The organism is Niallia sp. Man26, assembly GCF_022049065.2.
In the GTDB taxonomy this organism is placed as follows: Bacteria; Bacillota; Bacilli; order Bacillales; family Cytobacillaceae; genus Niallia.
On the sequence record NZ_CP095744.1, the window covers coordinates 57,672 to 980,417 of the forward strand.

A 922,746-nucleotide genomic window follows, 5' to 3' on the forward strand; every position below is an offset into this window, starting at 1 on the left:
GGAATCAAAAGCTGCTTGGAGTCACACCATATCACTATATGTTAGGAGGGCAACAATATAATATTGCTCCAAGACCTCCAGGGGCACATCCTTTTTTTCCTTATTTAGGACCAAATTTGCCGGTAACATTTAGAAGATAATTTTAACCAGTTAGTATAAACTAACTGGTTTTTTCTTTAATTTGTCTATTAATCTTTTATTTTTATTGAATTTTATGTATAATAATGCATATAAAACGGACGTAAGAAGCTATTCTTTAAGTTGAAAGAAGTGTTTATGTGAGTTTGTATTTTGCTTATGTAATGGTGGGACTTGCTATTGCAATGCCAGTAGGTGCAATTACAGTTGAAATGACAAAGCAAGGTTTGAAAAATGGTTTTATGCATGGCTGGGCAGTTGGTATTGGCGGAATGACAGTTGATCTGATCTTAATATTTGCCCTGTATTTTGGATTAGCAAAAGTTTTGGCGATTCCTTTTATTCAAATGCCATTATGGATAGTCGGGGCGATTTTCTTATTCTTTCTAGCCTATGATTCCATAAAAAATGCCGATAAAGATATAACAATGGCAGGGGAGAAAGCTAATAAATCACTTTTCAAAACATATCGTAATGGTCTGCTTGTAGCTGTTTCTCCTGGGAATTTAGTGTTTTGGATTTCGGTATTTGGAGCTGTTTTAGCAGATTCATATGAAGGCAGTGATTCAAACAGCTTTATTATTGTAGCGCTAGGAATTATCTCAGGCATTTTATTACACGATATTGGCTTACTGACAATTGTGTCTTTCACCAGAAAAATAATGAACCGCCAAATGATTAAATGGACTTCCATCATTGCAGGCATTTTATTATTTGGATTTGGGTTTTATTTCTTATATGAATTCTACATAGGTATTCAGTCGCTTTTTTCTTAAAAGGTAATGTAAAGGTAAAGACAGCTGCTAACAATTGCAGCTGTCTTTTTCATGCTTATTTGTCATTTTTAGATTTTAACGTAAATAAAGATATAGGGAAAGTGTTATTAAGATGTACTTTGAGAGTTTTAGGCAATGATTTAAGAGAATTATGATAACGCTTTTTTTCGATTTAGAGGATAATTTTAATAAGGTAGTTGAAATGCTATTGACTAAAAAGATGTTCTTTATAAAAAAGAGGGGGATACACGTGAAAAAGACATTATATTTAATGAGACATGGTCAAACATTGTTTAATTTACGAAAAAAAGTACAAGGCTGGTGTGATTCACCGCTAACAGAATTGGGGATTAAGCAAGCAGAGGCTGCTGCAGCTTATTTTAAAGAGCAAAATATTGTCTTCGATCAAGCTTATTGCTCCACCTCAGAAAGAGCAAGTGACACATTAGAGATTATTACAGATTTACCATATACAAGATTAAAAGGGTTAAAGGAATGGAATTTTGGGACATTTGAAGGAGAAAGTGAAGATTTAAATCCGCCTTTGCCTTACAATGATTTCTTTGTACAGTACGGAGGAGAAGACCAGAAGGAAGTACAGCAAAGAATGGCTGAGACATGTCAAAAAATAATGGAAGAAGATAATGAAGTAGTGTTGGCAGTATCCCATGGGGGAGCATGCCGAAACTTTATGAGAGTTTGGGAACATACAAGCACGATCAATCAGCTACAGAAAATTGGAAATTGCTGCATCATGAAGTTTGAATATGAAAACAAAGAATTTAAACTAGTGGGAATTATCAACCAGAACGTTAGTGATGTAAAAGGTGAATTACCAGTTGTTTCTTAAATTCATGTGAAGACACCCTGTAGTTGGGTGTCTTTTTTGTTTTGAAAAAATTATTGCGTATGGTGGTAGTATCATTAGGAACCATCCACAGCTCTATATGACTTATTTATCAGTGAACTGCAAAAAACAGAAAAAGAGATATAAGAACTCCTGTGATGTCAGGGGTTGTATTTATATTTCAAGGTTACTATAAAGGAATGCCCTCATACTGTCTACATTACACAAGCTGCCTTAAAGGGAACTATGGGAACAGAAATATTAGCTTGAAAGAAAAAATAATATATTATCAGTAATATCAGGTCATGGTAGGTTCATATTTGTGTGAACTTTAGGTAAATACTCACCTTAGTATAAGTTTTAATAAATACCAATTATATGTTAAAGTCGAATTATAAATTAGAGTAGGAGGAGGTTCAAATGGACATATATCTTATCAGTACATAGTGTCACCGCCCCTCCCTGACGATATGTCAAAAATTAAATTCCTGTTCAAGGAATACAATGAACCATTTAAAAGAAAACCAACCAGCCTTGAATTTGTCATTACTGTAGCTGAGTAATTATTAAAATTTCATTTTAGTTAGCTCTTTATTAATGATGAAGTGACTGATTTTCTTTATATTAAAAAGGATTTTAAAGAATTACTAACATGTCAGAGGCAAGGAGGATGTGATATGAGACATATTTTAGGTGGGTATTATATTATTTCCTCATCAGAACGGCCTGAATATTTAGATAAAGAAGTTATTCCAGAGCTAATATACTCAGCGAGTGAATGTCTATGTGATATTCATCCTGATATAAATATCTTATGGGCTAGTTCTAAAAAGAGCAAAAAAGAATATAGTGAAAAACTGCGAATATCTGAAAATACTTACTATCATTTAGAAGCAGAGGTTGAAGAAATGTTTGAATTAGGTGAAATTACTTATCCAAATCTATTTACAACTGTGGCTGTTGCTAGAAAATATAAACAGAAATATTTGAGTAATTTACAGAATACCAAAATTTTTGGTATTGGTTTGCCAGAAGGATTGGTACATGAGTTTATTGCAGAAGAAGAATCTGAAACTAAACCGGAAGAAAACCAATATGTACTAGAAAAGAAGCTTTTAAATAAGAATTTGATGTCAAAAGCAGATTGTAAGATGTTGGGCTATGAAATCCTTGGATTCGAAAGTGGGAAATTTCACTCCTATTTGTGCAACGGACTGGAAAAGGATTTTAAAGAGAACTTTAGATTTACTTTAAATGAAAATGGCTTTATCAGCTCTTTAGAAGAAGCAATCAGCTATTGTCATTATTGTAATGATGAGGAAGTAGAAACCGAACCAGTTTTGTGGCTGCCTTGGGCAATATATGAATATAGATAACTACCACTTATAGAAAAATTGCTGAATCTATGAGGACCTTTTTAAATCAAGGTAGACATGTAATGTTGTTAATAAGCAAATAATGAATCCCCGAAATATTTGAAAAAACTTCTTGATAAAGTATGTTCATAAGTTGTTAAGATGACTGTGCAATAAGGAACCTTAGAATAATATTTTAAGGTTCCTTCTAACTTTATATGGGGAACAGGAGTTAATGTTTATGGGCCCAATACATAGGCGCTTTTTCACCTAATGTCCCGCTTACTGCGCCGCCTTCTTTCCGCCAGTATTCAAGCCCGCCGATCAATTCTTTAACTTTAAATCCTAATTTGGACAGTTTAGCACATGCTCTTGTTGCACCATTGCAAGCTGGTCCCCAACAATAAACTACGATTAGTTTATCTTTAGGTAGTGTACCAACAGTACGATCAGATATTTTATTTCCTGGAAAAGAAATAGCCTCCGTAATATGACATTCTTCATAAGCCAATTCATCTCTAACATCAATAACAGTCAGGCCTTGGTATCCCTTTTTCAAATCAATTAATAAATCAGCAACATCTGCCTCAAAGGATAGTTTTTTCATAAAATGAGCATAGGCTGCTTCTGGTTCACTTGGCTGAATGTCCAATGTTAATGAATATCTAGGTTCTTTTTTCAAAATAATTCCTCCTTAGTTGATTTCTTCTTCAGTATAAATGGAAAAAGTATTCGCTGATCTGATAGTTATTGATTTATACTATCAATAATACTGATAGTTAGGGTGTGAGAAGATGGAGCTGTTATACTTCAAAACATTTATTCAAGTTGTGAAAAGCGGCAATTATACACGCGCTGCGTATGTATTGGACTATGCACAATCAAGTGTTACAACTCATATTCAAAAGCTGGAGGCACTTTATGGGGGAACGCGCTTATTAGAAAGACATGGGAAATTAATGAAATTAACTCCATCAGGTGAGCTTCTTTATAGCTATGCAGAGAAAATGCTCGCATTATTTGATGAATCACAGCAAAGATTACAAAACCAAGAAGTAAAAACGATAAGAATTGGGTCGATTGAATCGTTAGCAATTTATGAACTGCCCGCAATATTATCCGAATTTAAAAAGCAGTATCCTGATGTAAAAGTGCAAATCATTCCTGATACAGAAGCAGTAATAATTGAAAAAATTTATAATAAAGAACTAGATTTTGGACTAATAATTGATAAACCATTTGTGTCAGAAAGAATCAACAGTCTCTCTATTGAAAAACAAAAAATGAAAGTCGTATTACCTCATGATCATATTTATACAGGAAAGTCATTATTTACGTTGGAAGACTTTAAGGATGAAACAGTTATTCTAACAGAAGAAGGCTGTACATACAGAGCTTATATATTGAATCAGTTACAAAAAAATCATATTGAATTTACCTTATCTATGGAGCTAAGCAGCATTGAAACAATCAAAAAAGCGGTTCAGAATAAATGGGGAATCGGCTTCTTGCCTGAGTTTAGTATGGAAGACCATGATCAAGTTACCGGGATTCCTTTTCAGGATGAAAATTTCCATTTTTACAGCCAATTACTTTATCGGAAAAGCAGCTCTGACATTCCTGTCTATCAATACTTCATAAATCTCTTTGCAAAAAAGTCTAGGTTTCCTCAATAAAGTTTTTTTGAAACTTCCATGATTTAATAACCGTATTACTAGCACCTAATCATGGAGGATGTTTTTTTATTATAGGTAATGTTACAGTCGGCTGGGGAATAATGTTATGTTAACTGCAAATTATGCTGCATTATCTTACACTTCTAAAATATTCCTGTTATCTTGATGCTTTAAGGATGTTTGGCCTCATTTTATATAGCGCAGTTCAAAAACTTAAATAAGAAATATTAACAATAACTTGTTGAAATGGATTAGGAGGGAGTATATGAAATTATTAAGTGCTGTTATATCGCTTTGCTGCAGTTTTTGGATGATTATTTATTTATACGGATTGAAAGAAGTGAGTTCTGCAAAATATAATTCTATTTTTCAAATACTGCCATTAGTGTTAATTGCGATAGCCATTTACTGTTTCTATGCCTATGGAAGGGAAAAGGAGAAGTGAATCTATATGAAGGTTGGTATAGGTGGTCCGAAGATTTACATTAAGACTATTTTCTTGAGAATAAAGAACATACTTTCTTTAGGAGAAAGGAAACTTACATGAGTAAACACTGCTGTGAAATGATGACAGGGCAAATTAATTATAAAGGTGAATTTCATACAAACGAATCAGATTGTCCAGACATTTTAGTAAGTTATCATGAAAAATTTGATGAATATGGCTTAATTATCCATGATGGAGGAAGTTCGAGTATACAAATATTTTTCTGTCCGTGGTGCGGTACAAAATTACCAGAATCAAAAAGTGACTTATGGTTTGATACATTAGCACAATTAGGGTTTGACGATCCAGTGGAGCAAAATATTCCAAAGGAATTTCATACAAATAAGTGGTATACAAAAGGTAAATGAGAGATTTTATGTTTACGGAGTATAGAGACTTATCGAATAAACGGAATAGTTCTGCAAATTGATTCACATAATTAACATCTTTTGGTAATATGAAGTAGAGATGTAAAGAAAGGGGAATCTATACTGCACATGTGGACTTTGTAATGATTATCTAATTGATAGAGTAGTAACGAAAGTTTATAAGTCTGTCTGTAATCATTTTCGGGATTCATGGTGTGGACAATAGAAACTCCCGTTTTCAAAGCAGATACTTTTCTAATCTGCTTTTATTTATGAGTAAAAAACATCGCTATTGTCACATTCATAAATACCCTAATGGGGGGTTTTTTTAATGACAAATCAATTTGAAAAGGAAGAAATATTAACAGGCGGTAACATTTCCAATGTCTATCGTGCAGGAGATACTGTTCGCCGTGAACTAAAAAAAGAAAGCAGCAAAATTCATAAATTATTAAACCATTTAGAAAATAAAGGGTTTGAATATGCTCCAAAGTTATTAGGCATAGACGACAAAGGTCGAGAGGTTTTAACATTTATTGAAGGAGAAGCGGGAAAATATCCTTTGAAAGAGTATATGTGGTCTAATAGTGTTTTAGCAGAGATAGCAAAAATGCTTCGTCAATATCATGATGCTGTCAGTGATTTTCCGATAACAGATGAATGGGTTCCTATGGTTAATACTCCAGATAAGATGGAGGTTATCTGTCATAATGATTTTGCTATATACAACATCATTTTTCATGACAAAAAGCCAGTTGGGATAATTGATTTTGATGTCGCTGCACCTGGTCCGAGACTTTGGGACATAGCGTATACTCTATACACATGCGTTCCTTTAAGTCGACTTTATCACAACGAAAATGGAGAGGAAATCTATTATAATTCTATAAAAGATGCCGAACGTATTAAAAATAGAGTGAACGTGTTTTTTGAAGCTTACGGGATCGAGGGGCTGAAAGAGAATTATTTAGAGATGGTTTTGCTAAGGTTGGCTGGGTTATGTAAATATATGATAAAAAAAGCAAATGAAGGTGATGTTGCTTTTCAAAATATGCTGAAACAAGGACATCTCGAACATTATCAAAAAGACATTATATTTATTCGTGAACATGGAAACGAGTGGAATTAGGAAGGTTATCGTAGCGTCAGTTTTTGACGCTATTTTTTTAGATAATCTGAATATTATTAAAAGAGACAGACAGGGGGAATTCAAGTGACATTGCAAATTACGAGAGAGGTAAATAAAAAAGATAAACAATACATTGAAGAAGCACTGTACAAGTATAACCTAAGTCATTTTCCTAAAGATTTAGGAGGCAGATACGAAGAAATATGTCTGTTTCTGAAGGACGATAAAGGAACAGTCCGTGGCGGAATCCTGAGTGAAGTATGCTGGAATTGGTTAGAAATCCATACATTTATGATAGATGAAGACATGAGAAAATCTGGTTATGGTACGAAATTATTAGCAGAGGTTGAGAAAATAGCAGTGGAAAAAGATTGTGATTTCATAAAGGTAGATACTTTAAGCTTTCAAGCATTAGGCTTCTATGAAAAGAATGGTTACCAAGTATACGGTACTTTAGATAATGTGGGGAGAGAACATAAGCATTACTATTTGAAAAAGGAATTAAAGGAAGGGAAACAATGAGTCAATCAGTGAATGTTAAGATGTGGACTGTTTGTATGATTCGGAAAGAAGAAGGTTTAGAGGTTTAGGGTATGGATTTAATTTCTTTATTTGTTACACTCTGCAAGTAACTTATGGGTGATTATATCAATGGTGTAAATTATATTCCATAACTTAAGGGGGCTATCAAAATGAATACTAATTTTGGTAAATACGAAGTACCAGCCACGCTTCAAAGATTAGTTGAATTAGAGAAATTACTTAGTGATCCTGAACAATTTTATCTTGGTCTTCATTTTTACCTTTCTCTAGAAAACGATATTAGATATTTCAATACTCCAAGTGATGTAGTTGTTTTTGGAAATATTGGTGTAGATGGTGTTCATTATGGATTCCTTACTGATTATGGTCTTGTTATGAATCTTGAGAAGGCACCTATAGTTTGTGTCTGTCCCGTTGACTTTGACAGGCCAGTCCGTATTATTGCCCAAAGCCTCAGTGAATTTTTAAGATTAAATGTTTCGAATAGTGAACTGTTTTATAATGAATTTAATAGTGAAGGTGCTTATTTAGCAGCTAGAGAACAATGGGAAGAAGAGGAAGCACACTCATTTTACCACCAAACAAAAAATGAGAAGTTAACTCAGGAAAGGGTCGAAAATTATTTAATGAATAATTTTCAATTACCTTTTATTGAGAATCCGTTTCGATATATTCAAGAGGTTGAATTGGAGCGAAAAAGAAATGTAAGTATTGCTACACAGGATGGATTAGGCATTATTACTCCACTACTTCCATGTGAAAATCATAAACCATTTGAGATTAATAAGGAAAAAGATTTGGATTTGAACTTGTTGCGGGAAAATCTTAATTCTGCACCAATTGCCTCACGACTTGCAGTGTTTAGGGACATACAGTTTAATTATGTTTTGCAAGATTACCCAGAACTAATTCAAATAGTAATAGAGACAATGGTCAATTTAGGTCTTATTGATGAAGTCAATCGATTATCCGAAAGTATCTAATTGAAGCCGTCTAAAAAGAACCGTTTTTTTATTTATGAGCAAGTCTTCTATTTTTAATAGGAATGTCAGAAATCAAAAACTACAACGAACGGAACAGCGAAAAAGGATACTAAAAAGAAAATTTTTTATTGAGGGATACTAAAGCAGAGTGCTATTTACAATTATTATATTTATCTAGAAATTCTTCGTACATTTATGCTGAAATATACCATTTATAAATGGGGAGTTCTGATGCCTGCAAACAACCTTTCGTTTTCTTGTATAGCTTTCAATATAGCCTTACTTATACTTGCCTTTACACCTGTCACATATATAAATGTTTTGTTTCTTTTAAGTCCGATGTTTGCTTTTGTGGAGTCTTACTTGGAATAGGAGGATCGTATTAAAAGAATCCTTTCTCAAATCAGTTCTTGCTATTGTATTAAATATGGCTTATGTGCCGTTTTTCTTCGAACTTTTTAAATGGTGAAACTTCTTGCGACTGTATCTGTCAGCAAGGAAGAATGACTAAAGTACAGTGGGAAAACACATGAATGGATTGCTTATTATATTTCTTCATACGAATCAACAAAGGAAAGATGTTATGAGCTGATAAATGAATATATGACAGATTAAAAAAGGGCTAGAGAAAAGGGGATGTCCTTTTCTCTAGCGTTGTTTATTGTGAATTTATTCCTTTTGTAATTGCTGTTAATTTCGTATTAATGGAGAAAATTTTAGTGTTAATATTAGTAATACCAAAGCTATCTAACCTTTTAGAATGCATCTCTAAGTAACTTTGAGCTGTTTCTTTTGTTTGAAAGCAATAGATACCACCAGCTTCACGCGATTCCTCGTTCTCTGTCCAAATCTTCCACAGGAAACCTTCTTCTTTATTAATGCTTTCTGCCAGTTCTGAAAAAGCTTCCGCCATTTCATCACCAAAGGGACCATTCATGTTAAAATCTATTTGTAAAATATATGCCATTTTATTCTCCTTAAGTTAATATGCTGATAGATAATAAGCTTCGCCTAGTATTTCCTTTTCTTCGTAACTATCTGAGGAAAGTTCTTTTTTTATAAAAGAGTGAATGTCTGTTTGTTTAATGCTATACATGATTTCCAGTTCTTTTGAGAATAACAGCTGTTCCTTCTTTAGTAGTTCTGAAAGAGAAGGCAGAGTCTTTGGTTGGAGTTTATCCTGATTGAGCGCTTGCTTTAGTCCGTTTATATAATATTCTAATGGACGCGCACCAACAACTTTTACACCTTTATTATCTTTATTAACAATGATAATAGATGGAAATCCTCTCACTCCTAAACTAGCCGCTAAATGAAAATCTTCGTTGAGAAGATTTTTTCCAATCTCCTGTTGAGCGTCTTTCAATATAGATTTTCCATCAAGATTTAATTTATTTACTATATCTAGGAGCACAACAGGATCTCCAATATTTTGATTAAAAGCAAAAACTGCTTCTCTCGCACGGCGCAAAAACTCGGTTGCTAAAGAATCATCTCTTTGCTGAATAACTTTAAACACTATCGATGGAGGGAAAGAAGACTGTATCGGGTTATTTAGCCAAAGTGAGCCATCTATTGGCATGCGGCTATGTTCACCAACTTCGCGCCAATGATCTGCAACGTCAGCTGGTTTAGAAATACCATTTGCACTGTCACTAAAATCTTCCCATTTTTCTAACAAGCCGCCCATTATCGTATGGAAATTAAAGTAGTTACCATATTGAGAGACAAAACGGCGAAGTACTGGTTCCAGTGCCCAGCAATGAGAACAAATTGGATCTGTTACATAGTATAAATTAAGGGATATATCAGACTTGTTAAAATCGATTACTTCCATTGCTTCCTCTTCAGCTGCCCCACAAATTCCTGTTTCCAAATCACAAGCCATTGGGTTTTTACTCATATTTACATTTCACTCCTATCATTCTAATGATTATTTAGCAAGCCAAGAAGCTGGCTTAAAGTTGATTTACGATATTATGTTAGTACATAATGAAAAACAACAATACCAATAAAAATGAATTATTATCGTATATACGACATATTCAGCTATTTGTCTAAAAAGGAGAAACAATGATGAAAGAAACAAAAAAGGATTTACGGTATGTTCGCACCCGTAAATCAATTATGGATGCGTTTATCGAAATCTCGGGGAAGAAGGATTTTAAGGATATTACCATAAAGGATATTACGACAGAGGCTATGATAAACAGAGCAACATTTTATTATCATTTTGTTGATAAATATGAATTGCTGGAAAAGGTACTGTCCGAGGTGTTCTTAATAAATTTAAATGATGAATTAATAAAAAGATATATACTGAATGAAGAAGTTATTATAAATATATTTACAGCAATAACTAATTTTCATAGTACTTTACATAATCGCTGTCATCTCGGCTATGAAGATACCATTGCATGGATTATTAAAGAACAGCTTGAAATTATCTTTTATAAAATGCTGCAAAAGCAAGGTCGAGCAGAAACTAGCACAAAAGTTTCCGCTGTTTTGTTAAGCTGGGGAATATATGGAGCTGCAATGGAGTGGAGCAAGAACAGGGATTTACAACCAGAAGAATATATTAAGTTTTCAATTCCTTATTTTGAGAATGGCTTTTATAGTAGTGATACCGATAAAAATAATTAAGATACATTCATTCCACATCCTGTAGAAAAGGTGATAACAGTGTTACCGCAATAGCGATTATAAAAATATCAATCATGAGATAAAATGTATATTAATTGTATATATGTGTATTTTTGTATAATTTTTCATCATTTAGTAGTTTTTAAATATGTTGTTGTTATATCATAATATAAGTTAGATAAATATATTTTAGAGGAGGATAAACAAATAAATACTTATTTAAGTACAAATATTAAACATGGTAAGGTTTTTAGATTTGGGAAAAACTTTATCCTTAAAAAGGTTTGGTCACAGTCATGAGTAGCATCGTCGCTATTATAGTTATAGTTGCCTCAATTATTGTGGTGTCTAATTATGTGAAAAAGTTAAAATTCACTAAATATCAAACAAGTAGTGTTAAGCCATATTTTGCACGTGCTGGTGTAGGGATTATACCCGTTATTGTATTGTCAACCATGCTTTATATTCTTTTGAATTTTATTTAAAGCGAATAAGTTTATATCAGTTTTATACTGTTTAGGGATTTCCATCTGTTTCTAATGAATACCTCTAGACTATTAACTTCATATAACTTAAAAAGACTGCCTCTATAGTGGGCAGTCTTTTTAAGTTGGTAAATAATAGTTTAGCTGCAGACATAAAAAAGTTAATTTTCTGTCAAATTACAAGATACTTAGATGTATCAATATGGTAAAATTGTTGGTAATTGGAGATTGTTTATCACCCCTTGAATACAGGAGGAAAATGTATGAATGAAAAAGCAAAACATAAAATCCACATGCAAAAAAAGGTTCAAGGAATATACAGAGAGATAAAAAAACAGAAAGAAATAGAACAAGATGACAATATTATCGGAAAAATTATTGTAAACCTTTGTGTAGTAATCATTCTGTTCTTTTTTATAATGAGTACATTATTTGATCTGGGGGTTCAGTTACCAGAGTTTTTTGGGGTATAAAATGTATGCGGAAATTTTTTAGTAAACTTTAAAGTTTAGGAGAGGTAATATTGCTAACAAATTTGTATTTTGTACGCCACGCTCACTCTATTTATTCTTCTGATGAATCAGGGAGGCCTTTATCACAAAAGGGGCTGGCCGACGTAAAAAAAGTAACAGATCTCCTGAATAAAGAAAATATACATGTGGTTATTTCTAGTCCTTATAAGCGGGCAATTCAAACTGTCAAGGAAGTTGGCCTAAAGAGTAGCAGAGAGATAATTATTGATAACAGCTTTAAGGAACGAATGCTTTCAAAAAATGCTGTAGAGGACTTTCAAACGGCGATTTCGAAATTATGGGAAGAGCCATCTTTTTCTTGGGAAGGCGGAGAATCGAATTTAATTGCACAAAAACGTGGAGTCTATGCAACGTTAAATACCTTGGAAAGATTTAAAGGTAAAAATATTGTAGTAGGATCACACGGTAATCTGATTGCTTTAATAATGAATTATTTCGATAAACAATACGATTTAAATTTCTGGAGAGGTTTGGATATGCCGGATATTTATAAATTAAGCTTTGATAAAACAGTATTGAAAGAGGTTGTTAAAATCTGGCATAGGTAAGAGATGTTCACTGGGACTTTGAAGGTATAGTTGAAAAAGATACAGTTATTTTTATTACAAAATGCAACCAATTGTCTTTAACAGACAGCAGTATGGATTAGCCATTATAAAAGAAGATAAAATCACGATATAGGAGAAAATATGGATATACAAAAAGTAATAAAGCTATTGCTGCACAATAACATTCTTCATGAAGCACCACTTGATTATCATAGGTTAAATGGTGGAACGGTAAGTGAGTTGTATGTTCTAAACCTTGATAATAGTAAAGTGGTAGTGAAGAAAAATCAGCCAAAGATAGTGGAAGCAGAGGCAAAGTTTTTGCAATGCTACAAGGATAATTCGTTACTACCTAAGCTTTTATTTGTTGAACAAACAAATGGATATTTTGTTTATTCCTTTATTGAAGGCACTGTGAATGACAAGAGAGTAAATAAAAAAGATATGCTACAAAAGCTTGTGCAAGGTCTTTTAAATACATATACCCCTGTAGCAACTGAAAGTGGGTGGGGTTGGGCTGATGAGCCATCGGTATCTTGGGAAGATTTTATTACCGCGGAAATGAAGGAAGCGAATGACATTTTACAGCACTATTTAGACAACTATGTTTATCAGTACATATTGAATGTTGCTACTAAAAGAAGCGGTGAAAGAAAACAATATTTATTGCATGGCGACTGCGGTGTGCACAATTTTATCTTTCATGACAGGCAATTAGCAGGTGTTATTGATCCAACCCCAGTAATTGGCGAACCTCTTTATGACTTAATATACGCCTTTTGTTCGAGCCCAGATGATTTGACGAAAGAAACGTTCAACAGTGCAGTAGGATTGCTAGCAAGCAAACATAATCTGAACGAAGCTTCTCTTTATGAAGAAGTACTTATTGGATTATATCTTCGTCTTGCAACATGCATAAAGCATCACCCAAGCGCTTTAGAAGACTATTTGACTGCATGGAATTACTGGGTCAGGATAGTTGAAGAAATGAATAGGAAATAAAAAAGCACAGAGAGCAATTATTGCCTTTGTGCTTTTACTCTTTTAGTTGTTATCCGAATTATGGTTGTGTAAATATTCCTTCACCCATTTGCACCAATTTAAATACATTTCTGCATAACGGATACCATATTCTGAAGTTATTACAGAGCCTAAATTTGTGTTTGGAGATTTTTCAGAGAAGTTTTCCTGCCATTCTTTTGTCATGCTCAGCACTCTTTCCTCTCTTGTAATAACTTCGTCTAATAACTGAATAATTTCTGCTTTTGACATAATATCAAATGCTGCTGCCTTAATTAGAAATTCATCCTTTATTTTGGCAGGCTTTAATGGGCTATGGAGTATCCAATCCAATAATTCTTTTTTTCCCGTATCCGTAATCGTATATATTTTCTTATTAGGTGAAGAATTTTGGATAATAAGTTCATGCTGCAGCAACTCTTCGTTTTCTAATTTATGAAGCTCTGTATAAATTTGACTATGGGTAGAGTTCCAAAAATACACTACCTGCTCTTTGAAAATATTCACAACCTCATAACCGCTAACAGGTTTTTTTGCAATTATTCCTAATAAAGCATACCGTAAACTCAATGTATCCCACTCTTTTCCATTCTTATAATGTTATCAAATTATACCATAACTCCTTGTCTAAGTTGAATAAAGGCATATATTATTATATTATTAACATATGTCATTTTAGACATATGACTATTTAGGTTAGGAGTGAAGATGTATACAAGTGAATAAAATTACTAAAGGATTCTAAATCCGAAGTTAGTAATTGCTGTTTTAAGTTATAAGGCTAACGGAAATATTAACTACTAAAGAAAAAACTAGAAAGGGCAAATAATTGCCGCAATTCATCCATGTTTAGGCAATTAAGGTATTAGACATATGAAAAAAATATTTAACAAAAAAGTTCTTCTTGCTTTACTAATCGTTATTTTATTAGCTTTTTCAGCATTTTTTGTCTGGACACAGATCACTTATGAAGCAATTGATGATCCAGCAATTAAGATGGACAATAAATATTCTAAGGATGGTGATTGGCTAATTTATGGAGATAAGGACAGTACAACAGGTATCATCCTTTATCCTGGAGCAAAAGTGGAACCTGAAGCTTACGGTTACTTAGCACAAGAGCTTGCTAAAAATAATATGCTGGTAGCTATTCCGAATGTAACATTGAATTTGCCTATTTTCGATTATAGTAAAGCTGATGAGCTGATCGGTGAATATAAAGGTGTGGAAAATTGGATTTTAGGCGGACATTCAATGGGCGGAGCGGCAGCTGCGATGTATGCCGATAAGAATATTGATAAAGTTCAAGGGCTAGTATTATTAGGTTCTTACGCAGCTGAAAATGAAACGCTGTCTAGTTCCAGTCTGCCAGTGCTATCCATTAGTGGTTCAGAAGATGGCTTAAGTACACAAGCAAAAATTAAAGAAAATAAACCTTATCTGCCTGATACTGCTGAGTATGTTGAAATCGCAGGTGGAAACCATGCTCAATTTGGTGTTTATGGTGAGCAGTCTGGCGATAATGAAGCCAAAATCAGTGTGAAGGAACAACAAGATAGTATCGTAGACAATATAGAAAAATGGGCAGAAGAGCATAATTGGACTAAATAATTCGAGTAAGGAGTAATGTATGGACAGTTTGTTATTTTTGCTATTTACGATTATATACTTAGTTATCCTTATTATAATCCTTAAAATATTAAAAAAATCTTCTATTTTAAGCCTGTTTTTCCTATTACCAGTCGTAATCGGCCTTTTATACGATAATGGTGTTATTACACTAGGGAAATTTCTTGGAGAAGGAACGCTAGCAGAGAACTTAAATCTCCTGCGCTTTCTTCTTCATGCACTATTCACACCTTTTCTGGTCTTTTATGCATGGGCTGCGATAAAGAAAACAAACAGCCGTTTTGCTCAGAGTGTTAGTTTTCAAATAGCGCCTTTTATCGTAACGCCATTATTAATACTAATAGAACTTTATACAGAAGTGGTTGGCCTGAGAATCGTTCCTAAGTGGGAGTATGGTGTTCTTTCATACAGTTCAGAGCACAGCGGCGGGCCGCCTATTATGGTTATCCTTGTTTCTATTATTCTTTTGATTGCTGCTATTATCGTTCTAATTAAACAAAAATGGATTTGGTTTTTTGTCGGAGCTTTTTTAATGATTGTTATGAGTGCCGTACGAATACCAATAAACAGTAATGCTGTTACTAATCTTTTTGAAGTCGTTTTAGTAGTATCATTGTTATCAACAAGTTTATTCCAAGCAAGAAATCCAGTAAAGTAATAGAAGTTTATTACCCCTCTTTTATAAAGAGGGGTTTTGGGCTGTTTCAATAGATTTAATGAAACCATTTTCATACGTTTCCGTATATATAGGTAATACTTATTCGGGGGTTTTAATATGATAAAAGTAATTCCTTGGCAATATAAAGCGCTTTCCTCTTTTGATACGATTGTAAATATGCAAGATGGCAACGGAAATGTAATAGGTACTATTAGATTAGAAACAGAGGGGACAACTAAAAAATTAGCAAAAAGAAGTATTCTTGGCCAAAAAGAGGTTTTTGTCAGACAAAACCATATCACAATTCAAAATGCTTCGGAGACAATAAAAATAAAAGCGACATGCGATACAAGCATGTCATCAGCAGCTAATCGTGTATTAAATAGAGAAGTGGATTATAAAAAGGCTGGAAGCAGCCAAACCATTACACTCACATATCACAATGAAACCGTAAAATATTTCTACGAATTTCCCTTTAATGATGAGATTTATCAACTATTTTTTGATGATGATGGCTTAACATTTGAGATTTTAAAGGACAAATCGTTTGTGGCAAAATATCAGCATCACAGTGAGGATAAGCATAGCTTTGAAGTAGAGTCAGCATATGAAGAGGATTGTTGGTTATGGCTTACTTTGTTCATACATTTACATTATAACTTTAATAGAAATAGAGGTATTGTATTTAGAGGATTATCCTAATTATGTGTAACTTGTTTATTATATTATAAAGCTGGTTCTTTATGAAAAGAGTCCGCTTTTTTTTATTTACAATAACTTAAACAATATTGAATTTATGGTGGAAGGAAGTCGTTTACAATATGTCGAACATAAACTTATAAAACATAATGGAGGTTTTATAGTGGAACAGAAGGACTTGTGGAGCTTAATAGAATTGTCTAAATCAGGTGATGATCAAGCAGAATGGATAATTGAGGAACTAGCTCAGAAAAAAATAGAGGAAGTGATAGATTTTGAATGTCATTTCCAATCACTGATGAATAGCAGTTATCAATCTCGCCTATGGGGAGCGGCATATGTATTAATGGGCGGATGTTCTGACGATGCTTTTGATTATTTTCGAGGATGGCTGATTGGACAAGGAGAGGAAGTGTTCAATAAAGTATTGAAAGACCCTGAGTTTCTAGCAGAGTATATCAGCGAAGATAATCTTGACGAAGAAGGTTTCCCTCAAAATGAAGAATTGCTTTCTGCTGGCTTAGATACTTATAGTCTCATTAAAACAGGTGATACAGAATGGAATGATAATATTTATGATGAGTTTCTAGAAGCACTTGATCAGAAGGGCTTACAGCCTGCAAAAGAAATAGAGTTTGATTGGGAAGAAGAAGATTTAGAGGGTTTATTTCCAATACTATGGAAAAGGTTTGGAGAAGATCCTCTTGGATGAATTTACATAAAGGGCATGTTTTAGACACTGCCGCGGCGTGTTTTTAATTAATTGGAATTGACGCTGTTTAAAATGGTGGAGGTGCTGTGACTTTGAAAAAACGAAGAAAACTTTTTTTTATCATTGCAGCAGCGATATTAGGACTAATAGCAATAGGTGTTTTGCTATTTTTCACTGTCACCCCGATTTATCATGGTACCGTTTTAGAAGTTCAGCAAAATAATCAGCAAGATAGGCACCCTTCCATATGGGTTAAGGAATATTCCCCTGATGACACCACAAATAAAACGAAAAGAGAATTAAGGAAGATGTATGAATACCAAGGGATTGTTTTTGATATGCCAGCCTATATTCCTGATAAAGTAATAAAAAATCTATCTCAAGGTCAAGAAGTGAAAATTTACTATAGTGGGATAGTTGAAGCTTCTGCTCCTGGCGGTGGTGAAGCTTATTGGGTAACCATTGTAGATGAATAGGAAGTATACAGAAAAGTTAGCCGTGTTTTTAGCAAACCAAATTAATATTCTTTTTTGGAAAAGGAGTTAATACGATTGAGGCACGAAGTAATTAAAGCAACAATTCTTTTAAAAAACCAAAAAACAATCAGCTATTAGATTGTCCATTGGTTATTTGAGTTACAGCTTATATTGCTTCCATTTTTTTGGGAATAAATATATAACTTTCAGTACAGTGCTAACTATGCATGCTGGGATAGAATATCACCCCTGTTAATAGTCTGCTTCTAATTGCAATTCTGCAACAGAATAGAGTACAGCATAGCCGCTGATTCTGACTCTCTCACCATCCAGCTTGCAATATAAAGTTCCGCCCCGCTCAGATAGATGTCTTGCTACCATTTCTGTTTTGTTTAATTTTTCTGACCAGTAGGGAATAAGCTGGCAATGTGCAGAGCCGCACACAGGATCTTCGTTAACATTTAATTTCGGGAAAAAAGCTCTTGAGACAAAATCAAACTGATTGCTTTTAGCTGTTAAGATGACACCGACTCCGTCTTCTATTTCCTTCAGTGCAGTGAAATTAGGAGTTGCTTGAAGCACATTATTTTCATCTTCCAAAACTAACATAAGATCTCTCGCTAAATAGGCTGCAACAGGAGTAACGCCTAGTGCGTTTATTATATTATTAGAGATGTCTATTTTAGCTGGCATCCTGCTTGGAAAATCCATTTCAAATAATTCTCCTTTTTTTAATACAGTTAAATCACCGCTTAGTGTTTGGAATATCCATTGTTTTGCTTCTTTCGTATAAAAATTGGCTAAAACGAAAGCTGTCGCAAGGGTAGCATGGCCGCACAAATCAATTTCTCCTCCTGGTGTGAACCATCTTAAATGATATTTATCACCGGTTTTTACAGCAAAAGCAGTTTCTGATAAATTATTTTCTTTGGCAATTAACTGCATGAGATTATCAGAAGGCCATTTCTCTAAAATACACACAGCAGCTGGATTTCCTTCAAATACTTTTTCAGCAAAAGCATCGACAAAATAACATTTCATTACTATTAGCCTCCTAAAGGTTCGAATAATTATAAATATTAAAATATCATGTAGCTTGTATGCAATCAATAGTAAAAGTGAAATTTGTAAACAGCCATAAATTATGGGGAATTATTTCATAATAAATAAGGGGGGATTTGAATGCAGCCTATCAAAACTACGGAAATTCCAGCTGCTATAACAGATTATCTTAAAAATATTAAATCAATTAAGTTTCCTCGGCAGGGATGCACCTCAGATGTTGGAATAATTGAAAGTACACAAGGAACTTATGCGCTAAAAAGGGCAAAGGGTGACCTATATTGCTCATGGCTGGACAAAGAAATAGTTGTTTTAAACTGCTTAAGTAATCAGACAACATTACCTGTTCCAAAAGTGATAAAGTATGTAAAACAAGCCAAGCTAAATGAATGCTGGGCTCTTCTTGAATTTATAGAGGGAGAAACAGTGAGAGCGGCTTTATCGAAAGAAGAAAATAAGGAGCAGAGGCTAAAAATATTGGTTAATTTTGGCGCAATTTTAGCTCAGATTCATGCCACTCCATGTCCTGGTGAACTAAGGAACACGCATTGGCTAAGCCGCATGCTAGAGGAGGCGGATTTCTTCCTAGAAAATTATCAGGTGGATGGAAGTAAGGAGTTATTAGAAAAAATGAAGAAAACGAAACCTACAAGCTATGTATCAACGCTCATTCATGGAGATTTTACGATTGATAATGTATTAGTGTCTGCTGGCGAAATAACTGGTGTCATTGATTGGGGACGCGGGGATTTTGGCGATCCAAGATATGATGCAGCCTTAGCTGTACAGCCAAGAACCAATATTTTTGATGAAAGAGTAGATAAAGAACTATTTTTTAAAGGATATGGAGATAATATTATAGATAAAAATATTTACGATTTTTATGTAAATGGATTGTATGAATTTTTTTAATGCTCCCCTCTCTTCTTAATGAGCCTATGAAATAAGCTCGATATGGTAATAAAGCCTTCACAGTAATGTGAAGACTTTATTGGATGCCACAAAATTATTTTTCTAATGCTAGCATATTCATTTGGATGGAATAAGTATTAGGAGAAAAAGCTATAGATATATTTTCATTCGATTCATCAATTATGCTGAAATAGCCTTGATTAGAATCAACCAGTCTTTCTTTAATTTGATTTTTTATTACTTCTAAATATTCCTTTTGTTTGTCATCTATTTCGATTGCTATTTTCAAAGTAGGATTGTTCATATTTTTAAATCCCTCCTAATTAGTTTATAAAATCATTATGGCCCATACATGAAAAGGATAAACAATATTGCTAATACGGACGTCCGAAGCTCTGCACTCGTTAACTAGAATCACTCCACTAACCAAACAGCTGCCTGACGAATAAGATACATCAATTACTTTATTTGGAATGGTGTTATATGAACGGTCATTGGAAAGAAATAACTGGTTCCCTTCTTTCTACAATTGGTACGATCCAAGCTGCGATTGGGAGCACTCCTGATTTTCATTTGAGCAAAAATCAAAACTATGAACTCCGCTTAGTGGGTAATGTGCTGCAGGCTTCTGGGAGTGCATTATCTGCTTATGGTCAAGGAACCGTATCGTTAGAAAAGATCGGGGACGAAATCCAGGCTGTTGGTAATTCGACAGTCATTACTGGTCTGATCCTTTATGGAACTTCTAATACAGAAACGGAGCAAAGACTTATTATTACTGGTAACTGGCTTCAAGCTTTAGGGAGCTTTGTGGGTCTTGCCGATGAATTCTTTGATTCAACAGAAATGGGCAGGGCAGAGAATATTATCGGTAATCTGCTGCAAGGAATCGGCAATTCGTTACAAGCTGTAGGTGGTGTGCAAGCGTTAAACACAAATAACTTAAACCAAGGTAAAACAGGGGTTGCTGGCAGCTGGATACAAGCTGCAGGTTCTGTCATCTCCCTTATTGGGCAAATACAAGAGGAGCTGGAGGAAATTCGACTTAATATTAATGAATAAATTATTACAGACTATTAGTAGTTGTTATATGTAGATTCGTTGGTCAAAAATCCAAAACAATCAGCTTACTTTAACTTTTGGACATATTTTTAGGGAAAGTAAGGGAACAATATTAAGGCCAATAGTAAGGATAAAGATGGAGGAGTAAAATGGAAGTAAATCACGACCGAATTAAATTAACTGCTGCAGAATTGTCCTACTTATGGGCTACCTTCCTTGCAGATAGTATGTCTATTTGTGTTTTTAAGTATTTTCTTAAACATATCGAAGATGAAGATATTAAATCAATTATTATTCATGCAAAGAAGCTCTCAGAAGAACATGTTGAATTTATTAGACAGATATATTCAATGGAAAAAATTCAAATACCCCAAGGATTTACTGAGGAAGATGTCAATTTAAATGTTAAGCGCTTGTTTTCAGATACTTTTTACTTAGTTTATCTTAGAAATATGTCTAAAGGCGGGCTAGCTACACATGGAAGAGTATTGCAGAACACTTACCGTCAAGATATACGTACTTTTTTTACCGCTTGCCTAACTGAGACAATTGAAATTGATAATAAAATAACTAGCCTGTTATTAGAAAAAGGAATAGCAGTTCGTCCACCTGTTATTCCATATCCCGAAAAATTAGAGTTCGTACATAAGCAAGCCTTTATTTTAGAAGGTTTTGGCAGAAGGAGGGTACTATCTGGCACCGAGGTAACCAATCTGTTTGCTAATGTCCAAACAAATCATACAGGAATATGCTTAGCGATGGCTTTTAGCCAAGTTACAAAAAATGAAAAGGTTCGTAAATATTTTTTAAGAGGGAAAGAAATTGCTATCAAGCATGTGAAGGTATTAGACAGTTATTTAGAAATGGCTTCACTGCCGACTCCCATGTCTGCTGTTCACGAAATAACAGAATCAATGGAAGCACCTTTTTCGGATAAACTCATGATGTTCCACTTTAGTTTGATGGTTTATGCTGGGATTGGCAACTATGGAATATCTATTTCTGAAAGTCAGAGAAGCGATTTAGTTGCGGATTATCTGCGTTTAATTGGGGAAGTGTTGAAGCTCTCTGAAGACGGTTCAAATATCATGATTGATCATGAGTGGTTAGAACAGCCGCCAGTGTCAGCCGACAGAAATTAACTAAACTGGAAATAGCAAAATATAGGGAGCTCCGTCCAGCTTCCTTGTTCACTTTTTTAATTTGTTAATAGCAAGTAAATTGGTGGTATCGGATAAAAATTCAAAATAAAAGCATAATAAATGGAAGTGTCTCACTCCTAGCGAAAATGCCGCTGATTAAAGAAGGGGATTTTTTGAAAATCACAAAATTAATAATATTGATTGTTTTAGTTAATCTTTAAGCGGTTGTTGGGATCGGAAAGAATTGATGAATGTTTCCATTGTTACAGGGATGGCGGTGGACAAGGGTGATAATCAAAAATATAGACTGACTGTTGAAACTACGGCAGCTTCAGAAGTCAGTCCTCGTACGGCGGAAGGCTTTGCTCCTGCAAACGTTCAGACATTAGAAGGTAACACGATTGCGGAGATTACCCATAAATTTAATATTACAAGTGAACAAAGTTTTATACTTTCCCATATGAGACTGTTAGTGATTAGTGAAGAAATAGCAGAAAAAGGCATGCTTGAATTTATGGATTTTTTGGATAGGAATCGGGAAATACGCGATGATTTTGAAGTAGTTATCGCAAGAGGCGGCGATGCTGCCGATGTATTAAAAGTCAATAACATGTACAAAAAAAGTGCATCCTTAAAAGTTTATACACAGCTCGTATCCATGTATAAAGACTGGGGAGGGGTGCCTGAATTAAAGCTGAATGATTTTATTCGAATTTATAATTCTGACGGACAAACGCCTGTACTTGTAGCGATGAAGGTTAGAGGAGACCCGAAAAAAGGCGGCAATATTGAAAATATGAAAAGTGTAACTCCTGAAAGTAAAGTAGACGTTGATTCTCTCGGTATTGTAAAAGGTGGTAAATTGCTTGGTTATATCTCTTTCTACGATGTTAGAAATATGCTGTTTGTCCAAAATAATATTAAAAGTACCGTTATTTCAGCTGTGTGTGGGAAAGATGATAAAAAAATAGGCTATCGTGTTACAAATTCGCTGACAAAAGTAACTGCAGCAGAAAAGGAAGGGGTACCAACCTTTACAATAAAAGTTAAAACAGAGGGATTTCTCCTAGGGACGCAATGCCTAACTAATATTAAGAAGCCATATGCTTTTGAGGACTTTGAAAAAGCAATTAACACTCTGATGGAAAAAGAAATAACCGATAGTATTGAAAAAATGAAAGAGGATTTTAATGCAGACATATTTGGGTTGGGAGAACTGCTAAGAGAACAAGACTACAAGCATTTTAAAAAATATAAGAATAATTGGGATGAGGGGTTTGCAAAATCAAAGATCCAAATTATTTTTGATTCGGAAATAAAAAGAACTGGACTAAGAAATGAACGTCTTATCATGAAATAGAAAATAATGTATATTTAAAAATAAATTTCAGTTGCAGATTGCAGCTGTTTTTTTATATGAAAAGAAAGGGATCCTATATTTTAAAAAAGCCCTGATATAATGAAAGTAATATGAGATAGGTAACAATAATGAATTGATTGCTTAAAAATAGACATTAAATTTAATCATCTAGAATAGTAATATAAATAACTATAAAATGAGGATTTAATAATCGTAATTGAATTGGCTAATTTTATATGTTATAGTATTTTCATAACTTATTAAAGTTGTTTAATAAGTTTTTGGAGACTTATTAAATGGTTTTAAAAAGTCCTTGAAGCGGCAAATAAATTACTAAAATAATGATGAGCGAGGTTAACTATGGCATTATTTCTATTAATCATTATTTACTTGGCATTTATCAGCTTAGGCTTGCCGGATTCGCTGCTTGGGGCAGCATGGCCGGTCATGCAATTAGACCTTGGCGCACCGCTTGAGACTGCCGGTTTGCTTTTTATGGTCATTGCGGGCGGTACAATTATCTCGAGTTTAATCAGCGGTAAGGTGCTCAAACGTTTCGGAACTGGCAAGGTTACATTTGTCAGTGTTTTAATGACAGCTGCTGCCTTGCTTGGATTTTGCTTTGCGCCCTCTGTTGTTTGGCTAATTGTATGCGCTATCCCGCTTGGTTTAGGAGCGGGGGCCGTTGATACAGGCTTGAACGATTATGTAGCTGTTCATTATAAAGCCCATCATATGAGCTGGCTGCATTGCTTTTGGGGAGTGGGGGCTACTCTTGGCCCGATTATTATGGCTCAGTTTATCTCAGAGGGAAATATGTGGAGAAGTGGCTATTTTGTTATCTCTGCCATTCAATTTGTATTAGTAGTCATTCTTTTGTTCACATTGCCTTTATGGAAAAGAGTCGGTAATAATCATAATACATCTGTACAGGAAGAGTTATTAGAAGCTGCTTCTGTTGATGATGAAAAAGCGCTAAAGCCTTTACAGGTTAAAGGGGTAAAACTGGCTATGGCGACGTTCTTGTTTTATTGTGGAGTGGAAGCAACATTAGGGCTATGGGGCAGTAGTTTTCTCGTAAACGTGAAAGGACTAAGTGCCGCATCTGCCGCACAATGGGTTTCCTTATATTATGCAGGAATTACTGTGGGCAGGTTTTTAACAGGGTTTATCACCTTCAAATTGACTAATCGAACATTAATACGTTCAGGGCAATTAATTGCCTTGCTTGGTGCAATTATATTATTGTTACCACTGCCATCACTGTTTTCACTAATAGGCTTTATCATTATAGGCTTAGGGTTAGCACCGATTTTCCCATGTATGCTTCATGAAACGCCTGCCCGTTTTGGAAAGAGACATTCACAAACGATCATGGGCTACCAAATGGCATTAGCTTATACTGGCACAACCTTCATGCCGCCGCTCGTTGGGTTTATTTCATCTTCTTTAACAATTGGAATCTTTCCAATTTGTATCATTATCTTTGCTGCGGCAATGCTGTTATGTTCTGAAAAATTGAACCAACTATTAAAAAGAAATACAAAAACTGCTTTATAAAAACATATTAAAGGTAGGACTCGTCATGAAAACAGAAAAAGAAAAGATGCTTGCGGGAGAAATGTATGATCCAGCAGATCCAGTACTAACTAGTGAGCGTAAGGAAGCAAGACAAAAGGTAAGGCTATATAATCAAACAATAGAAACGGAGGGCGAAAAACGGACTGCATTATTAAAAGACTTACTTGGGGCAACAGGACAAAACATTTATATGGAACCTAATATCCGTTTTGATTATGGAAGAAACACTTATGTTGGAGAAAACTTTTATGCCAATTTCGATTGCACTATTCTTGATGTGTGTGAAGTCCGTTTTGGTGACAACTGCATGCTGGCTCCAGGTGTGCAAATCTACACAGCAACACATCCGCTCCATCCAACAGACAGAAATTCAGGCAAGGAATATGGTAAACCAATCACATTTGGAAACAATGTTTGGATTGGCGGCAGTGCGATTATTAATCCAGGAGTGACAGTAGGGAATAATGTTGTTATTGCATCAGGTGCGGTTGTTACAAAGGATGTTCCAGACAATGCAGTCGTTGGTGGAAATCCGGCAAGAATCATTAAATATATTGAACTATGATACAGAAAACGGAGTGATTCAGAAATGAGAATAGAGCATGTGGCCATTTGGGTCAATGATTTGGAAGCGACGAAAGCTTTTTATGAAAAGTATTTTAATGGTAAGTCATCAAGCAAGTATCATAATAAAGTAAAGGAATTCGAGTCTTATTTTCTTTCATTTGACTCAGGTGCAAGATTAGAGATAATGCGCAAAGCAGGTATTGATAAGAAGAGCAACGAGGAAATACTCGGCTGGGCTCATATTGCCATCTCTTTAGGAAGCAGGGAGGCAGTGGATGATATGACCGCCAGATTAAAAAATGACGGTTATCGTCACGTAAACGGTCCTCGGGTTACTGGTGACGGCTATTATGAAAGTGTTATAGAAGATTCGGAAGGGAACTTGTTAGAGTTAACTGTATAATGTGCAGGGCAGGGCTGTCGTTAAAGACAGCCTGCTTTTTTTATTATTGCTCTGATTTAACTAAGATTTTCACTTGCTTTTTTTCGTTAATCAAGCTTTCAAATCCTTCTTCAATAACATCGTCTAAAGCAATCTTTTTCGTCACAAGCTTTTCAGCCGAAAAATAGCCTTTTTGCATTAAAGACAGGACTGCAGGAAAAACATTGCGATAGCCGATAATACCTTTAACAGTGCGCTCTTTAATAACAATATCATTCGGCAGAATTTCGGCGCCTTTTTCCCATATGCTGACAATGATAGTTTCCCCGCCAATTCCGGTAGATTGGATTGCTTGGCGAAGCACAATTGGCACACCTGTCACTTCAAATGACACGTCAACACCGCCGTCTGTTAAGCGGGCAATTTCTGCAACAGTATCTGTAATTTTAGACGGGTCAATAATGATTGCTCCTAACTCTTCTGCTTTTGCCTGTCTTTCAGGAGAGAGCTCAACAGCATATATATCGGTAGCTCCTGCTGCTTTTAGTGCTTCAATAACAAGTAAGCCGATTGGTCCGCATCCGAAAACTGCCACTTTGTCGCCGGCCTTCACTCTGCTTGAACGGACAGCATAAAGTGCTACTGCTGCTGGTTCAACGAGTGCACCTTGTTCATATGACAAATCATCCGGTAATTTAAATAAAAGTTCTTCATCTACAGCAACATATTCACTAAGACCGCCGCCGCCTCCAGCAAGGCCTAAAAAGCCCATGTTTTCATCAAGATTATACGCCCCTTGGTGTCCATATGTAGCGAAAATTGGTTCTACGACAACGCGGTCGCCAACTTGATAGTTTGTTACTCCTTCGCCAATTTCCACGACTTCACCAGAGAATTCGTGTCCTAATGTTACTGGAGCAACCTCTTTTGTTAACGGATGAGGCTGATCAACAGGAATAAAAATAGGTCCGCCTAAATACTCGTGAAGATCACTGCCACAAATACCGCACCATTTAACCTTCATTTTCACTTGGCCACGTTTTACTGTTGGTTCGTCTATTTCCTCTAAACGAATGTCTCTTTGATTATGCCATCTCAATGCCTTCATTCAAAACAGCTCCTTATGTAATGTTGTTTACAAATATTAGTATACAGCTAGTTTCACTTATGATAAATTTAGTTAATATTAACTATGGTTAAGAGCTGCTTAACTAAAGAGATTAAAAGGAATAGATACTGATGAATATTGAACAACTGAAGTACATGGTAGAAATAGCACGGACAGGCTCGCTAAAGGTGGCGGCTGATAATCTGCATGTAACACTGCCTGCGTTGAGTCAATCTATTAAAAATCTTGAAAAAGAATTAAATATTATGCTTTTTCATCGCTCCAGAAGAGGATCTGTTCCGACTGATGAGGGACAAAAGCTTGTGGAAAAGGCAAATTCAGTTTTGCAGAAATTACAGGAGTTTATGGATGAGGCCGAAGCTTACACGAATACAATGAATGGTGAAATCAAGATTGCAACATATCCTGGACCGATGGAAATGCTCGTTGGTTTAATTTCTGACATAAAATGTGAATATCCGAGTATTAAGGCATCTATCTATGAAAATAGCACGGAGTATATTATTGAGAAAGTGCTAGAAGGGGAAGTGGATGTTGGTTTTATAACTTATACCGAAAAAGAGGAAAAAAAGTATAAGAATCTCGTATTTAAGAAGCTGCTGGATGGACACATGGTGGTAGCGGTTAATAAGGACTCCCCATTGGCCCGTAACAAACTCATTAAACAAGAAATGTTAATTAACCAGCCTATCGTTCTTTACAATGATATATATATTCAGGAATTTATGAAGAGTTTTAGCTCGCTCCCCTACGATATCCTGTTCACAACAAATAATGTGGATACCATCCGTCATACGCTTGAAAATAATACTGCCATAAATATAGGATTTGATTATGCCTTTCAAACAGATGCGGGACTATCAAGAAGTGATAAATATGTGGTCATTAACTTTGCAGAACCTCATTACAAAACATATTCCTTTGGCTATTTTTATAATGCCAACAATGGGTTATCCCGTATTATTAGAGAATTTTTAAAGCGTATTCATCGAACGATAAAAGCAAGCGATGTTAACAATGGGAGTAAAATGTAAAAGATAGATGGTTAGAGAGCGTTATCATTTTTAGCTTTTGTCAGCTGCCGATGGGCAGCTTTTTTAATAGTTTAGAAGAAGGTTTAGAGGAGCTAAAATAAGCTCGTGCGCTGTAATACATGGTGAACTAAGTGAAAAAGAGCTGGGTTATGATTTTCTCGCCGGTAAGAAATAATCCATTCAGCTATTAGTTCTTCCTGATCCAGTTTTTTATAAAGCACATCTAGATTAAACAGCTTTTTAGCAGAGTCAGGCACAACGGCAATGCCAATACCAGCGGTGACTAAACCAATTACCATTTGGTATTCAGTGGACTCTTGAACAATATTCGGCTGAAATCCATGCTTATTGCATAGTTGGATAAAGTCCTCGTAGAGGGAAGGCCACGCCTCCTTCGATAAGGAGATAATCGGTTCATTCATCATGTCTGTTATCGCAACAGCTTGTTTATCAGCTAAACGATGATTTTTAGGTATAGCAATCACACATTCACTTTTTTTCAAGCTTCTGCTGATAAGCTCACAGCTTGCTACAGGAGGATGGGAAAAGCCGATATCAATATCACCGTTCAATAACGCATTCAGCTGATTTGGCGCTGATAATTGCCGCAATTCAATATCAATTGACGGGAAAATAGTCCTAAATTCCTTAATAGCTGGCGGCAAAATTTCGTATGTAGCGGTACCGACAAAGCCGATAATGATTTTTCCAAGTTCGCCTCTGGCTGTATGGCGTGCTGTATCAACTGCTCTGTCTAATTGACTTAAGATAGACCGAATTTGCCCTAAAAACACATCTCCGGCAGTTGTTAACTCCACAGCTCGACTGGAGCGATGGAACAGGGGGAAACCCAATTCTTCCTCCAGCTGTTTTATTTGCTGGCTAAGAGGGGGCTGTGTCATATTCAGTCTGGCAGCCGCCCTTCCGAAATGAAGCTCCTCGGCCACTGTTTGAAAATACTGCAAGTGTCTAAGCTCCATTATATATTCCCACCTTACTAATTCATTCGTAAAACATATCAATAACACATTAAATGGATATTGGAAAAAATATCATGTGAAATGTATAGTAAATCATATCATGAAATTCCAACTTATAGAAAGAATTTCAATTTTTAAGGAGTGAACAAAGAATGGATTCTCACGAAGGAACAAACATTACAAGACGTGGAGCTGAGCTGATTGTTGATACATTGATTGCTCAAGGTGTCACACATGTATTTGCTATACCTGGTGCAAAGATAGATGCAGTGTTTGATGTGCTTAAAGACAGAGGCCCAGAATTAATTCTATGCAGACACGAACAAAATGCAGCATTTATGGCAGCGGCCGTAGGCAGGCTGACAGGGACTCCAGGAGTATGCTTGGTTACTTCAGGTCCTGGGGCTTCCAATCTTGTTACAGGTTTGTTGACAGCTAATACAGAAGGAGATCCAGTTGTTGCGATAGCTGGTAATGTCATTAGAACGGATCGATTAAAACGTACGCACCAATCGCTAGATAACGCAGCTTTGTTTAAACCCGTTACCAAATACAGTGTGGAAGTACAAGATGTTAAAAACATACCAGAAGCACTGACTAATGCATTTCGGGCAGCTCAATCAGGCCAGGCTGGTGCTGCATTTATCAGCTTTCCTCAAGATGTCGTCACAGAAGAAACTTCAGTTGAAGCTTTAGCACCGCTGTTTGTGCCAGCACTCGGCCCTGCTTGTGAAAGCAGCATTCGAGCAGCTGTTACAAACATCCAAACTGCAAAATTTCCTATTGCCATAGTAGGAATGAAAGGAAGTAGACCGGCAGCTGTCAAAGCTATCCGGAACTTATTGCAAACACTCCAAATACCTTTTGTTGAAACATATCAAGGAGCTGGCGTTCTTTCAAGAGAGCTAGAGCATCAATATTATGGACGAATCGGTCTTTTTCCTAATCAACCAGGTGATCTTTTGATTGAGCAGGCAGATGTAATTCTTTCTATCGGCTATGATCCTATCGAATTTGATCCGAAGTTTTGGAATAAAAAGAAGTCTCCTATTATTCATATCGATGAGATTCAAGCAGACGCAGACCATTATTATCAGCCTGTTCATGAATTGATTGGTGACATCCCGGCAACTGCAGATAAAATGGAAATGTTTTCTGCCCAAATTAGATTAAATGAAGAAAATAAACACTTTCTTTCTCGACTAAAAGAGCTTCACACGGAAATGGAAGCCCCACGAACGGTAGAAGAAAACGGATTGTCTCATCCTCTGAATGTAATTCATGAGTTAAGAAGGCAGATTGCAGATGATGTAACTGTAACATGTGATATTGGGTCTCATGGGATTTGGATGTCTCGTCATTTTCGAACATATCAGCCTAATAAACTGCTGATTAGCAATGGTATGCAGACACTTGGTGTTGCCCTGCCATGGGCTATTGCGGCCAGCATTATAAATCCAGATGAAAAGGTCGTTTCCGTTTCTGGAGACGGAGGTTTCCTCTTTTCAAGCATGGAGCTTGAAACAGCAGTCAGAGTAAAGGCAAACATTGTGCATTTAGTTTGGAATGACAGCTCATATGATATGGTTTCATTCCAGCAAAAAATGAAGTATAACCGCAATTCATGTGTCGATTTCGGGCAAGTTGACATCATTAAATATGCTGAAAGTTTTGGAGCAACAGGACTTAGGGTAAACTCTCCTAAAGAGCTTGCAAGAGTAATAGAAGAGGGCTTAAAGCAAGAAGGACCTGTGATTATTGATATTCCAATCGACTACAGTGAGAATATGGATTTGGCTAACCAAAAATGGCCGGATTATTTTAAACAACAAATGATGGAAAAAGAACTGTGGCATTCTTCCATCTAATATGCCACATCCCGTTTATAAGTGAATTTTAAAGAATAGAGGTGATTATGCATGGAGATGGTTAAATCAATACATGCTGACATAATAAAAGACGAACAAGATCAAAAGCAGGAAGTTTATCAAGTATCCACCATGACTGCACTTCTGGATGGCGTTTACGACGGAGACTTCAGTTTAGGAGAAATACCTGAACACGGAGATTTCGGGATTGGCACTTTTAATAAATTAGACGGAGAATTAATTGGGTTTGACGGAGAGTTTTACAGGCTCCGCTCAGATGGAACAGCAACACCTGTGAAAGAAAACGACAAATCGCCATTTTGTTCCCTGACATTCTTTGAAACGGAAATCGTTCATCGTGTGGATCGGCCCCTGACATTAGAGCAATTAGGAGAAGAATTAGACGAAATTCTTCCTAGTAAAAACGTATTTTATGCTATTAGGATGGACGGTGCGTTTAAAAAGGTCCAAACTAGAACAGTAGAAACTCAAAGCAAACCATATGTACCAATGATTGAGGCAGTTCAAACACAGCCAATTTTTAATTTAGAGCATATAGAAGGTACGATTGCTGGATTCCGCACACCACAATATGCAAATGGTATAGCAGTTGCTGGCTACCATTTACATTTTATTGATAAAGACAGAAAAAGCGGCGGCCATGTTTTCAATTTTACGATAGAGAACGTCACAATTCGTATTTGTAAAAAACAAATAATGAACTTAAGACTGCCTCAGACAGAAGAGTTTTTTAAAGCCGATTTAGATCGCGCTGATCTCGCCAATGATATCGCCGAAGCAGAAGGAAGTCCAGAAAAGAGATAATTTTACGTAAAAAGCGAAGCCTAAACTATAAAGGGCCTCGCTTTTTTTGTTTAAGAACAGCAAGTGATAGTATTGTAGTTTTGGCCTTTTTTAGGAATAAATATTGATAAAGTGAAATAACTTGTTATATATCCTTTTTTAGTTTACTATTAATAATAGACATCAAAGGTCTTTAATATGCTTAAAGGGGATTTTTATGAAATATTCAAAAGCTACTAACTACGCTTTGCATACAATGGTATATCTATCATTAATGCCGAAAGGAAAGTTAGTTGGAGTAGAGCAATTAGCTAAAATCCAAGATCTTTCCCCGACATATTTGTCAAAGATATTAACTAAATTAGTGAAAGCTGGCCTAATTGAATCAACTCCGGGAGTGAATGGCGGCTATAGTATTGTGAAACATTCACGTGAAATTTCTTTTTTAGATGTAATTCAGGCAATTGAAGGGAAAACATCATTGTTCAGCTGTTCGCGGGAGCATGAGGATGCTAAAAATGGTGTATGTTTAATTGAAAATGTCATGATGGAAGCAGAAAGAAATATGGCTGATGAGCTGGCAAATAAGTACATCATTGATATTGCTGCAAAATTAGAAAAAACAAAAAAAGGAAAAACAGTAGTTACAGACTTAAAGTAATTTTTTTCGTGTAATTACAGATATTAAGAGTCTTTAATATATTTAATAGGAGGAACTGGATTATGTTACTAGATTGTGTAGTAGTCGGCGGAGGACCAGCAGGATTAAATGCCGCACTTGTATTAGGAAGAGCGAAAAAGAAGATCATTTTATTTGATGAAAACAAACCAAGAAATGCTGTTACACATGAATCTCACGGTTTTATTACTAGAGATAAGATAAAACCTTCAGAATTTAAACAGATTGCTTTGGAAGATTTAAAGGCATACCCGGAAATAACCATAAAAAATCAAAGGGTATACGATATAAAAACAGAAAATGATCATTTTGTTATTCTAACAAGTGACGGCCTAACCTATCAATCGCGTAAGATAATTCTGGCAACAGGACTTAAAGATATATTGCCAAACATTAAAGGTATACATGATTACTATGGAACAAGCATATTCAGCTGTCCATTTTGTGATGGCTGGGAATTGAAAGACCGCCCTTTAGTTGTGATATCAGAAAATGAGCGCGCTTTTCATATAACAAAGATGATATACAATTGGAGCAAAGATGTTGTTGTTTGTACAAACGGAAAAGCTGTTTTTACAAACGAGCAAAAGCAGTTATTAGCTAATAACAATATAGAATTAATTGAAGAAGAGATAGAATACTTAGAAGGAGATAAAGGGCAGCTTCGCCATATTATATTGAAAAGCGGGAGAGAAATTGCAAGAGCTGGAGGCTTTGTAACAGCAGGTTTGCAACAGGCATCACCGTTAGCACAAGTATTAGGATGCAGTTTGAACAATATGGGCGGAATCGAAACAGACAATTCTGGCCGAACGAATATTGCAGGAGTGTACGCATGCGGAGATAATGCTGTTATTGCGCCAGCTCAATTGATTGTTGCAGCAGCAGAGGGAAGCAAAGCCGCTATGGCAGTTGTTGGTGATTTAGTGAATGAGGACTTTTAAAAATGTAATTCTTAAAATATAACGCACAAGGGCTTATAAGAAATGGCCCTTTTTTTATTTAATATGGTAGGAACTCAGAAGTATGGGAATAGTAACAGAAGCCAGTTGAATAACTAATTAGCTCGTCTTTTACTAAGTTAAACTTTCTTACATAGTCTTTACTATATTTACTTTTGATAAAAATGCAAATTACAAAACTAGTCTCTTTCAGACCAGTTTTTTTCAGCTGATAATAGTATCATTAGGTTAGATATTACAAAATCTATTACTAGATATTAGTTAAAATAGGAGGAAGTCACTCATGTCAAAACTTAACTTTCCAGAAAACTTTTTATGGGGCGGAGCTACTGCTGCCAACCAATTAGAAGGTGGATATAATGAAGGCGGTAAAGGTCTAAACCTAGCAGATGTATTGCCAGGTGGAAAAGTCCGTCTAAAAGTTATCGCTCAAACTGGCTTTGATTTTGAAATCGATAAATCAAAATATGTATATCCAAACCATGATGGAATTGACTTCTATCATCGTTACAAAGAAGATATTGCACTATTTGCTGAAATGGGCTTTAAAGCATACCGCATGAGTATTGCTTGGTCTCGTATCTTCCCAAATGGCGACGAACTAGAGCCGAATGAAGAAGGCCTAGCATTTTATGACAAAGTTTTTGATGAACTAGCTAAATATGGTATTGAGCCAGTTGTTACTATTTCTCACTATGAAACACCGCTTCACTTAATTAAAGAATACGGTGGCTGGAGAAGCCGTGAACTAGTTACATTCTTTGAGCGTTATGCAACAGTGTTATTTAACCGCTATAAAGACAAAGTAAAATACTGGTTAACATTCAATGAAATCAATGGTGCAACACATATGCCTATTTTAGGACTAGGCTTCTCTCCTGAAAACGAGGAAACAAAGCTGCAAGACAGCTTCCAAGGTTTGCATCACCAATTTGTTGCTAGCAGCTTAGCAGTTAAAGCAGGACATGAAATTATTCCTGATGCACAAATCGGCTGTATGTTAATTTACGCACCAGTTTATGCGTATGATAGCAACCCTGAAAATGTGCTTCATGCTATTAAAGAGGAGCAAGTGTTTAACTATCTGTGTGGTGATGTTCAAGTAAGAGGAGCATATCCAACTTTTGCTAAGCGCTACTTTAAAGAAAATAACGTTAATCTGAAGATTGAAGATGGCGACTTGGAATTGTTAAAGCAATATCCAGTTGATTTCATCAGCTTAAGCTATTATATGTCTCGTACAGAGAAAAAGGTTAAAACAGATGAGGAAAAATCACAAGGTAACCTTATCGGCGGAATTAAAAACCCATTCTTGAATGCAAGTGAATGGGGTTGGGAAATTGACCCGACTGGACTTCGCATCTCTTTAAACAATCTGTATGACCGCTACCAAGTACCATTGTTCGTTGTAGAAAATGGTCTAGGCGCATACGATAAAGTAGAAGAAGATGGTTCTATTAACGATGATTACCGCATTGATTACCTTCGTGAACATATTAGAGCGATGGGTGAAGCTATCGAAGACGGTGTTGAGTTAATGGGTTATACTTCATGGGGCTGTATTGACTTAGTAAGTGCATCTTCAGGAGAAATGTCTAAGCGTTATGGTTATATCTATGTAGATAAACATGATGACGGAAGCGGTACATTTGACCGCAGCAAGAAGAAATCCTTCTTCTGGTATAAAGATGTAATTGCAACAAATGGTGAAAATCTGTAATAATATGAAGCGCTTGGGATTATCCCAAGCGCTTTTGTTATAGGCATTTATTCCTTAACGGCCTTCACTATAAAGGTATATAGTCTTCTAGGAAGTTAATAAATATATGCCTTGATAGTGGTTATTATCCTGCTAAAGTAAAAATAAATCTAGTAACTTATTGTTTTATTTGGTATATTCTTTAAAAATATACTGCAAAAGGAATGACCTGTGATGAAGTTAATTAAACAGTTTATGTTAAATCGTCCTGCTGATAAAAGAATGGCCTATTTCTACGGTGTTGTGGCAACAGATGAACAAGTCTGGCTATTGCGTAATGAAGAAGATGACTTATTAGTATTAGAAGGCGATGAACAGTATTCTTTTGTACTGCCAGTCTGGCCAAACAGAAGCTTTGCCGAAATGGAGTCAACCCATTTAGAGGATCCATATGAAGCATTTAACATGCCATTGAGCAAATTCATAGAGGAGCTGCTAATTGATGTGGAAAATGACGGCGGTGCAGCAGCTATCTTTCCAAACCAAAAGGATGCAAGTATTCAAACAAGGGAAGAAATAATAGAAATGATACGTAATATTTAACAGATACGCATAAGTTTCATTATCATTAAGATTTTGAATATAACAGCAGGTGAAAAAATATTTGAGTTAGACTTTATTTTTATATTGACTTTGAGGTGGGGGAGCCGCTGTTGAATGCTGCTGCTGCCCTTTAATATATGGACATGGAGGAAGATATGGAGTCTGAGCAACGATTTAAGAAACTGAAAGAATTTCAGGAGCTGTTTGAAAATATTTTTAGTAAAACGAAAACACAGCATAATTTTTTCCCGAAAACAGAATACAATCTTAGTGATGGTCACATCTTAATTTTGACTTATTTGTACAGAATCAAGACTTGCACAGCATCCGATATTACTAAATATTTAGGGATAACATCAGGTGGGGGAACGGTATTAACTGATACGTTATTAAAGCATGATTTAATCAATCGTCAAAGGTCTGCAAGTGATCGAAGAGTCGTAGAGCTTACTTTAACACCTGAAGGAAAGAAAATTGTTGATCGAATTATTGAAAGCAGAGCAACTGCGTTTGTAGAACTTCTGCAAGATTTAGAGGAAACAGAAATTGATCAAATGTTAAACGTATTTCGTAAATTAAATAAAAAACTAAAATAACTAATATTATCATTAATTGATATAAATTCTCATTGACTATTATCAGTAACAATGATAACTTTACTACTAACTAATATCTTAGTTAGTAAGATAATTATTTAATAATATAAAGGAGGTATTCATAATGTTTGTTAATCAGGCCCATTTTGAAGGGGAGAAGCACAATGAAGATAAATTAATAAACAAGATGAAAAAAACGCAAGAGGACTTGAGTGGTGTAGAAGGATTGCATGCTGTTGAGTTTTGGAAAAAAGAAAAAACCGATACAGTCGAATATGTAATTGTCTCAAAATGGACAGCAAAAAAGGACTTCACAGCATGGTTATCTAGAGAAGAGCATGTTAACGAGCATAAAGAAATGATTAAACAGAAGAAACAAGGCATTAGTGAGAAGCCTGTGATGAAAAAGACGATTGTTCAATACGAAACGGTAGAGGTTTCTGCTTTATAATAAGAATTTTGTAAGGGGTATTTATGAAGATTCATATAAAATATAAACAGCTTGTATTTGCATTCTTTATGTCGTTAAGTATGAGCGTATTTATTTCTTTTATTCTTGTATCCATTAATTTTGGATACAGCAGTCATTTTCTCCCACAATGGTTAAAAATGTGGGGACAAGCATTCATTTGTGCATTTTTTGGAGCTTACTTCTTCCCAAAATTTATCCATAAGATTATGATAAAAATTAGCTTTGTGGAAACGAAGGTTAAAGAGACAAAAGGGATATAATTACTAATAAGCGAAGCTGCTGTCTTTACATAGACTTAAGCTTCGCTTTTTTGTTCTATTTTTATGATGATAGTGAAGCAGTTTTTTTTCATTAAGGTTATCATTTGCCATAAAACGAGATATATTTTGATATTAAAAATTTGCTTTAATCCTTATATGATAAATATGATAACGTTTACAAATTAAGGTTAAAGGGGGTTTTAATATGAAGAATACTGGTTCACTTGCATTAAAAGAAAAGCTTGCTTTTGGCATGGGTGCTTTCGGTAAGGATTTTGTTTATATCTTTATATCGATGTATCTTTTGTACTTTTATACAGATGTACTGCAGATTCCGGCGACAACAGCTGGTGCTATCCTTTTAATCGTTCGCCTTGTAGATGCGCTGTTTGATCTGCCTTTTGGTTTTTTAGTGGATAAAACGAGGACTAGATGGGGAAAGCTGCGACCGTACTTGCTATTTGGAGCGGTTCCTTACGGAGCTTGCGCTGCATTCTTATTCTATGCTCCTGCTTTTTCTCAGTCAGGAAAGATTTTTTATGCTTTCACTTTATATTTATTGATTAGCATTTTATACAGTATTGTCAGCATTCCTCATGCAGCTTTAAACACAGTAATGACAGATAATATTCAAGAAAGAGCACATCTTTCTAAATACTTGGTTATGTTCTCAGGAATCGCTGCAGCTGTAGCAGGAGTTATTACTGTTCCGATTGTTAGTTTGTTTCCAAATGAAAAGAGCGGCTATTTTTTTATGGGAGCATCATTAGGAATGTTAGCGATCATTTTTATTCTACTTTGTTTTAGGGGAACAACAGAACAGGTTACAAATACGGATAACAAATCAGTACCGTTAAGACTTGCACTGAAAACTGTCATGACAAATATTCCATTTTTGATATTATGTGCTTCGTTCCTATTGGCCCAGCTTAGCTTAGGAATTCGCGGTGCTGCCGGTATCTATTACTTTATCTATAATGTAGGCAACGCCAATCTATTCAGTATCGTTTCTGGTATTGGCGGAATTATCGGGTTAGTTTTAACATTCTTGTCTCCATTGCTCGCATTGAGGATAGGCATGAAAAAATATTATATTCTTGTAGGTGCATTTACTGTTATAGATTTTCTCTTGATTTACTTTACACCAGTAAGCAATATTCCACTGGTTTTAACGCTTAATATTATGGCAGGAACATTGACTGGATTAACGATGTTTGCTGGTTGGGGCATGCTTCCAGATGCCATTTCCTATTCTATTAAAAGGAATGGGTTGCATATAGAAGGTGTTTATTATTCTCTTTACAACTTTATTCAAAAGCTGGGAACTTCCCTTGCCGGCGGTCTTGCTGGCTTTGTGTTAGCTGCATATGGCTATCAAACAGGCAATGCGCCAACTCCTCAAAGCTTAGAAGGAATTCTCGTAACATCTGCATTAATACCAGCAGCTTGTGCCCTTCTGTTTTCTATATTAATGGTGTTTTATAACTCCAATAAGGCAGAAGCAATAAACTCACAGATAGAAGGTGACCGTTCCAATGTGTTGTAAGGTTAAGGTGGATAACTTAAAAGTTGAAAACCAGGTAAACCCAATGGGAATAGATATAATGAAACCACGATTTAGCTGGACAATTCTTTCATCTAATCATAATGTTTTGCAAACGGCGTATCACATTATAGTGACAGATGAGCAGGGGATAAAAGTATGGAATTCAAACAAAGTAGAAACGGATCAGTCAGTATGGATTGAATATAATGGCTCTCCCCTCCAGTCTCGAACACGTTACAGCTGGCAAGTTAAGATTTGGGATAATCATGGAAATGAGACAGATTGGAGTGTGCCGCAAAATCTGGAAATGGGTTTATTATGCAAAGAAGATTGGCTGGCAGCATGGGTAGAACCAGAGCAGCAAGAGGCAGTTGAGGAAGCGGAGATTACTGTTCAAGACATATTTTCAGGAGCGTTAAAGGGGGAGAGTCTTGAGGAAAGAACGAAAAATCTTCATCCGCCAAAGCGGTTAAGACGATTGTTTACAATTAATAAGACGGTAAAAAAAGCCCGTCTCTATATGACAAGTCATGGTATTTATAAGCTGGAACTAAACGGGCGGAAACTAGAAAATATTGAATTTGCTCCAGACTTTACAGCATATAATGTTCATTTGCAATATCAGACATACGATGTGACTGGATATATAAACAAAGGGGAAAATGCCCTTGGTGTAGAATTGGCAGATGGCTGGTATATCGGCCGGATTCAGTTAACAGGCCATAGCTGCCAATATGGTAATAAATTAGGTGTGCTGCTCCAATTAGAGATTGAATTAGAGGATGGAACGAAAGAAATTATCACCTCAGATGAACAGTTTGTGTCAAGCTCAGGACCTTGGCAATATGCTGATTTGTTTATAGGCGAAAGCTATGATGCCCGTCTAGAGCAAGAGAATTGGAGCTGTGCAGAGTATGATGCTGCAGACTGGACTCCGGTTAAAAGAGCAGAATATTCCTTGGGAAATCTTTCTGCCCAATATGGTCCTGTTGTAAAAGCAATGGAGGAAATTGCTCCCCGAGAAATACATTATGAAGAGGATGGAGCTCAAATCATTGATTTTGGCCAAGTGATCGCTGGCCGCATGCGTATTCAAATGACTGTTCCTAGAGATACAAGGATAATTTTTGAGCATAGTGAGGTATTAGATGAAAACGGCAAATTTTTTATGAATATTATGGGCAGAAATAAAGATCAAACGAACTTTTATGTGGCAAAAGGGGATGACAGAGAGACATATGAACCAAGCTTTGTGTTCCATGGCTTCCGGTATGTGCGAGTAACTGGTCATCCGACACCTATTCAAACAGAAGATATTACAGCAGTTGTTTTATACAGCGATATGGAGATGACAGGGAACTTCACTTGTTCAGATGAGCGCCTAAATCGCCTGCAGCAAAACATTCAGTGGAGCCAAAAAACAAATATGCTGTCGATCCCGACAGATTGTCCGCAGCGGGAACGGGCTGGATGGACAGGTGATATTCAAGTGTTTGCTCCTACAGCTGCATATAATATGGATGTTTCTTCCTTCCTAACGAGGTGGCTTAAGGATGTTCGTTTAGAACAGTTTCCTGACGGGCAAATTGCTAACTATGTACCAACTGGAAAATATTATGTGAATGAAAGTAAAGCTAGTTTTGGAAATCTTTCAAGTGCAGGCTGGGGAGATGCTATCATTATCGTCCCATGGGTGCTGTATGAAAGATATGGTGATACAAGAATTTTAGAAGAGAATTATACTGCAATGACAAAGTGGTTGAATTATGTTCGGCAAACAGCAGAGTCAGAAATTCCTGACAGTTTAAAGGATGAACAAGATGCTGTTCGCTTAAATCGGCAAAAATATTTATGGAACACAGGCTTCCATTTTGGAGATTGGCTCATACCAAGCATGAAGGATCCAATTGAAAGTGCACTTAAGACAAAAGAACTTGTAGCCACATGCTTTTATGCCAATTCGGCTTTGCTTTTAGCGAAAATTTCCATTATCCTTGGCAAAAAAGAAACAGCAGCTATGTATGAGGAATTAAATCAACAGATTCGAAAAGCCTTTGAAGAAGAGTATATAGATAAGAACGGCAGAGTATCCTCACCTACACAAGGGATCTATATTTTAGCGCTGCAAATGAATATGGTTTCGGATAGTAAACGTCCTCTCGTAGTAAACCAGCTGATTCAATTAATTAAAGAGAATGGATATAAGTTAGACACGGGCTTTTTATCGATTTCATACTTAATGGATGTGTTGTGTAAAGAGGGCGAGCACGAAACAGCTTACCGTTTGCTTTTTCAAACACAATGTCCCTCCTGGTTATATGAGGTGGAAAATGGAGCAACAACGATTTGGGAGTCGTGGTCTGCAATTGCTCCAGACGGAACGGTCGGCCATATGTCCTTTAACCACTATGCTTTTGGCTGTGTAGGGGATTGGTTATATCGTTATATTGCCGGGATTAATCCAGGCGAGCCTGGATATAAAACGAGCATCATTGAACCACATACAGATTGTGGATTAACGTCGGCAGCTGCTGAAATAAATACGAAGTACGGAAAATTAAGCTCCTCTTGGACAAAAACAGACAATTTGGTGACATTGATTGTTGAGGTGCCTGCTAATACGACAGCAACAGTTGTGCTGTCACATAAATCAAATATACGATTAAATGGTACAGTCCTTGAAAATGATGAAAATGAACGTTTACAAATTCAAATTGGCAGCGGTTCTTATCAATTTGATTTTGCTGACAATTATGTTCCCCAATCATGATAAGAAAACAACATCCTTCCCAAACAGACAGGATGTTGTTTTTTTTAACGAGGCAGATAATTTTTAAATCTTTTACGAAGTAAATCAAGCTGCTCCATATTTTTTAATGATGTACCTGATTTGCCTATTTCCACAATCAAATTTTCCATCAGAAAAAGAGGGGCAATCATCGAATGGAATTCATTTTTTTCGCCTCTATCTGCATAAAGCAAAATGTCAAACTTTACAGGAGCTTCCAATACAGATTGATCACTGACAACAATGGTTTTACATTTTTTTTGACTAGCATGCTTTAGGAGTACCTCTGCCTCCTTCAAAAGCCTTCCAAAGCTGAAGAGCAGAACAGAATCATGCTCATCGATGTGTATAAGCTCCTCCATTATTTCACTCCCCAGCCACCGGATAATCCGTACATCCTGTCCATAACGGCGCAGCCGATAGCATAATAGCTCACCTAAACCAAAAGAAGGACCAGGAGCATAGATAAATAACTTATTAGTGTTGCGAATGCAAGATACCGCCTGTTCAAACGTCTCTTTTTGGAAAAAATTCAAGGTAGCTTGCAGATGCTGAATACTCCGGTTTAAATGATGGCTTTGCAAGTTGGAATATTCTAAATCTGTCATCGTGTTCAGCAATTTTTTAGCTGGTGTAACATCTCGTTTTTCCTTCAAAAATTGTTTGAATTCCTTCAAGTTTTTAAAGCCGACTGCATTCCAAAAACGAGATACAGAAGCAATACTAACACCGGCTGCCTTTGCTATGTCCTTTTCAGTAGAAATAAGAACAGCAGATTCATTGTGAACAATCCAATTTCCAACTCTGCAATGACTTGGTGACAACGAATTTAGGTCAAACATCGATTCTCTCCTTTTTCTTTCATCGTAGCATGAAGTGATAAAAAAATATCAAAATGTAAGAAAATGATAAAAAGTTTACAGTATTCTTACAATTGTCATATCGGATATTTATATTGCCTTCTTACAATGAAATAGAAGTTTAACTAAGAAGGGAGCTAGCACTATGAAACAAAAGTACACACTTACCCAGTCACAAAAAATGATGGTTTTTATTTTGTCTATGTCACTTTACGGCCTGTCCAACATGATTACTGAACTTGTACCTTCCATTTATTTAGGCCCAGTCGAATTTTCCATTGAGTACTTTGCTTTTATTCCTCTTACATTATGTATCTTGTTTCACCCGCTAATTGCTGGTGTTGGTGCGGCATTAGGAGAGATTATCTTCGGAGAAATAATGCTCGGTCAATTCGGAGGGTTTGGCGAGCTGGAGAAGTTTATCTCTTTTTCTCTAGCCATGTATATAGCTGGAATAATGGTCAAAGATCCAAGAAATAAACGGCAGGTTGGGATTGCTGCGATAACTGGAGTAACTATTCATCAATTAATCAGCATGATGGTTGATATTGGAAAAGTATGGATAGGGGTAGATGATTTTGAAACACTTCCAGGTCTTGCCGAAAGTGTTGTAGTAGTAGAGGGCTTTTCTTTCCTGAATGATATTCTATTTTCCGGAATCTTATTTGCCTTACTGCCAACACTGTATCTTGTCCCGCGCCTTTACGGCAAGATAGAACCATTGCTAGGTATGAAGCCGCGGACGCCTGATAATTCTTATGCTATTACGGGTATCTTGCATCCGAAGTTAATTATTCCTTCTATTGTATTGGCAATGGCTGCATTTGGTTTTGAGTACTTATCAGAAACAGATTTAAACATATTCGAATGGGAGGCATCCTTTTCAAGTTTGTCAGAATCGATGCTAACACTGATTTCCATCGTTGTTGCCGCAATAGTCACTGTTTCTATCATTATTGCTCTTTTAAAACGTTCTAAGAAGGAAAGGAATAAAGCAGCATGAACTCATTAATAGACATAAAGAATGTAAGCTTTACTTATCCAAACGAGAAAGAACCAATCCTTAAGGATGTCCATCTGACAGTAGAAAAAGGAGAGTTTTTAGCTGTTATTGGAGGAAATGGAAGCGGGAAGTCGACACTATGCAAGCTTTTAAACGGCTTAATTCCTCATTATTATTCAGGCGATTTTGAAGGAGAAGCGGTCATTAATGGTCTAAATTCGGCAACAAGTACGGTAGCAGAGCTGTCTGAGCATGTTGGCTATGTGTATCAAGATTTCGAAAACCAAATCGTCCAGGCGCGGGTTTTAGAGGATGCAGCCTTTGCTCCATTGCATTTTGGTTATTCCGATTATCTGGAAAGAGCACGGAACGCCCTTACAATTGTCGGTTTACAAGATTATGAGGACGAATTTGTGTGGCAGCTGAGCGGAGGGCAAAAGCATTTGCTGGCTTTGGCAGGATGTCTCGCTTTAAATCCGGAAATTATTGTATTAGATGAACCGATTGCACAGCTTGACCCATACCATGCAAAGCAGATGTATGAGATATTGCGAAAGCTTCATTGCGAGCACAATAAAACGATAATTGTGATTGAACATCATACAGAGTTTATTGCTGAATATTGCTCTGAAGTGCTGTTATTAGATAAAGGGAAGATTGTCTGGAAGAAATCTGTTAAAGAAGCGCTGACTGCAGTTTCTGACTTAACGGTACGCAATATTTTTCCACCGCAAGTAACTCAGGCAGCAAACGCACTTAAACTTGAAACATTGCCAATTACGCTAAGAGAAGCTTGTGATACCTTTGCAGAGTTTAAAAGACACGAATTGTCTAGTAGTAATGGTGTCAGTTCTTCATCCATATCAAAACCAGTAGCAGAATTTAAAGAGGTAGATTTCTCCTATCAAACGGTGGAGCGGTCGTATAAAAAGATACTAGAAAACATAAATATCTCGTTTTATCAAGGCGAGAAGGTGGCAATCGTCGGCAATAATGGTGCTGGAAAATCCACGCTGCTTCGGTTATTGACAGGCTTTCGCAAGCCTCAATCAGGCCAAGTTTACGTAAAGGGAAAGCTTACTGCAAAACAGTCGCCAGAAAAGCTTGCAGATATTGTCACATATATCTATCAAAATCCAGAACAGATGTTTATTGAAGATTCTGTCCGCAAAGATGTGGAATTCTATTTAAAAGCACGTAACCGAAAGGGATATGAAGAAACCGTAGATTATATTCTTGAACTTTTTCATTTAACAGAATTGCAGAATAAAGACAGCAGGCTTATGAGTGGTGGCCAACAGAGGAGAGCATCTTTAGCTATAGGAGCTGCTATGGATCCAGCTGTTATCTTGCTTGATGAACCGACAGCCAATCTTGATATTGCCACACGCAAGCAGTTAATTCAATTTATTGATAAATTGGCTGACAGAACGGAGCTAGTTTTAATGGCTACTCATGATATGCAGCTTGTCAGTGAGTGGGCGACACGTGTGGTGGTAATGAATAATGGCCAAATTATTTATGATGGCAATAAAGACGGATTATTTTCTAACCCTATGCTGATGAGAAGGGCAGGAATCATTCCACCGCAAATTGTGGAGTTATCGCATCAATTAAACATAACTCCTGCGAAATATACGATTGACTCATTTATTGAACTTTTTCAGGAGGAACCAGGATGGATTATGCAAAAAACATGATAGACAAGCTGAATGTAGAGCAAATGAAAATCGAATTAATGAACACAGCTTATGCGAATGATAATACGTTCATTGCAAAATTAGACCCGCGTATCCTATTTATCTGGTATGGTTTTTTCGGAATTGCACCATGGTTTATCCATAATGCAGCTATTTTAACAGGAATGCTTGCTGCCACCATTGTGACAACTGTAATGACGAAAGTGAGCAGGCTGATTTTAGTTGTATTGATTCTGGGAATCCTCGGTCAAGGGGGCTATCTCATTATTGCCACATTATTTTTTGGCGGAGATTTCATTGTATTATTGCCTTTAATCACACTGACCGTTAAGCTGGCAGTCATATCCCTTGCAAGTATTACGGTTTTTTGTTCAATGAGCCCTGAAAAACTGAGTGTAGGTTTATTAAGTATTGGGGTGCCAGGCCAAGTTTCATTTTCGATTTCCTACGGATACAGAATGCTTCCGTTGCTCCTTGAGGAATATAACCATGTGTTTATGTCATATAGGTTAAGAGGGAGAGCACCACAAAGGCAGGGATTTCTGTATTGGAGAATAACCTGTTACTTTATTAAGCTGGCAGTCTTGTCCTTTTATCCTCTTCTGCTCAGCATTGCAAAACGTGCAAGAACAACGGTGGAAGCGCTTGAAACAAAAGGGAGCAGAAATGCTTTCAAAAATCCTGATGTAAAAAAATTAAAGCTGCAATCACTAAAAATTCGCAAAAATGATTACGTATTTTTAGCAATCAGCAGTCTTTATGTTATTTCGTTATTTTTATTTTCTTAAAAACTAATAATCTTAAAGGAGCTTAAAATCATGAAGATAGATCTACATACACATGTGAAAATTTCTAAGAAATCGGAGTTTTCACCAGACTATTTTACGACAATGTTAAAAGAGGCAAGAGATGCTGGATTAAATGCCATTGCACTGACTGAGCATTTTAATACTCAAAACTTTCTGGACGTTTATAGCTATTTGGATCGTCATTATGCTTATATAGAAGACTATTATGAAGTAGAAGGGATTAAGATCTTCCCCGGAATGGAGGTAGATGTAAAAGAAGTTGGACATATTCTTATCATAAGTAATCGTCAATCTATTGTGCAGATGTTTAATAAGCTGCAATCTCATTTAGAGGAGGAGAATTTCATCTCACTTGCTGCCTTAATCGATCTTGCTGATTCATATCATGCAGTCAAAATTGGCGGTCATCCCTTCCGGCCAAGCACACCTCTTACCCAGCATGATCCGGGCCAGTTAAAAAGACTAGATGCGCTTGACTTAAATGGAAAAGACCTCTATTCGATAGGCATAGAAGAAAACAGCGAAAGTGTATATTGGCTGGCTGATAAACTAGATATTCCAGTTGTTGCCGGAAGTGATACACATCAATTTCTTCAATACGGTTCCGTTTATAACCAATTAGAAACAGACTGTTCGACGATTACAGAATTAAAGACAGCAATTCAGAATAGACAGTATTCAGTACAGATTTCACCTGATCTTCATCTGCGTGTCCGTTCGGCCACATTAGCTAAAAAGCTCTTGAAGCAGCTGCTTGCTAAAAAAGAAGCAATTAAATAAATAATGGAGACTGCTTATGGCAGTCTCTTTTTTTGTTGTAATAAAAGAAGCAAATTAATATGTTATAATGGTAAAAAAAGTAAGAGGCGGAGGAGTTACATGAAAGAAACGAAAGAAACAGCGGAGCGAAAACGAGAAAGATTACGACAACAAGAGATAAAAGGAAATCCAGCAGGAAATTTGCGTGATTCTTTCAATCGAGCAGAGACTGGCGGCCTCGTTGATTTAGTCGGCAGCTTAGGGGGGAAGGGCACGGGAATACTTATTCTTGTCATCATTATTGCAGTTATAGTAGTATCTCTATTAGGTTAAATGGAAAGGACAGAAATTTAATCCTTGGAAAAGGGGCAACAATGGAAAGCAGAAAGGAAGCAATTGATTTTTGTTTGCGTTTAGAAAATACATATGAAGATTACCCGTTTCGTGATAAGAATTGGACGGTAATCCGTCATAAAGAAAATAAGAAAGTGTTTGCGTGGATCTTTGAAAAAGATGAACGTATTTGGATTAATGTAAAAGCAGAGCCTGGTTTTCTCGAGTATTGGCGTCAAATCCATGACTCAGTAGTACCGGCATTTCATCTTAATAAAAACCACTGGAATTCAATAATTCTTGATGGTTCAGTTCCACAGGCTGAAATATCTGATATGATTCAACAAAGCTACCGGCTGACTAGTAAAAAACGATAAAACGCGCAGATTATAGAAACTTTTTCCATCATGAGTCGTATTAAATATTAACCAAAAATTAAGGGAGCTGTTTTAGATGATGGATTGGGTTCAACAGGCAGATGGAATATGGCAATATGCGGCGTTATTTATCGTTTCTTTATTGCCATTCCTTGATGTTTTTTACCTTATTCCAGCTGGAATTTTGTTAGATATGTCACCTGTTGCTGTCGGTATAATTGCTTTTTTAGGGAATTTTCTTATGGTGTTAGTTTTTGCAATATTCTTTAAACAAATCTCTGACTGGAGAAATAGACGGAGACAAAAAAAGGGGAAATTAGAGCCAACTAAAAGAGAAACAAGAGCAAGACATATTTGGGAAAAATACGGTCTTCCCGTATTTGCATTACTTTCACCCGCCATTCTTGGAACAGATTTAGCTGCGCTAATGGCACTTTTATTCGGATTATCTAAAGTTAGAGTGATTTCTTGGCTTGGTATTAGTCTAGTAATTTGGTCTGTTGTTACAACCATTGCCTCTGTTTATGGCCTTCCGTACCTTATTAATTATTAATAACTAGATTATATAGGATGGGGGAATGAATCGTGAAACACACTATCAGAAAATCAGCAACAGACAAATCAATTTCCGGTGTTTGCGGAGGACTGGCTGAGCACTTTGGCATTTCTTCTTTTTCGGTAAGATTGGTATTTATCTTTTTGCCTGGAAATGTACTGATTTATTTAATTTTAGTAAATATAATGGGCGATAGTCCTCCATCCTTATAATTTTTCTTTGATAACAGGGTGACTTTCAATATGTTTCATCTTGTTTTCAGCATCATATATAAACAAATGATAATTAAAAAAGCAATATAATAAGTGCTTGATTAAAGGAGATTAAATTACATTGCGAGCAGTCTTTGCAGTTATTCTTATTATTATTGGCAGTATTTTGCTTAGTATTACCTTTTATGATGAATTGGTTAAAACGATTATTTATAAACTGGTAGGTTTTTCTATGATGAGTATAGGTGTTGTTAATCTCAGAAAGTTTACAAGAAGGAGAAGAAAGGAAAAGCATAGTGCAAGATGATGAAGCTCCCCGCAGGATGCAGGGGAGATTTTTGTTTTTAGCTAGGAAAGGAATTTTATTTGAAACTTTCTTTTTTGCTCGGAAATTTCGTTATGGTGTAATCATAATTGATTGGTCGTTTTCTTCATATCATTTAAGACGATAGCTACAAAAGCTGCTACCGCGAAAAATATTTGCTGCTATTATGCTTAAAATCATCAAATTGATCTAGTCCTTCTTTACTGCTCACAAGAATAAGCCACTGTATAATAATGACCAAATTAGTGGCGGAGCAAAAGTAATATCAGTAATGGATTCGTTAAAACTACAATGACAAACAGGAAACATCCGCCTATTAGCATTTGCCATGTAGTCATTTTTATTGTGTCGTAATTAGGCACATGCCCAAAAGAAGGCAGCCAGAACAATTAGACCTTCTCCCAAAACTGTTCGGTCAAAGCTTAGATGTTTTATTTGTGGACCAATAATGAGGAAGAGTCCTATGGCCCCAATAACGAACCCTGTTGTTTTTTTAGCTGTTAATCTTTCATTTAAGAAATAATGAGCTGGTACACTTATAATAGGCATGGTATAAACTAGTACAGAAGATAGGCCTGAGCTGACAAACTGCATGCCAAATGTAGATAATCCATAATAACCTAAGCACATCAATGTACTCATAATTATTAATTTACCCCAGTCAGCTTTTTTCGGAAATAACTTAGTTTTTCGGACAGCTTGGACAATAAATAATGGGATAGCGCCAATTAAAAGACGCAAGGCAGTAAAAAGGAAAGGAGGCATATAGTTAAGCCTGATTTTCATCGGAACCCATAAATAACCCCAAATAAATGTGACCATAATAATAGAAATAATGATTTTTAACATCTTACATACAACCTTTTAAATAATAGTGCAGTTATTATCCTAATGGCTGGTGTTAACTCCATGTTAATGGGAAATTATAAAAAAATGAAGTAGTATAGAGCGGCAGAATTTTTTGGTTGACAAATATTTCGGAAAATTTTAATATGAAAGTCCTGCCAATTAAATGTTTGGCATAAAGGGAACTTTGAAAAGTTCATTCTTCTTTGAAAGGGATGGCTAGTATGAATAAAGAACAATTGGTGGAAAGTGCACGCAAGATTAAGGAAAGCGCATACGCACCTTACTCTAAGTTTCCAGTTGGTGCAGCATTATTGCTTAAAGATGGCACCGTAATTAATGGAGTTAATGTTGAAAATGTATCATTAGGTGCAACAAATTGTGCCGAACGAACAGCTATTTTCACGGCAATTGCTAATGGATATAAAAAAGGAGACTTTAGTGCTATTGCTGTTTCCGGTAATACGGAAGATTATCTTCCGCCCTGCAGTATTTGCAGACAAGTATTGGCGGAATTCTGTTTGCCAGATATGCCTGTATATTTAACAAATGAGAAGAAAGAAATATTAGAATTGAGTTTAAAGGATTTATTGCCTTACGCTTTTACAGATTTAGATATGTAATAAAATAAGGGCGAGTTTTGAATAATCTTCAAAGCTTGCTTTTTTATTGTTTTCAAACAAATAGGGCAAGAGAATTAGAAAATAGTTAGAAAACTAAGATTATTTGCTCAATTTATTCTAAACTCCTTGATTTGATGTAAAGTTTACTATACATTATGTATAAGAAACTTTACTAATTGTCAAATTAAATATACAAAGGATGTTGAGGATGACTTATCAAGAAAAGAAAAGTATTGTATCGATTATCAGTTCGATTGTTATTTTTGCCGCTTTTTCATTTTACATGTCCCCCCAGTACCCTAGAGGAGATTTGATAGTAAATGAAACCTTACGTTTTTGGGGTACCTTTGTTCTTCTCTTGACATTAATTTCTATCATGGCCCATATCTTTATTAGCATTATTTTTAATATTGTATTTAGAATAACGACCAATGAAAAGGAACCATCCTTTGAAGATGAACTAGATAAGATTATTGCTCTTAAAGCAAACCGCAATTCCTTTTTTATATTTATCTTAGGCTTTCTTTTTTCCATGACAGCATTAGTACTTCTGCAACTATTGCAAGTAATGTTTATCATCCTCATCGCAGCTGGTTTTATCGCTGATATGACTGGATCCGTCACAAAACTTTATCACTACAGAAAAGGAGTTTAATCATGGGTAAACATCTTGTCGGCAATCATATCAGAAGATTGCGATTCAGCCATAACGAAATGACCCAGCAGCAATTGGCTGACAAGGTAGGCGTAACAAGACAAACAATCGTGGCACTCGAAAAGGGCAACTACTCCCCATCATTAGAACTAGCCTTTCGTATTTCCCATGTGTTTCAATTGCCGTTAGAGGAAATATTTTTTTATGAAAAAAATGTTTAAGGTGACCGTTTAACCGTTTTTGAATTTATTATGAAAAGGGGATTTTTATGAATTCAAACAAAAAGCAGGCTAGAATTGTAGGAGTATTTTTTATACTAGCAGCCGTTAGTGCAGTTGTAGGATTATTAATGTATGACCCAATTTTATCTAATTCTGACTATCTTACTGCAGGAGCTGAGCATTCAAACCAAATCCTGGTCGGTGCAGTTATGGAATTGATTCTCGTTGTTTCTGCAATTGGCACTGCTGTCACCATGTTTCCTTATCTAAAGAAATATGATGGAACGATTGCACTTTGGCATGTTAGTTTCCGGTTTTTTGAAGCAGTTATTATTGCAATTGGCATTATTAGTGTCTTGGCATTGCTGACATTAAGCCAAGAATTTATAGCAGCAAACTCTCCAAATTCAGAAACATATCATGCTTCTGGAACGGTTTTAAAAGCGATTCACGATTGGACGTTTTTACTTGGTCCTAACTTTATGCTTGGTATCAATACTATGATGTACAGTTATATATTTTATAAATCTAAACTTGTTCCAAGGTTTATCCCTATGATAGGTATGACTGGTGCTGTCCTTGTATTTAGCTGTTCTCTATTAGTAATGTTTGATGTGATTGAACAAGTATCTGTTTGGGGCGGGATATTAGCTTTGCCAGTAGCAGTAAATGAAATGACGTTGGCAGTTTGGCTCATTTTAAAGGGGTTTAATGAAACATCACTAAACAATCTGCCTCAAAAAAGAAAACAAAATGCTAGTTAACATGAATTGAAGAATAGTTAAAGAAAATCCGCCTAGTTTTTAGAAAGCTAAGCGGATTTTTTTTTGCATTTATTAAGTTGAGATTTAAAGGGAACTTTCCTGCTGAAGCTTATAAGGTATACAAGAATTTCTTTGAATAATCTCCGTATTGACAAGGCTTTGAGTAGCGCCAATATTAGCATTGGCAAGGTATGTGACTAGTTTTTCCACAGCTGATTTAGCCAGAATATCTTTTCTTACCTGAATCGTTGTGAGTTCAGGGCTTATAATGTTTGCTTCGTATATGTTATCAAAGCCCATGATTGATACTTGTTCTGGTACTTTGATGCCAAGCTCATGCAGTGTTTTAATAGTACTAATGGCCATATAATCATTTTCACAAAAGAAGGCAGAAGGAAGGCTCTTCAAGTTTGAAATAGCTTTTTTTAAGCTCTCTTGTGCCAAGACTTGCATAGGCGGCACTTCGAACACATTAGCTTCCCTCAGACTAAGGCCATGCTTGTCCAATGCTTGCAGAAAACCAGCCTCTCTTCGTGAAAAGTTATATATACGCATATTTGATTTAATAAAGCCAATTTCTCGGTGTCCTAGATTATACAGAAATTCTCCAGCTTGGTATCCGCCGAGAAAGTTATTAATGGAAACAAAACTCGTATTTGATGCTTCAAAAAGAGTATCCAATACAACGATGTTAGGATGCACAGATCTGGCTTCTTCAATCTTCTCTAATGTTAAGTCTGTGCCCAGTAAAAGAATCCCTGCTGATTCTTGCTCTGTTTCCAATTGGGACAAGTCATCCGCCAATTGATGGATATCAATAGAAGAGATAGCTAATGTAAATCCATTTTCCCTTACGATATCTGTTAAATAATTCAGCAGTTCACTAAAGAAGGGCTGGGAATCGTATTGTTCCGTAATTACTTCTGTGTTTTTACAAGCAACAAAGCGGATAATATGATTTTTCTTTAGTGGCGTATCATTTCTTTTTTTTACGGATCTAGGTTTATAACCATATTGCGAAGCTGTCTTCAAGATATGATCTTTTGTTTGCTGACTGATGCCGGGTTTATTATTAAAAGCCAAGGAAACAGCTGTTTTAGAAACACCGGCTAATCTTGCAATATCATCTATTTTCAATCGTATTCCTCCTATATTTCTCATCGTAACTTAATTATATCACTTTTACTCTGTTTAGTTTAGCGGATTTAGTTTAGTATAGTTTAGTAAATTTATGTGAAGAATACTGAAAAATACATTGACGTTAAAGGGTGTTGGTGTTAATATCTAATTGTAAAGCGGATACATTCAATAAAGTTTATATAAACTTAACTAAAATTATTATTTTTAATTTAGGAGGTTAAGAAAAATATGACCATAAAAATCAATAAACAGGAAAAGATTTTTATAAAAAATAATAAACCATTTTTTTATTTAGCTGACACCGTTTGGAGTGCTTTTACAAATGCAACATTGGAAGAATGGGAGGACTACCTCAGCTACCGTAAAAAGCAAGGGTTTAATGTACTCCAAATCAATATGTTAAGACAGTGGGATGCAAGTGGATCAAATCTGAATCTGCATCCATTTAAACAAATGGAAGATGGCACATATGATTACGGCTCAATGGACATAGAGTATTTTGACCGAGCTGAAGTTATGCTGGAAATGGCAGTCAAACATGGGTTTACCCCAGCACTTGTACTATTATGGTGCAATTATGTACCAGACACTTGGGCAGACATGTTTCAAGCTGATAACAAAATGCCGCTTGAAAATGTTGAGCCATACGTCGAGTATGTAGTGCAAAGATATGCTAAATTCTCACCGATTTATTTAGTTAGCGGTGATTCGAATTTCCCAACAGAGCGATCTATTGCTTACTATGAAAAAGCTTTGGAAACAGTGAAAAGAATCAGTCCTGAAAGTGTAACAACTCTTCATATTCAAGGAAGGCTCAGAGAGATACCGGATGTCTTTACAGAAGGACGTGATTTGGATTTTTATATGTACCAATCAGGACATAATTCTCAATTTCAGCCCACTGCCTATGAAATTGCTGAATATTTGTACGAGAGTTCAGAAGGAAGACCTGTTGTTAACGGGGAGCCATGTTATGAAGAAATCAGCTACAGCCGTAATATATATGGAAGATTTACAAGATTTGATGTCAGAAAAGCTGCTTGGCAAAGCGTGCTTGCAGGCGGAGCTTCGGGAATAACTTATGGAGCACATGGTATTTGGAGCTGGCATAAAAAAGGACAAAGCTTCGGAATCGTTGAAGGGGAAGGGTTTGACACACCATATGATTGGCGAGATGCCTTAAAGTTTGAAGGAGCATGGGATTATTCCTTCTTGAAATACTTAATGGAATTGTATTGTCTGCATGGTTTAAAACCGTTGGATATTATTAAAGACAAATCAAAAGAAATTAGAGCTGCTGGGAATGAAGATACGATTGTAATCTATATGCCTGTTAATACGAAATTGAAGCTTGAGCTTGACAGCAGTGATTATGTATTCACTACTATCGACTTAGTAAATAGAAGATTTAGTCAAACAGAAGTAGTAGCAACAGAAGAGGCGAACACAATAATCCCTTTACACGATTTTACAAACGATGTTTTGATAATAGGAACACGAAACAACTAGAATTATAGAAAGCTAGAGGTGTCTTAAGATGTGGAAAGTTGGAATTATAGGGGCTGGTTATTGGTCTGAAAAGCATGTAAGAGCATGGCAGTCCATTGAAACGGTTCAAATTAACGGATTTTGCGATAAAAATGCGGAACTGTTAAAGGAAAAAGGCGAATTGTTTCATATTCCGAGTGAAAACCTGTATCTGGATATCATTAATATGATGGAAAATGCAGATATAGATGTAATTGATATTGTGACGCCTCCTGAGACGCACTTAGCACTTGTGAAGCTGGCAGCAAAGGCTGGAAAGCATATCATGTGCCAAAAGCCGTTCGCTAATACATTAGAAGAAGCAGAAGAAATGGTGAAAATAGCAAATGAGGCAGGAGTGCGTTTAATGGTTACGGAAAACTGGCGCTGGCTAGAGCCTTTCCAAATTATGAAAAGCATGTTGGCTGAAAACATTGCAGGAATAGTTCAAACAGTGCGCTACATCCATACAGATTGGTATTCACCAAGGTTTTCACCTGAAAAAAACCTGCCTCAGCCATTCTTTCGCGATATGCCAAAGCTGTTATTTTTTGAGATGGGTGTACATTGGTTTGATACGTGGAGATTTTTGTTTGGGGAACCAAAACGCCTCTATGCAGAAACGAAACAAATTAGTCCGTTTATAGAAGGGGAGGATACCGGTTTAATTATGTTAGGCTATGATGACTTCTTCGGCTATATGGATATGAGCTGGGCGACTAGAAGAGATTTAGAAGCCGAAGTGCCAGAACAAGTATTGCCTGATCATAAAGAGCAATTAATTATTGAAGGAGATAAAGCTACCATTAAGCTGTATAACAATGGCAGAATATCTATTATCGATAATAAAGGTGCGGAGAAGACATATATAGAATCAACTGAGCTCAATTATATTGAAAGTCATAAAAATCTGCATGGTCACTTCATTGAATGCTTAAATGAAGGAACAGATTTCCAAACAAGCGGGGAAGATAATTTAAAAACGTTACAGCTTGTATTTGGCACATATGAAAGCAGCCAGAATAAGCAAGTGATTCATTTTTAACATCTGCTATGATCATAAATACATTATTGATGATTATTATTGCTCTGCTGTTTTTTGTAGGAGCTTTAGACTACAGCTTTGGCAATCGTTTCGGCATTGGAGCGAAATTTTATGAAGGTATACAAACAATGGGTTCTTTGGCATTAGTCATGATTGGAATTGTCTCATTAGCCCCGCTGCTGGCTGATGCCCTGATCCCGATTATCACACCGATTTACAGCTTTATCGGTGCAGATCCTGCATCTTTTGCCAATACAATCCTTGCTGTTGACATGGGAGGATATTCATTAGCGCAAGAAATGGCTTTAAATGAACAAGCAGGCCTTTTTTCCTCTGTCTTTCTTGGCACAACCTTTGGCTCAACATTAGTGTTTACTATTCCAGTTGCGCTTGAAATTGTCAGTAAAGACGATTATGAATATTTTTCAAAGGGCATTCTGATTGGAATTGCAGCAATTCCCTTTGGATGCATCGTAGGTGGAGTTGTAGGAGGATTTGATTGGGCAATTATTGTTTATAATCTTATTATTCCTATCGGATTATCTATATTAATCATTATTGGGTTACAGCTCTTTCCGAAACAGACAGTCGTCCTTTTTCGTTTATTTGGAAAAATGATAAGTGTTATTTCTATAATAGGTCTGGCATTTATCGGAATACAAACAATTACTGGCTTTACGATATTGCCTAATTTAGTTCCTTTGTCAGAGTCGATTTTAATTGTCGGTAAGATAGCGATTATTCTTGCGGGGGCTTTTCCGCTCGTCCACATTTTAACAGTTCTGCTAAAGCGGCCGTTGGTCAAGTTAGGAAGAGTATTGTCTGTTGATACTAATACAACAGGTGGAATGATCGCCTCCTTAGCACATAATATTCCGATGTTTATGATGGTCAAAGATATGGAGCCAAAGGGAAAAATCATATCGATTGCTTTTGCGGTAAGTGCTTCTTTTGTTCTGGGAGGGCATTTAGGATTTATCGCCAGCATCAATCAGAAAATGATCGTGCCAATGATAGTTGCAAAATTAGCAGGGGGAATAATCGCTGTTATCATTGCTTGTGTAACTACAAGAAATCCTACGGAAAAAAGAGGGAACTAGAGCAAAATGCTCTTTCCTTCTAAGAAATAAGAAAGCGTATTCAGTGTATTAATATAGGGGAGTGATTACGAATGAACCATAAAAAAACGGCAGAAGAAGTTTTAAAGTCAGTTGGGGGAAAAGATAATGTAAACAGTGTCATACATTGTGTGACACGGCTACGTTTTAAGTTAAAGGATACTAATCTGCCAGATAAAGAGGAAATTAAACAAATAGATGGAGTTATTACAGTAGTGGAAAGCGGAGGACAATTCCAAGTAGTTATTGGAAATGAAGTTCCCCATGTCTATAAAGAAGTGACCGCACATATGGGCGGTGAAGCAGCAGCTTCTGCTCAAAGTGATGAAAAAGAAGAGAAGGGCAATTTGTTTAACCGGTTTGTTGATATGATATCTGGTATTTTTATGCCAGTTGTTGGTGTTATGGCTGCAGTAGGTATATTAAAAGGGCTATTATCTTTATTTACATCACTTGGCTGGCTGACAGACCAAATGGGAACATATAAAGTTCTGTATGCGACATCAGATGCACTATTTTATTTCCTTCCTATTATTTTAGGTTTTTCAGCAGGTAAGAAGTTTAATGGTAATCCTTATTTAGCAGCAGTACTGGGGGCCGTTTTAGTATACCCAACATTTACTACAGCTGTTAATGATGGCACGGGACTCAGCTTTTTGCAGATTCCTATTACATTAATTAACTATACATCTTCTGTATTGCCAATTATTATTGGAGCGTTTATTTTAGCAAAAATAGAACATCTTCTTAAGAAGGTAGTTCATAACTCAATCAGCATGTTTATTGTGCCATTAGTGGCAATTGTTGTTGCATCGCCCCTAGTTTTTCTAGTAGTAGGCCCAATTTCTACAACTATTAGTGACTTTTTAGCAAAAGGGGCAATGAGTGTTTATGATTTAAGTCCGTTAGTTGCCGGATTTATTTTAGCAGGAGTATGGCAAATTCTAATTATTTTTGGATTGCATTGGGCATTTATTCCGATTTTACTAAACAACATTACTGCAAATGGCTTTGATCCAATTAACGGAATGTTATTCTGTACAACATTTGCACAAACCGGTGCAGCGTTTGCTGTTGCACTAAAAACAAAGGACAAGAAATTGAAACCAACAGCAACATCTGCAACAATAGCAGGTATTATGGGTGTAACAGAACCAGTTATTTATGGTGTAACATTGCCAACGAAAACTCCATTTATTTTAGGCTCTATCAGTGCAGCTATCTCAGGGGCTATTGCTGGATCAATGGGATCCACTGTATATGGATTTGCTTTAGGCGGTATTTTTGGAATTCCATTGTTTATTAGTCCTGACGGCATAAATCAAGGCTTTTTCGGATTTTTAATCTCCATCGTCCTTGCATTCGTATTAGCATTTATTCTGACTTATTTATTCGGATATAAAGAAAACAGTAAAGTTAACACTAAGGAACAGCCAGCGGCAGAGCCGAAAGAAAAACAAGAAAAAAACACTATTATTTTTAGTCCATTGAATGGTGAATTAGTACCGCTTTCATCTGTCCCTGACGAAGTATTTGCTGGCGGGTTAATGGGAAAAGGGGCTGCAATAATACCAGCAGCTGGTATCGTCAAGGCACCTTTTGATGGGAAAATAGTTACGGTGATGGCATCCAAGCATGCGATTGGTTTGCAATCAGATACAGGAGCAGAGCTGTTAATCCATGTAGGTATTGATACTGTCAGCTTAGAAGGAAAATACTTTACTTTAAACCTAAAAGAAGGGGATTATTTCAGCAAGGGTGATGTTCTTTTAGAATTCGAAATAGAAAAAATTAAGGAAGCTGGTTTGAATACAATTACACCTATAATTGTTACAAATTCTACTGACTATCGTGAAATTTTAGTTGTAGATAGTCAGTCGGTTATAACAGGTGAGCAGATTATATCTGTAAATAAGTGAGGTATAGATTTTAGGAAGTAACTCTGTAAAAAAAAGCTGTACTTTTTCCTAAGCAGCACTAGGTAATATGATGACCTAACTAGTGAGATTATCCTTTTTGTTGCAAACATCTTGTTCCTTGGAGTAAACATATTTGAATCAGGCTGTCGAGATATCTCTCGATGGCCTGATTTTTTTGTCTGCAATACCGAAAAGAATCCTCTTAGATAATAAAAAACCCCTTCCTATGAAGGGGTTCAACCGACTATTTATCCTCTCTAATTACGAATAAGACACCTATAAGAATTAGGAAGGAGCCAATCCAAAACATAATGCCAATCCTCTCACCAAGCAGAAGCCAGCCTAGTAATGTTCCGACAACTGGTTGGAAAAAGAAGTAGATACCGCCGCTTGAAGCATTCAGCATTTGTAAGCCGCGATTCCATAGCAGAAATCCGCCTGCTGTTGAGATAACTCCTAAATATAAGAGACCTCCCCAAATAGTAGGGTGAGTAAGTTCAGAAAAGTTGATTGCAGACAGACGCGGTAAAACAAACGGCGTCAGCAATACTAGCGCCACCAATGTGGCGTATGTTGTGACAACTATTTGTGAGTAATCACTTGGCACACGTTTTACGAGTACGGACATTAATGCCCATGTTAAGGCGGCAATTACAAGTGATACACCGCCAAGTGTGTTTGACACACTCATATTTCCGATTCCAACAATTAATACCACTCCAACTGTAGCTAAACAAACAGAAATTGCCTTGTTTATAGTCAAGCGTTCTTTAAGAATAAGGCGTGCGAATATAACCATAAAGGCTGGTGTCGAGGATGTAATAATCGCACCCATTTGGGCAGTCGACAGCATAGTACCCGTTTCTTGAGCAACAATGGAAATGGTATTGCCGATTATGCCAATTGCTATAATTAACAGGATATAACGTTTTTCAATTCTCCACTTCTGTTTTGTAAGTAATCCGATTAAAAGAAGTGCAAGAATGGCGACCATATAGCGCATCCATACTAATTCTAGGGGAGGTATAACCGCTACGACCACTTTCACAACAACATACATACCGCCCCAAATACTGGATGCTAATATTAAATATAATGAACCTAATAAGGTGTTTTTCATTTATATATTCCCTCCGATTATTATTCAGGTCAATAAATGCCCTAACGGAGAGATGCAGCCATCACATCCATTAGAAGCAGGAGGATGCTGCTGGTACATCATTTTCAAACAATGGCTTGCAAAACATATTTATCACCTCGGTTAATTTTGTTTAATTATAGCGAACCAATCTATATGAATAAGAACTTCTTAATTTACTAGATTTTCACAGTAGAGAATCTAGTTAAATAATGATGAACGCCATCTTCATCGCAAGTGAATTCTGTTACATCATCAACAATTTGCTTAATTGGCTCAGCTGCATTTTTCATTGCTACTGCAAAGCTGACAAACTCAAACATAGGCAAATCATTATAACTGTCACCGATAGCCAATATATTTTCTTCCGGTAATTCGAAATGAGCTAACATTTGTTTAATTCCTGTTGCTTTGTTAACATTTGCGAACATTAATTCAACATTATGACTGGAAGAGGTGGAAGTAGTAAAATCCATTTCTTGTTTTAATTCATGAAGGACTTCCTTCCATTCATTAATATGCTCCTTTGTTCTGGCAAAGAAATAAAACTTCGAAAACATATCTCCTTCAATCTTATCCTTCCAAGCGATTTCTTCTTTAATTGCTTGTTTGCGTGATAGCCACTCATTAATTTCCACATCGTCTGGTTTTGGATCTCTGATTTCATTTACTACATAATCTTTGTCTTCATTTAAAGTAATGCGAGACGCCCCGTATGGAAAAAGCTCATAATATATTTTATTTTGACGTGCTTTTTCAATCACTGTTTTTACTAAATCTATAGACAAGGAATGTTGAAAGATTGGCTTGTCTCCAATATATCCTGCCATTCCATTTGATGTAATAAAGCCATCTACTTGAAAGCCCTCTGGAACTAAATCTGCTATCTCATCGAAAGCTCTTCCAGTAGCAATAAAAACAAAAATGCCTTGGCTTCGTAGATCATCAATTATTTCTTTTGTTTTCATATTTACTTTATTTACAGAAGTTAAAATGGTACCATCCATGTCTAAAAAGATGGCTTTAGGTTTAAATGACACTTTAATTCCCCCTATAAAAGTTTCTTAGCTGTAAGTGGACTGAATATTTTCATATAACATTATTCTCGTAAGAAGTTTATATTCTTAATTTTTCTTAAAAAAGGCTTGGCGTTCCGTTGTAATCCATTTTTCCAAGTCATCGGAACTGCGCCGTACAAGCCGATTGACAAGAACATCATGCCATACATAATCCTCTAACAAATAAATATGGACAGGGTCATCTGTATAAAAAGCAATGCTGCGCTCCTCAAAAGAAGGACCATAAATCATCTCTTTAGAATCAATCGATAAAATAAACCAATGCTCAGTGGAGGATGTCTCCGTAAAGGACGTAACACGATGTGTTTCTATGTTTTTAAGCGGTTTGTTAACATGTATGGTTATCCCTTTTACTGCCACTCTTTTAGCAGCAGCAGCAAGATAGCCCTCCAATGCTGAATACATATCATCCCACATGGAAATAACGATACGATTTTCTGCTTTATTAATTAATGTCTGACAATAGCTAATGATTGTTTGATAATCCTTTAAAGTAATAACCCGATTGTCGACTTCCTTCGCAGACGTTTCAAGTTCTTTTAATGAATCATTAATTACTTCATAAGTTGATTGCCATTCTGACTTAGCTTTTTGCAGAAAAATCTCAACAGGAAGCGGTGAATAGCGAGCAGCCTCATTAATTTCTTCCTTTAAGACAATCCCTTTTTCCACGAGCGTAGTTAAAACATCATAAATTCTTGCCCTTGGAATACCTGATTCTTTGCTAACTTGATAGGCAGTTACAGGGCCTGATTTTACTAAAGATACATAAGCTTTAGCTTCATATTCATTAAAACCAAGTTTTTTGAGCTGCTGTACAATATCGCTCACTTTTCCACGTCCTCCAATTATACATTTTCTATAGTTTAAACGATACAATAACTGTTTACATTTATCAAATATTTAGTTACTATTTGAATAGTGACTAATAGAGGAGCTGTCGATATTGTTTGATTTAGACCCAACGGTATTAATAATTTTGATTGTGTTTGGTTTTTTTGCTGCATTCATTGATTCAGTTGTCGGCGGAGGAGGCTTGATTGCATTACCAGCCCTTTTATTTACAGGAATGAATCCAGCAGCAGCAGTAGCTACTAATAAACTAGCGTCAACAATGGGCTCCTTAACGAGTACATTGATGTTTTATCGCTCCGGCAAGCTTGATTTAAAATCAGTGTATAAATTATTTCCGCTCACCTTTATTGGTTCGATGTTAGGAGCTTGGTGTGTACACTTAATGGATCCGCAAATGCTTAAACCCTTAATGCTGATAATGCTTGCAGCAGTAGCAGTTTATACAATTTTCAAAAAGGATTGGGGCAGCGTTTCTACCCCGAAAAAATTATCATTTCGCCATATTTTTCTAGCAGCTATTTTTGCAATTGGATTCTACGATGGGTTTTTAGGCCCTGGTACAGGTTCTTTTCTGATCTTTGCTTTTCTGTTGATAGGTTTTGATTTTCTAAAGGCAGCAGGTAATGCAAAGTTTTTGAATTTTGGCAGTAATATTGCTGGCTTGCTAATGTTTATGTTTTTAGGACAAGTGAATTATACATATGGAATAATTATGGGGTTAGCACAGCTTGCAGGAGCTGTCTGCGGCTCAAAATATGCCATAAAAAAAGGCAGCAGTTTTGTTCGCGCGCTGTTTATTACAGTAACCTGTTTATTGTTGGTGAAAAATATCTATGATTATATTAAATAACATTTTGTAGACAATATTAGCTGCCGTTTGGCGGCTTTTTTTGTGTTGGAAATCGAGGTAGATATAATATAATTTATTTAATTCTTTTAAAAAATCCTGATAGTTTCTTGTGAATTTAAAAGTTAAAATAGGAGCTTTGTAGTTTATACGATTAAAAAAGCAACATAATCAGAGTAAGGATAACAGCTTATCCATCATTCTTTCCTTTTCATAGTATATACGGATAAGTATTTACTTTGAAAGGAGAGAAAAATGAGTTTACTGAATTAATTACGAACGGTGGATTCGAAACTGGAAACCTGAATGGCTGGGTTACTGGATCTAATTCGACTACTACCAATGTTAACTCTCATTCAGGAACTTAAGCAGCTTTGTTGCAGCAAGGAACAATTTCTTCTTAGTCAGTTCGTGCCTGCAGCTACTGGTGATACTTTAGAGCTTTTTCTTTCACTTGCGCGCCCCAATAGTCTTCAAGCACCTGCTGTATTAATTCAAATCTTCTTTTTTGGACGGAATTTACAGTTGTTAGGGACTGGTGCTTCAAATTTTATACCTCCAAACAGGCTTCCTAATGCTCAAATAAGCACATGAAAGGAAATATATTAACTACCGGAACAGCCCCGGTAGGAACAACACAGACATATTTGCTACTTAATACCTTTAGAAGGCGCTTCTGATGTTTTAGTTGATGATGTAGCACTGTTATCTGCTACTGTAATAATTGGACCAACTGGTCCAACTGGAGCAACGGGACCAGCAGGAGTAGCCGGTCCGACCGGAGCGACAGGTCCAGCGGGTTCCCCATCTATAGCCGCTATCAATTTTGATCAGCCAACTAAAACGGCAGCAATTCCATTAATAAAGTTCTAATAATAATAATAAAAAACAAGTAAAACACATCTGAAGAATAGTGTCTTACTTGTTTTCTAGAACTAATTAATATTTTCTTCTTGTACGGATGAAATTATAATTGCCTTCGATCTATTTACGGTTTTTCGAGTTAATGAGAAGATTGCACATAATAAGGCAATGATGACAATGACACCGCCAAACCAGGCTGTTTTGGAAACTGTTCCGGTTTGTGTTAGCACAATTCCGCCGAAGGCAGAGCCTAAGGAAATCCCTATTTGTAAGGCTGAATTATTAAAGCTTTGCTGGATGTCAGATGTAGCTGGGTCTGTTTGAATCAAGTAGCTTTGCTGTGGCGGTGCGAGACTCCAGCTTAATGCTGCCCAAACCATCATGATTGGGATAAATACGATAAGTGAGAAAGTTGTAAATGGTAATAAGAAAAGTACTACAGCAAATGCGCTGATAACTACGACAATACTTTTCTGTGCTCCAATAGAGTCTGATAATATTCCACCAAATGCACCGCCGCTAACTGCAGCAAGTCCAAATAATAAATAGCAAAGACTAATCCAATTAGAATTTAGGTGAAGCTCTGTTTCTAAAAATGGTGTGAAATATGCATAAATCGTATAATGGCCTGCTAGCATAAACATAGTAGCAAGATGGGCACTGCCGATTTTTGTACTAGTAACAGCCCGCAATTGTTGAGAAAGTGGGATGGTGCTTTCTCCGGGAACTTTCTCCAGATAAACGGAAATAAGTACAAAGGAACCAATTGATAAAATCGCTATTCCTAAGAATATAATCCGCCAGCCAAATGAATTGGAAATAAGTATACCAAGAGGCACACCCATCACAAGTGATGAACTAATCCCCATGTAAATAAGTCCTAAAGCCTTTGCACGATGTTCGGGAGCGACTACCTTAGCAGCAAGTGTTAAAGACAATACTACAATTAATGCCGTGCTCATTGATGTTAGGATTCGGGCGATCATCATAAAGGTAAAGGTATGACTGAAATATGTCATGATATTTCCGAGAAAGAAAATAAATAAAGACACAAGATATAATTTTTTTCGTTCTATTTTACTGGTTAAAACGAGTAAAACAGGACCAGATACTGCATAAACTAGTGCAAAAACAGATATGAGCTGTCCGGCCGTGCTTAATGAAATATTAAAATCGTCAGCTATTGTCGGCAGTAATCCGCCTAGGATAAGTTCAACAAGTCCAACAGCGACTGTTGATATTGCGAGTATAAAAACCTTTAAATTCATATTAGAGAAAACATCCTTTCTAACTAAATAAAATAAAAAAATCCTGATTACAAAAAATGATTAAATCATTTTCTGTAATCAGGATTTTATGGTTCCTGGTAGAAACCCTTAAGCCATATTCTTAAGGTTATACAGGTTGTTGATATGAAGTTAAATGAGCACTTGTGTAAGTGTACTAGTTCCTAGCTGTTTTTTCAAGTAGTAATTTATGTATAAGTAAAAATGGCAATGAAAATTTATATTTAAGATGATAAATACATAATGTTATCAAACTAAGTTAAAAATATATTTGGTGATCTAAATTGAATTGTGAAAGATGGTTTCTAATCGGTTTAACTATAATTTGTATTTCTGCATTATGGCGATTTATCCCTAAACATAGGTGGAGAGATGCATGGGTTTTGTTTTTATTCTTACAGCTTATAACTTGGCCGGCAGGCTTATTTACAGTGGAGCTAGGGTGGATAGAGTATCCTACTCAGTTATTACCGAATACAAACTCCTATAATAAATCTAGCTTTTCGTTTGAATTTTTCTTTTTTCCAGTCATAGCTATCTTTTTTAGCCTATATTTTCCGCGAAGTAAACATTGGCTAATCATTATATTGTATTATGTTGGAATTTCAGGTTTTTTTACCACAATAGAGGTGCTTTTAGAGAAATTCACAGTATTAGTGAAATATATAAAATGGAACTGGTATTGGACATTTATTACCGTGAATATCGCTCTTTTTTTAAATGATATTGCTTATAAATGGTTTAAAAAAGGTCTAAAACAGGTGCAAATTAATGAAAAATGAACTCATCTTAATCGTCTCGTGGGTAATTTCCATAAGTTTATTACTGCTGTTAATTCCGAAGAAATATCTTAGAGTATCTATCATAGCATTTTTGTTTTCTTCCACGGTTGCATGGGCTTATGAGTATATACAGGTTCTGTTTGGACTATTAGAATTTCCATACAGAGAGTTTGCAAAGGCGACAAAACTAAGTTTTTCTTTGCATTATGCAGTATATCCTACATTTTTTGTTTTTTTTATTGTTTATTATCCGACAGATAAAAGCACTTCAAGAAAATTTTTTCATACATTTCTATTCAATTTGCTTTTAGCAACCTATACTTTTTTATTAAATAAATATAGTTCGCTCATTGAATTTAAGCATTGGAACTTTTTCTTAAGTGTGGGCATTAATTTTTTTATGTTATATATCGTAAGAAGATTTGTATTTTGGTTTAATAAGGGATTACTCTAAATAGTTTTTTTCCTTGCCTTATCCTTTTTTGAATACATTAACGAGAATGAGTTTTTAGGACCAGCCAACTTGAGAGTTCTTTTGTAAGTACATACGATAACGTCAGTATTTTATTAAAATAAGGACAAAACCTTTTCTGTCGCTAGTCATAAAGTTTTCTACTGTATTACCAGCTCCTTCTATATTTTCCTAAGAGAAATTTGTTCTGTCGCTTTTTACTCAAATAGCAAAACTTATGGCTTAAAAATACCTTATAACACACAAATTATATGTCATTACACGAGATAAGTTTGATAAAACGGGTATTAACAATTAATAATAAAACATTCTACTATTGGGTTGGTGACAGTCTATTGGAGAGCATATGGGTTTCAATTCTTATATTATTCATATTAATTATTGCAAATGGAATATTTGCGATGACGGAGATAGCGATTGTTACTTCTAAACAGAACAGACTCGAAAGAATAAAAGAAAGTGGCGATTTACGGGCCGCGTATGCCTTGAAATTAGCGGAAGATCCGAATCAGCTGCTTTCAACTATTCAGATTGGTATAACGTTAATCGGGGTTGTAACTGGTGCCTTTGGAGGAGCAACGATTGCCAGTCAACTAGCTGTTTACGTGGAGAAAATAGAAGTGCTGTCCAGATTCAGTTATGAAATAAGTTTTGTCATCGTTGTTGGTTTATCTACCTATTTATCATTAATTATTGGAGAATTGGTGCCGAAAAGGATAGGGATGGGAAATCCAGAGAAGGTTGCTTGTCTCATCGCTAAACCAATGTTTTACTTTTCTAAAATAGGCAAGCCGATTATTTGGTTTTTAAGTAAATCGACAGAACTAGTGTTACGTCTCTTAAGAATTAAACCTGCTGCTGAACCAGATGTTACGGAAGAAGAAATTACTCAATTAATTGAACAAGGTGTTTACAGCGGAGTGGTTCAAGCGATTGAACAAGATCTTGTAGAACAAATCTTTTATTTAGGAGACAAGCGCCTTGGAGATATCCTAACACCACGTACGCAATTAGTGTGGATTGATTTAGAAGATTCATTTTCAGAAAGTATTCGTGTGATGGAACAGAGTCCTTATTCTAAGTTTCCAGTTGGAAAAGGGAGTCTGGATGACTTTAAGGGGATAATTCATACAAAAGATGTTTTTTCCAAAATGGTTGCAAACCAAGATTTCCAATTAGCTGATTGCATAGAAAATACATTAGTGCTGCCAGAAGCAATGAAAGTGTATCAAGCTCTTGAAAGCTTGAAAAATGCTGGTCAACATGAAGCGATTGTTATTGATGAATACGGCGGAATAGAAGGTTTTGTCACACTTCATGATATTGTGGAGAATATAGTTGGAGATATGCCGGATAGGGAAGATGAAGCGGAGCCTCATATCATTGAACGAACAGAAACTTCCTGGTTGGCAGATGGGCTCGTTTCTATCGATACATTTTTAGAGTATTTCGGGTTAGAGAAAACAGCAACAGATATAGAGAATAAACGGTATAACACCCTTGGCGGATTTATCACCAATAGCTTAGGAATTATACCGAGAGTGAAGGATACAATTCAAATCGAGGATTTAGTGTTGGAAGTAGTCGATATGGATCAATTTAGAGTGGATAAAGTATTGATTTTAAAACAAGAAAAAACAGAGGATATATAAAGAGTGAAGATGACTGTTCGCAGTCATCTTTTTTATCATCAAAAACTAGAAATTTCCTTTGCTTTCATTTGTAAGCAGGAAATATAATAAAAGGATAAGATTTAATATTTTTCAATAGTCCAGATGTCGTTAAAGGTGGATAGTTACATGGAACTGCAAAATAAAATATTAGAGCAACATGGTGTCTTTCAACGTTTTTTTGACTATCATCCAGACGGAATCATTCTTATGGATATGAACGGTCAAATGGTAGACGCAAATGCTGCTGTTTTAAATATATTTGGTTATACAAAAGAAGAGCTGTTAGAAATTCCTTTAAAGCAGCTAATGAATGGCACTGCTGACAATTCTCGGCAAAGATTAGCCATTCCGCATAAACAGGGGCAGCTTCTATATGTAAATTTGACTGTTATACCCCTTATGAGTGAAGGAAAAGAAGTTGGCAAGATGCTTACATTCGAAGATATTACCCAATCCTTGAAACAGAACAGGGGATTATTAAATATACAAGAAATGTTCACACTCATTTCTGAAAAATCCCAAAATATTATATCTTCCTTCTCAAGCGACGGAATGTTTACATACATTTCACCAACTGTGACGGCACTGCTCGGTTATACACCAGAGGAGGTTATTGGACAACCACAGATTAACTTTAATCATCCTGATGATTTTGCCCGGCTGCTTGATACTCAGAATACTTACCATATTGATAAGGATACAGTACGATTTACGGGACGAGTTCTGCATAAGAATGGTGAATATCGCTGGTATGAAACAACAGTTGAAGTTATCCGTGATGAGTCTGGGAATATCCTGCAAAAGATTGGCGTCGGTCGAGATGTGACGGAACGCAAAGAGGCTGAGGAACTAATTTCCCACCTTGCGTATCACGATTCTGTCACAGAACTGCCAAACCGACGATTATTCAAACAAAAAGTCCAAGAGCTGCTTGACGATAGTAAGCAGCAAGTTCATGGGCTGATGTTGATTGATTTGGACGGGTTCAAGTTCGTTAATGATAATTTTGGCCATGAAATAGGTGATCAGCTTCTAATTGAAGTAGCGAACCGACTTTCCGCTGCCATTGGAAATAAGGGATTGGTTGCTCGCTGGGGCGGGGATGAATTTACAGTTATTTGCGCCAATATCGAAAACAAGGCTAATCTCCAATTGCTCATGGAAAACATTAAAAGAGCAATTTCAGCACCATTTATTATTGAGGGCAAACAGCTAAAGATTGGTGCAAGCATCGGTTTATCAATCTCTATAGTGGATGGTGACTCTGTTGAATTACTGATTAAAAAAGCAGATGCGGAGATGTACCGCGCCAAAAATCAACTAAAATGAACAGAATAAGAAACGAGGTTTAGAGGCTGTCACCATATTCTTGCATGACAGCCTTTAATATATTTGGAGGGAGAGATATTATGGAAACTATCATTTCGGCCATACATAAAGAAAAGGCATGGGAGCTTAGGCATAAGGTGATGTGGCCTGAAAAGCATTTTGACTTTATTAAGTTAGCTGATGATGATACAGGAATCCACTATGGGCTTTTTAAAGGAAACGACCTAGTTTCGGTTATTTCTCTGTTTGTTTCAGATGAGGAAGCTCAATTTCGCAAATTTGCCACACTTTCAGAAGAACAAGGCAAGGGATATGGCAGTGCATTATTGCAATATGTACTAATGGAAGCAGAAAAGCTTGGCATAAAGAAAATTTGGTGTAATGCGAGAAAGAATAAAGCGGCTTTTTATCAGAAATTCGGTTTGCTTGAAACAGGCGAAAGCTTTAAAAAAGAAGACAAAGAGTATGTGATTATGGAAAGAGAAATTGGGTAAGCTTTATTTGCATTATGTTCGATAGAAGAGATGGCATTTAGGAGATAATCTTGTTGACATATTACTGGTGCTTATAAATGCCATATGACTAGTACCGCCGCTACTAGATGTTTTTTAAAACTAATAGCTTAATAAAAAAAGCCTAATCCTCCACATTCTCACCTTTCCCAATACTATCCATGTAAGATGGTTTTAAATTCCAATTGGTTATTAATTCCTAGTTATTAAGCTCCTGAATTAAATAAATCTAGCTTCCTAGTACGAAAGGTTTAAGATTGTATGGTAAACTAGGTAAAAATAGTGATATTATATCGTTTTGAGTTAATTTCGACAAAGTACTAAAGAGGATGTAACAATGAAAAATAAAAAATTAAAATCTATCTTTCTTTTATCCATTCTTATAGTAGTAATGTTTATGATTGTTAATATCTTTTCTTCCTACTTTAATATAAAAAAAACAGTGGTAAACTCCGTTGTGAATCAAAATATAGAGGCTGCCAAATCAATTGCTGCCTCAATGGATACAGAAACCTATAAGTTATTTCTAAGAAATCCAGTGAAAAACGATTATTATTATGAAGTGAAGGGTTATTTAGAGGATGCCAGGGAAAAAAACGGTGCACTTCATGTGTATACACTATTAGTTAATAATCCTAATGTATCAAGAGCAATGATTGTCGCCATGTCAGCTGAGGAAAAGGAGGAATTTCCAATCGGGGGTATTTGTACTGTTCCAGAAGAACAAGTTAGAATGGCCTACTTTGGGAAAATTTTTTCCACAAACATTATTTCAGATTCGATCTATGGGGATTATTTAACGGTTGGCGTGCCGATTAAGGATAAGACGGATGAAATTATTGGCTATCTTGGTATTGATATAAGTGCAGACATTGTTAATAATATTAGTGACAAAGCATTAAGAAGCAGTATTTCAAGCTTCGTGTTTAATGGTCTATTTGTTATACTGATGGTTGCCGCTTTTTTTGTTCTGCAAAATTGGTATACAAGAGAATTAAAAAAGGAAGTAGGCGATACAGAGGATACCTATCAAACTGAACTGCAATCATTAGTGTCATCTGTTCAATCCTTACGCCATGATTATTCCAATCATATTCAGGTGGTTCATGGTTTACTGAGACTTGGGCAAACAGATAAGGCCCTTGAATACTTATCCATTCTTGCCAAAGAAATTCATATGATTAAATCTATTGCATTAGATGTTAATAACCCAGGACTTTCGGTTCTGTTGCAAACGAAAAAGCTTGCTGCCCAAAATCATCAAATTCAAATTGAGTTTGAGGTAGTCCAGGATTCATATTCTACTTTAACGACAACGGATTTAATTAAGATTTTATCCAATTTAATAGACAATGCGATTGATGCTACAACAGAATTGCCAGAGCAGAAAAGAAAAATGAAGATTGTGTGTAAAGTCGATGCTAAACACTATATTTTTGAAGTAGCTAACACTGGAAATCCTATTCGGGATAAGGATAAAGACCTTATTTTCAAAAGCGGCTACTCAACAAAAAAAGAACAGCACGGAAAACTGCGAGGACAAGGTCTGTTTATTGTAAAGGAAACTGTAAGCAGGTACGGTGGAGAAATAGCTATTACCTCTGATAATAATCAGACAATCGCAAGAGTCACTATTCCGATAAATAAGGGTAACTAAAATAAAGTTTTTTAGGAAAAACGTCAGATTTTCATCTGGCGTTTTTTTACTTTTCTCCACTAAAGTGTAAAGATGTCTTTACATATCCTAGTTGGTTTGCATATAATAAGTGTAAAGATATCTTTACTTCCGGTGTGGAGGCATGTATATGAAAGTGGTAAACCATATTCGCGAAATTCGTTTGAAAAAAGGGATAACTCAAGTTAAATTAGCGGAGGATTTGCAAATTACTCGACAAACTGTCAATGCAATTGAAAAGAATAAGTACAATCCCAGCCTTGAGTTAGCTTTAAAGTTAATGGAGTATTTTGATGTTCCAATTGAAGTGTTATTTTATTTGGAGAAGACGAAAGGAGAGTAGTTATGAAAAAAAACAAGCTGCTGATAATTGCTTTAGTCTTTATGGTTTGTTGTTTTCTAACAGGCGGATTGTTAGGAGTATATTTAATTAGAGGTGAAACAGGCGGATTTGACTATGACTTAGCTGGTGCTGTCGTAGTTGGTACAGCTATAGGTCTGTTGTTTTATTTCATTGCTGCTAAGTTATCTAAAAAGAGAAATGGTAATGTTCCAGAGGTTGATGAACGCAGTATTATGCTTTTAATGCGTTATTTTATGATAACACTTTATGTTATCTTATTAGGAAGCGGTGCCTCATTAATAGTTGTCTACTTTATGGGTATTCATTTAATTGAAACAGGGCTGCTGATCGTCTGTTTAGGAGGAATCTATTTTGTTGTTATTCTTGGCGCCTTTGTTACAAAAAGACTATAAATTTTATTAGAAAGAGGTAAGTCTGTGATTTTGAAACTTAATGAAGAAACGATAGAAGAAATCAACGAAACACTAAGAAGAACTAATTTTGCCAAAATCGATTTTAAAAATAAAACATACTTTCTTGCAAAAGAAAAGGTTAGAATTCCAAAAGGCTCAAAACCAATGGAGGTATTTGCATATCTTAAAGAAAAAGATGAACTCGTAACGGAGTTTGCTAAGAAGCATGCCGAGGAAACCGAAAGCCGCTTTGTTACGATCGGTCGAAGTGTGAATTTACGAGAAATGGCTGTGCAGGGCTATATGGTATACACTTACTTTTTTCCAGAGCAAGAAGAAGATATCCAGTTTTCAGAAGCGGTGATTGATGTAGCCAACAGTCATTTTTGGGTTGTTTCACTGGCTCCATGATAATAAAAAATAGTATATACTGACAATACCTTTCTACTATCCAGTAGAAGGGTACTTTTTAGTTTTAAATCTATAAATTAATAATAATTAGATTAACAGTATAAGGGGTGACCTCTAAATATTGCGAAAAGAGTTTCCACATCTTCAACACTTGCCTAGTTTATGGACACGGTCCTATTTTGTTTCTACCGCAGGAAACGTATCGAGCGAAACAATCAAGCGTTATGTGGAACAACAAAAAACAAGGGGGTGATTATTGTGCCACAAACCATAACCGTTAAAGTTAAATTGCTTCCAACAAAAGAACAAATTTTGATTTTGCGTGAAATGAGCTTGACATATATATCCACAATCAATACGCTTGTTTCTGAAATGATGGTGGAAAAGAAAAGCACAAAGAAAACAAGCAAGGATCTTTCAGTCTCTCTTCCAAGTGCTGTGAAGAATCAAGCCATTAAAGACGCAAAAAGTGTTTTTAAAAAAGTGACGAAAAGTAAATTCACCATCATTCCTGTTTTAAAGAAACCAGTTTGCATTTGGAATAATCAAAACTATTCGTTTGATTTCACGCATATTTCAATGCCGCTTATGATTAATGGTAAGGCAACTAAGACACCTATTCGTGCTTTATTAGTTGATAAAGATAATCGAAACTTTGATTTGTTGAAACACAAATTAGGTACGCTCCGAATCACACAGAAAGCTAATAAATGGATGGCTCAAATTTCTGTCAACATTTCTACTGTCGAAGGAACAGGCCTAAAAGTGATGGGTGTTGATTTGGGTCTGAAAGTACCTGCTGTAGGCGTAACAGATGATGAAAAAGTACGTTTCTTCGGAAACGGAAGACGAAATAAGTATAAAAAACGTAAATATCGTTCTGAACGCAAAGCATTAGGAAAAAAGAAAAAAATCAATGCCCTTCGAAATTCAAAGGATAAAGAACAACGATGGATGAAAAATCAGGATCACAAAACTAGTCGTGAAATAGTTAATTTCGCCATAAGTAATAAGATTTCTGTCATTCGCTTGGAGCAATTAGCAAATATTAGACAGACGGCAAGAACAAGCCGTAAAAACGAAAAGAATCTACATAGTTGGTCGTTCTTTCGCTTATCTCAATTCATCGAATACAAAGCCAAGTTGTCTGGCATTAAAGTAGAGTTTGTGAACCCGTCCTATACTTCACAAATTTGCCCAAACTGTTCTGAAATAAACAAAGCGAAAGATAGGAAGTATTACTGCAAATGCGGATTCAAAAAACATCGGGATATAGTCGGTGCAATGAATATTCGATATGCACCTGTGATTGATGGTAACAGTCAATCAGCCTAAGATGCTATATGCACTGTCTTAGGAGGGGTAATGAGATACCCTAACCTTGAAGGCTGTTCAAAACAGAAATGGACTGCGAACGTTTAGTCATTCAAGAATCCCACCCGTTATACCGTAAGGTATAGGGCTTGCGGTTTTAGCCGTGGGAGTCTCAAAAAGCGTACTTATTATACGGTTTACAGTATTTATATGAGCAGACGAGACGATAAAAAACAAACCTGTCCAACTAAAGCAAGTGGACAGGTTTGTTTTTTAACAATCACCTTGTTTAATTACATGCAGCGGCGGAGGTACAAGCCAGCCTTTGTCTTTGTTTAAACGAAGTACTTTGGCAGCAAGGGCAGTCTTTTGAGTATGAAATTGCTCATACATCATCCCAACATCTTCTCTAATGGCTTTGGCCATAATCTGGCTCATTAAAACGAGCCCTGCAGCTAAATCAAGAGACAGTGCACTAGCAACAGCTGGGTCAGGAAGTCTGGCACCTACGGGGATATCCTCTAAGCAAGCTTCTGGCGGTTCTGGCATGCTTGGAGGTAAGCCAATTCCATTTTCTTTCAAGATTTTTTCTAATTGTTCTTTTTGCTTTTTGCATAAATTGACTGCTTCATCCAGCAGTTCTTTCAATTCATCGTCACCTGTATGGTTTTTCATGATCTGATAACTACCAATCATACCATTAGCTCCAAATACTGATGACCAAATATCGTAAACTTCACCATAATGCAGTGGTTCATCTTTCGGATTGCCGCTTAAAATACCCATAATATTCCTCCTGATTTAGTTAAACTATTTACTTTATTAGATTAACCACATTTTTTTTTATTATTTGTCGGAATGTAGATAAAAGTGAGGTTGATTTCTGCCGAAACAATAGAAAGGAGATAATACTCTTTATGAGATATGAAAATCATGTTGAACATTATTTTTTTCGGCAAAAACCGACAAAATATGATAAGTATAGAGTATAATTATGTCAAATTTAGCATTTTTACAAAACTGCTCCTAACTTGGAAAGGTAGCCAAAATGAGTATATTAAAAGATTTTTTACTACAAATGACGCTAATGGTGTTGCCCATATTTATTTATTTCACAATTATCACTGAAAGAGTAAAGAGTGAAAGAAATAAGACGATTCTAATGACCGTATTATGGGGAATTTCGATTTTGTTATGCATGTCCTTTCCGCTGAATTTTGGTGAAAACAGACTGGATATCAGAATTATTCCTTTACTATTTGGGGCGTTGTATGGAGGATTTTGGCCAGGCATTTTACTATCTGGTCTAGTTATTGTCTACCGTCTTAATTTTGGGATCAGTGTAGGTTTTTACAATACAGTATTAGTTCTGCTATTAACGATGCCGGTTATTTTCTTTTTCCAAAGATTATTTATTCGTTCATCAAAAGATAAGAGAGTTATGATCGCAGTTGGTCTTTCCTTATATTATTGTCTAGTTGGACTCACTTTTTTAGGGGTAATCCGTGGATTTTCTTTGGATACATTGAAAGTACAGATTATTCATTTATTCTTTGTTGTATGTGTAACATGGTTTTTTACGATGTTAAATGAAACAATCAGAGAGATACAACGGCTGCGCCTTGAGTTGCAAAATGCGGAAAAATTACGAGTAATAAGTGAACTTACAAGTGTATTTGCACATGAAATTAGAAATCCTATGCAAGTTACCCGAGGTTTTCTTCAGCTTCTAGATGATCCCGAATTCCCAGAAACTAAAAAGCAGTATATTAAGATTTCAATAGAAGAATTAGACAGAGCAAACGACATCATCAATGATTTCCTATCATTAGGTAAGCCTGCCATAAATAATAATGGAAAAATTAATGCCGCACACCAGTTAGAACGGGTAATTAATATTCTTGAAAACTATGCTTTAAACAATAATGTCCGTATAAAAACAGATATGACGGATGAATGCTGGATATTTGCCAACTCCCAAAAATTGAATCAATCATTAATCAATATTTTAAAAAATGCCGTTGAAGCTATGCCGCACGGTGGAACGGTCTGGATCACTTGTTCAAAAACAGCTGACGGTCAGATTAAGATCAGTGTCAAAGATGAAGGTATAGGCATGACGAAAAAACAAATAGATAGTCTAGGATCGCCGTTTTACTCCTTAAAGGAAAAAGGAACTGGATTGGGAATGATGGTAAGCTTTCAAATCATTCATTCCTTTCATGGTAAAATTAAGGTGAACAGTGAAAGAAACAAAGGGACAGAATTTATTATTTTATTGCCGGCAATCTAGTGTTTGAAAGGCAGCTGCTTTAAAAAGCAGCTGTTTTATTTAATAAACGGGTATAATGATTAGTTGCTAGTTGCTAGTTGCTAGTTGCTTTGATAGAGACATTACTAAGTTGATAAATTTTATCGGATAAAGCAGGTAAATATAAAAAATAATTTTAAAAATATCACATAATCTAGAATCTTCACATATAATAATGTAACCGTTTTCATTATATGTGAGGAGGTATTTATGTGAGTAAGCTTAATACGCTTTTAGAAGAAAAAGTAATGCCTGTCGCTGCGAAAGTAGCTGAGCAAAGACATTTACAAGCATTAAGAGATGGTATTATCCTTTCTATGCCCCTTATTATTATCGGTTCTGTATTTTTGATTTTAGCCAATCTTCCTTTTCAAGGGTATTTAGATTATATGGCGGAGCATCCGAAGCTTAAAGCAAGCATTCTTTACCCGTATCGAGGATCATTTGAAATTATGGCATTAGTTGCAACCTTTGGTATTGCCTATCGGCTGGCCGAATCGTACAAGGTCGACCCGCTCGCTTCTGGAGCCATTTCGCTAGCTGCCTACTTTGTGGGAACACCTTTTGTTTCCTATGTAATTGGGAAAACACCAGAAGGGGTTGATGTGGTTGAAACAGCCTATCAAACCGCCCTTTTCACAAGTAAAGGATTGTTTGTTGGAATGATTATAGCAGTATTATGTACAGAGATTTATCGGAAAATCCTGCAGAAAAACATCGTGATCACATTGCCAGACGGAGTTCCACCTGCTGTTGCGAAGTCGTTTACCGCTTTAATTCCTGGATTTTTTGCGATTTCTGTAGTGTGGATTTTACGACTAATCGTTGAAAATGTAGGGGATTTTGGCAGCTTGCATAATATCGTGACAGTATTACTGCAAGAGCCATTAACACAAATAGGAACAAGTTTGTTAGGAACAATCTTTATTTTCTTCCTTATTACTTTGCTGTGGACGACAGGATTGCATGGCGCAAGCATAGTTGGTGCTGTAATGACACCAGTTTGGCTGACGTTAACAAACGAAAATGCCATCTCCTTTGGAGCAGGTGAACCTGTAGAGCATATTGTGACAGATCAATTTAATGACATCATTTTTATCGGCGGCTCTGGAACAACCTTAGGATTAGTGCTGGCCATGTTGTTTTTTTCAAAAAGCCAGCAAATGAAACAGCTTGGACGGTTAAGTATAGGCCCAGGTATCTTTAATATTAATGAACCAATTATTTTCGGTATGCCAATTGTACTAAACCCTTTAATGATGGCACCATTCGTGTTGACACCAATTCTGTCTGTTATAGTCGCCTATGTTTCTATGGATATAGGACTTGTTGCCAAGCCAATCGGTATTGTGCCGCCATGGACGATGCCGCCAATTATTCAAGGCTACTTAATTACTGGCAGTATCTCAGGAGCAATCCTTCAATTAGTCATTATTCTGCTTTCCTTTATCATTTACTTCCCATTTTTTAGAATATGGGATAAACAGAAAGCCGAGGAAGAAAATTCGGTATCTGGGAAAGAGTAAGTTATATGTACGTGTCCATTTATGGGCGCGTATTTTTTTATGGAAGTATTACATTATTCTGACCAATCAAGAGCAAGTGAAGGAAATTTCTTACATACTATAGAATTAAATAATGAACTTACTTTTTTAAAGGAGAAACAAAATGAGTCAAAATCATATAGAGAAAGAAACAGATAGAAGGTTTGCTGCTCAAAAATGGGTGTTATACTTGTTGTTATCATTTATTTATATAGGCTTTATTTGCTCGCAAGTTGAAAACATCCAAGCTCTTTTGGGGCGTATACAATCAAAGAAAAGTTTGAAGAAGATAGAAGATACTATGTTAAAATAGAAAATAAAAAGCTGAATGTATCCTTTAATGAATTTCAATTGGTAGAAGAGAATAAAACATACATTATACAATATGCCTGGAATGAACGAACTCCAGAAAAGGGACGCTTACAAACAATCGAACAGACAAATGATTGAATGAGTCTGTGCCGGTATTGTAATTATTATGTCCTCTTTTTACTGTCCTCCACTTAAGTACAATCCTGCTTTAACATTGCACCATACTATAAAAGAAGTATGGAAATTTAAAGGGGGAAAAATAGTTGAGTAACGAGATTGCCATATTTAAAACACCAAAAGGGCCAAAAGGGAAGCTGTTGACAGGCAATTTGGCTGAATTCCGAGCAGATCCGCCTGCATTCCTTGAAAGAATGGCGGCTGAATATGGTGATGTTGCAAAGTTTCGTTTAGGTCCTTTGAAGAATGTCTTCTTAGTATCAAATCCGGATATGATTAAGCAAATCCTGGTGACAAAGCAGAAAAACTTTGTTAAATCTGATGATTTTAAAGCATTAAAACCAATCTTCGGTGAAGGACTGCTCACGAGTGATAAAGACTTCCATATGCGGCAAAGGAGGCTGATCCAACCAGCATTCAAAAAATCTCATATCATGGATTATGGACAAGATATGATAGATATAACGAATGATTATTTATCGACATGGAAAGACGAGGAAGAACGAATTATCACGAATGATATGATGAACATAACACTCGGAATTATTTGTAAAACAATGTTCAACATGGACTTTAAAGAAGGCTACAAGGTCATCGGAAAACCGCTTGAAACTGCTTTAATATTAGCAGTTAAACGAATGAGAAGCCTTAAAAAAATGCCGTTATGGGTTCCGACAAAGCTTAATCGTGATACGAAGAAGGCGATAAGGGAACTCGATTCTGTCGTTTTGGAGATAATCCAGAAACGCAGAAAGGACCCAGTTAAGCATGAGGATATGCTTGGTATTTTAATGGATGCCAGAGATGATGTCGATGGCATCGGGATGACAGACAAGCAGGTGCGAGATGAGGTAATGACTATTTTTATTGCAGGACACGAAACGACTGCCAACGCACTGTCCTGGACATTGTATTTATTATCTCAGCATCCGGAGGCTGAAGAGAAGTTATTTAGTGAAATAGAAAGTGTACTAGGAAAAAAACCACCAGCTCCTTCTGATTTTATGAAATTAACCTACACACAAAACCTCATTTGGGAGTCCTTGCGTTTGTATCCACCATCCTTTGTAACAAGCCGGAAAGTGGATAAGGATGTTGAGATTGGTGAATATCGCTTTAAAAAAGGGGATATGATTCTTGTCAGTCAGTATGCGATGCATAGAAAGGCAGAATACTTCCAAGATCCGGAGTCGTTCATACCAGAAAGATTTGAAAATAATTTTATTAAGACAATTCCCCAATATGCATTCTTTCCGTTTGGCGGAGGACCAAGAGTATGCATTGGCAATCACTTTGCGATAATGGAGGCAGCGCTTATCCTTGTTTCTGTAGCTCAACGGTTCAAATTTAAATTAGCGCCAAATCATCATCCAATTAAAACATTTCCATCCATTACACTTAGGCCAAGAAGCGGACTGCGAATGATTCTGCAAAAAAGAAATCCTTCCTAAAAATCTGCTCCAGCATGTATTCTTAAGACGGATAGATGCTGGATTTCTTTAATCCAGCTAAAAAAATCTCAAAAGTTGTGACTAATTGTAGTAAAGTATAAATATAAGACAAAGAAGGAGGGCTAACATGGCAGTTATTGATATACAAAACAGCATCATCCGTAACATCATCGAAACAGAGATGATCGTAACCGTATTTATGGGAAAAAAAGGTGTTCCAATCAGATGTAAGATTAAAGGGAATGATACATACATATTATTATTAGAAGTAGATGGTAAGCAGCAGTTAGTCTTTAAAAGCGCTGTCAGCACAATATCTGCCGGGAAAAAACTAATAAAATTTTAAAAGAAATGCCCCTAATAACATCAAGCGTTAATAGGGGCATATTCAACTTTATTGAGTCAGCTGATTTCGGTCCTCCATTTGAGGAGGCTCCTCCATCCAGCCGTTTTTTATCAAAATTTTTCCACCTTCTTGAGCAAATGTAAAAATTTCTTTTGCCAGTAATGACATTTTCGCTGCAGATCATTCCGCAAACTGAAGGCACCGCCGATTGCGTTTGTGCCAAGCCCAAAGGAAGTCAATAAACTGGTATTATACATCATTAATTTGTCAGAAAAGGGTGCGATTTGGGAAGAAGTTGCTTTACCAGCATGTGTTGCAGGTGGTTCAATATAGCTGTGCCGCAAAAATTCGCCTAAATCGACTTCGATTTTTTTCGATAGTTTCATGCCCTTAACAAGGTATTGTTGCACATCTTTATTCTCCGCAACTTGAGCGAAGCCAATCATTAGTTGCATTCCAACCAAATTGGTTTCAATAGCATGATGAATAAGGGAAACCTCAATTGTATTTAACGATCTCTTTTCTCCAAACAATCCGAACTTTCGATAATGATTTTCCTGTACAAAATGCACCTCTTTTGGCATCGAAACAAAAGCTGGACGAACAAGCACGCCTTTTTCAAGGAGGAATTGGGTCACCTCATTATTGAGGGCTTGTGACTCAGCTGTCCAACTGATGAAAAGGTCATTAATGTCGCTGCGATAGGAGATGCCGCAGAACAGGGAGAATAAACTCATTTCCACTTTCGTCATCATATGTAAATACATAATATCATAGAGGAAATCAAACAGCTTAGGAACTCCTTTATTTATATCATTTGCTGTAAATCCGACAGGGATAGCTGCACCTTCCTGCTTGAAAATTTCTGTAATGATATCAATAGCTTTACCAGCACTCTCATAATGGTTTTGTAATAGCTGTTTTGCTTCACTATCTGCATGTTCTAAAAAATGCTCGAGCATTCTGAGGATCATCGTCTTTTCTTGATAAGTCATCCACAAATTTGCCAATTCTGATGAAGTGATAGGAACGTCCCTCGAAGTCATGTCGCTACCTCCCTAACTTTTATACCTTATGTTATCCAGTAAAAGTTATTTTGATAAATTTTTTTTAGCGAAAGGGCAAGTGCCTGTACAAGAATGGACAAGATGAATAGGATAGTATCAGGATAATTCATCGCATATCTCTATGTATGACAAACCTAAACTCCTTTAATACACGAGGTGTGCATGAACTGCACATCTCCTTTTTTGCTTTGATAAATAAAAGCAGGAAAGCAAAGCTGTGTAAATACATGAAAGCGTTAATTCACTTTATTGCGCTAAAGTGAAATTGTGTTTATAATGCTTTTGTAAGAAAGGGAGGAAATAATATGAAGCAAATAAAATATTACCTTTTATTAATAATAGGGACTTTTATCATTTCTTTATCATTTACGTTATTGCAAGGGCCAAATCATATTGCATCAGGAGGGCTAACAGGTGCAGCTCTAGTACTAAGCTCTATCTGGCATATGCCGTCAACGATGCTGTTATGGGTAGCGACCATGCTCTTGTTGCTTGTGTGCTCTTATTTTTTAGGGAAGAATTCTTTCTTGAAATCCGTTATTGGATCACTGTTAATACCGTTATTCGTATTGCTTACAAGCGGCATGCCAGTGTTAACTAACGATCCGCTCTTGGCTGCAATATTCGGAGGATTGGGAGTAGGAATAGGGCTTGGAATAGTGTTTCGGGCAGGCGGTAATACAGGCGGGTTTACGTTGATTGCCCAGTTATTGTATAAGTACAAATCAGTTAAGCATAGTACAACTATTGTATGTTTAGATGCTCTTGTCATGGTTGCAGGCGGTTTAGTGTTTTCAGCAGAGAATGCATTATACGCTCTTGTAGGGGCGTTTGTAACACGCAAAACAATTGATGTTGTTCAAGGGAAACACAAGCGACCGAAGATTGCTTATATCATAACAGCTAAAGATTATGAACAAAATATAAGCGATGCTGTCTTACATAAACTTGACAGAGGCATGACAAAACTGACAGGTGCAGGAGGATATACGAATACAGAAAGAATCATTTTGATGATTGTTCTTGATACAGCAAAGGTAAATCAATTAAGAACATTGGTTCAAAGCATTGACCATAGTGCTTTTATTATTATGAGTGATGCAACTGAAGTATTTGGAGAAGGGTTTGTGCCGCCTAGTCTTAGTTTCGGGAAGGGATGAGTATCCCGCAGGGCATCAGAAGGTTTTCTGAAAAAACATTCATAAACTGCCAGTCAAAAGATAATAGTTGCTGGCAGTTTTTTATTTCGGCATTAATAGTTCTATAAATTAATGTAATGTTTTAATTATTAAGCCTGACAATAGGTAAAACTAAATGTCATTGACACATATGATAATGTAATTTAGTATATAAGCATATGCTTATATCCTATTGTGCAGATAGAATGGAGATGGCTTGAAAATGACAAATAAGGGTACTTCTTTTAATAAGGCAGCTATAGAAGAAACAGCACTTGTCTTAAAACTGTTAGGGGATAAAACAAGATTGTCCATGATAAGCATGCTGTCAAGTCAGGATTGCTGTGTTTGTGAATTTGTTGATATTTTTAATATGTCCCAATCAGCAATTAGTCAGCATTTAAGAAAGCTTAAGGATAGTGGGCTAGTAAAAGAGCAAAGAAAGGGACAATGGGTCGTTTATTCTATAAATAGGGCTAGTAACTGCTATCCGTTAATAAGCGACTTATTAGAGCATGTTCCAAGTCAGCAGGCTAAATTGGACTGGCTGGAAGAAAGTGGACTTAGAATTACTTGTATATAGTGGAGGTTAACATTTTGCTGCAAATATTTTTAGCTATTATTATCTTTTTAGTAACACTTACATTTGTTATATGGCAGCCTAAAAATCTGTCAATTGGCTGGTCTGCATGTGGAGGGGCTGTCTTAGCCTTGCTTGCAGGCGTAGTCGACTTCCATGATGTTGTCGATGTGACTGGGATTGTGTGGAATGCAACTCTTGCATTTATTGCCATTATTATTATTTCGCTCATTCTAGATGAAATTGGTTTTTTTGAATGGGCAGCCTTACATATGGCCCGGTTTGCGGGAGGAAACGGCCTGAAGATGTTTATTTATGTTTCCATACTTGGTGCAATTGTTGCCGCATTGTTTGCCAATGATGGAGCCGCCCTTATTTTAACGCCGATCGTGTTAGCGATGGTGAGGGCGTTAAAGCTGGAAGAGAACATGGTTTTTCCCTTTATTATGGCAAGTGGATTTATTGCAGATACTACTTCCTTGCCGTTAGTCGTAAGCAATTTAGTGAACATTGTTTCGGCTGACTTCTTTCACATTGGGTTTGCAGAGTATGCCTCAAGGATGATTATTCCAAATATCTTCTCCTTACTTGCAAGCATTATCGTTCTATATTTATATTTTCGCAAATGCATTCCAAAAACATATGATAGGAGCCAGCTTAAAGCTCCGAAAGAGGCTTTGAAAGACAAAGAAATGTTTCGTCTGTCTTGGGGTATACTGGCAGTATTGCTGATAGGCTATTTTGGAAGTGAATATCTTTCTATCCCGGTTTCGTTCATTGCAATTGCAATCGCAGCAATCTTCCTATTATTCGCGAGACGAAGCCCGGCTGTTTCGATTAAACAAGTGGTCAAAGGAGCGCCGTGGGCGATTGTATTCTTCTCAATCGGTATGTATGTAGTCATTTACGGGCTGAGAAATGTGGGTTTGACAGACTTGCTTTCAAGTGTTATTCAGGCAGCTGTAGACCAAGGTTTATTTGTCGCAACAATCAGTATGGGCTTTATTGCAGCCATTCTCTCATCTATTATGAATAATATGCCTACTGTGCTTATTGATGCGTTGGCAATTGCGGATACAAATGCAGCGGGAGTAATTAAAGAAGGACTTATATATGCAAATGTTATTGGCTCTGATTTAGGACCAAAAATAACACCAATCGGTTCATTAGCTACTTTATTATGGCTGCATGTACTATCCCAAAAAAATGTGAAGATTTCTTGGGGAGCATATTTTAAAACAGGTATTATTTTAACTGTGCCAACCTTGCTGGTTACACTTATCGGCCTATACTTATGGCTAACTATCATTTCATAAAGAAAGTTTAAAACAGGAGGGTATATCATGAAAATAATCATAATAGGCTCTGTAGCAGCAGGTACTTCTGTTGCGGCAAAGGCAAGAAGAAATGATGAAGATGCTGTCATCACCCTTTATAATGCAGACTATGATATCTCTTATTCAGCGTGCGGAATTCCTTATTTTCTTGGAGGAGAGATAGAGGAGATAGAAACATTAACGCCAAGAAATGCTGCTTGGTTTAAAAAGAGATACAACGTGGATATCTTTACTCGTCATGAAGTTATCTCAGTCAATGCTGAACAAAAACAAGTGGAGATTAAGAATCTTGATTCAAGTGAAGTAAAAACAGATGACTACGATATATTAGTATTCGCAACCGGTGCTTCACCAATAATACCGCCTATTCAAGGTGTAAACGAGGAGCATGTCTTTCAAGTGAGGACAATCCAAAATACGGCTGCTATACATCAATATATGCAAGCAAACCAGCCGAAAAAAGCTACAATTATTGGCGGAGGGTACATTGGATTAGAAATGGCAGAACAGCTTAAACTGAAAGGCTTAGATGTAACAATTGTACAACGAGGCAATCACATCATGAGCCACTTGGATAAGGATATGGCTGCAAGGGTCGAAGACTATCTTAAAAATAAAGAAGTTAGCCTTTTATTAAATGAGGAAGTAACAGCAATAAACAAGCAGGAAGTAATAACAAGGTCTGGTACAAAAATACAAACAGACTTAGTCTTACTCGCAACAGGTGTGCGTCCAAACACTCTATTGGCTGAAAGCATAGGTGTGAAGCTTGGGTCTTCAGGGGCAATCGCGGTTAATCCAAAAATGCAGACAAACTTACCGGATGTATATGCCGTTGGCGATGTGGCAGAAAGTTATTCTGTTCTTACAGGGAAACCATTATATCGTCCATTAGGGAGCACTGCCAACAAGATGGGGAGAATAGCCGGAGATGTTATCACAGGAGGAAACTTAGAACATCGTGGCATATTAGGCACTGGCATATTAAGAGTGTTTGACCTCGCTGTTGGTCAGACTGGAATGAATGAACGAGAAGCGCTCGAAGAAGGCTATACAATTGAAGTGCTTCATAATATTAAACCAGCAAGAGCAGAGTATCTTGGCGGCAAGGAATTAGTTATTAAAGCCATTGCAGACAGAGAAACTGGCAGAGTTCTAGGTGTGCAGATTATTGGAGAAGAAGGCGTAGATAAAAGACTTGATGTTTTTGTTACGGCGATGACTTTTAAAGCAAAAGCAGAGGACTTGTTTCATCTAGACCTTGCATATGCTCCTCCATTTAGTACAACGAAGGACCCTGTTATGTACACAGGAATGGCGTTGCAAAATGCGATCGAAAAGAAGAATAAATTGATGACACCTCTTCAGTTAACAGAAAGAGTTTCAGCAGGAGAGACTATACAAATCATCGATACAAGAGCAGAAAAGCAATTCAATGTATCGAGGGTAGACAAGGCAATTAATATTCCGCTTGGCAGTTTACGAGAAAAGTGCAAGGACTTAGATCCAAGCTTGCCTACTGTAACATATTGTAACAGTGGAGTCACTGGAAATGCAGCGCAAAATATTCTTCGCAATATAGGATTTACGGATCTATATAATCTGTCTGGCGGAAATAAAAACTATCAAAGCTTTATAACAAGTAAGCAATAATGATTGCTTACTTGTTATAAGAAAATCACATCATCACGGTATGAACATAACCTTTAGGGAATACTTATAAGAAAGTCAAAATAATAGTAAGGGATGTGAATGCATGAAAGTAACAACTACATGGAATGGACAGATGGCGTTTACAGGTAAAACGCCTTCTGGGCATGAGATTATCATGGATGCAGCAGAAAAATCCGGCGGCAATAATACAGGCGCAAGACCGACTGAATTACTGCTGCAGGCTACCGCAGGCTGTACAGGCATTGATATTGTTTCTATTTTGACAAAAATGCGCTTGAATATTGTTTCATTCGAAATGGAAGTAGAAGGCTTGCGGGCAGAAGAATTTCCTCAGCGCTTTACAGGTATACATATCCATTATTCACTTCAAGGAGATTTGCCTGAAGATAAAGTTGTGCGTGCGATTAAACTGTCAAAGGATAAATACTGCTCTGTATCTAACTCACTAAATGCAGAAATCGCTGTTAGTTACACGCTGAATGGAGCAGAGAGAAAACAGCTTTAAGGAAAAATTTAGTTAAATCTGTTGTTATCCATCTTATATTATGTTACCTTAATTGGAATAAGAGGTGAGAACAATGCAAGATTATAGCAATTATTCCTGTCTGTCTCCAAAACATCATCATAAAAATTAGCCTTGCTATTTTGATTTTTTAATCAGAAAAGGAAGGCTATTTACTATTAAACCGCATTGATTAAGTTGAAAACTTAGATCTGATGCGGTTTTTTTATTTATTAAAAAATGGGGCTTATATAAATGAAAAAAATGATTTACCAAAATGTAAAAGGCACACAAGATTACTTACCAGAAAAGGAACGATTAAGAAGGGATATTAGAAGGACATTGGAGGATATTTTTATTAGGAATAATTATAAAATAAAGGTTATGCGCACTAGTGAAGAAAGAACGGTATCGTTCCAATTTAAAAAAGAGTAGGCACTGTAATAGGTTATTTTGCTATAAGGTAAATTAATATTAGGATTCTTTAAAAAAATACAATTAATTCCATGTTATAATTACAAGGATAACTCTCGTATGAATATAGTGAGTTATAGAAAAGTTAGAGGAACTTCCACCTGTCCTACGTGGAGGTTTTTCTTGTTTAAGAGTAATTAATTTATATTTAAGAAAGAGGCAAATTTGATGGGGAAAATGGGACTAATTCTTTCAGCCATATCTTTGATTATGGTGTTTTTTCACTATAATATTGCATTTCTAATTTTTAGTACAGCAATGATAGCGTTTGGGATTGATAATATCAACTTAAAAAATAAAGCAATGGGATGGATCTATATTCTGGCTGGTATTTTCTTTATTATTGGCATTAGTCTGAAGGGGATATTATGAATGAGCAGCTTCCATTTCGAGTACTCGAAAAGTGGCTGTTTTTTTTATGTATTTTTACTATTTTCAAAAAAATGGATGTTGTCATGGGGAAATGTTATCTCTGTTAAGGACAAGCAATAATATACTGTATTGTATAAAAGAATTCATTAGTGAAAGGAGAGAGTACCATGAAATTTACTTTGGAAGTAATGTTGTTTGAAAAGCATAAGAATCATAAAAACAAAAAGCATACTCGTCCTCATCCTCCAAAAGCGGACAAGTGTGAAATGATGGACAAGCCAAAGGATAACTGTCAGTTTGAAAAAGATCATGCAGTTGTCCAGCAACTTGAGGATGAGTTGTGTGCACCTCCTGTAAATCATGTAAAAGGAGATGATACAATGGCATTGATGAAAGAACTGCCTGAAGAAGAAGCAATGAAACTTCACGCTGTTTACCTTCCAATTGTAAAGCTAGGACGTTTTGCTGGAGTTGCAGTCGGAACTACTGTAACTGTTTATACAGACAACCATGCAACCCCTGCTATTACAGGAATCTTCCAAGGAATCATTAAAGACGCTAAAGAAGCAATTGCGTTAATTTTGGCTTCCGGTATTCTATACCGTATTCCAGTTAAAGAAGCTAAGTTTGTTTCAGTAGGAGCTTAAATTAATTAACCTGCTGTTTAAATAGATTACAACATTTCTCCAAACTGATTTTGGGACTCTCCTCTTTAATGTGTTCTTCTTATACTCCTCTCACATTAACCCTCGCACGATCCTTCTCTTGCAGGAAAAGGTTTGCTTTTTATAAGCGCACCTTTTCCGTAGCTTTTATAGACAATTTACATACCATAAAAAGCCGGTTTTTACTGCATTTTATTATTTCGTTGCAAGTGAGACAAAACAGTAAAATGATGATACACCGAAAAAATAATAATAGCGATACTGAAACAGGAAGATAAGATGGTACTTACCATTAAGCCTTTAGAAATATTTTTATAAAGCACATAACTCACCCTTACATATTTTTAGTTAGTATGTTTCTTCTTTATAATTCTATTCCTATAAGAATTGTCTTCAAGCAGAGTTACAACCTAATAATGCAGCTTTATTAAACTTTTGTTTAGTTAGCAAGTTACCTGGGAATAAGTAACTACAAATAAAAAAGTATACGCATACAAGACCGGTCAATCAACTACACATACATTTTTTCTAGCAAGGGGAAGGAGCCTATATGAAAAACACAACAAAGAAAATTACGATTCCACGAAGTATCGGCTACGGATTAACTGATATAATGGGAGGCGGGGCTTTTACCATTATATCTGCGTGGCTGTTATACTACTATACAACATTTGTCGGATTAACTCCTGTTGAAGGGGCCTCAATTATTGCTATTGCCCGCATTGTTGATGCAATTGTTTCTTTAGCAATTGGAAGCATTACCGATAACCTTTATAAATATAAAATAGGCAGAAAGCTCGGAAGACGGCGTTTCTTTCTTCTAATTGGCTCTCCTTTAATGTTTACATATATTTTGCTTTGGATAACGGGGATGAATTACTGGTATTATTTATTAAGTTATTTATTGTTTGAAATTGTAATGGCTTTAGTACTGATTCCGTGGGAAACACTGCCATCAGAGATGACAAAAGACTTTAATGACCGTACAAAATTATCTACTGCAAGAATGTTTTTATCAGGGTTAGGTGTATTTCTGGCCACTTTTATTCCCGGACGACTAATTTCCTTTTTCGGAGAAGATAATGGGTATGCGTATTTCATTAATGCAGTATTTTTCGCTATCATTTTTGCAATCTGTATTTTTATTTCTTATAAAGTAACATGGGAAAAAACGCTAACTCCAGAAGAGGAAAAAGAATGGATTGCTAGCAGAGAAACTTCTAATAGAAAAGGTGCCAAGGAATTATTAGCAACATTTGTTGAAACTATTAAGGTTTATTTCTCTACTTTAAAAATTAAAAGCTTCCGCAAGCATTTAATGATTTATTTATTCTCCTATACGGCGAAGGATGTTTTTAATGCAGTGTTTGTGTATTTCTGTGTTTTTGCATTAAGTATTTCCTCTTCTCTGGCAGGGGACATGCTGTCACTGAGTATTATTGGAGTTCCTATTACTATTTTAGCTGGATATCTGATGATTAAGTTCGGTCCAAACAGCTTATATAAAGTGTCATATCTTACGATGATTGTTTGTTTAGCTGCGTTTTATGCTGTGTATTTAATGAAACCTGAATCCATGATTATGTATGTGTTTATTATTTCAGCATTGTACCAAGTTGGTAGAGCGATATTAGACTTTACGCCTTGGAATGTCTTTCCGTTCATACCTGATATAGATGAAATTGTCACAAGACAGCGTCGTGAAGGGGTATTTGCTGCTGTGATGACATTTACTCGTAAAAGCACGGTTGCCCTTGCTACATTTTTTGTCGGAATTGTATTGCAATTTGGCGGTTTTACTGCAGGCCAATCAACACAATCTCCTCAAGCAGTGCACACGATTGTTTACACATTAGTTTTTGGTTCAGCCTTGCTTTTAATCGCAGCATTAGTGGTTGTGTTCACTTTTAAATTGAACAAGAAGACGCATAAGATTCTTGTTGATGAAATCGAAAGATTAAAAAATAACGGTTCAAAGAAAGAGGTTGATCCAGAAACACGAGAAGTCGTGGAAGCATTAACAGGATACAAATATGACGATATATGGGAAGACAATGAGAAGGAAGTTCCAATAAAATCAGCCTGCAGCTGAGTCTGCCTTTCAGTTAAAAAAGAACTGCCTTTGGATTGGACAATCTGGGCAGTTCTTTTTTGATTTGATAATGGATGCACCTAATAACATCAATTAGCGAAAACAAATCGCTATGGTTTAAACAATGACATCATTAGGCGGTTTTTTTCATACTATATTTTGGGGGTGAGAAAATGCCGCGTGTAAATTACAAAAGTTCAGATGTTGATTTAATGGCAAGAATGATGAGAGCAGAAGCAGAAGGTGAAGGCCAGCAAGGTATGCTGTATGTTGGCAATGTTATTGTCAATCGTCTGAAAGCGAACTGTTCTGATTTTGAAGGATTAAGAACGATACCTCAAGTCATTTATCAAGTGCAAGGTAATAACTATTCCTTTGAAGCGGTTCAAAAGGGAAATGTTTTTTATCAAAGAGCGAGAACAGCCGAAAAAAAATTGGCTAAAATGAACTTAGATTATTGGAGAGATCACCCAGGTAAGTTTGCTCTTTGGTATTTCAATCCATATGCTCCATGCCCACCGACATGGTACGGTCAGCCTCAATCTGGTCAATATAAAAATCATTGTTATTATGAACCTAAAGCAGGGACTTGTGAAAGTGTCTATACTGGTGGCTGAATTTTGAAGGGAGTTTCCTATAACAGGAGATTCCCTTTGTGTATTGCATTCATAATCTCACTATCTATTTTGTTAGTATATGTATATAATGATGATGTAAAAACATGAGAAATGTTAAGCTTACAATTTAGGAGAAAACAATGCAATTTCAATATGACCAGCTGCTGCTACAAATGCTGATTGTTCAAATACCTATTATTCTTTATTTAGTAATATCAAATGACCGCGGTGATAAAGCTGGAGAGAACGTGCTGTGGGGTATCTTATGTGCCATTACGATGGGGCTTTCTGTCAGTTTTTCCATTATTCTTGATGGCATCCGCCTTGATTCGCGCATGGTGCCGTGGTACTTAGCATTTATATATGGCGGTAATTATGCCGGAATTCTAGTAACCGTCTGTTTCTTTATTGTTCGATTGTTATATGGAGGAATCGGTATGTTTCCTTCCTTTATTGGAATGCTTATTTCGGTGGTATTTATTTTTTGGACTAAAAATAAGTTTCATACATTAATAGTGAAAAAGAAGATTTATTTATCCGTTTTATTCGTTTCTTTTTCATCTGCCATGCTGCCAATCATTGCATTGTTATTTGGGAAAGACCTAACGACAATGACCACATTATTGAACTATAGTCTTTTTGTTCTTGTAAACGGCCTTCTTGCCTGGTTCTCTATCTATTTGATTGAGTCACACCGGGAAAAAATGCTGTTAAGAAAAGAAATCCAAAGAAATGAAAAAATGCAAGTTGTCGGGGAGCTTGCTGCAAGTGTTGCTCATGAGATAAGAAACCCGATGACAAGTATTAAAGGTTTTTTGCAGCTTCTTACGAAAGCAGACAATTTATCAGCTCCGCAAAAGGAATATTTAAACATAAGTTTAGAAGAATTGAACAGAGCCAATGAAATTATTTCTGATTATTTATCGTTAGGAAAAAGCCAAAGCAGAAAGAAACATAGTGTCCTTGATTTGGAGCTAGAAGCAAAAAAATCAATAAGCTCTCTTTCTTCTTATGCGATGCTGTTTAATGTGGATGTTGCTTTTGAGATTCAAGGGCGAGCAGTCATTATGGGCAATTCAGCGCAGATTCAACAAATGTTTGTGAATCTCATCAAAAACGCTATAGAAGCAGCGGCTAAAAACGTTCAAGTATCCATTCGGCAAAACGAAAAGGAAGTCCATATCTTTATCTGTGATGACGGAGAAGGGATGTCTGCAGACCAGCTGGATAAGCTTGGATTACCCTTTTACTCGACAAAAGAAAAAGGGACAGGCTTAGGCTTGATGGTCACTTTGCAAATCATTAAGGAATTAGGCGGAAAGTGGCGTGTAACCAGCGACAAAAAAAGGGGAACTATGTTCCATATTACTTTTAGTGAAATATAAAAGAGAGGCATTCCTTTTGTGAAGGAATGCTTTTTTTATGATGTTTTATAGTGGATTTACAATTATTTTTAGTAAACATAACTATAAATTTACTAATAAATAATAAAATACTGGCTGGTTTTATCAATTATTTACTTGGAAAATAGCTAGAATGCTAAATTTTTCAGAATATTATTGTATGTAAGCGTATTCTGTGTTATATTTTCGCTAAAGACTTTAGTTAAATTTACTAAAAAGGGGGTGAAAGCATGGCAACAATCAAAGATATTGCAGAAAAAGCCAATGTATCCACGGCGACAGTTTCCAGAATACTTAATAAAGACGAGACCCTCTCTGTAACAGCAGCAACAAGAAAACGGGTGTTACAAGTGGTTGATGAGCTTGATTACAAGCCATCCAGAAAGAAGCAAACGAAGGAAATAAAAGCAGTTAGTACCTATCAAATAGGCATTATCATTCTGAATGATGAAACAATCGATCCTTATTTTCAGTCAATTCGCCTTGGTATAGAAGGTATATGCCATGAGTATTCAATGAATCTTGCTTCCACTATGATTATAGGCAAAAACCAGATTACAGGAAGCGGTCTCGACTCCTTAGATGGCTTAATTGTTATAGGCGATGTCGATATTGCTGACCTGAAGACAATCTATCCTGAAGCGAAGCATATAGTTGCTGTTGATCAGATTCCTAAAAATGCAAATGTGGATGTTGTTATTTCCGATTTCGTTCGTGCTACAAACATGGTTTTAGACCATCTTCTAACACTCGGACATACTGATATTGCCTATATAGGAGGCGAGGGCAGGGTATTTAAAGTCAGTAATCTTGAAACAACGGACAAGATAGATGTGCGCAGAAAAGCCTTTGAAAATTTTCTAAAAGAGAAGGAATTAAATAAAGCAAGCAGGATATTGGAAGGAGATTGGGGGCCAACAGGCGGGTACGCTCTTACACAAAAGCTGCTTAACTTAACTCCGAGACCAACAGCCATTGTTGTTGCCAGTGATCCGATGGCATTAGGTGTGCTCAGCTGCTTGCATGAACAAGGCATAAAGGTTCCCGACGAAATTTCTGTTATCAGTTTTGATGATATTGAAGCAGCAGCATTTATGAATCCAAGACTCTCTACAGTAAAGATTCATGGGGAGGAAATGGGGAAAACAGCTGTTAAGCTTCTGCATGATCAATTGAACGGGAGAATAATACCATTGCAAGTGACATTACCTGTTGAATTGATTTTGCGCGAAAGTGTAAAAGGTTTGAACTAATATAGGGGAGTGAGAGTTGATGGGTATTTTGTTTGATTCGAACAGGAAAATTTTTCATCTGCAAGCACGTAACACAAGTTATGTCATGGAAATTGCCAGAGACGGCTATTTGCTGCATCTTTATTGGGGAAGAAAGGTAAAGGAATACCGCCATTCTAATTTTCTGCAGCTCATGGATCGCGGTTTTTCTGGGAACCCATATCAGCATAAAGAGGATCGAACCTTTTCACTAGATACATTGCCGCTAGAGTACCCACAGTACGGCAATTCAGATTTTCGAAAGCCCAGCTATCAAATTCAGCTCGAAAACGGTTCAACTATAACTGACTTGCGGTATCAATCACATTTAATCTATAAAGGAAAGAAGCCTTTAGAAGGATTGCCGGCTACCTTTGTTGAGAAGGAAGAGGAAGCAGAAACACTCGAAATTACGATGGTCGATGAGCTTATTGGATTACAGGTGGTATTGAGCTACAGTGTATTTGAACACTTTAATGTGATTACAAGATCTGTAAAAATCATTAATGACGGCGAGCAGTCCTTAAAGCTGTTAAATGTGCAGAGTCTATGTGTAGACTTCCGAGAAGCCGATTTCGATTTTCTGCACTTACATGGTGCTCATGTTAGGGAGAGACATATTGAAAGACAGCCGCTCCGCCATGGTATCCAATCCATTGAAAGCAGCAGAGGCTCCAGCAGTCATCAGCATAATCCGTTTATAGCGCTGCTTAGAAAAGAAGCAACAGAGGATAAAGGAGAGGTTTATGGCTTTAACTTTGTATATAGCGGTAATTTTCTGGCACAAGCAGAAGTGGATCAATTTAGCTGTACACGAGTAACAATGGGGATTAATCCTTTTGATTTCAGCTGGAAGCTAGAACCTGGTGAAGCTTTTCAGGCACCAGAGGCGGTTATGGTGTATTCGTCAGAGGGACTTGGGAGCATGTCAAGAACGTTTCATGACCTGTATCAAACCCATTTAATTAGAGGAGAATATCGAGATAAAGAACGTCCAATTCTTGTGAATAACTGGGAAGCAACTTATTTTGACTTTACTGCTGAGCGTATTTTGGAAATTGCAGAAGCAGGAAAAGAGCTTGGAATCGAATTATTTGTTCTCGATGATGGCTGGTTTGGCAAAAGAGATAATGACAAAACATCACTTGGAGACTGGTTTGTCAATAATCGTAAACTTCCAAATGGCTTAAATAAGCTGGCATCAGATGTTGAAGCGAAAGGGATGAAATTCGGTCTATGGTTTGAACCAGAGATGGTATCTGTTGACAGTGATTTATACCGTGAGCATCCAGATTGGTGCCTCCATGTTCCGGGACGGCAAAGCTCCGAAAGCAGAAACCAATTGGTCTTGGATTTATCGAGAGAAGATGTATGTAAAGAAATTACGAAGCGAGTTAGTGATATTTTAGGAAATATGCCTATTTCCTATGTGAAATGGGATATGAACCGTAACATGACAGAGATTGGTTCTGCACTTCTTCCACCTGACAGGCAAAGAGAAACAGCCCATCGGTATATGCTCGGCTTATATAAAATACTTGAAGAAATAACAGCTTCTTTTCCACATGTACTTTTCGAAAGCTGCTCAGGTGGCGGCGGAAGATTCGATCCAGGGATGCTCCATTATATGCCGCAGACTTGGACGAGTGATAATACGGATGCAGTATCCAGACTAAAGATTCAATACGGAACAAGCTTAGTATATCCTGTTTCTTCAATTGGAGCACATGTTTCAGCGGTCCCTAATCATCAGGTGCAGCGGACTACATCTATAAGTATGCGCGGCGATGTGGCAATGTCAGGCAACTTAGGCTATGAATTGGATTTAACAAGGGTGTCAGAAGAAGATAAAATCGCCGTTAAAAATCAGGTTTCCTATTATAAAGAAATCCGAAGCCTCATTCAGTTTGGTGAGTTTTACCGCTTGAAAAGCCCCTTTGAAGGAAATGAAACAGCATGGCTTTTTACTAATAAGGAAAAAACGGAAGTAATCGTCTATTACTTTAAAGTGCTCGCAGAACCAGCCGCTTCAGATTCTGTTTTGAAGCTGAGAGGGATTGATGTAAATAAAGAGTATCAAGTAAACGGCACAGACACAGTTTACGGTGGAGATGAACTTGCTTTTGCCGGATTAAGTATTCCTATTGAAATGATACAAGGCGATTTTCAAAGCTTTTGCTGGCATTTGAAAGCTTTATAGAGTGTTAGAATATGAAATTAAGAGGCTGCCTGACGGGCAGCTTCTTTCGTTTGTTAAAGACAAATCAAATGCAGTGGCGGTAAGGAAAAATAACAAAGAAATCACTTTGAAATTAGGGAGAGGCGGACAATTATTTGGCATCTCTGCACATTCTTCTTATAACATTGTCAATAACGCTAGTATCCTTGCCAGGGAGTCGCCGAAAAAGATTGTTCTTTTGTTCAGAATGAAAGATTTATACAACAATTGTTTATTCATGTTAAAAAATTTATAAATATACCGATATAATATGGAGTATAACTTACTATTTATGATTGTTAGTAAAGAAGGAAGAGAACTAGATGGATAATCCTTTACGAAATGATTCGATATTCGATATGTATAAGTCTTTGTTTAATAATAATAGTGATCCATGTTTTGCGATAAGCATTAATGGTGACTTTTTGCATATTAATAAAGCGGCAGAAAGCTTGACTGGATATACCAGTGCTGAGTTTTCATCATTATCATACGCCGAATTAATTGATGAGTCTCAGTTAGAAAATACCCTTAACCGTATCGAAAAATTGCTTCATGGTCATGCTGAGAATGCTGAGTTAACGATCAAAAACAAACAGGGAGAGAGAATTGAATTATCTATAGTGGCCCTTCCAATCTATAAAGATGAGAGGACAATAGGGATTGTTGGTGTGGCGAAGGATGTCACTAGTAAAAATTATATTGCATCACTTGTAAAAGAACAAAATAAAATTTTAAAAATGATTGTTAGCGGAACAAAATATACGCTGATCCTTGATGAAATTGTCTCGATTGTTGAAAATTTTGCAAAAGATTGCCTTTGTACTGTGATGATTGCCGATCAGGAAGCGAAAAAGCTCTATACAGCTTCCTCTCCTAATCTGCCAGATGAGTTTATTGACTTTATTAACGGTATTCCGATTGCACCAAATACAGGATCATGCGGAACTGCTGCCTATAAAAAAATGCAGGTAGTTGTTGAAGATATTTCAAATGATTGTTTATGGGCAGACTATCGGGATATCGCATTAAAGCATGGACTGCAAGCATGCTGGTCTACTCCAGTTTTTGACAGCAATAACGATGTAATTGGTTGTTTTGCTATTTATCACCGTATACCGACGGCTCCAAGTGCGAATGTAACAAAGCTGATAGAGGAGGCTACCTATCTAACGAGTCTCGTTATTCAAAGAGGTTTAGCTGAAGAAAAAATCCATCGCCTTGCATACCACGATGATCTGACTGGACTGCCTAACAGGCGGGTTTTTGCTGATAATTTAAAAGTGGCAATCACTAACTTTCAACCTACTTGCAGCATTCGGCATTTAGCATTGCTGTTTATGGATTTAGATCGCTTTAAAGTTATTAATGATACACTTGGTCACCATATTGGGGATGAACTTTTACAAGAGTTTGCAGATCGATTAAAGCATTGTATTGGAACGAATGGGGTAGTTTCCAGACAGGGGGGCGATGAATTTATTCTCCTGCTTGAAAATGTTACTGAAGAAGAAGTAAGAAGTAAAGCAAATAAGGTTATTGATATCCTTTCTTCGCCTTTCCTAATCGGTGGGCATGAAATATTTATTACTCCAAGTATTGGTATATCGATGCACCCAAAAGATGGTGATGATGATGTGACACTTATCCGTAACGCAGACATTGCCATGTATGAAGCAAAGAAAAAAGGAAGAAATAATTATCAGTTTTATAATGAGAAATTCGATTTTCAATCATCAGAACTGTTGGTATTAGAAACAGAATTAAGAAAGGCAGACATTACTAAACACTTCATCTTACATTTTCAACCGATTATTGATTTGAAGACAAATGCTGTGACAAGTGCTGAAGCCTTAATAAGATGGCAGCATCCTAAATTTGGACTCATTTCCCCAGATAAATTCATCCGTATTGCCGAAGATACTGGTCTGATTATCCCGATTGGGGAATGGGTAATACGAAAAGTTTGCCAAGAAATTAAAGAAAGAATCAGAAGAGGATTTATTCCAATAAACTTTTCTGTCAATCTATCTTTACGTCAGTTTTTTGACAGCAATCTTGTTACAACGATGGCAAGTATATTAGAAGAGGAAGGAATTGAACCTTCTTATATAACACTGGAAATCACCGAGAGTATGACTATGGATGTTGAAAAAGCTAGTCAAATTCTTTATCAATTGAAGGAGCTTGGCGTGGAAATTTCCATAGACGATTTTGGGACTGGTTACAGTTCTCTGCAATATTTGCAAAAGTTTCCAATCGACTACTTAAAAATTGATAAATCCTTTATCCAAAACATCGTAGTGAATAAAGATGATTATAATATTGCTTCAACCATTATTGTCATGGCCCATAATCTTGGGCTGAAGGTCATTGCAGAAGGGGTAGAAACAGAAGAACAAGTTGAAATTTTAAAAGGTTTTAAATGCGAAAAAGCGCAAGGCTACTTTTACAGCAAGCCTCTGCCTCTTGATGAGCTTCGTTTATTGGAGGAAGAGAAAAACGAATAAAGGAAAAATCAGGTGGCAGTGTCCATCTGATTTTTTTTATGAAAAATCCTTAGAAAACAAAAAAATAATAAAATAACTTGCAAAATCCTTTTTCCTTCATTAAAATAAATGTTTATAACGGATTTGTAAATCGTAATCGTTATGATTTACATTTATCCTAATAACTAGGAGGAATAATTATGAGAGTAAAAATTACATTAGCTTGTACAGAAACAGGGGACAGAAATTATATCACGACTAAAAATAAACGCAACAATCCTGACCGTATTGAATTAATGAAGTATTGCCCTCGTTTAAAAAGGCGTACTTTGCATAGAGAAACAAAGTAAGGGCTATCGAGGAATTTAAGTTTCTATAAAATTTAAATCGTAATGATTACGTTTTGATAGGAGGAAAGAACTAATGGCAAAAAAGTCTAAAGTAGTAAAAGAGAAAAAACGCCAAGTAATGGTAGAAAAGTACGCAGCTATTAGAAAGGAATTAAAAGAGAAGGGAGATTATGAAGCACTACGAAAGCTACCGCGGGATTCTTCACCAACACGACTTAAGAACCGATGTGAAGTCACAGGCAGACCAAGAGGCTATTTTAGAAAATTTAACATGTCTCGTATTGCTTTTAGGGAGTATGCACATAAAGGGCAAATTCCAGGAGTAAAAAAAGCCAGTTGGTAAATGTTAAGCGCCGCCAAAGAGAAGATTTGGCGGCTAAGTATAATAAAGGGAAAGGAGGGAAGTGGGCATGCATACTCTTAATCCTGTCTTAGTCCAGTTTTTATATCGCAGTGCAATTGAAAGCTTGCCAGATAAATACAAAGAGATTTACCGCTTCATAGAAAGCAGGGAGGACGAACTCGAGATGGAGGCGGTCAATGAGAGCCACTTTAGACAGCTGTTTCATGAAAAGTCTCCATTTCAAGCGGCGGTAAGTCATTTTTCTCTCGACTTTCAAACAATTAAAAACATAATGACTGAAGCACAAGCAGAAATTGACAACAAGATAGTAGAGAGACTAAAGCAAATAAAATGGGTAGATATGAGTGACGATTCTAATACCAATGACACAGAAAGAAAGAACTGGACATATGTTTTTGTCAGCTAATTACAAAAACACAACAGTAAATCGTATGTGATACATATGAATATAAATAGGGGGATGCGGTATGAGTAAAATACCAGTCACAGTATTAAGCGGCTATTTAGGTGCAGGTAAAACAACCTTGCTGAATCATGTTTTAAATAACCGGGAAGGCATGAAGATTGCTGTCATCGTTAATGATATGAGTGAAGTAAATATTGATAGTGAAATAGTTCAAACAAAGGGCGGTTTTTCAAGAACAGAAGAGAAATTGGTTGAATTGTCCAATGGGTGCATTTGCTGTACATTACGGGAAGACTTATTAATCGAGGTAGAGAAATTAGCTAATCAAGGGGATATTGACTACATCATCATTGAATCATCAGGAATTAGTGAGCCCATTCCTGTAGCCCAAACCTTCTCCTATATCGATGACGAGTTAGGGATTGACCTGACAAGATTTTGCAGGCTGGATACAATGGTAACCGTTGTGGATGCAAACCGATTTTGGCATGACTATGAATCTGGTGATTCTTTGCTTGACCGCAAGGAAGCAGTCGGTGAAAATGATGAACGGAATATTGCTGATTTGCTTATTGATCAAATTGAATTTAGCAATATCCTTTTACTGAATAAATGTGACTTAGTAACAAAAGAGGCAGCCGCAAATCTAGAGAATGTCTTGAGAACTTTACAGCCTGAAGCAAAAATTATCCGCACGGAAAACAGTTTGATAGACATAAAGGAAATTATGAATACGAACAGATTTGATTTTGAAAAAGCTAGTGAATCAGCAGGCTGGCTTAAAGAGTTACAAGCAGGACCTGCAGCACATACGCCAGAGACAGAGGAATATGGCGTAAGTTCTTTTGTTTATTACCGTAAGAGACCTTTTCATTCAGAACGATTCCATACATGGTGCAGCTCCATGCCGATGCAGATTGTCCGCGCAAAAGGAATTGCCTGGTGTGCTTCTCGCAATGATTTAGCATTATTGCTTTCACAAGCAGGACCATCTGTTAAGATTGAACCAATTTCTTATTGGGTTGCTTCTCTTCCTGAAAACAGACAAGCAGAGATTATTCAAAGTAACCCTCAGTTAATGGAGAATTGGGATAAGGAACACGGCGACCGACATACGAAACTAGTGTTTATTGGAATGGATTTAGATATTGATGTCATCACGAAGGAATTAGATGAGTGTTTGTTGACAGAAGCTGAATACAACAGTGAATGGAACAAGCTGGAGGATCCCTATAATTGGGTGCTTTCATAATTAAGCTGCTTTAAGCAGCTTTTTTTACGTTCTCAAAGAGGAGATGCTACCATTAGGTTCCGTATGGGAAATGAGTTATATTATAAATATAAATATCTTAGAATGGGAAGTGTTTACGTTGAATTTCCGTAAAGCAACAAGACAGGATATTAAAGCAATGATGCATTTACGAAAAGCCCAATTAGTGGACGAAGGGTTAGAGGCAGATATAGATATTGACGAGGAACTGTATCATTTTTTTGAAAAACAGTTAAGTGGTGGGTCCTTAATTCAATATTTAGTAGAGGATGATGAGGAGGTTGTTGCATGTGGAGCTTTCATCATTTATCCATTTCCGCCAAGCTTTACGAACCGAAGTGGAAAAAGAGCGTATATAACCAATATGTATACTAATAAAGACTACCGAGGCAAAGGGATTGCTACAAAGCTATTAAAATTACTCGTTGAGGAAGCGAAGGAAGCAGGCATAAAAAAATTATGGCTTGGGGCTTCAGAGATGGGCAGACCAGTTTATAAAAAATTTGGGTTTATCGAAACAGATGAGTATATGGAATTAAACATTTAGGAGCTAAAGAAAAATGGCGGAGGGTATATACCCTCCGCCATTTTTCACTTTATGCTGCTTGCAACAAAATTTCGCCAGCCGCCAAAACTGGTTATGTCTAAACCAGTTTCCATTGCATTCGCTTCACATAGAAAGCCTTTAACTGCAGAGCCGTTTTCTAGCTCAATTGTTCCAAAGCAAAGTGGTGACGGAATCAGCGAGACAAATGAACCTAACTGGCTAATAGGCATTTCCCACAGCTCAACTTCGATGGCACTGCCTTTATCAGCACGAATAAGTCCTGGTTTATTTGGATTGGTCGTTAATTCTACCATTCGGTACTGTGCTGATGTTTTAGCTGGACCAATATAAACAGCTTGATGTTTTAGCATTTGCTTCTCTAATGAAAATCCTCTCATATGAAGTCCGCACACAGCCACCATTTCAGTGCTCCTTACTGTTGAAACAGAAATATTATTTAAATACAAATCAGAAAAGCCGATCAATAAATGTTCAGCGTAAGGGCCGGTAAATAGGGTGATACCAAATGGCAATGTTTCATCTGGAGCAACAGATGGGATGTTGATAGCAGATAAATCCAGTAAATTACAATGATTCGTAAAAGCCCCCATTTGGCTGTTTGTATGAATAGGATCTTTTCGCACATCCTCTCTGGACCAAGTACCACCGGCTGTTGGCATAATTAATACAGCATCCTGCAGGTCGAGATGGGCTTTCCGTTTATGAGCCTGCAGTGTATGCATAGCTTGAAAAACCGATGCTGCATTGTAGTCTTCTTTAGCACCTGTTCGCAAGACCGTTTCTGTTACAGCTAGTGCTGTATTTTTATGGGTTTCAATAAAACTTCCTAAATCAGACCATCTTTCGGCAACCCATGGCCCATCATATAAAACAGACGCTGCTTCCGATAAATAGCTGACATCTAATTTTTCGAGCGGTATATCCAATTTGTGCAGCTTCTCTAATGTATTCTGCCAGGCAATTTTATACTCGGCAGCAAACGGTCCGTAAAATTCTGGTGTTTGTTCAGGAATGAAGATTTTTTTCGGAAGAGCTGTCTTTTTACGCTCTACTTCTTTTGACCAAGAATCTTCTTCTTCAAAGCCTCGAACCACTTCATCAACAAGTATTGTATCAGAAATATTATGTGAAAATACTGTAACACAGTCAATGCTGGCACATGCCGGCACTACACCCTTAACTGGCCAGGCTCCGAGGCTTGGTTTGTATCCGATTAATCCGTTTAGTGCGGCAGGGACGCGGCCGGAGCCGGCTGTATCTGTGCCTAGGGAAAAAGCAGCCTGCCCTCTGGCAACAGATACAGCAGACCCAGAGCTGGAACCGCCGCTGATTAACTCTGGTCTTAATGCGTTTTTCGTTTCCCCAAAAGGGCTTCTAGTACCAACAAGGCCGGTAGCAAACTGGTCTAAATTTGTTTTTCCTACTGGAATGGCACCTGCATCAATCAAACGCTGTACAATAACAGCACTTCTGTCTGGTGTATAAGCAAACTCCGCACATCCTGCCGTCGTTGGCACCCCTGCTAGATCTATATTATCTTTTATCGCAAACGGAATTCCCCATAGAGGAGCGTGTGAGCGCTCCATCTTGGATAGATTTTCTAAAAAGGGTCTAATGAAACTCCAGGAAGGGGGAGTTATCCATATATTCATATCTTTATCAGCTTCTGCTCTCTCTAAGATATGCTCGATAACATTCTCAGGAGTTAGTTTCCCTGACTCATAGTTTGCTTGTAATTCATGAATGGATAATTTCATTGGATACGGAATTGTTTGCATTATTATCACCGCTTTCTGCTTTTTTAATAGAAATAATCAGCTGGCCTGCATGGACTTCTTCACCAGGTACAACATGTACAGCCTCAATTGCTCCATCAAATGGGGCAAGCTGAGGAAACTCCATTTTCATGCTTTCCTCAATTATTAGCGGATCTCCTTTTTTGACAACATCACCAGCAGACACGAGAACCTTCCAAACACTGCCTGGCATCGAACTGCGGACTGCTTCAGCACCTTCTGGAAGTGTTTCTTCCGTCTGCGGTGTTTGCTCTGTTTCAGAAACATATTCAGCAAGACCAAGCTCCTGCCATCTTTCCCTCTCCTGATGGAAGGCAGTCTGCTGTGTGCTTCTGAATTCATTGGTGCTTTTTTTGATGGATTCAAGGAAAGCTAAGTAATCTCCAAGTTTAAAGGTTGTTTCTGTTATCTCAATCTCAAAACGGCCGCGCGGGAAGTCTTCGCGCATTTCCAGCAATTCATCTGCAGTGACTGGATAAAACGATATTTGGTCAAAGAAGCGAAGCAGCCAAGGCTTGCCTTGCCGGAAGCTTTCTGTTTCTCGTTGCTTATTCCAAACTTGAACAGTACGGCCGACAAACTGGTAGCCGCCAGGACCTTCCATCCCGTAGACACACATATACGCTCCGCCGATGCCGACTGCATTTTCCGGTGTCCAAGTTCGCGCAGGATTGTATTTTGTCGTAACTAAACGGTGCCTTGGGTCTAGTGGTGTTGCTACTGGCGCACCGAGATAGACATCCCCAAGTCCTAGTACAAGATAATTTGCGTCAAATACAATCCTTTTTACATCATCTATATTGTCTAATCCGTTAACGCGTCGAATAAATTCAAGATTGCTAGGACACCAAGGCGCATCTGGTCTCACATTCTTCTGATAGCGGTCAATCGCAAGCTGTGTTGCTGGATCATCCCAAGAGAGGGGAAGACGGACAATGCGTGATGGCACTTCTATTTCTTCCAATGGCGGCAATGTTTCGTTAATGGCCGCGATTTTTTTACTTAGTTCGATTACAGACATTTGAGCTGGATTAATATGGACTTGTAAGGAACGAATTCCTGGCGTTAAATCAACAACAGGGAGGCTTGTATCAGCTTGTATTGCCTCCATTAAAGCATGGACTTGAAAGCGGAGAAGCAAGTCAAGTTCCATCTCGCCATATTCTATGAGCACATGCTTATCACCAGCTGCTCTGATTACCAGTGGAAATCTTTCTTTTGACTGCTCAAGCAGGATAGGATAGTCAGGTGTCAGCTCGTTTGTCTGTTTGTTCAGCTCTGGCAGTAATAAATTTTCCTCCATACAGATATTTTCAAGGTATTGTTCCTGTGCATGGCGTAGAGCTTCGGCTTCTTCCAATGTAATCAGCTTAAAGCGGATGCGGTCGCCTGGATGAAGCTGGCCAATCTTCCAAAATTCAGCTGAAGCGGTTGTAACAGGACAGATAAATCCTCCAAGACTAGGACCATCCGGACCGAGCAAGATTGGCATATCTCCAGTTAAATCAAGGGTTCCCACTGCATAAGCATTATCATGGATATTTGATGGATGCAAACCTGCTTCTCCGCCATCTGTTCGTGCCCAGAGGGGAGAAGGGCCGATTAAGCGCACACCTGTACGAGAACTGTTAAAGTGTACCTCCCAGCTTACGTCTGTTAACTGCTGCAAATATTCTGGCAGTAAAAATTCTGTTGTGCAGTGGGGACCAGGAATAACACCAATCGTCCACTCTTTTTTAAAATGAGGCTGACTGTTACAAGCAAGAGTGTTCACTTTTGGGGCAGAAGTGACCTTAACAGATAATACGTCACCAGTCCGCAAAGCTCTGCCTCCATGCCCTCCGAATCCGCCGAGTGTGAAAGTTGCTGCACTGCCAAGGTTTAGAGGCATATCCAAGCCGCCTGCAACGAGTAAGTAAGTGCGCATGCCTGTTTCTGCTTCACTAAACCGTAACACTTGATTCCGTTTCGCATGAATAACTGTATACATCGGGATAATATTATCATCAAGGACGGCGTGCATATCAGCTCCAGTTATACAAAATGCGATATCACCACGGAAACGGTACGTTCCGCCGCGAAGTGTTAATTCCAGACCTGCTGACGATTCTGCGTTTCCTAACAGCTTGTTGCCAATGCGGAAGGATAGAGGATCCATCGGCCCACATGGTGGAACGCCAACATCCCAATGGCCGATTCTGCCTGGCCAGTCTTGCACTGTTGTTTGAATCCCGCCGTCCAGCACCTCAACTGCCTGTTCAGCAGGGGAGAATCCGTCCAGCATCCGTGTATGAACGAGACCGCTCTTGCAGCTGTCCTCCACTAACAAGGAGCGAATATAGGAAATATTCGTTGTCACACCATAAAAGCGAGTGTCTCCAAGAGCTTTGTGCAGTTTTCCTAGCGCTTCTTCCCGTGTATTTCCATGGACGATGATCTTTGCCAACATAGGATCGTATAGGGAGGTGATTTGAATGCCATCTCGCACCCATGTTTCAATTCGGGCATCTTCTGGTAACCGAACATGATCAAGTTGACCGCCGCTTGGACGGAAGTCGTTCAGACAATCTTCTGCATAAATGCGGGCCTGTATGCTGTGCCCAACAGGTTGTTTAGACAATTCATCAAGTCCACGCAAGTCGCCTGCAGATTCCCGAATCATCCATTCCACTAAATCAATGCTAAGAACTTCTTCGGTAACACCATGTTCAACTTGCAGACGGGTATTTACTTCAAGAAAATAGAATTGCTGGCTGTTCGGATCATACAGAAACTCAACCGTTCCAGCACTTCGATAACCAACTTCTTCTGCAAGGCGTTTAGCTGCTTGGTGCATCTGCGCGCGGATAGTCGCAGAAAGAAGGGGAGCGGGGCTTTCCTCGACAACTTTTTGGTTGCGGCGCTGAATGGAACAGTCACGTTCACCTAGTGCTGTTACTTCGCCATATTCATTGCCGAAAATCTGCACCTCCACATGCCGGGCTTTTTGGATATATTTTTCCAGAAATACACCGCCGTTATTGAAGTTCGACTTTGCCAATCGGCTTACTGATTCAAATGCCTGCTGCAGGGCGGACTCGTCTTCACACACTCGCATCCCGATTCCGCCGCCGCCAGCAGTGCTTTTTAGCATCACTGGATAGCCAATGCTGGCGGCCGAGGTAAGCGCTGTTGGCAGATCGGTAATTAGCGATGTGCCAGGCAGCATCGGAACATTAGCTTTTTTAGCAATTTCCCGCGCAGAGTGCTTTAAGCCAAATAGCTCTATTTGTTCAGGTGTTGGTCCGATAAAGGAGATGCCATTTTCAAAGCACGTTCTTGCAAAATCAGCATTTTCACTTAAAAATCCGTAGCCTGGATGAATTGCTTGAGCTCCTGTATCTTTGGCAATCTTAAGGAGCAACTCGGCGTTCAAGTAAGAGTCTTTTGCCGCCCCTTCACCAATCAAAACCGCTTCATCTGCTAGATCAACGTGCAGGCTGTCTTGGTCTGCTTTTGTGTATACGGCAACAGAAGCAATTCCTAATTTTTTTAGAGTGCGCTCAATCCGAACTGCTATAGCACCTCTGTTTGCTATCAATACTTTTGAATACATTGCTGTCACTCCTTTTGTCATTTGTCCCAAACTAGCACCTGAATAGGTGTTGGATTATAAGCATTGCATGGATTGTTTAGTTGAGGGCAATTGCTGATTAAGACAAGCACCCGGCAGATTGCCTGCATTTCTACATAATAGCCTTGTGCCGAAACACCATCAGCAAATGTTAATCCGCCGTCAGGAGTTACCGGAACATTCATAAAAAAGTTCACATTTGGTGCCAAGTCCCGTTTAGAGAGGCGCGGTTCATTCTTTGAGAGCTGAAGCATGAATGTATCTCGGCAATTGTGCATCGGTAAAGTCTCATGGGCATAACGAACGGTATTGCTTTGGGCAGAACAGGCGCCTCCGAGCGTATCATGATTTCCGCAAGTATCTGCTATTATTTTAACAAGCTCTTTGCCGGATTCAGCTAACAGCACGGAACCAGCAGTTAAGTAGATATTGCTTTGATTTGTGATCGTATTGACAGCACTATAATGGTCTGTCGGATTGTCGGCATCATAAAAAAGTGTGTCTGCGGCCTGGTTTCCTTCCAAATCAACAATGCGAAGGACTTGCCCAGGTTCAAGTGTATATGTCCAGCCGTCACCTGCTTCGATTGTTTTATTAAAAAAAGCATTTTCTTGTTTGCGGTTGCTTTCAATCCGGCTTAATATGGCCATTATTTAATTCCTCCTTCAAGTAAGGCTGCATAATCCCATGTATTTTCAAAGGCACGCTTGTTTTCTGGACAAAAATTCAAACATAAATCATCATCGGAAAGTTTGCCTGCATCTGTTATCTCTATCTTTATAGGTACAGAGGGATAGTTTATTGTTTGGTTTAAAGCGTTTGGTGTATTGGATACAATAAGCAGAACGTCTTGCTCCGTTCTTAATGTGATATAATCCCCTTTTTTAGCATGTGCTGGCACGAAATGCATGTTTCCATCCTCTGTGCAGTAAACCTTAGAAAATAAGTTGACTGCCGGAACAAGATCACGGACGGACAATCCATTACGAAAAAGCTCGACGGCGAAATTTTCCTCTCCGCTTCGGTACCATTCATTTCGATTATCTTGATAAGTGGTTTTTCCGTAGCGTTCATCAACAATACGTCGCGTTATATAGCCGGAAATAGTATCATGCCAGCCAAGTGAATCATCTGTAATACTTGTAAGTACACGGCCGTTATCACTCATCAGCACATGGCCCTTTGTTAAATGAGAAGTGTGCTGTGCCTTTAACGTGTCCGGCATATTGTACCGTTCTGCAGTATCGGATGCTGAGTACAAAAGCAGAGAAATATTAGCGCCATCTTCCAGTGCAGTAAACTTGATTGATTTTCCTCGTTTGATTGTGCCGGACCATTTACCTCCGCCAGGAACATACTTCATAACGTTTAGCTTCATAATTAACCTCCTTGAAATGAAAAAAGGACAAAAGCACATAGGAGATAATCTCCCAGGCTTTTGTCCTTCCGTGTATACAGCACTTGCTGTACGCTCTCTCTCGGACCAGTCTTTAAAGCGAATAACTTTAAACGGAACCCTAGACAGCTTTTTGTTTCCAACTCTTAAGTGGAAACCTTTATTAAGATCTTGAGTAAAAGTATAACAATTCTGAAAATAAAAACTATTATTTTGTCAGATTATCTAACAAGGTTTTTTCTGTTTGGTTTATTTCTGCTGCTTGCTTAACTTTTGCGGAGAGCCACATGGTTCGTATACCTAAGTAAATAAAGCCAACAACCAGCCAAATAACGCCGTAAAGTAGTGTCTGTTTGTTAAGCAGTGTCAAAAGCCAGCAAATAAAGCCAGCTCCAATCAGCGGGAACAAAAGATATAGAAGTGTGCACTTGAAGGAACGTTGTTTCTGTTTAATAAAGTAATGAGCAATAACAGACAGATTGACAAATGTGAACGCCGTTAATGCACCGAAGCTGACAAAGGTTACTGCTGTATCAAGATTAAAAAAGACAGCAGCAAAAGAAATAATCCCGACAAAGATAATATTTGCAGCAGGCGTTCTGTATTTCGGATGCAAGGAAGTAAACAGCTTTTCTGGAAGAATCGATTCTCGTCCTAAAGCGTACAGAAAACGGCTGACGCTTGTTACAGAAGAAACACCTTGGGTGAAGGTCGCAATAATTAACACCATAATAAATATCGAGCTTAACAAGTTTCCGCCAACAAGCTGTACAAGGGAATATGCTGCATTATCTGGATTGGCAAAAGTAAAGTCAGGAAAAGCGACTTGTGTCAAATAGGAGATAGCAATATACATAACCGCTGCTATCAGGACAATTAAAAAGATGGCTTTAGATACTGTTTTATCAGCATCAATCGTTTCCTCTGACATGGTGGTGACAGCATCAAATCCAAGAAAACAAAAGCAGATTAGAGAAGCTCCTGTAAATACAGCACTTAATGAACCTTCGTTTCCAAAGAAGGGAGATAGTGAAAAGAGGGAAGCTGCCTGTGTGTCACCTGCAAGAATATCTTTCACAATCAAGCCGCAAAACAAAGCAATAAAGGCGATTTGAATTAGGACAGATAAACTGCTGATGCGAGCAGCAGACTTAATGCCAACGACATTAACAACAACCAGCACTATATTCATGATAATTATCCACACAAATACCGGGACAGCAGGAAATTCAGTATGCATAAAAATCCCGAAAGTTAAGATTGCAATGATTGGAGAGAATACATAGTCCAGCAGAAGTGCCCAGCCGACGAGGAAACCAGCCTTCGGGTGGATAGATTTTTTTGTATACGTATAAGCAGAACCGGAAATCGGATATGCCTTAACCATCCGGCTGTAGCTGAACGCAGTAAAGAAGATTGCTACAAATGCAATAATATAGGCAGCAGCCATCATGCCGCCGGCGGCTTCAAAAGCTACGCCATAAACAGTGAAAAAAATCATTGGTGTCATCCATGCAAGCCCCATAAATACAACTTGGGGTAATTTTAACGATTTCTCAAGTGTCGGTTTGTTCGTCATCCTTTTTTCTCCTCTTTTCTAATTGAAATTCAGGAAAAAAATAAAAGCCCGGGAGAATTTTTTTGCAAAATTCTCCCGGGCTTTTATCCCTCCGTGTATACAGTATTTTCATAAAATACTGTACGCCGTCTCTCGGTCCAGACGTTTTTTAAACCGGAACCCTAGACAGCATTTTTGTTCTCCGTTATGATGAGAACCGTTATTTTGTTTGATAGTACTGAGTATCTATGAGAAAGAAAAGACCGTCAATTAACTTGTTAGATTATATAACACATTATTTTTGCTGGGAGAAGATTCCATCGCAAGTGAAACTTTTTTCTATGTTTTATCGTATAATAAGTAGATGATTTAAATAGAGATAGTATAATCAGTTCTATATCCTGGTGTCTTACCAATTATTTCCCAAGTAATAATTCCTTGTAAAACACAAATTAAAATTGCCATTATTCTACAATACGCAAAAATATTTAAATTTGTGGTGAAAAAATGGTACACTTGTATTATTAAATTTTTGTAAATGATGTAAAGAGATGATTGATAGAGGTTGGTGTTTGAAATAAAAAAATTAAACTTAAACAAAGACACAAATAAACAATATATCCTATTCTTTTTTGCGGCTGTATTTTTTCTATGGATTAAAACGTATATTGTGCAATTGACACAATTTGATTTAGGTGTAGGAAACTCACTTCAGCAATTTCTGCTGTTTCTTAATCCCTTAGGGTCTTCGCTGCTGTTTCTTGGCTTAGCCCTGACATTCAAAAACAAAAGAAAATACTATGCGCTGTTAATTATTGATTTTGTGTTATCTTTTCTATTGTATGCGAATGTTTTGTACTACCGTTTTTTCAATGACTTTATTACATTGCCGACATTAACGCAGACGCAAAACTTCGGTGATGTTAGCGGCAGTATTTATGCATTGTTAAAGCCGTATGACTTCTTGTTTTTTGCAGATACATTACTGCTTCTTGCACTGCTTGTATTTAAAGTTGTGAAAATGGACAGTAAGGCAGTTGGATTCAAGCAAGGGATAGGTATTATCGGTTTAGCTTTAGGGATTTCTGGAACGAATCTCGCGTTAGCAGAAATCGACCGCCCAGAGCTTCTGACAAGGGGATTTGACAGGAATTATATTGTGAAATACTTGGGAATGTATAACTACACAATCTATGATGCAGTGCAAAGCACGAAAGCATCTGCGCAACGGGTGCTTGCAGATACAGATGATATGGCTGAGGTTGTTAACTATACAGCATCCAATTATGCCGAGCCTAATCCCGAATACTTCGGTAAAGGAAAAGGGATGAATGTCATTTACGTTCATATGGAATCAATTCAAAATTTCCTTATCAACTATGAAGTGAACGGGGAAGAAGCTACTCCATTCCTTAATTCATTGGTAGAAGACGAAAATACATTGTATTTTGATAACTTCTTCCACCAAACAGCTCAAGGGAAAACAGCTGATGCCGAGTTTATGATTGAGAATTCTCTGTATGGCCTTCCTCAAGGCTCTGCTTTCACGACTAAAGGGTTAAACACCTATCAGGCAGCACCTGGAATTCTAGGCCAGCTTGGCTATACTTCTGCCGTATTTCATGGGAATACGGGAAGCTTTTGGAACAGGGATGAAATATATAAATCCTTTGGTTACAACCAATTTTACGATTCAAGCGCTTATGATATGAATCCTGATCAGCTTGCTGATTATGGCCTTATGGACAAGCCGTTTTTTGAACAGTCGCTGCCATACTTGAGTTCTATGTCACAGCCTTTCTATACGAAATTTATTACCGTGACGAACCATTATCCTTTCGCGATGAATCAAGAAGAAGCAACGATAGAGCCAAATAATACAGGCAACAAAATTGTTGATAACTACTTCCAGACAGCTCGTTATGCAGATGAAGCAATGGAACAATTCTTTGCAGACCTGAAAAAGAATGGTCTATATGATAATTCAATTATTATCATGTACGGAGACCATTACGGTATTTCCGAAAACCATAATAAAGCAATGGAACAAGTAATCGGAAAAGAAGTGAATTCCTTTGAAAGTGCCGGACTTCAGCGAACTCCGCTGTTCATACGGGTTCCTGGCATGGAAGGCGGGACAATGCATCAATATGCAGGACAAATTGACCTGCTTCCGACATTGCTTCATTTATTAGGTGAGGATACGAAGGATAATATCCATTTTGGAACAGACATCCTGTCAGAGGAACACGATGAATTAATACCATTCCGTAATGGAGAATTTGTCAGTCCGGAATTTACATTAAAGGATGGCAAGTATTATAATTCAAAAACAGGTGAACTGATTGAAGAGGAAGAACAGCTTGAAAAAGCTGCTGAGTACCAGGCAAGTGTCGAAGAAACACTGAGACTTTCCGATAAAGTGGTCAATGGTGACCTATTGCGATTCTACACGCCGAAGAACTTTACTCCAGTTGACCGTACACAATATAATTACAGCTTAACAACTGAGGAATAAACGAAGAACTGCCCCCTTTACCGAAAAGATTTATTAGGAAAAGGGAGGCAGTTTTTTTAAAATAACAGAGGTGTTTAAAGAAATGAAAGAATACTTCACAATCGGAGAAGTCTCAAAGCTATTTCAAGTTAAGATTGCGACACTCCGATATTATGATGAAATTGGCTTATTAGCTCCAGCATTTATTGACGAAAAAACGAATTACCGCTATTATTCCACACAGCAGTTCGAACGGCTGAACTCGATTAAGTACTTGCGGGCACTCGATTTACCTATAAACAGAATTATTGAATTTTTCAACTATCGGGATATTGATACCCTTATTGATATGCTGAAAGAGCAGCAGGAAGAAGTAAGAAAGAAACGAAAAGAATTAGAACTGATGGAAAAAAAGATTAGCCGCCGTTTAACGCAAATAGATGATGCTGTACACACACCTCTTGATGTTATTTGTGAAGTGACTCTTCCTGAAATGCGTTTAGCATACTTACGAAAGCAATATGTATTAGGAGAGGATCTGGAGTATCCTATCACAGAATTAAGGAACAGCTTTGGTATAAATGGAGGGGTTTTTTTAGGGAAGATCGGCCTATCCATCTCGATAGATAATTTAGCCGCTGGTGAACTTACTACTTATTCAAGTGTGTTTATGGTGTTAGAAGAAGGGGATGAGACTGATTCGGCTTATGCTGCGATACCTGCAAGGGAGTATCTAAGAGTTCGCTTTCAAGGTACCCATATGGAAGCAGCGTATTACTATGATAAGTTACTTTCTTATATAATAGAGCACGATTATCAGCTGATAGATGATTCCATTGAAATAACTTTAATCGATTATGGAATAACCAATGACTTTGATAAGCATGTAACAGAAATATTGCTGCCATTTGCAAGAAAATAATTTCATAGAAATACTTGACCCTCTAGTTACTGGAGGGTTTAATTTTATTTTAGGGTATGAAAAGTATTTTATTAAAGGGGTAAAGATATGTTTGGAACATTATTCAATGTCGGTATGATTATAGCTGGCAGCATTATTGGCAGTATTTTTAAAAAGGGCATCAAGCATGATTACCATGAGATTTTAATGCAGGCAATGGGATTAGTGGCGATGGGTTTGGGCATCAATGCAATTGTCCAGCATTTGCCTGCAAGCAAATATCCGGTCCTTTTTATCGTGAGTTTGGCAGTGGGGGGACTGCTTGGTCAAAAGCTTGATTTAGAAACAAGATTTAATGGATTAGTAAGTAAATTCTCCAAAGGAAATTTAGCGGAAGGCTTATCGACTGCAATTCTGTTATTCTGTATTGGATCTTTGTCTATCCTAGGTCCAGTAGAGGCTGCTCTTAAAGGAGACTATACGTACTTACTGGCTAACGGTATGCTAGATGGAATTACTTCCATTGTGTTAGCTTCGACATTTGGCATCGGAATTGCCATTGCCGCAATAGTCTTGTTCGCATGGCAAGGCTCGATTTACTTAATTGCTCTATTGATGGAAAATTCCTTAAGTACCGATCTTTTAAATGAAGTCACAATAGTTGGCGGGATTTTAATTTTGGCATCAGGTTTAGGTATCCTTGGCATAAAAAAATGCAAAACGCTTAATCTCCTGCCAGCATTAATCGTGCCGCCAATCGTATTTTTATTTATGCATTTACTGAATATATAAACTGCCGTTTGGCAGTTTTTTTATGAAAATTGAAATTACGCTATGGAATAGCCTGCCTTATACTGAAGCATAATAACAACATACAATCACTCCTAGTGGCATGAAAATAGCAAAGGAGGAGAACTGAAAATGTCTGTATTTCCGACAGAGCAAGCTAAAAAATACGAAGAATTAAAAGCTGCCCAAGAGAAAGTGTTTGATCTTTGGAATCAGTATTGGTGGGACTATTCGGGCTTTGATACTTGGCAATTTTGGTTAAATATAGTAATGATTGTCCTACCGCTAATCTTTCTTTATCTATTTATTGACCGCAAGAGACTGTTTTTACTGCTTTTTTTTGGATTCAATATACATATATGGAGTGCTTATTTGGATGGTATGGCAACAAGAGCCAATTATATTGGCTATCCCTATAAAGCAATTCCAATGTTTCCGATTCATTTCGGTATGGATACCTCCTTAGTTCCCGTCTTATTCATACTCATGTACCAATATACCATTGAAAAAAAGGCGAATTTTTATCTCCATTCGTTAATATTAATTTTTCTGATTACATTTATATTCAAACCAATACTAGCAGCAGGGAACTTGTTTATCTTAACGAAGGGTACTAATTATTTCCATATTTTTTTAGGGTATGTTATTATCGTTCTATTTTCGAAAGGAATTACTAATTTCTTTTTAAAAATGACCGAACAAAAAGCAAGCTGAAAACCATAATTAATTGTTAGTATGAAGGTGATGTGAATGGAGTATCAAGAGGCACTAAGTCTCGTCGATGAGGCGAATAAGCAAATTACGGAAGCAAATAAACTAATAGTTGATGCTATCCTCCATGGCTTCTTATGGTCATGGCAATGGTGGGTTGCTGTAGGTATGATTATTGTGCCTTGGACGGTTTGGATATTTATTCGTGATAAAAAAAGCGCAGGCAGGTTATTGGCTGCCGGTCTTTTAATTATGGTTTTATCAGAAATATTAGATACAATTGGTGTTATGTTTGGTTTGTGGACATATCCAGTTAAGGTTTTTCCAGTGGCAACGATTAATTTCTCTTTTCGGCTTTCTGTTTTGCCAGTTGTTGTAATGCTATTAATGCAATACAAGCCAAAGATAAATCCGTTTATTAAGGCAATAGGGTTTGGTGCCTTTGGTGCTTATATAGGTTTGCCTCTGCTAAGTGCCATTGATTTATACAAAAAAGTGAATTGGGCGTTGACCTATTCATTTTTTATTCTGACTGTTTTTTATTTATTAAGCCACTTTTTTATTAATAATAGCAACTTTAATAAACCTAAACAAGAGCAGTAAAAAGAGGAGTCTAATTGGACTCCCCTTTTGTTTAAGAAGCAGGTAAAACCTTTTTCGCATCTGATTGTTTCTCTTCCTTAGCTAACAGAATGCCAACGAGACCGAACAATGCGAAGATAACAGGCACGATAAAGCCGTAATGATAGCCGAGGCTGACGGAATCTTTCGGAAAGAAATCTAAAACATGCCCAAAAATAATCGGCAGCAATACAGCACTTAAAAAGCCGCCCATATTAGCAAAGCCCGTTACAACACCGACTTCTTCCATACGAAAAGACTTGCGGACAATGGCAAATGTCAATGCACTCGCACCATTTCCAAAACCTAAAACAAATAGCATTAATAACACCATCAAAAATGGCGGGTTTGTATTTAGGCTGAATAATCCGACCCAGCCGATAATGACAATTAAATGAACCATCGTGTACGTCTTTTTAATTTGGCCAGTCTTACTGGAAATCCACCCGAGTAATGGTCCGCCAATCATTGTACCAACAAGGGCATACATAACGAGTTGACTTGCACTTGAGCGTGTTAGCTCAAAAACATTCATTCCGTATGGAACTGCCCATGACCCGATAAACCCAACATATGTCCCGACTACACCGAAGTGGCAAAGAAATGTTGCCCAAGCCTGACGCGTTGTGACGACGCGGCGGAGAATTTTCCAAACACTCTCTCTTTTAACAGGTGTACTCGGTTTTGGCTGTGACTCTGGTTTAAATAACTTCCTCGACTTTGAGATTAATACTATATAAAGCAGAGATGAAACTACAATCAATATGATGCTGACACTTAAAAATGGAACTCGCCAGCCCGCATGGGATATCCACATAGAAAAAGGCAGAGTCGCCGATAAGGAACCAATTCCGCCGATTAGTGCTACCATTCCCATCAATTTAACAAACTCATTGCCTTTGAACCATTCGTTCATAATTAAGACTACATTAACGAAAATTGCTGCATCTCCGACTCCGACGATAAAGCGCGATACAATCAAAATATATTCATTAGGAGCAATGCTGTAGCAAAGACTGCCTATTCCAGTAAGCAATGTTCCAATAATAAGAAAACGGTTTGGACCAAAACGGTCTGATAATAACCCGACAGGAATCTGCAGTCCTGCATACGCTAAAAATTGTATACTGCTGATCATTCCAACGGTTGATGCTGAAATCTGAAAATCATTCATTAACTGCTCCGTAATAAGTCCAGGAGCTGTTCTTTGACTTACGATTAAGAAATAGGCAAACAAGACGGCGCTGAATACGATCCATCTATAACCACTTTCTTTTTTGTCTAAGTCCAAATCTGATGCGCCTCCTCTTTTCAATACCGTACAAATATGGCGTGCTGAATTTAAAATCCTAACCGCTTCTTACATTGTAGTATTAAAGAATAGGAAGAACAACTACAAATTATTGTATATTTCCATTTTACGGCAATTATCCAGTGCTGTCTCATCTCTCTTTATAGCTGAAAAGTGTTTCTGTGAGTATAGTTGCAAAATTTAGAAGCGAAAAAATAGTTCTTTTATACGTGCGTTTAGATGGAATACCCTCCGATATAAAGATAGGAAGGGGTAATGTACATGTATATAGAGCAATTAATTCAAACAATAAATGAGAAGGTAGAAGAGCTTGACCTAGTGACAGCAAGAAAATTAATGGAAGAGAACATAGAATACTTAAAGAAAAATGAAAGGAAATTGAAGAAAAACGGAAGAGAGCTGCTAAAGTTCATTACTGATTCTATCCAAACAGGCTATGAACATCCAACAAGGCAGGAGCTTGCAATTTATTATTCCATCAACACCTATGCCTCTAAGTTTGATGTGAGAGGATTAAAAATGATTGTGAAAGGCAATGAACAAACATTGCTGAAAAAATCAGCACGAAATTATTTAAATTCTGATGCGAAAGTTTTGTTAGAAGGCTTAGGTGCTATAAGCAAAGAGTAGGGGAGATCTTAGTGATCTTCTTTTTTTAGGATGGAAGAAAGCAGATTTTCCTACTAGATGTAAGTATGATAGGCTTGTGAGTAGATAAGGAGGAGCGCTTTTGAGATGTGGAGCGAAATGCTTTTTAGTGGAGCTTGAGATAAACGGCGAAAAACAGGTGAAGCCAATTAATGCGCGCACACCTGTAGATGCAAGAAAAACAATCCGCCTTGAATATGGTGCAGAAGCAAATATCTTATCTGTTCGGTCAGAAAAGAGGAAATAGCTTTAAGGTTGTGGAAGTTTAAGGAAGCGGCAGATTTTTCTTTTGAAAAACACTCCCTTCTATCAATCAATCTGGCTTAGAGTGCCGCCTTTAAAGTTTTTTATGAGAACTAACTTCTACAGGAGGCAAACATGGAGCAGGATCAGCTATTTTTAGACTTAATAAAAGCGGGAAATCACGTATTTAATGGCTGAGATTTCTCGTATTTATCAGAAACAGGACGAACAGCGAGTGCTAAGCTTTCCTGGTCATATGGAAGCTTGGCGCTGCAACAAATAAGAAAATGTGAACGCAATAGCACTTTAGAATCCCATTGCTTAGCTGTGGGAGTGTCAATATCTTCAAGCAATCCCTTGGCAATTACCAAACTTTAACATTGGCCAATTGGAAGATGAATTATATCAATTCATCAACAAATCGAGGAAATAGGCTACTTTGAAGTTAAGCAGCACAGATTTATTCTTAAGGCGAAAGCAATTTAATAGGAAAATATAGAACAAGGTAGAGAGCTTCCTTGTTCTTTTTTATGACCTTCTCCCTAACTTTCAGTATTATGGTAAAATACAAAAAAAGGCAATGGGGGGAGCTTTCATGTTCATACATAAAATAAATGAAGATTTAGCACTAAAATTAATACAGCCACATGATGCACAGCGTGTGTTTGCGTTAACAGAGCTTTCGAGAGAGAACTTAAGAACATGGCTGCCTTGGCTTGACACAACAACAAAGCTGCAGGATACACAGCAATTTATCCAATTTTGCTTAAAAGGATTTTCTGAGAATACAAGTTTAACAACAGTAATTTTTTTTAAAGGCGAAATTGTTGGAGTTGTTGGGTTTAATAGTATAAACTGGGCGAATAAAACAGCCTATATTGGCTATTGGCTCGGGACGGGCTATGAGGGCAATGGAATAATGACAAATGCTGTGCACGCATTAACTGATTATGCCTTTTTAGAGCTGCGGCTCGATAAAGTAGAAATAAGGGCTGCGTCAGGGAATAAGAAAAGTAGAAGTATTGCGGAACGTCTTCATTTCACAATGGAAGGCTGTATCAGGCAGGCAGAGTGGTTGTATGATCATTATGTGGATCATATCGTTTATGGGATGTTGGCAGAGGACTGGGACAGCTGAGATTCAAGAGCGATATCGTTTATAAAGGAGAGAGAAGCAGATGGAAACAGTCCGTAAGTTGATTTTAACTAGAAAGCCTGGTGTAGACGAGATAGATATTAAGGCAGCAGAAGAAAAACTTCAAGCAGTGTTTCCAGAACAATTTGTGCAGCTGTACCATTTAGTAAATAACCCTGAAATTGGAGAATGGTTACTATTTCCGATTAAAGACCGCAAAAATGTGAAGAAAACATGGGATGATATTGTCAGACAAAATACTGAAGTTCGTTATATTGGAATGGCAGACGAATGGATTGTTATTGGCGAAAATGGTACAGGAGATAAATTATGCTTAAAAAAAGTTAATGGATTGATGAGGGAACAAATCTTTCTCTGGTACCATGAAAGCGGAGAAGCTGAAGAGCTTGCTCCGAGCTTAAAACAATTTATTATTTCCTTGACTGAAGAGGAATAATTGCAAGAAAAGTGATCGCTTTTTAACAGGCTGATCATTTTTTTATTTTCACAAAACAGTTTTGTTGACATTTATTCAATGAGGACATAAGTCAATTTTTTACATAGTAAACGTTTGTACATAACCAGCGGAAAAAGGTGACATATATTAGTATGAACTATGTCAGAAGGGAGCATTTTAATGGGTATATTGGGTTTTTCTGTTAGGGGAGAAGCACGTAAAATATCAAAGCATTTGTTGAAATCACTGCATGGAGTAATCAATAATTGGGATTCGGAGGACAAGCATAATCATCATTATCCTTCTAATAACAATTATCAAAACTATTCCACTTACTCTAATGATCCTTCCTATCCACATCACCATTCACAAAACAATTACCACCACCACTCAGATTGTGATTGTGACAATCATCATTCAGATTGTGACTGCGATAAGCATCATTACTCTGATTGCAACTGTGGCCACCATCATCACTCTAATTGTAACTGCGGTAAACATCATGACAGAAGGGGACAAGGGAATTTTCTGCTTAAACCGCTTCATAACAACTGTAATAACGGACATTTTGTCGGCAAGGATTGTGATGTTCCGTTAAAAGTATCACCATTCTTTTTCGGAATCAATAATCCACGGCTGAACTTCAACGGGTTGAATGGAAACCTTGCTTTCCAGCTCTTCCGTTTTAAAGGCTGCAAAGTAAAAATATTTTTAGAATGTCCTGATATGTCAGATGAAGTGGAAGGCGTTATCTGTAATGTGGGTACTAACTTTGTCGATATTCTTATGTTTGACGAGAAGGTTGTTACTGTACTGATTGAGCATATTTGCAAGATTGAATGGCTGGACAAGCATTGCAATCCGTGTCCGGTTTGTTACTTCCCGTGTGAGGATGATCATTTTTGTCCGCAATGCGGCGCAAAGCATGATGAAGAGGAAGAAGAAGAAGTTTAAGTGCAATGCACACCGTCTTTTCCGTGTTAATGCGGAAAAGACTCTACTTTTATATAACATACTTAAGCAGATATTAATCGCGGTTTGATTATCATTTAGGCGGGAGCTGAATAGGATACTCATAAAGCAAACTTTTAGGGGGGGCATATGAGAAAGGTTGTTATTCTATTCATTATCCTGATTTGTCCGTTTTTTTTCCCTATTCAAGCAGCAGCTCATGCTGTCTTAACAAATGCAAATCCTTCGGCAGACTCCAGGCTTGACGAGAGTCCAGAGGAAATAGTTCTTCTCTTCAATGAAGCGATTAAAGCAGGACTTTCTGCTGTTAAAGTAATGAATCAAGACAAAGAATTAATTACAGAGGCTGAGACGACTTTAAGCAATGATAATAAACAGCTTAAAACACGCCTTCCTGCACTTTCTGAAGGAGCTTATTTAGTCTCATATACCGTTATTTCAGCAGATGGCCATCCAATAAGTGGTTCCTATGTATTTTTGGTCGGCAATGCAGCACTGCCGGCTAATTTAGAAATAAGCGGAGATAATCCATACGAAATCCCTGTATTTGTGACAAGAGCTGCCTATTATTTTGGCTTGCTTAGTGTCACTGGCTGGATATTATGGGGAGTACTTCAAGAAAGGAAACACAATGATATACAAAGACGTAAATTTCGGTTTGTTTCTCTTATCTTGCAGCAATATCATCTGTTATGTTTAATTATATTAATTGCAGTTCAGTGGCTTATGAATACGACTGTCTCCGGCATTCCTTTAAACACCGGTTTCGGTCTTTCCTGGATATTTTCCTTGTTGTTATCACTGCTGGGATTTTTCCTGCTTTTTAAAGCAAAATGGCTCGATTGTATTTGGATAATACTGATGCTCGCAGCGAAAGGCTTCAACGGTCATTCTGCTTCTTATGGACCGATGTGGATATCTGTACCGATCGACTTTCTCCATTTATTTGGTGCAGCAGTCTGGACTGGCGGGTTATTGTATATAGTGATTTTTTGGAAAAAACACCGTCTTCATATTAAGGATTTTATACCGCTGTTTTCAAAAGGAGCATTTATAAGCATGTTAATCCTCTTTATGTCGGGGATTGCGTTGACTGTTCTCTATTTGCCTAGTTTGGATTATTTATGGGTAACGCCTTGGGGGATTTTCCTGCTGACTAAAGTGTTTTTAGTGTTCCTTGTTATCTTGACAGCAGGTATTATCCGCTATTATTTAAAAAAGAAATCATTCACTAAAAACTGGAAATGGTTAAAAGTAGACTTTGGTTTTATGGTATTGATCCTGCTTGTTGTTGGAGGACTAAGTTATTTAAGCCCTGTTCCGGCAAATACGCCTTTGAAATGGGAAGAAAAAAGCAGCCAAACAGATATGACTTTAACAATCACTCCAAATGCTCCAGGTAAAAATAGCTTTCAAGTTGAATTTACCGAGCATACAATCAAAAGGGCAGAGCTGTGGCTACAATATGAAAACAGTGAAGAAATCGCTCCAATCCAAGTCCCGTTAAAGCCTGCAGAGACAGACGGATTGTATGTGGCAGAAGGTTATTATCTTCCTTTTGACGGAAAGTGGGTCGCACATCTTAAAATCGTAGACCAGAATGGAGCAGAGAAGAACTTCACTAAAGGGTTTCGAATATTTAAAACAGAAAGCAAGGAGTAGCTTACTCTACTGTAATATATATTTCCTTATGTTCATGAATGCTGGCTTTTTCCACATGTACTTTGACTGTATATTCACCTGATTCTTCAAACAGAAGTTTTGCGTTATAGTGTCCGTCTTTGTTTTCTTCTGCATCAAAATACGGATGAGTTGTGTCTCCCTCTTTCCATGTTTCAAAGCCAACTTTAGCATCGGTCAGAGGGTTATTCCCATCCATAACTGCCACTTCTAAATCTAATTCCTTGTTAACTTGGTCGCTTACCGGTGTCTTGATTTCAATACTCACTTCGTTTGAATGCTCATGTGTTTCATTTTCTGATGTTTGTTCATGCTCGGTTGTCGTTGTGCAGCCAAATAAAAAGATGGTGCTCACGCAGGCAACAGTCATTAGTCGTAACCTATTTTTGTTCATTTTCCTAACTCCTCTATAATGATCTTAATGAAAAGCACAGCAGTCCAAAACTTAAGAATACTAGCAGGGTCGCAACGACAATAAGCGTAAAGTTTGCTGCTGCGCCAAGCATTGGTCCCATTACTCCTGCCATAATGCCGCTTGAAACTCCTGTCAAAAGTGTCTGGTAGTCAACAAGGGAGCCGAAGATTGCTCCGACAGTGACAGCGATAATCAGCGTTAACACGGTCACTTCAGAAAAATACAGCGGGAATTGACTGCCAAGGATAATGCCGCATGATATTCCCATGACTCCGCTTGAAGTCATCGCAATATTCATGCCAAAATGGTAGCTTATTAAGTTTCTTGCCTTATGCAAATAAAAGTAAGAAACCGCAGCTGTAATAAAATAGCTGACAAAAAGAACCCATGTAAAAGATAACACCACTGATCACCCCTTGTTCCTATATGTATGAGATAAAATACTTTGTTGCGCCACTTCCTAGTTAGTCCTTAAAAAAATGTGCGATTATCCCTTACTCGTTTCCGTCCTTTTTTTAGTCTCCCTTCATACTGTATAAAAAAAGCTAAAGAGAGGGATCGCTGTGGAGAGAAGAGAGATGGGGCCGGATGAGGAGAAGAAATATTATGAGGGACTCACTAATAAAACGAAATTCCTGAAAAATGATTATTATACGTTAAAAAGGGGAGATGGCTATACCTCTCCGCCAAGCACTATGCCTGCACATGAACTGAATCTGCTGCGGGATTACATGGAAGGAATTAATTTGAAGCAGATTGGTCAAAGTCTTCCCGAATATAAAAAGCCGATTATGCTGTCCAGATTTCTTAAAGGAAGGCGCAATCAGCAGACGAAGGTTCATGCTATTGTCAGTGAAGAAGCAGTAGAGCTGCTTGGCAGAGTCAGTGTTGTCGGCAGAGACTTTGTGGCATTAACAACTGTAACAGAGCGCTATTGGATTCCTTATGCGGCAATTGAATCGGCAAGTGTTCCTTATGGGATTTCTGATATGCCGAATAACCACCAGCAAGTCATATATGATGATACATTGAGGCGGAAGCTGTTGTCTGATTTTTCCTCAACCGTCCTAAAAAATGACGTATTAAAGCGCCAGTTTTACGAAGAATCCCTTGAAGTGCATCTTCAGGCATGGAAGAACACAAAGGTAACAGTTTTTACAGGTGGAGAGAAGCGAAAGGGAAAGCTAGTAAAGCTTGAAGCTGGGAAGCTGACATTAAAGCACGGCAAAGAGCTGTCTACTATAAATATGAAAGAGATAAATTTATTGAAAAGAAGTACTCCGTTTCAAATGTTTCCAACCTTTGTTCAGTGGGTCAAGGAAACCTGCCATAATATTTGGCCGAAACGGAGAAAGATAGGAGAAAGAAGAGTCTGATGCCGTAGGCATCAGACTCTTCTTTTTTGCTATGAATCTATGGAAATAAAACAGACTTCGTCAAAATTAATAGTACGGACTCCATCTTCTTCTGCACACGGATCAATAGGATTCTCTTGCTCTGGTTCTTCCTCTTCCTCTTCAGCTTGTTCTGGTTCCTCTATCCATTCAATCCTGAATTGATTTTCATCGACTTCACAAAGAATGCCTGAGATATTCTCTCCATCTGTTTTTACACGTATCTTACAGCCGATAACAGGCAGCAGGAACAAATAAAGAGGAATCCCGAAAAATATATTGATGAGCTCAGGGCTGCGCCCGACAATTTCACCAAAATGCAAGGTGACTTCACGGCGCAGGCACATATCAATGTTTAGAAGCTCCTGCTGATGTTCAAACGTTTCTGCATCGTTATTTTCATGCTTCAAAAGGCAAATTCGGTTAAATAGAATCAGTTTTTTGTCTCCGAGTGTATTAAGCTTGATGAAATTAGAACCTGCATCCTCTAATATCCCTAGTATTTCCATTTCTTCATCATCACAAGTGACGTTTACTTTCACAAGAGAAAAGCGAAGTGCCCGGAAATGCTGCTGCAGCTGTCTTTGCCGCTGCTGTTGTTCAGGGTCTTGTGGATCACGGGGATTGCCGATGGTGCGAAGGGTATCATTAATTTCCTCAATACAAGCCTGTAAGGCGTTTAACTCCCGAAGCGGCAGCGAACTGCTCGGCGAGTTGTAACGCGGTGTCGGAATGGCTGGTGGACAAATATTTGGAGAACCAAAGCGATTGTTTGGAACACTTTCTGGTATTCGTTCAGGGCAGCAAAAGCCGCCTTCGGGGCAAATACCCTGATTATGGTGACAAGGACAATCACAATATTTTTCTGACATCTTTATTTAAACACCTCTTTTCTTAATCGTATCTAAATGGAGAGAAATTCGGATTCAGCGGAGCCAAATAAGGACTAGGCATATCTAAAACACGCATGATTCCCCACACACCGAGTTCGATATCCCAGCGAATAAGACCAGATCGGTACAGATAGTCTCCTGGCAAGTTCAAATAGCCGCCAGCTCCGTATTTTAAAGCAAAATCATCTGCATGACCGACAGCTATCTGTCCTTCAATGGAAGTGATTCGTGAGTTTACATCATCATCATCATCGAGCCATTTGTGGCCATGGAAGGTAATGGAGTGGGCCCGGGCTCTATCGGCAGGGAAGGTAAACCTTATAACAACCGGGTCACCTGCATAGGCTAAAAATAGCGGTGTTGCTGGATCTCCATGGACAAGGGAGCTGAACACTTTTGATATATCCGGATTCTGTGCTAAGCGGTGTTTAAATCTTTCCGCCCTGTAATTAAAGGCCCGCGATCCTTGATCTTCAAAATCCTCTAATTCAAAGTCTTCAATATCGAGTAACAATGGTTCAGGATCGATAATAAGATTGCCATCTTTATCAACAAGACGGATACCGTCATGCATTACTACAGCAAATTCCCTATATTCACCAAAAGGGTTGGAGATGATAATCTGATCACCGGTTTTCACTATTTCTCTTGTACATGGATCAAGATAACTGGATCCTCTGAATTCTGTGATCAGCATTCCGAAGGCCCCATGGTGGCGGTGATTGCGGATATCGGCCATATCCCAGAGATTCGCTGATCCAAACGGCTGATCTAAATACCAGCGATAGGTAATACACTCACCTGGTCCAATTGTTTGGTCATAGTTATAGCCAACTGTTGCACCGTCCGAGAATCGGACGTCATATTCAGCTAACTGTGCATGCATCGAAATGCGTCGAGACGGAGGGAAGGGAGCCTCGACTGGCACACTTGGATAGCCATGCAGTAGATCATCCTCATTATGAAACGGACCAAATATTTGATTGTAGAGCGTCACCTCCACACATTCTCCAACATTACCACGTAATATGAGCGGTTCAGGATTTTTTTCGCCGCTTACTATCTTTGGAACATCCTCAGCAAGTGCGAATATAAGACCATGCGGATCATGATCGCCAAAGCTGTTGTAAACGATTGGCATCTGGAGTGCAACCACCTCATATTTGCGGACTGGTGCGCCAGGAGGTGCTGGGTTTCCAGGATGCAGTGCCATAGGCGGTCTGCAGCCGGTCGGAACAGGCAAGGCTTCTGTTCGTGGAGGCGGTGCAGGCTGGTCAGGCAATGGCAGCAAATGTGATACCTTCTCCTTAAATGTACGCATTAATCCCCAGTTTCCTAGCCAGACATCATCGATTGTTCCGAAATGATAGAGCATATCAAAGTCGCCTTCACCATCTATGAAAAATTCAAAGGTAAAGGACTCGGATATACCGATATGCTGCTGCTGCACTAACTCTGAATCCAAGTCACCTCTTTCACGATGCCAGCGCTGGCGATGTAAATTGAAGCTGTGTGACTCCTCATGAGCACCTTGAATAAGCCTGATGCGGACTGGGTCGCCGTTGTACGTCTCTAAAAGCGGCGTGACTGGATCACCATGAACCCATGAACTGAAGGTATAGGCAGGATCACAGTCAGGTTCCTTTATCCGGTATTGCAGCGGCTCGTTTCGGTAGTTAATGCCCATTACGCCAGGGTCATCTGGTGAACCAGGAAAAGGAGGCGGGTTTAAAGGCTGATTATTTGCATCAAACAGTAATGAAAAATCATGAACGAACAAATGAAACTCTCGGAAGTCAGGACTTAGCGGGTTCACAATCATTGCTTGCGTTCCTGATTCTATTTCTTCTCCAGTGTGTGGATCAAGGAAGCGGGAGAATCTAGATTCTATATTAATTGCGGCAAATACACCATGCTGCTGATGTTCATTGGCAAATAAGTGGTCATGCCAAAAGGTTGCTTTTAATTCAACATCTGCAAACCATTGATAGGTGATTGTTTCTCCAGGCAAGATGCCTGAGTTATAATTCCAGCCAACGTTAGCACCATCTGAACAAAGCGGATCAAACTTTACGAAGTGGACATGCATGCCAGCTTCATACGTACGATTGACAAGCTGGAAGGCATTACCGCCTAATACTTCAGGAAGTTTATTTGTAAAGTGAAGCCTTAGACACTCTCCTGCATTTGCACGGATAACGAGCGGTTCCGGTGACTTTCTGCCTGCTAGAACATCTTCTTCATCTTTCGCCAAGACGTAAAGGCGTCCCTCTGGATCGTGCCAGCCTTGTTTGTTGTATACTATCGGCATTTGAATTAAAGAAATATCATACTCTCTTACCGGCGCTCCCGGGGGACATGGATTTGTAAATGCTGCTCCAGGGACTGGACGACTGTCAAAGGCATTCATCTCAAGAACGGTTGATTCTCTGTCTCCGACGAGCGGCGGTCTTGGTGCTTTACAGCCGGCAATTCCAGGAATGAAGTTCGGGTATCCTGGTTTTTCAGCTGTAGGCTCTGGTGGCAATGGCTGGGTTGGAAGCGGTTGAAGAGCAGCAATCGGCACACCATTTGGATAACATTGGCTTCCATCTTGCAATGTATCAAAAGTCCGTTGGATACCCCACATACCTTCACCAAAATGCGGGTAGAGATGACAGTGAATAATTGCATCACCCTTTGCTCTCTGCAGGCTGCCTGCACCGTACAATGGCGAAACTGTATAATTGTTCTGTGGGGAGACTGCTTGTACATCGACAACTTCTGAATCTTGGTCGGTTGGCTCCTGCAGCCACTGATGAACATGATAGTGAAAAGTGTGTGTCTCTTTTACACCACCATGGATAAGGCGAATTTTTATTGGATCTCCAACATATGCACGGAGAATCGGAGTCGAAGGATCACCGAATACCCATGAATCATGATGAACCTCCTCGCTTTCACACTCTGGTGCTACGACACCTTCTTGGATCAATCTTAACCTGTTTCGCATTGGCTCCGATCGGTAATTGATCGGAAATGTTGACTCAGGCTGCAAGGTGTGCGGGCTGATTGGATTCTGTCCTGTTAAATCACGAACTTCCGGTTCGTCTGCGAAAAACCAGGCAAATTCCCTGTAAGAAGGGAGCATAGCATTGTGAATATCAGCAAAAGCACCGCTGTTAATAGACAAACCAGTAACGGGATCTGTCCAATAGGAACCTCTTGGCTGTACTAAAAGAGCTCCGTACAGGCCGTGGACATTACTCCCTAATTCACTTGATAAGGTGTTGCCCATGTCAGAGAAGAAACATATACCTTGTTCATTTGCATGCCAGCGGTAAATAATTTGTCCACAAGGAGGCACCGTAGTATCGGGATTTACCCCAACAAAGGCGCCATCTGAAGTGAAGACACTATATTCTGCTTTTTGAATATGAAGAGATGTGCTAAAAGGAAGCTGGTTTTCGAATAAAATCTCAATATCATCACCGCGGTTTGCGCGGAGAACGAGTGGTTCAACTAGGTCAACAGGCATGAACGGGTTTGCTGCAACTTGCGCTTTCACTTTCTCTTCATTTTCTTTTAATACATACATCATGCCATCAGGATCGTAATCTCCGAATTTATTAAAGACGATTCTGATGGGGATTGCTACTATATGAAATTTTCGCAGCATAATTATCCCTCCTTTATTGCGAACCAACATTCAGCTTAGGTATTTTGTATTTACCATCTTCAATGAAGAAAACATCAATTTCGTCTAAATGGAGGCTGAAAATTTCTCCATCTAATTCAGAAATATTCGTAACTTCTACTTTAATTCTGACGAAATCAGACACAACTTCAAGAATTGTTCCAATAACCATAAACGGGTATGGTCCTAATAGGATAAATGTTCGTTTCCCTATACTTTGTCTGAACTTGTTTGTTACAACCGCTTGGCGGATAGCATTCACATCTGCTTCACCGTTAAGTCCTAATTCTTTCAACAGTTTGCTTTTATTTTTCGTAGACATAATATCACCTTTCTAAAGTAAGTTAGACTAATGGAAGACGTCGTTCTGGATCCCAAGGAGTAAACCAGGCAATTGCTTCTAACGGAATGCTTAAAGGTGTCGGGAACCGATAGTTCGGAGCATTACTCATTTTGATGATAGCGGGATTTAACGTAAGATAACCATTTGTCACTTCACTTACTGTTCCAGTGAAAATCGGTCTAAATGTTTGCCCAAGTATGTTCAATTGGTCTTCATCTGTCACAACTAAAATGTCTGTGCCTTCAAGACCTTTAAAAATCGAGTTTTCTGGAATTAATGGGTATTTATCTGCGTTCATACATAACCTTCCTTCTCATTATTTGTTTTAGTCGTATTGTATGTATGGTTGAATGACATGTTTGTGCTTTTATCTCTCTTGACAGCCAAATAAAAAAAACCGCAGCAATCTGCGGTTTCAAAAAAAATTTGAAAACTGGTGTTTCTATCCGTTATTTTTTACAGCGGCAGCAAATATTGTTTGGGAAGAAAGGGAAGTAGTTGTGGCAATTATGATGGTGATGACAAAAGTGGCAAGGGTTGCAGTGATTGATTCGGATAAAAGGCTGACAACGATTACAGCGATTGTGATAAAAAGCGTGATTGCAGCCATGATGGAAACCGTGATTACAGCAGCATCTGGAATTGGAATTACACATTCATTTATCCCACCTTTCAATTGTATTCTTTATATTATATTTTTTAAGAGACAAGCTGTGTTGGCGTATGAATTGAATCATAAATACAAATTAGCATAAATTGTAAAAAAAGGATGTGCCAATTTGGCACATCCTTAAATGGTTCCTTTTTATTTCCTATTATCGACTATCACTAATTCATCATGGTCCTTTCTTGACATATTTTCTGCGAAAACAAGATTAGTATGCAGTCTGTAAGAAAAGGAAGTAGCAGTTGGCTCAAGCTTGTCTGTAATGAGATAAGAAAATGGCAGTTCGATTTTTTCTTCACTGCCTATAACTCGGGACATCAAAATGGTCGTAACTTCTTCAACCGTTTCGGTTTTGCCATCCTCGAATTCCTTTACTAAGGTGCATTCTAATCGTTTAATTTTACAGCTTTTACGTCCCCCTTGAATATGGAATTGGCCTGTGACAACCTCTCCTGGAGCAGCTGATTGCTGTGATAGAGAAAGGTCAACAGTAGGGGCACCTGATTTTAGTAAATTAGTCAATAAAGTAAACAAACTATAATCCTCCAGTCCTATAATTTTATAGGATATTGTTTGATTTTTTGAAATGACATGAACAGTTGTAATGTCATAAGACGCGGTTTCGCTAGTCTTTAATGTTAATATAATAACAAAATATAAAATGATTGTCTTTGCGTTTCACTATCCAATTATACGTGTTCTTCTTAAATAATATAATAGAATTTTGCTGTCTTTTTTTAACTGATTGCTGGTCTTATTGTTTGATAATCTTTTCATCAACCCGCTTTTCAATCTTTTCCATTAAGCTTCTATCCTTTAGAAGTTCTTCTTTATTCTTTTTAATCAGTTCAAACATATTCATTTTAACTTGTTTTTTCATTGTTCTCATCCTTTTTTTATTTTATTTTTTGGACATATTAAACAAAAAAATCCTTTACCGCTGACGGTAAAGGATTTTTGAAAAATAAAAGACCTTTACACGTTCACATGTAAAGGTCTTGCTAACAGCTTGTCAGCTGCCAACAAAGCCGAGAGTGCATGCACTCTGTAATGACGACTTTGCTGTAAAAGCTACTCCCCTTTAGGGATATTCGAAATGTATATATCTATCATATAAGAGAGAAGTAAATTCGTCAAATATAATTCTTTAAATTTAGAAAATAACATTTTCTTTCCTATATATATAGGAAATTAAAGTTTCCTTTTAAAATCTTAAGGTTACCGGAAACTTAATTTATTAAAGAGACGGATTATAATTATGCATTCGAAATGGTGTGGTTATTTAAATGTACATGCTTAAGGATGAAGGGGGATGTGAATGTAGATAATTAATCTTCCAATCTACCTGTGAGTAAAAAGATTAATGGAAGATGGAAAATTCTTTTAACTTTTTTAACATTGTAAAAATGTATCGGCAAATACACCGGTAATTTTTATTTGTACATATATTGCGGTTAGTTACTTTGAAAGTTGCTAAAATTAATTCAAGATTAATGGAATGAAAGTGATCATGAAAAAAGCTTATTGGAAAGTGATACACTTGGCAGTTCCAAAAGTTAATTATTGTTTTCGGACAATTTGTAAGGGTGCTATAATCAAATATAATTTTTTTTATGGATAAAATGCGAACGGGAGAAATCCTTCAGCACATCTTTAAAAAGTAAAAAAAGTAGGAAGGTTTTATATAGTTGCTGTGTGGGAAGTAAGATAAATAGAATATATTTTCGTATAAAAAAAGTCTAATGAGGACTACTCTCATCAGACTTTTTGCATTTTTTTAGGTTCAAATAAACTCAAAAATCGATAAAAGTTGAGTAATATTGTTGACAAAAAAATTCAAAGAGACTCTATTGACTCTAGTACCAAAAAAGGGTTGAATAGTGTTTAGACACAACATATTGAGATATATTTATAAAAAACATCTGTATTTAGTAGCCCTTGTATGTTTTTAGGGTATAGGATAGAATATTGCTTTTGCCCCTATTCTATCAAAATTCTTAAGGAGGGAATAATTTTGTTTATCGTGTTTGACAGTAAAACCGGGAATGTGCGCCGCTTTGTGCAAAAACTAGAGCTTCCAGAGCACAATTTAATAGAACTAAAGGCTGGACTAAAAGTCTATGAACCTTTTATACTATTAACTTATACAACTGGAATGGGGCAGGTTCCTCAAACAACTTTAGACTTCCTTAAGGCAAATCACACCAATCTCTATGCAGTCGTATCGAGTGGTAATAAAAATTGGGGGCAAAACTTTGCTTTAAGTGCAAATAAGATATCAAATATGTACGGGGTACCGATTCTCCATAAGTTTGAGATGAGCGGCATGCCCGAGGATGTGGAGATAGTTAGGGAAAGGGTGCAAAATATTAGCTATGAGACACATAGAATTAAACAACGAAGTGACACAGCTTAACGAAAAAGGTTTCTTCCGTCTGGAAAAAGACAAAGAGGCAGTGGCTGAATTCCTTGTATCGGAAATCGAGCCGAAATTGATTCGTTTTGAATCTGTGGCACAAAAATTTACTTATATGGTGGAAAAAGATTTCTATTATCCACAAGTGCTGGAACAATACAGCATATCTGACATTGAAGACATAACAAATGCCGTTTACAACTATGAATTTAAATTCCAGTCTTACATGGCTATTTCAAAATTCTATAAAGATTATGCCTTGAAGACAGATGACAAGAAGAACTACTTAGAAACATACGAAGACCGCATTATCATCGTCGCCCTGTTTTTAGGACAAGGAGATGCTGAAAAAGCGAAGAAAACAGCAATCGCGATGATTGAGCAGCGCTACCAGCCGGCAACGCCGACATTCCTGAATGCAGGCAGAAGCCGTCGCGGAGAAATGGTTTCCTGCTTCTTATTGGAAATGGACGATTCATTAAACTCCATCTTCCATAATATCAATACATCCGGACAGCTTTCGAAAATAGGCGGCGGAGTAGCCCTTAACCTTTCGAAGCTGCGTGCCCGCAATGAACAAATTAAAGGCATCGATAATGCAGCATCAGGTGTTGTTCCTGTTATGAAGCTGTTAGAAGATACATTCTCCTACGCTAACCAGCTTGGCCAGCGTAAAGGAGCAGGAGCTGCATACTTAAACATCTTCCATTGGGATGTTGTTGAATTTTTGGATACAAAAAAAATAAATGCCGACGAGAAGTCACGTATTCAAACACTTTCCATCGGATTAATCGTAGAAAACAAGTTCTTCCAATTAGCAAAGGAAAACAAAGACTTTTATGTTTTCGCACCGTTCAGTGTGTTTAAGGAATACGGTGTACATTTAGATGATATGCGCATGGATGAAATGTATGACGAGTTAGTGGCAAATCCAAATGTGAAAAAACGTGTTGCAATGACGGCGCGTGAAATGATCACAAAGATTGCCCAAATTCAGCTGGAATCAGGCTATCCATACTTTATGAACAAATCCAATGCAAACAAAGCGCATGCGCTTAAAGACATTGGCCAGATTAAAATGAGCAATCTGTGTTAACTTTCTAGCACCTTCAGTCAGTAATGGCTGTCGAATAACTCTGTTAAACGGGGGAAGTCCTATTTGTGTGAGAGCAATAGCGATAACCTGCCGTGCTAAATCTTATCTTATTATGATAATGCTTTACTCCCTTTAAAAGTTTATGTTTAACATGATAGATGAAAAGGAGAAACGCAATGAATCAGAAAGTGCCTTATGGGTTTGTCTATGAGACCGTTAATAAACTTAATGGTATGAAATACATTGGTAAATTAAATATCCACAAATTTCCTGCTTATAAGAGACTTTCTGAAAGAATAAGATAAGTAAATGCCTAACGACTATCGAAAGCATAGCTGAATGAAAGACTTCAGTGAAGAAGCGAGTAGAGTAGAGCCAAGTGGTAGGTTGCTTATGCGGAATGGCATAAGCTGTAAAATCCTTTAAATCGAAAAGCAGAGCACCCCATCAGGTCGAGCTGAGGGTGATGATATAGTCTCCTCTATAGGGTATGACCTATAGCAGTTAGAAAACGGACTGAGTGTAACGAGCTCTGTTGAAGATGAGGACAGAAATCTTCCAACTTCAGGAAACTTCTGAAATTACCGATTACGGCCAAGAAGATATTATCCGCCGTGATATTAACTGTAATCTAGGTTCCCTTAACATTCCTAATGTGATGCAGCCTGGTGATGTGTTCAGAGATTCTGTTCATGTTGGCATTGAAGCTTTAACAACCGTTTCAGACATTTCAGACGTGCAAAACGCACCGTCTGTTAAAAAAGCAAATGAAGAGCTGCATGCGATAGGGCTAGGTGCCATGAACCTGCACGGTTACCTGTCTAAGAACCGCATCAGCTATGAATCAGATGAAGCAAAAGACTTCACTGCAACATTCTTCATGATGATGAATTACTATTCAATCGAAAAGAGTATGCTGATTGCAAAAGAACGAAACGAAACATTCAAGGACTTTGATAAGTCTGAGTATGCGAAAGGCACTTACTTCGAAAAATACAAAGAAGTAAGCTATGCGCCAAAAACAGATAAAGTGAAGCAATTGTTTAATGGCATCTATATTCCTACTTGTGAAGACTGGGCAGAACTAGCTGCTTTAGTTAAAGAACACGGTATGTATAATGCTTATCGTTTAGCTGTTGCCCCAACACAATCCATTGGCTATATTCAAAACGCTACAGCATCTGTAATGCCTGTTGTTAACCAAATTGAGTCCCGCACATATGCGAACTCTACAACATATTATCCAATGCCTTATATGGATGAAACGAATTTCTGGTTCTACAAATCAGCATTCGATATGAATCAATTTAAGATTATGGACTTGATTGCTGCAGCACAAGAGCATGTCGATCAAGGTATTTCGACCATTCTTTATGTAAACTCAGACGTTTCTACAAAAGAATTGGCGCGCTATTATATCTATGCGAACGAAATTGGCTTGAAATCACTTTACTACACACGCACACGCAACTTGGCGATTGACGAATGTATCGCATGTGCAGTTTAAGATAATACACGGGGAGCCTAAGTCTCCCCTTTATTTTTTGTAACACTGGGGGAAAGAAAATGACTAAGTATGCTGTTAACTGGAATCAGCATGAAGATGATTACACACAGATGTTTTATACACAAAATACGAGACAGTTTTGGCTGCCGGAAGAAATCAGTCTTTCATCTGATAAAAATACTTGGGGTGAATTGTCAGCTACAGAGCAAGACACATACATGAAAGTGCTTGGCGGTTTGACACTTCTTGATACAGAGCAGGGCGGCGAAGGTATGCCGTTGATCAGCATGCACGTAAGCGGCTTGCAGCGTAAAGGTGTGCTTTCCTTTATGGGAATGATGGAGCAAATCCATGCAAAATCCTACTCAACCATCTTTACAACGCTTGCTACAGAGGAAGAGATAGACCAAGTATTTGACTGGGTGCACAATCATCCTCAATTACAAAAAAAGGGCAAGCTTATCTCTGAATATTACCAAAAGCTCTTTAAGCCAGAAGTAAGCAAGTATGACTTGTATATGGCGACAGTTGCTTCTGTCTACTTGGAATCATTCCTATTTTATTCTGGATTCTTTTATCCATTATTCTTGGCAGGGCAAGGCAAGCTGACAGCTTCTGGAGAAATAATAAACTTAATAATTCGTGACGAAAGTATACACGGAGTTTACGTTGGTCTAATAGCGCAAGAGCTGTACGGTCAGCTTACAATCGAAGAGCAGGAACGAGCTGCAAAAGAAAGACTTGATCTAATGGAAACTCTTTACCAAAATGAGTTAGGATATACGCAGGACTTATACGAAAAGATTGGTCTTGTAGATGAAGTAAATAAATTCATTCGCTACAATGCTAACAAAGCTTGTATGAACCTTGGATATGAAGCAGTATTTGAGTCAGAGGCAATCAACCCGATCGTGGAGAACGGGATGAAAACAGATACGAAAAACCATGACTTCTTCTCTGTTAAAGGAAATGGTTATGTAAAGGCTACTAAAGTGGAGCCGTTGTCAGATGATGATTTTGTGTTTGACTGGAAAACGAACGAATAACGATACAACCAGCTTCTAAATGGAAGCTGGTTTTTTTAATTGGGGGCAGGTCCAGTGGACTCTCGGACAAGCAAAGTGGTGGGCAAAAGTATTTCTTGATTAGCTGCATCTTTATTGCTGATTCTCCACATTAACTGTTCTACCGCTCTTTTGCCGAAAAGTTCAAGGTCGATATCCATTGTTGTGATTTTCGGTGTAGCAAGTTTCGATAATTGACCATTGTCAAAATTCGATACGGAAATCTGTTCAGGAATTTTGTAGCCTGCATGCACGAGATACGAGCTGACGAGAAAGCCTAAGCCATCATTAACACAAAACCAGGCAGTTGGCTGTTTAGGCAGCTGGTGCATCGCTTTTCTAACACCATCCTCATCTTCTTCTATGTCGGAAAGAAGCAATGCTTCATTATGCTTTATTCCATAATGGTTTAATGCCAAATGATATCCTTCCAATCTTTCATAATAGCTCGGCGAAATCGAAATATTGCCGATGAAACCAATTTCTCTGTGCCCTAATTGAACGAGATGCTCTACCGCCAGAAATGCTCCAAACCGATTATTTGTTAATACTGCATCTGCTTTAATGTGTGGGTGATGATGATCAACTAACACAGCAGGGATGCCTGTTGAAATAATTTTTTGAATATACTCTGTATTCAAGTGGGAAAGAATTAATACTCCGTCAACCGAACCATTGAGAATAAAGGCAGGTAATTCAAGGGATTGTATGGCTGATTGGTTTATCGATTGAATCATTAAGCTGTTGTTTTGACTTGCTATCTCCTTTTCAATACTTAAGTAAATTTCACCGAAAAAGCTTTTAAGAGAAAAGGCATAATCAGATGCAATAAGCGCAATTTTAACATTTTTGCTGTCTGTGTTATATTGGTAGTTTTTATGCGCAGGCAAATATTCATAGCCTAACTCGCGGGCTGTTGCTTCCACTAAACTTCTCGTTTTTTCACTTACACCGGCTTTGCCTGTTAACGCTTGGGAAACAGAATTTTTCGAAATATTTAACTGGTCTGCGATATCTTGCATCGTAATTTTTTTTGTCATGAAATCATTCCTTCAACTAATTGAAAACAATATTATTCATAATACTAACATACATGACAAAATAATGTCATGCAACAAAGTCTTTATCTTTAATATTAGTGTGAATTAACTACAATTCATACTTGGTGTTTAGTCCGAAAATCGCGTTGAATAATATAAAAGACAATGTGATAATTCTAATTGTAACGTTACAATAATTTCGTATAAAAGAATTGTAATTCCCTCTTGTAATTGTAATGATAATCCACGTGTTGATGTACTGGTAAAGTAATTAATCTTAAACGGGGTGATAACATGAAGAAAAAATCTAAAAAAGTGATTTCTCTGCTTATGGCAGCAACCGCTGCTGTTTCGATTCTTTCAGGATGCAGCGGGGAAGGTAAAAAGAATGCAGATAAAAACGGGGAGACAACGATAGAATTTTGGGCAGCACCGAATATTACTCAACAAGCTTATTGGAAGGAAATGGCCAAGGAATTTGAAAAGGACAATCCAAAGATTAAGATAAATGTTAGCGCTATCAAAGAAAGTCCTTCATCTGAAGCGAGCATTCAATCCGCAATAGCGGGTAAAAGCGCTCCGACGATGTCAGAAAATATTAACCGCGGATTTGCAGCACAGCTTGCTGAAAGTAAAGCGCTCGTGCCTCTTAATGAATTAGACGGCTGGGAAGACATTATAACCAATCGGAACATGAACGAAACAGTGGAGCCGTGGAAATTTTCCGATGGAAATCAGTATGTACTGCCAATCTACTCCAACCCAATGCTTTTTGGGTGGAGGCTGGATATTCTAAAAGATCTTGGCATTAATGAGGCTCCTAAAACATACAGCGAAATGCTTGATGCTGCCAAGAAGCTTAAACAAAAGTATCCTGAAAAATTCGTGTGGGCCAAGCCGGACTTAGCAGACCCTACAGCGTGGAAAAGATGGTTTGATTTCTTCATGCTATATAATGCCGCATCAGCAGGTAATAACTTCATTGAAGGAAACAAGCTAGTTGCAGATGATAATGCGGGAATAAAGGTGTTGGAATTCATGGATGATCTGCGAAAAGAAGATGCCTATTTGTTAAAAACAGTTACTGATCCCTTTGAAACAGGAGTCGGAATTTTCACTGACATTGGTCCGTGGACACTGACATATTGGGAGGAAAAGTTTCCGAAAATGGTATACGGAGAAACGTTTACACTTGCACCTCCGCCTGTTCCAGATGAAATGAGCACAGAAAATGTTAAAACATTTGCAGATACGAAAGGATTAGTTATTTATGCTTCAGCAACAGAGGAACAAAAACAAGCGGCTATGAAATTCATGAGTTGGGTATATTCCAATCCTGAGCATGATTTAAAGTGGCTTGAACAAACCAATCTGCCGCCTGCCCGGGACGACTTAGCTGAAAATGAAGCATTCACAGCCTTCTTCAGCGAAAACCCGGCACTGCAGCCGTATGCAGATGCTGTCCCAAATGGAATTCCATCTATCGATAATCCAAAATATAACGAGCTGCAAACCTTTATTGGCCAACATGCTGTGAATCCTGTTGTAAAAGGAAAAATAACGCCTAAAAACGGCTGGAATGACATGAAAAAGGCAATAGAGGGAGGGCTTTAATGTTGAGGAAAAGCAATGGGTTGGGCTGGCTGTTTGCCAGTCCATACCTCCTCTATGCCGTCCTGTTTTTTGCCATTCCATTAGTATGGTCGTTTTATTTATCTACAACAGATTGGAACTTAATTTCTCCAGAATATAATGGGAAGGGCATTGCCAACTACATAGAAGTGTTTCGGTCTCCCGGTGTCCAAGCGGCATTCCTTGTTACCTTTAAATTTATGGTTGTTTTCGTTCCGTTAGTTATTATTTCATCTATGATTGTTGCAGCAATTGTCCATGGTCTTCCGAAATTCAAAGGTATATTCCTGATTGGTTTTTTTCTGCCATATTTAGCATCTGGTGTGGTGTCATCCTTTATTGTCAAAGGATTGCTGTCATACAATAGTCCGCTTAACACTGTTTTAAGAGGAAAGTTTGGAATTGATATCGATTGGCTTGGTTCGCCTCTAGCAGCATTATGTGTCGTCGCAGTAATAATCGCTTGGAAGTTTACTGGGTATTATGCATTGATATTAACCTCTGGGTTTGAAAGCATCAATGCAGAAATATATGAAGCAGCAGAAATCGATGGTGCTTCTAGCTGGCAAAGGTTCTTTAAGATCACACTGCCATTATTATATCCGGCAATTTACACAGTCATGATTTTGTCTATCGGTGTTACCTTTGGAATTTTCACAGAGGTATATCAATTGACAGGAGGCGGGCCAGATTACGCAACCAACACATGGCAAATGGAAATCTTCACACAAGCGTTTAAGAATTTACAGGCTGGTTATGCATCTGCGGTGGCAATCGTCGCTTCTGTGATTACGTTTTTATCCATCTTTATCATTAGAAAACTATTAGAACTGTGGGGAAAGCGCAATGGTTGGGTCTAAAAGGAAAGGATTGCTGCTTCGCTATATTGTCGCAAGTATTCTATTATGCATAATGGTTTTTCCTTATCTGTATATGGTAATGAGTTCATTTGCGGTCTGGGATCAAGTCGATAAGAGCTTGGTGCCGACACAGTTTACACTTCGCTCTTATGAATGGCTGTTCGGAGGAGGAGATGTAGCTGTACCAAGACCATGGATAAGAGCGTTCTTCAATAGTGTTATTGTTTCAGCAGGGTCTACTGTCCTCATGATGGTCACCGGAGCTGTTGTAGCCTATGCATTAGCAAAAATGAACTTTAAAGGCCGGGAAACTGTCCACAATATCATCTTGTTTCAAATTTTTTTTCCGGCGATTATTTTGTTAGTTCCGTCCTTTTTAATCATCCAAAATGCAGGGCTGTATGACACTTACTGGGCGATGATTATTCCAAAAGCAATGAGTTTATGGGCGGTGTTTATGTATACGAACTTTTTTCGTGCTATCCCAGACACTTTTATAGAAGCAGCGAAACTGGACGGCGCAGGTCATCTGCAAATTCTGAGGAGGGTTGTGCTGCCGATGTCAAAATCAATTACCACGGTCGTTTTTCTGTTCTTGTTTATGGAGAGATGGTCAGAGTTACTATGGGATATGCTTGTCATTAAGAGTGAGAATATGCTGACATTGAACGTGCTTTTATCGCAAATGTTCGGACCGTATGGCGGTTATCCAGGACCGATGTATGCAGCCTCCGTTTTATTAACACTGCCAATTATCATTCTCTTCCTTTTCTTTACGAAAAAATTTCAGGAAGGAATGCAATTTACTTTAAAGTAAACAGTGCACTTAAAAGAAGGGAATTTATCTATGGAAAAACCAGTAAAAGCATTAGAGAAAATCTTACGGGAATTTCAACAGCAGCCTCAGCCCACCAATCCACAAAAAACTTACTATAACTGGGCTGGAAGGAAAAGATGTATACAATATAACCGCACCTTTTGAAGAAGGCGGAAAGATGATGATTGCAGGGAGAGTTGAATTACGGGAGAGTGAAAAATCGTCCGTCCATTTCTTTACAGAGGAAAATGGAAAATGGATACTTCTGCAGGATGCACCAGTGTTTGCTTTGCAAGATCCTTTTATGACAAAAATTGGTGGCGAGTTAATTATTGGAGGGGTAGAAACCTTTCCCCATCCAAAGAATAAAGATTTATTAGGCTGGCGGACGATCCTAAGGAAAGGAGACAAGATTGCTAGTTTAAAAGAGTTTGTAGCTGGTCCAGATGGTATGAAAGATTTGCGTGTAGTTGAATTAAGTGATGGTTCAATCGGGATGTTTACCCGTCCACAAGGAAAAAAAGGAGGCAGAGGAAAGAATGGTTTTAAGCGTCTGCTAACCTTAGCTGATATAACCATTCAAGAGATAGAAAATACACCATTACTGGAACAATTTACTGACGAAGAATGGGGAGGAGTTAATGAAGCTCAACTCCTGTCCAACGGAATGATCGGTGTGTTAGGTCATATTGCTAAATTTGACGAACGTGGACACCGCCACTATTATCCGATGGTATTCATGCTTAATCCGAAAACGGGTGCTTCGTCAGAAATGAAAATCATAGCTGAACGAGGGAACTTTCAGAAGGGACCGTCTAAAAGACCAGATTTAAAGGATGTCGTTTTTAGTGGCGGCATAATACGTAATAGTGATGGAACTGCCTATTTGTATGCAGGAACTAGTGATGCAGAAGCACAGAAAATAACGATTCCAGATCCATTTCTACCATATGAAACGAAGGAGCTGAACATATGAATATTTATCGCTACGAACAAAATCCATTGCTTACACCAGAAGATATAACACCGTTTCACGAAGGATTTGAAGTTATCGGGGCTTTTAATGCGGGAATTACGGAGTATAAGAAGGAAGTAATCATGCTTGTTCGGATTGCAGAAAGACCGTTTAGCAATAGAGATAATACAGTGAAATCACCTATATTTAATCCAAACACGAAACAGCTCGATATTATGGAATTTCAACAGGACGACCCTAATTACGATTTTTCCGATCCTCGTGTGATCAAAAGAGCAAATCATAGTAAGTGGTCTTACTTAACCTCTCTTTCTTATTTGCGAATCGCCCGCAGTAAAGACGGCCGTCACTTTACAGTGGATGAACAGCCGTTTATTTATCCAGCCAATGAACTGGAGACCTTTGGCATTGAAGACCCTCGAATTACAAAAATAGAAGATACGTACTATATTTACTATAGTGCAACATCTCCTAAAGGTGTAGGCGTTGTCATGGTTTCAACAAAAGATTTTGTTCAAGTCGAAAATCATGGAATGATTTTGGCTCCAGAAAATAAAGATGTAGCGATCTTTCCAGAAAAAATAAATGGAAAGTATTATGCTTTGCATCGCCCTGTTCCAAATAGTAATGGCTCTCCAGATATTTGGATTGCAGAATCTGAAAATCTGCTGCAATGGGGGAATCACCGTCATTTAATTGGCACGAGAGCAGGAAAATGGGATTCTGGCAGAATCGGAGGAGGAGCAGTGCCGTTTCGAACAAAAAAAGGCTGGTTAGAATTGTATCATGGTGCATCACAGGATCAGCGTTACTGTATGGGGGCGGTCTTATTAGATTTACAAAACCCAGCGAAAGTTATTGCACGATCGGAGAATCCTATAGTTGAACCGGAAGCACAGTATGAAAAAGAAGGATTTTTCGGTGGAGTTGTGTTTTCTTGCGGGGTGCTGACAGAAGGGGACATCATTAAATTGTATTATGGGGCAGCAGACACATCCATGGCTTGTGCTGAACTAAGTTTGGAGGAAGTTCTTGATTCCTTAACCTACTTGTAATACCAAAAGGTCAAACAGGCTTGGCAGCTGTTAAAATACCCTCTTTAAAAATGTTACAGCACAATCCTAAAAAATAAGATTATAGTATATAATGAACAAGAACATATATTCTTGTTTGTGAAGGATGATGCCCAATGAACGAAAGAAAGCTTGTATTATATATTGCTCAAAGCTTAGATGGATATATTGCGACAAAGGATGATTCACTAGACTGGTTATTCCAAGTAGAGGGAGAAGGGGATAACGGCTACTCCGAGTTCTATGAAACAGTTGATACTATTCTGATCGGTAATCGTACATATGAGTGGATTATGGATTATGAAAAAGGTGATTTTCCGTATAAAGGAAAGGATTGCTATGTCTTCTCTCGAACGCCTAAAGAGAATACAGAATATGTTCAATTTATACAAGAGGATATTTTGCTCTTTGTGAACAAACTAAAAAAAGAAGCAGGCAAAAATATTTGGATGGTTGGCGGAGGTAATCTGCTTCAGGCTTTTTTGGAAAACAATTTGGTCGATGAACTGATTGTGACAATTGCCCCAACTGTTATCGGCGACGGCATTCCGTTATTTAAAGCTGGTAATTATAAGCTGAACCTTCAGCTGAAAGGTACACGAAGCTTTGGACAATTTGTTGAACTACAATATGAAGTAAAGAAATGAATAGAAAAAAGTCTGCAGCAACTGATGCAGACTTTTTCGTTATTCTCTCGCTAATAATTGCTTATTGAGCTCAGTTGCAGCATAAAGTGCGTTTTTGTCTGTTAAAATATCGCCAGGTTTGTTGCCAGCACCAAGAATATAGCCGGCAAAATTAACAGCGACGAAATCGAAGATATATTGAAATTGCTGAATCATCGGCAGACCTTTAATGGTAGGTGAATCGCCGCCAACAGCGATGACGTATGCTTTTTTGGAAGCCATTTTCCCTTTAAAATCAGGGTAGTTAGCATCTCTTAGCATTTGGGACCAGCGATCAATAAAGTTCTTCATGATTCCTGTCATGCTGTACCAATAAATAGGTGTAGCGAATAGAATAGTATCATGTGGGAGGATACGGTTTATGACTGTATAGTAATCGTCCTTGCTATCCTGAAAGCCAATTTCTTCGTGTCGCATATCCATTATTGGTTCAATATGGAAATCTCCTAAATAAATTGTTTCGACCTTGACCCCTTTAATTACTAAGTCTGTCAGCAATTCTGTATTTCCATTCGGGCGGTTTCCCCCATATATAACGGCAACTGTCATAATAAATTCTCCCTTCTCTCCATTATTATCTCTATTTTATGAGGACAGAGATAGTAAGGAAAGCTGAATATTTTGATTGAATTAATCAATACTTTCGATAGAAATAGCTACTCTATTATTATTTTTCAGTTTGTAAAAATTTCTCTGTTCAAGTTAAGAGAACACTAAGGAAAAGATGATAAAATAGCAAGTAGCGGAGGGGAATGATGAAGAAGAATTTTATTCATTTAATAGAAACAGAGCTTTTAAAGAAAGTAGTGTTAAAAAGAGAAAAAGTGCATAATCCAGTCGTGGTAAAACGCATACCACTTGGATGGAAGTGTGTTGGAGTAGGCAATTATGCAGCTGTCTTTATGCATGATACAGAGCCAGATCTCGTCGTTAAAGTCAATGTAGTAGAACAAGAAAATCTAAAAAAGGAAGCAGATATATACAGAAAACTTGGCATTCATCCGAGCTACTCTCATCTAGTGTATGAAGGAGATAACTATTTAGTTTTAAAAAGACTAAAAGGAATCACGCTTTATAATGCCTTTGCTAAAGGAATTAGGATACCGGAAACTGTCATCGAAGATATTAATGAAGCCCTCGAATATGCGAGAAGATGTGGTCTGAATCCATATGATATCCACGGGAAAAACGTGATGATGAAGGATGGCAGAGGATATGTTGTCGACGTCTCGGATTTTTATAAAGAAGGCAAAGATGAAAAATGGGAAGATTTAGTGAAGGCATATTATAAACTATATAAAAAAACTATTTATAAGTACCCAGTAAAAATTCCTTTTAAAGCACTGGATGTTGTCAGGCATACTTATCGGTTTTACAAAAAAATCAGACGCAGGCTCCATTGGCAAAGCCAATAAAAGCCGTTCATTTTATTTTATATTATATCTCTTAAAGGCTGGCCAATTTGACCGGCCTTTTTAGTTGTCACAAAATTTTTAATTTGAAGGCTCAAAATCTATTGACAGAAATTAGATACGAGATTATGATTAATTCAAGAATGATTATCATTCTCATTATCATCCGTTCAGGAGGGAATTAGACAGGTAAACTAGTAATACAGAAATATATACATACTATTTTATTTTAAAAGGGGTAGCAAACATTGAGCAAAAAACTTATACCATTCATTCTTCTTCTTGTATTAATTATTAGTGCTTGCGGCAATAAGACAACAGGAACATCTGGCGAAGAAACAAAAAAAGAGGAAGATTCCACAATCACATATGAATCAGAAAATGGCCCAATTGAAGTTCCAGCAGATCCACAAAGAGTTGTTGCTTTAACAAATGCAGGTTATGTTTTAAAACTTGGCGTTAATCTTGTAGGTGTAGATTCATGGTCGATGACGAATCCACGTTATGCAGACGAATTGAAGGATGTGGAAGTGGTTTCCGAAGAGAATATCGAAAAAATTGCTGAGCTGCAACCAGACTTAATTATCGCAGCAAGCACAACTAAAAACATTGATAAGCTTGGAAAAATCGCTCCGACTGTAACATATACTTATAACAAAGTGGACTACTTAACGCAGCATTTAGAAATCGGCAAGCTCTTGAATAAAGAGAAAGAAGCACAAGCATGGATTGATGATTTCAAAGCTCGTGCAAAAGCTGCCGGCGAGGAAATTAAAGCGAAAATCGGCGAAGATGCTACTGTTACCGTATTGGAAAGCTATGATAAAAGCATGTATATCCTTGGTGACAGCTGGGGCCGCGGAACAGAAATTCTTTATCAAGCAATGGGCTTAAAAATGCCTGAAAAAGTAAAAGAAATGACGGAAAAAGAAGGCTACTACACGCTGTCTTCTGAAGTCCTTCCAGAATATGTTGGTGATTATCTTGTAATAAGCAAATATAATGACCAAGATAACTCTTACCAGGAAACAGATGTATATAAAAATATTCCTGCAGTAAAAAACAACCATGTATTAGAAGCTAATGCATATGAGTTTATCTTTAATGATCCAATTTCTTTAGATTACCAATTAGATTTCTTTAAAGAAAACTTCTTGAAATAAGATGTAGAGAGTGCACTTTAACGAAAAGTGCACTCTTTTTTTTAATGGAGAGAATGTTATAATACTAGACAACAAGCATAACGGCAGAAAGGATTTTTTAATGAGTCAAAACACAAAGGCGATTAAGTTTTATGAAAACAATGAATTAGATAAAGCATGGGAGATTTTTAAGCAAGAGATAAGGAATAATAGAGGCGTGCAATCTTTAAATAACTTCGCTTGGATGCTATATAGAGAAGAAGAGAATACCCAGGCTGCAATTCCACTTCTAAAAGAAGTGATTGCTAGTACTCCAAGTTCCCATTTTCCATACAATCTATTAGGTGAAATATACATAACAATAGCAGATTGGGATTCCGCCATTCCCATTTTAATAAAGGCGATTGAATTAGAGCCAACTTTAGAAGCTTACAATAATCTTGGTGTAGCGTATTATCATAAAGACGAAAAAAGCAAAGCGTTGCAATGTTTTTTTCATGCCTCAAAACCTTCTGAATACACAATGTATAGTTACGTGAAATGCCTTGCTGATTTAGAGAGATATGAAGAGGCGGAGAGCATACTAGATACCTTCTCCGATAAGGAGGGAGATTTTGTCGGTGCAGTAGACTTGGCAGATTTATATGCAGAAATAAATGCCAATCATAAGGCAAACTTTTGGTTTGAAAAAGGATGGGCAAGTTATTGGAAAGAGCCCAATTGGGTCAGCCGCTACACCTATTGTCTTATTCAAACAGGTGAGAGGGAGAAGGCAAGAAGAGTATTGGATAACTTGATAAAGGATAAGCAAATCGAGCTCCAAGAAAGTTATGAAGAAGAATGCGATGAAACCTGGACAGAGGAAGACAAAAAAGAAGATATGGAAGAAATCCAAATGCACATTAAGCTATATGAACAAATGCTCGAGCAGGCAATAAACGGCATCAAAGAGCCAATGGAATATGCGCCGCAAGTCGAAAAAGCATGTTATTTATTCGGTTGCGAGCGTCATGGACATCCAGAATATAATGACTAGAACTGTTATTGGGTAATCAATGAAAGAATTTAATTTTATATGACAATACACAAGGAATAGACATAGATTAAATAATGGAGGAATAGAAATGAGCTATTTTAACGGAGTAGACTTAGACCGTTTTTGGGATGACAGCGAGTATGCTAAAGAGGAATATATTTCTGATTCACCTACAGAAGAGGATATTTCTAAACTTGAAAGAGACTTAGGATATAAACTGCCTGCGTCTTATATTTGGCTAATGAAAAAACATAATGGCGGAATTCCAGTAAAAGATTGTTACCCTACTACAGTACCGACAAGTTGGTCTGAAAATCACATTGCAATAAGTGGGATATATGGTATAGGATACAGCAAAAGCAATTCTTTAGGTGGTGATTATAGCACTGAATTTTGGATGGAGGAATGGGGATATCCTAATATCGGCATAGCTATTTGTGATTGTCCATCAGCTGGACATGATATGGTTTTTCTTGATTATCGAGAATGCGGCCCAGAAGGCGAACCGTGTGTCGTACATATCGATCAAGAAGATGATTACAAAATCACTTGGTTGGCTAAAGACTTTGAAAGTTTTATTCAAGGTCTTACCACTGACGATGTGTTTGAAGACGAATAAATTAATATGCTGACAGGGATTAAAAGGACTATTAGATGTTAATCTGTAGTCCTTTTATCTAGTTGAAGGGTAGTATTAAATTTCTCATAGTGAGCTGGAAAGAAGATATTTCCGTTTGGAAGCTAGATAAACAAATTAAATTTTACGCAGTCAAATCATTTAGAAATGGAAATTTTAGATCTTGTATTTAGGGAATTTTTTTGAGCTGTTAAAGTGATAACCTAATTAATAGAAAATGTGATACCTTATCTTTTCAGACAAAGTCTTACAATATCTGTCCGTATTCTTGTAATAAGTGGTATTTTTCCTTCTTCAATAAACCTGGCATTTTGTAGAAGGAAGGAATTTAATACAGATTAGCGAATTGTAAAGGAAACAAAAAATAAAAGGATGAAACAAATGGTACAGCATATTTCCCTTCATGTAGATATAGATTCGTTAGAAATAAATCGAAGTAAAAACATTACAGGAACGCTATATTTTATTATTGATTATCACCAATACTTTCCTGATGAAGGGTGGGATGATTTTTTGGTTATTATCTTATCATGGTGGATTAAATCTGTTAGAGGTGTTGATATCTCTAGAATAGGCACTACCTATAAACTGGATTTTATGGATGGGACACCAGAAGTTCTTGTGAAAAAAATAAGTGAAGAAGAGGTAGAAATGAATTTTAGATTTAAAGATGATGTAGACGATAGTTTTAAAGGAACATTTCTATATAGTGAACTCAAAGATTCTTTACTATCCGCTTCAAGGAAAGTAATACGCGTACTAGATAGAAATCACTGGGTAACAGAAGAAATTAGTGAATTCAAAAATTTGGTTTTATCTTTAGAACGCCATCCATTTAAAAACTATATTTAGTTGGAAATCTGGCTACCAAAACGGTAGCTTTTTGTTTGTCGCTAACTAGGCTGGGCAGGAAAGTGTAAGAAAACAACCTTAATAATGAACCTATTGCCCTTTACAGAATGACAATTTTTGGTAATATATTTAGAGAGAGGAGAGGATATCTTGTCTAAACAGCTATTAGAAAAAATTCTTGCTATTATAGGTGCTCTTGCTTTAATAATCAATATATCCTTATTTAAGGATATGGAATGGTAGCACATAGTCCAAAGAATTTCACTTGCTGTTTTTTTGTAGGGATATTACTAATACCTGTATACGGACCGTGATATATCGCAGTTTACTTCGTATATTAAGGATCTTCCTATAATGAATTAAAGTTGAATTTTCATCAAAAGAATTCAACCTTTTTATTAATAATTAATAGAGATATAGAGGGAAGCGTGGAATGAATTAATGAGCAACAACATTTTAAAGAATCATTCATTTGTTTATGTTTGGATTGGTAATGCTATCTCTGAATTAGGAGGTGCTTTTGGTACTTTTTGTAACTCTGTTCTTATTTATCAACTTACAGGTTCTACAATTGCATTGGGAAGTATGTGGCTGCTATATTTTATACCGTCTCTAATTCTACAATTATTCATTGGCCCATTTATTGATCGATGGAGTCGAAAGTGGATAATGATTTTCTCTCAATGGACTAGGGGACTTATATTTCTTATACCAATTGTTTATTTAATACTGGGAAATATCGAACCGTGGCATATTTATGTAGTTCAAATTATTGTAGGGTTAATAACTCCTATATACACACCTGCAAATCAAGCAATTACACCAACTATCGTATCAAAAGCCCAATTAAGTACAGCGAATGCTTATATTGACGGCACTGTTAGATTAATGACCTTTTTAGCTCCAGTTTTAGGGGGAGGTGTCGTTGAGTACTTTGGTGTAAAGCCCACATTAATATTTGTTAGTATCCTCCTTATCATAAGTGGTTCGCTTTTGTTTTTTATCCAAGAGACAAAAAGCACAAATAATGTAAGGAAGACTTGGCTTGAACAATTTATAGAAGGAGTATCGTATTTTTTCAAACAGCCAACTTTAGTATGGTTAGGTATTTTTTTAGCCTTTGTTCAATTTGGTGTAGGAGTGACAATGGTTATCACACTTCCCTATATAACAGAGGAATTATCAGGGAGTTATTCTGAATACGGATATTTTATGGCCGGATTCCCTTTAGGATATGTTATAGGCTCATTGTTAGTTGGAAAAGTTAAATATAAAAGCCGTAGAGTTCTAATGTTAGGAGCATTAGTAATAGGTGGTCTAACATTTATCACACTTGGTATTAACTCTAGTATCATATTTGCTATTTTTACTGAGGTTATTGCAGGAATATCTATGGCATTTTTTAGTGTACATAATATAACGGTTTTTCAGCAATTAGTTCCAAATGATTTGCTGGGAAAAGTATCCTCGGTTCGGCTTTTTATTATTAGAGGTACTATGCCATTAGGTGTCTTCATAGGCAGCTATTTAGGTGAACTCTGGGGGATTCGTCCATTATATTTAATAATAGGGACTATTATTTGTACCATGTCTTTATTAGGAATTCTTCTACCTTACTTTAAGTTTATTGATTCAAATACTAAACAAAATATTGCATCCTAATTTATCTTAGTTTTTAAGGAGCCTTAATCCAATAGGGGCAAGGCTCTTTCTTGCGGATTTTTCTCCTGTAATAAAGAAAAGAGCGTTGCTTATGTAACAATCGGGGCAGGTCAGCTTAATAAGAAATTGATCAAAAGTTAATTTCGTTTTTTTCTTTCACGAACACAGAAAATGGTGATTTTTGTTTTTTCATTATCATAGGAGAATTCTCTTTGACTTACTTTGTATCCAAAATTATCTAGAATAAGGGTATCTCCTTCATTAGGAATAAACTGAAATCCATCTGAGATAATTGGTGCTTGAAATAAATATTTATTATCAGCCATATCAAAATAATTTAATTCTATTTTCATTTTATACTCGACCTCCCTTACACAATTTACGATCTCACATATATAAAGGTTTCACTATTCTAAAAAAAGGTCAGGATAGATAAAAGTATAAATAACAAAAAAATGAAACATTCATCAAATTAAAATCGTATTATATGTAGAGGAATTTAAGGGGTGCAAAGGATGAAGAAAGTAATAAAGTGGACTATCCTGATTATTGGAGCTTTATTTGGGGCGGTAGCGTGGAAAAATTCAAGAGATAAAAAGAATAATTAAGCTCTACTAAATAAAAATAGATTAAATTGACAATATTAATTTTTTTTACGAACGGGGTTGTAAGCACAACCTTTTTTGTTATTAAACACAAACATGACAGTTTATGTGTAGAAGATAAAAGGCTATTGAAGAGAAATATATACTACATATTTATAATTGAAAGAGGTATATAACTTTGTTATTGAAAATTCTTGTCTCCCTAATAATGATATTAAATGTAATTTTTCTTACAAAAACAGTTGATAATTTGTTGGTTATTCTAAGTATTTGGATTGCATATGGGATTGCTATTTCTTTTCTATTCTTTAATAAAGATGAAATAGATCTAAAAGAGTCTAAGAATAATTAGTTGTTAATTATAATATCTTACTTTAATTACAAAGTTGCTGATTAAAGGGGCGTTACCTTAATGATGAATAAAGGTCCGCCTTTTTTATTATCAGTAGCCGTATTTCTGTCAACTATTTTATGGAAGAAACAGTGGCAGCATTCCTGTAATAACTGAAAATGCGATTTGAAAGAAAAAAGACCTCTTGATAAGATAAATTTGTAGGCGATATCTAAAGGAAGATATTATCTTTTTCTTTATAGGAATTAGAAACCATTTCGTCTTGGGGGGACTCTTATTATGAAATATGAAGAAAGCAATAAGATGATTACTACTGAAAGGTTAGTAATTAGATTATTCCAAGAATCTGATGCTGTAAATGTAGCTAACCTTTGTAATAACTATAATATTTATAAAAATACACTTTATTTACCTTATCCATATTCAGTAGAGGATGCTAAATCTTGGATTAAAACCCATCATGAAAATTTTAATAAAGAAATGTCCTATGAATTTGCAATAACGGATAAGGAAAATGGTGAGTTATATGGAGCTATAGGATTATCAAGTAATCAAAAGTTTAACAATGGTGAAATAGCATACTGGATTGGTGAAAAATTTTGGGGAAATGGATATGCAACAGAGGCAGCGCAAGCAATTTTATGGTTTGCATTTAATCAAGTACATTTACACAAAGTATTTGCTCGTTACTTTAAAACAAATCCAGCCTCAGGAAGAGTTATGCAAAAACTAGGGATGAGGGAAGAAGGAGTTTTCATTGATCACGTAAAGAAGGACAATCAATATTTAGATGTAGTTTATTATGGAATCATCAACTCATAGAGTAACTCTATCGGCATAAAAATCCTGTACTCAAGGTAGTACATTCTTATATAACAATCATGGCAGTTGGTTTAATAAGGAGTATTTTCAATTTTATGAGGGCTTTCAACTGCAAGTAAAACTTGTACTTAAAAGACACTTAAGTAATAACGTTTAAATTACTTTTTTTTAAATGGTGAAAAATTTAATAAATTTTATAATAAACTGGGAATCTTTTTATAAATATATATATAAGGAGTTTAGCAATGGAAAAGTGGGATTTATTTGATATGCAACGTAGTAAAGTAGAGAAACAAATAAATCGTGGAGATGAAATGACACCAGACGAGTTTCATTTAGTAGTACACGTATGTATATTTAATACAAAAGGAGAAATGCTCATTCAGCAACGTCAGCCCTTTAAGCAAGGATGGTCGAATCTTTGGGATATTACATGTGGAGGCAGTGCGGTTGCAGGCGATACAAGTCAGCAGGCTGCTTCAAGAGAGTTATTCGAGGAGTTGGGGATACATTATAACTTTGAAAAGATTCGTCCACAATTTACTATTAACTTTGAACGCGGCTTTGATGATTATTATTTAATTGAATATGACATTGATTTGAATGAATTGACATTACAGAAAGAGGAAGTACAAGCAGCCAAATGGGCTTCTAAAGAGGAAATCTTAAAGCTAATCGAACTAAAACAATTTATACCTTATTATGAAAGTATCATTGCGTTTCTTTTTGAGAGCCGACATCATTATGGCTCTATTCGTCTTTAAATGAAACGTTTTCACTTATGTCACAAACAGGACAGGATATTTTAAGTAGTAAAAACATTCACAACAAGTAACTGTTAAATCAGAATCTCTAAAAAGTATAAGAATATAAATACAACAACTAGATCAAATACCTAATAGGAGTTTGTTCTAGTTGTTATGGCTATAATTTAATTGGTTAGTCATTCATTTGTTTTTACGTTTACCAAAGTTTTATATTCCAATCCCCATTTTTCCATCACATTAATAATTGGTCTTAGACTATCACTTATTGCCTATTAGACCGACAGTTGTGGCTACTGGGCATGCGGGCAATTCCTTTTTGCTTTCCAATATATCCCTCCATTAGTTGCTAAAAGGTTACTAATATCTGTATTCACTATAGCAACAAACCAAACAAATCAGGATAAAAATAACACATACGCCATACAAAACGTAAGAACAGGAAAAAATCTTAGACCATATAAAGCTGGCATTGAGAATGGAAACAGAATAATACTATATAAGCATGTAAAATGGAAATGTATGACCTGGCAGTTTATCCAAGTTGACCAAGAAAGCTACCAGTTGAAAAATGAATATACATCAAAAACATTTCAGCCTTCGTCAAAGCCTGAATCAGGTGTTACTTTAACGCAGCAGGCATTAAAAACAGACAATCTTCAATATTGGGAGTTTATTAAACAATCTGATGAAACATACATGATAAGGTTAAAAGGAACTAGCTTGTATATAACCATATCCGCTAATAAATCAAATTCTTCCATTATACTCATGCCAGTACAGAATTCAAGTAGCCAGAAATGGAGATTAATTAAGCAAAACCCATTGATATAAGGGAATATCATATAAATAAATGCTCTAAAACAATCAGTTGCTAATAGCAAACTGATTGTTTTGTTTTGTAAATAGTTTATTTTTCCGTTCAAGAGTGAGTTGTTATTAATATAGATAGATTGTGATTTAAATGTACATTAAAACAATAGGAAACGTTTACTCATTAACAGCTACCATACCCAGTACTAATTATGCTATTGGCAAAAGCCAAAAGTTATCTATCATACATTTTTACTATCTCCTTCACTAAAAAAGTCTGATTTTCTACAAAATATAACAAAATCAGACTTTTTTTAGTGAATTGCTTCACATTTAGTACTTATTGCCGATATAAAGGGAAAATACATATGGAGGAGCTTGTTTTATGAATTCTACTATTCAGGCAGTAGTCAATATTGCCCCGATTATAAAAGATACGCTAGGACCAACAGCCGCAATGGGTGTGCTGGATACGGAGAAGTTTGTTTACTTTTCGCCGTCAACGCTCTTGAATTTGGATGTTGAAGCAGGAAAAACAAGACTGGATGAGCATGAAGTTTATCTGCGCGCACTTAGAGGCGAACAAATTATTTCTAAAACAGACGATGCAAACATTTTCGGTGTGCCTGTAGTGACTTCTATTACGCCAATTAGGGATATAGATACAAATGAAATTGTTGGCTTGTTATCTTTATCGCGAACATTGGAGCATCAAGATAAGCTAGATAAAGAGCTTAGCAGAATCAATGAAGTAATTGATGCGTTGCAAGGCAAGGTGCAGTATGTTGCCGCACAGGCAGAAGAGCTTTCCGCAACCAGCAGCGATATTAACGACCAAGCAAAAAGTGCAAGCCAAAACTCTCGCCAAATAGGCGAAGTAGTTCAGTTAATTGAACAAATATCTACACAGACAAATCTTCTTGGATTAAATGCAGCTATTGAAGCAGCTCGTTCTGGCGATGCTGGCAGAGGCTTCGGTGTTGTGGCAGATGAGATAAGAAAATTATCTAACAATACGAAGGAAGCAGTGAAGACAATTGGTAAATCCTTAACGGAAATCCGTGCCAGCATTGAGAATCTGACACTCAGCATTAATGAGGTCTCCACTTCATCAGATGAGCAATCTGTTATCATGGTTGAATTCATGGATGAAATTCAGGCTTTGGATGCAAAAAGCAAACAGATAATTGAAAAAATGAAAATAGTAACTAACCAGGAATAGGAGATGGAAATATGCATTTAACACTACAAGCGTTGGTTAAACTAGCACCTGAAATCAAAAAAAACCTTGGTGAAAATTGTGCTGTTGTCGTTACCGACACAGAGAATTTCATCTTTTCCTCCCAGTCAAAAGATTTAGATTATAGTGTTAAAGTCGGTGACTTTGCATTTACGGAAGATAACGATATCCTGCGTCAAGCACTTAACGGAGAAAAAGTAAAAATACATATTCCTAAAGAACGCTATGGCGTTGGTATGCACTATTCCGCTAATCCTATTCGTGATGAAAACGGTGAGATTGTCGGTGTGTTCCAAATTACCAAAACATTGAAAGACGAAGAACTATTAGATGAAGATTTGGATGAATTACGCTCGATCGTCAGCAGTCTGCAGGGAAAAGTACAACAAGTTGCCGCTCAAGCGGAGGAACTTTCCGCAACCAGCACAGATATAAATGGCCAAGCAGCTCATGCAAATGAGAACTCGCAGGAGATTAGTAAGGTTGTTAAATTAATTGAAGATATTTCATCACAGACAAACTTGCTTGGCTTGAATGCTGCCATTGAAGCAGCCCGTTCTGGCGATGCTGGGAGAGGCTTCGGTGTTGTGGCAGATGAAATACGCAAGCTTTCCATTGGAACAAAGGATGCAGTAGGTACGATTGGTAAATCTCTTCAAGAAATACGAACAAACATGGAGAATTTGACAGTGAGTATTGGTGAAGTATCCACTGCATCAGCAGAGCAATCTCGTGTCATGGTTGAGTTTATGGAAGATATCCAAAATCTAAATGAACAAAGCAATGATATCGGACAATACATCAAAAATATTACATCTTGAACAGAATCATAGAAACAAAGGGACATTTCACTTGTTAGTTACGAGTTAGTATGCGACCTAGTTGGTCGCATACTAGGCATTGCTTATGCACTATTTTATCCAGCATAACTTGCCAAATGATATTCTGCGTGCAGTTTTAAGCAGAACGATAGAAAAGTATTTTAATACGCAAAAGCAGGATAATTGTGTTTTAGTAACTTAGTTACATATAATTAGTTAGAATAGTTTTAATTCGAGATTGTAATCAGTGGATAAGATGAACCATCAGCAATGAATGTCATTAATATAGCAGCTGGTTACGGAAAATTGGGGGATAATGTTATGAAGTCTTTAGTATATTACGGTTCAAAAGATGTAAAAATTGAAGAAGTCACTGAACCGGTAGTTACAGAAGGAACTGTAAAAGTTAAAGTTAAATTCGCTGGTATATGTGGGACAGATTTACACGAATATCTACATAAAACATTTGTAACAGAAAATAAAATGATTTTAGGCCATGAATTTACAGGAGAAATTGTGGAAGTCGGCAATAATGTAACTAAATTTAAAGCTGGCGACAGAGTTGCGATTGAACCGATTTGGGGATGTGGTGAGTGTCAAACATGTAAAACTGGAAATTATAATATTTGCCCTAATATGAAATCATATGGCATTCACGAAAATGGCGGTTTCGCTGAATATGTTGTCGTGAAAGAAGCAAATGTATTTTTATTGCCTGATACACTCAAGTTTGAATTTGCCGCTTTAGTAGAGCCTCTTGCCGTTGTATTGCAGGCAATTCGAAAAAGTAAGTTCAAAATTGGCGATAGCGTCGCACTTTTTGGAGCAGGACCAATCGGGCTGCTGTTATCCGAGAGCTTGAGAGCAGCAGGAGCAAGTAAGATTTTTGTGGCAGAAGTTAGTGAAGAACGCAGAAAACTAGCATTGAAAATGGGTGCGGATGTAGTAATAAATCCGCTGGAAGAGGATGCTGTTCAAGTTATTCAAAATCATACCAATGGGGGAGTAGATGTTTCCTTTGACGTTGCTGGAGTAGAGGCTACATTCAACCAATCACTTGATTGCATCAAACCAAATGGTGAGTTTATGATTGTAAGTGTGTTTGCAAATCCTGTTAAGTATCACCCTACAACACAAGTAGTCAGTGAGAAAAAAATCAATTCTTCTCTCGGTTATAATAACATCTTTGCCCAAGCGATTGATTTGTTATCAAAGGGATCATTGAATGTTGAGCCAGTCATCACAAGTATCATAGCATTAGATAACATTGTGGAAGACGGGTTTGAAAAACTAATTAATGATAAAAATGAATGCAAAATTTTAGTTCGTCCGAACTAATTAAAAAGAAGCGGCAGAGCCTATCTGCCGCTTCTTTACTATTATGTTATTTCATTGCCTTTTTCGCCATGTGGGAGTTGTTAAACTAAACTGTCAGTATAATACAGTCCATAAGTAAGGTTAAAACCTAGAGTTGCAGTAATGAAAACATATCTTTTCATTACAGAACGAGAATGCTGCCATTCTCGTTCTGTAATGCGGATTTTTAGCTGTCTTGATCTTGGTCATTATCCTGCTCGTTATCTTGGTCTTGATCAGCATCCGCATTAGCACGGGAGCGTGATTGGACACGAGCTTTGGAATCGGAATGAACATCAATGTTCAAGTCGATTTTAGCATTACCAGAATCGTTGACTTTAGCGACGTTCGTGTTTTTATCAAGGTTTTTGACAGTATTATCGTTATCTACTTCTGTATCTACTCTTAAGTCGTTATCTACATCAAAGTCTACATTTGCATCAGAACGGCTGTCGCTGTCGCCTGAACGTGAATTAGAGTTGTTGCTTTGGTTTGAATTCCCACCATTATTGCTTCTTCCGAAGAACCACGGTCTTCTACTCATTATAAATCCCTCCTTGTCCTTATTCATTACATAGTTTATTCAGCAAAGATAAAATGAGCTGGTTAGTTACATTAGGACAGGCATGGATTTTTCAATAATTCAGCAGCTGTAACAAAGCTGGTTGAATACCTAGTAATTTTATCTGAATAGTTAAAAAATCGTTGACACTTCCTTTTAAGTCCTGTTATGATAATTCTCAAGAAACAAACAAATAGATAAAGAATCGACTAGATCACTAGAGATTCAATGAAATGCTGCATTTGCATTTTGTTGAGTCTCTTTTTTTATTATTGTTTATCGGTCGATAAGGAAGTAGGGGGTATGAAAAAAAGAGAGATTAGACATTTTTGTGCATTAATCCGATTAAACCAATTTGAAAAATAGAAAAGGAGAGAGTAAATATGGGACATCCTACAATTTATCCGACAGGAGCAACAATCTATTCACCTACTAAAGCTTGGAGCGGCTACACTATTTTTCAAGCACCAGATCTTGGGGCATTATTGATTGATATGAATGGCAGAGAGGTCCACTTGTGGAAAGGCTTGAGAGGCTTTCCGAATAAAATTTTCCCTGGTGGCTATGTATTAGGACACACCTTTAACAGAGACCCGCAGCATGGTTTTCAGGATGAAGGAGATTTGGCGCAAGTAGATTTTGACGGCAATATTGTCTGGAAGTTTGATAAACATGAGTTTATTACGGATCCAGGCTATGAGGGGAGATGGATTGCTAGAGCACATCATGACTATCAGCGTGAAGGCAGTTCTGTTGGATATTACGCGCCAGGGCAGGAGCCGAAAGTTGATGAAGGCAATACGTTAATTCTAGCTCACCGTAATGTAGTCAACTCGAATATTTCGAAGTTTGAGCTGTTAGATGATGTCATCCTAGAAGTGGATTGGAACGGCAATATTGTTTGGGAATGGTCATTCAGCGATCATTTTGATGAATTGCAATTTGATGAGGAAGCAAAGAAAACCATCTATGAACAGCCAAACCGCCGATTCTTCGGAAATGAGTCTGGTGACTGGCTTCATATAAATTCAATCTCTGCAGTAGGTCCAAACCGTCATTATGACAATGGAGATGAAAGATTTCACCCAGACAATATCATTTGGGATGCAAGGGAAGCAAATATCATTGGCATAACGGATAAACGTTCTGGTAAGATTGTCTGGCAAATCGGACCAGATTATTCTACTGAGGAGCTAAAGGAGATTGGCTGGATTATCGGACAGCACCATGCTCATATTATTCCGCAAGGGCTGCCTGGTGAAGGAAATCTGCTTGTGTTTGATAACGGCGGCTGGGGAGGATATGGCGCTCCAAATCCTGGTTCTCCAGACGGTACGAAAAACGCTTTGCGCGATCATTCCCGCGTATTGGAAATAGATCCGATCACGTTAAAAATAGTTTGGCAATATACAGGTCAAGAAGCAAACTATCAAGCTCCTACAGATTCCTATCGGTTCTACAGTCCATATATTAGTTCAGCTCAGCGGTTAGAAAATGGCAACACATTAATAACAGAGGGCTCCAACGGCCGTATATTTGAAGTAACAGCAGACCATGAAATTGTTTGGGAATATATTTCGCCATTCAAAAATGCTCGTAATTCCAATATGGTATACAGAGCATACAGAGTTCCTTACGGCTGGGTTCCACAGCTTGAGAAACCAGAAGAAATAGAAATACAGCCATTGGAGATTGAAACATTTCGAGTGCCAAATGCGGCGCCAAGCGGAATTAATTCCGCGGTTGAAGTAAAAGGAGCAGCATCAATTGGAGAAGGGGCACTTTGCGTTGCACGGTTTGATGAACAAGAGATAAAATAACTAGTTTTAAAAGGGGGGAATTTCTTCATGAAGCAAAAATATAAACTAGCAGCTTTCAGCCTGATCTTATCTGTTTTTTTAGCAGGCTGCTCAAGCTCCACTTCAGGAAGTGAAGGCAAGGACGCTATAAAGATAGGAATTGATACAGCGGCAGGCGGTTCCTTGCAAATTAGGGCGGCAAATGCAGAAGGGTTTTTTACAGACCTGGATATCGACCCGAAAATCTCTAACTTTGCATATGGTATTGATACTATCAATGCATTACTGACAGAACAGACTGACACAGGGTTAGCAGCAGATTATGTCCTTCTAAATTCCTTAAATAGAGGAGATTTAGTTGTTATTTCTTCTTTAAGTCATAGCACAGAAGCAACTATTAAAGAATCTGAGTTTGTGGCTGTAAAGGGAATAGATACGCCTGCTGATTTAAAAGGAAAACGCATCGGTGTCGCAAAAGGAACAGTATCGGAATATCATTGGGCTAATTATCTAGCAACAATTGGCGTAAGTGAAAAGGATATTGAATACGTGCCATTCAGCACACCTGATGAAGCAATCGTGGGCGTGAAAAAAGGAGATATTGATGCCGTTTTATCAAGCGGAGCAGTATTAGAGAAATTAAAAGCGATTGACGGCGTACATACCATCGATAATTTGAGCTCAGCCAATATTTCCACAAGCAGTTATCTTGTTGCCAATAAAGAATTTGTTGAAAACAACGAAGAAGCTGTCGTAAATCTGTTGAAAGCCATTAAAGAAGGGATTGCTTATGTAAAAGAAAATCCTGATGGAACAGCAGAAATTGCCTATAAGGAATTGAAAGTGAAAAAAGAGGATACCTTACGCGACCTAGAAAATATCAATTACACGATTGGTTTTACAGAAGAGGATATTAAGCACTTAAGTGATATGAAACAATGGCTCCTAGACAGGGGACTATTAAAAAAAGACTATAATATCGAAGATAAGCTGGCGTTAGATGCGCTGCAGAAGGCATTACCTGAAGAAGTAACCTATAAAAGCAAGTAAAGGGGAGGTGGATTCTGTTTCAACTTGTGAATCCACCATCATCCTTGTAAGAAAGAAGGGAGTAGATAAAATGACAATGGTTCAAACAGATGCTCCTAATATTGTTTTAAAGGGGTTATCAAAAACATTTTCTGAAACTCAAGAACAAGGAAGCTATGTATTAGAAAATGTTGATTTAACGATAAACCGCGGAGAATTTTATATTTTACTAGGTCCAAGCGGCTGCGGAAAATCAACTTTATTAAATATTCTTGCTGGATTTATTGAGAAGTCAAGCGGTGAGTTGACGATTCAAAGCCAATTAGCACCTCAGGAAGAAAATCGAGGCTTTGTATTTCAATCAGCTGATTCAGCCCTTTTTCCATGGCTGTCGGTAGAAGAAAATGTGGAATTTGGGTTGAAAATGAAGAAGGTTCCTGCTGCAGAAAGAAAAGAAATTGCCAATTATTATATTAAACTGGCTGGGTTAGCAGGGCATAATCAAAAGTTTCCTAAGGAAATATCCGGCGGAATGAAACAGCGTGTGCAATTGGCACGTGTTTTAGCAAATGATCCGCAAATACTCTTGATGGATGAACCATTTGGCGCCTTAGATGCAATGACAAGAAGAACGATGCAAAAGGAGCTTATTAGAATATGGACAGAAACAAATAAAACAGTGATATTTGTTACCCATGATATTCAGGAGGCTCTAATGCTAGGGCAGCGGATTGGAATAATGTCAGTTGGACCTTCTTCTAAAATAATTCAATCCTATCAAATCGACATGTCATATCCACGAGAAATAACTAGTCCTGATTTTAATGAGTATTATAAAGTAGTTCAGTCGCATTTTGACTAGGGAGGATTAAGAATGAAAACGACCATTCAGCAGGAAATAAATATAAAGCCAACAGTGAAGAAACTGCCTGTAAAAGCCTACTGGAGAAAGATTTTAAAAACAGGGATAATCACCTGGATAGGGCTGCTGCTCATCTGGACAATTGCTGCATATTTCTCTGATCCGCAATTTTTACCAAGTCCGCTTGCTACATTGCGCGGCGCTATCGAACTTGGTAGTGATGGGTCCTTATTCATTTATATGGCATACAGTTTAGTCCGGGTCCTGATAGGCTGGCTTCTCGGAAATATTGTTGCGATTCCACTGGGATTATTTATCGGCAGCAATAAAACCGTTCGTGCTCTCGTTGAACCAGTGATAAATTTTGTCCGTTTTATCCCGCCGCTTGCATTTATTACATTATTTATGCTTTGGTTTGGGATTGGCGAGCAATCCAAAATATTCTTAATTATGTATGCTACATTTTTTGTTGTCACGATTAATACACTGACTGGAGTGCTTTCCATCTCTGAGGATAAAATACGTTCTGCCAAAAGCATGGGAGCAAGTGATCTGCAAGTATTGCGATATGTTGTCATTCCAGCAGCCATTCCCTTTATCTTTACAGGGGCAAAGCTTGCGATGGGTTCGTCCTTCATGGCAATCATTGGCGCCGAAATGGTTGCAGCCAATGAAGGGATAGGCTTTATGATCTGGAATGCACGATTATATTTTCAAACAGATTGGATTTTTGTTGGTCTAGTGGTCTTAGGATTGATGGGCTTTTCAATGGACCGGCTATTTGCTTGGGCAGGCAGGAAGTTTTTGAAGAGATACAATATTGTTTCTTAAAGTATTTGTGACCTTACAATTTGTAAGGTCTTTTTGTATTTTTGTAAATTTTTATGAAACAAACAGGAGAACAAAGTCGTTATCTATAAGTAGGTTATAATTATCCTTTTATGGATAAAAATAACATTAGCGATTATTTTGAGGTGATACACTTGTTCTTTTCAAATCTCAAGCATGAGCAAAAATTAGTTGCAGGAGCTTTTATTTTACTAGCTCTGTATTTATCTCCCTTAATTGTGCTTGGGGAAAACGCCCATATTCGGGTCCATGATAATCTCGATTCAAATCTGGCATGGTATAAAGTGCTCGCAAATAGCGGTGAGCTCATCGGCACTTTGGATGCTGTTACACCGCAAATCATCAATGGGCTTCCACGTAATGCTTTCGGTTCGGAATTTACGCTGATTGTTTGGCTTTATAAATTCTTTCCAACAATGGTTGCTTATACACTTAGCCAAGCAATAACAAGGGTTGTTGCCTTTATCGGCATGTACTTGCTTTTAAAAAAGCATATTATTAAAAATCCTGAGTTTAGTTTTATTACAGTTGGGGCAGCTGTGGCCTTTGCGTTAACACCGTTTTGGCCGTCGGGCATGCTGAGTACATTAGGAATGCCGCTCGTACTATGGGCATTGTTAAATATCCGCAATGGGGAGCGGTCATGGAAAAACTATCTCACATTAACATTAGTGCCATTTTATGCGAGTATTGTTCTTGGCTTTTTCTTCTTTTTAGCAGCAATCGGTTTATTTTGGCTGTATGAGGCCATTAGGAAAAAAACTTTGAATATTCCCTTCCTGCTTGGGATTGCTTATATAAGCTTTGTGTTTTTAATCGTTGAATACCGGCTTGTATACTCCTTTTTATTCGAGCAGGAACCGACAAGCAGGGACGAATACTTCCATGCAAGACTTACGTTTGCTCATTCGCTGAAACTGACCGTTAAAAACTTTGTCTTCGGACATAACCATGTTATGACCGTTCATGGGCTGTTTGTTTTGGCAGCCATCATTCTTTCTCTCCTCCTTATTGTTAAAAACAAAGAGTGGCGCAGTCAACGGCTGTTTATATGGCTGTTTGCTCTCAACTTTATTCTTTCAGCATGGTATGCTTTATGGTTTTATCGAGGCTGGTTGCCATTAACAGAGAGATTTCAGTTTTTAGATACCTTTAATTTTGCCCGGTTTCATTTTTTACGGCCTTTAGTCATTTACGTAAGCTTTGCTCTCGGTTTGAAAATCCTAATAGAGAGCTCGCCGAAATGGAAAGGGACAGTTAAATTTCTGCTAATCGGTCAGATTTTGCTGTTGTTTGCTTTTAATGATGAAATTATTTATCATGATAAGCCGAGTGTTAAAGAGTTTTATGCGGAAGATGTATTCGCAGATATTGAAGCACATATTGGTTTACCTAAAGAGGATTATCGTGTCGCAAGCATTGGGCTGCATCCGGCTGTCTCCCAATATAACGGATTTTACACTATTGATACATATAATAATTTTTATTCGCTAGCCTATAAGCATAGTTTTCGGAAAATCATGGAGCCTGAGCTGGCAAAAAACAAAACAATTCGGACTTATTTTGATGAATGGGGCGGGCGCTGCTATATATTCACAGCTGAGCTGGGCAAACATTATATGTTTGAAAAAACATCTACTAAAAAAATTAAGAACTTAGAATTAAATATGGAGCATTTTGCAGAAATAGGCGGACGCTATATTTTCTCTGCTGTGCCCATTGAGAATGCTGCTGAAAATCACCTGCAGCTTGACGGTCAATTTACATCGAACAATACTGTATGGAAAATATATTTGTACAAGGTAACAGATATAGAAGGCGTATAAATAGAAAAAGAGCCTTCCCAAATGAATGGGAAGGCTTCAAAAGGTAATGAAATATATTTTCGGTAAATCATGATTAGTTTTATAATACCCATGTACAAATAAAATAAACTTTAAATATCTTACTAAATACTCCTTTTCAAATAATTCTGCCTGCTTTGGTAAATACTTTTTGGTAGTGAATCCAATAAGTATGAGGGGGGAAGGTATTTGAAGTGTCCACAATGTGTGTATACGAATCCAGATGGTGTGAAGTTCTGCATTAACTGTGGTGAAAAATTCATCAAGGACAATACGATGGGTGATGACAATAGCTTTTTTTACGAATTTGCCCATTATGTAGACATGGTACCGAAAAGAGAACGCTCTGTTAATCCTAAATTCCATAATATCTTTTCCCGCGTTTTTCATGATCATAGTGAATTGGAAGCAGAACGGCTGTTTATTGTGGGAACGGCACTGACAACACCAAAGATTACGGAAGTGACAGATACATGGCCTAAACCGTGGCTGTTTGCAAGGGTATTTATAATCGCTCTTCTTACATTCGCAGGTTTTTACATAGGTGTCAGCTATTTTAAAAATGCTAACTTTATCCCCGGATTGATTTTAACAGGGTCTTTTGCTGTTCCATTCACGACATTGATTTTCTTTTGGGAGATGAATGCTCCCCAAAATATTGCCTTTTATAGAATTATGTACATTGTTTTGTTAGGCGGAATTCTTTCGATGCTTGTTGCATTATTATTTTTTGATATATTGCGGAATACGTCTAATGCAATAACAACTGGAATTGTCGAAGAACTTGCCAAAACGATCACAGTTATTTCATTTGTCCGTTACCGAAAATACCGGTTTATTCTTAATGGACTGCTTATTGGTGCTGCTGTCGGTGTTGGATTTGCAGCATTTGAAACAGCAGGATATGCGTTAAGAGCTTTGCTTTCCGGCGGAGGATCGCATTTGTACTATACGATTTTATGGAGAGGGATTCTTGCTCCAGGCGGACATGTTGCTTGGTCTGCACTGGCAGGAGCTGCCTTTTGCAGGGTGCAGGGAGACGAGCCATTTAAACTGAGCATGCTCATGCGCTTCCGGTTTTTACGAGTATTTATCTTAGTTGTGCTATTGCATGCTTTTTGGGATTTTGACGCTCCTTGGATGTTTCCTTATGGACAGCTCTCCCTGATGGCAGCATCATGGGTCGCAGTATTTTTGTTAATACGTGCAGGCTTAAAAGAGATAGGAACAATGAAATTAAAGATCTAAGAAGCAGCGCGCTGCTTCTTATTTTTATTAAGCAAATAATTTTACGCACTCACATATATTAATAAATTATTAAACAAAGCAATTAGGAATTATTAAAAATTCATTTTACGGAACTTTGTTTATTCTGTTTCGTATAGTTACTATACAACTTACAATTCTAATCCTTTTACAAAACGATAAGGGTGAGGTGTTTTTGGCTTGCAGACAAAAAAAGAAAAGGTACCGACTTCAAAAGGAATAATAGAATATTCTATTTCTGGAAAAGGAGAGCCGAATATTATTTTAATGAACGGCGGCTCCGGCCCGATTGAAGGCTGGATGAAGATCATCAAGGAAATCTCTAAAATGTCTGCTGTCTTTGCTTATAACCGTCTAGGTGTGGGCGACAGTGAAAAACCGAAAGAAAATCAAGATGGAATTACAATAATTGAAACACTCAGGGAAGCTTTAGCGGTCCTCAACATAAAGCCGCCATACTTGCTTGTAGGACATTCCCTCGGCGGTTTATATGCCAATTTATATGCACGGCTCTATCCTGATGAAGTTTACGGAGTTGTCTTTCTAGAGGCCAGCCATCCGAATGATATGCTGCTGGATGAACATTATGGAAAGATTGTTAAATCAGTTAATAAAATGCTGTCAAGGTTTGATACTTTGTCAGCACATAAAAAATTCGATGAAATTCATTTTGTAAAAAAGACAATACAGCAGATTAACGAGCATCCCTCATTTCCTGAAATCCCGTTATATGTCATAACAGGGGGAAAGGCCAACAGACTTATCCCAAAGGAAGCACTAAAAAGAAGACAAGAAAATCAACTGGAATTGTTGACATTAGCGAAAACCAGCAAACAAATAATAGCCAAAAACAGCGGTCATTTTCCGCAATTGACAGACCACAAGATTGTGATAACTACCATTTTGGAAGCTGTACAGAATTATAAGGACAAACTGGAATAAATATTACATTGTGCTGATTAGCCATTTTTGCTACTATTATTTCATAGCTAATGATTTTGAAAATTAAAAGCGATTTCAATAGAATAATAGGCAGGTGCATACATGCAAAAAATCATATTTATGGATATTGACGGAACATTGGTTAATGATCATGGCATCATTCCAGATTCAGCAAAACAGGCAGTCAGGCAAGCAAGGGAAAACGGCCATTTAGTGTTTATTTGTACGGGCCGGTCTAAAGCAGAACTGTTTCCGGAAATACTAGAAGTCGGCTTCGACGGCATTATTGGGGCAGCCGGCGGATATATTGAAATAGACGAAGAAGTATTGCTGCATGAAAGAGTTAGTACAGAGGATGTAGAGCATCTTGTAGCCTATTTCGATGAGCATGGAATTGATTATTATTTAGAGTCAAATGGCGGCTTATTTGCCAGTAAAAACTGCAAAGCTCATATACGGAAGATTATTGATAACTTCTTAATGGAAAATCCACATGCAAGAGAAGAAGTGGAGAAAGGATTGCAGCCATTTCATGACTGCCTGATAGAAGGAGAAAATCCAATTAGAGATGATATAAATAAAATATCATTTTTAGGTTCGGATGTGCCTATATCAGAGATTAGCAGAGAATTTGAAGCTAAGTTTACGGTCATTTCAAGTACAGTCCCAATCTTTGGTGAAAACAGCGGGGAATTATCGGTTCCTGGCATTCATAAAGCTACGGCAATTGAGATACTCATAAATCATTTGAAGATTGACAAACAAAACACATTTGCATATGGCGATGGCCTAAATGATTTAGAAATGCTTGAATACGTTCAATACGGTATCGCAATGGGTAATGCAAAAGAACCAGTGAAACTTGCAGCCGATGATATAACAGATACTCATGATGAACATGGTATTTATAACAGTTTTAAGAAATACGGATTGCTATAAAGAGAACATGGAGCAAAGCATTGCTTTGCTCCTTAGTTCTTTTTAAAATGATTAGACAGGCTTCCGTAAAGTAGCTGAGATCCATACAACAAAAAGGTTTTTATTAAGAAAACAACAGATAATTGAAATTTAGTCAATCTGACTAAGGTTACATAACCAACTTTTTTGAACAAATCCATCCCTATATATGTAAACAGGGAATCTATTATAAGATTCACTAAAAAATAAAGCTTAAACTTTCCAAATGTGTATTTTAAAATCCAGATGGAGCCAATGAAAAATGGTCCAAATATTAAAGGTAACTCTGCTAATACATTTGGTCTTACATTATAAGGAAACCACCACCATTTTCTTTTTTCAGCAAATCTCCCTTCAAGTACAAGGTATGTACTCATCGTAAGCGCTGCTAATGCATATTTCTTAAAAATGTTTTTTCCCATTAGCGGGAGGGACATCCATGGTAAAACGGCCATTAAAACAACAATCCATCTGTTTTTCTTCATAGTATCAATCCTTAACATAATGTCTTCTTAATTTTAGCTGTTTTCTTTTTCTTATTCAGAAAAAAGCAATAATTGTCAAAAAAACGGCTGGTGATTTTGCTATTCTATCTATAGGGAGGTAAGAGATGTACAGTCAAATGATACGGCAATCAGTCGAGTTTATTGAAACGAACATCCATGAACCACTATCTTTAAGTATTCTTGCTAAAGAAGCAGGATTTTCTAAATATCACTTTCATCGCATTTTTCAAAAGGAAATTGGCGTCTCCGCTTCTGAATATATTCGATACCGGAGGCTTGCCAACGCTGCCCATATGCTTCTTTACACAGATGAAAAAATAATTGATATTGCCTTTTACTATCACTTTGAGTCACAAGAATCCTTTACACGCTCCTTTAAAAAATATTATCAAATACCGCCAGGACAATATCGGAAACTCATGAGCAAGCTTACACTACAAAGGGAGGAAATAACCATGAAAGATAGTCAATTATTAAAAGGCTGGAATTTAAGCGGATCAAACCCTTTTCATTATGAAATGGCGATCGACAGGAAAAATGTTCACAAAGGCAAAGCGTCAGGCTGTTTGAAAGCAATTCAGCCTTCTGCCTCACAAGATTTTGCAACCATGATGCAGCAGTTTAAAGCAGATAAATATCTTAACAAAAGATTAAAGCTGACTGGTTTTATTAAAACGAAGGATGTTGATATATCCTGTGGTCTATGGATGCGAATCGATGATAGGCTTGGCGATGTTTTACAGTTTGATAATATGAGCAATCGACCGATTACTGGCGACACGGAATGGAATCACTACTCCATCGTACTAGATATTCCAAAAAACAGTGCAGTAATTGCCTTTGGTGTTTTACTTTCAGGGAATGGCAGTGTTTGGGTAGATGGAATTAGATTTGAAGAGGTAGATGAACATACTCCTACAACAAACATGGATTTTACAGAAGAACTGTTAGATGAGCCTGTAAACTTATCCTTTGAGGAATGGATCGAACACTAATGATAAAATGATGTAAGGAGAGAGGGTGTACACATATGAACAAAGAAGATAAGTTAAGTGCTGAGAAACTGCTGAAATATTTATGTATTGGCGCAACAGTAGAAGGGATTAGCTTTTACGGTCCAAAGCTCCTTCTCACAGAAAGTGAAACGAATTCGAAACGATTGGGTGATGGCCAGATTTATATTACAATTGAAAGCGAGTTTGCCATCATCCAATCTAAGGCTGACACACTTCCTGTCCTTGATGACTTGCCAAAACGAAACGCCAAAGATGCATGTAAAATCCTTTGTGAACTTAGCTTGATGAAAATAGCAGATGTTTCCTTACATGATGAAATTCCTCATTTGCTGCTGACATTTGAGACTGGAGAGGTTTTGTTCATATGTGGTCATGATAATATGTATGAGTCTTGGCAAGCAGGTTTTTTTGGAGACAGTGATGGTGAGTATTGGGAAATTGTTGCATGCCCTGGTGATGAACTGGCGATATGGGGCCCTGACGATATAGTATAAATAATGGAAGCCGTACAGGCTTCTTTTTTATTTTATTTTGTTATACTTGAAAAGCGCTTCAATAGGAAATTTATATTATAATAGGGTAGAAAGACTAGTAAATATTTTGATTATACATAAGAGAAGAAAGAGGGGAAATCTTTGGCATTTCTGGCAGAATTAGACGCAACTACGAAAGAAGATTTGCAATCATTCGTTGGAGCGAAATATGAAAGCAGTTATAAAAAAAGATGGTATGGCATGTCTGACCGCCGTTCCAAATTATCGTGGAATTGGGCATGCTTCTTTTTTGGTCCATTTTGGATGTCCTATCGCAAAATGTATAGGCTTTCATACGGGTATTTGGCAGCTTATTTTATTTTAGAGCTTATTGTTAATATAATTGGTGACGAGCTATCGGCAATTGGACTCGTTGATATGATTATTTGGTTAGGATTAACGGTTTTTGTTAACTATTTTTACTTAGAAAAAGCAAAAAAAGCAGTAGCAGCCCAAAAAAACGTAAGCACAGAGAAACGCAAAAAGGAATTATCCCAACTAGGAGGGACAAGCGTTGCCGCAGTATTCGTGTATGTGCTTGCTACCATAATTTTAGGGTCAGTAGTTCAAATTCTGATTTAATGATAGAAGCTTGCAGCTGCAGGCTTCTATTTTTATTTTCACAAATGAACGTATACAGACAGGTTTCATCTTTCGCCGAAAAAATACAAAAATATACAACATTTAAAAAAAACTATACGTTTATTAGCGATAAATTCACACTGTATTTACAATCTATCATTAAACTAACGTTGAAAGTAAAAATACAGAGAGAGAAGTGAATGAATTTGTCAAATAAAGGCGTAAAAAAGGATAATAAGAAAAATCAAAAGTCGAAAATACCGATTCTATTATTAACAACACTATTAACTACACAAGGTGCCTATTCCGCTTCTGCAGCAACTGATCATTCTGCAATTGAACCAAAACCGGGAGCTTACGGATACTATGTAGACGTATATGGCAGCAATGAAAGTTCAAACATGACCCCTGAGACAAACTCCTCTATTGGTGTCCTCTCGAAGTTTTTAGACATTTGGCAGCCGGGAGATTCATGGGATAACGGAACAGTGTTAAATGAGAGTGTACATAAACATAATATCGATACTTCTATCTCCATTACAAAAAACCGCACAGAAGCGGAAGCAAAAGATGCTTACTTAAGTGATCGCCGTAATCAAAACTATAGTGTAATCACAGGTCTTGGGCCTTATGCAGATAATTTTAAAGCAGGGTCTAACGCTGGAACAACGATTCCAGATGAAATTCCTCAAGATGCGACAAGTGTGAAATATGAAGACGGAGGAAACAGCAACGGCAATTGGGCAGATACTGATTCCAGTCTTGGAAGTATGGTAAACCTGATAAATACAATCCGCTGGACAGGAGCTTCTACCTCTTCAGCAAAAGCTTACTATAGCTATAAACGCCCGTTCCGTTGGAGTGAAGATGTAAGCATACTGCCGACACTTGTTCCCGCTAAAAAGGACGACCCATCTAGTGATGGCGGTTTTCCAAGCGGACATACAAATGCAGCATATTTAGCATCATACGGACTTGCTTATGCAGTGCCTGAACGCTTTGAAGAAATGATTACAAGAGCATCAGAGCTTGGCAACAGCCGAATCGTAGCTGGAATGCATTCACCACTAGATGTAATCGGCGGCCGAGTGATGTCAACAGCTGTCGCAGCTGCAGCACTGAATGATTCTGCGAACAAAAGTGTAAAAGACGCAGCATACAAACAAGCACATGAAGTGCTACTAACACAAGAAGGCACTTCATATGATGCTTACAGTGATTACGAAACAAATAAACAAAACTATACAAAGCGTCTTACTTACGGATTCCAACAAATTGGCGACACAACAAAACCAATGGTAGTGCCAAAGGGTGCTGAAGTATTACTTGAAACTCGCTTCCCATATTTAGATGACATGCAACGCCGCTGGGTGCTGTATACAACAGGCTTGCCATCTGGTTACCCTGTTTTAGACGACAGTGAAGGCTGGGGCCGTTTGAATCTTTTTGCAGCAGCAGGAGGATATGATGCATTTGAAACAAATGTTAATGTAACGATGGACAGCTCTCTTGGCGGCTTCAATGCTGCTGACAGCTGGAAAAATGATATCTCTGGAACAGGCAGTCTAACGAAGGATGGAACTGGAGCCTTAACATTAACAGGCAACAATACATATACAGGTGGAACAGTATTGGAAGAAGGTTCCCTTATCGCAAACTCAAGCACAGCTTTCGGAGCTGGTGAAGTTGTTAATAGCGGCGGTACAATGAATGAAAATATAACTGGCAGTATCACAATCGGAGAAGGCTTTACCCAAACAGATGGTGGTACACTGGAATTAAACATTGGCAGAAAGGAAGAAGTTTTGAAAATTGACGGAGAAGCAGCGTTTGGCGGTACATTGAAGCTAAACTTTACTGATGGCTATGTACCTGCAGCAGATGCAGATATTATCAGCTACAGCACTTTAGCGAGTGACAGCAAATTTGCTTCTGTAGAAATAACAGGACTTCCTGAAAACTATCAAGTCGTTTATGGGGAAAATGCACTTCAAGTTTCAGCTGAAAAAGAAGAACCAGAAGAAGACAACACTCCTGAAGTTCCTTCTAATCCAGATGAAACAGTTGATAACGACGAAGAAAATAACAGTAATAACCCAGCACTAGTAGATTCAGACAATAATAACGAAGAAAATACAGTGGATAACAATGATAAAATAAGTAAGGAGGACAAGGAAGAAGCAGCACCTGTTACTGGCAGCAGCAACGAAAATGTGAACAATTCGGGCAAAACAGCAGACACAAATTCTGTGAAAAACCCGCAAACAGGGGATAATACGAATATTTTCCTATATGTAGGCACATTATTAGCATCAGCAGTAGCAGCTTCCATTGTATTCTGGAAGCGAAAAATGAAACGAGCAAACCAATAATTAATTACAACACTGCTCCCCTAAAGAATTAGCTTTATGGGAGCATCTTTCATTTAAAGCAGTAAAGGTGGAGTGAATTTGACGATCATTGAGCAAAAAAAATCCAATTGGCTGCAGCAAATCGTGCTTATTCTTTCAATCGGTGTCTTTCTTTTTAGCCTATTTAAGATTGGTCATATTGTGTACGGCTATGTGAAAAATGATAAGATAATGGCAGAAATTCAAGAAGTGTATCACAAAGACACAAGCACGACAAGTAAGGCAGCAGATCCACTTGAAAGCATGACAGAAATCAATGAAGATATTATCGGGTGGATGACGATAGATGATACAAAAATAGATTATCCGATTTTACAAAGCACGGATAATGAATACTATTTGAATCGGAATTATAAAAAAGAAGAGTCAAAAGCAGGAAGTATTTTTATGGATTATCGAAACAAGCAAGGCGCAGACAATCTTCATACCATCATCTATGGTCATGAAATGAAAAATGGGTCAATGTTTGGCGAGTTAGAGAAATTATTAGATGAAGACTTTTTTTCCAAGCACCATACCTTCCAGTATAAAACGAAGGCCGGAAACTACGAAGTCGAAATTTTCTCTGTTTATGCAACAACCACCGAATTCGATTATTTAAAAACAGAGTTTTCTACAGATGAACAATACAAGGATTTCCTGCAAACTATTTCAGCAAAATCTGCGTTTCCAACAAACGTAGAATTAAATGAACAAGACCAGATTATCACATTATCAACATGCAGCAATATGTCAGACCCGAATGAAGGCAGATTTGTTGTTCATGGGAAAATAACAGAGATACAATAGCTTTTTAAAAACAGGGAAATAAGGTGATGAAAATAGAGGAAATTCGATTAGATATATGTAGCACATACCCTATTAGCACGAAATGGTTTAATGGGCAAATAACAAGAGATGGTGCATTGCTGCTAATAGAAACACCTCAGGAGGAAATAGATTTTTCCCTTTCTAATCAAGATTGTACGATAACATTAATAAAAGACGGAAACGTAAGAAAAATAGAATTAAAAAATATACCGATTTCTCCGACAGATGCAGATATTTTTTCGGACGGCTCCCTTTTAATTGTCCAAGGCAGATGCAGCACAGACGGAGCAAAAATGGAACCAAACGCCCAAATATATAATCTGGAAGGACAATTAATGGATACATTCCTTCTCGGTGACGGTATTAGTCAAGTGCAGATAGACGAAACTGACACCATTTGGGTAAGTTATTTTGATGAAGGTATCTTTGGAGCAATTGACGATCTCGAGCCAATGGGCGCAGACGGACTTGCCGCCTATTCAAAAAGCGGACAGAAATTATGGGGAGCAAAAGAATATGAAATGGCAGATTGCTATGCCATGAATATCGTCAGCTCTAAAGAAGTTAATTTTTACTACTATGATCAATATAAGCTCGTTCAGCTCAAAGACTTTATGGAAACGGCATGCTATGTAGTAGAGGGGGATGATACATTTCAGCAATTCCTATTTGACCAACAAGACTTGCTTGTAGAAATTGATTGTGATACGTTGATGCGCTATAACATTAGCAATCAAACGATTATTCCGGCTGGTAACGTAACTTTTGTTGATGAAAAGGGTAAACGTATCAGCGGACATGTTTTAATGCGTGGTAAACTGCTTTATGTTTTTTGCAAAGATAGGTTATATAAGAAGGAGTTTTTATAAAGAGAGGTCCTTTAAGAAAAGGCTCAACTATCACGTTGAGCCTTTTAACTAGTTTTGATATTTATAATAATCCTGAGAGTGGTAGCTTCTAAAACCACATGATTGATAGAGTTTAAGCGCATGGGCGTTTTTCGCTTCTACTTCGAGAAAGATGGGTAAACCTTTTTGCCTTTCCATCTTTATTATCCTTGATAAAGCCTTTCTGCCGATACCTTTGCCTTGAAGCTCAGGAAATATCGCTAACCCATAAATCCAAGCTTCTCCGTTTGATTCCGCTACCCTCATTTTTCCTGCTGTTGTTCCATTTACTTCAATGATATAGTGCTGCTCTGTGTTACTTTCCTTCAAATGGTTATTATATTCACGGGCTTCTTTTTCTTCCAATCCGAATGCCAGAATATCAAGCTGTACCTCTGCTTCCAAATCTGCTGGAGAATCAGATGGCCTCAGAACTACTCCGTCATCTAATGATAACTCCGTATTTTGCCACATCATTTGGTATTCTGACATAAAAAAGGAACAAGATTGGTTTCTTAAGAAATCTTTGGCTGATTGAGATTCTGAAGGAGCATTTAATAAGATGGTATGAACATTGCGGCGCTTTAAGTCTTTCATACACTCTGTTAATAGTGTAGAAAATATCCCCTTCCGTCGATAACTCGGATGAACCATGCCGCAAATTTCAACTTTATTACCAAAACCATAACTGCCAAGAAATCCGACCAGCTTGTCTTTTTCGTAATGAAAATAGTCTTCCTTTGTGTTACCAGATCTGTTCTCAAGCATATCAAAATTTAGCTTGAGCTGACATGTATCAATGCTTTCGCAAATTTCTTGGAGAGCCTTAATAGCCTTTAACTCTTCATTAGTTAACATATTTCTAACACCTTTCACCTGAAAGTTGCCCTAATTTTCAGGAATTTGTTTACATATATATTATCATAAAGAGTAAATCAAGGATGCTATATTTGTTTTCGTGTAAAATAATAAAAAAGGCTAGTAAGGAGATTACTTTATGAAAATAAAAACAACGTCCACATGGGATCAGGAGCTTTGGGAGGATGCCGGGCCAATTTATGCAGAGGCATTTGGTGAAAAGGGAGCAAAGCCAGTTAAAATCATTCAAAATATGCTCACCAAAGGGATTGCCGAGCTTTATATCGGTTATAACGAATCGAAGGCAATTGCCATGGCGCTCGTTGGTAAGCTTAATCAAGAGCAGATCATGATTATTGATTATTTGGCCGTATCAGAAAAAGAACGTAATCAAGGGATTGGCAGACAATTTGTTGAGTATTTAAAGCAAAAGGCTGGGGCAGATGGAATTAAGACCTTCATTATTGAAGCGGAGTCAGCGGAAACAGCAGATAATCGAAAAAGAATAGAATTTTGGCGATCATGCGGCTTTCTTACTACTGATTATATTCACACGTACATTTGGGTGCCGGAAAAATACAAGGCATTGTATATACCACTTGCTAGCATGCAACAGATAACTGGAGAAGAATTATTTACATATATTAATAAATTTCACGGATTGTCTTTTCGTGTAAAGAAAAATGATGGGGCTGATTAATTTCAGTCCTATTTTTATAGTTATTTATTCCTATATAGGAATCTGTTCTTATTTTTAGCTGTTTTCATCGAGTATCCTTCTGTTAAACCGATATATACATTGTTCATCTTTAATAAGCTTACTAGAGAAAATTGCTCTATGATAACCCTTATTAAAGATCATCTATATTATAGGGGGGATACATTTGAAGGTTTTCGTACCAATCATCGCGCTGATGAACCGACTTAAATATATACAAAAATTTGCTGTAATCGGCGGGGTTTTAGGGATACCAATTTTAATTATGAGCTTTATGCTCTTAAGTACAACGAATAAGGAAATCGACACTATTCAAAAAAGACAAGTAGGAACGGAGTATAATACTCTGTTAAAGGATTTCCTGCAGGATGTGCAGCAGCACCGCGCCATTTCTGTAAGTGTCATTAGCGGCGATGCGTCAGCCAAGCCTAAACAAGAAGAAAAGCAATCGGAAATTCAAGAAGAAATCGCAGACATTGATGCATTTGTAAAAGGAACTGGGAGTTCTATCCAAGTGACAGATCAATGGGCAGAAATGAAACAACAGTGGAATACAATCCAATCAGATGTCGAGAGCCTGAACATACAGGAAGCAACAAGCATGCATATTGATTATTTAGGTAGTATTTTAGATTTTATGGTTGTGATTGGGGACCAATCAGAATTATTTTTAGCGAAGTCACCAGAAAATTACTACATCATTAACGATGTAACAACTACATTACCTAATCTGACAGAACATCTTGGGCAAATCCGAGCTGTTGGGATGAGTATTGCCACAGAACAAAAAATTACCGATGAACAAAAAATCCAATTAGTTTCCTTATATGCCTCTGTTGAGAATTCACTTGAACAGCTTGAGCATGGGAAAGCTATCATTTTTACTAATATGCCGTCTCTAGAAAACAGTTTAGGTGAGACAAGCCAAAGTACATTAGAAGAAACAAATAAATTCTTAGAATTTGTGCAAAAAGAATTTAGTACTAATACTTCTATTACTGTTAATCCGGATGAGTTTTATAATATGGCAACAGCAACAATCGACACTAGCTTTAAACTGTATGAGCTAGAAACAAAAGAATTGAACAGCATAATGACCCAGCAGGCTAAAGATTTGAAGCTTACTAAAGCGGCCATTATTGCAGTAGTAGTGCTGATATTTATTTTGACCATTTATATTTTTATAGGATTCTATCTGTCTATCAGCAGCACAGTCCAAAAATTAAAAGCAGTAACTATACATGTTGCCGATGGGGACCTAGAAACAGAGCTCGATTTACAGACGAAAGATGAAATGAAGGATGTAGAGACAGCCTTTAATAACATGATCCAAAATCTGCGCTCCCTTATTCATCAAATTAAAAGCAGTGCCGAGCATCTCGCTTCGTCTAGTGCCGAGCTGAGTGCAAGTGCAGAACAGACAAGCAGAGCATCTGAGCAAATAACGCTTACTGTACAAGATGTTGCTGCTGGAACGGAAAAGCAGGTAGAAAGTGTTAATGACAGTTCAACAGTAGTGAACGAAGTATCTGCAGGAATACAACAAGTAGCAGCAAACGCACAAAGTGTAACAGTAACAGCAGCAAACGCCTCGACTAATGCAGCAGACGGAGAACAGGCGATACAAGTAGCTGTAAACCAAATGAATTCTATTAATCATTCTGTTAATGACGCAGCATTAGTAGTTAAAGAGTTAGGCGCTAGAAGCTTGCAGATTGGCGAAATCGTTGATGTTATTACCAATATTGCTGGCCAGACTAACCTGCTTGCCCTTAATGCAGCAATAGAGGCAGCGAGAGCAGGACAGCATGGCCAAGGATTTGCTGTTGTAGCTGATGAAGTGCGCAAGCTTGCAGAGCAGTCTGCCTCTTCCGCACAGCAAATTGGCCAGCTGATTACTTCTATCCAGAAAGAAACAGAAAAAGCAGTCCAAACGATGAATGCAGCAACAGCAGAAGTAACAGACGGAATCACCGCTATTTCTACTGCAGGCAACTCTTTTGCTGAAATTAAAGGGTCAGTTAGTGAGGTAGCCGAACAAATTGGCCAAGTATCTGCAGCAGCACAGCAAATGCTAGTAGGAGCAGAACAAGTAGTTGGCTCTATTGAGGTAATCTCCGAAATTGCCCAAGTATCTTCTGAAGGCACACAAAATATTTCATCCATTACGGAGGAACAATTAGCTTCCATGGAAGAAATTGAGGCTTCAAGCATCACTCTATCTCGTTTAGCAGAAGAGCTGCAAGAAACGGTAAGTAAATTTAAAGTATAAAGAAAGCACAAAACGGCTGTTATCTGCAGCCGTTTTATTATTTACGGGAGCACCAAATCGAATCATAAGACATCCACACAGTATTTGCGTATAATATAAAGCGGAGGTGCTACACATGACAGACAATGCTATACCAATACGATTTGCTGTACTTCTAGGATTATTAGAGGGGCGCGAACCAATGCCAAAAGATGTTGGTATCGTTTCTCCTGAAGAGTTTAATGCAGAAGTAGAAAGAATGGAAAACGAAGGTATTATAGCAAACGTAAAATACGCAAGAGGCGCACATGGCGAAGTGCTCGTTGTATTCTTAAAGGAAGCAGTAGTGACGCCCCGCGGCAATGCATACATAGATGAATTAATGAGACGTTATTCCTAAAGACAATCGATTAATTCCGATTGTCTTTTTTAATAGCTTGGATGCAAAGAACATAATAGATTCGTGTATAATGAATCAAAGCATACCTATTAAGTAACAGGGGGACTTCTTTTGAATTATATTTTAGATCATGTCGGAATTGCTGTACGTAGCATAGACGATGCATTGCCTTTTTACCTGGATGTATTAAACGGAAGCCTGGAGGACCGTTACACAAGTGACGCCAAAGGAGTGGAGGTGCATGTCGCAGTAGTCAAAACCGCAGACAAAGTCATTGAATTACTAGAACCGACAACAAAGGAATCGCCAATGGCACGTTTTATAAAGCAGCGAGGCAAAGGGGTGCATCACCTTGCATATCGTGTCGATAACCTAGATGATGCCATCCAAGAAGCACGTCAAAAAGGCATCCGTTTTCTGGAGGATACACGGAGAGTAAACTTACGAGGAAGACGGCTAATCTATCTGAACCCAGCTTCGACGAATGGAACATTAATTGAGCTGTGTGATTATTTAAATAGTTAATTTGGATAGAGGCGTTAGTGCCTCTATCCTTTTTGATTGCCAGTATTAAGATTCTGGTATGATTGTAACAGCTACAGTGCGAGTAGGTTCACTATTATCGTTTTTTAATGAGGTGTTATAGTATTTAACCATTAATTCATTGAGTTCTTGTTGAAATCCATGAAAGGTCTGTGTATCAAGCTTCATTTCGACAAAAGAAAAGGTCGGATCCTCCGCATTGCCATTTTCCTCTGATTTTGTTAAATAGCTCTGATATTGATTTAGGAGGAAGAGCTGATAGTAAGAAAAATAAGTTATCTTGTCATCCTTAGAAGTTTCTTTCCATTCACTTGGACTTAATTTTGCTTCCTCTCCGTTTAATGCATAATATTTTTCTACGACAGATCGGACTTTTTTTTCCTTCACAATTCGAATAATTCCTGCATCCAGCAATACTTGAATATGCCGGTACAGCGTTGCCTGAGGCACGTCTTTAATCATTTTCACCATCTCTAACGGTGTTAATCCATTTTCACCACTTCTCATTAAAGCCTGTGAAATTTTGATTCTTACTGGGTGTATTAATGCATCCGCTTTATTTACCATAACCTGCTCCAATCTGTACGTGATATATTCACCATTTTGATAATGTTATCATTATAAAGAATAATAATAAAAACGACAATAAAAATGGAAAAATAGTGCAATATTTAAAAACTTATGTTATCGTTATCAATAATGATAATAAAAATATATAAGGAGGAGTAAGATTTTGAATCTTCATTATGGATTAAATGATATAAAGGATTTTGATTTTTTCTCGATTTTGCCTATTGTATTGCCGTTCGTTTTTATAAACTTTATCCTAATTGCTATTGCCTTAATCGATTTATATCGTAACCGAGAAAACCAGCAACATTTATTAATTTGGACACTACTCATTATATTTATTAACCTATTCGGTCCAATCCTTTATTTTGTATTAAGTAGAAAGGAGACTAACAGAGTATGAAATTAGAAATAAAAAATATAACAAAGAATTTTAATAACAAAACAGCTGTCCATAACTTTTCTATGGAAGTGCAAGCTGGGGAATGTGTGGGTTTAATCGGGCCAAACGGAGCTGGTAAATCAACCTTAATTAAAATCATTTCAGATATTATTCATCCAAGTTCGGGAGCAGTATTTCTTAATGGAAAGAAAATTACGGATATGAAAAAGGAAATCGGTTATTTGCCTCAATATCCAAATTTCTTTCCATGGATGACAGCATTTGAAACACTGATGTTTATGGGAGAGCTGTCAGGAATGAAAAAAGAGTCGTTAAAAAAGGAGATACCGCTCCTTTTAACTAAAGTTGGCTTAAAGGAAGACAGCAACGCTCGGGTTAGAACATTTTCCGGCGGCATGAAACAAAGATTGGGAATTGCCCAAGCTTTGCTGCATAAACCTTCTCTTATTGTAATGGATGAACCTGTATCCTCATTAGATCCCATTGGCAGAAGAGAGGTAATCAATATCATTCAAGCTATCAAAAAAGACACCACCATTCTTTTGTCGACACATATCTTAAACGATGCAGAAGATATCTGTGAAAGATTTGTGATTATTAAGGATGGCCAAAAGATTGAAGATACTAAAAAAGAAGCTTTATTGAATAAGCACAGCCGCAATAGCATCTTAATGGAAATAACTTCTGCAAGTCTCAGCTGGCTGGAGATTGTGAAAGGTTTGGATTATGTTAAAGGTGCAGAGGCAGTCGGTACTACTGTGAAAATCGAAGTGGATAATATTCTCGTCAATAAAAATATGCTATTAGCAAGTGCATTAGAAAATAATGTAGATATTTTAAAATTTGAAATAGATAACGATACACTAGAAGAAATATTCCTTAAGCTGGTGGTGTAATGATGAATAATGTTGCGATATTATCAAAAAAAGAATTTGTTCAAATGATTCGTGATTTCAAAATAGTTTGGTTCCCGCTTGTGTTTATCCTTTTAGGAATGATGCAACCGGTCCTCAGCTACTACTTGCCTGCTCTATTAAAAGCCATGGGAGGAGATCAAGGAATAACGATTGACCCGAGCTTTTTTGAACAGCTAAAAGGGGGAGAGGTGCTAGCGACTACACTTGAGTCACAGTTTGATCAATTAGGGCTATTAATTATCGTCATTTCCTTAATGGGTGCCGTGCAATCTGACAAAGCAAATGGCATGTTAGCCTTTATTTTGACAAGACCAGTCAGTGTGTCTCAATACATTGGCGCAAAGGTCCTCTCTAATTATTGGTTTGTTGCAGCGTGTGTCGCAATAGGATACCTCGCCTCATATGCATATGTGAACCTTTTATTTTCCAATGTCAGCTTTGCTGATATGTTATTAGCACTGCTGTTTTATTTAGTATGGGTATTATTCATTATTTCCTTTACGACCATGTTTAGCACGTTATTTAACAATCAAGGTATTATTGCATTACTGTCTATTGTTCTTTTATTATTATGCAGATCTCTCGTTGGCATTAATTCTTTTGTAGATCTAATTAACCCAGCAATGATGAGTGCACATGCTGTTGAAATCCTTATGACAGGAATCATCCATTCTAAATTAACAGCAAACTTACTCATTACCTTGATTTTATGTTTTGCAGCAATACTGATATCGAAAGATTGGATTGCAAAGAAGAAATACGACAATTCTTAATTTTTACGGGAGTAAAAACTAAAATAAGAACAGTATCGATGAAAAAAACACTTATCAAAAATCCTCCTTTACTAAAAGAGATTATGATAAGTGTTTTTCATTCTATTATTCTAACATTCTTTACAATGTTTTAACTAAAATACTAGCAATGATAACAGATGCGACCGTTACTGTTGTAAATCCTCCGATCAGCATCGGCGGTGATAATTCATTTAACAGTCGTTTTTCCTCTTCTTCATTTCGTCCAACACTGCGGCTTACTTTCTGGCATAAAATATAATCAGCAGGGAAGCCAAACATCGCCGTCAATGCAAGCGACATCCCTTTATAAGGGTGCCATTTTACTAGTTTTGATACAATGAACCCACCTGCAAGAATGCCTATTTCACCGATAATGATTATGGTTAGAACCTGTGGAATAAAATGCAGGAACTCTGTAAGACTTACTTTACTCATGGAAGCAATAACAATAAATATTGTACCTAATACAGCGATACTAGATGCTTTTGCTTTATCCATGATGTTTTCATTGTAGAAGTTTACTTTCGTGCCTATAACACCGATGAATAAACACCAGATTGTTCCGCTTATCCCCGTAAGTTCTCCAAGTACTGTTCCAAGCGATGCTCCTACGAACAACTTAAACAATAAAATATTGGCCGTGTTAAATTCATATTTCTTTCTTACCTTAGGTTTGCTGACTGCTTCTGCACCATGATGCAAAGGAACCTCTGCGGCTGCAGCAATATAAGAACTTGAATCCGTTTGATCCCATTTAGCACGCAGAATTAATGCGTATTTACGAAGAAACATTGATGCCACTGGTAATCCAAATAACTTATGTATGGCGAGTACTAGCGCCGGTATTGCGACTAAATATTCATATCCAGCTGCATTTAATGCATCAGAGGTAACAATAAAAGCAACAATTCCACCTACTAACGGTCCTGTACCAGCTACAGCAGTCTCATAACCAAAGAGCATTGTAATTACAGGAAGTACAAATACTAACGCAACTAACGCTCCACCTAAGGCGATCAATACAGCCCGATACTGTTTACCCATTAAGGTAAGCGGGATTAGTGTTCCTAAGTGAACAACGAGAGGACCTGTCAGTAACGTACCCATTGTGCTAAAAGAAGATGTATCTACGATGTCTTCAGGGAATATCCCTGTCCAAATTAAAATAAGAAAGCCCATTATGGCAATAAGCAGCATTGGCACGCGTGCTCGTGTTAAGATGGAAACAATTTCGCCAATCGCTATTAATGCAAGCACTAACATGGCTGCATATACTGGTTCGTTAATAGTCATATAAATCCTCCTAAAGTTCATGTCATGGTGAGTAATAATACAAAATTAAAAATTTTCAGAAATAAAAAGTTAAAAAAATCCATCTCCTTTCTGTAAAAGCCGATCTTAAAATATTAAATTCTGACTTTTCATATGATAGTGAATAGTTTGTATACAAATTAATATTTTTATTTATATCATATATCGTTACGAAATGTAATAGTTCTTTTGCAAAATATTTATTATTTAATGAAATATGTTTTGTTTTATTACTATATGAAAACTCTGTTCTTTTTTATTTACTATTAAATTTCTATATGGTTAAATACACTCAATAACGTTTTTCGAAAATAATAGAAACAAAAGGAAAGAGAGGTATGATAAATTTGTCTTCCAATTATAGCGTTCCAAATTTAGTGCTCGATGAAATAGATAAAACCATCTTATCTATGCTGCATGAGAACAGCCGCATTTCTTACACAGATATCGCAAAAGAAGTTGATTTATCAAGGGTTGCTGTGCAAATGCGTATTAACAACCTAACAGAGAAAGGCGTAATCGAAAAATTTACAACGGTGATTAATCCAACTAAAATCGGTATTCATGTATCTGCGTTTTTTAATGTAGAGGTAGAGCCCCAGCATTTAGAAGAAGTAGCAGCAAAGCTTGCTGAAGAACATTCTGTTACTAGCTTGTATCATATGACAGGACCTAGTAAATTACATATGCATGGTATCTTTGGTGATAATCAAGAAATGGAAAAGTTTTTGACCGAAAAACTTTATCCGCTAAAAGGAGTAGTTAGTGTCGATTGCCAAATTCTGATTAAAAGATACAAAAGCAGAATGGGAATGAAACTGTAAAAAGGGGAATGATATCCCCTTTAAATACACTAAATAAAAAGAGGATTTCGTTATATTTATATAATTTAATCGACATACACAAAAAAAAGGATATCCTCCTAATCAGGACACCCTTTTACTAGTTTGCTAGCTTTTAACTGCTAAATCATTTAACATACCAACATATTTTTTAACTTCGCCAGATTTGCTTTTAATGGCGCTTATCGTCATCCATTGCTGGTACAGTTCACCGTTTTTACGCTTATTGCAAATTTCCCCTTCCCAGTAGCCTTTTTGTTTAATCATATTCCACATGTGCTGATAAAAAACGTCATCATGTTTTCCTGACTGCAGGATATTTGGATTTTTGCCGATTACCTCGTCTTTTGAGTAACCAGTTAATGTGGAGAATGATAGATTAATATCTTCGATAATTCCATGAGGATTAGTAATTAAAATAGCTTCCTTCGTTTCATTGATGATTTGTTTTTCAATGAAAAGATTATCCTTATAAAATAGCCATACTACAATAACAAAGCTGACTAAGGCAAATTCTGAAATAGCCATAAATCCAATTGAATAGTGACCAGTTGCATTAAGAACAAACGACAGAACAAGCGGCGGGAAGAAGCCGCCTAAACCACCCATTGCCGACACAATTCCGTTTACGATGCCAGCTTGTTTCGAAAAATAAAGCGGCACTAGCTTGAATATCGTTCCATTTCCTATCCCAGCAGATAACGCGATTGTCAATACACCAACAGAATAGAGACCAATGGACGGGGAGAATGAAAGGAGCACGCCTGAAAATGCCAGCCCAAGAAATACAATCATTAATATTTTGTATGGATTAAATCGATCTGCTAACCACCCGCCAGTTGGACGCATCAAAGTTGCTAAAACAATGAAGCCTGCTGTTCGTAACCCTGCGTCAACACTGTCTAATCCAAAATGGGTTGTCAAAAAGTTTGGTAAATAAACAGTAAAGGCAACAAAAGCACCGAAAGTAATGAAATAAAATAAACTAATAAACCATAGCGTAGAGTTTTTATATACGCCTTTCACTTGTTCTATTAATGAAACTGTTACTTTTCGTTCTTTGCGGTCACCGAAGAAGATATTTAATGCGGCAAATACAAGCAAAAGTATTAAATATAACTGAACCGTTTGCGTCCAGCCAATTGATTTTGCCACCACTGGTGCCGCAAATGTACTGATTGCCGTACCTGCATTTCCTAAGCCGTAAATACCATTTACAAATCCATGATTTTCTTTTGGATAGTATTTAGGAATCGAGGTAACCCCAACTGAAAATACAGCTCCGCCTATACCAATAAATAATCCTCCTATAATTAAATCAGCCATTGAATCCGCTTTACTTATTAAGAAGACAGGAAGCATCAGCAGAATAAAACTAATGATATGAATGATCCTTGCACCAAACCGGTTGGTGAAATATCCGATTGGTATCCGCAATAATGATCCTAAAATAACAGGGACAGCTGTCACTAATGCCGTCTGGCCGTCTGTCAGCGGAATATCCTCTTTTATGAGTGGAATGAGTGAGGATATAAGAACCCATACCATAAATCCTGCAATTAAACTTGATGTTTGGAGAAATAATTGTACGCTTCTAAGTGTACCCATTGTAAACATCCTTTCTAAAATTGTTCTTAATCATGCAAGTGTGAATTGATGAACAAAAATTCTTAATAGGAGGCCTTAAATCAGCGCTGGTACTCGCTACAATCCATAGGGTACATGATTGCCAATGAGCCTGCAATAGCGAAAATGGCATATAAAGTTTGTGAAATAATAAATAACTTACTGGGCTTTTTTTCAGAATAAACATTGTAGCATCAAGCTTTATAGCTTGATGTTTTTTGTTTTCTATCCAGGGATATTGTGAAAAAACAACATTTTATCAGCATAGTGAGCGGAAAAATCAGGGGATTCCCTTAATCAATTTCCGGCTGCCAAAAAGCGTAAATTTGAACATTCTGCGACAATTGACTGTTTTCACCTCTTGAAAAGCCAATATAGGGAATTTCCCTAATAGTTAGTTCGAAAGAAAGGTCGATACAATGGAATAGTAGATCGAGTCGGTTTTAAACAGGAGGGCTCATAATGGCTAAACGGACAAAGAAATTAAACTTTTTTAAGAAAACAGAAAAATTTAATGGTAACTGGTCTGTTTTACAAGAAACAGACCGCGAATGGGAAAATATTTACCGGGGGAGATGGGCGCATGACAAAGAAGTGCGGACAACTCATGGTGTTAACTGCACAGGTTCATGCAGCTGGAAGGTCTTCGTTAAGAGCGGCATTATTACATGGGAAAATCAAGCAACAGATTATCCAAGCTGCGGACCTGATATGCCGGAGTTTGAACCAAGGGGCTGTCCGCGGGGAGCAAGCTTTTCTTGGTATGAGTACAGCCCGCTGCGCATTAAATTTCCATATATGCGAGGACGGCTTTGGAAAATGTGGCAAGAAGCATTACAACATTATCAAGATCCTGTCAAAGCATGGGGAAGTATAGTCGAGGATAAAGAAAAAGCAGACTCTTATAAGAAGCTTAGAGGAAAGGGCGGCATGATTCGCGTTACATTTGAAGAAGCGTATCAAATGATTTCCGCTATGCTTATTTATACGATAAAAAAATATGGACCTGACCGAATTGCTGGGTTTTCCCCTATTCCTGCGATGTCCATGATCAGCTATGCTGCAGGCAGCCGTTTTTTAAGCTTGATCGGAGGAGAGCTACTAAGCTTCTATGATTGGTATGCAGACTTACCGCCTGCTTCTCCGCAAATATGGGGGGAACAAACAGATGTACCAGAATCTAGTGATTGGTATAACGCCGGTTATATCATGATGTGGGGCTCGAATGTTCCATTAACACGAACACCAGATGCGCATTTTATGGCAGAGGTGCGCTATAAAGGTGCAAAAGTTGTTTCTGTGGCGCCTGACTATGCAGAAAGTGTTAAATTCGCAGACAACTGGCTAGCTCCTCACCCAGGAACAGATGCAGCCTTGGCACAAGCGATGACACATGTAATTCTGAAGGAATTTTATATAAACCGGAAAGAAGAGGCATTCATTAACTATGCAAAAAAATATACAGATTTACCATTTTTGTTAAAGCTGGAGCCAACTAGTGACGGCAAGTTTAAAGCAGGCCGATTTCTTCGAGCAGAAGAGCTGAATAACGATGGCAACATGGTTAATGGCGCATGGAAACCAGTTCTTTTAGATGAAGATTCCAATCGCATTGTAGTGCCAAATGGAACGATTGGCCAGCGTTGGAATGATAACGAAAAATGGAATTTAAAGCTGGAAACAGAAAGAGGAGAAGCAATTTCGCCCTTATTATCTACTTTTTCACAAGAGAATGCAGAAAAAGTAAAGATACAATTTCCGTTATTTGAATCAAGTGGAAATAAAGTTTTTGACCGGCCAATTTCCGCTATTCCGATTTTATTAGCAGATGGTTCCACCGGGTTTGCTGCAACTGTTTATGATGTCATGCTTGCCCAATATGGTGTTTCAGAAGATCCGGCGGTCCTAATTGAAGATGATATTTACACGCCAGCCTGGCAGGAGCCGATTACTGGAGTTAAAGCAAGCATCGTCGAGCAAATAGCAAAAGAATTTGCCCAAAACTCGATTGACACACAAGGTCGCTCGATGATCATCATGGGGGCTGGAATCAATCATTGGTACAACAGTGATACGATTTACCGAGCCATTTTGAACTTAGTTATTTTAACAGCATCTGAGGGAGTTAACGGAGGTGGCTGGGCTCATTATGTTGGTCAGGAGAAATGCCGTCCGTATGAAGGCTGGGGAACGATAGCCTTTGCGAAGGACTGGCAGGCACCGCCTCGTCAGCAAAATGGAACATCCTTCTTCTATTTTACATCTGATCAGTGGCGATATGAGGAAGAAGAGCTAGGCAACAAACTATATGCTTCACCGCTTGTGAAGGATATAACATATAAACATCCAGCTGATTATAATGTGCTTGCTGCCAGATTAGGCTGGTTGCCTTCTTACCCGCAGTTTAATAAAAACTCATTAAACTTTGCGAAAAACAATAAAAATCCGGAAGACATCATTCCTAATTTGGTAAAGGAATTAAAGTCAGGAGAAACATCCTTTGCTATTGAAGACCCTGATAATCCAGTGAACTTTCCGCGTGGTTTATTTGTTTGGCGCTCCAATTTAATGTCCAGCTCCAGTAAGGGGCAGGAATATTTTATGAAGCATCTGCTTGGCACGACTGAAAATGTGTTAGCTTCTCCAAGTCATAGCTTTAAACCAGAGGAAGTGAAATGGCATGAGGAGGAACAAACAGGCAAAGTTGATTTATTAGTTACATTGGATTTCCGTATGACTGCAACTCCGATGTACTCCGATATTATTCTGCCAGCAGCAACCTGGTATGAAAAGGAAGACTTAAGCAGTACAGATATGCATCCATTCGTTCATCCCTTTAATAAAGCAGTTGATCCTGTCTGGGAGTCTAAATCAGACTGGAACATATTTAAGGGACTTGCGAAATCTTTTACAGAAATGGCTCAGTCCCAGTTTGATGCTCCTGAGATTGATGTAGTGTCCGTTCCGCTCAACCATGATGCACCTTCGGAAATAGCGCAGCCATATGGATTAGTGAAGGATTGGAAAAAAGGCGAAATCGATGCAATCCCTGGCAAGACCATGCCAAACTTTACACTGGTAGAACGTGATTATCGGCAAATTTATGACAAGTTTATCACATTAGGACCAAAAGTTGGTACGTACCCAACAGGGGCCCATGGTGTTAATTACAAAACAACTGAACAATATGAGGAATTAAAACAATCGTTAGGCACTTATGATGATGATACAATCAAAAACGGTTTGCCAATCATTGCCGATGAAAAAAAAGTCGCCAACAGTATATTAGCACTATCAAGTGCAACTAACGGAGAGTTAGCTGTTAGAGCGTGGGAAACGATGGAAGAGAAAACAGGCATGCCGTTAAAGGATATTGCAATAAAACGGCAAGGTGAAAAAATGACGTTCGAAAGTGTGACCGTCCAGCCAAGAGAGGTTATTCCAACACCAATTTTCACCGGTTCTAATAATGATGGCAAACGATACTCACCTTTTACAACAAATATCGAAAGGCTTGTGCCTTTTCGAACATTGACAGGACGTCAGCATTTTTATCTCGATCATGAATTGTTCTTTGAATATGGCGAGAACTTACCAGTCTATAAACCGACATTGCCGCAAATTATTTTTGATGAACAGGATAAAATGCCGGCAGCTGAAGCTAACTTAATTCTTCGATACATGACACCACATGGTAAATGGAATATCCACAGTATGTATCAGGATAATCAGCATATGCTTACTCTCTTCCGCGGTGGTCCTACTGTCTGGATAAGTGATATAGATGCAAAGAACGCTGAAATTAAAGATAATGATTGGCTTGAAGTATTTAATCGCAATGGTGTAACAGTTGCCAGAGCGGTCGTTAGTCACCGCATGCCGCGGGGGTCTATGTTTATGTATCATGCTCAGGACCGCCACATTAATATGCCTGGTTCAAAGCTTACAGGAAATCGCCCGGGAAGTCACAATGGACCAACAAGAATACATGTAAAACCAACACAAATGGTAGGCGGATATGCACAGCTTAGCTACGGGTTTAACTATTATGGTCCGATTGGCAATCAACGTGACTTGTATGTTGTTGTTCGGAAGCTGAAGGAGGTCGACTGGCTTGAAGATTAAAGCACAAATCGCAATGGTATTAAATTTAGATAAATGCATCGGCTGTCATACATGCAGTGTTACATGTAAAAATACATGGACAAATCGGCCAGGTGCGGAATATATGTGGTTCAACAATGTTGAAACAAAACCAGGGATAGGCTACCCAAAGCGCTGGGAAGACCAGGAGCATTATAAGGGTGGCTGGGAGTTGAATAAAAAAGGAAAGCTGCAGCTTAAGTCCGGCTCGAAAATCAATAAAGTAGCAACAGGGAAAATATTTTACAATCCAGATATGCCGAAGCTTGATGATTATTATGAACCGTGGACTTATTCATATGATAACCTTTTCTCGCCGAAGGAACGTGCACAGCAGCCTGTTGCACGTCCCCAATCATTAATAAGCGGCAAGGAAATGGAAATTGAGTGGGGACCGAACTGGGAAGATGATTTAGCAGGGGCTCCTGAAACAGCACCGCTTGACCCGAACATCCAAAAAATCGAAGAAGAAATCAAATTGAACTTTGACCATGCTTTTATGACGTATCTGCCAAGATTATGTGAGCATTGCTTAAACCCAGCTTGCGTTGCTTCCTGTCCAAGCGGAGCTATGTATAAACGGGACGAAGATGGGATTGTGCTAGTCAATCAAGAAGAATGCCGCAGCTGGCGCTTCTGTATGTCAGGCTGTCCCTATAAAAAAGTGTATTTTAACTGGAAAACAAGCAAAGCAGAAAAATGTACGTTTTGTTTTCCAAGAATTGAAAATGGACTTCCGACCGTATGCTCTGAAACATGCACAGGACGTATTCGCTATCTAGGCGTTCTTTTATATGATGCAGATCGTGTGGAAGAAGCGGCATCTGTCAGCAATGAAACAGATTTATATAAAGCACAGCTGGAGCTGTTTTTAGACCCAAATGATCCAGAGATAATCAGTCAGGCCAGAAAAGATGGGGTAGCAGAGTCCTTTATTGAAGCAGCACAACATTCACCAATCTATAAAATGGCGATTGAATATAAAATTGCCTTCCCATTGCATCCAGAGTATCGGACATTGCCAATGGTTTGGTATGTGCCGCCCCTTTCCCCGATAATGAGCTATTTCGAAGGCAAGGATTCCATTCAAAATCCGGATATGATTTTCCCGGCTATTGAAGAAATGCGCATTCCTGTCAGTTATATTGCCAGCATGCTGACTGCAGGTGACACGGATGTAATAACACTTGCTTTGCAGAAGATGGCTATGATGCGTCAATATATGCGGGCTGTTTCTGCTAATAAAGAATTTGATACCTCCCGATTAGAACGTGTCGGGTTAACGGAAAAAACGACGAAGGAAATGTATCGTTTACTTGCCATAGCAAAATATGAAGATCGTTTTGTTATTCCAACTTCACATAAAGAAGCATACTTAGATCCCTATACAGAACAAGGCACCTCAGGTTTTAGTGCATGCAATGGCTGCTCTTTGTCTGGGGGCGGTATGGGAGCAAACAACAACCCACCAGTCGACACAACAAATCAAAGCTTATATGAAAAGAATTTTTATGGAGGGATATGGCGTGATTAATCAATGTGAATTTGAAAAATACAGACCCATACTCCAAGAATTTAGTTTGATGCTGCTTTATCCCCAAGAAAGACGGCTAAAGCAGCAGGATTTTCCTTTAATAGAGTTATATAGTGAAAGCAATAAACAAATATCGGAAAATATGAATCGTTTTTTTGACTATATAAGCGAATTAACTCTGCTCCAGCAGCAAGAGTATTATGTGCAAACATTCGACTTCAGTAAAAAAACACCACTTCACATGACTTATGTAAAATATGAAGATGCCAAAGAAAGAGGGCAAATACTTGTCCAATTAAAATTGATGTACGCCATGTGCGGGTTAGAATTGGACTCAAAAGAGCTATCCGATTACTTACCTTTAATGCTAGAGTTTTTAGCAAATGGAGAATGGATACACAATAATCGTCTTCAGAAATGGCAGCTATTATTCGCGATAGTGGAGGATGGAACGTATTTTCTCCAGGAAGAATTGAAACAAAAAGACAATCCGTATCAGTATGTGATTCAAGCTGTTCGGCTTTCTTTAAAAGCATGTATGGAGTCAGAGAGGGAGGCGACTATACAATGAGTGGTGTAAACCAGCTCTTCTGGACAGTTATTCCCTATATATTCTTGATGATCTTTGTGTTAGGGATGATCTTTCGCTATCGCTATGATCAATTTTCATGGACAGCTAAGTCCAGTGAATTACTAGAAAAGAAGAAATTAATGATTGGCAGCAGTCTATTTCATATCGGAATTATCTTCGTGTTTTTTGGCCATGTGGGAGGCTTGCTTGTTCCGATTGAAGTAACAGAAGCTTTTGGTATCAGTAACCATCTGTATCATACGATTGCCGTATGGGTCGGCGGCATTTTCGGCTTCATGGCATATGTGGGAATCATTCTGTTAACATGGCGAAGAGTATCAGATGTACGTGTCCGCTCCATTAGTACTTTCTCAGATATATCTATTAATATCATTTTAATCATCGTTATGTCTTTAGGTATTTTCAGCACATTTTTTGGCACGAGCAGTCAGCCGGATTTTAACTATCGTGAATCAATCTCGATTTGGTTTAGACAGTTATTTATTCTCCAGCCGGATGGCAGCCTGATGAGCGGAGTTCCGCTGCTGTTTAAATTACATATCATTTCTGCTTTTGCCCTGCTTGCTCTGTTTCCTTTCAGCAGATTAGTACATGCATTTAGCTTGCCAATAGGATATATTAAAAGACGATATATAATCTATCAAAAAAATGTGGTGCGTAAGTAATTTAAATATGATGCTAGAAAAGGGAATGAAATCAATTGACGCTTAGTGTAGAACAGAAAATAATCGACTTATTAATTGAAATAAGACTTCAGCTGGAAGTAGATTTTGTCGGTTTGGCCATGGCAGCTGAGAATGAAGATGGCGATGTAGTGATCAAGTGGAAATATGTTTCAAACAATCGCAATAACCGCTATCAAAAAATTGTCCTGCAAGTAGGGAAAGGAATTGCTGGCATCGTTTGGAAAACTGCTCGCCCTTATGTGATAGAAGATGCAAAAAAAGATATACAGGAAACAAAAGACTTCCCATTAACTATTACAGAGCAGCTAGTCAGTATGGCAGCAATTCCTCTATTACACGGACAGGAAGTTCAAGCTGTTTTATTAGGCGGCTTTAGAAAAAAGAAAAAATTGAATCAAACCTTTATCAATGAATTGATTTCTATTTGCACAGAAATAAACCCATTATTAGATGAGTTAAGGGGATGAATAAATGGGAACTGCCATTTCTAAACAGAAATTGATTGAAGCAATGTTTAATAAAATGAATGATGCAGTCTTTTTTTTGCATGAAAATGAAGTTCTGTTTATGAATCCAAAAGCCATTGAGCTTATTAATAAATTTGAAGTGAATGTAGCCAATATGTCATCGATATGCCATCTTTGCAACGGCATGACAAATGAAACAGGTTATCAAACCTGCTCAAATTGTTTTATTGAAGGAGAAAAAAATCTAGAGTCTTTTCAGTTATTTTTATCAAAAAAGAACGATCAGCATGCAGATGATACACCGTTTAGCGGCAGCTACTTTCCTCTTGAGGAAGTGGATGACGTAAATGTGCTTATCTTACGAAATTTAACAAACCAACAAGAAACAGAAAAGCTTCAATTCCAAAAATCTTTAACAGAATATGTTATCCATGCATCAGAAGAAGAAAGAAAGCGGCTTTCACGAGAGTTGCATGATGGCTTGGCACAGGAAATCTACAGTGCCCTCATACAATTACAATCTATGAGATATACAAATGATTACGAAAAAGTGAAAGAAACAGCTAGCAGTATCGAAACAATTATCGTAAAATCTCTAAACTCGATAAAATCGATGGCCATCGATTTACGTCCGGCAGCTTTAGATGATATGGGACTTTATGCAGCGTTAAAGTCCTATTGTAAACGATTTGAAGAAACATTCGGCATGGAGGTTGAGCTTTACAGCAATATTCAAACAGAACGTTATACAGGCAAGATTGAAACAATGGTATACAGGGTATGTACGGAAGCGCTTATTAATGCCGCTAAATATGCTGACACAGATGAGGTTGTCGTCTACTTACTGGCTGGCAAAAAACAGCTGCGTGTTGAAGTAATGGATGAAGGCTTAGGCTTCGATTTGCATAATATCCATGTAAAGGGAACAGGTCTTGGTCTGCGAAATATGGAGGAAAGAATCTCTCTGCTTGGAGGAAAATTTTCCATTGAAACATCCATTGGAATCGGGACCAAGGTTTTAGCTGTCATCCCACTAGAACAGGAGGAGCATGAAGATGATTAATGTATTAATTGCTGATGATCATGCCATCGTCAGAAGCGGTCTTTCCTTCTTAATTGACGCACAAGAGGATATGAAAGTAGTTGGGACTGCAGCTGATGGCTTTGAAGTTACTTATTTAGTAGAAAGACTTCAGCCAGATGTTGTTCTAATGGATTTAAGTATGCCTCCTGGAGAAAACGGACTTTCGGCAACAAAGAAAATCAAAAAGGCTTTTCCTCCTATTCAAGTCTTAATACTAACGATGCATGATGATGAAGAATATTTATATCACGCTTTTAAATCAGGTGCAACAGGCTATATTTTAAAAAATGCTAAAGATGATGAGCTGCTTCATGCTATTCGTGCAGTAATGAAAGGGGAAAGATATATTCACTCTAAAGTCTCGACTAAAATGGTTCGTGAACATATTGAGAGTCCAGAGCAAGATCCTGAAATCGTGGATTCCTATTATTTATTATCAAACCGTGAGCAGGAAGTGCTTCCGTTAGTTGCACTAGGATATGGAAATAAAGAAATTGCAGACAAATTATTTATTTCCGTGAAAACAGTGGAAGCACATAAAGCAAATATGATGAGTAAGTTAGGCCTTACGACAAGGCCTGAGCTTGTCCAATATGCAATAAAAAAGAATTTAATAGATTTATAAGGTTTGCCTAGTAGTTATATTACTAACACTAAGGAGAGAAGTGAAATGAACTTATCTCGAAAACCAATCCAAATAAACGAAGTGATCGAGAGAATTTGGGAGCATCATAATCCAGGCATGACAGAAATCGTTGCTATTGAAGACAATACAGACCGTTTTTTAGGAGAGGATATTATCGCAAAAACGGATGTACCGGCATTCGATAAATCACCATATGATGGGTTTGCGCTGCGTGCAGAGGATACTGCTTGGGCATCATCAGAGAATAGGATAGAATTCGAGGTCATTGATAAAATCGGGGCAGGCTCAGTATCACATAAAAGAATTGGTGGCCTCCAAGCAGTTCGAATCATGACAGGAGCACCAATTCCATCCGGCTGTGATACGGTCATCATGTTGGAGCTAGTGAAGGAGATAGAAAGAGACGGAAAGAATTTTATCCAAATTACTCGAAAGCTAAAAAAGGGAGACAATATATCCTTTCGTGGAGAAGATATTAAGTCTGGAACACTGCTAGTAAGGAAAGGAACAAAAATAAATCCTGGAATTCAATCCTTATTAGCAACATTTGGTTACAAGAAATTAGCCGTTATGCGTAAACCGAAAATCGGGGTTCTTGCTACAGGTGATGAACTATTGAATGTAGAGGAACCATTAGTTCCCGGGAAGATACGTAACAGCAACAGCTATATGATTGTAGAACAAATTAAACGAAGCGGTGCAAAAGCAATCCATTATGGAAAGATACCAGACACCTTTACAGCGACATATGACGCCTTACACAAGGCAATTGCTGAAGTAGATATGATGATTACAATAGGTGGAGTATCAGTTGGAGACTATGACTATATGCCAAAAGTATATGAAGCGCTTGGAGCAGACATTCTTTGCAATAAAATAGCGATGAGGCCAGGAAGTGTTACAACAATTGCAAGCTTAGATGGAAAGCTATTGTATGGGTTATCTGGGAATCCTTCAGCTTGTTATGTCGGTTTTGAACTGTTTGCACGCCCCATCATTCGGCATAGCTTGGGCAGCAATAAACCTTTTTTGAAAAAAGTAAAAGCGATTTTAGACGTTGATTTTCCTAAGGTTAATCCGTTTACACGCTTTGTGCGCAGCAAGCTTTTTACTGGCGGAACACAGTTATTCGTAGCGCCAATTGGTATGGATAAGTCCAATATTATCTTTTCACTTGCCTATGCAAACTGCCTGATGGTCCTTCCTGGAGGAACGAGAGGTTATAAAAAAGGCATGGAAGTTGAAGTGCTTTTATTAGAAGATCACGATGGAAGTGACCTATTTTGATACTTCAATACGTAGGCTTTCAAAACAGCGGCAAAACAACGGCAATGGAGTGGACGATTCAGCAATTAACAGAGAAAGGCTATAATGTCATCGCAGTCAAGCATCATGGACATGGCGGCATTCCTGACAATATTGTGAAAGATTCCACAAAGTATAGCGATGCAGGTGCTGTTGCAAGTATAGTAGAGGGTGAGGGAGTTCTCCATTTAGAGATAACTAATCAAAAGTGGGATATCGAAAAAATCCATATGCTGCTGTCTTGTTTAAATTATGATCTTTTATTAATAGAAGGATATAAACAGGAGAAATTTCCTAAAGTCGTTTTCACACGGTCAGAACGTGATCTCGATCAGTTGCAGTTTCTCTCAAATATTCATTCCATCATCCCATTCTGTGATCAATTAGCAGATAAGAAGGCATACATAAACAAATTGGTTGCTTGGATTGAACAGGAATTACCGAAGAGGAAGCTAGTTTAACAAGTTATTCACTGTAGAGGAGTAATATAGATGTCAGACGTAATATTTAACTATTTAAGAAGTGTAACGCTTTTTAAAGAGCTTTCAGATGACGAGCTTCTTCCTATTGCAGACATTTCCTATATGAAGCTATATAAAACGAAATCATTTATTTATATGCAAGGTGACCCGCTTGATAGAGTATTTTTTCTATACGCAGGTAAACTTAAAATCCATCGCACAGATGTAACGGGAAAGGAACAAATCGTAGCAGTGCCACAAGTCGGCGAAATGTTTCCTCATATTGGATTATTTCGGAAAGGGAGCTTTCCAGCACATGCAGAAGTACTTAAAAATGCTCAAGTAGTTGTCACACCAATCACTGAATTTGAACAAATCCTAATAAAACATCCTGAATTATGTATGAAAATGTTTACGTTTCTCGCTGAAAAAATCATTGACTTGCAAGACCGATTGGTCGAACAAATCCTGCACAGTTCCTATGATCAAATAGTGATGTTGTTAATACGTTTATGTAAGTCAAATGGAGTACCTTTTACTAAAGATTTATATCTCATTACTACACACTTTACTAATCGAGAGCTTGCTAACATGATTGGATCATCAAGAGAAACAATAAACCGCACACTTAATCAATTACGAAAAAAGCAGTTAGTCAGTACTACTACGGAGGGTAATTTATTAATACATTTAGAAAAATTAACAGCTGAACTTAACTAATCAAGCAAGTGAAATGGGAGGATTTCATATGGTTTTGCCAAGAGAACACGGAACTTGGATGATGTTTTTTCTTCCATATCTGCTCGGAATGATATTGTCTGGACCTAATTGGCTTCATCTTGTTCTTTTAATCGGTTGGTTTTTTATTTTTTTGACATCTACACCACTATTGAATATCATCCGTAAGCCAAAATTAAAGAAAGATATGCTTCCATGGGTACTAAAGTATAGTACAGCTGCTATCCTATTTACCGTTCCAATTATATGGATGCAGCCAATTCTCTTATGGGGCATATTCTTATTATTACCACTGCTCTTTGTTAGTAGATATTTCATTAAAAAAAAGCAAGAGAGGAGCTTATGGAATAATTTAAGCGGCATTCTTATTTTTTCTCTCGGGGGAACAGCTGCTTATATAGTTGGGCAAGGAAGCTTAACGAAAGAGGCAATCCTATTGTTATGTATTACCACGCTCTATTTTATGAGCAGTGCCTTTTACGTGAAATCATTAATCAGGGAGCGAAAAAATCCCGCTTTTAAAAGAAAGTCTCATATTTTCCACCTATTATTACTACTATTTCCTTTGTTAATAGCCTTACCGTGGATGACGATAGCGTACTTGCCAAGTGTGTGCAAAGATTTTTTTACTACAAGAAAGAGGCCAATAAAACCGCTAAGAATTGGCATTATAGAGATCATTAATGGAATTGTGTTTTTTTTAGTAAGCTTATTTTTTCTTAAGTAACGAAATGGAGAGGGCATATGCATCAATATATAGGTACTATATTAGCCGGCGGACAGTCTAGCAGATTTGGTGAACACAAAGCCTTTGCGAGGAGAAAGAATAAATTTTTCTATCAATATTCTATAGAAGCACTCCAAGCTATTACCCCAAAAATCTATTTAGTTTCACATCCTGCCATTACAGATAGATTTATTGCTAAGGAAGTAACCATCATTCAAGACACGCCCAGTTTTCAAGGGTATGGACCCCTTGCTGGAATATATAGCGTCATGGAAAGAGAGCAAGCTGAATGGTATTTCGTTTTGCCAATTGACAGCCCGTTTATTACGCATCAGAGTATGGAAGTATTATTAGCTCATCTAGAAGACGAATACGAAGCAATCGTTCCAATTGTAAACGAAAAACCTCAGCCTCTAATTTCTATATACAACTTTAAAATCAAAAAAAAGCTCTTTTCTGCATTAAAAAGCCAAGATTTATCGATGAATAGCTTGTTGACACAGCTTCATGTGAAATTTGTTGAGGAGTTTAACGAAGATAGTTTTATTAATATTAACGAACAAAGGGACTATATCAAGTTTATTACATGAAAAAAAGAACATGAACAAAATCTGTCATGCTCTTTCTAACAATTAAGCTAGTTTAATTGCTCGTTTAAACAATACGTTATTTTCTAAATGGATATGTTGAAACATATCTGCTTCAAGGGCACAAAGACGATGATAAACAAGACGATAGGTGCCGCATGCATTGCTTGGAGGTGTGAAGTCATTTGTAATGTCACGCAGTTCCTTCAAAATGTCTCCAGCGTTTTGATGCTCGCTCTCAAGCTCTGCAACAATAGCAGTTAATTTTTGATAATTTTCGTCAGTTGGCTGTTGTTCATATTCCAAGATTAGCTTAAAGTCTTCATTTTCTTCTTTGTGAATATGGTTCTCTAATTCTGCTTTCAGTTCAAAAAACAGCTTGTGTATTCTTACTAAATGAGGATTATTTTCACCGTGAACACGCCTAACTTTTGTTACATATGGACTTAACAGTGGTAATTCTTCTCGTAAAAAACGGTGATGCTTACTGACAATATGGTCTATTAATTCACTAGAAGAAGCTTTTTTCCAGTCTATCGCTGCTTCATTTAATAAATTTGTTTGTTCGTATAGTGTAGATAAGTTTGTTAACACTTCATCTATTGATAAATTTCTTTCAGTAACTGCTTCAATCAGCGGACGATTACCGCCACAGCAAAAATCAATACGGTATGTTTTAAAGAGATCACTGGCCTTTGGAAACTCGGTAACAATCTCACTAATAATAGAATGCTCGTTAAATGGTTGATTCATCATATAGCCTCCAGTAATTTGATTAGTTGTTGCTCTAATTAAGAATAACAAGTATCCCGCTTTAAACTTGTGATATACATCACATTTAATGAAAAATAATAGAAAAGAGATGACAGCATGAAGAGTAACCTGTTAGATAAATTACAGCGTCCATTAAGAGATTTACGTATATCGGTTACAGACCGCTGCAATTTCCGCTGTGTATATTGCATGCCAGAAGAATTATTTAAGTCTGGGTATACATTTATGCCGTCAGAACAGATGCTGTCATTTGATGAGATCGTAAGAACAGCTAAGCTATTTGTCAGGCTAGGTGTAAAAAAGATTCGCCTAACCGGAGGAGAGCCACTGCTTAGAAAGGACTTACCAGCCTTAATTAAGGAGCTTCATAATATCGAGGGACTAGAAGATATTGGATTAACTACAAACGGTTCTTTGCTAAAGAAATTTGCAAAGGATTTATATATAGCAGGATTAAGGAGAATCACAGTAAGTCTAGATTCATTGGATGCAGAGCGGTTTTCGATGATAAATGGGCACAGATGTAAATTAACAACCGTAATGGACGGCATACATGCTGCCTTAAACGTAGGAATGATTGTTAAAATCAATATGGTTGTTAAAAAGGGACAAAATGAGGAAGACATCATTCCAATGGCCAAATTTTGCAAACAACATAAGCTTATTCTAAGATTTATTGAATATATGGATGTAGGTAATTCAAATGGATGGCAATTGGAAGAGGTTGTTACTAAACAGCAGATACTAAACAAACTAAATGAGCAGATGCCAGTTAAACAAATCAAAGAAAATTATACTGGTGAAGTAGCAACACGTTATCAATATTTGAACAGTAGCCAAGAAATAGGAATTATTTCTTCCGTAACAGACACATTTTGCGCAACATGTTCACGAATAAGGTTATCAGCAGATGGAAAATTATATACCTGTTTATTTGCATCAGCAGGCCATGACTTACGCAGCTTAATACGCAGTGAACAAAATGACGACATTATTATCAATAAAATATCGCAAATTTGGAACGGTCGACATGATCGTTATTCAGAAGAGCGAAGTAATCTATCTATAAAACAAAAAAAGAAAATCGAAATGTCTTCAATTGGCGGGTAATGCAGACGATCACTTAAAGTGATTGTCTTTTTTCTTGGATGTAGAGATATAAAAGAACTATTCGTATAAGACCTGTTTTACGAAATGTATTTTTTAAGAAACTGTGCAAATAAGGCAAGTATAGGTGAATGGTATGCTATTGTGTGTTATATGAGTGAAAATGCGATATATCGGATAAATTTTGTGTTTTAGTTTGAATTGCAATTATATTTACAGGTTAAATAGTTACATAATAGTTAACATTATTTGAATTTGTTAACAAACAATTAATTAATAAGCGGAGAATTAATTTTAATTAAATAATCCTCAAATTACATCGAATAAATACAATCTAAAGTTAAATGAATGAAAAATCTGTTGCAACTATGTGTGCAGATGAATTCTGTGCGCAATTAAATGTTGGTGCAGAATTTACTGCATCAAATAACCTTAATAAAATTTACTATTTTTATTAATTATAATGCTAAGGGGGCACAGGAAAAGAAATATACAACTATTCGTATAATACTAATTTTACGAATAGTACTATTAGGAATTGTTTATGAATTCAAATGTACCATGATGTTAAGGTTAATTAGTGTATTTAAGTGGCGGTTGCGTTGCTAACACATACTGCATAGCAGCCGTTAAATTGCAGTGATTAACCTATGATAACAATTTAATATTTGTCGATATTTGTAAAATATTCAAAGTTAAACAATATATAAATAAGTTTAGTTAAATAGTTAAATTTAACGACTGTAAAAGAAAAATTTAAGCTAAAAGTCTGTAAAAACGTCAAAATGCTAAGATTTTTGGAGATATCATCAAACCCTGTATAGATAAAGTGTAGTTCGAATTGCTACCAGTAGATCTTGCAGGTACATAATAATAGAATCTAATGGCAAGAAAACTGTATTTATTAATAAACAAGGTACTATTTCAGCTCTTGGCAAACAACTCCCCTTCCCTTTTCTTCATTTACTTTACGTTTAGCAGACATACACTAATAGATTTATATATTGCAAGGATGCAGATTCCGTTATTGATAAGTATAAGCACCATTAAATTTTTTATACTATTGGTTATTTATTATTTACCATAAATTAATTATGTAAACTAGTATTCGTAAAAATTGTATTATACGAACAATTGTTCTTATTTGTTTGATTAAGATAGAAAAGTCCATTGAGTTACATTTTTTTAGTCTTCATACCTTTATTTATCTGCAATAAAATAAGCATGGTTCCTATACTGTATCAGGCCCATGCTTTAAATCATTCTATTTCTTTAGTTATTAAGTACATTCTTTTCCTGTTGTAATTTTTCGACGTCCTTGATATCTACTCCTGTCTTCTCTGCTATTACTTCTGGTGCAAGCACATCTAATAAAGACTTAGCTAATTCAATAATTTGTCTTTTTTTACCTTTGTAACAGCCTCTTTAACTGCCGCCGCAACAGCCTCTTGCTTGCCTTCTTCAAAAAGCCGTCCGACTTTTGTCATTTTTAAACACTCCCTTACTTTGATGGCGTAGTTATTATCAATGAATTTATCTGTTGAGGTAAGAATTCCTGCAATTACCTGTAGTTGTATATGTTCATCCTTTATACATTTCGCTAGCTCTACTGTTTCATATGTTAATTCGTTACGACCCTTTGCGCTGTACATTAATGGCACAAAACTTAATTTATACAGCTCCTCAAGGTTTAATTCAACATTATCACGTATTTTTCCCTTTAATTCTCCATGATAGCATCACCGTTATACTCTGATAACAATACAGGATTGGAGGAAATTCGAAAGGATCCTGCGTCTAAACTATCCTTTGTTACATCACTTGTGTACACAACTACTAAGTGAATCTTTTTTATGTTATTTTTCCTTTGAAAGTATCGTTGTAAAATGATGTCCATACCTCATGTACTTCAAATGATTTTCCTTGAATCTGTTATTGCTCTCGTATTCTAACATTAAAATTGAGCCGTCTTCCAGCTGGAAAACAGTATCTGATCTTTTTTCATCTGCAGTAAATCGGAATTCATTTGGCAATAGCGTCTTTATTTTCGGTATCTGATAAGACCAACAACATCAAGCGTTACATCTGCGTATAGCTCGCTTGTAAATTTAAAGAAAACGTCCTTGTTATTAAATGAGATTCCTTTCGACATTTTGTTACTCTCCCTAGTTACCCTTTTATACAGGAGTACATTAGAAGTTTTCTATCAAATGCCAAAACGTTCAATAATTCATCACAACTAAAGAGATATTGCCTGGCAGTGTGTAGCTATATACCTCAAATTCACTTATTGTTCATACTTTATCCGATAAATTTTCGCCATTGCTTGTACTCTATCTGCCACATCGAGTTTTCGAAAGATATTTGTTAGGTGGTTTTTGACAGTATGGGCGCTAATGAACAGTAAATCGGCAACTTCTTGATTATTTAAACCTTCAAGAATTAAATGAAGAACTTCCTTTTCTCTGCTTGTTAATGAAAGATTATCTATTACGCTTTTCACATCTTTCAAATCCTCAATTTCCGTGATTCCGATTGTAGCATGATCCGCTTCTAATTCCTTGCTGCTACTTGCCTTCTGGGCGATGATATATTCACGGAATTGAACGGCTAATGGACTATTTATGTCTTTAAAGGGAATTGTGATTCCTTTAAGATAAGAAAAAGCTAATACTAATAGCTGCGCCTCTTCAGTCAGAATGCTTCTTTGCTCTTCTCCGTTTAGTATATGATGATATTCTCTAAGTATCTTCAGCCGTTCTGCACTTATTTTATCGTGAAGAAAGTCTAGACTGAATGGGATTACCTTACATGTCTCTAACAGTTCCTCAACAGCAGAATCCTGCCAGCTTTGTTTGCTCATAAACCCTTTCAGTAGTTCCGTCGCTTTACAAGTAAGATGAAATTCCTCTGGTTTTAGTTCCTTTAAGCTTTCGAAAAGTATTTCAGTAGGCTCTTGTTTTACCTCTAAGTCAATAATTCTTTTTGAACCAAAGCTTACAGCTAAAACCTCGGTTAATAATTTAAGTTCTGCCTCTAGCCTCTTATCTCCTAAATGCCCCTCTTCCTCGAAGTGAATGGTAAACAGACCTAAAACTTGCTCATTTAAAGTGATTGCCTTATGAATTAAGCCTTTTTTAGAAGCGTTTACTTCAACTCGGTGACCGTTAGAAAAGAGTTGTTCAGCAACTTTATGATGCTCTTGTTCAGCAGCTTGTGAAGCCTTGCCTCTTTTGTACAATTTTCCACTTCTCGCTGTAAAGATAGTTAAACAATTTTTGCTCCATTTATGACAAACGTCCATAACGCTGTACAAAACACTGATTGGATCATTTGTATGCAATAGTATGTCAGCTAAATTCAAAAAGGCTGCATGTACATCTCTTTGTTTGTCAACAAGCTTAAATTGCTGGATTAAAAATTCTGTTTGAGCGGCTGCTTGTGCAAGTGCTTGTAAATGCTCTGTTAGCTCTTTGCTCACAGGCTTATTAGTCAAGGAGCCTCCAAACATAATTCCTACTGTTTCTTTAGCCTGTTGGATAGGGAAACCAAAAATATGCTGAGGGTATATGTCAAACTGATGAAAGAATCCTGCTTTTGGTGATTCTTTTATAGACTCAAAATGAAAGATCTTTTTTGTAGCAGCAGCATGTCCTAATAAACCTTCTCCGATAAAGAAGCTTTTTCCCTCCAACTGTTTTGCATCCCCGTTTATATGTTGGATGGTATAAATAGCATTTTCTTCTCTTTTGGCAATACCGATAAAGTCCACAAAGCCTTCTTTTACTGCGTAATCTAAAATATTACTTATAGAGAAATCCTCCATATAAGCGAGCTGCTTTTTATAAAGTGTCAACAGCTGATTTTTCCACGTCATCTCTTGTCGTAAGCTTTTTACAAACATTAAGCTATAATGTAGATCGTTTATCTTTACTAAGGCGCTTTCTTTCTCCTTTACGGTAAGAATAGGAATGTCTTTGTTTAACGCGGTAGACACTATATTGCTTCCGCATACATCTTCCACAAAAGGACCGGTAATAATTAAATACGAGTCTTCTCTATATTGGAAAAAGGGTGACAGGATGTATTTATAACATCCAATTTTCTCATCTGTTGGTGTTATTACTACTGGTTTTTTTATTTGGTAAGCTATATTTAGTACGTCGAGAAGCTCTGTAGAATATTCTTTAAAGAGCAGCATGATGTCTGTATTTCGAATTACATACCCTCCCTTGCTGTTAACAAGGTGGATTGGCAATCGAATGGTGCTTTCATATGTTTCTATCAGTGCTGTTACTATGTCATTGTTTAAAGTATTTACATTCAATTTTAATCATCCTATATTATAATGTTTTATATATGTCGGAACTTGCTGATTGCCATCTTAACAAACGAAATATCATCTTGTTTACTTATTTCCCCATCATGAAGCAATATCTCCAATAGCCCTTTTGTATCTAGTTGTGAATTAGCGAGTACAGATTCCTTCAATTTATTAACAGCATGGTACATCGCTGTACCGTCAATATTTTCTAATAGTCCATCTGTAAATAGAAGTAACTGCGAAGAATCTTTTAAAGGTACTGTTTCAGCGGTTGGCTTGATTTCTTCAAGTATTCCTAAAGGAACACAATTGGATTTAAGAAGCTCTGCATGATCAGACTGTACCAATAGCCCTGGAGGATGGCCGGCGTTAATATATGTTAAGTTCATTTCTTTCGTATCTGCAACTGCATATAGTGCAGTGAAAAACTGTAAGGAGCTGGTATGATCATTAAACAATTTATGCATATGAGCGTTTAGTGTCTCTATGACAAGAACAGGTTCTTTTACCCTGACAATCAATCCTTCTAACAGTGCCCGTATACTCATGGAAACAAGGGCAGCTGAAACACCATGTCCCATTACATCCATAATTAACACTCCGTATTGATGCTCATTAATCCTATACCAGACATACATATCTCCTCCGATATTATGTGCTGGAATATACTGCCCTTCTATCTGAACCTCCTCCGTAATTAGCGGCTTGCAGAGTACACTTTGCTGCAGAATGGTCGCGAGTTCAAGATCTTTGTTCATTTCCTCTTCTAGTTTTTTCTTTTCTGTTATATCCTTTGCGATAACACAGACACCATCTATTCTTCCTTGCATAATTAACGGAATGCTTTTATATTCTATATAAACTGGGTTTTCATGCTTATCTCGTATGATGTCTGTACTGTCCACCATTTTCCCTTCTAGTACATCCTCGAAATTTTCAAGTGATTTGGAGGTTTCTTTATGAAAAAGCAGATCTTTGAAATGAGACCCAATCAACTTATCTCCTAGCACGTCAGTTACTCGTTCGTTAACTTCTGTTATTGTGCCTTCGTTATTGACGATAATTGCCAGATAGAGATTATTATTAAATAAGGTAAAATGCCTAAGTGTTACTTTTTCTAAGTCGAATATAAGTTCTTTTTTTCGTATTGTTTCTTTCCTTTCTTTCCAAAACAGACAAACGATAAATAAACCTAATGGAAGATGCAAGAAGAAACTTAATGTTTGATATTCTTCAAAAAGATGAATATCCATGCCTGTTTTCAGCTTGTAAGAAAGTTTAAGGAAGATAAACAGCTCCATTACTACGTATGCAGCCAGTAGGACACCTGTCCATTTACTTCCCGATAATCTATTTATCTGCTTCATTACACTTCCCTTTCCTTCTAAGCATTAAAGCGTCTTCTTTTGTTCAAAATATTGTTCAGCCTGTTCCAATGTAGGAAATAGCTCCATAAAAGTGTTGAATTTAACGATTTCGAATATCTCATCCAATGGTGGCGTAATTCCTGAAACAACAAGCTCCTTTCCATTTTTTCTTGCTTTCATAGCTCCATCAGCGATTACACCGAGTCCTGAGCTGTTCAAATAGGAAACATGATTTAAATCAAGTATTAAAGAGGCAGTCGATTCATGCAGAAACTTCCCCATCATTAGTCGGAAGTGTTCGCTGTTCTTAATCGTAATATCTTCGTTCATTTCAAGGATGTGGATATGAGCTTTTTTTATGACTTTCATTTCTGCCACACTTTCTTTAAATTTTAGTAAACTACTCTATCCTAAAGATAAGAGTCAGTTTTTTGCCTTCTTCTGTGTAAATAAGCTTATCAGCAAGCTTCTGCATGATGGCTATTCCCCGGCCGCGCATACATGTTTGATGCTCTTTAAAAAACACATCTGGATTGCCAATAATCCCAATCTTCTGTTCATAATTAAAACCGTTTCCATTATGCAACACATCAACATAAAGTTTTTTGTCGCTTATCTTTATGGAAAAAGTAATGCTTCCGTCTTTAACTGTTTGGATTCCATGTTCGAAGGCATTATTGACTGCTTCCAATAAAGCATACAAAATCTTCACATGGTTTCCATATGCTATTTTCTGGAGATATTCCTCGATAGCAGGAAGCTTTTCCTCAAGCTCCTCATATCGGGATATTGTATAGGCTAATGTCATGTTTACACCTCAAACGATAATCCACCTGCTCATTATTTGTTAGGATATGCATATAAAGAATAATTAACCTCTTCTTGATTCATACTTTTAAAATCAATTTTTCGGCTAAAAAATAGGAAAAGGCATGAGACCGATACTGCCGATTCCATGCCATAGATATACAATTTTTATCTAATAGTATTAAGGGATAACTACAAATAAATGGTGGTTAATGAATCCCTTTAGAAACTAATCCGATTGCTAACGTTTGAAATAACGATCTAACCGGCATATTTCGTTTTTTGATTGTTCTGAGCATATCAACTAATTGCCTGATTTCATCCTTAGATTGAACATCTATGATCAAATCACATAAATAGTCGCTTTCCATAATAGTCATTCCAGTTGCAGTAGGTACTTTAAAAGCTTTTTCTTTTCGTAAGTTATTTTTCAGATAATTTTTATCCATATCATATAAAGTTATTAAAACTGGTTTTTTGTCTACTGTCATTTCAATCATAAATGTTAACCCTCCTTGATGAATCCAGACTAAGTTGTTTTTACTCTTCTGTATAATAGATTTATCATACCTATTATCTAGGTAAAGATATATAGGAATCCGTTCCTGAGGAAGAGGGTCCTATGTAGTAAGACCTCCTAATCCAATCGTAAAAATATGAGAAAGGACCTAGAAATAGGTCCTTCCCAATGTTCAAATTAAAGAGATAAAGTTGAATCATTATTTGCTGTTTTTTCGTTTTCTACGCTTTCCTTTTGTTTCTCAGCTTTTTCATAGGCTTTCCAGAAAGGATAATATACGATTATGCCGATAGCAAAGTTGATAATAACTAAAAGCACTCCCTTCCAGTCACCGCCTGTGGCAACATAGCCTGATATAAACGGCGGAGTAGCCCATGGCAGTTCAACAAAGACTCTATTTATAAGATGTAGGGAAAATGCCCCGTAAGTTACTATAGCTGCGATGGTCCCTGATAGGATAAAAGGGATAAGGAAAAAAGGATTTAACACAATTGGCAAGCCGAAAACAATTGGTTCAATAATTGTAAATACAGCTGCAGGTGTTACAATGCCTGCCAACGTTCTAGCTTGTTTTAATTTAGAGCGCCACATCCAGAACAAAATTCCCCACGCAGCAGCAGGCCAGATTGTGATTCGTTCGACCACTGTCGTCCACACATGAGGCAAATCCTTTAAGTTAACTCCATTCGCTAAAGCCTCTGCATTTTCCGCTACCCATTGCAGTTTTAATGGTTCAAAAATTGGTCCTATCATATTATCTCCATGCATGCCAACAGACCAAAGCAAAAGTCCGATAAACACTCTTGGTACATACACGAAAATACTATCTGTGCCGCTGAATACTGGCCCTAACACGGAGTTCAGAAACACTGTGATATCAAAGTTCAGTATAGAACGGACTATCCATAAAACCGTTAAGATGACCAAAAACGGTATGAGCGCAACGAACGCATTCGTCACATTTGGCGGTACCCCATCTGGCATTCGGATGGTAATTTTCTTTTCCAAAAAAAATCGGTAAATTCTAATACTGATTAAACTGCTGATAATTGCTGCAAATAATCCTCCTGCAGCAAAATTCGTCACATCCATCCCATTTGTTAAATCATTTATATTAATCAAAAAGAATGCCGCTACACTTAATAAGGCAGCATTAGTGGAATCAATATTAAAGTGTTTGGCATAATTCATGCCAATCGCAACAGCAGCATATAACGAGAGAAAATTCATGGTTATATGGAAAAACACTAGCAGCTTTGGAGCTAGACTAGATAATGCTGGGATAAGGGCCCCTTCACTGAAAGTACCTGGTAAACCGAGCATAGCTAGTAATAAAAACAAGCTTCCAATAATCACAATAGGAACAATTGCGACTAAACCATCCTTTACAGCGGCAACAACGGGGATACCGCCAAACTTTGCCATTGGTCCGGCTAATCGATTTACAACAATATTAGAGATTCTTTCTAAAAATGATGTCTTAGGTTTAATCATTTTAACCTCTCCCCTTTTATTCAGTTACACTACCTGCATGTTGGTTATTTGTCGACAACAACCTTGTAAGCGCTATCTTTCTTAATCGGATTATAGGATACTGCTCAATTATTTGTCTAGAGAGGTTTTTGTTATTTCTGCTGCTGATAAATGGTTATCCTCTTCTAAGCGGAAAAAAGGGTTTATTATTTCCCAATTCTCAGCAAGCATCTTCATTACATAAATAGCATGAATTAGCGGTTCTTTGGCTTTTAATCTTTTTACTTTTTGCCTCATATATATTTTGGGAAATGAAATCAGATTTCAAGTTTCGTATGGTCTCAACTGCATTTAGAAAGATATCACCATAATGACAACGATAGGTTTTTAATAGTCATTTCGATGCTATGATTATTTTAAGAAATTGCAAAGGAGAGTTCATATGTTAAACATAGCGTTTGTAGGTTTTGGAAATGCCGTCGTAAATTATCACTTACCATATTTAGAAAGAAAAGATCAGATTAACGTGAAAAGTATCTTTAGAAGAGAAGAAGATCGTATTGGAGATACAGAACGAGAAGCCTGGTATCCTGATATCCGCTTCACAACAAGCTTCGAAGAGGTATTAAATGATGATGAAATAGAATTAATCGTTATTTGTACTCATGTTGACAGTCATGTTGCCTATGCAAAGCAAGCGTTAGAGCACAATAAGCATGTCCTTGTGGAAAAGCCATTTGCGCCAACTGTGGAAGAGGCAGAGGAAATTTTCGACTTGGCTAAGTCTAAAGGACTGATTGCGATGGCCAATCAAAACAGACGATTTGATGGTGATTTTCTTACATTGAAAAAAGTAATCGACAGTGGTGTGCTTGGTCGACTTATTGAAATACAGTCCCATTATGACTACTTTAATCCGCAGCATATCCAAAAGGGTTTTGGCTTATTGCACGGATTAGCGGTTCATACGATTGACTAGTTGTATTCCTTATTCGGTAAGCCAGAAGCAATTCATTATGATGTTAGAAGTATAAATCATCCAGGAGAATCAGATGATTATGTCGATATCGACTTCCATTACGGCCTGTTAAAGACTACGGTAAAATGCAGCTTAGCTGTAAAGATTAATCATCCGAAGTTTATTGTCCATGGCGACAAAGGCAGCTTTATAAAATACAGCAGCGGTCATCAGCAAAAAAATCCAGACGGTGTGACAAAAGCATCGTTTGAAGTGGAACCAGCAAGTAATTGGGGAGAGCTTTCCTATATTGATGAAAATGGGATAGAGCATAATGAATCGGTTAAGTCTGAAATAACCGATTATGGTATTCTTTACGAAAAATTATATGCAAGTATAAAAACTGGTGCAGAAAAGCCAGTGAAAGATGAAGAAGTTTTAGCCGTTTTAAAAATATTAAATGATGGTGTGGAAGCAGCGAAGAAATCGGGGTGTTCTCAATGAAAATAGCTACAATAGGTACAGGGTTTATTGTTGAGGCCTTTTTACAAGGCTTAGAGAAAATAGCAAGTGCAGAGTGTGTGGCAATTTACTCCCGTAAAGAGGAAACTGCACAGCCGCTTGCAGCAAAATATGAAGTAAATAAAATCTATACCGACTTAGATGCTTTATTTGCCGATGACTCTGTTGAAATCGTTTATATTGCATCACCAAACAGTCTCCATTTTGACCAGGCTTATCGTGCGCTGGAGCATGGGAAACATGTGATTTGTGAAAAACCGTTTACCTCTACCCTTCAAGAAACAGATACATTGATCTCGTTAGCAAAACAAAATAACTTAATGTTATTTGAAGCAATTACAACCATCCATTTGCCAAACTATCAAATTATAAAAGAAAATATCAATAAAATTGGGCAAATAAAGCTTGTCCAATGCAACTATAGTCAATATTCCAGCAAATATAATGCATTGCTTGCCGGCGAGACACCAAACGTCTTTAATCCGCAGTTCTCTGGCGGCTCTCTCGTTGATATTAATATCTATAACTTGCATTTTGTGATGGGTCTCTTTGGTACCCCAGAGAAACTGAGCTATACCGCCAATAAACATTCAAATGGTATCGATACATCTGGCGTCCTGTTATTAACTTATCCAGACTTTATTGCCGTGTGTGCCGGTGCAAAGGATACTCGCAGCGAGAACTTTGTGATGATTCAAGGAGAAAAAGGCTATATTCATGTTGAAAACGGAGCAAATGGCTGCAGACGGGTAATTCTTCACAATGACGAAGCTAAGACAGAATTTAATGAGCAAACATCTATGAACAATTTATACTATGAACTGCTCAAGTTTAATGACATCTATAAAACGAAGGATTATAACCGCTGCTATAGCTTGCTTGATTATAGTCGTTCTGTTATGGAAAAAGTGGTAGAAGCGCGCATGGACGCTAATATTATTTTCGCGGCAGATAATATTTAACAGAAAAGAGAGCTGAAATTTTTTTCAGCTCTCTTTTTCTTGTTGAAGTAATAAGGAATTCATGTACAATACATCAAAAATATAAACAGATGACATCATGTTGTAGATTTTAGATAACTCAAGTTGCTTATCAGAAGAATATGTCATGATTACCTCGTCACATAATTTTGCTAATGCAGAATCGCGGCTCCCGGTAATACCGATTACCTTCATATGATTGTTCTGAAGCCTTTTTGCAATATCAATCATTGCTTTGTTTCTTCCTGTATGGGAAATGACAAAAGAAATAGTAGATGACGTATTTTTGAGATTAGTTAAATAATGCTGATTGGCACTGTTATAGGCAACTGCCATCATGCCGACTTCATTCCATTTGGCGCAAGCTTGCTGGGCGATATAATAATTGATATCAACACCATAAACATCGATCCGTTCAGCGGTTCTTAACCACTCGATTATATGTTCTAAACTGGCATGGTTAAACATTCTTCTCGTTTCGGTAAATGCTCGTTCATAAAACCCTGGAACTAAATCTATCCCGTATATGCTGCTTTTGTTTTCAGAGAAATCAGTGTGTTTTTTTTCTGCTTTCCCGTCTTGCTTATATTCAAGTGCCAATTTCAGCTGAAAGTCAGGATATCCTTTTAAACCTAGTTTTTTACATAAACGAACAATTGTCGAGGAACTGGAGAAAGTTAATTTTGCCAGTTCATTGGCTGTTGCGTTAAATACAACTGTCGGATTTTCCAGTATATAGTTTACGATATACTGCTCCTGTGACGTTAAATTATAGCTGTATTTCATCTTTTTAATTAGCATTTCATACTTCCCCTTCTCTTACTGCCGAACATTGGCACATCCTCTAAAAAGGTTTCTCTTCGAATTGCTGTAACACTTCTGCTCTCCATAATTGTCTTTGGCGATTTTCCTGGTATTCCATTTGATAAAGAGTGGAAAATAACACATTTAATATGTATTCAAATGCTGCTTGAGAAGAATAGGTGGAAATTTTCTCTGTTTCCTTCGTTTCTAATCTTGATACGGTAATAATTACATCTGCCAGTTTTCCGAGCTCACTGTCAGGATATGATGTCAGCAACAAAATAGGAATGCCTCTCTCTTTTATCAATCTTGCTGCAACTAAGTCATTCATAGCTTTTGCATCATAGCTGATGAAAAAGGCGCAGTCATCTCTTAATAAATTCGCAGCGTTTAATGCCCATTCTTCTCGCTCTTTAGCAAGAATAGCATATTTATTAATCTTCCAAAGTTTATTTTGAAAGCTTTCGGCACGAATTTGAGAATCACCAGCCGCAAACAGGAAAATACGTTTGGCATTATATAAATGTTTAGTCATTTCCATAAGCTGTGCTTCATTTAAGAGCTGATACGTTTCTTTAATTGCTTGCTGTGTTAAATGCATCATATCTTCACTTATTTTCATCAGCGGGGAATGGTCCTCAAAAGGGATATTTGGATTAATGTCTTTTTGCGGTCCATCAAGTTGTTCGATTGATTTCAACAGCTGAATCTTAAACTCCTTGAAGCCCCTAAATCCCATTTTTTGAGCAAAACGAATAATAGAAGCATTAGAAGTGAAGGTTCGTTTCGCTAATTCCTGAATCGAGATATTTTCCATCGAGCTTGTATTTGCGAGTATATATTCTGCAATAGTTTGCTCTGTTGTTGTGAATTTTGTATATGCTGCAATCTGTTTTATTAACAAGCCGCTCCATTCTCCTTTAATTCTGAACTATTTTTCCAATATATTTAAAGTATGAACAAAAAAATCGGAACTATTTTACCTAAATAAGCGTTTTCAAAGATGATTATAGCATTCTTCCCCTCGCACCCATATAATTAAAGCTATCAAGAGCTAATTAGGAGTGAGAAGCATGTTAACAATCGGTTATATTGGAAATGGTAAAAGTACAAATCGTTATCATCTGCCTTTTGTACTACAGCGTGAAAACATTAAGGTAAAAACTATTTACCGCAGGAATCCTGACCGTGATAGTTGGGAAGCACATCCTTCTATTCATTATACTACTAATCTTACTGAAATCATGAACGATGCAGAAATTCAGTTGATAGTCGTTAATACAGCAGTAGAATCGCATTTCGAATATGCAAAAATGGCACTCGAGCATAATAAGCATGTGCTAGTGGAAAAACCGTTTATGCTGACAAAGGAAGAAGCAGAAGAAATATTTGCTCTTGCTAAGGAGAAAGGCTTGATTGCCCAGTGTTATCAAAACCGCCGCTATGATTCCGACTTCTTAACAGCAAAAAAAGTTTTGGAAAGCGGTAAATTAGGCGATTTGCTTGAAGTAGAAATGCATTATGATTATTTTAGACCGGAAACTCCAGAATCTACTCATACGTTTACTTACTATCATAGTTATTTATACGGCCATGGCACCCATACGATTGATCAGGTAATTTCTTATTTTGGTAAGCCTGACCATATCCATTATGATGTCAGACAGCTTCTTGGTACTGGCCGAATGAACGATTATTTTGATTTAGATTTTTATTATGACAAGCTGAAGGTTTCCGTCAAATCTAGCTTCTTTCGTTTGGTACAGCGTCCTAGTTTTGTGCTTTATGGTAAAAAAGGTGTTTTTGTCAAACAAACAGAGGATCGACAAGAGGAACATTTAAAGCTGTTTTATATGCCACACCATGCTAATTTCGGAATCGATTTACCTCAGCATTACGGCACCTTGACATATATGGATGAACAGGGAGTTTATCACGAAGAAAAGGTTGTTTCCGAAGTTGGAGATTATGGTCGCGTCTATGATGATATTTATAACGCTATCATCAATGGAGCAGACAAACAAATTAAAGATGAGCAAACACTTTTGGCGATGGAAATACTTGAACAAGGAATTAAGCAATGTAAGTAAGATGTTTAACTTAAAGAAACCTTCACAGTCAGTGAAGGTTTCTTTTTTACTTATATTAACCCATATTTCTTAAAGCTGTTATATATACCATCCTCGTCATGTCTGTCGGTAATATCGTTAGCTGCCCGTTTCACTTCTTCTTTAGCATTGCCCATTGCTACACCGTATTGAACAAATTCAAGCATCTCGATGTCGTTTGAACCATCACCATATGCGTATGTATGCTCTTTTTCTAGGCCGAGATGCTCGATTACCTTTTCAATGGCCGACGCCTTATGGATTCCAAAGATTGACACCTCTCCACTGTTAGTTCCGAAGAAAGGCACGGTGCTAGGAATGACAGTAAAAACAGACGGAAATTGTTCCATAATACGCTCAATCGGAACAGCAGAACCTAAAAACCCAATTTTATTAATATCATCTCTCACTAAGTCTTCCGCTTCACTGATACTGTTATAAAATGACTGCATCGACTTCCGTAATTCTGCTTGTGCTGTTTGTGTTTCAAAAACAGTATCAATCAGTGCACGGATGCTGTCTTTACAGCTTTTACTCGCAAATAGGCCTTCATTTGTTTCTAAGAAGAACTCAATTTCATGCTGATTAAAATAGTCCACCACCAATTGCAGATTATTCTTTTTTATAACTTCATGAAACAGCACTTCTCCGTTTAGCTCAATATAACCGCCTGCCGCACCAACAATGCCGTCAAAGCCAATCTCTAATACTTCCGGAAACAATATCGATTTAGAACGTCCCGTACAAAGAAAAACGAAATGCCCATTGCTTCTCGCCTTTCTAACAGCAAGCTTAGCTGAATCTGGTATAATGCCATTGTCATCTACAAGTGTTCCGTCAATATCCAAAAAAATAATTTTTTGCATAAACACACCTACTCTATTGTTTAATTATGCCATTCTTTCCTCTATACGTAATATAAACAGAAATATTTATTATTCTTTGCTATACTTATTATATAGTAAATACATATGGTTCTTAAATCACTTTCAAAAATATTCCCCGGGCTTCTCCAAAAAAAAGTATTATTTATAGACACTTCCGATAGACGAACTAATGTTCTGTTTGATAAAATAAACATATATACCAAATTAGGAGTCTTTTATCATTCCTTTTTAATAAAGTAAACCGATAAATTCGGTAAGAGCTGATGCCTATAAAATTGGTGGATGTACAGAAATAAAAATTCAGGCAATAGATCTTATTCCTGATATGAGGTGTGATCATGGCAATAACAAAACAACATGAAATGTATGAAAAACGGCTTGAGGAATTGCTGAAGGAAATGCCTTATTATGTCGTTGAATATGTAGACGATAAATTGGATATTCGCTCGCCTCTTACTCTGTTTAATTATGTGAGGGATTATAAAGAATTTTTCTCCTGGCTGCTTGCAGAAGGTATTGTTTCCTGCGAGTGCATGAAGGAAATTCCAGTGGAAGCATTAGGCGCTCTGCCTCTTTCTGATGTGCAGAACTACTTCAAATATGCAGCAAGGAAAAAGTACAAACTAACGGAAAAAGATGATGTGACCAAAAAAATCAGTCCGAAAACTGTTAATCGGCAAAAGTCAGCCCTCCGCTCTCTTTTCAACTACCTGTCATTAGAAGCAGAGGTTGATGGTGGTGAACCTTATTTTCACCGTAATGTGATGAAAAAAATTCCGATAAAAAAAGTCTCAGAAACATTTAATGAAAGAGCGCGAAAAATAACGGAAAAAATCTTTATTAACGATAATGATGTCGAGTTCCTACATTATATCGAGCATCATTATGAGGAAACATTAACACCTGCAGAGCTGCGATATTATAAGCGGGATAAAGAGAGGAATTTTGCGATACTGTCCCTATTCCTTGGCAGCGGTATTCGTGTAAATGAATTAACCTCCCTTCGCTTAAAGGATGTTGATTTAGCAGCAAGCGAAATCAGTGTCATTCGCAAAGGAGGCAAAAAGGACACGGTGTCTGTTACTCCCTCCTCTCTCCAGGATGTTATTAAATACTTGGAAGTGAGAGCGACTAAGTATAAGGCAGGCAGCGGCGAAAACGAGTATTTGTTCATTAAACTGTATAAAGGGAATCCCGAACCATTAACAAACAGAGCAGTTGAGGACATTGTATATAAATATACGAAGTCCTTTGATAAGCGGATGTCACCCCATAAATTGCGACATACATATGCAACCAATTTAGCAGAGCATACCGGCGGTGATATCCCCTTAATCATGAACCAATTAGGCCATACCCAATCAGATATTTCCCTGCTTTATATCAACACATCGAGGGAAAAAGCAAAAATGGCTGCAGAATTAATGGATAAACGGCGCCAAAATAAGGACGAATAACCAGGCACTTCTGACTACCAGGAGTGCTTTTTCTCCTTCTGTTTCTATAGGATAAGCTTCTTTCTTTTCGCACAAAATACCTTTGATTAATTTTAAGGAGTGTGCCGTTTATGAGGGAAATACTAGAGCAAGTAAAAGAAAATCTGGAAAGAACCTTTGACCAACCTGGAGCAAATGACTTAACAGCAAGTATTGAACTATTAGAAACAGCAAAAGATCTTTATGGTGATAAAGGAACACTGCTGCAAGATATGATTCGTGCATTGGCACAAGCAAATCATGCAAAAAATGAATTAAATATTTCAGGCGACATTTCTTCATCTGCTGCGTTTGGAGAAGCATATAATGCTGTTAGCCATGCGTTATCATCTTATGAAAGATAAATCAATTAAAAAAAACCTCGGTTTGCTTGCCGGGGTTTTTCTAATTGTTTAAAGGCTGTTAGCTCCTTTGATGATGGTTACTTCTCTTTGTAGATAGGCCCAGTTTTGCGGTGCAGGCAAGCTGATTTGCCAAAAGGTTGTTCCAGCAAGCTTGTTTACGTCGATTATTTTGTATTTTTCTAGATAACTCCTGATATCTTCAAACCAGACGATATGCTGATTATTTCCTGACCAGTATTCAAACCACGGAGATTTTGCCGCATTATCGTATTGAATGTCTGTAAGTAAGGATATTGCTGTATTTTGGGCGGCAAGGACAGATACCCCTTGTGTCGCATTTGTAGCGACTACTTTGTCATATCCATATAGCGCCATTGCAATCATCAGCTTCTCGGAACTAACCAATGTTAAAGCATAGGCAACAACCTGTTCGACAAAGGCAATAGGCGAAACAGGTTCAGGCGGACCGCCAGGGTAGCCGTAATCAATGGTCATCAATGCCATTAAATCCGCACTCCTGGCTATAGCTTCATAATCATATGCTCCAACAATCCGGTTTGCTGGAAGATCTGCCGATTTGGCGTGGACATTCACATTCAATAACAAACTTCCTAACTGTTGTTTTAATGCTTGTAAAAATAAATTAAAATCATTGCGGCGAGCTGGCGGAATAAACTCAAAATCAATACTTACGCCTCCAAAGCCACGAGTATTTGTGAGATTAACAATGCTCGATACTAAGTTTTGCCGGTATACGGCGTTCTCCAAAACAGCACCCGCAAGTTCTGGGCTAAAACCGCTGCTTGTAAAATTGCGGATCATTAATAAGGGAATGCTGTTAAGCTGCCGGCATCGATTGATAAGTGCACTATCATCTGTTTGTGCAAAGCAATAGCCTTCCGTAGTGAAGGAATAGTTGACAATAGCAATATACGTTAGCTGTGCAGCAAGGGAATTTATAGTGGCAAGATTTGCTATTGTATTGGATGGAACAATAAAACCAAGTGTGCTTATTGTCAGTTTGGTCGGAGAGGGTATATTAATTATTTGCCCAATTTGCAAAGGATTTAAAGAAACGCCTTCATTCGCAGCCGTGATAGCTGGAGTGGTTGTATTAAATTGTTGTGCGATTTCCCATAAGTTATCACCGTTAATTGTTTTATAGGCACGAACAGGTAAAGCATTATCTGTGATGTACAGGGCAAGTCCTGGCACAATACTTGAGGAAGTTAAACCGTTAGTAGTAATAATCGTATTTTCCGCCACATTATAACGAGCAGAAATTGACCATAGATTTTCCCCGCTCTTTACGACATGAACAGTCATCATAACACCCCCTTTTAATCCATTTATATGGGAGATGTTCAAGATTATACAGGTTTTATCATATGGTCATGTATGTTTATGAACTCACAGTATATGACTGTTTCCTTGGAGGAAGAACTGTGATTGCTCGTAATTATACGTTACCTTTGAAAAATCAAAGGGCTGGCCGTTTGTTAAATGAAAAATGGTCTCAGCAGAAAGCTTCGGATCTCCACTCACTAGTCCTAGATAACCTGCTTCCGCCTCATCCAGTTTCCCAACTTGAAGATACATATCTGAGAAACCAACCTTAAGTCCTAATCCCTCTGTTATATAATGAAAAATCGATTCAGTAACAATTTCTTTATTCAAGTAGGAAATGATGCCTTTATGATAGTAGGATTCTTCCAAACATAAAGTTTGCCCATTAATATACCTTACCCTTTTTACATAGTAAACATCTTCCGTCTCCTTTAAGTTTAAGCTTTGTGCAGCTTCAGCTGTCGGTTTTCTTACATCGAATTCAATTACTTGTGACGTTATTTGAAAACCCTCTAAATCCTTTTTAAACCCTTGATTCGAAAGTAAGCTTATATAGCCTTTACGGTGGTGTCTTCTTACAAAAATACCGCTGCCTCTTACTTGAAAGATAATGCCCTTTTTCTCGAGCATATCAAGAGACTTGGTTATTGTGCTTTTGCTGACCTCAAACTGATTCATTAATGCTTCGATGACAGGAAGTTTGTCCCCTTGCTGGAGGGAATGGTCCTCAATATATCTTTCAATTTCTGCTGCGATTTGCTGGTACTTTAACATATACATTCCTCTTTAATTATTTATAGAAGGATTATAGCATAAATCAGCAAAAATCTCATTTATCATTATGATGGTACAAAATAATTTGTTGGTACTTGATAAATTATACCGATACAATTATAATGTAAGCGTATAAAGGATTGAAGGAGGGGTACAAATTGGCAGGAAATGTTAGAGATTATCCGAAGTTAGCTAAAGATATTTTGAGCGCTGTCGGTGGTGAGGACAACATAGTCAGTGCAACAAGATGTGCGACAAGATTGCGTTTAGTATTAAAGCGCTCTAACCCGCAAGCGAAAGAAGAAATTTCTGCAATGCCGGGAGTTGTAACGGTTGTAGAAAACGGCGGACAATTTCAAGTTGTAATTGGTCAGCATGTCGGAGAGGTTTATGAGCATTTTTCTAATCTGATTAATTTAGATGCAGTACATACGGAAAATGAAAATAAAGGAACCATCCTCAACCGTATCATCGCCACGATGTCTGCAGTGTTTGCGCCATTTGTTTATATCTTGGCAGCAGCTGGTATTTTGCAAGGTTTATTGATTATCATAAACTTATTGTTTGATAGTTTCGCAGAAACTGGCACCTATCAAGTATTGAGCTTTATTTCTTGGGCTCCATTCACTTTTTTGCCGATTTTTATCGCAATTACTGCGTCCAAGCATTTTAAAACAAATACTTATATTGCAGTGGCCTGTTGTGCTGCATTAGTGAGCCCGACTTGGGCAGAAATGGCTGCACAAATTTCTGAAGGTTCAAATATTAACTTTATTGGAATCGCTTTAACAGAAACAACTTATACTTCATCCGTATTACCTCCGCTCTTCTTAGTGTGGATCTTGTCTTATTTGGAACGTTTCTTAAATAAGTACATCAATGAAGTAATTAAGCCATTATTTGTTCCCTTTTTCAGTTTAGTTATTATGGTACCGTTAACCATCACACTTATTGGCCCGCTAACAACAATGGGCGCAAACGGCATTGCTAACGGCTATAATTTCTTGGCAGAAAATGCACCAATTGTTGCTGGTGCTATCATCGGCTCTTTATGGCAAGTTATCGTCATCTTTGGTGTTCACTGGGGAGTTACCCCGATGGTATTGGCCAACTTTGATTTATACGGCCGTGATTCCTTCCAAGCCTATCAAACGATTGCTGTTATCGCACAGGTTGGAGCAGTTTTAGGGGTAATCTTAAAGGCCAAAAGCCAAGAAACAAGAAAAGTCAGTGTGTCTGCAGGCGTAACTGGTATTTTCGGAATTACCGAGCCTGCGATTTATGGGGTTAACTTACGATTCAAAAAGCCATTCATCTTCGGATGTATCGGCGGCGGTATTGGGGCGATTACAGCAAGCTTTTTTAACCCATACTACTTTGCATATGCAGGCTTGCCTGGTCCGTTAACAATCGTAAACGGCATCAATGAAGACTATCCAATGTCCGTTTGGGGAATATTGATCGGGGCAGCAATTGCCATCATCCTACCAGTTGTGCTTGTGCAAATTTTCGGTTATGGAGAAACAAATGACAGCAGCAAAACAGCAAGTCAAGAAAATACTAACACATCAAGCGCTCCGGAAATTGCAGCAACAACGATCACAGAGCTTACTGTTAACTCTCCAATTAGCGGCAAGGTTGTTCCTCTCTCTCAAGTGCCTGATGAAGTATTTAGTTCAGGTGCCATGGGGCAAGGAATTGCCATTGAACCAACAGAAAATAAAGTGATTGCACCATTTGAAGGCACTGTTGTGATGATTGCCCCAACAAAACACGCAATAGGCCTAAGATCAGAAACTGGTGTTGAATTGCTTATTCACATTGGTTTGGATACTGTTACACTCGATGGCAGCCCATTCACCGTCAAGGTTAAAGATGGCGAAAAATTCAATAAAGGTGATTTATTAATTGAATTTGATAAAGACTATATTGAGAGTAAAGGATTAAAGACAATCACACCTGTCATTGTTACTAACGCATTCGCTTACGAAGAAGTTATCATCGAGAAAGTGGAAAATTGTACTTTTAATCAAACATTATTTACAGTAATTAAATGAGGAGGAATACAAACATGAGTAAATTACCAAAAGATTTCCTATGGGGCGGCGCACTTGCTGCTCATCAATTTGAAGGTGGCTGGAATGCAGGCGGAAAAGGTCCAAGTGTCGTCGATGTTTTGACAGCTGGTGAACATGGTGTTGCCAGAAAAATCACGGATACGATTGAGGAAAATGAGTTTTATCCTAACCATGAAGCAATCGATTTTTATCATCATTACAAAGAAGATATCGCATTGTTTGCTGAAATGGGCTTAAAATGCCTAAGAACTTCTATCGGCTGGAGCAGAATTTTCCCGAAAGGTGATGAAGCTACACCGAATGAAGAAGGCTTGCAATTCTATGATAATGTGTTTGACGAATTGTTAAGCAATGGCATTGAGCCTGTTATCACTCTTTCTCACTTTGAAATGCCATTGCATTTAGCAAGAGAATACGGCGGTTTCCGCAATCGTAAAGTCGTCGATTATTTTGTGAAGTTCGCAGAGGTTGTTTTCAACCGTTATAAAGATAAAGTGAAATACTGGATGACATTCAATGAAATTAATAACCAAATGGATGTAGACAACCCATTATTCTTATGGACAAATTCTGGTGTTACGATTAAAGATGGCGAAAATCCAAAAGAAGTTATGTACCAAACAGGTCATCATGAATTGATTGCTAGTGCATTAGCTGTTTCTGCCGGCAAGAAAATCAATCCAGAATTCCAAATTGGGGCAATGGTATCACATGTTCCTATTTACCCGTTCTCTTCTAATCCAGAAGACATCATGCTTGCAGAAGAAGAAATGAGACAGCGCTACTTCTTCCCTGATGTGCATGTACGCGGCGTTTATCCAAAATACGCATTAAAAGAATTTGAACGAGAAGGCTATAATATCAAATTCGAAGAAGGCGATGACGAGATATTACGCAATGGTACGGTTGATTATTTAGGCTTCAGCTACTATATGTCAACGACTGTAAAAAGCGATGTAGTAAATGACAACACTGGCAACATCGTTAACGGCGCATTACGAAATGGTGTAGAAAATCCTTATATTAAGTCAAGTGACTGGGGCTGGGCAATTGATCCGACAGGATTGCGCTATACATTAAACCGCTTCTATGATCGCTATCAAATTCCGTTGTTTATTGTAGAGAACGGCTTTGGCGCTATCGACACAATCAGTGAGGATGGCTCTATCCATGACCCAGAAAGAATTCAATACTTGAAATCTCATATTGAAGCATTAGAAAAAGCAGTTGAATACGACGGCGTTGATCTTATCGGATACACACCTTGGGGTATCATTGATATCGTTTCCTTCACTACAGGAGAAATGAAGAAACGCTACGGAATGATTTATGTTGACCGTGATAATGAAGGCAACGGCAGCATGAAACGCTTTAAGAAAGAATCCTTTAACTGGTATAAAAAAGTTATTGAAACAAACGGCGAAGTTCTTTAATGACAGAAAAAAACCTTATCCTTTTAACAGGATAAGGTTTTTTTCTATTACAGCCATTTATTTTAAGTTTTAACAAAATCCGGACATACTTTTGACATATTTATGCTCTACAATATGATTAAGTTGCCGCATCCCCCACCTCACACACTAACAATGCTGCGATAATCAAAAACAGGAGCGGATTCTATCCTGCTCCTGTTTTTTTATGCATTTAAATCATAGCGCTTTCCAGTAACTAAATAAATAACATGCTCCGCAATATTGGTTGAATGGTCTGCTACTCTTTCAATGTATCTGCACACAAAGGCAAGCTGTGTTATCTGGTTTGTATTATCAGGATTTTGCTTGAGATAGCCCATTAACTCTTTAACAAGCATGCCATACATTTCATCCACTTTATCGTCCTCTTGTGCACATTGTCTTGCTAGAGCAACATCCTCCTGCAAAAAGGACTGTAAGGAATCGCTAAGCATTTTCAATGCCATATCCATCATCTTTGGGATATCGACTATTTCCTTAATCAGTTTTTCGTTGCCGATATGCAATGTTGATTTTGCGATATTCACTGCATTATCTGCAATGCGCTCCACTTCAGAAGATATTTTCAAAGCAACAATAATTTTGCGCAAGTCTCTTGCAACAGGTGCTTCCATCGCAATTAAAGATATGGCTTTATCATTAATATCATTTTCTAAATCATCAATTGCTGTGTCTCGGTCAATAATTTGTTTCGCTTGTTCCAAATCTTGCTTAATAAGTACTTGGATGCTGTCCTGGATGGAAACCTCCGAAAGGCGGGCCATTTCCATCAGCATATCCTTTAATTGATTCAAGTTACTATCGAAGTTTGATCTTATATTCATGAGCTCACTCCCATTATCCAAATCTTCCTGAGATATAGCCTTCTGTCCGTTCATCGGCAGGATTCGAGAATATCTTCTGCGTATTATCCAGCTCAATAAGCTGACCCATTAAAAAGAAGGCGGTTTTATCTGATACCCTTGAAGCCTGCTGCATATTATGGGTAACAATGACAATTGTGTATTTTTCCTTTAATTTTAAAATTAATTCCTCAATCTTTAAGGTTGAAATCGGGTCTAATGCAGACGTCGGTTCATCCATCAACAGTACATCTGGCTTTGTTGCAAGCGCTCTTGCGATACATAACCGTTGCTGCTGTCCTCCTGACAAGCCAAGTGCTGGACCGTTCAAACGATCCTTCACCTCATCCCATAAAGCAACATCCTTCAGGGAGCTTTCCACAATGTTATTGAGTTCTTCTTTCTTCTTGATGCCGTGTATTCTAGGTCCATAAGCAACATTGTCAAAGATCGATTGAGGAAATGGATTACCCTTTTGGAATACCATTCCTACCTTCTTTCGTAATTCAACAAGATCCAGTCTGTCACTTAAAATATTTTGTTTGTCAAAGTTGATCTCTCCTGCCATCCTTACATTCGGCACATATTTGATCATTAAGTTCAATGTTTTGATGAACGTCGACTTCCCGCAGCCGGAAGGACCGATGATCGCGGTAACCTCCTTTTCATTAATAGGAAAGTTGATTTCCTTTAATGCATGATGGTCACCATACCATAAATTGAGATCGACACAATCGAAAATCGCCTTCGTACTAATATCTGTAGACAATTCTTTTCCTCCTTATCCGAACCGGCCGGAAATATATTCTTCCGTCTTCTGATTAGAAGGCGCCGTGAATATCGTTTCCGTCACATCGTATTCAATTAAATCACCAGAGAAAAAGAAGGCGGTTTTATCCGAAATACGTGATGCCTGTGACATATTATGGGTCACAATGATAATGGTATAATCCTTCTTCAGCTCTAATATTAATTCTTCTACCTTCGCATTAGAAATCGGATCTAGTGCAGAGGACGGTTCATCAAGGAGCATCACAGTTGGTTTCATGGCTATGGTTCTCGCAATACAAAGCCGCTGCTGCTGACCACCAGATAAAGATAAAGCTGATTTATGAAGCCTGTCCTTTACTTCCTCCCATAGGGCGGCTTTCGTTAAGCTTTCTTCTACAATGCGATCAAGCTCTGCTTTCTTCCTTACTCCATTATATTTCAAAGCGTGCGTAATATTATCATAAATTGATTTCGGAAATGGATTAGGCTTTTGAAAAACCATCCCGATTTCCTTTCGTAATGCAACGACATTTATATCGTCTGATAATAAATTAATGTCCTCGTACAGTATCTCTCCTTGTGCCCTCGCACCTGGAATAAGATCATTCATTCTGTTAACTGTCCGTAAAAACGTTGATTTTCCACAGCCGGAAGGACCAATTAGCGCTGTGATGGAATTCTTTTCAATCTGCATAGAAATCCCGTTAACTGCCCGCTTATCTCCATAAAAAAATTCGAGATTTTTTACATCTAAAATAGGTGTGCTCATTTTTTTCACCAGCCTTCTATTTCGTTGCCGTGATTTTTTTATGAATAAGTGTTCCAATCCATCTTGCTAATAAGTTGAAAATTAAGACTGCCAAAATTAAAACCGCAGATGCGCCATTAGAAACTTGTTCAATGTCTGGAATTAAGCCTTGTGTATTAACAGACCAAATGTGGACAGCCAGTGTCTCGGCAGGCCGGAAGATATTCAGCGGTGATCTGTCAGAAAACGGATTCCAATCAAGATAATTTAACCTTGGTGTGGAAAGTCCTGCTGTAAACAGCAAGGCGGCAGCTTCGCCAAAGACACGCCCTGATGCAAGAATCGCACCAGTCAGAATTGAAGGAAACGCACTAGGCAGAATAACTGTTTTAATCGTATGCCAATGGGTAATACCAAGAGCAAGACTTCCTTCCTTCAGTTCTCTTGGAACAGTTCGAATAGCATCTTCACTTACCCTGACTAGAACAGGAAGATTAAAAACGGTAAGCGCCAAAGCTCCCCCTAATATTGTGTATCCCCAGCCAGTCAAGTTCACAAACATTAATAAACCAAACATTCCAATAACAATGGATGGGAGAGATGATAATACTTCAATACAAGAGCGAATAATATCGGTTACTTTTCCAGGTCGGGCGTATTCTGCCATAAATATTCCGCCGCCAATTCCAAGAGGAAGAGAAATTATCATGGTAATTACAAGAATATATAAAGAATTAAACAGCTGGTCCCTAACCCCGCCGCCAGCACGAACATTACTGGAAGGCGATGTTAGAAAATCAAGGGAAACATAACGTAAACCATTAAATAAAATATAAGCAAACAATCCAACTAATATACATACTATGATGGTGGCAATAGCAACTAATACAACTGTTGCAACACGGTCTGCTGTTTTACTGTTCATTACATTTTCCTCCTTGATGACACATAACGAATGAGGATAATAAAGATAAATGACATAATTAACAAAATCAGTCCCATCGACCAAAGTGTATTATTTTCCACACTGCCGTATGTTGTATGGCCCATATTCAACGTAATAATCGTTGTTAATGTTGCAGCTGCATCAAGAAAGCTAGATGGCAAATCCTTTACATTTCCAATTACCATTTGCACAGCTAATGCTTCACCAAATGCACGTGCCATCCCTAAAATCACTGCTGTAAGCAAAGTTGGCAGTGCTGCTGGAATAAGAACCTTCCATATTGTCTGCCACCGAGTAGCTCCGAGTGCAAATGAACCTTCCCGTAAATTATTAGGTAGAGAACTCATTGCATCTGTAGCAATACTTGTAATTGTAGGCAATATCATAATGGAGAGTACAATTGTTCCCGCAAGTAAACTAAAACCGAGACCACCGATATTATCTCTAATAAACGGCACTAATACGGATAATCCAATAAATCCATACACAACAGATGGAATCCCAACAAGCAGTTCAATGACAGGCTGAATTATCTTTTTCCCCCAAGAAGGAGCAATCTCTGTCATGAAAATAGCAGCTCCTATACCAAGTGGCGCTGCGACAAGCGCAGACAGAAAAGTGACCGCAAAGGAGCCAAAAATAAATGGAAATGCCCCGAATTTTGGATTGGCTTTATTCGTTGGATTCCAATCAGTGCTTGTCAAAAACTCGAGCGGGCTAATTCCGTTTTTAATAAATGATTGCAGTCCTTTTACTCCAAGGAAAATTGTAATAGAAATCGTCACAGCAATCATAATGATTGCACATAATGTCACGAGAATTTTCCCGCGGAACTCATTGCCTACTCCTGTTTTTGCTGATTTCAATAATCTGTCTTTTGCAGGAATCGTTTTTTCTCTCATGCTAAAAAACCTCCCCTTATGGCTTAACAGGGTAAATGCATATAAAAGCATCTACCCTGTTCAATTTTTTAAAGATCCTTCAGATTACCCTCAGCATCTCTTTCTACCTTCATTTCTGTTACAGGTAAATATCCTTGCTCTTTCAGCAATGTGCTTTGAATGTCTTCTGACATGACATAATCAAGAAATGATTTTGTTAAGCCTTTTGGTTCCCCTTTCGTGTAGGAATGCTGATAGGCCCAGATTGGGAATGTTCCATTTTGCACATTTTCTTCTTTTGCCTCAACTCCATCAACAGACAGTGCTGTTATAGAATCATCTGTAAAATAGGAGAAAGCAAGATAACCTACTGCACCTTCTGTTTCCGTTAAGATTTTCTTCACTGTATTAGACGAGTCCTCTGTTATCCCTTCTGCAGGTGTTGCATCATCGAGACCAAATTTATTAAAGACTGCACGAGTTCCAGAAGAATCAGGACGATTCACGAGGACGATTTTTTGGTCTTTACCGCCAACATCCTTCCAGTTTGTAATTTTACCTGTGAAAACCTTAATTAAATCCTCTTTCGAAATATCTGTAATTCCTACATTCGGATTAACGGCAGCAGTGATACCGACAACTGCTACTTTATGATCCACTAGCTCATCAGCCTTAATGCCTTCTTTTTCTTCTGCATACACATCAGAGTTACCAATATCAACAGAACCTTCAGATACTTGAGATAACCCCGTACCAGAGCCACCTGCGTTTACTTGGACATCTGCATTTGGATTTTCAGCCATAAACTCTTCTGCCGCTGCAGCAATTAACGGCTGCATAGCAGAGGAACCAGAAACAACTAAGGAACCAGAATTTTCGTCACCGTTATCTGCATTTTCATTACCGCCACCGCATCCTGCAGCGATGACCATTAATGCAAAAATCATTAATACATAACCAAACCTTTTAAAGCTCTTCATTAATAGCCCTCCAATAAAATATTTAAATATTTTCACTACCGGCATGATTGCTTCTAGTAGAAAGGAATATTTTTTCTAACTTAGTATGTGTTACAAGATAATTAGTTATTAATGCGAGGATTAAAAATAGCGCATACAATTGCAGTCATTTTATACCAAATATTAGGAATGCAGAGATTCGCTCTCTGACGAAATTAACTTTTCTTCAATGGATAACCATTCACCTAATTTCCTTGTAGAGCTCCTCAGAAACATTCTGTTTTATGGAAAAAACAATGGCTAAATAAGAAATTTTTACTTAAAAATGGCTTAAATACTTCTCATTTAAGCTGACTTCCGATAATATATAGTTATCGGAAGTCAAGAAAAGCAGTTAGGAGAGGAACAAATGCTCGTTCCAGATCATAAAAATACCCCTGCATTTACAAAGCAGCAAATGGACAAAATAAACTATTATATCTCCCACTCGAAAAGCAATAATACGAAAAAAAGCTATTATGCAGATTGGAAGCATTTCACCGATTGGTGTGCCTTACATAATGTCTCCCCCCTCCCTGCCGAAGTGGAAACAATTTGCTTCTATTTAACAGAGCTGGCTGAATCACATAAATTCTCGACATTAAGAAGACGAATTGCATCTATCAGTGAAGCACATAAAATGAGCATGCATGTCAGTCCCACGAAAAGCTTAGAAGTGATTGCATTGATGGATGGGATACGAAGAGAAAAAGGATCACGGCAAAGACCGAAGAAAGCATTGATGCTCCAAAACCTGCCTGATTTAATAAGTGAGATAGATACTGCCACCTTAGCAGGAGTCCGCGACAAAGCAATTATCTTATTAGGCTTTGCCCTTGCCAGCAGACGGTCAGAGTTAGTGGCGATTAATGTCGATGATTTGGAATTTCATGATTTCGGCATGGACGTTAGTGTCCGTGACACGAAAACAAGAAATGATGATTTAATTAAAGGGGTTGTGTTTTCCAATAATGAATATTGCCCTGTCAAAGCAACAGAGGATTGGATCGAAACAGCAAAGCTTTTCAACGGCGCGTTGTTCCGCTCCATTGATCGCCATGGCAATATAAATGGAAGACTTAGTGATAAGTCGATTTCCTTAATCATTAAAAAGTATGTCGCCTTAGCCGGTATGGACCCAAGACAGTTTGGCGGACACAGCTTGCGAAGCGGCTTATCGACAAGTGCGGCGATGATGGGAATGACCGATATTGCGATCATGAAACAGACTGGCCATAAGACGAGAGAAATGGTCGATCGGTATGTACAGGCAGGGCAAAGATATCGTAATAATGCGAGTAGTGTGCTGCGAAATTTGTGAGGGTATATATAATGGAAGAAACTCGGATTTTTCCGGCGAATTTTTCATAAAAAAAGAGAAATTGAGTGGGCTCAATTTCTCTTTTAGTGTTACAATTCTGCACCGTTCGTCTTTATAACCTTCTTATACCAATAAAAGGAGTCCTTTTTAATTCTGTAATAAGAACCGTTTCCTAAATCATCTGCATCAACATAGATTAAGCCGTAACGTTTTGACATTTGTGAGGTAGACGCACTTACGATATCAATACAGCCCCATGATGTATAGCCCAGCATTTCGACTCCTTCCTTGCAGGCGATGTTCATTTGCTCAAAATGCTTGCGGAAATAATCAATGCGATAATCATCATTCACCTTGCCATCGACTAATTCATCAATCGAGCCAATTCCATTCTCAACAACAAACAATGGCAAATGATAACGGTCATATAAATCAATCAGTGACATACGCAAGCCGACAGGATCTACTTGCCAGCCCCAGTCACTAATATCTAAGAGTGGATTTTTTACGCTCGTAATTAAATTGCCGCCGACCTTTTCCATTTTATCTTCATTCACACTTTTAATCATCGACATATAGTAGCTGAAGGAAACAAAGTCAACGGTATGCTGTTTTAAAATTTCATCGTCTCCTTCTAGTCTTTTAATAACAATACCATTGTCTACTAAATAACGCTTCATGAAAAGTGGATATTCGCCAAATACCTGAACATCTGCATAGAAGAAGTTGTCTCGATTATGTCTTTGTGCAAGCAGGACATCCTCTAGGTTCGAGGTTAATGGGTAAGCGAGTGTTTTTGTCAGCATACAGCCAACTTGAGCATTTTCAATCATTTTATTTCGTTGCTAAGCTGCTTGCAACAAATTGATGGTGCAATGCTTGATAGATTGCTGCCTCTGCGTCTTTTTTACTCGCATACTTTTCTTCTACCACACCAACTGTTGTAAATGGATGTCTAAAAACACTGTCAATTTCATTAAAGGTTAGCCAATACTTAACATACTCTCCAAAGTGTTTAAAGCATACCTTCGAATAGGTAACAAACATATCTACTACCTCACGGGAAACCCAGCCATCATAATGATTAACTAGATAGAGTGGCATCTCGTAATGAGACAGGGTAACAAGTGGTTCAATATTTCTTCTGCGCATTTCTTTAAAAAGACGTACATAGTAATCAATAGCCGCTTGAATCGGCTCTTCTTCTGTACCTGTTGGAAAAAGCCTCGTCCAAGCAATAGATACTCGCAAACATTTCATGCCCATTTCTTCCATTAATGCTAAATCCTCTTCATAGCGATGATAAAAGTCAATGCAGCGTCTTTTCGGATAATAAACAGTATCATCTGTTTGCATGGCCTCTTCTATTTGTTCTGGACTAACATGCCACTGACTGACATAATCGCTTTTATCTATATTCGGCTTATACATTGCTACATCTGCCACAGACATTCCCTTACCGTCCTTATCCCAAGCACCTTCTGCTTGGTTTGCTGCAATCGCTCCACCCCCATAAAAATCAGCTTTCCTCTGTTATTTAAATCTCTACCTTTTCATCTGCTGTTGGAAGCTCAATACTAGCACCATTTGTTTCAATAATTTTCTTATAATAATGAAAGCTTTCTTTTTTTAGACGTTTAATCGTTCCACTTCCATCATTTTATTTATCTACATAGATAAAACCATACCATCTTTCCATTTCACTTGACCATTTAATACAACGCAATCCTTTGTTATTACTACTTTTGTGTTAGGCACTCGTATCGCCTCTTTTCAATTTACTCTTTGCTCCCAATCTTCATCTCAATACCAAGAGCATACAGAACCTTCAGTAATGTATCTATTCTAGGAATAGTATCCATATTGAACATCCTAGAAATAGCAGGTTGTGTTAAACCAGTCATCTCTGCTATTTCTCTTTGACCTATATCTATATCCAACATCTTCTTTTTTATTTGTAGCATACAATCGGCATAAAAATAGTAAAGTATTTTTCATAATTGCTCATGTTGTTTTCTTTCCATTCTGCCCAATTCAGTTATAACACCTCTTTCAATACCTTATGGGTTTTTTTATCGCATATTAGCTATAAAAAACAAGGTATTACCAGACGTTTAAATTAATTTATTTTCACTAATTGACAAAGGAGTAATAAATAATTGCGCTAATAACTTTATTAGTAAAACTAAAAAGCTGATTAACAAAACGTCAATCAGCTTTTAACTTATTATAGGTATACAGTTACTTTAGAGCTCTCTTCCGCCCCCTTACTTGTAACAGTAATATAAAACTTTTCTTGCTTACTTACTTGCTTAGTAACACTCACTGAAATACTTGACTTTCCTTTTCCTACAGCTTTAGAAGTACTAATAACTTTTCCAGATTCATTGTAAACTTTTACAATATCTCCTTCTTTAAGTCTCTTAACAGTCATTGAAACTGAAGCAGATACATTACTTACACTTGGAGTTGCACTCGTTACTTCACCAGAAAATGATTTAGATAGTTTGCTACTCTCTAATTTACCAGGCATTGTAACTGTAACTTGTACCGATCCTTTTTTAGTTCCTAGTTGCTTAATGCTTACACTCGTACTTGTTTTGCCTTTTTCAACTGCTTTTGATGTAGAAATTAGTTTACCTTTAGAATCATAAACCTTGACTATATTCCCAGCTTGCAATCCATTGACTGTTACGGTATCATTCTTACCTTTATTATTCTTTATTGATACTTGACTAGATTTCAATGTCTCACTGATTTTTTCAGCTGCAAAACTGATTTCTTTTTTGCTACTTTCTTTCATAGTTGGACTTGTAACTGTAATAAAAATACTTCCCTTATCTTTGCCTATTTGAGAAATACTAACAGTTGTACTCGTACTACCACTAGCAACTGCTTTTGAAGTTCCTAGTAGTTTACCACTTTTATCATAAATCTTAACAATATCACCAGTTTTTAATTTACCAACAGAAACAACATCAGATTTACCAGTGTTATTTGTAACTGCAACTTGATCAGAGGCTGGTGTAGAAGTTATAAATGTTGCCTTAACATTAAATTGATAAGATATATAACTACCAGGATAATTTGCAACTCTAATAAAATAATTTCCATTTGTTAAATTGAGTTTAAGGACTGAATTACCACTTCCATTGTCAACGGTTCTTAAATTTGCTACTTCACTGCCAGCCTGATTATATACATAAAATGTTTTGTAACGATCAGCATTGCTTAATTCAATGTTGACACTACTACTTGCTGGTAGACTAAATTTAAAATAATCTTCATCTGAACCATTTTGTAAAATGCCTTTGTAGGTTTGATTCAGAGCAATATTATTGGCAGTAACAAATGAGTCATTCCATTCCTTTTCATAGAAATCACTCTTTGTATATTCTACAGAAAATGCATATGCAATATCACTGCCTGGATAGTCACTGATTCTAACATAATAAGTACCAATAGGTAATCCAACTTGAACTGAAGAATTACCCTCATATCCATCTTTAGTAGTAAACTCTGCAAAGTTATTACCATTTGCATCATATATGCCCATGCGTTTATATCTATCAATATTACTACCATTTAACTTAACATTTCCTGGACTAGTTAATGTAAATTTAAAATAATCTTCATCTGAACCATTTTGTAGAGTACCTTTATATACTTGATTTAAGTTAATTTGATTGGCAGCCCTAAACGAGTCATTCCATTCCTTTTCATAATTATTACTTGCATTATACTTAACTGTAAATTCATATTTAGCGTTTGAATCATAATTATCGTCTAAAAGTACATAATACGATCCTGCTGGTAATCCTACTTCCTTGCTTGTATTACCTTCTAAATTGGAGCGATTATTAAATGAAGTGAATTCCTCTCCAGTTGAATCTAACAATTTAATTCTTTTTGTACCGTTAGCATTACTTATCTCTAATGTAACATTACCTGGACTGGACAATGTAAACTTATAGTAATCCAGATCACTATAACCAGTTAGTACACCAGAGTATGAAGTATTAACATTAATTAATGAAGCTGAGTTAATAGAGTTATTATTTTCAATATCTCTATTTATTGCTGCGGCTTTAGTACTAGTGCTAAAAGATAAGAAAACTAAAATAATACTAAAAATAAAAACATTAAATTTCTTTAACACATTTTTTCCCCCTAAAAATTTTCATATGTTACCACAATTTACAACTATATCATACTTATTTCCTAGTTGTAAGTTTGTATTTTTCGTCTTTTTTCGACAGTAAACAACATAAAAAGACTCTTTTTTAGTGTTTATTACAATAAAAATGTTTTTACATTGAATTCAATAGGAAAGTAATTACATTTCACTATGAAAATGGTGATATATTAATGCTTTTACAATATTAGAGATGAGGTTCAATTTATGAGAGAAATACCAAAGTTTAAATTAATGAGTTTTATTTTTGGTTTAGCATGTTTTTTTATATTCTTACAACCCAAATAGCTCAAATGCTGCTCCAGATGTCAATGCGCCATAATGTTGAAATCGAATTACCTGATAAGGAAGTTTTAGAACTTGGCGACATTATCAAAGTTAGAGCAAGTGTTACAGATGATATATCAGGGGTAGACTATGTTTACGCGGTGTTTAAACCAGAAACTATATCTTACCGTTCCCTCTATATTTACCTTAAACCCGTTTATGGTGAAAATGGAGAAGTTTCCTATTACGAAGGATTAAGCGATGTTGATCTAAGAGGTTGTGTTTCGCAAAAATAAACTACATAAGTTTGCAAGATTATTATGCAGACTATTGCAATAAAAGGTGCAGACCTATAAATGATTTGACATTGAGCCTCTACGGGCAAGTTCAAGAGCCTCAAAAGCCAGATATAACAAGTTATCTGGCTCTGCCAAGATGGCAAACATGCCCGCTTCTGCATATAAAATCGTGGGTAAATCACTATGTATTTTTTCTTGCAACTTTCTGTTATTTTCTTTCAATCAAAATAACTTATACATTCTTTAATAAAACATGGTTTTTATTTGATTTAAAAAGAGATGTCATATCAGATACCTCTTAATTTTTCTCTTCTATATTTTTACATTTAACACGAAGCTTTTTTCCGTAGGATCGCCTCACCATCAGAAATTCCTTCAACTGTGTTTTTCAATCATGTATAGGACATAAAAAGGCTATGTCAAAGTGGGTTAAAATATGTATAAAAAGTAGCCGCTCAATGAGCGGCTACTTAATGAAAGGAAGCGAACCAAGTGGAATTGCCATACAAAAGGCGAATTGTTTTTTTTGAACAGCATGTCCTCCATGCAATTCCCTAACATCATATGTAGACAACCTGGTTTGGTGCACAATAATAAATCAAAATTTCAGGAGACTGTTATCTTGTGCTGATAAGTGCCAAATTAACTGGATAAGAACAAGATAACGCTCACATTCTGTCTTTTTATTTTCAAAACGCTTGCCAAAAAACCAAATGAGCTTAGCTTAAGCTAAGGTCATTGTTCTACATTGGTGATAACAATTCAGTTTGAACTTTTATTATTAGACAGCTACACTCTCATTCACAACCACTTTCTTTTCAACAGTAAACTGATCTAGTGCGTAATCATCAATATCATAACCAAGTCCTGCTTGTTGTGGGACATCTACATAGGTGCCGTTTAATTCAATCGCTGGGTTAATGATATCTTGGTTGTAATAACGAGATGATGCTGCGATGTCATTCGGCAGTGTGAAGCCTGATAATGTTGCCGCAGCGATGTTATGGGCACGTGCGATACCTGAATCTACCATGCCGCCGCACCATACTGGAATACCGTGGGACTCACAAAGTGCTTGGATTTTTTTCGCTTCTGTCAACCCGCCAACACGGCCTACTTTAATGTTGATGATACCGCAGCTTCCTAGTTCGATAGCTTTTCGTGCATCTTCAACTGTGTTGATGCTTTCATCAAGACAGATTTTTGTATTGATTTGTGCTTGTAGTGTTGCATGGTCCACGATATCGTCATGATCAAGCGGCTGTTCGATCATGATTAAATCGAGTTTATCTAGCTCTTTGAATACCTCGATATCATCTAGTGTGTAAGCAGAGTTAGCGTCTGCCATCAGCATAATGTCGCTGAATTCTTCTCGAACAGCTTTCATAATTTCAACATCTTTGCCTGGTTTGATTTTAATTTTAACTCGTCTGTAGCCTTCATCTAAATAGCCTTGCACAACTTTAACCATTGTAGCAGCATCCTTTTGAATACCGATGCTGACCCCTGTTTCTACTTGTGATTTTGTTCCGCCAAGGAGCTGGTAAACTGGTTTGTTTTCGATTTTTGCATACAGATCCCAAAGCGCACAGTTAATAGATGATTTTGCTAAGTTATTTTTACGGATATGTTCAAAGATAGTGCTTGTTTCGTCAGGATGGGCAATATCTCCTTCTTTTAGCAATAATGGAATTAAGCAATCTTGTAATGCTGCCCAACAGCCATTTACAAACTCTTCGTTGTATAAAGGGAATTCAAATGCTGAGCATTCTCCATAACCAATTTTCCCTTCGCCATGAATCTCAACAATGATGCATTTTTTTGCAGTCATTGCAGCAAAGCTTGTTTCGAATGGTGCTTTTAACGGGATGTCTACTTTTCTTAACACAATTTTATCAATTTTCACGGTCATACACTCCTTAAGATTGTTTTTTTAAATAGTCTTTTAAGTTTGTTAATACGCGATTGTTGTGCGTCAACAAGATGTCTTGCAGCTCGTCAAACTTGCCTCGTTGTATCAAATCAAGCATCTTTTCATGCTCCGAAATGGAGAGATTGATGCGATTTTCAAATGTAAAGTTAAGATTTTGGAACATTAACAACGGATATTTCAGCTTCAAGTAGAATTCTTGGAGAACATCACTATTGCTTAAACAAATCATATGATAGTGAAAGTTAAAGTTCATTAACGTATAGTCCACTTGATTTTTGACATTTTTCATTTGCTTTAATTCTTCTTGTAAAGAGTTGAATGAATAATCAGAAATATCAACTTGGTTTAAGCGGCGTATCGCCATTTGTTCGAGATTGTTTCTGATTTCAAAAATATCGTAAACATCTTGCGTCGAGAATTCTTTGACAAAGCTGCCTTTCCGCGGCTTTTTAACAGCAATTCCTTCCTGCTCGAGCCGGTATAATGCTTCTCTTACAGGCGAACGGCTGACAGAGAATTTATCCGCATAATCACTTTCTCGAATACGGCTTCCTTGGGGCAATTCACCATTAATGATTTGATTGACCATATAATTAAAAATCTCATTGGGCAATTGTTGGGTTTGCAGTAACATCCTCTTCTTCCTTTCTTTTAGGTACAGCACGTAATGTTAATGAAACGATAAAGGAGAGGGCAACAGCAGCAATCAAGAACATAAACGCCGCATTGTATGAACCATTAAATAAATCTATTAAGAATCCAATTGCAAGCGGTGCAACAAAACCAGCGATCTGTCCGCCGAAATTAACAATGCCAGAAGCGGAACCAAACTTATCGGGTAAGATGAAGCTTGCAAGTAAAGCAAAGATAGAGCCAAAAGCAATGGATTTAAAGAAATACACTAGTATTTGAAAGATGATAACAGATGTTAATGTTTTAGAAGAATACATTCCATAAATAAGAACAGCTGTTAAAACAGACACAATACTAAGCAAGTACTTTTCTTTTTGCTGGAAGAACTTCATCATAAGCCATCCGCTTATTGCTGCCCCTAGACCTGCAGCAATAAATGGGAGCGGTACGAGAATCGAGATTGCCTTTAAGTCAACACCGCGAACATTAAGCAAGTAAGTTGGCATCCAAGAATCTAGCCCTTTGTTGACGATACTGACACCGAAACAAATGATTACTAACTGCCAGATGATGGTGCTTTTTAATAGCTCTTTATAGCTTATTGAATTTTTAGCTTTAGCTTGCGTTGCGGCTGTAGTTTGCTTCATTGGGCGAAGCCAGAAGTAGTAAAAGACTGCAAATACGATACCGACAACTCCAATAATATAAAACGTGCTTCTCCAGCCGACAGCTAAGATTAATGGTGCAATAATCAGCGGTGCGATGGCACTTCCAACATAATTGGAAGACAGCATACCAGTTACTGCTTTTGGTCGCTGCGACTGTGGAAATACTTCAGACACTGCCTTCAAACTAGCTGTTGGATAAGCACCTTCACCAATCCCGAAAAGGATACGAATAAACAATAAGGAAACTAATGACCAGGCCATACCTGTCATCGCAGTGAAGAGCGACCATAACAGGATCGCGATAAGTGCAACGATATTCGAACCAAACTTATCGGCTAACCAGCCGCCTGGAATTTGCATTAACGCATAGCTGAAGAAGAAAACACTGACAACAAAACCGAGCTGGGTTGCATCAAGGTTGAATTCTGCTCCAATATACGTTAAAGCAAGTGAAATAGCGGCCCTGTCGATATAACAAATACAATAGCCTATGTACACAAGTGTAAATACAAAATATTTAGATCGAGTTCCCTTTAACGTACTCATTCGCCTTCACTCCGCCTTCTATTATTTTAGAAATCTCCGAGATTATATGATAAGTAGATTTAATGCCACTTTCAAAATTAACAAGCTTCAAGTTTTCATTCGGCGCATGATTCGCTTGATCGAAGTTAGCGTAAGGCACAATAAGAACAGGAACATTTAAAATATCTGTCCACACATAGTTTGGCAACGTTCCCGGCATAACTGGTTCTAAAATAGGTTTAATGCCAAAGCCTTGTTCAAGTGCTGCTAAAACAGGTTTCACAAAAAAGGAATCAATATTTGTATTGGACGGAGGAGTGGATACCATTTTTAAAACAGAAACACCTTCAAGCGGTTCAATCATTTTTTCGATATTTTGATAAATTTCATCAGGATTTTGCTTCCCGACGAGACGCATGTCTAACTTCAGCAAAGCTTTTGACGGTATAACCGTTTTTGCGCCTGCATCTACATAACCACTATGGATACCGGAAATGTTTAAGGTTGGTTCATACATTAATTTCGTGAAGTATTCTTCTTGGGAGAGAGTCAGGTTTGGTAACCCGATCTTAGCTGCTAATGTTTCACTATCATAAGGAATGCGGTTTAAAATTGCTTTTTCTTGTTCATTCGGTGCTTGTACGCCTTTATAGAAATCTTTAATTGCCACCTTGCCGTCATCGCCCTGCATCTGTGACAATAATTCAACTAACTTCCACGCCGGATTTTTAATGATATTGCCTGTGTTGCCGGAATGATTATCCTGGCTCGCAGATACAGCTTCAAGCTCCACATATAGCATACCGCGAACACCAAGACGAAGCACAGGTGCGCCGCTTTCATGACAAGAGCCGTCGATTGAAATGGCAAGATCAGATTGTAAGATTCCATCTTTATGCTCTTCCACAAATGCTGCAAGGTTAGCACTGCCTTGCTCTTCTTCCCCTTCAAACACAAATTTCACATGAAAAGGAAGCTGTTTATGTATTTCTAAATAAGCCTTAATCCCAAGTAATTGCGCCATTAGCTGACCTTTATTATCACCAACACCACGGCCATACAAGCGGCCATCTCTAATACTTGGTTCAAATGGAGGGCTGACCCATGCATCAATTGGGTCTGGTGCCATCACATCATAATGACCATACAATAAGACCGTAAAATCCTGCTCCCCTTTAATTTCACCAAACACGATCGGGTGTCCAGCCGTTTGAATGACCTGTGTCTTTGCTTGCAGACTTTCTAGCAGCTCAGACACTTTCAGAACCGTCTCCTGCATCCCTTCACCGCTAGAGCTAATACTTTTTTGTTTAACTAATGCGATAAGCTCATCTATATTCTTCGTTCTGTTAGAATCAACAAATTCTTGAATATTGGTAGTTGCCACACGAAAACCTCCTTCTTCATTGTCGATTGTCGACAATTTCTAATCAATAAGTTACTACCTAGGGAAAGAGAAGTCAATATATTTTCAGAAAATTAATTATATTATATTTATTTATTATCAATGCTATTTTGAGATAAGGCTGGGAGGTTATTATTTTAAAATAGAAACTAAGTTTGCATGTTTTTACAGAAAATGGAGAGATAAACAGTTTGTCCCTCTTTTACCTAGTACAGAGTTTCTATAGTCTTACTTTATTGCTAATTGTTATTAATTTTTTGTCATTTTGGATGCGTAAAAATTACTGCATAGTATATGAGAAATAACTATAATTAAAGGACTCGTAGGGCTATACCAACTTAGTCTATCCTTCAATATTAAATTTCCCTTTGATTTTCAGAAGATATTCCTTTACCTTTTCTCTATTCTTTAGGCGTTTTTGTAAATACTCTTCACAGTCTTCTTTTAGATATCGATAAAACGTTTGGTATCTTCGTCGACAGCACGATAATCAATGAAATAAATAATACCTTCTTCACCGAAGTAATCTTCTTCCCATTTTTCGTAATAACTCGCAAAAACATATCGCGCGTATTCGTCTCCATATCCCCATTCTTTGGAATACTGTTCTAATATAGTTAAGAATTCCCCATTTCCCATATGTCCATAATAAATTTAATTAGCTGTCTTTGTTCTGCTTCTGATAATTCTTTCATATCTGTATCACCTAATTCTTTAACAATAGACGGGAAAAAGTTCTTAAAATACCTGTTCTTCAACTATTTCCCCTCTTTTTCTATGATAAATTTTCTTTTGAATCCCTCTATTACCAAGGGTTAGAAACCAATTCTGGTCCCTTTTGGGTACGTAAAATTATTTTATCTGTTCGTTTGTTTATCCATTCTCGCAATAAAAACGCACCGTTACCTGTTTCTATTTGGATATCTGTGCGAATTGGTAAAAGATCTAATTGCTGCAGTACCTCTTCTGCCTCTGTGATCACAATTGGTTGCGGTGCTTGTACTACAATATCTAGGTCGCTTGTTTCCTTTAAAGCTTGATATCCAGTCGCTAGTTCAAAGCCGGCACTGCCTGTCGGACCCCACTGCCAGTTGCCCATGATTTCTGCCACTTTATTGAAGCTTCTTAACACCGGCAGTTCTCGTCTTTGTGCGTTTAATGAGTTCCAGCTTTTTTGTTCTGCTAGTTTGTATGGAGTGATAATTTCTTCTATTCCGTTTCGATGTAGCAGCGCTGCTTGCCGCTGGTTACGTTGCTCCCCTCGAATTCCTACAGGAATATAATCACTAGTTTGTTCCGCTCGGCGCACGACAACGAATGGGGCACGCCTTAACGAGGCAGTGACCCATTCGTTGTCTTCCTTCCATTGCAGCTGTGATAAATCAGAGACTTTTATTAAGTCATGTGGTTGAATTACCATTGCTGTCTCAACATTTCACGGACTTTAATCGTTGCAGCACGGCCGCCGTTTCTTGCTTCATCTGTTTGTAAACGGAAGCTTAAATCAGTCGCTGCATTCTTTGTGCTATTAATTGCTTCTGTTAAAGTTTGCTCTACTATTTCCATATCTTTTTCCGTTGGAGAATCTGCATCAATATTGGCAAGTAATTTATACAGCGGTCCTAATGATTGATAACTGCGAACATCATATGCCATTGAGGGCACGGATTTCGTTGCTTCTTCCAGCTGTTCAATTGTGCGTTTTGTAATTCTTGCTGCAGAGGCTTTTGACATTGCTTGAATGTTGATTTTGTCATCGTCAAGTGCAATTAACCGGTTAGACTGTAAGCCATGAGCTAAAAACCCGCCAGAGATAGCATTGCCGACAATTAATCCAATAACAGGATGGCCCTTTTGCCGTGCTGTTGCATAAGCATCTGCGCTTGCTGCTAATGCTAAGCTGATACCAATCAGCTCTTCCTTATAGCCATACGCCTGACTTGGTACATCAATAATAGCGATAATAGGGCGTTTTGTTTCCTTGTCTGCATCTTGATGGATGACATCGCGTACTATTTGCGCAGCAGTCCAGCCCTCAAGCAGACCTACTTCCCCATTCCGAGCTCTAGGAAAATGATTATTAGCATCCGGTACAATTGCTATATAACGAGCAAGTTGGTCATTCTTAGTTACATCAGCAGCTAGAATGGATGGTGTTGCACTAGTAGGATGTGTGATACCTGTTAATGCAGAAAACCATTTATAGCCTCTTGATTGTGACATAGCGCTAACACCTGCTGTTGCCATTGGCACAGACTGCTTCACTGCCTTATGCTGGTTGTAATACTCAGCATATCGTTTTGGATTCCATTCTATTGCAGTATCCATTTCTTTTAATAAAGAAAGATGAAATTCGACTTGTTCTGTTTTGGGCGATTTTTTTCCCGCTGAAAACGCCGCTTTAATAGCAGCGACAATCGACTCAACATCGTCCTCCACTACTTCCTCCAGCAATCCTGTTCTCTCCCGCTGACTAGCACCAATCGTATTCCAAATCAATGCTTTATCACTTGAATCAAATTCCATCACACCAGCTTCTTGTTCGATAACCTCTGGTCCATTCAGACCTAACCGTGCTTTATTTGTTGCAAGCAATGTTGTACATAGTTCGGCGACAATGGACATGCCTCCGAAAGCGCCGACTCTCCCTGGAATTAGTCCAACAACAGGAACGTATTGACGTAAGGCTACAATCTGATTGCAGATTTCGGAAATGGACAATAATCCGTAATTCGCTTCCTGCAGACGGACGCCGCCTGTATCAAATAAGATAATTGGATAAACAGGGTTGCCTTGTTTATTCTCTTCAAGGGCCAATTCCAGTGCGCCAGCAATCTTCGCACCGCTCACTTCACCAATGCCGCCGCCTTGAAACGCACCTTCTAACGAAATAACGACAACATGCTTTTGATTAATTAGCCCACGAGCAACGATAACCCCATCATCACTTTGCGGAACAATTCCTTGTGGCTCTAAATGGGGTGACTGCATTTTATCGAGCGGTCCCAGCAGCTCGCGGAATGTACCTTTGTCCACTAATGCTTGTGCCCGCTCACGGCCATTTAATTCTACTAAACTATTCCGCAAAGCCGATCACCTCCAATGCTTGTGTAAGCCTTAACTGCACAACGCCTGGTGTTGCACCGAAATCATGGATTGTTATATTCGCGGTAATAGGGTAGCGGTTGAAAAAACGTTCCAATACATTGCCCCATACTTCACCAAACCCATCACTGCCGGTGAGCACGCTGACTTCTGTTTTTGTTCCCTCTGCCGGCTCTAGAATGATTTCCAAATCTCCTGAACCGACAACACCTATATGTGCTGCAGTTTGAATCGATTTAGAAGTTTCAAAGTGAAACTGTAGTTTTTCCATAGATGAACACCTCCGTAATTAACTGACTAAAAATAGTGTTGCTGCTAATAAATCGGCGCTGCCTCCCGGCGATAGGCGCTTTGTTTTACAGTAATCAGATAAGCATTGGAAAATCTCTCTTCCCTTAGTGGTTGCGAACCCATCCCAAAGTAAAAATTCTCCTGCCATCGTTTTTATTGCAACTAAATCCGCCCAATCCCCACGGTGTAATATACATGTATCATCGACGGTTGCCATTAAAGCCAGCAATGCTTCTATTTGTGCTTCCTCTTCTGGCTTTTCTGCAGCCCGAGCTTTAAGTAAGGCAAGTAAAGATGCATCACGGATATGAGGGAAACCGAATTGTGCTTCTTCTTGTGCCCCCATAACTGCATACTTCTTTTTTACTGCCTGTCCATGGGTTTGATTATTTGGTGTGAACCTGTCTTTAAAGGAAGCAATTTCTCCTGCCGTTTCTAATATCTTAATAGGGTTCTTTTCCTCTGGAAGAGAAGCCTTTGCACTAACCAATAACCCCAATGCCCAAATCGCACCTTTATGTGTATTGATGCCATTAGTAGCAGAAAGCATCGCCTGCTCCCCTTGTCTTCCTATGGCTGCTATTTTCTCACGAAGCTTTTGATTCACAGGATGAAGATAAGAAACGAAGGCAATCTCTCTAAATGTTCCTTCTAATGCTTTTGCTGATTTCAGCATGAGTTCAAGGGACATATCAGTATGGGAGCCGTTATTGTTTGCATCTACTAACCCTGGCTTAGGGGTGAGCATTGCTTCATCGATTAACGCTTTTACTGCTTTGGAAGCTAATTCCTCTACAAGTGCTGCAGATTTAACTGCCAGCATATTAAGACCAGCTCCGGAATTTTGCAGGCGGCACGTAAAGACCTTCTGACCACTCTACTAAATCACTAACAGACCTTGCAGCAAGAAGAGAGCGTTTTGCTTGCTGTCTGGCAATGCCAAGATCCTCTGGATAGGCGACAATGCCTTGGTCTCTCAGGCTCCTAACATCTCTTTCTTTGCTTTCCATCCCTAAAGGCGTCACACCAGCAATTGCAGCAAGTGCTTTTTTCCGTTCTTCTAAGCTGTCAGACTTATAAAGATAAGCGATGCCTTCCTCTGTAATAACATGGGTCACATCATCGCCGTAAATCATCGTTGGTGTAACCGCAAGTCCTGACTGTGTTTTTACTTGAATCGCATCTAACGAATCAACAAACACCGGCTTTTTATTGGCACCGAATGTTTCGACCATTTGCACGACAAGCTTACGGCCTTTTGCCAGCTCATGCGGTTTTTCAATCATTTCAAGCCATGCTGGTGTTGCATGGCGGCGTCCGCGCGGATCATGGCCCATATTCGGTGCTCCTCCAAACCCGGCTAAGCGTCCTGCTGTTACTGTTGAGGAATTAGCTTGTGCGTCCATTTGCAGTGTTGAACCGATAAACATATCAACCGCAAATTGTCCTGCAACTTGGCATAATGCACGGTTAGAGCGCATCGAACCATCTTGGCCGACGAAAAAGATATCAGGTCGAGCTGCAATATAGTTCTCCATGCCGACTTCACTGCCAAAGCTGTGCACACTTTCGACCCAGCCGCTTTCAATTGCCGGTATTAATGTTGGATGAGGATTTAACGCCCAATGTCTAGCAATTTTTCCTTTTAAACCGAGCTGTTCCCCGTATGTAGGCAGCAACAGCTCGATGGCAGCTGTATTAAAGCCAATCCCATGATTTAAAGACTGGACATTATGTTTTCCATATACCCCCTTAATGGCCATCATGCCCATCAGCACTTGTAATTCGGTAATGTTTTGCGGATCTCTTGTGAAAAGCGCTTCAATGACATATGGCTTATCTGCTTTTACTACCACATCAACCCATGACCCTGGTATATCAACACGAGGCAATTCATCCACAATGTCATTAACCTGCACAATAACAATGCCATCTTTAAAGGCAGCTGCTTCTACAATCGTTGGTGTCTCTTCTGTATTATTACCTGTATACAAGTTTCCGTCCTTATCTGCTTTATCTGCCGCAACTAAAACAACATCCGGGATTAAATCAATAAACAGACGTCCAAATAACTCTAAATAGGTATGTATATCGCCAAGCTTTAACGTTCCATCTTCAATCATTTGTGCAACACGCAAGCTTTGCGAACCAGAGTAGGAAAAATCAATTTTTGAAGCGATTCCGTATTCAAATATATCTAAATGTTCAGGCATCGAGATGCTCGACATGATCATATGCAGCTCATTTACCTTGGCAGGGTCTACTTCTAACAGTTTCTTAGACAGGAATGACGCCTGCTTTTGATTATCTCCTTCTAACACTACTCTTGAGCCTGGTTCAATAAGTAATTCCATCAGCTCTACAATCCGAGAGGTGTCTACAAATTTTCCGTCCAGCAAGCGGCTTGCTTTATCTAATTTCGCTCGTTTTTTATCACGCTTTTGCGTCCATTTATTCACTCTGCTTGCTCCTTCCATTTATTAATTAAATAACATGTTGCTTCCAGACCGACTTTATCGACAGCGATTTGCCGTGTTGTTCCATGTGCTTGCTTAACAAGATTCGTTAATACATTACCAGGCGGCATTTCAACAAAAGTATCCGCACCAGACTCAACACATATCTCAGCCATGTCATGCCAGCGCACAGGATAGGCTACATTTAAAGCCAAGTCTTCTGCGATTTTATCTTTTTGTCTTATAACTCTTCCAGTGTGATTTGCCAAATAAGGAATTTTCGGATTATTTAAAGTAAATGTACCTACTAACTCCAGCAGTTCTCGTGAAACATCAGCCATTAATGGACAGTGTGATGGGATTGCTACTTTAAGCATTGTTGTTTTTCTGGCACCAAGATCTTGCGCATGTTTGAATGCTGTATGTATTCCTTTCAGAGTTCCAGAAACGGCAATCTGCAGTTCTGAGTTAAGATTGGAAAGAAACACAGGTGATGCTTGCGTATGTGAAAGTTCAACTGCCTTTTTCACTTCACGCTCCGTAAGTCCGCTGATTACACCCATTCCATAACCTTCTGGATATGCTTCCTCCGTTCGTTTTGCCCGCTGATATACTAGTTTAATAGCATCGTCAAAAGTCAATACACCAGCAATAACCGCTGCCGCAAATGCACCAATCGAATGTCCAGCAACAAACTGCGGAGTAATCCCTTTCTCCATTAACTCTCTCGCAGCAGCTACTCCTTTCACAAATAAAGCTAACTGCACCCAAAAAGTCGACTGAAAAGCCTCCTTATCATCACACAAAGTAATTCCGATACTCTCTTTCACCTGATTCACATAGTCTGGCACATCACTCAGCATTCCAGGAACTTGTTCTCCTTGCCCTGGAAAGGTAAAGACAATTTTCATGCTTTTCGCTCCTAAAAGTTTATACAATTCTTTACAATCTTTATTTTAATGTGTTTCAATAAAAAATAAAAATATATTTTCGGCCACTATTAATAACCAAATGGTTATAAGGAGATTATTACATATGGATTTACTGCAGTTAAGATATTTCCAAGTAACAGCAAAGCATGAGAATATCACCCATGCTGCCAATGAACTATTAATATCACAGCCTGCCCTCAGTAAAATGATTCGCAGGCTTGAGACAGAACTAGATATGCAGCTGTTTGATCGAAAAGGAAAAAATATCTTTCTCAATTCAGCGGGTGAAAAGTTTCTAAAATGGGTAAATCTATCACTCTATGCCCTTGAACAAGGCGTTTCAGAAATGAAAGACATAAAAAATGGGCAAATGGATACGATTACCCTTTATGTAACAGTCGGTTCGATGCTGCTGCCGAAGCTACTTCAGCAGTTTCGAACTAAGTTTCCAAAAACACGCTTTAATCTAACACAGCATACAAATAAAAGTATTTCCTATAATTTTGCCATCACATCTGAGCCATTAGAAGGTAACGAGCATATCGTCTTACTGGAAGAAGAAATATTACTGGGTGTTCCTATCTCCCATCCGCTAAGCCATTTAGACTCTGTTTCTTTAAAGGACTTAGAAAAAGAAAAGTTTATCAGCTTAACGAGTGGAAAACCATTGCGGCACACAACCAATAAATTTTTTGAACAAGTCCATTACGAACCAGATATTATTTTCGAAAGTGATGATCCAGCTACAGTTAGAGGACTAATTCAAGAAGGATTAGGCATCTCCTTCATCCCTTCAATCCTGTGGAAAAATGTCAGGCAGGATCCACTTAAACTGCTGCATATAAGGGAACCTGAATGTAAACGGACGATTTATTTATGTTTTCCAAGCGGGCATTCGTTTACCAATGTGGAGAAGTCACTATTCGATTTTCTCGTTGGTTTTTTTGAAGAACAGATTGATGAATCACAAGGTCATTGAAGCTTTTAACCTTCAATGACTTTTATTATGTTGAAATATGTAGATATTTATCTGTTAACTTACAAGGAAATGCTTGTTTTTGTCAAATATTATCAGAATTTTTATATAAATAAGTGTTGTTTCCTTATTTTCACAGTGTTAACATTACTTTTGTAAGCGATTCCAAAAAAATAAGGAGGAGTTAGATGACTCAATTATCTGGAGTGCTAAAAGAAAAGGTGGAAAGATTCCTAAACGGCCAGAAAAAACTATTTATTAACGGTGAATTTGTTGAAAGCACCTCACAAAAAACCTTCGATACATACAACCCGGCAACTGGAGAGGTTTTAGCAACTGTTTTCGAAGCAGGCCCAGAAGACATCGACCGTGCCGTCAAAGCAGCCCGCAAAGCATTCGATGAAGGCCCATGGTCCAAAATCAGTGCATCAGAGAGAAGCCGCCTCATGTACAAACTCGCAGATTTAATGGAAGAAAACAGCGCCGAGCTAGCCCAGCTCGAAACATTAGATAACGGCAAACCAATCCGCGAAACAACCAATGCCGATATCCCGCTGGCAGTCGAGCATATGCGCTACTACGCAGGCTGGTCCACAAAAATCGTCGGCCAGACAATCCCAGTCAGCGGACCATTCCTAAACTACACACGCCATGAAGCAGTCGGAGTTGTCGGGCAAATCATTCCATGGAACTTCCCGCTCCTAATGGCCATGTGGAAGCTCGGCGCCGCACTCGCAACAGGCTGTACCGTCGTCCTAAAACCAGCTGAACAAACACCACTGTCAGCCCTTTACCTCGCAGAATTAATCCAACAAGCCGGCTTCCCAGAAGGAGTCGTCAACATCGTCCCAGGCTTCGGCGAAACAGCTGGCCAGCCGCTAGTAGATCATCCATTAGTAGATAAAATTGCCTTTACCGGTTCGACTGAAGTCGGAAAACTAATTATGGCAAATGCCTCTAAAACATTAAAACGTGTTACATTGGAGCTAGGCGGTAAATCACCGAATATTATCTTGCCTGATGCTGATTTATCAAAGGCAATTCCTGGTGCCCTAAACGGGGTTATGTTTAACCAAGGCCAAGTTTGCTGTGCAGGTTCCCGCGTGTTTATCCAAAAGAAACACTTCGATAATGTGGTTGCTGATATGGCATCCCATGCTAAAAATATTCAACAAGGCGCTGGTATTCATGCAGATACAGAAATCGGTCCGCTTGTTTCTGTTGAGCAGCAGAATCGCGTACTTGGTTATATTGAAAAAGGGTTGAATGAAGGTGCACAGCTTGTAGTCGGCGGTAATAAACCACAGGAGCAGGGTTACTTCGTTTCACCTACAATATTTGCTGATGTGCGAGATGAAATGACGATTGCGAAGGAAGAGATCTTTGGGCCGGTTATTTCAGCGATGCCATATGATGATTTGGATGAGTTAATCAACCGAGCTAATAGCAGTGAGTATGGCTTGGCAGCGGGTGTGTGGACGCAGAATGTTGGGAAAGCACATTATATTGCGAGTAAGCTTAGAGCCGGAACAGTTTGGGTGAATTGTTATAATACATTCGATGCTGCTTCTCCGTTTGGAGGGTATAAGCAGTCTGGCATTGGACGTGAGATGGGGTCTTATGCATTGGAGAATTATACAGAGGTTAAGAGTGTTTGGGTTTCTTTAGATTAGTGTTAATTGTTAGTTTAGAAGGTACTGGGGTCAGTACCTTCTTTCATTCTCGAATAATTAAGTGAATCAATATATAAGAAAGAGAAGTACCTTTAGTTAGGAACTCCCCTAAATTTCTTCTTTAGTATCTTTCTCTTTACTATTATTCAATATGAAACATGCTATGCCTGTAATAGCTAGAGGAATGAAAGCTTTATAAACCTCTGACAAATCATCTTTAATTGCGTAAACTACTAATACAAAGATTGAAACAACGACATATTGTTAAAGCCGATGTTAAAATCCTCAATATAGCCGGAATAAAATTCCCCATCTAAAATAGAACCATAGTTTGTTGAGAGGAGCTATGGTTCGTGAAGACAAGAGGGGAATTTTTTATGATTAAAGAAATGTACCAAAGAGGAATGAGTATTACTGATATCGCCAATGAGCTGAAGATGGACCGCAAGACGGTTAAAAAATACATAATGTCCGAAACCATCCCCACTGCTAGGAAAAGAAATAGAAGCAGTAAACTTGATGAATTTAAGGATTATATCAATAGGAGGATGCTAGAGGATCGGGTATTTAATGCAGAGAAACTGCTTCTCGAGATCAAGTTGCTTGGATATCAAGGTGGCAAAACGATATTAAAGGATTATATGCAGCCATATCGAGAACAAGCAAAAAAGAAATATACTGTCCGTTATGAAACCCTTCCGGGTGAACAGATGCAGGTCGATTGGAAAGAGGTCGGAGAAGTCATTTTGAACGGAGAAAAAAGGAAGCTTTCCATGTTTGTTGCCATCTTAGGCTATTCGCGAATGAAGTACGCTCTTTTTACTTTATCCCAGGATCAGGAACATGTCATGCAAGGTCTAATTAACAGTTTTAAATATCTGGGTGGGATACCTTCTACTATCTTGTTTGATAATATGAGGACTGTCACAGATGGACGTGATCAAGGGGTCATTAAATGGAATAAAAGATTTGCAGAATTCGCCTCTTACTATGGATTTATTCCAAAAGCCTGCCGCCCATACAGAGCCCAAACAAAAGGAAAAGTGGAAAGGGCTATTCAGTACATTATGAATCATTTTTATGTGGGGACAAAGTTTAATAGTGTGGAAGAATTGAACCAACTTTTAATGAGATGGCTGGATACTGTTGGTAACCGAAAGAGAAATGAAACAACCGGCTATTCTCCACAAGAAAAATGGACAGAGGAAAAGCTTCATCCAATAAATGAGAAGAAAGAATATGATACAAGTTATATTTCCTTTAGGAAAGTTCATTGGGACGGAAGCTTCTCCTATAAGGGAGAAAGTTGGATTCTATCCTCTAAGTACGCTGGAAAAGAAATATTGATAAAAGAATCTCTGGAGGGTTTAATTAGGATATTTTATCAGGGAGAAGAAATTAGTAAGCTACAGCGACGGAAAAAAGTTATTCCCTTCTCCGAAAAAATAACAAGGAAACAAACTGTCGTGGTTGGCGCCCCACAGCCTGTTTCCTTGGAAGTAGATACACGCCCCTTATCCGTCTATGATGAATTCACTAGGGGTGAATCATCATGAAAAAAGAGATAAAGGAGTATAGCCAAAAATTAAACTTGCCCGTTATTGCGGACCGATGGTCCGAACTGGCCGAACAAGCGTCTAAAGATAATGTACCATATTCACAGTTTTTATTCAGCCTTCTAGAGCTAGAAATCACTGAAAAACAGGAAAGAATGAAGAAAACCCTGCTGAAGTTTGCGAGGTTTCCTTACCGAAAAACGATAGATCAATTTGATTTTACAGCCCAAGTGGACATGGATGAAAGAAGAATTAGAGAATTAATGAATCTTTCCTTCCTCGATAACAAAGAAAATTTAATTTTTTTAGGTCCTCCTGGTATTGGGAAGACACATCTTGCAGTAGCTATTGGGATGGAGGCAATCTCAAAAGGAATGAAAACCCATTTTATTACAATGAGCGAGCTAGTATCCCAGCTAAGAAAAGCAAAACAGCAGGAAAAACTGGAGAAGAAAATAGTTTCCTTTATTAAACCTTCGGTTTTAATTATCGACGAAATTGGTTATCTGAACCTTGATACGCAAAGTGTACACTATTTGTTCCAAGTTATATCAAGAAGATATGAACGTGGCTCTATCATCCTTACATCCAATAAAGGCTTTGGAGAATGGGGAGAAATGGTTGGAGATCCGATAATTGCAACAGCGATGTTAGATCGCCTCTTGCATCACTCTCGTATCTTTAACTTGAAAGGTGATAGTTACAGACTAAAAGAGAAGCACTTGAGTACGCAAAAACAGAAGGACTGAAATGTCCTTCTGGGGAATTTTAAACCGGCGATTTTGAGGAAGTTTTAATCGGCCTTGACACATATAGGATTATTAGGATAAAATTCATTATAAATTTAGATTTATTTTTCATAAGTTCTTACTAATCACTCCTTCTTTATATCCAGATTTCAATACTTAACAAAACCAAATTTATTCATCATCAAATGTTATTTACATTTTTAATAGTTATAGACTCAATTAACTGTGTACACAACATTAAAAATGCTGTCATTTGCTCATAATTTAATGTTTTGTAGCGCTTTTAAAATACATAAATCAACAAAATAATCCTTTGTCCCCTATACATTAAATAGAATACTGCTCTATTTCTTCATAGGATTTACTTCATTATCCACAACTTCTATAAACATCATAACTATATCTCATTACAAAGAAGTTCAACTCTTTCAAGTAAACTTTCTGCATTTTTTTTATTATTTTCATCTATTAGGAAATATCCCTCTAGAAATTGCTGTACAATTCCCTCATCAACATTCTCAATTGGGGTTGGCAAATATTCTACACCCTTATTTTGATATGCTTTCCAACACACAAAAGAAACAGCATCTACAATACAGCCAAATACTAATTCATTTTTCTTATCTACTTCAACTTGCATTTGCATAAAAAGACCTTTTTCTTCTGTTCCATCGTCTAACAGGTAATAGATATCCTCTCCTGTGTGCTTTTTCTCTTCTAACCATTCCCATGCCACTTTTAAAGCATTGGTTACAGAATCATAATTGGGAGAAGTTTTTAAAATATCAACTACTGTTTCACTTAATCCTAATAAAAACGCAACCTGTTTAGCTGTATCTAATGATTTTAAATTATCTACCATTGTACGCTCCTTTCATTTAATTTGTTTTCCAGCTGAAATTATCACAATATGCAATTAAAATATAATAGCTCTAGAAGGTCGTTGCACTAATAACCTACTTCGTACCTCGTCTGCACCTTTTTAGGAGTGTTATCTAAAAAATGTCTTAGTCCATTGCTATCAGCAGCCTAATAAACATATAAATTAATAAATATTACGCTTAATCTAAAATTGATAAAAGTTGCTCGAACGTTTTCTTTATAAGCAGAGTAGAATCACCCGAATCACCTTTAACTTGTTTAATAGAGCTAATAAAATGTTCCACTAGTGTATCATCCACTAGGGCAATTGGTTCTGGAAAGTATTCTACACCCTCCTTTTCCATTGCTTTTCGACTTGTATAAGCAACTGTGTCAATAATACAATTCCACGCAGCACTTTCTTTCCCATTTTCGGACATCTCATGAATAATTGTGATTCCATTCTCTTCATCATCCAATAGATTATAAAGTTCATAACCCATTTCTTGTTTGGTTTTTACCCATTCCAAACTTTTTAAAAGGGCATTTTGTGAAAAGTCGCTTAAAATTTCTTTTGATAACAGAATAAAAAAGAGTACTTTTTCTTCATCTGATAAGTGGCTAAATATGTGTTTTTCCATAGTAATTCCCTACCAATCACTCAACTTCACTACTGCATAGTCTTTCGTAATTTTTCAAGTATTAAAAGCCGCCAACAGCAACTCCTTCACTATTCAGTCTTATCTCCAACGCCAATTTATTTCACCATCTGGATAAACAGCAGGAATCTCAATTTCTTTTTTATCACCCTGTTCATCAGCAATAAACCAGTTACTTTCATCTAACCATTCTGCATTAAATTGGTCTACTGCAAACTCATGGTCTTCCTTCGTAAAAGTTTCTAAGATTGTTTTAATTTTTTCGATGTTTGCTGCAGGTTTGAATGTTCCATATACCCAAGCACCTTCTCTATTGGCATCATGAATGTCACCTAGGTACTCTTCTTTATAGTACAACTTCATTCTGTACCTTCCCCTTCATTATCGTGATTAAAATGAATTGGTACCTCTTCTCTAATTAGGTATTCATTTTCTCTAGTTGTCCACTTCAAATTATCTGTTTGTAGTGATTGTATCTTATCTTTTTAACCTGTGAATGTGTCTCGTATTAGGCGTGAGCTGATGTCTTATACGTCGGAAATAATACGCAGGTAAAAAAAGTGTATAGGTTTCTTTAGAATAGTATATTGACTAACTCTTTACATTTAGAAGGTACTGGATTACAGTTCTTCTATTTTTAAAATTCACACTATCCCTCAAGGTTTATTGATTAAATAAGTTTAACTTTCACACTAAGCTTTGAGTTTCCTATAGTGTTCTAGTTTGGAATAATCGTTTATAGCTATAAGTTAATCTCACGAAGTGTTATAAAATGTTTGCAAAATTTTTTTAAATAATAGTAAGTTGCTTTTTAAAAACATATTACCATTCATTTTTTCTCAAGTAGTATCTGATAAAATATAAAAAATATCTAAAGCATAGTGGTTATCATAAATATGTTTATTAAGCGGAGGTAATGGGATTCATTTTGGAGGCTGTCAGTCATTTAATGACATTACTTTTTGTAGCTTATACGTGTTTCAAGTTCAACTCTTGATCTTCAGATGGTGACTAAATTAAACTATGAATAGAGGCATAATATTAATACTAAATGATATTTGCTTTATTTTTCAATTTCTCTTTGCAACTTTACTGATTACTAAATTAACATTATTTTTTCTAGGTTGTTGCATTCTACATGATAGAGTTAGGAGTTTTTTCAAAGTACTAAATTTGTATTTCTTATCTCATTCGTTCATCTTCTATTATGACAAATACAATTATTAAATCATTAAAGTAAAATAATAAGTAATTCAAGTGAAAAATCCACATGAATTTCTTCACTTAATATATATATCTTCATTAAATGTTACTGTTATTGTCTACATCTATTCTCAGAGAAATATAGTTTATATTGGAATGTTTTTATTAAACCTTCTTCCATATCAGCAAAAGGCAGAAAACAAAGTAGTACTCATTTCCTAATATCATTAAAACTAAAAACTTAATAGAACCCTACCCTTATATTACTATTCAGGGACCCTCGTAAGATATTTATTTTTAATTTTCTAGAATGCTGTTAAGGAGTAGTTTACACAAGTTCAGCGTAAAATATATTCCTTATTTATTTATAAGAAGTAGCCATAGGAAAACAAAGTAGAATATTGGCTTAATCACTTCTAATTGATAATAATATGGGCAAAAATGAATTTAAAATCCATTTTCAGCATTTTGAGTTATAATTTGCAGATCGCAGATCATTCATAATATGATTTCTATAATAGCATGATGCTATTCATTTTTATAATAATTACTCATATTTAACCATCTTAGAAATATAAGAATAAAAATACCCAAAATTAAAACAATGTTAATTCGCTATTCTTTATTATATGGTATTAGTTATAGAAAACCTTCCACTTAAAGCATTTCCTTTCTTTTTTAATAGTTACCATTTTAAAATATTAACACCAAAAAATGGACAACTTTATAAAGGCCAATTTTTTGAATTCCAATGGCGTTAAGTTACCTAGTTTCTCGTGAATTCAAATAAATCATTCAATTCAAATGCGAGTAGTGTTAGAGAGGCAATAGTGTTAATCCAATGATTTAAAGCGTAAGATTTTATTTTTTATTTTCGAAAATATCACTACGGGACCTTTATTACTTACCATTGCTTTACTAATTGGAAGTTTAAATTCGGTTGAAAAAGTTCTGCTTTACCTGGTAAAATCCCAAGCTCCTTTAGTTTAATATGTTTATTATACTAGCCTTATATTTACTGTAGTTATCCGATTCATTTTCTTATTACTATTATTTATTTTTTAATGTACTTTTTTGTTATTAGTCTTTTACTAAGAATTTGTATAATATATTTAACATTGTTTTTTTGCTGCTGTTCCAAATACTTAACCAGTTTATTAGGATATTACTTCACTTCAAGTTAGCGTTTGAGTGGCTATAACTAATTATGATAGGAATATCTTTTATATCAGTTTCTATAAGTCAAGGTACAACATTAAATAATAAATATTTCCCAAGAACATTCAGATTAGTAACTTATCCTAATAAGGTGCTTTAATCCTATCATCCATGGTCATCCCGCCATATACTTTTTATAGCTTCCGTAAGTATTGTACAAAAGAAAGTAGCGAAAAAAACTTCAGAAAAAGATCTGAGTAGATTCTTAAAAGCACACAATTATATAACTTACTTCCTAACTAATAATTTATGTCTTTTGAAAAATTTTAATAAAAAATCCATTTTTTATTAAAGAGCATAAGGAAGTATGATATCACTTTCAAAAAAAGTATTACAAATACCCATTCCTATTACGTTTCCTGTTAAATTAAGTGATATCACATTTTTGTACTGAGATATAGTGTAGATATAGCATAGATATACAGGAGATATACCCAAATATCTTTAGAGATATACTCATAATCGATTATTATATCTCATTATTTATTATATAGAATGATCTAATTCTACATTGCATCATACACAATAAATCCAAAATATATACAAATAATAGTGTCTCAGTATATTACTAAAAAGTGGCTGTTAACTGTAGAATCACTAATTTGTTTAAAATAATAGTAAAGTATTTCAACAAATTAAGATAGCATTACCAAAGACTATCCTTATTACTACCTTATACCTTAGATTGGGAAACAAAACGTATGTTGGACTAATTAATAATACTAAACCAAAAAGGATGCATCTTTTCAGAGTATGGAAAAGTATTTAAACTAAAAATTAATTATTACTTTTTTTAGTATAATCATGAAAAATATGATAACTATTTAGATTAAACCAATTGAATACTATTATTAAAAATTAATAATTCAATTACTCTTTATCAGTATCTCAAAGCTTATACTGAAACAACAATAAAGTTATCTTAGAAACATTAGTAAGAAACATTTAATAGGATAGTTATATTTATTAATAGATTCATAACAACTACAAGATGAACTTTTAATATCTCGTTCAACATTACACCGAACGGAAAAGGATGGCCTACCCGTTAATCAAATAGGAAAATCAAAACGTTATGATATTGAAGAAATAAAAGTTTGGATAGAAGATCAACAACGTGGTATTTATGACTTGATCTTTAGAAAGGTTTATCATATTAATGAAATGCTAAAGCATTTAAATGTTCAATACAAGGAGGGATGTGGCGTCCTCTTCCAACTAACACGCATTAATCTTTTCGGATCATACTAAAGGCATTTATGAAGATAAGTGGATAATAAATGAGGATGGGGAAGAAATACTTTTATATACCGGAATTGGTCAAGAAGGAACTCAAGACATTTATATTGTCCAAAATAAAACCTTAAATGAATCCAGATCGAATGGTATTTACGTTTATTTGTTTTAAACATTTAAAACAGGCAAACATGTTTTAAAGGAAAAAGTTGAACTTGTGCAGAATCCTTTTACGGAGGTTCAAGCAGGCCGAAAAATACTACGTGTTGTAGGAAAATAAGTTCATTATATCAGAGGATTTATAAAGGATTAAAGAAGCAGCTAAAGAGAAAGAGGCTCAAAAATTTAATGACAAAACACTTTATAATCGAGCTAAAAATGCTGATCAGATAGGTCAACGCTATACAACTTACAAATACTTTTGATCATGACCCGTATGTTTCTGAAATGTTCAAACGTAGGGCTAAAGGTGTTTGCCACCTCAGTTAAAACCCAGCACCTTTTCTTGATAAAAAAGGGAGATTTTACTTAGAAAGTCATCACAATAAATGGTTAGATAGAGGTGGCGAATATAATATTTATATTACAGTGGCACTTGATCCACCATGCCTTAGAAAGATTCATATTCTGGATTCGGAAGATGATGTAGGAAAGTTATTGGCAGATTAATTATATATAAGCTAGAGGAAGAAATATATAGGAAACGAATCAATATAATATTAAATTTATTGGGGAACTTAGTTCAATAATTTTATTTTTATATCAGATCGTTTTTAAGCAATTTATTAAGGGGACCAGCCAAAGGTTTGCTTATTCTCCAATAAATTTGTTTCTAATACGCTTGAAATTTTTAATCCATTACATAAAGTCCCCTGAATTATATCTTTTCTCGATTTAACAAATTGGTGTTAGTATAGTTTTATGTACACAACTTAGTTAAGTCCTTACAATGCACTTCATGGAATGATGTGTCCGTATGGAACTTAATAACAAAGCCAAAAATATAATGAAGGTTTCAAAAAAACTATCTGCATAATTTTAAAGTATGGACCATTTTAAACAAGATTTGGAAGGCTAGTTTTATTGCTACAATCACACTCGAATTAAGTTAAAATAAAAGGGCATAAGTCCAATTAAAAATCGAACTTATGCCCTGGAAACTGCCTTATAAAATAACAATGACTAAATTTATGGAGTCAATTCAAGAGGTGATTGAAAGGTAAACCTATTGGGTTATATATTTGGTAAAAGCATTTAAACTAGAAAAATAAATATATACTATGGGAAAATTGAATAGCATATTATGGATGTACCAAAAAAGGGTTACCAAAAACCAATACATTTTGTTCTGATTTCCTCTTCATTCAACTCCTTAATGGTAAACCAACTTCTATTGACTATTTCATATTTTTTAAGAATTATATTTCTCCTTACTACTTATATAGCTATTAACTACATGGACAATTTGCGTGCCATTTTTTTATTTTTATTTCTATACTTATAGTTGTATCTGTCATCGCTAATTTTATTTCCAAATTACGAATATGAATTTAATATCTCTCACTCCTGTTCTAGAGAAAGCATGGTCCTCATTCCAATAAGTTTTTTTCTATAATATTTTTCTATCCTTAGAAATAGTAATCGAACTTCCCAAAATCTATCCGCTTCATGTTTCTAAGTAATTTAATAAATATTAGTACTGTTTAAATCAGTAACTGCTTTACGGAATTTTGTCCACTCTTTAGGAAAGTAATTACTTCCTGTATTTATTTCGCAATATGTGTCGTATTGGATCCTAACATTTCATTGAGTTCGATCCAAACCATATTAATAATATTCTTCGATCCAGTTGACAAAATCCCAATGAATAAATTCTGAGTGAAACCAATCTAACTTCTCTTCTGTCAACGGAATAATAGCTTTTGTTTTATCAGATTCACCCATACATCTCGTAATATTTTTCATAGTCAGGGTTTCAAAATCTATCTCTACATCGGAGAATGGACCAGGATATTTTCTAATATCCAAGTGAATTACTTTAATCCATTCAAAGGTTGTATGCCACTATACTTTGTCCACATATGGCTAAAATCAAGAAAGCTATAATTTAAGTTACCTACCGTATATTTCTCAATCCCTCTAATCCTTCATCATCGTTTAAATTGTATTCAAGAATATTCGGTAATTTTGTTAATAAATCATAAATGTTTTTTTGGTGTGACAATTAGGAGAAATAGGTGTATTTGTTCTTTACTCCTTTTCTGAAATAATTACTCGGCAAGAATTTGTATAACTGTATACTATACGTTAATTTAATTACATTATTATAATAATTTCGAAAAACTCGAATCACTTTAATGATCAATTCTTATACTTCATATCCACCACCAAAATATCCCCCATATCATACCGATGCCGAGTTCTTGAATATTCAAACGGAACTCCATTATCCAAATAAACCACTTGTATCACTTCAAGGACAGGATCTCGTTCTGTACACTTTAAATATTGCTGATCCAATTCATCTGGCTGGTCTGCGCGGATGCGCCTGTTGGCTCCGAGCATTGTTAAGCCTAGGTCGTTTTTTATGTAATGATAGATGGATTTTTGGAGAATTTCTTCTGTTATATTTGGGATTACGTGCACTGGCATTATTGTATGCTCGATTAAGAATGGTTCTTTATTTAACAGTCTGAAGCGGATAATATCATATATAGGCTGGCTTTTGGAGATCATCAGTTTTTCGCATTCGTCTTCGTTTGGAAAGCGAACGTTGAATGTGATAATAACGCTTGAAATCGTACCGTTGCCTTTTATTTGTTCTGTTACTCCTACGTATTCATCTGCCCTTGAATCGAGCTTGGACATTTGTAAGGCGTTTTTTCTGATAAATGTTCCAGATCCTTGTTTACTGTATATTAAGCCTTCGATTGATAATAAATTTAAGGCTTTTATAATAGTCACTCTGCTCGTGCCAAATTCTTTTGCCAACCTTTCCTGATCTGGAAGGGGTTTTGATGCATCATATTCATTGTTGATGATTCTATTTCGAATTTGTTCGGCAATATCTTTATACTTGACCATTTTTTACACCTCAAAGAATGAATTTATTATTTAGAAAGGCATTGGCTTGCTTTTTAAAAAAAGGAAATCGCCAATTATTGGTCGATTTCCCTATATTAGTATCATAACATGATTAATACAGATACCTAAAGTATTTTATGCTGCTTTGTCGTTGCTCATCTGGCTGACCCGTTCACTTATTCTCATAAATGGCAGGTATAGGAAAGCACCACCGATGATAATCACAGCCTGCAGAAGTACAGCCTTCCAATCGCCTGCTGTTGCCAGATACGCGCTTAACAGCGGCGGTGTTGTCCATGGAATATAAACGACCGTCTTGCTGATGAACCCGACAGCTGTGGCAAAATAAGTGACGATGATGCCAATGGCTGGCAAGAGTACAAATGGTATCATCATTGGAATATTGAAGACAATTGGATAGCCAAAAATAACTGGCTCATTAATATTGAACAGTCCTGGTCCTGTAGCTAGCTTGGCGATATCCTTTCCTGGCTTGCTTTTTCCAAATAGGAATATAGCGAGAATCAATGAAATTGTACTACCAGTACCGCCAATCATGCCAAATGTATGCACAAAAGAGCTGTTGATAATATGTGGGATTGCCTCGTTATTTGCATAAGCAAGCATATTTTCATTCATATTGGCCAGTAGCAGCGGATCGAGTAATGCGCCATTTACAACTGTTTGATGAATGCCGATAGAAAACAGGAAGTTTCCAATACTGTAAATGACTACTGTCCCTATCAAGCTCGTATTAATTTTTCGTAATGGCTCTTGAATCATATTGGAAATTAACGAAATTAAGTTAGTGTCAAATGCTACTGCTAAAATTAATGAGATCACACCAAATAAGGATAATACCAAGATGGCGGGAATCATGACATTAAACGATTTACTCACAGCTGGAGGAATATTGTCCCCTAGACTAATTGCCAGCTTCTTAATACTAGAAACTTTAATAAAGATTTCAGTCGCTACCAAGCCGATTATAATTCCAGCAAACATCCCTGTTGTTCCAAGGTTACCGAATGTCAGAACGCCTGTAATATCAACTGCTTTATCTTCGCCGACTGGAGTCAGCGAAACGGTATTGGGCATCATTATGACCAGTGTTGCTAACGCAATTGCTGCAGATGCCAAGGGATCCTTAAAGTTCCGATTTCTTGATAAGCTGTAAGCAATCATTGGAGCAAGCAAAAGGCCGGCAATATTTAAAGTACCATTAGTGATGGTGGTTCCCCAGTATTGGGCATTTGCTAGTGTATTTCCTTCAAAAAACCATGGAAAGATGACGTTATTAACCAGCACTGCTACCCCTGCTAAAATAAACAGCGGCATGATGACTGCAAATGCATCTCTTAAGGATCTTAGATGAATCTGGCCGCCTAATTTGGCGGCAAACATGGTGAATTTATCAATAAACGACAGTTTTTCAGCAGTGTCACTTTGACCTTTACTCATACCATTTCACCTTCTCGTTATTTTTATTGATTCACTTTGTTCTCCAATGGCTCGAGGTCTTCCCCGTTGCTGCTGATCACTTTCTGTAGCCACCAAAAGCTTTTCTTCGGTACACGTTTCATATCTTTCAAATCATGGTTTTCTCGATTGACATACACTACACCATAGCGTTTGCGCATATCACCTTGCGAGCTTAGAATATCTATTAATCCCCAGCCCAAATATCCAATCACATCGACTCCATCAATAAAAATCGCGTCTTTCATGGCTTGGAAATGTTCCTTATGATAGGCGATGCGGTAATCATCCTGGATTTCGTTTTGACCATCCCATGATTCAATCACACCGATGCCATTTTCAATCGGGAAAACTGGTAATTTGTAGCGGTCATACATCTTATTTATGACGTCACGGAATCCAAGCGGGTCAATCTGCCAATTCCATTCCGTTGTCTCTAGATACGGATTATCTTGTTTGCCATGATGCATATAATAATTGACTGCTGTTCCCTCTGGAACCAAGTCAGTGTTGATCGTAGTGCTGGCATAATAGCTAAAGGATAAGAAGTCGCTTCGAAGTTTGGACAGCTCTTCTAAATCTTCTGCTTGAATGCCCATATCAATGTTCCCACGCTCGACATAGGTCAAAACTTCTCTTGAATATTTTCCGAATGTAAATGCTTCTAGGAGGTTATGGTTGAAAAATTCGTCAACCTTTCTGGCATAGAGGATATCTTTTGGTTTGCAGGTGGCTGGATAGACTTCCATATAAGCAAGCATGCCGCCGATTAATGCATTTTCATGATTATCATGAATATAGTTGGCAACCTTAGCGTGTGACATCATAACATGATGCTGAATTTTATAAAGCTCATCCAATGTTTTCTCGCCGCTTAAATAGCCGCTGATTCTGAATGCTTCAGGAATATGATAGAGGTTTTGTTCATTAAAAGTGATCCAATACTTTACCTTATGAGCAAAGCGGTCAACCATTTCCTTGCCATACCGGACAAAGGCATCCATCACTTCCCGGCTGACAAAACCATTATACTTTTCAGCCAAATGAAGCGGCATATCAAAATGATAAAGACAAATCATCGGTTCAATTCCGCGTGCAATTAATCCATCAATAAATTTGTCATAGAATGCGATTCCTTCTTCGTTGAAAGCACCGTCACCAGATGGATTAACCCTGCTCCAGGAAATTTGAAAGCGGTAACAATTCATGCCAAGCTGCTGCATAAAATCAAAATCCTCTTCATAGCGGTTATAACTGTCTGTTGCTACTTTCCAATCTGATGCAAACTCAGAAGCTTCACGAGTGTCATAAACCGATAATCCCTTACCGCCTACATTCCAAGCTCCTTCCGTCTGCATACTAGAAACAGAATTGCCCCATAAAAAACCGTCTTTTAACCTGTCTGCCATTTTTCACCCTCCATTTATTTCAAATATTTACACCATTAGTGTAAGCGCTTTATTCAAATTTGTAAATACAATTTTTATAATTTGAAAATACAAATATTTTTTTGTGAATTAGCTGAAGTACATGCTTTAAAATAATCATATCGACTGACCATTTTTAGCAACTTTAGATACTATTAAATAAAAAAGGGAAGGCTCTTGGAATTTAAGAGCCTTCCCTTTTTTAATTGCATTAATCTTTCTAACTTATACTATGCTATCAATCTATTAATGGTTTAGCAAAACATCAACAAATACTTTCATCATAATTCTTGCATTAGCTTTTCAGCCTTATGCAATTCTCCTAAAAGTGTGTTTTGATAGTCATTATAGCTATCCATATATGTTCGTACACCACCTAAAATATTTATTCTTTTAATATCCTCATTATTTTCTAATATTTCTAACGCCTTCTTATATCTTGAATATAGAAGCTTCAAAACACCACTATTTATATCTTTAGCATACTCTTCTTCTAATTTATTTATCACTACTTTTATTTGGTCAATTAACTGCTTTTTCTTATCCATTTTTATTCTCCTATCTACTCGGAACCTCTCGTGTCTCTATTATTTATTCAGGGGTGTCATCCTTGTAGTAGTATATTGGGCTTCCATCGCATTCTAGTAATGCACCAGTTTATAGTATACTGTGCCTACACAATCCTGTTATGGTTCATATAATTCTGTACTCTACTAGTTTGCATAGTGTTTACAAAGGCCTGATGGATAAACACTCAGTTTTAGAAATTTGTTCTGTAACATATATATTTGCATTTCTTAACCTAAAAGATATAATTCTTTTAGGTTATCTATAAAATCAGAATCCGTTTTTATTTCAAGCTTATTAATAAGTTCATAAAATTGGCTTAATTTGCAAGAAAAATGATATAAAACTATGGCGTGTAACCGTCAACCCCATTTGAACACTTTTTGCTCATTAGCGCTGAACACTTTTTAATCTGTAAAAATCCTTTGTTGATTCTTCAGTCGATGACTTTCATTATTCATATGAATAACCTCGACACGATGCAATAATCGATCCAATATTGCAGTCATCATTCCTTGATTTCCGACAATCTCTGTCCACTCTTCAGGGCTTCTATTAGAAGTCAGAATTAAAGAACTTTGCTCATATAGTTGGTGGACTAATTGAAAGAAAAGGGTAGCTTCTCGTTGATCCATTGCCATATACATGATGTCATCAATTATGACCAGATCAGAAGCGCGCAAGCGCTTCAACTGGATCTTAGATTTGTTTACGTACTCCTCTGTCTTAAGTAAATGCATCAACTCACCCATTGTTATGAAGTATACTTGAAATCCCTTCTGGATTGCTTCAATACCAAGTCCCACGGAAAGTAGCGTCTTGCCTGCACCTGGCGGTCCAAGTAGTATGAGATTATAGTTTTGTTCAAGCCACTCATATTCACGTAACTGCTTTGATTGCCTTTCAGTAATTGCGTCTTGTTCCTCGACTCGGAACATATGAATCGGTCTATGATAAGGGAATCGTGCCCAGTTCAATCGCTTTTCAATACTTTTCTCTTCTCGCTTTTTAAGTTCAAACGTCGTTAATTCTTCCAATAACTCGAGATAGGTCCAAGATTTCTGTTCCGCCTTGCGAAGGAAATCAGTGAGAACATCTGCAGTTTCCACCATCCTTAACTGTCGAAAAGATTGCTGGATTTCCATGACACTTTTACTCACCATATTTTCCTCCCATCAATTGGAGGTATTGATCCATTCCTCTAGTCTGAACCTCTATATCTATTGGGATTTTGTCGCTCTCCTCTATGATTCTATGTTGCTGATCAAGTGATGTTTGCTTGAGAAATCCCACGACATCACGAAAGCTATTGGCGCTGTACAGGCCTTCATCTATACACTTCTCAAGCGCTAAGTGGACCCATTCTTTGTTTTCTTGAGCCACTTTTTTAATCAGTGTGAATTGGTCTCGTCGATAACGTCCATAGTCTTTGCTGACTTTATCTATGTAGTTTGTCGCTTTTTCATGGGCAAGAAGGGCGATCAGTTCTTGTCTTAATAAGTCGAGCGACTTGGACCGCTCACGAGAATGGTTCCTGTTCTTGACTAGTCTCCCTTTATCTTGAGAGATAGAATGCTCCGCAATAATTTCTCCTGTGGAAGGGTCACAAATCTTCAGTACATAGTCGGCGATGTGTATATGGACTATTGCTTGTCTAGTATATGTACCCACAGGTACAGAATATCGATTCGATTTGAAGTGCACCGTATTGTCCTTACGGACATTCCTTGTTATAATTTCAGTATAGTTGCTTTCATAAGAAAGCGGGTTAGAGATCTTTCGCAAGTGTTGCTTTTCCAGGAGAAACACTTCGTAAGGTCTCTTTTTAGTTGTATTATGCACCTTGAAGTTTCCGGTTCTTTCAAGCCATTTTAGGCTACGGTTGTTCCAATCTTCCAGTGTAGAATACACTCGGTTCTTGGCAAAGTTGTTCTTTATGTATTTTACGACATTCTCGACTTTTCCTTTTGATTCAGGGTCAGCCTTTCTACATAGATACACTCGAAACTTTCTTTGCTGAATATATTTTTGGAATCCTTTAGTCAAGATTAGATCTCCTGCATTCTCACTTACCGCAATCAAATTGTCCTGATCATATACAACTTCTTCAGGGACACCACCATAATATTGAAAAGCTAGTTCATGACAGCGCATGGTGTCCTCGGTGGTGAAGGGTCTGTTGAGCCACCACATATATTTATGTCGGGAATGTGCTAGTACGAACGCAATGAAATAGAGGCGTACTTCCTTACCATACATATCCTTTTGAACAGATTGTCTCCAATCCACCTGCAGCTGTTTTCCTGGTGGTAATTCATCGACAGACTCATATTCACGTGATTCTTCTTTCTTTTCGATTTGATACAGTTCTCTTACTTCATTTACATAGCGTCGCACGGTGCTTTCTCCGACTTTAATATTTGGAAACCTTTCCTGTAGCCAATCAAAAATCTGAGCTCCACTGAGGGAGGGATATTCCTTCAGCCAATTGACAATCCAATCCCGATAGGGATCCAATATCTTTTTTCGTTCACCAATATCAAATTCATTTACAGCTTCTTCAAAAGTCATTTCCAAATATTTATACACAGTAGTTCGGGAAATCTTTAATCTTTTAGCAATTTGAGAAACTCTTAATCTTTGTTTAGTTAATTGGTGAATCTCTAAATATATCATTAACTTTTCCTCCATTTTGCTCCTCCTACAAACTGATAAACCCAGTTTACAGGAATGAATTTATTAGGCGAAAAGTGTTCATTGGAAGTGAGCAAAAACTGTTCACTTTATTTTAGCGGTTACATGGCGGCACTATTCAATTCCCTAGATTTATCTATATAAATCTTAGAGTCATTTTTCCCTAAAAATAAAACATTATATCTTTCATTTGTGCCTTTTTCTAATATTATTCGATCTGGCTTTACTTCTAAAAAAGAATAACACTTTTCATCTGAATGGGTTTTGAGAATCTTTTGCACATAATTTAAGGAGTCTCGCACCCTCAATTTCATTTTCAACGTTTACATCATATTTTCTAACTTCTAACTTACTTTTCGAAAAGATATATAATGCCAATACAGAGTTATATTCATCTGAAAATACATCTACTTTGTATTCTTTTCCTCTAACAACTTCATATAGCACATAGTGATTACTTACTTTATTGAATGTTAATTTAACAGTAATTTCAGGATAGCTTTCTCCACTTATCGGAGCAACACAAATCACAACTTTTTCACTTTGAATCACTTTATATTCTGTTTCGACTAGTTTGTAGATAGCATCTAAATCCATTTTCCCATACTCCTATGAGTTTATTTGTTTACTAAGTTCTATATAAATATAATAAAAACCTCCAAAAAGGAGGTCTCTACTTCTATTATTACCACTAACAATAGAAAGTCGTATATAATTTATATATCCTTAATAAACGAAAGATATATAAAATGAAAGTATATACGGTTTATTTTATTTATTACTCTTAACCCACTCAATAATCTCCTCTAAATGATCCTCCAAATCAATTGCCACTGTCCCGTCTTCCGGTATTTGTCCAAGCCCGTTTTCAAGTTGATTTATCAGTCCACTTAATTCAGCTAAGCTTTTATCTGAACCTTTCTTTTTCGCTTTTTCCATCAGTTCAATGAATTGGGCATCTTCTTCCAGTTCTCCGACAAGGCTCCATAGTTCATGAAGAACTGTTTCTAATTTCACTGCTGATTGTTGTACCTTTTGTAGTGTTGCGATTGTTTTTTCCATATTTGATCCTTCCTTGTATAAAACTATTAAGTATTTATAGAATATCTCTTTCTGTATGTTATTACAATAAATTATCAGGCGTTTTGAAGGTTTATTGGACCTGTTAGCTGTTTCAAGCTTCTCAAAAAAGTGTATATACATAGTATAAGAACTTAAAACTTTTCATAGGAGGTCCTATTAATGTCTTTATCCATTCTCCAAAAAATCACCCTAATTCTAAGCATCATCGGCGCCATCAACTGGGGCTTAATCGGCTTCTTCCAATTTGATCTTGTTGCAGCAATCTTTGGTGGGGAGGATGCTGGGATGTCCAGATTTATCTTTATTCTAGTTGGTATATCAGGTCTAATCAGCATCAGTATTCTTAATAATAGCAGAACAAGCTTGGAAGCTGGGCGTAATTACACGACAAACCATTAATTACTTATGAGCTGGTCAATTGGCCAGCTCATTTTATTTTAAATCATGCAAAAAGGCATCCACTTGGATGCCTGATAGTTTTTATATGTATTAACGGACTTCTAAAGCCTCTTCATTCGTTACTGGTCCATCCATTTCATTAATGATTTCTAACATTTCTGCTCTTAACTCTTCCCATTCGTTTAATGGCAGTGCTACAATTTTCTTCCCGTTAGCATTCTCGTTTACTCTTTGTGCCTGATCAATCCAACGCCAAACTTGAAATAAAAATTGTCTATCTTGCATGATTGCATCTCCTTTTTTCAATATATTGACCCCTTACTTTATACAATAATTCGGTGGAGGATTCTTAAATACCTTTCTCTTCATAGAAGCTTTACAAAAGCTTAAAAAAAGAGGCAAAGCTTCATGCTTTCCCTCTAATTTATATTCACTATTAATGTCTCTTATGCAACCACAGCACTCCGCTTTTTGCGAGTCTTGGCAAAAGTCCTGTGAATGATTTTTCAAACATGTTGCCGAAACCATCATTTTTGCCGAGTGATCCTAATGTTCCTCTTAGTTTGATTTCTCCAGGTGCTTTTGGTTCTCTGCCTGTAAAGATATCATGGAGGATATTGGCGATTTGTTCTCCTTGATGCTGTGCTAATTGTCCGCTTGGTGAGAAAGTGGAGGATGCACAATCACCTACTACATATACAGAAGGTTTTTCTGGAACTTGATGAAAATTATTAACAATAACCTTTTCGTATCTGTCCTTTTCAAAAGGAAGCTCACGAACTAACCGATTTGGTCTCACACCTGCAGTCCATAGGGTTACATCTGTTGAAGTACAGACACCATTATTGCAGATTGCGCCTTGTTCCAAGTATTCGATATTAGCTTGGTGAATGATATTAACATCGTTTTCTTTGAACCATTTTTCAACATATTGTTGAACTTTTGGTGCAAACGGACTAAGTACTGCCTTACCTCGGTCATAAAGGCTGATGTTTAAATCTGGACGGCTTTCGCGTATTTCTGAAGCCACTTCCACTCCGCTCAACCCTGCACCAATGACGGCAACATGCTGGTAGGATTTTAATTCATTCACTGCCAGTGCCGCTCTTCTTGCTTTAGAGATAGTCTGCACACTTTCTGAATATTGCTCTGCGCCTTCCACATTGTGATAGTTATCTTCACAGCCTAACCCAATGACTAAATAATCATAAGGAACTGGCTCCGTTCTGTCTGCCATCACGATTTCATCTTTATCACTGTCAATTTTAATTACTTCCCCCCACACATAGTCCACTTGGTCATGTTTAGGAAAAGTCATTCTTACTTGTCTGTCAGACACCGTTCCAGCAGCTAAAGCATAGAATTCGGTCTTCAAGCAATGGTAGGGATTCCGGTCAATTACAGTAATTTGAACATCTTTTGGTAATTGTTTATTTAATAGGTCCTGCAGTATCTGGAACCCGCCGTAACCTCCGCCTAATATTACTAGTTTCTTCATGTAAACACCTTACCTTGTCAGCAAATTTAGATACATAAATCAAAACATAAAAGTAAATCAAGCAATCTACTTAATTGTATCTGTTTCTGATATTTTCCGCAAATACACTTTGGGAATAGTGAATACATGAAGAGTTCTGTATTTTCTTATTTTAGGTAACCTTAAAATATTATAAAATAAAAATAAAACCTTGATAAGCATGGGCGTATCAAGGTTAATTTATAGATTTATTAGGTTGAGTTCTTCTTTAAATAACTAAATCTAATTTTTTTATCAATCAGTGTGTATGTTTTCCTGTGTCACACATAAAAAATCACATAATTATTGGTAGACTTTCGCAATAAGATCTTTAAGTATTTTTTGAACTGCCACACCTGATACAGGTATTAATTCATTTACTTTATCTATTATAAATTGATTCTCTAATATTTAGTTCCTCATCTCGTTATTACTAAGTAACTTTAATAGTATCTGAAGTTCATATTTATTGCAGTTGTTATCCATACAGTATGCTAGTTTTTTTACCATTCTATTCTATAGGTTTAGCAAGAACATTTGATACTAGAACTTCCTAATCATCTTTGCTAAAATCTGATAGTATTTCACCTGCTATAATACAACCATCGTCATACCATGAATCTAATGTAGTTTCAGCAGATCATAAAATATCTAACTCTCTATACATTTTAATATCCCCTTTCATTATTAGAAAATTAATAACCCGATGGACGTGGAGCATTACTTTACCTGTTGGTTAACCACTAGTTACATTATCACCCACTTTTATGACATCTTTATTGACTGGTATTTCACTGATTCGAACGGCTTCTTTTATCATGCCAGGGCATACGGGACAAATGGTATTGCTCCAATAATGCTTTGGGTAATACTTGCTTGGCGCTGCTCATTAGTGAACTTGATAGTTTGGTGAAAGTGCGGACATTTTTATAAGCATCTAAAGCATAAAAAGGTGTTTAAATAGGGAATTGGTTGAAAATTAAGAACAAAAGGTTAGGAGATAATTGTGTTCCTTTTTCAGAAAATCATTTAAAAATTTAATCAATCTAGCAACATTCTCTTCTTTAGTGTGCTGAGAAGGAATATAACCATCTTTTGAAGATAAATAATTTACAAAGTTCTCCATATCCTCAGGATAATTAAAATCTGCGTACACTTCAGCAACTTTGTCTAGCAACTCTTGAATATCATTTTCATATTCCTTTTTCAAACTTTCGAGTATACAAAACCTCCATTTTCTTTTTTCGAAATTAATATATGAGGATGTATCTTCTAAATCTTTTAGTATATTTTCAAGCAAATCCTTAAAATCATATTCATCTCCACCCCAAGCCAGTTGAATAATATCTTGATTATTTATTTCTGGATGATTAGCTAGAAATTCTATCGCATAATTAGTTATATCGATATTTGTTATTAAATGAAGTTCTAATCCCACATATAATGTTCTCCAATTGCACTCTATGTTGTTTTTTTTAAAAGAATCTATAGATATATACACTTGAGTTCCCCCAACTTTATGGTCTTTGATTTGCGATACCTGTTATCTTTCCATTAGGAATAAATCTTCTATGAGTAACACCTTTAGAAGGTTCGACAATCCATTCAAATATTCCATTTTGATCTTTTACAATAGTTATTCTCTCTTTAATTCTTTGATCTTTATTAAAAATGTCTTTATCGTCGTAATACTTTATACCACCTTCAATTTGATATAATTTATTTTTAATCCATCCCCGCCAATTATTTTGAATTCTTTGGCGTGAGGAGTATAATTATCTATAATATCATTAAATCCATGCTGTCCATTCGGTTTTTTTAAAGCACTTCCTGAACGTGTAGTATCGAGTACAGGATGTGATATAACTTTACCTGTTCTTTGAGGACCTTCCTTAACCTTCTCCCTTATCTTCCCCAAATCACCCTTAGAAACCTTAATCGACCTACCAGAAATCTTCCCGCCTCTAAAACCATAAACACTCCCAATTAAACTGCTAAAGATAATGGAATTAGATTCTAGCTTCGATAACCCTTCTCCAGTCCAAAGATTATATCCTTCTTTGGCTGCTTGGATTTGTTCGAGGTAAATATCTGAATCAGGCTGACTTCTCCCTTTTTTATAGCCTCATTATTTGCTAGGCTTGCTTTGGCTGCATCTTGATCTGTGAGACCGTTTTTGCCGAGGACCCATGTATTGCCTACGAGCTTTTTCTCGTATTGGCTGAAGTCATATTTCACTTCTGAGTTGCCAGCGGTTTTCTTTTCTAAGTAGTGTTTTCTTTGCTGGTACTCTTAACGGAGTGATTGGAAACTCCTTTGACGTTTTTGTTTACATCGTCTGATTTAAACATAGCCATACTTGGACCAAGTGGAGTAAGTTGGTTGTTTGGTTGATAAATATTTGTCAGGGAGCCTTTATATGAACACCTTTACAATATCTGAACTCCATAATCCTTGTGTTGATCACCACCACAAAATCAACTTGGACTGACGAAAGGTGAGCCAACAATTTCTGTAAGCCCACCCTGTCAATTTCTAATGCTTCTTCATTTAGTTTTGCGCCACTAATTCCTTCATCTCTAAAAAAATGTATCAAGTTAAAGTTATTCTCTTCACAATATGATTTAATTTCATCTTATTGATATATTCAAGCTGTATCCATCTTTGGCTTGCCCTTGAGTAGAGACTCGTATATACCCAACTACGTTCAACTTTTCCCCCTCCCGTTACATAAATTTTAATTTTCGTAACGCTTTTTAACGAATAGCGAGTATTATACGACCTTCTCTTGTAAAAATACAACCCAAAACTTTAAGCCAATGTAGCACAAGCAAACACTTTCATGTTATCCATTATTTATCGCCACGAGCTTTGTCAATCTCGTTAGTTTTTTACCCACTCCATATAATAACTACCCCTGCCTTGTAAAATGTGTCATCTCGCCTATTTATCGTACTTGTCACTTTATCCGAGTATTAAAACCAAACTCCATGATGGTACTACCATCATGAGCTCTCGATTCTCAAGCAAAACATTTTCTTATTGTCTCACTCAATTATCAACTGTTTTAATATAAATTAAAGTAAAAAACCTTGAGAGGCATTTAGCCAATCAAGGTCCTTATATTGTGCTATATCTCTTAAATACCTATATCTAATAAAAAATTTATAAAATCATAAGCAGGCAATTAAGATTCAATAGTTGTTCGATCAACAAAATTTTGATTTTCTTTAATAATCATTCTTGAAAGTCGTCTTCCTGCTCTCTTAAAGAAGAATTCATCAGCGAACTCTTGTGAATCAATTTGCGATAGTTGGTTGGTAACTCCATTTATTTTATCATATTCAATTCGTCCCATTAAATCTTCATTCGGTCCATATTGATAAACCACCCTCTCTTCATCCTCAAATTCCTTCAACATTAAAACAAAAACTGCCATGAATCTTCACTCCTCATAGTTTTTATGGAGTTGGGAGATTTGATCCGGACTACGAACTAGCTCAAGCATGGCAAAGATTGATAGATGGGAAACAAGTAAATCCTTTGTATTCTAGCAACAGAAAAGCCTGTATTTTTAGCAATTGCATTCACATCTTCTGTTCCTAGATTTCTAAATTTTTCATACATTTCTTCTGCAATAGCTTCTTCCTTAAAGAACTGCTCTGGGGATATATTTCTTCCACCAGTTTCAGCATATTGTATAGAATTACCCGTACCCTTAGTAACTTCAGTATTAGCCTTATTTCCCTTTACCTTCTCTTTAACCTTCCCCAAATCACCCTTAGAAACCTTAATCGACCTACTAGTAATCTTCCCACCTCTAAAACCATAAACACTCCCAATTAAACTGCTAAAGATAATGGAATTAGATTCTAGCTTCGACAACTCTTCTCCAGTCCAAAGATTATATCCTTCTTTGGCTGCTTGGATTTGTTCGAGGTAAATATCTGAATCAGGCTCGTTGTCTAACTTGATTTCTCCCTTTTTTATAGCCTCATTATATGCTAGCCTTGCTTTGGCTGCATCTTGATCTGTGCGGCCATTTTTACTCAGAACCCACGTAGTGCCTACGAGCTTTTTCTCGTATTGGCTGAAGTCATATTTCACTTCTGAGTTGCCAGCGGTTTTCTTAGTGGTGTTTACTCTGCTGGTACTTTTAACGGAGTGATTGGAAACTCCTTTGACGTTTTTGTTTACATCGTCTGATTTAATCATAGCCAAACTTGGACCAAGTGGGGTAAGTTGGTTGTTTGGTTGATAAATATTTGTCAGGGAGCCTTTATATGAACACCTTTACAATATCTGAACTCCATAATCCTTGTGTTGATCACCACCACAAAATCAACTTGGACTGACGAAAGGTGAGCCAACAATTTCTGTAAGCCCACCCTGTCAATTTCTAATGCTTCTTCATTTAGTTTTGCGCCACTAATTCCTTAATTGGCAGCAAAGTAATGGAGTATTAGTGGATTATCTACTTTTTTTAACTGGTGATTAAAATATTTTTATCTGTATAATAAAGCAACCCTACCAGATAAGTAATTTCTAAGTTAACCATCAACTAAATCAATTCTCCATACCTTTAAGATTTCTCTTACTCATAATTTGTAGCAGCAATAAAATCAAAAGCACCTGTTGAACTAATTTCATTTTTATATTCAAAATTATATATTAAAATTACTGCATTATATGATTTCTTTAGGTTTATACTTTTCTGGATTTTTGGGATGACAATTTCTTCATACGAACACCCATCTAATAAAGCTGAAATATCACTACTACTATTCTTATAGACCGCTTTTTCTATAGTATCCTCATCTGTTTCATCCATATCAATATTAAAATCGATAAAGAATTGGGAAGGAACAGACTCGCCATCCACATCATACGTTAAATCAACATACTCTCCTATTGAGTCCTCATCGTTAATATTCCCTAACCAAATTGAAACCCATCCTTGTTTTTCCATTATAGTATCCTCCTACTTTAATCTTAGACCTTGTGGTAAAGACGAAACTCCACCCTCTAATCTATAATTAGCCCAATTATTAAGTCGTCTAACAAATGTATTATAGTCGCTAGAAGTATCTATTATTGCTAACAATTCATTATGTGCTTTAGTTGAGCCTAATCCTCCATGAACACCGTTTGGATTGACAAATTTAACATCGGATATAGCTGTTCTTAAATCTTTAATCTCTTCAGCACCAATATTCCAATACTTAAATTGCGGAGCCCTTGAAACTAAGTGCCACTCATGTAAACCTCCAGGTTCTCTAAGTTGACGTTCAATTTTCTTTCTAATCTTTTTATCTTTCCAAAGTTCGTCTAGTTCACTACTTGTAAGGGAATTGAAGAATTTATTAAAATTCCCACTCTTTGCAGTTGGTATATCATCAACAGTTAATTTAGTTATATCTTTAACATTATCTATACCCTTAGTAACTTCAGTATTAGCCTTATTTCCCTTTACCTTCTCCCTTATCTTCCCAAAATCACCCTTAGAAACCTTAATCGACCTACCAGAAATCCTCCCACCTCTAAAACCATAAACACTCCCAATTAAACTGCTAAAGATAATCGAATTAGATTCTAGCTTCGATAACTCTTCTCCAGTCCAAAGATTATATCCGTCTTTGGCTGCTTGGATTTGTTCGAGGTAAATATCTGAATCAGGCTCGTTGTCTAACTTGATTTCTCCCTTTTTTATAGCCTCATTATATGCTAGGCTGGCTTTGGCTGCATCTTGATCTGTGCGGCCATTTTTACTCAGAACCCACGTAGTGCCTACGAGCTTTTTCTCGTATTGACTGAAGTCATATTTCACATCTGAGTTGCCAGCGGTTTTCTTAGTGGTGTTTTCTTTGCTGGTGCTTTTAACAGAATGATTGGAAACTTTCTTTACGTTATTGTTTACATCGTGTGATTTAAACATAGCCATACTTGGACCAAGTGGAGAGAGTTGGCTGTTAGGTTGAAAGATATTTGTCATAAAGCCTTTATATTTTAATTGGCTTTTGCTTAATCCAGTTTGCACTAGCTGGTATGTTTTATGGACTGGTAGTTCACTGATTCGAACGGCTTCTTTTATCATGCCAGGGGCATATGGGACAAATGGAATTGCTCCAATCATGCTTTGGGTAATGCTTGCTTGGCGCTGTTCATCTGTGAGCTTGTTGCCGAACATATCTTTTCCTGTTAGATATTCCGATAGTCCATTTGCTGAAATAAGGCCATAAATGCCCATTTCTGTTTGTTCTAGTTTAGTAAAGGTGCGGACATTTTTATAAGCGTCAAGCGCATGATCGGCTGTATTAATCGCTTTTGTTGCTGAATAAATGCCTTTGCCGCCTTTAAGGGCTCTTCCTGCCCAGCCTACAATTGGAATGAAGCCTGCTGCTGCCATTGCGCCAGCGGCTACTCGTTGTCCTGCCGTCAACTTTGCACCTGTAACGTGATCAACTCCGTCTTTAGCTCGTATGTAGTCATAATAACCAGTTAGTTCTCCGGCGAAGGTTTTCGTGCCCTCCCATAGGTCTTCATACCATGGGCGGTTTGCTATTTCCCTTGCTTCTTTCTCTTCCTTTTTATAGGAGAGATAGCTGTTAGTTTGTGTCTTTGCTTCTACCATGGACTGATATGCATCACTAGATTGATAGGCTTCTGCATCAAAATGGATGGGTGAAATACTGCTTCCTTGTCTTGTTGCTTCCATTAAAGATTGGAAAAGGGCTTGAACATAATACTCTTCTCCTTGTGAAGAGAGATATTCGTCTTTTAACTCTTGATCGACTTCCTCGACTGCATCCACCGTTTTGGTACGTTTTTTGCTTGCATCCATCATCAGATCGTCAAACCGGGAGCGAGAAAAGGGTGTTAAAGACACTAGATCATCAATGTCCCTAAAAATTTGCTCTAACGCTTTTCGTTGCTCACTAATCATTTCGTCTGCACGACGTTCTCTATGTGCAAGCTCTTCTTCTAAAAAAGCTGTTTCCACACGAGAATGGCCACCTAAGTCTTTATCTTCTAGCCTTGCACTTAGTCCTTCAAAGAAGGCAATCTGTCTGTCAATCAGCCGCTGCCATGCTTCTACCACTTCCAGCTGGCCCTGATAAAAACCTTTAATTGATTCAGCACCTTTGCCTTCAAAGTCATCTAAATCAACAATTTCCTGGAAGGCTTTGTGCAGCTGTGTAAACTGTGTGCGCAGTTCTTTATAGTGCTTGGCCCTTCCTTTCATTGTATCACGTAAACTAGATGCATCTAAAACTTTCATTTTTTCGCCTCTCTTTTACACGGATGATAGGTCCTTTATTTAATAAATAGCCAGGATATCCCATATCCTTTTATTGTAAAAAAGATGGATAGGTGTTTAAATAGGAAATTAGTTGGAAAATACAGTTAAATATTAGTCTCAAATCTAAAACACATGAATACAAAATTGGGATTAATCTATTTAAAATTTCCTTTATGATAGGTGTAATAACAGGAAGAAGCGGGTGATTGTAGATGCGAGTAATACAACTACTAATAATTTTAATGTCTATAATGGGTATTTGCATTGGTATTGATATTTACTTAAACCCATCTAGCGCTTTACTACCAATATCATTAATATTGTATTTTATACTCTGTATTCTTTCTATAATAAATTATTTACAAAAAAAATAGCTGACGCATAGCTTCTTGATACAACAAAAAAAGAGCATGAAGGATTTCAATGCTCTTGTCCTCATTCTCCACCTGAATGCCCCTCAAAATAAGCTCGAAAAACTCTCTGACTAATCACATTAGCTGCACTATGCGGCTGGGCATAGCCATCAAGATAAGCATTAGGTACAATAACCGCTATCGAAATCTGCGGATTATCGTAAGGTGCATACCCTGCGAATGAGAGATTCCACGTCTTCACACCTTTTTATAGGATTCAGAAGTTCCTGTTTTCCCTGCGGCATCATAGGCTTCATTGGCAAAATAGCTTCTGGCTGTTCCTTGTGAACCATGAGTTACCTGCCTGAATCCTTGTTGAACCCTTTCTAACATTTCATCATTCATATCTATTTTATTCAGTACCACAGGTTCTATTTCATCCACTACTTTTCCAAGCCCGTTGTCTGTATTATCGGCTTCACGGATTTCTTTGACAAGCTGTGGTTTCATGCGGTAACCGCCGTTGGCTATCGTGGTAATATATTGGGCAATTTGCATTGGTGTATAGGTGTCTAATTGGCCAATAGCGATTTGAAAATAGGTGCTGATATTTTTGCCTTTAATTCCTGCTGTTTCATTCGGAAAGCCAATTTCTGTCGGAATGCCTAAGCCGAATTGGTTAAAATAGTAGCGAATTTGTTCTATTTTATCTGGATTGATATTTAATCTGCCATTAGGGATATACTTGCCGTCCATCATTTCAATCGCGGTCTTCCACATATATACGTTGGATGATCGTTCAAGGGCTTTTAAATCATTGAGTACCCCCATGGATTGGTAGGAAGAAAAGGTCCCTGAGCCTTTAAATCTCATCACTTCATCTAGCTCTGTTTCGCCTATGTCTCTAACTCCTGTCTGATAACCGGTTAAAACTGTTGCTCCTTTAACGACAGACCCTTGTTCAAAGGCATATGTAAAGGTTCCTGGTGTGTAATCTGTAAATTTCTTTGTCTTTCGGTCATACACTTGTCCTTACATTGCGAGAATCCGGCCAGTTTTCGGCTCCATTGCCACAACGAAAGCTGTGTCGAGAAGATTGGTATGCGGCTTTTGAATGGATGCGATTAACTCTTCTTGCATAATTTTTTCCACTTGTGCCTGGAATTCCATATCTATCGTCAGCACGAGATCATTGCCGCTTTTTCCTTTAGACACAATCTCTGAGTCTATGATTTCTCCGTTTCTGTTCGTAATCGTATTTACGATTTTTTTTTTGGCCTTGCAGCACACTATCGTAAAGCTCTTCGAAATAGCTTTTGCCGACCCGATCATTCCGTTCATACCCTTTAGCTGTATAGTAGTCTAGTTTATCTGCGGGAAGACCTTCATCTGTACTCGTTACCTCACCAAGCATATTAATAAAGGTGTTTCCGAAGTTGTGCGCTCTCTTCCAATCTGTCGTTACATCAATTCCCGGCAGTTTTTCAAGTGTTTCAGCTGCTATTGCATATTCTTCATTTGTTACCTTTTCGTTTTTTAGCACAGTTTTTGAGAATGCTGGCGCTGTCGACAGCTTACGGTATATGGCTGCTAAATTTTTATCAATCGTTTGCAGCTCCTCTTCTTTAATACGCTCTAATTTTATTTTGTATAAATCCTTGTCTTTTACTTTCTCTTCTTCATATAATTTCTTTTCTGGCTCTGTAAGTAGCTCTTCACCATTGTCATGTTCTAGAAGCCATATATCTTTTAAGTCACGTGATGTTACTTTTTTTATGTCTTTATTATTCATTACAAGAAATCCGGCTATTTTTTTGGACCGTTCAAGCAGCTCTTCCGGTTGAGGATTTAGCGGCGGTGTAAAGGTGATTGTCTTTTCCGGAATATTATATACTACTAGTTTATGATTTGTATCATATATTTTTCCGCGTGGTACGGAGGAGCTAACAGGCGTAACTTCCGTTGCTTTCACTTGAGCGGCATATTCCTCACCACTCACAATTTGAATGATGCCAAGGCGCACGATAAGTACGAAAAACAATATAAACACGGCGAAAAAAAGACCAGTAAGTCTTAGCCGTAATTGATGATTTGCTTTTCTACTTTTTTTAGTTTTTTGCTTCAAAGTAATCTTACCTTTCCGTATTGGTATTCAGCAATTAAATACTACAAATGTAGTATTTAATGAAGAATAGACCCAAAAAGACTAGAAAATCTTTTTGGGTTACTTTTTAGTATAGTTTTTTATCCTTTAAGATTTGCTTGGCAATTTTCATCGCTTCGCTTCCGCTAGCTTCTTTTCCATTGTTTTGGATATTGACTGCAAAATAATAGCTATGCTTGCCTTTTTCTATGAAACCAACAAACCATCCATTAACATCTTGTTCGTTTATCGTGCCTGTTCCTGTTTTTCCATATAATTGGCTGTTATGATCGTCATCAAGTAACAACGTATCTTTAATTGTTTGAACATTTTCTGCTTTAAATCCAAGCTTATTTTCTGATAGTCCATGTAATAACTGCACTTGTTCAATTGGTGATATTTTCAGCGTAGATTCCATCCAATAGTTTTCCAAATCACCTGAAATATCCTTATTCCCATAATTTATCTTATCAAAATAAGCATGCAGCTGCTGTCTGCCTAGCTCTTTATCCAGGTTTTGAAAATACCAATTGACTGAATTTCGCATGGCAGAGGATAAGTTATGGTCTTTATCCCATTCTTTATACGGGTTCTGTTGTCCATTCCACTTCTGTTCAGACTCCAGATTAGATATAACGTTAGCTTCTAAAGCGAATAGCCCTGAATAAATCTTGTAGGTACTATCAGGTGAAACTCTCTTTTTGCTTCTTTCTTGGTTGTATATTTGATACTGTTCACTAGCTGCATCGTATAAAACAAAGCTGCCTTTGTAGCCTTCGAAATAACTACTTAAATCTTCATACGTAGTATTTTTTCCGTTAAAATGAAACACATCATTTGAAGTAGCCAATACTGTTGTCAGTGGCGTTATGCAGAGCACTAATACACTTAAAAACAGATAAACTGCTTTACTTTTCCATTTTAACAAGCTGGATTCTTTCGAAAAGCTGGCAATATGCAGGATTCTTTGTTTGATTTGTTTTTTTGTTCCGCCGATACCTGAAGCAAACAATTCAAAAGACTTCCCTTGTTTGTTACCTGCAAAGTGAATGATCGTATGGCCGTATTCTAGATAGCCCGCCTCATCCAATAGATTTAGAACAGAATCATCACAAGCTAATTCGCGGTCCATTCGCAGCCTTTTTTGGGAATACCATACTAGTGGATTAAACCAATATACGATTTGTAAAATCCACATTAGATAATTAACCAGCATATCTTTGTTGCGATGATGTGTCAGCTCATGCAGAAATACATATTTCATTTCCTTGATGGTGAAAGCTTCCTGCATGTTTGTTGGCACAAGAATATACGGCTGTAAGACTCCAAACGTAATCGGCGTTGTAATAAGACCAGTCTCTTTGAGGATTATTTTTCTTTTAATCCCTACGGCCTGTTTGCACTCTTCCAACAGCTCATTGACTCTAGTATTGTTAATCGTAACAGCAGATTTTTTCAACCTGCTAATTTGATAGTTTGAATAAAAAAAGAATCCAAGGCAAACTATCATGCCGATCATCCAGACAGCAAATAAACTGTCATGGACGATTGCTGGAGTTGTATTGTTAACTGAAATAGAAAAATCACGCATTATTTCCGTATCAGCTTCTTGAGAAGCGGTTGCGCCACTTATTGCTTCACCATGAGACATTGTTTTGTCCGAAAACGTCAGCAAGCTCTGAAGTGATTGCAGTCCTTCACTTAACCCGAAAAATTTCCATGGCAAGACGGATGCTAGGAGCGGCACAAACAGAAATAGCCAAATACGATAATGCGCTTTTACTGAGAGATGTTTGGTTAATAATTTTTTTAGCAAGAGAATAGTGCAAATAAGAAGGGATACCGCAATCGTACTAAGCAATAGCTGTTGTATGACGACATCCATTATTTATCGCCTCCATTTTTCTCCCTCATTGCTAAGATTTGCTTTAATTCTGAAATGTCTTCATTGGACAATTTATCATTTTCGATAAAATTTAATACCATCGAATTTAAGGTACCGCCGAAGAACTGATTAAGAAAGTTATCGCTTTTTTGCTCAATATATTCGTGCTTTTCAACGAGTGAAGTATAAAGAAAAACTCTTCCGCTTTTTTTGGCCTGCAATGCCTTTTTCTTTACAAGCCGAGCCAGCATCGTATGGATTGTGTTCGGCTTCCAGTCAAAATCTTTAGCGGACAACTTCTCCACTACCTCTGGTGTCGAAATTGGCTCATATTTCCAAACTATATTCATCACTTCATATTCTGCTTCTGATATTTGGGGACTTTTACTCACAACGAAACCTCCTACTTTTACATCTGTAGTATTTATTATAGCATGAAGGCTTCGTTGCTTAAAGCATCGTTCTCATTTAACTTCCCCTTACTGCATCCCAAAATAGGCATACAGCTTTTCGATTAATGATTTATTCAGTTGGGTGGCTGAGCTTCCTTTTGTATAATTCTCTACAAGGGAAAGCATCAGAAAATTATCTTGCTCTGTATCAAAGGCGAGCAAAAAGCTGTTTTCATTGCCATTTTCGCCTTGTTTCGATTTTAATTCTGCTGTTCCCGTTTTTGCAGCTAGCTGATATTGTGGGTTATAAAGCAGATGTGCGGTACCATTTGGATTGCTTACCACTTCTTTTAAGCTTCTTACCATTTCTGCCGCTGTTGAACTTAAAATAGCTTCTTTTGTTTTGGTACTGCCATTATCTGCGAGTAATGTCGGATAAACTATTTTCCCTTCATTCTGAAAAACAGTGTACATGACAGCCTGTTGAATAGGATTAATCAATAATTCACCTTGACCATAAGCCGTATCTGCCAGAAGGATATCCGATTTAAATGTTTTTTCACTAGAAATCTGTGCTGGATTCATGGCTATTGGCAATTCTAACTCTTCGCCGAAAATAAACTTACTTAACCCATTTCTAAACACGTCTTCTCCCATTTCCAGTCCCTCTTGCGCAAAATAAATATTATCAGAATAAATTAATGCCTTGTGCATATCTACATTTTGCACATCGGAAACGCGGGTAACGGAATAGCCTCCCCAGCTTCCATCCTTTTGCCAGCTCAATCCATTTATTTGTCGGAGCTTATCTGGATAAGTGACATTAGCATCAAGGCCAATACTGGCGGTTATTGTTTTGAATGTTGAGCCAGGTGCATAGCCAACCGCAAATCGGGAAATAAATGGTTTATCCTCGTCCTTTGCATAGAAATCATAGTCCTGTTGAGAAATGCCTTGAACCATTTTATTAGGATCATAGGACGGAGAACTTACTAAAGCATATAGCCCGCCTGCTTTCGGGTTCATGACAACAGTTGAGCCTGCTTTGCCAGCAAATTGTTTAAATGCTTCTGATTGTATGTAAGAATCAATTGTCAGCTGAATATCTTCTCCATCTGCTTTTTCTACTTGTTGAATGACTTGCTTCTTTTCGCCATTTGCAGCAACAATTGATATCTCTCCACCGTCCTTGCCACGCAATTGCTTATCAAAGGCCATTTCCAAGCCAGCTTTTCCAATCATATCTCCATCAGCTAAACGGGGATTTTTATCGATATCTTCTTTCGTTACTTTTCCGATATAACCAATTAAATTCGCGGCCGCTTCTTTCAAAGGATAATACCGCAGTTTAATAGTTTGATAGGACACTCCTGTCACTTGTTTCGCTTTACTTGCTTCCATTGTTTTCATCGGAACAAATAAATCATCTTTGACCCAGCTTTGATCTAGTTTTTTATTTATTTCTTCTAGCGATAGATCAAATTGTTCGCTTATATTTTGAAGATTATCCTCTTTTTCCTGTCCTTCGCCTAAATCCTTCGGAACAATTCCCATCGACTTAAAGTTTTCATTGATTGCCAAGCCATTCCCTAGATGATCTTGAATCTCTCCTCGTTCTGCTTTAAAGTATTGATATGCTATTTTATCTTTGCCTTCCATGCCAGGGAAAATTAACGAAGGTTCCCACTTCACTACATAATTATCATCCGACTTAATTATTTCTGTTTTATATTTCAAATTCTCTAAACTTCCTAAAGGAGTTGTGAAGCTTAATTGATAAGACAATTCATAAAGATTGGTTTTCACCTTTTCTAATGAAATCTGTGAAGCATGTATATCCGTTATATTTAAACCATTGAATATACGATTATATTTATCTGTTACTTCTGCCAATGTATAATCTAACGATTTATATGATTGTTCATCGAGTACATTGTTTAACTTCTTATACTCCTTTTTTTCTAAAATTTGAATATAACTTTTTGCTGCTCCTTCGAATGAAGCATAATCATTTTTGTTCAGTAATGTTAGAACTAAATAAATCCCCCCGATACTCAATAAAATGATTAAAAACGATAGTAAATAAGGTTTAAATCTCTTACGATTGTTTTCGACTCTACTATTCAAGCTCAATCACTTCTTTTCTTTTTTTATAATACTACAAACGTAGTAATTAATACAAAACTACATTTGTAGTATTTATGAAATTATAGCATAGATTATTCCAAAGGCAAATCAACTTAGGTAATTTTATAGATGGAAGTAGCATGCAATGGGCATGTACTACTTTCCGAAAAAATTAAAGAGCGTTGAGAATTCTCAACGCTCTAACGTATTATATTAAGCTTTCTTCTCTCCAGGCTTAGATCCTTTAATAAAGAAAGCCAACAAAAATGCAACAATTGTCAAGTAAGTGGCAATCATAAAGGCATCATTGATTCCCATGACTGTTCCTTCCTTCGCTGCTTGAGCCATGCCAAGCTTATCTGTCGGCAGTATGTTATGCAGCTTCATCCAGTCTTTAGCATGGTTTGTGCCTTGATCTGTCATGATTGATACGAAGAAGGCCATGCCGATTGCGCCAGCAACCATTCGGAATGTGTTAACCATAGCAGTTCCATATTTATTCAAGCTTAGACCTAAATCATTAAGTCCTGCAGTAAAGATTGGCATCATGATGAGAGACATACCGAACATTCTAATTGTATAAACCCATAGAATATAGGAATAACTTGTGTCTACTTCTAATCTTGTTAACGCAAATGTTGTCACCATTGTAATTGCCAATCCGATAATAGCAAGCCATTTTGCGCCATATTTATCGAACAGTTTACCTGTGATAGGAGACATGATCCCCATTACAATTCCGCCAGGCAACAGCATGAAGCCAGCTTCTAAAGCGCTGAAACCGTGGATGTTTTGCATGTAAATCGGCATTAAAATCATTCCAGAGAACATGGACATTGTAACAGCAACGTTGATGATTGTTGTTAATGTGAACAGCTTGTACTTGAAAATCCTGAACTCTAAGATTGGATGCTTAACAACAAGCTGACGCCATACGAACAGGATAAGGCTGATGCCGCCAATGATAAACATTGTTACTACTTCTGTTGAAGACCAACCCTTTGATCCAGCTGTTGAAAAAGCGTATAAAATTCCGCCAAATCCAATTGTTGAAAGAATAACTCCTAAGGAATCTAACTTTGGTCTGCTTGTTTGTGTGACATTTTTCACGAAGAAGATCGCAAGAATAAAGTCGATGAGAGCAATTGGAGCAATAATGTAAAAGATAACGCGCCAATTGTAGGATTCAATAATCCAGCCAGCCCATGTAGGACCAATTGCAGGAGCGAAGTTCATTGCCACACCGAAGATACCCATGGCAAATCCGCGTCTATTTAGTGGGAAAATAGTGAAAATCACATTCGTAATTAATGGGAATAAAATACCCGCACCGATTGCTTGTACTACCCGTCCAACAAGCATGATTGGGAACGTGCCAGCCATTGCACAGATTAATGTACCAACAGCAAATACTCCTATTGAAAATAAAAATAATTGCCTTGTCGTAAATCTCTCCATCAAAAAGGCAGTAACCGGAATAACGATACCATTCGTTAACAAAAATATCGTACTTAACCAGTTCGCTTGCACTGCATCAATTTTAAAATGAGACATAATATCAGGCAACGCTACATTTATAACCGTCTGATTTAAAAATGCAACAAAAGCCCCTGCCAGCAGAACAGCAAATAGTGGTGTTGTACTAGAAGGTTTCGTTGCAGCTTTAGCAATAGTATTCAATTGTCTTTTCTCCTTTTATTTAGTTTTCCTTTATAAGTCAACAGAGAACGACTAGATAGTCAAATTCTAATATGCTCATAAAGAGAAATACTATACTAGTAGAATTAAAATTGGATTAAAAAAAAGTAAGTTTTTTATTAATCAGCTAAAATTCACTATGTTTCCTATTTTGTTTACCTGTTTTCTTAAGTATTAAAACCTTTCTTCATTTGAGGATATAGTAAAAAGCCTCTATCTTGAGTGATAGAAGCTATAGGATATGTTCCTCAATTAATTTTCACAGTTGGTTCCTTCTGTTTGTCCAAACTTTACAGCACCAACCAAAAGTTAGTATTTCTTTAGTATTGGTGTTAACAATAGGGACAGGTGGTAATATAGCAAAGCTGCTGCTAAGCAGCATACAATATACGGATACTCTTCTCGTAATACAAACTTATTATTATTCTCATTATAAATAATAACGTAAAAAAACCTAAAATTGCTCCTGCAATAGAGTATAAACCTATACCTATGCAATAATTCAACATTTTAGATGTGGAAGTGACCCTTAATAGCAGGTTATCAAGAAAAATCGAAGTAGGTACTGCTGCAATGAAATAAATAGGGCCAGCAATAAGAAAGAAAAAGAGGAAGATATCGAAAAAACTAAAATAAAGAACGTCCTCATTTTGATTCGCAACAGGAACGTAAGAAAACCAAGCGTAAAACAAACCGAATATAATGACAGATAGCGCTGCCGTTAAAAATCTGTACAACTTCCGTCCTCTCCCTCTGTAAAAATATGTTATATAGGATACGATACAGGGTCCATGAAAGTTTCATATGTCGTGTTATTATAGCTGCAAGTATGATAAATACATAAAAAAGATTAGGAGAATCTACCCTAACCTTCTGTTTAGATACGCAAAAAAGTTAGTACTGCCATAAATCCTGGTTGCGAAAAACATTGATAAAATGACCGAAATTATCATTAAAATGCGTTAGTTCAAAATCATAGGGTTTGTCTGTTTCCATGCTTTCTGTTGAATCAACTCTACCTCTTGGTTTAGTGAATCCAGCAATCACCATGCAAACAACAAAAATTAATACTACCCCTATCCACGTAATCTTTGGTTTACTTTCCTTCAATATGTATGCTCCTTTCTTGCTGCTTACCTGTACTAAAAAGTTATGACTGAAAGGGGAATTAATACTAATTAATAGTGAAATATCGATAAAAATACTCACAGTGGAGTTTTCTATTTTTTACAATATATTTACATAAAATTAATAAATACCCAATTATTAGTATATATGTAATCTTTTTCAACGTACATAGTCTATTCGAAATTTTTTTAAATAAAAAGCCTACTCCTTTGCCATTATGCTGAGAGTAGGCTTTTCTATGTTCCTAGTTTTTATTTCAACTATGATTATATAGGTAGTATTATTAACACTTAATCGACACACTCAAATCTTATGAACAATATTAGAAGAGATAACTCCTATGCTAAAAGGAACTCTAAAATAAATGTTAAAACAATTTTTGAGGTTTATGGTATTTATTCTGCAATGTTTTGAACTTTAAGGAGATTCTTCATCCCTTGGCGCCCTCTCTAATAAATGCTCTCTATTTTCGTTGTCTCTAACAATAATAAATTGGTCTGTACCTTTAACCGAGTAAATTTTTGATCCAACTTTGAAATAATTTGACTGGTTATTTTCCGGCATTACATCTGCTGGCGTCTTTTTTTCAACCTCACCTAACATTTCTCCGATTTTAATATTGTCATCCCAGACCGTTTCACTTCCATTATATTCTTTGTTATTGGCTACAACTATCATTGCATAATAAACATTGCTTTTTGCTTGATTACATGCCCCTAATAGCAAAACTATAAAAATGATTATAAGGACTGACGCTTTTTTCAGTAGGATCACCTCACCTAATATAACATATTGAATATTTCAGATTATTTAGCATAAATATGTACGTTCGATTCCTTTCTTCAAATAAGAAAAAGACATTTTAGAAAAGCTAAAATGTCCCTACTCTTTAATCTATGCTAATCGGGAGCAAAATCTCCACTTCTGTACCTTCATTAACCTCACTTGCATAACGGATTTTTCCTTTATGTGCCTGAACAATCCGGTAACTGACCGTTAACCCTAAGCCTGTTCCTTTTTCTTTTGCTGAATAAAATGGTTCTCCGAGTCGTTTGATTCTGTCCTTTTCTATTCCGCAGCCATCGTCCTTTACTTTTATTCGGATGAAGCCGTCTTTTGTATTTTTCATGGTGATGTTTACTTTGTTGGAATCTGCTTCGATTGAATTTTTAATAATGTTAATGAACAGCTGTTTTAATTGGTTTGGCTCACAATCTATTTCTGGGAGTGCGCCTAGTACTTCTAATTTTGTTTCTACTCCATACAGATTTGATTGAGATTCAAGCAATCCAAATACAGAGCTCATAATGCTTTCTACTCTTGCTTTTTCATATGCCAGTTCTTGTGGTTTTGCTAGTAATAATAGCTCACTAACGATATCGTTAATTCGGTCGATTTCATCTAAGACAATTTGATGAAAGGTTTTGTCTGATGGTTTGTTATCTGATTTCATTAGCTGAATAAATCCGCGTATGGAGGTAAGTGGATTTCTGATTTCATGGGCAACACTTGCTGCCAATTCACCAGCGACAGACAGCTTTTCTGCTTTGCGGAGCATCGCTTCCGTTTCTTTTATTGCGGTAACATCTCTGCCATAACCTATAACACCGACGATTTCGCCGTCCAACATCATCGGAAAAGTAGTACAGGATATATCACTGATACTGCCATCTCTTTTTTTGATTTTTGTTTCTTTTGTAGATGATTTGCCTTGAAGAACATGAGATAATAATGAGTTCCTGAGAAGTTCTTGAAATTCGTCTGTAACTAAGCTGACGATTTCTTTGCCAATAAACTCTTCTGCGCTGTAGCCTGTTATTTTCTCAAACTGGCGATTTACATTCACTACTTTTCCGTCTAAATCAAGGACATACACCATATCCGGGTTATTTTCAAAGAGGGACTGATATTGCTGCTTTGTTGTGCTCAAGTCCTTTTCTGTCATTAGATGATCTGTAATATCACGGCCAATTATTACTAATGAATGGCGGCTTCCATCATCATTGAAATTAGGGACTTTTATTGTATCAAATGTTCTCGTTTCCCCATTAGGAAGTGAGAGATATTCTAAATGCCGCGTAACTTTGCCAGACTTCCATGCTTCTTCGTCTGATTGTTCAATGCTAACAAGTGCATCATGATAAAAGTCTGTAAACTTCGCCATTTCGGAATCCGTTTTCCCTCTAAAATCGAGACCTTCTAGCTGAAAAAACTTCAAACCAGCTTCATTTACCTCAAGCCACCGGCCGTCTCCGTCTTTAAACTTCACAAAATCAACCATTGAATTAATCAGCGTTTGCAGCTGTTTTTTCTCTTCTGTTACGGTTTCGAATTCCTCTTTTCTGACAATGAGGACATAAATAAGAATACTAGTAAAACAAACATATAAAATTCCTTTTAATTTTTGCAGAAACAGCATAGTCGATTTACTGTCGACAAAATTTAGTAAATAATCTGTTCCGAAGATCCATAGTAAACTGACTACTATATATAAATAAAGAAAATTCTTTTTTGACATTGTATTTCTCCTTAATTACATCAATAGCCCTATTTTACTATAATTGGAGTACTAATTGACATGGATTAAATATCCATTTTTAAGAGATGAATATGGATATTTAAAATGCAGACAAAAAAACAGCCAACTTTTTTTGTGGCTGCCATTTTAAGGTTAGTATGCCTGAATACCAAACTTCAACAATTTTTTAGGTAAAATATCATCTAGGTTCTGGATATCAGCGTCGTTTAATTCAATCAAGTTAAATTCGTATTTTTTATAGACCCTTAGTTTTTCTGATTTTCTATGTAAGTACCTTGGATCATTCTCAAGTCCCCAGTATTCTATATAGACTTTACCTACTGGCAAATAAAAATCACAATATACATCTTCTTCAACAGGGAGTTTTCTTTCATATGCATGTACAATCTCAGACATATATAGCCAGTTATCTATTAACATTTCTGCTCTGGATCGTACATAATGACCATCAGCACTTCTGTGTGTTGCTTCAAACTTTTCACGGAACCCTATTGTTTCTTTTTCTTGAACTTCATTTTTTTCTTCGATTGAATCTCCTTTTGCCTCTTTCAAAGCATTAATAATCCTGCTTCTTGTTAGAATACTAGATTTCCAACAGACATAGGGAACCCCTGTCTTATCATATTCTAATTGTTTTCCTCCCACTAATTTACCTAATGGAGTTACAGTCCATCCTTTAACTGACTTTTGAACTAAACCCAATTCAGATAAAATGGGGTTTATTCTAAATTTTGATATTCCAAAATGCTTTCCTAGTGCAGTAGAAGTCAGCAAGTTTTTTTCTTCTTCTTTAGAAGTGAAGATTTTATCCTGCTTAAATTCCTCAGTCCATGCAATATAACTCCCATAACGAGGATGGCTCTTTATTACTCCACCCTTATTTTTACCTAATTCAGTTAATAACCAGTTATCATCCAGTCTTCTTACTAGGCCGTTATCTGATAACAGCTTAAATACCTCTTTAGCTGGTAACTGTAACTCTTTTGAAAGAGCAGTGGTAGATAAATATTTAATGTCCATCTCGACTCTCCTATCTTTATTCTAAAGAATAACTTTTGGTTTCATCGGTCCTATCAGTGTATATTTAATTTTAATTATATATAAAGCAAAACATAGGTAGTAATCCTTATAACATAAATTCTAAATCATACGAATTCATTATCAATAGCTATAATCAACTAAATCATCTAGGAAAATCATACCATATAATGAAATGAAAGAGTATATCTTATCCTATAAATGTAAAAAATTAAAAATTTTCCAAGGTTCCTAGAATAACACTTCTAATATCCTCTTATCTCAGCATGCTCTATAAATTGATTAAAATTCAGAAACCCGAAAGAGTCAACTAAGGGATCAACTAAATCCCCTCTCCAGCTCATCTGAATTCTTACATCTTTTAAAAGTAAGCAATGAACAGGCATATATATAAGAATCTAAATGAAAATTCACTTAGCTCTTAATACAGACCTCCCTTTATACAAAACTAGTATCGCAATAAGAAGCACACCCATAAATGCTGGCATAGCATGCCCTATTGCTACATAGATTTGCCCTCCAATGAAAGGGCCGGTTATTCTTGCTAAAAATTGAATTCATTGACTTACACCTATAACCCTGCCTTGTTCACTAGCATGAGTCTTTCCACCCGTGTCATGCTGCATTAACCATATTATAGTGAACTTTTTGTTTCTTTTTTAACAATATCAAAAAAAGGGATTTGAAACGGAGATTTCGCGTTTCAAATCCCTTTCTTAAATTATCCTAAATCCCCGCTTTCCATTTCCTCTTTAACATCTATTGCTTTGCTCCATACATTCCGCTTATGCCACTTAAAATACACTTTATTCTCCGGATTCAGCTTAATCTTCTTCTTCGTTAATAAGCTATATTTCAAGTAGTCCTCCTCCTTTATTTCAGGAGATATATGCAATCTTCCTTGCCCATCAAATGCTATTTTGCCGTTTTCGTATAATGCATCATGATTGCAGCAAAGCAGTAAGCCGTTATATGGATCAATTCGCTCTTCGTTCGTGCTGTCTTTCCATGGCTTAGAGCGGCTTGCTCGCAGCAGTTCTGGAAGGTCTATATCACAAAGGGCACACTTACAGCCCCACAGTTGCAACAAATCTTTTTTGAATCGTTGCTGACCTAGTCTGATTTTTGTTTTAACCTCTGACTCTGTTTCGGCAATTACTGGAATCAAAGTATTATGTTCTGTTACTTTAATATAATCCATGGATAATTCCAATTGCTCTGTATCAATTAAATAGATGTTCAATTCACCGATTAACTCTAGTAGCTTGATTGCTAGTTCTTCGTTACATGGATATAAGTAGCCTGAGTTGCCGCTAGCATCCTCTTGAAATGGTGAATATTTTAAAGGTAGCACTGGGAGAATTTCCGCAAATTTCCCTTTTACATTAACTGATTTATCCAGCTCATAATACTCTAGCTCAACTAAGTAGCCTACTTCGTCATCAAAAAGGTCAGATTGTAAAACAAGAGGTCTTCTTGATTCGATGCAGTCCTCTTTAGCAATGCTGATAGCAACAATATTTCCTTTCACATAGTGAAAAATCCGGTCGCCCTTTTTAACTTCCTTCATTCTTTCCCAGGAATGTTCTGTATTGCCGCCCTTATCTATTTGAGGCGACCAAATGATTCCTAAATCCCTTACTTCATGATACTTGCTTCCTTGCATTACGATATATGTGTTCAAACTGCTTCCCCCTGTAACCCGCTTGCTGTGATTCTTATAATTCCGTTTAATTTTTTATTAATGCTTTATCTTTTTATTAAGATAATTGTTGGATGCGTATAATTTACTATCTATATTTAAGCTTTAGATGCATTTGATTCAGATGATATTTAGTTCTTCATTACTACTTAAATTATATCATAAGTATCGACATTAACGGCTCTCTAAAACACTGCAATTCGACTTATTATGACAAGTTTTTAAATCATTGCATTTTTGAAGTCACCATAGTATGCCGCTAAATAGAATTTTAGCTGTTAAACTGACCTTTTTCAAAAATGAATCTTTATTAATAAGTGTTGAATTATCAATGCATACACAATAGTGTCTATATATAGTGACTATCCTATTGATTGCTATCGTTTTTTCAAGATTTTCGTCAATTTTTTTTAGTTTATTTCTGTTGAATATTATCCTTTGGAGACTATATTAAGTCCCTAACTAGTCTCTGTTGTTTGCATATGAAAAAGCAAACACATAAGCTCTTCCATAGAGAAAATGATACAATTCACTATATAAACTATTGGATATTGACTATAAAGTCGTTCATTTATATTGGAGGTTGTGATGTGAACATAGACAGCTTAAAAATGTTTTGCCTCGTTGTTGAGGAAGGTACAATCAGCCAAGCAGCCCGCCTAAGCTTTGTTACACAGCCTGCTGTGACAAGGCAGATTAGACAACTCGAAGAAATCTATCAAGCACAGCTGTTTGAGAGAAACGCTGGAAAATTGACCTTATCAAAAGCAGGTGAAATTCTTTATCCATATGCAAAAGAGATGGTCGAGTATTCTAAGCTTTCTTTTGAGGCTATCCAGGAATTGACTGGGAATGAGGAAATCGTTTTAAATATTGGAGCCAGCTCCACAATTGGTGAATACCTATTGCCAGGATTATTAGGACAATTCAGCAAGAGTTATCCTGACTTGAAATTCAGTCTTTCGATCGGAAACACACCTACGGTTTTAGCTAAACTTGAAAATAACGAAATCGATATTGCTTTTGTTGAAGGTGCGGTTGATAACGATAGCTTAATTCGAGAGAAGTTTGCGGATGATGAGCTTATCCTTGTAACCTCTCCTGCCCATCCTTGGAGCAATAAAGAGCAAATAGGTATTCAGGAATTGCTTGATGAAAAAATGATTTGGAGAGAAATTGGTTCAGGTACACGCGTGATTGTTGAGTCTGCATTAGCTGAACATGGCATACTTGAAAAGATTAAAAGTGCAATGGAGCTGGGTAGCTATCAATCAATTAAAAGTGCGGTAGAAGCAGACTTAGGTGTCAGCATACTCCCAAAGTTAACGGTTACCAGGGAGATCCAATACGGAACATTGCATGAAGTTAAAATAAGCAATTTCCTGATTTCCCGAGATTTATGGATGGTGCAAAAATCTCACCGCTTTAAAAAGTCCGGGTTAAAATACTTCATTCAATATATTCGCCATTAATTTTTTGCAGGGTGCTTCTAGGAAGCACCTGCTTTTTTTAGGTTGTCCGTCATGGGTATAACAGTTGCTTATAGGATATAAAATTATTCAAATATACAATAACTCATTCCTTTGATAGCCTTAATGTATAAGGGTTAGGAGGAAAGTATCTTGGACATTTATATTTGTATTTTACTGGTTATCGTTGGCATTATTGCTGGAGGCTACGGCACAATAGTTGGGTCTGGCGGCGGCTTTATCTTTGTACCTGCTCTTCTGCTCATATTCCATATGGATCCAAAACTTGCAGCCGGCTCTGGTCTAGTGATTGTGTTAATTAACTCTCTCTCAGGAGTTGTTGGATATGCAAAACAAAAACGAATTTCTTATCATACAGGCTTAACACTTAGCGCAGGCGCAATTCCTGGTTCCCTACTCGGAGTTTGGCTCCTGCAAATCTACTCATCCAGCTATTTTTATGTCATATTCGCAACAGTTTTAGTTGCTTTAGGGATTTTCCTATTTGCTAAAAATCCCCCATTTGCGAGCTTAAAAAAGAAAAAGCGGCTATTAAGCAAAGAAGGCAGTGGTGAAGATGAAGTAGCTGCTGCAGTTGAGAAAACTCCTGATTTTAAGGAGACTGCATGTCTGCCATTAGTCTCTATTCTCCCAATCGGGTTTTTTATGGGCATCCTTTCAAGCTACTTAGGAATTGGGGGCGGCTGGCTGCTAGTTCCAATATTGATTTACGCCTTTAAATTGCCAACACATATTGCTACAGCAACATCTATCTTCTCCTTAACCATTTATTCTCTAGTCGGTGTTTTTTCGCAATGGTTCTACAGCAGTATTGATTGGAACACAGTCTTATGGGGCAGTATTGGCGTAATTATCGGTTCACAGATCGGTGTGCTGCTGTCGAGAAAAATTCCAGGCACGGTGATTTTGCAAATGCTGTCTGTGCTGTTGATTATAATTGGTTTTCGGATGTATTTAAGTTGAACATTCTTCGTTCCTAAAGGAGAAGTATTGATATTGCCATATTTCGTTATTAGAAGGTGACAATGAATAGTCACTTGTCTTTTTCAAACAATTATTATCTGTGTTTCAACTTAGATAAAAAACCTTTTATATCAAGGTTTATTTATAGTGTCTAAATATAGTCACTATTATGCTGCAGCCTGCTGAAAAATCTTAAGTATTTTGGTGATTTATTGAATATATAACTCATCTTTTTATAGTTTAGTCTCTATGATTGGTTACCCATAATGCAAACCAGAACGGCCTTTTCAAAATTACCGTCCTACTGTTTGATTATGGGCTAGGCTAAATTATTTAATGAATCTCGTAACTGGGCCCTCGAAACACCTCATTAACATGCCAATTCACAAAAGCCAAATTAGGGTCTGAATTGGTTGCCTGACAATGTTACCCTGAAATTGCATTAACCATTCTTCAAATCCATTCCCTTCTCACTAACGAACAAAGCTTAAGAAATACGGTCATGCTTAATAAAGAATGAAGATAAATAACATTTACGTATTATTTTTCGAAAAATCATCTAATTTTAATATTTGTTTAATCTCATATTGAGATATATAATAAACATATAAAGAAAACGTTTTCAACAACATTCAAAAACTTCGTTACTTCTCAAACTAAAGGGAGGATTTATAATGAGCCGAATCGAAAGAAATTCAAAAGTTCAAGAATTACTTGAGCAGCATTTATTCAATGAGAAAGAAACCGCCAAAATGACGGATTCACAGATTGAATATTATCACTGGCTCTATTTTGTTGATTCAGTTTATGATTATATGTAACAACCATATAAAATAATAAAAACCGGGAAAATCCTTAAGCCGATTTTCCCGGTTTGTTTTCGGTATTTTTTCCAAATGGTTTGTCTCAATCTCTTTCTTATCAAGAATCCCTTTATGTTTTCTGTTTACTAAAATGGCTGAAAATCCGGAATTACATTTGAATTAACCCACTATGTTTATTACATAATAAAATTATTAATTATACATAAACCCCTGGACAGCTACGTATAAAACAAAAAGCGATGTGCATAGATAAAAGATACCCCACCTAAAACTCTTCGTTCTTTTATATTCTCGCAATCCGATAATAATGACTATTGCACTCAGAAGTAGGAACGCTAATGGTTGCAAGGTGAAATTTTGGGTAACTACATTATAAATGCATATAACCATAACAATAGCCGTCAAAATCATTTGAAGTAATAATAATAGATTGAATTTTTTTCCTGCCATTTATCTACCTCCGCAATAATCACTTTTCCCTCTAAATATACGTATAAGGTTAGTAAATGTTTCATTAAGATAACTTGAGCAGAAATTGTTAACAATGTATTTATTTACTTCGTAAACTCGTATTTTCCATAGTCGTCGAATGGTTCCTTATTTATAAAGCAATAATGCCTTAATTATTTCATAAAAATAATCTTTCCACGTTTTATTTTCCATCTTTAAACGCTCCTCCTACATTTTGATTTATCGTAAGGGATAACTATTGCTGCTAACAATTTCTTTCTTAAAGTTGTTATTTACAAGATAAATTCCTAACAAAATGAATATTCCTCCACTTATAAGCGAATAAGAAATAACCTCCTGTAGCAATATATTCCCAGTTAAAACACCAAAAAATGGAGCTAAAAACAAATAAGAACTTGTTTTACCTGGATCTCCTTTTTGTAAGAGAAAATACCATACCGCAAATTGAACGATTGAAGACATGATACTTAACCATAAAAGAATTAATATCGAGTTTTTATTGATATAAAAGAAAGGATCTTCGAGTAAGAAACTTAAAAAGAGGAGTATTCCCCCACCAAATAGCATTTGATAGGCAGAAAGTGCCCATGTATCAAAATGCCTCCCCCACTTATTAACTAATAATGTTGAAATTGCCCAAAAAACAGCGGAGAAAGCTCCAAAAACTATGCCTATATTAAAATCCTTAATTCCGCCCAATATAATTCCAACACCAACAAATCCTAGGACAACACCGCTCCATTGATACCATCTGTAACGGTTACCCATAAAAATAGTCCCAAAAATAATTACTAATAAAGGATTCATAAAAGTTAGGATGGAAGATTCACTGGCTGTAATTGTTCTTAAGCTAATAAAAATACACCCCATTACGCCTGCTGTTTGTAGAGCTCCGATAATTAGGATTCTTCGCCAATTTCTATAACCACTAGGCTGCGGTCTTTTAAATTTCTTTACGATAACAGCCATAATAATGCCAGCAAGAACAAATCGTAACCCAGCCAATAATAAAGGACTTGAATAGCTTAAACCTATTTTACCGATGGCAAATGATGAGCCCATTAATGCAGTAGTCAAGATAATTAATATAAAAAAGTTGTATTTAGTCATTTGTTCAGACCCTCCCAAGCTTTTTTCTCCAAATTTAAAACCTTGCCCTCCCTTGTGATTACGTTTCTTTACTATTATTATAAGAGCTATATAATACGATGCTTATCGAAGTATGGATTACAGAGGTGTTAAAAATTGAGTATAAGTCCGAATATTACGGCCCTGACCGCTTTACTTACAGAGGAATCAAGAGCAACTATACTGGCAGGTTTAATGGATGGAAAGTACCATACAGCCAGCGAACTAGCATATATGGCCAAAATCACACCACAAACGGCCAGCTTCCACCTTGCAAAACTAGTCGAAAATAATCTTGTGACTACGGAAAAAAATGGACGTTTCAGATATTTTCGATTAGCAAATGAAGAAGTAGCGAATACACTTGAGATATTAATGTCTATCTCTCCACCACCAGAAATTCGTTCATTAAAACAATCAAGTCAATTAAAAAGGCTAGAAAATGCGAGAACCTGTTACGATCATCTAGCGGGACGCGTAAGTGTACAACTAACAAAAATAATGGAAGATGCAGGATACATAGAAAGAAGTGATAAACAATTCATCGTAACAGCAAAAGGAGAATCCTTTTTTCAAAAATTAGGATTAGATTTAGTAGGTTTATCTAAGAAACGCCGCTCTTTTTCACATGCATGTCTTGACTGGAGTGAACGTACTCATCATTTAGGAGGAGCATTAGGAAACGGTTTATTTGAGAGGTATATTAAATTAGGCTGGATTGAAGCAAAAGAGAATTCTCGGGAAATCATGATTACAGCGCGAGGGAAGTCTGGATTCAAAGAATTTTTTGGAATCGAGAATCTGCTTTAATTGAAGGATTTTAATTCATGATTTCTTTATAAAAAATAAAGCACTTCCTATTATAATCATTTCATCATAACAGGAAGTGCTATTTAAATTACATCAAGTGAATTAAATGGAATACGATACCAACTGCGAACAATCCAAGAATCATAACGATTGGAGAAACTTTCTTCTTCAGCAGCCACATGCAAAGAAGTGTTAACAGCAATCCTGCTAAACCAGGGATTAAGCTGTCTAAGTTGGCTTGTAAAGTTGTTACTTTAACTGGATCTAAGGAGAGACCAGCTGCTTGCTGCTCCAGCGCGGTTTTAATTCCTTCTGCTCCAGCAGGCAAGTTATCCCAGTCGATATAAGCACCTTCGTCTAATTCAACAGATGATACTGTTGGTGTGAATTGGACGGATACCCACCTGTTAACTAACGCTCCGAGGATGAACATCCCGAGTATAGAGGCACCTTTTGTAATACTTTGAAGTATTCCACCAGATAAGTCGTCTGTAATTTTGGAACCAGCTTTGTAGCCAAATTCTTGTGTATACCATGTGAATGCCATTCGAATGATATTCCATGCAAAGAAGTAAATAATTGGACCAAGGATGTTGCCAGTCAATGCCAGGGACGCTGCTAATGCACCAAGGATTGGTTTAATGGTAAACCAGAAAACTGGATCTCCTATACCTGCTAAAGGTCCCATCATTCCGACTTTAACACCTTGAATGGCTGTATCTTCAACAGGTGCACCGTTAGCACGTTCTTCTTCAAGTGCTAGTGTTACACCAATGATAGGTGAAGCAACATATGGGTGTGTATTAAAGAATTCTAAGTGACGTTTTAGTGCATCTGCACGATCTTCTTTTGTTTTATATAATTTTTTGATGGCAGGAATCATTGAAAATGCCCAACCGCCGTTTTGCATACGTTCGTAGTTCCAAGAACCTTGAAGGAAAGTGGAACGCCACCAAACAGAAATACGATCTCTTTTTGATAATCTCAATTCTTTTTCCATTGTTTATTCCCCTCCTTCTTAGTAATTATCGATAATATCGCCTAGTGGATCTCCATTGTTGGAATTTCCGCCGCCACCTGAGCCGCCTTGCTTAGAAAGTGCTAAGTAGATAAGTGCAAGAGCCACACCGATAGCTCCAAGACCGATAAGTGTGATTTGTGAAACTGTCGCTAATACGAAACCAATTGCGAAGAATGGCCATACTTCTTTCGTAGCCATCATGTTAATAACCATTGCATAACCAACTGCTACAACCATTCCCCCGCCGATTGCTAAGCCGCTTGTCAACCATGTTGGCATCGCTTCTAGCAATTCTCTAACAGGACCTGCTCCGATAGCTAAAATCAATACAGCAGGAATAGCAATACGTAAGCCCTGCATACAGATAGCTACGATATGCCACATTTCCACTTTTCTAATGTTTCCTTCTCTAGCTGCTGCATCCATCAAATGTACTAATGCTGTTGCAATTGTACGAACGATGATTGTTAGCAATAAACCTGCAACTGCAAGAGGAACAGCAATCGCGATTGCAGAGGACACGCCAGCTTCGCCCTGTCCACTTAAAACTAGTATAATTGCGGATGCCACAGATGCTAACGCAGCATCAGGTGCTACTGCAGCTCCAATGTTTGCCCAGCCTAAAGCGATCATTTGCAGGGTACCACCTAAAATAAGACATGGTACTAATTCTCCTGTAACTAAGCCGATTAACGTACAAGCAATGATAGGTTGGTGGAAGTGGAATTCATCCAAGATACCTTCTACACCAGCTAAAAATGCTACGATAATGACTAATATTATTTGAATCATATTTAAATCCATGTTATTAGTCCTCCCGTTCTTTCTATTTACGATTATTTTTGTTTATTTAATTCCTCTTGAGCCTTTTTAAGAATTTCATCCATATTGCCTTTTGAATCGTTCGGAACTTTCCGTACATCAAAGTTTAGGCCCGCTGCTTTCAGTTTAGCGAAAGTATGGATATCTTCCTGGCTAAAGGCCAAAACCTTATTCGGTTGAACCTTACCAGGTGAGTGTGCCATGGAACCAACGTTAATTGTCTTTAATGGAACACCGCCTTCAACCGCTCTAAGTGCATCTTGCGGGCTTTCAAACAGAAGTAATGCACGTTGACCGCCGAAATGTTGATCGTCTTTGGCAAGCTCGATCATTTTTTTGATTGGTACAACATGTGCCCTAACACCTGGAGGAGCAGCCTGCTGAATCAATTTCTTTCGAAGCTCATCCTTTGCCACTGCATCAGATACCACAATAATACGCGTAGGCTGTGTCGTTTTTGTCCATGCTGTTGCTACTTGGCCGTGAAGCAAACGAGAATCAATACGTGCTAACACATATTCAAATTTACCAGGCGCACCTGCATTTACAGGTTTTTGGGCAGCAGCTGCAGCAGTTGTGTCTGCTGGTTCTAAGCTTTCCGGTTTTACTTTAACCCCTTCTTTTGCTGTTCCTAAAATATGGGCAGCAATTTCATGGGCTGTGTTCATCGAGAAGCGTGATGCATATGCTTCAATTAACATCGGTAAGTTCATACCAGCAACGATTGCCCATTTGTCTTTGTGTTCATCAATCAAGCTGTTGGCTTGGTTGAATGGAGTTCCACCCCAAAGATCGACTAAGAATAATACTTCGTCTTGGTTGTCGAAAGAGGCGATTGCTTCTTTCATTTTTGCTTTGACATCACCAGGTCCTTCGCTCGGCATCAAAGTAACTGCTTTTACATTTTCTTGCTCTCCGAAGATCATTGCTCCAGATTGCATGATACCAGTGGCAAATTCACCGTGACTAGCAATGATAATTCCTACCATCTTTTTACCTCCTTTTATTAGTGTTACTGCTAAATAACATGGTGATTTAACCAAATATTATTCAGCTGTTTTTTTCAACTCATTTAAAGCGGTTACATTTTCGATATAAATAACAAAAAAGGCATGAGTAAAAAGTCGATTTTAAATGAGAATATAGGTATAGATTGCCCCTTAATCCTCAAAAAAATCAATACTTTTAACTCATGCCTGATCGAATCAGTAACACGTAAAAAATATGATAAATATCCAGTTTTATGTAAACGCTTTAAATTAATAGTTAAAAATTTGGATGCCTCTTTACTGAGCTTCCAAAGAAATTATAGCACACTAATATAACGCTTACAAGAAAGATTTTAAAAAAATTTAACGATTCTCACCAAGTATACTTGCAGCATGAATACATCCAGCCCTTCTGGCTGGTTTATTCAAACGGAATTGTAGACAACATAATCACTGTAATATAATTTTTCTGCCAAAATGGTAGGCAAAACTATTTTTTTACTTTACTCTTAAAACCCCGTTTAATAACATCAAAGAAACTTAAAGATTGGACCATATGGCTTGGATCTACGTAATTGCGAATGGCGCGCAAAACTTTTTTAGGCTCTTTGGAAGAAAATATATACTTCCCATTTAGTTTCGTTTGAACAGCATAACGAGGAATCCATTTCCCTTTGAACATAACTGATGCCGTTACAAAATCAACTTCATCCCAAGGTATTTGAATAAACTTCCGAGCATCACGACTGTTAAAGAATTCAAATCCCTTGTCGCCAATCATGATTTTTCCATATTCTGAAATCCCCATATGTGAGGTTGCATCACTAACTAAATCGACTTTTGTATTAATTGATTGGACCATTTTGTGTACTCCATTTCTAATATTAATTAACATTATTATACGTGTTTTTTTCATTTGTGCAAAAAAAATATGGTCTCAGCAAGGAACATTATCTTTAAAAATAATTGGAAAGTCCCTCTAACTTTAGGACATATTTTAACTAGTTTACAAATAGTGTCTTATTATAGACACTATTTGTACCCTTTAATAAAAAAGTCCCTCAAACACTATGTCTGATCAGCATTTCCTTGTTTTTATTACAATGTTTTTTTACTGCCAACGACAACCAACATATCCTGCTATAAAACTAGTAGTCTAGCAAGATAAAACATAGGCAGGAGCAGCGTAAAGCACCATTGCACCAAGGCTGTTCAGCCATCTGATCATAAATGGACGAATGTCATGCTCTTTCTCATCAACTTTGTCTGTGTTTTTCACTATTTTTTCAGCAAGACAGCTGCTGCAAATTTCCAATATTTTTACCACTTCGAGTGCCAAACTTCCTTTTAATTTTACATTAAAAAAATACTATCTTTCCTTGCTAAATCTTAATTTCTGCCTCTATCTATATCAAATTACCTCTATGATTTGCTAGGTCTATTTATATTTGTGCTCGCTGCTAAGTCATTTTATAATTTTTTTACACTCTTTCCATCTAAGGAGGCTACAATGGATACTTTAACAATGAAGGATATATACAAAACAATTGATAAGCAGCGAATTGAGATGGCATTACAAAAGGAAGACTTTAAAGGGGCATTTGTGTTATTCAAGTATTCTGAACTATCTTATGAAGAGTTTGGAGTTTTAGTTGAATCATTTATCGATTTTGATATAGAGGACCTTAGTACTTATCTAAAGCTAAAAGAGGAAATGAAGACTATGAAAAGGAATAATAGTCTGTCGCAGGAAGAAAATCAGAACGAAGAATACAATGCCCCTGCTAATCAAGAAATTTGGCAAAAAACATTGAATGATATCAAAGGGAAATTATCTGCTCCCTCTTTTCATACATGGCTCAAAGACACAACGATTGAAATGAAAGATTCGCAATATGTTCGCATATTTTGTCCAAATACCTTCGCACGTGATTGGTTAGAAGAACGATATGCAAGCTTGATTGCCAGCTCTCTTGAAAAAATAATGGGGATAAGGCCGTCATTAAGCTTTATTGTTACTAATTAAAGTATTGGTTCAATAGGAAAAAGGGAGGAATCAATACCATGACCGACGAAACATTTGGTTAAAACTGTAAAATAATCTATAATAATTGCATTAAGATTATACTAGAATGGGAGTGTATAAGTTGGGATTTTTTAATCGGTTTTTTAAGAAAGTCGAAGACGTTAACAAAGGAGAAGCTGCTGCAACAGAGCTTGAAGAAGAGTTTTACTTAGGCTCACCTGAAGAGGAAGCCATCAATTTTTGGGTGGAGATGGCGCAAAATATTATCTTAAATACTGTTAAGGCAGCAAACAATTCCGTGGAACGTGCCTTTATTTTAGTGGATATGAGAACACAACCATCTTTTGAAATTTTCTATCAGCTCGATGGGAAATTAGTAATGTGGGATGAGCTTGAAGATGCTAACATAAAGGATAAAATTAAGAATGAATTAATGCCGCAAGCAGCGTCTGTCGCCTCGGCAGTTAATGGCAATTTCGCACAGGCTGAACATTCTTTGATTGCTTTTGCTGAACTGCAATTCGAATCGGCGACGGGAGCATGGTTTTCCCATATCATTTGGGAAGATGATGCTAATGCAAAACTGGCAAAGGAAGAGATTGCAAGCAAATGGTTTGATTCCTTGAGTGCTGAAACAAAATCGCTTCCATTGGACAGTGATAGCAAGCTTTCATGGTATCCATCATAATAACGCTAGAAGCATATCTGATATGCTTCTTTTTTACGTATAACGCATATAGTGTTTATGAAGAGAAACGTCTGAAAGAAGATTGAACTATGATGTTCGGAGACTCTTCCTAATTGGGTTTGGTTATTCTATTATTTGTTTATTATCGCGACATTAGCTGCAGCTATTTATAATGCAATCCGTAAACGAAAAAGGGCTCTATCTGTTTTCACTGCAATTGTAACTTTAATCACACCATTTCTTTCTTTTTTATTCGCATTGCATTAGGCCGCAGTGATGGATTGAATGAATGGGAGTATATCGGTATTGGTTTGCAAGAGGGCTCTATATGGGCACTCACTGTAACAGCAGCACATTTAATGATTGTTGCTTGGTGGTTTTTCTTTTTTGTCAAAGATTTAATACTAGACTAAAGGAGTAATTCCACGTAAAAACCTCCACTTATTTCATAAATGGAGGTACACAGAATTTACATTTGAACAGGAGTTAAGGCTTCACCACCACCTAGTACGCTTACAACATTCTCGACAGCAAGCTGAGCCATGCTCATTCTTGTTTTGTAGCTTGCACTGCCAATATGAGGCAATGTCACCACATTATTTAAAGATAACAAGTGGTGATCAGCAGGTACTGGTTCAATTTCAAAGACGTCTAACCCAGCTGCCCAAATATCTCGATTCTTTAAAGCTTGATATAAAGCATCTTCATCGACCAGTCCGCCTCTCGCTGTATTGATGAGAATGGCAGTAGGCTTCATTAGGGACAATTCCTCTTTGCCAATCAGATGATGCACCTCAGTACTATATGGAATCATCAGACACACATAATCGGCTTTCTGCAATAAATCGTTTAATTCTGCATAGTGAATATCAAGCTCCTGTTCTTTGTCTTGCTTTCGGGAACGATTATAGTAAAGCACATTCATATCAAAGCCTTTTGCTCTTTTAACAAGCGCTTCGCCAATTCTTCCTAAGCCGATAATCCCTAATGTTGCACTATAAATATCTTGTCCGGTAAATTCCATTAAAGACCATGCGCCCCACTTTCCGTTACGCAAAGCTTCAGAAGCAGTTGTCACACCTCTAGCTGTCGCCATCAGCAAAGCAAATGTTAAATCTGCAGTTGTTTCTGTTAACACTCCAGGTGTGTTCGTAACCTGTATTCCCCTTTTTACCGCTGCTGCTATATCGATATTATTGTAGCCTACTGCGACATTGCTGATTATCTTTAGATGTGGAGCTCTGCCGATGACTTCTTCATCAATCTTATCTGTTAAGAGACAAATAAGAGCATCAATATCTTCTACTTCCTTAAGTAAAATATCCCTTGGCACGGGGATATTCTCTTCTTCCCACATTCTCACATGAAAATGAAGGGAAAGTGTATTAATTATGTCTTCTGGCAGTTTTCTAGTAATATATACAGTTTGTTTCAAGACAATCTCCACCTTTTCAACTGGAAAGTATTTCAATAATTATAGCTTACAATAAAACAGGGCATGGGAAAACTCCTCTGCCCTATAAATGACTATGAATTTATCCTTCTAGTGCTGGTTCCTTTAAAGTGGTAATAATGAAGAAGCCAAGCACTAGCATGACCGCAAAGAATCCAAAGGCGATATTATAATTTCCAGTTGCATCAAGGATTGCGCCAACAATCATTGGGGAAAAGAATCCGCCTAGGTTTCCGCCGCTGTTTACTGTTGCAATCGCGACAGGAAATGTATTTCTATTTGTTAACCCCATCGGATAAGCAGTAAATGCGGGCCAGCCAATATTAAGGAAGAAGCCTGCCAGCCCTAAGCTAAGGGAAACAAGAATGGCGTTATCTGGAATATTCATCACGACAAGCATCATCAATGCGGTAGCGATGGCTGTAATTAACATGGTTGGCTTACGTCTTTTTAAGAATATTTTGTCAGAAATAATTCCGCCTAAAAGAGCACCTAACAGACCGCCGATTGCAGGTGTAGACGCGACAAAGCCCATTTTCATAAAGGAGTAGCCTTTTGCGTTGACTAAATACATAGGTACCCATGTCAACATGCCGTATAATACACTGTTCATTAAAAAATAAGTTAATGTATTACCCCAAATATTCCAAGACGTAAAAACTTCTTTAGATGTGCTGATTTTAGCGACTTTTTGGTAACGAATAGCTTTATCTAGCCAGCCTAGTGATCTATTTTCCGTTGCGGCCTCTGTCGGCACTTCTTCTTGGCGAATATATTCTAGCTCCTCTTTTGATACCTTTGGACTGTCTTCAGGCTTTGTTCTGACAACCAGATACCAAATGATCGCAATTATAAATCCAGGGATAGCAAACCAGTAAAAAACATAACGCCAACCGAAAGACATGGCAATAGCTGTAGCAATGATGGGTACAAAGATTGGGGCAAGCTGTGTAGAAGCAATATAAATTCCTGTTGCGGTAGCTTTTTCTTTTGCCGGAAACCAGTGGTTAATGGTGGTTGACATACTGACAGGAACAGGACCTTCTGCTAAACCTAGCAGTAAACGAAGTAAAATCAAAAGTGCAGCACTTGAAACCATCCCAAGGAAAAAGGTGACTAAGGAAAAGGCAATAACAGCAATAGCTACTATTCCGCGAGTTCCTTTTTTGCCGAGTAGGAAACCGGCCGGGATTTGTGAAATGGCATAGCCTAGGAAGAAAAAACTTGATATAGCCCCTGTTTGAAAGTTGTTAAGCGTAAAATCTTGTTGAATAAATGGCAGCACAACACCGATATTCGTTCGATCAGCATAACAAACAATATAGACCACAAAAATAAGCGAAAGAACTAACCAACGATATCCTGACTTTCTCTTCCCTTCTAATCCTGGATTGACCTTGGATTCAGGTAAACTCATTTCATTTCCCCCAATCATAAAAAATAGTATTTTCCTCATAAAAACTGCTATTTTTCTCTTTGTAAGGGTTTACAAAAAATACTAAATAATTACCTCTTCATCCTCTTCTGTCTCATTGTCAGCTTTAGAAAGTGTTTGATTGCTTAATGCAAAAAATGTTTTTAAAGACGGGTAAATTTGATGAAACACATTATTTAACTGCTTATAAAGCACTCGCTTACTCAAGTCTGGCTTTATTATGGAAATCGTATTATTGTGAATTTTTTCAACCGCCTCCTCCAATGAATCAAAATAGCCTATTACGGTGCCAGCAATCATACATGTTCCTAATACACCTGTCTCCGAAATATCTTTAATATGAACGCTTTTGTTTAGTACAGTTGCTTTAATTTGGGCCCATTCCCGATTTTTTGCCCCGCCGCCGATAGATTGGTAGCTTTTAACGCGGAGTTGATAGTCTGATTCAATAATTTGATTAATTTGTTTCAAACCAAAAGAACAGCCTTCTAACACAGCTCGAAACATATCGGCTTTAGTTGTATTTAAATGTATGCCGACAAAGACCCCTCTTGCATTAGGATCCCAAATCGGGGCTCGCTCTCCTTGCATATAAGGCAGAAAAAAGACACCGCCTGCTCCTGGTGCTGATTGTTTGCACAATTCTTCTAACTCAGCTTTCGTGTATCCTTCCGGCTTTAGAAATTGGTCGTAAAACCATTGTATAGCTGCACCAGGAAAGGTCATGGCTCCATGAGACAACCAATGGTTCTTTATAACATGGCATCTATTTAAAAATCGCTTATCTAACAGCTCTGGATTATCTGTACAAACAGTTAAAACATTAGAAGTCCCGACAGATTCGAACATTTCATTGACACCGATTCCGAGGGCGGCAGTGGAGCATGCTGTATCTGCTGCACCGGCAATCACAGGTATGCGGACGGACGCAATTACTGGATGCACATATTCCCCAACGATAGAACTTGGATCAACAACCTCAGGAAGCTTCTTAGGGTTTATACCAACCGCCTCATATATTTCAGGAGACCAACGATAGTTTTTGACATCATACATCCCGCTAAAGGAACTTTGCGTCCAATCCATCACAAAATTGCCTGTCAGCTTGTGCAGAATAAAGGTAGAAAGATTCCCCCATTTGTAGGTGCGCGCATATAATTCTGGATTATTGTTTTTAAACCATAAATGAGTTGTAAGCGTATACATTCCAGGTTCTAATCGATTTTTAGTAATGTCAAACAGAGATTTCTCACTGACTTGGTCTTTGATCCAAGCTGCTTCTTGTGTGCTTCTTTGATCTAAATACATAATGCCTGGATAAAGGGGCTCGCCCTTTGCATTTAAAAACACCGAGCTATTACAAAAAGTAGACAGAGAGATTGCTTCTACTTTGCCTGTGTTTTCAAGCTCAACTTGCTGCCACACCTTTAACAGCAATGTTTTCGTTTTACTCCAAATATCATCAAGATCAATTTCAATCCAGCCCATGGCAGGGTAAAGAAGAGAATAGGGCTCATACTCAAGAAACCCTAATTCTCCCTTTTTATTCATTGCACCAACTTTTATCCCGCTAGTGCCAATATCTATGCCAATGATATGAGACATAACTATACCACCCTCTATACACTCAATGGAGAATTCATTAACTCATTATAAAGTTCTATTGTTTCTTTAACAGTTCCTTTATTATGAATAATATTTCTAAACGCTGACACAACCGCTGTTGGATTAGGATTATTCCATACCATTCTGCCAAACGTGATACCTACCCCGCCCGCATCGATAACATCGTAAACCATTTGGAAATAGTCATCAATATTATTTCCATTTTCTCCGCCTGCGACAACTACCTTTCCTGGAGTAGAAGCAACCACTTTAGCGAAAGTTTCTGGATTGCCGGTATACTTTGTTTTCACGATATCCACACCAAGCTCAGCGCCAGCACGAACTGCATAGGCTACATTCTTCCAATCATTTTTTTCATTCTCAGGAATTTGGTTTCCTCTTGGATAAATATGTGCAATCATTGGCAAGCCGTGAGCTGCAGCCTGACCAGCAATGATACCTAGATTGCGTAATTGTTCAGGCTGATCATCACCGCCTACAATACAGCCCATCGACACTGCATCTGCGCCTAGTCGCACTGCTTCATCTACTTCTGTTACCCATGCATCATAATTTGGCTGCCAAGGGGAGAACGTAGAGCACTTCAAAATAAAGCCTGTTTTGCCAGCATGAGGACGGTAACACATATCCGCAATGCCTTTATGCATCGTAATGGCATCAGGTTCACCTGCTACAATTTCATCTAATTTACGTTGAATTGGCATCAGCTCTTCAAAAATACCCCGTGCCATTGCTTGATCGACTGCAACAGCTAATAGTTTTCCAGACTTTTGATTTAATAGACGATTCATACGAACTTCTTTACCTAATAATGACATATAAATAACACTCCTATTCTCATATTATTTCTACTTGTTATTGGGTTATGACTGTTTTCATATGATTACCATTCTTTACATCTAAAATTGCCTGTTCGATATTTTCAAGAGTGTAGCCTGTTGTGATAATAGCAGCCGTATTGATTTTGCGTGATGCAATGAGAGACAATGATTTATGATAATCAGCTCTTGTTAAAGCAGAGGTTCCATTAATGGTAATCTCATTATAGTGAATAATGTTAGGATCAATCTCCGCCAAGACGCCATTTGTAAATCCAGCAAACAGATTTAATGTACCGCCTTTTTTTAATAGATTGGCGGACGTTTTAACTAAGAAAGGAATGCCTATTGCCATGATGACTACATCTGCCCCTAAACCATCTGTTTCACTTAAAACAATATCCTCAAGTGATTCTTCCTCCGGGTTCACAGCATAATCGGCACCTGCAAGAACCGCTTTAGCACGGCGATGATCAATTGGTTCACTCAATATCACCTTAGTCGCCCCTGCTATTTTGGCTAATTGTACATGCATCAGCCCAATAGGTCCGCCGCCAATAACTACTACAACGTCGCCCATTTTTACATTTGCTTTTCGTTGGCCGTTCATGCAGCATGCAAGCGGTTCTGCAATGACTGCCTGTTCAAAGGACAAATTATCTGGAATCTTCACCAGGTTGCCAGCTTCAAGAGCTGTACTTGGAATTTTCACATATTCTGCAAAACCGCCGTCAAATTCATAGCCAATCGCAGTACGATTTGCACAAACATTCTCCCTGCCATTTAAACAGTAGTAACACTTCCTGCACGGAATAACTGGCATTATTCCCACTCGGTCACCAACACTAAATTCCATTACCTTTGCACCGACTTCTGCAATGGTGCCGACAAGCTCATGACCAATCACCGACGGAGTTCGAACGCCCTTTGTTTTTTTGCCTTCATAAATACGAATATCTGTGCCACATACAGCACTTGCATTTACTCTTACAAGCACTTCGTTTTCACTAATTTCCGGCTTCGTTACTTCTTCCAGCTTCATATTATTAGGACCATGAAATACAGCTGCTTTCATTTTCTGTTCTCTCCTTTATGAAGAAAATTTCCTTCACAATAAATTCAAAAAAATAGAAGGAATTTACCAATAGTGTGAAACAATTCCTCTATTTCTCACATGACAATAAGAGAATCTTGGTAAATCCCTCCTTCTACGCTGTATTTTCAAAAAACAAGAAGTACGGTCTAGTTGTATAGAATTTTCTGTTATTTCCTTTTGCACATTCATCATATCACAGGGTGGTAATTTCCTTCAAGATATTTTTAGAAAATTTGAAGATTTTTTCCAATCACACTCTTACATCTTTTTATCAGTAGTGGACTTTCGGGTTTTCTGCAAGTTGCTATAGTACAGTTCATATTGCTGATTCGCAACAGAAGCAACTAAAATATCAATAATAGTTAATTGAGCAATCCTTGATGAAATGGCATCTGTTCGAAATAAGGTCTCTTTAGAAGCTGTTTGCAGCACAATATCCGAAATTTTAGTAATAGGAGACTTTGAAGAATTCGTAATACATATGATGGCAGCTCCTGCTTCTTTTGCAATTTTCACCGCCGCTAAAACGTCTGTGTTAGAGCCTGTATGTGAAATGGCGATAACAACATCTTCAGGTGTGAGTACACTTGCTGACATAGCCTGAAGGACAGGATCGCTATAGGTAAATGATTTTATACCTAGCTTTAACAGTTTATGATGAGCATCCGCTGCGACTGCCCCTGAGCCGCCCGTTCCATATAGTTCAATTACGCGAGCTTTTGATATAGCGTCCACTGCTTTTCTTAATTCATCGTCACTGCAAACCTCGATTGAATCATAAAGTGCCTGAATATTTGACTGGAATACCTTCTTTTTAATCATGACAACGTCATCGCCCTTTTCAATCACTTCATGAATTTGTTTTTCAGGGGCAATGACTTCCTTTGCCAAGTTTATTTTTAAGTCTTGAAACCCCTTATAACCAAGGCGTTTACATAAACGGACAACAGAAGATTCACTTGTTTCACTTCTTTCAGCGACTTCTGTAATGGAAAGATGAATTATCTCATCTTGGTTTTGTTCAATAAACTCTATAATCTTTTTCTCAGAATCCCTTAGTTTTGACATGGCAGCATTTATTCTTGTGAAAAAACCAGGATTTGTATTGATATTCAATTCGTTCATGGATACCCCTCCACTTTCTTTCACATACTAATTTATCATTAATTTTATAATATTTATTGGCAAATTTCCTACTTAATTTCTCCATTTTAACAGAATGGCTATGAAAATGATTCAAGTAAAGCAGATTTATCTTAGGGCATAAATATAGGAGGTAAACCATCGGCTTACCTCCTAATTAATTATTCAGCACCTTGCTGATAATCAATATCATATTTTTTCGCTAGTTTTGCCATATCTTCATGATAATCTTTCAACATCAACAAGTACTCTTGTGCTTTTGCGTTAGATTTCCCGAACAGTTCTTCATTATCCTTTTCCAGCGCTTCTTTTTCAAGCTGCAAAGCTTCGTAGTAAGTGCTTGTTGCATCTTCCATTTGCTTTTTCAATGGTTCCAGTTCTGAAGAATTCACTTGTATATTTTTTGCTTCACTAACGGCTTTTTCGTATGTAGGAATTACTTTATTTGTCAGCACATCATATAGCTTATCCTCTGAACTGTAATTGTCACCAGAAACAGTTGCCAATTCGTCATTTGCTTCTGTTTCATAGGCAGAAACCTTTGCAATATCATTATTAATGAAATTAACTATTTCTTTTTGTGTTTCTTCCTGAGAAGCTTTGTCTTCAGTTTGTTCTGTCTCCTCTTTCGGAGTTGAATTATTATCGCTGCATCCTGCAAGCAATATTAGCACAGCAAACAGACTGTAAAATAATTTTGTCAAAATCTTAACCTCACTTATTCTATGTTTGTAAAAAATCTCTCTAATAACTATAACATATCAAATATAGATATATGTTTAAAATGCTCGGATTGCATACCTTCTATTCCTAATCTGACATGCTCTATAAATCCTAAAAGGAATAATAGGGTCTTAACATAGTGACGCACATTTAAGAAAATGGCTGTAAATTTATGCATTATGAGTACATTACTATAAAAGTTAAGAGATTTTTGACATTATAGTGACTATAATTAGACACTATTATTCAACCCTTTATATAACAGGTTTATTGAAATTCCACCTTTTAACAAACCACTCTTCCATTTACGTAAAAATATCATAGACCCTTACAATAGTGACCCCTGAATCACTCATTTAATTTCCCACTAAAAAAAATCCTGCCTAAACAGGATCTAACTGGATATTTATTTTACTAATACAGTAGTATTAGCAGGTATAGTTAACATCGAATCATTCTTTATTACACCCGCTTCACTTGAAAAAACTACTTCTCCATTGCCGGCAATAGTTACTGCAACTGTCTCATTTGAAATATTATGATAAATCTGGATGGTTTGGTGGAGGGTCCGTTTATAGGCGACTATTTTTGCATTATTGACTTCCATCGCTTCTAAATTTCCTTTTAGTAACTCGTCATACCCTTGGCGAACACGGATCATTTTACGATAGTGGTTTAACAGGGAAGCTTGATCGTTGTCTTGTGCTTCAACAGAGATACCATTTCCGCCAATATTGTAGGTTGGTGTTTGCCAGCTTGTTTGGCCTTCCCCGTCGCCTTCAAACCAACGGAATGGCTCACGGATGAACTCATCTGGTTTTGCGCCTGTCATACCGATTTCTTCCCCATAATAGATAAATGGATTGCCAGGCAATGTCAACAGAATGGATGCGGCCGACTTCGCTTTAGCAGCATCACTATTCAGCTCGCTCATAACACGGTTTTGATCATGATTGGATAAGAAAATGGCATCGATTATAGTGGGATTATAAGTGTGGTAAAGTGCTGCTGTTGCTAGTGCTGCTGCGGTAATACCTTGATCTGTGCCGCTTTTAACAGAAAGGATGATTTTATCTGCTAAATGGAAATTAAAGGCTGAATCTAATGCCTCATAGTACGGTGCAACTACCTCTGGCAAATCCCAAACTTCACCGACTAAATACACATCTGGTTTACTCTGCTGCATCACAGCTCTGAATTCTTTCCACCATTCGAGGTTATTAGCTGCACCATCTTCAGTTTGCCCTTTATAGATATGCATCGCCGCATCCAGCCGGAAACCGTCGGCCCCTTGGCTGAGCCAATACTGCCCAATTTTAATCATTTCTGCTCTAACGTCATGATGATTAAAATTCAAATCAGGCATGCCAGACCAAAATGTGCCATAGTAATAGCCCTCTCCGTTTGGGTTTTTATACCATACTTGCTGACCCCATGATCCTGTTTCGTTTAAATCGGCATGTTCATCTGCCCACACATAATAAGTACGGTATTTACTGTTTATATCTTGACTGGCTTCCTTAAACCAAGGATGCTCACTGCTCGTATGATTAACAACTAAATCCATAATTACCTTCATGCCCCGTTTATGTGCTTCATTAGTCAGGTTACGAAAATCTTCCAACGTTCCATATTCAGGATCTATATTATAGTAATCTGTCACATCATATTTATGGTAGCTTGGTGACGTATTAATCGGCATCAGCCACATTCCATTTACTTGCAAGTCTTTACTGGTGCTCCTATTGCCGTCATTCAAGTAATCAAGCTGACTGATAACCCCTTTTAAGTCACCATGGCCATTACTATCAGAATCATAAAAAGATTTCACATAGATTTCATAAAAAACACCGTCTTTATCATATTGGCTTTCCCCGCTTTGAGCACTTACCTGAGATGATAAACTAACAGTTTGCGGCAATGACAATTTTACTCCGTACCAATTTCTCAATTGCCTTCCCCCTTTTTAAATGAAATCGTTTACATTTTAACTATACCTGTAAGGACAGCACGTTGCAAATATTTGGGGGAAATTGATTCTTTTTACATGATAATTATCAGCAGCTTAAAAAAGAAGTTTTCTTAAACATAATCTAAAACAGCTTTTAAACAATACCACATCCTTTAGCTTATTTCAGTTACGAAAAATGTCACAGTCTTCAGGACTTTAACTCTAAAATACTAGATTAATAGAAAAATGTCATAATTCGCAAAACTATTAATTCTTTAGCCGTGTTATATTTTACATGTAATCTGGCATGCAGGTCCCTGACAGATTATAAAAAAATGATTAAAAGGAGAAAAACAATGAAAAAGAAACTTATCCCTGGTTTATTAATTACCGCTTTTCTTTTTTCAATCTTGACTCCTACTGGGTTTGCACAGAAAAAATCCTTCTCGTTTAATGTAACTCCGTCGCAAAATAGTGGTGTAGCGTATTCTGCACCTAACCCGAAAGATGATACTGAACAAAAAGGCTATATTTACACTACAAAGCACAATATAATATCTTCTGATATATACTACTACAACATAAGAAAAAGCCCGTCAACTAGTGCAACATCTTACACTGGTTACATTAGGGTAACTCCCTCTAATGCAAAAAAAATTGTCAAAGCTTATAGTAAAAAAGCGAACAAAGGTCAAAGTTTAATTCTGCAAGCGGATACAGATAAATACTCTGTACACTCAGAAGGTTATTGGTACTCTTAACAAGCTAAATCGTCTAAATTAACATAGACCGACTACTACCTGCATCGGTCTCTGATTATTACTTAATCATTTTTGAAAGGAGTATAAGTCTTGAAAAAAATATGGTTATTGCTGCTTTGCACATTTCTAGTCGTGCTTTCTGGCTGCTTTCCAACAGGTGAACAAAACGCTGCATCTGATTCGAAACAGGCAAACAAATCAAATGAACCAACACCTGATAATCTTGATGTGGAATTGGACAAAAACTTGCTTGTAAAAGCAGATATAGCTGGTGGAGAAAATAAAGATTATCCCTCACTCTCCATCTCACCGAAGGACTTTAAGAACGATCCGTTAAAGCAGGAACTTGTAAATAATAAAGAATTAACAGATACTTTTGAAAACAATAATGAGATTAAACCAGACTATAAAGATGTATATTTTGAATTTACGGATGGATCGTATATGTCGATAGAATTAGGTACTGTTAGGTTTGAGGATTCATTTTACAGTGATCGTGAATATTCTGATGTTATATATGGTGCAAAACCCAATATACGGTCTGATTTGCACGATATATACAAAAAAACAGCACTTGAAAATATTAATAGCAACGATGCCATTGAAAAGGTTAAAAAGGCAGCAAATGAATACGGTATAACCAACCTTGGAAATCCAGATGTGATTGCTTTAGATTTAGAAACATTAGAAAATGAATGGGAGGATTACGAACAAAAGGACGGCGGTCATCCTCGCAAATGGGAAAAGGCTGATGAAGCATATGTAGTCACCTTTCCTGTTGTACATAACAATCTAATCATAACAAACAAAGGTTATTTTAGTAATGCTGCTGAAATACCGGTAATAGGAAGCCGGATAGTAGGTGTTGTTAATAAAGATGGAATAATTGCCTTAACTCTAGACGGCATATATGATACAGGCAAAACAATACAAAATAAAGTAAATCCGATTTCCTTGGAAGACGCCTTAAACATGGTTGAAAACAAGTACAAAGATGTCATATTAACAGACCCAATAACAATATCAAAAATAGCATTAGAGTATGTTCCAATTGTGTCCAAGCAGGATTCCATCAGCTATAAACTAACCCCTGCATGGGTCTTTACCGCCAAACAGGATGTAACGTCTAGTGATGAAAAAGGCACAAACACAGCATCCGATTATTTTACTATCATAATCGATGCAGATACGGGCCAAGAATTGCGTATTGGAAGTGACTATTAATATGAAAAGTAGAGCATTAACTATGTCGTTTATGCAAGTATTTTCGTCTCCTGTTTTTTACCTTTCCATCATCGGTGTTACTTTACTTTGTTTTATAAGCGTCTGGGAAGAAATTAACAGTGTTGCTGGAGATGTAGCTTATTATTTTGATATTTTTATAGGCTTAACAATGTTTAAAAAATTAGTAGTTTTATTTGCTGCGTTTCCTTATGTATCCAGCTTCTGCAGTGATTGGAAATGCCAATTTATAAAACCAGTTGTCATCCGTACAGGGATTAGCAAATATGTGTGGTCAAAAATTATTACTTGTTTTGTCAGTGGTTTATTAACTGTATTTATAGGACAAATCCTATTTATCATCTTACTGTCATTTAAGTTCCCCTTGTTTCCAAATGAAGATTTAAACCAAGTATTGTTTCCACCATTTAAATCACTTAGTACCAGTATTTTCCCGCCTTTATATTTACTAGCACAAAGTTTTGTTTTTAGTATGGCAGCAGCATTATGGACAGTTGTTGGATTAACCTTCTCTGCGTTTATACCAATTCACTTTGCTGCAATAGTTGCACCTGTTATTGCCAGTTATGTTTTAGAAGAAGTTACCATCCTACTTCCAAATGCATTTAACCTGTACTTACTTACAAGAAGTTCAGATGTCATTCAGCAAGGTCCCCTCATCAGTTTTATCTACTTTTGTTTTATTTTTATTATGTTATCAATACTAGCTGGATGGCTGTTTTCTTATCAAGTTAAGAGGAGGGTGCGTAATGAAGTTGTTTAATACAGCAAGATTTGTGTGTTTGCAAAATTTCCGCAAATGGTCCTCCAATTACCGAGTTTGGATTATCGCTATTCTGCTGATCATTTTGACACATAGCTTTACGAAGGAAATCGTAGATTTTGGAAAAGACATTGATATTAATGTCTCGCCATGGATGTTTCCGTTTCTTTTTACTCAGAAATTTATTAAGCTACTGTTCTTTTTCCCCTTACTATTACTGTTCAGTGATGCTCCTTTTATTGACGAGAACCAGCCCTATATAATCGCAAGAAGCGGCAGAATTCCATGGAGCATCGGACAAATTGGGTATATTTTCATCGCTTCAGCAGTTTATTTTATCTTTCTCCTGCTCCTATCTATCGGGCTTAACTTTTTCAATATCCAATTTACAATGGAATGGGGAAAAGTTCTTGGCACACTTGCAAATACTAATGCAGCCGAAGTAGTTAATTTAAAAACATTTATTCCTTCAGATGTTTTACACTATTTTTCGCCCATTCAAGCATTGTGGTTTTCTCTCCTGCTTTCATGGTTAACCGGAGTATTTTTAGGGCTTATTATTTATGTTATTAATTCCTTTTCGAACACTAGAGTGTTTGGAATATTAACGGCATCCTTCCTGCTAGTTTTAGATGCGGCTGTTACCAATAGATATTATTTATACCGCTTTTCACCTGTGTCATGGAGCAATCTTGCACGGATTGATATTAATGGAACAACTCCAATGCCGTCGATAACCTATATTTATATTAGTTTTGCTCTACTGATCGGGATAATGATAATATCAGCCATTGTAATTAACCGCAAGCAAACGATTAATGTGTTACCACCTATATAAGCAAGAAAGGAGTAGTTAAGATGCATGCAGGTATTAAGGTTCATGATTTAACAGTAAGGTTTGGAGAAACGACTGTATTAAATAACATCTCCTTATCGTTTGAAAAAAACAAAATTCACGGTTTAGTTGGCAGAAATGGTTCTGGGAAAACCATTCTCTTAAAGTGTATTTGCGGGTTCGTTATCCCAGCATCTGGAAGTATTAAGATAGATGATCAGCAAATCGGTCAGGACTGTGATGTGCCAGAAAATATAGGTATCATTATTGAAGCACCGGGATTTCTGCCTAATTATGATGGATACACCAATTTGAAATTTCTTGCTGCAATCAAAAAGCAAATATCAAAGGAACAGATCTTACATGTAATTGAAAAAGTTGGATTAGATTCTAAAAGTAAAAAACATGTCGGCAAATATTCACTCGGAATGAGGCAGCGACTTGGTCTTGCTCAAGCACTGATGGAAGATCCTGATATCCTTATACTTGATGAACCGATGAATGGCTTGGATAACCAAGGAGTTAAAGATATTCGAACAATCCTTTTAGAGCTGAAAAATCAAGGAAAAACAATATTACTCGCCAGCCATAGTAAAGAGGATATTGAGATTCTGTGTGACACAGTACATGAGTTGGATCTCGGCAAAATAATAAACTCGAATACTAAAAACTGATATATAAAAAAATGACTCAAGACAGCTCTTGAGTCATTTTTTATATTCATTTTAGTTTGTATTCTGACCGCCGCCATTTAATCCTGCTTTAATAAGCTCATTTACCTTGCTGTTAGCAACCAACCCTAAATGGCCAATTCCACTAAGCTCAACGTTTTTTGCTCCTTTAAGGTTAGAAAGCCATGTTGGTACTAAATAATCATTTGAACTGTAAATAGACGTGTATAGAATTTTATCGTTAGAATCTTTGCCAACTGGTGCTGTTGATGTAACAAATCTGTTAGGCGATCCTAATGTGATAACATCATTCACCTTTGTTCCGCCAGTGTTCAATATATAAGTCAATGTATTAATACCGCCTGCACTGTGTCCGATGATATCGACCTTGCTTTTGCCGGTTTTCTTTAATACTTGATCTACATATGTTGCAAGCTGCTTGGCATTTGTATAGCTGTTGCCTGTTTTATCTAATAATTCAATAGCATAAAGCTCATTATCTGCCCAGCCTTGTGATTTTAAATAACTTTTAATTGCATAGAAGTTTGTGCTGTTACCGCCTGTTCCGTGCACATAAATAACCGGGTCATGACTTGACGCTGCTTTGGAAACAGAAGGTTTCGCTCCAACAACAGAAACAATAATAGCCATACATGCAACTAATGAAATTAGTAATTTGGTAGTCTTCATTATTTCCCCCTATGGTTTAGAAGTTATCTTGCTATAACTATTGTTATATATTTCGAGAGGAGAAACAACCGGTAAGATTTGTTAGGAAGTGTATTCTATTTTTTTATATCACTAATAACTACTAAATTTGCTATTCTTAAATGTTCTTAATTATGTTATTATTTTGTACGTTATTAAGAAAAAAGTGAGGTCTAGTTATTAATGAGAATGCAAAAGAAAAAACGGAAAATCAGTATCACAGGAATAATTATCGTATTATTGCTTGGAGGAGCTTTTTACGGGGGTATTTTATATCAAAGTTACTCTGAAGAAGCATCTGAAAAGAAAAAAGAATCTAATTCAGCACCATCAATGGACGAGAAAACTAAAACTGGCAGTAAGGAAAAGGCAGTCGTTACAGCAAATAATGACATATTACCTCAAGATGACTCGACAACAGAAAGCATCGATAATTTCGAGTTAACATATACACCTTTTGAAGAGAAACTAGTCGTTTCTACAAATGATGGAAAAACAAGTACTTTTAATTATTTAAACAATAACGATGTTATCTCTTACTCCCCTTCTTATCAGAACATACTGCTTAATCCCCTCGGTGGTTTTGAAGAAGGTGGAAGTCTTTTTGTGTACATGAAGGATGAGGGTACGGTAGAAGTAAAAGTGGATAACGAGAATGAAAACAATTACTATCCGAAGCAAGCACTATGGCTTGATGATCAATACATATTAGTTGTCAAAAGTTACGTATACGGGACTGTAATAAACGGAGATTTGCTGCTCTATGATAGCCTAAATGAAACATTAACACCGCTGAATATCTATAATGGTGATGCAGTAGTAAGCATTAGCCTCTCCCATACTAAGAATAACGAGAAAACAGTTATTGTAGATGGAATAAACTTTACAGATGACATTTTAAATGAGAATCAGCCTTATGTGGCAGAGTACTCTGTAACAACCATACTGGACGAATTGTAAATAGATTAAAACCCTATTATGTTAACCTCATGTCCACATAATAGGGTTTTAATTATTTATTCGTATTCAACCCGCCGCCATTCAAAGCAACCTTAATCAAGTCATTTACTTTTTTACTAGTAACAAGCCCAAAATGATCAACACCAGTTATTTCAATGTTTTTTGCTCCATCGAGGATGGAAAGTTTGTTAGGTGTTATATAATCGTTTTTGCTGTAGATGGATGTATAAAGGATTTTGCGGTTTGGATCTGTTCCGACGGGTGCTTTTGTTGTTATTACTCGATTTGGGGATCCTAATGTTACTACATCGTTAACTTTATTTCCCCCATCAGTCAGAATATAAGTTAGCGCATTTATCCCGCCTGCACTGTGTCCTATAATATCAACCTTTTTCTTACCCGTTTTTCTTAGCACATCATCTACATAAGTAGACAGCTGTTTCGCATTGGTAATGCTGTTCCCTGTTTTATCAAGTAATTCAATGGCGTACAACTCATTATCTGCCCAGCCTTGCTGCTTCAAATAGGTTCTAATGAAATAAAAGTTAGTACTGTTTCCCCCTAATCCGTGCACGAAAATTACAGGATCATGTGTTACTCGCTGTGCTTCGGAGACAGTTGGGTTTAAACCGACTGCACATAAAAGAATCATCATACATGTTATTAGTGAATGTAACATTCTCATTTTTCTTCATTTCCTCCTAAAAATTATGCTGTTCATGACTGTTTTATTATGGACAATTTTTGTGGAGAAATTCACGGTAACTTCTGTTAGAAAAATAGAAGTTTTTTTACATTTCAGCTTCTGATCGGAATAAACAGAACTAGGAGAAGAATAATAAAAAGACTTAGGATATATCCTAAGCCTTAGGCAGCAATACACTTTTTGGGATTGATACATGAATTCCTTTATTTTCATCCACCACTTGTGTTATCGAAAAATCGCCACAAACGCTGATTAACGAGTATGCATCTTGCCTTGACAGCCCATATCTTGAACTCAGAAATCCAACCATTTCTAACGCTGCATTTTTTGCAGCTTGCTCTAAATCCGGATGAAAACCATGGGTTATCCATGCATCAGTTGTTTCAAGCAAGGGAGAGTGAAAGGCCATGTCTTTACGGACATTTATTTTTAACAAGCAATTTAATGAAGCTTCTACTGCAGTTCCGCTCAGTTCACTGTCTCCTTGCGCGAAGTGACCGTCACCTAGGGACAGCAATGCGCCTTCTACTCCGACTGGATAATAAATCGTAGCACCAGCACCAATTTTCCAGTTGTCGATATTTCCTCCATACATTCCTGGAGGTGTTGAACTAAAGCAACCCTTTTCCTTAGGTGCGACTCCCATATTGCCGATATGAAGTCTTGCTGGTATTTGCATATTTGTTAATGCAGGCTCCCTTATAGCCTCTTCAGGTGCAATAATTCTGCCATTGATGTTGTATTCATAAGGGTAGTCGTAAGCAAATTTAGCATTCAGCCACTTGCCTTCTCGGTCTAATTCATAAATAGTGATTCGTTCCTTTTTATCAAATTCATTAAATAAAAAGCCCCAATTCGCCAGCAAGTTTGCACCATAAGGTAAGCGTGGAGTTAGCTGCAGAATTTCTACTTGAAGCATATCTCCAGGTGTTGCATCCTTAACATAGATCGGTCCAGTCATAATATGAGCACCTGGTATTCTTTGCTCAAAAGGAATATTATCGTATATTTCTTTAATCCCGTCATCCATCATCAAGTCAGGTGCGTCCCCCGCTTGGTGTGTTACTGTTTCTACACTCACGATATCACCGGAGTTTATTTCTAACGCTGGCTTAACAGAATTATCAAAATAGCCCCAATGCACCGTTTTTGAAGTTGCTTTCAGTGTATGAAGCGATGTTTCTTGTACTTTCGTATCATTTACAGCCATTGTACCTCTCCCCTCTCGGTTTTTCCTCCGATACAGTCACATAGGTTTGTGCTGACAATCCTCCATGAAAGTATTACTATGAATTATGCTTACCGCATTAATCTCTCTGAAGAAAACATCTGTGTGTTACAGCTGTCCAAGTCTTTTTCAAGTTTTCCATCACCTTGACAGCCTGTTATGCAATTCACCTTTTACCTATTCGGCGGCTACCTTGTTATAAACAGAAAAATCGCTAGCCTAGTATGGTTCAACTTCTTCGGAGCATTCTCTAAGACGTACCTAGTTATTCTGGGATTTTCGTTCAAATGAAAGGTAAATAAGTCGATGTATTTGCAATTCATCGTAATTTATTCCTTCTTTACAGGCAAGCAACTTGTCAGATTATTTAACAAATTATTTTAATAGCTTGCATGAATACAAAAAATAGAGCTGCATCCATTCAGATGCAACTCTAAATAACAATTATAAGATCCTTTAACTCCGTTTAAAATTCTCCTCAATCTGCTCCAGCGACAATCCTCTTGTTTCCGGTAAATACTTTCCTATAAACACAATCCCTCCAACCGCAAATACGGCGAAAAGGAAGAAGGTTGCCGATAAGCCAACACTGTCTAATAGTACGGGGAAGAATAAACCAACTAAAAAATTGAAAAGCCAGAGAAACAAGACTGCCATTCCCATCCCTATTCCTCGGATTCTGGCTGGAAATATCTCTGATAAGGTGAGCCATGTCATTGGACCGACTGCTCCTTGGAAGAACGCTAAGTATAAACATGTCATAGAAAGGACGACATATGGCAGCATTGGGGAATCCGCAAGAAGCAGTGTGGAAATTCCGATTGAAAGGAGAGCTGCGGTAACACCAATTAATCCTGTCAAAAACATAGAGCGTCTATTTACTTTATGCATGATGGACATGCCAATAATGACGGCTACTAAGGAAATTAAGCCATTTGCGACATTTTCGATTAATGCTGCCTTTGTTCCAAAGCCAGAGTTTTGGAGAATTTGTGTGCCATAGTACATGATTGAATTAATGCCTACTAATTGTGAAATCGCTCCGATTCCTATTCCAAGGACAACGATTCTTCTAATCCATGGAATGCCTAAATCTTTAAAGGTAACTTTTTTGGTGTTTTTCATTTCTTCGATACTTGCTTGAATACTTTTTAATTCTTTCTCAGCCGAAATTCCTTCACGAATTTGTTTTAGTGTATGCAGTGCTTCTGCTATTCTCCCTTTTGATGCGAGCCAGCGTGGGCTTTCTGGCAATATAAGAACACCTAACCATAAGGCAACGGCTGGTAGTGTAGCAATCACTAGCATATATCGCCATACATGGCCTGTTTCGTCAAACGTATTTCCAATAACAGCATTAAAAACATAGGCAAGAAATTGACCAGTGACAATCATTAATTCATTTTGCGTTACTAATCTTCCTCGTCGTTCTGCAGGTGACATTTCTGCAAGATAAGATGGAATAATTACAGATGCTCCGCCTACCGCTAGACCTAACAGAAAACGGAATGAAATCATGATTGTTGTATTTGGGGCGATAACACAGCCAAGTGCAGCGAAGAAGAACAAGATCGCTAAATAAAGTATTGTTTTTCGATGTCCTTTAGTATCTGACAGACGACCTCCGAAAATTGACCCAATCGCCGCACCCAAAACAAGTGAACTTGCGACTAAACCTTCTGTAAAAGGAGTTAAGTTAAGCTGGTCAGGCTGAGCCATGAATGGCAGTGCACCGTTAATTACACCTGTATCATAACCAAACAACAATCCTCCAAAGGTCGCTACAATCGTAATTAACCGGAGATTTTTTTTTGGATCTTTATTACCCTTTCCTGTCTCCATCGAGTAATGATTAGACAACTTTGCATTATCCATTGCCCATTCCTCCTTTTTCGCCAGAGTATTTGTATCCGCTTTCAAAAATAATCAAATAAAACGGATGCTTTCTTAGCTTTACAACTCTATCATATGATGGATCTTCTTTATGATAGAGTTGTAAAGAACTGTTTATTTGGTATTAATTACGTTAGTAATAGTTTTTAAGTATTCACTTGTCCGCTTTGCAATTGGAAATGGCTTATCAAATGGTGCAGGATACATATCCTGTTCGACAACTGCCCACCCATTATAGTTTATGTCCTGCAAAGTTTTAAAGAAAGCTTCCATATCGACTACACCTAATTCAGGTTCACACATAATATCCTCACTCACTGCTTTAGCAAAGGACCAGCCCTCTATTTGCATTCTTTCTCTTACCTTGAGATCACAGCTTTTAATGTGAAGGTATGGAATACGAGCATGGTGTTTGCGCATGAACGCAACTGGTTCACCATCTGCATATGCATGATGTCCTGTATCTAAGCATAGATTTATATCTGTGTCATGCAGAAGTCTTTCGATTTGCTCCTCTGTCTCAATATGGCTTTGTGCATGAGGATGAAACACTACTTCCAAGCCGTATCTTAATTTTGCATGGTTTTTTATTTGTTCTACATTGCGGATAAATGAGCTCCATTCGTCATCGTTTAATATTTGCGGACGGATAAGTTCGCCTGAAAACAAATCTGTATAACAATCATCGATTAACACTACATATTTCGCAGTTGGAAACTTCAGCTGAAGCTCTGCCATTTCATCGAGTAGAGCAATCATTTCCTGTGTTTTTTTCTCAGAAGTAAGATCACCAACTAATGTTGTTGCTGTCAGGGTTAAGTTGCGTTTCTCAAGCTCTTGCTTTAATTGCTGATAATTATTCGGAAGATAGCCCCATGGTCCAAGCTCAATCCCCTCATAGCCTGCCTCTTCCATTTCATTTAAGCACCGTTCCCACGGCACTTGCTTTTCATCTTCGGGAAACCATACTCCCCAGGAGTCTGGTGCTGTTCCTATTTTAATATTCATGCGATTACACCTCCCACTTCATTCACCCGAACCCATTGCTGCTGTACTGCTGATGCTAGAATGGCATCAACTGTTTTATCAATTTGTGCGCCAAATTCAAAATCACAAGCATAGGAAGTGCCTTTTGATAGTGCTGACAGCAATTCGTGTGCTTCAAGCACTTTCATATCGTTATAACCGATTGCAATACCAGCTGCTGGATAAAATGCACTATAGCCTTTATGATCTGGACCTAAAAATACTGTTCGGAAACCTCTGTCTGCACTATTATCTGATGTGAAATACACGTTTACTTCATTCATACGTTCTAAAGAATAGTGAACAGTGCCTTTTGTTCCTTGGATTTCATATGTTAAGTAATTTTTTCTTCCTGCTGCAATCCGGCTAGAAGAAATTGTGCCGACTGCTCCATTTTCATAGTTTGTTAGGATTGCAATAATATCTTCATTTTCTACTTCTGCTAAAGTTAAAGAACCAGGAGATGAAGGTCTTTGTTTAAATATAGTTTTCGCTGTTGCATTAACGCTTTCAATATTTCCCAAAATAAACTGGGAAACACTTAACAAGTGGGAGCCTAAATCACCTAGTGCGCCAGAACCAGAATACTTATTAATATGTCTCCACGTAATAGGCAAATTTGGGTCAAGCAGGCTATCTTGTGCATACGTTCCGAAGAAGCCGACGATGTCGCCTAGTTTCCCAGTGTCTACTAGTTCTTTTATATAAGCACTGGCTGGATTCATCACATTATTGTAGCCAACATAGTTGACGACTCCTTTAGCCTTCGCAATTTCCGCAAGCTCTAATGATTGTTCACTTGATAGAGTTAAAGGTTTTTCACAGTATACATGCTTGCCGTTCTCTAGTGCAGCCTTTGCAATTTCATAGTGAAATGCATTTGGTGTCGCAATATCAACGATGTCAATATGTTCGTCAGTGACTATGTCCTGCCAGTTTGTTGTCCATCTAGAATAGCCTAATGTCTCACTTGCTTTTTGAGCTGCTTCAGCACTAACATCTGATACAACTTCAAAAATTGGCTTGCCATATTCAGGACCAAAGTTCAATAAAGCGTTTACAAATGAGTTCGTATGAGCCTTACCCATCCAACCTGCACCAATCAGTCCAATTCTAATTTCCATGTTATTTAACTCCTTTATTGTTTATTTTTGCTTTCCTTATGTACATATTAATAAACTCTATTTACAATGTCATTATAGGATATTGCTAAATAATGTAATATTCTTGCTGTCTTTATAATGCGTGTAAAAGATATGTAGGAGGAAGTTTTATATGGTGGAAAAAGGAGTCTTATCACAATCAAAAATGTATTTTCATACACCTAGTGATTTCGCGAAAGATGCACTTTTCTATTTATCTTACTCTGGTACGTTCTGCTGCAGTAACGAATATATCGTAGAGCGGAACAATTGGAACAGCTATCTATTTATGATTGTAAAGAAGGGAAAAATGAGAATCTTTTATGAGGGAAAGGAATATACCGCCTCAGAAAACTCGTTTGTGTTTCTGAATTGCTATAAACCACATAAATATCAGGCCGAAGAGGAAACTGTATTTGATTGGATTCATTTCTCTGGTAATGCGAGTGAAGCTTATTATAATCTCCTATATGAAGCAGGCGGATGTGTTTTTTCGATTGCAAACAATTATGTAATTCAAGACTATATGACTAGTATTCTCCATGCAGCCAAAGAAAATCATGTAGAAGAGGATGCTGTATCTATTTATATACATAAGATATTGTATGAATTAAAAAAGAAATCGAGTGAAGTGGATTCCTTGCAGTTCAAATCTATCTTAGAGGCGATTAATTACATAGAAAGCTCCTTTCCTAACCAAATTAAGCTTCAGGACATTGCCGATTGTGCAGGATTAAGTCCATATCATTTTTCACGAGTATTTAAAAAACATTTGAACTGTTCTCCCTATCAATATTTAATTAACTTCCGCATTAATCATGCCAAAGAGCTCTTGCACAACACAGACTTATCTATTCAGGAAATCACATTTGAATGTGGCTTTAACAGTGTGCCTCATTTCATAAAAATTTTTAAAGAGCATACAGAATTAACACCAAAGAAGTTTAGAAATCTGCCGTTTTAAAGAAAGAAGGAACAAGTGGTATACACTTGTTCCTTCTATTATTATTCCCATATATCTTTCAATTCCCAATAAGTAAAATCGATTACTTCAGCTGCTCCATTTTCTGCAAAAAGTTCAAACCCTAGTATTGCTTCGTTAGGATATATACGGCTTGTCATTGTCACTTGTCCATCATTTGCGAATACTTCGATAGAGGATCTGTCGATAAACACCCTTAGTGAAAGTTGTGTGTCAGCTTTAAGTGTAGTGCCTCTTACTCCATCTTCGCTTTTTCCAGCTTTAGACACATCTAACACTAGCTTCTGTTCTTTCGTTTCATATTTTATCAAGGTTTCCTCTTGATTGATGCCGCGGATTTTCACGCCCACTGTTTGTGCTGCTGTTTTTGTTAAATCAATATCAAGCTTTAATTCCATAAGATCATTATTTGCTTCAACGAGATAGCTTTCAGCTAGATGTTTGTTTGTGCACACCTTTTGCTCTGTTGTTCGCAGCAATGACAATTCCTCTACTGGTTTCATGAGGATTTTGTTATTTTGATCAAGTGTTAACTCGCGGGGAAGTGTTAAGGCGCCGCACCAGCCGTCTTCCTTTGTCGGCATAATCGATTCCCACATATCCATCCAGCCAATCGCAATGCGGCGGCCTTTGTCATCTAAAAATGTTTGCACTGCATAAAAGTCATGGCCATTATCTAGTTCTGTGAAATCATCTGCTTCAAAGCTATTTGTTTCATAACTGTAATCTCCAACTATATAGCCTGTTTGGAAGATATTATTATATAATTCACCTTGTGCCTCCATGCCTTGCGGAGAGAATAATAGTACATGCTTTCCTCCAAGCTCAAAGAAGTCTGGACATTCCCACATATAACCTAGTGATCCATCACTCTCTGCTAATACGCCAATATATTGCCACTCTCGTAGATCACTTGATTTATATAAAACAACTTTGCCGGTATCTTCCTTTCTTGTGCCTAATATCATATACCAGAAGTCCTCATACTTCCATACTTTAGGGTCACGGAAATGACCAGATCCTTCTTCAGGATGCTTGGATATTACCGGATTTGCGGTGTCTTTTGTAAAGTGAATGCCATCTGTGCTAGTAGCAATACATTGGGACTGATCGAGAATATCTTTCTCTTTGTCTATAAATATATTGCCTGTGTAAATCAAGGTAAGAATGCCATTATCATCAACAGCACTTCCAGAAAAACAACCATCTTTTTCGTATGCTTCTGTTGGTGCAAGGGCAATTGGCAAGTGCTCCCAATGAACTAAATCCTTGCTTTTCACATGGCCCCAATGCATCGGACCCCAGTTTTCATCAAATGGATGATGCTGATAAAACACATGATATTCCCCTTTATATTGGACTAAACCATTCGGATCATTTATCCAATTTGCAGGCGCCATAATATGATAGCCTAATCTGTAGCGGGAATTCATTTGCTGCTTTGCCTTTTCGATGGCTTCTTGCGCTAGTTGAAGCTTATTAGTTGTTAACATGTACAATTCCTCCTAATTAACTATTTGCAGTTTTTTCTTATTATTTATCGTTTTATTCGAATTGAGTAATGTGAAGATCGAAATAATCGAAAATACGAGCACCAATAATCCCATTAATAAATAGGACTGTCTAAATCCAATACTGTCATATAATCTGCCGGCCAAAGGAGATAGAATCGATGCACCGACTTGAGATGCAAATTGAAAGCCGACTAAATATAAGACTGATGACAATCTAGTGTCAAAATTCGCAGCTAAATATTTAAAGATAGCAATTAACATGATTGGCAGCTCCACTGCATGAATTAACTTCATCGAAGAAATTCCAATTGGACCTATTACAATACCGGAGCCAATGATGCGGAAAGCCATCAAAAAACCTGCCAGCAATAAACTTCGTTTCGCTCCAAGCTTATTCACAAGAAATGGAGCTAAGAACATCATTCCTGCTTCCAAAAACACTTGGAATGAATTTAAATAGCCAAACACTTGATTACCAAGGGCTTCAGATGCAAACAAAGAAGAATAATAGATTGGAAATTGTTGATCATATACACTGTAAACGCAAGTGACACCAACAACATACATCATTAAAAACCAGAAATCTTTTAAGAGAAACAGCTGTCCTACATCTTTCAAGGTAACAGAGTCGGCTCTTTCCATTTCATGATGAGTCATCTCTACTCTTACAGATAAAATGATTGCAACGAGAATGACCGCAGACACAGAGGCAATCCAAAAGTTGATGTTCGGGTTAACATTAAACAGCTGCCCGGCAAAGAAAGTAGCTGCGGCCCATCCCAGCGAGCCCCACATTCTTGATTTCCCATACTCAAACTGATATTTCCGGCCAATCTTTTCAATATAAGACTCGATTGCACCGATGCCGGCTAAAAAGGCTGTTCCAAGATAAAGGCCACCAACCGCTGCCCCTAATAGCACATTAAATTGCAATAATGGTCCGTAAACATAAATATAAAACGGTCCAACAAAAACAAGAAGCAAGCTAATGAAAAACAGAATATTTTTCTTCAGACCAATTTTATCTGAAATATATCCGTATATGGGCTGCATACATAAAGCGAAGATAGCGTTTACAGAAAAGATAATGCCAGTTTCTGCTCCGTTTAAGTTTATTTCTTGACCTAACCAAATGGAAAATAAGGAATAACTAGAAGACCAAGTGAAAAAGAAAAAGAAAAAATAAGCACTTAATTGCCAATACAATCGTTTTGAACCATTCATTTCAATTTCCCCTTTTTGATGTAATGGAGTACAAATCTAAATTGAAAGCACTTTCAACATCATTTTATGTCAACCGGTTTCATATGTCAACGGGTTGACATAGATTTTTCTTAAATTAGTTTTAGGTCTACTAATATCGAAACATCTAAAGTTATGGTAAATGTTCAACTTACTTCCCTACTTGAGAAAAAGTTTTAATTTTTATTTGGTTCCATTATTAACTTCAAAATGGCTAAACCACAGTATTTTAAGTCCTATATTATAAAGAATCTTATTTCCTAAAAAGTCTTTGTAATATTCCATTATGTTTAAAGTAAAATCTGTTCGGGTATTTAGTATGAGACAAAAAATATAGGTTATATAAGCAGATTTATTGTAGTGAATGATAGCAAGGTTTAAATCGTTAGGATTATAAAAAAATGAAAGGAGGGAAACAACTATTCACTTGAGATCAGTGTTAGTTTGACCTGACGAATTTGGCACTATATTAATTATTTGTGCTTTCAGTTTACCTCAAATGCTTTTCCCCACAATATGATACATGAGTAACTCTAGATTGAACTAATCTGTTATTTTTGTATAACCGCACATCACGGAGTTGAAAAAATGAAATTTAACAAGAAGAAGATTAACATTGTAGATATTCAAACAGCGAAGAAAAGTGTGTTTGCTACAGGAGTAGGAAATGCAATGGAATGGTTTGATTTTGGTTTATATTCCTACTTAGCTGTTATTATTAGTCAGAACTTTTTTAGTGCAGTACAAAATGACGAGTTAAAATTAGTATTTACTTTTGCCACATTTGCAATTGCCTTCTTAATGCGACCTTTAGGCGGTATTATCTTCGGTAAAATTGGTGATAAAGCAGGAAGAAAAGTCGTCTTAACTACAACCATTATTTTAATGGCCTTTTCGACCTTATTGATCGGTTTATTACCTACTTATGACCAAATTGGAATATGGGCTCCTATCCTGTTATTAGTCGCAAGAATTATTCAAGGATTTTCAACTGGAGGCGAATATGCCGGTGCAATGGTCTATATTGCTGAATCATCTCCTGACAATAAGCGCAGCATCCTCGGAAGTGGATTAGAAATTGGTACCCTTGCAGGATATATATTAGCTTCACTCGTAGCAAGCATACTCTTTATCACCTTATCAGATGAACAAATGGCCTCATGGGGTTGGAGAATTCCATTCTTGCTTGGTTTACCACTAGGATTTGTTGGATTGTATTTGAGAAAGAACCTAGAGGAATCACCTATTTTTGAAAATGAAATTTCTACTACGGATGCTCAAGAACAAACAGAAGAAAGCTTCTTCTCTATACTAAAAAATCATAAAAAAGATATTATTGTCTGTTTCGTATCTGTAGCCTTCTTTAATGTTACCAATTATATGTTATTATCCTATATGCCTTCCTATTTAAACGAAATTATTGGTTTATCAAGCACTACAGGTACTATATTAATTACACTTGTGATGGTCATCATGGTGCCACTCACATTACTATTCGGTAAGCTAAGTGATAATATTGGTAATAAAAAAGTCTTCTTAATCGGTTTAGGCGGTTTGACCCTTTTATCGGCGCTAGCTTTTTATTTCGTAAACATGAGTGGCCTAATATTTATTTCATTAGGTATTCTAATTCTGGGTGTACTGCTTGCAACCTATGAAGGCTCCATGCCTGGTTCGCTACCAGCAATGTTCCATACCGATATACGCTACCGAACACTATCTGTAACATTTAATGTCTCAGTTTCTATATTTGGTGGTACTACACCATTAGTTTCCACCTGGCTCGTTCACCAAACAGGCAATAACTTAGCACCTGCCTGGTATTTAACAATCATAAGCCTTATAGGATTCTTTGTAATTCTATTCTTATTTAAGAGTACAACAGGAAAATCCTTAAAAGGATCTTACCCAACAGTTGCTACAAAGTCTGATTATAAAGAAGTTATTGAAAATCCAGCCGATGCCCTATGGTGGAAGGCTGAACAAGAAGAAAACAAACTTTATTAACAATCTATTGGTTCCATTTATCAACTGGATAGAACTCTCAACAGAATTAAAGCATCAGCATTTTGCTGGTGCTTTTTTGAGTTGAATTCCTGTAAGAGCATATTTATTGGACTGTTTAAATAGTAATGCAAGGCAACTATTAATACAGTTTACCCTCTTTTAGGGAATGAAGAAAAGCTGCCCATAACGGACAGCTTTTCTTCATTTTCTCGTTAACTATACTTCTTAAGAATATTTTTATATACTCTAGCAACATCAAAAATTTATGGGACAGCACAGATTACAGATATAAATAATCCAAAATAACGAAATACTTCTTCATTATCATCCATCCAATATAATACATGAGGTACGGGAGTAATTAATAAAACTACACCAATAATAAATCCATAAAAAAGGGCTCGTTGTCTATCCACTTATCCAAAATCCTCTATTCCTTAGTTATTCTAACCATATGTATTCTATCTTACTCTGACAATTCCTTCTATCACTAACTGTTGAAAAACAACTATTAAATCCTTCTTTTTTCTGTCTAAAAGGAAATCCCGCTTTTTAGCTTTTATCCATTCAAGATAACAAGGAAGAACCCTTCTTAATTCATGGATCCCTTCTTTAAATTTCACAAGATTTACATGATTAGTTTTTCTGAACTGTTCTGTTACTCAATTTCCTCATAAAATGTAATTCTATTTGAAAAAGGGTCAATAACTGTTAATTCGATAGTGTTCCAAGGCATTTTTTCAATAGCTGAATTAGAGTATGGATATTCTTTTCTTGATAGTAAGGAATGAAAATTTTTTAAATCATTAATTTTAATTCTAATTGAACTCCCTGGAGAAGAGTCTCCATTATGTTCAGATAGATGTATAACTATATCATTTAAAGAAATTTGGAGATATACTGGCATATTTTCAAGAATATTTATGTTCCCAATCTATTCTAAATCCTAAATAATTTATATAAAACGAGCAAACTTTTTCAATATCAAAACACGAAAGATAGGTATAATCATATATTATTCCTTTTGTGCACACTAGATAAAGACCCAAACTTACATACATATTGATAGGAATTAATCGAGTTTTGCATTCGTCAACTCCTTAATGCTCCCCGTTGACAGACACTATAAGGGGAATTTCTATCAATGTCCAATATTATTGTTATCACTACTAATTGGTTCAATTAAATTCCCATTTTTATCTGTTATGACACTTTCTGTTTTATCATTGGATTCTTTCGAAAATGAATAATATGAAATAGACACAACTATAATAGCTACCAACACAATAGAAATAATTTTCTTCATAGGAACTCCTTTCAAACGCTTCTTATCTTTTATTTTAACTTCCTTTTTAATTTATAAAAATAGGACTTCCTCGTCAAACTAATCAAAAAATCCCAACAGCATAAGAAAATTATTTGCTTCACATGTTAAAGAAAAGCTTTTTGTTTTTAAAAATCCATTATATTGCTGCATGAAGCGGAATTACATCAACTAAATGGAAGTTTACATTTGTAAATTCAGAACAAAGTGAAAGACAACACTGAAAGTTAAACAAATATTCCTTCTTCAACAAACTTACCCTTTCATAATAAAACAAGAACCAGCCGCCTATTATAGCAGCTGGTTCTTATTTTCGCTTGTGTTTTTCATTAATTATTTTTTTGTTGAGTATCCTGACTTTTCCAACCATTAGCAATCTCATATCCTCTACGATATATTTCGCTAACTCATCATCAGAAATGTCATCTCCATGGATATCGAGACGAAAATCCTGTCCTTGTAAACCACCGCCATTAGTAAAATCGATTTCAAAGTCGAATTGGACTCTTTTATCCATTTTTATATCCACCTCTAGTTAGTTTTGTGTCGATATTATATATATTCTTATAAAGTAAAACAATGACTTTTTACAGCTATCCTAACTCAATTAAGGCATAATATTTCATAACCCACGATAAATGGCGATCCTCATCTATAAGAATCGCCATTTTCTAATTAATATTTTTACAAATGTAGCCTACATTATTTATGACAGTTTTTTCGCTGGTTTAGAAATATAACCTCTCAGTAAAATAGTCACCAAACTTAACACTAAGAACAATATTCCTCCCCAAACAATATATTCTATCCCAATGCCTGTAATGAATAAGCCTCCTACAGCAGTTCCAATACTTATTCCCCAGTTAGAGCCCGAGACGAATAATCCATTAGCAAACTCTGGTGCTTCTGGTGCAGCAGAAGTTATCCAATATTGGTTCAAATTATTTTGAATGGAGAACAAAATGCCGAATATAATCATAATTATTGCCATCGGAACTAGAAGCTCTCCTACAAAAAACCATACGATGAAAATTAATGCCATTACTATCGGAAAAATAATGGCTGTTTTGATTGCACTTTTAGTAAGAAAATTCCCAGCCAGAAGATTTCCAACGATACTTGCTGCACCGAATAAAAAGAGTACTAGGCTTAAAGTTTTCCCAGATACTTGTGTAACACTAGTCAAGTATTCAGTGGTAAAACTATTCGTTCCAGCAACTGCGGCGGTTAGAAAAATAATCGTAAAAATGCTTAACCATGTAACTGGTCTTTTCAATACGCTTAACTGCTTTCCGTAAGATGTTTTCCCTGCAACTGGCATAGAAGGTACTAAGAACAAAGTTAATAAAAATGCTACTGCATTTAAAGCAGCAGGAAACAGTAACGCCATTTCAATTGAAGCCATACTTGCAATAAATGTAGTGATAGGTACACCAAGCACCATACCTGCAGAAACTCCCATAACAATAATGGTTATTGCTTTCCGAGCTTCCTTTTCATCCCCTGCCGTAGCTGCAATTGTTAATGCCAATGAACAATAGATTGGATGAAAAAATGCAGGAATTATACGAGCGACTAATGCAATGTTAAAATTAGTTGCAAAAATAGAAAAAACAGTGCCGACTACAAATACTCCTAAAGAAATAAGCATTACCTTTTTACGATTAATACCTGAAAATAAAACTGGTAATACTGGACCTGTAATAGCAACAACAAGTGCAAACAGACTAACCAACAATCCGGCTCTTGTGACAGAAATTCCGTAATGCTCTGCCAGTAAAGGTAAAATACCGATTACACCCATCTCTGTGTTCAATACCCCAAATACTCCAAATGCTAAAATAAAAATAAGTAGTTTAGTATGTTTCTCCAAAATAGTACTCCCTTTTTAACAAAAAATTTCATTTGATATTTTTATAAATAAATTTTCGCTAACTAATATTAGCGGACCGGAAATGATTCCAGCTTATGGTTTAAAGCATATTTCATGTGAGCCTTCTATTTATACTTAGTTATAAATCATTTATATACTGGATATATTTTTAATCTTGTGGAATAGTTAAAACGATTTTCCCAAAGTTTTCTCCCTGTTCCATTTTGAATAATCCCTCTGGTAGCTGTTCCAACGAAAGAGTTTCTTCCAAAATAGGATGAATTTGGTGTTCTTCAACAAATTTAAGCATCTCAGCAAAGTCTTGGGGACTTCCCATTGTAGAACCTATCAGGGACATCTCCTTTACAGTCATACTTGGAAGGAATAAATTCGGTACTGCACCTCTCGTTGCACCAAAACTGACAATTCTACTACCAATTTTCCCAAGTGACACTAAGGTTGAAAACGAATCTCCACCAATACTGTCAATAGATAGGTCAATACCACCAGTTAATTTCTCTAATTTCTCCGACCAATCATCTGCTGTGTAGTTGACACCTCCCACCGCACCAAATTCTTTAGCCTTTTCTATCTTTTCTTCTTTGCTTGATGTTACGTAAACTTTTGCTCCTAATGCAGCTGCAAACTGAACAAGAAAAGTAGCTACGCCTCCGCCAACACCTGGGATAAGTACGGTTTCCCCCTTCTTCACTTTACCTTTCGTGATTAGAGCACGGTAGGCAGTTAAGCCAGCGAGTGGTAGTGCTGCTGCTTCTTCCCAAGATAAATGAGTAGGTTTTGCGTAAACATTTTCCACTTGTATCTTTACATATTGAGCGAATGTTCCGTCAGTTGGATTACCAAGAACTTGGAAGTCGGTACTTTTTTTATCTTTATCATTTCCCCAGTTTATTCCAGGGTTTATAATGACTTCACCAATAAAGACATTTTGAACTTCGCCTCCAACCTCGACGACCTTTCCTGCACCGTCGGAACCAAGAATAGCTGGCAGTTTCATCCCTGGGTATTGCCCTTTTACAACCATAAGATCTCTTCGGTTAAGAGATGCCGCTTGTAATCGAACGATGACATCATTCGGACCCGGTTTTGGCTTTTCTATATCTTGTAACTTTAATTGACTTGGTTCCCCTGTTTCTCTTAACATTATTGCTTTCATATAAATCTATCCTTTCATGGCTAAGTCTTTCTCTATTTCAGAGAAAATTAAATTAAATATCAAATTTCCAATTGGCAAATTGCTTCACAATATTTGGATTGTTTTTGGAAGGAAATAGACTCGTATTTGTATCTAAAGTTGAAATTGCGTCCATATCGTCTTGGCTTAATTCAAAGTCAAAAATACGAAAGTTTTCGATAATTCGTTCCTTGTGAACAGACTTTGGAATCACAACAATTCCCCTTTGTGTTAACCACCTTAAAATTACTTGAGCAACAGACTTTTTATGCTTATTAGCTAATGTAACTAAAATTTCATTTTGAAAAATGTTATTTTTACCTTGAGCAAGCGGACCCCAAGACTCCATCTGGATATTGTATTCTTTCATAATTTTTTCACTTTCCAATTGGTGGTAAAATGGATGGGTTTCAATTTGGTTTACAACTGGAACAATATCGTTATGACAAATCAAATCTACTAAACGATCCATCTGGAAATTACTTACGCCTATTGCTTTAACTTTTCCTTGTGCATACAATTCCTCCATCGCACGCCAAGATCCGTATATATCCCCAAATGGCTGGTGAATCAAATATAAATCTATATAGTCCAATTGCAGCCTATCCAATGATTTTTCAAAAGCTATTTTTGCACGCTCAAAACCAGCATCCTGAACCCACAGTTTTGTTGTAACAAATATTTCCTCTCTAGGCACTCCACTGCGTATGATAGCTCTCCCGACCGCTTCTTCATTTTCATAAGCAGCTGCAGTATCAATTAGACGATAACCAGCAATAAGTGCATCGTAAACTGCTTGTTCACATTCTTCAGCATCTGGGATCTGCCAAACTCCAAATCCGAGTAAAGGCATTTCAACACCATTATTTAAAGTCACTTTTTGCATACTAAAACCTCCAAAAATAGTCTCTGATTTATTCAAAGTAAATCCTTTACTCTTGCATGTTTTATTGCGAAATTTTACTATCAGATTCTTTGAACAGCTTTAAATATAATTCCTTCGTGTAACACGAAGTCAAGAAAGAGATAGCATTTTTTAAATCGATTTAGGTATTTACAAGATTGGAAATCCTGAGTATCATTACCTTACCAGCTTCGTGTTACTCGAAGTCAAGAAAAGATAGTATTTTTTATATTTATATAGGTATTACAAGATTGAAATTCTGAGTATCGTTACAATATCACCTTCGTGTTACACGAAGTCAATAATATAAATTAACCTAAATTTAAAGAAAAGGAGTTTTTTAATATATGTATACGGTAAAAGAAGTTGCTAAATTACTTGATATAACCTCCCACACTGTACGTTACTATACAGATAAGGGGTTAGTTCCTAATCTACAGCGAGATAAAAATAATAATCGCATCTTTAAGGATGATTCTATAAATTGGCTTAGAGGGGCAAAAAACTTAAAAAAGAGTGGAATGTCAGTTGATGATATAAAGAAATATGTTGAGCTCTGTTTGGAAGGTGATTCTACTATTCCGGAACGTTTTGAAATAATATTGAAGCAAAAAGAACTGGTCCTGAAGCAATTAGAAGAAGCAAAATTAATGGCCGAATATATTCTAAATAAAGAAAAGCACTACCGTAATATTATGAATCAGGTTATTCCAGATGATACGAACCCTGCCCTTTGGCATAATGGTAGATTGCCAAAGAGTGACAGCCAATCTTGTCAACCCGTTAATGAGGCTAAGATTGCTGATTAGAAAGAATTATTTATAATATAAATTATCCATTAATAGTTAAAAGTCGATGTTCCTATGGAATATCGACTTTTTCTTTATGATCTCTCAATAAACAAACACTTATTCTTAAATTTAACATTTTATAAAGCTAAAGCAGCAGAAAAGAATAAATAAAGTGCCAACTAATTAGTGCAGGCTTGATGAATAAATGAGATACAGGAATGTTTTTATCCTACATTTTTGTATTACAGGAATTCTGCTCTAATTGTACTAGAAAAGACGCTCCCTTTTATGAAAAGAATGCATTTTTTAGTACATATGCCTAGAAAAGAACTCGTTTATCAATTTATCTGTTGTAAGTATTGTGGCAAATTCTTCGTGCAATGTAGCTAGAGATATATTATGAATAGCTTCTGCATCATAATATATCTCATTTTGGTCCTTTAAACCAAAGGCAGCTGTTGCATCTGAAATCAGGTATGTATCGAAACCTAAGTTACCACTCATTCTTGTAGTTGTAGATACACAATGAGGTGTAGTTAAACCAGTAATTACAACTGTTTTTATTTCATTTTCTATTAAAATCTCTTCTAAATTTGTACCAATAAAGCTACTGTTTACTTTCTTATTTATTATTACTTCTTTATCAATAGGTTTAACGATTTCTTTAATAGCAAACCCCTCATTTTTATGATGAAATACTGAATTAGGATTATCAGATGTATGTTGTATATGTATTACTAACCATTCTTGTTCTCTCCATAATTTTAGTATCTTACTAATGTTTTCTTCTGCATTAAGGTTGTTACGTTCTCCCCATTTTTTATTATCGAAAGCTTTTTGCACATCGACTATAATTAAAGCTTTTTTCTTTTCCTCCATAAGATATCCTCCTATCATCAATTTTCACTACATTTTAAATCACTTTTGTTCATTTAACCTACCATGTTATGTAATAAGAAAAATATCATTGCTGCCTTTAGCACTTATTTCTGTTAGGTGATTTTCTTTAAAACTATTAAAATGAAAATTCCTTTTCAGATAGTCCCAAAATATCTGTATTATTAGGTAAATAACCGAGTAACCGCAGCATTGCTACAATTTGCCCCTTATGATGAAATTCATGCGTAATAGAATGGCATAGTAATTGGTGTGGCGATTTTCTTATAACCCCACTGCCTACTTTCCAAGAAGGCTCTTTAACGATCAGTTCATTATTTCTATCAGCGAATTGATCGAAAACATTATCTACATATATATTTGCCTGCTGAAAATAATGTTGGATATTTTCCATTTTCATTTCCTTGATTGCTTCCTTTGATAATAATGGTGCATCCGTTTTGGCAAGCACAAAAGAACCTAACCAAGCATGATAACAACCCGCGACATGAACTAAGGAATCTCTTATATTTTAAAATCCAAATCCAAACTCTTTTGTAAAATCAGCTTCATTCAATTCTTTACACTGGTCTAGTAAAATCTGCCTTGTTTGTTTTACCCACTCATATTCCTGTTTGTCCATCTCACTATCCCCCACTTATAAAGATAATAACTGAATATTCTTCTTATTATACATAAATGAAGCTTTTCACTAAACACTAATTTTCCATTTCGTACCGACATAATGTGGAGTCTTTTACTACCGTAAATATCCTCCATTATTAATATCAAACGTTGCTCCTGTGTAATGCTTTGCTTTATCTGATAATAAAAAAACAACCGTTTCCGCCACATCTTCAGGTAGGACAGGGGTATTAATGAGTTGGTGACTTAAATATTCTTCTTTTCTCCAATCAGGTATTATCCCCATCATCGTTGTATTCACCATCGTAGGCGCAACAGCATTAACTCGAATATATGGTGAAAAATTCATGGCGCAGCTTTTAGTTAAACCAAGTATAGCTGCTTTCGAAAGTCCGTAAATCGCATCTGAACTGCCTTCCATCCCTGAAACTGAAGACATATTAATGATGACTCCCTTCCGTTTCTCTTCCAATAATTTTTTGCCAAACATTTGTGAAAAATAAATAAATCCCTTTACATTTATGTCTAAAACTTTATCCATTTCATCTGCTTGATAATCCAAAATATTTTTTGCTAAATAAATTCCAGCATTGTTAACTAAACAATCTACGTCAGAATGTTCTGCTTCGATGTAATAAAAAAATTTAGTAACAGCTTCATATTTACTGACATCTAATTGGTATGTATATAAAACATTGCGATCATCCATTGCCAGTGATAAATTATTTAAAGAGTTGCCATTAATATCGCAAGCAATTACCGATGCACCCTCATTTAAACATCCTTTGACAATCTCCTTTCCAATTCCAGAGCCTGCACCTGTTACTATAACTTTTCTTTTTTTGAGCATTTTTTATAACTCCTCTCTATATTGATTTTTTTGAAAATTTTATCTTCTTTAAATTATAAATGAAACAAATGGAAAAAGTGGAGGAATTACTTTGTAACAATATTCGTAACATAACAAAGAACCCAGCATTTTCTGCTGGGTTCTTTAAATAACATTTCTTATTCTTGCTGTTTCTCTACTCAAGCGTAGTGAGTGAAGCTATGGTCATAATGATTAGTACAAAGGAAATTGTAAACCATACGGTATTATTAGCTGTATTTTCTTCATACTTTATCTTCTTTAACAATGACACAAGATTTAAACAAAAAACAATACAATAAATGGGTAATAAGTAAAAGCTAAAAATAGCAAAAACTTCAATCAAAATAGTCACCTTTTTTCTTTCCTAAGTCAAAATAAAAGCGAATTAAACCAGCATCTCTACCACCATATAATAAAGCAATATTTAAGCTGTAGTTCCTTTTAATAATCGAACAGGCAGCCTTGTTTCTAAATGAATGTCTGTGAATTCTCCCTCTATTTCTTTCAATAAAATATCGATAGCTGTTTTCGCTATTAGATCGACTGGCTGCCTAATGGTTGTAAGTTCTGGTAATAATGTTTGAGCTGTCTCTGTCCCATCATAGCCGACTACCTTAATGTTTTTTCCTCGTTTTTTTGCTTCATTCCAAAATGCTGCCGCAAATAAATCATTAGTGGCAAATACACCATCTACTTCTGGATGGTCGTTAAAAATTTCATTTATTATATGTATATAACTATTTTGAGCAAAAACCTCTGATATTTCATAAATAATTGGCGTCCTGCCCTGTTGCTCCATAAGATCTATATACGCTTTTCTTCTTAATCTGGCCGGCGTTTCCAGTTCTCCAATTCCATCCATTAGCACAATACAATTACAGTCATTTTCAATTAACAATTCTGTTGCGATTTTCCCACCTTCGTAATTATCAGAGCCGACAACTGGGATGGTTTCAGACAGATACCTATCTATAGCAACAACAGCTAAACCTTGCTTATGATAATCAAAAATACCGCGATTATGTGTGCCGACAATAATTCCATCCACCTGATTTCGTAATAACATTTCCAAGTATTTTTCTTCTTTATCAATCTGATTTAAACTATTGCAAAGCAACACCTTATACCCTAACGTTGCACAAATGTTTTCTAAGTGAAAAGTCAGTTCTCCAAAGAAAGGGTTTGCCGTTGTCGGCAGTATCAAGCCAATTAAGTTAGACCGCTTGTTAAATAAAGACCGAGCAACATCATTTGGAAAATAATTAAGCTCATTCATCGCTTCTTGGACTTTTTCCCTAGTTTTATCACTTATGTACCCGCGGTTATTCAAAACACGCGAAACAGTAGTTGGCGAAACACCAGCCTTTTTCGCCACATCTTCAATTTTAGGCTTCATTTCTGTTCCTCCTAAAAAACCAATTAAGTATATTATAGTACAAAAGATTATCCGCTGTTTTACAAGATGAAAGATTTATAACATTTTAGGAAGAAAAAGTGCTCATCACGTTATTAACATTAGCCGTCACTTCCATTTTTAAGCTCTACTCTGAATTTTCTTGTTTGTATGTTTAATCAGCAAATCTTGGGTTAACAGACATTAAGATTACTTTTGTTTTAAAGTCAGAATTCAGTTATTTTCATTTTGTCTTTATTCTATAGATAAATGATGTAAAAAAACCGCAAACATTGTCATATCATGCGATTTCTCAGGAAATACAACATAAAATACGGAAAATATTTCTCAGCTTGTCGCTCCTTCATGATATGCCCCGAAATAGTGCATAATAAAAGCCCGAATCCGCATAAGAATTCGGGCTTTTCATTATTTTATTCTTCTGTAGCTAATTCCTCTTCTGCTTCTTCTAAATCATCAGGATAAACTGTCGTATCAAATACTTCTCCTGTTGCTTCGTCTTTAACATCGATATTTACCTTCATTTTATCCATGTCTTCTCCGTTAAAGAGGTTATACATCATACCCGTAATACCAATACCGATAATGGACCATGAATCCATGCTGTTCTCATAGGCTGCTTTATCAACCGTTAAAGTGAACTTAGAGAAAGAGTTATTGTAAGTAATATCTTTCACAGATGGGAAAGTGCCGTCTGTTTTTATTTCATCTAATGATTTTTCGGCATTTGTTTTAATGTCTTTCATCATTTTTTTATGCTCTGATTTAGACATTTTATACGTTAAAGAACCATCCTCGTTTTTTGTTACCTCAATACCTTCTGCTTCCGCTTCTTTAATGGTATTATCAATGTCCTCGCCTTCAACAAAAGATGCTGGCATTGTAATTTCCACATTTAGCAGACCTTTGTCTACAGCAAAATCCTCTGTTTCTTCTGATTCCTTCTTGTCACTTGAAGTCTTGCTTGCTTCTTTGTCAGCTCCACAAGCAGCAAGTGCAAGTACCGTAATGGCTAAAAATAACAAAAACCCAAATTTTTTCATGTAAGAATCCCCCTACTGTACTATATATTGTATTTACGTACCTTAGTACAATACCATATAATAGGAGGTCATTTCTAGCAATCTCTAATAATCGAATTATTCTAAACTCTATTCCTTACCGACATATATGTAATTATCAAAGGATAATAATGACATTTCAGCCCCATTCTTTTCGTTAATTGTCATCGCCCCCTCCTGTGCTATTTGAAGCTCGTAATACTTCCTTTTCTTGTCTGAAAAAAAGGTGATAGTTTCACGGCTCTCTCTCCTAGTTTTATTTGGAGATTAGACGGAATAATTTACAAAAAATTACAATCTTAGTTATAATAAAAGAATCTTTTCCTTTTAAATTTTTCCCCAATTATTCGCATTTAAAATACTTGAGTAACTCATTTAACACCTTCACTAATCCCTGTTATTTCCTTATATTAAAATAATAATTATATTGGGTTACTATGTATTCAGATTGAGATGTTTATTACAGTCTATAATTAATAAAAACGGGTGCCTAGTGCTTAGGCAACCCGTTTTTCTGTGTCTTATTCTTACTCTTTTATACTATCAAGCTTCGTACTAACTTCCTCTTTAGCCGCCTGATTTCCATAATGCGGTCTTACTCGTTTAATAAACAATGCGAGTATTAGTGCAAGCACTGCAATCCATGTAGAAACAATAAAGGTAAAGTTAATTCCATGTATCATTGCTTCATTCATGATTTGTTGTTGAATTTCCGTTGCCGACTGTGCTGTACTTGCATCCATATTTGCCATTGCATTAGCAGCTAATTCCTCTGCTTCTGCTTTCGTTCTATTTTGCATAACGGTAATTAATAACGCTGACCCAATTGCACCTGATACTTGTTGTAAAGTGTTGTTCAATGCTGTTCCGTGTGGATTGTTAATCGGCGGCAATTGATTTAATCCGTTTGTCATTACTGGCATCATAACCATGGACATTCCGAACATACGCAAGGTGTACAATAAGACAAGTGTGGAATATGCAGTATTCATGCCGATCTTGCTGAAGTAATAAGACGTTATAACTGTAATTGTTAAGCCAATTACGGCTAGTATTCTTGCTCCGTACTTATCAAAGAGTTTCCCTGTTATCGGCGACATTATTCCCATTACAATCGCTCCAGGGAGCATTAACAAGCCTGAATCCATTGGAGAAATGCCGCGGATGGTCTGCACATAGATTGGCAGCAGGATCATAGATGAAAACATTGCGACTGAAATAACAATGGAAATAACTGACGACAATGCAAACATAGGATACTTATAGATGCGAAACTCAAGCATCGGCTCATCCATCCGAAGCTGGCGCAGGATAAAAGTAAGCAATGCAACTGTACCAATAATAATCGTTCCATATACGTATGGGCTATCCCAGCCCTTCTCTCCTGCAGAACTAAAGCCATACAGCAACCCACCGAAGCCAATGCTCGATAAAACTAATGAGAATATATCAAGCTTAATATCTCGTTGGGCCGTTACATCTTTTAATTTAATAAAGGCAAAAACTAAAGTTAAAACTGCAATTGGCAGAACAATATCAAATAACATTCTCCAGCTGTAATGCTCAATCAGCCAGCCTGAGAGCGTTGGCCCAATTGCTGGAGCTGTAATCATCACCAGACCAAACATCCCCATTGCAGCCCCTCTTTTTTCAACTGGAAATGCTGTAAGCATCACATTCATTAATAACGGCATCATGATCGCTGATCCTGCTGCCTGAATCATGCGCGCTCCTAGTAACACACTGAATGCTGGAGCAACGCTTGCTAAGAGCGTTCCTAAAGTAAATAATAACATGGCTGTTAAGAATAATTTTTTATCAGAAAAACGCTGAATGAAGAACGCACTAGCTGGTATTAATATCCCATTAATGAGCATATAACCTGTAGACAGCCATTGTACTGCAGTCGCATTGACGTCGAATTCCTCCATAATTGCTGGAAGAGCAACGTTAAGCAAGGTCTCATTTAATATCGCTACAAAGGCGCCGATAAATAAAATCGCAATCATGCCATATGGAGGTGAATTCGTTTCCTTTGTCATGTGGAATCAGTCCTTCTTTCTTATTTAATTTATCCTTCAAAACTGTAAAGCTCCCCTCTTCCCCTCCGTTTCAATAATTCCTTTGTTTCTGTTTTAAATAATTGAATTTACAACAAAAACACTCCTTTTAAATTTTTTTCAAAAAAGGATTGACGAAAGCATGGTATACATCGTATAATTAAGATAGGGATAATATACGATGATGACTAAATATAAAATGCATACCTATGTAAATTTACCATATCTAGTAACTCTTTTCAATGGTGAATTACATATTTTTTTATGTAATTTTTTATTAGAAGTGCGTTCAATGAACGCACTTCTATTTTTTTTTGCGGCAGGCTGTTTATTCTTTACTATAAACGGAATAATTAGCATGCAGCTGTCCATCTTGTCCAAGTATTCGCTGTGTAACGAACATTTGTGTTTTATCTGCTGATAATGATCTCGTTGCCTCGTTAAGGATGTTTCTATCTTTATATGCAGCAGAGATGAATTTTCCATCTGCAGTTATTTCATACTTAACAAAATCGACTCCTTGACCTTTAAAAGGATGCTTTTCCCCGTCAGGAATCCCGGAAAATTCCACTTGATATGTTTGTTCACTTTGTTCCTCCCAGCTGACGTGAAATAGCACTTTCTCGCCAACTAGCTTGATATTATACGTGCCTGAAGCAGGCGGACTGCCTAATGAATAATTAGATTCTTCCCTTAACAACTTCCATGTTCCGCAAAAGTCTTGAACAGCATTTCCTAGACTTTGTTTCATAATATCCGTTGCTCCATTTCTGTTATTTTGCCAAGCTGTGATATACAGCCATCATATCTCGCTTATTTAATTCTCGAATGCGGTTGAATATTGGAATTTCTTTGACTTCCTCTGCAGCGCCTTCTGTAACCACATCGCTTACCGTACCAGTCAGCCATGTTTGTACTTTTACACCTTCAACTAATTCCTCTAATCCCTCTTCATTGATCCCGCTCGCATGACAGCTGATACACGGCACCGATAATTTCATGACACCATCATGAAGATTATCTTCCGAGATAACCTTTTTGCCTTTGCAGAAAGGACATGGATGACTTGCTTTTATTTTATTAATTTGGGTTACAATTTTTTTATATCCGAATGCTTCATATACATAGGTTAGCTTTTTGTATTTCCCATTCGTGAAATATTTATCAATAATACTTTCTCTCGTTTCATCAATACCAGTAAAATCACAGATTGTCAGCTCGTTTTTACTGCTTAAGTTTTTGATATTGTCTTTAATACTGCTCCAGAACGGCAACACATTTTGCAAAACAATTTCATAGCCGACAAAGCTTGCTAATTCAAGTTCCAGCATTTTAAGGGCTGCTTGTGTTTTTCGAGGCAGCAAGGAAACATCCTGCGTCAGTGGCATGTCTTTGCCGACGATTGCTTTAAGTTTCTCTAAAACTGGTAATGAGCCGACGATATTAATAATCTTTGTAATAGGAAGTTGAATTAACTCCCGGATATCGACGTCACTAATCAACAGCTTTTTCTCGTGATTTAATATAGTGCCATTACAAATTGGGCAAGGTATCATTTCTTTTGATTGCTTCATCTGTTCTTTAATGATGGATTTTGACACAACCATATAACGGCCAAGTATAAAGTTGAAGCCTTCCCATTTCTTTGAAGACTTTGTCGCTTTATCATAAAATGACTTGTCCCAATAGCCATATAAGAAGGTATGTTTTTCTGCTTCTGTTAACTCGTTATAGCTCTTACTCAAATCATGACCTAATTCATTTTTTATTTCCTCGAAAAGAAAATGTATTTTTGCATGTTGATAATATTTCAGCACTTCCATCACATCAGGATGTAATAAGCCGTCCCAAAATGGAACTGTTTTATCTTGAATCACTAACTCAAAATCAAATTTTTCCATTTCTCTGCGCCCGGAACAGCTTGGACAGTGATTAGCTTGACTATAAAAATCAAAGCTTTTTGTATCTTTATTAGCTGGATGAGCAGATACGATATGATTAATTATTCCGCCTATTTCAAAAAGAAAACTGTATTGGCTATATAAGTGCCTCTCTAAATCAATAGCGATGACTGGTGCAATTTTTTCAGATTCATATTCGCCGTAAATCAATCGTGCCATAGAAGAAAGACTCTTAAGAATGCCGCCTTTATAGACGTTTTCAGCTTGTTTAAAATAACTGATATGATTTTCCGTTAAATAATTTATTCCCTTTACTGAATCTAATTGGGATGATATATGTATCGATTCATCATTCTTCTCAGTATTTTTTTGGCTGAAATATTCATCATGACTGACCACATCAAGATGCAGCACAGGTTCGGACTGTCTTTTTCCAAAATCTACAATAAAATCAGAGCTTTCAAGCATATAAGCATTATGTTCAATCATTATGATGGAGACTGTTTGATCTTCCAAAATAATTCTTACACTATCAATGAATTGATTTAAGATATTTTGTGATAACCCTTTAGAAGGCTCATCAAATATAAATAGTGTATGCGGATTTCTGGTGTTGGCAAACAGCTCTGAAACTAAGTGAACACATTGAAATTCACCTGTTGACAGTGTCTGTGTTTTTCGTTCCAATGTTAAATATCCGAGCCCAAGCTTAATCAATAAACTTAGCCGTTTATGGACAATGTCTTCTTTTGGAAGCTCTTCAACAATATCTTCAATTGAGCGCTGAAAAACATCTTCTATTTCGCTGCTATATTTTGATAGCTTCCTTTTTATATCAAGAAATGTCGCAATGGTTGACCTGCTCGTGATGGACTGATTCCGGTCCTGACCTACCATTACGAGTTTGTCTTTTGGGTATCGCTTCAGAAAATCCCTTGCAATACACTCATTTACTAAAGTTGATTTACCGCAGCCAGATTCACCTGTAAAGGTTACAAGTCTATTTTTTGGAATCTCGATTTCCGCCATTTGAATATTGCGGCAATACAAATCGTAAAATGGATAGAATTCAGTTGGAGTTTCCTCATTCCGTTCCCAAAGTATGGCTTGCGGACGCGGAGATTCTTTCACTAGCTTTCCTCCGTATTTACCGCTGCCTGGCCCAAAGAACAATTGCTTATCTGCTGCATTTAATACACTATCTGAATGATCTATCAGCCAAATTTGGTTTTTACAGCCTAATTGTTGAACCTGTTCTAATATTTTTAATAGCGTGTCATGATCAAGACCAACCGATATTTCATCAATAATAATCACCGTATTGCTGCTGGCAGACATAAATTCTGCCAAATATAGACGGGTTAGTTCTCCGCCCGATAAGGTGCCCATTATCCGGTTTAATGTTAAGTAACCTATATTCATATTGATAATATTGCGAAGAACAAGCTGTCTTTCTTCACTAATATTTAATTCCTTCGCCAAGGAATAGATCGTTTCAACACTTAAATTATTCACATCAGAAATGCTGTGAGGATGATTTCTAAGCTTTAGCAGATGTTGCTCTACATCTTCACTATAACGCTTGCCATCGCACTTTTTACATGTAACATTTTTTGTCGTTCCCCGCCCTTTGCATGCAGGGCACCATCCTAACGCATTATTAAAAGAAAATACCTCTGGTGACAGATGAAACATTTCTCCAAACTTATTTCGTATCTCTTTAAAAACACCAGTATGTGTGCCAATAGTAGAGCGTGGATTGGAAGAAATCGAGGATTTTCCAAGAAAAAGCACTAACGGCATATTCTCCATATTAATAGCGCTAAAATTGGTTTCCATAATATCTGCAAATAAATATTGGTATTCCGCTTTAGGCAATAGAGAAACAAGCCGTTTTTTTGATTCCTCCCCTATTGTTTGACAAAAGGTAGTTTTTCCTGACCCGGATAAGCCTGCAATTCCGAGCGACCGATCCTCTGGCAAGATTGCATCTAAACGGTTAATATTGTTGGCAATTAACTGATTGATTTTAATCGTTATTCTCTCCTTACATTCTAATTAGCATCTGACATATTTACGTTTAAATCCCAGTTTTCCTCTATCCACTTCTTTTTGAATATTTTCATAAGCATGTAAGAAGCTGCTTTTTTTATTAGCTCGTTTCATTTCGACAATACCTATTTGTTGTGCTGTTTCAACTGCCTTTTCATGTAGCGGCAAATAAGAAACACCAACAGTATATATAAAATTATTCATAGCAGATTTTGTTCGTTCAGGCGATTCTGCAATTGTTTCTTTAATATTTTCTAGCATGCTTGAAATCTTGCTCTCGGAAAACTCGGTGTCTTTGCGATTTCCTAGCATCCAGCAATAACAGCTCCAGCCTGCAGACATCTTCAATTCGTCTCCGCTTGCAATCCACTTATCAGCAACCTCTTGGGCAATATCAGACTCAGATAATGTTACCGCTACCACATAATCGGACAGCATATAAAAGTAAGCACCATCTATCCACCGATCGTAATCCGATTCTGTCATGCCTTTTGGGTCTGCAATAATGCCTGCGAAATACATTGCATCATAGTTCCCAGTTGCATATAGCTCTTCTGCCAATGATTGATTAATTTTAATTTTTTTAGCGATTGGTTTCATAGCACCTGTAGCCACACCAAATAAAGGCTCATGAGCACCATTGGACATGTAAATCTTTTTTGTGCGTTCCTTGCCAAGTGCTTCAAGCTCACTCATTACCGTTTGAAAATCCATTGTCTTCCTCTCCTAGTTAAGCTCTTTCATATCTTCCATTTTACCATTATTTTTTTGCCTGTATTCTCCTACTTTTGATATAGATGAAATAAAACAGAGCTGTCCGAAACAGCTCTGAATCATCTACTAGTATTTTGCTACAACAGGAATCCAAATCTCCGTTTTAACAGCTGGTGAAGTTAAATCTTTATTTTTAATGGACAGAATCTCAGGACCTTCTACTGCTTCATAGTTAGAAGACGGAAACCATTCTGAGTATATTCTTCCCCATGTTGCTTGCAGTGTACTTGGGAATGGGCCGATAGATTCAAAAACCGCCCAAGTCAAAGCTGGCACTTCAAGTTTAGAAAAGTGTTCCGGACAGCTTTCCGTTGTAGCTACACCAATATATTGATCAAGCTCCCCTTTTTCCTCCATCCGCCCTTCTGAAAAGTTAAGAGATGCTTGTATCATTCCTTTAGGCTCTAAATTGGACAGCTGCTGCAATTGTGCTATTTTCTCCATCGTTAATGACTGCCACATCGCTGTTATTTCTGGATTCTCTCCTTCAAATATTATTGGAACTCTTTTCATAATACCAACTATTTGAAAGGGGTCTTTCTGTTCTATACGGTAATTCATTTCATTACCTCCTCTAATAGATAATTCGAAGGTCATGTGCGGATACGCTTTTAACTGAATACTTTTGCGTTTTACTTCTGATGGGGTAACACCATGCAGCTGTTGAAAAGCTCTAGTAAATGCATCAGGCGAATTGTACCCATATTTTAGAGCTGCATCAATTATTTTTATGCTGCTATTAGTTAGTTCAAGTGCTGCTAAACTAAGACGTCTGCGGCGGATATATTCTGAAAGAGAAATCCCAGCCAAAAAGGAAAACATCCTTTTAAAATGATACTCTGAACAATGTGCTAACCTTGCTACCACTTTAAAGTCTATTTCGTTCGTTAAATTCTCCTCAATATATTTCATTGCATCATTCATGTTTTTTAGCGAATCCATTTTACGACCTCCTCAACCAAATAATAGCTGAAATGATTGCCAGCAACCCGACATTTTGTGCACGATTATGCAGGGTTAAAAAAACCTTCCAATCGAAATATCAGTGGAAGGTTTCATTTTTAATTTACTTGTCGTTTAAGCCTTTGCCGTCAAGAATATGCTGTACATATTTGTCTACTCTAGCGGCTCGAGTTTTTGCTTGTTTTGCTTGTGAAAAATGTAATAAATATGCTCTTTGTCTTCCAGGTGTCAATCCTTCGAATGCAGACTTTAATGCTGGGATTTCTGCAAATTTTATCTGCAGCTCTTCAGGCATGGAGTATTCTTCATTCTTCTTTAATTCAACCTCTAAGCCGGCCTCTTCTACTGCAATAGCTTCTTTAATATAGGCTTTTAAGACTGATTCCATGTCTATTATTTGCTGAACATTAGTAAACCGGATTTGCCGGGCTGCTTGTACATTCTCTGTTTGCTGAACAAGAATACCTTGTGGGTCTTTTATTAATGCGCCTTTATGAAACAGAAGAGCAACATACTCTTTGAAACCATGGATTAATACGACGTTCTTATCATTAAGTGTATAACAAGGATGCATCCACTTAAAATCCTCTGTAAGCTCACAGTCAAGAATGATATTACGTAATATTCTATATTCCTCTTGCCATGTTTTTGCTTTATTCAAAAATTCATCGACCTTAGGATTAGTTTTATAATTTGACATGAAAAAATACTCCTTTTCGCGTTTCGTTTACCTGACAATTATGTATGTGGTTCTATTATAATCGATTATTATATGTTTTAATATGTGCTATTTGTGTTAAACAGCCTGAGACTGCGACGTAAAAAATCCAGCAACTAAAATAGTGCTGGATTTTTTACAATACAGTCATTATTTTTTTACACCATCAGGATAATTCTTCGCATGATATTTATCTCCTAAATGAGTGAAATCATCAACCGTTTTGCGCAACTCATTCATAAGTGTATACTTTACGTCATGCATCGTTTTATAAAAGGCATACTCTTCACAGCCCTCATGCTTAATTCCTGCTAAGGCGTTTGATGATACGATTCTCCGATGTTCATCAATTAATTTATCAAGTGCTTCAAACACATGCTGCGTGTATTTTGCTACATTCTTATGCTCCATTTTTAATTGATCCTGCAGTTGTTGAATTTGTTTGTCCATTTCGACCCTCATTTCTTTGTTCTAATCATAAACAAACTTTTATTAATATGTTTTCAAAAAATGGACTGTATCATGACTTGTAAAATTTACATCTTTAAAAAAACAGTTCCCAGTAAATTATAAGAGTAAACATTTTGCCTGCTCCGATTAGTCTTTGCTTCTGTACCAGTATTTGGTACACTTCTTTAAAGCCGATTTTGGAATAAAGCTTTAAAGCAGGTTCATTATTTAACATTACTTGCAGATAAGCATATTGCGCTCCATTATCCTTGCCCCAGTCCAGGATATTTTGAATTAGCACTGTCCCATACCCTTTATTACGACAGTTGCTGGCTGTGACGATATCAAATAATCCGATATATCCTCTTTCTAATACACACATCCCACATGCAAGTATTTCACCACTATCGTTCTTCAGCAGAAAATAGGCAGTTTTCGCCACAATGTTTTTTAGCATTTTCGCTAATGTTACTTGATTACTCCCACTAATATGATTGAGGTGGCAATAGTAATTAAACCAATGTTCTTCGAAAGTTTGATAAAATTCAGCCTTATGTACTACTGCAATATTTACATCTTCTAAAGGCAATACTTGAACAGCGGTTAACCCAGCTTGAATATAGCCATTTTTCGCTAAATTCTCATCCAAGTTTTCCGGTAAAGCTTGCTTCGTCATTTTAAAAATTGGCTTTAAATTTCTGTTACGATAGGTTTGTTCGATAGTACTAATTTTATTAGCAACCTCTTGATAGGAAGAATATATCGGATTGACGGAATTTGCTCTGTTGGTATAGCCATCAGCAAAACGCAATACCCATCCATCATACACATTTGTTTGTAAAGCAGGTAAGGCGTTCATGGACAGTTCCTCTATAATTTGAATCCAGTTTGTTCTCGACATTTTACCCCTCCCGTTTAATTGAATAAAAATACTTATTAACTAATAATTATACAAAATTACATAAATTCCTTCTTCCCTAACATGATATTTTTTTCATAGCAAAAAGAAGCATGAAAACTTCTTCATGCTTCTAAATAGTATTTAAAAACGATTGAATAAATGGTATACCTGCACCTAAAAGCACGCCATTTTCTGGGGAACGGCTTATATAAATAAAAGGATCATTGCTTGGAAATGCTGTCTTTTCATTTACTTTTTCATGAAGAATATTAATATCCTCTTCTCTTAAGTATGAAGTAATATGGCCACCCAAAATGAATTCTCTATTCAATACAAGGTGGATATTATTAATGGAAATGGCTAAATAATTAAGAAATTCATTCCATCTCGCAACATAAACTGGAGAATTGTTTCGCAGTTGTTCAAAAAATGACTCTAATGATTCGTCTTCTGTTAGAAGTGCATGGACAGAACTGTATGTTTCCATGCAGCCTTTCTTACCGCAATAGCACGGGGGCCCGTTTGGATTTACTGTCATATGTTCAACCGTTCCGCTATGCCCTTCTTTCCCCATGTAAATCTGCCTGTCGATTATAATCGCTCCGCCAAGATGGGGACCAATCGAGAGGTAGACAGCATCATCCATATCATTTCTTACCCAAAGCTCTGTTGTTGCTGCACATTTGGCATCATGTAAAAACATGCAGCGATATGGCAGATGCTGTGAAAACACCTCAATATCCAAGCCTGTAGAAATTAATATTTTTCCATAGGTTATTTTTTTGCCGTCATTAGATGTTAACCCTTGTACAGCAAAGCCAATTCCGAGAACCTGCTCTTCTTTCACTTGTAAGGCATCAATAAAGGCTAGAACTTCTTGACTTAACCATTTGTAATAGTGATGCTCATTAGCATATCCCAAGGATAACCGTTTTTGCTGAAATGCTTTTCCAAGCAAATCAACTGCCAGTAATTGTACAGTAGATTTTTGGATCTCCACTCCAATGCTGATTCGGGCCTGTGGGCAGATAGCATAAGCAGCTGCTCGTCTTCCCACTGAAGATTCAAACTGCCCACTCTTCTCAATTAACCCTTCTTGCTCCAAACGGACTAAATTTTGCGTTACTGTCGGCAAGCTTAAATGCAGCTGGTTAGCAATTTCTTGTTTGGAAAGCTTCCCATTTTGATAGATGAGATGATAGATAGCCGAATAATTGCTTTTTTTTATATCTTTAAATGTGATGTTATTTTCCATGAAAATACCTCATTTGATAAACCAATTTTATAAAAATACTTATCTTAACTCCTTTAAATATAACATACGAGCATATCCAATTACAGCTTTGTCAAAAAGCGTCTGACAATTTTTACTTTTAAATAGATTGACTATTATCAAAAGACGTTTTATTATGTAAATGTATTTTATAAAACTATTTTACAAAATAACTTAACGAAAAGGAATGATAAATATGGGCATTATTGAAAAAATGAGACTGGATGGAAAAAAGATTTTCGTTACAGGCGGTGCTAGAGGTATTGGAAAGAGTGTCGCAACCGCTTTCGCTGAAGCTGGCGCAGATATCGCTATTGTAGATTTAGATATTGAAGAAGCTGTCAAGACTGCAAAAGAATTAGAAGCTAACAATGGGATTAAGTCTATCGCTATCAAAGCAGATGTTACTAACCCACAAGATGTAAACGCTATGATTGATACTGTGCTTGAACATTTTGGCCGTTTAGATGTTGCCTTTTGCAATGCCGGCATCTGCATGAATATCCCTGCTGAAGATATGACCTTTGAACAGTGGAAAAAAGTAGTCGACATTAATCTTACTGGTGTATTTCTAACCGCCCAAGCTGCTGGAAAAGTCATGTTAAAACAAGGCGGCGGGTCTATTATTAATACAGCTTCCATGTCAGGTCATATTGTTAATGTTCCACAACCGCAATGCTCTTACAATGCTTCAAAGGCAGGAGTTATTCAATTAACTAAATCATTGGCAGTAGAATGGGCAACAAGAAATGTGCGCGTTAATTCCATCAGCCCAGGATATATCGGCACAGAGCTTACCTTGAATTCGCCAAGCTTACAGCCATTAATTGCTCAATGGAATGAAATGGCACCGCTTAAACGGATGGGAAGACCGGATGAATTACAATCTATCTGTGTTTATCTTGCTGGCGATACGAGCAGCTTTACAACAGGATCTGACTTTGTCATCGATGGTGCATTCACTGCTATTTAATAGATTCATAGGAGGTCATCATAATGAACTACTTACTCGGTACAGACATCGGAACATCTGGTACGAAAACCATTTTAATGGACACAGAAGGAAACTTGCTTGCTCAAGATCTCCAAGAATATGATGTGTTAACACCAAAGCCTTTATGGGCTGAACAGTGGCCTGATGTTTGGCTTGATGCTGCAAAAGCTTCTATCAGCAACACGGTTGAAAAAGCAGGTATTCATCCTGAAGACATTCGCGGACTTGCTATTAGCGGACTGTACGGCGGATCAGGCATTCCACTAGATGAGCATATGGAGCCTGTAAGACCTTGTATGATTTGGATGGACCGCAGAGCTTCTGTCGAAACGCAATGGGTGTTAGATACTATCGGGGAAGAAAAGCTGCTGGAAATTACCCATAATGGCGCCGATCCTTACTACGGCTACACGAAAATATTATGGATGAAAAATCACGAACCGGAAAACTGGAAAAAAACGAAGCTGTTCTTGCCTCCGAATGATTATGTTATTTATAAACTGACCGGAGAAGTGGCGATTGATTATTCTTCAGCTGGTAATATTGGCGGGATTTTTGATATGAATAACCGCACTTGGTCAAAGGAATTGCTCGATGCAATGGGAATCCCCTATTCCATGATGCCAGAAAAAATTGTTGAATCAACAGACATGATCGGCGGGTTAACAAAAGAAGCAGCTGCAGAGTTAGGACTTGCAGAAGGAATGCCTGTTATCGCCAGCGGGATTGACTGTGGTGCAGCTAATATTGGCCTTGGTGTGTTTGAATCTGGCAAATATGCAGCAGCTATTGGCACGTCCATGTGCGCCGCATTGATTTCTAATCAGCCAGTGAAAGGAAAAGACTTAATTGTTTGGCCATATTTATTCGATGCTAAAAGACTATCATACTATTTTGCTGGTGGAGCTACTGCAGGAGCAATCGTAAAGTGGTTTAGACAAACGCTATGCCAATTTGAATTAGAAGCAGAAAAAGCAGGCGGGAAAAATGCTTATGATGTATTAAATGAACAGGCTGCCAATATACCTGCTGGCAGTGAAGGATTAGTTGTTCTTCCCTACTTTATGGGCGAAAGAAGTCCTGTCTGGGATTCAGATGCGAAAGGCACCATTGTCGGTTTATCTTTAGCACATACGAAAGCACATATATATCGCGCCTTTTTGGAAGCGGTTGCCTACAGTTTAAGAGATGCCATTGAAGCAACAGGCGAAAATGTAGGTGAATCAATCTTGCTTGCAGGAGGTGTTACTAAATCAAAATTATGGAGACAAATTTTTGCTGATGTGACAGGCTATCCAGTTGTATGTCCTATTCACGATGTCGAAGCAAATATGGGGGATGTAATGCTGGCTGGAATTGGTACTGGTTTGCTTTCCTTTGAAGATGTGAAAAAGTGGCAGGTTCTTGATGAGAAGATTATGCCGATTGAAGACAATCACAAGAAATATAATGACTATTACAAAGTTTATAAATCTATTTACCAAAACTTAAAAACAGATATGAAAACGTTGACAAAAATATCAGCAGCTACAGTATGAATTTAGCAGCAGTAAAAAGGAGTTGTGATAAATATGGATAAATGGAGAAAAAGAATTGGATACGGGGCGGGCGATTTTGCCTGCAACCTCGTATTTAGTACAATGGCATCCTACCTCCTTTTCTTTTATACAGATGTTTTCGGAATTTCGGCAGCGGTTGCAGGTACTTTAATGTTAGTAACGAAAATCATCGATGCTTTTGCTGATACTGGCATGGGATTATTGGTGGACAGAACGAAAACCAGATGGGGTCAAGGGAGACCTTACTTCATTATTGGGGCACTTCCTTTTGCTGTGTTTACTATTATGACCTTCATCGTTCCTGATTTCAGCATGTCAGGCAAAATTCTATGGGCGTATATCACTTATTGCTTGTTGAACATTGCTTATACCGTCGTAAATATTCCATTAAACACGATTGTACCTCGGTTAACTTCCGATAATCATGAGCGCAACTGGTTAGTATCAACTAGAATGATCTGCGCATTGCTTGGGACTGCATTAGTAATGACCATCACCACACCGATGGTAAATTTCTTCGGTCAAGGAGATGACCAAAAAGGTTATTTAGTTACAATGACTATATATGGCATTGTCGCTGTGCTTGTCTTTGTGTTCACCTTTATGAATACAAAGGAAGTTGTGCCGCCGACCGTCCAGCCTGGCAAGTCCTCCTTTAAAGAGGATTTCAAAGGATTAACAGCCCCTGCTGCTATATTTTTTATATTAAACTTTCTCTACTTTAGTCTATATGTTATCCGAAATACGACTGTTATCTACTATTTCACCTATAATCTTGGCAGAACCGATTGGCTCACATTTGTAGGGATATTCGGAATTCTTTCCGGATTGCCAATCCTGCTATTATTGCCTTGGCTCCAAAAAAAGATGGCTAAGAAAAATGTTTTGCTTTTAAGCACCTTAATTTATATTGTTGGAGATTTAGTCCTTTACTTTGGAAAAACATCCCCTGCCATGCTGATTGCCGGCTTAACGATAACTGGTCTTGGCATTTACGGCATCTTTGGGACAACATTTGCGATACAGCCGGACGTTATTGATTATTCCGAGTACAAAAATAATCGCAGTATTTCTGGAATGATTGCCGCATTCCAAGGTTTTTTTGTAAAAGTCAGCTTAGGTCTTGGCAGCGCCCTTGTAGGAGTTTTCCTTAAAATCGGTGGATATGTACCTAATGCAACGCAAACTGAAAGCGCTTTAAAATATATTGAAATCAGCTTTATCTGGGTTCCGCTTATTATTTGTGTGCTGATTGGCATAACGATTGTTTTCTATAAGTTAGATGACAAACGGGCCGAAATGGATATTGAACTCGAACGAAGACGTGCAAAGATTAACAAAAATACCGAGCAGGATGCTTTAAACGAAGCACATTAAGTGTTAAGAGGATAGTGGATACCGCTATCCTCTTATCTTCAATGAAAGCCTTTCATATAAAACTCAATTGCTGTTGCTTCTTCGTTTTGAAGTCTTTCACGATTGCTTGATAATAAAGTTATTAATGCATTCATTTGCTCTGATGATGGTGTCACAAAGCTGCGATTAAAATGATTAATCCACTTCAAAAGAGCAGACTTACCTAATCTGGAAACTTCTCTGTTTTCACATTGAACATAAAAACTTATACTATAAAAAATTGCTTCCCATTTGGATAAAGAACATAATAAAATGGCTATATTATATTTAGTATGTTCATAGCTTGCTTCCTTATAAATATCATATAAGTAATCCTTTATATCTTCGTAATAATGCTGTGCTATTGCCTTTCGTGCAGCCTTGGATATGCCTATCATTTCCGATTGCAGAAGCTGAATAAATTCTTGCTTATACTTTGCTCCATCTAACTTCGATATAGCATGGATAGCAGCTTTTGTGATGGAAATACGGCTGTGATACAAGTACGGCTGTATTAGCTGTGCTTGTTCTTTACTGCCTGTCTCCCCTATTCCTAATAAGCTTTCACGAATATACTGGTTAGCATTCAACATACCCATATAAAAGCTGCTGAAATCTATGGATGTTTTTTGCTTCTTTAATAAAAATCTAGCAAAATAGCGAATAGTACTGCTTTTGTCTAAAAGCGCCGCTTCCAATTCCCTGCCACTTATTTCTGGAAAGTAGGAGTGAAATACCTCCAATCCCTTTAAACGAATCGAAGGAAACTTATCTCTTTTAAAAATGGAGTAATGCTCTTTAAATTCATGAGCTTTGAGACTACTTACTAATTCATTAAACAAACTTTGCCGCACAAGAGGGTCCTTTTCCTTTTTATATAGGTTTACTAGTAATTCCTTATCATATAGATTTGCGTGCATGATCATTTGATAACAAAAATACCGGACGTTCCTATCCTTTGCGCTTGTCCCCTCTTTCAGAAAAGGCAATGATTCTGGCTGTGATAAAACTTGAGCAACTTGTTGAAAAAGATGCTCTTTCTTAAGTTGCCACTTAAAAACAAGAGGAAGACTTGAGACAATTTCAGCCATATACTTATCATTTAAGCGACGCTCCACATATTTATCAGCTGCTCCCCTCACTGCTGCAACCCAATCCTTACATCTCAAAAGTAAAAATGGCCACTCTTTACCTGAAGTGTATTGATTTAATAGAATTAAAGCTTTTTCACGGAAATAGCCATTTGGGTGAAAGCTGCACAACCCTAAAATAATCACTCTCTGTTCTTCCCGCATATTTGGCAATAATAAATTCTCCGGTTTTTCCTTACTCCAATCCATGGACCAGTCTAATGAAGTTCGTTCTCGAAACAAGGCATCAAGTTTTGCCAATTCAAGGATGGTTAAGCACGCAACATGTTTAGTAAGCATACTAGCTGTTCTTCTTTTCAACACATCAGAACGTGTTAACAATAAGGGAAAAATAGCGGGAATTCTTGTTAGCTCGATATTGTCTGTATCTTTAAGCAGTTCTTCTATATAGCCATCTGAAAATCTGTCTGCAGGATTGTCTTTTTTACGTTTAGAAAACGGCCATTTCAATGGATATCTCCTCCCTACGGAAACCTAAGGCTTTAGCAATTAATCAATTATCTCCCAAACTCTTTCATCTTCTATCGTAAGCATCTTATTGAAAACTCCTAACGTTCTTACAGTTAGTTTTTCTCCATTTTCGAAATCAAATTCCTTTTCATAAGTTGCATAAACGCCGAAATTAGATAGATTAGAAGTACTGCTGCTTATCATGATATTGTCTAATGAGCATATTTGATTTGAATTGCAGTCAAGTCCATTTGTTGCAATTAACCATTGATCAAATTCTGTATTTGAAGGGGTAGTAAACCACATAAAAACAAATAAAACTATAATAATACTCGCTGCCACATACCTCTTTTTCTTGAACAAATCAATTATTCCTTTCTACAATAATGTGGCTATCTTGATAAAAAAAGATAGCTGCCAACTTGGCAGTTATCTTAAAGTTTCTTGTTTCGCTGCTAAATACATACGGTTCTGTATCCCGGTAATAAAAGAAAGCAAAAAGCAAGCTGTGGCTGTTAGGAAAGTACATACCACCCCAAACTCTTCAGTAAGCCATCCTAAAAAAACAGACGAAATACCGAATGCCGCATACATTAAAGTCCCTCTTGCAGAAAACACTTTAGCAAGCGCCTCTTGCCTAACTGCTTTCTGGAAAATGGATACCGCAGCTACGTCTTTAACCATCTGAGGAAATCCAAATAACAACGAAATGATTAAGGCAATCCAAGCATTCGAGATTAGCGCGAAGGCTAATGTAAGGATCACTAGTAAGAAGGTGGACCAGATAATGTAATACCCCAGCTTTTTCTCCAGCTTATCTGCAATTCGATAGACAATTAAACCACCAAAAAACATGCCTGCAAAGAAGGATGCATTTATTATCCCCCACCAAAACTCTTGCTTATGAAGAACTTCTTCTACATATACATATAAAATCGCAGCAATCCAAACGCCATTAGCAAAGGTTTCAAAAATATTCATTAAACTAATAGATCGGAGTTGTCTATTCTCCCAAATAATTATCCAGCCTTCTTTAATGGAGGACCACTTAGAAATAATCACTTCGTTTTTTGGTTGCTGATCTTGTTTAATATAAAACATAAACAATGAAGAAATAATGAATAAACAGAAAGTCAGCCAAAGAAGATGATTCCCTCCCCAAATAACTAACAGTATGCTCCCAATCGGCCAGGCGATTAACTGCGTTATTTGGTCAAGAACAGCTAAAAAACTATTTGTCTTGACGAGTTTCTCTTTTTGTACGAGAACTGGGACTAGTGCATTTCTGGCTGGCGTAGCACATCCATCTAAAAAGGATATGAAGGCAATCAGTATATACAATAGAATCAAGTTATCTAACTGAATCGTCGGTATTAATATACAAAGCAGGAAAAGCAGCAGCGTCTTACCACTTTGCGAATAAAATAAAATCCATTTCAGTTTATATTGATCAAGAATAATCGGCGCAAAAAAACCGCTGCATAATGCCGTAATGGTGATAACAAATGGCACTAGCGACATTAATGTTACAGAGTTAGTTGCTTTATAAACAATTGTTGTTAAACTAACTGTATAGATGACATCACCTAGATTAGCTAACATTTGGCCAAGCCAAAGAAACCTAAATGACATCTCATTTTTAAATTTTGACATAGGTAGCCCTCACTTCTTAATTTATTAAGTTTTAAGAAAGCGGGGAATTCTACATTGGATAGCCTCCTGTCAAAATATTCTAAATCAAGAATACCATAAATCTGTTTATTTGTACCATTATTTGTTAGAAAAAAAGCCGCCTAAAGGCAGCGAGGCAAATATCATTGTTTTTTATACAAATCCTCCGACGACAACCATTGAACCAATTGTTCGTATGGATAATAGGTAGTTCCTTTTAATACCAATTTAGGTGCATCAGGATATTTTTCCAACAGTTCTCTAACCTCTTCAGGGCGTAATCTTAAATAAACAAATAAATCTCGTTCTTTAATTAATAAAGGAGTTCCTGATGGACTGCCTTTAGGATTTTTAAAATTTTTCAAACCATTTCCGATGAAATAACCCAACAATGCCAACCCTGCACCTATCCAGAAAAAATCAATTTCCACGTCTTCAACCCTCTCTTTTTTTATCATTAATACGAGTATCAACTGCAAAAAGTTACCTATTTGTTGCGAATGGATAAATAATATTTGCCATTTGCCAGCACTAGAACAATGCTCATTGCTATTATGGAGAAAATTTGTGAATTACCTGATGAGATGGAATAGAATGTGGCGAACATGATTGCTATTAGTAAAGCTGTGCAAAAAAGATGATATGATTTATAAAAACCTATTAACATCACATGTTTTTCTCCATCATCGGCGACGTTTAATAGGGCATTTCCATAATCTTTATGCGAAGACCTTGGAATGATTGGGCGATGTGGTTGCACCAATCTATACAGATTCATCATAATTGACATTAAAACGCAGCAAATTAAAACGGTAATTAAGGAGAGTATAATAATTACAATTTCTTTATTGGTAATGAGCGTAATACATAACGCTAGCAAAGAAAAAATGAAATTAGAAAAAGTCAATAACGCATAATCTGAAAGCTTTTTATAAATTTGGATGTCTACTGCATCTTCTTCCTCTCCATCGACATCTTTATTATTTAAACTAATAATCTGCTTGTATAATCCAAAGCTTACCCCCATTACAATCACAATAATAATAAATATTGCAATTACAAACTCATCTACATATGGATCAAAATTTATTTCAAAGCCTTTCAAGATCAGAATCGAGCTAAAAAACCCGAGAATTGCACTAACAATGATTTTAATCCATGTTCTCATCATTCATCCTCCTCTATAAAAAATACATTTTCGACAGGCTCATTAAATATTCGGGCAAGCCGCACTGCAATTAATAGCGAAGGAATAAACTCCTCCCGTTCAATTAAACTGACTGTTTGCCTGCTTATCTTGGCAAGCTTGGCGAGTTGAGTTTGATTTAAACCGTCCCGTGCCCGCAGCTCCTTCAAACGACTTTTCATAATTTTCTCACCTCATACATTTATTGTAAATTACACATTTTGTTTTGACAAGTATATTTGTCAAAATGATAATTATATTGGTCAAATTAAAAACAAAAAAGACATCTTACTCTTTGTAAGATGTCTTTTTTGTTCTAATATAAGAATCATATATTTCTCCGATAATTCCTTTAAATTGGTGAACACCTGTATTACCATTAGTCATGATAATTAACCCTCTTCTTAACTTAGGGTATGCTACCATCATGCATTGAAATCCACTTCCCCAACCTAGTGATGAAATCTCTCCGCCTTCGAGAAACACGCCAAGTCCTGTCCAGCTTCTGCAGCCTTGTGCGGTAATTAGTTCTCTTGCTGCAGTTGGAGAAATGCCGATTTTACTTTGATCACCTAGCGCATTCATAACTTCTATTACTAATAGTGACAAGTCAGCTGCAGTTGTCCAAAGTCCTGCCGCTGCGGGATATGGATATAATGGATACTTTTCTTGCATGACATTTCCATACTTGTCATGGCCACAGCAATAATTATGGGATATGTCACTTATACGGCTTGGATAACGGCTGTTCGCCATTTTTAATGGTTGAAAGATGAACTCCTCTATAATTTCTTCTACTTGTTTTCCAGTTACATCCTCTATGAGCAGCTGGATAATACAATATCCAGCATCCGAATATTGAAAGTCACTTTCTGGTTCATACTGCACTTCAATCGGAGACTGGCAATATGGCGTTTCACCAGTTAATATTTCTTCCATAGTGGGAAGAACCGTGTCTTTTCGTTCTATAAAACTATCTTTAGGATCTTGTATCCCAGATTGATGACATAACAAATTCCGTAATGTTACACCCTTTTTTTTAGTTAAATAATTGTTGGGGATTTTCCATGATGTCAGCCTGTTATTTACATCCTCATCTAAATCAAGAATCCCTTGTTCTGATAGCACCATTACCAAGACAGCTGTTAAAAACTTGCTGATGGAACAAGCACTGAAAAGGGAATGATTGTTCACTATTTTACTCGTACCTGCTTCAAGAACACCATAATTATCAATTTGGGAAATCTGACTATCTTTAATAACAGAAACACTTAAACCTGCTACATTATAATGCTTCATGCGCTCAGGGATATTTATGTTTTGCACTGTACCACCACTCCCTATTTTTAACCAAATGATACCAGATGAAATGATATAGTGAAATAGACTACGCCACTATTTAAAAAAATGCACCTGATTTTAATCAGATGCATTCATTTAAATGATCATTATCGCTTTAACACAAGCACATTCACCGAATTTGCAGCTAAAGTAACCACTATACCATTACCCTCAAGGCTTATTTCTGTTTCTGCTGGTACAATCAGCTCTGCATTTTTCTTGTTTACATTCGGAGTAGAAATTAGCGAAGCATCTCCCGTAACTGTTATCATCTTGCCGGTCTGATTGACAACTATGTCTTTTAGTTCTAGCTTCGTTGTTTTTTCAAATGGATCTGCATTTACGAGCTTCACATATACATGGTTATCATCTTTTGTGACAGAGTGGTAGATATCCCGATTATAAGCTTCGAGTTTATAATCTAGCACTTTGCTTTTGAAGGTTCCGTCTGTGTATGAACAGATGAGTCGATTGCCTGTTTCTCCGCCGTAATTAACCGTAATTAAATAAGGCGTATTAACAGCAAGCTCTTCATAGCTGCTGGAGCGGAGATTTCCTGCTGCGGTGCTGGATGAGTAATCGCCTAGTCTATAACCTTCAACGCCTTGCTTATAAACCTTCACTCCTGTTGCGTTGCCATTATAGCCGATCGCATACTCCAGTACATCCTTTTTCTCTGGCGAAATATCGGTTAATCCGACACCTACAAATATACCATCATTGCCAGAGACCTTCGATGCTACAACTTCTACTTTATAATTCGTCCATGCTGCATTTTGGATATACAAGCCGTTTAGACCACTGTTTTGCGGCTTTAATACTAGGCCTCTTTCTTTATCAAGCGTATACCCTGCTGCACCTGGAATCATCTGCCATGCAGCATGCAATTCTTCTCTGAAATCTTGTTGGAACAATACTTCTCCGCTTTTGTTTTCAATCACCTTAACAGATTTCACTTCAACCTCTGCATTTCCGGAAGCTATTTCAATGCCGCCTCTTGCTGTAAGCTCAGTCAAGCTCCCATTTTGGTAAGAAGAAAAGGATGTTCCAAGCAATTTCGTACCAAGATATTTTCCGAACAGCTGTTGTACATAATAATTTGGCGTATACCAGACTGTTTCGTCATCAAACCAAATCAAATCTGGTGTCCAACGGTAAGTTCCATCTGTAAGTACTTTGTTGAACAGTGGTGCATAGGCAGCCAGACGGACAACATCTGAATTTCTTTCAAACCCAGTCATAATGGCTGCTTCAGCAACTGCACCTGCTAATGTATTCTTGTCAGTAGACGCAAACTCGCCGACAAACACTTTTGAAATTTCTGCCTCATTTATGCTGCCATCAGCCTGATAAGCTCTATAGTAATAATTGTATCTATCTGCGTTATTCAACAGATAATCATTGGAACGATAGTAATGCTCATCTGCGATTGTATCCATATAATTAGGCTGTGTTTCATACCATGTTACTGTTTCTTCGGTAACTGTTTTGCCGTCTGTAAAGCTGACGTTTGCTGCTTCTGTTAAGTTACCGCTTAAGAATTTCCAGCCTTCCTGATAGGCATCATCATCCGCTTGCGCACCAACTGTTGAGATTATTTGCAGGTTATGGTCTGGGTAATGCTTCACCATATACGCATCAATTGCTGCTTTAAAATATTCAAAGTTCGCAAAAAACTCTGTACCCCAGTTTTCATTGCCAACACCTAAATAAGGAAGTTCAAATGGTGCTTCATGGCCCATTTGTTTACGCAATGCTGCCCATTCATTACCTTCAAAATCTGTATTGATCGCAAAATCAATTAAATCTGTAAAGCTCTTAACAAAGTAATCTCTTAAATCCCCGCCTGCAGGATGGACATAATCAGAACGCGCTTGACAAAGCACACCGCAAGCCATAACCGGTAACGGAATTGCGTGCAAGTCCTCAGCCAATTGGAAGTACTCCATATAGCCTAGACCCATGGTCATCATATAGCCCCAAACATTAAAGTTTTCCTTACGCAGTTCGATAGGACCGACAGAGTCTTTCCATTCATACACATTCTCCCATATATAAGAGCCCTCTGAAATACAGCCGCCTGGAAAACGAAGGAAGGTTGGATGCAGATCTGCTAATGCATTCACTAAGTCTTTCCGCAGTCGATAGTTCGGATTTCCTTGATAATTTTCATGTGCAGTTGCTGATCTTCCTTCCTCACTAGCTCCCCAAACATCCTGTGGCATTAAAGATACCATATCAATTGAAATGTCACCGCTAAATGTTAAGGCCAGCTGTCCAAGCATGGACTGCGAACCTGTAAGAACAACACTTTCATCTACCCCGTATTTTTTCCATGTGTTGCTGTTGTCAACATGAATCGTTACTGTGTCGCTGATTGCTGCACCATCTTTATCCTGAAGCTGCAGATGAATGCTTCCTTGATTTTCTGCTTTTGCCCAAATAGTAAAATTGTATTTATCTCCTTCTTTAATAGACATAGCACAATGATGATTAGAATCAGTGAAGCCTTTATTGATAAGTGTGCTGCCATTTGGAACAGTAAGATAATGTGTATTAACGTCTTTATCCATTATGTCGAAAAATTCATTTAACCCGCCTGTATTGTGGACGGTAACAGACTCGATATCGCCATACCAGGCATGAAGCGGCTGATGATTTCTTCCTGTTGAACAGCCGCACACACCGGATGTATGCGAATATGTATCGAATAAAAAAGATTCAAAGGAACGATTTTGGACAAGTTCGGCATATATTCCCCCGTCTGCGGCGTTATTAATATCTTCATAAAACAAGCCATATAATGTCTTGCTTATATCTAAGATTTCTTGATTTCCGTCGATTGTTAATAAATGAGATGGAACTCCTTCCGGCAGGACAGACAATGAGAATTCCTTTTCCGCTGTTTCCGTTCCTTTACGCAACACAGCTGTCAAAGTAACTCCTTCCGGCTCGCTAATTTCGCCTAATTTCCCTTCATCTGACAGTAAGCTTGGATTACTTGATTTCCATGTGACTGCCACCTTCGCTCCCATAAGACTTTCAGGAAGTGTAACATCCTTTGAAACGACCGTAATTGGAAATGATAAATATTTATCTCTGGCAAGCTCGACAATCTCCGTATCAGAAAGTGTTTCACACATCACTTCAATTACTTCATCTTGTGTTAAACAAGTCTTATATACACGGAAATCGGACAACGAGCCGCAAAAGTCAGCATCTGCCTCAAATTGCGATTTTCCAATAAAATTATTGCTGTAGTTATCTTGATCAGTAAAAGTCTCAAACCATTCGCGCAGCTTTGCATATGTACCGCTCGAAGTCTGGCTGATTGTTCCGTCTGCAACAATTTCACCATTCACATAAATAACAGGACCTGCACTGCTTAACGTTCCACCTTCTGTGCCTCTGACTGTCATCGCCACATGTAGCCATTCTCCAGAAGAGTATGTTCTATTAGCATCAGCAATTAAATCCGAACCAGCAAAACAATTGCCCCGTAAATTTCTCGTTAAAAATAGGTACGGTCCAGTTTCCCCTTTTCCGAAATCAAAGATTCTTTCCCAAACATTGGACCCTTTCCCTAAGGAAAGCCAAGTGCTGACGGTCAATCCAGTCTGATCGGTAACTCCTTCAAGCAACCCAGCTGGAAGCTTTAAATAGGATGTCCCGCTCGCTCCGCCTGATAACGTAACAGCACTTCTCCCGCCAACAGTTTCTGCCACTGGTTTAATCTTCCCTTCAGCAGTTGCATGATTTTCATATTTGGAACTGTCTCTTCCTATATTATCTGCATCATTAAATTGATATTGAGCAACAATTGATTCAGCCAATGAGTTACTTTCATCGTTTCGCTTCATTTAATATCTCCTTTAAAATTATTTAAGCGCTTACTTAAAATCCCTACTTGTATGCACCAAATACCATTAAAATCAAACTTATACTTACAACTATTATAATATTGAACAATGAAATTTTCCAATATAATTTACAAATCTAAACTTAATATTCGAATAAAATTATCTAGTTAATAATTTTTATACCTATAACTCCCCTCTTTATGGTTCATTTTAATTAGACTAGTAGTTTTAATTAAAAGAATATTAAAATATTAAATTGACAAACCAATCTACAATGATTATCATTCTCAATATAACTAAAATATAGAAAAAAGAGGGGAAAAATGTACATAACATCTTTTAAAACAAAACCTGTCCTAGTTGCTGCACTATTTTCTTTATTCCTAGCTGGATGTTCAGCAGGTCAAGAAAATACAAATAGCGAAAATGTAGCTACACACTCTGTTACACATGAGCTTGGAACAGCAGAGGTTCCTGATAAAGCGGAGCGAGTTGTTACATTAGAGCTTGGCTTAACAGAAACGGCTGCTGCTCTTGGCGTGATACCAATCGGTGTTGCAGATGATGATAAGCCAGAAAGAATTGCTGAAGATACAATGAAATTAATCGATGGATACACATCAGTCGGCACACGTGCCCAGCCAAATTTAGAAGTAATTAGAAGTCTTAATCCTGATCTGATTATTGCTGATGTTGACCGTCATGAGAGCATTTACGAGGAACTACAAAAAATTGCGCCAACCGTTGCTTATAAAGACGATGCCGCAAACTATGAAACGGTAGTAGAAACTACAACAAAGCTAGGTGAAGCATTAAATAAAGAGTCCGAAGCAGAAAAACTGATTACACAGCATAATCAATTAAGTGAGGAACTAAAATCAAAGATGGAAGTAACGGATAAGACAGTATTACAAGCAGGATACAGTGAAGAAAATGTATTTAGTGTATCGACTTCCTCTGCTTTTACACCTGGTTTCTTAACAACGCTAGGTGTTAATTATGCACTGCAAGATGATACTGCAACAACTCAAGAGCTAACGATTGAACAGCTTCTTAAAATCAATCCGGATACATTAATTGTGACCATTACGGAAGATGCTCCTTCTGTTTTGGAAACATTAAAAGAGGATCCTTTGTGGAATAAGCTGACTGCTGTCAGCAGCAAGCAAGTTTACGAGGTTGGTCATAATGACTGGTCCCGCCGGAGAACATTGTTAGCTATTGAGGATAATAAAGAGAAACTTACAGAAATCTTACAAAATATGAAAACAGAAAATGCAGAATGACTTTATAGTCGTTCTCTTTTTTTGGAGGTGAAATTCCATAGCTTCCCGGTTTAATCTATCATTCGTGTTTGCAGCAGGACTAGTAATTCTGCTAATATCCAGCTTTTTTTCTTTAAAGATTGGTGCATTTTCCTTTTCATCCACCCAAATAATAACCGATTTGTTTTCAAACTCAGAATCAGAGTCTGCAATCATTCTCCAGGATGTTAGAATGCCAAGATTACTTATTACTATGATTACTGGAGCAAATCTAGCTGTTGCTGGGGCATTGATTCAAGCGTTAATGCGCAATCCTCTTGCTTCACCGAGTGTACTTGGCATTAATGCTGGGGCCTCTTTAACGGTAGTATCTTGCTTAGTATTCTTTCCGGCGATTACCGGCTATTGGCTCATCATTACAGGATTTATCGGTGCTACTGTCGCCGCATTGCTTATTTTTATCATGAGTGTGGTATTTCGAGGAGGAAATATCGCTGTTAGCATTTCACTCGTTGGCATTGCTATTCAAGCGTTTTTTTCGTCTGCAACTCAATCAATCTTAATATTTAATGAAGAATCCATCAAAACAATTCTTATTTGGCTGGCTGGTATGACAGCAGGTTCCACTTGGGACGATGTCTATCTTCTGCTGCCGCTTAGTTTGCTTGTTTATTTTTTTGCCTTTTGCTCCCATCGCTCCTTGTCCATATTGCTGTTAGGAGAAGAAGTCGCCATTAATTTAGGGCAAAGACTTGTGGCGATCAAGCTTTATGTAAGCATACTAGTCATACTGCTCGCCGGCGCAACCGTATCCATTGTCGGACCGATTGGCTTTGTCGGCTTAATCATCCCCCATATTGTCCGCTACTTGGCCGGACAAGATTATAAATGGGTGCTTCCATTAAGTGCTTTATATGGCGGCTGTTTATTAGTTGTTGCAGACATCCTTTCCCGGTTTATCATGTTCCCTGCTGAGACACCGGTAGGAATTTTAACCGCCTTATTAGGTTCCGTCTATTTTGTCTACCTGTCACGCACTAAAAAAATGAAAGAGAAGAGTTGAGTTATGTGAACTATAAACGACATCCGCTTTTTATTATGATGGGGTTGTGTGTAGTCCTCCTAACCCTGGCTGTTATTAATATTGGTCTGGGAGCAGTGCCCATTCCACCACTTCGAGTCATCTCTTCCTTGATCGGATTAGGAGAATACAACGAAACATACATTATAGTTTTTTACAGACTGCCCCGAATTGTCTTAGCCTTACTCGTTGGCGGATGCTTAGCTGTTGCTGGTGTAATAGCTCAATCCATATTACGAAATCCATTGGCTGCACCAGATACATTAGGTATAACAGGCGGAGCAAGCATTGGAGCAATCGGGTTTTCCCTGCTGTTTCCGGCAGCGTCTCCCTCCCTGACAGGTATCGCCGCTTTTATCGGCGGCACTATTGCTGCGGCAGCTGTTTATTTACTAACCTATCAACGCACCGGTACCGAACCTGCCCGATTGGCGTTAGTCGGTGTTTCTGTTAGTGCATTTTGCGGTTCATGTGTAGAGCTCTTTATTTTAAAGATGAATACAAACCTGCAGACATCCTTGCTTTGGCTGAACGGCAGCTTATTTGGACGTACATGGCAATCGGTAATTGACCTCCTGCCATGGGCAGTTATCTTAATAACTGTTACTCTTTTTCTAGCAAAAACTCTCGATATTTTCATCCTAGGAAAAGAATCGGCAATCGGTCTAGGTATCAAAACAGAAACGGCCACTGCAATTTTAATGGGATTATCCGTCCTATTGACTGGTGCAAGTGTTGCTGCAGCAGGAATGATTGGCTTTGTCGGACTAATCAGTCCCCATATTGCCAGAAAGCTAGTTGGCACAGTTCATCATTATCTTATTCCAACAACCACATTAATTGGAGCAATAATGCTGCTTTTTGCTGATTGTATCGGGAGAGGAATAATCCCTCCAATTGAAATTCCAGCAGGGATTGTCACTGCCTTAATTGGGGCACCATATTTTCTATTTTTGCTGTGGAAGCAATCGTCGAAGAAGGGATTGTTGACTCGGTGAAATTCAAATGGAAAAGGAGGAGCAATTATTTTTGCTCCTCCTTTTTTAACTCAATCGCACCGTAAAAGTAGTAATACCACCTGGAGTACTTTTCACTGTTATCTTCCCTTTATGTTTCTCTACAATCGATTTAGCAATAGCTAAACCAAGGCCGTTTCCACCATTTTTCCGCGAACGGGAAGGGTCATTACGATAGAATCTGTCGAATATTTTTTCTAAATGCTCTGATGTAATCCCCTCTCCCGTATTTGTTACCTCTAGTAATATTTCATTATGACGCTTTCTTAGATCTACTGTAATTAAGCCTTGAAGATTTGTGTACTTAATAGCATTATCTATTAAAATCATCACTAGTTGCTTCATTTGCTCCACATTACCAAAAGTGTTTAACTCAGGTTCGATATGATACTCAAGATTGACTTCCTTTTCATAGATAACACCTTCCATTGTCAGAATGACACTTTCGACTACTTTGCTTATATTGAAAGGAGCAAAAACTAAGTCAGAGCGTTTGTCATCCATTTCTGCCAGGTAAAGCAGGTCATTGGTAAGCAACTTCATTCTTTCTGTTTCTGTTTTAATGTGATGAATCCATTTTAATTGATTCGCAATTAAATCTTCCTGGTTGCTCAATAGTACATCTGTATTGGTATGAATGACAGATAGCGGTGTTTTTAATTCATGAGAAGCATCAGAAATAAATTGCTTCTGCTTATTAAACGCTTCCTTGACTGGCGCGATATAACGGTTAGCCAAAAACCTATTAACTATAAACACGATAATTAGCATAATAATACCTACAAGAATAAAGGTATAAATTAAATTATCGACGACTTTTAACTCGGCCGTAACATCAAGCGCATAAACATAATAGCCTGACTGATTTTCTTCCACCATATATGCCCAATTAGTATCATTTAGCTTTAAGCGTCCTTTAGAAGAGTCACTTGTTGATATCTCCTCTATAACTCTTTCATAGAATGCATTATCTAGGTCTAATTTAGATTGTGAAGATAGTATATTCCACTTGTCATCTGTCCTCAGCTCAAAGCATGGTAAAAGTTCATCCTTTGAAAAGCCGGTTTGTTCACCTTGAGAAGGTGGTGATTTGTCATCCTTGCTGATTTTGCTTTTTTTGTGATAATAATCAGATACCATTTCTAGATTAATGTTTATATCACTATTTACTTTTTGACAAGTAATAATGTAGATAGAGATAAATGCTGCTAGCATAATAATGATGATGGTAGCCATGTTGGCAATTAAGAAGCGATTACGTAATTTTGTGAACATCTGATGCCACCTCCAAAATATACCCGACCCCTCTTATTGTTTTTATTTGGACGATTGAATTTAAAAAAGCTAGTTTTTTTCGTAAAAAAGAAATATATACTTCCACATTATTATGTTCAACATCTGAATCAAGCCCCCATAATTTTTCAATGATTTGCTCTTTCGATGTGACCGTATTTTTTCTAATTAAAAGCAGCTCTAATAACTTGCCCTCTTTTAAAATTAATTTCAAATCTTTGCTTTTGCACATTAACATAAGGGTAGACATATTTAACTCCAGATCTCCAAATTTCAAGGAATCTTCTGGAACTACTTCATTATTGCGTCTTAGTGCCGCTCTTATTCTTGCCAGCAGTTCATCAGTAGCAAACGGTTTTGCGATGTAATCATCTGCACCATTATCAAGTCCTGAAACTTTATCTGGAACTTCTCCTTTTGCAGACAGCATTACAACAGGAGTTGCGATTCCCCTATCTCGAATTGTTCTCAAAACTGTTATTCCGTCTAGTTCAGGCAGCATAATATCAAGCAGTATTAAATCATAAATGCCGGTGAGGATAAAATCCAGCCCTGTTTCTCCATCATGCACCATGTCCACATAATAATTGTTTTTACTCAGAATTTGCGCTAATGCTTCAGCAAGACCCACTTCATCCTCGACGATTAAGATTCTCATTATACTTCCCCTTACCTAGTTTAATAAAAGTCTAAAAACATATTTCATGAGGATAATCATAACACTTTTCAAAGTCAAATTTAAAATTTATTCATTGATTCTTCCATTTAAGATTCATTTAAGGTTCGGTTTATAAGATAGTCTTAGCACAGAACAGAAAGAAAAGGAGGAGCTGCTGTTACTTTTACTTCCAGTACGGACAAAGGATCATTAATTGATTAAATATGTAATGCGAAGTCTTTTGGGAGTAATTAATATGTCCATCTAAATTTAAATATCTATAATAAAAGGAGAATATAAATGAAGAAAAAATATATTATTTCAATAGCAGCAGTTGCTGTACTTATACTAGGAATCGGAGGCTACACATTACTTAACAGCTTTATGGGAAATAATGTGGAGATAAACTCTGTGTTAGATCAAAATGAGGAATCTAGTACATCTGAAGCAAGTGCAGATTCTGATGCAACACCTGTTTCTGCAGAAGATTTAAACGGTGATTGGCAAATTGCTGACGCTTCAAGTGTATATTGGTCTGTTACAACATCACAAGAAACAGTTAACTTTGTCAATGAAGAGGTAACAGGCAATTGGACAGTGGATATAAATGACCCAACAGCAATGTCTGGTGAAGGAATTGTCGATATGAATGCATTGGATTCAGGGAATTCCCAAAGAGATGATCATGTCAAAGAAGGCGCTGAGTATTTAAATGTTACCGAATTTCCAGAAGCAACATTTGCGACAAGCACCTTTTCAGAATTACCAACAAGTTGGACAGAAGGAACTGTTGTACCCGTAACGATAGATGGAACAATCACTATTAAAGGCATCGAAAAGGATGTGCAATTTGAATCAGAAGCAATGTACCAAAACGGGCAGCTTCTGTTATCAGGATCTACTGTTGTGACATTCGCTGATTTCGGAATGGAAAACCCACATTCAGTAGCCTTAGACACAGAGAATGACCTTACTGTACAGTTGGAGCTTGTATTAGATAAGGCATAATAACTGATAAAGACGCCAATGGATGTTGGCGTTTTTGTCTTTTTTCTCGGGGTTAATAATCATTCCATTCTAATCTGCAACGCTTCCCTTTACCATGTTTACAAAGCATCTAGATTTTTAGTTTTTCTATTAAGTAAATAAGGACCCTTTGTTAGTAATGATTAAAATTTAACTGCCTGATATTATTAACTTTCTAGTTTTTTCATCATAAATTTTGTAACTAATTTCAACCATATGATCTTTTGTAACTGTCACTTCACAATAGTAAGGGATTGATTTTCCATAAGCATCTAGTTCAGGAATATTCCTAAAGGAAAACCATTCATCTTTGTTGAGCATGTTAAATTCTGCTGATGAAGAGCGACCAGCTGTATCTATTTCAATAACACATTTTCCAGTGACAACATCATATTCCTTTAGTACAACATATTTCACGCTTGGAAGAGTAATCACTAGCATTAAAACACCTATCAATAAAACTCCACCATTTTTTATTATTTTTAATAATGAATAATCCTTACCACGATAAATTACAATAAAGGAAATAACTGCTGCTATTACAAACAGCACTCCGAGGCTAAGCATCAAGTAGTATAAAAACATTTTTCTCTCCCTATCATTATTCTTCTGTTGCTTATATTATAGCATCGCTCTTCCAGAATCCTACCATTTCAAAAAACTCACTTCGAGATTTTTATCCCTTCCACACCACACCTAATAGAATAGAACTTGGTAATTATGGGATGAGTATCCCGAGATAGATTTAATTTTTTTAACCTTCTTTTACCTAACCTTCTATCTAACATAGAAAAAGCCTGAATAATAATATTTTCTGAGTTTATAGCTTGCTCAATAGTTAGAGAATTGTAATTGATTAGTGCTGCATAAAGATGGTAACTTTGAAAAATGCTTTGCGTTATCATAATCTCTTCAGCAGCATCTGAAGCTACTAATAATTCTCTTCGTTCGAGGGAGTTAAGCATTACATTCCAATCTTGGTTATAGGGGATTTCCTTTAGTACTTTTTCATCCTTAATCTGTTGATATAGCTTCTCATGTTTAACTGCATATGTAACATCAGATGCTGTTAATATTTCATGTTTGTCCAAAGTAATCCATACCCTACTTGGACTATCATGATATTTCCGATAAACCGCTGCATGTATTTGAATTCTTCCTTTTAGCTTATCACTTAGAAAACCTTCCAATGTAGTTTTCAACTTACTCCATTGCAAAACATTCACCTTCACTTTTTAATCTGTCTATATATCTAAACGCTCTTGGAGAACTAATCTGCATTTTGTTTATAATACTTAATCTATAACTCTACTATCATTCGTAATAGAATTAGCGATAACCTCACATTTTTTTATAGCCCAGCTATAATGACTAGCAGTGTTTGCTGTGAAATAGCTGTATAAGTTTGTTGTTTTTGTCCACTTATAGTATTTTTTTGTCATGATTTCTTCATTAGTATGTAATTTAATAAGATTCGTGACCCTTCCATGGCTTAGCTTTAATTTTTTTATTGCTTGATTTAATGTTACATCTTGATAGTTAGCCCAAATTTGCATATTTAACTCTTTCAGATTACTCCATTTAAATCCTGGTGCCGGCATACAAGGAATGTCCCCATCCATACCTTCTCTGTGCCATCTTTCAAGCATTGCTTGCCACTCATAAAGATGCATTAATACATCACGAAAATTCTTATCTCTTTCTTGAGTTTCAATAGATTGAGTCCTTTTTCTGCTAGGCAATGACTCAATTATTTCTAACAATGTTTTCAAATTTATATCGCAGTTTATTAATAATTTTTCTTTTTCATTTTTCATAGGCGTATCCCCTCACTTTTACTATATATTAACATAAGAACATACGGTCTTTTATTGTACTTTCTAAAAAACTGGAAAAATCTCTAAAATTATGTATAAGAATAAATAGATATATATTATTTTTTACAGAATTTTTTTAATTGTTAATTTATAATATATATTGATACGTTCTTAATAAAGAAGGGAGTATGTTTGTGAAGAAAAAATTTTGGAGAAAAAATACATTAATTATAATTTGTTCTATCCTTATTGCTGGAACAGCAGGATACTCTGCGTATTTACAATTTTCTAAAGCTGATGTCAAAGTTAGCGAAGTAACAGCCACAGCTGAATCGGATTCAAACACAAAAACATTTATTAAAATTGAGGAAACTAATGCTAAACCAGTTGAGGAAGAGTTCCCGCTAAATATTGGTGAAGGCGAAGTGCAAATAGCAATACATAAAATGTCACATCAAAAAATTGAAGCAGATGAAAAGTGGGGATTTTTGCCGCTGACTCAAGAGCGAATCAAGAGACTGATTAAAGTTGTTAACAGCGGTAATTATGAACACAAATCTCTGTATTTAGAAATACTTAACCGCTGGTCAAATGGAGACTTTTCACAAGCAGATAAAGATCATAACGCTATTTGGAGGCTGCAAGGCGGTTCAGTCGGTGAAGCGACAGGTGTATTATCAACAGAGGAAGAAAAAGCGTTTATTGAAGAGCATTTTGATGTGGATTAATGACATTATGACTTTTGAACAATGATACCTTATTTAAACTGTTTGTCAGCTACTTATGCTAATTATTCCGTTCTGTGCCTAAACATATTTATTATGATTGGATGGACTATAAAAGCATGTTTAATTTTTCAATACATGCTTTTATTGCATCTTATTTTCTTAACTAGAATAACCTCTAATGCAAATGGAATTACTTAGTATCAAAGTCTTTCTAAAAATAAACGAACCTGTTTTGGAGTATTAAGTATAACCACTTTCTTATGTTTAGATAAAACCTCTAGACTTTTCAATATAACAGGTCTTTTCGTATGAGGATACTTCCAAATCCACTTAAAAAATGCAAAAGAAAATCTTTCTTCACAGCCTTCTCCCATATCTGGCCTAGTTTTATGATGATATTTTAGTATCCTTTTAATCATTCTAAACATACAAGTCCATCTAGAAATATCAAGAAAAATGATTGTATCTGCTGCATTCAGCCTTATATCCATTGTACCGCCATAGTTCCCATCGATAATCCAGCTTTCTTCTTTCACTAATTCAACTTGAATATTTATTTGTTCATTTTTCGGGACGCCAACCCAATTAGGCTTCCAGAATAATACATCAAGATGATATACCCTCAAATTTAACTTTTCCCCTAATTGCCTGGCCATAGTTGATTTACCAGATCCACCAGAACCAATCAATACAATCTTCTTCATTCATATTACACCTCCCCTATAATGACAAAAAGCCGCCATATGGCAGCCTTCGTATTAGTTAAATCAAATTAACTTAACAAACCATGCTACATAATATGCAGCTGGTATAAATATTAGTTGTGCAACAATCGTACCAACAAACTTGGAACCTATCATTGTGAGAGAGTAGCTTTTTAGATAAATGTAATCAACCTGTTTCTTCATGACTTTATCTGCTAGAACAGATGCTTTTGGGTCTATAAATAAAGTTAGCAATATGGTCGCTATTCCATTTATGATGCCAGATGACATTAAAGCAGCCGGAGCATACGTTTCAGGTACGAGCATTGAAGCATAAATAGACGACAAAACACCAATCGTAAACACTGCAGAAATAACTACATTAATGATAAAAAGTCGTTTAGGAATAGTCTTAAGAGTAATCCCTTTTAAATATGTAAACCTCGGAAGACGAAAACACATTACCACCTTTTTAAAACCATTTTTATTAAAATTTTTTATAAATAAAGCTACAACAGAACCACTTTGTTGAGAAAGTTGAATGATGGCTCTCGAGAAAATATTAATGAATGTAGGAAATAAAAATATTCCTAACAATACACCAAAAGATGTAACTCCTATCAAAACTCTATATTGCTCTTCAATGTAATGCATTGGATTAATACTTGGTGCTTCTGCAATAAGCTTTGCTGTTAAAGGTTGTTGAAACATCGTAGAAAACCTAGAAACAATAAGCAATGTACTAAATAAAGATAAAGCTGTTGCGATTAACTTTACCCTTGCACCTGAAATTCTAGTAGAATATGCTAATGTTTCAATCATTGTTACTAACAATAAAAATAATGATATTAATAAGACTTTACCTGTAACTAGATCCATAATAACTCCTCATTAGTTAACTTAAATATCTTAGATTATTATAGACCATTATACAAAAATTGATAATATAAAGACTCCAATCTTAGGAAAATAATATTAAACTTATTAAATAAAATCATGAAACTTTATATTATTGAAAACGTATTAAATACTAACAATTAAACGGAGGTGAGTTTTAATATGGAAGGTAAAAAATGCTCAGAGTGTGGGGGAACTTCTTTTTCTCAAGGAAGTGACTATATTAACCTTAGACCATTAAACAAAAAGATGGCAATTGGTTCTGAGAAAATCTATACATACTGTTTAAACTGTGGAGAAGTTATTTCTATAAAGATTGTGAATCCCAGCAAGTTAACTTAAATTTGTTATTCATTGTACCTTTTTCTACAGGTACTTTTTTTGTTTTTAAAAAAATTAAGTTAAGCTCGTTTTCGTTAGTTAAAATTCTATCTACAGCAAAAAAACATTTAAATTCCCCTAATAACATGATGATTTGCATCAAAACAAGTTGTTTCTGCAGGAAAGGTCTGAGTTAAATCATCTGGAATTTTGTCATACTTCAAAAAAGTTTCCTCCTCTGAAACAGTAAAAGTTAAACTATAATTTTCATTCAATAAAGCTGCAGTAATTTGAGCAATTTTTTTATTAGGATTTTCCCCATAAATTATGCCATAAACTCCGCTATTTGTTTTTATATCTACATATGATACTTTACTGGTACCATACCCTGACATTTTTATTTTATATTTTCCATTCCATCCTTTATTTAATTGTGCGTAACCAGTATATTTATTATCTAGTTCAAAAAGCACAACAGATGTATTTGAATTTCCCAATGTGACTACATCTAAGACTTTAATCTTAACTTTTTCTTCCTCCCCTCTATTCTCCCATTCAGTTAAACTGGACTCTATTGATTGGCTATTAGCATCAATAACGTAATCATTATTAATATAGAAATAAAGAAAACCAACTAATAGAAATAAAAATAAAAAAGGTATAAATATTACTTTTTGCTTCATTAAATATCCTCCAGATGGTACTAACCTCATCAAACAAAATACTAGCCCTATATTGAAAAACCAAATGTAATTATGTATAGTAAGGAAAAATCGATTAAATGTGCTAAATCCAGCCTAAAAAGCTACCATACCAATCATCCGGCCTACTCCATATCCAACTAAAATGATTGAGAATCCTATCATTACATAAATACTAACTTTAATAAATTCACTCTGTTCATTAACCTTCTTTAATATAGCGTTATAAATCCCCATAATATTATTACTCCTTCTATATCACTGCTCTAAAACAGATTATTCTAAAGCTGTTGTTAATATTAAAAATCCTGTGATGTTGACATATACTATCTTGTTATATTTATATACGTTTCTTTAACTGTTTGGTTTCACTTAGAGGTATATTGATAGACTGTTGACATTATAAGGACGCTCTACATTCTTTCGGACTACTCCTCGAATAAAATAGCTTTCCCATTTAAGGAAAGCTCTATGTTATACTGACCTATTGCTAATTTATACTTTATTCTGCAATACATTCGTCCGGATTCATCTTCAGAAGTTTCCATTTACCATCGTTCATTTTCCGAAATTGCGCGATTTCTACGTCTGTACCATTAGTTAAAGTAAAAAATAGAAAACAATAATAAGCCCCGTCAGTACCAAGAACATAAATATTTTTAACATATCCCTGCTTTACTGTTGGATATCTTTTCTTGATTAATTTACACCAATCACCATACTTTACATCTACAACGGATTCGGCATTATGTTGCCAAAGATGATATGGAGCACATAAAAAATCTTCACTTAACTGCTGAATATCGTTTATACGGTAGCCATTTCCTTCAAAACTAAGCTCCATAAATCCATATGAGTAACCAAAAAATTCAGCAGCTGTTTCTTTAAAACCATGGATTGTTTCTAGTTCATTAAAAAAACGTAATTCTTCTTCACCTGGTAGCCTGCAAAGCTTAATAAGACTAATATGTCCTATCCCTGCAAATGAGTTAATGAAATCCTCATAATGAACTTTATCTCGTAATGCATTACTAAACAAATTGTAGGCAATTGGATATGGCGTCTTTGCATTTCCAACTGATCCACAGCTTCTGACATATAGATTTTCTGCCTCACGCAAAATGCTAAAATAATTAACAACAGTATCTTCAGGAGTTTTAGTCAACTCTGCGGGTAATTGTATCTGGTTATAGTAGTTCTCCCCAAATTGGTCAAAGAACTCAAAATTAAATCTTAAATTTAATGCTGGTAAGCAGGAAGGCCGGAAATATTGTTGTTGATGTGCTTCTTGGTCCAATTGATTCTGGTTTCTTAATGACATTTGAATCACCTCATTTTAGTTTATGGGCAATCCGTTTTTAGGTGCAAATCAGCTTAATATTCTATATTTCAAAATTACTTATTTCCATAAGTACACCTTTCAAAATTTCAACAGATTCTATAGGAAGTCCATCCAGCTCTAAACTGTGATTTCCTCCTTCTACCAGATGGAAAGTCAGTTGTCGATTGTTTTTCAATTTTTCAAATCGTTCCGCAATGAAACAACTGTCTTTATCACCAATAATACACAGTCCTTTATTTTCACTAGTGACCATTGCTTTAAATACATCATCTCTTTGCAATAATGGAGTTAACCATATAGTTTTTGCATCTTTCAACATTTTATTATGAAGCAAATAACTCAGAGCTATCGTTCCTATTGATTTTGCCACTACAAAAATATTTTTGTATTTCTTGTTCTCAATGGCTTTGTCGATTGTACGTTGTATTTCTATTGTAAAATACTTTTCACTTAAGTAAGATAACTCTTGCTTACTGAATGAATAATTAATATGTAATACATCAAACCCTTTAGTGTAAAACAAGCTTGTTGTAAAGTGTAACAACGGAGCCTGTGTAGTGTAGCCCGCCCCTGGTAAGATAATAACTAAATTATCCGCTGTTTCTTGCTGTTCTATTAATCTGAATGGAATACTGTAAGAATCAAAAATTTCTTTATTAGTCACTGTTTTATCACTCCCAATAGTTTTACGGTTCTCTAATTTTTTTCTTAAACTATTAATTAGTTTCCTTCTTCAGTACGCACGTTATTTCTGTTGATCAAAACTTACTTCCGTTTGCTTCTCAAATGTATTATATGATCCTAGAATCGTTAATTCACCTTCAAAACCTTGCTTTGTCCATCTTGAATAAAAGCCTGGATTTTCATCATCAAATTCTGATTTAATATACTCACTCTTCCACCCTAGTTCAGGCAGTTTATTAACATAATACTCATAGACTTCATTCAAGTGGTCCCCATTCCTAACATAATTTACTCTTGTAGGTTCTAAACCCTTAAATAAAGGTATATCTTCATGTTGTTCAGGGATAATTGACATACCTTTATAAGTTTCATCTGTCAATTGTATATATACTAAACTCCCCGCAAAAATTACTATTATAGTAATCGCTAATAATAACACTATTTTCTTCACATTAAACTCCTTATGTATGTGTTTCTTAATTTACTTTCACCATAAAAAGGGATCAGCCAACTTTATAGTCTTTAATTTATATTAAGTATAAGAATAGTTCCAATCTTTTATTAATCCAGAGAAGAAATTGATTTAAAAATCCCCTCCTTCCATAAATTCCAGCTGTTTTTTTATCTCAAAAAGGCTTGTAATCTCCCCAAATTTTCCTCCATAAACACAGCATTCTCTTCCACTCCACGACGTTTACACCAGCCAATACTATTAAACGCATCAGTAAATTGATAAAAAGGCAATACACTGTCTAAATCAATTAAGGGTCTGATACTCTCATAGCCTTCTCGATAAGCCTTATACAAAGCAGAATCAATACTCAGGAAATCACGGTACAATTTAGTGAAATCAATTTCTGTGGAACCAAACCGAACACTTTCAAAATCTATCACTCCAGCAACTTTATCATCATCAACTAATATATTTGCTGGACGAAAATCCATGTGGATAAAGCTAGGTCCATCAGGTGTGGGGAGTTGAAGTTTCATTTCCGCAAACTTTTCGAGTGCTTGTTTATATAAGGTGGTTGGTAAGATGTCTTTTACATCTTCTGCAAAGCTATAAAACTGGTCTTCTATGAATACAGACCAGTTGGGAAACGCATTTTGGATCGTATTCAACTTTTCGCCAGAGTTTGCTTTGATTGTATGCATGGTTGCATGAACTTCTCCAACTTGGAATGCCACTGAATGTGAAGCAGCAGTTGTTAGCGGTCTCCCCTTCAATGCTGATAATAAAAAAGCACCGCAGCACTCCTCATCGCCTGACCAATAGTCCAACATTTCAGGAATGGAGACATTCCCCTTTAAAAGGTTATATGCTTCCAATTCTCGGTGATACTTTAATTTTGAATAAGGAATTTTCACATATACATTTTCACCATTTTGCAAATTACATATATAGACTGTGGAACTGTATGAATCTTCAACCTCACTTATTGATAATACATCTAGTCTAAAATGTTGAATGATTCTATTTATCATTAGTATTACCTCCTTATTCTATGCTTCAATTGTAGCTAACCGTTCCTTTTATTCCAAATTATACCACTCCATCTGATTATCCTGCCACTCTAGAAAAATTAAAAAATAAGGGCGATTCAATAGTATTGAACCACCCTTACAATTTATTTAAAAACCTTGTCAATCAAATTCCGATCGTAATCTAATATCCAATCATTAAAAGTTTTATAAATACTTCTTATATTCTCTGGTGATTCAGCTAATAAATCACAGCCTCTATCATCGTAAACATGAAAGATTGTTTTTCTATCAATATTAATAAAATAGACTCTATGATAAATACTTGGTTTTAGTGCCAAATCTTGATTACAAATTGCTTTTAACAGCGGAATATAGTTGAGATCTGCTGCTTTACATTTTAGAGTAAATCTATGTGTTTTGTATATTCCTGCTTCGTCATCTTCAGGAAAAACATAAGCTTTGATTTCATGGCTCAGCCTGTACAATAAGGATTTTTCAACATAGGACGAAAAGTTCCCTAGATTTCGTCTAATATTTCTCCCCTTATGAAAATCACTTATATCCATCACTACATAAATATCTTCCTCAGGGGAATGTAATGCTTCAAACAAGGAAATCGCCCTATGATAGCACCCAAGTATATACGGGTTATCTGGATAGTCATATTCCCTTTCCCAATTAACCCCAAGTTCAAAACGAATGCCGATATCCCAGCTATAAAACAAGGGCGGTCTCAGTTCTAAAGCCGGGAAGTTTGTATTCATATAATTATTTAATAGCATGCTACACCGCTTTTCTAGAAAGTTTACTAGTTATTCTTATTGAGCTTGAGTGATTGGATAACAACGGTCATGGCATTCAAAACTATACGGTTCAAGTTTTTCATCTATGATTTCTGCTTGATAGTTATTATCCTTTAAATAGTTTAATAGAGTAGGAAGTTCAGAAGCTGTGCCACTTCTGTCATGCATTAATATTATTGGTGAATGCTTAGACGGATCTAATTGTTTTAGTTGTTCAATTATATTTTGTACATATTTTTTATTGGAAACGCTCCAATCACTGCTGTCCACATTCCAATCCCAGATGACAAATTTATTCTCTTTTAAAACGTCTCTAAAAGAATTTGTTAAATAAGGAATGCTTCCATACGGCGTGCGGATTAAGTTTGTTTTAACACCTGAGATGTCCTGTAATGTTTTTTGAGCTACTTGCATTTCATTTAAAGCTGACTCTGCTGATTGATAAAATTTATTTACATCATGGGTAACGCCATGTAAACCAACTCCATGTCCGTCCTTAACCGTTCGACTAACCGCTTTCGGATAAGTCTTCATAGCAGGTTCTAACATAAAGAATGTTGCTTTTACATTATACTTGTCAAGGGTATCTAAAATCTCAAAAGTAGAAGAAGTCGGACCATCATCGAAGGTTAAATAAACTACTTTTTCATTCGCCTTAACTTCTGTTGCTTTTTCAGTATCTTTTGTTTCCTCTGGTTTTTCGGTGTCTTTTGTTTCTGTTGTTTTTTCAGCGTCTTTTGTTTCTTCTGGTTTTTCTTCAGCCTTTTCTTCTGTTGCTTTTTCAGCGTCTTTTGTTTCCACTGATTTTTCATCAGCCTTTTCTTCTGTTGCTTTTTCAGCGTCTTTCGTTTCTACTGGTTTTTCATCAGGTTTTTCTTCGATTGTTTTTTCAGCTTCTTTCGTTTCCGTTTCTTTCTCAACGTCTTGCGTTTCAGTTGGTTTTTCACTGTCTTTGTTTTCATCTGTTTGTACTTCTTCGTGTTTATCTATTTCATTGTCTTCAGCCATTTGTCGGGGCGTAGAGTCACTTGATAAAGTTCTATTTTTTTCCGTAACAACTAACAAAATTAATATTGACAACATACAAAAAACGATAATCCCTATTCTTTTCATCTTCCTGTCCTTCACTTTCTACTTTAACATTATGTAAATTAATATATTGAGAGTTTTTTGTACGAATAAGCACAAAAAGGCCAAACAACTCTAATAAAGCAATTGTTTGACCTTCTTTTTATATTAAAAGATAGAAGTAAAAACAAACACCTAATTCTTTATTATAAACACCATGCTGGTTCATACAGTATTGTATTTTTAGATTTATATTCTTTTGAAAGCTTCATCCAAACAAATTAATTACATTCCTCCCATCTATTCCTTAACGTTTCATTTTAACGCATTTTTATTTCACATTTTTTTCCTTAACAAACATCTCTTAATTTAACATAAAAACTGTATTAAAAGATTAATTAACTTACACTATTTGGAATAACAGAACTATAGTCCCTATACATCCATATTTAGGCAATATCAACTCCATACTAAATTTCCTATAATACGCTTCTTTTTTAGGAGTATTCTTTATAAAGTCCTTAGTATTTAAGACCTTTACGAATTTTTTCAAGTGCTGCTCTCTAGAGTAGCGTTATGTTAACTATTTTCTCTAAATAAATTATCAATCTCTAAATTTTCATTTTTAAAAATGAAATATTTTGATTTACTATAGCTAGTATTTTTATGTATAGATACTAGAAATGATTCATTCCCATTTATCAGTATTTCACCTAAGGAATTTTTATCCTTCTTCATAGCAACACTATAGTATTCTTCTGCGGTAAAACTCTGTGGTTCTCTAACCCATTTAGAATTTCTAAAATCAGCCATTATTTTTTTAATTTCTTCATGATTAGTTACGGTCACTAACAGTTCTTCATCACTATTCCGGCTCATTTTTTTGACTTCTAATGAAGTTATCTCCGCATTTTCAATGTTAGTTATTGCAGTGAAATTTTTATCCTTAAAATTAACATTATAAATAATGAATGCTAATAACCCTGCTAATACCGTTACGCCTGTGATCAATAAGAATTTCTTCATTTGAACACTCCTAGCAATGTTGAATCTAATTTTTTAGCAAACTGCTATTAATTTCACTCAAACTTATTAAAGGAAGAATATTTTCATAAAAGAATATAAAAAAGAGAGGAGAATAGCAGTAGCATGACTTAGCATAGCTGAAAAATTCACTTTATGTATATACAATTAGGAGAGGTAACGGAAGTATATTATCTGAAGTTTATGAGAGTATTTAACAAATTTCAGCTACTAAATTCTTTTATATTTAATGATTTTTAATACATACCAGCCACCCCAACCGCCAACAAAACCTATTAGTAATAAAAACAGATTTCTTTCTAAATTGGGCTCTTGTAACCATTGTTTGTTAAATAGTAAAAGACATCCTGTTGAAACTCCCATTGTAATGGTTCCAAACACCAATCTAATTACATAATCTTACATTAAAAGCCCCTTTTGTACCAATCTTCAACATTTTTAAAAGCTCTTAAATAAACATACTGTTTGTATTAATATAAACGAAATTTCTTAGCATAAAGTTTCACTATCCAAGCAGATTTTTTCATCTTTTTATTGTGAATTATAGTAAAAATATTAATATTTGCTGAGTATTTAATGGGTAACATCTTCACAAAGGATAAAATACTAATTATTAGTAATTCCCTTCTGCCTTTGAAATCCTAAGTAACGACTGCCTTGAAAGCTCAATACTCCAATATGATTTTCAGAAAGCAGACCATACTCTTTACCAGAAACATGAAACTCTGAACGATCACCGCTTTCAAATTCGAAGGTAATATAATAAAATGTATAAGTGCTTGATGAAAAGTTGCTTTCTTCTTGATAATTAGCATTTGAAATTCCGCTAACATCTGTTCCTTTTGATTTCACAACAGCTGTCACACTAAGCTGTTGTGATTGCTCATTTTTGCGCCACTGACCAATTCCTTTAAAAATGGAATAAAAGAAGCCACTGATTACAATAATAAAAATTATTGCAATAATAATAGGACCGATTTGAAAGATTAAATCTTCTTGAAAAAACAAATCCCCGCCATATAAAGCCTCCTTCTTTAACAGCTTATAATACTTACGACTATGTATATAATAAGTTTCATAATTCAACCATTTTTCCCAATTTATGAAACAACAATAGAGAGCTGAATTATGCCCTCTGTATGATTCTGCATTCCTCTCAAACTCCCATTATATTTAACAATTTGCCAATTGTAATAAAAACAAAACACCACATTAAGGCCCCAATTCCGCCATACATCAAATATATTCTTAGCCTCATATGTGCAATCCCGCAACAGTAAAATGTGAGATGGCGTACTCCTGGAATAAAATAAGCGATCAACAGGGAATACGGTCCAAACTTCTTTATCCATGATTCAACTTTTAAAAATCTTTTCTCCTTTAGCCCAATCCATTTTCCAAACCTATCTATCAGAGGTCTTCCAGCTTTTTTACCAATCATATAACTAATCATCATGCCTAGAAAAGTCCCGCTAAAGCTGATTAAAATAGCAAGCTGATAATTAAGAGTGCCTATATGCGTAAAGTATCCTATTAACGTCATCAGTGCTTCATCAGGAATTGGCAACCCCACTATTCCCAAACTGAGCAATAGGAAAACAGCAAAATAACCATATTGACCGATTAACTCGTTAGCTACTTCCATCCGTGAATTTCCATTTTTTCATTGTCTTGTTTCTTGAAATTTGGAATTTTAATATGACTGACCATTAGAAATGCCAGGATGCATATGCCGATGCACAAAATAACTGGGCTATGTAATGTCATAAGTACTAACAAGCACATAGCAGCAGCCGGTGCTGGCAATCCAATAAATACTGCCAAATTGCTTTGTTCTACGTTAAAACGGGCTAATCTCAGCAGTCCGCAAATGCTGAATGCAAGTGCACAAACCAAACCAACGAGGGAAAGCTGACTTAAAGAAATACTATATGCCAGCATGGCGGGTGCAATACTAAATGTTACTAAATCAGAAAGAGAATCAAGCTCTTTCCCGAACTCAGATACGGTATTAAACTTTCGCGCAACCCTGCCATCAAACAGGTCAAAAAACATGCCAAAGCAGATAAACATCATCGCTGAAAATGTATTATTTAATAGCAAGGAATAGATAGATAACACCCCGCAGATAAAGTTGCATATGGTAATGATATTAGCTAAATAAATCAAAATATAACCAGCCTCCAAAACGATTGTTTATTTATTCATCTTCCTAGTATAATTATGGTTCACCCTTACTCTATGTGAATTTTTCTTTATCTCAAAAAGTACGAGCAATCTTATTATTCTTTCAAATTATAAAATTCCAATGTGGATTCTATGTGTTTTTCATAAAAAAAACCTTTTAATTAGATAAAAAAACAAACTATTTTTTGTTTTATTTTGTTTTTTTTTATTTAATAGCTAGATTTCCGTCTAAAGAAAACAAATATACACCAAAAAAGCAGTCACCTATAGGCAGACTGCTTTGTGTTCTTTTCTAAAGAAAACTAAAACAAATACAATAAATTCTATTCAACCTCTTGTATGGACAATCCTAATGTAGGCTCCAAATTCTCTGGAGCATCATAAATGGCCGTATACATCAGCCCGTTCTCCTCATATGTACTTTGCCCACTATCAATAATTCTACCGTCGACTAAACCTAATGCTGTATTAATTTCTTGTTTCTTTTCTGCCGAAATGGTTGAATCTGCTATATTAACTAAGTTAACTGCTGCAGAAGTAACGTCTCCGCTATCATCCATAATTCCAAAAATTGCTGCTGTCCGAAGGTTGCCAGTATCGTTATCCGTTGCTGCAGATACTACAATTGTTTGATTCTCATTGATAGTGCCAGTACGAAGTAATCCATAAGCACTATCCTTTTCTTCTAAATCATTAAGAGTAGCCAAGTCAGGATTAACGGAAGTCATACTTTTATTCCATTCATTTTTCAAGCTATCCCAGTTCCTATCAAAAACTGTTTTTCCATCCGTTTCTGCTGCCGACACTTTTTTCGGTTCACTAGCATCTGCTGTTGCTTCTGTATTTGCTTCTGTATTTGCTTCTGTAGCTGCTGCTGTATTTTCAGCTTTCCCCTCTGTTTCCTGAGCTTCGTCTTTTTGACCACAACCGCTTATCACTATAACCAGTAGTAATGCTAAAAAAATGTTACCTAATAATCTTTGCTTTTTTTCTGTCATCTCCAGAATCCTCCATCACTATTTCGTTTTACAATATTTAACTTATAAGTTCTCTTTTCCCAAAGGTATTTATTCCCAAACACATTTCTTTTAAAATTTCTTTCGGGAACATAGAAACTCTGTTTAATTTGCAACAAACTTCCATTAATACAAAAAAAGTCAGACATTTATACCACTGTCTGACTTTTCACGGCTGCATCTTATTTGCGATATCGGATTTGCATCTGTTTCTAGCGAATTTCTTCATATAATCAAGCATATCTCAAAAAATAAAAAAGCTGCTTTAGCAGCGGAGATAAATCAATATACACTACCCTTTTCGTATTAATCTAACAAAAATTGAGATTCCTAAAATTAAATATAAACAAGCAGTAAGACCCCAAGTAAGAAAAATCCCTAATCCTAAGCCAATATTAGCATCTTCATAATTATTTATTACATCATCAATAACCACATATAGCATTGGAGCAGCACATATAAAATAGACTAACAATGATAATAATAATTTTTTTGTATTTTTATAATAAAACATAACAGGGATGAAAAGTAATGCAAGTGTGATAATAACAATTATCGCCATGGATATTTCCATAAAATCCCTCCAAATACAAAAAACTAAAATATTTTTATCTTTACCGATATTATTACCCGTAAATTAAAATTAGAAATCAAAACAATTTAACTACTAATTCCTTATTCATTATCTTGTTTCAATAGCCATACGCAAGTGTGATACCACTCCAAGAAGCAATAGAAACGAACATACCAGTTTTTCAAAAGAGGTTCCAAGTAGTTGTTGAAAAAAGCCAAAGGTCCAAAGTGCCACGAAACACCAGCATATAATAGATCTTCCTCTTTTATGTAAATACCGCTTTTTTTGGGCAGCAAAAATGGTAAAAGCACCGCCTATAATGCAAACAACCATACCAACAACAGATATTGGCAGCTGAGATTCAAACGAATCAGATCGCCCTCCGTTAACCCAAGAGAACGGAATAACACTGCTGATAACAAGGATATGCAGTGCTATTGTTAAAGAGTAAAAACAAATAGCCATTATTAAAGCAGTACGTAGATTGATTTTTCTAAGTTTTTCTTTCATATATCTACCTCGCTTTTATTATTCCTCTAATTTTTTATTATAAGTGGGACTCATATTATAGTTATGCTTTCACTTACCCCCTTTAGTCCTTTAACCCATATTAATTAATCATTTTTTTTTTACATTATCTAAAAAACAAAGAGGAATTCATTAGAATTCCTCTCAATAGAGATTGATAAATCAACCTATACAACTACTGCAGTAAAAAACCAAATAATCATAATAACCTGTATTAATATTTTTGCTACACTGCCTCCTAAGAAGCCTATTACCGTAGCGAATCCAACCTTTGCCGCCTTCTTCATATCTTTATGCAAGATATATTCCGTAATTAAAACCGCTACAAATGGTACGAGGATAATTCCAAATGGAGGGAGAATAAAGGACCCGACTATTGTTGCGATTGCAGCTATTGTTTCAGAAATCTTTGACCCGCCATATTTTTTCACAAAATAACTATTTGCGATGATATCGGCTGCTATTAATACAGCACTTAACAATCCCATACTTATCCAGAACCATATAGACAGCTCACTAGGATTAATCAAAAACTGATAAACCAAAAATCCTCCCCATATTGCTACTACAGAGGGAATAATCGGATAAACTATCCCCACAAAACTTAATATAAATAATATTATGGTTATTGCCCACCATACGAATTCCATCAAAAAACCTGCCTTTTTAAAATTCTAACATTTAGAAATCTTGCTCTTTCAGAACAAGATTTCCTTTCGTTATTTAGCTGCTGCTATGCTTGCGACTTTTATAGCGGTGACTGCCGCCATACGGATTATACCTTCTGCTTCTATCACTGCTGCTGCTTTTTTTATATCCTCTTCTATCACTGCTGCTGTATTTTTTATACCTTTTTCTATCACTTCTGCTATAGCTTCTAGATCTATGACTGCTGTGAGAAAATTGCTTAATCGTTTTCATAAATTTTTTAAACATTCTTTCCACCTCTTTAATTCATTTTATTTTTTTCGGAACAGTACATCAGAATCTTTTCTCAAAGGGATATTAATAATTACCTTTGTCCATTCACCATAAACACTTTGAATTTCAATCGACCCTTTATAATATTCCAATAACCTTTTGGCGATTGCTAATCCTAACCCATTTCCGCCATTTTTTCTGCTTCTTGCTTTATCAACACGGTAAAATCGATTAATCACCAATGGTAGGTCTTCTTCTGGAATTCCAACACCGTAATCCTTTATTTCAATAGCTAAGCTGTTTTCGCTATGTTTTACTTTAAGCTCGATTTCCTTCTTGTTTTTTGAATATTTTATGGCATTATCTAACAGGATAATTATTATTTGCTCAAGATGATTTTTGAATATTTTTAAGGTGAAATCCTTACTAATATCTATTGAAGAGGAAATATTATAGTCTGGATTTAAAGTTAAGAAATTTTCAACAACATCCTCTACTACACCTTTTATTTTTATATCCTCTAATACAGCAGTACTTGTGGAGAAATCTCCTCTTGATAAGGTCAGCAATTCTGAAACCATACGGATTAATCTATTGGTTTCATTCAAACTCAAGTTAAGTGACCTTTCTAATGTTTGCGGATTATCTTTTCCCCAGCGATTTATAAGGGATAGATGACCGTGAATGATTGTTAATGGTGTTTTTAATTCATGAGAAGCGTCTTCCACAAATTGTTGCTGTTGCTGGAAAGATGTCTCGAGATTATCCATTAATTCATTAAACATAATTCCTAACTCTGTCATTTCATCATGCTGTTTATCGATATTCACCCGTTTATTCAAACCATTTTCTTTTATACTTTTCATTGTCCTAATCATAGAATTTATTGGTTTTAATAACTGAAAGGACAGAATCCTTCCCCCTACAAAACTTAAAATGATAGCCACTAATCCTGTAATTATTACTAATGTCGTTATTTGATTTATCAAACTTTCGAAGTTCTCTAAGTTTCGGACAATTTCTATCGTACCTTTAAAACCGGTTACTTTAAAAGGCTTTCGGTATACAAGCAGTCGATCTCCCTTAGGGGACATTTCCACTAATTCTTCTTTTAAAGCTGATTGTGATGAGACCCAATTTTTTGGCACTTTATTTGTTATTGTAAATAATACGGAATTATTTTCACTAACAATCCTTATTAATTGGTGATGTTCATTCAAGATATCTATATACGCTTTACTTTCTAAAATCTCTTGTTCTGAATCTGCTTCTAATAAATAGGCATAAATTTCTTCCATATTTTTTTGAATTGTTTGTCTTTCATGATTATTAACCCACTTCATAATGACAACATACTGAACGAAGGTATAGGATAAAAATAAGAAGAGGATTAGTAATGCGGCCCAAAATGTTAATTTCCATTTTATCTTGATACTTTTAGGTAATAATGCTTTCACACTTTTCATTCCCTCATAACATATCCCATTCCTCTAATCGTTTGTATATAGCCTTCTTTATCATTAGCTTCCAATTTCCCGCGAAGATGCATCACATAAACATCTACGACATTTGTTTCTATGTCTGCATGATAATCCCAAATATTTTCTAGAATAATCTCTCTAGTTAAAACTCGGTTAATGTTTTTCATAAACAGAAATAACAAGTCGTACTCTTTTTTAGTCAGTTCTATTAGGTGCTCCCCTTTTTTTAACAATCTTGACTCAATATTAAGCTCAAGATCTTTAAAGGACAAAGTCATCTCCGGTAAATTTTTCAGTTTCTCTTGTCTTCTAATAATAACTCTAATTCTTGCTAACAATTCCTCAATGGCAAAGGGTTTTGGAATATAATCATCAGCACCGATATCTAATCCTAAGACCCTGTCCATAATACTATCTCTGGCAGTTATCATAATGATCGGAATATCCTTTACTGCCTTTAACCGTCTACAAACTTCAATACCATTTAATTTTGGCAGCATTAAATCAAGCAGGATAACATCCCAATTCTTTTCTAATGCAAGCTCTAACCCTTTCCTTCCATCATAAGCAGGCGTAACATTATATCCTTCGTGCATTAGCTCCAAAAGAATAAATTCTGATAACGCTTCTTCATCTTCAATTACTAAAATATTCAACTGTTTTACCTCCATATATTATCTTGTCAGAATTATATCTTATCTAAATTATATTGGATACTAATGCATTAATTTGTATTAAGTGAGGATTTTTTAAAATGAAAGTGACCTGCTTATGGGATTTATATGCATTTAATACTATTCTCCTTTCTTAATAAGATTAATCCTTTCTATAATCATACAAAACCGTAATGAAATAACGGTAAAATGTATCATGATGCTTTCTAAAATTTTAATGAAAATTTTTTAATCTTAAATACGTTAGGAGAAGATTATGAAAATAATAAATAGAATTTTTTTGCTTTTTATTGCCTTTTTAAGGAAATCAATGTAATATATATATTACATAATGCAACTTAAACATTACATTGTGTAATTTAGTTCGGTCGGTGAAATTATGAAAAATCGTATTAAAATAGCCAGAGCTGAGAAATCCATGACTCAAGCAGAGTTAGCCAGAAAGGTTAATGTTACAAGACAAACAATTGGTCTTATTGAAAAAGGGAACTACAACCCTACCTTGCAGCTTTGTATTTCCATTGCTAAGGCTTTAGAAAAAACACTCGATGACTTATTTTGGGAGGAGTAATTTTATGGAACAAAAATCATGGCTGTCTAAGGTATTACCTAAGGATGAATACAAAGAAAAGAAAATGCTTTACTATATAGCTGAATCTGCTGTGCTGCTTGCCATATTGTTATTTATTTATGCATTGATTAATAATTTTTCTCTTTACGGAGGGTCTGCTTCTGGAACTGTCACCTTGCTTTCTTTATGTTTCCTAGTTGCCTATGTACTAATAAGATATATAATGTCAGGCATAGAATATCCTGATATTATAAGTGAAAGACGATTTAAAAAAGAAAAACAAGCAATCATAAACCGCAGTTTAATCATGATGGTTCTTATTGCCGTTATGTTAGTAGTAATACAAGGAATCCCGTCTAACATGACAAGTTCAGTTCAGTTGTTTTTACCAGCGATTTTTATATCCTTCATTAATTTTATAATAAGCTATACTTCACTCAAAAAATCCTATCATAAAAACATTGATTTATTGGATTAATCATTAACATGTTTTTCAAATAAAACACCCTTTAAAATACACTTAATGAAGTGAATTTTAAGGGGTGTTTCTTCATGCCTCATTAAAAGTAAACATCTACACTCAAGTCCTATCATAACTTCTAACGACAAATCCTTGATTTTCCGCAAACGTATTGATTACCTTTACCAATTCACTTTTCGAAATGGACACGGAGTGATGAATTTCTCTTTTGTTATTAATGACATATTCTTCAAAAATTATATAATTTAAATGATCCATTTTTTTAACTACAAATTGATTACACTCATATTCTCCACTTCTAATATTGCTAGAATAAATAAAATAAATGATGCCATCATAATATTCTTGTTCAGAGATTTCCGTATTTAAAAATAATGGAATGATTTCATGCATATAGTGCTTCCTTTCTAGAATCATTACTCCATCTAAGGTAATGGTTTTTCTGGTCGTTTTGGACAATAAGAACAATTAGGGTCTTCACATTTCACCTCAGTCCATTCATTGCAGGAAGGACAGAAATAAGCATCATAATCTTCATAGTAAACCAAGTTATGTTGACATTTTTTACAGTGCTGTTCCATATCAATTGAACCGTCTATTTCGATACCATCTATAATAACCAAATCATCTTTTTCTTCTATCTTCATCATTACCTCCAAAAGGTATTTTCACCTGTAATTCTCCTCGTACGTAATCTTATTTAGCAAAGATACTAACTACTCTTACCACTTCCATTATTTTTTCCAAACCATTTTTTTAAAACCTCGTCTACTTTAGGACTGTATAAACACATACAAACTCCAACCATAAAAATAATAAATCCGCTAAAACCAGGGGTTATAAACGGGAATCCCTCAGAATAGTACACTATTGTAGAACGACTATATAGAGCCAACCAATTAGATGGAGTTAGTATAGTTTCATGGACACAATTTAATTAAGTCCTTACAATTATTTTGAGAGGATGTGTCCGAATTGGAACGTAAACCTGCAGGCAAAAAATATAACGATGATTTTAAGAAAACGATTGTGGATTTGTATCATTCCGGCAGCCCGGTTAAAGAATTAAGCAGCGAATATGGCGTATCAGAAGTAACGATTTATAAATGGGTGAAAGACTTTACCCCTATTGGTTCAGAAAAAGAGGCGCTGACACCAAAAGAGTTAGCCGAGATTCAGAAAGAAAACCTTCGGTTAAAACAGGAGGTAGAAATCCTAAAAAAGGCTATGGCCATATTCGCGAAAAAGTAACCGAATCAGAGCTCATCGATTTTATCGAGGAACACAAGGATCAATATCCCGTCCAGAAAATGTGCGAAGTACTGGCCGTGCCAAGAAGCAGTTACTATGGCTCCCTTGAAAAAACGACGTCAAAACGTGAACTGGAAAACCAGGAACTCACGCAGGAAATCCAACGGATTCACCTGGAAAGTAAGGCGCGTTATGGCGCACCGAAAATCCATAAGACCTTATCAAACAACGGGGTTTGTTTAAGCCTGAAACGTGTCCAGCGCTTGATGAGAAAGGCAGGCATCCGTTCGATTACCAGGAAAAAATACCGTCCTTTCCCCTCAAAGGAAAAGGTTGTGCAGCTGGGTAATCTTTTAAAAAGAGACTTCTCTACCTGCACGATTAATGAGAAATGGGTGGCAGATATTACGTATATTCCTACGGTAAAAGACGGCTGGTGCTATCTGGCCTCTGTATTGGATCTGCATTCGAAAAAAATTGTTGGCTATTCTTTTTCTCGTTTTATGACTTCGGAATTAGTGATCGAAGCACTTCAAAACGCCTGTTTTTCTCAAAAGCCCCGAAAGGGCTTAATTCTTCATACCGATCTTGGCTCACAATATACCAGCAGTGAGTTTACTCAGCATGTCCAAAAATACGGAATCAGGCAGTCTTTCAGTCAGAAAGGCTGTCCTTATGACAATGCCTGTATAGAGTCATTTCACGCCATATTAAAGAAAGAAGAAGTCTATCATACCCAGTACACTGACTACCGGGCAGCGAAGCTGGCCATGTTTCAGTTTATAGAGGGCTGGTACAACAGAAAAAGAATTCACAGCAGCATCGACTATCAAACACCTCAAGCTATGGAGGATCAGATTAGAAGAACCGCTTAATACTTAACTTTTTTGTGTCCAAATTATTGACTCAAATCCATAGATTTATGACAATTCTTTTCTTATACATTGCTTTATCCTTCTCATAGATTAATTGTAATAACTTTAATACGTTTATAGCTCTTCTTTGGTTTCATTTAATCGCGATTTATTAGTTCCATTATTAATGAAGGGCTCTTTTTTTTAAGGTTTCTACTATTTTAGTTACTAATTTGTAATTTACTGATATTAATCTACTTTTATACGAAAAACCTAATTGTATTTATTGGATGATAGTGTTACAATACTATAGTTCGATAATATGGTAGCGTACTAAAGCAAAATACTTAATAAAAGGTGGTCTCTATAATATATGAAACGTTTAGTAACAATGATTTTAGCAGTAGCAGCGATTTTCACCATTGTAGCAGGGTGCTCTAAATCTGCCGAAAAAGATGACAATACATTGGTAATTGGTATTGATGATAAATTTGCTCCTATGGGGTTCCGTGATGAAAATAATGAGATTGTTGGTTTTGATATTGACTATGCGAAAGCAGCAGCTGAAAAAATGGGCATGAAAGCTCAATTTCAACCTATTGACTGGAAAACGAAAGAATCTGAGTTAAGCAGCGGTCGTATTGATCTTATTTGGAACGGTTACACCATTACAGATGAGCGTAAAGAAAAGGTTCTCTTTACAGAGCCTTACTTGAAAAATGCACAGGTTGTCGTAACAATGGCTGATTCTTCTCTTTCTAAACTTAATGATTTAGAAGGAAAAGTCGTTGGTCTTCAATCACTTTCTTCTGCATCCGATGCATTAGATGCTGATCCTATTAAATCAAAAATTAAAACAGTAACAGAGTTTGCTGACAATGTTTCTGCTTTGAATGACTTAAAGAGTGGCCGTTTAGACGCTGTAGTAATTGACGAAATTGTTATTAACTACTATATGACTAAAGAGGAAGGCACTTTCAAAGTACTTGATGAATCTCTTGCTCCTGAAGAATATGGAGTAGGCGTTAAAAAAGGTAATGAGGATCTGCTTAATAAACTACAAAAAGCACTTGATGAGATGAACGAGGATGGCACTGCATCAGAAATCTCTGAAAAGTGGTTTGGCGAAGATAAAGTGTTGAAATAATAACTAATTACTGGCAAAACAGGATTTCCGATAAGGAAGTCCGTTTTGTTTTCGGAGGTAACTTTTATGTCTTTTGAATACATTAAATCAATAATTATGCCTTTGCTTGAAGGGGCTCAGATGACTGTCCTCTTGTTTATCATTGCTATTGTAGTGTCCATACCGCTAGGCTTTCTATTAACATTAGCTGTAAGAAGCAGCTTTAAGCCTCTTTCCTGGTTTGCTCAAGGCTATATTTATGTGCTTCGCGGAACACCGCTATTGCTGCAGCTATTGTTTATCTGTTTCGGTCTGCCAATGATTCCTGTAGTTGGTGAATATTTAGTATTAGATCGTTTTGTAGCTGCATGTTTAGGTTTTATTTTAAACTATGCTGCTTATTTTGCCGAAATCTTCCGCGGCGGTCTTATTGCCATTGATAAAGGTCAATATGAGGCATCACAAGTACTTGGCTTAAACAAATGGCAGACTTTAAGAAAGATTATTCTTCCGCAAATGTTCCGCATCGCCCTTCCGGCTGTGGCGAACGAATCTGTAACACTTGTTAAAGATACAGCACTCCTTTATGCGGTAGCTGTACCAGAATTGCTGCACTTTGCTCAAGCTGCAGTTAATCGCGACTTTACAATTGTGCCATTTGTTGTGGCAGGTGTCATTTATTTAATCATGACGCTTCTATTAACGTTAATCTTTAAATGGCTTGAACGCCGATTCAAATTTGAATAAGAAGGAGTTGGTGAATATGGCTATTATTGAAATCTCTAACTTAAAAAAATCGTACGGCAATTTAGACGTATTAAAGCAAATTACATTTAATGTAAATAAAAACGAAGTAGTAGCGGTTATTGGTCCCTCCGGATCTGGAAAAAGCACCATGCTTCGCAGTCTTGTTAATCTTGAGGTGATTGATGGCGGCAGTATTTGTGTGAGCGGCGATTATTTAGTAAAAGATGGACAATACGTTAAACCGCAAGACATTAAACAAATCACAGGTAAAATGGGGATGGTCTTCCAGCACTTCAACCTCTTCCCTCATCTGACTGTGAGAGAAAATTTAGAGCTTGCTCCAAAAATGGTCAAAAAAGAATCCTCTGCTGACATACAGAAAAGAAGCAATGAGCTGCTAGAAAAAATCGGGCTCTCCAGCTGGGCGAACTCGTTTCCAGCTAAGCTGTCCGGCGGACAAAAACAAAGGGTGGCAATTGCCAGAGCATTAATGATGAACCCAGATATTATGTTATTTGATGAGCCTACTTCCGCTCTTGATCCAGAATTAACTGGTGAAGTATTGCAAGTGATGAAGGACCTGGCTCAAGAAAACATGACCATGATTGTCGTAACGCACGAAATGGGCTTTGCCAGAGAAGTTGCTAACAGAGTCGTATTTATGGACAATGGGGAAATTGTTGAATCTGGTGCTCCAAAAGATTTGTTTACAAATCCTAAGTTTGAACGAACAAAAGCGTTCTTAAACCGCAGTTTAAAATAAGCAAAAGGCAGTTTCATAATAAACTACCATCCTAGCAAACTTAATGGCCAACCAGAATTTATTCTGGTTGGCTTTTTTATTGATTTAATTTCATAACTTTTAACAGGTAAAACAGTTAATCTTATAGATAACCCTTTATTAAACTGTAAACCGCGCAATAAATAAAGGATTTCTGTGTAAAATAAATAATAACACCAAGCATTAGAAGTTCCAGTAAATACTATTTATTATAATGACCAGTAAATAATACGTGGGGACTCAGGTGGCATTTCAAGTGAAGCAATTATTGGCAAAATAGAGCTGAAGAAATAAACAGCTGCATCTTTGTCGCTGTTTTATACTTATAGAAAATTATTTTTCAATCTCTTTACTAATTCATCATAGTTTATGAAATAATCTTTAATTGGAATGACAGCAAAATCAGATGAAGTTTGAGTATTTGCTAATAGGCATTCATCATATATTAGAGAAATATAAATATCTTTTTGCACCTTAATTCCGCTTTCCTTATAATAACCTACTAAATCCAAATATAAATTATAGCCTGCTTCATCAATAGACCTTTCTATCACAAAACCGCCAGTAAAGTCTCCCCACCAAGCTTGAAAGCTTTTATAAACTTCATGAAAACTAGTTAGACCTTCAGCATCTTCACAAAACAAACTATGATAAAAAATTTCCTTTTCCTCATAAAACAGCTTTGTATCGTTGACATCATTAAGAAATACAATTTGAGAGACTTTCTTCCATAGGTTTTGAAACCTTGATTTAAAGTCATCCTTAAAAGTAATCTTTGCAGAGAAATAAGGGAACTTTATCTTTTCGGTATTGTTTGTTTGATTTATATATATATTTTGCAAGTATATTAGGAAGTTTAAAGAGGTCGAACGATCTGTCATCATAATTAATGCATTTTCCAAAATTTACATCCTCCCTTTCTCCTCTATTATCACCATTCTTCTGGTAAAATACAAATTTTTTACTATAATCAGCTAATATCTGAATAGCCATGTTTGACACATCTATAAAATTGTGTATAATTCAAGGTAATTGAATAAACAAAAATGTTTTCTAGGGTTCCGCAGCATATATTATTGTGTTGGACTGGTCCGAGAGAAAACTCACAGCTTTGCTGTGTCACGGAAGGACAAAAGCCTGGGAGAAACTGACTTATCAGTTTGCTCCCGGGCTTTTGTTTTTTTTATGCAAAATTAATTTGGAGGTTTTAGAAATGGATTGGATTAAAGTTTTTATCGCAGCATTTTTTGAAGTATTTTGGGTTATTGGCTTAAAGCACTCTGATAACCTATGGATGTGGGCGGGGACAGTTGTTTGTATTATCATCAGCTTCTACGTAATGATTATGGCAGGGAAAAAGCTGCCTGTTGGGACTGTTTATGCAGTATTTGTTGGTTTAGGTACTGCAGGAACTGTACTTTCTGAACTTCTATTCTTTGGGGAAGCTTTTAAAGTGGAAAAGGTTTTCTTCATCTTACTCCTTTTAGGAGGCGTAATCGGCTTAAAATTGGTTACAAAAAATAAAACTCAAGAAGGGGATGAATCGTAATGGCTTGGATTTCTCTTATACTAGCAGGTCTGTGTGAAATGTTTGGTGTGGCTATGATAAACAAATTGCATAAAGACCGTAACTGGCAATCCGTATTACTATTAATCTTAGGATTTGGTGCTAGTTTTATCTTCCTTTCCTATTCAATGGAAACACTCCCAATGGGAACAGCTTATGCAATTTGGACAGGAATTGGTGCTTCTGGTGGAGCTATTTTGGGTATGTTACTATATGGTGAATCAAAAGATTGGCGAAGACTTGTCTTTATAGCTATGGTGTTAGGTGCAGCAGTAGGTTTAAAATTGGTCTCCTAATAAGAAAAGAGCTGAATAGCTCTTTTCTTACATGTTTCTCTCAAGAGTTCACATTATTGCCTTCATAATAACGAGACAACTCAATAATCATTGCACCCATACGTTCAAGCTCAGGAACAACGATTTTGTCTACTCCTTCTTCCGATAATGCCTCTGCAGTTACTTTTCCTACTGCAACTGCTAATGTATTGTCTTGGAATGCATCGAGGATTTCTTTTGTTACACCCTTCTCTTTTGCAAATGTAAAAAGAGATCGTACTTGAATCGCACTCGTAAAGCAGACGGCATCCACTTTGTTATCGTGCATTTCCTCAAAAAGTGTTTGCACAGCATCCCATTCTGGAGCGATATGCTGATATGGCAGGATAGTAGCAACGCTTGCTCCTTTATCTTCCAAAAACTGGATGAGTCGAGGCGCTGTCTCACCGTGAAGCTGAACCAATACGTTTTTCCCTGCAAAATCAACATCTTCAAGCGCACGAATTAATCCTCTTGTTGACCCATCTTCATCGAGAATATCAGGCACTACGCCAATTTTCTTCAAGTAATTTTTTGTCTTGTAGCCTCTGATCGCTATATTAGCCGCTTCCAATCGCTTAAGATATTCCGCTTTTACACCTAGCTTTTCCGTGATATTTACAAGTGTTTCTGTACCGATGCCTGTCGTAAAGATGACCCAGTCTGCCCCTTCGTTCACAAACTTAATCAGAGCAGGTTCTACCTCTTTTTCCGCTAAGAAAACGGTACCTTGTAAAGAGCGGACAACTGGAATACCGCCTTGATTTTCGATTAATTTGCTGATTTCTTCTATTTTACGAGAAGCTCCAATAACCACACGCTTCCCTTCTAATCCTTTGCCCATTTTAGTTACCTCTTTTCCCTCATCTATGTACATATATTTTCTATTATAATAGCAGGCTCGTAGAAAAAGAAAATATTTTTATGCAATATTCTTATAATTTTAAGTTAATACGAAAAAAAGGCCATTTTCTATTACAAAAATGGCCTTTTTTCTTCTTTCACTTTCGTTAATTCAATTATTTCCTTTAATACAGACATCTCCGCCCATTCCTCTTCTGTTACCAGTTCCCACTGTATACCTTCCGGCTTTTTGTATGGTGTATTTGATTGGACTAATTCCTGTTTTAAAGGAAAAGGAAAGCGGCCGAGTTTATGCTCTGTTAAATAGTTCCAAACACTTGTTTCGTTACTATTTTTGTGTTCAGCCCTTTAAGAAAGTTTTTAAGCTTGAATCATTTTATTAATATCCATCTCAAGCGGATATGTGCTATATACAACAATTTTATTTTTATATTGTTTAACAATATCCATACGGTCCTTATAACTGGACAATAACAGCTTTAACTCCTTCTTGCCGTTTCTTGTAACAATCGTTAAAGAATAATCTGCATTCTCAGGGTGAAGATACCCTTCTTCACTTCCAGGATATAAACTGTATTTTTCTCTGACAGTTGCCTCATTAAACAGCTTTAAAATATCAGTTTTAAGCGCTCCTTCAATTTTTCTGCCATTATAGAGAACTTCTGTATTAACTTCAGACAATTTCAAATGCAATTTATATTTTCCAAGCAGCCATTCGACCACACCTGTCGGCAAACATGTCATTAAAACCTTCACTATACAAAATAGAACTAACGCTATGATGGAAATCCAAGTCATCTATGCTCACTCCAATATTATAATAACCATGCTAAGTATATCACATAACTATCATACTGGATTTCGAAACAATATTGACCATCCAATTGGCAGAATTATTGACCATCCAATTTAATTAACCATTTGCTTTTGACGAAATAATCTAACTTTCTTTTTTACTGCTTCTGTTATAATATAGCCAATTCCGCCACCAATAGTATTTAACAGCAGATCATCCACATCAAATGCCCTCCCTTCAACAATACCTACATAACCTAATAAAAGCTGCAGCACTTCAATTGTTACACTTACTAGAAAAATACATCCTATCGCTTTTGAAAGTTTTCTTGCTTTAAATAACAACGATATATACACACCTAATGGACAAAGCATTATTAAATTATAAAAAGATAACTTTACAGAATTCCAAAAGAACCAGTCGAATCCTTGATAATGATAAAGATTGTACCAATCTTTAATAAAATAAAACGGCACTAGCTGTATAGTTGGCAAAAAATCGTGTTGAGGAGGCAATATAATTCCTCCAGTTGTTAATTGCGCAACGTGCAGTAAATAATATAGAAAGCTATAAGTAATCAATCTTTTCATTAAACCACTTGTTTTCATTCTAATAAAATCCACTACGATATAAATAATTAAAAAAATTGTTCCAAAAAAGACAATATCATAAATTGCATACATAGTATCTTAACCCCTTTCCTTAATCCAATACTTAGACGAAACTCTTTACTAAAAGGTTTGTATTTTATCCTTTTTATATCATTTCGTATGATACAAAAAAGAGTAAGAGAAAGCAGACTCTTTATCAAAAGTCACTTCTTTTTCTTGATCTTATTAGGTTTTACAGCAACTGTTGGAGCATATAAGCTAAAAAAATGAAACATACTATTCCAATCTGACAGATTACTTTTTTATCAATATCTATATTAGGTTTCTTAACATTTCAACTATGGACATATATTAAATCCTTTTTGAAAAGAGAGGGACTCAATATGTCGAATGCATAGACTTCCGATTGAGTTTCTCTTTTTGTTTGATAAAAACATAAAAAAAGAGCCTACCCATAAGGCAAGCTCTCCTAACTCATCGCATCACCAATCCTCCATCCACATTCAAACACTGCCCCGTCACAAACGCTGCCAAATCTGATGCTAAAAACAGCACACTTCCTGCAATATCATCAGGACTTGCCAAACGGCCCATTGGTGTCATTTGAATGATTGATTCTCGCACAGATTCCTGTGTTTCGGAGCTGGAATCTGTCGGATAGGTTAAGCCTGGCGCGACTGCATTCACGGTGATTCCAAATAGGCCAAGCTCTTTGGCTAGATTTCTTGTAAAGCCTAACAAGGCCATTTTTGATGTTGTGTAGTCATGGTATGGAATAATCGGAAAATCGATTAGATTGCTGACAATATTGATTATCCTGCCTTGCATTTGTTCCTTCATATATGGCATCACTGCTTTGCAGACATTATAGGTGCCATGAACATTGCCTTCCCACTGGCTGTTGTAATCGGCCCAGCTGATTTCCCATGCTGTTTTCCTTGTTTTAGGGTTAAAGGTATAATGACTCAAGGCATTATTCACAACGATGTCAATTGTACCGAATGCATCAGCAATCTGTGCGACCATATCGGTGACTTGTTCTTCTTTTTGAACATCTGCCTGAATGGCAACAGCCTGCCCTCCTGCTGCTTCGATTTGACTGACAACTGCTTCGGCGAGGTCTTTGTTTTTCAAATAATTGATAATGACAAATGCACCTTCAGCAGCCATTTTTTTAGCGATAGCTGCGCCTATTCCTCTGCTTGCACCTGTCACTAAAACAATTTTTTCTTGAAGATTCATCTTTCCTCGTCCTTTCTATTCCACATCACTGTCATATTTTTCAAGTCCATACTCAAGGTCCCTTTCCAAATCAACCATGCGAACTAGCTCCATTAAATTAAACCCGCCATCATGATGCCAGCCTGGCTTTGCCCGGTTCATTTCTCCGATTGGGCTGAACCGATTAACGCCAGCAGCGCCTAACATATTGGCGAGCGAGAACAATCTTGCTGGTTCTACGGCAAGCCCGCATGATTGTAAATAGCTCTCCCATTGCTGGAAATGGTCAGCAACTTCCTCAAGTCTGTCCACTGCATACACATGAACACTTCTGTTTAACGGGCTACCGCTAAAAGAAGGTTCCTCATGGTAAATGACCGTCCATGCTGTATCGTCTTTACTGCTGTATACTGCCGTTTTCTGTGATTGCAGGCTTTTTAAGGAATGCTCATTTCGGAAGTTTTGTATGGACATTGCCTCTTCCCCTGTCAGCTTTGCTCTTGGTCTTTTTTTATGGTATCGGAAAAGCTCTGCTGCTAATCCTTGTGCAAACTGCTTCGGGCTTACCACCCCATCTTGCTCCACATAAACACATTGCGGAGAAAGACAGCTTTGCTGGTCATAGATGGAAATATCTTCGGCAAGCTTATGGAGTGTGTCACTGTAATGATCAGCCGTTAATGCTTCTTTGCCAATCATAGCAAAGCTGATTTTATGACCATATGACAACAGCTTTTTGTGAATTGGTGTCTTCTTCCTTATTTCCGCGACCGTTTTGTTCGACCCATAAACGATTACAGCCTCTCCCCAATTGACTGCCATATTATCAAGGGACTCTGTCCCCCCCTTCCATGGCAGGATGGCGATGGCATCAGCCAATCTCTCGTCCACTTCCTTTAAGGATTGGAGAAAGAGGGCAGGGAGGAGGGGCTCTGAGTAAGAGGTCTTGCCGATTGCCGCTGATTTAAGCAAAAGCCCCATTATTAAACTCCATAACTGCACGCCTGGCACATTACCAGAAAATAAATGAAAAATAGTATTTGGTCCATACGCACGACTCATTCCGCCTGATTTTCTTGGCCGAAAGTCATCGAGTATGGCAGGCTGGTCAAATTCCTCATCAAGGAAGCGCAGCAGCTCCTTTTTGCGAAAGGTCCTCATATACCTTTTCAACTCGAGCCGAACCATGTCTTGATCATACCCGGTGACTGCAGGAATTAATGCGTCGGCAATACGTCTCAATCGGTAGTTTGGATTCAGCCATAGCTGGATAGCTTGGTCTATCTTGTCGACTACTTCATTAGTAGTAAGCTGAGCAAGATAATCTTTTCTGTTTGCTTGCAATGATGCCCCGATTTCCTCTATATGCTCGGCAGTTAATTCTGGATATTTTACGATGTACTTCCGGCCTTTCACCTGAATTGACTCTTGGCGAAAATCTGTGAGCTTTATTGATTCTGGTACATAATAGGCTTCTATTAATTCTGTTTCCATCACTAAATGGATGCACCACCTAATGCAGATTGCATCAGCTGATCCACTGCAATCGAACAGCCTCTGGCTTCTGCCCCCTTTATTCTGCCAAGGAGCTTAAACCCGTTATCTGTTTGACAGCCTTCATCCTGAGTTAGAATCGCTATACAAGAATTCCAGTTTGCTAAGTCAATATGTGCAATTACCCCTGCTTGACCATTTGTGATTGGCTTTAATGTATCTGGGTCAAGTATGACTGTTTTCACCCATGCAGGACCTGTCTTTTCTAAACGAATATCTCCTTCTAAGCAGCTCGACAAAATACTTTGATCATAAATTTGCGAGCTTAGTTCGGTCATGCCATACATATTTATGCAGAGTGAACGGTCAACTTGGAAGCTTGTATGAAACTGTTTATACAGCTCTTCCATCTCTACTTCACGAGACTGACCTTTAAAGCCGCCTGTATCAAATATCCTGCTTCCTTTTGCGAGCTGAAATTGCAGTCCATTTTCCTTTAAATAATCAAGAAGATGAACATAAGCAAATGTTGCGCCCATAAGCATTACTGGTTCTTCTGATTGTTCACACTTACGCAGCTCACTCGCAAATTTCTCCATCTCTAATCCTTTTTTCCCGAAGAAGAATTGGCTGTTTTCTGCCCCAAAATAAGCTGCTGCATTTGAAAGATACCTAGACAAGGAGGAATTTTCATTCATGTCTGCAGCTGGTGATAATACAAATATCGTCATCTTCTCCCTGTCTGGCAGAACAAACTGTTTAAATGGATGCTTCATCGATGCATCCCATACCTTTAATGAGGGATGATAATTTCTGCCCTTTTGGTCAGGATTAGTAGTTCCGCTAGTCATAAATACAGCCTCTGCATCCTCAATAGGTTCACACGCTAATGTCAGCTCTTTAAAACCTTGTATTGGCATTGGCGGTATATCAAGCCAACGCTTAACCGTGAGGGGGTTCTTTTTCTTCACTTGGCAATATTTTTTGTAAGGCATGTTATGCTGAAATTGATAGGAAAACAATTCTAGAGCGAGTTTATTAAATTCCTGGTCATGCTCTTCTTTATTCAAAATGCCATTCTTATATTTTTCGATAAAAGTGAGGACTTTTTCTGTTATAACAATAGAGATTTCTTTCATATTCCCTTCCCCTTTTCTATCCAGTTTGGAATATTAACAAACAGCAGATGTAAAATAATTGAAGAAAATGCCCCGATTAATATCGTATTTGACAGGAAGGCTCCTGCTGCCCCTGTAAAACCTGTTGAAAAGCTTGGCAAAGAGATTGCTAGTAAAATGGAAAGTCCAATAATCATGTAATTGCGATCCGATTGTTCCACTTTTGCTAGTAAGGAAATACCAGTAAACACTAACGTCGCAGCAGCCGGCAGAAAGATTCCGCCGACAACAGGGCTTGGCGTTAAAGCAAGCAAGGCACCTGCTTTCGGTACAAAGCCAAGCACTAGGAAGATAACACCTGCAATCATCACAGGATATCTTGAACCAACTCCTGTCAAACGAAGCAAACCAACATTTTGGGCATAGGCAGTTGTTGGAAAACCGCCAATAAGAGAGGACAGCATAGATCCTGCCGATTCGCCTGCAAAACCATTCCTAATTCGCTTTGCACTTATCTCTGTTTTCAAAATGGTGGAGGATGCTTGATAAACACCCATCGCTTCAATTACAGCCACTATATACGCAACAAAAAATGTGAGAAAAGTTGTCCATTCGAATTCTAAATTTCCATAAGGCAGGAATGTCGGCAGACCGAACCAAGCCTTTTCTGCTATCATTCCAAAATCAGCTTCTCCTAAACAAATCGCAATAATATCACCAACAACTAATGCTATTAAAAAGGAAAAAGATTTTAAAAAGCCTTTTCCGAATATAGATAAAATTAAAACGATACAAGCTGTTGGAATGGACATCATTAATACAGTTGAACTTGCAAAGCCTGCATCTCCTGGTGAACCGCCGAGAAATTCAGACAATGTAAAGCTCGATAAAGAAATACCGACTAGAAAAATAACAGTCCCTGATACAACTGGTGTAAATAATACCTTTAGCTTGCCTATTAACCCAGTAACAGACAATATGAATACAATTATTGCACTGACAAGGATTGCCCCGCTCGCAGCAGCAAGACCGTTTGCTTTTCCAGCTGCGATCATGATGGAATCGAAGGCAGCTGATGGTCCTTGGACGATTGGCAACTTTACAAACTTTGCTGCCTGCAGCAATGTAACAATACCGGCTGCAATAAAAATGGAATTAACGATATTGGCTGATAAAGCAAAAGGCAAACCAATCATTGCTGCCACAAAAATAGGATCTAGCCATACATTTGAAACAAACACATGCTGCAGACCATATAAAAAGCTTTTAAGAGGAGGAAGCTTTTCATCAAGCCCCACTGTTAATAGTTGTTCCTCTGGTGTTTCATTCGTTTTATCAATAGTTTTCAAGTCTTCCATTTGTGTCTCCTTCTAGTACCATTACTTTTTGAGCAAGCTCGTATTTGTTAATACAGCCGATTGCTTTTTCACAAAGATGCTTAATACAATCGCTCCAATCAATGCTCCAGCAATCGAGCTGAAAATAAAGAGCGGGATAAAGCCAAACAATGACGCCTTTTGTCCAAGGAGAACTGCCGCAATTGGATATGCTAATATTGCCCCAAGTATGCCAGTTCCAAAAACCTCTCCGGCAAATGCCATATACAGCTTCCTAGTCTTTAAGAATAATAGTGACGCTAACAGTGCTCCGACCATGCTTCCTGGAAATGCAAACAGTGAACCTGTTCCCATGAGGTTTCGTAAAAGCGAGACACTAAAGGCTTGCAGCACGGCATAATACGGACCTAGTAATACTGCTGACAGAACATTGAGAAAATGCTGTACGGGAAACACCTTCGTAAACCCAATCGGAATGAAGAAAAAATTACTAGTCATTGTCCCGATTGCGACCATCATCGCCGTTAATGTAAGCTTTCGTGTTTTTTCCATAAAAAAATCCCTCCAGTAATGAGCACTGAGGGATCTAGACAGTCAAAAAAGACTAATCTAATACGAACACTTTCCTACGCTGGCATTATCCAGTTCAGGTCCAAAAAGGGTCAAGACGGTAAAGTCTACTCTCAGCCGTTCGGCTCCCCCAGTGCAATCTCTTATTCAATTTACAACCATGCTAATATAAAAAAGCCAGGTCTCACTTTTAAGACCTGGCTTTAAATAGCAGTAAATAAAGAATCTCACTGACTACTTTCCTACGCTGGCATCATCCAGATCAGGTCCGAAGGGTTAAAAAAATTGCTTTTTTCTCTCAGCCCTCCATGCGGGCACCCCTAGTAGTTAAATGGTTATGTAAAATTTAGCTTAATCATAAACCTAACTGTTTCTAATGTAAAGAGATTTTTTACTTGCAATAGGAACTATCTATTGTTTTATTCGTAAATAAAGTGGAGGTGTTTAGTATGTTCAATAGCAAATCTGAATGTTCCGTATGCAGGAAGGAAATTAGGGAGAATGACATTGTGTATGTAAAAATGCGCTATCCTATGCGTAAAGGAATGACCGAAATAAAGGCATATTTAAAAAATGAAGGAACCCTTATTTGCGAGAACTGTAATAAAAAAAGGTAAGGGAACCTTATTTTAAACAGTTCCCTTACCTTTTTATTAAACAAACTTTATTTCATACCCTGCTTGGAAGGTTTCCCCTGCTTCAAGCTTATTCATTCCGAATTTTTCATTTAACTTTCCTGTTGTGTTATATAGATCAGCAATCCCGTACCATGGTTCAATACATACAAATGGAGCCATTATTCCTTCTGGTTTAGAGTAGTTCGACCAAATCCCTACAAAAGGAAAATCTTTAAATGTAACTTCGACCCCATGACTTGATTTATCTGACACTAGTTTTATCGCATCAATATGACTGTAGATTAATGCATCATTTTCAAAAAGAGAATCCTTCACCTGAATAGAATCAATATCATTAGCAATCCCTTTTTCATGAATAAGCGAATCCTTCAGCTCATATTCCATAACATCTTTGTTTTCAGCTGTTGTAAAATGGAGGACATAATCCTCGGCAGATTCATCATCTAACAGCGGAACTCTAAAGGCAGGATGTGCACCGATGGAGAAAAACATCTCATCCTTATTGTCATTGACTATTTCCCAGCGGACAGAAAGAGAATCCTCCAGCAAAGAATAGTGAATATAAGCTGTAAATTCATAAGGATAAACATCAAGAAAACGCCCGTCCGACTTAACAACAAAGGAAACAGCATTGTCTGTTTTCTTCTCTATATCAAAATCGGCATCACGCAAAAAGCCATGCTGCGACATCGGGTAGGATTTTCCATTTAGTTCATATTTATCATCCTTTAAACGGCCCACAATCGGAAATAATACAGGAGAAACTCGCCCCCAATATGCTTTATCCCCTGTCCACATATAATCCAGTTCATTCTTTTTATGCTGCACTTTACGAATTTCAGCACCGCTGCTTGCAATTTCTACCTTTAACCACTCATTTTCAATTACAGTTGTCATTGAAATTACCTCTTTCACATTAATATTATAAGAATGCAACGCAATAACCTTTTATTTACATTTAATATAATTATTGTTATCATTTAGCTATTATTTAATAAAGGAGCTCGATCATGATCAATCGTATTTCAGATTATCTTCAAGTACCGAAAGCTATAATAAAGTTTGGACTGCTCTCCATTGTCATCGCTATGAGCTTTTCCTTATTTAGTCTTTCAGAAAAAATTGGTGAATGTATTGGTAAGCTATTATTCATTGTTACACATTAATTGCTTATCCATTACATACCCACTACTCCAAAAAATAAGCCACAAATTTAGATAGTTAGCGCAATAACCGTCTCTATTAAATCCTCGACTTCCCCATAACATTTGTTAACTTCCGGTAAATGATAAAAGGTGCTTGTCGCTTCTAAATTATTCACTTCCTTATTAGGGGAATAGAGGAATATCTTTTTCCCCAAACCAATTGCTATACCTAATTCAATATGACTCCCTTTTCCAGCCGGAAGTATAACAATTATAAAATCACTATTTTTCACAGCTGCTAACTCTTCTTGTCCGATTTTCTCTAAAGCTTGTAAGGATGTTGCTCTGTTATTTAATGTCCAATCATATGTATGGATATATCCTTTATCAATAAGCAGTTTACTGATATTTCGTACTTCATTCTTATTTTTAAAGCTTGATGCAATATAAAACGTTCGTTGCTGCATTTGCTATCTCCCTCAATTCCTATAGCCATTATAACATTATTTGGTATACGGACACCTCAGCAACTATTAAAAATTTAATATTTATGTTTATAATTATATTAAACAGGGTATTAAAAAATGTTGTATATAGAAAGTTGATAGTAAGTGAGGGGATAATTCTTGGGAATACTGATTGTTGATGATAATGAAGCTAATTTATTCGTCATAGAAAAGCTGTTGCAGCGTGCTGGGTATACAGATTATCTGTCGTTTACTTCTGCACAGGATATGTTTAACTATTTATATTCAGATAAACCATTTGTAATAGAGAGTCAGGTTGATGCTATCTTAATGGACATTATGATGCCGGAAATTGATGGAATAGAAGCTTGTAAACAGCTCCAGCAAGTAGAGCATCTGAAAGATATACCAGTCATTTTTGTCACAGCGCTAGAGGACTCATGCAAAGTGGTTGAAGCATTAGATGCCGGTGGCACAGATTATTTAATGAAGCCGATTAACAAAACAGAGCTGCTCGCAAGACTTCGCGTTGCAATCAGGTTAAAATATGAAAAAGACTGGCATAAGAAACAAGAAGAGAAAATCAGAAATGAATTGGAGCTGTCAACACAAGTACAAACAAGCGTGCTCAGCCCACCTATACATAAAGAAAACTTGCTTATTAAGGCATCCTATCTGCCTGCATTTCAATTGGCGGGAGATATGTACTTTTGGTATGAGATTAGCGATCATCGTTATGCCGCCATTCAGCTTGATATGATGGGCCACGGAATTTCCGCTTCGCTTGTATGCATGTTTATTTCCTCTGTATTGCGTGACACAATTCAAAAAAATCCTGATCCTGAGAATGTGATACAAGATTTAAACCGCCGAATGAGCACACTAAATTCAAATCAAAAAATACCATATTATTTTACAGCGATATACTTAGTACTAGATACAAATGAACGAACGATAGAATACATAAATGCTGGACATTTGGACGGTTATGCCCTAATTGATGGTACAACAACAGTAGAATTGAAAAGCAATACGACAGCTGTCGGCTTCTTTGATGATATCAGAACAAAGAAGAATATCATTCACTACTCGAATTCTGTTCAGCTTATTCTTTGTACAGATGGTGTTCATGAAGCGATTGATAAATATGGAGAAACGGGTATCGACTTGATAAAGAAGGCTGCTTCCTGCCGACTTGCTGATGCGAAGACATCGGAACCGATTGACTTAATTACATCTAAAGACCACCAGAAAGGTGCTACAGACGATATGTGTGTAGTCTTAATACAAGCAGATTGAAGGCGATCCATATAAAAAAGCAGTGCTTCCTAATAGGAAGCACTGCTTTTTTTACGGAATATTTTCTCTTGTGTATTAAAATTTTCAAAGTAGGCAGAATCACTGCGAATTGTCTCTTTGCTTCCTAAGCCAAGGAAGCCTCCCGGGCTTAAACTTTCATTGAATAATTCATATACTTGCTGCTGTAATTCCAGATTAAAATAAATCAGCACATTACGGCAAATAATTACATGAAATTCATTAAATGACCTGTCTGTTACTAGATTATGCTGTGCAAACACGATATTTTTCAGGATTGACGGCTTTAAAATAGCTCCGCTGCTGTCTGCTGTATAGTATTCGGAGAAGGAACTATTGCCGCCAGCGGCAAGATAGTTTTTCGTATAAGCCTGCATTTTTTGCAGGGGGATTACCCCTGCTGCAGCTTTTTCCAACACAACGTCATTCATATCAGTAGCGTATATCTTGGCCTTATGTGCCAATCCTTCCTCCTCTAGCATAATTGCCATAGAATAGGCTTCTTCACCAGTAGAACAACCTGCATGCCAGATCCTGATTTCAGGGAGCTTCCTTAATAAGGGAACTGCCTCTTCTCGGAAAGCCTTAAAGAAGGAGGGGTCTCTAAACATCTCAGTAACATTAATAGAAAAGTCACGGAGCAGCTTATAGAGAACATCTTCGTCATGAATAATTCTCTCTGTTAGTCCAGTAATGGTTAGCAGCTTTTCTCTGTTTAACCGATTTTGGACCCTCCGCATTAAGGACGAACGCATATATTGTCTGAAGTCATACCCAGTCAATTTGTATACAGCTGTCAAAAGTAAATCTAATTCAATTTCTTCTTTTTCCATACTAATTCATTTCCTTGTCTTTTCTACCTAGAAGAATATACAGCATTATGACAACCATACCCTCATGGCAGATAATAATTGATCCAGTTTCAGAGGTTTGCTGATATAATCAGATGCCCCTGCTTCTATACATTTATCGCGGTCACCTTTCATTGCTTTCGCTGTTAATGCAATGATTGGAATGTCATTGTTTTGCTCCATACCTCTAATTTTTCTAATTGTTTCATAGCCGTCCATGACAGGCATCATAATATCCATTAACACAATATCAAAATGCTCTAATTCATCCATCTTTTCAAGACATTCAGCGCCATTTTCTGCGGTAATAACATTCATGCCTTCTTTATTTAAAGCATTTTTTAATGCAAAGATATTACGATGGTCATCATCTGCTACAATGACTGTTTTCCCTTGCAGTACAGTAGATGGTGAGTGTTCTGTATTACTCTCTTCATTTACTGCTGCTGCATTCTCAGGCTCGGCCTCGTCAGAACCAATTGCAGATGCTGCTTGATCTTCCGCTATGCTGTCTATGCCAATTAGAGGGATTCCTCCCGGCAAGTTCGGAATGAAAATCGTGAATGTACTTCCTTCTCCTTCCTTGCTTTCTACTAAGCACGTGCCTCCAAGGAGTTGGGAGAATTCCTTCGAAATGGATAAACCGAGACCTGTTCCTCCGTATTTCCTCATTGTTGCTCCATCAACCTGCTGGAATGCTTCAAATATCATCGCATGTTTATCTGCTGGGATACCAATACCAGTATCTGTTACAGACATCTTCACCCATATATCCGCATAATTGGAGAGCGGAAGCTGCTTCACTTCATTCATTTCTGCTTTATTGACAGAAATCTTAACACTGCCCTCTTTTGTAAACTTAAATGCATTTGATAACAGATTTTTCATAACCTGCTGCAATCTTTGTTCATCTGTATAGATGATTGGCGGAACATCCTCATGGAAATCAATCTCAAAATCTAAGCTTTTGCTTTTCGCTATTTGCGTAAAGTTTCGTTTCAATCTGTCAACGAATTCACTTAAGTACACTTCTTCAAAGCTTATTTCAAGCTTTCCTGCTTCCACTTTAGAAAGATCGAGAATATCATTAATAAGATTTAATAGATCATTTCCAGACGAATTGATGACTTTGGCAAATTCCTTCTGCTCAGAAGATAATTCGCTGTCAAGGTCATCTGCCAGCATTTCTGAAAGCAGCAAAATACTGTTAAGCGGCGTTCGAAGCTCATGGGACATATTTGCAAGAAACTCGGACTTGTATTTCGAGCTAAGCTTAAGCTGCTTTGCCTGCTCCTCCAGTTCTTCTTTCACAGTCTGCAGTTCCTCTGTTTTCAGTTCTGCATCATTCGTTCTTTCCTCGAGCTGCTCATTAATCATCCGCAGTTCTTCTGTCTGTGTTTGCAGCTCTTCCGATTGGGCCTGCAGTTCCTCCGATTGGGTTTGAAGCTCTTCTGTTTGTGCTTGTGATTCAAGCAATAACCGCTCTACTTCCATTCTTCCTAGTATATTCATAATTCCAATACCTAAGGTTTCGAGAACATTTTCAACCAGTTTTTGATCTGAAGCGGTAAATTCCTTAACGCTTGCTATTTCCAGAACAGCGACAACCTCATCCTTCACCAAGATTGGTGCAATCAGCACAGATTTCGGTCTAACCTCACCTAATCCAGTTGAAATAAATCGGAAATCTTCAGGAATATTAGGAAGAACAACTATTTTCTTGTCACGCACCGTTTGCCCGATAATACCTTCACCAGCAGTAAATGTTTGTCTTCCTGCATCTGAATCTGCATAAGCAGCGACTTTTTTGAAAACAGGCTCTTTACCTGTATCATCCTGTACATAAAACGCTCCAAGGTTTGCATCTATTGCTGTAACAATTTTTTTAAGGAACTGTTCAGCAAGTGAGGTTACAGAAACATGGCGGCTGTAAAGCTTGATAATTTCCGCAGAATTGGATTGCACCCAGTTTTGCTCAGATATTTCTGCAACAAATTGCTTTTCTTTTACCGTGTAATTTTCAAGGGATGCCGCCATTGTATTAAATGCTCTCGCGATATCCCCAATTTCATCCTTCGTTTCCAGTTCAATGCGCGGCACAGACACTAAATTAGTAAAATCAACATCCTTAATGACATGAACGATGGAATTAATATTTCTAGTTGTGCTCCTAATAACCCACAGCATGACAGTGACAATCAGGATAAGTGCGACAGAAACAACCGAAATAAGGGCAATAACAAGCTGTTTATATGTTGCGTTTGCCTCATCGAGGGCATCACCCATCAAGGATTCTTGATAGTTTTTAAACTCATCTATTTTACTTAACAAATCCCTCCGGTTAGAAATCCCTTCATCATAAACCGCTTGAAGCTCTTGCTTTGTGCGATTATCATTGTACAAAGTGATCATTCTGCTTTCCATTTGAGAAAAATTCTCATATAAATTACTGATTTCTCTGAGAAGAACCTTTGATTTGTTCGTATTTAAGATAGATTCAAGTTCTGTTATTCTTGTATTTAGAAGCGAAATTTGTTCTGCTGACGATTCAACAAATTTCGTATTATTTTCCTCGCTGCTGCTGATCAAATTCAACATATTGCGGTCTTCTAAATAGATCTGCTGTCTGATTTCTGTTGCTTCATTTACTTTATGATAGCGGTCCTGCACAATCTCTAGCATATTGTCTCTAATGGACTGCATCATAATAAGTATGATTCCCATTAAGAGGACCATAAATAAAACGGTCAATCCTAAACCAAAATATTGCTTTCTTTTGTAGCCCACACGAGTTCCTTCTTTCTACTTGTCTATACCATCAACTATAACAAACTTTTTGCTAGTTTACTAATTTACATCTAAGTCTCTATGTATGTTAATAGGTATACTATTTAAGAGTTTCAATAATAATCTATTATCTTACTCTACTTAGTCGTTCCATCCAAGAAGTAATTATATCACAAAAATAATTGATATTACTTTCCTTCGCTAAATGAAAAAAGAACTTCCGCTGATTAATTCTTGGGGATGCTTTAAATCTACCTGTCTATCCTTTTAAAATAGTCATAAACCTTTTGCAGCTTTTTGCTTTGTTTTCCCTTTTTGCTCTCCATATTTCCAAGTTCAAAGAATTTAACTCTTTTTATTCCGACAAAATTAAATAATGCCTTTTTCATTAGAATCTTATGAGCATTATTCAACCAAAGGAGCGGATAATGAGTAGGTCCTTTCATGGTAGAAACACAAACAACAGATTTTCCTTTTAAAAGCCCCTCCGGAAATAGCCCTTTTTTATCTTTATAAGCAAAATTAGAAGCAAACATTTGGTCAATATATCCTAAAAGCATGGCAGGCGGTCTGCCCCACCAAATCGGATAAACAAAAACCAACTTATCAGCCCATTTCATTTGCTGCCTATATTTTTCTAAGACCGGATCAATATGCATGTCTCGCCTGCGTTTTTGTTCATTGAACACTAATAAGGGATTAAAGCCTTCTTCATATAAATCAAGAACTTGGATTTCTTTAATGTTTTTATTTTCTTTACTCCCCTTCAGCACTTGTTGGAAGAACGCATAATTCAAGCTTTTATGATTTGGATATGTATATACTACTAACATCTTCATTCGAACACCTCTTTCTATTATAAAACTTTGTTCAGCTTATCACGTTAAACAGTAATCCCTTTAATATTCTCACATTAACAATAAAAACCTTTTTTATCTTTTAATAAAGTGTTTATTATACAAATTTTGTTTTTCTTTTCTTAGGGCTTTGCGCCTCACCAACTATAAATAAGCAAATAAAATATAAGGATCTATACACGATAGCTGTAAAGGAGGAAGCAAATGTCTGTATATGCAGTTGAATATATAAAAGATGTTGAGGAAGGAGAAATGGCTGCAAAGTTATTCCTGTGCAGTGACGGAAATGTGTATATTGTAAAATTGATGTCAAACCCAAACGGAAAGAGATCGTTATTCAATGAATTAGTATCGTATCGATTAGGCGAGCTTCTAGGTCTCCCAATAGCGACAGGTAAAATAATTATCTTCTCAAAAAAGAAACTTAAAGATCCAAAATTATTAAAAAGAATGGCTATTGAAGAAGGACCTCATTTTGGAAGTTTACTTATTAAAAATGCAAGCTTGTATTCATCTGATAAGCTCTACCATTGTAATAATACTTTCACACTCCCTGAAATTATTATGTTCGACAATTGGATATCGAATTACGATCGAAGGGAAGAACGACAAAACATATTGCTATCCGGCAATAATCCATACCAATTGGCATTTATTGATCACGCTGACGCCTTTTATGGTCCTGAGTGGAGTATTGAAAGTCTCAACTATTATACATGGAACAATCATGTCATCTGGGGGTCTACTTATGAAGAATTTGTACCCTTCATCGATAACGCCGACCCTTTCGGATTGGCATTAAATAAGCTTTATTCTATAAAAGACGAGGAGATTGCCGCTGCATTTGGTAAAGATATTCCTTCCGATTGGCAAGTCTCAAAGGAAGAAGTAAAAATGCTGCTGTTCCATCTGATAATAAAAAAACAACAAATGAAGAAGACAATTGCTGATTTAAGGAGTTACTTCCCGATTTGGAATTCTTCAAGACTCTAATACAGCTTTTATGTACAGATTCTCAAAAAGCAAAAGAAAAAAGTTCATTTTTGTAGTGTTTGTCCTAGAACAATTTTCTCCTTAAAGTAATATTTTATAGTAACTTATAAATTGGAGTTGATGAATATGCCACCTAAACCCCCAAAACCTCCAAAGCATCATAAAGGTCCCCATAAAAAACACCATCTTCCGCACAAGTTAAAAGGTCTTAAGGGAGTTACCGGATTAACTGGAATGACTGGAATGACTGGAATGACCGGGATGACTGGGATGACTGGGATGACTGGGATGACCGGAGTTGCCGGAATGACAGTTTCACAGAATCAGAATCCTATGACAAATGATCAAGATTATCAAACATGGATTGAAGATTTGTACAACCAGTATATTAATCCTGAAGACTAAACAACATGATTGTCTGCATCCTATAACGGGATGCAGATATATTTATATGGAGGAACGTATGATTTCAATTAGCTTATGCATGATTGTCAAAAATGAGGAAAACACACTCGGCAGATGTTTAGATTCCTTAAAAGATATGGTAGATGAAATCATTATTGTAGATACAGGCTCGACAGACCGCACCATTGAAATTGCCCGGACATATACGAATAATATTTACCATTTTCAATGGATTGATGACTTTTCAGCTGCCAGAAATTTCGCCTTTGAACATGCGAGCAAGGAATATATATTGACTATGGATGCAGATGACATCTTTGATGATACAGAAAAGTTATCCCGTTTGAAAGAAACACTTCCATCAACCGTGGATGCAATCACAATGAAATACCAAGCCGCTTTTGATGAGGCAGGCAACGTTTTAGCAAGCCTGAGGCAATTTAGGCTTGTGAAACGCTCCAAACAATATAAATGGCACGGAGCAGTGCATGAATATCTAGATGTGAGCGGAGAAATCTATCATAGTGATTTAACCATTAGCCATAAAAGAATTCACCTTAATCATAATAGGAACTTGCTCATTTACAAGAACCTTCTAAATCAAGGAATTTCTTTTACGCCGCGCGACCTGTTCTATTATGGAAATGAACTATATGATAATGGCTTTTATGAAGAAGCGATTCCTGTCTATATGGATTTTATTCAGACTGAAGATCATTGGCTGGAGGATGAAAGAACTGCTTATCGCAAAATATCTGAATGCCATTCCCAAATGTCTAACATAGAACATGCTGTTGAGTATGCATTAAAAACATTTCAATGTGGATTTCCCCGTTCTGAAGACTGTTGTCGTCTCGGATTTCTTTTCCTGCAAAAGGATGATCCCAAAACAGCACTTCATTGGTTTCAATATGCGACAATTCTTCCAGAAGTAGATGAAGGCGGCATTATTTACCATGGCTGTTCTACATGGATTCCTCATTTACAGTTATGCGTTTGCCACTCTATGCTGGGGAATAGCAAGAAAGCATACCAGCATATTGTAATCGCTCACAAATTCAATCCTACCAACAGTTTAATCATAGAAAATAAATATTTGTTAGAAACGCATATTAAACAAACTCCTCTAAATTAATGGAGGAGTTTGTTCTTCTAAACACTTATGTTTTTATGTTATAAATTTTATAAAAGTACTCTTGCATTGTTAAAAACTCATAGCCTTTTTCTCGCAAATTTTCAATTATCCTAGGCAATGCTTGCACTGTCCTTTCCCTAGGCCCTCCTCCATCATGCATGAGAACAATTTTATTTTCTTTCCCGGCTCTGATACCTTCCATCACACGTTCTTCAATTTGGTCTTCCTGAGATAAATCCCAATCATTTGTATCAATATCCCATAATACTGGTATTAGTCCAAGTTCATGTATAGTCCGGTAAATCTCCTCATTAATCGCTCCATACGGCGGTCGAAAGAACTTTACATCTTGATTGGCAGTTTTCTTGAGCTCCAGATTAAGAATTTCAATTTCTTCTAGCAAAACATTCCTTGATATTTTAGTAATGTCTGGATGGTTCATTGTATGGTTTGCCACCGTATGCCCATCCTTCACTATCGCTTGAAGAATTCCAGGATATTTGTCTAGACTTTCACCTAGGATAAAAAAAGTTGCTTTTACTTGAAGTGTTTTAAGGATTTGAAGAATCTCCAGTGTATAGGGTGATGGTCCATCATCAAATGTTAAAGCGATAAAACGTTTAGAGTCAGCTTCCACAATTATCCCCTTTCTTTTGCAAAATAGTTTATATATAAAATATGTCAAATTGTTATCAATGTTTTTCCCATTTGTACCATATTTAAATTTATTTCATACAAGCCGTTTCATGTTTGTCCATCTTTTCATATATTAATAAAAAATTGCTGGTGGTGACTCCTTTTGAGAATACTCTTTATTGATAGTAATGAACTTTTAATGTATGGGTTAGCAGCCGGGTTCAGGGATGCGGGTCATGAAGTTTTGGTTTCAGGAAAAATAGACGAAAAGACAATTCCTAATTTAATTGCGAGCTTCCGGCCTCAGCTTATTTTTACTGAGGGATGGTCTGAAGAAAATGATAGTCCTTGGAAGCAGAAATTAATAAGTTCACAAGTGAAGGCTTCGGGTATACCACATATATATTGGGCTGTAGAGGATCCCCATTTCACACTTGACTTTACTCTTCCTCTGATCGCTAGAATGAAGCCAGACTTTATTTTCACCTTAAGTACAAGTTTAGTGGATTTCTACAAGAAACTAAAAATACCTGCTGCTCATCTTGATTTCGGCTTTGAGCCCAGCATTCATTATCCTGTTTCTAATGCTCAAAATATCTATGATATTGTAGTGGTGGCAAACGCCTATCCTCATATTCTTACAGAAGCTCCTGAGCATTATCGGAATAAATCCCTGCAAACTCTGATAAAACCATTAGTTGAGGAAGGTATCCGCATTGACTTTTGGGGAGCAGATTGGGATAAAATGGGCAATGTACTTGGCGTAAATATCCCAAATGATTGGATTCATGGTTATTTACCATATAGAGATGCTTATAAAGTGTACAATAGTGCAAAAATAATCATCGGACCGCAAAATTACAAATCACAGGTTACGCAACGTACGTATGAGATTTTAGGATCTGGAGGCTTCTTAATCACTTCTGACACTCCGGGGGTTAGAGAATTATTCACAGCCGGAAAAGATTTGGTTGTATCTTCTAACAAGCAGCAAACGCTTAGTTTAGTCGACTATTATTTGAACCATCCAGAAGAAAGAACAAAAATCAAAATACAAGGACATAAAACTGTTTCTAATCACTCCTATGAGAAAAGAGCTAAACAAGCTATCCAAACACTGATTAAAGAAGGAATAATTAAATAATCCTAACTCCCTCTTGTCGGTAGGTTTTCGCATTACAAAGACAGAATAACGCTCTCTCACTGAAATGTATGTATACACACTCCATATAGAAAGCTGTGAGGTCATGTATCTGTCCTTTTTGATTTTATTGGAATGAAATAGCTCCGTAGTAAATAGCTTTATAGCAGGAGGTGTTTCCATTGCTAAAAATCTTTAAAAAACGGTGGATACTCTTTGATCAAGCGGTCAGCCCTTATAAGCCTTATGTAACGGTTGATTATGGCGTCACTTCCGTATCACCTAGAGATATCATAGGCTTAAGCCATACACCAAAGGAGATTAAAAATGATGAGAAGCTGATTGAACTAAAGAAATCTGTTGAAACAAAAGGCTGGGATGATAAATTGCACGCTGATTTACACTTAGTCCGTCTTCCTAATGGGAAGTATGCTGCTGCCGGGGAAGGAAATCATCTATCTTACCTTTCCGATCAGTTAGATATTCCAAAAATAAAAGCCCATGTTTCAATCCTCATTCCAGAAGAATATATCCCAGAAAATATAAAAGCAGAGATGGAAGAGTACACAAATAAAGAATATTTGTTTGAAAAACGGTCTTCTACACTGCTTTCTCTTGCTAAATTTCTAAATTTACTCCCTAAGGAAGAAAAAGAGTAACCACTTTCCATTAAAAGTCTCTATAAAAAAACAGAGCATCCTGTGGCTGCTCTGTTTGATGATTTATGTTTTAAATACGCTTTGCACTGTAGTATTTAGATTTCCAATAGCTGTTGCTTAAACTTGTAATTGTTACGCCTTTAGTAGAATCTGCATGAATAAATTTATTGTCACCTATGTAAATACCGACATGGGAAGCGCCCTTTTTATAGGTTTGGAAAAATACCATATCTCCCTTTTCCAGCTTGCTTTTAGAGACTTTTTGACCTTTTTTGTATAGGTCAGCGGTAGTTCTTGGCAAGCTTTTGCCTGCTTTTTTAAACGCATAGTTAACAAAGCCTGAGCAATCAAAACCAGCTTTTGTCGTGCCGCCCCATTTATATTTTGTTCCTATTACCTTTTTGCCTTCTTTAACTGCTTTATCCTTATAGGAAGCAGAAGCAGCCTCTACCTTTCCTGAATCAAGTGGAGACGGAATAAATACTCCTGCGAGTAAACTTAAACTTGCCAATACTGCGATAATGGCCTTCTTCATGATGGTAACCTCCAAAATTATGTGTTTTCCATTGGCTATGTATCTCGACGTTTTAACTATCTTAGTATATCAATATATTCAGAAAAATATAGTGAATTCTCATTACACTTTCATTAAGAAATATTACGAGTATTACAAATTTCGCTAGTTTTTGAAATGATAGAGGAATATTAAGGAAGGGTTGCCAATTCTAAAAAAATAACCGCCTAAAAAGGCGGTTATACTTTTGTAAGAAAGTAGTTTAGACTCTATTATTTAAACCTTCAAACTCGTTCATTTTCCCACAAATCTCTGATTGCGTGGAACTTACCACTTCTTGAGAGTTTTTGGTGACTTCACTAACCTTATTTACCTCTGTTGCTATATTTTCAATATTACTGTTGATTTTTTTAATAGCGTCTTCCACATTTCCAGCTAGTTTCCTTACTTCTGTTGCAACCACATTAAAACCACGTCCATGCTCGCCTGCTCGGGCAGCTTCAATTCCTGCATTTAATGCGAGTATATTGGTTTGTAAAGATATATTTTGAATGGATTTAGACAGTCCTCTAATTAAATCTGTTTGTTCCTGTAAGGATTGAATCGCCTGCATATTCTCCTTAGCGTTATCACTGACTATTTCACCTAGATCTAAGGAAAGATTCTTTAATAAGGAAACAAGCTCTAATGTTTTGTTTTCACGCTCTGTAATATCTGTAGCTATTTTGAGTACTGCTGCTGCTTCCCCATTATCGTTTAATACAGGAATATAGGTGGCTTCCAGCCATAATAAATTTCCGCTTCTGCCAACTCGTTGGATTTTCTCCTGGAACTTAGTGCCTTTTCTTAAGTTTTCCCATAAAAGTGCATATTCCCTGCTGTTTTGCAATTCTTGTGTGCAAAACTGCTTATGAAGCATGTCTTTCAATGCATGCACACTATATCCAAGTGTATTTGCAAAATGTTCGTTTGCCCAAATGACCTTACCAGTCAAATCAAATTCAACAATTGCCAAATTAGATTCTAGTGCTGCTAATACAGAGTTGGCTTCTAACACTTGAGTACTTTTGTTGATTTCTCCAGTTGTGTTCAAGTTCGTTCTTCCTTTTTCTATTTAGTTTTTAATTACAATTTTTAGATATACTACTAGTTCCGTACAGCTTTAATATTTATTAATCACAGTCTCTTCAATTTATATCGTTATTCTCCCTTCGGTAACCCAGCCATCGTAGAATTTCCTTAGACCTGTGGTTTTGCGTCCTTATCTTTCAACAAGTTTGCCTTTTTCTAGAGTTTGATTCTACTTCTAATTAATTTCCAGCTACTATTTATAACGGCTGTAATTCAATGTTTAAAATAGGAAATTACTCCTATATTTTATCCTATTAAAGGATGAAAACTTGATAATGTGGAAGTAAAACTACTAAGCAGTTTTTTTAAAGGAGTATTATTGAAGGAGGAGTAGAATGACCAGGCCTATAAAAAATCATGTGGGAACTATCTTTATCCCTGTTAGCGATATTGAAAAAGCAAAAGATTGGTACTGTGACTTTTTAGGTTTGCCTGCAAATGGTGAAATCTTGTTTGATCATCTGTATGTATTGCCAATGGAAGGAACAGGCATTGTGCTGGACAGCAAAATATACGCAGAAGGAAACATTATTAATACACCATTATTTCATTTTAATACAGAAGATATTAAGGCAGCATATGCGTACTCAGAAAAAAAACAAATTGAGTTAGTTACCACCATTCAACATGAACATTATTTCACTTTCAAAGACCCGGATGGAAATCATTTAATGGTTTGTAAATGTTAAATAAGAAGAGATCAGGTTAGCTGATCTCCTCAAACGGAGTTATTTGTAACAGGATTTGAGCTGCTTACTTTCTTTACTACAAAAACGAGGGCGATAAAGCCCATGAAACATGTTGCTGCGCCAACACCCATTAAGCCTAAAACAAAGGCAGCTATACACCAAATGAATTCTTTAAAGACCCTCACCTTCCTCCTAATACTCTGGTCTTGATACATATGCTTTATCTGCGTATAATTTATAGCAAACTCCAAATATGGAATTTTTTAGAGGAAAAACAAATGACAATTAGTAAATATAGAAAGAAGTGATCTTGTGACTACTCATAAGGCATTAATTATCGATGATGATACAGAGCTTTGCAAACTGCTTCAGAATTGTCTTGCCACAGCTGGCACTGAAGCAGATGTTGCTCATACTGCTTCGAACGGCATATCCCTCTTCCTTAACGGCCATTATCATGTTGCGATACTTGACGTGATGCTCCCTGATATTAATGGCTTTAGTTTATTAGAACAGATTAGGCAAAACAGCAATATTCCCATTTTAATGCTGACAGCTAAAGGTGATGAGACAGATAAAGTGAAAGGCTTGCAGCTTGGTGCAGACGATTATTTAACAAAGCCCTTTGGTATCCGAGAGTTTCTGGCCAGAATTGAATCTTTAATCAGGAGAAATACCATTTTAAACGCTCATGATTCGAAGGCTCTTAATAGTAAATTAACCTTTCCTACTATTACTATCGATGCAGACAATCGCTCTGTTTTCATAGATAGTGAGTTTGTGAAACTGACAGCAAAGGAGTTTGACTTGCTGTATTTTTTGGCTTGTAACAAAGGCAGAATCTTCACAAAAAGCCAGTTATACAATCAAGTCTGGCATGATGAATATGCTTTTGATGATAACAATATCATGTCCTTTATTAGTAAATTACGAAAAAAAATTGAGAATCCCGCCAAAGGCCTCTTATTTATTGAAACTATTCGCGGAGTTGGTTATCGGTTTAATCATCATGGTTAATATTTTATCTATTATTTTTTCTGTTATTTTGCTGCTCATTGTTATTTTCCTATTCATTTACATACGTAGTATAAAAAAAGAGCTGAACGATATTACCCTTGTAGTCGATGAGATGGCACAAGGAAATATGGACAGGCGTATCGTTATTGCTGAAAATTCCATTGCTGCAGAGTTAAGCTATAAAATAAACGAAGTTGTTATTAATGCGAAGAGTGAAATTGTCCACCATAAACAATCTGAAAAAGCATACCGGCAGTTGGTTACAAGCTTGTCCCATGATATAAGAACTCCTTTAGCCTCTTTAACCGGCTATCTTGAAGCAATACAACTAGGTTTAGTTAATGATAGTGATAAAGACCATTATTTGAAGACATCCTTATCAAAAGCGCATGACCTCCATCATTTCATTGATACTCTGTTTGAATGGCTGAAGCTGGAATCAGGTGAACGGCTGTACGACTTGGATGAAGTGGAGATATTTGAATATACAAGAACAATAGTAGCTGACTGGATTCCTCAGCTGGAGGATGCTGGCATGGACTATGTTATTTCTATTCCAGAAGAAGTGCAGTATATGATAACAGATAAGACAGCATGGAAACGTATATTAGACAATCTCTTACAAAATGTATTAAATCATAGTTCTGCTTCCTCTCTGTTCATATATATTTACATAAAAAACAGTAATGTCTATGCGGAAATACGAGATAATGGGATTGGAATTGCTGAATCTCATTTACCACATATTTTTGATAGGCTTTATAAAGGAAATTCTGCTCGTGGTGTGAAAGGCAACGGACTTGGTCTAGCTATCGTGAAGGAATTAGTTAAAGGAATCGGAGGAAAGATAACCGTAGAGAGCACTCTAAAGCAAGGTACAGCTTTTTTTATGGAGCTGCCTTTACATCTCCCTTCAAGCAAACAAGAATAATTCAAGTTAACGGCAAGGTTTAAGCAAGGTTAGCCTGTTATTCTTGTAAGGAAAGGAGCTGAATGATTTGAGCGATTATATTATTCAAACGAAAAATCTGACAAAAAAATATGGAAACAATACAGTGGTCGACGGTGTACATATAAATGTACGGCGAGGACATGTTTACGGTCTGCTAGGAAGGAATGGTGCAGGCAAAACGACAATAATGAAAATGTTATTAGGATTATCCTCCATATCTGCTGGTGAAGTTCACTTGTTCGGGCAACCACTTAATAAGAATCAAAGTAAGCTGTACCCAAGGATTGGATCTATTGTAGAAATTCCAGGCTTTTATCCTAATCTCACTGGAACGGAAAATCTGCAGATATTTGCTAGGTTGAGAGGAACGATAAAAAAAGACGCAGTAAAGCGTGCCCTTGAAACAGTGGACCTTCCTTATAATGACAGCAAAAAGTTTGCAGCCTATTCTTTAGGAATGAAACAGCGGCTTGGGATAGCAAACGCCCTTCTTAATGATCCGGAATTATTGATTTTAGACGAACCAACAAACGGTCTGGATCCAATTGGAATTGCAGAAATTCGTGCTTTCATCCGCAGCTTAAGTACAGAGTATGGAAAAACGATTCTTATATCCAGCCATATTCTTTCAGAAATTGCCTTAATGGCAGATGATATCGGCATTATTGACAAAGGTGTTCTACTAGAAGAAAGCACAATGGCAGAGCTTGAAAAGAAGAACAATAAGTATATTCGTGTTTGTGTTTCATCTCAATCACAGGCAGCGCATGTTCTTGAACACAGCCTTGCTATTTCCGACTATTCCGTCGAAGCAGACAACTCTATTCGAATTTACGATACTACTGTAAATCCTGAAGAACTAAATAAGCGCTTAGTAACAGCTGGTGTGGGTGTTTCTACTATTCAAATATGCAATGATAATCTAGAAGAATACTTCAAAAAAATTACAGGGGGTGCAGGCATTGCTTAATGTTCTTGCTGCAGAATGCATGAAGCTTCGTCGCAATAAACTAATGCTAGTTTGCACTTGTCTCGCTCTTCTCCTGCCATGCCTGCTCATTGCAGATGACCTTTACCAGTACAAAGGTACAACACCTGATGATCCTGTTATGACTTGGCTCTTTAGCCAATCCTTATTGTGTCAGTTAATTATTTACCCAATCTTGAGCTCCTTTTTACTGACATTTCTGATTCAAAAAGAATATAGTGACCATACAATGATCAATACGATGACCGCACCTGTTAAACGTGAAAAATTTCTGGCTGGAAAGATAATTGTTTGGGCTGTGTGGCATATGATAATAACCCTGCTTTATCTTGGCATTATTCTTGCTGGAGCTTACTTCTTATATGGCAGTCAGTCTTCGAGCAGATCTGTCCCAGAAATGATAGAAATGGTGGGAAAAACCGGAGTATACAACTTTTGCACACTCACTCCTGTCATTTGGATAGCTGTTATGCAAAGGAAAACCTTCTACCCTTCTTTGCTATGTTCCCTTATTTTCAGTGCGATTGGATTTGCTGGGTTATACTGGCCGGAAACACTAAGCAGCATCGTACCGTGGTCTGCGGTAGCATTGTTAACCGCTCCAGGAGTAAACGTGTTTTTCGGTATAGCATATGCTTCTATAAGCATATGTGCAATTGTTGGCCTATTTATGTCCTTCTATTCCTTCAAGAATCAGGAGTTATAAGGTTAATTGGCGGGGAAAAAGAGCATTTCTCCGCTTTAGTTACTGACTTTCATATGAGGACATTTGCTAGAAAGGACTTTTATGAACATTTCCCTTTTCTCCGGTGAGATAAGAACAGAGCTGTATTTATCGTAGAAGATTTCAATTCGCTGTAAGGATAAGGCGGGGCTTGATAAGGGATTTCTAGTTTTCTTAAGAGATTGTATACGATGGAGCGGTATGGTCGTCTGGAATGGTCCATATTTAATTATTAAGCTGTCGTCTGTGATGACATAATAAGTAGCCAGCCAAAACCACAGCATAATTAGTGGTAAAATAATGGCGCCAAGCAAAACGATTATGAACACATATATACTGAATGGTTTTACCATAAGTCCATATATGCCACTGCCTATAGCAAAAATACATGCTCCCCAAATAATAACGGTTAACCACCAGTCTTTTTTTGACTTAAACTTCACTGAAGTCACCTCCGAGAAAAGTTAGTTTATTTATTCTTTTAGACTGCAGAAATCGCAGTCTAAAAGAATAGGTATCACGCTTTTTCTTAAGTTGTTGTCAGCTTTGCATAAACAATAAAAAAGAATGTTAATTCCACTACTATTACTATTGACGAAACAGGAACAAGTAAATTAAAAATAAAGAACACTGCCAGCATGCCTAAAAACAAACCTAAGTGATAGATTTTTAGACGATGATGCACATGTCTGTACTGATGGAAAACAAATGTAGTCGAAAAGAAGTACAGCAGCACAGATCCGAAGGTGAAATATAAGCTAAAATGATAGTCAATCTCATGTAAAACCATCAGTCTGATGGATGCAGCAATTGCACTTAATGACATAAGTATAAATAGATGTCCATAAATGATTGTTTGACCGGCAGTTTGGATGGATTTATCTACTTTTTTCTCGACGTTATCAAAATACTGCCACCACATCGCAATAATCAGTAAAAATGCTCCAATCGCAAAACTGATTGATTCCCAATCTCCTTGAGTAGGCTGAATGACTGCCAATGTACTGACAAGTGACTCACCAAAGAGGATAATTGTAAATAAACCGAAACGCTCTAAAAGATGCCCTGTGTCTGTAGGTACTTTAACTAAATATTTACGGCCTAATATCGGCACAATTATATCGATAAGAATTCCTGCATACAGGATGGCATAACGAATCCACGACTCGAAAAACAGTGACAATAACGAAACGGCTATTCCTATCCAGAAATATCTTCCGAAAAATTGTGCTGCCAGCTTCCGGTCTCCCTCTTCAATCCGTTGCACGACCAAATATTGAACAGCTGTTACAGCTCTTAAGCCAATATACCCGATTAAGAAGGACAGATAATACGGATCAAAATCTACCGATAAGCTTGAAGTCATAAGTAACGCAAAAAACATTTGTAGAATTAAAAAGATTCGCTGATGAAACGCATCCTGTCCGAAGCGGTTAACAAACATCGTTTGTCCTACCCATGCCCACCAAATCGGCACAAATATCAGCACAAATTTAAACAAATATTCTGTATGTATATGTCCGTCTTCCACATGTAGCAAAACATGTGTAGCGACCGCAACAGATGCAACAAACAGTAAATCATAAAAAAGCTCTAACCATGTCACTTTCTTTTCATGCAATTTAGAATTCCTCCTCATTCCCCTTAAAATATAATTTTTCTTTTTTATGTAAGATTCAGAATATTCCCCTGATATTCAGATAAAGAATGCTCTACAGCTTATTTTAACAGAATAAGCAACGTATAAATAGGTAATATATTGTTTTCACCTCCTTCCAAAACTACAAAAAAACTGCCAAAAGGCAGCCTCAGAAGTTTTACAGAAGAAGGGACTGATATTTCCTGCTTACTTCATCTGTTAATATATCTTTTTCATAAAAATATGTTAGATAGACACTTAACAGCATTTCATTTTCTTCTGTAATTTCCACTTGTAATAATAACGAATTGATTAAATCTAGATGTTTTTCAGGGTTATGATAAATGGTATTCCAAGCACGAACTTGCATTTCTATACTGCCTTCTAAGATTGCTGCTTCTAATTCTTCTACTGCCAGCGGTTCATTAGACTGACTGTCCGGATCTTCATAAATATCGGTATAAAGAAAATCAGCTAGATGGTATTCAGCTAAGCTATATTGTGATTGGCTGTTTTTTGATGTGATAATGATCTTATTTTTTTCGAATTCAACCTTGCCATTTACGAGTTGAACGTTGTTTGTAAAGGACTGAATAGGTGAGAGTATGTCTTGTGTAATCAGCCAATATGAATGCTCTCCGTTCAGCTGCTTCACAAAGTCATTCCATGCTAAATCTTCCAGCTTTTCCTCCGCTCTATATTGCGTGTAAATACTTGGGCGATAATAACATGCCGCATTTATTTTCTCCATATGAATAGTCCATTCTGTTTCAGGACAGTCAAGCAGCACACGTAAAGCAAAACCATCTTTCGTTTTCTTTAACTCACTGTATAGCATATATTGTCCTGCCATAATCATACAAGGATCTTCTTCTGCTGTAATATTTTCAAAATGGAAGTGTATATAAGAAGCTGTAGAAAAACCTCCTTCTGTATTAACAAAAAGATGCAACTCATTTCCCTTCCGTTCCAACCGCTCTACCGCAAAATCATGTATTCCTGCTGCAAAAACCGCTTGTGCTGTTGAAGATAGTGATGCAGCTGCTTCAGTTGTTTGCATATAGGCAGCATCTAAAATATCTTCAAATTTCTCTTCTTGCTCCTTTATCCATTGCAAATAATCACCACGGACTGTTGCAGGAAGATCAGGCTGATTTAATGTGCCATCTTCCAAATAAGGTAGAAACAACTTTGGCAAAACTTCCTGTAATTCTGCTTTCACATCCTCCAGTTCATCTTTTAAAGCTGTATGTATATCTTCGCCCTCTTCTTTTGCTTCCGATAACACCATTCCCCATTCCTCATCGGTTTCATTTATCGGCAGTAGATTACATTGGGTAAAAGCTTTTTTTGCCTCCAATGTAAGATTCCACATAGTTAACAACTCCTCGTTTTATTGTGTATAAGCATCCTCTAATACACTTAAGTCAATTTTTTTCATTTTCATCACAGCGTTCATTACTCGCTGTGATTTGTCCGGGTCAGGATCTGCTATCATATCATTCAAACTTACTGGGACTATTTGCCAGGATACACCAAAACGGTCCTTTAGCCACCCGCACACTTGGGCCTTCTCATCGCCGCCTTCTGACAGCTTAGTCCAATAATAATCAAGCTCCTCTTGTGTTGCACAATGAACAATAAATGAAATGGCTTCCGTGAATTTATGTGTGCTGCCACCGTTTAATGCGACGAATTCCTACCCTTCGATAGTAAAGCTTATCGTCATTACATCTCCCTCGGAAATCCCGCTGATTATTTGACGCTGTTTACCGTAACGTGTAATTTTGCCAATGGAAGAGTTGTTAAAAATCGACGTATAGTGCCTCACCGCATCTTCTGCCTCTGTATTAAACCAAAGATTTGCTGTGATTTTTTGAATAGTAGACATGAGTACGCTCCTGACAAGTTTAATTTATTGCTGTTAACTCTTCCTACGTATTTTTGCATGGTAAAGTTTCATTTCAGCAAGGAACTCAAACAAATTTATTATAATTTTATTATGTAAACAAGAATTCAAAATCTTTATTTAGCAAATCGCACTCAAAAACTTCAGCTCTATTGCTTTCTAACTTTTTCATTACTAACTAAGACAGATATTACTCTCCTATACTCTGCATCATTTTTGCACGCTTTCATATACTGTTTTTACTTTTCTTAGTTACTATAATGTTAATTTGTTAAATTCCTCACAAATATTAGTTATAATATAAATATAAAAAATCATAATAAATAACGAAGAAATCTATCTTGAAGGAGATATATGTTAATGAACGAACAGCATCAATTAGGCCCTAAAGTGGAAAAAAGCTTTGAACTTATCGGAAAAAGATGGACGGGCTTAATTATTTATGTTTTGTTAAGCGGACCTAAGCGCTTTAGTGAGATACACAAAATCATACCGGATTTAAGCAAACGCATGCTTACGGAACGAATGAAGGAATTAGAGGATCATGGAGTAGTGATTCGGCATATTATCACCGAAAGGCCAGTGCGAGCAGAATACTTATTGACAGAAAAAGGGTTAGAATTAGGAAAGATTCTTGGTCCGATAAGCCAATGGGGTGAAAGTTGGATGAGTGACTAGTTAGCAACAAAATTGCATGCAGATGGAAAGTAAATAAATGACGAAACTTTTATCGACGAAAAAGGAGCAGAAAATGGCTAATATACTATATATCACAGCTAATCCCTATGATGAGACAACATCCTATAGTATGGCAGTAGGACGAGAATTTATCGAAGCTTATAAAGCATTACATCCAGAGGATCATATTGTTCACCTAGACTTATACGAAGCAGATATCCCCTATTTAGATAGAGATGTATTTAACGGCTGGGAAAAACTAAAAGCAGGCACCCCTTTCGAACAGCTTTCCAATATTGAAAGACTAAAAACAGGCCGTCTTGCAGAGTTAGGAGGACAATTCTTATTGGCGGATAAATATGTTTTTGTGAACCCTATGTGGAATTTCTCCATTCCTGCCGTTATGAAAACATATATCGATGCAGTGACTGTATCAGGAAAAACCTTCAAGTACACAAAAGAAGGTTCTGTAGGGCTGTTAAAAGGTAAAAAAGCATTCCATATTCAATCGAGCGGTGATATTTACACGCATGGCTCTGAAGCTAAGAATGAAATGAGCAATCGCTATTTAGAGGTTATGATGAATTTCTTCGAAGTGTCCTCTTTTGAAAGTATTATTATTGAGGGACAGCAGCGATTTCCTGAAAAAGCAGAGGAAATTAAAGCAAAGGCTATTATTCAAGCACAAGAGGCCGCTGCCAATTTTTAAATAAGCATATAAAAAAGGCCAGATATCAACATATCTGGCCTTTTCATTTATTTTTGGCTTGCTGCTACCGCTGCACGAATACCGAGCACATAGCTTTCTTCTCCGAATCCAGAAATTTGACCTGTTGCAATATCTGCAAAAACAGATGTATGACGGAATTCTTCACGTGAATGGATATTAGACATATGAATTTCTACTACAGGTACAGTCAATATAGCTAATGCATCTCTAATTGCGTAGCTGTAATGTGTCCATGCTCCTGCGTTTAACACAACACCATCTATACCATTTAGGAATGCTTCATGAATCTTTTCAACCATTTCCCCTTCATGGTTTGTTTGATATGTTTCAACTTCAATTTGCAGCTCATCTGCTAATTTTTGAATATTGCTGTTGATTTCCTCTAATGTAATTGTGCCGTATTGCTTCGGGTCACGTTTACCGAACATATTATGGTTGACGCCGTGTAACATAAGGAATTTTTTGCTCATTGTTTTTCTCTCCAATCGTTTATAATTATTGATTGTCTCCGAATAAAATTTCCTTCACTTGCTCAACAGGCATATCAACACCTGTAAACAGCTTAAACCCTAAAGCACCTTGCCATAACATCATTCCTAAACCGTTAATAGCTGTTGCGCCAGCTTCTTCTGCCTGTGCCAATAATTTAGATTTTTGCGGGTTGTAAACAACATCTGTTACGACTAAGTCCTTACGTAGCACATCTAAAGTGTCGTCAATAATACTTAAATGATCTAGCGGCTTCATGCCAAGGCTTGTACCATTAGCAAGTATTGCACTCTCTGCTACTTCACGACGGAATGCTTCTTTATCTTCTAGTGGAAACAGATTAGCTTTTACGCCGAATTGCTTCATTTCCTTATTAATGTAATCTACATTTTCCTCAGCTTGCACGAAGAAAGCATCATTACGAGCGAAAATGCTGATTTCTCTTATACCTGATTGTACTAACTGGATTGCAATTGGAGTCGCCGCACCGCCTGAACCAACTAGTGTTACTTTTTGGCCTTCAAGGCTCACACCATGTTCGATTAAGTTCTTCACATAGCCTTGTCCGTCTGTATTGTATCCAATTAATTTTCCGTCACGGTTCACTACTGTATTGCTGGCACGAGCATATTTTGCCGAATCATCCAGTTCATCCAAATACTCTAACACTTTCATTTTGTTCGGCATAGATACATTGAAGCCTGCTGCCCCTGCTGCTTTTAGGCCTTTAACTGTTGCTTCAAGCTCATCATTACCAACTTCAAAAGCAAGATAAGCATAGTTTAAATCTGTTAAAGTGTATGCTAGATTATGCATACGTGGTGAAAGACTGTGCCCGATTGGTGTAGCAAGTAAGCCTACTAATTTTGTTTTTCCATCAATATTTTTTTCGTGTACGTTTGACATATTAGTAATCTCCCTTATTTCATAAATTTGTATTTTTATATTTAAATATTAAGCAAAAATCTTTTTGAATCTGCTTAATACATATACAGCAAGAAGAACACTGACTACTGCGATGACCATATCGAATACTAATGTCATCGATATTCCCGCCGAACCTACTAAACTGCTAGTAATGATTGGAACAAGTATAAAGGATGCACTTGAAGCAATATTTACATACGACGATGCAGTTGCTTTATTTGCTGGGAACAGCTTCATCATAATACTTAATGCTAATTGCAGAATTCCTGATGTAAACAGCCCCATTAAGAAGGTACAAACCAAAACAATTCCGTAAGAGTTGACCATAAATAAGACAAGCATGGATACAAAAGCACCGATTGGATAAACGATTGCCACCATAATTGGCGAGATGAATTTATCTAATACAACAGCGAGTAACAATACGGAAACAAGTGCGCCGATACTAAAGTAAGAAAGCAATTGCACTGCTTGGCTTGAATCAAGTCCTATAAATTGTTTACCAAGCTGCGGCAGCCATGTTTGCCATACAACAAATAACGCTGTTGAGGTGAAGCCCATTAAAATAACGGCAATTCCTTCCCCAGCAAACTTTGGCTGTGCTTTAAACACAGTTTCAGCAGCACCATCTGCTTTTGTAAGATTTTTATGATTTGGGAAAGGCATAAACATTAAGTAAATACCAGTAAGTAGATATAACACTCCAAGTCCAAAGAATGTCCAGCCCCAGAAAATACCGTTAGCTACTAAGATTGCCATGATAAATGGAAGCAATGTAGCACCGATTGATACAGATGCTTTCACTAACACAGAAGCTGAGCTTGCTTTCTTCGGGAATGACTCTGTTAAAGCTGGATACGTCCCTGAATCAAGCAGTGAATTGGCGATACCAGCAGATATGGCAAAGATAAATGCTACGATATAATTGGTTGTCGTTGGAACACCAATTAAGAATACAAGATAGAGGAAATTAGCCGTTATAATGACTGGCTTTCTTCCTAATTTGTCAGAAAGACGGCCAACAAAAAACAAGGCTATTAATTTCCCAATTCCAATCGCAGAAACGAGCAGGCTTATTTGTCCAACAGAAACTGCGTAACGTTCCGAAAGATTATCCATATTGGAGGCGATAATAATATTGATCATGCCGAGCATAAAGTAGTTCATATACATTCCAAATGATGACTTGATAAAAGGATTTTTCATTTTTACACTCCTAAATACAAAAGCTTTTTTAAATAAGAAATTATTTCTCTAAAATTAATTCGCTGTGCTTGTTCCTTTTGCGCATATATATAAACAGAGCAAGAATCGTGCTTATAAAAGCAATAACAAGGTCTAACACAAACACAGAGGAAACTCCTAAAAATTTGATAAATAGCCCTGTAATGAAAGGGATTACAATAAAGGCGATACTCGCAGCAGCACTTATATACGAAACGCTTACTCCTTTGTTATGTGGAAATAGTTCAATCATGACCGTAACAGTTAACTGAAATATCCCTGACATAAACAATCCTAGACAGAAGGCATTCACAGCAATCAATGTCGGATTTTTATTAATGATTAACAACAATAATGCAAGGAACGCAAATGCTGGTAGAATAACTATGGCCGTAATCGGTTTTATCGTTCTTTTTAACAGGACAGCAAGCAATAGAATGGAGATAAGCCCGCCTGTACTGTAAAAGCTCAGTAATCCAATTGATTTCATCTTGTCTAAATGAAGAACCTCTTGTCCGTATGTTGGCAGCCATGTTTGTACGACCGTAAATAAAGATACAGAGCTAAATCCTAATAATATAAGTGCAGCACCTTCTTTCCAAAGCTTTGGTCCAGTCGAAGATGCAGTCTCTGATCTAGTTTCTTGAGACACCTTTTCTTCCTTGATTTTTGGAAAGCTAACCTTCATTAACAACAGCCCATTGCATAAGAACAGTAAGGCAGGAACAAAAAATACTAATCCATAGAACAGTTCATGCACGATAAAAAAGTTAATCATTATTGGAAGCAATGATGCACCAAAGGATATAAAGGCTTTTAAAAGAACGGTTGCTGTTCCGGCAGCTTCATTAAAGGCTTCATTTAGTGCAGGGTACGTACCTGAATCGAGCAAAGAATTGCAGATACCTGCGACAAAGGCCAGTCCCATTGCAATTTGATAATGCGATGTCAGTGGGATTCCTATTAGGAATACCATATACAGCAAGGCAGCAGCCACCACTAGCGGCTTTCTTCCATACCGATCGGAAAATCGGCCTGAAATATTAATAGATAGTAAGTGCCCCACCCCGACGACTGATATTAACAAACTGATATCGGTTTTTTCCACATTTAGTTGCTCAGATAAAAAACTCATATTGGAAGCTAAGATAATATTGACCATTCCTAACAGGAAATAACTCAAATACAAGCCTAGCGCCATGTTTAAATGTTTATGTTTCATTTGATACTCCTAATTTTAGGTTAAACGCTTACAACCATTACTATTTGTTTTCAACTTGTTTTTATACGTTAAATCACCGTATTACAAGCTGATTACTTCATTAGCTTTATTAACCTATTTAGTACATCGTTCTACTAAATTAATTAGAATAAATTCCTTTTCTTATAACAATTTAAAATTCTATCACCTCTCTTTTAGTATATCGTTCTACTAAATAGATAAAAAATATCTCCTTGCACCTATAAATTAATCTTGTACGTATTTTAGTACATCGTTCTACTAAAATACTTTTTATAGATACAAAAGGATCTAATAAAAAAAGTTATTTTTAGTAACCTCGGTTACTTTACGTACCTATAATAATCCTAAAATTACTTAGAGTCAAGAATTAAATTTTGTATTAACAAGGTGTCAAAGTGTGAAACTAGCTCCAAACCGCACTATATGGGGATGCAGAAGATAACAAAGCACCAAAAAACTTTAATTTGGATACTCCGCTTCATTATCTTCATTAGTATTATGTAGATGTTTCTCTAATAACTAGTTCTGGATTTAAGATAATTCGTTGTTGAATTGGATCGTCCTGTTCCAGTTTATTATATAAAATCGTCGCCGCTTTAACTCCTATCGTACGAGGAAAGGAGGAGACTGTTGTTAACGGAGGATGATATATTTCCGCTTCAGGAATGTTATCAAAGCCTACAATATCAATATCTTTGCCTGGAGTCATACCCTTCATTCCTAAACCTTGCAGTACACCAAATGCAACAAGATCACTAAAACAAAAAATTGCTGTTGGCGGATCGGGGTTTTTAAGCACCTCTAAAACTGTTTGAACGCCGCCTTCACTCGTTGGCAGACCATCGATTATGAGTGATTTATCCACTTCTAAACCAGCCATAGAATGTGCTTCCTGAAAGCCTTTCATCCGGTCTTTCCATGTGGTTGACATCTTTATGCCTCCAAGAAAAGCAATCCGCTTATGTCCCTTTTTTAAAAGATGCTCTACAGCAAGGAAAGTTCCCTTTATGTAATCAATCCCAACATAATCACAATTCGCATGATCTACTTCTCTGTTTGCAAGCACGACTGGCAATTCTAAATGATTCAATTGACTTACTGTGCTTTTGTTGCTTTTTGATGCTGGATTAATAATCAGACCATCCACTCTATGTTCAACCATAGTAGAAATTAACCGTTCTTGTTTTAACACAGAATCAAAGGTTGTTCCCAGTAATACGGTATAATCCATCTTCTCAAGTGTTTGTTGAACACCTATTAAAAATTCGGAAATAAATTTATTCGATATATCCGTCACTATCACTCCTATAATTTTAGAGCTTTGTGACCTTAATTTAGCTGCGACTCGATCGTATACATATCCTAGTTCTTCAATAGAATCTAATACTTTTTTTCGAGTAGCATCTGAAATTCGAGGATTGTTGCGAATGACTAAAGAAGCAGTCGAAGTCGAAACACCGGCATGTTTAGCAACATCTTGCAAAGTAATCCTCCGTTTTCTTTGTTTCAACAAAATCACCATCTAATCTTTATAAGTTATCTATTATTATAATCGATATTCTGCTGTTTGCATCATTTGTTGTATTAATTTAACTATTTTAAGCTTTTCATACACGAAAAAAAGTCCGATAAGATGACTTATCAGACTTAATGCGGGAAAAACGCTTAAAAGACTTTTTTATACCAGCGAGATGCAGCCTCTGCTTCTGTTGCTGTCAAGGAATGGCCGCGGCTTTCCCAATGCATTTCAACGTCGGCATTTGCTTTTTGCAGCAGTGACTCGAGCTCACCAGACTCCAATGGGGAGCAGATTGGATCATTCGTTCCAGCTGTGATGAAGACAGATTTCCCCGAGAGATCTGGCAAATCAATGCCTCTTCTTGGCACCATCGGATGATGAAGAATAGCACCTTTTAATGCGTCTTTATAGTGAAACAATAAGCTTGCTGCAATATTAGCTCCGTTAGAGTAGCCGATTGCGACAATATTTTGGCGGTCGAACCCATATTTAACTGCTGCCTCATCCAGAAATGCATTCAATTCATTTGTTCTGAATACTAAATCTTCTTCATCAAAAACACCTTCTGCCAGTCTTCGGAAGAATCTTGGCATGCCATTTTCCGATACATTTCCACGAACACTTAATACAGATGCCTGATCATCCATTAAACCGGCAAGCGGAAGCAAATCTAATTCTGTTCCTCCAGTGCCATGCAGCATTAATAATGTTGGTCTTTCAGGATTGGTTCCTTTATTAAATATATGCTTCATTATTTATCTCCTCCTAAAGAACGTATCTCTATTTTTGGTAATATCTGTTCCAATTCTTCTCTTTTAGCTTCCAGCCATTCTGGCAGCATCAGCTTGCTTCCGAGCGTGTCAATAGGTTCATCTGCTGTAAAGCCTGGCGGATTTGTTGCTATTTCAAAAAGAATGCCGCCTTCTTCATGAAAATACAATGCTTTAAAGTAATTACGGTCCCGTATTTCTGTTGGGTAATAGCCCTTTTCCTCTAGTAGAGCTCTCCATTCTAACAGTTCTGCTTCATCCTTCGCTCTCCAAGCAATATGATGAACCGTACCTGCACCCATTAAACCGCGTATAGATGGATGGAGCTGAATATCAATAATATTCCCAAGGTCCCCTGCTGATCTGAATCTTAGAATTTCTTCCTGCTGGCCGACGAATTCTAAGCCTAATATATCTTCAAGCACTGCCTTTGTTTTATGAGGCTGAGCAGAATATAACACCGCTCCGCCAAAGCCCTTTATTGCATTTTCAGTTGCTATTTCATCAGTACTCCAAGTATTTACTGGTCCTTCACTTCTTTCGACAAGCTCCAGCTGCAGTCCATCTGGATCACTGAACTTGATTGTTTTCTCTCCAAAGAGTACAAATGAAGTGAATTCGACTTCGAAGCTGCTTAACCGATTTTCCCAAAAGGCACTTGACCCGGTTGGAATAATATATTTAGTGACACCGACTTGACCTGTTCCTATTCTGCCTTTGAGCTGCTGTTCCCAAGGAAAAAACGTAATAACTGTACCAGGGTCTCCTGTCTCATTGCCGAAATAAAGATGATAAACCTCTGGTCTGTCAAAATTGACTGTTTTCTTAATAAGTCTTAAACCGAGCACGCCTGCATAAAAATCTATATTCCTTTGAGCATCATTTACCATTGCTGTTATATGGTGAATACCTAATGTTTTCAACATTGTCTTTTTCCGCCTTCCACAATTTATTGGTTTTTAGGCTTTTATGTTAAAATCCAGGAAGTCTTAAAATATCTCGAATTCGAGATATTGATTTAAAAAAATATTTCGAATTAAATTATCTTGAATACAAGATAATAATAAGCTATATTTCCATAAGTGTCAATATAAAATAAAAAAGATTTTTTCCATTCCTTTACAGATTACTCCCTCTCTGTAAAGGAAATAATTTCGGCAATGCCCATAAAATTATTGCTGCGAAACCCCCATAAGTCATCATTTCCAATAAAGTGATAATTAAGCTGCTTCAATAATGCCTCTAAACTCTCTTTATTATCTGTTATATGCAGCTTATGCTCCTCAATCAGCCGTTCTTCTTCCCCGCTTACCTCATAATAACTGAATAATATGGAATAAAACACTTACACTTTCCCCCTGTTTATATACATTATTTTATTAGTGTTTCTACTATATCCTTGGAAAGTAAACTCAATATAAACTTAGTGTAGGAATAAATTGATTTTCAGTTTACATTTCTTCGTTAAAATTATTTATGTCATAATAGTGATATGGAGGCGCTAAGGTTATGTTTAAAATATTAGTTGTAGAAGATGACCAAAATACAAGAAAGCTGATGTGTGCTGTACTTAAGCAGTATGGGTTTGACGCATACGCTGCAGAAGATGGCATTGCAGCACTTCGCTTTATGGATAAACAGCATGTTGATTTAGTGGTGCTTGATTTAATGATGCCAAATATGGACGGTTATGAATTAACAAAACAGCTTAGAGCTGCATGGGAGCATTTGCCGATTTTAATGGTAACAGCAAAGCAGGAGCCAAACGATAAAAAGCAAGGGTTTCTTGCCGGCACAGATGATTATATGACAAAGCCAGTTGATGAGGAGGAGATGATTCTCCGCATTAAAGCCTTGCTTAGAAGAGCACAAATTGCGAGTGAACATAAGCTCGCAGTCGGAGAGGTTATTCTTGATTATGATGCATTGACCGTTTCCAGAAGGGCTGAAGTAATCACACTGCCACCTAAGGAGTTTTATCTTTTATTTAAGCTGTTGTCCTATCCGAATATGATTTTCACTCGCATGCAGCTGATGGATGAAATTTGGGGAATGGAGTCAGACACAGATGACCGCACTCTTAATGTACATATTAACCGCCTGAGGGACAGGTTTAAGGAATGGACAGAGTTTGATATTATCACCGTAAGGGGCCTTGGCTACAAGGCAGTGAAAAAAGCATGAAGGATTTTTTCACGAAACGGTTAAGCCTTGCGATTACATTAGTGATTTTTGTCTTTTTCGTATTTTTAGCAACGTTTGTTATAGCATTGGCGATTACGATTTTTTTAAACTATATCGGCTATGTAAAACATAGTGATATGACAAAAGCACTTCCTTTCTTTGGATTTGTAGGGTTTTGCATCCTCCTTGGAACCTCCCTAACTGCTTTTCTCAGTAAAAAAGCATTAAATCCAATCCGGAAGGTCATTGATGCGACCCATAAGGTTGCTGGCGGTGATTTCTCCGTAAAGGTTAATTTAAAAGGGATTGGTGAATTAGAGGAACTGTCACAAAGCTTCAATAAAATGACCTATGAGCTTTCCAGTATCGAAACTTTGAGAAGTGATTTCGTCAATAATTTCTCTCATGAGTTCAAAACCCCGATTGTATCCATTCGCGGCTTTGCCAAGCTCTTGAAAGAAAATAATTTGCCCGAAGAGGAGCGGCAAGAATACCTTGATATTATCATGACCGAATCAGAGCGGTTAGCAGCTTTGTCTACGAATGTTCTTACATTGTCTAAATATGAAAATCTCGAAATTATTTCTGATAAAGAGCCGTTTAGACTGGATGAACAAATAAGAAAAGCTATCGTTTTAATGGAACCAAAATGGTCTAGTAAAGACATCAGCATAAATGTGGAATTGGATGAAGTAACATATTGCGGCAACGAAGATTTAACACAGCAGATTTGGGTTAACCTGCTTGATAACGCCATTAAGTTCTCCCATAACGGCAGCTTTATACATGTTATGCTGGCTATCAAGGCGGACAAAATCGAGTTCTCCATTCAAGACGAAGGAGTCGGCATGGACGAAGAAACGAAAGCACGCCTTTTCGATAAATTTTATCAAGGTGACATCTCTCATTCAAAGCTAGGAAATGGACTTGGATTATCACTTGTAAAGAGGATTATCCAGCTTTGCCGCGGTGACATCTCTGTCGAAAGTGAAATAAATGAAGGCAGTAAATTCACAGTAAGCCTGCCAAAATGTTAAACAGAAAAGCCGATAATTTCAAATATGAAAATTATCGGCTTTATTTCATTTTTGAGGCTGAGGCTGCATATGCTTATCGTCAATCTTCTTATAAATTAGCTCCACTGATTTACGATCCTCTAAAATCATTTTTTTATTTTCATTCACTAATTCTTTAAAGGTCTTCTTTCTCACCGCTTCTTCCTCCCCATATGTATCATATACTCATTTTCCAATTCACTAAGACTAAGCTCATATAACTGGACATTTTCTTTCTTATAAATACCGATGTTTAATAATTGATCTATAATAAAAGCCTTTCTGACTTCAACTGCGTTATTCCATATAGACAAAGGAAACATCCTCCTCTAATTGATAATAATTTTCATTCTCATTATCATCATACTGGATAGATGAAAAAAATTCAACTTTCACACCATAAATTTATAAAATTCTTACAATTCTAGTTAAATAAAAAAGCTGCACATGGCAGCTCTAGAATGAAGGCTTATACTTATGAGTTAGGTGCTTAAACAACCGGTTCTCTTCCCTTAGAAATGAGGATCATAGTTTTACTATTTTCGTTCCGTGTACTTCTTCCACCTGCAAAGCGTCTAATACACCTTCTACGTTTTGATAATTTATGCCTGCACCTGGTAAAATGATGATTCGATTTGCTGCATATTCGATTAACTGTTTAAGATGAGGAAAGTTTTCTTCTATTGTTTGTTCAGGGCTGCCGCCATGTGTCAAAATTCTAGCAACCTTTCTTGCCGCAAGCCAATCAATAGCTCTAAATTGGTCCTCTTCTGCCAGTTCATCAAATGCCATATGAAAAGTAATTTCCATACCTGCTGATAAATCAATTAAACGAGCAGTCAACTCTTCATCAATCCAACCATTCTTCAAACAGCCAAAAACGACTCCATCCGAACCAAGTTGCAAACAGACTTGAATATCAGCAGCCATCATCTCTGCCTCTGCACTACTATATTCAAAATTCCCACCTCGAGGTCTGATCATTGTCATAACCTTAACACCAGCATGATGAGCGAGCTCAACCGTTTTTTTAATTACCCCATAAGAAGGAGTAGTCCCGCCAACAGCTAAGTTATCACAAAGCTCAATCCTCTTTGCTCCCGCTTTAATAGCAGCAGGAATATTCGTTAAGTTCTCAGCACAAAACTCCTTAATCACATCTTTCACCTTTTATTCCTCCTAAATTGCTTGACCACATCACTTACATTATACCTAAAGCTTTCAAAATAATTGCTAAAACAATAATGGAAAGAATCGCTCTAGTAGAGTTAAAATATTTTTTGCCTAATAACCAATAAATGACACCAACTAAAAGAGCAGGAACCATCATCGGCATAATTTGGTCCATTGTTTCTTGAATATTTAATTCTACATCACCTGTTTTAAAAATATCCATTCCAAGTATAACTTCACCCATATGGAAAATCGTATTAAAACCATCAGCAGCTATATCATATCGGTATTATAGGGTCTGTTCTATCCATTATTTTGTTCTTCATCGGCTTTAAGTGTATAAGAGGCTTTGAAGGTGCTGCATACGGAATCACTGCTATTCCTTTCTTTATTCTTGCAGTTATCTCCATTTTTCTTAAAAACTCTAACACTAGTTCCATTTATCAGTGAGAACACAGCCAACAAAAAAACAAGCCAGAATCAAATTCCGGCTTGTACTCTTATATTTCCTCATTCTTTAACCTGTTTATAAGCTCTTCCATCCAATGAATGGTATGTTCTGTTCTTGTTGAGTAATACCCGCTGATAAAATTCAACAGTTTTTCTTTATCTGGGTAGAAGTCGACATTATCAAATGTCTTAATTTCTTCCCAGCGCGTTGTGAAGCTGACGAGCTTCTTTTCTAAAATCGAAATGATTTTATCTCGTTCTACGTATTTCAAATTCGATAAACCTACAAGCATATCGGTGATGGCATCGGCATTTTCAAAGAGCTTGTAAATTTTCTTCGGCAATTCTTCCCGACCTTTATGTGTTATACCAAAGACTTGCTTATCCGGTCTGTGTTCCTCTTTAATAATTTCAACTATCTCAATTAATCCTTGCTTAACCAGCGATTCGAAATGATAGTAAAGCTTGCTTTCTGTCAATCCGACAAGCTGATCAAGGGGAATAGGTGCTGACAGCTGTTTTTTGATTTTATAAGGATAATTATTACCCTCCATCAATCTGCTTAAGATAAATATTTGAATGGACATTATTTAAGCTCCTTAAAGGCTAATTATCCTTATTCTAGCAAACTTAAGCTGTAATTTCAGCCCCATTTTTTGATGCTGCTTCTGTTTCTTGAGCTTCAAGTGGTACAGGTTTGTGAACAAATGCGACGATAGCAATATTAATTAGCATTGCTGCTGCCCCAATTACTGCCATTGACCAAATATATGGACTTGGACTGATGCTTCCATACATATTTGCAAAGTATGCCTGCACAGAGTAATACATTGGTGAAATATGACTCATCCATTCATATGGCAAGTACATCATGTCACGTGGTATTGTGGCACCATTTGCTAGTGTTTGGACTAAAAGAATTGGCAAGTTGAGAATCATCCCGCCTTCTCCTACTAAGAAAATTAAAATCGCTGTGAAGTTGAAGCAAACCATATAGTTTAAAATTTGTTGTCCTAATAAACCAAAGAATAAGTCACCGCTAGGCTGGTTCACTAAATAAGCGATTCCTGCTGCGACTAGTGAAGAAACTACGGCAATTAATAATGCAGTAGATTGTACATAAGCAAATAACCTCGTTTTGCTTGCTTTACCACGGCTCGCTTTAAAAGCAGCTACAAGCTGCATCGCACCAATCATTGCCCCAACATAGCCTGCCATTGTTAAAAACATCGGCAGCATATTATTGTTCATCCCGTCTGGAATTTCATTTATCGAGACAACATTCCCTGTATAAGCTGTTTCGATTTTATTCGCTAATTCTGCTGCCTGGTCTTCTGGAACATTAAAGTTCATTAGTACTCCTTGAGCTGTTTGCTGAGAGAATTGTGTGCTTAGTTGATTATTGATTTGAGTAACTACTGAGTTCATCGTTGACGATACAGTTGTTGCTCCTGCTTCATTAATTGTGAAATCAATGCTTGATGAAACTTCCCCTTTTTGTAAATCAGCAGAGAATGTTTCTGGTATATGAACAACTAATGCTAAGTCATTTTTCTCTAAGTCCTCTAATGCCTGACTGTTAGACAAGTCTGTTTCAATTTCTTTAAATGGCAGATTTTCCTCTAGCTGACTTGCAATCTGTGCACCATATTCGCCGGCATCTTCATTAACAATAGCAATCGGCAATTTATCTACATTTCCTGGGATTGCTGAATACCCTGGCAAAAAGATACCAAGCATCGCAATCGCATAGAAAATCCCCATGAATATTGCGGCAATTGCTCCCCTTGTTTTTAAAAATTGCTTAAATTTCATAGATTACATCCCCTTATAAAAATTGAAGTACTCAAATTTGAGTACTTTTAATAAAGTATTTCATCATTTTATGGTATTATTCATTTGCTGTCAACTAAGAAATTCTTGTACGATGACAAGCTTTTTAAAAGCATATAAAAAAGAGGCTAGTAGTTTTAGCCTCTTTAACTAGTTTATTTGTTTAGCTTCATCTCTCGTTATAATCCGATAATCGATTTTCAAAAAAGGAACACCAAACAGCTTCATTTTATGAATCGCTGTAAGTTCTCTTTTTGTTGTTTGTTCAATTACAAAGTTTTCAGATAGCGGTAGCCTAAACAGCCATGTACCAATTGCCAAATATATACCCGGATCTTCGCCCCCTGTGCTTGATAACTCAAGAGTGTCTGTAATGCAATCGAGCTTTAATATGCCTATCATGGTTGAGAACGGAAGAGGGAGCGCTATATTCATATAGGCTCTTCCTTGCGTTTTATGGCTGGAGTATATAGCAGTGAAAACAGTACGGCCATTGACTTTACGTATCCATGCCCTCGGAGAGTTTCTGCCATCTAAAGCTTCATTTACGCTTAGAATTGTCCCATTCATTTCCACTACTTGTTTCGATACAGGAAGATTTAACTGCTGAATTAATCTACTGACAGGCTTATAGATTAATAGTAGCGGCTTGAACCAGCCTGCCCAATGGACTGCCGCAAACAACCGGTATTTGTCTGTATGCTCATAAAAATCAACAATCATCGGCGGTAATCTTCTTATGTCCACAAACATGCTTAAATCATCGACGAGCCCAGACTTGGCTGTATTTTCTGGGGTTAATTGTCCCCTTATGTTGCTGACTGGAAAGCTCCAAGCAGGCTGTTTCGTTTTCGGCAGGTGAATTGCCCAGCCAATTATTCCTAGCAGTCCAAATAACAGGCAGTTCACTAAACCATGAAAAATGAGCATAAAATCCAATGTCACATACCACTTTCCAAAGGCTCGCCCTACTGAATAGATAAGAGAAAATAGAATAGTAACACCAAGTGAGCTATAAGAAATACGAATGAGTAATCCTTGCAGAAAGGCAGGGAATTTTGTTTTCATCGCTAAATAAATTAATCCATAAATGCCAAAAATATAGAAAATAACAGATATAAATTCAAGCAGCGGCCAAAACGTAATACCGACAGCTACTAACATAGGTGCAGCTAATATTATCGGCACGAGGATATTATAAAGTTTGGATGTATGAATTCGGCCAAATAAACCGATCGATACTGGCAGTATAAATGCAGAATAATGAAAGTGTATTGCTGTCAGCCAGTTGAGCATGTGACTAAAACCTGTATTAATCCCGTTTATATGAATGAAAAACCAAATTCCCCCCATAAACAGATACATCATTCCTATATCAATTGAAATCTCCGCCCAGTTTACAAAACCGCGTTTTAAAAAACGACGTAGACCTGACAATGCTACTGTAAGCGTAAATAGTAAGTAAATTATAGATAATATCATTTGTCCAGTATGTATAGTGATAACTTGCAGTAAAAGTACAGAAAAAAGCCCTGTCCAGATAAAAATAATCTGCTTCTTGTTTAGTTCCATTATCAACTGAAGTGTCATTGGTACAAGGATTTGCTGTGCTGCAGTCAATAACAAAAAATACGGCTCAGTTGTCAAAAAACAGTTTGTCAGAAATAAAATAACTCCACCAACTATTAAAGTGTTAGAGCTGTTCAGATGTGAACCCGCCTTCATAAGCCATCAACCTTCCTATAATCGGATTGTGGATACGAACTTGAATCGTATAAACGTCGTTGATATCATCATACCCCTCCATAACCGTTACTTTTCCTTCAAAAAGCTTAGGTATAGGAATTTCCCATTTTCCAAGCAGAAGGCGCTGAGCTCCAGATTGAATCTGTAAGCTCCCCTCTTGGGTAACAATGAATTTTAAATCAGAGTAAAACAAGTTCGGTTCTCCTAAATAATCTTTTACAATCCTTCGTTTTGCATCAATCGTCATAAACGCGTTAAATTGTCTAGTAACATGTTGAAAATAAAAGGTTCGCTCCCAATAGATTTCTTGTTCTCCATTTGGAAGCTGTTTTGCAGTGTTTCGTATCGTAAATGGAATATTGCTTCCCTCTTCTGGGAAAAGAAACTTCCAACGCACGGCCAATTTTAAAAAGGACTTGAGCCAGCTTTTTCCGCTGATGATGGACAGCATTGTTCCCCTGCCATGAAACGGATGTTGTAGTGAAATCGAATAGCGTTCTTGCAGTTTTGGATGCAGCCTGTTGAACTCTTCACCTAAAATTTCTTTATAAATCATTGACTAACCCTTCCTTCTAGTACGGATACAGTTAGCAGCTGTCGGCAAATCTTTTCCAAGCTGAAAACCTACAAATGATAAAATCCACAGACTCAAGTTAAATGTTAGCGGGTTAAAGGGATGTGTCATAATCGACGGGTCTGCAATCACTGCAGACATTGTTAATATAGGGAAAATAATTAATTGAAGTGCATGCAATACAGTCTTTTTGCGGTATACTAGCCAAACTACACCAAACATTATTTCAGCAGCTCCAATGAGCCGCAATAGCAGTCGAACCTTTTCTCCTTCGATAGAAGTTAAGTGGGATAGTATTGTCAGCTCTGCAGAATGCATCGCTAATAGCTTTGGCACTAGACCTTGATAAACCCAAACTAGAAAGAATAGTGCTGTAATGAGTGCACTGCAGCAAAACCGTAAGTATTGGAGCCTTGGCAATTCTCCCTTTTCGAGCCACCGCTTTAATACGTCAAAACTTAAGGCAGTCCCCCAGCCAATTAGCGGTCGAAAAAAGAAATCAACCATCCTTCCAAACAGTCCTTTTTGACGTATTTCATAATCATATTGTGTTAAGAATATCATCCCTTCATCGGTGGGTAGGTATTGCCAGTATCCCTTTCCTTCCTTAATGGGAGAAATTTTTTGGTTTGTACCAAAATGAAGGGAGGATGTTCTTGTACCGTCCTGTTTATTATGATCCCCAACGCTTTTTCCCCACCCTGCAACTTTTACACCAAAGCCAATTTTCCTTTCATATAGAAAGAACTGCGGTTCTTCTTCGGTATCTTTCGGCAAATATGAAATGGAAGAAAACCGAATATCCCATTGCTCATGCAGTTCAGGTGTTTGTGTTTTCTTCCATACCTCTTTTAGGTCGGCTTTAATTGGAAGCTCTACATATATTGGTTTATGTTTCATAACACTACCTCTAGTTTATGTGATTTATTTCACAAAATATATTAACAAAAAGCTTCCTCCGTTATAATGCCATTATATCAGCTTTCACTATTTTATAAAGGACTTCTTGAAATTTTTTCCTCTTCCATCAGAAACAAGCTGCCTGTTAGACAGCTTGTTATCATAAATAAGAGTGCTTCCTTTTCATATCTGTTACTAAGTGGGGATTGTCTCGCTTCATTTTTGCAACAAGCTCAGCTGCTCTCGCATGATCCTCTTTCAGTACCTCTAATTCTTTTTCAGTTATTCCCACCAATTGAAGAAAATCCGCCCTGCCATGAACAGTGTCCATCCCAACCGCTTCTGTGTCTTGTACGACTAATAATGCTGTAATATCGGATTCTACTCCGATATGAATGGAAGTTCCATTCCCAGCAATATATTGGAGCGGTTCAAAAAAACGCTGTTGTGTAAATGTATAGCGAGCTAGATTGGAGAGCATATCAAGTGACCACATACAATCATCAAGAGTGTCTTCGTTTAATTTAATCGTCATTTCATAGCCCCATTTACTCCACTCCCCTCCAAAGGCCTCTGTATCTGTATACAGCTCTGTCATGCCGTATGTAACGATATGTTTGTATCCATGAGACGATTCGTAAATACTATAACCGTCCAAATATTGATCGCCGCCAAAAATCGCTCTTGCGTGCAGGTCTGTACCAAAATACGAGGGTTCCTGATTGGGATACAGGTTCTCAAATACAGCATCAATAGCATCCCACCCTGGTGCCCAATCTTCTTGTTCAGCTGCCAATCTTTTATATTCTTGTTTATCCATTGTATTTAAACTCCTTCCTGGGATTCCCTCATTTTATTAAGCCATATTCTCGATAATACTTGTGAAAATTTCCGTATAGGTTTTTTGTAAATAATGTCCTGCTGGGATCCAGTTTTACAAAGCTTCCTCTCAGATACTAAAACCGTAACAAGCATTTCCTCAGAACAATTGATTTCATATTATGCAATTGTTAACTCCAGTCCCAAGCAAGCAAAGGATGACACCCACCCGTCTGTTTGCGCGCGAATACAGGCTTCGTAAACCCTTCTATGCGTTAATAATCTGGAGAAATCCATGAATCATAAAAAAGGAATGCCACTTCAACAAGTTCGTAATAAATACTAGCTTTGTTAACATTACTATGGCATAAACTCCCTCCCAAACGAATATTATTTTAATCTGTACTTACCATTTTAGCATTTACATCCAATATATGGATATAAAGAATTCTAGATTCATATTTTCAAAGATTTTTTTAAAGATTCCGAGCTGAATATTCTTTGTTCAGCTTGGGAAAACTAACTATATCGCTTGTTCAGAGCCCTTTTGATAAGTTATGCTTTACTTTAGACAAGCAAAATCTATGCTTGAACTTATTGAGTTTAATCAGTCATTTTTTATTAAGAGTATCATAGTATATAAAAAGCAAAGCACATTCGTTGGCGCGAATGTGCGTTAAAGAAATAATTGGTTATTTGCTTTTTTTATTTTGTTTATTTCGGTATTCGTCTAACCAACGAAATAAGCGTTCCTTGTCTGCGGCTTCGGCTTTTTTCTTTCTTTCTGTATTGGCGTGCAGAAAATAAAGGATAAGCCCAACAACAGCCCAGATTGCTAACCACTTGTATGCCCAGTCGTCCATTAAGAATTGAACCATATCCAAAATTGGCGTTTTGGAGAATGAAACAGTTCCGTCTACAAACCCATCGCGAATCCGCTTAAAATTTTCAAACATGGCAGTCAATACAAACCCGCCGTAGAGAAAATTAGAAATGGACAGAAGCACCTTCTTCATGTTTAAATCACCTCCGTGACAACGAAGAGTGTCCTAAAGTTTCCTTGGCGTAAGTGCGAATAGACGACTCGGGCTAAGCTTTATTTTTTCCTGCAACACATCCCCCCTTTCAATACCACAAAAAGGAAAAACCACATAATATCCTTATCAGAATTAAATATATTAATTAATTGGCGAAAATATTCCTATTCTATTTGAACTTTATTAGGCTTTTTAGGAGTGCTGCAAATTTTATTGGGATTTGTGTTTTGGAGGGGTTATTAGCTTTGTTTACAGTATTGCCAGTTCCCTTCCCTGGCTATTCACTACTGCTTGTCCCTATTTTAAATTGAGACTTTCTTCGCGTCTCTTCATACCTACATCTATTTTTTTGCATCATTGTGCTTGCTGCTTTCCATACATAAGCGAATAAATTCCTTTACTACGGGAGGAAGATTCTCGCCTTTGCGTGTACAAATGGCAATAATATTCTTTATTGGCGCTACTTCAACAAACACCCTCGCAAGCTGTCCTGTCTTCACATACTCCTTAACAACTAGCGAGGACACAAAGTTAACGCCATAGCCTGTCATAACAGAACGGACAGCCTCATTTAAGCCTGTAAACTGCAAAGCAATTTTTGGCGGCGTTACCCGATGTGTTTGACATAAGGAAAAGAGTCTTTCCCTTGTTGAGCTACCTGCTTCTCTCATGATAAAAGGCTCTTTCATAACATCCTCAAGTGATACCGTACAGTTCGCAAGCCTATGCTGCGGGGAAACGACGAACCAAATCTCATCCTGAAAAAGCTCCCGCCACTCTACTTCCTCCATTTGCTCTTCCCTTCCGCCCGCATACATGGCTATATCCGCCTTATAATGAATCAATTCACCAAAAGCATCCTGTGAATTTCTCGTCGTAATACTAATCTCTACCTCTTCATTATCTGCTTTGAATGCTGCTGCCCATTGCGGGATTAAGAAGTTAGCAGGCAGATAGGTTGCAGCAATGTGAAGCCGTCCTTTTTTCGCTGTTTTATAGTCTTGCACAAATTGTTCTAGTTGTTTTTCATGAGCAAAAAACAACGCTGCTTTTTGCGCTAACGTTTCTCCAAATGGGGTTATCGTAAACTTTTTTCCATTCTTATGAAACAAAGGAATTCCTAGTTCACTTTCAAATTGCTTTATTTGGCTAGAAACAGCTGGCTGACTGATCCGCAGAATTTCAGCAGCTTTAGTAAAGCTGCCAACACTAGCTACATGATGAAACAGCCTTAATCCGTGAAGGTTCATTTTAACTCCTCCTTATAAGTTTTATTTATATAAATATAAAAAACATATATTTTCTTTATGTAAAATTATAACTTACAATGGATATATAATCCAAAAGGAGTTGGTTACAATGAAAATTGATAAAACTTGGAGTTCCGTTGACCACTATTTTACGGAGCGGCTTCAGCCAGAAAGTAAAGAATTGGAGTATGTTAGAGACAATAATCAAAAGAATGGACTTCCCGAAATTGATGTCACTCCAACACAAGGAAAATTTCTCGCCATGCTCGCACAGCTTAAAGGAGCCAAAAACATTTTAGAAATCGGCACTCTCGGCGGCTACAGCACCATTTGGCTGGCCCGCACACTCCCCCAAGACGGCAAACTAGTCACCCTAGAAACAGACCCCAACCATGTAACAACAGCTCAAGAAAATATAAACTCAGCAGGATTAACAGATAAAGTTACTATTATTGAAGGTGACGCACTAAACACATTGCCTACATTACAAAACACAGGCTTCGGCGAGTTTGATTTTATTTTCATCGATGCAGACAAACCAAATAATCCCCACTATATAAAATGGGCAATCCAATTGGCTGCAAAAGGCGCAGTGATTGTTTCCGATAATGTGGTTCGCGACGGAGAAGTGATAAATAAGAACAGCTCCGATGAAAAAGTAATTGGAGTCAGGAAATTTATCGACATCCTTGCAGAAGATGAACGAGTTGATTCTGTTGGTATCCAGACAGTAGGAGAAAAAGGATATGACGGATTTGTATTAACATTGGTTCATTAATGAAAAAACGGAAGAGCATTGCTCTTCCGTTTCTCACATCATAGGGTTGTTTCCTCTTTAGATCGAGGCTTCCGTTCTTCCTTGTATCCTCCCTTAGGATGATCGCCATTTGAGAAGATAATAAAAAGAATCGAAAAGAAAACAAACAGATTTTTCAACTTAAAAACGCTTCTTTCTAGATTAATAGATATAAAAACATAACAATTATATACCGTCCATCCTGAAAAGACAATTGTCCTAATTACCCTTTTTCCCTATCCCTGCAGCAAGGGCAAGGAAAATGTATGGATACGCCAACAGGTTCAGCTCAAGAAAACCAAACCCTGAAAATATGTATATATCAGAATTATAGCCGTCAGAATAATAACCAGATCCCATCATGTACGCACCAACTAACAAATACGTAAAAATAGAAATTCCCAGCAAGCTTTTTCCTATCCAATTATACTTCACTTTTACGAAACTGATAAAAACAATCAGTATATATAATAGCCCTAAAGCTACTAAGAAATAAGGAATATAAAAAGGTTCATAGAAAAACTCACTCTCCCCTTGAATTAACCTATTTTCAACAGACATTTTTTACCTCCAAGTTTTTAAAGTAGAACCTATTATTCTATAGGGTTAGAATTCCTATTAATACCATTGCTAAAGGTATGAGAGAAAGTCCAATCCATCGTTTTTGCTTTTTCCATAAACCTTTTACTAACATTATTATCCCTATTACTAATACTACTGCTGTCGATCCTATCATGTGATTCCCCTTCACTAAATCAATTTTAATAATGCAATAAGATTATTTACACCATGTGCAATTATAGAAGTTTCCAATCTTCCTGTCTTAACGTAAACGAATCCAAACAACAAGCCCATCACCGTATAAGCAATAAAAGCCTGCAAGGTGAAACCTGCTATAACATGTACGCCCCCAAATAGAAGTCCGCTTACGATAACACCTATATATTTATGCCTAAAAAATAAATGCCCAACAATAATCTTTCTAAAAAAGAATTCTTCGATAATTGGAGCCAAAATTATAATAGTAATGACAGAAAGGCCAGTCATTTGTATAAACTCTTCTGCTTTCTGTTGATTTTTAGGAACTGTGAAGTCTGGATCTTTTCCTAATAGAAAAAGCAGCCCTATTAACAGTGCAGTAAGAATAAATTTTAGAAACAGCAACAATATAGCCCATCCTAAATCAGCCCATTTAATTACTAGCTTTCTTTTAATGAACAAGTTTGACCATTTATATAAAGCTATTATGCAAGAAAGTATTGCTAGTAGTTTAAAAAAAGTAATATAGTACTGAATTGGTTTATTAACTTCCAGATATCCATCAAAAGCAGTCGACTCAATTCCAACACCCATCCAGTAAAACGGATATAACACCAGATATGGAATGAATTTCATACAGCACAAATATAAAATAAAAATCCATAAATAATAATTAAGTATGTATTTCTTCATTGCCCGCTCCTAAATATTCACGTAATTAAAAAGAAATAGATTCCAAGGGAACCTATTTCTAAATTTAGTATATAAAACCATATTATCCCACAAATGATTATATAGTACTTTTATATTTTTTTAAATGGTTTTATTTATTCAGCACAGTAATCCTTTTTTATACTTCTCAACAAGTCTAGTAAGTATTAACTAGCAATAATTTATGAAAAAAATAAAAACAGATTTCACTTATTAACGTTGCTAACAACTAAAGCCCTCCTCAACAAGTATAAGCAATATTCCCCTTTGCCTTAAGCCTATTCCCTATCGATTACAAAAGCCGCTTTGCCCTCATCTAAATAGTCTTCTAGTTCCTTAAAACCAAAATAGGTAACTCCTTGTGTTTTTGATACACATATAATCATATTGTTTACATCATCCATTTCTCTAATGGAGAATCTACAACCATCGAAGATGAATTGCAATCCTAACGGAGGATTCTCATGATTGCCATTGCAGCTATGCTCCCTTTTTTCCTCAACGACTTTCATACTTTCACCTCTATATAATTTTAAATATCATCTGGCCGGTACTCTAAAATGTCTCCAGGTTGGCAATCCAGCGCCTTACAAATTGCTTCCAAAGTAGCAATCCGTATTGCTTTTGCTTTCCCGTTTTTCAAGATGGAGAGGTTCGCCATGGTGATGCCGACTTTCTCCGAGAGCTCTGTCACGCTCATTTTTCGTTTCGCTAACATCACATCTATATTTATTACAATTGCCATGTTATACACCTCAAATCGTATGCTCGTTTTCATCTTTAATTACAATTGCCTCTTTTAGTAGCTTTTGAAGGACAGCAGCAAACACTGCAACGACGATTGCTGCAAAAATAGGAACCATACCAAAAAGGACAAGTCCGGGAGCATCGTCTAGTTGTGCTACAAAAAATACGAATGGCAGCATAATAACATACAAGCAACTAATTGAAATGGCACAGTATTTTATCCATTTCAAAGCAACCACTGATTCTTCAGAAAATGCATGGTTATGATCAATATAATTTAAAAGTCGGAATGCTTGAAACAACGCATAAAAATAAGGTGCTGCTGATGCATACATTATAGTAACTATAGGATATAAAGCTTCAGCATAGTCTGGATTTGCAGTATGTGAAGGCAACCAAGTTAAACCTAAAATCCCTAGAACTAAAACTGGAATCCCTAAAAGAAAAACAGCTAATTTTAAAAAAGAAGTGGAACCTCGTTTCATTTATAAACACCTCGCTATAATAATTCACAAAATGAATTTACCATACATTTTATCGTATTACAATAAATAATTATTGCTTTTTATTAGTTTATTATTGAAATACATACTTCTTACCTAACGTACTAATTATAAAATGAACCTACCTTTAGTAGAGAGCTTGAGTCATTTTTATCGTAATTTTCTCTCGTAGATTCAAAAGATGCCAATAAAGGTACTGCACTTGCCTGTAAACCCATTTCCTTTAACTGAAAAATACTTTAAATGTATCCTTAAGTTTCTTGAAGGTGTGTGAATTTTGCACGCCATAATAAGGCTCTAATGGAAGGACTCCTTGTATTTTCATACGAAGTAATACAGATGGCTATAATCTTATCCACTTTTTCTAATTGACTACTCAACTTCGCGATTAAACAAAAAACCATTCATATTCACTTGACCATTTATTATTTATAATAAATTCAAAAAAATTTTTGGGTTACCTCGAAATCAGTATAAAAATTTTATTAAAGTATTAGACCTAGTCAATTAACACTAGAGTAACGCAGGTATAAATTGTGCAAAACTTGGAAAAACAAGGTAAATATGTACATATTATGACACTTATTAATTTCAGACAAATTTCGACATATTTCTTCAAAAAATTCGATAAACTTTATATGAACCGGTTCAGTTTAAATGAAGTCAGTTTTACATATAACACACAGAATGAGTTGATTTTAAACAGTTTCACTTCTGAAATTTCAGGAGGAGACAAAGTTCTACTAAGAGGAATAAATGGTTCCGGTAAAAGCACGTTCATAAAATTTATTAACAGGTTTGAATTCACCTACAGCCGGTCACATCTTAATTAATGGTCAAGATTGATAACTATATCCCATCAAAAAGAAGGACTTAATTTCGTAAATAAAGTAATAGATTTAGAACTTAATGATCTTTGAGTACAAACTGAAAAAGACCCGTTTTTTGTTCCGTAATGTTAAAAAGAGTTATTACCCTTTCTGGTATTGCGATTCCAGTGTTATAAGGAGGACAAAAATGAAAAGTATTTTAGAATTAAATAAAGTGAGTAAAAATTTAATGGACTTTTCTTTGCAAGAAATTAGTTTTACTTTAAACAAAGGTACTATTATGGGTTTTGTTGGGCCAAACGGTGCAGGGAAAAGTACTACTATCCGATGTATCATGGATTTAATCCACATTGATAGCGGCAGCATTAAGCTTTTTGAAATTGATACAAGCAAGGAATTGAAAAAGTTAAAGCAACGTATCGGGTTTGTCTATGATCAGGATGTGTACTTTGAAGATTTAAGTGTGAAAAAAAACAAAAATATTATTTCGAGATTTTATGAGCATTGGAATGATGATATTTTCCATCAATATATCCATGAGTTTGGGGTTCCACTAAAAAAATCAGTAAAACACTTATCAAAGGGAACAAAAATGAAATTTGCACTCGCTATAGCGTTATCTCATCATGCGGAACTTATCATTATGGACGAACCGACTACTGGCCTTGATCCAGTCTTTAGAAAAGAACTCTTGGATATATTATTAAAGGTTATTCAGGATACAGATACATCCATATTCTTTTCTACACATATTACTACTGATTTAGAACAAGTTGCTGATTATATTACATTCATTCTTGATGGGAAAATTATTTTTTGTAGTAAAACTAATGAATTACTAGAAAAATATTCATTAATAAATGGACCGAAAAAACTTACAGAGTTGGTCAAATCTGCAAACCCCATTTCGTTGAAAGAAACAGAACTAGCATTTCAGGCATTTTTCGAAAGTAAGGAAATTAATAAATTTAAATTAAACACCGAACTAACCATCCAAAAACCTACACTCGAAGAAATAATCTACTATCTAGTGAAACAATAAACTTAATTTAGAAAGCAGGGATTACATGCTGAACTTGATTATAAAGGATATTTATATCCAAAAAAAGTATGTTTTTTTTTACCAATAATATTAGTAGTTTATTTTGTAACTATTGGTAGTATATTTAATTCTCTTGTATTTAGTTTGTGTGTTGCCTTTTTTGCTTTTTTAATGACAATCTATCCAACCTTTAATACAGGTCAAAGTGAAAACAATCAATACAAACTTATATTAAGTTTACCTGTTAGTAGGCTTTCAGTTATAAATGCAAAATACTTAATAATTATTTTATGGTGGTTAAATGCCTATATATCTACTACAGTAATTCTTATTATTTTAAAAAGTATAGTGGATATTAACATACCTTCTATCCTGGATATTAAAATAATATTACTTTCTTTAAGTTTAACCTATATTTTAACTTCTATTTTCTATCCACTTTACTTTAAGTTTGGATTTCAAATTGCTAGTACAACAGTAACTGTAATATTTTTCATTTTGACAAGTGGGTTAGGAAAATTATTATCCTTAGAGCTAAAAATGATTACTATTTTAATAGAACATCCGATTATTTCTGTTTCTTTTATTACAGTAATTTTTGTTTTAGCATCTTATCTTTTCACTGCTTATAGCTTTATCAAAAAAATCTTATAAAAGGAGGTTAAGCTTTGAAAATCCCCAAAGTCAGAGCATTAGTACTAGGTTTTTTTCTACTGTTTCTGGGTGTTGCCCAAGCTTTAGAAAAAAATTTTTTAGCAATAGCCCCTTTCTTTTGTGGTGTTTATCTTCTATTTATAGGTCTTAAACCTAAAAAATAAACTTAAAAATATATCTGTGAAAAATAGCAGTTTACAAATTTAATAATCTGAAAACTGCTATTTTTTTGTATTGATTAGTATAATGAGTTCAATGTCTAACTTATAACTGGTTTAATTCTTATCTTAATCAGTGAAAAAATTGCTAATATATAAGAATCTTCAACAAATTCATTTACATCTTCTTCAATGTCTTCTATCAGCCGTAACTTTTAGATTGGATGATAACTTATTCACCATAAAGCTTACTAAACCCTTCTATATGACAAATGTCATATAGCGTATATGACATGTATGTCTGCAATTATGTTTGGTTTATAATTATACTGGAGATATCCATTAATAGAAGGGAATCTAATAATGAATATAAAAAACTTAAAACAATTGAGAACGGCTGTAGCGCCCTTTGAGAAATCCGCTATGAAAGCAAGTATCTGGCAGCTTGCCAATACTATTCTGCCCTTTGTTTTACTCTGGTACTTAGCCTACAAAAGCTTGAGTATTTCTTATATTTTAACCTTTGTCATTTCAATTGCTGCGGCAGGATTTTTGGTAAGAATTTTTATCATTTTCCATGATTGCTGCCACTTTTCTTTCTTTAAGAATCGTAAGGCTAATAAGATTTTAGGGACAATTACAGGAATCCTGACTTTATTTCCTTACAGCAAATGGCAGCATAGCCACTCTATTCACCATGCAACAAGCAGCAACCTGGATAAGCGTGGTGTCGGTGATTTATGGATGATGACGATTGATGAGTATGAAAATGCCTCTTTTTTTGTAAAGATACAATATCGTTTGTATCGCAATCCATTCATTATGTTTATCTTAGGACCTATTTATGAATTCCTTTTAGCTAATCGCTTTAACCGTAAAGGTGCTAGATGGAAAGAACGGCTAAATACGTACGCAACTAATATTTCCATTGTGTTATTAGTTATTCTCCTTGGCAGTACGCTTGGCTGGTCCTCTTTCTTGCTTGTACAGCTGCCTATTTTTCTTATTTCTGGCTCTGTTGGAGTATGGTTATTTTATGTGCAGCATACTTTTGAAGATACTTACTTTGAGGAAGATGAAAATTGGGATTATGTAAAGGCTGCTGTAGAAGGAAGCTCCTACTATCACCTGCCTAAATGGATGCAATGGCTGACTGGCAATATTGGCTATCATCATGTGCACCATTTAAGTCCAAGGGTTCCTAATTACAATCTAGAGCTTGTTCATAACCAGACCGAGCCCCTGAGAAATGTGCCAACTGTCACACTGGCAAGCAGTCTTCGTTCTTTAAAATTCCGGTTGTGGGATGAAAAAGACAAAAAGTTTATCAGTTTCCATGAATGGAAAAAACAAAAGAAGTCCCTTGACTTGTCTGCCGGATCAGAAATCCAATAATACAAACAAACTTTAAGAGCAGCAATTATAAGGTTTTATGCCATTTAATTGCTGCTATATTATGTTAAAATGGACGAATGACAGCTAATAAATAATGAGGTTAGAAACTGATGATAAAAAGATTAGAGGTTTTAAAAAAAAGCACCGGTATTTCTCCTTATATTTGGACATTACTTACTATTTTGCCCTTTTATTTTATATTCCACGCCTCTTCAGCAGTTGATGTGATATCTGGTATTATCCTTACTATTTTATTTTTTCTATTTTACAGATTTGCTTACCTTTCAAAAGGTTGGACGATATATTTATGGCCGTCCCTTTTAATCGGGATATCCACTTTTGCTATTTATGCATACAGCTATGTATATTTTTCTTTTTTCCTTTCCTATTTTATCGGAAATATAAAGAAACAGATTCCTTATTTCATCTTATATTTTATACACCTGGCAGTTACAACATTCGCCATTTACTTCAAGGTGATAATTGGTGATCCCTTGCTGTTAAAGCAGCTTCCCTTTGTGTTAATCATCTGGTTTGGTGTTATTTTATTGCCATTGACCATCCATAACCGCAAAGAGAGAGGCCAGCTGCAGGAAAAGCTGGAAGATGCGAATAAGCGTATATCCAATTTAGTTAAACTAGAGGAAAGACAGCGAATAGCAAGAGATCTTCATGATACACTTGGTCAAAAGCTATCCCTTATTGGCTTAAAGAGTGATTTAGCAAGAAAATTAGTCTATAAGGACCCAGAACAAGCGCGCTTGGAGCTTAAAGATATTCAGCATACTTCAAGAACTGCATTAAATGAAGTCAGAAAAATGGTCTCTGAAATGCGCGGTATAAAATTAAAAGACGAGCTCCTCCTTGTAAAAAAAATATTAGAAGCAGCCGAAATAAGCCTAATTAGTGATATAGCTTCCAATCTTAAAATTTCTTCAATTGCAGAAAACATTATGAGTATGTGTTTAAAAGAAGCTGTTACTAATGTAGTTCGGCATAGCAATGCCACCTCTTGCTACATAAGCATCAGCCAAAACAAAAAAGAAACAATTATGAAAATCAAAGATAATGGCACCAGTCCTTTTAAGGAAGAAGATGCTCATAAAGGAAACGGATTAGCAGGCATGAGAGAAAGATTGGATTTTATCAACGGTACTATCGAGATTACCGCTAAAGAAGGAACGATATTACATATATCTGTTCCACATGATGGAAAAATAATGGAACGGGAGGACTTACTATGATCAGGATTGTCATTGCCGAAGACCAGCGCCTTCTTTTAGGTGCATTGGGTTCATTGCTTGATTTAGAAGATGATATCACGGTTGTCGGCAAAGCAAACAATGGGGAAGAAGCAATCCAGCTAGTCAAGGAAAAAAATCCTGATATTTGTATAATGGATATAGAGATGCCTGCCAAAACAGGCTTGGAAGCAGCGGAAGAACTCATGAGCCATCCATGCAAAGTCATTATTTTAACTACCTTTGCCAGGTCAGGCTATTTCCAGCGTGCATTGAAAGCGGGCGTATCAGCCTATTTGCTCAAGGATAGTCCAAGTGATGATTTGGCAAAAAGCATCCGCAGTGTGATGGAAGGAAAAAGAATTTACGCACCAGAATTAATTGATGATGTATACAAAGAAGAAAATCCCCTTACAGAGCGGGAAAAAGAAGTTCTTATGCTGGTTGCAAATGGAAAAAACACAAAAGAAATTGCCCAAGAGCTATCCATTAAGACAGGAACAGTGCGAAATTATATCAGCATGATACTGGATAAACTGGAAGTTAAAAATCGCATAGAAGCCATCACCAGATTTAAGGAAAAAGGATGGTTCAAGTAAAAAGGACTGGCATCCCAGTCCTTTTTACTTCTCTTTCATTTAATTATCTTTTGTAACTAATTTAAGCGGTGCAGCGATAATTTCCTCTACCTTTTTACCTTGTAAAACATCTCTTGCAGCATCCACAGCAAGCTTACCAATTAACTCAGGTTGTTGAGCAACTGTCGCTTCCATGTCTCCTGATTTAATCGCATTTAATGCGTCGTCATTTCCGTCAAATCCAATGACCATAACATCCTTACCAGAGCTATTAATTGCCTCGATTGCTCCTAATGCCATTTCATCGTTATGAGCAAATACTGCTTTAACATCTGGGTTTGCTTGCAGAAGATTCTCCATAACAGTTAATCCTTTTGTCCGATCAAAATCTGCTGCCTGTTTAGCAATGATAGTCAATTTTTCATCTGCTATATTATGAAAGCCCTGACCTCTTTCCCTTGTAGCTGATGCCCCTGGAACTCCTTCTAATTCAATAACTTGTGCTTTTTCTCCTAACTTTTCTATCATATAGTTTGCGGCCATTTCTCCACCTTTTATATTATCTGAAGCTACTAATGCTTCTACTATTCCTTTATCTGCAGAACGATCCAAAGTAACTACTGGTATGCCAATATTATTTGCTGATTGAACTGCTGTTGAAATAGATGCCGAATCGGTTGGGTTTATAAGCAAAGCATCTACCCCTTGCTGAATTAAATCCTCCACATCGTTAACTTGTTTGGCAGAATCATTTTGTGCATCGACGATAATAACTTCCATCCCTAAGCTTTTCGCTTCTTTAACCACACCATCTCTTAAAGAAACAAAGAATGGGTTGTTTAATGTAGAAACCGATAAGCCAATTTTAATATCTTCTAAATCCTTCTTTTTATCTGGTTTTGCCCAGCTAGGCGGTTGCATGGAACACGCACTTAGAAGCATAAGTGTTAGTGATAAACATAAAACGATTAATTTTTTCATCATGATCTCTCCCTATACTACTTTTTACGATCAAGTAATACTGCAATTAATATAACGATTCCTTTAACTACCATTTGGTAAAAGGATGAAACTCCAAGAAGATTCAAGCCGTTATTTAAGGTACCGATGATTAACGCACCGATAAGTGTCCCGAAAATTCTTCCTTTTCCTCCTGAAAGGCTTGTCCCACCTAATACAACTGCTGCAATCGCATCAAGTTCATAGGAAGTGCCAGCTGTAGGCTGTGCTGAATTTAAGCGAGAAGTAAGAATTGCACCAGCCAAAGCTGCAAGCATTCCGGATAGACTATAAATCATGATTTTTACTTTTGGTACTTTAATACCTGATATTAAAGCTGCTTTTTCATTTCCACCAATCGCATATGTTTTGCGACCAAATGGGGTTTTGTGCAGAAGAATGAATAAGAAAGCAAATGCAAGAATCATCGTAATAGCTGGAACAGGTATACCTAGGAAATAACCACGACCAAATAACTGAAACAGGTAGTTATCACCAAGACCAGTTATCGGATTTCCACCAGTATAAACAAGTGTTAATCCTCTGAAAATCGTCATTGTTGCAAGTGTTGCAATAAAAGGAGCCATTTTTCCCTTTGTTATAAATAGTCCGTTTACCATTCCCATCAAAGCACCAAGAATACAGCCAACTAAGATTGCCACAATCGGATCTACACCAGCTACCATCATCCCTGCTGTCAACGCACTAGATAAAGCAAGAATAGCTCCGACAGATAAATCAATTCCTCCAGTTAAAATCACAAAGGTCATCCCAAAAGCAATAAGTGCATTAATCGCAACCTGTCTTAAAAGATTTAAGAGATTCAATGGTTCTAGAAAACTAGGATTTAAAATGGACACAATAATAACTAATATTATTAAACCTAGTAATGGTCCTAACTTTTGGGTAATTGCATTCATCATATTCGTCTTGCTAGGTTGTGTTACTGTATTAATAGGATTCATTTTATTGACCTCCTGTTGCCAATGTCATAATTTTTTCTTGGGTCGCATTTTCTTTCAATAATTCTCCATTTATTTTTCCTTCATGAATGACGAGGATTCGATCACTCATGCCAAGAATCTCTGGTAATTCTGAGGATACCATGATAATTGCTACACCTCGTTCTGTTAATTCATTCATAAGTTGATAAATTTCTCTCTTTGCCCCAACGTCTACTCCTCTAGTTGGTTCATCCAATATGAGCAGCTTTGGTCCAATTCCTACCCACTTGGCAATGACGACTTTTTGCTGATTTCCGCCTGAAAGCTTTCCAACAGCAATGTCTTTCGATTCCGTTTTTACTGTCAAGCGTTTGATAAGCATATTAACAAAGTCTTTCTCATTTTTTTCCTGGATAATTCCTTTTGGTGCGAAGCTTGCAAGCGTTGGCAACACAATATTATCCCTTATGGAGAAATCAAGAATTAACCCCTCATCCTTGCGATCCTCTGTAATGAAACCAATACCTAACTTTACAGCCTGTTCTGGTGTCTTAATACTCACTTTCTTACCTTCCAGCCAAATTTCACCGCCATCCAATCCATCAAGACCAAAAATTGCTCGCATGATTTCGGTTCGGCCAGCTCCCATTAAGCCTGAAACCCCAACTATTTCTCCAGCACGAACAGAAAAGTTTATATCTTCAAATTGTCCTGATTTTGTTAAACCCTTTACTTGTAGAACCGTTTCACCCAGTTGAGGCTCTCGGTTAGGAAACCGGTCTGTTAATTCCCTGCCAACCATTTTTCTAACAACCTCATCGAAATTTGTTTCTGGAATGGCCTTCGTATCAACGGTTTTCCCATCACGCATAACGGTAATTCTGTCACAGATCGAGAAAATCTCCTCCATTCGGTGAGAAATGTACACGATTGATACCCCTTCCTTTTTTAAAGAAGTAATCACATCAAACAGTTTGTTGATTTCTCTTTCTGTCAGTGCAGCAGTAGGTTCATCCATGATAATCACTTTTGCTTCTGTCATTAATGCCTTCGCGATTTCAATCATTTGCTGTTCTCCAACAGAACAGCTTCCCGCTTCTTTATCTAACGGAATGGATACTGCTAATCTATCAAATTGCTTTTTTGCTAACGCTTTCATTTCGGCGGTTTTTAAAAAACCAAAGGAATTCTTTCGTTCCTTGCCAATAAATAAATTTTCAAGAACTGTCATATCAGGCCAAATATTTAATTCCTGATGGATAAAGGTGACTCCATTTTGCTCTGCTTCTTTTGGATTCTTAAAGTAGATTTCTTCTCCATCAATTGTGATTTTTCCGTTATCACGGGCATGGAGTCCTGTAAGTACGTTCATCATCGTTGATTTTCCTGCCCCATTTTCCCCCATTAGGGCATGTACTTCCCCATCTAGCAAATCGAAATCAACACCTGTTAAAACTTGATTGGTTCCAAATGCTTTATGGATGTTTTCCATTGTAATTCGCATAATTACCACCTCATCTATTTAAAAAATACGCCTGATTGTAAAATACAGTTTGCATATGGTGTAATCTCACCTGTTCGGATGACTGCTTTAGCTTGTTTCGTTAATTGTTTAAATTCTTCATGGGAAACGTTTTCAATTTCAACATCAGCGAATTTTCCCTTTAAGTAGTCAGCATGCTCTGGATTTCCTGCTTCTATTTCAGAGGCGATTATCACTTTTTCGATAATCATATCCTCTTCAACAGCATTCACTACATCAATAAATGTTGGAAAACCAGCCTTAATCGCTAAATCTATCTTTTTAACACCATCGGGAATTGGCAAACCAGCATCTGCGATTACAATATAATCGGTATGACCTAGGTCAGCTAAAACTTGTGCAATGTGACTGTTTAAAATTCCATAACGTTTCATTTTTACAAACTCCCTTCTACTTCTTCTCTTGTTGGCATTCCGCCTTGTGCACCAAATTTTGTTACAGACAAGGAGGCAGCCCGATTCGCAAAACGAATGCTATCTTCCATGCTTTTCCCTTCAGCTACAGCAACGGCAAAAGCCGCATTAAAGGTATCGCCTGCACCTGTTGTGTCAACTGCCTCAACAGAATAAGCGGGGATAACTATTTCATTGATTCCATCATAATAACGAACTCCATTTTTACCTTCAGTAACCAGCAATTTATTTGGAAACTCTTTTAATACTTCATGGATATCCTTGTCCTCAAAAAGAATAGCAGCTTCCGATTCATTTGGTGTAAGATAAGTAGCCTTTTCAATGACCGTTTTACTAATAGGTCTTGCTGGCGCTGGGTTTAGTAATAAAGGCACATTATTTGCAAAGCAAATTTCTGCTACATATTCTACTGTTTCCTTAGGAATTTCTTGCTGGATTAGGACAACATCTGATTCAGAGATAACATTCAATGCTTTTTCAACTAGATCAGGTGTGACATAATCATTAGCACCTTTCACGACGATAATGCTGTTATCACCTTCTGCTAAGGTAATATGCGCTGTACCTGTTTCCGAATGTGTAACCCGTTCCACATAGGTTGTATTAACACCATTAGCAGTGAAATTGTTAATGATCGTTTCACCGAAATTATCTTCTCCTACACAACCGACCATAAATACTTCAGCACCAAGTCTGGCAGCTGCGACAGCCTGGTTAGCTCCTTTGCCACCAGGGACTGTCTTAAAGCTTTCTCCTATAATCGTTTCCCCTTGATTTGGTCGTTTGGAAGTTGTTACAACTAAATCTATAGAAGAACTACCAATAATCGTCATTTTAATCATTTTTCTCAACCTTTCTTGTTGTTTGCCTTTCAATAAAGGTAACAGGCATTTGGATATTCTTATTCACTAACGGCTTATTATCGATTAGATTTATTAATAGTTTTGCTGCTTCTCTTCCCATATCATAAGCAGGCTGTCTAATAGTAGAAAGGGACGGGAACAGCAGCTTGCTAAGCGGTATATCATCATATCCGATAATTTGTAAGTCATCGGGAATAGATCTTCCTATTCGCAACGCCTCATGTAGAATAGCTGCTGCACTAAGGTCGTTGCTTGCAATTACCCCGTCTGTTTCAGGAAATTTCTCAAATAGAGTTTTAGCCATTTTTTCAGCATCGTGAAAGCCAAACGATGAAGTAATTACCTGAAAGTCTACATTAGCATTACATAGCTCATCAACAGCACCTTTGAATCTGTCTTGTGCTGTCCTTAGTTCAATCGGTCCTCGAAGTAAAGCAATTCGCTTACTGCCTCTTCTAACCATTTCTTGTGCTGCTTTTTTCCCTCCAGCCAATCCATCTGCATACACAGAAGGATAAGTGCCTGTTATTCGATCCAGTAAGACGACAGGAAAAGACAGGTTTTCGTAAAGTTTTGTTTCCGCCTGATTTGTTGCTGAAATAATGCCTATTACATTATTTTGGTTAAAAGTCTGTATGTAATCTATTTCTTTTTCTAATTTTTCATCAGCATTCCCAATAATTAAATGAAGTCCCTGCTCCTGCATTTCGTCCTCTACCCCTCGAGCTAACTCAGGAAAGAAGGGATTTCTGATATCGGGAAGCAATAATCCAATTAATCGTGACTTTTTTTTATAAAGAGATCTTGCCACTTCATTTGGTTTGTAATTTAATTCTTTAATTGCCTCGTTTACTAGCTTCCTAGTATCTTCATGTGCATACCCTTTATTGTTTAATACTCTTGAGACGGTCGCCACAGATACTCCAGCTCTTTTCGCAACATCCCGTATAGTAGCCATGAATTCACCTCTCTTGTGTAACCGGTTACACACATAATATCATAGTATTATTTCCTATGCAACATTAAATATTATGGCCAGCCGGTTTAATCCATAAAAAAAAGCAGCAATCAGAAAACAGCTACTACAGAAACGCTTTTATTCTCTGTCTGCAATTCGTTGCTTATCCTTTACAGCATCTAGATTGCTGCTTCCCCGACCAATAAAGAGGATATCTGTTTCCTCACTAAGCTGAAATTGTTCTTACATTCTTTCTATTAGAATATCTAGAACACCTAGTGGATTTAGTATTAATTCTCCGGTTTCAATTGTTCTAGAAACTCGGAAATTTCGCTTTTGGAGTGGACAGCAAGATCGATACATCTATAATTCCCAGCACCTTTAAACAAAATCAATTGCTTCTTAGTCCACCCGATTCCTTTCTCGTAACAGCTTGCCTTGTCAACAGTTTCTCCATATAATCAGTTTCCTGAAGTAAGTCCGATGGTTACTTTGTTGTTCGCTTCTTGGATTTGTTCTATTCTATTTTTGAAGCTAACTACTTCTCCAACAACTATCATAGCTGGGTTCTTTATTTTCGCCTTTTGAGCAAGGCTTACAATACTTCCAATTGTACCTGTTATTGTCTTCTGTTCAGGCGTGGTACCTTCTTGAATAATGGCGACAGGTGTATCTTTGCACTTACCATGCTTGACTAATTGTTCACATATATATGGTAAATTCCCTACTCCCATATAAATAGCTAATGTATCAACCGATTTGACAAGACTTTCCCACTTGATGTCTGCTGGTTCTCCGTTTTTGCAATGACCTGTAATGATTGCGAATGAATTGCCAAGTTCTCGGTGTGTGATGGGAATTCCGGCATAAGCTGGGGCTGCAATCCCAGCTGTTACACCTGGTACGACTTCGTAAGCAATATTGTTCTTTACCAATTCCTCAATCTCTTCCGCCCCTCTGCCAAACACAAAGGGGTCTCCCCCTTTAAGTCTAGTAACCACTTTTCCTAAGCGAGCATAATGGACTAATAGCTGATTAATCATTTCTTGTGGCATGGTATGAAATTTCGGCTGTTTCCCACAATAAATTAATTCTGCATGAGGTTTTGCTTCCCGTAACAATTCTCTATTGACTAAACGATCATATACAATAACATCAGCCTGCTGTATACATCTCAATCCTTTAATTGTAAGTAAGTCCAGATTACCAGGGCCCGCTCCAACTATATATACTTTTCCCATCATCTTCCCCCCTTAAATCACATGTTATGTTTCAGCAATATAGTCTTCCTTCTTTGAAACAACCATTTCTTTTTTCTTTTTCACTTTATGATGAGTAAAGTATAATGCTAAACCTGTAAATATAACCCCACTTACCAAATTCCCAAATAGCACAGGGAGCTGATTCCAAAGCCACCAATCTGCTAAAGAAACATCCGCACCTAACATCATCCCTGCAGGAATCACAAACATATTTACGACAGCATGTTCAAAGCCTTGTGCAAAAAAGATTAATATCGGCAACCACATGGCAACAATTTTCCCGATTGTGTTTGTCGATGTCATCGCCATGACTGCCCCTAATGTTACCATCCAATTACATAGTAATGCTTTCACAAACACGACGATTAAACCATCACTGCCTAGATTTGCATACAATAGCGTTTTTGCTTCTGCAACTGCGATAATTTTTGCTGCAATAGCATTATCAGTAACATGACTAAGTTGTGTAATTGCAATCACATATAAAAAAGCATACAGCCCTGCTCCTATTAAATGACCAATAATGACCCAAAACCAGTTGGAGAGCATTTGGGATATAGAAACCCTTTTCTCTAAAACCGCTAAAGGTATGAGCGCAAAACTCCCTGTTACTAGTTCAAGCCCAAGCAGTATGACTAATACAAAGCAAGCTGGAAATAAGATTGCTCCCAAAATCCCCATTCCTGTTTGAATTTCAGCGGTAAATGCCAATGTTGTCCCAAACCCAAGGAGGGCACCTGCCAGCCCTCCTCTAATTAACATATCTATAATAGATAATTTTGCTTTTGCTTCACCAGCCTCAATCATGCCCTGCACTACTTGATCTGTCTTTACGAATGACATAATACCCCTCCTTTAGTAAAATCAGATGACAATGTATACAAGGTTCTCTTCCACTTCCACTTTATATGCTTTAACACAACCATGATCTGGCGCTTGAGCCTGACCGTCACACACATTAATTTTCCAATCATGCATCGGACAAAATACATGGTCTCCGCTAACCATTCCCTCCGCAAGCACTCCCCCTTTATGGGGGCATCGATTCTCAATGGCACGAACATCCCCATTTGCCAGCTTGAATAAGGCAATTTCTTCTTTTCCAATATAAGCTGTTTTCCCTAGGCGGTCTGGCAAATCCGTATATTTTCCGATTAATACTCTTCCTATTGTATTTTCCATAATTACTCCCCCTATCTATCATTTAGAAGTTACTGGAACATTAACTGTTTCATAAAGTCTTTTTACTAAACTTTCATCCTTAAGTGTTTCACTCCATGGTTCTTGCACCGTTTCTAAAGTTATATCCATGCGTTTATTTAATTCATCGCGCAAGCCTTTATCTTCAAGTTTTTCTTTCACCTTATCAATCCCGAGACGGCCAACCCATACAGATGTTCTTTCTAAGTAATTCGCTGTTTCTCTATAGTACTGTAAAAAGGCTCCAGTCCATTCCAGTACCTCGGCTTTCGTTTTAACCTTAACGAGTAAGTCACCTTCCCTAAGATCTGTACCTGCATTGCCGCCTACATAGAGCTCCCAAACTCCATCTAAACCAACGACTCCAACATCCTTAATACCACTTTCAGCACAGTTTCTTGGACAAGCTGATACGGCCATTTTTATTTTATGCGGTCCATTCAACCCTTCAAATTTTTTCTCTAAATCAATCCCCATCCCTACTGAATCTTGAGTACCAAAGCGACAGAAGTCAGCACCAACACAAGTTTTTACTGTACGCAGTCCCTTAGAATATGCATGTCCTGACGGCATACCAAGTTCTGCCCAAATATTTGGTAAGTCTTGCTTTTGTACACCAAGCAAATTAATACGTTGTCCACCAGTTAATTTAATCATTTTTACCTTATATTTATCTGCTACATCAGCAATCTTTCTAAGATCATCTGCATTTGTAACACCGCCATACATTCTTGGAATGACACTAAAGGTACCATTATTTTGAATATTCGCATGCAATCTTTCATTAACAAAACGAGATTCCCGTTCGTCCTTATATTCTGTTGGATTAAGCATGCCTAAATAATAATTTAATGCTGGTCTGCATTTAGAGCATCCTTCATCATTTTTCCATCCTAATACATTCATAACTTCCCTTGTATGTGTAAGCTGCTTTTCCTTTATTTCATTAACAACTTCATCCCTCGATAAAGTGGTACAAGCACAGATCGATTCCTTTTGATCTTCACTATATTTATCACCGAGTGTAAATTCCAATAGATCAGCCACTAATGACTTACATGAACCACAGGAACGTGATGCGTTCGTACACCCCTTCACTTGTTCAACTGTTGTAAGTCCATCATTTTTTATTGCCGAAACAATATGCCCCTTCGTTACCCCATTACATCCACATACCACTTCATCATCTGTCATTTGGGCTACTAAGCTACTTCCTGTTTCCTCCGTCTGATTAGATTCAGTGTATTCCTCTATAGATGCACCATTCTTGATTAAATTTAATAACCGATTACCTTCCTTCGTTTCGCCAAACAGGACTGCTCCAGCTATTTTCCCTTGCTCGATAATGATTTTTTTATAAGTTCCATTCCAATCATCTAACATTTTAATCGCCTTAGTATTCTCATCCTCTAGGATTTTACCAGTTGAGAAGACATCTACACCAGACACTTTTAATTGTGAAGAAAGAACGGACCCTTTGTATCCCTCACTGTATACACTGCAAATTCGTTTAGCTAACACTTCCCCCTGTTGATAAAGCGGGGCAACTAAGCCGTAAACCATTCCCCTGTGCTCTGCACATTCTCCGACAGCAAATATATTAGGAATTTCTGTTTCCATAAAATCATTTACGACGATCCCCCGATTAACAGGAATGCCAGTTTTTTTAGCTAATTCAACATTAGGTTTTATTCCGACTGCCATCACAACTAAGTCTGCTTCAATCTTATCGCCGGTTTTAAAACGTAGTCCTGTTACATGTTTCTTCCCAAGAATTTCGGTAGTTTGTTTATTTAATAAAAAGTTCATACCTTGATTTTCTAACTCTTTTTGTAACATTTTTCCGGCATCCCGATCTAATTGCCGGTCCATAAGATAATCATTAATATGAATAACATCTACCTTCATTCCAAGATTAAGCAAACCACGAGCAGCCTCGAGTCCTAATAATCCTCCTCCGATAACTGCTGCTTTCTGATGCTTTTTTGAGTAATGCAGCATTGTTTCACAATCCTTAATATCGCGAAATGCCGTCACACCTTGTTTATCTGAACCAGGTAAAGGCAACATAAATGGATTAGAGCCCGTTGCGATAATTAACTTATCATAAGGTTCTTCACGGTTCTTATCTGTAGAAACAATCTGCTTTTTTGTATCAATATTAATTACACTTTCCCCTGGATATAAGCGAATATTATTGTTTTCATACCAATTCCAATCATTTAAAGTAATATCTGCAACAGTTGTATCTCCCTGCAAAACCTTTGATAATTGGATTCTATTATAGTTTGGATGTGGTTCACTTCCAAAAACAGTTATATCGAATTCATCAGGATCAATTTTTAATATTTCTTCTATCGTCCTAATTCCGGCCATTCCATTTCCAATCAAAATTAACTTTCGCTTTAACATAACTGGCAGCCCCCTCAATAAAAGTTAGATAATTCCGACAATATTCTAGTGCCTAGTTTAATCGGCTACGTAATAGTTATGCAAGCAACTTGTTAGATTTTCTCACATGTTCATTTTGCTACATTTCCGTATTAAAGCGTTACTCCTATATCGCTGTTGCTTAGATTGTTTTGATTAAACCAAGGATGAAACCGTTATCAAACATTTACTAACTCAGTCTCTGTTTAAACAAAAAAACATCTAAAGACCTATAGTGGTTTCCGTTCCTAATATACAAATATTTCCATATATAAATCAGGTACTACTATCGTGCACCTTAGATAACTATTCTTGGTGAATGTTCGGGAACTCATGGAAATTGAAGGTACTCCACTTACAGAGCTGAAAAAAAATACAAAAAAAGACTGGCACTTATATTCATAAGTCCAGACTAGCTTTTTTTCTCCTCCCTAATAGAAGGAAAATATATTACAATAATGGATTATATTTAAATCATCCTGATTTGCTTCCATGTCTTCTGCCACAATAATAACCAAAAGAGAAAATAGCCATTACCACCAATATAACAATTCCATAAGCGCTAATGATCTTGATTAACATAGGCACTACAGAGCTCTTTATAAAGGGCATTAACATCCCTTTTGTTTGTAGAAAATAGCCATAAACAAGAACTAAGATAATTACAATAAAAACTGACAAACGTATGATTCTAAAGAATACGTTCTCGCTCAAAGAGTTCTCCCCCACTCCTCCTCGTTTCTAGTCTACTTTCTAGCACATGAATTTCTTATTATATAAGTTCGCTGTATAATCTTCCTGTCCTTCTAAGAAACAAGAATTGTTTCCATCCTAGTTTTGAAGAGACACTTATTAGTTTGAAAATTAGGTATATAGCCGCTTAATGACTCTTGGGATTATATGGTAACATAAATTGATTTTAACAAAGGAGGAATTTTATGACTTAAACAATAGCCGTCAAATATGGTAGTTTACGCAAAACTCTAAAAATCCAATTATTGTCACAGATGGATGTATCCAATCTGGCTAGAAAATGAATAAACTTTCCCGAAGTAATGAGGATTACAGAAGTTGGTAGTGCATTAGAAGCAAGTAACATCATTTTAGACAGCTATTGAAAAGTCCATAGTCATTATTTGTATGTCCAGAGTACAATTTTGAAATTATTTTAAAATTGTATCAGCATTAAGCAAATACATGAAAAGAGTGATTCCGACTCATAAGTTTATTTATCAACTATCAATAATCAATTAGCTATAAACCGATTTAACAAACGAACCATTTTCATCGATTACTAATTTTTAGGAGGAATACATAATGTCTGATCTTTATTCTCGTATTAATAAGGATGATGCTGTTGTTCTTTTAGTGGATCACCAAACTGGCCTGATGGCTGGACTCGTTCGTGACTATGGTGTTGATGAATTCAAAAATAATGTTTTAGCTCTTGCTCGCACTGCTGAGTTCTTTGAATTACCAGTTATTTTAACAACAAGCTTTGAAAACGGACCTAATGGACCTCTTATGCAGGAATTGGTTGATCTGTTTCCTAACGCACCAAAAATAGCACGCCCTGGACAAATTAACGCATGGGATAATGATGATTTCGTTAAGGCAATCGAAGAATCTGGCAAAAAACAACTTATCATCGCAGGCGTAGTTACAGATGTTTGTGTTGCTTTCCCAGCACTTTCCGCTATTAATGCTGGATATGAAGTATTTGCTGTTACTGATGCTTCAGGGACTTTCAACAAACAAGTTGCAGATGCAGCCAATACCCGTATGGCACATAATGGCGTGCAACTTATGAACTGGTTTAGCGTAGCATGCGAATTACAACGTGATTGGCGCAACGATGTTGAAGGATTTGGGAATTTACTTGCTAGTAATCTCCCAGGCTATCAAAATGTAATTGGAAGCTATATGGGTGCACAGCGAGATCTTAGTAAACAAAATGCATAGATTTATTCCTAAGAAATAGGCTAGATGGCGCTGATTTATTCAGCGCTTTTTTAATTAAGACGGATCGCAGTACGGTTTATGGCTGAGCTAATAATTACTTAAATTATCACAACTTAGGAGTATAGATTTGAGGCTTAATAATTATTAGGATTTAGTAGTAATGATTTATACAAAGTATGTGTAGCGAGGCTGTCAAATTTAATTTTATTACTGTCTATTGCCACGAATGAAATTTGCGGCCTTTTTCTTGAACATAATTTATAGCAAAAGCAACATAATATTTTCCTTTTCTATATTGCCAAGTATTTTTTTCTGTTTGTAATTAAAAAAAGCAATGGCATCAGTCCATTGCTTTTTTGTATTCAGGGATTTAAATGGAAGTAAAGCCACCGTCTATAGATACTACTGTTCCGTTAATATAGTTAGCTGTATCCCCCAGCAAGAAAGTAACTAGTTCTGCCACTTCTTCAGGATTTCCAAGACGTTTCTGCGGGATGGCTTCTACAACCGCTTTAACATTTTCAGGATTCTTTTCTCGGTATTCTTTTACCATAGGTGTTTCAATCGTGCCAGGTGCAACAGCGTTACAGCGAATACCTTGCTCTGCATATTCCGCAGCAATTGTTTTAGTAATACCGACAATGCCGTGCTTTGTCGCAGAATACGTACCAACAGTAGCTTGTCCTACTACTCCTGCAGTAGACGAAGTATTAACAATCGAACCGCCACCGTTTTTAAGCATCACTTCTGTTACATATTTAATTCCGTATAATGCACCTAATAGATTAATACCAACCACTTGTTGGATTTGTTCAATAGTATTATCCACGAATTTTACCCCTGGGCCGGAAATACCTGCATTATTATAGAACATATCAATTGTGCCAAATTCTTCTACTGTTTTATCTACATATTTTTTAACATCCTCTGCCTTGCTTACATCAGCTTGGACAAAGATTGCTCTTGCTCCTTTTTCTTCAATTAAGCTTACTGTTTCTTTTCCTGCTCTTTCTGAAATGTCCACAACCGTAATAGACACACCTGAATCTGCTAATTTTAATGCTACCGCTTGACCTAACCCGCTACCGCCACCAGTTACAATAGCTACTTTATCTTGACTCATAGAAGTTCCTCCTTAAAAAACAAAACTTTAATTATAACCTTGTTATTATTTTACAACACTTGACCATTCGAGTTAATTACTTCTTTATACCATTCAAAACTTTTCTTTTTTGTTCTCTTGAAGCTTCCATTTCCGTAATCATCTATATCGACATGAATAAAACCATAACGTTTGCTTACCTCAGAAGTTGAAACACTAATAATATCAATTGGTCCCCAACTAGTATAACCCATTAGTTCCACACCATCTGAGATAGCTTCTCTCATTTGCACAATATGCTCTCTTAGGTAGTTAATGCGATAATCATCCTGAAACAAACCATTTTCATCTGGTGTATCAATTGCACCTAGTCCATTCTCTACTACAAATAGCGGAACCTGATATCTATCATACAGTTTATTCAAAGTAACACGAAGTCCTACAGCATCAATTTGCCATCCCCAGTCAGATGATTCAAGATATGGATTTTTTAAACCAGAGAATAAATTACCTGGAGCTCTTTCTCCATGTGGTCCGGCACTTTCCACTAAAGACATATAGTAACTGAAGGAAATATAATCTACTTTATTTTGTAATAAAAGATCTTCATCCGTTTCTTCCATAATTATATTAATATTGTTCTCTTTAAAATATTCTTTGATAAAGTTTGGATAATATCCACGAACTTGAACATCTGTATAAAAGAAATTCATCTGCTCTTGTTTTAGCGTTTTTAATACATCTTGTGGATTACATGTTTCTGGATATGTTTCCAGTCTCGCAAGCATACACCCAACTTTCGCATCGGGGTTAATCTCCCTACATAGCTTTACAGCCATTGCACTAGCAATAAATTGATGGTGTAGGGCTTGATAGATTGCCTGATCTATATTTTCAAAACGGTCTGTTATTAAACCTCCACCATTATATGGAGCTAAAGCAATAGCATTGATTTCATTAAATGTTAACCAATATTTTACTTTATTACGATATCTCTTAAATACTGTTTCTGCGTATTTCGTAAACATATTAACTACTTTTCTATCTATCCATCCATTATATTTCTTAACAAGAGCAGCAGGCATTTCATAGTGTGATAGCGTTACAAGAGGTTCAATATTATATTTAGCTAATTCGTCAAAGACATTATCATAAAATTGTAGTCCCTCTTCATTCGGCTGTAAGTCATCACCGTTTGGAAAAATACGTGCCCAAGAAATAGATAATCGGAATGTTTTAAAACCCATCTCTCCAAACAAAGCAATATCTTCTATATAGCGATGGTAAAAATCCACTCCCCATCTTTTCGGGTATTGCTTTTTAGAGTCTTCCTTAAATGCTTCCTCAAACTGCTCAGATGTAATATGTACTGCATTGTCACCAGCACGCTCTTCCTTAGGTATAAATGGTATCATATCAGCTGTTGACAAACCTTTTCCACCTAAGTTATAACCGCCTTCTAATTGATTGGCAGCTGTTGCTCCACCCCATAAAAACCCTTCTGGAAATCTTTTAGCCATAATAAACACTCCTTCTTATTTTTGAATATTAAATAGTTGTTCTTCTGTCTTTATTTCTTGATAATCTAAATCCAACTTCTCTACGGAACTATATTGATCACTATTTGTAAGTATCACTAAAGTAACCATATTGTATCCTTCGTTACTGATTGCCACTCGGTCAAAGGTAATAAGCTCTTGACCCTTTTGTACATATTGACCTTGTTCTACTTTTACATCAAAGAACTTGCCTTCTAAATTTACTGTTTCAAGGCCAATGTGAATAAGTACTTCTAAACCATTTTCAGAACGTAAACCAATTGCATGCTTTGTCGGATAAATCATTGCAACTGTACCATCAAAGGGAGAAACTAATGTATTCGCTGAAGGATCAATTGCAATACTTTTCCCCAAAATTTCACCTGAAAAAGTCTTATCTGGTACATCTTGAAGAGGCAAAACTTTACCTGTTAATGGACTACCTATTTCTTCCCCATCTAGGGATAATCTAGTTGTTTTAGTTTTCTCTGTACTTTCTTCCTCATCTGCTCGAACATCTTCAAACCCTAATATAAGTGTCATTACAAAAGCAATAATGAAGGAAACAAACATAGAAATAATGGTATACACTAAATTCATAGGACTAACAGGATCAATATAAACCGGGAAAGCCTCTAAACCTTGTAAGATAAAACCGAAACATTTTACTCCAAAGTAAACAACCATTCCTCCACTTATTGCACCAGCTATCATGGTTGCATATAATGGTCGTTTCAGTTTCAAATTCACTCCAAAGACAGCAGGTTCTGTAACACCTAATAACGCAGAAACACCAGTAGAAACTGCTAAAGATTTCAACTTTTTATTTTTGGTTCTAAATGAAACTGCAAATGCTGCACCTGCTTGTGCTAAACTGTTTACAATATTTAATGGCAAAATAGCATTATCATAACCATACTTACCCATATTCTGTAGAATAATAGGAGCAAAACCATAATGCATTCCAGTAACTACAAACACAGGCATTAAACCACCAATTAAAATCCCAGCAAATACTCCTCCATGCTCATAAATCCACGCAACTGCAATTCCTACATAATCGCCAACTATAAATCCAATTGGACCAGCAACAATTAATGTAAAAGGAATCATAATTAGGAAAACAAGTGTTGGTGTTAATACCACTCTCACTGTATTAGGAACAACTCGATTTATTATTTTATAAACATAGCTTAGAACCCAAACAGCAATAATAATTGGAATAACAGTGGCACTATAGCCTATGAAAGGAACAGACATACCTAAGAACTTTAATCCTGCTTCTCCACTGGCTACCCCAGCTGTAATAGTTGGGTACAGTAATGCACCCGCTAATGCTACCGCTAAATATTCACTCACTTTAAATCTTTTAGCAGCTGATATTGCTAATAAGAAAGGAAGGAAATAAAATGCGGCATCAGAAATAATGGTAAGAACTTGATACGCATCGCTTTCGACTGATATCCATCCTAATACTTGCAATAAAGCAAGTATCCCTTTCATCATCCCAGCCCCAGCAATTGCTGGAATGACAGGAGAGAATACACCCGAGATCATATCAAAGAACCTACCTAAAAGCTTTTTCTTGCTTGCACTTGATTCATCAACACCACTTTCACTATTACTTCCAACTAACGATTCTACCTCTTTAAATACTTCCATAACCTTATTTCCAATAATCACCTGGAACTGACCGTTTTGAAATTGAGCCCCCATTGCTCCAGTTAACTCTCTAATTCCCTCCACATCGACTTTACTTTCATCTTTGACATGGAAACGAAGCCTTGTTACACAATGCCAAGCTCTTGTTATGTTTTCTTTGCCACCAATTCTATTTACAATATCTTTTGCCAATTTTTCCTGACTCATTTGTTTACTCCTATTCTTTTTTCTAGACAAAATAAAAACCTAAATATAATTCAAAACAAAATTTTGTTCTGAAGTATATTTAGGTTATGCCTGATTTAACAGTAACACCCTAATTTTGTTTTTCATTCCTTGAAGTCATTCGATGTATATGAATTGCTAAATATGCCAGTTCATCGTTGGACAGATGCCAGTTATACTCGATGTTTAAATACTTTTCAATTTTCTTCACACAGATATAAGCGTTTTGATATCTTTCTTTTATGATGTTATATAGAGACGTAATTTCTTCCATGGTTTTTTCATCATGATTTAATTGCCTTAAAATAAAGTAACGTAAATGCGTCAGTAACCTTGAATAATTAATTGAGTCTTCTTGGATTTTCATTTGATAATGATAGCTAATAATATCAAGAATTTTATTAGTAATTTCTGTGATTTGTAGAGTAACCTTCATTTCTTCACTCTTATGTTGCGCATTAACAAAATGCAAGGCAATAGACGTCGCTTCATACTCTGGCAATGAAATGTTAGTAAATCTCTTAATAAGATTAAGGGATTTAACGCCTATTTCATATTCTTCCTTATAAAGATTCTTAACTTCCCAATGAAGTGGATTCTTTATTAATAGGTTATCTTGATGTCTTTCTAAGGCAAAGTTTAAATGATCGGCCAAAGTAACAATAAAGGCATCACTTAACTTTTTTTGTAAAATATCTTCGCCCAAACGAATAATTTGATTTGTTAAGAAGATATAATCGGCTGGAATACTATTTAGAATACTTGTTAACTGATTGGACTCAGGAGAATCTAAAGAATATACTTTATCGACTAATTTAGGATTAATTTCTTCATATTTTTTCTTATTAAAACCAACCCCCTTTCCCATTACGATGATTTCGTTTCCACTATTATCTAAAGCTAGAGCAACATTGTTATTAAATGCCTGTTTTAGTTTCATTGATAATCCCTCTTACTTTATGAATAAAATAAAAAAAACCAATTATAATCGAATGGATAGATAGGTTCCCTATTTCCATTACAATTATAATTGGTTATGCCTGATCGAATCAGTAACACTCCTAAATTTTGATATAAGCTTAACACGTAAAGAAAACGTTGTCAATAAACTTATATGTACAATATAACTTTGAAATTATTGTATCATCCCTATCCATCTAACATATAACTCGTATAAAAAAGGGAATTTGCAAGAACACAATCTACTCTTATAGACGGATACATAATTTTATTATGAAAGACTCTTCTTTTAATCCATCTCTATCCATTATATTTATAGAGCTGGATTACTTCTTTTTTAAACATTACATTGTCTCCTTTTTAAAAGATAGCCAAACTATCTCTTCTAATAAAAAAACACCCTAACACATAGTTAGAGTGTTTTCTTTTATGTATATACATTGACAAGAACCCCTTACTCGTCTTCTTGTTCTTTGTAGGCTAGGGCAATATCTACGATTTCTTCTGGTGTTAATTCTTTATCACTCCAGAAAATTAAATCACTCGGTGCTGGGTGTGGTACATTCTTTTCAAGAATATCAATATACTCACTTACCTCTTCATCAGAAAGTAATGGGTTTATTATCTTATTTACTAATTGAACTAATTCTTCTTTTGACATTTTATTTTCCATGTTATCCACCATCCTTAATTAATTCCCTTTCTTTCCAAAGTGATATGCAGGATCCAAAATAACTTGATGCATTCTTGGAGAAGTAATCATTAAATTATCTAAATTATACACTTCTCCACCTTTATCAATTGGTTGTTTATGGTGCAGGATATATGACTTATGCATACCATAATGTTCAACCTTTGGAGCAATTGGAGCATTTCCCGCTGCCATTCTTGCAACGTTTCTTGGATTGAATTCACTTGCAAAACTAGAATTAGCAACAGATTTCCAAAATTCATTTCCAAATACAACAGGTTTGTTAGTATCATGATGCTGGTCTAGGTTATCGTCAATTTCGAAAACTGAATGTAATTTATTTGGATCAGTAATATTTATATCTAATAATTCGTTTTTATATAAACTTTTTACAAAATGGATTAAGTGTATCATCAATAATTTGTTGCTTAAATATATCAAAACCAATTTGTTTCGGGCTCCAAAGGCGTATTACTTGTACGCGAGATTTTTCATCATATAAATAATATCCTTTGTTAAATAAATAGAAAAGTTCTTGGTATTCACTTGGATTCCCTTTACACAATATGGCTTCTTGATATTCTTGGGATAAATAATAATATTTTGCTAAATACAGCTGCTGAATAAATGATAATGGTTCGGAGGGTACAAGCTCTTCAATATTATCTATTTCTTTTCGATATTCAGAATGCTTACCAGACTCGTTTGATTTGTTGAAAATATCTTGAAAATCTTTATAGGTTATCAATTTTAGCATAAGTACTCAACCTACTTTACAGTATATGTGTTGGAAACAAATTGTTTAACTTTAAGAGATACTGGTTCAGTTGATGTTAAATATCCAGTGATGTTAACCTTAAACGTCTTCCCTTTTGGCAATCCCCAATTATAACTTTGGTATACAAAGTTACTAACTGGTTGCAATAAATTCTTAGTTAGGCTATTTCCATAGGCAACCCATTTACTCCTTATTTCACTTTAAAGTTATACGTTAAAGAAGATTTGTAAATTTTATAAGTTGGAGATACTAATTCAACATTAATTTCTGCTCCGCCTTTTATTGGATAAGCTTTGGCTATACCTCCTCCAACCTGGATTGAACTAGCTCGAAAGACTGGTGTTGGTGTCTCTACTGAAATATCAGGATATATATCTTCTACTTCTTGAAATATTATGCCATCTTCGACATACGTATCATTTGAATCTTGAAAATCACTTGCAAAAGCACTATTAGTATAACCCAATGAACCATAAAGGATAAATAATGGTTGCTGTGCTTCCCACTTTATACTTTGGATTCTCAGCTTCTTTAAGCCCTTCAGGAAGTTCAATCGAACCTAATGGTTCATTTTAGAATGGTCCATCTCTTCCATACTATCTTTATCACTGTTGTTATTGCTGCCACTTGAACAAGCAGCTAAAACTAACGCTGAATTAAGTGAAATAATAAGCATTAGATACTTTTTCCGTTTCATAAATATCCTCCTTCTGTCTAATAAGTGTAGTATACCCGTTCAATTTGCAGAGTCTGTGCATTTCAACTAACTTTTTAATTAATGTTTCCGATAAAAATTCATCAATAGAAACTGCACTTAGATATATTGTGAAATATTTCACTTAAACTAACCTGCCACTTTAGCAACATAAGAATAGGGTACCTTATATTTAAGGAAGCTCCCGTTTTTTTAGTTTAATAAGGATAATTATCTTTCTCGTAAGGCTTCCAGTTATCATCTTTTTCATATTTGAATGTTGGCTTACCTTTTGAATGATAATTTATTCTATCTGCTCTCCCAATTTCTTTAAAGTTCTTTTGTGCTTCTCTTAAAGTTATTTTGTTCGCTCCACCAATGTCAGGTTCATACGATTGTATTTCATCATCCATCCATTTGCATACTTGACAAGTTTCCCAATTATCTCGTTCATTTAATGTTTTATAACCACAACAAGGACAAGTGAATTTTTTCATCTTCTACTCCTACTCTGTTCTTTTTATGCCATTAGTTTATCATATCTTATTGTACTAAACTGCCCCGATTGTGAAACAAGAAAAATTTCTTATTTAATTCAGGAATGCTGCCATTGTAGTGCCTTTAAATGGCACTGTTACAGTTAATTGTTTATAAAAATAACAAAACGGAACTCTCTAATTTCTTGAAGTTCCATTTTGTTATCTAATCGTATAATTGAGTTTTACTTTTAACAATATCTGCAATTGCCCCACCAATCAAAATAACCGAAATTAAATAAGAAAAACCAATTATAATGTAATTGGGACTAGGGATTATCATTACATATGCAGACATACCGAGACTAAGGATAGAACCAATTAATATTCTCAATATTAGTGAAAACACAATACTCCCCCTAAATTATCATAAGGACTTTCTTTTGCAAAATAGTTCAAAAATATATATTAAATACAAAGTATTATAGTTTTGTCCCACAGTCAATGATTAATTCAACAACATTTTCCATATATAGGACTGCTGCTTAAGATTGAATACTTCTATTACCGTATTTGTGCTAAATTTAGATTTTATCTATCATCAGGGTTTGTCCTATAGTTCATTCAAAAAATTGGTGCTTCTTCTGTAAGTTCCTTTTACGATAAATTATTTTTATAATTGGATATGCTATAAGTGCTGCTACAAAAATATTAATGAAACCCAAAGTTGAATTAATAAACCCTAAATTTGATTGATTATTAAAAAAATTTATGTTTGATATACCTATACATATATTAGAGATGAAAAGTAAAAAAAAGAAAAGTAAGATGCGGTTAAAATAATCCATTTTAGATTTAATATCTGTATATATTTCAAGTGGACCTTCAGATACTGCTTTTTTCATATATATCCAGCCACCAAATTCTTGAATAATAGTAATGCCACTATCTTTAATTATTTCAAAATAATCCATCTTTTCAGTTTTTGACATACCACTAATAAATTCATTCCGGTAAACATATTTACCGGGCTCACCTTTAGAAAATTTAAAACGACTAAAAGCAAATTTCTCTAGATTCCAACCATTTACTGCCATATGATTAATCCATTTTTCTTCTTTTTCATGATCTAAAAATAATCTGTATTTTACTTTTTTCACAGCTGGCTCCCTCCTTTAGTAATTAGCATACCGTTATGATGCAATTCATAAAGTCGTTGAATTTCAGTTTCAACCATCAGCTTCCCTGCATCCGTAATCACATATTTCTTTTTTCGTTCCACTTCGTCTAAAGGAACTATCCATTTTCGCTTGACTAATGTTTTAATTGCTCCGTAAATAGTTCCAGGTCCAAGTTCAACACGTCCCTTACTAAGTTCAGAAACAAACTGCATAATGCCATATCCATGCCTTGGCTCATACAGAGATAAAAGGATATAATATACCCCCTCTGTTAAAGGCGCCTTATCTTCCATCTTCATACCACCTATCGTCAACCGTTATATCGTCTGTTGATATATACTATATCATCAACCGATATATTTTTCAATAATTTTACATACTTAAAATAATGCAGTGTTTTATTGTTTACAACAGTGGCCTTTTACCTAATTCATACAGATAGGTAAGAGTTTGAAGTTATCGCTCCCTTTTCCCCCTGTTCACACCGTACGTGAAACTTTCGAATCATACGGCGTTCCAACTAATCCAATCTATTCTTTCTATGTATTAAGCAATCGAGTGCTATTTTCCAAAGTTAGATTATTTCATTTTGACATCTTAATCGTAGTTTATTTACTTTTTCTTTTTGCCTACTTGTAAGCTTTAGAGATTGTAAAAGGGCTTCTATTTTCACTTTATCTTTTAGGTGTACCAATTGATGAATTGTTTTATGAATAACAACTAAGTTTGAATAACTATCATCTTTTGAAAGATGATAAGGGTTTATGTGATGACAATGCCATTCATGAATCCCTAACCCTTCACCTAGAATTGCACATTTGCCATATTGGGCAATAAACTTACTAATTCGATTGTCGTTATATTCAATAGATCTACTCGGAATGTAATTTCTCATGATGTAAGAAAGCATATTTTTATCAATAGCCTTTAGGCTATTGTGAATTTTCTCTCTACCTTCGGCAGTAAAGTTACATATCACTTGCGAGAATCCAAGTGTCTTTTTCCACCGTTGTGCATGGATGGGGACAAACACCATTTTTTGTATCTTATACAGTTTTGTCTTATACCCCTTGTATCTTTTCTGTAAGGTTTTAGTCATCTCATGGAAACTTGCCTCGGTTCTAATGTTCCTTAACTGATTATATAACGTTCTGCGCAGATGAGCGTTTAACTCATTTAGATTGATAGAAATGTTTGTAGCGACTGAGTAATAATTTTGGATACCCATGACGACAGTATTGAAATTCCAAACTGTCTGAATGCAAGGCTTTCTCTTAATTACTTTTATAGCTTCCTTTATCTTTAGAAAGGCGTTTACTTTAGCCTTTTTAGACATATTAGACCTTGCTACATAGCCAAACCTAGTTTTCCCTTTCCTTACCGCTTTAAGTGTAAAGCCTAGAAACTCGGAAGAGTTTTTCTTTAGATTAATAACCTTCGATTTTTCCTCACTTGTTTCCAAATGAAGTCTTTTTCTCAAGAAATCCTTCAATGCGTAATTCATTTTTATTGCCTGTGACCTAGTTCTGCACATTACCTTAAAATCATCCGCATACCGGATGATAAAGCACTCTTTTAAAGCTGTTTTCTTCAGTGGCTGATATTTACTACCATTAGTGGCGTAGGTATATCTGCTTTTAAACGTTTCCCATTGGTCACTAACCCACCAATCTAATTCATTTAACACAATGTTGGATAGTAAAGGTGACAGAATCCCCCCCTGCGGGGTACCTTTTGTAGGAACACCTTCTCCATCAATTTCTGCTTTAAGTAGCCTAGATATTATAGAAAGAAGTGATTTATCTCTTATGCCTATTGACCACATTTGTTTTAAAAGCTTACTATGATTAACATTATCAAAGAAGCCTTTAATATCTACATCAACACAATGATGTAGCCCAGACTGGTTAATTAGGAACTCAAGTCTGGCTTTGGCATGATGAGTGCTGCGATTTGGTCTGAACCCATAACTGTGTTTATGGAATTTTGCTTCGCAAATTGGCTCTAAGATTTGTAAAATGCACTGCTGAAAGATTCTATCCCAAATCGTTGGAATTCCCAAAGGTCTAGTTTTCCCATTTCCTTTTGGTATGTAAACTCTTCTTACCGTTTGCGGTTCGTACCATTTAAACATGGATTGGACTGTTGCTATTACATCTTCTACTGCTAAATGCTGAATGTCATTAATCGATAACTTGTCAGTTCCAGCAGTTTTGCTACCTGTATTTCTCTTAATGTTTCGATAGGCAAGTCGTATATTATCTGGAGAACTCATTAATTCTGTTAAGTCATAGAAGTGATGACCACCGACACTTTGAGCGTATAGTGTGTCAAAACAATCTTGCATACTATAATATTCACTGTGTCTCAGTTTCTTCCGTTTCAATAAGTCGGTACTCCTTTCGGAGTTAAACCTCTTTTAGTCTCACGAGAACCTTATTAATCGATAAAGAACTGCCTTACTTGGTTGAATAAATCTTTATTAGTCTAGTGGCTATCCCTCCGTGTGAATTAGACACTTCATAGGTACTGTGCCACCACTTTCACTGATATGAAGATAAGTTATACAGTAACTAGTTTCATTATTGTTTTCCTTATCAACGTTTCAATAGAAGTAAGTCCTCCACGTTATCAGCTTACAACGTTGAATTATATCTATTATAGAATGAACTTAGGTGCTTCCTGTAAGCCTGTTAGCGTTCATACGCCTGTAACGTATCATGGATTTTCATATTAGCGAGTCTTACTCACCCACAGCTAACCTCACAATTTGGTGATATACACATTTCTATGTATAGCAGGTATAGACCCGTACATTCAGAAGTTTGTCAGCTTAACCATTTATTTTAGGTTTATTCGCATTCTCACCATATTCATTCAACTCAAGCACCATGAATTACACCACTCCATCGAGTAGGCTTTCGTCAGCCGAACTGATACGGTAATTTCTCACGCCTTTTCACCGAGCTTATAACACTATCATTCTTACTAAATCAAGTGCTATTCGACTAAGAGAGAACCCTTCCGAGCGTTACCTCATCATTTGATTCTTCGATATAACCCTTCAGTTCCGAAAGGAACTGCCTAACCTTTACCGGAGTAATGTAACCATCCTCCATTTAACTAGGAACATTTCGCACCACTAACCTGCCATGTTTGTGACACAAAAATATGGCCACTTTGTTGAATAAGAAAAAAGAGCCGTCTAATCTGCTCAAAGATTTTTATGTAAAGCACCGATTAACCCATTAGATTTAGTATGATTTTTGGTTTCCCAATATCATTCGTTTTAAAAAATCTATTTTTTTAATATCTTTATTATTATTGTTATCTGCTCGGTAACTATCCTTGGCTGAAGATTCGTAAACACTTAAGTATTGATCATGATTTAGTAAATAATATTTTATCTCTCCCATTTGGTGCATTTCTAACTCCTCTAATTGTATTCCTGCGAAACTTGGTAAAGTGTTAATAATACCAAATTCAACTGATAATCCCTCTTTAGAAAACTCATGTTCATGCAAATCAATTAGTCTATATTCCATTGAATTCATAATGTTGACTATACTATTCCAGTTATATATATTTAATTCGGGCGGGACTTCCCACCCTCTTTTATCACCTGGTACATGTATATCTAAGTCTTTTGCATCCCAACTCTTTCCCGTAACGACTTCTAAACCAACTGAACCCATTAACAAGGGAATAATTTCATTATCATTTAGCATTTTTGCAATTTTAATAAACTCATTAAACTTATAATTATCCATTTGACCCTCCGTTTTACCTTTAGTCACCATAAACCTTCTTCAGGAATACTACCACGATTCTTCCATATAAAAAACGAACCAAAAAAAGAGCATTACTCTCTTGATATGCTCCCTTTATATCAATTACATTTCTTCATATTTGTTTAACTTTGGAAGTTTATTAAAAAGAATTGGAGAAACTCCATTGATGCAGAAGATAACAACTAGAATATTAATTAAAAAAGCAATATCCGGTGCAAAAAGTCTAATTGACTTCCAAGGACTGTCCATCGCATAAATCACAATAGGTATTATTCCAATGGCCAAAATTATTAATAGGGATCCATAGGTATATGACCACTTTGAATTTTTTCTCTTTCTCTTTCTAAGCAAGAAAATATGGAATATAGTCAGAACCGTTAACAGTAAAATAAGTCCTAGAGCAATCCATTGGATAGTATTGCTTGATTCTTGCAGCTCAAGGGGTTCTGCCCCATTCATTATGGAACGAATTCCGTCCATTATATAAAAAACTTGAGCGTCCTCCATAATATGATATTTATTTGTTAAAAGGACTACTGCATAGTCTTTTTCATCCATATAAAACATTTCAGCCCGATAGTCTGGTGTAGCTCCACCATGAAAAGGAAATTTTTCTTCTTTGGAAAAATGCCAACCCAAACCATAAGTTCCTTCTTCTTCTGGAGGTGTTTTCAATATTTGTAGATTTTCATCAGATAGCAATTCTCCACCCTTTTGCATAAATGTCAGGAATTTAGCCAGATCATTGGTACTTGAAACCATGTATCCATAAGGTGCTCCTGCATTATCATATAACTCTTTACTTTTTATTGGCTTACCAAACCATGACTTAAAACCAGGAACATAACCCTTATCGACTGCACTTTCATAGTCTGCAGCAGAATGATTCATGCCTAAAGGAGCAAAAATATTTTTATTAATAAACTCTGAAAAGGTTTGATTTGTAACTTCCTCAATTATTGAACCTAATAATAAATAATTAACTGAATTATATTCATAAACAGTTCCGGGTTCGTTGGATAACTCCACACCATTAAGCTCGCCTACAGCTTTCGTAAGGGCATCCTTATCTTTTGTATCTATATCTGTAATTTTAAGGCTATCAAATTGGCTAATTCCGCTAGTTTGTTTTAATAAATGTAACACTTTTATTTCTTTTGGACTTATAGTTTTATATTTGAACGATGGAATATAAGTTGTTAGTGTTTCATCCAGCTTAATTTTGCCATCCTCAACTAACATGAGAATAGCTAATGATGTAATGGGTTTGCTCAATGAACCAATAAGAAAAGGTGTATCAGAAGTAACTCTAGTTTCATCACTCATTACTCCCCAATTACCTTGATAAAAGGTTTCTCCATTTTTAATAATCTTCAATGATGCCCCAGGGATATTATATGTACCTAAGGATTCACCTACATAACTTTCAAGTAATTGTTTTATATCTTCATTATTCGCTGAAACAGATAGAGGAGTTAAAAAAAGTAGCATTATCGCTAATACAATAATATTTTTTTTTCTCATTAACCATTCTCCTTTAACTACGAATTAATATATTTTTTATAATATTATAAATATTAACATTATTAATAATTGTCTATGAATATGTTCTTATGCTTCTTCCTTTATCCAACCAAGATTGTTCCATAAGACGGGTACTACACTTATTACAGGAATGCTACCATGTTAGTGGCAGAGCACCAGTAGAGTTTACTACTTATTGGATCATCGCTCCCTAAAACAGAAAACTTCTCTTTTTTGCATTTCTTTTATTACAGGAATGCTGTCATGATTGTTCCATAAAAATTTCTCACTCCATGGTCCAATATATTAACATAAGGAAATTTTCTTAAGAAAATGGAAATCTCCTAGAGCTTGTAATTTCCTATTGTTTTAAGGCATAAATGAAGCAGGATCTAATTTCTCAGATTCAATTACTATAGCTGTTAATCCTTCTTCGCTTTTTGTTTCGTGCCACTCATCCTTTCCCAGTATACAGCATCTCCAGATACTACTTTATAATAAATGGCAATTTCATTCCGAACATAACCTTCTCCGTTTAGTATTAAAAGTAGTTGAGGAACTATTGCTTGGTGGTAACCTACAATACCGTTCCTTTCCAAATGCATACAACCAATGTTAGAAACCTGATTAGTTTGAATAATACGAGACATAATAAAATCTGATTTAAATTTTGAAACTTTTATTCCATTATCTTTGTCAAACTTATAAAATTTCATTAAAACCCTCCCAGAATAAGGAATCCCTCTATACTTCTAACTTCTACAGTTCAACTATAAAATCCTTTAACCACTAAACTGTCATGATTGTTCCATAAGAAAGGAATTCTATATATTACTGAAATGCTGCCTCGATATTCCAAATAGAATCAAGATAAAAAGCATTAATCCTTCTGATTAATGCCTTCCGAATTTACAAAGTTATATCTTATTGATACGCTTTAAGCAACAAAAATCAAAAAGAGAGTTTACTTTCTGTTCCTGAAACTAGCCTTTGTATATTTTTCCTATGTCTGAATATTACCATAACCGCCATTAGGCAAATAAATATATTAAAATAAAAAGTATGTCCCCAAAACGGAATAAATGAAATGATCGCAACAAGCATAGTAGCACATATTGATCCTAGAGATACATAACGAGTCAAAGTTACTAATATCACAAATAAACCAAGGCATAAAATGCCCATAACCCAGTCAACCATAAATAGCACAGACACTGCTGTAAGTGCTCCCTTACCTCCTTTAAACCTAAAATACACCGGCCAGTTATGACCTATAACCGCTCCTGCACCTGCAGCTAAAAGGCTTACGCAGTCTTTAGCCTCTCCCGAAATAGAGTAAACGTCTAGTAATAAGCCAATAAAACATGCAATGATCCCTTTTAAAATATCTCCCACAAGAACAAATACCGCAGCTAATTTCCCAAGAACTCTCAGAGTATTAGTAAGCCCAGCACTTTTACTCCCGTGGCTTCTTATGTCCTTTCCGTATATTTTCCCTACAATCACAGCGGTATTAAGACTCCCTAGAAGATAGCCAAAAACTAATGCCAAAAATATCTTAAAAATATCAATCATCACTCTACTCCCATAATTTAATTTATTATTTCTCCAGCAATACTATCTTTCAACAAATGTTAATATTCTCCTTTTATACTCAAAAACCTTCTTCAACAAACTTCCATTTTTCTTCCATAAGCAATTCTTATTTCATTAATTACAGGAATGCTACCATGTTAGTACCAAATTTCAATTCCAGTAACCCCTAAGATATGACACTCCTGAAAATGGAAAAAAGACTATAAATCTATATTCTTTTAATTCTTTATTTTCTTATAGACCAACTCCCCAACCGTCGATTTCTCCATCTAACGGATGAATTAAGTCTCTTAATTTATCCTGTATCTCAACAATACTCTCATAAGTCAGCATCATGTCTATGAAGCAGTAAACGGCCCACATTTCTTCTTCATCATCATAATCCATTTCACATCGGTAACCTTCCGTCTTCAACTCTTCAAGAACTTGTTTGCCAGAGTTCTCATTCGGTACATCGATAATAAATTCCACTGTTTGTTTTACACTAAAATCACATCCATTTTTATCTAGTGCATGTAATACATATCCATCTTCATCTTTTGGAAACTTTCGTTTTTTAAAAAACTTCATAAAATCCCCCACTTTTCTAATAATTCTAATCCATAATTACAAATACACACTGTTGAAATGTGTAAAAAGAATTTAGAGAAAAAACATTTACCCTACTAGTTTATTGCTTCCCTTATCATAAGTAACTTTCACTAATCTTTGAGCATTATTCTACTCGATTATTAATCGAATATTTTTACTGCGTTTATATTCATAGCAATTTTTCTAAAAAAAAAAGCAAATTTGTTTAATGACTATTACTATCTCCTGATATTAAACTAATAAAACAAAGCAAATATGTAATATTTGGTACATTAATATTACAGAAAGAAAAAGGTTTGCAAAGGAGGGATTGTTTTTCGCATTTAAATGTAAGCGTTTCATACAAAAAGTAGTTTCTTAGATATCCAGTTCTTAACTGCATTCTAATTTAGGAAAGTTTAACAGAGGGGGAGAACAGGAAATGGAAAATCAGCTAGAACATAAACAACCAAACAAAGCTATTAAAAAAATGGCATTTATTGCAACGTTTGGTGGTCTTTTATTCGGTTATGATACAGGAGTCATTAATGGAGCCTTACCTTTTATGTCTCAAAAGGATCAACTTAACCTCACTCCGTTTCTGGAAGGTTTAGTTGCAAGTTCCCTTCTTTTTGGTGCTGCTATAGGTGCCATGTTTGGTGGACGTTTATCTGATCGACACGGACGTCGTAAAAATATTATGCATCTCGCTTTATTATTCTTTATGGCCTCAATTGGATGTACACTTGCTCCAAACACTGAAATTATGATTATTTTCCGTTTCTTGCTCGGGCTTGCCGTAGGTGGAGCTTCTGTAACAGTTCCTACCTTTTTAGCGGAGATATCATCTCGAGAAAACCGTGGTGCGATAGTAACTAGGAATGAATTAATGATTGTGACAGGTCAATTATTAGCATTTACTTTTAATGCTATCCTGGGTACTGTATGGGATGATACTGCACACATTTGGCGCTGGATGCTAGTAATTTCTTCCCTACCAGCAGTTATGTTATGGTTTGGTATGTTAACTGTACCTGAAAGCCCTCGGTGGCTAATATCAAAAGGAAAAGCTGAAGAGGCTCTTAGCGTTCTTCAAAAAATTAGAACTGAGAGCGTTGCTCAAGTTGAAATTAAAGAGATTAGTGAATCGATTAAATCTGATTCCGACCATGAAAAGGCAACATTTAGTGACTTCTCTATACCATGGATTCGCAGAATACTTTTTCTAGGAATTGGAATAGCAGTTGTCAATCAAATTACTGGTGTTAATTCCATTATGTATTATGGCACACAGATTCTACAAGAATCTGGCTTTGGCACACAGGCTGCACTTATTGCGAATGTGGCAAATGGAATTATTTCAGTAATAGCTATGTTATTTGGAATATGGCTTCTTGGGAGGGTTAGACGCCGTCCGATGTTAATAATAGGATTATGCGGAACAGTTACTTCCTTATTGCTGATTGGCCTGTTCTCATTTACGCTTGAAGGCACATCGACACTCCCTTATCTTGTCCTTTCCATGACCGTCATGTTCCTTGGTTTTTTTCAAGGTGCGATTGGACCAGTTACATGGCTAACACTTTCTGAAATTTTCCCATTGAAACTTCGTGGCATCGGGATGGGAACAAGCGTATTTTTTCTTTGGGTCACAAATTTTGTTATTGGATTAACTTTCCCGGTTTTACTAGGATCAATTGGTCTATCTGCCACATTCTTTGTTTTTGCGGGGTTAGGGGTATTAGCGCTTATTTTTGTATCAAAATACTTGCCAGAAACGAAAGGATGTTCACTAGAGGAACTGGAACAGTACTTCCGCTCCTATGATGATAACAAGAAAAAAGTCTCCATTAGTTAAATAAGTAAGTGCAATTTTGCAATTAATAAGAACTCTTAAAATAGATTCTATTTTATAGAGTAAATATAAAGAAAGGGTATGTCTTTTATTATTAAAGAGGCATACCCTTTCTTATGTGTGCTAACGATTGCTGATTACTCTACTACTAGTATATAAATCATATTTTTCGGAGAAATTCCCTGTACTTTTTTGGTGTATAATCGGTATAGTTTTTAAAGGCAGTAACAAAATAAGAAACACTATTAAATCCACATAAAAATCCGATTTCATTAATTGGTAGGTTAGAATTGTATAAAAGTTTTTTTGCATTATTAATACGATAACTTATTAAATATTGGTGTGGAGTAGAATTTGTGTGTTTTTTAAATAACCTAGAAAAATGAAAAGAGCTTAATTTTACATGCTTGGCAATATCATTTAAAGTAATATCTTTACTATAATTTTCTTCAATATATGATATTGCCTGTTTAATAGTTTCCTCAATTGTAATATCTGCTTGATTAGAAATTCTCTCCAATTCATATAAGATTTGATGAATAATAATGGAAGCTAGATGCTCGTCTACTTGTTCATTTTCCATCATATCTAGAACCTGATTAAAGTAATCAGCTGCTTTCCAGTTATTAGCCATTGTAAAAACACACCCATGTTTATGAAAAAGAAACTCGAAATACTCTTTGCTAGCACTGCCTTTAAAATGAAACCAATCAAAATTAGTTTCCTCTAGGGTTTTATATAAATGTGGACTATGACAATCAAGAAAAATACAAGTATTATCATTGGCAATAAACTCATAATCTTCATATTGAACTTTCATCTTTCCTTTTTTTACGTAGAGGAATAAATATTGTTCATAATGATTTCTTTTTGTTTCATAAAAATGGTTACAAAAGTATCTTCCCCCATTAGCAAGATGGAAATGTGCTTGTTTTGAAAAGACACTTGATGTATGAAAATATATTTTTGACGCTGGCAATATCCCCTTTTCTTCCAAGTTTTGTTCCCCCACTTCATTAAATATAGCAATATTTCTAAAAAATTAAGCATGTTTCTTTAATGACCTAATAATAAGAGCATATTAAAATAAATCTATGTTAGCAATAAATTTATAAAAATTGTAAAGGGGAGATAAATATGGACGTAAGAATTGGATTAGTTGGTGCAGGATGGATGGGAAAATCACATACAAGCTCTTTTGTAAACGCTTTAATGTTATTCGGTCCTGAATCTGGCAAACCTGTTTTTGAAATTGTTTCAGATGTTAGTGACGAGGCAGCTAGAGCAGCTGTTGAAAAATTGGGTTATGCTCGTTACACAACAGATTGGAATGAAGTCGTGACTGATCCTAATGTTGATGTAGTTGATATTGCAACTCCAAACTATTTACACTATGAAATTGCTAAAGCAGCATTAGAAAATGGTAAACATGTATATAGTGAAAAACCATTAACATTGTCTTATGAAGAATCAGCTGAACTCGCTAAGCTAGCAAAGGAAAAAGGTGTAGTAAATTACGTCGGATTTAACAATGTCATGAATCCTGCTACACATTATATTAAAGAGCTAATTAGCTCAGGACAACTCGGAACAATTATGAGATTTTCTGGTACTTATGATCAGGATATGCTATTAGATGAAGAACTCCCTATTACATGGCGTCATATCAACAAATTTTCAGGCAGCGGTTCCCTAGGTGATTTAGGTTCACATCTTATAAGCGTGTCACAGTATCTCCTTGGTGATATTGAAAATGTAAACGCTTTGTCTAAAACATTTATCACAAAAAGACCAATTGCTCCAGGCTCACCTGAACTTGCTCAAGTTGAAAATGATGATACAATTTCAGTTCTAGCAACATATGAAAATGGTGCAATTGGCACATTGTCCTCAAGCCGAGTTGCAACAGGTAGAAAAAACTATCTTGCTTATGAAATTCAAGGAACAAAAGGTGCAGTCCACTATTCTTTAGAAAAATTGAATGAAGTAAATGTATATTTCACGTCAGATGAAGAAGTAAACAGAGGTTATAGAACAGTATTCTTAGGCCCTAATCACAAAGGATTCAAAGCACTAAACCCTGCGACAGGTATTGCTATTGGTTTTAATGATATTAAGATTTTAGAAGTTCACGAGTTGCTTTCAGCCGTTGCTAACGGAACAGAATATATTTGTGATTTTGAATTTGGTTCTCGTGTTGACCAAACCATTAATGCTATTTTAAAATCTGTATCTGTACAAAAATGGATTAAAGTTAAGGATAAAGAAGAGGTACCACTATGAATCTAAAACTTGGTACTGCACCTTGTTCATGGGGAATCTGGTTTCCTGTAAATGAAAAGCAAACCCCTTGGGAACGATGCCTGGATGAAATTCAAGAAGTAGGGTTTAAAGGAATTGAACTCGGACCATGGGGGTACTTGCCAAATCAATATGAACAATTAGAGAAAGAGCTATTTAAAAGAAATATTGAGCTCGTTGCAACAACACTGATGGATGATTTAACTTCAAATAGTAATATGAAAAAAATATTATCAACTCTTGATGAAATGGCAGCTTTACAGCTTAAATTCTTAAGCGCAAAATATATTGTACTAATTGATGACACATATACCGATCTTTTCACAGGAGAATTAGTTCGTCCTAAAGAGTTAAATACCAAAGAATGGGATAATTTTGTAAACAATATCAATAAGATTAAAGACTATGCTAAATCAAATTATGGCCTTGAAACCGTTTTTCACCCGCATGCCCAAACTCATGTTGAAACAGAGGAACAAATTGAACAATTATTAAGGGATTCTGATATTCAGTTATGCTTAGATACAGGCCATCATGCCTATGCAGGTGGCGATCCTGTTAAATTTATGCTTAAACATCATAATCGAGTATCATATCTTCATATTAAAAATTGTGATATAAATGTCAGAAGTAAAATGTTACAAGAAAATTGGTCTCTAGCGAAAGCAGTAGGCGAAGGGATAATGGTTGAACCAAATCTTGGTGCTGTAAACATGGAAGAGTTTCTAAAAGTGTTGATCAAAGTTAACTTTAATGGCTGGGCTATTGTTGAGCAAGATATGTATCCAGCACCATTTGATAAGCCACTTCTTGTAGCAAAAAGAACATATGAATATTTAGAGAGTATTGGAATGGTTAAACAGACAGGCTTGGCATAAAGTAAGTATTATAATAAGAATAAACTGGAGTACACGTTGAGAAATAAACATTAGTTTAGATAATCAAAAATAGTTGACGATTAGTCCTTCCTCCATCCTAATGTTCAAGTTAAAAAAATGAAGATGGTCCAATATCTCTTGTTTAGAAAATTAAACTCCTTTAATTAACCACCAGTATACTTAATTAAAAGAGTTTAAAAGGGACAGCCTAGAAACTTCTAGTCTGTCCTTTTTTTATTCTGGGTTTACTTATGTTTATTTATTAATGAAGTCTGCCATTACTTCAATGATAATATCTCTACAACTTTTTACCTCTGTGATTAAATCTATAGCTGTATTAACAGAAATTATGCCTTTATCTAAGTTTCCTTCTAGCATTCCTGTACGAAGACCTCCATTTTGAGAAGCTTTTTTATCAAGTTCTGCAGAAGGGACACCGTCTTTATAAAACTCAGCAAGTTCCTTTGAGAATTTATGAGCTGTAGAACGTTGAGACGCTGATATAAATAATAAATCGCTCCCTTTAGAATTTATGATATCTTTTTTTGTAAGTTCTGAAACAGGACTTTCATCCGAAACTATAAAACGAGTTCCCATGTAAACTCCCTCTGCTCCAAGAGAAAAAGCAGCTCTTACACCTCGAATATCATTTATACCACCTGTAGCCATAACAGGGATATTAACAGCATCCACAATGGTAGGTACAATTGAAAAAGTTCCTATCTGATTTTGAGGAAGTATTCCTCCCTCGTCATAGCCAGTAGCTATAATGATGTCAGCGCCAGCTTCTTCGGCTTGTTTAGCAGCCTCAGGAGAAGGCGTAAGTTCTCGGTGAAGAACAATACCCCCATTTTCTTTAACCAAATTAAAAATATCTCGGTTAACATTTCCAACACTAGCATAATGTTTAACGCCTTCTTCAAAGCCAACTTGAAGAGTAATTTGAGTAAATTGATCTTCTACTCCTTCTGGGGGCGATAAAATATTTAACGCAAACGGCTTGTCTGTTAAGTTTCTTACTTTTCGTATCTGGTTTCGAAGCATTTCTTCCATATTAAGGTCTTTTGAGTCAATATCTTTTGCTCCTGCGTTAGGGCCTAGAACTCCCATCCCCCCCGCATTAGATACAGCAGCTACCATAGTTGCATTTGTAATCCAGCTCATAGGTGCTTGGATAATAGGCAATTCAATGCCAAGTATATTTGTTACTCTATTATTTTGCATAGTGAATTTCACCTTTCTTTTTTTAAGATATTTCACATGTTAAACCCTATTGTTACTATAGAGTCAACATCTTTTTATCAGAAAATCATTCCTAAATTATCAGAATTTCTTAAAATAGAGATTGCAATTTTAATTTCAAATTTTGATTCTTAAATGAGTAAATCATTAATCATTTATCTACAATTTTCTCTGAACTTATTATTTCATCTAATTATTCTTGCTCTATCTGCACTAACAAAATTCCATTAATTAACTGAATGGGCTTAACTTATAATATAAGCGGGGTAAAAAGTAACTACCTGTGCTATCCCCGTAAAACCTTTACATCTAATTGTAAAATAAATAACTATATATATTTCATCTCTACTAGTTACCTCAATTAAGAAAATTATCTTTTAAATAAGCTAAGCAGTTTCACGCAAATAATGAGCGTTAAATCTTGGAACAAGCGTTAATCCTTCTTAGAAAAATTAATTCTCCAAGAAAAATTCCGTCTAATCCCATATATACCAGTGATTTCGATGGTCTCATTACTAATTTTATTAAGTGTTAAAAAGAATTTAACGCAGACTTTTAGATTTATATATTCATTGTCTTTCTTATTTTATTAATGGTTAATATAACAATTTAATTTTTTTATATTTCCCTGCCGTGACATAATCATACATTTATAGCGCAACCGCATGCCAATCCTAAACATCATTGTTTAATAAAGAAGCAGCTGCCTGCTGGCAACTGCTTCTTTATTACAAGTCAGTTTTTATATTAGTTTTCATTTTTACCTTCCATAAGAATTCTCCCTTAGCAAAAACGTTGCAATCATGTACAATCCCTACATATTCATTTCCTAGTGTATCAATCAAAATAATTTAAAATTTAACTTTAAATCAGTATGACCAAATTCATCCATTTCTAAGCGAATACAATCACTGGATTCAAAACCAAATTTAAAATTCTCAGTAACTGCAGTTTTAGGTGGAATCTCTAATCGGTAATCAGCTCCTGGTATGTAACGAGAATGCACAAAAAGCCTATGATTGGAACGTAGTTTTTGTGAATCCCATATTTCTAATATTCCTTTATATATGGTTATTGGATATTCAGTGCAATTTCTGAATGAACATTCTAAGGTTGCACAGCCACTTTCTGCATCAGTTGCTCCTAAAAAACCATCTAGAATATGAATTTCAAATTGGCCTTGTTTATAAAAATAGTCATAATCAGAACGCAAAGCAAAATCATTTTTACTCCCTCTTCGAATGTAACAAAAGCCTTTATGTAATTTCCCGTGATCTTTTTTAAGTATATAAGGTTGGCTTTTTGGCTCTATAATTTCAAGTACAGCTAATAGCCGATTCTTATATGTAAGATATTGTAGCTCACAGTTTAGCTGCGGCTCAATATTTTCGAAAATTAATTCTTGGTAAGTAGCTGCATCAATTGGCTCTGTAATACTAAAAAGTTCTTTTTCTTGATGCGCTGATTCTTTGACTCCAGTTATAATGTAACGAGAACCATTAATTTTTGCATTTGCCATAGCCATTACATCTTTCAATAAACTGTCGTGATTTATTTTTACATATAAACCCTTCTTAAAATTTAAACGTTCGCTTTCTGTTTGTGCAAGTAATTGTTCGAGTAGTGTCAGGTCCATATTATCCTCCATCTAAAATCTCATCTTCTTATACGCTTAGAATAGAAATTAGTTTCATTAGTTAAAGAATTATTTGGCACATGTTTTATACCTACATAAGTATCATTATTCCTTAGAATTTCTTGCTGTTGCATAAACCCGATTGGGTAGCAAGAACGAACAAACAAATAATTCCGATCGTATTTCCTCTTGCCACATCAAAAACATATATGAGAAAAATATTAACTCAATGTTTGCTAATAATAGTTAAAACGTAATGATACTGTTGTTAAACTATTGCCCCCGTTCGTAATATATGGTTAGCCAGATTTTTCTGGTTGACCATTTTTTTTTTAGTTTTATGATTACGGTAGTCGGGGTAGAACGGCGCCCCCGTGGGAATAAATCCCGTCAGCTAAACTGTTCACCCCCTACTTGTATAAACATGTTTCAGGCTGGTTGGGACAATGAACCCGTTTAACAAGCGAACCTATGATATTACAAGGAGTTTAGGGGTTACCGACTAATATGCTTTTTAAGGAGGAGAAATTAGTATGAATCCAGTGATTGGTCTGGATGTTTCAAAAGGAGAAAGCCATGTTCAAGCATTTTTAGATAAAGGTAAACCATATCGGAAGAGTTTTAGTATTACACATAATCTAGAGGGTTTAGGTAGGTTATTAGATTTTCTTCAAGATGTTGAAAAAGCAGCTTTGGGTACTCAACCTTCGGTTGTATTAGAGTCAACTGGGCATTATCACACCCCAGTTATTCAGTTTTTAGAGGAACAAAAATATGTATATATTCTCGTCAATCCTCTTATTTCACATAGAGCCAAGAGTTCAAGCCTACGCAAAGTTAAAACAGATGCAATCGATGCTTATCATCTTTGTGAACTGTATTATAAGGAAGAACTACAGCCTTACAAGAAGCGAGGAATTCAACTCTTAAACCTTCGAAATCTAACAAGGCAACAAGAGAGTATTGCAGAAATTTCAGCGAAAACAAAAATACAGTTACATTCCTTAATTGATCAGGTATTCCCTGAGTATCGAGGAGTTTTCGGAAGTTTATACTCAAAAGTATCTTTGCTTACTTTACTAGAATTCCCTACTTCTAAGGCGGTATTAAGTGTCAGTGAAAAAGAATTAACTGATAAAATAGCTTCATTATGTAAGAATCGTTCGGTGTCCTGGGCAGAGGAAAAGGCACAAATGTTAATAGAGGCTGCCCTACGTAATCCATTTCAAAACAATCTCTATGAGAGTCATATTTTCAATCTAGAAATTTTAATTAAGATAGTTCTTCAATACCAAGAGCATCTATCCAAGATTGCAGATGAAATAAATGCTCTCGCTAAAGAAATTGAAGAGTATTATATTCTTCAATCTATCCCTGGAATCGGAGAAAAAATCGCTGCCACGATTATATCCGAAATTGGAGAAATAGATCGATTTAATGATGCCAAGAAACTTGTTGCATTCGCTGGGATAGATCCTAGTGTGTACTCATCTGGGAGGTTTACCGCATCGGTGAATCGAATAACGAAACGTGGCTCATGTAGACTTCGCCACGCCTTATATATGGCTGTTCAAAGTGGTATAAGGGATAGTCGTAAAAAGAAGACAACCGACGAGATTATTCCACGCAATCGAAAACTAAGAGAGTTTTATGATAAGAAACGAGAAGAAGGAAAACCCTTTAGGGTAGCCGTTATTGCATGTGTAAACAAGCTCTTACACTGGATCTTTGCCTTATTAAAAAAACGAACAACTTTCCAAGATATAGATTAATAACTATATCTAACTAAATACAACAAAACCTTCCAATTAAAATATAGCGGTAGGTTATTTGGCATGTGCATTTTTAGTATACCACGAGATTATTTATCTTTTTATTGAAAAATGTTGACAAACTATTAGCTGGTTTACTTTAAGTACATTTATTCACAATATCTCGATATTTTGCATTCTGTCTCTTTGCTTAAAATCCAATTTTACTCTTAATTTCTTTTAAAAATGGGACACTAATTGCTCTTGCTTTTTCTGCCCCTTCTTTTAAAATTTTATCTATTTTCTCTGGTGAGGACATTAGTTCATTATATTTCTCACGTGGTTCTTCAATGAATCTATTCATAACGTTAAACAATTCCTTTTTTGCTTCTCCCCACCCAATGCCTTTTATATATTGCTCTTTCATCTTTTCAACTTCAACAAAAGTAGCAAATTCCTTATATAACATAAAGAGAACAGATATATCAGGATTTTTCGGTGCCTCTGGTGGCAATGAATCAGTTTTAATTTTATTTATTAGTTTTTGTAGTTTTTTTGGATCTTCAAAAAGTGGAATTGTATTTTTATAACTTTTACTCATTTTTCTACCATCTAATCCAGGTAATACGGCAGTATCATCTTGTATTTTGTACTCAGGTAACAAGAATGTCTCTCCGTAGCTGTTGTTAAAACTTTCAGCAATATCCCTAGCGATTTCTACATGCTGAACTTGGTCTTTTCCAACAGGGACAACCTCCGTTTTAAACATCAAAATATCAGCTGCCATTAGGATTGGATAATTAAATAATCCCATATTAACACCGAAATCTATATCTTTGTCCAACCTTTTATTGCTATCGACAATCGCTTTATAAGCATGTGCTCTATTCATTAAACCTTTAGATGTAAAACAACTAAGTATCCAATTCAATTCAAAAATCTCTGGAACATCCGATTGTCTATAAAAGATTACCTTATTAGGATCAAGTCCCAATGCTAACCATGTTGCTGCTATTCCATATGATAAATGCCTAAATTCCTCTGGATTATTGATTTTCGTAAGACCATGATAATCTGCAACAAAGTATGCTGCTTTATAATCAGCTGCCTTAGCTAGTTCCAATGCCGGCTTAATCGCTCCAATATAGTTACCTAAATGAACTTGTCCTGTGGGTTTTATTCCAGTTAATATAGTTTTTCTCATAAGAAACCTCCAATTATGGTTTGAAAACACAAAAAGGGCTACCCGTCCCATAAAACAAGGACGAGTAACCCGTGGTGCCACCTTTTTTCGTTTACAAATGTAAACGCACTTATCCGTACTCAAACAGTAGAATTGTTTTCAATACTTAGTCTCTTTTAACGGTAAGACAGTCCGCTAAACCTACTACATGTTTCAGTTTAGAAGCTCAGAAGCCCATTCAACATTAATCCCGCACTGATTTTCACCAACCATCAGCTCTCTAAAGCGTTTTTAAAGCTTACTCCTCTTCATCATTGCTCACTTATTATTAAATTTATTCTAAAATATGGATAATAAAAGGTCAAGGTATAAGTTAACAAATGTAGTTTCCTTCTAAACTATTCATAAAGTGAATAGAAGTTCATCTGCTTCTTGCACTAACCTGCCATGTTTCTACCATAAGCAAGTTTTCATTTATTACAGGAATGCTGCCACGTTTCTTCCATAAGCTATGTTTTCATTTTTCACAGGAATGCTTCCCTGTTTGTGGTACAAGAAAAAATATTTATAACAAGAATGATAAACTTTTAAAATAAAAAAACAAGTTGGCTATATTCAACTTGTTTTTAGGAATAGGGTACAACTATTAAATCAAATGTTATTATTATTCTTTATCATTTGATTTGCTTATTTAGGATATACTTTTTTAAATCGTTCACACACAACTAACATATTGGGTGTAAATGCTATATCATATTCTTTTAATAATTCTGTAAAGAACTTCCGGTGAGCATCCCACCAAAATTGATAATCACCTTCACCCTCGGCTAAAGCAAATTCCTCGGTTACCTCATTCATTGGAACAATTTGAACAGATTCAATTTCAATAACAGCAACTGGATTTTCCTTACCATTTAAAACAATATAATGTTCACCAACTTTAGGAATATCTTCTTTTTCCTTTTCATAAAACACGAAACCGGAAGTTGTAGCTGTCTTTTTTCCATTAACAACTAATTCTGCTAACCAATCAGCAGAAGCACCAAAACGGAAAGCATCTATATATTGAACCCCTTCTTTTTGGGTGTCTATACAAAATTGATTCCAAAATTCTTTAACCCTGTTATTCATTTGACTACTTCCTTTATTAATATTTTAAATCCTTCAATCTAAATACTTATTCTAGGTTACTTTGAATTATCCTTCTTGCACTATCCTCCCTCGTTAGTGCCAAAACAAAAAAGGAACATTAGTCCTTCTTGGATTAATGCCCCGGTTAATTTAAGAAGAAATTGCGACTTTATTACTGAGTTTCTCTTCTATCCGCCGTGTATTCCAATATGAAATAAAGGATGTACATTGAAATAAAGTAAACCACCGCCGAATAGATTATATTCCATTCACCATAATGTAAAACTTTAATATAAACTGCATACAACTCAAGCAGTACAAGAATGCATGTCCATCCCAAGATATATATAAATTTCTTAATGGCATTTGATTTCAGGGGAAAATAATTAAAAAAAATTACTAATACAGCAAGCTCACCTAGGGCTACAGCTAGGTACGACCACTCTATTTGTTCTTTATCAAAATACCAATACAATTTGTACTTTAAATCAAGATATAAATCAGTTACAAAATTCATTAATAATGCAAACTGTATTGTAGCTAGTAATTCGTGCCTAGTTCTTCTTCTGGGCATTTTTAGGGCAACTAAAAGCACTAATATAACTGTCACTATAAATAGCTTCACCAAGAGGAACACCTCATTTCTTTAAACAACAATATCAGATATATTATCATTATTTATTCGATGAATTATTCTTCTTTAGCTAACCTGCCACGTTTCTACCATAAGCTAGTTTTCATTAATTACAAGAATGCTTCCACTATAGTTACATAAAAAAACTATCCATTCGGCAGTTAGTGTAAACTTGTAAATTCCATCTTTGGTTCTGCTTAATACATTAGATATCTATGTTTCAATAATTTTATTTTTAAATAACAAGTCTCGAATTGGAGATTCCGCTTAACATATAGTACTATTAAATTAATATTGTTTTTCAAAAATTTATAATGTTGCTACTAAATAGCTCTTTTGCTGGTAAAAACCCATCATACATATTTGTGAAATATCAATTAGAGTAAGAATTAAGAGTAATTCAAAATTATTACCATGGAACTATCAGAAGGAGGATATTATGAGCGAAAAAATTAAAACTTATGATACTGAAGGTATCAAAATATATTGGAAACCCAGTAATTGCAAACATGCAGCAGAATGTGTAAAGGGATTGCCAAGTGTATTCAATACCCAGAACAGACCTTGGGTATCACCACAGAATGCAACAGCTGAAAAAATCATGGAAGTGATTGATCTTTGTCCAAGCAGAGCACTTACTTATGAACAAAAATAAACAGGACTAAAAAGTTAGGAGAATGAGGAAATGACTGAAATTAAAATGGACAAGAATGAATTCTATATTGAGGAATCTAATGAAATTATTGCAAGAATTCAATTTATCCCAAGTGGAAAAGATGTAAATGGACAAAATTTAATTATTGTAAACCATACAGTTGTATACGAGGGACATAATGGCCGTGGATTAGGCAAAGAATTAGTAAACAAGATAGTTGAATATGCAAGAGATGAAAACTTATATATTATTCCTGTATGTCCTTACGCAAAAAGTGTTCTTGAAAGTAAAGAAGAATATCAAGATGTACTAGCAAAATAATTCCATTTTATTACATGTGTTGAATGAGCTACACATAACTGGACAAAAAATAAGGTCCAGTCGACTAATCACCAAATCAGGGCATACTGCTAATTAGTATAAGAGATTCATACTAGCAACAATACTAGGAGAGGCGGTTATGCTAGCCTAGCTAGCAAGCCAGATATCTTTTCCATCTGGTTTTCTGGCTGGCAAAAGTATGGACTTGGAGGCACCTTGTCAAGTTGCGATGGTTACCACTAAATTCGGAAGTCGATTATATCTTATTCGGAATGCTAGTATGACCAGGACTAGAAGAACATTTACCACTTAAAGCCCTAATGGTTAAATAAAACTCTTTGTTATTCATCTTTATTAAAAAGGGATTTAACAATAATTTTTTCATTTTCTTTCTTCTCCCAACCCCTCCCAAAAATCATTTTTTCTTAAAGCACCATAATACTTTCGGAATGCTTGTTAAACTAACCTGCCGAGTTAGCACCAGAACAAGGCAGAACCATAATCTAACTGGATCAAAGCTCCCCCTAATTTAAGTAAAACACTACACAAACCTAACAACTTACTAATTTTTAAACAAAACTAAACGCTCCGATTTTATTCCGAGCGTTTTGGTGATGTGTAATTTAAAATCCAATTTAATGCACCTATTTTTTTGTTTATGCAACTTATTCAATTACAACGTTCCCTACATATTGAGCACTACCCGCTGAATTAATAAATTCAACTTTTAAAACATATTTCCCTTTGTCACTAGGAAATGTAAATTCCCCAGAGTCATCCAATGCAAGTTCCGTATCTTTTTTATCTTTTAATAGAGCAACTGTTATATCTGGGTCAGTCCAAATATCTCCACCATTTTTATCGTTCTCTTTAAACTCCAAAGACACTTTTTGATCTGAAAAAACCTTGATTTCATCCAGTGATGATGCGTATTTTTCAATATCTTCTACTTTTTTTTGCACATCTTCACTTGCTGTATCCCAACTAATATTTGCTTCTTTTAATTGAACAGATGAAATATCAAAATTCAAGTGGGCAGTTGGAACTCCAACATCATAATCTTCTGCAAAACACCCTGTTAGTGTACAAGTAAAAATCAATCCTATAAATAGTTTAATAACTACTTTCATATCACACCTCATTTGTTTAAGTTAGTTGCCCGTTTACCCCAATATATCTGCAGTGTAGAGCTTAAACTGACCCTTCTGTGTTCTAGAAACGGAGTTCCAATCAAATTACCTGTTTCCTTTAGTTCAATCCCCTTATTTAAACCATTAATAAAATATAATTATTCGGAAGAGGTTCAAAATTTGGCTGTTAGTGTTTTCATGCCCCTTTACAATAATTAAACTGGAAACTTGATCTCCTTTTTTGTTTTTAGTTCTGTGAAGCGTTAATTAATGTATGAATTCTGAAGAAGATTCTGGTATAATATTCTAAATAATTCTTAATAAAGAACGAAATAAAGGGGGGTCAATATGAAAAACAACCAATTTGCTGGGGAGCTTGTAAATCGTCTTAAAGAACTCCGGCTTAAAAGGGACTGGACTATCAAACATACAGCTGAAAAAATCGGAATAGGAGCATCTATGTATTCTGGTTATGAGTCTCAACTTCGTCTGCCACCAATGGAATTATTGTCAAAGATTGCGGAGGTTTTTGATACTACAACTGATTATCTATTAGGAAGCCCCGAAAAAGTAGAACAAACAAAATCTCCAACAGATATAGATTGGATTCTATCACACGAAAACATTAACTATAGGGGCATTGAATTAACATATAAGGATAAAGAAAACGTGAAAGTATTATTAGAGATGTTGTTAGAGAATAGAATGGAACCAATGAATGATGTAGGCTGCTCCATAGAAGAAGGTCGACAATAGCAAGTCATAATGGTTAGACGGATGACTGAAATTACTTGAGGGAGTCCGGCTAGCTATTCACCAAATATATGTCATATCCCTTGTCTATATGGATACAGCACTTTTCCAATTTCTTATGTTTCATTCATTTGCAAACAATTAACTTTCGTTAACCTGCCATGATTTCTGCATAAAAGTACTAATTTTCTTTGTCTCAGAAATGGTGCCTCGTTTTAACATAATAAATGCATCTCCCTATATTTAAGGAAAGCCGCCGAAATATAGGATTGAAACTAAAAAATTGCACTCCAAAAAGTATGCTTTTTGTTTTTATTAATTAAGAATGTTGAGAGTATCTATAGAATAATCATAACCATTTTTTTCATTTTCATCGATCCATTTCCAAGTAGTTAAATCGAATGCGACTACTGCATCATGGAAAACAAAATAAGAAGGTAATACTAATGCATCTGCATCTGCCATCCTCCAGCAATTCTGAAACCATTCTGCTATTGCTCCTTCTTCCTTTGGGACTAACTCTTCTTCATTTGCCTCATAAAAGCTGTAAAATTCATCAAGCTGTTCATCTGATAGGTGTCTAAATTCCACGTCTGAGAGTATTCCTTTGCTACCAGCAAATAGCAATGAATCCTCCGTTTCTTTGAAAACTTCATTATTATCTCTATCCATTGAAAACATTCTAATGTCAATTGTTGATTGATCCATAAAAACTACAAAGTCTAATAAATCAATATCAGGCGAAAAATTATATTTCTGTATTTCTTTTAATTTTTCTATCAGAGTATCCGTATATTTATTTAGGCTTTCTAAAAGTGTTTCCATAGTCTTGTTAACTAAAAACATAAAAACCTCCAAAACTTCTGTATATTAATATCCATTATATACCAAATGCAACGTTGAATATAAGTATGAATGTTATTTTTTGATTAGCTTTTAAAAAAATTATTGTACACAAAACCTTCTAATTAAAAATATTTAAACTGGGAGTATCCCTTCTTTCTCTATACTGCCCCGTTAATACCACGAATTTGCATTACTTAAAATTCCTCTTCTTATAGATATTAAAACTATTCAAGAATACAAACTATAAATAAATAGGAACTATTTAACAAATTAGTAATTTAAAGTATAATTTCATAGTAAATTATTATTTTTGGAGAGAGTTAAATGAAAAAACTATTAGTAGGTTTTATTCTAAGTATCATTCTAATTTTGTCTGCAGTTGGGATACATCCAACTAACACAAACGCAGCCACTGACCATAATCCAGTTGTTTTAGTTCATGGCATTAGTGGCAATAGCTATAACTTTTATGCTATAAAGAATTATTTAGTGAGTCAAGGTTGGAATCGAGACAGTCTCTATGCAATTGATTTCTTAGACAAAACTGGTAGAAATTCAAACAATGGACCACAACTTTCTAGATATATAGAGGGTGTGTTAGCAGAGACTGGAGCAGATAAAATAGACATTGTTGCTCATAGTATGGGGGGAGCAAATACTCTCTATTACATTAAGTATCTAGGTGGAGGAGATAAGATTAGAAATGTGGTAACACTTGGTGGTGCTAACGGTCTTGTTTCCTCTACTGCACTACCAGGAACAGATCCAAACCAAAAAATTCTCTATACATCTATCTATAGTACAGGTGATAGAATTGTATATCCATACTTATCTAGATTAGAAGGTGCTAGAAATATTCAACTGTATGGAATTGGTCATATCGGGTTATTGTCTAACAGCCAAGTAAATGGTTATATCAAAGAAGGGTTAAATGGTGGAGGCCTTAATACAAATTAAGAGACAATTCCTTGGAACCGTACTATTACGGTTCTTTTTATAGTTCATCAGTATATCCGTTCATAATTATGAAAGAGTTTTGATTTAATTATCTAGTAAGTGGTACTACCCCTTTATCATATTTGAGCAAGCATAATCTTCATTAATATAGATTATCTTTATAGCGTAGCTTGAAAATTTAATTCTGTTCGGACTCACTACCTCTATACTCACTATTCCCCGCATTTAATTTAGAGCAAGACCGATAAAACCTCATTTATTTATAGTACTAATACGTACCATATATAAATGAGGTTTTATCAAGTAAAATATAGCCGTGATGATTCCCTAATTATCTTTTTTCCATCTGCATATTTATTTCTGCATCTTCATCATGTCGCTGCCGAAGCAGCCGCTGCTTCATCAGCCTTCACACAATCAATTGCTACAACTAACGCGATAATAATAGCCTCCATCTCTTCATTCTCTATCTGAACCTTATAGCTGTCTCCCCAAGTAAACCATTCCTTGCTCACGGTACCAATCACATTGCCATGCTGTTTGACTTGAAAATCCATGTCCCACCAGTTACCCTGTACCTCAATATCTGCTGCATCTATCGTATACCGTGGTTTAAAGAATGAAAACTCTTTTCTTATCGTTAACGCCTCATGGCCATTTACCTCTACAAAAAACTTAGGTAAAAAGCTGAATACCTTTTTAGTAATAAGGGCAACTTCTTGTCTATTTGTATTCATTATGGAGAAGGTCTTTGGGACTTGCATAAAGCTTCCTTCCACATAATAAATATCCTGCTCTGTTTGATCTTTCACTGTAAACTTTCCACTTAAACTGAATACCTTTTGCTTTATATAAAGTTGTTTCATAAGGCACCTCCTGTAAAATTGGGCAATCCAAAAGTGCTGATTTTTAAGTTTTCCTATTTGTTAACAATACGTATTAGCCATACCAAAAGATTCGTCCATTGCAAAAAAAGCAAAAGCCTCCCTAACGGAAGGCTTTTGCAACGGTTAATATTTCAAGTGTGTTTTTTTTAGCAATTGGCATCTTTATTTCAGCACCTGCACCAGGTCTTTTACCTGCCTCTATCATCTCTTCCAATTTCTCCATTAATAGAGGAAGCTCTCCCATCGTTTGGATAACAAAATCTGCACCATTTTCAATAAAACGCTGTCTTGTTGTGTAGATGCTTTGCTCCTTTTCTTCCTCTGTAAGTGCTGTGAATTCTTCTTGCGTTAGTCCCATTTCCGAGCTTCCAATTACAACTCCTACAGACCAGACTCCTGCATTAATGCCTTCCTTTATGTCGGATACTGTATCGCCAACTTTTATAACGTTCCAAGAGGCTGTCAGCTTTAATTCCTCCATATTACGGTAGATCATATATGGATATGGTCTGCCATATGAATCTGTTTCGTCTGGAGTAACGAGAAAGTCTGGACTGTAGCCTTTCTGTTTAGCGTTTGGTACGACGATGTCCATCATTTTTTTTGTGTAGCCTGTTGTGGAGCCGATTTTGATGCCGCGCTCGCGTAAAACTTGGACTGTTTCAAGCACTTCTGGAATTGGATTGGTATATTCGCTTAAACTTGCGAGCAGGGCTGGCTCGAATTCAGCATATAGCCGCTCTACGTCTGCTTCTGTAAACTCACGTCCGTATTGCTCTTTCCATAGGCTTGAGATTCTTGGCATGGAAAGCATTGCTCGGATATGGTCGATTTTCAGCATCCCCATCGGTTCTCTTGCTTCTGCCATTGTTACATCGATTCTGGCATTGTGGAAAATATCAATAAACACATTTACTGGTGCAAAGCACCCAAAATCTACTGCTGTTCCTGCCCAATCTAGAATAATGCCTTCTACTCTGTTCATATTAAAGTCCTCCCATATATTCTTTAATAACATCACATAGTTCTTGTATGTCTGTTTCATAGATCTCGCCGATATTGCCAATACGGAATGTGTCTATATCAGTTAGTTTACCTGGGTATAGAACAAAACCTTTTTCTTTAACATACGAGTAGAAATCAATGAAGCTAAAAGTTTCACTTGGATACAGAAAGGTTGTTATAATTGGTGATTGCTTTTCTTCTGTAATATAAGCAGTAAAGCCGATCTCTGCTAGCCTGCTTCTTAGTACTGAATTATTGTTGTGATATCTTTTAAATCTAGCAGAAACACCGCCTTCTTCTAGCAGTTCATCGATTGCTTTTGAGAATGCTGCTACTACATGTGTTGGGGATGTAAAGCGCCATTTTCCGTCCTTGTCCATTTCCTTCCATTGATCAAACAGATCTAACGATAAGCTGCGGGCATTGCCTTCACATGCAATCAGTTCAAGCTTGTTGGCTAATACAAAACCGAAGCCAGGTACTCCTTGGATGCATTTGTTTGAGCTGCTTATTAAGAAATCTATTCCCAGCTCTGCTATGTTCATTTCCACACCGCCAAAGCTGCTCATTGCATCGATTATCAGCTTTTTATCATAATCCTTTGCTAACTGAGCTGCTAGAGTTAGAGGGTTTAAGATTCCTGTTGTTGTTTCACAATGAACCATCGCAATATGGGTAATCGTCTCATCTGCCTCAAGAATGTCTCTCACTTTTGCTTCGTTTGGATGTTCATTATACGCTGTACGGTATTCTACAAAGTTAAGACGCAAATATTTCGCCATTTTCACAATCCGCTCGCCATAGGCCCCGTTAGTAATAATAAGCAGTTTATCTTGCTCCGAAAGAGCTGTATGCAACACAGATTCTACTACAAAGCTGCCGCTCCCTTGCATTAATACTGCTGTATAGTCGCTTTCCGGTGCACCCGCCAGTTTTAGTAGCTGTGCTCTAATTTTTTGGGTAATTTGCTTGTAATCATCATCCCATGTACAGCGGTCAAACAGCATTTCTTCTTTTACTGCTTTGCTTGTTGTTAATGGTCCAGGTGTTAGTAATTTATAGTTTCTCATTGTTGTCTTCCTCCTTATTGTTTCGCTTCCGTAAATAATTGCTGATGCTTTTCTAATAGTTCTACAGTTAATTGCTCTGCATACTGTTTGGCATGAGCAGGTTTGTTAATGTCATCTACTGTTTCGCCTTCATAAATGGCTACTGGATAATTCGTGATTAATTCCTGTCTGGCATCATTGATAATTGTTTCCGCCATTTCCATGGCAAGCTTTGTTTTTTCCTTATCATCTTTGTTTACGACTGCAACTGATTCTGTCAAAGAGAAATTCCCTTCTGTCGGATCAACATAGCTGATCGGTGCTCCTTCCTCTTGCGCTTTAACTGCTTGGTGGCGAAGACCAAATCCTGCAGCTACTTCTCCAGCTTGAACTTTTTTGATAGGACCTGACCCTGAGCTTTCCAAATGGGGACCAACATTAGCAATCAGCTTTTCCAACACTTCTTTCCCTTCTTCTTCTCCGTATTCTGTTAGAATGGCTTGTACTAACAGCCACCCTGTTGATGAATCTGCAATATTTGGAATTGAGACTAAATCTTTATACTCAGGTTCTGTTAAATCTATAATAGACGTTGGCGCTTCTAAACCATTTTCCTTCAGTACCTCTGTGTTGACAAAAATCGCACCAGTAATTGCAAGGATTGGAGAATAAAAGGCTGGATGTTCATCAACTGCTTTTGTTTCAAACGTTAAATCTGTAAACATATCATTTTGTTGTTGTGCACTTTCAAGGAAATAGGAGCTCATTGTGACCAGATCTGCTTCTATGTCTTTTCCTTCGGCAATAAGTTTCCCGCCAAGTTCAGAAGTTCCTAAAGACTGTAATTGATATTTGCCTTCATAACCTGCTGCATTTAATGCATTTTCCATTGCTGTTATTGCCTCTTCATCACCATTTGTGGTAATCACTACTTTCTCTGACGCTGCACTGCTGTTACTGCAGGCAACCGTCACAAAAAACAGACTGACGGTTATCAATAACAAAGCCACTTGTTTCATCGCTTTTTGCATGTTAATCCCCTCACTTTTTTTGGATTTTGGAACAAAGCCTGCTGCTTTATGTTTTTGGACATAATCACAGATAAGCTTTACTGCTAAGTTTGTAACAAATATTAGAATCGACAGAACAAATATTTCATTGAATTTAGCAAAATGCTGCAGCTCCTTAATTTTGCTCGCAAGCACAACTGTCTGTGTCGATACTAAAAAGATAATCCCGCTGATGGTAACCATCGAATTGATAAAATAATAACTGAACATTTCGATAATTGTTGTTATAGAGTTAGGTAAGATAACTCTCCAAATTGTTTTGAACCAGCTATCTCCGAATAAACCTCCTGCTGTTTCCCAATTTGGATTCATTTTTGCTAACGTGTTTTTTGCCATCAAATATGGTGTTGTAAAATAATGAACGATATTACATAAGATGATAATTAAAAATGTTCCTTTTAGAGTGCTACCATTGATAAGCAGTAAATAAGATAATCCTAATACCATGCCAGGAACTGTATTACAGATGATAGAGATAACATCCAGTACCTTCGTTTTCATACTTGTTCGCGCTGCTAGTAATGCCGCGAAATAAGCTACTACTGTGCCAAAAACAGCTGTACTTGCTGCTATTAAAATCGAATTCTTGTAAACGAAAATTAATTCACTGGATTCAAGTACTGATTGAAAATGCCCCCAAGTAAATGACATATCATACGGATAACTGTTTACGAATGGTGCGATAAATATAACCGCAAATACAGACAGCATAGCTGTGATAATCAGTGCAGACAGAATACCGAAAGCACTGTCTCTTTTCTTATTCTCCAGCAGCTCCATATCAGAGACATTGTCATTATGAAAATTGAATTTTTCCAAATAGCTTAACAGGAAAATGCCAATTACACTTGGCAAAAGCATCATTACAGCGATTACTGCCCCATGGTTAAAATTAGGAATAGATCCAAGCATTACTTGATAAAGCTGTGTTGCGACAACATTGTACGTCCCGCCGATAGAGGCCGGAATACCAAAGTCTGTGAAGCTTAGGATAAACGAAAGCACAAACGCTCCACCTAATGTTCCAATTAACGGGCGAAGCACCGTGGTATTAAAACTGCGGAACACCCCATCTCCCATTAGTTTCGACACAATCATATATTTCTTGTCTACCTGCATAAAGGAGTTGTGAATTAACAAAAATGCTGGTGGAATGGTATAAATGACATAGCCAAGCAATAAGCCATTAAAGCCATAAATATTGAATAATTTCCCGCCAAATATGTTTGTCAGCAAGCCTTGCTTTCCGAATGAATAAATAATCGCAAAGCCATATGTTATTGTCGGGAGCAGCATTGGAACAAGAATGCCAATTCTAACCGCTTTTTTCAGTGGCTGAAACATCCTAGTACATTGAATACTGTATGCCAGCACAAACGCGATAACGGTTGTTAATACAGCAGTAAGCCCTGACACTTTCACACTGTTCCAAACTGCTTCACCAAAAGCTTTATCTGTTATTACTGTCTGAAAATGAAGCAACGATAAACCTTCATCTCCCTGCACCGACCGAATAAACAGCAGAATGAGCGGAACAAGCATAAATAACGAGAACAGAAGAACAACGAGCCAATAAATAAGGCGCATCTCTTTTTTGACACTATACATGGGCGCCACCATATAAGGACAGAATGCTTTGTCTTTTCGTCTCCAGCTGTTTCAAAATAAAGCTGCGTACAAATTCATTTTGTGGACGCTGCATGATATCTTCTGGTGTTCCAAACTGGGAAACTTTACCGTCGTTGATGATGAGAATTTTATCAGACATCGTCATCGCCTCTTCCGGATCATGTGTAACCAGAATTGTCGTTAGCTTAAACTCCTTAGCGATTGTTTTAATTCTTTCCTTAATCGATTCTTTAATAACCCCATCTAAAGCACTCAAAGGCTCATCCAATAATAGAATTTTCGGTTTTGTCACCAGTGTCCTCGCTAGTGCGACTCGCTGCTTTTGCCCTCCTGATAATTCATGAATTCGTTTAGTCAAATGAGGCTGCAGTTCAAGGAAATCAATGTACTCTTGAATTTCTTGTTCTGTAATGCTGCCTTTTTTATTTTTTAATCCGTAACGGATATTGTCATATGCATTCAAATGAGGAAATAGTGCATAGTCTTGGAATACAATATTAAATCCTCGTTTTTCCATTGGAACTTTTGAAACATTATCCTCATTGAAGTGTATTTTGCCATTATCCATTTTTACTAATCCTAATATGATTTTTAATAGAGTTGTTTTTCCACTTCCACTTTTACCTAAAAGGGAGACGATTTCCCCTGTTTGGATGGATAAGCTAATATCTGACAGAACCTCTTTATCCCCGAATTGTTTGCTGACATTTTGTAGTTGAAGCAAACTTTCCACCTCCTCTTGCACAACTTCAGTATAAATACTATATGTAAATGACAAACCTGTTTTTTGTTAAGCGAATGTAAAATATGCATATTTTAAGCATAAGTTATACATTAATTTTGCATATATTCATTTTAATTAATTAGTGTTTCTTGCTTTTTTTCTACGTATAAAGTATAAATAGAGGCAAGTTCACTATTAAAATGAATAAGGGGAAAAAGCATGTTTCCACTAGAAAGACAAAAAAGAATTATAGAATTGTTGATGGTCAAAAAAGTCCTTAAAATGACAGAATTAACTTCAGAGCTTGGCATCTCTGTTGATACTTTACGCAGAGATATTCAAACGCTAACGAATGAGGGGAAAATTGAGAAAATATATGGTGGTGTGAAGCTAGTTGAATCATTCTTAGGTGAATCGACTATGGGAGAGCGGATGGTCAGCCACTTGACTGAAAAAGAAAGCATTGCCCTTACATGCAGCAATCTCATCAATGATGGCGATTGTATCTTTCTCGACAGCGGCTCTACAACCTATCAAATCGCCAAATATATTAAAAACAAGAAAAACTTGACGGTCGTAACCAACTCCATTCCAATCATAACCGAGCTAATGACTAGCGATGTGGAATTGATTGTGATTGGCGGCAAAATCCGTAAAGAAGAAAATTCAGTAGTAACATTTGATTATCTATTTAACTTTCAAGAGCTCAATATCTATAAAGCGTTTATCTGTACAAGCGGGATTACGCTAGAAAAGGGAATTTCTGATTATAATTTAGAGGAAGTCTTAACAAGGAAGAAAATGATTGAAATATCCAAGGAAATTTATGTAGCTGCTGATAGTTCGAAGTTTGGTAAAGACGTGACCGTTAGCATTTCCCCGCTAGAGAGTATTGATTACATCATTACAGATGCCAATTTATCTGATAGTATTGTCGAGCAGTTCCGCGAAACAAATTGCACTTTAATACTCGCAGAAAATACGGAAAAATAAGAAAGGGGAGTCACACAACGGTGACTCCCCTTTCTTATTTCATCCCCCAGACAACAGCAATATTCCGGGCTGTTCTTTCCACGTATTCCTCTGCATTCTGAAATGCTTCCTGTAAGGATATAACACCTGGAATGATGCTGAAGACTGCGTCAATGCCGTGTTCATGAACAACATCACTGTCACTTGCAGCATTACCAGCTATGGCTATTACAGGGACACCATGTTTTTTGGCAGTCTTAGCGACGCCGATTGGGGTTTTCCCAAAAATCGTCTGACTGTCTATTTTTCCTTCTCCTGTAAGGACTAAATCAGCATCAGCAACAAGCTCAGAAAGCCGGGTTGCTTCAATCACAATGTCGACGCCGCGCTTCAAATCAGCTTGCATAAATGCCAGCAAACCGCCGCCCAGTCCGCCTGCTGCTCCTGCCCCAGGTACTTCAGCTATTTTTATGCCTAATTCTCGTTCAATGACTGCTGCATAATGAGCTAGGTTTTCATCTAGTTGGTGCACGATTTCAGGAGTGGCACCTTTCTGCGGACCAAAGATGGCAGAAGCTCCTTTTGGACCAATCAAGGGGTTATCCACATCGCAAGCCACTTCGATTTTGACACCAGCTAACCTTGAGTCCAAATGCGATAAATCGATGGCAGCAAGACTGCTGAGGAAACCGCCGCCATCTTCTAATTTTTGACCGTTCTTATCAAGGAAACGGGCACCAAGCGCGCTTGCCATCCCAGCACCCCCGTCATTAGTCGCACTGCCGCCAATACCGATAATAATATGGTCGACATTATGCTCAAGTGCAGCGGCAATTAATTCACCAGTGCCTCTTGTTGTCGTAACAAGGGGATTTCTTTTTTCTGATGGTACTAAATAAAGCCCAGAGGCTGCCGCCATTTCGATTATTGCAGTTGTTTCATTACCAAGTATTCCGAAAAACGCCTCTACTTTCTCGCCTAACGGGCCAGTCACTGTTTTTGTGATAATTCTTCCGCCTGTTGCATCCACTAATGACTGCGTAGTACCCTCTCCTCCATCAGCCATAGGCACTTTCACATACTCAGCATCAGGAAATACTTGCTTAAAGCCGTTTTCAAGCGATTCTGCTACCTGTAATGCTGATAAGCTTTCTTTAAAGGAATCTGGTGCAAGGACAATCTTCATCTTTATTGCTCCTTTCTATATTTTTTAGCCAAATAGTTTAAACACCCCATAAATAAGGGTTGATATGATTGCTAATGTTAAGCCCACTAGTGTTTCATATGGCAATAGCTTTAGGCGTTCCTTCATGTCCATGTTGACACTGCCGCCTGTAGAATGGAAGAAACTTCCGTGTGGAAGATGATCTAGAACAGTAGCACCAGCATGAATCATTGCAGCACCGGCAATGGCTGACACACCCATGTCAAGGATGGTAGAACTGAACACTTGGCTTGCCACTGCTGTTCCTGCAGTAGTAGAAGCAGTTGCTGCCGACATAAAAATTCCCGATACAGGTGCAAGCACATAACCTGGAAGTCCAAGGACATTTAACCCATCAATTAGCACATCCTTTAAACCAGAATTAGCAATAATGCCTGCTAATGTGCCTGTTCCAAGCAGCATGATCGCAACACCGGACATCTTTCCTAAGCCAGATACAGCATAATCATTAATCTTTTTCCCTCTCCCCATCACAATTGCACCGACTATTCCGCCAACCGGCAAGGCAATCATTGGATCGATGCTAATATTAAATAGCGGCCGTAATGCTAATAACAAAATCGTTACAATCGGCGCCACAATCGCTGTTAAAAAGGATGGAAGCTCCATGCTGTTAGGAGAGTCAATTTCCGCTAACTGGACGACTGACCCTTTTTTGACAAGTCTTTTTGCAAGCAAATAGGTAATGGCGAGTCCGAAAACAGCTGGAATGATACCTGCAGCCATAATGGATGTTAACGGAACATTAAAGGCATCCGAAGCAGCAATCGCGTTCGGGTTTGGTGACATGATATTCCCTGCCTTACCTCCGCCAATCATTGCCAGCAAAATAGCGGTTTTAGAAATGCCGGCCTTTTTAGCAATTGCCAAAGCAATCGGTGCTACTGTAATAACGGCAACATCAACAAACACACCGACTGTGGTCAAAATCATCGTCGCTAATGATAAAGCGAGGAGCGCTCTTGTTTCTCCCAGCTTTTTTACAATCGTTTCTGCGATAACAGCGGCCGCACCAGATTCAATCAAGACACCAGCAAGCACCCCAGCTGCCAGAATTCTTAGCACTGCAGGAATAATCCCCTCCGCACCTTCTATCATTAACAAAACTGTATTAGCTATATCTACTCCTCCGACTAGTCCACCGACTAAGGCGCCGGCAATCATGCCATAAGCAGGAGAAACTTTCTTCAGTATTAATACAATTGCTACAACAAGTGCTACAATTGCTCCTAAAGCACTTACTTGAATGTCCAAAATAGCTCCTCCTCATTTGTTTGTAATTATTAATAATTGTAAGCGTTTCCTAAATGTTTTTCTTCGTTCATTCCATAAAAAAAAGCTTGGCAGCTCCAAGCTTTTTTGTGCATTTGCACAAGTCTATGAAAGTTGATTTTGAAGAACAGAAAGATAAAGCTCTACTAACTCCTTTATTTTCCGCGGGTCCTTACCTGTCAGCTCATTAATTCGCTCTAAACGGTAGCGAAGTGTATTGCGATGAATAAACAGCCTTGCTGCCACTTTGTTCACGTCTCCATTTTCCTCTACATACATAAGCAAGGTTTCAAGCAATTCCCCTTTTTTATCCTGTTGCTTCAGCCTCTCGATATAGGTACCAAACTTAACATCTAGCCCCTGTTCTTTTGCTTGCGACAGAAAAATCGGCAGCTTTCTGTCCTCTGAGGAATAGATGTTCTTATCTGGATCTAGCTTTTTACCAACCTTTAAAGAATGTACAGCTTCCTGATAAGAAATACGTATCCCTTCCAAGCCGCTGTAGTATGTTCCAAGAGAAAATTTGACTGCCAGCTCTTCCTGTTTTTCGAGATAAGACATCCATCTCTCCAGCTCTGCTCTTGTGGCTGCTTGATTCCAGACGCCATTTTTTAACACAATCCTTTTTAATAGAATAATATAATGTTGGTGGACAACATATAAATCATCCTTTGACAGCTTTGCACGAATGGTTTTAAAAACTTTAGCATTATCATCTGCTGCCATAATTATTACCGTTCTTGGAATAGTTAAGTCCATGCCGAGCCGCCTAGCTCGGTCAAAATAGAGTGAATCAAAGTCTTCCTGTCCATTAAGCAGCATCGTCACAAGCTCTTCTTTTAACCGCTCATCCCATTGCATTTCCTCCATTAAAAAGGCTTGCTGGATGATCATTTCGGCAGCCATTCTGACAAGCTCTCCATAATTACGGATTTCCTCAGGTGCTCCCGTTATCCCAATGACACCAACAACTTTTTCATGAAAAGTAATCGGCAAGTTTATACCTGCTTTCACCCCATGAAACTTATCTGCTTCAGTAACACCAATTTCAAAACCAGTCTGCGTTTCGATTACCTTTACTGCACCTTCATGGATAGAATCAACTCTATCCTCATCCCCTGAAGCAATAATAACCCCTTTTTCATTCATAACATTAATATTCCAATTTATAATTGTCATCGTGCGATTGACGATTTCCTGTGCTAGCTCCTTGTTTAAGTATTTCATCTGAACCCTCTTTTCTGGTACAAAAGGATATCCTTCTTTATTAAGATTATATTTATCTTAACATAGCAGTCTATTCTGACTTCACTTAATTTTTTTAAGTTATTCTTTCTATTAAATATCTTATTAAAAATATAATGCAACCTTTTCTTTATAATCACGTAGGTCCTCTTACTAGCAACAAACGATATCCATAAAAAAGCACCCTAATCTTAATGTAGTCTAAAAATTAGGGCACCCACCATATTATTTGAAATAAAAAAACTATATTTCACTTAGGAATAACTATTCTGAATACAAAAGTGTTTATTATTGATGTAATTATTTTTTGTGGGAAGAAATTTTAGGACGGGCAACAAGAAAGAAAATCGTATGCAAAACAAAGAAGATTACCGCAAATATAAGAAAATCTACTATCAAAATAAATTCAACATTATTTTGTATGGAGTCATGAAGAAAGAAAGTTATAATCAATACAATGAAGCAGCTTAAAGTACTTTGTTTCCAAAAAGAACTGTATGCTATTTTTGAAATGAAAAACACCTCCTCTATTCACCATTCTAATCACATCTTAATTTAAATCTTCAGCTGGTACAACCTGAATATCAACCCACTATCCTATCGCTTCAAAATATAATATAAATGCCCTATAAAAAAGATATATAACTATAGATATACTTACAAAAACTATATTATTTATCTCTTATCAAATTTACTTCTCTCCATTTAAAATAAATTATAGACTTAAATTTTCTCTTTCCTTATAAAAAAAGACTTGGATTATATCCAAGTCTCAGAATTATTCAATACCGCAATTCTCTAGCAATTACTGCAATATCCCGCGGTGATGTTCGGCAACAGCCGCCGATAATGCTCGCTCCTGTTTTAAACCATTCTTTATGGCTTAAACTTGCGCATGCTTCCTCGCCATGCCAAGTTTTTGTGGTCGGGTCGTATGTTTCGCCTGAATTTGGGTAGACAATTATTGGTTTATTTGTACTTTCTTTTATATTTTTGATTGCTTCTGTGATGATTTGTGCTGATGCACAATTAAAGCCGATGGCGGCAATTTGGTCGTGTCCTGTGAATTGTCTGCCACAATCCTTTAATGGTGTGCCGTCACTGATTTGTGTTTCATCTTTTAATGAGAAAGAAAGCCAGGCGTATGTATTCGGAAATTCCTTTAGTATTTCAGTCAGTACGGTTGCTTCCTGCAAAGAGGGAATTGTTTCAAATGCAAGAATATCAGCTCCTGCTTCCATTAATGCTATCATTCTTTTCCGATGAAAGTCTGTAAGTACTTTGTTTGTTACATCATAGTTCCCGACATATTCAGATCCATCTGCCAAGTATGCGCCATATGGTCCGACTGATGCAGCGACTAACGGCTTGGGTCTGTTTGACTGTTCGTGCTCTTTCCAGAAGTCATCTCTAGCCTTTCTGGCAAGAGCAACGGATTTTTTTATCAACTCTATTGCTTTTGTTTCATTTATATCTCTTTCTGCAAAGCCTGCAATCGAGGCCTGATAGCTTGCGGTGATGGCGCAATCTGCTCCTGCGCGAAAATATTCTGTATGCACTTGATAAATAAGCTCTGGCTTTTCTAAAAGCACTCTTGCTGACCAAAGCGGGTCATCTAAATTACAGCCATGTGCTTCTAATTCTGTCGCTAATGCTCCGTCTAAAATCATCAGCGGATAATCTGATAAAATATTGTTAATTGGATTGCTGCTGATCGACATACTTTACTTCTCCTTTTTTTAATTTCTTCATTACATAAAAGCTAACATAGCAAAATAGGATAAATGGAATTCCGCAATACAGGGCAATCCGTTGTGTTGGGTCAAAGGCAATACCAATACATGATGCAAGACATAATAAGAAAGAAGCAATCGGTACAAATGGATACAACGGTGTGCGATAGACTAAGCTGTCGACAGAGTTTCCTTCTTTAATAAAGCGTCTGCGGAACAAAAACTGTGAAGCACTAATGCTCATCCAAACAGCGACAACAGCTAGTCCAGAAATAGACACGAGCACGATATAAACTGTATCTGGAGCTACTATGCTTGATAAAAGCGCTAATCCTCCGCCCAACATGCTGAAAATCACGGCATAGACTGGAACCCCTTTTTTCGACAGCTTTTTAAACTTCGGTGAAATTGTATTTTTATCTGCAAGTGACCAGAGCATTCTCGAAGCTGCATAAAGGCCTGAATTAGCAGCAGACAAAATGGCGGTCAAGATTACAAAGTTCATGATATCTGCCGCATATGGAATTCCAATCCGCTCAAACACTGTTACAAATGGGCTTTCTAACACCCCGGCTTCGGATGCTGGCAATAGGGCAGACAATACAAAAATAGTACCAACAAAGAAAATGATTAAACGCCATAATGTTGTATGAATTGCTTTTGGGACGTTTTTTTGCGGATCTGCCGTTTCACCTGCGGCAATTCCAATTAACTCTGTTCCTGAAAAAGCAAAATTAACAGCAAGCATCGTCATAAACAACGTGACAGCACCGTTCGGGAAAAGACTGCCACTTGTAAAATTACTCAGCAGAGGTGCAGACTGTGAATGAGTCATTGGAATAAGCCCGAACACTGCTCCTAATCCTAAAATAATAAAAAGGGCAATGGCAATTACTTTAATAGAGGAAAACCAAAATTCAGATTCAGCAAACAATCTGACTGTAAGTATATTAAGTATGAAAATTAAAATTGCAAATACTAAGCTCCAAATCCACACATTAACAGCTGGAAACCAGCGCTGCATGAGAAGTCCTGCAGCTGTAAATTCTGATCCTAATGCAACAGTCCACGTTAGCCAGTACAACCAGGCAACTGTATAACCAGTAGCTGGATTAATGTATTTAGCGGCATAGCTGTGGAAGGCTCCTGTTTCTGGCATATGCACAGCCAGCTCCCCTAAGCACAGCATCACTAGATACACAACAAGCGCACCAATGAGGTAGGCCAGTATTGTACCGATAGGACCTGCCTGCTGTATAGTGTAGCCTGAACTTAAAAAGAGTCCTGTTCCAATTACTCCTCCAAGTGACAGCATCACTAAATGTCTTGTTTGCATTTTCCGCTGAAATTGTTGTTTGTTCTTTTCCATCTTAACTCTCCTTAAAATATCCAGAAAAAAACACACCCTAAAATAGAGTGCGCTGCTGACTAATAAATAACATAAGCTCTTATCTATCAGGAGTCACCCGACTGGAATTAGCACAGTGTCAAAAAGACCTGTTGCTGAGGCTTCATAGGGCCAGTCCCTCCGCCTCTCTGGATAAGAAATATTTTTATTACATTAACAATCTATGAAATTATTGTCAATAGGGGCAATTTTGACTAAGTTACGAGAGAGTTATTCTTACATTTCTTTTTTAAGAGTAATTATGCTTATTATCTAAATGGAGGATTGTATAAGCAGTATTTTGAAATAACAAAAATCAGCAAAATTTTTTCTTTTAAAAGTAGCTATATCATTCTATTAGTTCTTACATCCTGTGAATTCCTTCTCAAAAAAACTTGCTTTCTTATGTTATACTGTATAAGGTTTGCAACATTTGAGAGGAGTTACCTAGTATGGACTTATCAAAATCATCTGATTACAACAAATCTATTTCTATTTATTTACTTATTGCAGGCATCGTGCTTGTCGCTTTCAACCTTCGACCGGCAATTACGTCATTAGGACCGCTTGTCGGCTTCATACAAGAAGATGTTGGACTAGCCCATTGGAGCTCTGGCTTGCTGATGAGCTTGCCCTTGATCACGTTTTCTGTCATGTCACCCCTCGTCCCTAAAATATCCAGCAGATTATCAAATGAAAAGACATTGCTTCTCGGTTTAATCATTTTATTGACTGGCATATGCTCTAGGTCAATTCCTTATACGTTCTTTCTTTTCGCCGGTACTCTGCTCGTCGGTATAGGGATTGCAATTGGCAATGTTTTGCTCCCTGCCATTGTTAAAGATAAATTCCCAGAAAAGTTCGGGTTAATGACAAGCGTTTACTCCACATCAATGGGTGTGTTCGCGTCTTTAGCTTCCGGATTAAGTGTCCCATTAGCTGACGGACAAGGCTTGGGCTGGCAAGGTGCTCAAATGGTTTGGGGAATTCCTGCAGTTGCTGCGATTATTGTATGGTTCTATTTATTGAAATACAATAGAGAAGATAAAGAGGTCATTACTGGTGCAAAGCCAGTCTCAACAAAAGTTTGGTCATCACCGATTGCATGGCAAATTGCCGTGTTCATGGGATTTCAGTCGTTTTTATTTTATGTGACCATCTCTTGGCTGCCAGAAATCCTGCATAGTTATGGAATGAGTCTTGAAACTGCAGGCTGGATGCTGTCCTTTACGCAGCTGGTAGGTTTACCTGCAAGCTTTTTCATCCCGTTTATAGCAAGCCGTCTTCGTTCCCAGTCGTTGATTGCCTGCGGTTTAGGCATTTGTGCTATTTTAGGATACAGCGGTCTTCTGTTTAGTGCAGATCACTATCCAATCCTAGTTATCAGTATCATCCTAATCGGTTTGGCACTTGGCGGAATTTTCCCATTAGCTCTCAGCTTAATCGGCTTCCGTTCTCAAAATGCTAAACAGGCAGCAGAACTGTCTGGGATGGCCCAATCAACAGGTTATATCTTAGCTGCTGTTGGCCCACTATTTATCGGTTCCTTGTTTGATTGGACACATGTTTGGTCAATCCCAATCGTGCTATTAATCATTATTGCAGGGATTGTGACAATATTTGGGATTTTGTCAGGTCGGGATAGACATATATAATTTTTATAAAAAACGGTGCACATTATTGTGTACCGTTTTTTTAGTATTTTATAGTAAATAATTGTAATTCATACGGACAAACTAAGAAAAAACCAAAGGAGAAAGCAATGTCTAAACGAAATGAACTTATTTTTTTACGAATTTTATTTGTTGTCAGTATTGGCTTTTTCTTAAACCTGATTAGAAAACCACTTTTAAAGGACTGGCTGATTATCTTTTTGTTTAAAAGCTATATTGCATCAATCTTAGATTACCTCGTTGTCAAAAAAGGCTATATTACATACCCTGTCAGGATTTTCAAATCTTTTGATATTAGTGTGCTTTTCAGCTACCTGATCTTTCCTGTCACTTGTGTTTATTACAATCAAGCAACAAAAAATTCAAGATTGCCGGGAATATTGTTTAAATGTCTGCTTTTTAGTCTTCCTTCTGCAGTTGCAGAACATTTTATCGAGAAGCATACAAAGCTGGTCCAATATAAAAAAGGCTGGAATTCTTCTTTCAGTTTCCTTTCGATTGCGTTTACCTTCTTATTTGTTCGAACCTTTATATCGATTGTTCGTAAAGTTGAAAAAGCATAAGCTAGTAATTAGTCAAGTGTATTATTCTCTTTCGGTGAAGCAGAAATATATGCCTCTGTAAATAAAGTAGTTATACTGTCAACAAGAATATCCTTTAATATATCAAAGGCATAATCAATATCTAATCGTTCTGTCCACTGATGGGCATCAAATCCGACCGGCCCGATATTCAATACAGGTACATTTAGCAGCTCTAATTCTCTAAGAGGGACTGTGTAACCTCTCTCCCAAATTGGCATATTGGCTGTAAGTGATATCATCGATTCTGCTGGATATTGCAAACCAGCATAACTTAGGTCGGATATACCGTTAAAGTAATTTCGTTTTTCAAAATCTATGCCGTGAGCAGCTGTTCCGTATGTCTGTATTTGCTGAACAACTGTAGTTATTAATGGATGTTTATAGGAACTAATAGCAGGATAAAAGGGTGGCGCAAAAAACACGATGATCATAGGGGCAAGTTCTTTGCATAGTATCGCTAGTTTATCGACCATCTCAATGGTTGCTTCTCTGTCATCCATTTCTCCCCTGTTTTGCAAAATCGAGGTATGGATGCTTTCTACACTTTCTTTTCCATACTTCGTTACTGCATATTGACTAAGCTCATCATATGTTAATACAGAAACATTCATTCTAGGCGGCGAAAAGGGAGTATATTTAGCAAACTCGGCGGCTTGCAATGAATAGGATTTTGTTATTTTAGCAGCTGCATTGCCGGCTTTCTCCATGAGTAACTGCACCACATCATCCATTTTCTTTTCTAATAAAAACAGATTAAATAACGTAACAGCGCGATGCGGTATTTGCACAGAATAATCTTTTTTGATGCCATACTGAATTAAGTTAGTTGGCGGCGGTGTCGTTTCACCTTCTACTATTTCACATAAATCGGTATTCAGTTCGATTTCTTCTGTTAATAGAGATACCATATAGTTTGCATTCAACCCGGCAAAAGGTTCGCCGACATGTGTTTCTTTGCCGTAGCAAAGGAAACCTGGCAACAGCTTGCCGATGGATCCTGTATAAATATACTTATTATTGTCACCAGGATATCTCATAAACATCGGCTCACCGTTCAAAACAGTCACATATTCCAAGTCATATTCTTCAGCAAGTTCCAGCAATATTGGAACTGCTGCTCTCATTCCAATTGAATTTACTTCTTCATCAGGAACTGTCACTAACAAGATATTGCCTTCAAACTCTCCATTACATGCTTTTTCAATCATCGACATATGAAGGGCCAATCCACATTTCATATCCATCGTTCCCCTGCCGAATAACCAATTTCCTGTTTCCATATCATTCTTGACTTGTTGTGGAAGTTCTTCCTTATGCAACTGAAAAATTTCTGTTAGTTTCTTCGGATCAAAAGCATGTTCCTTCCATCTGCCGTAGTCCTGCACATCAACAACGTCAAAATGGCTGATCAGAATTACTGTCTTTTTTGTTGGAAGTTGATTTTTCACAAGGCCTGTAACAAAATTTCTGCCATCTCCTGTTGGATTTTTTTGAAGATGATCTGGATGTTTCTGAAAATAATCTAAGCTTCTTAGCTCATTTACGACAAAGTCAGGAAGAATTTTTTCTGCGTCAGAGCCTGTAATACTAGGTATATTGACAAGCTTGCATAAAAGGTCGACTAATTGCTCTTTTGTGTTCCATTTTTCCATGTTAGCCCTCTTTTCCATATGATGAAATTTGTTTCCATTAACTATATAAAAATGGACAGAACCCGCTGACTTCAGGTTCTGCCTAATGCTGTAGAAATTTCTTTTGCCGCTTTCTTTATACAATGAATTAAGTAGGATAAACGTTCTTCGCTAACACGATATTGGACGACTCCGATGCTGATTGCCCCTACCAGCTGGTGATTAAAATCTAAAACGGGAGCTGCAACAGATATTGTGCCATCTGTTCTTTCACTATAGCTTACCGCATACCCTTGTTCTTTTATTAAAGACAATTGATCAAATAATTGACTCTGTTTTGCTTTAGAAGATGGAAGCAATTCCTTAACGATTCTTTGCGTTTCTTCTTCTGGCATATTTGCCAGAATCGTTTTATTTGGCGCCCCAATTGAGAGCGGAATCCGCAAGCCGATTTTGTCAATAATTCTAACATTAGTAGGACTGTCGACTCGTTCAATAATAATGGATTCCATTCCGTCACGGATATTAAAATAAATACTTTCCTCCACTTGCTGTGCTAATTCTGCCATTACTTCGCGCGCCTTCGTTCGGTAGTCTGCCTTCTCGAGCTGGCGCAAACCAATCTCCATCCATAAACTGCCGAGTTTATAATGCTTTGTATCGGCATTTTGCAGTACTAGCTGATGCTGGATAAGCGTATTTAAGAGGCGGTGAACTGTACTTACAGGCAGACTAAGACTGTAGGCAATTTCTGAAATCGACCACCATTCTCCATTATCAGAAGCAAGCAGCTTTATAATACTCATTGCTCTATCAATAGACTGTACCATAATAACCTTCATTCTTTTTTGACATATAAAATATTTTTACACCATCAATGTAGCAGACTGAAATACATTCTGCAATATAATTTTTACAAAAGTATGAATAATAAGAAATTTAACCAGAAGACCCATTGACATAATCTCATAATTATTTGACAATAAAATTAAGTTTCCAAATTATAGATGAAGTTTCCATAATGCGGAAAGTGATAACTTATTTTATGTACGTACCATACACGATATGATATAAACTTTCGTTTCGAAAACCACCTAATGATTGGAGGAATCCTTATGTCTATGTCAGAAAAATTTATTAGACAAAGTGAAGAATTCGGAGCAAATAATTATCATCCCCTGCCGATTGTCATCGAAAAAGGAGAAGGAGTGTGGGTGGAGGACCCTGAGAAAAACAAGTATATGGATATGCTTAGTGCTTATTCAGCTGTAAACCAAGGACATTGCCATCCGAAAATCATTGCTGCTTTAAAGAATCAAGCAGATAAAGTTACCTTGACTTCCAGGGCTTTTCATCATACTCAGCTTGGCCCGTGGTATGAAAAGCTGTGCAAACTGACAAAAAAAGATATGGCTCTGCCGATGAATACCGGTGCAGAGGCTGTCGAAACGGCTATTAAAGCTGCACGGCGCTGGGCATATGATGTTAAAGGTGTAGATGAAAATTCAGCGGAAATAATTGCATGCTCTGGGAATTTTCACGGGCGCACAATGGCAGCTGTGTCTCTATCTTCCGAAGCAGAGTACAGGCGCGGGTTCGGTCCTTTGCTGCCTGGTATCAAGCTCATTTCATACGGTGATTTAAATAGTTTAAAAGAAGCGATTACACCTAATACAGCAGCATTCTTAATTGAACCAATACAAGGTGAAGCAGGAATTATCCTTCCCCCTCCCGGCTTTATGAAAGCTGCCTTTGAATTATGTAAGCAGCATAATGTTCTCTTTATCGCAGATGAAATTCAAGTCGGACTCGGCAGAACAGGAAAGCTGTTTGCTTATGAGTGGGAGGATATCGAGCCAGACATGCTCATATTAGGAAAAGCTCTAGGAGGCGGGGTATTTCCTATCTCCTGTGTTGTTGCCAATAAGGACATTCTTGGCGTCTTTAATCCTGGTTCACACGGATCAACATTTGGCGGAAATCCGCTTGCTTGTGCCGTATCGATTGCATCATTAGAAGTTATAGAGGACGAACAGCTCGCAGACCGATCTCAACAACTCGGTACTTATTTTCTTGCCAAACTTCAAGGGTTAAATTGTTCTGTCATTAAAGAAGTAAGAGGCAGAGGACTATTTATCGGCATGGAATTACATGAAGAAGCTAGACCTTTTTGTGAGAAGTTGAAGGAGCTAGGATTGCTTTGCAAAGAAACACATCATACCGTCATCCGGTTTGCTCCGCCCCTTGTTATTACGAAGGAGGAGCTTGATTGGGCAATGGAGAGAATTACTAAAGTATTTGCTGCAGAATAATAGAATAGATTAAGTCACGAAACTGATTAGGACATTCCTAATCAGTTTCTCTTCCTCCACACATTCCCGCTCTCCTCCGAAAGCCATTGTATCACTTCTCTCCGTCTAATAATTCCGATAAAAACACCAGAATCATCGACTACTGGAACGAAGTTTTGTTCTAGTAACGTGCTGACGATTGCTTCTATCTCACTGTTCACAGCTATCGCTTCATTACTAGCGTGAAGAGGTACGTCTTGAAGTTTCACCTCATTAGTATGTTGGAAGTCAAGATTTCCAGTATTTTTCATTTTCCATAACAGATCACCTTCTGTTACAGTGCCCAAGTAGCGGCCAGCTTTATCAAGGATTGGAACGGCACTGTAGCGGTGATACTCCATCTTCTCCATAACCTGCCTCATTGTCCAATGCTGGAATACGAATGCAACTTCGTGTTTTGGTATGAGAAAAAAGGCAACATTCATTGGCTTTTGTCCTTTCTGATTGGTTTGCTGTCTGCAACTATATGAATATCAATATTTGTTGTTTGTCTCATTATTTCATTGACGATGGAACCTTTTTTGATTTCTTCCCATCTTGTTCGTGCAGATTGTCCCAGCAATATTTGTGTAATAAAATGTTCATTCGCCGCTTCTACGATAATATGAGCAGGCTTTTGCATTCTTTTGTTTTTCAACAGAAATTCGGCACCGAATTGCAGGGCTAATTCCCTCCATGCTGTGATTTTTTCTTGTTTCCACTGTGGCATATCCTGCTCTTTGCTGTCTGTTACATGCAGTACATACAGCTTCGCCTTTAGGCGGTTTGCCATTCTCCAGCCTCTTCTAATAAGCTTTTCTGCAGTTTGGCTATACTGTACGCAAACTAGGATTTTTTCTTGGAGACCGATTGGCCCTTGATATAGATGGCCATTATTCTCTTCGATTTTTCCATCTACGTCATCAGCCACCTCTCTTAACGCAAGCTCTCTTAACGCATAAAGATTTTCCTCTGTAAAGAAGTTTTGTAGGCTTTGCTGAATTTTAGGACTATCATATACCTTGCCATCCTGGAGCCTTTTTCTTAATTCTGGTGGAGAAATATCGATTAGCTGAATTTCATTTGCTTTATTGATAAAAAGGTCAGGCAGCCTTTCGTTTACCTTTACTCCTGTAATATTGGCGACAATATCATGGACACTTTCCAAATGCTGAATATTGACGGCAGAATAGACATCAATGCCTGCTGCCAATATTTCTTCTACATCCATATATCTTTTCCGATTTTTTGATCCAGCTATATTCGAGTGGGCGAGTTCATCAATGATGACGATGTCTGGAGCTCTTTTCAGAATTCCAGGAATATTCACTTCATAAAATACCTTGCCTTTATAGTTCAATTCAAGGAGCGGAACCGTTTCAAGCACGCCAATCTGTTTTTTTGTTTCTGCTCTGTTATGTGTTTCTATCAGGCCAATAACAATATCCTTACCTTCTTTACGCAGTTCGTTTGCGTCCTGCAGCATTCTGTAGCTTTTTCCAACACCAGGCGCTGCTCCTATATACAGCTTTAGCTTACCCCTTCCTTCCTTATCCATTTCTGCTAAAATTTCTTCCGCTGTCTTTCTTCTGAAATATGGATGATTTTCCTTCACATTTATTCCTAGCTCCTTTCTTTAAGCAAGCTCCCTGCCCTTTTAGCAGCAGGAAGCTTGGAAAATATTAAGAGGTCAATTCCATTAATGATATATTAAGTTTAAGCACATTTACTCTTTCCTCTCCGAACAATCCCCATTCCTTTTCTTCTGTGTGACGTTCAATCAAGCTTTTCAGCTCTGACTTCGGTACATTAGTATGTTCAGCAACTCTATTAATTTGTGCTAATGCCGCTTTTGGAGTAATATGCGGATCAAGTCCCGATCCAGAATTTGTTATTAAGTCGATGGGCAAGCTTTTTAATGATACATCTGGATTCTCAGACTGCCATTCTGTAATAGACGCTTTTGTTCGTTCAAGCATTTCCTCATTTGTTGGAGCATAGTTATTTGTCCCAGAACTAGAAGCATCATAATCAATACTTGAAACTCTTGAATGAAAGAAGCCCTCATCAGCAAAAGACTGTCCAATTAACTCAGAGCCAATCACTTTCCCTTCGTTATTGTAGACGAGACTGCCATTTGCCTGTTCTGGCAGCAAAACAGCAGCAATACCAGTAACTGCTAATGGGTAAATCACTCCGCAAATAAGCATAAATAATAAGCTTGTTCTTGCAACGGTTGCAAACATGGTTTCATCCCTTTCCTTCCGTAACTGTTATATTACGAACGAAATTAATATATCTATTACCTTTATTCCAATGAATGGAACAATCACACCTCCTGCTCCGTAAATAAACAGGTTCTTTCTTAATAGTGCATCTGAACTCATTGGTTTATATTCTATCCCCTTCATTGCCAGTGGAATGAGGAGCGGAATAATGATTGCATTGAAGATCAATGCTGACAGAATAGCTGTAACTGGCGAGTGAAGTCCCATAATATTTAACGCACTGACCTCAGGGATTGCCAGCATAAACATCGCAGGCACTATCGCAAAGTACTTCGCAATATCATTGGCGATGCTGAAAGTAGTCAAGGCACCTCTTGTCATTAATAGCTGTTTGCCAATGCTAACTACTTCAATCAATTTAGTAGGATTAGAGTCTAAATCAACCATATTAGCAGCTTCTTTTGCTGCAGTTGTGCCACTGTTCATCGCCAAACCAACATCCGCTTGTGCCAGTGCAGGCGCATCATTCGTGCCATCTCCAGTCATAGCTACTAATTTCCCTTTTGCTTGTTCATGCTTTATTACTGCGATTTTATCTTCAGGCTTACATTCAGCAATAAACTCATCCACACCTGCTTCTTTGGCAATCGTTGCTGCAGTTAATGGATTGTCGCCAGTACACATAATTGATTTGATGCCCATCCGCCGCAGTTCGTCAAATCTTTCTCTCATCCCTGGTTTAACGGTATCTTTTAAATAAATAAGCCCAATAATTTGGTTGTCGATTGCCACTGCTAATGGAGTGCCTCCTGCTTGGGCTATTTTATTTGCTTTTCTGTCCAAATCTTCTGGCACATTGCCGCCGTTTGAAACAGCCCATTGTTTTATTGCGTCGACTGCCCCTTTGCGAACAAGTCTGCCATCAGGCAGATTTAACCCGCTCATTCTTGTATCAGCTTTAAATTCAACTATATCTGCTCCGGCTGCCAAGGATAAATCAATTGCATAGCCTTCCTTTTCCAACAATTCCAGAACCGAGCGCCCTTCTGGGGTTTCATCCTTAACAGAGCTTGCGGCAATCCACTTATAAAGCGTATTCTTATTCGTATTGCCAGTTGGCACAAATTCACTTGCCATCCTGTTCCCAAAGGTGATGGTGCCTGTTTTATCTAAAATGATAGTGTTAATATCTCCAGCTGCCTCGACTGCCTTACCCGACATTGCCAGAACATTAAATTTGGTCACCCTGTCCATCCCTGCGATTCCAATTGCAGAAAGAAGCCCACCAATTGTTGTGGGAATTAAGCAAACAAGCAAGGCAATAAGAACAGGCACTTGCAGCTGAAAGCCTAAGTAGTTTGTAAAGAATGGCAATGTCATGACAACGAATAGGAAGATAAGTGTTAAGCTGATTAACACCGTGTTTAAAGCAATTTCATTCGGTGTTTTTTGCCGTTCTGCACCTTCGACTAATGAGATCATTTTATCTAAAAAGGACTCGCCAGGATTGCTTGTTATTTTCACTTTTATTTCATCACTGACGACAAGTGTTCCACCTGTTACCGAATTAAAATCTCCTCCAGCTTCTTTCAGCACAGGTGCTGATTCACCTGTAATTGCCGATTCATCAACAGATGCCAACCCTTGAATCACTTCCCCGTCACCAGGTATCATTTCTCCTTGTTTAACTAGAACGATATCCCCTTTTTTTAAGCTGGAAGACGGAACTTGCATGATGCTGCCGTTAATAAGCAGGTTAGCAAACACATCTGTCTTGGAAGTCTTAAGCGCATTGGCCTGTGCCTTTCCTCTTCCCTCTGCAATGGACTCTGCAAAATTTGCAAACAAGACGGTGAATAACAGAATGATAGAAACAGTGATAGTAAACCAGCGATCACTTTCATGTGCTCCTAATATATTAGGAAAAAAGGAAAGAATGAAAGTGATAAAGAATCCTAATTCCACAATAAACATTATTGGATTTTTCACCATAAGCTTAGGATGTAGCTTTAGGAAGGAATCCTTCATAGCATGTTTGATAATATCATTATTCATTAAGGCTGTTTCTTTCTGAATTTGTACTTCCTCTTGTAAATTCATTATTTAACCCTCCATCACCATGTCAAAAATTCAGCAATCGGACCTAAGACAAGGACTGGAAAAAACGTCAAAGCTCCGACGATAAAAACCGTACCAATAAACAATCCACCGAATAAAGAAGTATCTGTTTTGAATGTTCCGGCAGTTTCTGGCACAATATTTTTGGATGCCAGACTTCCTGCGACTGCTAGCATCGTAAGAAGCGGAAAAAATCGTCCGATGAACATAGCAACACCTGTTGATATATTCCAGAAAGGAGTCGCATCACCAAGCCCTTCAAAGCCTGAGCCATTATTATTAACAGATGAAGTAAATTCATAGAGCACCTGTGTCAATCCGTGGAATCCTGGATTAGAAATTCCTTCATTGCCTAATGGGGTGAATAAAGCTAAAGCAGTTCCTGTCAGTATTAGACATGGCGAAATCAACAAGGTAACGGCAATCAGCTTCATTTCCTTCCCTTCAATTTTTTTCCCTAAAAACTCAGGTGTTCTTCCAACCATGAGCCCTGAAAGAAAAACAGCAATCAGCACATACATCATAATGTTGATAAAACCAGAGCCAACACCGCCGTAAACGGTATTTAAGAGCATATTCGACAATGTTAGCATCCCGGAAATAGGTGTCAGCGTATCATGCATCGTATTAACAGCACCTGTTTCTGTTGCAGTTGTTGTTATCGCAAACAAGACTGACTGAACAATGCCAAACCGAACTTCCTTGCCTTCCATACTGCCGTTTTCAGCTGATAATCCCATCTTAGTAAAAGCAGGATTTCCTTGATATTCTTGATAAAGGGAGGTGCTGAGAAACACAAGGAAAATCATAGCCATCGAAATAAACAATACTTTACCTTGTTTTTTATTTCCGATTATTTTTCCGTAAGTAATCGGAATAGAAGCTGGCAATAAGAACATTAAGATAATTTGCAGTGTATTTGAAAGTGCATTAGGATTTTCAAAAGGATGCGCTGAGTTCACTCCTACATATCCTCCGCCATTATTACCAAGCTCCTTAATCGATAAGAAGGAACCAATTGGACCTGTTGCTATAGTCTGTACATCTCCCTCGAGCGTCTCGGCCTCCATTGTTGTGTTCATTGTTTGTGGAACTCCGAGAGCAATAAATATAAAGCTAGTGACAAATGCAATCGGCAACAGTACCCTTGTTATGCTTCTGGTTAAGTCGATAAAAAAGCTGCCAAGCCTTTTCCCCGCTAATCCCCTTATAAATGCAATGGCAACTGCAAGAGCAGATGCTGGGGCGACAAACATCATGTAGATGATCGCAATCAATTGTGATAGCAGCGATAACCCTGATTCTCCGCTGTAATGCTGCAAATTCGTATTTGTCATAAAGCTTATTGCTGTATTAAAAGCTAAATCAGGACTCATGCCAGCAATATGGTTCGGATTTAAAGGAAGAAACCCTTGAAATCGGAAAATCAAATAGACTAATAGAATCATAAAACTGTTTGCTGCAAGCATAGACAAAGCATATTGTTTCCAAGTTTGTGTGTTATTTTTTATTCCGCCGAGTTTATATATCCACTTTTCAACAGGATTAAATATCTTATCCAGCTTTGTAGGATGCTCATTAAATGCGACCGCCATATAATTTCCCATAGGAATTACTAATAGCACTATGAGCAGAAGTGTAAGAATGATTGATAATATGGTGAAAACCAATTGTTTCCCCTCCGTTTATATTAAAATTTCTCAGGGTTCAGTAACGCATACAGCAAGTAGATGACAACACCTAGTGCCAGGACAAAAATAAACGTAATCATTTCTTTTCCTCCTGTTCGCCTACAGCTGTTTTTTGTTCACACCAAGTAATTAATCCAAACATAGCGGCTGTTGATATCCCAATAATCGCAAGCATAAGCAAGTCTTCCATATACTGCCCCTTTTCATTTTTGTTAATATTTACCATTAAAATTTTGCACAAAAAACCCCCTGTATTACACAAGGGGTTTAAATCCAAGGTAATACCTTCTGTCTTAACGCTTACGAGGTTAGCTGCCGGATTCGGGCCAAGATAGTAGCCCTACCTTCTCATAAAGGATTCACCCCGGTGAGTTTTGCTCACGTATTGAATGGGTCCCCCGCTCCAAATGGATTTCAGCGATACAAGATATTTTTATTTAATTACAGAAAAAAGACCGCGGAGGATTACCCCGTGGTCGAGTTGATTTTTTCGATCACCAGTTACACATCCTCTCTCTTTACGCTTACGAGGTTAGCTGTCGGATTCGGGCCAAAAGAGTAGCCCTACCTTCTACAGAAGGATTCACCCCATGTGATTGTTCATCACAGATTGGGTCCCCCGCTCTTAAAAAGACTCAGCGAATAAGAATTAATATTATGTTAGCAATCATACTCCTCCAATATTTTCTTGTAAAGACAGCTAATTGTTCAAATTTGTATAAATTACTCTTTATTTACTCGTTTAACCGAGATTTCATGTCCAAATATAACTCCAGCTCGAAATTTCTTTAAATATCTTAATATATTGTCAGTTTACAAAAAAATACTTGTGGCAAGACCTGAGATAAAACTTTCAAAGTCTTGCCACTACCTGTATGTTTTATTTATGATGCCTTTTTTTGACCCTTCGTCTTATTGATCCAAAAATTATCCATGTATTCAAGTGTTTTTCCCTTTGTTTCAGGGACCCATTTCCAGATAAATACTGCTGATAGAATGCTCATTACGCCATAAAAACCGTATGTTAACCCACCGCTGTATTCCATCATCATCGGATAGGTAGAGGAAATAAAATAGTTTGCTGCCCATTGTGCAGCAACAGCAACTGCTACTGCCTGCCCTCTGATTTTATTAGGAAATATTTCTGCAATAAGCACCCAGCAGATTGGTCCCCATGACATCATAAAAGATGCTGTATAAACAATAATAAAAATTAATGTGCTGATTCCAATGATATTGGCAAAAGCAAGGCCGGCTACACCAAACATTCCTATTGCCATCCCGATAGAGCCAGTTATTAATAACGGTTTCCTACCCCACTTATCTACGGTAAATATAGCAATAACAGTGAAAACGACATTAACAAGCCCCATAACGATTGTTTGCAGCATCGAAGCATCTTTTGCCGCACCCATGCTTTCAAAGATTCGAGGAGCATAATATAAAGCAACATTTATTCCTACAAACTGCTGAAAAACAGACAGCATTATCCCAATAACAATGACAAGCTTTCCAAAAGATAAAAGTTTAGCAGACTTTGTTGGTTCTTGTGTTACATTCAATGTCTGTTTAATTTCTTGTAGAATCGTTTTTGCTTGTTCTGCACCGTTTATCTTGGCTAACACATGCATTGCTTTAGTATCTTCTCTCTTAAACGCTAAGTAGCGTGGAGTTTCCGGAACTAAAAAGAGCAGCAGACCAAACAGCACTGCAGGTATTGCTTCCGAAGCAAACATATAACGCCAGCCAATTTCATTAACCCATTCTACCGTTTGTCCGTTTGCTATCCCCCAGTTAACAAAATAAACGACCAGCATTCCAAATATAATCATAAATTGGTTAAAAGAGACCATTTTACCGCGAATATCCGCTGGGGCAATTTCCCCAATATACATTGGAGTAATTGCAGATGCAAGCCCTACGCCAACTCCGCCAATGATTCGATACAAGTTAAACACAAACAACAATGCAATGCTTGGCTCCCCTTGCTGAAAGAAGAGAAATTCAGGGTATCCTGACCCTAATGCCGAAATAAAGAAAAGGACTGCTGCAATGATAAGCGACTTCTTGCGACCAAATGCAGACGCAAAATAACCTGATATTAATCCTCCGATAATACAGCCGATAAGTGCACTCGAAATAGTTGCACCATGCGCTAATGTTCCTAAATCTAAGCTTGTAATTAAATATGCTTGTACGGATTTTTCAGCCCCAGAAATGACTGCTGTATCATATCCAAATAAAAGGCCGCCAATTGCTGCTACGAGTGTTAATGAGAAGATATAGAGTGAATTTCGTTTCTGCTTCATAGTCTGCTAGACAGAGTATTAATTTGCTTTCTGCAAACTGCTCTGCCTATACCTCCTTCTATTTTATGTGTTTGAAAAACTAGGCAAACTTTCATTTAGCGGTGAATTTAGCTTAAAATGCTACCTGCAGCTAATTCTTGTCATCATTCCATCTCCTCTCCTATGTAAAGAAAGCGTTTTAATACGGTTTAATTATATCTCGAACACTTAGTTTGTGCAATCAACAAACTAAGTGTTTTTGTAATTATAATTAGACTAATACCTATCCGCTTAATAAAACTAATACTGTATCCTATTAAAAAGATGTCGTAATGACGAAAAATTTTTATTGCTGCTTACTTTTACATTTGGTCATGTGAAGGTTCACTACTTTAACTTGAGAAAAGCAAAAAGCGTTGTATAAACAACGCTCTAATCATAAACAACTTGATTACGTCCCAGCTTTTTCGCTTGATACAATGCTTTATCCGCTTTATTTATAAATAAGTTAATATCATTTACACCTTTATCAAAAGCTGCCACCCCTATGGAAACAGTGATGTTAATCGTTTCTCCATTACTTAACATAAATACGTGATCTTCTACCGATTTTCTAATCCGTTCACTAATTTCAGATGACAATTCGGTTGAACAGTCTACTAAAATAACGGTAAATTCCTCCCCGCCGTTCCGGCTAATGATATCGGTTGGTCTTGTGGAATTTTTGAGAATGCTACCAACCTCTTTTAACACCATATCTCCTTCTAAATGCCCGTAAGTATCATTAATTTTTTTAAAAAAGTCGATATCGATATATAGAAGTGTTAAAGCTTCATTCCTTGTTGCAGCCATTTTCATCAGTTTCTTACAAATATAATCAAATTTTCTAACATTATTTAGGCCTGTTAAGCTGTCTATCGTTGATTCTAACTTGTATTTATTAAATAACTCCTGGCTTGCTCTAATGTACTCGATTACGTTAAAAGATGCATAACCAGCTACATAGGTGAATATAACATGCAAAAACATCGAGAAAATATAATGTTTTATATCGTCTAATACAAAAAAATAAAGTATCGTCGTTAGTATAATATTTGTCGTAGTTAAAGTAGCAAATACCTTATGCTTACCTGAAATATTTCTATTAGCAATAAAGATAGAAACAAAGGCTATTAAAAACAAGACGATTATCACTACAAAAGAGAAGTCTCTGTTAATAAAAAAATCACCGAAAATGATTAACGCCGCACAAAGATAAGCAGGAATTCCCCTACCGTAATATGCAAGCAAGATAATTGGTAAATGGCGCAGATCGATTAAAAAGCTGCCATGAATGCTAAATATCATTAAAAGTATGCCAATAATTCCCCCTGCAAAACCCATAAGTAGTTTTATATGAAGTGGAGAATCTTGATGAAGCTGTGAATCCTTCATGACTCTGGAATAGAAAAAAAGGACAGAAATCAATATTGTTAAATTTACAAAAAAGTCCTTGATAATAATGATTGTCATTATTTTTATCACCTTAATTATTATTAATGGCTTAACTGCCCAATTACTGTTTATATCGGTAGCATTATATAGGTTTACAGCGATTTTACTTTTGTGTAAACAATATATTTTTTACAAAAAAATCTTATTAATTGGGAATAATCAGAAAATCTATAATATCTTTTTGGGACTATTTTTTAAACGAACAAGCAAATTTTTGCAAAATAAAAACACCTCCCGATATGCAATGAAACTGGTTCATTACGTATCGAAAGGCATTCCGTGCAGTAAGTCCAACTGCATTTGGTACGCGCCTTAGAGGATTCGAACCTCTGACCGTACGCTTAGAAGGCGTATGCTCTATCCAGCTGAGCTAAAGGCGCATGTTTTGTTTTCGTTATGTATATATTAATTTATATGGCTCCGCAGGTAGGATTCGAACCTACGACCGCTCGGTTAACAGCCGAGTGCTCTACCACTGAGCTACTGCGGAACAATAATATGGTGGGCCTAAATGGACTCGAACCATCGACCTCACGCTTATCAGGCGTGCGCTCTAACCAGCTGAGCTATAGGCCCATATTATTTTGGAGCGGGTGATGAGAATCGAACTCACGACATCAGCTTGGAAGGCTGAGGTTTTACCATTAAACTACACCCGCAAGGATAAAAAGGGAATAAATCATTCCCTTATGACTGGGCTAGCTGGATTCGAACCAACGAGTGACGGAGTCAAAGTCCGTTGCCTTACCGCTTGGCTATAGCCCAATGAATATGAAGAAAATATGGGGCGACTGATGGGAATCGAACCCACGAATGTCGGAGCCACAATCCGATGCGTTAACCACTTCGCCACAACCGCCAAGGTTATAAATGGTGGAGGGGGACGGATTCGAACCGCCGAACCCGAAGGAGCGGATTTACAGTCCGCCGCGTTTAGCCACTTCGCTACCCCTCCGATATTATATTACAAACATATTTAAAAATGGCGGTCCGGACGGGACTCGAACCCGCGACCTCCTGCGTGACAGGCAGGCATTCTAACCAACTGAACTACCGGACCAGATTGCGGGGACAGGATTTGAACCTGCGACCTTCGGGTTATGAGCCCGACGAGCTACCAGACTGCTCCACCCCGCGATAATATTATTTATTTAACTAATGGAGGAGGAAAGGGGATTCGAACCCCTGCGCGGTTTGACCCGCCTGTCGGTTTTCAAGACCGATCCCTTCAGCCGGACTTGGGTATTCCTCCTTGATAAAAGCATTCCGATGGTGGACCTTGTAGGACTCGAACCTACGACCGGACGGTTATGAGCCGTCTGCTCTAACCAACTGAGCTAAAGGTCCGAAATATGGTAGCGGCGGAGGGGATCGAACCCCCGACCTCACGGGTATGAACCGTACGCTCTAGCCAGCTGAGCTACACCGCCATATTATCATCCATACATTTTTATAAAATTGGTGGAGCCTAGCGGGATCGAACCGCTGACCTCCTGCGTGCAAGGCAGGCGCTCTCCCAGCTGAGCTAAGGCCCCGTTATTATTTTAGAATATTAATGGTCGGGAAGACAGGATTCGAACCTGCGACCCCTTGGTCCCAAACCAAGTGCTCTACCAAGCTGAGCTACTTCCCGATATGGCGCGCCCGAAAGGAGTCGAACCCATAACCTTCTGATCCGTAGTCAGACGCTCTATCCAATTGAGCTACGGGCGCATTTTTTTGGAGCGGAAGACGAGGTTCGAACTCGCGACCCCCACCTTGGCAAGGTGGTGTTCTACCACTGAACTACTTCCGCTTAGAGTATGAAATTAAATGGTGCGGGTGAAGGGAGTCGAACCCCCACGCCTTGCGGCGCTAGATCCTAAGTCTAGTGCGTCTGCCAATTCCGCCACACCCGCGTAAATGGTGAGTCATGCAGGATTCGAACCTGCGACCCTCTGATTAAAAGTCAGATGCTCTACCAACTGAGCTAATGACTCATCTCATTTTAAAAGATGGTGCCGACGAGAGGACTTGAACCCCCAACCTACTGATTACAAGTCAGTTGCTCTACCAATTGAGCTACATCGGCATTTATATGGTGGAGGATGACGGGATCGAACCGCCGACCCTCTGCTTGTAAGGCAGATGCTCTCCCAGCTGAGCTAATCCTCCGAATATTGGTGACCCATACGGGATTCGAACCCGTGTTACCGCCGTGAAAGGGCGGTGTCTTAACCGCTTGACCAATGGGCCAGTTTTTATATTTCTTCCTTGCTGATTCAGCGTTTATTTCGTTTGTTGTATCAGCGACAAGTAGTATTATATAACTCTATGCAAGTTAACGTCAACACTTTTTTAAAACTTTTTTTAAAAAAATAGGCTCATTTTTGCAAAATGCCGTCATATCAAGGAAAACCGCCCTGTTTTTAAGACGGTTTTTTTATTTTAAACGAAATATGTTTTAAAAAAAAGCACCCTTTGCACCAAAAAAACTAATGAAAACGAAGATTGATTTTTAGAATAGATGAAAAAGAAGCGGACATTTGCCCGCTCCTCCCTATTCAACTATTCCAAATTGCTTGCTGGACCAAAAAATTCAAAATGAATATTCTCCGCTGGCACATGCAATTCTTTTAAATGAGCGTTTATTAGTTTCATAAATGCAGTTGGTCCGCAGAAATAGAAATCCGCATCCTTACTTGGAACAATTGACTGCAGCCATTCAAGATCCATATAGCCTTCTTTATCAAATACCTTAGCTTCTATATCTTTTTCTGTTGGTGAAGAGTAAGCAACATAACTTCTTATATTAGTATGCTTGTCAGTTAGCTGTTGCAATTCTTGTTTCATTGCATGAACAGAGCTGTTCAATGCACCGTGAACAAACACTACTTCTCGCTCTGGCTGCTCTTTGACAATTGTGTTAAGCATGCTGATCATTGGGGTAATGCCGACACCGCCACTGATTAGTACAACTGGAGTTTCCTTTTGGTCAAGAACAAATTCCCCAGCTGGTGCACTTATTTCTAAGACAGAACCTGCTTGGATCTCATTATGAAGGTAATTGGAAACTACCCCATGTTCTTCTCGCTTCACACTTATACGATAGTAAGACTTGCCTGACGCATCAGATAAGCTGTAGTGGCGAATATGTGAATATTCTTCTCCTTCTGGATGCACTCTTACTGTTAAGTATTGACCTGGTAGGAATGATGCAATTTCCTGTCCGTCTTCTGCTTCTAAATAGAAGGATGTTATTACATCACTTTCTGCTACTTTCTTTGTAACGACAAAGTTTCGGAAGCCTTCCCAGCCGCCTGTTTGTTTTTTTGCTTCTCTGTACATATCTTGTTCAATACCGATAAAGGCATCTGCAATAACACCATAAGCCTCTGCCCATGCACCGATAATCTCATCTGTTGCGGCATCGCCCAATACATCCTTGATAGCTTGTAATAACGTTTCCCCAACAATTGGATAATGTTCTGGCAATACACCTAGCGCTCTATGTTTTTGCGCAATTTGTTTAACAACCGGAATAATCGCACCTAACTTATCAATATGAACCGCTGCTGCATAAACAGCATTAGCGAGAGCCGTTTGCTGCTTACCCTCTCTTTGATTAGCATGATTAAAGATATTCAATAATTCTGAATGATTAGTAAATAGTGTTTTGTAAAAGCGAGTTGTTATCTCTGTTCCATGCAATTCTAATACAGGCACAGTACTCTTAATAATTTCAATTGTTTTTTCATTTAACATGATTACTTCCCCCATCATTTAAACATGTATTCGTTCTACATGTTTCCATTATACTTAACTTAATTACAAAAGATATATTTTGAATACATCTTTCATAAATTTGTCACAATTACACATTAAGCGGTTAGGTGCTATAATAAAGAGAGCTTCAATGGAGGTTTTCTAATGAGATTAACAAATTATACGGATTATTCTTTACGCGTGTTAGTATATTTAGGATTAAAAAAGGACGGTCAATTAAGTACTATTCAAGAAATTGCCGATACATATAATATTTCTAAGAACCATCTAATGAAAATCATTCATCACTTAGGAAAACTTGGCTATATTGAAACAATCAGAGGGCGAAACGGCGGATTAAAACTCGCTATGAAACCTAACGAGATCAATATCGGGAAAGTAGTAACAGCAACAGAAGAAGATTTCCATATTGTCAACTGCTTCACTGAAGGAAGAAATCACTGCATCCTAACCCCTTCCTGTAAGCTAAAGCATGCTCTAAATGAGGCGCTTCAGGCATTCTTGTCCGTTCTTAACAGCTATACGCTAGAAGATTTCCTTCATAATGATGACGAACTTAATGCCTTAATTGGAGATCCATTTTCTAATAAATAAATGAGTACAAAAAAACCTCAAACTACTGCGTTTGAGGTTTACCTCTTTATCCTTACGTCTTCATTGTTTATACTGCTTAAATTGAAGACACTGCATGCTTTTATTAAATCTTTTCATTGTCTCTTACATCACAACTCTCAAACTGTTCCTTCCATCTTTCTATTAAGCTGACTCTTTTACATGTTATAAGTGATAACAATTGCATACATAAGTAAAAGCCTTGCTTGAATCATCATTATTCATGATTATTTTTTCCAATAGAAACATACCCCTCAATCGTTGGTTAATTATATACATATATCTCCATATAAATCATTTTAGCACTTTAAATGGGACATCGAACCAAAGAATAAGAAAAACGATAACGATTATAGATATTATATATGCTCGACCTGGTTTTTGCTGATGCAATGCAATGACAGAGAACATAATAAGATCAAACAAAAAGGAATATCCAAATTGCCAGCTGTTTTGGTACGATATTCTTCCTGTCAAAAATAGTATCCACTCTATCACTATATAGATTACAGACCAGACTACTATGTAAATTATGCGCTTTAACCACCCTTCAGGGAAATGGGACAAGAAGAGAAAGATACTAATCGGCATGGTTATAAGTGCATAAATAACGACAATCATCTCGTGGCTGTATAAAAAATCGGGATGAAACTTCCAAAGTGTATTTTCATTCACGATATACTCATAAAGCAGACCACCTGTAGATATAAAAAACATACTGGCATGATATTTTCGCCAGTTTTTCCAATCTCCCCATTTAAGAGAGGCTATAATAGTCAGAAGTGTGATGGCGACGTGCATCATACACAGCCCTTTCAGGTAATAATATAAACAGCAAATCCCTTTAGTACAAATGACCGAGGTCCTTTGAATCTATTCTTTCCATAGTAAGAAAAGATGATGTAAAAAATGCTTGGAATTTGTCTTAATAACCTTCCTTTTGTGAAAAAAGGCGGAATTTATGGTAGTATTAATTGTGCTAAATAAAAAAGTGTAGAAAGAAACGAGGAAAAAGAAATGAGTGTGATCACGAAAAAAAAGCCCAATAATGTTAAGTTTTTATCGCGGATTTTATTAGTAATTATTGGCGGGTTCATTACAGCTTATGGACTTGAAGCAGTATTAATTCCAAACAATGTTTCCGACGGTGGAGTTACCGGGATCAGCATTGTTATATCCCAACTGACAGATTTACCGCTAGGCATTTTGATTGCTATCTTAAATTTACCGTTTATATTTTTAGGATATAAGCAAATTGGTAAGAGTTTTGCGATATTTTCCATAATCGGCATCGCCTCACTGGCTGCAGGTACAGTACTTATGCACCATATCAATACGATTATTCATGGAGATACATTGCTTGTTACTGTAGTCGGCGGAATCATCATCGGTTTTGGTATGGGTCTTGCTTTGCGTAACGGTGGAGCACTTGATGGAATTGATATGCTTGCAGTATTACTGTCACGAAAATTGCCTTTTGGTACGAGCGACCTTATTTTATTTCTTAATGTTTTTGTATTTGCTATTGTATCAATCGTATTCGGTCTACAAGGAGCAATCCTCTCTGGTATCGCCTACTTTATCGCCTCTAAAGTAATCCATATCGTTGAAGAAGGTTTAAGCGGATCTAAAACCTTTAAAATCATTACAAATGAACCAGAATTGATGGTAGAGACTATCCGTGACAGACTAGGCAGAAGTGCTACATACAGTCTAGTACAGGGAGCCTATTCTAGTGAAAGATTTAAAGAAATCACTTGTGTCATCAACAGACTGGAAGAAAGCAAAATGAAAGAAATCATCTATGAAATTGACAGCGGCGCCTTCGTTACAGTTTATGATGTAGCAGAAGTTAAAGGCGGTAATTTCAAAAAGAAAGATATCCATTAAACAACATAGGCGAGAAAGAAAAATATTCTTTCTCGCCTTTTTTCTATTTACTAATGAAAGGACAAGCCTCACTCACGAAGAGTGAGGCTTGTCCTTTTACTTAAGACAGACAGTAATAAACCTAGTATTTGCCTAGACCAGAATCTGGCGTTTGAATAATTACAGGGTTTTTGTCTGGATTCAGCCATTTTAACACTGTCGTTACATTAGCTTTAGAAGTGGCTGTGCAGCCGGCTGTATAGCCATACTTGCCTGCAACATGGAAGAAAATCGCGCTTCCTTTTCCTGCAACAGGGTTTTTCGTATTATAATTGATAACAAATCCTAAATCATATTCAGGAATATTCATCTTTTCGGCACTTTTCCAGCGTCCATTGTTTTTAGAAGCCTTTTGCCAAGTATTGTATAAGGAGGAGGCTGGATCATCTACCCAAACATCATCACTTGTAATTTTGCGATACGGCAATTTCGTACCTGGATTAGCTCCTCTCCCAAAGGCTGTCCCAATTGTATATTTCCCTGTCGGTGAAGCTTGAGAGCCTTCTGACATTTTGTCAGTCATTCCATTTTTGCCAAGCACGCCTGTCATCGATTGAACTTGTTTCCATTTGCCATTAGTCTTCTCAAATGTACGTATTGTCGCTGTTTTAGAAGAAGCATTCGATGATGTCACTAATATCAACTGTTGGGCCTTACCAAGTGTCTTCATATTATTTACAGTATCCTCAATGGAAGACTTTGATGAAACACTAGATGATGTTGCTGCTTTTACATATGTACCGCTGACATAGCCTGTTTTCCCTTTAAAGTCAATTTTATACCAGCCATTTGATTCCTTCTTCTGAACTGTAAGCTTTGTTCCCTTTTTTACAGAGCCAATCACTTTATACTTCGTGCTCGAGCCGCTTCTTACATTCAAAGTGTCTGCGGTTACCGTATAAGTTGTAGTACTTGATGAAGCCACTTTCACATATGTGCCGCTCACATAACCTGTTTTTCCTTTAAAGGTTATCTTATACCAGCCGTTCGATTCCTTCTTTTGTACAGACAGCTTACTACCTTTTTTTACTGAACCAATCACTTTATGCTTTGTACTCGAACCACTTCTTACATTCAGTGTATCAGCTGTTACTGTATATGTTACAGAACTGGCAGCTTTTGCAGAGGGCGTTCCTAAAATCCCTTGACCTGCAACAAGACTTGCACTTAGCACAAAGCAGGTTACTACCATATAAATATACTTTTTCATCCTATCACTCCCTTTCTTCACAACCATATTGTAGCAGTTTTTTGCTGATTACTAGTTTCCATCACATAAAAATCACCAAAATGTAATGGTTGACATACATTTAACAGGGTTCAGCTATAGAACCCTGTTACTACTAAAATATATACCCCTATAACCGTTACACTCAATCCTGTTAAAAAGGCAATGCCAGTACTTTTCTTTTTTCTTGTATTAAACCACACAGTTGCTGCGGCAATCACAGTGAAGAGAATTCCGAAAATAATCGATGCAGACGGTGTTGTAGGCTGTATCCAATCATACCAATGCAAAAAATTCATGTCATCACTCCTTGAATAGAGATAATTTAACCAATCCGTTTAAAATTCACCATTAAAGTAACTGATTCTCCTTCTGGTCTTACTCTAATTTATACCGTATGTAGTGATGGCTAATTAATGTTATTTATATTATCTATTTTTGTAGGAAAATTAGGAAGGAATCAGTTTGCCAATTGATATTCGACGTGTCTTATTAGTTTATGACCAGTTTTGTTTTCATTTTACTTAAATTTAAGGTTCTTGAAATCCATACAAACCAACAAAGGTTAGGCTTAGACTTATCAAGAGCATAATGGTGCTAAAAGTGAACAATATGAATCTGTATTTGTTCCTCTCTGCAGGAAATGCAAACAATACTCCTAGAAAATTATAAAGGTTTAGTATGTACATAAATGACATTCCCTTTGTTCCAAAAGATAATGTTTCAGCAATTTCTCCATCCTTAGAAAATGATACAATCATAAGAAATCCTAACAGTGTGGATATTATTGATAAGATTGAAAAGAAGATTCTCATATCTCTCCTCCAAAGTTACAATTACTGTCTGCTTTAATTCATTTTATTACAGAACATTCCATTTTAAATAAAATTAATTGGAGATAAAAGGTGCTTTTTGTATATATTTCGAATCTTCAATTTGGTTAATTATAAAAGTACCGATATCTCCATTTGTTATTTTTATTCCTGGTAAATCTGTTAGATTTTCTTTTATGTATCCTATATCCTCCTGATCAGTGACGAATGGCAGCCTAATTAGAGTCCATTTTTTAATCTGTTCATTACTGTTAAGAAAATCCCATTCTTTTTTCTTATCTATCATCATATCAGAGTAAAAATTTTCAAACAGCTTTGCACCAAGTCTATTTATAAGACTTTTTTTATCGTTAGAAATAGTTAAGGAACCTCCAGTAACACCTATATAACGTTCAATTTGTAATTCTGCCATTATCTCAATAATTGTCTTCGTAACACTGCTATAAATCGGTTTCTCTTTGAGGGGTTGCCCAAAAGTATTAATTACTATTTGACAATCCTTTAGCAGCTTTTGAATATCTTCTCTATTCTGGACAGCCCCTTCTACTATTTCTATCCTATCGTCATTTAAAGATAACTTTTTGGGAGTTCTAACAAGCATTCGAACTTGATAGCCGTTTTCTAACGCTTTAACAGCAATTCGACGTCCAACCTTTCCTGTTCCTCCAATAATAGCAATCTTATTTAGATTATCCATCATCCACCTCAAGTAAAATAGTCACTATACCATTTATTCAGAGTTTGCCACGCCCTCATTTTTTTACTACCACTGATTTCCTTCCATTCCCAAGGTCAAATAGGGTCATAACAATACTAATTATTCCAACAATGGTTCCTAAACCACCAATAATGCTTATTAAAATACTGGGAATCACTAAACCTACGATAACTACCCCTAAAAAGGTCAGTACTATAAACGCTTGATAAACTGCAGAAATAATATTTAAAGCAACATGATTAAAACAAGCTAAAATCAATGGTGGTAATAACAGAACTATAAGTGTACCAAGGGACGTTAAAAAATTTTGCGGTTCATCAAATGAAACAGTATTAGGGCCTGTCGGATTTTTAGCAGCTAGGAATAAAGTAATGACTGCCAATATCATAATCACTAACATCATAGAAAGTCTTTTTACCATAATTGATACTCCTTTTTGGTTAATCAGGATACTCTTTTATTAAACCGTTACAAAAGCGATCTATTCTCTATACGAACGGAAAATAAAAAAGTTCCATAATTATACATAAAAAGAAACTTTTCCAATTTATCATCGTCTAATGTTTCAAGATTGACACAATGTATTAGCTATTTTAATAACATAAGACCCCCCACTAAACATAAAGGAGAGAAATTGTTGAAGAAAAAGAGATTTTTGATTGGATTTTTAAGTCTCCTCATTATTTTTTCTGGTATATATGCATACATTTCAAGCATTTCTATTTCTGGTAAATCTGACAACGGTATGTGGAAATATACATACAAGAAAAACCTTGATGAAAGTGCGCCAAGCGGTTGGCAAGGTAAAATAAAGCAATTAAATAACGAAAAAGTTAATGTGTCCAAATTAGAATATATGGATAATGGTGAAATAATAGCTGAGCAGGATGAGTTTAGTTATGGAAGAGCTGAAGATGGTTCTGTAACAACCGCAAATCCATTCTTTACTGACTTTCTATTAGGAGATGAACTAGTTGAGGGACATGTATACAAATTAATTATTACTTATAAGAAAGATGGAAAATCTCATAAAGATACTATCGAAATTAAATAATATAAATGCAATTATTAATAGCAAGAGAAAGATAAAATGGGTTGCCTGATATTCAGACAACCCATTTTATTACTGATTCAATTCAACTGTTTCATTAACATCTGTAGATTTAGAGCTTTGCCCTGTCATCCGTTTATAGAAAAAGGCCATCTTCTTCGTGAAATTACCTGTTTCCCAATATTCAGCCGCTTCTGCTTTCACCTTTATTAAGACAACGCTAGGATCATCATAAGAAGTTTGCATAATTTGCTCGTATGCTTTGCTCCATAATTCCTTTTTCTTATTTAAATCCTCTACGATTTCCGCTCTTCCGCGAACAGAAACATAGGATTTACCTGCATAAGCAACATTAACGTCTTGATCATGTAAGATTTCTTCATATTTATCCGTCTCTTTTTTCGTGAAGAACCACAAATCACCATCAAACTCTACTTCTTGTGTTTTCATAGGACGAGACACAAGCCCTTCTTCTGTTACCGTCGTTAGCATGGCTGTGTCTATGTCTTTAATTAACTCTCTTAATGTTTCCAACTCTTCTTGTTTTATCATGTTAGACATCTCCATCACCTCATTTAAGTTTATAGAGGTATATTACCCTTTTCCAAAACTTTTAATCAGGGAGGACTGCTTAATAATGATTAGTTGAATTATTTAATAATATCTCTGCGAAATGCTTCCTTAAATCAAGCATTATACAATGTTTTTTAATACGAAAATCTAAACCTTATTTTATATGTGACGAACTATTTCCTCACAATAATCCAAATAGACTTTACTTATCAGTGTATCCTTTGGAGCTAAGATGGCACTTACATAGATTAAAAATTCTGAATCATGCAAGTATGGATTTAACATAGAATGCTTGACTCCTAATATCGTTTTTACTGTTAATTGCGTTTCCGGTAACCATTCTTTGTATGTCTTCACTGTATCCTTAGAATCCACATTCTCATCATTTTCAGCTAATATCAAATATACTGGGGAGTTAATTTTCTTAATATCTTCTGTCCCATCTGCTGAAATATTCTTTTGCACAAATGTGTATCTATCTTCGGATAAGCTGTTGTCATTCGTTTTTTGCATGTATTCTTTATAGGAAGCGCCTGATTCAATAAGATTAGACGCTTGTTCATCCTTGTCTAGTTCACTCTGTATTTCTTCATCCGTTTTGCCAGCTCTTTTCATTTCCATGGTCGTAAAATACTCTCCTTGTCTAAGCCAATTGATGGCAGGACCCACTAAAATAGCTGCTGTAATATCGGTGCGATTTTGCTGTACTTTTGGAACTACCCAGCCAGCTTGGCTAGCTCCCCAGAGGATGATTTTCTCTGTATTCATAGATTTCTGCTGCTTTGCCCATTCGATTACTTCTTCTACTTCCTTCGCTCGATCGTCCATTGTTTGATCTAACCAATTCCCTGCTGAATCTCCTATTTCTGGTTTATTCCAAGATACAGATGCATAGCCTTGTTTTGCAAACCGTTCCATTAAAGGCTTATAACCTCCATCCTGTGTTGCGTTTTGCGGTCCATCTCCATGAACAAATATAACAATTCCTTCATTCTTCTCTTTAGGCATGGCAAGAAAGCCTTCTAAATTTCCTTGCTTGGTTTTAATGTTCACCTCTTTCTCCAGCATAGCGTAGTCATTTTCATAAAGGAAACCAGCGATTGTCATTATTATCAATACAATGCTAATAAGTAATTTAAACCTCGTTTTCATTATTTTTTATCCCTTTCCACTCCATGAAATACCACCTCTCTATTCCATACTGCCTTCCTATTAAACTTGTTCCTTTTTTCTTTATCTGGAATCCTAGTCTTTCATAAAGTCTACTAGCAGCAGCGTTAGTTGCAGAAACATATAATGTTACATACTGATCACCCTTCACCAAGTTTTTAACCAATTTAATAAGCTGTGTACCAATTCCTTTTCCTCGGTTACATTTAGTTACGGCTATAAAGTCTATGTGAATTTCTTTAGCTTTGCTTCTATGATCGAACGCTACAAGGAAAATACATGTTTTAAAAAGTGCTTGTAAATTTAACTGTATAAACAACCGACCCAATAATTTTAGTCCCTTCCACTTTTTTGGTTTAATAAATAAAATTCATTCTATTTTCTTATCTCTTACTATGAGCAAATTATCTCGGTGATTCTGTAAAATATGCTCTGCTAGACAACGCAAAACAAAACTCCGCTCGACTTCTGGCAAGTTTAGTGCTTGAAATTCTTCCTGAAATCCTTCCAATAATAGAACCGCTATCTCTTCTATATCCTTTCTAGAACTAGCAATTCCTCGCTTCATTTCGCCTTAACCTCTAAACTATATACCATCTCTTTGATATAAAATGCTGATAAATTCGCTTCCTCTAGTATCAATAAATCATGTTCAAATTTGGCATTTATCAGATCGAGATTCTTGTAAAAACACTCTATCTCTTCTAAAAGTTGGTCTTCTAGTTCTACACATATTTTCTTACAATAGTAGGTTCCTGCACGAAAAGCATAATCTGCTTCTTCCAAACTCGTTCTATACATTACTTTGACATTACTTCCATTCTCTAATATTGCATAAGAGACATCTTCTACAATATTTCTATTGCCATTTTTCCATTTAGCTAGCTTTTTCAAATTTAGGTTGTATGCTTCATCTACAAATACATCCTCAAAGCAGGCAAAATATCTGTCTTCTTTATTCTCTTCGACCAGCTTGTATGTTTCAGTTTGTTGAAGCTCGAGAATGGTTTGTACATTCCCCTTTAACTTAGTAAGACGTGTAATTTCATTCTCGAAATGTACTAGTACACTAGATAATGCTTCAGTATAATCTGTTTTCTTCTCCACAATGTTTTTTATTTCTTTTAACGAAAAACCTAATTGCTTTAGCAGCAAAATATGTGACATCGCATACACTTCCGCTTCTCCATACATATGATAGCCATTTACATCAATAAATGCGGGCTGTATTATTTGTTGTTCCTCATAATGCCTTACCACGTATTTCGTTATATTCAGTAATTTAGCTAATTCTCCACTTGTTAAGTGCTGCATGCTTATTCCTCCAATCATATTTACAGCATAAACCGTGTGGTTACCACACAGTCAATCATTTTCCATTTACTTTTTACAAGCCATAAAGAAATATCAGCCTAATGATTGCTTTATAACACCATTGGCTAACATAAAAAAAGACACACCCATAATTTCTATGGGTAAGCGCCCGATTTTAGTTCATTCTATTAAGTGACGAAGAAGTAAGCATCTTAAAATACCCAACCAGCGTTGTGACAAGACCAATTCCAAAAAGTATACTGCCAGCAGTCAAAAAATTATTTATGTAGCCTTTCATTACTAGATGGTATGTAGGAGTGTCTGCCCCTCCTTGTTTAATAAGCCAATTTTCAGCAGTGAATGTACCAAATTTAATACTGAAAAATAGTAGAATAAATCCAATAGCAGTTAGTAAAATACCTAAAGCAACGAAACCTTTCCATTTATCTTTTGCCATATTATCTTCACTTCTTTCTCTATACTTCCATTTATAGTATTAATTAATATTATCTGGTAATTATATATACGTTTTGCTATCTTAAAAGTTTCAAATTAACCAGTAAATAGAAATTACAATGCTTCCATGCTCACTTTCTGACAAATAAGCGACCGTTACCTTATATCGTGTATTTCCCCCTCGTCTAACTTATTAATATTGTCCTCATTTATTAGACTAAATAAAGAAAAAATGATAATGCAGAGTGAAAATGCAAACAGACCGTTTTTTTTCTTGGTTCTGTCGATTCTTTTACAGCTAATTCAGAATAACTTTGTTAAAGAGTCTTTTTTTACTACCAAATATATTACACAGAAGAAAGTATTAATTTTGATATTCTCCAAGAATAATATTTAATGGATAAACAATCTAAAGAAAAATTTCCTTATTACATACAGTTATCTGTAAAAAATAACTCAGACCTTGATGAGGATAATAAAAATAAATATGCCCACGAAATGGTTTAATCCATCCAACAAACAAAGAATAACATAGTGAAGCAGCCTATAGATGTTGTCATATTTATTCAAGTAATAAAGAAGAGATATTTCATGAAATAAAATAACAGTCCTTTATGAATGGACTGTTATTTTGGCAATTATTCTTCAAAGATTACACGCAAGCTGTCTTCTTTTTGATAAGAAGGCTGGTTTGTAATAAAAATCAACTCTTGTGCATCGTGTCCAGTGATTAAAATGATAGGTTCTTGGCTTATATTTGTAGAAGCAAACTTACTTTTATAATGAACACATGAGCCTTGTGTTATCATCCACATATTATTATCTTGAGCCAATTGAAACCATTCTGAAAATGCTGTTTGTAATGCTTCATAGTTCGGAATGGTCACAGAGTATGCTGGTATCTCCACATGGTAGGATTTACCATTGGACATTGTATGCACTTTTCTTCCTGTATTTTGATAATATATTTCTAATTTATCTCTCTTTGCTAATACCGATGTTATTCCATCATCATACCCTTCAAAGTGAATATAAAAAGGATACTTAAAGCAGGTAATTGCTGCCTTCTGCATCAGATTTATCGTATCTTCCACATAGTCAATATTATCTCCTGATATATGAAATTGCTCAAATTCCCCATCCACGATTACCCAATCTTGTTCCTTTTCAATACTCTGGATAATTTCTATTTCCATAGGTTATCTCCCCTTGGTGTAGATTTGAAAAACAATAAATGAACAGGCAGGTTTCTCTCGTTAATAAAACCGTTTAAAGTCTTTATCTAAACACGCCCTCTTCAACTTTTTAGTCCTCCATAAATAATTTATATCCGAGATGTTATCATAGGAAAGTTGAATATAATAATAGTTAATATACTCTAAGACTGCAAAGAGATATATGAACAGCGCAATACTTACCCCCCCAACAGGTAAGTTCGATTTCCACAAATACAAATCAGTTACGAACGCTATAAAAGGAGCAAAAATTAGAAAACCATTAAGCTTCTTTAAAAACTTAAACTTTTGGATACTATTAATAGTTGTATTAGGAGTATATTGTTTTTTTAATTGCTTTAGTTTAAGATGCCAATATATTGTTCCCTGTAATAATAAAAACTCTAGCAGGAAAAATGAAATCCAAAATGACCCTAACGAATATAAGTGTAAATTAGGATATACGTAATTTAATAGGTAACTTAAAAAAAGGAAAACTATAAGGGAAGTTAATTCCCCAGAAAATAAATATTTCAATCTTTTTTCTAAAGTTTTCTTCATAATATCTCCCTATAAAATTTTTTACCAATCGTAATTGTTGATATTTTCTTAGTAACGCCTCCCTTTCCACTGACTTATTTATTCAATACTACGGAAAAAGAGCTAAAAGGTTTCAGTTTCCTCCTTTTAGCCCTATTAGCTACTACAGAACTTTCGTCATTTGTTTCTAATTTATATATCTCATTGTAGGCATACAATTAGCGAGAAGTTTTTTTACTTAAATTTCTACTTGTACCCAAATAATTTGTACCAACAACACCAAGAATGATCATAATGGAACCTGCTATGTGATATAAATGAAACTCCTCTTTTAAAAAAATAACTCCTGCTACAATAGTAATGAGTGTAGCAAAGTTACTGAAAACACTCATTTTTGATGCATCTATTTTAGATAATGCATAGTTAGATAGATAGGAGGTTCCTAAAGACGATAAGATACCTAAATACAAAATCGCAAGAACAAAATCCCAATGTCCAAAAGGTTGCATATATTGACGGAGTGTACCATTTATAACATGAGTTGTCAGTGCGACTCCATTAAAAGCGATTAATCCAAACAAGGTCATTATATATGTGATCGTGAATAATGAATATCGCTGTGTTAATTGTCTAGCAAATACGTTGTATAAGGAGGAGGTAAGTGCTGAAAGCAAGATTAACCCCGTTCCAACAAGACTTGCCTTTGTACCTCCTGCCCCGTTCATGTACATAATAGATATGACACCAAATACTGATAAACTAACTGCTATTTTTTGACTACTGGTAGTTGTTTCCTTTAAGATGATACTTGCAAGAATTAACGTAAAAATTGGTATTGTTGCTTGAATAATACCAGCTTCTGAAGAAGAAGTATGCACTAGCCCAAATACTTGAAAGCTAAAAAAGAGTGTCGGATATAAGATGGCTAACAAGGCAATTCGCAGTACATCTTTTTTTGTTACATTGACTTTATCTAATCCTTTTTTTAACAACAACACAGTGGCAGCAATCCATGCAATAGTAAACCGATGTGCAAGTGTATCTAACGGTGTTGCAACAGATAATGTCACTTTAACAAACATAAATGACAAACCGATAATGAATGCATAGATGATTGCAGCGATATATGCATTTCTTTTTTCATTCATCTTCATTACCCCCTTTATGATGATCCGGCCGGTACCATTATCGTAAGAGATTACGCTAACCTTTACGATATAAAAAATACCGATCTGTACCGATACAGATGCAATGGAGGCTTATGATGCTTAAATATGAATCAATCTATCAATCTCTTCTTATGCAAATTCAGTCTAATAAATTTTCAACCGGTGCAAAATTACCATCCATTCGAGATTTAACACAACAATATTCTTGTAGTAAAAGCACGGTCTTGACCGCTTTAAAAAAATTGGAGGCACAACATATTATTTATGCACTACCGAAAAGTGGATATTATGTTGTAGATAATCATGTCTTCAAAACCCCATCGGCCACGGACATAATAGACTTTGCAAGCTCTGCTCCTACTTGGCATGCTTTTCCTTACAAGGAATTTCAACACTGTATAAATAAAGCTATTGATACGTATCAAGAAGAATTATTTCGCTACGGAACACCCAACGGTTGGCCTCCGCTTATAGCAGCATCAAAAAAACTGTTAGAATCATACCAAGTTTTTACGCATGAAGAGCAAATTTTCATCACTTCTGGTATTCAGCAGGCTCTTTCTATATTAAGTTTGATGCCTTTTCCAAATAATCGTTCCACTATACTAGTAGAGCAACCTAGCTACCATTTATACATGGATTTACTAAAAACGTTACAACTACCGGTCATAGGAATTCAACGCACCGCAAAAGGAATTGATTTAGGACGACTTGAACAATTATTTCATAAAAAAGAAATTAAATTCTTTTATACGATGCCACGCTTTCATAATCCTTTAGGCTCGTCATACAGTAAAAAAGAAAAAGCAGCTATATTACAATTAGCAGAGAAATATAATGTTTTTATTTTAGAAGATGATTATTTAGCAGATTTTGATTTCAACCCGAAGAATGACCCTCTTTTTGCAGATAATTTACATGATAAAGTGATTTATTTAAAAAGTTTTTCTAAAATTATGTTTCCAGGATTAAGAGTTGGATTGGCAGTTCTACCTCCCTCAATCCTTAATATCTTTCAAAAATACAAAATGACAACAGATATCGACAGCTCTATGATTTCACAAGCCGCATTATATCTCTATTTAAAAAATGGAATTTATGAACACAATAAAACGAAAGTCAGTACCATCTATCATACACGTGCTAAAATTCTGCATCAGTCTATACAAGATTATTTACCTGCTTACGAATCATCATCAGAAATTGTTATGCATAATCATATTCATTTAGACAAGCGTATGAATTTAAAATCATTAGTTTACCAGTTGCAAAACCAAGGCATACAACTAGATTCAGTTAAAAGAAATTATTTAGATGGCTTTTACCAAGAACGGATTTTGAAGCTGAATGTTTCCAATGTAGAAGACAATCGAATTCAAGAGGGAATTCTCAAAATAGCAAGAGCATTAAAAAATCCTCAAAACTATTTTTAATGAATGCCTTGCTTCGCAAGCAAAAAGGGATTGAGTGTGATTTGTCTTATAATATCCCTCTCCCTTTTAACTCTTCAAAAATAAACTCATTGAAAAAGTTCAATGTAACACTATAGCTATCCTTTAATATGCTGCAAAAATTAGTCTACCAGAAAAACAAGGTAGTGCGATTGTAACTGTTATTACTGGATTTACGGTTTCATTAGTATTAGGGGTGCCGATTGGAACATTAATTGCCAACTTTTTTAATTGGCGGTATATCTTTTTATTACACTGATAAGCCTGCTACTATTATCTAAATTAATTCCTCCTTTAGCTGGTAACAATTCTATGTCTTTCAAGCAGCAATTCTCTATTATTAAAGATACGAAAGTATTTACTGGCCTATTAACAACCGTATTTTGGATTCTTGGGAAAACTATGGTAATTGCCTATATTGCGCCATTACAAAACAACTTATTAAATATCCCATCAGCAAGAATTAGCTTCTATTTATTCTAGGTGTGTTTCTTCGTTTATCGGTTCTCGCGTTGGAGGATTTGCTGTTAATAAACGGGGGCCGATGCGGACAATTATCATTAGCTTAACCATTCACTCATTTATCTTAATTACATTTACATCCAATTCAACTTCAACAATCGGTATTATTATTGTCCTTATGGAATTGGGCACATCTGCTTGGATAACTAATCCAGCTAATCAATATTATTTAATAACTTTAAAACCAGAATCATCTGAAATAGTTCTAAGTTTTAATACAGCACTAATGAATATTGGAATGACGTTAGGAGCAGGATTAGGAGGCTTGGTTGTTGAGTATACTTCTATTCATAATCTAGGTTGGATTGGGGGAATAACCGTATTAGCAGCATTAATTACTACAGTATTTTCATTTAAAGTAAAAAGATTAAATGAGCATTCCATTTACATGTAAAATGAACACAAAAAAGCATTAACTCTTTCTGATTAATGCTTTTTTATTAACCACTTCACCAAATGTTATCTATTAAGCGACCTATTAAGCGGATTATCATTTTAGGTATAAACATTAAGATATTCCAAATCACTTCACCTACTACCTCGAAAAAGCTCTCTTTTAAAAATTCTCTTATTCTGCTTTTATTTTTCATTTTATATCTTTTCACTTTATATCTTTTCATTTTATATCTTCCCATTATTCATTTTAAGTTGAGCTATTTTACTCGATTTTATCAAAATAAGGATATAAAAACAGCAAGAAAGTTATTACATATTATTCCTTTTTAATGTGGTATAATCATGATACATTTAAATAATAATTTATTTTCGCCTCTGTAGCTATAGAAGGGAAGAGCGCCGGAAAACATTGTTAGTACCGGGTCGCAAGGCAAGGGTTTCAGAAGCACCGAAAAGCAGAAATAGCTGAGGCAGGTGAAATTCCTAGCCGGTGAAAGTCCGTAGGGAAGCGTGTTCCCCCTAGCCTATGCTTACGAAAGGAGTGCGGGTTCGAATCCCGTCAGAGGCATTCCTGTTAATTCATCAGATTATGCGAATAAAAAAGGAATTGCTTATGAAAAAGCAATTCCTTTTTTGAATAATTATTTAATACTTAACTGTAAAGCTTTCAAGTTTTCACGCATCGCTGCTACGTAGCCTAATTTCTTATCTTGTAATTCTTTAGATAAAACCTCTAAATCATACAGACTAGCTGTCTTTGTTCCTGTTTCAGCTGCTACTGTTTCTGCAATTGCTGAGTTAGCACCTTGTTGATAATAGATAACTGGTACATCATTTTCTTTCACTAAGTCTCTAATTTCTGCAATACGTGATGCGCTCGGTTCCACTTCTGTAGATAAACCGCCAATTGCGATTTGCTTTAGATTATATCGCTCCGCAATGTATCCAAAAGCTTGGTGTTGTACGACAAAAACACGGTTCTCTGCATTTTCGAACGCAGCCTGGTATTCTTCATGTACTGCTTGAAGTTCCTTATTAAAAGCTGCTGCATTTTTTTCGTAATCGTCCTTTCCATCTGGATCTGCTTCAATGAGTGCATCACGAATAATATTTACTTGCTCTTGTGCCAATAATGGATCTAACCAAATATGTGGATCAAGGCTTTCATGGTCATCAATTAAAACCGATACTGGCTCTGATTCTGCATATGTATTATGAGAATCATCAAAAAGTACTGCTTTTACTTCAAAGCTTTCACCAGTTGTTTTGTACTCAAAATGATCAGTTCCTTGTCCTGACACTGCTTCCCATTCTTCATCAGCACTTCCACGAGTATACCAATGCCAATGCTCATAGTCAGTTTCTTCTTGCAGCTCAGCAACAAGTGTAACGACATCGCCTGTATGATAGTGATCTGCCAAGCCAATAATCTCTATTGGTCCAGCACTTTCTTCACTTCCATGGTTATCGTGATGATCAGCTTCTTCACCGTCTCCATGAGCTTGTCCATGATCATTAATAACAATCTCTACTGGTTGGGACTCGGCAAATTCATTGTGAGCATCATCATACAATACTGCTCGAACTTCAAAACTCTTCCCTGCAGCTTCATAATTAAATTCAGGTCCGCCTTGATTCGGGACAGTAACCCATTCTTTATCAGCACTTTCTCTTGTGTACCAGTGCCAATGTTCATAACCTGAATCATCCTCTAATTCTGCTGTTAATTCAATCTTATCACCAGTGTGATAATGATCTGCAACACCTTGAATTTTTATACCTTCTGCATCTTCATCAGATGCTTCATGTTCATCTTCATGATGGTGCTCTGATTCAACACCATCTGCCGTTCTTGCTATCACTAATTTATCGTTCTCAATCGTCTTTAATAAGCTTCCTACCCAAAACTCCATTTCTTCACTGCTATATACAAAAACGTCTGCATCATTGACACGAGCGACATCTTTTGCACTTGGCTCATAGTGATGGGGATCTTCTCCATTTGATAGCATTAAACTTATATCCGCTCGATCTCCTGCAACTTGACGAGCAAATTCATACATAGGGTAAAATGATGTTACAACAGAAAGCTTCTCATCATTCGTACTGCTTTCTTCTGCATTTTGACACCCAAAAAGAAAAGTGGACATCATCAAAATGAAAATTAACCAACTTTTTTTCATTTGCGTTATAAACCTCCAAACAACCAAATAAAGCGTAATAATTACGATTTAAAAGCTAGATTTTAGAATTTAATTCAAACTTAGTATATTAATAACTTAATAATTTCAATATTTATTAATGAGCTAACATATCACGCACTATACCAGCTGCATCTAGATTAGAAGGATAATATGTTGGCCAATGAGTGACTTCTTTTAGCAATGTCTCACTGTCATCTCCCCAATATAGATGGAAATGATGGGAATCAGCTGGAAAGATACCATGATCACTAAATTGAATGTATTTAGGCATGTCCTCTGTTCCGTCTGCTAATTTAAAAATGAAACGCACTCCTCTATTCCCTTTTTCATAGGTAAGAATTTCGTATCCGTCTGACTCATACTTTCCTGAATACTCCTTGTCACCTTCAAAAAAAGTTACAACATTGTCTTTAATGAGGATGCGGTCAACATCCGTTTTATAGCCTACTGTATAATATTCTTTATATTCTTCTTTTGTCATATCTCCGTTTTCTGCTTTATGTTCCAATACCTCGTCTAAATCTCCAGATAAAAGATATGGATAAACAGATTGCCAGTCACCTTCCCAGTCAGACAATTCACGGTTCTTTACTTGACTATCTTCAAAATATCCTTGATATATTTTTTTACTTTCTTCGTCAGTTCCATGATGATCATCAATGACAATTTTAGCTGGTGCTGATTGGGCACTTGGTTTGTTGTCATTGTCAAACAGAGCAGCTTTTACTTCTAATCCATTAACCGTTGCTTCAGCTGTAAAGATTTCGCTCTCTTGCCCTTCAACTACTTTCCATTCTTCCTTGGCATTTTCTCTACTATACCAGTGCCAATGTCCAGATTCTGTTTCTTTATCTAAAACTGCAGTTAACTCAATCTTATCACCGGTATGATAATGATCTCCAATTCCTTCAATTTTTATATCTTCTGGAGCATCATCTATATTTTTCACTTCATCTTCCTGTACTTCTGATTCTTTCGCCCCTGCTCCATCTACTTCCTCACTTTTTGTTCCTGAACATGCTACTAAAAGAACACTAATTAATAACATGCTAAATAAGCTAAGATATAACTTTTTCATTTTTTCCCCTCCTATTTTTATGTAAAATTAAATCGTAATTATTACGTTTTATAAACTAACACTTACTTAGCCTTCTGTCAAGCATTGCTAATAATTATTTAATAAAAAATAGAAAGTGACAAGAACAATAACGTTTTTTAAATATAATATTACCCTTTAATACGCTGTCCTATTTCATTGATATCTAAATACCTTATACTTGGTTTTTATGTGCTCTAATTAAAAAACTCTCCTTTAAACCAAAGAGAGCTAACGATATCTTAATATAATAAACACCCAAAAAATCATCTTTGTACGGAATGAAAACTTTTTTCAACTACAACTTACAGTCGTCGGTTTTTCTAAGCTTTTTAGCTTCTGTTTGATTAGAAAAAACCCGTTATACTCATTAGGTGTAGTCAATTTTGATAACATTGCTCAAATTCGTCTTTCATGAGCCAACTAGTACAAGCCAAACCATTTTCATGATAAATTTCTTTATCAACTTCTAATTCAATGCTTCTATTTGAATTTGGATATTCAGGATCGTTGTTTACAATATACAAAGTATCTTCATCCTTCCAATGCATAGAAAAAGTAGATTTTGCATCACTATAATATATAGTTTTCACTTTATTTTCCTCATTATTAGTGACTTCAATCCATACATTAACTCCTCCGGCAGCGCCTCCATATAGTTCATAAAAAGCATTAGCTGTATACTTTTCTGTGGGTGACGATAACGGTCCAGGTCCTTTTTGGGTATAATCTTTATTAATATTATCAAACGAAAAAAAATAAATCCCATATAGTAGTACTCCTATAAATAGAAGTGAACTTGTCAAAGTGACAAGTAGTAGCTTTTTGGGAAAATGTTTCTTATTCAAAAAGTAGATTATTAAATAAATAAAAGAAACAATTAGCAAGAGTATTGTCAATATGGATAGTAAAAAACCGATTATATTCAACAAATATATAGATCCTCCTGTTACTTTATAGCTAATATTGTTTATTATACATTGTACATTTTATAAAAATGCAGCGTTAAATTTACTGACATTTATGTAAAAGGGTCAACCTAAGAAGGTTGACAAAAATTGTATTAGTGGAGCAAAGAAAAAAGTTTAATTACTGGCTGACAATATATCTTATTATTTTTAATTATTAAGGTATAGGTATTTACCTACAATAAATAAGATGTACCGTATAGTACGGCAGTACATCTTCAAAAACGTTACCAATTTTCAATAACTTAAGTAAAAAAGTGCCTGAGGACTCTGCTTAAATATAGTATATGTTTTACGAAGCTCTTTCTACAAATTTTACAAAATGTAAGTGTTAAAACTTATAGGATATTTTACCATTTTTTACTCTCCTCTTTTCATCCTATTTACTAAATAAAAATACTTTTGCAATAGTTCTTAGAAGTATGCAATTCTATTAGTAATGATGAAGAAAAAAAGGAGTGATCATATGTACAAAGTAGGCGAAAAGGTTCTACATTGTTCAGAAAAATACGAGATTTTATACATTTATGAGAGCGGTTTCGTAGAGATTAAAAAACATCCTTTTTCGATAAAATTAGTTCATATTACAGAAATTACTCGCAATGGAACTTGTTAGATACATCTACATGAGCTGGTTCTCAAAATATATCCATCTTCTGTGAATTGGATTAAGCTAAATAGCCTTTTTGTGGTTCTTTAGCCATTAACCCTTTTCTATACGCGAAGATTTACATTCCTTTCTACATATATAAGCATCTAGGATGCTAATAGCTTCTTTTACAAAATAAGCTAACAAGAAATTTAACATTATAATTAGCTAGGTATTATTGGATATGCTATACTTCTCGCTAGTTAATACCTATTTAATATAATGAAAGAAGGTTGCTTTATGAAGATTGCAGCACCTAAAATCTCACTAGAATTACCTGCGAAGAATTTTAGTGATATTTATTATGAGGAAGATCCCATATTGGAAATGTGTACAATAACAAACTCAGATTTTACATATGAGTCCTTAAACAGGGTTCGGCTAGACAAGGCTTTAATAAAGAATTGTAAGTTCACTAACACTGATTTTAGTAATATCTCTATTACGGATGTTGTGTTTGAGAATTGTGATTTCTCCAATGCTAATTTAAGTGGATCCTCTATCCATAGAGTTGAATTTACTAACTGCAAATTATTAGGAACCACGTTTCCAGAGTCTAGTCTTGGTAATGTGAAATTTAATAATAGCATATTAAATTTGGCTGCATTTGGGCATTCGAAACTTGAGAAAGTAGTATTTCAAGAAGCCGCTCTAAAGAATAGTGATTTTTATGAATGTAAACTTAAAAAGGTAGAGTTTGAATTATGTGACCTTGATGGTGCGAATTTTGAACAAACACCTCTTAAAGGGATAGACATTAGTTCGTCTAGTTTTGAATCGCTTATCGTCTCCATTGATAATTTAAATGGTTGTACCGTTTCTACTCATCAAGCTATTCAATTTTCTGCCTTAATGGGACTAGTTGTAAAAGATTAATGATTTTAACTCTAGCATAGATAGGGATAATTAAACTATTACTCTAAGTCTCGAAATGTGAACGCTAATTTTTGCGATTTACAAAGTAGCAGGTAAAAAAGAAGTATATCTTTTACTGGGTAATTATGTTTATATAACATAGAAGGAAACCTCCATAAAAAGTTTTCCTTCTAAGGCCCCATTAACCGATCAACCTTAATCGTTTTTGTTTACTAGCTTTGCTCTACCATATTATACGAAAGTTGGTTTTAGTCCCCGAATAAATGCGTTACAGATGATTCTGATAAAAAAAACAGTTGCCATTGGCAACTGTAATGAAAAGCTATTCCTCATCTCAAAAGGAATATATCATTCATCTTAATTTTTATAAATTAATGCTTTGTCTTTAGCTAAAGCAAATGGTCGATAATAGCCTACCGTGTTTGATAAAGGCAAAACTTCAGGATGTAAATTTATATTTAGTACATTTTTTATATATTCTCTTCGTTTTTCAAACCGATCCCATAATTGCGGATAGTTCTCCTGTATTTCTTTTCTTAACTCTTCGTCTGCCAGCGCAATTCCTGTTTCCGCACTAGCACCACCATAGCCTTGAACAGACGGAATAATATCTACTTGAAACAGCATACCACTTCGTATTTTCGCTGTTGATTCTGGGTATATTGGGGAGCTCATCCATTCCTCATCCGCTACTAAATGGCCTGGGTTTAATGACCAATTAAATTGTTCCTTAGGCAGGACATTTTGAATGCAGTTATACATATCTTCCCCGCTTAAACCAATTTTGATATTTTCTAACCAAGCTACAACAGCTGTATAATAGGGTTTTGCCACTTTCTCTAAATAGTCTCCTACAGTTTCCGGTAGTTCTGCTTGATCAGCTACAATATAACCTGCTCTACTTGTTAGACCACCCTTATATCCTGTAGTAATGGAAAACTTATCTCCTAGGTGAACTTTTTTATTTTGCGGATAAAGAACAGCATTTGTGAATCGTTCTCCTGTTGCAAAAATATTCGTTACATTATGCGGTTGGCCATAAACAGATAAATAACTAGCAAGCTCCATATCTGTTTTACCCAGCTCTATTTCATCCATTGCTTTTAATACACAATCTGATGATAAACTGGCACCATATTCATAATAAGATATTTCATCAGCATTATTTACTATTCGAACTCCCTCTTGCCCAATAAAAAGTTCTGCACAGTTAATAATATTGTCACTATCGCCAACAATTTGTTTTAACGAATCCACAATATAATAAGGAATATCAAATAACTGTTTATTATCATCATACTTGCTAGTAAACAGTTTCCAGCCTACAAGCCCAATCGTTGATTGCTCGTTTATATTGGCAGTTTTAAGAATATCTGCAAAATTCATGCTGTTTTCCATCGGTTGATTTGGAAGGGAGAAGTGAGGAACATGAATTGCTTCTGCCTTTAATCGTGAAAATTTTGCCATCTTAAGATTTTCGTTCCCTAATAATAAGTAAGCTTCTCCATCTTGACTTATAACTAGCAAGGCTTCTTCAAATCTCGGTATAAAACCTGTGAGATATTCAAAATTCGCACCATGTTCACGGTCAGCATATATAATCGCCGTATCAATATTATGTTCTTTCATTTTATTTAAAAGCCTATTTTTACGTTGATTTATCGTTTCATCTGAAAGAACAACAGTATTATTATTAAAATCACTTAACGGTCTTTCTATCTCTTTTAAAGTAACATTTTCATACTTATAGCCAAACTTCATAAAAGCTTCACTCCACTTCTCTAATTGTTATTTATCGGAAAACTCATTTGTCGATAAATTGATATGTAACAGCTAATTTTTAATACACCATTTTAAAACTTGAATTTATTTTAGAAAGTAAATTTTCTTGCTTAACCATTATCATATCATAATGAATACAGAAATATTAGCAGCTCAAATATTGCCTCTTCTTTTAAGGATTTCCCTTTCATAATCGATAGTTCTACGCTAAATTTTCAATATAATCCTCATAAAAAATCGTCCCTATAACTATTTACTCATTATAAGTACTTTTACTATTAAATTCCTTATACCAATGTTATTTTAGTAAGTAAGTATAAACAGAATAATCATTGGCTTTGTCCTGTTGAAAGTAATAACCAGGCCGTTACTTTACCTCTGTTTAACAACTTAATCCATTAAAGGCGGTTATAAATTTGGAGAAGCGGGATGTCAAAGTTATCAATCAACTCAATGACCTTACAGAAGGTCATGTATTATATTTCTTCGAAGATATAAATGCTTATATAAATAATATTATTGATTTTGTTATCTCTGGATTGGATCATAACCAATATTCCTTAATCATTGAGAATGATCGGATTGTTCCATCGATAGAAAAAAAACTTGCTGTGCTATTGAATGAAAGTCAAATTAGCAAAGTTAAATTCATCAATAATTATGACTTCTACTTTGCAAACGGAGATTTTGCATGCAATTCTATTTTTGATTATCTTCCTAGACTTTATAAGGGTTATAATGAACAAGAATTTCGTGTACGTAGCTGGGCCCATATAGAATGGGGAGATATTAGTTATATACATAACAAATTAACAGAGTCTGAAAAGGAAGCTGAAATAATAGTCAGTAGAAAGGGAATTCTGTCTGTTTGTGCCTATGATTCAGATAGAATGAGCGAGGAGCTTAAAACAAACCTTCAATGTCACCATAACTTTCTTATAAGGAATTAGAAAATTATACAGTGCCCCACTCTTTTTTCGGAATGAAGCTGTTTTTTTACCTTCTTATAATATCCTGCCAAAAGTAATCCCATAAAAAAAGTTGCTGTGAGGCAGCAACTTTGCAGAAATGAGATTACTAACACTTATGGTTATTCTTCTTCATCTTCATCAATATCCATTTCTATATCTATCTCTTTAGAAAATAGCTTAACAAAGTCATTTGTATTTAAATAATGGTTAGAAAAAAAAGAAATTAAACATATATCATACCCTTTTACTCCAAAGGTAGATGTATCATCCATATGAAAAGTAATGCTATCCTCTTTATAAAAGCAGGGTCCAAATCTTATGTTATCTTGGTTTGAAACAATAAAATGATGGTAAGGGATGAGATATTCATTAACTAGATGTTTAAACTGCTTTGAATCTGTAACCTTAACAGTAAAAAATAATATATCAAAATAAACCTCTGTAAAATCCTTGAGGCCTTCATCATAAGTCATCCTACGAGCACGTTGTTGAGGGATAAATATATGGGAATATTCTAAACCCAATCTGTCTAACTCCTCTTTTGCACTAGAATAATCATCATCGTAATATTCAAATGTTACGTACAAAGGAAATTGGTTAAGCTGAGTGAAAACTAAAATGAATAACTCTTTTATATCCTCGTTTGAGTATGAAAGCTGCCATACATTTTTAGGTTTTGGGTTTACAATAAATTCTTCTATGCACACATAATAAGGTTTGATTCCAAAATACATTTGTTTGTTCATATTAACTCTCCCAGAAACAAATTAACGTCATACTCCTGCTTATCTTTAAAGTATAAACTAAGTCTCTATATAAAAAACGTTCATCTGATAGGATGAACGTTTTCAGGTTTGAATATTATCTACCACACTAACAATTATCTTTCCCTTTGCATGTCCTTCACCAAGGTAGCGTATAGCTTCTTTCACTTGATTTAGATTATACCGTCTATCAATTACAGGTAGTAAATTACCTTCCATATAAAGTTTTGTTAAAGCATCTTGATCCTTCTTATTTGGTTTATGTACAAGAACTTTCAGCGTCTTATTTTCTGTTTTTGCAAACAAAGGCCCTAGACATAATAATTGCATGATTAGTGATAACGACCCTCCAACCATAACATATGTACCATTAGGATTTAATACTCGCTTGCAATTAAATATGGACCGCGTACCAACAACATCGAGAATTAAATCATACGACTTATCCAATTGGGTAAAGTCTTCTTTCTTATAATCAATGACATAATTTGCCCCTAATGACTTTAGCATATTAAGCTTTTGGGTGCTATCCACACAGGTTACCTCAGGACCATGTAATTTTGCCAGCTGCAAGGCGAACGTGCCCACCACTCCCCCACCGGCACCATTAATTAAAACAGTTTGCCTTTTTGTATTCTGGCGGCCAATACGTAATCCTTGCAAGGCGAGCACAGCTGCTTGCGGAATGGCGGCCGCTTGATCAAATGTCATACTAGCTGGTTTTATGGACATTGCATCTTCATGTACACACACATACTCTGCGAAACCGCCCCAGCCACACCAAGATATGTCCCCAAATACTTCATCTCCTGCTACAAGGTGCTTTACATGACTGCCAACCGCTTCGACCCTGCCAGATATGTCCGCTCCCAGTATCCTGTGTTTCGGTTTTATCATTCCCCCCAAACGGGTTAAAAACGGTTTACCTCTTAATAGATCCCAGTCCCACGAATTTACGGATACAGCAAGAACTTTAACCAGTACTTCATTATTCTGAGGATACGGAATGTCTATTTCATTGAGTTCAAGTTCATCTGTCGTTCCATATTTTTCATATATTATCGCCTTCATGAAGAAATCTCCTTTTAAGAATTTATTCGTACAAAACAATTCTTTATATGCCATTAGAGAGTTTATGAACATGAAGTATAAAATATATGTCTTGGTATAATAAAAGGGATTTCAACATCTATTGCATTAACACAAGAAAAAATTTTCTTGATTTAATACCCGAATGCTACCACTATAGTACCTTAATAAAATGGCGCTGTTTCAGTTAATTGTTTATAAAACGATGAACAGTGGCAGGGGGGGAACTTGTTTTTTCTTTTTCTGTTCTAATAACAGTAACAGGTATTAGTTATGACCAATGTATATGAACTTTTTCAAACTACACATGCTATGAAATGTACTCAGGCCATACTTTAACTTTCCCCTCATTTTCGCCAATACATGAAGGATTTTAATTGATTTTGTATTTTTTGTTGGAGTGGTTAAATATACAAGGCTTACCTCCTACGATTTTCTTTTAGTATCCTTCTTCCTTAAACTACCGAGTTAGCATAATAGTTAGTTTCACGCTAATCTTTTGTTTCAAATACCAAACCACATCACCTGCTTCCTTTTTACTTTTTTGATACTTAATATTGATTTCCCTTGCAATGGAAAAATTACTTCTTGCTCTTTCCAGATAGCTGGTGAGTTTAATTCGAAAATTATATTAAAAATCACTTGTTGCAAAAAATGCAATCAAGTGATTTTTTCCTTTCTATTTGTAATATTATAGGGTTTGGTACTATATGTTGATGCGGAAGTTTATCCTTATAAATCTAAAATTCTCATCACAATAGAGTGGTTTCAAGAGCATTACTTAACATAGTATCAAAACTTTCAAATGACTCCATTAAAGTTCCTGAAGGCTTATCAAGTTCAACATATAAACCTTCTTTTTGATCATAACAATACCATGCTGTATCAGAATCACCAAAAAATATATACTGTTTTTGCCAATCATTTTCATGCCAAAGCTCATTAGTTTCAATAAACCCATGGATGTCTTCTTTTACTTCTCTATCAAGTAAGTTTTCATCAACACCATATATTACTAAACCATTAAAATCTAATCCGTTTATGTTCTTTAGAAATTCAATATACGAGCTAGGTAATACAACATCGCCTAATTCATCCTTAATTTTATGATTCATTTTAATAATTTCAGCATCTGCTACTGGACTTCTAAGTGAAGAACCATACTTTTCTTCTATTTTTCTAATATCGTCCAAAAATTTCGTCCATTGGAACATATCTACTCTTCCCTTCTTTCAAAAGGTTTTGGCGGGTGTATCTCATCTTTATACATAGGTCAATTTATTGTAATACTTTGTTTTGGTGATAAGCCTTTATTCAAAGAGTTTTGTTCATTAGTAACCGATTTATGAAAAGTATCATTATTTATCAGTACTAAGTTAACAAAATCATTTGTTCCTCCATCATCTAAAGGTAAATTGTGATGTACTTGCCAATCCTTTATATAACAGTGCCTGTTACGTAGTTTTCTAACTAACATTCTGTCACTATCCAGTCCGACTGTTCCATAAGAAATGGTCTTGCATATATTACAGGAATGCTGCCATATTTGTGACATAAGAAAGTAATACAAAATAAGGAGTAGAAATACATCTACTCCTTTTGCTTGCTTTTTCAATATTTATTATTTTAAACGTTATATAAACCACCATCAATAGTATAAGAAGATGAAGTAACGTAAGAAGATTCATCTGATAGTAAAAATGCAATTACATTTGCCACTTCTTCAGGTTCACCATATCGTTTCATCGGAACAGCATCATTATATGCATGTTTTGCAGCTTCAGCATCTTCTGAAACATTGGATTCAATATTACGCATCATTTGAGTATTAATGACACCTGGGTTAACAGTATTCACACGGACATTATAGGTTGCTGCTTCTAGGGCTGCTACTTTATTAATACCCATTACAGCATGTTTGGATGAATTATATAATACCATACTTGGTGCTCCAGTAAACCCAGCTACAGATGATGTATTAACAATAGAGCCAGCATTCTGTTGTTTCATCACAGGCAAAACATGTTTAAGACCAAATAACACACCTTTAACATTAATACCATAGACAAAATCAAATTCTTTTTCTGTTATTTCTTCAATTAGTTTAGCTGGTCCTTCAACTCCTGCATTATTAACAAAACCATCAATTCGACCAAATTTAGCAATTGTTTGGTCTACATAATTTTTAACATTCTCTTCATTCGATACGTCAGTTTGTACAACTAAACTATTATTTTCCGTTAATTGAAGCTCTGCTTGTACCGATTCAATTGCTTCTTTGTTTAAATCAACTAGTACTACCTTTGCCCCACCATTCGCTACTTTTTTCACTACTTCTTTCCCTATACCGCCTGCTGCTCCTGTTACAATAATAACTTTGTCTTTAAAATTCATGTTTAAATCCCCTTTTTATATATTTTGAATTGCGATATCTCAAATTAATAATAACATAGGTTATTTTAAATAACCAATAATTCAACTCAGATATTTATCATTATCAAAATTCATAATGTTAATTATTGATGTTTGTGTTTTCTTTTTCGAGTTAATGTGTTGAATCTACATAAAGATTTTTTTACCTTTGAATATTAAAAGATCCAAGAAATAAAAAACTAGGATTGTTACATAAGAAAAGGAGCTGCCGCAGCAGCTCCTTTTAAATATCACCAATATTTCCTTTTTTCACAGGTCTTATAAAAACTCCTAATTTGACTATAAGTTTAAACATCCAATAAAAGATAAATAAAAGCCCAAACGAGATAACTGAAAACAGCATTCCACCATGATAAACTGGAATATCTGCAGGAAAACCAAAATAATAATCTCCAAAGCTCTTTTCAAATCGATGACCTACACTAGGAACTACAGCAAAAATTATAGTTGATATAAAACTTACTATTGATAATTTTACTTTTTTAGCATTAAATTTATTTAAAATTAAAAATGCTACTATTGCTAAACCGTTTATTAACAATCCAATAATCAAATCAATCACGCTAAAAGCTCCTCGTTTTTTGCCACCAATTTATACTTTCTAAATTATTATAGCAAAAATACCCATTATTAACATAATCTTATATTAAACTATATTCCTACCATTTTCTATTTAATACAAGTCTTCCCCCCCTCTTATTTCAGGTAAAATTTCTTGAATTAACCCACTAAATGCAGTCTTATTATATGGTTTCTAATACATATGTACTGGTCCTATTTTATTATTATTTCAAAAAATTGATTGACAGCATATAAAATTTAACAAAGAATGAAATGGTAGAGTAATCCATATAATAAATATTCATGCATAATGAACAAAGGGTGATTAAGCCATTGAGAAACATATTTACTATTTACAAAAATGATTGGATACGAATTTTCCAAGCTCCTGTTGCTTTATTTTTAATCATTGCATTAATGATATTGCCTTCCCTCTATGCTTGGTTTAACTTGAAGGCTTCTTGGGATCCATATTCCAACACAAGCGGAATTAAGATTGCTATAACCAATGAGGATGAAGGGGCTGTTATTCGTGATAAGGAAGTTCATATTGGGGATGAGATTGTTGCAACCTTAAAAGCGAATGATAAGCTTGGCTGGACATTTGTCAGCAAAAAAGAAGCTGATGAAGGGGTCAAAAAAGGTACTTATTACGCAAGTCTCTATATACCGGATGACTTTTCTGAGAAAATAGGTACGGTGTTAGAGGATAAACAAATAAAACCTGAAATTGAATATACGGTCAACGAGAAATTGAATGCCATTGCTCCAAAAATGACTTCCAGCGGTGCTTCCACTATTGTACAGTCTGTAAAGGAAAGCTTCGTGGAAACAGTCAGCGAATCTGTTCTGACTATCTTTAATGATGCGGGAATTAAATTAGAAGAAGAGCTACCTACTATTCGTAATATCGAAAGTAAAATCTTCACACTAGAGGGTGATATTCCTCAAATGGATGCTTTATCTGAGAAGATTTTAAATCTAGAGGAAAAAATTCCTGAAATAGATGAACAAGCGCAAAAACTTTTAGCGTTAGAATCAGCTATTCCACAATTAAATGAAGCATCTGAAAATATTTTGTTATTAGAAGAAAAACTACCAGAACTTGAAAAAGTAGGCGAAGGTATTCTTCTGCTTCAGGAAAAAGCTCCTGAAATCGAAAAAGTTGCAGGAAAAGTAACTGAATTAGAAACTCATTTTTCCGAAATTAGTGATACTGTTTCAAAAGCTGTCACTAATGTCGAAAAGATGCAAGAATTTATTACAACTGCAAGTGGCTCTTTAGAAGAAATAGAACAAGGCATTACTAATGGGCAACAAATAGCAGAAGCTCTTCCTGATTTTATGGAAGAAAATCAGGAAGCTTTTAATACAATAGGACCTGTGTATAAACAAAACCTGCTCTTATATCAAAAAACAGCGGATGCTGTACATCAGTATGCATCTTTAGTTAAAAGTGGTTCACTATCTGATCAAGAAATAACAGAAAAAGCGTCCCTATTAAAGGCACAAGTACAAACAAGTATAGACAGCCTAAATCGTTCCATTGTTTTATTTACGACATTAAACACTGCTACTACAAATGGGCAGTCAACACTACAACAAGAAATAACGGACTTGCAATCTTTGCAAACAAATTTTAATAAAGAAAAAGAATTACTTGGTACTATCCAAGAAAATAAAGAAGCAACAGAGTTGTTAACATTATCTCAAGAAGCTATTAATCTGAGCACTACAATGCTTAATCGTTATGATACGCAAACAGCACCTAGCATTAATAATGCCCTAGATGCACTGAAAGAAGCGACACAAAATGCTGGGGAAGATTTAAAAAGTGCTCAAGAGAACTTACCGAAACTTAAAGAAATTTTAGTTACTACAAAGGATTCTCTCACTCTTGCACAGGAAAATTTATCAAAACTTCAAAACAATCTACCTGCAATTGAAAAAGAGGTTAAAGAAGTTTCTAGCATCTTTCAAGATAATATTGATGATGTTTTAGAAGGAATAGATAAAGCCGCAGACTTCTATACAGACACATTTCCATCCTTAGAAGAGAAAGTGCATGTAGCAGCGGACTTTGTGCGTAATGACCTTCCTGAAGCAGAAAAACAACTTTCTAAGGTTGCGTCCATCATTAGAAATGATTTGCCGGGATTGGAAGATTCTGTTCATAAGGTTGCAAATCTAGTTCGAGAGGAATTACCAGGCCTAAAGGACACCCTTACTAATACAGCAGATTCTATTCGGGATTTTGAAGATAATTATGATCTTGGTGAAATTATCTCTCTGTTAAAAAATGATATTAATGAAGAAAGTGATTTTATGGCAAACCCAGTTGTTTTAGATGAACATTCTCTATTTCCAATACCTAACTACGGGTCTGCCAATTCACCATTCTACACAACACTAAGTTTATGGGTTGGAGGATTATTACTGATTTCCTTGCTGCGTGTGGATGTCAGAGATCCAGAAGGAATTTATACTTCTAATCAAATCTATTTTGGTAGAGGTTTAACTTTTCTAACGATTGGATTATTTCAAAGTCTGATTGTTACATTAGGAGATATATTCATCTTAAAAGCCTATGTAGCCAATCCAACCGCTTTTGTATTGTCCAGTATTCTTATCAGCATGGTTTTCATGACTATTGTGTATACATTAGTTTCGGTTTTCGGTAATATCGGAAAAGGAATCGCCATCATCTTCCTTGTATTACAACTATCAGGTGCAGGTGGAACATTCCCGATTCAAGTTGCTCCACCATTCTTCCAAGCCATAAATCCTTTCTTGCCATTTACGTATGCAATTAACTTATTACGTGAAACAGTTGGTGGAATGGTAAATGAAACAGTTTTTCATACTGTAAGCATGTTGCTCCTGTTTGGTGTGGTTGCAATAATAATTGCCGTTTTCCTGAAAAAACCACTTGCTAATGCTACGAAAAAAACGGCAGAAAAAGCTAGATCAAGCGAAATTATTCACTAATGGAAAAGTGATGTGTAGAAAAAATGAAGGCTGTATTTTAAACCTGTAGTCGAAACACTTTAAATTTGTGTTTCATCTGCAGGTTTTTTCAGCTTATATAGGATAATATACGCAGTTTTGCGCCCCTTATGGTATAGTTGGTTCGGGATACCTACCATCTTTGACTTTCCTGCAAATTACAAGTGTGGGAAATAGCCAAAAGTATAGCTCTCTTTTTTAAGTATTATGATTAAATAATTTCACTCTTTTTAGTTTCTATATACACTAATTCCTTAAATACACAGTTACACGCAAATAAATAAATGAGCTTACACTTAAGAACAAGCGTTAATCACTCTTAGAATGAATTTAAATATTATAAAAACAGACTAATCCCTCTTTCAATAAAAATTAAACCCACACCAAGTAACCTGGCATGAGTTTCAATAAACTACTATCATATATATTCAATTTCTTAACAGTCACCCTAGAATCCTCTTAATCCTTATCTCAATAATTACTTGAAGTATTCGATAATAACTTATTCTGAGTATGAATTTACCGGCAGCCCTAATCCTAAATTCCCTCGTAATGTATTACTTTCATACGCCGTTCGATAGATTCCTCTAGCTTGCAGTTCAGGAATGACATAGGTAACAAAGTCTGTTAGTGAATCTGGCAAAAGCGCAGGCATGATATTGAATCCATCAGCAGCACCGTCTCTAACCCATTCTTCCATCTTATCAGCAATTTGAGTTGGGGTTCCAATGGCTATATGATGTCCCCGCGAACCTGCTACCCACTGATAAGTCTGACGTAATGTCCAGTTTTCTTCTTTTGCTTTCTTTAGTATCATTTCATGCTTGCTTTGGATAGCATTAACAGTCTCTGGAAGTTTGATATCTGTAAATGTTGTATCGAGCGAAATGCCTGCAAAGTCTATGTCGCCGAAGTATCTGCCTAAAATAGCAAGTCCAGCTTTAGGTATGATCAACTCTTGCAATGCTTCATATTTTTCTTGGGCTTCTGCTTCCGTCGCTCCTACTATAGGCATTAATCCTGGCATAATACTTACATCGCTTTTCTTTCGGTTGAAAATCTCCATTTGACCTTTTAGGTCATTGTAAAAGGTAATTGCATCCTCTTTATTTGCTTGAGCAGTAAAGACAATCTCCGCATATTTAGCTGCGAATCGCTGACCATCACCTGATGACCCTGCTTGTACAATGACTGGATGACCTTGAGGCGATCTTGATACATTTAGCGGCCCTCTAACAGAGAAGAATTCACCTTGATGGTTGATTTGATGAAACTTGCTTGTATCAATAAACTGTCCTGACTCTTTATCAATCACTAATGTGTCTTCTTCCCACGAATCCCATAGCTTCTTGGATACTTCCATAAACTCTGTTGCTCTTCTATAGCGGGCACTGTGTTCTAAATGCTCTGTCTTATTGAAGTTTTCTGCAGTGGAAGCTAGTGATGTCGTAACAACATTCCAACCTGCACGTCCTGCGCTTATATGATCCAATGATGCAAACTTTCGAGCAACATGAAAAGGTTCTTCATATGTAGTGGATGCTGTTGCAACTAAGCCTATACGGCTAGTTACAGACGCTAAATAGGCTAACAACGTCATTGGCTCAAATCTAGTTAGAATGTTTGGATGTGAATTTTCATCAACAGACAAGCTATCTGCTAAAAATAATAGGTCAAATAACCCTTTTTCTGCAGTCTGTGCGATATCTTTAAAATATGTTAGATTCATAGATGCATTCGGTACAGCATGTGGATGTCTCCATGAAGCAACATGGTGACCTGTTCCAGCTAGAAACAAACCTAATTTCACCTTTTTTGGTTGTTCGTTCATGTTGATTTTCCTCCTTTGCTTTTTAACCCTTTTGACAAAAATAAAATCCTTCTTCTATCTGCAGAAGAAAGATCATAACTAGAAGAACAGTACTTCGCAAACATAAATTCGTCGTTTACGCTTGCGAAGCATTTACTTTTATTCAAAAACCGTCCTGTTCAAAACAGTTAGCCGACATCATTATTTCTTATTCAATACATTTACTGCTAGATTAGCAAAATACTCAGACGCAACTTTAATCGCGTCTTCCTTTAAATCAAATTGTGGATGATGCCATTCCTGCGGTCCATCTACACCCATCCAAACAAAAAAGCCTGGAATGTATGTTTGATAAAACGCAAAGTCCTCTCCACCGGCACTAGGCACAGCATCGACAACATTATAGCCAGCTTCGACAGCAGTAGCGCGAACAATTTCCTCCAAGTTGGCATCATTATTAACTACTGGTAAATAATCATCCCAAATAAACTCAACAGAACCGCCATTTCCTTGAGCAATCGATTCTGCTAAGTTTTTCATTAGACCAGGAATCGCTGCTCGTGCTTCAGGCTGGAATGTCCGAACTGTCCCTTCAAGCATTACAACGTCAGGAATGACATTCCATGTGTTTCCTCCATGGATACTTGTAATACTAATGACCGCATTATCAAACAAATTCAGTCTTCTAGCAATAATAGTTTGGACAGAGGTTACATATTGACTAGCAATAACAATAGGATCAATCGCGTTATGAGGAATACCCGCATGCCCGCCTACACCATGGAAATTAATCTTAAATTTATCGACACTTGCCATTAATCCCCCTGATTTTACACCAATAGTACCTACTGGCAAATCCGGTTTATTATGCATTCCGAAAATAGAAGAAACTCCTTCTAATGCTCCTTTTTCGACAGCAAGCTTCGCGCCTTGGGCAACTTCCTCTGCTGCTTGGAAAATAAATCTCACTGTTCCGTGCAGGTTATCCTTCTGCTCATTTAAAAGAATCGCCGCTCCTAATATGGAAACAGTATGGAAATCATGACCACATGCATGCATTTTTCCGTCTGTTTTCGATTTAAACGGTACCTTTGTTTCTTCTTTAATTGGCAAGGCATCAATGTCTGAGCGGATTGCAATAGTCGGTCCAGCAAACGCACCCTTAACTTCCGCCACAACACCTGTTTCTAAATCAAGAGGTAGAATGGATATATTGTGTTCTTGTAACCACTTTTTAATATGAGCAGTTGTATTAAATTCTTCAAAAGCAAGCTCTGGATTTTCATGTAAATATCTTCTTTTTCCAATTAAGTCTTCTAATAGTTCATGAGACATTTTCATGATTATTATTCATCTCTTTCCAGTGTTTTTAAAAATTGTTTCGTTCGTGGATTTTTTGGATTATGGAATAATTCCTTTGGATCATTTTCCTCGACAATATTTCCGTCTGCCATGAAGATGACACGGTTTGCTACTTCTTCAGCAAATTTCATTTCATGTGTAACGATAATCATTGTCGTGTTTTGCTTAGCAATATTTTTAATAACTTGAAGTACTTCAGAAACCCATTCAGGGTCAAGGGCAGATGTTGGTTCATCAAACAGAATGGCATTCGGGTTTACAGCAAGCGCACGGGCAATCCCGACACGCTGCTGCTGACCGCCAGATAATGTAGACGGATATTGATGGAATTTATCCTCAAGCCCTACCTTTATTAACAGCTCTTTACCAATTTTCTCTGCCTCTTGCTTATCCATTTTCTTGGCAACAATTAGTGCTTCCGTTACATTTTGCAAAGCTGTTTTATTTTTAAACAAATTATAGTTTTGGAAAACCATCGCTGTTTCCTGTCGCAAATTATGGACGTCTTTTCGTCCCATTTTAGCTACATCTACATTTGTTTCTCCAATATGGATAGTGCCTTCATCTGGTACTTCTAATAAATTTAAGCAGCGTAGTAATGTTGATTTCCCTGATCCAGACGGTCCAATAATGGCCAATACATCGCCACGATCGACGTGTAAATCAACACCATTTAAAACGGTATTTTTACCGAAACTCTTTTTCAAGTTTTTTACAGATATCATAGTAAGACTCCTTTAACTGATATACGGTTTTTCCATTCGCTTTTCGATTACTTGTTGGATTAAAGTAACTATTATAATTAGAATCCAATAAAGCAATGCCAATGCTAAGTATGTTTCAAAGAATTTTAAGGAGCTTGCTGCTAATATCTTTCCTTGTGCAAATAATTCAACGATACCTAATGTAAAAGCTAGGGAAGTCTCTTTAATTAGACCAATAAAAACGTTGCTGCTCGCTGGAATCGCATTACGAGTTGCTTGTGGTAATACGACCCTGCGCAAAGCTTGTGCCCTCGTCATTCCAACAGATAAACAAGCCTCTACTTGCCCTTTATCGACAGAGTTTAATGCTGCTCGGAAAATTTCCGCTAAAAACGCCGATTGCTTTAAGCTGAGTCCCAAAATAGCTGCTGTAACTGCGGTCATTCCAGTTAGAGCTGGGAAGATTTGCGGCAATCCGTAATAGATTAAAAACAGCTGTACTAATGTTGGAATTGCACGGAAAAAAGAAATATAAATGGTTGCAAGCTGCTTTAAAACAGGTATATTCGACCTAGTAATCAAAGCAAGTATTAAGCCGCCAATAACAGAAAAGAACATGGATATGACAGCAAGAAATAAGGTGAATGGTATTAATTTCAATAGCGCCGGAAAAATTTCTATAAAGTAACCAAAATCGAGTTCAAGATTCATTTTGTTCCTCCAAATTATTCCTTAACTGTGATGTCTTCACCGGCAAAGTATTTTTTAGATAGTTCTGCTAATGTTCCATCCTCACGTAATTTCTTAATTTCTGCATTAAATGCTTCTGCTAATTTCTCACCATCTTCTGTTTTTGCGAATGGGAAAGAAACATCTTCGTACACAAATGGGTCACCAACAAACTTCAATGGTAGATCGCCTTTATCAATCTCAGCAATTAAAGATGATTTTGAGTTAACATAGCCATCGACACGATTGTTGATTGCGTCATTCATTGCGCCATCGCGTGTTTCATAAGTTTTTGCGATAATTTCAGGATCAAAATTTTCTAGATTTACAACATTATTAGAGCCTAAAACGCCAGAAACTGTTTTACCTTTTAAATCATCTAAACTATCAAAATCATTGTCCTTGTTTGTAACAATTGTAGCCCCAGCATAAGCATATGGCTCAGAGAAATTATATTTTGCTTTTCTTTCTTCCGTTACAGCAACGAAGTTTGCAACAGTATCAATTTTCCCTGTTTCTAATTGTCCCATTAAACCTGCGAAGTCCGTTTTAACCCACTCCACATCATAGCCTAAGTTTGCAGCAATCTTTTCAAATACTTCTACGTCAAATCCAATTAATTTACCATCTTCTTCATAGCCGTTCGGATAACTTTGTGCCGTTGATCCTGCACGAAGAACTTTCTTTTTGCTATCCCCTGATTCTTCATTTCCACTTCCGCAAGCTGCTAATAACAACATAACTGCCATAGTAATAACTACAAGTAATTTCTTTTTCATGATGTCTCCTACCTTTTCTTATATGTTTTTGCTAATAATAGTTTTTCTAAATAGATTGTTACATGTCCTTTACCTAAATCGGACTCTCCAACCTTTTCATAGCCACGCTTTAGATACATGTCTGCAAGCCAAGGATGCTCCTTTGCTGTGCCTAATGAAACAGAAGGACAATGAAGCGTGTCTCGCAAGTAATCATTTTCAATGAAATCTAAGAGTTTTGATGCATAACCCTTGCGTTTAAACTCAGGAGCAACAGCAACCCACCAAATATGCGGTATTTCATATGGCCCATGATGGCTGCTCCATGGCATACGGATAGAAGCAGTCGCTACCATCTCGTCGCCATCCTTCATATAAAAACATATATTTTCATTGACATTTTTTTCTACTAGCTGCTCATCAGCAGTGGCTGCTGCAAAATTAATGCCAAGCTCACGGATGGAAGCATAACCGCGTAGTGATAAATCTAGTAATGCTTTGATATCCTTATTAGTAGCTTGATGAAAGGTCAAATTACTCAACTAATAACCCTCCATTCTTAATAGAATGAATAACCTCATCTACCTTTTGGCTTGCAAGACCAGTATACTGACTTGGATCTAGCAGCTGATTAATCTGTTCTTTCGACAGCACCGAGCCTACTTTCTCATTTGCTGACAGAAGTTCTTTAAATGGGACTTTTTGTTCGACTGACTCCATAGAGATTTGATACACAAGGTGATGAGCAGTTTGCTTCCCAACCTTTTCAGATAATGCAAACATGACACGTTCTGACAGGACAAGACCACCTTGCATTTCCAAGTTTCTCATCATATTTTCAGGTTTTACTACTAATCCTTCAAGAACAGTGATTGTGCTTTTCAACTGAGAAGAAAGATATAAGCAAATTTCAGGTAAAGCAATCCATTCACTTCTCCAGCTCATTGCATCTCGCTCATGCTCCATCACTAATGATTCATGGAGCAATGCAACACTATGCAAAATAGGTTTCGTTAAGCTTGCGATACCTTCAAAAATAGCCGGGTTGCGTTTATGAGGCATTGTAGTTGAGCCAACATTTCCTGTTTTAAATGGCTCCTCTACCTCATCAATTTCTGTACGCATTAAATTATAAAATTCATTCCCTAACTTCCCTAGAGATCCACTTATCAAACCAAGTACAGAACCATATTCAGAAACTCTATCACGAGAGGAATGCCAACAAATATCTGGGGTATCCAATTCTAGAATTTCTAATGCTCTTGCTTCTACTTTAGGACCAATACTGCCTAATGCTGCGTAGGTTCCGACCCCTCCTGCTAGCACACCAGTAAAGACTCTCGTTTCAACAGCCTGTAATCTTTCTAAATGACGTTCAAACTCACTTAATACTACTGCCATCTTAAAGCCGAACGTTGTTGGTAATCCTTGCATTCCGTGTGTTCTTCCAGGCATTGGCGTATCTTTATAGGTAGAAGCTAATCCAATTAAAAGCTCCGCTACTTTCTTAATATCTCGTTTAAGTATGTGATTTGCTTCTTTCAACTGAAGAATCATACCTGTGTCCGTTACATCCTGAGTAGTTACTCCATAATGAACAAATTCACCATACTCACCAGAAAGTGATTGCAAGTGATTAACAGTTGCCATTAATGAATGTTTTAGCTTCGCAGCCTCTGCTGCTATTTTGTCAATTTCGAAGTTTTCTATTTTTGCAGCATCTTTTATTACACTTCCCGCTTTTTCGGGAATAACTCCTAGTTCACTTTCCGCCAACGCTAATCCAGCTTCAACATCAAGAATTTTCTGTAATCTATTTTCATCATTCCATACAGCACGCATTTCCTCTGTACTAAAGTTATTTTGCAACATTTTTAAGTCTAAAACATGTGAACCCATTTTTGTTAACACTCCCATGTTGAAATCCAGAATATACTAGTTAGTCCTTTAACTCATAAAATATATAATTCCTATGTTTATAGTGTGAATTATAACATAGTGTTTTTAACTTGCAACAATTTATTTAAAATTGAAAATGTACATATAAATTGGAAACGATTTAAAATGGAAACAGTTTCTAATTAACTACTAGAAACTGCCAATCTGTTAGTTTATAACCTAAAACAAGCAAGTTGCTAAAGCCGTTACCAACCCAAGCATAGTTGCCTATTAGTTAATTCTATAGGTTATAATATCTTGCTTTATCAAATAATCTATTAAAATCTTTTTATATTTTTCCAAGCTTCTATTATAAAAGGAAAAATTCATTATTTATCTTCTACAACTTAGCCTATCATGAAAATAATTATGTTACAATTTAAACATCTGATAATTCAGATACTTTTGATAAAAAAATGTAGGAGGTAGGTATTATGACTAATAAAAAAAATATTTACGTAAAAATCTATCGAGGGATTACGATTAAGTAATCTAACTACTTAGCGTTTTCCCAAATTCTGAAAGGGGAAAATAATTTGAACCAAACATTGCTAATCATCGATGCCCAGCAAGAAATAATTGATGGCAATCAAGAAGAAGAAGTAGTTTTTAATAAAGAACAACTGATTAAAAATATAAATTTATTAATCAAAAAGGCGGCAGAAGCAAATGTCTCCGTATTATTTGTAAGAGATTCAGAAGTTGCAGAAGGTGTAGGGAGCGGATTTCAAGTTCACAATGAAATTAATGTGCCTTCTGATCCAATCTTCTTTGATAAGACTGCAACGAATCCCTTTCATGGGACAAATCTTTTGAAGCATCTGAAATCACAAAACATAAAACATATCGTTATTGCTGGTTGTAAAACACAGCATTGCATAGATACAGCCGTTAGAACAGCCACTGTCAATGGCTTTGACGTTACATTAGTAGGCGACGCCCATTCAACAACAGACAATGATTTTTTACGTGCAGAACAAATTATAAATCACCATAATGATACTCTTCATGGCCATTACAATGTTGATCACTTTTCAATTGTCAGGAATTCAGTGGAAGACTTGTATACACCATCACATGATTCTTACAGAGAATAGTAAAACGAGTTTAAGTGCAGAAGCATGTTTATCTAAAACAATTGAAAAGCGAGGAATATAATAATGGCTTTGGAAATGAGAAAAGAATGTGAACGCTGTACTTCTTTATTAGCGGAAAGCTCAATTGCTTATATTTGTGTTCACGAATGTACATTTTGCGAACCTTGTACAGAAAATATGAAACAAATTTGCCCAAACTGTGGCGGAGAACTAGTTAGAAGACCTAGAAAACAATTAAATAGATAATCATCTTTCCTGGATAAGCAGAGATTTTTCTCTGCTTATTTTTTTGAACATAAACTGATTCTTATTTTTTATTAGTCGTGTATATGGAGCCTTTCTAGCTTTTGGTACATTGTACTACTCTCCCCTCTTTGAACCATGTTGCACTAATAACATACACGGCTACACCTTTTTAGATTACCCTCGCTTGATTAAGTTCATTTCTATCCTCCTTTTCAATAACTAAAACTTTCAAGTTCTTAAAATTCTAAATTATTCCAGCATGTGGTATCTTTATTTTAAATAATTAGAGAAAGGAAAAAACAATGGAAATCAAATCATTAACTTTACACTCAAATAATTTAGTAGAAACAAAGATGTTCTATACTAAAACGCTCGGTTTTACTTTAGTTGATGAGGATGACAATAATTTTCAAATAATGGTAGGCTCAAGCAAATTAACGTTTACTAATCAGAGTGCTTCGAATAACCCATTTTATCATTTTGCATTTAATATTCCCGCTAATAAATTTAGCGAAGCGAAACAATGGACTAAGGAGAGATTAAATTTATTAACTGAAAATGGAGAAGATGAAGTTGATTTCTCTCATCTACCTGCCCATGCATTTTATTTCTATGATCCTTCTGGTAATATAGTTGAATTTATTGCAAGATATGGGATAAACTCCAATAGTAACCTTCCATTTACTTCAGAAAGTATCCTTAATATTTCTGAAATTGGTCTTGTCGTTGAAGATGTAATGCAAACTGGCCAAAAAATGATTAATAACGGGATTTTTGAACGAGATAATAATTCAATTAGTGATAAATATTTAAACTTTATGGGGAAAAAACATAAAGGGATATTTGTTATATTAGCTCAACCAGATAGAAAATGGCTTTTTTCAGAAAAATATTCGGCTATTTTCCCACTGGAAATAGTATTAGATAATAATAAAATATTAATAGTTAATACAAAGAATGAATTTCTAATAAAAGAATAACGCTTCATTTTAATACGACATTAAGGAAGTAGTTTGTTGCATCAAAATGGTCTTCTAAATCTAACTTGAGTTAGCTAAAAACCCCCATAATTATTAGAGATTAAATTGTTAATAATACACGGGAGGGACAGAATGAAAAAACCACCTCTTTTTATTGCAGCTACTATCGTATTGTTTTTAATTGGCTGCAGTAAAACTAATCATTCCAATGCTGATTTTCAAGGAGTCATTCTTGCAGTAGGTGATCAAAGTATCATTGTAGGAGAAGAAGATGTTAATCCTGAAGCTTCCTATGAATCGTATGAGGTTTTAATCGATGATAGTACAGTATTTAATGGTGATATTTCTAGTATGAAGCAGTTAAAGGATGAATTTGTAGAAGATAAAAAATTTGATGTTTGTTTATGGGTAAAAGAAAAAGTCGAAAATAATCATATCAATAATAAAGTAGTAACCAAATTAAGGATAAATAAATAATGCACAAATAAATTGGAAACAATCAGCGCAAACAGCCTGATTGTCTTCTCTGCTTAAATATATCTTCTTGACGTGCGTTTCTATTATCCAATTCTTTCATCATGCCTTAGCCATTTTTTTTATTCTCAAAGGAATTTTGGAACAGCGATTTAAGGATAGCAGTTAATAGCCACCCTCTTTTAATTTAAGAAAATATACTTTCACTAATCATATAGGAACCGATTCCTATATAAAAATTTGTACTAACAAAAACCAAAACACAGCTCCTTTAACAAGGTAATATATTTCGGAAAAATAAATAATGACAAAATTCGACACCCTTTGTATACTCACATTAAACGGGGCAAACCTAATGAAAATTAGGGGCGCAAAGCTATAGGGACTAAGGTGATGCCAAGCTATGTCAGCCAGCTGCCGTTCACAATAAATAAGGAGTGAATGAGAAATGAAAAAGTTAGCAATTGGTGTTTTGGCAACGTCCTTGATTTTTTCTCAAGGGTTACAAACTGAGGCAAAGAAAAGTACAGTTGTCGATAAAGATAAAAACGGGATAGCAGATGACTGGCAAAAGAAATACAAGCTTGGGAATGGAAAAGCAGCAGCTAAAAAAGATCCTGATAAAGATGGATTATCTAACGTGCTCGAATACCAGCTTAACTCAAATCCAATTAAAAAGGATACTGATGGGGATAAGATTTCTGACAGCAACGAAGATAAGGATAAAGATGGACTTATAAACGGTCTAGAAGTTAGATGGAAGCTCAATCCGTTAAAAGCAGATACAGATAATGATGGAATCATTGATTCACAAGAAGATGAAGATGGTGACAATCTCACAAACAAAGAGGAAATCTACGTGGGTACTAGCTTAACATTAGTAGATACAGACAAAGATGGACTTAATGACGGAAATGAAGATACAGATAAGGATAAATTAACTAATAGCATTGAATTTGACCTTGGATATAATCCTAAAGATAAAGACAGTGACAATGACGGAATCAAAGATGCTGATGAAGACTTAGATAAAGATGGTATACGCAACAGTTATGAATTGGACGAGCTAAAAGTTGTGTTATTGAATGAAAACGACAAAGAGTTTAAGATTCAATTCAAGCTTGGAAAAAAATCTAAGTTAATGGTAAAGGATAATATCGGCATTCCAAATGCAAATACTTTCTTCTCACAATTTACGACTGGTTTGACACATACTGCAACTGATGAAGAACTTATTAATAAAATTAAAGAAATTACAGGATTACAATCCTTTATTAAAATCAGTATTAAAGCAGAATTTGCAAACGGACAAGAACTGAAGGTAGAGCAAGAATATGCAGCGGTTGACACTAGCGGTGATGCTTCTACAGACAGCTCAATCGATGAGACAGAGGATTTAGATTAATAATAAAAAAGGCATATGCTGATATTCCAGTATATGCCTTTTTGTTTATAGCAAGTGAGTATCCTGTAATACTAGTCTAAGGCTGATAAATTATATTCAAAAGTTAAGATATTGTTAATTTACTGTGTATACTATTGTATAAAATTCCTAAACTGTTACACTTGCTTATAAATTCAGATTGAAAAGAGAGAGCAAATGAAGAATAGCAAACATTATAAGGGATTTAAATCTCTTTTAGAAATCCTATTGGTTTCTAGTAAACTTGGATTTACTTCTTTTGGGGGACCTATTGCTCACCTTGGCTACTTTCATAATGAATATATCCGTAAAAGAAAATGGATGGATGAAAAAAGTTATGCTGACTTAGTAGCTTTATGTCAGTTCTTACCCGGACCAGCTAGCAGTCAAGTTGGAATTGGCATTGGTGTTTTACGGGGAGGCATTCTTGGAGGTATTGTTTCGTTTATTGGTTTTACACTTCCCTCTGTTTTAGCATTAATAATTTTTGCTTTACTTCTCCGAGGAAGGTTTGTGGGTGAAGCTGACTGGATACATGGTCTAAAAATTGTCGCAGTCGCAGTTGTTGCTCAAGCTATATTAGGAATGGCAAAAAGTTTAACCCCAGATTTAAAGAGAAAAACAATTGCTTTACTTTCATTAGTTGGAACTCAAATCTGGCAATCTGTATTTACTCAAATAGGCGTTATACTCCTATCAGCGATTATCGGCTTTCTTTTATATAGAAGCCAACCAGATAACGACTATAAAACAAAACAACAGTTTTCCATTTCTAAATGGCTCTCTATTTGTTGTTTGATTGTTTTTTTTAGTTTACTGTTTCTTTTACCTTTGTTAAGAGAAATAACCTCATCGAATTGGATAGCCATATTTGATAGTTTTTACCGTTCAGGATCATTAGTCTTTGGTGGTGGACATGTTGTTTTGCCATTACTTCAAAATGAACTTATCCCTGCTGGTTGGTTAAATAAAGGTGAATTTTTAGCAGGATATGGTGCTGCCCAAGCTGTTCCTGGTCCATTATTTACTTTTGCTGCATATCTCGGGACTGTTATATATGGATGGCAAGGTGGTTTATTCGCTACATTTGCAATTTTCCTGCCGGGTTTCTTGCTCATAGTGGGGTTCTTACCATTTTGGGATTTATTACGGCGTAATCCAAAAATAAACGGCGCCCTAATGGGTGTAAATGCCGCAGTTGTGGGGATTTTAATTGCAGCCTTTTATGATCCAATATGGACTAGCTCCATACTTTCTCCCCCTGATTTTGCTTTGGCAGCAATATTGTTTAGTCTGCTAGTATATTGGAAAGTTCCTCCATGGGTAATAGTTATTACTGGGGCAATCGGCGGCTCTCTTATTGTATAACTATTGCTCAATAAGTGCTGCTATAAAAAGCTAATCCTTCACTGTTGTAAGGATTAGCTCTAACATTTATTGAGTTGTTACATTGTCTAGATAAAGCGATGTTTGACCACTACTGTTAGCTGAACTTGTAAACTGGACACCCACCTCTTTAATGTCATTGATATTAGAGATAGTAGTTAAATCAAGTGTTAGAGACGTATCAGAAGATATTTTTGCTGCTCCACTATCAAACCATTTCCAGTCTCCACCCGTTTTAACATATAGTTTTGCACTTATTCCATTGCCGACATTTCCCCAGTTTGCATGTTTAACAGTAGCTTTCAACTTAGATTTCCCACTAAAGTTCAAACTTTGAGATAGGGATAAATAATGGATGGAATTTGACGATAGTTGGACATCAGCTTTTAATGACTGTTTGCCTCCTGCTGCCCATTCTGTTGTAGGCCAAGGTCCACCCGCGATATTTGATCCAGTCCAGTTTTGATTACCGCTTTCAAAATCATACAATATATTATTTGTTCCTGCTGAGCTACCGAATACTCCGCTTAGTTTTGAAGTGGCTTTTAACCCATTTGCCCCATTAACAACCGTATTACCCCAATCAGTTAAACTGTTACCAGACCAATCGTTGCTTAAATCCAGATAGCTCCAATCAGTGCTATTTCCTTTCCAAGACCATGCAAGCCAACCGACATTTTTTTGCTGTGAATAACTCATGATGGTTGCTTCATCTACATCTCCATTTGTATGTTTTTGTCCGAACTCTCCTATTATTAAAGCTAATCCTTGGTTTAAGACACCATCAATATTTGACTTAACAGTTGCTGCATCCCCACCAGCGTACTCATACATATGTATGGAGAACATTGTATTTTTCAATGGATCCGCATTAAATACCTCTTTTCCATAATTATGAATGGAAGCTGGGTATTGTCCCCATCCAGCAGAATCAATTATTAGAGTATGATTTAAGCCTGCATTCCGTAACTTTGGAATAGCTTGTTTATAACCAGCTGCCCATGCCGCACCATCCCAAGTACCATACCATTCATTCGCAATGTTTATTATCACTTTATCTTCTTTGCCTATCAATGTGTCTTTTAAGCTGATCCAATAATCGACTGCACGATTTAAAGATTCCACATCGTCTTTTCCTGTTGCGTCATGAACTTCCAGAATTGCAATCAGTTTATTTTTTTCTGCCAATGACAAAAGGCTTTTAACAGTATTAATATCATCTTTGGTGTATTGTCCACCATCAGATAAAACAATTCTTACTGTGTTTGCTCCAGTTGCTGCTATTGCTGGAATAGCAGCTGCTGAATCTTCTTTAAACCAAGAATGAGCATGATTTACACCTCTCATAATAAACGGTTTACCCGTAGCATCATATAAATTGGTACCGCTTACATAAAATCCCGAAGCAGCACTTGCTTTTGAATCAGTAATAAACAAAGCAGAAGTAACTAACAGTAAAATTAGAATAAAACTTGATAATTTTTTCACAACCAATCCCCCAATATTTTAAAATTTTTATTTTAACTCTTTCTTTTTTTACATATACCTCCTTTCTATAAAAAAGTAAGAGTTAAAAGCATAAGAGTAAAGTAATTTAATCTAATTATTAATTTATCGATTAAGTAATTATAAAGTAATAATAACATTAATTCATAATTAAACAATATATTTCCATCAATTTTTCCCAAATGAATAATAAGACCTAAAGAGTCTGAAGGCTATCCATTTAGGCGTTTAGATCTGTGTAATATAAAAATTATATGAATCTTATAACTGGTGTTTTTCTTACTATGCAGCTAATCAACTAAATTACTTACTTTGTTAATTAATTTACTTAAACCAGCCTGTCATTTTATCTCATAAAAAAATCATTCCCCATCATTAAAGGAATGCTCTACTTTTTTTATCCGATATTACAAGAATGCTGCCATTTTCCTGATAAAAAGAACTGCAAATAAATGCAGCTCTTTTAAAGATTCAGAATGAGGTTAATTTATTTGAGCCGCTTCCCTTCAACAGCTAACATATACATCATTAATGATTCAGCATCCCTAACCATCCATTCTCGATATTCATTTTCTGCCCTTAGGTATTCTTTTTCCGTTATGAAACCGTCTCTTACCATTTGAACTCCTCTACTTGCAGCAGTATCTGCCCAAATTCCAATGCGAGTTTGGAATTCAGGATGAGGTTTCGTTGTTAGCTCGTGTTGGGGAGTTATGGTAATTTCTCCAATTCCTATTTTCTGAAACATATTGGGGAGATTATCGGCAATCGAATTGTCCATACCTGCTTCCGAACGCCATTTCAAATAGGCAGAGTAGAAGGCAAGCATACTTGAGGGCGGCTGTGGCTGCCAATTAATTTTCTCATGATTGTAATCCACAATGATTAGACGACCTCCTATTTTAGTAGCAGAAGTCAGTTTTTTTAATGCTTTTAATGGTTCCGATAACCAAATTAAAACCCTTGATGCAGTAACGATGTCAAATTCTTGATCATAGGGGAGATTATAGATATCACCTGTTTCAAAGAACAATCCTGGTGTTTCGCCATAAGCTTGACGGGCTTTTTTTATTAGATTCGGATTGCTATCGATCCCTACCACGCGACCATTAGGACCCACTTCTTCTGCAATTCCATATGTTATTGATCCTGTGCCACAGCCCACATCGAGAATTGTCATACCTTCAGTCAGTATTTCCTTAAGCCTTTCGTGAGAGTTTGCTAACGTTCTAGAATCTAGAACATTAGTTAACTTTCCTGATAACACAGCCCTATTTCGCGCCATCTTTGTATCCATATAACTTCCCCTTCCCACCAACTAAATGTTAATTCCACTGCTTTTATTTTATCAATTATTATTAAGTACTCTAATAAATTATAAGTGCCAATTTAATTCCAGAATGGAATGGATGAGGTTTCACAAGAAATTTAAGCTTATTCTTTTAAGTAAAACAGCAGTGCATTTTTTCACAAGTGTCTGTTTTTTACTTTCATCATTAAAGGAATAATCCCTAATTACATAAAAAACAGCCACATAATAGTAGCTGTCTCCATGTAAAATTCATATTGGTTTTAAATTTACTTTTGATAACAACAATGATAAATGAAAATAAATATTTGATGCAATGATTCCTATTATTGAAAATATAATGGCATCTTTAATAAGGAAAGAGTGAGACCCTATAATTAAAAATAGAACACCAGCAAGAATACCAGCTACTGAATACATTCCCAAAACGAGAAAATATCTTACCTTTTTTGATTCTATTACTATGTTTTCCATACCAACATCTATAAGTAGTGATACCGGTATTCCTATAAAGTAATAAAATGGACCAAAAGAAACCAAAATCAGGTGCATAGAAAATACAAGAATATAATACTGCAAATAAAACAACAGATAGTGTGGCTGTTAAGAACCTTTTCATTACTACACTCTCCATGAATCAAAACTATTACAATAAAACAGTTGGTAAAATAAGCACCACTATTGTACCAGACTTATCAATCTATTGTAAGTGGTTGTTATGTTCCTTGTTCTACTATTTTAGATGGCCCTCTTCACTTATTACAGCCAGATAGTTCTATAATAAGGGCAACACCAACACCTTAAGAGATGACAATATGTATATGAATGCACCTTAGCAATACATAAATTACCCCCACCACATTGCACAAACAAATAATGACCACATTGATACAAAGGTTCCTACTGTTCCAAAAACAAAAATGTATAAAAGACTGTATTTTTTTTCAACTTTTTTTAATTTTATCATCCAAAATCCTATTACGGGAGTAACTAAGCATATACTTATGCTAATTACAGTAATTATAGTTAAGTAATAAATGCTATCTGTCGTATTAATTATCCCCTCAAGAAAATAGGCTAGTGATTGTCCATATACTCCTAATGCTGTTGCAGTAATTATTAACAGCCATAAAACTAAGTGACTCTTTTGCATTAAACTTTTCTCCTTGTGTAATTTTTATATAAAAGTATAATATTACACCAATGATAACATAAGTATTAGCGATTAGGGATGTTTTATATATATTTTTTACTCAATCTCATTTATAACATGAAAAAACCACCAAATAAGGTGGTTAGTGAATTTTTTTACTTAACTAAAAAACGAAAATAAAGTGCTAATACGTAATTACCTAAAATAAATATCGCATATATTTTAAACGTAAATGCAAAGAACCCTTTTTTCTTAAAATTTAATAACAGATAAAGAATTGATATTATTAATACAAGTATGTATGTAGGTGCTAAAACTAACTTTGAATATAGATCCGGAGTAGTCATTTTTTTCTCTTCATCCTAATATTTGAGTAAATTCCCTTTTGTTTGTATGTGTGTTTATTATATCTCTAAACTGCTTCGTTTAGATACTTAAATTTATTGACATTCTTATTGCACTAATCTCCCTCAATTATAAACACCTTAACTCTTAAAACTTAGGCCTCATGGGAAATCCTCTTCTTCTTCACAAAAATAAAATAGGTGTACCAGGATCATGGAACACCTTTAAGAAGGTCTGTTAATGAAGGCTTCACCTAATATAGGATATTATCCCTTTTTCATTATGGATACGCCACTTATCCAATTCTTGCTGATTTTTTGTTGTGAAGAATTACGCTTACGCTAACCATTCATTTGCAGCTTCAGAAAAGACATAAAAAAACAAGGCATTAATCCTTCTTGGATTAGTGCCCCGCTACCTTAAAAAATCAACTTTTATTTTATAGGCATAGTGTATGACACAGAAATATCATTGCTTTCTTGTATTTTCGTAAATATCTCATGAAGAATTTCTAATGCTCTTTCATTAGATTCATACTTCCCTAAAGCTTTATTCCATTCATTTGAACTGCCTACTATTTTTTTTCCTTCTACAGTAACCTCTTTTACACTTATCAAACTTTGTTTATCCTGAGAAAAAATCCATAACATAGTAAAACCATCCCTTTCATTTACACAGCATTTGCTGTATTTTTAAATACGTATGAGAATTTTTAAAGTTTCACTATTAAACTATCCTACACAGATTGTTTCACAAGGACAGGCCCCTGCCTTTTCAAAAGCATAGTCACTCTTTTATAATCTTCTCTAATCATTATAGGGTTTAGCAATAATCACCTCAGCCTCCTTTTATACCAATTTTTAACATTTAGAATACACCGTTTTATTGGTAAAAATTACAATAATTTGATAAAATTACTCATAGGTGATTAAATGACTGTTCTAAGGAAGGAAAAACAAAATAATTTTGTATGCATTATAATTAGTGCATGCATTTATTGCTGTAATTGTAGTGTTGTATATTTCTAGACATCATCCTAATACATTTAGTTTAGATAAAGTGGTAATTTGCTATTTAATAGTTATTGCCGGAAGCATTGTAGCCTTTATTTTATCTTTTAAAAACAGGATAAACTCTGCCCTGTTTGTTGTTAGCATATTATCAAGTCCTGTTTTAATTGTGATAATGTCAATCATTACATTTCTTTTAGCATTGGCAAATGGAATTTCAGAACCGTAATAGTATTAAAAAGGTGATTAGACTGTACTGTAACCCATTTTTTAGGTATCTAAGGAGGTGTAAAAAAATATGAGTGAACAGACTCAGGAAATTAGAAAAGGTTTTAACCCAATTGCACTTACTGTTATTTTACTTGTTTTAGCATTTATAGTGTTCTCTGTTTTTCGATACTTTCCCAATATACATATGCTGGTTAGTATAACCCTATATTTTATAATCGACATTGGGTTTATAGTAGCAATGATATTAGGAATAAAAACGAAAGATAAGCCAATCATGGTTTTCAGTATTATTTCTAATTCCATCTTTTTTGTACTGTTATCTTTGTTTACTTTTTTGCTGTTAGTAGCATATGGGATAGGAGGACCATAAAAGTCTCTACTTGGAGGCTTTTTTGTGCTTATTTATGGGTAAATCCTTACAAACAATTTCACTTATAAGTAAGCTCCTTTACCAACAAGAATATAATCCAGCTTATTATAAAAAAATCCAGCTATTCACAGCTGGATTTATTGGAATTGGTATTATTTAAGTACATTTCTTCACAAGGTTCTCTGTATTAATATTAACTTTTATACTTTTTTATAGTAAACTTTCTTCTAATGTTTTCATTTCATAGAAGTATCCTTGTTTGTTCATAAGCTCTTGATAGGAACCGGATTCTATAATATTTCCTTGGTCCATTACAATAATTAGATCCATTCTGTCTAATCCTTGCAGCCTATGACTGATTAGTATTAAAGTATCCTCTTTTGCATATTCGAAAAGTCGCTGATAAATACTTTGTTCTGTCAGTGCATCTAATGATGAAGTGGGCTCATCTAATAACCACAGATGTCCTTTCTTTAGGAAAGCTCTAGCAATGGCTAATCGCTGTTTTTCTCCTCCTGAAAGATTTTCACCGTTTTCTAATACTTGCTGATCTAATGAAAATTGTTCAAGATTTACGTTAGTTAAGGCAGCTTTCAACTGATCATCTGTAAGTTCAGCTCCAGCTAATTTTAGATTTTCTCGGATGGTACCATAAAAGAAATGATTTTCCTGCAACACTACCTTTGCTTGTTCCCAGATTGCTTCGCCTGCAATACTTGCTGTATCTTGTTTATCCCAGAATACTTTACCGTTTTGAACTTGTAGTAACTTTAAGGCAATTTGCAGTAATGTGGATTTTCCAGAACCACTTGCACCTACAATTGCTACTTTCGATTTAGATGGTATCGTTAATGAAAGATTAGGGATTGTTGTCCGCCAATCGCCTTGGTGTGTAAACTGGATTTCTTTAAAGTGTAGTGATGGGGCATTATCCGGTAATTTAAATATAGTCGCCTTAGTCTCATTAACCTGTACGTCTGGGTCTTCTACTACATCATATAAACGCTTGGAAGCATCACTGCTTTCTTGCATATAGATTGGAAAGACGGCCATTGGTGCTGCAGGCTCAAAGACAGTAAGGGAAACCATGACTAGCATTGCCAAAAATATCCCTTCTAATGTACCATTCGTAACTAAATATGCTCCAAAGGCTAAGACAAACCAGCTGACTACAAAGGTAATAAATCCATTAAACGATTGACTGGATATTTTATTTATATTTTTAGCTTTTTGTTGAGCAATATAGGCTTCTGATTGACTTATTAAATGATTTTGTTTTGTTTGTAATTGTTGAAATAACTTTAAATCACGAAAGCCAAACATCATTTCTGTAATATATGTGGATAATTCACCACGTTCATTTCTAACTTTGCCATTAATCTTCACTTGTCTTAAGGTAAATAGCGCTGGAATAAGGACGGTGGTCAATAAAAATCCAATTAAAAGGATTACAGCAATCTCCATTGAATAGAAGCTAGCAAAGAAAATGGTACTAATAAAAACAAGTAATAACACCATTGGTGGGTAAAAAACTCTCAGAAAGAAATTTTGTAAACTTTCTACGTCTCCAACTACACGTGCTAGTAAATCTCCACTTCTATACTTTTGAAAAACATTTGGAACAAGTGGGGTTAATTTTTCAAAAAAAGCCACTCGCAAATTACTTAAAATGGTAAATGTTGCTCTGTGGGAATAAAGACGCTCTCCGTATTTTGCCCCTGCTTTAACTAGACCTAATAATTTTACAGTTGATGTTAATACAATTAATGTATAAAAGGGAGGGGTTAAGGCCGATTTAGAAATAAGATAACCACTTGCTGCAAATAAACCTACACTACTAATTCCAGCAATAAAGCCACAGATAACCGCAATAACGATATCTTTTTTCTCTATTAAAACTAGTTTAATTACTTTTAGCAAAGCGCTCATTGTTTAGCCCCCCCTTTTTGAATGGTAACAATTTTTTTATATGCTGGGATATTCTCAACCAAGTATTCATGCGAACCAGTTGCTTGTAACTGCCCATTCTCTAGATAGAGAATCTGATCTGCATTTTTAATGGTATGCAATCGATGTGCTACCGTTATAACAGTCGCCTTTTCACTTAGCATTTCAATCGATTGCTGCAAGATACTTTCCGTAGCAAGATCAAGTCCTCGTGTTGGCTCATCAAGTAAAACTATATTCGGTTTTTTCAGAAAGGCTCTGGCAATGGATACCCTTTGTTTCTCGCCGCTAGATAATCCCCTGCCTGCTTCCCCTATTTCTGTTTGAAACCCTTTTTCTAAAGATTTTATAAGTGGTAAAAGCCCAGCCAATCTTGCAGCCTCTTCTATAGCTGTTTCTTCTACCTTATCTGTAATCCCCATTGATATATTTTCGGCTATCGTACCAGAAAAAATATAAGGGTGCTGTGAAATGTAAGAGATCTGATTTAACCAGGAAGCTTCTGTATAGCTAGTCAGCTCTCTACTATTAATTTTAACTGACCCATGATCTGGAGTTATCATTCCTGCCAATATGTTAAGTAAAGTAGATTTCCCTGTTCCACTTGCACCAACTATGGCAATCTTTTGTTTTGGCAAGAACGTAGCAGTGACCGGCTTTAATTGAAAGTCCCCAACAGGATAGGTATATCCTACTTGATCAAGTAATATAGTTGGAGGAACATCCTGCTTTGGCAGCTCTTCTTTTCCCCATAACAACAAGTTTTCTTGTTCCTCAAATTCTTCTAATACTTTTTTCGTCGCTCCCATACTTGCTCTGCCATTATGGAATGTTGTTCCTAGTTCTTTTAATGAAGTAAAAAACTCAGGAACTAATATAAGAATTAAAAAGGCCGTAAAGAATGACATGTTTTCATAAATAATCATCTGTATAGCCAATTCCAGTGCAACAATTCCTATACTTAACATGGAGATAAGTTCAAGTGCAAAGGATTGTGTAAAAGCAATCTTTAGTATATCAAGAGTTGTGTCACGAAAACTCAAACTACTTTTTTCTAATTCATCCTTTTGACGTTTCGTTTGGTCAAATAACTTTAACGTAACGAGTCCTTTTAATGCATCTAAAAAGTTACCAGAAAAAGAAGCTAGTTTTTCTAACTTCTCTTCTGATTTTTTTTGCGTTTTAATTCCGATGATAATCATATAGATCGGAATAAAAGGAGCGGAAACTAATAGTATTAAACCTGAATTGATATGTTGTGTAAAAATGATTATTAGCACTAAAATCGGTACAAAGGTGCTCTGCATCACTTGCGGAATAAATTGACTATAAAAGCTATCCATCTCATCCACACCATCAAGCAGCATACTAACCTTTTTACCTGTTTGCCCTTTTTCTGCTAACTGAATAGAGCTACCAGCATATTTCGTTAATAATTCTTTACGCGTAGCATTCTTTACATCGCTCGCAATGGAAACACCGATACGTTTACTTAGATAATCAGAACTAGATCTAATCAATAGTATGAATAATAATAGGATTAACCATGGTATAACTGCTGAAAAGGTTTGATGATTCAAGAAGACACCATCCACTATATTCGTCATTGCGAAAGCCTGTGTAATAACGGCTATACCAAGTATTAATGTTAATCCCATTAAAAGAAAAATTCTTTTTTTATATAACCAGATGGTCTGCTTTAATTTTTGCATAATCAATTCAGCCCTTTGTTCAATCTCATTATTTTTTACCCTTCGCGTAATCTGCATCAAATAAGAACAGACGCATTAACAAAATCAGGGAAGGAACTAATAATAGCAGTCCAGCTATAAATGCAACAATAAGTGCAATTCCCATCGAAGGATTTGTAACACTATTTTCTATACTGATTTGCGGATATAGTAAATATGGAAACTTGGCCATGCCGTATCCAAAAAAGGCAAAAAGAAATTGCAGCATAATCGCTATAAAAGCAACACCATAATACTTGCCAATATACAATAGACTAATCGCAATTAAGAAAAATGCCATCGATAGACCAAAAACCCACCATAAATCAATCATATTTTCGTAATTTTGCTGATTGCGCTGACTTAAAGCTATCATGGTTGTAAGTGCCATAATAATGGTTGGTGTTGCCCAAAAAAGTGCCCATTTTCTTACTAAATGAAGTGCCGGTATATCATTTGCTCTTGATGCATAGTACGTTATAAAGCTCGCACTAATAAACAGGACAGAGACAATAGCCAAACCAACAATGCTCCAAGCTAATGGACTAGTAAATAACTCAAAGTATTTTAATGATACGTGTCCATTTTGTTCTGTAATGAATCCGCCCTCAGAAATCGTTAAGGCAACCGATAGAGAGGCTGGGATAAATAGCCCTGTTGCACCATATAGAAACATATAAATATTACTTTGTTTTGACCCATAATTTTCAAAAGCATAAAAGGAACCGCGAATAGCTATCAAAATGATGGCAAAACTTGCGGGTACAAGTAATGCTGATCCATAGTAATAGGCTGTTGATGGAAAGAATCCAACAATACCAACAAAAAAGAATACTAAAAATACATTTGTTACCTCCCAAACTGGAGATAAATAACGTGAAATAATTTTATTGATAATGTGATCTTGTTTCGTAACTTTTGCATAGTAAGCGAAAAAGCCTGCACCGAAATCTATGGATGCCACTATTAGATATCCATATAAAAATATCCATAATACACTAATCCCAATTACTTCATAGCTCATTTTTTATCCCCCTTATTAAGTTCAGGGTAGTATTTCTCTAATTCGAGTTCCACAGGCTTATCTTTAAATAATTTCCTTAAAGTAAGGACAAATAGGGTTCCAAGCACTAAGTATAGTGCTAAAAATAAGAAAAACATGTGAACAATATAGGGAGATTTAGTTGCTGCCTCTTCCACTGTCATATATCCTCTTAAAATCCATGGCTGTCTGCCCAGCTCTGCAAATACCCAGCCAAATTCGACTGCTAACATCGCAAGTGGGCCTCCTAAAGCGAGTAACCATAATACAAACTTGTTATGGACATCCCATCGTTTAAATCTACTTAACACTAGATATAGGAATGAAATTCCTAATAAGAAAAAGCCAATCATAACCATCAAATCAAACAAATAGTGAATGATTAATGGTGGTCGCTCACCTTCTGGGGTTTCCTCAAGTCCTAGTACCTCACTCGTAAAATCACCATGAGCTAAAAAGCTTAGAAAACCTGGGACTCGAATAGCTCCAACGACTTCATTGTCTTCATTTAACCATCCAAACAGAACTAGATCGGCATTTCCCTCTGTTTCAAAGTGCCACTCTGCAGCTGCTAATTTTTCTGACTGGTGCTTAGCTAGATACTTTGCTGATAAATCTCCACCTAATGCAGTTAGCATAGAGAACACAAACATAGAAATAACAGTCATTTTTAATGCTTTCTTATGATATTCTGCAGCACCTTTCTTTTTTAATAGTGCAAACGCAGCAATGGTAGCTAAAATTGCAGCAACTGTTAAATATGAACCTCCTAAGACGTGAAAAACTCTTGTTGGAGTTGACGGGTTTAACATTGCTTGCAATGGATTTACAGCAGTAAACTCACCATTCACCATTGTAAATCCGTCTGGTGAATTCATAAATGAATTCACTGTACTAATGAATACTGCGGACATACCTGCACCGATGATGACAGGTAAAGATAATAACCAGTGTGTATATTTCCCTTTAAATCGGTCCCAAGTATATAAATAAATCCCCAGGAAAATTGCTTCAAAGAAAAATGCAAAGACTTCCATAAACAGCGGCAATGCAATTACATTACCTGCAAGCTCCATAAAGTTAGGCCATACTAAAGATAGCTGTAAGGCTATAGCCGTCCCTGTAACCACACCTATAGCTACAGATATTACAAAACCACGGGACCAGCGTTTAGCTAATAATTCATAATGTTTGTCTTTCTTTTTAATTCCAATAAATTCAGCTAAAGAAATAAATAATGGTACTCCTACACCTAATGTAGCAAAAACAATATGAAAAATTAGAGTCATAGCAGTAATTAATCTGCTTACCGTAACTGTATCAAACTCCATTTTCACCCTCCTCAAAATGTAATTTTATGTGAAATAATGAACAAGTTATTGCATACTTTGTTACTCTTTGCACAATAAAATGTATCATTCCTTCATTTTCATTTAAAAAACCACATATCCACCTTTTTAATTCATCGTAGTATATGTATTTCTTTTTCTATTTCCACTATATTTATAATGTTAACATGGATTTCTATAAAAATTTATGTCCATTTTTCGAAGGATTTTTTTCCCAAATGACAATATTTAAATAACATATTATTTCGAATTATTAATTTAAAGTTCTGATAGAGAATAATGTTGATTTTCCTTTTTTAACTATCGGGGTAGTTAGTGGAAGAAGGGTTAATTAATTTCTATAATGAATTAGAGATAAAAAAGCAAGAAAATAGTGATGTAATCAATAGAGGATTATGTTAATAGAAAGGTGCTAGGAGATGAAAAAATCAATACAAAGTAGATTCATTGGAGTGTTTACATATAATGACGATTTAAAAGTATATGAGGCAAATGAAGGGAAAATACATTGGAAATTAGATATAAGAAATGAATTTGTTGATGTAGATGAGATGTTGAAAAAAGCAGAAAAACTTTTTTCATGTATAGAAGAATTTGATAAAAATGCAAAAGTATCCATAGCAGAGAAATTGATTGATTATAAAAATGATTTTTGGCCCGAGTATGATGAGGATGATGAAAATTTAAATTGGGATGCTGTAGATGCAGGGGAATATGATATAACAAAAGAAAATTTTCAGGAAGCAATTACCCTTTATGACATCGAAATTAGAGCAAATGAAATTTACTGTGAATATGATGATGGAGATTTATTTGTTGGGCATAGAATACATGCTTACTTTGATAATAATTATGTGTTATTAAGGGCTGATGTATAGAAATAATTTTATTTTTTAAATTTTTTTGTGACAAACACTAAAGTCTTGGTCTTTTCTATTAAAATAAACATCAAAAATGACCTTTATCAGAGCCAATTTAATAGATTTTACCAATAATCCTTTTAAACAAACAAAAAGCATGAGAACAAGTCTCATGCTTCCTTAATTTTATAGCTCTTCCCCATTTGTTGCAATTACATTTTTGTACCAGTCAAATGATTTTTTCTTGCTGCGTTCTAATGTTCCGCTGCCGTCGTCATGCTTGTCAACGTAAATAAAACCGTAGCGTTTAGACATTTCGCCTGTTGATGCACTTACTAGGTCGATACAGCCCCATGGTGTATAACCCATTAGCTCTACTCCATCTTGAACTGCCTCTCCCATTGCTTTTATATGTTCACGCAAGTAGTCAATGCGGTAATCATCGTTAATCGTTCCGTCTGCTTCTACTTTATCATAAGCACCTAAACCATTTTCGACAACGAATAGAGGTTTTTCATAACGATCATATAGTTGGTTTAGAGAAATTCTTAATCCAGTTGGATCAATTTCCCAGCCCCAATCACTTGCTTTCAAGAAGGAATTTTTTATTCCGCCTAGTATGTTACCTTGGCCCACTTCTTCTGGTTTCTTGTCTTTCTTTTCTGTACGAGACATATAGTAGCTGAGTGCAACATAGTCAACTGTATGCTCCTTAATTAGCTCTAAGTCGCCTTCTTTAATATCTAGTTCAATTCCATGTTCTTTAAAATAGCGCTTAATGAATGCTGGATAATGACCACGCACTTGCACATCTCCACAGAAGTAGTTGAAGATTTGTTCTTCTTGCAATGCGAATAGAACGTTCTCTGGGTTTGAATCTACAGAGTAAGTTGGCAGGTAAACAAGCATGCAGCCAATTTGTGCACCTGGAATGATTTCATGACAAAGCTGAACCGCTCTTGCACTTGCTACAAATTGATGGTGATATGCTTGGAATGTTGGCTGGTAGCGGTCTTCTTCACTTTGAATCGCAAATCCTAAACCAAGGATTGGCATATGTAGACTGCTGTTAATTTCATTGAATGTCATCCAGTATTTTACTTTATCTTTGTAACGGTTGAATAGTACTGTTACATATCTCTCAAAGAATGTTACTAACTCACGGCTTCTCCAACCACCGTATTCTTTTACTAGATGAATTGGCAATTCATAGTGAGAAATTGTCACAACTGGCTCAATATTGTATTTTAATAGCTCATCAAACACTCGATCATAGAATGCTAAGCCTTCTTCGTTTGGCGTAAGTTCATTGCCATTAGGAAAGATTCTGGACCAAGCGATGGACATACGGAAAGTTTTGAATCCCATTTCAGCGAAAAGGGCAATATCCTCTTTGTAACGGTGGTAAAAGTCAATTGCTTCATGGTTTGGGTACGTATATTTCTCTGTGTCTAGTTCAAAATCAAAGCCTGGATCTGAAAGCACTTTTAATCGAACTTTCCCGCCTGGAAGCACGTCTGGTGTGTTTAAACCTTTTCCACCTTCATTTGAGGCACCTTCTAATTGGTTTGCTGCAGTTGCTCCTCCCCAAAGAAATCCTTCTGGGAACTTAAATGTTGATGTCATGTTTGTTTCCTCCTTTATATGAAGGAGAGAATAGTGTATCACTCTCTCCTTATTCACATTGCTTTAAACGATAACCGTTAATAGTTTTTCGGATTGGACAATATTTTCTTCACTTGTTCCAACGACTTCTACATACTCACTTGTATTAGTGACAATCACTGGCGTTGTTACTGGATAACCAGCTTCTTTAATTTTCTCAATATCAAACTCTACTAACAGATCGCCTTGCTTTACTACATCATCTTGCTTAACATGCGGTGTATAGTATTGACCATTCAATTGAACAGTATTGATGCCTATATGAATTAATATTTCTGCTCCATCTGTTGAAGTAATACCTATCGCATGACCTGTCGGGAAAACGGTCGTAATCGTTCCATTTACTGGTGAAATAGCTTTTCCAACTGTTGGCTCAATCGCTATTCCTTTCCCCATTGCTTCTGAAGCAAATACAACATCGTCTACTTCTGATAATGGCAGTACCGTTCCTGTTAATGGGCTAGAAATTACTTCTTGTTTTATAAGTGGTTGTGGTTTTTCTTCTATTTTTTCTGCTTCTTTTTCAACTGGTTCATTCGATGCTTCTTCGTTCTTCTTTTTATCTTCAAAACCAAGCAATAGTACTAATACTAAAGCAATCACAAATGCAATGATCATTGGAATAATAAATGACACAATTGGTGTGTAAGCTGGAATTGTTAAGAAAGCTGGAAACGCAAAGGACATAGCTTTATTACCAAGAGCGCCACTTATTCCTCCTCCGATTGCACCAGCAATGGCAACGAAAGGAATTGTTCGTTTATTACGCAGCAGCAGTCCATAGATAATTGGCTCTGTTACACCTGCTAATGCTGCTGGTAAAAAAGTAGAACCAGCAACAGTTTTTACCTTCTTGTCTTTTGACTTTAAGAATATCCCCACTGCTAATCCCATTTGGGCAAACACAGCGGCGGAAAGCATAGCCATTAATGGATCATATCCTTCTGCTAAATTCTGCAGGATAAGCGGCACAAGGCCCCAGTGTAGTCCAAGTATTGTTAAGAAAGTCCAGCCTGCACCCATAACGGCACCTGCTAACCAACCACTCTTCGAACTTAAGAAGCTGATACCATCACCAATCCAGTTTCCTACATACACCCCAAATGGACCGAATGCCAGCACAGTTAATGGCACAATAATCATTAATGAAAGCATCGGCACCAAGAATAGCTGCAAGTCTTTATGAATAATTTTCTTTAAGAATTTATCTAGTAGTGCATAAATACATATAGCAATAAACACAGGGAATACAGTAGACGAATAATCCATTAGTACAACTGGAATTCCAAGGAAACTAGAAACATTACTTGTCTCTGTCATTAACCCCGTAAAGTTAGGCTCAAGTAATGCAGCCCCAATTGTTCCACCAACATAAGGATTTGCGCCAAGCTTAGTAGAAATTGTAATCCCTAAAAGAATCGGAAGGAAATAGAATACTGCATTTCCAGCCGCAGACAGAATAAAGTATGTCCCGCTTGTCTCTGATAATAACCCAGTCATTGTTAAGACTGTTAAGATTGCTTTTAACATACCTGCACCGGCAAGCGCTCCGATTAATGGGGAGAAACTTCGTGATATTACTTCAAAAATTTGCGCCCCAATGCCTTGTTTCGGTGCATTTTCAGATGTTTGCTCCGAACTGCCAATATTAGCGATCTTGTTTATTTCTTTATATACTTCCGGAACATGACTTCCAACAACCACTTGAAACTGTCCGCCACTTTCTACAACACTAAGCACCCCGTCTAAGTTTTGCAGTGCTTCTTTATTCGCCTTGCTGCTATCGTTTAATTTAAAACGTAAGCGTGTTGCACAGTGAACAAGGCTTGAGATATTTTCTTCTTTTCCGACTAAATCAACTATGTCGTTAGCAAGTTTATTGTAGCTCATTTTCTTTTCTCCTTTTTATTTAATACACTTATATTCATTTCCCTGTTGACGTGAAATTTTCCAACAAAAAAAACCTAAATCAAAACATCTCTGTTTGATTTAGGTTTTGCCCGCAAGGTTACAACCCTATTTGTCATTATTGCTTTTGACAACTCGTTCTATATGGATCGTTAAATAGATCATTTCTTCATCTGTTAACACATAAGTATACATGCTTTCGATAAATTTCTTTATTTTCAGCGCACATTTATGTGCTTCCGGGTATTTCATCTGAATTACTTGATATAAATCATCATCTGTAGAGCTGTTATAGTGATTTCCTTTCACTAAACGCTGCGCAAAAAACTTGAGATGGGTAATAAATCGATAGAAATGCAGGGAATTCTCATTGAAATCAATTTTAAAGTGATACCTGACAAGTGTTAAAATTTCCTGCATAATCTTTGTCATATCGTGAACAACTGGCATCTCTTCATTCAATTCAGCGTTGATGAAGTGAAGTGCCAAGAAGCCTGCTTCATCTTCTGGCAATATTACACCAAATTGATCACAAATCATATTCAATGCTTCTAATCCTACCTCATACTCATCTCTATACAGCTGTCTGATTTCCCATAGTAATCCGTTTTTTATAGGAAGGTGGTTCTTAAATCGATCCACTGCATAATAAATATGGTCCGTTAAATGAATATAAATGCTTTCGTTTAATTTCTTACCAAGCTTCATCTTCGCATATGCAATAATCTTCTCCGATAATTGCATATATTCAATCGGCATATCAGCAATCAAGGTTTTGAATTTCGTCATTATATCTTCGTTTTCTAAAGTGAAAATCTTATCGATTTGTTCTTCATCTATAAGATCACCAGCCCGCTTTTGAAAAGCTATTCCACGACCAATGATGATAATTTCTTGATTATCTTTTACAGAGATAACTGCATTATTGTTTAATATTTTCTCGATGTTCACTTTATTACCCTCCGATATATAGAGAAAAAGGCAAAACCCACCCTTTAAAAATAAGGTAATCGGTTTTGCCTGATTTAACAGTTACAATCCGTTCTGTATACGCTTCCTACATCTTATCAAATAATAATAAAAATAGCAAGTTAATTTTTATCAAGGGTACTTTAGCTCATTATTTTCCATATTAAAGAATGACTTTCCTAGCCTGTAAGAAGGCTTGGTTATTCTGAATCGTAACGTCTACATCGTAGTAACCACTTTCAAAAGAAGAGCATTTATAATCACCTGAACATCCTGTTACAAAGAATGGAGTATTAGGAAAATTGGAATGGATATTGGTTAGCTTGGAATAAAAAACATGGGCGTGATGTGTAAAGATCCCGAGGATTCTATTTCTAACATTGGCAGGAATGGCATTAAAAAAACGGTCCGTTTCTTGTCGGCTCACCACATGATCTGAGCTGACAGTATTATAAATTCCTGGTACATAAAGCGGCCAATGAGTATCGATAATATAGTAATGATTGTTATCCAGATTATTTAGGAGGTCAATGCTGTCTTGGCTGAATGTTCCCGTACCATTATCGAGCCAAACATGCTGCACTAACCCTTGAGTCCTTGGAATACTCACTCTGCCTGTTAACGGATTAAAATATTGCAGAAATAAACTTCTGCTGTCATTCCTGCTAGTATCTTCCCAGTTTCCTATCGACGTTCGGTAATATATATTTTTAGGTCCCAGATTATGGTCAACAATATTTTTAAACTGCTGATAATAACTTCGCGCTTCTGCTGTTGTAAAAGCTCCTAAAGCATGGGCGTTGTCTCCACCAAAAATGACATATCTTTTGTTCCCAGTGCTTAAAACGCGGGGGAGGAAGTTATTAAAAATACTTTGGCTATTTAAATAGCCTACATGACTATCGCCAATAACTGCTATGTTGACATTATATCCGGATGAAGCCTGTAAATTAGACTGTGTTAATGTACTAGGGTTAGAGACAGAATTACCCCTTCTTTTCTTATTCATTTTCATCACACTCTTTTTCATTATCTTCCTATATGATATTCAGTAATTTATAGTGTGCTTGTACACTTTTAAATACCTTCCCACAGCAAAATATATTCTGTGTGATATAAAGAAATATTTTTCAATATAGTTGATAATTTTGAAAGATTACTAATACTTTCATCCTTTGTAAAAGTGTTATCAAAATGATGGAGTGTATATTCGTCTAAATTACGAGCTATAGCTATTAACTGATTCGTTATGTCTGCTAATGTTTTAAAAGAAGAAGCAGTTATTATACAGATTCCTGCTAAAGCAATTCCTTTTTCTGTTGCTATCTTATTATGGAATTTATTTAAAAAATTTAAGTCATTTACAGCTAATTGCTCGAATTCTTTACTATCCGGATAAAATACTGGGATAGTACTGATTAGTTCCGTTTGACGAGGATGAGCCTCTCCTACATAACACAAAAAATCATCGTGAATATAAATAATGTCTATTATTTTATTTTTTGGTGTATGTAAAACTTTGATTTCATGAAAGTCAGTCATAAGCGTAAGCTCCTGTCTTTATTTAATCTTAACAGCATAACAAGGATGAACTATTTTAATGCTAGTCTATAAATCCTTTGCAAAGCTTTCCATGATTATGCCACTAATAACACTTGTTATAAAGTTCTAGAAACAATTCTCCCATTCAAAAAAGCACGGGTTTCCCCGTGCTTAAAAGTGTATTAAGTTTAAAGTACTCCTGCAGCGGAAATCAATATCCCAGGCTACACTCTCACATGAACGGGTGTAGTCCCATTTTCCACACCTAACTGATTCAGCCATCTGCGATAAGCTATCGTTAGGGCATCTGATTTAAGATGCAGTTCTGCTTGTAAATCCAACGGAAGCAGTTCTGGCTTTTGGCTTTGTACAATATCTAAATCTTGATAAAAGATAGTGTCTTGGAACTCAACAAATGGTTCGTCAGGCATATCTAAATCATAGTTTCTTGTTAACAGCATATATGCTTGTGATTGTTCATTATCTACTTGATTAACAATCAGTAAAATAGTTAATGCATCGTCTGAGCCTTCTGATGTCTTCGTAAAACGAGCTGTTGTTGGATTTAAGATTTCGTATACATAATCTGCATAGCCACCCTTTGAACGTCCGTCAGGATTTGGCTGATAAACAGGAATTTTGCTTGTAATATAGCGATTATCGATAAATTCTACTTTATAATCTACTACTTCCGCATGTTCCTCGTCTCCTAGTAAACCTTCATGTACGAACATAAGATGTGAAACATCAAGAAAGTTCTCAATAATTCTTGGTGCATTTGCTCCTACATCATAAGGACCACAGATGACAGTACGATGATTCTCCATGTTGAATTCTGGATAAGAAATAAGCGGAGCTGGATTGTCACCTAAATTAACCCAGATTAGACCAAGATATTCTTCACAATGATATACAGTTGCTTTTGCCTTCTTTGGAATAGCTCTTCCATTTGGAAGGGCTGGAATCTTTACACAGGCTCCAACACAATCATATTCCCACGCATGGTAAGCGCACACTAAATTTCCGTTTTTCACCTTTCCAAGCGAAAGGGCAGCGCCGCGGTGGATACATAAATCCTTAAAGGCATGAACTCCCTTTTCATTGCGGAAAATAGCGACTCTTTCTCCAAGTACAAATACTTGTTTTGGATCTTCTAATAATTCCTCTGCTTTACATACTGGATGCCATTCATTCCATAATCTATCTTGTTGCATTGTGTAAGACTCTCCTCTTTTTCTAGTTTACGTTCATGGAAACATCATTAACTTTTACTTTATCGTCTTTTTTCTGTGGAAGCACTAGGTTCAGAACTAATGCAGCAATCGCTCCGATAGCTGTTCCAGATGATACAAAATAAGTAACGATTTCTGGCAATCCAGCTAACACATCTGCAGGCATTAATACAGCGAATAATGCAAGCATAATCGGCACACCGATAACAAGCATATTTCTTTCTGTAAATGCTTCATCTTTAATAACTTTAAAACCATTCATCATGATAACAACACATAAAATCGCAAACACACCATTAATTACTACACTTGGGATACAGGCAATTAAGCTTGTAAGCTTTGGCATCATGCCAAGCAGCACTAAGATTACTCCACCAACAATAATTGGTTTACGGCTTTTCACCCCAGTTATCGCGATAATACCTGCATTAGAAGAATAACCTGTTACAGGTGTCCCCCCAAAGAAGGAACCAACGAAACAGCCTAACCCTTCCCCAAGAGCGCCGCCATTTAATCGCTTTTCATCTAGCTCTTCTCCAGTTACTTTACTGACAGTAAACCATGTTCCAGTAGTTTCAATAGTGACAATAAAGTAAACAACGACCATTACTAGAATGGCATGCAGATTAAACTCTGGCATACCGAAAGAAAATAGACCTGGCATTTGGAACCATGCTGCTTGCTTTAACGAATCAAAATGAACTAATCCAAAGAATGACGCAACAATAGAGCCAATAATAAGTGCTAAAACAACTGATACAATTTTAATATATCTCCATTTGGATTTAGCTTTTTCTCCGACATACATACAGAAGATAAGAACAGCCGCAGTAATGGTAGCTACTAGAATATTCTCTCCAAAGCTGCCTTCTGCTGTATAAATGGAGTTGATGGCACTCGGCATTAACGAAAGGCCAACAACCACTATAACCGTTCCTGCAACGATTGGCGGTATGATTTTTCTGACAACCTTGCTATAAACCTTGAGCGGATAACCTAATAAAGCAACAATTAATGCACCAGGAATTAAACTGCCAATCATGGCACCGATACCTGACGTTGTGCCAATCGCTGCTAATGCACTTAATGGGACAAAAGACGGCCCTTGCATAACTGGAAGCCTCATGGCAAATCCTGCTTGAATAATCGTGGCAATTCCGCATGCGATAAACGTCATTTGAATCAATAAGGCACTATCTGATACGGAAAAAGAAAGTAACCCGGCCAAAATAATTGGCGGAATAAATAAATCCATTGCTAATACTTGCTGTAAACCTAGAAAAATCGACTTGCCAACGGAAATTTTTTCTTTTTGTTCCGTGATAGTCTCCTTCATCTCTTTTTCCATTTCCCCATTCCCCCTATAGGTTATTAGACATTCATATAATCAAAAGTTTCTACCAGCAAAAAAGCTCGAAATACATACTTTTCCAGACAACAGAAAAGCATGTACTTCGAGCTTCATAGTTCAAAGTATCAAAAGAATAGACCTATATTCATAAGCCATTCTTTTAGCTTTTCATAGTCAGTTTATTTACGGTAAACAGGTAGAAACTTGTAGGCCATATCCCCACGATTATATGAAAAACACTATTTAATTTTGGTTTGTTACTACAATACCACGAAATTTATTAAGTTCAAGATATTTTTCAAAAATAATTTTTCTTGTTTCTTTAAATCTAGCAAAGCGATATGATTTTCTGTAGACTAGCTACTAATCATCCATTACAATGTTTATATTAACATAAAACACGAACAATAGGAAGGTGTTTATTATTAATTATACGTATATTTTTCACGGCACTGCATTCACTAGTTATTCTCCTGAAAAAGTAAATATCTTGAAAAACCATCTCTTCTTTGTAAATGCTGAAGGCTTAATCGAAAAGATTGTTAGCCCTGAAGAAGTGGATTATGCTTCCCTTTTAACTGCACACAAAGAAGATGCCAACTTTCGGCAATTAGATGAAGGCCAATATTTTTTACCTGGTTTTGTCGACTTACATGTTCACGCTCCGCAGTGGGCACAATCAGGGACTGCCCTTGATCTCCCGCTATATGATTGGCTGCATACGTATACTTTCCCCCTTGAAGCAAAATATGCAGATTTATCATTTGCTGAGACAGTATATGAAGATTTAGTTAGCACCTTACTCGCCAATGGAACTACAACTGTGCTTTATTTCGCGACAGTTCACAAAGAAGCAAGCTTATTATTAGCAGAGATTTGTGCAAAAAAAGGACAACGAGGCCTTGTAGGAAAAGTAGTGATGGATGATCCAGAACAAAATCCTCTCTATTACCGTGATGCTGATACAGAAACAGCTCTTAAAGATACAGAGGAGTTTATCCTTGCCGTACAGGAATTAGCCAAAGATGTGAAGCAAGGTGTCTACCCTGTTGTTACACCTCGCTTTATACCAAGCTGTTCAGACGAAGCGTTGAAAGGACTAGGTGATTTGGCTGCTAAATATGACACTCATATACAGTCCCATTGCAGTGAAAGTGATTGGGCACACCAATATGTAAAAGATAGATTGCAAAAAAATGACGCTTTTGCACTTAATGATTTTGGATTGCTAGGCGAAAAATCAGTTATGGCTCACTGCAATTTCCTTGATGACAACGATGCTGCATTGTTTGCAAGCACCGGCACTGCCATTAGTCATTGTCCATTATCGAACGCATATTTCGCCAACAGTGTCTTACCTTTAAAACGATTTCAAGCAATGGGAATTGATATTGGCCTTGGAACCGATATTTCAGCAGGCGCAACGCCAAGTATTTATGACAATGCAAAGCAAGCAGTCGTCTCGTCTCGCATGCTAGAAGATGGTGTCAGCACTGCACTTTCTGCAGAAGAGCGCGGTGTGCCAGATTCTCGCATTTCCATTCATGAAGCCTTTTATTTAGCTACGGCTGGCGGTGGTGAAAGCTTAAGTCTGCCTATTGGAAAAATAGCAGAAAACTATTCGTGGGACGTTCAAATTATTGATACAAAAGCGCCCGCAGCTAAGCTTCCTATTTTTAATTCAGAGGAAGAATTAGATGATATTTTCCAAAAAATACTATACCTTGTTCGTCCAGAAAACATTAAAGAAGTGTGGGTCCAAGGAGAGAAGGTTCATTCACGTTAGTAATAGAATTAGCAAAACACGAACATTCATTATCACTTGCCTGTGTTATGGGATGAGACTTCACCCCGTAAAAATAAAAAAAGAAGACAACTCTTTAATAATAGAGAGTTTGTCTTCCGTTTGAAAGGACTCTTCATAGGGTCCTTTTAAGCTTATAATCTACTTCCATCAGCTAGATTTTTTTGCAAAATTTTCTGCATAAATCTTATTTAACGCCTGTTCTGCAAGATCTGCAAAGTAATAAGCCGCCGGCAATATCGCTTCTTCATTCAGTGTATATTTTGGATGATGGAGACCATATTCACCAGATACGCCGATATTAACAAAAGCACCACGAATTAATTGCTGGTAAAAGGAAAAATCCTCTCCTCCTGATGTTGGTTCAACTTCGACTACTTTATAGCCATTTGTTTTTGCAATATGGCTCGCAAAGTTGGTCCATTCTGGGTCATTATTAACAGATGGCGGGCCAGCATGCCAGATTAGTTCCCCTTTTGCGCCATATGTTTCTGTTATTCCTTTAATGACTCGCTCGATTTTTTTTCGTATCGTTTCGCGAATATCTTCCTTAAATGTCCTTACAGTGCCTTCTAAGTAAACTGTCTCAGGAATTACATTCCAAGTGTTGCCGCCGCGGATTTGTGTGACGCTGATAACGGCTGTTTCACTCGGCTTCGTTTCTCTGCTTATAACTGCTTGTAATCTTGAAATAATTTCAGCGGCAATTACGATAGGATCAATACCTTCATGTGGTCTTGCAGCATGACTGCCTTTTCCCTTTATGTTAATTTCGAACCGGTCAACTCCAGCTGTTAACACGCCTTCCTTTACACCAAGGACACCGACCTCACTAAGCGGGTCATTGTGTAGGCCAAATATTGCCTCCACTGCGTTCAAACCGCCTGAATTTATAATAGATTTGGCACCATGGCCAGTTTCTTCAGCCGGCTGGAAGATAATTCTGACTGTTCCCCGCAATCTGTCCTGCCTGTTTTTCAGCAAATAAGCGGCTCCAATTATAACAGCTGTATGGAAATCATGGCCGCATGCATGCATTACACCAGGAATAGTAGATTGGAATGAGCTGACAGCTTCCTCATTAATTGGCAAAGCATCAATATCAGCCCTGATAGCAACAACCGGCCCATCAGACTGTCCTTTAACTTCGCCAATGATACCTGTTTGCAATGGTACATCCAGCACGGAAATCCCTGCGTTTTCCAGCCATTTCTTTATCTTCTTGGAAGTTTCTATTTCTTGGTTAGAAAGTTCAGGTTCAGCATGAAGATTCCTGCGAACATCAATTAAATGACTTTCCAGTTCATTCTTATTATCGCTCACTATATTTAATCCCAATTTTCATCCTCCCTTTCCGATAAGCTGCTTTTAAGATTCCTCCAGAAATTGCTTAAGTGATTTAACTAACCCGCCGCTCCCAAATTTGACATACTTGCTGTCTGTTTGGAATTGCTCTTGTTCCCACAAATATTCTAAGTAAGCAATAACATGAATCCGTCTGCTGATGATATTATGAATTCCGTGTGAATAAAACCATTCATCAATTGTATGGTAAATCCCTTTATTTATTTTGTATTTTTCATTGCACCATTGAAAGAACCGAACTTCGGGAAAATGAAGATATTCACAATGAGCAAATGCTTCCCTTTTCTTGATTCGAAATACTTTTTTTGAGACGACAAGCCCATAATCCAGCAGCATGTGAATTCCTTCCTCCCCTGTAAGTTTATTTTTGATTAATTGGCTGTTTTTCGTATTGGCTATGCTTGTATGCTAAACCTAAATTCTCGCGGAGCGTTGTACCAGTATACTCCTTATTGTAATAGCCCTTGCTTTCCAAAATTGGCAGGATGTGTTCAATCCAATCAGACAAACCGCTGCCAAGCACTGGGGCACCGTATATGAAGCCATCTGCAGCACCACCGTCAATCCAAGCAATCAGCTGGTCTGCCACTTGCTCATATGTTCCAAAAAAAGCGCTTTTCGGGGTTGTTACTTGCAGGGCAACCTCTCTTAATGATAGGCCATTTTCCTTCGCCAGTTTTTTGATGCCGTCTGTTGTAGAACGGAAGCTGTTTGCACCGACATCCCCAATTTCAGGAAAAGGCTCATCAAGAGGAAAGGCAATGAAATCGAAATGGTCAAAGAATCTTCCTAAGTAATTTAATGCTTCTTCTATGGATACAAGATTTTGAATAGCTGCATATTTTTCTTCCGCCTCTTCAATAGTTCTGCCTGCAATCGGGTGGATGCCAGGGAAGATTTTGATGTCATCCTTGCTTCTGCCAAGCTGCTCTGCCCGATTTTTGACGTCATCATAAAAAGCCTTAGCTTGTTCAAATGAATTCGAATTAGTAAAAACAGCATCAGCGTCCTTTGCAGCAAGGTATTTCCCTGCTTCAGATGAGCCAGCTTGAAAAATAACCGGCTGACCTTGCTTTGAACGTTCGATATTTAATGGACCTTTGACAGAGAAATGCTTGCCGGTATGATTTAAGGTATGCAATTTTTCTGGATCGAAAAACTGTCCCGTTGAGCGGTCTCTTACAAATGCGTCATCGTCCCACGAATCCCACAATCCTTTGGCCACTTGCAAGTACTCTTCGGCAATTTCGTATCTTAACGCATGGTGAGGATGATCTGCTTTACTGTAATTTTCTGCTGATCCTTCTAATGGAGAAGTAACAACATTCCAGCCTGCTCTGCCGCCGCTCAGCTTATCTAACGAAGCATACTGGCGAGCAATCGTGAATGGTTCACTATAAGAAGTAGATACTGTCCCGACTAAACCGATATTTTTAGTAATGGTGGCAAGCGCAGATAAAATCGTCAACGGCTCAAATCGGTTCAAGAAATGAGGAATCGATTTTTCATTAATATAAAGACCATCAGCAACAAAAGCGAACGTGAACCCAGCTTCTTCTGCCTGCTTAATGATAGATTGATAATATTCGATATTTACACTAGCGTCTGCAGGAACAGATTCATCTTTCCATGCGTTCATATGTCCTCCAGGGCCGTGCAGCATAACACCAAATTGAATTTGTTTTTTCTTTGTCATCATTCTCATCCTCCATTAGCTTTTTTAAAATACCAACAAATCTTGTAGGAATAGTTTTGATTATCATAAACCAAAAATTTGAAAATGTATAATTAGTATTTTTAAAGTCATGCTTTAATTTTATTAATACAGGTAACTAGACGGTTCTCAATTCCAAAAATTAGTATTTTTAAAGTCATTTATTAGTTTTTTTAATTTAACAAATCTTCTGTCAGATGTTAGCATAAGCACTAATCCTACAATACAAAGTTAAATAGTAGGAATTAAACTACACGCTACAGGGGGTATTACTTTGAAAAAAACAAAGTACAAATGGCTGTCATTATTACTTGTTGTATTCGTAATGGCTGGTTGCAGCAACAATACTGGCACAACAAGCAGTTCTGACAAAACGGACAATGAAGTTCAAGATGGAGGAACGTTGAATATCGCTTTTCAAAGTGAGCCTACCACACTTGATCCGCAAATCACCGGTAACTCTTCCGTAAAGGATGCAACAAGGAGTATCTATGAAAAGCTCGTTATTCTTGATGACAGCGGCAATGTTGTACCAGATTTAGCCGAAAAAATTGATGTAAGTGAAAATAAGAAAGTATATACATTCCAGTTGCGTAAAGGCGTAAAGTTTCATAATGACCAAGAAATGTCGGCAGATGATGTAGAAGCGTCTATTAATAGATGGATTAAGCTTTCTTCTCTCGGCAAAACAAACTTTATTGGAGCAATCGTTAAAAAAACAGGCGATTATACAGTGGAGCTCCATTTAAAAACACCTAATGTAAATACGCTTGCACTGCTCGCCGATCCAATTCCCGCAGCCGTTATTATGCCTAAAGAAATTATTGAAAATGCGCCAGATGAAGGGGCAACAGAATATATAGGAACAGGACCATACAAAGTGAAGGAATGGAAACAAAATCAATATTTAGTTTTAGAAAAATTTGCTGACTACTCTTCAGATGGCAGAGAACTAAAAAAAGAACCACATCTAGATGAAATTAAAATCAGTTTTATTACCGATGAATCTACAAGAATCTCTGGATTGACGACTGGACAATTTGATATTGCATTAGGAATATCCAGTGATAATGCACAGCAAGTCGAAGGGGCACAGACTGCTACCCTTGAATCAGCGCCTGGCGGTTTCTTAGGTCTTTTTTATAATTCACAAGAAGGATTTTTCAAAGACTTAAACGCAAGAAAAGCAGTCAATGCGGTCATAAATGCTGAAGACATCCTGTCCAGCTCTTATGGAAGTTCTGATTTCTATGAGTTAACTTCTTCTATTGTTAATAAGCAATTCCCGAACTATTACAGTGAAGCTGGCAGTTCAGAATATAATCAGCATGATCAAGATAAAGCAAAGCAATATTTGAAAGAAGCTGGCTATAAAGGCGAAGAAATCAAGATTTTGACTTCCCGTGACTATCAGGACCAATATAATACCGCTGTGGTTGTCCAACAGGAATTAGAGGATATTGGTGTCAATGTAAAACTGGAAGTATATGATTGGGCAACATTCGGTGAAAAATTAACGGATACAAGTAGCTGGGATCTTTACCCTGTTGATTGGGCTGCACGCTCCACGATTTTCCAAGGCTTTTGGACTTCATATGGTGCGCCTGTTGAAGAATCAACTAAATATTTAGAAGCTATTAAGGCTGCTGACAATGTGGAGGACGCCAGACCTGCGATTGATGCTGCCCAAAAGTATGTGTGGGATACACTGCCATTTACTTTAATTGGACATAAAGTTGCCTTAAATGCTGTTACCAATAAAGTAGACGGCTATGAGTTCAATCTTGGACCTGTCTTTTATAATATCAGTCTAAAAAACAATTAATACAACTTAAGAAGCAAGACTTGTGCTTACTTACTCCTGTCTTGCTTCTTCTATTTTAATTATCAATTTTGAAAGGAAGATTTCATGGGCGGATATATTATAAGACGGCTTTTGTCACTCATTCCCGTACTGTTAGTCGTTGCTGTCGTTGTTTTTCTAATCATCCATATAACGCCAGGTAACCCTGCCATGATTATTTTAGGAGAAGGTGCAACTCCTGAGCAAATAGCAGAACTTAATCAAAAACTCGGTCTTGATAAACCGTTGTTGGCTCAATTTTTCATTTGGCTCACTAATATCGCACAAGGTGATCTTGGCACTTCTTATTTTCTCGGAAAGCCAGTTCTTACAGCATTTTTGGAAAATGCCGGTCCGACGCTTTCTCTCGCTGTTCTTTCCCAACTTATCGGTGTCAGCATCGCCCTTTTATTTGGGATAACTGCAGCTAAAAACCAAGGACGGGTTAAAGATGATTTGATTTCCGGAACTAGTTTAATCGGAATTTCGATACCTAGCTTTCTATTAGGCTCATTTCTGATTATGATTTTTGCGGTTCAGCTGAAAATCCTGCCAGTATCAGGCTATGCTCCTTTAAGTCAAGGAATCTGGGAGCATCTAAAGTATCTTATTTTGCCTTCGATAACTCTTGGAACGATTCAAGCCGCACTTATTACGAGAATGACAAGGTCCTCCCTTCTTGATACTTTATCGGAAAATTTCATCAAGACAGCAAAGGCGAAAGGTGTCAGTGAAAAGGCCATTTTGTTAAAGCATACTCTGAGGGTCGCCTTTCTCCCGATTTTAACTGTGATTGGCGAATCCTTCGCAGGGCTTGTCACTGGAGCTGCTGTTACCGAATCACTATTTAATATTCCCGGTCTTGGCCAGCTGATTGTCTCGTCCATTAATCGCCGTGATTATGCAGTCATACAAGGAGCTGTGTTGATGATAACAGTTGTCTATGTACTGATGAACCTGCTCGTTGATTTGTTATATGCCGTAATTGATCCACGGGTTCGGAATTCTTATCAAGTCTAAGAAAGGAGAAAAACATGTCAGAAACCACGAAAGTACTAGTTAATAAGCCATTAACCAGCAGAAAAACAGTCAAAAAAAAGAGCCGGTTTTTTTCCAACAGATTGCTGCTTACGGGAAGTATTCTGCTAACTATAACTACTCTAATAGGAGTGTTCGCCTCTTTTGTTTCTCCGTACGAGATTTTAGAAATCGACCCAAAAAACCGCTTAGCTGCACCGTCTAATGCCCATTGGTTTGGGACCGATAATTTTGGAAGAGATGTGTTCAGCAGGACGATGTACGGTGTTCGAATCTCCTTAATGATTGGAGTAACTGTAACCTTAATCGCTTCTGGTATTGGTCTGACTGTCGGGCTGCTAGCTTCCTATTACAAGCTGCTCGATCATATTTTTATGCGGATATGTGACGGGTTGTTTGCTTTTCCGTCTATTCTGCTGGCGATTGCGATTATGTCTGCCCTTGGACCCAAATCAATTAATGTTATCATCGCCCTTGTTCTTGTCTTCATCCCTTCTATAGCAAGGATTGTCAGGGCTGCTGCCTTAGTTGTGAAGGAAAAGGTTTTTATTGAGGCATTACAAGCACAAGGAGCGAGTTCATTGCGAATTCTCTTTTTGCATATTGCTCCAAATATCCTTGCTCCGCTCATTGTACAAGTGACATTTGTCTTTGCTGTCACTATTTTAACGGAAGCATCACTCAGCTTTCTTGGTGCTGGTATTCCTGCTCCCCTGCCAAGCCTCGGCAATATGCTTTATGATGGGAAGCTTGCTATATACAATGCTTGGTGGATGACCGTATTTCCCGGCCTGTTCATCATACTAATCGTGCTTGGACTCAACCTGTTCGGTGATGGCTTACGAGATCATCTTGATCCAAAAAGCAAACAAACTGTGAGGAGGAGGAAAAGAAAATGAGCCAGGTGCTGCCATTGCTTAAAATCGAGGACTTGCAAGTGGACTTTGCCACACATCAAGGAGAGGTCTCGGCTATTGACGGTGTTTCATTCGAACTGGAGGAAGGTGAAATATTAGGTGTTGTCGGGGAATCCGGCTGCGGAAAAAGCGTGACAGCAGAAGCCATACTCCAGCTGCTCGATGAAGACAGCACCTTTTATAATGGAAAGATTATGTTTAACGGGGAAAACCTTTTGGAGTATGACAAGAAAAAGATGGAGAAGCTGCGCGGCAATGATATTGCGATGATATTTCAAGATCCCATGTCCTCACTGAATCCTGTAATGCCTATCGGCAAGCAAATCGCAGAATCAATTCGGATTCATCAATCTGCCACAAAAAAAGAGGCATACCAAAAAGCTGTCGAACTGCTGAAGCTCACTGGAATCCCTTCCCCTGAACAAAGGGCAAAGGAATACCCTCATGAACTTTCCGGCGGGATGCGGCAGCGGGTTATGATTGCCATGGCGTTATCATGCCAGCCTAAGCTGTTGATTGCTGATGAGCCGACAACTGCATTGGATGTAACTATTCAGGCACAAATTCTTGAATTAATTACTTCTTTTCAGAAACAGCTGAATATGGGGATTATCCTCATAACCCACGACTTTGGTGTGATTGCCAATATGTGTACAAAAGTCGCTGTGATGTATTTAGGGCAGGTAATTGAAGAAACAGATGTGCAGACTCTTTTCAAACAGCCCTTTCATCCTTATACAATTGGTTTAATGAAGTCTGTGCCTCAAATTGAGGGTGAACGAGTTGATTATTTACACAGCATTGCGGGCACTGTTCCTTCCCTGTTTCAAATTCCAAAAGGCTGCCGGTTCGCACCGCGATGCAAGTATGCAACAAGCAGATGCGAAAGTAAAATGCCTCTTTTAGAAACAGTCGCAAAAAACCACCGTGTCCGCTGCTGGCATTATGATGAGGTAAAGAAAGGAGACACACTGTATGCAGACTGAGCAAACCTTAAACAGAGGAAAACCGATCCTTCAAGTGAAAAATTTGCAGAAATATTATCCTGTGAGAACTTCGTTAGGAAAAACAAAAGCCTTTATTAAAGCAGTCGAAGACCTTTCTTTTGACATTTACGAGGGTGAAACGTTCGGATTAGTAGGTGAGTCAGGCTGTGGAAAAAGCACTGCAGGAAGAACGCTCTTAAAGCTTGTCGAGCCGACAAATGGCGAGGTGCTTTATCGGAATAAAGATATTTTCAAGCTGAAAAAATCCGCTTTAAAATATGTGCGCAAAGAGCTGCAAATGATTTTTCAGGATCCTCATACCTCATTGGATCCACGAAAAAAAGTCGGCTATTCTATTGAGGAATCACTGGCGATTTATAAGATAGGAGCAAAGCAGGAACGAAAGAACCTAGCATTAGAGATATTAAAAAAGGTGGGATTTAATGAAGAACATTACAGTCGGTATCCACATGAATTCTCCGGCGGCCAAAGACAGCGTATTGGTATTGCCCGGTCGCTAGTCCTTGAGCCAAAGTTAATCATTTGTGATGAGCCAGTTTCCGCCTTAGATGTTTCTATCCAGGCACAAATTGTTAATCTGTTAAAAAGCCTGCAAAAAGAGCTGAACTTGTCCTATTTATTTATCTCTCATGATCTTAGTGTTGTCAGACATATCGCAGATAAAGTTGGAGTTATGTACTTAGGCAACCTTGTCGAACAAGCTCCTACAGAGGAATTATTTACAGACCCATTGCACCCATATACTAAATCATTAATTTCAGCAGTCCCACTGTTAAATCCAGAGAGCAAACGAGAAAAAATGGTGATAAAGGGAGAGATCCCCTCCCCTCTTAATCCGCCGTCAGGCTGTGTATTTCACACTAGATGCCCAGTCGCCTTCGATCGCTGCAAAACAGAAGTACCGAAAAATATACAGGTACAAACGGAACGGACTGTGAAATGTCATTTGTACGAAGGATAAATAATGAAGTTAATATGGATATTAATATATTAAATATAAGTTGACAGGTAGGAATTGTGTGTTTTATAATCATCTTAATTTAGAAAATTAAAAAATCGGCAAGCTGATCGGAACACCGAAGGCGTAACCTTTATTGCAATTACTGCATATATAGGATTACGCCCTTTTTTTATACTTTCAATAATATTAAGGGGTATTGAACATGAAAAAATTGATTATTTTTGCATTTATCGGCCTGTTGGCACAATTGATTGATGGATCATTAGGAATGGCTTACGGAGTTACATCGTCGTCGCTCTTGCTTACTTTCGGAATCGCACCTGCTGTTGCTTCTGCATCTGTTCACTTAGCGGAAGTCGTCACTACAGCTGCTTCTGGGGCATCGCATATTAAGTTTGGCAATGTCGATAAGCAAACAGTCTATCGTTTGATTATTCCAGGCTCAATCGGGGCTTTCTTAGGGGCAACTTTTTTAAGCAATCTGCCAGGTGACTTAGCAAAACCTTATATCTCCTTGTTCCTATTATTACTAGGACTATATGTGTTAGTACGTTTCTTATTTAACTTCCGTCCCTCTGAAGAAAAAAAGAGCTTATCACTAAGCCGCAAGCAATCCATTCCGCTAGGACTAATCGCTGGGTTTGCAGATGCGACAGGCGGCGGCGGCTGGGGTCCGATAGCAACACCAGTTTTGCTATCCAAGAAGGGGATCAGCCCGCGTAAAGTGGTTGGAACTGTTGATACAAGTGAGTTCGCCATTGCAGTATCTGCAACATTAGGATTTTTCATTTCCTTAGGCTGGGAACAGGTTAACTGGCTGTGGGTAGGTGCCTTGATGATCGGCGGCATAATCGCCGCACCAATCGCAGCATGGCTTGTCCGCAAGCTGCATGCCCAGCTGATGGGTGTTCTGGTTGGTGGATTTATCATATTGGTGAATGCTCGCACACTCTTGACTTCATGGATTACTAATGAAGCTGCCTATCCATATATATATGCTGCCATTATTGTAGTGTGGGTAATATCTATCATTTATGCTGTAAACAAAGTTAAAGCTTATAAGAAACAAAGCAATACTAATATTTCTGCATAAAAAGGAAACAGCCATCCCTTGTATCGTCATATGATTCAAGGGATGTTATTTTATTATCATGCGCTATTCAAAAAATGATAAATCAACCTATTCGTTTAGCACTTCACTCCTTATAAAGCAGAATTATGTTAACGTTAACATTTTCTGCATGAAAAATAGTCTTAGTTTCTTTTTAAAATATCTGCTGCATTGGACTGTGAAAGAAATCCAAGCTGTTTCCATGCGTTTTCTGTTGACCATGGTTTATGAGGATTTTCTGAAACACCATAGTAGGTACCATATCTTACTGTTGACTCAAGGGCCAAGTCAAAAAGCTGGACCGCATCTTCATGGGTTAGCAAGGTTCTGTGCAAACGATCATTTTCTTCTACAGCTTGAATTTCGTCTGGATGTACACTTCCAATTCGTAAATTAATTACCGAAAGATTATTTTCAGGCTGATGTGTAAGAATATGGCCAATATTTTCGGAAGCAAGCTTTAGAACGCCGTATAGTCCATTCGAGTAAGGATAATCCGCTGTTGTAATTTCCCTTCCTAACCTTGAAAAACCATCTTTCTCATAATAATCTGTCGTATGATTGCTGCTCGCATAGACTACCTTAGGAATTCCTAACGTAATTGCAGCCTGCATAACATAAAACGAAGCCATAAAGTGAATTTTCGTCATATCATTAAACTCATCTACATTCTTTAAGTCATTATGAGATTTAATCGTTAGTAAATTAATCAATGCATCTGAATCTTTGGGAATGCTGTGAAGGAGCGATTCGTAATCTGTTGCATTTACCTCTACGAAATCAACTGCATGTTCAGGTGCCTTTTTATCAAGTATGACAATCTTGTATTTGCTGCGCAGACCTTGATATAAAATCGACCCAATTGTCCCAGCACCGCCAATAATGGTAACTTTCTTTTTCATTATTCTCCTCCATTAAATTAAGCCTAGTAATATTTACTACTTCTATATAAAAAGATATCCATCAGGCAGAATAATAAACATTGTGAATACAAAAAAGAGAAGTAATTTGCTAGTGCAATCACTTCTCTCTTACTCCTCTAAAACTATTAGCTATCCAATACAACATACTCAAAGTAAGCAAAATCTGCATAAGAGCTCGCTTTTCGGTCCATATCATGGACAGCAATCCCGACAAAGTTCCCGGTAAATCCTCCAGATAGGAACATCACATCTTGGGCTGCTCCGATTTCCTGCCAAGCAGAGATATGTTCCATACGATAATAAAAATTAGCAACAGGTCCATTCACTTCCACCTTAAGCTCTACCTCTCCTTGTTCAAGCTTTACAATCACTGGATTTAAAGTAAATTCGCCATCTGCGCATTTCATTAAGCGAATGACGAGGCCGTGTGTTTCATCAAATGTTAAGTAGGCATACAAATAATTAGTATCGTTGAGATACAAGAGTAAACCTGCCATTTGGTTATATGTTTTTGGAGTGTAGTCTAACTTTGTTTCAGCGCTAAAATGAAAATCCTTTTGGCGGACGGCGAGTATATGATGCTCAAATAAGGATTGAATCGAGTCACCAGAGGACATTCGTAAATACCCATTACGGCTCTTTACATCGCACCATGTTTCATCTGCCAAAATCCGCAGTGTATTCCATTCTTTATCGAGATTACCGTTAAAATCATCTTTAAAATCGGTATTTTTTCTTTGTTCTACTTCATTTAGAGTAACGATTTCTGTTTCTAACAACGGACCATTGCCGCCATCTGCTAATCGCAGCCAGCCGTCTTTTGTCCAATAAACCTCCTGGATGGCAGTTTCGCGTCCCAATATAGCGGCATTTCCTTGCAGGGGCCGCGTACATAAATAGATCATATACCATTCTCCTGTTGGCGTTTGAACGATGCTGCCATGACCTGAACACTGCAAGGGGGAGTCTGGTTTATCCCTTGCTGTCAGCATCGGATAATGAGGATCCACCTCATATGGACCTGTAATTTCCTTCGATCTGCATACTGTCACAGCATGGCCTGACCCTGTACCCCCTTCTGCGGTAATTAAATAGTAATAATCACCATGATGGTAAAGATGAGGCGCTTCTGTTTTAGCCAATTCTGTGCCATCAAAAATTTTATAAACAGGTCCTATTAATGCTTGATTCTCACTATCATATTCTTGCATCACAATTCCTGCTGATTTATTTCCGGTTGTCATGCGATAATCCCAAATTTCATTTAACAACCACTTCCGTCCATCTGCATCATGGTATAAGGATGGATCAAAACCGCTGCTGTTTAAATATACTGGCTTCGACCAAGGCCCTTCAATACTTGGGGCAGTAATTAAATAATTGTGAGAATCTTTAAATGGCCGCTTCGTACTTTTCACATCTGTATAGAGGAGATAAAATAATCCCTTATCATAACTAATTTGCGGAGCCCAGATACTTCCGTTTTGGGGGTTTCCCCGTAAATCGACTTGATAGGTTAAAATATCTGTCTTATGCTCCCAATTGACTAAATCCTTTGATTGATAGATACGTACTCCCGGCAGCCATTCAAATGAAGAAACAGCAATATAATAAGTATCCTCGACCTTCAGGACATTAGGGTCTGGATTAAACCCGGGCAATATTGGATTTTTGACTTTTGATCGATACATAATCTGCTCCTTCTCCATTCTTTATTTTTCTAAATAAACATAAGCTTGCAGCTATAAAAAAGAGAAAAGCTAATGGGAAAGCAATAAATTGGGTTCCAATTAAAGTTGTCAGACCGGCTGCCAAATAAAGAAAAGCTGCCCACTTAGGATACCTGTTTTTCCAGATGCATACTGTCGCTGGTAAAGTTAAACTAAGCACAATCAATACGGTAACGCCAAACCATACAGCCAGTGCTTTCACTGCTGTGAAACTCTCAGACAGATAGTTCGTTGAAACATCCTCCTGCAGAATTGGAAAGACTGTGTCTGCAAAAGTTTTTTCCTCCATGGTCGTAATGGTTAAGGAAAAACCGCCCAAAAGAATGACACAAAGAATAACACCTGCCAAGCCAATGATTACTTCCCATTTTCGCTTCATTCTTCAAACCCTTTCTATTCCATAAAATTAATCCAATCCAACATGACTAACTCTTTTTTAGAGTAATAGATATTTTTATATTCTTTAAACATAACCGTTTTTCGGTTGTGATGATTATCCCAATCATCCCATCTCGTTGGATGAATATGTGCGCCGATACGACAATTGGCAAAAGTAGTTTTTGCAAACGAACGCCATGGTCTTCCTAAAAACACATTTGCAACGTCTTCTTCCCCTGTTAAATAACAGTGTTCAAAATGGAACCCCTTCTTGCCTTCAGGAGTGGAGGCTGCCGTTATAAAGCCTTCGGCGTTATTCGGCCTTCTTAATGATTTAATTTCACAGCTTTGAAATACCGCTGCACCACCGCCAAAGATAAAATCGACTGTACCCTCGATATAACAATCGCTAAAATGACAGCTGTGCTCATCTAAAGATGTTTTGATTTCAGGAGTGGAGAATAATTGTCCGTTCTTTTGCAGGGGCGGCAATGGCCCGAGACAAATCGTGTCCTGATAACCTCTAAAAGAACAACTCTTGAACATAACATTAGTTCCTTCATTATAGAGAGCTACCGCCTGCCCCACCTTCTCTCCTGGTCCTGCATTATTAATCATGTCAATATTTTCGATTGCTATATTAGATCCATTGATAAAAAAAGTGGCTGTTTGAAAGGTTCCTATTTCCTGCTGCTGCTCATTTTTTTGTAAGGCAAACCGATTGCCAATAATTCTTACCGTTCCAACACCAATTATGGAAATGTCTGATTGATACAGAAGGATGTTTTCATAATAGTCTCCACTCAAAACCGTTAGCTCAAATGGTCCTTGTTCATCCTGCCAATAATCTAATGCAGATTGAATACAGGAAAAATCACAAAATTCATTTCTGCCAACAATTAACCTCTTTAAAGATGTTTCTTTAAGAACTTTTTCCATAATGCCCTCATCTCCCTTGTTTCTTGATGCCCTCCTGTAAGCATAAAGCCTTCAAAGTTTTGAGGAACGTGTTGGTTTGTATATGTTTTCTGCAGTTGTTCGTTTAAATATTTGGCACCTTCTATTGGACACATTCTGTCATCCCTGCCTGCCAGGCTTAAGCGCGGCCTTGGCGCTATCAGCTCTTGAACTCCTAAAGTGGAAAAATACTTTAAAAACCGAGGCACATAATAGTAGAAACCGTGATGATCCAAACCGCGTTTTTGAATCAGTGTCTCGATATGAACCTGACCAGCTATGTCAACAGACACTTTAATACGGTCATCAAGTGCAGCTAACCACCAGCTCATCAAACCGCCCATAGACATACCGATGGTTGCTAGTCTGCTAGAATCTACATCCGGCCGGGTTTCTAAATAATCAAGCAGTGTCAAGTTATCGTATAAACGCATCCCCCACAATGTCTGGCCATTTAAGAGCATCTCTTTAACAAGTTCACTTTCCTGTCTCCCTTTTCGCTCATTAAATCCCCACATATCAATGCAGCAAACAGCAAAGCCAAGCCCTGTAATCTCTTCTACAAAGGAGGGATTTTGTAAATACGTACTGCTAGTTAGGAGTTCTTCTTTCCCTTGATCAAAATTCCCGCCATGGGAGTGATTAAAGATAATTGTTGGTAGTGCGCCGTCTGCGTTCTGCGGTTTGGCAAAATAGGCTGGCACCTTTTCGAAGCCATTTAATCCCAGCATTAAACTTTCCAATATATATCCGTTTCGTTCCTCCAGCCTAACTATCTCTGCAGATAAGGCTTCTGGTTTTGAGCGTTCTCCTAAAAGTTCAAATAATTTCCTTAGCTGTTTGTCTTTCACTTGACCTCCACTTCTTTAAGAAGTTCTTCTTCCGCTTTAGTATTCTTGGACTTACAATGAGTTACCTCAATATCCTCTGAATATTCAATATGGAAGGCTGGGCCTTCATGGTTCTCAACTGACACGCGATTAAACAAGACATCTTTGGCATAGCCAACATAAAAACCGCGATTATTCATATCCTCCATTCCAGCCATCATTGCCGGTTTCCCTGGAATAGCATTTTCAGCCATGGAGATATCGATATGATTAAAGCTGAGTTCTGACACATACTGTTCCGCTAACCCATAAATAAAGCCTGCTGCTGCATGGACATTGCGAGCTGTAATATGGGAGAAATGGATCCGTCTAAACATCGGAGTCTCCTCTGTTATTGGGTAAGGATTTTTATCCCATACATATTTATCTTTTCCGCGGGGACCACAGAAATAATACAAGTTTAATATAAATGGACACATTACTCTGTCCATCACAATATTATCAACGCGAATGTCCTCTACTACACCGCCGCGTCCCCGGCGTGATTTTAGGCGAATCCCTCGATCTGTATCTTGAAAAACACAGTTACTAATGGTCACATTGCGGATATCACCGCTCATTTCACTGCCCAATACAACAGCTCCATGCCCATGAATCATCGTACAGTTTGAAATCGTGATATTCTCGCAAGGAACACGTTCTGCTGTATCTTCTGTTCCGGATTTAATGGCGATACAGTCATCTCCTACATCAATGTGGCAATTGCTGATTCTTACATTGGAGCAAGATTCCGGATCAATTCCATCTGTATTCGGTGAGTCTGACGGATTAAAGATCGACACATTATCAATGGTCACATTGTTGCAACGGATTGGATTAACCGTCCAGCTTGGTGAGTTAATTAGTGTCACATCTTTAATGGTGATATTTTCACATCCATCAAAACTAATTAGCTTGGGACGTGGATAGGCGAGCTTCTCCCGTTGATTTCGGAATATGTCCCACCACTCCATTCCATTTCCATCAATCGTTCCAAATCCAGTTACAGAAATGTTTTTTGCATTTTCAGCATACAAACAAGATGCATAAACCTCTCTTTTGACACCTTCCCAGCGAGATGTTACCACAGGGTAATGATGCTGCTTGTTGGAAAATTTCAATACAGCACCTCTCGACAAGTTCAATTCAATATTGTCTTTTAAAAATAACGCTCCGGTTAAGTATTCACCTGCAGGAATATTTATCGTACCACCGCCATTTTCATAGGCTTCATCAATCGCTGTTTGGATAGATGTGGTACATAATTCACCATCCTTTAGTACTTCAATCCCTTTTATCGTATAAGTTGTCATGGCTACACCTCTTTTATTACTTCTTCAAATTCAGCTAAAGCCTGCAAAAAAGCTCCCAACCCTTTTTGGTCGTTACAAATAATCGGTTCACTAATATAATAGGCATACGAGCCATCCCTTTTATCAGCACCGCCTAGTCCTGCAACTTGGCAAGTTTTATTTAGATTCACCCAGCCTTCCTTCGTTAACAGAACAAATTCCTCTAATAAGCCTTGATGAGATTTCTTTAATTGTGCTTCCCATGCTTTTCGATTCAAAACTCCTAAACGGATACCTTTTGCTATCGCACACACATACATACTGCTGCATGACGCTTCTAAGTAATTTCCTTTTTCATTTCCTTTATCTGTTACCTGATACCAAACACCGCTCTTCTCATCTTGGTAGTTTACTAGTGCTTGCAGTGTGTTCTCTAAAATTCGGACAAGATAATCACGGCCTAACGTTTTTTCCGGAAGTATTTCCAGCGTATCGACTACTGCTAACAAATACCACCCTATCGAACGGCCCCAGAAATTTGCTGACAATCCTGTTCTTTGATCGGCCCATGGCTGCACTTTTTGTTCATCCCATGCATGATACAAAAGCCCTGTCTCTCGATCTAGTAAATGCTCATAGCTTAGCTTAAACTGCCGAATGATATCCTCTAAACCTTCCCCATTAGCGAAAGTTGTCTGATACTCTGCATAGAAAGGAGAGCCCATATACAATCCGTCCAGCCAAATTTGGTATGGATAAATTTGTTTATGCCAGAATACACCTTCAGATGTGCGCGGATGTTCTTCTAACTGTCTCCGCAATAGTTCACAAGCTTTTTTATACTTCTCTTCCCCGGTTTCCCTATATAGCACAAATAGAAGCTTTCCATTGTTAATGTGATCAATATTATATTCCTCTAAGTGATAGCCTCTTATGGAACCATCTTCCTGTACAAAATAATCTATATTGTCCTTAATAAAGTTGAAATACTTCTGTTCTCCCGTTTGCCTCCACACTTTTTCAAAGCCTTTTAATATAACTCCATAATCATAGGACCATTTTCCATTGTTGCCTCTGTCTTCATATAAGCGGGGCAGTCTTTCCATAATGGAGTTCGCTGTTTTAACAGACCAGTTCATTTTCATGTTCTACTCCTTTTCTTTCAGAAGTTAACTTTTTAATTCACCATTCAATGGAGAAAACCATTAATTTGTAGCTTTATATGCTTCCTTATATTCTTCTTTGATTGTTTTTCCTCCTTGTTCATTCCAATTCTTAACTGCTTGCTTAAAGTCAGCTAGGGAGATTTCACCTAAGATATATTGATAGGTAGCGTCCGTAATAATCTTTTGTAATTCAGAACCTTGAGTTGTAAAAGTTGGAGATTCTAATGGAACTGCAGGATTCATCAGGGCGTATTCTGCGTTTTCAGCTATTTTTTCATCAGCTTCGGCCTTGATTGGGTTAGGATCCTTCAAGTTGTAACCGGTTTCATTAGGTCGCGAAGATGCAAATGGCTGAACTTCCTGCTGCCATAAATCCTGATTAATAATTTCATAGGCACCATCATCGTTAAGCTTATAATGGGTACCTTCAATTCCATATGTCATTAATGTATAGTTATCTTCTTCTATTAAATCATTAACAAATTTTAATAGCTTTTTCAATTCCTTTTCATCCTTAACTTCTGAACGTGGAAATGCTAATAATCCGCCAATCCCATTACCTCCAGACCAAATCGCTCTATCAGAATTAGACGCTGATGTCATATCGTTAACTAGAGCAAGTTCCATATTATCCTGGATTCCTGCTGCCATTGTTTCGAGATTTTTCGCGTCAAATAAGGCACCAACATAAATACCTCCTTTTCCTTGAGCAAAGTTTTGCTGCTGGTCAGTCTTCGCTGTTACAGCAAAATCTTTATTTATCCAGCCATTTTCATATAACTTTTTCATATAATCCATTGTTTCAATGTATCCGTCTGTTTCAAACTCTGCTACAAAGTCGCCTTTGGAGTCCACTTCCCAAGTGTTTGGTGTTCCAAAATAAGAACTTACTGTTTTGAATACGCCATACACTAAATCACTGCGGTCCATGAAACCAGTTGTATCATCTTTACCGTTGCCATCTGGGTCGTTCTCTGTAAATGCTTTTGCAACCTCCATTAATTCTTCTGTTGTTTTAGGAACCTCAAGACCTAAGTTATCTAACCAATCTTTACGAAGAACCACACCATTTCTTGCTAAGTCTTTTTGGAATGGTACACCATAAAGCTTCCCCTCTGTAGAAGCTGATTTTAGCATATCTTCGGGAATGGCTTTTAAGTTAGGGAATTCATCTAGATACTCTTCAATATTCCAGAACATACCAGATTTCAGTGCGTTTCTGACTGAAGAATTTTCTAAAATCGTTAACGTAACAATATCTGCCAAAGAGTCTGAAGCTAATGCAGTATTTATACGTTCCTCTTTTGAAGCATCGGGAATCCACGAGAATTTAATTTCTGTATCCGTTTTCTTTTCAAGTTCATTTAATATAGTATCTGTTGGAGGTGAAGCGGTATGGAGAATATTCAGCCAGGTGATCTCTGCTTTGCCATTATCCTTTTCACCATCTGCTGAATTATTGCTAGTTTTTGCCCCACTGCATCCTGCAAGCAGCAGCATGCTTGCAAGACTAACGCTAGCTAACTTTGATACCATTGGTTTTTTCATTACAATTCTCCTTTTCATTTATATTTGCTTCTTTAGCATCTTCGATTTCCATTCTGGTAAACACTTGATTGGCAGTCCAAGTAATTAGGAAGAAGAGGAAACTTACTCCAAAAAAGGTTAAAACGCCTGGAAAAAAAGTGATCGCTGCCCAATAAAGTACACCTGCCACTAGAAAAAAGATCAGCGAATATTGCAGACAGGCTATGCCAAATAGAAAGGACATCTTTATTTTCAAGAATATTCCATTCCAATTATAATGGGCCATAATTGGAAAGATATATACGAGAGATAACAAATAGATGCAGCCTACAATCAATAATGCCACTCTTAAGTACCAATTGGTCACGGTCAATAAGTCGACAACTAAAACAAAGCCAACAAAAAGATAAATCCAACTAATGATAACCGATTCCTTAAAGTTTTCTTTATAATACTGCCAATAGGTCTTAAAAACAGGGACGCTGTTTCCGCGAATCCATTGCCGGCATATACTAACTAAGGCGTAAGTAGAAGGGCCGATCCCAAACACACCTAATCCTAATAAAGTAAATAAAACCCACAATATATTTACATATACTAAATTTAGGATGCTGGTAAAAATGGAATTTATTTTTTCTACCGATTTGAGCATCGTAGTCCCCTCTTTCTGGAATTATTAGTACACGCCATCTTCTCCAAATTTTTTAGCTAGTTTGTTAGCTAAAATAACTAATATCAATCCAACAATACCTTTAAATAAACCTACTGCTGTACTAAAGCTTAGCTGCCCATTCTTCAGCCCAGCTGTATAAATATAGGTGTCGAATATTTCAGCAACACTTCTGTTTAATGAATTAAGTAAGAGATACATATGCTCAAAGCCTAAATCTAAGGTACTTCCGATTTTTAAGATTAGGAGCGTAATTATAACAGGACGAATCGCTGGTAGGGTAACATGCCAGGTTTTTCTTAAAACACCAGCACCGTCCATTTCAGCAGCTTCATATAATTGTGTATCAACAGCAGTAATAGCAGCTAGATAAATAATCGTTGACCATCCTAATTCCTTCCATATTATTTGACTAATATAAACCGTTCGTGTCCAATCGGGGGACGTTAAAAAGCTGATTTTCTCAAATCCCATGGTTGCTAATAATTCATTAATAACCCCACCATCTACATTTAAGAAAACATAAGTGATGGATACAATGATTACCCAAGACATAAAGTGCGGAATATAAATCAAGGTTTGGATTCCTGATTTGAAATATTTGTTTTTCACTTCATTTAGCATGAGTGACAGGATAATCGGTAATGGAAAGAAGATTACAATATTTAAGGCAAACAAAATTAACGTATTATTCAATAACATGAAGAAAGTAGGTTCCGTAAATAATCGGATAAAATGTTTAAGACCCACCCACGGACTTTCCAGAATTCCTAAGTATGGTTGATAATCCTGAAATGCGATGATAAGTCCCGCCATCGGTAAGTATTTAAATATTAAAAAATAAAGCACTCCAGGGAAAATCATCAAATATAGGAGCTTATTCGTTTTTATCCCTGCCAGGATCTTTTGCCTCCGCATTACTTTTTCCTGCTTAACAGACACGGTTGGCAAAGTATGATTTGGGTTCACAGCACCTCCCATTTTACTCCTCCTTTAATTGTGAAATATCTTTCTGGTTTAAGCTTACTGAATCTAAATAATTACGTACATAATCATTTTATGATTACGCTTACAAACCTTGTTTTATCAACGTTTGTAACGATAATATTTGATTTTGATTATCCTTCTTTCCCTGAAATGATTATCCTGTTTTTTCTCTTCACGAACACATAGAAAGCGTTTTCTTCATTCTTTTTTATCAATGTAGGATAGTGATTATATACGTAATATTATTTTGAATGATAAGGTAGGCTTATCTTTAAACTGTAAATGAAGGAGGATTTATATGATGAAAACAAAAAAGAAAAAAATGACTAAAGGAGGCCGGGCTTTTTCCATAATTAATGGAACGATATTAATTATTATCGCACTCATTTGTTTCCTCCCATTTGTCAATGTGATCGCCAGTTCGTTTGCATCCACACAGGAAGTGGTAGCGAGAAAGTTTATCTTATTTCCTCGTACCTTCTCTCTCGATGCTTATCGGTATATTTTATCAACTCCAACTCTATTTAAATCTTTAGCCGTTTCGATTGGGGTTACTGGTATTGGAACCTTGGTGAGTATGGTTCTTACTGCTTTAATGGCATATGGTCTATCCCGGAAATATTTATTCGGAAGAAATTTCGTTAATTTCATTGTTGTGTTCTCGATGCTGTTCAGCGGAGGAATGATACCAACCTTCTTAGTTGTTAAATCAGTCGGATTGATTGATTCTTATTGGTCTTTAATTCTGCCAGTCGCCATTAATGCTTTTAACCTTATTATAATGAGGAATTTCTTCCAAGCCCTGCCCGATAGTTTGGAAGAATCTGCGAAAATGGATGGCTGCACCGATTTTGGTGTATTCTTAAAAATCATGCTGCCTCTTGCATTGCCATCCATTGCAACTATTTCCCTCTTTTATGCAGTGACCTATTGGAATACGTATATGACAGCAATCTTATACATCAATGATTCCTCTAAATGGCCGATTCAAGTATTATTACGCCAGATAGTTATTGTATCTAGCGGTATGCAAGCCGAGGGTTCCTCTGTAGATGTGGTTCCTCCTGCTCAAACGATTAAAATGGCTGTCATTGTAATTGCAACGGTTCCAATGCTTATTGCTTATCCATTTGTACAGAAGTACTTAGTAAAAGGTGCCTTGGTTGGATCTGTGAAAGGGTAATGTCTAACAAGAAAAAGCTTCTGGAAGCGCAGCAGAAGCTTTTTCTATTGTATTCTTTAGGAATGCCGATATTCTTTTCGGTAGTCCCCTGGCGTTATGCCCAATTTCTTTTTAAAAAAACGGATAAAATTTTGCGGGTTCCGATATTTCAAACGCTCTGCGATATCTTTTATCGCTAAATCTGTGTCTTTTAACCAGGTTTGAGCCATTTGTAAACGATAATTCATTAAATAATCCACGAAGGTCTGCCCATATTCTTTTTTAAAGACATTGCTTAAATAGTTAGGATTATAATGCAAGCGGTCAGCAATTATATCAAGAGATATTTCCTCATCAAATTCCGTTTGGATAATATAGACCATTTTTTCTGACAGAGATTTAAAGCCACGCTCTGTTTTATCTTGCGTGCTAATGATTACTGGCTTTATTAAATCAATGATTAGCATTTGCTTAATTTTTTCCGGATGATAGACTGTTATCGCTGCTTGATACATCTTTTTTATATTTTCAAAGATTTTTGATTCTGCACCTAACAGCTGGCCTAACTGGACTAACTCATTTATGACTCTTATTAAGGTAACTCCTAAGCTTATCGGGTTTTTATTTAAGCGAAAAATTTCGTCCACTAATACTCCAACCATCGCAATGACAACTTCTTCGTCCCCCGACCGGATCGCATTCATTAACTCATTCTGTAACTCGACAGGAAATTTTGAAATGGACGCATCATTTAGAATCGAAGCGATATCATAATAGAAAATAATCGATTCTGAACCAACATTCACGCGATAATGAAGTGATTCTTTAGCTAAGTCCACTGCCTTTTTACTTTCTATTAAAGTATCATAAACAGGGCTTATACCTGCGCTTATCACAATATTCAAGTATTTTTTTACAGCTATTTGAATTTCTTCATAATACTTCATAATCCGCCGCTCAGCTTCTTGGTCCTCTTTATCAAGGACAAAGATGACTGCTTGCATCTCATCATTTAAAACAATCGGAATTAATCGTTCCGTCTTTGGAATCATTTCTTCCACAATATTATTAATAGCCAATAAAAATATGTTTCTATCGTCCATTAGCTGTTCTTCTATGCTGTCTATTTGAATTAACCCAGTATAAAATACCTTATTTTCATCGAAATGGTAACCAAACTGCTCCAGACGGTGAATGACCTCGTTTTCTGTTATGCGTTTTCTAAATAAACTCAAAACAAATAAGGTTTCTAACTGTGGTTTTTGCATGGTAAGACTTGCTGTCAGAACCTCTTTTTGTCCAACTACTCTTTCTACAGATTCTGCTAACAAGGAAAGTTCATTTTGCTTAAGATTTACCCTTTGAATGTCTAGCTTGTCTTGGATTCTTTTTATCGGACGTGAAAAGGACTCAGCTAACAGAAAAGAAATGAAGCCAACAAGCAGAACTAAAATTGCTGATGCAATCAAAAGCCCTATTCGCGTATTATGGATGATACTTCCTATTTCCCCCTCATTAATCTCTACTATGTAAAGCCAATGATTATAATCTGAGCGGGTAAAAACGTATTTTTTGCCGTCTTCAGTATCTATTACACTCGAACTTTGTCCATTTTCCATTGCAGCTGCTGTTAGTTTTTTAGAGCTTTCCTCCGACAACTTCCTATCATTTCCTGTACGTGAATAAATCAACTCTTCCTTTTGATTATATATTTGCACCAGTTGTTTATTATCACCAACGATCTTATCAATGCTTAACTTGGGAATATTGGCTATTCCTAACGCAAATTTTTCACTTTGATAAATAGGTAAAGTCATAACCATTTGAATACCATTCTTGATTGGTTTCCAAAAAAGACTTCTGCTTGAATCAGATACATAATCTTTTTGATAAGTTGTTACTTCATCCTTCGGCAGAGTTTTTAAAGAACCTTCGATAATTCCCCAATGCTCTGTTAAGCTAATCAAACTATAGTGACTTCCTTCAATCCCCATCATTTCGATATAGCTCATTTCTTTTTTGATATCACGATAAACAGAGAAATCTTTTCCGGATAATGGATTATTAAAAATATTTTCAAAATTGGAAGTGGAACTGTATGCCGTAAATCCATATTCGATTGTTCTTACCTTCTGTTCCACGTTCTGAAGGATTTGGTTTGTATAATTTTTCTTATCTGTTAAAAAACTTTCCTCAACAGATTCGTAGGTAGAGTTATAAATAAAAATACTAAACCCTGCAACAAGTCCGACTCCTACTAAGAAAAACGGAATAAAAAGACTGTAAAACACTCGCGTTTTTTTAAACAATACCATCACTCCTTCATTAAAATCCCTCGCAACTTGTAAGCGTTATCATTTTATAATACCTTAATTTCCATCATATTAGGAGGTCTAATTAGCTTTCTTCATATGCCACTAGTCTATAGTAATCCAGTTTTCTAATTGTAATTGACATTTAAACCTTTAAATTATAATATGTAAGCGTTAACTCATAATTCATAATTATCAAAAACAATCGTACTAATATGATTATACATAATAGTGTTAACGTGTGCATATACCTAATTTGAAAAAATTGGATAAATAATAAGAAGAGGTGGTATAAATGCGAAAAAAAGCAACTATTTTCATAGCTGGAGATTCGACAGCTGCGATTAAAGTACCGGAAAAGCGACCAGAAACAGGCTGGGGTGAAGCCTTCCAAGCTTATGTTAAGGAGAATGTCAGACTTGATAATCGTGCGATTAATGGCAAAAGTACGAAATCATTCATTAAGGAAGGTCATTTAGAAGCAATTGAAAAGAGCATTAAACCAGGAGATCACCTGATTATTCAATTTGGCCATAATGATCAAAAACTTGAAGATCCTGAAAGAGGTACACATCCTTATGAAGATTATCAACAAAACCTACTTAAATATGTTCAGGTTGCACAAAGTGTAAATGCCCATCCCTTATTATTGACATCTGTTACTAGACGCAATTTTGTTGGAAATAAGATTGCCGAGAACTCAGTTGGCGATTATCCAAAGGCAATGATTGAATTTGCCAAACAAAACAAGGTGCCAGTACTGGATATTCATAAAATAACTCGCGAGTTTTTGAATGCTGCCGGTGAAGAAAAATCAAAGGATTATTTTTTACATCTACCTCCTGGCCAATCTGAAAACTATCCAGAAGGTATTATAGACAATACCCACTTTAATGAAGCAGGAGCTGCAATGACAGCTCAATTAATTGTCGCGGCAATGCAGGAAAGTAATCTACCGATAAAAGAATTATTAAACGGCTTAGATACTTCGGACAAGGAAAAGCTCAGCGGTTTTCTCCACAACTAGGAACTTACTTTAAGTTTTTCACCTATCATTTTACCCCTCTTCTCAAAATATTTGATAAAATATCTTTAAGGAACAAAAGCTAATCTTAAAAAATATTTAAGGTGACAAACATGAATATAACCCAGCTTCAATATTTAGTGGACGTCGGAGAACTAGGCTCCTTTACTGATGCCGCTAAAAAGAATTTAATGACAGTCCCAGCAATCAGCCTCTCGATTACGCAATTAGAGGCAGAATTAGACGTATTGCTGTTTACACGTTCACGAAAAGGTGTAACCCCAACAGCGGAAGGCAAAAAAGTTATCCAGCATGCTGTTACCGTTTTGAAAACAATCGACAGGCTCAAATATGATATTGCTGTTTCAAAAAACAATCAGTACGGAAATATTGTTATTGCCACGATTCCCGGGCTAGTCTCACAAATCATTAATAATACCCTCGAATTCCGTGAAAACTATCCTTATATTAATGTCCAGGTGATGGAGGAAGATACAGCTGCAGTGCTCGAACAGGTTAAAAACGGCCATGCAGATATGGGATTTGTTTCACTTGGATCAAACAATCATGATGTGGCTTTAGATTGGGAACCGATTAAAAGGGTCGAAGTGGTGCTTGCCGTGAATAAAAGCTCTATCTTGAGATTCAACAATAAAATCTCTCTTGACCAAATCATTAACGAAATGAATGAATCAATTGTCCTGTACAATGATCCTTATTTGAAGAAAATTGCCGACGATTTGTTTCCAGATAACTTGAGGAACAGGATTGCATTGACAACAAATAATGGGGACGTGCTTTTACAAATGGTGCTGCAACGGAATGCGATCACGATTACAAATGACTATATTATTCGAGCATTGCCGCCACATCTAAAAGATGAGGTGGTGACGATTTCTATCAATGAGTATCTTACCCTTTCTAATTATTTATGGCGTGTGACACGAAAAAATGAAAAATGCCCAGAAATGATTGATCAGTTTACAGAGCATCTGTTGCAGGATTTAATATAGCAAAAAAGCCTTCCGAATTCGGAAGGCTTTCTATTATATTAATTTCCCAAGAAATCAGGGTCCATAAAGCGAGGATTTGGGTACTTATAGAAGCCTTCTCCTGTTGCAACCCCAAGTTTACCTTTGTCAACATACTCTGTTTTCAAGAGCTCTGCCAACTTTTTGAATTCTGGATTTCCTGTTGCTTCTGCTTTGGCTTTCACAATATTGTAAGATGTAGTGATGCCGACAACGTCAAGGATTGCAAAAGGTCCTTTTGGAGCGCCAGTAGCAATCATCCATGTTTTATCGATAGTTTCAACGTCAGCAACCTCTCTTGACAAAAGCAGCTCAGCAGCGTCTAAAAGTGGCACAAGCAAGGAATTCAAAATATATCCTGGCTGCTCCTTATGTAGAGGCAGCGCCACCATTCCAATTGCTTTTGCAAAATCGACTACTTGATCAAACACTTTCATGTCTGTACCTGGATGCTTCATAATCTCCGCTGTATTGTTAATCCAAATCTCATTAGCAAAGTGAAGTGCCAAAAACTTCTCTGGACGCCCAGTTGCTTCAGCAAACTGGCTCGGCAATAATGTCGATGAGTTTGTGGCAAAAACAGTTTTTTCTGGTGCTACTTTGCTAAGATTTTGATAAAACTCTGTTTTTATTGGCACAATTTCTGGTATTGCTTCAATTAGTAAATCTGCATCAGCAGCTGCTTTTGCCAGGTCACTGTAATAAGAAATACGGCCAAAGGCTGCATCTACCTGCTCTTGGCTGGCATTTAGATCCTTTTGATAACGACCCTTTAATATGTTGATTTTTTCCTTCGCTGATTGCAGTGCTTCATCATTAATATCATAAATTGTTACATTGAAACCGTGGAAAGCTGATTGGAAAGCGATTTGGCTTCCTAAAACCCCGCTGCCTGCAACTGTGATTTGTTTGAATTCCATGATTTATACCATCCCTTTGTACAATTAATAAACTATTTAGTACTACAATACTATTTTAAAATAGATTATATATAAAATAAAGTTAATAAAACTTAATTTACTTTAAGTTTTATTTAAGATAAGTGCTGTCTTATTTCTTTACGGACACTGTTGGTGTAGAAAACCTTAATATATGTATAAGCTGTTTTCCCATATAATCGGGCTGTTCCTGAAAATCACTATCGATCCACTGCAGCAGAATGCCGATTATCCCATGAATTCTATAAGTAGAAAAAAGATTGATATCAATATCAGAATCTACATCATCTGTGAAGAACTCAAATTCGGACCTGAAAAGCTGATCTAGCCTGTTAATCATTTTTTCCTTAAAGGAATAATTTGTTTCAGGAGACAGCATCAGCTTGTAAAACTCCTTATGCTCCAAAAAATGATCAAATAATACAATAGCGTTGGCAGACAGCTTGTGAAAATCAATGATAGATAAATGCTCATATGGCTTTTTATATGCTTCATCCATCAACTCAAACATGTCCTCTATAATCTCATCTAATAGCTCTTCTTTACATTTATAGTGTGCATAAAAGGTGCCTCTATTATAATCTGCAGCATGAACAATTTCAGTGATGGTAATATCTTGAAAACTCTTCTTTTTCATTAATTCCAACAACGCTGCCTTGAAATTTTCAACTGTTCTTTTAACCCGTTTATCTGGATAAATAGTAGACAATGGAAGGACTCCTTTAATAATTTTACTAGACAAATGATTATCATTTGTATGTTTTCGTACATATTCATTATTATTGCATATTGAAGCCCTTTCATAAATAATCTAAGCTTTAAATGCAGATAAATATAATCTAAAACTCGAAAGGATTGATATAGTATGACATTTCCTGTACTAGACGGAAAAGTTGCCATAGTAACCGGTGCTGCAATGGGCATGGGTCTTGCAACGGCAAAACTATTTGCAGAAGCAAAGGCAAAAGTGGTAGTAGCTGATTTTAATGAAGAAAAAGGACAAGCAGCAGTAGCTGAAATCGAAGCTGCTGGCGGTACAGCTTACTTTGTAAAGGTTGATATTTCTAAATCAGAGCAAGTCCAAAACCTTGTTGCAAAGACAGTAGAAAAATTCGGCCGTCTTGATGTTGCAGTAAATAACGCAGCATTAACTCCAGACAATGCTCCAGCGGCTGAATTTGATGAGGCATATTGGGACAGATTAATCTCTGTTGATTTGACTGGAACAGCTCTTTGCATGAAATATGAATTACAGCAAATGATTAAACAAGGTGAAGGCGGCAGCATCATCAACATTTCTTCTGTGAGCGGATTCCGTCCTCAGCCGAACAATATTGCATACGTGGCTGCAAAGCATGGCGTTGTTGGAATGACAAAGGTTGCTGCATTAGAAAATGGCGACAAAAATATCCGTGTCAACACAGTTGCACCAGGTGCAATCGATACACCAATGCTGCGCGGCTCCTTGGAAGAAACAGGGCAGACAGAAGAAGAATTCGCTCCTCAGCTCAGCTTGTTAGGAAGATTTGGCCAACCGGCTGAAATCGCACAAGCAAGCCTATGGTTAGCTTCCGACCAATCATCTTATGTAACAGGAACAACTATCCATGCTGATGCTGGTTATACAAGCAGATAATCATACGAAAGCAGCAGCTCCATCATCGAGCTGCTGCTTTTTTTCCTTCATCAAAGGACATTTTTAACCTGCTTTGTGTAAAAAAAGCGGACAATCGCAAAGTAAATTATTTGGATTAATGTAAATACACCTAGTACTGCTGTGGATATTTTTGTTAAATCATAATAAAATAAATGTGATAACGCTGTTAGTGCAACTGCCCCATGAATCAGTGCCACCAAAATCTGCGTAAAGAATAGAATTGCCGTTTGTCTTGTAAGAACGTTCTTCAATTCTTTCTCTGTTAATCCCATTTTGGCAATAGACCGAAACTTCTGTTTGTCTTCCTCTAAATCTGCGTACAGTCGGAAATATAGAAAGCTTCCCGCTGAAACAAAAAAGACTATTCCAATAAACAAGCCTACAAATAATACTAAGCCATATTGCTTATTGAGCTGATAGATACTATAATCCTTAGCAGAAAATTCATAAGGAGGAACTACTTCTTCTATCTTTTTGGAAGCTGCTATAATATTGTCTTGCCCTTCTGTGACTTGCCATGCATGATAGCTCTCCTCACTTAAAGGAGCTGGCAGTTCCTCAAAGTCCTGGTCAGAAACTACATAATAAGAATCCGTTGCTGGAAGGGCTCTGGAATAAATCACTTCTTTTGGAACCAAGGATGTACCTGAATTCAATTTTAACGGTTGTTTAAGTAATTCTTCCGTTTGGCCAAATTCATTGCCGGTAAATTCAACTACCTTAACCTCACCTTTGCCAATATTAATTGTGTTTTCTCCCAATAAAACAGCAAATCGATTAAATTCTGTTTCACTAGTTATAACGATATGATCTTGTCCTACCTCATAATAGCGGAGCTGGGTTTGCTCATGATTTGCTTCCATCTTTTCTTCCTTGATTGTTTCATTTATAAAAGCAACATCTTCCTTGTCTTGATCTCCCGTTATATAGTCAAACGTATAAGGATTGTTATTTTTCAGCCCTGCCGTTAGGAAGGTTTGAAACCCAAACAATGTTCCGATTGCACTAAAGGCTACTGTAGATATAATGGCAACCATAAAAAAAGTACGGGCATTATCCTTTATCCGGAAGGATAAATCAGAAAAAAGAATCATATTTGTTTTTCGCCAGAATATGTTGTTGTTATGTTTCAATCTGCGGATGATATATACACTCAGCTGTGTAAACAACAGATAAGTACCGATAATTACGACTATTACTACTGGCAGCATCGCGACAATCACGACAGCACCTTCTACTATTAGAGCAGCTGCATAGCCAACTCCAATCAGCAATACTGCAGAAATCGTTAAAAAGATATTAGCTTTTGGTTCACCTTTTGACTTCTTATTTCCTTTGATTAAATCGATGAGCTTGCGACTGCGTAGTATATAGGAAACAAATAACGAAATAAACAAAAACAACAATATAAACGAAAGAAATGTGATGATAATGGCTTGTGTAGGAAAATAAAAGTTTAGCGCGTCATCCAAAACAAGCACATTTTCTGCGATTAATAATAACACTTTAGAAAAAATCAATCCTAATAAAATACCGCCTAAGGTTGCAAAAAAACCGATTACCATGTTCTCCATGAATATCATGAGACGAACTTGCCTAACGGACATCCCTTGCATCATCAATAACCCTAACTCTTTCTTCCGGGTGCTCAAGAATGAACTCATAGAATATAGTATGAAGAAGAAGGAAAAGACATAGATGATTCCTCCTGCAATATTCATCCCTTGTTGTACGGAGGAATTCATGTCACTTCCAGATATAACGTGATGGTAGGCGAAAATCGCAAATGTGAAGAATACCATCACCGTAAACATACTGCTTAGGAAGTAGGCTGCATACAGTCGTTTGTTGCGGATAACATTATTAAACGCGAATCTGCGAAAGGTCATGCCCATCTCCTCCTAGTAAAGAAAGTGTATCAATTATTCTTTGGAAGAAGGCTTGGCGATTATCGCCGCGATGAATTTCCGAATAAAAATTGCCGTCCCGAATAAAAATTACCCGATTACAATAACTGGCTGCTTGCGGATCATGAGTCACAAGTAGCATCGTTGTGCGCTCCTGTTTATTTATCGTTTCCAGCATTTCCATGACATCTTTGGACGACTTCGAATCTAAATTTCCGGTTGGTTCATCAGCAAGCAGCAATTTAGGGACATGAATCATCGCCCTTGCCACTGCTGCCCTTTGCGCCTGACCTCCAGAAATCTCATAGGTGCGCTTATTCATAATAGCGGTAATCCCCAATTTTCCCGCGATTTCCTGTGCCTTTTGTTTCATCTCTTTTACTTTTTTGCCATCGAGTGTCAACGGAAGAACAATATTTTCTTCTACCGTTAAGGTATGCAGCAAATTAAAATCCTGAAATACAAAGCCCAGCTCCCGTCTGCGGAATTTTGCCAGCTCCTCTCTTTTGAGCTGATGCGGATTATTACCATTGATCAATATCTCGCCAGTCGTTGGCTCATCAATTGTTGCTATCATATTTAAAAGAGTCGTTTTCCCACTGCCAGAGGGTCCCATAATTCCTACAAATTCGCCGTTTTCAACAGATAAATTTATATTGTTTAATGCTTTATAAGCAATTTTGCCTTCATATATTTTACTGACCTGGTTCACTTCTAACATCACAAGATCTCCTTTTCTGCTTTTGACCTGTGATTAGTATACCTTGCAAAAGTAGTGCTTAACTATCGATTCTTCTTACACTTTCCTTACAAGCTTGTAAGGTTTTGCGTGTCCGAGAAAACGATGCGAAAAGTTGTACCTTTACCTGATGCTGACTCCATTTCAATCTGGTGACCGAGATATTTCAGCGTCTCCTTCGTTAAATACAGTCCCATCCCTGTTGATTCCCGAAACTTTCTGCCATTTTCTCCGGTAAAAAAGGGATCGAAAATCCGCTTTTTATCGCTTTCTGGTATGCCAATTCCAAAATCCTTTACTTCCAGAATGGCTTGTTTCTCTCTTTCATAAATGGAAATAACAATCCGATTACTAATCCCAGAAGAATATTTAACTGCATTACTAATAAGCTGGGTGAGAATAAAAAACAGCCACTTCTCATCAGTCTCGACTGTCATTCCTGGCTTTTGCACCTCTAGCTTAGGATAAACCTTGTTCCTGATATAAAAGCGTTTATTCTCACCGTTCACTTCATCTATCAATTTTGCTAGATTTACCGGCTTGATATGAAAATCCTGCTCTATTGTTTTTAACCTGGCTATATACAAAACTGTGTTCAGACCAGTCTTCATTACTTCCGTCTCTTCGCGGATGCTGGATGACTCAGGTTCATCTAAATTTTGGGCAGTGAGTTCAATTACTGATAATGGGGTTTTCATCTGATGCACCCATTGGTCCATAAACTTACGATGCTCTTCCTGCTCTTTTTCAACTAGTTTCAATTGATTTTGAAAAAGTTTGTATTGAGTTCGCATCAACTCATCGAAGGCTTTAGAAATCGGGGCATCATCTGTTTTTTGATAGCTGTCATCAAGCGTTTCCAGCGGCTGATTTAAACGCTTGTACATTTTCTGCCGTGATAAATAATAATATAGGAAATAACTAACAAGGATGAAAAAGCTGAGAAAAACAGCGTAAGCAAACAGCTTAATATCTCGATAGCCATCAAACCAAAAAATCGAAAGAAAAAGGAGCATTTGCACAGCCTGCACAAAAATCAACAACGTATGCTCTTTTAAGAATAATCTCATTTCTTTTCCGCCGACCATGATACATGTAACCGATATCCTGCTCCTCTTACAGTTTCCACTGCATCGTGTAAGCCAATTTCCTGAAACTTTTTACGGACTCTTGTAATATTAACATTCAATGTATTTTCATCTACATAGCTTTGGTCATCCCACAGCTTTTCCAGTAAATCCTCTCGTCCAGCCACACGAGGATATCGTTCCATCAAGCTTTCAATAATATCTGCTTCTTTCTTTGATAAAGAAATACTCTTGCTTCTATAGGTAAGCTCGAGTCTCTCTGGAAAGAATCTTAGACCAGCGTTTTCTAAGATTCGGCTCTCTGGAATGCTGGCATACTCCCCGTAAGCACGGCGCAGCTGGCTGCGGATTTTTGCGATTACAATTTCTGCACTAAACGGCTTTGTTATATAGTCATCTCCGCCATTCTCTAATGCCATCACTTGATCCATCTCCCCTATCCTTGCAGAAAGAAAAATCACAGGACAAACCGATTCCTTGCGAATTTGCCTGCACCAATAATAACCATCAAAGCTTGGCAAATTAATATCTAACAGCACTAGATTTGGATTTATTTCATAAAATGTATTCATTACATGTTCAAAATCAATGACACACGTCACATCATAACCATATTTTTCAATATGCGTCTTTAAATGGGTTGCAATTTTAGGATCATCCTCAACAATCATTATTTTTTGCATGTTTGATCACTCCTTATTTCAGTTTCCATTATGGCATAGAATGGGAGCAGCGACAAAAAATTCATAAAATCGTAAAACGCTCTCTGCACAAGCAGCATCTTTAAAGGCGATGTATAGGCGATGTATACATCTATAATGGGTACTTATAATTGATAAAACGGATTAGGCGCTTGCGCTAATTTAGGCCATTTAAAAATTATAATAATAGAGTTAAACGTATGCGATAACCATATTTCCAATTTCCGGAGCGAGAAAATCAACACTTTTTTAGCTGAAACGTATGAAGCAAAAAACCGGCCATCCTTTCGGATGCCCGGTTTATCTATATTAAATCTTTACTTTCTTATTGTTTTTAAAGCGCCGCTCCAAGCATTTACTTGGTCAAGCATTGCATTTACATTTGTAAGATGCAGATCAGCTGGCTTAAATACAGAGCCATTTTCGAAATCTGTGAATAAGGATAAAGTTGGATGAACACGCACGTCGGCAATCAAAAGTTCCCCTAAAATCCCTCTTAAATGTTCTGCAGCTCGAGCTCCGCCTGTTGAACCATAGCTTACTATCCCAGCTGCTTTATTGTTCCAGGCTTCGCGAGCTGAATCAAGGGCATTTTTTAATGCTCCTGTGATACTGTGGTTGTATTCTTGAACGATAAAGACAAATCCATCTAGGCTGTTGAGCTTTTGATTCCATGCCGTTATACTTGGCTCACTGCCATCTGTAGTGCCAAGAAACGGCAGATTAAATTCAGCAATATCAACGACTTCGTAATTAGCATCACCGCGTTTGTCAGCAATTTCTTTCACCCATGCCCCTACTTGCGGACTTACTCTACCTTCTCTAGTGCTTCCTAAAATAATCCCGATATTTAGCTTTTCAACTGCCATTGTCTCATCCTCCTCTGTTTGTTTCCCAAAAATCTTTTTGAAAAAACTCATTTTATCAACCACCTGTCACAAGAGAAAGATCTCTTATTTAGTGTTTTCTTTGACTATTTGCTCTAATCCTTTACGAATAGATGTTACTGGACGTCCAAGCACCTTTTCAAAGTCATTGCTTTCAATTTCTAATGTTCCTTCACGGATGTCTTTTTGAATATTAACAAGCATTGGCAGGAGAAACTCTGGAACACCTGCGCCCTTCATAATCTCTGTGTAAGCAGCATCATCCACATGCTGTACAGCAACATTTGCCCCAATAACAGCACCAAGCTCTGCGGCCATTTCATCCGTTGTTAGCAATGGGCCAGAAAGTTCATAAATTGTATTTTCGTGACCAGTTCCAGAAAGCACTATCGCTGCTGCCTCTGCATAATCCTGCTGCAACGCCCAGCCGACTTTGCCGTTTCCTGCTGATGTTATCCATGGTGCTCCTGCTAGAACTCCTTGGATGCTGGAGCTTTCATTTTCTAAGTACCAGTTGTTGCGCAAGAAAGAATATGGTAAACCAGACTCTTGAATTCTTGTTTCTGTTGCTTTATGTGTTGGAGCAAGGAAATTGCTGCTTGCCTGTGCATTGCCGATACTTGTGTATGCGATGAATTTCACTCCAGCACGCTCGGCTTCGGCTACTGCATCTGTATGCTGGCGGATTCTTGTTTCGTTATCTCCATCTGCTGAAATGATAAGCAAACGGTCAATCCCTGCAAAAGCTGCAGCCAAAGTTTCAGGCTGATTAAAATCGCCTTGGCGAACTTCCACTCCAAGCGCAGAAATCCATTCTGCTTTCTCTGGATTGCGGACACTCACTGCCAGTTGTTCTGCAGGCACTTTTTTAAGTAATTCCTTCACCACCTTGCTTCCTAATTTGCCAGTTGCTCCAGTTACTAATAGTTTCATTGCAATTCCTCCAAGTAAATTTATTCATGTAATGATGTTATCATGCATAATAACGCTGTAATTATTTTGAATACCTGTATCCATAATAGATACCTCTATAACTTTTGTCAACGAGAATGTTTTTTTATTTTTTGGGGAATATCATGTATAATACTTTTTATTCTTATTCTAAGATCTTCATAATCGTATAAGCAGGTGAGTTTTGTGCAAATAAGCAGCAGGTTTACTGTTGGTGTTCATATATTAGCTCTATTGGAAATTAATAAAAAAGGAGTCAGCTCTTCTGAATTTTTGGCAGGAAGTGTTAATACAAACCCCACTTTGATCAGAAAAATTATGGGAATGCTGAAAAAAAACGGGCTGATTGAAGTTCAGCCAGGAATTGCTGGGGCTAAGCTTGCTAAGCCTCCCTCCGCTATCCGCTTAATAGATGTATATAAAGCTGTTGCTGTTGTAAAAGAGCAGGAATTATTCAGTGTACATGAAAATCCGCTGCGTGACTGCCCTGTCGGCAGAAACATTCAGGATTCGATTACGCCAGTTTTATCATCAGCCCAAACAGCCTTAGAAAAAGAGCTGGAAAATGTGACAATTGAGGATATCATTAAAGATATTGAGCAAAAAGAGAAAGATATGACAAGTAGCTCATAAATAAAAAAACTAACCCACTAGCATTGCATAGCTGCACGGAATGTTTGTGGGTTAGTTTTTATTAATTCAAGGTTTAAGGACAACTTTAATACAGTTGTCTGTTCGTGTATCAAAATATTCATAGCCCTTTTCTGCCTCACTAAGGGGCATGACATGTGTGATTACATCACCGAAATCCATCTTGCCTTGTGATACAAGATTATATAGGTAAGGCATATAATGGATGACAGGAGCTTGTCCTGAACGGATATTAACATTTCTTTGAAAGATGTCGCCTAAAGGAAAAGCGTTATATCTTCCGCCATATACGCCGGTTACTTGAATGGTGCCGCCTTTGCGAACAGCCTGACTGGCAATAACTAATGCACTCAATGTTCCGCCATGGAGCTTTAAGCCAGTAGCGAGATATTCCATCGGTGTCATTTTCCCGTCCATACCAACTGCATCGATGACAACATCCGCTCCGCCCTTTGTTATCTCCTTTAAGTATTCACCTGTATTGGGATGATGCTCAAAATTAACTGTCTCGACTTTATTTGTTTTTTTTGCATGCTGCAGGCGATATTCGAGATTATCCACAGCGATAACTCTTTTTGCGCCTTTAAACCATGCAAACTTTTGGGCCAGCAAACCTACCGGACCGCAGCCGAGGATTACCACTGTGTCTCCATCCTTTACACCTGCATTATCAACGGACCAAAAAGCAGTAGAAGCTGCGTCTGACAGCAGTACCAATTGTTCATCCTCAACTTCACAATTTTCGGGTATTTTGAATGGGGTAAAATTGGCATATGGCACACGCAAATATTCAGCCTGACCGCCAGGATAGCCTCCCGTTAAATCGGAGTAACCAAAAAAACCACCAATTTCACCATTGTCATTAGAATTATCACATTGGCTTTCTAGATTATTTTTGCAAAAGAAGCATTCCCCGCAGGCCACGTTAAACGGAATGATAACTCTGTCCCCTTTTTGGAGATTTTTCACGTCAGGTCCCACTTCTTCGACAATCCCCATTGGCTCATGTCCGATAATATAATCTTCTGGAAAGTTCGGAATCATTCCATGTATTAAGTGAAGATCAGATCCGCATATTGCTGAAGTGGTGACTTTTATCACAATATCATCACTCTTTTCAATCTTTGGACTCGGCACTTCTTTAACCTTTACATCTTTAATGCCTTGGAAAGTAACAGCCTTCATTCTTTACATCCTTTCTTATTCATCGTCATCTATTTGCGCCATCATGCCAAGGCGGGAAGTATCTCCAGGAAATAAATCCATCTTTCCAATCATTAAAGCACCTTCAATAGACTTTAAATCCATCTTGTATTGATCTTCTAAATTATATGGATGCAGCCACCCTTTTTTCATCATGAAGCTCGACACTTCTTCATGTAAAGCCAACCCTGCCTCAAGCTGAATCCGAAAAGCTTCCCGTAAATCTGGTGTTACCGTTTCAGACAAGGCAGTCGCAGCATTTCGAACACCGGTCTTAATGCTCAGCAAAAACTCCAGCGCTAATGCAGAATCAGCCATTTCCGGCATGCCTTCCGCATTTTCCACCTCTAAGTAATCTTTAATCATTGTAGTTCTCCTCCGAAACTGGGTTAGGCATTTTATAAAAGTTTTGCAAATATTCCAGTGCCTGAATGGATTGCTCCACATCCTTCTCCATTAACGCCTTTAATTCCTGATCAAAGACGACACCGGACATCATCTTGGATTTAATTACACAAGTTGTTTTGAAATTCAGCATTTCATGCAGCTCTAATGTCTCATGGTTTGCTAAGCCATTAGTCTCCATACACTCACCTCCATAGGTTTACTAAAGTATTTTTCGTTTACAATCTTTCCTTTATGCGGATTGCAAAAATTCCAGATTAATACAAAATACTTCAACAAGACTATACCTGTTGAAGTATTTCTATTTTATTTATTTTTTTGGTTTTGACTGTTCGAACTTTTCTTTACTCGGTCTTTCTTGCACTTTTCGGTTAGAATCAAATGATTCTATATTTGCAAACCCATGTGTACCTCTGCCATTTGGCATATTTCCACCTCATCTCTCCTGTTTATTTTGTATAAATCAGCCGAGAAAATGAACGGAATTGGAAGGAAAATTCAGGAACTCAGGATGAGTGTAAGACAGTGCATAAACTCTTTTATTAGTGAAATTATAACAAGGACTATGTATGCAAGTGTTATGAAGGAGGATTAACATATGCCAAGAAATTTAGGGTTGCATGAAAGCTTAGAACTTCATGAACTTCTTACATTTAAAAATACATGCTTGACTAAATCAACAACGATGGGTACTTTAGCAAAAGATGCCGCACTTCAAGATATTCTTAATCTAGATGCGGCACAATCTCGTGAGGCTGTCGAAGCACTTAGGAGCTTGCTGGCTCAGCAAGGAGGCAATGTATTATGAATGGAATTATGCAAAACCTTATCGGCTTAGGAGATATTACGGATCAGGTTATTGCCACAGATTTATTAATTTCCGCCAAATCTGGCATAAGAAACTATGCTTTTGCGATTACGGAGGCTGCTACCCCGGAGGTCCGTTGCGTGTTGAACAAACAATTGCATGATGCGATAGACTTACATGGCAAAATCAGTGATTATATGGTAGCAAACGGCTACTATCATCCCAGCAATGTGAATGAACAGCTGAATGTAGACTTGCAAACAACAGACACAGCCTTAAGCCTTCCAAATAAGCAGGATAAGTAACACTGTTATAGAAACAACAAAAGCTAAATTGTTTAGCTTTTGTTGTTCAGATTTGCCTTCCTTAGCTCTTTATGATGATTCGTTCATTTAAAGATTGAACGGGACGATGGTCGTCAGGGAAAATTCGTCGAAATGTCTCAATTTGTTCTTTCGACATTTCAATTGGTGTTTCAAACACAGTCCAGTTTACTTGTTCTGTACACGGCGGTGTTGTTAAAGATCCATCATAATGAAAGGCAGTTTGCTCTTTTGGAAGCAATGCACTTAAATCAACTGGTTTAGTTAAGGAGATATCTGCCTTTGTTTCTTCTTGTGGAAGTTGATTCCATAAATCAGCTAATATTTTATTTTCTTTCCCTTCCTGAATCATTACACCAATAACTGCAATCTTCCCATCTTCATCTTTATGAACTAAATGAAGCTCCATCTCATAATTTTTTCCGTTAAATTGATGTTCGCTCGGGGTATGGAAATGAAACTGTGCAAGGTTGTATTCCTTCCCGTTAATTACAGCCGTATTGCTTTTGTCTACTGCATTTGCTTGAATTGTATGCCCATTGTTTTGAAGAGTAAAGAACGAAGACTTATACTTAATTTCCGTCTCCCCTTCAGATGTCTCTGCTTCTACTTGAGAGAAATCAATATTAATGGGTGACTGTTCCGTTCCATCAACACAAGCTAAGTTTGCTTGACCTAATTCTCCCCAGTGAACAGGACTAGTGTCTCCTTCATAAGACCAATGCGCAGCATCGATTTCTCTTTCTTTTTCTGCTTTTAATCCTGCACCAGTTTCTGTCGAACAGGCTCCCATCCCAAATACACTGACAACAGCTAACAATGGATATACAAGTATCTTTTTCATCGTTAATGTCTCCCCATTCTTTTATTAAAACTTATATTAATAAGATACTAAATTTCCATAATAATACATACATAGTTATTTTTTGTTAATCGCTTACATATGAAAAATAGATTTATTTTACCATTTTTAACTTTATTCGAAAAACTAGACTCTCTTAACTATTCATGAATATAGATGTATGATTAATAACAAACCTATAAAAATACAGATATTGAGTACTTTGGAGTTTGCAACAAGGAGTGCTCACCCAATTTTACACAAGCATTCTAAGCAGGATGTCTATTAACCTCTTTCATATATGAAAGTATATTGCGTTAAACAAAGTAAATATTTGTAATAAAAGTGATAATTAATATAAAGTCGAATGACTAAATTAAATATCTGAAACATTATTAATCTATTGTGCTATGTCATACTTGTTATTTTGTTTATTCGAGTTATTGATAACGATAAAAGGATTATTGCTTTAGGTATTATCATTTTTTCACTCCGAGCTATATATGACATTGTAAAATATCGTAAAAGCAAAACTAAAGAGTCTTCATAAGCCTTCTTTTCTATTATGATTGCAACTCTAAAATTGTTACTTACCAATTCCAGCTGGAATTAATATAGTATAGGAGGTTTATATAGTGGCGAATAAAATTAACTTTATCTTCACTGTCCTTTTCATTGTTGTTCCGTTCGTATTTCTAATTAGTTTTTTTTTTTGGAGATTATTAATGAATACAGGTGGTTTAATAGTTATAGCCGCCGATTGTTTACCTATTCTAGGTATTTATTATTTTCTTACTAGTATTGTGTTCTTCATTATGTATATAAAAAAAATTGATTAAAAAAATTTGTAATCGCTCACAACCTTTCCCTCTTCCTAAACTCCACATCATCTTCCGAAAAACCTCTTCAAATTCACTCAAACGGACCGATATAACATCTAGAAATATATGTTAAGATGAGTGAGGTTGGAGAATGAAAATTAAAACACAATTAATTATCATACTGACTGTTTTGCTTTTTTCTTTAGTTGGTATTGGTATTTACAGCAATAACAGCCTTCATAATGCAGAGGATTATTCTAAAAAATTAAATGAAGCAAAAGAGATGCAGCGTCTCGTTACACATGTTCAGTATCGTCTTGCAGGAATGTCCAATGATGAGAGAGGGTTCTTACTGACAGGTGACAGCCAGTATACAGATGGAATTAAAGAAAAGGCTGTAAACATTGAAGATACGCTAACTTCTATGGAGAAGTTATCAATTTATCAAACGTATAAAGACAGTATTGAGCAACTAGAAACCAGCTTCCAATCTTATACGTCTATGAGTGACAAAGTTGTCAACACATTCAATAATAGTCCTTCTGATTCGGAGGCATTGCATTTTGGTGACTTAAGAAATGTAAGAAAAGAAGTCCTTGATCCTGCTGTTGACAAGCTGGTAGAACAAATAAATGAGAATGTTAGTCAAATTGAAGCAGATAATGAAAAAAACAGTGATATGGCAAAAACTACATTAATTTCTATCATTATATTAGCAGCAGGTTTAAGTATTGGATTAGGTTTTATACTGCTGCGTTCGATTTTACGCCCATTAAACATCATGAATAAGCAAATGGTTGAAATTGCATCAGGTGACGGAGACTTGACTAAAAGTGTGAAGGTAAGTGGTAAGAATGAATTTGCTCATTTGGCAACTTCCTTCAATGAATTTGTTGCTTCTCTAAGATCCATGATTTCACAAGTTGGACAAACTTCTAAGTCTGTTGCCCAATCCTCAGATGAGCTTGCTGCAAGCATGGAGCAATCACGAGTAACAGCAGAGCAAGTCGCTGACTCGATACAGATGATTTCAGAAAACAGTAATGAGCAAAACAATTCTGCACAGCAAAGTCTGAACAGAGTTAATAATTCCTTACAAAATGTCTTAAATGTATCAACTAAAGCAAACCATGTAGCAAAAGAATCAGACCGTATTAAAGGAAAAGCAAACGATGGTGAACAGGCAATGGCCAAAATGCAAGGACAGATGGGCACTATCCACCATTCGGTTGGATTAGCAGAAAATGGCCTGCACTCCTTAGTCTCAAGCATCAATGAAATAAAAGATACTTTGAACAATATTCAGGAAATTTCCGGACAAACGAACTTGCTTGCCCTAAATGCGGCTATCGAGGCGGCAAGAGCTGGTGAACATGGTAAAGGCTTTGCCATCGTTGCTGATGAAGTGAGAAAATTGGCAGATATGACAAGTACTTCTGCCAACCATATTGATACATTAATCAACACTATTCAGAATCATTCATTAGAAACAGTGGAGAATATGACCCTTGTAAAGGAAAATGTGAATTCTGGAATGGAACTGGCGGATCGAACTAATTCACATATTAAAGAAATACTGAACAGCATCGAGGTTGTTGCTGGTCATATTAAAGAAGTTGCTTCTACAACAGACCAAATTACAACAGAGGTGCAAGGCGTTCAGCAGTCAATGGAAGAAATCGCACACAGCTCTAACAAAACATTAGCAAACACAGAAGAAGTCGCTGCTGCAACAGAAGAGCAAACTGCTTCCTTCCAGGAAGTGTCTGCATCAGCGACTGCTTTATCTAAGCTGTCTGAAGAACTGGAAAAATTAGTTCACCGCTTTAAGATTGCAGATGGAGAAATAAATGATTGAATCAAACTGCTCAAGGTAAATGAACCTTGGGCATTTTTTATGATTTTCTGGAGAGAAATTACATAAGATTAACCTTTTTGGCAACATTATTCAGTATATGAGGTGAGCTGAATGAAGTATAAAAAGGAAAAAATCATCGAAGGTTTTGTATTGGCCTTAAGCTTAATCATTCTCTTCAAACTTATCCCAAAGAAAAAGTCACGAACAGCAGTCTTGGCTTTCTTATTCAAACTAGTGATTACCTGGCTTTTTGGTTTATTAGTGGTAGAGAAGGATGCCATCAACTATCCTGTACGGCTTTTTTTCAAAAAAACATATAAGGGCAGCTTTACCTTTGAATATATTGGATACCCAGCACTATGCGCCTTATTTAATTCCTATTATCCTGAAAAAAAAGGACCCTTAGTTAAAATAGGATACTACTTTCTCCATACCGGTTTTATCATTATTGGTGAATTATTAGCACTTAAATACACGAAGCTGATTCAATATGAAAACTGGAAATGGTATTGGAGCTTTACGACTGTTTGGCTTACTTATTACTGCTCGCGTCTGTTCCATGTCTGGTTCTTTGGAAAAAGTCACTGGAAAAAGAAGTCATTGGGGAATGTTTTTAGAAATTTGTGGATGTAGAAAAAGATAGCAGCAACTTAGGCAGCTATCTTTTTCTATATACGATTTTATTTTATCCAGAGACTAAACAATCCATCTGTTATCCCGATTGAGTACATATAATAAAGACCAAATGCAAAGCTTATCGACCCAGCACATCTTACTAGCAGCTTATTTGTCCGAACACTTTTCGTGCTATACACAAATGGTATGCCAATAATTGTGGTAAAAACGAGCATTCCAATAATTGTTCCTATTCCAAAAACGAGTATGTACAAGGCACACTGCCAAACAGAAGAGACGGTTGACATCGTTAATATTACCATAGCTGCACTTCCTGCAAGACCGTGAATAATTCCTATAAAAGTAACTTTAATAAGTGAAGTCCGTTCAGCTTGCTTATTAATATTCTTGATTTTATCAAAAAAAATATTTTTGCTGCCTAAATATACGAGCATTATACCAACTATAAATTCGAGGGTCATTACCCATTTATCAGCAAGTTCCCCTTTTAGCAATACAATCAATATTCCAAAAACAAATAATGTTGCTGTATGGCCAACTCCCCAAAAGGCGCCTGCTAAAGTTGATCTGGAGAGTCGTTTACCCTTACTGACAATAGTAGATACAGCTATAATATGATCTGGTTCTAATGAATGCTTTATGCCAAGTATTAATCCTAAAAATAACACAGATATGAATTGAAAAATCATCACAGGCTCCCCCCTTTATTCCCTGACTTCCCCATTTCGCCACACTTGTTCATATACTCTTTTCAGTGGAACTTGATGGTGCACTGCTATTTTTTTACACTCTTCATACTCTGGCGCCCGCTGCACAATCTGTCCTTGCAAGATGCCCTCTTTTACTTTTACTGTCCCCCACTCTGTCTCGACATATCTAAATCTTCTTTCAAGCCGATGGACAGTAACTGGATAATAACGTACACCGAGTGTGGTGGTTTCTATAAAAAGAACCTTTTCTATTTCTGCTAGTTTTTCCAGTGAACACAACAATTGCAGCAGTATTCCCGGTCTATTTTTCTTCATGTAAATAGGAGTATAAAAAACATCGTTGGCTCCAGCATCGAACAATAAATCCATTACATAACCGAGCACTTCCCCAGAAATATCATCTAAGTTCACTTCCACTTTAATCATATTTCTATCGATATGCTCCTCATTAGAAGGATGAACTAGATTATCCATCATTGCTCCCCAATAATTACACGCAGAACATTTGGATGTTCAGCAAAATTTTTTGTGCCAGCACCATAACCGATAGATTGCACCATTATAGATGGAAATGCACAAAATTCGTCTGCCAATGCGGCAGCAATAGCGGCACCTGTCGGAGTAGTCAGCTCGCCCCGAATTTTAGTATGTTCAATTGGAATTTCTTTCAGAATTTCCAGGGTTGCAGGAGCAGGTACAGGATATATCCCGTGATCAATCTTAATTCTGCCAGTGCCAACAGGGAGAGCGGAAGCCTTAATGACAGAAACCTCCAGATGATGAATTAAGATAGCAGTCCCAACAATATCAATAATGGAATCTACTGCACCAACCTCATGAAAATGCACTTGTTCTAAGGGCATACCATGTATATGTCCTTCAGCTCGGCCAATTTTCTCAAATATTTTCAATGCTGTATTTTTAATATCATCAGAAAAGTCAGCGCTCTGTATAAGCTCCACAATGTGCTTATAAGAGCGGTGTTGATGACTATGATTATGATTGTGATGATGTGAATGCTCATGGCTATGATCATCGTCGTGGCTGTGTGAATGCTCCTGGTTATGATTATCGTCGTGGCTGTGTGAATGCTCCTGGTTATGATCATCGTCGTGGCTGTGTGTGTGTTTATGGCTATGGTCCCCACTGTCGCCAGCAATACTATGTTCTGTTAAATTATCCACCAAAATTACGTCGAATTTCGTGCTGCTGATTCCATTTTTGACAACCTTCTTCCATACAAGCTTGTATTCATCTTCCATCTTAAGTTTTGACAGTTCTTGAACTAAGAATTCTGGGTCAGCTCCCGCATCGATTAATGCGCCAATTACCATATCACCGCTTATTCCAGAAAAACAATCAAAGTAGAGCGTTTTCATTTTTTCTTACTCCTTTCTGTGCGAGTTTATTGATTAGGACAGCGTTATAGCCGCCGCCAAAGCCATTATCTATATTTACTACACTTATTCCTGATGCACAGGAATTCAACATTGTTAATAATGCGGATAAGCCGTTGAAATTGGCACCATAGCCTACGCTTGTCGGCACAGCGATTACCGGGTGTGACACAAGACCGCCAACAACACTTGGCAGTGCTCCTTCCATTCCAGCTATAACTACAGAAACAGTTGCATTCTGGATTTCCTCCAGATGATTGAACAGGCGATGTATTCCTGCAACTCCTACATCATAAATGCGACGCACCTCACTTCCGAGCACTTCTGCTGTGACTGCCGCTTCTTCTGCCACTTTTAAATCCGATGTGCCCGCACAAATGACTGCAATATAGCCATTATCGGTAGCTTTAGCTTCCCTCTCAATCGGTTCTTTCCAATAGAGAACACGAGCTGTTTTATTATAGATAAACTCTGGACATACGCTTTGAATCGTTTCTGCTTTTTCTTTAGAAACTCTCGTCACGAGAACCTGATTGTTCCGCTTTTTTAAGGATTGGATGATGGAAATAATATGCTTTGCTTCCTTCCCTTCCCCGTAGACGATTTCTGCGAAGCCTTGACGTTTATTGCGGTGATGGTCTACTTTCGCAAATCCTAAGTTCTCAAATGTTGCTAACTTCTTTTTAGCTTCATTTATGCTTAACATACCACTTTGAACTTGAGACAAAATTTCCTCCAGCATGTTGGTCCCCCTCAGAGATGGTTTTTCGATTTAAATTAGAGATGCATACCTTACACATATTGTGCTATCTTTTCTAAATAGAAAAGTTTGAGTTATCCTTTACTGCTAGTGTCTTGTTCATGCTGCCACTCTGGTAGCCTATTAAATCTAAAGTAATATATTTGTAGCCGAATTCCTGCAATGCACTCACGATAAACTTGTTTTTTTCCAGTACGTTCCTCATATCATCTGGCTCTACCTCAATTCTGGCGATATCCTGATGGGTGCGGACTCGCACTTGACGGATTTGAAGTGTTTTTAGAAATGCTTCTGCTTTTTCTACCTTTGTAAGATTTTCCTTTGTGATCCTATCGCCATAGGCAATTCTTGAGGAAAGACATGCAAAGGATGGTTTATTCCAAGTCGGCAGTCCTTGCTCATACGAAAGCTCGCGGATTTCCGCTTTAAACAAATTTGCTTCTTGAAGCGGTCCCCGAATCCCTTTTTCTTTTGCTGCCTTCATGCCTGGTCTAAATTCATTCCTATCATCAGCGATGACCCCATAGATGACATTGTTAAATCCTGCCTCTTCCATAACTGGAATAAGATGATCAAACAAACTGCTTTTACAAAAATAACATCTGTTTTTTGTATTTTCCGAGTAACCGGGAATCGCTAATTCAGAGGTTTCTATAATGATATGTTTAACACCAATATGTACCGCAAGTGACTTCGCCTCTTCCAACTCGCTTGTCGGGTATGTTTCGGAGTCTGCGGTTACTGCAAGAACATTTTCTGTTCCTAGAGCATCTACCGCTGCTTTTAATAGAAAGGTACTGTCCACACCTCCTGAAAATGCAACAACAACCGTTTTCATTTCCTGAAGTATAGACATTAGAAGTTCATATTTTTTTGCAGGCATGTCTTTAGCACCCTTCCTAATCTAGATTTTTTTACAAAAGCATTGATACGCTCTTTCATTAGATTGTCATACTTCCAAATCCGCCATCTACCCTAATCAAAGCGCCTGTCACAAAACTGGACGCCTTATCAGAGGCAAGCCAAACCGCTGTACCTTGAAGCTCTTCTGCTTCCCCGAATCGTTTCATCGGCGTATGCTTCATTATGTCTTCTATCCTTTCTTGATCAAGAATCTTTTTGTTTTGCTCTGCCGGGAAAAAACCTGGAATAATAGCATTGACACGAATTTCATACGGAGCAAATTCACGAGCTAAAAATTGGGTGACACTATTGAGCCCTGCCTTTGAAACCGAGTATGTGAATACTCTTGAGAGGGGTGTTGTGGAAGAAACAGAAGAGATATTGATAATGCTGCCCTTTTTGCCATGTTTTATCATCTTCTCAGCAAAAATCTGACAAGTTAACACAATCCCTTTTAGGTTAACATCCATGATTCGATCCCATTCATCCATGTCAATCTCAAAAAAAGGTGTTGCACTATTAGTGCCAGGTGCATTAAGAAGAATATCCCAACAGCCAGCCCATTGTTCTATTTCGTCTGCTGCTTTTAAGAGTGAGTCCTTTGTTAAAACATCTGCAAAAAATGCTTTTGCCTCGCCGCCGTTTTGGATTATTTCGTGGACTATTTCTTCTGCTTTAGCTAAATTGCGGCCAACAATCGCTACCTTTGCACCATGTTCTGCCAAGCCCTTTGCCATCGAGGATCCTAACACACCGTTTCCTCCTACTGCAACCGCCACTTTACCGCTTAAATCAAATAGTGTTGACATCAATTTCTCTCCTCATCGTCTAAAATAAATTGCCTTGCTCATTAAAAGGAACTTCATAAAGGCCAGTAATTTGCTCCATATTAGGATGATTGTTCACATATTCAAGTAAGCTTTCAGATACTTCAATCTCACTTAATACTAAGGTGTTTTTAATGCGAACAAGTTTAACATCGTGAAAGTTTAAGATATTGCATGTTTTCACTGCTGCTTGAAGAGCCATTTTATCGTTTGGCAATGTTGTGGCAATTTTTGTTGGTGCTACAACAGTGGAGGTCAGGCCATTAGCATACGTCCCTTCTCTGTCCATCTTGTTGAGCAAACGTTGTGTGGTGAAATCTGCCGTTCCAACACCATTCGCGTTTCCTTCTGATTGTGGAGTGACATCTAGCACAACCATCTTGTTTACATCTGGGCCGCCTGATGCATATGACGTAGGATAGCGGCCAGTAATATTGGGATCCATTCCGTCACCGCTAATATTCTTGCCGATTTCATCAATCACAAGGACATCAAGCTGGTCAAAAAAAAGTTTAGGCAATAATGACTTTGCTTTTATCTGCAAGGCAGGCTCCGTTTCAATCACTTCTTCTGGTGTCAGCACTTCCACCGTGGCTATTTTATCGAATGCATTTTCCACTGTCGCTACACCGAACAGAAAGGGGGTTTTCTTCATAATGACCTTTGCCATGGCAGGAACGTTTTCTGCCATATATTTAAATCCCATTTGATGACAGGCCTCAGCACCTTTTTGTTTGCCCAGACCAATGCTTATCATCTTCATAATGCCGCTCTCAACAGGTCCACGAAAGGCTGTGTGTGGCTTGATGCGGTTAATCACCACGATGCCGTCTGCTTGCAAGGCATATTTATCTACATATACTGGTAAACTATTTGCTAATTTGCCGACCTGCTCTACTTCCATGGAGGAACGAATCTCTGCTCCTACTGATTCTTTCGAAATACCAAGATGCTCGAGAACGGCTCTCTGGCCCTCTGCCGTTGCTCCACCATGGCTGCCCATGCTTGGGACTATAAAAGGTTTTGCACCTAAACCTTTGAGAAATTTCACTGTTACAGCAGTAAGCTCGGTGATTCGATCTAGCCCCCTGCTTCCGACAGCAACGGCTATTTCCATGCCTGGTTTAATATTTTTTACTATTTGCTCACTTTGTAACTTCTTCATTAAGACGGAACCGAGATCATCTATTTTGCTATCATCAAATGAAACCTTCACTTTTGCCATTTTTGGGACTGGTATGTCTTTTAATAATTCTTCAAGAATACCCATCTACATCACTCCTTAGCCCACTGCGTTGTAAACCCTTCCATTTCTACTTAAAAATATATTAATTTTAGAATCTATTGGTACGTAAATATTAATTTGTTTAGCAAACTAATTAATTAAATGTATATTATCATTATCGGAAATTTGCGTCAATCATTTATTAGATGCTAAATCCGATGTCTAACTAAAACCAAGAAGAAAGAAGTCCCAAGATTTAGGACCTCTAACTATTAATTAAGCATGAGGTTCCGATTATCAGAACAAATCTGCATACCCTAATTGTCTTAAATAGTCTCCTGAATCTTTAAGGCAATCAAATGGATCTCTGCCATAAGTGTCGTCTTGTTCAATCAAAAAATATTGAACTCCTGCTTTCATTCCAGCTTCCATAATCCCTTTAATGTCCAGATTGCCTGTGCCAAGCTCAGCAAATTCAATATTACCTGTAAATTTGCTCATGAAATCGGACATATCCCTTAAATCTCCTAAATCAATTGGTCCGATGCGATAATCCTTTAAATGAATGAGTGAGACACGCCCGGCAAAACGATTGATGACATCTATCGGGTTTGCTCCTCCTCTTTGGGCCCAGTGAACATCGAGTTCAAAGCCGAGATTGGACGTTTGCTCTCTCATAATATCCAGCAGGCACTTCCCGTCATATTTCTCAAACTCAATATGATGGTTATGGTAATACAGCTCTATTCCATGCTGTTTGAGCCGTTCGGCCATCTTTTCAGCTTCGGTAATATACTCCATCGCCTTGATTTTATCTCCCATTAAATTAACAGGCATCATACCAATTCTAATAAAATTACAATCTAATGTTATACAATCACTGACAATCTTATCAAAATCTGCTGTTAAAGATTCACCTTGGCTCCCTGGCATTGAATCAAGGGGAGCGCTGATCGCTGCGACTTTGATATTAAAGTCTAAGCTTGCTCTTCTCAATTCAGACACATTTTCCTCTGTCATTTGAACTTGTGTGACTTCTACATAGCGGTAGCCCAGCTCATGAATTTTTTTCATTGTTTCATAGACGCCCAATTCTTCTATTTTATTTTTTAAATTGAACATTTGAACACCTATTTTTCCGCTTTTCATCAATTTAGCTCCTCCATTCTGACACGTCTTTTTTCTTCTGATGATTGCCTGATTGCATCAATCATTTTCATGGACATAAAGGCGTCCTTCACATGGGTATACTTGTCGCTGTCTGATGCAATACATTGATAGAACCGATTAATCAGCTTAGCGTGGCTCGCTCCATAATAGAACTTCGTCCCAGTAAGTCTGTCATCTGTTGCTAATTCTATCTTTTTATTCTCTTCATCAGCTCTTGTTAAAATACTGTCCTTTATCGTAAATTTTTCTTCCTTAAATGTGACTTGCAGCTCTACACTGGAGTTTCGTTCATTTGAAATCGTCGCAAAGAACAACCCTGTGGCACCGTTGGCAAATTGAATATGAGCACTTGCTGTATCCTCCACCTCTATTTCATAATCAAGTAATTGATCGATTGATCCTCTGATTGAATCTATGTCTCCCCCGAGGAGCTGCATTAAATCTAAAGTATGAATCGATTGGTTAATCATCACGCCACCGCCGGCATACTTCATCTTGCCTCGCCATGGTTTTACGTCATAATAAGCCTTTGGCCTATTCCATGTAACCAGCCCCTTTATTCCCAGAACTGGACCATAATGGCCGCTTTCAACCATTTCATTCAGCACTTCAACTGTTTTATTGTACCGATTCTGTAAGCACACACAGATTTTCACATGCTTATGTTTTTTTTCTAGTTCCACTAAGGAATAACCCTCTTTATGAGTCAATGCGATAGGCTTTTCGAGAAAGACATTAATGCCCGCTTCCACACAAGCTACTGTTGCAGGATAGTGAAGATAGTGCGGCAAGCAAATATGTACACAGTCCAGCACTTCCTCTGCCAGCATTGCTTCATAATCTTCGTAAAAATTCACATGAGGCACTATTGCTTTACACTTCGGGTCTACATCACATACTGCCGTTAATTCCACATCTGGGTTTGCCTGTATGGCGGCAAGATGAATTTTTGAGATATCACCAAGTCCAATTACCGCTGCTTTCAGCATTCCAATCTCCCCTCCTGCAACCCATGTCAGCTTTTAATTGGGTTTAGTTTTTCCGCTTCTATCTTTTTGTTTAACTCAGCTAGATATACCTCTTCATCAATTGGCAGCTCTACTTCTTTGTCTAACCAGCTCGACAGATGAATGGCATTTGCCAGTGCAACCCCATTGATTCCATCAGAGCCAGGGGCAAGGAGCGGCGTGCCGTCTATAATATTAGCTGCAAAGTTTTCCAAAACAGCGATATGCTGCTCTCCCCAAACACTCTCGAATTCTAGCACCTCTTCTGAATAGAGCTCTTGTGTATTGCCGCCCATAAATATTTTTGTCACCTCATGCATGCTCATAGTAGCACTCATTTCTGACTCTGGTTTAACAAGGCGTTTAATCGTTATTTTCTGACTGTCATCAACAACGATTTTCCCCTTGTCTCCCAATATTTCAAAACGGTCCGTCCCTATTACATCATGTGTACAAGTAATGAACACACCTGTCGCACCATTTCCGTAATCAAGCAATGCAGTTACTTCATCTTCCACAGCAATATTGCGCTGAAATCCATATTTCACATTAGAATAAACTTTCTTTGGCATCCCGCAAATCCATTGCAGCAAATCAATTTGATGGGGCGCCTGATTGACAAGGACACCGCCGCCTTCACCATTCCAAGTGGCTCTCCATGCTCCTTGGTCATAATATCCTTGCGGCCTCCACCATGTTGTTATCATCCAGTTTGTGCGGCGGATGTTGCCAATTTCCCCTGTATCTATTAAACTCTTTAAAGTTTGGTAAAGTGGATTTGTCCGTTGATTAAACATAATCCCAAAGGTTAATTCCGGTTTTGTTGCTGCAAAATCATTCATTTCTTTGACTTGTTTTGTATAAACACCTGCTGGTTTTTCAACAAGTGCATGAATATCTCTTTTTAATGCTTCAATCGCCATTTCAGGATGAAGATAATGAGGAACGCATGTGACGATTGCGTCTATCTCACTTCCTTTAAGCATGTCAATATAGTTATCATAAAAAGGAATACCAGGAAACTTCTCAGCTGCTGCTGTCTTTTTCGCTGGATCAATATCACAAATCGCCCCTAGCACCATATTTGCGACTCGCCCCTCTGCCAAAAAGTCAGCATATGCTCCTCCTTGAGCTCCTAACCCAATAACACCTAATCTCACTTTGCTGCCCATTATACTTCCTCCTTATTTGTAATTTGGTTAAGAATGTCTAGCAATGACTCATATTGCAGCTTGTAGGCACTCGCTCCTGTAAGTGCTTCATTGTTTTCGATAAAGTGAAGCGATTCTTCCAGCTCCAAGTCCTTTAGCGAATCAAATAACACAAGATGCGGTTCCAGTGTCAAAAATCCCTGATAGCCTTCGTCCATTGCCAGTTCCAATATTTCTGGAATTCTGCCTTGCCCAGTACCGCATACTACATTCTGTCCAGTTTCTGATACTGCATCTTTTATATGAATATAGACGATGTCATCCTTCAAAAGGTCATAGCATTCTTTTGGTTCCTCACCACACTGTACAAAATTAGCAAAATCAAAAATTGCTTTAAAAGAAGCTGAGCCTACTTCATGCAAAATCTCTTTACAGCGCCGGCCAATATCCCCATAAATATCCTTCTCATTTTCATGGAGCAAAATAATATCATATGATTTAGCAATTGCAGCAAATTCCTTTAATTTACTAATAACATTCTCTCGATATTTGTCTGCTTCTTCCCCTTTCGGAATATAGAAGCTGAAAATTCGGATATACTTACAATCAAGCAAGCTGCAAATCTTGCATATTGTGTGGAGCATTTGCTTTTGCTCTTCAAAGCCGCTGTCGTCATCAATTAGGATCTTGCCTATTGGAGATCCTATAGACGAAACACCGATTTCTGCTTTTTGCAAACGGGGTAAAACATCATCCCTTATTTCGTCTACCGAAAAATCACCAATATTTCTTCCGTCAATTCCACGCAAGGATATATAATGCATGCCAAGCTTTTTAACTACCTCAAGCTGTGTATTAAAGTCAGCTGAAATCTCATCTGAAAACCCTGAAATCAATAGGTTATTCATCTTTATAAAGCCTCCTTAACTATTTTTGGCCAGTCTTTAGTGCTCGATAATTTCTTGCCGTGTTTCCTACCTTTTCTTTGAAGTACCTGCTAAAATGAGAAATACTTTCAAAGCCTGATTTCTGCGCAATTTGAGATAATGGAAGATGTGGCTCCACTTCTAATAAATATTTGGCATGATTAAGACGACAGCCCATTAAGTACTCCATCACCGTAAACCCCGTAATTTCCTTGAAGACATGAGATGTATAATATTTGCTTAAATTTCGTTCTTTAGCTAATCTGTCTAAACTGACTTTTTCCGTAAAATGCTCATCAATCCACGATGCTATCATCTCGGCATGAATTTCCTTTTCTGGTCTTTTTGCCGGAAACATCTGTAAATCTTTTTTGCTCATTTTGTAAATCTCTACAAGCAGCTGTACAAGTTCTAATTTCACTTCTGCCTCTAATATGTCTGGTTGATTATTTTCCTGTTTATGATGGATTGCAAATAGGCTACTGATTTGACTCATTTTCTCTTCCACCAGCTTTGCTGACTTATCATAGCCTGTTCGAAGGAGGCAGTTGTTCAGTTTTCGAAAGGGGTCCAGCAAAGCTTCCATTCCAAGCACATGCAAAATTTCCTGTAAATAAGCTGGTGAAAAATGAATGACACTTCTAATATAGGGGGTTTCTAATGATGGATTCGGTTTATGCAATGTTAATCCGTCCATCAATAAAATATCTCCCGGCTGCAGTTCATAAATCCGGTTATTTATTAGATATTTGCAGTCTCCCGAGTGAAAAAAATATATCTCGTATTCGTGATGTGAATGAAACTCAAAGCCTGCCGTCTCCATTCCTCGCATCCTGTAATAGGCCATTATCCATTGCTCCAGCTAAAACCACCCCGTTTGGTAAGCGTTATCATTTTTTTATTAAAGTAAGAACCTGTTTCTATTGTATTGCTTTCTGGAAAATAATACATTCTCTAAAAATGCTGAAATCTGCTGTTTTTTTTACTGAAATTGCTTTTTTAAAAGCAGCTTCAGTAAAATTTCTAGAAACACCCTGCATGCTAACAATTACCTTACTAAAAAGTATCGCTCTGCGTTTTGAAATCCAATGTTTCTAATTGTTTCCTCAAGCAGGTCCATATCGTACGGTACCAAACCGGATTCTGCCCAATTACCGAAAAGATTACATACAATCCTGCGAAAATAATCATGGCGGGCATATGAGAGAAAACTCCGTGAGTCTGTCAGCATTCCAATAAAATGGCTCAACATCCCTACATTCGCAAGATCCTTCATTTGCCTTTCCATACCATCGATATGATCATTGAACCACCAGCCTGAACCAAATTGAATTTTTCCTGACACACCCTTTTCTGAATAATTTCCAACCATGCCGGCAAGTACGGGATTGTCTTTTGGATTAAGATTGTATAAAACGGTTCTCGGCAAAGCATCCTCCTGGTCAAGTTCATCAAGAAATGCAGCCAGCGCTTGCGCATGATTAGCTTCTCCGACTGAATCAAAACCAGTATCTGGTCCAATAAGCTTCTTCATTTTTGTGTTATTGTTGCGCATCGCCCCTATATGTAATTGCATGACCCATTGTTTTTCCGCATACATTTTCCCTAGCTCTTTTAACAAAAAGGAACGATAGCATCCTGTTTCCTCTTCTGTCAGCTCGATACCTTTCATACCTTTTTGAAAGATGCTGTCAATTTCTTCCTTTTTCGCATCTATATATTCCATCTTAGGGATATCATGATCAGATGCACAGCAGCGATTTTGATGAAAAAAATCAACTCTCTCTTTCAATGCAGCTAATAAGCCGTCTAAATTATCAATCTGAATTCCAGAAGCGTCTGCTAATTTTTTTAACCATTCACTAAATGCTGGTCTTTCTATAAATAGTGCCCCATCAGGCCGGAAAGTAGGAGCAATGATCGTTTTAAATGTCTCATCATTATTCAATAATTGATGGTATGTTAACGGGGAAATGGGGTCATCTGTTGTTCCGATAAATGTAACATTTGATCTTCTTATCAATGCTCTTGCAGTGAATTGCGATGTCTTAAGCAATTGGCTGCACTGTTCATATATCTCAGAGGCTGTTTGTGGACTAAGCAGTTGATCAATACCAAAATACATTTTTAGTTCCATATGTGTCCAGTGATATAAAGGATTGCCAATCAGGTATGGCACTGTTTCAGCCCAAGCCTTAAACTTCTCCCAATCACTGGCATCTCCAGTAATAAAATGTTCATCCACACCATGAATACGCATGACTCTCCATTTATAATGGTCTCCACTAAGCCATAGCTCTGTCAGATTCTCGTATGTTTTATCTTCCCAAACCTCTTGCGGATTTAAATGGCAATGAAAATCAAAAATTGGTAAACTGGTAGCCGCATTTTTATATAACTGTTTTGCCGTATTCGTATCTAATAAGAAATCATTATCTAGAAATTTCTTCATATGCTCCCCTCTCCCATTCATATGTTTTCTCAAGTTATTGTAAGCATTTACATTTTATTTTATATTAATTTGTTCACTAAACAAATTAATTCCACACATAATGTAACATGTTTAAATTTGTTAGTCAATGCAGATTACAGATTTAACAGAGGTTTTGTTAAATGTTGCTGGTATAATAAGGGTAGTCTAATATTAAATATATCAATATATAAAACCAATGGAGGATCACATGATTACTGGTGATGCAGCATACATAAAAAGAATTAATCGCTCCTCAATTATAAGAAATATTATTAAAGAAGGTATGATCTCACGAGCAGATTTGTCTAAGGTTACAGATTTAACGAGAGCGACCATTTCTGTTCAAGTGGCTGATCTTTTAGAGGAAGGTTTAATTGTCGAGACACAGCTTGAGCATAATTCAGTTGGCCGAAAACCAATTATGCTTTCCTTAAATGGAAGTGCAGGTTTTGCTCTTGGTATTGATTTGGATAGCGGCAAAATCTCCTTCATTCTTTCAGACCTTCTCGGCCAGCCAGTTTCCACTAAATCTGTTGAATTGAAAACCAATGATTACGCTAAGATTTTACATATCCTCATAGAGGAGATAAAGAATTTCCAAGAAAATACGCCTGTAAGCGAATATGGAATTGTCGGTATTGTGATTGCTATTCACGGATTAGTATCAAAGGATGAAATTATACATTTCGTCCCTCGGCTTAACTGGAGCAACATCCATCTGAAAGAAGATTTAAAAAAGGAAATAGACATTCCTTTATATATAGAGAACAATGCTAATCTCTGTTCTTTTGCAGAAAGGGTCTATCAGCACCATGAAACTGACTATTTATTGTGTACAACTCTATACTCTGGTATTGGCATCGGTATGATGATGAATGATGAGTTTTTCCGTGGGTATGATGGCTTCGCTGGGGAAGCCGGCCATATGATTATCGTTCCTGGCGGAAAGCCCTGTAATTGTGGAAACATGGGCTGCTGGGAGAAGTATGCTTCTGAAGCAAGTATATTTGAACAGCTTTCTTCAGCCAGAAATCTGGAGGATTTAACGTATGACCAAATCCAAGCTTGGATTGAAAGCGGCGACCAAGAGGTAATTGACTTAATGGAACAGCTTCTTTACTACCTTTCCATCGGTCTGAATAATTTAATTAACATGTACAATCCTGATACACTTGTGCTGGAAAGTGAATTGCTGCATATCTATCCTGATTCGCTCGAAAAAATTAAAGCGAATCTGACCTCTTCCACCAGCCATTATCAAGGGCTGTTAATCTCCCCATTAGGAAAAGGTGCTGTAGTTTTAGGTGCGTGTGCATTAGCAATAAAAAACTTTCTCGATGTGCCAATGCTCAATTTTTCTCTTGAAAGCAATGCTTAAGACTAAACGAAGCCTCACCTAAGTTGGGGCTTCGTTTGCTTTTGGCAAAAAAAAGATAGCTGCAATCCAGCTATCCTTCCCATATTTATTTAGCAGCATTCCTTCTATCAGCAAGATCTTGTGCAAGCTGTAGCGTTTTCTTTTTGCTGAGCGGGTATAAGAATACAAGCAGCAAGAAAACTAGAAATAAAGAGCTTGCTGTCAACAATGTCGCAAGGGTATGAATGCCCTGCAACGTGCTTTCTGATTGCACGTCTAATGACGCACTATAACCAACTGCAGCAAGTGCCGTTCCACCTAATCCACCTGCAACTGCTTGCCCTACCTTTCGAGCAAATGAATAAATAGAGTAAATCGTCCCATCTTCCTTCATGCCTGTTATGAATTCATGATAATCAATTACATCTGTGACAAATGCCCAAACAACAATCCCAAAGAACGAAAAACCAAACATTCCAACTGCAGAGATTGCAAGGAATTGACTAGCGCTAATATCTGATAAGAAATAGAGCAGCAAATAATCTATTACGGAAAGCAGCAAGCCTGCTGCTGCCACTTCTTTTTTCCCAAATCTTGCAACTAGCGGTTTTGCAATTACTATCGCAATAAACATGGCAGCTGTCGCAATAAGCCCTGAAATACTTAATGCTTTTGCATTATCAAAATAATTTTTGAACAAATATACATCAACAGCTCCCTTTAACATAGAGCTCATAATAAAAACGAGTGAAGCAATAAGGATAATCAGAAGCGGCTTGTTTTTCCCTACCCCTTGTAATGTCCGTTTCAGCGAGGTTTTGCCTTCCTTTCTTGTCTCTGTAATACGTTCCGTTGACATCTTGTAACATGCCATATAACAGGATAGTGAAAGAACTGCAAAAATGATGGCTGCCATAAAAAAACGGCTAGGATCTGCTTTATTATCGACAAATACAATTAACGGTCCTATCACGTTTACAATTAACCCAGCTAAAGTTGCCCCCATTGTTCGGAAACTTGACAGAGACGTACGCTCGACAGGATCACTTGTAATGACAGAAGCCATTGATCCGTAAGGAATGTTTACCGTACTATACAATGTTCCCCATAAAATATATGTCACAAAGGCATATGCTTCATAAAAGCCTGTTGACATGCCGGGAATATGTATAAACATCAACACTCCTGAAAACACGAGAGGAAAAGACATTCTGAAAATCCATGGTTTGAACTTTCCATTTTTACTTGGCTTTCTCGTGTCAATAAAACGGCCCCATGTTACGTCTGCAACTGCATCCCAAAGACGCGCAATAAGGAAAATCGTTCCTACCATTGCAGGACTTAGACCAAAGACATCTGTGTAATACACCATTAAAAACGAACCTACTAGTATAAAAAAGAAATCATTGCCAAAATCACCAAATAAATAACCTAACTGATCTTTAACTCCAAATTTTTGTACTTTCCTGTCTACATCTGGTATTACTAGCTCTCTGTTTGTTTGAGCCATCATTATCCCTCCAACAGAATTGTAATTATAAGACGGAAATTTCAAATAAATCAGTCGGTGCTTATGCAATTATCTTTAGATGTGCTGTAAGCTATGAACATTCAATCCGTTGTTAGCATAGAAAAACATTATTCCTCCCCTCTGCTTCACTATTTGTAACCCCTTACATTTCATAAAACACACTAGACCAAACTAACTGATGATGCCATAATTAATTTGTTTAATGAACTAATTAATTGGTCGTTATTAGATTAACACCCTCTAACTCGTTCGTCAAACACTTTTTGAAAGCGCTTTTTTAAATTTTTATACAAAAAAGAACGATGCTTTTAAAAAGCATCGGTTCATTTCTTATATAGCCAGCGCAATGCCACCATAAATTGCTCAATAAAGTATTCCCGCTGGTGATTAGCAGCTTGCCTTACTTCAAAAAGCAGCTGCTGCTGAGAAAATCCCTTTCGTTCAAGGATGCCATTCGCATTTTGCACAGACTGAACCATTTCCTGCTGTATATTCGTTTTTCCTTTTCCTTCTTCACTGCCAACATATAAATACAGCTTCTTTTTCTCAGGAGAGCACTCTTCATTCTCTAAAAATTCGAGCATATTTGGAAACCATAAGGATGGGGATAGTAGACCGTACTTCCCGATTACCTCACTGGTAGAAAACAAGGCAAACAGCGTAATTAGTCCTCCTAAAGAAGCTCCGAGCATACCCGTTTCCTTCATATCAGGTATTGTGCGGAATTGACTATCTATATATGCTTTAATAGACTCTTCCCAAGTATGCAAATATTCTTTTCCTTCCCCCTTAAAATCTGGGAAGGCTGGTACTAAACTCTCCGCAGGCCATGGAGTATATTCACGAAGTCTATCAACAGGCTCCATTCCAATAAGAATCACTTCTTTGATTTCATTTACTTGATAAGACTCTTTTAACTTAGCCAAATTACTGGAGAATAAATAGTGTCCATCATGCACATAAACGGCAGGATAATGCTGATCTGTTTGATAGTAGCTTGGAGGCAAGCAGATGTACAGCTTCCTGCCGCCAACTGTTTTTTCAATTAACTCTTCCATTCTTGCCTCCTAAACTTTTGCTTTTACTAATAAAAAGATGAAATATGGTGCTCCGATAATGCTTAGTATAATACCTACAGATATTTCTGCCGGTGCGACAACGCTTCTGCCGATATAATCAGCTACTGTCAAAAGCAGCATGCCGACAAGCCCGCAAACTATCAAGGAATGACGGTTCTTCAATCCAACTAGAAGCCTAGCGATATGAGGACAGATTAGTCCAATAAATCCAATGCTTCCGGAAACTGCCACACATGAACTTACTAATATAACGGCACCTGCCATCAACAGCCACTTCTCCTTCTCCACTTGTATGCCAAGACCTTTCATGACATTTTCTTGGAGGCGGAATAAATCGAGCTTGTAAGCTTTAAAGAGGATGAAGGGTACGACAAGTAAAAACCATGGAAGTATGGAAATGACATATGTCCATGTAGCATTATAGATGGTCCCATTAAGCCAAACAGTTGCCATTTCAAAGTCCTGTGCTTTCATCTTTAGAGACAGAAACATGGACAGTGATCCAAACCCTGTGCTGATTGCAATTCCTGTTAAGAGCAGCCTTTGGGAATCAAGGCCGCTAATTCTGTTCCATGCTAACAGGAATATAATCGTAGCAGCAAACAATCCGCCGATTAAACCAATCAGTGGCATTAACAGCTTCATCAGGAGCTGATCGCCAGAGAAATTTCCTTGAAAAAGGAGCATATATGCAACAATAAAAGCTCCCGCTCCACTGTTTATACCAAGAATGGCCGGATCTGCAAGTCCATTTTTTGTAATGCCTTGAAGGACCGCACCGCCAACACCAAGGCCAAAGCCAATCAGCAAGGCAAGCACAAGTCTTGGCAGCCTTAATTCAAATAGTACTAAATCAATATCCTCCTGCGGACGTATGCGGAACAAACTTTCATAAAACTGCGAGAAGGTGATAGGATACACGCCATTTGTGATGCTGTAATAACCGGCTGCTAGGATAAGGACAAGCAGAACAAATACGGTTATGTAAAATCTTTTGTTAAACACGCTGATCGCCTCCTCCCTTTCGCTTAATTAAATAGAGAAAGAAAGGAACACCGATGAAGGATGTAATGATGCCAATCGGTGTTTCAAATGGATAATTGACAAACCTGCTGATCACATCACAGAAAACTAAAAATACTCCGCCTAATATGCCGGCACACGGGATAACGGCCCGATAGTCACTTCCGACAAGATATCTTGTGATATGGGGAATAATCAGTCCGATAAAGCCAATTTTCCCGACTAATGCCACTGATATTCCTGTCATTAAGCCGACAGCTGCCATAGATAACAGCTGAATCCATCTTGTCTTTTGTCCCAAGCCTGTTGCGAGATCCTTGCCTAAAGACAGGATTGTCACTGATTTTGATAAAAACATCGATATAATAATTCCAACTAAGGCAAATGGAATAACAAACGTTAATAAAGGTGAATCGATTTGATGAAGCCTCGCATTATACCAAAAGCTCATTGTTTGGGAAACTTGGAAATAGGAGGCGAGACTGGAGGATACACCGCTTAAAAAAGTTCCGATAATCGTCCCGATTATCGCAAGCTTGACTGGCGAATAGCCGTTTTTCACGAATGCTGCCAAGCCCATTACAAGTGCGACACCAAACAGTGATCCAAAAAATGAAAGACATAATAGCTGAAAGGAAGATAAATTAGGCAAAAAGATAAATGAAATGGTAATAAAAAAAGCAGAGCCGTCTGTCACTCCCATTATGGATGGAGATGCTAAATAATTTCTTGTGATGCCTTGCATTAATGCTCCCGAAACAGCTAATAGTATCCCAATCAGTAAGGCACCAACTGCTCTTGGTATTCTTGAACTCCTCACGATTGTCTGCTGCATATTATCTGGATCATAATGGAAAACAGCTGCAAAAATATCCTTAAAGGATGTGTCTGTTGCACCATATCGGATGGAAAGAAGCGTAACGAGCGCAAACAAGATTGGAGATAATATAATAATTAAATGGGTTGCCAGTTTTTTTTGATACATACATATTCACCTTATATACAATTAGTACTTGTCCAGGAGTTCTGGACAAGTACTGTTATTTTACAGCCCTAATTCTTTCTTAAATGCTGCTAGGAAGTTTGTTTTACTCCAAGCAGTACCGCCTGCTGCCATTGGGTCAATTGCATTTACATATACATGTCCGTCTTTAACTGCATTCAAGTTTGTCCAAATAGCATTGCTTTCGAAATCCTTCAAAGCGTCTTTATTCTCTTGATTTTCAGATTCCTCAAATTGCACAAACAAGTAATCAGGATTCATTTCAGCCAGCTTTTCCAATGAGATTTGTTCTTGGGCTTTAGCTGCTTTTACTTCTTCTGGTACTGTAAGTCCTAAATCAGTGTAAAGTACTGGATTGAAATACACACTCTCTGGGTATACAAAAATGCTACCGCTGCGAATTCTGACCATTACAACTTCTTTATCAGCAATTTTTTCCGCAACTGCTGTCTTTGTTTCCTTTACACTTGCTTCGTAATCAGAAATGTACTTTTCAGCTTCCGCTGTTTTACCCGTAATCTCTGCCAAAACAAGCAGATTATCCTTCCAATGAGTAGAAATATGGGAAATCGGAATCATTGGTGCGACTTTATTTAAGCTTTCCACGACATCTGCTTGAAACTTGCTTGTTCCAAGAATGACATCCGGTTTTAATTGCAAGAGCTTCTCTGTGCTCGGCTGGAATTTGTCACCAATTTCTTGAGCCTCAGACATGGAATCTCCTAAAAATGCAGGAAACTCGCCACCAGTTGCTACTGCTCCTACTGGTTTAACTCCTAACACAGCTGCATCTTCCATTGCTTCCTGACTTGCTGTAACAATTTTAGTACTATTGCTTGGAATTTCATATTCTTTATCTAAAAATGCAATTGTTTTTGTCGTATCAGCACTTGCTTCCTCTGCAGGTTTTTCACTGCTACCTGCAGACTCTTCTTTTCCGCAGGCAGCTGCAATTACAAGCAGGATACCTAACATTATAATAAATGCATATTTTTTCACGAAGATCTTCCCCTTTTATATAGTCTAATTGATATTGATAACCACTTTCAATTAGGATTATACAAAACTATCTTTTATTGGAACATGGATTATTTCCTCTCATTTACTTGTACTTTTTCCGTAATCAATTCTAATAGATTATGAATAACACGAAGATGAGAGCTTGCAGAGCATTCATTCCAAGGATCTGATTGGATGTAATAAACTTGCTGGCGTTTCACAGCTTCAATATTGTTCCAATGCACCGATGTCCTGACAGTCTCCCAATGTTTTAGCGTTTCCTCATCCTGGCGTATATTCATTAAAAGGAAATCTGGCTGCATTTCCATAACAGTATCTATTGATATTTGTTCATTATGCTTCCATTTGTCTTTCTCTTGTGCAGAGCCTATCTGCAGCTCTTCATAGATTACTTCTATAATGGTTCTAGAGCGGTTTAAATAGTAATTATCCTTGAAAAGACTGATGACTAGTCCTTTTTTTCCGCTTAAATATGGAGCTAGCTGCGCAGATGCACTTAATGCCTGATTTTCATAGAAATCCATCCAATCCTTTGCTTCTTTTGTGCAGTTCAAATATTCTGCTATCTGAAAAAACTGATCTTTCCAATTGTCCTGCTCTGAATAATAAAAGACAGGAGCAATTTTAGCTAATTCTGCTTTTTCGTCAGCAGTTATTTCCTGTTTCGCTATAATTAGATGGGGCTTTGCCCTCTTTAGCTTCACAATGTTTTTGCGCCATTCTGTATGCTTTCGATAAGACTCGAGATGGAAGATAATATCATCTTTGTACTGCTCATAATAATCAAGCGTCCATTTCGGATGAATGGGGGCTGCATATGGAAGTATTTGCAACGCCAGCAGATGTCCTGTTGTTGCGAAATCATAGGAAGCTATTTTTCTATGTCTTTTCTCCCGATATGCCGATGGAGAAATGCCGACAGCTTGTTTAAACTTTCTGCTTAAGTAGAATTCATCCGCATAGCCGACAGAACTGGCAATAGAACGAATGCTGTCTTTTGTCATCAGCAATAGTTGTTTAGCTTTATTTACACGTAATCTCGTAATATAATCGCTTATCGTAATACCGTATTGTTTTTTAAACATTTCTGAGTAATATTTAGGACTAAGCTCTGCCTGCTGTGCCAGCATATCAATCTTTAAGCGTTCATGAAAATGAGCTTCCATATACCTTTTTGTTTCCTCGATTGCTAAGAGAGTATCATTAGGTGTGTCGTGCTTTTTATAGGACAATAAATGAAAGAATACTTCATCAAGCCTGGCTCTCTGCAGAAAATGGAGGTAAGGGGTGTCCTCCCCTTCAAGGCGATACATTTCCTCTATTAGTACTGCCGCCTCTTGATGATAAGGTATTACCTGCTGCTGCATACATGCCAAGCTGTCTAAGTAGGGCTGAATCTCTTCCTCCTTGTCTTTCAGAAAAACTTGAAAGGAAATAAGATAATAATCTACATCACTAGCAAATGTAAGTTTATATGTACTGCTTGGCGGGATGACGAGGAGCTGGTGGCTGGCAAATTGCTTCACTTCTTTATTGATCGTAATGGTTCCTCTGCCAGTCTGAATATATATTAAATCGAAATAAGACGTAATTTTATTTTCCTTGCTTTGCTTGTGAATGCGCTTGATGCTCTTCAAGTCTAAATAGAAATTTTTCCAAATATTATTATTTTTTATGATTGCCACTTGTTTTCCTCACCAGTTCCCTTTAAAATATTTGATGATATTGATAATCATTTTCATTAATAATACCAAAATTTAACCAATTAATAAAGATAGCCTGCACTTAAATGAAACGGAGGAAAGTATGAAGACAGAACCATATACCTTGCCGCATACAGAATGCTGGTCTATCTTGTCACAAGGAAATCAGCAATTATATAAAATATTCGTATCTGTTCCTGATTCACCTGCGCCTGAAGATGGTTTTCCACTTATATATGTACTAGATGGAAACTCTATCTTTGCCAGTTTCACAGAAAGTATGAATCTGCAGACTAGACGGGGAGAGATTACAGGAAAAAAACCGCATATTATTGTGGGCATCGGTTATGAAACAACAGAACCATTTAATGACAGTAGATATTTTGACTATACCTTCTCACCTGAGATAGATTTCTTATCCTACCATCCCATAGACAGGGACTTTCCACCAGGGGGCGGCGGAAGCTTGTTTCTTTCTTTTATTGAAAAACAACTTAAGCCCCAAATTGAACAAAAATATGAGGTTAATACCGAAAAACAGACGATTGTCGGTCATTCTCTTGGCGGTTTATTCGTACTTTCTGCATTATTTACTTCGTCTTCTTCCTTTCAGTATTATGTGGCAAGCAGCCCCTCCATCCATTGGAATGAAGACTTTTTAAATACGGCAAAGCAAAAGTTTATGGAAACTGAGCCGAAAGCGAAGCTCCTTATCACAAGCGGAGAATTGGAAAGAGATCATTTTTCACAAATGAATGAAAAAGCGAAGAAACTTAATGATGAACTTCAAACACATGTTTCTGCTAAGTTTGATAGTGAATTTCTCGAATTTCCAGGAGAGGATCACACGACAGTTCTCCTGCCGCTCATTAACAAAACGATTTTGTTCATGAATGATATTAAACAGCAAATTAAATAAACTATACTGTTTTGCTTGAATTAATAGTAGCTTGGGTATAATATGTAACTATAAGCATAAACTAGAAAAAGCCAAGGAGCGGGTAACTCCTTGGCCCTGAACTACTGCCATATCGGGCGGTGCGGTCAGGCTAATATATTAGATTAGCGAGAAGAACCACCCTTACGTTTGTGGCGCGGGGTGGTTCTTCTTTGCTCTTTTTTCCTTTTGCCCGCTAAGCGCTGTGCGTAAGCTGCAGCAAAAGCAGTGAAAAATACTGTGACAGTATTCTCCAGCAGAGTCTTTAGAAAATCCATTGGCGTGTTCACCTCCTTCACCATAAGGGAAAGAGTGACCAGCACCACCCGCATCAAATATATGTAGTTCACTTCTATTATACACTTTTTTGGTAGGTTTTTCTTTACATTCCAAATAGTTTCATAATTTAGGATAAATCACCTAACAACAATAAATAAAGCCAGGCTTATTATAAAGCCTGACTTTATAAAGGAAACTGCCATACCTAAGTTCGATAAAACTTAAGAGTTTAAGAAGGAAGGTATAACATAGCCTTTATATTAATTGGGAAAGCAATCCATCTAACGATTTACAAGATATAAGAGTTAGAAGGAAGATAGATAATAGCCCAATATGTATTCATACTATAGATATTCTGAAACAATGAGATCAAGATCAAAAGGAGTAATCCCTTTATCAACAGAGAAAATTAAATCTGCTTCCTCTATTGTAGCACAAAACTCTCCTCGTGCCTCAATATGAAGTTTAAATAAATCATATAAATTCGGTTTGACAAGTGAAGTTAATGCCTTTCCCATCAACACCATTCCCATTTGATTTTCTTCTACATTATTAGCAAAATATGGATCCGTTCGAAGTGCAACATCTGTCCAAATAATTTTATTATCCTGTAAATCAAGTATCATTGGAATACATATCTTAGAATCAGATGTAATATCCATTCTATTCTCGACTGTTTTTGGCTCATATATTTCCCCGGAATTAGGATTTTCTCTGCTCATCCAGCCCATAAAGCATTCTGGAAGCTCATTAAATGCCTCACCGCTAAAAGAATGGATAGAAAAGACAATATACCTTCCGCCGAAATTACGGACCGACTGTATATCCAAATCAATGAACTCACTAGCGCCTGCTGGTGCTGAAGTAATATCACCACTATGACTCGATTTATACTTAGCTGATTTTAAGTTCGTATACGAAACATGTTCCAAATATCCCCAGGCTTCATCATACATAACGGCGGATAAATCGACATCTGTGCCCCAATCTTTCGAGCCGTCTTTCCAATAAAGAAAAGTTCTAATTGTCTTCATGGACTCTGCCACATCCAGCTTAGATCCTCTCACAACAGCTTTAACCGACTTATTAGCGGAGCGCTGGGAAAATGGCACAAGATAATTTTTTAGTGCTTCGTCCAAATAAACCTTTCCAATCGAACCCTTTTGCTTATAAATACTGATTAAACTGTTGTCACAAATGCACACAATTTCCTCACAAACTTCCTCTGCAATATCAGGGAGATTATTGTCTATCACAAACATCTTCGCTACATTTCCTTTAGGAAAAAATGATCTTTTTTCATTTCCTGCATTCCTGTTTTTAAAATGTTCTCTTACTTGCAACAGCACCGTCGTTTCTACTTTTTCAGCAATTGCCTTAAAATTCTCGATCACAATCTCAGGCTGGTGATGAAGTCTTAATAGGTGATCAAGCTTGCGCGCAAATTCACCTGGTCTTTCAGACAAAAAAGTCATAGCATCATCCATTCGCTTTGTGCACAGTGCCTCTGCAACAAGACCATTAAATGTAGGAATATGCTCATTATTTCTCAGCTTGAAAAAAGCTTCGTTCGCCTTTTTAAATTGCTTATATTCTCCTGGATGGAGCCGCTCTCCTAACCTAATCCATCTGTTCTTATACCTTTTCATATCCTCTTCGATATTGCCGCAGTTTTCAAGAAGCGTTAGAAGTAAACGTCTCTCCTTTCTTTTAAAGCTCTTAAATCGTGTACTTGCAGCTAAGCTGACATCCCCATCCGAAAGAGACACAGCAATCCGCAGGACATCTGTAGCTGTTTTAACATATTGAAACAGAATCTTATGATCTAAGTTGTTCTCCAATAATAACTTTCCAAGTAAAGCAATATTCTCCTTCAAAGGCACTTCTCGCGGTATAAGCTGCCCGGCCATTTCAGGAAAGCTTGAGAAGGCATACTCCAAGTCTGCCTTGTCAGTTGCTGAAAGGGACGTTTTTGAAGAAAGCAAGTTTCGGAAAATCATCAAAAAATCGTCAGTCGAACCAAGGGCTATCACTTTTTGCTCTGTTCTGTCATACAACGGCAGTCTTGTCTGTTGCTCATATTCAGGCAATATTGTCCCCTCTGACAAATAATGTATAAGCGCGTTTACAAATAGTTCTGCATCGCTCGCTTCCATCACCTGCTGCGGAAAGTTCGGATACATTGGCTTATAGGTCTTATTTGCACCCAATAATTCTTTCAAATTATCGATGGTGGATAAATAGAATTCATTAAGCTGGTTTGCGGAATATGTATATAGTGTATCAATGATAGATTTAGAAAATGTGTAGCCTAGTGATTCAAAATTGGCTAAGATGGTGGCTATGTAATGGAGATTAGGCGTATGTTCATTGCCTTTGGTTAGGATGAGTTTGTTTTTTCTTCGTAAGTAGATTTGATTAATCATTATTCACCTCTTATAAATAAATACCTTTCTAGTTATATCATCATTTAGTAAAAAAATAAAATAATAACTTACATAATTAATATAATATGGAAACTCAGTTTAATAATAAAGAGAGGCAAACCTTTGAAAGGTTTGCCTTTGTATATGGTAATCTACTACTAAAATTCTTCTTCTTCCTCAACAGCAGTTATATCAAAGAGATAATCAGTTGTTGCTGTACCTTCCCATCCCTCTTGAGTAATATTACCTTGCTCATCTGTCTCTTCACTCATTTTTTTCAGAGCATATGTTGAGATAGAAAAACCTTCAACTGGTAACTGCTTTTCATCTAATTTCTTTATTTCTCCATTTGAAATAACATGAGGTTCATTTTCAGCAAAACCATATTGCGTTCTTTCGCCAAAGCTGTGTATCGCAAAAGTAGACAAACTTCCTTTAGCATTTGTAATGTCTGCAATATTAAGCGCGTTCATATTTACAAAGAAATACTTGGCATCTACTAAAGAAATAAGATTATCCAAGGCTTCAAAATGACTTTTAGAAATTTCATACCTATTCTTATCCACTACATAATTAATACTATAATATACTATGTCAAAGTGATCTTGCTGAATTAAATCCCAGCTTAATTCTGTCGGCTTGCCTGATTTAGTATATTGCAAGTTAAAATTTGTGAGCTTAATTTCACCATCTTTAAGTTTCAATTTCTTCATAACCAAATCGTTCTCTTTATCAAAATTAAGCTTATATACCGAACCAATTTCATGTTCAAGATTTATCGTGCGGCTCTCCCATTTATCTACAGCAATTGGTGTGATCCATTGTACGATTATAAATATAATGAAACCAAAGATGGCTGCTTGACGTTTAATAGGCGTATTTAACTTAGGTCGGAAAAACAGTAAATAAATGATAAAGCCAAGCGGTAAGGCAATTCCATTAAATTTAAATGCAAATACACCTAATATATAATAGCCAATTATTTTTAAAGAAAAATAGGCTTCTGAATCACTCTTTTTCTTGATTAAATACAATAATCCCCCAACTACTAACACTATGTAAACAATAGATGAAATCATCAAGTCCCCCTGTCTGGAATGCTGTCTCACTCCAGATATATGTATTATAATTCCAATACAAGTATAACATGGCAATTATAATTCATTTATAGAAAGTTATTTTGCTAATGAAAAAAGACCTTCATTCTAATGAAGGTCTCACTTATTTTAGCGGTAAAATGCTTCGATTTCACTAACAATCTTATTAGAACTAATTTCTGGACTAGTTAAAATCGGAATGGCAACATGCTTTAGAGCAGTCTTTGCTCTTGCCATTGAAAGTTGAGCCAGTATGATTAGATCTACTTGATTATTGAGAAGCTTTTCTACACTGCTTGCAATAAGGCTGTCATGCAATTCAAATTCTTTGTTATTTAGAGCAGCAAATGCTTCTGTATTAACTTCCACTAAAACCTCTACCTCTTTTCCCAAGATATCAGCCTTGTCTTTTACTGCTTTTTCCGTAGTCGGACCAGCAGTAGCTACTGTTGCAACGACACCTATTTTACTCCCCAGCTTAACGGCTTGTTCAATCATGGCATCATCTACATTTTCAATTGGAAGCTGCGGAAACCTTTTGCGCATTTCGGTAATTGTCGGACTGTAAGCAGAGCAGGATAGAAGGATTCCATCTACTTCTGTATCCACCGCTCGTTCTAGCAAACTCGCAGAACGTTCTACTAATGCTGCTGTAATTTCTCCTTCTTTATCTAGCGCTCTGAGCAGTCCCTCATCCATGAAATTAATCGTTTCTATATCAGGAAAATTCTTCGCAAAAGCTTCCAGTATTGGGTTAACAGAATTTAGTGTAGCATGGATTAAACCGACTTTATATTTGTTCATGTTCTACACTCCATCACTTTAAAATTTAATTTTGTTTAGATATCATATCTTGGAAGTTTATTTCGTCCATAAACTCAATGAAGGTTCTTACTAATTTCAAATTATAGTCATCTTGATTGTAGAACATCCAAGTGTGTCTAGTTATTGGATTATTATCTTTATCATTTAAGGGCAGCTGATATAAATTCCCTGTGTTTTTAATAACTAAGCTGGGCATTATCGCATACCCTAAATCATGTGCTACCATTTCCCTGCAAGTGTCTGTTTTATCTACTTTAATTCCAACTTTCGGGGGAACGGAAAAGTTCTCTGACCACCATGTATCTATCATATCTTGAAGTTTAACATCACATATATAATCAATTCGGGGTAATGTTGGAAGTTCTGCCAAATCGATTTTACTATAAGATACTAATGATAAGTTCTCTTCTAGTAATAATCTTTTTCCTCCAATCCACTTGTAATCTCCTCTTACAAATCCAATATGAATTTATGCTTTTACAATTTCAGGACCAATTCCATCTTTTCAATTCCTTCCCACCCCATTGGAAGCTCTATCCAATCAAACTTTACATCTAACTCTTGTGCAGCTGCTTTAAAAACCTTTACTGTAGCGCTTACAATTTCTGGCCCAATGCCATCACCTTGTAATACTCCTAACTTATATGCCTTCATCATCTCATCTCCCTATTTCGTTTGTGCTTATAGATTTTCAATATTGAATTTCTACTATCACTGTAATATAAAGCTAACGATAAATGAAATATCGCTTTTTTATGTTTATCCATAACTATTTTTTATTTTCCTATCCACCGGTGTGATCATATTAACCATTACTTTTTTTTATCGATAACAATAACTTATATTGATTTCTATAATATAGTGGTTTTTTTGTATAATGGTAGAAAATATAATAACAGGGAGAGGCTTATGGAGAACATAATAGAGCAATTTAAAGGCATTCCTACTACATCGATTTCCGATTCTATGAATGGATTAAATAATCTGGACCCTTCTATAAAGCCAATTAAGGAAGAATATTCTTTTGCTGGCAGAGCACTTACTGTTAAAATTCCAGTTGGTGATAATTTGGCCGTTCTAAAAGCCATCAGAGAGTCAAAACCTAATGATGTTATTATTGTCGATGCTAAGGGAGATACATACAGAGCTGCTGCCGGGGACTTTGTAATTGGTATGGCAAAAACGCTTGGGGCTGGTGCATTTGTTGTAGATGGTGCAATCCGAGATATAAATGGCATTAGAGATCTCGATTTCCCTGTTTTTTGTAAAGGGACAACTGTAGCAGCTGGAGGAAAAGCTGGCATGGGAGAGATTAATATCCCGATTTCTTGCGGAGGTGTTACGGTAAAACCAGGTGATATCATTGTCGGCGATATTGACGGTGTTGTCGTAATTCCACAGGAACAGGAAGAAGAAATATTGGCAAACTCACTTGATAGAGTGGAAAAAGATAAAGCAAGAGAAGAACAAATCTCAGGCAATAAAGAAGAAATTATTATATATCTTGATCAAATGATTCATTCTGCAAAATAAGTATTCATGAAAGGAAGACATCTGCTCTTCCTTTTTATTATGGGGAGATAAATATGATGTTGAGAATAATAATATTTTCTGTTTTTGCTTTTCAATTAATTATTAATATTACTCGTCCAATTATTACGTTATATGCATCTGACTTAGGATCAAATACATTTGAAATAGGTATATTAACCGCTGCGTTCTCCTTCTTCCCACTTCTTTTTGCTTTACATGCTGGCAGAATAGCTGATAAGTATGGAGATCGTTATCCGGTTATTTTTGGGATGATTGGATTAGCTGTAGGTATGTTTTTCCCATACTTTTTCACCTCTATTTCGGCTTTGTATATTAGTCAGTTAATTGTAGGGATATCGAATATTTTTATCGCTGTTTCTCTGCAAAATGTTATAGGTACTATAGCTACCGAATCGAATCGAGATCAATATTTCAGTATGTTTGGCATGGCAGTTGCTGCTGCTTCTGTATTAGGTCCGATGCTTGGGGGATATATCTCTGAACACTATAATTATAATAGTGTGTTTCTCATTTCCCTGCTATTATCTATCCTGCCTATTATCATAAGCTTAAAAATACCTGCCATTAAAAAGGATGTGGGTGAGAAGAAAAGCATTATCGAATCAATTGGGTTATTAAAAATACCATTATTGAAGAAGGCTTTATTTTCAAGTGCCTTAGTTTTGTATTCTAGAGATATTTTCGTTGCCTATTTTCCTATTCTTGCAAAGGAGTCACATTTATCCAATTCACAAATTGGGCTCGTTATTTCATTACAAGGATTAGCGATGATTATAATTCGCTTTATTTTACCGAGACTGCTTTTAATTATGGGCAGAGACTATATTTTATTTATCTCTGTTCTCCTGGCCGGTGCATCTTTTCTGCTTATTCCATTTACCGGAAGTCTGACTTTTTATTGTGTCTTTAGCTGCTTGATGGGCTTTGGTCTTGGCTGTGGCCAGCCGTTATCTCTGACTACTACTTATAACGCTTCACCGTTAAACAGAACTGGGGAAGTGCTAGGGTTAAGACTTTCTACCAATAGACTATCCCAATTAATTGCACCAATATTTTTCGGAATAGTAGGCACGTGGATGGGAATTTTATCTGTTTTTCTTTTTAGCGGCTTTTTCTTAATTGGTGGTTCTTGGTTTATTAAAGAAAACAAGACTAATGGTGGAGGTTCAGTTGAAATAAACAAATAATAAAAAGATAAGCTGGTGGCAGCTTATCTTTTTCGTGTTCATTTCTTCTCCAAAAGCACCATCCATTCATCGAGTTTAAAGGAGAGCACCTCACTTTGCTCCAATTGAAACCCAAAGTAATCTAGTACATTTACTTCAGTATTATCGATGTACTTTGCAACTTTCTTAATCTGCTCTAGAGAAGATGTTGTTCGTTCTACCCAGCTTTTATATTCCATCTGTTTCTTTCTAACTTTGGATTTCACAAGGACAAGACCAGTCTCGTCAATCCAGCTTTCCCACTCATTCCGCGTATAACAGCGAACATGACTGCTGTCGCGTAATCGTTCTAATGTATTAATAAACTCATCAAAGTTACTCTCATCTGGTGCTATATTATCAATTAATAGCAGCTTTCCTCCCGGTTTAAGAACCCGATGTGATTCTTTTAAAAATTCCTTGGCATCCGGAAAATGGTGTGCCGCAATTCTGCATGTCACTAAATCAAAGCTTTCGTCTAAAAACGGCAGATTTTCAGCATCTGCCACAATGAAGTGTATATTGGATGCATATACATCTAAGAACTGTTTTGCTTCCTTTAACATTTCAACTGTTAAATCTGTTGCATACACTTCTTTAACTTGAGGAGCTAAGAGCTTTGTAACATGACCGCCCCCAGCAGCTATATCTAAGACAGTCCAACTCTCTTTCGGCGCAGTCCATTCTAGCAAAAGTTGTAAGTCTTCTCCTTTTGAATGGCTTTTGCTTTCTACATATTTTTTAGCGTTCTTTCCAAATTGTAGCTTTACCTCCGCCTTTACATCATTGAAGTTTTTATCATTCATTCTCATCACCTCTACCTATACTATACAATCATATTAATGAAGATTATCATCGGAAATACTAATGGTTCTCCATAACATTTAATTATTACGCTGCATTTTCTTCTTAAAAACAATAATAAAAAATCCGCATACCCGCACAAAAGATGCGTTATACCTAATACTATAGCCATTACCACAAATGACAGGCTATTCCAAATTCATCCCTCTTACTATTACTTATCAATGGAAGAATGAGAACGTCTACCAATACATGATGACATCCTTGTTAGTATTCGTAGCATTTTAGACTACATAAAATGCAGGCTTTCATTTCATACTTATTATAGGGGGTTTTTGGATATGTATTTTAGTTGGATGCTTGCACTAATCATGTATACTCAACAAATGACGATGACAGATGATTTAATAATTACTAACAAAGGCGAGGAAATGTTTGTAGTTAATCGTTCTAACTTTTCCATGCAATACCCTGTATTGCCTTTTTTAGATACAGATAAGCTGGAGAGTTTTATGGATGAAATAGATCAGCAAATAAGTAAAAAACCTAAAAATGCGATTATTGATACAAACGGCAGTATTATCTCAGAACAGGTTGGCTACCGATTAAACAGGGCCGTTTTTACAGATAAGGTGTATGACTATTTTTTCTCTAACGGTTCAGCTGCGCTGGATATTCCTATAAGAGCCAATTATCCTCGAGTAGATAGTGAATTGCTCGGCAATATTAGAGGAGAAAAAATTGGACAGTATATTACTTTCTTTAATCCATATAACAAAGAACGTAATAACAATATTAATCTTGCTGCAAAAGCAATCAATAATTATGTCCTATTTCCAGGGGAAAGCTTTTCGTTTAATAAAGTGGTCGGTGAAAGAACAATGGAACGAGGTTATTTACCATCTACAGCCATTGTAAACGGGGAATACTCTGAACAATTTGGGGGAGGAATTTGCCAAGTTTCCTCTACTCTATTTAATGCAGTCGATAACGCAGGCTTAAATATTGTCCAGCGATTTACACATAGCAGAGGTGTTTCTTACGTTCCCGTTAAGCGAGATGCCACTGTAAGCTGGGATGGACCTGATTTGGTTTTTAAAAATGATTATAATCAGCCAATACTCATACTTGCTCGATCCATCAATAACCATATTAAAGTGGATATTTATTCTTCTGATGTAATTACATACACACCTAAGCAGGTGCCATATCTTCCTTAGAAAAACAAAAATACTCCCAAGTTAACTAACTTGGGAGTATTTTTTATGAATCAAAGTAACCCATCAAAGATAGATATCAAGTAGACTCTATTGCAGGTGCAAGCGCGCAAGTATAAAGCTCATCATTATTTAACATTAATAAGAGCTAAAACATGCATTATTATCCACGCCTGCCTCCTCGTCCACCTCTTTTACCTTCTGTATTATGTTTAAGAGATGATAAGCTCTCTTCACTGCTCTTTAGGAATTTTGCCATTTTATCTTCAAATGTTTCTTTTGGTTTAAAATTCCCTTTAGAACGGTCATTGTTTCCACGTCCTTGTGCTGGGCGAGTTCGTGGTTTATAAGAAGACTGACCTTCCGGCTTTTCTATCGTTTGCTTAATAGATAAAGCAATCTTTCCTTCTTTTTCACTTAAAACCTTTACTTGTACCATATCACCAATTTTCAGATGATCATTTACATCTTTTACATAGCTGTCTGCCACTTCACTAATATGCACAAGTCCTGTTTTTCCCTCAGGTAACTCAATGAATGCTCCAAAATTAGTAATACCAGTTACTTTACCTTGCAATTTACTTCCTATTTCAATAGACAATATCTTTTGCCTCCTTATCTTATACAAAACAACTAATTATAACAAAAATTCGATTTGTTGACAAGACGCTTTCCCAATGTATCATTTCCTGCTCTGTCATGTCGGCTGCATTTAATATTAATTCAAGTTTAACGATAGAACTGCCATAATATCAGTATCAACACTCTGACTGAAAGTATCGTTAATAAAATAAAAACACTTCTGTCATTTTGTTGATTTTCCCTTTTTAATGTCCTAAAAAACCCAATAAAATAGCCGCCAATTGGCAGCTTAAGATTATCCCTTGTCATTTTTAATAAAATTTTTACCATCAGTTGTTTTTTTGCCAATAATTACAGAGAGAACAACGATTACAGCAATCACAATTGTTACAACAGAAATAGTCTCTCCTAAGAAAACAGCTGAAAACAATATCATAAAAAACGGTTGCAAATATTGAATTTGACTAACTCTGGCGATCCCGCCGATTGCCATTCCGCTATACCAGGCGACATAAGCTAGAAATTGACTTACAACTGCGAGATAACTTAAACTGAGCCACGCGGTGAATGGTGCGTGAAGCATATCAGCTGTTAAATGCATGGCAACTGGGATAATAAAAAAGGGAGCGCCAATTATAATTGCCCAGGCAATCACTTGCCAGCTTCCTAGTTCTTTTGCGAGCTTTCCGCCTTCTGCATAACTAAATCCGAGCAGTATTACTGCGGCAAGCAGGGCAATGTCAGCTAATTGTAATTGGCCGAACCCTAAATTCAGCGCATAGATAACAACAGCAGCAGAACCTATGAAGCTTGAAAGCCAGAATTTAAGAGAAGGCCTTTCGCCTGCTCTGTATATGGCAAACCCAGCTGTTGCTAATGGCAGCAGAGCTACTTCAACAGCTCCATGAGAAACTGGCAAAGACTCCATTGCCCAGGACGTTAGGAGCGGAAACCCTAACACTGCTCCTAGTGCAACAATAATAAGACTTTTGAATTGGTGAAAGGAAGGGAGCTTTTCCTTGCAGACAATCAATACGATTACAACTAAAATAGCGGCGAAAACTGTTCTTCCTAACCCGACAACTGTCGTTCCAAAGTAATCAACTGCAACACTAGTAGCAGGGAGTGTTAAACTAAAGCAAATGACACCAACTAATCCAAGCAGCATACCCATTTTTTCTCTAGCCAACTATGTTTGCCTGCCTTTCTTTATTACATAGTAGTAATTCTTTGTAGTATTCCCTATTTAATGTTGGAGATCGGTAAACTTATGCATCATGCATGCATTTTCCTTTCCTTAATGGAAGACTCGATGATTAAATCAAGGAGCTTACTGTAGGAAATTCCTGCAGACTCTGCACTTTTTGGCAGCAAGCTGTTCTTCGTCATACCTGGCAATGAATTAACTTCAAGGACATATGGAATCCCACTTTCTAGCATCATATCTACTCGTGCATAAACGCTGCATTTTAAAGACTGATAACAGCTCATCGCAGCAGAAAAAACGCGTGCTTCCATTTCTGGCAACAGCTGGACTACTTCTTCCACAGTAGCTGTGTCATCATATTTCGAGTTATAATCAAAAAACTCTCCTTTATGGCGAATTGATATGACAGGTAAAAGCTCTCCGTTTAGGATGGAACAAGTAATCTCTTCACCCTTGATATGTTTTTCAACAATTGCTTCCGTGTCCCATTTAAATACTTCATTAATGGCGGCTAGTAAGTTTTTTCGGTCATAGACAATTTTCACTCCTACACTTGACCCGCCAGAATTAGGTTTTACAATCACCGGATAACCCATCTGTTCTATTTTCTCTATCTTAAGTTCTGCCTTAGTAAGATGAATCCAGTCTGGCGTTAACACGCCTTCATAGCGGATGATTTTTTTCGAGATATTTTTATCCATGCATAAACTGCTGGAAAGCACACCGCTGCCTGTATAAGGAACACCCATCGTTTCCAGAGTGCCTTGAATAACACCATCCTCTCCAAATTTGCCATGAAGCGCCAGAAGTGCGACATCCAGATTTTTTGCCTTAGCGATTATTTCTTCTTTATGCTCAAGACAAATTGGGATTATCTCATATTTATTTTTGTCTAAATGCGCAATCATTTCTTCCCCTGTCATCAAAGAAACTTGTTTTTCGGATGAAATTCCACCCATTATTACGCCAACTCTCATTCTTCTAACCTCCATAATGTTTTTTTAAGGTTTCTCCTATCAGTTTAATCCCAGTAATAATGTCTTCTTCCTTTAGTCTCGAAAATCCTAACCGCATTGTATGATTTCCGCTGTTGTCTGTATAAAAATCATTTCCAAGGGCAAAAACCACGCCTTTTTGAGAACATTTCTTTAAGAGCTCTTGTGAATCGATCGACTTATCCAATTCAATGAATAGATGGAGACCGCCATCGCCGGTTATTCTTCGCAATGGAATATATTTATTACAATACTGAACTGCCAATTCATACTTTTTCTTATAAACAGATCTTGCTTTTTTTATATATTTTTCAAAGTAGCCATCATTTAAATACTGATACAATATTGCCTGATCTAGAGTAGATGTATGAATGGTACGAGCTCTTTTCATGCTCTCCAAATAATAAATTAACTCTTTGTCTGCTAAAATCCAGCCGACTCTTAAACCTGGGAACAGTATTTTAGAGAAGCTGCTTGTATAAATGACATTATTGCCGTTCCCCGCGAATGCTGCCAATGGCGCTAAATGTGCGCCAGAGTAACGCAATTCTTCATTAAAACCGTCTTCCACAATTGGAATTTGATATGCTGAGTACAGCTCCATTATTTTCTTTCTTTTTTCAGAAGATGTAACAATTCCGGTTGGGTTATGATAGGACGGTATTAAATAAGCAAAGTCATAATTATTTTTTGCCAAGAGGTCCTCAAGCATATCAATATTGATGCCGTCATCTTCCATGTCAATGCCGTCAATTTCATAGCCATGCATTCTGAATAATTTAAGTGCAGAGTGATGGGTTGGATTTTCACAAATAATCCGGCGCTGCTTCCTGTTTAGAGATGAAAGCAGAATATCGAGACCTTCTGTAAATCCATTTGTAATTAATATATCTTTATCTTTAATATCAACGCCTTTTACTTCCATATAATGAAGCAAGTAGTCGATTAGCGGTTTATACCCTTTGGCATAGCCATAATTCAGGACAACGTCTCCTTCTATAGCCATTCGATTCAGAAAAGCCCGTTTAAAATTTTCGACATCAAACAGCTTTTCGTCAGGTGCGATACTATTAAAGGAAATCACATCTTTGTTACGGCGCACTCCATGCTTCATCAAATCGTGTTTTTCTGCGAGCAGTGTTTGCTCACTCAGTTTTTCTGCCCAATTTACTTGTATAGACGGAGACTTAAAGGTTTCAACACGGCTAACAAAATTACCCTTTCCCTTTACCGCATAAATAAGTCCTTCCTGTTCTAAATCTGCATATGCCGTTAAAACGGTATTGCGGCTAATGAATAATTCTGAGCTGAGCTCCCGCGTCGACGGCAGCTTTTGATGTTCAACCAAATGCCCGTTAGTTATCATTCTTTTTAAATATTCTTTAAGCTGAATATAGACAGGTCGCCCCTCGACGAGCTTAAAATCATTAAACACTTTATTCATCTCCTTAAGTTACATTTTTACATGCTCACAGCATTTTCAAAAGGTCCACCTAAAGTGTATTTTTAACATTTAGTGGTTCGGAAGATTTATGTGGCTAAGTAAAATATAAAAAGCCGCCAGAAGGCAGCTATGCTCTACAAAAAATTCAGTATTAGATGTTTTTAATGACTTTAGCTGGATTTCCAGCAACAACTGTATTAGGCGGAACATCTTTTATCACAACAGAACCTGCCGCTACTATAGAATTATCTCCGATATTGACCCCAGCCAAAATTACACAGCTGCCGCCAATCCACACATCGTTGCCTATCGTAATAGGAATTCCATACCCGCTTTTATTCCGATCCTTAGGTTCAATTGCATGACCAGCAGTATATATTCCAACATTGGGGCCAATCATACAGTTATCCCCGACTCTAACTTCTGCCATATCTAAAATAGTGCAATTATAGCCGGCGTAAAAGTTATCACCAACATGAATATTGTAGCCTAAATCACAGTGGAAATTATGTTCAATCGAAGGATTTTCGCCAACACTGCCAAATAACTCCTTTATAACTTTCTCTCGTTTTGCTGAATCTTCCACTGCACTTTCATTAAATTCCCGAACAAGCTTGTGTGCTCGAATAGTCTTTCTTTTTAAATCAGCTGTACCCCGTTCATAGAAGATCTTCTCTTTCATATATATGTCCTCCTATATGGTTTTACTTATTTTAACATAGTATTTAATCGTATTCTCTGCTGAAACTAATATCTATCTAGATTATATGTAGATGTTTTTATTTCTATAGACGAAATATATTAATTTGAGATTCTTTAATTGACAAGTTTCGACAATAGGAGTACTATAAAAGTGTAGATAAGAGATAATAAAAAAACGTAGAAATAAATAGGAGGAATTCTTCATGACAAACTTACGAGACAAAGTGGCAATTGTTACAGGCGGTGCTTCTGGTATTGGACTAGCAACTGTAAAGGCTTTCCTAGATAAAGGAGCAAAAGTTGTTTTAGCTGATTATAATGCAGAAGCAGGAGCAGAAGTTGAAAAAGAACTCAAAGAAAAATATGAGGACGTTTTATTTGTAAAAGCAAATGTAGCTGAAGAAAGTGAAGTTGAAAATTTAGTTGCTGAAACGGTTAAACATTTCGGCAAACTAGATATCATCTTTAATAATGCTGGTGTAGGAGTACAAAAACCAACACATGAGCTAACAGCTGAGGAATATAAACGCGTAATTGCGATTAACCAAGACGGCGTATTCTATGGTGCAAAATATGCAATTCGTGAAATGCTAAAAACTGGCGGAGGTTCTATTATCAGCACTTCTTCTATCTTAGGATCTGTTGGCGAACCAACTTCCATTCCATATGCTGCAAGTAAAGGAGCAGTAAACCAAATTACAAAATCATTAGCTTTAGAATATGCAGATCGCAATATTCGTGTAAATGCAGTAGCTCCAGGATTCATCGAGTCTGGCATGGTTAGTAAAGAAGCTTTAGGTGATTTCTACGATGGTTTAGTTGCAAAACACCCAATTGGCCGTTTAGGCAACCCAGAGGAAATCGCACATGCTGTTGTATTCTTAGCAGAAAACGACTTTGTTACAGGTACAACAGTGTTTGTTGATGGTGGTTATACTGCAATATAATAAAAATTCACCCTCGATTGTTAGCAATCGAGGGTTATTTATTATCGTAGTTTATAGAAGCTATCTCTAAACCAGCTCTAACTTCCCCAAAGCCCTTCACCATTATTTCTCCGTCCTTATCTTCTAAATTAGGAAAAACAAGCACCGAAATAATTTCCTTCCCTCTTTCTTCAAGAATGGATAGATTAAATATCCCAATATGGTCTCTAGCATGGATCTTCTCCCCAGGCTTAACCAAAATGTGAAAGCCTTCTCCGTTTAACTCTTCTGTTTCTAACCCTAACTGCAGCAATACTTCAAGTCCCTCTTCTGTCATTATGGCAATAGAATGCTTTGCTTCGGAAATTTGGAGCACTGTGCCTGTTATTGGTGCATGAATATCGCCGTTAACAGGAATGATTGCAAGACCCTCTCCGAATACTTTTCTTGAGAATACAGGATCTGGCACACTGTCTAACGGAATGATTTCGCCGCTGATAGGACTATGTATGCAAACCTGTGCTTTTTTCCTTTTCATCATTCAGTCTCCCCTTCCTGCCCCTTACTATTTATATAATCGATATAGCCAAATGCTAACGCTTCTACCACAATGAAAAAAGCCGACGCTGATTGTATCCACCAATTTTTAGGGTTAGGGTTCTTTGAACTTGATGCATATAAATTCAAATCCGAATGCCCTGATAGCCAATTACTCTTAAAATTGGTAAGCGAGATAATTTTTGCTCCTTTTACTGCTGGTATATCCAGTAAGCCTTGCAGATTTGGATTTTCTCCGGACAATGACAGCAATATAATTAAATCATCGCTTGTCAGCTTTTCAATAATACGCTTATATTCATTCGTATGCGACATTCCCGGAATTAGCTGCACTGGTTTGCCAATCAATAAGAACAAACGCTGCAGCTCTGCAGCTTGATTTGTCTGTGCAAAGCCTGTAGAAATAACATAGATATTTTTACTTGCTTCAATCGCTTTATAAATGGGTAAAAGATCGACATTATTTAAATATTGCATCGTTTTTTGAACATCTTGGAGAATTTGATCAAAAAGCTCGTTCTGCTCTGGAGTATCTTCAGAATCATTTATTTCCCATTTTACAAAATTTTTAAATTCACTATAGCCGCTAAACCCTAACTTTTGGGAAAATCTTAAAATGGATGATTTAGAGGCTAAACTATTTTTAGCTAATTCATTAATTCCTAGCTTGCCGATTTTTTCTTTATTTGCAAGCACATATTTAGCAATCGTTAAATCTGTATCACTTAAATAGTCATAGTTATTATTAATTAATTCCTCCAGACTCATCGGAATCTCCTTCCATTGTAAAAAAGTAACAGGGTATGAACTTCTTACCCTGTTACTTCATTTTAGCAATACATCTATTCTTAATGAAGCTCTGTCCAAAAATCCTTGTTTGCTTCAATTAAATCATCCAATATATCTTTTGCAACACTTGCACTTGGCACTGTTCGTGAAAGTGTCAGTGCTTGCCAAAGCTTTTGATATGATTTTTCTAAATATGCTTGTACAACTAATTTTTCAACAGATACTTGCTGCTCAATTAACCCTTTTTGGAACTGAGGAATGGTGCCGATTGATAATGGCTCAACGCCTGCTTTGCTTACTAAACAAGGAATCTCAACCATTGCAGTCGGATCGACATTGGCAATCGCTCCATTATTTGGAACAATTAACAACATTCTTTCGTACGTATTGTACGCAAGGGCACCGGCAAGCTGAACAATAAATTCTGCATGCTCTCCTGCTTCAATGCTTGTCCCTTCTGCTGTACCAGCTTCGGCGATACGTTTGCATTCTGCAAATACATTCTTCTCACGATGATTCATTACTTCATTTGCTCTCGTAAAGGATGGATTAGAATGCTCGACAACATAATCTGGGTATAAATAATATTTTAAATAGGTGTTGGGTAAAGTGTCTGGATCTACAGCATATATATCTTTTGCTTTTGTGAATGTATCCATCCAGCTGGATTCAGCTAACAGCGGATTGTTAATGCCGTCATTTTTAGCTCCATAGCCCCATTTTTTAACATGCTCTGTCAGCTGTGGCATTAAGTCATTGCCCGCTTTATCATAAAGCTCTGTCCACCAGCCGAAGTGGTTTAAACCATAGTAACGTTCGATTATATCATTTTCAGATTCTAACCCTAATATGTCTGCCATGGACTTTTTAATAGCTACAGGCATATCGCAAATATTGATAATTTTTGAGTCAGGTCGCAAAATCCGGGTAGCTTCCGCTACAATGGAAGCAGGATTTGAATAATTTAACATCCATGCATTCGGTGAATACTGTTCCATATAGTCGATTAATTCCACTACTTTTGGGATAGACCTCATTCCATATGCAATGCCACCAGGACCGCATGTCTCTTGGCCCACAACTCCATATTTTAAAGGAATCTTCTCATCCTGTTCACGCATTTTCAGACCGCCGGCACGAATATGTGCCATCACAAAATCAACATCAGAAAACGCTGTTTCTGGGTCTGTTGTTGCAACAAACTCCATTTCAGGAGCACGTTCCTTAATGATAATTTCACAAGCATTCGCAATTGTTTCTTGACGTTCTTTATCGTTATCATAAAACTTCAGCTTTCTTAAAGGAAATTTATCCTGGTTTTCTATTAGCATCATCACAATTCCCGCAGTATAAGTACTTCCTCCGCCAGCAATAACAACTGAGTTCTTTTTCATAAAAAATCCCTCACCTCTAGTTTGATTGATTAGTATGAACTAATCCTTAAGGCGAGTATACTCGATTTTTTATTGTAAATAAGTGTTTCGAAGGACATTGGGAAAAGTCCCAGCGGTTGGTTCGTTTTGCTGCTATTTAAAGCTTTGAAGATTTGCCAGTATAAAGTTTTATTTGAATACTTGTACATATAATGATAATTTTTGTTTGCGAAAACAAATCGATTTCATGTGATAACAGCTTATCATCAATAGCGGTAATTTCGTCATAGCCCCACTCATCAATACCTCGCATCCCATCAAAGGCAATGCTATCACTGTTAGCATACACATTTCGTGTAATATCAAAGTCAAAGAAAAACCTTCTAACTTGGCTCCATATTACTTCATACAGTAAGTCATCATAATGCTTAATAATCATTATGATAGTTGTTGGGTCTTCCATATCCTCCTTGCTGTTGTTGTCAAAATGATTAACCAGTTTCATATCCTTGATGCTGGCATCATGAAAGGAATGATTAAGAACGAATTCAGCTGTGTCTGAATCAAAGCGATGGCTAATACTTTGCAAGTTTTGTTGATATCCTGCTAGATCCCAGTGATCTTCTGATATAAAGAACTTCAAATTATATAACTCCCTTTTACTTTTTAGACATGCTTAAACAGATACGCACTTTGATAGGAAAAGGTTTCAGATAACATGCTAGAAAATAGTAAAAAAAGCTGCTTCACGCAGCTTTTTTTAATTGATTACATTAACTGAATTAAACCATGGATACCCGTCAGGATAATCCCAATAATAAACCCGCAAATAGCTCCGTTAACACGAATCCATTGCAAGTCTTTTCCAATATTGTTTTCAATCATGTCAATCATTGTTTCGTTATCAAGCTTATCTAAGTTTTCTTGCACAAGATCACCAATTTTTGCATGATTCTTTTCAATCAGGATTGTAATTTGCGTTTGTAACCATGCATCAATAGTCTTGCTGTTGCTCTGAACCATGCCAAGAAAGTGTAAGCACATTGGAATCAAATAAGCATCAATAAACTCTTCATCGTCCAATTGAAGCAGGATATTTTGCTGTATTTTTTGTAGGCTTTCCATTATAGTGCTGTCTAAATCCCATTCAGAAATCAACTGATTTTTCCACTTGTCGATTCCCTCTATCAGCTGTTCATTCTCGTTCATTGCTTCCATTTCTTTGCGAATATACTGGACTAAAGCTTCACGGTTTGGCTGTCCTTTATGCTGCAAGCTTCTTACACCGCTCAACAGTAAATTTTGCACGATGTTGCCAAGTTTCTCCTCGCTGAGCAAGCTTTCAATGGACCTTAACGCAAATTTAAGCATTCCATCTGCTTCAATCCGGTTAATTACATTCATGGAAACACTGCCAAGCTTGCTTTTTGTTTCTTCTTGCCTTAACCAGTTATCGGCTTTTTTTAGCACATGGTCTAATACTTTTTCATCGAAATTTTCATTAACTAATTTTGAGCTTATCGCTTCAATAATTTTTTTCACTTCAACAGTAGATAGTGTCAGAGTTATTTGTGATTTAATAAACGGGACCATTTTTTCAAGCTCTATATTGCTAACAAGCTTCTTAATCCCTTTAATGATTCCAACTCTTAAAGAACCTTTCGTTATAAGATCTGTAATGGTTGGAAGGAGCTTATCTGTAAAAGAGATATCCTTTATCTTATCTTGGATGCTTTCTTTAGAAAGCCAATCGTTTTTCAAGACTGTAACCAATCCATTTGTAACCCTTTTTCGATTATTAGGCAATAATGCAGTATGGGGTATCGGCAGTCCAAGGGGGTGACGGAACAATGCGGTAACTGCGAACCAATCTGCTAACCCACCAACAAGACCGGCTTCAAATCCGCCTTGCAGCAATCTGATCCAAATAGAATCATCAAACGGTGCTGTTGCAATATAACCAATCCCCATAATAATCAAGGAATATACAGCTAATTTTTTTGATTTTGTTTTCATAGACATCTTTTTCCTCATCCTTAAATAATATTAAAATTTATCTATTCTTTTCTTATTATAACCGCCAATCACAGAAAATATCGTATTTAAGAGCAGCACTAAGCAAAAAAGCCGAATTTTTCATCCGGCTCTCTATACAATCTATAAAAAATTCTATTATTTGTCCAGTCGATTGAGTTTTGCAGAGATTTCTCTAAGAATACTGTTTTTTTCTTTTTGTATTTTCAATAGCTTCCAAGCATACCAAACTGCAAATATAAAAATCCCTATTTTCCCTAACCATATAATAGGAATAAATAATAAATTAACATCTACCCAACTCACGTAAAAAACCCCACTTTTCTTGTACAAACCTTTTGGTTAATTATATCTATATTTACTGCTTTTAACAAACAGAAAGAACAAGTATGATTCTATTATTGTTTCGTTTTTAATAGTTCCGTTAATTGTTCTTCTGCATAAAAGAAACCGTATATTTTTTTCCTTTTTTTTGTTTCCTTCAAAACTTCTGCTATTTTTTGATGCGCTTGTTGTTCATCACCTTTTAACTTTGCTAAAATAGCTTCACTTCTTTTATAACTGACAGGCTCTAGCGGACTCAAGTATTCATGAAGTTTTTTCATCTCTTCAAGATTTTTATTGCCACTGAAAATAGAATCTAACTGTCGGATATGGCTGATAAATTGCAGAGATAATTTATTCTTCTTCGTTACTGGTATTTGCTTATACGGTTCAATTAAAGCACTGGCACAGTCATAGCCATCCTTCAATAACGTGTAGTAAAAAATCATATACGCAATCATAATATTGTCAGAAGAAGGCTTCATTGTTTTTACCCGGTCTATTAATTCTTCGGACCACTCGGAGGGATGTAAGGGAGAATTCATTTCTTTCAGCAACAAAAGCGATACCAGAAATTCTTTCGTTTGTTCTCCCCCTCTTGATAGCTCGAGTAAAACACTTCCATCTGATTTTAACGCCCCATTGGTTGGATATAACGTTACAATGAAAATAGCCAAATTAAACAATCCGATATATATAGCTAGATCTAAGTCCATTGATATTCCGATACTTAAACTGATTAAAGCAGCAGCCGCTGAAAAGACTGGTCCCCCTGCTGCAAACAGCTTATGCTGCTTGGCAATTGCAGTCAGGTCGTCTGTTAAAGGGGAACAGCTTGCTGCACCACCAAACAAGAACCAGCTGTCATTCGCTTTAATATGCATTCTGTCACTGTTTTCAATTGTTAGTGGTCCTACCGTTAAAAAGTTGAACCGATACCCTGCCCAAACTCCGAACAACACATGACCTAGTTCATGAATCAATAACGTCAGCAGTAAAAAGCCAAAGGATATCCCTGTAAAATTAGCAAAGATGCGACATTCGTAAATTGAAATGCCAATACAAGTATTCCTAAAACGATTGATACCGGCAATGGTTTTGTTAGTCTGCTCATTCCATTTACTCCCTCCAACACACTAATACGAATCAGTATGAAATAAGTTCCAAGTTTTAGAATTAACTTTAAGTTCCATTATTGTATAATGATAGATATTAGTAAAGGAGGTTTTTAGATGAATTCAATTGACTTAATTCTATTAAACTTTGCAGAAGTCAGAAGAAGAAGTATAAAAGTGTGGACATCTATCCCGTCAGAAAAATTATTCTGGAAGCCGGACAATGAAGCAATGAGCTGTATTGAAATGATTAGACATGTACTTGAAAGCGAGCATTATTATCATTTGGCCATTAAAAACAGGGCAAGTTTAGCTGTATTTGATTCCCCCTTTGAAGGCAGACCATATTCAACTGTTGATGCAGAATTAGAAATTGCTGAGCCTTATCGTAATAGTTTTCTAGATACGATAAAATCCTTTACAGAAGAAGATTTAATTAAAATAAAAATTGACCGCTCTGAATCTGGTTACATAAGAGAGCTAGGAGATATGCTGTTGCGCGTCGCCTATCATGAGTCTGTTCACACCGGTCAGCTCCTGGACTATTTAAGAACAGCCGATATCCCAAGAGTTCGTATCTGGGACTGAGTTTAGGTGGTGCATAAGTATTATGCACCACCAGTTCTGCTCTATTCCAATTCCTCCACAAGTTTATCATTAATTTGTGTAAGCTCTGTTTCCGCTGGTAGATTTCCCATCACCATATTAATGCTTGAATATCTTTTTTCATTAGAAAACAAATAAAAACCATGCCCGTCATGACCAATCGAAATGTAAAAAGAATTTGGTTTTAAAGGAACGACTGCTGTTCTCTTCTTATAATGGAACTGCACATTATTGATGGACGAAATGGCATAAAAATCATTCATGACCGCTTGTATATAGGTATCATTAATAATTTGCGAAAGAGTATCTATATCCATAAACTTCACAGTTATATACGCTGGATGATAGAAACTTGTTATTCTTCCAGAACTATGGTAGATTCTTTTTTCTAATGAATATTGGACATTGTATTCTAAACTTAGTGCGTCAAAGTCAGTTAAGTATTCTTCGACGTTATTAGTTTCCAAATAAAGTGATAGATATAAAGGAAAGGTATTAGCAGCAAATAAGAATTTCTTTAAATAATCTCGCTCACTGTTATCATGTTTTTCATCCACGCTGAGATAGTAAACTTTAGGCGAAGTCTGCAAAAATTCAGTTTTAACAGGCAAAAAATGCTCCTTTAACACCTCCTGCAAATCCTCTTCCTTTAACCATAATTGATCCATTGATTTCACCCTTTACATTCCGCTATTAGTCTATAATCGTTCCGCTCGGCAGATGATCGATTAGCTCATCCAATGATGCATAACGAAAATCATTCGTATAGATAGTAAACCCTTGCCCATCATGCCAAATTACAATAACCGTTGCTGCTTCTTTCATATTAAAGCACGGAACTAGAGATTGCTTTTGTCTGCCAAATAAACCTTTAGTAAGTTTATGCTTAAAGGTGATATTATCTGAAAAAGAAACAGCATAAAACTGATTAGATCCTGCAAACCAAAAGCTTTCCTCTAAAACAAGGTTCAGCGCAGAAGAGTTATTTATTGTAATTCTAAAGACCGGATATCCCTTTTGTTTTGGTTCTACATAGCCTAATGAATATGGAATGCTTTTCTGTCTTAATTTAGATTCCAGTTCTTCTGTACAGTCTTTATATGCTTCAAATACAACAAAAAGGGAGAATTCATTTTGTTTACATAGAAAGTCATATAAAAATTGCTTCGTTTCCTCATCATAATTCTCATATTCCGAAGGACCAATATATATTTTAGACAATACTCGAGCTTCTTCAAATAGTAAATAATCCTCCTCTGAATTAAATGGCTCTGCTGTTATATGAATCTTGGTCAAGAACAAGCCACCTCTTCCTATGTAGTTCTTTGTGTAAGTTTTTTTATAATAGAGGTAATTCCGTTTAAACAAAGCAAAATGATTAGTTGTAGAAAGGAAAATAAAATAATAGCCAAAAATAAATCGAAATACTCCTCGCCTGGCGGTGAATCGGTTGAAATATCCACATTTAATATATTAAAAAAATAGGAAAAACCAATTGAACAGAATAAGCCTAAGTAAATGCTTATCCAGTGACGATAATATCTTATATTCATTAAACCGAAAAAAATAAACATGTGCTTAACCCTATACATATTGTATTAATCAAAATAATTATTAGTAGATGCTATGCTATGTTTCAATCTGCATAGAGTTGCTACCTCCAGGGGAAAAATGAGAGTGATATTCTTTGATATAATAAATTCTTCAAAAATAAAAGCCGTCCAACTAGGACGACCTCTTCTATAATATTTCGCTGCAGGCACTCATTTACCTTCTTCTTCCAGATTTCTCACAATTAACTTTACTACCTCTTTATGTGACAATTCATTAGTCAATTTTCTTTCACCAGCCACTCCTAAGTAATCGTTAGGAGTCCACCAGGAGCGCATGGCATCTTCTCCAAACTCCAACTTCTTATCACGGGTATTATGGCGTTTGACTGTTTCTTCGAATGTTAGATCAAAGTAATAGGTAAATGCCTTTCCATCATAGAAATCAATTAGGTTATGGAGCATGTTACCGTAGCGGATTTTATTCAGTATCCCTTCGACAATAACATATTTACATTTGCTCTTTCCATATTCAGCAACTTGACGAATCAGATCAATAGATAGGTTCCCTTCTCTATCGTGAACCTTTAGCATATCTCGGCGGATTGTATCCTGGGAAACTAACAGTGTGGCAGTACCATAATGGTCTTGAATACTCTTTGCTACAGTAGTTTTACCGCTGCCTGAATTTCCACGCAAAATTATTAACTTAGATTCCATTATTAATGGTCCCCTTTAGATAATATTTATCCTTTATTTTTCTGGGTGAACTCCATTACTGCGTTTCGCGAGTTTACAATTTTTTCAATACTATCATCATAATACTTAGATACGTAGGCATAAAAGATAATATCGATTGTTAGGAATTGGGCGAATATCGAGCTTGTAGCAGCACTGCGGAACTGTGCTTCTGGTGCGCGCACATATTGTAAGGATAATCCAACCTTTTGTGATAAGGTATTATGACCAAAACGGGTTAGTCCAATGGTTTGACAGCCAGACTCCTTTGCGATATCAACAAGGCGAAGTACTTCCGTTGTCTCACCTGTATTCGACACACAGAAGAAGATGCAATTTTTTGAAGCTCCTGAAAGGATGGAAGCATAAATATGGGCATCTTGGATTGCTACAACGACTTTTCCTAAGCGGGACCATTTTTGCATAATATCATTTGCTACAAGAGATGAAGCTCCTAAACCATACACATATACAACATCTGCATGCTTTATACTTTCAATTGCTTTATCAATCATTTCATCATCTAATTCTAAAGCAGTTTCTTTAATAACCTGTACTGAATTCGAGACAATCTTTTCCTTAATGGACTGGGTTGTTTCGTTTTTTTCAATATCAGAAAAGCTGCTTTTCAAAGAATGGGAAAATTGGGATGAAAGAGACAGCTTTAAATCTGAATAGCCTTCCACTCCAATGGAACGGCATAAGCGGATGACCGCAGCACTGCTGGCATTTGCATGCATAGCCAATTCATGAACAGACATTCGTACAATATCATTGGCATTTTCTAATATGTATTGTGCGACCTTTCTTTCTGACTTGGGCAGCTCTTCAATAATACTTTCAATTCTCACTAATATATTAACGGAAGTCATAGTTTCCCCCTTTTCAATCTCTCTGTTGTAAAAAATAATCCACTTAGTGTTATAGTACTGAATATATTTTATCAAGAAAAGCTACCTGACTAATAGGTTTTTGATTAAAACTCTAAAAACTAGCGAAAAGCAAGCCTCAAAGATACAAGATGCTTGAGGCTTGCCACTCTAAACTATTCTAATGTAAATTGAAATTTCCCCCATGGCTGCAGAAAATCTAATAAAAATACTTCCTCAGGAACAATACGGCCAACCACATTTGTCTTTCCCGAGTTTTCCATATCTTGCAGAGCGATTTGCAGCTCTCCTTTGTACTGCCCGTATCGCTCATTTTCTATAAGAATATCTCCGCGGCGAATGTTAGGAGTGTTTGTTGCTTTAAAGTCTTCCTGTTTATATTTCACTCGTGATTGCGTAGACCTGATTAAATAATCGGAAACATCACCCCTGTAAAAATGAAATTCATCTAGCACAATTTTTTTCTCAAGCTCTGTGATCGTGTTATATAATTCTGTTTTGAAGGTCAGTATGTTGCTGTTAAGCTGACTTAGCACCTTCATTTCGGCTTCTGAAGCATAGGCATTAGCAATGACCACTTCGTCTATCAGACCTGTCGCAAATAAGTGTTTAGCCTGTGTTCCTATTGGAAGGTTACGATGCATTTCTAGTGTGCACAACCCTTCAGTAACTGGCCACGGTCCAAATGTTGCTGCTTGTGAATTAATAAAAGCAGCTGTGCTTATATTATGCTTTTTAAACAGATCACAGCATTTGTTGAAATGGGAATAACTTAAACCTGCATAACGATGCGGATAAAAATTGTGGGAACCTACTAAATTATCTCGATTAGGCTGATAAGCGATAATATTATCTAAATAATTAGTAGCATTGCTCATATTAATTTCAATCTTTAGCCCAAAGGGATTATGTGTCATGATTGCTTCTTCATTTCCAGAAAAACCTGCATCTAGGCGAATGCCATAAGCACCCATGTCTGCAAAGAATGACAGGTTATTATAGGAAATTCCTAAAGCAGTTAAAACTCTCGGTGCTATATCGACCATTACTTTCATCTCTAAATCATTTGCAAAAGAACAAATTTCTTTAAAATTTTTCATAATGTCCTTCTGTTGACCATTAACGGACAACAGACATGTAAACACCTTTTCAAAGCCGTAATTATGGGCCAGTTGAAGATATTGTTTATCTTTTTCCATTGTGGAATGCTCAGGATATAGGGATATTCCTAACTTTTTCATGAAAGTTTCCTCTCTATTTTAAAATGGAACTGGTGTAATGTTACCAAGGATAAGCGCCTGCTTAGCTCCTGTTGCTTTAGGAACATTGCTTGGTAAATTATTCATCGTTTCGTTTGCTAAGATAGCAAACGCTATTGCTTCTTTTGCTTCAGATGAAAAACCTAAATCCTCCTGCCTTATTACCTGACAAAACTCTGAAAGCTCTTGTTGTAGCATCACAAGCAGCATTTTATTGTAAGACCCGCCTCCGCCAATAACAACTTCGTCTATTTTAGTTGTGGGAAAGATAAACTTTTTATAGTTTTCAGCTATGGACTTTGCGGTAAACATGGTCATTGTTGTCACAAAATCATGTTCGGAAACTTGCGGATAGGCATTTACTAGGGAGTCTACTAATGCTGTGCCAAATAATTCTCTCCCTGTTGATTTTGGTGGTGAAGCAAGGATAAACGGAATTTCCATACAGTGTTCCAGCAATTCTTTATTAACATTGCCGGTTTTTGCAATTTCTCCTTTATTATCAAAAGGAACCCCGTAAAACTTTTCGCAAAGATAATCTATTATCATGTTTCCCGGACCGGTATCAAACGCCTGCACATCTTCTATGGCAGCAGCCTTCGGCAAAACGGTGGCATTTCCAATACCGCCTATATTCTGAAGAATTATCGATTTTTCCCTGCTGCCATATAAAAGAAGCTCTGTATATGGAACTAGTGGTGCACCTTGTCCTCCTGCCGCCATATCCATTGTACGGAAATTAGATACTACAGCTGTTTTTGTTTGATAGGCAATAACAGCTGGCTCGCCAATTTGTAAGGTAGACGGGCTCAAGCCTTCTGTTTGATAGGGCTGATGATAAATGGTTTGTCCATGTGATCCGATGACATCAAGGTCTTCCAAGGCAAGCTTTGCCTTTTTACAAACATCGGTAACAGCAGCTGCAAAAATTTCACCGAGCTTAAAATTTAAAGAACAGATTAGTGCGCTGTTTGAAGTTTCAATTGAAAATGAATCATGGATTTCCTTTTTTATGTCTTTGGAATAAGGAAACGACATAAATTCAATCAGTTCAACCTTTGTTTTCATACCGCAGCCGTCTATTTTGACTAATGCCACATCAACTCCATCTAATGATGTTCCAGACATAAGGCCTACAACATATGCCAAATAAGTACACCTCCATTTATTCAAATACTAATAAGAAACAACCTAATGAGCAGCCTACTAATAATGCTAGAAATAATGTAATTACATGCTTTTTATTGTTTAATTTACGTTCAATCCAGACAATCACAAATGTTAAAGCACTGCTGATTCCAATACTATTGACAATACTTAATGCAGCTTGCTGATTTACTCCAGTAGCACTTAAAAGAGGAACAAAGACAAGATTAAAAATGAGTATTAAGCTAAAGAAAATCGCGGCACTTTTATAGCTAAAAAAGAGCAGATTTTGTGTCTTTCTCATTTGCTTCCCCCCTGTAATAAACACATTACCTTACGCTGCGGATTTTTCTTCGCTTTCTTGGGTGACGAGCTTATTATCATATATTTTAAAGAATGGTAAATAGATAAGCACAGAAAGAACCAGATTAATAAGAACTATTACAATAGCTCTCCAGTCCCCGCCTGTTGCTAAATAGGCACCAATTGGAGCTGGCAAGGTCCATGGCACCATTACATAGGTTGGGCTGACCATTCCGATTGCTGTTGCTATATAGGCAATAGTTGCTCCCACTAATGGCGTAATAATGAATGGAATAATTAATAGTGGATTTAATACAATCGGGACACCAAAGATTACCGGCTCGTTAATATTAAATAAGCTTGGAATAATCGTAGTCTTTGCCATTGCTTTACTATATTTTGATTTTGCTGTTAATAACATCGCAATGACTAATCCTAATGTTGCACCAGATCCGCCAATCCAAATAAACCATTGAAAAAATGTTTCAGGAGCAATATGCGGAATATTGTTTCCAGCCGCAACTGCTGCGGAGTTATTAGCTAAATACACTTCCCAAACGGGGCGGGCAACTGCTCCAACAACGGAGACACCGTGAATTCCAAAGGACCAAAAGAAAGTAATTAAAAATGTTGGCAGAATGACTCCAAGATACGTATCACCGGCTTTAATGAGTGGTGCAACTGCTTTGCCTACAATCGAATGGGTATCTATCCCAAAAACGACAGTAATAAGCGCCATAACGGTTAATACGAGGGTCACAGGTATTAACGCTTCAAACGACCTTGCGACAGAAGGCGGCACAGAACTTGGCATTTTTATCATAATTTTCTTCGATTTGCATAAACGGAGAATTTCTACAGAAAAAATCGAAACGATCATACCAACAAACAGACCATGTCCTCCAAGATTAGCCATCGGCAGGACAAAGCCGACCTCCTCTACCGTTTGGACACCAATCGTAAATAAGAATGCAGCAGTAGAAAGCAGCGCACCAGAAAGAGGATCAATCTTATAGCTTTGAGATAAACTATAGCCTATTCCAAACGTGATATATAAAGTCATGATAAACATTGTTAACCGGTACGGAATTAAGATTTCTGCTGCATGTTTACTCGCCCAAGCTGCAATAGCAGAATCAGCACTCACTGGTGGAAAAGCAATAATCAGAAAGATACTGCCAAAGATTATAAACGGCAATGCGGAAACCACCCCGTCGCGGATAGCCCGTAAATGTTTTTGCTCAGATAGCTTTGCCATGGGAGTAGAAAGATTTCTTTCTAAAAAGTCTACAAACTTATCCATTTATATTCCCTCCTAATTGTTCACTAGCTCACCTGTTATTTCTTGGTTAATTCGTGCAGTAGCTTTAATAAAGCTGGTCCGCCAAGGGGGCTGTAGGCTTGTGAAGGGATAACCCCACAAGGAACACCTGCTTCATCAGCAGATTCTTTAAAACTGTCATAACGGTGTCTGACTTGAGGAGCAACCATTGCCACATCCCAACCGTTGCGGATTTCCGAAGCAAAGTCAGTCGCGCCAACTGCTAATACATCCAATATTAAGCCATCATTTTTGGCTTCTTTTTTTAGTGTGTTCACCAAAATGGAACTAGACATTCCACCAGAACATACAAACAAAACTTTCATATTAACCTCTCCTTTACATATCCAAATTTTGATAGCGCTTTCTAAAAATAAGTATAACGTTTTTGTAATAATGTTTCAACTTATATTTAAATAATATGTTATAAAATTTCAAATATAACTATCTTTATAAAGTGTTGCTAATAGCTGCCGAGAATCCACTAAGAGATGTTTTTGTTGGCTCACAAGCTAATTTTTTAAATGTTCTCGGCAATCTGGACAGAGTAATGGAAATATGGATACCGCCCAGCCAATATGTAAATAGACCCTCAAATCCCCGGGAAGAAAGCAACTTATACCATGCAGGTTACATGTTACATGAAAGAGGCACAAACAAAGGCTGGATTCGTTCTCAAAACATGTATGTAAAGGCAACAAAACATCCGGCTGCCTTCTCTAATCTCATTAGGTATTGGTACATTTGCATTAGAAGCACTCGTAAATTTTAATCGCGGTAAGCATCCTAAACATGAATGACAAAAAGGGTGCAGATATTATCTGCACCCTTATCGTGATAAACATTAACTATTAATCCGTTGAGGCATCACCAGAAAACTATTGGCTTTCCGGGATTTAAGAATCTTAATCATCTGCTCCTGCAGAGATTTATTACAAGTTACCTGTAATAGTACCTCGCTTTTACGATTAGAGAAAAATTTAATTTTCTTTTTCTTCTTAAGTGCTATTTCAATAAACAAACCTATTAAAAAACCACCAATTAGACCAAGCAAACCCCAAATAATTGGTCCTAAATACAAGACGAATCCATAGATAGAGCCTAAAACCATAAAGATAGAACCGCCAAGCATCGCTCCATCAAGAATACTTCTGCCGTCAACGGAATGGATAGAGTCTACTATATGTAATTGATCATCAAGATTTTCCATCGGTAAAGCCACAATATTCTGCGGCTTTACTCCCTGCTTTTCCATTTCATGAATGACCATTTCAACAAAGGGAGAATGTTCAAATGTAGCGATAATTTGGACTGTATTATTATCTAATGTGTTGTGTTCTGACAAGTTTTCATCCCTCACTCTAAGGAAACGAATTTGCTCAATATCATATAATGTATTTGTTTCTATTACTGCTGTATATGCTTGATATATGGCAAAGGCATACATTGACGGTAGAAAAAGAAACCATTGCGAATCAAGAGCAGCTGTTGCACTCGGAAAATCACCGAGAAACGAATGAAGCCAAGCACTAACTGCACTTGCTTGATAAGCAACATATATCCACCAAGCTAAAACTAAGGTGCCAACGATTGTACTGCCGGCATATAGTTGACCTAAGCCAGGCGATAATAACGACCAGAAAAATCCTACCCAGGGATTTTTCTTATCAAGTATGACAACATCGAAAAAGGTTACAGCAGATGGAGAGATAGGAGCGTCTTCCACTTCTGCAAGTACATGGCTTTTTGCAATTTCTACGGCACAGCGGTAACTGTCCCATATACTATATACATACACTGCCATATAAAGCAGGAACCAATTTTCGTTAATTTCTGCCTTTGCTTCCTCGAATCTTCCTAGCATGGATAAGATAATCCCCATGTTTACATTGGCCTGACTGTTTACAACGAGCTCCCAAATAATCAGCATAAAACCATGGAGGTACTTACCGAGAAACATATGCCCAAACCCTGGAAAGGCAGCAGACCACCAAGCAGCAACCCATGGAGTGCGAGGATATGCAGAATTTACTCCCCATGCTGATATTGTGCCTTTTGCATAACGAGGTCTTATGTTAGCTGACTGGAATTTTTGATGCGGCATATGTTAGTCCCCCTCGACTCGGTGTCTTTATTAATATTACCAGCAATTGCCTGTATCATTCGGAAACTTCTTTTTTACTGTTTCTTTCTTATCATAGGATTACAAACTCATTACTTTATATTTACTTTTAATGGTCCTCTCTAGATTTCCGCCTTTTATCGGATATAATGAAGTTCTGATAAAAAAAGTTTTAGCAAAAAAATACCCAAAAAAACAAAAGGTCTTCTATCTGTTGGTGCATAGAAGACCTTTTGTCTATTTAGCAATCATTTTTTAGACTAATAAATATTGTGGAGCAGGACCTGTATATGCTGCCCCATTTATTGTTATACCGTTTGTTTAACCTGCTCACGTAATTTCTGTGTTGCCGCTACCATGTTTTTAAGGGATTGTACTGTTTCTTCCTCGCGTCGTGTTTTCAAGCCGCAGTCAGGATTCACCCAGAACTGTTCTTTTGCAATAACTTCTAGGCTGTCGTTTAAGATTGTTTCAATTTCTTGAATACTTGGAACACGCGGACTGTGAATATCATACACACCTAATCCAATGCCTAGCTCATATGCGTTTTGCTTAAGTGAATGAATCAGCTCTCCGTGACTTCTCGACGTTTCAATTGAAATGACGTCTGCATCTAAGGCGCGAATAGTGTCTAAAAAGTCATTGAACTCACAATAGCACATATGTGTATGAATTTGTGTTTCATTCTTTACACTTGATGTGGCAAGCTTAAATGCATTCACTGCCCACTCTAAATATTCCCCCCATTTTTCCTTACGTAACGGCAGGCCTTCACGCAGTGCCGGTTCATCTACTTGAATAATCGCAATGCCCGCTTCCTCTAACACGCTAATTTCCTCTCTCAATGCTAACGCTATTTGATTTGCTACTTGTTCTCGGGATATATCATCACGGACGAAAGACCAGTTTAGAATGGTAATTGGCCCTGTTAACATGCCTTTCACATATTTTTCCGTTAACTCTTGTGCTTCTATGACTTCTTTCACTGTCATCGGAGCGATCCATTCTACATCGCCATATATAATTGGCGGCTTCACACACCGTGAACCATATGAAACGACCCATGCTTGCTTTGTAAAGGCGATTCCTCTAAGCTTTTCACCAAAGTATTCGACCATATCTGTCCGCTCGAATTCTCCAGTTACTAACACATCAAGTCCGATGTCTTCCTGGATTTCTATCCAGCGTGCTGTTTCATTTTTGACAAACTGTGCATATTCAGCATCGGTAATTTCCTTTTTACGCCATGCTGTTCGTGTCCGCTTCACCTGATCAGACTGCGGGAAGCTGCCGATTGTTGTTGTTGGAAAATCCGGTAATTGCAGTTCTTCTTGCTGTAATGCTTGTCGTTCCTTAAAGACAGCAGGTCGTGAAAAATGCTGAGGCTGCACGCTAGAAACCAGCTGACCAACATTGTGATTATTTCTTGCTTCATGCCTTGCCAGTGCATCAATTTTCAGTTTACTCTGTGTAAGGGCAATTTCATTTGTCAACGTTTCGTTTCGTACATAAGACGTTACTTGAATCAACTCTGCTATTTTCTCATCTGCGAACGACAGAGCATCCTGTAAAGCAGCATCTAGTGCTTTTTCAGAAACAGTTGTAACAGGTACATGCTGCAGACTGCAGGATGATTGAATCCAAGCCTCCTTAACACCGCTTAATGCTAAACAAGACTGTGTTGTTGCCGCTTTTTCTACTAAATCTGCCTTCCAAATATCTCGTCCATTTACTAGTCCAATCCCTAATACTTTCTCTTCAGGGAAACCATATTTTTGGATAGAGCGGATATTTCCCTCTCCTCCATGAACAAAATCAAGACCAATCCCAGCAACAGGCAGTTGTGTCAGCTCCTGATATGCGGAAAGTGCCTCAAAGTACGTTTGCAGCATGATTTTTGCGGCTGGCACTTCTATTGATAATTGCTTGTAAATTTCTTTAACAAGCTTAATATCTTCTTCGCTTAGTGTCAGTACTAATGCAGGCTCCTCGACCTGAATCCACTCTGCTCCTGCATCAATAAGCTGTTGAAACACTTGTGTATACAGCGGTAAAAGCTTTAATACAAACGATTCTTTTGCTTTTTTATCATAACCTTTCGCTAGCTGTACGAACGTAAACGGTCCAATAATTGTAGGCTTCGTTAAAAGTCCTAATTCTTCCTTTGCCTCTATAAAATAATCTAAAATATAGTTATTTGTCAGCGACAATTGCTTATTTTCATATTCAGGAACAATATAGTGATAGTTTGTGTTAAACCATTTTGTCATTTCACAAGCTACAGCATCTTTCCCGCCGCGTGCCATTGTGTAGTATGTTGTCAAATCTACTTCTTTTCCAGACCACTCATAACGGCTTGGCACTAAACCGAACATTGCAGCTAAATCAAGCATACGGTCATAAAAAGTAAAGTCTCCGACAGTGAGTAAATCCAGGCCAAATGCTTGCTGGCGTTTCAAGTTATTCAGTCTAATTGCTTTCATATCAGCAATAAATTGCTCTTTTGAAATTTTCTGATTCCAAAAAGATTCGACACAACGCTTCCATTCCCGATTTTCACCAATGTAAGGGTAGCCAATAACAGTACTAATTAATTTCATTATTATATTCCTCCTGCATCTTAATATTAGGTTTTCTTATAGAATTAATTGGTATTAAAACAGTAAAAACATGATCCTATGTCATTACTCAGGTAGCAGTCACTTCAACAAAGCGCTCACTGTCCAGTTCTCTAATATACTTTGTTAGCTCCTCCGTCATTTCAAATCGTAAGAAAGGCGTGATTAAATAAATTCCTTTAAATTTTTCTGCAGCGGCAGCTACTAGTTCCTTAGCAATTGCAATTCCCTCAAGCCTGGCCTTTAATGGGTCATTGCCGCATGAGGCCATCGCCTGCCTGACATCATCGGGCAGCTTTATGCCTGGCACTTCGTTATGGATAAATTCAGCATTTCGAGCGCTTGTTAGCGGCATAATACCAGTAAAAATAGGTGTTTCAAGATGTTTAGTAGCTTCATATACCTCTTCCAACTGGTTTACAGAAAAAATTGGCTGGGTCAAAAAAGATTGAGCGCCGCATGCTATTTTCTTCTCTAGTCGTTGGACTGCTTTATCCAGATGGCGGACATTCGGATTAAAGGCTGCTGCTATTTTGAAATTGGTGCGCTGCCCTAGACTTTGTCCCGAATACGACAACCCTTCGTTAAACTGTTTGACAAGACTAATTAAATCAAATGATGACAAATCATAAACACTTGTTGCCCCTGGAAAATCACCAAGCTTGGAAGGGTCGCCAGTCACAATTAATAGTTCACTTAGTCCAAGAGTTTGCAAGCCCATCAGGTGGGACTGCAAGCCGATCATATTTCTGTCACGGCAAGTAATATGAATAAGAGGCTCTGAGCCAATCTCGTTCTTCAGCTTTGTTCCGAGAGCGACATTGCTTATGCGCGGGCTGGCTAAAGAATTATCTGCTAGTGTGATGGAGTCGACACCTGCTTGATGCAGTGTTTTCGCACCTCTCATAAATTCTTTAATCCCCAGTTTTTTGGGCGGGTCCAGTTCAACAAGAATCGTTCGTTCGGACTTCGCTTTTTCATGCAGCCCTTTTTTACTTTCACTTTTAGCAACTTCTATTACTTCAATTTTACGCACTTTAATCTGTTTTTTCGTAATTGGTGTAAGATTTCCAAGTGCTTTTTTTACTGCTGCAATATGTTTTGGTGTTGTTCCGCAACAGCCCCCAATAATCCGTGCTCCTTGTTCACGCAAACTTACGGCACTTGAGCCGAAATAGTCAGGGACCGCTTCGTAAACGAAACGTCCGTCTATATATTCTGGAAGGCTGGCATTCGGATAGACGGAAAGAAAGGCGCTGTTAGGGAGCGGCACTTCTTCGAGAGAGCGAATCATATGATGTGGTCCTAAATGACAATTGATTCCAACAGCGTCTGCGCCTAATGCCTCTAATTTGAGAAAGGCATCATTTAAATGGACACCATCCTGTAAATAGCTGTTTTCATGTAAAGAAACATTAGCAATAATTGGAAGTTCTGTTTCATTGCGAGCAATCTTTAATACTGTCTCTAATTCTTCTAAGTCATAATACGTTTCTAAAAGCAGGCCATCAGGATTCTCCATCAGCTGGCTGTATAATTGCTCACGAAAGCTTCTTTTAATTTCATCCAACTCGAGATCAGACTTACGAAAGCTTCTTGACGCACCGATAGTTCCAAATACAAATGCTTTTCCTTTGGCTGCTTTTCTGGCAATGGATATGCCTTTTCTGTTGATGCTGCTAACATCTTCCTCCAAGCCATATCGTTTTAATTTAAAGTAGTTCGCACCATATGTATTGGATTGGAGTATATCTGCTCCTGCTTCCAAGTAAGCAGTATGAATAGTTTCAATCCGATCAGGATGGGTAATATTGAGCTCTTCATAGCAATTATCAATTCCGTTTGAATAGAGAAGGGTACCCATGGCTCCATCACCAATCAAAATTCGCTTTTTCAACTCATCCCGAAAATTCATTCTATCCCTCCTCCTTTAGTCAGCCTATTACTTTAGTAAGCAAACTCTAAAACTAATATATAATTGAATATTCAAAATATTCTCAATGCACTTTCGAATTCCTAATTGTTATTCTAGAAATCGGTAGGGAATGCCACCTCCTTTTCTGTGTCTCTCTAACGTTGTATGTAGCTTATCATGATTAAATGGCTATAGTGTAACGGATAAAAGTAATCAGCTGTTATAATTAAGAGCTATACCCTTTTTTTGTCAAAGTCACTATATAATGAGGGGATGGCAGTCATATTTATTGCCCGTAAAAAGTTAAAAAGGCATGAGTTTCACGCTTGAACTCATGCCTTTAACAATGCTTTATATTTTAAATTGTGAAATTTGTTTCTGTAATTTCTGTGACATGCTTTGTAAATGGCTGCTTGCATTCTTTAAGTCTGTCATTGTTGCAAGCTGTTCCTCTGTACTAGCAACAACATTTTGGGTATTGTCAGATGCATTCTGTGCAATATCTGACAATTGTTCTACAGAAGCTGTAATTTCCTCAGATGCTGCTGACATCTGTTGAGACGATGAGGAAACTTCCTGGATTAGATTGTCAACGGATTGAATAGATTCTAAGATTGTTAAAAATGCAGCATTAGCCTCATGAACTACGTCCATCCCTGCTTGCACTTCCTTCGTTCCGTTTTCCATCACATCGACTGCAAGCGTTGTATCCTTCTGGATGGTAGAAATAATTTCTACTATTTCCTTACCAGATGCGTCAGATTCTTCTGCTAGCTTACGAACCTCTTCAGCTACTACAGCAAATCCCTTGCCAGCCTCCCCTGCGCGTGCTGCTTCAATTGCGGCATTAAGTGCCAAAAGATTCGTTTGATTAGCTATATCTGATATTACCTTCACTATATCTCCTATTCTTTGCGAATGTTCTCCTAATCTCTTCACAACCTCAGCAGATTGCGACACACTTGCATGAATAGATTGCATTTGTGTCGACGTCTTTTCTAGTGAATGACGGCCATCTTTTGCTTTTTCTATGACGTCAGACGAATTCTCCAACATATCGACTGAAGAAGAGGCAATTCTTTGAATACCTGAACTCATTTCTTCCATTGCTGCAACTATTTGTTGCGAGCTGTCTGTTTGGACCTTGGAACCTTCCGCAACCTCTTGTATTGCTGCTGCAATATGTTCTGTTGCCTTCGTCGTTTCAGATGCCCCTTCGCTTAATTCATAAGAAGTTTTAGAAACTGATTCAGAATTCCCGGCAACTTCTCTAATCATGTTTCGAAGGTTTCCGATCATTTTGTTAAAATTAGCAGCCATTACACCAAATTCGTCAGAGCTGTTAATATGGAGTTCATTCGTTAAGTCACCATTTGACATATCTACAGAAAGATCATTCACTTTCTTAACATTTCGTGACAAATAAGAAGAGTAGAAAATTATACCTGCTGCAATAATAAGGACACCAACAATTCCAATAGCCAGCGAATAATACAATATTGATTGAGATGCTTCTGTTAATTCTGCTTTCGGTATTACCATTCCTAATACCCAATTTGTACCGTTTATCGGAGTATATTGCACAAAGTACTCTTCCCCGTCTTCCGTGAAGTAGCTTTCCCCTTCTTTACCGGAAAGCATGGAAGCAGACAGTGCTGCTAAATCTTTATTTTGTTCATTTTTAATGTTTAACTTCATAACCTTATCTTCGTCTTTTGCTGCGATATATTCGCCTTCATTATCTAGAAGAAATGCCCAACCCTGTTCTCCAACTTGTGTTTCAGAAATAAGTGTTTGAATCTCTCCTAAATTAATATCACTAGTTACAATTGCCTGCAATTCATCTTTGCCGTTGTATATTGGCATTGCTGCAGTGATTAGTGTCGCATTCGTACTTTCATCAAACAGCGGTTTTGTATAAGCTATCCCTGCTTCCTTCCCAAGTTCGCTACCAACCTTGTACCAAATCTGATTAGGATAATCATAATCAGGATTATTATAGATTTCCGTCGAGGTAGTCTTGTCCCCTTCTCTGTAGCTGTACGTACTGAAATACTTGGTGCCTTCTTTATATTGGTACGGTTCAAAATAAATTCCCATTCCGTAAACATCTTGATTTCCCGCTAGTTGTCCTTCAAAAATAGCGTGCAGATCTTGAAGCGTGTAGCTAGTTGCATTCTGCTCTAAGACATCAGCAACTCCTATTGAAAAGGCAGTATGCCTGTCTATCGTTCCTTGAATGTCACCCGTCACAGACTCTAACTGATAATGTAATTTCTGATCAATTTCATTAGATATATAATCGTGAGAGGTATTGTAAGAAACAACAGTCATCACTAACAGTGTTAAAAATACTAATGGCATTAAGAACACCAATGTTTTAGCTTTTATGGACATTCGTTTCACCTGTTTTCCTGCCTTCCTATCAAAATTTAATGTTGCGGGCAAAAAACCTTCCTACAGAATATATCGGTGTATTATTATTAGAATCAATGAGTAAGAACAATTTAGCAGGAACATGGGAAACATTACCGAAGTCTTATTCTGTTTTAAAAAAGACTGTCCTAAAAAAAGGCAGTCTTTTATATTTACTATTATTTTCTTAATATATTAATCTTCCTTATTAAAGGTCTTTAAAACTTGCTCTTGAATAAAGGTAATAGTATCTTTTGCTATTCTCTTTTTATTTAAGACAATTCCTGAGTGGCCGCAATTATATACATGTCTTGCTGGTTTGCCCCAGCTTTGCCACAAGTGATCAGCGTCTTCTAGTGAGATATATTGATCGTGTTTTCCTGAAATTAATAAGATGTTCTCTTTCTTTATTTTAGGAAGCGACCCGCTTGGATCGGTAATTCCCCAGTGCTCAATCAGTTCTTTAAAGCCTATTCCATTGTTCAGGAAATCAGCCTTAATGTATTTCCCAGGAATTGTATTCCAGATAGAATGAGATAGTCTATTGGCATAAAAGACGGAAATAACTCCATCAATTTCAGCCTCCTGTGTTGCTGTAAGATTCGCTATCCATCCTCCTAAGCTAACACCAACTAACACAATCGGCCCCTCTTGTGTTTGTTTAATCCAGTGAATCAATGTTCTTAAATCAACAATCGATTGTTTAGTTGCATGCACCGTTCTGTCCAAGTTTGCACTTATCATAAATTCCCCGCTATACAGAGATGGAGGAGGAGTTCTTTCCATGTGATAGGCTAATGGAAAATAGTACAGGTTCCAACCTAAGCTTGACATCTTATCATGGTAAATACTTTTTAATTTACTGTATGAGTTCATTCTCCAGCCATGAATCAAGATTATATTTGGTGTTACCCCCTTATTATTTTGCAAAAACATTTCCCCTTTAATAAAATCATTATTAGGGTATTCTGTGGCAATGAAGGAGGTAAAGCTATATGTATTAGATTGATAATCTGCAGTTACTTCTGTCTGAAAACTAGGATTGTCTGGTTGGTAGAAATCCTGTCTGTTTATTTCAGTTGGTAAGACTGGTATGGCAAATTGTGTGGTTGAGCTTTTCTTTTTATGTAATGCAGATAATGCATAATGATCAATAAACTTTGAAAACACGGAACAATCCCCTTCTATTAGCAGCTTTTATCTTCCTATCCCTTTCATTATAATTAACTTAACACCATTAATGAATATCGCTTCTATTTTTTATGAAAACATGCTATCGTTAATTTTTGTTAGGAAAGAATTTTTCTCTCCTTTATTAGTTTAAGCAAAAGGGTGAGTTTATGTTTATCTTAGAACTATTCGAGAAATTTCCAGTTAGACTGACAGCAGTAGCACTGCTCATTATACTTACAGTTTTTTTAATTAGAAAGTTCATAAAAATATTTTTTGACAAAACAAGCTTTTTAGATGAAAAGCGGGAAGAAACTTTGATGCATTTCACCAATCAGGTGACAAAGGTTATAGGACTGGTATTCTTCCTTATTTACTTGCTCAGCCATTTCTTTGAACTGGATAGACTGATAACCGGGTCAGTTGTATTAGCGAGTGCCTTGGCATTGATTCTACAGCATATTATTCGCGATTATATTATGGGACTGACATATTTATTTGAACGTCAGCTGCATCACGGGGACTATGTTATTATCAATGGAGATAAACAAGGGAAAATTGAAGAAATTAGCATTCGCCACCTGAAAATCCGCCAGTATGACGGTTACCTCTATACCGTTTCCTACAGCAACATTACCGAGCTGCAGAATGGAACGAGGGGAAGGCGGAGGGTTAACGAAAGCCTCATCCTCAACTATAGACAAAACCCAGATGCTGCCTTTAAAGTGATGGAGGATTTAGCAAAAACCTGCAATGATAAATATCGTCACTATTTATTGAAGGATGAATTCGGCATTCCTGTCGAACCATTTCAATTCAATGAAATTACGGAGCTGAATGTTGGTTTCATGGGGCATAAATATTCTATATCTGGCCTTGTAAATGAAACAGATTTCGTGGAAGCCAGCAAAAAAATCAGATATGAATTGGCTCTAACTGCCTATCAAAACGATTTAGCGATGGCAGAGAGCCCTAATACAAGCCATTAAACAGTAAAAAGCAAGAGTTCGAATGGAACTCTTGCTTTTTACTGTTTAGAATCCTTATTGCTTAATATATACACCTTCCCATTAGAACCTATTACTGCATAATCAACTTCATTCAAGAGCAGTTTCTGTTTGTCCAGCTCGAGTTGCAGCAAGGAAAGATTGTGTTGCATAAGATTTGCTTCCAACACTGCTCCTCCGACAATTAACTCAACTGGGCGATTTGTCTGCTCTGCTTCAGCAATCTTTATATCCTGTTTTGTAACTTCCCTATATAGAGGCTTTTTTAAGACAGACAATTTTCCACTTGCCTCTACTATTGCATCCTGAACTTCCTCGATATTGAAAATGTCTTTCTCTCGCAGCAGCTGATTTACATAGTCTATTGTAAAATGGAGGTTTATCATGTTCTCTTCTAAAACTTGCCCATCCTTTATAACAGGTGTGGGACACCCGCCAAAAAACTTCCGTGCCTCTTTGCTTCTTGCAGACATTGTAACCCCTGCTAAAGCAATCATAACGATAATAACAAATGCCAGAATAAAATTAGCGACTTTAATAGGAGTATTGAACGTTAAATTTGCTGCAATCGTACCCATGGAGATAGAAGCAATAAAATGGATATTTGTCATTTGTGAAATCAGCTGTTTCCCTAAGATCCTTGTGCCTATATACAATAGAAAAAAACAGCCTATTGTTCTAGCTGTTACCTCCAAATACTCAGACATGTATTCTTCCACCATTCTGCTCTATTTCCAGTTAGTTTTTCCCTTTTTCATGAAATCATTCTACTAATTATTCTGATTTGAGACTGCATTTTATGCATATTGCGTAGAGACTTAGCGTTCGCACTTCTCACACTATCATCCTCAAACAACGAAAAAATTATTTTGACATAGCGACAAATATGGTGTATTGTAGTGCATGTTCGCTTTAACGCTTAAAAGCGTTTAAATAAGAAAGTTACTATTTTACTAGATAGCTGACTTTAATAAATCATAAGCAGCAAGTTTTAAAGAGTTTTGGAGGAATAGGTATGGATTTTGAGAAAAATACACTGTTGATCCGTCCGTTGGAGGCAGTGTTTATTACGATATTACTAATGGGGGCCCTTGGTTACCTGATAATTGGGGTAGAGGTTGTCCCACATATTGCTATCATGACAGGTATCGCTTTATTGTTAGTTTATGGAGCGATTAAAAAAGTTAGCTTTCGCGATTTGGAACAGGCAATGGTAGAAGGTGTTAAACCTGGTCTCGGTGCAATTATGATTTTCTTCTTTATAGGAATGCTAATCAGCAGCTGGATGGCAAGCGGAACAATTCCGACATTTATTTTTCTAGCAGTTGAATTAGTTTCAGGTAAATTCTATTTTGCGATTGTTTTCGTTGTTACAGCTATTATCGGTATTTGTATCGGCAGTTCCCTTACTACAGCGGCTACAATTGGAGTAGGCTTTATCGGAGCAAGCACGGCTTTAGATATATCGCCTGCCATCACTGCTGGCGCTGTAATTTCCGGAGCGTTTTTCGGTGATAAGATGTCACCTTTATCTGATACAACAACACTTGCAGCAAGCGTTGCAGATACAGACTTATTTGAACATATTAAAGATATGGCATGGACAACAGTTCCTGCATTTATCATTTCGTTCCTTGTATATTTATTGATTTCACCAGGTAAAACTGGAGACAGCATTCAAAAGATAGATGAAATTAAAGATACTTTATTGAATCTAAACCTTGTGCATTGGTACTCACTTATTCCGCTAATTTTACTAGCTATTCTGGCACTCAAAAAAGTATCTGTAATTGCCACATTGTTCGCTGGAACAATTTCTGCGTTAATTATTTCTTTTTGGGTCAATAATGGCTTAGGTTTTCATGCAATACTTGATTTACTATACTCTGGCTACAAGTCAACAAGCGGCATTGCAGAAGTAGATTCTATGCTGTCAAGAGGCGGAATTGAAAGTATGATGTTCAGCATATCCATCATTTTGCTTGCTTTAAGTATGGGCGGATTGTTATTCAGACTTGGAATTGTACCTGCCTTATTATCTGTAGTCCAAAATATGCTGCACCGTGTTTCCTTACTAGTATGCTCTGCAGCAGGAACAGCAATTGCCGTTAACTTTATTCTTGGAGAGCAATACTTATCTATCCTGCTGCCTGGTAATGCCTTTAAAGAAAACTTCAAAAAAGCCGGCTTGCAGCCTAAGCATCTTTCAAGGGTGCTTGAGGATGCGGGAACAGTCGTTAATCCCCTCGTTCCATGGGGTGTCTGTGGCGTATTTTTGTCTTCTGTACTTGGCGTTTCTGTTGCAGACTATGCTCTATTTGCACTGTTTTGTCTATTATGTCCGCTCATTACGATTTTTTATGGATTCACAGGGATTTCATTATCAAATTCTAAAAAACAATAAAAAAGCAGCACAGTTATCAATTGATAACTGTGCTTTTCCTTTTCCATAAAAATTGTATATTCCTAAAACCATCTGCAGAAAATAAAGGCAAATCTTAAGGGTGGTTACAGCATGCATGAAATTATTGATAATCTAGATTTAAGTTCAAAGGGCTTATGGTTCCCAGTTACTGTAAGCATCGTATTGGTTCTTTCTGTACTTATTATACCTAAGAAGATTTCATGGAGAGATATTTATATTACATTCGGGGTAGTTGGATTTGCTACTTGGCTCAGTGACGGGATTCTCGCAAGGGCATTCGACTTATTTGATATAGGCAATCCTAAAAAAGCAGGTCTCGGTGATATTTTGAGCTATACGTTAATTCCAACCTCCCTTTCGATTCTTTTTTTGAATTTCCTCCATTCGAAAAACAAATGGATGTTAACTTCCTGGTTTACTCTGGCAGCCTTTTTAATTCAATTTGGAATGGTTCAGCTTGGCTATATGACATTTAAAGGCTGGAACGGATATATCTCCATTATTGTCTATGTATTTGCATTCGGTTTTCTATTGCCTTGGCACTTGAAATTTATTACAAACGAATAAGTTTTTGCCCCAACTGAAAGAAGGTGCTGTCTATAAAACCTGCTCCTATTAAAGAGTGAGTTTAATTGACAACACCGTTTATTGTTAGTCTTTCATAAGTTGATCCAATGCAAGACTTTGGAGCCCATATAAATAATCTTTTTTCCAATCACTAACTATAAGTTCCGGCAGATGTTCGGAAGGAACATATTTTGCGCTGCATGTTGCTATGTGTTCTAAGCTCTCTTTATCCACTTCATCATTATAAAATATAATTGTATGCGGATTAAGAATTGATACAAACGAGGCAATTAGTCTGCTTGTTGCATCGATTTGATGGTCCTCCACTATCATTACCTTGCTTCTAGCTTCACTTTCTATCGCCTGCTGAAAATTCTTATCATTATATTGGGGAACAAACGAAATTTCACCTGAAAAAAAGGTGTTTCCTCTAACTACATCGCCATTTATCATAATACCTGCTCCTGGTCCGTTTTGACCAAAATACAAATATACTAAGGAATGCTTGTCTGTCATCCCCATATTTGCGTGATAACCAAGAACAGCAGCATTCATATCATTTTCCACTACAACAGGAATGTCAAACCGTTCTTCATAATAACCTTTTAAATCAAAGTTTTGAAAGGATTCATAGCCTGGTATATAAAAAATCCGTCCATTATCAACAGAACCTGGCACCCCGACAGCAAGCGATCTTATTTTCGGATGCTTCTCCATCATGCTTTCAATATATATATTTAGAGAGGTGAGTCCATCCTCTTTTAGCACACTTGGAGTAGTTCCGTTTTCCTTTATTTCTCCAATACAATTAAAAATCGTGTAATTGGTTTCTGATCCTTCTAGAAAGATCGCCAAGCCTAACATATATTCTGGGTTATACGAATAGCGTTTAGCTCTTCTTCCCCCACTTGAATCATCTAATCCGACTAAGTTTATTTCCCCGTCCTTTTCCATTTGCGCTAGGAATTTACTGATAGTCGGAAAACTGATACCTAATGTATTACTAAGTTCCACTTTCGTTGCACTTCCTGCTTCAAGAAGGGCTTTGCGAATTCCAGTTAGGATCATTTTTTTCATCGATTTTGGAGTTGCTGATAATTCATTCATTCCATTCACCACCATAAACCTTTTTAAAGCAGTTAAAAAAGCATGGTGATACTATAGCATAAATAAATATCTATCACAATACAAGCATCACTCTACATCTTACTTAAAGGTCTTTAATCTTAATTCAATGCTTATCTAAAAAACTGGTCTTAATCAGCACAGTTTGCTGAATTTCAATACTTTAAAATAATACAGCTGTATGAAAAGCAGGAATATCACATTCCTTCTTGAATAAAAATAAAGTGGAAAACAAAAATTAGGAGGTTTACATGGAAATATTCCTTTGGATAATGATTGTTTTTTTGTTTGTGTATGAGCCTATTTTTGGATATTTTGATTTTCAGAAATTCAAGGTAAATGTCACAACCATTGCACATGCCAGAGAGAAGTATTATATTCATACTATTGTTGGCTTGTGGGTCCCTACTCTTTATATTATCCTCTTAGTCCTTTTCACCGAAGTTACCTTTAATCAAATCGGATTTACCTTACCTTCTATTAACACAGATGTATTTGGTCCTGTTATTACCTATATCGTCTTTGCCTTAACTGGCGTCTATATTATGGCTATTCTCTATTATATGATTGGATACCATGTCAGTAGTAATATTCGGACAAATCTAACCGAAGCAAAAAACAAACAAAAGGAGAAGTCCGAGTTTCTTGCAATAATGCCTGTAAGTAAGAAGGAGAAAAAGCTTTGGAATTACGTTTCTTTTACGGCAGGTGTTACCGAAGAGATAATATACCGCGGCTTTTTACTCTTTGCTTTTTCTTACTTATTTCCAAGCCTGTCCATTTGGTTTGTTGCCATTTTTGCATCTCTTTTATTCGGACTTGCTCATACGTATCAGGGGCTATTGTCAGGTGTATTGCGGACAGCAATTGTTGGCTTAGTTTTTTCGATCTTATATGCTGGCCTTGGCTCGATTATTCCCCTTATTATCCTCCATTTCTTAATAGATTACATGGCTAAGCTGGGCGAAGATAAGCAAACCATACAGGATTCGCGCATAACAAAAATCCCATAACTATTTAAGGGATTTTTGTTAACTATTCCATTCACTCAAAATCTCCTCTGTCGTAAGAATTGTCGCAAATTCGTTCTGGAGCATGGCAAGCTCATAATTATGGATAGAGTCTGCATCATAATAATTACCTTTTTGATCGGTCGTTTCGAATGCTGCTGTGGCATCAGACACTAGGAAAGTTTGATATCCTAAATTTCCACTCATTCGTGTTGTCGTAGAAATACAATGCTGTGTGGACAGTCCAGTGATAACTACAGATTTTATTTGCTGATCTTTAAGATATGTTTCTAAACCTGTACCGATAAAGGCACTGTTTACATTTTTTTGAAAGATAGTTTCCAGTTGCAGTGGCTGTATACTGTCTTTAAACTGTGTTCCCACCTTATTTTTATAATGAAGGGGAGAATCCGGTTGCACAGACATATGCTGCGAATAAATAATATGCCCTTTTCTGTTTCTCCATTCAGTTAGAAGGCGTGCTATATTTTTTTCAGCTTGCTGATTGTTCCGCTTTCCCCAGTACGGGTCGTCAAAGCCTTTCTGTACATCCAAAATCATAAGTGCTGGCAATTCTTCTCTTAAGTTCGCCAATAGTATCCTCCTAATATTTAAAATCATTAGAAGTTATTATTCCAATGAACCCTCTATTTATGTAAAATTGGCTGCAAAAATAAGGCTGGTTCTTTACCAGCCTCTCATTCATGGATTAATATATATCAGAGTTTTTTTCTGCAGAATAATAATGATGTAAGCTGCGCGTTAAACTGGAGTTTACAGCGGGGAACTTATAGCTACTATTAAATGACTTCCAAAAATACTTCTGTAATGTCTGGATCAAATTGCTTCCCTTTTTGTTCATATATATATTGTAGTGTCTTTTCCTTTGACCAAGCTTTCTTATAGGATCTTTCATTCGTTAATGCATCATAGCTATCTGCAATAGCTACTATCCTAGCCTCCAACGGTATTTCATAACCCTTCAAATTATATGGGTACCCTGTGCCATCCCATCTTTCATGATGATATAGTATGATGTTCTCCGCTACCTTTAATACTAGATTGTCACAATACAGCACTCTAAAGGTCTTTTCTTTAAACATGGCTGCGCCAATTATCGGATGCATATTCATCATATTTCTTTCCGAATGATCTAATTCACCTGTTTTATACAGTATTTCCACCGGAATTCGCGCCTTTCCTATGTCATGTAGGATGCTTGAGTCAGCAATGCTATTATAATAATCCTTATTAAGTACTTCTCTGTTTCTGTTATAAGCCTTTATGAGCATCTTAGTCAATTCCTGCACTCTGCTTAGATGGCCCATAATTTTTTGATCACGAATATCACATGCTGATGCCACATGGCTAATTAATTCTCTGGAAGATTTCCGCCTGTAATGGAAGGTCTCTTCATCATGGTACGTTATAGCAGTATTTCTATTTCCCAATTTAACCATCCCTCCTCTTAGGTATATTAGCCTATCTACCAAGAATTATAATAAGGATTATGGAGGATTTATATAGGAATAGAATCCTAATTAGACAGCTTTTGCTAATAGGACCTGTATTTTGCAACAAAAAAAACTGCAATTTAGAAATTCCTAAATTGCAGCTCTATCAATTTATAAGCTTATCAACTTTTAAATAGTAGAAACACGTTAACTAATAAACATGTTGATAATTAACACACCTGCAAGCCCAACTAAGGATGCAATGGTAACCATAACAGACCATGTACGGATGGTTTTTCCGATTGAAAGGTTGAAATACTCCTTATAAATCCAAAAGCCTGCATCGTTCACATGGGAGAATGTCATACTACCAGCTCCAGTCGCCAGTACCATTAGCTCTGGACTAACATGGGCAGCACCAACTAAAGGTGCGGCAATACCTGCAGCTGTTAGTCCTGCAACTGTTGCTGAACCAAGGACAACACGAAGAATCGCAGCAATCAGCCAAGCTAAAATTAACGGAGACATCGTTGAGCCTTCCATCAGGTTTGCCACATACTGATCGACATGTGTGTCAATCAGCACTTGTTTAAATGCTCCGCCCCCTGCGATTACCAATAGAATCATAGCAATGCTGCTTACTGATTCAGAAATCGAGTTCATGATTTCCGGCATCTTTTTTCCACGGTTTAAGCCAAAAGTAAAGATAGCCACAATAACTGCAATTAATAAGGCAAAACCAGGATCTCCTAAAAACTGGGCGACTGGCAGTAAGGAGGAATTCGGCATAGCAATTTCCACCACTGCTTGGAAAGCAATAAGTATTACTGGAATTAATGCTGTAAACACACTGATACCGAAGCTCGGCAGTTCACTTTCTTTATAATGCTTCGGAGTAAATAATCCTTTTGGGATTTCTACTTCTAAATCTGCTTTCTTAAATGTCTTCACATAAAGTGGACCACTTAAATAAATCGCTGGTATTGCAATTAGCACACCATATAATAATGTCTTTCCGATATTTGCATCATATACTGCTGCAACAGCTGTTGGCCCAGGGTGTGGCGGTACAAAGCCGTGCATCGTAATCAGTGCAGATATGACCGGCATTCCGATATAAAGAATTGGGACACCTGCTTGTGCAGCAATCGTAAACACTAGCGGAATTAACACCACTACACCTGTTTCAAAGAACAGTGCGATACCGACTATACCTGCAGTTAAAACTGCTGCGAGCTGAACCCGCTTTTTCCCAAACGAATTTATCAAGGTTGTGGCAATTCGCTGAGCACCGCCTGAATCAGCCATCAGTTTACCTAGCATACCTCCGAAACAGATAACTAAAACAAGATGCCCTAAGGTGCTTCCAAGACCATTTGTAATAGATTCCATTGCTTCGATTGGCGCCATGCCTTCCATAACCCCTACAAGCAGCGAAACAATCACCAGCGATATGAAAGCGTTTAACTTAAAGACAACCATTAATAAGAGCAAAAGCGCTACCCCTATACATATATATACGATCGGCATATTTCTCCCTCGATTCCCTCTGTAATTTGGAATGCCGTAATCGGCATTCCATGATTATATGTGATTTATGCTTGTGTGCCTAATATTTGGACAACAGTCTTTAGATCATCCACTGTACCGACATTCCCTGGGAATATTACATAAGACATCCTCGGATATTTACTTTCTTCTCCAGTAATCCATACTGGAATTCCCGGTCTGATTTGTCCGGCAACTGTTGCTCTTTTCACCCCGAGACCCTTTGTTCCTACATCACTGGAGGTAATGCCGCCTTTGGCAACAAGGAAATTAGGTCTTACCTTCAGCTTTGTGACAATGGACGTCACTGCATCTGAAATAGACACAGAAAGCTTCAATTCTTCTTCTTTTTTGTTTTCCCCAAGGTCCAGCCTTTTCCTGCTCGTATAAACTGCTACCGTTTTACCTGCAGTAATCAAGCTTTCGACTGTTTCAATCACACGCTCACACTCTGCTTGAAACTTATCTGGCTCAAGCACTAAGTTTGTTTGAAATTCAATAAATTCAATCGATGTTAGCTCTTTTAATTTATCCAATTGCTCTGTCGTTTTCTTTACATGAGAGCCGACTATTATTAAACCGCCATTAGTTGTTTCTTCCTTGACTAGTTCGCCTCTTGTCAAAAGGCCCCTGTCTTGCACACCGCCGATTACTTTAGGCAGAGCAGCTGCACTTCTAAACAGAAAATTCTTTCCTGCCTGAATTGCTTTAACGAGTGCTGCAGTAAATATCTTTACATCTGCTTCGTCAGCTGCATTGACAACTATCTTGTTGAAATCAGTCACAGTAGTTAACTGTTCCGCAATATTATCAACTTCCTGTGCGCGAAGCTGCTCAATGGAAATATATAATGTGTTCTTTGCTGGAAACTCCCCATTTGACTTTTCCTCTACCCATTCTCCAAGATGAGAACTGGAATAGCCAAATGTACGGTCTTTAGCGAATTCCGTTTCACCAGCAGGAATCAGCTCTGTTCCTGTTTGCACATAATGAATATTATTTATCGTAAAGCGTCCGCCTTCTTTAAAATAGGGAAGGATTACTTCTCCGTCTATCTTTAAGCTGGAGCCCGCTTCAAGTGTCTTGCGGATAACAGCTGTTTCAAGGGGATAATGACCGCGTAATGTCGAATCCCCTCTGCTGATAATTATAAATTCCTTATTCAGTTTGGATGCAACCGAAAGGATATTTTCAGCAATTTCACGATGAACTTCTTCTGTTTCTTTTACTGTCAATCCGCGTGAGTTTGTTAGAATAAAAAACATGGATGAATCTTCTTGAAACCCTGCCTCTATCGCTTCTTTAGACCAATCAGTAAAAACAGAAATATTATTTACTGTTTGGACACCTGTCGGATCATCATCGAGAACAATGATTTTTTTGTTTAGTTCCTTTAATGCCGCTGCTGCTAATTGGTCTGCCGCCTTTTTGTCTACTGCTGGAAGTTGGTTAAGGTATTCTGCATTCAAGCGCAAGCTCTCCATTATTTCTCAACCTTCTTTACTTCAGTATTAGCTAGCTTTTCATAATAGCGGACAATGCTGGCATGGTCATCATTCACTTTTCCGTCTGTTTTTAATGCATGGAATATTTCCAGCAATTGACTAGAAAGAGGCAGTGGCACACCAATTTCATGGGCTGTATCCATAACATTTGTAATATCTTTCATATTGATTGCAATGCTGCCGCCTGGTGCAAAATTCCTTTCAAGAATCATAGGCACCTTAGCATCAAGAACCGTACTTCCTGCAAGTCCTCCGCGAATTGCTTCATACATCTTTTCAATATCAATACCTGCTTTTGCAGCCAGTACTAAAGCCTCGGACATTGCTGCAATGTTAAGGTTTACAATTATTTGATTAGCAAGCTTGGCTGTTACACCACAGCCATTGTCTCCCACTAAGACAATATCCTTTCCCATACCATTCAAGATAGGTTTAACGCTTTCAAATACATCTGACTTACCGCCAACCATAATGGACAATGTTCCATCAATCGCCTTTGGTTCACCGCCGCTAACAGGCGCATCCAGCATTTCCACCCCAAGTTTGGCAGCTTCTGCTGCAAGTTCACGTGAGACATTTGGTGTGATAGAGCTCATATCAACGATGACAGAACCGGGTTTTGCACCTTCCAAAATACCATTTTCTCCAAGTATTACTTCTTTTACATGTTTAGACGCAGGAAGCATTGTAATAATAACATCTGACTTTTCAGCAACCTCTTTAGCGGTAGTTGCGGCATATGCACCGGCTGCTTGCAATTGTGCAACAGCATCCTGATTAAGATCAAAAACCGTAAGCGTATGACCTTTCTCTATAAGGTTCAACGACATTGGTTTCCCCATTATTCCTAATCCAATAAAACCAACTTTTCGTTCCATATTTATTCCTCCTCTATACTGTAAGCATTTGCATTTTTTATTATGAATGCAGTGTGAATTTTACAACTACTGCAATCGTTTTCAGTTATTTACAACCCTATTGTACACGATTACATAAAAAATGTATACAATTTTTATATTTTTGTATACAAAAATATTATCTAAGTATTAATTTTTTCTATTGTTTGGTAAGATACTTGTAAATAGTAGTTGTTCTTGGAGGGTGAAGCTATGTTTGGAAATAACCGTTCACGGCCTGCTTATCATCAATCATATGAGATACTGCGGGACAAGATATTAAACGGTGAATTATCTGGTGGCACAAAAATTGTGGAAGAAAAGATTGCCGCCGAATTAGGAGTTAGCAGAACACCAATCAGGGAGTCTATCCGTAAATTAGAGCATGAAGGATTAATCGTCAATAAACGTGTCGTGAAGCCGACTGAAAAGGACCTGCGCAACATGTTTCAAGTCCGCATTTTGCTTGAAGGCTATTCTGCCCAGTGTGCTGCATCGTACATAAAAGAAAAAGAGCTGGAAGAATTATTAGAATGTGTCGAGATTGGAAGAAACGGAACAGTGGACGAAATCATGAAAGCAAATGAGCGTTTTCATGAAATCATCGTTCAATCAAGCAATAATCCTGTCATGATTGATATTATCGATCGTATGCAGTCTACCATCTATCTTTTTAGAAAAACGGTTGTGTTTTATAACCGGCCTCATCTCATCGATGAGCATGAACAGATATTTGAAGCAATAAAGCTTAGAGATGGGCAAAAAGCAGAACAACTGATGAAAGATCATTTGCAGGCTGACTTGGAGTTTTGCCTTCACTTGATAGGGTAACAAAAAAAGCAAGGGTGCACTCATAAGAGTACATCCTTGCTTTTTGCATATATTATTCTTCTTCTTCTTCTTCTACTTCTGGAGCACCAGCAAAGTTCATTGCTAGTTGATCAGCAACAGATAATTCTTCTGTTCCATTGAAATAAGGATAGTATGGCAATTCTACTACTCCATTAATTTCACAAAGTGAAATAGTTACAGGATAATAGAAAGGAGCAGGACCTAAAATCAATTTATCACAGTCTACATTGCCAACTAAACCTATGAAATATCCACCATCTACTATTACTTTAACAAGGCGGCCTCGAAGTCTTTTCAATTCTTCTTTAATACCTTCTGCACATTTGTTGTCACATTTGTGATCATGCTTATGCTTGCATTTACAATCATCATGATGATGATGTTTTTTCTCTCCGTCCTTTTTTTTCTTATGCTTTTCAAATAAAACAAAATCTAAATGAAGATGCATAATGTTATCCCCTTCCATCAAAATATTATTTACTTCCCTAATAATATATTGCCGCTTGTCCCCTTCTGTTACCGCTCATTTACCTATTTATAAGACCTGACAAGAAAATGATGAAAATGCATGAAGGACATTAATACAGCTGTTTGCAAGAATATTTAAAACAAGAAAAAGAGGTGCACTTATAAAATAGTGCACCTTTCAAAGTAAGTGAAAAGGGAGGTTTTAATGGTATGCTAGGGGAATTATACTAAGAATCTCTTAAAGATTTTTGAGTACAAATGTTTTGTCAGAAGAATAATTACTTAATAAGAAACGAGCATTAGTCTTTGAAGACACTGCACATTATGAGAGTTTACATCATTTATTTGGGCAGCTTATTTCTATACAGCCTGATACTTAACTTAGTAAAACTGTGCAATACCTAAGGAAACAAAAGGTTTATTTCTTTATTTTTTTCATCGTCCTGCTTATAACATACTTAATGAACCACAAAATTCTTTACTTAGCTACATCATCATATTTTTATTTCTATTGAACATTCATAATGCTCTGCCAAAGACTAATTCCACCATCTATGTTCCCGAATACTTAGTGTATAGTGCTTTTTCCTCCCAAGTAATATTACTTCCAAAAAAATGCTTGTCCCTCACTTCCTTAAGAAATTTCTTAATACCATATAATATATTAATGCGAGCTGTTGTCAGAAACCGCTTCTCCCCAATGGTCATACCTATTTTTAAGAAAATAAGAAAATAACATAGTGAAGCGTTAAAGGGTGATAATTACATGTAATAAACTTCGCAAAAGTGAACTTTTACGAAGTTATAAAATGGACTTGGTTTTTAAAAATGGTTAGTTTGGCTTTTTCATAAATAGTGACAGTACAAAATTAACGACTGCCAACACTAAACTAATCGTAAAGACAAAGGATGAACCAGATGCTGCTGCCTCTGCAGGAGCATTAGCAACGCCTTCAAGATAGCTTGTCTGATTCGCTGATAATAAGGATACCATCACTGCAATTCCTATGGCGCCAGATACTTGCTGAATCGTTTGCGTCAAAGCAATACCGTCTGGATAGTACTGTTTTGGCAAGGAATTCAGTGTATTTGTTTGGACAGATGCAAGCACCGCTCCAATTCCAAGCATCATAATAATATGCGTTAAGGCAATCATCCATAGTGCTGTATCAGTGCCAAATTGTGAATAAATAATATACCCGATAGCTACAAGTAAAGTACCTGGTGTTATGACCGCTCTAGGTCCATATTTATCAAACAGCTTGCCAATAATCGGTGCTAACACACAGTTTAGCAAGCTTCCTGGCAGCAAAATAAGTCCTGATGTAAAGGCAGCAAGCATAAGTGCCATCTGCATATACATCGGCAGGATGATAAGCATAGAAAGCATGTTAAAGAAAGTAATAAAGCTCATGAATACGCCAAGAACAAACAGCGGATACGAAAATGCTTTTAAATTCAGCATAGGATGTTCCATCTTCGTTTGCCGGACTGCAAACAGCACAAGTGCGATTAAACCGATGATGATTGATATAATGACAGTCGGACTCGTCCAGCCATCATGCTCACCGCCCACACTTACTCCGTAAACAATCCCACCGAAGCCAATTGTCGACAGGGTGACAGACAGTGCGTCTATTGAAACTTTACGCAGCTCATTGACATTCGGCAAATAAATAAATCCGAAAATCAGGGAGAACAATAAGAACGGTATTGTAACCCAAAATATCCAATTCCATGATAACGTGTCCAAAATCAGACCAGCTATCGTCGGACCAAGCGCTGGTCCTGCAAGCATCACAAGCCCCATAATCCCCATGGCACCACCTCGTTTATTAGGAGGAAAAATCGTAAAGATGACATTTTGTGTTAAAGGCAAATTAATCGCAAGCCCTGCGGCTTGAATAACACGCCCTGCCAGCAAGACTCCAAATACAGGCGCGGAGGCTGCTAAAATCGTTCCAGCCAATGTCAAAAAGATAGATGTTAGAAACATTTGCCTTGTTGTAAACTTTTGCATCATTATCCCTGTAACAGGAACTAATATTCCTAATGTTAGAAAATAACCTGTTGCCAGCCATTGAATCGTTGTCGCATTTGTTTGGAAAAGGCTGCTTAATTCTCCTAAAGCAATATTTAACGCTGTTTCACTAAAAAGCCCGACAAAGCCTGCGACTAAAAGCGCAGCCATTATCGGTCCGGTTTTGATCTGTTGCTCTGCTGCAGAGCCTACATTAGGCCCTGCATTTATTTGTTGATCCATTACTAAGTCTCCTTTAATATATTCGGCAACACACTTGAGATTGTTTTTAGTGGTTCGCTTGCCTTTTCTGTTAGGCAAAGCATCATCGCACCTTCAATTGATGCCGTCATCATTAGTGCAATCGACTTAGCCTTTACGTCTGAAAAGCCATCATCTATCAGCTTGGCTGCGTAAATGCCTTGAATCTTTGTATATAAAGAAGAACAAGCATTGCGGACAGGCTCACTTAATGATGCCATTTCACTGACAATACTGTTAAACGTATAGCCGGCAATCGTGCCCTCTTGATCAAATACAGCAATCAATTTACTAATCATTGCTTGTGTTGCTTCAATTGTTGTTGGATATTGATTAAATATTACTTCAATATCCTCTGTTATCGCCTTGTTCATCGATTGCAGACAAGCAATAAGCAGCTCTTCCTTTCCGCCAGGGAAATGGTGATAAAGACCACCCTTTGTAAGATTGCATTCCTTCAGTATTTCGTTAACTCCTACCCCCTTATAGCCTTTCTGTTGAAAAAGATTAGTCGCGATCTCGATTATCAGCGATTTAGTATCCATTTCCGTAGCACACCTCCACATACCAACCGGTCTGTTTTTAACTATATCAAAAATTTTTTCAGAATTTCAAGCATTTTTTTTATAATTTTTTTGATGAGAATAAACTATTATATAGATTTTTAGTTGATATTTTTCATAGTTTAAAATAGAAATGGGTTATAGTTAGAAGTAGAAAAAAAAGAGAAGCACCAAATTGGTGCCTCCCTCACTTTTTTGACTAGCGAGCTGCAAGAAATACCTACAACACATCATTTTTTCTGACATTTTACCATGAGAAAATTTATAGATGATTTATTTTCACTATGTTTATTTGGTTCATCCACTTCTATCGCCTCTACCAATCCAAAGTTTTTAAAGTCTTCATCTATTGAAGCAGAATCATAAAAAAACATTTTCACACCTTCCATAATTTCGAAATAGTCTTCCGCTAACTGTTTACCCTTACCAAACATTGGGGCTTTTTTGGAAACAGTGGTAAAGACCATGTACCCATTCGGTTTTAACTGGTTGTAGCAATCACTAATAAACTTCTTTCTCTCTTCCCTATTAAACAAGTGAAGCAGAGCATGAGAAAATATACCGTCGTATTGCTTATTATCATAAGGCATGTCACTAACAGATCCATGAAAAATTTTGCAATTAACTCCATTTTGCTTCGCCAAGTCAATGGCTGTTTGGGAAATCTCAATACCTGTAACATTGATTTCATTTTCAAGGAAAACCTTCGCATTCCTACCATAGCCAATCCCTGGTATAAGTACATCCTTTACATTCTTTTCAAGGAAAAAATCCTTTGTTAAAATCGCTGAATCTGTCGGTTCGTATCCCCACATCATTTGTTTTTCAATAAAGCTGGATTCCCAGAATTCCATTATATTTCGCGCTCCTTTTTCATATACTATGCTCATAATTATTAATTAAAGACATAAAGACTCTTTAATAACTATAATAGTTATTAGCATTTTTGTAAAATAAAAAATCTCTACTGTCTAGGGAGTAAAGCATGAGGTTGTTACTTTACATTTTCTAACACCTCTAGAAAATCTCACACCATAGAATAAACTTGCTAAAAAAGAGCTAACAATTTCAATATAATGTAAAAACCACACCCTATTATTATGATGAATGTTGGTGTGGTTTTATTTGCTTCTATTTTATTTTGTTTTCATATTTATCCCAATAATCGCTAAATACTCGCGAATGTAATGGTTTACTGTAAAAATACCCTTGAATCTCATCACAATCCCAATCTTGCAAGACTTGTAATTGTTGCTTTGTTTCTACACCTTCTGCTGTTACTTTGATATCAAGATTTTTAGCAACCGACACTAAAGATTGAACAATGGCAGCATGGTTCTTATTGCTGGGAATATCCTTAATAAAGGATTGATCTATCTTAATTCTATCTAAAGGAAATTTAGATAGATAAGTTAATGACGTATATCCAGTACCAAAATCATCCATGGTAATTTTAAAGCCAATGCCTTTTAGTAGATTAATTTTTTCTCTCGTTAATTCTGTATTTTCTATCGCTAAGCTCTCCGTAATTTCTAAATCTATTTGTTCTGGAGGCACTGAAAACTCTTCTATACTATCCAATAAGACTGGGATAAAATTCTCAGCAATGAACTGCTTTGGTGAAATATTTATTGATAATTGAAAGTCCATCGGAAACCTTATCCCCCATTCTCTAAATTGCGATAATGCTCTTCTAATAATCCAATTCCCTAGCGGAATAATTAAATTTGTTTCCTCTGCTATCGGAATAAAGTCTCCAGGGCTGACAAAGCCTTGCTGAGGGTGATGCCAGCGTATAAGCGCTTCGACACCTACTATTTTTTCATCTTTAATACTATGTTTAGGTTGGTAATAGAGTTCAAATTGTTGTTCCTCAATAGCATTTTTTAATTCTTCATACATCGTAATTTTAGAAAGCATGTCTTTTTCCAAGCTTGCTTCATATTCGGAATAATTATTACGTCCAGCTTTTTTGGCAGCATACATTGCCATATCCGCATGTTTGATTAATGCATCACAATTATTCCCATCATTTGGATAGTAGGAGATACCGATACTCAACGTAATGTCTTTTTGTCCACCTTCTATTTCAAAAGGCTGCTTCATTTCTGTTTGAATGTCTTTTATTAATCTTTTAACTTCTGCTGAGTTCTTAATTTCAGTTAAGCAGATAAGAAATTCATCTCCACCAAGTCTGCCAATTACCCCTTTCCCTTTGATGGTTTTCTGCAATCTCAATGTAATAAGCTTAAGTAATGAGTCTCCAGCTGCATGACCGAGATGATCATTAATATCCTTGAACATATCCACATCAATTAAAATAGTCGCAAAACTAGTGCCCTGATTAATTTGCTCATCTACTTGTTTATAAATACCGCGCCGATTCAGCAGTCCAGTAAGCTCATCATGATAAGCTAAGAAGTTTACCTTTTCTTGGACTTGATTTTGCTCTGTTATATCCTGGGCAATAACATAAATACCTGTTAAAGAATTATCTATTTTGATTTGAGATGCTGTTATATTCAGATTTACTACTTGCTTATTTTTAGTAAGAATAAAGGTTTCAACGCTAATACTGTTCCCTTTAATTACCTCATTAAAAAATGCTTTTAATCTCTCAGTTTCTTCTTTCAACACTAGGTCGGTTATTTTCGACTGAAGAATTTCACTTAATGTGTACCCCGTTAATGGTAAAACGGACGGATTAACTTCTTTAAAATTCCCTTTTAAATCTAATATAAAAATTGCATTTGGATTATATTGAAATAAAGATCTATATTGCTGTTCATTTATTTTAAGTTTCATATTCTGATTCTCTACCATTCCATTCTGGTAGATCAATTGATTTTCAATATAATTAATCGTGATGATAAATAAGATAAGCACGCTGAGAATAGAAATCATAACGATAGAAAAATCTGCAACTTGGAAGAGACTTTGGATAAAGATATAAATGATTGAACCAAAGGAAATACTAAATACCGTATAAAAGGTAGTACTCTTCGTATAAGTTATACTTCTGTTAATCATTAATTGGTCAATATGAAGATGCTCAATAATTCTCGCAATATTATAAATAGATGTAGTTAATAGTGCAGCTGTATAAAGAACATTTACATTATTTAAGTACAAAGGAATGGAATAAACTCTTTCTAATAAATAAACTATGTAAATTACGATAAAAGCAGCAACTACAACACTTAATACTAGATAAGGAATGACTCCTTTCTTTTTATTTGTGTTAAATCTAGATGGTTTAATGGCAATTTTTCCGATTAAACTCATGAGCCAAAAACTCACAAAACAGAATAAAAAGGTATATAAAGTATTTTTCAATGTTAGCTTTAAACTTTCAGGTGATAATTCAATCACGCTTATACTTAACAGACATATGTATGGAATAATAGAAATAATAAAGCCGCATAAAATGGCTAAAAACAAAGTATATATTGCTTCATGCATTTTCTTTCCGGTAACTGTTGTTGTTACATACATATTTAAAGTCAACAAAGTAACACAAATAATACAGCATACGATTAAATACAATATTAAATTAACCATCACCACACTCCTACTATAGTCCTAAAAACATTACTTTAGACTCATTATAAATGGTAACAAAGGAAGATAGAAAGATATTTGCATCTGTTAATGTTTGCCAATTAAATCTCAAAGTCACTGAAACATAATCGGGAGTCTCCCATTTAAGGAAGACTCCCGATTAAATATTTCTATTTATCGATGCTGTTTATTTCACCAACTACTGTTTAGAACAGGGCTAAGTAAATGGCAGTTACTTCTCTATTATCTGAATAAGGTTACCGCATGTATCATTAAAAACAGCTATTGTGAATTCTCCCATTACTGTTGGTTCCATAGTAAATTCTATGCCACCGCCAAGTAATCGCAGATACTCTTTATGTATATCCGGAACGCCGAACATTGTGGCAGGAATGCCTTCTGCGTATATTTTCTGTTGATACTCTTTTGCCGCTGGATGGTTATTGGGTTCGAGTAACAACTCTGTACCATCTTGGTCTTCAGGTGACACAAGGGTGATCCACCTGAACTCTCCGACCGGCACATCCTCCTTTTTTACAAAACCAAGCTTTTCTGTATAAAACGTTAATGCCTTGTCTTGATCCTGGACAAAGATACTATTTACAATAATTCTCATCATGTATTCCTCCTTGATTAAAGTTTCTGATTTGTTTAGATTCTGCAAAGCCAGTATATTTCCTTCACACTGACGGTAATGTTTTTGAAAAACTTCATCCTAACTGTGAGTCTGCCTCAGTCTTTTTCTCTTTCTCCAAAGTAATTTTATTACTAAAAGGAATAAACATAAAATTGGCATAAACAGCTGAAAAAAAAGATGAATATATAACGGAACAATCTTTAAGCCAATAAAAAGATGAATACTGAAGTTTTTCATAAATACAACACTAATGATATAAACAGTCAGTAAGAATGGAATAATCATCTTCTGGTCTTTTTTTATTTTAAATATCCCTGCAAGCCCCTGTATTCCCGCAAATGAAAAAATACTGATTTTTATAAGGCCGCCGATTGTAAAAATTAACACAGCTAATAATTCCAAATGCCTAATAAAATTCAAAAATTAATATGCTCTATTGTTTTCATAAAAGGAAAGATAAAGAATTTAGCTAATTCTGCCGTTAAGAAGCCGATATTTAAAATAGATATGACCATAAGAATGAATCCAGAAATAAGGACCGCCAGCCAGCCGTGCTTTTGGAAGGAAGGAAAGGACTTTACATACTGATAATAACAAAGGAAAACGATTACTTCACCAAATGGAAAAGTGATTAAGGTCGGAAATACAGCTTTTATGATTGGGCTATAACCATTTTCTAAGATGGGCCTTAAATTGTTTAAGTCGAATTCTTCAAGGAAAAACATGGAGACGATAACCAACAGTAGAAAAGAAATCATCATTAAAGTTAAAGCTTCCGAAGATCTCCCCAATGTCTCTATTCCTAAATAGCAAACATATGCCACTAACAAAAGGATGGATAATTTAATAACCCAAGCTCTAACACTCCACAAAAGCACTTCATTAATAAAAAAAGCAAAATCAGCTGTCACCCTAGCAGCTAAATATAAAAAATACAGATAGTATAATCCAGCTAAAAAAATGCCCAACGGACGACTAAAAGCTTCCTGTAAAATATTTGTGAAGGTTTTGCTTGCACCGCCTGCTCTATATAAAGCTATATAACAGAAATGGATGGCTATCCCAATCAGCGTGCTTATCCCGATTGCAATCCAGGCATCTTTCCCCGCTTCCATTCCCATGCCTAATACTATAGAACTTCCCAACTGAAACAAAATAATCATGGATGCTAATTCTAATGATCCTATTCTTTTGATCTCCATATCATCCACCTCTTTTGCCCTTTAGTTAATTAGCTATATTAAGATCTCCAAAGTTCCGGACGATTACCTTTGTCTCAATAGCAAATGTTGAAGTGGCATATATTTCACTTTGCCAACTATCTTCAATTTCCTTCCAACTATCCTTATCGTCAATACGAAGTACATCCCCAAAACCGATAAAGTCGGCATTCATGGCTTGTGATTGAACAAGTAAGTCCTTTAAACCTTCTTCTATTTGTTTTTCCATCAGATCTTCCACTTTTTTTATTCCTGCTGGTTTTGAAATGTCCAGATCGCAATTTAATTCGTCTAAATCCCCTGTTACCTCTACTTTAATCGTAAATTTCGGTTTTCCCTTCGTTATCTTTCCATGGATAGCTGTTTTGGAGTGAATAATGGTTAACCCAAACTCCTCCTTATTGTCATCATTAGGACAATAAGAGCTGAAATAACTATGTTTTAACCTATCTTTTATTAAATAATACGCTCTACTTTGGTTATCATTTAACCAGCCAACCTTTTTGTCTTCATTTAAAAGCGTTAATCCTGAAAATTCTAGATATGATTTTGGTGCCGTTGATTCTAAGAGGGCTTTTTCTTCGGCTAAATGTTCCTTCCCATATAAAGAAATGGTAGGAATAATGGCCTCCTTTCCTCTTGAAAGAATGTCTGCCTTTACTTGGGTTGGATATACTCTTTGATGTGAGCCCCAGTTTTCCTCCGTATTTCTAAGAGCTTTTACAATTTCATTTCCAGGGATATCTTCCATAAATGAAACCACTTTCAATACATCATAGGCACTTATGTCTTTTGTAATTAGAATATCTAATATGGAAGATAATCCAGGCTCACGTAATATATAATTGAGCACATTATTTATACCTTTCGTTTCAGCTAATTCTTCCCCGATTACAATTAACTGGACTTGTGCAGGACTTAACTGTCTGGAAATTTTTTTTGAAACCATTTCAATTGCTTTTCCTATGCTTTTCGCTTTAGCTTCGTATACAATGACCGGCATTTTATCTGTTTGACTAATAGGAGGCTGCGGATTGATTACTTGCAAGGAAACAGCATAATTATCTGATTCCATGTCTATTCCTACTGCATAGACGAGCGCTATTTCATTTAACTCATTACGATTTATGTTGCCAAGAGAAAGTACCGCAAACAACGAAAGGAATATAATAATACCTAATGTTTTCATCATGCTTCCTGTCCTTTATTAGTCTCTTTTTTTTTCTAACAAATTCCTCATGCTGAAATTGATGCTTGTTAGAAAGTTTATCTAATGGAAAACGATAAATCGCATCCTTCTGATCCTTTAAGTTAAAAGGAAACAGTGGAGCAAAATAAGGTACACCAAATGAACGCAAATGATTTAAATGAAAAGTTAATGCTAAAGTAGCAAGAATGATTCCATATAAACCTAAAAAAGCAGCTATGATGATAAATCCGTACCTTAATGTCCGCACTGCAGTAGCCAATGTAATTATTGGAGCTACAAAACTAAATATATAGGACATGCTGACAACCAGTAATGTAGCTGGCTGTACTAAGCCAGCTTCAACAGCAGATTGACCAATTATTATGGTTCCAACAATTGATACAACCGAAACTAAGCCTTTCGGTAAACGCAATGCTCCTTCAATAATAATTTGAAACAGAAACATGAACAGCAGTAATTCCACCACTAAGGGCAATGGCTTACCTTCCCTTTGAGAAGCTAGACTCAATACTAAATCAAATGGCAGCAGGCCAGGATGATATGTAACAAATGCCAAGTAGTATGCTGGCAGATATATAGCCATTGCCAAGGCGAGTATTCGAAGCAGTCTTGTGACACCACCATTAACAAAATAATAATCATCAGGCGACTGCAGAAATTGCAGAAATAATGCCGGTACTACTAACGCATACGGTGACCCCTCAATCAGAATGCCAATTTTCCCATCGGTAATTTCACCTGTTACTACATCAGGCCGGTCCGTTGTCAACACTAGCGGAAACGGCGTGAGAAACTGGTCCCGTATATATTCTTCTATATAATTCGCATCCAATATCTTACTCGTTTCTATTTTTGCCAATCTATTATTTAATTCGGCCAATATCTCTTTATCGACGATATTGTCTAAATAGATAACACAGATATCAGTATTCGTTTCGCTGCCAAATGTATAATTTTCTAATCGCAGCTGTTCGTTTTTAAGAGCTTTTCTCATGATTGCTATATTTGTTGCTAAGTTTTCATTAAAGCCAATTAAAGGCCCTTTCGCAACACGTTGTCCCTCTGCTTCCGTTAAAGAACGTTCCTTCCAGCTAGAAGTGTCAACAACAAGCACATCCTCTATGTCTTCCAATAAAATCAAAGTCTTTCCATTCAGTAAGTCTTTTAGCGCGTCTTTATATAACTGGATAACCGCTACCGACTTTACCTGAATCATTTCTTTTTCCATAACTGCCATTAAGTTAATTACTTGTGTAGTTGGAGAAACCCGCTGTAAAGGTCTGATAATGAAATTTTCTATATCACTTTCATTTACAATACCTGCAATAAATACAAGAGAACAATTCAGCTTTTTATCGTTTAGATTTAATGTAATGGAGCGTATTATTAAGTCAGCTGGATCTCCTAAAGATTTCTTTATATTATTAACATTTATTTTCTTTAAGGTTTCCGCCATCCAAATATTCCTCCAAATAGTGATATATAAAGTAATTTTTACTAAATTGCTGCTTATTATGTAGAGTGTTTATTTGAAAACACAGACTTCATAGAAAAAGCGAACATGACTCATGAATGTCAAATTCGCTTTTTCAGTATTTATTCAGGTATAGCTTTTATGTACGTATCCCAGATTTAATGGAAATCGCCTCAGAGGTATTTATATCCTTTATTTCCCACTAGGTTATACCTTTGTTAAAATAGTTGGAATAATTATAGGTGTTGGGAATTGTTCTTCTGAAGAAAAGTTTTGTATTTCTCCTATTATATCTTCAACAGAATCAACATGCGCTGCAGTAATTCTATACTTCTAGCTATTCCATTTTACTGCAGGAAAGACAAATGACTTTTCCGTTTGTTCCATTATTCCTGTTCTAATGATTATAGTATTTTCATCTTGAGAACAGCGGCTGACTTTGCTCCATAAAAGTAAGACTGAAACAAGTGTATTTAAGGTTATTGACATTTTTAAACCTAAATAGTACTTATCCAACCATTTAATTTATCATATAATCATAGAGAGAATATTTTAGAGTGGTGAGGTAATTTTGGCTAAAATAGATAGAAGAATACTGAAATCACAAGAAGCAATAAAAAAAGCTCTTATAGAGTTAATGTCTGAAAAGAAGTTTGATGATGTTACCATCCAAGATATTTCTGACAGAGCAAATGTAAGCAGGGGGACTATTTATCTTCATTACTTAGATAAATATGATTTGCTGGAAAAGCTTATTGAAGAACATATTAATAATCTTCGGGAATTATGTGAAGCCACGGCAGATTCGGAATACAGTGAAGCTAATCTACCTTGGTTTAAATACCTCGAGAGCCATTATTTGTTTATTTCTACTATGCTTAAAAGCAAAGGTGCTCCTTATTTTCGCAGTCAATTTCATGAATTTCTTATAGAAGAATTTAAGGATGAAGTTGATACAGCTATTGCTAAAAATAAGGAATTAAATGAAGATGTTCTGCTTCAATTTATTGTGACATCGTACGCGGGTTTAGTGGAGTGGTGGGTTATAAATGACATGCCAATATCACCAGAGGAAATGGCATTGCAAGTGGGGATCTTATTAGATAGAAATCTTTAAGAGCAAAAATGGGTAACCTGGTGGTTACCCATTTTTGCATTACTAGCATGACATGGAAGCTGCATGTAACTTAATAAAACATGTGTAAAATTGTATCAATTGTTAATTTCACTTAATTTGTTTATTATTAAACATTTTGACAGAAATTGTTCAGTAACTCGTATTGACGATTCACGGTAAAAAAATGATAATGAATTACCAAGTCATATTGGTCTATATAAATCAATATTTTAATGATAACGTTTTCTTTATTGCTATTACAATTTCACAACGCAGGGAGAGAATTATATGAAGCTTATTGCACTTGATTTGGACGGTACTACGTTGAATTCAAAAAAAGAAATTAGTAACGAAACGATACAAGCAATCAGAAAAGCACAGGAACAAGGCCATATCGTTATGGCTTTAACAGGCCGATCAGCTACACCGGTTATATCTGAACTTGCTAAATATGATTTAGATTTACATGTTGGTGGAAATAACGGCACGGAAATATATGCTAATGGCCAATTAATAGAACTAACCTCTCTTCCCCTTCTTCAATGTCAAAAAATTATGTTAGAACTAGAAAAAGAATCAATGCCATATAAAGTCTGTACAAATATTCGTACATTTGCCCATAAAGACTGGCTTGATCGATATGAAAAAGTTTTGGCATCTGGTCTTGTCCCAAATGAGTATCTTGATCACAAGGATTACAAAATGTTCACAACACCTCCACATGTTTACGGTCAGTCATTCTTTCATAACCCTGAAGAAATACTAAATAATGAATCTACGGTTATAAAGTTTCTTATCCTAGGACTTGATCCGATTCAAAAAGATCGGTTGAGATCCCAATTAGAGTTAATTGAAGAAATTTATGTAGCCTCTTCTTCGCCATTCAATCTTGAAGTTACACATATTAACGGAAATAAAGGAAATGGCTTAAAAGCAATGGCACGCTTTTTTAATATTCCAATCGAAAATACAGTAGCTATCGGAGATGAAATAAATGATATACCTATGTTTCAGGCAGCTGGGCTGGCGATTGCCATGGGAAATGCCGAAGAAGAAGTAAAAAAGCATAGTGATATTACCACACTATCAAATGATGAAAATGGGGTGGCTTATGCTTTTGAAAAGTATATTTTAAATGATTAAGTGCTGCTAATTTTTCTGTAGTTATGTAAAGGTGGGGAAAAGAAATGCTGATACGTATAAAAAAACTATTCACAATCAAAGGGTATTGTCTTTTCATGGTTTGTATGCTGCTTGTCGGTACAGGAATTTCCATTACGATGCCGTACTTATCTCTGTATTCTACTGAGGAACTAGGAATGAGCGCAGGGGCATTTGGGGTCTTTATGGCTGTAAGCTCGCTGAGTGGTGTATTAATAAACTCTTTCATTGCAAAACGGTCAGATAGCGGGCTCAACCGAAAATTGGTGATAATCATAGCTATGCTTTCATCCGCTTTAGGTTATGTGTCTTACCTTCTATTTCATAACTATTTTCTGCTGTTATTAGTGGTTACTGTATTTAACGGATTAGGTGCTGCTGCGATGCCGCAAATCTTTGCTTTCGCACAGGAGTCGGCAAATGCAAGCAAGAGTGATGATAAAACATTTGCACTGTCTACTTTGCGTTCCCTTGTTTCATTAGGTTTTCTTATTGGGCCCCTAGGCGGGACGATTATTTTAGGATTGGCTGGTTATGAAGGGTTATTTCTTGGAACCTCTGTTATCTTTCTAATTATTGCATCTCTAGTATTCTTTTTTCTGAGCAATCAAAGGAACACTGTTTATACGAAAAGACATAATAAATTGCCAGTTCCCGCATCTTCTCTAAAAAACAAACAAATAAGATACCCCTTTATCGCCTTCATCCTTCTTTTTGCAGTAAATGCTATAAACGTAATTAACACACCACTGTTCATTGTGAACGAGCTGCACGGAAGTCACGCAGTTGTCGGAATTGTGGTCAGTGTTTGTGCAGGTTTAGAAATTCCTATTATGATTGGCCTCGGTGCTTTAGGAAAAAAAATATCCAATCATTCGTTAATGATTATTAGCTGTTTCATAGCCGGTGTTTACTACATTATTTTAGCAACTGCGTCTCATTCGTGGATTTTAATAGCAGCACAGCTCCTCCAAGCTGTTTTTGTAGCAATTGTTATGGGAAATGGGCTAAGTTATTTCACAGAATTGCTGCCCTCTTCTCCTGGAATATCAGCAACTATTTATTCTAATGGCTCTACCATTGGGAGATTAGTCGGAAATTTAGGTGGAGGATTTATTGCTACTTATATAGGATTTCGCTTTGTTAATCTAGTTTGTCTGCTGTTAGTGTTGCTATCCTTCTTCATCTTATGGAAAGCACGATTCCATAAGCAATCGGAAGTTACATTAGAGGAAAGTAATTCTGTATCATAATCTAGCAAACTTCCCTTCTAAGACAGGTTATCGCCTGTCTTTTTCCTTTTCACCAAGTTTTCACCATTTCTATATATAGTGGTGTTTGTGAAAAACAGATAAAGGAGAGAAAACATGAATTTTTTAAAACGAGCATTTTTAAGTGTTAAAGCTAGAAAGGGGAAAAGCCTGCTGCAGATTTTTGTATTTTCGGTTATTTGTGTACTCGTACTGGCAGGTTTATCTATTCAAACGGCGGCAAAAAAATCAAGTGATCTCGCGAGAAAGCAGCTCGGTGCCGATGTAACTTTACAGGTGGACATGGAGAAATTGCGTGAGCAGATGCAGTCACAATCTTCTGAGGATGGTGAACGAGTTAGATTCCAGTCTACGCCAATTGAAGTCAAAGCAGCAGAAGAACTAACAACATATAACCAAATTAAAGGCTATAATTTCTATTCATCAACTACTGGTTTAGCTTCTAGCTTTGATCCGATTGAAAATAGTACAAGTACTGAAACGGAGGAAGAAACAGAAACAGGAGAAGGTGTTGTCAGAATGGGCGGCGGTATGCAGGGAGATGTCAGTCTGCAAGGTGTAACCTTTACTGATTCCTATACTGATTTTATGGACAGCACGTCTGAAATTATAGATGGAGAGCATCTTACAGATGAAGATGTCGGCAAAAATGTAGCCGTAATCGAGCAGACTCTTGCGGAAGAAAATGATCTGCAGGTCGGTGATACGCTAACTGTCACAAACCCGCAAGATGATTCCATTTCTATTGAGCTAGAAATCAAAGGTATTTACGCTACCACTTCCACTGGCTCTGACCAAGCAATGGACTTTACTGCCATGATTCCTTATAACAAAATTTATGTTCCATATACAGCTGCATCTGACCTGAAAGGCGCGGATTATGAAGGTACGATTGATAATGCTGTTTATTATATTGATGATCCAGCTGACATGGAAGCATTCGTTGCTCAAGCTAAATCGGAAAGCAGCATTGATTTTGATTCATTCAAACTGGATGCAAACGATGACCTTTATCAACAAATGGTAGGTCCAATTGAAAATGTTGCAAGTTTCTCGAAAAATATTGTTTATCTAGTTTCCATTGCCGGCGCCATCATCTTAGGGTTGATTGTAATGATGTCCATTAGGGAGAGAAAATACGAAATGGGTGTGCTGCTTGCACTAGGTGAACAGCGCTGGAAGCTAGCAGGTCAATTTATCGTCGAAATTCTTTTAGTGGCCGTTCTGTCACTTGGCATTGCAACAGTAAGCGGGAATGCCGTTGCTGGCAAAGTTAGTGATCAACTGCTGAGCCAAGAAATTGCTTCAAGTGAGACAAGTACCACACCAGAATCCTTCAGAGGCGGCGGCGGTTTCGGCAAAGTCATGACATCGACTGCAGCTTCAACAGCTGGCGTTGAAACGATTGATGAGCTGGATGTCAGCGCAACAGGTCAGGACCTAGGATTATTAGCGATGATTGGTGCATTAATTGCCGTTATTTCAGCCTTGCTGCCATCCTTGTCCGTACTGAGGCTGCAGCCTAAAACTATCTTAAGCAAACAGGATTAACATTGATTGATGGGAGATGGAGTAATGAGTTCATTATTAGAATTACAGAATATCAGTTACTGGTATAAACATGAAAACAAGAAAGTCGATATTTTAAAGAATATAAATGTAGCATTTGACAGAGGGATTTTCTATACGATTATTGGCCCTTCAGGCTCAGGAAAGACTACTTTCCTTGCCCTTGCAAGCGCCCTTGATGTGCCTAAGGAAGGTGCAGTTCTGTATGAAGGAAAAGACATAAAAAAAATCGGACTCACCAAGTTTCGCAATAAGTATGTCTCAATTGTTTTCCAATCGTATAATCTTTTGCCTTATATGACAGCCTTGCAAAATGTGACAACAGCTATGGAAATTACAGGATCAAGTCATAAAAACAAAAAAGTATATGCCCTAGAAATGCTTACAAAAATGGGTATTACTGCTGAACAAGCCGGTCAAAAGGTTCTAACATTAAGCGGCGGTCAGCAGCAGCGTGTCTCTATTGCCAGAGCGCTTTGCTGCGATGCAGACCTTATTGTGGCAGACGAGCCTACAGGGAATCTGGATGAAACAACCGCTCAAGAAATTGTTGGAATCCTGAAGGATCTTGCCCATAATGAAGGAAAATGTGTGGTTGTCGTCACACATGATCAGAATATTGCCCAAAAATCAGATGTTGTTGTAAAGCTGTCTAAAGGAAGCTTCACTGTAACTTCTAACAAGGAAGCAGTCCACATTTAACCGTAAAAAAGTACATCCTGTTGTAATGGATGTACTTTTTTGCTATTTAAAGGTATTCACTTAAAACTAACCCTATCCAGGATTTTTGCTTTTTGATAATGAAAGATAGATTTAGACAACTCAAATATATTGCCGTTCGTAAGCGATACGGTATTTTCTATAATTAACCCAGGGTCTCCCGCGTTCAGGTTAAGCAAAAAGGCGGTTTCCTCATCCATTAATTCACAATTGATAACTTTGTCGGCAAACCCGATGTTCAGTCTTAAGTCATCAATTAAATAGGTGTAGATAGATTGGATGGCAATATCCTTATTTAAATAAGGAACGATGTCTTTTTTAAAGTAGCTGAGTTCAATCGAGAAAGGTTCTTCATTTACTATTCGGATGCGTTTTGTATAATACAATTTTGTGCCAGGTTCGCATTGCATCCTATTTGCAACCTCTTCTTCTGCTTCTATAACACGAAGCTCCAGTATTTTCGTTTCGATTGTTTTCGCTGACAAATCCTTTGTCAGTCCCCGCAGACTGCCTAGATTAATATAATCTGTTTCCGACTTTTTCCTTAAAAACATGCCGCTCCCCTGCACCTGATAAATATATCCCCGATTGACTAGCTGGGTAACAGCTTTCCTGACCGTGCTTCTGCTTACCTCAAATTGTTTTGCCAACTCTTCCTCAGTCGGCAGCTTATTAGATGCATCAAATATGCCTTCTCTAATATCCTTTTCTAAAGAATCTGCTATCTCTCTATATTTGACTGCCATATTATCTCCTTTAAAAAATATGTAATAATTGGTTATGGTTCTATTGTAAACAATAACCTCCTTGATTAAAATGAAAATGTAATAAATTGGAGTTTAAGCATGTAGAAAAAAACCTCCTAACATAATTAGGAGGTTTCGTTCGTCCTATTTCTTACAGCTCTTCTCCCCTCGTTTCAATAATATGCTTGTACCAATGAAACGAGAGCTTTTTCTTTCTGTTCAGATTGTCAGAATGGTCCACATAAATAAAGCCATACTGCTTCTTGTATCCGTTTAGCCAGCTTAATAAATCAATGACTGACCATGCATAATAGCCTTTTAAGTTAATGCCTTCGCTTATTGCAAGTTTGACAACCTTTAAATGCTCTTCGATATATTTTATTCTTGGAACATCCACTATTTCCCCATCAATAATTGGATCCTCATCACCAAGGCCATTTTCTGTGACATACATTTTTATATCGCCATAACGCCCTTTTAACATATGCAGCCCATCAAGAAAGCCTTGCGGCGAGATTTCCCAGCCCCATTTTGTATATGTTTTATCGTCCATTTTCACTGTGCGGTAATATCCGTCAAAGGAAGGATTTCCTGGTGCAAGAGTAGATGATTCCCGTGAATGTTCTACTGTTAGAGAACCTTCGGCGATTTTTTCAACACGAATTGGCTGGTAATAATTTAAGCCGATAAAGTCATTGTTTTCAGCATTACTTTTCAATGTGTTCAGCTCTTCTTCTGTCCAGGTTGGAGTCCAGCCTTTTTCCTCTAGTTGCTTAACGACATACGCAGGATATTCTCCTTTTAAAATCGGATCATAATACCAAAAAGTTTCATATTCATTCGCATGCTGAGCAGCTGCAATATTTTCTGGCTTTTCATCTACACTGTAGGCAGGTAAAAATACGTGAGTAATACCAATTTCGCCATATTGCTTTAAGCTTTTATACACTTCTACTGCTTTTGCATGGGCATAAAACACATAGTGTGTTGCTTGGAAGTATTTCTTTTCATCATTTGTAACGCCTGGCGGATGTGCACCTTTTAAGTAGCCTAATCCGGTAAACATAACTGTTTCGTTGAAGGTAATCCAGTGCTTTACACGATCACCAAATTCACGGAAGCAGATTTCAGCATATTTAACGAATGCATCCGCAGTGCGTCTGTTCGTCCAGCCGCCATCCTCTTCTAAAGTAATTGGCAAATCCCAATGATATAGTGTCACAAATGGTACAATTCCGTGTTTTAAACATTCATCAATCAGATTATTATAGAATTCCAAGCCTTTAGGATTTACCTCTCCGTCCCCGGTAGGCAATATTCTTGCCCATGATACAGAGAAACGGTATGATTCTAGCCCCATTTCGGCCATTAATTTAATATCTTCTTTGTAGCGGTGATAATGGTCAATAGCGACGTCTCCATTTGTTCCCTCGAAAGTCTTGCCTGGTATCTTCGAGAATACATCCCAGTTTGTCTTTCCTTTGCCATCTTCATTCCATGCTCCTTCCACCTGGTAAGAAGCAGATGCTGCACCAAATAAAAAATCATGTGGAAACTTCATTGTCGACCTCCATTTTATGCATACCTATTAAATTGTAAGATATATATTAAATTTGTACATACAAATTTAATATATCTATTATACCATGCTTTCTTCGTTTAGCAATCAGGGAAAAGAAGTCAGCTACTTACCTATTAATTTGGTTCAAGACATGTGCGAATATCCGTTTTTTCAGGTAAGAAGACAATTTATATCAGTCATATAGACGCTTTAAATGGAATAACTTGTATCGATATCATCGATAAACGGGTAATTATCTTCACGAACAACAGGGGGGATTATATTGAAAGATAATAATCATTTGAACAAAAGAAGTACCTCAAACAAAAAAGGCCGCAGCCCTGCAGATTGGCAAGGCGATTTACCTGGGGCGCTGCATTCAGAAACAGTCGGAGACAGAGGCCCTGTTCTTGAGCAGGATAATATTCTTCACGAAACTTTGGAAAACTTTATCCATGAAAAAATATTGGAGAGACCTGTACATGTGAAAGGTTACGGGGCTTTCGGCTATTTTCAAACCATCTATTCTATGAGTGAATATACAAAGCTTTGCTTTTTACAGGAGCCGGGGCAACAGGTCCCTGTTACTGTTCGGTTTTCCCTTGCAGTCAGCACAAAAGGCACACCAGACACATCTCGGAATGTGCGAGGATTTTCGACCAAATTTTATACAGATGAAGGGGTTTTTGATCTAATTTGCAACCATATTCCTGTCTTCTCTGTCCGAGATGCCATCCGCTTCCCTGAATCAATAAAAGCCTTTCTTCCCTCTCCTGTAAATAATTTGATTGATCCGGAACGGTTTTGGAGCTTTGTTGCACGGGCGCCTGAATCCATCCATTTCGTAGTAAGGTTATATTCAGATGCAGGGACAGTTAAAAGTTTGCGCCATATTCCCGGCCACAGTGTAAGTACATATGTGTGGAAAAATGCCCAAGGTGTGCGCCGCTATGTGAAATATCATTGGCTTCCGTCTTCCGGGATAAAGTTTATCGATAACAAAGAGGCAGCACATTGGAACGGTGCAGATCCTGATATTGCCGGTAAGGATTTGTTTTCTGCTATATCAAAAGGTAAGAAGGTAGAATATATCCTTTATGTACAGCTGATGAATACAAACGATGAGCAAAGTCTTCCATATGACCCGCTTGATGATACGAAGGTTTGGGATGAACAGCAGTATCCCCTTATCCCCGTCGGCCGCATGATATTAAACCGCAATCCAGACAACTATATGGAACAAGTGGAGAAAGTGGCTTTTTCTCCTTCGAATTTATTAGAAGGAGCCGAATTGTCTGATGATAAAATGCTGCAGGGCCGTTCCAATATATACTGGGACTCACAGCGGCGCCGGCTCGGTCCAGGATTCCGCGATTTACCGATAAATCAACAAAGTGAATGGGATACTTCCTCTCTTATTACAAGCGGCAAAGGAAGACAGGTAAGCGGCAGGCTTCAACGGAGCGATATCAAAAAGCAAGATGATTTCACACAGGCTGGACACTATTTTCATACCCTTCCACCTATCCAGCAAGACCATCTAGTCCAAAATCTTGCAAATGATCTTGCAGGAGTTTCGGATGAAACTAGAAGCACTGTTCTGCAATATTTATATAATGCCTCATCAACATTAGGTGGAAGGGTGCTAAAGCAAATTGAAAGCAATCAATAAACTGACACGACTAGGGTGCAGCCAGTCTAGCACCCTTTATTTGAAAATATGCAGCTGTTTCGACTTGGCTGCAGGTTTCGTGAATCCAGTGATTTTGAGAAGGGCTGCTGCGAGCACAATGCCGATAAAAGTAAACGCAATAACCATGATAACGATACCGCTCCAGCCAAGGTGAGACCATAAAACTCCGCCAAGTGTTCCACCCACGCTTGAACCTGTATAGTACAGAAACAAATACAAAGAAGAAGCTTGGGCTTTGTTAGCAGCTGCTCTCTGGCTGACCCAGCCACTCGCTATCGAATGGCCACCGAAAAAACCAAAAGTAGTCAGTGCTAAGCCCATTATCTTCCAGACCAAAAAGCCCACATGCAGTGTCAACAAAGCTCCTATTATAATTAGAAAGAGATTCGCAATTAAGATATAATGTCGTCCGTAGCGGTCCACAAGCCTGCCAATCCATATCGAACTGAACATGCCAATAATAAATAATAGAAAAATCCAGCTGACTACACCTTGCTGCAAAGAATATGGCTTACTTGTGAGCACATAGGCAATATAGTTAAACAGCGCTACATTGCTTCCAAGCAATAAAAAACCAAGACCATATAAACAAAGCAGTCCTGGATCCTTTAAGTGGTTTATTAGAGACCTGCCTAAAACGTTCATGTTAAGCTTACGCGCTTGAAAATTTCGAGAAGGCTGCAGAGTTAAGGCAAAAGAAAGAGTAGCAGCAATGCTTATTACCCCTATGCCGCCGATTGCAGCATGCCAGCTGAAAAATTCACTTAGAATACCTGAAATAATTCTTCCTCCCATTGCACCAACGGCGTTACCGCTAATATACAATCCCATCGCTTTTCCTAGACTTTTGGATTCCATTTCCTCACCAAGATATGCCATCGCCACTGAAGGCACTCCAGCCAAAACAATTCCCGTTAATGCCCGTAAGAAAAGCAAATAGTAATAATTGGCGCTGAACGCAGTCAGCAAACATAAAATGGAGGCAACCAGCATGGAGGCAACCATAACCGGTTTTCGCCCCCATACTTCTGATAATGATCCAAATAGGAGCATGCTTACGGCTAAGCAAATAGTTGCTACAGACAGAGCCAAACTTGCCATAGTAGCAGACAACTTAAATTCTGATGAAAATTCCTGCATTAATGGCTGTACACAATACAGAATGGCAAATGTGTTGAATCCTGCAGCAAAAAACGCAATGCTAGTTTTACGAAATAAAGGTGTTCCATAATTTATGTAAGCCATCTCTTTTGTACAACTCCCTCTATACTTTTTCCTCTTCATGTTAACACCTGCTAATAATGATGTATAATTCATAATAATCATATTTTCGATGCATATATGTAATAAGAGAAGGAGTTGTAATAATGGAATGGCAACAATTTGAATACTTCCGAACCCTCGCCCAAATGGAGCATGTCACAAAAGCTGCTGAAGCACTCTCTATTACACAGCCGGCATTAAGTCGCTCCATCGCACGATTTGAAGAAGAAATAGGGGCACCGCTATTTGAACGGCAAGGCCGTTCCATCAAGCTTAACAAATACGGCAGGCTGTTCTTAAAGCACGTTGACTCCATGATGCTGGAGTTTGAACTCGGAAAAAGAGAGATACACGAATTACTTGAACCTGGCAGAGGAACTGTTTCCTTTGGCTTTCTGCACACATTAAGCACTAATTTAATTCCTGATTTAATCGCTGCTTTTCGCAGTGAGTTTCCTGCTATTAATATAGCTTTAAAGCAAAACCCTTCGCACTCCTTATTAGAAGATATGCAAAAAGGAGAACTAGATTTTTGTCTAATAAGTCCTGTTGAAATACACACTCCTATTGCATGGTCCAAGCTTTTTAGTGAGCAGCTATTCGTTTACGTACCAAAGGCACATAACCTTGCACAGTCTAACAGTATAAGATTAGTTCAGCTAATAAATGAACCATTCATCCTGCTAAAAAAGGGGTACGCTATGCGAATCTTGACAGAGGCAATGTTTAAGGAAGCGGGAATTCAACCATTAATAGCTTTTGAGGGAGATGAACCAGACACGATTGCCGGCTTAGTCGCAGCAGGACTGGGGATATCCATCCTTCCTGATATGAAAGACACCAGCCTGAATCACTTGGTGAAAATACCGATTGATCCTCCTGATTACGAACGAATTATTGCTTTAGCCTGGGTAGATGGGCGATATCTTTCCCCTGCTTCCATCCAATTTAAAAATTTTATTTTCGATTTCTTTTCAACATAATATTTATAAAATATACAAAAAGGGTGCTCCAAAATAGGGAGCACCTAAAGAAATAATAATATGATGATGGATCCAAGCGCTATTGAAAGCTTCTTGAAACGAGAATGGACGATATCCTCAATATGATTATATGAATAATAGATTTTTAAGAAACGGCAAATGCCCAGAGCTTTTGTCTTTCCTAACAAGATTACATATTGATGTTATTAATTTTTCGCTTGTTTTGCTGTGTTAAAAGCTTTATTGACTTGATGAAGCAGCACAGAGTCCTTCAGCAAACGATAACCTGTTGCAGCAAGTGCCTTTGCTCCTTTAGTAATGGCTTCATTGCCAATACTAGAACGAGCCGCTTCTCTGAATTCATTTGTGTGTGCAATCAAATCATCTGGCCCTATTTTAATATGTCCGTGAGCAGTCGGAACTTCATAACTGATGTTTCCAGCATCGGTTGAACCTTTGCCTGTTGATTTTTCCACAGAAACAACTTCGCCAACCGCTTCTAGCTCCGTTTTAAGAATATCATCTAATACAGAATTAATGACAAAATCCTTTACCTCATTTTGGAATCTTTCCACTTTTACAGTCGCACCTGTTGCTAATGCAGCGCCATCTGCAATGGCACGAACTTTCACGGCAACCTCTTCCGTTTTTTTCCACGATTCAGCGCGGATAAAGAAGCGTGCAGATGCATATTCAGGAATAATATTAGGAGCATCGCCGCCATGTGTAATAATTCCATGTATCCGCACATCAGAAGTTAGCTGCTGCCTTAATGCGTTAATGCCGGTGAATAACTGGATGACAGCATCAAGCGCATTAATGCCTTTTTCAGGTGAGCCTGCAGCATGTGCGGCTTTTCCGTAAAAATGAAAATCTAGAGGATCAACAGCAAGTGTTTCACTCGTCAAGGAAGTTTTCCCAGCAGGATGGAGCATTAAGGCAACATCGACATCCTTTAAATAGCCATGTTTCACAAAGCTGCCTTTAGCACTTCCATTTGGTCCGCCTTCTTCTGCCGGTGTTCCGAGAACAAGGACACGGCCGCCTGTTTCTGACAGTGTTTCGGCAAGTGCAATTCCTGCGGCAACACTAGTTGTTCCAATAATGTTATGACCGCAAGCATGGCCAAGACCTGGTAGTGCATCATATTCTGCAAGGAAAGCAACTGTCGGACCAGACACCCCACTGTCCTTTACTGCGTAAAAGGAAGTTTCATGGCCAGCCACTCCTGTGTCTACTGCAAAACCCGCCTCTTCCAATAAATTTACTAAGGTTTTACTTGCAAAAAACTCTTGATTGCCGATTTCCGGTCTTGAATGAATCGCTTGACTGGTTTCTACATAAAGATCCTTATTGCTGTCAACAGAATGATTAATCACGTCTAAGCCATTGTACACTTTGCCCATTTTATCTCCTCCTACAATCCTTTAAATTGTTTCACTAAGTCTTCTTTCGGTGTGTCGACTACAATGGAGCCGCCGTTTGTATCTGCTTCGACCGCTTTTATCACGTCTTCTTCATGATAAATCTCGACTATGCGCTGGAATGTTTCATTATCAGCATCTTCTGCACGTGCTGCAAACACATTTACATATGGAAGAACACTTTCGTCATCCGCATTTTCTAAATAAATTGGATCCTTGACCGGATCGAATCCAGCCTGGCCAGCTACACCGTTATTAATTACAGATGCTGCCACATCTGGTAAGACACGTGGAGTCTGTTGTGCCACAACTGGGTAAATATCAAGGTCTTTCGGATTTTCCACAATTTTAGTTGGATCACCAAACAGTCCAAAGTCATCTGAAAGTTTGATTAATCCTGCAGATTCAAGCAGCTTTAATGCACGAGCCTGATTTGATGGATCATCAGGGATCGCAATCTTATCACCTTTTTTTAGTTCACTAACATCTTTAATTTTTTCAGAGTAAATTCCCATTGGAGCGATGACTGTAGCACCAATCGGTACTAAATCAGCATTATTTTCTTTTGCGAACTGGCTTAAGAAAGCAATATGCTGAAATGAGTTGATATCAATTTCCTTGTTAGCAAGCGCCTGGTTCGGAAGCGTATAATCTGAGAACTCAACTAGTTCTATTTCTATCCCTTCTTTTTCCGCCTTTTCTTTAACTAACGGCCATACCTCACCATCTGTGCCTGTTACCCCGATTTTTACTTTTACTGTTTTCGAATCTCCTGAAGCTGACTCATTTCCGCATGCTGCAAGTGCCCACACAGCAAGTAATACAACAAAAAGTTTCACTAATTTTTTCATGTTCTTTTCCCCTCTTCTTTTTTATTTATCTGCGCATAATTTTTCTAGATAATGTATTTCCAATCCATTGTGCAACCTGAACGAGCAAAATCAGGATGATAACTGTTACCAGCATGACACTGCCATCAAATCTCTGATAGCCGTACGTCATGGCAACATATCCTAATCCCCCGCCGCCAACAGTTCCTGCCATAGCGGAAAAATCTATTAAACTGATGGTCACAAAGGTTAAACCGAGAATCAGCGGTCCTAACGCTTCTGGTATTAACACAGTGAAGATGATTTGCAGCGGGCTTGCACCCATTGCCTTCGCTGCCTCAATGACACCAGGATCAATGCTGATAAGATTGTTTTCAACTACCCTAGCTATACCGAATGCAGCGGCAATCGTCATCGGGAAAATTGCTGCCCATGTACCGATTGTTGTTCCTACTATTGTCCGAGTGAGCGGGCTTATTGCTACTAGGAAAATAATGAAAGGTATCGGTCTGATAATGTTAATGAGTATATTCAGCAACTGAAATACAAGCTTATTTTCAAGAATATTTCCTTTTCTTGTTACAAATAAAAGTAAACCTATCAAAATACCCAGAATTGAACCAAAAATCAAAGTCATAATGACCATTAGAATGGTTTCGCCTGTCGAATCTACAATTCGTGGCCAAAACGTCGTCCAATCGACCTTCATTCTATAATCACCTCCTCAATTGTGACAGTCTTCTCTAATTCGGAAACGACTGTATGTATAGCTGTTGCTTCCCCTTCGAAGGAAACTAGTAAATTGCCGAAAAACTTCTCTTGCAGTTCTTGAACAGAGCCATAAACAATATTGACATCCACATTGTTCTTACGTGATATTTGTGAAAGCAATGGTGTATTCGCTAGTTCTCCTTTGAAAATAACTCGATAAAGATTATTTCCGCCACTCTGTTTCCATTGCTGAAGCAGCGAATCAGACGGACGATCTTGTTGAACGGATTGGATAAACCGTTTTGTTGTCGGATGCTGTGGATTTGTAAACGTATCAAACACATTGCCAGTTTCGATGACCTCACCGTTTTCCATAACAGCAACCTTGTCACATATAGTTTGGATGACATTCATCTCATGTGTTATAAGTAAAATGGTGATTCCAAACTCTTTATTTACCTTTTTTAAAAGCCGTAGAATGTCTGCCGTCGTGTCAGGATCCAATGCCGAAGTAGCTTCATCACAGATTAAGATATCCGGCGAATTAGCAAGTGCCCTCGCAATGCCGACCCGCTGCTTCTGTCCACCTGAAAGCTGTTCCGGATAGTCATTCGCTTTATCTGTCAGCCCAACAAATCTTAACAGCTCATCGACTCTTTCCTTTATTTCCGCCTTTGGCTTGCCTGCCAACTTTAAAGGATAAGCAATGTTACCAGCTACTGTTCTAGAGGTAAACAAGTTAAAGTTTTGAAAAATCATGCCGATTCGTCTTCTTAGTTTGCGTATTTCTTTTGCACTGAAGCTTGATAAATCTTCCCCTTGAATTTTAATTGATCCATTAGACGGGCTTTCCAACTGATTTACAAGTCTCAGCAATGTGCTTTTGCCCGCACCGCTAAAACCAATGATTCCGAAAATTTCTCCTTTCTGAATAGTTAAGGAAACATCTTTAACAGCTTCCACTTTCCTTTTGCCTAATACAAATGTTTTCGCCACTTGACTGAATTCAATCAATCTATTCACTCTCCTTTGCATTAATCAACAACAAAAAGCCCTCTTTTTTCCTATATCCAGAAGAAAAAAGAGGGCTTTAATTATAAATCCTCATTCTCATCTTTCAAATGTGTTGTCACACATTTGCAGGAGTTAGCACGGTGTTTATTAAACCCGTTGCCGAAACGTCATAGGGCCTGATCCCTCGGTTTCTCTGGATAAGAAGTGGTATATTCGGTTTTTGTTAGTTAAGATGTGTTTTACTATATTGCTAATTTTAAATAATGTCAACCGGATTTTTATAAAAAGTTAGAGTGAACAGGCAAAACATATGTTGAGTTCTCTCCTAAATATCATTCAATAAATTTGTAAATTATCTATATTTAGCAGGTATCTTCGTCTATTAGACAGTTGTCAGAACTCCCTTGTTACCAAGGTAAAAAAGTTTTCAAAAATATTTTTTTGGGTATATAATTAGCAGCCGAGTCTTAAAAAATACCTCATACTGAAGTCTCTTTATTTGAATTAGTAAGGAGGCATTTGTGGGAGGTGATTTTTTGAGAAAGGCAGTTGGAATACAAAATCTAATTGCTTACCTGCAATCGGTGAGCTATCCCCTTTCTGAGGAAGATGTCAACGGATTAATCAAGGCCAGAACCATTCCCCATCAACGGCTTATCGGGGATACGATGCTATTTAATCTGGACCATATTGATGCTTGGATCAAACAACAAGAAGCAGACAATTAAACTATTTTTCTATATGTAATTTGTGAAGAATCCCTGCTTTAGCAGGGATTCTTTATATTAACTAAATTCCTTGCTTTTAAAATTATCTTCAATTTCCTCCAAGGAAAGTCCCCTTGTCTCAGGCACAGCTTTAGCTACAAAAATCACACCTATAATGGCAAACAAGGCAAATAAGAAGAAGGTCGCAGAAAGTCCAATACCTGCAAGCAGTACAGGAAAGAACAATCCTACTAGAAAATTACAAAGCCATAAGAACAGCACTGCCAGCCCCATCCCTATTCCACGGAGCCGCATTGGGAAAATTTCCGCAAGGATAAGCCATACTAATGGAGCAATTGCACCTTGGAAAAACGCTAAATATAAGACTGTCATTGATAAAACGATGTATGGGAGCATTGCTGAACCCTCCAGGAAGTGTGCAGAAGTTCCAATGGAAATGAGAGCAACAGTAACGCCTATCAAGCCCGTAAGCAGCATGGGTCTTCTATTCACTTTGTTCAACAGCGACATGCCAACGATAACCGCAATCACAGCGATCAAGCCATTTGCGACATTGGCGATTAAAGCTGTTTTAGTGCCAAACCCAGCATTTTCAAGAATTTGGGTTCCGTAATACATGATAGAGTTGATGCCGACTAGCTGGGAAACTGATCCAAGCACAATTCTTATCCATACAATCCTTCGAATCCATGGAGTTCCTAAATCACGAAAACCCAGCTTTTTGTGCTTCTGTTCAGCAGAAAGATTTGCTTTTATCTCCTTCATTTCCTGCTCGGCAATGCTTTCTGTCCGAATTCTGTTAAGGATTTTTAGCGCTTCTGCCCATCTGCCCCTTGAAGCCAGCCACCTAGGACTTTCAGGCAGGATGAGCACACCAATCCACAAGGCAACTGCCGGTAATGTCGCAATAACTAGCATATATCGCCATACATGCCCTGTATCTCCAAATATATTTCCAATTAGAGCATTAAATATATATGCTAAAAATTGACCTGTAACGATCATTAATTCATTTTGGGTAACGAGCATTCCACGTCTGTCAGAGGGAGCCATCTCAGCCAAGTAAGAGGGAATTACAACAGAAGACCCGCCGACTGCTAGCCCGAGCAGAAAACGGAAACCAACCATAACAGCTGTGTTTGGTGCGATAACACAGCCAGCTGCAGAAAAGAAAAACAGCACAGCAAGATATAAGATAACCCTGCGACGGCCCTTCGTATCTGCCAGGCGGCCGCCAAAAATGGACCCAAAGGCTGCTCCTAATACTAATGAGCTTGCTACAAGCCCTTCTGTAAAAGGAGATAAATTTAATTGATCCTTGTCTGCCATAAAGGGGAGTGCCCCGTTTATGACCCCTGTATCATATCCAAATAAAAGTCCTCCAAATGTAGACACAATTGTTATGCGCTTCAGAAATTTTTTCGGATCTTTTTGCTGGTGAGGCTTTGCTTGAACGATTTGTTCAGACATCTTTATATTTGTCATACGGATTACTCCTTTATACAATATTGGAATTACGGTTGAGAGGTTTATCTCCAAACTATATAAAGCGCTTACATTTATAACCTGCTGCTGTTGATAGGGATTGTTGGGAAGCAGTCTGACTAACTGCTCCCCCCTGCCTAAGAATCCAATTAATGTGTGGACGAAAGCTTTTGTTGATTTTCATATTCTACCCAAACGGCACCGTTATCTGCAGAACGAACACAATTTTCAATCCAGCGAATGCCTGCAATTCCAGCATCAATATCCGGATACACTAGACTATTTAATGTTTCTTCATCATTGCGGTTTTTCGCATCTATGGCAATTGCGAACTTCAAGTAAATATTTGCCCAGGATTCTGATAACCCTTCCTGATGGAGTGCACCTAATCTCTCATCAGCATTGCAAGCGTCATCCAAGTAAGGCATTGCTCGAATTAAAGTCTGAATAGGTTCTCCTTGAACTTCATATCTCAATTCATTTGGTTTGCTGTCCCACCATTCTAAGCTTGCCTTCGTCCCTACTATCCGGATTCTGTGACCATCCATACAGCCGGCATTAATGGAGGATGTCCACAGCCTGCCAACTGCTCCGTTTTCGTACTGCATGAGTACAAAAGCATTATCCTCAAGTGGAGCACGGCTTTCAATAAAGCTTTGACGATCACAAAGCAGCCTTTTTATTTTCATGTCGGGCATAATCAACTGGGACATATAATACGTATGTGTGGATAAATCTCCTAAAACGAAGCTTGGTCCTGCTACCTTAGGATCAATACGCCATTTTTGAGCAGCACTCGTTTTATCTGATTTATCATTTGAATTAAAACCATGTGTATACTGCAAATCAACAACTCGAATATCACCGATTTTTCCTTGTTCAATCATTGCTCGCATCTGCAGCAGCATTTGATTTCCAGAGAAGCCATATGTCACCCCGATAATTTTGCCTGTTTTCTCTGCAAGTCTCTTAATCTCTTCACCCTCTGCTGATGAAAAAAACAACGGCTTTTCACAAATAACATGCAACCCGGCTTCGAGTGCAGCACGGCATATTTCATAATGTGTTCCATTTGGGGTGGCAATGGAAACAGCCTCAATTCCATCCTCTCGCATGGCTTCCTCTTCAAACATAGTTTTATAATCAGGATAGCAGCGATTTCCCGCCACCCCTAAATTTATGCCGAACTCCTTCCCTCTTGCTGGCTCAATATCAAAGGCGCCAGCAACCAATTCAAATGCCGTATTGTCCCTCAATGCACCTATTCTATGCTTATAACCAACCTGTCCAAGTCGGCCTCCTCCTACCATTGCCCAACGTATCGGTCTTGCTATTTTTTTCTCCCCATTTAACATTTTTAACCACTCCTTTATTTTGAATATTCAGATATAAATTGGTATGATTATTAAAAACTCAGCGTTTGCTGGAGAGCATCAATTGATGTTTTTATTCCAGCCTCTACGGACATCGTCAAATCTTCCATTTCTAAAGAAACTTCATCGTCATATCCCATCATCTTCACAACAGAGAAAAACTCTTTCCACCACTGCAAGTCTTGCCCGCAGCCGACAGCTACATAATTCCAAGCCCGATTGGCTACATCTGTTATTTCCTTTGTTTCCAAAATGCCATTAACAGCAGATAGATGTCTTTCGATTCGCACATCTTTGCCGTGAACATGATGTATCGCCACTCCTAGTTCTCGGGCAGCTAGAATTGGGTCTGCACCCATCCAGATAAGATGGCTAGGATCAAGATTTAAACCAACAATTGGACCAACTTCATTGCGGAGTTTAAATAATGTTTCAGGATTATAGACTAATTGTGAGCTGAAATTTTCAAGTGCAATTTTTTCAACACCACATGATTCTGCTTTTTTCACAAGTTCCTTCCAATAAGGAATCGCAACTTCATTCCACTGGTAATCTAGTATTTCTTTTAATACCGGCGGCCAGCTGACTGTATAGGTAATCCAATTAGGAACTTTATCTTCCGGACCTCCAGCAGGCAGGCCGCTCATCATAATGACCTTTTTAACTCCTAATAGCTCTGCCAATTCCATCGTTTTATCGGTGATTTCTCGATGCTGCTTTCCTAATTCGCCTGGATCCAAAGGGTTGCCAGAACAATTCAAGGCACATAGTTTTATATTGCGTTTCTCAAGATTATTCAAGAAGTGGTTTCTTTTTTGCTCACTTTCCAATAGTTCATTAAGATTTAAATGTGGTGCAGGAGACCAGCCCCCTGTCGTCATTTCAATAGTATCAATTCCAAGCTCAGCTACTTCATCAAGCATTGCCTCAAAGGATAAATGTGCCATACTGTCCGTTACATAAGATAATTTCATTGAATGCCTTCCTCCCTTTTTAAATCCATCCAAATTGAATACGTTTTCACTATTGTTCGCATTCATACATTAACACTGTGTTTACGTATGTAATTATAGTAAAGATTTAATGAATAGTATTTAAATTTTGAAGACATGTTTTTATACTTTTAAGACATCTTTCCACTCAGAAAAAATAATGACCTCCCTTTTCATGGAGGTCAAGTATCAGAATATGTTGTTGTATGTATATTGATAAACATTGATCTAAACCGCCCTGGTGAGGTTTGCATCATCGAGGTGAAAACTCTCGTAAAATATTGGACATTCATAAATCCTGTCTCTTCAGCAATTTCCTTTAATGATAAATTTGTCTTTTTTAACAGCATGCTCGCTTTCTTAATCCTTTCATCTTGCACATACTTCGAGAAGCTCATACCTAATTCAGAAACAAAAACCCTAGACAAGTGTCTTCCAGATATATGCAGATGCCTTGCTACTTCTGTCAGCTTTAAGCAATTAGATAAATTATCATGAATATACAGGCGTGCCTGTGTAAGAAGATCAGAATGCTGATCTGGCTCTTCTTTCTGACTGCTTTTATTCAAATCAGGAACAAAATCCTGAAGAATCGAAATGATAAGCGAACCGGCAATAGTAACTAGCATCTCTTCAAAGAATTCATGCTTATGCTTTGTAGCCTGAATAAGCAGAGATTTCCACAAATAGCCGGTCTCTGTATCACTATTATGTAAAAGCACCGGTGCGCATTTTTTAGCTGAATTCATTATATTAACCCAGCTTTCTGTCGACTCTGATTCCATTAGTTCAAAGGCTACATACAAGAGCGATAGTCCTTGCTCGCTTTTTATTTGATGTGGCACTTCTGGTCTTGATAAAAAGATGGTGTTACCTTGGAGCGGATAACTGCACTGTTCATCGATATAAAAGCCTTCTCCCTCTACAACAAAGCATACTTCGAAAAAAGAATGCTTATGCAGCTGATTATCATAATGCTTAGGCATAACTCCCCAATAATGAACATGAAAAGCAGCTCCACCCTGGTTTATACGATGAACATAATCATTTAGAGAAATTTTTCCGGATATATACTTATTTAAATCCACTAAATCACTCCTAAAAATAACCAAGTTAGTTTTTTCTAACATCTTTTCCTGATTATAAAAGAACACGCTTACAATAACAAGTTTGCTAGTTTAAGATTTCAGGATTTTTTACCTATTTTTGTTAATTTTCATCGTAATCGCTACTTTTTACTACTCAAATTAGAGTATAGTAGAAATAGACGCACATGCTTTTCTCGCACAACAACGTGAATGACATGCTGTTAGCAGTTACAGATGCTAAACGGACATGATTATATAAAAACATTTGATCTATTTAAAGGAGGAGAAACTGCAAAATGATAAAAGAAGTAATCCCCATTAAAGAAATCACCAATTTCCAATCACGTACAGACGAATTTTTTCCGATTGCCTGGTACCAAAAAATGCTAAAGGAGCATCCTATTTTTTTTCATAAGGAAACCAATACATGGAATGTGTTTCAATATGAGCATGTCAAAGAAGTGTTAAGCAACCATGAGTATTTTTCCAGCGCCGGTACTAGAACAACGATTTTTGTTGGAGCCAAGAACGAAAGTAATTCCGATAAACCATCACCAATAAACATCACCAATCTTGATCCTCCGCAGCATAGAAAAAGCAGGTCGCTGTTAGCCTCTGCTTTTAGTCCTCGGAGCTTAAAAGAATGGGAACCTAGAATCAGGCAGATTGCCGCAGAACTGGTTGATGATATAAAAGCGAACGATGTTGTTAATATTGTTGAAGCTCTAGCTGCCCCTTTCCCTAGTCTTGTTATCGCTGATTTATTTGGTGTGCCAGTTAACAATCGTCATCAGTTCAAAAAATGGGTGGATATTCTCTTCCAGCCGTACGACAGACAGCGGCTAGCGGATATTGAACTCGAGAAGCAACAGGCTGCCAAGGAATACTTTCAATTTCTCTATCCGATTGTTGTTCAAAAACGGACAAATTTAACAAATGATATTATCTCCGACCTCATCCGTGCCGAAGTGGATGGAGACAGGTTTACTGATGAAGAAATTGTCCAAGCTACAATGGTGCTGTTAGGTGCAGGCGTTGAAACTACGAGTCATGCCATTGCTAATACCTTTTATTCATTGCTGTATGATGATGAAGCCTTATACGAAGAGCTGCGGAGCAATCTCGAGCTCGTCCCAAATGCAGTCGAGGAAATGCTCCGTTATCGGTTTCACTTGTCAAGAAGAGACAGGACTGTTAAACAGAATAACAATCTATTAGGTGTAGAGCTGAAAAAAGGGGATGTCGTGATTGCCTGGATGAGTGCATGCAATATGGATGAAAATATGTTCGAAAATCCCTTCACGCTAAATATTCACCGGTCAAACAACAAAAAACACCTTACCTTTGGCAATGGACCTCATTTCTGTTTAGGAGCACCGCTTGCCCGCCTGGAAATGAGAATTGTGCTAGAGACTTTTTTGCGTAAGTTTTCCCGCATAGAACCGGTTGAAGGCTTTGACTTAGAAGCAAACTTAACCGCTTCTGCAACAGGTCAATCTTTGACTAATTTGCATATGAGAATTTTAGAATAATGAAAACATGAACAGCAGAAACATTTCTGCTGTTCATTTAGTTTTATGAGAGGATTAGGCAAACACTTGATAGTATTGGGCTAAAGACCTCACCTGCTTTATGCGATAATAATCCTATATCACATAAAGACAGGGAGGAAGAAGCAAATGGAGTATGTAAAGCTTGGTAATACAGGATTAGATGTATCTAGATTATGTCTTGGATGTATGGGGTTTGGTGATGCCAGCAAGTGGCTGCATCAATGGGTCTTAAATGAGGAGAACTCCCGTCCTGTTATTAAGAAGGCCCTTGATTTAGGAATTAATTTTTTTGATACAGCCAATGTATATTCACTTGGTTCCAGTGAAGAAATTCTTGGGCGCGCTTTAAAGGATTATGCTAATCGTGATGAGGTTGTTATCGCGACGAAAGTACACGGTCAAATGCACCAAGGACCTAATGGTTCTGGGTTATCTCGAAAAGCAATTATGAGTGAATTGGATAAAAGTCTGCAAAGATTAGAAACAGATTATGTGGATCTGTATATCATTCATCGTTGGGATTATCATACCCCTATTGAAGAAACGATGGAAGCTTTGCATGATGTTGTAAAGGCAGGAAAAGCAAGATATATTGGCGCGTCTGCCATGTTTGCCTGGCAGTTCCAAAAAGCATTGCATACAGCGGAAAAACATGGCTGGACTAAATTTGTGTCCATGCAAAACCATCTAAATCTTATTTACCGTGAAGAAGAACGAGAAATGCTGCCACTATGCAAGGAAGAAAAAATAGCGATTACTCCATACAGCCCGCTCGCCTCTGGAAGATTAACCCGTGACTTGTCTGTTACAACACATCGCTCAGAGACAGACCAGATACAGAAGTCTAAATACGATGCTACATCGAGTGCAGACCGCTTAGTTATTGAGCGTGTCGCATCGTTGGCAGAAAAATATAGTGTTCCTCGCACTCACATTGCACTTGCATGGATATTGCAAAAAGAACAAGTGGCAGCACCTATTATCGGTGCTACAAAGCTGTCCCATCTTGAGGATGCTGCTGGTGCCTTGAATGTTAAACTAACACCTGAAGACATCACCTTCCTTGAAGAGCCTTACGTTCCGCATGCAATAGTCGGCCACAGCTGATTTCTTCTCTGAAAAAATAAACAAGCCATTCTCTAATGCGGAGAATGGCTTGTTTCCATATTAAACTGTTTTTGCTAAAGGTTTAAGTTTACTTTCACTTCCTGCTCTTTTATGCAAGCTAAGCATCGCAATGAAGGAAATGCAGTAAAGCAGGGCCAAATATCCCATTGCCGCTGTAACGTTGGCATGCTGTAGTATATAACCTACTAGTATTGGAGATAATCCCCCTAAAGCTCTTCCGAAATTAAAAATTGTGTTTGTTGCTGTACTGCGTATTTCTACTGGATAATACTTGCTGATTAATGCGCCGTACCCTGCAAACATTCCATTCGAGAAGAAGCCTACAATCGCGCCGCCTACTAATAGACCGATACTGCCTGATGCAAAGGAGTAAAGAAATACCGCAATTGCCGAAGCGAATAAGAAGATTCCGTATGAGAGCTTCATGCCAAGACGATCAATAAATTGTCCAAATGTCAGCATCCCAGCAATCATTCCAGCTGCTGTGCTGATTGTCCAAAGGGCAGAGCTTGAAACAGAAAGTCCTTGAGATTGCTGCAGCATGGATGGCAGCCATATCATCAGACCGTTATATCCGGCAATTTGCACAGTTGCCATCACAGCTAATGCAATGGTTGTTGCAGTAATTCTAGGGCTAGCAAATAATTGCTTTAGTTTCCCTTCCTTTTTCACAGCTTGCTTTTTCTGTTGTGAAGCCAGCCATTCTGGTGATTCATCCAGCTTTTTGCGAACAATAAAGGCAAAGATTACTGGTGCCAAACCAACGAAGAACAACCCTCTCCATCCCCATGCAGGAAGAATCATCGCACTAAGCAAGGCTGCTAAAATAACACCGTACTGGGCACCTACACTTACATAAGAAGAAGCACGCCCTTGTTTATTCTTTGGCCAAGCTTCCGCCACAAGTGCCATGCCAATACCATATTCTCCGCCTGCACCAAGACCTGCAATAAACCTAAAGATATATACTTGTTCAATATTCTGCGCCAGACCTGTTAATGCTGTCCCGATTGCAAATAGAAGAATAGTGTACGTAAAGACCCTGACTCTCCCGAATTTATCAGCCAATATGCCGAAGATAACTCCTCCAGCAAGCATACCTATGTTAGTAATTGAGGAAATTAGTCCGCCTGCAGCCATATCAATATGAAAATCTGCGATAATCATTGACATTGCAAAGGAAATAAACATAATATCCATGCCCTCTAATGTCAATCCGGCTACTGATGCGACTACTGTTTTTTTGCGATAATCCAATTTTGTCGTTCTCCTTTCAAGCCTCACAGGACTTAATTAAAGTATAGTTATAAAAAATACCCTTTCATCCAAAGGACAAAAGGGTAGTCATAGACATCATGAAAGAATATGTATGAGTTCACTTTTCGCCTTTTTGGACTCTCTGGACCAGATTAAAGGGATTTAATTTCAACTAATAGTATCATGCTCTAAAAATCTTGACAATCATTTTTTATGATTTCTATTATTTAAAGACAGTTACTCCCACATATATACCTGCTAAAAATATCGTTGTGATGAATATAAAATGCAGTAAAATCCAAGCCCATGCACCATATCGCAAGGACTCAGCATTCAATGGTTTTCTTTTTTCTGGTGGTACGATCTTTCCGCCTAATAACTCAAATAACAAATAATTTATCCACCAAAGCGTATAACTGTCCCACAAATCCCATTCCGCTTCAAATTTAAAGATAACAGAGTTTTTTAAGATAACTTCCCCAACTAATCCTAAGTGGATAATTCCCCAATAAAAAGGTATTTTCCAAATCCATAGTTTTGGACTATACCTTATTGCAAATAAAGCAATCAATGGAAAAAGTGTGGAAACGAGCAGCACTGGAGTTATCGAATAATCTTCAAGCAAATAGTTAAAAAAAGTATAAAATCCTATATACGTTAAAGAAAAGCATAACAAGTTCCCTGTAACTGCACTAATTAAATAAATAAGACCGTATCGCTTCCAGTCAAATCGGATAATTGCCAAACACCCTGCAGCGGATAATAAAATAACAGCTAACAATATATATTTCTGGAAATTCATTATGAACACCATCACATTCTGACCAAGACTCTTTATATTTATATAGTGTTATTATTTCCGTTTTACTAAGATTTCATAAAGCGATAATGGAATTTTTCCAAATAATGAAATTTAATTCCACAGCCTTCAACTGAAGGTAGTTTATGTATAATATAAAAAGAATGCTGATAAAAGAAGACTGCAATCGCTGCAGTCTAATAGGAGGAAGTTCCATGATAAAAAAATATGGGGAACATACAATAAAACAAAGGGAAAATACAGTTGAAATATATACAGACCCACGAATGGTACTGAGAGTTAAAAAGGCTAATAAAGATTCAAGGCAAATTACCATTGAACTTCATAGCAGTCTTAATGGACGATTAAGTTATGACTTACCGCCAGCATTACTAAAAAAAGTACTTTCTGAAATAGAATAAAATAGACTGCACTTAATCTTGATAATTGTCTTCAGCCTATTAGGCAGTAGATATCTCCTGTCCTGTTACAACAAGATGATTAGTTTTTTGATGCAGTGGTTAATGCGCCGAGCCGCTTTTTCTCTGTTCACGCACAGTCTCCCCCCTACCGCTCCAACCAATCTCATAACTTTAGCGACAAGCTGAAGGCAGCAAAATATGCTGCCTTTTCCACTTTTATTCTGTACTCTTCCCTTTAACCTGCTTGAGTGTTGCAACAATTAAAAAGCTTACTATCACTAATAACAGCCATGAGCTTACCTTGCCAAGATGAACAAGGCTCCATGCTTCTCTTTGATTTGGATATTGCCAAGCTCCAAAGAAAGTGGCAATATTTTCGGCTATCCATATAAAAAAACCAATCAGTACAAAGGACAGTGATAGTGGCATGCGGTAACGAATTCCATCCACCACGTAGACTACCCATGATTTCCAAAAAACAATTAAAACTAATCCAGATAACCACCAACGCAGATCGATCCAATAATGATGGGTGAAAAAATTTAAGTAAATCGCAAATGCGAGTGGAACCACTGCCCAAAATGGCGGCCATTTAATAAGCTCCACCTTAAGCCTTCTCCAGGCCTGACACAGAAAACTCGCTACACTTGCATACATAAAGCCGCTGTATAACGGAACTCCAAAAATCTTAGAATATCCTTCTTCAGGATAAGACCACGAGCCCATATGCACCTTAAACAGTTCAAGGGCAAGACCGATAATATGGAATAAGGTTATAACCTTTAGCTCATCCTTTGTTTCCATTCCAGACCGTACCATCATCCACTGCATAAACAGGCAGATTAACAGCAGCCAGTCATACCTTGGCAGAAAGGGAAGCGGAAAATATTGTGTAACTGCCAAGGAGGCAAAGATAACGACTGGAAACAAGCATGACAGAGCCTGCTCCCAACAAAAAAGTAGCAATTGCTTCAACGCTGATCTTTGTCTCCATTTTTCAATTGTTACATTCATGAGCAGCCTCCTGCTAAAAATTATTATCTACTCTGTATCTTCATCACTTTTGTATTCTAAAATGTCTCCAGGCTGACAATCTAATGCCTTACAAATCCCCTCTAACGTTGACAATCGAATCGCTTTCGCTTTTCCATTTTTCAATATAGACAGGTTAGCCATCGTTATTCCAACCTTCTCTGAAAGTTCGGTAACACTCATTTTCCTTTTTGCTAGCATTACATCAATATTTATAATAATCGCCATTTTTTTCACCTCAGACCGTTAGATCATTTTCTGATTTTATCTCGATAGCTTCTTGAAGAAGCCTTTGCAGAACAGCGGCGAAGACCGCAATGATCAAAGAGGCAAATATAATAACTAAGCCAATAATTATTATTCCTGGTGCGTCGTCAGCATCTGCAACGAAATAAAAGAGCGGCAATCCTAGTACAAATAAGCCACTTATTGTAATGGCACAAAATTTAATTACCTTTAAGGATTTCACTGATATTTTTGAGAAGGCTTTGTTATTATCAATATAAGTTAATAATTTAAATGCCTCGTATAGAGCGATATAAAAAGGAATTGCCGAAACATAAAAAAAGGCGATAACAAGAAATTTTATAAAGGAAATATCCGGCAGCAGCTCTTCAGCAAATCTCCCGATAGCTGGAACCGCAAAGATACATAAAGCAAGAATTGGAAGTCCAATAAAAATTACAGCTATTTTTAAAAACAGCGTTGACACTTTGTTCACCAAAAAACACCTCACTAATTAATGTGTTTTTAATTTACCACAATATTTATCGTTTTACAATAAAATAATATTGTTTTTTATTTTATTATTATTGATAAACAACCATTTCATTTCAATAAAAAGAGCATTCCTCTTAAATAAGGAATGCTCTGTAGATTATCTCTTTAGTAATGGAACAATTTCTTTAAGACGAAAAAAATAGGAGTCTGTTAAACTTGAAAACTTTGTGCGATTCTTCATAGTTTCCAAGTTTGCTGTTTTAATTTTGGTCCTATATTGAATGGCTTCTTCACAAAAGATCCTCTGGCTGTTTATATGCCTTTCTCCATTGGTTCTTGGCACATATTTATACTTGCCATTGCGATCTTGCTCGCGAGCCTTGCAATTGTCTTGAAGCATAAGAAGCAGGCATTCATGGATTCTCTCTTTTAAATGATTCTCTAAAATTGGGAATAGTATCTCTACTCGGTTTTCCATATTGCGCGTCATCCAATCAGCTGATGACAAATATACCTTTTCATTCCCATTTTGATGGAAATAAAAAATTCTCGTATGTTCGAGAAATTCTCCTACGATACTTCGAACCTTAATATTTTCACTGACTCCTTCAATACCGGGACGCAGGCAGCATACTCCTCTTATGATGAGGTCAATTTTTACACCAGCAATCGATGCTTCATACAATTTCTTAATAATTATTTTATCTGTTAAAGAGTTCATTTTTGCAATAATTCTGCCATTTTGATATTCATTATGATAGGCAATTTCTCTGTCAATCAGCTCAATGAACGTATCCCGAATACCATAAGGTGAAACAGATAAATGATGATAAGATGGCTTTTCCATATATCCGCTTAAATAATTAAAGAAATTGATGGCATCAATGCCTATTTTATCATTGCTTGTCAGAAGCCCCATATCAGTATAGATTCTGGCTGTGGCATCATTATAATTTCCTGTTCCCAAATGAACATAACGTTGAATTTTACCTTTTTCCCTGCGGATAACAAGAGTTATCTTGCTGTGGGTTTTTAAATGCGTCATTCCATATATAACATGACAGCCGGCTTGTTCTAATTCCTTAGCCCACTGAACATTGTTTTCCTCATCAAAACGGGCCTTGAGCTCCACTAGGACAGTTACTTGTTTTCCATTTTCCGCTGCTCGTTTAAGACTATCAATAATCGGCGAATCTCCACTGACACGGTATAAGGTTTGCTTTATTGCCAATACATTCTTATCATCTGCTGCCTGTGACATAAACTCCACAACTGGTTCGAAAGACTCATAAGGATGATGCAGTAAAACATCATGGTCAGCAATCTTTTCAAACATGTCTCCTTCTCCTTCTAAATCAACAGAAGGCTGAGGAATAAAGGTTCTTGCTGTTAAATGTTCATGAGTGGCTGCGACTTTCTTATAAAATGAAAATAAGAACGTCAAGTCTAAAGGAGCTTGGACAACATAAACATCCTTTGAATGTATCTCAAGCACTTTTCTAAGATAATCTATAACCCCTTGATTGCTTTGAGACATTTGGTATTCTAGACGGACAGCAGCTCCCCGTTTTCGTTTTTTCAGCTCTTCTTCAATTTCCAGTAATAAATCTTCTGCTTCGTCCTCATGTATAGTTAAGTCTGCATTTCGGGTAATTCGAAAGGAAGTGACAGATTCCACTTTATAGCCTGTAAACAATTTATAAATAAAACGGGAAATCACTTCTTCCAAAAGGACAAACTTTCTTTGCTTTCCTTTTTGCGTTATTTCAACTAAGCGGTCCATAACAGCCGGAACTTGCACAATCACTAAGTTGCCGTTCAGCTCCTGTTCCTTCCGCTTTTCCAGCGACTTCTCTTCAATTATTACTGCTAGATTTAGAGATTTATTTAACAGCATTGGAAATGGACGATAAGCGTCAATCGCCATTGGCGTCAGAACAGGGTACACTTGTTCATCAAAAAAATCCTCCAGAATATCCAATTCCTGTGGTGCAGCATGATCAATTGTAATGATGCTCACCTGTTCATTGTCTAAAATTCTTGATAAATCTCGATATACTTCATCTTGTTTTTTTACTAGTAAATGGGCTTTTTGAGAAATAGCACATAGCTGTTCTTTTGGGGTAAGTCCCGCCTTATTTTCGGGTTTGTTAAACCCAGCCTTTACTTGATCGATCAGTCCTGCGACACGCACCATGAAAAACTCATCCAGATTTGAACTAAAAATCGATAAAAATTTATATCTTTCCAATAAAGCATTCTGGTCATCCACAGCTTCTTCCAGCACTCGGCTGTTAAAATCCAGCCAGCTCAACTCTCGATTATTGTAATAGGAAGGTTTATCTAAATTAGTGGTGCTCCATTGCTCATGATGAGTTTGCATTTTTACATCCCCTTAACAATTATTGCTAATATTCTATAATTAGAATACCACGAATATTCAGATGAATATCAGGTTACTTTGTAAAATTTTTGTAAATATTTGTAGATATATGCAAGATTTCCAGAATGTAAGATTATTATTGGATTCTTAGGGGTACAATGGATAGGCGTACTTTACAAAAGCTTAATATTTTTTCTTTACATTTTCTTATAAGATATACATATTAACAATTACAAAGGGAGGATTCGATAATTGAAAGATAACTCAATTGCCATCATTGATCTCGGCTCAAATTCCATTCAATTTGCTATCTATCAAATTGAAAACAACTTAGTAAAAACGGAAGAAGCAAAGCGCGTCAAAGTGGCTGCACGTCTCATCAGCTACGTAAATAGTCAAGGTAACATTACACGAGAAGGAATAGACTTTACCTTGCAAATTTTAAAAGAGTTTAAGAAACATGGCGAGGAAAGTGGAGTGAACCGAATTATTGGTTTTGCGACAGCTGTCATCCGCAATGCAGCCAACAAAGAGGATGTCTTAGCAGAGATTCAACAGGAAACAGGTATACCTTTTTCGATTCTAAGCGGCTATGAAGAGGCGTATTTTGGATTTCTTGGCATCATTCAAGCAACAGATTTGCAAGATGGCATTACCATTGATATTGGCGGCGGAAGCACCGAAATTACCCTGTTCCGAAACCGCCAAATGGTCGAATACCACAGCTTCCCTTTTGGCGCAGTCAACTTAAACGACCAATTCACAAAAGGTGAAAATGTGACAGCACAGCAAACGGAGCGGCTTCAATCGTATCTTGTCGAACAGCTTCAAACTCTCCCATGGTTGTCCAAAGCAGGACTTCCTGTTATCGGGATTGGCGGAAGTGCTAAAAATTTATCACGCATACATAAAGCTAAATGCAAGAAAAATTCATTAAATATGTCCATACAGGATATTCATCATGTATATGAAGAGTTATCCTCATTAAGTGTAACAGAGCGTGCCAATATTAAGGGACTATCCAAGAAGAGAAAAGATATAATCATACCAGCAGTGCAGATTATCTCTATCTTAATGGAGATGACACAATCTCCTTATTTCCTATACTGTACGCAATCTGTACGTGACGGATTTATTTATAACCTGCTTGAAAAAACTAATAATGCCTCTTAGAAAAAAACCACCGGACACTAGCCCGGTGGTTTTCTACTATTGTTTGTTCAATGGAAGGTCGAACAAGACATGCTGAAATTAGGAACTATATTCATTATAAACGGAAAAGACTACTGATTGTTTTAAGATTTTGTAAATTTTTGTAAACACTTCTCCATTAACATAGTTTATCAAACTATAAAAATAGCCGATATAAGCAAGAGATTGACCTTAATAACATTTGTATACTAGGAGGAAAAAGTGGAGTCTGAAACATCTGAACAACAATTGGAAGAAACAAACGGAAAACAAACAAAAGCATACCTCTATAAAACTGTATGGAGATGGCATTTTTATGCCGGCTTAATCTTTGCTCCCTTTTTAATTATATTGGCAGTAACTGGATCTGTTTACTTATTTAAACCTCAAATTGAACAAATACTGTATCAAGACTTAAATGAGGTAACCATTAAAACGAAGAGAATACCTGCTTCTGAACAGCTAAATATTGTAAAAAACCACTATACCGGAGCAGAGGTTACAAGCTATCGGCCTGGAGAAAAAAAAACGCGTTCCAGTGAAGTCAGCATAACTTATCAAAAAGAATCACTGACCATATTTGTTGATCCGTATACAGGTAAGATACTCGGAGAATTAAACAGTAATGATCGAGTTATGGACTTAATCGAAAAAATTCATGGAGAATTGATGGCTGGAACTCTAGGTGACAGAATTGTCGAACTAGCAGCATGCTGGACTATAGTGTTAATAGTAACTGGAATATACTTATGGTTCCCGCAAAAAAAATTAAGAATTGCTGGCACTTTTATACCTCGATTAACTAAAGGACGAAAGACTTTTAGAAGAGATTTACATGCCGTCCCTGCTGTCTGGATTACAGGCGGACTTGTTTTGTTGATTTTGACTGGATTGCCTTGGTCCGGATTTTGGGGAACTAATTTTCAAGCTTTAGTTACCAATACAGGAGAAGGTTATCCTCCCTCTGTGTGGATTGGCGATGCTCCTGCATCAAATATAAAGACAAAGGACATTGCAGAGGTTCCTTGGGCAGCTGAAAATTTAGAAGTACCAGAGTCAAATATGGAAGGCTTTATTCCCGTATCCATTGATGATATAGTAGCCACTGCAAATCGGGAAGGCATGCATCCAAGTTATTCTGTTATTTTCCCTGCTTCTAAGGAAGGTGTCTATACGCTGTCTGCTTTTCCACCGAAAGCAAAAGACGAAGCAACCATTCATATCGACCAATATTCTGGTGCAGTGTTAGCTGATTACCGCTATGATAACTACGGTATTCTTGGAAAGATAATAGCTGTTGGTATTACTTTGCACAAAGGAACAGAATTAGGTTTCATTAACCAGCTCATTAGTTTACTTATCTGCCTTGGCACTCTTTTTGTAGCCTTCTCCGGTGTCTATATGTGGTGGAAGCGTAAGCCAAACAAAGGCCTTGGAGCTCCAAAGGCACCAAGTATAAAGAATATGAAAATCCTGCTTATCATTCTTATCGTGTTAGGTATTTTATTTCCATTAGTCGGCCTATCACTTATCGTTGTTAGGCTTATTGACTGGTTGTTGATTCAAAGGATAGCTAGTGTGAAAAGGTTATTAAATGCATAGATAATAATTCTGAAAAAAGAGCTGCACAGCTCTTTTTTCTTTATACCTTTGTTCCAATAACAATACTAACTACCTAATTAATAAACTAAAAAAAGATTGATTTACAGAAATATTGTCCATATAATAGGAAAATACAATTGATAATGATTTTCATTATTACTAATTAAGTAAAGGCTGACTTACTATTATGTTCCTAAAAAATAAGATTACTAGGTTTCATCATTTGTGGAGATTAGTTCTTTTCCTTGCCTTTATAGCTGGGCTGCTCGGCACTTTAATAGCAGCCGTGTCATTCGGAGCAAAAGACATTACCTTCCATACGGTTTGGACAACACTCTTCCACTATGATGCTTCGCTGACTGAGCAGCAAATCATTTATGAACTGCGGCTGCCGAGAGTGATTGGAGCTGCAATTGTCGGTGCAGCCTTTGCTGTTGCCGGAGCACTGATGCAGGGTGTAACCCGCAACCCTCTTGCTGATGCAGGAATACTCGGCATCAATGCTGGAGCGATGTTTATTGTAACTCTATGCTTTGCCTTTTTTCCAACAATCTCTTACTCCTTATTGATGGTTTTTTCCTTTATTGGAGCTGCTCTTTGCACACTGTTAATTTTTATGATGGGTGCGTCTGTGCCTGGCGGCTTGACACCGATGCGATTAACCGTATCTGGAGCGGTAATTGCTGCACTATTGCACTCTTTAAGTGCAGGTATCGCCATTTATTACGACTTAAGCCAGGACCTTGCTTTTTGGTACGCTGGCGGAGTCGCTGGTGTTAAATGGGAGCATTTAAGGGTGCTTGTTCCAGTTATTCTGATTACAATTTTCTGGGCAATAAGCATGGGACGCTCTATTTCGCTTATTGCGATAGGAAAAGAAACAGCTGTGAATCTCGGCATTAAGGTGAATCGGATTAAAGTGTTTTCCATCATTGCTGCCGTCATTTTAGCTGGGGTATCCGTTTCTGCTGTAGGTTCCATCGGATTTATCGGACTTGTTATTCCCCATATTGCCCGCAAGCTTGTAGGCACGGATTATAGATTAATCATTCCGATGTCAGGTATTTTAGGGGCTATCCTGTTAATGCTCGCCGATTTAGGGACACGGACTGTAAATCCTCCCCGTGAATTGGCAATTGGGATTTTAGTAGCTGCAGTAGGTGTTCCTTTCTTTCTTTATACAGCACGTAAAGTTGGGAGGGATTTATAGATGAAAACAGATTTGCGCAGCACAAAAACCATTTCAGTTGCTCTAGTGTTAATCATCATAAATATCATTGTCATCATGATCAGTTTAAACACAGGCTCACTGCGAATTGCGCCAACAGAAGTTCTTCAAACTTTGTTTGGATTTGGGGATTACAAAAATACACTAGTACTGTTTGAATACCGCCTTCCTCGTATCATCATTACAATTCTTGCCGGCATCGGCCTTGGTGTTTCTGGAGCTATTCTGCAGGGTGTTTCAAGAAATCCACTTGCAGATCCCGGCATTTTAGGATTACATGCAGGTGCTTCATTCGGTCTTATTTTGTTTGTTACCTATTTTCATTCTTTAAATGATAAAGCGGCATTGCTCATTCCATTATTCACTTTTTCAGGAGGTTTACTGGCAGCTGTTATTATCATTTTGCTTACATATGACCGCTATAAAGGGATCTTGCCAATTCGTCTTATACTTGTCGGGATTGCTATTTCTGCCTGCTTTAATGCGATCACCTTGTTCCTGTCACTCCGTCTTGATGAAGATACATACACTTTCGCTTCAAGATGGCTAGTGGGTAATGTATGGGGAAGAGACTGGATACATGTTATTGCACTTTTACCATGGATAGTGACATTAACCCCTCTCGGTTGGCTGCAAGCACGAAAGCTAGATGCCTTGTCTTTAGGAGACAATACAGCTGTTGGGCTCGGTGTTTCTGTTTTACGCTCCCGTCTGTACATGCTAGCTATTGCTGTTGCTCTTTCAAGTGCCAGTGTTGCTATGGTTGGAGGAATTGGTTTTATCGGCCTTGTCGCGCCCCATCTCGCACGCCGGTTAGTAGGGCCAAGACATCAGCATTTCCTCCCAGTCGCAGGGCTGCTTGGAATGGTCATACTCGTCTTGTCAGATACGGTTGGGCGTTCCATTTTTCAACCTAATCCAATTCCAGCTGGAATTGTCGTCGCAGCGATAGGTGGACCTTATTTTCTTTATTTATTAACAAAAACAAAGTAAAACAAGAAAAAGGAGAACAAGATGAAAAAGAAACTAGCTATGTTATTTACAGCAATGCTTTTATTAATTCTCGCAGCATGTGGACAATCAGCTTCAAATGATAGTAGCGAAAAAAAAGAGACCGAGGAACCGAAAATCGCTTCCCTCTCTATCCATTTAACAAATGATTTGCTCGCATTAGGAATAACTCCAGTCGGCTCTGTTGTCGGCGGTGAGTTAAATGATTTCCTTCCACATGTTAAAAATCAATTGAAGGATACAAAAAAGCTTGGTCCAGCAAAAGACCCTGATATGGAAGCTTTAATTGCTTTAGATTCATCTGTCATCTATATCGATGAAGGAATTTCAGGTGAGGATATTTCGAAATATGAAGACATTGCTCCAACAGTAAGCTTTAACCTTGATGAAGGAACATGGCGCGATCATTTAAATAAAATTGGTAAACTCGTCGATCGAGAACAGGAAGCAGAAGATTTCATCGCAGACTATGAGAGCCTCACAAATGAAGTTAAAACGTTAGCTTCAGATGAACTTGGCGAAAACAGTAAAGTAATGGCTATCCGAGTAACAGCCAAGGAGCTTCGTGTATTTACGACAAAACGCCCACTTGGCCCAATGCTATTCGAAGATTTAGGATTTAAGCCAGCTGCTGGCATCGAAGAATTAGATTCTACACAGCCATATGAAGTTATATCCCAGGAAGTCTTGCCTGACTTTGATGCAGATGCGATTTTTGTAGTAGTAAACAGTGATGATGAAGCACAAACTGGCTTCAAGCAATTAGAAGAATCTGCAATCTATCAAGGTTTAAAAGCGGTTAAAAACAAACATGTCTATGTTGTTTCTGATCAGCCTTGGCTTGATTACTCCGCCCTTGGCAACAAGCTTGCGATGGAGGAAGCGAAAGAGTTGTTTTCAAAATAAACATTAAAAAGGCTCTCCACGGCGAATATCACACTGGAGAGCCTTTTTTGTATTTACTTATACATTTTCAAATCCACAGAACCTCTCGCCTCTTCCATCTCTCTTTCCAAAAGCTGTTTATCCAGCAATTTAAAGAATGGCATATAAATAAGGAATCCGACAAGAAGCAATACAATCTGCAGGACCATTCCACTAACGCCGGAAACTAAGTATCCGCTGATAAATAATGGTGTAGTCCATGGAATGATAACACCGCTTGTTGCAGATACAAGGCCTGTGCTCATGGCAGTAAATGAAATGACAGCAGAGATTGGAGTCATTATCAGCCAAGGAATAAACATTATTGGGTTTAACACGATCGACAATCCGAAGATGATCGGTTCATTGATATTAAAGATACTAGCAGGCAATGCAAGCAATCCGAGTGTCTTTAAATGCTTTGATTTCGAGAACAATGTCATGCAAAGTGCCAATGCAATCGTAGAACCAGAACCTCCCATTTGCAGATAGATTTCCTTGAACTGCTTTGTAATGATATGAGGCAAATCTTGCCCCTGCTGGAAAGCATTTAAGTTCTCTGCAGATAAGCCGAGCCAAATCGGGTCCATAATAGCGTTTACAATTGCATTGCCATGAAGACCGAAGAACCAAAGAAGCTGACCGATTATCTCAGCTATAATAATGGAAATTAGACTATCACCTAAACCTAACAATGGCATCTGTACAATATGGTAAATAAATTGGTGGATATCCTTATATGGCGTAAAGCTAAAGCCAATTTGAACAGCAAGAACGATTGCTGCAATCAATCCAACAGGAATTAATGAGGAGAATGACCTGATTACTCCAGGCGGCACTCCTTCCGGCATTTTTGGTCCGATACCAAATTCATAAAATTTCTTATATAATCTAGTCGACACTAGCGCAATTAGAATCGACACGAACATCCCTTTCGTTCCAAGCCACTCTAATCCAAAGCTTCCGTCTGTCACAGTTGTTAAAATAATAAATGACATAACAGAGGACATGATTGGGAAAATAGGTTCCATATCCAGCTGTTTTGCATATTGATAAGCAACATTTATAAGTGTAAAAAGGCCAATAATACCAAATGTAGCATCCGTTACTTTCGTTAATGTGGACTGAAACTTTTCGCCGAAAATGCCAATCATCCATTCACTGTATCCTGGAATAGGCAAATAGGCAACCAAGAGAAATAAGGAGCCGATAATTAAAAATGGCATGATTGTGATCATCGAATCCTTTATTGCATTTAAAGGCTTATTGCTGCTTATTCTCGTTGCTAATGGTACTAGTTTACTTTCTAGTTTAGATAGTAAATTATTCATCATAATCCCCCCTCGGTAAGTTTCTCTCCTGCAATGATGACCATAGTCTTTCAACCAGTTCGTGAATAAGAATCATTAATGGCAGCTGGTTTTCTCTATCTACCGTTTTAGATGCAGACTTAATATCAAGATTATGGAATAAACCATAATCAGCAATTCTTGCTAGCGAAGAATTCTTTTTCGTAATCGCAAAGATTGGAACCTTATTAGTGACCTTTAGCAAATGCTGTGTCAGCAGATGATTTTCACCTGTATTGCTTATGGCAATAATGATTGATCTATTAGGAATCGTTTCCGAAACTTGTTTAAATTCATATTCATCTTCCACAATTCTTGTAAAGTAGCCTAAATTAGTCAGCTGCCTCGACAGAAAACTTGCAGCAATTGTACTTGCTTGTGTTGCATACAATATCACTATTTTCGTCTGTTCAAAGATATCAATGTTTCCAGGTGTGAAATCATTGTCAAACTCTTTTAAAAGCTGTTCAACCATCTGCAAGGTAGGATTCAGCTCCTTCATTTTTTCTTGTTTACTCTTAATCAAAAAATGCTTATATTCTACGATTCCAGTAAAACCTAGTTTTTTGCACACCCTAAAAATAGTCGGTTTACTGACAAACATCTCTTTAGCTAACGTATCTGCCGAAAGCTTAATCACCTTGTCAGGATTCTTAAGCATAAATTCATAGGCTTGCTTTTCAATTTCACTAAACTCTGCTAAGTTCACTCTGATAGACAAAGTTAATCATTCCTTTAAGAAGGTCTTTTAAATTTTTTTAAGAGAAATCATTATTTTTAATTGCCTCTTTCATCCAGTAACCAGACTTTTTAATCGTTCTTTCCGTATTTTCCAAATTTAAGGACACAAGGCCATATCGGTTTTTATAAGCATTCGTCCAAGACCAGTTATCAACAAAAGTCCATAAATGATAACCGAAGCAATTAGAGCCTTCGTCGATGGCTTTTGCCAGCCAGCCTAAGTGCTCCTTAATAAAGTCAATTCGGTAATTATCTTCAATGAAGCCATCATCATTTTTAAATCTTTCTTCTCCTTGCACACCCATGCCGTTTTCAGAAACATACCACTTGATATTGCCATACTCATTTTTTACACGCATAGCAATATCGTATAAGGCTTTCGGATATATTTCCCAGCCTCTGTATTCATTCATTCTTCTGTTTGGCATTTCATATGGCTCATAATACCATTCTGGCGTGAAAGGTGAAAATGGGTTCGGCAAACCATCCCTTGCTTTTACGCGCATAGGCTGATAATAATTAATGCCGATAAAATCTACTGTATTTTCCTTTATTGCAACTAAGTCTTCTAAATGATGATGAAACATACAGTCATGTTTCTTTAAGATGTTCAAATAATCAGGATGATACTCTCCTCTTACACATGGATCCATAAAAATTAGGTTAATAAATAAATCGGCCACCCGGCCCGCTTCCACGTCAGCAGGATTTTCACTGCGAGGTATTGGCGGCAGCAGATCAACAACAATCCCAATCTCACCACTATATCCGCCTTTACGGTATGCGCTTACAATTAACGAGTGGGCTAGCAAAATATGATAGTTAGCCTGAACATATGATTGCATGCTCATTTCATTTGGGTAAATAAGATTATGCCAATATGCTCCCTTTGTATAAGCTACAGGCTCATTAAAAGAAATCCAATACTTCACTCGATCACCAAACAGTGCAAATGCAGCTTCTGCGAACTTCACATAAAGATCGACAACATGTCTGCTTTTAAAGCCACCATATTTCTGTTCAAGCTCATAAGGCATATCAAAATGGAACAGGTTCATCATCGGCTCAATCCCATTTGCAATCATTTCGTCGATATAATGGTTATAAAATTGAACAGCCTCCTGATCAACTTCACCTGTTTCGAAGTCCTTTATCAATCTCGACCATTGGATTGACGTTCGGAAGGAATTCAAGCTCAGCTCCTTCATTATGCTCACATCTTCCGCATATTGTTCATACACATTGGAAGTCGTTTCTGGTCCAATCTTTTCATAAAATCTTTCGGAATCTTTTTTATACCAATAATCCCATATAGAATCATTTGTCTTTTGTTTATATCCTTCACTTTGAGGCCCGCTTGAAGCAGTTCCCCATAAGAAATCTTTCGGAAATTGTATTTTTGTCATGTTGTTGCACCTCCTATCAACACTATATTTTTCTGAAGGGACTTTGTAAATGTTTATAGAGCTGACTGTACTATCGTATTCTTTTTTGTACTCTCCTTAAATAAGGCTCTAATCTTTATCAAGTAAAGGAAGGTAATGAGGGTTTGTTAGCAGGTGATTTTGCAAAGATTGAAAGAGAGGTGTTAAGTACATCCATTCACAAAGAAAAAAGTTGCCTGTCTTGTATATAGGCAACTGGTTTATTTTATGATTTTTACGTCCAATAACTTTAGACAGGGAAATATAATTATTATAAACACTTTTTAATGTCGTTTATCGCTTGCAAATGAATACCTTCATGAAAGATGGTTCTAATTAACACTTGTTCTATTGTTCGCATTCCCATCTCAGTAGGGGGATATACTTCTTCTAATCGGCTTCCATAGTTCTCCATCAATTTAACAGGTTGTTCTTTCAGCAATTTTTTCAGTTCTAGATAAGAAGGCGTTTCAGCTGAGAAATGAACCGGTGTTGTTCCATAACCAAACCAATTGCGAAAAACATCAGGAACATCTGTTTTTTCCTTTGTTAGGGTCTCAATCCATAAGTATTGATCCAAGTAAATATGCCCCATATTCCATCTAATATTATTATTAAAATTATGTGGTACTATCTCAGCTGCCTCTGCACTTACACCATTTAAACTATCTAAAACATCTTCTCGGTACGTTTCTAACTGTTTAAAAAGAATCATATGGCGTTCCTCCATTTTTTCTCTCCTTTCTAATAAAGATATATTTATTATTCGGGACCTTTTACTTTTTCCCTTGTTGAATTTTTGGTAACAGCATAACTTCAGCTAACTGCCAAAAGAGCATTAATCTCCCTGGATTAATGCTCCCATTAGTTACATATCTTCATACTTTATGTTTTGAACTTCCCCGTTTTCCACTTTAGCCCATTGTTCAATCTTATTTTCTTTATTCAAGTAAAGCATGTATTCCAGATTACTTTCATCGTCCACTGGTTTTACTAAATACGTTCTCGTAGCTGCCCACCATGCTTCATGTGATTGTCTATCTACCACTGTAATCTCAAAACCCAATTTCGACTCTATTTGTTGGACTTCCTTGTATCTGTCCACAGACTGCCATATGAATAATCCTACTACCACAAGAAGGACTATTCCTATGGCAATAAACAACTTATTGCGCTTTGAATTATCTCTCCTGATTTCCGCCATTACAATCCTCCATATGTAATCATTAAAATCTTTCACTGACTCTTTTTAGTAAACCTTGGTTTACTAATGCTGCAAGCAATAAAAAGAACATGGATAGTAAAATACCAGAGGCCCCTTTATTCAGAGAAGCACATAAAGGAAACGTAATCGCTGCAAGCATGAACATTAATTTCATCATTTTTATGACCTTCATATTACATACGTTTAATCGCTTAAAAGAGTTCCAAAAACGTATAATATTGTAATATCTCTCATATCCCTTTCTTGCTTAGTTGTTCCAAAACTAATCAATCTGCCAAGCCTTTTTTAATAATTGGATGCCAATATCTATCTGTTTTTCCGATAGACCTCCGAAACCTAATAGAACACTAGAATTAACATTACTTCCATTTTCATAGTAAACAGATAAAGGATATACTTTCACACCTTCTTGTAATGCTGTATCTATTAATTCCTTCTCGGTCCAGTTATTATTTACCTGTAGAATAAGATGTAGACCTGAGTTTTCTCCTATAACTCGCACCTGATTATGAAGATGTTTTTTTATGGTTTGCATGAAGAACGAATGTTTTTTTCGATACAGTGTTCTCATCTTATTTAAATGGCTTTGCCAATAACCTTCTTTCATAAATCGATATAAGGTATCTTGATGAAGGCGAGATACCGTTTGTTTATACAGCAATAAATTTCCTTTATATCTTTCTATTAAGATTGGAGGAAGAACCATATAACTAATTCGAATGGAAGGTATTAAAGATTTAGAGAAAGTCCCCATATAGACTACCTTTCCCAGTATATCAAGTCCTTGTAAAGAAGGAATCGGCTTTCCTTCATAACGATATTCACCATCATAATCATCTTCAATAACATAACCATGAATAGATTCGGCCCATTCTAACAATTCCAGCCTGCGTTTTATAGGCATAATTATCCCAACTGGGAACTGGTGCGAGGGTGTTACATAAACTACATTTGCTCCACTATGTTTTAATTGTTCTATGTTAATACCGTCTGTATCTAGAGGAATTGAGGTAGTTGCTCTTCCCAAATCTTGCAGGACTTTTCTCGTACGATGAAATCCAGGATTTTCTAGTGCATATACCATATTGTCTCCAATTAGTATGGAAAGTAATGTCATAAGCACCTGTGTACCAGCTCCAATTACAATTTGCTCGGGAGTACATTTAACACCCCTAGACATATATGTGTATTTTGCTATTTCTTCTCTTAATTGTAATTCTCCTTGAGGGTTACCCATATTAAACAGTTCACCTTGATCTTCATATAAAGATTGAACAGTAGTTTTTTTCCACAAGGAATAAGGGAAATTTTCCACATCAACTTTTCCTGAATTAAAATCAATCTCAACATTTACACTTTTTTCACACCTAGTTAACGGACGCTTCTCGGCTTCAAATAATTTATGAGTCAGTTCGTCTTCTAAGACTTTTATATATAATCCTTTTCGAAGTATACTTTCCACAAACCCTTCTGCAATTAATTGCTCATATGCGGTCTGTATTGTATTGATGCTTAGCCCTAAATGCTCAGCTAATTTTCTTTTAGATGGAAGTTTCTCACCTGGTTTTATCCTTCCAGAACTTATCTCCTCTTTTATATAGTTGGATAATTGAATGTAGAGTGGTGATTTATTTTCGCTTTCTAATAATGGTGTAATTTCAATCATTACTCTTCTCCTCCACACTAACTGGTTCCATTAACTTTCTTGAATCTGATACTTTTGATTATATCAAGATATGTTTTAATATTAGTAAAAATTAAAGGAGAATGAACAATGCCGCAACAATCTTTTGAAATAAGAGAATTAGATAAGGAACACGAATGGTTAGAAGCCTTTTCCGTAATGAAACAATTAAGAACTCACTTAGATGAGAAAAGTTACCTTGAATTAGTAAAAGCGGCAGCGAAAAAAGATAATTATAGAATGGCTGCACTATTTATTAATAAGAATATAATTGCTGTTGCAGGCTTTATGCCTATGATAACTCTTTATAATGGCAGGTTTACTTGGGTTTGTGATTTAATAACGGATAACAACTACCGTTCTAAAGGATATGGAGAAGCCCTTCTAGAGTATATACAAAATTGGTCAAAGAATAATGGTTACGATATTGTCTCACTTTCGTCCGGATTAAAACGCATAGATGCTCACCGCTTCTATGAGAAAAAAATGAAGTATAATAAGGTTAGTTATGTATTCTTGAAAGAAGTTTAACAATAATAAATAGGAATAGACTTCTTAATTGAAGTCTTTCTCCTATTTATTACCTAATCACTAAATTCTTTTATTAATATTTCTATTTCCTTAACATCATAAAAGTCTCCATCACTGATGAATTTTTCTATTTCTACAGTACCATCCTCCATAAACTCAACTTCCCAACGTTGACCTGGCACGGCAATTTCAACTAAAACAGCATCATTCCTAATTTTATCCAGTTTATAAAATATATCATTTTGTTCTAATCTATTAAGGAAACGAATGAATTCCTTAAGCTCCATGAAATCTTCCTCCTTAGGCATAGATTCTCCTTTTTAGAATACTCCCCATGATACTTACAAGTTTATTACCTTACACATATTATTGATTTTCTAATTCCTCGTAGTTTATTTCTTCCATAAACTCTTCACTTCCGTCTTCTTTAACCATCTTAACTTTTACATCCTTAATAGAACTGATTGCATACCAAAACCTTTTATCCTCTTCCACTTGAATGATCTTTGCAGATTGATTGCCTGCATATACTTCAGTGATTGAATTATCACTTATTGCACCAGAATATATATAAGGTGGTTGGTTCATGGAAGACCATTTTACTGGGCTATTCCATTTTGCTCCTCTTGTTCTCTTCCATTCCCATTGCTGTTCTTCCTTCTCTAGATAAGCTATATATATTTGATCTCCTTGATGGTTATTATGCTCTTCGAACACTACAATTCCATCATTTTCGTGAACAGCATTTAACTCTGTATGAACCAGTGAATAGGAAAAATTTTTTTCATCTTTATGCATTTGTTTCATTTTTTGATGAAAGTATTCCTCAAGTGTTTGTTCAATTGAGCACCCAACTAAAGTAACGATGCATAATAATACTCCAGTACATATATTTCTCATCAAGTTGATCCCCCATAATTACTGTCTTTTTATCATTTTCATAATTAAACACCATAACCTTCAATATAATGCAAATTTATCCATTTTATATTCTATATTCTTTGGAATTCTCCTTCATCACAAACTTCCCATATTTATACTTAAAAAAAGTAAAAAAAGCATTATTCCTTAAGGAACAATGCTTTCTTAAAATCCTTGTCTACCAGCCTCAGTAAAAGGATTATCATTTGTACTAACTGCCTGATGTATTGTATCGTAAATTCTATTTCAATGAAACCTTCTAACTATTAAAACGTAAATAACACAACAACAATTCGGAGGTAATATATATGCAAAAATGCAGCCATTGCAAGCGCGAATTTAACTGGATTGCTCTATACAACTCCTTTCTATTTAACTATAAGCCTATTACTTGTACATACTGTGAAACCTCTCATAATGTCCGGTTTTTTTCTCGGCTTATAGCTGTAGCTATTTCCGTTGTTCCATTCTTTCTAATTTATTGGTTACTATTAGAATTTCTACACTTTAATTTTGGTTTATCCTTATTATTAGCACTCATCTCTTCTGTTTCCATTTCATTCTCCTATCCTTTTCTTGCTAAATATAAATCCTCCACATCTTGAGGATTAATCTTTTTAAAAGTCATTTCCCTTTTGGTTAAATCTATCTGTCACATAAAAAACTAAAAATATTTGTATTTTCAAAAAAATAAGGTAACATTTACTTATCCATACTAATAAAGGGGATTTTAAAATGATTGTTAGAGAGATAGAACAACAAGATAATGAGATAGTAGCATCCATCATCCGTCATTCACTTGAATCTGTCGGTTTGAATATAAAAGGCACTGCTTATTTTGACCCTTCCTTAGACAAACTGTCAGAGTATTACAATTCGCTAGAATCAGCTGCTTATTGGGTTGCAGTGCTTGATGGTGAAGTGGTCGGGGGCATCGGTATCGCTCCCTTTGATGAGGAAAGAGGCATTTGCGAGTTACAGAAGCTGTATTTAAGCCCTAAAGCTCAAGGGAAGGGCTATGCTAACCTTTTGATGGAAACGGCCTTAGACTTTGCTGCAAAGCATTATATAGCGTGCTACTTGGAAACTCGTCAGCAATTAAAGGCTGCATGTGCTCTATATGAAAAGTTTGGGTTTGAACTGCTTTCTGCACCTTTAGCCGGGTCTGAGCATTCTGCTATGGATGCCTGGTACATAAAGAAGTTTACATAAGCATCATAATCACGGCAGCTGCAACTAGTGCAGCTGTCTTTTACTTTGTTTTTATTCCGAAGAAATCCGAATCAATATCTTCTATTACAAACTCCTAGCATCCTTATTCCCTATAGGTAGTCTTTTGTCCTTGTTAAGTACAAAAAAAGCAGCCAATGGCTGCTTTCGATATTAATTATTCAACTTACTGTGTTTTCTCGAGTATAGGAAATATATGCTCGTTCCAATTGCCAGCCAAATTACAAAGGAAATCCAAGTGATTCCTGGCAGGCTGACTGCCAGTCCTATGCAAAGAAGTGCGCTGATGATTGGCAATACTGGTACGAAAGGTACACGGAAGGAACCTTTTAATTCTGGGAATTTCTTGCGCAATACGATGATTGCAATAGAGATCAGCGTAAATGCTGCCAATGTCCCCATGTTTACTAGATGAGCCAATGTAGACAAATCAACAAAACCAGCGATACATGCTGCAACAATACCTGTCAGCCATGTATTTTTAAATGGTGTTTTTGTTTTACTGTTTACAGACGAAAGCATCTTCGGCAGAAGACCATCACGGCTCATTGCATAGCTTAGACGTACTTGTGCATAAACCAAGGCAAGAATAACAGTAGTAATCCCCATTACTGCCCCGATAGAAATAATCCCTGCAACTGCATTTTGACCAACTGATTCTAACGCAAGAGAAACTGGTGCTCCAACATTCAGCTGTGTGAAAGGAATCATTCCTGTTAAAACAGTGGAAACAGCAATGTATAATGCCGTACAAATAGCTAGAGACCCAATTATACCAATAGGCATTGTTCTGCCTGGGTTTTTTACTTCTTCTGAAGCAGTTGCAATAACATCAAATCCAATATAAGCAAAGAATACAGTAGCTGCACCTGTAATGACCCCATCGAATCCAAATGGCATGAATGGTGTCCAGTTATCCGGCTTCACATACCAAACACCAACAATAATGAACAACAAGATTACGCCAAGTTTAACGAAAACCATGATATTGTTGAATTTAATACTTTCTTTTACACCTTTAGAAACCAAAGCAGTAATACCTAAGATAATAAGCATTGCCGGTAAATCGACAATTCCACCTTTATCTAATCCAGGAGCAGATGAAATACTTGCTGGAAGCACAATATTAAACCCTGCAATTAAAGATTGGAAGTATGCAGACCACCCTGTTGCCACTGCGGCGATTGCTAGAACATATTCCAACATTAAATCCCAGCCGATTAAAAAGGCAAAAAACTCACCTAATGTAGCATATGTGTAAGTATATACACTTCCTGACAGCGGCACTGCAGAAGAAAATTCAGCATAACAAAACGCAGCAAGTGCACAAGCTATTCCAGCAAGAACAAAGGAAAGAAGAATTGCCGGACCTGCACTTTCTGCAGCAACAACACCTGTTATTACAAAAATACCTGTACCAATAACACAGCCGACTCCCAAGAAGATGAGATCCATAACTCCCATCGTCCGATTCAGCATTTTATTTTGAGATTGTGAAATCATAGTATTTACTGATTTCCTGCGAAAAAGTTGACTCAAAGCTGTAATCCTCCCAAATTGAATATTAAATAATGTTAAAATTTTCAAACAATTATATCTAAAAATGGATATAGTCTATTATTTGTTTAAAATTTCACTTCGCTGATTATAAAAGCTAAAAACGCCTACTGTCAATGGCAGATTTTTTGCAATTTTTAAATGTATCTAAATAATGTTTTAACGCAATAATATTTTTAATTTATCCTATTATTTAAGTCAGATAACTCTATTTAAAAGAACTATGCTACTATAAACAATTACCAGTCTTGTGAAACATTTCGCATTCTATTATTAATATACCTATTTTCCTGTTTTTCCTATTAATCAAATCCTTCCGTACAGTTTTAAAAATGTTATTCTTATATAATTAATCTAATGGACTTTTTTTATCTTAATGTTTTTCGTAAAAACTTGAAATTTAAGATGGAATTTTAATACAAATAAAAAAAGGTGTACCTATATAGGTACACCAAAACTCCTAATTTCTTGGGAAATCTCTTGGAATTGAAAAGCCTCTGCCGATAATATCAGATGCATTTAAGAAAATAACAAAGGAGTTATTATCACTTCTTTGAATTAATTCTTTTAAGTATACCGCTTCTGATTGTTCGACCACACTGAACAGCAATGCTTTTTTCTGATTGCTGTATCCTCCTTCTGACCAAACCTTCGTGAAGCCTCTGTCGATTTCATTGCGAATTAAATCTGTGATTTTCTGTTCGTTTTCCGTCACTATTAAGACAAGCTTAGAAGTAGATGAACGAAGCTGAACCACGTCAATAGACTTTCCTATAATAAACATGGCAATCATACCATATAGGGCTCTTTCAAAGTCAAAAACGAACATGGCAACAATTACGATACAGCCATCAATTAAAAATTGCGAATAACCGCTTGATAAACGTGTGTATTTCTTAATAAGCTGTCCGAAAATTGTTGTCCCTCCAGTAGACCCTTTACCACGAAATACAAGACCAATTCCGATCCCGCTGAGGATCCCACCGTAAATGGAAGCAAGCAATGGATCTTCCACTGAGAACGGCAAATAAGATGTCAGCCAAATGAATGTAGGCAGCAGAACTGTTCCAATAAAGGTGCGGATGCTGAAATCTTTACCTAGTAGGAAATAGCCTAAAACAAAAGTTGGGATATTTATTGCCCATTGCACAATTGCTGGGCTCCAGCCATTCAATTTGTTTAAAATAATACTAATCCCAGCCACTCCTCCTGCTGTAATGGATGCAGGCAATAGAAATATATTAAATGCTAAACCTACTAAAAATGTTCCAAGAATAATTAAACTATAAGAACGAAATTCTTGCTTACTTTGCATGATGTAAAAATCCTTTCTAATACTGAATATAAGAATTAATAATAACCGAACAATAGATTTCCTACAATAGAGAAAAACAATGTCAGAAAATATAACAAATTAATAGACAATTTAGAAAAGTTTCAAAATGAGAAAAATCCTCTGTTGACTGAATTCAAAATTAATTATAAAATGGAGAAAATTAAGAAAACGAAACGCTAGGATTGGGAGTATTAAGGGATATTTATTGCTTAGAGAGCTGTCGGCTGGTGAAAGACAGACAATAAACTCCCCCAACTCGCCCAGGAGTGGTAAGGCTGAAATGTAAGTCTTAACGGCTGACTCCCGTAATCAAGTCGTAAAGTGGGTCTGTCTTATTTCAGGCAGATCAAAAAGAGTGGTACCACGAAGGCAAAGCCTGTCGTCTCTTATTGAGATGATAGGCTTTTTTTATTTTCTTTCAAAATTTCATGAGTAAATTAATTCAAAAAGGTGGTTGGCAGTGATGAAAAATATCGAAAAATATTCCAGAGGTTATTTCACCCCTCCCGTAACAAGTTTGAAATGGACAGAGAAGGAGTATATTGACAAGGCTCCGACATGGTGCAGCGTGGATCTTCGTGACGGAAACCAGGCGCTTGTTGTGCCGATGAGCTTAGAAGAAAAACTGGAATATTTTCAATTGCTGTTAGAAGTAGGCTTTAAAGAAATAGAAGTAGGCTTTCCCGCAGCATCTGATACAGAATACGCCTTTTTGAGGACACTAATTGAACAAAACCTAATCCCAGAAGATGTCACAATCCAAGTGCTTACACAGTCAAGGGAGCATATCATTAAGAAAACCTTTGAATCATTAGAAGGTGTGAATAAAGCTGTTGTGCATCTGTATAATTCCACTTCCGTTGCACAGCGGGAACAAGTATTCCAAAAAACAGAGGAAGAGATCATTGATATTGCTGTGACAGGCGCTAAGCTTTTAAAAAAATATGCGGCTGAAACAGAAGGCAATTTCAAGTTCCAATACTCACCTGAAAGCTTTACTGGAACAGAAATAGAATTCGCCCTAAAGATTTGTAACAGTGTGCTGGATATTTGGCAGCCAACAGCTGAAAACAAAGTAATCATCAATCTGCCTGCAACGGTTTCTATGTCCATGCCTCATGTATACGCAAGTCAAATTGAGTACATGAGCGAAAATTTAAGCTTTAGGGACAATGTAATCCTGTCTCTTCATCCACATAATGACAGAGGAACAGGCGTTGCAGATGCTGAGCTTGGGATGCTTGCAGGTGCTCAAAGAGTGGAAGGCACATTGTTTGGAAACGGTGAAAGAACAGGTAATGTTGACATTGTTACACTAGCATTGAACATGTATTCCCATGGAATTGATCCACAGCTGAATTTCGATAACATTCCTAGCATTCTAGAAAAGTATGAGAAATTGACTAGAATGACGGTTCATGAAAGACATCCATACGGCGGTGAGCTAGTGTTCACAGCGTTCTCCGGTTCCCATCAGGATGCTATTGCTAAAGGGATGAAATGGCGTGAAGAAAAGGAACGCGACTATTGGACAGTCCCTTATCTTTTAATTGATCCAAAGGATATCGGCAGACAATATGAAGGAGATATTATCCGAATTAACAGCCAATCAGGCAAGGGCGGAATCGGTTATATACTTAAACAGAATTACGGCTTGGATCTGCCTGCAAAAATGCGTGAGAGCTTTGGATATGCTGTCAAAAAAGTTTCAGACAGCCTTCATAAGGAGCTTATGCCAGATGAAATTCATAACATATTTATAGAGGAATATGTCAATATCAGCTCGCCTATTGAGTATATCGAGTATAGATTTTCACAAAATGACAGCTATGACACAACCGTGTCAGTTAAACAGAATGGAGCTGTACAGGAATTCAGCGGTACAGGAAATGGCCGACTTGATGCCATCAGCAATGCCCTTCAATCTTCGTTAGGAATCCAATATAAAGACCTTGTTTATACAGAGCATGCCCTAGAAACAGGCTCTGAATCGAAAGCAGTTTCCTATGTAGGCTTTGCAACCGATAAAGGCGCTATTTATTGGGGATGCGGAATTGATGCTGACATCATGACTTCCTCCATTAAGGCATTATTCAGTGCCGTTAACAAAATGGTTAGCAGTGAACAGCCTGCAACAAAGCAAGGATATTCCTTGTCGAACAGCTAAGTGAAATAAAAAACCCTGCCTTTTGAACTGCGCCCCAATTGTTAGACACATCTAACAATGGGAGGCGCAGTTTTTTATGGCAAAATATACATCAGAGGAAAAATTACAAGCAGCACTACGGTACTTAGAAGGCAAAGAAAGCTCACATGAAATTGCTAAAACTATTGGAACAGACCATAAAGCAATTCTTAAATGGGCGAAACAATATGAGTATAACGGTGTAGAAGCTTTTATTAAACGGTATACAAATTATTCAGCACAGTTTAAACTAGACGTACTAAATTACATGATTGAACATGGTACGTCCTTTATCGAAACTGCGGCTATATTTAATATAGCTACTCCATCTACACTTCGAAGTTGGAACAAACAACTTGAAACAAAAGGATTCGATGCCCTTCAATCAAAGAAAAAGGGGCGTCCATCCATGAAAAAAGAAACGAATAAACAACCAAAACAAACACCAGTAGAAGGGTCAACAGAAGCACTTCAAGCACGTATTAAGCAACTTGAAATGGAAAACGAGTATTTAAAAAAGTTGAATGCCTTAGTTCAAGCCAAGGAAACATCACCAAAAAAGACAAAGTAAAGGTCATCTATGAATTAAGGCATAAATACTCGGTGAAGGCACTTGCCAAATTTGCACAGATTCCACGTAGTACGTACTATGACTTAGTGAAGAAATTAGATCGACCCGATCTAGATGCCGAGTTAAAAACCGAGATTCAAGCGATTTACAACGAACATGAGGGTCGTTATGGGTACCGACGAATTCGTGATGAACTCGCAAATCGTGGGCGAAAAGTGAATCATAAAAAAGTTCAACGCATCATGAAAACCCTTGGTTTAAAGTGCATAGTCAGAATGAAAAAGTATAAATCATATAAAGGGACAGTCGGTAAAATCGCATCTAATATTTTAGACCGTAAGTTTACAGTTGAAGTCCCTAATACGAAGTGGGTAACCGATATTTCAGAGCTTAAATTATTTGGTGAAAAGCTCTATTTATCACCTGTTTTAGACTTATTTAATGGGGAAATAATTACATACACAATTGGTCATAGACCCACGTATTCCCTTGTTTCAGAAATGTTGGAGAAAGCATTAGAAAAGTTACCAGAGGAACACCAATTACTGATGCATTCCGATAAAGGGTGGCATTATCAAATGAAACAATATCGTCACGCACTTGCATCAAGAGGCATTGTGCAAAGTATGTCTCGTAAAGGAAACTGTTACGACGACTCAGTTATGGAGAATTTCTTTGGAATTCTTAAATCGGAATTCCTCTACTTAAAGGAATTTGAAAGTATGGAACATTTTAAATTGGAACTTGAAAATTACATAACGTATTACAACACAAAACGCATGAAGGCAAAATTAAAAATGAGTCCGATACAATACCGAACTCATTTTATACAAGCTGCCTGACGAAATAACCGTGTCTAACTTTTAGGGGTCACTTCACTTTGTGTGGGGTTTTTTTATGTTTATTTAGATTATGTTAATATTATGAAGTGTAAGGGTACGTATTGAACCCCTACATACTCTCATGTTAATGTTAACAAAAGTGTATCTAAGGAGGAACATATGATAAAAGGTATCATCTTCGACTTTGACGGGCTTATTTTTGACACAGAAACACATCAGTATCATTTATTGCAAGAGCTGTTTGCAGAACACAGCTGTGAATTGCCATTAGAATTATGGCAAAAGGAAATAGGCACACACACCGATTTTTCCCCATACGTATACCTGGAAGAGCAAGCTAAGAAAAAACTGGACTTAGCGGTAATAGAAAGTACCTTCAAAGAGAACTTTTTGAAAAAGCTGGCATCAGAACAGGAGCGACCAGGAGTAAGAGATTATCTGGAAACAGCCAAATCAGCAGGCTTAAAAATCGGCCTTGCATCCAGCTCCAATTATGAGTGGGTTTCAAGTCATTTAAAAAGATTAGGTCTATTTGATTACTTTGACTGTATCAAAACCTCTGATGATGTAGAAAAAGTAAAACCAGATCCAGCACTTTACATAGAAGCAGCCCGCTGCCTGGGATTGGAGCCGAAAGAATGTATCGCATTTGAAGATTCAGCACACGGAGCGCAAGCTGCAAAAACAGCAGGCTTGAATATTGTCATATTCCCAAACGAAGTAACAAATGCCATGCAGTTCTGTGAAGTGGATTACCGCTTTGATTCCATGCTGGCAATGCCGCTTAGTGAATTGGTTAGTAAGTATAAGTAATAGAGAGCAAAAGAGGAATACCCCCATACAGGAGGCTATTCCTCTTTTTCCATACCAGTTAAATTTCTTTAATCACTATTTCCTTTTCTCTATTAACAAAAAAGTGATAAAGCGCACCATAAAGATTAGCATCGTTTTGAAACTTACAGACTGTAATGTTAGGATTTGCCATATGGAGCGGGTTCTGTTTTTTTATTTCCTCTAATGCCCATTTTGTTCTTTCAATAAGTATTGGCTGTGCGCTGATACCGCCGCCAATCGCAAAGATTTCCGGGTCTAATATATATTGCAAGTTTAATATTTGAGAAGCAAGATAAATACAAAATCCATCAAAAATAGCATTCGCTTCTTCATCTTGGTTGATGATGTATTCAAATACCGCTTCACCGTCCGTTGGATCGTCCAAATTCTTTGCTTCACCAATACGGCGCACCATTTGCACTGCCGAACAATCAGAGCCAAAATATTGGGCTTTTCTTGTTTCCATGTTGATTTTATCCATTACAAAGCTCATTTCACCTGCTGAGAGATTAACCCCTCGATGCAGCTTGCCGTCAATAACTATACCTCCGCCTACACCGCTGCCAAGCACTAAGACAACTGCATCCTTAGCACCATTAATGCTTCCAAGCCATAGTTCAGCTAATGCCGCACATTTACCATCATTTTCAATGGTAACATCCTTTCCATATCTATCCCCAATTCTTTTCGCTAGATTCACTTCATGAAGAAACGGGAAAGATCCACCATGATAAATCGTGCCAGTCTCTACATCCACTGTCCCTGGACAGCTGACAGCAATTCCTTTTACTGCAGATAAATCATGATTATCCAAGATACTGAACAACACCTCTTCAAAATCAGCCAAATTCGTACGAGGCATTGTTTTTTTCCCTTTAGAAGAAATATTTCCTGCAGTATCCATCAACGCATATTTAACAAATGTTCCACCGATATCTAGTACGAAATACATGTATAATTCTCCTAGTCTTTTTTAATAATTTTTAGTTTATCAGAATAGTTGAAGTACTATTATATTTCGCCATAGAAATGGATTTTTCCTTTTTTAATGAATAGGCATTTTACTATTACTCATTCCTTCCCTAAAGCTAGGACTCATACTAAAAGTGCGAACACTTATAACCTAATTCCCCTATTCAAAAGCTATATATTTATCATAAAAAACACCTTGTGTTGTGAAAAGATAAGGACTAAGCCAAAGAAAACTTATCCTAAAGTAAAGCAACTTATAATTTATTTTTGTTTTTTGAGGTAATTTTCCTATTCTCCCTTTATATAAAAAATGTTTTTGTCTAAATTAAGAACAAAATATACAAATATCCAAATTTTGATGTAAGTTTTTGATTTTTATAGTAAGTTATTTCGTTAATTCAGGAAATTTGCTCTAAAACCCTTTAAGAAAAACAACCCTTCAACAAATATTCAAACTTGTTCGTCCATATTGTGAACGATTACACAAGTTTATTTTAGACATGTTCAGATTAATATATGATTGTTTTGTAACATCAAAATATTTATAAAAGGAGTGTGGATTAAACAATGTCAAAGTTTGTAATTTCTTCTGCTCTCGCCCTTGGATTATTAGCAAGTTCAGTAAGTGCTACTGATGTATAAAATGAGGATGTTGAAGGACCAGCAATCACCTTAGAGGACGAGTCTAGTATTAGCAACAGTGCTTCAGCAAGAGCTGTTTCTTCAGGTAAGGGAACTTTAACTGGTTCCAATCCATTAGGACTTAAACCTCGTGCTTCTGCTTCAACAACTGTTAATAGCGGTACAGCTTATTTTTTAAAGGCTAAAGTTAATAGTAACAATAATGGTACTTCTACAAGTTCAACCGGATGGCATAGTTTAAATAATACTAGTAAGGTGAGTACTTCAAAACTAGTAGCCTCTACAGAAAAAGCTACTTTCCACGGATATCATGAATTAAAGAAAAAGAAAACATCATCGTTAGAAACAGCTAACACAACTTTAAAATTCTAAAATTAAAAGCTACAGACATTTCTGTAGCTTTATTTAACGGAAGGAGATGTCGTTGATTAATTTTCTATTTAGAAAAAAAACATTTTTTTTAGCTTTATTACTTTTAATTGTAGTGATTTTTTTAATTATACATTTAAATTTGTCTAAAAATTCAGAACGAAGAGAAGAAACAGGCAATATAAAGATTTCTAATGTACCTCAAGATAGCTTAGACCTAGGCGTAGGTTATTCACTAGAATTAAACAGTCTAGTCATAGAACAAGAAAGCCAAGTATATGGAACCATTGTAATGGATAGCCCGCAAGATAAATTAGAAGTTCACTTTGACAATCGAGGAAATACTGGTAACTATATTTTAAAAGTATTATATGATTACGAAGAAGTCGCTTTTAAAATTGATAATAAAAATTATCAGAGCTCATACCCCTTTCATTTGGAGACAGGTAAATCAATTAGGTTTCCAATTGAGCTAGCCTCAAATATAACTGCAGATAAGCATTTACATAAGCTATTAGTGGCTGTCTATGCATCTCCTGAAAAAAATGCAAGTACAATTGAAGCCATGACAAATGAATATGGAATGACCCTAGACTATGAGATTACTTTTAATAAAAGCAATCAATCGTTTAACTCTAATAAGGAGTATACTTCTCCTGAAAAAAAGATAAAAGCTGAATATCAAGGATTAATGGTAAATGAAAATTTTAATAATTTTAAAGAAATATTATATCCGCCATACAACCTAAAAGCCAAAAAGGGTGAAAAAATTAAACTAGCTTATAACGCTGGAAAATATCCAGAGGCAAAGGATTATTTAATTATCAGTATGCTGGATTGGAAACAAACAGAGATGAATGGTGCACCTTATTTATTTATAAAAAATGATCCTAATTCTATTGATTATGGCACATTTTTTATAAAAGCTCCGGAAAAAGAGGGCTTATATGAATATTCTGCAGTTATTGTGCCGGATCCCTATAAACATAAAAATGAGGTGATTTTTTCTACGATAGACACCGGTTATCGTTTTACGATAGAAGTTGAATAGTGTGAACATCCGTGATATTAAAAAAGAATTCACCCAAATAAGTGAATTCTTCTTTAACATCTAGTTATTTGTCTGTATCGATTTCTCAGCTAATTCTGCCAGCTCTTGAGCGGTTTTGCTCATTTCTTGCATGGTTGCAGAGAATTCTTGAATAGAACCAGCCTGCGTATCTGTTAATTTATTAATATTATTAAACGCATTTCCCAGGTCTTTAATTAAGTTCTGAATGGTTTTTGTAATATCGTTAATTTGACCAACATTATCTTTAGAATTAGTGGCCAGTTTCCTAATTTCATTTGCTACAACTGAGAAGCCTTTACCAGAGTCTCCGGCTCTGGCTGCTTCAATTGCAGCATTTAGGCCTAACAGGTTGCTCTGGTCTGATATTCCTTTTACTACAGTCGATATGTTTCCAATTTCCTCAGCACTGTTGCTTACTTGGCTTATTTGAGAGGAAACTTCTGTTACTTGTTCAGAAAGCTGGGAGACAGATGTACTGATTTCCTCGATGGATGCTGCTGTCTCTTCCACAATAGCCGAAAAACTTTCTGCCATTTCATAAAGCTGGTTTGCCTTCTCTAGACTTGTCCCTAAACCGACTCCCCCTATTACTCTTCCATTCTCGTCATGTAAAGGGATGGCTCTTGCTATCAATGGAAAACCAAATAATTCTTTCTGTACCATCGCCGCTTTGGCTTCATTACGTCTCACTGCCTCTGTAATGATGTCACCTTCCGCTAATGGATCGCCAGGAGTTACATTCAAAGAAAAACTCTTACCAGGCACATTCATTAATAATTTTTCCGTATCATAAATTCCGATAGTGATATCGTCTTGGACTAAATTATTTAAATAAGGTGCTACTTTAATAAAAGCCTCCAGCAATTCAGAAGTTACAGCACCTTTATTTTCCTCTTTTACATCTATCATTTCTCCACCTCTTTCTATCATTAATAAGGGAATAACCTTTGTCCGTAATTAACGGAAATCCATTTTAATGTCGTAAACTCCTCTAAACTCCACTCACCGTTTAAGCGGCCAAGCCCTGATTGTTTTTCACCGCCAAAGGCTACGATTGGTTCATCGTTAATCGTTACGTCATTTACATGAATCATACCAGTATGGATTTTCTTAGAAATTTCTACTCCTCTTTCCACATTAGCTGTGTGAATAGCACCGCTCAATCCGAAAGGTGTATTGTTAGCAATAGTGATGGCTTCTTCATCCGTGCTGAAAGGTATGACACAAACTAACGGGCCAAACAATTCTTCTTGAGTTAGTTTAGATTCTGGATCTTTTACTTCAAGTATAGTAGGCTCTACTAATCTCCCTTTAATTTTTCCTCTTAACAATGGATTTGCACCTTCTTTTATCGCAGTTTCAATAATGTCTGCTAATACTTGTGCCTGTCTGTCATTGATTACAGGTCCAATTACTGTCTCTGGGTCTCTAGGATCCCCTGTTTTCAATGACGCTGCCTTTTGAACATATTTGTCAATAAATGTGGAATAAATGGATTCAAGCACTAGAATACGATTTGCAGACATGCAAATTTGTCCTTGATGGGTAAATCGACTAAAAGTTGCAGCATTAACTGCATATTCTAAATCAGCATCTTCCATCACAATAAACGCGCTATTGCCGCCAAGTTCAAGTAATGGCTTTTTAAAGTTTTTCACAGCTAATTGGCCAATATAGCTTCCGACTTTAGTTGAACCAGTAAATGAAATGATCCGAGGAATTGGGTGTTCTACAAATGTATCTCCAATTTCTTTAATATCTGTGACTACTACATTTAATAGCCCTTTCGGAACTCCTGCTTCTTCAAAAATTTTGCCAATAAGTGTTCCGCCTGTTACTGGCGAATGTTCATGTGGCTTTAAGACAACACCATTTCCCGCTCCTAAAGCAGGTGCTACTGATTTAACTGATAAGAAGAAAGGAAAATTAAATGGACTAATTACCCCTACTACACCTGCTGGAATTCTATATAATCTGTTTTCTTTCCCATCCTCTACAGAAGGCAAGATTTTACCTTCCATACGCAATGGGAAAGTTGCAGCTTCCTTTATCATATTTTTTACTAAACCAATTTCAAACGCTGCTTTAAGTTTTGTGCCACCAAGTTCGTCGATGATTAGGTCTGTAATTTCTTCTTCATGTGCTTCTATGTAAGATACTGCTTTCTCGAGGATATCCCGCTTCTTATAAGGATTTACCTTATCCCATTCTTCCTTTGCCTTCTCTGCTGCACGGTATGCCAGATCCACATCGGATTTGTCTGCGATAATAAAGCTTGTTAAAATCTCATCATTATAAGGATTAATGTTTTCCATCGCTTTGCCGCTATTACCATCTCGCCACTCACCGTTTATAAACTGCTTTCCTAATGATTCAAAACTTAACATATTGAATATCCTCCTTTAATTGTGTAAAAGATTTGCTTGCAGATACATGCTCCTGCATTCCTCTAATAAAAAAACTAAGCACTAACTTTATTTATCAGTCGATAAGCAAAATGTATAAACAGTGCTAATTTGTTTCAAGAAGATACTGCATAAAAGAAAGTGCTACCATAATACTAGAAAATCGGTAAAAGCTTTTTCTAGCATACTGTTGTTATTGTATCCTCCTAAGCTATAATTTATCGTAAAAGCTGTAAAACACATTTACCATAATTACTAAATAACAACATTGTTGGTATATTATTCTTTAATAATTATTTCGTCATAAATAAATCGATCTTAATAGTTCTAAATACCTAATTGATAATGGTAATCATACTCATTAATACTGTTTTCCACACAAATAAGCCGATTAATGGATGATTAATCGGCTAAAATTTTATTTTTCATATATTAATTCTATGTTTAGGTGCTGGTTATTTTTCTTAATGCCTTAGCAAGCCTGTTTATACCGACCGGGATTTCTTGATCGTCTACTTTACCGTATGTTAACCGCATATAGCCAGATTTCGTGCCTAAGATAGAGCCGGGTGTGAATATCACCCCCTCTTCAATCGATTGTTCTAACAAGCGAATTTCGTCCATTCCGCCAGTTAATCTGCACCATAAATGGATACCTCCGTGGGGAAAATAGTAGTCAACTTGCTCTCCCAGAATTTCTGCGATACTATCTATCATAATATCCCGTTTTTGCTCCAATTTGCTTTTTAAAGCCTCAATATGCTCTGTAAAGTAATCAGAACGTAAGAATTCAGTGCCAATCCATTGGGAGAAGACAGAATGCCCGAAATCAAACTGCTGTTTTGCATCTGCAAGTCTCTCTATAACGGGAGTTGGTCCGATTACCCAGCCAATTCTGAAACCAGAAGCAGCAATTTTAGTTAAGGAGCTTATATACAGGACATTCCCATTTTCATCTAATGACTTTAATGTATTTGTATCTTCCTCTGTATAGTTAAGGAGACTATATGGATCATCCTCGACAATGGGGATGCCGAATTCTGAGGAAATATCTAATATTCTTTTCCGTTTAGCAGCAGGCAAAATCATCCCTGTAGGATTCTGGAAGATAGGATTCAAAAATATCATTTTTATTTGATGCTTTTTGTGCAAATCAATAAGCTCCTCTGGATTAATACCTTCTTTGCCTACATCCAAATGAAATACTTTTAGCCCTGCTGACTTAAAAATCGGCAAACTGTAGTGATAAGACGGATTTTCAATAACAACAGCATCCCCTGGTTTCAAAAGGCATTCAATAATTAGATGAATAGCCTGTTGGGCTCCTGAAGTAATCAGAATGGAATTGGGTGTAGTTTCTATCCCCTTATCTTGTTTCACATGATCACTAATCGTTTTACGAAGCTCAATATTCCCCTGTGGATGATCGTATCCTAAATGGCCAGTAAAGCTTTTGGAATTGATTATTTTTTTGACATAATCCTCCGGCATAAGTTCATTCGAAAGCTCTCCGCTGGCAAAATTTACGAGACTGGACTCCTCAGATATATGTCTTATCCGTTGAGCAACAGGCATATTAGCCTGAAAAGAACCCCTTTCAATATATTTATTCCAGCTTGGAATTCGCCTTTTTGTCAGCCCCCATATATCCTTGCTGACAATCGTTCCGCTTCCTCGTTTTCTTTCGACTAGGCCATTTGCTTCCAGCTCTGAATAGGCTGCAACAATAGTACTTCTGTTCACCTTGTATGCTTCTGCTAACTTTCGTTCGGAAGGCAACGGTTTATCAATCGGAAACAGTCCATTCTGTATCCCCTGTTCGATATGCTCTACAATTTGCTTATAAACGGCTTTCCCTTTACTTTTATCTGGTTTCCAATCCATTTTTTTTAAATCTCCAGTAATTAATTATTATTTCATTAACTATCATTATTCTTCTCTTAATTTGCCTATAAACAATATTATATACTATCCGTTTACTGCTCCTAAAAATATACCTAAATGTGTATATTCTTTGATAATTCTTGCTTCTACGTGTCCCATCTCGCCACTTGCTCGCTACTATGGTTAATATAACACTCCACAAGTGTAAATTCCCGACGTATTAGCCACCGGTACATATATACTGTCTCGTTAAGTGAGAATGGTATATTTTTTTGCCTGTTTTAAATTAATAGCTGCATTTTCATCTCTATCTAACGTATGACCACAAGCATTGCAGATAAAATTACGTTCTGATAGGGATAGTTTCAGTTTTTTGGTTTGACACTTAGAACATAACTTACTAGAAGGATAGAACTTATCCACTTCTCGTAATTCAACCCCTAATTTCCTACACGTATGTTTAAGATTTGTTTTAAACTGATAGAATTTTTGATTCGCTATGATTCGAGACAAGTGTTTATTTTTCATCATACTCTTTATATTTAAATTCTCTAATGTTATGAAAAGTGGCTTGGTTTTCATCACTTCACGTATAACATAGGCTTGATATGCATTTCGAATGTTTGTTAAGCGTAGATGTAATTTTTGTATTCTTTGAATATTTTTATTTAAATTTTTTCTTTGATTAGCTTTTGCTTCACCATCTGTTTTTGTTAGTTTCTTATAGTGTTCATATTTTCTGGAAAGAGAACGTTGTTCTCTCTTTAGCTTTCTTTCTAGCTTTTTAATTCGTATGGATTTGTTAATGTTTTTAAAGATTCTTTTATCGCTTAAAATAGCAAAATCCTTTAACCCTAAATCTATTCCTAACCCTTCCTCATTCAAGACTTCATGCACTAGCTCTACCTCTTCCTTAACTAAAACAGAAATAAAGAATCTGCCTGCTGTTTCTTCAACAGTACAACTCGTGACTAGACTATTGGTAGGAATATAACCTTTTTCTTTCAAACTAACCCACCCAAGGGTTGGCACCTTAATTCGATGACGTTCTACCTCTAAATCGGTTTTATTGTTTTTAGGAAAATAGACTTTCACATCTTGGCGGTTTTTCTTTTTAAAACGGGGAAATTTACTTTCTCCTTTGAAAAACTTTCTAAAAGCAGTGTCTGCGTTCATAATCGATTTCTTTCTAGCTTTCGAAGATACATCCTTAATCCAAGGTTTCTCAATAGAGAGTTCATTATTCACATATTTATCAAATTCCATACCACCAAAAAACCTGGCTTCTTTTGCATAAAGCTCTTTATTATAGGAAATAAAAGCATTGTAAAGAAAACGACAAACACCGATAGTGTTTGTTACTTTATATATCTGTTTGGCATTCAAGTATATCTCTGTTTTATAAGCTTTCATCCTTTTAAATCCTTATCTTCAATTATCTTTTTTTGTATTTTCTTCGCCCATAGATTCTGCAAGAAAAAACATGAATAATAGAAATTAAATCTTGTATCATTTCTTCATGAGGAGAGAATTTTTCATTCTTAACAACGATTAATATAACACCAAACTTAATTATAAATCTCTCAAACCAATCATAACCAAAACGAATAAATCTATCTTTGTGGGTTATGTATACTTCAGAGATATTTCCTTCCTGTATATCGTCCAGTAGTTTATTCCATTTTTCTCGGTTGTAGTTTAATCCACTACCAGTATCCTCAATAATTTGATCCACAATTATACCTTGGTATTAACATATTGTTTTAAAAATTACACTTGGTTATTTAAAACATCTTTCTTCTGCCTGGAATTGGCTACTCTTGCATATGCAACAACTTTTCCTTCCTTCTTATTTTCCGAAAAAGATAAGTTTCCTGTGTATTTTAGTAGTATAATATCTTCTATTACTAGTCGTTCGGTGGCTTTTAACATACCTTCTCCATCTTTGTAATGTTCTTACTGTAATGTTAAGTATACTTGCAAACTCATTTGGTTTATAATGTTTTTTCCATGGCACATTCTAACTCGTTTAAACACTTTTGTCCATTTATATCACTACTTTTAATAACTCCTTTTAAAATAATCCGTTTTAAAACTGTTGCACGTTATCATGGTTAATCACAAATAAAAAACCCTTTAGGGAGAAATGCAGCATCTCTCGTTAATGAGAGTTTATGCTGCTCTCTACCTAAAGGGTGTTCTTTACGTGTATATCAATTAATAAGGATCTGCATCATGCCCCTTATCAACCGCTTGCTCTGGTGCTTTATCACTTTCCTTGTTTCCTAATGGATGACTGCTAGGCTTATCGCTTGCAGCATTAGCCAATCCTTCTCGCAAACGGTGCCCGTATTCTTCGTCTGCCTCTTCAGCAAGTGCAATCATTGCATCTTGAATTCTTTGATCACATTGAGACAAGTCTCCGACAAGATTGGAGATTAATTCATCCTTTTCCCATTGTTCAAATTCCCTGTATGTTTGACCTGCTTGTTTTGTATTGTCGTTTCGGTCAATAGATTCGCGGACAAGATTACCCTCAACTCTTGGACTATAATCCTTGCCAGAAGGCTCTGCTTCCTTCAAGCCACCGAGAATAGAAGGTTCATAGTTAATATGCTTGTCCTTTCGGTCCACATGATACTGCATTTGACCGCCGCTTTGATTAGTAGCAACTCTCTTCTTCGGTGCATTGATTGGGAGCTGAAGATAATTTGCTCCTACACGGTGGCGCTGTGTATCAGAATAAGAGAATGTTCGTCCTTGAAGCATTTTATCATCTGAGAACTCTAAGCCGTCCACAAGGACACCTGTACCAAATGCTGCCTGCTCTACTTCTGCAAAATAGTCTTCTGGATTTTTGTTAAGAACCATCTTACCTACTGGAATCCAAGGGAACTCATCTTTCGGCCACAGCTTCGTATCATCAAGCGGGTCAAAGTCTAGCTCAGGATGTTCTTCATCGCTCATAAATTGAACAAACAGCTCCCACTCTGGGTAATCCCCTTGTTCGATGGCATTGTATAAGTCTTGAGTGGCATGATTGAAATTAGTAGCCTGAATTTCATTGGCTTCCTTTTGAGTAAGATTCTTAATTCCTTGCTTTGGTTCCCAATGGTATTTCACCAGAACCGATTCTCCTTCGCCGTTCACCCATTTATATGTATTGACACCTGATCCCTGCATCATGCGGTAGTTTGCGGGGATTCCCCAAGGAGAATAAACGAAAGTCACCATATGGAATGTTTCCGGTGAGCTTGCACAAAAATCGAAGAACCGCTCTGGACTTTGAATATTCGTGACTGGGTCTGGCTTAAAGGCATGTATCATATCAGGAAACTTCATTGCATCACGAATAAAGAATATCTTCAAGTTATTTCCGACAAGATCCCAGTTTCCGTCTTCTGTATAGAATTTCACAGCAAACCCTCTTGGATCACGAAGCGTTTCCGGTGAATGCCCTCCATGTATGACAGATGAAAAACGAACAAAGACAGGAGTACGCTTGCCTTTTTCTTGGAAAAGCTTAGCACGTGTATATTTGGAGATATGTTCATCCCCAGCTGTGCCATATGCCTCGAAATAACCGTGAGCACCTGCACCACGGGCATGTACAACACGCTCTGGAACACGCTCCCTGTCAAAATGACTAATTTTTTCAATGAAATTATAATTCTCTAACGTTGCGGGACCTCTGTTGCCGACAGTCCGAATATTCTGGTTATTCGTTACAGGATGTCCCTGTCTATTCGTTAATGTATCTTCGTTTTCTCGTTTATTTTCATTCTTTGACTGTTCGTTTCTCAACCTTCTTCATCCCTTTCTCATTACTATTTGGACAATATTGTCCAATTTTATCCTATGAAACTATTACCCCGTTTTTATTAAAATAATCCTTATTTAAGAATAAATACAAAAAAGCCTCAGGTATTTTCCTTTAACCTTAACATTTCTTACATTAGCTTGATTACATTCACCAATAACCACCCTTTTGCTATGAACTGGAAAATAAATCTAGTATAATTGTTTTATTATTGTTTTAAGGAGACATGCTTTTGAAAACACTCATCAAAAATAAATACATATGGATTTTTATTACATACTTATTGATGATGACAATTTTTCCGATAGGGATTAAATTACTTTTTTACTTAGTTGGAGTAGGAACAACGAAGGAGGTAGCTTTTGGGGATTATCAAATCAGCAGTCCAATGCTGAGCGTTGTTCTTAACCTTCTCATTCTATTTTTCATATTAGGATTTATCGTTTTTCTCTATGTAAAAACGTCATTATTCCAGTGGAAAAAACCAATTGTAAAAGGTAAAGATCTGTTATATGCTGTTTATGTTTTTTTCGGAGGAAAAATAGCAACTGCGATTGTAGTTGTCATTATCTCTTTGTTGTTCGGTCTGAATATGGAGGAAGCTCCGCAAAACCAGCAAGCGGTAGAGCAAATGATTCGTACAAGCTTCATTACTGTTATTCAAGTAACGATACTTGCGCCAATTATTGAGGAATTTTTCTTCCGCAAAGTTATCATTGGACATATTTTCACCAAGCATAAATATTTAGGATTATTGTTTAGCTCCATATTATTTGGCGGTATGCATATGCTTGCCGGTTTCTCTTTGCCTGGGATGATATTGTACAGCGGGTTAGGATTTTTCTTAGGCTTAGTCTATATAAAGACAAATCGTTTAGAAACTTCCATCATTGCGCATGGTTTTAATAACTTTATATCCTACTTATTAGTACTTATTGTTCGATAGCAATAAATAAAAAACATCCCAATTGATTAGCTGCTTACACAATTGGGATGTTTACTGTTATCTTTCATAGGAAAACCTAGCAAGGAATTGTTTTGTTCGTTCTTCCTTTGTTTGTTCAAAAACTTCCTTTGGGGTGCCTTGCTCAACAATGACACCATCTTCCATAAAAACGATTCTGTCGGCAATGTCATATGCAAAGCTCATTTCATGTGTGACAATAACCATTGTGACACCACTTTCGGCAACCTTTTTTATGACATCTAGTGTTTCTCCGACTAATTCTGGATCAAGGGCGGAGGTAGGTTCATCGAATAGAATGACCTCTGGATTCAAAGCAAGTGCCCTCGCAATACCGACACGCTGCTGCTGACCGCCTGACAGCTGGTGGGGATAAAAATCCTCCTTATCCTTTAAGCCGACCTTTTCCAGCAGTTCTAATCCAGTTTGATACGCTTTATCCTTTGACACTTTCCTAGCTATCACTAGTCCTTCCATAATGTTTTCTATCGCTGTTTTATGGAGGAATAAGTCATATTGCTGAAAGACCATCGCTGTCTTTCGTCTGAGCTCCAATATATCTTTAGAACTTGCCTTCTTGAAATGGACCCTTTTATCACTTATTGTCAGCTCGCCGGAATCTGCCCTTTCCAGAAAATTCAGGCATCTCAAGAAAGTTGTTTTACCTGAACCACTCGGGCCTAGTATGACGACAACCTCACCCTTTTTTATTTGCAGATCAATTCCTTTAAGAATTTCATTTTTCCCGAACTTTTTGGAGATTTTTTTAATTTCTATCATGCGAAGCCTCTCCTTTTGCTGCGGCTGAAATAACGTTCATAGCCGGATGATATTCCCTCTAGTGCGGCACAAACGGGCCAGTAAATTAAGGATGCAGCCACATAAGCTTCTAGGAAGCGATAATTGACGTTTGCCTCAATTAGCGCACCATTCAATATATCAACAACTGAAACCATCGATACTAAAGAGGATGCCTTGATCAAGGAAATTAGCGTACTGTTTATCATAGGAAAGGCAATCGGAAATACTTGCGGAATTACTACTCTCCTAATTACTTGTGTCCCAGATAGTCCTATTGAATATGCAGCATCAAACTGTCCTTTTGGGATGGCAGACAGTGATCCTCTAAAGATTTCAGACAAACCGCTAGTGGCGTATAATGTTAAAGCAAAAATTGCTACCCATTTTCTGTCAATATTTTTGAAGCTGATATCCCATGACCAAGACTTTGCCAGCTGATCCAACATATCGGAACTGATAATATAAGTAACTAATAAAATAAGAATGACAGGAATCGCTTTAAAGATGGTCACAAACCACTTAAAGAAAGTGGAAAGGACCGAGATTTCATAAAATCGTACAAGCGCAATGACAAGACCAAACACTGAACCTAATATCAAAGGCAAAAATCCTAGCAGCAAGGTTGTTGGCAAATATTGCAGTGCCGCAGCCAAAGCCTTAAACATAAATGGGAAATCAAAATCCATATCATTTCCCTCCTTTCTTACTTAGTAAAATCTCCTCCTAAAACTTCTTGTGAAATCTCAGAAAGTTTGCCTTCATCAATTAACTCTTGCAGAGCTCCATCTATATCTTCTTGCAGCTTTGTATCATCCTTGCTGTATAGATAATATGTTTTGGAAACATAGGCAGGCTCACCTGATGTTTTTAAATCGGCTTTAAATTGCTCATTTAATTTGTTTACATCAAACTTAGTCAGCAATGTTGCGTCAATTGTTCCAGTTTGTAGATCCTTTACAAGCACCTCATTAGCACCGCTGCCATATACTATATCTATTTTGTTGTCATGCTCTTCATTGTACTGCTCCAAAATATACGCGTGGTTGCTTCCTGTTGATGTATAAACTTTCTTACCTGCCAAATCATCTAATGTATTAAAATTGCTACCTGAATTAGCATCTACTACGATATAGCTTGTGTAATCCGTGTAACCTACTTTTCCATATAAGTATTTTGCTTGTCTTTCCTCATTCACTTCGTACTGATGTGCTGCCAAATCTACTTTATTTGCATCAAGTGCAGGCAGAATATTTTTAAATTCAAATGACTCGTATTTAAATTTATACTGCGTAAGTTTTTCATCGACTGCATCGAGCACTGCTTTTTCATATCCTGTCAGCTTCCCGTTCTCATCCAAATAAACAAATGGCTGATACGCATTGCCAGTTCCGACGATTATCTCTTTCGCATCAGAATCATTGTTGTCTGCGCTGGCACTTTCTGCATTATCTCCATTTCCGCACCCTGCCAGCACCAATCCTAATGCAGCTGTAATACCAATAACCTTCCACGATTTAAATTTCGGCAGTATTCTCATGACTTTTCCCACTTTCCCTTAATATTTAATTCACTTTGTTTTTTCCATTCGGCATCAAAAGCAGCTTTTTGCCATTAGTCAAAATAGGTGTTCTGATGCTTTTTTTGCTTCGTTTCGGGTAACGATATTTCTTCTCGAGAACACCAAATAATTGCTCTAATCCAATGCTCAATACGACAAAAATAACGGCAGCAATGAAATAACCTTCCATAACTCGGTAGTATAAAGCTCCTAAAGTCTGCACCTTGCCCATTACATCTAATATCCCTAAAGAAAAGGCAAGAGAAGTGTCCTGCAAAAGATTAATGATGGAGGCACCGAGACTTGGCATCGCAATCTTGCTCGCCTGCGGTATAAGCACTCTTCGATATGTCTGTCCTTTCGTCAATCCAATCGAGGCAGCTGCTTCATATTGTGATGCAGGCACACTCAATATGGCAGAACGGAAAATTTCAGAAAAGAATGCTGCCGTATTTAATCCGTAAGTTATATAAATAAAATAGATTTTATCCCATTGAGAAAGATCAATTCCCATGGCCCCAAGCAAGCTTGGTAGACCATAGAAAACGATAAACATTTGCACTAATATCGGTGTTCCTCTTACGAAGGAAATATATAGGATACAAAGTTGATTGAGTACAGGCACCTTTTCTATACGCAGATACGCAATTAGTAAGCCTACAGCAGCTCCAATCAGTGTGGCAATCAATACAATCAATAAGGTTGTCGGAAGAGCACTTAACACTTTAGGGAAGAGGGAAACTACGTATTCCCATTTAAAAAACTCTCCCATAGGTTGCCTCCTTTCTTGTTATACAGAAGTCTTTTCAGCTTTAGCGTCCACAAACGGCGGAGTTCCGAGAATACTCTTATCAAAGCGTTCTGGTATTAACACTTTATACATCAGTACTCCGATGTCTCCATCGTTTTCATGCTGGAAATATTCCTTGTAGCCTTTCCGTTTGTACATTTCCAATAGCCAAGGATGCTTTTTGCCGGATGTACCAAGGGTAAAGGCAGGAGCCTTAAATGTGTCACGCAGCAGAGTGTTTTCTACATAGTCCAATAATTTATTGCCTATTCCTTGTCCGCTTAAATCGGGTGCTGTCGCAAACCACCAAACAAACGGGTAGCCTGATACAGGAGTTTTACTTTCCCAAGGAAAGCGGATTGTAATTGTTGAGATAAGTCTGCCGTCCCGTTCCATGACGACAGCTGTGGAATTAACGATATTTTCCGTAACCATTTCAAGCGTGGCTCTTGTGGAAGGCCAGTTGATGCCTAATTCTCCAACCGACTTGAATGCACTGGACAATAATTCTAGAAATGCTGGGGCATCTTCTTTTGTTGCAATTCGAAAGATATCTTCACTCATACAAATTCTCCATTCTGTATATTTTTTCAATAAAGATGTTGATACTTTTTTCTAGTTATTGAAAGTCAAGTTGCATTTACCTACCTAAGCTCTCCGCTCCTTCCTTACTTGCTTTTATATCCATGTAATCTGATTGGATATGTATACTATAATATTTTTTTCACTCTTTGACTAATTAGTATTAGTAAAGCATCAATTCAATAAAACTAATAATTAATATAATCCCATAAGAATACTAGGTTTAAAGGTAGTTAGAAGCTGTTTTTTTCGGCTGATTCCAAATAAAATCGGGAATTTCCTTGCGCAAAACAGGCAGAATTTCTTCAGAAAATCGTTGAATTTGTTCTTTTTGTTCTGTTTCGCTAAGTCCATCCACACTTAACCCCTGCACTTGATGACCGAAAGCTTTGTGGTAAAGTAAAATCTTTTCAATGATAGATTCTGCTGATCCGACTAAAGACGGACCATTTTCAATATAATCCTCTAAATCATTAAAAGGTGAATTATTGTGCTTGGAAGCATCTGTATTCATAAAAGCATCATAATAAGGACGATATTTCTTTATAGCCTTCTCCTTCGTGTTGGCAATATATAAGCTGCCTGCTCCAGATCCGATTACTGCCTTATTAGAATCATGCCCGTAGAACTCCAGTCTTTCCTTATAATGATCAATCAGCTGCTTATATTTTTTCAGTGGATGAAAAACATTAGATGAGAAAATAGGATCACCATTTTTCGCTGCTAATTCAGTAGAAGCCGTGCTGGATGCACTTCCATGCCAGATGGGAATTCGCTTTTGGTATGGCCTTGGCTCAATTGTGACATTTTCTAAAGGCGCACGGTACTTTCCGTTCCATGTAACAGACTCCTCCGCCCATAGTCTTTTTAATAAATCATACCTTTCTGACAGTGATTCCCACTGTTCTTCCTCTGTTATTCCAAACAAAGGATAATGCCGCGGGTCATTGCCTTTTCCAATAATTAAATCAAGCCGTCCTTTTGATAATTGATCCAATGTAGCGAAATCCTCTGCAACCCGGACAGGGTCCAACACACTTAAAACCGTTACAGTAGTCAATAACCGTATTTTTGTAGTTTTTGCCGCAATCGTCGACAGTACAACTGCTGGAGAGGAGGAAAGGAATGGCGGACCATGCCTTTCCCCCACTCCAAAACCATCAAATCCTTGCTCTTCTGCCAGAACAGCTTGATTTATAACATTTTCCAGTTTCTGATAATCGGTAAATGTTTCACCGCTCACAGGATTCACGTGATTGCTGATAAGTGAAAATAAAATGAATTTCATGGCGATCCCTCATCTTTATAATTTTCTCTTTATTACTTATTAATGAAAACATCGTTGAACTGCGGATAGCCTTGTGAATCAAAGGTTAAACCTTTAACTTCATTAGATGTTGCTACAGTATATGGGAAGACATAAATAGGAATAAAGTATCCTTGCCCAATCAATTTTTGCTGCACCTTTTTGTATAAGTCGACCCTTTTAGCTGCATCTGTCTCCAACTCACCACTCTCCAGCCATTGATCAATTTCACTGTCATGAAGTCGAGCGAGGCTTGAACCGCCATTTTCAGGCAGATTATCAGAATGGAAGAATAGCCGGAGCACATCAGGATCACCAGCTACCCTGCTGTTGCCAATTACATCATAATCCTTGCCATTTTTAGTGATATTATAATAGTCTGCTGATGTAGTAAACTCAAGCTTTACCCCTATTTCCTTTAATTGCTGCTGAATGATTGTAGCAATATCGTGGCGCTTCTCTCTGTTAACATTGCTGTCTATTAAACGAAGCACCAGTTGATTACCGTTCTTTTCTCTTATCCCTCCACTATTCTTCGTCCAGCCAAGGCTTTCTAATCGTTTATTAGCTTTCTCTATATCAATTTTCGCTGTATTTTCGAGGGCCTTGTCATATCCAAGAATTGTTGGTGTTATGACAGACCATGCGCGCTTATATGTTCCTAGATAAAGCGTGTTAACAATATTATCTACGTCTATCGTTTCCTTCAGTGCTAATCGTGCTTCTAATTCATTCCATGGCTCATTTTCCGGATTTACAAACAGACCATATGGCATCCCTGCTGTTTGTGTTTCATAAATTTGCAAGTTTCCATTTGCTTTAATTGACTTAAGATCTTGTGGCGGCACTGTTTCAACCGCATTTAATTGATTGCTTTGGACACTGCCTATTCTCGTTGCCTCTTCAGGAATAATTTTGTACGTAAGCTTATTTAAATAAGCTTTTCCTTCATGGTCAGCATAGGGAGCTTTCCGATTATAATCATCGAATCTTTCCAAGACAATTTCATTGTTCTCATCAAGATTCACAAACTTAAATGGCCCAGAGCCGACTGGATTTGTTGCTAGAGACAAGCCATATTTTTCAGCAGCTTCTTTTGAAACAATTGCCAATTTAGGCTGACTTAAATTACTTAAGAAGGTTGCAGCAGGCTCTGAGAAATGAATGGTTATGGTATATTCGTCTATCACTTCGGAAGACTCATAATTCTCAATCAAAGCATATGCACTAGCAGCTTTCGTTTCAGGATTTACGATGCGGTCAAAGTTATACTTAACTACTTCTGCATTGAATTTGCTGCCATCATGAAAGGTAACATCGTCTCTTAATTTGAATGTAAAAGACTTTTGGTCGTCCGATACCTCCCAGCTAGTTGCAAGCCACGGTTTTATCTCATTATTTTCTGTTTGATAAACGAGCTTTTCATATATGCTGTTATTCACCCTCGTGGATACAGCCATCCCGCTCGTATGAGGGTCAAGACTGTCCGGCGCTGTTGCCAGGCCATAAACCAGTTCGCCTCCTTCTTTGGGCTCTGCATCTTCACTTGCAGAAGTATTTTCGTCAGCATTACCGCAAGCAGTCAGCACCAGCAAAACTGCCATTATATAAAATAGGAAAGGCTTTCGCAATCCAATTAATTGCAACATCTTTGTCTCCCCCTAATCTCTTTTTATCTACTTTAAATAAACGCTAAAGGATAATGGCATGCTGTAAATCTATCTTTCTGTATTTCCGTTAACACCGGCTCTTCCATGGCACATTTCCTATTCGCAAACGGACATCTCGTACGGAACCGGCATCCTGACGGCGGATTTGCCGGCGAGGGAATCTCTCCTTTTGCTTCAAGCTTTTTCTTGCCCTTCCTATTTGGAATAGAGTCAATCAATGTCCTTGTATAAGGGTGGGCTGGCTTTTCGAAAATCTCCTTACTTGGTGCAATCTCCACAAGCTTTCCTAAATACATAACACCAATTCTGTCAGAAATATGCTGGACAACACCTAAATCATGGCCAATAAACAAATACGTCAAGCCCATTTTCTTCTGAAGATCTTGGAGTAAATTAATAATTTGAGCCTGTACGGAAACATCTAAAGCAGAAAGTGCTTCATCTGCGAGAATAAAGGATGGATTTAAGGCAATCGCTCTAGCAATTCCAATTCTTTGCCTCTGTCCGCCTGAAAACTCATGAGGATATCTTGCAGTCCATTCGCGCTTTAATCCGACCTTTTCCAGCAGCTCTTCTACTGTTTCTTGTATTTCCTCCTTGGAAAGCTTTAAATGCCACTTTAATGGCTCTGCAATAATCTCTCCTATTTTTAGACGAGAATTGACAGAACTATTGGGGTCTTGGAAAATCATCTGCATTTCTTTCCGATATTTGCCCATTTTTCGGCTGTTAAGTCCTGATAATGGATTACCATTATAGAGCACTTCCCCGCCAGACAGTTTTTCCAGCTGCAAAATGGCCCTTCCTAACGTCGATTTCCCGCTTCCAGATTCTCCAACAAGTCCAAAAGTCTCGCCTTTTTTAATGGAGAATGACACATCATCTACTGCCTTGACTTGTTTTTTTGTAAATTTCAAACCACTTCCAAGCGGATAGTGCTTGCTGATTTGCTTAATATCCAACAAGATTTCCGGGTTATCGTTAGCCTTTTCCATAACGATGTCTTCTGCGAGCTTTTCCTCTTGTAGTTGATCACTTAAGCTCCATTCAGATTTTGTCACTAACTCCTCTGCATAGAAACAAGCAGAGTAACGGTCATTTACTATTTCAAGATTCGGTCTTACTCTTTTACATTTTTCCGTCGCAAATGGACAGCGGGGATGAAAAAGGCAGCCTTCTGGCAGGTCATTTAAACTCGGTATGCTACCTTCAATGGAATACAGCTTGCCAATACTTGCTGATATGCTCGGCATAGATTTCAGCAGCCCTCTAGTATAAGGATGATGCGGTGTTTGAAATAGCTGCGAAACAGTTGCATTCTCGACTATTTCTCCTGCATACATCACAACAATTCTGTCTGCGAGCTCGGCAGCAATCCCTAAATCATGAGTGATCAGCAGTAACCCCATATTAAATTCATCTTTTAATGATTTTAATAACTCGATAATTTGCTGTTGGATAGTGACATCCAATGCTGTAGTAGGCTCATCCGCTATAAGCAAATCAGGCTCACAAGATATCGCCATTGCAATCATAGCCCGCTGCAACATACCGCCTGAGAACTCATTTGGATACTGCTTCATTCGATACTCTGGCTCTGATATTCCCACTTTTTTCAGCAGTTCTATTCCTTTTTCCCAAGCTGCCTTCTGTGAAGTTTTTTGATGCTTTCTGATCATTTCCGTTATCTGATGGCCAATTGTGAAAACTGGATCAAAAGCAGACAAAGGTTCTTGAAAAATCATCGCGATTTTTTTCCCTCTAATAGACGTGAGCATCTTTTCATCACTGGTAGTAAGGTTGGTACCTTGAAAGGTTATATCTCCTTGTGAGATGATGCCATTCTCATACTCAATCAATCTCATAATGGCCTTTGATGTTATTGTTTTTCCGCTTCCTGATTCACCGACTAAACAGACAGACTCACCAGCCTTAATAGACAGGTTCAATTCAGACACAGCAGTAAGAAGCCCTGTTTTTGTTTTAAATTCTATATTTATCTTATTTATATCGAGCATCAGGCGTTTTCTCCTTTCTGCTGTTTCTTTGGATCAAGGAAATCACGGAGACTGTCACCAATAATATTTGCTGACAATACAAAAGAAGTGATTGCAATACCAGGAAATGTAGCAATCCACCAAGCGGCTGCTAAGTAGCCTCTGCCTTGTGACAGCAGTGTTCCCCAGTCGGGAACCTCTTGGACGATTCCTAATCCTAAAAAGCTTAGCCCTGCTCCCAAAAGAATGGAGGACCCTAGCCCATTAGTCGCCATAACTAACAGCGGGGAGTAAGCATTAGGCAAAATGTGGCGAAAAAAAATGACAAGATCGCTTACCCCGATTGATTTTGAAGCAATGACAAAATTCCTCCTTTTTAATGTGAGAATTTGTCCCCGCATCAATCTTGCATAGCCAGGCACTGCCGAGATCGATATGGCGAGAATAATATTCATCAAACTCGGTCCCAATGCTGCGGCAAAGGCAAGAGACAGCAGCATTCCTGGAATTGTCATTAAAATATCAATAATTCTCATGAAAATAAGGTCGATCATCCCTCCAGCATATCCAGCTACAGACCCGATGAGCATTCCGATAGTAGCTGCCACAATAACGGACAAAATACCGATAATGAGAGATGTCCTGCTTCCAAAGACAATCAAGCTGAAAACATCCCGGCCAAAGTAGTCTGTACCGAGAATATGAGTGGCCGAAGGTGCTTGCATAATTGCATCTGTAAACATTTTTGTGGGGGCATAAGGTGCTACCCACTGTGGAAATACTGCACAAACCAATAAGAAAAAAATAATACTTCCGGCCACATAGATAAAAACATGCTCGGGGTGGAAAATTCGTTTTTTCTTTTTAACTACAGTCGTTTTTTTGATTTGCCCAGCTAATACCGTTTCTTTCAAGTGAGTCACACCTCCTAAAATGATTTTCGGACACGAGGATCAATAACTGAATATAAGATGTCCACAATAAAATTTATTAATATATAAACAATCGCAGAAAAAAACACTACCCCTTGGACAACTGGCAAATCCTTTGCCGTAATGGCATCTGCCACAAGCCTTCCGATGCCTTGACGGGAAAATACCGTTTCAATCACTACCGCCCCGCCCAGCATATCACCGATCATCATTCCTATAATTGTAATCGATGGAATTAGAGCATTCCTTAAAGCGTGTTTATACATAACCACCTTTTCTGATAACCCCTTCGACCTTAATGTCAGGATGTATTGCTCAGTCATCACCTCAAGCATACTGTTCCTTACCATACGGACGATTGCACCAGAACCTACAAGTCCAAGTGCGATAGAAGGAAGTACTAATGTAATCCAACCGTCAGATCCTATGGAAGGAAACCAGCCTAAGGTCACGGAGAATATGAGAATTAGTAAGATGCCTGACCAGAAGGTTGGCATAGAAATGCCAAAAAGTCCGATTAACCTTGCAACATAATCAATCACGGTGTTATGGTGGATTGCTGAAAAAACACCTAAAGTAATGCCGAACACGATAGATAGAATCGCACTAACAACAGTTAAAGCAATGGTAGCGGGAAACTGTGTAATAATTTTGGATAACACGGGTGAATGATTAACAATGGAGTTCCCGAAATCTCCTCGCAAAATATTATTTAAATATTCAAAAAACTGAGTGTGGAAAGGTAAATCCAGACCTAGCTCTTTCCGTAAATTAGCTGCCATCTCAGGAGTGGCACCTGTCCCCTCAAGCATTTGATCGACTGCATCTCCTGGGAGGGAATAATTAATGATAAACACTAAAAACAAAGATCCTAACAAGACAAAAACAGCAGCAATCATTCTGTTAACGATAAATTTCCCCATAAACGCTACCTGTTTTATACTTCTAAAGCTTTATTGTTTTTTAGACTGTGCTGATTAATCGGCTTTTTTAGGCCTAAATGGTCTCTTAATGTGCTGCCTGAATATTCTTCCTCATAAATGCCTCTTGCTTGAAGAATTGGCACAACTTTTTCTACAAACACTTTAAATTGGCTTGGAATGTCAGAGTTGATGATAAAGCCGTCTGCACCGCCGCTTTCAAACCAGCTCTGAATCTTATCTGCCACAATTTCAGGAGTGCCGATAAAGGTGCTTCTTGGAACGGCAACCTGCTGAGCCACTTGGCGTAGTGTCAGCTTATTTTCCTTTGCCATTCTTTTTATTTTGTCTGTTGTGCTCTGAAAAGCTTCCTTGCCTATATCCCCTATATCCGGAAATGGTTCATCCAGCGGAAAAACACTGAAGTCAAATTGGTCAAAAAACCTTCCAAGATACGTAATCGCATTATCAATCGGCACTAAGCTGATAAAATCCTCATATATCTTATTTGCTTCCTCTACTGTGTCAGCTACAATAGGACTGATTCCAGGGAATATTAAAATATCATCATGACTGCGACCATTTTCAGCAGCCTTCGTTTTTACATCATGATAAAACGCAATAGCTTCTTCTAACGTTTCGTGACCTGTAAAAATCGCATCTGCTGACTCCGCCGCAAATTTTTTGCCCCTTTCAGATGATCCAGCCTGAAATATAACAGGATATCCTTGCGGTGATCTTTCCAAATTCAAAGGTCCTTTAACGGAAAAGAACTCTCCCTCATGATTTAACGCATGCATTTTTTCTTTATCAAAAAATTCTCCAGTGTCCTTATTTCTGACAAATGCACCGTCTTCCCAAGAATCCCATAGTCCTTTAACTACAGTGAGATGTTCAGATGCTTTTTTATAGCGCTCCTCATGGGAAGGAAGCTCTGTCTCATTGAAATTTTGAGCTGCTCCAGCTGATGGAGATGTTACAACATTCCAGCCTGCTCTTCCTGCACTTATATGGTCTAATGATAGAAACTGTCTGGCGACATTAAAAGGCTGGCTATAGGAAGTGGAAAGTGTCCCGACAATCCCTATCCTTTCTGTAGCACCTGCTATTGCAGTCAGTAAAGTAATCGGCTCAAACCTGTTTAAGAAATGAGGCAGTGACTTTTCATTGATAGACAGTCCGTCAGCCACAAAAATGAAGCTGAAATTTGCTTTTTCTGCAAGCCTTGCTCGTTCTTTATAGAACGGTAAACTAACACTTGCATCTGCAGGAACAGATGGGTGACGCCATCCATCTGTTGTCCCGCCAATTCCATGAATCATTGCACCAAACTTTATTTTCTTCACCATGTTTTAGCCACCTTCCACAAATTTTTATTATTCCAATGAAAATAGTCAACTTTAAATTAAAAAATTAAGCTAATGCTTCTTTTAATGCTTCCAGGTCAACTTTAAAAACGGCTTTATATTCTGCAGAATCCCCGTCACTTACCTCTACTACCGGTACATAGCGAATACCATATTTAACTTCAAGCACATCTCTTAAAGAATCATTTTCTGTCACATCAATTGTTGAATACTCAAAATTATTATCTGATAAGTAAGATTTGACTTGTTCACAATAACTACATCCAACTTTGCTCCACACTACCACTTTTTTATTTTGACTCATTATATTCCCACTCCTTCATTTTCTTTTTCTATGTGAATACTCTCTTCTGCAAATGCCTCACTTAATAGCTTATAAGAACTTAACCTGTCATTAATGTCCACAATTGGTGATAAGGAAATGATTTCATCGATTTCATGCTCTTTAGCCAGACTGCTAAGAGCATCCCTGACACTTTCCTTCGAACCTGCAACATAACCCGCTTTTTGAACAATAAGCTGATAATCTGTTTCTTCATACTGGCTGATTACCTTTTCCGCCTGCTCCAAAGAACCTACATTTAACTTCTTCCCATCTGCCAGTATTACCTTGACAGACTCTCTTTGCTTAATAAAGGAATCAGCTTTTTCATCAGTTTCAGCAACAGCTACTGTCAATGCCACTATAAATTGCCCTCCACCAGCCGGTGAAAACTGCTTAAACCGTTCTCTTGCTTCTTTTAGAACATTTTGCTCTCCATTTATAAAGTAAGCAAACACAAAGGATATTCCAAGTTTTGCAGCCAGTTCTGCACTTTCTGCACTTCCTCCAAGAAGTATAAGATCTGGTCTCACCCTTGGAGTAGGAGCAGCCACTAAATCTAAGTCACGCTCCTTATGGTAAATATATTGCTTTAAATCAGCCAGTTTTTCTTCAAAAGACTTTTGGGCTTCTACTTTGTCTTCCTGCAGTGCTTTTGTAGATAAGTTTAAGCCACCTGGTGCTTTGCCCACACCAAGATCGACTCTTCCTGGAGCGAGCGATGAGAGCACATGAAACACTTCGGCAACTTTATATGGGCTGTAATGCTGTAGCATTATGCCCCCAGAACCGACTCTAATATTTTTAGTAGTTGCCAGCAGAAAGCCGATTAAGCTTTCTGGTGCAGACCCAGCTAATTGACCGTTATTATGATGCTCTGAAACCCAAAAACGATGATAGCCCAACTGATCAGCTGCCTGTGCTAACCTCACCGTATTTTGGAGCCCCTGTTCTGCTGTTTCTCCTTCACCAACAGGACTCTGATCAAGAATGCTTAATTTAAATGCCATATTTTTCACCTCACGATTGATTTAACAAATTGGGATAATGATTCATTTAATCTTGATATTGTTTCATCTGCCAGCGTAAAAGTATTATCATCCTGCTTTGTCACTTGTGTATCCTGTATATAGACACCGCCATTTATATTTGTTGTTCCTAAGTTGATCAGCACCGGTTTAAGCACATAATCGATCACTAATAGATGACCGTATGTACCTCCTAAAGCTAGTGGGAGCACTGCCTTGTCTTTTAAAGCCTTCTGTGGCATAAGGTCAATATATGTTTTCAAAATACCAGAGTACGCTGCCTTATACACTGGGGTTAGAAAGATCACACCATCACTCTTTTCAATTAATTGATTTACCTCTTGAATTTTCTCATTTTTGAAATCGGCCTTGATTAATGCTTCACTTGGAAGCTGATGAACTTGAATAATTTCAACATCAATACTGTTGCTTTTCAAAAATTCCTCTGCATAATTCAATATGCCTGTTAAACGAGAGTGAATAGAATTCCCACCAGCTACGATTGTAATTGTCGGCATTTTACTTCCCCTTTCGAAATTCCCTCTAAACCACTTGGATTAGTTGATAATATAGATTATAATAAAGCAAATAATTCAGAAAGTATAATCAGTAAAATTAATGTTGGGATTCAGAATTACTAAATTTATAACTTAAAGAGGTGTTTAACATGGAGATTCGTGCAATCCGCACATTCACGACAATTGTAAAATATGGAAACTTTTTAAAGGCGGCAGAAGCATTAAATTATTCGCAGCCAACAATTACACTTCATATTAAACATCTGGAGGAAGAAGTCGGCGAAAAACTGCTAGAGCGAGGCAAAACATTAAAAATGACAGAAGCTGGCCGGCTGTTTTATGAACGCGCCAATGCTTTATTAAGAGAGTATGATCGCCTTGATAAAACATTGCAGGACTTGGAAGGCGGTTTGGCAGGTTTAATTCGCATTGGTGTTTCAGAGCCTACAGCAAGTCTTGAACTCCCAGCCATTATCGTTGATTTTGTTGAAAAGTTTCCAAAAGTAGAAATTTCTCTTCATGTTGCTGATGCCAATACATTAAGTACAATGCTTTATCAAGACGAGATTGATTTTGCCATTTGCGGAGCACCGGAAGTTTCGATGGAGAATGTATTTAAACCGTTATATTATGATGACATTGTTCTGCTAGTTTCTGAGTCGCATCCGCTTACTGAAAAGGGAATAGCAGAAGTGGAGGATTTACTGGAGGAGACCATTCTATTTACACCTCATAATTGCCCGATAAGAATAAAAATTGAACAAACAATTGTAGAGAAAATCGGTACAAATTATAAAAAGCTTGAGATTTCGAGCAGTATGGCACACAAGCATTATGTTCAGGCTGGCCTAGGGATATCTCTTTTTACCCGTACAGCTCATTCCTTCCCCTTTCCTGGCACAAAAGTATTAGAGATTAATGGGATAGACGCTGCACCTGTAATCGGGCTATTACGAAGAACAAACAATTTAAACGGCAAAGCCTCCACACATTTATTATCATTAATTGAAGAAGCCTTCTTGAAGAAGAATATATTGCAAAAAAATGTTTAAACTTATTTACAAAATAAAAAAGGGCTATCAAGCCCTTTTAACTTGCTTTCTTTAACACTCCAGAAACGTTACCTTTCTTGCTGTCGCCTAACTTAAACATTAAAATACCGCCAATAATAATCAATACCCCTAGCTGCTGTTTAAAGGTGAATGGAATAGGCTCTGTACCGAACCAGCCAAAAGTATCAGATAATACAGCAAAACCGAGTTGTGCAAACATCACTATTGCAATAGCGTATGTTGGCCCAAGCAGCTTTACTCCTTTCGTTACACAATAAACGACACCGACACCAATAAAGCCGCTAAATAAATACCATAGCTCCATATTAGAAAAGTCAAAAAGGCTTTTCCCTTCCACAGCTAAACCAATGAAGAACGATGCAGCAAATCCCATTCCAAGAACTAATGTCGTAGTTGTCCATGAGCCAGCTTTCACCATCACTTTGTTATTAAAAATATTTTGCACTCCAACAAGCGCTCCTGCCATAATAGCCAGTATCATTCCCAGCATAATATTCCTCCTTATTGTTCGTAAATATTATCCTTTGCCATCTTCATAAGTCCAGCACTGTCTTTAATCGTAATAACACCTTTCTTTTTCTCTATTAACCCGTCCAAACAGAATTGTTTTATTACCCGATTCACATGCCGATAGCTTGTGCCGATGAAGTTAGCTAAATCCTTTAAATCAAGCCAATCCAGTTTTTCAGCTACTGTATGTTCTTTCGTTGTTGAAACAGAAAGTAAATAGCTAGCCAGTCTGACTTCAACTGGGTACATTAAATTAAAACTCATCGTCGTGGACTTTCTGTAAAATTTATGAGATATAATATTGAGCAGAAACTGAAGAAATTCAGCATCGTTATAACCATATCTTTTAAGCCATTCAAAACTGATTCCAACCATCATTACACTATCCGACACAGCCTCTACAGTATTGAGTAGTTCTGCTCCATTTACGAACTCTACATCACCTATAATCTCTAGCGGCTGCTTGAAGGACAAAATAAGTATTTTACCATCCAAGGAAGTTGTATATACTTTAATCTTGCCGCTAACTAGCACGTAAAGGAAATGTGCTGATTCTCCTTGTGTACAAATTGTTTCCCCTTGCTCAAATTCACATAACAGAGCATGCTTTATTAAATGCTCATTAAAAACGGCTGTTAATCCATATTGCTCCAAAAAAGAATTTAGCTTTACATCATCTTTCCATTCCTTCATTCATACTCCCGCCAGTCACAGTTTTAATAACAATACTCCACCTATCATCATCGCAATTCCTATAAAATCAGCAGCTCTTAATTTACGCTTCTCCATTCCAAACCAGCCATTTATGTCTATTATATAGCTTTACATCATCTTTCCATTCCTTCATTCATACTCCCGCCAGTCACAGTTTTAATAACAATACTCCACCTATCATCATCGCAATTCCTATAAAATCAGCAGCTCTTAATTTACGCTTCTCCATTCCAAACCAGCCATTTATGTCTATTATAAATGTTAGCAAAAGCTGGGATATGAGAACAAATGATACAGTAAATGTAACACCAATATGCTTTATTGCTTCCATATTACTAAACAGGATTATCGCTGCAAATGCTCCCCCAAACCAATAGATAGGCTGAACATTTCCAACACTTTTCCAATTTATATCTTTAGAAAAATAAAGAATTATTAAAGCCAGCACAAATCCAGAGAACTGAGTTAAACTGGCTGTTTGCCAAATACCAATATCCTCCCGTATATTGGCATTTGCTATATTCTGAATTGTAATAAAAACACCGCCAAGTAACGCAAAAAGAATACCCTTCATCTTATCCTTCCACCCTTCTTCCTCTATTAAATAGAAAAACAAGTAAGTTAGAAAGGACATATGTCCCTTTTTAAAATATACGTTCGACTGCAGTCATATACAGTTATATCCACCCATATATATTTCAAAAGAACATAAAAAAACCCAGCATCGCATCAGGAGAGATATCCCTCTCTCCAAGCACAATGTCTGGGTAACTAATTTAACATTATTCAACCGTTTCAAGATCGGCAGCAGCCTCTATCATTCTGCCACTGTTGCTGTCAGAAAGCATATATTTTTGCTGTTCTGTAAGAACTAACAGTTTCTTTTCATCTTCAGTCAACTTCGTAACTAAAGATTCCCTTTTTTCACTGTATGCTTGTATATCTGATTTCAGCTGCGCTATTTGGTCTTTTATAGCATCCATCCGTTTTTCCTTTAGCTGCTTATCTACTTCATCTGTGATTAAGGGCTCATCATCACTTTCCTTTTTAAACAAGGAAAATATCGAGGTCTTTTGTTTTTTCCTTAATGAGGCAACCATAATATGATTCTGCCGATCTAGTAAATAATCCTGATAGGCAGATGATTCTAATTGCTTAATTTCCTGATTACTTTCACTCATTTCTCTTTCAAGCTGGGTAATTTCATATTTCAGCTGATTTACGGAACGATCCATCGAAAGGATTTCAAGCAGCAAGTTTTGATAGTTCATATTACTGTTATATAAATAATTTACTGCCTCTTTAAAGTTAGAAATTTGTTCAAGCAAAGCATCGTTTGAACTCTTTCTATTGGATTCAAATGTAGGCTCGGCACCTAATTCCACCAACAGCTGGTTTGTTGTCATCCCTACCTTTTCCATTAATAATGAAATAAGGTGAATCCTAAATATAGTTATGTAATTCAGGCGATAGTACCTACCGTGCTTTTGCGGTTTAATGTATATATCAGAAAGTTCACTCCGTAAATAATGCCTAATAGTGGCATCATCTCTGCCTATAAATTCGCTAGCCTTAATCGCTACATAATGAGTATCTGGATTAATGGATAAGATTGAATCTGTCCAAATATCCTCTTCAGAAGTATGGGATAATGCTAGATTATAAATTTGGTCAAATTGAAATTCTTCTAGTAATAATTCCTTTAATTCCTCACGTTGATGTTTATCTTCCACTTTGCTCACCTCCAGTTGCTCAAAAACCACTTTATTTGATTTTACACTTAGTTTCTAAAAAAATCAAAGCTTGTAAACGGTATTTTTACGGTTCGTTTACGAATTTTCTCTTTATAAATCTATATAATTGCAACGTTGTATTTACGTTGAAGAGAAGTTGTTTATCGATTTGGAAAACATAAACACCTCAATTCATTTCGTAAATAAACATAATATTTACGAAATTGACCAACTATACAAATCAAAAAACGTCGTAAACCCTCGTTTTACGAACCACTTACGAAAATAACTTAGTTATCAACGTATATTATTTACGTAATTCGTACGTAAAGTAAATCATTCAACGATACTTCAATCTCATCAACCACTATTCAATTTACGTAAATATAACTTAGTTTTTACATAAAGATACTTTTTACGAGATGTTTACGAATTATAAAATGACTTGCACTTTGTCAATTTACGTTAGCCGTACGATGGTATGTTTTTACATTTACATACTAGTTACGTAATTAAATTTTGGATTTATTATCATTTACGTAAACAAATACATTGGATTTACATAAAATACACTCTTACGAATCATCTACGATTTAAGTTATTGTAAATACATACGGTATTTATAGAATAATTACGTAAACGCAATATAGTTTCCAAATAAAGCTATATAAATATAATATTATTTTTACGTAGTTTTACATATATAGTTTTCTGCTTTTTATGTAAATTATAGATTTACCTATCATTTACGATGGATTTTATATATTAAGATCGTTAAAATCACATAAATATGAAGTTTTCTAATAGACAATTAAGCGAAGTTTTACGTATATGCACGAATGAAAAAACGGTATTTAAGTAGTCATTTATATAAAAATATATACATTTACATAAATGGATTCATTTATGAATCGTTTACATTACAAAAAATACACCTACTAATACTAAATTAGGGGCAATATTGGTGGAAAAACAGCGAAAAGGGGCCTTACCAAGAAGTTTTAATAGGATAAACCTAATTAAATTCCTGTAAAACAAAAAAACTTCAGGCTTTATACCTGAAGTTTTCTTAGAAAAGCCCAAATCCCAGTCTAAATGTACAATAGGAAAGGGGAATTCAATAGCTTTTACCTTTAAAATTAGTCATCTAGCAAGCTTAAATCGATATCATCTAAATCTATATCACTGTCAGTATCGTTTTTATCAGCCGGTTTTTCATTACTCATAAATTCTGCTAAGCCTAATTCTTCAAAATCAAGATCAAAATCCTCATCATCATTGGCAGCAGCGATTGAGCTGATTACTGACTGCTGGTAGCTTACTTCCTGCTGTCTTGCTTTAAAATCTTCATATTCCTTTACTAAACCTTTAGCTAAGCGTTCTGGAAGGGCATCAGCTTTAAAGAACGTATAAACACTCGTTGAAAAGTTGTTTTTTTCCTCCAAATATCCACTAAAAACTGTACCGTTTAACGGAAGTTTTTCAATAATTTCTTCTCTGGCATCATCAATAAAAGAACTGCCAATATCATTGGATTTATCGAGGATTGCAAGCAGTCCAATATGATGAATTCTTGCTGATGTATTCGTTTCTTTATCAAACAGCTGTATAGGCTGATGTAAATTACTGCTCTCGATCGCTTCTTTAAACATTGCAGTAACATCATGACCATTTCTCACCGAATTGCTCGGCTTAGAAAATCTGCTGATAACAAGTGATCCTGTATGCTCCAGTACAACCCGTCTAAAGTCAGCACTATCAAAAGTGACCGCTGTTCCGCCGCCAGTAGTAGCAGTGTTCAATTCATGGAAAATCTCTGCGATTTCATTGTTTGCATAGTCTCTGTAGTTATCAATACCATTTCTGCTGTTTTCAGGCAGCTGTTTAAACTCATCATAAAAATGCTGATTGTCTGCAAAAACTACAAAAGCAACGCCTTTATTAGGGTTTTTTGCGATATCCCAAATCTGTTGAGCAAAATTATTTACTTGTCGAAGGGCATCAGGACCATCCGCACGTGTAGGTATTGTCACAACAACACCAATCTTAATGAATTTTCTTCTTGCTCTAATAGAAGCTTCTTTTAAGTATTTCTTGGCATTTTCCTTTACTTCAGCATCACCGATTTCCTGACGAATTAGATTAAATTCTTCTATGATTTTCGGTTTGTTGTTGTAATCATAAAACTCCTCAATTGCTTTAACGATAGTAGAAGTGCCTGTTCCGCCGCCAAGACCAGCGAAGAACATAACTAGATCATCCTGCGGTCTGATTCTTTCTTGTATAAAGGACTTCAGCTTTTCCTTCGCTTTTTCATTTTTCTCTAATATATGTACAGCTTCTTCTGGGTTTTTGCCTAATCCGCCAAGCTCCAGGCTTACTCTGTTATTTGTAGATATGTTTTTTAAACCGGCTAAATCACCATCATTGCTGTTTAAAGCGATGCAATTGTAAACAGATGTATTATCCTCTCTTTTAAAAGCAGCAAAACGGTCTGCCATCCTTGTTCCGGCTTGTCCAAATCCCACCATAGTGATATTTATTGCCGGCTGGTTCTTAGTGAATGTTTTTGCCATTATTTACGCAGCTCCTTGTCCTTCGATTTATTCTCGACTAGTTTGGCTATAAGCTGTTTTCCTCGATTTGTAAGAAACAGAAACTTATAGGGCTTAATTGCTTCATGATATATAAGCGACATAAACATAAGCTTATCTACCATTTTTTCTACATTTTTACGTTCAATGTTCGTAAATACTTCCTCATATACGTACTTGTTTTTGCCAACAGTTTTCCTGACAAGACGTTCAACTTTTACATTTTCAATTATATGACTTATAGACACACCTCGTTCTTTATTTCTTTGCTCCTCAATAGCTATGTACTGGAACACTTTAAGTAAGCTGGGGTCTTGGCCAATAATATCAATGAACATTGCCAGTACCTCATCACTAAACTTAACATGCTTATGTAACTCATGAAGGTTATGATCCAAGAATCTTCCTCCTAACATATTACTTATAAACTCTATAATAACTAATTATAGTCTCTAATACAAGTGTCTATATAGCATATTTATAGGTGTATTTTTAACTATATATCTATAAAAGTCCTATAATATAGGCGTTTTTTTATAGTGTCTATATAAAGACACCATATAGTAATATTCGTTATTTTTATAGCTTTTTCGAATAGAAAAAACACCATAAATCTCTAAAATACCGATAATCATGCAAAAACAATTGATTTTTCATGTTTTTTTAATTGTTTTTTAGTTGTATTTTTTCATATTTAGTTATTATAGTCTCTTTATATAGTCACCATAATTAAATCCTTATATAACAAGTGATTAGATGTAATTATTTTTTTATAAATTAGTATAGACACTATATAAGCCCACTTTATATAGTGGGCTTATATAGTGTCTATAAATTCAAATTTATAGGAATATTTTTAGTTAAGTTCTTAGTCAAAACGTTCCCAGCTATTTAAAAACCAAGTTTTTTATTTACAAGGATCATTCGTTCAAATCCCCTTTTCTACGTAAAAACAAGATTGTTTTGACAAGACTACTTCATTACTGAAGATAGCATGTACGTAAATAGCATGTTATTAACTTAGTTTTTTACGTAAAACCAACTTTTACATTCTATTCACGACGATATTTTCAAGGTGTTTATATTAGGCTATGAAGGTTTGAATGATTATATTCCACCTTATTTGCTTCTTCTAATTGTTGGTATTTTTTAAGCTATTTAGTTATCGTAATGACGTAAATTGTACGCTGATTTATAGTAGTCATTACATCTATGTATTACCTTTGAACATAAATACTAAATTTATTTTACGATTCCTTTTTTTACTGTTTTAGATTTTTTTGCTAACTCAGCTAACTTTCTCAATTTATCATTTTCAATTCCTGTATTTTTTCCTTTTCCAGAAGCCATATTATTTACCTCCTAATCGATAGTAATATTCGTATGATCATAGTTTGTCCAAAAAACTTAAAGTTTATACGTTCTATATTCATAGACCTCTTCATAGTCTAGAACTATAACATTCTGACAATTTGACACTAAGATAAATGAAATAAAAGACAAAAGGGAGGAAGAGAGGGAGAAGATGGAACCAATCAATCCGATATTTACGAATAAAACAAGCAGATCTATATTAGAAACAAAAAAAGAAATAGTTCGGAAAAAACCGATTACGAAGATGGAAGGAAGAAAAGAGAGAAGCGATAAAAAAAAGGATGTGAAAATCCCTTTTAATCCGCAAGAACGGAGACTACTGAAAATATTAGCCAAAAAAATGGGACTTGATCCGACTCCTTATTGTTCCATATTAGTAAAGAAGGGACTCCAGGAATTTAAAGATTTCCCTATACGTCCTTATGATCCAAAAGGACAACCATATCCAGCTAAGTTAGAAAAGGTTTATCATGATCAACTTTTTGAAATGAAGGTAAGATGGGACTGCAGCTTGAAAGAGGCAGCATATCGAATACTTGCATTTATGCTCGAAGAAGAGGTGAAAAGGAACAGGTGAAAAAAAGCAGATTTCCTATTTACGATGATGAAATACGGGAGCTTTCCTATAGTCCCTATAATTTTTTTGATAAATGGTTCATGAAAGCTACGAGAAAGTTAACGACACCAACATTGTTGTCTTATACTTTTTACGTACCTGTTTCCGAATATTTACGTGGAGAGCTCTTCTGTGATGATGTTTCTGAAGCTGCCAATGAGAAATTCACTCATATTGATTTAGTAACATTACTGTTGGATGATTTTTTATACCAAGCAAAAAAGAGAAGCAATCCTGTCGAGCTTTATCATGAACTGACAGCGCGCTCTCAAAATGCCATAAAGGTTAACTCCTATCAAGAGGAAGAAAGTGAAATATTGGTTCCTGTAAATTCCCCAAAAAAGAAAATGATAAAATGCTTAATCAATCGAAAACAAGCTTTGAGGCTAGAGGTAATGCTAAGTGACATTGCAGAGTTGAATATGGAGTATAGCTTTGAGGTGAAAGATGTGCTTAGAATGTTATACAGTGATTTCATACTACAGTATAAAAACGGAAATTTATCCAATGTTGTAGACAATATTATTTTAAGACTGTCCCAATAATAGAAATGGCTATATGGCTTTTGAGGAGGCAGCCATATAGCCATTTTATCTATTAAGAAGTAAATGCTACTTGAACAGTTTCAGCAATACATTTTGTAATTTCCGCTCCATATCCGAACCCCAATTTCTTATATGTACTTCACAAGGCTTGTGACGGCACTACAAGCCTTGTTAGTTAATATGCTAAGTTAGACTCTCATTTGAGGTTTTTTAGTGATTAGAATAGAAACAGAAGGGACTTCATTTAAGAGAGACCTTAAGAGTTAGATAATTTCTTTCTAATTATCCTTCAAAGGACCAAAAAATCGTAATCCAGGAATATGCTTTTTTTGTTTCTTTGTTAATTTTTCTAAGTTTTTTATCGCTTCTTCAAATTCGAAACGGGTAATTTGCTTTGTGGCCAGTAATGAGGACAACAATGCATAAGCAATAGGTTTTGTATCTATCTCAATATTTACATATACATCTACATCTGAATTGCCGCTTTGGCCGATTTGTGCGTTGTTCGTATCAAGTTCAGCATTCCCGTTATTACGAAACTGATAGATATTGTTTTCCTTATCTATTTGTCTGCGATGGGGAGACATGAACAACTCTCCTTACATAAAAATGGGCGAGACATGGTTATACCGTGCTCGCCTTCGTTGTATTATTCTTGGTCTTGGTCATTATCTTGGTTGTTGTCTTGATCTTGTTCTGTGTCTGCATTTGCTCTGGAACGAGAGCGTACACGAGCATTTGAATCTGAATCTACGTCGATTTTCAAATCAATCTTCGCATTACCAGAGTCTTTTACCTTTGCAATATTAGTATTTTTATCAACATTCTTTAAATCATTGCGGTTATCAACATCAGTATCATTTCTTAAGTCATTATCAGATTCAAAATCTACATTAGCATCGGAGCGGCTATCACTGTCACCTGAACGTGAATTTGATTTATTTCTTTGATTATTATCACCATTTCTTCCACCTGGAAACCAAACATTACTCATTAAAATTCCTCCTTAACCTTATTTAATTTTATTTTATGCATAAATTAAAAAGTGTAATAGATTAATATAATAGGGAAAGAATGGATTTTTTAGATTTATTAGTATTCATAAAGTATATCCATGTATGTTGGAAACTTTTTTGTTTGAAATAGGAATAATTGAATGCTAGACGAATATACTATAAGTAGACGTTTTACTATAGTTAAATGCCAATTACAAAGAAATAGCGATTTTCATTATATATAGCAAAAAATGGGTGGTAAGTTTTATTTCCTTATTTTAGATAACTATTTAGAATAATATTTAGGACATTAATTAGAACAATAACTTAGAACCATTAACAAAAATCCTCAACAAACCTTCCTATTATCCAATTTTCTAAAACCAAAAAAAGCAGTAAAATGCCAGTCACAAGTAAAGTTTTTAGATAAACAGACAAAAAATCCTCGCTAACAGAAAAAATTATCTTTCCACAAGTTAACAATAACCAATAACAAATTAAATAAATTAAATCACATTGTAATAAAGCAAATAACAATAAATAAAAAACTAATAACAAATATTAAATTACAATTCACAGCCTTAAAAAAGGGCAAAAAAATAGAGTTTTTACAATATATGGTTTTTTTAGTAGTTGAATAGTTTAATGAAGGGGAATAAATGTTGGAATAAAAAGGATGCTGATAAATTAGTATTTTTGTGGGCAGCACAAGATCCACTCGCCTAATAGCCAGTGTTTGCCTGTGTCGTTATAGTGGTTTTAAAATTTTTTCGGTATGTATCGCAAAAAAGGAAGCTAAAGAATCTTTAGCAGTTGTTATGGATTTAATGCGTTCATCCTTTTCAATAGCTTTGTTTCCATATGTTATACATTGGTTTATTAGCTTGTTAATTTGCTCGTAAGACTGCTCCTTTAATGTTTGGATATGATTCTTCGCCGCTTCTGCATCACTCCAGCCACGTTTTTGCTTTATTTCCTGCTTTTTATCTTCATCTTTTGAAGATATCAGTACTTGTGAATCCTCTATAATTGATTTTGTACGGGCAATAACCCAGTTCTCAGACCAACTTTTTAGAACATCAAAGATATGATTTGCCTTTTCAAAGCGCTGTTTAATTGGTTTAATTTGATCTTCAATCCCAACATGCATAATATCTCTGCCGGTTTCTTTTTCTACAATTGTTTTATGTAAATAATGATTGTCTAGAAGGGATTTAATGCTCTCTGCCTGATGACCGTATTTACCCATCTCATTAATAAGCACATTGTATATAATCGTGCTGAAATAAGCTGAAGCCTGTTTTGGATCAGTCAAAAAATGAGTATTTGAAGGAAGTGCTGTTGCCAGCTGCTCAATTGCTGTATCGTAGATAAATCGAGCTAATGAAAGTATCTCATCTTTAGCATCAGTAATAACCCTCTGTTTAGCGATTATTTTTTCATTGCTAAATAGAGAGTTATATAAATATTTGCCTACACTTTCGATTTCCATGCAAAAACTGTCATTAAGGTAGCCATGATAGCCTGCTTGGAACATTTTTTTGCGCAAAAGCGTTCTTTCTGTGTAATTGCTGGCAAATTCATTTAAAGTTCCTTGTACAAATTCAAACGATACAGCAAGCTTTCGTGTGTAAATATTACCCACTAATTGAACTTTAACTGTATCGGCAATTTTAGAGTTGTTGATTTCACTAATCGCTTCGTAAAGACGGCCCTTTGTAAAGTAAGGATGACCATATGTATACTTAGAAGGCACAATATCATGATAATCGAACATCACGGATTCAGCTTTTTGCACAGACATGCGAAAAGCTGCCATCAAAAGCAATCTTTTAGAATTGATTGATAGATTCTGGAAGGACTCTTCATAAAAGAAGGAATATTTTTTACAATAACGATCAGTTTTGCTGTTAAATCCTAGATTCCTTGAAAGGCCGCGCTTAAATTTATATTTCACTCCTTCTGATGTTTCCACAGGAATATAAATATTGCCCCGTTTAAAGGAAGTGAATTTTTTAATAATCTGCTTTAAGTATTTCTTTTTTGTACCGGCTTTAGCTGCAATAACAGAAGCTGGTGCCTGGATTATTCCGTCCCAATCCGTATGAAGAAGGGAATATAGACAGACGTCAAATTCCTTTGATGAAACATTATGTAATAAATATTGATACGTTTCCTCGTATATCACTGGTTCTAACCTCCTTTCTGAAACGATAGAAAAAAATAAATCATTAAAAGACCGAAAATAGCCTAAGGCCTTTCGATTTTTGGTTTGCGCTTTTAGCCATAAAAAAAGTCTATAAACTAATATCTATATTTATCTATGTTTTATTATATACACCGAAAAAAAGGGGTGTAAATGGCACGAAAAAATGGTGAAAAAACGTGTAGAAGGCTATATTACAACAAATATTGCAGCACGAAGAAATGGTGAAAATTTATTGAGAAACGTATAATAGCAAGGTTTAGGGGAGGTTTTTTCTGTGTAAAAAAATTTTTGCACGAAAAAATGGTGAAAAGATTGCGCATTCTCTCCAATAAAGAGCAATAAAGTAAATTAGCACGAGAAATTTGTGAAAAAAAGTTGTAGACTACTATAGCGTTTGTCGAAATTTGTCGAAAAAAATCTTAAGAAGTCCACTATTATGCACGAAAAATAGGTGAAAATTTTATCCATTAAACAAGACTTAGAAAAAAGCACGATGAAATGATGAAAAAAACTTAAAAGCACGAAGAATTAGTGAAAAAAAGATGAGATTGATATAGAAAAAGAAGAACCAATAAGTACTTTCGTATTTAAACATTCCAGTAAAGAAAAAAGCACGATAAAACGGTGAAAAAAAACTCTGCTTTTTCCTATTTCTATGTAAAAACAACGAAAAGCACGAAGATTTGGTGCAAAAATATCGATTTATATAAAAAGCACGACAAAATGGTGAAAAAAAATTAAGGTTTCATTATATTACTTCAGTTAGCATTTGTGAATTGCCAATAAAAAGGGTGTTTAAAGGATGCAGTATTAAGCAATCTAAAGTAGAAACCGAGCTTATTGCCATCCTTAACGAGAGAATGTATATAAAAAGCACGAAGAAATGGTGAAAAAAATATAAGTTATATAAAAAGCACGATAAAATGGTGAAAAAATTTAATGGATTTAATTAATAGAAGCTTTTTGAAAAAAAAGCACGACAAAATGGTGAAAAAAAATTGCTGTTTTGTTTGAGAAAGCTCTTTGCCCAAAAAAGCACGAAGAAATGGTGAAAAAAATTAGGGATATTAGCTTTAAGAAAAAAAGCACGATAAAATGGTGAAAAAAATTGGGGCTATTTTTGTATCTGCTCCAAATTAAAAATGCTTTTTCATGATAAATGGTACTATTATAAAGCAAAAACACCCCAATTATTCACTAATTGGGGTGTTCATTATGTTTCAAGGAATAAAACTTTCTGATGTTTAGCGTCAATTAAATCCTCTGCTTCATGTTCGGTGATAGGCAGGAATTCAATGTGAAATACATCGTTAACACGGCGAAAGCTTCTTATTGTCACTTGGTTGTCCACAAGCTCATGCAGAGAGTTTTCAACTTTAGCTAAAGCGTCTTTTTTTCTCGTCGGTAATCTAAGCCGTCTAGTAAAAAACGCGAGGGGATAAGCAACTGATTTTTTCCCGTCGATCGAGTCATCAGAAAGGGAGCTCTTAGCAAATCGCTCTTTCTGTAATATGAAGACAATATTCTCTGAGATTTCCAGCTGGAAATTTTGGATTTTATCACTATAGATTTTCGTCACTTGATTATCTATATAGCGCTGATGCATAAATTCATTTATCTTTATCTCTGCTTTCGTTTCCGCTTCATCTAAATAAGTAATATGATCAAAGAGGTCAAAGATGTATTTTTTTCCATCATCTGCTTTAATATCGAAGCTTAGATGCTTTAGCTTTTCCAGTCTTTCTCTAATACGTTTATATTCTTTGACACCCCTAGAGGAGTACATATTTTTTACAATGTCTCCGATATCGACATATATTTTTTGTTTTTCCACAAATTCATAGTCTCGTTTGGAAAGAATAAAATTGAATATTTCATAATCCATCGGAGTTAATGCAATTGAATTTTTTTCTTCTGTTAAAGTTTTGCCGAGCAGTGTTCGGATGGACAGATTGCCATCTTCATATATTTCGGCTGTTACACTATTTTCGACTGCTGGATCTTCATGAAAGTCCATAAATTTTGTTCTGCTTGTTTTTCCTGGTAAAGGAAGCTCACTGAACAAGTCGTTAACCTCTTTGACAATTCGGTTAAAGTCACCGCCGAACTCTTCAATAACAAGGCTTGTTACAGTAATAATAGAATCAATTTTTAACGTGTTTTTTATTTGGTTTTTCGTTTTGTCTTTAATATATTTGTAATCTGATAAGAGCTTTGTATCATCATTGACCCATTTATCAACTTCACTTAAGCGGTCTGCAATCAAGTCTTTTATATCGGTGACATGATAGTTATTCACTAAGTCAATAAATCCTTTTTCAATACCTTCATGGATGAATTTAACTTCAGCCATCAATTCCTTAGGGTTCTTGCTTTTTTTATTAATGCTTTTAATAAGAGCAGAATACCAGTTTTTCTTCGTCCTTTTGAACTTATCTCGATAATAATGAGAACGTAGTTCTTTTAAGTTCCTTTGTCTGCCGGTTTCAGGCTCAATCAGTTCCTCGAAGAAGATGACTGCCAAAAATTCTCTAACATCATCGCCGATTTTGCTGTTATATAAATCCAAAAAGGATGTTCCCAACCGTTCAAGTGTTGCGTCTACTAGATAGTTTTTTGGTAAGGCCAATAATACCAACTCCTTTGTTGCTCCCATATCTATATTATAAACTGCTTTGTTTGCTCACCTCAATTTAATTTAAAGAGAAAGTCCGATTCTCATATGTGATGATTATGTAAAAAAGAAGAGCAAATAATTGTATGGAGGCAGCTGCCCTGCAAAAAAAGCAGGCCAGACATAGTCTAGCCCACTTTATTATACACACTAACTCCTGTCTCACTCAAGAGTAGATATTTTAAGACAATATTTAATTTATTTTTTCTCTTGAACCTCCAGTAACGTTAGGAATTATAATAAAAATATACTTTTTATGGGAGGTATGTAAATGACAGGGAAAGAACAATTTACGATTGGGGAATTTTCAGCTAAAACTGGCATATCAGTGCGCACCTTGCATTATTATGATGAAATAGGCTTATTAAAGCCAGAAAAGCATGCGATATCTGGTCATCGTATTTACAAAATACAGGATATTATAACCCTACAAAAAATAATAAGCTTAAAATTTTTAGGGTACAGTCTTGAGAAAGCAGCAAGTTTATTAGATGAATCCAGCTTTACGGTGAGCTTGAATGAAACTTTGCAGTTACATCTTCAAGCATTGGAAGAAGAAAAAGAAAAACTTGAATTGTCTATTAAAGCAATAAAAAGGATTGCTGCTCTGCTTAAACAAGAGGATGAGGTTGACAGCAGCTTATTATTTACTCTAATTCAAGCAATCCAAATAGAAAACCGCCAAAAAGAATGGATGGAAAAGAACCAGTTAGCTGAAATAGGCGAAAGCCTGTTTCAAAAATCAGAGAAAGAAACAGCAGACTTAGATAAAAGCTTTATCCAAATGGCAAAAGATTTAAAGGAACTTTATGGAAGACCTGTAGATGATCCTCAAGTGCAACAAATGGTTGCCGCTTATTTACAATCATCTTTTGCTTTTATTGGGGAGGATGTCATAGAAAAGCTAGCTGAAGTTGACCTTGAAAGCATCAATATTGATGAGTTGGAGGAGATGGCGCCTTCCCCTTTTACCGAAGCAGAAGAGAAGTGGCTGCACGAAGCGATAATATATAGTATGGCAGGTGGTAACAGTTAAAGAGGAATTCTCCTTAGCGAAAAACAGTGGGGTTTTAATCCCACTGTTTTTTAGGCTTGCACTTTATTCTTTACATCTAATCTAAAAGTATAAATTTGGCTGGCACCTACTAAGCGAAAACCTTGACCTTCTACATAATCAACCTTTAAATCCTCATTGATATGACTTATCGTCATCTTATCTAAATAAAGAACAACGCCATTATCCTCAAATTTTGTATCTTCGTCTTTCTCATGATCAATCGCAAGATCATAATTGTATGTGTAGCTGCAACCTCCGCTAAAAATGCTTGTTAATTTAAATGCTGCACCTTCTGGCTGGTCATACGCGCGCAATTTTGCTGCAGCATTATCTGTAATGGTAACCTTCATAGAAATCGCTCCTTCATAGAGAAACAAGTAATTGTATACAGTGTTAATTATAGTATGAAAGGATTGCTTAATAAAATATTCTGCCTTTAGCTGCTCTTTTTAATCTTCCCCATACAAAGATACTAAAACATGGAGATATAGGTGACCGGTAAAACTATGATATGCTTAACTCAATGTAATTTATGATGGAAAGGAATACAATATGAAAACAACAGTCACTGATTTATTAAATATTAAATATCCGATTATTCAAGGCGGTTTGGCATACTTAGGAAATGCAGAGCTTGCTGCAGCAGTATCAAATGCTGGCGGTCTTGGTCAAATAACGGCCATGACTTTATTTACGCCAGAGAGATTGCAGGAGGAAATTCAAAAGGTACGAAGCATGACGGATAAACCCTTTGGAGTCAATTTTGCAATTGGATCCTATAATGGAGCATATATGGAGCTTCTTGAGACAGCAATTAAGGAAAAAGTAGAGATTATTTCTATCACCGGAGGCAATCCACAGCCTATTTTAGACCGCATTAAAGGGGAAAATATTCAGTCGCTAGTACTAGTATCGACTGTCAGACAAGCAAAGAAAGCAGAGCAGCTTGGTGCCTCTGCTGTCATAGCAGTTGGTCAGGAAGGTGGAGGGCATATAGGCAAGGATAATATTGGCACAATGGTTCTCATACCGCGGGTTGCTGAATCTGTGTCTATTCCTGTCATCGCAAGCGGAGGAATAGGAGACGGTCGAGGATTCTTAGCTGCTTTAGCATTGGGAGCACAAGGAATTGAGATGGGTACGCGTTTTATTGCGACTGCAGAATGTGTTGATGCAGTGAAATCTTATAAGGATGCCCTTGTGGCAGGAACGGAAATGGATACCGTTGTTATAAAACGAACCTTTGGGACTCCTGGAAGGGTGCTGAAATCTGACTATACACAGAATATCATAGAAAGGGAAAAGCAAGGGGCTGCTTATGAAGAGTTAAAGGATACTATCAGCGGGAAAGCTAATTTGAAGTTTATATATGAGAGCGATCCAGTAAATGGATTTGCCTGGGCTGGCCAAGTAATCGGCTTGATTCATCATGTGCCGACAGTCAAGGAATTGATCCATACAATGGTGGAAGACGCAACAGCAGGAACAGAACGTTTGCAAAGTTTATTTAAGCAGTAAAGGAATCGTAGCAAAAGATAAGGAGATGCCGGTGTGGCATCCCTTCTTTACTTTAATTAAGCTGAAGTAGCACCTTGTCCACCATCTATTCGGTAATAAGTACCGGAAATAAAGGATGCTTCTTCAGAAGCCAGGAATGCCATTAAGTTAGCAATTTCTTCTGCTGTTGCATAGCGGTTCATTGGAACAGAAGCTTCAAATTGCTCTTTAGCATTCCCCTCATTGCCAGGCATTGCATTAGTTTCAATAGAGCGCATCATTTGGGTATCAACTCCAGAAGGAGCTACTGCATTTACGCGCACATTATATGGAGCACCCTCAAGCGCTGCTGTTTTTGTTAAGCCAATTACCCCGTGTTTAGACGCAACGTACAGACCCATACCTGGAGCTCCAAGAAGCCCGCCGTTTGAAGCTGTATTTACGATAGCTCCGCTTTTTTGTTCATTCATCACTTTTAGCACATATTTAAGGCCATAAAATACACCTTTTAAATTAACATTAATAACAGCATCGAAGTTCTCTGATGTTTGATCCACCAAGTTAGCAAACTTGCCATTGATACCAGCATTATTAATGAAAACATCAATTCGTCCGAAATGATCCTTCGTCGCTTCAACAAAGTTTTTCACATCTTCTTCAATCGCAACATTACCTTCTAAAAGCAGGATATCTTCGCTACTAATCTCTGCAGCTACATTTGCAAGGCTTTCTTTTTTTAGGTCAACTAATGCAAGTTTTGCTCCTTCAGCGGCAAACTTCTTAGCTGCAGCAATACCGATTCCGCCAGCAGCCCCTGTTATTAAAACTACTTTTTCAGAAAAATTCATCCCAATTCCCTCCTGTATTAAAAAAAGGTTATTTTTAATAACCTATATTTCATTATAAAGCTTTTCGGGTTACTAATCATTAATTTTGCCTGAAACATAAAAATATATTGCATTCAATTTATATATTTGATAATATCGTTTCAAAGCTAATGATTTTGAAAATTTATAAGAGAAGAGGTGGTTCGGTATATACTCATTTGATGATAAAGGGGAATTGCTACCTGAAGAAGTGGACACCATCAATCGAATCACTAAAATTCCGATTGAGTCTTTAAATCTTGATGCAATTGCTGTTGTTACTAATATTTACCGAGTTGCACAAGGATTAAAAAATAAGATGGAGCAGCAAGTTCTGTCTGAATATGGTCTTTCTTGGACAGCGTTTTCCATGCTTTATGATTTATGGGTATGGGAGTCCATTGAGACAAAGAAACTAGCTGAATCAAACGGCGTTTCGAAAGCCACAATCAGCAATATTACAAAAACATTGGAAAAAAAAGAGTATTGTTATAGGAAAAATGACATCAGAGATAGAAGAATTACTTATGTGGCAATCACAGACAAGGGAAAGCAAGTAATGGAGGAGCTTTATCCACGCTTTCATGTTGGTGAAGTAGACATTGTTGCACATATGTCAATAGAAGAGCAAAAAAACATGTCAAGTTTACTTCGTAACGTAATCCGTAAAAATAATTTTTAATATGGAAAAAGCAATGAAAGGAAACCTAGTAGTAGTTATCTCCCTGTTTTAAGAGAGTCGGTGGCTGGTGCGAATCGACACATAGATAACACGAATTACATTCCTGGAGCTGTCTTTGTGAAAGCAAAGAACGGGCGATCCGTTAATCGTTTAAGTGGAAGGACGAAGAAGTTCTTCAATAAGGGTGGTACCGCGTGCAAGAAACCACGTCCCTTTTTTGGGATGTGGTTTTTTTATATTTTCATTTAGGAGGAATCATGATGAAAAAGTTGATAGAGCAACTGACAGAAGGACAACGAAATGAAGTGAAGCGGCAAATGGCAATATACAGCCAAGGGGTGCAAGAGATAATCCCAACAGAAGAGCTGGAAAGTAAGATAGCAAGGTCAATCATGGAAAATAGACCGCTGAAAATAAAATTAGGATTGGACCCATCTGCTCCTGATGTACATTTAGGACATACAGTCGTCCTTAATAAAATGAGACAATTTCAGGAAAATGGTCATACCATCCAGCTAATTATTGGTGACTTTACTGGTAAGATCGGTGATCCTACAGGGAAGTCGATTGCTAGAAAACAACTGACTGATGAAGAGGTCAAGCATAATGCCAAAACATACTTTGAGCAATTTGCTAAGGTTATTGATATGGATAAGGTTGAATTGCATTACAACTCAGCATGGCTTTCTAAGCTGGACTTTGAAGATGTAATACAATTAGCAGGAAAAATTACGGTGGCAAGATTGCTGGAAAGAGATGATTTCGAAGAAAGAATGGCATTTAATAAACCTATCTCCTTGCATGAGTTCTTCTACCCGTTAATGCAAGGCTATGATTCTGTTATGTTGGAATGTGATATTGAGCTGGGCGGAACAGATCAGCATTTCAATATTTTAATGGGAAGGCATTTTCAAGAGAAGTTTGGGAAGGAAAAGCAAGTGGCGTTACTGATGCCATTATTAGAGGGGCTCGATGGTGTTGAAAAGATGTCCAAATCAAAGAAAAACTACATTGGCATTGACGAAAGCCCGACGGAAATGTACGGTAAAGCGATGTCCATCCCAGATGGATTAATGAGTAAATACTTTGAATTGATAACAGATTTCAAACCCGAAGAAATGAAAGAAATAAAAGGTCAGTTAGAGTCAGGCAGCCTTCACCCGAGAGATGCGAAAATGCTCCTAGCTAAAACAATTGTCAGGATGTACCATGGTGCTAACACAGCTGAAAAAGCAGAGCAGCACTTCATATCCGTCTTCCAGCAGGGCGCTATGCCGGAAGATATCCCAACTATTACATGGGATGGAGAATCTAAAGTTCCACTGATTGACCTGCTCGTGAAACTTCAATTATTAAGCTCTAAAAGCGAAGCACGAAGAATGATTGAAAATAGAGGAGTCAAGCTGAACAATATTAAGGCAGAAGATACAAAACTTGAAGTAACCGTCAGCGCTGGTTTAATCGTTCAAGTCGGCAAACGTAAATTTGTGAAAATAATTACTGGTGAGTAACAGAAAAAGGTGCGATTTCAAATCGCGCCTTTTAATATTTTTCCATATGTAACAATTAATGGTTTCTGTAAGTCTAATGTAATAGAAAGAAATGGAGGGCTTATTATGAGAAAGATATGGTTTTTGTTATTAGTATTCGTAATTGTCTCACTAACAGGGTGTCAAAAAGAAACGGATGGATTAGCTATTCAATGGGATAATAGTGACTTAACCATTACAGTTTCGGAGCTTGCTGATAGCAAAAACTTACTTCTTATCAAGGACCAAGATTCCTTGCAAGACTTTCAAGCTATCTTTTCTCACGCCATTAAAAAGGACGGCATTGTTAATTTAACATCAGCAGAATACCGCATTAATATAAAAGCAAATGATCAAACTGCAAATGTTTATGTTTGGGTTGGTGAAAAAGGGCAACAAAGCACATTAATGAAGGAAGGAGACTCCCATACGATTTATATTGTCTCAGAAAAATGGACAAACTTATTGTCCCAGCTAATAATGTTTTAAATGAGACTAAAGGGGGAAAACATAGAAAATACCTTTGACTTACGGTATATTTAAATGTATTCTATATATGAATATATGTTCATATAAACAATATTAAAATAAAATGCTTATGTAAAAACAATTTAGCGGCATAATGTAGCTTAAGGGGGAATGAAAAATGGGACATAACCATAGTCATGGACACGCTCACAATTCGAATAAAAAAGTGTTGTTAATATCTTTTATCATTATTACGAGTTACATGATTATTGAAGCAGTCGGCGGCTTTCTTACAAACAGTCTTGCCTTGTTATCAGATGCTGGACATATGTTAAGTGATTCAGTTTCATTAGTAATTGCGCTTCTTGCTTTTCAATTAGGAGAGAAAACAGCAAGCTACAGCAACACATATGGGTTTAGGCGGTTTGAAATAATTGCGGCCATGATAAATGGTGCTACCTTGATGCTTATTTCCCTTTATATTATATACGAGGCTATCATTCGTTTTGCTAATCCACCGGAAGTTGCAACAACTGGAATGCTCCTTATCAGCATTATTGGATTGCTGGTCAATCTGGTCGTAGCTTGGATCATGTTTCGCGGCGGAGATACCGAACATAACTTAAATATGAGAGGAGCTTTCCTGCATGTGATAAGTGACATGCTGGGCAGTGTCGGGGCGATAATAGCAGCCATTTTAATGATGGTGTTTGGATGGGGCTGGGCTGATCCCCTTGCAAGTGTCATCGTAGCAGTCTTGATTCTAAGAAGCGGTTACTTTGTGTTGAAGGATGCCCTTCATGTATTAATGGAGGGGACACCAAAGTCGGTAAATGTTGAGGAACTTATTAAAGATATAGAAAAAACAGAAGGTATTCAAGGCATTCATGACTTGCATATATGGTCGATTACCAGTGAAATGCATGCGTTGTCCTGTCATGCTGTTGTAGACAGTCAGCTTACGGTAGCGGAAAGTGAAGCGATTTTACGCAATATTGAACATGAACTGGAACATAAGGGGATTTCTCATGTGACAATCCAATTAGAAACTGCGTCTCACCGTCATGATAATGCTATCCTTTGTCAGGCTAAAAATAAGCCGCTTCATGTTCATCACCATCATTGAGTTATGCTAAAAAGCAGTAAAACTCACCATTTGGTGAGTTTTACTTGTAACTATTTACTAATCTTAGGGATTTTTCTTGCAACGCCTGTATCGACAGCAGCCTTAACGACAGCGTCACGTATTTTATCGACAACAGTATTATTAAAAACAGAAGGAATAATGTAAGATTCATTTAATTCTTCATCTGAAACCGTTGAAGCAATTGCTTCAGCAGCTGCTAATTTCATCGCTTCATTTATTTCACTTGCCCGGCAATCCAATGCTCCGCGGAAAATACCAGGGAAGCATAATACATTATTAATTTGGTTTGGATAATCCGAGCGGCCTGTCGCCATCACTCTTACATAAGGAGCTGCTATATCAGGATCAATTTCAGGGATTGGGTTGGCCATTGCGAAAACGATGGCATCATTGGCCATTTTTTGGACATCTTCGGCTTTTAAAGCCCTAGGTGCAGAAACTCCGATAAAAACATCTGCACCTCCGATAACATCTGACAGGCTGCCTTGAAGGTTGTCAGGATTAGTCATTTCCGCATATGCTTGCCAATGGGAGTTTGTATAGCCTTCACCGCGGTAAATCGCACCATTGCGATCAACACCAATGATATTTTGCACACCTGCAGCTAGAAGAATTTTTGTACAAGCTATTCCTGCTGCACCGATGCCATTGATGACAACTTTAATATCCTTTACATTTTTTTGCACAATTTTCAAGGCATTAAGTAAACCTGCATAGATAGCTACAGCTGTGCCATGCTGATCATCGTGGAAGACAGGAATATTAAGCTCTTTCTTTAAGCGTTGCTCTATTTCAAAGCAGCGAGGAGAAGCGATGTCTTCAAGATTTATCCCTCCAAATGTTGGGGAAAGAGCTTTGACAATCTGGATAATTTCTTCTGTGTCTTTCGTATCCAAGCAAATCGGAAATGCATCGACATTTGCCAGCTGCTTGAATAACATTGCTTTACCTTCCATTACCGGCATTGCCGCTTCTGGTCCTATATCACCGAGACCAAGGACAGCTGTACCGTCTGTCACGATAGCGACCGTATTGCTTTTCATGGTGAGAGAATAAACCTTGCTGGGGTCAGCATGTATTGCTTCACTGACGGCAGCTACACCAGGTGTATAAACCCTTGACAAATCATCACGGTTTTTAATCCGCACTTTCGTTTTCATTTCAATTTTGCCACCTAAATGCAAAAGGAAGGTGCTGTCAGAGACGTTGACAATATGAACTCCAGCCAATTCGGAAATCTTACTGACTACCTTTTGCCCGTGATCATTATTATGTACTCGCACTGTAATATCGCGAACTGTATTTGTTTTACTGGAAGAGATGACGTCAAGACCGATAATATCTCCATCAGCATCTCCGATTACATTAACAATTTCTCCTAAAGAAATGATGCTAGTCTCTAACTGTATCCGAATAATAATGTTCATGCTTGCCCCGCTCGGTATAGACATTTCATCCACTCCCATTAACAATTATTAAGTATCTACATCATAAATAAATGGTAATAAACATGGTTGTTATGATCAAAATGTTGGATACTGTATATCCAAACCTTAGATGAGGCAGGAAACCTCAGTAAAAGGCCTTAAGTTATATAATCATCTCCCTTCCTATTCATTGTCCATTCTATGAAACAAGGCCTTCTTAGGAAGTGTTATAAAATGTCAGTGGGAAGGCAAAGAAGGGACGAGATTAACTGCTTTTCTTTTCATTAAAATAATAATGTAAGCGCTTATAAAAAGCAATTGATATCCTAAAAAAGGAAGTATTTAAATGCTGCATTTAGGTATATGCTGCTTTTTGGCGCAATATCCTGATTCCTTTTCCTTAAAAGTAAAAACCAGCCTGTTCAACTTAACTAAACAGGCTGGTTGCTATGAAATCAATAGATTAGCACCAAACAATGATTTTGTAAGGAGTTGTTAAGGCTGGAATGCTTTTAGTGGAAGCTCCATAAAGGACAATGAGGTTTCGGTTCATAAGCGTCCCTGTAAAAGGCTGATCATTTTTTAAGCGTAGTTGGGTGCTTGAAGCAATATTTAATTTCAAGGTTCCGTCACTGCTGACTAATTGGCTGTTAAAATAGTCTGCTTTCACATTTTGATATGGTAATTCCTTTGCTATAGCAATGGCCTCATAACGGGGGGGATAAATAAGGGGGACAGGAGCATTACCATCATAAAATCCAGTTACCCGATCACCAGGCTGCACGATTAAATGGTCAATAAAATAAGTGGATGGGGCGATGACGAAGTGAACGATGGACCCTGTATGATCTTCAACGGTAAAAATTTTATGACAACCGTTCCCCTCATTATTTTGGCTGGTTGGAAAATCAGATATATTGGTGACAATGCCTTGAAAAAAATAAAATTTAACCATTTTTATTCCCTCCAATTAATAAAAAAAAGACTTTCTGTTGCTTGTTAACAAAGCATAGAGTTCATATTTTTTCCAAACCGTAATAATTACTATTTACAACTAAGCATAATTAAAATATGATAGAGAACATAAAACGAAATGGTTCTTATTTATTTAAAAAGCAAGAGTAAGTGATTATTAACGTGAAATGGATTGTGTTAAATAAAAATATTTTTATGCTCATGGCGGTCATTTTAGTACTGCTTTTAGCAGCATGTTCAAATACATAACAGCATTCGTTTTAGGAATAATTCTTCTAGCAAGTACGGACCAGTTGGACTGGGCTGTTAGAGTTTTTACGGGAGCTACTGAAGTTGATTATGTAAAAAATTCGATGATAGGCGCGGTTTTGCTCTTTTTCGTGATTCTGTTACCTGCAGCACATGCTTGGGGAAAACACGGGTTGTGGCTTGCCTTTATCCTTTTTAGTTTAGCAAGATCCGTTCTTCTGCTGTTATATTTGCCGAAATTAACAAATGGTTTACCAGTATCTTGAGCAAGGATGGACCTATATGACTTCCCTTGCCAAGCAGCTGCATTTCCCTCAATATAAGAGGGAAAGTATATATAAAAGAAAAGGGCGTTATCATGAAAAAGTTATTAGTAATACTTGCAATTATCGGCATTGCTGTATGTCTTTTTGTTTACCTTCAAAGAGATGATGCAGAAGAACAAGAGATCAAGATAGCAGCAACTAAACAGTCATTTTTTATAGCAGAAGATGGGGATGACGCGAATGACGGTAGCATAGAAGAACCTTTTCAAACATTGGAAAAGGCAAGTGAAGCAGCAATTCCCGGCACAACTGTATATATCCGCGGAGGGACTTATTACGAGTCTTTACAGGTGAACCACAGCGGAACAAAAACAGAGCCGATTGTTTTTCAGGCCTATGACGGCGAAGAAGTTATTATAAGCGGAGAAAAAATGGATGATGCAGAGGAGGACACAGCCCTCGCTTCCATTAATGATAAAAGCTATATTACAATAAAAGGCCTGACGTTTACTAATCTCTCCACAGAGCTGGCAGATGAAACGGTTATAGGTATATACGTTACTGGCAACAGCAGTCATATTTCGATTGAGAATAACACTGTCCGAAATATTGAGACATTCCATGATGAGGGCAATGGCCATGGAATTGCTGTTTATGCAACAGAGGCAATGAAGGACATAACAATAAAAGATAATCTCGTGGAAAATTTGAAGCTTGGTGCAAGTGAAGCACTAGTTCTTAATGGAAATATTGATGGATTTCAAATATCTCATAACACTGTAAGAGATAATGACAACATCGGTATTGATATGATTGGTTATGAAGGCACTAGCGAGGAAAATGATTACGTTAGAAACGGAGCTGTTGAAAGCAATATTGTTTATAATAATAGTTCCTACGGCAACCCTGCATATGGGGAAGATTACAGTGCTGGCGGAATTTATATTGATGGCGGCCGTAACATTACTGTTGATCATAACATTGTGCATCATAATGACCTTGGAATCGAAGCAACCTCTGAGCATCATAAAAAATATGCCGTCCATATTGATATTACAAGTAATACTGTATATGAAAATAATTATACAGGCATCTCTATCGGCGGTTATGATACAGAAAGAGGAGGTACAAAAAACTCTACGATAGCCAAAAATATTTTGTATAAAAATGATACAAAAGGTTTGGATGGCGGTCAGCTGATGCTGCAGCATGATACGAGCAGTAATAAAATCGAGAAGAATGTTTTCTCTTCAAGTGAAAATGGACTATTTATCATTAATTATTTTACCGCGAACAGCAGCAATACCCTTTCAAGCAATGTATATCATCTAGAAGAGGATAAGGAGACAATCTGGGTTTGGAAGGATGAGGAATATACTAGCCTCGCTTCCTTCGAAACAGCAGCAGATAGTGACAGTAATTCAAGCATACTTGATCTTGGTTTTGCGGATCCAGAAAATGGTGATTTTACATTAACGTCTGACTCGCCAGTTAAGAATATAATAGAATAGATGATGTTAAGGTTAATGTGTAGAACTACTATGCATTAACCTTTTTTCGCTGTATAGGAGAATTTTCACCATAAATATCAAGGAACAACCATTAGTTGCGCCTTGGTGCGCATAGAAGTATCTTTACTTTATGACTTATCGCATTAATATAAAAAATGTAAAGGCAGGCGAACAATAAGATGATTTTTAGTGAGCGACTAAAAAAGGAAAGGGAGAAAAAGGGATGGTCTCAACATGATTTAGCAGAAAGAATTCATGTAAGTCGTCAGTCTGTTTCAAAGTGGGAAACAGGCAAGAATTATCCCAGTATTGAAATGATCATTCATCTTAGTGATTTATTTGGCGTTACAATTGATGAATTGTTAAGGAGCGATAAAGAATTGAAGGATAAAGTTATTAAAGACAGCAAGCAGCTTGCCCACCCGAAATGGAAGGTTTTTTTTGAAAGTATATTTTCCATTGGTGTCCTGTTGTTGGTTGCAAAATTAATTATCTTACTGTTAAATCATTTCGGAGGGAAAGCTATAAGTTTAGAAGGAATACCAACAGGAATCGTATCGTTTTTACCATTAGTTTTGATGCTTGTCGGCGGAATTGGGGCAGATCAGCTGAAGAATAAATATGTAGAGTAAGCAATACAAAATACAGCTAAAGCCTGCAGGCTTAATTTAATTAATCTTAAAGCATATGCCAGAAAAGTTTAGTATAGAAGCTGTTGGGGAAAACTTAAACCATAACGTTATACTGTACAGTTTCTGGTTGGTATGATATATTATATATAAATAATGAACGGAAAGGGTGAGTAATTTGGGAAGGCGTTGCTGCGTATCGGAAAAGTGGCTGAATTAAGTGGATTGTCAACACGGACAATAGATTATTATTCTCAAATTGGTTTACTGGAGGTACAACGGTCTTCTTCTAATTACCGCTTATATCCAGAGAACGTCCTTGAAACATTGGAAAGAATTAAGCTATTGAAGCAGCAAAGGATGTCGATGGAGGAAATAAAGGAAGCCTTGAAGTCAGATGTTTCTGGAGACATCGAACCGATTATTTGCGATGTTCAAGATGAAATAAACTGCTTGCAAAGGAAACTTTCCCTTTTGGAAGAAAAACTAAAAAATGTGCCTCCAGAAGAAAGAATGAAGGTTTATAAAAGAATTGAACCAAAAATGACAGCAATTATGACGCTGTTAACATTGTTATAACTATTCATACGGAGGTGAATCCCTCAACCTTGAGGGAATTGATTGGACATAATTACTCTTACAAATCTGTTCATACTTGCAATATTGATCGTGCTTACGGCATTCTTTGTCGGCTCAGAGTTCGCGGTCGTTAAAATCCGTCTGTCACGAATTGATCAACTGATTGCAGAGGGGAACAAAAAAGCAGTAATGGCTAAAAAAGTGGCGAGCAATCTCGATTATTATCTTTCCGCCTGCCAGCTTGGTATTACCGTTACGGCACTAGGTCTTGGTGCCCTTGGAAAGCCGGCTGTAGAGCGAATTCTTTATCCTATTTTTGATTTGTTGAATGTGCCAGGGTCGGTATCCTCGATTGCTTCTTATGCAATCGCATTTATTCTTGTAACCTTCCTCCATGTCGTTGTTGGTGAAATGGCACCGAAAACATTAGCTATTGAATTTCCAGAAAAGCTGACATTAATGCTGTCAGGTCCATTGTATTGGTTTGGTAAAGTAATGTACCCGTTTATTTGGGCACTAAATGGAGCATCTGGCAGAATACTGCGCGTATTCGGAGTAAAACCAGCCGGACACGAGCATGCCTACTCAGAGGAAGAGCTGAAGATTGTTATGGCGCAAAGCTATCAGGGCGGTGAATTGAACGAGACAGAGCTTGAATATATGGAGAATGTCTTCTCGTTTGATGAACGTGTTGCTAAAGATATCATGGTGCCGAGAACATCCTTAATTACATTGGACCAAAATATGGACCGGGAAGAAATCATAAAAGTTCTTGATGAATTTAACTATACTCGTTATCCAATAACATTAGACGGAGACAAAGACAATATAGTCGGTATGGTAAACATAAAAAAAATGTTAGCCAATATGGCTACAGGAAGAAACCGTCAGCTAAATGAATTTATCCGTGAACTGCCAGTTGTGCTGGAAGTTACTCGCATACAGGACATTTTGTATAAAATGCAAAAGGAAAGAATTCATATGGTATTGGTTATTGATGAGTATGGAGGAACATCTGGAATACTGACAATGGAAGATATCCTTGAGGAATTAGTCGGCGAAATAAGAGATGAATTTGATGCTGATGAAGTGGAAGATATTCAAAGCATTGGAAAACACCGTTATTTAGTCAACGGCCGTGTGTTGCTGGAAGATTTGGAAGATCAATTCGGCATCCGCTTTGAAGAAAAAGAAACAATTGACACAATCGGTGGCTGGATGCAATACCAATTAGTTGATAATGTTCAATTAGACGACCAAGTTGAATATGGAAAGTATGTATGGACTGTCACTGAGATGGACAATTATCAAATAAAACAGGTTACACTTGCTAAAACGGAATCAACTGATGATGTCGAAATGGTCCTCAACTGATCAGTTACTAAGCATGAAAACTTTTAAAAATAGGAGCGCATGAATTGGACGGATTAATAGCTTTGAATTTGTTTCTTGTGGCCGTATTTATCGGATTGACTGCATTTTTTGTTGGTGCGGAGTTTGCGATATTAAAGGTAAGGATGTCACGAATCGATCAATTGATTACAGAGGGTAATAAAAAGGCTCATATCGCGAAAAAAGTTGCACAGAATCTTGACTTTTACTTGTCAGCCTGTCAGCTGGGTATTACGATTACTGCCCTAGTACTTGGTGCATTAGGAGAGCCTACAGTGGAGAAGATGCTTCATCCTTTATTTGAAAGGTTTAATGTTCCAGAAGCATTAGCCACTGTCCTGTCTTATGCTATTGCCCTGTCAATTGTTACATTTCTCCATGTAGTATTAGGAGAGCTTGCACCTAAAACATTGGCAATTCAATATGCTGAAAAAATGACACTTATGCTTGCACCGCCTCTTTACTGGTTTGGTAAAGTGACAAAGCCAATTATCTCCGCATTGAACGGATCTTCCCGCATTCTCCTGCGTATGTTTGGGGTTAAACCAGCTGGGCATGAGACGGTCCATTCAGAGGAAGAATTGAAGCTCATTGTTACACAAAGCTATGAGAGCGGAGAAATTAATAGAACAGAGCTTGAATACCTGGAAAATATCTTTGCCTTTGATGAGCGGATTTTGAAGGATATTATGATACCGAAAGAGAGAATTATTTCAGTTGAAAAAGGCATGCCTTTTGATCAAATAATAACTGTTTTAGATCAGTATGAATATACGAGATATCCGGTTACAGATAAAGGGGAATATATCGGATTTATTAACACAAAAGAAATGCTTACAAGTGTTGTGGCAGGCAGGAAACTGACAATGGATTCTGTTGTCCATTCACTGCCTAGCTTTAAAGAGACAGCACCAATTAAAGATGCATTATTAAAAATGCAGCAAAGCAGTACACATTTAGCGATTGTAAAAGATAAGAACGGCAAAACTGCAGGTATTGTTTCGATGGAAGACATATTAGAAGAAATCGTCGGAGAAATCGGCGATGACTTAATCGAAGCAGCCGTTCCAGCTAAATAATTTTAGGAAGGGAGAAGCAGTATGTTTATCATATATTTTTTGATTATCCTAATTGTCCCTATATGGGCACAATTCAGAGTAAGAAGCGCTTATAAAAAGTATTCTAATGTAACAGCGTCATCCCAAATGTCCGGGAGAGAGGTAGCCAGAAGAATTCTTGATTCCAACGGCTTGTATGACGTTTCTATTGAGGAAACAAGGGGAGTATTATCTGACCATTATGATCCGCGCTCTAAGGTTGTCCGCTTATCTTCTGACAACTATCATGGCCATTCAGTGGCAGCAGCGGCGATTGCAGCCCATGAGGTCGGCCATGCGATTCAAGACCAACAAAGCTACGCGTTTTTAAGATTCCGTCACGCTCTTGTCCCTGTAGCGAATATCGGCAGTAACTTTTCCTGGATCTTGATTCTAATCGGAATGATCGCAGGCATGAGCAATTTATTACTTCTTGGAATTGTATTCATGGCAGCAGCGGTATTATTTCAGTTTGTGACATTGCCTGTAGAGTTTAATGCCTCTAACAGAGCGATGGATGAGGTCGTTTCCCTTGGTATTATTCGCAATGACGAAGAAAGAGAAACGAAGAAAGTGCTAAACGCAGCAGCATTGACATATGTTGCAGCTGCAGCAGTTGCTGTTCTGGAGCTGATTCGTTTGATTTTAATCTATACTGGAATGCAGCGAGATGAAGACTGATTAATCAGGAGGCACCTATCTAATAGGTGCCTCTTTTTTATGCCTTATGAAGCGGCCAAACTCATGACTTAAAAAAGGTATGTATTTCTTCGTTTGAACCTCCCTCCATTGAAATGGAAGGATTCTGTGTTAATTCACTGAACTTCGTACTGTCTATGGTAAACAAATAGAAATCGTGCTTGTGTCGGGGACACCACATATTCTACCGTAATATTACACAGGCCAATAACCAGCGGGTTCTTGCATGATTACCCTCAACATCTAGCCAAGGATAACGCCTTTATATCACTAGAAAGGGCTTTGGAGGCAATTAAGCCATATACTTTAAACGGAAATTCAAGCCCACACCTAATGAACCAATATAGTCTGCATTGACATCGTGCAGCTTACAATTGATACAATGAGCTAAACTAACGCCATATTTTTTACTTTGGCTATATCGAATGATAGTAAGATGACCGCAATCTGGACATCTTCTTGATGTATTCTTTGGGGAAACACGATTTACCACAATTCGCTTATGCACCGATTTATATTTGGTGTATTTTACGATACGTCCCTTTACCCAAAAGGCAAACTTCCGGTTTAGTCTTTTAGATTTTCGCAGTTTGCAAGGTTTCAAGTTATCTAGATGTTCAAATACGATAGTTCTCGCTCCATGTTCGTAGGCGAAGTCTACAATTTCTTTTGAAACCTTATGTGCAATATAATCGTTAAAATTAGCTATCTTTTTCCACAATAGTTGGCATTGTTTTTCATCTTCCGGTGCAACACCTGTTTGGTGTTGTTTTTTTACTATTCTGTCCAGATACATCTTCCTAAGGCGATTATCTTGTTTAGCTGAAATAAATTTGACAGCCAAGACTCGGCCTTCTGCATCTTGAATGGATAAAACCGCGTGGTGGTTGATTCCTAAATCTACACAGCACTTACGGAAATTATCTTCTTTTACTCGTTCTGTTACCTTTCCCAGTTTTAACCCTTTTACAGGCAAGACCATAGGGATATGTAATTCCCAACCATGTTTCTTCTTCACTAAACTAGGAGACCCCAATTCATACCCTTCCGGTATGATAAGAGGTTCTGATAAGGTCACTTTCCTTTTGACATAGGAAGTACCCGTAAACATTTTTAATAAGATGTGATAGGGGTCTAACACTTTGTATTCTGTTTTATAAAAAGAAACCCAGGACTCCGTTTTTGTGACATATAAAGGTGGGTGCTCAAGGAAAGAGATTTCTTTTTTGCCTTTTTGTTTTCTTAACAGATTTTTAGCTAAGTGTTTTTCTTTTTTCTCTTGCCATTTTTCGTATCTTGTTCTCCAAGAAGAGGCTTGTCCAACTGATTCCGATATAGAAGCTCTTCTAAAACCAGACGGGTATTTGCCGAATTTTTCTTTCAATGAATACCTTGGATTTAGATTGCTTTTCGTTTGGTGAGTTAAAGTTTCTAATTTTCCTAACCAATCCCCATCCATCGTATCCATATTCTCACGGATGACTTCTAAATAAAAAGACATGACATCATTGTATTGGTTTGTCGTCTTCTGACAAAGGAAGTCCAATTCCTCATCTGTATTCAATTGAATTTTCTTTGTCTTTGCAAAACCATATAAATGTGCCATTGCGTCTTAACCCTTCTTTTGATTGTCTATGTACTTTCTTATGGTATCCTCCGATATAGAACCGACGGTTCCAACGTAATAAGAGGGATTCCATAAGTGACCTCCATACAATTCTTTTTGAATAGTTGGATGTTTCTTAAATAAAAGTCTAGCAGAAACACCTTTGAATTTTTTAATTATATTCGTTATTAAATCATTAGGAGTGGCTGTTATAAACAAATGAACATGGTCTTCCATTACTTCCATTTGCTCGATACTAAAATTATTTTGACTGGATATATCATTTAGAATTAATTTTAAATCATCTTGGATTTCTCCAGTAAGTATAGGTTTTCTATATTTCGTACACCAGAAAAAATGATACCCAATCTCGAATACACTGTTGCGATTTCTTCTTAGTTACATCTATTAACCACCTAGGTTTTTCTTGATACATATATAATAATATACGTAAACATAATAAGAAAGTACGTTCGCTTAATTCGCTAAAAAAATGTGACTAACCTCTCATTGAAATAAGAGGAATGCGTCACACGATATCTTCAAAAATAAATATTAATTATTAATTATGAATATGGTAGAATTTAATAAATTGAATATTTGGAAAATAAAGAATATACATAGAATGCTTCTATTCGGAAAGGAAAAAAAGTATGAAGGAGTTATCAACCAAGGTTCAAGGAATTAAAGCAGCAAAAGTAAGACAAATGTATGAGCTGTCACAAGGGCTAGAGGATGTGGTCAGTTTTGTTATTGGCGAGCCAGAGTTCGATACCCCGAAAAACATAATAGACGCTGCTAAATCAGCAATGGATAATGGCGAAACCCACTATACTCCTAACTCTGGGTTACTTCCATTGCGTGAAGCAGTTAGCAAACACTTTAAGAATTTCGATAAAGTCAGCTATGATCCTGCTAATGAAATTTTTATTACTGTTGGCGGTATGCAAGGATTGTCTTTATCTTTGTTTATTTTAACCAATCCAGGTGATGAGGTGATTGTAAGCGACCCATGCTATACGAACTATTTTGGCATGATTGAGATGAATAATGCTGTGCCTGTTACAGTGCCTGTTTATGAGGAAGAAGGTTTTAACTTTACAGAAGAGCGTCTGAGAGAAGCGATATCAGCTAAGACAAAAGCAATAATTCTGAACTCCCCGTCTAATCCGACAGGTGCTGTCGCAGGCAAGGAAATAATGGAAATGATTGCTCGGGTGGCGATTGAACATGATTTATATGTTATTTTTGATGAGGTATACAAATATTTGACGTATGACGAGCCTTTTTTTAATATAGCGAGAATCTCGGGCATGAGAGAAAGAACCATCATCATTGACTCTGTTTCTAAATCCTATGCTATGACAGGCTGGCGCGTCGGCTATTGTCTCGCACCGAGTCCAATAATTGCTCAAATGCAGAAAATCCAGGAATTTATGCTGTCATGTGTAAATACAACAGCTCAATTTGCAGCAATCGAAGCGTTGACAGGTCCGACTGAAGCTTATGCTTATATGAATGAGCAATATAAGGAGCGCAGAAGCATCATGGTGGGGCGTATTAACAAAATAGATAAGATATCCTGTGTAATGCCTAAAGGGGCTTTCTACGTCTTTATGAACATAAAAGAAACAGGCTTAACTTCCGATGAGTTTGCTATAAGGCTGCTTAACGAACAGCGCGTAGTTGTGTCACCTGGCGATTGCTTTGGCAGTATGGGAGAAGGTTATGTTAGGCTGTCATATGCGTCATCTGTTGAAAATATTTATAAAGGATTTGACCGGATTGACAGGTTTGTTCAAGATCTGTTTACAGAAGAAAGAAAGACAAATTAGTAAGGCGTGGGGGCATGGAGATTTCATGTCTCTATTCTGTTATTTAGGTAAACTATAAAAAAAGCAAAAGAGGTGGAGCCTGATGTGCGGTCGATATTCATTAGTAAGTGAGCTGTCCCAATTACAAGCAGAATTTGATTTTGAGTTTTCTGCTGAGCTTACGCCCAGATATAATATTGCTCCAGGGCAGGATGTCCTTGCAATAGGATATAACAATGGAAGACGGATAGGGAGCTACTTAAGATGGGGACTAGTCCCTTTTTGGGCGAAGGAAGAAAAAATAGGCTATAAACTAATCAATGCCCGTATGGAAAGCCTGGAAGAAAAGCCTTCATTCAAACATGCCTTTCAAAAAAGAAGATGTTTAATCATTTGCGACGGTTACTATGAATGGAAAAAGACAAAGAGTGAAAAGCAGCCTTTTCGGTTTGTCATGAAAGATAGGCGGCCATTTGCGATGGCTGGCTTATTTGAGGTTTGGAAAAAAGCAGATGGAACGAAGCCTCTTGCTACTTGTACCATTATAACAACAGAAGCAAATGCTAGTACAGAAGATATTCATGATAGAATGCCGGTTATTTTGAAGCAGGAAGATTATGATTATTGGATGAACCCGAAGAACAGTAACATAAACGAATTAAAGCAGCTACTTGTACCATATAGTGCAGAAGCAATGGATAAATATGAGGTTTCAACCCTTGTCAATTCACCAAAAAATGAAGGGGAAGAATTGGCCATCCCGTTTAATAGTCAGTGACAAATTAATGACATGAATAAAATTAATGAAAAAATACTACAGGCATTCAAAGTGAAAGTCCCATAAAATTTGACAATAATCGCAACAAATGCGAGTAAGTATATAAATATTTATGAGGAATTGTTAAGGTGAATTTGTCAGGGGAAATGGAATGCACATTGATGAATTAAAAAAAGCGTGGAAGGATAGAGGATCCACAGATTTATTTGTATATGTTATTTCCTGTTTGAAAGTGCACTTTCGTTAAATAATCAGAGTGCATGCTGCTTATCAAATTAGGTAGTTTCCATACTTATTACAATCACCTTCATATTTACAGCATTTCAAAACAGGGAATGAGCCGAATAGTCTATACTCAACCATTCCTATAGTAGGCTTTTCGGCTTCCGAGCATGTCCATGATTAGAGGGGCTTTACAGGCAAATAAACAGAACGGTAATAAAGGTTCTAGCATCTCCTTAATTTCTAGGATTAGGTTTAGATTATTTTACGGCAGTAGCAAAAAAAGGTACGGTAAGTCATTAACATACTTTTCAATGAAAAAGTTAGGTTGTTTATGTCTGCTGTTGTACTAAGACCCTCTTGATGACATAGCACAGTATACAATTAATCGATTGCACACTTATTTTAATTTTATCAGTTTTTCCCCTTACAGCTTTGGTAAAATGCTAATTCTTTTTTATATGGTACTCCTCCTTTTTACAGTGTCCTAAATAGGATACTGTTTTTTTGTTCTTCAAACGAGTTAGAGAATATTGACATTTTGTATACGAATGTATACATTGAATATAGAAACAAAATGTATACATATGTATACAAGGAGGGTGAACAATGAGAAACGAGCATTTTATGAAAGATAGCTATCATCATAGTGAACATCATAAGCGGAAGAATAAAGGACATAAAGGCGCGAAAACATTCCGCCGCGGCCGAGCTATTGCCTTTCTGGAGATGATGAAATTAAAACGCTCTACCATAAAGCAGCAGCTTGAAGCTCCTGAATTTCAGTCTATTCAACCGATCCTAGTCGGAGAATTGAAAGCGATTGATATGGTTATTAATGAGTTTACTGAGCTTTTTGAAATTCAAGAAAATGAAGTGAATGACACTAGCGATGCAAAGATACAGACAGAAGAAGCCAATCCGCATAAAGGGGAGGAATCTTTAAATGAGGAAGATAGGAGTGGATTGGAATAATCTAGTCCGTTTCCTGTTTAAAGGGGAGGTACTATGAAGGAATTAATGGGTTTTCTGAAGCCATACTGGAAAATAACCATACTGGCACCACTGTTTATGGTGCTGGAGGTGTCGATGGATTTGCTTCAGCCATTTTTAATGGCGCAAATCGTCAATGAGGGTGTGATGAAAGGGGATTTAGAGACAATTCAGCGCACTGGCGGGCTGATGATTCTTGTCGCATTTATCGGTTTGATTGGCGGTGCAGGCTGTACGGTGTTTTCCAGTACGGCATCGATGAATTTTGCCACCGATTTGCGAAAAGTAGTTTTTGATAAAGTGCAAAGCTTTTCTTTTCAAAACTTGGATAAGTTTAAAGGAGGCAGTTTAATTACGAGGCTGACGGCCGATATAGTCCAGCTGCAAATGTTTGTGATGATGGTTTTGCGCAGCATTCGCTCACCGCTTTTGAAGATTGGAAGTGTTATTATGGCATTTACTATCAGCTTTAAGCTTGCGTTAATATTTGCCGCAACTATTCCTGTTTTATTTATTATTCTTTATCTGCTTATTCGAAAAGCCTTTCCTACCTATAATATAGTTCAGCAAAAGCTGGATAAGGTTAATACTGTCCTCCAGGAAAATTTGATGGGTATTCGAGTAGTTAAAGCGTTTGTACGCTCTGATTTTGAAAATAACCGGTTTGGGCAAGCAAACGAGGATTATACAAATAATGCAGTCAGGGCAGCTCGCATTGTATCCTTCAATATGCCTGTGTTAATGCTCATTCTTAATTTCAGCCTAGTTATTATCCTTTGGTTTGGAGCACATCAGACGTGGAGCGGATCTTTACAGGTGGGCGATCTTATTGCCTTTATTAACTATGTGACACAGGTGTTGTTTGCTGTGATGATGATTGGCATGATGATGATTACGATTTCCCGCTCAAAGGTGTCAGCAGACCGCATTCAAGAAGTTCTCCATACAGACCTGGATTTAGTGGATCATCAGCACGCAGACCAGCAAGCAATCGTGAAGGGGGAAGTAACTTTTGACCGCGTATCTTTCAGCTATGATGGACAATCTGAAGTGTTAAAGGACATCAGTTTAGTTGCAAGGGCCGGCCAAACTGTAGCCATTCTAGGGGCGACTGGTTCTGGAAAGTCTACAATGATGCAATTAATTCCGAGATTATATGATGCGACAAGCGGCACGGTTATGATTGACGGCACAGATGTTCGTCATATTAAACTGGAACATTTGCGGACATCTGTAGGTGTAGTTTTACAGCAGTCCATCCTGTTCAGCGGCACAATCCGGGATAATATTCGTTATGAGAAACCGGCTGCAACACAAGCTGAAGTTGAATTAGCGGCGAAAGCAGCATGTGCCCATGAATTTATAATGACTATGCCAGATGGATATGATACTGTACTTGGCCAGAGAGGCATGAATTTGTCTGGAGGGCAAAAACAGCGGATTTCGATCGCCAGAGCGCTGTTAGTTCGCCCCGTAATCTTGATTCTAGATGATAGTACAAGTGCAGTTGATTTGGGAACTGAATCCCGCATACAAAAAGCACTAGGGGAATTGCTGGAACATAGCACTGCCTTCATCATTGCTCAGCGTATTTCTTCTGTAATGGAGGCAGATAAAATTGTCGTCCTGGAGGATGGAAGGATTTCCGCAGAAGGCACGCATGAACAGTTAATGAAAACTAGTGAAGTGTATCAGGAAATATACCGCTCCCAGCTGGGAAAGGAGGAAGTAGTTTATGAATGATCGCAAAACAAACATGCCTCCTCAACAGATGGGGTTAGGAGGGCCGAAGCATTTCCGCGGAAACTTGCCAGTTCAGAGGGCAAACAATATGAAGGAAACATTGGTAAGAATATGGCGCTATATTGGTCATCAACGGAAAGGATTAGTGCTGGTTGTATTCTTGACAATGACAACAGCAGTTTTAAACCTGCTAGGTCCTTACTTAATTGGTGTTTCAATCGATAAATATATCATCACTCGCGACGTAAACGGCCTTGTTTGGTTTTGTGCCGGCTTGCTTGGTGTTTATATATGCAGCTCTATTGCTACCTGGCTTCAATCTTATTTCATGGCAGCTGTTTCTCAATATACAGTACTTGCAATGCGCAAAGATATGTTCGCCAGGCTTCAAAAGCTGCCTTTGCATTTTTTTGATAGACAGTCACATGGAGAATTGATGAGCAGAACGACAAATGATATGGAAAATGTATCAAATACGCTGAATCAAAGCTTTACAACATTAATATCCAGCATTATGACACTGATCGGTGCATTATGCTTTATGCTTAGCCTTAATATTGGATTGACATTGTTAAGCTTTGTAACAATTCCAATTGTCATGTTCCTGACATCAAAAATTGCTAAATTTACGAGAAAATACTTCACTAGCCAACAGCAGCATTTAGGAGAGCTAAATGGGTATATAGAAGAAACTATTTCTGGACAGAAGGCAGTTAAAGTCTTTCATCGGGAGGAAAAGGTGAAGGAAGAGTTTCAGGACATTAATGTAAAGCTTCGCGAGGCATCTATTCGCGCACAAATCTATTCAGGGTTTATGGGCCCTGTCATGAATGTAATGAAAAACGCTAGCTTTGCAATCATTGCCGCAGCAGGCGGCTGGATGGCCCTTGAAGGCATGGTTACAATTGGGGTGGTTGTTAGTTTTCTATCGTATTCAAGGCAGTTTAACGATCCAATCAATCAAGTAGCAAACCAATTCAATATGCTTCAATCAGCAGTGGCAGGAGCGGAGCGTGTTTTTGAAATAATTGATACTCCAACAGAATATGCCAAAAAGCAACCTGTCAAAGTTGTAGAGGATTTGACAGGAGAAGTCATTTTTGAGGACGTTTCTTTTGGTTATAAAGAGGGACACTCCATATTAAAGAATATCACTTTAACTGCAAAGCCTGGTGATACGATTGCCTTAGTTGGGCCGACAGGTGCAGGAAAAACAACCATTGTTAACTTATTAACGAGATTTTACGAGATAAGCAATGGCAGAATCTTAATAGATGGAACAGAGCTTCAAACAATCAGCAAAGACAGTCTGCGCCGCAAATTAGGGATAGTATTGCAGGATGCGTACGTATTCTCTGATTCTATTAGGGAAAATATCCGCTATGGCCGCCTGAATGCTACAGATGAAGAGGTGGAACAAGCGGCACAGCTTGCCAATGCAGATGGATTTATCCGTAAACTGCCAATGGGCTATGACACAGTTCTGACAGCAGAAGGAGGAAACTTAAGTCAAGGTCAACGACAGCTGTTGACAATTGCCCGTGCCATACTAGCAGATCCTGCTGTGTTAATTCTGGATGAAGCAACAAGCAGTATAGACACACGAACTGAAATGCAGATCCAATCAGCTATGAGCGAGCTTATGAAAGGACGGACCAGCTTTGTTATTGCCCACAGGCTTAGTACAATTCGGGAGGCAGACAAGATTCTTGTACTAAAAGACGGCGAAATAATCGAGCGTGGCACCCATGATGAGCTAGTAGAACAAAAAGGCTTCTATTATGATTTGTATACTAGCCAATTTAAAAAGGTAATTTAATAGAATGAGTAAGGAAGACAGCACATGATGAGTGCTGTCTTTTTTGCTGTTCGGCTTTTAGAATAAACAAATTCAATAAAAGATAGAATAGCTCTATCTTTTCACCATCTTTTCACTAAAGGCTACTAAACTACCAATATGAACAAAGAAAGGAGGAAACAAAACAGTGAATGCTAGATTGAAAAAAGGTATTTTCTGGGGAGCAATTGTTGCTTCTATGACGCTTGCGATAAGCTTTATCTTTAATCTGATTGGGGGGACAACAACACTTGCTGCAGGCTTTCACGATCATGGAGGCCCAGGAGAAACGGTGCTGCATCATCACGATGTAGTTGTGCGTGAACGAGTTTTAGTCGGCTATCATAATGAACCAGCATTTCCGTGGATTTGGACCCTCATTATTATTATCATCCTGATAGCAGTGACTGTTCTTGCCGTTAAAAGCTTCAGGAAGAAATCGCAAGCTTCTTCGATGCAGCAATTTATTGATACTTCCATCATGAGTACACCAAAACCGTCTGTGAATTATACGAATGCAACGATTTTAGATGAATGGGAAAAGAATAACGCAGAAAAAAAGGAGAGAATGTAAATGGGTATTTTTAAAAGAATAAAGACAATTGCTAGAGCGGATATTAATAGTTTATTAGACAGCATGGAGAATCCAATTGCGATGCTGAATGAATACACTAGAGAAATGGAACAGGAGCTTAGCAAGGCACAGTCCGCTTTATCTAGACAAATCTTTGTGGAAAAAAAGCAAGCGGCACTTATTTCACAAACAAAGGAATTAGTGGAAAAGCGAGTCCGCCAAGCGAAACTGGCTCTTGAGAAGGGTGATGAAGGGATTGCTAAATTGGCAGTGCAAGAAAAAATCAATTTAGAGACTCAGCTTAATCTTTATGAACAGCAGCTAATCACACTTAAGGAACAAACGAATATTTTGAAGGAAAAATTCAATGAGCTCCAAGTAACTTATAATGAGCTTCAGCATAAGAAAATTTTACTTGCATCCCGTGCAAATGCAGCAAAATCAATCAAGCAGATTCAAAAGGTTACTATTGATTTTAATGGCGAAACAATCACAAAAGGTATAACAAGAGCAGAGGAAAGAATCCTCTTTATGGAAGCAGAAGTGCAAGCAGGCAGCTATACTTCCAACCCGCTAAACAGCTATAACAAAATAAGCTTTTCCAATGTGAGCGATGAGGAAATCGCCAAAGAACTAGACAAGCTTAAAGCTGATAAAGAAGCAATATGAGTGGTTGACAAGAAGGGGAAGTGCCTGAAGTAAAAATAGGTGCTTCTCCTTCTTTAATAAACGTGAAAGGAGCTAAAAAAATGAGAGAAACAATTCAAGACTTACTTCAAATCAATCCTATATCTTATCTAAGTTATGACAAGGCACTGCCAATTTTTATTTATCTAGCAATAGCATTAATTGTGTCTGTCATTCCGATTGTTAAAGCTTGCTTTTCTATTTGGAACACTTTGCTGTTGAATATTATCAGCGATATAGCTGCTGGCAGAAAAATCAGGGGCATTAAGAAGAAGAAACAGCTGCTTGAGGGTGAAGCAGACGGGAAAACATTAAAAGCTGCTTTTCATATGTATTTAGGACACACAGGCGCTTTAATAGCAGCTACTGGTTTATTTTACTTAGTTTCAAAGCAGCAGTACGAATTTATTTTCTATATATTAATCGGGCTTCTTGGGTTATCGTTGTTGTTCTGGATTCGCAGCTTTGTCGGCTTTGTCTGGGCCATTCTTTCTATTGCCATGCTAACAGCACCGTTGTATTACGGCGATGAAACGATCATTATGCATGGTGCGATATTTCTAGCAGCTATTATCCTTGTTCAATCTGTCCTCGGGTCCTTTGTTCAGCTGAAAAGCAGCGTTTCTAATAGAAAGTTAATGAAAGGAAAAGGAATCTTCGGAAGGCTTAAGTGGGTCCCAGCAATGATGTTTGGAGTAGTGCTGATTGGCCAATCTCTTTATGCAGGCTTTTTCATTGTTACTACTTTCTTAAGTTAATTTTAAGAATATGTTGCTAGGATTGGCAGAAAGTGAGTAAGACTTCAGACTTATAATAGATACAAGAAATAATAAAAAAGGAGGAGGAGTTTTACATGAACATACTCTTAGCGGAAGATGATTTCCAGCTTGGTGAGCTAGTTGAATATATGTTAAAGAAGAAGGGCAGCTATAAGGTCGATTGGGTTACGGACGGGGAAGACGCATACGATTACGCGAAAGCCTCACACTATGATATATTGATATTGGATTGGATGATGCCTAATGAGGATGGTGTGTCTGTTTGCAGACGGTTAAGATCCAGCGGCTATTCTGGAGCAATCTTAATGCTGACTGCTAAAGATGCTGTAGAGGATCGAATCATCGGATTGGACGCGGGAGCAGATGACTATCTTGTAAAGCCCTTTGAAATTGAAGAGCTCCTTGCCCGCTTGCGTGCTCTGTCCCGACGCAATTATGCACCTATTCTTGAAGAGCAGCTGTCCATTCATGAAATGCAATTAAACAGGCTCAGCCAGACAATCTCCAATGGAGCAGAAGAAGTACAGTTAAGTCCTCGTGAGTTCCAGATGCTCGACTTGCTCGTGCAAAACCGTGGACAAGTGCTGCCAAGGGAAGTGATTCTTGACAGGATTTGGGGTTTGGATGCAGATGTATCCATGAAAATAATTGATGCAACAGTCAAGCTGCTCCGCAAGAAGTTGGACATGATTGGTCAAAATGGGCTGCTCCAAAGTATAAGGGGGGTAGGTTATAAATTTGAAAGCTAAAATAGCGTCACTTGTTTCTATCTGGAAAGGACGAGACAACCAGGATATCTTTAAAAGCACTCAATATCGGCTGACTGCACTTTACAGCGGCTTGCTAATGCTGTTTTTGCTCCTGTTCATTATTGTTGTTTATTTGCTATTATATTTTACTATTTTTAAGGAGCAAGAACGCGAGCTGAAGGTGACTGCAGAACAGGAAGCAACCAGTATTGAAGCCTATTTGACACAGACAAATCAAACTAATCTTCTTGAATTTCAAAACCAGAAATCACTGGAGAAGGATGTAGATCAGTTTTTCTTTTATGTTGTTAATACTTCTGGTTCACTTGTTCTGGGAGATGAAACGGTGTCTGATTCCCGGTCTGAAATTTTAAACAAGCTGGATGGCTGGGATCCTTCTGAAAACGAAATTCGCAGTGAAACGATAAAAGTGGACAATATAACAGCCGAAAGAAGATTTAAAACGAGAGGCAGAGTAGAAGAGTTTGAGTCAGATCAAAAGCAAGAAACCGTGCGGCTCCTTGTAGCAGCACAGCCTATATACCATCATGGCCAAGAAATCGGCTTGCTTTACATAGGTAAGGAAATCTCGTTTGCGTACCAGCTTTTTAAAATGCTTCCCTTTATCCTGCTAGGGATAGCCGTTCTTTTTATGGGAGTCGCTATTTATATCAGCTACTATATGTCCAAAAAAGCGATGATTCCGATTTCAAGAACGTTTGCGAGACAGAAGGAGTTTGTTGCAGACGCGTCTCATGAATTGCGGACACCGTTGAGTGTGATGCTATCTTCTATAAATGCAATGGAAATGACAGCAGAGTTTAAAGAAGAGGATTATTCACACAAGCTTCTTTTAAATATGAAAAATGAAGTGAAAAGAATGACCGGTTTAGTCGGAGATTTATTAACAATTGCCCGATCAGACATGGAGAAAATAGAGTTGGCAAATGAAACCTTCGATTTTTGCCCATTAGCAAAAAAAACAATCCAATCTTTAAAAATGCTTGCTGATTCGAAACAAATTAAATTATACTTACATGCCCCTGAAGCACTGATTGTGCATGGAGATTCACAGCGTTTTACACAGCTGTTGTATATTCTAGTAGATAATGCAATTAAGTATACTCCGAACGGCGGAGAAGTCTTGCTGTCATTGGCTGCTGATGGGAGAGAACTAGTGGTGGAAGTTAAAGATACTGGCATCGGAATCGACCCGAAAGATCAGCAGCGAATCTTTGACCGTTTTTATCGCACAGATAAATCAAGAACAAGACAAGTCGGGGGTCATGGCCTTGGGCTTTCTATTGCAAAATGGATTGTCGACAGCTATGCAGGGACGATTCACGTAAGCAGTGAAATAGGCAAAGGAAGTGTGTTTTCCATTAGAATTCCTATACAAAAAGAAAATGATAAATAATCTGTTTGATGACAGGGAAAGAGCCTAATCTTTAGGAGAGGTTAGGCTCTTTTTGCGTTAGTCGAAAATTGTCGATAAAAAACAGTTTTGTATTTATAGAATTTTTTGTAAAATTAAAATATAAGAATAAGTAAAGGGCAAACTGCTTGAAAGAGTAGGGCGCAAAGCAACAGATCTAAGGGATTTCTATGATGGCTGTGCTGCCTAAAAACCAGGAGGGCGTATGGCTGACACAAGTGCTGAATTAAAATTGGATATGGAATGGATTCAATTAATAGTAGAAGCAAAAGAACTTGGATTAACGATTGAACAAATTAAAGAATTTATTAACCAGCAGAGCTAAGCGTTTTTAACATACATATATGGATAGAAAAAAGGTCAAATCTATAGATTTGACCTTTTTTATTACCAGCTTATTGTTTGATAAATTCCGGCAAAAACATTTGAGCATTATTTCGTCCGCTCCGTTTGGCAGTATAAAGTGCGGCATCTGCTTCTCGCATTAAAGTTTGAATAGTTTCGGCAGCATCATTTGTAATAAAGGCTGTATGGGAAACACCTAAGCTTAAAGTAGTATATATATTTATTTCGTGAACGGTGGCGAAGCTTTCTGAAACTTTCAGGCGGATAACATTGGCTAAACGGTATGCTTCATTTAAGGACGTTTCTGGAAGGAGGATGATAAATTCTTCTCCTCCGTATCTACCAATTATATCTTCGTCACGAATGGTTTTCTTTGCTACTTTAGCTACATGAGATAAAACGATATCTCCAGCTTCATGTCCGTATTGATCATTAATTTTTTTGAAAAAATCTATATCAAACATAATGAGAGAGACATTTGCTTGAATTGTTGAAGCTGAAAGCATTTCTTCTGCTTTTTTTAAAAAATAGGTACGGTTGTATACTTGTGTAAGGCCATCAATAGATGCAAGCTGCTTGAGCATTTTTTGCATTTCTATCTTTTCTGTAATATTAACAAACGAGACTATTTTCCCTATTTTCCCTAACCTATTATCCTCGACAAGAGAGAAATGTACTTGATGATAAATGTTTCTATTCCCTTGATTCCATTCATAGTCACAATCTACACCTTTATCAATAATCTTCATAAGCTTTTGGTTGCCTATAAGAAGGCTGCTTAAAGGTTTTCCAATCACAGAAGCATTTAGACTTGGAATGATAGGAAGTATAGCATCATTATAATCAAGGATTACACCATTTTGATTTAATACAATAACCCCTTCTTTCATTCTCTCAAATACAGTATCCCTAAATATTGGCATTACATTGAACATCTTGAAGGTCAGAAGAGCAATAGAATGAAATATAAAGGATAAGCTCATGGATACTGGTCCAAGATCAATTCCATAAGGGCTTAGATTGTTTAAGTAAAAATAATTTGCAATAATTGGGAAAATTAAGCCTGCTGACATAGTAACTATTTGTATTCGAAACATAAAGGAAGCATTTTTCAGTTGTTGTAGCAATGTAATAATACTAACAGTTAAACAGAAGAACATATAAAAAGCATGAACATAAAATAATGGTCCATATTCCAACTTTAAGATAGGAAACGGTACATCGCTTCTTAGCGCAACAGAAGAGTAGTACAGATGGTGAAGGTCATTGGTTGCTTGCATGAAAATTGTAAAGCATGGAATTAGAAATAGGATGTAATAGTTCCACTGCTTTAGCTTTTGGCCAACGTATTCCAAACACATTAAAAAGAGAAAGGCCGGAATAAAAGGCATAACAAGATACTCAATAGTTACCCAAAGTTTTATTGTCTTAAGAGAGGTGCTTGATAACTCAAAGACATAAAAAAAGGAAAATATAGAGGAAAATAAAGTTGCATATTGATAAAATCTGGCACCTGGTGCACCTTTCAGCTTAAAGTAGGAAAATATGTACAGAAATAAGCTTAAAGAACCTGCAACAATAACCAATAGTATATAAAAAATCAATTCGTTATACATCAAATTGTAGTACTCCAATAATTTTAAATGGATCTAACAAAAACTTGGCTGATTATATTAGTATGTCATTCTTCAATTATACTTTAAGATACTGCATTAGGTAAGCTATTTTAGAAACTATTGAATAGTGATGGAGTACCTTCGTACACCATGTTCATGCAAAAAAGGCATCAGTAATACAAAAAATAATAAATAACATCCTACATAGGAAACTTTTAACATCCTTATACAGGCGAGGGATACTTATGAAATTATTTAAATTAACAGTCATAATAAGCTTTTCACTGCTATTTTTAACAGGCTGCTGGGATAGAGCGGAGCTATCAGAGGTGTCTATCGTAACAGGTGTGGCAATCGATAAAGGAAAAACGAAAAAATACAGGTTAACCATTGAGACCACGGAAGCGAGAGAAATGAATTACCAAACTGCAACAGGCATGGCCCCATCATTTGTTTATTCATTAGAGGGGGATGCAGTAGGAGAAATTGCTCATAAATTTAATATATCTAATGCATCTCGTCTAGTTTACTCTCATATGAGACTCCTTGCAATTAGTCAGGAAGTGGCGGAAACCGGCACGATGGACTTCATGGATTTTTTTGACCGCAACAGAGAAATGCGTGATGACTTTAGTATAGTGATCGTTAGAGGACAAGATGCAGGAAGTTTGTTGGAAGTTACAAATATGTACAAAAAAAGCCCGTCCTTAAAAATCTTTACACAATTGAATACGATGCAGAAAGAGTGGGGCGGGGCACCTGATATTAAGTTAAATGATTTTGTGCGTTTATATAATGCACAAGGTCAGTCTCCTGTCCTTGCAGCAGCCCGATTAATTGGTGATCCAAAAAAAGGAGGAAATGTTGAGAACTTAAAGAGTGAAGTCCCTGAGAGTTCAGTAGTTATTGACTCAATTGGCGTAATCAAAAACGGTAAACTCGTTGGTTTTGCAACATTAAAGGAAGTTAGAGATATGCTCTTTATTCAGGGAAGAATAAAGAATACAGAATTGACGGTTAAATGTATTAAGGGAGATAAGAAGTTTGGCTATCGTATTACTAGCACAAAAACAAAGGTAACAGCGAAAGAGAAAAATGGCCTTCCAACCTTCCATGTTAAAATTAAGGCAGAAGGCTATTTAGAAAGTACAGGTTGTACAAATGAATTTAAAAAGGAGTCTGCTTTTGAAGGGCAGGAAAAAGCTATTAACAAAATGATGGAAGACGAGATAATGCGATTTATTAATAAATCTAGAGAAGAGTATAATGCGGATATATTTGGTTTTGGAGAGTTTTTACGAGAACAAGATTATAAGCACTTTAAGAAATACGGAGTTCAATGGGATCAAGGCTTTGCCAAAGCAGATATAAATATTACTTTCGCTGCAGAAGTAAAAAGAACTGGTTTGAGAAGCAATCCATATATGATGAAATAAATAATTGATATTCACGTGAACCTCGACCAATATGTCGAGGTTTTAAACTTTCTTTTAAAATAATTTACTTTAATGGTAGCTTACGTTATTATACGTAGAAATACTGTGTACATAAATATTCTATGTACTTCACTTTTGAATGGAGTTTAGAGAAATGAAAATATCTTTTTTAGGTTTATTATTACAAATAGTATTCGTTCTGTTGATAACCATGTTTAATCATGTGCGCGTTTTTGTTATGGAGCAATACTCTATCTATCATGTAGCTTTATTTGAGTTGTTTATAGGTTTGGGTAGCTTTATTTGCGGAATTATCGGGCTGGTAAAAAAAGAAAATATAATGCTTTCCTTTTTTGTTATGGGGTTTAGGCTGCTGATTTGCATCTATTTTGTTTTTATATATCTATTAGGAGAAGCGGGGAATCCACCACCTATTCGGTGGCTTTATTTTATCTAAAAATTTGTTGTTCACATGAATTTATAAAAAAGTAGCCATTGGTAACAATAGATATTAGAGGAACAGCTTATTTTCAAAGCTTATCTTTCTTAGAAACGAAGAAAAAAATCATTATAAATCAAAAAGACTTTAAATTATTGTTTATAATTTTTAATTGAAAAAATTCCTACTTAAAAAATGCCGATTTCTGTTGTTCAATTGAGAATAACTGCTGATGAATAGTAATGAAATTCGGCAATAAATGAATTAAACTACAGCGTCCTTAAGAAAAAATGTTGATTTTATCGATTTTTTGATAGCCTTTTCATTTTATCTAGATTAAAATAATTACATTTTTTATTTGATTATAAATAATGATTGTTTTATAATACTAATTATTAATTTAATATTATTAAGTTATAAAATTTATTGTTAATTTAATAATACATCAAATCACTTTTAGGAGGAAATTTTTTATGTCATTAATCGGTAAAGAAGTAGCAGAATTCTCAGCTAAAGCATTTCACAACGGTGAGTTCATCGATGTTTCTGAACAAAATTTAAAAGGTCAATGGAGTGTAGTTTGTTTCTATCCAGCAGATTTCACATTCGTATGCCCAACTGAATTAGAAGACCTTCAAAACCAATATGGTGCTTTGAAAGATCTTGGAGTAGAAGTTTATTCTGTATCTACTGACACTCACTTCACACATAAAGCATGGCACGATCATTCTGATGCTATCGGAAAAATTGAATACATAATGATCGGTGACCCTTCTCAAAAAATCTCTCGTATCTTTGATGTGTTGAATGAAGAAGAAGGCCTTGCTGATCGCGGCACATTCATCATCGATCCAGACGGAGTTATCCAAACAGTTGAAATCAATGCAGACGGAATTGGCCGTGATGCAAGCACGCTTGTAAATAAAATTAAGGCTGCACAATATGTTCGCAACAATCCAGGTGAAGTTTGCCCGGCTAAATGGCAAGAAGGTTCTGAAACACTTAAGCCAAGCCTTGATCTTGTAGGAAAGATCTAAGGAGTGTCATCAATGATATTAGATGGAGACATTAAAGCACAATTAGAACAATATCTTCAGCTGATGGAAGGCGACGTTTTATTAAAGGTTAGTGCAGGTACTGATAAAGTATCTACTGATATGCTTGCTTTAGTAGATGAACTGGCAACTATGTCGCCAAGAATTAAAGTAGAAAAGACTACTTTACAAAGAACACCAAGCTTCAGTGTTAACCGTATCGGAGAAGACACTGGTGTCATCTTTGCAGGAATTCCATTAGGCCATGAATTTACTTCATTAGTTTTGGCACTGCTTCAGGTTAGCGGAAGAGCTCCTAAAGTAGACCAAAGCTTGCTAGACCAAATTAAGAACATCAAAGGCGAATACCATTTCGAATCGTATATCAGCTTAACTTGCCATAACTGCCCAGATGTTGTTCAAGCATTGAATGTGATGAGCATTTTTAATCCGCAAATATCACATACAATGATTGACGGCGGAGCATTTAAAGAGGAAGTGGAAAGCAAAGATATCATGGCAGTGCCAACTGTTTTCGTAAATGGTGAGCCATTTGGCAGCGGCCGTATGACTTTAGAAGAAATTCTTAATAAAATCGGCAGCGGTCCAGATGCTTCTGAACTTTCTAGTAAAGACCCTTACGACGTACTAGTTGTCGGCGGCGGTCCAGCAGGTGCTAGTGCAGCTATTTATGCAGCACGTAAAGGGATTCGCACAGGGCTTGTTGCTGAACGCTTTGGCGGTCAAGTAATGGATACATTAGGTATTGAGAACTTCATTAGTGTGAAGCATACTGAAGGTCCTAAGCTTGTTGCCAGCCTTGAGGAGCATGTGAAGGAATACGGCATTGATGTAATGAACTTACAGCGTGCTAAGCGTTTAGAAAAGAAAGATTTAATTGAATTAGAGCTGGAGAATGGTGCAGTTCTTCAAAGTAAATCTGTCATTCTTTCTACAGGAGCTCGTTGGAGAAATGTAGGCGTGCCTGGTGAAGCTGAGTTTAAAAACAAAGGTGTTGCGTACTGCCCTCACTGTGACGGACCATTGTTTGAAGGAAAAGACGTAGCTGTTATCGGCGGCGGTAACTCTGGTATTGAGGCTGCAATTGATTTAGCTGGTATTGTAAAGCATGTTACAGTGCTTGAATTCATGCCTGAACTAAAAGCAGATAAAGTACTGCAAGATCGTCTATACAGCCTTCCAAACGTTACAGTATTAAAGAACGTACAAACAAAAGAAATTACCGGTACAGATAAAGTAAACGGTATTTCTTATATCGATCGCGATACAGAAGAGGTTCATCATGTTGAACTTCAAGGTGTGTTTGTTCAGATTGGTCTTGTGCCAAATACTGACTGGTTAGGTGACACAATCGAACGTACTCGCTTCGGTGAAATCGTTGTAGACAGACACGGTGCTACAAACATTCCTGGAGTTTTTGCTGCAGGAGATTGTACAAACAGTGCTTATAAACAGATTATTATTTCCATGGGATCAGGGGCAACGGCGGCTCTAGGCGCATTTGATTATCTGATTCGCAACTAAATATAATATAAAAGGCTTTCGGTAACTAGTTTGCCGAAAGCTTTTTTTTACCTTCTATTTGTTCCCCTATCATAGCTTCCGTAACCTGTCACTGCTCCGTTCAACAAGGAATTGTAATAAATACAATAAAGGAGCTTTCATAAAGAAATAAATAAAAAACTGCACATTGTTAAAGCGAACTAATGTATAGTATTTAAGTTTCTTTGCAGCAAAAGTATAAGGAAATGCGAAAAAAGCATGTATTAATGCATTGATTATCATAAACTTTTTGAAATTCCCATAGGCTATCTTTAATGTCCACATGGAAATGAAAATAAATGGACCAGTATTAAAAGGCAATTCATCGACCCAATAGGTGTTTGGCTTATTATAAAAAACCCACCACTTACGGTCTTTGCCAACTTTTGCATGCAAAATTTCAATAATGCCAATTATTAAGGTAGCAGGAAGAAATCTTTTTATATTTTTAACACTGATAAAATATAGCGACAACCATGAAATCGTAACCATACAAATATTAAGTAGCGATTGAATTTTAAATGACATATTGAACCCTCACACTTTTTTTATTAGGATTCTTTTTTTAGTATTTATTATTCATAAAAAGTGTTTTCCGTACACTGCTGTAGTACTGAAAAGTCTGTTTGATATTGGAGGGCATACAGCTTGAATAAGAGCAATGAAAGGAGAAAATTTTCATACGCCAAGCATGCTAGATGGAGAAACCACAACCTCTGCTAGCGCGCCATTTTCAGAAAAATGATTTTTTAACTCTTATAAGAAGATAAATCCCCTTCTAAATTAATGTTAGAAGGGGATTTTTAAAACAACAGTATGCTCTCCTTATCGTGTTTTCCGATAGTGCAAAGGAGTTTCTCCATATTTCTGCTTAAACATTTTGTAAAAATAACTGGGATCATTATAGCCGATTTCATAAGTGATATCTGCAATTGGCATATTCGTTTCCCGCAGCAGTTTTTTTGCTACGCTTAATCGTTTATCGTTCAATAATTCAAAAAAACCTTTCCCTAAATTTTGTTTAATTTTAGAAGACAGGTAGTTTTTATTAAATTTAAATGTTTTTGCAAGGGAAGCAAGTGATACATCCTGATAATGACAGTCTATGTAGCGGATGATTTCAATCATTTTACTGTCCATCGTGTTCTGCTTCTCGCCCCAAGCCCGATTTTCCAGTATACGACTCAGTTCATAACTTAATATGGAAAAGTAATGTTTCATAACCTCCTGTTTGAAATGCTTTTGATTAAAATATTCAACCATCATATTCCGTAGTACGGATAAAATCGTCTCTTTTCCTGACACATCAATCAGTAAAAAAGTGCTGTGAGCGGATTTTTCGCGAATAGCATTAAGCAGAAATTCGCTGAAAATCGAATGTGATTGGAAAGAGTCAAACAAAATATCCATCGAGAAAAAATTCTCATGTACTAAAATATTGATTAAAATATCATTTTCTCCAATATTATCAACTTTTTGGACCACATCTTTATCCATTACGATAATGTGGTCCTTTTTTAGTTCAATTTTTTCATCATTAATATACTGCGTACAGTATCCAGAATACATATAGTTTATTTCAACAAAGTCGTGGGTGTGTGCTGGAGTGTATGAAAATCTTTGCTGTTTATTGATAAAAATATTTCCCTCAAGAAAAAATGCCTCTTTTGGGATTTTCGGGACTTTTTGAAGGGCATAAGGAAGGTTTAACTCGTTAATATTTTGTTTTTCTTTTCGTTGAATCTTTTCAACTTCTGTATGGCTGAAAAGGTACTCATCTAATGTCGATAATTCCATGTGCTTAATATCCTTTCCGAATATTTTACTAAACCTGAACAAAGACCATATTTTCAAGAATAAATGCCATTTTATCTAGATTTTATTTAGATTATACTTCGTATGTAAGCGTTTCACAAGTAGTGAGAAAGGATGAAAATAGTGAATTATTGGATTTGGTTTCCAGGAGATTTTGAAATTTACCATATTATGAAACAAAATTTTAGTCGAGAAGAACGTGGCTTTGATTGGCCTGCCTATTGGTTTACAGCTGGTTGGAACCATAATGTTAAGTTTAAACAAACGTATCATCTCAAAGAAAAGACAACTTTTACGGTACATGCTAAGGGGAAGGGGCATGTAGCTGTTACAAGACGGGAGGAGGCTGGTAGTGAACAAGTCGATAAATACCCATTTGAACAAACTATTACTTGTAATCCAGGTAAAATAACGGTTGAAGTGATTGTTTGTCATTTGGAAGGATTGCCTAGTATCTTTGTGTGCGGGCAAACTATATTTTCTGATGAGACTTGGTTGGCTTCAAACTATATCGAATCAGATCAGGCTGTAGGTGTAAGCGCTCTTTTTGTGGATAAAGAGCAAGATCCGATGGAATTTCCTTACACATATGAACAGAAGACACCCTCGAAGATTGAATATGTAAATGGAGGTACATTGCTAGATTTCGGTCATACCATTACAGCAAAAACAAAAGTGACTTTCTCCGAAAGATTTCAACCTATTACGTGTTGTTATGGTGAGAGCAGGACAGAAGCACTTGATGTTAAGGACTGTTACCTCAAACAAGTGATAAACACTCGTGATGATAAAGACCTTGAACTATTGGAAGAAAACACTTTTGTTACCCGACTGCGAGCGTTTCGCTATATCTTTTTACCCAATGTAATGGAAGATTCAGTAATGATTACTGCTATCCGGCAATATGTTGAGTTCGGCGGAGTAAGTCAGTTCCACTCATCAGATCAGCAGCTCAACCAAATTTGGGAGGTTGCCGATCGCACTTTCCGTACTTGCAGTGATATCTTCTTTTTAGATGGAGTTAAACGGGATAAATGGGTATGGTCGGGAGATGCCTATCAAAGCTATTTCATTAATCGCTATAGTTTTTTCAACAAAGAAATTGTTGAGCGGACAATTCTTGGGCTCCGCGGTACCAATCTTATGCAACAACATCTTAATACAATTATCGATTATTCCCTGTATTGGCTGATAAGCATTGAAGAGTATTATCAAACATTTAGTGATCGCAGATTTATTGAGGGAATTTATCCGAAAATGGTATCCCTGCTGCAATATTGTGAATCCCAAACGAATGAACACGGTTTTATTTACGGTAAACCAGGTGATTGGGTGTATATTGATTGGGCAGAGTTTGATATTTCAGGCCCGCTCTGTGCAGAACAAATGCTGCTGGCCCGTGCTTATCAAAGCATGATGAGCGTTGAGAAAGCATTGGGAATGCCAAATGGAGACTTACAAGCAAAATCAGAAAAGCTAATAGCCAATATCCATAAATATTATTGGGACGAAGAGAAGGGCGGCTTTATAGACAGTTATGAATCTGGTAAACGGAACATAACAAAACATGCTAACATCTTTGCCATACTGTTTAATATAGTTGATGAAAAAAAAGCAGCGATTATTAAAAAGAATGTTTTATTAAATCCAGCAATTAATGATATTCATACACCGTATTTTAAGTTTTGGGAGCTTGAAGTAATGGCACAAATTGGTGAATATTCGTATGTCCTTGAGCAAGTTAAATCCTACTGGGGCGGGATGTTAGCTGAAGGTGCGACGACTTTCTGGGAATATTACGACCCTAACGAAACAGGTGCCGAAAAATATGCAATGTATGGTGATAAATATGGGAAAAGTCTCTGTCACGCATGGGGGGCCAGTCCTATTTATTTAGTCGGGCGTTACCTGTTAGGCGTTCAGCCCACAGCACCAGGGTACAAAAGCTTTGAAGTGGCTCCACAAGTAGGCCTTTTTAAAGATTTCTCCTGTGAATTGCCAGTCGGAGCAGGGCAAGTAAAAGTTGAATGGAGCAAGCAACAACTTACTGTTACAGCAAACGTATCTGGAGGAGTTCTTCATCTAGCTAATCGAATTATTCCTATCGAAAGAGAGCAGGAATTAATTATTAACTTATAAAAAAGGGAGTAAATGAATATGGAGAAATCACAAGATAAGCTTTCAGGTAAAGACTGGTTTTTAGCAAGTGTTGCAGGTGTTGCTTCCTACCTGGATGCCGCATTGCTTGTCAGCGCCGGCATTGCTCTAGCAATTTGGTCTGACCATTTCGGCATTAATCCATGGTGGACAGGAGTTATCAGCACAGCGCTAACCCTTTCTGTTGCGATCGGGGCATTGTTTGGCGGCCGTTTATCTGATAAATTTGGCCGGGTCCGTGTCTTTAACATCGATATTCTGCTTGTAGCAATCGGCAGTATTATCATCGCCTTTTCTAATAGTATGCCAATGCTACTCATTGGGTTAATTATCGCAGGACTTGCATCAGGGGCAGATCTGCCAACATCGCTTGCTGTCATTACGGAGCGTGTTTCACCGAAACATCATGGTAAAGTTATCACTATTACGGAGATGTTTTGGATTCTCGGGATTCTCCTTTCACAAGCACTTGGTTTCTTAACTTCTACCATGGATATGACAGGGACACGGGTGTTGTTCATTTGGATTGCCGCAATAGCCATGATTAATTGGGGCATTAGGGTGTTTTCCAAAAAGTTTCGTCAAGTTGAACATGAACTTTACGAACAAAATGCACATGAAAATAATCGCGCTCAACCAGCACAAAAAGTTTCCATCAAAGCAATTTTTGCTTCCAAAAAGTATATGGTGCCGCTCATCTCGATTACTGGTTTTTATCTGTTTTGGAATATCCCAACAAATACTTGGGGCTCGTTCGTCAATTATTTCCTTGTTACCATTAACGGACGGACCCAATCATATTCAACTGCACTAGGCTTCTTTGCCAACCTTGCTGCAATTGCCGTTCTCTTTTTCATTTATATGAAATTAGCTGATACTAAATATCGATACACAATGATGCATACCGGAATTTTTCTTTGTGTTCTGTCTTTCGTGATTTCTGGAATTTTTGGCGGAACATCATGGATTATTTTCTCTGCCGCTTACTTTATTTACTCTGCTTGTAATAACTTACATGGAGAATCAATTTATAAAATTTGGACCCAATCATTCTATCCGCCAGATTTGCGGGCAAGCGTCACAGGCTTTTCAATTGCTGTTGTCCGTATTTTAACAGCGGTGTGCTCTGTATTTACACCAGTCATTATGAACTACTCACCAGACCTTCTAATGTGGATGCTAGTTGCCTCACTAGTCATCTGCTGGGCATTCGCAGCTGCAACAATAAAATTAGTAAAAAAATATAATATTCACGATCCTGGAATAAGACATTCTGTAACAAATAAGGATACTGGTCTTTCACAAAGGTGATTTTGATTTAAGAAGTCTCATGTTTCTTAAGAGTTAACATGAGACTTTTTTGTATGTAGTTAATTGGTTGCTGCTTGTGTTAAGTGACAGATAACATAATTTATTGTTAGATTTCATTAGAAAACTAAAGAATTCTTATAGACAGGTACTTATATTCTGAACTCTTCAAGGATATTCTGTTAAAGAAGTGGCTAAAGTATTATATTGGTCGAAAAGAATAATTAAGGGACTTTAAGTAGTGGGTTACGGAGAATAAGAAAACAATCAATAATCGATGGAAACTATAGGGAGTGACATTAATATGGATGTTTACTCCATGATTTTAATATTTTTTCCCTAGTGTACGTGTGAATTTGCCTGATTGTACGATTTTTTTTGTTTTGAATTCTTTTATAATAAATGTATAGAGGAGGATACGGACGAGTGGAATAAAATAAGGAGCTGACAAAAATGAAAAATAAACTAGTGTACGGGATTGTATTCAGTGTTTCACTTCTGGCAGGGTTTATTTTATTCTTTGCGGAAAAGAGGTACAGCAAGGAATATAAGAATAACAACAATACGAGTTTATAGTTATCCAACAGTTGGAGCGTACAAAAAGAGAAGTCTGCATTTAACAGACTTCTTTTCATTTTTATAGCACTATTTAATGCTTTCATGATTCTTTTCTTTTTCAATAATATCTTTTACAACATCGTCAATGGTAATATGACTTAAAGCTTTCTCCATTGCTGATTGAGCAATGGTAAAGAGAGGAAGTACTGCGTCTTGTATATTTCTTCCAACAGGACAATCAGGGTTTGGGTTGTCGTGTATACTAAAGAGCTCTTTTTCTTGAACGACGTTTACAGCTTTATAAACATCATGCAAAGTAATCTCAGATAACTTTTTTGCTGCTTGAGCTCCGGCAATTCCTGGACGGACGTTAATTAAGCCGGCATTTTTAAGCATGCCCATTATCTTTCTGATAACAGCGGGATTTGTATTTACACTGCTTGCTAGAAACTCAGAGGAGATAACACTTGTTTTATTTATTTCAATAAGAGTCAGTATATGAATACCAACAGCAAAACGACTGCTGATCGACATGTGAAACACCTTCCTAACGATAAGTTCAATTTTCATGTAATTATTCTGGTTACAACTATATTATACCTAAAAATCTTAAAAAGTCTCGGGAAAAACAATTTTATATACCTGTTGACAAGTTAGATACATGTAACTTATATTATTACTTGTAACAACTATTGATACAAGTGATTAACTGTGAACGAAGTTATTAATGATAAGCATAGAAAAAAGTGGAGGAATGGTAATGAATCATTTAGTTATTTATGCACATCCAAACGAAGAAAGCTTTAACCATGCTATTCTCGGTACGGTCGTTGAGTCTTTACAAGAGAAAAGTCATGAAGTTATGGTTAGGGATTTATATGCAATTGGGATAGACCCGGTTTTAAAGTTTGATGGTAAGGGTGAAGTAGATCCAGAAATTAAAAAAGAACAAGAATATATCAGCAAAGCAGACGTTATTACACTCATTTATCCAATCTGGTGGACAGGAATGCCGGCTATTTTAAAAGGCTATATTGACAGAGTGTACTCCTACGGATTTGCTTATCAGTACAATACTGATGGTGGTATAGATAAGCTGCTAGCAGGGAAGAAAGGTCTTATTATCAATACTCACGGAACACCGAAGGATATTTATGATTCTATTGGAATGACAGAAGCACTAAAGAAAACCTCTACAACAGGAATATTTGAATTTTGCGGTATTGAAAGTGTTGGTCATTTAACTTTTGGCAGCGTTCCTTCAGTGGATGATTCAACAAGAAAAGGAATGCTTGAAGAAATTAAAAACGAAGTAAACTCATTGTTTTAACTAAGCAAGTAGCCTTTAGGTGGAAGAGTTGTAACTATTAAAATTATAATTATAGGAGGAGTTTATAATGAAAATTGCAATTATTGGTGCTAGTGGTAAAGCAGGAAACTTAATTTTAAAAGAAGCAGTAGAACGGGGCCATGAGGTTACAGCAATTGTAAGAGACACTGCAAAAATACAAAATCATCAGGTAACTGTCGTTGAGAATAATGTTTTCAATTTGAAAACAGAAGATATTCAAAATTACGATGGTAGTAAATGCTTTTAATTCTGCTCCAGGCCAAGAAATCCAGCATATTGAGGCAGGTCAGGTGCTGATAGAAGCGTTAAAAGCTGCCCAAAACACTCGACTAGTTGTAGTAGGTGGAGCAGGAAGCTTATTTGTAGATGAAACGAAAACAATGCTTGTGCTGGAAACATCTGAATTCCCTAAAGCTTATTATCCAACGGCTTTTAATATGGGAGAAAACTTAAAAGAACTGCAAAATACGAATGATATTAACTGGACATATATTAGTCCAGGAGGTTTCTTTAATCCAGAAGGCAAGCGCACAGGATTCTATCAAAAGGGCGGAGATGTTCTTTTTCTAAACTCTAAAGGTGACAGCTATATCAGTTATGCCGACTATGCAATCGCATTATTAGATGAAATTGAAAATCCACAACATAAAAACCAACGCTTTGCTGTTGTTGGGGAAGCTGAATAATTTTAGATTTCGCCAAAAACCGACCTGTATATAGGGGCGGTTTTATTCATGTTAATAAATTATGCAAATCAGATTGTAATTGGTAGTAGAGCAGACCTGTCCAGTGGCGGTAGTATTTAATTTTGGTAAGAAGAAATCTTTCAGATAACTGCACACCTCAATGTAGTGAAAAGAATTAGATTTGAAAGTATTTAAATACAAAGCGTTTAAGCAAAGTGAGAAAGAAAGAGAATGATAAGCCGAATATGAGGGTATGAATGTAGTGAGGAAGTATTTATATAGTCAATAATTTTATAATACTTGCCTAAAAGGGCAAAATAATCAAGTTCATTCTATACAAAAGGAGAGTTAATATTGACTAACATCTATAATCTATACAGCTCAGACGAAGATCACTTAGGCATTAGCAAATCCTTTCATATTCAATGCGATTTACCTCCGCATAAATTCCGCCAAATTATGATGGAGTATCGCCGCAATAACACAGTAGGAGATGACATTCATTCATTTGTCCATTATTTAAAGGAATCATTTCCTGACTCGTTAACTACCTTTGACTATGATGATGTCATCCAGTTTGATGCAGACCAAGAGAATAGTGCGATTCTTGCTAACTTAACAGATCAGATGAATAACTCAAAATAATTTAAATGAACAGCTCTCCCTGAAGTGCACCCCAATTGTTAGACGAAGGTCTAACAATTGGAGGTGCCTTTTTTATGGCCAAATTTTCAATAGAAGAAAAAATTAGTGCCGTTTTGGAATATATAGATGGTGATGATGGCGTAAATACAATAGCGAGAAAAATTGGGGTTAGCTATGCTCTATTCCAAGATTGGATTAAACAATATAAGCTACATGGAGAAAAAGCCTTTGAAAAACGCTATACAAACTACTCCGTTGACTTTAAACTAGACGTATTGAAATTTATGAATGAAACTGGGACGTCTAACAAGGAAACGGCAGCTATCTTTAATATCTCATCTCCACCAACCATTTTAAAGTGGAGGAAGGCTTTTGAAGAAGGCGGAATAGATGCTCTAAAACCGAAGAAAAAGGGGCGTCCGTTTATGAGTAAAAAATCGCAGAAAAAAACAAAGAAAACACCAGATAAAGGTTCTGTGGAGGAACTGCAAGAAGAGATCTATCGTTTAAAGATGGAGAATGCCTACTTAAAAAAGTTGAATGCCTTAGTTCAGGAAAGGGAAAAGCTACAAAACAAGAAAAAGTAAAGGCGATATACGAACTAAGGAAATCATTCCCGATAACAGAGTTAATGAAAATAGCTGGTATCGCAAAAAGCACCTATTATTATCAATTAAAAGTAATACAACGTCCAGATAAGTATATAGAAATAAAGCAACACATTGAGTTTATATACCACACGAATCAGGGGCGTTATGGCTACCGTCGAATTCACCTAGAGTTAAGAAATCGTGGTGTATATATTAATCATAAGACGGTACAACGCCTTATGAAACAACTTGGGCTAAAATCCTTGGTTCGGATAAAAAAATACCGTTCCTATAAAGGGAAAGTAGGGAAAATAGCACCTAATGTGCTAAAGCGTAACTTTGTGGCAACCAAACCGAATGAGAAGTGGGTAACTGATGTGACAGAGTTCCACTTATTTGGACAAAAGCTTTACCTATCTCCTATTCTTGATTTATACAATGGGGAAATCATTGCCTATAACATAGAAAAAAGACCTGTCTATTCCCTAGTTTCTAAGATGTTGAATCAGGCATTGGAGGCTTTGCCAGAAGGAGAGAAACCTATCCTGCACTCGGATCAAGGCTGGCACTATCAGATGAGTAATTATCGTCACGTGTTAAAACAGCATGGAATTACACAGAGTATGTCGCGAAAAGGAAATTGTTTGGATAATGCAGTCATGGAGAATTTCTTTGGCTTATTAAAGTCGGAATTATTCTACCTTCACGATTTTGAAAACATGGACCACTTTAAAAGAGAACTGGAGAGCTACATTTATTACTATAATCACATACGAATTAAGGCAAAATTAAAAGGCATGAGTCCGGTTCAATACCGAACTCATGCCCCAGAAGCTGCCTAACGAGATAACCATGTCTAACTTTATGGGGTCACTTCACCCTTCACTTGAAGGGGAGCTGTTTTCTATTAAAAGAAAGCTGAAAAAATTACTTGTTCATTTTTCGGAAGTATTTCTTATTGCAGGTCTCTATAATAAATAATATAACGGATCTAAGTTAACAGATTTCCTTTGAACCTAAGTGTATAGAACTTACAGAAGAAAATAAATGAACGCTAAATTGAGGTGACTTAAGCAGTGGTTATTTCTGAAAAAAAGAAAGAAGAATTTTATCGAGCATTAGTGGACAAAAATCCACACTATGATGGTATTTTTTTTGCTGGTATTAAAACAACTGGAATCTTCTGTCATGCAACTTGTACTGCCAGAAAGCCAAAGTATGAAAACTGCGAATTTTTTCTAAGAGCAGAAGAGGCGTTGTTAGCCGGGTATCGCCCTTGCAAACGTTGTAACCCTTTGTATTATCCTCATAGCATCCCAGAAGAGGTGGAAATATTAGTTGCTGAAATTGAAAGAAACCCTGAAAAGAGGTGGAAAGAAGCAGACTTTCTAGAGTTAGGCATCCATTCGGCTACTGCCAGAAGAAAGTTCAAAGAAATATATGGAATGACATTTGTCCAATATGCCCGCTCCCGCCGTATGGGAATGGCTTTTAAAAAGATTATCTCAGGCAAAAAGGTAATTGACCAACAAGTTTCCTTAGGCTATGAGTCATCTAGCGGGTTTAATGACGCATTTACAAGGATAATGGGCAACCCTCCGAAGAAAACAGCTATTTCGATTATCCATGCTAACATATTCTCCACACCTCTTGGCAATATGATCAGTTTGACTGACGCAAAATATCTATATTTGTTAGAGTTTTTGGATAGGAGAGGACTAGAAAGAGAAATTGAGAAGCTGCGTATAAAGCATAATGCTAGAATTTTACCTGGAAATACAGACATTAATAAAAGTTTAGTTGAACAGTTAAATTTATATTTCTCAGGGAGGTTGAGGCAATTTACAGTTCCTCTTTATAAAAGCGGAACACCTTTTCAAATGAAAGTATGGGATATCCTTACCACCATCCCGCCAGGTCAAACAATCTCCTATCAAGATATTGCTAGCAGATTAGGAAATATAAATCTGGTGAGAGCTGTTGGTAATGCAAACGGGGCCAATCAGATTTCGATCATCATTCCTTGTCATAGAGTCATAAGCGCAAATGGAGACATAGGAGGCTATGGCGGTGGAATACAGCGGAAAAAATATTTACTTAATATAGAAAATTTATATAGTGAATAAAAAGACGGTTTGCTTATGAAAGCAAACCGTCTTTATTTTAAACTTAATTCCTGCCTAATCGCTCATCAAACATTAATTGGACTTGTATACCATATGGATCTTCAATTATTCCGTATGCTTTACTAAATAAGTTAGCGGACAAGGGGACTATTACTTTTACTCTATCGTCTGAAATGAAGTCAAAGAAAATTATCCTTCTATGACCATTCCTATTAAAAACAAAACCGTTATTAAAGGCTGCTATAACAAAGGTGAAGAGCAATTTATAGCCGATTACTTTATCAGATATGGTTGTGATTTGAAATCGGTTAAGCCTGAATCTTTATAACAAACTATTCAAGATAGATTAAAGCAACTTCAGAATCGCGATTACAATATATGGAATTGCTCTTCTCCGAAAGGAAATTAAATAGTATAATTTATTTAGTGAAACTAATTATTAGTGGATATGAGTGGGAGGTAAATATGGATATTAGAGTGCTTGAAAAAAGGGATGCGAAGGCATATAAAAAGTTGAGGTTGGAAGCTTTACAAACAAATCCAGCAGCATTTGCATCTAGTTATGAAGAGGAAAAAGACTTCACACTTGAGAATTTTGATAACAGGTTAACGAATTCATCTGCCTATACTTTTGGAGCATTTGAAGAAGGAGAACTTAATGGTGTTGTTACACTGCAATTAGAGCAAAAGGTTAAATTAAAACATCGAACAAATTTAGTTGCCATGTATGTCACAACTGAAAAACGGGGCAAAGGAATAGCGAAAAAATTAATACAAGAAGCTATAAAAAGAGCGGAAAAGTTAGAAGACATTGAACAAATTTACTTATCAGTTAGTGCAAATAACACGCCTGCTAAAAGTCTCTATAACTCTTTAGGGTTTACTACCTATGGAATAGACCGAAGAGCGCTAAAAATAGACAATACATATCTTGATGAAGAGCTGATGGTTTTATTTTTATAATGTTTGATGCTGGCAACTGAAACCTTTTCATAGTCTCTCCCGTATTAATGGATAATTACATGAAATAGTTGGAGGGAATAAAGTTGACGGAAAAAGGGTGTCTAAAATGTGGCAGCAAGGATGCAGGGAAAAAAGAAGTGGCGATGACAGGAACAGGTTTATCAAAAATGTTTGATCTTCAACATAACACATTTATTGTCGTGTATTGCAAAAAATGCGGTTATTCAGAGTTTTATAATAAGCAAACTTCTGCAGGATCTAATATTCTTGATTTATTTTTTGGTTAAAAATACTAGGGGCATTACTGAAAAAGTGGTGCTGCCTTTTTTTGTGCGTTGGTTGCATCAGGCTGAAGAAATAATGTAAAGGTTAATGACCGCTTGGCAGAGAATTGGAGCAAGTTACTAATATTAAATCGATAAAGTTTAACAATATCTGAAAAACATGAACCAACCATATTACTGGTCGATTCATGTTTTTCAGGTATTCCTAAAGATCCTGTAAGTCTTCTATCGAATTTATATCCATATAAGCAGGAACTACGAGTCCATTCTTTAAACCCGTGAAGTTTGGACCTAGGTCAACGAAGTCACCTTCAAACTTTTCATAATAAGCAGCATGTGTTGTTGGTAAGGCTGCACCTATCATAGCATCGACACTGCCGTCTGCAACACCTGCCCACATTGCACCAGGCTCCACTTGGATTAAGTTGACGGAATAGTCTAATTTATTTTCCAACACGTATTTAACGACATTATTGCTTGCGATGGCGTCAGCCCAAGCTGCATATGTCATTTTTATTTCTTCCCCATTACCAGGCTCTACACCTTCAATCCAGGTATCAACTAAATCAGCATTATCAGCGACCCATTCTTCAGCTGCTTCCTGTTCGGTTTTTCCACTTTGGATTCTTACCATTACATCCTGCATTTCTTCAGGTCCCCATTCGAATTGATCAAGGAACTTATAGGCTTCAGGCAAATCCTCTTTAAACCCATGCCGTACAAGAGTATGTATGTATTCTTCGTCTCCGTAAAGTCCTTTAGGATCTTCAAGCATTTTCAAATCAAATTCATTAAATATCCAGTGTGGAATCCAACCTGTCACAATAATTGGCTCTTCCTTTTTAATTGCTTTTGTTAATTCCGCTGTCATTGCAGTATCGGAGCCTTCTATAACTTCCCATTTTTCATCAAGACCGTAACCTGGCATTACTTTATTTTGTGTAGCATTCATTAGACCAGATCCTGGATCTATCCCAACAATTGTATAATCCAATTCTTCGGCGATAGACCCATTGCTACCTGTTTCTTCACTTCCACATGCGGTTAAACCGACTGATAGAGCTAATGCTGATGTTACTCCGAGAAGTTTTTTTAGCACTAATAAAATCCCCCTTTAATTTGTTTTTAATGTTTCGTAAAGTGTAACGTTAATCTAAATGGAACTCAAAGCGCAGAATATCTCTTAATCTCCTGTAAGCAATGTAGAGATGTAACTATATAACTAACCTGCACTGTATACGCCCTTTTCCTCTATTTTCCTAGCTTATCCTACATGGTGGGTGTATTTTTTCATCTATAGTGTAATGGGTAGGAGGGGAAGCCAGAAAGTAGAAAGATAGCTTGAAATAAGGCATAAAAAAACGAATGATGTGCATTTTCATTCGTTTTTCGTCGTATATCTGTACTTTTTTTTGGCTTGGCATGATGGTGATTTCGAGCTTTCCGTCAACCATTTATAGCACAGTTTGATTATCTTTAAGATCATTTGAAACCGATGGCTTTCTTTTACTTCGGGAAACTTATCTTCTGTCAGTTTTTCCGAAATTGAGATGTTATTCAAAGGTGGTATTCAGTTTATGAATGGTGCTTCATTTAATTTCATTGAAGTTGAGGTTTTCAAATGTCGAAGGGTTAGTCCTGAATATGGTTATAAATGCGAATATAAACGAGCGGAAAATAAAACTAGTAGATTGAGATACTCTAACTTAAGATTCAAGTAATTTTTGTTTTTATTTGTGATAACGGTACTAACTTTACTTTGAAAAAATTAATTATATCTTTTTTTTCTTTCAGTTCAGCATAACCACTGGAGTATATGTAGAGGACTTCATACTCTTTGAATTGAAATATAACAACATCACCTTTTTTTAACATCAACTTCCTCCCTTGTTTCCCACAATTTATTAAAAAAATAAGCAGCCCACAGTAAAAAATATAAAGTAATAAACTGTCTTTTTTACTGTGTGCTGCTTGGATAAACAAAAACAATATTAAGAAAGCTCGTGGTTTTTCATTACCTTCTCTTCATAGAACAATTTACTCCAAATCTTCCATTTCATTATTTCTAAAGCAAGGTGTATGACTGCAAGATAGGAGATATATAATAAAATTTGGTGGAATAGTGTCATCTCTTTAAAGAACGAGTTGTATTCTCCCCGATACCAGTAAAGGACTAGTGCAAGCACTATTAGTCTGAATAACAATTTCCATGTTATATATTTAAGTGTTAGTTGTTTCATTCGGATTCCCTCTTCAATTCTGTCATTATTGTTTATTCGTGCTGGTTATTATACAAAAAGCTTGTTATGACCGTTTTTTTCCACGGCGAATACACTTGTCTGTGTAATAATCATATTTATGCTTGTTCTGAATGAAACATATTATAGCGTTTAAGAACAAAATAATATACCCCCTATAACAAACTTTTATTTTTGATTTTATCCAAAATAATGAGCCAATCCTTGTTTTATTAACTTGATCCAACCGAAAAAAGATATCCAAAGAATCACGCCTGCTAACAGGACGTAGTTAAAGAAATATTTCTTCATTATAAAACTCCTATATTGAAAGTATTAATTTTGGAGAGAATCCTATTAGTGAGAAAGAAAACTTGCATCATCAAAACATATAACTGTTATGCTAATCAGATTCCTTATCGAAAACCTGAGAGAGGAGTTCGATAAGGAAGAGGAATCTAACAACATGCTATTTCGGAGATGGTAGAAGAAAGAAGCTTGAAAAATTAATTGATTGGGACAAATTAGCTGCATATATAGCTTTAATCGTTCTGAAAGGTAGCTCTATAATTTTGATATACGATCGAGAATTATATTAATGGCGATAACATCATCCAAATAACCGATTGGCAGTATGTAATCTGGAATAACATCTAATGTGCTGACAAAGTAAAAAAGTCCGCTTGCCATTAACAGAAGTTGAGCTGGGCTTCCCTTTTTATATCTAAATTTATAATATAATTCCTCCAGCTGTTGAATAAACGGCCCTTCACTTCCTAATTTCTTCACTTTTTTCTTGAATTGAGTGATTAAATTCTTCTGGTCTTCTGAGGAATGTACATCGTTTGAATAAGCATTTATTTGCTGTTCAACTTCTTCAATTTTAAAGGTGTCACTATACATCCCTGATGAGTTAATCATGTTTTGGATAGCATCTATTTTGGCATGCAGTTCAAAATGATTGTCTGCTTCTGTGGATTTCTCTGTATATCCTGCAGCAGTAAATAACTCATAAACGGGAATGTGAAGAGACTCGGAAATAGCCTGCAGGTGCTTTGGGGTGGCCTTTCTTTTTCCACTGATAATTCTTGAAATAGTCGCTTTATCAATATTTGTTTCTAAACTGAGTTTACTCATAGAGATTTTCTGATTTTCTAGGGTGGTTTTTAACAGATGCCCGAGTTTATTTTCATTGATTTCATTACTCGTCATTACATTCAGCCTCCATACTTTTAACAATTGAAATATACTATCTTGTTGACAAAATGTCAACGAATATACTAAGCTGTTACTAAATTTACTAACAGAGACAATAATAAACGTAATAATTTCGCTTTAACTCTATTAAAGTAAGTTAATTAGGAGGTTAAAACATGTTTTTAGTTTATTTTATCATCATTTTGATTATACCAGTTTGGGCACAGCTAAGAGTCAAAGGTGCTTACAAAAAGTATTCAAAAATCGAGTCTTCTTCCTTCCTTTCTGGTAGAGAAGTAGCTAGAAAAATACTTGATTCAAACGGTTTATATGATGTTTCAGTGGAAGAAACAGGAGGGGTGCTTTCTGACCATTATGATCCGCGGTCAAAAGTTGTCCGTCTGTCAACGAATAACTATCACGGTCATTCTTTAGCGGCAGCAGCAATTGCGGCTCACGAGGTTGGTCATGCTATTCAAGATCAGCAGGATTATTCTTTTTTAAGAATTAGGCATGCATTAGTACCTGTAGCTAATATTGGGAGTAATTTTTCATGGATACTCATCTTAATTGGCATGATTGCCGGTTTAAGTAATTTCGTGTTGTTAGGCATCATTGCTATGGCAGCAGCGGTATTGTTTCAATTTGTCACATTGCCAGTTGAGTTTAATGCATCTACACGGGCAATGGATGAAGTAGTGTCTTTAGGAATTATCAGTAATGCAGAAGAAAGAGATACCAAAAAGGTGTTAAATGCAGCGGCGTTAACATATGTGGCAGCGGCAGCGGTTGCGGTGTTAGAACTTATCCGTTTAATCCTAATTTATACAGGTATGCAAAGAAACGAAAACTAAAGTTTACTTACCAGTTGTTCATGAGGAGAACTAAATTTAGAAGGTGAAGATTTTGAGAAGCAGAGGAGAAATAAAAAAGAAACGAAAATGGATAAGGAATATACTGTCCATCGTCATCTTGCTGATAGTTATTTGCACGATGTTTATTATTTATCAGTATAAAAGCGGGGTAATCGAATCTACCAAAGATGTGAATAACAAAGGGAAGGATTATGATTTTCTGCCTGCTGAACCACAGTTAGGAGAAATGAATATCCTATTGCTTGGCAGTGACTCTAGAGGAGAGGAGCATTCCCGTTCGGATACATTAATGATAGCTCACTATAATTCGAATAATAATAGCATAAAACTTGCATCCATCATGAGAGATACATATGTTGATATTCCCGGACATGGTCTCCAGAAAATAAACGCAGCATTTGCATTTGGCGGGCCTGAACTGGTTAGACAAACAATAAAAAACAACTTTGATATAGATGTAAATTACTATGCGATTGCTGATTTTAAAGGGTTTTCTAAATTAGTAGATATCATTGCACCTGACGGGATACAGGTTGATATTCCTTATGAAATGTCTTATGGAATTGGTACGGTTTTAAAACCAGGCAGTCAAATTTTGCACGGGAAAGATTTACTTGGTTATGTTCGTTTTCGTCATGACAGATTAAGTGATTTCGGGCGGGTGGAGCGCCAACAGGAAGTAATGTCTAAGCTGAAAGAGCAGGCAATTAGTGCTCATACTATATATAATCTGCCAAAAATTATTGGCCTTGCAACTCCTTATATTGATACAAATTTAGATACCCAATCCATATTGTCCTTAAGCAAAGGGCTGCTTTTAAACAGCACAGACGGATTGGAAAGCTTAAGAATACCCATTCAAGATTCTTACGAGAATGATGTAGTAAATGTAGGGGCTGTTCTAAAGGCAGATTTAGATACAAACAAGGAAGCGTTGAGCTCCTTTTTCAACTAATTTCAACGACAAGTTTAACACTTCCTAAAAACAGTTGTCGTATGGTAACTGTTTTTTATGTGTTTACTCAAAAGGGTTGAAAATAACTATAATTCTCAAGGAGATTTAACAATGGATATTGTCTTAATTATAAAAATGATTATTATCGGTTTAGTTCAGGGCTTTACTGAGCCGATTCCTGTTTCGTCGAGCGGACATGTTATGATAGCCAGTCAGCTTCTTGGGCTGGGAGATCAAGGCTTTACATTTGCTATTCTCACCAATACGGCCTCTTTGCTTGCTATTCTATTTATCTATAGAAAGGACATTATTAGAATAGCTGTTCATTCGATTAATTACTTAAGAACGAAAGATAGTAAGTATAAGAGTGATTTTCGTTTTGTATGTTATATCGTTATCGGTACAATTCCTGCCGGTGTACTGGGAGTGTTCTTGAATGAGTATATTGCTGACAATGTCAGCATGACTACAATTGCTGTCATGCTATTTATAACAGGTCTTGCTTTATGGTTTATTCGAAATTTGAAAGGTAGAAAAGGTGAATCTGATATTACAGTTAAGGACGCATTTATTGTTGGTCTTGGTCAGGCTGTTGCCTTAGCCCCGGGAATTAGTCGAAGTGGTGCTACTATCATTTCTGCAATAGCTGTTGGCATTAAACAGGAAACCGCCCTGCGATTCTCCTTTTTATTGTATATTCCAGTAAGTGTTGGCGGGCTTATTCTCGGATTTTCCGACTTTTTAGGCGAACCAAATAAAGCAGATTTAGCTGTCCCTTATTTATCTGCCTTTATCGCAACCCTTATAATGAGTTATTTGGCGATGAAATGGTTTATGGGCATTATGAAAAAAGGCAAGTTAGTCTATTTTACATATTATTGTTTTATCGTAGGAATATTGCTTTTAATATTTTACTAATTTGCCATACAGATATAACTAATGATTAGGAGATTAGGATGGGTAAGACATTTTTAAGGAGATTGGATAAGCCGATATTATGTATCATTATAATATTTAGTATCCTCAGCATCCTATTTATTCACAGCAGCGAAGGGATCCAGTATGGTGTTCAAAATTTTGCGCTTAAGCAGGGAATCAGTTATTTACTAGGGTTTGTATTGTTGCTGGTAGTTGCGTATTTGGATGCAGACCGGTTTGAGAGAATTGCTTGGCCCTTTTATTTACTAGGACTTGCCGCAATTATGTTATTGCCTCTTATGCCGTCAAGTATTGCTCCATCCATCTTAGGAGCAAAACGGTGGTACAGTTTTCCGCTATTAGGGTCAATACAGCCTTCGGAGTTTTTTAAAATTGCTTTGCTGCTAGCTGTGTCCCGGTTAGCTTATAAACATAATCTTGTATACTTGGATCGTACAGTTTGGACAGACTTCCTGCTGATTGGTAAAATCCTGATTGTTACCATAATTCCATCCTTGTTTGTTTACCAGCAGCCTGATACAGGAATGGTTGTGCTGTATTTGGCAGGAAGTGCAACAGTGTTATTTATATCCGGGATAAACAAAAAAATGCTCGTGGCAGCTGTGATTCTCCCTGCTGCGGCTGTTACTTTTTTAATGTATATATATTTCCAACATTCTTCTATTCTCTTCGATCAATTAATACCGATGTTAAAACCTCATCAGCAGGAGCGGATTTTAGGCTGGCTTGCACCAGAAGAATATACAGATAATGCCTATCAGACGAAAAAGGCTATACTAGCCGTTGGAAGCGGAGAGCTTAAGGGCAACGGAATAGGCAATAATAAAGTGTATATTCCAGAGAAGCATACAGATTTCATCTTTGCCACAATTGCGGAAGAAGGAGGCTTTATTGCAGCTTCTGTAATCATTGTATTGTTTTTTCTCTTAATGTCTCAAATGGCTATAATTGGCCACAGAGCAGAGACATCATTTGAACTTTATGTATGCTTTGGTTTAATGGCAATGTATTGCCTGCAAATCTTTCAAAATATCGGAATGACGGTTGGCATGATGCCAGTTAAAGGAATATCTCTCCCTTTACTATCATATGGAGGAAGCTCCTTGCTTTCCAATATGATTTTTCTAGGAATCATATTATCCATTCGCAAGCCATACAGAAAGTATATGTTTGAGATAAAATAAGTACTGAAACTTTTATTTCTTTATAACGTATATATTAGTAACAAATAGGATTGGTGATGTTAGTTTTATGCATACGAAGAACGAAGCTGCTAAGTTAATCGCTAAACTAGGTTGTTATCTCATTATTGTAGTTGGCGTTTTATTTAACTTAGACTGGAATCCGTTTTTTAGTGGATTTGCAGTGCTTATTTTCATTTTAAAAGCTGCATTAGATATAAAGAAGTTCAATCGTGCAAGATTAATAAGGAGTCTTAAATGAGAATCCTTGAAAGCTAGATTAATCAGCTCATTTTTGAAGAATATTGGAGGATTATTCATGGGAAAAGCCAGTTGGGCACCATATGTGAAGAAGCTGCTTTGGGTAATAGGCTTAATTATTTTAGCAAGTATATGCTTCCATTTTGACAATCAAATTCAACAAAAAGCAAATGAGCAATTTTATTTTATTCCTGTGATTTGGACAAAATTATTCATTTCACTTATGTTTGGACTTTATCTTTCCTTAATTTTGGTGAAAAGATGGTCGATAAGTATAAATTCATCTTTATTATGGTGTGTTGCGGTCCCGTGTCTATTACTTTCCATAAGCTTTCCAGTATTGGTAACACTTGCAGCTGCTGGTCATTTACCTGATGTGATATCTAGCTCTCCAGTTATTATGGAACTGCAAAAAATCTTTTCAACTAATATATTAGGTGTAACAGCAGGCTTGACAATGATTATAAGTTTCTTTGGCAATCAAAAAATTTGTGATGATAATATATAATAAGAAGAGATGAGATGTCGACATTTTGTCGGCATTTTTGGATAAAAGATATAATCAATGGGTTAATAGAGACTACAATAAGAAATATTAGTAATATGGTCATTGGCAATAAATAACAGTGTTTATCTGAACTTGTTTTGCAAGAGAGAAGGTCTAAGGTAGATAATTATATTCTTGAGTTGAGCGATAACTAATCTTTTTTGACTTACTTAATAAGAAGTCACTTATTATCAGATAAAATTGCCAAAACAAATGGTCCTCTACTACGAATAGTTGGACGTGTTAAGGCAATTACTAAGAAGTACAAAAGTAAAAAATAATATATAGGCCATGGAAAATAAATCGAAACATGGTTCTTTACATACCTCTATAGGGTATGTTAAAATAGCCTCAAGTAAGGGGGGAGTGTAATGGATAACTCAGTAAAAGGAGAAGCTTGTCATACAGTTGATGGCACCTCTTCTCGTAAAAGTCATCATCCTGAACGGGTAAAAAAGGATTTAACAACAAGATTAAATCGTATAGAAGGCCAAATCCGTGGAATTAAAGGGATGATAGACAAGGATGTATACTGTGATGACGTTATTACCCAGATATCTGCGACACAATCAGCATTAAATAGTGTTGCCAAAATCCTCTTGGAAGGTCATTTAAAAGGGTGTGTTGTAGACCGGCTTTCAAAAGGTGATGAAGAGGTTTTAGACGAGTTAGTCGTAACTATCCAAAAATTAATGAAAAAATAAATTTTTTTCGTTTAAATATACCCTTACGTGGTATAAGTATAAATTATAAATGATAAAAGGAGAGACTTAAAATGCAATCTGTAACTTTAAATGTACAAGGAATGTCATGCGGACATTGTGTAAAGGCTGTAGAAGAGAGTGTTGGGGAATTAGAAGGTATTAACCAAGTAAGTGTAAAATTAGATAAAGCATTGGTTGAAGTATCTTTTAATGAAACTCAAGTATCTCTTGATAAAATTAAAGAAACAATCGAAGACCAAGGATATGACGTAGAATAAGAGTGCTGCAACAGCACTCTCTCATTTTATCGAAAATATACCCCGTATAGGTATAAAAGAGGTGAATCTTAACATGAGTACAGCAGCAAAAAGTGCAGCTTCTAAAGAAACGAATATTGGAATAACTGGAATGACTTGTGCAGCGTGCGCAACCCGAATTGAAAAAGGGTTAAACAAATTAGAAGGTGTTGAACAAGCAACAGTCAACCTAGCTCTAGAAAAATCAATAATAAAATATGATGCGACAAAACTAAGTGAAGCAGATTTTGAAAAGAAGATAGAAGCACTTGGCTACGGTGTTGTTAAGCAAAAGGCAGAATTTAATATCACCGGCATGACTTGTGCAGCATGTGCAACGCGTATCGAAAAAGGAATTAATAAAATCCAAGGGGTTGCAAATGCGAACGTCAATTTAGCACTTGAAAAGGCAATGATTGAATTTAATCCTGCAGAAGTATCAGTTGGAGATATTCTTACGAAAGTAGAAAAGCTAGGTTACGGTGCACACCAACAGCAAGACGAAACAGAACAGGTTGATTACCGTGAAAAGCATATTAAAGATCAACAGCGTAAATTCATTATTTCAGCTTTAATATCGTTGCCATTGTTATGGACAATGGTCGCACATTTTTCGTTTACCTCGTTTCTATATGTACCAGACCTTTTAATGAATCCGTGGATTCAATTGATATTGGCAACGCCGGTTCAATTTATTATTGGTAAGCAGTTCTATGTTGGAGCTTATAAAGCGATTCGTAATGGGAGTGCAAATATGGATGTGCTTGTTGTCATGGGTACATCAGCAGCGTATTTTTACAGTTTATATCAAGCAATTGTAACTGCTGGAACACACCACGGACCGCATTTATATTTTGAAACAAGTGCAGTATTAATAACACTTATCCTTTTAGGTAAATTATTTGAAGCAAAAGCAAAGGGCCGTTCATCCGAAGCAATTAAAAAATTAATGGGACTTCAAGCTAAAACAGCAATTGTTATACGAGATGGCTCTGAAAAAGAGATACCCGTAGAAGAAGTAGTGATTGGTGACATTGTCTTAGTGAAACCTGGTGAAAAAATCCCCGTTGATGGAGAGGTATTAGACGGGACAACGGCTGTCGATGAATCTATGTTAACAGGTGAAAGTCTGCCAGTGGATAAAAAAGCTGGGGATATGTTGTACGGTTCGACCATTAACAAAAATGGTTTCATTAAAATGACAGCAACAAAAGTTGGCCGTAACACGGCACTAGCCCAAATCATTAAAGTCGTCGAAAATGCACAAGGTTCAAAAGCGCCGATTCAACGTTTGGCTGATCAAATTTCAGGTATTTTCGTACCAATCGTAGTCGGAATTGCAATCATCACTTTCTTAGTCTGGTTTATTTGGGTACACCCAGGTGAGTTTACACCTGCACTAGAGGTATTAATTGCCGTACTTGTCATAGCTTGTCCATGTGCACTTGGCTTAGCTACACCAACTTCCATTATGGCAGGGTCAGGTCGAGCAGCAGAGCTTGGTATCTTATTCAAGGGTGGCGAGCATTTAGAACAAACACAAGCCATTGACACCGTTGTACTCGATAAAACAGGTACAGTTACTCATGGTAAACCAGTATTAACAGATGTTCTAATAGCAGACGGACAAGATGAAGATGAAATTTTAGGACTGATTGGTGCTGCTGAAAAGCAGTCAGAGCACCCATTAGCAGAAGCTATCGTACAAGGAATCAAGGATAAAGGCATAGCCCTTGGTAAGGTTCAATCATTCGAAGCTATACCAGGTTTTGGGGTTCAAGCAACTGTATCTGGTCAAGGTGTTGTCATAGGCACACGGAAACTCATGCAGCAATATGGGATTGATATACAATCCGTTCTACCAGCAATGGAGAAACTAGAGAAGAACGGTAAAACAGCGATGCTTGTTGGAATTAATGGGCAATATGCAGGCTTAGTTGCTGTGGCCGATACAATTAAAGATACATCCAGAGAGGCTGTTCAACGCTTAAAGCAAATAGGCATTACAGTCATTATGATGACAGGAGACAACGAGCGTACAGCACAAGCAATTGGTAAGGAGGTCGGTGTTGACGCTGTTATTGCCGAAGTACTTCCAGAAGGTAAAGCTGAGGAAGTGAAAAAACTACAAAAACAAGGCAAGAAGGTTGCAATGGTCGGAGACGGAATTAATGACGCGCCAGCATTAGCCACTGCTGATATAGGGATGGCTATTGGTACAGGTACTGATGTTGCCATGGAAGCAGCAGATATTACCCTTATTCGTGGTGACCTCAACAGCATTGCGGATGCAATAGTAATGAGTAAAAAAACGATGCGTAATATTAAACAAAACTTATTCTGGGCTTTTGCGTATAACACTATTGGAATGCCCATTGCTGCTGTTGGATTACTGGCACCTTGGGTTGCAGGTGCTGCGATGGCGTTTAGCTCTGTGAGTGTGGTTTTGAATGCATTGCGGTTACAACGAGTTAAGTTGGATAAATAAAAAAGTTGTGATTCTTCTTTATGATTACAGCAGTTTAGGGGTTACGTTCTTTAGAGCGGAATATCAATATGAATGAAGATATTCCGTTGTCTTTATAAACCTTATAATCATATAATTGTGTAAAAAGGATGCGTACCATGCCTATAAATTCTTTCGAAAACTACCCGATGAGCTGGAAACCATCAATCGATAAGAGAGACAAGCCTATCTACCAAACACTGGCAAGACAATTAGAACAGGACGTATTGGACGGAGTGTTACTTCCTGGAACGAAACTGCCTCCACAGCGGGAACTGGCCGATTATTTAGATTTAAACTTAAGTACTATTTCCAAAGCTTTTAAAGTATGTGAGCTTAAAGGACTGGTAAGTGCGTCTGTGGGAAGCGGCACATTTGTATCATATGATGCGTTATCGAATGCCTATTTATTAGAAGATACAAAGCCGAAGCATTTAATTGAAATGGGAGCAACCTTGCCAGATGATGCTTCTTACGAGCCGCTGATGCTCCAGCTTAAGACGATGCTGCAAGAATCTGACTATGAAAGATGGTTCGGTTATGGAAGAGCAGGCGAAAGCTTATGGCAGAAGGATGCTGCTGTAAAGCTGATGAGAAGAGGTGGGTTTGAAACAACGGTAGATCATATCTTATTTGCCAATGGCGGTCAAAATGCGATAGCTGCTGCATTGGCAAGTTTGTGCAAGCCTGGTGACCGGATTGGTGTGGATCACCATACATATCCGGGCTTAAAAACAGTTGCAGCAATGCTTAGTGTGCAAATAGTGCCAATTAGATCGGAGTACTATCAACTAAGCCCAGAATCGTTTGAACATGCGTGTAAAAATGAAAATATTAAAGGGATTTATATCATTCCTGATTATCATAATCCGACTGCTTCTTTTATGTCTGTTGAAAACCGGGAAAAGATTGCAGCAATAGCCAAAAAGTACAACCAGTTTGTAATAGAAGATGCATCTTACCATCTGCTCAGCAACAACCCGCTGCCTGCTGTAGCATCTTTTGCTCCAGATCAGGTCATCTACATTTCTAGTCTATCTAAATCATTTGCTCCAGGACTTCGATTGGCTTATGTTGCAGTGCCAAAGCAGTTCAAAGAGCCATTATCTAAGGCGCTTTATAATTTAAATATAACGGTGTCACCGCTGTTAGCAGAATTGACGGCAAGAATGATAGTATCTAATCAATTTGAAACTTTGGTTGAGAGCCACCGCGAGCAAAACATTCGCAGGAACAAACTCGCAGATGAATATTTGTCTGACTATACTTGTGTTGGTGACGAAACAGGCATCTTTCGTTGGCTGCTGTTACCAGGGAAGCTAACTGGAGCTGAATTCGAAGCATTAGCCGCACAGAATGGAGTACAAGTATATGCGGCTGAACGCTTTGTTGTTGGCAATAGTTGCCCTGACAGAGCAGTAAGAATTTCAGTCTGTGCCCCTGAATCAATGGAAGAGCTAAAATTAGGCTTGGTTATTTTGAAGCGGTTGTTAGAAACTCCTATATAAATATTGTTTGCCATACAATTATGTTATTGTATGGCTTTTTTAGGGCGTGTTATGATGACTTAAAATCAAGGTATGAATTCATTTGAAAGGCAGGTTAGTTCATGTGACGGATGTTCAATCAGACAAGCTGCAAAGTTACATAACTTCATCAGAAAACTTAAAGTCATTATACAAACGCACTTTAATTATTGTAAGCATTTCGCAAATTTTTGGCGGTGCAGGACTGGCTGCAGGTGTTACGGTAGGATCACTTCTTGCTCAGCAAATGCTTGGTACAGACGCCTTTGCTGGATTGCCAACGGCTTTATTTACGTTAGGATCCGCAGGAGCAGCATTATTTGTCGGGAGACTATCTCAACGTTTTGGGCGCCGAACCGGTCTTACAGCGGGATTTATTATTGGCGGGCTTGGAGCAATCGGGGTTATTATTTCAGCTATATTAAATAGCATTATTTTATTATTCCTCTCTCTGCTTAAATATGGTTCAGGAACAGCAACGAATTTGCAAGCCAGATATGCAGGAACCGATTTAGCAAATAGTAAACAGCGCGCAAAAGCGGTTAGTATTACCATGGTATTTACAACATTTGGTGCAGTTGCGGGGCCCAATTTAGTAAACGTGATGGGAGATTTCGCCTTATCTAATGGTATTCCGTCACTTGCTGGTCCTTTCATTTTAGCAGCCGTCGCATATATTTTAGCAGGACTAGTTCTGTTTATAATGCTCCGTCCTGATCCATTGCTAACAGCAAGAACAATAGATGCTACTAACCAAATATCTAAAGATAATGTCCAACTAACAGCAGAAAATACAGAGAATAAACGAGGAATTATTGTTGGTGCAACAATTATGGTACTTACGCAAATTGTTATGATTGCGATTATGACGATGACACCAGTTCATATGAAGCATAATGGTCATGGGCTTTGTTCTGTAGGTTTAGTTATCGGGTTTCATATTGGGGCCATGTATCTGCCCTCCCTGATTACAGGTGTCCTTGTTGATAAATTAGGCCGACCTGTAATGGCGATGGCTTCTGGTATTACGCTGCTTTTGGCAGGTTTAATTTCAGCATTTGCACCAGGAGATTCTATGGTTTTATTAGTTATTGCTCTTTGCTTACTTGGGTTAGGATGGAATTTTGGATTAATAAGCGGGACAGCTTTGATTATTGACTCGACTAAAACTTCCACAAGAGCAAAAACGCAAGGTGCAGTTGATGTTTTGATTGCCTTGTCAGGAGCTGCTGGCGGAGCAATGTCTGGAATGATTGTAGCTGGTTCCAATTATGCAACATTATCATTTGCAGGAGGAATTTTATCCCTAGTTTTAATTCCAGTAGTAATCTGGGCTCTTAAAGAGAAAAAATAAACTCGCATGAGATAGGTGTATAAGACAATGAATAATCCTCCCTTTATTATCAATAATAAAAAAGGGAGGGAATAGTGTGAAGGAAGAACAAAGACTGTTGTTGGAAGAAATTAGAAAAGCAGAAATTGCCCAAAGTGACCGATGGTTAAGCTATTGGCAACAGTACTCTAATATGGATACATGGCAATTTTGGGTGGTATTAATGATGTTTTTACTGCCACTTCCCGTATTAATTCTTTTTATAGACCGAAAAAAGGTTTTTCAACTTGGCTTTTACGGATACGGTATTCATTTATTTTTTGCAATTATTGATTCTTTTGGAGTGATAAAAGGATTATGGATATATCCTTATAAGTTACTTCCTGGGTTGCCAGCAAGTATTGCCCTTGATTCCTCCTTTGTTCCTGTAACGTATATACTTCTATATCAATATATCCTTAATAATAAGAAGAATTATTATATTTGGATGTTAATGCTGTGCTTAGTTTTTGCCTTTTTTCTAAAACCATTAATGGTGGGGCTAGGTTTGTTCCGCTTCGGTGGCAGAGAGAACTTCTTAATGCTGTTTTGGGGGTATGTGGCTGTAGCACTAATACCTAAATGGATTACTGATTTTTTTATGTACTTACTAAACAATAATCGCTTTAGTTTACACAATAAATTGCGGAACTTAAAATAGAGCTGCTTATTTGCGGCTTGTTTTTTGTTGGATTAAAAGTAGGGCACAGACATCACAGCAAGTTAATTTTGGTCACCTAGGCTGGGACATAGGTATGTAAATCTGTATAAAAACCGAACTATTAATCATCTATTGATTAATAGTTCGGTTTTCGTGCTTTTAGTTTTAATACAATAATTAAAAAACTTAGAGGAATGGAGCGGAGGACACTCGACTCCTGTGGGAAATAGAGGATGCTTTAGACCCCGCAGGCGAAGAGACGAGGAGGCTCAAGCTTTGCCCGCTGGAAAGCGAGTGGACGAGAGCGCAATGAAACGAACTAATTTTAAAGCCATATTCTATTTAGTCACAAACTTCATTTTTCAAATTTAGATGTAATTTTATTAGTCGTGTATAGATAGTTATCTTTTGTTTTGTCCAACCTCTTTATAGTTGTCTTTAAATGGTCAAATCAGTAAGAGCAGTAACCAGCTCAAGCTTATAATAAATGCTGGAATAAACCGGTCACATAGGATAGCCCTTTTACACTGAAAGATTTAAACCAATTAACTTTACCTGGTTTTAAATCGGGATCTTTTATATAAGATTCGTCCTGCGCAACCTTTAAGCTCTTTTTAACATACTGATTCATTTCCTTCTCCAGATTGCTGGTGAACTCAACGCTATCAATAACTACCATCGATTCAGTATTTAAGAAGGCCGACCTTGAGTCCATATTGAATGCACCAATGGCACTTAATTGATCGTCAAATATAAATGTTTTAGCATGGATAGAGTCAGGCCCCTGATATTCATATATATTTACGCCTCTTTTTACCATTCCGTTAATATGCTTAATATGCCCTGAATAGGCTACTACATTGGCTGTCGAAGCTAATGAATTCGTTAATATGGTAGTCTTTTCTGCGGGAATATCTACCTTCTCCATATAAGGAAGCATAGGCTTTGTCGGAATAACATACGGGCTTTGAATAACTAAGGACTTTTTAGAATTTTTCATGAGATTCGTTAAGTCATACCAAACCCAAGGTTCTTTATTAAATCTTTGGATAGGGTTATGGATAAAAGTTACTTTTTTAGTAGCTACCGACATTTCTAACCAATCATAATAGTTATTGAATAATTTTTTATCTGTATTACGCAAATCGTCTAGTTTTTTCTTTAGCTGCTGATCGGCTTCTTTAGCTTTTTTTTGTTGACGGGAAGAAAGCTTATGATAAGGATATTTTGTGATAGGATGGTCCCAGACCTCATTAAAATATCCTTCCATTGAGTTCAGAACACTGCCCTCTTTTGTCTCCGTATTTGTATTAATAATCAAAACATCGCGGTCATTTGTTGGGGCCTTTTCACCTTCCTGAACGAAATAACGATTGCCTATATTTCTGCCGCCAATAACGGCATATTTATTATCGATAATAAGTAGTTTATCATGTAAGCGATTATTCCATGTCCATGGGAGAAAAGGCTTGAATGGTTCATAAAATTTAACTTCAATATTAGGGTGATTAACTAAGGCAAATAAATCATCTTTTAGACTGAATCTAAGACCATGGGAAATCCCATCTAAAAGAATCCTTACCTTGACACCCCGATCTGCAGCATCTAAAATCATTCCTAATATTAAATCGGTAATATATCCTTTATGAATCGCATAATAGGCGACATCTATTGTTTCTTTTGCATTTTCCATTAAGTTAACACGAGCGTAGCCTGAAAACGTCTTTTCTTCCAACAAAATCACACGATCCTGTGACGTCTCCGTTCCATAAAATCTTTCCACTTTATTTTGTTCCTTATAGGAGTTATTTACTTGCGGAGGTTTTTCTTTAAAGATGACAATGCCGAATACGATAATATAAAGCAAATAAAAAATAAGAATAATCATTACGCCACTCCTAATCTTTTTTATGGAATTTCTCTCCTTTCAAGGCCGTAACTAATGATTATAGTTTGTGCAACATTTTTTAGAATATGAAATAACAAATAGAAAAACATTGAAGGACATGTGCTTTCTAATGCAAGTGTCAATAAGGGGCTGAAGAATGAACGGTTCGTGTTGGTTGGAATTAAAGCCATAAAAAAAATACCGTCAGCGACGGTATTATTTTATTCGATTAATTATGTCATCGTATTTTGTCAAAATTACAGCTTTCGTTTTTGGATCTTGAATTTCTAACAAACCGTTTTCATAGTCAAAAAAAACAAAATGGATTTTACCCTGATAGATTACTTTTTGACCGAATTCTATATGACATCATCCTCAATATTATTCAAAAAAACAATATTTGATTAATACAGAAAGAGATGCGTAACTGTAAGAAATAATATCATTTTAAAGTAGTTTCAGAATAGCACAGTTCGAATTAGTATGTATATTTAAGTGCTTTAAACAATGCTGGAAAGTTTTGGGTTATTTTTTCAGGGAATAAATAGGTATCTTTGTTTCAATTTGATAAAAGAGGGTAGAAGGTTAAGTAAATCTGTAAAAAAAGGGGAGTTACTATGAATAAAAGCTATATACTCCTTGATATCGAAAAATTAAATAAAGAGCTATGTAATAATAGGGCAAGATCGTTAAAAATAATAAAAAGACTCCAGAAAGATCCAACTAATTTAATGTTAAAAAGAAGGTTGAAGCGTCTTAAATTAGATAATGAAAATGTATACCAGAAACAGAAGGATTTATGGGCTCTTTATAAGCGGACATAATTCTTCACATATATCCGCAAATAATTTTATTTTTACATAGTAGGAAGTATATCCATAAAAATTTGAAGTTTTCTTGCAGGTAAATAGTAGTATCTAATGAACAAATAATTTGTTTTCTAAGTAAAGGGCGATGAGTCAGTACTGACTTCATCGCCCTTTAAATTTGTCCTTGAAGTAGGTTAAGCTAGGTTCTTATTTTATCCCACTGCAAAAATAAAAGGAGTACAATACATCATTTCACTAAATGGCCAAATCCATTGGAATGATAAGGAGTGGTTGTCTAAAAAATAGAATAAACAATTTTTAGGAGGTGAAAATAAGAAGACCCTAGAATTGAAGAAAGGACGTTCTCTGTATGGTTTTTAATCCTCCAGATAAAATAAAAAAATTAATTGACGCAAAATATATAGTATTAGAGCATGCCCATGATGATTTAAGAGAAATTTGGATAGATCATATTTTATTTTCCTTCGGTTGGTGGACTTCATTATTGATGACAATCATTCCATGGATAGTATGGTTTGTCTTTAGAAAAAAGGAAAGCATCACTAGGTTACTGTTAGGAGGACTATGGGCTATGTTCATTTCTACATGGTTAGACTATGTGGGGGTAACAATGGGTTTGTGGAGATACTATAATAAGTTAGTCCCTTTAATGCCTGATTTTATACCATGGGATTTTGGATTAATGCCGATTACAGTCATGTTTTTTCTCCAAATTAAGCCTAAAGTCCATGCACTCATTAAAGCTTCCATTTATGCTGGCATGACAGCATTCTTAGCAGAACCTTTATTTATAAAATTAGGTTATACAAAATATCCAGGGTGGAGTCCGGTTCTTTCCTTTCCTATTTTTATCATTATCTATTTAGTAGCTCATTTTTTGGTTCATAGTAAGGCTACTAAACCACTTAGATGAAGTGGAATTATTTTACCTGCTTGAAAGCAGCTGTCTTTACCTTCTTCGCCAAAACTACTTAAAAGAACTTTATTATGTCCGATATAGTTAGTAGTCATTACTAGAAAGGGGCATATAATGCATAACACACTACAATCTTTGGTTTATTTAGGACCAATAATGAAAGAAACAATTGGTCATACTACTGCGATTATGATCACTGATTTACAAAATATCATCTATTTTTCATCTTCAACTAGTCTTCCATTAAATATAAAAGTCGGGGACCCTGCTTTTGTTCCAGGAAATGAGCTTTTAATGCGTGCATTAAAGGAAGGGAAAGTAGAACAATACGTCCCAAAAGAAGCATATGGTATTCCATTTTTCTCCACTGTAACACCAATAAAGGATCCGGAAACAGGGGAAGTTATCGGGTTGTTCTCTATATCTAAGACATTAGAAATTGAGGAAAAGCTGGATCGAGAGTTAAGTGAGTTAAATGCTATCATTAGCAGACTTCATGAAAAAGTCCAAATAGTTGCTGCTCAATCAGAAGAATTATCAGCTACAAGTAATGAAATTACATCACAAGCAGTTAAAGCCAATGATAATACACAGCAAATCGGAAAATTAGTGACTATCATTGAAGGAATTTCTACACAAACAAACCTGTTAGGACTAAACGCGGCAATTGAAGCAGCTAGATCTGGAGAGGCAGGCAAAGGCTTTGGAGTAGTTGCAACAGAAATAAGAAAACTTTCTGAACACACAAAACAAGCAGTTGGAACAATTGGCGGATCTTTATCAGAGATCAAAAGTAGTATAGAGAATTTAAAAGTAAGCATCGAGGAAGTAAGTGCCTCATCTGAAGAGCAGTCCACTGTAATGGTAGATTTCTTAGAGGAAATGCAAAAATTAGATAAACAAAGCAACGATGTGTTTGCATATATGAAAGAATTAGTTAAATAGTCAGTTTACCTTAAAAGCGAAACGAAACTAATCAATATCTTTATTTCAAAATATTACAATTTAGTGGATTATCTTTAATGTTGGACACTAGTTAAATTTTGCGGTAATTGAAATAAAAAGGACATTTTTCCAAGCAGGATTAATGTCCTTTTTTTATGAGTGATATTTATAGATAGTCTCTAGGATAGATTTGGTTAGCAGGTATATAACCTGCTTTACTTAACTGGTTATCCCATGTTATGGTAAAGATAATAAAAATTATATTATTTGGGGTCCTACCAGACTTTTATTAGTCACCTTCCCTTTATAATGGGAAAGGGGGACACTAAATGTCTTTAGACCATACAAAAGAGATGCTGAATACATTAAGGCAGTATCATACATCTGAGATTAACATGATTTTCAATGGCAATGATGGCGCGCCAATACTTGTGATAAGTTATATAGATGGTTGTTATGAACTAAAAAGTTTAAATACCTCCGTTATAGAGATTTGTGACGATATAGAATCGGCAATTCGTTCCATTAATAAATTAGTGAATGTCATATAATAAAACTAAATGATATGCTCCCCTAGCGGTAAAATCTGTTTGCGTTAGGTGGAGTTTTTTTGTGCAATTGTTTTTAAAAAACACCTTATTTAGAAACAAATAGACATTAAAAATGAAGGGTTGCCCATTATGATGTTATTTCAAGTATAATAAAAGGATATGCATGTTTCGCATATACTATCTCTTCGGAGAGAATCCTATACATAAATCAAATAATACAAAAAATGAGGTTATTTTTATGAGTGAAAAAGGTTTTGACCACTTTAATTTAAGTGATGAAATAACGAGAGCATTATCTGTTTTAAAATACGAAACACCCACAGAAGTTCAGACGAAAGTCATCCCGTTAGCGTTGGAGAATCTTGATCTTGTCGTAAAATCGCAAACAGGTAGCGGCAAGACAGCATCCTTTGGTATACCAATTTGTGAAATGGTTAAATGGGAGGAAAAACTGCCTCAAGCGTTAATTCTTACACCGACTCGGGAGCTTGCTGCTCAAGTTCGTGAGGATATCACGAATATAGGAAGATTTAAACGAATTAAAGCAACGGCCGTTTACGGAAAAGAACCTTTTTCTAAGCAAAAAGAGGAACTAAAGCAAAAAACGCATGTAGTGGTTGGGACACCTGGACGTGTCATGGATCATATTGAAAGAGGAACGCTAGTACTGGATCAGGTGAAATATCTGATTATTGATGAAACAGATGAAATGCTAAATATGGGTTTTATTGACGATGTAGAAACGATTATAAACAAGCTACCTTTAGATAGAGTTACAATGGTATTCTCGGCCACATTGCCTAAAGATGTGGAAAGTCTTTGTCATAAATATATGAAAAACCCTGTTAATATTGAGATTGCTTCTCAAGGGGTTACAACAAGTACGATTGAACACCATGTAATGGAAGTCAAGGAAGCTGATAAGCTTTCCATGCTAAAAGCAGTTACCGTTATAGAAAATCCAGATAGCTGTATTATTTTCTGCAATACGAAAGAACATGTAGATACTGTGTTTGCTGAGTTAGAAGAATCCAATTATTCGTGTGAAAAAATCCATGGAGGATTAGAGCAAGAAGATCGTTTTGCTGTGATGGATGGTTTTAAGATGGGGAATTTTCGTTATCTTGTTGCTACTGACGTCGCTGCAAGAGGAATTGATGTGGATAATGTAACACTAGTCATTAATTATGACGTACCAATGGAAAAAGAGAGCTATGTTCACCGAACAGGAAGAACTGGTCGTGCCGGCAATAAAGGTAAAGCAATTACGTTCACAACATCTTACGGGAGCAAATACTTAAAAGCAATTGAAAGATATATTGGCTTTGAGTTGCTTGAAATGGAAGCTCCAACAACACAGGAAGTGGCTAAAGGCAAGGCTGCCTTTGAAGAAAAAATCAGCGGACGCCGTGTCGTTAGAAATAATAAAACAGCCAGAATAAATCAAGGCATCACTAAACTTCATTTCAACGGAGGTAAAAAGAAAAAGATTCGTCCAGTAGATTTTGTTGGTACAATCGCCAAAATTCCAGGTGTAACAGCAGATGATATTGGAATTATCACTATCCATGATAGTATGTCATATGTTGACATTCTTAACGGTAAGGGGGCACTGGTCCTACAAGCAATGGAGAATGCAACTATTAAAGGTAAAAAGTTGAGGGTCAGCAAAGCAATTAAATAACATTCCGTATTAATAAGCATAAGAAATAGACGTTAAATAGAAGTTAGAAAAAAAACAAGCAACAATAAATGAAGAAGCCTATACTCCTCTGAGTATAGGCTTTTCAACGTTTACGTTAATCTGTTGCTAATCTAGAATATAGATTTTTAATCAATAAATGTCTCTTTTGATTTTTCGGATTTTCTTAATGTACCTTCAAATTGAAAATTCAACTTTTCTAAAAGTCTAATTGAATTAGTATTTGCAGGTTCCACTTTTTAAATAAACTTGGTGAGTCTGAAACACTCATTTTTTTAATAGTAATCTGTCTGTTCGTAGCTCTGTAATCAATATTTTTACCGCCATATGTTAGTAATGCAGGGGAAGATATTGATATCTGCGCATAGTTCAGTTCCTTCAACTAATATCTTAATATACAATTAATGGGATTTTATCATATTAGTTCAATCTAGGCGAGAAACAAGAACCAAATACAGGGATAAATTTACAGAAGACCAAGATTCCTCATTTTGGTATAATAATTCCATTAATTCAAATAATTTTGGATGGTGAACAATGGAAGATCGGTTGGGAAAGAAAGATGACTATGTGACAGACGAAGAAAGATTTCGTGTGTTAGTAGAGCATGTAAGTGATTGGATATGGGAAGTAAATGAAAATGGTATTTATACGTATGCTAGTCCGCAGATTAAGGATATATTAGGATATTCGCCTTCAGAGGTAATCGGCAAAACGCCCTTTGATTTAATGGAGCCAATGGAAGCGAAGCGTATTGCACCCGTTTTTGAATACCATCTAGCCAATACTTTGCCTATTAAAAGCTTAGAAAACATTAATCTTCATCGTGATGGACATGAAGTAATATTAGAAACTAGTGGTTCTCCCATAATAAATTTAGAAGGAAAATGTATCGGTTATAGAGGAATAGACAGAGATATTACGTTAAGAAAACAGGCTGAGCGCAGGCAGCAGCTATTAGATATTATTGAAGCTTCTCCGGACTTTATTGCAACCTTAGACAAGAATGGCAATAGTCTGTATTATAATCCTGCTGCCCGAAGAATGCTTGGAGACAATAGCGGAAGTGGGGAAGCAAATCAAAGCTGGTTGACGGATGTTATTAAGCTAGAGGGGATACCTACTGCGATAGAAAAGGGCCATTGGAAAGGAGAAACAACAATCCTTCAAGAGGATGGAGAAGCAATACCTGTTTCTCAAATAATTGTGGCACATAAATCTGAACACGGTGAGGTTGAGTTCTTATCTACCATTGCCCACGATATTACGGAAAGAAAGGAACTTGAAAAAGTAGTATATCACCAAGCTCATTATGATTCCTTAACTAATTTGCCAAATAGGAGATTACTCCACTATAAATTATCACAATTAATTGAAAACCCAGCAGATCATCAAAGATTTGCGGTGTTGTTTATGGATTTAGATAATTTTAAGGAAATTAATGATAATCTCGGTCATGAAATAGGAGATCAATTACTTATAATGATGGCAGCTCTCCTAAAAAACTGTGTGGAGGAAACGGACTTTGTTTGCCGATATGGCGGAGATGAGTTTATCATCATGCTGGAAAATATCCGCACCGAAGAGGAAGCGAAAGTAAAAGCAGGGCAGATCTTAGAAGCATTAGCAGAACCTTTTCAACTAGACGGATATTCATTAAATGTGATTGGAAGCATTGGTATTAGTATGTATCCGAATGATGGTTCAGATTTTGCGGCATTGATTAAAAAAGCAGACAATGCGATGTACCGGATAAAACGAACCGGAAAGAACAATTTTTTAAGAGACAATTAAAAAAGCCATTAGCAGTTGAGCAAGCTTTATGTTAATGGAAATATCATAAATTAAACGTCAAAGCCATAGTGCTGCACTCCAAAAGTTAGAGTTAAAATCTAACTTTTGGGGTGTCTTTTTATGGCTAAATATAGTGGGAATTTCATATATATTTACTAGAAAAGAGCACAATTTAACTTCACAAGGCTTTTTTTATGTATGTTTTAGTTATTTCATCGATGCTGGTCTACAAGGATTTGATTTCCGTCTGGATCTTCAATGAAAAAATGTGCTGGTCCATTCGTTGCTTCATCTGCTTCATTCTGAAAGTTTATTCCTTCCGCCTTAAGCTGTTTTTGAATGTCCCGAATATCTGTAAACGCTTCAAGGTTTTCAGCATTTTCATTCCAGCCTGGATTAAAGGTTAGGATGTTTTTATCAAACATTCCTTGAAATAACCCAATAATGCAATTTCCATTTTTCAAAACCAGCCAATTTTGAGTTATGTCACCACCAAATGATTGAAACCCTAGTTTTTCATAGAAGGACTTAGATACAGCAATGTCTTTTACGTTTAAGCTTACAGAAAATGCACCTAGTTTCATTTGTTCTTCTCCTCTTTTTAAAAAATTTGGAAAAAACTTTATCTTATTTTACTATAAAACAGTGCTTGAAAACCAGCGACTATCGAAGTTAGCAGATGTAGGAGGAATGATTAATGGAGTCGTCTCAATGGCTTCAAGGAGGTCCTTTCCTTGAAGTCAGTTTCTTGTTGGAAATTAAAAAAGAAAAGAAGCAAACGATACAAGATATAATAAATGAATTATCTAAGCTGTCAGTTAAGGTGGACATTGTAGATCAAAATATAGATGAAATAATTAATGCTTTTGAAAGTGGTTATGCCTTTAATGAAGAAGACCCACAATTGGTAAAATTACACTCATTAAGATTAAATTTATATGTGTATTTATCAAGGAAACGAAAGTCAATATTACAAATAGACCAGGTTTCATCAAATGCGCTTTTGGTTAATTTTTGGTTTTATGGAGCTGAATATGATGCACCAGAATGGGATCAAATAGGTATAAAAAAAGAGGAGTATCCATGCTTTACAGAATTCCTTCAAAGTTTGTATTTACAATATGATTTTAAAATGGGGGGCATTGCATTTGAACAAGATGTACTTGAGTTATTTAGGGTTGACGAAGCATACCCTAACGAATGCTATCGTTATGAGAACTTGTCTCCTTATAATTTTCCTAAAGAGCCATCTGGTTTTATCAAGATAATTTGGAATGTTAAATGAGAAAAAAGGCTGATAAGAGATGGAACAGAAGCAGTCAGCCTGGGCCTGAATTGAGCGGCTAACGGACTGTCCAGCAACATCTTTATCTTGAAAATTAACTTAACGATTATTAGGGAATATCTAGCTTATTCTGAAACTAAAACCCTTGTTGAACGTATTTATTAATACCAAAATTGCTTTATAAGGGGGAACATAATGAATCGGAAAATGCCTGCTTTATCGTTAGTTTTTTTACTGATTATATCCGGCTGCAGCAGTAGTTCCGATGCTTTTACTTTCACTGGCGAGTCAGACAATTGGACTGCAGAATTAAAGGTTACGCAAACAACCGATGATAATGAAAAACAGCATATGACCCTCCAGTATAAGGGAGAGAATGCAAAAAATATGGAGGAATTTTCGTATACAGTAGAAACAAACGCAGGTGGATTTAGTGCTGGTGATGTAGTACTGGGAGAAAATGGTGTTTATGAAGATACTGCTGAAGCTAATACGACAAACACCAAAGTTAATAAAAATTCCGAGGTAAAAGTGATTGTTGAATGGGATAATCACACGGAAAACATGATTTTAAAGAAAGAATAGTCTTATGGATAACATTTTGTTAGGATACAAGCTGAACAACAGCTTGTATCCTTTTTGTGTAATCATTTCTACATTTTGTTATCCTTATATCGCACTAAATCCTTCGCCAAAGACATCTCTGACATCATGAATCGTAATAAAAGCTTCGTTATCTATTTGTTTAATAATCTTCTTTAATTTAATAATCTCTTGATTGCTAATCACTATATACAGAACTTCTTTATTTTCTTTCGTGTAATATCCATGTCCAGAAATGACGGTAATCCCGCGCTCCATTCTAGTGCTAACCTCATAAGCTATAGCATTAGAATGAGCAGAAATGATAGTAACTGCTTTTTGCCGGTTAGCTCCTTCAATAATGAATTCCATCGTTTTCGTTCCCACATAAAGCATGACAACCGTAAGCATAACCCCTTCGATACCAATAATAAAATAGGAGAAGAACACGACTATTAAATCTAAAATTAATAAGCTATAGCTTACACTCCAGCCTAAATATTTGTTGATGATTTTCGCTAGTATAGTAGTACCAGCAGTAGTGCCTCCCACTCTGATGATTAAGCCAAGACCTACACCAGTAAGCACACCACCAAACAGAGCATGGACCATAATTTCCCCAGTAGGAATAGACCATGATTCAGTCATATGTAAAAACAATGAATTAAAACAAACAGCAATAATAGTATAAATAGCAGTCTGTTTACTGAAGAATTTCAGTCCAACTGCGATTATGACAGCATTTAACAAGAAACTTACAATACTGGGTGACCAATTAAATAAATAATAACTAATAATCGTAAGCCCAGTTACCCCACCTTCTCCTAAATCATTTGGGATGACAAATACATTTACTGCGATAGCAAAAAGAAGTGCTCCTAGCGCAAGGAAAAGGATATCTATTAAGTATTTCTTCATGACGTTTCTCCTTATCTATATAGTTAAAATTATATTGTAAGAGTAAATTATACCAGACGAAGAGGAGGAATCTAATCATTATAGGAAAAAATAATCCAGGTATAAAGAGTTTGGTTATAAAACTATTTGACAATGAGGATGAAAAATAAAAACTATGTTATTGATCTAAATGCTGATGAATACTTTATGAGTATAAGAAGTAGCTTCACTGAGTTTTTTTATCTTGCTTGCTTCAGTTTATTGGAATTGGGGGGCTAGACTCGTGGGACAAAATGATAAAATCGATGACTAGAAAACTTTTGCTAGGGGGCATTCATCCAAGAAGAACTAATGCCCCTTTTTGGCTTTGAAAATAACTTGCCAGATTAGATTTTATAGTTAAAGCGTGTTGAGTATAAGCACCACACTCTAATCATTTAGATTATGGTGAAAATACATTTTTGGTTTTGTTCAGAGCCGAGGCTGCCTTTGGCCAGCCTGTATAAAAGGCAAGATGAGTAATTAACCCGATTATATCATTTTCAGAGATGTTGTTTTCCTTTGCTAAATTGATATGAAATGGTAGTTGCTCTATATTACCTGCTGTAACTAAAGAAGAAAGTGTAATCAGACTTCTATCTCGCAAAGATAAGTCATTCCTCATCCATAAATCACCGAAAAGCACATTTTCAGTAAAATCTACAAAGGCAGGAGCTAAATCTCCTAACTCACTGCTAATATTTGATTTTATTTGGTTATTATTTAAGTGATTTTCATTTGTTATTGTAGTAGGAGAACACTGATTCATAACCATTTGTGCCTCGCCCATGCCAAAAGACCAATTTTCCAATGGAGTCTCATTAAGAATAATAAAAACATTTCCTTTAGTGACAATATTGTTTTGAAAAAGACTTTCAGTCATTGTATTGTATAAATTCTTTTTTTGTTCAATAGTTCTGCCTATTCCACAAGTGATTTGTATATACAAAAGTTTTTTTGTTCTTTTTTCATTGATTAAATAGTCGGTATTGAAATGGAACTGTTCATTTTTGTGTGAATGAAATACTTGAAAAAAATCATCAGGTGGTACATTAAATTCTTTTATTAGAGAGTTCTTGATTTGTGTACTTATAAATTGTAAATCTGTTTCACTATATTGCTCTTCGTGATAGCTAATATTAATAAATGGCATGTAATTCCCTCCTTCAAGTTTCTAATATCATTGTAATTTATCTTTCTTCATCTATATAATTGAATTAATTGATTAAACTAGTTCAATATTATTGATGAAGGAGAAAAAAATGGATTTAAAAGAACTCATCACCTTTCAAACGATACTAAGAGAAGGGACCTTTTCTAAAGCTGCAGAATCGCTCCACTATGCCCAATCAACCATTACGAATCAAATTAAAAGATTAGAAAAGGAATTAGGAATTGTTCTTTTTCATAGAGGGTGGGAAGCAGAATTAACACCTGCTGGAAAAATATTTGCTGAGGAAGTGGATGATTTAATCAACCATTGGAAATTTGTTGTTGAACAGGCAAAAGCAATACAAAAAGAAGAAGTTGGAACTATTAATATAGGAATAATCGAGTCCATAACAAATATAGTACCCCATATACTAGCACTATTTAGTAAGGAAAAGCCTAATATTGCATGCAATTTTATTGTAGGTAATACCAATTCTTTAGCAACTGCTCTGGAAAAAAACGAAGTAGACTTTGCTATATGCGCAGAAATACCTGGACAATTTCCATATATGTTTGAACCTCTATATGAGGAGCAACTAGCCTTTATCGTTTCAAAGGAACACCTTTTAGCTAAAAACAGTAGAAAACATAGTTTAAAAGAGCTCTGTGATTATCCAATAGTAACTGGAGGAAAGAACTGTATTTATCAATTAAAGTTAGAAAAAGAACTTCTAAGCATTTCTAATAAGCCCTTTTGTTATACAGTAAGTCAGTTATCGGCAATCCCGACGTTTGTTACATTAATAGATAGAGCAATAGGTGTAATTGTCTCCTCCATCCCTATTCCAGACAATTGTATTAAATTAGATGTAGAGATAAGCAATTCAGATATTACCATAGGTATCATGAGAAATATGAGAAATGATACTATTACTTCTGCGAAACAATTGCTTTTAAAATATTTAAGAAATGGTCTAAAAAAATAATACGGCGTATAAGCTTTGAAGTGCATTTTTAGATAACATGAGAAGGTTCGCTTAATCAAACGAGGGCATTGATTAATGCTTCTTTTTCAGTCACTAACTTGGCAGAATAGCTATAAGAAATTTAAAAGGAACTAAACTGTGAGTAATACGTATAAGTAGTAAAAGGAATATTCATTGTTTCCTTTTTTATCGATTGTTGGGAATTATAGTAAAGGAGTTGAAATTATCTGATGGAGTTTTTAATTAAAGGACTTTATGGTATTGGAGAAGCTATTGCAATTTTTGCTATGTCAGCTTGGAATAAGGTCAACAAAGTAGAAAATAATTAATTATTCATGTGGAAAATAACTGAAAAGCCAAAAGACTCTCTAATATGGAGAGTCTTTTGGTTTTATAGCAATTATGGAAAGAAAGTTCTTTGGTAACAAATTGATGAAGGATAGCTGAATGATAAAAAACAAATCGCAATTAGTAGGAGTTCACCAAATGGAGTAAGCGATTTTTAATTGTTGACTGAACGTTACAAAATATATATACTGTGTTTAATATTACTTTTTATGTAAGGAGACAACATGAGTAAAAGTGGAAGACCTCGTGAATTTAATAAGCCTGAGGTACTTGATGCAGCAATGAATGTTTTTTGGTTAAAAGGGTATGAAGCATGTTCCACGGAGGATTTATGCAGCAGTACAGGGCTTGGTCGAGGAAGCTTATATAATACGTTTGGAAGTAAGCATGAATTGTATGAGCAAACGCTCCAACGTTATCATGAGCACTGGATTCAGGTGCAGACAGCTATCCTGGAACGTCCTGTCCCTGTAAAAGAAAGATTGCGCGGTTTGTTGGAATGGGCCGTGGAAAAAGACTTTGAGGATTCAAGTAAAGGTTGTTTTTTAATTAATGCCACGATGGAGCGTGGTCGAACAGACACCATTGTAGAAATTTGGTCAAATCGTCATGTAGAACGTTTGGAAAGTGTTCTACATTCTGTGATTGAGGAAGGAATACAGTCCGAAGAGATTACATCTGGTAGATCAGCATTAGAGTTATCAAGAACATTTATATGCAGTTACTATGGTCTCCGAACTCTCAATGTCACTACACGAAATCGTGATATGGCGGAACAAATCGTTGAAGGTACTATGGCAAGCATCTATTAATTGAGTTTGCCATTTTTTTTGTCATATTTTTGTACTGATTGTTCAAAAATTAAGTGAAACTGCAAAAAATTCCAGAATTAAAGGAGAACTAAAAAAATGAACCAAACTATTGAAACAATCCTAAACCATGTGTCTGTTCGTTCTTTTACTGAGCAAGCTTTAACGGAGGATCAAATTAGACAATTAGTTACTGCTGCACAAGCAGCATCATCTGCAAGCTTTCAGCAAGCATATTCCATAATTGGTGTAACGGATCCAGAACTTAAACAAAAGATAGCAGAACATGCTGGAAATCAACCTTTTATATCAGAAGGTGGACATTTTTTCGTATTTTGTGCGGATGTAAATCGTCATAAACAAATGGCAGAAGAACTAGATATGGATATTTCATAGACAATCGAGGGAATAGATGCTGCCTTGGTAGGGGCTATAGATGCTACTTTAGCAGCTCAAAACTTGGTCATTGCTGCAGAATCTATGGGGTTAGGTGTTTGTTATATTGGTGGAGTTAGAGACGGAATCATAAAAATATCGGAGTTACTTGATATTCCTGAGTATGTCTTCCCCGTATTTGGGCTTGTCGTTGGCTACCCAAATGAACGAAATGATACAAAACCGAGGATTCCATTTGAAGGCATTTATCATACAAATCGTTATAACAGCGATACTAAAAAGATATTAAAACAGTATGATGAAACGACTAAATTGTACTATGCAAATCGTTCAGAAAGTAAATCAAATCGTACATGGTCTAAAACAGCAATTGGAAGCTTTGCTCGTCATCCAAGATCTTTTATGAAAGATTTCCTAAATAGGAAAGGATGGGCAAAACGTTAATGCTTTATTTCTGGTGATAAATTCCTTTTTAATAGAAGCAGTTGCCTATGGCAGCTGCTTTTTTATGTTATTAAAAGGGCAACATTCCTGTAATAAATGGATAGAACCCTTCTTGTGTCACAAACGTGGCAGATTATCTGAATAAGAACTTAATCTTAATAAGAAATTCCTTTGTCACGTTTTTGTTTGAAAAGTAAGATTCTAAAGGACATTTTATTTATCAGAAGGTTTTTCGTTGTTAGTGATGCTGAAGTACAGAGATTTTTTAAAAAAATAAAAAATTACTGTTGAAAAGTTCGAATATTCTCAAAAAATCATATGATAAGAATAAGGAGTTTTTTTATAAATTTAAAGGCGAAATATAATTATTTGGAGGTATGCAGGTGAGAGCAGCAATTTATAGAAGTTATGGTCCTCCTGAAGTAATGGGTATAAAGGATATCGAGCAACCATCCATTAAGGAACAAGACAGGGTGTTAATTCGTGTACACAGTGCATCTGTCAACACTTTAGACTATTTGTATCGAAAGGGTTATTTACTAACAAGGTTGGATAATGGACTAACAAAACCCAAAAATCCCATACTCGGCATAGATGTTGCGGGGACTATTGAGGCTGTCGGTGAAAATGTTCGCAAATTTAAGGTGGGTGATCATGTTTTTGGAAGTTGCTTCGGGTCTCATTCTGAATATGTCACTCCCCGTGAGAATTTCCTAAGTCATATGCCTAAAAATATAACATTTGAAGAAGCTGCTGCCATTCCCTGTGCTGCTCAAACTGCGTTACAGGCATTGAGAGACGTAGCACAAATAAAGACAGGGCAAAGAATTCTCATTTACGGAGCTTCAGGAGGTGTAGGGCACTTTGCTGTTCAACTCGCAAAATATTATGGAGCTGAAGTTACTGCAGTTTGTAGTACCTCCAATTTAGACTGGGTTAAGCACCTTGGGGCCAATTATGTCCTTGATTATACTAAGGAAGATTTCACTAATCATAGAAATAAATACGATGTTATTCTGGATGCTGTTGGTAAGCGAACATTTTTCAGTTGCTTACGTTCTTTAACAGAGAAAGGTTTATATATTACTGAACATCTATTTTCCCCTAAATCCCAACCATTTCAAGTGATGATAGGTTCATTTTTAGGTAACAAAAAAGCAAAGACCCATTTTACAAAACCCAATGATGGAGATTTGGATTTTTTAAGCAACATTGTGGAACAAGAAAAATTAAAACCTGTTATTGAAAAATCTTATCCTTTAGAACAGATTGTTGAGGCTCACCGGCACATTGAAAGTGGGCATACAAAGGGAAAGATTGTACTTAGAGTCAGATAGAGTATATATACATATTCGACAGTGAATTTATGTAGTGATCTCCATTTACACAAACAAGTCTAATTGTTAATTGAAGAATCTACTTAAATTAATTGGTGTGTTGATCCTAGAAGGATTAACCGCCTTTTCTTATTAAATAATTAGTTCTTTATTGAACAAACGGGGAAGCATCCTGTATAAAAATAGATTGTTAAGCGAATAGTTTGTGACGAAATTCACTTAAACAATAGGAGGCATTAATCCAAGAAGGATTAATGCTCCTTTTTGGACTTTGGCACTAACAGGGCAGCATTCCTGTAATAACTGAAAATGCGGTTTGATTGAAAAAAGACCTCTTGATAAGATAAATGTGTCCTGAGCTGGCCAGCAAAAAGGAACAAAATATCTATTTGGAGGTCTCACCATGAATTATAACCAAAATCATAAAATAGCTCAAATCACACCTAAAACCTTAGTGATTGGTATTGATATAGCTAAACATCATCATGTAGCTAGAGCTCAGGATTATCGTGGAATGGAGCTAGGTTCTACTTGTTTTTTTGATAATACTCAAGAAGGATTTAGGACATTTATTGATTGGATTAATAAAATAAAAGAGTCATGCGAAATGGAGTCTGTCATTACTGGAATGGAGCCTACAGGCCATTATTGGCTTAATTTAGCTCATATTCTAAAGGAAGAACAGATTAAGTTCGTAACGGTCAACCCTTTACACGTCAAGCACAGTAAGGAGTTAGACGATAACTCTCCAACAAAAAATGATGTAAAAGACGCAAAAGTCATTGCACAACTAGTCAAGGATGGTAGATACGCCGAACCAACGATACCACAAGGAGTTTTTGCGGAACTGAACGTAGTATAGGGATTAAGAAGATTCAAGCTTTAAAAGAAGCAGCCAATCGCTCGATTGGCATCCGACAGGGTGCCATGATGGCTAAAATGGAATTAAGAACGTTAATTCAAAAGTATGAACTCATTCAAGCCAAGTTCGAAGAGCTTGACCAAACTCTGGATACACTGCTTCAAGATATTCCAGGCGTTAATCAAATGTTAGAAATAACAGGGATTGGACGCGATACGGTGGCGGGTTTCTTCGCTGAAGTAGGCGATTTGAGTGAATACAATCATCCTCGTCAAATAACCAAATTGGCAGGACTTAGCTTAAAAGAAAATACATCAGGTAAGCATAAAGGGAGGACCAGAATAACCAAACGTGGTCGAAAGAAATTACGAGCATTGTTATTCCGGGCATCTATGATTCTAGTAGCCAAGAACAAAGCCTTTAAAGCCTTACATCATTACTACACAACGAGACCTGATAATCCGTTGAAAAAGATGCAGTCTTTAATTGCTTTGTGTAATAAGCTCATCCGTATATTCTTCTCTATTGGTAAAAAACAGTTTGTGTTTCAAGAGGAGAAGATGTTGAAGGACATCCCTCATATGCATGCATTTATCCAAGAACCAGTAGCAGCTTAATCTCTATTAAACTAAACTTTTAACAAATAGATTTGAACAGATGAACAGACAAAATCAGCATGGGATTAGTCGGCAAGTGAACTATCGTAAGGACAATGATCCTGTAGGGCAGCATGACCGACATCCACCTTATGGAAAGGTTGAACGAAGGAATGTAGGAGCGTAGACTCTGTGAGACTTGGGAGGGTAGACCCCCGTAAGAGATGTGGACATCCATTGGTGCGTACATACCTAATTATCCAACTTTTTGAAATGAACCGAAGGTTGGCTAGTTTCTTGTGCTCATTTTCTTTATAAGATGCTTATTTATGATCTTTTCACACTAACCAAATCTATAAAGTTAAACAAGTTAGATAGCAATATGGAGAAAAACTGCGTATTTAAGAGATAAGTATTTGTTTATTGAGGGAGCATTCCTGTAATAAAATTAAATAAAAAAGTATTGGTAGGGATTTAATTGGAATTTTGGAATTATAATTTAAGAAACGACCCATATAAATTACAAATCATTAATAAAAAAGATATCGAACTAGCTGAAAAAGCTTTCAATATTAAATTACCGCAGGCTTACATTGATTTACTGAAGGAACAAAATGGCGGCTGTTTAGAAAAAACTTGTTTACCGGTAAATTTTAAAAATGATTGGGCAGAAGACCATATACTTTTTGATTATTTATTAGGAATTAAGAAAGACAAAGGTATCATGGAATCTAATTATTTACTCAAAGAGTGGGGAGTTAAAGAGAAAAATCTTATTATAATCAGTGGAGATGGTCATTTTTTTGTAGCCCTTGATTATAGAACTAATGAAGAGAACCCAACAGTCGTGTACATAGATACGACAGAAGATAAGATAACTAAAATCTATGAAGATTTTTCATCAATGGTGAATAATTTATACGAAGAAGATGAAGAGAATCCTGAAGACGCAGAAGAATGGGAAGAATTAAGAAAACACCAACAAGATTCTAAAAGAAGATCCATTGAACTAATGGAAAGTGTGGATACTGATGACATAGTAGAAGGTATTCATATGCACTTTGATGCAAATGCAGGTTTTATACAAGAGAATGATGTATTCATAGAAAAACTTATCAAATTTATCCAGCATTCTAATGAGGATATACGCTTAGCTGCAGCTGAATGTTTATGGCGTTCTATTAGTAGTGGTAATATAAAAGATAACAAGTTAATTAATTTAGTACTGGATATATTCAAAAATGAAAACCATTCAGATATTAAGTATTTTTATAATGATATAATAGAAAACCAGGCAAAATAAAGGAATCAGCTGCTATTTAGTGGCTGATTTTTTTGTATTGTGTAACTAAAATATAAGAACTAAAAAGGGAAGTTTGTGAAGAAATGCACTTGAAGTAACGGGAGCGATAGTGCAATATGGAGGTATTAAAAGTAATCTAATCTTACTACGCGTAATAGGGGGAAGTAGGTGTTGAATCGACTCAGTCTTTAATTGGCACGTTATCAAAAAAAAACTCAATACCTCTCTATTGGAGACACTTAAAAGTTCACTGAACTCATTAAGCGTCTCTTTTTTACTTTTGCTACATCGAGATATACATTCATAGGGAATACTTCTTAATAGGACTTAATTTAAGCAATAGGAAATCTTTAAATTTAAGCTGCTAGAGCAATAAAATACTATACCATTGACGCACTAAAGATAAACCCTATAAAATGTATGGAAAAAAGTGACCGTTGCAACGGTCATTTTCCAGCGAATTGTTTTTTAAATTGTGTGTTAATATCAAATCAAGGAGGCAAGGAGATGAGTTCTAAAAGCAACTATGAACAAGAACTGTTACTGTTTCTTTCCAAAAATCAAGGATATGTTACATCGAAGGAACTCCTTGAAGTACTAAATGTATCTCAAAAAACGGTATATCGTTTAATAAATAAAATTAATAATGAGTACGAGGATGGCCCTTTAATCATATCTGAAAGAGGGAGAGGATATAAACTAGATTACGAAAAATTTATTAGTTCTCAAAAAAGTAATGATAATGATAAAGATAAAGAAAAGCAATTTACGCCTAGTGAGAGACGTAAACGAATTATGGAAGAATTATTGTTGTCTTCGCCCAAACCTATAAATGTTTATCATTTATTTAGTCACTATTATGTAGGAGATTCTGTGACTTTTAATGACGAGCAAATAATGAGTGAAGAGCTTAAAAAATATAATTTGGTTCTAGAGAGAAAAAATCGAACATTAGCCATACTTGGGGAAGAAGTTAATATTCGAAAAGCGATTAAAGATATTATTGAAATCTTTAATATTATCGATATTGATGATTTAAAGAGGAATCCAAAACTTAACTTCAATCAGTATGATGTGTTATTTATATTAGATCAATTAAGAAAGATTGAAGAAGATTTAAATATAACCATTCCTTACCCGTATAATGTAAACATTTTCTCACATTTATATATACTACTTAGCCGAACAAGAATAGTTCCGACTAGAATGTTCGCGGATGAGATTTCTAAAGAAGAAATGGAAAACATGGAGCGGGATATTTTGTATCCGGTTGCTAAAATGATTGTCCATAATATCGAGAAATATTTGAACAGTCCTTTGCCTGATATTGAGGTCTATTTTCTTTATCAGTATTTAGTGTCATCGAGAATGCAGGGATCTCATGCTATTACTTCCACTTTTTCATCAGAAGTGATTCAAGTAACGAAAGAGTATATGGAAGGAATGAGTATTAACTTAGGAATGGATATAGACAGTCAATCTATATTTATCGATTTAGCCAACCATATTAAACCGATGCTTAACCGGTTAGAGCATAAGATTCGGGTTAAGAACAGTTTGTTAAGTCAGATTAAGGTAACGTATGAAGAAGTATTTATGGGTGTAAAGAAGGTTTCGGAATTACTGAGTGAGAAATTCAACCTACCAGCCATAAACGAAGATGAGATTGGGTTTATCACCCTTTATTTTGCAAAGGCAATTGAAACGGGTCAACATCAACGTCCGATAAAAACACTCATTATGTGTACAACAGGAATAGGAACTTCCGAGCTTTTAAAAGCAAAGGTTTCTAAGAAATTTCCAGAGATAGAAATTGTTGATGTGGTAGCATCACGAAATACTCAAATGCTAAAAGAGAAATATGCTGATGCTGAGTTGATACTGAGTACAGTTCATATTAAGGAAGATGTACCAATTCCTTATCTCTTAGTGAGTGCGATGTTTACAATTGATGATCAGAAGAGACTTCAGGGAAAGATAGAGGAAGTTTATCATGGAAATTAATTCACTCTATCAAATTCATTTTAATTGTGAGTTACAAACAAAAGAAGAAGTACACGCTTTTATTGCTGAAATAGTAGGTCAAGATAATCCTATGTCAAGGGATGAAGTCATCCATCATTTAAATGAAAGAGAAAAAGTGGGCAGTACATTAATTGCTGAGCATATTATGTTGCCCCATATCGAAAGCGACCAATTAGAGAAAAGTCAAATTTTATTTATTCGTTTAGCAAATCCAATTGAAGCTTGGGATTGCCAAACAAAAAATATTTGTCTAGTGATTGTAATTTTACTAAAGAAAAATGAAAGCGTTAATATGAAGAAGAGAATAGCCTTATTTACTAGATCTCTTGCAGATGAGGAGTATCTAGACCGATTATTAAACAGTCATGAAAAAGAAGAATTTATAAATAAAATTATAAAATATTAGGAGGAATTATCATGAAAATAGTAGGAGTTGCAGCTTGCACAGTAGGAATTGCACACACATATATCGCACAGGAGAAATTAGAGAATGCTGGTAAGAAGGCAGGCCATGATATCCATATTGAAACACAAGGAACGATCGGGACAGAGAATGAATTGAGCCAACAACAAATTGCGGAAGCAGACATCGTTATTTTAGCAACAGATGTTAAGATTGCGGGAAGAGAACGATTCGACGGGAAAAGAATTATCCAAGTTACAACAGAAATAGCGGTTAAATCACCAAATAAATTAATTGAAAAAGCAGCAGAGGTTGTCAACCAACAGAAATAATGAAAAAAGGAGAGATAATCATGGAAGTGAAAAATATTGTAGATTTAAATACAATCAAAACGAACATGAGTGTTAAGAGTAAGGAAGAAGCTATTCAGGAATTAGCTCAGGTCTTGCTTGAGAACGGATACATCAAAGATATTGAAGAGTTTACAAAGGATATCTATGCTAGGGAAGCGATAGGACAAACTGGAATCGGAAATTATATTGCTATTCCTCATGGAAAAAGTGATTCTGTAGAAAAAATAGGAGTAGCGATTGGCATTACTCAAGAAGAAATTGCTTGGGAAACTCTCGATGGTAAGGGCGTAAAGGGAATAATTCTGTTTGCGGTTGGAAATGATGATGGAGCACAAAATCATCTGAAATTACTATCATTATTTGCTAGAAAGCTAGGAAATGACGAAGTAATCGAGAAGATGCTACAGTCTAAAAACGCTGAAGATGTAAAAGAAGCTTTATGTAGCTAAGTAATCTTATAGAAACAGATTTATTGAAGAGGTCTTTAGTTGAAAGGAGAGTTAGTAATGAGTGGATTAAAAAAATTAAATCTTAAAGGCCACTTATTGACAGCAATCTCATACTTGATTCCAATTGTTTGTGGAGCAGGTTTCTTAATCGCAATTGGTATGGCTTTTGGAGGAACTAGTCAAGGTTCTTTAGTACAAGGAGAGTTTTCCTTATGGGATGCTTTAGCAACAATGGGTGGAGCAGGCTTAGGTTTATTACCTGTCGTTATCTCAACTGGTATTTCTTATTCTATTGCTGGTAAACCAGGAATTGCGCCAGGTTTCATTATTGGATTAAGTGCTAATGCAATTGGTGCTGGCTTTATTGGTGGTATCTTAGGAGGATTTTTATCTGGTTATCTTGCAGTAGCTATTATTAAGCATTTTAAAGTTCCTAGTTGGGCTAAAGGATTAATGCCGACGTTAATTGTTCCATTTTTCACCTCTATTATTGGTGGACTAATCATGGTTTACATTATTGGAATTCCAGTTGCTGCTCTTACATCATTATTAACAGATGGATTAAACAGCTTAGGAACTTCATCCCTACTAGTATTTGGTGGAATTGTTGGTCTATTGAGTGGAGTTGACTTTGGCGGACCAATTAACAAAACAGTATTTGCCTTCGTTCTGACTATGCAAGCAGAAGGCATTAATGGACCTATCACAGCTTTACAATTAGTAAATACAGCAACGCCAATCGGATTTGGATTAGCTTACTTTATTGCAAAAATCTTCAAGAAAAACATTTATACACGATCAGAAGTGGAAACATTGAAATCAGCAGTGCCAATGGGTGTTGTTAACATTGTGGAAGGTGTAATTCCAATTGTTATGAATGATATTGTTCGTACTGTAACCGCTGTAGCCATAGGTGGAGCAGCTGGTGGAGCAGTAACGATGGTGTTAGGAGCTGATGCAACGGTACCATTCGGTGGCGTATTTATGCTACCAACGATGTCCAATCCATGGGCTGGTGTTGCAGCTATCTTAGTAAACGTTGTTGTAACAGGAGTTGCGTTGGCTTTAATTAAGAAAAAGGTTAACGAAGATGAGGAAATAGAAGTAGAGGAAGAAGATATCGATTTAGATGATATTCAAATTCTATAAAAAAATGTAAGCGTGTTAAATAAAGGCTAATACAAAAATTTAGGAATAATAATTTGGTCCAGTCAAACTCAATTATTATTCCTAAAGAAACTAGAGATCTACGGAGGATTAATAGAGTATGAAAAAAGTAGAATTTTCACCATCACTAATGACTATGGATTTAGATAAGTTTAAAGAGCAGATCACGTTTTTAAACGATCATGTAGATTCTTATCATATTGATATTATGGATGGGCATTATGTTCCTAATATTACATTATCTCCATGGTTTGTCCAAGAAGTGCGAAAAATAAGTGATTTACCGATGTCTGCCCATCTAATGGTAACGAATCCAAGCTTCTGGGTTCAACAATTAGTGGATCTAAAGTGTGAATGGATTTGTATGCATGCAGAAGTACTAGATGGTCTTGCTTTCCGATTGATTGATCAAATACATGATGCTGGACTAAAAGCAGGGGTAGTATTAAATCCAGAAACTCCTATTGAAACAATTTTTCCTTATATTGATTTAGTAGATAAAATTACTATTATGACGGTGGACCCAGGATTCGCTGGACAACGCTTTATTGAAAGCACATTAGATAAAATTGTAGCTTTAAGAGAATTACGTGATGAAAAAGGCTATCAATATGTTATTGAAATGGATGGATCATCTAGTCGAAAAACATTTAAAAGAATTGATGCAGCCGATCCTGATATTTATATCATAGGTCGTAGCGGTCTATTTGGATTAGATGAAGATATTAAAAAGTCATGGGAAATAATGTGTAAAGATTATGAGGATATGACTGGCAAAGTAGTAGAATAAAAGTTTACAGAGGCTGGGAGAGAATCCCCGCCTCTTTTTTTATTTCATTTCTTTATTCATCAAGTAGTCTAAAGTCATAATTCCTGCATTTATTATGTTGACTCTCGAATGATAAGATTAGTAGGTAGTCTAATAACTTCCCTCTCTAAATTAACATTTCCTAATAAGCAATCGAGCAATTTTAACAATGCTTTTTGACCTAATTCAATGATTGGGGTATCAATTGTTGTTATAGTTGGAGTCACTACTTGGCAAATCATTTGATTATCAAAGCCTATAACGGCTAAGTCCTTGGGAATATTAAACCCTGATATAGTTGCTTTTTTGATAAGTCCAGCTGCAACTTGATCATTACCTGTAAAGATAGCAGTTGGACTATCTTTTAAGTTATGAATCTGTTCAAAGAGATGGAAACCATCCTCTATATTAAATACACCGCCAAATACCCAATCGTGTTTTTGAGGTAGATTGTAATCAGCTAAGGCTTTTAAGTATCCCTCTTTTCTTTGGCATTGAGCTTCGCTATATGGTGTGTCATAGCAAAACCCAATCTTTTCATGCCCCATTTCAATTAAATGTACTACAGCTTTATAAGTTGCTTCAAATTCATCATATCCAATTATGGGTATATCAGCACAATGGTGATACTCATTACATAACAAAATAGGTCCGTATTTTAAAAATGGTTCTATTTTACACCAATCGTTTTCTAACGCTCCTAGAATAACCCCGTCTATTTCTTTATGCTTCAATAATTCTAGCAATTCTAGTTCAGATGTTTGGTTATAAAATGTTTGAAAAACAACTGCTTTATAATTATTAGTTAATGCCTGCAGGGAAACACCTTTAATTAATTGTGCAAAAAAGGGATGGTCAATACTCGGTACCGATAATGCAATTGTTCGAGTTTCATTTTTCCTGAATTGCCGAGCTATTGAATTAGGAATATAGTCCATTTCGTTGATAACTTTTAAAATCATGTCTCTTTTCTCTTTAGAAACATAGGGGTGATTATTCAAAACACGAGATACAGTGGTTTTTGATACATTACATAACCTAGCTATTTCATCAATTGTAGGCATATACTACCATCCTTTGAAAAAATGTTGACATGTTATCGATTTCAGAAATTAGGATAAAATTGCAATGGATTTCCACATAACCAATTTGGGGGAGGTACTGCTTGCGAAAAAAAGCTTACGATTTCAGGTAAAGGTAAGAAAGCATGATACTGTTTATTATTTTAAGGTAACGTACATGAATTTTTTATAGAAGACCGCATTGTGAATGAGCAGTGAAACAATTATATAAATAACAATGAAGTACAAAATCGCAGAATATTTATCTATATATTTACAGAAAAGGGATGTGAATGCAACTAAAAGCAAATTATCACACATGCGAAACACCCCATTGGTCAAGGACAAACACATCACAGGACTCGCTCATAGCCAGATTTTAAATTTGCCGTTGTATCCAACATTTACTATAGAAGAAAGACATGTTATGGAGGGATTGTTTAGTGTTATTAAAAAAGACGTTGGAGTATAAAACTCTTTCACCTGTTGAACAACCAAAATATATTATATTTTGTGATTTTGATGAAACTTATTTTCCTCATAAGATTGATAAAGAGAAGCAGCAGGATATTTATGAGCTAGAAGATTATTTAGAACAAAAAAGTAAAAGCGGAGACATACAAATCGGCTGGGTTACTGGGAGTAGTATAGAATCTATTCTCGATAAGATGAAAAGAGGTAAATTTAGATACTTTCCTCATTTTATAGCAAGTGATCTTGGGACAGAAATAACGTATTTCTCTGAACATAATTTTGGTGAGCAAGATATTAACTGGAATAGCCGAATAAATCAAGATTTTAGCAAAGAGAAGATGGAAAGAATGGTTAAACATCTACGAGAGAATCATAATATCTTTTTAAATCCACAAACTCAATTAGGTATTTCTCGTTATAAGCATAATTATTATTACCAAGAGCAAGATGAAATAAATGATAAAAATAACTTGTTAGCTATTGAATTAATTTGTAAGGAACATGGGGTTTCTGTAAATATAAATCGTTGCAATCCTCTAGCTGGTGATCCCGAGGATAGCTATGATGTAGATTTTATTCCTATAGGTACAGGTAAAGATGAAATCGTGCGATTTATGTTAGAAAAATACAAGTTAGGACCAGAAAATGCGATTGCATTTGGAGATAGCGGAAATGATATTAAAATGTTACATGCAGTGGAATATGGATATTTACTTCAAAATGCAACACAAGAGGCTAAAAATGCTTTCCCTAATATATCAGAAGATGAATACTCTAAAGGAATCAAAATGACTTTAAACAAAATTATCGGATAAAGAAGAGTGAAATAAAAAGTAGGGATTTTCGGTTCAGGTAGGGTGGATAGTATGAAAATAAGCTATTTATTAGGAGATTACCGTGAAATAATAATGATAAAAACCCCATCATTATGAAGTGACCCCTAAAAGTTAGACACGGTTATTTCGTCAGGCAGCTTGTATAAAATGAGTTCGGTATTGTATCGGACTCATTTTTAATTTTGCCTTCATGCGTTTTGTGTTGTAATACGTTATGTAATTTTCAAGTTCCAATTTAAAATGTTCCATACTTTCAAATTCCTTTAAGTAGAGGAATTCCGATTTAAGAATTCCAAAGAAATTCTCCATAACTGAGTCGTCGTAACAGTTTCCTTTACGAGACATACTTTGCACAATGCCTCTTGATGCAAGTGCGTGACGATATTGTTTCATTTGATAATGCCACCCTTTATCGGAATGCATCAGTAATTGGTGTTCCTCTGGTAACTTTTCTAATGCTTTCTCCAACATTTCTGAAACAAGGGAATACGTGGGTCTATGACCAATTGTGTATGTAATTATTTCCCCATTAAATAAGTCTAAAACAGGTGATAAATAGAGCTTTTCACCAAATAATTTAAGCTCTGAAATATCGGTTACCCACTTCGTATTAGGGACTTCAACTGTAAACTTACGGTCTAAAATATTAGATGCGATTTTACCGACTGTCCCTTTATATGATTTATACTTTTTCATTCTGACTATGCACTTTAAACCAAGGGTTTTCATGATGCGTTGAACTTTTTTATGATTCACTTTTCGCCCACGATTTGCGAGTTCATCACGAATTCGTCGGTACCCATAACGACCCTCATGTTCGTTGTAAATCGCTTGAATCTCGGTTTTTAACTCGGCATCTAGATCGGGTCGATCTAATTTCTTCACTAAGTCATAGTACGTACTACGTGGAATCTGTGCAAATTTGGCAAGTGCCTTCACCGAGTATTTATGCCTTAATTCATAGATGACCTTTACTTTGTCTTTTTTGGTGATGTTTCCTTGGCTTGAACTAAGGCATTCAACTTTTTTAAATACTCGTTTTCCATTTCAAGTTGCTTAATACGTGCTTGAAGTGCTTCTGTTGACCCTTCTACTGGTGTTTGTTTTGGTTGTTTATTCGTTTCTTTTTTCATGGATGGACGCCCCTTTTTCTTTGATTGAAGGGCATCGAATCCTTTTGTTTCAAGTTGTTTGTTCCAACTTCGAAGTGTAGATGGAGTAGCTATATTAAATATAGCCGCAGTTTCGATAAAGGACGTACCATGTTCAATCATGTAATTTAGTACGTCTAGTTTAAACTGTGCTGAATAATTTGTATACCGTTTAATAAAAGCTTCTACACCGTTATACTCATATTGTTTCGCCCATTTAAGAATTGCTTTATGGTCTGTTCCAATAGTTTTAGCAATTTCATGTGAGCTTTCTTTGCCTTCTAAGTACCGTAGTGCTGCTTGTAATTTTTCCTCTGATGTATATTTTGCCATAAAAAACTGCGCCTCCCATTGTTAGATGTGTCTAACAATTGGGGCGCAGTTCATTATGTTGGGGTTTTTGGAATGTTTTACGCTAGAGAAAAAACTTCTAAATTATAAATTTATATCCTTTGACTGGTCTGTCGTTCAACTAATCGATGTGGTACAATGACTTGTTTAGCTTCCTGACCGGGATTTTTTATTAAATCCAATAGGCAGTCTGCAGCATGATAACCTAGATTAAAAATATCAATATCTACTGTTGTCAATGGAGGTCTAGTAAATTCACTCAACATTAAATTATTAAAACTAACAATGGAGAGGTCCTTAGGTATGGAGTACCCCATTTTATCAATTGTGCCCATAATGCTAAAGGACAATAAATCATCCTTTACAATAAGAGCTGTTGGCGGTGACTGCAAGGACATCAACCTTGAGATTTCTTTTATTCCTCCATCATTAAGGAGTTCTTCTTTCACAATATATTCTTCTTGATATGGTATGTTAGCATCTTGTAATGCTTTTTTATATCCAAGTATCCGGTCCATCGAAACAACTGAATCTAAACTTCCGCAGACATAGGCAATTCGTTTATGTCCAAGTCGGATAAGGTGGTCTGTCACATCTTTACCTGCTTGAACATTATCGTTATCGACGTGAGTAATTTGGTTGACATTATTATATGGCTTACCGATAACTGAGAATGGAAACTTCTCTTCTTGAAGGAAAGACATAATTTTATCATCAATACTTGAATAGAGAATGATAACACCATCTACTCTGCCACCATGTAACATTCGCTCAACACCTTCCAGGCTCTCCTGTTCACTTTGTCCTGTTGACATATAAATAGCAAAATCTTCTTCATGTGCCTTCGTACTGATTCCTCTTATTACTTCAGGAAAGAAAGGATTCTGAAAGACTTTATCTACTGAACTTGGCATGACAAGGCCGATTGATTGTGTACTACGGTTTGCGAGGCTTCTAGCATTATAATTAGGATGGTAGCCTAAAGACTCCATTGCTTCTCTTACTCGGTTCTTCGTTTTTTCACTTATACGTGGATTGTTTGCGATGACTCTTGAAACTGTAGATGGAGCGACTTTTGCAAGCTTAGCTACATCTTTAATAGTTACTGACATAAATTTTCACTCCAAATCTCCTAGTACATACATTGTATAGAATTATTTGTGTTAGGTTTTTATAAGGTTAATCAATTTTAAGGATTTGGCTGCTTAATGGTGATAATTTTGGTATTTTCAGTTCATTTTCTTTTATTATAGCTTATTTACCCAATAGGAAGTTCCAGTAAAATCTTAACGAATAAAAATGTTTTTTCATAGTTACATTTTGTATAGCAATAAATTAGCATAAATAAATAACAAGTAATAAAAAAGAGGTAGCATTATAAAGTTTTTGCGCAAACGGTTGCATAAGTAAATAAGTTATGTTAATCTCGTTAGTAAGAGAGGGGTCTTTATAATGAATAAAAATAAATGGTGGAAAGAAGCAGTTGCTTATCAAATTTATCCGCGCAGTTTCATGGACTCAAATGGTGATGGAATTGGTGATATTCAAGGAATCATATCCAAACTGGATTATTTAAAAAATCTAGGGATAGATATTATTTGGGTTTGCCCGATTTACAAGTCGCCAAATGATGATAACGGTTACGATATTAGTAACTATAAAGATATCTTAAGTGAATTTGGGTCTATGACTGATTTCGATCAATTATTAGATGAGGTCCATGCAAGAGGTATGAAACTGATTATGGATCTTGTTATTAATCATACTTCTGATGAACATCCTTGGTTTATTGAAGCTCGTTCTTCAAAAGAAAATGAATACCGAGATTATTATATATGGCATTCAGGTATTGATGGTGAAGAACCGAATAACTGGGAATCTATCTTTGGAGGCTCAGCATGGCAGTATGATGAAAAGACGGAGGAATACTATCTTCATGTATTTTCTAAAAAACAGCCTGATTTAAACTGGGAAAATCCAAGTGTCCGCCAAGAATTATACGAAATGATTAATTGGTGGTTAAATAAAGGAATAGATGGTTTCCGTGTCGATGCCATTTCTCATATCAAAAAGGTTGCAGGATTCCCTAACATGCCTAATCCAGAGAATAAACGTTATGTACCGTCGTTTGATGGGCATATGAACCGCCCGGGAATTAATACTTTCCTTGACGAATTAAAACGTGAAACCTTTGATAATTATGATATTGTGACTGTAGGTGAAGCCAACGGGGTATCTGTCGAAGAAGCCGATTTATGGGTAGGTGAAGAAAATGGGAAATTTAATATGGTTTTCCAATTTCAACATTTAGAGCTTTGGAATAAAAGTGTAAATAATGGTTTAGATATTCATGCTTTGAAAAACACCCTTACCAAATGGCAAAAAGGCTTGGAGGATAATGGATGGAATGCCTTGTTTTTTGAAAATCATGATCAGCCGCGTTCTGTTTCCACTTGGGGAAATGATAAGGAGTTTTGGGCTGAATCTGCTAAATGTTTGGCAACGCTGTATTTTTTAATGCAAGGAACACCATTTGTATATCAAGGTCAAGAAATTGGGATGACTAATGTTCAATTTCCAGCTATTGAGGATTACAATGATGTTGCAATTAAGAACTTATATAAATTGGAAAAAGAAAATGGGAAACCTCATGAAGAGATAATGGAGATTATTTGGAAAACGGGTCGAGATAATTCAAGAACACCAATGCAATGGAGCGACGATTTAAATGCAGGGTTTACTACAGGGAAACCATGGATGAAAGTAAATCAGAACTTTAGGAATATAAATGTTGACCTGGCGTTAGAAAATCCAAACTCTATCTATCATTATTATAAAAAACTTATAGACTTACGAAAAGAAAATAAGGTTCTTGTTTATGGGGCTTATGATTTGATATTAGAAGAACACGATCAAATTTATGCATATACACGAACATTAAATAACGAAAAAATGCTTATTATTACAAACCTGTTTCCACAGATTACAAAATTTGTCTTACCTGCAGATCTTACAGTTGAATCAACAGAGTTGTTAATTAGTAATTACGAAGTTGACAATGGTGATGAAATAAAAGAAATCACCTTAAGTCCTTATGAAGTTAGGGTATATCGTTTAAACTAAGATGAATAAAGCATGCACATTTGTGCAAACGTTTGCCTAAAAATAAATTTAATTGGTAGTAGGAGGATGTCAGAAAATGAAAATACTTTCATTTGATTTTTGGCAGAAATTTGGTAAGGCGTTACTTGTTGTTGTCGCAGTTATGCCGGCAGCAGGTATTATGATTTCGCTTGGGAAATTGGTTAGTATGACTGGTGGGGATTTGACAGTTATCCAAACAATAGCACGAGTTATGGAGGACATTGGCTGGGGAATCATTGGGAATCTTCATGTGCTGTTTGCCGTAGCTATTGGTGGTTCTTGGGCGAAGGAACGTGCGGGTGGTGCTTTTGCAGCATTAATTGCTTTCATTCTAGTGAACCGAATTACTGGTAATATTTTTGGTGTAAATAGTGAGATGCTAGCTGATCCTAAAGCAACTGTTCAATCTTTATTTGGTAGTGAATTAATTGTTAAAGATTATTTTACATCGATTCTTGGCGCACCGGCGTTAAATATGGGGGTTTTTGTAGGTATTATCTCGGGTTTCTTAGGAGCTACTCTATTTAATAAATTTTATAATTATGATAAGTTACCACAATCACTTGCATTCTTTAATGGTAAACGGTTTGTTCCATTTGTAGTAATTGTTGGCTCAGTTGTAACCGCTCTCGTTTTATCAATTGTATGGCCATTTATTCAAGGATTATTGAATGATTTTGGTCGTTGGATTGCAACTTCTCGCGATACAGCACCTGTTATTGCTCCATTTA

General features: G+C 36.7%; 898 protein-coding genes, 21 tRNA genes, 20 pseudogenes, 14 riboswitches and 3 other annotated features (2 of these 956 running past the window's edge). Of the genes and pseudogenes, 394 read left to right on the top strand and 545 right to left on the bottom strand.

All coding sequences use genetic code 11. From position 1 onward, the window contains the following. From L8T27_RS19720 to L8T27_RS19735, 4 genes are all read left to right on the top strand, one after another. A protein-coding gene (locus L8T27_RS19720; RefSeq protein WP_233315468.1) for a hypothetical protein crosses the window boundary here: on the top strand, positions 1–140 show its 3' portion. Its footprint begins 76 nt before the window's first position; only the last 140 of its 216 coding nucleotides appear in the window; its start codon lies off the left edge, out of view; its stop codon occupies positions 138–140. 138 nt (positions 141–278) lie between these two features. Then, positions 279–914: a LysE family transporter gene (locus L8T27_RS19725; protein ID WP_233315467.1), complete on the top strand. Its 636-nt coding sequence runs from the start codon at positions 279–281 to the stop codon at positions 912–914. A gap of 250 nt (positions 915–1,164) precedes the next feature. Further along, entirely contained in the window at positions 1,165–1,764 is a 600-nt protein-coding gene (locus L8T27_RS19730; protein WP_237942469.1) for a histidine phosphatase family protein, read from the top strand. Between the two features lie 674 nt (positions 1,765–2,438). After that, the gene (locus L8T27_RS19735; RefSeq protein WP_237942470.1) at positions 2,439–3,137 is read left to right on the top strand and encodes a hypothetical protein; all 699 of its coding nucleotides are present in this window, start codon (positions 2,439–2,441) and stop codon (positions 3,135–3,137) included. A gap of 211 nt (positions 3,138–3,348) precedes the next feature. Here the strand turns inward: L8T27_RS19735 and L8T27_RS19740 are convergent, their stop codons facing one another. After that, positions 3,349–3,798: a rhodanese-like domain-containing protein gene (locus L8T27_RS19740; protein WP_237942471.1), complete on the bottom strand. Its 450-nt coding sequence runs from the start codon at positions 3,796–3,798 to the stop codon at positions 3,349–3,351. A 112-nt stretch (positions 3,799–3,910) separates the two neighbouring features. On the opposite strand from L8T27_RS19740, the gene L8T27_RS19745 reads away from it, so the two are divergent. The 6 genes from L8T27_RS19745 to L8T27_RS19770 all read left to right on the top strand — a co-directional run bounded on the left by L8T27_RS19745 (position 3,911) and on the right by L8T27_RS19770 (position 8,302). Beyond that, positions 3,911–4,792: a LysR family transcriptional regulator gene (locus L8T27_RS19745; protein ID WP_237942473.1), complete on the top strand. Its 882-nt coding sequence runs from the start codon at positions 3,911–3,913 to the stop codon at positions 4,790–4,792. 265 nt (positions 4,793–5,057) lie between these two features. Further along, complete coding sequence (locus tag L8T27_RS19750; RefSeq protein ID WP_233315462.1) at positions 5,058–5,237, top strand: hypothetical protein; 180 nt, start codon at positions 5,058–5,060, stop codon at positions 5,235–5,237. A 98-nt stretch (positions 5,238–5,335) separates the two neighbouring features. Beyond that, positions 5,336–5,647, top strand: a complete 312-nt coding sequence (locus tag L8T27_RS19755; protein ID WP_248574489.1) for a DUF6980 family protein — start codon at positions 5,336–5,338, stop codon at positions 5,645–5,647. Between the two features lie 331 nt (positions 5,648–5,978). After that, positions 5,979–6,776, top strand: a complete 798-nt coding sequence (locus tag L8T27_RS19760) for a phosphotransferase enzyme family protein (protein WP_237942477.1) — start codon at positions 5,979–5,981, stop codon at positions 6,774–6,776. An 84-nt stretch (positions 6,777–6,860) separates the two neighbouring features. Then, positions 6,861–7,298, top strand: a complete 438-nt coding sequence (locus tag L8T27_RS19765; protein ID WP_237942480.1) for a GNAT family N-acetyltransferase — start codon at positions 6,861–6,863, stop codon at positions 7,296–7,298. A gap of 170 nt (positions 7,299–7,468) precedes the next feature. Continuing rightward, positions 7,469–8,302, top strand: coding sequence for a hypothetical protein (locus L8T27_RS19770; protein WP_237942482.1), 834 nt, complete (start codon positions 7,469–7,471; stop codon positions 8,300–8,302). Between the two features lie 658 nt (positions 8,303–8,960). Here the strand turns inward: L8T27_RS19770 and L8T27_RS19775 are convergent. Both L8T27_RS19775 and L8T27_RS19780 read right to left on the bottom strand, forming a co-directional pair. Next, positions 8,961–9,269, bottom strand: a complete 309-nt coding sequence (locus tag L8T27_RS19775; protein ID WP_233315457.1) for a monooxygenase — start codon at positions 9,267–9,269, stop codon at positions 8,961–8,963. A 15-nt stretch (positions 9,270–9,284) separates the two neighbouring features. Next, complete coding sequence (locus L8T27_RS19780; RefSeq protein ID WP_237942484.1) at positions 9,285–10,205, bottom strand: DsbA family protein; 921 nt, start codon at positions 10,203–10,205, stop codon at positions 9,285–9,287. Positions 10,206–10,378: 173 nt separating this feature from the next. Here L8T27_RS19780 and L8T27_RS19785 point away from each other — a divergent pair, with 173 nt between their 5' ends. The 4 genes from L8T27_RS19785 to L8T27_RS19800 all read left to right on the top strand — a co-directional run bounded on the left by L8T27_RS19785 (position 10,379) and on the right by L8T27_RS19800 (position 13,516). Further along, positions 10,379–10,948: a TetR/AcrR family transcriptional regulator gene (locus L8T27_RS19785; protein WP_237944095.1), complete on the top strand. Its 570-nt coding sequence runs from the start codon at positions 10,379–10,381 to the stop codon at positions 10,946–10,948. Positions 10,949–11,696: 748 nt separating this feature from the next. Next, entirely contained in the window at positions 11,697–11,906 is a 210-nt protein-coding gene (locus L8T27_RS19790) for a hypothetical protein (protein ID WP_237942486.1), read from the top strand. A gap of 50 nt (positions 11,907–11,956) precedes the next feature. Further along, the gene (locus L8T27_RS19795; RefSeq protein ID WP_233315451.1) at positions 11,957–12,514 is read left to right on the top strand and encodes a histidine phosphatase family protein; all 558 of its coding nucleotides are present in this window, start codon (positions 11,957–11,959) and stop codon (positions 12,512–12,514) included. Positions 12,515–12,655: 141 nt separating this feature from the next. Continuing rightward, the gene (locus tag L8T27_RS19800; protein WP_237942488.1) at positions 12,656–13,516 is read left to right on the top strand and encodes a phosphotransferase; all 861 of its coding nucleotides are present in this window, start codon (positions 12,656–12,658) and stop codon (positions 13,514–13,516) included. Between the two features lie 42 nt (positions 13,517–13,558). On the opposite strand, the gene L8T27_RS19805 is transcribed toward L8T27_RS19800, so the two are convergent. Then, positions 13,559–14,104 (bottom strand): PadR family transcriptional regulator, encoded by a 546-nt coding sequence (locus tag L8T27_RS19805; protein ID WP_237942490.1) that lies wholly within the window; start codon positions 14,102–14,104, stop codon positions 13,559–13,561. Positions 14,105–14,407: 303 nt separating this feature from the next. Here L8T27_RS19805 and L8T27_RS19810 point away from each other — a divergent pair, with 303 nt between their 5' ends. From L8T27_RS19810 to L8T27_RS19830, 5 genes are all read left to right on the top strand, one after another. Further along, positions 14,408–15,145, top strand: a complete 738-nt coding sequence (locus L8T27_RS19810; protein ID WP_237942492.1) for an alpha/beta fold hydrolase — start codon at positions 14,408–14,410, stop codon at positions 15,143–15,145. Between the two features lie 19 nt (positions 15,146–15,164). Continuing rightward, entirely contained in the window at positions 15,165–15,821 is a 657-nt protein-coding gene (locus L8T27_RS19815) for a hypothetical protein (RefSeq protein ID WP_237942494.1), read from the top strand. A 117-nt stretch (positions 15,822–15,938) separates the two neighbouring features. Then, the gene (locus L8T27_RS19820) at positions 15,939–16,523 is read left to right on the top strand and encodes a hypothetical protein (RefSeq protein WP_237942496.1); all 585 of its coding nucleotides are present in this window, start codon (positions 15,939–15,941) and stop codon (positions 16,521–16,523) included. A 160-nt stretch (positions 16,524–16,683) separates the two neighbouring features. Then, positions 16,684–17,232, top strand: coding sequence for a DUF4240 domain-containing protein (locus L8T27_RS19825; RefSeq protein WP_237942498.1), 549 nt, complete (start codon positions 16,684–16,686; stop codon positions 17,230–17,232). Positions 17,233–17,324: 92 nt separating this feature from the next. After that, positions 17,325–17,708: a DUF3221 domain-containing protein gene (locus L8T27_RS19830; protein WP_237942500.1), complete on the top strand. Its 384-nt coding sequence runs from the start codon at positions 17,325–17,327 to the stop codon at positions 17,706–17,708. 252 nt (positions 17,709–17,960) lie between these two features. Here L8T27_RS19830 and L8T27_RS19835 read toward each other — a convergent pair whose 3' ends face one another. Next, entirely contained in the window at positions 17,961–18,749 is a 789-nt protein-coding gene (locus tag L8T27_RS19835) for a PhzF family phenazine biosynthesis protein (RefSeq protein ID WP_237942503.1), read from the bottom strand. Positions 18,750–18,890: 141 nt separating this feature from the next. On the opposite strand from L8T27_RS19835, the gene L8T27_RS19840 reads away from it, so the two are divergent. Further along, complete coding sequence (locus L8T27_RS19840) at positions 18,891–19,682, top strand: aminoglycoside phosphotransferase family protein (RefSeq protein ID WP_237942504.1); 792 nt, start codon at positions 18,891–18,893, stop codon at positions 19,680–19,682. A 94-nt stretch (positions 19,683–19,776) separates the two neighbouring features. On the opposite strand, the gene L8T27_RS19845 is transcribed toward L8T27_RS19840, so the two are convergent. Further along, a complete protein-coding gene (locus L8T27_RS19845; protein ID WP_237942506.1) occupies positions 19,777–19,986 on the bottom strand; it encodes a hypothetical protein in 210 nt (69 codons plus the stop codon). 179 nt (positions 19,987–20,165) lie between these two features. Between L8T27_RS19845 and L8T27_RS19850 the strand changes: the two genes are divergently transcribed. The 6 genes and pseudogenes from L8T27_RS19850 to L8T27_RS19875 all read left to right on the top strand — a co-directional run bounded on the left by L8T27_RS19850 (position 20,166) and on the right by L8T27_RS19875 (position 25,797). Beyond that, entirely contained in the window at positions 20,166–20,744 is a 579-nt protein-coding gene (locus tag L8T27_RS19850; RefSeq protein WP_237942508.1) for a DUF6944 family repetitive protein, read from the top strand. 149 nt (positions 20,745–20,893) lie between these two features. Continuing rightward, entirely contained in the window at positions 20,894–21,886 is a 993-nt protein-coding gene (locus L8T27_RS19855; protein WP_237942511.1) for a DUF3231 family protein, read from the top strand. 229 nt (positions 21,887–22,115) lie between these two features. Beyond that, positions 22,116–23,246 (top strand): annotated as a pseudogene (locus L8T27_RS19860) (Ger(x)C family spore germination protein); the annotation flags it as partial. A 360-nt stretch (positions 23,247–23,606) separates the two neighbouring features. Beyond that, entirely contained in the window at positions 23,607–24,806 is a 1,200-nt protein-coding gene (locus L8T27_RS19865) for an MFS transporter (RefSeq protein ID WP_237942515.1), read from the top strand. Positions 24,807–24,831: 25 nt separating this feature from the next. Beyond that, a complete protein-coding gene (locus tag L8T27_RS19870; RefSeq protein WP_237942517.1) occupies positions 24,832–25,392 on the top strand; it encodes a maltose acetyltransferase domain-containing protein in 561 nt (186 codons plus the stop codon). 24 nt (positions 25,393–25,416) lie between these two features. After that, complete coding sequence (locus tag L8T27_RS19875) at positions 25,417–25,797, top strand: VOC family protein (protein WP_237942519.1); 381 nt, start codon at positions 25,417–25,419, stop codon at positions 25,795–25,797. A gap of 43 nt (positions 25,798–25,840) precedes the next feature. Here L8T27_RS19875 and L8T27_RS19880 read toward each other — a convergent pair whose 3' ends face one another. Beyond that, entirely contained in the window at positions 25,841–26,884 is a 1,044-nt protein-coding gene (locus tag L8T27_RS19880; protein WP_233315434.1) for a 2,3-butanediol dehydrogenase, read from the bottom strand. Between the two features lie 131 nt (positions 26,885–27,015). On the opposite strand from L8T27_RS19880, the gene L8T27_RS19885 reads away from it, so the two are divergent. Further along, positions 27,016–27,939 (top strand): LysR family transcriptional regulator, encoded by a 924-nt coding sequence (locus L8T27_RS19885; protein WP_237942521.1) that lies wholly within the window; start codon positions 27,016–27,018, stop codon positions 27,937–27,939. A gap of 92 nt (positions 27,940–28,031) precedes the next feature. Here L8T27_RS19885 and alsR read toward each other — a convergent pair whose 3' ends face one another. Further along, positions 28,032–28,919: an acetoin biosynthesis transcriptional regulator AlsR gene (gene alsR, locus L8T27_RS19890; RefSeq protein WP_237942524.1), complete on the bottom strand. Its 888-nt coding sequence runs from the start codon at positions 28,917–28,919 to the stop codon at positions 28,032–28,034. Between the two features lie 152 nt (positions 28,920–29,071). Between alsR and alsS the strand changes: the two genes are divergently transcribed. The 11 genes from alsS (at position 29,072) to L8T27_RS19945 (ending at position 41,178) form a co-directional block, all read left to right on the top strand. Beyond that, a complete protein-coding gene (gene alsS / locus L8T27_RS19895; protein WP_237942526.1) occupies positions 29,072–30,787 on the top strand; it encodes an acetolactate synthase AlsS in 1,716 nt (571 codons plus the stop codon). 51 nt (positions 30,788–30,838) lie between these two features. Further along, positions 30,839–31,612: an acetolactate decarboxylase gene (budA, locus tag L8T27_RS19900; RefSeq protein ID WP_481858865.1), complete on the top strand. Its 774-nt coding sequence runs from the start codon at positions 30,839–30,841 to the stop codon at positions 31,610–31,612. Positions 31,613–31,808: 196 nt separating this feature from the next. Next, the gene (locus tag L8T27_RS19905; RefSeq protein WP_237942528.1) at positions 31,809–32,252 is read left to right on the top strand and encodes an Rrf2 family transcriptional regulator; all 444 of its coding nucleotides are present in this window, start codon (positions 31,809–31,811) and stop codon (positions 32,250–32,252) included. A gap of 62 nt (positions 32,253–32,314) precedes the next feature. After that, positions 32,315–33,214, top strand: a complete 900-nt coding sequence (locus L8T27_RS19910; protein ID WP_233315429.1) for an NAD(P)/FAD-dependent oxidoreductase — start codon at positions 32,315–32,317, stop codon at positions 33,212–33,214. Between the two features lie 301 nt (positions 33,215–33,515). Continuing rightward, positions 33,516–34,952: a glycoside hydrolase family 1 protein gene (locus tag L8T27_RS19915; RefSeq protein ID WP_233315428.1), complete on the top strand. Its 1,437-nt coding sequence runs from the start codon at positions 33,516–33,518 to the stop codon at positions 34,950–34,952. Between the two features lie 213 nt (positions 34,953–35,165). Next, entirely contained in the window at positions 35,166–35,534 is a 369-nt protein-coding gene (locus L8T27_RS19920; protein ID WP_237942530.1) for a DUF2750 domain-containing protein, read from the top strand. A gap of 155 nt (positions 35,535–35,689) precedes the next feature. Beyond that, the gene (locus L8T27_RS19925) at positions 35,690–36,130 is read left to right on the top strand and encodes a MarR family winged helix-turn-helix transcriptional regulator (RefSeq protein WP_237942532.1); all 441 of its coding nucleotides are present in this window, start codon (positions 35,690–35,692) and stop codon (positions 36,128–36,130) included. Between the two features lie 124 nt (positions 36,131–36,254). Then, positions 36,255–36,581 (top strand): antibiotic biosynthesis monooxygenase family protein, encoded by a 327-nt coding sequence (locus L8T27_RS19930; RefSeq protein ID WP_233315426.1) that lies wholly within the window; start codon positions 36,255–36,257, stop codon positions 36,579–36,581. Positions 36,582–36,604: 23 nt separating this feature from the next. After that, entirely contained in the window at positions 36,605–36,862 is a 258-nt protein-coding gene (locus tag L8T27_RS19935; protein ID WP_237942534.1) for a DUF2798 domain-containing protein, read from the top strand. Positions 36,863–37,067: 205 nt separating this feature from the next. After that, positions 37,068–38,408 carry an MFS transporter gene (locus tag L8T27_RS19940; protein WP_237942536.1) on the top strand — a complete coding sequence of 447 codons (1,341 nt, stop codon included), beginning with the start codon at positions 37,068–37,070 and terminating at the stop codon, positions 38,406–38,408. A 58-nt stretch (positions 38,409–38,466) separates the two neighbouring features. Next, positions 38,467–41,178 (top strand): alpha-L-rhamnosidase, encoded by a 2,712-nt coding sequence (locus L8T27_RS19945; RefSeq protein ID WP_248574490.1) that lies wholly within the window; start codon positions 38,467–38,469, stop codon positions 41,176–41,178. A 44-nt stretch (positions 41,179–41,222) separates the two neighbouring features. On the opposite strand, the gene L8T27_RS19950 is transcribed toward L8T27_RS19945, so the two are convergent. Next, complete coding sequence (locus L8T27_RS19950; protein ID WP_233315422.1) at positions 41,223–42,038, bottom strand: MurR/RpiR family transcriptional regulator; 816 nt, start codon at positions 42,036–42,038, stop codon at positions 41,223–41,225. 163 nt (positions 42,039–42,201) lie between these two features. On the opposite strand from L8T27_RS19950, the gene L8T27_RS19955 reads away from it, so the two are divergent. The 9 genes from L8T27_RS19955 (at position 42,202) to L8T27_RS19995 (ending at position 48,112) form a co-directional block, all read left to right on the top strand. Then, positions 42,202–43,059: a DUF8171 family membrane protein gene (locus tag L8T27_RS19955; RefSeq protein ID WP_233315421.1), complete on the top strand. Its 858-nt coding sequence runs from the start codon at positions 42,202–42,204 to the stop codon at positions 43,057–43,059. Then, positions 43,056–44,759, top strand: a complete 1,704-nt coding sequence (locus tag L8T27_RS19960) for an ABC transporter ATP-binding protein (RefSeq protein ID WP_233315420.1) — start codon at positions 43,056–43,058, stop codon at positions 44,757–44,759. Before L8T27_RS19955 ends, L8T27_RS19960 begins: the two co-directional genes overlap by 4 nt. Continuing rightward, positions 44,738–45,547: an energy-coupling factor transporter transmembrane component T family protein gene (locus L8T27_RS19965; RefSeq protein WP_233315419.1), complete on the top strand. Its 810-nt coding sequence runs from the start codon at positions 44,738–44,740 to the stop codon at positions 45,545–45,547. Before L8T27_RS19960 ends, L8T27_RS19965 begins: the two co-directional genes overlap by 22 nt. Before the next feature lie 30 nt (positions 45,548–45,577). Further along, a complete protein-coding gene (locus tag L8T27_RS19970) occupies positions 45,578–46,348 on the top strand; it encodes a PHP domain-containing protein (RefSeq protein ID WP_233315418.1) in 771 nt (256 codons plus the stop codon). A 99-nt stretch (positions 46,349–46,447) separates the two neighbouring features. Then, on the top strand, positions 46,448–46,660 hold the full coding sequence (locus L8T27_RS19975; RefSeq protein WP_233315417.1) for a DUF6366 family protein: 213 nt from the start codon (positions 46,448–46,450) through the stop codon (positions 46,658–46,660). 41 nt (positions 46,661–46,701) lie between these two features. After that, on the top strand, positions 46,702–47,037 hold the full coding sequence (locus tag L8T27_RS19980) for an MmcQ/YjbR family DNA-binding protein (protein WP_233315416.1): 336 nt from the start codon (positions 46,702–46,704) through the stop codon (positions 47,035–47,037). A 76-nt stretch (positions 47,038–47,113) separates the two neighbouring features. Next, the gene (locus tag L8T27_RS19985; RefSeq protein WP_233315415.1) at positions 47,114–47,590 is read left to right on the top strand and encodes a small multi-drug export protein; all 477 of its coding nucleotides are present in this window, start codon (positions 47,114–47,116) and stop codon (positions 47,588–47,590) included. A gap of 32 nt (positions 47,591–47,622) precedes the next feature. Then, positions 47,623–47,805: a PspC domain-containing protein gene (locus L8T27_RS19990; RefSeq protein WP_233315414.1), complete on the top strand. Its 183-nt coding sequence runs from the start codon at positions 47,623–47,625 to the stop codon at positions 47,803–47,805. Between the two features lie 121 nt (positions 47,806–47,926). Next, on the top strand, positions 47,927–48,112 hold the full coding sequence (locus L8T27_RS19995) for a hypothetical protein (protein WP_237942541.1): 186 nt from the start codon (positions 47,927–47,929) through the stop codon (positions 48,110–48,112). A 372-nt stretch (positions 48,113–48,484) separates the two neighbouring features. On the opposite strand, the gene L8T27_RS20000 is transcribed toward L8T27_RS19995, so the two are convergent. Next, positions 48,485–48,979 (bottom strand): DMT family transporter, encoded by a 495-nt coding sequence (locus L8T27_RS20000; protein WP_233315412.1) that lies wholly within the window; start codon positions 48,977–48,979, stop codon positions 48,485–48,487. A gap of 221 nt (positions 48,980–49,200) precedes the next feature. Here L8T27_RS20000 and L8T27_RS20005 point away from each other — a divergent pair, with 221 nt between their 5' ends. From L8T27_RS20005 to L8T27_RS20020, 4 genes are all read left to right on the top strand, one after another. Further along, positions 49,201–49,599 carry a cytidine deaminase gene (locus L8T27_RS20005; RefSeq protein WP_233315411.1) on the top strand — a complete coding sequence of 133 codons (399 nt, stop codon included), beginning with the start codon at positions 49,201–49,203 and terminating at the stop codon, positions 49,597–49,599. A gap of 208 nt (positions 49,600–49,807) precedes the next feature. After that, on the top strand, positions 49,808–50,254 hold the full coding sequence (locus L8T27_RS20010; protein WP_237942543.1) for a hypothetical protein: 447 nt from the start codon (positions 49,808–49,810) through the stop codon (positions 50,252–50,254). A 2-nt stretch (positions 50,255–50,256) separates the two neighbouring features. After that, positions 50,257–50,475, top strand: coding sequence for a helix-turn-helix transcriptional regulator (locus L8T27_RS20015; protein ID WP_233315409.1), 219 nt, complete (start codon positions 50,257–50,259; stop codon positions 50,473–50,475). Between the two features lie 47 nt (positions 50,476–50,522). After that, positions 50,523–51,239, top strand: a complete 717-nt coding sequence (locus L8T27_RS20020; RefSeq protein WP_237942545.1) for a DUF4386 domain-containing protein — start codon at positions 50,523–50,525, stop codon at positions 51,237–51,239. 84 nt (positions 51,240–51,323) lie between these two features. Here L8T27_RS20020 and L8T27_RS20025 read toward each other — a convergent pair whose 3' ends face one another. Then, complete coding sequence (locus L8T27_RS20025) at positions 51,324–52,376, bottom strand: LacI family DNA-binding transcriptional regulator (RefSeq protein WP_237942547.1); 1,053 nt, start codon at positions 52,374–52,376, stop codon at positions 51,324–51,326. A 231-nt stretch (positions 52,377–52,607) separates the two neighbouring features. On the opposite strand from L8T27_RS20025, the gene L8T27_RS20030 reads away from it, so the two are divergent. The 4 genes from L8T27_RS20030 (at position 52,608) to L8T27_RS20045 (ending at position 57,988) form a co-directional block, all read left to right on the top strand. Next, positions 52,608–53,888 carry a glycoside hydrolase family 140 protein gene (locus tag L8T27_RS20030; protein WP_237942549.1) on the top strand — a complete coding sequence of 427 codons (1,281 nt, stop codon included), beginning with the start codon at positions 52,608–52,610 and terminating at the stop codon, positions 53,886–53,888. Positions 53,889–53,916: 28 nt separating this feature from the next. After that, entirely contained in the window at positions 53,917–54,951 is a 1,035-nt protein-coding gene (locus L8T27_RS20035; RefSeq protein WP_237942550.1) for a Gfo/Idh/MocA family protein, read from the top strand. 26 nt (positions 54,952–54,977) lie between these two features. Further along, on the top strand, positions 54,978–56,051 hold the full coding sequence (gene eutH, locus L8T27_RS20040) for an ethanolamine utilization protein EutH (protein ID WP_349238816.1): 1,074 nt from the start codon (positions 54,978–54,980) through the stop codon (positions 56,049–56,051). A gap of 71 nt (positions 56,052–56,122) precedes the next feature. Beyond that, positions 56,123–57,988, top strand: coding sequence for a beta-glucoside-specific PTS transporter subunit IIABC (locus tag L8T27_RS20045; RefSeq protein ID WP_237942554.1), 1,866 nt, complete (start codon positions 56,123–56,125; stop codon positions 57,986–57,988). 244 nt (positions 57,989–58,232) lie between these two features. On the opposite strand, the gene L8T27_RS20050 is transcribed toward L8T27_RS20045, so the two are convergent. The 3 genes from L8T27_RS20050 to L8T27_RS20060 all read right to left on the bottom strand — a co-directional run bounded on the left by L8T27_RS20050 (position 58,233) and on the right by L8T27_RS20060 (position 61,036). Next, complete coding sequence (locus L8T27_RS20050; RefSeq protein ID WP_237942556.1) at positions 58,233–59,108, bottom strand: DMT family transporter; 876 nt, start codon at positions 59,106–59,108, stop codon at positions 58,233–58,235. Positions 59,109–59,305: 197 nt separating this feature from the next. Next, positions 59,306–60,166 carry an HAD family hydrolase gene (locus L8T27_RS20055; protein ID WP_233315402.1) on the bottom strand — a complete coding sequence of 287 codons (861 nt, stop codon included), beginning with the start codon at positions 60,164–60,166 and terminating at the stop codon, positions 59,306–59,308. A gap of 84 nt (positions 60,167–60,250) precedes the next feature. Next, the gene (locus L8T27_RS20060) at positions 60,251–61,036 is read right to left on the bottom strand and encodes a TrmB family transcriptional regulator (protein WP_233315401.1); all 786 of its coding nucleotides are present in this window, start codon (positions 61,034–61,036) and stop codon (positions 60,251–60,253) included. A 112-nt stretch (positions 61,037–61,148) separates the two neighbouring features. Here L8T27_RS20060 and L8T27_RS20065 point away from each other — a divergent pair, with 112 nt between their 5' ends. Beyond that, the gene (locus L8T27_RS20065; protein WP_237944109.1) at positions 61,149–61,910 is read left to right on the top strand and encodes a TSUP family transporter; all 762 of its coding nucleotides are present in this window, start codon (positions 61,149–61,151) and stop codon (positions 61,908–61,910) included. 418 nt (positions 61,911–62,328) lie between these two features. On the opposite strand, the gene L8T27_RS28775 is transcribed toward L8T27_RS20065, so the two are convergent. From L8T27_RS28775 to L8T27_RS20075, 3 genes are all read right to left on the bottom strand, one after another. Next, positions 62,329–62,454, bottom strand: coding sequence for a hypothetical protein (locus L8T27_RS28775; protein ID WP_282581456.1), 126 nt, complete (start codon positions 62,452–62,454; stop codon positions 62,329–62,331). Between the two features lie 103 nt (positions 62,455–62,557). After that, positions 62,558–62,731, bottom strand: coding sequence for a hypothetical protein (locus L8T27_RS20070; RefSeq protein ID WP_237942558.1), 174 nt, complete (start codon positions 62,729–62,731; stop codon positions 62,558–62,560). 111 nt (positions 62,732–62,842) lie between these two features. After that, positions 62,843–64,039 (bottom strand): MFS transporter, encoded by a 1,197-nt coding sequence (locus L8T27_RS20075; RefSeq protein WP_237942560.1) that lies wholly within the window; start codon positions 64,037–64,039, stop codon positions 62,843–62,845. 55 nt (positions 64,040–64,094) lie between these two features. Beyond that, positions 64,095–64,194: riboswitch (purine riboswitch) on the bottom strand. Between the two features lie 147 nt (positions 64,195–64,341). Between L8T27_RS20075 and L8T27_RS28780 the strand changes: the two genes are divergently transcribed. The 11 genes and pseudogenes from L8T27_RS28780 (at position 64,342) to L8T27_RS20120 (ending at position 73,002) form a co-directional block, all read left to right on the top strand. Beyond that, the gene (locus tag L8T27_RS28780; protein ID WP_282581457.1) at positions 64,342–64,839 is read left to right on the top strand and encodes a CBO0543 family protein; all 498 of its coding nucleotides are present in this window, start codon (positions 64,342–64,344) and stop codon (positions 64,837–64,839) included. Further along, positions 64,829–65,293 (top strand): CBO0543 family protein, encoded by a 465-nt coding sequence (locus L8T27_RS28785; protein ID WP_282581458.1) that lies wholly within the window; start codon positions 64,829–64,831, stop codon positions 65,291–65,293. Before L8T27_RS28780 ends, L8T27_RS28785 begins: the two co-directional genes overlap by 11 nt. A 353-nt stretch (positions 65,294–65,646) precedes the next feature. After that, complete coding sequence (locus tag L8T27_RS20080) at positions 65,647–66,963, top strand: hemolysin family protein (RefSeq protein ID WP_237942562.1); 1,317 nt, start codon at positions 65,647–65,649, stop codon at positions 66,961–66,963. A gap of 147 nt (positions 66,964–67,110) precedes the next feature. Continuing rightward, on the top strand, positions 67,111–68,313 hold the full coding sequence (locus L8T27_RS20085) for a diguanylate cyclase domain-containing protein (protein WP_237942564.1): 1,203 nt from the start codon (positions 67,111–67,113) through the stop codon (positions 68,311–68,313). Between the two features lie 80 nt (positions 68,314–68,393). Further along, positions 68,394–68,807: a GNAT family N-acetyltransferase gene (locus L8T27_RS20090; protein WP_237942566.1), complete on the top strand. Its 414-nt coding sequence runs from the start codon at positions 68,394–68,396 to the stop codon at positions 68,805–68,807. Between the two features lie 355 nt (positions 68,808–69,162). Continuing rightward, on the top strand, positions 69,163–70,482 hold the full coding sequence (locus L8T27_RS20095; protein ID WP_237942568.1) for a sensor histidine kinase: 1,320 nt from the start codon (positions 69,163–69,165) through the stop codon (positions 70,480–70,482). Positions 70,483–70,630: 148 nt separating this feature from the next. Next, positions 70,631–70,843 carry a helix-turn-helix transcriptional regulator gene (locus L8T27_RS20100; RefSeq protein WP_237942570.1) on the top strand — a complete coding sequence of 71 codons (213 nt, stop codon included), beginning with the start codon at positions 70,631–70,633 and terminating at the stop codon, positions 70,841–70,843. A 2-nt stretch (positions 70,844–70,845) separates the two neighbouring features. Continuing rightward, positions 70,846–71,256, top strand: coding sequence for a hypothetical protein (locus L8T27_RS20105; protein ID WP_237942572.1), 411 nt, complete (start codon positions 70,846–70,848; stop codon positions 71,254–71,256). A 24-nt stretch (positions 71,257–71,280) separates the two neighbouring features. After that, a complete protein-coding gene (locus tag L8T27_RS20110; protein ID WP_237942574.1) occupies positions 71,281–71,667 on the top strand; it encodes a hypothetical protein in 387 nt (128 codons plus the stop codon). Between the two features lie 121 nt (positions 71,668–71,788). Then, positions 71,789–71,920 (top strand): annotated as a pseudogene (locus tag L8T27_RS20115) (transposase); the annotation flags it as partial. A 5-nt stretch (positions 71,921–71,925) separates the two neighbouring features. Next, positions 71,926–73,002 carry an RNA-guided endonuclease InsQ/TnpB family protein gene (locus L8T27_RS20120; RefSeq protein ID WP_237942576.1) on the top strand — a complete coding sequence of 359 codons (1,077 nt, stop codon included), beginning with the start codon at positions 71,926–71,928 and terminating at the stop codon, positions 73,000–73,002. Positions 73,003–73,254: 252 nt separating this feature from the next. Here L8T27_RS20120 and L8T27_RS20125 read toward each other — a convergent pair whose 3' ends face one another. After that, positions 73,255–73,767 carry a DUF3231 family protein gene (locus L8T27_RS20125; RefSeq protein ID WP_237942578.1) on the bottom strand — a complete coding sequence of 171 codons (513 nt, stop codon included), beginning with the start codon at positions 73,765–73,767 and terminating at the stop codon, positions 73,255–73,257. Between the two features lie 262 nt (positions 73,768–74,029). Here L8T27_RS20125 and L8T27_RS20130 point away from each other — a divergent pair, with 262 nt between their 5' ends. The 5 genes from L8T27_RS20130 to L8T27_RS20150 all read left to right on the top strand — a co-directional run bounded on the left by L8T27_RS20130 (position 74,030) and on the right by L8T27_RS20150 (position 79,122). Beyond that, a complete protein-coding gene (locus L8T27_RS20130) occupies positions 74,030–75,274 on the top strand; it encodes an ATP-binding protein (protein ID WP_237942580.1) in 1,245 nt (414 codons plus the stop codon). 230 nt (positions 75,275–75,504) lie between these two features. After that, positions 75,505–76,818 (top strand): PTS cellobiose transporter subunit IIC, encoded by a 1,314-nt coding sequence (celB, locus tag L8T27_RS20135; protein WP_237942582.1) that lies wholly within the window; start codon positions 75,505–75,507, stop codon positions 76,816–76,818. A 142-nt stretch (positions 76,819–76,960) separates the two neighbouring features. Continuing rightward, positions 76,961–77,149, top strand: coding sequence for a hypothetical protein (locus L8T27_RS20140; protein WP_237942584.1), 189 nt, complete (start codon positions 76,961–76,963; stop codon positions 77,147–77,149). 262 nt (positions 77,150–77,411) lie between these two features. Next, complete coding sequence (locus tag L8T27_RS20145) at positions 77,412–78,776, top strand: cytochrome P450 (RefSeq protein WP_237942586.1); 1,365 nt, start codon at positions 77,412–77,414, stop codon at positions 78,774–78,776. Between the two features lie 127 nt (positions 78,777–78,903). Beyond that, entirely contained in the window at positions 78,904–79,122 is a 219-nt protein-coding gene (locus L8T27_RS20150) for an RNA chaperone Hfq (protein ID WP_237942588.1), read from the top strand. Between the two features lie 48 nt (positions 79,123–79,170). On the opposite strand, the pseudogene L8T27_RS28940 reads toward L8T27_RS20150, so the two are convergent. Together L8T27_RS28940 and L8T27_RS28945 are read right to left on the bottom strand one after the other, a co-directional pair. Further along, positions 79,171–79,706 (bottom strand): annotated as a pseudogene (locus L8T27_RS28940) (DUF3231 family protein). 48 nt (positions 79,707–79,754) lie between these two features. Continuing rightward, positions 79,755–80,168: pseudogene (locus L8T27_RS28945) on the bottom strand (DUF3231 family protein); the annotation flags it as partial. A 326-nt stretch (positions 80,169–80,494) separates the two neighbouring features. Between L8T27_RS28945 and L8T27_RS20160 the strand changes: the two are divergent. The 19 genes from L8T27_RS20160 to L8T27_RS20250 all read left to right on the top strand — a co-directional run bounded on the left by L8T27_RS20160 (position 80,495) and on the right by L8T27_RS20250 (position 99,998). After that, positions 80,495–81,349 (top strand): YitT family protein, encoded by an 855-nt coding sequence (locus tag L8T27_RS20160; RefSeq protein ID WP_237942590.1) that lies wholly within the window; start codon positions 80,495–80,497, stop codon positions 81,347–81,349. Positions 81,350–81,590: 241 nt separating this feature from the next. Next, complete coding sequence (locus L8T27_RS20165) at positions 81,591–81,950, top strand: ArsR/SmtB family transcription factor (RefSeq protein ID WP_237942592.1); 360 nt, start codon at positions 81,591–81,593, stop codon at positions 81,948–81,950. A 14-nt stretch (positions 81,951–81,964) separates the two neighbouring features. Beyond that, complete coding sequence (locus L8T27_RS20170) at positions 81,965–83,263, top strand: arsenic transporter (RefSeq protein ID WP_237942594.1); 1,299 nt, start codon at positions 81,965–81,967, stop codon at positions 83,261–83,263. 27 nt (positions 83,264–83,290) lie between these two features. Further along, on the top strand, positions 83,291–84,937 hold the full coding sequence (locus L8T27_RS20175; RefSeq protein WP_237942596.1) for an FAD-dependent oxidoreductase: 1,647 nt from the start codon (positions 83,291–83,293) through the stop codon (positions 84,935–84,937). Between the two features lie 103 nt (positions 84,938–85,040). Further along, positions 85,041–85,463: an OsmC family protein gene (locus L8T27_RS20180; RefSeq protein WP_237942598.1), complete on the top strand. Its 423-nt coding sequence runs from the start codon at positions 85,041–85,043 to the stop codon at positions 85,461–85,463. A gap of 252 nt (positions 85,464–85,715) precedes the next feature. After that, complete coding sequence (locus tag L8T27_RS20185; RefSeq protein WP_237944215.1) at positions 85,716–85,895, top strand: hypothetical protein; 180 nt, start codon at positions 85,716–85,718, stop codon at positions 85,893–85,895. Positions 85,896–86,102: 207 nt separating this feature from the next. Further along, positions 86,103–86,306 carry a DUF3953 domain-containing protein gene (locus L8T27_RS20190; protein WP_233315378.1) on the top strand — a complete coding sequence of 68 codons (204 nt, stop codon included), beginning with the start codon at positions 86,103–86,105 and terminating at the stop codon, positions 86,304–86,306. 167 nt (positions 86,307–86,473) lie between these two features. Next, positions 86,474–86,953, top strand: coding sequence for a hypothetical protein (locus L8T27_RS20195; protein WP_233315377.1), 480 nt, complete (start codon positions 86,474–86,476; stop codon positions 86,951–86,953). A 568-nt stretch (positions 86,954–87,521) separates the two neighbouring features. Then, a complete protein-coding gene (locus L8T27_RS20200; protein ID WP_237942600.1) occupies positions 87,522–89,063 on the top strand; it encodes an MFS transporter in 1,542 nt (513 codons plus the stop codon). Between the two features lie 173 nt (positions 89,064–89,236). After that, positions 89,237–89,680: a cell wall hydrolase gene (locus tag L8T27_RS20205; protein WP_233315375.1), complete on the top strand. Its 444-nt coding sequence runs from the start codon at positions 89,237–89,239 to the stop codon at positions 89,678–89,680. A gap of 140 nt (positions 89,681–89,820) precedes the next feature. Further along, positions 89,821–91,065 (top strand): sensor histidine kinase, encoded by a 1,245-nt coding sequence (locus tag L8T27_RS20210; protein ID WP_237942602.1) that lies wholly within the window; start codon positions 89,821–89,823, stop codon positions 91,063–91,065. A 248-nt stretch (positions 91,066–91,313) separates the two neighbouring features. Continuing rightward, positions 91,314–92,336 carry a LacI family DNA-binding transcriptional regulator gene (locus L8T27_RS20215; protein WP_237942604.1) on the top strand — a complete coding sequence of 341 codons (1,023 nt, stop codon included), beginning with the start codon at positions 91,314–91,316 and terminating at the stop codon, positions 92,334–92,336. Positions 92,337–92,355: 19 nt separating this feature from the next. Then, positions 92,356–94,554, top strand: coding sequence for an alpha-galactosidase (locus L8T27_RS20220; protein WP_237942605.1), 2,199 nt, complete (start codon positions 92,356–92,358; stop codon positions 94,552–94,554). Between the two features lie 341 nt (positions 94,555–94,895). Further along, complete coding sequence (locus tag L8T27_RS20225) at positions 94,896–97,082, top strand: bifunctional diguanylate cyclase/phosphodiesterase (protein ID WP_237942607.1); 2,187 nt, start codon at positions 94,896–94,898, stop codon at positions 97,080–97,082. Between the two features lie 179 nt (positions 97,083–97,261). Further along, entirely contained in the window at positions 97,262–97,411 is a 150-nt protein-coding gene (rpmG, locus tag L8T27_RS20230; protein WP_084347913.1) for a 50S ribosomal protein L33, read from the top strand. Positions 97,412–97,484: 73 nt separating this feature from the next. Further along, positions 97,485–97,754 (top strand): 30S ribosomal protein S14, encoded by a 270-nt coding sequence (rpsN, locus tag L8T27_RS20235; protein WP_237942608.1) that lies wholly within the window; start codon positions 97,485–97,487, stop codon positions 97,752–97,754. A 67-nt stretch (positions 97,755–97,821) separates the two neighbouring features. Then, positions 97,822–98,181 carry a hypothetical protein gene (locus L8T27_RS20240; RefSeq protein ID WP_233315368.1) on the top strand — a complete coding sequence of 120 codons (360 nt, stop codon included), beginning with the start codon at positions 97,822–97,824 and terminating at the stop codon, positions 98,179–98,181. 61 nt (positions 98,182–98,242) lie between these two features. Then, positions 98,243–99,433, top strand: coding sequence for a GTP-binding protein (locus L8T27_RS20245; protein WP_237942609.1), 1,191 nt, complete (start codon positions 98,243–98,245; stop codon positions 99,431–99,433). Between the two features lie 118 nt (positions 99,434–99,551). Further along, positions 99,552–99,998 (top strand): GNAT family N-acetyltransferase, encoded by a 447-nt coding sequence (locus L8T27_RS20250; protein WP_237944112.1) that lies wholly within the window; start codon positions 99,552–99,554, stop codon positions 99,996–99,998. Positions 99,999–100,042: 44 nt separating this feature from the next. Here L8T27_RS20250 and atzF read toward each other — a convergent pair whose 3' ends face one another. From atzF to L8T27_RS20275, 5 genes are all read right to left on the bottom strand, one after another. Beyond that, positions 100,043–101,797, bottom strand: coding sequence for an allophanate hydrolase (gene atzF / locus L8T27_RS20255; protein WP_248574491.1), 1,755 nt, complete (start codon positions 101,795–101,797; stop codon positions 100,043–100,045). Further along, positions 101,757–105,410 (bottom strand): urea carboxylase, encoded by a 3,654-nt coding sequence (uca, locus tag L8T27_RS20260; RefSeq protein ID WP_237942611.1) that lies wholly within the window; start codon positions 105,408–105,410, stop codon positions 101,757–101,759. The genes atzF and uca overlap by 41 nt, the downstream gene beginning before the upstream one ends. A gap of 17 nt (positions 105,411–105,427) precedes the next feature. Further along, entirely contained in the window at positions 105,428–106,078 is a 651-nt protein-coding gene (locus tag L8T27_RS20265; RefSeq protein WP_237942612.1) for an urea amidolyase associated protein UAAP2, read from the bottom strand. Beyond that, the gene (locus L8T27_RS20270) at positions 106,078–106,806 is read right to left on the bottom strand and encodes an urea amidolyase associated protein UAAP1 (RefSeq protein ID WP_237942613.1); all 729 of its coding nucleotides are present in this window, start codon (positions 106,804–106,806) and stop codon (positions 106,078–106,080) included. Before L8T27_RS20270 ends, L8T27_RS20265 begins: the two co-directional genes overlap by 1 nt. Before the next feature lie 47 nt (positions 106,807–106,853). Further along, positions 106,854–106,960, bottom strand: a riboswitch (guanidine-I (ykkC/yxkD leader). Between the two features lie 72 nt (positions 106,961–107,032). Beyond that, positions 107,033–108,403: an APC family permease gene (locus L8T27_RS20275; protein ID WP_237942614.1), complete on the bottom strand. Its 1,371-nt coding sequence runs from the start codon at positions 108,401–108,403 to the stop codon at positions 107,033–107,035. 70 nt (positions 108,404–108,473) lie between these two features. Beyond that, positions 108,474–108,579: riboswitch (guanidine-I (ykkC/yxkD leader) on the bottom strand. A 380-nt stretch (positions 108,580–108,959) separates the two neighbouring features. Between L8T27_RS20275 and ltaS the strand changes: the two genes are divergently transcribed. The 5 genes from ltaS (at position 108,960) to L8T27_RS20300 (ending at position 113,883) form a co-directional block, all read left to right on the top strand. Next, positions 108,960–110,900, top strand: a complete 1,941-nt coding sequence (gene ltaS, locus L8T27_RS20280; RefSeq protein ID WP_282581470.1) for a lipoteichoic acid synthase — start codon at positions 108,960–108,962, stop codon at positions 110,898–110,900. 82 nt (positions 110,901–110,982) lie between these two features. Continuing rightward, the gene (locus tag L8T27_RS20285; RefSeq protein ID WP_233315360.1) at positions 110,983–111,801 is read left to right on the top strand and encodes a MerR family transcriptional regulator; all 819 of its coding nucleotides are present in this window, start codon (positions 110,983–110,985) and stop codon (positions 111,799–111,801) included. 87 nt (positions 111,802–111,888) lie between these two features. Beyond that, positions 111,889–112,572: a DUF554 domain-containing protein gene (locus L8T27_RS20290; RefSeq protein WP_237942616.1), complete on the top strand. Its 684-nt coding sequence runs from the start codon at positions 111,889–111,891 to the stop codon at positions 112,570–112,572. Between the two features lie 129 nt (positions 112,573–112,701). Next, complete coding sequence (locus L8T27_RS20295) at positions 112,702–113,283, top strand: CBO0543 family protein (protein WP_233315358.1); 582 nt, start codon at positions 112,702–112,704, stop codon at positions 113,281–113,283. A gap of 36 nt (positions 113,284–113,319) precedes the next feature. After that, on the top strand, positions 113,320–113,883 hold the full coding sequence (locus L8T27_RS20300; RefSeq protein ID WP_237942618.1) for a CBO0543 family protein: 564 nt from the start codon (positions 113,320–113,322) through the stop codon (positions 113,881–113,883). Positions 113,884–113,914: 31 nt separating this feature from the next. On the opposite strand, the gene L8T27_RS20305 is transcribed toward L8T27_RS20300, so the two are convergent. After that, entirely contained in the window at positions 113,915–115,192 is a 1,278-nt protein-coding gene (locus L8T27_RS20305) for an MFS transporter (protein WP_233315356.1), read from the bottom strand. Positions 115,193–115,474: 282 nt separating this feature from the next. On the opposite strand from L8T27_RS20305, the gene L8T27_RS20310 reads away from it, so the two are divergent. The 6 genes from L8T27_RS20310 to L8T27_RS20335 all read left to right on the top strand — a co-directional run bounded on the left by L8T27_RS20310 (position 115,475) and on the right by L8T27_RS20335 (position 120,330). Continuing rightward, positions 115,475–115,843 carry a hypothetical protein gene (locus L8T27_RS20310; protein WP_237942620.1) on the top strand — a complete coding sequence of 123 codons (369 nt, stop codon included), beginning with the start codon at positions 115,475–115,477 and terminating at the stop codon, positions 115,841–115,843. A gap of 100 nt (positions 115,844–115,943) precedes the next feature. Continuing rightward, positions 115,944–116,108 carry a hypothetical protein gene (locus tag L8T27_RS20315; protein ID WP_233315354.1) on the top strand — a complete coding sequence of 55 codons (165 nt, stop codon included), beginning with the start codon at positions 115,944–115,946 and terminating at the stop codon, positions 116,106–116,108. A 591-nt stretch (positions 116,109–116,699) separates the two neighbouring features. Then, positions 116,700–117,242 carry a GNAT family N-acetyltransferase gene (locus L8T27_RS20320; RefSeq protein WP_237942624.1) on the top strand — a complete coding sequence of 181 codons (543 nt, stop codon included), beginning with the start codon at positions 116,700–116,702 and terminating at the stop codon, positions 117,240–117,242. A gap of 40 nt (positions 117,243–117,282) precedes the next feature. Beyond that, positions 117,283–117,696 (top strand): SMI1/KNR4 family protein, encoded by a 414-nt coding sequence (locus L8T27_RS20325; RefSeq protein WP_237942626.1) that lies wholly within the window; start codon positions 117,283–117,285, stop codon positions 117,694–117,696. Positions 117,697–117,876: 180 nt separating this feature from the next. Further along, positions 117,877–118,650, top strand: a complete 774-nt coding sequence (locus tag L8T27_RS20330) for a hypothetical protein (RefSeq protein WP_237942628.1) — start codon at positions 117,877–117,879, stop codon at positions 118,648–118,650. Between the two features lie 147 nt (positions 118,651–118,797). Continuing rightward, complete coding sequence (locus L8T27_RS20335; RefSeq protein ID WP_237942630.1) at positions 118,798–120,330, top strand: copper resistance CopC/CopD family protein; 1,533 nt, start codon at positions 118,798–118,800, stop codon at positions 120,328–120,330. A 1-nt stretch (position 120,331) separates the two neighbouring features. Here the strand turns inward: L8T27_RS20335 and L8T27_RS20340 are convergent, their stop codons facing one another. Together L8T27_RS20340 and L8T27_RS20345 are read right to left on the bottom strand one after the other, a co-directional pair. Next, positions 120,332–120,742, bottom strand: a complete 411-nt coding sequence (locus L8T27_RS20340; RefSeq protein ID WP_237942632.1) for a FixH family protein — start codon at positions 120,740–120,742, stop codon at positions 120,332–120,334. 13 nt (positions 120,743–120,755) lie between these two features. Continuing rightward, positions 120,756–121,169, bottom strand: coding sequence for a hypothetical protein (locus L8T27_RS20345; protein WP_248574492.1), 414 nt, complete (start codon positions 121,167–121,169; stop codon positions 120,756–120,758). Between the two features lie 157 nt (positions 121,170–121,326). Here L8T27_RS20345 and L8T27_RS20350 point away from each other — a divergent pair, with 157 nt between their 5' ends. Further along, a complete protein-coding gene (locus tag L8T27_RS20350; protein ID WP_237942634.1) occupies positions 121,327–122,139 on the top strand; it encodes a hypothetical protein in 813 nt (270 codons plus the stop codon). A 29-nt stretch (positions 122,140–122,168) separates the two neighbouring features. On the opposite strand, the gene L8T27_RS20355 is transcribed toward L8T27_RS20350, so the two are convergent. The 4 genes from L8T27_RS20355 to L8T27_RS20370 are packed head-to-tail and all read right to left on the bottom strand — an operon-like array spanning position 122,169 to position 127,367. Next, complete coding sequence (locus tag L8T27_RS20355) at positions 122,169–123,029, bottom strand: hypothetical protein (RefSeq protein ID WP_237942636.1); 861 nt, start codon at positions 123,027–123,029, stop codon at positions 122,169–122,171. A 22-nt stretch (positions 123,030–123,051) separates the two neighbouring features. Next, positions 123,052–126,708 (bottom strand): multicopper oxidase domain-containing protein, encoded by a 3,657-nt coding sequence (locus L8T27_RS20360; protein WP_237942638.1) that lies wholly within the window; start codon positions 126,706–126,708, stop codon positions 123,052–123,054. A 13-nt stretch (positions 126,709–126,721) separates the two neighbouring features. Continuing rightward, on the bottom strand, positions 126,722–127,048 hold the full coding sequence (locus L8T27_RS20365) for a hypothetical protein (protein WP_233315344.1): 327 nt from the start codon (positions 127,046–127,048) through the stop codon (positions 126,722–126,724). A gap of 22 nt (positions 127,049–127,070) precedes the next feature. Then, positions 127,071–127,367, bottom strand: a complete 297-nt coding sequence (locus L8T27_RS20370; RefSeq protein ID WP_233315343.1) for a hypothetical protein — start codon at positions 127,365–127,367, stop codon at positions 127,071–127,073. Positions 127,368–127,569: 202 nt separating this feature from the next. On the opposite strand from L8T27_RS20370, the gene L8T27_RS20375 reads away from it, so the two are divergent. Continuing rightward, a complete protein-coding gene (locus L8T27_RS20375; protein ID WP_233315342.1) occupies positions 127,570–127,824 on the top strand; it encodes a hypothetical protein in 255 nt (84 codons plus the stop codon). Positions 127,825–127,874: 50 nt separating this feature from the next. Here L8T27_RS20375 and L8T27_RS20380 read toward each other — a convergent pair whose 3' ends face one another. Together L8T27_RS20380 and L8T27_RS20385 are read right to left on the bottom strand one after the other, a co-directional pair. After that, a complete protein-coding gene (locus L8T27_RS20380; protein ID WP_233315341.1) occupies positions 127,875–128,270 on the bottom strand; it encodes a sporulation protein in 396 nt (131 codons plus the stop codon). Positions 128,271–128,490: 220 nt separating this feature from the next. Continuing rightward, the gene (locus L8T27_RS20385; protein WP_233315340.1) at positions 128,491–128,616 is read right to left on the bottom strand and encodes an FbpB family small basic protein; all 126 of its coding nucleotides are present in this window, start codon (positions 128,614–128,616) and stop codon (positions 128,491–128,493) included. Between the two features lie 1,134 nt (positions 128,617–129,750). Between L8T27_RS20385 and nrdI the strand changes: the two genes are divergently transcribed. The 4 genes and pseudogenes from nrdI (at position 129,751) to nrdF (ending at position 133,801) form a co-directional block, all read left to right on the top strand. Beyond that, positions 129,751–130,152, top strand: coding sequence for a class Ib ribonucleoside-diphosphate reductase assembly flavoprotein NrdI (gene nrdI / locus L8T27_RS20390; protein WP_233315339.1), 402 nt, complete (start codon positions 129,751–129,753; stop codon positions 130,150–130,152). Continuing rightward, a pseudogene (locus tag L8T27_RS20395) lies at positions 130,112–131,245 on the top strand (ribonucleotide reductase N-terminal alpha domain-containing protein); the annotation flags it as partial. The gene nrdI and the pseudogene L8T27_RS20395, both read left to right, overlap by 41 nt. Before the next feature lie 550 nt (positions 131,246–131,795). Then, positions 131,796–132,755 (top strand): annotated as a pseudogene (locus L8T27_RS20400) (ribonucleotide reductase large subunit); the annotation flags it as partial. Between the two features lie 59 nt (positions 132,756–132,814). After that, entirely contained in the window at positions 132,815–133,801 is a 987-nt protein-coding gene (nrdF, locus tag L8T27_RS20405) for a class 1b ribonucleoside-diphosphate reductase subunit beta (protein ID WP_233315338.1), read from the top strand. A 35-nt stretch (positions 133,802–133,836) separates the two neighbouring features. Here the strand turns inward: nrdF and L8T27_RS20410 are convergent, their stop codons facing one another. Continuing rightward, positions 133,837–134,859: a LacI family DNA-binding transcriptional regulator gene (locus L8T27_RS20410; RefSeq protein WP_237942640.1), complete on the bottom strand. Its 1,023-nt coding sequence runs from the start codon at positions 134,857–134,859 to the stop codon at positions 133,837–133,839. 294 nt (positions 134,860–135,153) lie between these two features. On the opposite strand from L8T27_RS20410, the gene L8T27_RS20415 reads away from it, so the two are divergent. The 6 genes from L8T27_RS20415 (at position 135,154) to L8T27_RS20440 (ending at position 140,864) form a co-directional block, all read left to right on the top strand. Beyond that, positions 135,154–136,473: an ABC transporter substrate-binding protein gene (locus L8T27_RS20415; RefSeq protein ID WP_237942642.1), complete on the top strand. Its 1,320-nt coding sequence runs from the start codon at positions 135,154–135,156 to the stop codon at positions 136,471–136,473. Then, the gene (locus L8T27_RS20420; protein ID WP_233315335.1) at positions 136,473–137,351 is read left to right on the top strand and encodes a carbohydrate ABC transporter permease; all 879 of its coding nucleotides are present in this window, start codon (positions 136,473–136,475) and stop codon (positions 137,349–137,351) included. The genes L8T27_RS20415 and L8T27_RS20420 overlap by 1 nt, the downstream gene beginning before the upstream one ends. Next, positions 137,338–138,168: a carbohydrate ABC transporter permease gene (locus L8T27_RS20425; protein ID WP_237942644.1), complete on the top strand. Its 831-nt coding sequence runs from the start codon at positions 137,338–137,340 to the stop codon at positions 138,166–138,168. Before L8T27_RS20420 ends, L8T27_RS20425 begins: the two co-directional genes overlap by 14 nt. A 148-nt stretch (positions 138,169–138,316) precedes the next feature. After that, positions 138,317–139,144: a DUF1861 family protein gene (locus L8T27_RS20430; RefSeq protein WP_237944115.1), complete on the top strand. Its 828-nt coding sequence runs from the start codon at positions 138,317–138,319 to the stop codon at positions 139,142–139,144. Continuing rightward, complete coding sequence (locus L8T27_RS20435) at positions 139,141–140,199, top strand: BtaManbiosPhlase (protein WP_237942646.1); 1,059 nt, start codon at positions 139,141–139,143, stop codon at positions 140,197–140,199. The genes L8T27_RS20430 and L8T27_RS20435 overlap by 4 nt, the downstream gene beginning before the upstream one ends. A gap of 134 nt (positions 140,200–140,333) precedes the next feature. Next, complete coding sequence (locus L8T27_RS20440) at positions 140,334–140,864, top strand: dihydrofolate reductase family protein (protein ID WP_233315331.1); 531 nt, start codon at positions 140,334–140,336, stop codon at positions 140,862–140,864. A gap of 39 nt (positions 140,865–140,903) precedes the next feature. Here L8T27_RS20440 and L8T27_RS20445 read toward each other — a convergent pair whose 3' ends face one another. Beyond that, positions 140,904–141,452, bottom strand: a complete 549-nt coding sequence (locus tag L8T27_RS20445; protein WP_237942648.1) for a flavodoxin family protein — start codon at positions 141,450–141,452, stop codon at positions 140,904–140,906. A gap of 203 nt (positions 141,453–141,655) precedes the next feature. Here L8T27_RS20445 and L8T27_RS20450 point away from each other — a divergent pair, with 203 nt between their 5' ends. The 6 genes from L8T27_RS20450 (at position 141,656) to L8T27_RS20475 (ending at position 147,644) form a co-directional block, all read left to right on the top strand. Then, positions 141,656–142,318 carry a serine/threonine protein kinase gene (locus L8T27_RS20450; protein ID WP_233315329.1) on the top strand — a complete coding sequence of 221 codons (663 nt, stop codon included), beginning with the start codon at positions 141,656–141,658 and terminating at the stop codon, positions 142,316–142,318. 245 nt (positions 142,319–142,563) lie between these two features. After that, positions 142,564–143,478 carry an iron-hydroxamate ABC transporter substrate-binding protein gene (locus L8T27_RS20455; protein WP_237942651.1) on the top strand — a complete coding sequence of 305 codons (915 nt, stop codon included), beginning with the start codon at positions 142,564–142,566 and terminating at the stop codon, positions 143,476–143,478. A 100-nt stretch (positions 143,479–143,578) separates the two neighbouring features. After that, positions 143,579–144,493: a tetratricopeptide repeat protein gene (locus L8T27_RS20460; protein WP_237942653.1), complete on the top strand. Its 915-nt coding sequence runs from the start codon at positions 143,579–143,581 to the stop codon at positions 144,491–144,493. 88 nt (positions 144,494–144,581) lie between these two features. After that, positions 144,582–145,112 (top strand): SMI1/KNR4 family protein, encoded by a 531-nt coding sequence (locus L8T27_RS20465; protein WP_237942655.1) that lies wholly within the window; start codon positions 144,582–144,584, stop codon positions 145,110–145,112. A gap of 399 nt (positions 145,113–145,511) precedes the next feature. Next, positions 145,512–145,982, top strand: a complete 471-nt coding sequence (locus L8T27_RS20470; protein WP_248574493.1) for a hypothetical protein — start codon at positions 145,512–145,514, stop codon at positions 145,980–145,982. A gap of 441 nt (positions 145,983–146,423) precedes the next feature. Then, the gene (locus L8T27_RS20475; protein WP_237942660.1) at positions 146,424–147,644 is read left to right on the top strand and encodes an MFS transporter; all 1,221 of its coding nucleotides are present in this window, start codon (positions 146,424–146,426) and stop codon (positions 147,642–147,644) included. Between the two features lie 137 nt (positions 147,645–147,781). On the opposite strand, the gene L8T27_RS20480 is transcribed toward L8T27_RS20475, so the two are convergent. Continuing rightward, a complete protein-coding gene (locus tag L8T27_RS20480; RefSeq protein ID WP_237942662.1) occupies positions 147,782–147,997 on the bottom strand; it encodes a hypothetical protein in 216 nt (71 codons plus the stop codon). Positions 147,998–148,880: 883 nt separating this feature from the next. Between L8T27_RS20480 and L8T27_RS20485 the strand changes: the two genes are divergently transcribed. The 6 genes from L8T27_RS20485 to L8T27_RS20510 all read left to right on the top strand — a co-directional run bounded on the left by L8T27_RS20485 (position 148,881) and on the right by L8T27_RS20510 (position 154,399). Beyond that, positions 148,881–149,423, top strand: a complete 543-nt coding sequence (locus L8T27_RS20485; RefSeq protein WP_237942664.1) for a GNAT family N-acetyltransferase — start codon at positions 148,881–148,883, stop codon at positions 149,421–149,423. Between the two features lie 245 nt (positions 149,424–149,668). Continuing rightward, positions 149,669–150,187, top strand: a complete 519-nt coding sequence (locus tag L8T27_RS20490; protein WP_237942666.1) for an NUDIX hydrolase — start codon at positions 149,669–149,671, stop codon at positions 150,185–150,187. 522 nt (positions 150,188–150,709) lie between these two features. Then, positions 150,710–151,021: an RICIN domain-containing protein gene (locus L8T27_RS20495; protein ID WP_237942668.1), complete on the top strand. Its 312-nt coding sequence runs from the start codon at positions 150,710–150,712 to the stop codon at positions 151,019–151,021. Between the two features lie 364 nt (positions 151,022–151,385). After that, a complete protein-coding gene (locus L8T27_RS28790; protein ID WP_282581459.1) occupies positions 151,386–152,222 on the top strand; it encodes a methyl-accepting chemotaxis protein in 837 nt (278 codons plus the stop codon). Positions 152,223–152,233: 11 nt separating this feature from the next. Continuing rightward, positions 152,234–153,061, top strand: a complete 828-nt coding sequence (locus L8T27_RS20505) for a methyl-accepting chemotaxis protein (protein WP_237942669.1) — start codon at positions 152,234–152,236, stop codon at positions 153,059–153,061. Positions 153,062–153,382: 321 nt separating this feature from the next. Then, entirely contained in the window at positions 153,383–154,399 is a 1,017-nt protein-coding gene (locus L8T27_RS20510) for a 2,3-butanediol dehydrogenase (RefSeq protein ID WP_233315320.1), read from the top strand. A gap of 205 nt (positions 154,400–154,604) precedes the next feature. Here the strand turns inward: L8T27_RS20510 and L8T27_RS20515 are convergent, their stop codons facing one another. Further along, entirely contained in the window at positions 154,605–154,961 is a 357-nt protein-coding gene (locus tag L8T27_RS20515; RefSeq protein WP_233315319.1) for a hypothetical protein, read from the bottom strand. 401 nt (positions 154,962–155,362) lie between these two features. Between L8T27_RS20515 and L8T27_RS20520 the strand changes: the two genes are divergently transcribed. From L8T27_RS20520 to L8T27_RS20555, 8 genes are all read left to right on the top strand, one after another. Then, entirely contained in the window at positions 155,363–156,799 is a 1,437-nt protein-coding gene (locus L8T27_RS20520) for an aryl-sulfate sulfotransferase (RefSeq protein ID WP_233315318.1), read from the top strand. A 27-nt stretch (positions 156,800–156,826) separates the two neighbouring features. Next, positions 156,827–157,828: an ABC transporter substrate-binding protein gene (locus L8T27_RS20525; protein ID WP_237942671.1), complete on the top strand. Its 1,002-nt coding sequence runs from the start codon at positions 156,827–156,829 to the stop codon at positions 157,826–157,828. A 70-nt stretch (positions 157,829–157,898) separates the two neighbouring features. Continuing rightward, positions 157,899–158,669 carry an ABC transporter ATP-binding protein gene (locus L8T27_RS20530; RefSeq protein WP_411229033.1) on the top strand — a complete coding sequence of 257 codons (771 nt, stop codon included), beginning with the start codon at positions 157,899–157,901 and terminating at the stop codon, positions 158,667–158,669. Between the two features lie 12 nt (positions 158,670–158,681). Then, positions 158,682–159,500, top strand: coding sequence for an ABC transporter permease (locus L8T27_RS20535; protein ID WP_237942673.1), 819 nt, complete (start codon positions 158,682–158,684; stop codon positions 159,498–159,500). Between the two features lie 152 nt (positions 159,501–159,652). Beyond that, complete coding sequence (locus tag L8T27_RS20540; protein ID WP_237942676.1) at positions 159,653–161,344, top strand: DUF6044 family protein; 1,692 nt, start codon at positions 159,653–159,655, stop codon at positions 161,342–161,344. A gap of 207 nt (positions 161,345–161,551) precedes the next feature. Continuing rightward, positions 161,552–162,610 carry a PrsW family glutamic-type intramembrane protease gene (locus L8T27_RS20545; RefSeq protein WP_233315314.1) on the top strand — a complete coding sequence of 353 codons (1,059 nt, stop codon included), beginning with the start codon at positions 161,552–161,554 and terminating at the stop codon, positions 162,608–162,610. Between the two features lie 198 nt (positions 162,611–162,808). Continuing rightward, positions 162,809–163,570 carry an alpha/beta fold hydrolase gene (locus L8T27_RS20550; protein ID WP_233315313.1) on the top strand — a complete coding sequence of 254 codons (762 nt, stop codon included), beginning with the start codon at positions 162,809–162,811 and terminating at the stop codon, positions 163,568–163,570. 102 nt (positions 163,571–163,672) lie between these two features. Then, complete coding sequence (locus L8T27_RS20555; RefSeq protein ID WP_233315312.1) at positions 163,673–164,509, top strand: Cof-type HAD-IIB family hydrolase; 837 nt, start codon at positions 163,673–163,675, stop codon at positions 164,507–164,509. 32 nt (positions 164,510–164,541) lie between these two features. On the opposite strand, the gene L8T27_RS20560 is transcribed toward L8T27_RS20555, so the two are convergent. Beyond that, positions 164,542–165,012, bottom strand: a complete 471-nt coding sequence (locus L8T27_RS20560; RefSeq protein ID WP_233315311.1) for a hypothetical protein — start codon at positions 165,010–165,012, stop codon at positions 164,542–164,544. A 125-nt stretch (positions 165,013–165,137) separates the two neighbouring features. On the opposite strand from L8T27_RS20560, the gene L8T27_RS20565 reads away from it, so the two are divergent. The 6 genes from L8T27_RS20565 (at position 165,138) to L8T27_RS20600 (ending at position 171,254) form a co-directional block, all read left to right on the top strand. Then, positions 165,138–166,028 carry a helix-turn-helix transcriptional regulator gene (locus tag L8T27_RS20565; protein ID WP_233315310.1) on the top strand — a complete coding sequence of 297 codons (891 nt, stop codon included), beginning with the start codon at positions 165,138–165,140 and terminating at the stop codon, positions 166,026–166,028. A gap of 35 nt (positions 166,029–166,063) precedes the next feature. After that, on the top strand, positions 166,064–166,543 hold the full coding sequence (locus tag L8T27_RS20570; RefSeq protein WP_233315309.1) for a hypothetical protein: 480 nt from the start codon (positions 166,064–166,066) through the stop codon (positions 166,541–166,543). A gap of 141 nt (positions 166,544–166,684) precedes the next feature. Continuing rightward, positions 166,685–167,164, top strand: coding sequence for a DUF2628 domain-containing protein (locus L8T27_RS20575; RefSeq protein ID WP_233315308.1), 480 nt, complete (start codon positions 166,685–166,687; stop codon positions 167,162–167,164). A 200-nt stretch (positions 167,165–167,364) separates the two neighbouring features. Then, positions 167,365–169,536 (top strand): phosphatase PAP2 family protein, encoded by a 2,172-nt coding sequence (locus tag L8T27_RS28795; protein WP_282581460.1) that lies wholly within the window; start codon positions 167,365–167,367, stop codon positions 169,534–169,536. A gap of 78 nt (positions 169,537–169,614) precedes the next feature. Continuing rightward, entirely contained in the window at positions 169,615–170,364 is a 750-nt protein-coding gene (gene srtB / locus L8T27_RS20595) for a class B sortase (RefSeq protein ID WP_237942678.1), read from the top strand. Between the two features lie 26 nt (positions 170,365–170,390). Beyond that, positions 170,391–171,254, top strand: a complete 864-nt coding sequence (locus L8T27_RS20600; protein ID WP_237944121.1) for a hypothetical protein — start codon at positions 170,391–170,393, stop codon at positions 171,252–171,254. A gap of 48 nt (positions 171,255–171,302) precedes the next feature. Here the strand turns inward: L8T27_RS20600 and L8T27_RS20605 are convergent, their stop codons facing one another. Beyond that, on the bottom strand, positions 171,303–172,130 hold the full coding sequence (locus L8T27_RS20605; protein ID WP_237942680.1) for a GNAT family N-acetyltransferase: 828 nt from the start codon (positions 172,128–172,130) through the stop codon (positions 171,303–171,305). Between the two features lie 139 nt (positions 172,131–172,269). Here L8T27_RS20605 and L8T27_RS20610 point away from each other — a divergent pair, with 139 nt between their 5' ends. The 4 genes from L8T27_RS20610 (at position 172,270) to L8T27_RS20625 (ending at position 176,024) form a co-directional block, all read left to right on the top strand. Next, on the top strand, positions 172,270–172,830 hold the full coding sequence (locus L8T27_RS20610) for a GNAT family N-acetyltransferase (protein WP_237942682.1): 561 nt from the start codon (positions 172,270–172,272) through the stop codon (positions 172,828–172,830). 184 nt (positions 172,831–173,014) lie between these two features. After that, entirely contained in the window at positions 173,015–175,120 is a 2,106-nt protein-coding gene (locus L8T27_RS20615) for a methyl-accepting chemotaxis protein (RefSeq protein ID WP_237942683.1), read from the top strand. 115 nt (positions 175,121–175,235) lie between these two features. Next, on the top strand, positions 175,236–175,499 hold the full coding sequence (locus L8T27_RS20620) for a hypothetical protein (protein ID WP_233315302.1): 264 nt from the start codon (positions 175,236–175,238) through the stop codon (positions 175,497–175,499). Positions 175,500–175,610: 111 nt separating this feature from the next. Continuing rightward, the gene (locus L8T27_RS20625; RefSeq protein ID WP_237942685.1) at positions 175,611–176,024 is read left to right on the top strand and encodes a VOC family protein; all 414 of its coding nucleotides are present in this window, start codon (positions 175,611–175,613) and stop codon (positions 176,022–176,024) included. Positions 176,025–176,069: 45 nt separating this feature from the next. On the opposite strand, the gene L8T27_RS20630 is transcribed toward L8T27_RS20625, so the two are convergent. Continuing rightward, a complete protein-coding gene (locus L8T27_RS20630) occupies positions 176,070–176,609 on the bottom strand; it encodes a helix-turn-helix domain-containing protein (protein WP_237942688.1) in 540 nt (179 codons plus the stop codon). A 166-nt stretch (positions 176,610–176,775) separates the two neighbouring features. On the opposite strand from L8T27_RS20630, the gene L8T27_RS20635 reads away from it, so the two are divergent. The 3 genes from L8T27_RS20635 to L8T27_RS20645 are packed head-to-tail and all read left to right on the top strand — an operon-like array spanning position 176,776 to position 178,705. Beyond that, entirely contained in the window at positions 176,776–177,015 is a 240-nt protein-coding gene (locus L8T27_RS20635) for a PLD nuclease N-terminal domain-containing protein (protein ID WP_237942690.1), read from the top strand. After that, entirely contained in the window at positions 177,012–177,911 is a 900-nt protein-coding gene (locus tag L8T27_RS20640) for an ABC transporter ATP-binding protein (RefSeq protein ID WP_237942692.1), read from the top strand. Before L8T27_RS20635 ends, L8T27_RS20640 begins: the two co-directional genes overlap by 4 nt. Before the next feature lie 2 nt (positions 177,912–177,913). Further along, positions 177,914–178,705: an ABC transporter permease gene (locus L8T27_RS20645; RefSeq protein ID WP_233315649.1), complete on the top strand. Its 792-nt coding sequence runs from the start codon at positions 177,914–177,916 to the stop codon at positions 178,703–178,705. Positions 178,706–178,825: 120 nt separating this feature from the next. Here L8T27_RS20645 and L8T27_RS20650 read toward each other — a convergent pair whose 3' ends face one another. Beyond that, entirely contained in the window at positions 178,826–180,019 is a 1,194-nt protein-coding gene (locus tag L8T27_RS20650) for a hypothetical protein (protein WP_237942694.1), read from the bottom strand. A gap of 356 nt (positions 180,020–180,375) precedes the next feature. Here L8T27_RS20650 and chrS point away from each other — a divergent pair, with 356 nt between their 5' ends. Further along, positions 180,376–180,861, top strand: coding sequence for a chromate efflux transcriptional regulator ChrS (chrS, locus tag L8T27_RS20655; RefSeq protein ID WP_396953803.1), 486 nt, complete (start codon positions 180,376–180,378; stop codon positions 180,859–180,861). Positions 180,862–180,987: 126 nt separating this feature from the next. Here the strand turns inward: chrS and L8T27_RS20660 are convergent, their stop codons facing one another. Next, positions 180,988–182,487: a nitrate/nitrite transporter gene (locus tag L8T27_RS20660; protein ID WP_237942695.1), complete on the bottom strand. Its 1,500-nt coding sequence runs from the start codon at positions 182,485–182,487 to the stop codon at positions 180,988–180,990. A gap of 480 nt (positions 182,488–182,967) precedes the next feature. Between L8T27_RS20660 and L8T27_RS20665 the strand changes: the two genes are divergently transcribed. From L8T27_RS20665 to L8T27_RS20720, 12 genes are read left to right on the top strand one after another with little or no spacing between them, the layout of a single operon-like run. Further along, the gene (locus L8T27_RS20665; RefSeq protein WP_237942697.1) at positions 182,968–186,630 is read left to right on the top strand and encodes a nitrate reductase subunit alpha; all 3,663 of its coding nucleotides are present in this window, start codon (positions 182,968–182,970) and stop codon (positions 186,628–186,630) included. After that, a complete protein-coding gene (narH, locus tag L8T27_RS20670) occupies positions 186,620–188,182 on the top strand; it encodes a nitrate reductase subunit beta (protein WP_237942699.1) in 1,563 nt (520 codons plus the stop codon). Before L8T27_RS20665 ends, narH begins: the two co-directional genes overlap by 11 nt. Then, on the top strand, positions 188,175–188,753 hold the full coding sequence (narJ, locus tag L8T27_RS20675) for a nitrate reductase molybdenum cofactor assembly chaperone (protein ID WP_237942701.1): 579 nt from the start codon (positions 188,175–188,177) through the stop codon (positions 188,751–188,753). Before narH ends, narJ begins: the two co-directional genes overlap by 8 nt. Next, complete coding sequence (gene narI / locus L8T27_RS20680; RefSeq protein ID WP_237942703.1) at positions 188,750–189,439, top strand: respiratory nitrate reductase subunit gamma; 690 nt, start codon at positions 188,750–188,752, stop codon at positions 189,437–189,439. The genes narJ and narI overlap by 4 nt, the downstream gene beginning before the upstream one ends. A gap of 35 nt (positions 189,440–189,474) precedes the next feature. Next, positions 189,475–189,927, top strand: a complete 453-nt coding sequence (locus L8T27_RS20685) for a GAF domain-containing protein (protein ID WP_233315291.1) — start codon at positions 189,475–189,477, stop codon at positions 189,925–189,927. Positions 189,928–189,931: 4 nt separating this feature from the next. Continuing rightward, complete coding sequence (locus L8T27_RS20690) at positions 189,932–190,990, top strand: sensor histidine kinase (protein WP_233315290.1); 1,059 nt, start codon at positions 189,932–189,934, stop codon at positions 190,988–190,990. Next, a complete protein-coding gene (locus L8T27_RS20695; RefSeq protein ID WP_233315647.1) occupies positions 190,986–191,636 on the top strand; it encodes a response regulator in 651 nt (216 codons plus the stop codon). The genes L8T27_RS20690 and L8T27_RS20695 overlap by 5 nt, the downstream gene beginning before the upstream one ends. A gap of 45 nt (positions 191,637–191,681) precedes the next feature. Next, a complete protein-coding gene (locus L8T27_RS20700; protein ID WP_237942705.1) occupies positions 191,682–192,944 on the top strand; it encodes a molybdopterin molybdotransferase MoeA in 1,263 nt (420 codons plus the stop codon). After that, a complete protein-coding gene (gene mobB / locus L8T27_RS20705) occupies positions 192,941–193,423 on the top strand; it encodes a molybdopterin-guanine dinucleotide biosynthesis protein B (protein ID WP_237942707.1) in 483 nt (160 codons plus the stop codon). Before L8T27_RS20700 ends, mobB begins: the two co-directional genes overlap by 4 nt. A 30-nt stretch (positions 193,424–193,453) precedes the next feature. Next, entirely contained in the window at positions 193,454–194,143 is a 690-nt protein-coding gene (locus L8T27_RS20710; RefSeq protein ID WP_237942709.1) for a Crp/Fnr family transcriptional regulator, read from the top strand. Between the two features lie 28 nt (positions 194,144–194,171). Next, complete coding sequence (locus tag L8T27_RS20715; RefSeq protein WP_237942711.1) at positions 194,172–194,888, top strand: YwiC-like family protein; 717 nt, start codon at positions 194,172–194,174, stop codon at positions 194,886–194,888. Positions 194,889–194,905: 17 nt separating this feature from the next. After that, on the top strand, positions 194,906–195,478 hold the full coding sequence (locus L8T27_RS20720; RefSeq protein ID WP_237942712.1) for a molybdenum cofactor guanylyltransferase: 573 nt from the start codon (positions 194,906–194,908) through the stop codon (positions 195,476–195,478). A gap of 42 nt (positions 195,479–195,520) precedes the next feature. Here the strand turns inward: L8T27_RS20720 and ric are convergent, their stop codons facing one another. Beyond that, positions 195,521–196,228 carry an iron-sulfur cluster repair di-iron protein gene (gene ric / locus L8T27_RS20725; protein WP_233315646.1) on the bottom strand — a complete coding sequence of 236 codons (708 nt, stop codon included), beginning with the start codon at positions 196,226–196,228 and terminating at the stop codon, positions 195,521–195,523. Between the two features lie 117 nt (positions 196,229–196,345). Here ric and moaA point away from each other — a divergent pair, with 117 nt between their 5' ends. Then, the gene (gene moaA / locus L8T27_RS20730; RefSeq protein ID WP_237942714.1) at positions 196,346–197,359 is read left to right on the top strand and encodes a GTP 3',8-cyclase MoaA; all 1,014 of its coding nucleotides are present in this window, start codon (positions 196,346–196,348) and stop codon (positions 197,357–197,359) included. A 1,717-nt stretch (positions 197,360–199,076) separates the two neighbouring features. Here moaA and L8T27_RS20735 read toward each other — a convergent pair. From L8T27_RS20735 to L8T27_RS20765, 7 genes are all read right to left on the bottom strand, one after another. Next, positions 199,077–199,253, bottom strand: a complete 177-nt coding sequence (locus L8T27_RS20735; protein WP_237942719.1) for a hypothetical protein — start codon at positions 199,251–199,253, stop codon at positions 199,077–199,079. A 390-nt stretch (positions 199,254–199,643) separates the two neighbouring features. Next, the gene (locus L8T27_RS20740; protein WP_237942721.1) at positions 199,644–201,683 is read right to left on the bottom strand and encodes a LuxR C-terminal-related transcriptional regulator; all 2,040 of its coding nucleotides are present in this window, start codon (positions 201,681–201,683) and stop codon (positions 199,644–199,646) included. A gap of 26 nt (positions 201,684–201,709) precedes the next feature. Further along, positions 201,710–203,047, bottom strand: a complete 1,338-nt coding sequence (locus tag L8T27_RS20745; protein ID WP_233315280.1) for a SpoIIE family protein phosphatase — start codon at positions 203,045–203,047, stop codon at positions 201,710–201,712. Between the two features lie 24 nt (positions 203,048–203,071). Further along, on the bottom strand, positions 203,072–203,416 hold the full coding sequence (locus L8T27_RS20750; protein WP_233315279.1) for an STAS domain-containing protein: 345 nt from the start codon (positions 203,414–203,416) through the stop codon (positions 203,072–203,074). Between the two features lie 31 nt (positions 203,417–203,447). Next, on the bottom strand, positions 203,448–203,855 hold the full coding sequence (locus L8T27_RS20755) for an ATP-binding protein (RefSeq protein WP_237942723.1): 408 nt from the start codon (positions 203,853–203,855) through the stop codon (positions 203,448–203,450). Between the two features lie 208 nt (positions 203,856–204,063). Beyond that, entirely contained in the window at positions 204,064–204,354 is a 291-nt protein-coding gene (locus L8T27_RS20760; protein WP_233315277.1) for a hypothetical protein, read from the bottom strand. A 197-nt stretch (positions 204,355–204,551) separates the two neighbouring features. Next, positions 204,552–205,868: a PTS sugar transporter subunit IIC gene (locus L8T27_RS20765; RefSeq protein ID WP_233315276.1), complete on the bottom strand. Its 1,317-nt coding sequence runs from the start codon at positions 205,866–205,868 to the stop codon at positions 204,552–204,554. A gap of 421 nt (positions 205,869–206,289) precedes the next feature. On the opposite strand from L8T27_RS20765, the gene L8T27_RS20770 reads away from it, so the two are divergent. Genes L8T27_RS20770 through L8T27_RS20780 form a run of 3 tightly spaced genes read left to right on the top strand, consistent with a single transcriptional unit; the run spans position 206,290 to position 208,289 of the window. Then, positions 206,290–206,826, top strand: coding sequence for a Gfo/Idh/MocA family oxidoreductase (locus L8T27_RS20770; RefSeq protein WP_237942725.1), 537 nt, complete (start codon positions 206,290–206,292; stop codon positions 206,824–206,826). After that, positions 206,827–207,309: a Gfo/Idh/MocA family oxidoreductase gene (locus tag L8T27_RS20775; protein WP_237942727.1), complete on the top strand. Its 483-nt coding sequence runs from the start codon at positions 206,827–206,829 to the stop codon at positions 207,307–207,309. Beyond that, positions 207,306–208,289 carry a Gfo/Idh/MocA family protein gene (locus tag L8T27_RS20780; protein ID WP_233315274.1) on the top strand — a complete coding sequence of 328 codons (984 nt, stop codon included), beginning with the start codon at positions 207,306–207,308 and terminating at the stop codon, positions 208,287–208,289. Before L8T27_RS20775 ends, L8T27_RS20780 begins: the two co-directional genes overlap by 4 nt. A 24-nt stretch (positions 208,290–208,313) precedes the next feature. Here L8T27_RS20780 and L8T27_RS20785 read toward each other — a convergent pair whose 3' ends face one another. Both L8T27_RS20785 and L8T27_RS20790 read right to left on the bottom strand, forming a co-directional pair. After that, positions 208,314–209,108 (bottom strand): MurR/RpiR family transcriptional regulator, encoded by a 795-nt coding sequence (locus L8T27_RS20785; RefSeq protein WP_237942729.1) that lies wholly within the window; start codon positions 209,106–209,108, stop codon positions 208,314–208,316. 43 nt (positions 209,109–209,151) lie between these two features. Continuing rightward, positions 209,152–210,015, bottom strand: a complete 864-nt coding sequence (locus tag L8T27_RS20790; protein WP_233315272.1) for a MurR/RpiR family transcriptional regulator — start codon at positions 210,013–210,015, stop codon at positions 209,152–209,154. 169 nt (positions 210,016–210,184) lie between these two features. Between L8T27_RS20790 and L8T27_RS20795 the strand changes: the two genes are divergently transcribed. Beyond that, positions 210,185–211,201, top strand: a complete 1,017-nt coding sequence (locus L8T27_RS20795; protein ID WP_237942731.1) for a Gfo/Idh/MocA family oxidoreductase — start codon at positions 210,185–210,187, stop codon at positions 211,199–211,201. A 50-nt stretch (positions 211,202–211,251) separates the two neighbouring features. Here L8T27_RS20795 and L8T27_RS20800 read toward each other — a convergent pair whose 3' ends face one another. Continuing rightward, positions 211,252–212,085, bottom strand: coding sequence for a Cof-type HAD-IIB family hydrolase (locus tag L8T27_RS20800; RefSeq protein WP_233315270.1), 834 nt, complete (start codon positions 212,083–212,085; stop codon positions 211,252–211,254). A 359-nt stretch (positions 212,086–212,444) separates the two neighbouring features. Here L8T27_RS20800 and xerS point away from each other — a divergent pair, with 359 nt between their 5' ends. Together xerS and L8T27_RS20810 are read left to right on the top strand one after the other, a co-directional pair. Beyond that, positions 212,445–213,563 (top strand): tyrosine recombinase XerS, encoded by a 1,119-nt coding sequence (gene xerS / locus L8T27_RS20805; RefSeq protein WP_233315269.1) that lies wholly within the window; start codon positions 212,445–212,447, stop codon positions 213,561–213,563. A 110-nt stretch (positions 213,564–213,673) separates the two neighbouring features. After that, positions 213,674–213,946 carry a hypothetical protein gene (locus L8T27_RS20810; RefSeq protein WP_233315268.1) on the top strand — a complete coding sequence of 91 codons (273 nt, stop codon included), beginning with the start codon at positions 213,674–213,676 and terminating at the stop codon, positions 213,944–213,946. A gap of 48 nt (positions 213,947–213,994) precedes the next feature. Here the strand turns inward: L8T27_RS20810 and L8T27_RS20815 are convergent, their stop codons facing one another. Beyond that, complete coding sequence (locus L8T27_RS20815; RefSeq protein ID WP_349238817.1) at positions 213,995–215,275, bottom strand: glycosyl hydrolase family 18 protein; 1,281 nt, start codon at positions 215,273–215,275, stop codon at positions 213,995–213,997. Positions 215,276–215,356: 81 nt separating this feature from the next. Beyond that, positions 215,357–216,067 carry a GntR family transcriptional regulator gene (locus tag L8T27_RS20820; protein ID WP_237942733.1) on the bottom strand — a complete coding sequence of 237 codons (711 nt, stop codon included), beginning with the start codon at positions 216,065–216,067 and terminating at the stop codon, positions 215,357–215,359. Between the two features lie 158 nt (positions 216,068–216,225). Between L8T27_RS20820 and L8T27_RS20825 the strand changes: the two genes are divergently transcribed. Then, positions 216,226–218,124 (top strand): beta-glucoside-specific PTS transporter subunit IIABC, encoded by a 1,899-nt coding sequence (locus L8T27_RS20825; protein WP_237942735.1) that lies wholly within the window; start codon positions 216,226–216,228, stop codon positions 218,122–218,124. Between the two features lie 14 nt (positions 218,125–218,138). After that, a complete protein-coding gene (gene bglA / locus L8T27_RS20830; RefSeq protein ID WP_233315265.1) occupies positions 218,139–219,578 on the top strand; it encodes a 6-phospho-beta-glucosidase BglA in 1,440 nt (479 codons plus the stop codon). 203 nt (positions 219,579–219,781) lie between these two features. Here bglA and phoU read toward each other — a convergent pair whose 3' ends face one another. The 6 genes from phoU to L8T27_RS20860 all read right to left on the bottom strand — a co-directional run bounded on the left by phoU (position 219,782) and on the right by L8T27_RS20860 (position 224,785). After that, on the bottom strand, positions 219,782–220,441 hold the full coding sequence (gene phoU, locus L8T27_RS20835; RefSeq protein WP_233315264.1) for a phosphate signaling complex protein PhoU: 660 nt from the start codon (positions 220,439–220,441) through the stop codon (positions 219,782–219,784). A 13-nt stretch (positions 220,442–220,454) separates the two neighbouring features. Continuing rightward, positions 220,455–221,228: a phosphate ABC transporter ATP-binding protein PstB gene (gene pstB / locus L8T27_RS20840; protein ID WP_237942737.1), complete on the bottom strand. Its 774-nt coding sequence runs from the start codon at positions 221,226–221,228 to the stop codon at positions 220,455–220,457. Positions 221,229–221,240: 12 nt separating this feature from the next. Further along, positions 221,241–221,999 carry a phosphate ABC transporter ATP-binding protein PstB gene (gene pstB / locus L8T27_RS20845; RefSeq protein ID WP_233315262.1) on the bottom strand — a complete coding sequence of 253 codons (759 nt, stop codon included), beginning with the start codon at positions 221,997–221,999 and terminating at the stop codon, positions 221,241–221,243. 16 nt (positions 222,000–222,015) lie between these two features. Beyond that, positions 222,016–222,903 (bottom strand): phosphate ABC transporter permease PstA, encoded by an 888-nt coding sequence (pstA, locus tag L8T27_RS20850; protein WP_233315261.1) that lies wholly within the window; start codon positions 222,901–222,903, stop codon positions 222,016–222,018. After that, positions 222,903–223,826, bottom strand: coding sequence for a phosphate ABC transporter permease subunit PstC (gene pstC / locus L8T27_RS20855; RefSeq protein WP_233315260.1), 924 nt, complete (start codon positions 223,824–223,826; stop codon positions 222,903–222,905). The genes pstA and pstC overlap by 1 nt, the downstream gene beginning before the upstream one ends. 68 nt (positions 223,827–223,894) lie before the next feature. Then, positions 223,895–224,785, bottom strand: a complete 891-nt coding sequence (locus L8T27_RS20860) for a phosphate ABC transporter substrate-binding protein (RefSeq protein WP_233315259.1) — start codon at positions 224,783–224,785, stop codon at positions 223,895–223,897. Between the two features lie 388 nt (positions 224,786–225,173). On the opposite strand from L8T27_RS20860, the gene L8T27_RS20865 reads away from it, so the two are divergent. After that, on the top strand, positions 225,174–226,124 hold the full coding sequence (locus tag L8T27_RS20865; RefSeq protein WP_233315258.1) for a site-specific integrase: 951 nt from the start codon (positions 225,174–225,176) through the stop codon (positions 226,122–226,124). Positions 226,125–226,213: 89 nt separating this feature from the next. On the opposite strand, the pseudogene L8T27_RS20870 reads toward L8T27_RS20865, so the two are convergent. From L8T27_RS20870 to L8T27_RS20880, 3 genes and pseudogenes are all read right to left on the bottom strand, one after another. Then, positions 226,214–227,624 (bottom strand): annotated as a pseudogene (locus L8T27_RS20870) (glycoside hydrolase family 1 protein). A gap of 278 nt (positions 227,625–227,902) precedes the next feature. Then, positions 227,903–228,088 carry a helix-turn-helix domain-containing protein gene (locus L8T27_RS20875; RefSeq protein WP_282581461.1) on the bottom strand — a complete coding sequence of 62 codons (186 nt, stop codon included), beginning with the start codon at positions 228,086–228,088 and terminating at the stop codon, positions 227,903–227,905. A gap of 263 nt (positions 228,089–228,351) precedes the next feature. Beyond that, positions 228,352–230,283, bottom strand: a complete 1,932-nt coding sequence (locus tag L8T27_RS20880; RefSeq protein ID WP_237942739.1) for a pre-peptidase C-terminal domain-containing protein — start codon at positions 230,281–230,283, stop codon at positions 228,352–228,354. Between the two features lie 341 nt (positions 230,284–230,624). On the opposite strand from L8T27_RS20880, the gene L8T27_RS20885 reads away from it, so the two are divergent. Continuing rightward, complete coding sequence (locus L8T27_RS20885) at positions 230,625–230,882, top strand: hypothetical protein (RefSeq protein ID WP_248574494.1); 258 nt, start codon at positions 230,625–230,627, stop codon at positions 230,880–230,882. Positions 230,883–231,666: 784 nt separating this feature from the next. Here the strand turns inward: L8T27_RS20885 and menC are convergent. The 12 genes from menC to L8T27_RS20945 form a co-directional block, all read right to left on the bottom strand. Beyond that, positions 231,667–232,797 (bottom strand): o-succinylbenzoate synthase, encoded by a 1,131-nt coding sequence (menC, locus tag L8T27_RS20890; RefSeq protein ID WP_481858866.1) that lies wholly within the window; start codon positions 232,795–232,797, stop codon positions 231,667–231,669. Positions 232,798–232,804: 7 nt separating this feature from the next. Then, a complete protein-coding gene (locus tag L8T27_RS20895) occupies positions 232,805–233,452 on the bottom strand; it encodes a GntR family transcriptional regulator (RefSeq protein ID WP_237942744.1) in 648 nt (215 codons plus the stop codon). Further along, entirely contained in the window at positions 233,421–234,665 is a 1,245-nt protein-coding gene (locus L8T27_RS20900) for an MFS transporter (RefSeq protein ID WP_237942746.1), read from the bottom strand. Before L8T27_RS20900 ends, L8T27_RS20895 begins: the two co-directional genes overlap by 32 nt. Next, positions 234,637–236,031 (bottom strand): M20/M25/M40 family metallo-hydrolase, encoded by a 1,395-nt coding sequence (locus L8T27_RS20905; RefSeq protein WP_237942748.1) that lies wholly within the window; start codon positions 236,029–236,031, stop codon positions 234,637–234,639. The genes L8T27_RS20900 and L8T27_RS20905 overlap by 29 nt, the downstream gene beginning before the upstream one ends. A gap of 462 nt (positions 236,032–236,493) precedes the next feature. After that, a complete protein-coding gene (gene cdiI, locus L8T27_RS20910; protein ID WP_237942750.1) occupies positions 236,494–236,688 on the bottom strand; it encodes a ribonuclease toxin immunity protein CdiI in 195 nt (64 codons plus the stop codon). Next, positions 236,667–236,807 carry a hypothetical protein gene (locus tag L8T27_RS20915; protein WP_237942752.1) on the bottom strand — a complete coding sequence of 47 codons (141 nt, stop codon included), beginning with the start codon at positions 236,805–236,807 and terminating at the stop codon, positions 236,667–236,669. Before L8T27_RS20915 ends, cdiI begins: the two co-directional genes overlap by 22 nt. Positions 236,808–236,854: 47 nt before the next feature. Beyond that, positions 236,855–237,469, bottom strand: coding sequence for a malonate decarboxylase holo-ACP synthase (locus L8T27_RS20920; protein ID WP_237942754.1), 615 nt, complete (start codon positions 237,467–237,469; stop codon positions 236,855–236,857). Further along, positions 237,463–239,136, bottom strand: coding sequence for a biotin-independent malonate decarboxylase subunit beta (gene mdcD / locus L8T27_RS20925; RefSeq protein ID WP_237942756.1), 1,674 nt, complete (start codon positions 239,134–239,136; stop codon positions 237,463–237,465). The genes L8T27_RS20920 and mdcD overlap by 7 nt, the downstream gene beginning before the upstream one ends. Further along, entirely contained in the window at positions 239,126–239,425 is a 300-nt protein-coding gene (locus L8T27_RS20930) for a malonate decarboxylase subunit delta (RefSeq protein WP_237942758.1), read from the bottom strand. Before L8T27_RS20930 ends, mdcD begins: the two co-directional genes overlap by 11 nt. Before the next feature lie 18 nt (positions 239,426–239,443). Further along, positions 239,444–240,268: a triphosphoribosyl-dephospho-CoA synthase gene (locus L8T27_RS20935; RefSeq protein WP_237942760.1), complete on the bottom strand. Its 825-nt coding sequence runs from the start codon at positions 240,266–240,268 to the stop codon at positions 239,444–239,446. A 1-nt stretch (position 240,269) separates the two neighbouring features. Further along, positions 240,270–241,904, bottom strand: a complete 1,635-nt coding sequence (gene mdcA / locus L8T27_RS20940; protein WP_481858867.1) for a malonate decarboxylase subunit alpha — start codon at positions 241,902–241,904, stop codon at positions 240,270–240,272. Next, positions 241,901–242,812: an ACP S-malonyltransferase gene (locus L8T27_RS20945; protein ID WP_237942764.1), complete on the bottom strand. Its 912-nt coding sequence runs from the start codon at positions 242,810–242,812 to the stop codon at positions 241,901–241,903. The genes mdcA and L8T27_RS20945 overlap by 4 nt, the downstream gene beginning before the upstream one ends. Positions 242,813–242,936: 124 nt before the next feature. Between L8T27_RS20945 and L8T27_RS20950 the strand changes: the two genes are divergently transcribed. The 4 genes from L8T27_RS20950 to istB (L8T27_RS20965) all read left to right on the top strand — a co-directional run bounded on the left by L8T27_RS20950 (position 242,937) and on the right by istB (L8T27_RS20965) (position 247,787). After that, entirely contained in the window at positions 242,937–243,812 is an 876-nt protein-coding gene (locus L8T27_RS20950) for a LysR family transcriptional regulator (protein WP_237942766.1), read from the top strand. Positions 243,813–243,997: 185 nt separating this feature from the next. After that, on the top strand, positions 243,998–245,482 hold the full coding sequence (locus L8T27_RS20955) for an aldehyde dehydrogenase family protein (RefSeq protein WP_237942768.1): 1,485 nt from the start codon (positions 243,998–244,000) through the stop codon (positions 245,480–245,482). 353 nt (positions 245,483–245,835) lie between these two features. Continuing rightward, a complete protein-coding gene (gene istA, locus L8T27_RS20960) occupies positions 245,836–247,038 on the top strand; it encodes an IS21 family transposase (protein ID WP_237942770.1) in 1,203 nt (400 codons plus the stop codon). Continuing rightward, entirely contained in the window at positions 247,035–247,787 is a 753-nt protein-coding gene (istB, locus tag L8T27_RS20965) for an IS21-like element helper ATPase IstB (RefSeq protein WP_237942772.1), read from the top strand. Before istA (L8T27_RS20960) ends, istB (L8T27_RS20965) begins: the two co-directional genes overlap by 4 nt. Positions 247,788–248,184: 397 nt before the next feature. Here istB (L8T27_RS20965) and L8T27_RS20970 read toward each other — a convergent pair whose 3' ends face one another. The 3 genes from L8T27_RS20970 to L8T27_RS20980 all read right to left on the bottom strand — a co-directional run bounded on the left by L8T27_RS20970 (position 248,185) and on the right by L8T27_RS20980 (position 249,670). Further along, positions 248,185–248,649, bottom strand: coding sequence for an Imm6 family immunity protein (locus tag L8T27_RS20970; protein ID WP_237942774.1), 465 nt, complete (start codon positions 248,647–248,649; stop codon positions 248,185–248,187). Positions 248,650–248,848: 199 nt separating this feature from the next. Beyond that, a complete protein-coding gene (locus L8T27_RS20975) occupies positions 248,849–249,289 on the bottom strand; it encodes an Imm6 family immunity protein (protein ID WP_237942776.1) in 441 nt (146 codons plus the stop codon). Between the two features lie 99 nt (positions 249,290–249,388). After that, positions 249,389–249,670 (bottom strand): hypothetical protein, encoded by a 282-nt coding sequence (locus tag L8T27_RS20980; protein WP_237942778.1) that lies wholly within the window; start codon positions 249,668–249,670, stop codon positions 249,389–249,391. A 3,289-nt stretch (positions 249,671–252,959) separates the two neighbouring features. Between L8T27_RS20980 and L8T27_RS28950 the strand changes: the two genes are divergently transcribed. Further along, positions 252,960–253,136 carry a hypothetical protein gene (locus L8T27_RS28950; protein WP_481858874.1) on the top strand — a complete coding sequence of 59 codons (177 nt, stop codon included), beginning with the start codon at positions 252,960–252,962 and terminating at the stop codon, positions 253,134–253,136. A gap of 2,189 nt (positions 253,137–255,325) precedes the next feature. Here the strand turns inward: L8T27_RS28950 and L8T27_RS20985 are convergent. The 8 genes from L8T27_RS20985 to L8T27_RS21020 form a co-directional block, all read right to left on the bottom strand. After that, a complete protein-coding gene (locus L8T27_RS20985; RefSeq protein ID WP_237942780.1) occupies positions 255,326–256,048 on the bottom strand; it encodes a GntR family transcriptional regulator in 723 nt (240 codons plus the stop codon). A gap of 135 nt (positions 256,049–256,183) precedes the next feature. Beyond that, positions 256,184–257,509: a PTS sugar transporter subunit IIC gene (locus tag L8T27_RS20990; RefSeq protein ID WP_237942782.1), complete on the bottom strand. Its 1,326-nt coding sequence runs from the start codon at positions 257,507–257,509 to the stop codon at positions 256,184–256,186. 23 nt (positions 257,510–257,532) lie between these two features. Then, a complete protein-coding gene (locus tag L8T27_RS20995) occupies positions 257,533–258,936 on the bottom strand; it encodes a glycoside hydrolase family 1 protein (RefSeq protein WP_237942784.1) in 1,404 nt (467 codons plus the stop codon). Positions 258,937–259,235: 299 nt separating this feature from the next. Next, positions 259,236–259,502: a hypothetical protein gene (locus L8T27_RS21000; RefSeq protein ID WP_233315184.1), complete on the bottom strand. Its 267-nt coding sequence runs from the start codon at positions 259,500–259,502 to the stop codon at positions 259,236–259,238. A gap of 426 nt (positions 259,503–259,928) precedes the next feature. Beyond that, positions 259,929–260,681 carry an IS21-like element helper ATPase IstB gene (gene istB / locus L8T27_RS21005; RefSeq protein ID WP_237944127.1) on the bottom strand — a complete coding sequence of 251 codons (753 nt, stop codon included), beginning with the start codon at positions 260,679–260,681 and terminating at the stop codon, positions 259,929–259,931. After that, positions 260,674–262,212: an IS21 family transposase gene (gene istA / locus L8T27_RS21010; RefSeq protein WP_237942786.1), complete on the bottom strand. Its 1,539-nt coding sequence runs from the start codon at positions 262,210–262,212 to the stop codon at positions 260,674–260,676. The genes istB (L8T27_RS21005) and istA (L8T27_RS21010) overlap by 8 nt, the downstream gene beginning before the upstream one ends. Before the next feature lie 252 nt (positions 262,213–262,464). Next, positions 262,465–262,812, bottom strand: a complete 348-nt coding sequence (locus tag L8T27_RS21015) for a hypothetical protein (RefSeq protein WP_237942788.1) — start codon at positions 262,810–262,812, stop codon at positions 262,465–262,467. A gap of 174 nt (positions 262,813–262,986) precedes the next feature. Next, a complete protein-coding gene (locus L8T27_RS21020) occupies positions 262,987–263,277 on the bottom strand; it encodes a hypothetical protein (RefSeq protein ID WP_233315182.1) in 291 nt (96 codons plus the stop codon). Between the two features lie 180 nt (positions 263,278–263,457). Here L8T27_RS21020 and L8T27_RS21025 point away from each other — a divergent pair, with 180 nt between their 5' ends. After that, the gene (locus tag L8T27_RS21025) at positions 263,458–263,697 is read left to right on the top strand and encodes a DUF378 domain-containing protein (protein WP_233315181.1); all 240 of its coding nucleotides are present in this window, start codon (positions 263,458–263,460) and stop codon (positions 263,695–263,697) included. 90 nt (positions 263,698–263,787) lie between these two features. Here L8T27_RS21025 and L8T27_RS21030 read toward each other — a convergent pair whose 3' ends face one another. The 24 genes and pseudogenes from L8T27_RS21030 to L8T27_RS21140 all read right to left on the bottom strand — a co-directional run bounded on the left by L8T27_RS21030 (position 263,788) and on the right by L8T27_RS21140 (position 287,500). Next, positions 263,788–263,982 carry a hypothetical protein gene (locus L8T27_RS21030; protein WP_233315180.1) on the bottom strand — a complete coding sequence of 65 codons (195 nt, stop codon included), beginning with the start codon at positions 263,980–263,982 and terminating at the stop codon, positions 263,788–263,790. A 151-nt stretch (positions 263,983–264,133) separates the two neighbouring features. Next, positions 264,134–265,195 (bottom strand): NAD(P)/FAD-dependent oxidoreductase, encoded by a 1,062-nt coding sequence (locus L8T27_RS21035; protein ID WP_233315179.1) that lies wholly within the window; start codon positions 265,193–265,195, stop codon positions 264,134–264,136. 997 nt (positions 265,196–266,192) lie between these two features. Then, positions 266,193–266,714, bottom strand: a complete 522-nt coding sequence (locus L8T27_RS21040; RefSeq protein ID WP_282581462.1) for a DUF2247 family protein — start codon at positions 266,712–266,714, stop codon at positions 266,193–266,195. Positions 266,715–266,906: 192 nt separating this feature from the next. Further along, on the bottom strand, positions 266,907–267,131 hold the full coding sequence (locus L8T27_RS21045) for a hypothetical protein (protein WP_237942792.1): 225 nt from the start codon (positions 267,129–267,131) through the stop codon (positions 266,907–266,909). 98 nt (positions 267,132–267,229) lie between these two features. Next, positions 267,230–267,451 (bottom strand): hypothetical protein, encoded by a 222-nt coding sequence (locus L8T27_RS21050; RefSeq protein ID WP_237942795.1) that lies wholly within the window; start codon positions 267,449–267,451, stop codon positions 267,230–267,232. A gap of 166 nt (positions 267,452–267,617) precedes the next feature. Further along, complete coding sequence (locus L8T27_RS28955) at positions 267,618–267,809, bottom strand: hypothetical protein (protein ID WP_481858868.1); 192 nt, start codon at positions 267,807–267,809, stop codon at positions 267,618–267,620. Between the two features lie 591 nt (positions 267,810–268,400). Beyond that, positions 268,401–268,652, bottom strand: a complete 252-nt coding sequence (locus L8T27_RS21060) for a hypothetical protein (RefSeq protein WP_237942797.1) — start codon at positions 268,650–268,652, stop codon at positions 268,401–268,403. A gap of 56 nt (positions 268,653–268,708) precedes the next feature. After that, entirely contained in the window at positions 268,709–269,428 is a 720-nt protein-coding gene (locus L8T27_RS21065) for a hypothetical protein (RefSeq protein WP_237944129.1), read from the bottom strand. A 67-nt stretch (positions 269,429–269,495) separates the two neighbouring features. Beyond that, positions 269,496–269,649 (bottom strand): annotated as a pseudogene (locus L8T27_RS28960) (recombinase family protein); the annotation flags it as partial. Between the two features lie 158 nt (positions 269,650–269,807). Continuing rightward, the gene (locus L8T27_RS21070; protein ID WP_237942799.1) at positions 269,808–270,182 is read right to left on the bottom strand and encodes an immunity 22 family protein; all 375 of its coding nucleotides are present in this window, start codon (positions 270,180–270,182) and stop codon (positions 269,808–269,810) included. A gap of 12 nt (positions 270,183–270,194) precedes the next feature. Further along, positions 270,195–272,492 carry a ribonuclease YeeF family protein gene (locus L8T27_RS21075; protein ID WP_237942800.1) on the bottom strand — a complete coding sequence of 766 codons (2,298 nt, stop codon included), beginning with the start codon at positions 272,490–272,492 and terminating at the stop codon, positions 270,195–270,197. 456 nt (positions 272,493–272,948) lie between these two features. Further along, on the bottom strand, positions 272,949–273,128 hold the full coding sequence (locus L8T27_RS28800; RefSeq protein WP_282581463.1) for a penicillin-binding transpeptidase domain-containing protein: 180 nt from the start codon (positions 273,126–273,128) through the stop codon (positions 272,949–272,951). Further along, positions 273,125–273,892 (bottom strand): penicillin-binding transpeptidase domain-containing protein, encoded by a 768-nt coding sequence (locus tag L8T27_RS21080; RefSeq protein WP_282581464.1) that lies wholly within the window; start codon positions 273,890–273,892, stop codon positions 273,125–273,127. The genes L8T27_RS28800 and L8T27_RS21080 overlap by 4 nt, the downstream gene beginning before the upstream one ends. A 6-nt stretch (positions 273,893–273,898) precedes the next feature. Further along, complete coding sequence (locus tag L8T27_RS21085) at positions 273,899–274,081, bottom strand: hypothetical protein (RefSeq protein ID WP_237942801.1); 183 nt, start codon at positions 274,079–274,081, stop codon at positions 273,899–273,901. Further along, on the bottom strand, positions 274,074–274,991 hold the full coding sequence (locus tag L8T27_RS21090; protein WP_237942802.1) for a penicillin-binding protein 2: 918 nt from the start codon (positions 274,989–274,991) through the stop codon (positions 274,074–274,076). The genes L8T27_RS21085 and L8T27_RS21090 overlap by 8 nt, the downstream gene beginning before the upstream one ends. Before the next feature lie 106 nt (positions 274,992–275,097). Then, a complete protein-coding gene (locus tag L8T27_RS21095) occupies positions 275,098–276,894 on the bottom strand; it encodes a BlaR1 family beta-lactam sensor/signal transducer (protein ID WP_237942803.1) in 1,797 nt (598 codons plus the stop codon). Continuing rightward, entirely contained in the window at positions 276,894–277,286 is a 393-nt protein-coding gene (locus L8T27_RS21100) for a BlaI/MecI/CopY family transcriptional regulator (protein WP_237942804.1), read from the bottom strand. The genes L8T27_RS21095 and L8T27_RS21100 overlap by 1 nt, the downstream gene beginning before the upstream one ends. Positions 277,287–277,373: 87 nt before the next feature. Beyond that, complete coding sequence (gene pbp4 / locus L8T27_RS21105; protein ID WP_237942805.1) at positions 277,374–279,413, bottom strand: penicillin-binding protein PBP4(5); 2,040 nt, start codon at positions 279,411–279,413, stop codon at positions 277,374–277,376. A gap of 213 nt (positions 279,414–279,626) precedes the next feature. Then, positions 279,627–281,093, bottom strand: a complete 1,467-nt coding sequence (locus L8T27_RS21110; protein WP_237942806.1) for a DHA2 family efflux MFS transporter permease subunit — start codon at positions 281,091–281,093, stop codon at positions 279,627–279,629. A gap of 912 nt (positions 281,094–282,005) precedes the next feature. Continuing rightward, on the bottom strand, positions 282,006–282,221 hold the full coding sequence (locus L8T27_RS21115) for a hypothetical protein (RefSeq protein ID WP_233315164.1): 216 nt from the start codon (positions 282,219–282,221) through the stop codon (positions 282,006–282,008). Between the two features lie 435 nt (positions 282,222–282,656). Continuing rightward, positions 282,657–283,013, bottom strand: a complete 357-nt coding sequence (locus L8T27_RS21120; protein ID WP_248574495.1) for a hypothetical protein — start codon at positions 283,011–283,013, stop codon at positions 282,657–282,659. 115 nt (positions 283,014–283,128) lie between these two features. Continuing rightward, entirely contained in the window at positions 283,129–284,757 is a 1,629-nt protein-coding gene (locus L8T27_RS21125; protein ID WP_237942809.1) for a PAS domain S-box protein, read from the bottom strand. Positions 284,758–284,910: 153 nt separating this feature from the next. Then, entirely contained in the window at positions 284,911–285,798 is an 888-nt protein-coding gene (locus L8T27_RS21130) for a glycerol kinase (protein ID WP_237942811.1), read from the bottom strand. Between the two features lie 739 nt (positions 285,799–286,537). Continuing rightward, positions 286,538–287,500, bottom strand: a complete 963-nt coding sequence (locus L8T27_RS21140; protein ID WP_237942812.1) for an HNH endonuclease — start codon at positions 287,498–287,500, stop codon at positions 286,538–286,540. 608 nt (positions 287,501–288,108) lie between these two features. On the opposite strand from L8T27_RS21140, the gene L8T27_RS21145 reads away from it, so the two are divergent. From L8T27_RS21145 to L8T27_RS21155, 3 genes are all read left to right on the top strand, one after another. After that, complete coding sequence (locus tag L8T27_RS21145) at positions 288,109–288,990, top strand: LysR family transcriptional regulator (protein WP_237942813.1); 882 nt, start codon at positions 288,109–288,111, stop codon at positions 288,988–288,990. A gap of 150 nt (positions 288,991–289,140) precedes the next feature. Further along, a complete protein-coding gene (locus tag L8T27_RS21150; protein ID WP_237942814.1) occupies positions 289,141–289,971 on the top strand; it encodes a sulfite exporter TauE/SafE family protein in 831 nt (276 codons plus the stop codon). A 674-nt stretch (positions 289,972–290,645) separates the two neighbouring features. Further along, positions 290,646–290,792 (top strand): BH0509 family protein, encoded by a 147-nt coding sequence (locus L8T27_RS21155; protein ID WP_233315152.1) that lies wholly within the window; start codon positions 290,646–290,648, stop codon positions 290,790–290,792. 195 nt (positions 290,793–290,987) lie between these two features. Here the strand turns inward: L8T27_RS21155 and L8T27_RS28965 are convergent, their stop codons facing one another. Both L8T27_RS28965 and L8T27_RS21160 read right to left on the bottom strand, forming a co-directional pair. Continuing rightward, entirely contained in the window at positions 290,988–291,245 is a 258-nt protein-coding gene (locus L8T27_RS28965; protein ID WP_481858869.1) for a DUF3953 domain-containing protein, read from the bottom strand. Positions 291,246–291,485: 240 nt separating this feature from the next. After that, positions 291,486–292,376 carry a DMT family transporter gene (locus L8T27_RS21160; RefSeq protein ID WP_237942815.1) on the bottom strand — a complete coding sequence of 297 codons (891 nt, stop codon included), beginning with the start codon at positions 292,374–292,376 and terminating at the stop codon, positions 291,486–291,488. A gap of 135 nt (positions 292,377–292,511) precedes the next feature. On the opposite strand from L8T27_RS21160, the gene L8T27_RS21165 reads away from it, so the two are divergent. Further along, the gene (locus tag L8T27_RS21165; RefSeq protein WP_237942816.1) at positions 292,512–293,204 is read left to right on the top strand and encodes an ArsR/SmtB family transcription factor; all 693 of its coding nucleotides are present in this window, start codon (positions 292,512–292,514) and stop codon (positions 293,202–293,204) included. An 88-nt stretch (positions 293,205–293,292) separates the two neighbouring features. On the opposite strand, the gene L8T27_RS21170 is transcribed toward L8T27_RS21165, so the two are convergent. The 5 genes from L8T27_RS21170 to L8T27_RS21190 form a co-directional block, all read right to left on the bottom strand. After that, positions 293,293–294,204: a PTS system mannose/fructose/sorbose family transporter subunit IID gene (locus L8T27_RS21170; protein ID WP_233315149.1), complete on the bottom strand. Its 912-nt coding sequence runs from the start codon at positions 294,202–294,204 to the stop codon at positions 293,293–293,295. 18 nt (positions 294,205–294,222) lie between these two features. Beyond that, positions 294,223–295,029 carry a PTS mannose/fructose/sorbose transporter subunit IIC gene (locus tag L8T27_RS21175; RefSeq protein ID WP_233315148.1) on the bottom strand — a complete coding sequence of 269 codons (807 nt, stop codon included), beginning with the start codon at positions 295,027–295,029 and terminating at the stop codon, positions 294,223–294,225. A 32-nt stretch (positions 295,030–295,061) separates the two neighbouring features. Then, a complete protein-coding gene (locus tag L8T27_RS21180) occupies positions 295,062–296,036 on the bottom strand; it encodes a mannose/fructose/sorbose PTS transporter subunit IIA (protein ID WP_237942817.1) in 975 nt (324 codons plus the stop codon). Positions 296,037–296,526: 490 nt separating this feature from the next. Beyond that, entirely contained in the window at positions 296,527–296,898 is a 372-nt protein-coding gene (locus L8T27_RS21185) for a DUF956 family protein (RefSeq protein ID WP_237942818.1), read from the bottom strand. Positions 296,899–297,192: 294 nt separating this feature from the next. After that, complete coding sequence (locus L8T27_RS21190; RefSeq protein ID WP_248574496.1) at positions 297,193–297,363, bottom strand: hypothetical protein; 171 nt, start codon at positions 297,361–297,363, stop codon at positions 297,193–297,195. 183 nt (positions 297,364–297,546) lie between these two features. Here L8T27_RS21190 and L8T27_RS21195 point away from each other — a divergent pair, with 183 nt between their 5' ends. The 3 genes from L8T27_RS21195 to L8T27_RS28805 all read left to right on the top strand — a co-directional run bounded on the left by L8T27_RS21195 (position 297,547) and on the right by L8T27_RS28805 (position 299,163). Beyond that, the gene (locus tag L8T27_RS21195) at positions 297,547–298,062 is read left to right on the top strand and encodes a DnaA N-terminal domain-containing protein (RefSeq protein ID WP_233315145.1); all 516 of its coding nucleotides are present in this window, start codon (positions 297,547–297,549) and stop codon (positions 298,060–298,062) included. Between the two features lie 121 nt (positions 298,063–298,183). Then, complete coding sequence (locus L8T27_RS21200; RefSeq protein ID WP_237942822.1) at positions 298,184–298,750, top strand: hypothetical protein; 567 nt, start codon at positions 298,184–298,186, stop codon at positions 298,748–298,750. Between the two features lie 281 nt (positions 298,751–299,031). Further along, a complete protein-coding gene (locus L8T27_RS28805; RefSeq protein ID WP_267913346.1) occupies positions 299,032–299,163 on the top strand; it encodes a hypothetical protein in 132 nt (43 codons plus the stop codon). A gap of 56 nt (positions 299,164–299,219) precedes the next feature. On the opposite strand, the gene L8T27_RS21205 is transcribed toward L8T27_RS28805, so the two are convergent. The 8 genes from L8T27_RS21205 to L8T27_RS21240 all read right to left on the bottom strand — a co-directional run bounded on the left by L8T27_RS21205 (position 299,220) and on the right by L8T27_RS21240 (position 308,995). After that, the gene (locus tag L8T27_RS21205; RefSeq protein WP_233315144.1) at positions 299,220–300,185 is read right to left on the bottom strand and encodes a 2-hydroxyacid dehydrogenase; all 966 of its coding nucleotides are present in this window, start codon (positions 300,183–300,185) and stop codon (positions 299,220–299,222) included. Between the two features lie 100 nt (positions 300,186–300,285). Then, positions 300,286–301,620, bottom strand: coding sequence for an MFS transporter (locus tag L8T27_RS21210; protein ID WP_237942824.1), 1,335 nt, complete (start codon positions 301,618–301,620; stop codon positions 300,286–300,288). Positions 301,621–301,701: 81 nt separating this feature from the next. Beyond that, positions 301,702–303,243: a xylulokinase gene (locus tag L8T27_RS21215; RefSeq protein ID WP_237942825.1), complete on the bottom strand. Its 1,542-nt coding sequence runs from the start codon at positions 303,241–303,243 to the stop codon at positions 301,702–301,704. Positions 303,244–303,257: 14 nt separating this feature from the next. Beyond that, the gene (locus L8T27_RS21220) at positions 303,258–304,082 is read right to left on the bottom strand and encodes a class I fructose-bisphosphate aldolase (protein WP_233315141.1); all 825 of its coding nucleotides are present in this window, start codon (positions 304,080–304,082) and stop codon (positions 303,258–303,260) included. Between the two features lie 37 nt (positions 304,083–304,119). Continuing rightward, positions 304,120–305,157 carry a zinc-dependent dehydrogenase gene (locus tag L8T27_RS21225; RefSeq protein ID WP_237942827.1) on the bottom strand — a complete coding sequence of 346 codons (1,038 nt, stop codon included), beginning with the start codon at positions 305,155–305,157 and terminating at the stop codon, positions 304,120–304,122. 279 nt (positions 305,158–305,436) lie between these two features. Then, positions 305,437–306,303: a MurR/RpiR family transcriptional regulator gene (locus tag L8T27_RS21230; RefSeq protein ID WP_233315139.1), complete on the bottom strand. Its 867-nt coding sequence runs from the start codon at positions 306,301–306,303 to the stop codon at positions 305,437–305,439. Between the two features lie 179 nt (positions 306,304–306,482). After that, positions 306,483–307,025, bottom strand: a complete 543-nt coding sequence (locus L8T27_RS21235) for a hypothetical protein (protein WP_233315138.1) — start codon at positions 307,023–307,025, stop codon at positions 306,483–306,485. A gap of 425 nt (positions 307,026–307,450) precedes the next feature. Next, on the bottom strand, positions 307,451–308,995 hold the full coding sequence (locus L8T27_RS21240) for an alpha-amylase family glycosyl hydrolase (protein WP_237942829.1): 1,545 nt from the start codon (positions 308,993–308,995) through the stop codon (positions 307,451–307,453). Positions 308,996–309,351: 356 nt separating this feature from the next. Between L8T27_RS21240 and L8T27_RS21245 the strand changes: the two genes are divergently transcribed. The 5 genes from L8T27_RS21245 (at position 309,352) to L8T27_RS21265 (ending at position 313,270) form a co-directional block, all read left to right on the top strand. Further along, on the top strand, positions 309,352–309,756 hold the full coding sequence (locus tag L8T27_RS21245) for a hypothetical protein (protein WP_237942832.1): 405 nt from the start codon (positions 309,352–309,354) through the stop codon (positions 309,754–309,756). A gap of 90 nt (positions 309,757–309,846) precedes the next feature. After that, positions 309,847–310,980, top strand: a complete 1,134-nt coding sequence (locus tag L8T27_RS21250) for a hypothetical protein (protein WP_237942834.1) — start codon at positions 309,847–309,849, stop codon at positions 310,978–310,980. A gap of 1 nt (position 310,981) precedes the next feature. After that, on the top strand, positions 310,982–311,761 hold the full coding sequence (locus tag L8T27_RS21255; protein WP_237942836.1) for a hypothetical protein: 780 nt from the start codon (positions 310,982–310,984) through the stop codon (positions 311,759–311,761). After that, positions 311,748–312,599, top strand: a complete 852-nt coding sequence (locus tag L8T27_RS21260; RefSeq protein ID WP_237942838.1) for a hypothetical protein — start codon at positions 311,748–311,750, stop codon at positions 312,597–312,599. The genes L8T27_RS21255 and L8T27_RS21260 overlap by 14 nt, the downstream gene beginning before the upstream one ends. A 20-nt stretch (positions 312,600–312,619) precedes the next feature. Further along, the gene (locus L8T27_RS21265) at positions 312,620–313,270 is read left to right on the top strand and encodes an ABC transporter ATP-binding protein (RefSeq protein ID WP_237942840.1); all 651 of its coding nucleotides are present in this window, start codon (positions 312,620–312,622) and stop codon (positions 313,268–313,270) included. A 51-nt stretch (positions 313,271–313,321) separates the two neighbouring features. Here the strand turns inward: L8T27_RS21265 and L8T27_RS21270 are convergent, their stop codons facing one another. Further along, positions 313,322–313,957, bottom strand: a complete 636-nt coding sequence (locus L8T27_RS21270) for an esterase/lipase family protein (RefSeq protein WP_233315131.1) — start codon at positions 313,955–313,957, stop codon at positions 313,322–313,324. Positions 313,958–314,158: 201 nt separating this feature from the next. Here L8T27_RS21270 and L8T27_RS21275 point away from each other — a divergent pair, with 201 nt between their 5' ends. Beyond that, entirely contained in the window at positions 314,159–314,935 is a 777-nt protein-coding gene (locus L8T27_RS21275; RefSeq protein ID WP_248574497.1) for a hypothetical protein, read from the top strand. A gap of 52 nt (positions 314,936–314,987) precedes the next feature. Here L8T27_RS21275 and L8T27_RS21280 read toward each other — a convergent pair whose 3' ends face one another. The 5 genes from L8T27_RS21280 to L8T27_RS21300 form a co-directional block, all read right to left on the bottom strand. Next, positions 314,988–315,620 (bottom strand): esterase/lipase family protein, encoded by a 633-nt coding sequence (locus tag L8T27_RS21280; protein ID WP_237942844.1) that lies wholly within the window; start codon positions 315,618–315,620, stop codon positions 314,988–314,990. 175 nt (positions 315,621–315,795) lie between these two features. Continuing rightward, the gene (locus tag L8T27_RS21285) at positions 315,796–316,851 is read right to left on the bottom strand and encodes an acetamidase/formamidase family protein (RefSeq protein WP_237942846.1); all 1,056 of its coding nucleotides are present in this window, start codon (positions 316,849–316,851) and stop codon (positions 315,796–315,798) included. A gap of 474 nt (positions 316,852–317,325) precedes the next feature. Continuing rightward, entirely contained in the window at positions 317,326–318,744 is a 1,419-nt protein-coding gene (locus tag L8T27_RS21290) for a sugar porter family MFS transporter (RefSeq protein ID WP_282581465.1), read from the bottom strand. Positions 318,745–318,876: 132 nt separating this feature from the next. Beyond that, complete coding sequence (locus tag L8T27_RS21295; protein WP_233315127.1) at positions 318,877–319,770, bottom strand: sugar phosphate isomerase/epimerase family protein; 894 nt, start codon at positions 319,768–319,770, stop codon at positions 318,877–318,879. Beyond that, on the bottom strand, positions 319,767–320,912 hold the full coding sequence (locus L8T27_RS21300; protein ID WP_237942848.1) for a Gfo/Idh/MocA family protein: 1,146 nt from the start codon (positions 320,910–320,912) through the stop codon (positions 319,767–319,769). The genes L8T27_RS21295 and L8T27_RS21300 overlap by 4 nt, the downstream gene beginning before the upstream one ends. Before the next feature lie 151 nt (positions 320,913–321,063). On the opposite strand from L8T27_RS21300, the gene L8T27_RS21305 reads away from it, so the two are divergent. Further along, positions 321,064–321,894 (top strand): helix-turn-helix domain-containing protein, encoded by an 831-nt coding sequence (locus L8T27_RS21305; protein WP_237942850.1) that lies wholly within the window; start codon positions 321,064–321,066, stop codon positions 321,892–321,894. Positions 321,895–321,935: 41 nt separating this feature from the next. Here the strand turns inward: L8T27_RS21305 and L8T27_RS21310 are convergent, their stop codons facing one another. After that, the gene (locus L8T27_RS21310; protein ID WP_237942851.1) at positions 321,936–323,405 is read right to left on the bottom strand and encodes a glycoside hydrolase family 32 protein; all 1,470 of its coding nucleotides are present in this window, start codon (positions 323,403–323,405) and stop codon (positions 321,936–321,938) included. Positions 323,406–323,417: 12 nt separating this feature from the next. Beyond that, the gene (locus L8T27_RS21315; RefSeq protein WP_233315123.1) at positions 323,418–324,650 is read right to left on the bottom strand and encodes an MFS transporter; all 1,233 of its coding nucleotides are present in this window, start codon (positions 324,648–324,650) and stop codon (positions 323,418–323,420) included. A gap of 606 nt (positions 324,651–325,256) precedes the next feature. Between L8T27_RS21315 and L8T27_RS21320 the strand changes: the two genes are divergently transcribed. Beyond that, positions 325,257–326,675, top strand: coding sequence for an MFS transporter (locus L8T27_RS21320; protein WP_233315122.1), 1,419 nt, complete (start codon positions 325,257–325,259; stop codon positions 326,673–326,675). A gap of 263 nt (positions 326,676–326,938) precedes the next feature. Here L8T27_RS21320 and L8T27_RS21325 read toward each other — a convergent pair whose 3' ends face one another. From L8T27_RS21325 to L8T27_RS21355, 7 genes and pseudogenes are all read right to left on the bottom strand, one after another. Further along, the gene (locus L8T27_RS21325; RefSeq protein ID WP_237942852.1) at positions 326,939–327,091 is read right to left on the bottom strand and encodes a hypothetical protein; all 153 of its coding nucleotides are present in this window, start codon (positions 327,089–327,091) and stop codon (positions 326,939–326,941) included. Between the two features lie 242 nt (positions 327,092–327,333). Then, positions 327,334–327,687 (bottom strand): annotated as a pseudogene (locus tag L8T27_RS21330) (glyoxalase superfamily protein). 129 nt (positions 327,688–327,816) lie between these two features. Further along, complete coding sequence (locus L8T27_RS21335) at positions 327,817–327,981, bottom strand: hypothetical protein (protein ID WP_237942853.1); 165 nt, start codon at positions 327,979–327,981, stop codon at positions 327,817–327,819. A 325-nt stretch (positions 327,982–328,306) separates the two neighbouring features. Then, positions 328,307–328,516 (bottom strand): cyclase, encoded by a 210-nt coding sequence (locus tag L8T27_RS21340; RefSeq protein WP_233315120.1) that lies wholly within the window; start codon positions 328,514–328,516, stop codon positions 328,307–328,309. A gap of 189 nt (positions 328,517–328,705) precedes the next feature. Further along, positions 328,706–329,872 carry an MFS transporter gene (locus L8T27_RS21345; protein ID WP_237942854.1) on the bottom strand — a complete coding sequence of 389 codons (1,167 nt, stop codon included), beginning with the start codon at positions 329,870–329,872 and terminating at the stop codon, positions 328,706–328,708. Positions 329,873–330,041: 169 nt separating this feature from the next. Then, positions 330,042–331,049 carry a quinone oxidoreductase family protein gene (locus L8T27_RS21350; protein WP_237942856.1) on the bottom strand — a complete coding sequence of 336 codons (1,008 nt, stop codon included), beginning with the start codon at positions 331,047–331,049 and terminating at the stop codon, positions 330,042–330,044. 52 nt (positions 331,050–331,101) lie between these two features. Continuing rightward, positions 331,102–331,953, bottom strand: coding sequence for an aldo/keto reductase (locus L8T27_RS21355; protein WP_237942858.1), 852 nt, complete (start codon positions 331,951–331,953; stop codon positions 331,102–331,104). Between the two features lie 365 nt (positions 331,954–332,318). Between L8T27_RS21355 and L8T27_RS21360 the strand changes: the two genes are divergently transcribed. Further along, positions 332,319–332,780 (top strand): MerR family transcriptional regulator, encoded by a 462-nt coding sequence (locus tag L8T27_RS21360; RefSeq protein WP_233315116.1) that lies wholly within the window; start codon positions 332,319–332,321, stop codon positions 332,778–332,780. A 288-nt stretch (positions 332,781–333,068) separates the two neighbouring features. Here L8T27_RS21360 and L8T27_RS21365 read toward each other — a convergent pair whose 3' ends face one another. The 14 genes from L8T27_RS21365 to L8T27_RS21430 form a co-directional block, all read right to left on the bottom strand. Continuing rightward, positions 333,069–333,641, bottom strand: coding sequence for a cysteine hydrolase family protein (locus tag L8T27_RS21365; protein WP_233315115.1), 573 nt, complete (start codon positions 333,639–333,641; stop codon positions 333,069–333,071). Between the two features lie 136 nt (positions 333,642–333,777). After that, positions 333,778–334,167, bottom strand: coding sequence for a DinB family protein (locus tag L8T27_RS21370; protein WP_282581471.1), 390 nt, complete (start codon positions 334,165–334,167; stop codon positions 333,778–333,780). A gap of 231 nt (positions 334,168–334,398) precedes the next feature. Then, positions 334,399–335,133, bottom strand: a complete 735-nt coding sequence (locus L8T27_RS21375) for an SDR family NAD(P)-dependent oxidoreductase (RefSeq protein ID WP_237942862.1) — start codon at positions 335,131–335,133, stop codon at positions 334,399–334,401. 445 nt (positions 335,134–335,578) lie between these two features. Next, on the bottom strand, positions 335,579–336,550 hold the full coding sequence (locus L8T27_RS21380; RefSeq protein WP_237942863.1) for a LacI family DNA-binding transcriptional regulator: 972 nt from the start codon (positions 336,548–336,550) through the stop codon (positions 335,579–335,581). Positions 336,551–336,981: 431 nt separating this feature from the next. Next, positions 336,982–337,611: a hypothetical protein gene (locus tag L8T27_RS21385; RefSeq protein WP_233315111.1), complete on the bottom strand. Its 630-nt coding sequence runs from the start codon at positions 337,609–337,611 to the stop codon at positions 336,982–336,984. A gap of 545 nt (positions 337,612–338,156) precedes the next feature. After that, on the bottom strand, positions 338,157–339,671 hold the full coding sequence (locus L8T27_RS21390) for a DHA2 family efflux MFS transporter permease subunit (RefSeq protein WP_237942865.1): 1,515 nt from the start codon (positions 339,669–339,671) through the stop codon (positions 338,157–338,159). Between the two features lie 346 nt (positions 339,672–340,017). Then, complete coding sequence (locus tag L8T27_RS21395) at positions 340,018–340,440, bottom strand: hypothetical protein (RefSeq protein WP_237942867.1); 423 nt, start codon at positions 340,438–340,440, stop codon at positions 340,018–340,020. Between the two features lie 22 nt (positions 340,441–340,462). Further along, positions 340,463–343,624: an ATP-binding cassette domain-containing protein gene (locus L8T27_RS21400; RefSeq protein WP_237944142.1), complete on the bottom strand. Its 3,162-nt coding sequence runs from the start codon at positions 343,622–343,624 to the stop codon at positions 340,463–340,465. Between the two features lie 24 nt (positions 343,625–343,648). Further along, positions 343,649–344,356 (bottom strand): DNA alkylation repair protein, encoded by a 708-nt coding sequence (locus L8T27_RS21405; protein WP_233315108.1) that lies wholly within the window; start codon positions 344,354–344,356, stop codon positions 343,649–343,651. A 126-nt stretch (positions 344,357–344,482) separates the two neighbouring features. Then, positions 344,483–345,358 carry an AraC family transcriptional regulator gene (locus L8T27_RS21410; protein ID WP_237942869.1) on the bottom strand — a complete coding sequence of 292 codons (876 nt, stop codon included), beginning with the start codon at positions 345,356–345,358 and terminating at the stop codon, positions 344,483–344,485. A gap of 124 nt (positions 345,359–345,482) precedes the next feature. Beyond that, positions 345,483–346,079 carry a YdeI/OmpD-associated family protein gene (locus tag L8T27_RS21415; protein WP_237942871.1) on the bottom strand — a complete coding sequence of 199 codons (597 nt, stop codon included), beginning with the start codon at positions 346,077–346,079 and terminating at the stop codon, positions 345,483–345,485. Positions 346,080–346,247: 168 nt separating this feature from the next. Then, entirely contained in the window at positions 346,248–346,547 is a 300-nt protein-coding gene (locus tag L8T27_RS21420; RefSeq protein ID WP_233315105.1) for a hypothetical protein, read from the bottom strand. 94 nt (positions 346,548–346,641) lie between these two features. Further along, a complete protein-coding gene (locus L8T27_RS21425) occupies positions 346,642–347,448 on the bottom strand; it encodes a GNAT family N-acetyltransferase (protein WP_237942873.1) in 807 nt (268 codons plus the stop codon). A gap of 130 nt (positions 347,449–347,578) precedes the next feature. Continuing rightward, positions 347,579–348,703 carry an ROK family transcriptional regulator gene (locus L8T27_RS21430; RefSeq protein WP_233315103.1) on the bottom strand — a complete coding sequence of 375 codons (1,125 nt, stop codon included), beginning with the start codon at positions 348,701–348,703 and terminating at the stop codon, positions 347,579–347,581. 214 nt (positions 348,704–348,917) lie between these two features. Here L8T27_RS21430 and L8T27_RS21435 point away from each other — a divergent pair, with 214 nt between their 5' ends. Genes L8T27_RS21435 through L8T27_RS21445 form a run of 3 tightly spaced genes read left to right on the top strand, consistent with a single transcriptional unit; the run spans position 348,918 to position 352,651 of the window. After that, positions 348,918–349,694 carry an SDR family oxidoreductase gene (locus tag L8T27_RS21435; RefSeq protein WP_233315102.1) on the top strand — a complete coding sequence of 259 codons (777 nt, stop codon included), beginning with the start codon at positions 348,918–348,920 and terminating at the stop codon, positions 349,692–349,694. Positions 349,695–349,717: 23 nt separating this feature from the next. Continuing rightward, positions 349,718–351,253 (top strand): FGGY-family carbohydrate kinase, encoded by a 1,536-nt coding sequence (locus tag L8T27_RS21440; protein ID WP_237942875.1) that lies wholly within the window; start codon positions 349,718–349,720, stop codon positions 351,251–351,253. A gap of 33 nt (positions 351,254–351,286) precedes the next feature. Then, a complete protein-coding gene (locus tag L8T27_RS21445; protein ID WP_237942877.1) occupies positions 351,287–352,651 on the top strand; it encodes an MFS transporter in 1,365 nt (454 codons plus the stop codon). 38 nt (positions 352,652–352,689) lie between these two features. Here L8T27_RS21445 and L8T27_RS21450 read toward each other — a convergent pair whose 3' ends face one another. From L8T27_RS21450 to L8T27_RS21485, 8 genes are all read right to left on the bottom strand, one after another. Continuing rightward, a complete protein-coding gene (locus tag L8T27_RS21450) occupies positions 352,690–354,270 on the bottom strand; it encodes a hypothetical protein (RefSeq protein WP_237942879.1) in 1,581 nt (526 codons plus the stop codon). 39 nt (positions 354,271–354,309) lie between these two features. After that, entirely contained in the window at positions 354,310–354,612 is a 303-nt protein-coding gene (locus tag L8T27_RS21455; RefSeq protein ID WP_237942881.1) for a hypothetical protein, read from the bottom strand. Between the two features lie 87 nt (positions 354,613–354,699). Further along, entirely contained in the window at positions 354,700–355,923 is a 1,224-nt protein-coding gene (locus L8T27_RS21460) for an MFS transporter (RefSeq protein ID WP_237942883.1), read from the bottom strand. 161 nt (positions 355,924–356,084) lie between these two features. Beyond that, positions 356,085–356,372 carry a DNA-binding protein gene (locus tag L8T27_RS21465; protein WP_233315096.1) on the bottom strand — a complete coding sequence of 96 codons (288 nt, stop codon included), beginning with the start codon at positions 356,370–356,372 and terminating at the stop codon, positions 356,085–356,087. A gap of 56 nt (positions 356,373–356,428) precedes the next feature. Continuing rightward, positions 356,429–357,112 (bottom strand): DUF3169 family protein, encoded by a 684-nt coding sequence (locus L8T27_RS21470; protein ID WP_237942885.1) that lies wholly within the window; start codon positions 357,110–357,112, stop codon positions 356,429–356,431. Beyond that, positions 357,109–357,309: a helix-turn-helix transcriptional regulator gene (locus L8T27_RS21475; RefSeq protein ID WP_233315094.1), complete on the bottom strand. Its 201-nt coding sequence runs from the start codon at positions 357,307–357,309 to the stop codon at positions 357,109–357,111. The genes L8T27_RS21470 and L8T27_RS21475 overlap by 4 nt, the downstream gene beginning before the upstream one ends. A 106-nt stretch (positions 357,310–357,415) precedes the next feature. Then, positions 357,416–358,426, bottom strand: a complete 1,011-nt coding sequence (locus L8T27_RS21480) for a serine hydrolase domain-containing protein (RefSeq protein ID WP_237944144.1) — start codon at positions 358,424–358,426, stop codon at positions 357,416–357,418. A gap of 149 nt (positions 358,427–358,575) precedes the next feature. Further along, on the bottom strand, positions 358,576–362,328 hold the full coding sequence (locus tag L8T27_RS21485) for an alpha-L-arabinofuranosidase C-terminal domain-containing protein (protein ID WP_237942887.1): 3,753 nt from the start codon (positions 362,326–362,328) through the stop codon (positions 358,576–358,578). Between the two features lie 323 nt (positions 362,329–362,651). On the opposite strand from L8T27_RS21485, the gene L8T27_RS21490 reads away from it, so the two are divergent. From L8T27_RS21490 to L8T27_RS21500, 3 genes are all read left to right on the top strand, one after another. After that, on the top strand, positions 362,652–363,614 hold the full coding sequence (locus tag L8T27_RS21490) for an ABC transporter substrate-binding protein (RefSeq protein ID WP_237942889.1): 963 nt from the start codon (positions 362,652–362,654) through the stop codon (positions 363,612–363,614). Between the two features lie 64 nt (positions 363,615–363,678). Beyond that, positions 363,679–364,656, top strand: coding sequence for a FecCD family ABC transporter permease (locus tag L8T27_RS21495; RefSeq protein ID WP_233315091.1), 978 nt, complete (start codon positions 363,679–363,681; stop codon positions 364,654–364,656). A 5-nt stretch (positions 364,657–364,661) separates the two neighbouring features. Then, positions 364,662–365,672, top strand: a complete 1,011-nt coding sequence (locus tag L8T27_RS21500; RefSeq protein WP_237942891.1) for a FecCD family ABC transporter permease — start codon at positions 364,662–364,664, stop codon at positions 365,670–365,672. A 45-nt stretch (positions 365,673–365,717) separates the two neighbouring features. On the opposite strand, the gene L8T27_RS21505 is transcribed toward L8T27_RS21500, so the two are convergent. Together L8T27_RS21505 and L8T27_RS21510 are read right to left on the bottom strand one after the other, a co-directional pair. After that, a complete protein-coding gene (locus tag L8T27_RS21505; protein WP_237942893.1) occupies positions 365,718–366,965 on the bottom strand; it encodes a sensor histidine kinase in 1,248 nt (415 codons plus the stop codon). Further along, positions 366,946–367,641 carry a response regulator transcription factor gene (locus tag L8T27_RS21510; RefSeq protein ID WP_233315088.1) on the bottom strand — a complete coding sequence of 232 codons (696 nt, stop codon included), beginning with the start codon at positions 367,639–367,641 and terminating at the stop codon, positions 366,946–366,948. Before L8T27_RS21510 ends, L8T27_RS21505 begins: the two co-directional genes overlap by 20 nt. 300 nt (positions 367,642–367,941) lie before the next feature. Between L8T27_RS21510 and L8T27_RS21515 the strand changes: the two genes are divergently transcribed. Continuing rightward, positions 367,942–368,649 (top strand): YceI family protein, encoded by a 708-nt coding sequence (locus L8T27_RS21515; protein WP_233315087.1) that lies wholly within the window; start codon positions 367,942–367,944, stop codon positions 368,647–368,649. Positions 368,650–368,817: 168 nt separating this feature from the next. On the opposite strand, the gene L8T27_RS21520 is transcribed toward L8T27_RS21515, so the two are convergent. From L8T27_RS21520 to L8T27_RS21530, 3 genes are all read right to left on the bottom strand, one after another. Continuing rightward, positions 368,818–369,252 carry a hypothetical protein gene (locus tag L8T27_RS21520; protein ID WP_233315086.1) on the bottom strand — a complete coding sequence of 145 codons (435 nt, stop codon included), beginning with the start codon at positions 369,250–369,252 and terminating at the stop codon, positions 368,818–368,820. Positions 369,253–369,329: 77 nt separating this feature from the next. Further along, positions 369,330–369,884, bottom strand: a complete 555-nt coding sequence (locus L8T27_RS21525) for an SF0329 family protein (RefSeq protein WP_233315085.1) — start codon at positions 369,882–369,884, stop codon at positions 369,330–369,332. A gap of 78 nt (positions 369,885–369,962) precedes the next feature. Beyond that, the gene (locus L8T27_RS21530) at positions 369,963–370,484 is read right to left on the bottom strand and encodes a ClbS/DfsB family four-helix bundle protein (protein WP_233315084.1); all 522 of its coding nucleotides are present in this window, start codon (positions 370,482–370,484) and stop codon (positions 369,963–369,965) included. 194 nt (positions 370,485–370,678) lie between these two features. On the opposite strand from L8T27_RS21530, the gene L8T27_RS21535 reads away from it, so the two are divergent. After that, complete coding sequence (locus L8T27_RS21535; RefSeq protein WP_237942896.1) at positions 370,679–371,212, top strand: DUF6241 domain-containing protein; 534 nt, start codon at positions 370,679–370,681, stop codon at positions 371,210–371,212. Positions 371,213–371,412: 200 nt separating this feature from the next. On the opposite strand, the gene L8T27_RS21540 is transcribed toward L8T27_RS21535, so the two are convergent. Together L8T27_RS21540 and L8T27_RS21545 are read right to left on the bottom strand one after the other, a co-directional pair. Next, positions 371,413–371,916: a DNA topology modulation protein gene (locus tag L8T27_RS21540; protein WP_237942899.1), complete on the bottom strand. Its 504-nt coding sequence runs from the start codon at positions 371,914–371,916 to the stop codon at positions 371,413–371,415. 63 nt (positions 371,917–371,979) lie between these two features. Next, complete coding sequence (locus tag L8T27_RS21545; protein WP_233315081.1) at positions 371,980–372,795, bottom strand: lipid II flippase Amj family protein; 816 nt, start codon at positions 372,793–372,795, stop codon at positions 371,980–371,982. Between the two features lie 180 nt (positions 372,796–372,975). Here L8T27_RS21545 and L8T27_RS21550 point away from each other — a divergent pair, with 180 nt between their 5' ends. Continuing rightward, entirely contained in the window at positions 372,976–373,155 is a 180-nt protein-coding gene (locus L8T27_RS21550; RefSeq protein WP_233315080.1) for a hypothetical protein, read from the top strand. Between the two features lie 107 nt (positions 373,156–373,262). Here the strand turns inward: L8T27_RS21550 and L8T27_RS21555 are convergent, their stop codons facing one another. From L8T27_RS21555 to L8T27_RS21645, 19 genes are all read right to left on the bottom strand, one after another. Next, the gene (locus L8T27_RS21555; protein WP_233315079.1) at positions 373,263–373,817 is read right to left on the bottom strand and encodes a hypothetical protein; all 555 of its coding nucleotides are present in this window, start codon (positions 373,815–373,817) and stop codon (positions 373,263–373,265) included. Positions 373,818–373,931: 114 nt separating this feature from the next. Beyond that, entirely contained in the window at positions 373,932–374,072 is a 141-nt protein-coding gene (locus L8T27_RS21560) for a hypothetical protein (protein WP_233315078.1), read from the bottom strand. A 265-nt stretch (positions 374,073–374,337) separates the two neighbouring features. Beyond that, on the bottom strand, positions 374,338–375,156 hold the full coding sequence (locus L8T27_RS21565) for a hypothetical protein (RefSeq protein ID WP_237942901.1): 819 nt from the start codon (positions 375,154–375,156) through the stop codon (positions 374,338–374,340). A 61-nt stretch (positions 375,157–375,217) separates the two neighbouring features. Further along, positions 375,218–375,841, bottom strand: a complete 624-nt coding sequence (locus L8T27_RS21570) for an alpha/beta hydrolase (protein ID WP_237942903.1) — start codon at positions 375,839–375,841, stop codon at positions 375,218–375,220. A gap of 81 nt (positions 375,842–375,922) precedes the next feature. Next, positions 375,923–376,312, bottom strand: coding sequence for a hypothetical protein (locus L8T27_RS21575; protein WP_237942905.1), 390 nt, complete (start codon positions 376,310–376,312; stop codon positions 375,923–375,925). A gap of 170 nt (positions 376,313–376,482) precedes the next feature. Next, complete coding sequence (locus L8T27_RS21580) at positions 376,483–377,346, bottom strand: aminoglycoside phosphotransferase family protein (protein WP_237942907.1); 864 nt, start codon at positions 377,344–377,346, stop codon at positions 376,483–376,485. 143 nt (positions 377,347–377,489) lie between these two features. Further along, complete coding sequence (locus L8T27_RS21585) at positions 377,490–378,128, bottom strand: DUF3885 domain-containing protein (protein WP_233315073.1); 639 nt, start codon at positions 378,126–378,128, stop codon at positions 377,490–377,492. 36 nt (positions 378,129–378,164) lie between these two features. After that, positions 378,165–379,262: a polysaccharide deacetylase family protein gene (locus tag L8T27_RS21590; RefSeq protein ID WP_237942911.1), complete on the bottom strand. Its 1,098-nt coding sequence runs from the start codon at positions 379,260–379,262 to the stop codon at positions 378,165–378,167. 534 nt (positions 379,263–379,796) lie between these two features. Further along, on the bottom strand, positions 379,797–380,243 hold the full coding sequence (locus L8T27_RS21595) for a hypothetical protein (protein WP_237942913.1): 447 nt from the start codon (positions 380,241–380,243) through the stop codon (positions 379,797–379,799). Positions 380,244–380,867: 624 nt separating this feature from the next. Continuing rightward, entirely contained in the window at positions 380,868–381,347 is a 480-nt protein-coding gene (locus L8T27_RS21600; RefSeq protein ID WP_237942917.1) for a DUF2500 domain-containing protein, read from the bottom strand. Between the two features lie 70 nt (positions 381,348–381,417). Then, complete coding sequence (locus L8T27_RS21605; protein WP_233315068.1) at positions 381,418–381,906, bottom strand: DedA family protein; 489 nt, start codon at positions 381,904–381,906, stop codon at positions 381,418–381,420. Further along, positions 381,897–382,430, bottom strand: a complete 534-nt coding sequence (gene pssA, locus L8T27_RS21610) for a CDP-diacylglycerol--serine O-phosphatidyltransferase (protein WP_237942919.1) — start codon at positions 382,428–382,430, stop codon at positions 381,897–381,899. Before pssA ends, L8T27_RS21605 begins: the two co-directional genes overlap by 10 nt. Before the next feature lie 341 nt (positions 382,431–382,771). Next, positions 382,772–383,446: a hypothetical protein gene (locus L8T27_RS21615; protein WP_237942921.1), complete on the bottom strand. Its 675-nt coding sequence runs from the start codon at positions 383,444–383,446 to the stop codon at positions 382,772–382,774. Between the two features lie 310 nt (positions 383,447–383,756). Further along, positions 383,757–384,038, bottom strand: coding sequence for a hypothetical protein (locus L8T27_RS21620; protein ID WP_237942923.1), 282 nt, complete (start codon positions 384,036–384,038; stop codon positions 383,757–383,759). Between the two features lie 108 nt (positions 384,039–384,146). Beyond that, positions 384,147–384,548 (bottom strand): hypothetical protein, encoded by a 402-nt coding sequence (locus tag L8T27_RS21625; protein WP_237942925.1) that lies wholly within the window; start codon positions 384,546–384,548, stop codon positions 384,147–384,149. Between the two features lie 185 nt (positions 384,549–384,733). Then, complete coding sequence (locus tag L8T27_RS21630; protein ID WP_233315063.1) at positions 384,734–385,216, bottom strand: DUF456 domain-containing protein; 483 nt, start codon at positions 385,214–385,216, stop codon at positions 384,734–384,736. Positions 385,217–385,285: 69 nt separating this feature from the next. Then, complete coding sequence (locus L8T27_RS21635) at positions 385,286–385,429, bottom strand: hypothetical protein (protein WP_233315062.1); 144 nt, start codon at positions 385,427–385,429, stop codon at positions 385,286–385,288. A 96-nt stretch (positions 385,430–385,525) separates the two neighbouring features. Beyond that, a complete protein-coding gene (locus tag L8T27_RS21640; protein WP_248574498.1) occupies positions 385,526–386,944 on the bottom strand; it encodes a HAMP domain-containing sensor histidine kinase in 1,419 nt (472 codons plus the stop codon). A 5-nt stretch (positions 386,945–386,949) separates the two neighbouring features. After that, a complete protein-coding gene (locus L8T27_RS21645) occupies positions 386,950–387,624 on the bottom strand; it encodes a response regulator transcription factor (protein ID WP_445738860.1) in 675 nt (224 codons plus the stop codon). A gap of 397 nt (positions 387,625–388,021) precedes the next feature. Here L8T27_RS21645 and L8T27_RS21650 point away from each other — a divergent pair, with 397 nt between their 5' ends. Further along, positions 388,022–388,213, top strand: a complete 192-nt coding sequence (locus L8T27_RS21650; RefSeq protein ID WP_233315059.1) for a helix-turn-helix transcriptional regulator — start codon at positions 388,022–388,024, stop codon at positions 388,211–388,213. A gap of 4 nt (positions 388,214–388,217) precedes the next feature. Continuing rightward, positions 388,218–388,691: a hypothetical protein gene (locus tag L8T27_RS21655; RefSeq protein ID WP_237942931.1), complete on the top strand. Its 474-nt coding sequence runs from the start codon at positions 388,218–388,220 to the stop codon at positions 388,689–388,691. Positions 388,692–388,793: 102 nt separating this feature from the next. On the opposite strand, the gene L8T27_RS21660 is transcribed toward L8T27_RS21655, so the two are convergent. Both L8T27_RS21660 and L8T27_RS21665 read right to left on the bottom strand, forming a co-directional pair. Further along, a complete protein-coding gene (locus L8T27_RS21660) occupies positions 388,794–389,111 on the bottom strand; it encodes a hypothetical protein (RefSeq protein ID WP_237942933.1) in 318 nt (105 codons plus the stop codon). 8 nt (positions 389,112–389,119) lie between these two features. Beyond that, entirely contained in the window at positions 389,120–389,344 is a 225-nt protein-coding gene (locus tag L8T27_RS21665) for a hypothetical protein (protein WP_233315056.1), read from the bottom strand. Between the two features lie 325 nt (positions 389,345–389,669). Here L8T27_RS21665 and L8T27_RS21670 point away from each other — a divergent pair. The 4 genes from L8T27_RS21670 (at position 389,670) to L8T27_RS21685 (ending at position 393,435) form a co-directional block, all read left to right on the top strand. After that, a protein-coding gene (locus L8T27_RS21670; RefSeq protein WP_237941282.1) for an IS3 family transposase occupies positions 389,670–390,820 on the top strand; the annotation gives its coding sequence in 2 pieces (ribosomal slippage) (positions 389,670–389,919 and positions 389,919–390,820; 1,152 coding nt in all). 352 nt (positions 390,821–391,172) lie between these two features. Continuing rightward, positions 391,173–391,946, top strand: coding sequence for an amino acid ABC transporter substrate-binding protein (locus L8T27_RS21675; RefSeq protein WP_237942935.1), 774 nt, complete (start codon positions 391,173–391,175; stop codon positions 391,944–391,946). Positions 391,947–392,012: 66 nt separating this feature from the next. Then, entirely contained in the window at positions 392,013–392,672 is a 660-nt protein-coding gene (locus L8T27_RS21680; RefSeq protein WP_233315054.1) for an amino acid ABC transporter permease, read from the top strand. Between the two features lie 16 nt (positions 392,673–392,688). After that, positions 392,689–393,435 carry an amino acid ABC transporter ATP-binding protein gene (locus tag L8T27_RS21685; RefSeq protein WP_245400076.1) on the top strand — a complete coding sequence of 249 codons (747 nt, stop codon included), beginning with the start codon at positions 392,689–392,691 and terminating at the stop codon, positions 393,433–393,435. A gap of 341 nt (positions 393,436–393,776) precedes the next feature. Here L8T27_RS21685 and L8T27_RS21690 read toward each other — a convergent pair whose 3' ends face one another. Beyond that, positions 393,777–394,355 (bottom strand): hypothetical protein, encoded by a 579-nt coding sequence (locus L8T27_RS21690; protein ID WP_237942937.1) that lies wholly within the window; start codon positions 394,353–394,355, stop codon positions 393,777–393,779. A gap of 140 nt (positions 394,356–394,495) precedes the next feature. After that, a riboswitch (guanidine-I (ykkC/yxkD leader) is annotated at positions 394,496–394,599 on the top strand. 67 nt (positions 394,600–394,666) lie between these two features. Between L8T27_RS21690 and L8T27_RS21695 the strand changes: the two genes are divergently transcribed. Both L8T27_RS21695 and L8T27_RS21700 read left to right on the top strand, forming a co-directional pair. Continuing rightward, positions 394,667–395,002: a DMT family transporter gene (locus tag L8T27_RS21695; protein WP_237942939.1), complete on the top strand. Its 336-nt coding sequence runs from the start codon at positions 394,667–394,669 to the stop codon at positions 395,000–395,002. After that, positions 395,002–395,316, top strand: coding sequence for a DMT family transporter (locus L8T27_RS21700; RefSeq protein WP_233315051.1), 315 nt, complete (start codon positions 395,002–395,004; stop codon positions 395,314–395,316). Before L8T27_RS21695 ends, L8T27_RS21700 begins: the two co-directional genes overlap by 1 nt. Positions 395,317–395,356: 40 nt before the next feature. Here the strand turns inward: L8T27_RS21700 and L8T27_RS21705 are convergent, their stop codons facing one another. The 9 genes from L8T27_RS21705 to L8T27_RS21750 all read right to left on the bottom strand — a co-directional run bounded on the left by L8T27_RS21705 (position 395,357) and on the right by L8T27_RS21750 (position 404,880). After that, entirely contained in the window at positions 395,357–396,178 is an 822-nt protein-coding gene (locus L8T27_RS21705; protein ID WP_233315050.1) for a uroporphyrinogen-III synthase, read from the bottom strand. Positions 396,179–396,558: 380 nt separating this feature from the next. Then, entirely contained in the window at positions 396,559–396,996 is a 438-nt protein-coding gene (locus tag L8T27_RS21710) for a YfmQ family protein (protein ID WP_233315049.1), read from the bottom strand. Positions 396,997–397,107: 111 nt separating this feature from the next. Then, a complete protein-coding gene (locus L8T27_RS21715; RefSeq protein WP_237942941.1) occupies positions 397,108–397,677 on the bottom strand; it encodes a VanZ family protein in 570 nt (189 codons plus the stop codon). Between the two features lie 402 nt (positions 397,678–398,079). Further along, positions 398,080–398,847, bottom strand: a complete 768-nt coding sequence (locus L8T27_RS21720) for a 3-oxoacyl-ACP reductase (protein WP_233315047.1) — start codon at positions 398,845–398,847, stop codon at positions 398,080–398,082. 15 nt (positions 398,848–398,862) lie between these two features. Next, positions 398,863–400,320 (bottom strand): acyl-CoA reductase, encoded by a 1,458-nt coding sequence (locus L8T27_RS21725; protein WP_237944150.1) that lies wholly within the window; start codon positions 400,318–400,320, stop codon positions 398,863–398,865. Positions 400,321–400,322: 2 nt separating this feature from the next. After that, positions 400,323–401,459: a LuxE/PaaK family acyltransferase gene (locus tag L8T27_RS21730; protein WP_237942944.1), complete on the bottom strand. Its 1,137-nt coding sequence runs from the start codon at positions 401,457–401,459 to the stop codon at positions 400,323–400,325. Then, a complete protein-coding gene (locus L8T27_RS21735; protein ID WP_237942946.1) occupies positions 401,456–402,796 on the bottom strand; it encodes a solute carrier family 23 protein in 1,341 nt (446 codons plus the stop codon). Before L8T27_RS21735 ends, L8T27_RS21730 begins: the two co-directional genes overlap by 4 nt. 21 nt (positions 402,797–402,817) lie before the next feature. Next, positions 402,818–403,327 (bottom strand): energy coupling factor transporter S component ThiW, encoded by a 510-nt coding sequence (thiW, locus tag L8T27_RS21740; RefSeq protein WP_237942948.1) that lies wholly within the window; start codon positions 403,325–403,327, stop codon positions 402,818–402,820. 54 nt (positions 403,328–403,381) lie between these two features. Further along, positions 403,382–403,487: riboswitch (TPP riboswitch) on the bottom strand. An 80-nt stretch (positions 403,488–403,567) separates the two neighbouring features. Next, a riboswitch (TPP riboswitch) is annotated at positions 403,568–403,677 on the bottom strand. 321 nt (positions 403,678–403,998) lie between these two features. Then, the gene (locus tag L8T27_RS21750) at positions 403,999–404,880 is read right to left on the bottom strand and encodes an aldose 1-epimerase family protein (RefSeq protein WP_237942952.1); all 882 of its coding nucleotides are present in this window, start codon (positions 404,878–404,880) and stop codon (positions 403,999–404,001) included. A gap of 113 nt (positions 404,881–404,993) precedes the next feature. Here L8T27_RS21750 and L8T27_RS21755 point away from each other — a divergent pair, with 113 nt between their 5' ends. Further along, entirely contained in the window at positions 404,994–405,149 is a 156-nt protein-coding gene (locus tag L8T27_RS21755) for a hypothetical protein (protein ID WP_233315041.1), read from the top strand. Between the two features lie 47 nt (positions 405,150–405,196). Here L8T27_RS21755 and L8T27_RS21760 read toward each other — a convergent pair whose 3' ends face one another. Continuing rightward, positions 405,197–405,595, bottom strand: coding sequence for a nucleoside 2-deoxyribosyltransferase (locus tag L8T27_RS21760; protein WP_237942954.1), 399 nt, complete (start codon positions 405,593–405,595; stop codon positions 405,197–405,199). Positions 405,596–405,754: 159 nt separating this feature from the next. Here L8T27_RS21760 and L8T27_RS21765 point away from each other — a divergent pair, with 159 nt between their 5' ends. Continuing rightward, positions 405,755–406,894 (top strand): PP2C family protein-serine/threonine phosphatase, encoded by a 1,140-nt coding sequence (locus L8T27_RS21765; protein ID WP_237942956.1) that lies wholly within the window; start codon positions 405,755–405,757, stop codon positions 406,892–406,894. 29 nt (positions 406,895–406,923) lie between these two features. On the opposite strand, the gene L8T27_RS21770 is transcribed toward L8T27_RS21765, so the two are convergent. The 3 genes from L8T27_RS21770 to L8T27_RS21780 form a co-directional block, all read right to left on the bottom strand. Beyond that, entirely contained in the window at positions 406,924–407,745 is an 822-nt protein-coding gene (locus L8T27_RS21770) for a CheR family methyltransferase (RefSeq protein ID WP_233315039.1), read from the bottom strand. Positions 407,746–407,790: 45 nt separating this feature from the next. Further along, complete coding sequence (locus L8T27_RS21775) at positions 407,791–410,550, bottom strand: sensor histidine kinase (protein ID WP_233315038.1); 2,760 nt, start codon at positions 410,548–410,550, stop codon at positions 407,791–407,793. Between the two features lie 251 nt (positions 410,551–410,801). Then, positions 410,802–411,389, bottom strand: coding sequence for an NAD(P)H-dependent oxidoreductase (locus L8T27_RS21780; protein WP_237942958.1), 588 nt, complete (start codon positions 411,387–411,389; stop codon positions 410,802–410,804). Positions 411,390–411,611: 222 nt separating this feature from the next. Here L8T27_RS21780 and L8T27_RS21785 point away from each other — a divergent pair, with 222 nt between their 5' ends. The 3 genes from L8T27_RS21785 to L8T27_RS21795 all read left to right on the top strand — a co-directional run bounded on the left by L8T27_RS21785 (position 411,612) and on the right by L8T27_RS21795 (position 413,940). Beyond that, a complete protein-coding gene (locus L8T27_RS21785) occupies positions 411,612–412,400 on the top strand; it encodes a HipA family kinase (RefSeq protein ID WP_233315036.1) in 789 nt (262 codons plus the stop codon). A gap of 126 nt (positions 412,401–412,526) precedes the next feature. Then, positions 412,527–412,805, top strand: a complete 279-nt coding sequence (locus tag L8T27_RS21790; protein ID WP_233315035.1) for a hypothetical protein — start codon at positions 412,527–412,529, stop codon at positions 412,803–412,805. 58 nt (positions 412,806–412,863) lie between these two features. Next, positions 412,864–413,940 (top strand): tetratricopeptide repeat-containing glycosyltransferase family 2 protein, encoded by a 1,077-nt coding sequence (locus tag L8T27_RS21795; RefSeq protein ID WP_233315034.1) that lies wholly within the window; start codon positions 412,864–412,866, stop codon positions 413,938–413,940. Positions 413,941–413,965: 25 nt separating this feature from the next. On the opposite strand, the gene L8T27_RS21800 is transcribed toward L8T27_RS21795, so the two are convergent. Then, complete coding sequence (locus L8T27_RS21800) at positions 413,966–414,577, bottom strand: polysaccharide deacetylase family protein (RefSeq protein WP_233315033.1); 612 nt, start codon at positions 414,575–414,577, stop codon at positions 413,966–413,968. Positions 414,578–414,739: 162 nt separating this feature from the next. On the opposite strand from L8T27_RS21800, the gene L8T27_RS21805 reads away from it, so the two are divergent. Both L8T27_RS21805 and L8T27_RS21810 read left to right on the top strand, forming a co-directional pair. Further along, complete coding sequence (locus tag L8T27_RS21805) at positions 414,740–415,720, top strand: CgeB family protein (RefSeq protein WP_233315032.1); 981 nt, start codon at positions 414,740–414,742, stop codon at positions 415,718–415,720. Positions 415,721–415,899: 179 nt separating this feature from the next. Further along, entirely contained in the window at positions 415,900–416,376 is a 477-nt protein-coding gene (locus tag L8T27_RS21810; protein ID WP_237942960.1) for a hypothetical protein, read from the top strand. Between the two features lie 70 nt (positions 416,377–416,446). On the opposite strand, the gene L8T27_RS21815 is transcribed toward L8T27_RS21810, so the two are convergent. Both L8T27_RS21815 and L8T27_RS21820 read right to left on the bottom strand, forming a co-directional pair. After that, positions 416,447–416,911 (bottom strand): C40 family peptidase, encoded by a 465-nt coding sequence (locus tag L8T27_RS21815; RefSeq protein WP_237942962.1) that lies wholly within the window; start codon positions 416,909–416,911, stop codon positions 416,447–416,449. A gap of 241 nt (positions 416,912–417,152) precedes the next feature. Further along, positions 417,153–417,983 (bottom strand): methyl-accepting chemotaxis protein, encoded by an 831-nt coding sequence (locus tag L8T27_RS21820; protein ID WP_233315029.1) that lies wholly within the window; start codon positions 417,981–417,983, stop codon positions 417,153–417,155. A gap of 117 nt (positions 417,984–418,100) precedes the next feature. Next, positions 418,101–418,182: riboswitch (cyclic di-GMP riboswitch) on the bottom strand. Between the two features lie 174 nt (positions 418,183–418,356). On the opposite strand from L8T27_RS21820, the gene L8T27_RS21825 reads away from it, so the two are divergent. Next, entirely contained in the window at positions 418,357–418,710 is a 354-nt protein-coding gene (locus L8T27_RS21825) for a VOC family protein (RefSeq protein ID WP_233315028.1), read from the top strand. Positions 418,711–418,739: 29 nt separating this feature from the next. Here L8T27_RS21825 and L8T27_RS21830 read toward each other — a convergent pair whose 3' ends face one another. Continuing rightward, the gene (locus L8T27_RS21830; protein WP_237942964.1) at positions 418,740–418,895 is read right to left on the bottom strand and encodes a hypothetical protein; all 156 of its coding nucleotides are present in this window, start codon (positions 418,893–418,895) and stop codon (positions 418,740–418,742) included. A gap of 127 nt (positions 418,896–419,022) precedes the next feature. Between L8T27_RS21830 and L8T27_RS21835 the strand changes: the two genes are divergently transcribed. The 4 genes from L8T27_RS21835 to L8T27_RS21850 all read left to right on the top strand — a co-directional run bounded on the left by L8T27_RS21835 (position 419,023) and on the right by L8T27_RS21850 (position 422,373). Next, the gene (locus L8T27_RS21835; protein ID WP_233315026.1) at positions 419,023–419,727 is read left to right on the top strand and encodes a response regulator transcription factor; all 705 of its coding nucleotides are present in this window, start codon (positions 419,023–419,025) and stop codon (positions 419,725–419,727) included. Next, positions 419,681–420,658: a sensor histidine kinase gene (locus tag L8T27_RS21840; protein WP_237942965.1), complete on the top strand. Its 978-nt coding sequence runs from the start codon at positions 419,681–419,683 to the stop codon at positions 420,656–420,658. Before L8T27_RS21835 ends, L8T27_RS21840 begins: the two co-directional genes overlap by 47 nt. A 67-nt stretch (positions 420,659–420,725) precedes the next feature. Continuing rightward, positions 420,726–421,649, top strand: coding sequence for an ABC transporter ATP-binding protein (locus tag L8T27_RS21845; RefSeq protein WP_233315024.1), 924 nt, complete (start codon positions 420,726–420,728; stop codon positions 421,647–421,649). Then, positions 421,642–422,373, top strand: a complete 732-nt coding sequence (locus tag L8T27_RS21850; RefSeq protein ID WP_237942967.1) for an ABC transporter permease — start codon at positions 421,642–421,644, stop codon at positions 422,371–422,373. The genes L8T27_RS21845 and L8T27_RS21850 overlap by 8 nt, the downstream gene beginning before the upstream one ends. Before the next feature lie 35 nt (positions 422,374–422,408). On the opposite strand, the gene L8T27_RS21855 is transcribed toward L8T27_RS21850, so the two are convergent. From L8T27_RS21855 to L8T27_RS21870, 4 genes and pseudogenes are all read right to left on the bottom strand, one after another. Next, positions 422,409–422,834 (bottom strand): PH domain-containing protein, encoded by a 426-nt coding sequence (locus L8T27_RS21855; protein ID WP_237942969.1) that lies wholly within the window; start codon positions 422,832–422,834, stop codon positions 422,409–422,411. An 86-nt stretch (positions 422,835–422,920) separates the two neighbouring features. Then, the gene (locus L8T27_RS21860) at positions 422,921–424,012 is read right to left on the bottom strand and encodes a low temperature requirement protein A (protein WP_233315021.1); all 1,092 of its coding nucleotides are present in this window, start codon (positions 424,010–424,012) and stop codon (positions 422,921–422,923) included. Between the two features lie 196 nt (positions 424,013–424,208). Beyond that, positions 424,209–425,405, bottom strand: a complete 1,197-nt coding sequence (locus L8T27_RS21865) for a DUF4085 family protein (RefSeq protein ID WP_237942971.1) — start codon at positions 425,403–425,405, stop codon at positions 424,209–424,211. Between the two features lie 18 nt (positions 425,406–425,423). After that, positions 425,424–425,921, bottom strand: a pseudogene (locus L8T27_RS21870) (VOC family protein). Positions 425,922–426,299: 378 nt separating this feature from the next. Between L8T27_RS21870 and L8T27_RS21875 the strand changes: the two are divergent. Both L8T27_RS21875 and L8T27_RS21880 read left to right on the top strand, forming a co-directional pair. Beyond that, the gene (locus L8T27_RS21875; protein WP_233315019.1) at positions 426,300–426,617 is read left to right on the top strand and encodes a winged helix-turn-helix transcriptional regulator; all 318 of its coding nucleotides are present in this window, start codon (positions 426,300–426,302) and stop codon (positions 426,615–426,617) included. Positions 426,618–426,690: 73 nt separating this feature from the next. Further along, positions 426,691–427,326 (top strand): NAD(P)H-dependent oxidoreductase, encoded by a 636-nt coding sequence (locus L8T27_RS21880; protein ID WP_233315018.1) that lies wholly within the window; start codon positions 426,691–426,693, stop codon positions 427,324–427,326. A 47-nt stretch (positions 427,327–427,373) separates the two neighbouring features. On the opposite strand, the gene aroQ is transcribed toward L8T27_RS21880, so the two are convergent. The 8 genes from aroQ to L8T27_RS21920 form a co-directional block, all read right to left on the bottom strand. Then, on the bottom strand, positions 427,374–427,817 hold the full coding sequence (aroQ, locus tag L8T27_RS21885; protein ID WP_233315017.1) for a type II 3-dehydroquinate dehydratase: 444 nt from the start codon (positions 427,815–427,817) through the stop codon (positions 427,374–427,376). 25 nt (positions 427,818–427,842) lie between these two features. Then, positions 427,843–428,742 (bottom strand): quinate/shikimate dehydrogenase, encoded by a 900-nt coding sequence (locus tag L8T27_RS21890; protein WP_233315016.1) that lies wholly within the window; start codon positions 428,740–428,742, stop codon positions 427,843–427,845. 48 nt (positions 428,743–428,790) lie between these two features. Continuing rightward, a complete protein-coding gene (locus L8T27_RS21895; RefSeq protein ID WP_233315015.1) occupies positions 428,791–429,969 on the bottom strand; it encodes an MFS transporter in 1,179 nt (392 codons plus the stop codon). Positions 429,970–430,009: 40 nt separating this feature from the next. Then, positions 430,010–431,209: an MFS transporter gene (locus L8T27_RS21900; protein WP_237942973.1), complete on the bottom strand. Its 1,200-nt coding sequence runs from the start codon at positions 431,207–431,209 to the stop codon at positions 430,010–430,012. 517 nt (positions 431,210–431,726) lie between these two features. Continuing rightward, positions 431,727–432,743 (bottom strand): LacI family DNA-binding transcriptional regulator, encoded by a 1,017-nt coding sequence (locus L8T27_RS21905; protein WP_233315013.1) that lies wholly within the window; start codon positions 432,741–432,743, stop codon positions 431,727–431,729. A gap of 152 nt (positions 432,744–432,895) precedes the next feature. After that, positions 432,896–433,501 carry an alpha/beta hydrolase gene (locus tag L8T27_RS21910; RefSeq protein ID WP_237942975.1) on the bottom strand — a complete coding sequence of 202 codons (606 nt, stop codon included), beginning with the start codon at positions 433,499–433,501 and terminating at the stop codon, positions 432,896–432,898. Next, positions 433,501–434,445 (bottom strand): ring-cleaving dioxygenase, encoded by a 945-nt coding sequence (locus L8T27_RS21915; protein WP_237942977.1) that lies wholly within the window; start codon positions 434,443–434,445, stop codon positions 433,501–433,503. The genes L8T27_RS21910 and L8T27_RS21915 overlap by 1 nt, the downstream gene beginning before the upstream one ends. Positions 434,446–434,645: 200 nt before the next feature. Beyond that, positions 434,646–434,864 (bottom strand): hypothetical protein, encoded by a 219-nt coding sequence (locus L8T27_RS21920; RefSeq protein WP_233315010.1) that lies wholly within the window; start codon positions 434,862–434,864, stop codon positions 434,646–434,648. Positions 434,865–435,028: 164 nt separating this feature from the next. Here L8T27_RS21920 and L8T27_RS21925 point away from each other — a divergent pair, with 164 nt between their 5' ends. Continuing rightward, positions 435,029–435,703 (top strand): response regulator transcription factor, encoded by a 675-nt coding sequence (locus L8T27_RS21925; protein WP_233315009.1) that lies wholly within the window; start codon positions 435,029–435,031, stop codon positions 435,701–435,703. After that, a complete protein-coding gene (locus L8T27_RS21930; RefSeq protein WP_233315008.1) occupies positions 435,700–436,740 on the top strand; it encodes a HAMP domain-containing sensor histidine kinase in 1,041 nt (346 codons plus the stop codon). The genes L8T27_RS21925 and L8T27_RS21930 overlap by 4 nt, the downstream gene beginning before the upstream one ends. 45 nt (positions 436,741–436,785) lie before the next feature. Here the strand turns inward: L8T27_RS21930 and L8T27_RS21935 are convergent, their stop codons facing one another. The 4 genes from L8T27_RS21935 to L8T27_RS21950 form a co-directional block, all read right to left on the bottom strand. Further along, on the bottom strand, positions 436,786–436,914 hold the full coding sequence (locus L8T27_RS21935; RefSeq protein ID WP_233315007.1) for an FbpB family small basic protein: 129 nt from the start codon (positions 436,912–436,914) through the stop codon (positions 436,786–436,788). Next, positions 436,911–437,072 carry a Fur-regulated basic protein FbpA gene (locus L8T27_RS21940; RefSeq protein ID WP_233315006.1) on the bottom strand — a complete coding sequence of 54 codons (162 nt, stop codon included), beginning with the start codon at positions 437,070–437,072 and terminating at the stop codon, positions 436,911–436,913. Before L8T27_RS21940 ends, L8T27_RS21935 begins: the two co-directional genes overlap by 4 nt. A gap of 211 nt (positions 437,073–437,283) precedes the next feature. Continuing rightward, the gene (locus L8T27_RS21945; protein WP_481858870.1) at positions 437,284–437,925 is read right to left on the bottom strand and encodes a copper homeostasis protein CutC; all 642 of its coding nucleotides are present in this window, start codon (positions 437,923–437,925) and stop codon (positions 437,284–437,286) included. Positions 437,926–437,959: 34 nt separating this feature from the next. Continuing rightward, positions 437,960–438,175 (bottom strand): PTS system mannose/fructose/sorbose family transporter subunit IID, encoded by a 216-nt coding sequence (locus L8T27_RS21950; RefSeq protein ID WP_237942979.1) that lies wholly within the window; start codon positions 438,173–438,175, stop codon positions 437,960–437,962. A 47-nt stretch (positions 438,176–438,222) separates the two neighbouring features. Here L8T27_RS21950 and L8T27_RS28970 point away from each other — a divergent pair, with 47 nt between their 5' ends. Then, entirely contained in the window at positions 438,223–438,381 is a 159-nt protein-coding gene (locus tag L8T27_RS28970; protein WP_481858875.1) for a YesK family protein, read from the top strand. Between the two features lie 50 nt (positions 438,382–438,431). Here the strand turns inward: L8T27_RS28970 and L8T27_RS21955 are convergent, their stop codons facing one another. From L8T27_RS21955 to L8T27_RS21990, 8 genes are all read right to left on the bottom strand, one after another. Further along, positions 438,432–438,968, bottom strand: a complete 537-nt coding sequence (locus L8T27_RS21955; RefSeq protein WP_237942981.1) for a PadR family transcriptional regulator — start codon at positions 438,966–438,968, stop codon at positions 438,432–438,434. 43 nt (positions 438,969–439,011) lie between these two features. After that, positions 439,012–440,196, bottom strand: coding sequence for a YhgE/Pip domain-containing protein (locus tag L8T27_RS21960; RefSeq protein ID WP_233315003.1), 1,185 nt, complete (start codon positions 440,194–440,196; stop codon positions 439,012–439,014). Positions 440,197–440,364: 168 nt separating this feature from the next. Next, positions 440,365–441,939 (bottom strand): YndJ family protein, encoded by a 1,575-nt coding sequence (locus tag L8T27_RS21965; RefSeq protein WP_237942983.1) that lies wholly within the window; start codon positions 441,937–441,939, stop codon positions 440,365–440,367. Then, complete coding sequence (locus L8T27_RS21970) at positions 441,908–442,516, bottom strand: DUF4166 domain-containing protein (protein WP_237942985.1); 609 nt, start codon at positions 442,514–442,516, stop codon at positions 441,908–441,910. Before L8T27_RS21970 ends, L8T27_RS21965 begins: the two co-directional genes overlap by 32 nt. Positions 442,517–442,519: 3 nt before the next feature. Further along, positions 442,520–443,434: a DoxX-like family protein gene (locus tag L8T27_RS21975; protein ID WP_237942986.1), complete on the bottom strand. Its 915-nt coding sequence runs from the start codon at positions 443,432–443,434 to the stop codon at positions 442,520–442,522. Positions 443,435–443,594: 160 nt separating this feature from the next. After that, on the bottom strand, positions 443,595–444,254 hold the full coding sequence (locus L8T27_RS21980) for a suppressor of fused domain protein (protein WP_237942988.1): 660 nt from the start codon (positions 444,252–444,254) through the stop codon (positions 443,595–443,597). 691 nt (positions 444,255–444,945) lie between these two features. Further along, positions 444,946–445,269, bottom strand: a complete 324-nt coding sequence (locus L8T27_RS21985) for a hypothetical protein (RefSeq protein ID WP_233314998.1) — start codon at positions 445,267–445,269, stop codon at positions 444,946–444,948. A gap of 362 nt (positions 445,270–445,631) precedes the next feature. Then, entirely contained in the window at positions 445,632–446,540 is a 909-nt protein-coding gene (locus L8T27_RS21990) for a LysR family transcriptional regulator (protein ID WP_233314997.1), read from the bottom strand. Between the two features lie 109 nt (positions 446,541–446,649). Between L8T27_RS21990 and L8T27_RS21995 the strand changes: the two genes are divergently transcribed. Beyond that, positions 446,650–447,318 (top strand): O-methyltransferase, encoded by a 669-nt coding sequence (locus tag L8T27_RS21995; protein WP_237942990.1) that lies wholly within the window; start codon positions 446,650–446,652, stop codon positions 447,316–447,318. A gap of 237 nt (positions 447,319–447,555) precedes the next feature. On the opposite strand, the gene L8T27_RS22000 is transcribed toward L8T27_RS21995, so the two are convergent. The 5 genes from L8T27_RS22000 to L8T27_RS22020 all read right to left on the bottom strand — a co-directional run bounded on the left by L8T27_RS22000 (position 447,556) and on the right by L8T27_RS22020 (position 450,038). Then, complete coding sequence (locus tag L8T27_RS22000; RefSeq protein ID WP_237942992.1) at positions 447,556–447,897, bottom strand: hypothetical protein; 342 nt, start codon at positions 447,895–447,897, stop codon at positions 447,556–447,558. A 189-nt stretch (positions 447,898–448,086) separates the two neighbouring features. Continuing rightward, positions 448,087–448,788, bottom strand: coding sequence for a CPBP family intramembrane glutamic endopeptidase (locus L8T27_RS22005; protein ID WP_237942994.1), 702 nt, complete (start codon positions 448,786–448,788; stop codon positions 448,087–448,089). Positions 448,789–449,084: 296 nt separating this feature from the next. Next, entirely contained in the window at positions 449,085–449,318 is a 234-nt protein-coding gene (locus tag L8T27_RS22010) for a hypothetical protein (RefSeq protein ID WP_237942996.1), read from the bottom strand. Between the two features lie 20 nt (positions 449,319–449,338). Further along, positions 449,339–449,551 (bottom strand): helix-turn-helix domain-containing protein, encoded by a 213-nt coding sequence (locus L8T27_RS22015; protein ID WP_237942998.1) that lies wholly within the window; start codon positions 449,549–449,551, stop codon positions 449,339–449,341. A 10-nt stretch (positions 449,552–449,561) separates the two neighbouring features. Beyond that, on the bottom strand, positions 449,562–450,038 hold the full coding sequence (locus tag L8T27_RS22020; RefSeq protein ID WP_233314991.1) for a DUF2975 domain-containing protein: 477 nt from the start codon (positions 450,036–450,038) through the stop codon (positions 449,562–449,564). 1,035 nt (positions 450,039–451,073) lie between these two features. On the opposite strand from L8T27_RS22020, the gene L8T27_RS22025 reads away from it, so the two are divergent. The 6 genes from L8T27_RS22025 (at position 451,074) to L8T27_RS22050 (ending at position 455,975) form a co-directional block, all read left to right on the top strand. Next, positions 451,074–451,928 carry an ABC transporter ATP-binding protein gene (locus L8T27_RS22025; protein ID WP_237943000.1) on the top strand — a complete coding sequence of 285 codons (855 nt, stop codon included), beginning with the start codon at positions 451,074–451,076 and terminating at the stop codon, positions 451,926–451,928. A 120-nt stretch (positions 451,929–452,048) separates the two neighbouring features. After that, entirely contained in the window at positions 452,049–452,582 is a 534-nt protein-coding gene (locus L8T27_RS22030) for an ABC-2 transporter permease (protein WP_237944153.1), read from the top strand. 14 nt (positions 452,583–452,596) lie between these two features. Beyond that, entirely contained in the window at positions 452,597–452,746 is a 150-nt protein-coding gene (locus L8T27_RS22035) for a hypothetical protein (RefSeq protein ID WP_237943002.1), read from the top strand. A gap of 357 nt (positions 452,747–453,103) precedes the next feature. Then, positions 453,104–454,135 carry a Delta(5) desaturase DesA gene (gene desA / locus L8T27_RS22040; protein WP_282581466.1) on the top strand — a complete coding sequence of 344 codons (1,032 nt, stop codon included), beginning with the start codon at positions 453,104–453,106 and terminating at the stop codon, positions 454,133–454,135. Positions 454,136–454,245: 110 nt separating this feature from the next. Further along, the gene (locus tag L8T27_RS22045) at positions 454,246–455,379 is read left to right on the top strand and encodes a sensor histidine kinase (RefSeq protein WP_233314989.1); all 1,134 of its coding nucleotides are present in this window, start codon (positions 454,246–454,248) and stop codon (positions 455,377–455,379) included. Further along, positions 455,376–455,975, top strand: coding sequence for a response regulator transcription factor (locus L8T27_RS22050; RefSeq protein ID WP_233314988.1), 600 nt, complete (start codon positions 455,376–455,378; stop codon positions 455,973–455,975). The genes L8T27_RS22045 and L8T27_RS22050 overlap by 4 nt, the downstream gene beginning before the upstream one ends. A gap of 39 nt (positions 455,976–456,014) precedes the next feature. Here the strand turns inward: L8T27_RS22050 and rbsB are convergent, their stop codons facing one another. From rbsB to nirB, 10 genes are all read right to left on the bottom strand, one after another. Then, the gene (gene rbsB / locus L8T27_RS22055; RefSeq protein WP_233315629.1) at positions 456,015–456,935 is read right to left on the bottom strand and encodes a ribose ABC transporter substrate-binding protein RbsB; all 921 of its coding nucleotides are present in this window, start codon (positions 456,933–456,935) and stop codon (positions 456,015–456,017) included. Between the two features lie 17 nt (positions 456,936–456,952). Next, entirely contained in the window at positions 456,953–457,918 is a 966-nt protein-coding gene (gene rbsC / locus L8T27_RS22060) for a ribose ABC transporter permease RbsC (protein ID WP_396953833.1), read from the bottom strand. A gap of 1 nt (position 457,919) precedes the next feature. After that, positions 457,920–459,401 (bottom strand): sugar ABC transporter ATP-binding protein, encoded by a 1,482-nt coding sequence (locus L8T27_RS22065; RefSeq protein ID WP_237943004.1) that lies wholly within the window; start codon positions 459,399–459,401, stop codon positions 457,920–457,922. Between the two features lie 14 nt (positions 459,402–459,415). Then, positions 459,416–459,814, bottom strand: coding sequence for a D-ribose pyranase (rbsD, locus tag L8T27_RS22070; RefSeq protein WP_237943006.1), 399 nt, complete (start codon positions 459,812–459,814; stop codon positions 459,416–459,418). Positions 459,815–459,816: 2 nt separating this feature from the next. Next, on the bottom strand, positions 459,817–460,695 hold the full coding sequence (rbsK, locus tag L8T27_RS22075; RefSeq protein ID WP_237943008.1) for a ribokinase: 879 nt from the start codon (positions 460,693–460,695) through the stop codon (positions 459,817–459,819). Beyond that, a complete protein-coding gene (locus tag L8T27_RS22080) occupies positions 460,688–461,674 on the bottom strand; it encodes a LacI family DNA-binding transcriptional regulator (RefSeq protein WP_233314984.1) in 987 nt (328 codons plus the stop codon). The genes rbsK and L8T27_RS22080 overlap by 8 nt, the downstream gene beginning before the upstream one ends. Before the next feature lie 461 nt (positions 461,675–462,135). Then, on the bottom strand, positions 462,136–462,915 hold the full coding sequence (gene cobA, locus L8T27_RS22085; protein WP_237944157.1) for a uroporphyrinogen-III C-methyltransferase: 780 nt from the start codon (positions 462,913–462,915) through the stop codon (positions 462,136–462,138). A gap of 24 nt (positions 462,916–462,939) precedes the next feature. Then, positions 462,940–463,779: a formate/nitrite transporter family protein gene (locus L8T27_RS22090; RefSeq protein ID WP_233314983.1), complete on the bottom strand. Its 840-nt coding sequence runs from the start codon at positions 463,777–463,779 to the stop codon at positions 462,940–462,942. Positions 463,780–463,800: 21 nt separating this feature from the next. Continuing rightward, positions 463,801–464,121 carry a nitrite reductase small subunit NirD gene (gene nirD, locus L8T27_RS22095; RefSeq protein WP_237944159.1) on the bottom strand — a complete coding sequence of 107 codons (321 nt, stop codon included), beginning with the start codon at positions 464,119–464,121 and terminating at the stop codon, positions 463,801–463,803. 15 nt (positions 464,122–464,136) lie between these two features. Continuing rightward, positions 464,137–466,548 carry a nitrite reductase large subunit NirB gene (gene nirB / locus L8T27_RS22100; protein ID WP_237943010.1) on the bottom strand — a complete coding sequence of 804 codons (2,412 nt, stop codon included), beginning with the start codon at positions 466,546–466,548 and terminating at the stop codon, positions 464,137–464,139. A 1,335-nt stretch (positions 466,549–467,883) separates the two neighbouring features. On the opposite strand from nirB, the gene ycaC reads away from it, so the two are divergent. Continuing rightward, positions 467,884–468,528, top strand: a complete 645-nt coding sequence (ycaC, locus tag L8T27_RS22105; RefSeq protein ID WP_237943012.1) for an isochorismate family cysteine hydrolase YcaC — start codon at positions 467,884–467,886, stop codon at positions 468,526–468,528. Between the two features lie 370 nt (positions 468,529–468,898). On the opposite strand, the gene L8T27_RS22110 is transcribed toward ycaC, so the two are convergent. The 18 genes and pseudogenes from L8T27_RS22110 to L8T27_RS22195 all read right to left on the bottom strand — a co-directional run bounded on the left by L8T27_RS22110 (position 468,899) and on the right by L8T27_RS22195 (position 485,316). Next, entirely contained in the window at positions 468,899–469,651 is a 753-nt protein-coding gene (locus tag L8T27_RS22110) for an SDR family NAD(P)-dependent oxidoreductase (protein WP_237943013.1), read from the bottom strand. Between the two features lie 50 nt (positions 469,652–469,701). After that, a complete protein-coding gene (locus tag L8T27_RS22115) occupies positions 469,702–471,150 on the bottom strand; it encodes a glycoside hydrolase family 1 protein (RefSeq protein ID WP_237943014.1) in 1,449 nt (482 codons plus the stop codon). Positions 471,151–471,165: 15 nt separating this feature from the next. Beyond that, entirely contained in the window at positions 471,166–473,037 is a 1,872-nt protein-coding gene (locus L8T27_RS22120) for a beta-glucoside-specific PTS transporter subunit IIABC (RefSeq protein ID WP_237943015.1), read from the bottom strand. A gap of 109 nt (positions 473,038–473,146) precedes the next feature. Then, entirely contained in the window at positions 473,147–473,995 is an 849-nt protein-coding gene (gene licT, locus L8T27_RS22125; protein WP_233314977.1) for a BglG family transcription antiterminator LicT, read from the bottom strand. Between the two features lie 474 nt (positions 473,996–474,469). After that, a complete protein-coding gene (locus L8T27_RS22130) occupies positions 474,470–474,688 on the bottom strand; it encodes a bacteriocin immunity protein (protein ID WP_237943016.1) in 219 nt (72 codons plus the stop codon). A gap of 18 nt (positions 474,689–474,706) precedes the next feature. Continuing rightward, a pseudogene (locus tag L8T27_RS22135) lies at positions 474,707–474,976 on the bottom strand (hypothetical protein); the annotation flags it as partial. 106 nt (positions 474,977–475,082) lie between these two features. Beyond that, positions 475,083–475,463: a hypothetical protein gene (locus tag L8T27_RS22140; RefSeq protein WP_237943017.1), complete on the bottom strand. Its 381-nt coding sequence runs from the start codon at positions 475,461–475,463 to the stop codon at positions 475,083–475,085. Positions 475,464–475,674: 211 nt separating this feature from the next. Next, positions 475,675–476,037: a hypothetical protein gene (locus tag L8T27_RS22145; RefSeq protein ID WP_237943018.1), complete on the bottom strand. Its 363-nt coding sequence runs from the start codon at positions 476,035–476,037 to the stop codon at positions 475,675–475,677. Positions 476,038–476,043: 6 nt separating this feature from the next. Continuing rightward, entirely contained in the window at positions 476,044–476,181 is a 138-nt protein-coding gene (locus tag L8T27_RS22150; RefSeq protein ID WP_237943019.1) for a hypothetical protein, read from the bottom strand. A gap of 215 nt (positions 476,182–476,396) precedes the next feature. After that, a complete protein-coding gene (locus L8T27_RS22155; RefSeq protein ID WP_237943020.1) occupies positions 476,397–476,675 on the bottom strand; it encodes a CPCC family cysteine-rich protein in 279 nt (92 codons plus the stop codon). Positions 476,676–477,274: 599 nt separating this feature from the next. Continuing rightward, positions 477,275–477,814 (bottom strand): DUF2812 domain-containing protein, encoded by a 540-nt coding sequence (locus tag L8T27_RS22160; RefSeq protein ID WP_237943022.1) that lies wholly within the window; start codon positions 477,812–477,814, stop codon positions 477,275–477,277. After that, complete coding sequence (locus L8T27_RS22165) at positions 477,811–478,134, bottom strand: PadR family transcriptional regulator (protein ID WP_481858871.1); 324 nt, start codon at positions 478,132–478,134, stop codon at positions 477,811–477,813. The genes L8T27_RS22160 and L8T27_RS22165 overlap by 4 nt, the downstream gene beginning before the upstream one ends. A gap of 275 nt (positions 478,135–478,409) precedes the next feature. Then, a complete protein-coding gene (gene ltrA, locus L8T27_RS22170; RefSeq protein WP_481858872.1) occupies positions 478,410–480,221 on the bottom strand; it encodes a group II intron reverse transcriptase/maturase in 1,812 nt (603 codons plus the stop codon). A gap of 868 nt (positions 480,222–481,089) precedes the next feature. Beyond that, a complete protein-coding gene (locus tag L8T27_RS22175; RefSeq protein WP_237943026.1) occupies positions 481,090–481,605 on the bottom strand; it encodes a phosphoribosylanthranilate isomerase in 516 nt (171 codons plus the stop codon). A 123-nt stretch (positions 481,606–481,728) separates the two neighbouring features. After that, the gene (locus L8T27_RS22180) at positions 481,729–483,150 is read right to left on the bottom strand and encodes a serine hydrolase domain-containing protein (RefSeq protein ID WP_237943028.1); all 1,422 of its coding nucleotides are present in this window, start codon (positions 483,148–483,150) and stop codon (positions 481,729–481,731) included. A 422-nt stretch (positions 483,151–483,572) separates the two neighbouring features. Further along, positions 483,573–483,866 carry a cupin gene (locus L8T27_RS22185; RefSeq protein ID WP_349238819.1) on the bottom strand — a complete coding sequence of 98 codons (294 nt, stop codon included), beginning with the start codon at positions 483,864–483,866 and terminating at the stop codon, positions 483,573–483,575. A 235-nt stretch (positions 483,867–484,101) separates the two neighbouring features. Next, on the bottom strand, positions 484,102–484,725 hold the full coding sequence (plsY, locus tag L8T27_RS22190) for a glycerol-3-phosphate 1-O-acyltransferase PlsY (RefSeq protein WP_237943030.1): 624 nt from the start codon (positions 484,723–484,725) through the stop codon (positions 484,102–484,104). A gap of 255 nt (positions 484,726–484,980) precedes the next feature. After that, positions 484,981–485,316, bottom strand: a complete 336-nt coding sequence (locus L8T27_RS22195) for a ribonuclease E inhibitor RraB (protein ID WP_237943032.1) — start codon at positions 485,314–485,316, stop codon at positions 484,981–484,983. Between the two features lie 442 nt (positions 485,317–485,758). Here L8T27_RS22195 and L8T27_RS22200 point away from each other — a divergent pair, with 442 nt between their 5' ends. Further along, complete coding sequence (locus tag L8T27_RS22200; protein WP_237943034.1) at positions 485,759–487,174, top strand: sugar porter family MFS transporter; 1,416 nt, start codon at positions 485,759–485,761, stop codon at positions 487,172–487,174. A gap of 157 nt (positions 487,175–487,331) precedes the next feature. Here the strand turns inward: L8T27_RS22200 and L8T27_RS22205 are convergent, their stop codons facing one another. Continuing rightward, complete coding sequence (locus tag L8T27_RS22205) at positions 487,332–488,168, bottom strand: AraC family transcriptional regulator (RefSeq protein WP_237943036.1); 837 nt, start codon at positions 488,166–488,168, stop codon at positions 487,332–487,334. A 140-nt stretch (positions 488,169–488,308) separates the two neighbouring features. Here L8T27_RS22205 and L8T27_RS22210 point away from each other — a divergent pair, with 140 nt between their 5' ends. Further along, positions 488,309–489,454, top strand: a complete 1,146-nt coding sequence (locus L8T27_RS22210) for a Gfo/Idh/MocA family protein (RefSeq protein WP_237943038.1) — start codon at positions 488,309–488,311, stop codon at positions 489,452–489,454. After that, positions 489,451–490,350 (top strand): sugar phosphate isomerase/epimerase family protein, encoded by a 900-nt coding sequence (locus L8T27_RS22215; protein ID WP_237943040.1) that lies wholly within the window; start codon positions 489,451–489,453, stop codon positions 490,348–490,350. The genes L8T27_RS22210 and L8T27_RS22215 overlap by 4 nt, the downstream gene beginning before the upstream one ends. 255 nt (positions 490,351–490,605) lie before the next feature. On the opposite strand, the gene L8T27_RS22220 is transcribed toward L8T27_RS22215, so the two are convergent. Together L8T27_RS22220 and L8T27_RS22225 are read right to left on the bottom strand one after the other, a co-directional pair. After that, a complete protein-coding gene (locus L8T27_RS22220) occupies positions 490,606–491,574 on the bottom strand; it encodes an NAD(P)H-dependent flavin oxidoreductase (RefSeq protein WP_237943042.1) in 969 nt (322 codons plus the stop codon). Between the two features lie 859 nt (positions 491,575–492,433). Continuing rightward, the gene (locus L8T27_RS22225; RefSeq protein WP_237943044.1) at positions 492,434–493,228 is read right to left on the bottom strand and encodes an AlbA family DNA-binding domain-containing protein; all 795 of its coding nucleotides are present in this window, start codon (positions 493,226–493,228) and stop codon (positions 492,434–492,436) included. A 533-nt stretch (positions 493,229–493,761) separates the two neighbouring features. Here L8T27_RS22225 and L8T27_RS22230 point away from each other — a divergent pair. Continuing rightward, on the top strand, positions 493,762–495,000 hold the full coding sequence (locus L8T27_RS22230) for an IS110 family RNA-guided transposase (protein WP_237943046.1): 1,239 nt from the start codon (positions 493,762–493,764) through the stop codon (positions 494,998–495,000). Between the two features lie 190 nt (positions 495,001–495,190). On the opposite strand, the gene L8T27_RS22235 is transcribed toward L8T27_RS22230, so the two are convergent. The 3 genes from L8T27_RS22235 to L8T27_RS22245 all read right to left on the bottom strand — a co-directional run bounded on the left by L8T27_RS22235 (position 495,191) and on the right by L8T27_RS22245 (position 497,918). Further along, a complete protein-coding gene (locus tag L8T27_RS22235; RefSeq protein WP_237943047.1) occupies positions 495,191–496,183 on the bottom strand; it encodes a tryptophan--tRNA ligase in 993 nt (330 codons plus the stop codon). 53 nt (positions 496,184–496,236) lie between these two features. Then, positions 496,237–496,486, bottom strand: a binding site (T-box leader). A 363-nt stretch (positions 496,487–496,849) separates the two neighbouring features. Continuing rightward, entirely contained in the window at positions 496,850–497,293 is a 444-nt protein-coding gene (locus L8T27_RS22240; RefSeq protein ID WP_237943049.1) for an ASCH domain-containing protein, read from the bottom strand. Between the two features lie 172 nt (positions 497,294–497,465). Further along, positions 497,466–497,918: a CBO0543 family protein gene (locus tag L8T27_RS22245; RefSeq protein WP_248574499.1), complete on the bottom strand. Its 453-nt coding sequence runs from the start codon at positions 497,916–497,918 to the stop codon at positions 497,466–497,468. Positions 497,919–498,366: 448 nt separating this feature from the next. On the opposite strand from L8T27_RS22245, the gene L8T27_RS22250 reads away from it, so the two are divergent. Together L8T27_RS22250 and L8T27_RS22255 are read left to right on the top strand one after the other, a co-directional pair. Next, complete coding sequence (locus tag L8T27_RS22250) at positions 498,367–498,582, top strand: (4Fe-4S)-binding protein (protein WP_233314971.1); 216 nt, start codon at positions 498,367–498,369, stop codon at positions 498,580–498,582. Between the two features lie 30 nt (positions 498,583–498,612). Then, the gene (locus L8T27_RS22255; protein WP_233314970.1) at positions 498,613–498,903 is read left to right on the top strand and encodes a GNAT family N-acetyltransferase; all 291 of its coding nucleotides are present in this window, start codon (positions 498,613–498,615) and stop codon (positions 498,901–498,903) included. Between the two features lie 665 nt (positions 498,904–499,568). On the opposite strand, the gene L8T27_RS22260 is transcribed toward L8T27_RS22255, so the two are convergent. Beyond that, complete coding sequence (locus L8T27_RS22260; RefSeq protein WP_233314969.1) at positions 499,569–500,033, bottom strand: hypothetical protein; 465 nt, start codon at positions 500,031–500,033, stop codon at positions 499,569–499,571. 348 nt (positions 500,034–500,381) lie between these two features. Between L8T27_RS22260 and L8T27_RS22265 the strand changes: the two genes are divergently transcribed. Continuing rightward, complete coding sequence (locus tag L8T27_RS22265) at positions 500,382–500,789, top strand: helix-turn-helix domain-containing protein (RefSeq protein ID WP_233314968.1); 408 nt, start codon at positions 500,382–500,384, stop codon at positions 500,787–500,789. Positions 500,790–501,101: 312 nt separating this feature from the next. On the opposite strand, the gene L8T27_RS22270 is transcribed toward L8T27_RS22265, so the two are convergent. Then, positions 501,102–501,632: a hypothetical protein gene (locus tag L8T27_RS22270; protein ID WP_237943053.1), complete on the bottom strand. Its 531-nt coding sequence runs from the start codon at positions 501,630–501,632 to the stop codon at positions 501,102–501,104. A gap of 324 nt (positions 501,633–501,956) precedes the next feature. On the opposite strand from L8T27_RS22270, the gene L8T27_RS22275 reads away from it, so the two are divergent. Beyond that, positions 501,957–502,589: an esterase/lipase family protein gene (locus L8T27_RS22275; protein ID WP_237943054.1), complete on the top strand. Its 633-nt coding sequence runs from the start codon at positions 501,957–501,959 to the stop codon at positions 502,587–502,589. A 371-nt stretch (positions 502,590–502,960) separates the two neighbouring features. On the opposite strand, the gene L8T27_RS22280 is transcribed toward L8T27_RS22275, so the two are convergent. From L8T27_RS22280 to L8T27_RS22305, 5 genes are all read right to left on the bottom strand, one after another. Then, entirely contained in the window at positions 502,961–503,455 is a 495-nt protein-coding gene (locus L8T27_RS22280; RefSeq protein ID WP_233314965.1) for an LURP-one-related/scramblase family protein, read from the bottom strand. Between the two features lie 121 nt (positions 503,456–503,576). After that, on the bottom strand, positions 503,577–504,461 hold the full coding sequence (gene phnX, locus L8T27_RS22285; RefSeq protein WP_237943057.1) for a phosphonoacetaldehyde hydrolase: 885 nt from the start codon (positions 504,459–504,461) through the stop codon (positions 503,577–503,579). 1 nt (position 504,462) lies between these two features. Further along, positions 504,463–505,551, bottom strand: coding sequence for a 2-aminoethylphosphonate--pyruvate transaminase (gene phnW, locus L8T27_RS22290; RefSeq protein ID WP_237943059.1), 1,089 nt, complete (start codon positions 505,549–505,551; stop codon positions 504,463–504,465). A gap of 14 nt (positions 505,552–505,565) precedes the next feature. Beyond that, positions 505,566–508,208 carry an extracellular solute-binding protein gene (locus tag L8T27_RS28870; RefSeq protein WP_349238820.1) on the bottom strand — a complete coding sequence of 881 codons (2,643 nt, stop codon included), beginning with the start codon at positions 508,206–508,208 and terminating at the stop codon, positions 505,566–505,568. After that, positions 508,201–508,953: an ABC transporter ATP-binding protein gene (locus tag L8T27_RS22305; RefSeq protein WP_237943061.1), complete on the bottom strand. Its 753-nt coding sequence runs from the start codon at positions 508,951–508,953 to the stop codon at positions 508,201–508,203. Before L8T27_RS22305 ends, L8T27_RS28870 begins: the two co-directional genes overlap by 8 nt. Positions 508,954–509,172: 219 nt before the next feature. Here L8T27_RS22305 and L8T27_RS22310 point away from each other — a divergent pair, with 219 nt between their 5' ends. After that, entirely contained in the window at positions 509,173–509,946 is a 774-nt protein-coding gene (locus L8T27_RS22310) for a DeoR/GlpR family DNA-binding transcription regulator (RefSeq protein WP_237943063.1), read from the top strand. A gap of 34 nt (positions 509,947–509,980) precedes the next feature. On the opposite strand, the gene L8T27_RS22315 is transcribed toward L8T27_RS22310, so the two are convergent. The 5 genes from L8T27_RS22315 to mmuP all read right to left on the bottom strand — a co-directional run bounded on the left by L8T27_RS22315 (position 509,981) and on the right by mmuP (position 516,769). After that, complete coding sequence (locus tag L8T27_RS22315; protein WP_233314960.1) at positions 509,981–511,111, bottom strand: glycerate kinase; 1,131 nt, start codon at positions 511,109–511,111, stop codon at positions 509,981–509,983. Positions 511,112–511,135: 24 nt separating this feature from the next. Then, entirely contained in the window at positions 511,136–512,404 is a 1,269-nt protein-coding gene (locus L8T27_RS22320) for a GntP family permease (protein WP_237943065.1), read from the bottom strand. A gap of 123 nt (positions 512,405–512,527) precedes the next feature. Beyond that, positions 512,528–513,649, bottom strand: a complete 1,122-nt coding sequence (locus L8T27_RS22325) for a CdaR family transcriptional regulator (RefSeq protein WP_237943066.1) — start codon at positions 513,647–513,649, stop codon at positions 512,528–512,530. An 800-nt stretch (positions 513,650–514,449) separates the two neighbouring features. After that, a complete protein-coding gene (mmuM, locus tag L8T27_RS22330) occupies positions 514,450–515,388 on the bottom strand; it encodes a homocysteine S-methyltransferase (protein WP_237943070.1) in 939 nt (312 codons plus the stop codon). After that, the gene (gene mmuP / locus L8T27_RS22335; RefSeq protein WP_237943072.1) at positions 515,363–516,769 is read right to left on the bottom strand and encodes an S-methylmethionine permease; all 1,407 of its coding nucleotides are present in this window, start codon (positions 516,767–516,769) and stop codon (positions 515,363–515,365) included. Before mmuP ends, mmuM begins: the two co-directional genes overlap by 26 nt. A 76-nt stretch (positions 516,770–516,845) precedes the next feature. Continuing rightward, positions 516,846–516,947: riboswitch (SAM riboswitch) on the bottom strand. A gap of 292 nt (positions 516,948–517,239) precedes the next feature. Between mmuP and L8T27_RS22340 the strand changes: the two genes are divergently transcribed. Both L8T27_RS22340 and L8T27_RS22345 read left to right on the top strand, forming a co-directional pair. After that, a complete protein-coding gene (locus tag L8T27_RS22340; RefSeq protein ID WP_237943074.1) occupies positions 517,240–518,442 on the top strand; it encodes a CynX/NimT family MFS transporter in 1,203 nt (400 codons plus the stop codon). Between the two features lie 107 nt (positions 518,443–518,549). Further along, positions 518,550–519,023: a CBO0543 family protein gene (locus tag L8T27_RS22345; protein WP_233314954.1), complete on the top strand. Its 474-nt coding sequence runs from the start codon at positions 518,550–518,552 to the stop codon at positions 519,021–519,023. An 8-nt stretch (positions 519,024–519,031) separates the two neighbouring features. Here the strand turns inward: L8T27_RS22345 and L8T27_RS22350 are convergent, their stop codons facing one another. After that, on the bottom strand, positions 519,032–520,696 hold the full coding sequence (locus tag L8T27_RS22350; protein ID WP_237943076.1) for a M20/M25/M40 family metallo-hydrolase: 1,665 nt from the start codon (positions 520,694–520,696) through the stop codon (positions 519,032–519,034). A gap of 71 nt (positions 520,697–520,767) precedes the next feature. Then, positions 520,768–521,505 carry an IclR family transcriptional regulator gene (locus L8T27_RS22355; RefSeq protein WP_237943078.1) on the bottom strand — a complete coding sequence of 246 codons (738 nt, stop codon included), beginning with the start codon at positions 521,503–521,505 and terminating at the stop codon, positions 520,768–520,770. 285 nt (positions 521,506–521,790) lie between these two features. Here L8T27_RS22355 and L8T27_RS22360 point away from each other — a divergent pair, with 285 nt between their 5' ends. Beyond that, on the top strand, positions 521,791–522,987 hold the full coding sequence (locus L8T27_RS22360) for an ornithine--oxo-acid transaminase (RefSeq protein WP_233314951.1): 1,197 nt from the start codon (positions 521,791–521,793) through the stop codon (positions 522,985–522,987). A gap of 41 nt (positions 522,988–523,028) precedes the next feature. Here the strand turns inward: L8T27_RS22360 and L8T27_RS22365 are convergent, their stop codons facing one another. The 31 genes from L8T27_RS22365 to hmpA all read right to left on the bottom strand — a co-directional run bounded on the left by L8T27_RS22365 (position 523,029) and on the right by hmpA (position 536,568). Beyond that, entirely contained in the window at positions 523,029–523,451 is a 423-nt protein-coding gene (locus L8T27_RS22365) for a CBS domain-containing protein (protein ID WP_233314950.1), read from the bottom strand. After that, entirely contained in the window at positions 523,448–524,620 is a 1,173-nt protein-coding gene (gene kdpDN / locus L8T27_RS22370) for a KdpD-like non-kinase potassium sensor (protein WP_282581467.1), read from the bottom strand. Before kdpDN ends, L8T27_RS22365 begins: the two co-directional genes overlap by 4 nt. A gap of 67 nt (positions 524,621–524,687) precedes the next feature. Then, on the bottom strand, positions 524,688–525,251 hold the full coding sequence (gene kdpC, locus L8T27_RS22375) for a potassium-transporting ATPase subunit KdpC (protein ID WP_233314949.1): 564 nt from the start codon (positions 525,249–525,251) through the stop codon (positions 524,688–524,690). 27 nt (positions 525,252–525,278) lie between these two features. Then, positions 525,279–527,333, bottom strand: coding sequence for a potassium-transporting ATPase subunit KdpB (kdpB, locus tag L8T27_RS22380; RefSeq protein ID WP_237943080.1), 2,055 nt, complete (start codon positions 527,331–527,333; stop codon positions 525,279–525,281). 14 nt (positions 527,334–527,347) lie between these two features. Then, positions 527,348–529,021 carry a potassium-transporting ATPase subunit KdpA gene (gene kdpA / locus L8T27_RS22385; protein WP_282581468.1) on the bottom strand — a complete coding sequence of 558 codons (1,674 nt, stop codon included), beginning with the start codon at positions 529,019–529,021 and terminating at the stop codon, positions 527,348–527,350. Between the two features lie 20 nt (positions 529,022–529,041). Further along, the gene (gene kdpF / locus L8T27_RS28975) at positions 529,042–529,122 is read right to left on the bottom strand and encodes a K(+)-transporting ATPase subunit F (protein WP_396953832.1); all 81 of its coding nucleotides are present in this window, start codon (positions 529,120–529,122) and stop codon (positions 529,042–529,044) included. Then, positions 529,119–529,283: a hypothetical protein gene (locus tag L8T27_RS22390; protein ID WP_237943082.1), complete on the bottom strand. Its 165-nt coding sequence runs from the start codon at positions 529,281–529,283 to the stop codon at positions 529,119–529,121. The genes kdpF and L8T27_RS22390 overlap by 4 nt, the downstream gene beginning before the upstream one ends. A 42-nt stretch (positions 529,284–529,325) precedes the next feature. Continuing rightward, a riboswitch (cyclic di-AMP (ydaO/yuaA leader) is annotated at positions 529,326–529,472 on the bottom strand. 75 nt (positions 529,473–529,547) lie between these two features. Then, a riboswitch (cyclic di-AMP (ydaO/yuaA leader) is annotated at positions 529,548–529,693 on the bottom strand. A gap of 233 nt (positions 529,694–529,926) precedes the next feature. Continuing rightward, positions 529,927–531,351 (bottom strand): D-xylose transporter XylE, encoded by a 1,425-nt coding sequence (gene xylE, locus L8T27_RS22395; protein WP_237943084.1) that lies wholly within the window; start codon positions 531,349–531,351, stop codon positions 529,927–529,929. A gap of 411 nt (positions 531,352–531,762) precedes the next feature. Continuing rightward, positions 531,763–532,842 (bottom strand): GGDEF domain-containing protein, encoded by a 1,080-nt coding sequence (locus L8T27_RS22400; RefSeq protein WP_237943086.1) that lies wholly within the window; start codon positions 532,840–532,842, stop codon positions 531,763–531,765. A gap of 288 nt (positions 532,843–533,130) precedes the next feature. Then, a tRNA-Arg gene (locus L8T27_RS22405) sits at positions 533,131–533,204 on the bottom strand. Positions 533,205–533,239: 35 nt separating this feature from the next. Continuing rightward, positions 533,240–533,314: transfer RNA gene (locus tag L8T27_RS22410), tRNA-Asn, on the bottom strand. 9 nt (positions 533,315–533,323) lie between these two features. Then, positions 533,324–533,400 (bottom strand) — tRNA-Ile (locus L8T27_RS22415). A 9-nt stretch (positions 533,401–533,409) separates the two neighbouring features. Then, a tRNA-Gly gene (locus L8T27_RS22420) sits at positions 533,410–533,483 on the bottom strand. Positions 533,484–533,517: 34 nt separating this feature from the next. Continuing rightward, positions 533,518–533,589, bottom strand: a tRNA-Gln gene (locus tag L8T27_RS22425). Between the two features lie 18 nt (positions 533,590–533,607). Then, a tRNA-His gene (locus tag L8T27_RS22430) sits at positions 533,608–533,683 on the bottom strand. 12 nt (positions 533,684–533,695) lie between these two features. Beyond that, a tRNA-Tyr gene (locus tag L8T27_RS22435) sits at positions 533,696–533,779 on the bottom strand. Between the two features lie 28 nt (positions 533,780–533,807). Then, positions 533,808–533,884, bottom strand: a tRNA-Asp gene (locus L8T27_RS22440). Positions 533,885–533,887: 3 nt separating this feature from the next. Continuing rightward, positions 533,888–533,961: transfer RNA gene (locus L8T27_RS22445), tRNA-Met, on the bottom strand. Between the two features lie 22 nt (positions 533,962–533,983). Beyond that, positions 533,984–534,076 (bottom strand) — tRNA-Ser (locus L8T27_RS22450). A gap of 18 nt (positions 534,077–534,094) precedes the next feature. Next, positions 534,095–534,171: transfer RNA gene (locus L8T27_RS22455), tRNA-Ile, on the bottom strand. Between the two features lie 6 nt (positions 534,172–534,177). Then, positions 534,178–534,254 (bottom strand) — tRNA-Met (locus L8T27_RS22460). Positions 534,255–534,283: 29 nt separating this feature from the next. Continuing rightward, positions 534,284–534,359 (bottom strand) — tRNA-Ala (locus L8T27_RS22465). A gap of 21 nt (positions 534,360–534,380) precedes the next feature. Next, positions 534,381–534,457 (bottom strand) — tRNA-Pro (locus L8T27_RS22470). Between the two features lie 3 nt (positions 534,458–534,460). Further along, positions 534,461–534,537: transfer RNA gene (locus L8T27_RS22475), tRNA-Arg, on the bottom strand. 7 nt (positions 534,538–534,544) lie between these two features. Continuing rightward, positions 534,545–534,619: transfer RNA gene (locus L8T27_RS22480), tRNA-Gly, on the bottom strand. An 18-nt stretch (positions 534,620–534,637) separates the two neighbouring features. After that, positions 534,638–534,722, bottom strand: a tRNA-Leu gene (locus L8T27_RS22485). Between the two features lie 5 nt (positions 534,723–534,727). Then, positions 534,728–534,803 (bottom strand) — tRNA-Lys (locus L8T27_RS22490). Between the two features lie 16 nt (positions 534,804–534,819). After that, a tRNA-Thr gene (locus tag L8T27_RS22495) sits at positions 534,820–534,895 on the bottom strand. A 7-nt stretch (positions 534,896–534,902) separates the two neighbouring features. After that, positions 534,903–534,978: transfer RNA gene (locus tag L8T27_RS22500), tRNA-Val, on the bottom strand. Positions 534,979–534,984: 6 nt separating this feature from the next. After that, a tRNA-Glu gene (locus tag L8T27_RS22505) sits at positions 534,985–535,059 on the bottom strand. Between the two features lie 312 nt (positions 535,060–535,371). After that, positions 535,372–536,568: an NO-inducible flavohemoprotein gene (hmpA, locus tag L8T27_RS22510; protein WP_237943087.1), complete on the bottom strand. Its 1,197-nt coding sequence runs from the start codon at positions 536,566–536,568 to the stop codon at positions 535,372–535,374. A 165-nt stretch (positions 536,569–536,733) separates the two neighbouring features. On the opposite strand from hmpA, the gene L8T27_RS22515 reads away from it, so the two are divergent. Beyond that, the gene (locus L8T27_RS22515) at positions 536,734–537,183 is read left to right on the top strand and encodes an RrF2 family transcriptional regulator (RefSeq protein ID WP_237943089.1); all 450 of its coding nucleotides are present in this window, start codon (positions 536,734–536,736) and stop codon (positions 537,181–537,183) included. Between the two features lie 312 nt (positions 537,184–537,495). Here L8T27_RS22515 and L8T27_RS22520 read toward each other — a convergent pair whose 3' ends face one another. Further along, positions 537,496–538,005 (bottom strand): CBO0543 family protein, encoded by a 510-nt coding sequence (locus L8T27_RS22520; protein ID WP_248574500.1) that lies wholly within the window; start codon positions 538,003–538,005, stop codon positions 537,496–537,498. 213 nt (positions 538,006–538,218) lie between these two features. Here L8T27_RS22520 and L8T27_RS22525 point away from each other — a divergent pair, with 213 nt between their 5' ends. After that, the gene (locus L8T27_RS22525) at positions 538,219–539,091 is read left to right on the top strand and encodes a YitT family protein (RefSeq protein ID WP_237943093.1); all 873 of its coding nucleotides are present in this window, start codon (positions 538,219–538,221) and stop codon (positions 539,089–539,091) included. A 121-nt stretch (positions 539,092–539,212) separates the two neighbouring features. Here the strand turns inward: L8T27_RS22525 and L8T27_RS22530 are convergent, their stop codons facing one another. The 5 genes from L8T27_RS22530 to L8T27_RS22550 form a co-directional block, all read right to left on the bottom strand. Beyond that, the gene (locus tag L8T27_RS22530) at positions 539,213–540,340 is read right to left on the bottom strand and encodes an SH3 domain-containing protein (RefSeq protein WP_237943094.1); all 1,128 of its coding nucleotides are present in this window, start codon (positions 540,338–540,340) and stop codon (positions 539,213–539,215) included. A gap of 110 nt (positions 540,341–540,450) precedes the next feature. After that, positions 540,451–540,657 (bottom strand): hypothetical protein, encoded by a 207-nt coding sequence (locus L8T27_RS22535; RefSeq protein WP_233314939.1) that lies wholly within the window; start codon positions 540,655–540,657, stop codon positions 540,451–540,453. 231 nt (positions 540,658–540,888) lie between these two features. Beyond that, on the bottom strand, positions 540,889–541,173 hold the full coding sequence (locus tag L8T27_RS22540; RefSeq protein ID WP_237943096.1) for a hypothetical protein: 285 nt from the start codon (positions 541,171–541,173) through the stop codon (positions 540,889–540,891). Positions 541,174–541,246: 73 nt separating this feature from the next. Then, entirely contained in the window at positions 541,247–541,891 is a 645-nt protein-coding gene (locus L8T27_RS22545) for an NAD(P)-dependent oxidoreductase (RefSeq protein ID WP_349238821.1), read from the bottom strand. Positions 541,892–541,943: 52 nt separating this feature from the next. Then, on the bottom strand, positions 541,944–542,330 hold the full coding sequence (locus L8T27_RS22550) for a hypothetical protein (protein WP_237943098.1): 387 nt from the start codon (positions 542,328–542,330) through the stop codon (positions 541,944–541,946). A 216-nt stretch (positions 542,331–542,546) separates the two neighbouring features. Between L8T27_RS22550 and L8T27_RS22555 the strand changes: the two genes are divergently transcribed. After that, entirely contained in the window at positions 542,547–542,963 is a 417-nt protein-coding gene (locus L8T27_RS22555) for a hypothetical protein (protein WP_237943100.1), read from the top strand. Positions 542,964–543,032: 69 nt separating this feature from the next. Here the strand turns inward: L8T27_RS22555 and L8T27_RS22560 are convergent, their stop codons facing one another. The 9 genes from L8T27_RS22560 to L8T27_RS22600 form a co-directional block, all read right to left on the bottom strand. Then, on the bottom strand, positions 543,033–543,521 hold the full coding sequence (locus L8T27_RS22560) for a pyridoxamine 5'-phosphate oxidase family protein (RefSeq protein ID WP_233314936.1): 489 nt from the start codon (positions 543,519–543,521) through the stop codon (positions 543,033–543,035). A gap of 171 nt (positions 543,522–543,692) precedes the next feature. Continuing rightward, positions 543,693–544,685 (bottom strand): alpha/beta hydrolase family protein, encoded by a 993-nt coding sequence (locus tag L8T27_RS22565; RefSeq protein ID WP_237943102.1) that lies wholly within the window; start codon positions 544,683–544,685, stop codon positions 543,693–543,695. After that, entirely contained in the window at positions 544,669–545,031 is a 363-nt protein-coding gene (locus L8T27_RS22570) for a GNAT family N-acetyltransferase (protein ID WP_349238822.1), read from the bottom strand. The genes L8T27_RS22565 and L8T27_RS22570 overlap by 17 nt, the downstream gene beginning before the upstream one ends. A gap of 42 nt (positions 545,032–545,073) precedes the next feature. Beyond that, a complete protein-coding gene (locus L8T27_RS22575) occupies positions 545,074–545,271 on the bottom strand; it encodes a hypothetical protein (protein ID WP_237943105.1) in 198 nt (65 codons plus the stop codon). Continuing rightward, positions 545,268–546,017, bottom strand: coding sequence for a MerR family transcriptional regulator (locus L8T27_RS22580; protein WP_237943106.1), 750 nt, complete (start codon positions 546,015–546,017; stop codon positions 545,268–545,270). The genes L8T27_RS22575 and L8T27_RS22580 overlap by 4 nt, the downstream gene beginning before the upstream one ends. 175 nt (positions 546,018–546,192) lie before the next feature. Continuing rightward, complete coding sequence (locus L8T27_RS22585) at positions 546,193–546,474, bottom strand: hypothetical protein (RefSeq protein ID WP_233314932.1); 282 nt, start codon at positions 546,472–546,474, stop codon at positions 546,193–546,195. Between the two features lie 637 nt (positions 546,475–547,111). Beyond that, positions 547,112–547,669: a hypothetical protein gene (locus L8T27_RS22590; RefSeq protein ID WP_237943107.1), complete on the bottom strand. Its 558-nt coding sequence runs from the start codon at positions 547,667–547,669 to the stop codon at positions 547,112–547,114. Positions 547,670–547,729: 60 nt separating this feature from the next. Then, a complete protein-coding gene (locus L8T27_RS22595) occupies positions 547,730–548,248 on the bottom strand; it encodes a general stress protein (protein ID WP_233314930.1) in 519 nt (172 codons plus the stop codon). A gap of 197 nt (positions 548,249–548,445) precedes the next feature. Next, entirely contained in the window at positions 548,446–549,375 is a 930-nt protein-coding gene (locus tag L8T27_RS22600) for a DMT family transporter (RefSeq protein ID WP_237943108.1), read from the bottom strand. 116 nt (positions 549,376–549,491) lie between these two features. On the opposite strand from L8T27_RS22600, the gene L8T27_RS22605 reads away from it, so the two are divergent. The 3 genes from L8T27_RS22605 (at position 549,492) to L8T27_RS22615 (ending at position 551,763) form a co-directional block, all read left to right on the top strand. After that, positions 549,492–550,829 carry an aminotransferase-like domain-containing protein gene (locus tag L8T27_RS22605; protein WP_237944181.1) on the top strand — a complete coding sequence of 446 codons (1,338 nt, stop codon included), beginning with the start codon at positions 549,492–549,494 and terminating at the stop codon, positions 550,827–550,829. A 330-nt stretch (positions 550,830–551,159) separates the two neighbouring features. Then, positions 551,160–551,330 carry a hypothetical protein gene (locus L8T27_RS22610; protein WP_237943110.1) on the top strand — a complete coding sequence of 57 codons (171 nt, stop codon included), beginning with the start codon at positions 551,160–551,162 and terminating at the stop codon, positions 551,328–551,330. Between the two features lie 16 nt (positions 551,331–551,346). Then, positions 551,347–551,763, top strand: a complete 417-nt coding sequence (locus tag L8T27_RS22615) for an MFS transporter (RefSeq protein ID WP_282581472.1) — start codon at positions 551,347–551,349, stop codon at positions 551,761–551,763. A gap of 55 nt (positions 551,764–551,818) precedes the next feature. Here the strand turns inward: L8T27_RS22615 and L8T27_RS22620 are convergent, their stop codons facing one another. The 4 genes from L8T27_RS22620 to L8T27_RS22635 form a co-directional block, all read right to left on the bottom strand. Beyond that, positions 551,819–551,989 carry a hypothetical protein gene (locus L8T27_RS22620; protein WP_233314925.1) on the bottom strand — a complete coding sequence of 57 codons (171 nt, stop codon included), beginning with the start codon at positions 551,987–551,989 and terminating at the stop codon, positions 551,819–551,821. Between the two features lie 417 nt (positions 551,990–552,406). Beyond that, positions 552,407–553,948 carry a metal ABC transporter solute-binding protein, Zn/Mn family gene (locus L8T27_RS22625; RefSeq protein ID WP_237943114.1) on the bottom strand — a complete coding sequence of 514 codons (1,542 nt, stop codon included), beginning with the start codon at positions 553,946–553,948 and terminating at the stop codon, positions 552,407–552,409. A 115-nt stretch (positions 553,949–554,063) separates the two neighbouring features. After that, positions 554,064–555,047 (bottom strand): metal-binding protein ZinT, encoded by a 984-nt coding sequence (locus tag L8T27_RS22630; RefSeq protein WP_237943116.1) that lies wholly within the window; start codon positions 555,045–555,047, stop codon positions 554,064–554,066. Positions 555,048–555,445: 398 nt separating this feature from the next. Continuing rightward, positions 555,446–555,997, bottom strand: coding sequence for a DUF5412 family protein (locus L8T27_RS22635; RefSeq protein ID WP_233314922.1), 552 nt, complete (start codon positions 555,995–555,997; stop codon positions 555,446–555,448). 925 nt (positions 555,998–556,922) lie between these two features. On the opposite strand from L8T27_RS22635, the gene L8T27_RS22640 reads away from it, so the two are divergent. Further along, complete coding sequence (locus tag L8T27_RS22640) at positions 556,923–557,558, top strand: pentapeptide repeat-containing protein (RefSeq protein ID WP_237943117.1); 636 nt, start codon at positions 556,923–556,925, stop codon at positions 557,556–557,558. Between the two features lie 357 nt (positions 557,559–557,915). Here L8T27_RS22640 and L8T27_RS22645 read toward each other — a convergent pair whose 3' ends face one another. Beyond that, positions 557,916–559,319: a M24 family metallopeptidase gene (locus tag L8T27_RS22645; RefSeq protein ID WP_237943119.1), complete on the bottom strand. Its 1,404-nt coding sequence runs from the start codon at positions 559,317–559,319 to the stop codon at positions 557,916–557,918. 437 nt (positions 559,320–559,756) lie between these two features. On the opposite strand from L8T27_RS22645, the gene L8T27_RS22650 reads away from it, so the two are divergent. Next, on the top strand, positions 559,757–560,290 hold the full coding sequence (locus L8T27_RS22650; RefSeq protein ID WP_237943121.1) for an MEDS domain-containing protein: 534 nt from the start codon (positions 559,757–559,759) through the stop codon (positions 560,288–560,290). A 140-nt stretch (positions 560,291–560,430) separates the two neighbouring features. On the opposite strand, the gene L8T27_RS22655 is transcribed toward L8T27_RS22650, so the two are convergent. The 5 genes from L8T27_RS22655 to L8T27_RS22675 all read right to left on the bottom strand — a co-directional run bounded on the left by L8T27_RS22655 (position 560,431) and on the right by L8T27_RS22675 (position 565,159). Next, the gene (locus L8T27_RS22655; RefSeq protein WP_237943123.1) at positions 560,431–561,057 is read right to left on the bottom strand and encodes a hypothetical protein; all 627 of its coding nucleotides are present in this window, start codon (positions 561,055–561,057) and stop codon (positions 560,431–560,433) included. A gap of 102 nt (positions 561,058–561,159) precedes the next feature. Then, positions 561,160–562,146 (bottom strand): NAD(P)-dependent alcohol dehydrogenase, encoded by a 987-nt coding sequence (locus L8T27_RS22660; RefSeq protein WP_248574501.1) that lies wholly within the window; start codon positions 562,144–562,146, stop codon positions 561,160–561,162. A 770-nt stretch (positions 562,147–562,916) separates the two neighbouring features. Beyond that, positions 562,917–563,378, bottom strand: a complete 462-nt coding sequence (locus L8T27_RS22665; protein WP_233314917.1) for a YrhA family protein — start codon at positions 563,376–563,378, stop codon at positions 562,917–562,919. A gap of 412 nt (positions 563,379–563,790) precedes the next feature. Further along, positions 563,791–564,558 carry an SDR family NAD(P)-dependent oxidoreductase gene (locus L8T27_RS22670; protein WP_233314916.1) on the bottom strand — a complete coding sequence of 256 codons (768 nt, stop codon included), beginning with the start codon at positions 564,556–564,558 and terminating at the stop codon, positions 563,791–563,793. Positions 564,559–564,820: 262 nt separating this feature from the next. Further along, the gene (locus tag L8T27_RS22675; protein WP_237943127.1) at positions 564,821–565,159 is read right to left on the bottom strand and encodes a hypothetical protein; all 339 of its coding nucleotides are present in this window, start codon (positions 565,157–565,159) and stop codon (positions 564,821–564,823) included. A 332-nt stretch (positions 565,160–565,491) separates the two neighbouring features. On the opposite strand from L8T27_RS22675, the gene L8T27_RS22680 reads away from it, so the two are divergent. Then, positions 565,492–568,146, top strand: coding sequence for a YhgE/Pip domain-containing protein (locus L8T27_RS22680; RefSeq protein ID WP_237943129.1), 2,655 nt, complete (start codon positions 565,492–565,494; stop codon positions 568,144–568,146). 520 nt (positions 568,147–568,666) lie between these two features. On the opposite strand, the gene L8T27_RS22685 is transcribed toward L8T27_RS22680, so the two are convergent. The 7 genes from L8T27_RS22685 to purB all read right to left on the bottom strand — a co-directional run bounded on the left by L8T27_RS22685 (position 568,667) and on the right by purB (position 575,426). Further along, complete coding sequence (locus L8T27_RS22685; RefSeq protein ID WP_237943131.1) at positions 568,667–569,995, bottom strand: LLM class flavin-dependent oxidoreductase; 1,329 nt, start codon at positions 569,993–569,995, stop codon at positions 568,667–568,669. A gap of 180 nt (positions 569,996–570,175) precedes the next feature. Next, positions 570,176–571,315: an amidohydrolase gene (locus L8T27_RS22690; RefSeq protein WP_481858873.1), complete on the bottom strand. Its 1,140-nt coding sequence runs from the start codon at positions 571,313–571,315 to the stop codon at positions 570,176–570,178. 5 nt (positions 571,316–571,320) lie between these two features. Then, positions 571,321–572,061, bottom strand: coding sequence for an amino acid ABC transporter ATP-binding protein (locus L8T27_RS22695; RefSeq protein WP_233314912.1), 741 nt, complete (start codon positions 572,059–572,061; stop codon positions 571,321–571,323). A gap of 12 nt (positions 572,062–572,073) precedes the next feature. Continuing rightward, positions 572,074–572,751 carry an amino acid ABC transporter permease gene (locus tag L8T27_RS22700; RefSeq protein WP_233314911.1) on the bottom strand — a complete coding sequence of 226 codons (678 nt, stop codon included), beginning with the start codon at positions 572,749–572,751 and terminating at the stop codon, positions 572,074–572,076. A 14-nt stretch (positions 572,752–572,765) separates the two neighbouring features. Then, positions 572,766–573,551, bottom strand: coding sequence for a transporter substrate-binding domain-containing protein (locus L8T27_RS22705; RefSeq protein WP_233315618.1), 786 nt, complete (start codon positions 573,549–573,551; stop codon positions 572,766–572,768). 5 nt (positions 573,552–573,556) lie between these two features. Next, positions 573,557–574,069 (bottom strand): GNAT family N-acetyltransferase, encoded by a 513-nt coding sequence (locus L8T27_RS22710; protein ID WP_282581469.1) that lies wholly within the window; start codon positions 574,067–574,069, stop codon positions 573,557–573,559. Then, positions 574,062–575,426 carry an adenylosuccinate lyase gene (purB, locus tag L8T27_RS22715; RefSeq protein ID WP_237943135.1) on the bottom strand — a complete coding sequence of 455 codons (1,365 nt, stop codon included), beginning with the start codon at positions 575,424–575,426 and terminating at the stop codon, positions 574,062–574,064. The genes L8T27_RS22710 and purB overlap by 8 nt, the downstream gene beginning before the upstream one ends. Positions 575,427–576,001: 575 nt before the next feature. Between purB and L8T27_RS22720 the strand changes: the two genes are divergently transcribed. The 6 genes from L8T27_RS22720 (at position 576,002) to L8T27_RS22745 (ending at position 581,053) form a co-directional block, all read left to right on the top strand. Continuing rightward, the gene (locus L8T27_RS22720) at positions 576,002–576,562 is read left to right on the top strand and encodes a cysteine hydrolase family protein (protein WP_237943137.1); all 561 of its coding nucleotides are present in this window, start codon (positions 576,002–576,004) and stop codon (positions 576,560–576,562) included. Positions 576,563–576,625: 63 nt separating this feature from the next. After that, entirely contained in the window at positions 576,626–576,808 is a 183-nt protein-coding gene (locus L8T27_RS22725; protein ID WP_233314908.1) for a DUF1272 domain-containing protein, read from the top strand. 302 nt (positions 576,809–577,110) lie between these two features. Continuing rightward, positions 577,111–577,788: a VOC family protein gene (locus tag L8T27_RS22730; RefSeq protein ID WP_237943139.1), complete on the top strand. Its 678-nt coding sequence runs from the start codon at positions 577,111–577,113 to the stop codon at positions 577,786–577,788. Positions 577,789–577,920: 132 nt separating this feature from the next. Then, the gene (locus tag L8T27_RS22735) at positions 577,921–578,265 is read left to right on the top strand and encodes a hypothetical protein (RefSeq protein ID WP_237943141.1); all 345 of its coding nucleotides are present in this window, start codon (positions 577,921–577,923) and stop codon (positions 578,263–578,265) included. 332 nt (positions 578,266–578,597) lie between these two features. Continuing rightward, positions 578,598–578,684: riboswitch (cyclic di-GMP riboswitch) on the top strand. 26 nt (positions 578,685–578,710) lie between these two features. Then, positions 578,711–579,667: an MSCRAMM family adhesin SdrC gene (locus L8T27_RS22740; protein ID WP_237943143.1), complete on the top strand. Its 957-nt coding sequence runs from the start codon at positions 578,711–578,713 to the stop codon at positions 579,665–579,667. 195 nt (positions 579,668–579,862) lie between these two features. Beyond that, the gene (locus L8T27_RS22745) at positions 579,863–581,053 is read left to right on the top strand and encodes a chromate transporter (RefSeq protein WP_237943145.1); all 1,191 of its coding nucleotides are present in this window, start codon (positions 579,863–579,865) and stop codon (positions 581,051–581,053) included. 66 nt (positions 581,054–581,119) lie between these two features. Here the strand turns inward: L8T27_RS22745 and L8T27_RS22750 are convergent, their stop codons facing one another. From L8T27_RS22750 to L8T27_RS22765, 4 genes are all read right to left on the bottom strand, one after another. Then, complete coding sequence (locus L8T27_RS22750) at positions 581,120–582,559, bottom strand: glycoside hydrolase family 5 protein (RefSeq protein WP_237943147.1); 1,440 nt, start codon at positions 582,557–582,559, stop codon at positions 581,120–581,122. Between the two features lie 505 nt (positions 582,560–583,064). After that, positions 583,065–583,874, bottom strand: coding sequence for a methyltransferase domain-containing protein (locus L8T27_RS22755; protein WP_237943149.1), 810 nt, complete (start codon positions 583,872–583,874; stop codon positions 583,065–583,067). Between the two features lie 859 nt (positions 583,875–584,733). Continuing rightward, positions 584,734–585,039 carry a hypothetical protein gene (locus L8T27_RS22760; protein WP_233314902.1) on the bottom strand — a complete coding sequence of 102 codons (306 nt, stop codon included), beginning with the start codon at positions 585,037–585,039 and terminating at the stop codon, positions 584,734–584,736. 779 nt (positions 585,040–585,818) lie between these two features. Next, on the bottom strand, positions 585,819–586,034 hold the full coding sequence (locus L8T27_RS22765; protein WP_237943152.1) for a hypothetical protein: 216 nt from the start codon (positions 586,032–586,034) through the stop codon (positions 585,819–585,821). A gap of 658 nt (positions 586,035–586,692) precedes the next feature. On the opposite strand from L8T27_RS22765, the gene L8T27_RS22770 reads away from it, so the two are divergent. After that, positions 586,693–586,995: a hypothetical protein gene (locus L8T27_RS22770; RefSeq protein WP_237943154.1), complete on the top strand. Its 303-nt coding sequence runs from the start codon at positions 586,693–586,695 to the stop codon at positions 586,993–586,995. A 210-nt stretch (positions 586,996–587,205) separates the two neighbouring features. Here the strand turns inward: L8T27_RS22770 and cydC are convergent, their stop codons facing one another. The 4 genes from cydC to L8T27_RS22790 are packed head-to-tail and all read right to left on the bottom strand — an operon-like array spanning position 587,206 to position 593,045. Continuing rightward, positions 587,206–588,924 carry a thiol reductant ABC exporter subunit CydC gene (gene cydC, locus L8T27_RS22775; protein WP_237943156.1) on the bottom strand — a complete coding sequence of 573 codons (1,719 nt, stop codon included), beginning with the start codon at positions 588,922–588,924 and terminating at the stop codon, positions 587,206–587,208. After that, positions 588,921–590,654, bottom strand: coding sequence for a thiol reductant ABC exporter subunit CydD (cydD, locus tag L8T27_RS22780; RefSeq protein WP_127739822.1), 1,734 nt, complete (start codon positions 590,652–590,654; stop codon positions 588,921–588,923). The genes cydC and cydD overlap by 4 nt, the downstream gene beginning before the upstream one ends. A 28-nt stretch (positions 590,655–590,682) precedes the next feature. Next, the gene (locus L8T27_RS22785) at positions 590,683–591,696 is read right to left on the bottom strand and encodes a cytochrome d ubiquinol oxidase subunit II (RefSeq protein ID WP_127739823.1); all 1,014 of its coding nucleotides are present in this window, start codon (positions 591,694–591,696) and stop codon (positions 590,683–590,685) included. Continuing rightward, positions 591,693–593,045, bottom strand: coding sequence for a cytochrome ubiquinol oxidase subunit I (locus L8T27_RS22790; RefSeq protein ID WP_233314897.1), 1,353 nt, complete (start codon positions 593,043–593,045; stop codon positions 591,693–591,695). Before L8T27_RS22790 ends, L8T27_RS22785 begins: the two co-directional genes overlap by 4 nt. A 437-nt stretch (positions 593,046–593,482) precedes the next feature. Between L8T27_RS22790 and L8T27_RS22795 the strand changes: the two genes are divergently transcribed. Beyond that, complete coding sequence (locus L8T27_RS22795) at positions 593,483–593,941, top strand: DUF2262 domain-containing protein (protein WP_233314896.1); 459 nt, start codon at positions 593,483–593,485, stop codon at positions 593,939–593,941. Positions 593,942–594,109: 168 nt separating this feature from the next. On the opposite strand, the gene L8T27_RS22800 is transcribed toward L8T27_RS22795, so the two are convergent. The 7 genes from L8T27_RS22800 to L8T27_RS22830 form a co-directional block, all read right to left on the bottom strand. After that, positions 594,110–595,549 carry a glycoside hydrolase family 1 protein gene (locus L8T27_RS22800; RefSeq protein ID WP_233314895.1) on the bottom strand — a complete coding sequence of 480 codons (1,440 nt, stop codon included), beginning with the start codon at positions 595,547–595,549 and terminating at the stop codon, positions 594,110–594,112. Positions 595,550–595,612: 63 nt separating this feature from the next. Continuing rightward, positions 595,613–597,478 carry a beta-glucoside-specific PTS transporter subunit IIABC gene (locus L8T27_RS22805; protein WP_237943158.1) on the bottom strand — a complete coding sequence of 622 codons (1,866 nt, stop codon included), beginning with the start codon at positions 597,476–597,478 and terminating at the stop codon, positions 595,613–595,615. Between the two features lie 126 nt (positions 597,479–597,604). Further along, positions 597,605–598,447, bottom strand: coding sequence for a BglG family transcription antiterminator LicT (gene licT / locus L8T27_RS22810; RefSeq protein WP_237943160.1), 843 nt, complete (start codon positions 598,445–598,447; stop codon positions 597,605–597,607). A 181-nt stretch (positions 598,448–598,628) separates the two neighbouring features. Next, positions 598,629–599,474, bottom strand: coding sequence for a hypothetical protein (locus L8T27_RS22815; protein ID WP_233314892.1), 846 nt, complete (start codon positions 599,472–599,474; stop codon positions 598,629–598,631). 68 nt (positions 599,475–599,542) lie between these two features. Further along, positions 599,543–600,007, bottom strand: coding sequence for a hypothetical protein (locus tag L8T27_RS22820; RefSeq protein WP_237943162.1), 465 nt, complete (start codon positions 600,005–600,007; stop codon positions 599,543–599,545). Between the two features lie 224 nt (positions 600,008–600,231). Beyond that, positions 600,232–601,221 (bottom strand): aromatic ring-hydroxylating dioxygenase subunit alpha, encoded by a 990-nt coding sequence (locus L8T27_RS22825; RefSeq protein WP_233314890.1) that lies wholly within the window; start codon positions 601,219–601,221, stop codon positions 600,232–600,234. A 22-nt stretch (positions 601,222–601,243) separates the two neighbouring features. Next, complete coding sequence (locus L8T27_RS22830) at positions 601,244–602,587, bottom strand: nucleobase:cation symporter-2 family protein (protein WP_233314889.1); 1,344 nt, start codon at positions 602,585–602,587, stop codon at positions 601,244–601,246. Positions 602,588–602,741: 154 nt separating this feature from the next. After that, positions 602,742–602,843: riboswitch (purine riboswitch) on the bottom strand. Positions 602,844–603,011: 168 nt separating this feature from the next. Between L8T27_RS22830 and guaD the strand changes: the two genes are divergently transcribed. Then, positions 603,012–604,376 (top strand): guanine deaminase, encoded by a 1,365-nt coding sequence (gene guaD, locus L8T27_RS22835; protein ID WP_237944183.1) that lies wholly within the window; start codon positions 603,012–603,014, stop codon positions 604,374–604,376. Positions 604,377–604,544: 168 nt separating this feature from the next. Here the strand turns inward: guaD and L8T27_RS22840 are convergent, their stop codons facing one another. The 3 genes from L8T27_RS22840 to L8T27_RS22850 are packed head-to-tail and all read right to left on the bottom strand — an operon-like array spanning position 604,545 to position 607,455. Then, complete coding sequence (locus tag L8T27_RS22840) at positions 604,545–605,732, bottom strand: amidohydrolase (protein WP_237943165.1); 1,188 nt, start codon at positions 605,730–605,732, stop codon at positions 604,545–604,547. A gap of 30 nt (positions 605,733–605,762) precedes the next feature. Further along, positions 605,763–606,095: a hypothetical protein gene (locus L8T27_RS22845; RefSeq protein WP_233314887.1), complete on the bottom strand. Its 333-nt coding sequence runs from the start codon at positions 606,093–606,095 to the stop codon at positions 605,763–605,765. A 25-nt stretch (positions 606,096–606,120) separates the two neighbouring features. Beyond that, positions 606,121–607,455 (bottom strand): LLM class flavin-dependent oxidoreductase, encoded by a 1,335-nt coding sequence (locus L8T27_RS22850; RefSeq protein WP_237944184.1) that lies wholly within the window; start codon positions 607,453–607,455, stop codon positions 606,121–606,123. Positions 607,456–607,747: 292 nt separating this feature from the next. Between L8T27_RS22850 and L8T27_RS22855 the strand changes: the two genes are divergently transcribed. From L8T27_RS22855 to L8T27_RS22880, 6 genes are all read left to right on the top strand, one after another. Then, the gene (locus tag L8T27_RS22855; RefSeq protein ID WP_237943167.1) at positions 607,748–609,298 is read left to right on the top strand and encodes an ABC transporter substrate-binding protein; all 1,551 of its coding nucleotides are present in this window, start codon (positions 607,748–607,750) and stop codon (positions 609,296–609,298) included. 84 nt (positions 609,299–609,382) lie between these two features. Continuing rightward, entirely contained in the window at positions 609,383–610,336 is a 954-nt protein-coding gene (locus L8T27_RS22860; RefSeq protein WP_233314885.1) for an ABC transporter permease, read from the top strand. A 14-nt stretch (positions 610,337–610,350) separates the two neighbouring features. Beyond that, a complete protein-coding gene (locus tag L8T27_RS22865) occupies positions 610,351–611,253 on the top strand; it encodes an ABC transporter permease (RefSeq protein ID WP_237943169.1) in 903 nt (300 codons plus the stop codon). After that, on the top strand, positions 611,250–612,257 hold the full coding sequence (locus tag L8T27_RS22870; protein ID WP_237943171.1) for an ABC transporter ATP-binding protein: 1,008 nt from the start codon (positions 611,250–611,252) through the stop codon (positions 612,255–612,257). The genes L8T27_RS22865 and L8T27_RS22870 overlap by 4 nt, the downstream gene beginning before the upstream one ends. Continuing rightward, positions 612,247–613,239, top strand: coding sequence for an ABC transporter ATP-binding protein (locus tag L8T27_RS22875; protein ID WP_237943173.1), 993 nt, complete (start codon positions 612,247–612,249; stop codon positions 613,237–613,239). Before L8T27_RS22870 ends, L8T27_RS22875 begins: the two co-directional genes overlap by 11 nt. A 202-nt stretch (positions 613,240–613,441) precedes the next feature. Continuing rightward, positions 613,442–614,332, top strand: coding sequence for a sulfite exporter TauE/SafE family protein (locus tag L8T27_RS22880; protein ID WP_233314881.1), 891 nt, complete (start codon positions 613,442–613,444; stop codon positions 614,330–614,332). Positions 614,333–614,493: 161 nt separating this feature from the next. Here L8T27_RS22880 and L8T27_RS22885 read toward each other — a convergent pair whose 3' ends face one another. From L8T27_RS22885 to L8T27_RS22930, 10 genes are all read right to left on the bottom strand, one after another. After that, positions 614,494–615,252, bottom strand: coding sequence for an NAD-dependent epimerase/dehydratase family protein (locus L8T27_RS22885; protein WP_237943175.1), 759 nt, complete (start codon positions 615,250–615,252; stop codon positions 614,494–614,496). 146 nt (positions 615,253–615,398) lie between these two features. Beyond that, positions 615,399–616,964: a glycoside hydrolase family 43 protein gene (locus tag L8T27_RS22890; RefSeq protein ID WP_237943177.1), complete on the bottom strand. Its 1,566-nt coding sequence runs from the start codon at positions 616,962–616,964 to the stop codon at positions 615,399–615,401. After that, complete coding sequence (locus L8T27_RS22895; protein ID WP_237943180.1) at positions 616,921–617,382, bottom strand: hypothetical protein; 462 nt, start codon at positions 617,380–617,382, stop codon at positions 616,921–616,923. The genes L8T27_RS22890 and L8T27_RS22895 overlap by 44 nt, the downstream gene beginning before the upstream one ends. Positions 617,383–617,396: 14 nt before the next feature. Then, positions 617,397–618,320, bottom strand: coding sequence for a pectinesterase family protein (locus tag L8T27_RS22900; RefSeq protein WP_237943182.1), 924 nt, complete (start codon positions 618,318–618,320; stop codon positions 617,397–617,399). Next, positions 618,290–619,189, bottom strand: coding sequence for a dienelactone hydrolase family protein (locus L8T27_RS22905; RefSeq protein WP_237943184.1), 900 nt, complete (start codon positions 619,187–619,189; stop codon positions 618,290–618,292). The genes L8T27_RS22900 and L8T27_RS22905 overlap by 31 nt, the downstream gene beginning before the upstream one ends. Continuing rightward, the gene (locus L8T27_RS22910) at positions 619,186–620,520 is read right to left on the bottom strand and encodes a glycoside hydrolase family 28 protein (RefSeq protein ID WP_237943186.1); all 1,335 of its coding nucleotides are present in this window, start codon (positions 620,518–620,520) and stop codon (positions 619,186–619,188) included. Before L8T27_RS22910 ends, L8T27_RS22905 begins: the two co-directional genes overlap by 4 nt. A 2-nt stretch (positions 620,521–620,522) precedes the next feature. Then, on the bottom strand, positions 620,523–621,644 hold the full coding sequence (locus tag L8T27_RS22915) for a glycoside hydrolase family 88/105 protein (protein ID WP_233314874.1): 1,122 nt from the start codon (positions 621,642–621,644) through the stop codon (positions 620,523–620,525). A gap of 60 nt (positions 621,645–621,704) precedes the next feature. After that, the gene (locus L8T27_RS22920; RefSeq protein ID WP_237943188.1) at positions 621,705–623,231 is read right to left on the bottom strand and encodes an extracellular solute-binding protein; all 1,527 of its coding nucleotides are present in this window, start codon (positions 623,229–623,231) and stop codon (positions 621,705–621,707) included. Then, positions 623,182–623,844, bottom strand: coding sequence for a YesL family protein (locus L8T27_RS22925; protein WP_233314872.1), 663 nt, complete (start codon positions 623,842–623,844; stop codon positions 623,182–623,184). Before L8T27_RS22925 ends, L8T27_RS22920 begins: the two co-directional genes overlap by 50 nt. A 24-nt stretch (positions 623,845–623,868) precedes the next feature. Next, positions 623,869–624,780, bottom strand: coding sequence for an ABC transporter permease (locus tag L8T27_RS22930; RefSeq protein WP_282581473.1), 912 nt, complete (start codon positions 624,778–624,780; stop codon positions 623,869–623,871). Between the two features lie 367 nt (positions 624,781–625,147). On the opposite strand from L8T27_RS22930, the gene L8T27_RS22935 reads away from it, so the two are divergent. After that, positions 625,148–626,032 carry a carbohydrate ABC transporter permease gene (locus tag L8T27_RS22935; protein ID WP_233314870.1) on the top strand — a complete coding sequence of 295 codons (885 nt, stop codon included), beginning with the start codon at positions 625,148–625,150 and terminating at the stop codon, positions 626,030–626,032. Between the two features lie 56 nt (positions 626,033–626,088). Here the strand turns inward: L8T27_RS22935 and L8T27_RS22940 are convergent, their stop codons facing one another. After that, complete coding sequence (locus L8T27_RS22940) at positions 626,089–628,320, bottom strand: helix-turn-helix transcriptional regulator (RefSeq protein ID WP_237943192.1); 2,232 nt, start codon at positions 628,318–628,320, stop codon at positions 626,089–626,091. A gap of 298 nt (positions 628,321–628,618) precedes the next feature. Here L8T27_RS22940 and L8T27_RS22945 point away from each other — a divergent pair, with 298 nt between their 5' ends. Both L8T27_RS22945 and L8T27_RS22950 read left to right on the top strand, forming a co-directional pair. Beyond that, entirely contained in the window at positions 628,619–629,350 is a 732-nt protein-coding gene (locus L8T27_RS22945; protein WP_237943193.1) for a rhamnogalacturonan acetylesterase, read from the top strand. 110 nt (positions 629,351–629,460) lie between these two features. Continuing rightward, complete coding sequence (locus L8T27_RS22950; protein WP_233314867.1) at positions 629,461–630,360, top strand: LysR family transcriptional regulator; 900 nt, start codon at positions 629,461–629,463, stop codon at positions 630,358–630,360. Positions 630,361–630,398: 38 nt separating this feature from the next. Here the strand turns inward: L8T27_RS22950 and L8T27_RS22955 are convergent, their stop codons facing one another. Beyond that, complete coding sequence (locus L8T27_RS22955) at positions 630,399–631,298, bottom strand: 3-hydroxyacyl-CoA dehydrogenase (RefSeq protein WP_233314866.1); 900 nt, start codon at positions 631,296–631,298, stop codon at positions 630,399–630,401. Between the two features lie 130 nt (positions 631,299–631,428). Continuing rightward, positions 631,429–632,025, bottom strand: a complete 597-nt coding sequence (locus L8T27_RS22960; protein ID WP_237943195.1) for a TetR/AcrR family transcriptional regulator — start codon at positions 632,023–632,025, stop codon at positions 631,429–631,431. Between the two features lie 156 nt (positions 632,026–632,181). Between L8T27_RS22960 and L8T27_RS22965 the strand changes: the two genes are divergently transcribed. Then, the gene (locus tag L8T27_RS22965; RefSeq protein WP_233314864.1) at positions 632,182–632,952 is read left to right on the top strand and encodes an SDR family NAD(P)-dependent oxidoreductase; all 771 of its coding nucleotides are present in this window, start codon (positions 632,182–632,184) and stop codon (positions 632,950–632,952) included. Positions 632,953–633,002: 50 nt separating this feature from the next. Here the strand turns inward: L8T27_RS22965 and L8T27_RS22970 are convergent, their stop codons facing one another. From L8T27_RS22970 to L8T27_RS22995, 6 genes are all read right to left on the bottom strand, one after another. Beyond that, on the bottom strand, positions 633,003–634,862 hold the full coding sequence (locus tag L8T27_RS22970; RefSeq protein WP_237943197.1) for an ABC transporter permease: 1,860 nt from the start codon (positions 634,860–634,862) through the stop codon (positions 633,003–633,005). Further along, positions 634,837–635,601, bottom strand: coding sequence for an ABC transporter ATP-binding protein (locus tag L8T27_RS22975; protein WP_233314862.1), 765 nt, complete (start codon positions 635,599–635,601; stop codon positions 634,837–634,839). Before L8T27_RS22975 ends, L8T27_RS22970 begins: the two co-directional genes overlap by 26 nt. An 86-nt stretch (positions 635,602–635,687) precedes the next feature. After that, positions 635,688–636,689 (bottom strand): sensor histidine kinase, encoded by a 1,002-nt coding sequence (locus tag L8T27_RS22980; RefSeq protein ID WP_237944185.1) that lies wholly within the window; start codon positions 636,687–636,689, stop codon positions 635,688–635,690. Continuing rightward, complete coding sequence (locus L8T27_RS22985) at positions 636,686–637,390, bottom strand: response regulator transcription factor (RefSeq protein WP_237943199.1); 705 nt, start codon at positions 637,388–637,390, stop codon at positions 636,686–636,688. The genes L8T27_RS22980 and L8T27_RS22985 overlap by 4 nt, the downstream gene beginning before the upstream one ends. A gap of 335 nt (positions 637,391–637,725) precedes the next feature. Then, entirely contained in the window at positions 637,726–638,328 is a 603-nt protein-coding gene (locus L8T27_RS22990; protein ID WP_233314859.1) for an NADPH-dependent FMN reductase, read from the bottom strand. A 33-nt stretch (positions 638,329–638,361) separates the two neighbouring features. Then, entirely contained in the window at positions 638,362–639,228 is an 867-nt protein-coding gene (locus L8T27_RS22995) for an SDR family oxidoreductase (RefSeq protein ID WP_237943202.1), read from the bottom strand. A gap of 204 nt (positions 639,229–639,432) precedes the next feature. On the opposite strand from L8T27_RS22995, the gene L8T27_RS23000 reads away from it, so the two are divergent. Beyond that, positions 639,433–639,879 (top strand): Rrf2 family transcriptional regulator, encoded by a 447-nt coding sequence (locus L8T27_RS23000; protein WP_237943203.1) that lies wholly within the window; start codon positions 639,433–639,435, stop codon positions 639,877–639,879. A gap of 66 nt (positions 639,880–639,945) precedes the next feature. Here the strand turns inward: L8T27_RS23000 and L8T27_RS23005 are convergent, their stop codons facing one another. Genes L8T27_RS23005 through L8T27_RS23015 form a run of 3 tightly spaced genes read right to left on the bottom strand, consistent with a single transcriptional unit; the run spans position 639,946 to position 641,686 of the window. After that, a complete protein-coding gene (locus L8T27_RS23005; protein ID WP_233314856.1) occupies positions 639,946–641,082 on the bottom strand; it encodes a zinc-dependent alcohol dehydrogenase in 1,137 nt (378 codons plus the stop codon). 15 nt (positions 641,083–641,097) lie between these two features. Continuing rightward, a complete protein-coding gene (locus tag L8T27_RS23010) occupies positions 641,098–641,466 on the bottom strand; it encodes a spore coat protein (protein ID WP_233314855.1) in 369 nt (122 codons plus the stop codon). After that, positions 641,459–641,686, bottom strand: a complete 228-nt coding sequence (locus L8T27_RS23015; protein ID WP_233314854.1) for a spore coat protein — start codon at positions 641,684–641,686, stop codon at positions 641,459–641,461. The genes L8T27_RS23010 and L8T27_RS23015 overlap by 8 nt, the downstream gene beginning before the upstream one ends. Positions 641,687–642,103: 417 nt before the next feature. Here L8T27_RS23015 and L8T27_RS23020 point away from each other — a divergent pair, with 417 nt between their 5' ends. Further along, positions 642,104–642,313: a hypothetical protein gene (locus L8T27_RS23020; RefSeq protein ID WP_233314853.1), complete on the top strand. Its 210-nt coding sequence runs from the start codon at positions 642,104–642,106 to the stop codon at positions 642,311–642,313. Next, positions 642,310–642,618 carry a spore coat protein gene (locus L8T27_RS23025; protein WP_233314852.1) on the top strand — a complete coding sequence of 103 codons (309 nt, stop codon included), beginning with the start codon at positions 642,310–642,312 and terminating at the stop codon, positions 642,616–642,618. The genes L8T27_RS23020 and L8T27_RS23025 overlap by 4 nt, the downstream gene beginning before the upstream one ends. Before the next feature lie 61 nt (positions 642,619–642,679). On the opposite strand, the gene L8T27_RS23030 is transcribed toward L8T27_RS23025, so the two are convergent. Beyond that, entirely contained in the window at positions 642,680–643,480 is an 801-nt protein-coding gene (locus L8T27_RS23030; RefSeq protein WP_233314851.1) for a carbonic anhydrase, read from the bottom strand. A gap of 632 nt (positions 643,481–644,112) precedes the next feature. On the opposite strand from L8T27_RS23030, the gene L8T27_RS23035 reads away from it, so the two are divergent. The 3 genes from L8T27_RS23035 to L8T27_RS23045 all read left to right on the top strand — a co-directional run bounded on the left by L8T27_RS23035 (position 644,113) and on the right by L8T27_RS23045 (position 646,789). After that, the gene (locus tag L8T27_RS23035) at positions 644,113–644,316 is read left to right on the top strand and encodes a hypothetical protein (RefSeq protein ID WP_237943205.1); all 204 of its coding nucleotides are present in this window, start codon (positions 644,113–644,115) and stop codon (positions 644,314–644,316) included. Positions 644,317–644,449: 133 nt separating this feature from the next. Then, entirely contained in the window at positions 644,450–646,156 is a 1,707-nt protein-coding gene (locus L8T27_RS23040; protein ID WP_237943207.1) for a methyl-accepting chemotaxis protein, read from the top strand. A 111-nt stretch (positions 646,157–646,267) separates the two neighbouring features. Further along, positions 646,268–646,789, top strand: a complete 522-nt coding sequence (locus L8T27_RS23045; RefSeq protein WP_233314849.1) for a CBO0543 family protein — start codon at positions 646,268–646,270, stop codon at positions 646,787–646,789. Positions 646,790–646,836: 47 nt separating this feature from the next. Here the strand turns inward: L8T27_RS23045 and L8T27_RS23050 are convergent, their stop codons facing one another. The 13 genes from L8T27_RS23050 to uxaC form a co-directional block, all read right to left on the bottom strand. After that, the gene (locus L8T27_RS23050) at positions 646,837–647,481 is read right to left on the bottom strand and encodes a HupE/UreJ family protein (RefSeq protein WP_237944186.1); all 645 of its coding nucleotides are present in this window, start codon (positions 647,479–647,481) and stop codon (positions 646,837–646,839) included. Positions 647,482–647,496: 15 nt separating this feature from the next. Then, positions 647,497–647,979: a nickel pincer cofactor biosynthesis protein LarC2 gene (larC2, locus tag L8T27_RS28810; protein WP_396953821.1), complete on the bottom strand. Its 483-nt coding sequence runs from the start codon at positions 647,977–647,979 to the stop codon at positions 647,497–647,499. Then, a complete protein-coding gene (larC, locus tag L8T27_RS28815; protein ID WP_282581441.1) occupies positions 647,976–648,881 on the bottom strand; it encodes a nickel pincer cofactor biosynthesis protein LarC in 906 nt (301 codons plus the stop codon). Before larC ends, larC2 begins: the two co-directional genes overlap by 4 nt. Then, a complete protein-coding gene (larB, locus tag L8T27_RS23060) occupies positions 648,862–649,641 on the bottom strand; it encodes a nickel pincer cofactor biosynthesis protein LarB (protein ID WP_237943209.1) in 780 nt (259 codons plus the stop codon). The genes larC and larB overlap by 20 nt, the downstream gene beginning before the upstream one ends. A gap of 73 nt (positions 649,642–649,714) precedes the next feature. Then, entirely contained in the window at positions 649,715–650,542 is an 828-nt protein-coding gene (gene larE / locus L8T27_RS23065) for an ATP-dependent sacrificial sulfur transferase LarE (protein WP_237943211.1), read from the bottom strand. A gap of 58 nt (positions 650,543–650,600) precedes the next feature. Beyond that, positions 650,601–651,371: an SDR family oxidoreductase gene (locus tag L8T27_RS23070; protein ID WP_233314845.1), complete on the bottom strand. Its 771-nt coding sequence runs from the start codon at positions 651,369–651,371 to the stop codon at positions 650,601–650,603. Positions 651,372–651,390: 19 nt separating this feature from the next. Beyond that, complete coding sequence (locus tag L8T27_RS23075) at positions 651,391–652,659, bottom strand: nickel pincer cofactor-dependent isomerase, group 22 (RefSeq protein WP_237943213.1); 1,269 nt, start codon at positions 652,657–652,659, stop codon at positions 651,391–651,393. A gap of 252 nt (positions 652,660–652,911) precedes the next feature. Then, entirely contained in the window at positions 652,912–653,763 is an 852-nt protein-coding gene (locus tag L8T27_RS23080; protein WP_237944187.1) for a sugar phosphate isomerase/epimerase family protein, read from the bottom strand. Continuing rightward, positions 653,763–654,773 carry a Gfo/Idh/MocA family protein gene (locus tag L8T27_RS23085; protein ID WP_237943215.1) on the bottom strand — a complete coding sequence of 337 codons (1,011 nt, stop codon included), beginning with the start codon at positions 654,771–654,773 and terminating at the stop codon, positions 653,763–653,765. The genes L8T27_RS23080 and L8T27_RS23085 overlap by 1 nt, the downstream gene beginning before the upstream one ends. Positions 654,774–654,799: 26 nt before the next feature. Then, positions 654,800–655,963 carry a Gfo/Idh/MocA family protein gene (locus tag L8T27_RS23090; protein ID WP_237943217.1) on the bottom strand — a complete coding sequence of 388 codons (1,164 nt, stop codon included), beginning with the start codon at positions 655,961–655,963 and terminating at the stop codon, positions 654,800–654,802. Next, positions 655,963–656,850 (bottom strand): sugar phosphate isomerase/epimerase family protein, encoded by an 888-nt coding sequence (locus tag L8T27_RS23095; RefSeq protein ID WP_237943219.1) that lies wholly within the window; start codon positions 656,848–656,850, stop codon positions 655,963–655,965. The genes L8T27_RS23090 and L8T27_RS23095 overlap by 1 nt, the downstream gene beginning before the upstream one ends. 19 nt (positions 656,851–656,869) lie before the next feature. Then, the gene (locus L8T27_RS23100) at positions 656,870–657,715 is read right to left on the bottom strand and encodes an AraC family transcriptional regulator (protein ID WP_233314840.1); all 846 of its coding nucleotides are present in this window, start codon (positions 657,713–657,715) and stop codon (positions 656,870–656,872) included. A gap of 201 nt (positions 657,716–657,916) precedes the next feature. After that, positions 657,917–659,320 carry a glucuronate isomerase gene (uxaC, locus tag L8T27_RS23105; protein WP_237943221.1) on the bottom strand — a complete coding sequence of 468 codons (1,404 nt, stop codon included), beginning with the start codon at positions 659,318–659,320 and terminating at the stop codon, positions 657,917–657,919. A 229-nt stretch (positions 659,321–659,549) separates the two neighbouring features. Between uxaC and L8T27_RS23110 the strand changes: the two genes are divergently transcribed. Further along, complete coding sequence (locus L8T27_RS23110) at positions 659,550–660,719, top strand: ROK family transcriptional regulator (RefSeq protein ID WP_237943223.1); 1,170 nt, start codon at positions 659,550–659,552, stop codon at positions 660,717–660,719. 85 nt (positions 660,720–660,804) lie between these two features. Here L8T27_RS23110 and L8T27_RS23115 read toward each other — a convergent pair whose 3' ends face one another. The 6 genes from L8T27_RS23115 to L8T27_RS23140 all read right to left on the bottom strand — a co-directional run bounded on the left by L8T27_RS23115 (position 660,805) and on the right by L8T27_RS23140 (position 668,039). Then, positions 660,805–662,211, bottom strand: a complete 1,407-nt coding sequence (locus L8T27_RS23115) for an MFS transporter (protein ID WP_411411380.1) — start codon at positions 662,209–662,211, stop codon at positions 660,805–660,807. A gap of 341 nt (positions 662,212–662,552) precedes the next feature. Beyond that, entirely contained in the window at positions 662,553–663,287 is a 735-nt protein-coding gene (locus tag L8T27_RS23120) for an alpha/beta hydrolase (protein ID WP_237943225.1), read from the bottom strand. 9 nt (positions 663,288–663,296) lie between these two features. Continuing rightward, a complete protein-coding gene (locus L8T27_RS23125) occupies positions 663,297–664,292 on the bottom strand; it encodes a FecCD family ABC transporter permease (RefSeq protein WP_237944188.1) in 996 nt (331 codons plus the stop codon). Positions 664,293–664,305: 13 nt separating this feature from the next. Continuing rightward, positions 664,306–665,316, bottom strand: coding sequence for a FecCD family ABC transporter permease (locus tag L8T27_RS23130; protein WP_237943227.1), 1,011 nt, complete (start codon positions 665,314–665,316; stop codon positions 664,306–664,308). A 60-nt stretch (positions 665,317–665,376) separates the two neighbouring features. Further along, positions 665,377–666,333 carry an iron-hydroxamate ABC transporter substrate-binding protein gene (locus L8T27_RS23135; RefSeq protein ID WP_411229604.1) on the bottom strand — a complete coding sequence of 319 codons (957 nt, stop codon included), beginning with the start codon at positions 666,331–666,333 and terminating at the stop codon, positions 665,377–665,379. 89 nt (positions 666,334–666,422) lie between these two features. After that, complete coding sequence (locus L8T27_RS23140) at positions 666,423–668,039, bottom strand: ABC transporter substrate-binding protein (RefSeq protein ID WP_237943229.1); 1,617 nt, start codon at positions 668,037–668,039, stop codon at positions 666,423–666,425. 121 nt (positions 668,040–668,160) lie between these two features. Here L8T27_RS23140 and L8T27_RS23145 point away from each other — a divergent pair, with 121 nt between their 5' ends. Then, entirely contained in the window at positions 668,161–668,976 is an 816-nt protein-coding gene (locus L8T27_RS23145; protein WP_237943231.1) for an alpha/beta hydrolase, read from the top strand. Between the two features lie 143 nt (positions 668,977–669,119). Here the strand turns inward: L8T27_RS23145 and L8T27_RS23150 are convergent, their stop codons facing one another. The 6 genes from L8T27_RS23150 to L8T27_RS23175 all read right to left on the bottom strand — a co-directional run bounded on the left by L8T27_RS23150 (position 669,120) and on the right by L8T27_RS23175 (position 674,278). Continuing rightward, positions 669,120–669,272: a hypothetical protein gene (locus tag L8T27_RS23150; protein ID WP_237943233.1), complete on the bottom strand. Its 153-nt coding sequence runs from the start codon at positions 669,270–669,272 to the stop codon at positions 669,120–669,122. A 345-nt stretch (positions 669,273–669,617) separates the two neighbouring features. Continuing rightward, a complete protein-coding gene (locus L8T27_RS23155) occupies positions 669,618–671,699 on the bottom strand; it encodes a TerD family protein (RefSeq protein WP_237943235.1) in 2,082 nt (693 codons plus the stop codon). Between the two features lie 158 nt (positions 671,700–671,857). Then, on the bottom strand, positions 671,858–672,778 hold the full coding sequence (locus tag L8T27_RS23160) for a hypothetical protein (protein ID WP_237943237.1): 921 nt from the start codon (positions 672,776–672,778) through the stop codon (positions 671,858–671,860). A 147-nt stretch (positions 672,779–672,925) separates the two neighbouring features. Continuing rightward, a complete protein-coding gene (locus tag L8T27_RS23165; RefSeq protein ID WP_237943238.1) occupies positions 672,926–673,600 on the bottom strand; it encodes an aspartate/glutamate racemase family protein in 675 nt (224 codons plus the stop codon). A gap of 25 nt (positions 673,601–673,625) precedes the next feature. Continuing rightward, positions 673,626–674,090, bottom strand: coding sequence for a substrate-binding domain-containing protein (locus L8T27_RS23170; protein ID WP_349238825.1), 465 nt, complete (start codon positions 674,088–674,090; stop codon positions 673,626–673,628). Positions 674,091–674,098: 8 nt separating this feature from the next. Beyond that, complete coding sequence (locus tag L8T27_RS23175; protein ID WP_233314827.1) at positions 674,099–674,278, bottom strand: isocitrate/isopropylmalate family dehydrogenase; 180 nt, start codon at positions 674,276–674,278, stop codon at positions 674,099–674,101. Positions 674,279–674,530: 252 nt separating this feature from the next. On the opposite strand from L8T27_RS23175, the gene L8T27_RS23180 reads away from it, so the two are divergent. Together L8T27_RS23180 and L8T27_RS23185 are read left to right on the top strand one after the other, a co-directional pair. Further along, positions 674,531–675,154: an RraA family protein gene (locus L8T27_RS23180; protein ID WP_237943242.1), complete on the top strand. Its 624-nt coding sequence runs from the start codon at positions 674,531–674,533 to the stop codon at positions 675,152–675,154. A gap of 53 nt (positions 675,155–675,207) precedes the next feature. After that, a complete protein-coding gene (locus L8T27_RS23185) occupies positions 675,208–676,362 on the top strand; it encodes an MFS transporter (RefSeq protein WP_237943244.1) in 1,155 nt (384 codons plus the stop codon). A 38-nt stretch (positions 676,363–676,400) separates the two neighbouring features. Here L8T27_RS23185 and L8T27_RS23190 read toward each other — a convergent pair whose 3' ends face one another. Continuing rightward, entirely contained in the window at positions 676,401–677,186 is a 786-nt protein-coding gene (locus tag L8T27_RS23190; protein ID WP_237943246.1) for a class I SAM-dependent methyltransferase, read from the bottom strand. 339 nt (positions 677,187–677,525) lie between these two features. Between L8T27_RS23190 and L8T27_RS23195 the strand changes: the two genes are divergently transcribed. Continuing rightward, positions 677,526–678,404, top strand: coding sequence for a VanW family protein (locus L8T27_RS23195; RefSeq protein WP_237943248.1), 879 nt, complete (start codon positions 677,526–677,528; stop codon positions 678,402–678,404). 160 nt (positions 678,405–678,564) lie between these two features. Here L8T27_RS23195 and L8T27_RS23200 read toward each other — a convergent pair whose 3' ends face one another. The 5 genes from L8T27_RS23200 to L8T27_RS23220 form a co-directional block, all read right to left on the bottom strand. Beyond that, positions 678,565–679,002, bottom strand: coding sequence for a S1 domain-containing RNA-binding protein (locus tag L8T27_RS23200; protein ID WP_233314822.1), 438 nt, complete (start codon positions 679,000–679,002; stop codon positions 678,565–678,567). 276 nt (positions 679,003–679,278) lie between these two features. Continuing rightward, entirely contained in the window at positions 679,279–680,157 is an 879-nt protein-coding gene (locus L8T27_RS23205) for a DMT family transporter (RefSeq protein WP_237944190.1), read from the bottom strand. A gap of 101 nt (positions 680,158–680,258) precedes the next feature. After that, positions 680,259–681,167 carry a D-alanine--D-alanine ligase gene (locus tag L8T27_RS23210; RefSeq protein ID WP_237943251.1) on the bottom strand — a complete coding sequence of 303 codons (909 nt, stop codon included), beginning with the start codon at positions 681,165–681,167 and terminating at the stop codon, positions 680,259–680,261. A 4-nt stretch (positions 681,168–681,171) separates the two neighbouring features. After that, positions 681,172–682,620, bottom strand: coding sequence for a MocR-like pyridoxine biosynthesis transcription factor PdxR (gene pdxR / locus L8T27_RS23215; protein WP_282581442.1), 1,449 nt, complete (start codon positions 682,618–682,620; stop codon positions 681,172–681,174). A 160-nt stretch (positions 682,621–682,780) separates the two neighbouring features. Then, a complete protein-coding gene (locus tag L8T27_RS23220) occupies positions 682,781–683,311 on the bottom strand; it encodes a sugar O-acetyltransferase (protein ID WP_237943252.1) in 531 nt (176 codons plus the stop codon). Between the two features lie 223 nt (positions 683,312–683,534). Here L8T27_RS23220 and L8T27_RS23225 point away from each other — a divergent pair, with 223 nt between their 5' ends. After that, positions 683,535–684,278, top strand: a complete 744-nt coding sequence (locus tag L8T27_RS23225) for an SDR family NAD(P)-dependent oxidoreductase (protein ID WP_237943253.1) — start codon at positions 683,535–683,537, stop codon at positions 684,276–684,278. 34 nt (positions 684,279–684,312) lie between these two features. Here L8T27_RS23225 and L8T27_RS23230 read toward each other — a convergent pair whose 3' ends face one another. The 8 genes from L8T27_RS23230 to L8T27_RS28820 form a co-directional block, all read right to left on the bottom strand. Next, the gene (locus L8T27_RS23230) at positions 684,313–684,798 is read right to left on the bottom strand and encodes a PTS sugar transporter subunit IIA (RefSeq protein WP_237943254.1); all 486 of its coding nucleotides are present in this window, start codon (positions 684,796–684,798) and stop codon (positions 684,313–684,315) included. Then, complete coding sequence (locus L8T27_RS23235) at positions 684,795–685,583, bottom strand: MurR/RpiR family transcriptional regulator (RefSeq protein ID WP_233314816.1); 789 nt, start codon at positions 685,581–685,583, stop codon at positions 684,795–684,797. The genes L8T27_RS23230 and L8T27_RS23235 overlap by 4 nt, the downstream gene beginning before the upstream one ends. An 80-nt stretch (positions 685,584–685,663) precedes the next feature. Beyond that, a complete protein-coding gene (locus L8T27_RS23240; protein WP_237943255.1) occupies positions 685,664–686,998 on the bottom strand; it encodes a 6-phospho-alpha-glucosidase in 1,335 nt (444 codons plus the stop codon). A 136-nt stretch (positions 686,999–687,134) separates the two neighbouring features. Continuing rightward, positions 687,135–687,620 carry a hypothetical protein gene (locus tag L8T27_RS23245; protein ID WP_233314814.1) on the bottom strand — a complete coding sequence of 162 codons (486 nt, stop codon included), beginning with the start codon at positions 687,618–687,620 and terminating at the stop codon, positions 687,135–687,137. 125 nt (positions 687,621–687,745) lie between these two features. Then, complete coding sequence (locus tag L8T27_RS23250; RefSeq protein ID WP_233314813.1) at positions 687,746–688,999, bottom strand: DUF445 domain-containing protein; 1,254 nt, start codon at positions 688,997–688,999, stop codon at positions 687,746–687,748. A 150-nt stretch (positions 689,000–689,149) separates the two neighbouring features. Beyond that, on the bottom strand, positions 689,150–689,317 hold the full coding sequence (locus L8T27_RS23255) for a hypothetical protein (RefSeq protein ID WP_233314812.1): 168 nt from the start codon (positions 689,315–689,317) through the stop codon (positions 689,150–689,152). Positions 689,318–689,409: 92 nt separating this feature from the next. Further along, positions 689,410–690,318 carry a zinc metalloprotease gene (locus L8T27_RS23260; protein WP_237943256.1) on the bottom strand — a complete coding sequence of 303 codons (909 nt, stop codon included), beginning with the start codon at positions 690,316–690,318 and terminating at the stop codon, positions 689,410–689,412. A 5-nt stretch (positions 690,319–690,323) separates the two neighbouring features. Then, positions 690,324–690,449, bottom strand: a complete 126-nt coding sequence (locus tag L8T27_RS28820; RefSeq protein ID WP_282581443.1) for a hypothetical protein — start codon at positions 690,447–690,449, stop codon at positions 690,324–690,326. 118 nt (positions 690,450–690,567) lie between these two features. On the opposite strand from L8T27_RS28820, the gene L8T27_RS23265 reads away from it, so the two are divergent. After that, positions 690,568–691,038 carry a DinB family protein gene (locus L8T27_RS23265; protein WP_233314810.1) on the top strand — a complete coding sequence of 157 codons (471 nt, stop codon included), beginning with the start codon at positions 690,568–690,570 and terminating at the stop codon, positions 691,036–691,038. 41 nt (positions 691,039–691,079) lie between these two features. On the opposite strand, the gene L8T27_RS23270 is transcribed toward L8T27_RS23265, so the two are convergent. From L8T27_RS23270 to L8T27_RS23335, 14 genes are all read right to left on the bottom strand, one after another. Then, on the bottom strand, positions 691,080–691,724 hold the full coding sequence (locus L8T27_RS23270; RefSeq protein WP_237943257.1) for a hypothetical protein: 645 nt from the start codon (positions 691,722–691,724) through the stop codon (positions 691,080–691,082). 25 nt (positions 691,725–691,749) lie between these two features. Continuing rightward, positions 691,750–692,352, bottom strand: coding sequence for a hypothetical protein (locus L8T27_RS23275; RefSeq protein ID WP_237943258.1), 603 nt, complete (start codon positions 692,350–692,352; stop codon positions 691,750–691,752). 467 nt (positions 692,353–692,819) lie between these two features. Then, positions 692,820–693,326, bottom strand: a complete 507-nt coding sequence (locus tag L8T27_RS23280) for a kinase (RefSeq protein WP_237943259.1) — start codon at positions 693,324–693,326, stop codon at positions 692,820–692,822. 26 nt (positions 693,327–693,352) lie between these two features. Continuing rightward, the gene (locus L8T27_RS23285; protein ID WP_233314806.1) at positions 693,353–694,216 is read right to left on the bottom strand and encodes a MurR/RpiR family transcriptional regulator; all 864 of its coding nucleotides are present in this window, start codon (positions 694,214–694,216) and stop codon (positions 693,353–693,355) included. A gap of 173 nt (positions 694,217–694,389) precedes the next feature. Continuing rightward, positions 694,390–695,475 (bottom strand): DUF871 domain-containing protein, encoded by a 1,086-nt coding sequence (locus tag L8T27_RS23290; RefSeq protein ID WP_237943261.1) that lies wholly within the window; start codon positions 695,473–695,475, stop codon positions 694,390–694,392. An 18-nt stretch (positions 695,476–695,493) separates the two neighbouring features. Further along, entirely contained in the window at positions 695,494–696,642 is a 1,149-nt protein-coding gene (anmK, locus tag L8T27_RS23295) for an anhydro-N-acetylmuramic acid kinase AnmK (protein ID WP_282581444.1), read from the bottom strand. 16 nt (positions 696,643–696,658) lie between these two features. After that, entirely contained in the window at positions 696,659–696,943 is a 285-nt protein-coding gene (locus tag L8T27_RS23300; protein WP_237943262.1) for a hypothetical protein, read from the bottom strand. A gap of 30 nt (positions 696,944–696,973) precedes the next feature. Then, on the bottom strand, positions 696,974–698,245 hold the full coding sequence (locus L8T27_RS23305; RefSeq protein WP_237943264.1) for a PTS sugar transporter subunit IIC: 1,272 nt from the start codon (positions 698,243–698,245) through the stop codon (positions 696,974–696,976). Between the two features lie 35 nt (positions 698,246–698,280). Next, positions 698,281–698,589: a PTS sugar transporter subunit IIB gene (locus L8T27_RS23310; RefSeq protein WP_233314802.1), complete on the bottom strand. Its 309-nt coding sequence runs from the start codon at positions 698,587–698,589 to the stop codon at positions 698,281–698,283. 518 nt (positions 698,590–699,107) lie between these two features. Further along, positions 699,108–700,367 carry a hypothetical protein gene (locus tag L8T27_RS23315; RefSeq protein ID WP_237943266.1) on the bottom strand — a complete coding sequence of 420 codons (1,260 nt, stop codon included), beginning with the start codon at positions 700,365–700,367 and terminating at the stop codon, positions 699,108–699,110. Positions 700,368–700,693: 326 nt separating this feature from the next. After that, positions 700,694–702,985 (bottom strand): 5-methyltetrahydropteroyltriglutamate--homocysteine S-methyltransferase, encoded by a 2,292-nt coding sequence (metE, locus tag L8T27_RS23320; RefSeq protein ID WP_237943268.1) that lies wholly within the window; start codon positions 702,983–702,985, stop codon positions 700,694–700,696. Between the two features lie 88 nt (positions 702,986–703,073). Next, a complete protein-coding gene (locus tag L8T27_RS23325) occupies positions 703,074–704,918 on the bottom strand; it encodes a bifunctional homocysteine S-methyltransferase/methylenetetrahydrofolate reductase (protein ID WP_237943270.1) in 1,845 nt (614 codons plus the stop codon). Between the two features lie 351 nt (positions 704,919–705,269). Further along, positions 705,270–707,315, bottom strand: a complete 2,046-nt coding sequence (locus tag L8T27_RS23330; RefSeq protein WP_237943272.1) for a methyl-accepting chemotaxis protein — start codon at positions 707,313–707,315, stop codon at positions 705,270–705,272. Between the two features lie 213 nt (positions 707,316–707,528). Continuing rightward, positions 707,529–708,503, bottom strand: coding sequence for an alpha/beta hydrolase (locus L8T27_RS23335; RefSeq protein WP_237943274.1), 975 nt, complete (start codon positions 708,501–708,503; stop codon positions 707,529–707,531). 170 nt (positions 708,504–708,673) lie between these two features. Here L8T27_RS23335 and L8T27_RS23340 point away from each other — a divergent pair, with 170 nt between their 5' ends. Next, complete coding sequence (locus L8T27_RS23340) at positions 708,674–709,492, top strand: mechanosensitive ion channel family protein (RefSeq protein ID WP_233318134.1); 819 nt, start codon at positions 708,674–708,676, stop codon at positions 709,490–709,492. 38 nt (positions 709,493–709,530) lie between these two features. Here L8T27_RS23340 and L8T27_RS23345 read toward each other — a convergent pair whose 3' ends face one another. Beyond that, a complete protein-coding gene (locus tag L8T27_RS23345; protein WP_237943276.1) occupies positions 709,531–710,217 on the bottom strand; it encodes a DUF421 domain-containing protein in 687 nt (228 codons plus the stop codon). A 308-nt stretch (positions 710,218–710,525) separates the two neighbouring features. On the opposite strand from L8T27_RS23345, the gene nhaC reads away from it, so the two are divergent. Further along, positions 710,526–711,914 carry a Na+/H+ antiporter NhaC gene (nhaC, locus tag L8T27_RS23350; RefSeq protein WP_233318138.1) on the top strand — a complete coding sequence of 463 codons (1,389 nt, stop codon included), beginning with the start codon at positions 710,526–710,528 and terminating at the stop codon, positions 711,912–711,914. A gap of 111 nt (positions 711,915–712,025) precedes the next feature. Next, entirely contained in the window at positions 712,026–712,502 is a 477-nt protein-coding gene (locus tag L8T27_RS23355) for a hypothetical protein (RefSeq protein ID WP_233318140.1), read from the top strand. Positions 712,503–712,586: 84 nt separating this feature from the next. On the opposite strand, the gene L8T27_RS23360 is transcribed toward L8T27_RS23355, so the two are convergent. Continuing rightward, positions 712,587–713,609: an ROK family transcriptional regulator gene (locus tag L8T27_RS23360; RefSeq protein ID WP_237943279.1), complete on the bottom strand. Its 1,023-nt coding sequence runs from the start codon at positions 713,607–713,609 to the stop codon at positions 712,587–712,589. A gap of 269 nt (positions 713,610–713,878) precedes the next feature. Here L8T27_RS23360 and L8T27_RS23365 point away from each other — a divergent pair, with 269 nt between their 5' ends. Next, positions 713,879–714,640, top strand: coding sequence for a CPBP family intramembrane glutamic endopeptidase (locus tag L8T27_RS23365; RefSeq protein ID WP_237943281.1), 762 nt, complete (start codon positions 713,879–713,881; stop codon positions 714,638–714,640). A gap of 18 nt (positions 714,641–714,658) precedes the next feature. On the opposite strand, the gene L8T27_RS23370 is transcribed toward L8T27_RS23365, so the two are convergent. From L8T27_RS23370 to garR, 5 genes are all read right to left on the bottom strand, one after another. Next, the gene (locus tag L8T27_RS23370; protein WP_233318255.1) at positions 714,659–715,198 is read right to left on the bottom strand and encodes a cysteine hydrolase family protein; all 540 of its coding nucleotides are present in this window, start codon (positions 715,196–715,198) and stop codon (positions 714,659–714,661) included. Positions 715,199–715,437: 239 nt separating this feature from the next. Next, complete coding sequence (locus L8T27_RS23375) at positions 715,438–716,088, bottom strand: HD-GYP domain-containing protein (protein WP_233318145.1); 651 nt, start codon at positions 716,086–716,088, stop codon at positions 715,438–715,440. 210 nt (positions 716,089–716,298) lie between these two features. Then, on the bottom strand, positions 716,299–717,621 hold the full coding sequence (locus L8T27_RS23380) for a gluconate:H+ symporter (RefSeq protein ID WP_233318148.1): 1,323 nt from the start codon (positions 717,619–717,621) through the stop codon (positions 716,299–716,301). Between the two features lie 65 nt (positions 717,622–717,686). Further along, positions 717,687–719,114 carry a four-carbon acid sugar kinase family protein gene (locus L8T27_RS23385; RefSeq protein ID WP_481858876.1) on the bottom strand — a complete coding sequence of 476 codons (1,428 nt, stop codon included), beginning with the start codon at positions 719,112–719,114 and terminating at the stop codon, positions 717,687–717,689. An 8-nt stretch (positions 719,115–719,122) separates the two neighbouring features. Next, entirely contained in the window at positions 719,123–720,022 is a 900-nt protein-coding gene (garR, locus tag L8T27_RS23390) for a 2-hydroxy-3-oxopropionate reductase (protein ID WP_233318152.1), read from the bottom strand. 231 nt (positions 720,023–720,253) lie between these two features. Between garR and L8T27_RS23395 the strand changes: the two genes are divergently transcribed. Then, positions 720,254–720,871, top strand: coding sequence for a GntR family transcriptional regulator (locus L8T27_RS23395; RefSeq protein ID WP_233318154.1), 618 nt, complete (start codon positions 720,254–720,256; stop codon positions 720,869–720,871). Between the two features lie 52 nt (positions 720,872–720,923). On the opposite strand, the gene L8T27_RS23400 is transcribed toward L8T27_RS23395, so the two are convergent. The 10 genes from L8T27_RS23400 to L8T27_RS23440 form a co-directional block, all read right to left on the bottom strand. Next, positions 720,924–721,340 carry a hypothetical protein gene (locus L8T27_RS23400; protein WP_237943285.1) on the bottom strand — a complete coding sequence of 139 codons (417 nt, stop codon included), beginning with the start codon at positions 721,338–721,340 and terminating at the stop codon, positions 720,924–720,926. 852 nt (positions 721,341–722,192) lie between these two features. Continuing rightward, a complete protein-coding gene (locus tag L8T27_RS23405) occupies positions 722,193–723,623 on the bottom strand; it encodes a DHA2 family efflux MFS transporter permease subunit (protein WP_233318158.1) in 1,431 nt (476 codons plus the stop codon). A 2-nt stretch (positions 723,624–723,625) separates the two neighbouring features. Beyond that, a complete protein-coding gene (locus tag L8T27_RS23410; RefSeq protein ID WP_237943287.1) occupies positions 723,626–724,186 on the bottom strand; it encodes a TetR/AcrR family transcriptional regulator in 561 nt (186 codons plus the stop codon). 248 nt (positions 724,187–724,434) lie between these two features. Continuing rightward, positions 724,435–725,058: a class I SAM-dependent methyltransferase gene (locus L8T27_RS23415; RefSeq protein WP_237943289.1), complete on the bottom strand. Its 624-nt coding sequence runs from the start codon at positions 725,056–725,058 to the stop codon at positions 724,435–724,437. A 277-nt stretch (positions 725,059–725,335) separates the two neighbouring features. Next, entirely contained in the window at positions 725,336–727,765 is a 2,430-nt protein-coding gene (locus tag L8T27_RS23420) for an EAL domain-containing protein (RefSeq protein WP_237943291.1), read from the bottom strand. A 232-nt stretch (positions 727,766–727,997) separates the two neighbouring features. Next, on the bottom strand, positions 727,998–728,381 hold the full coding sequence (locus L8T27_RS23425; RefSeq protein ID WP_233318256.1) for a VOC family protein: 384 nt from the start codon (positions 728,379–728,381) through the stop codon (positions 727,998–728,000). A 99-nt stretch (positions 728,382–728,480) separates the two neighbouring features. Further along, a complete protein-coding gene (locus L8T27_RS28980) occupies positions 728,481–728,822 on the bottom strand; it encodes a GerAB/ArcD/ProY family transporter (protein WP_481858862.1) in 342 nt (113 codons plus the stop codon). Continuing rightward, positions 728,819–729,604, bottom strand: a complete 786-nt coding sequence (locus L8T27_RS23430) for a GerAB/ArcD/ProY family transporter (protein ID WP_282581445.1) — start codon at positions 729,602–729,604, stop codon at positions 728,819–728,821. The genes L8T27_RS28980 and L8T27_RS23430 overlap by 4 nt, the downstream gene beginning before the upstream one ends. Positions 729,605–729,629: 25 nt before the next feature. Continuing rightward, positions 729,630–730,814 (bottom strand): Ger(x)C family spore germination protein, encoded by a 1,185-nt coding sequence (locus L8T27_RS23435; RefSeq protein WP_237943293.1) that lies wholly within the window; start codon positions 730,812–730,814, stop codon positions 729,630–729,632. Next, on the bottom strand, positions 730,741–732,288 hold the full coding sequence (locus L8T27_RS23440; RefSeq protein WP_237943295.1) for a spore germination protein: 1,548 nt from the start codon (positions 732,286–732,288) through the stop codon (positions 730,741–730,743). Before L8T27_RS23440 ends, L8T27_RS23435 begins: the two co-directional genes overlap by 74 nt. Before the next feature lie 589 nt (positions 732,289–732,877). On the opposite strand from L8T27_RS23440, the gene L8T27_RS23445 reads away from it, so the two are divergent. From L8T27_RS23445 to L8T27_RS23465, 5 genes are all read left to right on the top strand, one after another. Continuing rightward, positions 732,878–733,423 carry a TetR/AcrR family transcriptional regulator gene (locus L8T27_RS23445; protein WP_233318172.1) on the top strand — a complete coding sequence of 182 codons (546 nt, stop codon included), beginning with the start codon at positions 732,878–732,880 and terminating at the stop codon, positions 733,421–733,423. Positions 733,424–733,711: 288 nt separating this feature from the next. After that, the gene (locus L8T27_RS23450) at positions 733,712–734,566 is read left to right on the top strand and encodes a Cof-type HAD-IIB family hydrolase (RefSeq protein WP_237943297.1); all 855 of its coding nucleotides are present in this window, start codon (positions 733,712–733,714) and stop codon (positions 734,564–734,566) included. A gap of 44 nt (positions 734,567–734,610) precedes the next feature. Beyond that, positions 734,611–735,837 carry a sugar efflux transporter gene (locus tag L8T27_RS23455; RefSeq protein ID WP_237943299.1) on the top strand — a complete coding sequence of 409 codons (1,227 nt, stop codon included), beginning with the start codon at positions 734,611–734,613 and terminating at the stop codon, positions 735,835–735,837. A gap of 114 nt (positions 735,838–735,951) precedes the next feature. Next, the gene (locus L8T27_RS23460; RefSeq protein ID WP_233318178.1) at positions 735,952–737,406 is read left to right on the top strand and encodes an ABC transporter permease; all 1,455 of its coding nucleotides are present in this window, start codon (positions 735,952–735,954) and stop codon (positions 737,404–737,406) included. Between the two features lie 24 nt (positions 737,407–737,430). Further along, positions 737,431–738,126, top strand: a complete 696-nt coding sequence (locus L8T27_RS23465) for an ABC transporter ATP-binding protein (protein ID WP_237943301.1) — start codon at positions 737,431–737,433, stop codon at positions 738,124–738,126. Between the two features lie 56 nt (positions 738,127–738,182). Here L8T27_RS23465 and L8T27_RS23470 read toward each other — a convergent pair whose 3' ends face one another. Next, entirely contained in the window at positions 738,183–738,890 is a 708-nt protein-coding gene (locus L8T27_RS23470; RefSeq protein ID WP_233318181.1) for a GntR family transcriptional regulator, read from the bottom strand. Between the two features lie 151 nt (positions 738,891–739,041). Beyond that, complete coding sequence (locus L8T27_RS23475; protein WP_237943303.1) at positions 739,042–740,451, bottom strand: GH1 family beta-glucosidase; 1,410 nt, start codon at positions 740,449–740,451, stop codon at positions 739,042–739,044. A gap of 283 nt (positions 740,452–740,734) precedes the next feature. On the opposite strand from L8T27_RS23475, the gene L8T27_RS23480 reads away from it, so the two are divergent. Further along, positions 740,735–742,123, top strand: a complete 1,389-nt coding sequence (locus L8T27_RS23480) for a catalase (RefSeq protein ID WP_481858863.1) — start codon at positions 740,735–740,737, stop codon at positions 742,121–742,123. A gap of 36 nt (positions 742,124–742,159) precedes the next feature. Here the strand turns inward: L8T27_RS23480 and L8T27_RS23485 are convergent, their stop codons facing one another. After that, complete coding sequence (locus tag L8T27_RS23485; protein ID WP_237943305.1) at positions 742,160–743,389, bottom strand: MFS transporter; 1,230 nt, start codon at positions 743,387–743,389, stop codon at positions 742,160–742,162. A gap of 122 nt (positions 743,390–743,511) precedes the next feature. Here L8T27_RS23485 and L8T27_RS23490 point away from each other — a divergent pair, with 122 nt between their 5' ends. Further along, complete coding sequence (locus L8T27_RS23490; RefSeq protein WP_233318187.1) at positions 743,512–744,390, top strand: LysR family transcriptional regulator; 879 nt, start codon at positions 743,512–743,514, stop codon at positions 744,388–744,390. Positions 744,391–744,596: 206 nt separating this feature from the next. On the opposite strand, the gene L8T27_RS23495 is transcribed toward L8T27_RS23490, so the two are convergent. The 4 genes from L8T27_RS23495 to L8T27_RS23510 are packed head-to-tail and all read right to left on the bottom strand — an operon-like array spanning position 744,597 to position 748,369. Further along, positions 744,597–745,796 carry a M20 family metallopeptidase gene (locus L8T27_RS23495; protein WP_237943307.1) on the bottom strand — a complete coding sequence of 400 codons (1,200 nt, stop codon included), beginning with the start codon at positions 745,794–745,796 and terminating at the stop codon, positions 744,597–744,599. Positions 745,797–745,807: 11 nt separating this feature from the next. Next, positions 745,808–746,665, bottom strand: a complete 858-nt coding sequence (locus L8T27_RS23500) for a MetQ/NlpA family ABC transporter substrate-binding protein (RefSeq protein WP_233318190.1) — start codon at positions 746,663–746,665, stop codon at positions 745,808–745,810. Between the two features lie 25 nt (positions 746,666–746,690). Further along, entirely contained in the window at positions 746,691–747,353 is a 663-nt protein-coding gene (locus tag L8T27_RS23505; protein ID WP_237943309.1) for a methionine ABC transporter permease, read from the bottom strand. Next, positions 747,350–748,369, bottom strand: coding sequence for a methionine ABC transporter ATP-binding protein (locus L8T27_RS23510; protein WP_233318194.1), 1,020 nt, complete (start codon positions 748,367–748,369; stop codon positions 747,350–747,352). Before L8T27_RS23510 ends, L8T27_RS23505 begins: the two co-directional genes overlap by 4 nt. Before the next feature lie 93 nt (positions 748,370–748,462). Next, a riboswitch (SAM riboswitch) is annotated at positions 748,463–748,573 on the bottom strand. Positions 748,574–748,905: 332 nt separating this feature from the next. Here L8T27_RS23510 and L8T27_RS23515 point away from each other — a divergent pair. Next, positions 748,906–749,097, top strand: coding sequence for a hypothetical protein (locus L8T27_RS23515; RefSeq protein WP_233318195.1), 192 nt, complete (start codon positions 748,906–748,908; stop codon positions 749,095–749,097). Positions 749,098–749,154: 57 nt separating this feature from the next. Here L8T27_RS23515 and L8T27_RS23520 read toward each other — a convergent pair whose 3' ends face one another. From L8T27_RS23520 to L8T27_RS23535, 4 genes are all read right to left on the bottom strand, one after another. After that, positions 749,155–750,582, bottom strand: coding sequence for a sugar porter family MFS transporter (locus L8T27_RS23520; RefSeq protein ID WP_282581446.1), 1,428 nt, complete (start codon positions 750,580–750,582; stop codon positions 749,155–749,157). Positions 750,583–750,731: 149 nt separating this feature from the next. Next, positions 750,732–751,937 (bottom strand): Gfo/Idh/MocA family protein, encoded by a 1,206-nt coding sequence (locus L8T27_RS23525; RefSeq protein ID WP_237943311.1) that lies wholly within the window; start codon positions 751,935–751,937, stop codon positions 750,732–750,734. A gap of 50 nt (positions 751,938–751,987) precedes the next feature. Then, positions 751,988–752,929, bottom strand: a complete 942-nt coding sequence (locus L8T27_RS23530; protein ID WP_233318200.1) for a sugar phosphate isomerase/epimerase family protein — start codon at positions 752,927–752,929, stop codon at positions 751,988–751,990. A gap of 200 nt (positions 752,930–753,129) precedes the next feature. Then, a complete protein-coding gene (locus L8T27_RS23535) occupies positions 753,130–754,035 on the bottom strand; it encodes an AraC family transcriptional regulator (RefSeq protein ID WP_233318203.1) in 906 nt (301 codons plus the stop codon). Between the two features lie 296 nt (positions 754,036–754,331). Here L8T27_RS23535 and L8T27_RS23540 point away from each other — a divergent pair, with 296 nt between their 5' ends. Together L8T27_RS23540 and L8T27_RS23545 are read left to right on the top strand one after the other, a co-directional pair. Continuing rightward, entirely contained in the window at positions 754,332–755,567 is a 1,236-nt protein-coding gene (locus L8T27_RS23540; RefSeq protein ID WP_237943312.1) for a cytochrome P450, read from the top strand. Between the two features lie 147 nt (positions 755,568–755,714). Continuing rightward, on the top strand, positions 755,715–756,695 hold the full coding sequence (locus L8T27_RS23545; protein WP_233318207.1) for an aldo/keto reductase: 981 nt from the start codon (positions 755,715–755,717) through the stop codon (positions 756,693–756,695). Positions 756,696–756,755: 60 nt separating this feature from the next. Here the strand turns inward: L8T27_RS23545 and L8T27_RS23550 are convergent, their stop codons facing one another. Both L8T27_RS23550 and L8T27_RS23555 read right to left on the bottom strand, forming a co-directional pair. Then, entirely contained in the window at positions 756,756–757,973 is a 1,218-nt protein-coding gene (locus L8T27_RS23550) for an MFS transporter (protein WP_233318208.1), read from the bottom strand. A 223-nt stretch (positions 757,974–758,196) separates the two neighbouring features. After that, complete coding sequence (locus tag L8T27_RS23555) at positions 758,197–758,775, bottom strand: CBO0543 family protein (RefSeq protein WP_237943313.1); 579 nt, start codon at positions 758,773–758,775, stop codon at positions 758,197–758,199. A gap of 212 nt (positions 758,776–758,987) precedes the next feature. Between L8T27_RS23555 and L8T27_RS23560 the strand changes: the two genes are divergently transcribed. Then, on the top strand, positions 758,988–759,194 hold the full coding sequence (locus L8T27_RS23560; RefSeq protein ID WP_233318212.1) for a hypothetical protein: 207 nt from the start codon (positions 758,988–758,990) through the stop codon (positions 759,192–759,194). A 216-nt stretch (positions 759,195–759,410) separates the two neighbouring features. Here the strand turns inward: L8T27_RS23560 and L8T27_RS23565 are convergent, their stop codons facing one another. The 4 genes from L8T27_RS23565 to L8T27_RS23580 all read right to left on the bottom strand — a co-directional run bounded on the left by L8T27_RS23565 (position 759,411) and on the right by L8T27_RS23580 (position 763,329). Further along, entirely contained in the window at positions 759,411–760,208 is a 798-nt protein-coding gene (locus L8T27_RS23565) for a DUF817 domain-containing protein (RefSeq protein ID WP_237943315.1), read from the bottom strand. 27 nt (positions 760,209–760,235) lie between these two features. Beyond that, complete coding sequence (locus tag L8T27_RS23570) at positions 760,236–760,454, bottom strand: helix-turn-helix domain-containing protein (RefSeq protein WP_233318218.1); 219 nt, start codon at positions 760,452–760,454, stop codon at positions 760,236–760,238. Positions 760,455–760,464: 10 nt separating this feature from the next. Beyond that, positions 760,465–760,947 (bottom strand): DUF2975 domain-containing protein, encoded by a 483-nt coding sequence (locus tag L8T27_RS23575; protein WP_237943317.1) that lies wholly within the window; start codon positions 760,945–760,947, stop codon positions 760,465–760,467. A 156-nt stretch (positions 760,948–761,103) separates the two neighbouring features. Continuing rightward, on the bottom strand, positions 761,104–763,329 hold the full coding sequence (locus L8T27_RS23580) for an RNA degradosome polyphosphate kinase (protein WP_237943319.1): 2,226 nt from the start codon (positions 763,327–763,329) through the stop codon (positions 761,104–761,106). Positions 763,330–763,581: 252 nt separating this feature from the next. Here L8T27_RS23580 and L8T27_RS23585 point away from each other — a divergent pair, with 252 nt between their 5' ends. The 5 genes from L8T27_RS23585 to L8T27_RS23605 all read left to right on the top strand — a co-directional run bounded on the left by L8T27_RS23585 (position 763,582) and on the right by L8T27_RS23605 (position 769,267). After that, the gene (locus tag L8T27_RS23585; RefSeq protein ID WP_237943320.1) at positions 763,582–764,502 is read left to right on the top strand and encodes a Ppx/GppA phosphatase family protein; all 921 of its coding nucleotides are present in this window, start codon (positions 763,582–763,584) and stop codon (positions 764,500–764,502) included. A 240-nt stretch (positions 764,503–764,742) separates the two neighbouring features. Continuing rightward, positions 764,743–766,122 (top strand): PepSY-associated TM helix domain-containing protein, encoded by a 1,380-nt coding sequence (locus L8T27_RS23590; RefSeq protein ID WP_481858864.1) that lies wholly within the window; start codon positions 764,743–764,745, stop codon positions 766,120–766,122. 187 nt (positions 766,123–766,309) lie between these two features. Next, a complete protein-coding gene (locus tag L8T27_RS23595) occupies positions 766,310–767,332 on the top strand; it encodes a FecCD family ABC transporter permease (protein WP_233318226.1) in 1,023 nt (340 codons plus the stop codon). Next, on the top strand, positions 767,333–768,343 hold the full coding sequence (locus tag L8T27_RS23600; RefSeq protein ID WP_237943322.1) for a FecCD family ABC transporter permease: 1,011 nt from the start codon (positions 767,333–767,335) through the stop codon (positions 768,341–768,343). 21 nt (positions 768,344–768,364) lie between these two features. Next, entirely contained in the window at positions 768,365–769,267 is a 903-nt protein-coding gene (locus L8T27_RS23605; protein WP_233318230.1) for an ABC transporter substrate-binding protein, read from the top strand. Positions 769,268–769,320: 53 nt separating this feature from the next. On the opposite strand, the gene L8T27_RS23610 is transcribed toward L8T27_RS23605, so the two are convergent. The 7 genes from L8T27_RS23610 to pdxR (L8T27_RS23640) all read right to left on the bottom strand — a co-directional run bounded on the left by L8T27_RS23610 (position 769,321) and on the right by pdxR (L8T27_RS23640) (position 775,690). Then, positions 769,321–770,619: a PTS sugar transporter subunit IIC gene (locus L8T27_RS23610; RefSeq protein ID WP_237943324.1), complete on the bottom strand. Its 1,299-nt coding sequence runs from the start codon at positions 770,617–770,619 to the stop codon at positions 769,321–769,323. After that, the gene (locus L8T27_RS23615) at positions 770,609–771,355 is read right to left on the bottom strand and encodes a MurR/RpiR family transcriptional regulator (RefSeq protein ID WP_233318234.1); all 747 of its coding nucleotides are present in this window, start codon (positions 771,353–771,355) and stop codon (positions 770,609–770,611) included. The genes L8T27_RS23610 and L8T27_RS23615 overlap by 11 nt, the downstream gene beginning before the upstream one ends. 37 nt (positions 771,356–771,392) lie before the next feature. After that, positions 771,393–772,781 carry a glycoside hydrolase family 1 protein gene (locus tag L8T27_RS23620; RefSeq protein WP_237943326.1) on the bottom strand — a complete coding sequence of 463 codons (1,389 nt, stop codon included), beginning with the start codon at positions 772,779–772,781 and terminating at the stop codon, positions 771,393–771,395. Between the two features lie 289 nt (positions 772,782–773,070). Continuing rightward, the gene (locus L8T27_RS23625) at positions 773,071–773,529 is read right to left on the bottom strand and encodes a DinB family protein (RefSeq protein ID WP_237943328.1); all 459 of its coding nucleotides are present in this window, start codon (positions 773,527–773,529) and stop codon (positions 773,071–773,073) included. A gap of 138 nt (positions 773,530–773,667) precedes the next feature. Beyond that, entirely contained in the window at positions 773,668–774,003 is a 336-nt protein-coding gene (locus tag L8T27_RS23630; protein ID WP_233318239.1) for a hypothetical protein, read from the bottom strand. Between the two features lie 22 nt (positions 774,004–774,025). Then, the gene (locus L8T27_RS23635) at positions 774,026–774,181 is read right to left on the bottom strand and encodes a hypothetical protein (protein ID WP_237943331.1); all 156 of its coding nucleotides are present in this window, start codon (positions 774,179–774,181) and stop codon (positions 774,026–774,028) included. 105 nt (positions 774,182–774,286) lie between these two features. After that, positions 774,287–775,690, bottom strand: a complete 1,404-nt coding sequence (pdxR, locus tag L8T27_RS23640; protein WP_237943333.1) for a MocR-like pyridoxine biosynthesis transcription factor PdxR — start codon at positions 775,688–775,690, stop codon at positions 774,287–774,289. 108 nt (positions 775,691–775,798) lie between these two features. Here pdxR (L8T27_RS23640) and L8T27_RS23645 point away from each other — a divergent pair, with 108 nt between their 5' ends. After that, on the top strand, positions 775,799–776,239 hold the full coding sequence (locus L8T27_RS23645) for a GNAT family N-acetyltransferase (RefSeq protein WP_233318243.1): 441 nt from the start codon (positions 775,799–775,801) through the stop codon (positions 776,237–776,239). Between the two features lie 53 nt (positions 776,240–776,292). Here L8T27_RS23645 and L8T27_RS23650 read toward each other — a convergent pair whose 3' ends face one another. Continuing rightward, positions 776,293–776,526, bottom strand: a complete 234-nt coding sequence (locus L8T27_RS23650) for a hypothetical protein (protein WP_237943335.1) — start codon at positions 776,524–776,526, stop codon at positions 776,293–776,295. 79 nt (positions 776,527–776,605) lie between these two features. Continuing rightward, complete coding sequence (locus tag L8T27_RS23655) at positions 776,606–777,139, bottom strand: hypothetical protein (protein ID WP_233318247.1); 534 nt, start codon at positions 777,137–777,139, stop codon at positions 776,606–776,608. Positions 777,140–777,468: 329 nt separating this feature from the next. On the opposite strand from L8T27_RS23655, the gene L8T27_RS28985 reads away from it, so the two are divergent. After that, complete coding sequence (locus L8T27_RS28985; protein WP_396953812.1) at positions 777,469–777,765, top strand: TIGR04104 family putative zinc finger protein; 297 nt, start codon at positions 777,469–777,471, stop codon at positions 777,763–777,765. Between the two features lie 130 nt (positions 777,766–777,895). Beyond that, the gene (locus tag L8T27_RS23660) at positions 777,896–778,372 is read left to right on the top strand and encodes a GNAT family N-acetyltransferase (protein ID WP_233318249.1); all 477 of its coding nucleotides are present in this window, start codon (positions 777,896–777,898) and stop codon (positions 778,370–778,372) included. A gap of 171 nt (positions 778,373–778,543) precedes the next feature. Here the strand turns inward: L8T27_RS23660 and bcaP are convergent, their stop codons facing one another. Continuing rightward, entirely contained in the window at positions 778,544–779,929 is a 1,386-nt protein-coding gene (gene bcaP, locus L8T27_RS23665; protein WP_233318251.1) for a branched-chain amino acid transporter BcaP, read from the bottom strand. 478 nt (positions 779,930–780,407) lie between these two features. Beyond that, complete coding sequence (locus L8T27_RS23670) at positions 780,408–781,262, bottom strand: YitT family protein (protein WP_233318253.1); 855 nt, start codon at positions 781,260–781,262, stop codon at positions 780,408–780,410. Between the two features lie 190 nt (positions 781,263–781,452). Continuing rightward, positions 781,453–781,673: a binding site (T-box leader), on the top strand. 73 nt (positions 781,674–781,746) lie between these two features. On the opposite strand from L8T27_RS23670, the gene L8T27_RS23675 reads away from it, so the two are divergent. The 3 genes from L8T27_RS23675 to L8T27_RS23685 all read left to right on the top strand — a co-directional run bounded on the left by L8T27_RS23675 (position 781,747) and on the right by L8T27_RS23685 (position 785,694). Next, on the top strand, positions 781,747–783,450 hold the full coding sequence (locus tag L8T27_RS23675; protein ID WP_237944195.1) for a 2-isopropylmalate synthase: 1,704 nt from the start codon (positions 781,747–781,749) through the stop codon (positions 783,448–783,450). Positions 783,451–783,526: 76 nt separating this feature from the next. Next, a protein-coding gene (locus L8T27_RS23680) for an IS3 family transposase (protein WP_237941805.1) occupies positions 783,527–784,881 on the top strand; the annotation gives its coding sequence in 2 pieces (ribosomal slippage) (positions 783,527–783,980 and positions 783,980–784,881; 1,356 coding nt in all). 159 nt (positions 784,882–785,040) lie between these two features. Further along, the gene (locus L8T27_RS23685; protein ID WP_233316945.1) at positions 785,041–785,694 is read left to right on the top strand and encodes an HAD family hydrolase; all 654 of its coding nucleotides are present in this window, start codon (positions 785,041–785,043) and stop codon (positions 785,692–785,694) included. 58 nt (positions 785,695–785,752) lie between these two features. Here L8T27_RS23685 and L8T27_RS23690 read toward each other — a convergent pair whose 3' ends face one another. Continuing rightward, positions 785,753–786,667, bottom strand: coding sequence for an ROK family protein (locus tag L8T27_RS23690; protein ID WP_237943337.1), 915 nt, complete (start codon positions 786,665–786,667; stop codon positions 785,753–785,755). A gap of 580 nt (positions 786,668–787,247) precedes the next feature. After that, the gene (locus L8T27_RS23695; protein ID WP_233316947.1) at positions 787,248–787,439 is read right to left on the bottom strand and encodes a hypothetical protein; all 192 of its coding nucleotides are present in this window, start codon (positions 787,437–787,439) and stop codon (positions 787,248–787,250) included. A 314-nt stretch (positions 787,440–787,753) separates the two neighbouring features. Between L8T27_RS23695 and L8T27_RS23700 the strand changes: the two genes are divergently transcribed. Next, positions 787,754–788,749, top strand: coding sequence for a hypothetical protein (locus L8T27_RS23700; protein WP_237943339.1), 996 nt, complete (start codon positions 787,754–787,756; stop codon positions 788,747–788,749). A 60-nt stretch (positions 788,750–788,809) separates the two neighbouring features. Here L8T27_RS23700 and L8T27_RS23705 read toward each other — a convergent pair whose 3' ends face one another. From L8T27_RS23705 to L8T27_RS23730, 6 genes and pseudogenes are all read right to left on the bottom strand, one after another. Continuing rightward, a complete protein-coding gene (locus tag L8T27_RS23705) occupies positions 788,810–789,679 on the bottom strand; it encodes a methyl-accepting chemotaxis protein (RefSeq protein WP_237943341.1) in 870 nt (289 codons plus the stop codon). A 20-nt stretch (positions 789,680–789,699) separates the two neighbouring features. Then, entirely contained in the window at positions 789,700–791,157 is a 1,458-nt protein-coding gene (gene yfmT / locus L8T27_RS23710) for a benzaldehyde dehydrogenase (protein ID WP_237943343.1), read from the bottom strand. A gap of 462 nt (positions 791,158–791,619) precedes the next feature. Beyond that, positions 791,620–793,059, bottom strand: coding sequence for a MocR-like pyridoxine biosynthesis transcription factor PdxR (pdxR, locus tag L8T27_RS23715; protein WP_237943345.1), 1,440 nt, complete (start codon positions 793,057–793,059; stop codon positions 791,620–791,622). Positions 793,060–793,308: 249 nt separating this feature from the next. Then, on the bottom strand, positions 793,309–794,472 hold the full coding sequence (locus L8T27_RS23720) for an RNA-guided endonuclease InsQ/TnpB family protein (RefSeq protein ID WP_237943347.1): 1,164 nt from the start codon (positions 794,470–794,472) through the stop codon (positions 793,309–793,311). A gap of 22 nt (positions 794,473–794,494) precedes the next feature. Next, positions 794,495–795,076, bottom strand: a pseudogene (locus tag L8T27_RS23725) (IS607 family transposase). A 200-nt stretch (positions 795,077–795,276) separates the two neighbouring features. Continuing rightward, on the bottom strand, positions 795,277–796,863 hold the full coding sequence (locus L8T27_RS23730; RefSeq protein WP_237943349.1) for a catalase: 1,587 nt from the start codon (positions 796,861–796,863) through the stop codon (positions 795,277–795,279). A 248-nt stretch (positions 796,864–797,111) separates the two neighbouring features. Here L8T27_RS23730 and L8T27_RS23735 point away from each other — a divergent pair, with 248 nt between their 5' ends. After that, the gene (locus tag L8T27_RS23735) at positions 797,112–797,825 is read left to right on the top strand and encodes a CPBP family intramembrane glutamic endopeptidase (RefSeq protein ID WP_237943351.1); all 714 of its coding nucleotides are present in this window, start codon (positions 797,112–797,114) and stop codon (positions 797,823–797,825) included. A 57-nt stretch (positions 797,826–797,882) separates the two neighbouring features. Here L8T27_RS23735 and L8T27_RS23740 read toward each other — a convergent pair whose 3' ends face one another. The 14 genes from L8T27_RS23740 to ssuE form a co-directional block, all read right to left on the bottom strand. Next, the gene (locus L8T27_RS23740) at positions 797,883–798,623 is read right to left on the bottom strand and encodes an amino acid ABC transporter ATP-binding protein (RefSeq protein ID WP_233316954.1); all 741 of its coding nucleotides are present in this window, start codon (positions 798,621–798,623) and stop codon (positions 797,883–797,885) included. Further along, positions 798,620–799,330 carry an ABC transporter permease subunit gene (locus L8T27_RS23745; RefSeq protein WP_237943353.1) on the bottom strand — a complete coding sequence of 237 codons (711 nt, stop codon included), beginning with the start codon at positions 799,328–799,330 and terminating at the stop codon, positions 798,620–798,622. Before L8T27_RS23745 ends, L8T27_RS23740 begins: the two co-directional genes overlap by 4 nt. A 17-nt stretch (positions 799,331–799,347) precedes the next feature. Next, positions 799,348–800,181 (bottom strand): transporter substrate-binding domain-containing protein, encoded by an 834-nt coding sequence (locus L8T27_RS23750; RefSeq protein ID WP_237943355.1) that lies wholly within the window; start codon positions 800,179–800,181, stop codon positions 799,348–799,350. A gap of 25 nt (positions 800,182–800,206) precedes the next feature. Continuing rightward, positions 800,207–800,974 carry an amino acid ABC transporter permease gene (locus L8T27_RS23755; RefSeq protein ID WP_233316957.1) on the bottom strand — a complete coding sequence of 256 codons (768 nt, stop codon included), beginning with the start codon at positions 800,972–800,974 and terminating at the stop codon, positions 800,207–800,209. Positions 800,975–800,992: 18 nt separating this feature from the next. Further along, on the bottom strand, positions 800,993–801,556 hold the full coding sequence (locus L8T27_RS23760; RefSeq protein ID WP_233316958.1) for a GNAT family N-acetyltransferase: 564 nt from the start codon (positions 801,554–801,556) through the stop codon (positions 800,993–800,995). Between the two features lie 241 nt (positions 801,557–801,797). After that, a complete protein-coding gene (locus tag L8T27_RS23765; RefSeq protein ID WP_233316959.1) occupies positions 801,798–802,862 on the bottom strand; it encodes an LLM class flavin-dependent oxidoreductase in 1,065 nt (354 codons plus the stop codon). 32 nt (positions 802,863–802,894) lie between these two features. Next, positions 802,895–804,529 carry an ABC transporter substrate-binding protein gene (locus L8T27_RS23770; protein WP_237943357.1) on the bottom strand — a complete coding sequence of 545 codons (1,635 nt, stop codon included), beginning with the start codon at positions 804,527–804,529 and terminating at the stop codon, positions 802,895–802,897. A gap of 32 nt (positions 804,530–804,561) precedes the next feature. After that, complete coding sequence (locus L8T27_RS28825; protein ID WP_282581447.1) at positions 804,562–806,568, bottom strand: ABC transporter ATP-binding protein; 2,007 nt, start codon at positions 806,566–806,568, stop codon at positions 804,562–804,564. Further along, positions 806,568–807,461, bottom strand: coding sequence for an ABC transporter permease (locus L8T27_RS23785; RefSeq protein ID WP_245400082.1), 894 nt, complete (start codon positions 807,459–807,461; stop codon positions 806,568–806,570). Before L8T27_RS23785 ends, L8T27_RS28825 begins: the two co-directional genes overlap by 1 nt. A gap of 14 nt (positions 807,462–807,475) precedes the next feature. Next, positions 807,476–808,402, bottom strand: a complete 927-nt coding sequence (locus L8T27_RS23790; protein WP_233316961.1) for an ABC transporter permease — start codon at positions 808,400–808,402, stop codon at positions 807,476–807,478. A gap of 14 nt (positions 808,403–808,416) precedes the next feature. Further along, positions 808,417–809,748: an LLM class flavin-dependent oxidoreductase gene (locus L8T27_RS23795; RefSeq protein WP_233316962.1), complete on the bottom strand. Its 1,332-nt coding sequence runs from the start codon at positions 809,746–809,748 to the stop codon at positions 808,417–808,419. A 64-nt stretch (positions 809,749–809,812) separates the two neighbouring features. Then, the gene (locus tag L8T27_RS23800) at positions 809,813–810,070 is read right to left on the bottom strand and encodes a glutaredoxin family protein (RefSeq protein WP_233316963.1); all 258 of its coding nucleotides are present in this window, start codon (positions 810,068–810,070) and stop codon (positions 809,813–809,815) included. Next, entirely contained in the window at positions 810,070–811,098 is a 1,029-nt protein-coding gene (locus tag L8T27_RS23805; protein WP_237943359.1) for an LLM class flavin-dependent oxidoreductase, read from the bottom strand. Before L8T27_RS23805 ends, L8T27_RS23800 begins: the two co-directional genes overlap by 1 nt. A gap of 5 nt (positions 811,099–811,103) precedes the next feature. Next, complete coding sequence (gene ssuE / locus L8T27_RS23810; protein WP_237943361.1) at positions 811,104–811,634, bottom strand: NADPH-dependent FMN reductase; 531 nt, start codon at positions 811,632–811,634, stop codon at positions 811,104–811,106. 149 nt (positions 811,635–811,783) lie between these two features. Between ssuE and L8T27_RS23815 the strand changes: the two genes are divergently transcribed. Then, on the top strand, positions 811,784–812,686 hold the full coding sequence (locus tag L8T27_RS23815) for a LysR family transcriptional regulator (RefSeq protein ID WP_237943363.1): 903 nt from the start codon (positions 811,784–811,786) through the stop codon (positions 812,684–812,686). Positions 812,687–812,723: 37 nt separating this feature from the next. Here the strand turns inward: L8T27_RS23815 and L8T27_RS23820 are convergent, their stop codons facing one another. From L8T27_RS23820 to L8T27_RS23845, 7 genes are all read right to left on the bottom strand, one after another. Beyond that, on the bottom strand, positions 812,724–813,200 hold the full coding sequence (locus L8T27_RS23820; protein WP_237944196.1) for a DMT family transporter: 477 nt from the start codon (positions 813,198–813,200) through the stop codon (positions 812,724–812,726). An 8-nt stretch (positions 813,201–813,208) separates the two neighbouring features. Next, on the bottom strand, positions 813,209–813,910 hold the full coding sequence (locus L8T27_RS23825) for a Crp/Fnr family transcriptional regulator (RefSeq protein ID WP_237943365.1): 702 nt from the start codon (positions 813,908–813,910) through the stop codon (positions 813,209–813,211). Positions 813,911–813,925: 15 nt separating this feature from the next. Then, positions 813,926–814,033 (bottom strand): DMT family transporter, encoded by a 108-nt coding sequence (locus L8T27_RS28990; RefSeq protein ID WP_481858877.1) that lies wholly within the window; start codon positions 814,031–814,033, stop codon positions 813,926–813,928. A gap of 46 nt (positions 814,034–814,079) precedes the next feature. Continuing rightward, positions 814,080–814,505 (bottom strand): DMT family transporter, encoded by a 426-nt coding sequence (locus tag L8T27_RS23830; RefSeq protein ID WP_237943367.1) that lies wholly within the window; start codon positions 814,503–814,505, stop codon positions 814,080–814,082. A gap of 208 nt (positions 814,506–814,713) precedes the next feature. Then, the gene (locus tag L8T27_RS23835) at positions 814,714–815,664 is read right to left on the bottom strand and encodes a hypothetical protein (RefSeq protein ID WP_233316969.1); all 951 of its coding nucleotides are present in this window, start codon (positions 815,662–815,664) and stop codon (positions 814,714–814,716) included. A gap of 1,139 nt (positions 815,665–816,803) precedes the next feature. Continuing rightward, positions 816,804–818,240, bottom strand: a complete 1,437-nt coding sequence (locus tag L8T27_RS23840) for an FtsZ/tubulin family protein (RefSeq protein WP_237943369.1) — start codon at positions 818,238–818,240, stop codon at positions 816,804–816,806. Continuing rightward, the gene (locus tag L8T27_RS23845; protein WP_233316971.1) at positions 818,240–818,656 is read right to left on the bottom strand and encodes a hypothetical protein; all 417 of its coding nucleotides are present in this window, start codon (positions 818,654–818,656) and stop codon (positions 818,240–818,242) included. The genes L8T27_RS23840 and L8T27_RS23845 overlap by 1 nt, the downstream gene beginning before the upstream one ends. A gap of 1,127 nt (positions 818,657–819,783) precedes the next feature. Here L8T27_RS23845 and L8T27_RS23850 point away from each other — a divergent pair. Next, the gene (locus tag L8T27_RS23850; protein ID WP_233316972.1) at positions 819,784–820,209 is read left to right on the top strand and encodes a hypothetical protein; all 426 of its coding nucleotides are present in this window, start codon (positions 819,784–819,786) and stop codon (positions 820,207–820,209) included. Then, positions 820,206–820,793, top strand: coding sequence for a hypothetical protein (locus L8T27_RS23855; RefSeq protein WP_233316973.1), 588 nt, complete (start codon positions 820,206–820,208; stop codon positions 820,791–820,793). The genes L8T27_RS23850 and L8T27_RS23855 overlap by 4 nt, the downstream gene beginning before the upstream one ends. 278 nt (positions 820,794–821,071) lie before the next feature. Here the strand turns inward: L8T27_RS23855 and L8T27_RS23860 are convergent, their stop codons facing one another. From L8T27_RS23860 to L8T27_RS23875, 4 genes are all read right to left on the bottom strand, one after another. Further along, positions 821,072–821,380: a hypothetical protein gene (locus L8T27_RS23860; RefSeq protein WP_233316974.1), complete on the bottom strand. Its 309-nt coding sequence runs from the start codon at positions 821,378–821,380 to the stop codon at positions 821,072–821,074. A gap of 62 nt (positions 821,381–821,442) precedes the next feature. Then, complete coding sequence (locus L8T27_RS23865) at positions 821,443–821,787, bottom strand: hypothetical protein (protein WP_237943371.1); 345 nt, start codon at positions 821,785–821,787, stop codon at positions 821,443–821,445. 749 nt (positions 821,788–822,536) lie between these two features. After that, on the bottom strand, positions 822,537–823,976 hold the full coding sequence (locus L8T27_RS23870) for a hypothetical protein (protein WP_233316976.1): 1,440 nt from the start codon (positions 823,974–823,976) through the stop codon (positions 822,537–822,539). Between the two features lie 1,234 nt (positions 823,977–825,210). Then, the gene (locus tag L8T27_RS23875) at positions 825,211–826,626 is read right to left on the bottom strand and encodes a hypothetical protein (protein ID WP_233316977.1); all 1,416 of its coding nucleotides are present in this window, start codon (positions 826,624–826,626) and stop codon (positions 825,211–825,213) included. A gap of 316 nt (positions 826,627–826,942) precedes the next feature. Here L8T27_RS23875 and L8T27_RS23880 point away from each other — a divergent pair, with 316 nt between their 5' ends. Next, positions 826,943–827,707: a MerR family transcriptional regulator gene (locus L8T27_RS23880; protein ID WP_237943373.1), complete on the top strand. Its 765-nt coding sequence runs from the start codon at positions 826,943–826,945 to the stop codon at positions 827,705–827,707. 50 nt (positions 827,708–827,757) lie between these two features. Here L8T27_RS23880 and L8T27_RS23885 read toward each other — a convergent pair whose 3' ends face one another. Next, positions 827,758–828,078, bottom strand: a complete 321-nt coding sequence (locus tag L8T27_RS23885; protein ID WP_233316979.1) for a HesB/IscA family protein — start codon at positions 828,076–828,078, stop codon at positions 827,758–827,760. Between the two features lie 202 nt (positions 828,079–828,280). Between L8T27_RS23885 and L8T27_RS23890 the strand changes: the two genes are divergently transcribed. Continuing rightward, positions 828,281–829,246 carry an NAD(P)H-dependent flavin oxidoreductase gene (locus L8T27_RS23890; RefSeq protein ID WP_237943375.1) on the top strand — a complete coding sequence of 322 codons (966 nt, stop codon included), beginning with the start codon at positions 828,281–828,283 and terminating at the stop codon, positions 829,244–829,246. Positions 829,247–829,302: 56 nt separating this feature from the next. Here the strand turns inward: L8T27_RS23890 and L8T27_RS23895 are convergent, their stop codons facing one another. Then, entirely contained in the window at positions 829,303–830,073 is a 771-nt protein-coding gene (locus L8T27_RS23895; RefSeq protein ID WP_237943377.1) for an SDR family NAD(P)-dependent oxidoreductase, read from the bottom strand. A gap of 214 nt (positions 830,074–830,287) precedes the next feature. Between L8T27_RS23895 and L8T27_RS23900 the strand changes: the two genes are divergently transcribed. The 4 genes from L8T27_RS23900 (at position 830,288) to L8T27_RS23915 (ending at position 833,896) form a co-directional block, all read left to right on the top strand. Continuing rightward, positions 830,288–830,773: a MarR family transcriptional regulator gene (locus L8T27_RS23900; protein ID WP_245400084.1), complete on the top strand. Its 486-nt coding sequence runs from the start codon at positions 830,288–830,290 to the stop codon at positions 830,771–830,773. 4 nt (positions 830,774–830,777) lie between these two features. Beyond that, positions 830,778–830,990, top strand: a binding site (T-box leader). Positions 830,991–831,033: 43 nt separating this feature from the next. Further along, positions 831,034–832,284 (top strand): tyrosine--tRNA ligase, encoded by a 1,251-nt coding sequence (gene tyrS / locus L8T27_RS23905; RefSeq protein WP_233317078.1) that lies wholly within the window; start codon positions 831,034–831,036, stop codon positions 832,282–832,284. A 105-nt stretch (positions 832,285–832,389) separates the two neighbouring features. Continuing rightward, entirely contained in the window at positions 832,390–832,791 is a 402-nt protein-coding gene (locus tag L8T27_RS23910) for a YhfM domain-containing protein (RefSeq protein WP_233316982.1), read from the top strand. A gap of 157 nt (positions 832,792–832,948) precedes the next feature. Next, positions 832,949–833,896, top strand: coding sequence for a cation diffusion facilitator family transporter (locus L8T27_RS23915; protein ID WP_233316983.1), 948 nt, complete (start codon positions 832,949–832,951; stop codon positions 833,894–833,896). 50 nt (positions 833,897–833,946) lie between these two features. Here the strand turns inward: L8T27_RS23915 and L8T27_RS23920 are convergent, their stop codons facing one another. Together L8T27_RS23920 and L8T27_RS23925 are read right to left on the bottom strand one after the other, a co-directional pair. Continuing rightward, positions 833,947–835,368, bottom strand: coding sequence for an NAD-dependent malic enzyme (locus tag L8T27_RS23920; RefSeq protein ID WP_233316984.1), 1,422 nt, complete (start codon positions 835,366–835,368; stop codon positions 833,947–833,949). 439 nt (positions 835,369–835,807) lie between these two features. Then, positions 835,808–836,299 (bottom strand): hypothetical protein, encoded by a 492-nt coding sequence (locus tag L8T27_RS23925; RefSeq protein ID WP_233316985.1) that lies wholly within the window; start codon positions 836,297–836,299, stop codon positions 835,808–835,810. A 253-nt stretch (positions 836,300–836,552) separates the two neighbouring features. On the opposite strand from L8T27_RS23925, the gene L8T27_RS23930 reads away from it, so the two are divergent. The 7 genes from L8T27_RS23930 to L8T27_RS23960 all read left to right on the top strand — a co-directional run bounded on the left by L8T27_RS23930 (position 836,553) and on the right by L8T27_RS23960 (position 842,723). Next, positions 836,553–836,834 carry a hypothetical protein gene (locus tag L8T27_RS23930; RefSeq protein WP_237943379.1) on the top strand — a complete coding sequence of 94 codons (282 nt, stop codon included), beginning with the start codon at positions 836,553–836,555 and terminating at the stop codon, positions 836,832–836,834. A 92-nt stretch (positions 836,835–836,926) separates the two neighbouring features. Next, positions 836,927–838,345, top strand: coding sequence for a right-handed parallel beta-helix repeat-containing protein (locus tag L8T27_RS23935; protein ID WP_237943381.1), 1,419 nt, complete (start codon positions 836,927–836,929; stop codon positions 838,343–838,345). A 179-nt stretch (positions 838,346–838,524) separates the two neighbouring features. Further along, entirely contained in the window at positions 838,525–838,977 is a 453-nt protein-coding gene (locus L8T27_RS23940; protein WP_237943383.1) for a helix-turn-helix domain-containing protein, read from the top strand. 186 nt (positions 838,978–839,163) lie between these two features. Next, positions 839,164–839,553: a MerR family transcriptional regulator gene (locus tag L8T27_RS23945; protein ID WP_233316989.1), complete on the top strand. Its 390-nt coding sequence runs from the start codon at positions 839,164–839,166 to the stop codon at positions 839,551–839,553. 42 nt (positions 839,554–839,595) lie between these two features. Next, the gene (locus L8T27_RS23950; RefSeq protein WP_237943386.1) at positions 839,596–840,927 is read left to right on the top strand and encodes a hemolysin family protein; all 1,332 of its coding nucleotides are present in this window, start codon (positions 839,596–839,598) and stop codon (positions 840,925–840,927) included. A 44-nt stretch (positions 840,928–840,971) separates the two neighbouring features. After that, positions 840,972–842,024 carry a hemolysin family protein gene (locus L8T27_RS23955; RefSeq protein ID WP_237943388.1) on the top strand — a complete coding sequence of 351 codons (1,053 nt, stop codon included), beginning with the start codon at positions 840,972–840,974 and terminating at the stop codon, positions 842,022–842,024. Between the two features lie 21 nt (positions 842,025–842,045). Continuing rightward, positions 842,046–842,723 (top strand): zinc metallopeptidase, encoded by a 678-nt coding sequence (locus L8T27_RS23960; protein ID WP_233316992.1) that lies wholly within the window; start codon positions 842,046–842,048, stop codon positions 842,721–842,723. A gap of 310 nt (positions 842,724–843,033) precedes the next feature. Here the strand turns inward: L8T27_RS23960 and L8T27_RS23965 are convergent, their stop codons facing one another. Both L8T27_RS23965 and tnpA read right to left on the bottom strand, forming a co-directional pair. Next, complete coding sequence (locus L8T27_RS23965) at positions 843,034–844,347, bottom strand: IS200/IS605 family accessory protein TnpB-related protein (protein ID WP_237943390.1); 1,314 nt, start codon at positions 844,345–844,347, stop codon at positions 843,034–843,036. 6 nt (positions 844,348–844,353) lie between these two features. Continuing rightward, positions 844,354–844,746, bottom strand: a pseudogene (gene tnpA / locus L8T27_RS23970) (IS200/IS605 family transposase); the annotation flags it as partial. 254 nt (positions 844,747–845,000) lie between these two features. Here tnpA and L8T27_RS23975 point away from each other — a divergent pair. The 11 genes from L8T27_RS23975 (at position 845,001) to L8T27_RS24025 (ending at position 856,283) form a co-directional block, all read left to right on the top strand. Then, on the top strand, positions 845,001–846,182 hold the full coding sequence (locus tag L8T27_RS23975; protein WP_237943392.1) for a pyridoxal phosphate-dependent aminotransferase: 1,182 nt from the start codon (positions 845,001–845,003) through the stop codon (positions 846,180–846,182). 82 nt (positions 846,183–846,264) lie between these two features. After that, complete coding sequence (locus L8T27_RS23980) at positions 846,265–846,939, top strand: SOS response-associated peptidase (RefSeq protein ID WP_233316994.1); 675 nt, start codon at positions 846,265–846,267, stop codon at positions 846,937–846,939. Between the two features lie 831 nt (positions 846,940–847,770). Continuing rightward, positions 847,771–848,136, top strand: coding sequence for a hypothetical protein (locus tag L8T27_RS23985; protein WP_237943394.1), 366 nt, complete (start codon positions 847,771–847,773; stop codon positions 848,134–848,136). 33 nt (positions 848,137–848,169) lie between these two features. After that, positions 848,170–849,897 (top strand): ABC transporter ATP-binding protein, encoded by a 1,728-nt coding sequence (locus tag L8T27_RS23990; RefSeq protein ID WP_237943396.1) that lies wholly within the window; start codon positions 848,170–848,172, stop codon positions 849,895–849,897. Next, a complete protein-coding gene (locus tag L8T27_RS23995; protein WP_237943398.1) occupies positions 849,890–851,716 on the top strand; it encodes an ABC transporter ATP-binding protein in 1,827 nt (608 codons plus the stop codon). Before L8T27_RS23990 ends, L8T27_RS23995 begins: the two co-directional genes overlap by 8 nt. A gap of 166 nt (positions 851,717–851,882) precedes the next feature. Next, the gene (locus L8T27_RS24000; protein WP_237943400.1) at positions 851,883–852,308 is read left to right on the top strand and encodes a hypothetical protein; all 426 of its coding nucleotides are present in this window, start codon (positions 851,883–851,885) and stop codon (positions 852,306–852,308) included. Further along, positions 852,309–852,977: a PspA/IM30 family protein gene (locus L8T27_RS24005; RefSeq protein WP_237943402.1), complete on the top strand. Its 669-nt coding sequence runs from the start codon at positions 852,309–852,311 to the stop codon at positions 852,975–852,977. It abuts the gene before it with no gap. An 80-nt stretch (positions 852,978–853,057) separates the two neighbouring features. After that, positions 853,058–853,753: a M50 family metallopeptidase gene (locus tag L8T27_RS24010; RefSeq protein WP_237943404.1), complete on the top strand. Its 696-nt coding sequence runs from the start codon at positions 853,058–853,060 to the stop codon at positions 853,751–853,753. 95 nt (positions 853,754–853,848) lie between these two features. After that, the gene (locus L8T27_RS24015) at positions 853,849–854,523 is read left to right on the top strand and encodes a response regulator transcription factor (protein ID WP_237943406.1); all 675 of its coding nucleotides are present in this window, start codon (positions 853,849–853,851) and stop codon (positions 854,521–854,523) included. Further along, entirely contained in the window at positions 854,513–855,940 is a 1,428-nt protein-coding gene (locus tag L8T27_RS24020; protein ID WP_237943408.1) for a sensor histidine kinase, read from the top strand. The genes L8T27_RS24015 and L8T27_RS24020 overlap by 11 nt, the downstream gene beginning before the upstream one ends. 126 nt (positions 855,941–856,066) lie before the next feature. After that, positions 856,067–856,148, top strand: a riboswitch (cyclic di-GMP riboswitch). A 15-nt stretch (positions 856,149–856,163) separates the two neighbouring features. After that, the gene (locus L8T27_RS24025) at positions 856,164–856,283 is read left to right on the top strand and encodes an anti-repressor SinI family protein (RefSeq protein ID WP_233317003.1); all 120 of its coding nucleotides are present in this window, start codon (positions 856,164–856,166) and stop codon (positions 856,281–856,283) included. A gap of 70 nt (positions 856,284–856,353) precedes the next feature. Here L8T27_RS24025 and L8T27_RS24030 read toward each other — a convergent pair whose 3' ends face one another. After that, positions 856,354–857,919 (bottom strand): histidine kinase N-terminal 7TM domain-containing diguanylate cyclase, encoded by a 1,566-nt coding sequence (locus tag L8T27_RS24030; RefSeq protein WP_237944199.1) that lies wholly within the window; start codon positions 857,917–857,919, stop codon positions 856,354–856,356. Positions 857,920–858,164: 245 nt separating this feature from the next. On the opposite strand from L8T27_RS24030, the gene L8T27_RS24035 reads away from it, so the two are divergent. The 4 genes from L8T27_RS24035 (at position 858,165) to ahpF (ending at position 862,373) form a co-directional block, all read left to right on the top strand. After that, positions 858,165–859,355, top strand: a complete 1,191-nt coding sequence (locus L8T27_RS24035; protein WP_237943410.1) for a Ger(x)C family spore germination protein — start codon at positions 858,165–858,167, stop codon at positions 859,353–859,355. Positions 859,356–859,509: 154 nt separating this feature from the next. Further along, positions 859,510–859,812 (top strand): hypothetical protein, encoded by a 303-nt coding sequence (locus tag L8T27_RS24040; RefSeq protein WP_237943412.1) that lies wholly within the window; start codon positions 859,510–859,512, stop codon positions 859,810–859,812. Between the two features lie 455 nt (positions 859,813–860,267). After that, a complete protein-coding gene (gene ahpC, locus L8T27_RS24045) occupies positions 860,268–860,831 on the top strand; it encodes an alkyl hydroperoxide reductase subunit C (RefSeq protein ID WP_233317006.1) in 564 nt (187 codons plus the stop codon). A 12-nt stretch (positions 860,832–860,843) separates the two neighbouring features. Then, complete coding sequence (gene ahpF, locus L8T27_RS24050) at positions 860,844–862,373, top strand: alkyl hydroperoxide reductase subunit F (protein WP_233317007.1); 1,530 nt, start codon at positions 860,844–860,846, stop codon at positions 862,371–862,373. A gap of 69 nt (positions 862,374–862,442) precedes the next feature. Here the strand turns inward: ahpF and L8T27_RS24055 are convergent, their stop codons facing one another. Then, positions 862,443–862,919, bottom strand: a complete 477-nt coding sequence (locus tag L8T27_RS24055) for a hypothetical protein (protein ID WP_237943414.1) — start codon at positions 862,917–862,919, stop codon at positions 862,443–862,445. Positions 862,920–863,216: 297 nt separating this feature from the next. After that, complete coding sequence (locus L8T27_RS24060; protein WP_237943416.1) at positions 863,217–864,188, bottom strand: AraC family transcriptional regulator; 972 nt, start codon at positions 864,186–864,188, stop codon at positions 863,217–863,219. 141 nt (positions 864,189–864,329) lie between these two features. Between L8T27_RS24060 and L8T27_RS24065 the strand changes: the two genes are divergently transcribed. From L8T27_RS24065 to L8T27_RS28830, 3 genes are all read left to right on the top strand, one after another. Continuing rightward, the gene (locus L8T27_RS24065; protein ID WP_237943418.1) at positions 864,330–866,345 is read left to right on the top strand and encodes an alpha-L-rhamnosidase-related protein; all 2,016 of its coding nucleotides are present in this window, start codon (positions 864,330–864,332) and stop codon (positions 866,343–866,345) included. Positions 866,346–866,363: 18 nt separating this feature from the next. Next, positions 866,364–867,674, top strand: coding sequence for an MFS transporter (locus L8T27_RS24070; RefSeq protein ID WP_237943420.1), 1,311 nt, complete (start codon positions 866,364–866,366; stop codon positions 867,672–867,674). A 450-nt stretch (positions 867,675–868,124) separates the two neighbouring features. Then, entirely contained in the window at positions 868,125–868,247 is a 123-nt protein-coding gene (locus L8T27_RS28830) for a hypothetical protein (RefSeq protein ID WP_267913447.1), read from the top strand. A 69-nt stretch (positions 868,248–868,316) separates the two neighbouring features. On the opposite strand, the gene L8T27_RS24075 is transcribed toward L8T27_RS28830, so the two are convergent. Next, positions 868,317–868,763 (bottom strand): Rrf2 family transcriptional regulator, encoded by a 447-nt coding sequence (locus L8T27_RS24075; RefSeq protein WP_237943422.1) that lies wholly within the window; start codon positions 868,761–868,763, stop codon positions 868,317–868,319. A gap of 226 nt (positions 868,764–868,989) precedes the next feature. Between L8T27_RS24075 and L8T27_RS24080 the strand changes: the two genes are divergently transcribed. The 5 genes and pseudogenes from L8T27_RS24080 to L8T27_RS24100 all read left to right on the top strand — a co-directional run bounded on the left by L8T27_RS24080 (position 868,990) and on the right by L8T27_RS24100 (position 873,627). After that, positions 868,990–869,559, top strand: coding sequence for an NAD(P)H-dependent oxidoreductase (locus tag L8T27_RS24080; protein ID WP_237943424.1), 570 nt, complete (start codon positions 868,990–868,992; stop codon positions 869,557–869,559). A 67-nt stretch (positions 869,560–869,626) separates the two neighbouring features. After that, positions 869,627–870,266, top strand: a pseudogene (locus tag L8T27_RS24085) (NAD(P)-dependent oxidoreductase). A 354-nt stretch (positions 870,267–870,620) separates the two neighbouring features. Further along, positions 870,621–870,911, top strand: a complete 291-nt coding sequence (locus L8T27_RS24090) for a hypothetical protein (RefSeq protein WP_237943425.1) — start codon at positions 870,621–870,623, stop codon at positions 870,909–870,911. 74 nt (positions 870,912–870,985) lie between these two features. Continuing rightward, positions 870,986–872,343 (top strand): IS3 family transposase gene (locus L8T27_RS24095; protein WP_237943427.1). Its coding sequence is split into 2 segments (ribosomal slippage): positions 870,986–871,439 and positions 871,439–872,343, totalling 1,359 coding nucleotides; the frame shifts between segments, so codons are not numbered across the junction. Between the two features lie 234 nt (positions 872,344–872,577). Beyond that, the gene (locus L8T27_RS24100; protein ID WP_237943429.1) at positions 872,578–873,627 is read left to right on the top strand and encodes a bifunctional transcriptional activator/DNA repair enzyme AdaA; all 1,050 of its coding nucleotides are present in this window, start codon (positions 872,578–872,580) and stop codon (positions 873,625–873,627) included. Positions 873,628–873,670: 43 nt separating this feature from the next. On the opposite strand, the pseudogene L8T27_RS24105 reads toward L8T27_RS24100, so the two are convergent. Further along, positions 873,671–873,802 (bottom strand): annotated as a pseudogene (locus L8T27_RS24105) (VOC family protein); the annotation flags it as partial. 290 nt (positions 873,803–874,092) lie between these two features. Here L8T27_RS24105 and L8T27_RS24110 point away from each other — a divergent pair. Further along, positions 874,093–874,590 (top strand): GNAT family N-acetyltransferase, encoded by a 498-nt coding sequence (locus tag L8T27_RS24110; RefSeq protein WP_237943431.1) that lies wholly within the window; start codon positions 874,093–874,095, stop codon positions 874,588–874,590. An 83-nt stretch (positions 874,591–874,673) separates the two neighbouring features. After that, on the top strand, positions 874,674–874,877 hold the full coding sequence (locus L8T27_RS24115) for a zinc ribbon domain-containing protein (RefSeq protein ID WP_233317027.1): 204 nt from the start codon (positions 874,674–874,676) through the stop codon (positions 874,875–874,877). Positions 874,878–875,079: 202 nt separating this feature from the next. On the opposite strand, the gene L8T27_RS24120 is transcribed toward L8T27_RS24115, so the two are convergent. The 4 genes from L8T27_RS24120 to L8T27_RS24135 form a co-directional block, all read right to left on the bottom strand. Further along, a complete protein-coding gene (locus tag L8T27_RS24120) occupies positions 875,080–875,973 on the bottom strand; it encodes a glycine betaine ABC transporter substrate-binding protein (RefSeq protein ID WP_233317028.1) in 894 nt (297 codons plus the stop codon). A gap of 614 nt (positions 875,974–876,587) precedes the next feature. Beyond that, complete coding sequence (locus L8T27_RS24125; protein ID WP_233317029.1) at positions 876,588–876,749, bottom strand: hypothetical protein; 162 nt, start codon at positions 876,747–876,749, stop codon at positions 876,588–876,590. 116 nt (positions 876,750–876,865) lie between these two features. Continuing rightward, a complete protein-coding gene (locus L8T27_RS24130) occupies positions 876,866–877,114 on the bottom strand; it encodes a hypothetical protein (protein WP_237943433.1) in 249 nt (82 codons plus the stop codon). Between the two features lie 561 nt (positions 877,115–877,675). Continuing rightward, positions 877,676–878,323, bottom strand: a complete 648-nt coding sequence (locus L8T27_RS24135; RefSeq protein ID WP_237943434.1) for a DUF1232 domain-containing protein — start codon at positions 878,321–878,323, stop codon at positions 877,676–877,678. A 161-nt stretch (positions 878,324–878,484) separates the two neighbouring features. Between L8T27_RS24135 and L8T27_RS24140 the strand changes: the two genes are divergently transcribed. The 12 genes from L8T27_RS24140 to L8T27_RS24195 all read left to right on the top strand — a co-directional run bounded on the left by L8T27_RS24140 (position 878,485) and on the right by L8T27_RS24195 (position 890,131). Further along, complete coding sequence (locus L8T27_RS24140; protein ID WP_233317032.1) at positions 878,485–879,162, top strand: zinc metallopeptidase; 678 nt, start codon at positions 878,485–878,487, stop codon at positions 879,160–879,162. A gap of 52 nt (positions 879,163–879,214) precedes the next feature. Continuing rightward, on the top strand, positions 879,215–880,138 hold the full coding sequence (locus tag L8T27_RS24145; RefSeq protein ID WP_233317033.1) for an LCP family protein: 924 nt from the start codon (positions 879,215–879,217) through the stop codon (positions 880,136–880,138). 111 nt (positions 880,139–880,249) lie between these two features. Further along, entirely contained in the window at positions 880,250–881,056 is an 807-nt protein-coding gene (locus L8T27_RS24150; protein WP_237943435.1) for an undecaprenyl-diphosphate phosphatase, read from the top strand. 38 nt (positions 881,057–881,094) lie between these two features. Beyond that, positions 881,095–882,261 (top strand): FtsW/RodA/SpoVE family cell cycle protein, encoded by a 1,167-nt coding sequence (locus L8T27_RS24155; RefSeq protein ID WP_237943436.1) that lies wholly within the window; start codon positions 881,095–881,097, stop codon positions 882,259–882,261. 67 nt (positions 882,262–882,328) lie between these two features. After that, positions 882,329–882,520 carry a hypothetical protein gene (locus L8T27_RS24160; protein ID WP_237943438.1) on the top strand — a complete coding sequence of 64 codons (192 nt, stop codon included), beginning with the start codon at positions 882,329–882,331 and terminating at the stop codon, positions 882,518–882,520. Positions 882,521–882,577: 57 nt separating this feature from the next. After that, positions 882,578–883,027 carry a hypothetical protein gene (locus tag L8T27_RS24165; RefSeq protein WP_237943440.1) on the top strand — a complete coding sequence of 150 codons (450 nt, stop codon included), beginning with the start codon at positions 882,578–882,580 and terminating at the stop codon, positions 883,025–883,027. A gap of 410 nt (positions 883,028–883,437) precedes the next feature. Further along, complete coding sequence (locus L8T27_RS24170) at positions 883,438–883,770, top strand: metal-sensitive transcriptional regulator (protein WP_237943442.1); 333 nt, start codon at positions 883,438–883,440, stop codon at positions 883,768–883,770. A gap of 71 nt (positions 883,771–883,841) precedes the next feature. Then, on the top strand, positions 883,842–884,048 hold the full coding sequence (gene copZ, locus L8T27_RS24175; RefSeq protein WP_233317038.1) for a copper chaperone CopZ: 207 nt from the start codon (positions 883,842–883,844) through the stop codon (positions 884,046–884,048). A 73-nt stretch (positions 884,049–884,121) separates the two neighbouring features. Further along, complete coding sequence (locus L8T27_RS24180) at positions 884,122–886,554, top strand: heavy metal translocating P-type ATPase (protein WP_237943444.1); 2,433 nt, start codon at positions 884,122–884,124, stop codon at positions 886,552–886,554. Between the two features lie 137 nt (positions 886,555–886,691). After that, positions 886,692–888,080 carry an aminotransferase-like domain-containing protein gene (locus tag L8T27_RS24185; protein ID WP_237943446.1) on the top strand — a complete coding sequence of 463 codons (1,389 nt, stop codon included), beginning with the start codon at positions 886,692–886,694 and terminating at the stop codon, positions 888,078–888,080. 76 nt (positions 888,081–888,156) lie between these two features. Continuing rightward, a complete protein-coding gene (locus tag L8T27_RS24190; RefSeq protein WP_237944200.1) occupies positions 888,157–889,452 on the top strand; it encodes an MFS transporter in 1,296 nt (431 codons plus the stop codon). Between the two features lie 76 nt (positions 889,453–889,528). After that, on the top strand, positions 889,529–890,131 hold the full coding sequence (locus L8T27_RS24195) for a CBO0543 family protein (RefSeq protein ID WP_237943447.1): 603 nt from the start codon (positions 889,529–889,531) through the stop codon (positions 890,129–890,131). A gap of 478 nt (positions 890,132–890,609) precedes the next feature. Here L8T27_RS24195 and L8T27_RS24200 read toward each other — a convergent pair whose 3' ends face one another. Then, positions 890,610–892,019 carry a phospholipase D-like domain-containing protein gene (locus L8T27_RS24200; protein ID WP_237943450.1) on the bottom strand — a complete coding sequence of 470 codons (1,410 nt, stop codon included), beginning with the start codon at positions 892,017–892,019 and terminating at the stop codon, positions 890,610–890,612. Positions 892,020–892,636: 617 nt separating this feature from the next. On the opposite strand from L8T27_RS24200, the gene L8T27_RS24205 reads away from it, so the two are divergent. From L8T27_RS24205 to L8T27_RS24225, 5 genes and pseudogenes are all read left to right on the top strand, one after another. Then, positions 892,637–892,843: a hypothetical protein gene (locus tag L8T27_RS24205; RefSeq protein WP_233317043.1), complete on the top strand. Its 207-nt coding sequence runs from the start codon at positions 892,637–892,639 to the stop codon at positions 892,841–892,843. Between the two features lie 355 nt (positions 892,844–893,198). Next, positions 893,199–893,762, top strand: a complete 564-nt coding sequence (locus L8T27_RS24210; RefSeq protein ID WP_237943452.1) for a CBO0543 family protein — start codon at positions 893,199–893,201, stop codon at positions 893,760–893,762. Between the two features lie 630 nt (positions 893,763–894,392). Further along, positions 894,393–894,710: pseudogene (locus tag L8T27_RS28995) on the top strand (methyl-accepting chemotaxis protein); the annotation flags it as partial. 329 nt (positions 894,711–895,039) lie between these two features. Further along, the gene (locus L8T27_RS24220) at positions 895,040–895,261 is read left to right on the top strand and encodes a hypothetical protein (protein ID WP_233317045.1); all 222 of its coding nucleotides are present in this window, start codon (positions 895,040–895,042) and stop codon (positions 895,259–895,261) included. Positions 895,262–895,499: 238 nt separating this feature from the next. Further along, on the top strand, positions 895,500–896,945 hold the full coding sequence (locus L8T27_RS24225; protein WP_237943454.1) for a DEAD/DEAH box helicase: 1,446 nt from the start codon (positions 895,500–895,502) through the stop codon (positions 896,943–896,945). A gap of 115 nt (positions 896,946–897,060) precedes the next feature. On the opposite strand, the pseudogene L8T27_RS24230 reads toward L8T27_RS24225, so the two are convergent. Next, a pseudogene (locus L8T27_RS24230) lies at positions 897,061–897,202 on the bottom strand (GNAT family N-acetyltransferase); the annotation flags it as partial. Positions 897,203–897,500: 298 nt separating this feature from the next. Between L8T27_RS24230 and L8T27_RS24235 the strand changes: the two are divergent. Then, positions 897,501–898,757 (top strand): sensor domain-containing protein, encoded by a 1,257-nt coding sequence (locus L8T27_RS24235; protein WP_237943456.1) that lies wholly within the window; start codon positions 897,501–897,503, stop codon positions 898,755–898,757. A 212-nt stretch (positions 898,758–898,969) separates the two neighbouring features. Here the strand turns inward: L8T27_RS24235 and L8T27_RS24240 are convergent, their stop codons facing one another. Further along, positions 898,970–899,341, bottom strand: a complete 372-nt coding sequence (locus tag L8T27_RS24240; protein WP_233317047.1) for a VOC family protein — start codon at positions 899,339–899,341, stop codon at positions 898,970–898,972. 113 nt (positions 899,342–899,454) lie between these two features. Between L8T27_RS24240 and L8T27_RS24245 the strand changes: the two genes are divergently transcribed. Further along, entirely contained in the window at positions 899,455–900,042 is a 588-nt protein-coding gene (locus tag L8T27_RS24245; RefSeq protein WP_237943458.1) for a hypothetical protein, read from the top strand. Positions 900,043–900,237: 195 nt separating this feature from the next. Further along, a complete protein-coding gene (locus tag L8T27_RS24250) occupies positions 900,238–900,627 on the top strand; it encodes a hypothetical protein (RefSeq protein WP_237943460.1) in 390 nt (129 codons plus the stop codon). 84 nt (positions 900,628–900,711) lie between these two features. On the opposite strand, the gene L8T27_RS24255 is transcribed toward L8T27_RS24250, so the two are convergent. Together L8T27_RS24255 and L8T27_RS28875 are read right to left on the bottom strand one after the other, a co-directional pair. Further along, complete coding sequence (locus L8T27_RS24255) at positions 900,712–901,542, bottom strand: YitT family protein (RefSeq protein WP_233317050.1); 831 nt, start codon at positions 901,540–901,542, stop codon at positions 900,712–900,714. 421 nt (positions 901,543–901,963) lie between these two features. Next, positions 901,964–902,713, bottom strand: coding sequence for a tautomerase family protein (locus tag L8T27_RS28875; protein ID WP_349238813.1), 750 nt, complete (start codon positions 902,711–902,713; stop codon positions 901,964–901,966). 109 nt (positions 902,714–902,822) lie between these two features. Between L8T27_RS28875 and L8T27_RS24270 the strand changes: the two genes are divergently transcribed. The 12 genes and pseudogenes from L8T27_RS24270 to alsE all read left to right on the top strand — a co-directional run bounded on the left by L8T27_RS24270 (position 902,823) and on the right by alsE (position 914,980). Further along, the gene (locus L8T27_RS24270; RefSeq protein WP_233317051.1) at positions 902,823–903,698 is read left to right on the top strand and encodes a LysR family transcriptional regulator; all 876 of its coding nucleotides are present in this window, start codon (positions 902,823–902,825) and stop codon (positions 903,696–903,698) included. Between the two features lie 572 nt (positions 903,699–904,270). After that, the gene (locus tag L8T27_RS24275) at positions 904,271–904,858 is read left to right on the top strand and encodes a TetR/AcrR family transcriptional regulator (RefSeq protein ID WP_237943462.1); all 588 of its coding nucleotides are present in this window, start codon (positions 904,271–904,273) and stop codon (positions 904,856–904,858) included. Positions 904,859–904,954: 96 nt separating this feature from the next. Then, positions 904,955–905,695, top strand: a pseudogene (gene nfsA / locus L8T27_RS24280) (oxygen-insensitive NADPH nitroreductase). Between the two features lie 383 nt (positions 905,696–906,078). Continuing rightward, a complete protein-coding gene (locus L8T27_RS24285; RefSeq protein WP_237943464.1) occupies positions 906,079–907,032 on the top strand; it encodes an NAD(P)-dependent alcohol dehydrogenase in 954 nt (317 codons plus the stop codon). 403 nt (positions 907,033–907,435) lie between these two features. Next, positions 907,436–908,511, top strand: a pseudogene (locus L8T27_RS24290) (IS110 family transposase). A gap of 457 nt (positions 908,512–908,968) precedes the next feature. Then, the gene (locus L8T27_RS24295) at positions 908,969–909,793 is read left to right on the top strand and encodes an SMI1/KNR4 family protein (RefSeq protein WP_237943466.1); all 825 of its coding nucleotides are present in this window, start codon (positions 908,969–908,971) and stop codon (positions 909,791–909,793) included. A gap of 507 nt (positions 909,794–910,300) precedes the next feature. Next, on the top strand, positions 910,301–911,797 hold the full coding sequence (locus L8T27_RS24300; RefSeq protein WP_237943468.1) for a BglG family transcription antiterminator: 1,497 nt from the start codon (positions 910,301–910,303) through the stop codon (positions 911,795–911,797). Next, complete coding sequence (locus tag L8T27_RS24305) at positions 911,787–912,224, top strand: PTS sugar transporter subunit IIA (protein ID WP_237943470.1); 438 nt, start codon at positions 911,787–911,789, stop codon at positions 912,222–912,224. The genes L8T27_RS24300 and L8T27_RS24305 overlap by 11 nt, the downstream gene beginning before the upstream one ends. A gap of 11 nt (positions 912,225–912,235) precedes the next feature. Beyond that, positions 912,236–912,553 carry a PTS fructose transporter subunit IIB gene (locus tag L8T27_RS24310; RefSeq protein WP_237943472.1) on the top strand — a complete coding sequence of 106 codons (318 nt, stop codon included), beginning with the start codon at positions 912,236–912,238 and terminating at the stop codon, positions 912,551–912,553. A gap of 20 nt (positions 912,554–912,573) precedes the next feature. Continuing rightward, positions 912,574–913,023, top strand: coding sequence for a PTS sugar transporter subunit IIA (locus L8T27_RS24315; RefSeq protein ID WP_233317069.1), 450 nt, complete (start codon positions 912,574–912,576; stop codon positions 913,021–913,023). 57 nt (positions 913,024–913,080) lie between these two features. After that, the gene (locus L8T27_RS24320) at positions 913,081–914,172 is read left to right on the top strand and encodes a PTS fructose transporter subunit IIC (RefSeq protein ID WP_237943474.1); all 1,092 of its coding nucleotides are present in this window, start codon (positions 913,081–913,083) and stop codon (positions 914,170–914,172) included. Between the two features lie 118 nt (positions 914,173–914,290). After that, on the top strand, positions 914,291–914,980 hold the full coding sequence (gene alsE, locus L8T27_RS24325) for a D-allulose 6-phosphate 3-epimerase (protein ID WP_233317071.1): 690 nt from the start codon (positions 914,291–914,293) through the stop codon (positions 914,978–914,980). 92 nt (positions 914,981–915,072) lie between these two features. Here alsE and L8T27_RS24330 read toward each other — a convergent pair whose 3' ends face one another. Then, positions 915,073–916,062, bottom strand: coding sequence for a LacI family DNA-binding transcriptional regulator (locus L8T27_RS24330; protein WP_237943476.1), 990 nt, complete (start codon positions 916,060–916,062; stop codon positions 915,073–915,075). Between the two features lie 307 nt (positions 916,063–916,369). On the opposite strand from L8T27_RS24330, the pseudogene L8T27_RS28880 reads away from it, so the two are divergent. Continuing rightward, positions 916,370–916,531 (top strand): annotated as a pseudogene (locus L8T27_RS28880) (3-oxo-glucose-6-phosphate--glutamate aminotransferase); the annotation flags it as partial. Continuing rightward, positions 916,503–917,348: an HAD-IIB family hydrolase gene (locus tag L8T27_RS24340; RefSeq protein ID WP_237943478.1), complete on the top strand. Its 846-nt coding sequence runs from the start codon at positions 916,503–916,505 to the stop codon at positions 917,346–917,348. The pseudogene L8T27_RS28880 and the gene L8T27_RS24340, both read left to right, overlap by 29 nt. A 150-nt stretch (positions 917,349–917,498) precedes the next feature. Here L8T27_RS24340 and L8T27_RS24345 read toward each other — a convergent pair. Further along, a protein-coding gene (locus L8T27_RS24345) for an IS3 family transposase (protein WP_237941805.1) occupies positions 917,499–918,853 on the bottom strand; the annotation gives its coding sequence in 2 pieces (ribosomal slippage) (positions 917,499–918,400 and positions 918,400–918,853; 1,356 coding nt in all). A 110-nt stretch (positions 918,854–918,963) separates the two neighbouring features. Further along, positions 918,964–919,983, bottom strand: a complete 1,020-nt coding sequence (locus tag L8T27_RS24350; protein ID WP_233319404.1) for a LacI family DNA-binding transcriptional regulator — start codon at positions 919,981–919,983, stop codon at positions 918,964–918,966. A 340-nt stretch (positions 919,984–920,323) separates the two neighbouring features. Here L8T27_RS24350 and L8T27_RS24355 point away from each other — a divergent pair, with 340 nt between their 5' ends. Then, positions 920,324–921,994, top strand: coding sequence for a glycoside hydrolase family 13 protein (locus tag L8T27_RS24355; RefSeq protein ID WP_237943480.1), 1,671 nt, complete (start codon positions 920,324–920,326; stop codon positions 921,992–921,994). 76 nt (positions 921,995–922,070) lie between these two features. Continuing rightward, positions 922,071–922,746 carry the 5' end (the start) of a PTS transporter subunit IIBC gene (locus L8T27_RS24360; protein WP_237943482.1) on the top strand. The gene runs 971 nt beyond the window's last position, so only the first 676 of its 1,647 coding nucleotides appear in the window; its start codon is at positions 922,071–922,073; its stop codon lies off the right edge, out of view.

Excerpts from the sequence above, each read along its gene's own strand:
- L8T27_RS19735 (WP_237942470.1), top strand. The coding sequence starts at position 2,439 with ATGAGACATATTTTAGGTGGGTATTATATTATTTCCTCATCAGAACGG.
- L8T27_RS19745 (WP_237942473.1), top strand. The coding sequence starts at position 3,911 with ATGGAGCTGTTATACTTCAAAACATTTATTCAAGTTGTGAAAAGCGGC.
- L8T27_RS19750 (WP_233315462.1), top strand. The coding sequence starts at position 5,058 with ATGAAATTATTAAGTGCTGTTATATCGCTTTGCTGCAGTTTTTGGATG.
- L8T27_RS19755 (WP_248574489.1), top strand. The coding sequence starts at position 5,336 with ATGAGTAAACACTGCTGTGAAATGATGACAGGGCAAATTAATTATAAA.
- L8T27_RS19760 (WP_237942477.1), top strand. The coding sequence starts at position 5,979 with ATGACAAATCAATTTGAAAAGGAAGAAATATTAACAGGCGGTAACATT.
- L8T27_RS19770 (WP_237942482.1), top strand. The coding sequence starts at position 7,469 with ATGAATACTAATTTTGGTAAATACGAAGTACCAGCCACGCTTCAAAGA.
- L8T27_RS19775 (WP_233315457.1), bottom strand. The coding sequence starts at position 9,269 with ATGGCATATATTTTACAAATAGATTTTAACATGAATGGTCCCTTTGGT.
- L8T27_RS19780 (WP_237942484.1), bottom strand. The coding sequence starts at position 10,205 with ATGAGTAAAAACCCAATGGCTTGTGATTTGGAAACAGGAATTTGTGGG.
- L8T27_RS19785 (WP_237944095.1), top strand. The coding sequence starts at position 10,379 with ATGAAAGAAACAAAAAAGGATTTACGGTATGTTCGCACCCGTAAATCA.
- L8T27_RS19790 (WP_237942486.1), top strand. The coding sequence starts at position 11,697 with ATGAATGAAAAAGCAAAACATAAAATCCACATGCAAAAAAAGGTTCAA.
- L8T27_RS19800 (WP_237942488.1), top strand. The coding sequence starts at position 12,656 with ATGGATATACAAAAAGTAATAAAGCTATTGCTGCACAATAACATTCTT.
- L8T27_RS19810 (WP_237942492.1), top strand. The coding sequence starts at position 14,408 with ATGAAAAAAATATTTAACAAAAAAGTTCTTCTTGCTTTACTAATCGTT.
- L8T27_RS19815 (WP_237942494.1), top strand. The coding sequence starts at position 15,165 with ATGGACAGTTTGTTATTTTTGCTATTTACGATTATATACTTAGTTATC.
- L8T27_RS19820 (WP_237942496.1), top strand. The coding sequence starts at position 15,939 with ATGATAAAAGTAATTCCTTGGCAATATAAAGCGCTTTCCTCTTTTGAT.
- L8T27_RS19835 (WP_237942503.1), bottom strand. The coding sequence starts at position 18,749 with ATGAAATGTTATTTTGTCGATGCTTTTGCTGAAAAAGTATTTGAAGGA.
- L8T27_RS19840 (WP_237942504.1), top strand. The coding sequence starts at position 18,891 with ATGCAGCCTATCAAAACTACGGAAATTCCAGCTGCTATAACAGATTAT.
- L8T27_RS19845 (WP_237942506.1), bottom strand. The coding sequence starts at position 19,986 with ATGAACAATCCTACTTTGAAAATAGCAATCGAAATAGATGACAAACAA.
- L8T27_RS19850 (WP_237942508.1), top strand. The coding sequence starts at position 20,166 with ATGAACGGTCATTGGAAAGAAATAACTGGTTCCCTTCTTTCTACAATT.
- L8T27_RS19855 (WP_237942511.1), top strand. The coding sequence starts at position 20,894 with ATGGAAGTAAATCACGACCGAATTAAATTAACTGCTGCAGAATTGTCC.
- L8T27_RS19865 (WP_237942515.1), top strand. The coding sequence starts at position 23,607 with ATGGCATTATTTCTATTAATCATTATTTACTTGGCATTTATCAGCTTA.
- L8T27_RS19870 (WP_237942517.1), top strand. The coding sequence starts at position 24,832 with ATGAAAACAGAAAAAGAAAAGATGCTTGCGGGAGAAATGTATGATCCA.
- L8T27_RS19875 (WP_237942519.1), top strand. The coding sequence starts at position 25,417 with ATGAGAATAGAGCATGTGGCCATTTGGGTCAATGATTTGGAAGCGACG.
- L8T27_RS19880 (WP_233315434.1), bottom strand. The coding sequence starts at position 26,884 with ATGAAGGCATTGAGATGGCATAATCAAAGAGACATTCGTTTAGAGGAA.
- L8T27_RS19885 (WP_237942521.1), top strand. The coding sequence starts at position 27,016 with ATGAATATTGAACAACTGAAGTACATGGTAGAAATAGCACGGACAGGC.
- alsR (WP_237942524.1), bottom strand. The coding sequence starts at position 28,919 with ATGGAGCTTAGACACTTGCAGTATTTTCAAACAGTGGCCGAGGAGCTT.
- alsS (WP_237942526.1), top strand. The coding sequence starts at position 29,072 with ATGGATTCTCACGAAGGAACAAACATTACAAGACGTGGAGCTGAGCTG.
- budA (WP_481858865.1), top strand. The coding sequence starts at position 30,839 with ATGGAGATGGTTAAATCAATACATGCTGACATAATAAAAGACGAACAA.
- L8T27_RS19905 (WP_237942528.1), top strand. The coding sequence starts at position 31,809 with ATGAAATATTCAAAAGCTACTAACTACGCTTTGCATACAATGGTATAT.
- L8T27_RS19910 (WP_233315429.1), top strand. The coding sequence starts at position 32,315 with ATGTTACTAGATTGTGTAGTAGTCGGCGGAGGACCAGCAGGATTAAAT.
- L8T27_RS19915 (WP_233315428.1), top strand. The coding sequence starts at position 33,516 with ATGTCAAAACTTAACTTTCCAGAAAACTTTTTATGGGGCGGAGCTACT.
- L8T27_RS19920 (WP_237942530.1), top strand. The coding sequence starts at position 35,166 with ATGAAGTTAATTAAACAGTTTATGTTAAATCGTCCTGCTGATAAAAGA.
- L8T27_RS19925 (WP_237942532.1), top strand. The coding sequence starts at position 35,690 with ATGGAGTCTGAGCAACGATTTAAGAAACTGAAAGAATTTCAGGAGCTG.
- L8T27_RS19930 (WP_233315426.1), top strand. The coding sequence starts at position 36,255 with ATGTTTGTTAATCAGGCCCATTTTGAAGGGGAGAAGCACAATGAAGAT.
- L8T27_RS19935 (WP_237942534.1), top strand. The coding sequence starts at position 36,605 with ATGAAGATTCATATAAAATATAAACAGCTTGTATTTGCATTCTTTATG.
- L8T27_RS19940 (WP_237942536.1), top strand. The coding sequence starts at position 37,068 with ATGAAGAATACTGGTTCACTTGCATTAAAAGAAAAGCTTGCTTTTGGC.
- L8T27_RS19945 (WP_248574490.1), top strand. The coding sequence starts at position 38,467 with ATGAAACCACGATTTAGCTGGACAATTCTTTCATCTAATCATAATGTT.
- L8T27_RS19950 (WP_233315422.1), bottom strand. The coding sequence starts at position 42,038 with ATGTTTGACCTAAATTCGTTGTCACCAAGTCATTGCAGAGTTGGAAAT.
- L8T27_RS19955 (WP_233315421.1), top strand. The coding sequence starts at position 42,202 with ATGAAACAAAAGTACACACTTACCCAGTCACAAAAAATGATGGTTTTT.
- L8T27_RS19960 (WP_233315420.1), top strand. The coding sequence starts at position 43,056 with ATGAACTCATTAATAGACATAAAGAATGTAAGCTTTACTTATCCAAAC.
- L8T27_RS19965 (WP_233315419.1), top strand. The coding sequence starts at position 44,738 with ATGGATTATGCAAAAAACATGATAGACAAGCTGAATGTAGAGCAAATG.
- L8T27_RS19970 (WP_233315418.1), top strand. The coding sequence starts at position 45,578 with ATGAAGATAGATCTACATACACATGTGAAAATTTCTAAGAAATCGGAG.
- L8T27_RS19975 (WP_233315417.1), top strand. The coding sequence starts at position 46,448 with ATGAAAGAAACGAAAGAAACAGCGGAGCGAAAACGAGAAAGATTACGA.
- L8T27_RS19980 (WP_233315416.1), top strand. The coding sequence starts at position 46,702 with ATGGAAAGCAGAAAGGAAGCAATTGATTTTTGTTTGCGTTTAGAAAAT.
- L8T27_RS19985 (WP_233315415.1), top strand. The coding sequence starts at position 47,114 with ATGATGGATTGGGTTCAACAGGCAGATGGAATATGGCAATATGCGGCG.
- L8T27_RS20000 (WP_233315412.1), bottom strand. The coding sequence starts at position 48,979 with ATGTTAAAAATCATTATTTCTATTATTATGGTCACATTTATTTGGGGT.
- L8T27_RS20005 (WP_233315411.1), top strand. The coding sequence starts at position 49,201 with ATGAATAAAGAACAATTGGTGGAAAGTGCACGCAAGATTAAGGAAAGC.
- L8T27_RS20010 (WP_237942543.1), top strand. The coding sequence starts at position 49,808 with ATGACTTATCAAGAAAAGAAAAGTATTGTATCGATTATCAGTTCGATT.
- L8T27_RS20015 (WP_233315409.1), top strand. The coding sequence starts at position 50,257 with ATGGGTAAACATCTTGTCGGCAATCATATCAGAAGATTGCGATTCAGC.
- L8T27_RS20020 (WP_237942545.1), top strand. The coding sequence starts at position 50,523 with ATGAATTCAAACAAAAAGCAGGCTAGAATTGTAGGAGTATTTTTTATA.
- L8T27_RS20030 (WP_237942549.1), top strand. The coding sequence starts at position 52,608 with ATGACCATAAAAATCAATAAACAGGAAAAGATTTTTATAAAAAATAAT.
- L8T27_RS20035 (WP_237942550.1), top strand. The coding sequence starts at position 53,917 with ATGTGGAAAGTTGGAATTATAGGGGCTGGTTATTGGTCTGAAAAGCAT.
- L8T27_RS20045 (WP_237942554.1), top strand. The coding sequence starts at position 56,123 with ATGAACCATAAAAAAACGGCAGAAGAAGTTTTAAAGTCAGTTGGGGGA.
- L8T27_RS20050 (WP_237942556.1), bottom strand. The coding sequence starts at position 59,108 with ATGAAAAACACCTTATTAGGTTCATTATATTTAATATTAGCATCCAGT.
- L8T27_RS20075 (WP_237942560.1), bottom strand. The coding sequence starts at position 64,039 with ATGAATTTAAAGGTTTTTATACTCGCAATATCAACAGTCGCTGTTGGA.
- L8T27_RS28785 (WP_282581458.1), top strand. The coding sequence starts at position 64,829 with ATGAAAAATGAACTCATCTTAATCGTCTCGTGGGTAATTTCCATAAGT.
- L8T27_RS20085 (WP_237942564.1), top strand. The coding sequence starts at position 67,111 with ATGGAACTGCAAAATAAAATATTAGAGCAACATGGTGTCTTTCAACGT.
- L8T27_RS20090 (WP_237942566.1), top strand. The coding sequence starts at position 68,394 with ATGGAAACTATCATTTCGGCCATACATAAAGAAAAGGCATGGGAGCTT.
- L8T27_RS20095 (WP_237942568.1), top strand. The coding sequence starts at position 69,163 with ATGAAAAATAAAAAATTAAAATCTATCTTTCTTTTATCCATTCTTATA.
- L8T27_RS20100 (WP_237942570.1), top strand. The coding sequence starts at position 70,631 with ATGAAAGTGGTAAACCATATTCGCGAAATTCGTTTGAAAAAAGGGATA.
- L8T27_RS20105 (WP_237942572.1), top strand. The coding sequence starts at position 70,846 with ATGAAAAAAAACAAGCTGCTGATAATTGCTTTAGTCTTTATGGTTTGT.
- L8T27_RS20125 (WP_237942578.1), bottom strand. The coding sequence starts at position 73,767 with ATGGGTATTTTAAGCGGCAATCCGAAAGATGAACCACTGCATTATGGT.
- L8T27_RS20130 (WP_237942580.1), top strand. The coding sequence starts at position 74,030 with ATGAGTATATTAAAAGATTTTTTACTACAAATGACGCTAATGGTGTTG.
- L8T27_RS20140 (WP_237942584.1), top strand. The coding sequence starts at position 76,961 with ATGAGTCAAAATCATATAGAGAAAGAAACAGATAGAAGGTTTGCTGCT.
- L8T27_RS20150 (WP_237942588.1), top strand. The coding sequence starts at position 78,904 with ATGGCAGTTATTGATATACAAAACAGCATCATCCGTAACATCATCGAA.
- L8T27_RS20160 (WP_237942590.1), top strand. The coding sequence starts at position 80,495 with ATGAAGCAAATAAAATATTACCTTTTATTAATAATAGGGACTTTTATC.
- L8T27_RS20165 (WP_237942592.1), top strand. The coding sequence starts at position 81,591 with ATGACAAATAAGGGTACTTCTTTTAATAAGGCAGCTATAGAAGAAACA.
- L8T27_RS20175 (WP_237942596.1), top strand. The coding sequence starts at position 83,291 with ATGAAAATAATCATAATAGGCTCTGTAGCAGCAGGTACTTCTGTTGCG.
- L8T27_RS20180 (WP_237942598.1), top strand. The coding sequence starts at position 85,041 with ATGAAAGTAACAACTACATGGAATGGACAGATGGCGTTTACAGGTAAA.
- L8T27_RS20185 (WP_237944215.1), top strand. The coding sequence starts at position 85,716 with ATGAAAAAAATGATTTACCAAAATGTAAAAGGCACACAAGATTACTTA.
- L8T27_RS20190 (WP_233315378.1), top strand. The coding sequence starts at position 86,103 with ATGGGGAAAATGGGACTAATTCTTTCAGCCATATCTTTGATTATGGTG.
- L8T27_RS20195 (WP_233315377.1), top strand. The coding sequence starts at position 86,474 with ATGAAATTTACTTTGGAAGTAATGTTGTTTGAAAAGCATAAGAATCAT.
- L8T27_RS20200 (WP_237942600.1), top strand. The coding sequence starts at position 87,522 with ATGAAAAACACAACAAAGAAAATTACGATTCCACGAAGTATCGGCTAC.
- L8T27_RS20205 (WP_233315375.1), top strand. The coding sequence starts at position 89,237 with ATGCCGCGTGTAAATTACAAAAGTTCAGATGTTGATTTAATGGCAAGA.
- L8T27_RS20210 (WP_237942602.1), top strand. The coding sequence starts at position 89,821 with ATGCAATTTCAATATGACCAGCTGCTGCTACAAATGCTGATTGTTCAA.
- L8T27_RS20215 (WP_237942604.1), top strand. The coding sequence starts at position 91,314 with ATGGCAACAATCAAAGATATTGCAGAAAAAGCCAATGTATCCACGGCG.
- L8T27_RS20220 (WP_237942605.1), top strand. The coding sequence starts at position 92,356 with ATGGGTATTTTGTTTGATTCGAACAGGAAAATTTTTCATCTGCAAGCA.
- L8T27_RS20225 (WP_237942607.1), top strand. The coding sequence starts at position 94,896 with ATGGATAATCCTTTACGAAATGATTCGATATTCGATATGTATAAGTCT.
- rpmG (WP_084347913.1), top strand. The coding sequence starts at position 97,262 with ATGAGAGTAAAAATTACATTAGCTTGTACAGAAACAGGGGACAGAAAT.
- rpsN (WP_237942608.1), top strand. The coding sequence starts at position 97,485 with ATGGCAAAAAAGTCTAAAGTAGTAAAAGAGAAAAAACGCCAAGTAATG.
- L8T27_RS20240 (WP_233315368.1), top strand. The coding sequence starts at position 97,822 with ATGCATACTCTTAATCCTGTCTTAGTCCAGTTTTTATATCGCAGTGCA.
- L8T27_RS20245 (WP_237942609.1), top strand. The coding sequence starts at position 98,243 with ATGAGTAAAATACCAGTCACAGTATTAAGCGGCTATTTAGGTGCAGGT.
- atzF (WP_248574491.1), bottom strand. The coding sequence starts at position 101,797 with ATGCAAACAATTCCGTATCCAATGAAATTATCCATTCATGAATTACAA.
- uca (WP_237942611.1), bottom strand. The coding sequence starts at position 105,410 with ATGTATTCAAAAGTATTGATAGCAAACAGAGGTGCTATAGCAGTTCGG.
- L8T27_RS20265 (WP_237942612.1), bottom strand. The coding sequence starts at position 106,078 with ATGGCCATATTAAGCCGGATTGAAAGCAACCGCAAACAAGAAAATGCT.
- L8T27_RS20270 (WP_237942613.1), bottom strand. The coding sequence starts at position 106,806 with ATGAAGCTAAACGTTATGAAGTATGTTCCTGGCGGAGGTAAATGGTCC.
- L8T27_RS20275 (WP_237942614.1), bottom strand. The coding sequence starts at position 108,403 with ATGACGAACAAACCGACACTTGAGAAATCGTTAAAATTACCCCAAGTT.
- L8T27_RS20285 (WP_233315360.1), top strand. The coding sequence starts at position 110,983 with ATGAAAGAATACTTCACAATCGGAGAAGTCTCAAAGCTATTTCAAGTT.
- L8T27_RS20290 (WP_237942616.1), top strand. The coding sequence starts at position 111,889 with ATGTTTGGAACATTATTCAATGTCGGTATGATTATAGCTGGCAGCATT.
- L8T27_RS20295 (WP_233315358.1), top strand. The coding sequence starts at position 112,702 with ATGTCTGTATTTCCGACAGAGCAAGCTAAAAAATACGAAGAATTAAAA.
- L8T27_RS20300 (WP_237942618.1), top strand. The coding sequence starts at position 113,320 with ATGGAGTATCAAGAGGCACTAAGTCTCGTCGATGAGGCGAATAAGCAA.
- L8T27_RS20310 (WP_237942620.1), top strand. The coding sequence starts at position 115,475 with ATGTATATAGAGCAATTAATTCAAACAATAAATGAGAAGGTAGAAGAG.
- L8T27_RS20320 (WP_237942624.1), top strand. The coding sequence starts at position 116,700 with ATGTTCATACATAAAATAAATGAAGATTTAGCACTAAAATTAATACAG.
- L8T27_RS20325 (WP_237942626.1), top strand. The coding sequence starts at position 117,283 with ATGGAAACAGTCCGTAAGTTGATTTTAACTAGAAAGCCTGGTGTAGAC.
- L8T27_RS20330 (WP_237942628.1), top strand. The coding sequence starts at position 117,877 with ATGGGTATATTGGGTTTTTCTGTTAGGGGAGAAGCACGTAAAATATCA.
- L8T27_RS20335 (WP_237942630.1), top strand. The coding sequence starts at position 118,798 with ATGAGAAAGGTTGTTATTCTATTCATTATCCTGATTTGTCCGTTTTTT.
- L8T27_RS20340 (WP_237942632.1), bottom strand. The coding sequence starts at position 120,742 with ATGAACAAAAATAGGTTACGACTAATGACTGTTGCCTGCGTGAGCACC.
- L8T27_RS20355 (WP_237942636.1), bottom strand. The coding sequence starts at position 123,029 with ATGTCAGAAAAATATTGTGATTGTCCTTGTCACCATAATCAGGGTATT.
- L8T27_RS20360 (WP_237942638.1), bottom strand. The coding sequence starts at position 126,708 with ATGCTGCGAAAATTTCATATAGTAGCAATCCCCATCAGAATCGTCTTT.
- L8T27_RS20365 (WP_233315344.1), bottom strand. The coding sequence starts at position 127,048 with ATGTCTACGAAAAATAAAAGCAAACTGTTGAAAGAATTAGGACTTAAC.
- L8T27_RS20370 (WP_233315343.1), bottom strand. The coding sequence starts at position 127,367 with ATGAACGCAGATAAATACCCATTAATTCCAGAAAACTCGATTTTTAAA.
- L8T27_RS20385 (WP_233315340.1), bottom strand. The coding sequence starts at position 128,616 with ATGAAAAAACAAGTTAAAATGAATATGTTTGAACTGATTAAAAAGAAT.
- nrdF (WP_233315338.1), top strand. The coding sequence starts at position 132,815 with ATGACTAAGTATGCTGTTAACTGGAATCAGCATGAAGATGATTACACA.
- L8T27_RS20410 (WP_237942640.1), bottom strand. The coding sequence starts at position 134,859 with ATGACAAAAAAAATTACGATGCAAGATATCGCAGACCAGTTAAATATT.
- L8T27_RS20415 (WP_237942642.1), top strand. The coding sequence starts at position 135,154 with ATGAAGAAAAAATCTAAAAAAGTGATTTCTCTGCTTATGGCAGCAACC.
- L8T27_RS20420 (WP_233315335.1), top strand. The coding sequence starts at position 136,473 with ATGTTGAGGAAAAGCAATGGGTTGGGCTGGCTGTTTGCCAGTCCATAC.
- L8T27_RS20425 (WP_237942644.1), top strand. The coding sequence starts at position 137,338 with ATGGTTGGGTCTAAAAGGAAAGGATTGCTGCTTCGCTATATTGTCGCA.
- L8T27_RS20435 (WP_237942646.1), top strand. The coding sequence starts at position 139,141 with ATGAATATTTATCGCTACGAACAAAATCCATTGCTTACACCAGAAGAT.
- L8T27_RS20440 (WP_233315331.1), top strand. The coding sequence starts at position 140,334 with ATGAACGAAAGAAAGCTTGTATTATATATTGCTCAAAGCTTAGATGGA.
- L8T27_RS20445 (WP_237942648.1), bottom strand. The coding sequence starts at position 141,452 with ATGACAGTTGCCGTTATATATGGGGGAAACCGCCCGAATGGAAATACA.
- L8T27_RS20450 (WP_233315329.1), top strand. The coding sequence starts at position 141,656 with ATGATGAAGAAGAATTTTATTCATTTAATAGAAACAGAGCTTTTAAAG.
- L8T27_RS20460 (WP_237942653.1), top strand. The coding sequence starts at position 143,579 with ATGAGTCAAAACACAAAGGCGATTAAGTTTTATGAAAACAATGAATTA.
- L8T27_RS20465 (WP_237942655.1), top strand. The coding sequence starts at position 144,582 with ATGAGCTATTTTAACGGAGTAGACTTAGACCGTTTTTGGGATGACAGC.
- L8T27_RS20470 (WP_248574493.1), top strand. The coding sequence starts at position 145,512 with ATGGTACAGCATATTTCCCTTCATGTAGATATAGATTCGTTAGAAATA.
- L8T27_RS20475 (WP_237942660.1), top strand. The coding sequence starts at position 146,424 with ATGAGCAACAACATTTTAAAGAATCATTCATTTGTTTATGTTTGGATT.
- L8T27_RS20480 (WP_237942662.1), bottom strand. The coding sequence starts at position 147,997 with ATGAAAATAGAATTAAATTATTTTGATATGGCTGATAATAAATATTTA.
- L8T27_RS20485 (WP_237942664.1), top strand. The coding sequence starts at position 148,881 with ATGAAATATGAAGAAAGCAATAAGATGATTACTACTGAAAGGTTAGTA.
- L8T27_RS20490 (WP_237942666.1), top strand. The coding sequence starts at position 149,669 with ATGGAAAAGTGGGATTTATTTGATATGCAACGTAGTAAAGTAGAGAAA.
- L8T27_RS20495 (WP_237942668.1), top strand. The coding sequence starts at position 150,710 with ATGACCTGGCAGTTTATCCAAGTTGACCAAGAAAGCTACCAGTTGAAA.
- L8T27_RS28790 (WP_282581459.1), top strand. The coding sequence starts at position 151,386 with ATGAATTCTACTATTCAGGCAGTAGTCAATATTGCCCCGATTATAAAA.
- L8T27_RS20505 (WP_237942669.1), top strand. The coding sequence starts at position 152,234 with ATGCATTTAACACTACAAGCGTTGGTTAAACTAGCACCTGAAATCAAA.
- L8T27_RS20510 (WP_233315320.1), top strand. The coding sequence starts at position 153,383 with ATGAAGTCTTTAGTATATTACGGTTCAAAAGATGTAAAAATTGAAGAA.
- L8T27_RS20515 (WP_233315319.1), bottom strand. The coding sequence starts at position 154,961 with ATGAGTAGAAGACCGTGGTTCTTCGGAAGAAGCAATAATGGTGGGAAT.
- L8T27_RS20520 (WP_233315318.1), top strand. The coding sequence starts at position 155,363 with ATGGGACATCCTACAATTTATCCGACAGGAGCAACAATCTATTCACCT.
- L8T27_RS20525 (WP_237942671.1), top strand. The coding sequence starts at position 156,827 with ATGAAGCAAAAATATAAACTAGCAGCTTTCAGCCTGATCTTATCTGTT.
- L8T27_RS20530 (WP_411229033.1), top strand. The coding sequence starts at position 157,899 with ATGACAATGGTTCAAACAGATGCTCCTAATATTGTTTTAAAGGGGTTA.
- L8T27_RS20535 (WP_237942673.1), top strand. The coding sequence starts at position 158,682 with ATGAAAACGACCATTCAGCAGGAAATAAATATAAAGCCAACAGTGAAG.
- L8T27_RS20555 (WP_233315312.1), top strand. The coding sequence starts at position 163,673 with ATGCAAAAAATCATATTTATGGATATTGACGGAACATTGGTTAATGAT.
- L8T27_RS20560 (WP_233315311.1), bottom strand. The coding sequence starts at position 165,012 with ATGAAGAAAAACAGATGGATTGTTGTTTTAATGGCCGTTTTACCATGG.
- L8T27_RS20565 (WP_233315310.1), top strand. The coding sequence starts at position 165,138 with ATGTACAGTCAAATGATACGGCAATCAGTCGAGTTTATTGAAACGAAC.
- L8T27_RS20570 (WP_233315309.1), top strand. The coding sequence starts at position 166,064 with ATGAACAAAGAAGATAAGTTAAGTGCTGAGAAACTGCTGAAATATTTA.
- L8T27_RS28795 (WP_282581460.1), top strand. The coding sequence starts at position 167,365 with ATGAATTTGTCAAATAAAGGCGTAAAAAAGGATAATAAGAAAAATCAA.
- L8T27_RS20600 (WP_237944121.1), top strand. The coding sequence starts at position 170,391 with ATGAAAATAGAGGAAATTCGATTAGATATATGTAGCACATACCCTATT.
- L8T27_RS20605 (WP_237942680.1), bottom strand. The coding sequence starts at position 172,130 with ATGTTAACTAATGAAGAGTTAAAGGCTATTAAGGCTCTCCAAGAAATT.
- L8T27_RS20610 (WP_237942682.1), top strand. The coding sequence starts at position 172,270 with ATGAAAATAAAAACAACGTCCACATGGGATCAGGAGCTTTGGGAGGAT.
- L8T27_RS20620 (WP_233315302.1), top strand. The coding sequence starts at position 175,236 with ATGACAGACAATGCTATACCAATACGATTTGCTGTACTTCTAGGATTA.
- L8T27_RS20630 (WP_237942688.1), bottom strand. The coding sequence starts at position 176,609 with ATGGTAAATAAAGCGGATGCATTAATACACCCAGTAAGAATCAAAATT.
- L8T27_RS20640 (WP_237942692.1), top strand. The coding sequence starts at position 177,012 with ATGAAATTAGAAATAAAAAATATAACAAAGAATTTTAATAACAAAACA.
- L8T27_RS20645 (WP_233315649.1), top strand. The coding sequence starts at position 177,914 with ATGAATAATGTTGCGATATTATCAAAAAAAGAATTTGTTCAAATGATT.
- L8T27_RS20650 (WP_237942694.1), bottom strand. The coding sequence starts at position 180,019 with ATGACTATTAACGAACCAGTATATGCAGCCATGTTAGTGCTTGCATTA.
- chrS (WP_396953803.1), top strand. The coding sequence starts at position 180,376 with ATGATAAATTTGTCTTCCAATTATAGCGTTCCAAATTTAGTGCTCGAT.
- L8T27_RS20660 (WP_237942695.1), bottom strand. The coding sequence starts at position 182,487 with ATGGGTACACTTAGAAGCGTACAATTATTTCTCCAAACATCAAGTTTA.
- L8T27_RS20665 (WP_237942697.1), top strand. The coding sequence starts at position 182,968 with ATGGCTAAACGGACAAAGAAATTAAACTTTTTTAAGAAAACAGAAAAA.
- narI (WP_237942703.1), top strand. The coding sequence starts at position 188,750 with ATGAGTGGTGTAAACCAGCTCTTCTGGACAGTTATTCCCTATATATTC.
- L8T27_RS20690 (WP_233315290.1), top strand. The coding sequence starts at position 189,932 with ATGGGAACTGCCATTTCTAAACAGAAATTGATTGAAGCAATGTTTAAT.
- L8T27_RS20700 (WP_237942705.1), top strand. The coding sequence starts at position 191,682 with ATGAACTTATCTCGAAAACCAATCCAAATAAACGAAGTGATCGAGAGA.
- L8T27_RS20710 (WP_237942709.1), top strand. The coding sequence starts at position 193,454 with ATGTCAGACGTAATATTTAACTATTTAAGAAGTGTAACGCTTTTTAAA.
- L8T27_RS20715 (WP_237942711.1), top strand. The coding sequence starts at position 194,172 with ATGGTTTTGCCAAGAGAACACGGAACTTGGATGATGTTTTTTCTTCCA.
- L8T27_RS20720 (WP_237942712.1), top strand. The coding sequence starts at position 194,906 with ATGCATCAATATATAGGTACTATATTAGCCGGCGGACAGTCTAGCAGA.
- ric (WP_233315646.1), bottom strand. The coding sequence starts at position 196,228 with ATGAATCAACCATTTAACGAGCATTCTATTATTAGTGAGATTGTTACC.
- moaA (WP_237942714.1), top strand. The coding sequence starts at position 196,346 with ATGAAGAGTAACCTGTTAGATAAATTACAGCGTCCATTAAGAGATTTA.
- L8T27_RS20735 (WP_237942719.1), bottom strand. The coding sequence starts at position 199,253 with ATGGACATCATTTTACAACGATACTTTCAAAGGAAAAATAACATAAAA.
- L8T27_RS20745 (WP_233315280.1), bottom strand. The coding sequence starts at position 203,047 with ATGAAGCAGATAAATAGATTATCGGGAAGTAAATGGACAGGTGTCCTA.
- L8T27_RS20750 (WP_233315279.1), bottom strand. The coding sequence starts at position 203,416 with ATGAAAGTCATAAAAAAAGCTCATATCCACATCCTTGAAATGAACGAA.
- L8T27_RS20755 (WP_237942723.1), bottom strand. The coding sequence starts at position 203,855 with ATGACATTAGCCTATACAATATCCCGATATGAGGAGCTTGAGGAAAAG.
- L8T27_RS20760 (WP_233315277.1), bottom strand. The coding sequence starts at position 204,354 with ATGATTGAAATGACAGTAGACAAAAAACCAGTTTTAATAACTTTATAT.
- L8T27_RS20765 (WP_233315276.1), bottom strand. The coding sequence starts at position 205,868 with ATGATTAAACCTAAGACATCATTTTTAGAAAGAATCTCTAATATTGTT.
- L8T27_RS20770 (WP_237942725.1), top strand. The coding sequence starts at position 206,290 with ATGTTAAACATAGCGTTTGTAGGTTTTGGAAATGCCGTCGTAAATTAT.
- L8T27_RS20780 (WP_233315274.1), top strand. The coding sequence starts at position 207,306 with ATGAAAATAGCTACAATAGGTACAGGGTTTATTGTTGAGGCCTTTTTA.
- L8T27_RS20785 (WP_237942729.1), bottom strand. The coding sequence starts at position 209,108 with ATGCTAATTAAAAAGATGAAATACAGCTATAATTTAACGTCACAGGAG.
- L8T27_RS20795 (WP_237942731.1), top strand. The coding sequence starts at position 210,185 with ATGTTAACAATCGGTTATATTGGAAATGGTAAAAGTACAAATCGTTAT.
- L8T27_RS20800 (WP_233315270.1), bottom strand. The coding sequence starts at position 212,085 with ATGCAAAAAATTATTTTTTTGGATATTGACGGAACACTTGTAGATGAC.
- xerS (WP_233315269.1), top strand. The coding sequence starts at position 212,445 with ATGGCAATAACAAAACAACATGAAATGTATGAAAAACGGCTTGAGGAA.
- L8T27_RS20810 (WP_233315268.1), top strand. The coding sequence starts at position 213,674 with ATGAGGGAAATACTAGAGCAAGTAAAAGAAAATCTGGAAAGAACCTTT.
- L8T27_RS20815 (WP_349238817.1), bottom strand. The coding sequence starts at position 215,275 with ATGATGACTGTTCATGTCGTAAAGAGCGGGGAAAATCTATGGTCAATT.
- L8T27_RS20820 (WP_237942733.1), bottom strand. The coding sequence starts at position 216,067 with ATGTTAAAGTACCAGCAAATCGCAGCAGAAATTGAAAGATATATTGAG.
- bglA (WP_233315265.1), top strand. The coding sequence starts at position 218,139 with ATGAGTAAATTACCAAAAGATTTCCTATGGGGCGGCGCACTTGCTGCT.
- phoU (WP_233315264.1), bottom strand. The coding sequence starts at position 220,441 with ATGAATATAAGATCAAACTTCGATAGTAACTTGAATCAATTAAAGGAT.
- pstB (WP_233315262.1), bottom strand. The coding sequence starts at position 221,999 with ATGAGCACACCTATTTTAGATGTAAAAAATCTCGAATTTTTTTATGGA.
- pstA (WP_233315261.1), bottom strand. The coding sequence starts at position 222,903 with ATGAACAGTAAAACAGCAGACCGTGTTGCAACAGTTGTATTAGTTGCT.
- pstC (WP_233315260.1), bottom strand. The coding sequence starts at position 223,826 with ATGAGAGAAAAAACGATTCCTGCAAAAGACAGATTATTGAAATCAGCA.
- L8T27_RS20860 (WP_233315259.1), bottom strand. The coding sequence starts at position 224,785 with ATGAAGAGCTTTAAAAGGTTTGGTTATGTATTAATGATTTTTGCATTA.
- L8T27_RS20865 (WP_233315258.1), top strand. The coding sequence starts at position 225,174 with ATGCTCGTTCCAGATCATAAAAATACCCCTGCATTTACAAAGCAGCAA.
- L8T27_RS20875 (WP_282581461.1), bottom strand. The coding sequence starts at position 228,088 with ATGCTACAAATAAAAAAGAAGATGTTGGATATAGATATAGGTCAAAGA.
- L8T27_RS20885 (WP_248574494.1), top strand. The coding sequence starts at position 230,625 with ATGTCAATGCGCCATAATGTTGAAATCGAATTACCTGATAAGGAAGTT.
- menC (WP_481858866.1), bottom strand. The coding sequence starts at position 232,797 with ATGACCGTGAAAATTGATAAAATTGTGTTAAGAAAAGTAGACATCCCG.
- L8T27_RS20895 (WP_237942744.1), bottom strand. The coding sequence starts at position 233,452 with ATGTTACTGCAAACCCAACAATTGCCCAATGAGATTTTTAATTATATG.
- L8T27_RS20900 (WP_237942746.1), bottom strand. The coding sequence starts at position 234,665 with ATGAGTACGTTAAAGGGAACTCGATCTAAATATTTTGTATTTACACTT.
- cdiI (WP_237942750.1), bottom strand. The coding sequence starts at position 236,688 with ATGGGAAATGGGGAATTCTTAACTATATTAGAACAGTATTCCAAAGAA.
- L8T27_RS20920 (WP_237942754.1), bottom strand. The coding sequence starts at position 237,469 with ATGGTAATTCAACCACATGACTTAATAAAAGTCTCTGATTTATCACAG.
- L8T27_RS20930 (WP_237942758.1), bottom strand. The coding sequence starts at position 239,425 with ATGGAAAAACTACAGTTTCACTTTGAAACTTCTAAATCGATTCAAACT.
- L8T27_RS20935 (WP_237942760.1), bottom strand. The coding sequence starts at position 240,268 with ATGCTGGCAGTTAAATCTGCAGCACTTGTAGAGGAATTAGCTTCCAAA.
- L8T27_RS20945 (WP_237942764.1), bottom strand. The coding sequence starts at position 242,812 with ATGAAAATTGTCTTTACCTTTCCAGGGCAAGGAGAACAAGTTCCTGGA.
- L8T27_RS20950 (WP_237942766.1), top strand. The coding sequence starts at position 242,937 with ATGGATTTACTGCAGTTAAGATATTTCCAAGTAACAGCAAAGCATGAG.
- L8T27_RS20955 (WP_237942768.1), top strand. The coding sequence starts at position 243,998 with ATGACTCAATTATCTGGAGTGCTAAAAGAAAAGGTGGAAAGATTCCTA.
- istB (WP_237942772.1), top strand. The coding sequence starts at position 247,035 with ATGAAAAAAGAGATAAAGGAGTATAGCCAAAAATTAAACTTGCCCGTT.
- L8T27_RS20970 (WP_237942774.1), bottom strand. The coding sequence starts at position 248,649 with ATGGTAGATAATTTAAAATCATTAGATACAGCTAAACAGGTTGCGTTT.
- L8T27_RS20975 (WP_237942776.1), bottom strand. The coding sequence starts at position 249,289 with ATGGAAAAACACATATTTAGCCACTTATCAGATGAAGAAAAAGTACTC.
- L8T27_RS20980 (WP_237942778.1), bottom strand. The coding sequence starts at position 249,670 with ATGAAGTTGTACTATAAAGAAGAGTACCTAGGTGACATTCATGATGCC.
- L8T27_RS20985 (WP_237942780.1), bottom strand. The coding sequence starts at position 256,048 with ATGGTCAAGTATAAAGATATTGCCGAACAAATTCGAAATAGAATCATC.
- L8T27_RS20990 (WP_237942782.1), bottom strand. The coding sequence starts at position 257,509 with ATGAGTAAAGGTCAAAGTGACACTGCTGAAAAACTGTCGTTTATTGAT.
- L8T27_RS20995 (WP_237942784.1), bottom strand. The coding sequence starts at position 258,936 with ATGGCAGACAGGTTAAAAGACGGTTTTTTATGGGGCAATTCTGTTTCT.
- L8T27_RS21000 (WP_233315184.1), bottom strand. The coding sequence starts at position 259,502 with ATGGATAAGAAAAAGCAGTTAATTGACCAAATAAAAGTAGTGATAAAT.
- istA (WP_237942786.1), bottom strand. The coding sequence starts at position 262,212 with ATGGAGGAAAAGTTAATGATATATTTAGAGATTCACCAATTAACTAAA.
- L8T27_RS21015 (WP_237942788.1), bottom strand. The coding sequence starts at position 262,812 with ATGGATTTAGATGCTATCTACAAACTAGTCGAAACAGAATATAAAGTG.
- L8T27_RS21020 (WP_233315182.1), bottom strand. The coding sequence starts at position 263,277 with ATGGAAAAAACAATCGCAACACTACAAAAGGTACAACAATCAGCAGTG.
- L8T27_RS21025 (WP_233315181.1), top strand. The coding sequence starts at position 263,458 with ATGTCTTTATCCATTCTCCAAAAAATCACCCTAATTCTAAGCATCATC.
- L8T27_RS21030 (WP_233315180.1), bottom strand. The coding sequence starts at position 263,982 with ATGCAAGATAGACAATTTTTATTTCAAGTTTGGCGTTGGATTGATCAG.
- L8T27_RS21035 (WP_233315179.1), bottom strand. The coding sequence starts at position 265,195 with ATGAAGAAACTAGTAATATTAGGCGGAGGTTACGGCGGGTTCCAGATA.
- L8T27_RS21060 (WP_237942797.1), bottom strand. The coding sequence starts at position 268,652 with ATGGCAGTTTTTGTTTTAATGTTGAAGGAATTTGAGGATGAAGAGAGG.
- L8T27_RS21065 (WP_237944129.1), bottom strand. The coding sequence starts at position 269,428 with ATGATTAAATCAGACGATGTAAACAAAAACGTCAAAGGAGTTTCCAAT.
- L8T27_RS21070 (WP_237942799.1), bottom strand. The coding sequence starts at position 270,182 with ATGGAAAAACAAGGATGGGTTTCAATTTGGTTAGGGAATATTAACGAT.
- L8T27_RS21075 (WP_237942800.1), bottom strand. The coding sequence starts at position 272,492 with ATGAAAGTTTTAGATGCATCTAGTTTACGTGATACAATGAAAGGAAGG.
- L8T27_RS21095 (WP_237942803.1), bottom strand. The coding sequence starts at position 276,894 with ATGGATGTCGTCATACAACAGCTATTGCTTAGTACGATTGCGGTATCC.
- L8T27_RS21125 (WP_237942809.1), bottom strand. The coding sequence starts at position 284,757 with ATGTCAAAAAAGAATTTTCTTTATTTATATATAGTAGTCAGTTTACTA.
- L8T27_RS21130 (WP_237942811.1), bottom strand. The coding sequence starts at position 285,798 with ATGGACATTAAATATTTATCTACCACTGCTCTTTCAAAAGAGTTACAG.
- L8T27_RS21155 (WP_233315152.1), top strand. The coding sequence starts at position 290,646 with ATGAGCCGAATCGAAAGAAATTCAAAAGTTCAAGAATTACTTGAGCAG.
- L8T27_RS28965 (WP_481858869.1), bottom strand. The coding sequence starts at position 291,245 with ATGGCAGGAAAAAAATTCAATCTATTATTATTACTTCAAATGATTTTG.
- L8T27_RS21160 (WP_237942815.1), bottom strand. The coding sequence starts at position 292,376 with ATGACTAAATACAACTTTTTTATATTAATTATCTTGACTACTGCATTA.
- L8T27_RS21170 (WP_233315149.1), bottom strand. The coding sequence starts at position 294,204 with ATGGAAAAAGAATTGAGATTATCAAAAAGAGATCGTATTTCTGTTTGG.
- L8T27_RS21175 (WP_233315148.1), bottom strand. The coding sequence starts at position 295,029 with ATGGATTTAAATATGATTCAAATAATATTAGTCATTATCGTAGCATTT.
- L8T27_RS21180 (WP_237942817.1), bottom strand. The coding sequence starts at position 296,036 with ATGGTAGGAATTATCATTGCTAGTCACGGTGAATTTGCCACTGGTATC.
- L8T27_RS21185 (WP_237942818.1), bottom strand. The coding sequence starts at position 296,898 with ATGGTCCAATCAATTAATACAAAAGTCGATTTAGTTAGTGATGCAACC.
- L8T27_RS21195 (WP_233315145.1), top strand. The coding sequence starts at position 297,547 with ATGGATACTTTAACAATGAAGGATATATACAAAACAATTGATAAGCAG.
- L8T27_RS21210 (WP_237942824.1), bottom strand. The coding sequence starts at position 301,620 with ATGAGTTTACCTGAATCCAAGGTCAATCCAGGATTAGAAGGGAAGAGA.
- L8T27_RS21215 (WP_237942825.1), bottom strand. The coding sequence starts at position 303,243 with ATGTCTCATATCATTGGCATAGATATTGGCACTAGCGGGATAAAAGTT.
- L8T27_RS21220 (WP_233315141.1), bottom strand. The coding sequence starts at position 304,082 with ATGTCATTATTAGGTAAAGAAGTTCGTATGAATCGTCTATTAAATCAA.
- L8T27_RS21225 (WP_237942827.1), bottom strand. The coding sequence starts at position 305,157 with ATGAAAGCAGCTGTATTTCATGGTCCTAATAATATGAAGCTGGAAGAA.
- L8T27_RS21230 (WP_233315139.1), bottom strand. The coding sequence starts at position 306,303 with ATGAACGAATTGAATATCAATACAAATCCTGGTTTTTTCACAAGAATA.
- L8T27_RS21245 (WP_237942832.1), top strand. The coding sequence starts at position 309,352 with ATGAAAAAGAAACTTATCCCTGGTTTATTAATTACCGCTTTTCTTTTT.
- L8T27_RS21255 (WP_237942836.1), top strand. The coding sequence starts at position 310,982 with ATGAAAAGTAGAGCATTAACTATGTCGTTTATGCAAGTATTTTCGTCT.
- L8T27_RS21260 (WP_237942838.1), top strand. The coding sequence starts at position 311,748 with ATGAAGTTGTTTAATACAGCAAGATTTGTGTGTTTGCAAAATTTCCGC.
- L8T27_RS21265 (WP_237942840.1), top strand. The coding sequence starts at position 312,620 with ATGCATGCAGGTATTAAGGTTCATGATTTAACAGTAAGGTTTGGAGAA.
- L8T27_RS21270 (WP_233315131.1), bottom strand. The coding sequence starts at position 313,957 with ATGAAGACTACCAAATTACTAATTTCATTAGTTGCATGTATGGCTATT.
- L8T27_RS21275 (WP_248574497.1), top strand. The coding sequence starts at position 314,159 with ATGAGAATGCAAAAGAAAAAACGGAAAATCAGTATCACAGGAATAATT.
- L8T27_RS21280 (WP_237942844.1), bottom strand. The coding sequence starts at position 315,620 with ATGAGAATGTTACATTCACTAATAACATGTATGATGATTCTTTTATGT.
- L8T27_RS21285 (WP_237942846.1), bottom strand. The coding sequence starts at position 316,851 with ATGGCTGTAAATGATACGAAAGTACAAGAAACATCGCTTCATACACTG.
- L8T27_RS21290 (WP_282581465.1), bottom strand. The coding sequence starts at position 318,744 with ATGGATAATGCAAAGTTGTCTAATCATTACTCGATGGAGACAGGAAAG.
- L8T27_RS21295 (WP_233315127.1), bottom strand. The coding sequence starts at position 319,770 with ATGAATATTAAAATAGGAACAGCACCAGACTCCTGGGGAGTATGGTTT.
- L8T27_RS21300 (WP_237942848.1), bottom strand. The coding sequence starts at position 320,912 with ATGGAAATTAGAATTGGACTGATTGGTGCAGGTTGGATGGGTAAGGCT.
- L8T27_RS21305 (WP_237942850.1), top strand. The coding sequence starts at position 321,064 with ATGGTGGAAAAAGGAGTCTTATCACAATCAAAAATGTATTTTCATACA.
- L8T27_RS21310 (WP_237942851.1), bottom strand. The coding sequence starts at position 323,405 with ATGTTAACAACTAATAAGCTTCAACTAGCGCAAGAAGCCATCGAAAAG.
- L8T27_RS21315 (WP_233315123.1), bottom strand. The coding sequence starts at position 324,650 with ATGAATGGTTCAAAACGATTGTATTGGCAATTAAGTGCTTATTTTTTC.
- L8T27_RS21320 (WP_233315122.1), top strand. The coding sequence starts at position 325,257 with ATGAAATTTAACAAGAAGAAGATTAACATTGTAGATATTCAAACAGCG.
- L8T27_RS21335 (WP_237942853.1), bottom strand. The coding sequence starts at position 327,981 with ATGAAGAAAATTATTTCTATTGTGTTGGTAGCTATTATAGTTGTGTCT.
- L8T27_RS21340 (WP_233315120.1), bottom strand. The coding sequence starts at position 328,516 with ATGGATAAAAGAGTCCAATTCGACTTTGAAATCGATTTTACTAATGGC.
- L8T27_RS21350 (WP_237942856.1), bottom strand. The coding sequence starts at position 331,049 with ATGAAAGCAATAATGTTAAGAGAAACAGGGGAACCAAGTCAATTAAAG.
- L8T27_RS21355 (WP_237942858.1), bottom strand. The coding sequence starts at position 331,953 with ATGCAAAAAGTGACTTTAAATAATGGTGTTGAAATGCCTTTACTCGGA.
- L8T27_RS21360 (WP_233315116.1), top strand. The coding sequence starts at position 332,319 with ATGTATACGGTAAAAGAAGTTGCTAAATTACTTGATATAACCTCCCAC.
- L8T27_RS21365 (WP_233315115.1), bottom strand. The coding sequence starts at position 333,641 with ATGGAGGAAAAGAAAAAAGCTTTAATTATAGTCGATGTGCAAAAAGCT.
- L8T27_RS21375 (WP_237942862.1), bottom strand. The coding sequence starts at position 335,133 with ATGCTCAAAAAAAGAAAAGTTATAGTAACAGGTGCAGGCTCTGGAATT.
- L8T27_RS21380 (WP_237942863.1), bottom strand. The coding sequence starts at position 336,550 with ATGAAGCCTAAAATTGAAGATGTGGCGAAAAAGGCTGGTGTTTCGCCA.
- L8T27_RS21385 (WP_233315111.1), bottom strand. The coding sequence starts at position 337,611 with ATGAAAAAATTTGGGTTTTTGTTATTTTTAGCCATTACGGTACTTGCA.
- L8T27_RS21390 (WP_237942865.1), bottom strand. The coding sequence starts at position 339,671 with ATGACAAAGGAAACGAATTCACCTCCATATGGCATGATTGCGATTTTA.
- L8T27_RS21395 (WP_237942867.1), bottom strand. The coding sequence starts at position 340,440 with ATGAAACAAAGTCTAGGAAATGCTGTTCAAGACTTTTGCGGAACATGG.
- L8T27_RS21405 (WP_233315108.1), bottom strand. The coding sequence starts at position 344,356 with ATGGATTTTCAAACGGTAATGAGTGAGCTTGAAGCACTTGGCAAGGAA.
- L8T27_RS21410 (WP_237942869.1), bottom strand. The coding sequence starts at position 345,358 with ATGGATTCGCTAAAAAACATGAATGATGCAATGAAATATATTGAGGAG.
- L8T27_RS21415 (WP_237942871.1), bottom strand. The coding sequence starts at position 346,079 with ATGTCAAATTATAAAACTAATCCTAAGGTCGATGAATTTTTGAATAAA.
- L8T27_RS21420 (WP_233315105.1), bottom strand. The coding sequence starts at position 346,547 with ATGGACAAACAAATTCAACAACTGCAGGATCAATTAAAAATGGAGCAT.
- L8T27_RS21425 (WP_237942873.1), bottom strand. The coding sequence starts at position 347,448 with ATGTCGAGAACAAACTGGATTCAAATTATAGAGGAACTGTCCATGAAC.
- L8T27_RS21430 (WP_233315103.1), bottom strand. The coding sequence starts at position 348,703 with ATGGAAAATAACATCACATTTAAAGATATAAAAAAAAGCAATTATTCG.
- L8T27_RS21435 (WP_233315102.1), top strand. The coding sequence starts at position 348,918 with ATGGGCATTATTGAAAAAATGAGACTGGATGGAAAAAAGATTTTCGTT.
- L8T27_RS21440 (WP_237942875.1), top strand. The coding sequence starts at position 349,718 with ATGAACTACTTACTCGGTACAGACATCGGAACATCTGGTACGAAAACC.
- L8T27_RS21445 (WP_237942877.1), top strand. The coding sequence starts at position 351,287 with ATGGATAAATGGAGAAAAAGAATTGGATACGGGGCGGGCGATTTTGCC.
- L8T27_RS21460 (WP_237942883.1), bottom strand. The coding sequence starts at position 355,923 with ATGTCAAAATTTAAAAATGAGATGTCATTTAGGTTTCTTTGGCTTGGC.
- L8T27_RS21470 (WP_237942885.1), bottom strand. The coding sequence starts at position 357,112 with ATGATGAGAACATGGATTAAAATCATTGTTAGTGCAATTCTCGGGTTT.
- L8T27_RS21475 (WP_233315094.1), bottom strand. The coding sequence starts at position 357,309 with ATGAAAAGTCGTTTGAAGGAGCTGCGGGCACGGGACGGTTTAAATCAA.
- L8T27_RS21480 (WP_237944144.1), bottom strand. The coding sequence starts at position 358,426 with ATGAAGCATTATAATGTAGCAGGTTTAAGTGTTTCTGTTATTAAAGAT.
- L8T27_RS21485 (WP_237942887.1), bottom strand. The coding sequence starts at position 362,328 with ATGAAGCGAAACGATGAAAGTAACTCATTGGCTGAATCAATTGTTGCT.
- L8T27_RS21490 (WP_237942889.1), top strand. The coding sequence starts at position 362,652 with ATGTACATAACATCTTTTAAAACAAAACCTGTCCTAGTTGCTGCACTA.
- L8T27_RS21505 (WP_237942893.1), bottom strand. The coding sequence starts at position 366,965 with ATGTTCACAAAATTACGTAATCGCTTCTTAATTGCCAACATGGCTACC.
- L8T27_RS21510 (WP_233315088.1), bottom strand. The coding sequence starts at position 367,641 with ATGAGAATCTTAATCGTCGAGGATGAAGTGGGTCTTGCTGAAGCATTA.
- L8T27_RS21515 (WP_233315087.1), top strand. The coding sequence starts at position 367,942 with ATGAAGAAAAAATATATTATTTCAATAGCAGCAGTTGCTGTACTTATA.
- L8T27_RS21520 (WP_233315086.1), bottom strand. The coding sequence starts at position 369,252 with ATGTTTTTATACTACTTGATGCTTAGCCTCGGAGTGCTGTTTGTAATA.
- L8T27_RS21530 (WP_233315084.1), bottom strand. The coding sequence starts at position 370,484 with ATGAAAAATGAAAAAGAAAAATTATTAATAAACTGCGATATAAATTTG.
- L8T27_RS21540 (WP_237942899.1), bottom strand. The coding sequence starts at position 371,916 with ATGAAGAAGATTGTATTGATTGGTTCTGGTGGATCTGGTAAATCAACT.
- L8T27_RS21545 (WP_233315081.1), bottom strand. The coding sequence starts at position 372,795 with ATGGATCTAGTTACAGGTAAAGTCTTATTAATATCATTATTTTTATTG.
- L8T27_RS21550 (WP_233315080.1), top strand. The coding sequence starts at position 372,976 with ATGGAAGGTAAAAAATGCTCAGAGTGTGGGGGAACTTCTTTTTCTCAA.
- L8T27_RS21555 (WP_233315079.1), bottom strand. The coding sequence starts at position 373,817 with ATGAAGCAAAAAGTAATATTTATACCTTTTTTATTTTTATTTCTATTA.
- L8T27_RS21560 (WP_233315078.1), bottom strand. The coding sequence starts at position 374,072 with ATGGGGATTTATAACGCTATATTAAAGAAGGTTAATGAACAGAGTGAA.
- L8T27_RS21565 (WP_237942901.1), bottom strand. The coding sequence starts at position 375,156 with ATGTCATTAAGAAACCAGAATCAATTGGACCAAGAAGCACATCAACAA.
- L8T27_RS21580 (WP_237942907.1), bottom strand. The coding sequence starts at position 377,346 with ATGATAAATAGAATCATTCAACATTTTAGACTAGATGTATTATCAATA.
- L8T27_RS21585 (WP_233315073.1), bottom strand. The coding sequence starts at position 378,128 with ATGCTATTAAATAATTATATGAATACAAACTTCCCGGCTTTAGAACTG.
- L8T27_RS21590 (WP_237942911.1), bottom strand. The coding sequence starts at position 379,262 with ATGAAAAGAATAGGGATTATCGTTTTTTGTATGTTGTCAATATTAATT.
- L8T27_RS21595 (WP_237942913.1), bottom strand. The coding sequence starts at position 380,243 with ATGAAGAAATTCTTATTGATCACAGGCGTAACGGTATTAGCAGGGTTA.
- L8T27_RS21605 (WP_233315068.1), bottom strand. The coding sequence starts at position 381,906 with ATGGAAGTAGCTAACGAGTTAATCGGTCAATATGGTTATTTTGCTGTT.
- L8T27_RS21615 (WP_237942921.1), bottom strand. The coding sequence starts at position 383,446 with ATGACAGAAAAAAAGCAAAGATTATTAGGTAACATTTTTTTAGCATTA.
- L8T27_RS21620 (WP_237942923.1), bottom strand. The coding sequence starts at position 384,038 with ATGGAAATATCCATGGCGATAATTGTTATTATCACACTTGCATTACTT.
- L8T27_RS21625 (WP_237942925.1), bottom strand. The coding sequence starts at position 384,548 with ATGAAAGAAAAACTTAGAAAAATCAATCTACGTACTGCTTTAATAATG.
- L8T27_RS21630 (WP_233315063.1), bottom strand. The coding sequence starts at position 385,216 with ATGGAATTCGTATGGTGGGCAATAACCATAATATTATTTATATTAAGT.
- L8T27_RS21650 (WP_233315059.1), top strand. The coding sequence starts at position 388,022 with ATGAAAAATCGTATTAAAATAGCCAGAGCTGAGAAATCCATGACTCAA.
- L8T27_RS21655 (WP_237942931.1), top strand. The coding sequence starts at position 388,218 with ATGGAACAAAAATCATGGCTGTCTAAGGTATTACCTAAGGATGAATAC.
- L8T27_RS21660 (WP_237942933.1), bottom strand. The coding sequence starts at position 389,111 with ATGATTCTAGAAAGGAAGCACTATATGCATGAAATCATTCCATTATTT.
- L8T27_RS21665 (WP_233315056.1), bottom strand. The coding sequence starts at position 389,344 with ATGATGAAGATAGAAGAAAAAGATGATTTGGTTATTATAGATGGTATC.
- L8T27_RS21675 (WP_237942935.1), top strand. The coding sequence starts at position 391,173 with ATGAAACGTTTAGTAACAATGATTTTAGCAGTAGCAGCGATTTTCACC.
- L8T27_RS21680 (WP_233315054.1), top strand. The coding sequence starts at position 392,013 with ATGTCTTTTGAATACATTAAATCAATAATTATGCCTTTGCTTGAAGGG.
- L8T27_RS21685 (WP_245400076.1), top strand. The coding sequence starts at position 392,689 with ATGGCTATTATTGAAATCTCTAACTTAAAAAAATCGTACGGCAATTTA.
- L8T27_RS21695 (WP_237942939.1), top strand. The coding sequence starts at position 394,667 with ATGGATTGGATTAAAGTTTTTATCGCAGCATTTTTTGAAGTATTTTGG.
- L8T27_RS21700 (WP_233315051.1), top strand. The coding sequence starts at position 395,002 with ATGGCTTGGATTTCTCTTATACTAGCAGGTCTGTGTGAAATGTTTGGT.
- L8T27_RS21705 (WP_233315050.1), bottom strand. The coding sequence starts at position 396,178 with ATGGGCAAAGGATTAGAAGGGAAGCGTGTGGTTATTGGAGCTTCTCGT.
- L8T27_RS21710 (WP_233315049.1), bottom strand. The coding sequence starts at position 396,996 with ATGACTTGGATTTCCATCATAGCGTTAGTTCTATTTTGTATAGTGAAG.
- L8T27_RS21715 (WP_237942941.1), bottom strand. The coding sequence starts at position 397,677 with ATGTATGCAATTTATGATATTGTCTTTTTTGGAACAATTTTTTTAATT.
- L8T27_RS21720 (WP_233315047.1), bottom strand. The coding sequence starts at position 398,847 with ATGAATCTTCAAGAAAAAATTGTTTTAGTGACAGGTGCAAGCAGAGGA.
- L8T27_RS21725 (WP_237944150.1), bottom strand. The coding sequence starts at position 400,320 with ATGGAAACAGAATTAATAGAAGCCTATTATGTACCAGAATCAATAAAG.
- L8T27_RS21730 (WP_237942944.1), bottom strand. The coding sequence starts at position 401,459 with ATGAAAGAAATCTCTATTGTTATAACAGAAAAAGTCCTCACTTTTATC.
- L8T27_RS21735 (WP_237942946.1), bottom strand. The coding sequence starts at position 402,796 with ATGGAAGACTTGAAAACTATTGATAAAACGAATGAAACACCAGAGGAA.
- thiW (WP_237942948.1), bottom strand. The coding sequence starts at position 403,327 with ATGGAAAAAACACGAAAGCTTACATTAACGGCGATGATGGTCGCAATC.
- L8T27_RS21750 (WP_237942952.1), bottom strand. The coding sequence starts at position 404,880 with ATGACAACTGTAATTGAAAATGAGTGGTTAAAGGTAGAAATTGCAAGC.
- L8T27_RS21755 (WP_233315041.1), top strand. The coding sequence starts at position 404,994 with ATGATCAATCGTATTTCAGATTATCTTCAAGTACCGAAAGCTATAATA.
- L8T27_RS21760 (WP_237942954.1), bottom strand. The coding sequence starts at position 405,595 with ATGCAGCAACGAACGTTTTATATTGCATCAAGCTTTAAAAATAAGAAT.
- L8T27_RS21770 (WP_233315039.1), bottom strand. The coding sequence starts at position 407,745 with ATGGAAAAAGAAGAAATTGAATTAGATTTACTTTTGACAGCTGTATAC.
- L8T27_RS21780 (WP_237942958.1), bottom strand. The coding sequence starts at position 411,389 with ATGAAGATGTTAGTAGTATATACATATCCAAATCATAAAAGCTTGAAT.
- L8T27_RS21785 (WP_233315036.1), top strand. The coding sequence starts at position 411,612 with ATGTCTGTATATGCAGTTGAATATATAAAAGATGTTGAGGAAGGAGAA.
- L8T27_RS21790 (WP_233315035.1), top strand. The coding sequence starts at position 412,527 with ATGCCACCTAAACCCCCAAAACCTCCAAAGCATCATAAAGGTCCCCAT.
- L8T27_RS21795 (WP_233315034.1), top strand. The coding sequence starts at position 412,864 with ATGATTTCAATTAGCTTATGCATGATTGTCAAAAATGAGGAAAACACA.
- L8T27_RS21815 (WP_237942962.1), bottom strand. The coding sequence starts at position 416,911 with ATGAAGAAGGCCATTATCGCAGTATTGGCAAGTTTAAGTTTACTCGCA.
- L8T27_RS21825 (WP_233315028.1), top strand. The coding sequence starts at position 418,357 with ATGACCAGGCCTATAAAAAATCATGTGGGAACTATCTTTATCCCTGTT.
- L8T27_RS21865 (WP_237942971.1), bottom strand. The coding sequence starts at position 425,405 with ATGTGGAATCTTACATTGGAGGCAAAAAAAGCTTTTACCCAATGTAAT.
- L8T27_RS21875 (WP_233315019.1), top strand. The coding sequence starts at position 426,300 with ATGAACGAACAGCATCAATTAGGCCCTAAAGTGGAAAAAAGCTTTGAA.
- L8T27_RS21880 (WP_233315018.1), top strand. The coding sequence starts at position 426,691 with ATGGCTAATATACTATATATCACAGCTAATCCCTATGATGAGACAACA.
- aroQ (WP_233315017.1), bottom strand. The coding sequence starts at position 427,817 with ATGAGCAAAAAATTCCTTATGTTACACGGCGTCAACCATAATATGTTC.
- L8T27_RS21890 (WP_233315016.1), bottom strand. The coding sequence starts at position 428,742 with ATGTCAAACGTACACGAAAAAAATATTGATGGAAAAACAAAATTAGTA.
- L8T27_RS21895 (WP_233315015.1), bottom strand. The coding sequence starts at position 429,969 with ATGAAAAATCCTTTTATCAAGTCATCATTTGGAATGTATATGAACTAC.
- L8T27_RS21900 (WP_237942973.1), bottom strand. The coding sequence starts at position 431,209 with ATGAAACATAAACATTTAAACATGGCGCTAGGCTTGTATTTGAGTTAT.
- L8T27_RS21910 (WP_237942975.1), bottom strand. The coding sequence starts at position 433,501 with ATGAAGCATATATTTAATAAAGGAACCAATCCTGAAAGACCAACATTA.
- L8T27_RS21915 (WP_237942977.1), bottom strand. The coding sequence starts at position 434,445 with ATGTTGAAAACATTAGGTATTCACCATATAACAGCAATGGTAAATGAT.
- L8T27_RS21925 (WP_233315009.1), top strand. The coding sequence starts at position 435,029 with ATGTTTAAAATATTAGTTGTAGAAGATGACCAAAATACAAGAAAGCTG.
- L8T27_RS21930 (WP_233315008.1), top strand. The coding sequence starts at position 435,700 with ATGAAGGATTTTTTCACGAAACGGTTAAGCCTTGCGATTACATTAGTG.
- L8T27_RS21950 (WP_237942979.1), bottom strand. The coding sequence starts at position 438,175 with ATGGGTGAAGTTATACTTGGAATGGATATTTTTAAAACAGGTGATGTA.
- L8T27_RS21955 (WP_237942981.1), bottom strand. The coding sequence starts at position 438,968 with ATGTCCATTCAAATATTTATCTTAAGCAGATTGATGGAGGGTAATAAT.
- L8T27_RS21960 (WP_233315003.1), bottom strand. The coding sequence starts at position 440,196 with ATGAAATTTAAGCAATTTTTAAAAACAAGGGGAGCAATTGCCGCAATA.
- L8T27_RS21965 (WP_237942983.1), bottom strand. The coding sequence starts at position 441,939 with ATGAAGGCGGGTTCACATCTGAACAGCTCTAACACTTTAATAGTTGGT.
- L8T27_RS21970 (WP_237942985.1), bottom strand. The coding sequence starts at position 442,516 with ATGATTTATAAAGAAATTTTAGGTGAAGAGTTCAACAGGCTGCATCCA.
- L8T27_RS21975 (WP_237942986.1), bottom strand. The coding sequence starts at position 443,434 with ATGAAACATAAACCAATATATGTAGAGCTTCCAATTAAAGCCGACCTA.
- L8T27_RS21980 (WP_237942988.1), bottom strand. The coding sequence starts at position 444,254 with ATGGATAAACAAGAATATAAAAGATTGGCAGCTGAACAAGAAGATTGG.
- L8T27_RS21985 (WP_233314998.1), bottom strand. The coding sequence starts at position 445,269 with ATGAAGAAGGTGCTTCTGTCCATTTCTAATTTTCTCTACGGCGGGTTT.
- L8T27_RS21990 (WP_233314997.1), bottom strand. The coding sequence starts at position 446,540 with ATGAACCTTCACGGATTAAGGCTGTTTCATCATGTAGCTAGTGTTGGC.
- L8T27_RS21995 (WP_237942990.1), top strand. The coding sequence starts at position 446,650 with ATGAAAATTGATAAAACTTGGAGTTCCGTTGACCACTATTTTACGGAG.
- L8T27_RS22000 (WP_237942992.1), bottom strand. The coding sequence starts at position 447,897 with ATGTCTGTTGAAAATAGGTTAATTCAAGGGGAGAGTGAGTTTTTCTAT.
- L8T27_RS22005 (WP_237942994.1), bottom strand. The coding sequence starts at position 448,788 with ATGAAGAAATACATACTTAATTATTATTTATGGATTTTTATTTTATAT.
- L8T27_RS22010 (WP_237942996.1), bottom strand. The coding sequence starts at position 449,318 with ATGAAAGTCGTTGAGGAAAAAAGGGAGCATAGCTGCAATGGCAATCAT.
- L8T27_RS22015 (WP_237942998.1), bottom strand. The coding sequence starts at position 449,551 with ATGGCAATTGTAATAAATATAGATGTGATGTTAGCGAAACGAAAAATG.
- L8T27_RS22020 (WP_233314991.1), bottom strand. The coding sequence starts at position 450,038 with ATGAAACGAGGTTCCACTTCTTTTTTAAAATTAGCTGTTTTTCTTTTA.
- L8T27_RS22025 (WP_237943000.1), top strand. The coding sequence starts at position 451,074 with ATGAAAAGTATTTTAGAATTAAATAAAGTGAGTAAAAATTTAATGGAC.
- desA (WP_282581466.1), top strand. The coding sequence starts at position 453,104 with ATGAATATAAAAAACTTAAAACAATTGAGAACGGCTGTAGCGCCCTTT.
- L8T27_RS22045 (WP_233314989.1), top strand. The coding sequence starts at position 454,246 with ATGATAAAAAGATTAGAGGTTTTAAAAAAAAGCACCGGTATTTCTCCT.
- L8T27_RS22050 (WP_233314988.1), top strand. The coding sequence starts at position 455,376 with ATGATCAGGATTGTCATTGCCGAAGACCAGCGCCTTCTTTTAGGTGCA.
- rbsB (WP_233315629.1), bottom strand. The coding sequence starts at position 456,935 with ATGAAAAAATTAATCGTTTTATGTTTATCACTAACACTTATGCTTCTA.
- rbsC (WP_396953833.1), bottom strand. The coding sequence starts at position 457,918 with ATGAATCCTATTAATACAGTAACACAACCTAGCAAGACGAATATGATG.
- L8T27_RS22065 (WP_237943004.1), bottom strand. The coding sequence starts at position 459,401 with ATGCGAATTACAATGGAAAACATCCATAAAGCATTTGGAACCAATCAA.
- rbsD (WP_237943006.1), bottom strand. The coding sequence starts at position 459,814 with ATGAAACGTTATGGAATTTTAAACAGTCACATTGCACAAGTTTTAGCT.
- rbsK (WP_237943008.1), bottom strand. The coding sequence starts at position 460,695 with ATGATTAAAATGACGATTATTGGTAGTTCTTCTATAGATTTAGTTGTA.
- L8T27_RS22080 (WP_233314984.1), bottom strand. The coding sequence starts at position 461,674 with ATGGCTACTATACGGGATGTTGCGAAAAGAGCTGGAGTATCTGTGGCG.
- cobA (WP_237944157.1), bottom strand. The coding sequence starts at position 462,915 with ATGGGAAAAGTATATATAGTTGGAGCGGGCCCTGGTAATCTGGACTTA.
- L8T27_RS22090 (WP_233314983.1), bottom strand. The coding sequence starts at position 463,779 with ATGTCATTCGTAAAGACAGATCAAGTAGTGCAGGGCATGATTGAGGCT.
- nirB (WP_237943010.1), bottom strand. The coding sequence starts at position 466,548 with ATGTTAAAGCGAAAGTTAATTTTGATTGGAAATGGAATGGCCGGAATT.
- ycaC (WP_237943012.1), top strand. The coding sequence starts at position 467,884 with ATGTCTGATCTTTATTCTCGTATTAATAAGGATGATGCTGTTGTTCTT.
- L8T27_RS22110 (WP_237943013.1), bottom strand. The coding sequence starts at position 469,651 with ATGAGTCAAGATAAAGTAGCTATTGTAACTGGTGGCGGTAGCGGGTTA.
- L8T27_RS22115 (WP_237943014.1), bottom strand. The coding sequence starts at position 471,150 with ATGGCTAAAAGATTTCCAGAAGGGTTTTTATGGGGTGGAGCAACAGCT.
- L8T27_RS22120 (WP_237943015.1), bottom strand. The coding sequence starts at position 473,037 with ATGAGTCAGGAAAAATTGGCAAAAGATATTGTAAATAGAATTGGTGGC.
- licT (WP_233314977.1), bottom strand. The coding sequence starts at position 473,995 with ATGAAACTAAAACAGGCATTTAATAACAATGTTGCTCTAGCTTTAGAT.
- L8T27_RS22130 (WP_237943016.1), bottom strand. The coding sequence starts at position 474,688 with ATGGAAAATAAAATGTCAAAAGAAGAATTAGTTCAATTAGTAAATAAG.
- L8T27_RS22140 (WP_237943017.1), bottom strand. The coding sequence starts at position 475,463 with ATGCTAAAATTGATAACCTATAAAGATTTTCAAGATATTTTCAACAAA.
- L8T27_RS22150 (WP_237943019.1), bottom strand. The coding sequence starts at position 476,181 with ATGAAACGGAAAAAGTATCTAATGCTTATTATTTCACTTAATTCAGCG.
- L8T27_RS22155 (WP_237943020.1), bottom strand. The coding sequence starts at position 476,675 with ATGAAAAAATTCACTTGTCCTTGTTGTGGTTATAAAACATTAAATGAA.
- L8T27_RS22165 (WP_481858871.1), bottom strand. The coding sequence starts at position 478,134 with ATGAAGATGGAAGATAAGGCGCCTTTAACAGAGGGGGTATATTATATC.
- L8T27_RS22175 (WP_237943026.1), bottom strand. The coding sequence starts at position 481,605 with ATGGATAATTATAAGTTTAATGAGTTTATTAAAATTGCAAAAATGCTA.
- L8T27_RS22180 (WP_237943028.1), bottom strand. The coding sequence starts at position 483,150 with ATGAGAAAAAAAAATATTATTGTATTAGCGATAATGCTACTTTTTTTA.
- L8T27_RS22185 (WP_349238819.1), bottom strand. The coding sequence starts at position 483,866 with ATGAAATTTTATAAGTTTGACAAAGATAATGGAATAAAAGTTTCAAAA.
- plsY (WP_237943030.1), bottom strand. The coding sequence starts at position 484,725 with ATGATTGATATTTTTAAGATATTTTTGGCATTAGTTTTTGGCTATCTT.
- L8T27_RS22195 (WP_237943032.1), bottom strand. The coding sequence starts at position 485,316 with ATGAAGTTTTTTAAAAAACGAAAGTTTCCAAAAGATGAAGATGGATAT.
- L8T27_RS22200 (WP_237943034.1), top strand. The coding sequence starts at position 485,759 with ATGGAAAATCAGCTAGAACATAAACAACCAAACAAAGCTATTAAAAAA.
- L8T27_RS22210 (WP_237943038.1), top strand. The coding sequence starts at position 488,309 with ATGGACGTAAGAATTGGATTAGTTGGTGCAGGATGGATGGGAAAATCA.
- L8T27_RS22215 (WP_237943040.1), top strand. The coding sequence starts at position 489,451 with ATGAATCTAAAACTTGGTACTGCACCTTGTTCATGGGGAATCTGGTTT.
- L8T27_RS22220 (WP_237943042.1), bottom strand. The coding sequence starts at position 491,574 with ATGCAAAATAATAGAGTAACAAATATACTTGGCATTGAATTGCCTATT.
- L8T27_RS22225 (WP_237943044.1), bottom strand. The coding sequence starts at position 493,228 with ATGGACCTGACACTACTCGAACAATTACTTGCACAAACAGAAAGCGAA.
- L8T27_RS22230 (WP_237943046.1), top strand. The coding sequence starts at position 493,762 with ATGAATCCAGTGATTGGTCTGGATGTTTCAAAAGGAGAAAGCCATGTT.
- L8T27_RS22235 (WP_237943047.1), bottom strand. The coding sequence starts at position 496,183 with ATGAGAAAAACTATATTAACTGGAATAAAACCCACAGGACAAGTTCAT.
- L8T27_RS22240 (WP_237943049.1), bottom strand. The coding sequence starts at position 497,293 with ATGAATAACAGGGTTAAAGAATTTTGGAATCAATTTTGTATAGACACC.
- L8T27_RS22250 (WP_233314971.1), top strand. The coding sequence starts at position 498,367 with ATGAGCGAAAAAATTAAAACTTATGATACTGAAGGTATCAAAATATAT.
- L8T27_RS22255 (WP_233314970.1), top strand. The coding sequence starts at position 498,613 with ATGACTGAAATTAAAATGGACAAGAATGAATTCTATATTGAGGAATCT.
- L8T27_RS22260 (WP_233314969.1), bottom strand. The coding sequence starts at position 500,033 with ATGAAAGTAGTTATTAAACTATTTATAGGATTGATTTTTACTTGTACA.
- L8T27_RS22265 (WP_233314968.1), top strand. The coding sequence starts at position 500,382 with ATGAAAAACAACCAATTTGCTGGGGAGCTTGTAAATCGTCTTAAAGAA.
- L8T27_RS22270 (WP_237943053.1), bottom strand. The coding sequence starts at position 501,632 with ATGTTTTTAGTTAACAAGACTATGGAAACACTTTTAGAAAGCCTAAAT.
- L8T27_RS22275 (WP_237943054.1), top strand. The coding sequence starts at position 501,957 with ATGAAAAAACTATTAGTAGGTTTTATTCTAAGTATCATTCTAATTTTG.
- L8T27_RS22280 (WP_233314965.1), bottom strand. The coding sequence starts at position 503,455 with ATGAAACAACTTTATATAAAGCAAAAGGTATTCAGTTTAAGTGGAAAG.
- phnX (WP_237943057.1), bottom strand. The coding sequence starts at position 504,461 with ATGAACAGAGTAGAAGGCATTATTCTAGATTGGGCAGGAACAGCAGTA.
- phnW (WP_237943059.1), bottom strand. The coding sequence starts at position 505,551 with ATGAGAAACTATAAATTACTAACACCTGGACCATTAACAACAAGCAAA.
- L8T27_RS28870 (WP_349238820.1), bottom strand. The coding sequence starts at position 508,208 with ATGTATAGTGTCAAAAAAGAGATGCGCCTTATTTATTGGCTCGTTGTT.
- L8T27_RS22310 (WP_237943063.1), top strand. The coding sequence starts at position 509,173 with ATGTTTCCACTAGAAAGACAAAAAAGAATTATAGAATTGTTGATGGTC.
- L8T27_RS22315 (WP_233314960.1), bottom strand. The coding sequence starts at position 511,111 with ATGAAGATTGTCCTTGCACCAGATTCCTTTAAAGAAAGCTTATCAGCA.
- L8T27_RS22325 (WP_237943066.1), bottom strand. The coding sequence starts at position 513,649 with ATGAAATACTTAAACAAGGAGCTAGCACAGGAAATCGTCAATCGCACG.
- mmuM (WP_237943070.1), bottom strand. The coding sequence starts at position 515,388 with ATGTCGATCAGCAGCAATCCAATTAACAATATTTTATCAGATTATCCG.
- mmuP (WP_237943072.1), bottom strand. The coding sequence starts at position 516,769 with ATGGAAAAGAACAAACAACAATTTCAGCGGAAAATGCAAACAAGACAT.
- L8T27_RS22340 (WP_237943074.1), top strand. The coding sequence starts at position 517,240 with ATGGACTTATCAAAATCATCTGATTACAACAAATCTATTTCTATTTAT.
- L8T27_RS22345 (WP_233314954.1), top strand. The coding sequence starts at position 518,550 with ATGTCTAAACGAAATGAACTTATTTTTTTACGAATTTTATTTGTTGTC.
- L8T27_RS22350 (WP_237943076.1), bottom strand. The coding sequence starts at position 520,696 with ATGGAAAAATGGAACACAAAAGAGCAATTAGTCGACCTTTTATGCAAG.
- L8T27_RS22355 (WP_237943078.1), bottom strand. The coding sequence starts at position 521,505 with ATGGTACAGTCTATTGATAGAGCAATGAGTATTATAAAGCTGCTTGCT.
- L8T27_RS22360 (WP_233314951.1), top strand. The coding sequence starts at position 521,791 with ATGTCTATGTCAGAAAAATTTATTAGACAAAGTGAAGAATTCGGAGCA.
- L8T27_RS22365 (WP_233314950.1), bottom strand. The coding sequence starts at position 523,451 with ATGAATGTTGCCTTTTTTCTCATACCAAAACACGAAGTTGCATTCGTA.
- kdpC (WP_233314949.1), bottom strand. The coding sequence starts at position 525,251 with ATGTTTGCAACCGTTGCAAGAACAAGCTTATTATTTATGCTTATTTGC.
- kdpB (WP_237943080.1), bottom strand. The coding sequence starts at position 527,333 with ATGAATTTACAAGAGGAAGTACAAATTCAGAAAGAAACAGCCTTAATG.
- kdpF (WP_396953832.1), bottom strand. The coding sequence starts at position 529,122 with ATGATTACGTTTATTTTTGTCCTGGCACTAGGTGTTGTCATCTACTTG.
- xylE (WP_237943084.1), bottom strand. The coding sequence starts at position 531,351 with ATGAAGCAGAAACGAAATTCACTCTATATCTTCTCATTAACACTCGTA.
- L8T27_RS22400 (WP_237943086.1), bottom strand. The coding sequence starts at position 532,842 with ATGACAATCATTATTATCAAGGACTTTTTTGTAAATTTAACAATATTG.
- hmpA (WP_237943087.1), bottom strand. The coding sequence starts at position 536,568 with ATGTTAAATGAAAAAACAATTGAAATTATTAAGAGTACTGTGCCTGTA.
- L8T27_RS22515 (WP_237943089.1), top strand. The coding sequence starts at position 536,734 with ATGAGATTAACAAATTATACGGATTATTCTTTACGCGTGTTAGTATAT.
- L8T27_RS22520 (WP_248574500.1), bottom strand. The coding sequence starts at position 538,005 with ATGATGCACGTCGCCATCACACTTCTGACTATTATAGCCTCTCTTAAA.
- L8T27_RS22525 (WP_237943093.1), top strand. The coding sequence starts at position 538,219 with ATGAGTGTGATCACGAAAAAAAAGCCCAATAATGTTAAGTTTTTATCG.
- L8T27_RS22530 (WP_237943094.1), bottom strand. The coding sequence starts at position 540,340 with ATGAAAAAGTATATTTATATGGTAGTAACCTGCTTTGTGCTAAGTGCA.
- L8T27_RS22535 (WP_233314939.1), bottom strand. The coding sequence starts at position 540,657 with ATGAATTTTTTGCATTGGTATGATTGGATACAGCCTACAACACCGTCT.
- L8T27_RS22540 (WP_237943096.1), bottom strand. The coding sequence starts at position 541,173 with ATGAGAATCTTCTTTTCAATCTTATCAATAATATCCACACTGTTAGGA.
- L8T27_RS22545 (WP_349238821.1), bottom strand. The coding sequence starts at position 541,891 with ATGATGGATAATCTAAATAAGATTGCTATTATTGGAGGAACAGGAAAG.
- L8T27_RS22550 (WP_237943098.1), bottom strand. The coding sequence starts at position 542,330 with ATGGTAAAAAGACTTTCTATGATGTTAGTGATTATGATATTGGCAGTC.
- L8T27_RS22560 (WP_233314936.1), bottom strand. The coding sequence starts at position 543,521 with ATGTCTAACATGATAAAACAAGAAGAGTTGGAAACATTAAGAGAGTTA.
- L8T27_RS22565 (WP_237943102.1), bottom strand. The coding sequence starts at position 544,685 with ATGAAAACGAGGTTTAAATTACTTATTAGCATTGTATTGATAATAATG.
- L8T27_RS22575 (WP_237943105.1), bottom strand. The coding sequence starts at position 545,271 with ATGAAGCGAGGAATTGCTAGTTCTAGAAAGGATATAGAAGAGATAGCG.
- L8T27_RS22580 (WP_237943106.1), bottom strand. The coding sequence starts at position 546,017 with ATGCAGCACTTAACAAGTGGAGAATTAGCTAAATTACTGAATATAACG.
- L8T27_RS22585 (WP_233314932.1), bottom strand. The coding sequence starts at position 546,474 with ATGGCAAAAGATAAATGGAAAGGTTTCGTTGCTTTAGGTATTTTACTA.
- L8T27_RS22590 (WP_237943107.1), bottom strand. The coding sequence starts at position 547,669 with ATGGAAATAGAAATTATCCAGAGTATTGAAAAGGAACAAGATTGGGTA.
- L8T27_RS22595 (WP_233314930.1), bottom strand. The coding sequence starts at position 548,248 with ATGAAGAAAACTTTAGAAAAAAGATTGAAATATTTATTTTCTGGGGAA.
- L8T27_RS22600 (WP_237943108.1), bottom strand. The coding sequence starts at position 549,375 with ATGAATGAAAAAAGAAATGCATATATCGCTGCAATCATCTATGCATTC.
- L8T27_RS22605 (WP_237944181.1), top strand. The coding sequence starts at position 549,492 with ATGCTTAAATATGAATCAATCTATCAATCTCTTCTTATGCAAATTCAG.
- L8T27_RS22610 (WP_237943110.1), top strand. The coding sequence starts at position 551,160 with ATGTCTTTCAAGCAGCAATTCTCTATTATTAAAGATACGAAAGTATTT.
- L8T27_RS22620 (WP_233314925.1), bottom strand. The coding sequence starts at position 551,989 with ATGAAAAGATATAAAGTGAAAAGATATAAAATGAAAAATAAAAGCAGA.
- L8T27_RS22625 (WP_237943114.1), bottom strand. The coding sequence starts at position 553,948 with ATGAAAAAAAGTTGGTTAATTTTCATTTTGATGATGTCCACTTTTCTT.
- L8T27_RS22630 (WP_237943116.1), bottom strand. The coding sequence starts at position 555,047 with ATGAAAAAGTTATATCTTAGCTTATTTAGCATGTTATTAATTAGTGTT.
- L8T27_RS22640 (WP_237943117.1), top strand. The coding sequence starts at position 556,923 with ATGAAGATTGCAGCACCTAAAATCTCACTAGAATTACCTGCGAAGAAT.
- L8T27_RS22645 (WP_237943119.1), bottom strand. The coding sequence starts at position 559,319 with ATGAAGTTTGGCTATAAGTATGAAAATGTTACTTTAAAAGAGATAGAA.
- L8T27_RS22655 (WP_237943123.1), bottom strand. The coding sequence starts at position 561,057 with ATGAACAAACAAATGTATTTTGGAATCAAACCTTATTATGTGTGCATA.
- L8T27_RS22660 (WP_248574501.1), bottom strand. The coding sequence starts at position 562,146 with ATGAAGGCGATAATATATGAAAAATATGGAACGACAGATGAACTTGAA.
- L8T27_RS22665 (WP_233314917.1), bottom strand. The coding sequence starts at position 563,378 with ATGTTCCAATGGACGAAATTTTTGGACGATATTAGAAAAATAGAAGAA.
- L8T27_RS22670 (WP_233314916.1), bottom strand. The coding sequence starts at position 564,558 with ATGAATTTTAAAGACAAAGTTATTATTGTAACAGGAGCAGCAGGCGGT.
- L8T27_RS22685 (WP_237943131.1), bottom strand. The coding sequence starts at position 569,995 with ATGAACGAACAACCAAAAAAGGTGAAATTAGGTTTGTTTCTAGCTGGA.
- L8T27_RS22690 (WP_481858873.1), bottom strand. The coding sequence starts at position 571,315 with ATGAAAATGTCTCATGAACTATTAGAAGACTTAATTGGAAAAAGAAGA.
- L8T27_RS22695 (WP_233314912.1), bottom strand. The coding sequence starts at position 572,061 with ATGATATCTGTAAAAAACTTGAAAAAGAGTTTCGGTAAAAATACCGTT.
- L8T27_RS22700 (WP_233314911.1), bottom strand. The coding sequence starts at position 572,751 with ATGAATCTTGAACTCGATTTTGGTTACTTTATAGAAATTTTTCCGGCG.
- purB (WP_237943135.1), bottom strand. The coding sequence starts at position 575,426 with ATGGGTTCACATGTTTTAGACTTAAAAATGTTGCAAAATAACTTTAGT.
- L8T27_RS22725 (WP_233314908.1), top strand. The coding sequence starts at position 576,626 with ATGGCTTTGGAAATGAGAAAAGAATGTGAACGCTGTACTTCTTTATTA.
- L8T27_RS22730 (WP_237943139.1), top strand. The coding sequence starts at position 577,111 with ATGGAAATCAAATCATTAACTTTACACTCAAATAATTTAGTAGAAACA.
- L8T27_RS22735 (WP_237943141.1), top strand. The coding sequence starts at position 577,921 with ATGAAAAAACCACCTCTTTTTATTGCAGCTACTATCGTATTGTTTTTA.
- L8T27_RS22740 (WP_237943143.1), top strand. The coding sequence starts at position 578,711 with ATGAAAAAGTTAGCAATTGGTGTTTTGGCAACGTCCTTGATTTTTTCT.
- L8T27_RS22745 (WP_237943145.1), top strand. The coding sequence starts at position 579,863 with ATGAAGAATAGCAAACATTATAAGGGATTTAAATCTCTTTTAGAAATC.
- L8T27_RS22755 (WP_237943149.1), bottom strand. The coding sequence starts at position 583,874 with ATGGATACAAAGATGGCGCGAAATAGGGCTGTGTTATCAGGAAAGTTA.
- L8T27_RS22760 (WP_233314902.1), bottom strand. The coding sequence starts at position 585,039 with ATGCAAAAGAGTCACTTAGTTTTATGGCTGTTAATAATTACTGCAACA.
- L8T27_RS22765 (WP_237943152.1), bottom strand. The coding sequence starts at position 586,034 with ATGTTATGGATTTTTTCTCAGGATAAACAAAGTTTGATAAGTGTAAAA.
- L8T27_RS22770 (WP_237943154.1), top strand. The coding sequence starts at position 586,693 with ATGAGTGAACAGACTCAGGAAATTAGAAAAGGTTTTAACCCAATTGCA.
- cydC (WP_237943156.1), bottom strand. The coding sequence starts at position 588,924 with ATGAGCGCTTTGCTAAAAGTAATTAAACTAGTTTTAATAGAGAAAAAA.
- cydD (WP_127739822.1), bottom strand. The coding sequence starts at position 590,654 with ATGCAAAAATTAAAGCAGACCATCTGGTTATATAAAAAAAGAATTTTT.
- L8T27_RS22785 (WP_127739823.1), bottom strand. The coding sequence starts at position 591,696 with ATGAGCTATGAAGTAATTGGGATTAGTGTATTATGGATATTTTTATAT.
- L8T27_RS22790 (WP_233314897.1), bottom strand. The coding sequence starts at position 593,045 with ATGGAGTTTGATACAGTTACGGTAAGCAGATTAATTACTGCTATGACT.
- L8T27_RS22795 (WP_233314896.1), top strand. The coding sequence starts at position 593,483 with ATGAAAAAATCAATACAAAGTAGATTCATTGGAGTGTTTACATATAAT.
- L8T27_RS22800 (WP_233314895.1), bottom strand. The coding sequence starts at position 595,549 with ATGACATCAACATTTAAGTTCCCAGAAGGATTTCTTTGGGGAGGAGCA.
- L8T27_RS22805 (WP_237943158.1), bottom strand. The coding sequence starts at position 597,478 with ATGAGCTACAATAAACTTGCTAACGACATAGTTGATTTAGTCGGAAAA.
- L8T27_RS22815 (WP_233314892.1), bottom strand. The coding sequence starts at position 599,474 with ATGAATAAGAAAAGAAGGGGTAATTCTGTCTCTAACCCTAGTACATTA.
- L8T27_RS22820 (WP_237943162.1), bottom strand. The coding sequence starts at position 600,007 with ATGACTGACTTTCATGAAATCAAAGTTTTACATACACCAAAAAATAAA.
- L8T27_RS22825 (WP_233314890.1), bottom strand. The coding sequence starts at position 601,221 with ATGCAACAAGATAGATTATGGAATGAATGGCATCCAGTATGTAAAGCA.
- L8T27_RS22830 (WP_233314889.1), bottom strand. The coding sequence starts at position 602,587 with ATGGAAAAAGAGATGAAGGAGACTATCACGGAACAAAAAGAAAAAATT.
- L8T27_RS22845 (WP_233314887.1), bottom strand. The coding sequence starts at position 606,095 with ATGCTGCTGGATTATGGGCTTGTCGTCTCAAAAAAAGTATTTCGAATC.
- L8T27_RS22850 (WP_237944184.1), bottom strand. The coding sequence starts at position 607,455 with ATGACAAAGAAAAAACAAATTCAATTTGGTGTTATGCTGCACGGCCCT.
- L8T27_RS22860 (WP_233314885.1), top strand. The coding sequence starts at position 609,383 with ATGGGCGGATATATTATAAGACGGCTTTTGTCACTCATTCCCGTACTG.
- L8T27_RS22865 (WP_237943169.1), top strand. The coding sequence starts at position 610,351 with ATGTCAGAAACCACGAAAGTACTAGTTAATAAGCCATTAACCAGCAGA.
- L8T27_RS22870 (WP_237943171.1), top strand. The coding sequence starts at position 611,250 with ATGAGCCAGGTGCTGCCATTGCTTAAAATCGAGGACTTGCAAGTGGAC.
- L8T27_RS22875 (WP_237943173.1), top strand. The coding sequence starts at position 612,247 with ATGCAGACTGAGCAAACCTTAAACAGAGGAAAACCGATCCTTCAAGTG.
- L8T27_RS22880 (WP_233314881.1), top strand. The coding sequence starts at position 613,442 with ATGAAAAAATTGATTATTTTTGCATTTATCGGCCTGTTGGCACAATTG.
- L8T27_RS22885 (WP_237943175.1), bottom strand. The coding sequence starts at position 615,252 with ATGAAAAAGAAAGTTACCATTATTGGCGGTGCTGGGACAATTGGGTCG.
- L8T27_RS22890 (WP_237943177.1), bottom strand. The coding sequence starts at position 616,964 with ATGTATCGATCAAAAGTCAAAAATCCAATATTGCCCGGGTTTAATCCA.
- L8T27_RS22895 (WP_237943180.1), bottom strand. The coding sequence starts at position 617,382 with ATGAAGCGAAAATGGGAAGTAATCATTGGCTTGGCAGGTGTTATTCTT.
- L8T27_RS22900 (WP_237943182.1), bottom strand. The coding sequence starts at position 618,320 with ATGGAAAAAGTTCTTAAAGAAACATCTTTAAAGAGGTTAATTGTTGGC.
- L8T27_RS22910 (WP_237943186.1), bottom strand. The coding sequence starts at position 620,520 with ATGACAACTTATACGATAAAAGGGATTGAAGTACTAAAGGATGGTGAA.
- L8T27_RS22915 (WP_233314874.1), bottom strand. The coding sequence starts at position 621,644 with ATGAAAATGAACTGGTCTGTTAAAACAGCGAACTCCATTATGGAAAGA.
- L8T27_RS22920 (WP_237943188.1), bottom strand. The coding sequence starts at position 623,231 with ATGAAAAGGAGAATTGTAATGAAAAAACCAATGGTATCAAAGTTAGCT.
- L8T27_RS22925 (WP_233314872.1), bottom strand. The coding sequence starts at position 623,844 with ATGCTCAAATCGGTAGAAAAAATAAATTCCATTTTTACCAGCATCCTA.
- L8T27_RS22930 (WP_282581473.1), bottom strand. The coding sequence starts at position 624,780 with ATGCGGAGGCAAAAGATCCTGGCAGGGATAAAAACGAATAAGCTCCTA.
- L8T27_RS22935 (WP_233314870.1), top strand. The coding sequence starts at position 625,148 with ATGATGAAAACAAAAAAGAAAAAAATGACTAAAGGAGGCCGGGCTTTT.
- L8T27_RS22945 (WP_237943193.1), top strand. The coding sequence starts at position 628,619 with ATGCGAAAAAAAGCAACTATTTTCATAGCTGGAGATTCGACAGCTGCG.
- L8T27_RS22950 (WP_233314867.1), top strand. The coding sequence starts at position 629,461 with ATGAATATAACCCAGCTTCAATATTTAGTGGACGTCGGAGAACTAGGC.
- L8T27_RS22955 (WP_233314866.1), bottom strand. The coding sequence starts at position 631,298 with ATGGAATTCAAACAAATCACAGTTGCAGGCAGCGGGGTTTTAGGAAGC.
- L8T27_RS22965 (WP_233314864.1), top strand. The coding sequence starts at position 632,182 with ATGACATTTCCTGTACTAGACGGAAAAGTTGCCATAGTAACCGGTGCT.
- L8T27_RS22970 (WP_237943197.1), bottom strand. The coding sequence starts at position 634,862 with ATGACCTTTCGCAGATTCGCGTTTAATAATGTTATCCGCAACAAACGA.
- L8T27_RS22975 (WP_233314862.1), bottom strand. The coding sequence starts at position 635,601 with ATGTTAGAAGTGAACCAGGTCAGTAAAATATATGAAGGCAAAATTGCT.
- L8T27_RS22980 (WP_237944185.1), bottom strand. The coding sequence starts at position 636,689 with ATGAGATTATTCTTAAAAGAGCATACGTTGTTGATTTTTGTGCAGGCT.
- L8T27_RS22985 (WP_237943199.1), bottom strand. The coding sequence starts at position 637,390 with ATGCAAAAAATAATGATTGTTGAGGATGATCCTAAAATTGCAACCCAT.
- L8T27_RS22990 (WP_233314859.1), bottom strand. The coding sequence starts at position 638,328 with ATGAGTTTTTTCAAAAAGATTTTTGGGAAACAAACAGAGGAGGATGAG.
- L8T27_RS22995 (WP_237943202.1), bottom strand. The coding sequence starts at position 639,228 with ATGAAACTATTAGTAACTGGAGCAACTGGCAAATTAGGAAGCAAGGTG.
- L8T27_RS23005 (WP_233314856.1), bottom strand. The coding sequence starts at position 641,082 with ATGAAGGCTGTTACTTTCCAAGGCATTAAAGATGTAAAGGTTAAAGAA.
- L8T27_RS23010 (WP_233314855.1), bottom strand. The coding sequence starts at position 641,466 with ATGATTAAAGATTACTTAGAGGTGGAAAATGCGGAAGGCATGCCGGAA.
- L8T27_RS23015 (WP_233314854.1), bottom strand. The coding sequence starts at position 641,686 with ATGGAGACTAATGGCTTAGCAAACCATGAGACATTAGAGCTGCATGAA.
- L8T27_RS23020 (WP_233314853.1), top strand. The coding sequence starts at position 642,104 with ATGCCAAGAAATTTAGGGTTGCATGAAAGCTTAGAACTTCATGAACTT.
- L8T27_RS23025 (WP_233314852.1), top strand. The coding sequence starts at position 642,310 with ATGAATGGAATTATGCAAAACCTTATCGGCTTAGGAGATATTACGGAT.
- L8T27_RS23030 (WP_233314851.1), bottom strand. The coding sequence starts at position 643,480 with ATGAAAAAGATACTTGTATATCCATTGTTAGCTGTTGTCAGTGTATTT.
- L8T27_RS23040 (WP_237943207.1), top strand. The coding sequence starts at position 644,450 with ATGAAAATTAAAACACAATTAATTATCATACTGACTGTTTTGCTTTTT.
- L8T27_RS23045 (WP_233314849.1), top strand. The coding sequence starts at position 646,268 with ATGAAGTATAAAAAGGAAAAAATCATCGAAGGTTTTGTATTGGCCTTA.
- L8T27_RS23050 (WP_237944186.1), bottom strand. The coding sequence starts at position 647,481 with ATGATTTTTCAATTCATATCTGTGTTATTTTTAGGATTAATACTTGGC.
- larC2 (WP_396953821.1), bottom strand. The coding sequence starts at position 647,979 with ATGATGGATAATCTAGTTCATCCTTCTAATGAGGAGCATATCGATAGA.
- larC (WP_282581441.1), bottom strand. The coding sequence starts at position 648,881 with ATGAAAACGCTCTACTTTGATTGTTTTTCTGGAATAAGCGGTGATATG.
- larB (WP_237943209.1), bottom strand. The coding sequence starts at position 649,641 with ATGCTGGAGGAAATTTTGTCTCAAGTTCAAAGTGGTATGTTAAGCATA.
- larE (WP_237943211.1), bottom strand. The coding sequence starts at position 650,542 with ATGCCTGCAAAAAAATATGAACTTCTAATGTCTATACTTCAGGAAATG.
- L8T27_RS23070 (WP_233314845.1), bottom strand. The coding sequence starts at position 651,371 with ATGTCAACACTATTTGATTTAAGCGGTAAAGTGGCGGTTGCAGTAGGA.
- L8T27_RS23075 (WP_237943213.1), bottom strand. The coding sequence starts at position 652,659 with ATGGGTATTCTTGAAGAATTATTAAAAGACATACCAGTCCCAAAAATG.
- L8T27_RS23080 (WP_237944187.1), bottom strand. The coding sequence starts at position 653,763 with ATGAAAAGCGGAAAAATAGGTGTTCAAATGTTCAATTTAAAAAATAAA.
- L8T27_RS23085 (WP_237943215.1), bottom strand. The coding sequence starts at position 654,773 with ATGCTGAAAGCAGCGGTAATTGGACTTGGTGATATCTCAAAAATTCAT.
- L8T27_RS23090 (WP_237943217.1), bottom strand. The coding sequence starts at position 655,963 with ATGGGCAGCAAAGTGAGATTAGGTGTTATTGGGTTAGGAGCTCAAGGA.
- L8T27_RS23095 (WP_237943219.1), bottom strand. The coding sequence starts at position 656,850 with ATGAATAACCTATTGATTTCAGGGTTTTCAGATGAGATTTCAGCTGAC.
- L8T27_RS23100 (WP_233314840.1), bottom strand. The coding sequence starts at position 657,715 with ATGGCCTATTACAGGATGCGAGGAATGGAGACGGCAGGCTTTGAGTTT.
- uxaC (WP_237943221.1), bottom strand. The coding sequence starts at position 659,320 with ATGAAGAAATTTCTAGATAATGATTTCTTATTAGATACGAATACGGCA.
- L8T27_RS23110 (WP_237943223.1), top strand. The coding sequence starts at position 659,550 with ATGATTACTGGTGATGCAGCATACATAAAAAGAATTAATCGCTCCTCA.
- L8T27_RS23115 (WP_411411380.1), bottom strand. The coding sequence starts at position 662,211 with ATGATGGCTCAAACAAACAGAGAGCTAGTAATACCAGATGTAGACAGG.
- L8T27_RS23120 (WP_237943225.1), bottom strand. The coding sequence starts at position 663,287 with ATGGAAGAGTTAATTGAAAAAACAGTTGGCGGCAGGAAGCTGTACATC.
- L8T27_RS23130 (WP_237943227.1), bottom strand. The coding sequence starts at position 665,316 with ATGTATCAAAAAAAACTGGCAACCCATTTAATTATTATATTATCTCCA.
- L8T27_RS23145 (WP_237943231.1), top strand. The coding sequence starts at position 668,161 with ATGAAGACAGAACCATATACCTTGCCGCATACAGAATGCTGGTCTATC.
- L8T27_RS23150 (WP_237943233.1), bottom strand. The coding sequence starts at position 669,272 with ATGGATTTTCTAAAGACTCTGCTGGAGAATACTGTCACAGTATTTTTC.
- L8T27_RS23155 (WP_237943235.1), bottom strand. The coding sequence starts at position 671,699 with ATGATTAATCAAATCTACTTACGAAGAAAAAACAAACTCATCCTAACC.
- L8T27_RS23160 (WP_237943237.1), bottom strand. The coding sequence starts at position 672,778 with ATGATTTCATCTATTGTTTACATAGTGTTAGTAGTTGGGGGATTATTG.
- L8T27_RS23165 (WP_237943238.1), bottom strand. The coding sequence starts at position 673,600 with ATGAACAAATATAAAGTCGGTTTAATCCATGCTACACTAAATTCTGTT.
- L8T27_RS23175 (WP_233314827.1), bottom strand. The coding sequence starts at position 674,278 with ATGATGAAGGCATATAAGTTAGGAGTATTACAAGGTGATGGCATTGGG.
- L8T27_RS23180 (WP_237943242.1), top strand. The coding sequence starts at position 674,531 with ATGGAGAACATAATAGAGCAATTTAAAGGCATTCCTACTACATCGATT.
- L8T27_RS23185 (WP_237943244.1), top strand. The coding sequence starts at position 675,208 with ATGATGTTGAGAATAATAATATTTTCTGTTTTTGCTTTTCAATTAATT.
- L8T27_RS23190 (WP_237943246.1), bottom strand. The coding sequence starts at position 677,186 with ATGAATGATAAAAACTTCAATGATGTAAAGGCGGAGGTAAAGCTACAA.
- L8T27_RS23195 (WP_237943248.1), top strand. The coding sequence starts at position 677,526 with ATGTATTTTAGTTGGATGCTTGCACTAATCATGTATACTCAACAAATG.
- L8T27_RS23205 (WP_237944190.1), bottom strand. The coding sequence starts at position 680,157 with ATGGGTATGCTGCTTGGATTAGTTGGTGTCATTTGCTTTAGTTTAACA.
- L8T27_RS23210 (WP_237943251.1), bottom strand. The coding sequence starts at position 681,167 with ATGAGAGTTGGCGTAATAATGGGTGGAATTTCATCCGAAAAACAAGTT.
- L8T27_RS23220 (WP_237943252.1), bottom strand. The coding sequence starts at position 683,311 with ATGAAAGAGAAGATCTTCTATGAACGGGGTACAGCTGATTTAAAAAGA.
- L8T27_RS23225 (WP_237943253.1), top strand. The coding sequence starts at position 683,535 with ATGACAAACTTACGAGACAAAGTGGCAATTGTTACAGGCGGTGCTTCT.
- L8T27_RS23230 (WP_237943254.1), bottom strand. The coding sequence starts at position 684,798 with ATGATGAAAAGGAAAAAAGCACAGGTTTGCATACATAGTCCTATCAGC.
- L8T27_RS23235 (WP_233314816.1), bottom strand. The coding sequence starts at position 685,583 with ATGAGTCTGGAGGAATTAATTAATAATAACTATGACTATTTAAGTGAT.
- L8T27_RS23240 (WP_237943255.1), bottom strand. The coding sequence starts at position 686,998 with ATGAAAAAGAACTCAGTTGTTATTGCTGGCGGAGGAAGTACTTATACT.
- L8T27_RS23250 (WP_233314813.1), bottom strand. The coding sequence starts at position 688,999 with ATGTCTATGAAAACAAAATCAAAAAAATTAGCTGTATATTCCTTGATT.
- L8T27_RS28820 (WP_282581443.1), bottom strand. The coding sequence starts at position 690,449 with ATGAGCAGACTAACAAAACCATTGCCGGTATCAATCGTTTTAGGAATA.
- L8T27_RS23265 (WP_233314810.1), top strand. The coding sequence starts at position 690,568 with ATGAATTCAATTGACTTAATTCTATTAAACTTTGCAGAAGTCAGAAGA.
- L8T27_RS23270 (WP_237943257.1), bottom strand. The coding sequence starts at position 691,724 with ATGGATCAATTATGGTTAAAGGAAGAGGATTTGCAGGAGGTGTTAAAG.
- L8T27_RS23280 (WP_237943259.1), bottom strand. The coding sequence starts at position 693,326 with ATGGAATCTAAGTTAATAATTTTGCGTGGAAATTCAGGCAGCGGTAAA.
- L8T27_RS23285 (WP_233314806.1), bottom strand. The coding sequence starts at position 694,216 with ATGACTTCCGTTAATATATTAGTGAGAATTGAAAGTATTATTGAAGAG.
- L8T27_RS23290 (WP_237943261.1), bottom strand. The coding sequence starts at position 695,475 with ATGAAAAAGTTAGGAATATCCCTATATCCTGAGCATTCCACAATGGAA.
- L8T27_RS23300 (WP_237943262.1), bottom strand. The coding sequence starts at position 696,943 with ATGAGAAAGACACAAAATCTGCTCTTTTTTAGCTATAAAAGTGCCGCG.
- L8T27_RS23305 (WP_237943264.1), bottom strand. The coding sequence starts at position 698,245 with ATGGATAAGTTTGTAGACTTTTTAGAAAGAAATCTTTCTACTCCCATG.
- L8T27_RS23310 (WP_233314802.1), bottom strand. The coding sequence starts at position 698,589 with ATGAAAGTTTTGTTTGTATGTTCTGGTGGAATGTCTAGTTCCATTTTG.
- L8T27_RS23315 (WP_237943266.1), bottom strand. The coding sequence starts at position 700,367 with ATGCCGCATCAAAAATTCCAGTCAGCTAACATAAGACCTCGTTATGCA.
- metE (WP_237943268.1), bottom strand. The coding sequence starts at position 702,985 with ATGAAATTAATTAGTACTGTTATTGGCTACCCTTACATTGGTGAAAAT.
- L8T27_RS23325 (WP_237943270.1), bottom strand. The coding sequence starts at position 704,918 with ATGAATTTTCGGGATGAGTTGAAAAAGCGAATTTTGATTGGTGATGGA.
- L8T27_RS23330 (WP_237943272.1), bottom strand. The coding sequence starts at position 707,315 with ATGTCCATAAAAGCTAAAACATTGGTGTTCTTAATGCCATTAGTATTT.
- L8T27_RS23340 (WP_233318134.1), top strand. The coding sequence starts at position 708,674 with ATGTTTATCTTAGAACTATTCGAGAAATTTCCAGTTAGACTGACAGCA.
- L8T27_RS23345 (WP_237943276.1), bottom strand. The coding sequence starts at position 710,217 with ATGTCTGAGTATTTGGAGGTAACAGCTAGAACAATAGGCTGTTTTTTT.
- nhaC (WP_233318138.1), top strand. The coding sequence starts at position 710,526 with ATGGATTTTGAGAAAAATACACTGTTGATCCGTCCGTTGGAGGCAGTG.
- L8T27_RS23355 (WP_233318140.1), top strand. The coding sequence starts at position 712,026 with ATGCATGAAATTATTGATAATCTAGATTTAAGTTCAAAGGGCTTATGG.
- L8T27_RS23360 (WP_237943279.1), bottom strand. The coding sequence starts at position 713,609 with ATGAATGAATTATCAGCAACTCCAAAATCGATGAAAAAAATGATCCTA.
- L8T27_RS23365 (WP_237943281.1), top strand. The coding sequence starts at position 713,879 with ATGGAAATATTCCTTTGGATAATGATTGTTTTTTTGTTTGTGTATGAG.
- L8T27_RS23370 (WP_233318255.1), bottom strand. The coding sequence starts at position 715,198 with ATGATTTTGGATGTACAGAAAGGCTTTGACGACCCGTACTGGGGAAAG.
- L8T27_RS23380 (WP_233318148.1), bottom strand. The coding sequence starts at position 717,621 with ATGCCGATCGTATATATATGTATAGGGGTAGCGCTTTTGCTCTTATTA.
- garR (WP_233318152.1), bottom strand. The coding sequence starts at position 720,022 with ATGGAACGAAAAGTTGGTTTTATTGGATTAGGAATAATGGGGAAACCA.
- L8T27_RS23395 (WP_233318154.1), top strand. The coding sequence starts at position 720,254 with ATGTTTGGAAATAACCGTTCACGGCCTGCTTATCATCAATCATATGAG.
- L8T27_RS23400 (WP_237943285.1), bottom strand. The coding sequence starts at position 721,340 with ATGCATCTTCATTTAGATTTTGTTTTATTTGAAAAGCATAAGAAAAAA.
- L8T27_RS23405 (WP_233318158.1), bottom strand. The coding sequence starts at position 723,623 with ATGGATCAACAAATAAATGCAGGGCCTAATGTAGGCTCTGCAGCAGAG.
- L8T27_RS23410 (WP_237943287.1), bottom strand. The coding sequence starts at position 724,186 with ATGGATACTAAATCGCTGATAATCGAGATCGCGACTAATCTTTTTCAA.
- L8T27_RS23415 (WP_237943289.1), bottom strand. The coding sequence starts at position 725,058 with ATGGAATTCTGGGAATCCAGCTTTATTGAAAAACAAATGATGTGGGGA.
- L8T27_RS23420 (WP_237943291.1), bottom strand. The coding sequence starts at position 727,765 with ATGGTTAATTTAATATTGTATTTAATCGTATGCTGTATTATTTGTGTT.
- L8T27_RS23425 (WP_233318256.1), bottom strand. The coding sequence starts at position 728,381 with ATGAGAATTATTGTAAATAGTATCTTTGTCCAGGATCAAGACAAGGCA.
- L8T27_RS23430 (WP_282581445.1), bottom strand. The coding sequence starts at position 729,604 with ATGGAGATCAAAAGAATAGGATCATTAGAATTAGCATCCATGATTATT.
- L8T27_RS23435 (WP_237943293.1), bottom strand. The coding sequence starts at position 730,814 with ATGATGAAAACATTAGGTATTATTATATTCCTTTCGTTGTTTGCGGTA.
- L8T27_RS23440 (WP_237943295.1), bottom strand. The coding sequence starts at position 732,288 with ATGGCGGAAACCTTAAAGAAAATAAATGTTAATAATATAAAGAAATCT.
- L8T27_RS23450 (WP_237943297.1), top strand. The coding sequence starts at position 733,712 with ATGAAGCTTATTGCACTTGATTTGGACGGTACTACGTTGAATTCAAAA.
- L8T27_RS23455 (WP_237943299.1), top strand. The coding sequence starts at position 734,611 with ATGCTGATACGTATAAAAAAACTATTCACAATCAAAGGGTATTGTCTT.
- L8T27_RS23460 (WP_233318178.1), top strand. The coding sequence starts at position 735,952 with ATGAATTTTTTAAAACGAGCATTTTTAAGTGTTAAAGCTAGAAAGGGG.
- L8T27_RS23465 (WP_237943301.1), top strand. The coding sequence starts at position 737,431 with ATGAGTTCATTATTAGAATTACAGAATATCAGTTACTGGTATAAACAT.
- L8T27_RS23470 (WP_233318181.1), bottom strand. The coding sequence starts at position 738,890 with ATGGCAGTCAAATATAGAGAGATAGCAGATTCTTTAGAAAAGGATATT.
- L8T27_RS23475 (WP_237943303.1), bottom strand. The coding sequence starts at position 740,451 with ATGAAGTTTCCACATGATTTTTTATTTGGTGCAGCATCTGCTTCTTAC.
- L8T27_RS23485 (WP_237943305.1), bottom strand. The coding sequence starts at position 743,389 with ATGGCTTACATAAATTATGGAACACCTTTATTTCGTAAAACTAGCATT.
- L8T27_RS23490 (WP_233318187.1), top strand. The coding sequence starts at position 743,512 with ATGGAATGGCAACAATTTGAATACTTCCGAACCCTCGCCCAAATGGAG.
- L8T27_RS23495 (WP_237943307.1), bottom strand. The coding sequence starts at position 745,796 with ATGGGCAAAGTGTACAATGGCTTAGACGTGATTAATCATTCTGTTGAC.
- L8T27_RS23500 (WP_233318190.1), bottom strand. The coding sequence starts at position 746,665 with ATGAAAAAATTAGTGAAACTTTTTGTTGTATTACTTGCTGTGTGGGCA.
- L8T27_RS23505 (WP_237943309.1), bottom strand. The coding sequence starts at position 747,353 with ATGAAGGTCGATTGGACGACGTTTTGGCCACGAATTGTAGATTCGACA.
- L8T27_RS23520 (WP_282581446.1), bottom strand. The coding sequence starts at position 750,582 with ATGACAAATATAAAGATGTCTGAACAAATCGTTCAAGCAAAGCCTCAC.
- L8T27_RS23525 (WP_237943311.1), bottom strand. The coding sequence starts at position 751,937 with ATGTTAAATGGGGAGAAAAAAATAGCAAGACCGATACGTTGGGCAATG.
- L8T27_RS23530 (WP_233318200.1), bottom strand. The coding sequence starts at position 752,929 with ATGAAATTATCTTATGTAACGGACAGTATGGCACATTTATCCTTTGAG.
- L8T27_RS23540 (WP_237943312.1), top strand. The coding sequence starts at position 754,332 with ATGATAAAAGAAGTAATCCCCATTAAAGAAATCACCAATTTCCAATCA.
- L8T27_RS23545 (WP_233318207.1), top strand. The coding sequence starts at position 755,715 with ATGGAGTATGTAAAGCTTGGTAATACAGGATTAGATGTATCTAGATTA.
- L8T27_RS23555 (WP_237943313.1), bottom strand. The coding sequence starts at position 758,775 with ATGAATTTCCAGAAATATATATTGTTAGCTGTTATTTTATTATCCGCT.
- L8T27_RS23560 (WP_233318212.1), top strand. The coding sequence starts at position 758,988 with ATGATAAAAAAATATGGGGAACATACAATAAAACAAAGGGAAAATACA.
- L8T27_RS23565 (WP_237943315.1), bottom strand. The coding sequence starts at position 760,208 with ATGAATGTAACAATTGAAAAATGGAGACAAAGATCAGCGTTGAAGCAA.
- L8T27_RS23570 (WP_233318218.1), bottom strand. The coding sequence starts at position 760,454 with ATGGCGATTATTATAAATATTGATGTAATGCTAGCAAAAAGGAAAATG.
- L8T27_RS23580 (WP_237943319.1), bottom strand. The coding sequence starts at position 763,329 with ATGCAAACTCATCATGAGCAATGGAGCACCACTAATTTAGATAAACCT.
- L8T27_RS23595 (WP_233318226.1), top strand. The coding sequence starts at position 766,310 with ATGTTCCTAAAAAATAAGATTACTAGGTTTCATCATTTGTGGAGATTA.
- L8T27_RS23600 (WP_237943322.1), top strand. The coding sequence starts at position 767,333 with ATGAAAACAGATTTGCGCAGCACAAAAACCATTTCAGTTGCTCTAGTG.
- L8T27_RS23605 (WP_233318230.1), top strand. The coding sequence starts at position 768,365 with ATGAAAAAGAAACTAGCTATGTTATTTACAGCAATGCTTTTATTAATT.
- L8T27_RS23610 (WP_237943324.1), bottom strand. The coding sequence starts at position 770,619 with ATGATGAATAATTTACTATCTAAACTAGAAAGTAAACTAGTACCATTA.
- L8T27_RS23620 (WP_237943326.1), bottom strand. The coding sequence starts at position 772,781 with ATGACAAAAATACAATTTCCGAAAGATTTCTTATGGGGAACTGCTTCA.
- L8T27_RS23625 (WP_237943328.1), bottom strand. The coding sequence starts at position 773,529 with ATGGAGGAACGCCATATGATTCTTTTTAAACAGTTAGAAACGTACCGA.
- L8T27_RS23630 (WP_233318239.1), bottom strand. The coding sequence starts at position 774,003 with ATGGCGGAAATCAGGAGAGATAATTCAAAGCGCAATAAGTTGTTTATT.
- L8T27_RS23635 (WP_237943331.1), bottom strand. The coding sequence starts at position 774,181 with ATGATGAAATTAATGTTCATGCTTGCAGCGATTACGTTTCCTTTATGT.
- pdxR (WP_237943333.1), bottom strand. The coding sequence starts at position 775,690 with ATGATTGAAATTACACCATTATTAGAAAGCGAAAATAAATCACCACTC.
- L8T27_RS23645 (WP_233318243.1), top strand. The coding sequence starts at position 775,799 with ATGCCGCAACAATCTTTTGAAATAAGAGAATTAGATAAGGAACACGAA.
- L8T27_RS23650 (WP_237943335.1), bottom strand. The coding sequence starts at position 776,526 with ATGGAGCTTAAGGAATTCATTCGTTTCCTTAATAGATTAGAACAAAAT.
- L8T27_RS23655 (WP_233318247.1), bottom strand. The coding sequence starts at position 777,139 with ATGAGAAATATATGTACTGGAGTATTATTATGCATCGTTACTTTAGTT.
- L8T27_RS28985 (WP_396953812.1), top strand. The coding sequence starts at position 777,469 with ATGCAAAAATGCAGCCATTGCAAGCGCGAATTTAACTGGATTGCTCTA.
- L8T27_RS23660 (WP_233318249.1), top strand. The coding sequence starts at position 777,896 with ATGATTGTTAGAGAGATAGAACAACAAGATAATGAGATAGTAGCATCC.
- L8T27_RS23670 (WP_233318253.1), bottom strand. The coding sequence starts at position 781,262 with ATGCAAAGTAAGCAAGAATTTCGTTCTTATAGTTTAATTATTCTTGGA.
- L8T27_RS23675 (WP_237944195.1), top strand. The coding sequence starts at position 781,747 with ATGAAAAATATCGAAAAATATTCCAGAGGTTATTTCACCCCTCCCGTA.
- L8T27_RS23685 (WP_233316945.1), top strand. The coding sequence starts at position 785,041 with ATGATAAAAGGTATCATCTTCGACTTTGACGGGCTTATTTTTGACACA.
- L8T27_RS23690 (WP_237943337.1), bottom strand. The coding sequence starts at position 786,667 with ATGTATTTCGTACTAGATATCGGTGGAACATTTGTTAAATATGCGTTG.
- L8T27_RS23705 (WP_237943341.1), bottom strand. The coding sequence starts at position 789,679 with ATGATAGATGTAAAAGAGGAAAATAAAGGTGCTGTAACTTCTGAATTG.
- yfmT (WP_237943343.1), bottom strand. The coding sequence starts at position 791,157 with ATGTTAAGTTTTGAATCATTAGGAAAGCAGTTTATAAACGGTGAGTGG.
- pdxR (WP_237943345.1), bottom strand. The coding sequence starts at position 793,059 with ATGGATTGGAAACCAGATAAAAGTAAAGGGAAAGCCGTTTATAAGCAA.
- L8T27_RS23720 (WP_237943347.1), bottom strand. The coding sequence starts at position 794,472 with ATGAAAGCTTATAAAACAGAGATATACTTGAATGCCAAACAGATATAT.
- L8T27_RS23740 (WP_233316954.1), bottom strand. The coding sequence starts at position 798,623 with ATGATAGAAATTAAAAAAATCTCCAAAAAGTTCGGGAAAAATGAAATT.
- L8T27_RS23745 (WP_237943353.1), bottom strand. The coding sequence starts at position 799,330 with ATGGATTTTGATTTCCCATTTATGTTTAAGGCTTTGGCTGCGGCACTG.
- L8T27_RS23750 (WP_237943355.1), bottom strand. The coding sequence starts at position 800,181 with ATGAGAATACTGCCGAAATTTAAATCGTGGAAGGTTATTGGTATTACA.
- L8T27_RS23755 (WP_233316957.1), bottom strand. The coding sequence starts at position 800,974 with ATGGGAGAGTTTTTTAAATGGGAATACGTAGTTTCCCTCTTCCCTAAA.
- L8T27_RS23760 (WP_233316958.1), bottom strand. The coding sequence starts at position 801,556 with ATGAGTGAAGATATCTTTCGAATTGCAACAAAAGAAGATGCCCCAGCA.
- L8T27_RS23765 (WP_233316959.1), bottom strand. The coding sequence starts at position 802,862 with ATGAAATTCATTTTATTTTCACTTATCAGCAATCACGTGAATCCTGTG.
- L8T27_RS23770 (WP_237943357.1), bottom strand. The coding sequence starts at position 804,529 with ATGTTGCAATTAATTGGATTGCGAAAGCCTTTCCTATTTTATATAATG.
- L8T27_RS28825 (WP_282581447.1), bottom strand. The coding sequence starts at position 806,568 with ATGCTCGATATAAATAAGATAAATATAGAATTTAAAACAAAAACAGGG.
- L8T27_RS23790 (WP_233316961.1), bottom strand. The coding sequence starts at position 808,402 with ATGGGGAAATTTATCGTTAACAGAATGATTGCTGCTGTTTTTGTCTTG.
- L8T27_RS23795 (WP_233316962.1), bottom strand. The coding sequence starts at position 809,748 with ATGGTGAAGAAAATAAAGTTTGGTGCAATGATTCATGGAATTGGCGGG.
- L8T27_RS23800 (WP_233316963.1), bottom strand. The coding sequence starts at position 810,070 with ATGAGTCAAAATAAAAAAGTGGTAGTGTGGAGCAAAGTTGGATGTAGT.
- L8T27_RS23805 (WP_237943359.1), bottom strand. The coding sequence starts at position 811,098 with ATGGCATTTAAATTAAGCATTCTTGATCAGAGTCCTGTTGGTGAAGGA.
- ssuE (WP_237943361.1), bottom strand. The coding sequence starts at position 811,634 with ATGCCGACAATTACAATCGTAGCTGGTGGGAATTCTATTCACTCTCGT.
- L8T27_RS23815 (WP_237943363.1), top strand. The coding sequence starts at position 811,784 with ATGGAGATTCGTGCAATCCGCACATTCACGACAATTGTAAAATATGGA.
- L8T27_RS23825 (WP_237943365.1), bottom strand. The coding sequence starts at position 813,910 with ATGAAGGAATGGAAAGATGATGTAAAGCTAAATTCTTTTTTGGAGCAA.
- L8T27_RS23830 (WP_237943367.1), bottom strand. The coding sequence starts at position 814,505 with ATGAAGGGTATTCTTTTTGCGTTACTTGGCGGTGTTTTTATTACAATT.
- L8T27_RS23840 (WP_237943369.1), bottom strand. The coding sequence starts at position 818,240 with ATGGCAAAAACATTCACTAAGAACCAGCCGGCAATAAATATCACTATG.
- L8T27_RS23850 (WP_233316972.1), top strand. The coding sequence starts at position 819,784 with ATGGAACCAATCAATCCGATATTTACGAATAAAACAAGCAGATCTATA.
- L8T27_RS23860 (WP_233316974.1), bottom strand. The coding sequence starts at position 821,380 with ATGTCTCCCCATCGCAGACAAATAGATAAGGAAAACAATATCTATCAG.
- L8T27_RS23865 (WP_237943371.1), bottom strand. The coding sequence starts at position 821,787 with ATGAGTAATGTTTGGTTTCCAGGTGGAAGAAATGGTGATAATAATCAA.
- L8T27_RS23880 (WP_237943373.1), top strand. The coding sequence starts at position 826,943 with ATGACAGGGAAAGAACAATTTACGATTGGGGAATTTTCAGCTAAAACT.
- L8T27_RS23885 (WP_233316979.1), bottom strand. The coding sequence starts at position 828,078 with ATGAAGGTTACCATTACAGATAATGCTGCAGCAAAATTGCGCGCGTAT.
- L8T27_RS23890 (WP_237943375.1), top strand. The coding sequence starts at position 828,281 with ATGAAAACAACAGTCACTGATTTATTAAATATTAAATATCCGATTATT.
- L8T27_RS23895 (WP_237943377.1), bottom strand. The coding sequence starts at position 830,073 with ATGAATTTTTCTGAAAAAGTAGTTTTAATAACAGGGGCTGCTGGCGGA.
- tyrS (WP_233317078.1), top strand. The coding sequence starts at position 831,034 with ATGAAAAAGTTGATAGAGCAACTGACAGAAGGACAACGAAATGAAGTG.
- L8T27_RS23910 (WP_233316982.1), top strand. The coding sequence starts at position 832,390 with ATGAGAAAGATATGGTTTTTGTTATTAGTATTCGTAATTGTCTCACTA.
- L8T27_RS23915 (WP_233316983.1), top strand. The coding sequence starts at position 832,949 with ATGGGACATAACCATAGTCATGGACACGCTCACAATTCGAATAAAAAA.
- L8T27_RS23920 (WP_233316984.1), bottom strand. The coding sequence starts at position 835,368 with ATGTCTATACCGAGCGGGGCAAGCATGAACATTATTATTCGGATACAG.
- L8T27_RS23925 (WP_233316985.1), bottom strand. The coding sequence starts at position 836,299 with ATGGTTAAATTTTATTTTTTTCAAGGCATTGTCACCAATATATCTGAT.
- L8T27_RS23930 (WP_237943379.1), top strand. The coding sequence starts at position 836,553 with ATGTTCAAATACATAACAGCATTCGTTTTAGGAATAATTCTTCTAGCA.
- L8T27_RS23935 (WP_237943381.1), top strand. The coding sequence starts at position 836,927 with ATGAAAAAGTTATTAGTAATACTTGCAATTATCGGCATTGCTGTATGT.
- L8T27_RS23940 (WP_237943383.1), top strand. The coding sequence starts at position 838,525 with ATGATTTTTAGTGAGCGACTAAAAAAGGAAAGGGAGAAAAAGGGATGG.
- L8T27_RS23960 (WP_233316992.1), top strand. The coding sequence starts at position 842,046 with ATGTTTATCATATATTTTTTGATTATCCTAATTGTCCCTATATGGGCA.
- L8T27_RS23965 (WP_237943390.1), bottom strand. The coding sequence starts at position 844,347 with ATGGCACATTTATATGGTTTTGCAAAGACAAAGAAAATTCAATTGAAT.
- L8T27_RS23975 (WP_237943392.1), top strand. The coding sequence starts at position 845,001 with ATGAAGGAGTTATCAACCAAGGTTCAAGGAATTAAAGCAGCAAAAGTA.
- L8T27_RS23980 (WP_233316994.1), top strand. The coding sequence starts at position 846,265 with ATGTGCGGTCGATATTCATTAGTAAGTGAGCTGTCCCAATTACAAGCA.
- L8T27_RS23985 (WP_237943394.1), top strand. The coding sequence starts at position 847,771 with ATGAGAAACGAGCATTTTATGAAAGATAGCTATCATCATAGTGAACAT.
- L8T27_RS23990 (WP_237943396.1), top strand. The coding sequence starts at position 848,170 with ATGAAGGAATTAATGGGTTTTCTGAAGCCATACTGGAAAATAACCATA.
- L8T27_RS23995 (WP_237943398.1), top strand. The coding sequence starts at position 849,890 with ATGAATGATCGCAAAACAAACATGCCTCCTCAACAGATGGGGTTAGGA.
- L8T27_RS24005 (WP_237943402.1), top strand. The coding sequence starts at position 852,309 with ATGGGTATTTTTAAAAGAATAAAGACAATTGCTAGAGCGGATATTAAT.
- L8T27_RS24010 (WP_237943404.1), top strand. The coding sequence starts at position 853,058 with ATGAGAGAAACAATTCAAGACTTACTTCAAATCAATCCTATATCTTAT.
- L8T27_RS24015 (WP_237943406.1), top strand. The coding sequence starts at position 853,849 with ATGAACATACTCTTAGCGGAAGATGATTTCCAGCTTGGTGAGCTAGTT.
- L8T27_RS24025 (WP_233317003.1), top strand. The coding sequence starts at position 856,164 with ATGGCTGACACAAGTGCTGAATTAAAATTGGATATGGAATGGATTCAA.
- L8T27_RS24030 (WP_237944199.1), bottom strand. The coding sequence starts at position 857,919 with ATGTATAACGAATTGATTTTTTATATACTATTGGTTATTGTTGCAGGT.
- L8T27_RS24035 (WP_237943410.1), top strand. The coding sequence starts at position 858,165 with ATGAAATTATTTAAATTAACAGTCATAATAAGCTTTTCACTGCTATTT.
- L8T27_RS24040 (WP_237943412.1), top strand. The coding sequence starts at position 859,510 with ATGAAAATATCTTTTTTAGGTTTATTATTACAAATAGTATTCGTTCTG.
- ahpC (WP_233317006.1), top strand. The coding sequence starts at position 860,268 with ATGTCATTAATCGGTAAAGAAGTAGCAGAATTCTCAGCTAAAGCATTT.
- ahpF (WP_233317007.1), top strand. The coding sequence starts at position 860,844 with ATGATATTAGATGGAGACATTAAAGCACAATTAGAACAATATCTTCAG.
- L8T27_RS24055 (WP_237943414.1), bottom strand. The coding sequence starts at position 862,919 with ATGTCATTTAAAATTCAATCGCTACTTAATATTTGTATGGTTACGATT.
- L8T27_RS24060 (WP_237943416.1), bottom strand. The coding sequence starts at position 864,188 with ATGGAATTATCGACATTAGATGAGTACCTTTTCAGCCATACAGAAGTT.
- L8T27_RS24070 (WP_237943420.1), top strand. The coding sequence starts at position 866,364 with ATGGAGAAATCACAAGATAAGCTTTCAGGTAAAGACTGGTTTTTAGCA.
- L8T27_RS28830 (WP_267913447.1), top strand. The coding sequence starts at position 868,125 with ATGAAAAATAAACTAGTGTACGGGATTGTATTCAGTGTTTCACTTCTG.
- L8T27_RS24075 (WP_237943422.1), bottom strand. The coding sequence starts at position 868,763 with ATGTCGATCAGCAGTCGTTTTGCTGTTGGTATTCATATACTGACTCTT.
- L8T27_RS24080 (WP_237943424.1), top strand. The coding sequence starts at position 868,990 with ATGAATCATTTAGTTATTTATGCACATCCAAACGAAGAAAGCTTTAAC.
- L8T27_RS24110 (WP_237943431.1), top strand. The coding sequence starts at position 874,093 with ATGGATATTAGAGTGCTTGAAAAAAGGGATGCGAAGGCATATAAAAAG.
- L8T27_RS24125 (WP_233317029.1), bottom strand. The coding sequence starts at position 876,749 with ATGTTAAAAAAAGGTGATGTTGTTATATTTCAATTCAAAGAGTATGAA.
- L8T27_RS24130 (WP_237943433.1), bottom strand. The coding sequence starts at position 877,114 with ATGAAACAACTAACACTTAAATATATAACATGGAAATTGTTATTCAGA.
- L8T27_RS24135 (WP_237943434.1), bottom strand. The coding sequence starts at position 878,323 with ATGACGAGTAATGAAATCAATGAAAATAAACTCGGGCATCTGTTAAAA.
- L8T27_RS24140 (WP_233317032.1), top strand. The coding sequence starts at position 878,485 with ATGTTTTTAGTTTATTTTATCATCATTTTGATTATACCAGTTTGGGCA.
- L8T27_RS24150 (WP_237943435.1), top strand. The coding sequence starts at position 880,250 with ATGGATATTGTCTTAATTATAAAAATGATTATTATCGGTTTAGTTCAG.
- L8T27_RS24155 (WP_237943436.1), top strand. The coding sequence starts at position 881,095 with ATGGGTAAGACATTTTTAAGGAGATTGGATAAGCCGATATTATGTATC.
- L8T27_RS24160 (WP_237943438.1), top strand. The coding sequence starts at position 882,329 with ATGCATACGAAGAACGAAGCTGCTAAGTTAATCGCTAAACTAGGTTGT.
- L8T27_RS24165 (WP_237943440.1), top strand. The coding sequence starts at position 882,578 with ATGGGAAAAGCCAGTTGGGCACCATATGTGAAGAAGCTGCTTTGGGTA.
- L8T27_RS24170 (WP_237943442.1), top strand. The coding sequence starts at position 883,438 with ATGGATAACTCAGTAAAAGGAGAAGCTTGTCATACAGTTGATGGCACC.
- copZ (WP_233317038.1), top strand. The coding sequence starts at position 883,842 with ATGCAATCTGTAACTTTAAATGTACAAGGAATGTCATGCGGACATTGT.
- L8T27_RS24180 (WP_237943444.1), top strand. The coding sequence starts at position 884,122 with ATGAGTACAGCAGCAAAAAGTGCAGCTTCTAAAGAAACGAATATTGGA.
- L8T27_RS24185 (WP_237943446.1), top strand. The coding sequence starts at position 886,692 with ATGCCTATAAATTCTTTCGAAAACTACCCGATGAGCTGGAAACCATCA.
- L8T27_RS24200 (WP_237943450.1), bottom strand. The coding sequence starts at position 892,019 with ATGATTATTCTTATTTTTTATTTGCTTTATATTATCGTATTCGGCATT.
- L8T27_RS24205 (WP_233317043.1), top strand. The coding sequence starts at position 892,637 with ATGAATAAAAGCTATATACTCCTTGATATCGAAAAATTAAATAAAGAG.
- L8T27_RS24210 (WP_237943452.1), top strand. The coding sequence starts at position 893,199 with ATGGTTTTTAATCCTCCAGATAAAATAAAAAAATTAATTGACGCAAAA.
- L8T27_RS24220 (WP_233317045.1), top strand. The coding sequence starts at position 895,040 with ATGTCTTTAGACCATACAAAAGAGATGCTGAATACATTAAGGCAGTAT.
- L8T27_RS24225 (WP_237943454.1), top strand. The coding sequence starts at position 895,500 with ATGAGTGAAAAAGGTTTTGACCACTTTAATTTAAGTGATGAAATAACG.
- L8T27_RS24235 (WP_237943456.1), top strand. The coding sequence starts at position 897,501 with ATGGAAGATCGGTTGGGAAAGAAAGATGACTATGTGACAGACGAAGAA.
- L8T27_RS24240 (WP_233317047.1), bottom strand. The coding sequence starts at position 899,341 with ATGAAACTAGGTGCATTTTCTGTAAGCTTAAACGTAAAAGACATTGCT.
- L8T27_RS24245 (WP_237943458.1), top strand. The coding sequence starts at position 899,455 with ATGGAGTCGTCTCAATGGCTTCAAGGAGGTCCTTTCCTTGAAGTCAGT.
- L8T27_RS24250 (WP_237943460.1), top strand. The coding sequence starts at position 900,238 with ATGAATCGGAAAATGCCTGCTTTATCGTTAGTTTTTTTACTGATTATA.
- L8T27_RS24255 (WP_233317050.1), bottom strand. The coding sequence starts at position 901,542 with ATGAAGAAATACTTAATAGATATCCTTTTCCTTGCGCTAGGAGCACTT.
- L8T27_RS28875 (WP_349238813.1), bottom strand. The coding sequence starts at position 902,713 with ATGCCATTTATTAATATTAGCTATCACGAAGAGCAATATAGTGAAACA.
- L8T27_RS24270 (WP_233317051.1), top strand. The coding sequence starts at position 902,823 with ATGGATTTAAAAGAACTCATCACCTTTCAAACGATACTAAGAGAAGGG.
- L8T27_RS24275 (WP_237943462.1), top strand. The coding sequence starts at position 904,271 with ATGAGTAAAAGTGGAAGACCTCGTGAATTTAATAAGCCTGAGGTACTT.
- L8T27_RS24300 (WP_237943468.1), top strand. The coding sequence starts at position 910,301 with ATGAGTTCTAAAAGCAACTATGAACAAGAACTGTTACTGTTTCTTTCC.
- L8T27_RS24305 (WP_237943470.1), top strand. The coding sequence starts at position 911,787 with ATGGAAATTAATTCACTCTATCAAATTCATTTTAATTGTGAGTTACAA.
- L8T27_RS24310 (WP_237943472.1), top strand. The coding sequence starts at position 912,236 with ATGAAAATAGTAGGAGTTGCAGCTTGCACAGTAGGAATTGCACACACA.
- L8T27_RS24315 (WP_233317069.1), top strand. The coding sequence starts at position 912,574 with ATGGAAGTGAAAAATATTGTAGATTTAAATACAATCAAAACGAACATG.
- L8T27_RS24320 (WP_237943474.1), top strand. The coding sequence starts at position 913,081 with ATGAGTGGATTAAAAAAATTAAATCTTAAAGGCCACTTATTGACAGCA.
- alsE (WP_233317071.1), top strand. The coding sequence starts at position 914,291 with ATGAAAAAAGTAGAATTTTCACCATCACTAATGACTATGGATTTAGAT.
- L8T27_RS24330 (WP_237943476.1), bottom strand. The coding sequence starts at position 916,062 with ATGCCTACAATTGATGAAATAGCTAGGTTATGTAATGTATCAAAAACC.
- L8T27_RS24350 (WP_233319404.1), bottom strand. The coding sequence starts at position 919,983 with ATGTCAGTAACTATTAAAGATGTAGCTAAGCTTGCAAAAGTCGCTCCA.
- L8T27_RS24355 (WP_237943480.1), top strand. The coding sequence starts at position 920,324 with ATGAATAAAAATAAATGGTGGAAAGAAGCAGTTGCTTATCAAATTTAT.